Below are 922,746 nucleotides of genomic sequence, written 5' to 3'. Positions count from 1 at the left end.
CGCCCATTGCCTGGGCGCCATGGCGCAGGGCATGCCCGCGAGTTAGGTTCCGCTGATGAAGTTTGTGCTGGCGAGCTATGGCAGTCGCGGTGATGTTGAGCCTTTCGCCGCCGTCGGTCGGGAGCTGCTCCGCAGAGGCCACGAAGTCCAAATAGCAGTACCCCCCAAATGGCTTGGCTTCGTGGAGTCGGCGGGGCTTGCCGCGGTCTCCTTCGGGCCAGACCCGCAGGCGCTACCCGACGAGACCTTACGGATGATCCAGAATCCCATCGCCGCAATGGGTGAAATCGTGGAGCATGTCGCCCAGGCCTGGGCCCACTGGGGCACGACGCTGACCACGCTGACCAAAGGGGCCAACCTGCTATTAACAGGCAAAGGCGAACAAGGCCTGGCCGCCAATATCGCTGCATACTACGACATTCCGCATGCGGCGCTGCACTTTTTCCCGGCGGGTGATACACGCATGGGTGGCTGGATCGGGCAAGTAACGAAGGAAGCCGAAGACGCTCAACGCAGCGCACTGGGCTTGCCGGAGCCGGCCGCACCCCCAACACCGCTCGAGATCCAGGCCTACGACGAACTTTGCTTTCCTGGGCTGGCAGCCCAATGGGCGGAGCAAGCTGGGCGCCGACCCTTCGTCGGCGCCCTGACGCTGGAGGCGCCGACGAAGGCCGATGTCGAGGTCTTGTCATGGATCGCCGCGGGAACCTCACCGATCTACTTCGGCTTCGGCAGCGGCGCCCAGGTCGCCAACCCTGCAACGACGGTGGCCGTGATCAGTGCCTCCTGCGCGCAGTTGGGCGAGCGGGCGTTGATTTGCGCTGGGCCAAGTGACTTCACCCAGGTCCCGCAATTCGACCAGGTCAAGGTTGTGCGCGCGGTCAATCACGCAGCCGTCTTTCCGGCTTGCCGTGCGGTCGTCCACCATGGCGGCGCTGGCACTACCGCCGCAGGCATGCGAGCGGGTATTCCGACGTTGATCCTCTGGCTCGGGGTCGACGATCAGCCGATCTGGGCAACTGTCCTCCAGCGGCTGAAAGTCGGTGCAGGCCGTCCATTTTGGACCAACACCGGGGACTCGCTGGTCGCAGACCTGCGCTCTATCCTCACTCCGGAATGCATAGCTCGAGCCCGCGAAATCGCCACCCAGATGACCCAACCCGCCGAAAGCGTTCGCCGCGCCGCCGATCTCCTGGAAGACACCGCGCTGCAGCACTCCGATTAACGCTCAGCCAGACAATCCGCTCTTGATGGCCGCGTCCTGCTTCGCCCGAGATCAAGAACGAAATCCGGCTGCCATATTCGATACCTTCATCACCGCATAGCTCCTTTGCCGCGCAGTCGCCAACGTATCGCACAACATCGCGGACCGCTTGGCCGGCCGGGCAGAATTCATCTGATTTCCAAACCTTCGTGGCCGCGCAGAACCTAGAGGCAGGAATGGGTCCCAAACGCGGCGATCCGTGCGAGACTCCGTTGAGTTCCAGTTGCCACCGACCTTAAGGACGCAGATGACTTCACTCGACCGACAGATAGCTCCCCCGGCGGAGGCAATGCAAGAGCTGATTCTCGCCGCGTGGGTATCGCAGGGGATCACCGCGGTCGCGGATCTGGGCGTCGCCGACGCACTCGCTGGCGGGCCGCTGCCGATCGATGAATTGGCCGGCAAGGTGGGAGCGAATCCCGACGCGCTGGCTAGGCTGCTGCGGGCGCTGATCAGCAGCGGCATATTCGCCCAACGCGATGACGGCCGCTACGAGTTGACGCCGATGGCCGACCTGTTGCGTACGGACGCTCCGGCCTCGATGCGCGCGATAACACGGTTCGTCGGCGCACCACAACACCGTGAACATTGGAGCCAGCTGACTAACGCGATCAAAACGGGCACCTCCGTCGTTGCGGCGTTGCGCGGCAAGAGCTTTTTCGAGTACCTGGGCGACGAACCGGAGTTCGGACAGATCTTCAATGACGGAATGACCGGCATGTCGGGGATGTCGATTGGGCCTGTCATCAACGCCTACGACTTCACCCGATTCGGCACGGTCGTGGACGTCGCCGGCGGACATGGCCGGCTGCTGGCCGCGATCCTCGCCTCGGCACCAGATGCCCACGGCGTGCTGTACGACCTACCCGAAGTGATTGCGGGAGCGACGCCGTTGCTACAGGAAATGCATGTCGCAGAAAGGGTTCGGCTCGCCGAAGGCTCGTTCTTCGACGGTGTCCCCGCCGGTGCGGACGCCTACGTGCTCAAGCACATCATCCACGACTGGGACGACGACGCATCCGTGCGAATCCTGCGCAACGTGCGGTCGGCCTCGGCCCCCGGCACCACGTTGCTACTCGTCGAAACCGTCATCCCCGAAGACAACAGCCCATCGGTAGCCAAGTGGACGGACATCGAAATGCTGATCATCAACGACGGCCGGGAACGCACCGCCGGCGAGTACCGCAGCCTGTTCGACGACGCCGGCTTCGAGATGATCGGCGTGATCGATACCGCGTCGCGCTTCAACATCATCGAGGGCCGCGCCGTTTAGCCGCTCGGCGCCGATCAGCACGGGGCCCAGTTGCTCAGCGACGAGTCACGCTGCTGACACCTAGCCGCCGGCACCAGCCGGTTTCGGGGGTTGTCCCTCGCCAGTCAAATACTTGGGGCAGTAATGGGCGGCCGCCAATGTGGTGAATTTGGCGGCGCCCATCCCCTGGAATGCCGGATTGCGGTTCTGCAGTTCCGTGACGATCTCCGCGTCCGACTTGCCCTCGTCAACCAACTGACATACCGATTTCGCGGCTGTTATCGCGCGATCCGGATCGTGGTAGGTGATGCCAGCCTGCCGGAGTTCGGCGAGGAATTGTTGATCGTTGTCGTCGGCGTAGGCCGGCGTGGCCATGCCGATCATGACAGCGGCACCGCTCAGTGCCAAGAGAAATTTCATGCCCCCTCAAGTGTCCCAGAGTTACGGTGCGCACGCATTCCTGAGAGCCCATGTCGCGGCCGACCACCAGCGTGGCAACGCCACAGATCGTCAACCCAAGGTCGACAGATCCACTACGTCAACCTAACGTTGACGACATGGCTCAGTCGACACCCATCGCCTATCCGGTCCGCCTCGACGAAATGATCAACGCCATCAAACAAGTCCACAGCGATGCCCTGGACCAACTCGCCGACGCCGTCTTGGCCGCTGAGCATTTGGGCGAGATCGCCGACCACCTGATCGGACACTTCGTCGACCAGGCCCGCCGCTCCGGGGCCTCCTGGACCGACATCGGCAAGAGCATGGGTGTCACCAAGCAGGCCGCGCAGAAGCGGTTCGTCCCGCGAGCCGAGGCCACCGCACTAGACCCCGAACAGGGCTTCGGGCGCTTCACACCGCGGGCCCGCAATGCCGTCGTCGCGGCTCAGAACGCCGCACACACGGCCGCCAACAGCGAAATCACACCCGACCATCTGCTGCTGGGGGTGCTCAGCGATCCGGCCGCGCTGGCTACCGTGTTACTGCAGCACCAGCACGTCGACACCGAGGCGTTGCGCGGCTCCGTGACGCTGCCCCCCGCGGACGCCGAGCCGCCGGAGCTGATCCCATTTAGCGGTCCGGCGCGCAAGGTACTCGAGCTGACCTTCCGCGAAGCACTTCGGCTGGGCCACAACTACATTGGCACCGAACACCTGCTGCTGGCGTTGGTCGAGCTCGAAGACGGTGCCGGACCGCTGCACCAATCCGGTGTCGACAAGGCGCGCATCGATGCCGACTTGATCGCCGCGCTTGAATCACTCACCAACGGAACGAGCGCGGCGTCGTCCGATCCCTCCCCTTCGGTTTAGTTCGTGTGCAATCATGCGAAGGTCCCTAACGGGAAGCCGAGGATTGGAAAAGATGCACCGCTGGCTGATCGTCTTTACCACCCTCCTGGTCACCGCCGCCGGCGTTGCCGCGCCCCGTGCCTGGGCTGGCGACGCGCCGATCGGCCGGATCGGGGACACCTTGCGGGTGGACACCGGCACCTACATCGCGGACGTCACCGTCAGCAGCGTGACGCCGTGCGACCCGCCGCCAGGATTCGGCTACACACGCAGCGGCGTCCCGGTCAAAAGCTTTCCCGGCAGCACCGTTGACCGCGCCGACGTGACGGTGCACGCGATTAGGGTGCCCAATCCGTTCATCATGGCAACCAACTTCAGCTTCGACGGGGTGACCCCGTTCGCCGACGCCTACAAGCCGCGGGCCTCCGATGCACCCGACGCGCTGGACAACGTGCTGGTGAATGCGCCCAACGGTGCCATCGTGCGCGGCGCCGTGTATTGGGACGCCTACCGCGATCCGGTGTCCAACGTCATACTGTTGGACAAGAAGACGGGCCAGCACCTCGCCCAATGGAACCTATGACGACGTAGGCGGAGTTAAGCGTCGTTGACCCCGAAGGCGCTTAACGCCAACAGCCGTGAGGTGGCACGCAGGTACTTCTTTCGGTAACCACCGGCCAGCATCTCCTCGCTGAAGATCCTGTCGAGCTTCTCCCCGGAAGCCACCACCGCAATACCGGCGTCATACAGCCGATCGGTCAGCGACACCAGCCGCAGCGCAACGTTCTGGTCATCGATACCGTGCACGCCGGTCAAGAACACCGTGGTCACGCCCTCAATCAACGTCAGATACCGCGACGGATGCATGGTGGCCAGGTGCGCGCACAACGCGTCGAAGTCGTCGACGGTGGCCCCCTGGACGCGTGCGGCACGCGCAGTGACTTGCTCATCCGACAGCGGCTGAGGCGCGGGCGGCAAGTCGCGGTGCCGGTAGTCCGGCCCCTCGATCCGCACCGTAGTGAAAATCCTTGCCAACGTATTGATTTCGCGCAGAAAATCTTGGGCGGCAAAGCGGCCCTCACCGAGCTGCTCCGGCAAGGTATTGGAGGTGGCGGCCACCGACACGCCGCGCTCGACCAATGCCGAGAGCATCCGTGAGATCAGCGTGGTGTTGCCCGGATCGTCTAGCTCAAACTCATCAATGCACACCGCCGTGTAATTGGCCAGCAGCTCGATGCATTCAACGAAGCCGAACACCCCGGCCAGCTGGGTCAGCTCCCCAAATGTCGCGAATGCCTTGGGATGCTCGGGCAATTGGTAGTAGGCCGACGCCAGCAGATGGGTCTTGCCCACACCGAACCCGCCGTCCAAGTACAACCCAACACCGGGCAGCACCACCCGTTTGCCCAGCAATTTCTTGCGGCCCGCCCGGCGTGCTACGGCCTGCCGGCAGAACTCCTGACAGGCCCCGACCGCGGCGGCCTGGGTCGGTTCCGCGGGGTCGGGGCAATAGGTCGCGAAGCTCACCGCGGTGAACGTTGGCGGCGGCGTTAACTGGGCGATCAGCCGCTCCGGCGACACCGTCGGCTGCCGATCCACCAGGTGAGCCACCCGGCCCGACACGTCGGGCGGATTCGCGGAGGTGGACCCGTGCATGCAGGCACTGTAGCGACGTGCTGCAATCAAACGGATGCCCCCCGCCACGACGCCGCTGCAAATGCTCGACTCCGGGCGCCACCTCGACGACGGCGAACTCCCCCAGCTCTACGGCTATCCCGAGCAGGACCAAATCTGGGTGCGGGCGAACTTCATCACCAGCGCCGACGGCGGTGCCACCGCCGACGGCAAGACCGGCGCCATGGCCGGGCCGGGCGACCGATTTGTGTTCAACATGCTGCGCGAACTCGCTGATGTGGTCGTCGTCGGCGCGGGCACCGTACGGATCGAGGGCTATTCCGGCGCGCACCTGCCGGTCGCCCAGCGCCAGCAGCGGCAGGCCCGCGGCCAAAACGAAGTCCCCCAACTGGCGATCGTCACGAAGTCGGGTCGGCTGGATCGGGATATGGCGGTGTTCACCCGGACCGAGGTAGCCCCACTGGTGCTCACCTGCACCGCGACCGCCAAGGAGCTGCGCCCGCGGTTCGCTGACCTTGCCGACGTGGTCGACTGCTCTGGCGACGATCCCAACAAGGTCGACGAGGCTGCCGTATTGGCGGCGCTGCAGGCTCGCGGTCTGCGCCGGGTCCTGACCGAAGGCGGGCCGATGCTGCTCGGTTCGTTTATTCAGCGCGGCATGCTCGACGAGCTGTGTCTGACCATCGCACCCTTGCTGGTGGGTGGCCTGGCCCGACGTATCGCGACGGGACCGGGGCAGCTGCTCACCCGAATGCGCTGCGCCCACGTTCTCACTGACGACGCCGGCTACCTGTACGCCCGCTACGTCAAGGCCTGACCCGGCGGCGGGAGTGGCTACTGTGGTCGGCATGCGTCGGCACATCGCGTCCGCCACGATTTTGGTTGCTGTGACCGCGTTGCTGGTCGGCTGCGTCCCGGGCCTCGCCGCGGACCCGCGGTTTGCTACCAACTCCGGTGCCCGACCGCAAGGCGCGGCCACCACAACCCCGACGGCCGCCGGTCCCCCGCCGATCGCGACGCCCAAAAACGACTTGTCGTGGCACGACTGCACGTCACGGCTATTCGGGGATGCCGGGGTCGCGGCAGCACCCGGTATCCAGTTGGAGTGTGCGGACTACGACTCCGACCTCGACCCGGTCAACGGTGGATCCGGGAGCGTGACCATTGGCGTGGTCCGCGCCCGCTCGAGTCAAACGCCGCGCGACGCAGGACCCTTGGTGCTCACCACCGGTTCCGACCTGCCGTCGTCGGCGCAGCTACCGGTCTGGCTGTCCCGCGCGGGCGCCGATGTGGTCCGCACCCACCCCATCGTCGCTGTCGACCGACGCGGCATGGGCATGTCGAGCCCCATTGACTGCCGCGACCACTATGACCGCCAAGAGATGCGCGACCAGGCGCAGTTCGAGTCCGGCGACGATCCCGTGGCCAACCTCTCCGACGTTTCAAACACCGCCACCACCAACTGCACTGACGCCATCGCGCCAGGAGCCTCCGCCTACGACAACTCGCACGCCGCCTCCGATATCGAGCGACTGCGTAACCTTTGGGACGTACCCGCGCTCGCGCTCGTCGGGATCGGCAACGGCGCCCAGGTGGCATTGACCTACGCCGCATCGCGTCCCGACCGGGTCGCCAGATTGATCCTCGACTCCCCGATTGCATTGGGAGTCAATGCCGAAGCCGCCGCCGAGCAACAAGTCAAGGGCCAGCAGGCCGCACTCGATGCGTTCGCCGCGCAATGCGTTGCGGTGAACTGCGCGCTGGGACCCGATCCGAAGGGCGCCGTCGCCGCACTGCTGGCGGCCGCCCGCACCGGTAAGGCACCTGGCGGCGCATCGGTAGCTTCCATCGTTTCAGCCATCACCGTCGCGTTGGGCTTTCCTACCGGCGACCGGGTGGGCACCACCACGAGCCTGGCCAACGCGCTCGCAGCCGCCCGCAGCGGCGACGCCAGCCCGTTGACCAATTTGATCCACCGCGCCGATGCCACCCAGGATTCCGACGGCCAGTTCGTCGGCGACTGCAGCGACGCGCTTAACCGGCCGACCCCCGACCGCGTCCGTGAACTGGTCGTCGCGTGGGGGAAGCTGTATCCCGAGTTCGGCACGGTCGGCGCGCTCAATTTGGTCAAATGTGTGCATTGGCCCACCGGTACGACTCCGCAACCGCCCAAGGACCTCAAGATCGACGTCATGGTGCTGGGGGTACCAGACGACCCGATCGTGGGGTCGGAAGGGGTCGCCGCGACGGCGGCCACCATCATCAACGCCAATGCCGCCAGCAAACGGGTGATGTGGCAGGGCATCGGCCATGGCGCAAGCATCTATTCGGCCTGTGCGGTCCCGCCCATCATCGGCTATTTGACCAGCGGCAAGCTGCCCGCCACCGACACCTACTGTCCCGCCTAATACTTGCGTCCCAGCTCCGGTGTACGGTGCGCTGGTGACGGCAGCTGACTCGACCCGAACCGGCTTGCGCGATTGGGTGCTGGCCGCATTCCGTCCCCGCATCCACGCACCGAGCACGGCGACGATCGTGCGGTCAGCGTTGTGGCCCGCGGCCATTCTTTCGGTGCTGCACCGCAGCATCGTGATCACCACCAACGGCAACATCACCGACGATTTCAAACCGGTCTACCGGGCGGTGCTGAACTTCCGGCGCGGCTGGGACATCTACAACGAGCACTTCGACTACGTCGACCCGCACTACCTGTACCCGCCCGGCGGCACGCTGCTGATGGCGCCGTTCGGATATCTGCCCTTCGCGCCGTCGCGCTATCTGTTCATCCTGATCAATACTGTGGCCATCCTGATCGCCTGGTACCTGATGCTGCGGTTGTTCAAGTACACGTTGGCCTCGGTGGCCGCGCCCGCTCTGCTGCTGGCCATGTTCTGCACCGAGACCGTGACCAACACGCTGGTGTTCACCAACATCAACGGCTGCATCCTGCTGCTGGAGGTGCTGTTCTTGCGGTGGCTGATCGACGGCAACACACGCCAGCAGTGGTGGGCCGGCGGTGCGATCGGGTTGACGCTAGTGCTCAAACCGCTGCTCGGTCCGCTGCTGTTGCTGCCGCTGCTGAATCGTCAGTGGCGGGCGCTGGTGCCGGCGATTGCGCTGCCCGTGGTGATCAACCTTGCCGCGCTGCCGTTGGTCAGCCATCCGATGGACTTCTTCACGCGCACAGTGCCCTACATCCTGGGCACCCGTGACTACTTCAACAGCTCTATCGAGGGCAACGGCGTGTACTTCGGCCTGCCCACCTGGCTGATCGTATTCCTGCGGCTGCTGTTCACGGCGCTGGCCGTCGGCAGCTTGTGGCTGCTGAACCGCTACTACCGGACCCGCGATCCGCTGTTCTGGTTCACCTGCTCGGCGGGTGTGTTGCTGCTGTGGTCGTGGCTGGTGCTGTCGCTAGCCCAGGGCTACTACTCGATGATGCTGTTCCCGTTCCTGATGACGGTGGTGCTGCCGAACTCCCTGATCCGCAACTGGCCGGCGTGGCTGGGGATCTACGGCTTTTTGACGCTGGACCGCTGGCTGCTGTTCAACTGGATGCGGTGGGGCCGCGCGCTGGAATACCTGAAGATCACCTACGGCTGGTCGCTGCTGTTGATCGTGGTGTCTACGGTGCTGTACTTCCGCTATCTGGACGCCAAGGCGGAAGATCGGCTGGACAGCGGCATCGATCCGGCGTGGCTGACGCCTAAGCAGACGCGGGCTACCGTGGACGCATGACGCGCCAGCGACGATGCAGAGCGAAGCGATGAGGAGGAGTGGCGCAAATGGCTCGTCCGAAGGTTGAACTCTCTGACGACGAGTGGCGCAAGAAGCTGACGCCGCAGGAGTTCGACGTGCTGCGTCGCGCCGGCACCGAGCGACCCTTCACCGGCGAATACACCGACACCAAAACCCCGGGCGTCTACCAGTGCCGGGCCTGCGGCTCTGAATTATTCCGCAGCACAGAGAAATTCGAGTCACACTGCGGCTGGCCGTCGTTCTTCGACCCGTCGAGCTCGGACGCCGTGATCCTGCGTTCCGATAGCTCGCTGGGAATGACCCGCACCGAGGTGCTGTGCGCAAACTGCCACAGTCACCTGGGCCACGTATTCGCCGGTGAGGGTTATCCGACGCCGACGGATCAGCGTTACTGCATCAACTCGATCTCGCTGCGCCTCGTCCCGTCCTAATCCCCGCGACACTGAAACTGTTGCGGCGACACGCCGGCAACGTGCCACAGCGGTTTAAGTTTCGCGGATCCCGCGGGTCCGTCGTGACGTCTTTCAGGTGTGGACGACGTATTTGTGGGCAGCCAGGCCGTGCGGCTGGGCAAACTGAGCGCGCATCAGCTGCGAACCGGGTTCCGCGCGATCTACCCCAACATTTATCTGCCGGATGGCGCCACACCATCGCTGCGAACGCGTTCGGTTGCGGCGTGGTTGTGGTCCGGCCGACGCGGCGTCCTCGCCGGACTTGCCGCGGCGGCGCTGCACGGTTCGGATTGGATTGACGATGATGAGTCCGTCGAATTGATCTGGCGTAACCCGCATCCCCCGGTGGGCGTGGTCACCCGTAATCAACGAGTCGAGCCGGACGAGGTTACCCGTATCGCCGGTCTGCCAGTGACCACATGCGCAAGGACGGCGTTTGACTTGGCCAGGCAACTACCCACCGGCAAGGCGGTGGCGCGGCTTGACGCACTGATGCGGGCGACGCCGTATTCGAGCGAGGAGGTGCTGCTGTTGGCCAACCGGTATTCGGGCGCGCGGGGCCTGCGAAGGCTACGCGCGGCGCTTCCGCTGGTGGATCCGGGCGCCGCGTCGCCCAAGGAGACGTGGCTGCGCTTATTGCTGATCGACGCCGGCCTGCCGGTTCCCACAACCCAAATACCGGTGCAGCCGAACTGGCGGCTGGTTGCCGTCGTTGACATGGGCTGGGAGAAGTACCAGGTGGCTGTCGAATATGACGGCGATCACCATCGCGCCAACCGCCGCCAGTACGCCCGCGATCAGCACCGGCTACGCAAACTCGAAGAGCTGGGCTGGATCGTCATCCGGGTAATCGCTGAAGATGCGCCCGAGGACGTGGTGCGACGCGTGCGCGACGCGCTGCTGCATCGCGGCTGCCGGTTCTAGTCCACCCGGGTGGCGTGCACTTCCCAGAACGGGGCGTGCAGCCGACCGTCGGTCAACCACGGTTCCATGACCCGGAACCGGTCCAGCACGAACCGCACCCGATCGGCCATATCCGGGTTTCGCTTGGCCATCATTTCGAAGGCCTCGACACTGAGGTTGACCTGGTAGGTCGTCGTTCCCAGGTACGTGATCTGCCAACCGCCGACGGGAAGCACCTGACGGAAGTCGTCCTCGGATAACGACCTCGGCATGGAAAAGCCGTTGACGTCGTGCGCGCCGAACTCGAACATGTATAGGCGCGCCCCCGGCTTGGTTGCCCGCCGCAGCGCCTGCACATAGGACTTCTGCAGTTCGGGTTCGGTGCTGAAGGTGTGGTAAAAGGCGCAGTCCACGACGGTGTCGAACCGGCCATCCAGTCCGTCCAGCTTTGTCGCATCGGCCACCTGAAAGTCCACCGACACCCCGGCTTTGCGCGCATTCGCCCGCGCGCGCTCGATGGCGGCCTCCGACCCATCGACACCGGTGGCCGAGTACCCCGCCGACGCGTAGTAGATCGCGTGGTGACCGGGGCCAGTTCCCGGGTCGAGCACCTCGCCTTTGATCGCACCCACCGCGACCAGTTGCTGGACCACCGGTTGCGGACCGCCGATGTCCCACGGCGTGGCGGCGGGCAAGCCATGCGACAACCGGTCGTCGCGGTACATCTCCTCGAAACGGGTCGGGTCCGTCGGGTCGAACTGGGTCGTCATGGCAGTGAGTTCACTAGTTGTTCGACCGGCACTCGCGGTCCGGTGAAGAACGGTGTCTCTGCGCGCGTATGCCGCCGGGCCTCGGTAGCACGCAACTCACGCATCAGGTCGACGATGCGGTCCAATTCCGGGGCCTCGAAAGCCAGGATCCATTCGTAGTCGCCGAGCGCAAACGCCGGCACCGTGTTAGCCCGGACGTCTTTGTAGCCGCGCGCGGCCATGCCGTGCTCGGCAAGCATCTGCCGGCGTTCCTCGTCGGGTAGCAGATACCAGTCGTAGGACCGCACAAACGGATACACGCAGATGTAGGCACCGGGTTCTTCACCGGCCAGAAACGCCGGGATATGGCTCTTATTGAACTCGGCCGGTCGATGCAGCGCCACACTGCTCCATACCGGCGAACAAGCCCGTCCGAGCGTGGTGGTGCGCCGGAAGTCGGCGTAGGTCGCTTGCAGCGCCTCGACGCGCTCGGCGTGCGTCCAGATCATGAAATCGGCGTCCGCCCGCAGTCCGGCGACGTCGTAGAGGCCGCGTACCACGACACCGCGCTCCTCCTGCTGCTTGAAAAAGGTACGGGCATCGTCGATCACTGCGTCGCGCTGATCCCCCAGAACACCAGGCCGCACCGCGAACACCGAGAACATCAGGTAGCGAAGCGTCGAGTTCAGGGCGTCATAATCGACTTTGCCAAGTTTGGCCATGACACCTATCGTGCCACTTCCGCGCCTAAGGCCTCGATCGCACGCCCGGCCGCGCCGATACACGCGGGCACACCAATACCGTCCAGGTAGCTGCCGGCCACGACCAGTGTCGGCGGCAAGCCGGCGCGCACCTCGGCGACCAGATCGGCGTGACCGGGGCCATACTGCGGCATTGCGTCGATCCACCGCTGCACGCAGACATAGACGGGGTCGACGGTCACACCAAACACGGTGGCCAGGTCGCTCACCGCCCAGGCCAGTAGCTCGTCGTCGGTGGCAGTCGAGGCCACCTGGTCACCGAACTTCCCGAACGACAGCCGCACCAGCTGCGTGTCCCCTTGCAGCCCCCACTTGCGTGAGGACAACGTGATCGCCTTGGCGCTCAGCCGCTCACCGCTGGCCACCAACACACCGGAATTCTGCGGAAATGCGGTGTCCCGGGGCACCGCCAGCGCCACCACCGCCGACGAGGCACTCACGATCCGGCGCGCGGCGGCGACGGTGCGCGGGGCGATCTGCTGCACCAGACACACCAGCCGCGGGGCCGGAACGGCCAGGATCACCGCGTCGGCGGACCAGCGAGCACCGGTGTCGTCCACCAGCGTCCAGCCGCGCGTCCCACGATCGAGCCCGATCACGGCGGCAGCTACCCACTGCAGCCGGCTGCGCCGGACGAGCTCATCGATCAGCACCTGGTAGCCGCCGTCTAGCGCACCGAATACCGGCCCGGCCGAGACCGGCGGCAACCCCTGTCGAACCGCGTCGGTCAAACTGGCGGCGCCGCGGTCGAGGGCAGCGGCCACGCTGGGGGCGCCCGCGCGCAGCCCGATCGTCGCTGCCGAGCCGGCGTAGACCCCGCCCAGCAGCGGGTCAACCAACCGGGCCACGGCCTGCTCGCCGAACCGGTCGGCCACCAGGTCGGCCACCGTGGGGTCGCTGCCGGGTTCCCAGCTCAGCGGGCGGGCGGATTCGCCGGTGATGCGCGCGACGGTGGCGTCGTCGACCAGTCCGGCCACCGACGTCGCCGAGGACGGAATCCCGGCGACGGTGTCCGGTGGCAGCGGATGCAGCCGTTGCTGGCTGTAGATCAATGGTCGGGCACCGGTGGTGGCGCGTTGGCGCTCTGACAAGCTCAGCTCGGCCAGCAGCGCCGGCATCTCGGGGCGGCGCAGCACGAATGCCTCGGCGCCCAGGTCCATCGGCTGTCCGCCTACCCGCTCGGTCCGCAATACCCCGCCAAGTCGGTCACCGGGATCGAACAACGTGATCGCAGCGTCGTCGCCCGCGGCTGCGCGCAACCGGTACGCCGCCGTCAGTCCCGAGATTCCACCTCCCACAACACAATACGAGCGGGACGTCATAGCGCGTGGACGAGCGATACCAGCTCGGTCAGCACGCCGGGATCGGTCTCCGGCAGCACTCCATGGCCAAGGTTGAAAACGTGGCCGGCCGCGCCGGCGTCGACGGCACGACGCCCGTCGTCGACGACAGCCCGTGCGGCACGTTCGACCGCCGGCCAGCCCGCTAACAGCACCACCGGGTCGAGGTTGCCCTGCAGCCCGGTACCGGGTTGCACCCGAGCAGCGGCATCGGTCAGCGAGGTTCGCCAGTCCACGCCGACGACGGTTGCTGTTCCTGGTTGGAGAGCCTGCGACATCGCACCCAACAGCTCGGCGGTGCCGACCCCAAAGTGGGTCATCGGCACCCCGTGCTCGGCCAGCGTGGCGAAGACCCGGCCGCTGTATGGCAACACGTACTGACGGTAGTCGGACAGCGACAGCGTTCCCGCCCACGAATCGAACACCTGAATGGCGTCCACCCCGGCATCGATTTGACCGCGCAGGAACCCGAGCGTCAGATCGGTCAGCTTGTCCATCAGCGCATGCCAGCTCGCAGGTTCGGCCAGCATCATGGCTTTAGTGCGGGGATGGTTACGACTAGGACCGCCTTCGACCAGGTAGGACGCCAACGTGAACGGCGCGCCAGCGAAACCGATCAGCGGAACATCACCCAACGCGGCGACCAGCAGCGAAACGGCCTGGAAAATCGGCTGAATCGCTTGTGGGTCAAGGGGTTTCATAGCGTCGATATCGGCGGCGGTGCGTACCGGGTCGGAGATCACCGGCCCGACATCCGGCACGATGTCCAGATCGATGCCGGCCGCGCGCAGCGGCACCACGATGTCTGAGAACAAGATCGCCGCGTCGACGTCGTAGCGACGTAACGGCTGCAGAGTGAGTTCGCAGGCCACTTCGGGCTCAAAGCAGGCCGCTAGCATGCTGTGCTGTTCGCGCAGCGCTCGGTATTCGGGTAACGAGCGGCCGGCCTGCCGCATGAACCACACCGGCACCCGGCTCGCTTTGCGGCCGGTAACAGCAGCCAGATATGGCGACTCGGTAAGGTCGCGACGAGTACTCATCGAGCTCAATGCTGCCATGATGTTCTCCGACACCTTCAGGAGCGCTCAGCACATGCCTACGCCGATCACCTATGACGACTTTCCCAGCCTTCGCTGCGAACCCGGCGATAACGGCGTGTTGAACCTGATTCTCGACGCGCCCGGGCTGAATTCGGTGGGGCCGCAAATGCACCGAGACCTCGCCGACATCTGGCCGGTGATCGATCGCGACCCCGCCGTGCGCGTTGTTCTGGTCCGCGGTGAAGGCACAGCGTTTTCTTCGGGCGGCAGCTTCGACCTGATCGCAGAAACCATCGGCGACTACGAAAGCCGGGTTCGCATTTTGCGTGAGGCCCGCGATCTGGTGCTCAATTTGGTCAACTTCGACAAGCCGGTGGTGTCGGCGATTCGAGGCCCGGCCGTGGGCGCGGGTCTGGTGGTGGCGCTGCTTGCCGACATCTCGGTCGCGGGCCGGACCGCGAAAATCATCGATGGGCACACCAAACTCGGGGTGGTGGCCGGTGACCACGCCGCGATTTGCTGGCCGCTACTGGTCGGCATGGCCAAGGCCAAGTATTACCTGCTCACCTGCGAGGCGCTCTCCGGCGAGGAAGCCGAACGGATCGGCCTGGTCTCAACCTGCGTCGACGATGACGAGGTACTCCCGACCGCCACCCGCCTCGCCGAGAACCTGGCGCACGGGGCGCAAAACGCGATCCGGTGGACCAAACACAGCCTGAATCACTGGTACCGCATGTTTGGGCCGGCCTTCGAAACGTCGCTCGGCCTGGAATTCATCGGATTCAGCGGCCCCGACGTCGCCGAAGGGCTTGCCGCGCACCGTGAGAAGCGCCCCGCACGATTTGGTGCCGGCACCGCGACCTGAGGCAATCCTGGTAGCGCCCGGAGAGGCCGATGACCAGCCCTAACATCACGCCACGGCGCGCCTGTCGCGGCGTGTGGGCAGATGGGTCTACCGTCGAATGTTGTGACCCGCGCCGACGACGATCAGTGGGGGTACCGCCCGTGCGCGGGGGACGAAGCGATGAGGAGGAGTGGCGCTGGTGACCGCAGCCGAACCGACTCCCTTCCGCGAGGCAGTCGCGGCGATGAACGCTGTCACCGTACGGCCGGAAATCGAACTCGGCCCCATCCGACCGCCGCAGCGGCTCGCGCCATACAGCTACGCGCTGGGAGCTGAGGTCAAGCATCCCGAACTCGATATCGTCCCCGAGCGTTCTGAGGGCGACGCGTTCGGTCGATTGATCCTTTTGTATGACCCCGACGGTTCCGACGCTTGGGACGGCACCATCCGCCTGGTCTCCTACATCCAGGCTGACCTGGACTCGCACGAAGCCATCGACCCGCTGCTGCCTGAAGTGGCCTGGAGCTGGCTGGTCGAGGCGCTGGAATCGCGCACCGGCCACGTCACCGCGCTGGGCGGCACTGTCACCGCCACCACGTCGGTGCGTTACGGCGACATCTCCGGACCGCCACGCGCCCATCAGCTAGAGCTGCGGGCGTCGTGGACGGCAACCACCCCCGAGGTCGGCGTCCACGTCAAGGCATTCTGCGAGGTGCTAGAACACGCCGCAGGACTACCGCCGGCCGGGGTCATCGACCTGGGCTCGCGCTCACGCGCCTGATATGCGCGAACCGGCGGACGATCAGCCGGGCGGCACCGAACCCGACCCCACCCCGCTGCACCACCCGGCCGGCGGGATACCGAACCTCTCCGTGACCCCCAGCGAGATCGCGGCGGCCGCAGAACGCCTGGACCACGGGCATGGTCCGTTTGCGGTAGACGCCGAGCGGGCGTCGGGTTTCCGCTACTCCAACAGGGCTTACCTGATTCAGATCCGACGAGCCAACGCCGGCACCGTCCTCATCGACCCGGTCAGCCACGGCGGTGATCCGCTGACCGCGCTACGACCCGTCGCCGATGTGATCAGCAAAGACGAATGGATCCTGCATTCGGCCGATCAGGATCTGCCATGTCTGGCCGAAGTCGGCATGCGGCCGTCAGCGCTGTACGACACCGAGCTTGCCGGACGCCTGGCCGGGTTTGACAGGGTGAACCTGGCGACCATGGTTCAGCGGCTGCTGGGTTTCGGGTTGGCCAAGGGCCACGGCGCTGCCGATTGGTCGAAACGCCCGCTGCCCTCGGACTGGCTCAACTACGCGGCTTTGGACGTGGAGCTGCTGATCGAACTGCGCGCGGCTATCGCGGAGGTGCTGGCAGAGCAAGGCAAAACCGATTGGGCAGCCCAGGAATTCGACTATCTGCGGACCTATAACACTAGAGAGGCCGCCCTACCCAACCGACGAGACCGCTGGCGACGCACGTCCGGCATCCATCGGGTGCGCGACCGGCGAGCCCTGGCCGCCGTTCGCGAATTGTGGGCAGCGCGCGACCGTATCGCTCAACGTCGCGATATTGCACCACGCCGCATCTTGCCTGATGCCGCCATCATCGACGCCGCCATCGCCGACCCCAAGACGATCGACGAGCTGATCGCAATGCCGGTTTTCGGCGGGCGCAACCAGCGTCGCAGCGCTGCGATGTGGTTGGCGGCGCTGGAAACGGCGCGGCAGAGCCACGATCTACCGGACGAGGCCGAGCCGTCCAACGGTCCACCACCGCCCGGGCGGTGGGCCCGGCGCAAACCGGATGCCGCTGCACGGCTGGAGGCGGCCAGAGCGGCGTTGGCGGCGGTGTCGCAGCGGGTAGGGGTACCGACAGAAAATCTGGTCTCGCCTGACCTGGTGCGACGGCTGTGCTGGGACTGGGAGGTCCTCCAGGAAGGCTCGGTCGACCCGGTCACGGCAGTCGAGGAGTATTTGCGTGTCGGCCACGCGCGGGCGTGGCAGCGAGAACTCGTGGTGGCCATCCTGGCCGCGGCGGTGCAGCCGTCGGCTGGTTAGCAGCTTGCCGCCTTCTCCATGGTGGGAACAAACAACGTCAGGTCCGGTGAATAGGTCTGCGACCGATCATCGAGGCCGCACTGCGCCAGGCACTCGGTGAAGATTCCGGGGCGCATGAATGACGGCCACGTCGCCGGGACATCGCGCAGAAAACACTGGATCCCGCTCGATGACTCGAGTGCAATTGCATGCTGCTGTGCGAGGTGCGGAAGATGTTGCTTGACGTGATCTGATTTGGCCATCTCCGCAGCGTCAGGTGCCACAGTGCGTGTCGCCACACGGAAAGGCGAGCGGTAAATCCAGCAGGAAATACATCCGGCGCAGAAACCTTCACTTACCTTCCCCAGAACCTAATATCCGGTGGGGAATGGTGCGCTCGGCCGTCAAGACTTTTCGTACGAGAATGTATCTGACGGTCCGCGTCGTCGCCAGATCCGAGCTACATTGCCTGGCTGCTCCGCGGGCCGTACTGGCCTGCATCGTTCTCGGAACCGCAGTTGCCCAGCGCGGCAACCCAACCAGTGATCCGGCGGGCGACGTCTTGGTCGGTCAGCCCCAGTTCGGCCAACACCTCACTCCGCGAGGCATGACCGTAGAACTCCTGCGGCAATCCGACATCGCGGCAGGGCGTGTCGATCTCCGCTCCACGTAACGCGGTAGAGACTGCCGCGCCCACACCGCCGTGAACCCCGTTGTCCTCCAGCGTGACGACCAGTTTGTGCGTATACGCCAGTTCGAGAACACCGTCGCACACCGGTAACACCCAACGTGGGTCAATCACGGTAACGCCGATCCCCTGGTTGTGCAGCCGCTTGGCCACCGCCAACGCCATCGACGCAAAAGCGCCGACCCCGACCAGCAGCACATCCTGAGTCAGCCCCGCAGCCGGCACCGCGAGCACATCGATACCCGAAACGCCCGACCCGTAGCGCTTCAAAGCCGGAATATCTTCGCCCACATCGCCTTTGGGGAATCGTATCGCCGTCGGACCGTCGTCGACATCAAGCGCCTCACCGAGTTCCTCGCGTAACCGAGTGGCGTCCCGAGGCGCGGCCACCCGCATCCCCGGCACGATGCCCAGCATCGACAAATCCCACATGCCGTTATGGCTGGGGCCGTCCGAACCGGTAATCCCAGCCCGGTCGAGCACCATGGTGACGGGCAGCTTGTGTAGCGCCACGTCCATCATGATCTGGTCGAATGCCCGGTTGAGGAATGTCGAATAGATCGCCACCACCGGGTGCATCCCGCCCATCGCCAGCCCGGCCGCCGACGTCATCGCATGTTGCTCGGCAATCCCGACATCGAACAACCGATCCGGAAAACACTGCCCGAACGCCGTCAGCCCGGTGGGGCCCGGCATAGCCGCGGTAATAGCCACAATGTCGCGGCGCTTCCTGGCGTAACCGATGAGCGCATCGGAAAAGATCGCCGTCCAACCCGGGCCGGCGACCTTGGTGGCCTGGCCGGTGGCAGGGTCGATCACGCCGCACGAATGCATCTGCTCGGCTTGGTCAGCTTCGGCCGGGGGGTAGCCCATGCCCTTGCGGGTAACGACGTGCACGATCACCGGGCCACCAAAACCACGGGCCTTACGCAGCGCGACCTCCACCGCCCGTTCGTCGTGACCATCAACCGGGCCGACGTACTTTAGCCCTAGATCGGTGAACAGCAGCTGCGGCGATAGGGAATCCTTGATGCCGGCTTTGACGCTGTGCATGAACCGGTAGGCGATCTGGCCGACCAGCGGCAGCGAGCGCAGTCCATCACGGCCCTTCTCGAGCAGCTCCTCGTAGGCCGGCTGCAGCCGCAGCGTGGCGAGATGGTCGGCGACACCGCCAATCGTGGGCGCGTAGCTGCGGCCATTGTCATTGACGACGATGACCACCGGACGTGGTGTTGCCGCGATATTGTTCAGCGCCTCCCAGCACATGCCGCCGGTAAGTGCGCCGTCTCCGACCACCGCGACCACGTGTCGGTTGCGGTGGTCGGCCAGCTCGAATGCCTTGGCCAGGCCGTCGGCGTACGATAACGCAGCGCTGGCGTGGCTGGACTCCACCCAGTCGTGTTCGCTCTCCGCGCGAGACGGGTACCCCGACAGCCCGGCCTTTTTACGCAGGCTGTCGAAGTCCTGGCAGCGCCCCGTCAACATTTTGTGGACGTACGCCTGGTGACCGGTGTCGAAGATGATCGGATCGTGGGGTGAGTCGAACACCCGGTGCAGCGCCAGCGTGAGTTCGACGACGCCCAGGTTCGGCCCCAGGTGGCCCCCGGTGGCCGCCACCTTGTGGACGAGGAACTCACGGATCTCGGAAGCCAGATCCCGTAGCTGCTGCTGGGAAAGATGCTGCAGATCAGCGGGCCCGCGGATCTGTTCCAGCATTCCGTTAGTGTACGCAGCGACGCAAGAGCGGCGCCGCGGAGCGGTTAGCGGACACCACATCGTTGGTAGCGTCGGTCTGCGGTGCGCCGGGAAGCTTGGTTCGTAGCGGCGTCCCGCAACCCCGGAGTACGCTGTGAGCCTCGATGTCGCGCAGACGCTACGAACCGCGACAGATGTACCGTTATCATATGCGCGCCGAAGGCATCGCCGAGGACTTTCCGGTAATCAGCATCGATTCAAGTGCGCTGGACGCTGCTCGCATGCTCGCCGAGCACGGCCTGCCTGGACTCTTGGTCACCGACACGTCTGGCAAACCCTACGCGGTGTTGCCCGCATCCCAGGTGGTGCGATTCATTGTGCCCCGATATGTCCAGGATGATCCGTCGCTGGCTGGCGTGCTCAACGAATCGACAGCCGATCGGGCGGCGGAAAAGTTGAGCGGCAAGAAGGTCCGCGATGTGTTGCCGGACCACCTGGTCGACGTTCCTCCGGTCAATGCCGACGACACCATCATCGAGGTGGCCGCCACCATGTCGCGGCTGCGAAGTCCGCTGCTTGCCGTGGTCAAAGGCGGACGGTTAGTCGGTGTGATCACGGCATCGCGCCTGCTAGGGGCGGCGCTGAAACATTGATCCTGACCGATGCAGTGACAGGTCGCCTGCGGACAGCAGCGCAGGAAGCTCGATGAGTGTCGTTGTGGTCACCGTGTTTGTGGTGGCCTACGCGCTGATCTGTCATGACCGCGTTAACAAGACGCTGGTGGCCCTGGCGGGCGCGGCGATCGTGGTTACTTTGCCGATTATCGATTCCGAGGATGTCTTCTACTCGCATGAGACCGGAATCGATTGGGATGTCATCTTTTTGCTGTTGGGCATGATGATCATCGTCGGCGTTCCGGTCGCACTGTTGGTGTGCGACCGGCTGGCGATCGCCAGTCAGGCGGGATTGTCGTTCAACGATTTCCTGATCCACCTGACACCGATCGTGATCATCGTGACGGTAGCGCTCATCGCATTGCTACCACGCCTTTTTCCGGGCGTGTTCGTTGGTCGATCCCGAGCGGGTCGCCGACGTCATGTCCCTGGAAGAGCGAGAGGCTATTCGCGACCCCGCGTTGCTGATCAAGTGCGGCGCCGTGTTGATGGCAGTATTTGCGGCATTCATCGCTCACGCGCAAGTGCACATCGAGCCGTCACTCGTGGCGATGCTGGACGCCGGCATTCTGATCATGATCTCCAGGCTGGAGCGGTCCGACTACCTGTCCAGCGTCGAGTGGGACACCCTACTGTTCTTCGCCGGCCTGTTCACCATGTGGGTTCCCTGGTCAAAGCCGGAGTGGTCAAGCAGCTTGCGCAGTGGACCATCACAGCGACGGGCGGCAATTCCTTGTTGACGACCTGGCTCCATCCATGCAGGATCACGTCAGTCCCGACGTGCTGTGGTGGGCGCTTGCCCTCGGCACCGACGTCGGTGGTAACCTCACCGCCGTCGGCCAGCGCCAACGTCGTTGCCCTCGGAATCGCCCAGCGTGCAGACAATCCCATCTCCTTTTGGGACTTCACCCGCAAGGGTGCGTTGATCACGGTGATGTCCCTCGCCTTGTCGGGGTTATGTCTCTGGGTGCGCTACTTCGTCGTGAGCTGACCGATGTCGTGCCGTATGCGTGAAGATTCGGAGGACAGCCCGTGAGCGTCATCGCGATCACCGTGTTCGTCGTCACCTATGCGCTGATCGCCAGCGATCGTGTTAACAAGACCTCGGCGGCGCTGGCGGGCGCGGCGATCATGGTCACCTTGCCCATTATCAATTCCGAGGACATTTTCTACTCGCATGGGACCGGAATCGATTGGGACGTCATCTTTTTGCTGCTTGGCATGATGATCATCGTCGGCGTGCTGCGCCAAACCGGTGTCTTCGAATACGTCGCGATCTGGGCCGCGAAACGTTCGCATGGTTCCCCGCTGCGCATCATGATCCTGCTGGTGCTGGTGATGGCGTTCGGGTCGGCCTTGCTGGACAACGTCACCACGGTGCTGTTGATCGGTCCGGTCACGCTGTTGGTGTGCGACCGGCTGGCGATCAACGCGGCGCCGTTTCTGATGGCCGAAGTCTTCGCCTCCAACATCGGCGGCGCGGCGACGTTGGTCGGCGACCCGCCCAACATCATCATCGCCAGTCGGGCGGGATTGTCGTTCAACGACTTCCTGCTCCACCTAACGCCGATCGTGCTCATTGTGGTGATCGCCTTCGTCGCTCTGTTACCCCGCTTGTTCGGCCGGATCGCGGTTGACGCCGACCGAGTCGCCGACGTCATGTCGCTGGACGAGCGCGAAGCAATCCGCGATCACGGGCTGCTCATCAAATGCGGCGTTGTCCTATTGCTGGTGTTTGCGGCCTTCGTCGCTCATCCGGTGCTGCACATCGAGCCGTCTTTGGTGGCGATGCTGGGCGCCGGCATCTTGATCCTGATCGCCGGCCTGAAGCAGTCCGAGTACCTGTCCAGCGTCGAGTGGGAGACATTGCTGTTTTTCGCCGGCCTGTTCATCATGGTCGGGGCATTGGTGAAAACCGGTGTGGTCAATCAGCTGGCGCGGGCGGCGACCACCTTGACCGGTGGCCACGAGTTACTCACCGTCGTCCTGATCCTCGGCGTCTCAGCTCTGATGTCCGGCATCATAGACAACATTCCTTACGTCGCCACGATGACACCCATTGTCTCGGAGCTGGTCACGGCCATGCCGGATCAAGGCCACACCGACACCCTATGGTGGGCGCTGGCGCTGGGCGCCGACTTCGGCGGCAACCTTACCGCCGTCGGCGCCAGTGCCAACGTCGTGATGCTTGGAATCGCTAGGCGCGCAGGAACTTCCATCTCATTCTGGGAGTTCACCCGCAAAGGCATGGTGGTCACTGTGGTCTCGATCGCTCTCGCTGGGATCTACTTGTGGCTGCGTTACCTCGTGGTGAGCTGAGCTCGGTTGCTCAGGTGTGCTTGGCACGAAATCGCCGAAACAGCAGCCAGGCGATAGCCAGGTTGTAGCCGAGGCCAGCAGCCAGATAAGGCCACCAGATGCCATTGGCGCAGGCCACCCAGAACGCCTTAGCAGCCCAGTAAGGCGGCAGGACGCCGAAGGCGAGGTTCCAACCGGAGTTGATGAACCACGGCAAGCAGGGCAGTCCGGCGATCAGCATGCCCAGCGCGCGTACCACGGCCAAACCCTGAACCTTGTTGCTGGCCATAGCGACGATCAGCAGCAGGGTCACCACCGCCGACAACCCGGCCAGCATTCCGATCGGAACCAGCGCAGGAACCAGACCGGGTCTCAGCAGACCACTGAACGATGTCGTCGCGACTACATAGACCGTCGTCACCACGAGCACGGCGACTGCCCGGTAGGCAAAAAACGTGGTCAGCGGGACCGGGGTAACCCGCAGCGCGAGCAAAGTGCCGGCGTCGACTTCGTCTAGCACCAGGAACGCCGCCAGCGCGCCGACGATGATGATGCTAGTCAATAGCAAGAACGCGGTCAGGATCAGCGGGTAATACGGGACAAGGTCAAATCCGTTGCGGCGCTCCAGCAACGCGGTCACGCGCGGGGTCAGCACCGCGACACCCGTAGTCCAGATGACGGGAGCGACGACCACCATGATCAGCAAGGGATCTCGATAAGTGCCTCGAATATCGTTGCGCCCGAACGCGGCCAGCGCGCGCATTGCCGCCATCAAAGTCCTCCGGACTTCGCCAGCACATAGCGACCGAAAAGAACCTTTGCCGTCCAACACAATCCAGCCACGGATAGCAGCGGGTACAGCATGGAATACCCAACCTGCCACGGCGCCAGGCTCAGCTGGTCGAAGGCGCTGCCTAACAGCAGCAGTGGTCCCTGCATGGGCAACAGGTACAGCACCGGATTTGACCATACGCCGGAGTAGTACAGAATCGGCAGATTCATCACGGCCAGCGGGATCGTGGCGGCCAGGAACCAATCACTGATCGAGCCGAAGGGCAGTGAGGTGGTGAATCCCACCAGCAGCATCAGCAATGTTCCTAGCGTCACCCCGACCAGCATCGGGGCCAGGTGGTAGCCGAGCCCGTGCGCGAGGGTCGTCACCGCTACCGCCACGGTCAGCGAGACACCAACCAGAACAACAAGTTTGGCGGCCAGATATTCGCTGAACCGCAGCGGCGTGGCAATGACGGCACCGAGAGTGCGTTCCTGCTTTTCAAAAAACACTGCGCCCGCGATGAAGAAGAACCCGATGATCGTGGTGTCACCGCACAAGACATAGGGTTCTGCGGCGCTACGCAGGCCAGCCGGCATTGGCAACAGCACGGCCAACCAGATCAGCCCAGAAAAGATAGCTGCATACAAAAACCCTTGCCGCACTTGAATGGTCAGCTCAAGGCGCAACGCACTGGCTAGCCGGGTCATGTTAGCTGCCTGCCGGTGATCTCGACGAAGACATCATCGAGGCTGGCCTCCCGGCTGTGGATGGTCTCGACGTGTCGGTCGCGCAGCAACACGTGGAAAGCCGGGTCGTCGGCCAGCGTGTCCATGGGAAATTCGGCGACGCTCAGATCACCTCTGTCCCCACGATATTCAACCTGGACGACCCGCTGGCTGCGGGCGATCCGCAACTCCGCCGGGGAGTCCAAGGCGACAAGTGTCCCGTCAACGATGAAAGCGACCCGGTCGCAGAGTTCGTCGGCGGTCGCCATGTCGTGGGTGGTAAGAAACACGGTGCTCCCCTGCGCCTTCAGGTCCAGGATGATGTTTTTGACGGTGCGGGCGTTCACCGGATCCAGGCCGGAGGTGGGCTCGTCCAGGAACAACAATTCGGGATTGTTGATCAGGGACCGGGCGAACGTGAGCCGCATCTGCATGCCCTTGGAGTACTTACCCACTCGAGTGTGGGCGGCCTGGGCCAGGCCCACGGCGTCCAGCAGCTGCATCGGGTCGGCCGTCGGCCGGCCATACAGCGACGCGAAGAAGCGCAGGTTCTCGCACCCGGTGAGCTTTTGGTAGTGGTTGGGCAGTTCGAACGACACGCCGATGCGCTCGTAGTAGTCGGCTCCCCAGTCGAGCGGGTCACGGCCCCACACCAAGGCCTGGCCGCCATGACCGCGCAACAGCCCGGTCAGCAGCTTTTGCGCGGTCGACTTCCCGGCGCCGCTGGGGCCAAGAAACCCGAAGATCTCGCCGCGTCCGACGGTGAAATCCATGCCACGAATCGCCGGTGCAACGGCCTTCGGATACGTGAAGGTAAGCCCGCGGACCTCGATCACCTCGGTCGCGACGCCCCGCGATGTGCCGATCAGATTCAACTTCTGCATATGCCACCCTCACCAAGCAGCGTAATGAACTTTCAGAAATTTTTGAAAATTCCGGATACGATGGTACTTTCTCACTCACACGATGACAACAGGAGGTGCGGTGACCGAGCACGCCGATCAGCACCAGGCCGCCGAAGAGCTCGCACTCGTGCTCACCAATCATGGGTTGCAGCGCATGACCGCGCGCGTGCTCGCCACTCTGCTGTTCACCGAACAAACCACCATGACCATGGGGGAATTGGCGAAGCGGCTGCAGGCAAGCTCAGGTGCCGTTTCTGGCGCACTCAAGATGCTTACCTCGGTCGGCCTGGCCGAACGCGCGCCCGCCCCGGGCAGTCGTCGAGATCACTACCGGCTGCGCGACGATGCCTGGGCGGTCCTGTTCACCAATCAGAACGTCGTGATCTCGGCCATGCAGGCCGCCGCCGAGGCCGGGATCGCAGCAACCCAGCCGGGCAGCGTTGCCCGGGACCGACTGACCCGGATGCATGACTTCTACGCATTTCTGCTGGGCGAGATCCCGGCACTTCTGCAACGCTGGCGGCAGCAGGCGCCGTAGCGACCTAGCGGGTCAACAATGCGACGCATTCGATGTGATGGGTCAGTGGGAACGCATCGAAGACCTTGATCTTCTCGACGACGTAGCCATGACCACGGTAAAGCCCGATATCGCGAGCGAAAGATGCAGCCTCACAACCGATATGCACCACTCGCGGGACCTCGGCCGCGGCCAGTAAGTCGACGACGTCGCGTCCGGCACCTGACCGAGGCGGATCCAACACCGCCACGTCGGCGCCGGTTTGTTGTACCACCAGCGCCTGCCTGACCGAATCGGTCATGACGTCCACCTGCGGCAGATCGACCAGCGCGGCCCGCGCGGCCCGCGATGCCGCGCGGGCGGTGTCGATGGTCAATACCCGTCCGGAGTCCCCGACTGCGTCACCCAGCACCGCGGCGAAAACGCCCGCGCCACCGTAGAGATCCCAAGCAGTCATGCCGGCACCGGGCTGTGCCCAGTCGAGGACCAGTCTGCTGTAGACCCCCGCCGCGTCCCGGTGCGCCTGCCAAAAGGCCGTCACCGGCACCTGCCAGCTGCGTCGACCCACCCGCTGCACCGCGTGATAGTTACCCTCCACCACCTTGGCCGAGTTTTTGGTCGTGTGTTTCGGCGCGTTGCGGCGGCCCTCTCGCACCGTGCGCACCACATGGCGCTGTCCGTCGTCGTCGACCGCAACGTGCAGCTGAGCGTTCGGTGGCCAGTCGGCCCCCGAACGAGGCTGAGCCAGCCCATCCACCATTCCGGCCGGTAACTGCGCACAGCTCAAGTCGGTCACCAGCTCTGCGCTGTGGTAGCGGTGAAAGCCCGGGCGATGGTCTGGCCCGACGTCCAGCCGAACCCGGGTCCGCCACCCGGTGGGGCCGGCAGCCGACAGCGGTTCGGCTCCCGTGTCTGGGCCAGTCCAGCGGTACCCACCAAGCCGTTCCAGCTGGTTGGCCACGACTTGGGCCTTGAGTACCCGAGCCGCCTCCGGGTCAGCGAACGCCAGGTCGCAACACCCGGCACCGTCCACCCCAGCGATCGGGCACAGCGACGTGGTTCGATCCGCCGACGGCTCGATCACCTCGATAACTTCTGCGTGCCAATAAGAGCCACGGTCGGCGGTGACTCGCACCCGTACCCGTTCGCCGGGCAATGCGTAGCGGACGAATACGACCCGGCCTTCGTGGTGCGCAACGCAGCTGCCGCCGTTCGCGGGGGCACCGGTGACCAGCGTCAGCGCGCCGAGGGCGGGTGGCACCGGCGCCTCGGGCTTGCCATGATCGGGAGCCGATTCGGTGCTCACTCGAGTATTCCGCGACGAGTATCGCCCGGAGCCGCGTGCGATTGCAGCGTCTTGACTCGCTCCGACGAATTCAATTGCCAGGGAACCGAAGTCACCATCACTCCGGGCATGAACAACAACCGACCCTTGAGCCGCAGCGCACTCTGGTTGTGCAGCAACTGCTCCCACCAACGGCCCACCACATACTCCGGGATGAATACCGTCACCACGGTGCGCCGAGACTCTTTGCTGACTCGTTTGACGTATTCAAGTACCGGACGGGTGATCTCGCGATAGGGCGACGCAATAACCTTGAGCGGCACACTGACATTGCTGTCCTGCCAAGCGCGGACCAGCGCGCGGGTTTCCACGTCGTCGACGCTCACCGTGATCGCCTCGAGCGCATCCGGACGGGTCGCCCGCGCGTAGGCCAGTGCGCGCAGCGTCGGCAAATGCAACTTCGACACCAGCACCAGGGCGTGATTGCGGCTGGGCAACACCACGTCACCTTGGGCAGCGGCTTGCTCCTCCAACTCCCGGTTAACGGTGTCGTAGTGCCTGCGGATCAGCTTCATGACGAGGAACAACAAACCCATCGCTACGATCGCAATCCACGCCCCGGCAAGGAATTTGGTGACCAGCACGACCAGCAGAACCGCACCGGTGGATAGGAAACCGACCGTGTTGACCACCCGCGAGCGCATCATCTGGCGACGCACCGTGGGATCAGTCTCGGTGCGCAGCAATCGGGTCCAGTGCCGGACCATGCCGATTTGGCTCAGCGTGAACGAGATGAACACACCGACGATGTACAGCTGGATCAGCGCGGTCAGCTCGGCGCGGAACGCGATGATCGCTGAGAGAGCCGCCGCCGACAAAAACAGGATTCCGTTGGAGAACGCCAGGCGATCTCCGCGAGTGTGCAGTTGGCGGGGAAGGTAACTGTGCTGTGCCAACACCGCGCCAAGGACCGGGAAGCCGTTGAAGGCGGTGTTTGCCGCCAGCACCAAGATCAGGGCGGTCACGATGGCGATCAGCAGGAACCCTATCCGGAAGCTGCCGAATACCGTCTCCGCTAGCTGGGTGACCAGAGTCTTCTGCAGATAGCCCGCTGGGATACCACCGAGCTGCGTGTCGGGATCCTCCACCAGCTTGACCCCGATCTGCTGGGCCAACACGATAGTGCCCATCAGCAAGCTCACCGCGATTGCGCCCAGCATCAGCAGGGTCGTTGCCGCGTTGCGCGACTTGGGTTTCTGAAACGCTGGCACCCCATTGCTGATCGCCTCAACACCGGTCAGCGCTGCGCAGCCCGAGGAGAACGATCGAGCCACCAGAAACACCAACGCGAAACCGACGACTTCGCCGTGCGCGGCACGCATCTCGAAGCCGGCGGATTCGGCGTGCAGCGGATCACCCAACACGAAGATGCGGAACAACCCCCAGCCGATCATGATCGAAACTCCAGCGATGAACGCATAGGTCGGGATGGCGAACGCCACCCCGGACTCGCGGACCCCACGCAGGTTCATGGCCATCACTACCAGGATCGCGGCTACGCAGAACCACACCTTGTGTGCGGCCACGAACGGGATGGCAGAACCAATGTTCGACATTGCCGACGCCGTCGACACCGCCACCGTGAGTACATAATCCACCATCAGAGCACTCGCCACGGTGAGGCCGGCATTGTCGCCAAGGTTGGTAGTCACTACTTCGTAGTCGCCGCCGCCCGACGGGTAGGCATGCACGTTCTGCCGATAGCTGGCCACCACGACCAGCATCACCGCGGCCACCGCCAGGCCTATCCACGGCGTCAACGAGTACGCCGCCACGCCGGCCACCGAGAGCATCAAAAAGATCTCCTCGGGGGCGTAGGCCACTGAGGACAGCGCGTCGGAGGCGAAGACCGGTAATGCGATCCGCTTGGGCAGCAGCGTGTGACTCAGCCGATCACTGCGAAACGGCCGACCAATAAGCAACCGGCGCGCGGCGGTGGAAAGTTTGGACACGAGAGCCAAGAGTAAGCCCACCTGGGTTTGGCGGTAGCGTTCCGTAGGCGGGAATGGTCCGGACCGAAAGCGGCTGGCCAACCCGGGTTGCCGATTGTGTAAGACACGCAGGAATCAGCCGAGAGGACCTCAGGTGCGGGTGGTGGTGATGGGGTGCGGCCGGGTGGGGTCTTCGCTGGCTGACGGCCTGTTCCGGATCGGTCACGACGTCGCGGTGATCGATCGCGACGGTGCCGCCTTCAACCGGCTCAGCCCGGCGTTCGCCGGCGAACGGGTGCTGGGCCAGGGGTTTGACCGCGATGTGCTATTACAGGCGGGCATCGAGGATGCCGACGCGTTCGCCGCGGTGTCCTCGGGAGACAACTCCAACATCATCTCGGCGCGGTTGGCCCGAGAAACTTTCGGTGTGCGGCGGGTGGTCGCTCGTATCTATGACGCCAAGCGCGCTGAAGTGTATGAACGTCTCGGCATCCCCACGATCGCCACCGTGCCCTGGACCACCGATCGCCTGCTCAACGCGCTGACCCAGGAGACCGAGACCGCCAAATGGCGCGATCCAACCGGTACCGTCGCCGTCGCCGAGGTCATGTTGCATGAGGACTGGGTGGGGCACCGGGCCACCGACCTGGAGCGGGCCACCGGCGCCCGGGTAGCCTTCTTGATCCGGTTCGGAACCGGTGTGTTGCCGGAACCCAAAACCGTCATCCAGGCCGGCGATCAGGTCTACGTCGCCGCGATATCCGGTCGCGCCGCCGAGGCGGTAGCCATCGCCGCCTTGCCACCAAGTGAAGACTTCGAGGCGGGTGCAGGGCGATGAAAGCGGGGACACGCATGCCAGCCGGGCTTGTGGGGGTTCCACCCGCTTGCGGGGGAGAGTGACGCAAATGAAAGTAGCTGTCGCCGGGGCCGGGGCTGTTGGCCGCTCGGTCACCCGCGAACTCGTAGGCAACGGTCACGACGTGACCCTGATCGAACGCAATGCCGACCATCTCGAGGTCGACGCCATCCCCGCCGCGCACTGGCGGTTAGGCGATGCCTGCGAGCTGAGCCTGCTTGAGTCGGTACATCTCGAGGGTTTCGATGTCGTCGTGGCCGCCACCGGTGATGACAAGGTCAATGTGGTGCTAAGCCTGCTGGCCAAAACCGAATTCGCGGTGCCCCGGGTGGTGGCCCGAGTCAACGATCCCCGCAACGAATGGCTGTTTACCGACGCCTGGGGTGTGGATGTGGCGGTGTCAACCCCGCGCATGCTGGCCTCGCTGATCGAGGAGGCCGTCGCCATCGGCGACCTCGTTCGACTGATGGAGTTCCGCAAGGGCCAGGCCAACCTGGTCGAGATCACCCTGCCCGACGACACGCCGTGGGGAGGCAAGCCGGTGCGTAGACTGCAGCTGCCACGGGATGCCGCGTTGGTAACGATCCTGCGCGGGTCGCGGGTCATCGTGCCGGAAGCCGACGAGCCGTTGGAAGGTGGCGACGAGTTGGTCTTCATCGCGGTTGCCGAGGTCGAGGAAGATCTACGCAAGCTACTGCTGCCCGATGACTTGCCGCCCGGCAGCTAGTTGAGTTAATCGCAGCCGGTGTCGGTGTCCAGCTCGGCGGCGGCGGGCATGGCCGCAGCGCTGTCAGCAGCGTCGCGGGTGGACGATATGGCACGCTGAGCTGCCTTGATCGCCGCGTACGTGGCTAGTGCGGCCATCGCGGTCAGCGGGGGGCCCATCCCGATCCGCGCTGCCCCCAGCCAACCAGTCTGGTCGGCGTCGTAGAGACACCGCTGGACCACGAAGCGCGCGCCGAACACCAACACCCAGCCAAGCGTGGCGATGTCGAACGCGTATACCGCGCGGGGCACCTCGCGCCAGCCATGATCACGCTTGCTGACCCAGCACCAGAGGTAGGCGACCATGGGCCGGCGAATCAGGACCGACACCGCGAAGACCACTGCCCACAGCAATGACATCCAGATGCCCAGCAGGAAATAGCCCTTGGACTCCCCCACGATGTAGGCGATCAGCGCACACACCGCGACCCCCAAGAATCCGGAGATTGCCGGCCGCATTGATTCCCGGCGAATCAGCCGCCACAACAAGACCAGCGCTGCCACACCCAGCGCACTTTCGATCGCGGGCAGCAAACCAGACACGCTGGACGCCACCACAAAGATCACCACAGGCAGCGACGAATAAATGAGACCGGTCACCCCACCTACCTGCGCCAGCACGCGTTCGGGGCCGGCGCGGTGAGCGGACACGGGATCGCTGGCGGCGGTCACCGTTGAATTTCGTAATGCGGGTTGTAGATGGCCTTGCCCCCGTTGTCGAGCTTGCCCAGCCGACCCCGCACCCGCAGCGTCCGCCCCGAGTCGATGCCGGGTATCCGACGTTGCCCCAACCACACCAGCGTGACGGTGTCGCTGCCGTCGAACAATTCGGCGCGGACCCCACCGGCGCATCCCTTGCCGTTAGTTTCCACGCTGCGCAGCGTACCCACCATGGTGACCTCCTGGCCACGCTGGCAATCAATCACACGTTGCGCGCCGGTGCTGAGTACCTCGTCGGATAACTCCTCGGAATCGCGTTGCTCCGGGTCCTCCGTCAACCGACGGGTCAGCCGGCGCAGATAACCTCGGGCCCGCATGGCCACTCCTGACGCTGCTCATCCAGCCATCGACGCTTTCATCTATGCCAACGGCCACCGTAGACCTGTTGGTTCCCCGCCGCCACAGCCGGGCACTATCAAGGGATGGCTGTCGATTTACGCGATGTGACAACCGTGTTATTGCCTGGAACCGGATCCGACGACGACTACGTCTATCGGGCGTTTTCCGGCCCCCTACATCGGGTCGGCGCGGCTGTGCTGACGCCGCCACCCCAGCCGGATCGGCTGATCAACGGCTATCTGTCCGCCTTGGACGACGCGGCGCGCACAGGTCCGATCGGCGTCGGCGGTGTCTCGATCGGTGCCGCGGTGGCCGCCGCGTGGGCGCTGGCTCATCCCGAGCGCGCCGTCGCCGTCCTGGCCGCGCTGCCCCCCTGGACCGGGGCGCCAGGATCAGCGCCCGCCGCGCTCGCGGCGCGGTATTCGGCATCGCAGCTGCGACGCGACGGTCTGGCGGCAACCACGACGCAGATGCGGGCATCAAGCCCACCTTGGTTGGCCGACGAACTGGCCCGCTCGTGGCGCGGCCAATGGCCACGGCTGCCCGACGCAATGGAGGAAGCGGCGGCATACGTCGCACCGAGCTGCGCCGAGCTGGCCCGGTTAGTCGCGCCGCTGGCGGTGGCCGCCGCAATCGATGATCCGATCCACCCGCTGCAAGTCGGTGTCGATTGGGTGACCGCCGCGCCGCACGCGGCGTTGCAGAGGGTGACGCTCGACCAGATCGGCACGAACACCGCAGCGCTAGGTGCTGCCTGCCTGGCCGCTCTCGCTCTCATCTAACCCGGCGAAGAGGCGCGCCGCGGCGCGTCCCGGAGCGAGACTAGCCGCCCGTCGTGCTGCGTAACTGCTGCATCGCCGATCCCGCGGCACCGCGACGTGGGGCCGGCTCGCGTGATTGCTGTTGCGCGTCGGCTTGTTGCGCGGCCTGCTGCGCTACAGCGGCCTCCCGCAACTGCGCGGCCATCGGCTCAGGCAGCTGTACCGGCAACGGCGTCCGCACCGGTAGGGGCGTATCGCCACGGCGAACAACGGTATCCGCCAACGCTGCGCGGGCCTCCTCGCTCAACACGTCGATGGTCTCGTGCGGGCCGTTCACCACGCAGCGAATCATCCAGCGGTAGCCGTCGACCCCGATGAAGCGGACCACGCCAGCGGCGGTACCAACTACTTCTCGCCCCCACGGGCCATCTTTGATGCTGACTTTGGCCGAGTCGTTGCGCAACGAGTCGGCGAGTTCGCTGGCCACCTCGCGCCATAGGCCACCCGTCTTAGGGGCCGCGTAGGCAGCGATGGTGAAACGACCGTTGGGTGTGACGACCCACACCGCGTTCGGCACCCCGGCATCGGTGAGCTCGACCTGCAGCTGACCCCCCTCCGGCAGGGGAATCAGCACGGAGCCCAAATCAAGTCGGGCTAGCTCGGCGACCGCGGGATCCTCGAAGTCGTCGATGTCGAACGGGCCCTCCAGCTCGTCCAACTCTTCGGAGTGGGGCTCGTTGGCCGCTGGTAGCTCAGTGTCTTCGGGTTCTGCGGATTCGGTCAACGCGCGGCTGGCGCTGTCTTTGTCGTCTTTGGCTTTGCGTCTACCGAATGCGGCCATCATCGCCGCTCCTCCTCATCGCTTCGCTCTGCATCGTCGCCGGCGCCACCCACGCGCCGCTCCTCCTCATCGCTTCGCTCTGCATCGTCGCCGGCGCCACCCACGCGCCGCTCCTCCTCATCGCTTCGCTCTGCATCGTCGCCGGCGGTCACAAACTCGCATGTCCGCCCGAGGAACCGTGACCACCATCGCCACGGGATGTCTCGGCCAGTCCAGCCTCGTCGAACGACGAGACCTCAACCAGCTCGACCAACTCAACCCGCTGCACGAGCAATTGGGCTATACGGTCGCCGCGATGGACCACGATGGGCTCCACTGGGTCCAGGTTAATCAGCGCAACCTTGATCTCGCCGCGATAACCCGCGTCGATGGTGCCCGGACTGTTGACGATGGAAAGCCCCACCCGCGCGGCCAATCCCGAACGCGGGTGGACCAATCCGACCATTCCGAACGGGATAGCGACCGCCAAACCCGTCCGCACCAGGGCACGATGCCCGGGTGCCAGCTTGACGTCTTCGGCGCTATAGAGATCGACCCCGGCATCGCCGTCATGGGCTCGGCTGGGGAGCGGGAGCTCGGGGTCAAGGCGGACAACGGCCAGACTGGTCGACACGGGGCCACAGACTACCCTTGACCGCGTGTCCGGTACCCACGTCGCACCGCGCAGCGTGCGATACCGCGAGCGATTGTGGGTGCCATGGTGGTGGTGGCCGTTGGCCTTCGCGCTGGCCGCGCTCATCGCGTTCGAAGTCAACTTGGGTGTTGCCGCCCTACCCAGCTGGATACCGTTTGCAACGCTGTTCACGGCGGCGGCCGGGACACTACTGTGGTTGGGCCGGATTGAGATCCAGGTCACGGCGGACGCTGCCCTTGGGGGCAGCGTCGAACTGCGGGCGGGAGACGCGCATCTGCCCGTCAACGTGATCGCCCGGTCAGCCGAAGTCTCGCGCTCAGCCAAGTCGGCAGCGCTCGGCCGCCAACTGGACCCAGCGGCCTATGTGCTGCACCGGGCGTGGGTCGGGCCGATGATTCTGGTGGTCCTCGATGACCCGGACGACCCGACGCCGTACTGGCTGGTGAGTTGTCGGCACCCGGAGCGGGTGCTGTCGGCATTACGAAGCTGACCGATCAAGCCGCGCAGTCGGTGCAGATCATGACGCCGTTCTTCTCGCTGGCTAGCCGGCTGCGGTGTTGTACCAGGAAGCAGCTTGAGCAGGTGAACTCGTCAGCCTGCTTCGGTATAACGCGGACCGACAGCTCTTCACCAGAAAGATCGGCTCCAGGCAGCTCGAAAGATTCAGCGGATTCGGATTCGTCCACGTCGACCACCGCCGACGCCGCTTCGTTCCGTCGTGCTTTCAGCTCCTCCAGCGAGTCTTCTGAGACGTCGTCAGTCTCGGTCCGCCGCGGAGCGTCATAGTCGGTAGGCATGTCCTATCCCCTCTATGCCTTCGTAACCTCAAGGCCCTCATAACCTCAAGCAACGCTTTGTACCAGCGTCGAACGCATCCACCAAACGATTCGTGCCCTTATTCTTGCCCATTCGAGTGTGATTTACGTCACATCACCATTTTGACCCTTGTGCTCGGTGTCGAACAGTGCGTTTAGAGTGCAGCTGTGGTCGCACAAATCACCGAGGGTACCGCTTTCGACAAGCACGGTCGGCCCTTTCGGCGACGCAATGCCCGCCCTGCCGTCTTCGTGGTGGTGTTCTTAGTCATAGCGACGGGTGTGGCGTGGACTATTGCACTCACCCGACCGGCGAAGGTTCGTGAGGCCGAAGCGTGTAACCCGCCTACGCAGCCGGTCGGGTCGGCACCGACCCAGCTCGGCGAACAGGTGTCACGGACAGAGATGACCGACGTCACTCCCGCTAAACTCAGCGACACCAAGGTCCGCGTGCTCAATGCCAGCGGCCGGGGCGGTCAAGCCGCCGACATCGCCGGCGCACTGCGGGATCTGGGCTTCACCCAGCCAACCGCCGCCAACGACCCGATCTACGCCGACACCCGACTGAACTGCCAAGGTCAGATCCGTTTCGGTACCGCCGGGCAAGCCACCGCGGCCGCCGTGTGGCTGGTGGCGCCATGCACCGAGTTGCTGCACGACAGCCGCGCCGACGACTCGGTTGACCTTGCGCTCGGCACCGACTTCACTGCGCTGGCGCACAACGACGACATCGACGCCGTGCTGGCCAGCCTGCGTCCCGGCGCCACCGAACCGTCAGATCCTGCACTGCTGCAAAAGATCCACGCCAACAGCTGCTGATGCTCAATCCGGGATCGGCGCCAGGCCGTTGAATCGCTGCAAGGCAGCCAACAGCGCGTCGGCGATTCCAGGCGCGGCAGCGACCACCAATCCGGCACCGCCCACCGGCCCGTTCCGCGTGGGCAACTGCACACAGGCCCCCGCTTCCGCCGCGATCAACGCACCAGCCGCGCAGTCCCACACCTGCACCTCATGCTCGTAATAGGCATCCAGCTGACCCGCCGCGACCATGCAGAGGTCTAGCGCCGCCGAACCGATGCGACGTACATCACGGACCACCGGCAGCATCTGAGCCAACAACGCCGCCTGGGTGACGCGCCGCCCCGCCGAGTACCCGAAGCCAGTGCCCAGCAGCGCCATCGACAAATCATCGACGGCGCTGCATCGCAGCACCTGTGTCCCCTGCTCGTCGGTGACATGCGCGCCGAGACCGCTCGCCGCCGAATACAGCCGACCCGCAACGACTTCAGCGACCGCGCCGGCCACCGACGCGCCGTCAACCTGGGCTGCGACCGACACCGCATAGGCCGGGATGTCGTAGACGAAATTCACCGTGCCATCGATGGGGTCAAGCACCCAGGTGACCGTGCCTGCGGGCGTGGCGGTCAGATCGGTGGGCCCGCCCCCTTCCTCCCCAAGGATCGGGTCACCGGGCCGTAGTTGAGCGAGCCGATCACGCAGCAAGCGTTCTGTCTCGGTGTCGACGATGGTCACCGGATCGGTTGGGGTGCTCTTCGCCCGTACCGCGCCGCCGCCGGCGGCGCCCAGGTCCGTGCCGAACACCTCAGCTCGGCGACGGCGCACGAAGGCGGCGGCCTCGGCGGCCAGTGATTCGGCTACGCAGCGCAGCTGCACGGGATCGGTGTCAGGTCGTGTCACCGGACTATCGCATCACAGTCGCCGCGAGATGCCAGATCCCCAACTCGCATCGTCGCCGGGCCCAGGCCCGATTGCCCGACTCTCCCCCGCAAGCGGGGGGACCCCCACAACAGGCACAGCCTGCATCGTCGCCGGGCCCAGGCCCGATTGCCCGACTCTCCCCCGCAAGCGGGGGGACCCCCACAACAGGCACAGCCTGCATCGTCGCCGGGCCCAGGCCCGATTGCCCGACTCTCCCCCGCAAGCGGGGGGACCCCCACAACAGGCACAGCCTGCATCGTCGCCGGGCCCAGGCCCGATTGCCCGACTCCTCAACAGGCACAGCCTGCATCGTCGCCGGGCTATGGTGAGCGGACAACCAAGTCTCGCCGAGGAGATTGCGATGACGACCACCGACGCGACCGCGGATACGCCCAAGACCTCTCCCCCGAGCAGCACGGCCGGTGCGAATCCACGGCGCCGTGGATTCGGCATCGACGTCGGCGGCAGCGGCATCAAGGGCGGCATCGTCGACTTCGACACCGGGCAGCTGATTGGTGACCGCATCAAACTGCTCACCCCGCAACCGGCTACCCCATTGGCGGTCGCCAAGACCATCGCCGAGGTCGTCAACGCGTTCGGATGGACCGATCCCCTCGGGGTGACCTATCCCGGCGTCGTCACCCACGGCGTCGTCCGAACGGCGGCCAACGTGGACGACTCCTGGATTGGCACCAACGCCCGCGACGTCATCAGCGCTGAGCTGAACGGCCAGGAAGTCACGATTCTCAATGATGCGGATGCGGCTGGGCTTGCTGAGGAGCGCTACGGGGCGGGCAAAAACAACTCTGGCCTGATTGTGCTGCTCACCTTCGGTACCGGGATCGGGTCCGCAGTGATCCACAACGGGAAGCTGATTCCTAACACCGAGTTCGGGCATCTGGAGATCGGCGGTAAGGAGGCCGAACAACGAGCGGCGTCGTCCATCAAAGACAAGTACGAGTGGAGCTACAAAACATGGGCCAAGCAGGTAACGAGGGTGCTGGTCGCCATCGAAAACGCGATGTGGCCTGACCTGTTCATTGCCGGCGGCGGTATCAGCCGCAAGGCCGACAGATGGATACCACTGCTCGAAAACCGCACCCCGGTGGTGGCCGCCGCCCTGCAGAACACGGCCGGCATAGTCGGCGCTGCCATGGCTGCCACCGCGGATGTGACGCACTGAATTTTGCCCGGTGGGGCAGTCCGGGCGCGCACCACCGTTACAATGGTCATCGGCGGTCGCCCGACCGATAGCGCGCGAGTACTCACGCTGATATCAACGCCGACATTCGACATAGCAGACACTTTCGGTTACGCATGCCCAAACCCGCCGGAAGTGAGTCCGACCGAAGGGGTGTATGTGGCAGCGACTAAGACAAGTCCGGCAACCGATCAGCCGGTGAAGCGCACCGCCACCAAGACGCCCGCGGCCCCTGCCAAGCGATCGGCGGCGAAGGCCGCGAATGGCTCCGCCCCCGCAAAACGAGCCACCAAGACAACATCCAAGACAGCATCCCGGGCCACCAAATCCGCGACGCCGCCCCAGGCCGCCGGGGCAGGCGACGCTAAGAAGAAGGCCCGCGCGTCGACCAAAAGCACCGATGCAAAGGCACCGTCCACTCGGGGCCACACGACCAAAGCCGCGGCAGCCAAAGACGCCCTGGACGATCCCGAGGCCACCCTGGACGCCCTCGACTCCGACGCCGCTGCCGACGACCTCGACGCCGAACCGGACCTCGACGTTGAACCCGGCGAGGACATCGACATCGACCCCGCCGACCTCGGTCTCGACGACCTCGAAGACGACGACGTAGCAACCGACGTCGACCCTGGCGACACCGAGGATGGCGAAGCCACCCCGGCCGCCGAGACCGGCGAAGCTGCCACCGATGATGACGAAGAGATCCCTGAACCGACCGAAAAAGACAAGGCCTCCGGCGATTTCGTCTGGGACGAAGACGAATCCGAAGCCTTGCGGCAGGCCCGCAAGGATGCCGAGCTCACCGCCTCGGCGGACTCGGTTCGCGCCTACCTCAAACAGATCGGCAAGGTGGCCCTGCTCAACGCCGAGGAAGAGGTCGAGCTGGCGAAGCGGATCGAAGCCGGTCTGTACGCCACCCAACTGATGTCAGAATGGGCCGAGCGCGGGGAGAAGCTGCCGGCGGCGCAGCGCCGTGACATGTCATGGATCTGCCGCGACGGCGACCGCGCGAAAAACCATCTGTTGGAAGCCAACCTGCGGCTGGTGGTTTCGCTGGCCAAGCGCTACACCGGCCGCGGGATGGCGTTCCTCGACCTGATCCAGGAAGGCAACCTGGGCCTGATCCGGGCGGTCGAGAAGTTCGACTACACCAAGGGGTACAAGTTCTCGACCTATGCGACGTGGTGGATCCGCCAGGCCATCACCCGCGCCATGGCTGACCAAGCCCGCACCATCCGCATCCCGGTCCACATGGTCGAGGTGATCAACAAGCTCGGCCGCATTCAGCGCGAACTGCTGCAGGACCTCGGCCGCGAGCCCACGCCTGAAGAGCTCGCCAAAGAGATGGACATCACCCCTGAGAAGGTGCTCGAGATCCAGCAATATGCCCGCGAACCGATCTCGTTGGATCAGACCATCGGCGATGAGGGCGACAGTCAGCTGGGCGATTTCATCGAAGACAGTGAAGCGGTGGTGGCCGTCGACGCGGTGTCGTTTACGTTGCTGCAAGACCAGCTGCAGTCGGTGCTGGAGACCCTCTCAGAGCGCGAGGCCGGTGTAGTACGGCTACGCTTCGGCCTCACCGACGGCCAGCCCCGCACCCTCGACGAAATCGGCCAAGTCTACGGCGTGACCCGCGAACGCATCCGTCAGATCGAGTCCAAGACGATGTCGAAGTTGCGCCACCCCAGCCGTTCCCAGGTCTTGCGCGACTACCTGGACTGAGCAGCACACCCTATAAAGCGCTTCGGACCAGCCGCTCAGTGCGGTGTCATGAGGGGCCCACAGCCGTGGCCGCCTACTCTTGGTTCACGGCTGCCTCCGAACCCACGCGTCGTTGACCGACATCGATGCCCACTTTCGGTGCGGCTTAAGCAACGATATTCAAGGCACACCGCTACCCCGAGACCACGGCCTTGCCCGGACAAGTCCGCCTGGTAACAGCGGCTCGTCTTCCCCGCTACCCCCGCCGGCAGAGCCGTGTAACCGCTTGTCGTCGAACATGTTTCGTGAGCTGCTCGTCGCCAGGTTCCGCACCCCAGGCTACTGTGATCGCATGCCTGTCAGCCGCAACAGTGTCTCGTCCGGATCGGATTTCGAATCAGTGGTCGGTTACTCACGCGCGGTGCGGGTGGGCCCGCACGTCTCAGTGGCTGGGACTACCGGCGCCGGACCGGCCGGTGATATTGCCGCCCAGACGCGAGACGCTTTGCGCCGCATCGAAAGTGCGCTCGAACAGGCAGGGGCGGCGCTCACCGACGTCGTCCGTACTCGTATCTATGTGACAGATATATCGCGCTGGCGCGAGGTCGGAGAAGTGCACGCACAGGTTTTCGGTCAGATACGTCCGGTAGCCACAATGGTTGAAGTGTCCGCGCTGATCGCACCTGACTTGTTGGTGGAGATAGAAGCTGACGCCTACGTGGCGTCCTGAAATCCCGCGACCGGCGGGAAGGTGCCATCGGGGCCCGGCAGGTACGGGGTCACCCTGATCACAGCGCGCACCGGCAACGGACCGTACAGATGCGGGAAGAGCATTGACTCGGGATCCGTGGCAACTCCAGGCTCCCAACGCACCGGGGAGTCGAGTTCGCTCGGATCGATATACAACAAAATCAGGTCGGTGCGGCTGCGGTACAGCCGGTTAGCCGGCAGGTGTACTTGCTCAAGCGTCGATAGGTGGATGAACGCGGCCTTGCTCGCCGCACCGCACCCGTCGAGATGAATCCCGCCGCGGCTGCGGGCACGCGACCATTCCTCCGCACCGCAGAGATGTACCAGTACGCCGGGAACCGAGGCCATGTTAGCTACCATGCCCCGACGGGTCGAAATGCGTGAGAAACGACACACCCGATAACAGCTGGGGAACAAGGCGAAAACCACTGACGTCTGAGACAGTGTAGGCACTGCTAGAACGGAGGAGCCATGAACGCAACTCTGACCAGTCCCGAACTGACTAGGGCAGACCGCTGCGACCGCTGCGGCGCAGCGGCGCGGGTGCGCGCCAAGCTGCCTTCGGGAGGCGAACTGCTCTTCTGCCAGCATCACGCGAACGAGCACGAGGCGAAGCTAACAGCGTTAGCAGCCGTGATTGAAGTCAGCAAGCTCTAGAACACGCGGAAGCACGGGTCCCCATGGGCGGCATTCATAACCACCGCAAATATTCATTAATTCACGCGGCAGCGGCGCTTTAATGGCGCTGGGAGATATTCTCAGGTCCAAATCCTCGACGGCGTGGATACCTCTGCGCGAACCCTTGCGCTGATTTCGAAATGGTGTCGCTGCCCAAGAAAATGGCAGCACCCAACCGTGGCGCGTCAATTCGCATCATCGAACGGCCAGGGTACTCACGTAACGACACCGAACCCGCGAGCTTGATCGCGGGTGCTTGCTTTCCTCTGCTCCATCGGTTACTCATGGCAAACACCCGAATTCCGACTACATATCAACACCGATAGGAGCAGGCGGCACACGACGATCTGTTCATGCAGGCGGAGTCCACCTATTGGCCTCCGTTACCGGCAGGAGCGCAACAATCACTGCAAGCTACGAAACACCCGGTCGATTGTGATCTGGCAGCCGCACCCCATGCCGGCGGCGCAAGCAGCCATCGGCAATGCTGTAGTGATATGAGCGACCAGGTGCCCAAGCCGACCCGCCACCACATCTGGCGAATCAGTCTGCGGACTCTGTCGAAAAGTTGGGACGACTCAATCTTCTCGGAGTCAGCGCAGGCAGCCTTTTGGTCGGCGTTGTCGCTGCCGCCACTGGTGCTAGGAATGCTGGGCAGCTTGGCCTATGTCGCGCCGTTGTTCGGCGGGGACACGTTGCCCACCATCGAGCGGCGCGTGATCTCGATGGCACACAGCTTCTTCTCTCCGAGCGTCGTCAACGAGATCATCGAACCCACAATCCGCGACGTCAACAACGGTGCCCGTGGCGAAGTGGTGTCGCTGGGGTTTCTGATCTCGCTGTGGGCGGGATCGTCGGCGATCTCGGCGTTCGTCGACGCGGTCGTAGAAGCGCATGACCAGACGCCATTGCGTCATCCGGTGCGACAGCGGCTCTTCGCGCTGTTCCTCTACATCGCGATGTTGGCTTTCGTGGTTGTGACCGCGCCGTTGGTGGTGGTGGGCCCACGCAAGGTGGCGGAGCTCATTCCCCATAGCTGGGCCAGCATGTTGCATTTGGGCTACTACCCTGCGGTGATCCTGGGGCTGATGGTCGCCGTCATGATCCTCTACCGGGTAGCGCTGCCGGTGCCGCTGCCGACGCACCGGCTGGTCCTTGGCGCGATCCTGGCCACAGCAGTGTTCGTGATCACCACACTGGGCCTTCGGATTTACCTGAGGTGGATCACCAGCACTGGCTATACCTACGGTGCGTTGGCCACGCCGATCGCGTTCTTACTGTTCGCGTTCTTCGGTGGTTTTGCGATCATGCTGGGCGCTGAACTCAATGCCGCTATCCAGGAGGAATTCCCGGCACCGAAGACACATGCTCACCGGCTGCGTAACTGGCTGATATCGCGTCTGCGTGCCGGCAGGGGCGCCACCGCCCCGACGCCGTTGCCACCCGAGCAGCGCAATATCGCAACGGCCGAGCCGCCGACCTGATCAGCCCTTCTTGAGCATGTCGTAGATCCGCTTGCAGTCCGGACATACCGGAGAGCCCGGCTTAGCCGCGCGCGTTACGGGAAATACCTCACCGCACAGCGCGACCACGTGGCTGCCCATGACCGCGCTCTCGACGATCTTGTCCTTCTTGACGTAGTGGAAATATTTCGGCGTATCGCTGCCCGTCCCGTCATCGACGCGTTCGTCGGTATCGGTGCGTTCGATCGTCTGGGTCTGCATGCCTAACATTGTGCCTCCGCACTCGCCCCAAACCGAACCAGAAACCGGATACGCCGGAGTCGATCTGGTGTGGGACAGTGGAGAAATGAAGCGCGGCTCCGAATTGGGGTGCGACGACACGTTCGATGACGATAGCCGGCCGGTGCTCATCACCACCGCCGCACCGTCGTACGAGGAGGAGCGTCGCGCGCGGGTACGCAAATACCTGACCTTGATGGCTTTCCGGATTCCGGCCCTCATCTTGGCCGCCATCGCCTACGGCGCCTGGCACAACGGTCTGATCTCGCTGCTGATCGTGGCAGCCTCGGTGCCGTTGCCGTGGATGGCCGTGCTGATTGCCAACGACCGACCCCCTCGCCGTGCAGAAGAGCCACGACGGTTCGACAGCGGCCAACGGCGCACCCCGTTATTCCCGACGGCCGAGCGGCCAGCACTCGAGCCGCGACGGCGGCCGCCACCCGAAACGGAGCCATCGGCCGCGGACGGCCAAAGCTAGCCAGGGTTTCCGGCTGGCCACCCGCGAGCCACACTTCTCAGGACATTCTCAGGTCATCGGGATATTTCCGCACGTCAAAGCGTGTGAGCTGACGGCCGGACGGGAACTCTCAGGGCGGACCTGTCGTTAAAACACATGACAGAACAAGCCGATCGGGAGGGCGCTATGGCTAATGGAGCCACCAGGGGGGCCGAAGCCACCACAAGGGCCACCACAAGCCGGGTTGACAGCGATCTGGATGCGCAAAGCCCCGCCGCGGACCTGGTGCGTGTGTATCTGAACGGCATCGGCAAGACGGCGTTGCTCAACGCCGCCGACGAAGTCGAGTTGGCCAAGCGCGTCGAGGCTGGGCTCTACGCCGAGCATCTGCTCGAAACTCGCAAGCGTCTCGGCGAGGGCCGCAAACGCGAACTGGCGGCTGTGGTGCGCGATGGCCAGGCGGCGCGTCGCCATCTGCTGGAAGCTAATCTGCGCCTCGTTGTTTCGCTGGCCAAGCGGTACACGGGCCGCGGAATGCCACTGCTGGACCTCATCCAGGAGGGCAACCTGGGGTTGATCCGCGCGATGGAGAAGTTCGACTACACAAAGGGATTCAAGTTTTCGACGTATGCCACGTGGTGGATCCGTCAGGCCATCACCCGCGGTATGGCCGACCAGAGCCGCACCATCCGGCTGCCTGTTCACCTCGTTGAGCAGGTCAACAAGCTGGCCCGGATCAAGCGGGAAATGCACCAGAACCTGGGACGAGAAGCTACCGACGAGGAACTCGCCGCCGAATCGGGCATCCCGATCGAGAAGATCAACGACCTACTGGAGCACAGTCGCGACCCGGTGAGCCTGGACATGCCGGTCGGCTCGGAAGAGGAAGCTCCGCTGGGTGATTTCATTGAAGACGCCGAAGCCATGTCCGCGGAGAACGCGGTCATCGCCGAACTGCTGCACACCGATATCCGCAGTGTGCTGGCCACTCTCGACGAGCGTGAACACCAGGTGATCCGGCTGCGTTTCGGTCTAGACGACGGCCAGCCGCGCACCCTGGATCAGATCGGCAAGCTGTTCGGTTTGTCCCGCGAACGGGTCCGCCAGATCGAGCGAGACGTGATGTGCAAGCTCCGCAACGGTGAGCGCGCCGATCGGCTGCGCTCGTACGCGAGTTGAGGCGCTACTGAGACGGCCCCTCAGGTAGGGCCGCCAACCCAAGCCAGGTAGCAGACAGTATGCCCGCCGCGCCCGCGGCGGGCATACTGCTTGCCGCGGAGCGGTGGCGAACCATTGGCACAGCTGGCCAAGTAGACTCATCAGCAACGGAGGGTGCTGAATGAACGACCTGGTTGATACCACCGAGATGTACCTGCGGACCATTTACGACCTCGAGGAAGAGGGCGTCATACCGCTGCGCGCCCGGATCGCCGAGCGGCTCGACCAAAGCGGGCCTACGGTCAGCCAAACTGTGTCCCGGATGGAACGGGACGGATTACTCCGGGTGGCCGGCGACCGTCACCTAGAGCTCACGGACAAAGGCCGCGCGATGGCCATCGCTGTGATGCGCAAGCACCGCCTCGCGGAGCGACTGCTGGTCGATGTCATCGGGCTGCCGTGGGAAGAGGTTCACGCCGAGGCATGCCGGTGGGAGCACGTCATGAGCGAGGACGTTGAGCGCCGGCTGGTCAAGGTGCTCAACAACCCGACAACATCGCCGTTCGGCAACCCAATTCCAGGTCTACTAGACCTCGGTGTTGGCCCGGATTCCGGCGCCGCCGACGCCAACCTTGTCCGGTTGACCGAGTTGCCGTCCGGATCGCCGGTGGCGGTGGTCGTCCGCCAACTCACCGAACATGTCCAGGGCGATATCGATCTGATCACCCGGCTCAAAGACACCGGCGTCGTGCCCAACGCGCGTGTGACGGTGGAGACAAGCCCAACGGGCGGCGTCACCATCCTTATCCCCGGCCACGAAAACGTCACCCTGCCGCATGAGATGGCGCACGCGGTCAAGGTTGAGAAAGTCTGAATCGCGGCTAACCCGCGCGCTGGCCAAATGTCCGACGCGGCGGCAGCCGCACACCGAGCCGCTCAGCCAGCCGGTAACCGGTGAGCGCGAGTTCGCGGATGTCCTCGGGCCGCAGACCGGACTGCAACGCCGTGTCCAGCATGTCGGCCATCCGATGGCCCGGATCGCAGCGTAACGCGGCCTCCAGCGACACCCCCGCCAGCGGCCCGTCGCCGCGCGCGTAAGCACTAAACGCAAGCAACACCAGCGCTTCGACCCGCCATGGCTGCGGCAGAATGCGTGCCAATACCGCCCACAATGACTCGGCTTCGGCGGCACTCTCGCCAACTGCAAGGGCATACAGCGTGTCGCGCACCTGCGTGTCGCGTAGCGCGCAGCCCAGCTCGGCGAGCTCGGCATCGGCGAGCACATCGCCGTTGGCGACCCGGGCCGCGGCGGCCATCGCGTTTTCCACATCGCGGCGGCAGCAGGCTACAGGATCCGCGCGATGCACGAGTTCACGCGTGGTCACCTGTTGTTCGACCACAATGGCCAACTCCGCACAGCGCGCCGGGTCCTCGACCGCGATGACAGCCTGCAGATCAGCACGCCGCGGATAGAGACGCCGGCCGTCCAGCACCGCCGCCACGGCCAGCGGCGACGCCGACGGGTCGTCGATCACGCCGCTCGAGCCGCAGCCATCCACGCAATGCCAGCGTCCGCCCGCAGCCACCCGATCGACCACATGCGCTGCCCACAGCACGATGTCGTGCCGCGACAACGCCGCGATGAGCACGTCGCACAGCTGCCGGTATTCGTCGTTGCAGCGCGGACAGCGGGCACCGTCCGCGTCGATGATCACAGCGATCGCGGCCTCCGGATCGGCCGCGGCGGCAACGTCAACGAGATGCCCAACCCGGTCGACCAGCTCGACGGACAGATCGACACGCAGCACCGAACCCAGTTCGCCACCCCTCAACGACACCAGGACCAGCGACTTTTCCGGCACGAAGCCAAGGACGGCCGGTAGCGCGGCGATCAATGCGCCGGGACGGTTCAACTCAAAGTCGGGTCGATGCTTTGTCATGAGCATCAACGCTGACGATCACCACCGTCAACCGGTGCACATGCGGTCTGGCGGAGCTGTCCTCCTGTGGACGAAGTCCTGACTGTGCGTTCTACTGTCTATTTCATGGGGTCGATGCGTGAGTACGACATCGTGGTTATTGGTTCAGGTCCTGGCGGACAGAAAGCCGCGATCGCCTCGGCCAAACTGGGTAAGTCCGTGGCGATCATCGAACGTGGCCGAATGCTTGGCGGCGTGTGCGTCAACACCGGCACCATCCCGTCAAAGACATTGCGCGAGGCCGTTCTTTACCTCACCGGAATGAATCAGCGTGAGCTGTACGGGGCGAGCTATCGGGTGAAAGACCGGATCACCCCGGCCGACCTGCTGGCGCGAACCCAACACGTGATCGGCAAGGAAATCGACGTGGTGCGCAACCAGCTGATGCGCAACCGGGTCGACTTGCTGCTCGGACACGGCCGCTTCGTCGACCCTCACACGATCCTCGTTGAGGACCGTGACCGCCGCGAGAAGACCACCGTTAGCGGCGATTACGTCGTCATCGCCACCGGCACCAAGCCGGCGCGGCCTGCTGGGGTCGAGTTTGACGAGGAAAGAGTTCTCGACTCCGATGGGATCCTTGACCTCAAATCGCTGCCGTCCTCGATGGTCGTGGTCGGTGCCGGTGTGATCGGCATCGAGTACGCCTCGATGTTTGCCGCGTTGGGCACCAAGGTGACCGTGGTGGAAAAGCGTAACGACATGCTGGACTTTTGCGACCCCGAAGTCGTCGAAGCGCTGAAGTTCCACCTCCGTGACCTAGCAGTGACATTCCGCTTCGGCGAGGAGGTCACCGCCGTCGATGTCGGTTCGGCGGGCACCGTCACCACCTTGGCCAGCGGCAAGCAGATTCCCGCCGAGACGGTGATGTACTCCGCGGGCCGCCAAGGTCAAACCGACCACCTGGACCTGGAAAACGCCGGCCTGCAAGCGGTGGATCGCGGACGGATCTTCGTCGACGAGAAGTTCCAGACCAAGGTGGACCACATCTATGCCGTCGGCGACGTCATCGGCTTCCCCGCACTCGCCGCGACCTCGATGGAACAGGGGCGACTGGCCGCCTATCACGCGTTCGGCGAGCCGACGGATGGCATCACCGAACTACAGCCGATCGGCATTTATTCAATCCCTGAGGTGTCCTACGTCGGCGCTACCGAGGTGGAACTCACGAAGAACTCGATTCCCTACGAGGTAGGGGTGGCTCGATACCGGGAGCTGGCCCGCGGCCAGATCGCCGGCGACTCCTACGGCATGCTCAAGCTGCTGGTATCCACCAAAGATCTCAAGCTGCTCGGCGTGCATATCTTCGGCACCAGCGCCACCGAGATGGTGCACATCGGGCAGGCCGTGATGGGGTGTGGAGGCACCGTCGAGTACTTGGTCGACGCGGTGTTCAACTACCCGACATTCTCCGAGGCCTACAAGAACGCCGCGCTGGATGTGATGAACAAGATGCGCGCGCTCAACCAGTTCCGTCGCTGATCAGGCCGTCGCCGAACAGAAATCATCGAATTCGGACGGCGCGGAATCACCGGGCCCGCCGGCTTGGGCGCGCGCCAGCAGCTGCGCGGTGTGTTCATCGAACGGTGCCGAGTACGACATGTTCTGCGCGCACCCACCACCTTGGAGACCACCAATCAATCCGATAACCGTCGAACCGCTCACCCATGGGGCGCCGCTGGTGCCGCTGACTAGCCCCTCGCACGCCAACGAAGGAAACCCACTCTCGGTGGTCCCGGTTCTGGCCTCACAGCCGATAGGCATGCCACCGACGGCCGACGGATATCCGGTCACGCTGACCCGGCTACCCGGGATGGGCGCCGTGCCTAGTGAAAGCCCGGAGCCGACATGCGATTCCACCGCACCACCACCGATGCCGCTAACTCGGGCAATCACGTAGTCGGCACGGGGATCCTTGGTGGCGATCCACCGTGGATCGAAGTAGAGCTGATCGACCTTCCACAAGTCGGTGGGCGCGGCATCACCGGCCAAACCAGGAACAAACGTTGCCTGGGAGCTCCCGGACACGCAGTGCGCGGCGGTCAACACAAGGTCGCCGCCCGTCGAGTGCACCACCGAGCCTGTGCACACGTGCATGGCGCCGCCGTCGACGAAGATTGCGCCAACGCGGGGGTCGGGGTCCACCGGGCCCGCGACCTGCTCCGGCTCGGGTTGGCTAACCTGCGGTGGTGGCGCGCTACTCCGCGGTACTGGCGCGGGAGCGACAACTGCGTGATGAGCCGGCTGGCCACACGACGTCAGCAACGTCACCAGGCTAACCAGCGGGCAAAGCCACATCGTCCCAACGCGCATCGATCTCATCATGCCTGACCGCACCGTCAGCCGAAGATCGACGCTTTCGAAAAAACGTCGGCAGGTAGGCTTCGTTGTTCAATCGGGTCGCCGTCGATTTGAGGGACACTGGTTACGGCACCCTGGACAGACGCAGGAGAGGAGGCTGCACGGATGTCCCACCATCAAGACCCAGATGACGAGCAGTACTACCAGCCAGGGCAGCCCGGCATGTACGAGCTTGAGTTCCCGTCGCCACAGTTGTTGGCGTCCGATGGCCGCGGTCCGGTGTTGATACATGCTTTGGAGGGCTTCTCCGACGCCGGTCACGCGATCCGGCTCGCCGCTGCCCACTTGAAGGCCGCCCTGGACACCGAGCTGGTCGCGTCCTTCGCGATCGACGAACTGCTCGATTACCGCTCGCGGCGACCGCTGATGACGTTCAAGACCGATCACTTCACCCACTACGACGATCCGGAGCTCAGCTTGTACGCGCTGCACGACAGCGTCGGCACACCGTTTCTGCTGCTGGCCGGCATGGAACCGGATCTGAAATGGGAGCGTTTCATCACCGCGGTGCGCCTGCTGGCCGAGCGCTTGGGGGTTCGGCAGACCATCGGCCTGGGCACTGTCCCGATGGCGGTTCCACACACGCGGCCAATCACCCTGACCGCGCACTCCAACAACGGGGAGCTGATCGCCGATTTCACACCCTGGATCACCGAGATCCAAGTCCCGGGCAGTGCGTCCAACTTGCTGGAATATCGAATGGGCCAGCACGGTCATGAGGTTGTCGGGTTCACCGTGCACGTGCCGCACTATCTGACGCAGACTGACTACCCAGCAGCCGCCCAGGCACTGCTCGAGCAAGTGGCCAAGACCGGGGCGCTGCAACTTCCGCTATCGGCGCTCGCCGAAGCAGCGGCAGAAATCCGGGCCAAGATCGACGAGCAGGTGCAGGCAAGCGCGGAAGTCGCTCAAGTGGTGGCGGCGCTTGAGCGCCAGTACGATGCGTTCATCGACGCGCAGGAGAACAGGTCACTCCTGAGGCGCGAGGACCTGCCTAGCGGTGACGAGCTCGGAGCAGAGTTTGAGCGGTTCCTCGCTCAGCAGGCAGAGAAGAAGCGCGACGACGGCGACCTGACCTGAACGCCCTGACCAGATTGGCGACATGACCGAGCGGAAACGCAATCTTCGCGCGGTGCGAGAAGTCACTGCGCCGTTGTTGCGTTTCCGCACGATCCACGGTTATAAGCGGGCTTACCGCATCGCCGGTTCCGGTCCGGCGCTGCTGCTGATCCACGGCATCGGCGACAATTCCACCACCTGGACTCCTGTGCACGCCAAGCTCGCCCAGCGGTTCACGGTCATTGCCCCAGACCTACTGGGCCACGGCCAGTCCGATAAGCCACGCGCTGACTACTCCGTCGCGGCATACGCCAACGGGATGCGTGACCTGCTCAGCGTGCTGGGCATCGAGCGAGTAACCCTGGTGGGTCATTCGCTCGGCGGTGGGGTGGCGATGCAGTTCGCCTACCAATTCCCGCAGCTGGTCGACCGGCTCATCCTGGTCTCCACCGGCGGCGTCACCAAAGATGTCCACTTCGTCTTCCGGTGGGCGTCGTTGCCGATGGGCAGCGAAGCTCTGGCATTGCTGCGGTTACCCCTGGTGCTGCCGGCGGTACAGCTGGCCGGCCGGGTGTTGGGCATGGCGGTCGGAACGACCGGCTTGGGTCGCGAACTACCAAATGTGCTGCGGATTTTGGATGATCTACCGGAACCGACGGCCTCATCAGCGTTCGGCCGCACCTTGCGGGCAGTGGTGGACTGGCGCGGCCAGATCGTCACCATGCTCGATCGATGTTATTTGACCCAGGCCATCCCGGCGCAGATCATTTGGGGCGCGCACGATGCGGTGGTGCCCGTCCGTCACGCGTGGATGGCACACGCTGCGATGCCTGGTTCCCGGCTGGAGATCTTTGAGGACGCTGGTCATTTCCCGTTTCACGACGACCCATGTCGTTTCATCGACGTCATTCAGCGCTTCGTCGACACCACCGAGCCCGCCAAATACGATCAGGCTGCTCTGCGTGAATTGCTCCGCACCGGCGGCGGCGAGCGAACCGTGACCGGCTCGGCTGACACCCGCGTCGCGGTGCTCAACGCCATCGTTTCCGACGAACGCAGCGCCACCTGAGCAACCCAGCCGCACGCTCGTCGTGCGGGGCCGTACAGTCGGGCCATGGGTATCGACGTGACGGTGTTGCGGGTTTTCACCGATGCAGACGGAAATTTCGGGAATCCACTCGGTGTGGTCGACGCTAGCCAAGTCGAACCCGGGGACCGGCAACACCTGGCGGCCCAATTGGGCTACAGCGAAACGATATTTATCGATCTTCCCACCGCCGGCTCGACTACCGCGCACGCGTCCATCCACACCCCCCGAACCGAACTCCCGTTCGCCGGTCATCCGACGGTTGGAGCGTCGTGGTGGCTGCGCGCGAACGGTATGCCGATCAATACGCTGCAAGTCCCGGCTGGCATCGTGCAGGTGAGCTACGGTGTCGGTGCACACGGCGACCTCACCGGGATCAGCGCACGCGCGGAATGGGCTCCTGAATTCGCCATCCACAACCTCGACTCGCTCGGTGCCCTTGGCTCCGCCGACCCCGCCGATTTTCCCGACGATATCGCGCATTACCTGTGGACCTGGGCCGATCGCTCCACCGGATCGCTACGGGCGCGAATGTTTGCCGCCCACCTGGGCGTGCCAGAAGACGAAGCAACGGGCTCGGCGGCGATGCGCATTACCGACTACCTCAGCCGCGATCTGATCATCACCCAGGGCAAGGGATCGATGATCGCGACCACCTGGAGTCCCGAAGGCTGGGTTCAGGTAGCGGGCCGGGTCGTCAAAGACGGTGTGACACACCTGGACTGATCGCGGGCCGGCTCGGCGATCCAGCCGACCAGCCAGAGTTCAGGGCTTTCGGTGCAACACGGCGGTGAGGTGATCCTGCAGGGGTTGCCCAACTGCGCCCATCTGCACCGAATACGAAAGCTCGTCGCCATCGATGCGGAAGGAACGGCCAAGCGCGGTCACCTGTTTGGCGGTCGGAGCCAACCCGATCGTTGTCGTGACCAGCTCAACTTCAATGAGATCGCCGGTCACCGAATATGTGCCCACTTCGATTTCCGCGATGCCGCTGGGGTGGGCGAGAACCAGCTCAATGCGACCCGGTTGCGGCACGCGAAAGTAGCCCGTCTCAGCGTGCAACGGCTTCCCGTCGGCTACCGCCCTGGTCTTCTGCGCGTAAGTCAGGAACGGTTTACCCAGATGGGAAAACACAACTTCCTCGAGATACTCGAACGGCTGGATCGTCGGGTACTTGCCGGTGCCCCGACCGGCCCACGAACCAAGCAGCGGTGCCAGTGCCTCAAGATCGGGATGCAGGTCGGCGGGCATGAAGTCAGCCTAGTGGGGAAGCGATGCGGGCCGACACGACCCACTGAAGCCGGGTTGGTGACAAGTCGGGAATCTACCCACTGTTCTTGAGGAACGTGGCCGGCGGGTTGGCGGCGGCCCGACGAAAGGGCAGGGCTCAGATGGGCAGTCGGCGGATGCGGATGGTCTTCTCGCCAAAGACAACGACGGCCCCGTCCTGGAGGTCGTCCTGCACTTGAGGAAGGTTGTCGATAAGCAGGCGAGCCTGTTCGGCTGACGGAGGCGGGGACGCTGCTCGCTACGTACGCACGCGACGTGCTGTCATGCCTGGACCATGCCCAGGCCGAGCTGGAAGCCACGGCCCAAGAAGTCCGGGGGGCAGATCAATATTGGCGCCTTCGCAACCGCGGCTCGCGGTATCGCCGCTCGCGCCATCGTGATGCTTGGCCAGCATGCATATCTAACCGCGGCAATGTGCGAAGTCGAACCCGACCCCGGGCTCACCCAATTACTACGAGGCGACCTTGACGTCCTGGTCCTCAACGACTGGGACAACAATCCCATTTCGTTACCGGCAGGAGTCGAATACACCACACTTGGTCTCGACCTGCTCGACGTGATCGAGCCATGTAGTCACCCTGCCGCAAACTCGGCCGAGGTGGAGCTAAGCGAGCTCGGCCGCGAGACCTGGATCGCCTGGCCGGCCGGGTCGATGTGCCACAACTGGCTAGTAAACACGTTGCGCTCCTGCGGATTCGAGCCCCGTATCGCCCACACCGCCGGAGAGCATGCCACCCAATTAGCGCTCGTGCACCATGGGCTCGGCGTGGCCGTGCTCCCCCGGATGGGACACGCCCCGATCTGCCATCAAATTTGGCGGCACTACGGATGAATCCGCGGCTGGCCCGCCGCGTCCACGTTGCGTGGCGCTCCGAAATTTCGGCGCGCCCAGCCGTGCGCGCCGCGGTGCGGGCACTGCAGAACTCTCACGACCTCACTCCGATCCGCTGATGGTTGCCCGGCTCGTCTACCAGAAGCCTGGCGACGAGCCGTTGCACCCAACCAGCGGGGGCAAATTGAAACCGTTCACACCGCCGACGGCTTGCGGTCAAGGTGAGCCAAATCCCTCAGCTGGGAGTGGACACCTTGCGGTGCGCGCGAAGCGCCTCAATCTCGCGCTCGAAGTCGTCGGCCGACGAAAACGACCGGTATACCGACGCGAAACGCAGGTAAGCCACTTCGTCGAGTTCACGCAACGGCCCAAGGATCGCCAGGCCAACCTCGTGACTCGGGACCTCTGGCAACCCCGCAGCACGCACGGTGTCTTCCACCTGCTGGGCCAAGAGATTCAGCGCGTCGTCATCGACCTGGCGACCTTGGCAAGCCCGGCGGACGCCGCGAATGACCTTCTCCCGGCTGAAGGGCTCCGTGACACCGCTGCGCTTGACGACGGCCACCACCGCGGTTTCTACGGTGGTGAACCGCCGCCCACACTCGGGGCACGACCGACGGCGTCGAATCGCTTGGCCTTCATCAGTTTCTCGCGAGTCAATCACCCTGGAATCGGGATGCCGGCAGAACGGGCAATGCATGACCGCTCCTTCGCCGGGCTGACGTTGAGGTATCGCAGACGACTCCGAGAGTACCTGCGCACTGCCCCGCGCGGCGAACGCTGCCGCCACACATGCGCGTTCACCGCCGCGAGCACCAGATAACTTTGCCTTAGTGCGGTTTCCGCAATACGCCGCCACGCCGTCAGCCGACCGGCGCGATCAGAGTCTGGCCCGCGACGAGCGCCGGCGAATTCAGTGCGTTGAGTTCACGGATGCGCTCGCTAACCTGGCGAACCGGCGCGTCGGGAGCTACCCGGGCAGCCACGTCCTGAAGCGACTCGCCGGCTTCAACCCGCACCACGGCTAGCCTGTCGGGCACATGGGCGGCAAAGCCGGCGGCGTCGCCGTTGATCACCTGGCTGAAGTGGGCCATTAGGCCCAGCCAGAGGGTGATCACGCCGGCGAGCAGGGCCAGCCCGATCGTCTTCGCGAGTGAAACGGGACACCCACGATGGGTGGCAACCGACATCACGACTCCGCTGCCGGAGTAGCGCATCGGCGCTCCCGCTGGCCTCGACGGGGCCGGCCTTCGAGACCCGGTCAGCTCATCGCGGCCGCAGCGAGGTCCAGGGATCGGTCGGTTCATCGGGCGCCGTACATTCCCGGTACGCGGCGGGACTGCGTAGATGACTGTCATATGCGTTCCTCCGGTCGACTATTTCTCGCTCGTGTGTTCGACACACTAGTCGCTCATGCGTTCGATAGCCGAACATTTGATCGAAGCGTGTCGGAACGTGCCCGACGCTAATTCAGACCACCGACAAGTGCGCCCGCCCAAGACCGTGACAGGGGCCCGGTCCCGCGACACACTGTCGAACACATGTTTGATTCTTGGGCGGCATCGGACTACATTCAGTGCCATGAGCGACAGCAACGACACATCAGGCATCACCGCCGACGGCCGCTTGCATTCCGTGGATTCAGGGCTCACCGAGCGGCAACGCACCATCCTGAACGTCATCCGGGCCTCGGTCACCAGCCGCGGATACCCGCCCAGCATCCGAGAAATCGGCGATGCCGTCGGTCTGACGTCGACCTCCTCGGTGGCTCACCAGCTGCGCACCCTTGAACGCAAGGGCTACCTGCGCCGTGACCCGAATCGCCCGCGAGCTGTCGATGTCCGCGGTGCCGAGGAGACCCCGGCAACCGGACCCGCTGTCCTCACCGAGGTCGCCGGCTCGGACGTCTTGCCGGAGCCCACCTTCGTCCCGGTCCTCGGGCGCATCGCGGCCGGTGGCCCGATCCTCGCCGAGGAAGCTGTCGAAGACGTCTTTCCGCTGCCCCGTGAGCTGGTCGGCGAGGGCACGCTGTTTCTCCTCAAGGTGGTCGGCGACTCGATGGTCGAGGCCGCGATCTGCGACGGCGACTGGGTGGTCGTGCGGCAACAGAACGTCGCCGACAACGGCGATATCGTCGCAGCCATGATTGACGGTGAGGCCACCGTGAAGACGTTCAAACGCGCGGGCGGTCAGGTGTGGCTGATGCCGCACAATCCGGCGTTCGATCCCATTCCCGGCAACGACGCGACGGTGCTTGGCAAGGTCGTCACAGTAATCCGCAAGATATAGCCGCCGCGGAGTCCCGTGCGTAGCCGACCGGGCCGTCGTTAGTCGGCCTTGATAAAGCCGTTGGCCTGTGCGATTTCTTCGTTGGCTAGCCAGATTTCGGCGAGCGTGTCGTGGTAGAGCGCGCTCTCCGGGGTGTAGTACAGGCCGAAGCGCGGACTGGCCTTAATGGGATAACCGTCGGGCACCTGATAGGGGTCATCCAGCGGCAGGTGGATTGTCGGCCGCAGAGTCGGGCCTGGCCGCAACGGCATCCGCGGAGCAGTGGCCCCCGGGGAGGACGCGTCCAGCGCATCGGCCATATCGACGGCCGCGTGTCGCCCAGTGCTCACCTCGGTGTCGGAAGCACCGGCTTCCGACACGCTCGTGTCAGTGGCGACGACCTCCGCGGCCTCAGCATCCCAGTGCGCGGCATCCGACGCCACGGCATCCGCCAGGGCGGCATGCGGAAAGTCGGCATCAGACACGACCGGTATCGAATCGGTATCCACCGCGTCGGGATCGTCCTGGTCGAGTCCTAAGGCCTCTTCGGAGCCGGACGGCAATTCACCACCGAACACCCCGCCAGGCGCAACATCCCCAGGCGCAACATCCCAGGCCAGGCCGGTAGCGTCCGGTGCTCCGCGCAACCAGCTGACCGTCGGCCCGGGTTCGACATCACGCGCCGGATGCGCGGTACCGGACTCGGCGTTGTAGGTCCACCGCCCGTCAACTGCGGCGTCTCGGGCATCCCAGCCAACGTCCACATCGTGGTCATGCTCGTAAGCAGCGATGTCGTGGGCGGTGCGACGCCGACGCCACCCGAGCGCCAGCACGACGAACATCACGATCACTAGCAGCACTGCGACCGCAGCCACCAGCCACCACCAATGCCAGGTGGCTTTCTTGGCGTGGGGTGGCATCGCCGACGCACTGGGCTGGTTCTGCCCGGACACCTGCAGACCAGACAACAGCGGCGCCAGGTTCGCCGGATCGGTGGTGAAGGTGTTATTGGCGCGGTTCCACGAGATCTTGCCGCCGGTGAACTTCTGCGAGATCACGTCACCGTCCACTGCTTGGTCTGCGACCGGCGCGCCGAGTTTGCCAGTGGGGCCTTTGAGTTTGTCCCACGCCGCCTTCATCGCTCCGCGCACGACAAACGCGCCGTGGTCGGGTGTCCAGAAGATCACCGGCTTATCGGCTGCGGAGAACACGGCGATCCGGCTGGCGGGAGCGATACCGCCGTCGCTTTCATTGGCGGTGGGGAAACCCAAGTCGCTGCCGACCGGCCCGCCCAGCGACTCGTACTTAGCCAGAATGTCGCTCTCAACCGCATTAGCACCGGTGGCTTGGCTGAAAAACACCTTGCCGCCAGCGAAGTCCTGGACAAGTCCGTCACCGCCGATGGGATGCTGCCCGCCCTGCTTGGCGCCTAGCGGACCCGAAGCGCCGCCAGCCGCGCGCCAGGCCATGCTGATGGCCGTGGTGGGATCGGTCGCCACCAGCAGGCCTTTTAGCTGCTCGGCCAGTGCCGCCGGCTCGGTGGCGAACTCGTTGGTTTTCTTATTCCACGAGACTGCGCCGCCACTGAACTTCTGCGAGATAACCTCACCGTCGAAGCTTTCATCTGCGACCGGGACACCGAGGACGCCGCCTGAGCTACCGAGTTTGTCCCAGGCCGCGTTGACCGCACCGCGCACGACATATGCGCCGTGGTCAGCTGTCCAGAAAATCACCGGCTTGTCGCTGGCGGAGAACGTACTCACTCGGCTGTCGGGTCCAGCTAGACCGGGCACTTCGTCGATGGTCGGGAATCCCAGATCGCTGTTGACCGGACCACCTAGTGACTCGTATTTGTCCAGGATTGGCCCGTACATCAACTTGGCGCCGGTGGCCGTGGTGAAGAACATCTTGCCGGACGCAAAGTCCTGGGCGAAACCGCCGCCGACGGCGTACACCTCGCCCTTCTTGGCACCAAGCACCGAATTGTCACCACCGGCCTTGTCCCACGCGGCGGTAATAGCGTCGTCAGCGTCACCGGTGGGAGACGCAGTCACCACAGGCGCCAGCAACACGGTGGCCGCCGCTGTGGCCGCCAAGCTGGCCAGCGCCCTCTTTACCCTCTTGCCCACTAGACCTCTCTGCCCATTCACCAAGTCACCCAGCCAACGGACATGCCCGATTCTGTGGTCATGCCCGTACCGTGCCCGCCCGACGAGCGGGTTCCCCCAGTACGGCCCGTATTATCGCCGGGCCCGGATAGCTTTGCTCCAGCGAACGACAATTGCGAAGTTAAATCAAAAATAATACGAGAACGGATACCGAGTCGATGTCGAAATGATGCCGTGCCATGCCGGTGTCGCGACCGACCGCACAGCACGCGCCACATTGGGGTTACCGAGCGAGACCTTGCCGCCCGGCGGATGCCGCGCACGGAAGCGTCGTTAAGGTGGGCGTTTCCAGAGTTACCTAAGCGCTCACCAACGTTATGACCGCCGGCTTGTTGCTTGACCCCGTCTTCCACGCAACTTTGCATGTACGTGAGAAACATGTGCTGACGTTAACGTGAGCCATGATGCTTCGACGATCTGGCTCGGGATCGACGTCCTCGGCTGCCGAGCGCTCGGCCTCGGCGGCCCAACCATGGCACCGTGCATAGGCATTGGAAATCTCGCCGACTATCCGACCATCCAAGCGTCCCGCAGCCGACATAGACATAGACATCGTCTTCGTCGACGCCACTTGCACCTACTGGGAGGTCGACACACCCGACGAACTGGCCGAGCTCGAGCCGCAACCCGTGACGGAATCCTAGTGTGCTGCTGGACTTTTCCCGGGCAGCCGGAGCGATCAGCGGATCGTCCGCACGGTCAAAGACAACTTAGGAGCCTAGAACCTGCACCGGCTGGTAGGGGTCGTCGATCGCGGCATTGGCCTCCGCCGCTAACCGCGCCTATCTCGGCTGCGCCGGCGGGCACCACATCCATACCGAGAAGCTACGCCACACCAACGCCGAGGCCGCCCGCTTACCAGCAGCTGCTCGCCGTCGAGTGCGGCTGACGCGACGCCAAAACCAGTCTCGGGCTGCACCCGGTCTGCCACCACCGCGAAGACCGCATCGCGCCCACATTCAACTATGTTGGCTAGCACTACTTCTCATCCGTGCCGCCGAAACCCACACAGCCAGAAGACTATCCTGGCCGCGCTCGACCTACCCGAACCCACCAAATTCCTCGACTGCACACCCAGCATCGACATCACCGCCGCCAACTAATGTGAACCGGGCTGGTTTAGGGCTCCGCTACGTGGTGCCCACTGGCCTAATCGGCACCACCGTGGCGGTCGTGGTCGGCCACGGCGCCCTGATGCGCAGCCCCGGGAGACCTCTATTGTCGATGAGCACTACGCGGGGCCCACGCCGGCCCCCTCACGTGAGCCAGACCCGAAACTGTTTGCAGAGAAACAGTTCCGCTCTCTGAGAAGAGGCCGAACCGTTGCTGGTAGGTGCCAGCTGCCGTTGCGCGCAAATGGTCACACCGTGCGCGTCGATATCCCCAACGGGTAGTTAAAAACGCTCGCCCGCATCCCTCCGATGGGCGGCAAAAGGTAACCCACTCGGTGGCTCAGGCAGCTCGGACGGGTCGAAGTCCCCCAACCGACTCGGTGCCGCATGCGGGCTTACCATCGGCGCCGGAATAATCGGCCTTTCCTGCTCCATTATCCTGAAGACCTCACGCTTGTATGTCGTCATCACGTCCGCATTGTGGGTCCACATCTCTTGGTGGACGGCTTCCTCCTGCGCAATCGCGGCGGCGAAGGTCCCGAGAAGGTTGCCTAACTTCAGCGTCTGGACCTTCAGGCGGTTGGCCACCACCGTCGGCGCCGGCACCATCGTGGCGACCGCCGTGTCGTAGGCCGCCGCCGCTTCATCGAGCTGGTCGCCGGTCCTAGTGGCCGCTGCGGCGTGTTCCGTCAGCCAGTGCCCGTATTGGTTTGCCGCGACTGAAATCCGACCCGCCGCCGGACCGCGAAAATACAGGTCCGCCGTACGGATTTTGGATACCCACTCGTCCACGAACAGGGCTAACTCGTCCGCCAGACTATGCCATGCCCGTGCAACGTCCCGCAGCTGGCCAGAACCCGGACCACGAAGCTTTTGAGCGTTGATGTCAGGTCGTAGTGCGTGGAAGTTGAACACCTTAGTTACTTTCCCCCCAACTCGATATCACATATCGCTGGCAAATCTATTCGCCAGTAGCAGCCCATGAGCAGCCATAGCTAAGATGACTCAGGCTCGTGCCAGCTTCTTCAAAGCCCAGTCGTCAGATTCTCATAAGATCGTATCGGCGTCCTCATAAGCCTTTGCGGCAGCCGTCACGCCCTGGCCGATCTCCCTGCCGATCTCGGCGCCCCGATCGGTATGCAGCTGATACTGCTGCCCGCGGGTATTAAAAAATCTCGCTAACAGAGCTGACACGCTATCGGTTCCCGGCGGGAGAACCTTGGTAGTCACCGGGACCTTCTGGGTCTTGGCTGTCGAAACACGGTCAGCAAGCTTCACCATATCGGTGCCTGCGGTTGTGAGAACCTCTGACTCTACTATCACCTCACCTGACCCACTTGCCAGACGAGGATCCCCCACCAAGCTCTCTGATCCTGACCCAAATGCAATCACTAGCACTCTCCCGACAGATCGAAGGGCGTGAACACTGAAGAACTCCAGCGTCCCAGCCTACGCGATGACGGTGATGCCAAAGGACACGGGTGCTAGCCCACGATGCCCCAGTCCGGTCGATGACGTCGGCGACGATTGCGTCGTTCTGATCGGTGGTTGTCTTGCTGTGTGGACTGTTGGGAGGATGCGGCGGTTGCAAACTAGGAACCCGCGCCTTCCAAACCCGCTGCTACGCTTTGGTCGCCAGGAGGTCAATCCTATGACCTGTGTGCCCACTATCTACGAAAGTCGGGACCGACGATCAGATATCGTTGCGCGACAATGTATTTCATTTCAATGGCACCGGCAGACTAGCCATCTAGCTGAAATGGCAACTGACGTACGCTAGACACCGAGGCTCCGGCCGATGATCTCCTTCATGATCTCGGTGGTCCCGCCATAGATCGTCTGAACCCGGGCATCGAGATAGGCGCGGGCGACTGGGTATTCGCGCATGTAGCCGTACCCGCCGTGCAGCTGAAGGCAGCGATCGACCAGTTGTAGCTGCTTCTCGCTGGCATACCACTTCGCCATTGCGGCCTGTTCCACAGTTAGCTTCTCCTCGAGGTGCAGACGAATGAACTCGTCGACCATCATGCGCACCACGGTGGCCTCGGTCGCCAGCTCGGCCAGTACGAACCGGCTGTTCTGGAAGCTGCCTATTGGCTTGCCAAAAGCTTTGCGCTCCTTGGTGTATTGCAATGTCTGTTCCAGCACCCTCTCCATCACCGAGGCTGCCATGATGGCGATCGAGATCCGCTCCTGCGGCAGGTTCTGCATCAGGTAGATGAATCCCATCCCCTCCTGGCCAAGCAGGTTTTCTGCCGGAACGCGTACGTCGGTGAACGACAGCTCGGCGGTGTCCTGCGCGATCAGTCCGATTTTGTCCAAATGGCGGCCGCGTTCGAAGCCCTCCATGCCGCGTTCGACAACGAGCAGCGAAAAACCCTGCGCGCCCTTGTCCGGATCGGTTTGCGCCACCACGATCACCAGGTCTGAGTTGATTCCGTTGGTGATGAAAGTCTTTGCGCCATTGAGTATGTAGTGATCACCTTGCTTGACCGCGCGGGTCTTGATGCCCTGCAGGTCGCTGCCGGTTCCCGGTTCGGTCATCGCAATCGCGCTGATCAGTTCCCCAGTGCAGAATTTGGGCAACCAACGCTGCTTTTGCTCCTCAGTGGCCAGACTCAGCAGATACGGGGCCACGATGTCGTTGTGTAAGCCGAACGCGATCCCGTTGTAGCCCCCGGCGCTGGTTTCCTCGGTGATGATCGTGTTGTACCGGAAGTCGGGGTTACCGCCGCCGCCGTACTCCTCGGGCACCGCCATCCCGAGGAAGCCCTGCTTGCCGGCCTCGAGCCACACCCCACGGTCGACGATCCTCGCCTTCTCCCATTCGCCGTGGTGCGGCGCGACGTGGCGATCGAGGAAGCCTCGGTAGGACTCGCGAAACAATTCATGCTCAGGCTGGAAAAGAGTGCGCTGGTACTTGACGGCACCGATCATGCGCCGCTCCTCCTCATCGCTTCGTCCCCCTCGCCGCTTCGCGGCTGGGAGGTGCCCCCACTGCATCGTCGTCGACGCGGCTCATAACATGACCTCCGACGAACGGAAACTTCGCCGCCCAACATATACCAACCGGATGGTTGGTCGATAGCTTGCCGCCCGACCCGCCACCTGGCCAACCAAGCGATGCGTCGCGCACCGACGGCGACTACAAGCTCGGACGTCTGGCCGGCAACGGCTATCAGTAGGCCGAAAACTCCTGCAGGCTTGCGGCCAGCGCCACCGGGACGCGGGCGCGGATCCGGGTGCCGTTCAAGTGGTGCTCCGCCTGCTGGACTCGCCCGTTAGCGTGCAGGCGAGCTACCAGATCACCACGGTCGTACGGGATGACCACGTCGACCGCGGTGTCGGTGGCCACGGCGAGCTCGACTATCCGTCGCCGCAACACGTCGATACCGTCCCCGGTGCGAGCGGAGATAAACACGGCGCCCGGCAACCCGTGGCGAAGCTTGGCCAGCATCAGATCGCTTGCGGCGTCGATCTTGTTGACCACCAGCAGCTCATGCGGCGCCTCCGAGCCACCGCCCCCGTGATCCGCGACAACCTCGCAGATCACCTGACGAACCGCATTGATCTGGGCCAGCGGATTGGCGTCTGAGCCGTCGACGATGTGCAACAACAGATCGGCGTCAACGACCTCCTCCAGCGTGGAACGGAATGCTTCGACCAGCTGAGTGGGCAGGTGACGAACGAACCCCACGGTGTCGGTGAGCACAAACGGCTGACCGTTATCGAATTCCGCGCGCCGGGTGGTGGGTTCTAGGGTGGCGAACAACGCGTCCTGCACCAGCACCCCGGCCCCGGTCAGCGCGTTCAGCAAACTGGACTTGCCGGCGTTGGTGTAGCCGACGATGGCGATCGACGGAACGCCACTGTGCAGCCGGCGGCTGCGCTGGGTGTCGCGGGCCTGCTTCATGTCCCTGATATCCCGACGCAGCTTGGCCATCCGTTCCCTGATGCGACGCCGGTCGGTCTCGATTTTGGTCTCACCGGGGCCGCGCAGGCCCACTCCTCCGCCGCTGCCGCCGGCGCGACCACCGGCCTGCCGTGACATCGACTCACCCCAGCCGCGTAGCCGCGGCAGCATGTACTCCATCTGTGCCAGCGACACCTGCGCTTTGCCTTCCCGGCTGGCGGCGTGCTGGGCGAAGATGTCAAGGATCAGCGCGGTGCGGTCGATCACCTTGACCTTTACCGCCTTCTCCAGCGCGGTCAGCTGCGCGGGGGACAGTTCACCGTCGCAGATGACGGTGTCGGCGCCGGTGGCCAGCACCACCTCACGCAACTCGGCCGCCTTGCCGGAGCCGATGTAGGTCGACGGGTCGGGACGGTCGCGGCGCTGGATAAGGCCTTCGAGCACCTGCGAGCCAGCGGTCTCGGCCAGGGCCGCAAGTTCGGCCATGCTGGCCTGGTTGTCGGCCGCGCTGCCCTCGGTCCACACACCAACCAGCACCACGCGCTCCAGCCGCAGCTGGCGGTACTCGACCTCGGAAATATCGGTAAGTTCGGTGGACAGCCCGGCGACCCGACGCAGCGCCGATCGGTCTTCGAGGGCCAGCTCACCGATGCTCGGTGCGGATTCTGCGGTGCCCGCGTTGGGCGGTTCTGCCTTCTGGGGCGAATCTGGAAATGTCATAGCCAATATCCGATGGTGGCACGTCCCACGTGCCCGCGCATCTGAATATTCATCGCAGCGAGCACCACCAGGTGTCGGCGAGCTCACCGCGCGCCACTAACACCGACGGTCCACGCAAATAGCTGGTCGCGTCGGTGATGGTGACCACCACGTCGCCGCCGGGCACCCGGACGGTGAGCGTCCCGGTGTCGGCGTCGGCACTTGCCAGCGCGGCGACCGCGGCCGCGACCGTTCCGGTACCGCACGACCGGGTTTCACCCACCCCGCGCTCGTGGACTCGCATCTGGACCACTCCGCCGACCGGTGCGGTGAGCACTTCGATATTGACCCCGTCTGGGAACTGCGCACGGTCGAAGTGCACCGGCGCACCCACGTCCAGAGCTGCGAGCTCTTCCAGACTCAGCTGCGGATCCAGGCACGCCAGGTGTGGGTTACCCACGTCGACCGCTACGCCGGAAAATCGCCTCCCGCCGACGGTAGCCGCAAAGGCCGGCCCTCCGCTGCCCAGCCGGTTTGCTTTGCCCATGTCGACGGTGACGTCAGCGTTGAGCTGGTCGACGTGGTGCACGGTGACCAGTCGCGGGCCAGCCAGTGACCCAACGACGAACTCGTCGCGGGACTCCAAGCCGCTGGCGCGCAGGTAATGCGCGAACACCCGCACACCGTTGCCGCACATCTGCGCCGCCGACCCGTCAGCGTTGCGGTAATCCATGTACCAGTCGGAGCCGCTGACACCGTCGGGCAGGCGCTCGAGCACACCAGCCGTCACTGCTGTACCCGCGGTGGTAACCCGCAGCACCCCGTCGGCGCCCAATCCTTGGCGACGGTCGCACAATGCGGCCACCCGGGCGGCGGTGAGCGTCACATCAGCCTCGACGTCGGGCAGCAGCACGAAGTCGTTTTGGGTGCCGTGGCCTTTGGCGAAGATCATGTGCGGATCACCAGATCAGGTTAGCCCGACGACGGCGAGCGCCGGAACGGCGCGAGTAAGGAGTCGGGCAATTCAGGATACGTTCCGCCACACCCGCAACGCGTCGTCGACGACACCGACACGGTCGGCCGTGCCCGCGTCGAGCCAGTGCACTCGGTGGTCTCGATGAAACCACGACCGCTGCCGTCGCGCGTAACGTCGATGGCCCAGGTAGGTCCGCTGGCGCGCCTCATCCAAATGGTCGGCGTCCCCGCCGGCGTCAAGTGCCGCGAGCACTTGAGCGTAGCCCAGCGCACGTGAGGCGGTGACCCCGTCGCGCAGGCCGCAGCCTAACAATGTGCGTACCTCGTCGACCAGGCCTTGCTCGAACATCGCGTCAGTGCGCTGGGCCAATCTCTCACTGAGAATCGTTCTGTCACAATCCAACCCGACGATGACGGTGCCCCACCGCGGAGCACCGATGCGCGGCGCGGACGCGGCGAAGGGCTTTCCGGTGAGCTCGACCACCTCAAGTGCCCGCACGGTGCGCCGGCCGTCGGTGGGCAGGATTGCCGCGGCTGCCGCCGGGTCACGACGGGCCAGTTCGGCGTGCAGCATGCCCACCCCGACCTCGGCAAGCTGCTGCTCCCACCGCGCGCGCACGGCCGGATCGGTCCCCGGGAACGACCAGTCGTCGAGCAGCGACTGGACATAGAGCATCGAACCACCCACCACGACCGGCACCGCTCCGCGGGCCACGATCGCCTCGATATCGGCGGCAGCGGCCCGCTGATAGCTGGCGACTGTCGCGGTTTCGGTGACGTCCAGGACGTCGAGTTGATGGTGCGGGATCCCTCGACGCGCCGCGACGGGCAGCTTCGCTGTCCCGATGTCCATACCACGATAGAGCTGCATCGCGTCGGCGTTGACGATCTCCGCGCTGACCTGGCCACTGAGCCGCTCGACGACGTCGAGGGCCAGCGCTGACTTGCCGGCCCCGGTCGGACCGACAATCGCAAGTGGCCTCATGGCTGCCAGACACCAGCGAAATACCCCACACCGTAGGGTGCTCCCCGGTACAGCTCCTTGGCCAATCGCGGCCCTGGCTCGATCAGACCGGCCAGCACCTGAAATGCCACCCGGCCCGGGATCTGACGGGGCAACCGGGTCAAGGCCGCGATGTCGCCGCTTGCCAGCGCGTCGTCGAGGGCCAGCTGGGCATCGGCGGCACCAGGGTCATAGCCGCCGGGAGCACTCGACGTCAGGGTGGTAGCGCCGTCAGCGACGACCAACACCCCGATCGGATCGGACGCCTGGTCAATCTCGACGCGCAATTGTCTGCCACGAGCCAGCGCAATGTCGGGATCGTGGTCGCCGCAATACACCCGCACCTGCGCACTGGCGTCCGGCTGGGCCTGGCCCCGCACCCAGGCGGCGAGCAGTACACACACCGGGAATTCAACCGGCAACTCAGCCTCGCCACCGGCCTGCGGTGACAGCCGAACCCGCACGTCGGCGCCGAAGCCCGCGAAAGTGCCCGGGCCGCCGCCGGGGCCCACCACGTCGTCCGCGCGACCTGTCCCGACAACGATCCAGCGCGGGGGTAAGCAGGCGGCCGCCGCCAGCACCGCCGTCCCGAGGTCGGCCACTTCGGCGGCGGCCGTTCCGGTGAGCTCGGGAACAAGCACCGGCGCGGACGGAACGATCGCGATAGCGCTCAGCACACCCCAAACTAACGTCTCGGCGATGCGACGGACCGACGGCGTTGGCCCGAGGCCCAGACCGAAGCTCTAATGCGCCACCCCGGTGGGTGATTTTCCCCTCGCCCCCACGGTCACGTCTCCCGACGCTTTTCTAGAGAGCTTCTCAGCCACCTTCTTCGACATGGATTCGGCCTCGCCATGAGCCAACGCCACGGTCGCGATGATCACCAGCAATACCCCCGCGACCAGCACCAACGCACGTGGCCCGCGAGTGTCCAACGTCTCGCCGAGCACGACGATGCCCAGCACCGATCCGACCAACGGTTTGGCCACGACCGATGTCGGCAATGAGGCGGTCAGCGAACCGGCACGGAATGACGACTGCTGAAAGATCATCCCCGCCAGCGCCGCCGCAATCCACGCATAGAACTCCGGCGCGCGTAACAGCGCGCCGACCCCGCCTCCGACCACCTCGACAACCGCTTTGGTCAGCACCGCAAACAAGGCCAGCGACGATCCGGCGACCACGGCCAGCAGCACCGCGGCCACCGCGCCAGACCAGATCCGCGCACCGAGCACGCAGCACACCAAGGTTGGCCCCATAACCAGGGCCACCACGATCCAGGTTTCCACCGAGGCCCGCGCGGCACCGGCACCCGGGTCCCCGACCGTCACGACCACCGCCAACGCACCGGCCAGCAGCACCGCCCAGGTCCACTCCCAGCGGGTCACCGGGCGTCGGGTCAGACGGGCGTAGATCGGCAACGCAAACAGCAACGCCGTCACCTGCAGCGCCGTCACCAGCATCACCGACCCCAGCGCTAGCGCTGCTGCCTGCAATGCGTAATTGCCGATCGCCCCGCCGGCGCCCAGCCACCACCGGCCGTCGCGCACCGACAAGCGGAAGAGCTCAAGGTGACCGACCTGTTTGTCGGTAATCTCCTGGGCAGACCGCTGGCGGACCACATTGCCGAGCGCGGATGCGAACGCGGCGCATAGGGCGAGAAACACCGCGATATCACCCTTCGTCATCTGCAACCTCCTCCCCCACACCAGGCCCGCGATGCCAGCATGTACACCCGGTGTTTAATACCCATTTCGTCACCCATTTCGTCGACGTTTCCATCGGCTGCGCACATCACACCGCCGCAGGACGGGGAACGCAGGGCTGTCACGCGCAACCATTCCTTAATGCGTAGTTCATGACCCTATGTGGGACCTGTGTGACAGATATGCAGCCCTCGACGGCCTGCCTGCACGGCCGCCACGGTGCCCGACCAGATCCGCGCACCAGCACACGGAACACCATTGCCGGGCCGATCACCGCGGCTACCGCGCCCGGGTCTGCAGCGATGCCCGATATCAACGCAGCAACCAGCGCAAGCAACGCCGCGATATCACCCTTCGCTATGGTGATCCCTCCCCGGCCGACCCCAGGACATCGAAAGGCATTGATTGAAGGACCCAATAATGTTCTCCGACACCGTACCGGGCTCAGCGAAGTCGCCGTACTACCCGCGAGACGGTCGGAATCGATTTGTTACTCACCCAGCCGGACCATGAGATCAGCGGCTGGTCCGGCTCCTAGGAGACGGCGAGCTGGCCGGCGGCCCCCAGTCCGCTGGTTTCGGCCTCGATCATGGCGGCCTCGTCGCGGGCCAGGGCCACAGTCGCGACAACCACCACGGCCACCGCAACCGCCAGCACGGACACCGCCACGCGATCGGTGTGCAGAGTCTCACCCAGCACGGTGACCCCCAGCACCGAAGCGATCACCGGCCTGGCCACCGTTATTGTCGGCAACGAGGCGGTCAGCGCGCCGGCACGAAACGACGATTGCTGAAACATCAGGCCTATTGGCAAGACCAGCAGCCAGGCATACAGCTCGGGGGTGCGAATCAGGGTCGCGAAACCCTTGCCGAGCTCCGCCACCACTGCCTTGGTCAACACCGTGAACACGGCCAGCGCCGCCGCTGACACCACCGCCAGCAGCACCGCGGATACCACACCCGAGCAGACCCGGGCTCCCACCACGCACACCAGCATCGCCGGAACGATCACCACGGCAACCTCGGCCCAGGTCGACAGGGAGGCGTGTGCCCGACCGGCCGCCGGGCTGCCTGCCATGACGATGACCGCTACCGCCCCGGCCAGCAACACCGCCCATAGCCACTCCCCGGCGGTCAAACGGTGATGACTCAGCCGCGCATCGATCAGCAACGCGAACAGCAGTGCCGTAGCTTGCAGCGACTGCACTAGCACCACCGAACCCAACGCCAGGGCTGCTGCCTGCAGGCTAAAGCTCAAAAGGGCCGCCGCGCTGCCTAACCACCACTGGGCGTGGCGCAGCGAGAGATGCAGCAGCGTGAGGTGGCCGACCTCTTCGTCGGTGACCTGCTGCGCGGACCGCTGCAGGATCGCATACCCGACACCAGCGACCAGCGCGGCTGCCAAGGCGAGCAACGCCGCGATTTGCACATTGGCCATGGGCGACCTCCCACTGACATCCGTCCCGAAAGCCGTCTGATAACGCTTCAGTTAGGCAATCGTTCAATAATGACTCTTGCGCGCTGGATAAGCGACTCAACGGGACTTTCCATCCAAATCGGATTGTTGCCACCGACTTACGGAGTTGCGGCCCGTAAATCGCTTGGTCTGGCCGCGGGCAACACCCTGCAGCGCAAATGATCCCGGCTGACGCAGCGGTGCTCGTCTTGGCCGGATGCACCACGTAGCGCACGACGGGCTCCGACAGCTGCGGGTCAATCGGCGCTCGCCGCTGCAGGCATCGGTTGGGACTTCGGGCGCCGGCAGCCAAGATCAACCTGGAATCTCCTCAGCTCACCGCATTGCTTGACCGAGCCTGGTTTGACTTGGCATAGCTAACGGAGCGGTTTCGGATGCGAAATTTTTCGTGCGCCCAAATTGGTGAGGAATTGCCGTCGTGGTTGCTAGACCTCAGTGGGCACCGCCCCGACAACCCACAACTAGGCGGCATGGTCTTTTGCGCGGTCCAAGCCAGCAGCCCGGCGCTGGTATGGACCAACGAGGCCAAACCGACGATCGGCCTGGTCCAAGGAGATCCAGCGAGACCCAACCTCGACCAGCTCCACGGCTGGCGGGAAAAGCATTGGTGATCCCCCCGCTCGCGCCGTTCGCGACGCCGCCGATGCGGGAAGTGACCAACACCGACGACAGGTGGCGGCGTACAGTCCGCCAAGCTGCTTCAATACTGTTGGGAGCGGTTGGGGGGCCGGGATGACAGCTACCAGGCCACACCAGACGTCCCCGACCGTACAAGGTGCCGCTATGCGCGGCAGACGCGCGAAACAACGATCGCGCGAAGGGTGGCAAAGGGTAGGTGACCAACGCATGACGGCCGACGAGCCCCGGATCAACGATTCGCCCAAGCCGGCGCCACGTCCGGGACCACGTCCCGGTCCCCGGCCTCTGAGCTCTGGGCCGCGACCCGCCACCCACCCGGTGGCAACGCCCCCGCCCAGCGATCCACACCGATTCGGACGCGTCGATGACGACGGCACGGTGTGGCTGATCAGCGCAGCCGGCGAACGCATCGTCGGCTCCTGGCAAGCCGGCGACCGCGAAGCCGCGTTTGCCCATTTTGGCCGCCGATTCGACGATCTGAGCACCGAGATCACGCTGATGGAGGAGCGGCTGGCATCGGGGACCGGCGATGCCCGCAAGATCAAGGCCAATGCAGCAGCGCTGGCCGAGACGTTGCCGACGGCATGCGTATTGGGCGACGTTGACGCGCTCGCGACCCGGTTGGCGGACCTGTTGGCGCGTGTCGACGTTATCGTCGTCGCGGATCGCTCCCGACGCGACGAGCATCGGGCCGCGCAGACCGCACGCAAGGAGGCGCTGGCCGCCGAGGCCGAGGATCTGGCCGCCAACTCAACTCACTGGAAAGTCGCCGGTGACCGGCTGCGTGCGATCCTCGACGAATGGAAGACGATCAGCGGCCTGGACCGAAAGGTCGACGACGCGCTGTGGAAGCGCTATTCGGCGGCCCGAGAAACCTTCAACCGGCGACGGGGATCGCATTTCTCCGAGCTCGACCGGGAGCGTTCTGGGGTCAGGCAATCCAAGGAACGGCTCTGCGAGCGAGCTGAAGAGCTGTCCGGCTCCACTGAGTGGACCACCACGAGCGCGGAGTTCCGAAAGCTGCTCACCGAATGGAAGGCGGTGGGACGAACAACCCGGGATATCGACGATGCCCTATGGCGCCGCTTCAAAGCGGCCCAGGACTGTTTCTTCGCGGCTCGCAATGCCGCGGTAGCGGAAAAAGACGCCGAGTTGCGGGCCAATGCCACCGCCAAAGAGGCGTTGCTGGCTGAAGCGGAAAAACTCGACACCGCCAATCACGAAGCCGCCAGATCAGCGCTGCGCTCGATCACCGAAAAATGGGACGCGATCGGCCGGGTCCCCCGGGAACGGTCCGCTGAGTTGGAGCGACGGCTGCGCGCCGTCGAGAAGAAAGTACGCGACGCCGGCGAATCGGATTGGGCCGATCCCCAGGCGCAGGCCCGCGCCGAGCAATTCCGAACCCGGGTCGAGCAGTTCGAACGGCAGGCCCAGAAGGCAGCCGCGGCCGGCCGGATCAAAGAGGCCCAGGAGGCCAAGGCCAATGCCGAACAGTGGCGGCAGTGGGCTGAAGCCGCCGCTGACGCGCTGACCCGCAGACCCTAGTGGCGATCGCGAGCGCGGCGAAGCCACGCGAAGCGGGTCGCCACCATCGCTCTAGTGGCGATCGCGAGCGCGGCGAAGCCACGCGAAGCGGGTCGCCACCATCGCTCTAGTGGCGATCGCGAGCGCGGCGAAGCCACGCGAAGCGGGTCGCCACCATCGCTCTAGTGGCGATCGCGAGCGCGGCGAAGCCACGCGAAGCGGGTCGCCACCATCGCTCTAGTGGGCTGCTTGGGGATCCGGTGGTGTCCCGGTATCCGGGTCGTCGGTGCTGCCCAGGCCGTCCAGCAGCGTCTTTGATTGCTGCTGCGCAACGACCCGACGCCGCTGCTCCTCGGCGGCGAGTTGCACGATCGTGCGCGACCACACCACCCGGGCCCAGTGAAACGTCAACAAGATCACCGTGATCCACGCCACGATGAGCCCCACCCCGGGACCCGGCTGACCCGCAGCCACGGTCTGGCGCGACCACACAGCCAGCAGCCCAACGATGCTGGCCATCGCCGCACCGGCCAACGCAACCCAGGCCAGCACCCAGCGCCGTGTCATCAACGCCAGCATCGAGAAACCGACACCGAATACCAGCGCCAGCCAGGCGAACATCCGCGAAGGCAACGCCACCGCAGCCGCGCCGGCACCGTGGCTGCCAAACAACACATCCCAGCCCCGCACCTGGCCGGTGTGCGGCAGGATGAACGATCCCAGCAGCACGAATACCAGGATCGCGACTACGAAACCCCTTGCGCCAGGCTCGATCTCACGTGCAATCCGGCGTTCTGCTGCCTCGATTTCAGCCCGGAAGGCATTGAAGTCGGGGGAGTCCGCGACGTTGTGTTCGTCGTGCTCTTGATTCATGGGGTGCATCCGACGGGCTGGACCGAAGCGGAAGACCGCCCGACACCCGGCATACCCAAAGGGGTTTTACCAAGCCCGATGCTGCGGGGGCGCTGCCCGGCGGCGTGTGCGTCCCCAGCACGCGTGCGGCGGTGGGTCAATATGCCCGCATCGGCGATCAGATGGTGCGGCGCCGCTTCAGTGACCATCACGGTGATGATATCGCCGGGCCGCACCTGCGTGTCCCAGTGCTTGTCCAAGGCGAAATGCACCAACCGACCGTCGCGTGCTCGCCCGGTCATGCGCGCGGTGCGGGCGTCTTTGCGTCCTTCGCCGGTGGTGACTAGCAGTTCGACGGTCTGCCCGATCAGCGCACGATTTTCCTCCATGCAAATCTGCTCCTGCAGCTCGACCAGCCGTTCGTAGCGTTCCTGTACAACGACTTTCGGCAGCTGCCCGCCAAGTTCAGCGGCCGGGGTGCCGGGCCGCTTGGAGTACTGGAAGGTGAACGCCGCCGCGAACCGGGCCTGGCGCACCACGTCAAGCGTGGCCGCAAAGTCCTCCTCGGTCTCACCGGGAAATCCCACAATGAGATCAGTGGTGATGGCAGCGTGTGGCATGGCCGCCCGAACCCGGTCGATGATGCCGAGGTAGCGCTCGACACGGTAGGACCGCCGCATCGCGCGTAGCACCCGGTCGGACCCGGACTGCAGCGGCATGTGCAAGGCGGGACACACGTTGGGTGTCTGCGCCATTGCCTCGATGACATCGTCGGTGAACTCGGCAGGATGCGGCGAGGTGAACCGCACACGTTCGAGTCCGTCGATCCGCCCGCAAGCCCGCAGCAATTCGGCGAAGGCACCACGATTGCGGGGCAGCGCCGGGTCAGCGAAAGAGACCCCGTAAGCGTTGACGTTCTGCCCCAACAGGGTTATTTCGAGGACGCCGTCAGCCACCAGTGCTCCCACCTCGGCCAGGATGTCCGCCGGACTGCGGTCGACCTCCTTACCCCGCAGCGACGGGACAATGCAGAAGGTGCAGCTGTTGTTGCATCCAACGGAGATGGAAACCCAAGCAGCATAAGCGGATTCGCGGGCACTCGGCAGCGCCGACGGAAACTGTTGCAGCGCCTCGACGATTTCCACCTGGGCGACCTTGTTGTGGCGAGCCCGTTCGAGCAGCGTGGGTAACGATCCCAGGTTGTGAGTGCCGAAAACAACATCGACCCACGGCGCCTTGCTCAGCACCGCGTGTTGGTCTTTCTGGGCCAGGCAGCCGCCGACCGCGATTTGCATGTCGGGATTGTGTCGCTTGCGCGGCGCCAGGTGGCTGAGGTTGCCGTAGAGCTTGTTGTCGGCGTTCTCACGAACAGCGCAGGTGTTGAAGACCACCACATCGGCGTCTCCAACATCTGAGTCGTCAGCCGCTCGCTGGTAGCCGGCGGCTTCGAGCAGGCCCGCCAACCGCTCGGAATCGTGGACGTTCATCTGGCAACCGTAGGTGCGGACCTGATAGGTGCGCGCGGGCGCCGGCCCAGCCTGAGTGCTGGGGCCCGCCACGCCCGTGGTATCTCGCGCCGCCATCGAAGTCACGGAGACATGGTACGGCGACCGGGGCCCACCGGATTAACCCGCAGCTAGTGGCGATCGCCAGCGCGGCGGAGCCAGGCGCTGGGGGTACCTCCCGCTTGCGGGGGGGCGGGTCGCCACCAGCTGAGCCCTAGACCCGACGCCGCTCCCGTTCGGCAGCCAGCTCGGCAACAACCACCTCGCATGCAGTGGTCTGGCTGTATCCGCGGCGGGCCAGCATCGCCACCAGCCGACGACTCACCCGTGCGTCGTCGGCGCCGAGTGCCTCTCGCCGCAGTCTGACTCGCACCAGCTGCTCAGCCCGCTCCCGCTCGGCACCGGCGTCGATCCCGTTCAACACCGTGGTGATCACGTCATTGTCGACACCCTTAGCGTGCAGTTCAGCAGCCAACGCGCGCTTGCTCTTTCCCGCGTTCACCCGCCGAGACCGCACCCACTGTTCGGCGAAGTCAGTGTCGTCCACCAGGCCAACAGCGGCCAGCCGATCCAGGACCCGGTCGCTGACGTCGTCGGCGTATCCGCGTTTCGCCAGCTGGCCGAGGAGCTCGGCTCGGGTTCGCGATCTTGCGGTGAGCAGGCGCAGGCACAATGCCCGCGCCTGCTCTTCGCGATCAGAAATCGACGGGGGCGGGCAAGATGTCGTCATCGGTCACGACCGCGCCAATGCCAAGCTTTTCCTTGATCTTCTTCTCGATCTCGTTGGCCACGTCGGCGTTCTCCAGCAAGAAGTTGCGCGCATTTTCCTTACCCTGGCCAAGCTGCTCGCCTTCGTAGGTAAACCAGGACCCGGACTTGCGGATAAAGCCCTGGTCCACACCCATATCGATCAGCGAGCCCTCCCTGGAAATGCCCTTGCCGTAAAGGATGTCGAACTCGGCCTGTTTGAAGGGCGGCGAAACCTTGTTCTTGACCACTTTGACCCGAGTACGGTTGCCGACCGCATCGGTGCCGTCCTTGAGGGTCTCGATCCGACGCACGTCCAGGCGCACCGACGCGTAGAACTTCAAAGCCTTTCCACCGGTTGTGGTTTCGGGCGAGTTATGAACCATCACTCCGTCGGCGAAGTAATTGTGCGAACCCTCGACCTCGATGTCGAAGCGGCTCATGATAGGGTAATCCGTCTTCGACTCGATCTCGGTGACGCGCGCCGGCATAAGCTCCATAGTTGGTTCGACGAACCTTGGCGCCACTATGCTGTGGCCACGGAACCGAGGCAACAGCTTGTACTCCATGCATGGCGATATGTAAGGCGCCACTAGTTCCTGAAACTGCGCGGTAGCCGCGGTAGAGAACACCAACACGGCTTTGGCGGCCGCACCGGCCTTCCGCAGTCGTACATCGAGGCTGTGAGTATCGCGCAGATAGTCACGGAGGCGCACTTGCGAACCCTCGCTCATCGCCTCAACACAGATCTCAATTCGCCCGCTTCCGCCTTGTGTGCGCCGCTGCAGGCCCTTGGAGCGGAGGCTGAACGAACCATCGTCCATATACCAGATGGCCAGAGCCAACGGGGTTAGCGCCTTGAGATACTCCTCGGAGAGGAACTTTTTTCCATCACCCAAATACATCGCGCTTCGCAATTCATGGAGTTCCGCGAGCGGGGAGAAGTCGGCGAACACTGCACCCTTGCTGTTCACGGTGCGACTGTGTGGGATGTTCTCAAGCAGAGAGACTTTCCAATCAAGATATGCCGCCTGCCGGGCTCCGTGTCCTATGCGGAGTCGTGCGCTCTCAGAATCCTGTCGAGCTGGCGGGGATAGGCACCCATCGCCCATCAACGAACCCAGCACGACTTCCCACTGCTGATCACTGAGCAGGCTTGGCTGTGCCAACATCACTCGATCGCCGACACTTATGTCTTCAGCTTCACGCCACCCACCGGGGGTTCGGATGAGATGGTTGCGAGTCATCGCCAAGCTGGCATGCCCACGTCCCGTCCCGCTTCCTGCTCGATCGACCTTGAAGTGCAGGAACTCTTCCGTTCTCCCGTTGTTAAACCAATTGGTTACTCTGCGTGGCACAATTTGCCCGGATTCGAAGTCGTATGACAAGACCTCGACGTCCATCTTCTGGTTCACAATCTTGCCGAGCTTCTCAGTCGATCCGTCGGCCAGCGTGACATTGGTGTACCAGGATCCACACCCGAACATCACACCGATTTTTTCCCTCAGCTGGTTGATGAAGATCGCCGTGGTTCCCGAATTATTCAGCGCACCAGTCATCTTCCGCAGCGCCTGACTCATCAACCGGGCTTGCAGTCCGACATGGCTGTCCCCCATCTCACCTTCGAGCTCCGCGCGCGGCACCAGCGCCGCGACCGAGTCGATGACCACAATGTCGAGCGCGCCAGAACGGATCAGCATGTCAGCGATCTCGAGGGCTTGTTCACCGGTGTCAGGTTGACTAACCAGCAGGGAATCGGTGTCAACGCCAAGCTTCTTGGCGTACTCCGGGTCCAGGGCGTGCTCGGCGTCGATGAACGCTGCGACACCGCCGGCCGCCTGGGCGTTGGCCACCGCGTGCAGTGCAACAGTGGTCTTACCCGAGGACTCCGGGCCGTAAATTTCCACGACCCGGCCACGTGGCAGACCGCCGATACCCAGGGCCACGTCCAGTGCGATGGACCCGGTCGGAATGACCGAAATCGGCTGACGCATCTCGTCACCGAGACGCATCACCGAACCTTTGCCGTGGTTTTTCTCGATCTGGGCCATCGCCAGCTCGAGGGCTTTTTCACGGTCGGGGACTTGCGCCATGTTGCTTCTCCTGTAGTCGGTGCTCGGTGACCGGTATTGGTCGGTTGGCCGTGACACTAGAGAAGGCCACCGACAAGTCGACATCGCCGAATAACCATCACAGTAGCCGAACATCTGTTCGATTCACGTTCGACACGCCGTTTCAACAGTCCGCGAGCCCGCGTCGAGTGTGCGCTGAGGGCGCGATTTCGCGCCGATTTACCGCCCTGGACGCACACTCAAAACCGTGAGCGCACACTCAATCCGAAAGCAACCTCACCACTGATCGCGGGGCACGTCGAAGTCGACGCACAACGCCCGCCAGACGTCGCGGGGCTCAACACCGTCTTCGATCGCCTGGGCGGCGGTACGGCCGTCGAAGCCCGTCAGCACATGATCGACCAGCACAGACGTGCCGTAGGCGGCGCCGAATCGCAGGACCACTCGCTGGTGGAATTCCGTCAGCCGCACGCCAGCCAACTTACCCAGGTCGACGGTGATGACCCGCTGCGCCCGGCTTCGCCGCGCTTGCGACCATCACTAGCCAGTTACCCGGCGAGCGCCAGCGCTTCGTGGCACACCCGGACCGGATCGGCGACCCCAGCGATGCTGACAGCGGCTCGTTGTGCGGCCTCGCGATATCCCGGCGACGACAGCACCTGGTTAACCGCGGCTACCAGCGCCGCAGCGGTCAACGGCCGAATCAATTGCGCGCTGCCCTGCCGCACCACCCGATTGGCCATCTCCCATTGATCCCCGCCACCAGGAACCACCACCAGCGGCACCCCGGCCAACAGCGCTTTGGCGACCATCCCGTGACCGCCGCCGCAGATCACCACGTCGGCATGCGTCAACAGCTTCGCTTGGTGTCCCAACCCAGCCACCGCCCAGGGCGGCACCGTCAGATCGGGACCGTTCAGCCGAGACACCACCACGCGCGACCCCGATGGCAGCGTGTCACCGGGCACCAGAGCGTCCAAAGCGGTCTGCGCCATGCCCGATGTCCCAGTCAACGCCGTGGACGGTGCCACGACCACCACCGGCCCGGAGCCGGAAGGGATCTGCAGCACCCGGTCGGTCGGCTCGAAGTGCAACGGACCCACCACCACGGCCTGCGCCGGCCAGTCTGGGCGAGGGACCTCCAGCGCGGGCAGCGTGGCGATCAGCCGTCGCAGCGGCCCGGGGTCGCGGGCCGGCAATCCGATCTGCACCCGGACCGTCGCCCGCTGTCGCAGGCCGGCACGCCAGGACCGCGCGGTGAGCACCCGCATGGTGGCGTCTCGCATCCGGCCGCGAATACCGGTGCCGGGTGCCAGCCCGCTGCCTATCGGCGGCAGACCCTTGGACGGCAGGTACAGCGGATGCGGGTTGAGTTCGATCCACGGGATCCCCAGCAGCTCAGCAGCCATACCACCAGCCGCGGTGATGACGTCGGATACCACCAGATCAGGTGCCAAGTCGCGCAGCGCTGGCACGTTGAGCACGGCCATCTGCGCGGCCCGCCCGTGGATTCTGGCCCCGGCATCGACATCGTCATCGATGGCCGCGAGCCCGTCCAGCAGGGCGGTCTCGACACCGGCGGCGCGAGCGATGTCGACGCGCTCCACTCCGGTGAACAGGGTGGGCGTGTCCCCCGCGTCGGCGAAGCGTTGACACAGCGCGATCGCGGGAAACGAGTGCCCGGGATCTGGCCCGGCGACCACGGCGACGCGCATCCGCCCTACCCTGCCATAGCGGCCCTAGCGGCCCTGCGCCGTTGCTGCCATGCTTCGCCTAGGCTGGCAGCCATGGCCGAGCTGACCGGGACATCTGCCCCAAGTGCTGAGAACGTTCGCACGGTCGAGGTTTTCTTGACCGCCCTGCAGGACGAGGATTACGAAACCGCGGACGCGGCGTTGGACGACAACCTCGTCTACCAGAACGTCGGACTGCCGACAATCCATGGCAGCAACAAAACGATCACGCTGTGGCGCAAGATGGCAGGCCGTATCGGGTTCGAGATAAAGATCCACCGGATTGTCGCTGATGGCGACGCGGTGCTCTGCGAACGCGCCGACGCGGTGATTGTCGGCCCGCTGCGGGTTCAATTCTGGGTCTGCGGCGTGTTCGAAGTGCACAACGGGCGAATCACGTTGTGGCGGGACTACTTCGATTTCTTCGACCTGTTCAAGGCGACCGTGCGCGGCCTGGCCGCGCTGGCGATCCCGTCGCTAAAGGCAACGTTCTAACCATGAGCGACAAGCCCGCCCGCACCAAGCCCAACGCGCTGCAATACGTCCGCTACTGCTATGGGGGACGGTTGCCTGACTCGATGCGGGACTGGGTGCAGGGCGATTTGGCCGGCAAAGGCGCTGCCGCCCGGATGATGATCCGGGTCGCGGTTCCGGCTGTGCTGGTGCTCGCACCGTTCTGGTTGATCCCGACGACGCTCGACGTCCACTTGAGCATGACGTTGCCGATCCTCATTCCGTTCGTGTACTTCTCGCATGCGCTCAACAAAATATGGCGCCGTCACATGCTGGGCGTGCACAACCTGGACCCCGAGCTCGTCGACGAACTCGCCCGCAAGCGCGACGCCCACATCCACCAGGCATACATCGAGCGCTACGGCCCACGACCCAAGGACTAACCCTGTCTAACGCCGCGGCATTCCGCCGAGTTCGTCGAACGCCTGCGCCCAACCGGCCAGACGATCAGTAGCGCCGACCAGCTCCTCGCGGTAGCGCTGCTGCGAACCCGGCGCCGGCGAACCGGCACCGCCGTTCGCCGAAGATACCAATTGCGCTGCGGCGGTGACCATTTCGTTGTACTGACGAACACCGGCGCTCAACTGCGCGGTGAACGCATTAATGGTGGGGACCAGATAAGACCGCGATGATTCGCAAGAGCGAACCGCCCGCTCCATCGACACCACCTGGGCGGCGGTGGCCGCCATCGCCACCGAAGTCTGGTTAGCCGCGGCGGTCAAGTCACGGATTTCGGCCGCGGGCAACATCTCGCCCCGCTCCATCACACCCAACAACGAAAAGAACCCGCGTTCGGAGGCGCCCAGCGCCGACATCGCAGGTCGGGCCGCCGAACCGGGTGGCGGTAACCGCCGAACTCCGCCTGCCCGCCGCGTCGGCAGCGGCTCCGACCGCAGCCAGCGGTAGCGAAGCAGCAGCAACGTCGCCGGAATGGCCTGTACCACCGCGACGAAGCCGGTGATCTGCAGCAGCAACGCAAACCAGCCCCAGGCCGCCAGTAACGCCGTCACCACACCCCAAAACAGGCACCCGAAACCGAAGATCAAGCCCCACCGCAACGCGCGGCGGCGACGGCGTAGCAGGCGGGCACGCGGATCCGACGCGGCGCTGATCTTTTGGGCGACCAAATCGGACAAATCGGTGGCGGTGTCCAGTCCACGCCATAACAACGCGCGCCACCGCCCACGCTGGCCCCCGTTCACGGCCACCTCAGCGCCATCTCAGACCGCCCGCGTTGCTTACTGACCGAGGGGTTTCTCGGCAACGTGCCCGTCGCTGGCCTGGTTGGCCGCGGGAGCAGCTGGGGTGCCTTCGGGCGACGCAGCGCTACCGCCCGTCGGCAGAGCTTGGCCACGCATCGACGCGCGGATCTGCTCTAGCCGCGAATGGCCAGCCATCTGCACGCTGGCCTGTTCGACCTCGATCATGCGACCCTGCACGGAGCCCTTCGCCAGCTCGGCCGCACCGAGCGCGTTGGCGTACCGACGTTCGATCTTTTCCCGCACCTCGTCGAGGGTTGGGGTGTTGCCGGGCGCGGCGATCTCACTCATCGACCGCAGCGAGGCGCTGACCTGCTCCTGCATCTTCGCCTGCTCGAGTTGGCTCAGCAGCTTGGTGCGCTCCGCAATCTTTTGCTGCAGCACCATCGCGTTCTGTTCGACCGCCTTTTTGGCCTGAGCCGCCGCGCTCAGCGCCTGGTCGTGCAACGCCTTGAGGTCCTCGACGCTCTGTTCGGCGGTTACCAGTTGGGCCGCGAACGCCTCGGCGGCGTTGTTGTATTCGGTGGCCTTGGCGGCGTCCCCTGCGGCAGTGGCCTGGTCCACCAACGTCAGCGCCTGGCGCACGTTGACCTGGAGCTTTTCGATGTCCGCCAGCTGCCGGTTGAGCCGCATCTCTAGTTGCCGCTGGTTGCCGATCACCTGCGCCGCCTGTTGGGTCAGCGCCTGGTGGGTGCGCTGTGCTTCCTCAATGGCCTGCTGAATCTGCACCTTGGGGTCTGCGTGCTCGTCGATCTTGGCGTTAAACAGCGCCATGATGTACTTCCACGCTTTCACGAACGGATTGGCCATGACTTAGCTCCGCCTTCGTTTCTTATGTGCCGGATAGACACCGCGCTTACCCTGACGCTCAATTTATCGGGTCAGCGCGGATCTCCCCACCCCTGGCAACCCCAATCCGACGGCCCGGCAGTTGGCCGCGTTCACGCCACCACCAACGACGCCACCGGAGGAATGACGACCTTGGTGCTGGCGTCGATGGTGGCGCCGCTTGGCGCGCTACTTGGCGCGGTCCGGGCCGCGCGTTCCGCGTGCGCCATCCGCTCGCCGGCGTCGATAAGCAGCTCTGACAGCGGCACCTCCAACGCGTCGCAAATCGCGTTGAGCAACTCACTGGAGGGCTCCTTGCGGCCGCGCTCAACCTCCGAGAGATAACCGAGGCTCACCCGCGCGGAATCCGACACCTCGCGCAGCGTGCGGCCCTGTGCAGTCCGCGCCCGGCGCAGCACGTCGCCAACGACCTCACGCACCAATGACGCCATCGTGCTCTCCTTCGTCCGGTCAGTCACTAGGCGATGGTGGCAACCCGCTTCGCGTGACTTCGCCGCGGTCGCGATCGCCACTAGGTGAACGCGGGCCGCCGTGGTGTGGTTCCCGCGATCTCAGTTGGCTGTCCGGCGAACGTCCCGGACCGCTCTGATCGCCCCCGCCACGTAGTCGACACCGGTGACCACCGTGAGCACGATCGCGGCGGCCATTACCACCGATGCCGCCACGTGGAACAGTCCCGACAGGTGCGTCAAAGGCAGCACGAACAGGCCGATCGCCACGGCCTGGACCACAGTCTTGAGTTTGCCGCCCCAACTGGCCGGAATGACCCCACGGTGGATGACAGCCAACCGCAACAACGTCACCCCGAGCTCGCGGGTCATGATCAGTACCGTGATCCACCACGGCAGGTCACCGAGCATCGACAGTCCGATCAGCGCCGCCCCGATCAGAGTCTTGTCCGCGATCGGATCGACGAACGCGCCGAATTCGGTCGCCATGCCGTAGTTGCGGGCCAACAGGCCGTCCAACCGATCGGTAATGCAAGCAACCGTGAAGATCACGAAAGCCGCGAGCCGGCCGGCGATTTCGTGGCCATTCCCAGCGAACAAGGCGACCAGAAAAATCGGGACCAACACCAGCCGCAAGCCAGTCAGGATATTGGCGAGGTTAGCGATCCGGGCACGGCCTACCATCGGACCCGTTTGAGGCTGCCCCGACACGGCAAACAGAATAACGGTTGACCAGCTGGTGCGTCCCTGATGTCGATACTGTTAGCCGTGACCAAAAGCTCACAGGATCACCTCGTGGTGGTCCGGCGCGCACGAACCTCCGATGTCCCGGCGATCAAACAACTCGTCGACACCTATGCGGGAAAGATCCTGCTGGAAAAGAACCTCGTGACGCTCTATGAAGCCGTGCAGGAATTCTGGGTGGCCGAACACCCCAGCGACCCAGACAACCCGAAAAAAATAGTCGGCTGCGGGGCGTTGCACGTGTTGTGGTCTGACCTCGGCGAAATCCGTACTGTCGCCGTCGACCCCGCCATGACCGGCCACGGTGTCGGCCGCGCGATCGTGAATCGACTGCTCGAAGTCGCCCGCGAGCTGCAGTTGGAGCGGCTGTTCGTGTTGACCTTTGAAACCGAGTTCTTCAGCCAACACGGGTTCACCGAGATAGAAGGCACCCCGGTGACCGCCGAGGTGTTCGAAGAGATGTGTCGGTCCTACGACATCGGGGTCGCTGAGTTCCTGGATCTGAGCTACGTCAAACCGAACACCCTGGGCAACTCCCGCATGCTGCTGGTGCTGTGACCCGCTGCGCCCGGCTTCGCCGCGCTGGCGATCACCACTAGTCTTCGTCGGACCCGTCGGCGTTGGCTGATGCCGCCCCGGAGCCCCGGATCAGCGCCAACGTGGCCGCCAGCTCGTCAGGCTTCACCAGCACCTCGCGGGCCTTGGATCCTTCGCTGGGCCCCACGATGCTGCGGGTCTCCATCAGATCCATCAACCGGCCGGCCTTGGCGAACCCCACCCGTAGCTTGCGCTGCAGCATCGAGGTGGACCCGAACTGGCTAGAGACCACCAACTCCACGGCTTGCAGGAACACATCCATGTCATCGCCGATGTCGGGGTCGACGTCAGTGCGTTCGCCGGTTGGCTTGGCGGTGGTAACCCCCTCGGTGTATTCGGGTTCGGCCTGGTCCTTGCAGGCGGTGACGACGGCGTGGATCTCCTCGTCGGTGATGAACGCACCCTGCAACCGGACCGGTTTGCTGGCGCCCATCGGCAGGAACAGGCCGTCGCCCATGCCGATCAGTTTTTCCGCGCCCGCTTGGTCCAGGATCACCCGGCTATCGGTGAGCGATGACGTCGCAAACGCCAGCCGGGACGGCACGTTGGTCTTGATGAGCCCGGTGACCACGTCGACCGACGGGCGCTGGGTGGCCAAAACCAGATGGATGCCGGCTGCCCGCGCCTTTTGCGTGATCCGCACGATGGCGTCTTCGACGTCACGCGGCGCGGTCATCATCAGGTCGGCCAGCTCGTCGACAATGGCCAAGATGTAGGGGTACGGCCGGTAGACCCGCTGGCTGCCCAGCGGGGCCGTGATCTCCCCGGACCGCACCTTCTCGTTGAACACGTCGATGTGGCGTACCCGCGACGCCTGCATGTCCTGGTAACGCTGCTCCATCTCTTCGACCAGCCACGCCAGCGCGGCCGCCGCCTTCTTCGGCTGCGTGATGATCGGCGTGATCAGATGCGGAATACCGTCATACGGCGTCAGTTCCACCATCTTCGGGTCGATCAGGATCATCCTGACCTCTTCCGGGGTGGCACGCGTCAACAGCGACACCAACATCGAGTTGACGAAGCTCGACTTACCCGATCCGGTGGAGCCCGCAACCAACAAGTGCGGCATCTTGGCCAGATTGGCCGAGATGAAGTCCCCTTCGATGTCCTTGCCCAGCCCGATGACTAGCGGATGGTGGTCACGACGCGTCGAGGGCGCGGTGAGCACATCGGCCAGCCGCACCGTTTCGCGATCGGTGTTGGGTACCTCGATGCCGACGGCGGACTTACCGGGGATCGGGGCCAACATGCGGACGCTCTCGGTGGCCACCGCATAGGCGATGTTTTTCTGCAGCGCGGTGATCTTCTCCACCTTGACGCCGGGCCCCAGCTCGACCTCGTAGCGGGTGACGGTAGGTCCGCGGGTACAGCCAGTGACGGCCGCGTCGACCTTGAACTGAGTAAGGACCTCACCGATAGCGCTGGCCATGTGGTTGTTGGCGGCGCTGCGTTTCTTGGGCGGATCGCCGGCCACCAGCAGGCTCATGGACGGCAGCGTGTAGGGCCCCTCGATGACGCGGTCCAGTGTTTGGGTCTCCAGCTCCGCCGCCGATCGGGCGCCGCGACGGCTCTTGGCGGTACCAGTTTTCACGGCGGGTTCCGGAATGGTGGGAACGTCGTCCTGCGGCGGGACCTCAGGGGAATCGGCCGTCAGCCAGGCCGGCGGCTCTTGGTCAGCCTCGACATCCCCGGTATTCGGGTCGTCGTAGTAGCCGTCGGAGAAGTCTTCGTCGTCGTATCGGTACTCGCCGTCGTAGCCGGCGTCGTCGTGATCATCATAGTCACGCTGGAAAAGCCGGGTACCGAACATGCCGCGCAGCACGTCGGGCACCTCGCGGATCGTGGTTCCGGTCAGCAGCAGCAGACCGAATAGCGCGCCGATGAACAACAATGGTGCAGCGATCCAGGCCGTCAACCCGTCCGACAGCGGTCCCCCGATGGCAAACCCCAGGAAGCCTGCGGCGCCCCGCCGCGCCTCGGGGGTTTCCGGCGAACCCGCCCACAGGTGCCGTAGGCCGAGAAACGACAGCGCGATCAAAGTCGCACCGAGGATCAGCCGGGGCCGCGTGTCGGGATGGGGTTGGGTTCGCATCAACACCACCGCCACGGCAGCGGTGACCAGCGGCAGCATGACAACGGCCGAGCCGATGAACATCCGCAGCACGGCGTCGACCCACGCACCGATCGGCCGGGCGGCGTCGAACCAGGAGCTTGCGGCGACGACGACAGCAACGCCCAGCAGCGCCAGCGCGATTCCGTCGCGGCGATGTCCGGGCTCGATATGGCGAGCCCGCCCAATTGAGCGTGCCGCGCCACCGGTGCCCTTGGCCGCCATCAGCCAGGTCGCGCGCATGGCCCGGCCGCAGGTCAGCCCCGCGGCCAGGAGCAGCGACTGATTACGCCGTTTGGCGGGCCTGCTCACCCTGGGACGAGCTGGCGCTGATCGTCGACTTTGGGATGCACCTCGCGAGGTGGCCTTTGACCTGCTCGTTCGGTTGCCGGAGCGGGCGACGGTCTTACTAGCCATGACGACAAGCCTAGTCGCAACTACATCATCTGCACCACCCGCCACACTGGCAACGCTCGGCTGCGTCTCACGCGCCCGATCGATTGCCAGCAGGCGTGGGTAAGGTGACGAGCGGGTGACACAAATCATGCCGACGCCCGCCAGCCCGCGGAGTTTCAGGAGGCCACAGGATGCCCGTTGTCGTCGTCGCCACCTTCACCGTCAAGCCCGAATCGGTCGACACCGTCCGCGACATCCTCACCCGTGCCGTCGAAGACGTGCACGGCGAACCGGGCTGCCAGCTCTATGCGCTGCACCACACCGGCGAGACCTTCGTGTTCGTCGAGCAATGGGCCGATGCTGACGCGCTCCAGACACATAGCACCGCGCCCGCGGTCACCGCGATGTTTACCGCGACCCGCGAACACCTGGCCGAAGCACCAGATATCAAAATGCTGCAGCCCGTTCCCGCGGGCGATCCGAACAAAGGACAGCTACGCCAGTGACCGACCGCCTCCTGGACGGCCCGCTCAACGGCCGAGTCGCATTTATTACCGGCGCCGCACGCGGGCTGGGCCGGGCACACGCGACACGGCTGGCGGCCGACGGTGCGAACATCATCGCGGTCGACATCTGCGACCAAATCGCTGCGGTGCCGTATCCCATGAGCACCCGTGAGGACCTGGCGACCACGGTCAAGCTCGTCGAAGACACCGGCGCACGCATCGCAGCCACCCAGGCGGACGTCCGCGATCGCGCATCACTGTCCGCCGCATTGCAGGCCGGCCTCGACGAGTTCGGCAGGCTAGACATTGTCGTGGCCAATGCCGGGATCGCCGTGATGGCCGCCGGCGACGACGGCTGGCGCGACGTCATCGACGTCAACCTCACCGGCGTCTATCACACCGTGCAAGTCGCCCTACCGACCATGATCGCCCAGGGCGAAGGCGGGTCAATCGTATTAATCAGTTCGGCTGCAGGGCTGGTCGGTATCGGCAGCGACGACCCGGGATCGATCGGCTACACGGCCGCCAAGCACGGCGTCGTCGGCTTGATGCGGTCGTACGCGAATCATCTTGCTCCGCATAATATTCGGGTTAACTCAGTACATCCTTGCGGGGTCGACACGCCAATGATCAACAACGAGTTCTTCCAGCAATGGCGAGCAACCGTCGAGACTGATGCGGTGCAAGACTGGGGCAACGCGTTGCCTGTCGAGCTGGTGCAACCGGAGGACATCGCCAACGCAGTGGCATGGCTGGTGTCCGACCAGGCTCGCTATGTCACCGGCGTCACCTTGCCGGTCGATGCGGGCTTTGCGAATAGGCGGTAGGCAGATGGCGCGAAACCCCGCGGCACAGACGGCTTTTGGCCCGATGGTATTGGCGGCCGTCGAACATAATGAGCCACCCGGGCGCCGGCTGGTTGACGACGACCTCGCGGGCCTGTTTGTGCCGAGGCCACTGCGATGGCTCGTCGGTGCAACCCGGTCGGACGTGTTCCGTCGCCTACTGATCAGCTCATCGGAATGGTCGGGTCCCGGGCTGTGGGCCAATCTGGCCTGCCGTAAGCGTTTCATCGGCGACTTGCTCCAAGCAGCAGGCAACGATATCGACGCGGTTGTCATCCTCGGCGCCGGCTTGGACACCCGTGCTTACCGGTTGACGCGGCAGGTCCGCATCCCGGTCTTCGAGGTAGACCTGCCGGTCAACGTCGCCAGGAAAGCCAAGACGGTCCGCCGCGTGCTGGGCGAGCTACCGCTGTCGGTTCGGTTGGTCGCATTGGACTTCGAACATGACGACCTGCTCACCGCGTTGGCCGAGCACGGCTATCTCACCGAGTACCGGGCATTTTTCATCTGCGAAGGCGTGACCCAGTACCTCACCGAAGACGGTGTCCGGCGGACCCTGGAAGGACTACGCGCGGCCGCGTCGGGCAGCCGATTAGTGTTCACCTATGTCCGTCGGGACTTCATCGACGGAACAAATCGGTATGGCACCCGCACGCTATATCGCACCGTCCGTCAGCGGCGGCAATTGTGGCACTTTGGCTTACAGCCTGACGAGGTCGCGGGGTTTATCGCCGATTACGGCTGGCGGCTGGTGGAGCAGGCCGGGCCCGATGAGCTTTTCCAGCGCTACGTCGAGCCCACCGGCCGCAAACTCAAAGCATCGCAGCTGGAGTGGTCAGCCTACGCGGAAAAGACCTAGCCGCGAGAGTGCAACTACCGACGCCATCTCGGGCAACGTGTCGCTAGTTGCACTTTCGCGGCCGTCACACTTCGATGACCGTCGGCACGATCATCGGCTGCCGACGATAGGTTTCGCCTACCCATTTGCCGACGGTGCGGCGGACGGCCTGGGCGATCCGGATCGGGTCGGTCACGTTCGCGGCGACCAGCGACTCCAGCTCTGCCTCAACCTTGCGAACCGCAGGCTCAAGCGCTTTGGGGTCTTCGGAGAATCCGCGTGAATGCAGTTGCGGCACAGTGGCTGAACGCCCAGTGCCACGCTTCACCACCACAGTGACCGCGACAAAACCCGAGGACAAGATGAGCCGTTCGCCCAAGGTGATATCGCCGACATCGCCGGTAATCAGTCCGTCGACGAACATCTTGCCGACCGGAACGGCGCCGGCGATAGTGGCTTTGCCAGCGACCAAATCAACGCTAACACCGTTCTCGGCCAACAGAATTGACTCCTGCGACACCCCAGTGCTGGCGGCCAGCTTGGCATTGGCGCGAAGCATCCGCCAAGTGCCGTGCACCGGCATAACGTGGCGCGGCCGCACCCCGTTGTACAAGAACAGCAGCTCACCAGCGTAGGCGTGACCCGAAACATGCACCCGGGCTTGGGCGTTGGTGACGACTCGAGCTCCGATCTTGGCGAGCGCGTCGATGACGCCGTAGACCGCTTCTTCGTTGCCAGGGATCAGCGACGACGACAACACGACGAGATCACCAGAGGTCAGCGTGATGCTCCGATGCTCGCCGCGCGACATCCGCGACAGCGCCGACATCGGCTCACCCTGGGTGCCGGTGGTAATCAGCACCACCTGTTCTGGCGCCATCATCTCGGCAGCGGCGATGTCAATCAGATCCGAATCGTCTACTCGCAGGAATCCGAGGTCCCGCGCGATGCCCATGTTGCGGACCATCGACCGTCCGACGAACGACACCCGCCGGCCCAATGCCACTGCGGCATCGATAATCTGCTGCACCCGGTCCACATTGGAGGCGAAACACGCCACGATGACCCGCCCGTCGGCACCCCGAATCAGCCGATGCAGTGTCGGACCCACCTCGCTTTCGCTAGGTCCGACGCCGGGTATCTCGGCGTTGGTTGAGTCGCACAGGAAGAGGTCCACACCAGCGTCGCCCAGCCGGGACATGCCGGGCAGGTCGGTAGGGCGGCCGTCGAGCGGCAGTTGATCGAGCTTGATGTCGCCGGTGTGCAACACCGTTCCCGCGCTCGTGTAGACCGTGATGGCCAGCGCGTCCGGGATGGAATGGTTGACGGCGAAGTACTCGCACTCGAACACGCCGTGCCGAGAGCTCTGCCCCTCGGCGACCTCGACGAACACCGGTTTGATGCGGTGTTCACGGCATTTCGCGGCGACCAAGGCCAAGGTGAACTTCGAGCCGACGACCGGGATGTCGGGCCGCAGCTTGAGCAAGAACGGGATCGCACCAATGTGGTCCTCGTGCGCATGGGTCAGCACCAGCGCCTCGATGTCGTCGAGCCGGTCTTCGATATGGCGCAGGTCCGGCAGGATCAGGTCGACGCCGGGCTCGTCGTGGCCGGGGAACAGCACACCGCAGTCGATGATCAGCAGCCGGCCCAGATGCTCGAAAACCGTCATATTGCGGCCGATTTCGCTGATGCCGCCCAACGCGGTGACCCGCAACCCACCTGAGGCCAGAGGACCTGGTGGGGCTAGGTCTACATCCACTTGTCGGCCACCTTTTGGCTCACTTCTCACTCACCGAAGCACCGAGGCCGCACGCATATCGGCAGCCAACGCATCGATCTGCTCTGCTGTTGCCGGCATCTGCGGCAGCCGCGGATCACCGACGTCAATACCCTGAAGCCGCAAACCTGCCTTGGACATCGTCACCCCACCCAGGCGGCCCATCGCGCTGCACAGCGGGCCGATCGCAACGTTGATCTTTCGAGCAGTGGTGATATCCCCGGAACCGAAGGCGGACAACAGCTCTCGAAGCTGTCCTGCGGCCAGATGAGAAATCACGCTGATGAAGCCGATGGCACCCATCGCCAGCCAGGGCAGGTTCAGTGCGTCGTCGCCGGAATAGTAGGCCAGGCCAGTTTCGGCCATGATCTGGCCACCGCTGTGCAAATCAGCCTTGGCCTCCTTGACCCCGACGATGTTGGGATGCGACGCCAGTGTGCGAATCGTGTCAGGCTCGATCGGCACGACCGACCGCCCGGGAATGTCGTAGAGCAGCACCGGCAGCTCGGTAGCATCGGCGACCGCGGTAAAGTGCGCAACCAGCCCGGTCTGCGGCGGCTTCGAGTAGTAAGGGGTAACCACCAGGAGTCCGTGCGCGCCCTCGGCCGCGCAAGCCTTGGCGAGTCGGACGCTGTGAGCTGTGTCATAGCTGCCCGCGCCGGCGATGACTCGGGCTCGGTCGCCCACCGCCTCAAGTACGACACGCAGCAGTTGGAGTTTCTCGTCGTCGGTGGTGGTCGGCGACTCGCCGGTGGTGCCCGAGAGCACCAGGCCGTCACACCCCGCGTCGACCAGGTGTTTCGCCAGCCGCGCCGCGGCCGCAGGGTCAAGGGAGCCATCAGCGTCGAACGGTGTCACCATCGCGGTCAGCAGAGTCCCCAAACGTGCGGGAGCGTCGAATCCGACGGTGGTCACGGTCCCAGGCTACCTGGCGATGCCAAGCTTTCAGCAACCGCGCGAGGGTGCGTGTTTTTCCAGCGACACGCCGTCTGGGCTGTACCGCCGCGGGCGCTCGCGACCGCCCCGGGCCTCAGGCTTCGGTGGCTAAAGGACTGGTCGCGACCTCGGTACCGTCAGCGAGTGCGGTGATCTCGAAGTCGGCGAATACTGCGGGCGCAACGTCGACGAGCTGACGCAGACAGGCAATGGCCAGCCGCCGGATTTCGACGTCGGCGTGCTCGCTGGCCCGCATGGCGATGAAGTGCCGCCATGCCCGGTAGTTCCCGGTCACGACGATGCGGGTCTCGGTGGCGTTGGGCAGCACCGCGCGGGCTGCTTGGCGGGCCTGCTTGCGCCGCAGCACGGCCCTGTTCCCGGCGGGCTCACCTGCCATGAACTTGGCTTCCAGCTTGGCCAGCAGTTCGGTGTAGGTGGCCCGGCTGGCGTCTGCGGCCGCGATAAGGATCTGCTGAAGTTCGTGGTCATCTTCCATGCCCGGTGGCACCACGACTCGGGCGTCCTTTTCCGGCACGTAGCGCTGCGACAGCTGCGAGTAGGAGAAATGCCGGTGTCGGATCAGCTCATGAGTGCATGATCGCGAGATGCCGCTGATGTAGAACGAAACGCTGGCATGCTCGAGCACCGAAAAATGCCCGACGTCGATGATGTGTTTGATGTACGCGGAGTTCGTCGCAGTCCGGGGATTGGGCTTCGACCAGCTCTGGTAGCAGGCTCGGCCGGCGAACTCGACCAGCGCGGAGCCGCCGTCGGCGTCGGTAGTCCACGACACGTCGGGAGGCGCCAGAAACTCAGTCTTGGCAATCAGTTGCACGCGTAGCGGCGCGGTCTCGGCCACGGCGCTCACCTTAGCCGGGTGACGATGCGCGCCGCGGAGCGGCGCGAGAAGGAGCCCGGCAATCAAACCCAGCCGGGTGACGATGCGCACCGCGGAGCGGCGCGAGGTGGGGGTACCCCCAGGCGCGCAGCGGCGAGGGGGCGAGCCCGGCAATCAGGTCGTCCGGGCCAGCTCTCGGCGGAACTGGCGGAGCAGCAGCGCTGTGGTCGCGGCAAAGCCTGTGCTGAGCCCGATCCATACCCCCAGGCCGCGTAAGCCCGCCGAAAAGGCCAACAACAGCGTCATCGGTAATCCGATCACCCAATATCCGATCGTGGTTGCTCGTACTCCCGTCGTGGTGTTCCCCATCCCCCGTAGTAACCCGATGGCGATGTTTTGCGTGAATTCCACCATTTGCTGGGCTATGGCAAAAAGCAGGAAAAGCTTGGCCAGCAACATCGTTGCCGGGGCCGCAGCAGGACCGAGAAATGGTCGCAGCACCCAGGTTGGTGCTGTCACGTAAAGCACCCCGATTATGACCGTGGTGATTGCGCCGAGGACCAGCGCGACCGCGGCAATCTGCTGGACGCGTTCTCGGTTGCCCTGGCCGAGAACGCGGCTGATCAGAATCGACGATGCATGCGACAAACCGATGCTGATTTGGAAGGCGATGCGGGTCAGGTGAGTGACCACATTAAACGCGGCCAGCATGACCGGGCCGAAGACGCCCACCACCACCGCGGCGAGAGAGGTGAAACCTGCCTCTGAGCCGTACGTCAACGAGATAGGGATGCCAAGGCCCAGGAGCCGGCGAGCCGTTGCAGTGTGGGCGTTCCAGCCGTCTATCGCTAGTAACGAGGCAAGCTGATCGTCCCGGCGCAGCAAGCTGTAAAACACGACAACCATCAGCGTCTGCACAAGTGTTGTGGCCAAACCGATTCCCACCAAACCGAGCTTCGGAAATCCCGCAACTCCGCGAATGAACGCAATGTCTAGTGCCGCGTTGACGGCGACTGCGAAGACGCTGATCGTTAGCAATGACCCAGGGCGGCGCATGCCGACTGCGAACTGGCGCAATACATTGAGCCACACCATCGGGACCAGCCCGGGAGCCATCGCGATCATCATTGGCCGTGCCAGCGCCAGCGCGTCCTCGTCCACACCGAAGAGCGGCAAGAGGTAGCCGAGCGCGATGAGCGCTGCTCCTAGTAGCACAGCCGCAGCGGTCGCCACCAAAAACGACGACCTCGTGATCTGATGCAGTTCGGCTCGCGCGGGTGCGTCCAAGCCGTCGGCTCCGCAGCGTGCTTCGCCTGCACTGGCCGCACTGGCGACCAGGTTCCCGACTGCGGTCACCGCACCGACACACGTTGTTCGCATCATGTCGTACAAGGCCAAGGCCAGACCACCGCCGGCGATGGCTGGCACACCGATCAGCCCCATCATGGCCAAATCGGTGGTGGTCAACGCCACTTGGGCGAATTGGACTCCGACGATCGGCGCCGCCAACGCGGTGATTTGCCGACCGACGCGCACCAGGCTAACAGGGCGCGCGCTGCCGGCTTCACGCGCTGGCGCAAGGCTCATAACTGATAGCCGTTTTCATCGAGTTGCCAGCGAAAGTTTCCTCGATTATCGTGGGTAACAACAATTTTGGGTGGAACTCGGAGTCCATGGAACTCCGATTCGTTCTTATCCATCTGATAGCCAGCCGTATTCGGATAGATGAGCAAGTCGCCATGGCGCGGTTCCCGTGGCAGCACAACCTTGCGCCAGGTCAACATGTCGTACTCAAGGCAGCTGGCTCCGCCTACACAGCTGCGAACCGGACCTGCCAGCTGACCGTCGCCGGGCTCTTTTGCCGGCCACAGAATCGGGTCCGGCAGGAACTCGCTAGATTTCCACTGCTCCGACATGCTCATGCTCAGCCCGCGAATGGTGGTGATCCCGTAGTCGCCGCGTCGCTTAAAGCCCTCGACGGGGAAGACCGTGACCCCTGCCCGATCAAGTAATGCGCGCCCCGGTTCGAGAAGCAGCTTGGTATCCGTTCTGATGAACTTCTCACCGACTGTTGCTGAACCGCAACCAGTTTCGCTGGCTAAAATCGCGGCCAGCATGTCCGCACCGACAGGCGACTGATGGTATGGATACCACTGAGCAAACTGCTTGCTTGCGTGAAAATCCGCCGCGTTGCTGTTATGCAAGAAGCGCGCCCATGTCTGGGCCTCGAAATAGCTGACTGCGAACCCCCCACCGATAGAGATGGAGGTAGCTGCCAACCCTCGCGCTCGCGCGTCGACTAGACGGTCCAGTAATTGGTCGGCCAGCTGCGCCCGGGGCTGGACCTCGTATCCGCTGAGATGAAACGAGAATCCTTCCATCGATACTCGATGCCGCTGTTCAACGCATCGACTGAGGGCGATGTCCAGCTCATCGGCATCAAAGCCAAATCGGCTGTCGGGGTTGACCTCTGGGAGCACGCGCAGCAGGACGTGCACACATTCGCGGTAGGGCACCAGCGCGAGCAGCCGGTCAAGTTCATCCAAGGCGTCGATCGCGATGAGACAATCGTGGCGGGCGGCCAGCCACAACAGTCGTTCACTTTTGGCCGGCCCGGTAACCACGAGGTCGGTTCCGCGCACACCACGGGCAAGCGCATGCACCAACTCCTCGGCGCTGGCGACGTCGACCCCCGCCCCAGCCTCGGCGCATGCCTGTAACCAGGCTCCGGCCTTGTTCGCCTTCTTGGCGAACATCACGTGCCCATCCAAGCCAGCCGACGAGATGGCGTGCATAAAGGCCGCCAAGTTGGCGGCGAACTGTTGGGGGAACAGCACATGGAAAGGTCCGCCGACCGCATGAGCCATATCTGCCAACAGAAACGGGTCGCCGGTGACCCCACGAAACCATGGCGGCGCAATCGCCGGCAATGACAAAGCATCCTGTTCTAGCTCCACAGCCAGATCTCCTGACCATCGGCAGCGGACATGGGCTGGCAGGGTTCGAGGGATTGCAGTGTCTTGTGGGAACTCATTTCAATCTCACCATGCAGCAAGGCCAGTACCATAGGCGGAGGATGGGGTGCTGGAGGTTCGACGGGCACCGATGACACCGACTCGCAACCGGCGAGCGCAACCGCCCATACCGCGATCGCCGTCGCGATGATCGACCGCCACCACCGCGACGGCGAGGTGCCCGTTAACCGCATATCGCCATCACGACTGGTCCACAGCCGGTTGGCTGCGGTAGCCAGCGAATGAGGCATCGTCTGCCGGGCAATCACGCTCCTAGCGTATACCCGGTACGGGTATCTGTCTACGGACCTGGACCCTTCCGGATATCAGCAGTGGCAGCAGTGCGTCGCGGAAGGTTGCCAGCCGAGTCGACTCGGTGCGTCGCTCATCACACAATGCACCTAAGCGCGCTAACATCCGCGACTGTTCGGTAGCCAAGCGGCGCACATCTCGCACCCGAACCTTGAGGAGTTCCTGCGGTTGAATACGCTGGCGACTTCCGGTGGTACCCGCAGCGTGCTGTTGCAGGGTTCGCACGACATCAGGTTGCCGTATCGCCGACCACAGCGTCGATGTATCGACGCTGGTTGGCCGTAGCACCACAAATTCGGCGCTCGCTAATGCCATGTGCGACGGCAGAGTCACCACGTTCCAGATTCGCGGAATTCTCGGGTTCAGCTTTGCAACCAACACGCACGGCTCTGACAAGACAAACTTGCCGCTCCTAATGGCCGCGGCGGTGACGATTTGCGGCTTCGCGCCGTCGTCGAACGCCGGAAAGCTGAAATGGGCCACCACATCGTCGAATTCACCCGCGTTGAGTACTACAGTCGACCGACTCGCCAGGTCAGACAGCGGCACGTGCTCAGAGACCGACTCGACAGTGGCGAGCATTAAGGCCTCGGCGGCCGCAATAACGCGTTGATTGCCGGCAATTTTGTCATCGAGCGCCCCGAGCAGCTCCGAAACCCGTTGCCGCTGCGGCGTTGCGACCGCACCGATCGACAAGTCGCGCAGAATCCGCTGGTTGAGCAGTGGCTGGCCGGATCCGGCCCGGTGTTCATTCAGTCGGCAAGTCTGCAACACGTAGTACCAATATCGCGTCTCTGTGCGATCCTTAGCCCGGCAGACCAGCGCGTTATCCGTGACCCAGACATCGGATTCGCAGTAGTGCAAGCTACCGCAATACGATCCAATACGACCCACGACTACGAGTGGGCCACTGGCATTGTGCTGTGCAGCGTAACCGATCACCCCGTTGGCGCCATAAACCGGATAACGACCACCTGATTCGCGCGCCGGCGAAGTACGCCCGTTGCTGAAGTCGAGGCAATCACCCAGCCTGACCTTCACCACAGGCGCTCTACTTGCTCGCGTACCACCCGTTCCAATCGCGCCGATTCGTCGAGCGCCGCCAGCAGATCCCCGGCCAACCGCGCGATTTTCTCGGCGACTGGCTCCCCGTCATCTTCGGTCACCGGAACGCCCACATACCGTCCCGGCGTGAGGGTGTACCCCGAGGCTCTAATATCGTCCAGCGACGCTGATCTACAAAATCCCGGGACATCCTGGTAGATAATGCCTTTCGAGGACGCCGACTTCGACCCGCACCACGCGTGGTACGTGTCGCCGATACGGGCGACCTCGTCGTCTGTCAATGCTCGTTCAGCGCGATCCACCAGATAGCCGAGCCCGCGCGCGTCAATAAACAGCACCTGCCCGGATCGATCTGCACCACACGTTTTGTCTGTAGCAAAGAACCACAGACACACCGGAATTCCGGTGCTGCGGAACAGCTGTGCTGGTAGCGCGACCATGCACGACACCAGGTCCGCCTCCACGATCCGCGCGCGAATATCGCCTTCCCCACCCGTGTTCGACGACATCGAGCCGTTGGCCATCACCACGCCGGCAGCGCCGCCAGGTGCGAGCTTGGACAGGATGTGCTGGAGCCAGGCGTAATTCGCATTGCTGGCAGGTGGAATGCCGAAGCACCACCGCGGGTCTTGCTCATCGCGGGCCCAATCCTTAATGTTAAAAGGCGGATTGGCCATCACATAGTCCATCTGCATGCCGGCGTGCTGGTCGTTGACGAATGTGTCGCCCCACCGCGCGCCACCGTTGTCGATGCCGTGAACGGCGAGGTTCATCTTTGCCATCCGCCAGGTGTGCTCGACGCTCTCCTGCCCGTGGATCGAAACATCCGTCGGGTTGCCGTCGTGCTCATAGATGAACCTCTCGGTCTGCACGAACATTCCGCCCGAGCCACAACACGGGTCATACACCCGACCGCTGGACGGCTCGAGGACCTCGACAATTATCTTCACGACGCTGGGTGGGGTGAAGAATTCACCGCCGCGGCGTCCTTCCGCGCGAGCGAAATTGCCCAGGAAGTACTCGTATACCTCCCCCATCAGGTCCCGCGCGCGATGGGAGCCCTGCCGGCTGAACCGTGCGTTGTCGAGCAACTCGACCAGCTCGCCCAGCCGGCGCTGGTCAACGGTCGTATATAGCTGCGGCAGGGTGCCGGCCAGCGCCGGGTTAGCCGTCATTACGGCGTCCACCGCCTCGTCGATGAGCTGGCCGATGTTCTTAGACTTTGCGTTGTCCGCCAACAACTTCCAGTGCGCCGATAGCGGGACCGCAAACACGCCGTCGGTTCCTTCGCGATCAACGTCCGAGACGTATTTGAGAAACACCAGGCCGAGGATTACGTCCTGGTATTGGTTGGCCGGTAGCGACCCGCGCAGCTTGTTGGCAGCCTTCCAGAGCGTGTCCTTGAGCTCCTTCACCGTCGACGGTGCCTGCGGCTCGTGTTTCTTGCCCGGAGGCATCCTCGAGTTCCTTCCTACGTTGTTATCCGCAGCCAGCGGCGCGTAGCTGTCCGGCCAAGTCGCCCCGGCGGGACACCGTGACTCCACCCAAGCCCAGCCAGGACGCCATCGACTCCAGCTCGCTGGCAAGTGCCGCGCTAACCCGAGTCGGCGGTACATGCTCGGCATGCTGGTCCTCACCGAATGCACCCACGACGCGCAGCGTGTTGCGGGCTCGGTCGGCCTTAAGGTCAACACGCGCGACCAACCGGCCGTCCAGCAGCAGCGGCCACACGTAATACCCGTACTGGCGTTTGACCGCCGGCGTGTAGATCTCAATGCGGTAGCGAAAGCCAAACAGCCGCTCTACCCGCTGCCGAAAGAAGATCAACGGGTCGAATGGGCACAGCAGCGCGGTGCCGCGGTCAACGCGTGGCACCGTCCGGCCATGCCGCAGATATGCCTGCGCTGACCACCCCTGGACACTGACCGGTTCAATCTCACCGGCCGCCACCAGATCAGCGATAGCCGGCTTAACCTGTTGAGCCGACAGCCGGAAGTAGTCGCGGATGTCGGCCTCGGTACCCACACCCAGGGCGGTGGCGGCCCGCAACGTCAGCTCGCGCACGGCTACATCGTCGTCGACCTCCCGAGCCAACACCCTGGGTGGCAGCACCCTTTCCACCAAGTCGTAGTGACGGGCGAAGCCCACCCGGGTGGCGGTGGTGAGCACCCCGGAGGCAAACAGCGCCTCGGCAACCCACTTGGTGTCACTGCGATTCCACCAGGAACCCTTTGCCGTCCGTGGCGCAGCGGACAAATGCGCCTCGATCTGCCCTGCGGTGCTGGGCCCAAGCTCGCCGACAGCGGCGACGATGTCGTCGGCCAACTGCGGGTTGGCCTTGACGATATGGCTGCCCCAGCGGCCATGCCGATACTGACGCATCCGCCAGCGCAACAGCGGCCAGTCATCGACGGCCATGAGGGCGGCCTCGTGTGCCCAGTACTCCACCAACAGCCGCGCCGAACAGGTGGAGTGACCCCACGCCGCGCGGTCCAATACATCGCGGTCGTACGGCCCAAGCCGGCTAAAAACAGGCGCGTAGTGGGCACGCACCGCCACCGACACCGAATCCAACTGCAGCACTTGGATCCGCGAGATCAGCCGCTTCAAATGCGTACGGGTGATCGGGCCGGCGGGTTTAGGCTCGGCGAAGCCTTGTGCGGCGACCGCCACCCGACGCGCCTGCGCGGTGGTTAGGGTGCTCATGGACACGCGCCGCGACGATGCAGAGCGAAGCGATGAGGAGAAGCGGTGCTCATGGACGCTGATAGCTGTGCAACCGGTACCGCAGCCCGGAACGGCTCACCAGCCACTCCCCCGTCACACCCGACCATGTCTCGTCGAGCACCGGGGCCAGCGCGTCATCGTCTGCACGAGGCAGGTCGGTGTCCACCTCGGTGACCTCGCAACGGGTCGCCAGCGGCAACGCGAGCCGGTAGATCTGCTCGCCGCCAATCACCCACGTCTCGGGTTCGGTCTCGACAGTGGCGATGGCTTCGTCGAGTGAACCGAACACCTCCGCCCCCTCAGCCGTGAAGCCAATTTGGCGGCTCAGTACCACATTTCGGCGGCCGGGCAGCGGGCGAACCCCAGCCGGCAACGAATCCCAGGTCCGTCGGCCCATCACCACGGTGTGACCCATCGTCAGCTGTTTGAAGCGAGTCAGATCCTCGGGCACTCGCCAGGGGATACCACCGTCGCGCCCGATCACACCGGTGGTCGACTGAGCCCAGATCAGGCCCACCACTGCGTCGGCGCGCGTCATACCGCAACTGGGGCTTTGATCGCCGGGTGCGGATCGTAATGTGTGACGACGATGTCCTCGTAGGTGTAGTCGAATATCGAATCACGCTGCGCTAGAAAGAGTTCCGGGTACGGTCGGGGTTCACGGCTGAGCTGCAACCGTACCTGCTCGACGTGGTTGTCGTAGATGTGGCAGTCACCGCCCGTCCAGACGAACTCGCCAACCGAGAGACCGGCCTGGGCGGCCATCATGTGGGTCAGCAGCGCGTAGCTGGCGATGTTGAACGGCACACCAAGAAACAGGTCGGCGCTGCGCTGGTAGAGCTGGCAGCTCAGCCGGCCTTGGGCCACGTAGAACTGGAAGAAGGCGTGACACGGCGGCAGCGCCATCTGCGGGATTTCACCGACATTCCAGGCAGACACAATGATGCGCCGAGAGTCCGGGTCGGTGCGTAGCAGATCCAACGCGGTGCTGATTTGGTCGATGTGATCACCCGAGGGAGCCGGCCAAGATCGCCACTGCACACCATAGATCGGCCCGAGATCGCCTGTGCTGCTGGCCCACTCGTCCCAGATGGTGACTCCATTCTCGCGCAGCCAGGCGACGTTGGAGTCGCCCCGCAAGAACCACAGCAACTCGTAGACCACCGACTTGAAGTGCACCTTTTTAGTCGTGACTAGCGGGAACCCAGCCGACAGGTCGTAACGCAACTGCTGGCCGAACAGGCTGCGGGTCCCGGTGCCGGTGCGGTCCGCTTTGACCACGCCGCGGTCAAGCACAAGACGCAGCAAGTCCTCGTATGGCGTCGCGATTGGCATGTTGGCCAGTCTAGTGAGCGGTCCCGACGCCGAAACTCGGCCCGCGAACGTGAAGCTGGCCGCACGTTCGCCGCACGAAGCCGCGCAGAGTAGAACAGAGACCATGCCGAACCTCACCGACAGCCTCACCACGCCCGACGGCCGTTGCCCCGTCCAGTTGTTCACCCCCGACGGAGACGGACCTTGGCCCGGCGTGGTCATGTACCCCGACGCCGGCGGCGTACGCGACACGTTTTACCAGATGGCGGCCAAGCTGGCCGGGTTCGGCTACGCAGTGCTGCTGCCCGACGTGTACTACCGCCACGGCCACTGGGCCCCGATCAACATAGCGACGGCGTTCGGCGACGCGAACGAACGCAAGCGGGTGATGTCCATGATGGACAGCGTCACGTCGGACATGATGGCCAGCGACGCCGGCGCCTTCTTCGACTATTTAGCCGCTCGCCCCGAGGTAGCCGGGGAGCGGTTCGGCGTCTGCGGCTATTGCATGGGTGGGCGGACTTCGGTGGTGGTGGCGGGGCGGCAACCCGACCGCGTTGCCGCCGCCGCGTCCTTCCACGGTGGCGGCCTGGTGACCGACACCGCGGACAGCCCGCACCTGCTGGCCGACCGGATGAAGGCCACGGTCTACGTGGGCGGTGCCGAGAATGACGCGTCGTTCACCCCGGACCACGCCGAACAGCTCGACAAAGCGCTGACGGCAGCCGGTGTTGAGCACCGCATCGAGTGGTACTCGGCCGCCCACGGGTTCGCGGTCCCGGATAACCCGCCGTATGACGCCGCCGCCGACGAGCGGCATTGGACGGCGATGACCGAGGTCTTCGGAGCCAAGCTGGCTGGCTGACAGACGCTTGCGCGATCTGGCCCGTGGGACTGCGGGTTATGGCACGAGGACACCATCGCCACCGGCGAGTCGATCGGCGAGTACCGCGTCAGGGTGGAGGGCGGATTTCCCCGGTTTTTCAGCCTTGTGGCGCAGTCTGCCCCATTATTGGTTGATGAACTTCCTGGAGCGCGATTGGGCGGCCACCTCTGACCAGCTAGGCCGCCGATGGGTATCGACGCCTCACTAGGCCAAGACGAGCAGACGTGCCTTCCTGCAAGGATGAGCGGTGTTTCCGGCCCGCTGGTCCGGATTATTCGGGATCAGCGAGTCACCTTCCTCACTGTTGGTGCTGCGAACACGGCAATCGGAATGGGTTGGTTCGCTGTGTTCCTCTGGCTGTTACGGGATGCCATCGGCTACCTGGGCGTGTTGCTCTGCACGCACATCGTGGCCATGCTGTGCGCGTTCGTCCTCAACCGCAGGTTCGTGTTCCACGTGACCGGTCACGTGTTGCGTGACCTTGCCCGGTTCGAGCTGGTCAACCTCTCCGTGCTGGGCTTCAACTTCGCTATGTTGCCGCTGCTGGTCGAGGTGTTCGGCTTGCAGGTACTGCTATCGCAGCTGGTCGTCGTCACCGTAACCGTGGTGTACAGGTGGTTTGCTCACCGCTGCTTCACGTTTCGCCGTAGCCTCCCCGAAGTCGTTTAGCGACGAGCCCGTCGCCGACGCCGACCACGAGGGTCCCAAGGTCGTTAGCCACCGACGGCGGCTTGGTTGACCGAGCAGCCTTCGACCTCGCCGAGCCGGTCTCGACGTGGGGCTATGCCGGTAATCGTCATTCGAATCGGCCAAACGGCAGCCGGCCTACAGTCACCGGTGCTAACTTGTGGCAATCATGTTTGCCGTGTCTCGCCAGCTAGCGCCGCAGAGCCTGCTGCGCGACGCCAAGACCCGGTCGACCGTATTTGCCCTGACCAGTGCACGTTCAGGGACCATGTGTCTCAGCGAGTTACTTAAGCGCAATGCACCGCAGTGCACCGTCGTACACGAAAGCAACGATCTCAATCTGTGGAACCCGTCGATGTTCGGCCGGGTAATCTACGACCGCGCCACAGGACAGTTCGACGCCGTGCGGGCCGTGCTGCGCAGAAAGCGCCGCGCGATCGACTTGTGCGGCACGCCGATTTACATCGAAACCAGCCACGCCTTCCTCAAGTCCTACTGGGATCTTGCCCCGGAGTTCTTTCCGCAGTCCAAGGTATTTCACCTGATCCGCCATCCGCTGGAAGTCGCATGCAGCGAATCGAATCGCGAAAGATGGATGGTCAAGCGCCGCAAGTATCCCGTGCGCTACCGGTATCGGTATTACCGCGGACGCGACGGCCGCCGGTACAAGCGCTGGACGCTCACCGAACTTGAGCCAATTTTCAGCAGCTTCGACCTATCACAGCTCACCCTTTTTCAACGCTATCTCATCCAGTGGATCGAGCTCGAAAACAGGGCCATGGACTACCTGCAGCGCTTCGACATGCACGCCCGTTGCCTTACTCTGCACAGCCCACAGGACTTGAACAGTCCGCAGGCCGCGGCCGCCATCTTGGACTTCGTCGGCGTTGGTCACTCAGGTGTGGCGTTGCTACCCGGCGTACAGAACGCCACGCCACCGGGGTATGAGACCACCCTGGGTGACAGTGAGCTGCACCAATGCAGCGACGTTGTCGCGGCCCTACCGGCGACTTATCTAGAGATTTTCCAACACGAGCCGTATGCCGGGCAGCCGTGGGCCGCGCTGCTGAGCAAGTAATAGGCCCACGGGCCCACCAACTCTGCGTGCGAACGCTGGACCGCTAGCGGCGCCGATCATGAGACCGGCAGGTCCACCAATTCGGCTAGTCGGGCCCGATGACGGTAGGCGGTGCCAAAAGCCAACTGGTCGCTCTTGGCCCGCTTCAGGTATAGGTGCGCCGGATACTCCCACGTCATTCCGATACCACCGTGCAGCTGTACGCATTCCTCAGCGACATGAACAGCGATGCCACTGCAGGAGGCCTGCGCGACGGACGCGGCGATGGTTGCGTCTTCATCGCCTCTAGCGCACGCGTCGGCGGCGTATCGGGCAGCGGCCGTGGCCGTACCGACCGCAAACCACAGGTCCGCGAGCCGGTGTTTGATCGCCTGGTATGAGCCGATCGTGCGACCGAACTGCTTGCGTTGCTTGGCGTAGGCCAGTGTGGTGTCAAAACACCACTGCGCGACCCCGAGCTGCTCAGAGGCGAGCAACGCCGCCCCGATCTCTAGCGCTGCTGACACGGCCGCATCCCCCCTGCCTACCCGCGACGATGCCACCGCCGAAAACCGAACGTCGGCAAAGGGTCTGGTCATATCCAGGGCCAGCACCGGCGACACGTCGACACCGGCCGCACTACGCGCAACGGTGTGCAGCTCGAGTCCGTCCAGGCCGGCGACCGGCACCACCAATACGTCAGCTTCGCGGGCACCCGCGACACCGCTGACGGACCCCGTCAAACCATCAGAGCCGATACTCACCCCGGCGACCGGATCGCCCGGCGCGGTGCACAGCGGCACCACCAGCGCCGCGGTGACCGTACCCTGGGCCAGCGCCGACACGGTCTCGGTGTCGCCGGCGCGCAACAGCGCGACGGTGGCGAGCACCGCGCTGGACAAGAACGGCACCGGCGCGACGGCCCGGCCGATCTCCTCCATCACGATCGCGGCCTCACGAGCACTCGCACCGGCACCGCCAAGCGACTCGGGCACCAACAACCCGGCTATCCCCAGCTCAACAGCTGCTATTCTCCAGACATCTGAAAAGTATTGCAGCGCTGAGGTATCCGAGTCGTAAGCGCGAATGACCGATTCCGGTGGACACTTTTCGACGAACAGGCGGCGCACGCTGTCGCGCAGCGATTCCTCGGTGTCCGAGTACAGCAGGTCGCCAATGCTCATCTATCCAGATCCTTCCATGCGAGATCCTTATCGACGCGATAGTCGCCGGGCAATCCGAGAATCCCCGCTTCGCCCCACAGCCGCATTAGCTCGTCGTGCATCGCGGGATTACGCACCAGACTCAGATCGAACCACGCACCAAGGAAATCGCGCGGCTCGCTGGTGGCTGGGTTGCGCTCCTCGAGGAGCAGCCTCACGCGCGCATCCAGGTCGACGGCAATACTCATTGCTGGGCTTGCGGTTGAGTGCGGAATCCCTGTGCGTTGCCGAGCAGCAGACCGCCGTCGACGACCATCGTCTCGCCGGTGATCCAGCTCGCCGCGTCCGAAACGAGGAAGACAACCGCGCCCGCGACATCAATGGGCTCACCAATTCTTCCGAGCGCGATGGTCGCCGCAAGCGGATCCTCGTGGTCTTTCCAGAGCGCCTCGGCCAGCCTGGTACGAACGACGCCTGGGCAGATCGCATTGACCCGGATGCCCGGCGAGAGTTCCAACGCCAATTGCTTGGTGACATGGATCAGTGCGGCCTTGGTGGCGTTGTACATCCCCATGGCCGGCGATTGGTGCAGGCCGCCGACGGAGCCGGTATTGACCACCGCACCGCCATGTTCACCCATCCATGCTTTGACGACGAGCGAGGTCCACAGCAGCGGAGCCCACAGGTTGACATCGAAAATCTTGGCGAACCGCGCGTGGTCCTGCTCGATCAGCGGACCATACGCAGGGTTGGTTCCCGCGTTGTTGACCAAGATGTCGACACTGCCGAAGCGCTGCAGCGTGCGCTCGACGCAGTGTCGCGCGGCATCCTCGTCGACCGCGTGAGCGCCAACGCCCAGCGCCCCATCACCGACCTGTGCCGCGGCCGCCTCCGCCGCCTCTTGCTTGCGGGCGGTGAGCACCACATTGGCGCCGGCGGCCGCGAGCTGTTGGGCGATCGCCAGCCCGATGCCGCGCGACGCGCCGGTGATTATGGCGGTACGACCGGTCAGATCCAGTGAGGTCATTTGGTATGCCTTCTGTTGCGTTGATGCCCGGACCCCGCCAGCGGAGGGCACCGGGCGCACCCCGGTCTCTCGTGCCATGTTTCGCGGCCGCCTACATGTGGTATGCGACCAGAATGTTAGTGAGATTAACCCTGATGAAACCACTGGCAGTGGCCGGGGTTGTTGCCGTGGCGATGGCCGTCGCACCAACGGCCGCAGCCGACGTTTTCGCTGCTAGCCCCGCGACCACTACCACGATCACTCATTTTGTTCCCATGGACGATCCGGGCGGAGGTGGCTGCGACAACAACGGCAACTGCGGCTCCGGAGGCCAAAACGGAGGCCCCGGCGGCGGTCCGGGCGGCCAAGGCTGTATCCCCAATGTCGGGTGCGGCGCCGGAGGAGTAAACGCGGGACCGGGTGGCGTCCCAGGCGGTTACGGATGCCTGCCGGGCGTCGGCTGCGGTTCCGGGCACGGGTAAAAACCTGGCGAGACGGCCGTTATTTCGTTTGCGGCATCAGACGACGACCTGCTTAGGCATCACGATCGGCTTGAAGCCGTATCGGGGCCCAGCGGCGACACCGGCACCGCCCTTGGCTGCCGCAGCCATCCCCGGCATCCCGGGCATCGCTGCCATCGACTCGGCTTCCGCCGGAACGGCCCAGCCCGAGCCCTCCAACACCGACGTGCCTGACGTCAATGCCGGGGCAGCGGTGGACCAACTCGCCGGCACCGACAAGCCACCGACCGCGGACGCCTCACCCAGACCCGCAGCGACGCCCGTCGGCGTCACCGTGTTTACCAAATCCGCTGCTCCCGCGGCGGCCGGAGCAACATCGGCGACAGTTGCGGCCGGAGCGAGAGTGTGTTCAAGGCTCACCGCGGTGGGGATGGCATTCATCACGAACCACGCCGCGGTGTTGACCACGCCGTTGATGGTATTTTGCACGAACGGAAAGTCGAGAATGTCTGGGATGTCCTGAATAATTCCGCTCAGCTCCGTCGCGGCGGTCGACGTGACCGGGGAGGCAAGTCCCATGACCGCGTTGGGCAAATTGTTGATCAGGTTCCCCAGGCCGACCTGCTGGACGGTGCTCGACGCCGCGGCACCGATCGCGGCGGCCTGGCCGGCTAGCCCGGTCGGGTTGGTCATCTGCGACGGCGAGGTCAATGGGTTAAGCGTCCCGGCGGTCGCCGAGGCGGCAGCGTAGCCGTACATAGCCAAGGCGTCTTGCACCCACATCTCATGATATTGGGCCTGGGTCGCCATGATTGCCGGTGTGTTTTGGCCCAGCGCGTTCGTCGCCACGAGGACCGCTAACAGAGCCCGGTTAGCAGCGACCATCGGTGGTGGCACCGTCATCGCAAACGCCGCCTCAAAAGCGGCCGCGGATGCCATCGCCTGGGAGGCTGCATGTGCTGCGGCCTCACCGGTGTAGGTCAACCAGGCCACAAACGGCTGAGCGGCGGCGGCCATCGATAGCGACGCGGGGCCCAGCCATTGCTCGCCGGTCAGCTCCGCGATCACCGACTCGAAAGCGGCTGCCGTAGTGCTTAACTCGGCTGCTACACCGTTCCAGGCCGCGGCGGCGGTCATCATCGGTGCCGCACCCGGACCGGCATACATGCGTGCCGAGTTGATCTCTGGGGGTAAAGCTCCGAAGTCCATTTTTTAACCCTCCCAAGTCTCTGCGCTAAGTTCTGTAAGCTGCCGCCGGCCCCTAAACGGTCTCCGGTTTTGGCATCACGATGGGCTTGGCGCCGTAACGCGGCACCCCAAAGCTCACGCTGTTGCGGGTGCCCGAGGCCAACCCCGGCATCCCGGGCATCGCTGACACCGGCGCGGCTTGCGGCGCGGCAGCGGTCCAGCCCACGCTCTGCACCGTCGCAGCGCCAGTGCTTGCCACCGGAGTCACCACTCCAGCCCAGCTGGGTGGCACCGCCAATGCGCCGACCATGGAGGCCTGGCCCATGGCCGCGATCGGGGCCTCGCCGAGGCCCGCTGCGGCCGCCGCGGCTGGTGCTACGGCCGCGGCCGGTGCGACCGCTGCGGCCGCGTCAGCTGGTGCGGACGGCGCAGCAGAAAGAAGGCCGCCACCGGCCATCCCGAGCAGATCGGATGCGGCGGAAGCCCAGTTCCCGATCCCGACGTCGAGGATGTTGGAAAGATCGTCCAGCCAAGTGGGGATTGTCGGCGTCGCGCCGACAAGGCTCGAGATAGCCGAAAGCGGTGAAGCGGCCGCCGACGAGTTCGCGGCCTCGGTGGTTGCATAGGTCCCGGCGCTGACCCCCAAGGTATTCACGAACATCGCGTACATGGCCGCGGCTTCGGTGCTGACCTGCTGGTAGAGGGTGCCGTAAGCGGCAAATTGCGACGCCTGCAGCATCGATACCTCGTCAGCGGCAGCGGGAATCACGCCAGTGGTTGTCGGGGCTGCTACCGCGGCGTTTTGAGCGTTCATCGCTGACCCGATTGTCTCCAGTTTGGCCGCCGCAGCGGCCAATTCTTCAGGCTGCGTGGTCAGGAATGACATTTAGTGCTCCTCGTGTGTGAAACATGCCGACCGGTAGCGACGGCTAATTCGTGGGTGCGGCAAACTTTGCCAGAATATTTGCTGGTCAGCCCCTGTGCGTTCAGAAAAGGCTAACGACCCGCGGCTCCGCAACCACCATCGAAAGACGCCGATGAGGGTGTTTTTTACGGGTTCTTAACGCGTGTCTCGGCAGATTTAACATGGTCCTGTCGGGTGTGCCATTTAATGTCAAGCAACCGCACCGGAATGAACCACGCGCCGCGCGATTCTTAGGTGCAATCGCCGGCCCTGGCGCCTGGTGTTAAGCGCACCAATGTCACTTTTGACTTTTAAGGAGCTATTTGCCCCGAATGTGCCCCGCCGGCCGGACGGTCCGTGCTGTTGCGGTAGCCGTCCCGCTCATCGCCGGGCCGGACCCCACACCACCTGCCCGCGAAGCTTGCCCTTGAGCAGTTTGCCGCCGGCGTTACGCGGCAACGCGCTGTCGACTACGGCGACATATTGCGGCACCTTGAAGTCGGCAAGCTGCCCCCGACAGTGGTCGAGCACCGCCGTCACGTCGATCTGCTCGGTGCCGCCGAATAGCACCGCGCCGACCTTCTCTCCCATGACGTCGTCGGGCACCGCCAACACGCAGGCGTCCGCGACATGGGGAGCCGCCAGCAGCACCGCCTCGACCTCGACGCTGGAGATGTTCTCGCCGCCCCGGTTGATGACGTCCTTGAGCCGATCGATGATGTGCACCCGACCCACGTCGTCGACCCGAACCATGTCGCCGGTGTGCAACCAGCCGTCCACGATGCAGGCCGAGGTGGCCTGCGGCCGGTTCCAGTAGCCGGTCGTCACATTGGCGCCGCGCACCACCAACTCGCCCACACCCGGGTCGTGACCGTCAGGGATCACACCTAGATCCACCGAGGGGACCGCATACCCCACCGAATCGGCATGCGCCACGGCATCCTGGTCAGGCAGGGCGGTCATCAGCGAAGCGGTCTCGGTCATGCCGTACCCGTTGAACACTGCGGCCTGCGGGAAGGCGTTCTTCATTCGGTGCACCAGGGACGGGGCGATCGGTGCCCCGCCATAGCCTGCCCAGCGCACGCCGGAGACATCTGCGGCCGCAAAGCCCTTGTGCTGCACCAATAACGAGTAGATCGCGGGGACGGCAACCAGGAACGAGATGCGCTCTGCGGGCAGCGCGGCGATCAACCCGTCGATATTCAATGCCGGCATGATCACCGCCGTCCCTCCAAGACGTGCGGCCACCAACAGCTGCGAGTTGCAGCCGGTCACATGGAACAGCGGCACCGAGATCAACGTACGCAGCTCCTCACCGAGATCCCTTGGCTGACCGAGACATCGGATCGTGTTCTCGGTGTTGGTCAGGAAAGCCTCGTGGGTGGTCGGCACACCCTTGGGGTGACCGGTGGTACCCGAGGTGTAGAACAGCGCGGCGGTGTCAGCGTGACGGAGCTGATGGGTCACGTACGGTTGGCCGTCGGGCAACGCGGCCTCCGGTGCCAGATCCACCCGGGCACCCGCGTCGGACAACACGAACTCGACTTCAGGCTGCGCCGATCGGGTATTGACCGGTACCGCAACGCCGCCGGCCATCACGATGCCCCAAAACGCCAGCACCCAATTGATTCCCGCGGGGTAACGCACCGCGACGCAGTCACCCGGTCTCACGCCGTCCGCGTGCAGCCCTCCGGCGACTCGTGAAGCACGCTGCCACAATTGCCGGTAGGTCAACCGGTCGCCACCCAATTCGACTATGGCCTCGCTGTATGGGCGGTTGTCGACCTGCTCGGCAAACATGTCCAGCAGCGTCGCGGGCAACCGGTCGTAGCGCGGGATGAGGTTGCGGTCGCGGGAAACTCCCGTCACCGGGAATGGGTTGTCGCCACGGGAGATTTCAATGACAGCGGGCATGCCCGCTCCTTCCGGTCACTCCATGAGAGTCGCGGCAAGCGTGCCGCCCAATTCGTGGGCCCGTTCGCGGACCGCGGCGTCGATGGGGCCGACGACCTCGAGCACGTCTGCAACCTGAGTCAGCGACAACCCGGTCGCGAGCTTGCCGACGGCGGCCGCGGCGCCGACAGTGTCGTTGTTGCCATGCACCCACAGGCCGTAGGGGCGGCTCGCCACGTAGCCCAGGCTCGGGTAGTAGACGGTGTCAAAGAAGTGCTTGAGCGCTCCGGACATGTAGCCGAAGTTGGCGGTGGTGCCAAACAAGTAGCCGTCGGCGTCAAGCATGTCCGGGATTGTCGCGGCCAGCGCCGGTCGGGACACCACGTCCACGCCGTCGATCTCGGGGTCGTTGGCTCCGGCAAGCACTGCCTCCAGCAGCTCGCGGGTAGTGGGCGACGGAGTGTGGTGCACCACCAGCAGCGTCTTAGTCATTGGCGGGCTTGTAGTTCCAGAGCCGTCTTCATGGCTTCCCGCGCGCGGCGGCGATCCCCCGCGTAGTCATAGGCCCGGGCCAGCCGATACCAACGGCGCCAGTTGTCGGGATCGCCTTCTAGCTCGGCGCGTACGGTGGCGAACAGCGCGTCGGCCGCCTCTCGCGGTATGCGGCCCGAGGGTCGTCGAGGCAGCGCGCTGGTGTCGAGCTCCATGCCGTCTGCCGCGATCAGGCGGGCCAGCTTCTGGTGCGCGAATCCGGCTCGCAGGGTGGCTATCATCGCCCACAGCCCGATAACGGGCATGATCAGCAGCGCCAGCCCCAGGCCCACGGCGACCGCCCGGCCTGAGCCGATCATCGCAACAGCCATGCGGCCCAACAGCACCAGGTATGCCAGCATCGCGACGCACAGGGCCGCGATGAGCAACTGGATATACAGGCTGCGTCTGGTCATTACGGTGTCGTTCATTGCAGGTTGAGCAGGGGCTCGAGGCCCACCGTGAGGCCAGGACGTTCGGTGATGCGGCGCACCGCTAACAGCACGCCGGGCACAAATGATGTCCGGTCCAGGCTGTCGTGGCGGATGGTCAACGTCTCCCCCGCGGTACCGAACAGCACCTCCTGATGGGCGACCAGTCCAGCCAGCCGCACCGAGTGCACCGGGATGCCGTCGACGTCGGCGCCGCGGGCACCGGGCAGGCTGGTGCTGGTGGCATCGGGGTTGGGCGGCAAACCTTTTCGAGCCTCGGCGATCAGCGTCGCGGTGCGCGTCGCGGTGCCCGACGGCGCATCGGCTTTGTGCGGATGATGCAGCTCGATGATCTCCGCCGAGTCAAAGAACGGCGCGGCCTGTCTGGCGAAATGCATTGAGAGCACCGCCCCTATCGCGAAGTTCGGCGCGATCAGCACTGCCGTGTTGGGCTGATCGGCCAGCCATGACTGCACCTGCTGCAGCCGCTCGGCGGTGAAGCCGGTGGTGCCGACCACGGCGTGAATTCCGTTGCCGATAAGGAACTCTAGATTGCCCATCACAACATTCGGATGGGTAAAGTCGATGACGACCTCGGTGTTGCCCTCGGTCAGCAGGCTCAGTGGATCACCGGAGTCCACCTCCGCGGACAGGGTCAGATCCTCGGCGGCCTGCACGGCCCCCACCATCGTCGACCCGACTTTGCCTTTGGCTCCCAGCACGCCTACCCGCATAATGTTCACCCTAGACCGAACGGTTGGAGCACCTGGCCGGCGTCACGGGGTATAGCCTGCTGCGGCAAGCCAGGCCCGGGCACGGCCAACCTGGCGTTCACTGCAAAACAGGAAGTAGCGGTGCAGCTCGTCGGGCCACCGCGAAAGCACGTCTTTAAACCGACGGAATGCCCCTTTTCCACTTATCGCGATCTGCAGACGATCGGCGATGGCGGGATCGTCGACCGTAGCGATGAACAGCTCCATATCCCGGTAGCCCGCTCCCGAGCCGATGCACTCCACGTCGAGCCAGCGGCCCCCATCCTCGTCAAGGCTGTCGTCTTCATAGACTTCATAGCCTTCATAGCCTGAGCTCTGCGGCCAACAATCACCGGTCTTGAGGTCGATCCGGCCACCACCCCACACGGGATCGCTTTCCATCAGTGATGCCAGCTGCTCCAGGTCGACCGGCAACGGACGAAGCATGGGTGTCGGGCCTTGGTTGAGGATTGCCACAAGTTGATCGGCCAACTCTTCGTCCCCCTCCCAGGCCCGCTCATGTAGCGCAGCCACACATTGTTCGGCGAGTCCAGCCGCGTCCGGCGCATGCTGGGCAATAGCGTCCAGCAGGCCATCGCCGGCGAGCTGAAGGACCTCGTCGGTGAGCCGAGCCCGCGCACCACCTCGACAATGGACTCGTTGCCGGTGAACACCGCTGCGCGTAGCGTTTTCACGGCGTTTGCATCCCACTTCCGCATAAACGCAACGGTAACGGAGAATTCCCGCGCGATCGCACCACGGGCCCCGCGGTCGGACCCGCAGGACTTGTCCACAGTTGGCGATTCATCCACAGAAGCCGGCTGGGCCATGGCGTGCGGCGGTGCATCGACATAGCATTCGAACATGCGTTTGAATGAGGTCCCGCCCGCGGTGGCGGTCAAGCTCGACGCACTCCACGCAGCCGTGACAGACCTTGGCGAACTGAACTTCGACAACCTCGAGCCGGTCGTCCGGCTCCACGCGTTGCAGCAGCTAGAGACGGCTCGCCGGCGGCAGATCGCGGTGAGTCACGATGTGATCTTCGGCCTGGCCACAGAGGATCCCGCCGATGTCGGCGGCCCGGTCCACAAAGTGGTCGCCGATTGGCTGCGGATCAGCTGCGCCGAGGCACGTCGTCGGCTCAGCGACGTCGAACAGCTTTCTCCGCGCTTAACACTCACCGGTCAGCAATTGCCGCCAGACCTGCCAGCTACCGCCCAGGCATGGCGGAGCGGTGTCCTCGATGGTCAACACCTGCGAGTGATTCAGACTTTCGTCCGCGATCTCCCAGACGCAACGCCGGCCGATACGGCCGCACACGCCGAGCAATTCCTTGCCCAGCAAGCCGCGAAATTGCGGCCCGACCAGTTGGAGAAGGTGGCGCATCGATGTGCACTGCTGATCAACCCGGACGGGAAATTCTCCGACTCCGACCGCGCGCGCCAGCGCGGCTTTGTCTGGTGCGGTCAGCGGCCCGATGGGATGAGCATCGGGAAGCTGATCGCCTCCCCGGAGTTGCGCGCCAATATCGACGCGTGGCTGGCGCGATTCGCCGCGCCCGGCATGTGTAACCCGGACGACGAAATTCCCTGCATCGGTGGCGAACCCTCCGAGGACGTCATCAGCAGGGACTTACGCAGCCCTGCCCAGCGGCAACATGATGCGCTCAACGCCTTGCTCCGAGGCCAGTTGGGTGATCCGAAACTCGGTGTGCACAACGGACTGCCGGTGACGGTCATCGTTTCGACCACGCTTCAAGAGCTGACTTCGGGAGCAGGGCGAGCGGTGACGGGTGGCGGGACACTGGTGCCGATGCGCGACCTGATCCGGATGGCCAGCCATGCCTACCACTACCTGGCCGTGTTCGACGAGCATTCAAGTCGTCCACTGTATCTCGGCCGATCTCGCCGAGTGGCCTCACCGGATCAGCGCGTGGTCCTCTATGCGAAGGATCGCGGTTGTACGCACCCCGGCTGTGACGTACCCGGCTACTGGTCCGAAGTTCACCACATCGATGAGTGGTCGGCCGGCGGCTCAACCGATGCCGACAAGCTCACCTTTGCCTGTACGCCCAACCACAAGCAGGCCGGGAATGGCTGGAAGACAAGGAAACTCCCAAACGGCCGCACCGAATGGATCCCGCCGCCACATCTGGACCACGGCCAAGCCAGAACGAACGACTATCACCACCCGGAACGCCTGTTCGATACCGGTCAGCCGTGATGTCCACGGCAATCAGGCGTCGATGACCACCCGGTTGCTTTTCGCCCGCGACACGCAGACCAGCATCTCATCATCACCCTCGGCGGTACGGCCACGCCGATCGACCTGTCCGGCAAGAACTTTGACCTTGCATGTCCCGCAGAATCCTTGCTGGCACGAGTACGCCGTCGTCGGGTCCCGGTCGAGCATGACGTCAAGCGCCGACCGACTGGCCGGCACACTGAGCACACGCCTCGACCGCGCGAGCTCCAGCTCGAAGGGAATCCCATCGACAACCGGCGGCGGGCTGAACCGCTCGTAATGCAGTGGCGCGCCGGCATATTTGTCACGAGCCAGCCGAACCGCCTCCAGCATGGCGGTCGGCCCGCACACGTAAACAGCCGTCGTCGGCCCCGCGCCAGCCAACAGATCATCGACCGTGGCGATGCGGCCGTGCTCGTCGTCAGCCCACACGGTGACCCGATCCGGCGCCACCGAAACCACCTCGGCCAGGAACGGCATGTACTCACGGCTACTACCGGCATAGATTGCCCGCCAGTTGATTCCGCGTTGCGCAGCCACCTGAATCATCGGCAGCATGGGCGTCACACCGATGCCGCCGATCACGAACAGCACGTCGCGCTCGGCTGTGCCGAGATAGAACGCATTGCGAGGACCTTCGAACATCACGGTGTCGCCCATATCGAATGCGTCGTGCATCTCGATCGAACCGCCGCCACCATCGGCGATCCGGCGGATCGCGATGCGGTAATCCGTGCGGCGCCCGGGCGGACCGCACAACGAGTATTGCCGCCGACGACCCGACGGCAGCTGGACATCGATATGCCCGCCGGGCGTCCAGGACGGCAGCAAACCACCTTGCGGGTCGGCCAACGTCAGTGCGATCACGTCGGGAGTAACGAGTTCGCGTCTGGTGACTACCGCAGATTGCATCCGCCGCACCGGCTTCACCCACGACGGCTCCCACCGCGAAGCCGAGGCGAATCCGCCGAACAACATGCGGATACCCCACAACAACGTGGCAAGCCGATCACGGTCGCGCCGACCATACAGGTCGGCTGGCCTACTGGTCCAGATGCTCTCCGACACGGTGAATTCCCCAAAGACTCAAGCCGGTCGAATGGTAGACGCCGCTGCTTGAACAACCCACTCGTCGGTCAATCGGGCGATCACGTCGGGACGCGATGCGACGCCGTCGGACGCGGTGATGCTAGCTGCCGATGCGGTGCTCATCGGGTCAGTGCGAGGCGCGGGCAGCCGGCGAGACGGCTAAGTAGTCGACCGCGAGCTCCAGCCCGCCTAGTTGTGACGGGTGAAAACCCGGCTTGTAGTAGTCACCGACGATCCGCACCAAACGCCACAGCCCGGGCACTAATCCCCGGCGTGCGGCGTTGAAGTAATCTCGCCAGCGCGGCTTGGTCCCCGGCGGCAGATACGGATCCACCGAGTACATGAACCGCACGCCGCGAATCCACAGCAGCATCATCACCGGCGTGACGACCAGTTGGGCACGTACCTGCCGCCAATACCCGCCACGCAAATGCTTCATGGTGTCGAACGCCACCGCTTTGTGCTCCACCTCTTCGGCTCCATGCCACCGAAGCATGTCCAGCATCACCGGGTCAGCACCGACAGCATCCAGCTGCGGGGAGTCCAAAATCCACTCCCCCAAAACGGCGGTGTAGTGCTCGATTGCCGCTATGAACGAAACCTGCTCTAGCAACCAGCTGCGCTGTCGTCGCACGCTGCACCGCGGCTTATCCCCCAGCAGCTTCTCAAAGAGCCACTTGATCTGGTCGGTGTAGGGCGTCAGGTCGATGCCCTGCGCGGCGAAGTGGGCGAGCACCCCGGAATGCGCCTGGGAATGCATGGCCTCCTGGCCGATGAATCCCTGCACATCCAGCCGCAGCTGATCGTCTTTTATCAGCGGCAGCGTCTTCTTGAACACCTCGACGAAAAACTCCTCGCCCGCGGGCAGCAGCAGGTGCAGCACGTTGAGGATATGGGTGACCAGCGGCTCGTTGGGCACATAGTGAAACGGCAGCGTCGCCCAATCGAACCCAACGTCGCGCGCCTCGAGAACGAGACGCTCGTGATCCAACGACGCGTCATGCGGGCCCGCTGCCTCGTCATTGACGGTGAACATCCTTGCCCCTGCCTGAAGGGTTTACACCAATTGAGCAAATGTCGTCTCGGTGGACACCACGCACTGACAAGTATAGGTGGGGATTCTCGCGCGTGAAATACGGGGAATCGGACAGTATCTACCGATCCTCAGCACGTTGCTTGAGGCGCTGCAGCGTGAGCTGGATGTGCTCGGTGTTGGCGGCCACCCGATCGGTGACGCCGGTGGCCAGCTGGGCGACCTTGCGAAACCAGCCCGGGCGACGGTCCCAGGTGCTCTCGGTAACCCGGCAGCCGCCGTCGGCGGCAACAAGGTCGTATTGCCAACGTGCTACCGGAATCACGGTGTGCCGCACATCGAACGCGAAGATGCGACCCGGTTCGGCGTCGGTAATGGTGCACGTCGTGCTCCAGCGCTTGGTGCCGTGTTGATTGCGGCCGACAAACACCGCGCCCTGACGGACAGCATCGCCTTTGCGCCACTCCATCGCCACCGCCTCCTCGGCCAGCGACGCCAACGTCGGCAGGTCGGTGATCAACCCGTACACCACCTCGGGACGAGCGTCGATCTGCACGGTGGCCGTCGCCGATGGATTGGTCACCCGGAAATCATATCCAGCTCCCACTTGCGGCCGGTCCCAATGTCTAGATCGGCGCGGCCCCGCGCAGATGCTCGAAGATCAGCGATGTCTGGGTTCCTGCGACATCGGCATCAGCATTGAGGTTCTCCACCACGAACGCGCGCAGATCGTCGGTGTCGCGGGCGGCGACGTGCAGGATGAAATCGTCGGCGCCGGCCAAGAAATAGACATCCATCACATGGCGCCTGCGGCGGATCTGCTGGATGAAGCTGCGGATCTTCCCACGTGCGTTGGACTGAAGGTTGACCGAGATCATCGCCTGCAGCGGCAATCCCACCGCGACCGGATCGATGTCGGTATAGAACCCTCGGATGACGCCGAGGTCCACTAGCCGCCGGACCCGACCATGACACGTTGACGGTGCGATCCCGACCGCCTCCGCGAGCGCGTTGTTGGTCATCCGGGCATCGCCGTGCAGCAAGCTGAGAATTCTGCGGTCCACCGCATCAAGATCAGCGGGCCGAACATCCTTCGGCAAGTTACCCCGCTCACCCCGCAGCTCCGTTGGCCTATCGGACATATCGCAACCATATCGAATTATCATCAGAGTGATTGCGGATTACCCGAACTTTCTTCACACTTGAGCGATAACCTCAACGATCTTGTGCCAGGGAGCGATTATGCGAGTCGGCATTCCGACCGAGACCAAAAACAACGAGTTCAGGGTGGCCATCACGCCGGCCGGCGTCGCCGCGCTGACGTACCGCGGCCACGAGGTGCTTGTGCAAGCGGGCGCCGGGGAAGGCTCGGCAATCGCCGACGCGGATTTCAAGGCGGCGGGCGCCCAGCTGATTAGCACTCCCGAGCAGGTGTGGGCGGAGGCCGACTTGCTGCTCAAGGTCAAAGAGCCCATGCCCGCCGAGTATGGTCACCTGCGACACGGCCAGATCCTGTTCACATATCTGCATCTGGCTGCCTCACGTCCTTGCACCGACGCGTTAATGGCCTCCGGTACAACGTCAATCGCCTACGAGACCGTGCAGACCGCCGACGGTGCGTTGCCGTTGCTGGCCCCGATGAGCGAAGTTGCCGGACGACTGTCGGCCCAGGTGGGGGCCTATCACCTGATGCGGACCCACGGGGGGCGCGGCGTACTGATGGGCGGGGTGCCCGGCGTCGAGCCCGCCGACGTGGTCGTGATCGGCGGCGGCACCGCGGGCTATAACGCCGCTCGGATTGCCAGCGGCATGGGCGCGACCGTCACGGTTTTCGACGTCAACATCAACAGGCTTCGGGAGATCGACGCGGAGTTCGGTGGCCGCCTCCGCACCCGCTACTCGTCGGCCTACGACCTAGAAGGTGCCGTCAAGCACGCCGACCTGGTGATCGGCGCCGTCCTGGTGCCAGGCGCTAAAGCTCCCAGGTTGATCTCGAATTCGCTTGTCGCACATATGAAGCCTGGCGCGGTGTTGGTCGACATCGCCATCGATCAGGGCGGCTGCTTCGAAGATTCCCAGCCCACCACCCACGATCAGCCGACGTTCGCGGTGCACGACACACTGTTCTACTGTGTGGCAAACATGCCCAGCGCGGTGCCTAAGACGTCGACATTCGCGCTGACCAATGCAACGATGCCGTATGTACTCAAGCTCGCGGACCACGGCTGGCAAGCGGCATGCCGGTCCGATCCCGCGCTGGCAAAAGGTCTTTCGACGCACAACGGCGCACTGCTGTCTGAACAGGTGGCCACCGACCTGGGATTGGCGTTCACCGAACCGGCGAGCGTACTGGCCTGACGCTTAGCCTTATCGCCTCAGCCCGTCCGATTAACCACGTTCTGTGCGAGAACGCGCCACCGCCAACCCGCACAAGAATTTTCACAGTAGCGTTACGCTGACGGCACATCGGGAGTCAGCGAAGCGATAATGTCGGCCGCGGGCCCAGAGCATGCCTCCCGGAACGCCGTTCCTGCCCACAGGTTTGTCCCGTTTGGATCGTCCCGCTCGACCGCGGCCCGCCGTATCGGTGACGTCATCTGGTGGACCTCGGGATAGCCTAGCGGCGCCACGTGATCCAGCAGACGGGTGAATTCGTTCTCCAGACCACGCGCATACCGGCCGGAGAACGCACGCGTCACGACGGTGTTGTCAAACAGCGGATGCTTCAGCGCAGCGCGGTGTGCGGAGTTGGTGCCAGCTTCGTCGCTCAGCAGCAGCGCGGTGCCGACCTGCGCGGCCACCGCTCCCCTGCGCAGCACGCCGGCGACGTCAGCGGCGGTGCCCAGGCCACCGGCTGCGATGAGCGGTACATCATGCGCGCTGCCGATTCGATCGAGTAGCTCGGGCAGCGATTCGGTACTGGGCTCCATGTCCGGCGCGAACGTGCCGCGGTGCCCGCCGGCGCCGGGGCCCTGGACCACCAGGCTGTCCGCGCCGGCGGCGACAGCCACCCCCGCCTCATAGGCCGAAGTCACCGTGACCATCACCAACAGTCCCAGGGCGCCCAACCGTCGGATGACATCCGGGGACGGCACGCCGAACGTGAACGACACCAACTCCGGGCGTAGATCGGCCACCACCTCAAGCTTGCGTTCCCAGTCGTCGTCATCGCCGAAATGAGGCTGGCCCACTTCCACCTGGTAATGCTCGGCAACCTCTTCGAGTTCTTCTGCGTAGTACTCGAGCTGCACCCAGTCGGCGACACTGGGTTGGGGCACAAACAGGTTCACACCGAGCGGGCCGGTGGTGGCGGCGCGCGCGGCGGCGATATCGTCGGCGAACTGCTCCGCGCTCAGGTAGCCGCCGGGGATGAAACCGAGCCCGCCCGCGTTGGACACCGCCGCGGCCAACGCGGGGCTACCAGGGCCGCCGGACATCGGCGCACCCACGATCGGCACCGCGATGTCCCAGAAGCCCAGCACCATCGGGCTAGTCCGCCGACGGCGAGCGCCGGCACGGCGCGAGTGTGGGGGCACCACCCGCTTGCGGGGGAGAGGCGGACATTTGAGGCTACCCTACCATTGCCCGAAGTTGTTGTGGCAGCGTTCGTTTCGACGCATACGGGCCCAGAACAGCAGCACCGTAGCGCTTGCTCAGCAGCTGGTGGGCCACCGCGTTGACCTGCTCGACGGTGACCGCATCGATTCGCTGCAAGGTGTGTTCGATGCTGCGGTGCTTGCCGTAGTTTAATTCGCTGCGACCGAGCCGGCTCATCCGCGAACTGGAATCCTCCAACCCCAGGACGAGCCCACCGCGCAAAGAACCCTTGGCGATGCGGCACTCCGCTTCGGTGATGCCATCACGCGCCACCGACGCAAGCACCTCGCTGGTTACCCGCATCACATCAGCGAAACGCTCAGGCAGGCACGCGGCATACACGGACAGCGCACCACTGTCGGCGAAGATGTCCAGCGCGGAGTACACCGAGTAGGCCAGCCCGCGGGTCTCGCGAACCTCTTGGAACAGCCGAGAACTCAGTCCCCCGCCCAGCGCGGTGTGCAACACCGACAGTGCCCAACGATGCTCCCAGCTGCGGCCGGGAGTACGCACCCCCAACGACACGTGGGTCTGCTCGGCGTCCCGCTTGCCCACCGTCAACACGGGGCCGCCGTTCACTCGTCCGGCGCCCTTGCGCGGCGGGGCGGGCTGACGCCCGCGAATCAAACGCGACCCGAAGTGCTCACGCACCAGCGCGACCACCTCATCGTGGTCGACATTGCCGGCCACCGCGACGACCATCCGTTCCGGTGTGTAGCGCCGCACATGAAAGGAGTGCAGTTGAGCCCGCGTCATCGCTGACACGGATTCCGCGGTGCCGATCACTGGTCGTCCCACCGGGTGGTCGCCAAACAACGCCGCGAGGAACATGTCCCCCAGCGCATCCTCGGGGTCGTCGTCGCGCATCGCGATCTCCTCGAGCACGACGTCGCGTTCCAGCTCGACATCGTCAGCGGCGCAACGACCGTTGAGGACGACGTCGGCGACCAGGTCGACGGCCAGCGCCAAGTCGCTGTCGAGCACGTGTGCGTAGTAGCAGGTGTGCTCCTTGGCGGTGAACGCGTTCAGCTCGCCGCCGACGGCGTCCATCGCCTGCGCGATATCCACGGCCGTGCGCGTCGGGGTGGACTTGAACAGCAGGTGCTCGAGGAAGTGCGCGGCCCCGGCGACGGTGGCACCCTCATCTCGGGATCCGACACCCACCCAGACCCCGACCGACGCCGAGCGCACCGCGGGCAAGTGTTCGGTGACCACGCGAAGGCCGCCCGGCAGTGTGGTGCGGCGCAGCACCGCGGGATGTCCAGGTTTCGCTGCGACGGCCCGTTTGTTCCGCCGCAGCGCGGGGTCAGCTACTGGCCTTCTAGACGGAGCTGGCGGCATCGGCTGGTGCAGTACCCGAACCGACCTCCTGAGCAGCCCCGGCATCGGCCGGAGCTGCGGGGGCGGCGGCCGAATCGTCGTCAGCCACCAAGACCAACGAGATCTTGCCGCGTTTGTCGATATCGGCGATCTCGACGCGAAGCTTGTCGCCAACGTTCACGACATCCTCGACCTTCGCGATGCGCTTGCCCTTGCCGAGTTTGGAGATGTGCACCAGACCGTCGCGGCCAGGAAGCAGCGACACGAAAGCACCGAAATCCGTTGTCTTGACGACAGTTCCAAGGAACCGCTCGCCGACCGTCGGCAGCTGCGGGTTCGCGATGGCATTGATCTTATCGATCGCGGCCTGCGCCGACGGCCCATCGGTCGCGCCGACGAAGACGGTGCCGTCGTCCTCGATGGAGATCTGCGCACCGGTCTCCTCGGTAATGGCATTGATGACCTTGCCCTTGGGGCCGATGACTTCACCGATCTTGTCCACTGGGACCTTGATGGTGGTTACCCGTGGCGCATACGGGCTCATCTCGTCGGGTCTGTCGATGGCCTCGGCCATGACCTCGAGGATGGTCAGCCGGGCGTCTTTGGCCTGCGCGAGCGCACCCGCGAGCACCTGGGAGGGAATACCGTCAAGTTTGGTGTCGAGCTGCAGCGCGGTGACGAAGTCCTTGGTGCCGGCGCATTTGAAATCCATGTCGCCGAAAGCGTCTTCGGCGCCCAGGATGTCGGTCAAGGTGACGAAACGACGCTCGGTCCCCCCGTTAACCTCGACATCGTCGGAGACCAGCCCCATCGCGATACCAGCCACCGGCGCCTTGAGCGGCACGCCGGCGTTGAGCAGCGCCAGCGTGGACGCGCACACCGACCCCATCGACGTCGAGCCGTTGGAGCCCAGCGCCTCGGACACCTGGCGGATGGCGTACGGAAACTCCTCGACGCTGGGCAGCACCGGCACCAGAGCCCGCTCGGCCAGCGCACCGTGCCCGATCTCACGCCGCTTGGGCGAGCCGACCCGACCAGTCTCACCAGTGGAGAACGGCGGGAAGTTGTAGTGGTGCATATACCGCTTGGACGTTTCCGGCCCCAGCGAGTCGATCTGCTGAGCCATCTTGACCATGTCGAGCGTGGTCACGCCGAGGATCTGGGTTTCGCCGCGCTCGAACAGCGCGCTGCCGTGCGCCCGCGGAACCACCGCGACCTCGGCCGACAACGCGCGGATGTCGGTGATCCCGCGGCCGTCGATACGGAAATGGTCGGTGAGGATCCGCTGCCGGACCAGTTTCTTGGTCAGCGAGCGGAATGCGGCGCTAATCTCCTTTTCCCGGCCCTCGTAAGTGCCGGCAAGCCGCTCGAGAACCTGGGCTTTGATCTCGTCGGTGCGCTGATCGCGCTCGGGCTTGGCGCCGATGGTCAGGGCCGCGGCCAGCTCGTCGGTGGCCACCGAGGCCACCGAGTAGTAGACGTCGTCGCCGTAGTCGGGGAACACCGGGAAGTCGGCTGCCGGCTTGCCTGACTTTCCAGCCTTCTCGGCAAGCTCCTGCTGCGCGGTGCACAACGCGGCGATGAACGGCTTAGCAGCCTCCAAGCCTTGCGCCACAACGGTTTCCGTCGGCGCCTGGGCGCCGCCCTCGACGAGCTCGATGACGTTCTCGGTAGCCTCGGCCTCCACCATCATGATGGCGACGTCGGGACCATCGGAGCCATCGACTTTCCGGCCGGCAACCACCATGTCGAACACCGCCCGCTCGAGCTGCTCGACAGTGGGGAAAGCAACCCAGGTGCCGTCGATGAGCGCCACCCGCACACCCCCGATGGGCCCAGAGAACGGCAGGCCGCCCAGCTGAGTGGAGGCCGAAGCGGCGTTGATCGCCAACACGTCGTAAAGATCGTTGGGATCCAGGCTCAGAATCGTCACCACGACCTGGATCTCGTTGCGCAGCCCGTCGACAAACGACGGACGCAACGGGCGGTCGATGAGCCGGCAGGTCAGGATCGCGTCGGTGGACGGCCGGCCCTCACGACGAAAGAACGAGCCGGGGATCCGACCGGCGGCATACATCCGCTCCTCGACATCGACCGTCAGCGGGAAGAAGTCGAAATGCTCCTTGGGGTTCTTGCTGGCGGTGGTCGCCGACAACAGCATGTTGTCGTCGTCCAGGTAAGCCACCACCGCGCCAGCGGCCTGCAAAGCCAACCGTCCGGTCTCAAAACGGATGGTGCGGGTGCCGAAGCTCCCGTTGTCGATAATGGCGGTCGCCTCGAACACGCCCTCTTCAATTTCAGCTACAGACATAACCGTCCGCACGGCCTCTCTCGTTATTCAGCTGTTTCGGCGCCACGCGCGCAATCCCGGGGGGCTTCCCAAAGAACACAGTCTGAATACGGCTACGGCCATCGATCGAAGCGGCCGACCTGCCCCAGATCCGGAGAGCCCGGCAGCCACTACCGAAGACCGCCCGATACAGACAGGGCAGCGCCCTCGGACGTGCACAGTGACACGCTGGAACGGAACACACGGATCTGCGCGAACCGCACCCTTGCTCGGACCGAACCGGCCCAGAACGCTCCCACTCTACACGGGTTACTAGCGCGGCTAACAGGAGCCGATCCCCCGCGTCGCGCCGCGGGTCAGCGGCGCAGACCAAGCCGTTCAATCAGCGAACGATAACGCTGCACATCAATCGAGGACAGGTACTTAATCAGCCGCCGCCGGCGCCCGACCAGCAGCAGCAACCCCCGCCGCGAGTGATGGTCATGCTTGTGCACCTTGAGGTGCTCGGTCAGGTCCGCGATCCGCTTGGTCAGCAGCGCGATCTGCGCCTCCGGGGACCCGGTATCGGTTTCATGCAGGCCGTAGGAACCCAGAATCTCTTTTTTCTGCTCGGCTGTCAGCGCCACGAGAACATCTCCAGCATCTCCATCGAGGGGTTCGCGATCATTGGGTATTACTAGCGCGGCCACCGCGAACCGCAGCACGCGCCGATGTCGTCGGTGAGTTTAGCAGCTCGTCCAAGCTGGGCTCGTCCAAGCTGGGCTCGTCACTCAGACAGCAGGGCCCGCGCCCGGTCGGTGTCCTGCTCCATCGCGGCGACGAGATCGGCCACCGAGTCAAATTTGCGTTGCCCGCGGATGCGCCCAACGAAGTCCAGCGCTACATGCTGTCCGTACAGGTCGGCGGCGGCGTCGAGAACGAACGCCTCGACGGTGCGGGTGCGTCCGGAAAAAGTCGGGTTGGTGCCAACGGACACCGCGGCCTGATAGCGCTCACCTGGGACCACAGTGCCCGTCACCGGCCCGTGCCCAAGCACGGTGAACCACGCGGCGTACACGCCGTCGGCCGGGATAGCCGAATACATCGGCGGCGCCACATTCGCGGTCGGAAAGCCCAGCTCAGCGCCTCGGCCGTGGCCGCGGACCACCACCCCCTCGACGCGGTGCGGGCGACCCAGCGCTTCGGTCGCCGCCATCATGTCACCAGCGTCCACGCAGGACCGGATGTAGGTCGAGGAGAACGCCACGGTCTCATTGCTGTGGTGCTCGGACAACAGCGACATCGACTCCACCGCAAACCCGAACCGCTGCCCGGCCTGACGCAGCGTGTTGACGTTGCCGGCCGCTTTCTTGCCGAAGGTGAAGTTCTCCCCCACTACCACCTCAACGACATGCAGGTGTTCGACCAGCAGCTCGTGGATGTAGCGGTCCGGTGTGAGCTTCATGAAATCGGTGGTGAACGGCATCACCAGGAATACGTCGATGCCCAACTCCTCGACGAGTTCGGCTCGGTGGGTCAGCGTGGTTAGCTGCGCCGGGTGACTGCCCGGATAAACCACTTCCATCGGGTGCGGGTCGAACGTCATCAACACGGTCGGCACGTTGCGGGTGCGGCCGGCTTTCACCGCGTGCGCGATCAGTTCGGTGTGCCCGCGGTGCACGCCATCGAATACCCCGATGGTGAGCACGCATCTGCCCCAGTCCGTGGGGATCTCGTCTTGTCCCCGCCACCGCTGCACGATCGCAAGCCTACGGCTCCCCTTGACCCGCCGGCGTGCAAGATCTCGATTGCGAGCTGTCCGCGCCGCACCAGGGGTTGCCGAGCAGGACGCCCGAGCGGGCGGTTCCTGCCCAAGGTTGCCTAAACTTTCTGGATGTGACGGCTGACGACGAGCCTGGCGGTCTCACCGCGGTTGCGCAGGATTATTTGAAGGTCATCTGGACTGCGCAGGAGTGGTCGTTGGAAAAGGTCAGCACCAAGATGCTGGCCGAGAAGATCGGCGTGTCCGCCAGCACGGCCTCTGAGTCGATCCGCAAGCTAGCCGAGCAGGGCTTGGTTGACCATGCCAAGTATGGCGCCGTGACCTTGACCGAGTCGGGGCGGCGAGCAGCGCTAGCTATGGTGCGCCGGCACCGGCTGCTGGAGACCTTCCTGGTCAATGAGCTTGGCTACGCCTGGGACGAGGTACACGACGAGGCTGAAGTACTCGAGCACGCAGTATCGGATCGCCTGGTGGCACGCATCGACGCCAAGCTAGGGTTCCCGCGGCGCGACCCGCACGGTGACCCGATCCCGGCTTCCGATGGGCAGGTGCCAACGCCGCCCGCACGTCAGCTGTGGGCATGCCGCGACGGCGACATCGGGACGGTAGCCCGCATCTCTGATGCCGACCCCGAGATGCTGCGCTATTTCGCCAGCGTCGGGATCAACCTCGACTCGCGGGTGCGGATCCTGGCCCGCCGCGAATTCGCCGGGATGATCTCGGTGGCGATCGAATCAGCAGACGCCGCGGCGACCACCGTCGAACTCGGCAGCCCAGCAGCCCGGGCGATCTGGGTGGTGGCCTAGCCCTACCAGCGGTGGTCGCAAGCGCGGCGAAACCCGGGCGCAGCGGGCCGCCGCCAAACAACCCAGCGGTGGTCGCAAGCGCGGCGAAACCCGGGCGCAGCGGGCCGCCGCCACAGGGCTCAGCGGTTGGCCCGCTGATAGGCGGTGACGACGGCGGCACCGCCTAGCCCGATGTTGTGTTGCAGTGCGGCGGTCACATTGTCGACCTGTCGCTTGTCGGCGGCACCCCGCAGCTGCCAGGTCAGTTCGGCGCATTGCGCCAATCCAGTCGCCCCCAGCGGATGCCCTTTGGAAATCAAGCCACCGGACGGATTCACCACCCAACGTCCGCCGTAGGTGGTGTCGCCGTTGTCGATCAGCTTGGGCGCCTCGCCTGGGCCACACAAGCCGAGGGCTTCGTAGAGCAGTAACTCGTTGGCCGAAAAGCAGTCGTGCAGCTCGATCACCTGGAAGTCCTCGGGGCCAAGTCCGGATTGGTCGTAGACTTGTTGCGCCGCTTGAACGTTCATGTCGTAGCCGATGAGACCCTTGGCGGTCCCGTCGAAGGTCGATGTGAAGTCGGTCGTCATGGCCTGGCCGACGATCTCCACCGCCTGACCGGCCAGCCCGTGCTTGTCGACGTACGACTCCGAGGCCAGGATTGCCGCGCCCGAACCGTCCGATGTCGGTGAGCATTGCAGCTTGGTGAGCGGATCGGAGATCATCCGCGCCGCCAGGATGTCATCGAGCGTATAGGAGTCCTGGAACTGCGCGTACGGGTTGTTCACCGAGTGTTTGTGGTTCTTGTAGCCAATCTTGGCAAAGTGCTCCGCGGTAGTGCCGTATTGCCTCATATGCTCGCGGCCCGCGGCGCCGAACATCCACGGCGCGACGGGCATCGCGAACTCATCGATCTCCGCCATCGCCTTGACATGCTTGGCCATCGGCGATTCGCGGTCCTGGGCACCACCGCTCAACGAGCCGGGCTGCATCTTCTCAAAGCCCAACGCAATGGTGCAGTCGGCGATCCCGCCGCGGATGGCCTGCGCCGCCAGGAAAAGCGCCGTTGAGCCGGTTGAGCAGTTGTTGTTGACGTTGACGATCGGAATCCCGGTCATGCCCAGCTCATAGAGCGCCCGCTGCCCGGACGTCGAGTCGCCGGCGACGTAGCCGACATAACCCTGCTGCACCTCGCGGTAGTCGATGCCGGCGTCATTAAGCGCGTTGGTCCCCGACTCCCTCGCCATGTCGGGGTAGTCCCAGCCCTCACGACGGCCGGGCTTCTCGAACTTCGTCATGCCAACACCGACGACGTAAACCTTGTTCGACATCTTTGTCCCTTCCGAACGTCTATTCCTGACAGTGTGCGCTCGCGGTTTTCAGTGTGCGCGGAGGGTGCTCTCACCGCGAAAGCTGCGCCCTGGATGCACGCTCAAAGCCCCAGACGCACAGTCTGATCATCCGCCGGCGCGCATCGTCGCTGGGCGCAACACCACCACCGACTTGGTCCGCGGGCCCTCGTCACGCAGTAGTGCGATCACTCGGCCGTCGGCGTCGCTCGCGGCATAGATGCCGTCGATACCGGCCGACGAAAGTGGTCGCCCGTTGCTGGTTGCCTCGACCTCACTAACGGTGAGGTCACGGCGCGGAAACATCAGCAAACAGGTTTCGTCTAGCGTCCAGCTCAACCGCGGCAGCTCCGCCAGGTCCTCGAGTGACCGCGCCTGCTCCAGCTCGAAACGGCCCACCCGGGTGCGCCGCAACGAGGTCAGATGCCCGCCCACCCCGAGCGCATCGCCGAGGTCGCGGGCCAGCGCACGAATGTAGGTTCCCGAGGAGCAGTCGACTTCGACATCAACATCGACGAGCTGACCGTGGGATCGGACGGCCTGCACCTCGAACCGGTCAATGCGTACCGGCCGGGCTTGCAGCTCGACGGCATGGCCCTCGCGGACCAGTCGATAAGCACGACGGCCATCGACCTTGATAGCGCTGACCGCCGACGGCACCTGCAAGATGTCACCGCGCAGCCCGCCGACCGCAGCGGCGATCGCCTCATCTGTCACGTGCTGGGCCGAGACACACTGCAGCAGTTCACCTTCGGCGTCCTCGGTAGATGTGGTCTGACCTAGGCGGATGGTGGCGGCGTATCCTTTCGAGGCCCCGGTCAGCAGGCCCAGGATCTTGGTAGCACGCTCGACCCCAAGCACCAGCACACCGGTGGCCATCGGGTCCAGCGTTCCCGCGTGTCCTACCTTGCGGGTGCAAAATATTCGACGGCAACGTGCCACCACGTCGTGACTGGTCATCCCGGCCGGCTTGTCAACAACGACGATTCCCGGATCGCTCATAGCACGATTGCGGTCAGCACCAGCCCGCGGTCAACCGACCACTTACCGGTCAGCGCCGTCAGCGGTGGACCCGACAGCGCCGATCCGTCGACCAGGATCCGAGACACGAAACCGCCCGACAAACCCAGACTGTCCACGTCAAAAGTGATGTGGGCGTCCTCGAAACCCAACCATCTTTTAGTCAGCGGAAACCACGCTTTGTATGTTGCCTCCTTAGCGCAGAACAGGATTCGGTCCCAATGCAGTCCCGACGGCAGCTTCCGGCGCATTTCGCTGCGCTCCTCCGGCAGGCTGATGGCATCCAGCACGCCGTTCGGCAACACGTCATGAGGTTCGGCGTCGATGCCCACTGAGCGCACCGCGGCACTGCGCCCCACGACGGCGCCGCGATAGCCCGCGCAGTGGGTGAGACTCCCCACCACGCCGTCTGGCCAGCATGGTTCGCCCTTGTCTCCCTTGAGAATTGGCACAGGCGGCACGCCGAGCCGAGCCAATGCGATCCGGGCGCAGTGACGGACGGTGATGAATTCGTTGCGCCGTTTAGCAACCGACTTGGCAATCAACGGTTCCTCTTCGGGCAGCGGGGTAAGACCAGGTGGGTCGGAGTACAACTCCGCATACTCCAGCTCCTGCGACGCGTAGTCGGGCAGCACCCATGACACCAGCATGCTCATCGTCATCGTGACTGCCGCTGCCGCAATCGTTCCCGGAACTGCGTAGCCTGTGCCCGCATTTCGGGAGTAATCACGAAGTGACCGCCGAAGTCGTTGAGGTAGCCGGGCGCGTACTGGGGATCCGGCAACACCTGGCGCAGCCAGCTATAGGGCTTGCGGCGCCCCCATTCCCGCGGGTAACCCACCGATACCTCTTCGAAACGCACCTCGTCATACCAGGTGGTACGCGGAATGTGTAGATGGCCGTAGACCGAACAGATCGCGTTGTAGCGGGTATGCCAGTCAGCGGTTTTGGTGGTTCCGCACCACAGCGAAAATTCCGGATAGAACAACGCGTTGCAGGGCTCGCGTACCAACGGAAAATGGTTGACCAGCACGGTCGGCGTCATCCAGTCGAGTTGTTCGAGACGAGCCCGGGTGACGTCGAGCCGGTCGCGACACCACGCCTCGCGAGTGGCGTACGGCTCGGGTGAGAGCAGGTATTCGTCGGTAGCCACCACGTTGCGGTCCCGCGCGATGGCCAAACCCTCGGCCTTGCTGTCGGCGCCGGCAGGTAAAAAGGTGTAGTCGTAGAGCAAAAACATCGGCACGATCGTGGCCGGGCCGCCGCGCTCCGTCCACACCGGGAACGGATGCTCGGGCGTGACGACGCCCATCTCGTCGCACATCGTGACCAGGTACTCGTAGCGCGCCCGGCCGAAAATCTGCATCGGATCCCGGTTAGTCGTCCACAGCTCGTGGTTGCCGGGCACCCAAATCACCTTGGCGAAGCGCCGCCGCAGCAGGTCAAGCGTCCAACGAATCTCGTCGGTGCGTTCAGCGACGTCGCCGGCGACGATCAGCCAATCCTCTGGCGACGACGGGTGCAGCGATTCGGCGACCGGCTTATTACCGACGTGACCGGTGTGCAGGTCGGAGATTGCCCACAGCGTCGGCTCTCCCCCGCACGTCGGCTCCTGTGTTGCCACGGTTGCCCAGCCTAGCGTCGCGACCCGGTCTACACTCCCGGCAAGGGACCGCAGAGGGGTTGGGAGTGCCGTGTTCACCAGGGTCCGTCTGATCGGAGCACTCGCTGCGTTGATCACAGCGGTCATCGGGGGCACGGTGGGCGCCCAGGGCTCCCCGCCGCCAACCACCAGCGGGACCGTGCAGCTGCGCTCGACCGGCGAGCCGATGGAAACCACCATGAAGAGCCCGATCGTGGCGACCACCGACCCGCGCCCGTTCGACCCCTGTGAGGACATCCCGTTCGATGCCGTGCAGCGACTCGGACTGACGTTCACGCCCCCCGAACATGAGGACGGGCTGCGCTGCCGCTACGACGCCGGTAACTATCAGCTGGCCATCGAGGCCATCATCTGGCGCACGTACGCACAGACGCTGCCCCCTGATGCCGTCGAGACCACGATCAACGGCCACCGCGCCGCACAGTACTGGGTCATGAAGCCGACCTATCACAACAGCTTCTGGTACTACTCCTGCATGGTGACGTTCAAGACCAGCTACGGGGTAATCCAGCAGGCGCTGTTCTACTCGACGATCTACTCGCACCCCTCGGACTCGGGAGTCGACTGCCCGTCCACCAACCTGCAACGGGCGAACGACCTCGCCCCGTACTACAAGTTCTAAAGCGTGTCGGCCAGTCTTACCCTGGGGTCGTGCGCACCTTGACCACGCACGTCGGCGGCAATGCTGCCGGCGGGCTGTTGGGACTGCCGCGGGCAACCACCCGCTACACCGTGCGCCGAGTCCACGTCCCGATGCGCGACGGCATCGGACTGGTTGCCGACCACTACGCACCGCTCACGTCGAGCCCCGCTGGCACCGTGCTGGTCCGGGGACCCTATGGACGTCGGCTGCCGTTTTCGTTGATATTTGGCAGGCTGTACGCCGCCCGCGGCTACCACGTCGTGCTGCAAAGCGTGCGCGGGACGTTCGGGTCAGGCGGCGTGTTCGAGCCAATGATCAACGAGGCCGCCGACGGCGCCGACACCGTGACCTGGCTGCGTCAACAGCCCTGGTTCACCGGACGGTTCGGCACCGTCGGACTGTCCTACCTGGGGTTCACCCAGTGGGCGCTGCTGCACGATCCGCCGCCGGAACTGGCCGCGGCGGTCATCACCGCGGCTCCGCACGATTTCCACGCCTCGGTGTGGGATACCGGCTCGTTCACCATCAACGATTTTCTGGGCTGGAGCGATCTGATTTCGCACCAGGAGGATCGGCGGCGCATCCGCAGCGGCATCCGCCAGCTGCGGGCGCGGCGGAAGGTGGCACGCGCAGCCGGCGACGTTCCGCTGGGTGCTGCAGCCAGGACCCTGCTTGGCACGGGTGCTCCGTGGTTCGAATCGTGGGTCGAACACTGCGACCACAACGATCCGTTCTGGACGCAGATGCGGCTGCACGCCGCGCTGGACCGCGTTGAGGTGCCGGTGTTGCTGGTAGGTGGCTGGCAAGACATATTCCTGCGGCAAACACTGCAGCAGTACCGGCAGCTGCGCGACCGCGACGTCCATGTCGCGCTGACGATCGGGCCCTGGACACACACTCAGATGCTCACCAAGGGACTGGCCATCAACGCTCGGGAATCGTTGGCTTGGCTGGACACTCACCTGGGCGAGGCGCCGGCCCGACGCAGGCGCAGCACGGTCCGGGTTTTCGTCGCCGGCCAGGGCTGGCGCAACCTACCTGATTGGCCGCCCGCTACCACTGACCGCGTGCTGTATCTGGCGCCAGGCGGCCGCCTCAGCGAGACCGCGCCGGTCCCGCGGCGGACGCCGGCGACATTTCGCTGTGACCCCGCCGACCCGACACCGACCACCGGCGGTCCAATGCTGTTGCCGTCCGGTGGTTATCGCGACGACAGCCGCCTGGCGCTGCGCGACGACGTGCTCGCCTACACCGGCGCCCCCCTCACCCAGGATCTGTACGTGTACGGAAACCCGGTAGTCGAGTTGGCGCACTCTTCGGACAATCCCAACGTCGACCTGTTCGTCCGGGTGAGCGAGGTCGACGCCAAGGGCCGGTCACGCAACGTCAGCGACAGCTACCGGCGGCTGAGCCCCGCGCAGCACGTGCCGGACTTGCAGAATCTGGTCAGCATCGAACTCGACGCGATCGCCCACCGCTTTAGTGCCGGATCACGCATCCGGGTCCTAGTAGCCGGCAGCTGGTTCCCCCGCTACGCGCGCAACCTCGGCACGCAAGAACCGATGCTGGCGGCCCGGCAGCTGACACCGGCCACCCATGCGGTGCATTTCGGCCCCTCCCGGCTGGTGCTTCCCATCGGCCAGCGCGACCCGTCAGCCGACCGCGTCACGGACCCGGTCGGCGACGCCGGTTAGCGCGGCGTCGGCGTGCACGGGTGTCCCCAATGCTGGGTGCACCGGCAGCTGCACCCAGCTGGTGCAGCCCGCGTACTCGGGGGCGCGGGTGAGTCGCACCGGCTCGACCAAGGGAATCGCGGATACCACCAGCACCGCGAGTTTGTGTTTGGGCCGGAAGTCCAGCCGGTCGGTGCGGACCGACTCGGCGGTCCAGATGTGCAGATCCGCAATCCCCCCGAGACCATCGGGCCGGTTAACCGGCAGTGCGGCAACAACTTTCGCTGCAGCCCGCACTACAAGATGCTCGTCGGTGCTGTCGGCGGCCGCAGCTGCCAGTAAGTCTTGATGCTCGGGCCGGACCCGCTCCGCATGGCTGTGGGCGACCGTCGGAAACAGCAAGAACTCCTGGGCCGCCACCTCGAAGCGCTTTTCCCGAATACCGCCCTTGCGTAGCAGCACACGCTGACGACCATCCAGCAGTGCGTGCACCACCGCGCTCCACTCCTTCAGCGCAGGCGTCACTGCGATCCCGCGAGCCGGGCGATGACTTCGGGGCGGCGCAATGGCGGCACGGTCTTCGGCGGCTGGCGCCGCGGCGGCAGCGCACCCAGCAATCGCGTCGTCGTCACGGTGACCTCGGCGACCGCCGCCTCGAACGCCTCGGCATTCGCCGCTGACGGGTGGGTGATGCCGCTGACCTTGCGCACATACTGACGCGCTGCCGCCGCGATCTCTTCCGCCGTGGCCGCGGGCTGCAACCCGCGCAGTTCGGTGATGTTCCGGCACATGCCTACCACGATAGGTGCGGGATCGCTTCGGTACAGCCCACCAGATATAAACCACGGCGAGGATCCTCCCGCCCCCTGACCGACGCCGAGACCGACGATGGCGTCGACGTCGTCATCGTCACCGGCGCGGATCCGGTGTCTTGCGCCGGGCTGGATCTCAAAGAGCTGGACGGACATTCGACGCTGCCCGACATCTCGCCGCCCGGCGAATGCGGACTGGTGCACGTCTGTGACGGTGCGCGACCATCACGATCGGGGCGAAGCCGTCCATAGACCGCCGCGTTCCGACGACGAGGTCGGCGGGTAGACTGCGCGATCCATGGGACGCAACGAGCGAGGCGTGACTCGCCAGGAAGACGACTTCTCCGCCTGGTACAACGAGGTCGTCGCGAAGGCAGGACTGGTCGATCGAGGGCCCGCCAAGGGAACCATGGTGATTCGCCCGTACGGCTACCGAATTTGGGAGCTGTTGCAGGCCGAGCTTGATGGCATGATCAAGGAACTCGGGCACGAAAATGCCTACTTCCCGATGCTGATCCCGGAAAGCTACTTCAACCGGGAAGCCGAACATGTCGAAGGGTTCAACCCGGAACTGGCGGTCGTCACCCATGCCGGCGGCAAGGAGCTCGCCGAGCCACTTGTGATCCGTCCCACCTCCGAAACCGTCATCGGCGACATGATGGCCAAATGGATCACCTCCCACCGCGACCTACCGCTGCGGTTGAACCAGTGGGCGAATGTAGTCCGTTGGGAACTTCGGCCGCGAATGCTGCTGCGCACGACCGAGTTTCTGTGGCAAGAAGCTCACTCGGCGCACGCCGAGAAGTCCGATGCCCTCCGCGAAACTTTGCTCGCGCTGGACATCTACACCACGTTGGCTCGTGACATGGCCGCCATTCCGGTTGTTCCCGGGGAGAAGACCGCCGGGGAGCGGTTCGCCGGTGCGCTCAACACCTACACCATCGAAGCGATGATGCGCGACGGGAAGGCGTTGCAATCCGGGACCACCCATTACTTGGGCGACAACTTCGCCCGGGCTTTCGACATCCGCTACACCACCGCCGAAGAACAACAAGCATTCGTGCATACGACGTCTTTTGGGCTAAGTACCCGGATGGTCGGGGCTATCGTGATGGTCCACGGCGATGACAAGGGCCTCGTTCTCCCGCCCCGAGTGGCCCCCTACCAAGTTGTCATCGTGCCAATCACTAGCGGCAACAAGGCATCCGAGGTCGAACATGCCGCCGCGGACCTGGCGCGACGCCTGCAAGCCGCCGGGGTTCGCACACATGTGGATGCGCGTCCCCAGCTGACGCCCGGCTGGAAGTACAACGACTGGGAGCTCCGCGGGGTACCGATCCGCCTCGAACTCGGCCCCCGCGACCTCGAAGCCGGAACCACGGTCATGGTCAGGCGCATCGGTGAGAAAGCCAAACAACCCATTTCCATCGCAGCTGCCCCGACCGAAATCCCCGGCGTCCTCGACGAGTTCCAACGCGACATGCTGAAGCGTGCCACCCAATTCCGGGACGATCACACCACACTGGTCGACAACTGGGACGCTTTCGCAATGACCGTCACCACCGGATGGGCACTTGCCCTGCATTGCGGCAACCCGCAGTGCGAAGACGACATCAAAGCCGAAACAGCGGCCACCCCCCGATGCATACCTCAGCAAGGCGCCCCCGCTACCGGACGCTGCATACGCTGCGACGCGCCATCTGCTTACGACAAGCGAGTCATCTTCGCGCGAGCCTACTGATCGGCGGCCCTGCCAGCATCACGTCGTTAGCCAAACGCTGCCCGCAGTGCGGTCACCACATCATCGATCGGGCCCGTGGTCGAATAGCCGGCGGCCAGCCGGTGGCCACCGCCACCGAACCCAGACGCAACCGCCGCCAGATCCACGGCGGTCTTGGCTCGCATCGACACCGACCACCGTTGCGGGTCGACCTCCTTGAACACCACCGCCACCTCGGCCTGCTGGGTGGTGCGCACGATGTCGACGATGCTCTCGACCTCCTCTGGGCGTGAACTCACCCAGTCCTGGTTGTCGACGACCGCGTAGACCAGGCCGCGACCGCCGACCGCGTCGGGCAGCAACTGCGCGGAGCCCAGCACCCGCGACAGCAGCGGCAGCCAGGCAAACGGATGGCTGTCGATCAGTGTTCGGCTCACCGCGGCGTTATCCACGCCGATGTCGACCAGCCGAGCCGCTAGTCGCAGGGCGCGCGCGCTGCCCCAGCGGAATGACCCGGTGTCCGTCGTCAGCCCGGCGTAGATGCAGTGTGCGACCTCGGGCTCGATCGGCTTGCCCCACGCGTCGAGAAGTTCAGCAACCAACATTGTGGTGGAATCCGCCGACGAATCGACGAAATTCGCGGTGCCGAACATGTCGTTGGATGCGTGGTGATCAATGACCAGCAGCTGCTGAGTCGGGGTAGCGAAGTCACTGAGCCTGCCAAGCCGATTGACACTCGGAACGTCAACGGTCACAACCAAATCGACATCGCGGCGCATCATGTCGGGGCTCACCAGCAGGTGGCAGCCGGGCAGCGACCGCAGCGACTCCGGCAGCGCCTCCGGTGCGGCGAAACTGACTTCGACCTGCTTGCCGCACCTGTCCAACACCAGGGCCAGGGCCAGTCCGGCGCCGATGGTATCTGCGTCGGGATGAATGTGACAGATCACCCCGATCGTCGTCGCGGCCGACAGCAACTCAGCTGCGCCGACGGCATCCACAGGTGCCCGCGTGAGCGCGGCACCGACCAGCTCAGTCTTCGGTTCGATCGTCGTCATCGGTGTCCTCAATATCGACCCCGTCCAGTCCCGCCGCCGACCCCTTGTCACGGTACGGATCGGCCTCCCCCGCCGGCTTGGCGCGCAGGCGGACCTGCGCCACATCGGCATCCGCGGCGCGTGCGCGCGCCAGCAACTCTTCCATCCGCGCCACGCTGTCAGACGTCGTGTCCCGGGTGAACATCAGGGTCGGAGTGAAGCGCACACCGGTACCTGCCCCGACCTTGCTGCGCAGCGTGCCCTTGGCCCGGTCCAGCGCAGCGGCGGCGGCAGCGTAGTCGGGCTCGGCGTCCAGCGTGCGCCCCATCACCGTGTAAAACACCGTCGCGTCGTGCAGGTCCGCGGTCACCTTCGCATCGACGATGGTCACCCCGTCCAGCCCCGGATCCTTGATCTCGAACTCAATGGCCGAGGCGACGATCGTGCAGATCCGCTTGGCCAGCCGACGCGCACGAGCCTGATCAGCCACGAAGGACGTTCCTACGCACGTCAGATGGCCTTCTTCACTTCGTTCATCAGGCGCGTGCCTTCTCTACCAGTTCGTAGGACTCGATGACATCACCCTCCTTGATATCCGAGTAGCCCAACGTCATACCGCACTCGAAGCCCTCGCGCACCTCGGTCACGTCATCCTTTTCCCGACGCAGCGAAGTCACCGTGAGGTTGTCGGTGACCACGATGTTGTCTCGCAGCAGCCGGGCCTTGGCGTTGCGCCGCACCACACCCGAGCTGATCATGCAGCCGGCGATGATGCCGACCTTCGAGGAACGGAACAGCGCCCGGATCTCGGCACGACCCAGCTGGTTCTCCTCGTAAATCGGTTTGAGCATGCCACGCAGGGCCTTTTCGATCTCGTCGATCGCTTGGTAGATCACCGAGTAGTAGCGGATCTCCACGCCCTCGCGGTTGGCCAGCTCGGTGGCTTTGCCTTCGGCGCGCACGTTGAAGCCGATGATGATCGCATCCGAGGCCGACGCCAAGTTGACGTTGGTCTCGGTGATGCCGCCGACGCCGCGGTCGATGACACGCAGCGCGACCTCGTCGTCGACCTGGATGCCCATCAGCGCCTCTTCCAGCGCCTCGACCGTACCGGCGTTGTCGCCCTTGAGGATCAGGTTCAGCTGGCTGGTTTCCTTCAGCGCCGAGTCCAGGTCCTCCAGGCTGATCCGCTTGCGCGAACGCGCCGCCAGGGCGTTGCGCTTGCGGGCGCTGCGCCGGTCGGCGATCTGGCGGGCGATGCGGTCCTCGTCGACGACCAGGAAGTTGTCACCGGCGCCGGGCACCGACGTGAACCCGATGACCTGCACCGGACGCGACGGCAGCGCCGCCTCAACGTCCTCACCGTGTTCGTCGACCATGCGGCGGACCCGGCCGTACGCGTCGCCGGCGACGACCGAGTCGCCGACGCGCAGCGTGCCGCGTTGCACCAGCACCGTGGCGACCGGACCCCGACCGCGGTCCAAGTGCGCCTCGATCGCCACACCCTGGGCCTCCATGTCGGGGTTGGCTCGCAAGTCCAAGGCGGCATCGGCGGTCAGCAGCACCGCCTCGAGCAGGGCCTCGATGTTGGTGCCCACCTTCGCCGAGATGTCGACGAACATGGTGTCGCCACCGAAATCCTCTGCCACCAAACCGTATTCGGTGAGCTGGCCGCGGATCTTGGCCGGGTCGGCACCTTCCTTGTCGATCTTGTTGACCGCCACCACGATCGGCACGTCAGCGGCCTGCGCATGGTTGATGGCCTCCACCGTCTGCGGCATCACGCCGTCGTCGGCGGCGACCACCAGGATCGCGATGTCGGTGGCCTTGGCGCCGCGGGCACGCATGGCGGTGAACGCCTCGTGACCCGGGGTGTCGATGAAGGTGATCAGCCGCTCGCTGCCGTCGAGGCCGACTCCGACCTGGTAAGCACCGATGTGCTGGGTGATGCCGCCGGCCTCGGCTTCGCGGACGTTGGCCTTGCGGATGGTGTCCAGCAGGCGGGTCTTGCCGTGGTCGACGTGGCCCATCACGGTCACGACCGGCGGACGTGTCTGCAGTTCGTCCTCGCCGCCCTGGTCCTCGCCGTAGGTGAGGTCGAAGGATTCCAGCAGCTCGCGGTCTTCGTCCTCGGGGCTAACGACCTGAACGTTGTAGTTCATTTCGCTGCCCAGCAACTCGAGCGTCTCGTCGCCCACCGACTGGGTGGCCGTCACCATCTCGCCGAGATTGAACAGTGCCTGCACCAGTGCAGCCGGGTTGGCGTCGATCTTTTCGGCGAAATCCGAGAGGGATGCTCCGCGCGCCAATCGGATCGTCTCACCGTTGCCGTGCGGTAACCGCACACCACCGACGACCGGCGCCTGCATGTTTTCGTACTCGGCGCGTTTTGCACGCTTGGACTTGCGACCGCGCCGAGGCGCACCGCCCGGACGGCCAAACGCGCCGGCCGCACCGCCGCGCTGCCCGGGCCGACCACCACCACCGCCGCCGCCAGGGCCGCCGCCACCGGGACGACCCGAAAACCTCCCGGGCCGCCGCCCGGTGCGGCGCCTACGCTCCCGCCGCGGTAGTTACCGCCACCCGCGTCGGCACGACCGCCACCGGGACCGCCGGCCGGCCCCACCGGGTCGGGGCGCGCCGGTACGTGGTGGACGGGGTCCACCAGATGCACCTGCGGGGCGCGGCGGCATGCTGCTCGGCGAGGCGCCTGGGCGTGGCGCCCSGGCCGGGCCGCTCCGGGGCGGGGCGCCACCGGACGCGGGATAGGCCGGTCGACAGGTTGCGCCGACGAGAACGGGTTGTTGCCGACGCGTGGGGGACGAACCCCCGGCTTGGGTGCCGGCCCGGGGCGCGGTCCGGCCGACGTCCCCGGAGGGGGCGCCGCTGGGCTGGCCTGTTGGCCGGAATCTGCGCTGTCGGCTGCCCCGAAGGCGGCACCGACGGCCGTCCCGCGGGCGACGCGGGTGCCTCGCGGGGCGCCGTTGGGGGGCCTGGCCAGCCGCCGTGGGCGCCACCGCCGCGGAATCAGCGGCCGGTGCCGACGCAGCAGTCGCCGCGCCGTTGCCGGCGACCTTTTCAATCGCTTTGTCGAGGGCCCGGTCAAGGGTTCGGTCGAGCGACTCGTCGAGGCGTTTGGCCGGGGCTTTTGCGGCCACCTTTTCGGCGCCCTTATCCGCGGCCGGTTTGCTGCCGCCAAACGATTCGCGGAGCCGGCGAGCGACCGGTGCCTCGACCGTCGACGATGCGGACTTGACGAATTCGCCCTGCTCATTCAGCCGGGCGAGGACTTCTTTGCTGGTAACACCGAGTTCCTTAGCCAACTCGTGTACGCGGGCCTTACCTGCCACTACATCTCCTGTCTATGAGGCGACAGTGGTGGGCCGCGCCTCGGGTATTAGCTGTAACGCATCGCGATGGGGGTCATCGGGACTTCACGGTGTGCTCATATTCTTTGCTACCTGTTCTGTTGCCGGGACGATCGGGCGCACTGAGAAACTCTATGTGCTCGACCACCGCGGATGTGTCCGGTGAACCGGCGATGCGCAGCGCCCTGGTGAAAGCCCGCCGCCGAATCGCTTGTTGCACGCACTGCCTGTTGGGATGCAACCACGCGCCCCGCCCTGGAAGGCTACTCGCTATGTCAACGATCACGGCATAACTGCCGTTCCCGGTTGACACCGCAACCACCCGAAGCAGTTCGACGGCCAGCTCTCGCTTTCGGCACCCGACACACGTCCGCACCGGTCCATCGGTGTGGTGATGGGCCGAAGCCGAAGGCTCACGCTGGATCACGGCTCAGTCTAGCGTTACCGCGCCGTTGGTCAGAACCACCCGGGCTGCGCTCGAACCAAATTGCCCAGCCCGCCCCCTGGCCGCTGCGCTAGGTTAATGGGCCACCCCATGGCTGGCATTCTGTTCGGGCTGGCCCGCCGAGCGCGGCGGCGCATCACCGCGAATGTCGATACGCCACCCGGTAAGCCGGGCGGCTAGCCGCGCGTTCTGCCCTTCCTTGCCGATGGCCAGCGACAACTGAAAGTCGGGAACCACCACGCGGGCCGCCCGGGCAGTCTGATCGATAACCGACACCGAGACCACCTTCGCGGGTGACAACGCGTTGGCGACGAAACGGGCCGGGTCTTCGTCGTAGTCGATGATGTCGATCTTCTCGCCGGAAAGCTCGCTCATCACGTTGCGGACCCGTTGGCCCATCGGACCGATACAGGCCCCTTTGGCATTCAAGCCCGGAACGTGGGAGGTCACCGCGATCTTGGACCGGTGGCCGGCCTCCCGGGCCACCGCCACGATCTCCACCGAGCCGTCGGCGATCTCCGGGACTTCCAACGAGAAGAGTTTGCGTACCAGGTTGGGGTGGGTGCGAGACAAGGTGATCAACGGCTCCCGCGCCCCGCGAGTCACCCCGACTACGTAGCACCGCAGCCGGTTGCCATGCTCGTAGCTCTCGCCGGGGACCTGTTCAGCTGCCGGGATCACACCTTCGGAGGCCTTGGTCTCGCTGCCCATCCGGACCACGACTAGTCCACGGGCATTAGCCCGGCTGTCGCGCTGGATCACACCCGCGACAATCTCACCCTCGCGGGTGGAAAACTCGCCGTAAGTGCGCTCATTTTCGGCGTCGCGAAATCGTTGCAGCATTACCTGGCGCGCGGTAGTAGCCGCGATACGGCCAAAACCCTCCGGCGTGTCATCCCATTCACTGATGACATTGCCGTCGTCATCGACCTCGCGGGCGATCACCCGCACGACGCCGGTTTTGCGGTCGATGTCGATACGCGCATCCATCTGGTGACCCTGGGTATGCCGGTAGGCGGTCAGCAGGGCAGACCTGATCGTGTCGAGCAACTCATTGACCGAGATACCCCGATCCACCTCGATGGCATGTAGCGCGGCCATGTCGATGTTCATCAGCGCCGCTCCTCTTCATCGCTCTTTCGCTCTGCATCGTCGCCGGCGCGGTTCATGCTCCGGCCTCCGTTCTGCGGGCCTGCCCCCTGACCACCCCAGTCGCTAGTTCCAACTCCGCTTGTGTAGGTGGTGAAAACTCCACCTGGACAACAGCTTTCACGATTTCAACAAGCGGGATCGCGCGCACCACCCAGTCGCGGCCTTCGCGGACCACCAACGCCACCGTGTCGCCGCACGTCTGCCCGACTCGACCGGTCAGCTGCGATCCGTCCGACAAGGCCAGTTCAACCTTGCGGCCGCGGGCGCGGCGGAAGTGTTTCTCACTGGTCAGCGGTCGTTCCACACCGGGCGAGCTGACCTCGAGGACGTAGCGGTCCGCGATGTTATCCAGGCCGTCCAGTAAGGCCGATGCCGAACGCGACAGGGTGGCTATGGTGTCCAGATCGAGGGCTGTGTCACCGTCGGCAATCACGGTAATCCGGGGCGGTTGGGACCGAGCGTCGATGACCACGTCCTCGATCTCGTAACCGGCACGCGCGAACTCTCCACCGAGCAGCTCGATTACCTGTGTCTGCGAAGGTAGCCCGGTGCTCACGGCGAGCTCCTCATCTTGAGTTGTCGGCGGAATCCAATGGCCAACGATACGCCAGGAATCGTGAATAACGACGTGATCGTGTCGTCAAGGTCACCTCATCGTGCCTCATCGTGCCTGCGCCGGTCCCAATGGCAGGATGTTGGGCGTGCGCAGCGCAGTACCCGTCATCAACAGGCGCGGTGTGCTCGCCGGTGGTGCCGCTCTCGCTGTGCTTGGGGTGTGCGTCTCCGCCTGCAGCGAGTCCCCGTCCAAGACCCCAGGGGTTGAAGAGCTACTAGGTCCGTTGGACCAGGCCAGACGCGATAGCGCGCTGGCCTCCGCCGCCGCGGCGGCCGTCGGCAACCCGCCGCAGATCGCTGCCGCGCTGGCCGTAGTCGCCACCCAACGCGCCGCGCATGCCCGCGCACTGGCCACCGAGATCTCCCGGGCCACCGGCAAGCTCGCCACCTCCCCGAGCGAGACGACCAGCACTGGCCCCAGCCCAACCGGCCCGCCGCCGGAACCACCACCACCGCCACCGGTATCGGACGTGATCGATGCGCTGCGCACCTCAGCGGAGGGTGCCAGTCGCCTCGTCGCCACCTCATCGGGCTACCGGGCGGGCCTGCTGGCCTCCATAGCCGCTTCCTGCATGGCGTCCTACATGGTTGCGCTGGTTCCCGGAGGTCCTTCGATATGACCTCCATTGAGCCCAACGCACCCACCCCGGTCGCGACACCCAAGCGCACCCCGGTTGGTAAGGACTCCGACAACGCCGCGCTGAGCGAAGCGCTTGCCGTCGAGCACTCGACCATTTACGGCTACGGCATCGTGTCGGCGCTATCGCCCCCGAGTGTCAACAACCTGGTGGTGGACGCCCTGACCCAGCATCGCCAACGTCGCGACGATGTCATCGCGATGCTGACCGCCCGACGAATCACTCCTCCAGTCGCCGCCTCCGGCTACCAGTTGCCCATGCTGGTCGGCAGCGCGGCTGATGCAGCGCGCCTGGCCGCGCGGATGGAGAACGACGCAGCGACAGCCTGGCGGGCCGTCACCGAGCATGCCGAGACCGCCGATGACCGCGCGTTCGCCGCGACGGCCCTAGCCCAGAGCGCGGTCATGGCCGCCCGATGGAACAAAGTGCTGGGCGCCTGGCCCATCACCACCGCCTTCCCGGGCGGCAACGAATAGCGCCGGCTGGCGATCCGACGGCGGCCTACAGCTCGCCGGCGTCGATCGCTTCCTTGACCTCCTGCGCGTGGGCGACCTGCTCGGGGGTGTACCCAATGAGCACCGCTGCGCCGCCGACGATGACGGCCGCTCCGGCCACCCACAGCAGGCCGTAGGTGTAGCCGTGGTCAAGTGCATGCAGCTGCGCGTCGTTCATGAACTTCACCGGGCCGGTGGTGCCGCCCAGGTACAGCGTGCGCGAGGTGATCACCGCCTGAATGACGGCCAGCACGAGGGGCCCGCCGAGGCTTTGCAGCATTAGCGCGATCGCCGACACCGGGCCGATCCGGTCGAAACCTACGCCGGCGATGGCCGACAGGGTCAGCGGGACGACGGCCATGCCGATGCCGATGCCACCAACGACGATGGGCGCCAACAGGTTGGGGAAGTAGGGAACGCCACGGTTCATGAACGCCCAGCCGTACAGCATCGCGACCACCAGCAGCCAGCCACCACCGATCGTCAACACCCGTGGCGAAAACCGGGACACCAGTTGTGAGGACACGCCCAGGCCGATTCCCATCGCGATGACGAACGGGATAAAGCCGACGCCCGCGCGCAGCGCGCTGTAGCCCAAGATGTCCTGCACGTAGAGGCCGATGGACACGGTCAGGCTGAACATGACGCCACCGGCCAGGAAGATCGCGATGAAGGTGACCAGCCGGTTGCGGTCGCGGAACAGGTCAAACGGTACGACGGGGCTTTCGGCGGTACGTTCCACGACGGCAAAGGCGATAGCGGCGGCCAATGCCACCACGCCCGAACCGATCGTGGTCAGCGAAATCCAACCCCTCTCCGGTCCCATCGAGAAGGCGAAAACGGCGGCGGTGCAAGCCAGCGTGGCCAGAATGGCCCCGGCCGCGTCCAGCTTCATCCGTTCCTTGTTGGTCTCCTGCAAAGCGGTGCGGGCCAGATAGATCATCACCAACCCGATCGGCACGTTCACCAGAAACGCCAGCCGCCACGACACCTCGGTCAGCGCACCGCCGACCACCAGGCCCATCACCGAGCCGATTGCCGTCATCGCGGCGAACACCGCCGTGGCGGCATTGCGCGCTGGGCCCTTCGAGAAGGTGGTCGCGACCAGCGCGAGACCGGTCGGCGATGCAATAGCCGACCCGATGCCCTGCAATAGCCGAGCGATGACCAAGGTCGCTTCGTCCCAGGCCACGGCGCACAGCACCGAGGAGATGGTGAACAGCGCGACGCCGACGATGAACGTGCGCTTGCGCCCGATGGTGTCGCCGAGGCGGCCGCCGAGCAACATCAGCCCGCCGAAGGTCAGCACGTAGGCGGTGATCACCCAGCTACGGCCGGCGTCGGACAGGCTCAGCTCGTTTTGGATCTTGGGAAGCGCGACGATGGCGACGGTGCTGTCCATGGTCGCCAAGAGCTGCATGCCACCGATCGCGATGACCGCTGCGATAAAACGACCGGAGGGCAGCCACGTCGGGTACTTGCTCGCACGTTCTGAGGCGGGCTCCGCCTGGCGCGTCGGTCGCGACGGGGCCGGACGATCCGAGCGGGCAGCTGTCCAGTTGTGGACTGCCCGCTCATGGTCGTTGAGAGCCGTCATAGCGGGTTACCCTACAGTAATCTTAAGAATTGTTTAAACGCCGAATGCCGCTGAGCCCCACTACGGCCCCAATGACGATAATCGCCGGAGGTCGGATCCCTTCTGCGCGGACCTTTTCCGGCGTGTCGGCAAGGGTAGCCCGCAATGTCTGTTGAGCGGCCGTCGTGCCATGTTGAACCACCAGCACCGGCGTATCCGCAGGTCGGCCACCCTTGAGCAGGACATCGACGAATAGCTCGATACGTTCGACCGCCATCAGCAAAACTATGGTGCCCGACAATGCAGCCAGTGCATTCCAATTCACTAACGATTCGGGATGATCGGGCGCGAGATGCCCGCTGACGACCACGAACTCGTGATTTATTGCCCGGTGGGTAACCGGAACGCCGGCCAGTGCGGGCACTGCTATGGCGCTGGTCACACCCGGCACCACAGTCACCGGGATTCCGGCGTCGGCGCACGCCAAGACTTCCTCATAGCCGCGAGCGAAGACAAACGGGTCGCCCCCCTTGAGGCGGACCACAAAACGCCCGGATCGGGCTCGTTCAATCATGACGTCGTTGATTGCGTCCTGGGCCATGGCCCGGCCGTACGGGATCTTGGCGGCGTCGATGACTTCCACGTGCGGCGGCAGCTCGGCGAGCAGTTCGGGCGGAGCAAGCCGATCGGCGACCACGACATCGGCCTGGGCTAGCAACCGGCGGCCGCGCACGGTAATCAACTCAGGATCACCAGGGCCCCCGCCGATCAGTGCTACCCCACCGGGCACGACGTCGGAGCTTGCGGAGTCTTCGAGGGTAATCAGCCCTCGTTGCAGCGCCTCGCGGATGGCCGACCGGATCGCTGCCGACCGGCGGTGCTCGCCGCCGGCCAGCACGCCTACCGACAATCCCGTGTAGTGAAACGACGCCGGCGTCACTGCGGTCCCTTCGACAGCAATATCGGCGCGAACGCAAAAGATTCGACGGCGATCGGCCTCGGCGACCACTGCCGCATTCACCTGGGCGTCGTCGGTGGCTGCGATCGCGTACCAGGCGCCGTCGAGGTCGCCGTCGCGGTATTCCCGCGCCAACAAAGTGATTCCGTCCATCGCCTCGACGGCGGGGGTCACGGTACGGGAGATGACATGCACGTCTGCGCCGCTGGCGATAAGCAGGGGTAACCGGCGCTGGGCGACCGTGCCTCCGCCGATCACTACGACCTTCTTACCTGTCAGCCGCAAGCCGACCAGGTAGGGGTTCTCGGTCACCCGCCAAGCTTAGGACCCGGCGTGTGCGACGAACCGCGCCACCGCGTCCGGCGTGGCCGCCGGATGAGTATGCAGGTACGACGCGTGCACGCCGGCGTGCACCACGCCATCGCGCATGGTGTCTACTTCGTCAACCCGGTACACCCATGCGGGCTGATAACTATCGGTGAATGTGACCGCAGTTCGGTGGAATTCATGCCCAACCACTCGCTGGCCGACGGAATACAGCGATGATTCGGCCACCGCCACGGCGTCGCGATATCCCAATTGCAGGCTCGGCGTGAACCGTGCCGACCCGGCCAGCACACCGCACATCGGGTGTCCGTCGAGTTCGGAGACCAGGTAGATCAGGCCCGCGCATTCGGCATGCACTGGAGCGCCGGCGGCGGCCAGCTCTTTGATTTGGTGACGGACGACGTCGTTGGCGGCGAGCTCCGCAGTGAACTGCTCGGGGAACCCGCCGGGCAGCAGCACCGCGTCCGTACCGTCCGGCAACGGATCACTGAGCGGGTCGAATTCGACCACTTCAGCGCCGGCGGCCCGCAGCAGCTCGGCGTGCTCTGGGTAGCCGAAACTGAATGCCTTTCCCGTTGCCATTGCCACGGTGGCACACCCGCCCGATGTTGCCCCCACCGCCGCCGCCGGATCCCACGGCCGATCGGTGGCCCGGCACCCGGCGACGGCAAACACAGCGGCCAGATCGACGTGGCGAGCGACCAGGGCGGTCATCGCCTCGACCGCGAGGTACGCACGACGGCCGTACTCGACGGCGGTGACCAGACCCAGATGCCTTGTCGGCAGCTCCAATTCAGCGGCGCGTGGGATGGCACCCAGCACTGCGACACCGGCCTGCTCACATGCCTGCCGCAGCACCTGCTCGTGCCTGGCCGACCCAACCCTGTTGAGGATCACACCGGCGACTCTGGTTGTGGTATCAAACGTGGAAAAGCCGTGCAACAGCGCAGCAATGCTGTGGCTCTGGCCGCGCGCATCGACCACCAGGATCACCGGGGCGCCCAGCAGACCGGCGACGTGTGCGGTGGACCCAGCCGGCGGCGTGGTAGCTCCGGCGTAGCCCGCAGAAAGAACAATGCGTCCGTCGAACAGACCCATCACGCCCTCGATCACGGCGATGTCCGCGCCACCGGCGCCATGGGCGTACAACGGGCCAATCAGCTGCTCCCCCACTAATACCGGGTCCAGATTGCGGCCGGGGCGGGATGCGGCCACGGCGTGGTAGCCAGGGTCGATGAAGTCCGGGCCCACCTTAAACGGCGCGACAGCGTGGCCTGCCTGCCGCAGCGCTCCGATCAAACCCGTTGCGACTGTGGTCTTTCCGCTGCCAGATGCGGGGGCGGCGACGACCACTGCGGGGACCGGCGTCACCTTGTGACCTCATGCCGCGAGCGTGCGCAGAATGACACGCCGCACGGCGTGTCGCGGTACCGACACGCACGCTCGCGAGGTGAACGGGGCGCGCTCACCACTCGATGCCCTTCTGCCCCTTGCGTCCGGCGTCCATCGGGTGCTTCACCTTAGCCATCTCGGTCACCAGATCGGCGGCCTCGACAAGCCGCGGCGGGGCATCGCGTCCGGTGATCACCACATGCTGCTGACCAGGACGAGCCAACAACACGTCCACCACCTCATCGACGTCGACCCAGCCCCAGTTCAGCGGATAGGTGAACTCGTCCAACACATAGAAGTCGTGGCGTTGCACCGCCAGCCGGCGCGAGATCTCTGCCCAGCCGTCCGCTGCGGCCTCCGCGTGTTCGAGGTCGCTGCCTACCTTGCGCGACGTACGCGTCCAGGACCAGCCGGCACCCATTTTGTGCCATTCGACGGCCCCACCGAGCCCGTGCTGGTCGTGCAGCTGGCCGAGCTGACGAAAGGCCGCCTCCTCGCCGACTTTCCACTTGGTGCTCTTAACGAACTGGAAGACGACGACGTTTAGCCCACTATTCCAGGCCCGCAACGCCATTCCGAACGCCGCCGTCGACTTGCCCTTGCCGGCACCGGTATGCACTGCCAGTACTGGCGTGTTGCGCCGGGCCCGGGTGGTGAGACCGTCGTCGGGGACTCGGAGCGGACGACCCTGTGGCATAAGCGCGTCCGACTTAGGCCACGCTGCGCACGGCGTGCATCAGATGATCGGCGCGTAGTTGTTGCAGCCGCACCGTCGGTGCACCGAGCTGGCGTGCCAGTTGGCCAGCCAACCCCAGCCGCACATACGACATCTCGCAGTCCACAACCACTGCGGCCGCACCCTCGGCGGCCAGCCGGGCCGCCGCGGTTCGGCTGCGGCCCAACGGGTCTGGTCCGGCGGTGGCCCGGCCGTCGGTGAGCACCACTACCAAGGGACGTCGTGCCCGGTCGCGCACCTTTTCCCGGATGACCAGTTCATGCGCTGCCAGCAGGCCTTCAGCGAGCGGAGTTTTGCCGCCGGTGTCGAACCGGGCCAGCCGGCGGCCAGCGATATGCACCGACGACGTCGGCGGAAGCAACAGCCGCGCCGCCTGCTGGCGAAACGTGATTACCGCGACCTTGTCACGCCGCTGGTAGGCATCGCGCAGCAGCGACAGGGTCGCACCGCTGACCGCGGCCATCCGATCCCGGGCAGCCATCGAACCTGACGCGTCGACGACGAAGATCACTAGGTTGCCTTCGCGCCCCTCCCGGATGGCACGACGCACGTCGTCTGGCTCCGGCCGCAGCCGTCCGGCTCCGGCATGCTCGGCGGCCGACAGCAACGTCGCGAACAGGTGTAGACCAAGAGCACCGCACCTGCTGTCGGTCGCCGCCACCACACTGCCGGAGGTGTTGCGGGCCCGCGATCGTCGTCCCGGCGCGCCGCCGCCCACCCCCGGGACGGTGAGCGCGCGGGTACGGAACATTTGCGACGGTGGTGCGCTGGTCGAGCTCGGCGACGATCGCAAGCGCGGCGAAGCCGGGCGCGGCGGGTCGTCGCCAGTCGAGCTCGGCGGTTGCGTCTGCGATGCGGACTGTGAGTTTGGTTGCGGTGCAGCAGAATCGGCGGTCTGACCACCTCCGGAAGGATCAGGATCAGGATCAGGCTCCGGGTCGATACCGGCCCGGGCCAGGGCCTCATCCAATTGGTCGCGGTCGATGCCGGGGTCATCAAATGGGTCTCGGCGGCGCCGATGCGGCAACGCCAGTTCGGCCGCTACCCGGATGTCTTGTTCCTCGACGGTGCGCCCGCCGCGCCAGGCGGCGTGAGCGGCGGCAGTCCGGGCCACCACCAGATCCGCGCGCATACCGTCCACGTCGAACGCCGCGCACAACGCCGCGATACGTCGTAACTCGTTGTCCGGCAACACCACATCGTCAACGAAGGCTCGTGCGGCAGTGATCCGATGGGCCAACTCGGCGTCGGCGTCAGCATAACGCGCGGCGAACCCGTCCGGGTCAGCTTCATAGGCCATCCGCTGCCGGATCACCTGCACCCGCACATCGACGTCACGCGACGCGTGCACCTCCACGGTGAGGCCGAACCGGTCCAGCAGTTGCGGACGCAGCTCACCCTCCTCCGGATTCATCGTGCCGATCAACACGAACCGGGCCTCGTGCGAGTGGGAGATGCCGTCACGCTCGATGTGTACTCGTCCCATCGCCGCTGCGTCGAGAAGCACGTCAACCAGATGATCGTGCAGCAGGTTGACCTCATCGACATACAGCACGCCGCCGTGGGCACGGGCCAGCAGCCCGGGAGAAAACGCGTGCTCACCGTCGCGCAGCACCCGTTGCAGATCCAGTGAACCGATCACCCGGTCCTCGGTGGCGCCGAGGGGCATTTCGACCAGGCCGGCGCTGGGACCAGTCGCTGCGCTGCCGGTCGCGGCGGACAGCAACGCGGCAAGCCCGCGTACGGCCGTCGACTTAGCGGTGCCCTTTTCTCCGCGGATAAGCGTCCCACCGATCTCCGGGCGTACCGCGCACAGCAGCAGCGCCAACCGCAGTTGATCGTGTCCGACGATCGCACTGAACGGATAGGGCTTCACGGCCGCTCCGCCAGACCGGAGCCGGGCCGCAGCATTGGCACATGCGGAATGCCATCGTCGACGAAATCCTCGCCGTCCCGGATAAACCCGTGCTGGACATACATTTCGGTCAGATAGGCCTGCGCGTCAATCCGGCACGGGTAGTCGCCCACCTCAGCCAATGCGGCGCGCAGCAGCCTCGTGGTGTGCCCCCGGCCGCGTGCGCTGCGTTTGGTACACACCCGGCCAATCCGGAACGCCTTCTCGCCTCCGGCGTGTTCCTCCATCAGCCGCAGCGTGCAGATCACCTCGCCGTCAACCGTTTCCAACCAGAAGTGCCGGGTTTCGGCCAGCAAGTCACGACCATCCAGCTCCGGGTACGGACACGCCTGTTCGACGACGAAAACCTCCACCCGCAGCTTGAGTAGCTCGTAAAGAGTCTGAACATCAAGGTCTTTGGCCCTTACGCGACGCAGTGCTTCAGTCATGGGTCACGCCGCCTCCAGCTGTAGCGCCTTGGCGCTCCATGACCGCACCTCGTCGAACAGTTCGGGCTCATGAGATAGTTCGACCCCCAGCGACGGCACCATCTCTTTGAGCACGGGCAGCCAGGACCGATACCGGTCGGCAAAGCAGCGCTGCAACACCTCGAGCATGGCCGGCACAGCAGTGGATGCACCCGGGGAGCCGCCCAGCAGGCCGGCGATGCTGCCGTCGGCGGATCCCAGCACGGAGGTGTCAAATTCAAGCACCCCGCCTTTGCGCCTATCTCGCCGGATCACCTGTACACGCTGGCCGGCCACCGTCATCCCCCAATCGGAATCCACTGCGCTGGGGACGAATTCGCGTAGCGCGTGCACGCGGTCGGGTTTACAGAGCCGCAGTTGGCCGATCAAGTAGTTGACTAGTTTCATCTCGTTGACACCGACACCGAGCATTGACAGCACGTTATTTGGCTTGATCGACCGCGGCAAATCGCTAATGCGGCCGTGCTTCAAGAACTTCGGTGACCAACCGGCATACGGCCCGAACACCAGCCACGGCTTGCCGTTGACCAACCGCTGGTCCAGATGCAGCGCCCCAAGCGGTGGCGCTCCAGGCGCCGGAAGGCCATACACCTTGGCCCGATGCACAGCGGTGAGTGCGGGGTTGTCGGCGCGCAGAAACCGGCCGCCAATCGGAAAGCCAGCGAACCCCTTGACCTCATCGATGCCGGACTTCTGTAGTAGTGACAGGGTGTCACCGCCAGCCCCGATAAAGACGAATTTGGCGTTCAGCTTATGTTTTTCGCCGGTCCGGCGGTTGCTGACGGTCAGCGTCCAGCTGCCGTCGGATTGACGAGACAGGTTGCGGACCTCGTGACCGAACAGCGCGGTTGTGCCGTTACGCACGCAAAAACCGATGAGCTGTCGAGAGAGTAAACCGAAATCGACGTCGGTACCGTCGGCGGCCCAGCTCAGCGCAATCGGCTCGGAGAAGTCACGTTTGGCGGCCATCAACGGCAGCCGGCGGGCGAACTCGTCGGGATCCTCGATCAGCTCAGTACGGGCGAACAACGGGTTAGCAGCCAGTGTCTGCTGTCGGCGCCGCAGGTAATCGACACGCTCGGTTCCGTGGACAAAACTCACGTGCGGGATGGGGTTGAGGAAACTACCTACGTCGGTCAGGATGGCGTTTTCGACGGCATACGCCCAGAACTGGCGGGTCACCTGGAATTGCTCGTTGATACGCACCGCTTTGGTGATGTCGATAGAGCCGTCGGAGTTCTGCGGGGTGTAGTTCAACTCGCAGAGCGCGGAGTGTCCGGTGCCGGCATTGTTCCAGGGGCTGCTGCTTTCGGCGGCGACGGCGTCCAGCCGCTCGATCAGGGTGATCGACCAGTCCGGCTGCAGCCGCCGCAACAACGCTCCCAGCGTGGCGCTCATGATGCCGGCACCGACGAGCACGACGTCGGCTCTGGCTAACTGTGACACCCGTCTCGTTGATCCTTCGGATTAGCAGGGCTTCCTCGGCTTTGCCAGTCCCCAGGTTATCGCGACCGAGCTTGCCCCAAGCCGGCGCCATCAGCCAAACCCGAGCTAACCGTCGCGCATAACCGGTGACCACGCTCTAAGCTGACCTCGTGACCGGCTGGGTGCCCGATGTTCTGCCCGGCTATTGGCAGTGCACGATCCCGCTCGGCCCCGATCCCGACAGGGAGGGCGACATCGTCGCAACCCTGATCCGTCGGGGGGCCGCCGAAGCAGCGCATGCGGTCTTGGCGGTGCACGGATACACCGATTACTTCTTCCACACCGAGCTGGCCGATCACTTCGCCGACCGCGGCTTCACGTTCTATGCGCTAGACCTGCGCAAGTGCGGCCGGTCGCGGCAGCTTGGTCAAACGCCGCACTTCATCACCAACATGTCGCACTACGACGTGGAACTCGAACACGCCCTGTCAGTCATCGGCACGCAGGCCCGTCCAGTCAAGGTGCTGGTGTACGGCCATTCCACCGGTGGGCTCATCGTGTCGCTCTGGCTGGATAAGTTGCGCAGGCGCGGCGCGACCGCGCGCGCCGGCGTTGGCGGCCTAGTCCTCAATAGCCCGTGGCTGGATTTGCAGGGTCCGGCGGTTCTGCGTCTGGGCGTGACTTCGGCGGCGATCACCGCGCTATCGCGACTGCGCGCCAAAGGTGTCGTCCGCGGGCAGGGTAATGGCGGTTACGGGCACAGCTTGCACCGGGACTACGACGGGGAGTTCGACTACAACCTGCAATGGAAGCCGCTGGGCGGCTTCCCGATTACCTTCGGCTGGCTCAACGCCATGCGCCGTGGACAGGAACGGCTGCATCGCGGGCTCGATGTCGGGGTACCCAACTTGATTCTTCGTTCGGATCACAGCGTGCGCGAAAGCAGCGGCCCAACGGCCCTGCAACGCGGCGACGCGGTTCTCGACGTTGCCCAGATCGCCCGGTGGGCCGGTTGTATCGGCAACCGCAGTACCGTCGTTCCGGTAGCAGACGCCAAACACGACGTGTTCCTGTCACTGCCGCAGCCACGCCAGATTGCCTATCATCAACTGGACCTCTGGCTGGACGAGTATCTCAAGCTATGGGACAACCCCGACGCCAGTGATGATCGCAAGCGCGGCGAAGCCGGGCGCAGCGGGTCATCACCATCAACTCCCGATGATCGCAAGCGCGGCGAAGCCGGGCGCAGCGGGTCATCACCATCAACTCCCGATGATCGCAAGCGCGGCGAAGCCGGGCGCAGCGGGTCATCGCCATCGATCTCGGCATCGTCGGGGAAAGGGTAACGGCCCAAAAATGGAAACCTACGACATCGCGATAATCGGAACCGGTTCGGGCAACAGTATTCTCGACGACCGCTATGCCGGCAAACGGACAGCGATCTGCGAGCAGGGCACCTTCGGGGGAACCTGCCTGAACGTCGGATGCATCCCGACGAAGATGTTCGTCTATGCCGCCGAGGTCGCCAATTCGATCCGGAATTCAGCACGGTACGGCATCGACGCACGCATCGACCGGGTGCGCTGGGACGACATCGTCTCCCGCGTCTTCGGACGAATCGATCCAATCGGGCTCAGCGGCGAAGACTATCGACGGTCGGCACCCAATATCGACGTGTACCGCCAGCACACCAGGTTCGGACCCGTTCAGGCCGACGGGCGTTATCTGCTGCGCACCGACGCTGGTGAAGAATTCACCGCCGAGCAAGTGGTGATCGCGGCCGGGTCGCGGCCAGTGATCCCGCCGGCCATCCTTGCCTCCGACGTCGAGTATCACACCAGCGATACCGTCATGCGGATCGCCGAGTTGCCCGAGCATATCGTGATCGTCGGAAGCGGCTTCATTGCAGCCGAATTCGCGCACGTCTTCTCCGCGCTCGGGGTACGGGTCACTCTGGTGATCCGGGGCGGCACATTGCTGCGGCACTACGATGACACTATCTGTGAACGGTTCACCCGCATCGCGTCGAGCAAATGGGACCTGCGCACCCACCGTCACGTCGTGGGCGCGCAGAATCGCGGCTCCGGCGTCACCGTGGAGCTCGACGATGGTTGCGAGTTGCATGCCGACCTATTGCTGGTCGCGACCGGCCGGGTGCCCAATGCCGATCGCCTCGACGCCGAGCAGGCCGGTGTCGAAGTCGCGGACGGTCGGGTGGTAGTCGACGAATACCAACGGACTTCCGCGCGTGGGGTTTTCGCGCTCGGCGATGTCTCGTCGCCGCATCTTCTCAAGCATGTCGCCAACCACGAAGCCCGCGTCGTGGCGCACAATCTGTTGTGCGATTGGGACGACACCGAGTCGATGGCCGTGACCGACCACCGGTATGTACCGTCGGCGGTATTTACCGATCCCCCACTGGCTGCTGTCGGGTTGACCGAAAATCAAGCTGTTGCAAAGGGATTCGACATTTCTGTTAAGGTGCAGGACTACAGCGACGTCGCGTACGGCTGGGCCATGGAAGACACCACCGGGATCGTTAAGCTCATCGCCGAGCGCGGCAGCGGGCGCCTGCTGGGTGCACACATCATGGGCTACCAGGCATCCTCGATCATCCAGCCGCTGATTCAGGCGATGAGCTTCGGGTTGACCGCATCCCAGATGGCACGCGGCCAGTACTGGATCCACCCGGCGCTGCCCGAGGTGGTCGAAAACGCGCTACTCGGTCTGCGCTGACCTCAACGGCGCTGCGGCGGGGGGGCAATGCGGCGGTGTGATTCCTGCAATCGATTTGCATCGAGCTTGAGACGCAATTTACAGTCGTGCCTGTTGCGTTCTGCCCGATGCTGGAAGGACCGACATGACCGGTAGGGAGCTCGATGGGCGCCCATCGTGGTCGTCATGGTTCGGCACAGCGCATGGCTTTTTGGCGCCGGCCGAATGGCGGCGGCTGGGATCGATGTTGGCGGTCATCGCTGCGCTGCATCTGGTTGGCTGGATCACTGTGGTGTGGTTCGTCCAGCCGGCACAGTTCACCGTGGGCGGCAAGGCATTTGGCATAGGTCTCGGGGTGACGGCCTACACCTTGGGCATGCGGCACGCGTTCGACGCCGACCACATCGCGGCGATCGACAACACCACCCGCAAGCTGATGAACGATGGGCAACGTCCCCTTGGCGTCGGGTTCTTCTTCTCGCTGGGCCACGCCACAGTGGTTTTCGGGCTGGCGATGCTGCTGGCGACCGGAGTCAAAACCATCGTCGGACCGGTCAAGGACGATTCCTCGGCGCTACATCACTACACGGCGCTGATTGGAACCAGCATCTCAGGGGTGTTCCTCTACCTCCTGGCGATCCTCAACGTCCTCATCCTGATCGGCATGCTGCGGGTATTAGCGCAGTTGCGCCGCGGCAGCTACGACGAAGCTGAGCTGGAACAACGCTTGGACAACCGCGGACTGATCAACCGTTTTGTCGGGCGCTGGACCACATCGATCAGCAAGTCCTGGCACGTGTACCCAGTCGGGTTGTTGTTTGGGCTGGGGTTCGACACCGCCACCGAGATCGCGCTGCTGGTCCTGGCCGGCACCACCGCGGCCGCCGGGCTGCCGTGGTACGCCATCCTCTGTCTGCCCGTGCTGTTCACCGCCGGCATGTGTCTGCTGGATACCATCGACGGCTCGTTCATGAACTTTGCCTACGGCTGGGCCTTTTCCAACCCGGTGCGCAAGATCTACTACAACATCACCATCACCGGACTGTCGGTGGCCGTCGCCCTGCTGGTCGGCAGCGTCGAACTACTCAGCCTGTTCGCCGGCCAGTTCGGCTGGCAGGGCGGGTTCTGGAACTGGGTCAGTGACCTCGACCTCAACGCGGTCGGCTACTTGGTGGTCGCCATGTTTGTCATCACCTGGGCTATCGCGCTGCTGGTCTGGCGCTACGGCCGTATCGAAGAGCGGTGGGCCTCACCCGAAAACGCGGCCTGACCACTTGGCCGTCCGCGCCAGATACGCGATCACCGGTGCGGCGGTGCGACGCCCCGGCCTGTGCATGTGTGGGCCAACAGCTGGCCCACGTCGAGCCGCGTGCGATCCGCTGCCAGACTGGGCCCATGCCTGATCCAGTCCCCGGATCGATCTGCGATGTACTGCCCGCCGCGGCTGCGCTGCTCGGGGTTCCGGGTGCGCTCGACAGGCTGGCGTTGACGGATTGGGTGGGCCATGTCAATCAGGTCGATCGAGTCGATCGCGTCGCGGTGCTGCTCGTCGACGCACTGGGTTGGCACCTGCTACCGGAGTTGGCTGCCGCCGCGCCGCTGCTCGCCTCCGTTCTGACCGGTGGCATCGGACGTCTCGATCAACTCGCCTGCACGTTTCCGTCGACCACGCCAACTAGCCTGGTGTCCTTGGGCACCGGCGCACAACCCGGCGAGCACGGAATCCTGGGCTTTACCCTCAACATTCCCGGCACCGACCGGGTGCTCAACCACGTCCGGTGGCGCGACGACCCGCCGCACCGCCAATGGCAGCCGCTGCCAACCTGGTTCGAACGGCTGGCGCAGGCCGGGGTCAGTGCGCGCACGGTGCTGCCGGAGGGGTTTCTCGGCAGCGGATTGACCGACGCGGCATATCGCGGCGCGCGGTTTGTGCCCACGAACGCGACCAAGGACTACGCCCAGCAGCTGGCCGACGAGCTGCGCGCGGAGCCGGGTCTGGTCTATGGCTATACCGCCGAACTGGACACCGCGGCCCATGTATTTGGTATCGGTTCGTCCCAGTGGCACGACGCAGCGGCCCACGTCAACGGCTTGCTGACCCGGCTGGTCGAGACGCTTCCCCGGAATGCGGTGCTGCTGGTGACCGCCGACCACGGTGGCCTCAACGTCCCTGACGACGCGCGGGTCGACCTCGACGCCGACCCGCGACTGCGCGAGGGGGTGCGGGTGGTCGCCGGCGAGCCGCGGGTGCGCTACCTGCACGCCCAACCCGGCGCCGCAGTCGACGTAGCCGACACCTGGCGCGAGCTGCTGGACGGCTGGGCGCAGGTCTATAGCCGCGATCAGGCCGTGTCCACCGGACTGTTCGGGCCGGTCCACCCGCGGCACCTACCCCGCATCGGCGATGTCGTCGTCGTCTGTACCGGTGACGCGGCGGTACTGGCGACCGGGCATGAGCCGCCGGAATCGGCGCGACTCATCGGTTTTCACGGCGCGGCCACCGCAGCCGAAATGGCAATCCCGCTAATCGTTTTCACATCTCTTTCCCGCGGCTGAGATTTCGGCGCGCAAAAACCTCGGCAAGTTCTCTCCTCGTTGTCAACACTATTTCCGTAGCGCGACCGGACAACATGGCACAAGCCGCGGACTCGGCGACGGATGACACGCAAGGTCGGTCGATCGGAGGACATCACATTCATCCCTCGGTGACCGATCGGCTGACAGACATCGCCAAGGTGTAACGGTATCGTCACTAGACAGCCATCGGCCGAAGTGTCGACCTGCATACCGATAAACCTTGACAACCGCTTTCGCGATCGCTGAGTTTCGTTGACAGGAAAAGGAATTGGCATGTCTTTCATGAGCGTAACACCCGAGGCGCTGACGGCAGCGGCTCATGCGGCGCATAGCATCGAAAATCTGATGAGTCACGGCAATGCTAGGGCAGTCCCGGCGCTTACCGGTGTTCATGCCCCGGGTCACGACGTGGTGTCGGCGCTGGCGGCCAAGCGCTTCGCCGCGCATGCGGCACAATATCAGGAGATCAGCACTGAGGCCCTAGCGATTCTTCGTACGGCTGCGGCCGCCTTGTCGAGCGCCGCGGGGAGCTATTCGCATACCGAGGCCACCAACGCCAAACATGTGGGCTGATCTCACCGCAGTCGTGGCCAGCAGAATGTGATCAAAAAGACGTGATGCGTTTCGATGCGTTCCCACCAGAGGATAACGCCCGCGATTTGCTGGCCGGCCCCGGTGTGGACTCGATGATGGCCGCCGCCCGCGAGTGGGATCGCGTGGTGACGGACCTAAAAGCGGCATCCACGTTGTGTCAGAGCCTGGTCTTGGAGCTGCTGCAGACGTGGCAAGGTGGGGCAGCGATGCGGATGCACGACGCGACCACGCGGTATCAGGGGTGGCTGAACTACGTCGAGATTCATGCCTCGCTAACCCTCGAGCGGATTTGTGAAGTCATTGATGCCTATGAAGACGCGGTTAAGAAAATGGTGCCCTTAGCGCAGATCGCCCATAACCGCGCCTGGAGAGCGGAACTGCTCACTAGCAACACACTCGGGCAAAACACTCGGGCCCTCGAGGCCTGCGATACCGTGTACCAGCGCTTCTGGGTAACGAACGCCGAGGCGATGAATGACTATGCGGATACCACGGTGCGTGTGGTGAACAACCTGCACCCGTGGCCGCGGCCGCCGGCGCCACTCATCAACGAGACCCCGACCCGCACCGACACCACCGTGGCAGATCAAGCCGCCGGGTGAGATCGACCGGTTCCACTAGGCAGCCTCTCGGATCGCGATGAACACGTTTGTGGTCAGCTGTACTCTGCGCATCTGCTATTCGCGTAGCGGCCCGCAGCGTCGACGATCGCGGTGAACAGCCGCAGGTCGTCGAGGGCTTTCTCCGGATGCCACTGCACGCCAAGCACAAACGCGTCCCCCGGTAGCTCGACCGCCTCGATGACGCCATCGGCGTCCCACCCGCTGACCACCAGGCCATCACCGAGCTTGTCGATGGATTGATGGTGGTAGCACCGCGCTTCGGCAGACTCCCCCAGCACAGCGGCCAGCCGCGTACCCGGCACGGTGCGGACCAACAACCTGTTGAACACCGCATTGCCCGCCCCATGCCCGCTGTGGCCAATCACGTCAGGCAGGTGCTGGTGCAGCGTGCCGCCCAGCGCGATATTGAGCAGCTGCGCGCCGCGACAAATACCTAGCACCGGCAGCCCGCGCTGCAGCGCAGCCCCGAGTAGCGCGAATTCCCAGGAGTCGCGGGCAGCGCGGGGCTCGTCGGTGCTCGGATGCGGTCGCTGGCCGTAGGCAGCGGGATCGACGTCATAACCACCGGTGATCACCAGACCATCCAGGCCGTCGAGTGCGTGGCCCGCGATCTCGGGGTCCACCGGCTGCGGCGGCAGCAGCACCGCGATACCACCGGCCATGGTGACGCCTTGGAAGTAATCGGCAGGCAGATAACCCGCGGGAACGTCCCAGATCCCGGTGTGCACCTGCTCCAGGTAGGCCGTCAAGCCCACCCTTGGTCTCGAGCCGCTCAAATCCACGTAACCTCTCCCAGTTGATGACCGCCGTGTTAGACACCGCCAATTCCACGCAGGCGTTGTTGTGGTTGCGTGACCACGCGGCGACAGCCTCGGCCAGCGTAGCGGGCAGCCGTTGCATGCCGGTAACGTCGTCGGGCATTGCCAGCACAGGCCTCGGGTGGCTGCAGCTTTCGCTCAGCCCCATGCCACGGTGGTCGGCGTGCAGCTGCGGTCGGCCAATCGCTTGTAGGAGCTACTGTTCGGCGCTACCAGGCGCTGGTGCGCAACACGATCTCGGCGGCCAACTGCGCGGTCGACTCCTGGGCGTTGCGTCGCCCCAGCAGGTCCACCATACGGTAGTCGGCGTAGACGAACCGCTGGCTGTCGCGGGCCATTGCCCGGGCATCGGGGGAACTGACCAGCACGGTGGTGGCGATCTCCACCGGCGGGCAGTCTCCGTCACGGACCACGCCGTTGGGGTCAGCCACCCGTGGATGTCCGCGGTCGATAGCCACGAGACCAACGAATCGGCCCAACCTGGTCGCCGCCAACTCCCAGGCGAGTTCACCGCCAGCGCGGTCGCCAACCACCACCGCCCAGCCGATCCCGAGGACGTCGAGGATGCCGACCACCGACTTGGCGGTAAGTCGCGGGTCGGGGCCGATAACGACCGTCCGCAGCGAAGCGGTGTGTAGTCGCTCGCACACCGGTTCATAGGCGGCGGGCCTACCCTGGTCAGCACCAAGTATTACGACCACGACGCCCTTCTCCGGACCGGCTACCCAGACCGGGACCGGAAACCCGTCGAGCGTGGTCATCATCGAGGACACCTACGCACGTTATAGCCGATCAGCCTGTTTACGAGCTATTTCCGCGGGTTCTCTCATGGCAGTGCCCGTTCCGAATGCGCTTGAGTTACCTATGATTACGTCGATATTTACCAAGCCGTTACGCCACTACGCATCGCCGAATTGGACGCGGATCCGCGGTCGCCGCGGCGGTGGGCCATCACGCAGGCCAATGACCAGTATCCATGTCGAGGTGCGATGCCACCAGCTCACCCGTCAGATCACTGCATGGTGAGGATCTCGACGCCGGTGTCGGTCACCAACAGCGTGTGCTCGAACTGCGCGGTCCATTTGCGGTCCTTGGTGACCACGGTCCAGCCGTCGTCCCAGATTTCATAGTCCAGCGTTCCGAGGTTGATCATCGGCTCGATGGTGAACGTCATCCCCGGCTGCATGGTTGTCGTGACAGCGGGCTGGTCGTAATGCAAAACAACCAGCCCATTGTGAAACGTGGTGCCGATGCCATGACCGGTGAAGTCGCGAACCACGTTGTACCCGAACCGATTTGCATACGACTCGATGACCCGACCGATGATGGACAACGCGCGCCCAGGTTTGACGGCATTGATCGCGCGCGTCGTCGCCTCGCGGGTTCGCTCCACGAGTAGCCGGTGGGATTCGGAGACATCGCCAGCTAGAAAGGTCGCGTTGGTGTCGCCGTGCACGCCGTCGATATAGGCAGTGACATCGATGTTGACGATGTCACCGTCGGCGATCACCGTCGAGTCCGGGATGCCGTGACAGATGACCTCGTTGAGGGATGTACAGCACGACTTCGGGTAGCCCTTGTAGCCCAACGTTGAGGGGTAGGCGCCGTGGTCGACCATGTATTCATGGGCTATCCGGTCCAGCTCGTCGGTCGTCACGCCGGGCGTGACTGCCTTACCTGCCTCGGTCAACGCACCAGCCGCGATCCGGCCGGCGACACGCATCTTCTCGATTACCTCCGGCGTCTGCACCCACGGCTCGCTGCCCTCCTGCGCGGTCGGCTTGCCGACGTATTCAGGGCGTGGGATCAGCGCGGGCACCGGCCGAGTCGGGGATAATTCGCCGGGAGAAAGCGCGGTGCGAGCGGGCATGCCGCAAGCTTAGTCACGCCGTCCTGGGCGACGCCGAAATGACCGACGCGGTCCCCGGATGGTCACCGAGCCGCACACCACCTGACCAGTCAACACGAGTCGGCACGGACAAGGCCGGTGCTGTGGCGGGCCTCACACGGGCGACTCACAGTGGGTCAAGGACAGCGGCGACGTTCTGCAATTCGTCCAGGTTGATTTCCACTCGGATGTCGCGCAGGACCGCTCCGCTGTCGTTGTGGGTGACATCACTAAGCCACGCGCGGTGCGGGACGGCCCGATAAATCCGTTGCTCAGAGGCGAGGAACTCAGGCAGCGGTGCGCACACTCCGGGGATACGTTTGGTGAGCAAATTTAGAGCTTCCTGCACAGTACGCGGATCAGTCACCCTATCCGCCGTCGTATCAAGGTAAAGTCCCAAACCACCCTGAATGCTGTCGAAAAAGACCATAAATGCCCTGCCATTCTGTGCAATGTTCTGCGAATGCTGCGAATCAGGATGTGACGACCAATACAGTCGCGCATTGCGGTCGATGGCGGCCAATAGGGGGGTGTTCCATGGCTTCCCCTGCCTGTCGGCGGTGGCGATCGTAGGATGCCGGACCGACGCGAGCAGGCGCTTAAGCGATATTTGCCTAAGCGGCTCCGCGTTGATCACTTCACCACTTCGGGCGCTTGGAATACGGTTTTTCGCTGCACATAACGCACGCTTTTCAGGCTAAGTGCTCCCAAATCTGCCGCTGACACACACCCTGACGCCGCAAGCCGCATCACGCGCCCGCCGACGCCGCCGATAGCGCTAAGTCAGGTAATCCGGCGGCAGCGATTCGAACATGACTTTGGTCATCCGGACCGCGTATTCCGAGCTGCCACCGCCCACGATCAGCGCCGCGAACGCCAGGTCGCCGCGATACCCGGCGAACCAGGAATGCGATCCGCCCGCGAACTCGGCTTCACCGGTCTTCCCGAAGACCGCACCGCAGCAGCCGGCGATCTCTTTGGCGGTCCCGTTGGTCACCACCAGCCGCATCATTGGCCGCAACGAATCGATCACCTTCGGGGCGATCGGCGTGCTGGTTCCTTCGACTCTGGTTGGCCGCCCGGCGATCAGCTGCGGAACCGGGGTTTTACCGGCGGCTACGGTGGCGGCCGCCAGGGCCATGCCGAACGGACTGACCAGCACCCGGCCCTGGCCGAAGCCGTCCTCGGTGCGCTCAGCCAGGTCCACTGTCGGCGGCACCGACCCGGTTACCGTGGCGATGCCGTCCACCTGATAGTCAAGCCCAATCCCGTACTGGTTGGCGGCCTGGGTCAGACCACGGGGCGGCATCCTGCTGCTGAGCTCGGCGAAGGTGGTGTTGCAGGAACTGGCGAACGCCCGTGACAGCGGTACCACGCCAAGATCAAAGCCGCCGTAGTTGGGGATGGTGCGGTGCCCGATGTCGAGGCGGCCGGGGCAACCCAGCATGGTGTTGGGGGTGGCCATATCGCGGTCGATAGCCGCGCCGGCGGTGACCATCTTGAAAGTCGACCCGGGGGGAAACAGGCCGGTGGTGGCCAGCGGGCCGTCAGCGTTGGCCCCCGGACTTTGCGCGACCGCGAGGATCTGCCCGGTCGACGGTTTGAGCACGACGATCATGGCCTTACCACCGCGGCTGTCCACCGCGTGCTGGGCGGCATTCTGCACTGCCCGGTCCAACGTGATCGAGACCGACGACGCCGGCGACGGTTCGACCTCGTGCAGCACCGCGACGTCGACGCCATTCTGGTTGACGCTGACCACTCGCCAACCGGGCTGGCCGTCGAGGTCGTCGCTGACAGCCTTCTTCACTTCGCTGATCACGGCCGGTGCGAAATGCGGATCTGTCGGCAGCATCTCCGCCTGGGGGATGACCACGACGCCGGGCAGCCTCGCAATCGCCGGAGCGACCTTGTCGTGGTCGTCAGGGCTCAGCGTCACCAGACTCAGTGGCTCCGTCACCGAGCTGGCTTTTTCGGCGAGCAGCTGCGGGTCGTTGAGGGTGTCATCAAAGGGATGTAAGGCCTCGACCACCGCGCGTGCCGTCCCGATCAGGGCGCGCCCGGCCGCGGTGGCGTCCAGCGCGTAGTGGTGCAGATAGCCCGGTACCAACACATCGCTGCCCCCCAGTTCGTTCACCGAGGCGCGCCGCGGCGGGTCGGCGCGCAGCGCGAACGTCTGGTGCTCGCCCAGTTTGGGGTGCAGCCCCGTGGTGGTCCAGCGAACCTGCCAGCGTCCCTCGTCGCGGGCCATCTTCAGCTGGCCGTCATAGCTCCACGTCCGGTTCTTCGGCAGATGCCAGGTGAAGCGGTAGGCAATGGTGCCGGTGTCCTCGGCGTACCTCGCACTGAGGAGCTGCGCGTCCAGGCGGCCAGCCTGCAGTCCGGCCCATGCCGCGTTGAGTGCTTCGCGGGCCTCGTTGGGGTTGTCGCTGAGTTGGGCAGCTGTCGCGGTGTCGCCGATGGCCAGCGCGCCAAAGAACTTCTCAGCGGCCGGGCCCGGGCCGTCGGGACGCGGGGTGCAGCCCGACACGGCGATAACCGCGACAAGCAACAGACCCGCCGCTACCGAAACAACTGATACTGGTGAGGTTTTTGCGACCATCGTTGCTGATGTTAAGAACTGAGGCCTGGACTGCGGCGCCGACACACCGAGACCAAGCCGTTATGTGGGGCTCCCCGTGCCGAATGTGCGGCCAGCCGCGCGTTCGGTGCCAGTGTGCGGCCAGCTGCACACTGGACTCCGGGGACTCCGGGCGGCGATCCCCGAAAAGCGCGCCCGGGTTAGTCCAGCAGCACCGTCGCGAAGGTGCCGACTTCGACGAAGCCCACTCGGGCGTACGCGGCACGCGCCACGGTGTTGAAATTGTTCACATACAGGCTAGCGACACGTCCGCTGCCCACGATGACACCGGCTAGCGTTGCGGTGCCGCTGGTGCCCAGGCCCAGCCCACGCCACTCCGGGTGCACCCAGACGCCTTGGATCTGCCCAACTGCCGGCGACTGCGATCCCACTTCGGCCTTGAAGACGACCTGCCCTTGCTCGAAACGGGCCCACGCCCGTCCGGCCGCAATGAGGCTGGCCACCCGGCGACGGTAACCGCGGCCGCCGTCGCCAAGCCGCGGGTCCACGCCCACTTCGCCGATGAACATGTCGACGGCGGCCACTAGGTAGGCATCCAGCTCCGCTGGCCGAACCTGACGCACCGCGGGGTCGATCTCGCAGCTCGGATACGACTTGAGGGCCATCAGCGGTTGGTGCTCGCGCACGTCACGCGCCGGACCCCAGGCCGACTCGAGTCGCCGCCACATCGGCATCACCAACTCGGCCTTACCGACTAGCGACGAACAGCGCCGCGACCCACTCATTGCCGCGTCGGCGAACGCAGTCAGGTCGTCACGTCCGCCGCGCAGCGGGATCAGGTTGGCACCGGCGAAACACAGCGACTCATCGACGCTGCGACGGGTCCACAGTTCCCCGCCAATCGCAGTCGGATCGATGCCGTGTTCTGCGATCCGGGCCGCAACCATGCACGATCCGACCGGGTCGTCGTCCAATACCCGCCACACCGCGGCGGCGTCGCGCACTACGGACACCCGTCGCTCGCCAACAAGGCGAAAGATGGGTGGAGCCGACATCTGGCGAACTCTCTGTGAGGCGAACTCAGGGCCAGGATAAGCGGGCTGGTCCCACTCAGCTTACGGTCACAACCGGTGAACCGCTCCTTGTCGTTTCTGGACCGTGATCACCGCTTTTCTCGGTCCCCATCTCGGAGGCAAGCCGCATCGCCTCCTCAATCAGCGTCTCGACGATCTGGGCTTCGGGTACGGTCTTGATCACTTCACCCTTGACAAAGATCTGGCCTTTGCCGTTTCCGGACGCGACGCCCAGGTCGGCCTCGCGGGCCTCGCCGGGACCGTTGACGACACATCCCATCACGGCGACCCGCAGCGGCACCTCGAGTCCGTCCAACCCGGCACTGACTTCATTGGCCAACTTGTAAACGTCGACCTGCGCACGGCCGCACGACGGGCAGGACACGATCTCGAGTGAACGCGGCCGCAGGTTGAGCGACTCGAGAATTTGGTTGCCAACTTTGACTTCCTCGACCGGCGGTGCCGACAGGGACACCCGGATAGTGTCGCCGATCCCCTTCGACAGCAGCGCTCCGAAGGCGACCGCGGACTTGACGGTGCCCTGGAAAGCGGGACCGGCCTCGGTAACGCCGAGGTGCAACGGGTAGTCGCACTGGGCGGCCAGTTGCTCGTAAGCGGCGACCATGACGACGGGGTCGTGGTGCTTGACGCTGATCTTGATGTTGCCGAAACCATGCTCCTCGAACAGCGAAGCCTCCCACAGCGCGGACTCGACCAGTGCTTCGGGCGTGGCCTTGCCGTACTTGTCCATAAACCGCTTGTCCAGCGAACCGGCGTTGACGCCGATGCGGATCGGGATACCGGCCGCACCGGCGGCCTTGGCGACCTCACCGACCCGGCCGTCGAATTCCTTGATGTTGCCGGGGTTTACCCGCACCGCGGCACACCCGGCGTCAATGGCGGCGAAGATGTATTTCGGCTGGAAGTGGATGTCGGCAATCACCGGAATTTTGCTGTGCCGGGCGATTTCAGCGAGTGCATCGGCATCCTCTTGACGAGGGCAGGCCACCCGCACGATGTCACAGCCGGCCGCGGTCAGCTCCGCGATCTGCTGCAACGTCGAGTTGACGTCATGGGTCTTGGTGGTGCACATCGACTGCACGGAGATCTGGTGGTCACTACCGACCCCAACGTTGCCGACCATCACTTGACGCGTGCTGCGCCGGGGGGCAAGCGTGGGAACCGGAGCCTCGGGCATGCCCAGACCTATAGTCACTGTTCCCCCATCTCTCGTTTTTTCACTATTGGCTATTGAAAGAGCCTGATTGGGTTTACCAGATCGGCGGTCACGGTCAACAGCATGTAGCCAACCACAAAGACCAAGACCACGTAGGTCGCGGGCATGAGTTTGAGATAGTTCACCGGCGCCGCCGCGACCATGCCACGAGCAGACCGGACGAGGTTCCGGATCTTCTCGAATACCGCGATCGCAATGTGACCGCCATCGAAGGGCAGCAACGGCACCAGGTTGATGGCACCCAATATGAGGTTCAGCTGCGCCAAGAAGAACCAGAACGCCACCCACAGCCCATGGTCGACGGTGTCGCCGCCGATGATGCTGGCGCCGACCACGCTCATCGGCGTCTGCGGGTCGCGCTGTCCACCACCGATAGCGTGCACCAGGGCACCCAGCTTGGTCGGTATGGTGACTAGCGCCTTGCCCACCTCGACGGTCAAGCCCCCAGCGAAAGCGACGGTGGCGGGCACGGCGGAGAACACGCCGTAGTGCGTGGGCACCAGACGGGGTGCGCCGACCCCGATGGCACCGACCGTGACGGGTTCGGGTTGACCACCCTGCTCATTGACCCCATGTGTGAGGAAGCGCTGGGTGGGTGTGATGTCGACGTAGCTGGTGATCGTGGTCCCATCACGCTCAAAGACGATCGGCACCGTGCCATGCAACTTGCGCACCGCGGCGGCCATGTCGTCGAAGGTCGACACCGAATTGTCGCCTACCTTGACGACGACGTCGCCGGCGCGAATTCCGGCCAGCGCCGCCGGACCCGGGCCGGTGCAACTTCCGAGCTTACCCTGAGTCAATTCCGGTGCAACACAAGCGGTTTCACCGATTACCGCCTTGGCGGGCGGGTGCAGGTTGGGCAGCCCCCAGACCAGCGCGATGCCATAGATCAGCACCAAGCAGATCACGAAGTTCATGGCGGGCCCGGCGAACAGCACCGCAACCCTTTTCCAGGTCGCTTGTTTGTACATTGCCCGGTCCGATTCGCCGGGCGCCAGCTCCTCGACCGAGGTCATACCGGCGATATCACAGAAGCCGCCTAGCGGAACGGCCTTGATGCCGTATTCGGTTTCACCGCGCCGAGTCGACCACAGGGTCGGGCCGAAGCCAACAAAGTAACGACGCACCTTCATGCCGGTGGCGCGCGCCACCCACATGTGGCCACATTCGTGCAGGGCCACCGAAATAAGGATGGCGATAGCGAACAGCACAATGCCGAGGGCGAACATCATCTCCGCGGTTAGGACCTTTCTAAGACCAATCCAGAAAGCTCGCGTTGCGCACGCTCACGGGCCCAGCGCTGCGCTTCGAGTACGTCATCTACGGTAGCGGGTTCAACGGCCCATTGGTCGGCAGCGCGCACTACCTCGGCGATAGTGCCGACGATGGTGGGGAAGCTAATCCGGCCTTGCAGGAAGGCCGCTGCAGCCTCCTCATTAGCAGCGTTGTAAATGGCGGTCATACAGCCGCCGACCTGTCCAGCGTGCCGGGCCAGCTCGACCGCGGGGAAAACATCGGTGTCCAGCGGCTCGAATTCCCAGGTCGATGCGGTGGTGAAAGCGCAGGCTCGGGCAGCACCGCCCACCCGCTGCGGCCAGCCCAACGCCAAAGAAATGGGCAGCTTCATGTCCGGAGGGCTGGCTTGGGCGATCGTCGAGCCGTCAATGAACGTGACCATCGAATGAACAATTGACTGAGGGTGCACGACCACCTCAATGCGGTCGTAGGAGATGCCGAACAACAGGTTGGTTTCGATCAGCTCAAGCCCCTTGTTGACCAGGGACGCTGAGTTCAGCGTGTTCATCGGCCCCATTGACCAGGTCGGGTGGGCGCCCGCCTGCTCGGGTGTGACGCGCTCAAGGTCGGCGGCGGCCCAGCCGCGAAACGGCCCGCCGGAGGCGGTGAGCACCAACTTGGCGACTTCGTCGGGGGTACCACCGCGCAGGCACTGCGCCAGCGCGGAGTGTTCCGAGTCGACGGGGACAATCTGGCCCGGCCGCGCCGCGGCCAACACCAGCGGACCGCCAGCAACCAGCGATTCCTTATTGGCCAGCGCCAATCGCGCGCCCGTCTGCAGTGCAGCCAGTGTGGGTCGCAGACCCAATGCCCCGACCAGCGCATTGAGGACGACGTCAGCCTCGGTCTCCTCGACCAACCGGGTGACCGCATCGGGCCCGTGGTAGGGGATGTCGCCGGCCAGCTGAGCCGCGCGATCGTCAGCGATGGCGATATTGGTGACACCGGTCTCGGCGCGCTGCCGCAGCAGCGTGTCCAGATGCGCGCCCCCGGCGGCCAACCCGACTACCTCGAAGCGGTCCGGATTAGCGGCGATGACGTCTAGCGCCTGGGTGCCGATTGAGCCGGTACTTCCCAGCACCAGCACGCGGAGGCGGTCACCAGCGTGCCCTTCGGTTGGGTTGGTCACCCAAACATTGTGCCCGTCCGGTGACTCGACAGGCTAGGGAGCGTGCCACGATCGAGCGCTACCAAATCGGCGGCGCCCCAAAACCGGTGTGCCAGAATGTCGGATAGTTCGCACCAACACCCAATCCGATCCGGAGGAATCACCGTGGCCAGCACTGAGGTGGAACACTATGCCGGCGTCGACCCTGCTGAGGTGCCGTCCGCGGCGTGGGGGTGGAGCAGAATCAACCACCGCACCTGGCACATCGTCGGTTTGTTCGCCGTTGGGTTGCTGCTGGCGATGCTCCGCGGCAACCACGTCGGCCATGTCGAGAACTGGTATCTCATCGGGTTTGCCGCCCTGGTGCTCGTCGTTTTGATCCGTGACCTGCTGGGCCGCCGACGCGGTTGGATCAGATAGCTGAGCCTGATTGCCCGACTACGGTGTCAGGCGCCGGGCTTCCCCGATGAACACTGACATCCCTGGAACCGCTGCGCACCTCTAGGACGAGCGTTTCGTCGCCTTGCCCGGGGCCGTCCGACGGCTGCCGCGATATGGCCACACCGATCCCGACGCTGTCCGCGGCTTCACCGTGCCACGGAGCCGCTGGCCGGTCAGCGATCCACTGGCGGACTTGAACTTCAGTTCACCGTCGAGGTCCCCGAACCGATGCGGTTGTCGCTACCGCGCTGCCCTGCACGGCGCGCCCGGTAAGCGACCCAGATGCGTTGATGGCCTTGGCTTTTCCCGTGACCACGTCGACTTCGACGTTGCCACCGGCCGCCGCGAATCTGTTAGCGTCGCGCCCGTCGATACCAGTCGCCGGCGAGCGCACCAATCACCAGCACGACCAGCGCCGCAACCCACGGCCAGACGCCATGCTGGTGCACCCAGCCAGCCAGCACACCTTGCAGGCGGCCGGCCACCGAAATCACCCCGTCGTGAGGATGCGCTTGGGCAGCCGTGGTCGCGCTGAACAGACGCAGCTCGTAGAGGCCGTAGTAGCCGACATACAGCCCGACTAACACCAGCAGCGCGCCGCTGACCCGGTTGACGAACGGCAAGATTCGCCGCAACCGGTCGGCCAATGCCGAGCTTGCCGTCGCGGCCGCGATGGCCAGGACCCCGACGACCAAGGTCAAGCCCGCGACGTAGGCCAGGTAGATCACTACGCTCCCGACGAGTGAACCGCCTCGAAGGCCCGCCGCGGTGACCGCCAGAAAGGGCCCGACGGTGCACGACAGCGAGGCGACCGCATAGCTGACGCCGTAGCCGTACATCGACGCCATCCGGGACGGACTCGGAGCCCATCGCACGCCGAACGAGCGAGGCGTCAGCGCCGTTAGCTCTCGACCCGACAGCAGCCACACCCCGAGACCGACCAGCACAACGCCGATCACCACTGTGGCGTACGGCAAGTAGCGTTGCACTGTCGCGGCCGCCGATATGGTCAGCGCCCCGAACAATCCGAATACCGTTAAAAAGCCGAGCGCCATCCCGACGGTGGCTGCCACCGCGCGGCCGAGGACGTTGATCCGACCATGCGGCCGGATGGTTGCCGCCGACCGTTCACTGGACTCGGCTTTTTGCGGGTGCCCGCGCACCACAAGAAGTAGGTAGCCGGGCAGCATGGCAAACCCGCACGGGTTGAGTGCTGCCACCAGTCCGGCGGCAAACGCCAAACCGACCAGACCCTGATCCACGAACTTAGGACCTCAGCGCAGCCACCCGGTCGGACAGGTCCTGCTGCGACATCGCCGAGGTGGGGTTGTTCACGAAAGTCGAGCTGCCATCCGCGCGATAGAACACCCACGCCGGCTGCCAGGGCACGTTGTAGCGGGCCCAGATCGAGCTGTCGGCGTCATTGAGGTTGGTGAAGTTCAAGTTGTACTTGGAGACGAAGCCCTGCATTGCGCCCACATCCGAGTGCGCCGCGATACCAACGAAGGTGACCGCCGGATTGGCGGCCGCCACCTGGCTTAGGCCAGGCGCCTCGGCATTGCAGAACGGGCACCACGGCGTCCAGAACCACAGCACCGCCGGCTTGCCCTGCAAACTAGCGCCATTGAACGGAGCGCCGCTGAGGGTAGTTCCGGTGAAGTTCAGACGATCGTCGGCGGCCACGGCACGGGGTGCAGCGGCCAGCCCCAATATCAAGGCGCCGCCGAAAACGGCAACGGCAAACAATTTCATCGAGGACAACAAGCGAATAATCATGGCCATCCTTATTTGCTGGTGTTATCTCCTAGAGACGCAACAGCCGCGGCTTGGGTTCACTGGGCTCGCCCGCCTTCGGCGGCCAGCTGTCCGCAGGCTATGTCTGATTCGCCCGCGCTCCGAGCTCGCCCGCCTTCGGCGGCCAGCTGTCCGCAGGCGGCGCTGATCTCCCGGCCCCGAGTGTCTCGCACGGTGCAGGAGACCCCGTGCGACCGAACCCGGCGGACGAACTCTCGCTCCGCCACCTTGGGGCTGGCGTCCCAGTCACTGCCCGGGGTCGGGTTGAGCGGGATCAGGTTCACATGCACCAGCGGCCCAAGAGCACGATGCAGCCGCCTACCCAGCATGTCGGCCCGCCACGCTTGGTCGTTGACATCGCGGATGAGGGCGTATTCAACCGATACCCGCCGACCAGTCACCTCGGCGTAATACGTGGCGGCCTCAAGTGCCTCGCTGATCTTCCACCGGTTGTTGATCGGAACCAGCGTGTCACGCAGCTCGTCGTCGGGCGCATGCAGCGATAGCGCCAGAGTCACCCCAAGCCGTTCGTCGGCCAGCTTGCGGATCGCCGGTGCCAACCCCACGGTTGACACCGTCACCGATCGGGCCGAGATTCCGAAGCCGGACGGTTCGGTGATGCGCCGCACCGCGGCCAGCACCCTCGCGTAGTTAGCCAGTGGCTCCCCCATACCCATAAAGACCACGTTTGAGAGCCGATCACCGAAGTCGTCGCGCAGCGCCGCGGCACCAGCACGCACCTGTTCGAGGATCTCCGCGGCCGACAGGTTGCGGCTCAATCCGCCCTGGCCGGTGGCACAAAACGGGCACGCCATGCCGCAGCCCGCCTGCGATGAAATGCACAGCGTATTGCGCTGCCGATAACGCATCAGCACCGATTCGAAGGTGCTGCCATCGACGGCCCGCCACAACATCTTTCGAGTCTGGCCAGCATCACAGGTGACTTCCCGTGCCGCGGTGAGCAGCTTCGGGAACATGGTCTCGGCAATCAGGTCACGAACGGCCGCCGGGAGGTCGGTCATCTGGCACGGATCGGCTAGTAGCCGGCCGTAGTACTGGTGGGCGAGCTGCTTGGCCCGGAAAGCCGGCAGGCCCAGCTCCACCACGGCTGATGTGCGGCCCGCCGCGTCGAGGTCGGCCAGGTGCCGCGGCGGCCGGGCCGCACGCGGCTCGGAGAACACCAACTCTTGGGCCATGATCTGTCCAGTATCAGCCTTGTCAGGGCAACAACGTAAGCATGGTCCACGCCGCGACCGCCGACGGCAGCACGCCATCGAGCCGGTCCATCAGGCCGCCGTGGCCGGGTAGCAGCCGGCCCATGTCTTTGATGCCGAGGTCGCGCTTGACCTGGGACTCCACCAAATCCCCCAGCGTGCACGTGAGCACCAGTACAAAACCCAGTACCGCCCCGACCCACGGCATTTTGCCGGCTAAGAAGGTGGCGGTCAGGACGGTTGCGGTGATCCCGCAGACCAGCGAACCGACGAATCCCTCCCAAGACTTATTCGGGCTAATCCTTGGCACCATTGGATGTTTGCCGAAAAGCACCCCTACCGTATAGCCGCCGACGTCGGAAGCGACCACCGCGATCATCAGGCAGAACACCCGCCCCGCGCCGTCCTTCGGATAAACCAGTAACGCCGCGAACGAGGCAAACAGCGGGACCCACGCGGCCAAAAAAACGGTGGCCGACGCGTCCCGCAGGTAATTTGACGCTGGCGGCGGACCTGCCAAGGCTTCCTGGGATTCGTGCCGCCTGCTGTCGTCGCGCAGGAAAAGCCGCCAGATCATGCAGACCACCACCGTCCCGCCGAAGCCGGCCAACGCGCCGGCGGCTCGGTACGGCCAGGTCAACCAGACGGTGAGCTGCCCACCGATGAGCAGCGGAATAACCGGAATCACATATCCGGCTTCGCGTAGCCGCCGCACCACCTCATGGCTGGCAACGAAAATAGCGCCGGCGCACAAGCCAACCCAGATTCGCGGAGCAAACACCAGCGTCGCGACGAGAGCGCCACCAATACTTAGGCCCACCGCGATCGCGGCGGGCAGATTGCGTCCCGCCCGGGACGTTTTCTTGGCCGGCTGCTGCATCGCGTTCTTGGCTCCCTGCGCCGGCTCGTCGGGTGGGGTGCCTGTGCCGGGATCGGTGGGAGCCACGACCTGAATAAATTAGCTGCTGAGCGGCCGCTAGACCTCCAGCAGCTCGCCTTCTTTGTGCTTGACCAGCTCGTCAATCTGGGTGACGTACTGGTGGGTGGTCTTGTCTAGGTCCTTTTCCGCCCGGCTGACCTCATCCTCGCCTGCCTCGCCGTCCTTGCGAATGCGATGCAGTTCCTCCATCGCTTTGCGACGGATGTTGCGGACCGAGACCTTAGCGTCCTCCCCCTTGCCCTTGGCCTGTTTGACCAGCTCGCGTCGACGTTCCTCAGTGAGCTGCGGCACGGCCACCCGGATCAGGGTGCCGTCGTTGCTGGGGTTCACCCCGAGGTCGGAGTTACGAATAGCGGTTTCAATGGCATGTAGCTGAGTGGCTTCATACGGCTTGATGACGACAAGCCTCGCCTCGGGGACATTGATGCTGGCCAGCTGGGTGATCGGGGTGGTCGAACCGTAATAGTCGATGACGATTCGAGAGAACATGCCCGGGTTGGCGCGGCCGGTCCGAATCGTTGACAGGTCGTCACGCGCCACCGAAACGGCCTTCTCCATTTTCTCTTCTGCATCGAAGAGAGCCTCATCGATCATTCGCGCCGTTCCTCCTCATCGCTGCGCTCTGCATCGTCACCGGCACCGATCATTCGCGCCGTTCTCCCCCTCGCCGCTTCGCGGCTGGGAGGTACCCCCACCTCATCGCTGCGCTCTGCATCGTCACCGGCGCCGATGTCATTGCCTCAGGTGGTAACCAGCGTCCCGATCTTCTCACCAGCGACCGCACGGGCGATATTGCCATTGGTCAGCAGATTGAACACCAGGATCGGCATGCCATTGTCCATGCAAAGACTGAACGCGGTGGCATCGGCCACCCGCAGTCCGCGGTCGATTACTTCGCGGTGACTGATCACGGTGAGCAGCTCGGCCTCCGGGTTGACCCGCGGATCCTCGGCGAACACACCATCGACCGCCTTGGCCATCAACACGACGTCCGCGCCGATCTCCAGTGCCCGCTGCGCTGCCGTGGTATCGGTGGAGAAGTACGGCAGCCCCATGCCGGCGCCGAAGATCACCACCCGGCCCTTCTCTAAGTGGCGGACGGCCCGCAACGGAAGATAAGGCTCAGCCACCTGGCCCATGGTGATCGCGGTTTGAACTCGGGTGGCGATGCCCTCCTTTTCCAGGAAGTCCTGCAGCGCAAGGCTGTTCATGACGGTGCCGAGCATGCCCATGTAGTCCGAACGCGTGCGCTCCATCCCGCGCTGCTGCAGCTGTGCGCCGCGGAAGAAGTTGCCACCGCCGATCACGACAGCGACCTGCACGCCGCCGCGGACCACCTCGGCGATCTGGCGGGCCACCTGCGCCACGACATCGGGATCGAGCCCGACCTGGCCCCCGCCGAACATCTCGCCGCCAAGTTTGAGCAGCACCCTCGAATACTTGGACCGGCCCCCCGGGTGGCCAGCATGGCTGAGCCGTTCTTCACGGTCCGCTGCAGCAGCCGGCACACCGTTGGCGCTCATCAGCTGTGGCTTGGGAGCCGCCGAGCCGGCGACTTGAGACTCCCAGGACTCCGTCATCAGACTCCTCGCATGACAATGCCACCCCGGCCACCACCCGGAACGGCATCTCACATCCTGCCCCATCACCGCACTCGGGCGTGGGCGGGGTGCATCATCTGCACAATTGCCAACCTATGCCAACGTAGTTCGTCTCGAGCGGGCCAGCCCACAACGACCAGCCTTCGCCAACTTTGCGGTTGGCACCACATGTTTAGGCGTCGCCCGGCATGGGAATCCGCGGCAACGCGGCACAGAAACCATGGTCTTCAGAATGAGGACCACTAGGAAAGATCCGCGAGGACAAGGCGCAAGCACAGCGCGACGCGGCGCGGCAGGAAGCCGAAGCGGCGGTTGCCCGTGGCAGCGCCAAGTCAGCCGAGCGGCGCCAGGAGTCCCACCAACAGCGTGTTGGAAGGATGGGTCCGGCCCGAAAACGGGCCGGACCCATCGACCAACTCGGAGTAGTTCTGCTGTGACTGGGTAACCAGCGTTGCATTAGCAAGGTTTGGAGATGCCTGTTGGATGTTTTACTTCTTTCGGATGAGGACGATTTCGAATCGGTCGTACCTACACTGAACTTGTTCGCGCAGACCATCCGCCAGGCACCCCTGACCGAGCGCGTCGCCGGGGACTATCACAGCGCCGACGTCGCGGTCATCGACGCCCGCACCGAGTTGGCGGCGGCTCGCCGGGTGTGCCGGCGGCTGACGGCTAATGCGCCAACCGTGGCGGTGGTTGCCATCGTGACCCCAGCCGACTTCGTGGCCGTTGACGTCGATTGGCATTTCGACGACGTGCTGCTGCCCGCGGCCAGTGCAGCCGAATTGCAGGCACGTCTGCGGCTGGCGATCACACGTCGTCGCAGTGCCCTGGATTGCACGCTGAAGTTTGGCGACCTCGTCCTTCATCCAGCCAGTTACAGCGGGACACTGGAAGCCAAGGATCTGGCCCTAACGCTCACCGAGTTCAAATTATTGAATTTCCTTGTGCAGCATGCCGGTCGGGCATTCACCCGGACCCGGCTGATACATGAAGTATGGAGCTATGACTGCAACGGTCGTATCCGTACCGTCGACGTTCATGTGCGACGACTGCGCGCCAAGCTTGGAGTCGAGCACGAGTCGATGGTCGACACCGTCCGCGGGGTGGGCTATATGGCGGTGACGCCCCCGCAACCGCAATGGATTATCCGCGAACCGATCCAGAGTCCCGTCTGGACATCGACGCCGCCCTGGGGCTTGATCGCCCGATAGCTTGTTCCCGCAAACACTTTGCCGATCCGGCCGCGCCACCGTCTCTGGCGTGGGCAGGACGAACCGGTCTAGCTGTGCGGCAGCGAGTTAGGCACCGGGCTGTTAGGCGACCCGTTCGTTGTCCAGACGAGTACGTCCTCAATGCCATCGTTGTATACGACGTTGGTCGGGGGTGCACCCGTCACGTCGAAGTAGACCTTCCCGTTCGCCTGGCCACCCTGGCTAATCGGCGCGGGGCCAAAGCCGTCGGGCGTGGGCGACACGCTGATCACTCGGTAGGTCTGATTGTCGTTGGTCCGCGCATTGAAGTCAGAGACAACGGGAGTGACCACGCCACTGGTCACTCCCGCATTCACGTCGGCCTGCCAAAGCTGTCCTTGCGGCGTGTAGCCGGGGACCGTGACGCTGGCGGGCTGCAGGTTGCTGACGGTGTAGACGGTGATGAGCGAGCCGTCAACCAGCGTTTCGCTGGTGCCAAAGCTCTGAATTATGGGACTCGCGACAACGGTCGCCGCAGCGAAAATACCGACAGCGGCAATCCCGGCCGCTCCGGCCGCCAATTTCATGGCCGCCTTCGCAGGAGTGGTCGTGACATGAAGGAGCGGGGCGTCAGCTCGCCGGGAGGTTAACTCACCAACGTTCGTTGGGACGAGAGCCAGACTAATGCGCAACCGTTGATATTTGGCGCGCCGGCATCTTTGGCAAAAACACCGCCGGGATGATGGTGGACCCGACCAACACAGCCGCCAGCACGAACACCGTGGCGTACGCCTGCGAGAGATCGTGCAGCACGTTACTCGGGAAGTCGGGCGCAACGGTTTGCCACGGCATGGTGGACGGGTCGACTGGCACGCCACGCCTGGCAGCGTTATCTTGCAATGCCGCCAATTTGTGTGCGGCGGAGATATTTTCGCTGCGGTTGAACTGGTTGGTGAGGATCATCGACATCAGCGCGGTACCCACCGACCCAGCGGCCTGCTGGTTGACGCTGATTAGGGTCGAGCCCCGCGCGATCTGATGTGGGGCCAGGGTCTGCACCGCCGCCCCGGCTAGGGGCATCATGGTGCAGCCCATACCCATGCCCATGATCGCAAGCCCCACCAGCAGGGTCGGTAAATAGTCGGCTTGCCTCGCGGACCCGTAAGCGAAAATGACTAGGCACGCCCCAATCAGCGTGATGCCGGCCAGGACAACCTTGCGGGGGCCGTATTTGTCCATGAAGGCTCCGGCGAGCGGCATAGCCAACATGGCTCCGAGTCCCTGCGGGATCAAGTGCACGCCGGACTGGGTAGGTGTTTGGTGTTGCACCTGCTGCAAGTAACTAGGGAAGAGCAGCAGGGTGCCGAAAAAGGCGACGGCGAACAAGGCCATCGCCGAGTTGGCGAGCATGACCACGCGGTTCTTGAACAGCCGCAAGTCGATCAGCGGGTGATCGGCGTGATAGAGAGCGTTGAAAACAAAGCCGGCGATCAACAACAGACCCATGCCCGACGGTATCCACACGTGGGGATCGGCCGCGGTGCCACGACTCGGAATAGCTGACACCCCGTAGAGGAACATCGCCAAGCCGGGCGACAGCAGCAGCATGCCGAGGACGTCGAAGGGTTCCGATAGCGTCGAGTGATCCCTCGGGAACAACAGCGCCGCCAAGCCGAACGCGGTCAAGCCGATCGGCAGGTTGATCCAGAAGATCCACTGCCAGCCGTAAGTATCGATCATCCAGCCGCCCAGGATCGGGCCGCCGATCGGGCCGAGCAGCATCGGGATGCCCACCACCCCCATTAAGCGGCCGAGCCGTTTAGGACCGGCGTTCCTGGTCAAAATGGCGAGGGACAGCGGCATCAGGATGCCGCCGCCGAGGCCCTGCACTATCCGAAATACGATGAGCGCACCGATATTTGACGCAGTGGCGCACAGCAACGAACCCAGTGTGAATGCGAGAACAGACCCCATGAATAGCCGCTTGGTACCGAATCGGTCTGCCGCCCAGCCTGCCAATGGGATCGCGGCGGCCAGTGCGAGTGTGTAGCCGGTCATCGTCCAGGCGACGACGGCCTGCGTGGACTCGAACGCGCGGATGAAGGTGCGCTGCGCCACGCTGACCACCGTGCTGTCGAGGTTCGACATGAGTGAGGCCAACACGCACACACCGGCGATCCGAAGCAGCCCGGCGTCCAGCTTGTCCGGATAGCGATGTTCACTGGTATCTGACTGCTTGGTGCCGGCGGCGGGCAGCGAGCGGCCGGCCGCTGCAGGATGCGCCTTCTCCATGGTCCTGCCGAGGATATCGACCCCGAGACCGGTGTGCACCCCAAGGACACAATCTCGCCTCAAATGTCTCAGTAATGCAAAGGCGTGCGTCAACGCACCTGATATATGTCAACATTGTTGACATGGTTCAGACAGAAGACGCTCCGCTGGGCTACCTGCTCTACCGGGTGGGAGCCGCGCTGCGACCAGAGGTTGCCGCCATGTTGCGTCCGCTCGGCCTGACGCTCCCCGAATTCGTTTGCCTGCGTATGCTTTCGATGTCTCCTGGCCTGTCGAGCGCCGAACTGTCGCGGAACGCAGGCGTCACACCGCAGGCGATGAATGCCGTGCTACGCAAACTGGAAGACACTGGCGCGGTGGCACGGCCCGCGTCAGCGTCCTCCGGGCGTGCACTACCAGCCACGCTAACCGGTCCGGGCCGCGCCTTGCTGAAACGCGCGGAAGGTGCGGTCCGTATCGCTGATGGCCGCATCCTGGCCAAACTGAGTGCACCGCAGCAGCGCGAGTTCAAGCGAATGCTCGACAAGCTCGGATCCGACTGACGGCTAGTCGGGAGTTTGGATCCGCGCCCACGGCCGAGCCTCTTCGAGTTCGTAGGCCAGTTCCAACAGTTGGGCTTCTTGTCCGAAGTCGGCGGTGAACATCATGCCCACCGGCATGCCATCCGCGGATTGGGCCAACGGCAGCGAAATCGCTGGCTCCCCAGTGACGTTTTGCAACGGGGTGAACGCGACCCAGCTCATCAGCCGGTCGATCACCTGCTGATAGTCGGTGGGAGCGAGATACCCGATCCGCGGCGTCTCGTCGGCGACCGTTGGAGTGAGCAAAACATCGTAGGTAGCGAAAAACTCAGCAGTGCGACGCCGCAGCCGACGCAGACGCATGATTGCCTTGGGGAGCCGGTGCATGTTGCGGCTGGTGTGACGATCTAGGCCCAGCGTCAAACTATCCAGCTTGGTGCGGTCGAACGTGTTGCCGAATGCGAGCCGGCCGGTCCGCACCTGCATCGCCGCCAACAGCCCCCAATACAGCACGAAATCGTCCGGGAAATTGGGCGGCACCGGCGGCTCTTCCACGCGTTCGACGCGGTGGCCCAGTTCTTCAAGCAGCCCAGCCGCCTTCAGCGTGAGCTCGCGTAGTTCGGGGCTGCACTCGCGCTGAACCGAACGCGTCACCACAGCAATCCGCAGCCGTTGCCGACCGGGCCGCGTGACGTCCCCGACCGGCGGCAGCTTGGGGTTGCGCCAGATCCGCTCGGCCTCCCGATAGAAGGCCGCGGTGTCGCGCACCGAGCGACTCAGCACGCCGTTGGCGACGATACCCACCGGCAGCCGGCGCAGCTCAGGATCCAGCGGCAACCGGCCGCGTGACGGCTTGAGCCCGACCAGCCCGTTGCAGGAGGCCGGAATACGAATCGATCCGCCGCCGTCGTTGGCGTGCGCCATCGGCACTACACCGGCGGCGACGAACGCACCCGATCCCGACGACGAGGCACCGGCGGTGTAGTCGGTGTCCCACGGGTTGCGGACCGGCCCGAGCCGCAGATGTTCGGCGGAGGCGCTGAACCCGAATTCTGACAGCTGCGTCTTGCCCAGAGATACCGGTCCGGTGGCCAGGTACAGCCGGGTGAACTCGCCGTCGTCGAACGCATTTCGGGGCACCCATGCGTCACTGCCCCGCATCGTCGGCTGTCCAGCGACATCGATGTTGTCCTTGATGAAGGTCGGGACACCGCTAAAAAAGCCACCGGCCGGGTTCGACGCGGTGTGCCGGGCCCGCGCAAACGCCTCATACGCCAAACCGTTGAGGGCTGGGTTGACGGCCTCGGTCCGCGCGATGGCCGCCTCGACGACATCGGCTCTGCTGATCCAACCGGCTCGGATAGCATCGGCGAGGCCGACCGCGTCGAAATCACCGAGGGCGTCGTCACCGAAAGCGTGCACACGTTGCATAGCAACGACGCTAGCCGCTCGCGCTCGCCGCCCAGAAAAGACTCGGCGAGCTAGGCCTGGCCCACCTCGAACCGAACAAATCGCGTCACCGTCACGCCGGCCTCGTCGAGCAGGGCCTTGACGGTCTTCTTGTTGTCGGACACCGACGGCTGCTCAAGCAACACGGAATCCTTGAAGAAGCCGTTTAGCCGGCCTTCGACGATCTTGGGCAGCGCCTGCTCCGGCTTGCCCTCGGCCTTGGCGGTCTCTTCGGCGATGCGACGTTCGCTAACCACAACGTCTTCGGGAACATCATCGCGGGACAGGAAACGCGCCTTGAGCGCGGCGATCTGCAGCGCGACTGCGTGTGCCGCCGCTGTGCTGGCAGCCGCGTCGGCGCCGGGGCCGTACTCGACGAGCACACCCACCGCCGGCGGCAGGTCGGCCGCGCGCTTGTGTAGGTAAGTTTCCACGGTCCCGCCGAAGATCGCGACGCGGCGCAATTCGAGCTTCTCACCGATCTTGGCCGACAGCTCGGCGATTGCTTGCTCGACCGTCTTATCACCGACGCTGGCCCCCTTGAGCGCGTCGACGTCAACGGTTTTGGCCGCAGCCGCCGCGCCGACGATTTGGTCGGCCAGCGCCTGGAACTCAGCGTTTTTAGCAACAAAGTCCGTTTCGCAGTTCAGCTCTATAAGAGCCCCGGCGCGCGCCGCGACCAAACCCTCGGCGGTGGCTCGCTCGGCACGCTTGCCCACGTCCTTGGCGCCCTTGATCCGCAGCGCCTCGACGGCCTTGTCGAAGTTGCCGTCGGTTTCGGCCAGCGCGTTCTTGCAGTCGAGCATGCCGGCACCGGTCAGCTCGCGAAGCCGCTTGACGTCGGCGGCAGTGAAATTCGCCAATGCTCAGCCTTCCTATGAGGGGTCAGTGGTGGTCTCGGATACGCCTGCGCCCAAGTCGGTGGGGGCGCTGGCACCAGCACCGGCCAACAGCTCCTGCTCCCATTCCGGAAGCGGCTCAACGGCTTCCGCCTCGGGCTTGCCGTCACCGCGCCCCAGGCCGGCACGGGCCTGCAAGCCTTCGGCAACCGCGGACGCGATCACCTTGGTCAGCAGCGCCGCCGAGCGGATCGCGTCGTCGTTGCCCGGGATCGGGTAGTCGACCTCGTCGGGGTCGCAGTTGGTGTCCAGGATCGCGATCACCGGGATGCCCAGTTTGCGGGCCTCGCCAACGGCGATGTGCTCTTTGTTCGTGTCGACAACCCAGATCGCCGACGGCACCTTGGCCATATCCCGGATACCGCCCAGGCTGCGCTCCAGCTTGTTTTTCTCCCGGGTCAGGCCCAAGATCTCCTTCTTGGTGCGACCCTCGAAACCGCCGGTCTGCTCCATCGCCTCCAGCTCCTTGAGGCGCTGCAGCCGCTTGTGCACGGTAGAGAAGTTGGTGAGCATGCCGCCCAGCCAGCGCTGGTTCACATACGGCATGCCGACGCGAGTCGCTTCGGCCGCGACCGACTCCTGCGCCTGCTTCTTGGTGCCAACGAACAACACTGAGCCGCCGTGGGCGACGGTCTCTTTGACGAACTCGTAAGCCTTGTCGATGAAAGTCAGCGTCTGCTGCAGATCGATGATGTAGATGCCGTTGCGGTCGGTGAAAATGAACCGCTTCATCTTGGGATTCCAACGGCGGGTCTGGTGCCCGAAGTGGGTGCCGCTGTCAAGCAGCTGCTTCATGGTCACAACAGCCATAGTGAGCCCATGTCCTTTTCGTGTCGGTTGTTGCCCGGCTTCGGCTGAAGCCGGACCCTGGCGTCTGCGGCAATGCCGGACCCGCTAGTGGGGCGGGACCGCTCGGCATGCTGTTGCGGCCCTGGAAAACGGGGCCGCGGTGCAGACGCGCGAAGTCAGCCCGCTAATACGAGCTGCGAGCAGCAGTTTACACCGACTCGGCCGGTGGTTTTTCCACAGCACCGACAGTGGTGACTGGCCCGGTCGTCGCCGCGCCGCTGAACTGAACAACGTGCGATGGGTGGCGCTGATCGTGAGCATGGCCCTGGTCAGCGCGGCACCGGCGGTTGCCGATGATGCTCGACTGGATTGGCCGCTGCGACCACGGCCGGTCGTAGTCCGGGGATTCAATGCGCCGTCGCCGGATTGGAATCCCGGGCACCGCGGTGTGGACCTGGCCGGCGCGCCCGGTCAGCCGGTATACGCCGCGGGCGAAGCGACCGTGGTGTTTGCCGGGCTGCTGGCCGGACGGCCGGTGGTATCGCTAGCCCACCCTGGCGGCCTGCACACCAGCTACGAACCGGTGCGGGCGGCAGTGCGGGCCGGTCAGCCGGTGACGGCCCAGACCGTAATCGGCGAGCTGGTAGCCGGGCACCTCGGCTGCCCGGCCGCGGCGTGTCTGCACTGGGGCGCCATGTGGGGTCCGGCGTCCGGCGCCGATTATGTCGATCCGCTGGGCCTGCTGAAATCCACCGCCATCCGGCTTAAACCGCTGGCTTGGCGTCGAGTGTGCTTTTACGGCTTCGAATGTGCGGCCGTGGTGACCCCGCCCGGCGTGTCGGCGCCCTGAGTGCACATTCAACGTCGTCAGCACGCGCTAGGCGCGCGGGTGGGCCTGATCGTGCACCGCACGCAGCCGCGAGACCGCGACATGGGTGTACAGCTGGGTGGTCGCCAGGCTGGAATGCCCCAATAATTCCTGAACGACCCGCAGATCAGCACCGCCTTCGAGCAGATGGGTAGCCGCGCTGTGCCGCAGCCCATGCGGTCCGATATCGGGCGCACTGGCTACCGCGGCGACGGTTTGGTGCACCACAGTGCGGGCCTGGCGCACATCGAGCCGTCGCCCTCGTGCGCCCAGCAGCAGCGCTGACCCGGATTCCGCGGTGACCAACGCCGGACGCCCGTCGTCCAGCCAGCCGCGCAGTGCGTCGGCGGCCGGTACCCCGAACGGCGCGGTGCGCTGTTTGTTGCCCTTCCCCAGCACCCGGACCAGCCGGTACCGGGTGTCCACATCGTCGATGTCCAGGCCGCACAGCTCACTGACCCGGATCCCGGTGGCGTACAACATTTCGACGATCAGCCGGTCCCGCAAAGCCAGCGGATCACCCTGCTCGGCGCCGGATTGTGCTGCTGCCATGGCCTGCAACGCCTGATCCTGACGCAGCACCGCCGGCAGGGTGCGATGCGCCTTGGGCACCTGCAACCGGCCGGCGGGGTCCGCCGCGAGCAGGCCACGCCGCTTCGCCCACGCGGTAAATGCCTTGACCGCCGAAGTGCGACGGGCCAGCGTGGTGCGAGCCGCGCCGGCACCGGCCGCCGCCGCCAGCCACGAGCGCAGCGCCGGCAGGCTCAGTTGGTCGAGACCGGATCCCCGTTCCTCGAGATGGGCCAACAACGACCGCAGGTCACCCAGATACGCGCGACGGGTGTGCGCCGAGCGGCCGCACTGCAGCGCGAGGTACTCATCGAACTCGTCGAGGATCGCCACGCTGTGGTCCGGCACTCCCCCACGTTTGCAGACTCCGCGCGGCGTTCCGCCGTCGACGCGCCGAACTGTTGTCGGGGTGTTACCGTCCGACGTTTTTGCGCTCGACGAGGTAGTTTTCGATGATCAGGGCATCGAGCGGCATGCTGGCGAACGCGCGCAACGCGTCCTCCGGGGTGCAGACGATGGGTTCGCCGGGGCCGTTAAACGAGGTGTTGAGGACGACGCCGTGCCCGTGCTGCTCGCGTAGCCCACACAGCAGGTCGGCGTAGCGGCCGGCGCCGGGTCGCACGGTCTGCGGACGAGCCGTCCCATCAACGTGTGTAACGGCGGGATTGTCGATGCCGGCTTGGTCGGTGAGGGGGAAACTCTGCTGCATGTACGGCGAGTCGACGTCGCGCCCGAACAGATACCGCGACTCGTCATGCAGCAGCGCGGGCGCGAACGGGCGCCATTTTTCCCGCCGCTTGATGCCGTTGACACGGTCGTGGTGCGCGGCAATCGCCGGCAAGGCGAGGATGCTGCGATGACCCAGCGCTCGCGGACCGGCTTCCGCCCGGCCTTGGAACCAGCCCAGCACCTGGCCGCGGCCCAAGCGCTCGACCGCCGTACTCGCCGGATCGTCGAGTTCCTTTGCAGGCCAACCTAACTCCGCTAGATACGACCCGACCTGCGCGGAGTCGTAGCGAGGCCCCAGGTCCGCGCGCGCATCACCGCGGACCGGATCGCCGGCCCGTGCGGCAACGAGGAGGGCCGCCCCCAGCGCCACTCCCGAGTCGTCCGGGGTCGGCTCAAGATGGAGATCGAATCCGCGTTCGACCAGCCGGCCGTTCGCCACGCAGTTGAGCGCGACGCCACCGGACACACACAGCGCGTGTTCGCCAGTGATCTGGATTGCGAAGTCCGCCAACGATTCCAGGGTCGTGTTCACGGTCTCCTGCGCCCACGCCGCCACGTGTGGCTTCAGTAACTCCGTGGCTGTCGGTGCGCTCGCTCGGCGGGAGCGCAGCTCGTCGTATCGCGTCGGCACCCGCGCGCCGGGGCCGAAGCGATTCACCAAATACCGCCGCCATTGCTCGTGCACGTCGCGTGCTCGGGGCTGGGCTGGCACCGTCGAGACGATGTCGCCGTCGCGCCACTGCAACGGCAAGTCGCCGACCGGGTCCGCGTAGGACGCCAGCCCCATCGTCTTGCCCGCGTCGAACCGCCCGAACCCGCAGTGCACCGACACCTCGCGGTAGAAGATCCCCAACGAGGCGTGGAACGACCACGCACGCACCAATTCCAGTTCATGTCCGCGCGCGCGAAAGACGCTGATCGACTCGTCGTCGCCGCGCCCGTCGACCACCACCACCGCAGCCGCCGGCAGTCCGGATCGCAGGTACACCGACGCGGCGTGTGCCTGGTGATGGCTAACCCAGTGCACCTTGGGGGTGCGACGTGGTTCCATGCCGGTCACTGTGCGTACGAAATCGCGGTCCGCAAGGTCCCAGCGCTCATTGCGGATTCGCCCGTATCTCGGTAGATCCCAGCCGTAGGCGAGGGCGTCCACATCATCCAACCCGATGCCGGCTTCGCGCAGTACCCACTGCACCGCCAGCTTCGGGACCATACCCGGGGCGTGCCGCACCCGGTTGAGCCGTTCTTCTTCGACGAACCCCACCACTTCACCGTCGACCACCAAGGCCGCCGACGGATCGTGCGTCGACTCTGTCCAACCATTAAGTCCCAGAACGATCATCCGCCCCCCTCATTCCGTACCGGATGTGATGAACCGCGCCACCAGGGAGCGGCGTCGGGCATGAGGACTCGTCACGGCCTCGACCTGGTGCCACGCACCATCAGAGGGACACAGCACCGCGCTGCTGCCCGTGCGTGGCGGCAGCCGCCGATGCGGCTCGGCGTCGGAGCGCGTGCGCAGGATGCCCAGGCATCCACCGTCGCCGTCCTTCCAACCCTGCGTGAAGTAAAAGATCTGCACCACACGGCGATTCGTTTTGTCAAGGTGCGCACCAAGCCAATCACGCGACCCGTATTCATAGACGGTAAGGTCCAGCACACAATCGGCTAGCCGATAGCCGGTGAGCTGTTCGGCTAGCTTTGTGTAGCGGTCGCTGTACAGGAATTCGGTGAATTGGCGCCAGCGCGTGGAGAGGTTGTCTGACCCGATGCGCAGCGGCCCCCGCGACTGCTGATAGCTCATGGTGGCATACGCGTCTTCTTTGCGCTGGACCAGCAGATGGCTGGGGAATTCGGCGGCCAAAGCTGCACTGTCCGTTGCGGCCAGCGCCTCGGGTAGGTAGCACCATTGCCACGGGTCGGACAGTAGCCGGGCAGCGGACATCGCCGTGGTGAAGTGGGTCGAGTCGAAGGTTGTTGTCACGATTCGAGTCCCTTTCTTGCAATGAGGAAATTCTCGATGATCAGCGCGTCGAGCGGCATGGTGGCAAAGGCGCGTATCGCGTCCTCCGGGGTACAGACAATCGGTTCACCAGGACCGTTGAACGAGGTGTTGAGCACCACGCCGTGCCCATTCTGATCGCGCATTTCGCACAGCAGGTCGGCGTAGGGGCCGGTTCCGGGCTGCACAGTTTGCGGGCGAGCCGTTTGATCAACGTGCGCGATGGCGGGATATTCCGCGACGGCACAGTCAGTCAGCGTGAAACTCATTTGCATATACGGAGAGTCGATGTCGCGACCGAAAAGGTACCGGGACTCTTCGGCCAGCAGCGCCGGTGCGAATGGACGCCACCGCTCACGCCGTTTCACGCGGTTGACACGGTCGCGATGCTCGACGACCGAAGGTGAAGCCAGGATGCTGCGATGGCCCAATGCTCGCGGACCGACCTCGGCTCGGCCCTGGAACCAACCCAGCACCTGTCCCCGGCTCAACCGTTCGGCTGCCGCTTCGGCAGGATCATCTAGCTCAACAACGTCGAAGCCGGTGTGTACCAGGTGATCTCGTATCATGCCCGAGGAATAACCGGGACCGAGGTCGGTTCGGCCATCATGCTTAATCGACAGACCATGCTGGGCGGATACCAGCAGAGCAGCGCCCAGCGCCACACCGGCATCGTGTGGTGCCGGCATGAGGTGAAGTGGCACGCCGCGGTCGACGAGGCTGCCGTTCGCGACACAGTTCAATGCCACGCCGCCGGCGACACAGAGATCGTGTTCGCCAGTCGTCTGGAGCGCGTAGCGCGCCAACGCAAACATCAGATCGTCCACGGCGGCTTGGGCATCCGCCGCTACGCCCGGTTTTAGGTTCGCAACGTCAACGTCGTGCCGAATTGGGCGGGAGCGCAGCGTGTCAAAACCCGGCGCGATCCGCACGGGCGGTCCGTACCGGCGGTCCAGGAGCGCATCCCAGGACCGGTGGACCGCGCTGGCGCGGTCGCACGGCGGGACGGGAGTGACGATGTCGTCGTCGCGCCATGACATGAACGGACGGGTGCCCGCGCGTCCGTAGGACGCCAGTCCCATGGTCTTGCCGGCGTCGTAACGCCCGAATCCGCAATGCTCGCCGACCGACTGGTAGAACAAGCCGAGCGACTGCTCGAACGGCCAGGAGCGCACGAACTCAAGTTTGTTTCCGCGGGCCCGGTAGATCGATATGGAGGTGTCCTCGCCGCGCCCGTCAGCGATAAGGACTGCCGCCGAGGCCAATCCGGACCATAAGAACACCGATGCGGCATGTGCATCATGATGTGCCACCCAGCACACTCGGGGTATGCGGTGCGGCTGCTGGCCGGTGATGCGCCGGACGAATTGCGCGTCGTCCAGATCCCACGACCTGCCGCGAAGGTTGTTCAGCCGTGGCAGATCCCAGCCGCACGCCACCACATCGACATCGTCGAGTTCGATGCCCCCTTCCCGGAGCACGTAGTCCACCGCGAGCACGGGCAGCATCGATCGCGAGTGCCGGACGCGGTTGAGCCGTTCCTCTTCGACGAAGGCCACCAGCCGCCCATCAACGACGAGTGCGGCGGCGGGATCATCGTGGCCAGCACCCCGGCCGTCGCCCCACCCATTGACACCGAGCACAATCATCTCAGCACACCTCCTCGTCGGGTGCCGGTTGTAAAAGCCGCGCGGCGCCGTTGGGAACAGCGCTCGTCCGGTTCTCCCACACCGTGTTTCGTTCCCACCACTGCTCGATCTGGCGCAACTCGGCTCGCACATCGGAGGTGGACAGCGTGAAGGTCATCTTCGCGACGGTCGGCCCGCGAGCGTCAGCGCCGCCGTAGCTGCGCCCGCACTCGCCGGTCACCGAGTAAGTGAGAACGTTGGGCAGGGGGCAGCGGACCGGGATGTCACGCAGCACACCGCGAGCAGGTGGGAAGTATGCAAATCCTTGCCGAGACCTCTCGGTCGCATAGTGCAACGGAGCCCGACGTCCGGCCTGGCCGAGCAAGCTCGCGCCGTGCAGATTCACCCCCAACACCGCCTCGTGGATATTTACGATGTCAGCCCCGCCGGCGCGACAAGCGATCTCGCCCAACACCAGCCGGTCCTCAGGAGTGTGAAAGAACTCGGCATGGAAGGCACAAACACCGGGCACCGGCGGCAACGCGGCCAAAACCTGCCCGGTCGCCGCCCGAAGACGGACGGCCAGCGGGTCGGTCTCGGGCAGCATGCCGCTCATAGCGGGAACACTGAAGGCGACCGTGAACCAGTCGGAGTACGGGTTGTAGCAGGGCTGGCCCAGCACCACGACGCCATCGTCCATCAAACCGTTGACCTGATAGAAATCACCCGCTATCCACGCTTCAGCGAGCATGGGCGCACACCACGCCGCAGCGCCTCGTCCGCCGATGACCGCCTCCAGATCGTCGGCATCGCCGAGCACCTGGATTCCCGCCGAACCACCACGATCGAGCGGCTTGACGAGCACGGGATATCCGACCTCGGCAGCGAAGTCCCGCAGTGCCGCAACGTCATCCACCCGACGCATCGGCGCCACCGGCAATCCAGCGGCGGCGACAAGTGATTTCATGACGAACTTGTCCCGGAAAGCGGTCGCGGTCGGCACGTCGATACCCGGCAAGCCCAGGCGTTCGCGCAACCGCGCCGCGGGCAATACCTCGCGCTCACCGGTCGACAGGATTCGCTCAACGCCAAACTGGCGGCACAGCTGGAACAACTCCTCCTCGAGCGACGGATCGGCAAACCCGCTCACCGAATGCACATGACGAAAGTGGGCGTCCGGGTTATCAAGTCCCGAAGCCGCCAGGGCGGCCGGCGTGCTTACCAGCACCACTTCGCTGCGCGAGTTCGGAAACCATTCCGGCAACCGGTGCACGATGGGCTTGTTGGTGAGTACCAATAACCTCGACACGGAGCAACCTGTTGCAGTCGCACCTCCAGTTTCTGTGCGGGCCAACGCGGTTTCGCCCGACATGCCCGGGACAATCATCGGTTCTTCGCATTGCGTGTCGGTTGTAAAAGCCACGCTGCGCCATTGGGCACACCGCTCGTCCGGTTCTCCCACACCGTGTTTCGTTCCCACCACTGCTCGATCTGGCGCAACTCGGCTCGCACATCGGAGGTGGACAGCGTGAAGGTCATCTTCGCGACGGTCGGTCCGAGGCTTTCTGCACCGTGGTAGGCGCGACCACACTCGCCAGACACTGAGTAAGTGAGAACATTGGGCAGCGGGCAGCGGACCGGGATCTCACGCAACACACCGCACGCAGGCGGAAAGTGTGCAAATCCTTGCCTGGGCATCGTGGGCGCATCGTGTAATGGAACCCGGCGTCCCGCCTGCCCGAGCAGGCCGGCGCCGTGCAGATTCACCCCCAACACTGCCTCGTGGGTATCGACAATCGCCCCTCCGCCGGCGCGACAAGCGATCTCGTTCAACACCAGCTGGTCGTCAGGCGTGTGGAAAAACTCCGCGTGGAACGCACTGACACCGGGTACGGTCGGCAACGCGGCCAAAACCTGCGTGGTCGCCGCCCGAAGACGGGCGGCTAATGGGTCGGTTTCGGGGAGCATGCCGTTCATGTTGGGAACGTGGAAGGCAACCGAGAGCCAACCGGAGTACGGGTTGTAGCAGGGCTGGCCCAGCACCACGACGCCATCGTCCATCAAACCGTTGACCTGATAGAAATCACCCGCTATCCACGCCTCGGCGAGCATGGGCGCACACCACACCGCAGCGTCTAGTCCGCCGATGACCGCCTCCAGATCGTCGGCGTCGCTAAGCACCTGGATTCCCGCCGAACCACCACGATCGAGCGGCTTGACGACTGCGGGATATCCGACTTCGGCAGCGAAGTCCCGCAGTGCCGCAACGCTATCCACCCGACGCATCGGCGCCACCGGCAATCCAGCGTCGGCGAGGATCGATTTCATGACGAACTTGTCCCGGAAAGCGGTCGCGGTCGACACGTCGATACCCGGCAAGCCCAGGCGTTCGCGCAACCGCGCCGCGGGCAATACCTCGCGCTCACCGGTCGACAGGATTCGCTCAACGCCAAACTGGCAGCACAGCTGGAACAACTCCTCCTCGAGCGACGGATCGGCAAACCCGCTCACCGAATGCACATGACGAAAGTGGGCGTCCGGGTTATCAAGTCCCGACGCCGCCAGGGCGGCCGGCGTGCTTACCAGCACCACTTCGCTGCGCGAGTCCGGAAACCAGTCCAGCAACCGGTGCACTATCTTCTTGGTGTTGAGCAGTAAAAAGCTCGATGCCCCGGAATCTGCTGCGGTCATCGGATTAGTCCGCACGGTCGTGGACCGTCCGGCGAATCTCGTCCTCGGCGTCCAGACCGGGGCCGCGCACGAAACGCACCAGGCTCTCGGTGAACGAGATGGCGTCGTCGTGATCTCCTGGATCGGGATAGTGAGCCTGGTGCTGGGGCGCTACCCTGCCCGCTCGCACCGGAGACTCGTTGATGACGGGGATGCTGTCCGTGAGGATCCACCCTGCCGCGATCGCATCCCGTTGGAAAATGAACTGCCCCGTTGCGGGTGAATGGCTTGGGTTGACGAAGGTGTAGAACACTCCGTCGTCGCGCAGCAACTCGTCGGCGCGCGCGAAAAAGCTGCGGTATAGCCGCCGCGAGGGGTCGCACATCACCACGTCGGCGCTGTCGTACAGATCGTTGGGTAGCGGCTGGCGGGCGTCGAACTCGCGGATTTGGACCTTGACTTGGGCTTGGATTTGGGTTTTGCCGGCGTCGAGCTGGTCGAACGTCTTGACCAGGAATTCCACCACGGATGGGTCGGCTTCGAGGACGCGGATGCTGCGGAATCCGCCGACCAGAAACATTGCGACACTGGTGAGGTCGTTGTCGCCGATCAGGGTGACGTCGCGGTCGGCGACGTCACCACGGTAATGCAGATACAGCGGACGCAGCAGCGAGGAACGCAGGGTGACGCGCCGCTGGTGCCACTCGTCGTGCTCGCTGGGCCGGTCGGCGGCCAGTTCGTGCAAGCGGCGTAACCACTGTGCGGCCCTGTCGTTAAGCCGCGCATGCGGATTGAACAGCTCGGTGGCGAGCTGGGCCGGTGTCGGGTCGGGCACTTCGGCGACTCGGTAGCGGTCCCCGTCGCGGACAATGCGCCCGGCTGCCAGCCCCGCATCGAGTGCCGGCAGCAGCTGCCGGTCGGCCAATTGACAGCGGCGCAGCATGTCGGGAACCCGGGCCGGTCCAAACCCCCGCAGCACTCGTACAACAGTGGCGAGATCGGCACTCACGGGTGGCGATACCGAATTCAGGACACTCACATCTACTCCATCAAGGGTCAGTCCGGGTCGCGGACGAAATGGACCAGCAGGGATAGCCGCTGCGGTCCGCTACCTTGGACAGCGGTCGTGATCGGTGGCACCCCGTGCCAGGACTTCTCGGAGCGGCGCATGATCACTGAGGTACCCAGGTGCGGCATGACTCGACGTGCGTACGCATCGAACTGCGGGCCGCGCAGCACCCGGAATTCGCCGCCCCATTCCTCGAGCCAGGACTCGTTGAAGTACACCAACTGGGTGACGACCTTGTCCGCCCGGTCGGTGTGCGGCTCGATCCAGCAGCCTTGGCCGTATCGATCCAGGCGGGCCTCGATCGTGCAGCCCGCCAAATCGGCGCCGGTGAGTTCGGCGACTGCGGCCCGGTAGCGGTCGTCGAGTAGTTCGCCGATCAGCGTCTGCCACGTCGCAGAGAGCCCGGCGACGGTGTCCGCCACCGGTTCGCTGGCCGCCACCACTTGCAGGTTGTACATCAGATAGCGTTTTCGGCCCTGCGTTGTGTCATCTCGCTCGTTGCGGGTGAAGCCGTTCAACGCGAATTCGTCGCGCAGCGTCCGAGCCACCGCATCGCTGACAAACGAGTGCCGGATCACGGCGTGGCGGTACGGGTCCTCGTGTATCTCGGCCCGTTCGATGGCGGCCAGATCGAGCACCGGCATGGTCATCGTTCCTTCTCGGGTAGTTCGGGCAGGTCGTGCCGATACATTCGCCGCATCGCGTCGGACCACGCCGACCGCTGCAACCCGTGCGCTTCCAGATAGCTGCGTAGGTCGTGATGGGCTTGTTCGATGCCGACCAACAGCAGCCGCATCGTGTGCGCCGCGGTCACGGTCCGTGCGGCGAGATCGGCCGGCCGGTAGTCGGCGGCCCACTCGGGCAGCGGATCGTCGCGATGCCAGCTGCGGTAACAGCGGGCGGTGAGTGCGTAGTCGTTCCCGACGTCGACCAGCCGAACCCGCAGCGCCCGCAGCACCAGCGCGGATACCACTCCGGTCCGGTCCTTACCGAAGGTGCAGCACACATACACGGGCGCGGTGGCGGGCTGGGCGATCAGGTCGATGATCTCTGCGGCCACCGCGGCCGCTTGCGGTAGCAGCAGCCGATAGTGTGCAAGGTAGGCGTGCGGCTGCGGACGACACACTCCCCGGATGCCCGTCATGTCGGCGCTCAACGGTCGGCGCAGTACCCGGGTGCCGACGTGATGCGGCAAGTCGGCACCGCCTCGTTCGTCGGGGTGGCGCAGGTCGACGATGGTCCGGATGCCGAGCGCAAACACCGCGGCCGAGGTCTGTGGCCCGGGCGCGGGACCGCGCAGCAGCACCCGCGGACCGATCCGGCTACCACCGGGCCCGCGCAAACCGCCGGTGTCGCGCACGTTGGGCAGTCCTGGCACACGAATCAGCCGGGTGCCGACCGCCGTTCGCCTAGCGCAGACTGACGTCATGTGGACTCCCGATGCCACGCGGTCAGCAGATCGACGACTCGAAACATGATCGCCTCGTCGGCGACCGCGATCCGGATCGCCGCGGTCAATCCCGGCAGCCCGGACAGATCCCGGGTGATCACGCCGTGCTGCTGCAAGTAGGCATGGGCGGCGGCGATCGCAGCGGGTTCGGGTGCGTCGAAGGTCACGAAGTTCCCGCCGCTGGGTCGGGCCCGCCAACCAAACGGGGACTCGTCGATCAATGCCGCGAAGAGTTCCCGCAGCCGCCGCACTTCGGCCTGGATCGTGTCAAACACCGCGGGTTCGGCTAGCGCGGCGCGCAGCAGTGCCAGCGCGACACCCGAGATCGTCCCCTCGGGATCCAGATCGAACAGGTTATTCGCGCGGGTGGGATGTAGGGCGAGGGCAGCGATACGAGCGCCGGACAGCCCATGACTTTTGGAGAAGCTGTTGACCCGAACCACGTGAGGCAGACCGACGACACCGCGTACCAGGTCCTCGCCGCCCTCGGTGAACGCCAGGTAAGCGGTGTCGAGCACCAGCAGGCTGCCGTGCCGGCCGACCTGGTACGCCAGTTCCTCGATCTCGGCGGCGGTGTGGACCTGCCCGGTGTAGCTGTGTGGTTGGGTGAGCACGACGAAGGCGGGCGGCCCCTGACCGAGCCGGTCGAGCAGATCGGTGAACTGGAACTGGCCGGTGTGCGCCGACGGCGGAACCGGATCGAGGGTTGCCCCCGCGATGACGGCGAACTTCGACCAGCCTTCGAAGTTCGGCGTGTGCAGCACAATGCGTTTGGCTGCCGGGAAGGCCCGCACCAACAGTCCCAAGCCGGGGTCGCTGCCTGACGTCAACACCAGCATGTCGGTGTTGACGCCGAGATATTCAGCAGCCAGCGCATAGGTTTCGTCGTAGACCGGATAGCTGAGCACCTCGATCGGGTCGATGTGGCTCAGTGTGGCGGCGTGGAATTCGGCGGCGCTGCGGTGCAGCAATCCGCAACTTTTCAGGTTGACCTCGCCCGGACGCCGGGTCCGGCTGCTGCGGAACATTCCGCCGAGGCCAACGTGGCCAAAAGGCGAGTCGCGCGCACTGTCGGTCTTCATAGCGATGCAGCAGCCGGCTGGTGCGGTGGGATCTGCTCAAAAACGGTGGTCTGGTCGCACTGCGGACCGAAGACCAGCCCGTAGGCGGCACACAGTTCCGCGGGAGTGAATTCGTGTGAGCCGGCGACGAACAGTTGGCGGTTGTAGCCGGCTATCTCGGCCTCAGCCATATCCGGTGTCATTCGCCCCGTAGGGCAATAGATCGTGGGCCGGGCCCGGCCACCGAGACGATGCACAGTCTCGATGGTGTGTTGGGCGCCCGCGATGGTGGTGCCTGGGAGGCCAACGATGACAAAGCAATTCAGCTCGATACCGGCGTCGGCGCACCACCTGGCCAGCTGGTCGAGGTTGGCATCGGAGGTGTGTTTGGCCCGCGGCAACGCGCCGTGACCGGCGGGCTCGAGGGTCTCGAGGCCCACACTCACCCGCACACAGCCGGATGCACCCATCCGCTGCACCAATTCCCGGTCAAGGTGATGGATCGTGGTGGCGCATTTCCACGGATACACCGAACCGGCCCGGATGAGACGGTCGCACAGGTCGCGAACCCAGTTGCGATCCAGCGTGAAGGTCGGCGCATAAAAAGCCACGTACTCGAACGGCGCCTTGGCGAAGGAGTCCTCGATGTAAGCGAGCACGCGGTCAACGCTGAGCCGACGCTCCCGCTTACCGAAGATCGGGTGCACCTCGCAGTACGAGCAGCCGAGTGGGCAGCCCCGCGCGGCCGGGACGACGAGTTCGCGCCGCTTGGGGATGCCGCAGAATTTGTTGGCATCGTTGCCGTACATCTCGTCGTATCGGTGGTAGGGGATCTCGTCGACTTGCGGAAGCACCCACTCCTGGGGGTCGAGCAGCGCACCGGGTTGCACCGGGGCGATCCAGCAACCATCGCGGCGCAGATGCACACCGGCCGCCGTGGTGGCCTGATCGAGGCCCAGGAATATGCTGGCCGCGGCATGCACACCGGGTTCGAAGTCGCCGGTGTGCACCACGGCATCCAGGTCGAACTGCTGGAAGAAGCCAGGATTCATACCGCTGAGCCGCCCGAAGGTGACGATTCGGCTGCCCGGGCACAGCGCGTGAGCGTAGCTCAGGAACCGACCGAGGCCGTCGACACCGTCGAAGTCGTTCATCACCGCGATCAGGTCGTACTGGCTTTGGTACAGATCATCACCAAGGTCTTTCCAGGTGATCCGTTCCACACTGGCATCGCAGACCCGGACGTCGGCATGCGGCAGTTTGCTACGCAGATGGCCGGTGACTTGATAAAGGGCGAGATGGTGACCGGCATTGAAGTAGCTCAGGACCTGGGGTGGCCAGATAACCAGGATCCGGGGGGACGTGTTTTCCTGTCCGCTGGGCATCGGCGTCCTTCCCTACTCGGTTGGTTCGGCACTGATGCGGGCGCCGAGCCGGCGCAGGTCGCCCACCAGGTCCTGGTAGCCGCGGGCGAGGTGGTGGGATCCGGTCAACTGGGTCATGCCGGCGGGCCGGAGCGCGGCCAGCAACAGCGCCGACGCACCACGCAGGTCAGCTGCGCTGAGCCGCTTCGCGGCCCGCACGGGTGGGTGGTGACCGGTGATGCGGGCCGCATCACCGATCAGGTCGATCCGAGTACCCAGCCGATTCAGCTCGGGCACATGGGAAAACCTGTTCTGCCAGACCGTTTCTCGGATGTGCGATAGACCCGGGGCCAGGGTCGCCAGCAACGTCAGGAACGGCTGGCTGTCGCTGTAGATTCCGTGCGAGGCCACCGTGACATTAACCGGCCGGTCTGGTGGCGTCGGCCCGACGACCACCGCGTCCGTGCCGTCGGGTTCCCATCGCAGGCCCATCTGGCGCGCCAGCGTGATTTCTGGTGCTAGGCCAGCCGCCAATGCGCCGCCGGTGAGGCCGCTCAACCGAATCGAACCGCCAGTCACCACCGCCGCGGTCGCCCACGTCACCACCTCGATCAGGTCACTGATCAGAGCATGTTTCACCGGCCGAGGTTCGCCACGGTCCGGGCGTCCTTCGATGACCAACTGGGTCGGATCGGGTCGCCAGATCGACCAACCCATGGCCGACAGCACCCGAACCAGCTCGGTGACATCGGGTTTGGGGTATGGGTAGTGCAGTCGGGTCGTGCCGTGCGCGGCGGCTGCCGCGAGAATCGCGGTTTTGGTGGCCCCGGAATACAGTGGGCCGCTTAGCAGGACCGGATCAGCCATGAACTCCCGGAGGTCGATTTCGCAGCCAGTGAGCCGGTCGGCGACGACCGACAGCGCCCCGTCGGCGGTTACCTGCCCGTGGGCACCGAAGCGAGTCAACACAGCCAGGTATTGGTCGACCGGCCGCCCACCGGCGGGCCGGTCGCCGATCCGGCAGCCGCCGGCCGGCGGCAGCTGCACTCGACCGAACCGGGCCAGCAACCCGGGGACCAGATAGACGGCGCCGTGGATTCGGGCGGCGAGCGCGGGATCGAGGGGTTCGTCGCGCAGTCCGCCGAGAGTCAGTGTGAGTGAGCCGGGCCGGCGGGTCACCAGGCCACCGGCGCGGCGCAGCAACTCACCCAGCACCCGGGTCTCTTCGATCTCAGGGCAATTGGTGATCGTCACCGGCGCCCGTCCGACCACGGCCGCCCCGATCACGGTGACGAGGGCATGTTTGAAACCACCTACCCGCACGTCACCGTGCAACGGCCGACCGCCTTCGATCAGCAGGGAGTCGGCGATCACCGAATCTGTTGCAGTCCATGCGGAGGCGGTGGTCGTCATGGTCATAACAGCTCGGGCAGGGTGACAAAGAACTGCGTCACCGCGGATGTGCCGTAGCAGCCGCTGGGCAGGAAAAAGGCCAAAGTGCATCGCCACGTCCCGGGGACGGTTTCGTCGACACGCACATCGCTGACCCGCACCCGCACCTGCACGACCAGCGGGCGAGCCGACATTTCGGCGACCATCGTGCCGTCGCACCACCGGTAGCTGCGACAGCGCAAACCCTCACCGCGGCGCAGCACCTCCAGCGCGGTATCTGACCGGCGAGAAAACACGTAGGGAATGCCGTCCCGCTCGACCTCGATCGCGGCACCGGCCGCAGACTCGCGAACAAGTGCCCGAACCTGTGCGTTCCATTCGTCGGAGCCTTGCGCGCAGAGATAAAACGCCACCTTGCGCGGGTCGAGGGCAGCGAAGAAGTCCTCGGGTGTGCCGGTGAAATCCGCGCACAGCCGCGCCTCCGGTGACCGCGAGGAGCGCAGCAAGTCGAATGCGCGCCGATGATCCCCGTCGAGCAGCGCCTGGCCGATCAGATGAGTCTGCTTGGGCCCGTTGGGTACACCGAATCGTTGCGTGTCGTAGTAGTTGACGAAGAAGAACGTTCGAACTCGGATAGCGCGAAGCTGTGCGGCCTGGTCGGCGTCGATCCCGCGCACCACGATACGAAAGCTGTTGCCGTCGAGCTCTCCCGGACCCAGCGGATCTACGCTGTGCCCATAGTGCCGCAACCGCATCCACGGCCCGTCGGGCTCATCCTGGATGCCGTGGGTTCTGTTGAACTCCTCGATGCGGCTTGCATCCAATTCGCCTGCCACCGCAAGGAATTGGTCGGTGACACCGTCCTCGTCTTTCAGACCCGCGTATCTGACGTCCGCCGGCGAGGTACCGAAAAATTCGGCCACCGCGTCGGCGGCCTCAAACGTCGTGTACCCGGCTTTATGCAGCAACACGTAATGGTGAGTTCCGGGGCCGGGGTCGGAGACAGCGACCGCCATTGCCTCGGAGACCCGGAAATCAGATGCGGTGCTCTTCAGAACCGGCATTCTGTCCATCCTCACGGGGGCATCCTGATGGCCGGCGATCGGATCGGAAGCAGTGTTCTTCAGAACTGGCATCCTGTTCATCCTCACGGGGAGTGCGGCGTGAATTGCCGAACGATACCATCGATCGCGTCAAAAATTGGGCGGTCGGGATTTATAGTACTGAGAGCATAGCTTGCGATGGACGACAACCATCCGCACCTCGAGTCAATTCTGCCCAAAGGGACATCAGGCCTGCATGGGAGGGAATTCCTCGGCTGCGAAACGGCTAATCCGTGAATACATGAAGACATTTCGTCGTGCGATTCCGCTCAAAACTGGCATACTGTTTGCCCGCGCAGACAACGGCGCAAATAATCGAGCGATCGATGTCACAGCGCAGCAACCGTACGGATCGCTGGGCACCGCAGCCTTGTCTCGTCTCGGTCTCGCAGCGATGGCCGCGCGTCCACTGCGCTAACGCCGGACTCCGGACGCACCGTTTGCTCGTCGGATTGTCGAAACTCGCGGGTTAAGCCGAGCCCAGGCCGCCAGTCCATAACCGATGGCGCTTATCGGAGCGCAGTGTGTTCAGCGCTCGCTTCGTGATAACGCTAACTTTTCTTTCTTGACTTGACTCTAGTGGCGCGCGGCGATGAGCCTTTGTTGGCTCAAAGATTTCCGCACCGGATCCCTTCGAGTATCTGCTGCTCTCGTCAGCAAACTTGTCCGGCAGTCCAGCGGCGGTGGTGAGGTTAAACCAATCCTCGACCGCAACGAAGGAAGCCGCTTTCTTGCTGGTCAGATCCTCGTATTCTAATGTGCGCCAGCGAAGGCCACTGTCCATCGACGTGAAACTGTCCACGATCCGGGACCAGGTATGCGCATAAAGCTCGGCACTTCCGGTAGCAATGTCGGCGATCCCGGTGGCGCATCGAGCGGCGCACCCCTCCTCGGTGTCTCTGCCCCACGACGGGTGCTTTGCCATGTTGGACGCGACCACCTTCTCGGGTTCGCGCCACACCAGCAGCCATGTGGTGTTTCGGCAATTGCTCAAGCTGGCCAGCACGGAAGGTGAGATCCAACTCATGAGTTTGATGACGAGTTCACGGCCCGAAGCGGCCGCGACGTGACAGCTGAAATTTAGCAAAGCAGTCATGAGAGAATCAAAGTTCTCGGCTTCTGACGAGTGCGGGGCAAGAGCAATTCTTCGTGCCATGAGGGTAACGAAGTCCGGCTCTTTGAGAACCATAGTTGTGGACCTTAACGATAGCAGGTTGGACAGCAGCGTCGACCCGCATCGAGAGGTATGTGCAATAAGGCGAAGGTGTTGATCGTCACCTCGATCGGAGAATTGGTCAACAATCGCATGAAAGGGGATTTGTTTAGACATCCCGGCGTCGACGCTGGCCACGGTCTGGCTATAAAAGGACTCACGAAATGAGGCGTGCGCTAGCTTACTGAACGTGACAACACCATCGCCGGTATTGACGTCCGTGGGAAGGTAACCCTCCCGCGCCAGCTCAGCCAGATTTTCATTTGTCGACATTTTTTCCGTCCAGATATTTTTCGAAAGCAAAGGCGCACAGTGCACCGGGAACCAGATCGATTGCTAGTCGGCGATTTTCAGTCGTTTCACATGCCGTCGCGACCCAGTAGAGCGTACCGCCGAGCGGCCGTGCAGCACGCGTCGATTGTCGGCAAGCAGCAGGTCGCCGGTCTGCAGCAGCAGGGTGGTCGCCGAGCACGGATCGTCGAGCACCGCCTCGAATGTGTGCAGTGCGGCACGGTGTTCCGAGTCAACCGCTTCCGGCCGCAGCTGCATGCCCTCGCGGACGTGTCGGCCGTGGAAAACGGTCGTGACGTCGGTGTCCTGCACGGTCAATATGGCGGTTCGGACCGGGAATTGCTGCGGCACCCGGTTGCGGATCTTCGCGAACGGATAGCACCGATCCTGCAGCAGTTCGAGATGGCGCTGATCAATCTCGCCCACTCGCGCCGCTACGCTATCGGCGCGGGCGAGCGTGGTCAGACCGTCGCCCTCGGCACTCGGCCGGACGCATGCCAGGCCCATATACGGAGCCGGGCTGGCCTCGAACACGGAATCGGTGTGCAGCTGCAGCGCTGCGGGGTCGTAGCCGGACTCCGGGCCGGTAACTAGGTTGTAGACCAGCTGTCCGGGTGGGGGGCCATTGCCGTCGGCGGTTACCCGCCCGAACAGGCTCGCCACCGCAATCAACACCTGATCGTCCAACGGCGTACCGGTGGCGATCACCGCACCGGTCTGCCGAACAGCGGCTTCCAGGGTGTGCAGCGTCTGTCGCAGGGTAGGCAGGCGCCGGCACGCATCGCGGACAACGCCACGTTGCACACCGAGGTCATCCATCGCCGACACGGTCCAGGGGGCTGCGGCGGCACGCAGGGCCTCATGCTCGGCAGCGGCAAAGGCGACGCGAGCTGGCCAACTCATATATTCTCCTATCGGCGTCTCCTATCGGCGATCGTCACAGGAGTTCTCGGCAATGCAAAAAATTCTCATTGGCGGTATCTCCGGTTCCGGCAAGTCCACATTGGCCGCCCGACTGTCCGCGCGGCTCGCCATTCCATATCACGAACTCGATGCGTTACATCATGGTCCCGGCTGGGTCAAACGGGAATCGTTCGAAGCGGACGTTCGCAGATTCGCCGATGAAAGTCGCTGGATCTGCGACGATCAGTATCATTATTTTCTCGGAGATTTGTTGTGGGAATACGCTGACACCATCGTGTGGCTGGATCTGCCACGGCGCACGGTGATGTGGCGGGTCGTTCGCCGGTCTTTGGCCCGGGTGATCACGCGCCGGACGCTGTGGAACGGCAATCGGGAGTCGTGGCACGCATTGATCTTCAGCCCCACTCACCCGGTGCGCTGGGCCTGGACTCAGCACGGTGTGCGCCGCCGCGAAACCGCCGCACGAATCGCCAAATACCCGCAGGTCCAGGTGGTGCAGCTGGTTTCGGCGGGGCACGCACGACGCTGGCTGGCGATGCTGCCCGACGAGGGGCCTCTAGCACGGCGGTCGAGGCTGGGGCACAGCTAGTCCAATATCGATCCGGCCCGACTTTAGCAACGCCATTCCGTCGTTTATCGGCTATCGCAACGAATACCTACCCAAAAGGGAAAAACAGCATCCCCTTAGGGCATTCGCGCGATAGTAGACCCACAGGCTGTGATACCTCTTCGCACGAGTACCGGGCGGAAGGGAATTCGGGTGCTAGACACTACTCCGAAGACGCCGTGGTGGCGGCGGCTATTGGGGTACATCCAGAACTATCGAAGAGATTTGCTGGTGGGGTTCGCCGCCGCAGTGGCTGCAACGGTGATCACCGCGCTGGTGCCGCTGGTCTTCAAGGTCATTATTGACGATGCGATCACAGCGCACCGCGAATCGCTCCACCCCTGGATTGCTGTCCTCGTCGCCGCCGCCATCGCGGCCTACGGCTTGAACTATGTGCGGCGCTACTACGCGGGACGAATCGCTCACCACGTGCAATACGAGCTACGCCGGGATGTGTTCGCGGCACTGCTGCGCTTGGACGGCGCCCAGCAGGATCGGCTGAGTAAAGGACAGGTGATCGGCAGGATCACCAGCGATCTCCAACTCGTCCAAAACCTTCTCTATCTGCTGCCCGTGGTGTTCGGTGAGGCGCTGCTGTTCCTGCTGGCCATCGTGGTCATGGTCGCGTTGTCGCCGCCGCTGACCCTGATCGCGATACTGGTCGTGCCGCCGCTGTGGTTCATTGCCCACCGCAGTCGACAGCGTCTACAGCCCGCCACTGCGCAAGCCCAGGAGCAGACGGCGGCGGTCGTTGGTGTCGTGGACGCGGCGGTGTCCGGTTTGCAGGTGGTGAAGGGCTTCGGCCAAGAGCACCAGGAGATGGCCAAGCTTTCTGTGGCGGCCCGCCGCCTTTATCGCGCGCAGTTACGAGTTGTGGCGCTGCAGGCACGCTATGAGCCCGGCCTGCGGAACGTGCCGCTACTAGGGCAGGTCGCGTTGATCGCGCTCGGCGGCTGGCTGGCAGCCAACGGCCAGATCACCATCGGCACCTTTCTCGCGTTCTCGACCTATCTGGCTGAGTTGTCAAAACCGGTCAGCAACATGGCGGCGGCGCTCACCACCGGGCAGCGGGCCGGGGCTGGGGCGGAGCGGGTATTCGAACTGATCGACAGCCGGCCGACACTGGTCGACGGCACCGAGCAACTGCCGCCGAACGCGCCGCCCACCATCGAATTCGATCATGTGACCTTTGCCTACGACCCGGACCAACCAGTCGTGCGCGACCTAACCATGCGTGTCCGGCCGGGTGAGACGCTGGCGCTTGTGGGCGCAGCGGGCAGCGGCAAGAGCACGGTGGCACAGCTGGCAGCCCGCTGCTACGACGTCACCGACGGTGCAGTGCGAATTGGCGGGCGCGACGTACGCGACCTGACACTCGAATCACTGCGCGCGGCTATCGGCCTGGTCCCTGAGGATGCCTTCCTGTTCACCGGCACGGTGCGGACAAACATCGCCTATGGCCGCCCGGAGGCGAGCCACGAGGAGGTCGTCGCTGCCGCGCGGGCCGCTGGAGCCGACCGGTTCATCGCCGCACTGCCGGACGGATACGACACGCTGATCGGTGCGAGTGGCCTCACGCTGTCCGGAGGACAGCGACAACGCATTGCCCTGGCTCGAGCATTGCTGCCCCAGCCGCTGCTGCTCCTCTTGGACGACCCCACATCCGCTGTCGATGCCGCCACGGAATCCGAGATCCAGGCCGCGCTCGGTGAGATCATCGCCGACCATACAACTCTGCTCATCGTCCGCCGCCGGTCCACTCTGGCACTCGCTGACCGAATCGCCGTTCTCGATGACGGCAATCTGGTGGATATCGGGACACACGCCGAACTCCAAGCGCGCTGCCGCCATTATCGGCTGCTGCTCACGCCGGAAGACGTGCCGGATGCCGGTGCTCGCGGCGATGCACGCAGTGCCGACGAATCCCCGCCGCTGTCTGCGAGTGCGCAGTCTGCACCCCCACCGATGGCCGTCGAACCGGCCCTATTCGACACGGACGAAACCATCGGGGCGGAAGTGCGCCGACTGCTGCGTGGATCTCTGGGACCGCTGTCACTGAGTCTCCTGATGGTCGGACTCGACGCAGGCGCTGCGCTTTTACTGCCGCTGCTGATCCGACATGGCCTCGATGCTGGCGTTCGGCCGCATGTGCTGTCGGTGTTGTGGCTCGCCACCCTCGCCGGTGCGGTGGTGGTGGCGGTCCAGTGGACCACGCAGTGGGCTGCGGAGCTGCTCACCGGCCGCACCGGCGAGCGGCTGTTGTACGCGCTGCGGTCGCTCATCTTTGCGCACGCGCTGCGGTTCGGGCTCGATGCTTTCGAACACGACGGGGGCAGCCGGATCATCACTGCGATTACCACCGATGTGGACGCCGTTGTGTCGTTCCTCGAGCACAGTTTGGTGACGGCCTCGATCAGCGTGGTCACGTTTGTCGGCATCCTGGCAACACTGTTCGCTATCGATGCCACGTTGGCGCTGCCGGTCTTCGCCGCACTCCCCCTACTTATCGCTGTGACCTGGGCTTTCCGCCGAACATCGAAGCGCATCTACGGGCAGGCACGCGAATATTACGCGACAGTCATCGCCGATCTGCGCGAACATGTGGCCGGACTACGAATCGTTCAGGGGTTCCGCACCGAGGACCGCAGCGCTGCGGTGTTCGCCCGATCAAGCGACGCTTACCGTCAGGCGCGAGTCAAGCTGCAGCGCCTGTTTGCGCTGTATTTCCCCTTCGTGCAGGTGGTGGCCAGCTTGGCGGAGGCGCTTGTGCTGGCTATCGGTGGACACCGAGTCGCGTCGGGCACCCTGTCCATCGGCGAGCTGATCGCGTTTTTGCTCTTCATTGAACTGCTCTTTGCGCCGGTCGATCAGCTGTCCCAAGTGTTCGATACCTACCAGCAGGCGGAGGTGTCCTCGCGACGCATTCGTGGGCTGCTGCGCACACCAAGCGGGACACCACCAGCAGCGACGCCGCTGCCGGTGGGATCGCTACGCGGCGACGTGGTGTTCGACGACGTCCACTTCCGATACGGGTCGCGGCCGACCGAGGCGCTAGGCGGTATCGAACTGCAGATTCCCGCTGGGCAGACGGTTGTTTTCGTCGGGGCGACCGGCGCGGGGAAATCCACCCTGATCAAGCTGGCCGCGCGTTTCTACGACCCCACCAGCGGCGCAGTGCGGATGGATGGGCACGACCTCAGGGGGCTCGATCTGGACGGTTATCGTCGGCGGCTCGGCATCGTCACGCAGGAGCCGTATTTATTCGCCGGGACGGTACGCGATGCCATTGCTTATGGGTGGATGGATGCCACCGACGGGCAAGTCGAGCAGGCAGCGCGAGCGGTTGGTGCACATAACATGGTTGCGGCTCTCGATGGTGGTTATCGGCATGTGCTCACCGCAGGCGGACGCAATCTCTCGGTCGGCCAACGGCAGTTGATCGCGTTGGCCCGGGCTCAGCATGTGGATCCCGACATTCTGTTGCTCGACGAGGCGACTTCGGCTCTCGATCTGGCCACCGAGACGCTGGTGCACCGAGCAACTTTCGGCCTCGCTCGGCACCGCACCACACTGATCGTCGCGCATCGCCTGACCACGGCCTTGCATGCCGATCGCGTCGTGGTTCTCGACAACGGGCGCATTGTCGAAGACGGTAGCCACCCTGACCTGCTGGCGGCGGGCGGACGGTATGCGCAACTATGGGCCGCCTACACCGGCAGCAAACACCGTGCCGGCTCGCATCTTTGATCTCATGGACGATCCGCGGCTGCTGCGTGGGCATCTCCTGCCATTCCCCAACGATTGCGCTACCTCCCCAAGTGTGAGCGATCTCCCAACTGGCCTGAGTGTGTGGTGAACTACTGTGGCTGTGAGCGTTTGGCAACGTCGCCGCACTGGAGCAGGAGTCCCACTGCGACGGCCGATTTGGCGAACTCTTCGATTCGCGGTAACCGTCGTCGCTGCAACGTACGACATTCACCGAGGAACGTATGAGTAAAACGTCGGTCAGTATGCTCGCGAGCGACCCATTGACCCGCGAGGGCGCTTTGGCCCGGCTGTCGTCGTACCCCCAGCTCGACGTGCACGCTTGGGAGATCGAACGCACGGCCTCGGTGCTGCTGGTGTTGGCGACCAGGATTACCGCGCCGATCTTGTCCGATCTCGAAAGCATCCAACAGGATGGCAAACGAAGGACGCAAAAACTGGTCGTCGTCGCTGACGAATTCACCGACGAGCACGTCCTGCGAATGATCGATCTGCGGCTGACCGGTTTGCTGTACCGCAGGCAGAGTAACTTCGACCGCATCGTCGAGGCCATCGTCTCGGCGGCGGCGGGCCGCCTCCAACTGCCCGAACGTGTCCAGCACTATCTGGTCGGCCGGTGCAGATCGATCAGCATGACCGAACCAGGCGCGCCGGGCACCGTCGATCTCACCGAACGCGAGGTGGATGTTCTGCGTCTGCTATCGGACGGTCTGAACACACACGAAGTCGCGATGAAACTCAATTACTCCGAGCGCACGATCAAAAACATCGTTCACGACATGGTGGTGCGGCTGAACCTGCGCAACCGCACGCACGCGGTCGCGCATGCCCTGCGCGTTGGCGTCATCTAGGCATCGCCGCACCCGTACGCACGATTCGCCACCGGCCGGCACAGCGCTGCGTCAACCCGGCGACTTCCAGCAGTGCCAGCGGCCCCAGAACCTGCTCGGGCACCAGGCCGGATGCGACGGCGATCTCATCGATGGTGGCGGCGCCGCGACCCGGCAACGCCTCATAGACCTGGCGTTCGGCCTCGCTTAAGCCATCGAACGCTGTGCTAGGCCGCGATTCGTCGGGCGCCAACTCACCGATGTGACCGACAAATTCGACAATGTCATCGGCTCGGGTGACCAGTTCCGCGCCATTGCGCAGCAACGCATGACAGCCCGCCGACGCCGACGACGTCACGGGTCCGGGCACCGCGGCCACGACCCGACCCAATGCCTGCGCCCAGGTGGCGGTATTCGCCGCGCCACTACGCAGGCCTGCCTCCACCACCACCGCTGCCCCCGCGACGGCAGCGACCAGACGGTTGCGGGTCAAGAACCGGTGGCGGGCCGGGCGAACACCCGGCGGGTACTCGGTAAGCAGCAGCCCGTGCTGACCGATGCGATGCAGCAACGCCGAATGCCCAGCCGGGTAAGGGATGTCGAGCCCGCCGGCTAGTACTGCCACGGTGATCCCGTCTGCGGCCAGCGCCGCGCGGTGCGCTGCGCCGTCGATGCCGTAGGCGCCACCGGAGACGACCGCGACATCACGTTCGACCAGCCCGGCCGCCAGATCGGCCGCCACCTGCTCCCCATACGCTGTCGCGGCCCGGGTGCCCACGACAGCGGCAGCACGTTGGGCTGCCTCGTCGAGGCGTGCGGGACCCAACACCCACAACACCATCGGTGGCCCCGCACGAGGCCTCCCCCGAACGCAAGCGCCACCGAATGCGGCAAACGCAAGCACCGGCCACTCGTCGTCGTCATGCGTGATCAATCGTCCGCCTCGACGGACGAGAAGTTCAAGATCTTCTGCAGCGCAATCAATTTCGCGTCTAGCTTCAGTGCGACGCGCCACTGCGTCATCGACCAGCCCGCGCTTGACACGCTCCGCCGCCGCTATCGGACCAACGCGGCGTACCAGGGCGGCCAGTTCAGAACACGGCGGTTCGGCGACCCGAGACAGGTAGGCCCAGGCCCGCGATGCGGGATCGCCGACCGCGGTCGCACCGCTCATCGCTGCGCTCCCGGTTGCCGGAAGCTCAGCGCGGCGGCAATTTCGTCCAGACCGGGCGAGGCCCGGCCAGCCAGGTCCGCCAAACTCCACGCCACTCGCAGCGTGCGATCCACGCCACGGATACTGAGCAGCCCGCGGTCGAGCGCCGAGCGCAGTGGGGCCATCGCGGCATTACTGGGACGGAATTTCCGACGCAACAGCGGCCCGCTGACTTCAGCGTTGGTGCAAAAACCATGCGGCCGCCAACGCTGAGCGGCTGCCTCCCGGGCCAGAGCCACCCGGTGGCGTACCCGAGACGTCGATTCACCGTCAGCGGTCGAGAACGCCCCCGCTCGCACTGGATGCAGGTGCACCCGCAGGTCTACCCGGTCCATCAGCGGCCCAGACAGCCTGCCAAGGTAGCGCCGTTTGGCCACTGGCGCACAGATGCAATCCCGCGGATCGGCCGGCGCGCACGGGCACGGGTTGGCCGCCAGCACCAGCTGAAACCGCGCCGGGTAGCGCGCCACCCCGTCCCGGCGAGCAAGGCGAATTTCCCCTTCCTCCAATGGGGTTCGCAGCGCCTCCAGTGCGCTGACACTGATCTCCGCGCATTCGTCGAGGAATAACACCCCACGGTGCGCGCGGCTGACCGCGCCCGGCCGGGCCAGGCCCGCACCCCCGCCCACCAGTGCCGCGACGCTGGAACTGTGGTGCGGCGCCACGAACGGCGGCCTGGTGATTAACGGTGTGTCCCCCGACAGCAGCCCAGCCACCGAGTGAATCGCAGTGACCTCCAGTGACTCACTATCCGACAATTGCGGCAGCAATCCCGGAAGACGTTGCGCCAACATCGTTTTGCCCACTCCCGGCGGGCCGGTCAACATCAGGTGATGCGCACCGGCGGCCGCCACCTCCACCGCGAAACGCGCTTGAGCCTGCCCGACCACGTCGGCCAGATCCGCTGACGGCTCCGGGGTCGTGGCCCCCGCACTGATCCGGTCGACCAACGGTGTTGACCCGGATAGCCAGCCCTGCAGTTGCCCCAGCGAGCGCACACCCCACACGTCGATGCCATCCACCAAGCTGGCCTCAGCCAGGTTGTCCACCGGGACCACGACGGTCGGCCAGCCGTCGTGTTTGGCGGCCAGCACGGCCGGCAGCACCCCGTGCACCGGCCTGACCCGCCCGTCCAGCGACAACTCACCGAGCAGCACCGTCTTCTCCAAGCGCTGCCACGGATTCTTGCGCTGCGCCGACAGCACCGCCGCGGCCAACGCCAGGTCGTAGACCGATCCCATTTTCGGCAGCGTCGCGGGTGAGAGCGCAAGCGTGAGCCGGGCCATGGGCCAGCTGTTGCCGCAATTGGTGATCGCCGCCCGGACCCGATCCCGGGACTCCTGCAGGGCGGCGTCGGGTAGCCCCACCAGATGCACGCCCGGCAACCCCGAGGTGATGTCGGCTTCAATCTCCACGCTCTCGCCGTCCAATCCGCGCACCGCGACCGAGTAGGCGCGCCCCAGCGCCATCAGCCGATCCCCTGCAGGTGCGTGATCTCCGGGGTGCGGCTGGGGTGACCCGGCCGGATCCGCACCCCGATCACGTCGATCCGGATCGCGGCCCAACGTTCGTCTTGACTCGCCAGCCATAAACCAGCCAACCGACGCAGCCGACGAACCTTCCGCTCGGGCACCGCCTGCGCGAGCCCGCCATAACCGTCGCCGCTACGGGTCTTAACCTCGACGAACACCACCGTGCGGTGGGCCGTGTCGGAAGCGATCACATCGAGCTCGCCGTAGCGGCAACGCCAGTTGCGGTGCAAGATCCGCAACCCCATCCCGGTCAGGTGATCCACCGCGAGCGCCTCACCCATCGCTCCCAGCTGGACCCGAGTCATAGCCTTGTGGGTCGTCATGGGAGAGAATCTGCACGGTGGCGCCGACACGGCATGCCCCAACCAGCGGCTCATGCTGGCGCAAACACCGGGTTATCCCCAGTGGGGTGTCTATCCACAACCTTTGGCAGCGACAGCGCTCGAGTAGGCGTCGATCAGGTAATTCGGTCTGGCCTGGTGTAGACGTTCATCGAATCCTCCCGAAGAAACGCCACCAGCGTGATGCCGGACTCGTCGGCCAACGAAACCGCCAGTGACGACGGCGCCGACACGGCCGCCAGCACTGGGATGCCGGCCATCACAGCCTTCTGTGTCAACTCGAACGAGGCCCGCCCGCTGACCAACAGCACCGACTCACCCAGCGGTATCCGGTCGTGTTCGGTCGCCCAGCCGATGACCTTATCGACCGCGTTGTGCCTGCCGATGTCCTCCCGCGCCACCAGCATCGCGCCGCCCACATCAAACAGCGCAGCGGCATGTAACCCGCCGGTGCTAGCGAAAACCTTTTGGGCGCTGCGAAGTTGGGAGGGCATTGCCTTGAGCGTGGCGGCGGCGATGGTGGCGGGATCGTCGCCGGGTGAGAACCGGCTGATCACTCGCACCGCGTCCAGCGACGCCTTTCCGCAGACCCCGCACGACGACGTGGTGTAAAAATTGCGGGTGACGTCACGATCAGGCACCTGGACGCCCGGCGCCAGCGTCACATCGAGAACATTGTACGTGTTGGCACCGTCCATATCGCGCCCGCCGCAATAGCGAACAGTCAGCACGTCTTCGCGGTGCGCGATTACCCCTTCAGTGAGCAGAAAACCTTGCGCGAGTTCGATATCGGAGCCCGGCGTGCGCATCGTCACGGTGACCGGGCTTCCGTTGACGCGGATCTCCAGCGGCTCCTCAACGACTAAGGTTTCCGGCCGGGTAATCGCCTGCTCGGCGGTGAGATGCCTTACCCGACGACGCTGCGTTACCTGCCCCACTAAGACGCCGACTCCACTCGGATGATGATCGCTTTCGACACCGGAGTGTTCGACTTGGCCGCGGTGTGGTCAAGTGGCACAAGCGGATTGGTCTCCGGGTAGTAGGCCGCCGCATTGCCGACCGGAGTCGAGTAAGCCACCACCAAGAAGTCCTTTGCGCGCCGCTCCTGCAAGCGGTTTTCGGCGTCGGTCCACTCCGACACCAAGTCGACGCGTTGGCCCACGGTCAAGCCCAGCGCCTCGATGTCGGCGGGGTTGATAAACACCACTCGGCGGCCACCCTGCACCCCGCGATAACGATCGTCGAGCCCGTAGATCGTGGTGTTGTACTGATCGTGGCTGCGTAGTGTTTGCAGCACCAGCCGGCGCGGCGGTACCGGAACCCATTGCAGCGGATTGATGGCGAAATTGGCTTTGCCAGTACTGGTATGGAATTCACGCGCATCACGCGGCGGGTGCGGTAGCTGGAATCCGTCGGGTGCGCGCACCTTGCGGTTGTAATCGGCACAGCCGGGCACCACCGCGGCGATCGCATCGCGGATGGTGTCATAGTCCTCGGCGAACCGTTCCCACGGCACCGGGTGCCCAGCACCGAGCAGCGTGCGGGCCAACTGGCAGACGATCTGGACCTCACTACGCAACTGATCGCTGGGCGGATGCAGGCTGCCTCGCGACAGATGCACCATCGACATCGAATCCTCAACCGAAACAACCTGTTTGCGCCCACCGCGGATGTCGCGGTCGGTGCGACCCAGCGTCGGCAGGATCAGCGCCGTGGCTCCGTGAACGAGGTGACTGCGGTTGAGTTTGGTCGAAATCTGCACGGTCAACGCACACCTGCGCAAGGCTGCTTCGGTGACGGCGGTGTCCGGGGTAGCCGCTGCGAAGTTACCCCCCATGCCAATGAATACCGTTGCCCGCCCGTCCCGCATGGCCCGGATCGCGGCCACGGTGTCGTACCCATGCGTGCGGGGGCTGATGATGCCGAACTCACGATCCAGCGACGCCAGAAATTGCTCGGGCATCTGCTCCCAGATGCCCATCGTGCGATCCCCCTGCACGTTGGAATGCCCACGCACCGGACACACCCCCGCGCCTGGCTTGCCGATCATGCCGCGCAGCAGCAGCAGATTGGTGACTTCACCGATCGTGGCGACCGCGTGACTGTGCTGGGTCAAGCCCATCGCCCAGCAAACGACGGTGCGCTGCGACGCCATCAACATCGCGGCGATGCGCTCCAGCTGTTGTCGTTCGATGCCGGTGGCGGCGAGCACGGTATCGATGTCGACATCGAGGGTGCGGCGCCGATACTCGTCGAACCCAGCGCAGTACTTGTCGACGAATGCTTGGTCGATGACCGTGCCCGGGGCACGGTCATCCGCCTCGAGTAACACCCTGCCCAGTCCGGCGAACAATGCCATGTCGCCGCCGATGCGGATCTGCGCGAATTCGTCGGCGATCGGGACACCGTGTCGCAGTATCCCGTTCATCTTCTGCGGGTCCTTGAACCGGATCAACCCAGCCTCGGGCAGCGGGTTGACCGCAATGACCTTGGCGCCGTTAGCCTTTGCTTTTTCTAATACCGACAGCATCCGCGGATGATTGGTGCCTGGGTTTTGTCCGGCGATGACGATCAAATCGGCATGCTCGACATCGTCGACGGTGACCGACCCCTTACCGATGCCGATCGAATCGGTCAACGCCGAGCCCGATGACTCGTGGCACATGTTGGAGCAGTCGGGCAGGTTGTTGGTGCCAAAGCTTCGGACCAGCAGCTGGTAACAGAACGCGGCTTCGTTGCTGGTGCGACCCGAGGTGTAGAACACCGCCGCATCCGGGCTGTCCAGCGCCGTGAGCTGCTCGGCGATCAGCTGGTAGGCAGCATCCCAGCTGATCGGTCGGTAATGCTCGGCACCGGGGTTCAACACCATCGGGTGGGTCAGACGGCCCTGCTGCGACAGCCAGTACTCGGGCTGCGCGGCGAGCTCGGCCACCGAGTGCCGGGCGAAGAACTCCGGGGTAACCGTGCGCTTGGTGGCTTCCTCGGCAACCGCCTTGGCGCCGTTTTCGCAGAACTCGGCCAACTTGCGTCCGCCGGGCTCCTCGGGCCACGCACAGCCAGGGCAATCGAAGCCGTTGCGCTGATTCAGCCGAGCCAGCGCCGCCGCGGTGCGCAGCGCACCCATCTGCTGCAGCCCGCGCTGCAGCGATACCATCACCGCCCGCACGCCCGCCGCCTCCTGCTTGCGCGGGGTAACCGCTACCGCGTGCTCGTCATAGCTGGCCGGGATGTCGCGAGCTGCGGCTGGGCGCTGGAACCTCACGCAGCCAACGTACATTGTTTGGCCAGGCCGGCGAGGATCAGCTTCCGCCCGAGGCACAGCCGGGTCTCGTCAGCCTATTCCGGCAGCCGTAACTCGGGCTTCTCAACTTCTTCGATGTTGACGTCCTTGAAGGTGACCACCCGCACCTGCTTCACGAACCGCGCTGGCCGATACATGTCCCACACCCAGGCATCGGCTAGTCGCAGCTCGAAATACACCTCGCCATCGGCGTTGCGCGGCACCATCTCCACACTGTTCGCCAGATAGAAACGCCGCTCAGTTTCCACGACGTAGCTGAACTGGCCGACGATGTCCTTGTATTCGCGGTACAGCGAGAGCTCCATCTCGGTTTCATACTTTTCGAGATCCTCAGCACTCATCTGTCACTCATCTGCTCAGACGTCCTTCTCCCTGACCCTGTTCCCGACGACCCTGTTCCCGACGACCTGTTGGGCCCCTTGGACTCGTTGAGCCACAAGCGACCCGATCGTCGCCGGGTGGGAACTCTGGTCTCATCTTTCCTCACCGGCATCCGCCGTGCTCGGCCGGAGGGTCCGGTGTGAATTCAGCCACTGCCCGGGTATTGGACCTGGTCGCCATGCGCCGGACGTTGATGAACGAATAGCGATGCTCGGGGCAGGGCCCCAGCTGGCTAAGCGCCAGGCTATGCGCGCGTGTGCAGTACCCCTTGTGTTCAGCGAAGCCGTAGCCGGGGTGGTCGGCGTCCATCGCGACCATCAACCGGTCGCGGCTGACTTTGGCCAGCACACTGGCCGCGGCAATACAGGCGGCCGCCGCGTCTCCACCGACTACCGGCAGCGACGGCACCGGCAGGCCGGGCACCCGGAAGCCGTCGCTTAATACATAGCCAGGCCGCACCGACAGACCGGCCACCGCACGCCGCATGCCTTCAATATTGGCTACGTGCACACCACGCCGGTCAACCTCGACCGACGGGATGAACACCACGTGGTAAGCCAGCGCATAGCGGCAGATCAACGGAAACAACTTCTCCCGCGCCTGCTCGCTGAGCTTCTTGGAATCATCAAGGGCAGCAAGGCTTTCCAGTCGCCCCGGTCGGAGCACGCAGGCGGCCACCACCAGCGGGCCCGCGCAGGCGCCGCGGCCTACCTCGTCCACCCCCGCTACCGGTCCCAACCCGCTGCGCTGCAGCGCGTACTCCAGGGTCCGCATCCCCCGCAAACCCCCAGACTTACGGATTACCGTGCGCGGCGGCCAGGTGGTGGCCATGGCTACCGACCCTGCTGGGGGTTCACCGAACCCACTCCACCCCATCGCGACGGCGGCCACACGATGAACCTGGCCTTACCGATGACGTTGGACACCGGCACAGTCCCCGAGTTCGGATCGCCGGTGCACGGAAGCCCGTTGACCACGTCGGCGGAGTTGCAGTGGTAGCGCGAGTCCGCGGAGTGCGTCCGGTTGTCGCCCATCACCCACAGACGTCCCTGCGGGACCGTGACCGGCCCGAACTCGCTACCCAGGCACGGGTAGAACGACGGGTCGGCATTCATGGTGGCCGGCCTGAGATACGGCTCTTTGAGCGGCTTCCCATTGACCGTCAAGCCGGTGTCGGACCGACACTGCACCGTCTGTCCTCCGACTGCGATAACACGCTTGACCAGGTCGTTCTCGTCGGGAGGCACGAAACCGATGAACGACAGCGCGTTCTGCACCGAGCGCAGCACGACGTTGTTCGACCGGATCGATTTGTACATTGTGTTCCACGACGGCGGGCCCTTGAAGACGATAACGTCACCGGGCTGTGGTGAGCTGAAGCGATAGGTGAGCTTGTCCACCATGATGCGGTCGCCCACACAACCCGAGCATCCGTGCAGCGTGGGCTCCATGGATTCCGACGGAATCAGGTAGGGGCGCGCCACGAACGTCAACATGACGTAGTACAAGCCGATCGCGATCACCGCCAGAATCGCGAATTCCCGCAGCGCCGACCGCTTCTTGGGCTCCGACTCGCCTAGTGCGGCTTCTTGGGCTTCCTGGGGGATGTCAGCTGCCTCGACGGGCGTATCGGGGTCGCGGGTAGACACCTTCGGCTCTGACTTACCAGCGTCGGACGGAGGCTCAGGTGCGGAGTCCGTGGTTTCGGTCACGAGATCAGCGTAGCCAGCGCAGTGTGTGCCCTAATGCACACCGAGGCGACCCGACCGGCCGCCAGGGTGCACCCGGTCAGCGCTTCTCCTTGATCTTGGCCTTCTTGCCGCGAAGTTCGCGCAGGTAGTACAGCTTGGCGCGGCGGACATCACCACGGGTCACCACCTCGATGTGGTCGATGTTCGGTGAATGCACCGGAAAGGTACGTTCCACACCGACGCCGTAGCTCTCCTTGCGCACGGTGAACGTTTCACGGATGCCGCCGCCCTGCCGGCGGATGACCACGCCCTTGAACACCTGGATACGCTCTTTAGCACCCTCAATCACCTTGACGTGCACATTGATGGTGTCGCCCGGGCTGAAGGCCGGGATGTCGTCGCGCAGCGACGCCTGGTCGACGAAGTCCAGCCTGTTCATCTTAAGAAAACACTTCCTCGGGTTCGCGGCTCGCGCAGGCCGCCCCACGCGTCAGCGTCAGGCGGTCACCGAGCCGATGGGTTCGGGCTTCTGAGCGTATCTTGCAGCAGCACCAAGCGGCCCGGCCGGCCGACAACCGCTAAAGACAACTGGTCAATTGTGCCAGACAGTCCGCACGCAGTGAAAATCACAGGAAATCCTGATCCGTCTCAACCGTCAAAGGCACTGGTGAATGGTAAATAAGACGAGTGTCAATTTTGCGCTAACGAACCTCAGCGTGACACTCCGGGCAGATGGCGATGCGGCCACCTACCACGCACGTTTCCGGGACGCCGTTAGGTGCCAGAGGAGCCAGAGGAGAGGCAATGCGCGCTCGGCCGCTCACGCTGCTCACCTTGATCGCGGCGGTGACGCTGCTCTTGGTCTGCGGGTGCGAGGCAAAGGTGGCGGCTACGGTCTACAACGCACCGGAATACCGCCCGGTCGACCGCTACTCATCCCAGCATCAACCACAGCTTGCTGAACTGATGTTGGAGGCCATGACGCCACCCGGGGAGCCGGATACGCTGCCTAATTTCGGGTTCGGCGCACTGCAGGCCCGCATCCAGCAAGCAACTGACGAGGCCGCCGCCGCCGGCGCCACCTTGTCGGTAGCCATTCTCGATCGAGCCACCCACCAGCTGGCCGCCAGTGGCAACACCCAGATCGTCGGAATCGCGTCGGTGGCCAAGCTCTTCATCGCCGACGATCTGCTGCTGCAGGAGTTCGAAGGGAAGACAACACTGCCCGCTGCAGACCGCCAGGCATTGGACATCATGTTGCAGTCGTCTGACGACGGTGCCGCCGAAAAATTCTGGGATCAGGCCGGCGGTGCGGCCATCATCACCCGGATCGCCAGCCGGTACGGACTGACCGCCACCACGCCGCCGAGCGACGGGCGATGGTGGAACACGATGAGCTCGGCGACCGACCTGATTCGCTACTACGACATGCTGCTCGACGGGTCCGGCGGGCTCCCGCCGGACCGGGCCGGGATCATCGTCAACGACCTTGCCCAGTCCACCCCCACCGGGATCGATGGCTATCCGCAGCGCTTCGGCATCCCGGACGGCCTGTATGCCGAACCGGTGGCGGTCAAGCAGGGCTGGATGTGCTGCATCGGCAGCGACTGGATGCATCTGTCGACCGGGGTGATTGGCTCGGACCGCCGCTACATCATGGTCATCCAGTCGTTGCAACCCTCCGACGATGCCACCGCGCGACAGACAGTCACCCAGGCTGTGAAGACGATATTTCCCAACGGCCGAATCTGACCGCTAGCCCACTTCACGACAAATCGGGGCGGCGTTCCCGAGTCCGCTGTAGCGAGGCCTCGCGACGCCAGGCTGCGATTCGAGCATGGTCACCGGAGAGCAGAACCTCGGGCACGTCGAGCCCACGCCAGCTGGGCGGGCGTGTATAGCTTGGCCCCTCCAAGAGTCGATCCAGGCCCGGCGAGTGTGAATCATCGCGGTGCGACGCCGGATTGCCCAGCACTCCAGCCAGCAGCCGCAACACGGCTTCGATCATCACCACGGCCGCCGACTCTCCACCCGGCAACACATAGTCACCGATCGAAACCTCTTCGACCCGCATTCGTCGTGCGGCATCATCAGCGACTCGCTGATCGATGCCCTCGTAGCGGCCGCAGGCGAACACCAAATGCATCTCGGTGCTCCAGCGCTGCGCGGTGGCCTGGGTGAACAGCGCACCGGCGGGGGTGGGAATCACCAACAGTGTCTCGTCGGAACAGATTTCATCTAGCGCTTCGCCCCATACCGGCGCCTTCATCACCATCCCCGGGCCACCGCCGTAGGGCGCGTCGTCCACCGAGTGGTGCACGTCATGGGTCCACCGACGCAGGTCGTGCACCTGCACATCGACCAGGCCCGACTCAATTGCCTTGCCCGGCAACGATTGCCGCAGCGGGTCTAGGTAGGCCGGGAAAATCGTGACAATGTCGATTTTCATAGATCCAGCAGGCCCTCGGGCGGGTCGATTTCGACGATGCCGTCGTCCAGGGACACCGAGGTGACGATCGCGCCGACGAACGGCACCAGTACTTCGCCGGAGTCCCGCCGCACCGCCAACAACTCACCGGCCGCAGTGTGCAGCACCTCGGCAACGACGCCCACGTCTTGTCCCGTCGTAGTCCGGACCTGCAGACCTTCGAGCTGGTGGTCGTAATAGGTATCCGGCTCGTCGATCGGCGGCAAGTCATCGGAGTCAATGACGAACAAGCTGCCCCGCAACGCGTCGGCGGTGTCACGGTCGCTCACCCCGGCCAATCGCACGAGCAGCCGCGCACCGTGCTCACGTGCGCCCTCGACGGCGTAGTCGCGCACCCAGCCACGGCGAGAATCCTTGGCGCGCAACGTAGTACCCGGCGCGAACCGGGCAGCGGGATCGTCGGTACGGACCTCAACGACCACTTCGCCGCCGATGCCGTGCGCTTTCACCACACGCCCGACTGTCAACTCCAACGGAGCACCATGAGCATGCGCTCCGCTACTGGTCGGTGTCCACCACGTCGACGCGGATACCGCGGCCACCGATGCCAGCGACCAACGTGCGCAACGCGGTCGCGGTACGTCCTCCGCGACCGATCACCTTACCCAAATCGTCGGGATGAACATGCACTTCGACAGTCCGCCCACGCCGACTGGTGACCAGGTCCACCCGAACATCGTCAGGGTTGTCGACGATCCCGCGGACCAGATGCTCGACAGCGTCGACGACGACCGTACTCATGGCACCAGTCAGCTTTCGCTCGTCTGCTCGGACTGCTCGCCGCCCTCAGCGTCGGATTCGGCGGCCTTCGCGGCTTTCTTGGCCGGGGCTTTCTTCTTCGGCCGCGCGGCCTCAGTGGTGGGAGCGCCGTCGGCGGCGGCTAACGCGGCGTTGAACAACTCCAGCTTGCTGGGCTTGGGCGGGGCGACCTTCAGCCGGCCCTCGGCGCCGGGCAGGCCTTTGAATTTTTGCCAGTCGCCGGTGATCTTCAGCAGCTTGAGGACGGGTTCAGTGGGTTGAGCGCCCACCGACAGCCAATACTGAGCGCGCTCGGAGTTGATCTCGATCAGGCTCGGCTCTTCTTTCGGGTGATACCGACCGATGACCTCGATGGAACGGCCGTCGCGCCGCGTCCGCGCGTCGGCGACGGCGATGCGGTACTGGGGATTGCGGATCTTGCCAAGCCTAGTGAGCTTGATCTTTACAGCCATGGTTACGCGATGTCTCCTGTGTCTGTCACGCTGCAATTCAGCGACCCGGGCAGGTTGCCCGATCCGGTTTTGCCTCGCGTGGGTGACCGCCTATTGTGCCAGAACGAGGGTCTTGACAAGAAATTCGCCCTGGCCGGTGCGCATTCTCGCCACGAGCGTGCGCAATTGCACACCGTCGCGCGGCGTGTCGTGTGCAAACGCGCACGCTCGCGGTTGGATAGACTTTGCGCCCATGCGGAAAGTGATGGCCGCAATCGCTGCTCTGCTCGCAGTCAGCGCGGCCACCGCGTCGGCCGACATTATGCAGCCCGTCGGCTCCATGCCTATCCCCGACGGCCCGGCCGAGACCTGGATCATTGCCGATCTCGACAGCGGTCAGGTGTTGGCCGGCCGCGACCAGCATGTGGCCCACCCGCCGGCCAGCACCATCAAGGTACTGTTGGCGCTGGTGGCCCTGGACCAGCTGGACCTTGATTCCACCGTCGTTGCCGACGCCGCCGACACCCAGGTCGAGTGCAACTGCGTCGGCGTGCAACCAGGCCACACCTATACCGCACGGCAACTGCTCGACGCCCTGCTGCTGGTATCGGGCAACGATGCCGCCAATACGCTGGCACATATGCTGGGCGGCCCCGACGTCGCCGTCGCCAAGATGAACGCCAAAGCCGCGGCCCTGGGCGCGGCAACCACCCACGCGTCGACCCCGTCTGGCTTGGACGGGCCCGGGGGCTCCGGCTGGTCCACGGCGCACGACTTGGCCGTGATCTTCCGGAGCGCGCTGGCCAATCCAGTGTTCGCGCAGATCACTGCCGAGCCGTCGGCGATGTTCCCCGGCGACGGTGGCGACCACCCAATCGTCAACCGGAACGAACTGCTGCAGCGCTACCCAGGCGCGATCGGTGGCAAGACGGGGTTCACGAACGCCGCCCGCAAGACGTTCGTCGGCGCCGCCGCCCGCGATGGCCGCCGGCTGGTGATCGCCATGATGTATGGGGTGCTCAAGGACGGCGGGCCGACGTATTGGGACCAGGCCGCGAGCCTGTTCGACTGGGGTTTCGCGCTCAACCCGCAGTCCAGCATCGGCTCGCTTTAGTTACGGCGAGTTATTCAGCAACGCCGCGAGCACCTCAATCCGCTGGTCCTCGAGCTCCGGTTGCGGTAGGACCCCTCGAACCAGGGCCGCTCCGTCGAAAACATTCGTCATCAGAGCCACGACAACCGGAAACGTCTCCTCCGGAAAGGCCTCGACTCCGGGTAGTGCACGCGCAGCGTCGTGGATCTTCGCGCTGTACTGCTCCAGCACATGTTGCAGCGTCTCCTTGAGCTGCTCATCGGTGCGCGCGGCGATCATCAATTCGTACAGCACAGCGTTGGTGGGCCCACTGGTGATGTCACGCAATATTTCCAGCGCCGATTCCAGCGCCGGCGCCTCGGCCGGTATTTCGGCGACTCGCTTGCTGAAGGTCTCCAACTGACGGCGCAACACCTCGTACGCCGTGGCCGCCATAAAATCACCCATCGTTTCGAAGTGGCGGAACAGGGCGCCCACCGACACCCCCGCGCGTTTGGTGATCACAGCGGCCGATGCCCGGGCGTATCCGACCTCGATGATGGTGGCGATACCGGCCTCGAGCAGCCGTCCGACGGTTTCTTCGCGGCGTTGCTGCTGGGTCCTGGCCATCTCAGGCGGCCACCCTCTTCGCCGCGTGCCGATCGCCAGCCCGCAAGTACCGGCCCGACTTCACGGTCTGCCCGTAGCCATCACGGAACCGGCCGTTACGGAAGACCACGGCGCCGCCCACACCCGTCGCGACCACGGTGTCATCGTTGCGATTGACCATGCGTCGCAGGCCTCCGTAAAACGGCACCGCTTCCTCGTGGTAGCCGTCCACCGACGCGTCCAGGTGGGCCGGGTCGATGACGACGAAGTCCGCACGGTCGCCTTCACGTAACGTGCCGGCGTTGATGCCGAACCACTCGGCCAGTTCACCGGTCAGGCGATGCACCGCATGCTGGATGGACAGGAACGGCTTGCCCGCCTGATCGGCATCGCGGGTTCGCTTGAGCAGCCGCAGGCCGAAGTTGTAGAAGGCCATATTGCGCAGGTGCGCACCGGCATCGGAGAAGCCCATGTGGATGCTCGGCTCGGCGGCGAGTTTGTTGAGCTGCTTGGGCCGGTGGTTGGCGACGATGGTGGTCCACCGCACGTTGCGCTCGCCGTTTTCCACCAGCACATCGAGGAACGCGTCCAGCGGGTGCAGGCCGCGCTCGTCGGCGATCGCGCCAAAGCTTTTGCCGATTAACGATTCATCGGGACACTCGACGATTACCGCGTCATGAAAGTCGCGGTGCCACAACGACGGTCCGAGGTTGATGCGGTCGAACTCACGGCGGAACTGCCGGCGGTAGGACTTGTCGGCAAGCAACGTGTTGCGTTCCAGTTGATCGCGCAGATGAAGGGCCGCTGTTCCCGCGCCGAACTCTTCGAAGACCGGCAGATCAACTCCGTCGGAGTACAACTCGAACGGCACCGGCAAATGCTGGAACCGCACACTGGACCCCAGTATAGCGTTGAGCACACGTGTTCCGAACCCGAACATGTGGGTGGCAAACGGCATCGACTTGGCGTCGGCGGATACCAACATGCTCATCCGAACCGCCTTGCGGTGACCGAACATTCGGCTGCTCGACAAAAAGAACAGCAGCGCCGTTGCCGGGTTCTCCACATCAGGTGCGCTCTGCAGAATCCGACCGCGTTTGCGCAACACAGCGATCAGCTTTTTGCGCTCACGCCACGTCGCAAACGTGGACGGCAAGGCACGCGACCGGAAGCGGTCGCCGTCGAGTTTGTCGATAGCCGCATCCATCCCGGACATGCCCAGCACCCCGGCATCGAGCGCTTCGTCGAGCAGTGTCGCCATTTTCTGCAGCTCGGCGTCGGTGGGCTTGACGGTGCCGTCAGTCGCACGGTCAAGCCCCAGCACCGCAGCCCGCAGGTCCGAATGACCAAGCAACGAGCCCACATTCGGCCCAAGCGGCAAAGCATCGATTGCCTTGACGTATTCGGCCGCACTCGACCATGTCCTGTTGGCGTCCAGCGCGCCGAGGACGTATTCACGCGGCACCGCCTCGACCCGGCTGAACAAGTCGGCGGCATCCTCGGAGCTGGCGTACACCGTCGACAGTGAGCAGTTACCTAGGAGCACCGTGGTGACGCCGTGGCGCACCGACTCGCGCAGGCCGGGGTCCAGCAGCACCTCGGCGTCGTAGTGGGTGTGGACGTCGATGAAGCCGGGCACAACCCACTTGCCCGCCGCATCAATCACCTCGGGACAGCCGGTCTCGTCCAACGGCGTGGCGGACACCGTGGCCACCACGCCGTCGCGAATGCCCAGCGAACGGGTCTGCGGCGCGGCGCCGGTGCCGTCGAACCACAATCCGTCGCGAATGATCACGTGGTAAGTCACGAGAATTCCTCCAGCTCGTTGGGCTGGCACGAATCTAACATAGATAGCAAGTACTCGCAATCTTTTCGAGGACGGCTTCTTCCCCGCTAAGCGCAGAATTCGCCGAGTTATCGTCCGGGACCGGACCCCGACGTCGGCTCGGTAGTCAGCTCAATGGTCGTCGGGGTGGCTGTCGGAGTCTGCGGGACCGTGGCCGGGTCCGGCACGGTGACCGCCGGCGGCACATCCCCACTCCGGGAAGCCACCGCGGGGATCCGGACCACCGACGATCGCTGGCCGCACTCATTGCTTTCCACGGTGACGTCCATTTCGCCCACCAGGTCGCCCTGTCGCTGCGGCCGCAGCGACAGCACCTGCGTCGTGGTCTGCGTCTGTGCTATTCCGTTTGGTCCGACGCAAGCGAATCGCACTGTTTCCGGCCGCGATTGCCATTGGCCGTCGGTGAACTCCATGACGATCGGACGACCGCCGCCCGGCGAGTTCGGCTGCGTGTGGTCGTTGTCATCGAGCTGCGTTCCCGCGGCGGTGCATGACGTTGGCGTGCACGACGAACGGAATGCCCACCAGGTGTTCACATTCGGTGGTTGCGGATCGGGCGCGTAATCAAATGTCTGCTTTGCGCGTTGGACTTCGATGCGATAGGTGCCATCGAGTGGAACAGGCGGGGCGGCTGAGGTGCTGGTCGGCGGTGCTGCGGCGGCGGCCGATGGGTTGGGCGCGGGGCTGGCGGCCTGAGGACGGGTCGGTTTGGTCTTGCGCTCGATCATGATGCCGACGGCAAGCAGCCCCACCAGCAACACCACCGCTGTGGTGGTCAACACGATCAACCGCGTGGTGCGCCGCTTCGGCACAGCTGCGGGGGGCTTCGGGTCGCTCGCCGCCGGCGAGTTGGTCGCCGCTTTGGACGTCACATTGGAGGAGGCCGAAAAGTCGTCCAGTCGCCGGGCCAGCGCCCCAGCGGCCGAACGCAGGGCCATGCCGCGTCGTTCCGACTGCTCAGCGTCGCGGGCCTCCGTGGGGGCCGATTCGGCGACATTGTCAATCTCCGAGTCAGTCTCCGGCCACGCATAAGCGGGGTAGTCAACAGTCAAGACAGCTTCGGGACTCCGGTCGCCCGTCGAGACACCGGCCTGTTCGTTCACCGCATCGGCGAACTCACGACAGCTTGTGAACCGGTCACCGGGCTTCTTGGCGAGCGCTCTGCAAAACACACCGTCCAGGCGCGCCAGCTCCGGGCGCTGGTCACTTAGTGTTGGCGACGCGCCGGTGAGAAGCTGGCCGAGCGCGGTGCGGGGATCGGAATGCTCAACCGGCGGCGCACCGGTGAGCAAGTGAAAAGCGGTGGCTGCCAGCGCGTACTGGTCAGCGGCTTCGTCGGCGCCGGCACCCATCAACACCTCGGGCGCGGCGTAGCCGACTGTGCCCACCGGAACATGAGTCCCGGTGGTTCCCGGGGCATCACCGAGTTGCCGGGCTATCCCAAAGTCGGTCAAAAGGATCCGCTGTTCACCGTCCCCGGGACTGGTCAGCATGATGTTGGCGGGTTTGACATCGCGATGCAGCAGCCCACGCTGATGGGCGTGGTCGAGAGCTGCGGCCACGGCGGTAACGATCGCGAGCACCTCACCGGCCGGTGAAACCGCCGGAAATCGATCGGCCATCAGCTGCGCGGCGTTGCTGGCGTTGATGTAGTCCATCGCGATCCACAGCTGTCCTTCGAACTCGCCGCGGTCGTGCACCTCCAGGATGTGCGGGTGATAGAGGTTGGCGGCGACGTCGGTCTCCCGGTGGAATCGCCTGCAGAACTCGCCGTCCGCCGACAGCGCCACGGAAAGTACTTTCAACGCATCCCAACGCGCCGATTGAGGATCCTGAACCAGGTAAACCTCACCCGTCACTCCGGAACCCAGCCTCCGCGCGACGGTGTAACCGGCAAAGAGCGTGCCGCTGGCCAACGCCATGCGGCGATCGTAACCGCGATCGAAGCGCCGCGCGCGTTCAAGCGCCTGGCTAACGCCGGCCTACCGGTGCGGCCGAAACATCTTGCCGCGCAGTATCACCAGGTCGGGGCGGCTCAACACAGCGGGCCCCTGCCGCGGGTCCGCGGAGTAGCACAACAGGTCAGCGGATGCCCCATGTTCTAGACCGGGACGGCCCAACCAGCGGCGGGCATCCCAACATGCAGCGCCTAACGCCTCGGTCGGGCTCATCCCGATACCTTTGAGGGCCTCGACCTCGTCGGCGATTCGGCCGTGCTTGATCATGGTGCCGGCGTCGGTGCCGGCGTATAGCGGCACCCCCGCGTCACGCGCCGCGGCCAGCCGAGGACGGCGGCGCGCATACAGGTCGCGCATGTGTGCAGCGTAGGTGGGGTAACGCCCGGCGGCGGCGGCGATTCCTGGGAAATTCTCCAGGTTGATCAGCGTGGGGACCAGTGCGGTGCCGTGTTCGAGCATCAAGGCGATGGTGTCGTCGGTGAGCCCGGTGCCGTGCTCGATGCAGTCGATGTTGGCGCTGATCAAACCGGGCAGCGCGGCCTCGCTGAACGCGTGGGCGGTGACCCGTGCGCCGTTGGTGTGCGCGGCATCGATCGCAGCTTTGAGGACGTCGTCAGACCACAGCGGGGCGAGGTCGCCGGTCTGGCGGTCGATCCAGTCGCCGATGAGCTTGATCCAGCCGTCGCCGCGCCGAGCTTCCTCGGCCACCGCCGCAGGAAGCTGCGATTCATCCTCGAGCTCAACCGCAAAGCCGGCTTGATAACGCTTGGGCCGGGCGAGATGCTGTCCGGCCCGGATGATGCGGGGCAGATCGGCGCGGTCGTCGAGGCCGCGGGTGTCAGTCGGTGAGCCGCAGTCACGTAGCAGCAGCACGCCGGCGTCGCGTTCGGTCTCGGCCTGGGCGACGGCCGCGTCGAGTTCGATCTCGCCGTGCTGGCCCAGGCCGACGTGACAGTGTGCATCCACCAATCCAGGCAGCATCCAACCGCCGTCAAAGACGGTATCCGCATTCGCAACCGGCTCGGTGCTGATGCAGCCATCAACGATCCACAGTTCGGTTGGGGCCTCGTCGGGCAGGACCAAACCCCGCACGTGCATGCGCACCGTGCGGCTACTTCTTACCTGGGAACTTCAGTTTGGACAGATCGAAATCGGCCAACCCGGGCGGCAGCTCGCCCAGACCGTCGGGCAGCTGCGACAGATCCGGGAATCCTGGCGGCAGGTCCGTCATGTCCGGCATTGCGGGTCCGGCGGGCCCGAAGGGACTCCTGACCTTCGGCGGCGTCGGGCCGCGTGCCCCCTTTTTGCCTTTCTTGCCTTTGTTTCCCTTGGACTTTCGCGTGGCAGACTTGCGGCCCATGCCGGGTATGCCCATGCCGCCGAGCATGGAGGACATCATCTTGCGGGCTTCGAAGAACCGGTCGACCAGTTGGTTGACCTCGGATACCGTCACCCCGGAGCCGTTGGCGATACGCAGCCGCCGCGACGCGTTGATGATCTTGGGGTCGGCCCGCTCCTGCGGCGTCATTCCGCGGATGATGGCCTGCAGCCGGTCGAGCTGTTTGTCGTCGACTTGGGCCAGTGCCTCCTTCATCTGACCTGCGCCGGGCAGCATGCCCAACAGGTTTCCGATTGGGCCCATCTTGCGGACCGCGAGCATCTGCTCGAGGAAATCCTCCAGCGTCAGCTCGCCGGCGCCGATCTTGGCGGCGGCCGCCTCGGCCTGTTCGGCATCAAAGACCTGCTCGGCCTGTTCGATCAGGCTCAGCACGTCTCCCATGCCCAGGATGCGGCTGGCCATCCGATCCGGGTGAAAGACGTCGAAGTCGTCCAGCTTCTCACCGGTGGAGGCGAAAAGGATTGGCACTCCCGTGACCTCGCGGACCGACAATGCGGCGCCACCGCGGGCGTCACCGTCGAGCTTGGTCAGGACCACACCGGTGAAGCCGACCCCCGCACCGAATGCCGCAGCGGTGGCGACGGCGTCCTGGCCGATCATCGCGTCGAGGACAAACAACACCTCGTCGGGGTTGACGGCTTCCCGGATTGCCGCGGCCTGGGCCATCAGCTCGTCGTCGATGCCCAGCCGACCGGCGGTGTCGACGATCACGACGTCGAAGTGTTTGGCTCGGGCCTCGACCAGCCCCGCCGCCGCGACAGCGACCGGGTCGGGGGGCCCGGCGTCGGGCCCCGGTGCTCCAGTCCCGGGATGCGGGGCGAACACCGGCACCCCGGCACGCTCGCCAACGACTTGCAGCTGGTTGACCGCCGCCGGGCGCTGCAGGTCGCAGGCCACCAGAAGCGGTGTGTGTCCTTGTCCGCGAAGACGTGCGGCCAATTTGCCAGCCAGCGTTGTCTTGCCGGATCCTTGCAGACCGGCCAGCATCACTACGGTCGGCGGCGTCTTTGCGAACGCCAGCTGGCGGGTCTCGCCGCCGAGGATGCCGATCAGTTCTTCGTTGACGATCTTGACAACCTGTTGCGCCGGGTTGAGCGCAGCGGATACCTCGGTGCCCCGAGCGCGTTCTTTGATCCGGTGTACAAACGCCCGCACCACCGGCAGCGAAACGTCGGCTTCAAGCAGCGCCAACCGGATTTCGCGGGTGGTCGCCTCGATATCGGCGTCGGTCAGCCGGCCCTTGCCGCGTAGCCCCTGTAGGGCACCAGTCAACCGGTCAGAGAGCGATTCAAACACCCCGCCAGCCTAGTGGTGATCGCCAGCGCCGCGAAGCGGGGCGCAGCGGGTCACCACTCATCAAACCCCGTGGTGATCGCCAGCGCCGCGAAGCGGGGCGCAGCGGGTCACCACTCATCAAACCCCGTGGTGATCGCCAGCGCCGCGAAGCGGGGCGCGAACATGCGGCCAGCCGTACGTTCGACGCCGCGCGTGCGGCCAGCCGTACGTTCGTCGGGGTGAGAACCCGGATGGGCTGCCATTGCCACCGACCTGATAATGATTGCGGTTAACAAGGTCACTAACAAGGTCACGTTGTCGAACGGAATCTCATGAGCGCACAAGTCGAACAGCTGGAGTTTCAGGCGGAGGCACGCCAACTTCTGGACTTGATGGTCCATTCGGTCTACTCCAACAAAGATTCATTTTTGCGGGAGCTAATCTCGAACGCTTCCGACGCGCTGGACAAACTGCGGCTTGAAGCATTTCGGAACAAAGACCTGGACCCAAATATCGTTGACACCTCCGATCTGCACATCGAGATCGAAGTGGACAAGGATGCGCGCACCCTGACCGTTCGCGACAACGGCATCGGGATGACCCGCGCGGAGGTGGTGGACCTGATCGGCACGCTAGCCAAGTCAGGGACCGCCGAGCTGCGTCAAAAATTACGTGCGGCCAAAAACCTCAAAGACACTGCCGCCTCTGAAGAACTGATCGGTCAGTTCGGTATCGGTTTTTACTCGAGTTTCATGGTGGCCGACAAGGTCGAACTGCTCACCCGCAAGGCCGGCGACACGGCGGCCACCAGATGGTCGTCGGGCGGTGAGGCCACCTACACCATCGAATCCGTCGACGAGGCTCCACAGGGGACGTCAGTGACGTTGCACCTCAAACCCGAAGACGTCGAGGACGAGCTGCACGATTACACCTCGGAATGGAAGATCAGGGAGCTGGTCAAGAAGTACTCCGACTTCATCGCCTGGCCCATCCGGATGGAAGTCGAGCGAAGGGCCCCGGCCGGCTCGGACGACGAAGGGGCCGGTGGCGACGAGCAAGTCACCATCGAAACTCAGACCATCAACTCGATGAAGGCGCTGTGGGCTAAGTCAAAAGACGAGGTCTCCGAGGACGAATACAAGGAGTTCTACAAGCACATCGCCCACGCCTGGGATGACCCACTCGAGGTTATAGCAATGAAGGCCGAGGGCACCTTCGAGTACCAGGCGCTGCTCTTTATTCCGTCACACGCCCCGTTCGACCTGTTCAACTCCGACGCCAAGATCGGCGTGCAGCTGTATGTCAAGCGCGTCTTCATCATGGGCGACTGCGATCAGCTCATGCCGATGTACCTGCGCTTCGTCAAAGGGGTCGTCGACGCAGAGGACATGTCGCTCAACGTTTCTCGTGAAATCCTGCAGCAGGATCGGCAAATCAATGCGATCCGTCGCCGGTTGACCAAGAAGGTCCTCTCGGCAATCAAGGATCTGCAGGCCGAGCGGCCGGCCGACTACCGCACCTTCTGGACGCAGTTCGGCAAGGTCCTCAAAGAGGGCCTGATGTCGGACTCCGACAATCGGGACACGCTGCTACACATTTCCTCGTTCGCCTCGACGCACAGCGACGAAGAACCCACCACCCTGGCCGAATACGTGCAACGCATGAAAGACGGTCAAGACCAAATCTTCTACGCCACCGGAGAATCGCGTCAGCAAGTCCTGAATTCGCCGCATCTCGAGGCATTCAAGGCCAAGGGCTATGAGGTTCTGTTGCTCACCGACCCGGTCGACGAGGTGTGGGTGGGAATGGCGCCCGAGTTCGACGGCAAGCCGTTGCAATCGGTGGCCAGGGGCGAAGTCGACCTCGACTCCGAAGAGGAAAAGACGGCACACGAGGCCGAACGCCAGGAGCAGGAAAAGGATTTCGCCGACCTGCTGAACTGGTTGAAAGAGGCCTTGAATGATCACGTCACGCAGGTGCGGTTATCCACACGCCTCACCGAGTCGCCGGCCTGCCTGATCACTGACGCCTTCGGCATCACGCCGGCGCTGGCGCGCATGTACCGGGCCTCCGGGCAGGACGTTCCGTTCGGAAAACGGATTTTGGAGCTCAATCCGAATCATCCGCTCATCACTAGCCTGCAACAGGCACACAAGAAAGGCGGTGACGATGCCCACCTACGTCGACTCGCCGAGACTGCCGAATTGCTGTACGGCACTGCCCTTCTCGCTGAAGGCGGCGCACTGGAGGATCCGGCAAAGTTCGCCGGACTGCTCGCGGATCGTCTAGCCCGGTCGATGTAGGACACGCCACGACGATCGTGACTGTGCCGAAAACCCTTGCCATGCTACATTTCACACCCGCCACCTGACCGCACTGGCGCGGACCACGGTTCCATCGTGCGTTGTGCTGCATGAGAACTAATGCGGCATCGTGCGGTGGCCCGCACTGAAAACATGAGAAACGGCCCAATCGGATAACCGCCACGCGCGGCAGAGCAGCTACGGGGGAACTGTGTTGACGCAGCGGGTCAGCCAAGCTATCGCCGAAGGCAGCCGGCCGTTGCGAGGTTGGCAGCGTCGAGCGATGGTGAAGTACTTGGCCAGCCAGCCGCGCGACTTCCTAGCCGTTGCCACCCCCGGATCCGGGAAAACAACGTTCGCCTTACGGGTGATGGCCGAACTGCTGAGCAGTCGCGCCGTCGAGCAGGTCACTGTCGTCGTTCCCACCGAGCACCTCAAGATCCAGTGGGCTCGGGCCGCGGCAGCCCACGGTCTGGCCCTGGACCCGAAATTCTCCAACGCCAACCCACGGACGTCACCGGAGTATCACGGCGTGACGGTGACCTACGCCCAGGTCGCCGCGCATCCGACGCTGCACCGGGTGCGCACCGAAGGGCGCCGGACCCTGGTGATCTTTGATGAGATCCACCATGGCGGTGACGCCAAGGCGTGGGGCGACGCTATCCGCGAAGCCTTCAGCGACGCGACCCGCCGACTTGCACTGACGGGCACGCCATTTCGTAGCGATGACAGCCCGATTCCGTTCGTCACGTACGCGCCCGGCGCCGACGGGCTGATGCATTCGCAGGCCGACCATACCTACGGTTACGCCGAAGGCCTTGCCGACGGCGTGGTCCGTCCGGTGGTGTTCCTTGCCTACTCTGGTCAGGCGCGCTGGCGAGATAGCGCAGGTGAGGAGCACGCGGCCCGACTGGGCGAGCCGCTGTCTGCCGAACAGACCGCGCGGGCGTGGCGGACCGCGCTGGACCCCGCCGGCGAATGGATGCCGGCGGTCATCTCCGCGGCCGATCAGCGACTGCGCCAGCTGCGGACGCACGTGCCCGACGCCGGCGGCATGATCATCGCCTCCGATCAGACCGCGGCCCGCGCGTACGCCAACCTGCTGGCGCAAATGACCTCAGAAGCACCGACGTTGGTGTTGTCCGATGACCCCGGATCTTCGGCCCGCATCACCGAATTCGCCGAAAGCACCAATCGGTGGCTAGTCGCGGTCCGGATGGTCTCTGAAGGCGTCGACGTACCCCGGCTATCGGTGGGGATCTACGCCACCAGCGCCTCGACGCCGTTGTTCTTCGCACAGGCCATCGGCCGGTTCGTGCGGTCTCGTCAACCGGGAGAAACCGCAAGCATATTCGTCCCGTCGGTGCCTAACCTGCTGCAGCTGGCCAGTGAGTTGGAGGCCCAGCGCAACCATGTGCTGGGCAAACCGCACCGCGAATCGACCGGTGATCCCCTCGACGGTGATCCCGCCACGCGGACACAAACCGAGCAAGGCGACACCGAGAAGAGCTTCACCTCGCTGGGAGCCGACGCCGAACTGGATCAGGTTATTTTTGATGGATCATCGTTCGGCACCGCCACCCCTGCCGGAAGTGAGGAAGAGGCCGATTACCTCGGTATCCCTGGGCTGCTGGATGCCGACCAGATGCGAGCGTTGCTGCACCGCCGCCAAGACGAGCAGCTCCAAAAGCGGGCCGCCGCACAGCAGACGTCCTCGGCACCGGATGGGACCTCCGGGGCGCCGGCATCTGTGCATGGCCAACTCCGCGAACTGCGCCGCGAACTCAACTCGCTGGTCTCAATAGCCCATCACCGCACCGGCAAACCGCACGGCTGGATCCACAACGAACTGAGACGACGCTGCGGAGGACCGCCCATCGCCGCGGCGACCCGCGAGCAGCTCAAAGCACGCATTGATGCCGTGCGCCAGCTCAACACCGAGCAGTCATGAGCACGCACCCAACACGCTGCGGAGCTGTTCTTCGACCACGGCTCGCGCATCGGCGTCGCCGCCGGTCGGCTCGGCCGGTAGCACCACACAAAACACATCAGCCGCGGTCGAGCCGAACGTGTTGACCTTCGCCCAGACGATGTCAGCTCCGGCTCGCTCCAACGCCCGGGTCAGCAACGCGAGCAAACCCATTCGATCCATGGCGCGGACCTCGAGGATCAGCTGACCTTGGGCAGCGTTGTCGAGCCACAGGATGCATGGCGGGGCGAAGGAACGGGTGACGGGCACCCCCACCAGCACCTCCCCCACCCTGGCGGACGACGAGATAGCGGCCTCGCCGTCCCGCTTCGCCACCATCTCGAGGACGTCGATGTCGCCGGCCAGGGCACCGAGGAACTGCTGACGTAACAGGTCGGCTGCAGCTGGGGAGCCGAAGTGCGGTGACACCACGAATTCGGTGATCGCGACACCGCTGTGGCTGTTCACCGACGCCGAGTGGACTCGCAGCGAATTCAGCGCCAGCACGGCGGCGGCTTTCGACAACAATCCTCGCGCATCCGGGGCAACCATCACAACGTGGTACATGCGCGCGCTGTCGCCCGGCCTAATCTCCACCTGGACCCCGTGGCCGGCCGAAAGTGAAAGATTATGGGGCGCAGTCGTATCCGCCTGAGGCAGCGCCTCGCCCGCCATCACCATTCGGCAGCGATTGACCAAATCCTGGATCAGGGACGCCTTCCAGTCGGTCCACACCCTGGGGCCGGTGGCCTTCGAGTCCGCCTCCGTCAGCGCGTGCAGCACTTCGAGTAATAGCGGATCGCCACCGAGCGCCTCCGAGACGTTCGCGATGGTTCGCGGATCCTTCAGGTCGCCTCGAGTGGCCGCGATGGGCAGCAGCAGGTGGTGGCGGACCAAGGTGGCGAGCAGCTCCGTGTCCGGAGGCGACATTCCCAGCCTGCGGCCGATCTGCCGGGCCAATCCTTGCCCGATCACGCTGTGGTCAGCGCCCCGGCCCTTGCCGATGTCATGCAGCAACGCGCCAAGCGCAAGCAGATCAGGTCGCGCCACCCGGGTGGACAGCGGCGCTGCTTGGACAGCGGTCTCGACGAGGTGACGGTCCACCGTCCACTGGTGCGCGACGTCGCGGGGCGCAAGGTCGCGGATTGCACCCCATTCCGGCAACAACCGGCCCCATAGCCCAGTGCGGTCGAGCGCTTCGATGGTCACCACGGTGGTGGGGCCGGCGCTAAGCACCACCAGCAGATCGTCTAACGCCTCACGCGGCCACGGAGTTGGCATCTCGGCGGCACTGGTGGCTAGATGACTCAGCGTGGCGGCGCTGATGGGCAATCCGGTGCCGGCCGATGCGGCGGCCACCCGCAAGACCAGACCGGGGTCGTGTTCGGGTTGGACCCCCAAACGATCCGAGCGGGCCAGCACAATTTCACCGGCGAATTCGACGACGCCCTCGTCTAACGGTCGCCGCTTGGGTCGCCGCCAGGCCGATACGCCACGCCGCGGCAATGCGTTGACGGCGGTCCGCAGCCCCACTTCAGCGTGGTAGGCAATGGTGCGGCCAGCGTCCGACAGCATCCGCGCCAGATCGAATCGGTCACCGATGTGCAAGGCCGCACTGATGTCGTCGGCGTGCTGGGCCAGCAGCACATCATGTCCGCGGCCAGATACCCGATGCAGCTCGGTGCGGACATTGAGCAGGGTGAGGTAGGCGGCATCCAGCGAACCCGCGGGCATGTCGGGTTGCGGTATGCCGTGCCGGTCGATCAGCTGGGCAACAGCCAGCGCATCGAGCAACTGGACGTCGCGAAGACCGCCACGACCCGATTTCAGGTCGGGCTCAGCGCGCTCCGCTATCCGCAGGCAACGCTCCCAGCGGGCATGCGTGATGTCGACCAGCTCGTCTATTCGGGAGCGAATCCCGCTGCGCCACTGCCGTCGCACCCCGTCGAGCAGCTCGGCTGTCAGCCCTGCAACACCGGCGATGTGGCGCGCTTCCAACATGCCCAGGGCAGCCACCATCTCGGTGTTGGCGATGCCCAATGCCCCGGAGACGGTTCGCACACTGTGGTCAAGCCGAATATTAGTGTCCCACAACGGATACCACAGCTGATCGGCGACCCGCTGCAGCATGTCAGCAGGCATGTTGTCGTGCAAGAGCATCAGGTCCAGGTCGGAGTAGGGCAGCAGCTCGCGGCGGCCCAGTCCGCCAATTCCCACGATTGCGAAGCCACTAGTGTCGGTGATTCCGATCTCGGCCGCTTTGACAATCAGCCAGGACTCGTGCAGATCCAGCCACGCCTGACGCAGCTGCGCCGCATCGAGTTGACGATTCCCGTCGGACAGCAGGTTCCGCCGCTCGACAGCCAAATCACTTGCCAAGCAAGCCGATACAGAGGCCCCGGACAGGTCGGGCCGGGTGGGTTTCATTCCCTCCCGGCCCGTCCACGGTGGATCAACACTGTGCGGCTAACCTCATAACGCTTCAGATCCGCGTTCGCCGGTGCGTACCCGGACGACGGTCTCTACCGGGATAACCCAGACTTTGCCGTCACCGATCTTGCCGGTGCGCGCGGCCCGGACGATGCTGTCCACCACCTTGTCGACGATGGAATCGTCGACAACGACCTCGATTCGAACCTTCGGCACAAAATCGACCGAGTATTCAGCACCCCGGTAAACCTCGGTGTGGCCCTTTTGCCGCCCATAGCCTTGGACTTCGCTGACCGTCATCCCCAAGACCCCTGCCTCTTCGAGGCTTGCCTTGACGTCGTCGAGCGTGAACGGCTTGACGATCGCGGTAATCAACTTCATTTCCGCTCTGCCTCCACTCTGTCGCCCAGCAGCTGCTCCTGACCGTTACGGGTGTCCTCCACGTTGATGCGGGGAGGCAGCACCGACCCGCTGGCTACCGCGAAATCGTAGCCGGTCTCGGCGTGTTCAGCCTCGTCGATGCCGGCGGTTTCGTCGTCAGCGTCCAGTCGCAACCCGATGGTGAATTTTAGAATCAGCGCCAAGATAAGGGTAACGACACCAGAGTAGAGCAGAACGCTGAAGGCGCCGATCGCTTGGCGTTCCAGCTGGGCGAAGCCGCCGCCATAGAACAGCCCCTTCGATACCCCCGCCACGCCATTGATTGCTGGGCTCTCCGGGGCGGCCAGCAGACCCACCAGCAGTGTGCCGGCCAGACCACCGACCATGTGCACCCCGACCACGTCGAGGGAATCATCAAAGCCGAGCCGGAACTTCAGCCCACACGCCAGTGCACACACCACGCCGGCCACCACCCCGACCACCAACGCGCCCAGCACGTTGACCGACGAACAGGACGGCGTGATGGCGACCAGGCCGGCGACAATTCCCGAGGCCGCGCCCAGCGTCGTTGCCTTGCCATCGCGAATGCGCTCGGTGAGCATCCAGGCGAGCATGGCCGCGGCTGTGGCGATCGTGGTGGTGATGAACGTCGATCCGGCAGCGCCGTTGGCGCTGGTGGCCGATCCGGCGTTGAATCCGTACCAGCCGAACCACAGCAAGCCCGCACCGAGCATCACAAACGGCAGATTGTGTGGACGAAACAGCGTGGCGGGCCAGCCGCGCCGCTTGCCCAGCACAATCGCCAGCACCAGGCCGGCCACACCGGCGTTGATGTGGACCGCGGTGCCGCCGGCAAAGTCGATCGCATGCAGCTTGTTGTTGATCCAGCCGCCGTGAGCGGCCGAGAATTTGTCAGCCGCGAAGACCCAGTGGGCGATCGGGAAGTAGACGAACGTCGCCCACAGTCCGGCGAACACGATCCAGGCGCCGAACCGCAACCGGTCGGCCACGGCCCCCGAGATCAGCGCGACCGTGATGATCGCGAACATCAGCTGAAATGCCACGAATACGGTGGCCGGCATGGTGCCGGCCAGCGGGATATTCACCGCCGCGGTCTGGGTGCTCGGATCCGCCGCAGCGGCATTGACACCGATGAGACCCTTCAGGCCCCAGTATTGGGTCGGGTTGCCGGCGACGTTTCCGACATCGTTTCCGAAAGCGAGCGAGTAGCCGTAGAGCACCCACAGCACGGTCACCACGCCCATCGCGCTGATGCTCATCATGATCATGTTGAGCACGCCCCTGGCGCGCACCATGCCGCCGTAGAAAAACGCCAGACCTGGCGTCATCAACAGCACCAGCGCGGAACTCGCCAACATCCAGGCGGTGTCACCGGTATTGGGCTGGCCCAGGACAGGAAATTGGTCCACTCGCTATCACCTCCGGGTTGGCGCTGACCCCCCATGTCTCCGTCAGACTTGCCTAACGACCTGAACCAGAACCATGCGCAATGGTTGTTGCGGCGATGGGGCCGCCATGTTTCCGCGGGATTAACGTCCAGGATGAACGTCGCTCTGCGCCTAAGGAGATTCACCCCAGCAGGGCGTCGACGAAAGCGGCGGGTTCGAATGGCGCCAGGTCGTCGGGTCCTTCACCCAGCCCGACCAGTTTCACCGGCACCCCAAGCTCTCGTTGGACGCGGAAAACAATGCCGCCCTTGGCCGTTCCATCTAGCTTGGTCAGCACGACGCCGGTGATGTCGACCACTTCGGCGAAGACCCGGGCTTGCGCTAGCCCGTTCTGCCCGATGGTGGCGTCGAGTACCAGTAACACCTCGTCGACCGCCGCGCGCCGGGTCACCACGCGTTTGACTTTGTCGAGCTCGTCCATCAGCCCCACCTTGGTATGCAGCCGCCCGGCGGTGTCGATGACCACGACATCGGCGCCCGCGCCGATGCCCTTGTCGACGGCGTCGAACGCCACCGACGCCGGGTCCGCGCCTTCGGCGCCACGTACCAGCTCTGCGCCCACCCGGGAAGCCCAGGTTTGCAGTTGGTCGGTGGCCGCGGCCCGGAAGGTGTCGGCCGCGCCGAGGACAACGCGCCGGCCGTCAGCCACCAAGACCCGCGCCAACTTGCCGACGGTGGTGGTCTTGCCGGTGCCGTTGACACCGACGATCAGCAGCACTGCGGGATGGTCGGGGTGCGGGAGAGCACGGATCGAGCGGTCCATGTCGGGTCGCAGCTCGCTGATTAACACGTCACGCAGCACGGCCCGGGCGTCGGCCTCAGTGCACACGTTGCTGCTGGCCAGCCGGCTGCGTAGCGCAGACACCACCGACTCGGTGGCAACGGGGCCCAAATCGGCGATCAGCAGGGTGTCCTCGAGCTCCTGCCACGAGTCCTCATCCAGATCGCCACCGCCGATCAAGCCCAGCATGCTGCGTCCGAACGCATTCTGTGTCCTGGCGAGTCGCCCGCGCAGCCGTTCCAATCGGCCTTCCGGTGGCGCGATGATGTCAAGTTGTGGGACCGCGGGAACCTCAACTGCCACCTCAGGTTCGGGCAGCAATACGTCCGAGATGGTGCGCCGCGGCGCGTCGCGAGGCACGGTCGCGTCATCGCCCACCGCCGGCAGTCCGCTGGTGTCAATCTGGTCCGCGGGCCGCACCGGCGGTGCGGTTTGGCTGAAGGTGATGCCAGACGACGCGGTGTAGCCGCCGGAGCGGTCGATTGCACTGGGTTCGTGCGCGGAACCGTGAGAGGTCAGGCTGACCCGCCGCCGGCGGTAACGCACCAGGCCCAGAATCAGCGCGGCGATAACAACCAGGGCGGCGATAACGCCCAAGACCGCGATGGCGATCCACAGACCTTGCGACACGCTGCCATTGTTCCAGGGGCCCGCCGCCGGTTGGACCAGCCCTCGACTGGATTGCCCAGCTCCACCTCACGCCGCTACGCGGCGTGCATCGTCGCCGGGCTACGAAGAACTGGTGACCAGCGACTCCACCTGCTGGCCGCGCATCCGCTGCGAGATCACCGCGGTGATGCCATCGCCCTGCATGGTGACGCCGTACAGCGCGTCAGCGACTTCCATCGTGGGCTTCTGGTGCGTGATGATGATGAGCTGCGACTGGCCACGTAGTTGCTCAAACAGACCAATCAAGCGGCGCAGATTGACATCGTCGAGCGCAGCCTCTACCTCGTCCATGATGTAGAACGGCGACGGGCGGGCCTTAAAGATCGCCACCAACATCGCCACCGCGGTCAGCGACTTCTCGCCACCGGACAGCAACGACAGCCGGCTGACCTTCTTGCCCGGCGGACGTGCCTCTACCTCGATGCCGGTGGTGAGCATGTCATCCGGAGCGGTCAGCCGTAGCCGGCCCTCGCCGCCGGGGAACAGCGAGGTAAAGACACCGCGGAATTCGCGCTCCACGTCCGCAAAGGCGTCGCTGAACACCTGCAGGATGCGGGCATCGACGTCGGCGACGACGTCGAGCAGATCCTTGCGGGCACCCTTGACATCCTCAAGTTGGGTGGACAAGAAGTTATAGCGTTCCTCGAGTGCCGCGAACTCCTCCAGCGCCAGCGGATTGACCCTGCCTAGCTCGGCCAGCTCACGCTCGGCACGTTTAGCCCGGCGCTCCTGGGTCGCGCGGTCATACGGCATCGGGGCGGGCGCGATCACCTGCTCACCACGCTCCCGGGCCTGTTCGAACTCGGCCATCTCGAGTTCCGTCGGCGGTAGCGCAACCTGCGGACCGTACTCGGCGATCAAATCAACCGGCGCCATCCCGAACTGTTCCAGCACCAGCTGCTCGAGCTGCTCGATCCGCAGCGCCGCCTGAGCGTTGGCCACCTCGTCGCGGTGCAGCGAATCGGTGAGGGTGGCCACCCGGGCCCGCAGAGCGTTTGCCTCGTCGCGCACCGCTGCCATGGCGACCGATCGCCGCTGACGCTCGGCGGCCAGCGCATCGCGGTGGTGCGCCGCCGCGTCGACGACCCGGTTCAACCGGGACGCCAGCAGCTGCCCACAGTCGGCCACCGCCGCGGCCACCGCGGCCGCGTGCAGTCGTGCGGCGTGTGCTTGGGCGGCCCGCAACCGTGCCTCGCGCTCGGCGGCGGCCGCGCGACGCAGTGAATCCGCCCGCCCGCGCACCGCGTTGGCGCGTTCCTCGGCGGTCCGCACTGCAAGCCGGGCTTCCACTTCGACGCCGCGGGCCTCCTCGGCCGCGGCGGCAATCAGCTGCCGGGCCGCTGCAGGATTCTCATCGGCAGCATGCACATGCTGGGTCTGTTCGGCGTTGCGCAGCCGGGTCTCGAGTTCGACGACCTCCTCGAGGGTGCTGGCCCGCCCGGCTTCTAATTCCTCACGCTGGGCCAGCAGCCTTTCCCATTCCGCTTCGGCCGCGCGAGCCTCCTGCCCGAGCCGCCCGAGCTGGTCGTACATCGACAATATTGCGGTGTCGGATTCGTTGAGTGCGGCCAGGGCCTGCTCGGCGGCGTCGGAGCGGGCGACCTGCTCGGACAGTGCCCCGGACAGCGCGGCGCTCAGCCGAGCCACCTGCGCCTCGGCGGCGGCTAGCTCGGTGCCGGCCTTATCGATCTCCGAGGTGACCTCCAGCGTCGACAGCTTGCGGTCAGAACCGCCGCTCACCCAGCCGGCACCCACCAGATCGCCGTCAACGGTGACCACCCGCAACTGCGGGCGGATAGCGACCACACCCAACGCTTCGGCGAGGTCATTGACCACCGCGACACCCGAAAGCATGGCGACCAACGCGCCCTGCAGCCGCGGCGGTGCCTCAATCAAGTCGAGCGCCCGTTGGGCGCCGTTGGGCAGCCCGGCAGCGCAGGCCGGTTCGGTGTCTGCCGGCCAGTCACCCAAGACGAGGGCCGCGCGGCCCGCGTCGGCTTCCTTGAGCGCGGCGAGTGCGCTACTGGCCGCGCCCAAACTGTCGGCGGCCAGCGCGTCTGCCGCGGGCCCGAGCACTGCGGCCAGCGCTGCCTCGTAGCCGGGGCGCACCTTCACCAACTTGGCGATCGGACCCAACAGCCCGGTGCCACTGTGATTGCGCGCCAGCCAAGCCGCGCCGTCCTTACGCTCGAGTCCCACCGCCAGCGCGTCGATACGGGCCCGCAGCGAAGCCACCTGGCGTTCGGCGTCCCGCTCGGCGGATTGCAGTTCGGCCACGCGTTGGTCGGCGAACCGCAATGCCGCCACGGTCCGTTCGTGCTGTTCGTCAAGGCCGACCTCGCCCTGATCCAGTTCACCGACGCGGCCCTGCACGGTTTCAAACTCCGCGCGGGTCTGCTGCGCGCGCGCAGCAGCCTCCTCAATGCGCTCGGACAACCGCGCGACGCTGTCATCGATCGATTCGACGCGCGCCCGCATGGTCTCCACCTGGCCGGCCAACCGCGCTAAACCCTCGCGCCGATCCGCCTCCGCTCGGACCGCCTCCAGATGCGCCTTGTCGGCCTCGACGGCGCGGCGCTCGCGGTCGGCCAACTCAGCGCGGGCGGCCTCCAACCGAGTGCGCGCTGCGGCCAGCTCCGCCAACAGCTGCTGCTCGGTGACCTCCACCTGCTGGGCCTCGGCCTCCAACGCGTCAGGGTCGGTGTCGCTCGATGTCGCCGGCTCGACATCAAGGTGGTGGGCGCGTTCGCTGGCAATCCGAACCGTCGCACCGACCCGCTCGGCCAGGGCGGACAGCCCGAACCACGTCTGCTGGACCGACTCGGCCCGTTGAGAGAGTGTGGACAGCGCACCTTCATGCGCCGCCAGCTCTTCGGACGCTACCGCCAGCCGGGCGGCCGCCTCGTCATGCTCGCGGCGCATCGTCGTCTCGGCCTCGAGGATCGCGTCCCGCTGCCCTTGTCGACTCACCAGGTCGTCGGCGGCCAGCCGCAGCCGGGCGTCGCGCAGATCGGCCTGAATGGTCGCCGCCCGTCGGGCCACTTCGGCTTGGCGACCCAACGGCTTGAGCTGACGTCGCAGCTCGGTGGTCAAATCGGTGAGCCGGGCCAGGTTCGCCGACATCGCGTCCAGTTTGCGCAGCGCCTTTTCCTTGCGCTTGCGATGCTTGAGCACGCCCGCGGCTTCTTCGATGAACGCCCGACGGTCCTCGGGCCGCGACTGCAAGATCTCATCGAGCTTGCCCTGCCCGACAATCACATGCATCTCACGGCCGATGCCGGAGTCGCTTAGCAGTTCCTGGACATCCATCAAACGGCAACTACTGCCGTTGATTTCGTATTCACTGGCGCCGTCGCGGAACATCCGTCGGGTGATCGACACCTCGGAGTACTCGATCGGCAGCGCGTTGTCGGAGTTGTCGATGGTCACGGTGACTTCGGCGCGGCCCAGCGGGGCCCGCGACGACGTACCGGCGAAGATGACATCTTCCATCTTGCCGCCACGCAGCGTCTTGGCTCCCTGCTCCCCCATCACCCACGCCAGGGCGTCGACGACGTTGGACTTGCCGGAGCCGTTAGGGCCGACGACGGCGGTAATGCCCGGCTCGAACCGCAGAGTCGTCGACGACGCGAAGGACTTGAAGCCCTTCAACGTCAGACTCTTGAGGTACACGACCAGCCAGACTACCGGCGAGCCAGAGTCCGCACTGCCCGGCTCTCCCCCACCAGCGGAAGGCACCCCCACCGCGCGCCCGGTCGGGCGCGGCTCATCACCAAGCTCGCCCGGTGAGGGATAAACGCGATGCTACGGGCGAAACAAGGAGCGGCGGGGCGGCGTGCCTAGTCGCGCGGGCGGCGACCTATCATCAGGCGTCGACGGCGGTAGGTGCGTATGTGCCGTCGAGCGCCAACAGTCCGACAGGTGTGAGGCGGCCGGTTCGAGGTTCGCGAGGGCTCATGGTGGTGAATTCTTTTGCAGCCGCTGGATTTTGGGTGATCACCTAGGATCGTTAACATTGCGACGATCGCGACTCGACGGAGACCGACGCACTATCCATATTGGACGACCGACGAATAGTGTTCGGCGGGTTGAGATTTGAGCGCCCGCTATGGTTGTTAGCATTGGCCAGCTGCGCTCACCGTCAACGATGGTAGTGCACGCCAAGGGTGACTTGGCCATTCTTGGGTAGTCGGGGTTTTGAGGAGAAGCGGAGTTGGCATGTCTTTTGTGATCGGTGTGAGTGTTGCACCCGAGGCGTTGACCACGGCGGCAAATGCGTTACGGGGCATTGGCGATCGCATGGTTGCCGAAGGTGTTGCGGCCGACCAGGTGACGGCCGCTGTGATTGCCCCGGGTGGCGACGACGTGTCGGCGCAGGTAGCGGCGCGCCTTCGCGATCAGGCGGCGGGCTATCGGAGAGTCAGTGGTCGGGCCGCGGTGAATTTTGCCGAGTTTGTTGCCTCGCTGTCGGGCTCCGCGGCTGCGTATTCGACCACCGAGACCGACAACGCCACCCGCACCGGCTGATCTGGTCGCCGACGATACCGACACAGCCGCCGCTGCTAGCGGGGGCCAGCGGTCTGACGGACCGAAAGGGAAAAAGTTGCCTGACTTCACATTGATACCGCCTGAGGAAAACGCCCGCCGCCTTAATGCCGGCCCGGGTCCTGCCGCGCTAGCGGCCGCCAGCGCGGCGTGGGACCACCTGGCGGATGAGCTGGATACAGCAGCGGATGGGATTGAAGGCGCGCTGACGACGCTGACGGAGGCGTGGCAGAGCGCGGCGGCGACACAGATGACCCAGGCGGCCGCACCGTATCTGGTTTGGCTGCGCGACGCAGCAGATCGTGCCGGCTTGACCGCTCGTCTGGCCGCGCACGCGCGGATGGCCTATCGGAGGGCGGATTATTTGATGGTGTCCCCGAGGGAGATCGCTGCCAACATCGCCTGGAGAAAGCAGCTGCACCAGACCAACCAATTGGGGCAAAACACTCACGCGATCGCGATCGCTGAAGCCGACTACCAACAGTACTGGACGAGGAACGCTACGGCGATGGAGAACTATCGAGATGACGTGGCACTCGTCATGCAGCGGGTGCGGCCGTTTAGGGAGATGTCCACGCAGACCGGGTTAGTCCTAAACGGCGTCGCGGTCTAGTACCTATGCCGCGGTCGAGCTGGCGAGCTAGCGCTCGCTGAAACCGCTGAACTGCTCGGGTGGCTGGGACCAATCAACGATCACCGTGTCGACCTCACCGGGCGTGGTGCCGCTCTGCAGCTGGCGCAGCAACGTCTCGCAGGCGTCGCGTGCCCCCTGAGCAACCACCAGCACGCGGCCGTCGGCATGGTTGGCCGCGTAACCGGTGAGGCCCAGCTCCAGCGCCCGGCAGCGGGTCCACCAGCGGAAACCGACCCCTTGGACCCACCCGTGCACCCAGGCCGTGAGCCGGACCGCAGGCTCCGACGAGTTAGCCGACATTGGCCACCTCGCAGGTCACGGTGGTGCCGGATTTGAGTGTGCGACCGACGGTGCAGACCAAGTCGACCGCGCGGTCGACGACCACCACCAGACGGGCCTTGTCGGCATCGGACAATCCCGACAGGTCGAGCTCGAGGGTCTCTTGCAGCAGCGGATAACGCTCCTGGCCGCGGTCGGCGTCGCCGGACACCCGCACCACCGCCTTGTAGTCATCGCCGAGCCGTCGCGCCAACGGCTCGTCGCTGGACATCCCACTGCACGCGGCGAGCGCGATCTTGAGCAGCTCACCGGGAGTAAACACGCCGTCGACGTCCTCGGAGCCGACGAGTACTTGCGCGCCTCGCGAGCTGTATCCCGTGTAGCGGCGCGTTCCGGTGCGTTCGACCCACAGTTCGGTCATCGGCACTCCTTTCGCGGTTGGCCCCCGAGGTTACCGGCGGGGCCGCGGCTGGCATCTAGGGCAGTAAAACGACGAGCGGTTCATAAACTTTTCCCGGCGCATCACCGCGCCGCAGCGCCGGCAGCCTTCGCCTTCGCGGCCATAGGCATCCAACGATCGGTCGAAGTAACCCGATTCGCCGTTGACGTTGACATACAGCGAATCGAACGACGTCCCGCCCTTGGCCAGCGCGTCGCGCATCACCTCGGCGGCGGCATCCAAAACGGCGGCCAGCTGCCGGCGGGTCAGCGTGGCAGCGATTCGCGCGCCGTGCACTTTAGCCCGCCACAGCGCCTCATCGGCGTAGATGTTGCCGATTCCGGATACCACTTGTTGATTGAGGAGCTGGCGTTTAAGCTCGGAATGCTTGCGCTGCAACACTTTCACCACAGCTTCGGCATCGAACCGCGGGTCGAGCGGGTCACGCGCCAAGTGGGCGACCGGCACCGGCAACACACTGCCGTCCACCGTCATCAGGTCAGCGAGCAGCCATCCCCCGAAGGTCCGCTGATCAGCGAAGCTCAACACAGTCCCATCGTCGAGCAGCGCAGCGATCCGGACATGCTCGGCGCGCGGCGCGGTCCCCAGCAGCATCTGCCCGCTCATGCCAAGGTGCACCACGAGCGCGGTGTCTGTGTCCAGCAGCAGCCACAGATATTTGCCGCGCCGATCGGTTCCGGTGATCCGGGTACCGAGCAGCCGGGCCGTGAGGTCGGCGGGCCCGGCAATGTGGCGGCGCGCCGCGCGCGGATGGTGCACCCGAACCGCAGTGATCGTCTTATCCACAATGTGGTCCTGCAGGCCGCGCCGCACCACCTCTACTTCGGGCAGTTCGGGCATTTACACCGACGTTTTCCCTGCGCCGTCGAGTGCTTCCAGTGCCTTCCAGGCCGCTGATGCGGCTTTCTGCTCGGCCTCTTTCTTGGAGTGGCCGACACCCGACCCGTACTCGGCGTCCATCACGACGACGACCGCGGTGAATTCTTTGTCGTGGTCCGGGCCGGTGGAGGTCACCACATACGATGGCGCGCCCATGCCGCGTGCCGCTGTTAGCTCCTGCAAGCTGGTCTTCCAGTCCAACCCAGCTCCCAGCGTCGGGGCAGCGTCCAGCAGCGGGCCGAACAACCGCAGGATCACCTGGCGAGCCGCCTCGATACCGTGCTGCAGGTAGATCGCGCCGAGCAGCGATTCCATGCCGTCGGCCAGGATGCTGGACTTGTCCGCTCCCCCGGTGTTCGCCTCGCCCCGGCCCAGCAGCAGGTAACCGCCGAGACCGTCGTCGGATAGATTCCGCGCGACGTCGGCCAGCGCCTGGGTGTTGACCACGCTGGCCCGCAATTTGGCCAGATCCCCTTCCGAACGGTCGGGGTGGCGATGGAACAGCTCATCGGTGATGGTCAAGCCCAGGACAGCGTCGCCGAGAAACTCCAGGCGCTCGTTGGTCGGTAACCCGCCGTGCTCGTAGGCATAACTGCGGTGTGTCAACGCCAGCGAAAGCAGCTCATCAGGCAGATCGACGCCGAGCACATCCAGCAGAGCTTGTCGGGGCTGGGTCACCGCTCACCCCGCGATACATCCGTTTCCGATGTCTGCGGAGTGTCAGGCGCCAACCTGTCGGCCAACTTGGCCCACCGCGGGTCAATGCGGTCATGGTGATGACCGGGCTCGGCAGCCAGCGAAACACCGCATTCCGGGCATAATCCAGGGCAGTCCGGCCGGCACGTCGGCGCGAACGGAAGCTCGAGCCCGACGGCGTCGATGACGCACTGTTCAAGATCGATCGTGTTATCGACCACGTGTCCGACCTCGCCGTCCTCGGTGGTCGCCTCCGTCGCGCTGTCGGGATAGGCAAACAGTTCGGTCAAGGTGACTTGCACGTGCCCCTGGACCGCGGTCAAACAACGGGCACACTCGCCCATCGTGGGTGCAGCCACCGTCCCAGTGACCAACACGCCCTCCGACACCGACTCCACCCGCAGGGCGAAGTCCATCGGAGCGCCCCGCTCGATCGCGATCAGCTCCAGGCCAATGCGCGCCGGGCTGGGCACGGTATTTTGCAGGGTTACCATCGCTCCCGGTCGTCGCCCCAACCGGGTGATGTCGATCGCCATCGGCGAGGTCGGATGCCGCTGCGCCGTGACGCCATGCTGCCGCGCCATAGTAGAAATCCTACGGCGCAGAAATCCTACGGCGCCCACCGCGGTGGCGCCAGCGCAACAGTCACCGTTCGCGGTGGCGATGGCACTTAGCAGACGGGGCTAGCGTGTCACGTAATCGTGCGTGCCGGCCGCCGTGCGGAGCTGGTGGCGGCCGCGGCCGACCGAACGGATCGTGCCGTTGAGAAACTCTTCGAACTCCGCGAGCTTGTTGTCGACATAGATGTCGCACTCACCGCGCAGCCGGTCCGCCTCGGCGTGCGCGGTGTCGATGAGTCGGGTGGATTCGGCGTTGGCCGCTTGAACCACCTCGTTTTGCGACACCAGGCGCTGCTGTTCCTTGATGCCCTCTTGGACGGCCTTTTCATAGGAGATGTTGCCGTTTTCGATCAACCGGTCGCATTCGGATTGGGCGCGGCTGAGGCTGGCCTCATATTCACGCTTGGCTGCTGTCGCGATGCGAATCGACTCCTCACGAGCCTCCCCGAGCATCCGTTCGCTGTGTTGACGCGCCTCGCTGACCATCCGATCGGCCTGCGATTTCGCGTCAGACAGGATCCGATCAGCCTCTGCGCGCGCGTGGTTCAGCAGTGACTCCGACTCGGTGGTCGCCGAGGACACCATGGAATCGGCGTGCGCCTTGGCGTCGTTGAGCATCGAATCCCGCGCGTCGAGCACATCCTGGGCGTCATCCAGCTCGCCCGGGATTGCGTCTTTGATGTCGTCGATCAGCTCCAGCACATCGCCGCGGGGTACCACACAGCCCGCCGTCATCGGCACGCCGCGGGCTTCTTCGACAATGGCCCCCAATTCGTCCAGCGCTTCAAAGACTCGGTACACAGCCATACCCTCCTGGCATCGATGGTTGTTACCAGTGTGCCTGCTGTTACCGCTGTGACCACGCTGTTGGCTCGGTGTGTCGGACATTGGTCTGACGGCCGGGGCCGGCGTCGTCGGCCGCGACATACCGGCACCCGGCATTGAATTTATACCCGTATGGGGTATATGGTGGCGCTCGGGTGCGGGCCGCCATCGCCGCACCCCGGACCGAATGGAGGACGCAGTGCTGGCAGCGGTGGGTCACGCCTTGGCGCTAGCGGGGTCGATGACGTGGGAAATCCTGTGGGCACTGATCCTGGGCTTCGCTCTGTCGGCAGTGACGCAGGCCGTGGTGCGTCGCTCGACGATCGTAGCGTTGATGGGCGACGACCGGCCCCGCACGCTGGCCGTCGCAGCCGGGTTGGGCGTGGCGTCGTCGTCGTGCTCCTATGCCGCGGTGGCGTTGGCTCGGTCCCTGTTCCGCAAGGGCGCCAACTTCACCGCCGCCATGGCATTCGAGATCGGCTCCACCAATCTCGTGGTGGAGTTGGGCATCATCCTGGCCCTGCTGATGGGCTGGCAATTCACCGCCGCAGAGTTCATCGGCGGCCCGCTGATGATCGTGATACTGGCCGTCTTGTTCCGGCTGTTCGCGCGGTCCCGGCTCATCGACGCCGCCCGCCAGCAGGCCGAACGGGGAATCGCCGGCTCGATGGAAGGCCACGCTGCGATGGACATGTCCATCCACGCAGAGGGATCGTTCTGGCAACGGCTGTTTTCCCCGCAGGGTTTTACCTCGATCTCGCATGTGTTCGTCATGGAATGGCTGGCGATCCTGCGCGATCTCGTTCTGGGCCTGCTGATTGCTGGCGCCATCGCGGCATGGGTACCCCAATCGTTTTGGCAGAACTTCTTTTTCGCCAATCACCCGGGCTGGGCAGCGCTGTGGGGACCGATCGTGGGACCCATCGTGGCGATCGTGTCCTTCGTCTGCTCCATCGGCAATGTGCCACTTGCCGCGGTGCTCTGGAACGGAGGCATCAGTTTCGGCGGCGTCATCGCATTCATCTTCGCCGACCTGTTGATCCTGCCGATCTTGAATATCTACCGCAAGTACTACGGCACCAAGATGATGCTGATGCTGCTCGCCACCTTTTACGCCGCAATGGCCGCCGCCGGGTATCTTGTCGAATTACTTTTCGGCACAGCACATCTCATTCCAAGCCAGCGCAACGCCACGGTCATGCAAGCGGCGATCTCGTGGAACTACACCACCTGGCTCAACATCGCCTTCCTTGTTGTCGCGGCGCTGCTCGTCGCCCGGTTCGTCACCTCGGGGGGATTACCGATGGCGCGCATGATGGGTGGGTCTCCCGACGCGGAGCACCACCAGCACGATCACAGCCACTAACAGCCATGTTGCCCTGTGGATAACTTCTCCGCGCGCCGGCCCCTCGCGATATCATTCGAACATGCTTTCGAGTGGCCGTGGGGAGATCCAGGAGGTCTTCGATACGCTCGATGCCACGATGTCGCGGCTGACGGGGCTCTCGTTCGACGCGTTGACCACTCCGGAACGACTGGCCCTATTGCAACGCTGCGAGACGGCGCGCCGCCAGCTGCCTGCCGTCGAGCACGGGTTGATCAATCAGATCGCCGAGCAGTCCGACTCCGAACAGCTCGGCGGCACACTGCCCGCGGCGTTGGCCGACCGGCTGCACATTACCCGCGGCGAAGCGAGCCGACGGGTGGCCGAGGCCGCCGACCTAGGCCCCCGGCGCGCGCTGACCGGTCAACCGTTGCCGCCGCTGCTGACCGCCACCGCGACGGCCCAACGCGACGGGCGGATCGGACGCACCCATGTACAGGTGATCCGCGACTTTTTTCACCGGCTGCCCAGTGCCGTGGATATCGAGACCCGCGAACAGGCCGAGGCGCATTTGGCCGCGTTGGCCACCCAGTTCCGCCCCGACCAGCTGGCCAAGTTGGCCGAACGGCTCACTGACTGCCTGAACCCAGATGGCAGCTACACCGATGAGGATCGGGCCCGCCGGCGCGGCCTGACCCTGGGTAACCAAGACACCGACGGGATGTCTCGCCTCAGCGGTTGGCTGACCCCCGAGGCACGCGTCACCGTGGAAGCGGTGCTAGCCAAGCTGGCCGCCCCCGGCATGGCCAACCCCAATGACCAGGCGCCCGTGGTCGACGGCGCGCCCGCACCGGAAACGATTCAGCGCGATACCCGCTCGCCGAGCCAGCGCAACCACGACGCCCTCAACGCAGCACTGAGGGCGCTGCTGGCATCGGGAAAACTAGGGCAGCACAATGGGTTACCGGCCACCATCATCGTGTCCACCACGCTCAAAGAGTTGGAATCAGCGGCCGGCAAGGCACTTACTGGCGGCGGCACCATCTTGCCGATGAGTGATGTGATCCGCCTGGCTCGCCATGCCCACCATTATCTCGCGATTTTCGACAAGGGCAAAGCGCTGGCGCTCTACCACACCAAGCGACTTGCCTCCCCAGCGCAGCGAATCGTGTTGTACTCCAAAGAACGTGGCTGCAGCGCGCCGGGATGCACCGTGCCCGGCTACTACTGCGAGGTGCATCACGTCATCCCCTACGCTCAATGCCGCACCACCGATGTCAACCAGCTCACCTTCGGCTGCGGTGGCCATCACCCGCTGGCCGAGAAGGGTTGGACCACCCGTAAACGCAAAGACGGCGCCACCGAGTGGATCCCGCCACCGCATCTCGACCACGGCCAGCCACGCACCAACACCTTTCACCATCCCGAAAAGCTGCTTCGCGCCGGGGACGATGACGACGACGACCCGTAGCTGGGCGCCGATATCGGCCGGCTGCTGCCTGGCCCGCCGGTGAAAGCTGTTCTGCTTTAACTACTGCCGGACATCTTTTCCCGGAATCGGCGGTTGACCGGTTCCGGCAATAGCTCCGACACATCGCCGCCTAGCATCGCAACCTCTTTGGCCAACGACGACGACACGAACGAATACCGCGGCGCCGTCGCGACGAAGAAGGTGTCGACGCCGGCGATGTGCTTGTTCATCTGCGCCATCTGCAGCTCGTATTCGAAATCCGTGCCGGTGCGCAGGCCCTTCACGATGGCCGTCATCCCGCGGGACCTGACGAAGTCGACCACCAGCCCCGCTCCGGCCTCCACGCGCACGTTGGGTAGGTGTGTCGTCGACTCGGTGATCATCGCGATCCGCTCGTCGAGGTCGAACATGCCCTTTTTGACGGGGTTGAGCAGGATCGCGACCACCACCTCGTCGAACTGAGCCGCGGCGCGTTCAAAGACGTCGATGTGGCCCAACGTCACCGGGTCGAATGACCCCGGACATACCGCACCGCTCATAGACCGAGACGCTACACGGCGGCTCAGGCCAGTTCGGCAAGCTCGAGACGGGTGTCGCCGTACCCGCGCGACTGCCACGGACTCCATCCGGCCGGCCAGGTCAACGACGCTCTCGCGGCGCCACGTTCTACCACCGCGACGGTTCCCTGCCGCGCCCAGCCGTGGGTGATCAACGCAGCCAACACCGCTTCGACCTCGGCGGTGTCGATCTCGTAGGGCGGGTCGGCCAACACCAGATCCACCGGTGACGCGGTCCCGGCGGCCAGGACGGTTGCCACCGGACCGCGCCGCACCCTAGCGCCGGCTAGACCTAAGGCCGCCACGTTGCGCTCGATGACGGCAACGGTGCGCTGGTCGGATTCCACAAACAGCGCCGACGCGGCTCCGCGCGACAACGCCTCCAGACCGAGCGCACCCGAACCGGCGTAGAGGTCTAGCACCGCCAGACCGGTCAGCTCCCGCCGTGCGGCCACGATGTTGAAAAGCGACTCGCGCACCCGGTCGGTGGTCGGCCTGGTCCCCCGTCGCGGAACAACGATGCGCCTTCCCCGCGCTACGCCGCCGATGATCCTGGTCAGCTCAGCACCACCAGCAGGTCTCCGCCTTCCACCGCAGCGGTGCTGGACACCGCTACCCGCGCTACGACAGCGTCTTTCGGGGCGGTGATCGGGGCTTCCATTTTCATCGCCTCGATGCTGGCGATGGTCTGCCCGACGCTAACTTGGTCGCCGACGGACACCCCGACGGTGACGACTCCGGCGAACGGTGCCGCAATGTGTCCGGGATTAGCGCGGTCGGCCTTCTCGGCGGCCGGAACCGAGCTGGCGATGCTGCGATCACGCACCAGGACCGGCCGCAGCTGGCCGTTGATGATGCACATCACCGTTCGCATGCCACGCTCGTCGGGCTCGGAGATGGCCTCCAGCCCGATCAACAGCTCAACTCCGCGCTCCAGTTCCACCCGGTGCTCTTCATCCTGGCGAAGGCCGTAGAAGAACTGGTTGGCCGACAATTGCGAAGTGTCGCCGTAGGTTTCTCGGTGCTCCTCGAATTCCTTTGTTGGACCTGGAAATAACAGCCGGTTTAGGGTGGCTTGACGCTTGGCACCGGCTAGTGTTAAAGCGGCCTCGTCGTCGCTGGCTAGCTGCCGAATGGGCTTGGCCGGAGTACGGCCGGCCAGCGCCGTGGTGCGCAGCGGTTCGGGCCAGCCGCCGGGCGGATCACCAAGCTCGCCCCGCAGGAAGCCCATCACCGAATCTGGGATATCGAATCGCGCTGGCTCCGAGGCGAATTCGTCCGCACTTACCCCAGCACCGACCAACGCCAGCGCCAGGTCGCCGACCACCTTCGATGTCGGCGTGACCTTGACCAACCTGCCCAACACCCGGTCGGCGCCCGCATAGGCCTCCTCGACCTCCTCGAATCGATCCCCCAGCCCCAGCGCAATCGCCTGCTGACGCAGATTGGATAACTGGCCACCCGGAATCTCATGGTGATAGACCCGTCCCGTCGGGCCAGGTAGACCAGATTCAAAGGGGGCGTACGCTTTTCGTAGCGCTTCCCAGTACGGCTCCAATGCGCACACCGCGGACAGCGACAGACCGGTGTCGTACTCGGTGTGCGCTGCAGCGGCCACGATCGAGCTCAGCGCGGGCTGGCTGGTGGTTCCTGCCATCGGCGCGGCGGCGCCGTCGACGGCGTCAGCCCCGGCCTGCCACGCCGCCATATAGCTGGCCAGCTGCCCGCCAGGTGTGTCGTGGGTGTGTACGTGCACGGGCAGGTCGAAACGACTGCGCAACGCACCGACCAACCGCCGCGCGGCCGGTGGCCGTAACAGTCCGGCCATATCCTTGATGGCCAGCACGTGTGCACCAGCGTCCACGATCTGCTCAGCCAGGTTCAAGTAGTAGTCCAGGGTGTAGAGCCGCTCCCCCGGGTCGGCCAGATCGCCGGTATAGCACATCGCGACTTCTGCTACTGCACAACCTGTTTCATGCACCGCGTCAATCGCCGGGCGCATCGACTCAACGTTGTTGAGCGCGTCAAAGATTCGGAAGATGTCAACGCCGGTGGCCGTTGCCTCCGCCACGAACGCCGAGGTAACCACCTCCGGGTACGGTGTGTAGCCGACCGTGTTGCGACCTCGCAGCAGCATCTGCAGGCAGATGTTGGGCAGCGCAGCACGCAGCGTAGCCAGCCGCTCCCAGGGATCCTCCTTGAGGAAACGCAGTGCCACGTCGTACGTCGCACCGCCCCAACACTCCACCGACAGCAGCTGCGGCATGGTCCGGGCGAGATACGGTGCCACCCTGGCCAACCCGCTGGTGCGCACTCGGGTGGCCAGTAGCGATTGGTGGGCGTCGCGGAACGTTGTATCGGTAACCCCGACCGCCGCCGATTCCCGTAGCCAGCGCGCAAAACGCTGGGGCCCCAACTCAACCAATCGCTGCTTGGATCCGTCCGGTGGCGCGGCGTGTAGATCGATGTCGGGCAGCTTGTCGTGCGGGTACACCGTTGACGGCCGCGAGCCGTGCGGCTGGTTGACGGTGACATCGGCTAGATAGTTGAGGATCTTGGTACCGCGATCGGCCGAGGCACGCGCGGTCAGCAGCTGCGGCCGCTCGTCGATGAACGACGTGGTGAGACGGCCGGCGCGAAAGTCCGGGTCATCTAGGACCGCTTGTAAGAAAGGAATATTCGTTGATACTCCGCGAATCCGGAACTCCGCGATCGCCCGGCGCGCCCTGCCCACCGCCGTCGGAAAGTCACGGCCCCGGCAGGTCAGCTTGACCAGCATGGAATCGAAGTGTGCGCTGATCTCGGCGCCGAGGTTGGTGCTGCCGTCCAACCGGATGCCCGCCCCACCGGGGCTCCGGTACGCGCTGATCCGGCCGGTGTCGGGCCTAAAGCCGTTAGCCGGGTCCTCGGTAGTGATCCGGCACTGCAACGCCGCCCCGTGCGGCCGAATGTCGGGCTGGCGTAGACCAAGCTCGTCGAGCGACGCTCCAGCGGCGATCCGCAGCTGACTGGAGACCAGGTCGACGTCGGTGATCTCCTCAGTGACGGTGTGCTCCACCTGAATCCGCGGATTCATCTCGATGAACACGTACTGGCCACTCTCGCCTAGCAAAAACTCCACCGTGCCGGCACAGCTGTACCCGATATGCCGGGCAAATGCGACCGCGTCGGCGCACATTTTCTTCCGCAATTCGGCGGGCAGGCCCGGCGCGGGCGCCAGCTCGATGACCTTTTGATGGCGACGCTGCACACTGCAGTCGCGCTCGTAGAGGTGGACCACGTTGCCGACGGTGTCGGCAAGGATCTGCACCTCGATGTGGCGTGGTTGCAGCATCGCCTGTTCGAGATAGACCGTCGGATCCCCGAACGCGGATTCGGCTTCCCGGCTGGCGGCTTCGATCGCTTCGGGGAGCGCGCTGGCATTGTTGACGCGGCGCATACCTCGACCGCCGCCGCCGGCAACCGCTTTGACGAACAACGGAAACCGGATGCCGGTCTCGCCTGACTTCAGGGCCGACACCAGCTCATCGACCGAGGCCGACGGTGCCGACGACATGAGCACGGGCAGGCCGGCGTCGCGGGCCGCAGCGATCGCCCGAGACTTATTTCCGGTCAGCTTAAGCACTTCGGCGGTGGGGCCGACGAACGTGATGCCCGCGGCCGCACATGCCGCAGCCAACTGCGGGTTCTCCGACAAAAACCCGTAGCCGGGGTAGACGGCGTCGGCGCCAGCGCGGCGAGCCGTGTCGACGATTTCGTCGACGGACAGGTAGGCCCGCACCGGATGACCGATGTCGCCGATCTGGTAAGACTCGTCGGCCTTCAGTCGATGCTGCGAATTGCGATCCTCGTACGGATACACCGCCACCGTGCCGACACCCAGTTCGTAGGCGGCGCGGAACGCGCGGATCGCGATCTCCCCGCGATTGGCCACGAGCACCTTAGAGATCACCTTGACCCCATATTCAGACGAGTGTCGACCAATAGTCCCAGAATCGCACCATGATCAGCAGAAACACCGTAGTGAACCACAGCGTGGCGATCGACCATCTCCATTGATAAATCCCCCGGGCTATGGCGCTGGTCCGGCCGGTCGAGCCCTCCAGCGTTGGACGAAACACGATGGCGGTAACCACCACCAGTAGCGACACGCTGACCGCCCAGATCACCATGCAGTAGGGGCACAACGCCCCGATGCGGTACAGGCTCTGAAAGATCAGCCAGTGCACAAACCCCACGCCAACCAGTGTCCCGACCGCCAGTCCGATCCAATACCATTGCGGCAGTGATACTTTCGCGACCGACAGCACACCGGTAACCGTTACCACAGTAAAGCCCACGATGCCCAGCAGCGGGTTGGGAAACCCCAGTACCGACGCCTGCGGTGTGATCATGACCGAGCCGCATGCCAGGATCGGGTTGACGTTGCACGACGGCACGTAGGCCGGGTTGAGCAGAATTCTGATCTTCTCAACCGTCAACGTCATCGAGGCGGTCAAGCCAATCACACCCGCGATCAGCACCCACCATGCGGTGGGCACCGAACACCGCGTAGTCACGACGTCGTCGGAGCAGTGACAGCCATGTCGATGCCCGGAACGGCACCCACGATCGCTTTGATCTTGGCCACCAACGCGTCGGGTGTCGACCAGTCATACTCGTCGCCGTTGATCTTGATCGTCGGGGTTGCCGAGATCTTCGCGAGCACTGCTTCTGCGTTGACCTTGGCCAGGTACTTCCCGCTGTTAATACAGTCCGGGACCTTCCCGACCACGCCGGCTTCCCGCGCAACTTCGATCAACTTCGCATTGTCGGGGAAACTGCTCGCAAGTTCACTGGGTTGGAAGTTGCTGCTGTACAACGCGGCATGGAAACGACGGTACGCATCCATGGATTCATCAGCGACGCACAAGGCCGCCGCACCTGCCCGGGACGGGTAGTTATGGTTTCGCGGGTGGTCAAGGATGGACACCACGGAGTAATCGGCCGCAATCGCACCGATGTCGATGAGCTTGGACACCGTGGGCCCGAAAGTCCGCTCGAATACGCCGCACCCCGGGCACAGGAAGTCCTCGTAGAAAGACATCACGACCTTGGGGTCGTTGGTGCCGGGCTGGGTAACTAACTTGCTCGAAGTCACCCGCACCGTGTCGCCCGAGCCGGTCAGCGGGGCCGCACCATCCTTCTTGGCGTGCTGCGACTTCATGACGGCCAAGACGACGACGACCGCGAAGATCACGACGATCGCAGTGCCCGCGATCACGACAGCCCGGCCGGAACTGCCGCCGGTCGACTTTAGGTCGAATCGCTGGGGACGTTTGCGGTTATCGGCCACAGGTTCGCTGATCCTCACGTGCTCGATTTGGCCCGATCCACGATCGGGCGACGGCGCCTCTAGAGTACCGGCGGCGGTGAATTGGGTGGCTACGCCCGGCTCAGGTGAGCACGCAGCGCCGAAATCAGCTCACTGGTCGCGACAGCACAGCCCCCGCCGAGCGGAAACAAATTGGCGAAGCCGTGCGACAGCGAACCCAGGCAACGCAGGTCCACCGCAGTCCCGGCGGCCCGCAGCGCCGCCGCGTAGCTCTGGCCTTCGTCGCGCAGTGGGTCGAATCCCGCCACCGCGATCAGCGCCGGCGCCAGCCCGGACAGCGACTCGGCCCGCAACGGCGACAACCGCGGGTCGGCGTGCTCGATACCACAGCCCCTGAGGTATTGCGCTTGAAAGAAGTCCATATCCCGCTTGGTCAGCAAAAAACCACGGGCGAACAGCGTCATTGACCGGGTTTGTGCGGTGAAGTCGGTCCGCGGGTAGAGCAGCCACTGCAGCACCGGGGCAGGGCCGCCGGCGTCGCGGGCCAATTGGCACACGACGGCCGCCAGGTTGCCGCCGGCGCTGTCCCCGCCCACCGCGACCCGCCCGGAGCTGGCGCCGAGCTCCGCGGCGTGCTGGCACGCCCACTCAAAGGCGGCATAGGCATCCTCGATCCCGGCCGGGGCCGGATGCTCAGGCGCCAGTCGGTAGTCGATCGACAAGACGTGGATGTCGGCGTCGCGGCACGTCAACCGGCACAGCGCGTCGTGGGTATCCAGATCGCCGAGTGTCCAGCCACCTCCGTGGTAAAAAACCAGCAACGGTGCGACCACGCCACTGGCCGGGCGGTAGTGCCGTACCGGGATCTCACCACCCGGCCCGGGCAACGAAAAGTCGTTCACCTCGACGTGGACCTGCGGCCCCGGCAAAGACAACGAGGCCTCGCGCATCTGGGCGCGAGATGCGGCAACGTCGTCGTGGACGACCAACCCGTCGATGCCGACGGCACGCATGCTGGACAGCATCAGCTGCAGCGTGGGGTCAAGCGTGTTGCCATCGATGATGACCGACCGACCGACCGACAGCACCCTCTTGGCGACGCTTGGAATCCACGGCAGAACCTTGGCGCCAACGGTGGTGATTTTGCCCTGCAAGCGACTTGTCCACCGCATTGGTTCACGGTCAGCGCCAAGATGACGGTCCGCTGCACCTGGCAGACTCTTGGTCATGGGCTGCTCCCTCGAAAAAGACCTGGTAACGCTGAACGACGGCAATTCGATCCCCGCCGTCGGGCTCGGCGTGTCCCGGATCGCGCCGGCCGATACCGAACAGGCGGTCGGCACCGCACTGCGCACTGGGTATCGGCATATCGACACCGCGGCGATCTACCACAACGAGCGAGAGATCGGGCGAGCGATCGCCGATTCCGGTATACCCCGCGACCAACTGTACGTGGTGACCAAGTTATGGAATACCGACCACGGCTACGACAGCACCCTGGCGGCGTTCGACGCCAGCATGGAGCGGCTTGGGTTCGACTACCTCGACCTGTACCTGATCCATTGGCCGCAGCCGGCGCTGGGCAAGTTCATCGATACCTTCAAGGCATTCGCCCACCTACGTGATCAGGGCAGGATCCGGTCCATCGGAGTCAGCAACTTCGAGCCCGAGCACCTCATGGTCCTCATCGATGCCACCGGCATTGTTCCAGTGGTTAATCAGATCGAGCTGCATCCGCGGCTGCCTCAGCGGGAGCTGCGGGAGGTGCACGCTCGCCACGGGATCGCCACCGAGGCGTGGTCACCGCTGGGCAAGGGATCGCTGTTGGCCCACCCGACGATCACCGCCGTGGCCGAAGGCTGTGGCCGGACATCGGCACAGGTGTTGATTAGGTGGCATATGCAACTCGGTAATATCGTGATTCCCAAGTCGGTGGACCTGTCACGGATTGCGAGCAACTTCGACGTGTTCGATTTCGAACTCAGCGCCGCGGAAATGGCGTCGATCTCCTCGCTCGATGACGGAACCCGGCTTGGACGCAACCCACGCACCTTCGATTTCACAGGCAGGTGAGATACGTGACTGGCGAGTCGGGCGCCGCCGCCGCACCCTCGATAACCCTTAACGACGAGAACACGATGCCGGTGCTCGGCCTTGGTGTCGCGGACTTGTCGGAGGACGAGGCCGAACGCGCGGTCTTGGCGGCACTGGAAATCGGTTGCCGGCTCATCGACACCGCCGCGGCCTATGGCAACGAAGCCGCCGTCGGCCGCGCGATTGCCGCCTCCGGGATTCCCCGCGCCGAGTTATTCGTCACCACCAAGTTGGCTACCCCCGACCAGGGTTTCACCAAGTCCCAAGATGCCTGCAACGCGAGCTTGGACCGACTCGGCATGGACTACGTCGACCTGTACCTGATTCACTGGCCGGCCCCGCCGGTGGGCCAGTATGTGGACGCCTGGGGAGGCATGATCCAATCCCGCGGCGAAGGGCATGCCCGCTCGATCGGCGTGTGCAACTTCACCGAGGAGCATCTGTCGGCGGTTATCGATCTCACCTTCGTCACGCCAGCGGTCAACCAGATCGAGCTGCACCCGCTGCTCAACCAAGACGAGATGCGCAAATCAAACGCGCAGCACAACGTTGTCACCCAGTCCTACACCCCGCTGGTGCTTGGCCGGCTGATGGACAACCCGACCCTGACCTCGATCGCCGCCGAATATGGCAAGACACCCGCACAGGTACTGCTTCGGTGGAACTTGCAGCTGGGTAATGCGGTGGTCTTCCGGTCCGCCAATGCCGAGCACATTGCCAGCAACCTCGACGTCTTCGATTTCGAATTGGCCGTCGATCACATGGACACAATGAATGGGCTGCACGACGGCACCCGGTTGCGCCCGGATCCAGAAACCTACACCGGCAGCTGATCTCGCCCCACAACGGCTACCCGGTGGCTACCCGGTCGGACAGGTCGCTGCGGCCTGACGCAGTACGCCCGTCGAGGCCTCGTCTACCGGTAGCTGGTAGCCGCGCAGCACAGCGATGAACTGCATGGCGTATTGGCATGCGAACGCGGCGTTCGGCGGCATCCACCGGGCCGGCGGCGAATCGCTCTTGTCCTGATTAGCTTGGCCGTCGACGGCTAGCAAGTTGGCTGGATCGTTGGCGAACCGCAGCCGCTGCCGATCCGGCCAGCCGTAGGCCCCCATGTCCCAGGCGTAGGCGAGCGGGACGATGTGGTCGATCTGCACTGATTCGCCAACCTTTGCGCCGCGGTGGAAGGCGATGGTCTTGTTGGTGTATGGGTCATGCAGCGTGCCGGTGGCCACCGCATTTGGACACCGCTTGATCGACACGAACGTCTTGTCGACAAGATCGCGGGTGAGGATGTCGTCGCGGGTGTCACACCCGTTGTGCCCGAGCGGGGCATCGTTATTGTCGTCCCACGGGTCGCCGAACGCCGACCGGTGGTAGTCATAGCGATGCAGACGCTGCGCCAGCACGACAACATTCTCTAGCACATCGGCGCCCGGGTGCACCCTCGGCATGTCAGCGCGCGCGGCGAATTCGTCAGCGTGCCTAGCTGACGATGCTCCCAACGTCTGATAGGCGACCACCAGCGCGAGCACCGCGACGGTCGACAACCACAGCAGCACTTTGCGGTTCATGATTTATCTAAGTATTCGATGCGGTCCGTGTCGGTGAATCGTGCTGCCAGCACTGCTAATCCGGGGTGTGGATCCTCGTAGGCGCGCATGCAGAAGTCGCGTGCGGCTTCGATGAACACCTGATGCTCGGCCAATGACAGCAGCCGCAGGGTAATCGCCTTGCCGGATTGGTTGCGGCCCAGCACATCTCCTTCCCGACGCTCCTTGAGGTCGAGATCGGCGAGCGCAAACCCGTCCATGGTCTCGGCGACGGCACACAGCCTGCGCCCGGCCGGGGAGCCCGGCGAGACCCAGCTGGCCAACAGACACAGGCTCGGATGCGTGCCGCGACCGATGCGACCGCGCAACTGATGCAACTGGCTGATTCCGAACCGGTCAGCGTCCATCACCAGCATGACGGTGGCGTTGGGAACGTCGACGCCTACCTCAATGACGGTGGTGCACACCAGCACATCGATTTCGCCCGCGCGGAATGCCGTCATCGCGGCGTCCTTCTCGTCAGCGGACAACCGCCCGTGCATGAGCGCCAGCCGCACGTTCGCCAGCTCACCGGAACGCAATCGGGCGTAGAGACCCTCCGCGGTCTCCGAAGGCCTTGAGCCGGCCTGCCCATTTTCCGGATCGTCGGTTTCGTCGATGCGGGGCGCCACCACATACGCCTGGCGTCCCGCGGCGACCTCCTCGACGATGCGCTGCCACGCCCGGTCAAGCCACCCGGGCTTGTCCTTGACGAAGATGACGTTGCTGGTGATCGGCTGACGTCCGCGCGGCAGTTCGCGCAGCGTCGACGTCTCCAGGTCGCCGTAGACGGTGAGCGCGACGGTACGCGGGATTGGCGTCGCCGTCATCACCAGCAGGTGCGGCGTGATGCCGGCGGGAGCCTTGGCGCGCAACTGGTCTCGCTGCTCGACACCGAAGCGGTGTTGTTCGTCGACCACCACCATACCCAGGTTGTGGAATTCGATCGCGTCCTGTAGCAGCGCGTGCGTGCCGATGACAATGCCGGCCTGGCCGCTGACAATGTCGGCACGAACCTGCTTCTTCTGCGCCGCCGTCATCGACCCGGTCAGCAGCGCCACCCGGGTGGCCCCACACTCCAGGTCCGCACCGCCTAGCTGACCGCCCATCCCCAACGGGCCGAGGACGTCACGGATGGACAGCAGATGTTGTGCGGCAAGGACTTCCGTCGGCGCCAGCAACGCGCACTGGTAGCCGGCATCGACCATCTGCAACATTGCCAGTACCGCGACAATGGTCTTGCCCGACCCGACCTCACCCTGCAGCAGACGGTTCAACGGGCGGGTCGCCGCGAGCCCATCGGACAGCACGTCGCGCACTTCACGCTGTCCGGCCGTCAGCTCGAACGGCAACCGCCGCATCAGTTCTGCCGCCAAACCGTCACACCGCGGTGGTGCCGGGGGCCCCGATTCGGACAGCTCACCATGCCTGCGGGTTACCAACGCCCACTGCAGGCCGACGGCTTCGTCGAAGGTTAGCCGTTCCCGCGCACGCCGACGTTCCGTCTCGCTTTCGGCCAGATGGATGGCGCGTAGTGCCTCATCTTCGGAGATCAGGCCATGCGTGGCGCGCAGTTCCGCGGGCAGCGGGTCGGCTACCGGGTCGAGGACCTCCAGCACCTGACGCACGCAGGCGTAGATATCCCAGCTCTGCAGTTTGGTGCTGGCCGGATAGATCGGAAAGAAGCGACGTTCGAACGCCGACATCAGTACTTCGCCGCTGACGGCCTGCGACGCATCGGCGATGCTGCGCAGCGAGCTACTGCCGCGGTTGCGTCCGTCCGGCGAGTCGAGAATGAGAAACGCGGGGTGCGTCAGCTGCATGGCGCCCCGAAAAAACCCCACCTCCCCGGAGAGCATCACCTTCGTGTCTTTGGTGAGCCCCTTGCTGATGTAGCCCGCGTTGAAAAACGTGGCCGTCACCGTGTTGCGTCCAGAGCCGACGGTGAGACGCAGATACTTCTTCTTCGGGTCTTTCTTCATCGGTAACGTCACCGCTTCCGTGATGACGTCGACGATGGTGATGTGCTCACCTGCTGCTGGCCGCTCGGCGCCGCTCTTTTCGGTGCTGAGCACTGCGGCCCCCTCGGTGTAACTGCGTGGGTAGTGGCGCAGCAGGTCGTCGACGGTTCGGATGCCGAACACTTCGTCGAGGGAATCGGCTGCCTTAGCGCCCACGATGTAGTCGAGCCGATCGGAGAGCGACACCACCGCTACTCGACCCCGATCAGCAACGCGTCACCGCGATGCCCGCTGCGGTAAGTCACCAACTCGGTCCCTGGGTGGTTGTCGTGCACGTGCTGTTGCAGGATGCCACGGATGTCGCCGTCCATACCGGCGCCCATCAACACGGTCACCAGTTCGCCGCCTGAGGCCAGCAGCAGATCGAGCAGACCGATCGCCGCTGTCGCCGCATCAGCGGCCACGATCAGTACCTCGTCGCCGGCGATGCCCAGACCATCACCAGGTTGACAGCGGCCGGCCCAGGTCAACGCGCTCTCGGTCGCGATGCGTACCGATCCGTGCCGGGCAGCGCCGGCGGCGCGGGCCATGGTGTAGCCGTCGTCGACTGCCTGACGACCCGGATCGTGGACAGCCAGCGCAGCCAGGCCTTGCACCATCGACCCGGTCGGTATCGGCACCACGTCGATGCCCCAGCCGATGGCCGCGGTGCAGCCCGCGACCAGCTCCTCGGCGGCCAGATACCCGTTAGGTATCACCATTACCTGGGCGGCGCCAGTATCCACCACGGCCCGCACCAGCTGGTGGGCACTGATGTCCGCGGCTGGATGGACAGCGTCTGACCCTGGTTGCAGCACGCAGGCCCCTTCACCGGCGAACAACTCGGCGGCACCGTCGCCGTCGACGACGGCCAGCACCGCCCGTTCCCGCGTCCAGCTGCCCGCCGGCAAGCCGGCGGCGCCGGACCTCCCGGAACTCAAAGCCGAGACCACGATCCGGCTGAGTTGTCCTGCCACCAATCCTGTTTCGATGGCGGCGCCGGCATCGTCAGTGTGTACGTGCACCGAGTAACTGCCTTGAGTCGCCGCAGGCGCGGCCGCGATGGCTACCGATTCACCCAACTCTGCGAGCCGATTCCGCAGCGTGTCCGCCGCGTCAGCGTCGCACCCATCCAGCAGGTACATCACCTCGAATTGCGGTGCCCGGCGTTCGGTGGCCGCACCGTTCTGGTCGAACGGCACCGCGCGCGGCGACAGCTCGTACACGGCGCGCGCCGGCGCCTCCCCGGTCAGGGTCGAGCGCAGCGCGTCCAAGAGGACCAGCAGGCCCCGTCCGCCGGCGTCCACCGCGCCGGCGGCAGCGAGCACATCAAGCTGCTCGGGGGTCTTCTCTAGCGCGACGACGGCCGCGTCGCCGGCGGCGATGATCGCCGCAACTACCCCTTCTGCGCCGTTGGCGCACTGCTCGACGGCACCCGCGGCGGCTCGCAACACCGACACAATGGTCCCTGGGATCTCCTCACCTCCCATCGACGTGATGACCAGCTCGACGCCGCGGTGCAACCCGGCCGCGAGCAGCGCGACATCGATATCGGGCAGTTCACCACCGGACTCGGCGGCCGCACTTGCGGTGACGTCGGCGATGCCACGCAAGATCTGGGACAAGATCACGCCGGAGTTGCCGCGAGCGCCGTTGAGCGCGCCCTCCGACAGAGCTGCCGTGACTCGGGCGACGTCGCCTGGGCAGCCCGGTGCGCTAGCTCCCGCACTCTCCTCAGCCAGTGCGGAACGCATGGTGAACAGCATGTTGGCGCCGGTGTCGGAATCGGCGACCGGAAACACGTTGAGCCGGTTGATCTCGTCGATGTGGGTGATCAGGTCGCTGACGGCAGTGTGCGCCCAATCCCGCAATGTCGACGCGTCCAGCAGACGATCCGGCGAACTATGACAAGTGCCCAGTGTGACCCACCTCCTCCACGCCACACCTCGGTGCGCGCCAGCGTAGCTTGGCGCCGCGCGCCGGGTGGTTGCCCGTGAAACACCACACCAGCGGGGGCGAACCGGCCCATTGAGACTAGCCAACGGGGGTGACCATACCGGCCGTGACCGTCCGGCAACTGTTGACCGTTTTGGTGGTTGCCCGCAACAGTCGCTATCCTGAGCTGGCGCCTGGGTCAACCTGGGCTGTCCCGGCTCCCAATATGTGAGTTGCCGGATCCCAGCAGGAGATTTGAGGAGCTTTCAGAATGGCCGCTGTGTGCGATATCTGCGGGAAAGGCCCCGGCTTCGGCAAGTCGGTGTCGCACTCCCACCGCCGCACCAGCCGCCGGTGGGACCCCAATGTGCAAACCGTGCACGTGGTGACGCGTCCCGGCGGCAACAAGCAGCGGCTCAACGTCTGCACCTCCTGCATTAAGGCCGGCAAGGTCACCCGCGGCTGACCCTTGCGCGCTGTGCGCCAGCGCCGTCATGTCGGTCAGGGTAGGCGCCAATCGATGGGTTCGGCACCCATCCCGGCGAGTGTCTCGTTGGTGCGGCTAAACGGACGCGAGCCGAAGAACCCGCGAGACGCCGACAGCGGCGAGGGGTGCGGCGACTCGATCACCACACAGTTAGCGGCCGTCAGCATCGGCTTCAGCGTGGCAGCATCGCGACCCCACAAAATCGCCACCATCGGTTCTGACCGCGCCGCCAGCGCGCGGATCGCGCACTCTGTGACTACTTCCCAGCCTTTGCCCCGATGAGACGCCGGGTTGCTAGGGCGCACCGTGAGCACCCTGTTCAACAGCAGCACACCACGCTGCGCCCAGGGTGTCAGATCGCCACACGCGGGCGATGGATAGCCCAGGTCTGCGGTGTACTCGTCGAAGATGTTGGCCAGACTGCGGGGCAGCGGACGCACCTCGGGAGCCACCGAGAAGCTCAGGCCCACAGCATGTCCCGGTGTCGGGTACGGGTCTTGCCCAACGATCAGGACCCGAACGTTATCGAACGGATAAGTAAAGGCCCGCAAAACATTCTGCCCGGCAGGTAGGTACCTGCGCCCAGCCGAGATCTCGGCCCGCAGGAACTGACCCATCTCGGCTACCTGGTCGGCGACCGGCTCTAGCGCGGCCGCCCACCCTTGCTCGACGAGTTCACTCAACGGACGTGCGGTCATCCCAGCCCCTGCGCAAGAATTTCCCGGAATTCAGGTAGTTGCCGGCCGGTGAACTTCACCGGGGCGATCGCGTAGACGGTCACCGCGACACCCTAACCGCCGAAAGATTGCCAACCCGCATATCCCCGCCACTCCTGCCCATCGACAAGCACCCGAGCCGGCCCGTCGAACACCCGCCCGATGATGCGCCACCCGGAGGGTGCCTGACCGGCGAAACAGGCCACCAGGGCGTGGTCTTCACCGCCAGCGAGCACCCACGGCCACGGATCACCGCCCACTGCGGTCGCGGCTGCGGTCAGCGCGGCGTGGTCGGCGGCCAGCGCCTCGGTGGATAGGTCAATCGACACCCCGGATGCCCGCGCGACGTGCCGCAGGTCAGCGATCAGACCGTCGGAGACGTCGATCATTGCCTGGGCCCCGCACGCCGCGGCCGCGACCCCTTTGCCGTAGGGCGGCTCAGGAACCAGGTGCCGGCGCCGCAGATCGTCGAATCCATCATCCCCTCTAATACCCTTGCGCCACAGGGCATAACCGGCAGCCGCACGGCCCAGGGCACCAGCGACGGCAACTATGGAGCCGTCTTTGGCCCCAGACCGCAGTACCGGCGCGCGACCGTCAAGATCGCCCAGCACCGTAACGGAGAGCACCCATTGCGGGCAGCTAACGAGATCGCCGCCGACGATGCCGGCACCAATGCGCCCGGCCTCGTCCCACAACCCGTCAACCAACGCGTCCACCTGCGCCACCGGCGTATCACCCGGCGCTGCCAAACCCACCACGAATGCGGTGGCCCGAGCCCCCATCGCCTCAATGTCGGCAGCGTTCTGCGCGATCGCCTTACGGCCGACATCGTGCGGTGCTGACCAGTCCAGCCGGAAGTGGCGATCCTGCACCAGCACATCGGTGGACACCACGGTGCGACCGTCGCCGGTAGTCACCACCGCCGCGTCATCGCCGGGCCCGAGCGCGACCACGGCCGGCTGCCTGCGGCCCCGCACCAGCCGGTCGATTACCGCGAACTCACCGAGCTGCTCGAGCGTTACAGACTCTCCTGCTGCCCCAAATTCATGGTTGCGCACGCCACCCCCTCCGGCGCGTCCCGGACATCTGAGGGTACCCGAACGGGCGCCCGACCTGCGGTAAGTTAAGTCCCTGCCGGCCCGCGCGAGCGGACCGCCGCCAGTGTAGAGCCCGGTGTCGATGCCGACGGTATACGGTCGCCAAGTAACACGGCAGGAAGGAATCAGTCAGGAGGTGGCTGGGCAGGTGACGAGCGACTCCGACGCCGGTTCCGCTGCTGACGCAGGCGGGCCACCGCGTGCCGTGATGATCACCGCGGTGCTGCTGGCGGTGGCAACGATCGGCGTAATCCTGGTCCTGGCGGCAACCCGCCACGCGCCGCCACAGCCCGTTGCCATTCCTGCCGTCCCGGCCCCGCAGGCCACCACTGCCGCATGCCGATCGCTGACGCAAGCGCTGCCGCAGCGGCTCGGCGACTCTCAGCGCGTGCCCCTTGCGCAACCGGCGCCCGACGGTGTGGCCGCCTGGCGAGCCGGGCCAGACATCGAGCCCGTGGTGCTGCGCTGCGGACTCGACCGCCCGGCTGACTTCGTTGTGGGTTCCCCGATCCAGGCCGTCGACCAGGTGCAGTGGTTTGAGGTGGCCGCCGAACCGCAATCCGCCGGTGATGCCGGCAGATCCACCTGGTACACGGTGGACCGGCCAGTGTATGTGGCATTGACGCTGCCATCGGGATCGGGGCCGACAGCCATCCAGGAACTCTCCGAGGTGATCGACCGCACCGTGGCGGCCGTCCCGATCAACCCGGCTGGGCCGAATTAGCTGGGCCTCACTAGCGGGCCGACTAGCGGGCCCGTTAGCGCAGACCCACACCCCGAGCCAATGCCGTATCCACCATGGTCGCCAACAACGTCGGATAGTCCACGCCGCTGGCCGCCCACAGCCGCGGATACATCGAGATCGTGGTAAATCCCGGCATCGTGTTGATCTCGTTGATCACCGGCCCGTCGTCGGTGAGGAAGAAGTCAACTCGGGCCAGGCCCTGGCAGTCGATCGCTCGAAATGCCCGGATCGCAAGCTGGCGCACCTCCTCGGCAACGTCGTCGTCAACCTTGGCGGGCACATCCAACTCGGCTGCGTCGTCGAGATATTTGGTGGTGAAGTCGTAGAACGAATCCTCGCGTCCCCGCACCCCGGCCACCCGGATCTCCCCCACCGTGCTGGCTGCCACGGTGCCATCCGGCAGTTCAAGCACGCCGCACTCCAACTCGCGGCCGTTAACCGCCGCCTCGACAATCACCTTCGGATCGTGCCGGCGAGCGTCGGCAATCGCGGCGGGCAGCTGCTCCCAGCTCGACACCCGGCTGATCCCGATAGACGAGCCACCTCGTGCGGGTTTAACGAATACCGGCAAGCCCAGCCGCTCGCACTCCTGCGGATGCAGCGTTGGCTGCGACGGACGCAACACCGCGTGCGCACCCAGCGGAAGTCCCTCCGCGGCGAATAGCTTCTTGGTGAATTCCTTGTCCATACCGGCGGCACTGGCCAGCACACCGGCGCCGACGTAAGGCACACTGGCAAGTTCCAGCAGCCCCTGGATGGTGCCGTCCTCGCCGTATGGGCCGTGCAACACCGGGAATACCACATCGACCGACGCCAGGACCTCTCCAGCATGAGGGCCGGCCCGGTGGCCGGCACCGGGTGAAAGTGACACCAGTTGGCCGCTGCGCCGTGGATCGGCCGGCAGCGCCAACTCGGTTCCCGATTCGTAGCTCACCGCGGGAAGCTGCCGATTGGCGATCGCCAGCGCATCCGGGTTGGGATCGGTGAGCACCCACGACCCCTCCGGGGTGATGCCCACCGCGACCACGTCGAACCGCTGTGGATCCAGATTGCGCAGGATGCTGCCAGCAGACACACAGGAGATGGCGTGTTCGTTGCTGCGCCCGCCGAATACCACGGCGACGCGCACCCGGCCACTGGGTGTCAGCCGTGGCGTCAGGGGCCGCTGGTAGGCATTCACAACCTAGAGAGGCTACCGGTTATTCGGGCTTGGTACTGCGGCCCAACAGCAGCGCCATCGCCTTCTCGACCGAGAGTCCCTTGTGACAGACCCGGTGCACGGCGTCGGTGAGCGGCATCTCGACGTCATAACTGGACGCCAGCGCGAGCACCGACTCACACGACGTCACGCCCTCGACGACGTGACCGTCCCCGCCATCGGAGCCGTCCGCGCCGGGCAACACCGACTGCATGGTCTCGCCCTGGCCCAGGCGTTCGCCGAACGAGCGGTTACGCGAATGCGGCGACGTACAGGTGGCCACCAAATCACCTACCCCCGCCAGACCGGCCAGCGTCGTGCCCTTGGCTCCTAGCGCCATCCCCAGCCGGATGATCTCCGCCAAGCCGCGGGTGATGATCGCCGCCGCGGTGTTTTCGCCGAAACCGACGCCCGCCGCCATCCCGCACGCCAGCGCGATGACGTTCTTGCATGCCCCGCCGATCTCGGTGCCGACGACATCGCTGTTGGTGTATGGCCGGAAGTAGCTACTGTTCAGCATGCGCTGCAAAGCGACGGCTCGGCCCGAGTCGCTGCACGCGATGACGGTGGCTGCGGGCTGGCATTGAGCGATCTCGCTAGCCAGGTTGGGTCCCGAAATCACCGCGACCCGCGCCGGGTCCACGCCGGTTACCGAAACGATGACCTGACTCATCCGCATCAAAGTGCCCAGCTCGATGCCCTTGGCCAGACTCACCAGGGTCGCGCCGTCGGCCACCAAACCGCCCCACCGCTCGAGGTTGGCTCGCAGCCGCTGCGCCGGCACCGCCAATAGCACCGTCGACGCACCGCACAGCGCGTCTGCGGGATCGGCGGTGGCGCGGATACCTGGCGGCAGCAGCGTTCCCGGTAGATAGGCGCGGTTGTATCGGGTGGTGTTGATCTGCTCAGCGACGTCAGGTCGCCGAGCCCACAATACGACTCCTGCCTGCGGTCCGCCGGCATCGACGAGCACCTTGGCCAGCGCGGTGCCCCATGCGCCGGCACCCATCACCGCGACGGCGCCCTCTGAACTGCCCACTGTGCCGGCCATCCACCACCCCTGTAGTTGTTTTAAAGGCATCTGTTGCCGGACTGCACCGAGATTGCCGTCAAGGCTGTGATTCGAGCGCTGATCGTAACCATAGCGGCAATCTCAGCGCAAACATCGCGCTCCTATCGATGAGCCCGGAAGTGACTGTGGCACTTTCTATTCCAACAGCACACCAACACCGAAATGGATGCGCCGGCCAGCGATCCACCCGTAGCCAGCTCCGCGCAATCGCCCAGCGCGCGCCACTCACGGACAACGCCGCGACCGACGCTGGCAGGATGGCCTCATGAGTGGCACCCGGGCCGGCGGCGCAGGTGATGTCGGCTTGATCATCGCCGTTAAGCGGCTGGCCGCCGCCAAGACCAGGCTAGGACCGGTCTTCTCGGCGCGGACACGAGAGAATGTGGTGTTGGCCATGTTGGTAGACACCCTGACCGCGGCGGCACGGGTTGAATCACTGCGATCTATTACCGTTATCACGCCCGACGAGGCCGCGGCGGCGGCGGCGGCCGAACTCGGCGCTGATGTGCTGGCCGACCCAACACCCGAGGGTCATGGCGATCCACTAAATAACGCCATTGCCGCCGCGGAACACGCGATAGCCGGATCACTGTCCAATATCGTTGTGCTGCAAGGCGATTTGCCGGCATTGCAGACACAGGAACTGGCCGAGGCAATCGCTGCCGCCCGACACCATCGGCGCAGCTTCGTCGCTGACCGACTGGGTAGCGGAACCTCGGCGCTGTGCGCGTTCGGAACCACGCTCGACCCACAGTTCGGGCCGGATTCGTCCGCGCAACATCGCCGTTCCGGCGCGATCGAGCTGACGGGACCCTGGCCGGGGCTGCGATGCGACGTCGACACGCCCGCCGATCTGGCGGCCGCCCGCCGTCTGGGAATCGGGGCCGCCACCGCGCAGGCGGTTGCACATCTCTAGCGCACCAACGCGGCATGGATGTCCACCGGGCGCTAGCAGCATCACCGGATGATGAGCAATGATCTTGTAGTGACCGAAATCGAAGCTGAGGCCCGGCCCGAAGAGAATGTATGGCATTCAGACGACTCGGCCCTCGCAGCACCGCCGGCGGCGACCACCGCTGCGAGCCAGGACCAGCTGCCCGACGACCGCTACCTCAACCGGGAATCGAGCTGGCTGGATTTCAATGCGCGGGTGCTCGCACTGGCCGCCGATAACTCGTTGCCGTTATTGGAGCGAGCCAAGTTTCTGGCGATCTTCGCGTCCAATCTCGACGAGTTCTACATGGTTCGGGTCGCCGGCCTCAAGCGCCGCGACGAGATGGGCTTGTCGGTGCGCTCTGCTGACGGTCTCACCCCGCGTGAGCAACTGAGCCGCATCGGCGAGCAGACCCAGCGGATCGCCAGCCGGCACGCGCGGGTGTTCCTCGATTCGGTGTTACCCGCACTCGGTGAGGAGGGCATCTATATTGTCACGTGGGCCGATTTAGATCAGGCTGAACGCAACCAGTTGTCGACCTATTTCAACGAACAGGTCTTCCCCGTCCTGACACCACTGGCTGTCGATCCCGCCCACCCGTTTCCGTTTGTCAGCGGGTTAAGCCTGAACCTGGCGGTCACCGTCAAGCAACCCGAAGACGGCGCCCAGCATTTCGCCCGGGTCAAGGTGCCCAACAACGTCGATCGGTTCGTCGAACTCGCTGACCGCGGGGCCATCAGAGATACCTCTGTCGGAGACGAAGGTCAGCTCATTCACCGGTTCCTGCCCATGGAGGAACTGATCGCGGCGTTCCTTCCGGTGCTCTTCCCTGGCATGGAAATCGTCGAGCATCACGCGTTCCGCATTACGCGCAACGCTGACTTCGAGGTTGAAGAGGACCGCGACGAAGACCTACTACAGGCGCTGGAACGAGAATTGGCGCGTCGGCGGTTCGGTTCGCCGGTGCGACTCGAGATCGCCGACGACATGACCGAGAGCATGCTGGAACTGCTGCTACGGGAACTCGACGTGCATCCCAGCGACGTCATCGAAGTGCCCGGGCTGCTTGATCTGTCGTCGTTGTGGCAGATCTATCGCCTGGACCGACCCGCGCTCAAAGACCGCGCATTCATTCCCGACACTCATCCCGCTTTCGCCGAGCGGGAAACTCCCAAGAGCATCTTCGCGACGCTGCGCGAAGGCGATGTCCTGGTGCACCATCCCTATCACTCGTTTTCCACCAGCGTGCAAAGGTTCATCGAACAGGCCGCCGCCGACCCCGATGTGCTGGCCATCAAACAGACGCTGTACCGCACCTCCGGTGATTCACCGATCGTGCTGGCGCTCATCGAAGCCGCTGAGGCAGGAAAGCAAGTGGTGGCACTGGTCGAAATCAAGGCACGCTTTGACGAGCAGGCCAACATCCGGTGGGCGCGCGCGCTGGAACACGCGGGCGTGCATGTGGTGTATGGGCTCGTCGGGCTCAAGACGCACTGCAAAACCTGCCTCGTGGTGCGCCGTGAGGGCCCGACGATCCGGCGGTACTGCCATATCGGGACCGGCAACTACAACAGCAAGACCGCTCGGCTGTACGAAGATGTCGGTCTGCTGACCGCAGCACCCGATATCGGCGCCGACCTGACCGACTTGTTCAATTCGCTTACCGGCTACTCGCGTAAGCTGGCTTACCGCAACCTGCTGGTGGCCCCGTATGGGATTCGGCGGGGCATTATCGAGCGCGTGGAGCGCGAGGTGGCCGCTCATCGCGAATCCGGCCCCCAAACCGGTAAGGGCCGGATCCGACTCAAGATGAACGCTCTGGTCGACGAACAAGTCATTGATGCCCTGTATCGCGCGTCGCAGGCCGGCGTGCGGGTCGAGGTGGTGGTGCGCGGCATCTGCGCGCTACGTCCAGGCACTAAAGGTTTCTCTGAAAACATCTTCGTCCGCTCGATTCTCGGCCGTTTCCTGGAGCACTCGCGGATCATCCATTTTCGCGCCATCGATGAGTTCTGGATCGGCAGCGCCGACATGATGCACCGCAACCTGGATCGACGAGTCGAGGTGATGGCTCAAGTTAAAGACCCGAAGCTGACCGCGCAGCTGGATGAGTTGTTCGAGTCCGCACTGGACCCGTCCACCCGGTGCTGGGACCTGCGGCCCGACGGGCAGTGGACTGCGTCTCCGCGGGAAGGCCAGCGGGTGCGTGACCACCAAGAATCGTTGATGGAGCGGCACCGCAGCCGCTAACACTGTTTGGTGATCTGCAGGCCACATCCACGACTGTGCGCGGCCCTGACCCAATTAACCTGCAGGAGTTAAGGTGTCGATCCCGAACTCGTCCCGTCGGCGCCCAGATGGTCAGACCGTATACGCCGCGGGAGCGGTGTTGTGGCGACCGGGCAATTCCGACCCGGCCGTCGAGATTGCCGTGATCCACCGTCCCCGTTACGACGACTGGTCGCTGCCCAAAGGCAAAGTGGACCCCGGTGAGACCGCCCCAGTAGCGGCCGTGCGCGAGGTATTCGAGGAGACCGGTCACCACGCAGCCCTGGGCGCGCGGCTCGTCGCGGTGAATTACCCGATCGATCAACGCGTCAAGAAGGTGTACTACTGGGCGGCGCGCAGCGTTGGGGGGAAATTCGTCGCAGGCAGCGAGGTCGACGAGCTGCTCTGGCTGCCAGTTGCCGACGCAATGAAAAGACTTGATTACGCGCAGGATCGAAAGGTCCTGCGCCGGTTCGCTAAACAGCCAGCGGACACGCGGACCGTGCTGATTGTCCGGCACGGGACCGCCGGCAGGAAGTCCCGCTTCTCGGGGGATGACACCGGGCGGCCTTTGGACAAACGGGGTCGCGCGCAGGCGGAGGCATTGGTTCCGCAGCTGCTGGCCTTTGGTGCCACCGATGTGTATGCGGCCGACCGGTTGCGCTGTCACCAGACGGTAGAACCGCTCGCCGCAGAACTGGGTGTGCCGATCCACAACGAGCCCAGCTTGACCGAGGAGGCCTACGCCAAGAACCCCAAACGCGGCCGACGCCGGGTGCTGCGGATCGCCGCGCAACCAGGCACACCGGTGATCTGCTCGCAGGGCAAGGTGATTCCGGACCTGATCGCGTGGTGGTGCGAACACAACGGAGTGCGCCCCGACAAATCGCGCAATCGCAAAGGCAGCACCTGGGTGCTGTCGCTGTCCGCCGGCCGGCTGACAGCAGCCGACCACATCGGCGGCGCGCTCGCGGCCAACGTACAGGCCTAACACGCAGATACCCTTCGGGCGGCGTTGCTGCCACCCGGAGGGTATCTGCGTTAGGACTGGTTACTTCGTTACCTACGACCCCGCTTGGCGGCGGTAGCCTTCTTGGCCGGAGCCTTCTTCGCCGCCGCCTTCTTGGCCGGAGCCTTGGTCGCGGCTTTGCGCACCGGAGCCTTGGCGACGACCTTCTTCACCGCTTTGGTTGCCTTTTTAGCGGGTGCTTTCTTGGCCGCGGTGATCTTCTTGGCGGGCGCCTTCACGGCTTTGATGGCCTTCTTGGCCGGAGCCGCTTTCCTGGCTGGCGCCTTGGTCGCGGCCTTTTTGGCCGTAACCTTCTTCGCCGCCGCCTTCTTGGCCGGAGCTTTCTTAACCGCCTTCTTGGCCGCGCTGGTCGCTACACCACGCTTGACAGCGGGACCTTCCGACGGGAGACGCTGTGCGCCAGCCACAACCGCCTTGAATTGTGCACCCGGACGGAACGCCGGGACGGACGTCGGCTTTACCTTCACCGTCTCGCCAGTACGAGGGTTGCGGGCCACCCGCGCAGCCCGACGACGCTGCTCGAACACACCAAACCCGGTAATGGTGACGCTGTCGCCCTTGTGTACCGCACGCACAATCGTGTCGACGACATTCTCGACGGCGGCGGTCGCTTGTCGACGGTCCGAGCCCAATTTCTGTGTCAGCACGTCAATGAGCTCTGCTTTGTTCATCCAAATCCTCCGAAGTCAGTGGTCCTCGTTTTTGAACCGACTAGTGGACACGGTAAACCCTTAGCCCGCTGATATCCAAGAGCCACGCGCAATTTCGCCGACCTATTGGCGGCTATTTTCGCAATCCGGTTGCCGCCCTTGACCGGTGGCGGGAGGCGGAAAACGGGCCCGGCGGCGTTGGTGAACGAGCGGAAAATCCGGCCAGCTCGACCCTTCAGGAGGTAGGCATTGTCCGCGGCTTCCACTCCGGACGAGCCGACTCAAAAACCTCGATCTCGTCCAGTTTCCGCAGCGTAAGGGCTATATCGTCAAGCCCTTCGAGCAGTCGCCAAGCGGTGTAGTCGTCAATCGTGAACGGCAACACCACCGTTGCGGCGGTGATATTTCGATCTTGAAGATTGACAGTGATTTCCAACCCGGGGCTCTGCTCGATGAGCTTCCACAGAAGCTCGATATCATCCTGGGCGACTTGAGCCGCCAGCAACCCCGCCTTGCCGGCGTTACCGTGAAAAATATCACCAAATCGAGACGAGATAACCACCCGGAACCCGTAGTCCATGAGCGCCCACACCGCATGCTCACGCGACGACCCGGTCCCGAAATCAGGGCCGGCGACCAGGACCGAGCCCCGATCAAAGGGGCTGAGGTTGAGCACGAATGAGGGATCGGCCCGCCACGTCGCGAACAAGCCGTCCTCGAAACCGGTTCGGGTGACGCGCTTCAAAAAGACCGCAGGAATGATCTGATCGGTATCGACATTGGACCGCCGCAGCGGCACGCCGATGCCGGTGTGGGTGTGGAAGGCCTCCATGCTTATCCTCTATTCCTCTATCTCAGTTCAGGTCGGCCGGAGCGGACAATGTGCCGCGAACCGCGGTGGCGGCGGCGACGGCCGGGGATACCAAATGTGTACGGCCACCCTTGCCTTGCCGTCCTTCGAAGTTTCGGTTGGACGTCGCGGCGCACCGCTCCCCAGGAGCAAGCTGATCGGGGTTCATGCCCAGACACATCGAACAGCCCGCCTGCCGCCACTGCGCGCCCGCAGTGATAAAGATCTCACCGAGCCCCTCGGCTTCAGCCTGCGCGCGTACCCGCATCGAGCCGGGGACGATCAGCATCCGCACACCGTGGGCCACCTTGCGGCCGCGCAACACATCGGCCACCATCCGCAGATCTTCAATGCGGCCGTTGGTACAGGACCCGACGAACACCGCATCGACCGCGATATCGCGCATCAGCGTTCCTGGACGAAGGTCCATGTACGCCAACGCTTTCTCGGCGGCCTGCCGGGCGGCGTCGTCGGTCATCAGTTCAGGGTCAGGCACCGCCGCGGCCAACGGCACTCCTTGGCCGGGGTTTGTCCCCCAAGTGACAAACGGGCTCAACGAGGTCGCATCGAGATAGACCTCGGTGTCGAACACGGCGTCGGCGTCGGTGCGCAGCTGCTGCCAGTAGGCTACTGCGGCATCCCATTGCGCACCGGTCGGGGCGTGCGGGCGGTCACGTAAGAACTCGTAGGTGGTCTCGTCGGGAGCCACCATTCCTGCTCGGGCGCCGGCTTCGATGCTCATGTTGCAGATCGTCATCCGGCCTTCCATGGACAGCGATTCGATGGCGCTGCCCCGGTATTCGATGACATAGCCCTGTCCGCCGCCGGTGCCGATCTTGGCGATCAACGCAAGGATGATGTCCTTGGCCGTGACGCCGGCGGGCAACCGCCCATCGACCCCGCCATCAACGTTGACCGCCATTGTCTTGAATGGGCGCAACGGCAGCGTTTGGGTGGCGAGCACATGCTCGACCTCCGAGGTGCCGATGCCCATCGCGATTGCACCGAAAGCGCCATGGGTAGAGGTGTGACTGTCGCCGCAGACGATCGTCATGCCCGGTTGAGTGAGGCCTAACTGCGGCCCGACGACATGAACGATGCCCTGCTCGATATCACCCATCGGGTGCAGCCGGACACCGAATTCCGCGCAGTTGCGCCGCAACGTCTCTACTTGGGTGCGCGACACCGGGTCGGCGATCGGCTTGTCGATGTCGATGGTGGGCACGTTGTGATCCTCAGTGGCCACCGTTAAGTCGGGGCGCCGCACCGCCCGGCCCGCCAGACGCAGGCCGTCGAAAGCCTGCGGGCTGGTGACCTCGTGCACCAGATGCAGATCGATGTAGATCAAATCGGGGCCGCGATCTTGACCAGCGCCCTGACCGGCTACCACAACGTGGTCGTCCCAAACCTTTTCAGCCAGCGTGCGCGGCTTGTGGGCGCCGCCCGCTTGTTTCTTCTTGCCGTCCATCTCCAAGCGCCTCGATTCGGCTCATTCGCGGCTCGCCGATCAATTCGCATTGATATCTCAGAATGCGAGACGCTAGTATCTGTTTGTGAGACAGCATAGCGGTATCGGCGTCCTCGACAAAGCCGTGGCGCTGCTGCATACGATCGCAGAATCTCCGCGCGGGTTGGCCGAACTGTGCGACCGAACCGGCTTGCCCAGAGCCACCACCTACCGTCTGGCGGCCGCGCTGGAGGTTCATCGTCTGGTGGCACGCGACGACGAGGGCCGGTGGCGCCTTGGGCCCGCGATCTGCGAACTCGCGATCCATGTCAACGATCCACTGCTGGCCGCCAGCGCGGCGGTGCTGCCGGCGTTGCGCGAGACCACCGGCGAAAGCGTGCAGCTGTATCGCCGCGAAGGCACCTCACGGGTCTGCGTGGCCGCACTGGAACCGCCTGCGGGCCTTCGCGACACGGTTCCGGTCGGCGCGCGGCTGCCGATGACGGCGGGTTCGGGAGCCAAAGTGCTACTGGCCCATAGCGACGCCGCCACCCGAGAAGCCGTGCTACCGACGGCGAAATTCACCGACCGGATGCTAGCCGAAGTCCGCCGGCGCGGTTGGGCACAGAGTGTGGCCGAGCGCGAACCAGGGGTGGCAAGTGTGTCGGTGCCCGTGCGCGACGGCCGCGGTGTCGTGATCGCTGCCATATCGGTGTCTGGACCCATCGACCGGATGGGCCGACGCCCCGGTGCACGCTGGGCCGCCGACTTACTATCGGCGGCCGAAGCACTGACTCGCCGCCTATAGAAACCTCTGCGGCGCGACTGTGAACGACGCGACGCATTCTCGGCGTGTCGCGTCGCAGGATTCACAGTCGCGCTTTTCTTAGCCGTCGGCTCGGCGCTGGCGGTCGCCTGACAGACTGACCCAATGGGAACCAATCAGCGCGCGCACATCGTCATGTCCGAGGCTGAAATCACCGACTTCGTCGTCAACAGCCGCACCGGCACGCTCGCCACCATCGGTCCGAACGGCCAGCCACATTTGACCGCGATGTGGTACGCCGTCATCGACGGCGAAATCTGGCTGGAAACCAAGGCCAAATCACAGAAGGCGGTCAACCTCAAACGGGACCCGCGAGTGAGCTTTCTGATCGAGGACGGCCAAACGTATGACACGCTGCGCGGGGTGTCCTTCGAAGGCACTGCCGAGATCGTCGACGATCCCGATTCCCTTTTCCGGGTCGGAGTCAGCATTTGGGAGCGCTACACCGGTCCGTACACCGACGACGCAAAGCCCATGGTCGACCAGATGATGAACAAACGAGTCGGCGTACGCATTGTCAGCCGTCGTACCCGCTCCTGGGATCACCGCAAGCTCGGCTTGCCGCACATACCGGTGGGCGGATCGACCGCACCGGCCGCACTGGCACATTAGCGACACTGGGGATCGGCTAGTGACCGCACTATCGGCGGTCGCGTTGTAGCCCCGATGGGATTCGAACCCACGCTACCGCCGTGAGAGGGCGGCGTCCTAGGCCGCTAGACGACGGGGCCAGAACCGATCCGAGCTGTCAGCATAGCTCACACCACTAGGCCCACCTAATCGCTTGGGGCATCACGGGGAGTCTGACGGACTTTGCTGGGGTACCAGGACTCGAACCTAGAATGGCTGAACCAGAATCAGCTGTGTTGCCAATTACACCATACCCCATTAGTCGCCTAAAACCGCTGTTCAGAGCACATTCTGCGGACTATAGCGAGCGCCTATCAGCGTCTGAATATGTCCGTGGACTGCCTCTGCCCAGCCATTGTCGGCCGACGTGCAGACTACCAAAGACTCACCGCGCAAATCCGCACGCCTTGTCTTACCTCTTTTCCTGACCGCGCAATCAGACCCGCTCGCGCGCAGCGCCCAGCCGCTGCAGGCTACGAGCACGGCCGAGTAGCTCCAGCGATTCGAACAGCGGCGGGCTAATCGATGCCCCCGTGGCGGCGACCCGGATCGGTCCGAACGCCTTGCGCGGTTTAAGCCCAAGACCTTCGATGAGTGCGGCCTTGAGGGCCTCCTCGATACTCGCCGTGGTCCAATCCACCAGGCTGTCCAGCGCGGCATGGGCGGCATCAAGCACCGGCCCGGCATCGGCGCCCAGCTCCTTGGCGGCGGCCTTGGGGTCGATGGCGTACTCGTCGTCGTTGAGGAACTTCAACAGGTCCCAGGCGTCACCAAGCACCACGATGCGGGTCTGCACTAGCTGGGCCGCGGCGGCGAAGCTCGCGTCGTAATTAGCGGGATCCAAAGCGATGCGGTAGCCGTGTGCGGTGAAGTAGTCACGCAGCCTGCTGGCGAAATCGCGCGCGTCGAGCATCCGGATGTGCTCGGCGTTAACCGCGTCGGCCTTCTTCTGATCGAATCGCGCTGGGTTAGAGTTGACGTCGACCACATCGAACGCGGCCACCATCTCATCGAGACTGAACAGGTCGTGGTCATCGGCGATCGCCCAACCCAGCAACGCCAGGTAATTCAGCAGACCTTCGGGGATGAAGCCCCGGTCACGGTGGGCGAACAGATTCGACTGCGGGTCGCGCTTCGAGAGTTTCTTGGTTCCCTCCCCCAATACCGATGGGAGATGCCCGAATTCGGGAATACGCTCGGCCACCCCGATTCGGATCAACGCCTGATATAGCGCCACCTGGCGCGGCGTCGATGACAGTATGTCCTCGCCCCGCAGCACATGCGTGATCTTCATCAGCGCGTCGTCGCACGGGTTGACCAAGGTGTACAACGGATCTCCGTTTGCTCGGGTCAACGCGTAATCGGGCACTGTGCCCGCCGCGAAGGTAGTGGTCCCGCGCACTAGATCATCCCAACTGATGTCCTGGTCGGGCATCCGCAGCCGAACGACCGGCTGACGGCCTTCCGCCAGGTACGCCGCGCGCTGCGCGTCGGTGAGATCGCGGTCAAAGTTGTCATAGCCCAGCTTGGGATTGCGTCCGGCAGCAAGGTGGCGGGCCTCGACCTCCTCCGGCGTGGAAAAGGCATGGTAAGCCTCTCCTGCCGCCAGCAGCTTTGCCACCACCTCACGGTGGATGTCGGTGCGCTGCGACTGCCGGTATGGGCCGTATGGTCCGCCAACCTCGGGCCCCTCGTCCCAGTTCAGACCGAGCCAGCGCAACGCATCGAGCAGCGCCAGATAGCTTTCCTCGCTGTCGCGTTCGGCGTCGGTGTCTTCGATGCGGAAGACGAAGGTGCCGCCGGTATGTCGGGCGTAGGCCCAGTTGAACAGGGCGGTACGGACCATCCCGACGTGGGGAGTGCCGGTGGGCGATGGGCAGAATCGGACCCGGACTTTTGCTGCTTGCGGGGTTGCGTTAGAGGCTGCTGCAGTCACGACTTTCCTTTGCGGACTACGGGATTGGTGAGGGTGCCGATGCCCTCGATGGTGATGGAAACGGTGTCACCATCCTCGATGGGACCGACACCTGCCGGTGTTCCGGTGAGGATGAGATCACCGGGCAGCAATGTCATTACTGCCGAGATCCATTCCAGGATGGCACCGACGTTGTGAATCATCAGTGAGGTGCGGCTGTGTTGTTTGACTTCGCCGTTGACTTCGGTGCGCAGTTCGAGATCGGCCGGGTCGAGGGGATCTAGGTCGGTGACAATCCACGGCCCGACCGGACAGAAGGTATCGTGCCCTTTCGCGCGGGTCCATTGGCCGTCGGCGCGCTGTTGATCGCGGGCCGACACGTCGTTGCCGATGGTATAGCCGAGGATGTAGTCGGCGGCCTGACCGGCCGGAACATCCTTGCACGGCCGGCCCACCACCAGCGCCAACTCGCCCTCGAAATGTACAGGTGATGCGTTGGCGGGCAATCGAATCGGAACATTTGGCCCGATGATCGCGGTGTTGGGCTTAAGGAATATCACCGGATCCGCTGGCGCTGGGCCCGTTTGGCCGCCCATCTCGGCTCCCATTTCAGCAATGTGATCGGCGTAGTTCTTACCGATACAGACCACCTTGCCAGCCAGCATCGGAGCCAGCAGCCGGACATCGGCTAATGGCCACAAGCGGCCGGTGAAGGTTGGCGCGCCGAATGGGTGCTCAGCGATCTCACGGGCAGACATCCCACCGGGATCGTCCGGCTCACCTTCGATGCTGACGAACGCGACGCCGTCTGGGCTGGCGATTCGACCAAGGCGCATTTGCTTGAGCCTAGTGGCGGTCGCAAGCGCGGCGCAGCCGGGCACTGGGGGTACTCCCCCGCAAGCGGGAGGTGCCCCCACCCGCTTGCGGGGGACGGGCCGTCACCATTAGCCCCAGCGTGGCGACGATGCACGCCGCGAAGTGGCCGGTGCATGTGCAAACATGATCCGGTGCCCGAGGATCCGATCCCCCTAGACCAATTGAGCCTCGGCGCACGCTGGTCGATAACACTCGTCTCAGTGGGCGTGACATCTAGCTCCTTCCTGTTCATCAACGGCGTTGCCTTCATGATTCCCGCGTTGGTCGCCGCGCGTGGAACCCCGTTGGCCGAGGCCGGACTACTGGCGTCGATGCCCAGCTGGGGCATGGTCGTGACGCTGGTTTTCTGGGGCTACCTCACCGATCGGCTGGGCGAGCGGATCGTGATGACTGTCGGCTCGGCGCTCACCGCGGCTGCGACATATGCCGCGGCATCGGTCCACTCGTTGGTGGCAATGGGCGCATTCCTGTTCCTCGGTGGCATGGCCGCCGCCAGCTCTAACACGGCTGGCGGCGGGCTGGTCTCCGGCTGGTTCCCACCAAATAAACGCGGCGTCGCGATGGGCATCCGTCAGACCGCGCAACCGCTGGGAATCGCCATCGGCGCCTTGGCGATACCCGAGCTCGCCGAGCACAATCCGAATGCAGGCCTGATGTTTCCGGCACTGATGTGCACGATATCCGCGGTGGCCAGCGCGATCGGCGTGGTTGACCCACCGCGGAAAGCCCGGACGGCAGCCAGCGACAAGGAACTGGCTAACCCGTATCGCGCGTCCTTCACGTTGTGGCGAATTCATGCGGTCTCGGCGCTGCTGATGATGCCGCAGGCGGTAACGGTGACGTTCATGCTGGTCTGGCTGGTGGAGCACCATGGTTGGTCGGTCGCAGCGGCGGGCGGGTTGGTGACCGTCTCGCAGCTGCTCGGTGCGCTGGGCCGCGTTTTGGCCGGCCGCTGGTCCGACCGCGTCGGCTCACGAATGCGACCCGTCCGCATCATCGCCCTAGCGGCTGCTTCGACCCTATTTCTGCTGGCCCTTGTCGATAATCAGGGTTCGCGCTACGACGTGCTGCTGATGATCGCCATATCGGTGATCGCGGTGCTCGATAACGGGTTGGAGGCAACCGCAATCACCGAATTCGCCGGGCCGTTCTGGAGCGGGCGCGCACTAGGCATTCAGAACACCTCCCAGCGGCTCATGGCAGCTGCCGCACCCCCACTGTTCGGTGCCTTGATCGCCGCCGCTGCGTATCCGCCGGCCTGGGCGTTGTGCGGACTATTCCCGCTCGCAGCGGCGCCGTTGGTGCCGGTCCGGTGGGTCCCACCCGGCTGGGAACCTAGTGGCGGTCGCAAGCGCGGCGGAGCCGGGCGCTGGGGGCACCTCCCGCTTGCGGGGGACGAGTCGTCACTCATCAAGCCTAGAGTGCGGCGGCTATCCGTTCGCCAACTTCGCCGGTAGAAAACCGCTCGTTCCCGCGAGTCGCCAAATAACTCGCGACCGCCTGGTCCACCCGAGCAGCCGACTTATCCTCGCCGAGATGGGCGAGCAGCAGCGCCACCGACATGATCGCCGCGGTCGGATCGGCGATGCCCTGGCCGGCGATATCCGGCGCGCTGCCATGCACCGGCTCGAACATCGACGGATTGGTCCGAGTGGCATCGATATTTCCACTGGCGGCCAAGCCAATGCCGCCGCACACCGCTGCGGCCAAGTCGGTGATGATGTCACCGAACAGGTTGTCGGTGACAATCACGTCAAAGCGACCGGGATCGGTGACCATGTGAATGGTCGCCGCGTCCACGTGCTGATAGGCGACCTCGACGTCGGGGTACTTCTCGCCGACCTCCTGCACGGTCCGCCACCACAGCGCCCCGGCGTAGGTGAGCACGTTGTTCTTGTGCACCAGCGTCAGCTGCTTGCGGCGCTGCCGGGCCCGTTCGAACGCATCTTGCACCACCCGGCGCACACCAAAGGCAGTATTCACGCTCACCTCCGTGGCCACCTCGTTGGGCGTTCCGACACGGATCGCGCCGCCGGTACCGGTGTACGGGCCTTCGGTCCCCTCGCGAACCACCACGAAGTCGATCTCGGGCTTTCCCGCGAGCGGACTGCTAACACCTGGATACAGCCGGGCCGGCCGCAGGTTGATGTGGTGATCCAGCTCGAAGCGCAATCTCAGCAGCAAGCCTCGCTCCAGCACGCCACTGGGGACCGACGGGTCACCGACCGCCCCGAGCAGGATGGCGTCCTGCTCTCGTAGCTCGGCGAGCACCGACTCCGGCAATATCTCCCCGGTGGTGTGATAACGCCGAGCGCCCAGATCGTAGCTGGTCTTCTGGACACCCGGCAGCACCGCGTCGAGGATTTTGACGGCCTCGGCCACCACCTCCGGACCGATTCCGTCACCCGGTATGACAGCCAATTTCATGCGCGCCGCTCCTCCTCATCGCTTCGTCCCCCGCAAGCGGGTGGTACCCCCACTGCATCGTCGCCGGCGCGGGTCATCTGCGCCGCTCCTCCTCATCGCTTCGCTCTGCATCGTCGCCGGCGCGGGTCATGACAGATCAACCACCTCGAGCTTGTTGGCGCCCACCGCCGCCCCAATCGCCGACCGCACATCGCCCGGTACGTCTTGGTCTAGCCGCAACAGAATCGTCGCGCCCGGCCCCTCGGCGTCCTCGGACAGCTGGGCGGCTTGGATATTCACCCCGGCCGCGCCCAGCAAAGTGCCAATCTTGCCCAGGGCGCCGGGCGCATCGACGTAGTTGATCACCAAGTTCGTACCTTGAGCACGCAAATCAAAGTTACGGCCATTGATTCCCACGATCTTCTGCACCAGTTGCGGCCCGGACAACGTACCGGCGATGTTGACCACCGAGCCGTCGGAGGCGACCGCCCGCACGTCGACCACGCTGCGATGGTTGGGGCTCTCCGAGGCCGTGGTGAGCTCAGCGGAAACACCTCGTTCGGCGGCCAGCGCCGGCGCGTTGACGAACGTCACCGCATCCTCGATGACCGCCGAGAACAGCCCGCGTAGGGCCGAAAGCCGCAGCACCTCAACGTCTTCGGATGCCAGCTCACCGCGCACCTGCACCGACAACGACGCCGGCAGTTCATCGGACAACGCGGCCGCCAGCACCCCGAGCTTGCGCACCAGGTCCAGCCACGGCGCCACCTCTTCGTTGACCACTCCCCCGCCCACGTTGACCGCGTCGGGCACGAACTCCCCCGCCAGCGCGAGCCGCACGCTTTCGGCCACGTCGGTACCGGCCCGATCCTGGGCTTCGGCGGTGGACGCCCCCAGGTGCGGTGTCACCACCACCTGCGGTAGCTCGAACAGCGGGCTGTCGGTGCACGGTTCGGTGGCAAACACATCGAGACCGGCCGCCCGCACGTGTCCGCTGCGCACCGCGTCGGCTAACGCCGCCTCGTCCACCAGGCCGCCGCGCGCGGCATTGACGATGATGACGCCGGGCTTGGTCTTGGCCAGCGCCTCCTTGTCGATCAGGCCCGCCGTCTCGGGCGTCTTCGGCAGATGCACCGAGATGAAGTCGGCCCGGGCTAGTAAATCGTCAAGGGACATCAGTTCGATGCCCAACTGCGCGGCCCGTGCCGGCGCCACATACGGGTCGTAGGCGATGACGTGAGCCCCGAACGCCGCGATCCGCGCGGCAACCAACTGCCCGATCCGGCCCAGCCCCACCACGCCGACGGTCTTGCCGAAAATCTCGGTGCCATTAAATGACGACCGCTTCCAGGTGCGCGCGCGCAGTGAGGCATCGGCCTCCGCGATCTGCCGAGAGGCCGCCAATAGCAGTGCCAACGCATGCTCTGCGGCGCTGTGAATGTTCGATGTCGGGGCGTTGACCACCAGGACACCGCGCGCGGTGGCGGCGTCGACGTCGACGTTGTCTAGCCCTACCCCGGCGCGGGCGACGATCTTCAGCTTGGGGGCGGCCGCCAGCACCTCAGCGTCGACAGTGGTGGCGGAGCGCACCAACAACGCGTCGGCCTCGGGGACTGCAGCTAGCAGCTTCGCCCGGTCGGGACCGTCCACCCAACGCACCTCGACTTGGTCTCCCAAGGCGGCGACAGTTGATTGGGCGAGTTTGTCGGCGATTAACACAACAGGCAGGTTCACGCCGCCAGCGTATCGGCTGTAATTGACGGGTGGACGTCACCGTCGTCGGCAGCGGACCCAACGGGCTCTCTGCTGCCGTGATCTGCGCCCGCGCAGGACTCAAAGTGCAGGTCATCGAGGCTCAGCCGACCTTCGGCGGCGGCGCCCGCACCGCAGCCGACCCAGAATTTCCCGGAGTCCAACACGACATCTGCTCGGCGGTTCACCCGCTGGCGCTGGCGTCGCCGTTTTTCGCGGAATTCGACCTGCGTGCACGTGGCGTCGCACTGGCGGCACCAGAGATTTCCTATGCCAACCCGCTGCCGGGCCGGCCCGCGGCCATCGCCTACCGCGATCTCGAACGCACCTGCGCCGAGTTGGTCGACGGCGCGTCCTGGCGGCGACTGCTCGGGCCATTGGCGGCAGACTCCGATGCGGTGATCGGATTGCTGCTCGGCGACAAGCGTTCGGTGCCCAGTTCGATCTTGCCTGCCCTGCGCCTCGGCCTACGAATTCTGGCGCAAGGCACCCCAGCGTGGCGGTCGCTGGGCGGTGAGGATGCCCGAGCCTTGTTCACCGGCGTTGCTGCCCATGCGGTTTCGCGGATGCCGTCGCCCGCGTCGGCGGGCGCCGGGTTGATGCTGGCCACCCTCGCCCATACGGTTGGCTGGCCGATTGCGGTGGGTGGTACCCAGACGATCACCGACGCGCTGATCGCCGACCTACGCACACATGGAGGCGAGCTGACAGCCGGCCTGGAAATCACGGAAATCACCAGGCCACCAAGCGGTGTCGTTGTTTTCGACACGGCCCCAACCGCGTTGCTGCAAGTATACGGTGACACACTTTCGCCTCGGCGCACTAAAGCGTTGCGCCGTTATCGATTCGGACCAGGCGTCGCCAAAGTTGACTTCGTGCTCAGTGATGATATTCCGTGGTCGGATCCGCGGCTGCGCCACGCTCCGACTCTGCATCTGGGCGGTACCCGCGAGCAGATGGCGCGGGCCGAGGCAGACGTCGCGGCTGGCCGCCACGCGCGGTGGCCGATGCTGCTGGCCGCCTCACCGCACATCGCCGATCCGGGCCGCATCGATACCGCCGGCCGCCGTCCTTTCTGGACGTACGCCCATGTGCCATCGAATTCCACCGTCGATGCAACCGAGGCCGTGACAGGGGTTGTCGAGCGGTTCGCGCCGGGCTTCCGCGACATCGTGGTCGCAGCGCGTGCGGTGCCCGCCGCACGAATGACCGACCATAACGCCAACTACGTCGGCGGCGATATTGCGATGGGAGGCAATTCCCTGTGGCGTGCGATCGCTGGCCCCACACCGAGGCTCAACCCGTGGCGCACACCGATTCCCAAGGTGTATCTGTGTTCGGCCGCCACCCCGCCCGGCAGCGGCGTGCACGGCATGGCCGGTTACTACGCCGCGCGGACCCTGTTGCGCCGCGAATTCGGCATCACTAACATGCCTAAGCTGACCCCATGACGAAGCTTGCGATCGGTGACGACATTATCTGGGCCGACGCCGTGATCTTTGGCTCGCCGACTCGATTCGGCTCGCCCGCATCGCAATTGCGCAACTTCCTCGACTCGCTAGGCGGGCTGTGGGCCGAAGGCAAGCTGGCCGACAAGGTGTATGCGGCCTTCACGTCGTCCAACACCATCCACGGCGGCCAGGAAACCACCCTGGCCCGCCGGGTGGCTTACCTCCTAACCGCGAAAGTGTAACTGCCGACCTATTTCTCGAGAGATGCCGTCGCCAGTTGCACTTTCGCGCAATAAGCGTTATGCCGTTTCCGTGATCGGGCGGTCGACCCAGCTCATCAGGTCGCGCAGCTTTTTGCCAGTGACCTCGATAGGATGTTCGGCGTTTTCCCTACGTAGCGCTTCGAGTTGCTTGTTTCCGCCCTCGACGTTGGCGACCAGCTTCTTGACGAAACTGCCGTCCTGGATGTCACGCAGGATGCCACGCATCCGCTCCTTGGTGTCGGCGTCGATAACACGCGGACCCGACAGGTACCCGCCGAACTCAGCGGTGTCAGACACCGAGTAGTTCATCCGCGCGATGCCGCCCTCGTACATCAGGTCGACGATCAGCTTGAGTTCGTGCAGCACCTCGAAGTACGCCATCTCCGGCGGGTAGCCCGCCTCGACCATGACATCGAAACCAGCCTTCACCAATTCCTCTGTGCCACCGCACAATACAGCCTGCTCACCGAAAAGATCGGTTTCCGTCTCGTCTTTGAAGGTGGTCTTGATGACGCCGGCACGGGTGCCGCCGATGGCTTTGGCGTAGGACAGCGCCAGCGCCTCGCCGGTGCCGGTCGGGTCTTGGTCAACGGCGATCAGGCAGGGCACACCCTTGCCGTCAACGAACTGGCGACGCACCAGGTGGCCGGGCCCCTTCGGGGCGACCATCGCGACGGTCACATCGCCCGGCGGCTTGATCAGGTCGAAGTGAATGTTGAGTCCGTGACCGAAAAACAAAGCGTCGCCGGCCTTGAGGTTCGGCTCGATATCGTTTTTGAAGATGTCCGCCTGCGCGGTGTCGGGCGCCAGCAGCATGATGACGTCGGCCCACTTGGCGACCTCGGCAGGGGTGTCGACGTCCAGGCCCTGCTCGGAGACCTTGGGCCGGGACTTCGAGCCCTCCTTCAAGCCAACGCGCACCTGGACGCCGGAGTCGCGCAGGCTCAGCGAGTGCGCGTGCCCCTGGCTGCCGTATCCGATCACGCCGACCTTGCGTCGCTGAATGATCGACAGGTCAGCGTCGTCGTCGTAGAACATCTCTAATGCCTCTGGCACGGTGAATCTCTCCTTCTTCTTAGCTACTTGACTGTGCCGATACCGCGCGGACCGCGAGATAACGACACCACTCCCGATTGGACGATTTCGCGTACGCCGAATGGCTCCAGCACACGCAGCAACGCTTCGATCTTGCCGCGGTCACCAGTGGCCTCGACAGTCAGCGACTCTGGCGATACATCAATGACCCTGGCGCGGAACAGGTTTACCGCTTCGATGACCTGGCTGCGGGTACCGGCCTCGGCCCGCACCTTGATCAACGCCAGCTCCCGGGACAGCGAGTTGTCAGCGTCTTGCTCGACGACCTTGATGACGTTAATCAACTTGTGCAGCTGCTTGGTGACCTGCTCGAGCGGGGTTTCCTCGGCGGAGACGACAATGGTCATCCGCGACATATTCTTGGACTCGGTGGCACCGACCGCCAACGACTCGATGTTGAAACCACGCCGGGAGAACAGCGCCGCCACCCGCGCGAGCACGCCGGGAGTATCCTCGACCAGAACCGACAAGGTGTGCGTGGTCGGCGATCCGCTCATCTGCGCCGCTCCTCCTCATCACTACGTTCTGCATCGTCGCCGGCGCGCATTAAGCGTGCCCTTCGCTTTCGTCATCAAAGAGCGGACGGATGCCGCGGGCGGCTTGGATCTCATCATTGCTGGTCCCAGCGGCGACCATCGGCCACACTTGCGCGTCGGCACCGACAATGAAGTCGATCACCACCGGGCGGTCGTTGATCGCCCGCGCCTGAGAAATGACGTCCGCCACGTCTTCTTGACGCTCGCAACGCAATCCGACGCAACCCAACGCCTCTGCCAGCTTCACGAAGTCCGGGATGCGGTGGGAGTGGGTGGCCAGGTCGGTCTGCGAGTAGCGCTCCTGATAAAACAGGGTTTGCCATTGCCGCACCATGCCCAGATTGCCGTTGTTGATCAACGCCACCTTGATCGGCGCGCCCTCGATCGCGCACGTAGCCAACTCCTGGTTGGTCATCTGGAAGCAGCCATCGCCGTCGATCGCCCAGACCTCCGCCTCCGGGCGAGCAATCTTGGCGCCCATGGCAGCCGGAATAGCGAATCCCATGGTGCCCAGACCGCCGGAGTTGAGCCAGGTGCGCGGCTTTTCGTAGGAGATGAACTGCGCCGCCCACATTTGATGCTGACCGACACCCGCGACATACACGGCGTCCGGGCCGGCAATCTCCCCCAGTTTCTCGATGACGTACTCCGGGCTCAGGCTGCCGTCGCTTTGCGGGCCGTAGCTCAACGGATACCTGGCCCGCACGTCCTCCAGATATGCCCACCAGTCGGTCATGTCGACGTTGCCGGGGGTCTGGTAATGGCGCAGCATCGCGATGAGCTCGGTGATCACGGCTTTGACGTCGCCCACAATCGGCACGTCGGCGTACCGGTTCTTGCCGATCTCCGCCGGGTCGATGTCGGCATGGATGACCTTGGCTTCGGGCGCGAAGGAGTCGAGCTTGCCCGTCACCCGGTCGTCGAAGCGGGTGCCCAGCGCGATCAGCAAATCGCTGCGCTGCAGCGCTGCCACCGCCGCAACGGTGCCGTGCATGCCGGGCATGCCCAGGTTCTGGTGATGGCTGTCCGGGAACGCGCCACGGGCCATCAACGTGGTCACCACCGGGATGCCGGTCAGTTCGGCCAAATCGGCCAGCTGCTCGGTCGCCTCGCCGCGGATGACGCCCCCGCCGACATACAGCACAGGCTTGCGCGCGGTCGCGATCAGCTTGGCGGCCTCACGGATCTGCCGGTTGTGCGGTTTGGTGTTGGGCTTGTAGCCGGGCAGGTCCATTTTCGGCGGCCAGCTGAACGTGCACTGCCCCTGCAACACATCCTTCGGGATATCGACGAGCACTGCGCCCGGCCGTCCCGACGACGCGATGTGGAAGGCCTCAGCCAGTACCCGGGGAATATCGTCGCCGGCGCGGACCAGGAAGTTGTGCTTGGTGATCGGCATCGTGATGCCCGAAATGTCGGCCTCTTGGAAGGCATCCGTCCCGATCAGCCCGCGTCCGACCTGCCCGGTAATGGCGACCACCGGCACTGAGTCCATCTGCGCATCGGCCAGCGGTGTCACCAGATTGGTGGCGCCAGGACCAGAAGTCGCCATGCACACCCCCACCTTGCCGGTCGCGTGTGCGTAGCCGCTGGCCGCGTGGCCGGCACCCTGCTCGTGGCGAACCAGGACATGGCGTAGCTTTTTTGAGTCGAACAACGGGTCGTATACCGGAAGGACGGCGCCGCCGGGAATTCCGAAGATGACCTCGACATCGAGTTCCTCCAACGACCGAATCACCGATTGTGCACCGGTAAGTTGCTCCGGTGCAACGTGTTTCGGTTTCATAGCGGCTGGCTTTGAAGGAGACTTCGTGACGGGTTTCACGGTGTTTAGCACGCCGTTACCCGACCCCTGCGGCTGGGCGGGTGGCTTGGTAGGTGCGCTCACAGTGGTCCTCTTTAGTCCTTATTCGCTTTGACAATCGCGTTGATGGGCAACAAAAAACCCCCGACAGCTCAGCTGCTGCACGAGGGTTGCGCGTTGGTTCTGGATCGCTTCAAATGCTGAAGTGCTAGTCAGCCACCAACGCGCCGACAAATTACTACCAGCATTCCGGGCTTTCCGGCGTTATTCATAGCATCCGACGGTAGCCTTCGTGGAGCTCAACCGTCAAATCCGGCGCCGCCCGCGTAGCACGCCGCGCAACCTCGGCCCACGTGACAAGTGAAATGATGCTCGGGTGGCTACTGGTTCGTCTGATTCGTCTGGCCAAACACCCGCTGGCTCTCCAGTGGTGATCAAGGTGTCGCCGGTAGCACACCTTGCCGTTGGATTCTTGACCCTCGGGCTGCTGGTGCCGGTGCTGGCCTGGCCGCCGACCGTCCCACTACTTGTCATCCCGGTGGTGTTGTCGGCGTTAATCGTCCGGCTTCGTACGGTCGCCGACGACCGGGGCGTCACGGTGCGGACCTTGTTGGGCAGCCAGGCGGTCTGCTGGGAGGACATCGACGGACTGCGTTTCAACCGCGGTTCCTGGGCACGCGCCCGGCTCAAAAACGGCGCGGAACTGCGGTTGCCCGCAGTCACTTTCGCCACCCTGCCGCTGTTGACCGAAGCCAGCTCGGGACGAGTCCCCAACCCGTACCGCTGAGCGGTCTCAGCCGAGCGGATTCACGCCGTTGAGCAGCACCCACACAGCAACGCCAGCGGCGATGCCAGCGAGCAGCGCGATGAACGACCCTATGAACGGTCGATAGGCCCAGCGCCGGCCGGCGTCGAGGCCATACCGGCCCGGACCGCACAAGATGACGGTGACGGCCATCACGATCAGGGTGATCTGGTATTCATTCCCGTCGGGCAAAAAGAACGAGAACGGATGCGAATGCTTTGCGATTGCTGCGAGCAGACCGTTGATGAGGAACGCCAGCGCCCCCGCAGCGGCCACCGGCGCAAATAATCCCAGGACCAGAAGCACGCCGGCAACGACCTCGCCGCCAGCGCTTACATAAGCCAGGATGTCGGCGTGCTGGTAGCCGACCTCGGTCAGTGAGTTCTTGAAGCCGGTCAACCCCTGGCCGCTCCACCAGCCGAACAGCTTCTGCAGCCCATGGGCGGCCAGCACTACGCCCAGCCCGACCCGCAGTACCAGCAGACCGAGATGCTGGGTACCGCGCCGACCGACAGTGTGTAACCACTCGTTGTCCTGGTCCGAATCGATCTCGGCAGGCTCGGCCACTGCATGCCGGGCCAGCGGCTGCGGATGGACGTAAGGTAACGACTCCTGCTGATCGAGCAGGTTGTATCCCGCGCCACCAGCGCCAGCCAAGTGACCAGGGTCGCTGTACGGGATGACGGTGGTAGTTCCGAAATCGCCTGGGTACCCAACTGGCGTCAGGTCATCTTCGGGATCGACCAGGCTTGCCGAGGCGGGGCGTCCCGGGATTGGCTCCGGGCATTCGCCCGGCCGCCGCCAGTGTTCGTCATGCGATTGACCGGTCACTCGTGCCAGGGTAAGGGCATTTGGGTCTGAATTGGGGATTTGAGCGGCGCTTTCGTCAGACAATCAGCACTTAGCCTGCCAAATAGGTGCCGATCGGACTCAAAATGACCCAAAATGACGATCGCGTGCCTCCGCGATGCGGCTCATCACGTGCCCGGATGAGGAAACCGACTTCCGGGCGCCAAACGAGGGCACGCATGTGGCGGCTTGTGGCATTGAGGCCGGCAATGTCCGTAGCCTGTCGGTCATGCGGATACGGCGGTCGGTTCGGTCCGGGCTCGCTGCGCTGTGTGCGGCGGTGCTGGTATCGAGCGGCTGCGCACGGTTCAACGACGCCCAGTCACAGCCCTTTACCACCAACCCAGAACTTCAGCCACCGCCCAGCTCGACGCCGCCCCCACCGCCGCCGCTGCCACCGACACCGTTCCCCAAACAATGCCCGGCCCCCGGGGTGATGCAGGGCTGTCTGGAGAGCACTAGCGGTCTGATTATGGGCATCGACAGCAAAACCGCACTGGTCGCCGAACGCACTACCGGCGCAGTCAAGGAGATCTCGGTCAGCGCCGAGCCGAAGGTCAAGACGGTCATCCCGGTCGACTCGTCCGGGGATGGGGGCTTGATGGATATCGTGCTGTCGCCCACCTATACCCAAGACCGCCTGATGTACGCCTATATCAGCACACCCACCGACAACCGGGTGATCCGAGTGGCTGACGGCGACATCCCGAAGGACATCTTGACCGGCATCCCCAAAGGGGCCGTCGGCAACACTGGAGCGTTGATCTTCACCAGCCCCACCACGCTGGTGGTGCTCACTGGCGATGCAGGCAACCCGGCGCTGGCCGCCGATCCCAAATCGTTGGCCGGCAAGCTGCTGCGCATCGAGCAGCCGACCACCATCGGCCAGGCGCCGCCGACGACAGCGCTGTCCGGTATCGGCTCGGGCGGCGGCTTGTGCACCGACCCCGTCGACGGCTCGCTGTATGTCACCGACCGCACCCCCACCGCGGACCGATTGCAACGCATCACCAAAAGCTCGGAAGTCTCGACGGTGTGGACTTGGCCCGACAAGCCCGGCGTGGCCGGCTGCGCGGCCATGGACGGGACCGTGCTGGTCAACCTGATTAACCCCAAGCTGACGGTGGCCGTCCGGCTGGCGCCGTCGACCGGCGCGGTCACCGGTGAACCCGACGTTGTCCGTAAGGACACCCACGCGCACGCGTGGGCATTGCGGATGTCGCCAGACGGGAATGTCTGGGGCGCGACCGTCAACAAGACTGCCGGTGACGCCGAGAAGCTCGACGACGTGGTGTTCCCGCTCTTCCCACAGGGCGGCGGCTTCCCGCGCAACAACGACGACAAGACGTAGCCGGGCGGGCCGGGCGACGCCCGGCGAGTGGGAATCTCACGACGCCGTATCGGCGTGGCGCGTCGCCAGATTCACACTCGAAGAGCCGGTTTGGCTGCCGACGAGTTCGGGAATCAGTCGGCGAGTTCGCGGGGCACCACGAACACGTCGATGAGGGCGCCGTTGCGCCACACCGTCATCTCGATCCGGCGGGCGATCGCATCTTCGACCATCAGCCGCTGGATCGCGGTTGCGGTGACCACGTGTTGGCCGTCGACGCTGACCACAATGTCGCCGCGGCGCAGGCCGGCTGCGGCGGCCGGGCTGCCGGGTACCACGCTGGCGACCTGCAGACCATGCGCGGTGCCCAACTTATTGGCGACCGCAGGCGGCACCGGGACATGCGAACCGGCGATCCCCAACCAGGCGCGGCGCACGCGGCCGACGCGCATCAGCGCCGCGATGATCTTGTGGGTCGAGGAGTTAATGGGCACGGCCAACCCCAACCCGACACCGGCGACTGCCGTGCTCACGCCGACCATCCGGCCCTGGCCGTCGGCCAAGACGCCGCCACTGTTTCCCGGGTTCAGCGCGGCATCGGTTTGGATGACTTCGTCGACGACGCGGCCACTGCGAGTGGGCAGCGACCGTCCCAGACCGGAGACGATGCCGGCGGTGACGCTGCCGGCCAGCCCCAACGGGTTGCCGACCGCCACCACCAGTTGACCGACGCGGAGGTCCTCGGCGCGTCCCATGCGCACCGGTGCGGGAACGCTGCCACGGGCCTTCAACACGGCCAGGTCGGACAGCTCGTCACGTCCGGCGACATCCGCGTCCACAGCGGTGCCGTCGGTAAACGTCGCTTCGGCGGAGCGGGCACCGGCGACAACGTGCGCACTGGTCAGCAGGTAGCCATCGGCGGTGATGACGCTGGCGCTGCCACCGCCGTTACCACGGCGACCGCGCACCGCCAGGCTGGCCACACTCGGCAACACCGTCTCCGCCACAGCGGTGACCACGCGCGAGTACGCGTCCAGGGCTTCCTCGGGCATAACCGGCTCAGCGTCGCAGCGGCTTCTGGTATGCCTGCGTTCGCCGTCGGCAGAACTGTTAGGCCTGCCCGCAGGCGGCCAAGACGAGCTCGCGCACCCGGGCGGCATCGGCCTGCCCGCGGGTGGCCTTCATCACCGCTCCTACGATCGCGCCTGCCGCAGCCACCTTGCCGCCGCGAATCTTTTCCGCCACATCAGGATTGGCGGCCAGGGCCTCGTCGACCGCGGCCTGCGTCACCGAGTCGTCGCGCACCAGCGCCAAGCCGCGAGCGGTCATAACCTGCTCGGGTTCGCCTTCCCCTGCGAGCACACCCTCGACGACCTGGCGGGCCAGTTTGGTGGACAGCTTGCCCTCGTCGACCAACGCCACCACCGCGGCAACTTGGGCAGGGGTGATGGCCAGCTCGTCCAAGGTGATGTTTGCCTCATTAGCCTTCTGTACCAAGAAGTTTCCCCACCAGGCGCGCGCTTGCTCGCTGGAGACGCCGTGCTTGACAGTCGCGGCGACCAGTTCGACCGCGCCAGCGTTGACGAGATCTCGCATCACCTCGTCGGAAATACCCCATTCCTGCTGAATCCGCTTGCGGCTCAACCACGGTAGCTCCGGGATTGTTTGGCGCAACTGCTCGACCAGCTCGCGGCTGGGCGCGACGGGCTCCAGGTCGGGCTCGGGAAAATACCGGTAGTCCTGCGCGGTCTCCTTGGCGCGGCCCGGGCTGGTGTACCCGGCCTCGTGAAAGTGCCTGGTTTCCTGGGTGATCCGGCCTCCGGACACCAGGATGGCGCCTTGACGTTGCATCTCATAGCGCACGGCCACTTCGACGCTTTTCAGTGAGTTGACGTTTTTGGTCTCGGTCCTGGTGCCGAATTCGGCCGTCCCGGCCGGCTTCAGCGATACGTTGGCGTCACAACGCATCGAGCCTTGGTCCATCCGAACATCGGATACATCCAACGCGCGCAACAGATCTCGTAACGCCGTCACATACGCCCGAGCGATCTGCGGCGCCCGAGTTCCAGCCCCCTCGATGGGCTTGGTGACGATTTCGATCAACGGCACGCCGGCGCGGTTGTAGTCGATCAGCGATGTCGTCGCGCCGTGAATGCGGCCAGTCTCGCTGCCTAGGTGGGTCAGCTTGCCGGTGTCTTCCTCCATGTGCGCCCGTTCGATCTCCACCCGCCAGGTGGTGCCGTCCTCCAGAGGCGCTTCGAGGTATCCGTTAATGGCGATCGGCTCGTCGTATTGCGAAATCTGGTAATTCTTGGGCATGTCCGGGTAGAAGTAGTTCTTCCGCGCGAAGCGGCACCAGGGCACGATTTCACAGTTCAGCGCCAGTCCGATCCGAATCGCCGACTGGACCGCGGCCCGGTTAAGCACCGGCAGCGAACCCGGCAGGCCCAGACACACCGGGCACACCTGGGTGTTCGGTTCGGCGCCGAATGTGGTGGCGCAGCCGCAGAACATTTTGGTCACGGTGGACAGCTCAACGTGCACTTCAAGTCCGAGCACCGGATCAAAGCGCGCGACCACGTCGTCGTAATCCAGCAGATCAGCCACAGAAGTCATGGGCCCGATCTTAGTGTTCGCGTTCGTCCACCAGGCGCGAGCGTGCGTGTTGGTACAAGGACACGCCATATTGCCTGGCAATCTGCGCACCCTCGCCGCAAGCGAACCCGTGCTTTAACCGAAGAAGGCGGCGGCGTCGTCGTAACGGCTTTCAGGCACCAGCTTGAGCTGACGCACCGCATCCGCCAGCGGCACGCGACCGATGTCTTGCCCACGCAGCGACACCATCTGACCGTACTCGCCGACGTGCGCGGCGTCGGCAGCGTTAACCCCGAACCGGGTGGCCAGCACCCGGTCGAAGGCCGTCGGGGTACCGCCGCGCTGGACATGGCCCAGCACGGTCACTCGCACGTCCTTGTTGATCCGCTTCTCGACCTCAGCGCCCAACTGCGCAGCCACCCCGGTAAAACGCTCATGACCAAACTCGTCAATCCCGCCTTCGCGCAACGTGATCGAGCCTGGGACCGGCTTAGCACCCTCGGCGACCACGCAAATGAAATGCGAGTCCCCGCGCTGGAAGCGTCGTTTCACGAGGCGGCACACTTCCTCGACATCAAAGGGCTGTTCGGGGATCAGCGTCATGTGCGCACCGGAAGCCAGCCCGGAATTCAGCGCGATCCAGCCAGCGTGCCGGCCCATTACCTCCACCAGCATGACCCGTTGGTGGGACTCGGCGGTGCTGTGCAACCGGTCAATGGCGTCGGTGGCCACCGTCAGCGCCGTGTCGTGGCCGAAAGTCACGTCGGTGCAGTCGATGTCGTTGTCGATCGTCTTCGGCACGCCGACCACCGGAACGTTTTCTTCGGATAGCCAGTGCGCGGCCGTCAGCGTGCCTTCGCCACCGATCGGGATAAGCACGTCGATGCCATTGTCATCCAGGGTCTGCTTGATCTGATTCAGCCCAGCCCGCAGCTTGTCGGGGTGCACCCGGGCGGTGCCCAGCATGGTTCCGCCTTTGGCGAGCAGACGGTCATTGCGGTCGTCGTTGCGCAGCTGCATGCGCCGGTTCTCCAGCAACCCGCGCCAGCCGTCCTGAAACCCGACTACCGACGAGCCGTACCGGGCGTCGCAGGTACGCACAATCGCCCGGATGACGGCATTGAGACCAGGACAGTCGCCACCCCCGGTGAGAATTCCGATCCGCATGCCTTCATCTTGCCTGTGGACGCCGTAGATAGCGCGAGCAGACGCAAATATCTGCTCGCCGCTGGCAGGTGCTCGCGGCTGAGCTCAAATGGCGGACGGCAATGGCCCCCGGGCGGCCTCGTAGGCCGCACCCACCCGGTAGAGCCGGTCATCGGCCAAGGCCGGCGCCATGATCTGCAGGCCCACCGGCAGCTGATCATCCGGGGACAGCCCGGACGGCACCGACATGCCGCAATGGCCAGCCAGGTTGAGCGGCAGTGTGCACAGATCGAACAGGTACATCGCCAGGGGATCGTCGACCTTCTCGCCAAGGCCGAACGCGGTAGTCGGGGTCGCCGGCGACACCAGCACGTCGACGGATCGATAGGCCTCGTCGAGATCGCGCGCAATCAAGGTGCGCACTTTCTGCGCCTGGTTGTAGTAGGCGTCGTAATAGCCGGCCGACAATGCGTAGGCACCGATCATGATGCGCCGCTTGACCTCCGGCCCGAAACCGGCAGCCCGGGTCAGCGCCATCACCTCCTCGGCGCTGCGGCTGCCGTCGTCACCGACCCGCAGCCCGTAGCGCATCGCGTCGAAACGCGCGAGGTTGCTCGACACCTCCGACGGCAAGATCAGATAGTAGGCGGCCAGCGCGTAATCAAAGTGCGGGCAGTCGACTTCGCTAACCTGCGCACCCAGTGCGGTCAACTGGTCGACAGCGGCCGCAAATGACGCCAGCACCCCCGGCTGGTAACCCTCGCCACTATGCAGCTGGCGCACCACCCCGACACGCACGCCACGCAGATCACCCGTCGCGCCGGCCTGGGCGGCGCCCACGATGTCGGGCACCGCTGCCGCCACGGATGTGGAGTCGCGGGTGTCGTGGCCGGCGATCACCGCATGCAGCAGCGCGGTGTCTAACACGGTGCGCGCGCACGGCCCGCCCTGATCCAGCGACGACGCACAGGCCACCAGCCCGTACCGGGACACTGTGCCGTAGGTGGGTTTGACACCGACGGTCGCGGTCAGCGCGGCGGGCTGACGGATGGAGCCGCCGGTGTCGGATCCGATGGCCAACGGCGCCTGGAACGCGGCCAGCGCCGCCGCGCTGCCGCCACCGGAGCCGCCGGGCACCCGATCGACGTTCCACGGGTTGCGGGTGGGGCCGTAGGCGGAGTTCTCGGTCGAGCTGCCCATCGCGAACTCGTCCATGTTGGTCTTACCCAGGATCGGGATGCCGGCCGCACGCAACCGCGTGGTGACGGTGGCGTCGTACGGGGAATGCCAGCCCTGCAGGATCTTGGATCCGCAGGTGGTCGGCATGTCGATGGTGGTGAACACGTCTTTGAGCGCCAGCGGTACCCCGGCCAACGCCGACGGTAGCCGCTCGCCAGCGGCCACCGCCTTATCGACGGCGGCCGCGGCCGACAGTGCTTTCTCGGGCGCGACGTGCAGGAAGGCCCGGTAGGTGTCGTCCGTCGCCTCGATCTGGTCCAGACAGGCCTGGGTGATCTCAACCGACGACAGCTCCTTGGCGGCGACCTTGGCCGCCAGCGTCGCGGCGTCGGATCGGATGATCTCGGTCACTCGGCGTCCCCCAGGATCTGGGGGACAGCGAAGCGACCGTCGACGGCTTCGGGTGCTTCGGCCAGCGCCTGCTGCTGGGTAAGGCACGGGACGGTCTCGTCCGGGCGCGTGACGTTCACGTCCTTGAGCGGGTTGTCGGTGGGTTCGACACCGGTGACGTCGACGGCCTGGATCTGGCTGACGTGGGTCAAGATGGCGTCAAGTTGACCAGAGAAGCTGTCCAACTCGGTATCGGTCAACGCCAGCCGGGCCAGCCGGGCCAGGTGCGCAACCTCATCGCGGGAGATGCGGGAGATCTGGGACACGAGCGAAAAGCCTACCTAGCCGCGAGCGTGAAGCTGGCCGCACAGTCGTTACCGAGCGTGAAGCTGGCCGCACGCTGGTCGGCAGCGGCACCGCTGTGCAACAGTGTTGGCCGTGCCTTCCTATTTGCTGCGCATCGAGCTAGCCGACCGCCCAGGTAGCCTGGGCTCGCTAGCTGTGGCACTCGGTTCGGTGGGCGCCGACATCTTGTCGCTCGATGTGGTGGAGCGCAGCGGTGGCTACGCGATCGACGACCTGGTGATCGAGCTGCCGCCAGGAGCGATGCCCGACAAGTTGATCACCGCCGCCGAATCACTTCCCGGTGTCCGAGTAGACAGCGTCCGACCGCACAGCGGTCTGCTGGAAGCCCACCGCGAGCTGGAGCTGCTCGACCAGGTCGCCGCGGCCCGCGACAACGCGTCCAGGCTGCAGGTGCTCGCCGACGAGGCGCCGAAAGTGCTGCGAGTGAGCTGGTGCACAGTGCTGCACAGTTCCCAGGGAGAGCTACACCGCCTCGCCGCGAGCGCTGGCGCACCGGAGACGCGGGCGGATTCGGCACCGTGGCTACCGATCGAGCATGCCGCGCCGCTCGACGGTACCGCCGAGTGGGTGCCGCAGGCGTGGCGCGATATGGACACCACCATGGTCGCCGCACCGTTGGGCGACCCGCACACCGCGGTGGTGCTGGGCCGTCCGGGCCCGGAGTTTCGGCCGTCAGAGGTGGCTCGGCTGGGGTATCTGGCCGGGATCGTGGCCACCATGCTGCGCTGACGCTATTCGACGGCTTGCTGCACCGGTGGCCCCTGCTCCAGCAACCGGCGAAACCCATCTTCATCGAGGATCGGTACCCCGAGCTCGACCGCCTTGTCGTATTTGGATCCCGGCGAGTCGCCGGCGACCACGTAGGCAGTCTTCTTCGACACCGAACCAGCGGCCTTGCCACCGCGCGCCACGATCGCCTCCTTGGCGTCGTCGCGGGAAAACCCCGCTAACGAGCCGGTGACGACGATGGTGAGCCCCTCGCACGTGCGCGGCACGCTGGTGTCGCGCTCATCGGCCATCCGCACCCCGGCCGCCCGCCACTTGTCGACAATCGCGCGATGCCAGTCGACGGTGAACCACTCGGTGACCGCGGCCGCGATGGTGGCACCTACCCCCTCGACGGCGGCCAGCTGCTCGGTGGACGCGGCCACGATGGCGTCAACGCTGCCGAACTCGGTGGCCAGGGCTCGCGCCGCCGTCGGCCCGACATGCCGGATCGACAACGCCACCAGCACTCGCCACAGCGGTGCGGCTTTGGCCTTGTCGACGTTGACCAGTAACCGTTTGCCGTTGGCCGACAACTCGCCGGCCTTGGTCCGGAAAAGCTCGGTGCGCAACAAGTCATCCTCGGTGAGGGTGAACAGGTCACCCTCGCTGGTGATCACCTGCGCGGCCAGCAGCGCAACGCCGGCCTCGTATCCCAGTCCCTCGATGTCGAGCGCGCTGCGGCTGGCGACGTGAAACACGCGCTCTCGCAGTTGCCCCGGGCAGCTCCTGGCATTGGGGCAACGGATGTCAGCATCGCCTTCCTTTTCCGGCGCCAACGTGGTGCCGCACTCGGGACACGTTGTGGGCATGACGAATTCGCGTTCGGACCCGTCGCGCAGGTCAACCACGGGTCCTAAGACTTCGGGAATCACGTCGCCGGCCTTGCGGATCACCACGGTGTCACCGATCAACACGCCTTTGCGTTTGACCTCAGCAGCGTTGTGCAGGGTCGCCTGCCCGACCGTCGACCCGGCCACCTTCACCGGCGTCATGAACGCGAACGGCGTGACCCGCCCGGTGCGGCCGACGTTCACCCGGATGTCGAGCAGCTTGGTCTGCGCTTCCTCAGGTGGGTACTTGTAAGCGATGGCCCATCGCGGAGCTCGCGAGGTGGAACCCAGCCTGCGCTGCAACACCACCTCGTCGATTTTGACCACTATCCCGTCGATTTCGTGGTCCACCTCGTGGCGATGTTCGCCCCAATAGGCGATGCGTCCCTGGACGCCAGCTATGTCGTTCACCAGCGTCGTATGCTCGGACACCGGCAGCCCCCAGGCCTGTAAAGCCAAGTAGGCCTGGTGCTGGGTGGCGGGGCGAAAACCTTCGATGTGCCCAAGTCCATGGCAGATCATCCGCAGCTTGCGGCGGGCCGTGACCGCCGGATCTTTCTGGCGCAGCGAGCCCGCCGCGCTGTTGCGTGGGTTAGCGAACGGATTCTTGCCCTCCTCAACGAGGCTCGCGTTGAGCGCTTGGAAGTCCGCCACCCGGAAAAACACCTCGCCGCGGACCTCGAGAACCTCTGGCAGCGGGTAAATATCGCTGGCGGTCAGCCGTTCTGGCACGTCTTCGATGGTCCGCGCGTTCAGCGTGACGTCCTCGCCGGTGCGACCATCACCCCGAGTCGCGGCGCGGGTCAGGCGTCCATCCCGATAGACCAACGACAATGCGACACCGTCAATCTTGAGCTCACACAAATAATGGACGTCATCACCGATCTCAGCGCGGATGCGGGTGACCCAGGCGTCGAGTTCATCCCCACTGAACGCGTTGTCGAGGCTGAGCATCCGTTCGAGATGCTCGGTCGCCACGAAATCAGTCGTGAAGCCGGCACCGCCGACCAGCTGAGTAGGGGAATCGGGCGTGCGCAGCTCGGGATGGGCTTCCTCCAGCGCGGCGAGCCTGACCAGCAGGCGATCGAACTCCGCGTCGGAGATGATCGGCGCGTCCCGCACGTAGTAGCGGAACTGATGTTCGCGCACCTCTTCGGCCAGCTCTCGCCACTGCCGCAACACCTCGGGTCCGATAGGGTCAGCTTCGGGCGAACTCACCCCCGCAGGCTAACTGAGCAGTCCGACGCAGGCCCGGGCCGCTGGTGCGCCGAGATTGCCGCGGTGGTTGTGTCCAGCCGGGTTCGCACAGCCTTGGCGGCAATCTCGGTGGTCAGCCGGCGCGATTAGATGGCATCCGGGTCTTGGGCGAACGCTTCGGCGGCCTTGCGCGCAAGCTCGATCGCGGTGCGCGACCATTGCGGCGTCGCACCCGCCAGACCGCATGCCGGGCTGACACCGATGCGATCGCGCAGCGCTGAGCGGCCGAAGCCGAGCCGATCGGTCACCCCGACAACGGCGGCGGCGACCTGCTCGACCGACGGCGGCCGTTGCGGGGCGGTTGCGGGCACTACGCCCAACACGATGGTGCGACCAGACTCGACGAATGCTGCGATGCCATCCAGATCCGCTGCCCGCAGCATGTTGGCATCTACCGACACCGCGCTAATAGCGCTGCGCTGCAAGAAGTTCCACGGCAGTTCCGCGGCACAGCTGTGCAGCAGTACATCGGCACCCACGGTCGCGACGCAATTGTCCAACAACGCTGCCGCCAGCGCTTCGTCGAGCGGAGCGACCGGGGAAAACGCGGTCACCCCGGTCAGCAGTCCCCCCAATGCCGCCGGCAGCGACGCCTCGTCGAACTGCACCACCACCGGGGTGTCGAGTCGCCGTGCCAGGGCCGCACGGTGCGCGGCAACGCCCTCGGCCAGCGATGCTGCCAGGTCACGCACGGCGCCGGGGTCGGTGATCGCCCGGTGGCCGTTGGCCAGTTCTAGCCCGGCCACCAAGCTGACCGGTCCAGGAGCCTGCACCTTGACGACACGCCCCCTGCCGCGCAGACCGGCCTTCTCCCAGGCCTCTTCGAGGGCATCCATGTCCTCGTCGAGCAGGCTAACGGCTCTGCGTGTCACTGCGCCGGGCCGTGCGGCGATGCGGTAACCGCGTGGCACCGTGTCGATGGCCACGTCGATGAGCAGCGCACCGGCCCGTCCGAGCAGGTCGGCGCCCACTCCCCTGGCGGGCAACTCAACGATATGGGCCAGCGCGCCCGCCAACTCGCCGACGACAACCTCGGCGGCGGGGCGCGGGGATGAGCCGGGCCACGATCCAACACCGCTAGCCGTTGCGAAAACACTCATCCGGCAACCGTATTCGACATCGCATCGCCGGTCGCCCGCCAGGGGTACCTGTTGTCTTGCGCGAGCCGTCCCGCAGCTAGCAAAATGTGACGCGGCCGCTGCTGTGATGCGACACGGCGTTGCCCCAGGGACACGGCTCCCAGCTCGCCGGCAACATCGGCACCCGCGGAGCAGCGCCGAACAAACCAGCACCGCACACCGTCAACCCCGCCGGCTGCCCAACCGACTCCTTACTCACGGTCCCAGCAAAACCCCACTCCGGTGCCACCACAGGGCGCGCTACAACAGACGACACTTCTACCACACGTTCGCCGGCTTCACCAGGCTCCTCATCCCTAGACCGGTCCGCGAGGTAGCCGCCGGCACCGATTGGTAACGCGGTCGGCAACGCAATCGATAACGCAGTCGGCAACGCGATCGCGGAGCCGACCAGCACGACTGGCGGCACGAGCGGAGCGATCACGAGGGAAGCAGCGATCTCGAGGATCACAGCGATGATCGCCCAGAGCACGGCTCCAATAAATAACGCACCGAGGGCCATCAATATGTCAATGATGACGTCAACGACGGCTGCCGGTGCGGCGACGTCGGCCGCAAGGACGCTGAGTGCGCCACCATGGGCGTTCAGCAGTGGCGGCGCCGCTGTGGCCAGTGGTCGTGACGCCAGCACCGTACCCGAAACCGCTTCATAGGCGCTCATGATGGTGGCCGCCCGAACCCACATCTCCGCGTACTCGGCCTCATTAACCGCGATCGGGATCGTATTCACACCAAAGAAATTCGTCCCCGACAACACCGCATGGGCGGCATGGTTAGCAACCAGCTCGGACAACGTTGGCATCTCGGCCAGCGCACCGGTATAGGCCGCCGCCGCCACCTCATGCCCTACAGCCCGCTGCGCACAGTCAGCGCTGGTCTTTGTCAGCCATGTCAGATACGGTGCGTGCGCGGCCACATAGTTCGCCGCGCTCGGCCCCTCCCACGCCGCAGCCGACACCGCGCCCAGATTTGCAGTGAGTTCTTGTGCCGCCAACGCGTATTCGACGCTCAGCGAGGTCCACGCCGCACCGGCGTTCAACACCGGACCAGGACCCGGACCAGCAGCCAACAACGCCGAATGCACCTCCGGCGGCACGCCAAACCAAAGCGTCACACCAAACCCACACCGTACGACGACGCCGCCACCGCAATCACCGGCACCGCAGCAGAATGCGCCGCCACCAAACCCTCCGGAACCACCGCAGCGTCAAAAACCGCCCCTCCTCTGTTAAGCCAAAACCCGAGGGGAATTATTATACATATGACAAATACTACGGCAGGGCATACCTCCCGTCGGCTACCGCCTTAGCACAGAAGTCTTGCGCTATCTCGCCCGGATGGTCCGCCCGCTCCGGGGCCTGACCAGCAGTCCACGCGCAGCGTTAGGCAACATCTCGAGTTTCCCGGAACCCACGGAAGTGTCTTTGTCACAACGGACTCAGCTAACCGTTAATTCGCCCACCAACCACATTTGACTGCCAGCTCGCCGGCAACATCGGCACCCGCGGAGCAGCGCCGAACAAACCATCACCGCACACCGTCAACCCCGCCGGCTGCCCAACCGACTCCTTACTCGCGGTCCCAGCAAAACCCCACTCCGGTGCCACCACAGGGCGCGCTACAACAGACGACACTTCTACCACACGTTCGCCGGCTTCACCAGGTTCCTGCTCAGGCTCCTCATCCCTCGACTCGTCCGCGAGGTAGGCGCCGGCACCGATTGGCACCGCAATCGGCAACGCAATCGCTAACGCGGTCGGCACCCCAATCACGGAGCCGGCCAGCACGAATGGCGTGGCGATGATCAGGAACGGCGGGGTCAAGATGATCGCGAGGAGCGTGAAGGTGATCGCCTCGGCCAAGATGATCAGCGGCAGCACCATCGCGAGGACGACCGTCCAGAGGACAACCGCAAACAACAGATAGAACAATATCATAATGATATTGATCAATATGATAATGATGATCGGGAGCTCCCCCGGTGCGGCGACGTTGGCCGCAAGGACACTGGGTACGCCACCATGGGCGTTCAGCAGTGGCGGCGCCGCTGTGGCCGGTGGTCCCGACGCCAGCACCGTACCCGAAACCGCTTCATAGGCGCTCATGGTGGTGGCCGCCCGAACCCACATCTCCTTGTACTCGGCCTCATTGACCGCGATCGGGATCGTATTCACACCAAAGAAATTCGTCCCTGACAACACCGCATGGGCGGCGTGGTTAGCGGCCAGCTCGGACAAGGTGGGCATCTCGGCCAGCGCACCGGTATAGGCCGCCGCCGCCACCTCATGCCCTACAGCCCGTTCGGCGCAGTCAGCGCTGGTCTTTGTCAGCCATGTCAGATACGGTGCGTGCGCGGACTCATAGTTCGCCGCGCTCGGCCCCTCCCACAGACCAGCTGACACTGCACCCAGATTTGCGGTGAGTTCTTGTGCCGCCAACGCGTATTCGACGCTCAGCGAGGTCCACGCCGCACCGGCGTTCAACACCGGACCAGGACCCGGACCGGCAGCCAACAACGCCGAATGCACCTCCGGCGGCACGCCAAACCAAAGCGTCACACCAGACCCACATGTGACGCCGCACCAGCATTCGCCGCCGCAAGACGAGCCGGCAGCGCCGCAGCATCGGCCACCGCCAAACCATGCGGAACTACCCGCAGCGTAATAGCCCGCCCCTCCCGCTCAGCAAACAGATCGCCCAGCTGTATACACAGCGAGTAATGCATATCGTGGAAACATCGCTATAGTCAACTACTGCTTCAGTGAATACAATGCGGGGCCATCGCGCCAACGGTGTCAACACCGACGTGATCCTGCTGGATCAGTCACGGATGCGCGCGATCGTCGGCGCCGACATCATGCCCTCTCAACGTCAATTTGCCGATATCAGCCACCACGCCGTTAGCCAGCACACACCCATTAACCTTGCACACCAACCACATCCGACTCCCACGTCGCCGGCAACATCGGCACCCGCGGACCACCACCCAACCCGCCATCCAACATGACCAACCCCGCAGGCCCCGTGACCGACTCCTTACCCGCTGTCCCAGCAAAACCCAATGCGCCAGCACCCCGATCAGAAGCCACCACCGACACCAACCGCCCCTGCGGCGCCACCCCGGCACGCGCGCCACCAGACGCTACGTTCGCCGTCACGACATCGACCTCGACAACCTCCGCGCCCACACTCGCCTCGTCGGCAAGGTAGCCGCTAATGCCGATCGGCAACGACGTCGGCAACGCGATCGCCGAGCCGGCCAGTACGACAGGCGCGGCGACCGCGAGGAACGGCAGGGTCAAGACGATCGCGAAAAACCCGAAGACGATCGTCTCTGCCAGGATCACTAATGGCAGCAGGATCGCGAGGACGATCGCCCAGGCGACGACTCCAAACAGCAACTCGAGCAATATCACCGGGAGCTGGATCAACAGCTCACCGAGGAGGATCAATATCTCAATGATGACATCGATGATGGCTGCCGGCGCGGCAGGGACGGCCGCCATGCCGCCGCCCACGCCACTACCGGTTTTCAGCAGTACCGGCGCTGCTGTGGCCCGTAGTCGCGACGCCAGCACCAGCACCGAATTCGAGGTCGCCTCATAAACGGTCATCGTGCTGGCCGCCCGAACCCACATCTCCGCATACTCGGCCTCATTGGCCGCGATCGGGATCGTGTTCACACCAAAGAAATTCGTCGCCACCAACACCGCATGGGCGGCACGGTTAACAGCCAGCTCGGCCAACGTCGGCATCTCCGCCAAAGCACCATCATATGCCGCCGCCATCGCCTCATGCCCAGCAGCCCGCTCCGCGCAGTCGGCGCTGACGTCGTCTAAGAAGACCAGATACGGCGCGTGCGCGCCCACATAGCCCTCGGCGCTCGGACCCTGCCACGCCTCAGCCGACACCTCGTCCAGCTCTCCAGTGAGTTCTTCTGCTGCCCAAGAAGATTCGATGCTCAACGAGGTCCACATTGTCGCGGCCTCCCGCAACGGACCAGAACCCGGACCAGCACTCAACAACGCCGAATGCACCTCCGGGGGCGCGCCAAACCAATACGTCACGCCAAACCCGCACCGTACGCCGCCGCCGGCACCACCGCCGCAATCACCGCCTCCACCGCAGCACTGGCCGCCGCCAAACCCTCCGGAACCACCTGCAGCGTCACAACCCGCTCCCTCAGTCAAATCAATAAGCCCGCTCAACTATACACATGGCGAATAATAGCTGGCGCGGAACATGCCCATAGTCAACTTACGGCCGGCACCGCCGCAGCCGATCCGTTCCCCTATCCACCCGGCCCGAGACAGTCCCGCCGTCCATCGACCTCGTGTCCGTCGAAGGGCCAGATAATACACGATTCACATGACCGCACAGAAGCTCGTCACAGACCAATTCAACGACCGCACTGGCGGTTTCACCCGCGGTCGCTTTGCAAGCTATAACGCCGGCGTGGCGGCGATGGTGGCGCTGCCGAGCACCTCGTCGCCGTCCGGATCCAGGCGGTACAGCACCAGCGTCTGGCCGCGCGCCACACCGCGCAGCGGTTCGCACAACCGCACCGAAAGCTCGTCACCAATCAACTCAACGACCGCACCGGCGGTTTCACCGTGCGCACGAATCTGAACCACGCACTCAACAGGACCCGACGGCGCGGCTCCCGCGGTGAAGACCGGCGCCCGTCCGATCAGCGCATGCACATCGAGGTCGGCCGCGTCGCCCACCTGCACGGTCGCGGTGTCGGCGTCGATCGCCGTCACGTAGCGCGGTCGGCCGTCCGGTCCTGGCCCGGCGATGCCCAGGCCCTTGCGTTGACCGACGGTGAAGCCGTGCACCCCGTCATGGGTAGCAAGCACGGCGCCATCCGCATCAACCACGCTGCCGCGGCGAACCCCAATGCGCGCACCCAGAAAGGCACGGGTGTTGCCGGACGGGATGAAGCAGATGTCGTGGCTGTCGGGCTTATCGGCAACCGGTAGGCCGCGGCGGGCGGCCTCCGCACGGACCTGCGGCTTGGGGGTGTCGCCGATCGGGAACGCGGCGTGGCGCAGCTGCTGGGCGGTCAGTACGGCCAGCACATAGGACTGATCCTTATCCCGGTCGACAGCACGACGTAGCCGCCCACCGGACAGCCGCGCGTAGTGGCCGGTGGCCACCGTATCGAAGCCCAACGCTAAGGCTCTGACAGCAAGCGCCGAGAACTTGATCCGCTGATTGCATCGCACACAGGGGTTAGGGGTTTCCCCGCGGGCATACGATGACACAAAGTCATCGATCACGTCTTTGTGGAACTTCTCAGCGAAATCCCAAACATAGAATGGGATCCCGAGAACATCGGCGACACGGCGCGCATCTGACGCGTCTTCTTTCGAGCAGCAGCCCCGCGACCCGGTGCGCAGCGTACCGGGAGCGGTAGACAGCGCCAGGTGCACACCCACCACATCGTGTCCGGCGTCGACCATCCGAGCAGCGGCGACCGACGAGTCGACGCCACCGCTCATCGCGGCGAGAACTTTCACCCCCCAACACCCCCGGCCCCCGCCGCGGCCAGCAATGCCCGACGGGCACGGTCCACCGCCCCCGGCAGCACCCGTAGCACTTCATCAACGTCGGCCTCAACACTGGTGTGACCCAACGAAAGACGCAGCGATCCGCGCGCACTGGCCGGATCGGCGCCCATCGCAATCAAGACATGCGACGGCTGCGGAACACCGGCGGTGCAAGCCGATCCGGTCGAGCATTCGATTCCGTTGGCGTCCAACAACATCAACAGCGCGTCGCCTTCGCAGCCCCGGAAGGTGAAGTGCGCGTTGCCTGGAAGCCGCCGGTTGGGGGCACCGTTGAGCGCAACGTCGTCAATCGTGGCCAGCACTCCCTCGATCAAGCGGTCACGCAGCACCTGCAACCGGATGCTGTTGGGCTCCAATCCATCCACCGCGATCTGCGCCGCCGCTGCCATCCCGACAGCGCTGGCGACATCGGGGGTGCCGGAACGAATATCGCGCTCCTGCCCACCGCCGTGCGACAACGGCACACAGCTGACGTCGCGGCGCAGCAGCAGCGCGCCCACACCCGGCGGGCCGCCAAACTTGTGCGCGGCCACACTCATCGCCGACAGCCCGCTGGCGCCGAAGTCGACCGGCAGCTGCCCCACCGCCTGGATCGCGTCGCTGTGCATCGGGACACCGAACTCGGCGGCGACGGCGGCGAGTTCAGCGGCCGGCATGACCGTGCCGACTTCGTTATTGGCCCACATCACTGACACCAACGCGACGTCGTCGTGTCGCTGCAGCGCCTCCCGCAGCCCGGCCGCCGATACCGAGCCGTCGGCAGCGGTGGGCAACCACGTCACCTCCGCACCCTCGTGTTCGACCAGCCAGGTCACCGCGTCCAGCACGGCGTGGTGTTCCACCTCGGTGGTGACGATGCGTCGGTGGCGCGGCTGCGTGTCGCGACGCGCCCAATAGATACCTTTGACGGCTAGGTTGTCGCTCTCCGTGCCGCCCGCGGTGAAGATCACCTCGGACGGGCGCGCGGCAAGTTTGTCGGCGATCAGCTCACGGGATTCCTCGATCCGCCGCCGCGCCGCTCGCCCACTGGTATGCAGCGACGATGCATTGCCGACGGTGCCGAGCACGGTCGTCATCGCCTCGATGGCGGCGGGGTGCATCGGGGTCGTAGCGGCGTGATCCAGGTAGACCATGACGGGCTTTAGGATACCGGCGATCCAGGCCGGCCGGGTCAGGAGCGCCCGCTGCTGACTCCGGCCCCGACATGTCGGGGTTCCGCATCGGCATGCGGCCCAGTCCCCAGTCGCACCGCGGACTGACAGCGACGGGCCAGGGCCCGCCGGTCGGTGCCTGGCAGCTGCAGAGATTCGACACGCACCCACGCCAACGTGCAACGCACGGTGAGCAGCCGGCGGATTGACCGCAACAATGTGTCGTCACCGACGAAGGCCGGCACGGTCGATACGCTCCCGTCGATGTGGTGATATGTCAGCCGAAGAGGCTGTACTGGACGACCGGCATCGATCGCGGCCTGAAACATTGCCGGATAGAAGAACCCTTGGTGCGATGGCCCAGTGAGGCCGCACCAGGTGGTGCCTTCAGGAAACGCCACCACGGTTTGACCGGCTCGCAGCCGACGGGCGACGATGTCGACCACCGCGGGCAGCCTCCGCAGACTGGACCGCTCGATCGGGATGATCTTCAGGATGCGCGCCACGATCCCAGTTGCGGGCCCGGTGAACATATCGGCACGGGCGACGAAGGACCCCGGCAACACAGCGCCGATGGCGAAGACATCCAGCCAAGACATGTGGCTGCTGACCACCAGGACTCCGCGCAGGTTACGAATCGGGCTACCCGATACCGTGATCCGCACGCCGAAGCAGCGCAGCATCAACCGACAATAGGCGCGTTGCGTGTGCGTGCGGCCCGGCAGCGGCACCGCCGCCAGCGGCAACCCCGGTGCCAGCAGCACCAGCAGCATTACCCGCAGCGCCACCCGCAGCACGACCAGCGGCCGCCGCGACGCAGCAGCGTTATCCTTGCGCACACAGTTGATATCGCACGATGTCCGCGGCAGCCAGGCATGCCCGCTGACCGTGGAAGTGCACCCTAGGCTGTTCACGGAGTCACTCTGCCTGCCATCGCTCCGGCCAGCTCCGAGGCGGCTGAAACTGACCGCAGTCGCCGCAGATAGCGGGTATCGGCGTCACGCTTATCCAGCAGCATGCAGAAGTCCCCCGAACCGAAGTCCGGGTCGTGCGCCGGCTCACCGCAGACCCGTGCTCCCAGTCGCAGGTAGCCGCGCATCAGCGGCGGAACCGTCGGCCGTTGCGGCGGCGGAATATCGTCGATGCCCCGACCCTGCACTTGCACCGGGCGATACGGGTACACCCGGTGCTGCGGCGCGGCGGCATGTCGTTGCAGCACAAAGTCGCGGACGCCACGAATCTGCCTGCCTGCAGCGGGATCGCCGGCGATCGGGACCGACACACAACCGGTGACATAGTCATGGCCGTATCGGTCAAGATAGGCCAGGATGCCCGCCCACATCAGTAGCACTACGCCACCGTTGCGGTGACCTTCGCGCACCACGGCGCGGCCCATCTCGACCAACGACGACCGCAACGGATCGAATGAGCGAATATCGAATTCCGTTGCGGTATAAAGGCCTCCGGCCGCGATGGCACCCGCCGGCGGCAGCATTCGGTAACAACCCACCAGCTCGCCGGTGTGGTCATTACGCACCAACAGGTGGTCGCAAAACTCGTCGAACGGTTCGACGTCCAGGTGCGCGCCACGTTGCCCTGAGCCCGCCGCCGGCACGGCGAAGCCGGGAGTACTGCTGAACACGTCGTAGCGGAGCCGCTGCGCGGCCGCAACGAGGGTGGGATCGGTGGACAGCAACAGGGAATAACGCGGCCCAGCAGACGAACTTGACGCGGTGCCATGCGGCTTCTCGCTGGGTATCAGGACAGAAGCAATGCTCATGGCACCAACGTGACGCAACCGGTCAGCTAACCGGCATCAACGTTGTGACATGTCGGTGCACGTCAGATGACGAAATGCCGTGGGTGACCACGGCACGCTATCACCGCGGGGGCGTCAGCCCTTACGAGCCTTGATCCCGTCGGTCAGCTGCGGCGCCACCTTGAACAGGTCACCGACGACACCGAAGTCCGCGATCTCGAAGATCGGTGCTTCCTCGTCCTTGTTGACCGCGACGATGGTCTTTGAGGTCTGCATGCCCGCGCGGTGCTGGATCGCCCCGGAGATACCCAACGCAATGTAGAGCTGGGGCGACACCGTCTTACCGGTCTGGCCTACCTGGAACTGACCCGGGTAGTAGCCGGAATCCACCGCGGCACGCGATGCTCCGACTGCGGCGCCCAACGAGTCGGCCAGCGCCTCGACCACGCTGAAGTTCTCCGCGCTGCCGACACCGCGGCCGCCGGACACCACGACGGTGGCCTCGGTCAGCTCCGGGCGGTCGCCGGCAACCGCGGGCTCGCGAGCGGTGATCTTGGTGGCGTTCTCGGCGGGAGCCGGCACCTCCACGCTGACCTGCTCACCCGCGCCGGCGGCTGGCTGCGCCTCAACGGCCCCCGCCCGCACCGTGATCACCGGGATGTCGCCGTTGGCCCGCGCCTCGACGGTGAACGCACCACCGAAAATGCTATGGACGCCCACTGCCCCTTCTCGAACGTCCACGACGTCGACCAACAGACCGGATCCGATCCGGGCCGCCAGCCGGCCGCCGATCTCCTTGCCGTCGGCGGTGGCGGCCAATAGCACGGCGGCCGGAGCCGATGATTCGGCCAACGCGGCCAACACATCAACCACCGGCGTGATCAAGTATTTGCCGACGGCGTCGGACTCGGCGACGTAGATTTTGGCGGCGCCGGCCGCCTTCAACCCGTCAACCAGCGACGCGGCCGTTCCCGGCGTGCCGACCACGACAGCAGCCGGCTCACCCAGCGCGCGGGCGGCGGTGATCAATTCGGCGCTGACCTTTTTCAGCGCACCTTCAGCGTGCTCGACAAGCACCAGTGCTTCAGCCATGGGTAATATCGCTCTTCTCTGTCAGGGACGTGCGCTCTAAATGATCTTCTGGGCAACCAGGTACTGCACGATCTGGTTGCCGCCGTCGCCCTCATCGGTGACCTTCTCGCCCGCGGTTTTGGCCGGCTTCGGCGTCGACGCCAACACCGTCGACCCGGCGTTGGCCAGCCCGACCTCGTCGGCCTCGACACCGATCTCGGCCAACGTCAACACCGTGACTTCTTTCTTCTTGGCGGCCATGATGCCTTTGAAGGAGGGGAAGCGCGGTTCGTTGATCTTCTCGTTCACACTGACCACCGCGGGCAGCGCGGCCTCGAGGGTGAACACGCCCTCATCCGTTTCGCGTTCACCGGTGATTTTGCCGCCCGCAACCGAGATTTTGCGCAGGTGGGTGAGCTGCGGCAGGCCCAGGTACTCGGCGATGATCGCCGGAACCGCGCCGCCGACGCCATCGGTGGATTCGTTGCCGGCGATGACCAGTTCGGTGCCTTCGATGGTGCCCAACGCGCGTGCCAGCGCCCACCCAGTCTGGATGACATCCGAGCCGTGCATGCCGTCGTCCTTGAGGTGGACGGCCTTATCAGCGCCCATCGACAGGGCCTTGCGGATCGCCTCGGTGGCGCGCTCTGGGCCCGCGGTCAGCACCGTCACCGACCCCTCGATGCCGTCGGCGGCCTCTTTCTCGCGGATCTGCAGCGCCTCTTCGACGGCACGCTCGTTGATCTCGTCTAGCACCGCGTCGGCGGCCTCACGGTCCAGCGTGAAATCGCCGTCAGTCAGCTTGCGCTCCGACCAGGTGTCTGGGACCTGCTTGATCAGGACCACGATGTTCGTCATGGGTGTGGTTCGTCCTCCTCGAAGGCGTCCCGCAGTCCTCGACTGCGGGACCTCGGTCACGCGTTTCGCAACCATACAGCGCTGTTACTGCTCGGTAACTTCGCACGGTATGCCCTCACACCATAGCGGGTCGCATCTGCGCAATTGCCCGCTGCTCCGCACCGCCGTGAGCGCGGACGGCTCCAGCGGTTCGCGAATCGGGCGGTTCGGGTTAGCCTGCCTTAACAATGAGCGCATTCGTCCCCGACGTTCCCAACCGCATCCCCGGCGACCCCTCGTCGGTGGACTCCCCAGCGGTCCACGCCACGCTGACGCTGACGGGTGAACGCACCATCCCCGATCTGGATATCGAGAACTACTGGTTCCGCCGCCATCAGGTGGTTTACCAGCAGCTGGCGCCGCGTTGCACCGGCCGTGAGGTGCTCGAGGCCGGCTGCGGCGAGGGCTACGGGGCCGACCTGATCGCCGACGTTGCCTGCCGGGTCGTTGCGGTGGACTACGACGAGGCCGCGGTGGCCCACGTCCGTAACCGTTACCCGAGAGTGCAGGTCATGCAGGCAAACCTGGCCGAGTTGCCGCTGGCCGACGCTTCGGTAGACGTGGTGGTGAACTTCCAAGTCATCGAACATCTGTGGGATCAGGCCCAGTTCGTCAGCGAGTGCGCCCGAGTGTTGCGTCCCTCGGGGCTACTCATGGTGTCTACCCCGAACCGAATCACCTTTTCGCCGGGCCGTGACACACCGATTAACCCGTTTCACACCCGTGAGCTGAACGCCGACGAGCTGACCCAATTGCTGGTCGACGCGGATTTTTCCGAGGTGGCCATGTTCGGGTTGTTTCATGGGCCGCGCCTGGCCGAGATGGACGCCCGCCACGGCGGCTCCATCATCGACGCGCAGATCGCGCAAGCGCTGGCCTGCGACGAAGGAGCACCCTGGCCGCCCGAGCTGGCAGCCGATGTCGCGGCGGTCACCACCGACGACTTCGACCTGATCGCGGCGGGAGACGGTCGTGAGATAGACGACAGCCTGGATCTGATTGCCGTCGCGGTGCGCCGGTGAGCACGGTCGGCGACCGCGTGCCCGGTCTGTTCACCCTGGTGCTGCACACCCACCTGCCGTGGCTGGCCCATCATGGCCGCTGGCCGGTCGGTGAGGAGTGGCTCTACCAATCGTGGGCCGCGGCCTACCTGCCGCTGCTGCGGGTGCTGCACACCCTCGCCGACGAGGATCGGCACCGGCTGATCACGCTCGGGGTGACGCCGGTGGTGAACGCTCAACTCGACGACCCCTATTGCCTCGACGGTATGCATCACTGGCTGGCCAACTGGCGGCTGCGCGCGACCGAAGCGGCCAGCGTGCGGTCCGGTTCGGAGGCCAACCCGGCTTCCAGGCCGGCATGCTCACCACAGGCATTGCGGGCCTTCGGGACTCGCGAGTGCGCCGAAGCAGATCGGGCGCTTGAGGATTTCGCTACCCGGTGGCGTCACGGCGGCAGCCCGCTACTGCGCGGCCTGATCGACGCCGGGACAGTCGAGCTGCTCGGCGGCCCGTTGGCCCACCCATTCCAACCGCTGCTCGCGCCGCGGCTGCGCGAATTCGCGCTGCGCGAAGGCCTCGATGACGCACGGCTGCGGCTGGCGCACCGACCGACCGGGATCTGGGCGCCGGAATGCGCCTACGCCCCGGGCCTAGAAACCGAGTACACGGCTGCCGGCATTTCCCACTTCATGGTCGACGGCCCGTCACTGCACGGCGACACCGCGCTGGGCCGACCGGTTGGCGACACCGATGTGGTCGCGTTCGGGCGCGACTTGCAGGTCAGCTACCGGGTGTGGTCGCCGAAATCTGGCTACCCCGGACACGCCGCCTACCGCGATTTCCACACCTACGACCACATCACCGGTCTCAAGCCGGCCAGGGTCACCGGCCGCAACGTGTCGTCTGAGGCCAAGGCACCCTACGACCCCGAGCGCGCCGACCGCGCCGTCGACGCCCACGTCGACGACTTTGTCGGGGTGGTCCGCAACCGGCTGGTCGCCGAGTCCGAGCGCATCGGGCGGCCCGCTCATGTGGTCGCCGCCTTCGACACCGAGTTGTTCGGCCATTGGTGGTATGAGGGGCCGACCTGGCTGGAGCGGGTGCTGCGCGCCTTGCCCGCCGCCGGGGTGCAAGTGGGCACACTCAGCGACGCACTGGCGGGCGGGTTCGTCGGCAATGCGGTTGCGTTGCCGCCCAGCTCGTGGGGATCCGGCAAGGACTGGCAGGTGTGGGCCGGCGACAAAGTCGCCGATCTGGTGCAGCTCAACAATGAGGTGGTCGACACCGCGCTGACTACCGTCGATAAAGCGCTGGCGCAGACGGCATCACTGGACGGGCCGCTCCCCCGCGATCACGTCGCCGACCAGATCCTGCGTGAGACGCTGCTCACCGTGTCCAGTGACTGGCCATTCATGGTGAGCAAGGACTCGGCCGCCGACTACGCCCGGTACCGTGCCCACCTGCATGCCCACGCCACCCGGGAGATCACCGGGGCGCTGGCGTCGGGCCGGCGTGACACCGCTGCGCGGCTGGCGGACGGATGGAACTGCGCCGACGGTCTGTTCGGCGCACTGGATGCCCGAAGGCTGCCATGAGCTTCTTTTTTTCCCGCGAGCGTGCGCGTCTGCACAGCGACACGCCGCTGTGCGTGGCATTTTATGCACGCTCGCGACGGAGGGCGGCGGGCTCGTGAAGATCCTGATGGTGTCCTGGGAGTATCCGCCGGTGGTGATCGGCGGGCTCGGCCGCCACGTCCATCACCTGTCGACGGCGCTGGCCGCCGCCGGCCACGACGTGGTCGTGCTGTCTCGCCGCCCCTCGGGCACCGATCCCCGTACGCATCCGTCCTCCGATGAGATCAACGAGGGTGTGCGGGTGATCGCGGCCGCACAGGATCCGCACGAGTTCACCTTCAGCGACGACATGATGGCCTGGACCCTGGCGATGGGCCACGCGATGATCCGCGCCGGCCTGTCCCTGACCAGACCTGGCAGCAACCGCCCCTGGCGTCCCGATGTCGTACACGCACACGATTGGCTGGTGGCACATCCAGCCATCGCGCTCGCCCAATTCTATGATGTGCCAACTGTTTCCACGATTCACGCGACGGAAGCCGGCCGGCATTCCGGCTGGGTATCTGGAGCACTCAGCCGTCAGGTGCACGCCGTCGAGTCGTGGCTGGTGCGTGAATCCGATTCGCTGATCACATGTTCGGCATCGATGGGCGACGAAATCACCGAATTGTTTGGTCCCGGCCTGGCCGAGATCACGGTGATATGCAATGGCATTGACCCGGCACGCTGGCCGTTCGCGGCCCGCCGTGCGCGCACCGGACCGGCCGAACTGCTCTACGTGGGAAGGCTGGAATATGAGAAAGGTGTGCACGACGTCATCGCGGCACTGCCGCGGATCAGACGCAGCTACCCCGGCACCACGTTGACCGTCGCTGGAGAAGGCACCCAGCAGGACTGGCTCATCGACCAGGCCCGTAAATACAAGGTACTCAAAGCAACCCGGTTCGTCGGGCACCTCGACCACAACGAACTGCTGGCGGCGCTGCATCGGGCCGACGCCGCGGTGCTGCCGAGCCACTACGAGCCGTTCGGGCTGGCTGCGCTGGAGGCCGCCGCAGCCGGCACGCCACTAGTGACCTCGAACATCGGCGGCCTGGGCGAGGCGGTAATTAACGGGCAGACCGGGGTTTCGTGTCCGCCCCGCGATGTCGCGGGGCTGGCCGCGGCGGTGTGCGCAGTGCTCGACGATCCAGACGCCGCGCAGCGGCGCGCGCGGGCTGCCCGGGAGCGTCTCACCTCCGACTTCGATTGGCAAACGGTAGCTCAGCAGACCGCACAGGTGTATCTGGCGGCCAAGCGCCGCGAACGACAACCGCAACCCCGGCTGCCCATCATCGAACACGCATTGCCGGATCGCTAGTCGATACCGTGCCAGAGCCGAAACGGCCGCACAGCATCAGCGCTCGGTTAGTATCCACCAGTGTTGGCCGCCCAAGTGACTAGTCGCCGCAACGCCGGCTACACGATCATGGTGCTGCTGCTGGTGCTGTGGCTGGCCGCTCTGGTCGTCCTGGCGATCGCGTTCGAACCCGACCTGTACTGGTTCTCGTACTACTCCGTCGACTACACGCTGGGTTTTGTCCGACGCGGACTCGCCGGCGAAATGCTGGACCTGTTTCCCGCTGGACACTACTTCACCGGCTTGCATACTTTACGTTGGCTTTCATCAACATTTTTCATCGGCGGCTTGGTAGCGGTGGCGGTTAGGTTCGGCCGTTCCGAACGCCGACTAATGCTGGCGCTGCTCATCGCTGTGCTGCCGTTTGGCTTCGCGTTCGCAGTGCTCTCGGCGCACCCTGATCTTTTCGCCGGGGCAGCGCTGGCCGGGTTCGCCGTGACGCTTGCCTCGGTAAAGGGCGACCGGTCAATCTTGTTTGCCAGTGCGACCTATGGCGTCACCATAGCGGTTCTGACGCTCGCACACGAAGCGATCCCGTCGTTGTTCTCGCTCGGCGCCGTGCTGGCCATTGCGACTCTCGCGGCGCACAGTTCGATCAATATCCAGCGTATTAGCGCGCTGCTCGCCGTCGCTCCCGGGCTGGCTGTCGCGGTAGCCGCAGCATTGCTTGGGCGCCGCGGAATCTCGTCTCAATTGTGTGCGATGGTGCCGCACGGTGCTGTTGACTGGCCGGCGGCGGGCAAGCTCTCCGCAAGCCAAATTCTTAGCGGCCAACACTTTTACATCGATTATCACGATTGGATGTGCCGGAACATCATCATGAACTTCGACCAGACGTTCGCCGACGCCGCCAGGTTCGTCGCCAGCATCGGTGCCGGGCTGCTTGCTTCGACCGCGTTCGGGATTGCCCTGTTGACGATGACAGTCTTGGCCATCGGCCACGTTTCCGGAGTGCCCTTCCGGCGTTTCTGCGAACTGCCACGCCGGCGGCTCTGGTGGGTGACATTCGCGGCCGTACTCATGCTGCCGGTTTTTGCAACCTCAGTCGACTGGGTCCGGTGGTGGGTCACCATCTCGTTCGACATAGGCATCGTGTACTTGCTCTACGCGAGCAGTCAGCCCGAGGCCACTCAGGAACCGACCCGGCGCACCCGCGTCGTGTTCGCTGTCGGGGTTATGTTGTTGGCCTTGTTCCCCGTCGGGGTCATCCCAGGCTTCGGGGTCCCACCGCCGGTGTGATCATTCGGACGAATCCCGCCTACACGTCGGGCACGGATGCACCGAATTATGCCTTAACATAATCGATTTCACTAACACGGCCTGTTCAAGAGAGATCGGAGCACTGCCATGAAGCCGCAGCATCGGGGTCATTACTTCCCCTATCGCTACGACCCATTGCTCGCCCCAATGTGGTTACCATTTCGGTGGCCCGGCAACCAGGGGGTGACGCTGACCGACGATGGTCGATTCATCGCCCGCTATGGGCCATTTCGTGTCGAGGCGCCGCTGTCCAGTGTTCGCGACGCCCATGTCACCGGCCCCTACCGATGGTGGACCGCCGTAGGCCCTCGGTTGTCGTTCGTCGATGACGGACTGACCTTCGGTACCAATGCACATGCCGGTGTCTGCATCCACTTTGAGCCACGGATTCGTCGGGTCATCGGACTGCGGGACCACTCGGCGCTGACGGTGACCGTCGCGGACACCGAAGGCCTGACCGCAGCGCTCAAGAGCATCATCTAGGGCCGGGCAGAGCCCGCCCCGAGTGACCGGAATCTGTTGGTACGCCAGTGTTCCCGGCTAGCGGGCGGCCTTTTTTCGTTCGATGTCGGCCAATGCAGCAGCCAGTTCGGCGCGCTGCGCGGCCGATTGCTCCCAGGACAGCTTCCGATTCTTGATCACCTTGGCCGGTGCGCCCACCGCGATCGAATAGTCAGGGATTACCCCGCGGACCACCGCATGCGCCCCCAGCACGCAGCCCCGCCCGACTGAGGTGCCACGCAACACCGTCACCTTCGCAGCCATCCAGGTGTCCGGCCCAATGCGGACCGGGGACTTGACGATTCCCTGATCCTTGATCGGGGTGTTGATGTCATCCATCCGGTGGTCGAAGTCGCAGACGTAGCACCAGTCGGCCATCAACGCCGAAACCCCAAACTCGATGTCGAGATAGCAGTTGATGACGTTATCCCGGCCCAGCACTACTTTGTCGCCGAACCGCAGCGAGCCCTCGTGCGCGCGGATCGTGTTCTTGTCACCGATGTGTACCCAGCGCCCGATCTCGAGCTGCGCGAGTTCGGGCGTCGCGTGGATCTCCACACCCTTGCCCAAAAACACCATGCCGCGGGTGATGATGTGCGGGTTAGCCAGCTTGAACTTCAGCAGCCGCCAATAACGCACCAGGTACCAGGGAGTGTAGGCGCGGTTGGCCAGCACCCACTTCAGCGAGGCCACAGTGAGGAACTTGGCCTGGCGCGGATCTCGCAACCGTGACCCACGCCAGCGGCGATGAAGCGGTGCACCCCACATCGTCGTCATGGCCGGACAGCTTAGCCCGGCGACGATGCGCGCCGGGACGGCGGGCTGTGGGGGCACCTCCCAGCCGCGAAGCGGCGAGGGGGCGAGGCGGGCAATCACACCCCGCCCGGCGACGATGCGCGCCGGGACGGCGGTTACCCTCACCTGTACTTGATCGCTGCTCATACCAAAGTCCCGCGGAAGGATTTGAGAAACCGAGGTGCTTGCCCGACATCTCCGTATGCTGCGGCGTTGCCCCACTGCGATGTTCGCGGCCGTGCTGGTCATTGGAATCGGCGGTTGCGGCAACACCGACTCCTGGGTTGACGCGTCGGCCGCTCAAGGCTGGCCGGCGCAATACGGCGACGCGTCCAACAGCAGCTACACCGCAACCAGCGGCGCCACCACGTTAGCGCTGCAGTGGACACGGCCGGTTAAAGGAAGTTTGGCGGCCGGGCCGGCGCTCAGCGCGCGCGGATACCTCGCGATGAACGCGCAGACCCAGGCCGGATGTTCGCTGATGGAGTGGGAGAACAACGACAACGGCCGGCAACGCTGGTGTGTTCGGCTGGTCCAGGGTGGCGGCTTCAGCGGTCCGTTGTTCGACGGCTTCGACAATCTGTATGTCGGCCAGCCCGGGACGATCTTCTCGTTCCCGGTGACGCAGTGGACACGCTGGCGGCAGCCGGTGATCGGGATGCCGTCCACCCCCCGCTTTCTCGGCAACGGCCAACTACTCGTCACCACGCATCTGGGGCAGGTGCTGGTTTTCGACGCGCATCGCGGCATGGTGGCCGGTAGTCCGCTGGACCTGGTGGACGGCGTCAACCCGACCGACCCGACGCGCGGGTTGGCCGATTGCGCGCCAGCCCAACAGGGCTGCCCGGTCGCGGCGGCCCCTGCCTACTCGGCGGCCAGCCAGACGGTGGTGCTCGGCGTCTGGCAGCCCGGCGCACCGGCCGCGGGGCTGGTCGGGCTGAAGTACCACTCGGGGCAGACGCCGCTGCTTGCCCGTGAGTGGACCAGCGACGCCGTGGACGCCGGTGTACTTGCCAGCCCGGTGTTATCCGCTGACGGATCGACCGTCTACGTCAATGGCCGCGACCAACGGCTGTGGGCACTGCACGCCGCCGACGGGAAACCGAAATGGTCGGTGCCACTGGAATTTCTGGCACAGACGCCGCCCGCGGTCACCCCGCAGGGGCTGATCGTGTCCGGCGGCGGTCCCGACACCCGGCTAGCGGCGTTCCGGGACGCCGGTGACCACGCTGAGCAGCTCTGGCGCCGCGACGACCTCACCCCCTTGTCGACGTCGAGCCTGGCCGGCGTCAGCGTCGGCTACACGGTGGTCAGCGGTCCGCCCGCAGCAGGCGCACCTGGCATGTCGTTGCTGGCCTTCGATCCACGCAACGGCCACACCCTCAACAGCTATCCGCTACCGGCGGCCACCGGATATCCGGTCGGGGTGTCGATCGCCAACGACCGCCGGGTGGTAACCGCCACCAGCGATGGCCAGCTTTACAGCTTCGCGCCCGTCTAGATCGCTAGCGGCGGGATAGCGCTGCGGGGTACCCGGGCCTGAGTGGCGCCGGCAAAGCCCGGCAGCATCTCACCCTGGGTGAAGTAGAAGATCAGCTGGTCGTCGGTGATAGCAAAGTTCTGGTAGTGGGCTGGGTCGAGGCCGATGGAAGGCAATATCGCTGCACCCATCGCGTATTGCCGTTCCAGCTCGCGTTGAACGATCGGGAAGATGCTGTCCAGCGGCGTCGTTCCGGGTGCAAACAGCGTGTCGAAGGTGATGGGCTGGCTGGTTCCGAGGTTGTAGTTAAACGACTTGTACCAGGTGGACGGGTGTGCGCCGCCGAGGTCCTGGAAGAACTTGAGCACCACACTGCGGGTGGTGCGTGGCGGTTGACCGGAGCTGTGTTGTTCGGTCGTCGCGTCCATTTGGTAGGGCTGCTCACGCCCCCCGGACCCCTGGGCAACGTTGACGAACCCATCGCGGTTTTGGGTGATGTAGTCGGTCAATGCCTGTTGGTCGGGATAGTCGACGGGAAAGGTTAGGTTGAGCGTGTACGTGGGGCCCGCGGCATGTATATGGCACATCTCGGCAGCCTGGGTGCCTCCTAGGCTCGCGCACGATGGCGGTGCTGCGGCCGCCGGCCAGCCCAGCAGAACCGCGGGTGCCAGCACCGCGGCCGCTATCAAATAACGCATCGTCGAATTGTCCTCAGTTGATGGTGATGACCCGCTGCGCCCGGCTTCGCCGCGCTTGCGATCATCACTGCTGACCACACGAAGGCGGGGCGCCTCGCAAAGTGACCGCCGTCAGCGTACCCGGGGGTTACCACGATGGGCGGCAAGCAAACGCCACCGCATGGCTGGTGGGCCCCGAACCAATGCGGGTGATGACCACGGACAGGGGTCGGCTGCCGCGTAGCCGCAGCCGACGGCGCAACGCGTCGGGGTCGACTTGAACGCCGCGAACCAGGATCTCCAACGCACCGCAGTCCAGCGCTGACAGTGCCTGCCGCAGCCGGCGCTCATCGAACGTCAGCTGTTCGAGCACCTCGAAACCCCGAACTGTTGGCGGCAGCCGATCTCCGGACAGATAGGCGATGTCGGGGTCGAGTTGCCACAGTCCGTGCCGCGCGCCGTAGTGGCGTACCAGCCCGGCCCGCACCACGGCGCCGTCGGGATCTATGATCCATCGCCCGGCGGGCCGCACCGGGCAGTCGTCCGGCTCCGCGTCAGTGATCTGTTCAGCGCTATCGAGCATGCTGGCTCGGCGGCGCACACCCGGGTCGGCCAGCTCTGCCGACCACAGGCACGCCTCCCGGACCGAACCGCAGTATGACGTCACCTCGATTTCCGCATCGAAACCCAGGCCGCGTACCTGGTTGAAATCGATTCCGGGAGCACACTTTATGACGAAGTCCCGGCCACGGTAGCTGTCCAGCAACTGGCCCAGGCCGGGCTGGTAATCGGCTAACCGGAAGCGGCGTCGCCCCCCGCTGCGACGGGCCGGATCGACAACAACCACCGTGTCTCGGGTCACCGGATGCAACGCGTCAGCGCGGCACAGGTCGGCGGCCGCGCCGAGGTTGTGCCGCGCCATCGCCAGCCGCACCGGGTCGATATCACTGCCCACCGTTCGGCTGGCGAAGCCGCGTAGCGCGGCGAGTTCGGTGCCGATGGAGCAGGTCGCATCGTGCACTAGGACATCCGGGCCTCGCGGCCCACTGGCTAGCCGGTTCGCCCGGTGCAGGGCCACCGACGCAGCGGTCGCCTGTTGCAGCGCCTCATCGGTGAACAGCCAATTCGACACGTCACACAACTGGCCCAGCTTGTCCACGGCGCGCCGGCGCAGCAGCATTGTCTCCACCAGCGCCGGCGCCCGGTCACCGAATCGGACGCGAGCCGCGGCGATATCGGCAATCCGGGTGGTGTCGGTCAGCTCGAATTCAGCGACCACAGCAAGCGCTGCGGCGCCCGGCTCCGATCGCAGATAGCTGACGTCGTCCGTGCCGAAGGTGAAGCCGCTACTCAGGACGGTTTGATCCCGGTGATCATCACGTTGTAGAACCAGCCCTTCGGCATGACGTGCCGCCACACGTTGGCGTCCACCCAGCTCAGGGTCTTCCAGCTGGTGAATGCAAAGCGTGCCCAGCCCCAGCCCAGCTTGCCCGGCGGCACCGTCGCCTCGAAGGTGCGCAGCGGCCAGCCCAGCATCGCGGCGGTGAACTCCTCGGTGGCGGTCTCGACCTGCGCAGCGCCGGCGCCCCTCGCCATCGTCTCTAAGTCTTTCGGTTCAAAGGTGTGCAGGTCGACCACCCACTCCAAGGCCGCCGCGCGCGAGTTCTCGTCGATCTCGGCCTGTGGACGACGCCAGCCGCTGAGCCCAGGCAGCTGCACCGCGCGGATGGTGACCTTCCAGGTCAGGTCCGCGAGCGCACGAGCGTATCGGTTGCCGACGTTGGTGGGCTCGCCCGCGAACACAAACCGGCCGCCCGGCTTCAGCACCCGCAGCACCTCACGCAGCGACAGCTCGACGTCGGGAATGTGGTGCAGCACCGCGTGCCCCACCACCAGGTCGAAGGTGTTGTCGTCGTACGGGATGCCCTCGGCGTCGGCGACCCGGCCGTCGATGTTCAGTCCCAGCGACTGCCCGTTGCGGGTGGCGACCTTGACCATGCCGGGTGACAGGTCGGTGACCGATCCACGCCGGGCGACGCCGGACTGGATCAGGTTGAGCAGGAAGAAGCCGGTGCCGCAGCCCAGTTCCAGGGCGCGGTCGTAGGGCAGTTCGGCCAATACCTCATCGGGCACGATGGCGTCGAAGCAGTGCCGCGCGTAGTCGATGCAGCGCTGGTCGTAGGAGATCGACCATTTCTCGTCGTAGTTCTCAGCTTCCCAGTCGTGGTAGAGCACCTGGGCGAGCTTGCTGTCCGTTTGGGCCGCGGCTACCTGCTCCGCGGTGGCATGCGGATTGGGCGCAGCGTCTGCGGGGATTTCCGAACTCCTCGTCATGAAGGGAAGCCTAATGGCCCCGCAGATCGCCCTCGTCGTCGCCTTGACCAGCGGCAAACACCTCGACATAACGACGACGTTCGGCAGCGATCCGCTCGGCCGGTGCCAGATCGAAGATCTCATTGATGCCGGCCTTGGCGGCGGCCAGCGCGTGCGTCGGGCCGTCGAGGAAGCGGCGCGCCCACGCTGCGGCGGCGTCGTACACGTCGTCGGGAGCCACCATGTCGTCGATCAGGCCCAACGCCAAGGCCTCCTCCGCATCAAAGAAGCGCCCGCTGAACACCAGGTCCTTGGCCCTGCTCACGCCGGCCACCCGGGTCAGGCGGGCCAGTCCATCGCCATCGGGGACCAGGCCGGCCAGGATCTCGGTCGCGCCGAACTTCACGTTGTCGCCGCTGACCCGCCAATCGGCGGCCAGGGCCAACGTCAGGCCCGCGCCCAGCGCGTATCCGGTGATCGCGGCCACGGTCGGCTTCGGGATCGCCGCGACGGCGTCGACGGCCTGGCGGCGGACCTGGGCGGCGACGCCGGCCTCCGCCGCGGTCAGAGTCCGCAGCTCTGGCATGTCGTCGCCGGCGGAGAAAATCTCGTGGCCGCCGAACACGATCACCGCGGCCACGTCATCGCGGTGTCCGAGCTCATCGGCGGCCGCCGCGATTTCCCGGTAGACCTGGCGAGTCATCGCGTTGGTGGGCGGTCGCGAAAGCAGCAACATGGCCAGGCCGGCGTCCTGCGAACCATCGCTGACCACGGTGCTGACGAATTCGCTCACCGGGCCCGTCAAAAGGGCCACCCGGTGGATCCGCCGGAGATCCGCGCCTGGTTGTAGCGGTCGGAGTCGAAAAATTCGATCTCCCAGTTGTCGCCCCGCTTCGCCAGGTGCGGCTGCACCGGAACGATCTGGCGTTCGACGGCCAGCACATCGCGCACTGTCCGGGGAGTGGGGCCGATCAGCGCGTCTAGCTGTGTCCAGGTCGGCGGCAGCAGGAAGTTACGGCCGGCCGCGAAGTCATCGATCGCCGCCTGCGGCGTCATCCAGTCGGCACGATCGGATTCGGTGTTCTCCCCGTCGGCGCGCTGTCCCTCCGGCAAGGCCGCCACAAAGAAGTAGGTGTCGTAGCGGCGGGTCAGCTCGGCCTCTGGGGTGACCCAGTTGGCCCACGGCCGCAACAGGTCGGATCGCAGCACCAGGTTTTCGCGGCGCAGGAAGTCCGCGAACGACAGTGTCCGGTCGGCCAGCGCGCGGCGAGCCTCGGCGTACACTGAGGCGTCGGTAACGATGCCGCTCGGTGACGAAAGCGACTGGCCGGCCGGCCCGGCGAACAGCACTCCCGACTCCTCGAACGTCTCGCGGGCGGCGGCGCAGACCAGCGCCTCAGCCAGGTCGGCTGTGACGCCGAACCGTTGCCCCCACCACGCCGGCGCCGGCCCGGCCCACGCCCCCAACTCCGCCAAGTCGGCGTTGCGATCGCGGTCGTCGACGCCGCCGCCGGGAAACACCATCACCCCGGCGGCGAAATCCATCGCCGCGTGCCGGCGCATCAGGAAGACAGTTAAGCCAGCCGGGCTGTCCCGGATCAGCATCACGGTCGCCGCCGGTCGCGGTGGCGCAGGCGGGGCGGGCGGTGACGTCATGGCTGCCTCCGGTGAGCTGCTCGGGCACGGACTCGGCGAGCGAAATAGCGCCCGTCGACAACATCCAAAGCGATCGACTGGCCGAACGCGGTGGACAAATTTTCTGCGGTCAGTACGTCGGACAGCAAACCCGCGGCGACCACCTTGGCTTCCGACAGCAGCAGGCAGTGGCTAAAGCCAGGCGGAACCTCCTCGACGTGGTGGGTGACGAGCACCAGCGCCGGCGCGTCCGGGTCGGCGGCCAGGTCGGCCAGCCGGGCGACCAACTCCTCGCGGGCGCCCAAGTCGAGGCCGGCGGCAGGTTCATCGAGCAGCAGTAGTTCCGGGTCGGTCATCAATGCCCGAGCGATCAGCACCCGTTTGCGCTCGCCTTCGGACAGCGTCCCGAAGGTGCGGTCGGCGAGGTGTTCGGCGCCCACGCTCTCCAGCATGTCGATCGCTCGCTGGTAGTCGACGCCTTCGTACCGCTCGCGCCAGCGGCCCAGCACCGCATAGCCCGCCGACACCACGAGGTCGCGCACCACTTCAGTGCTGGGCACCCGCTGCGCCAGAGCCGACGAACTCAAGCCGATGCGCGCACGCAACTCGGAGATGTCGATGCGTCCCAGCCGCTCACCGAGCACGTAGGCAACGCCCGTCGACGGGTGGTCGGCCGCCGCGGCGATACGCAGCAGCGACGTCTTGCCGGCCCCGTTGGGGCCAATGATCACCCATCGTTCGTCGAGTTCCACCGCCCAATCCAGCGGCCCAACCAGGACACGCCCTTCGCGGCGCAGGGACACGTCTTTAAAGTCAATCAGCAGATCGGGATCGGCTGCGGCATCATCGGTTTCGAGGCCAGTTTCGGGGCCAGGTTCGGGCACCCGAACATCGTGCCGTACCGCGACGCCGCGGCGGCTGCCGGGTCACCCCAGCGGGTCGCTGCGGGAAAGCGCCTAGTCGGGAGGGATCTCGACGCGGCGCACCCCGCCGTCGGCCGCGTCCGCGGCCTCGATCTCGCCGCGTGTCACACCCAGCACGAAGAGCACCGTATCCAGGTAGGGATGGCTCAACGACGCATCGGCGACGGCACGCAACGCCGGCTTGGCGTTAAACGCAATTCCCAGCCCGGCCGCCGCCAGCATGTCGATATCATTGGCGCCGTCACCCACGGCGACGGTCTGCTCCATCGGCACGCCAGCCTGCTCCGCGAAGTCGCGTAGCGCCTTGGCCTTACCGGGCCGATCGACGATGGTGCCGACCACCCGGCCGGTGAGTATGCCGTCGACGATCTCTAGCTCATTGGCCGCGACGAAGTCCAGCATCAGCTCGTGTGCGAGCGGCTCGATGATCCGCCGAAAGCCTCCGGACACCACCCCGCAACGAAAGCCCAGCCGTCGCAGCGTCCGCAGCGTGGTCCGGGCACCGGGCATCAGCTCCAACTGATCGGCCACCTCATCGATCACCGTGGCGGGCAGACCCGCCAAGGTGGCCACCCGCCGCTGCAACGACTCCGCGAAATCCAGCTCACCGCGCATCGCGGCCTCGGTGATCGCGGCGACCGTCCCTAGCGCGCCCGCTCGGGCCGCCAGCATCTCGATCACCTCGCCCTGGACCAGGGTGGAATCGACGTCAAACACAATGAGTCGTTTGGTGCGCCGGGCCAGACCGTAACCCTCCACCGCCACGTCGACATGCTCCGCGGTGGCCACCCGGTTGAGGGCCGTCCGCAGCGGTCCCGCGGCTTCCAACGGCGCCGAGACTCGCAACTCCAGCCCGGTAACCGGGTAGTCGGAGATGCCTCGAATGACGTCGATATTGACGTCCAGCGCCGCGACCTCACGCGCTACCGCACCGAACGCCCGGGCGGTAATCGGACGGCCCAGCACGAAAATCGTGTGGGTCGACGGTTCCCGGATGATCGGCACGTCGTCGCTGCGCTCGATCGTGACGTCGAGACCGACCCGGTGAATCGCGGCCTGCACGTCGTCTCGCAACGCGGTACCGTCGGCGACTTCCGGCGGGCACGACACCAGCACACCCAACGTGAGCCGGCCCCGAATCACCACCTGCTCGACGTTGAGCAGCTCGACCCCGTGCCGCGACAGCACCGCGAAGAGCGCTGACGTCACACCTGGCTGATCCACGCCGGTGACGGTGATCAGCACCGACACCTTGGGTGGTGTGTTCACCCCTGAAATGCGCCGCTCATCTGACAACGTCCGCCGCGCCGCATCAGTGCGAACTCACCTCGGCGAGCTCCTCGGCGTGACGGCGCCCAACGTGCGCCTCGGCGCGCAATCGTTCCACCATGTGCGGGTAGTGCAGCTCGAACGCCGGACGCTCCGAACGAATCCGGGGCAGCTCGGTGAAGTTGTGCCGCGGCGGCGGGCAACTGGTCGCCCATTCCAGCGAGTTGCCATATCCCCACGGGTCGTCGACGGTCACCACCTCGCCGTATCGCCAGCTCTTAAAGACGTTCCACACGAACGGGAACATTGAGGCACCCAGGATGAAGGCCCCGATGGTCGAGACCACGTTGAGACCCTGGAAGCCGTCGGTGGGCAGGTAGTCGGCGTAGCGCCGGGGCATGCCCATGTCGCCCAGCCAGTGCTGCACCAAGAACGTGGTGTGGAAACCGATGAACGTCAGCCAGAAGTGCAGCTTGCCCAGCCGCTCGTCGAGCAGCCGACCGGTCATCTTGGGGAACCAGAAGTAGATGCCGGCAAACGTGGAGAACACGATGGTGCCGAACAGCACGTAGTGAAAGTGCGCGACGACGAAATAGCTGTCGGTCACGTGGAAGTCCAGCGGCGGGCTGGCTAGCAGCACACCGGTCAAACCACCCAACAGGAAGGTGACCGCGAAGCCGACCGAAAACAGCATCGGCGTCTCAAAGGTCAACTGGCCCTTCCACATGGTGCCGACCCAGTTGAAGAACTTGATCCCGGTCGGCACCGCGATCAAATACGTCATAAACGAAAAGAACGGCAGCAGAACGGCTCCGGTGGCGAACATGTGGTGCGCCCACACCGCGACCGACAACGCAGCGATCGACAGCGTCGCGTAAACCAGTGTGGTGTAGCCGAAGATGGGCTTGCGGGAAAAGACCGGGAAGATCTCTGAGACGATCCCGAAGAACGGCAGCGCGATGATGTAGACCTCGGGGTGACCGAAGAACCAGAACAGGTGCTGCCACAACAGGACTCCGCCGTTGGCCGCGTCGTAGACATGGGCTCCCAGGTGGCGGTCGGCGGCTAGCCCGAACAGCGCGGCGGTCAGCAGTGGGAACGCGATCAGCACCAGGATGGACGTCACCAGGATGTTCCAGGTGAAGATCGGCATCCGGAACATCGTCATCCCGGGTGCACGCATGCAGACCACGGTGGTGATCATGTTGACCGCACCCAAGATGGTGCCCAGACCGGCGACGATCAAACCCATAATCCACAGGTCGCCGCCGGCACCGGGCGAGTGGATCGCGTCGGTCAACGGTGTATAGGCGGTCCAGCCGAAGTCGGCGGCCCCGCCTGGTGTGATGAAACCGGCCATCCCCATGGTGGCGCCGAACAAGAACAACCAGAACGAAAAGGCGTTCAGCCGTGGGAATGCCACGTCGGGTGCGCCGATTTGCAGCGGCAACACCAGGTTGGCGAAGCCGAACACGATCGGGGTGGCATAGAACAACAACATGATCGTGCCGTGCATGGTGAACAGCTGGTTGAACTGTTCATTCGACAAGAACTGCAGACCAGGTGCGGCCAACTCGGTACGCATCAGCAGCGCCAGCAGGCCGCCCACAAAGAAGAAGATGAAGCAGGCAACGCAATACATGATGCCGATCATCTTGTGATCGGTGGTGGTGATCAGCTTGTAGACAAGGTTCCCTTTGGGACCGGTGCGGGCCGGATATGGACGGATGGCCTCGAGTTCTCCCAACGGGGGCGCTTCGGCTGTCAACAGCTCCTCCAAACATCCATTCCGGACAGGGGCGCACTACGCATCCAGTGATGATCGCAAGCGCGGCGAAGCCGGGCGCAGCGGGTCATCACCATCGACACAGAGACGAATCTTAGCCCCCGGAGAGGTGGGCGGTAGGTCTGGTCCTACGAACTGTCGTAAATACCTCACCGGAGCCGTCCCGCGGGCTGCTCTGACCAACCCCCGGTTCGCCCGCATGGCGTCGAGTGTGCTCGCAGAGCGTCGACTGTGCGGCCAGTGCGGGTCAATCGCGAAATTCCCGCCCTAAATGCACACTCAAAGCCGCCAGAACACACTCGATGCACCGCGACAGCGTCATCCGTGTCGCGCCGGTCGCGATAGGGCCGGATGTTAACGTCGAGCGCGTGCTGTTCGGCGTGAGGCGACCCAGATTGGCCGCGGCTGCGCTGACAGCGATGGCAACCGTGACGTGCAGCGGCTGCGGTTCCGAGCAGCCGCCCACCAGCGCGTCGCGATCGCTGCTCACCCCCACCACCCAAATCGCGGGGGCCGGTGTGCTCGGAAATGAGCGCCAGCCGGACCAGGCGTGCGCGCCAGAGCCGGCCGCGGTCGATCCGGGGCCGCCGACACGGCCGGCCCACAACGCCGCGGGAGTCAAACCGGATGTGACCCAGGTGCCGGCCGAGGCACAGCGCATTGTGGTGCTTGCCGGTGACCAGCTCGATGCGCTGTGCGCGCTTGGCTTGCAATCCCGAGTCGTCGCCGCCGCATTGCCGGACGGCTCCGCAAGCCAGCCCTCCTACCTGGGCAACGCCGTACATGGCCTGCCCGGCGTGGGTACCCGCAGAGCCCCGGACCTGGGCGCTATCGCGGCGGCTCAACCGGATCTGATTCTGGGCTCTGCGGGCTTGACGCCGAAGTTGTATCCGCAGCTGACGGCGATCGCCCCGACGGTGTTCACCGCTGCACCGGGCGCAGCCTGGGAAGACAACCTTCGTGGTGTCGGTGCCGCGACGGCGCGCAGCGATGCCGTAGACGCATTGATCACCGGCTTCTCCCAACGGGCTACCCAGATCGGGGCCACTCATGACGCAACCCACTACCAAGCGTCCATCGTCCAGCTGACCACCAACACCATGCGGGTTTACGGATCCAATAACTTCCCGGCCAGCGTGCTTGCCGCGGTCGGAGTGGACCGGCCCGCGGCACAGCGATTCACCGACAAGGCTTATATCGAGATCGGCACCACCGATGCCGATCTCGCGAAGGCGGATTTCGCGGGCTTCTCAATGGCGGACGCTGACATCGTCTACGTGTCGTGCGCGTCGGCGGCCGCCGCGGAGCGCGCCGCCACCGTCCTGGACAGCGGCCCGTGGCGCAAGCTGTCCGCCAATCACGACAACCGGGTCTTCATCGTCAACAACGAGGTGTGGCAAACCGGCGAGGGCGTGGTCGCAGCCCGCGGCATCGTCGATGACCTACGGTGGGTCAACGCGCCAATCAACTAGGTGCCCGCGAGAGTGCAATGGGCGACGCATCGCCCGAGAGGCGCGGTCGATAGCTGCACTCTCGCGGCTAAGCTCGTGATGTGCCTACTGTTTCCGCCTACGCCGCCACGTCGGCGACCGAACCGCTGACCAAGGTCACCATCAACCGGCGCGACCCGGGTCCACACGACGTCGCGATCCAGATCAAGTTCGCCGGGATCTGCCACTCCGACATCCACACCGTCAAAGCTGAGTGGGGCCAACCGAATTACCCGGTGGTCCCAGGCCATGAGATCGCCGGGGTGGTGACCGCGGTGGGCGCTGAGGTCACCAAACACAAGGTGGGCGACCGCGTCGGCGTGGGCTGCATGGTGGGCTCCTGCGGTGAATGCCGCAGCTGTCTGGCCGGGCTCGAGCAGTACTGCAAACCGGGCGCGACCTTCACCTACAACTCGATCGGCAAAGACGGCCAGTCAACCCAAGGTGGCTACAGCCAGGCCATCGTCGTTGACGAAAACTTCGTCGTACATATCCCCGATGCGCTACCGCTGGACGCCGCCGCGCCGCTGCTGTGCGCGGGCATCACGCTCTACTCACCGCTTCGGTATTGGAACGCGAAGCCGAGCACGCGGCTCGCGATCATCGGTTTGGGTGGTCTTGGACACATGGGTGTCAAGCTGGGCGCGGCGCTGGGCTGCGACGTGACGGTGCTGTCGCAGTCACTGAAGAAGATGGAGGACGGACTGCGGCTGGGCGCCAGCAACTATTACGCGACCGCCGATCCCGACACCTTCCGCAAACTGCGCGGCAGCTTCGACCTGATTCTGAACACCGTCTCGGCGAATCTGGATCTCGGCGAATACCTCAACCTGCTCGACGTCAACGGCACGCTCGTCGAGCTGGGCATCCCCGAGCATCCCATGCCGGTGCCGGCATTCGCGTTGGCGCTGATGCGGCGCAGCCTGTCCGGGTCGAACATCGGCGGCATCGCCGAAACCCAGGAGATGCTGAATTTCTGCGCCGAACACGGTGTGACGCCCGAAATCGAGCTCATCGAACCGGATTACATCAACGAGGCCTACGAGCGAGTGTTAGCCAGCGACGTGCGCTACCGCTTCGTCATCGACATCTCACGTTTGTGAGGCTGTGACGTCGCCGCTGACCAGCGACCTTCAGAAGTCCCAGTCCTCGTCCTCGGTGACGACGGCCTTACCGATCACATACGACGACCCCGAGCCGGAGAAGAAGTCGTGGTTCTCGTCGGCGTTGGGTGACAACGCCGACAGGATCGCCGGGTTCACGTCGGTCTCGTCCCGCGGAAACAGCGCCTCATAGCCGAGGTTCATCAACGCCTTGTTGGCGTTGTAACGCAAGAACTTCTTGACGTCTTCGGTCAACCCGACTCCGTCGTAAAGATCCTGGGTGTATTCCACCTCGTTGTCGTAGAGCTCAAAGAGCAGTTCGTAGGTGTACTCCTTGAGTTCTGCCCGCCTGGCGTCGTCGACCAGCGCCAAGCCACGCTGGAATTTGTAGCCAATGTAGTAACCGTGCACTGCCTCGTCGCGGATGATCAGCCGAATCATGTCCGCGGTATTGGTCAGCTTGGCCCGACTCGACCAGTACATCGGCAGATAGAACCCGGAGTAAAACAGGAAGCTTTCCAGCAGGGTGGAGGCCACCTTGCGCTTGAGCGGTTCGTCGCCTCGGTAGTACTGCATCACGATCTCGGCTTTGCGCTGCAGGTTGATGTTCTCTTCCGACCAGCGGAACGCTTCGTCGATCTCCGCTGACGAGCACAGCGTGGAAAAGATCGAGCTGTAGCTCTTGGCGTGCACCGACTCCATGAACGCGATGTTGGTGAGGACGGCTTCCTCATGCGGCGTCAGCGCATCAGGAATCAGGCTGACCGCTCCGACCGTGCCTTGGATCGTGTCGAGCAGCGTCAGACCGGTGAACACCCGCATGGTCAGCTGCTTTTCGCTGGCGGTCAGCGTTCCCCACGACGGGAGGTCGTTGGACACTGGCACCTTCTCGGGCAGCCAGAAATTTCCGGTCAGCCGGTCCCAGACCTCAGCGTCCTTGTCGTCTTGCAGCCGGTTCCAATTGATCGCCGAAACGCGGTCAATCAGCTTCATCTTCTCGGTCACCAGAACCCCACTTCACGCGCCCTATTGGGCTGACAGTCTGCCTGCGGTACTTAGACCTCAAACACTACCCCTGGGGCCCGACATGCCACTGCAACACAAGAAGTAGTGTTTGCGTGTCGCCCAGCGCAGCCGCCTAATTCGCCACCGTAAGCGGCGCATGCTGCGCAGATGAGCCCATCCCCACTCCAAAGAATTGGTACTCCGTGGGCTTGACCGAGCGGGTCCCCCGCCAGTACTGCCAGGTGTAGCCGCCCCAGAGCACAGTGTTCTTGCCATGCTCGTCGAGATACCAGCTGCGGCAGCCGCCGCTGTTCCACACCGAGTGAGCCAGGTTGCGTTGCAGCTCGTCGTTGAAACGGTCCTGCGCGGCACGCGTCGGAGCCAGTGCCTGCGCGCCCAACCGGTCGCACGTCGAGATCGCGTCGACGACATAGCGGATTTGGGATTCGATCATGAACACCACGGAGTTGTGCCCCAGGCCGGTATTGGGTCCCAGCAGGAAGAACAAATTGGGCATATCAGCGACGGCGATCCCGCGGTGAGCGGCAATGCCCTCACGGTTCCAGCGATCTACTAGATCCTCGCCGTGGCGTCCTTTGATCTGGACGTAAGTGTAGGAGTCGGTGACATGAAAGCCGGTGCCGTAGACGATCACGTCCACTTCTCGGAAGACCTCACGGCCGGTGCCGTCGACAGTGACGATCCCGTCGCGCGTGATTCGGCTGATGGCCTCGGTGACCAATTCGGTCTTCGGGTTCGCAACGGCCCGGTAATAACTGGAAGAGTTCAGGATTCGCTTGCAACCGATGCGGTAGTGCGGAACCAGTTTGCGACGCAGCTCGCGGTCTTTCACCGAGTGGCGGATGTTCCATTTGGCGAGGGCTTCGATGATCTTCAGCGTGTTCGGCCGTTTCGTCATGCCATATGCCAACGCCTCATGCGCCCAGTAAATACCGGCGCGCAGCAAGGCCCGCAGCCCCGGGACATTCGTCAGAGCGCGCCGCAACCGCAACGGCAGTTCAACGTTAATGCGCGGCACCACCCAGGGCGGGGTGCGTTGGTAGAGCTGGAGTTCGGCAACCTGGCGGACGATCTCCGGCACAATCTGGATCGCGCTGGCGCCAGTCCCGATCATCGCCACCCGCTTTCCCGTCAAATCCACGCCGTGATCCCAGTGCGCGGAATGGAAAGCAGGGCCGCAGAATTCGTCACGGCCTTCGATGTCAGGGATCGACGGGATGTGCAGCGCGCCAGCACCCGAGATCAGGAACTGAGCGACGTATTCTCGCCCATCGGAGGTGAACACATGCCACCGGTACTCGTCCTCGTCCCAGTGGCCGCGATCGACCAGGGAGTTGAAAACGATGTAGCGGCGCAGCCCGTATTTCTCGGTGACTCCCTTGAGGTAATCCCAGATCTCGGGTTGGTAGGAAAACAGGTGCATCCAGTCCGGCTTGGGCTCAAATGAGAAGGAGTACAGGTGAGACGGGATGTCGCAGGCGCAGCCGGGGTAGCTGTTGTCCCGCCACGTGCCGCCGATGTCGTCGGCCTTCTCCAGGATCACGAAGTCGATGCCTTGCCGTTGCAGCGCGATCGCCATCCCCAGACCAGAGAACCCGGTCCCAATGATGAGAGCACGGGTGTGCACCGGCTGGTGGCCTTCGGGCCCCAGCTCAGCGTGGGCGTCCGGTTGCGTCCCGGCATTCGTCATGTTGATCGGTCTTCCTATGGGGGCCAGTGCGCGACGTGCGATCTTTGGCCTAGGCACCTAGCTGTCGCAAAATACCCGGTACCCAGGGTATCGAATAGAACGAGTGTTATCGATCACCGTGGCGATGTCAACGCCGCCAATGCTCAGCTCGCGGAGCGGTTGAGTGGTACCGCGTCGTGGATCGGCCGGTCCGGATTCATCGAGATGCCAAGCGTCTCGGCGGTTCCAACGATGACGGCCATCATGATGGTCGTCAGATGCGCGACGAACTGCTCACGCGGCATCCGCCGCGGGCTATCGGGTTCGGGACCCAACCACCACTCGGTGGCCGACGCGGCCGATCCGAAGGCGGCGAACGCGGCAAGTTCGCTAGCCGCGCGGTTCAGCTCCATTTCCCGCAGCTCGTTGTTGAACATCTCGGCCATGGTCAGGGTGATCTCGCGACCTTCGTTGAGGGTCCGCACTGTCGCCTCGGACTGCGCCGAGAACCGGCCCTGGATGAAGACCCGCAACACGTTGGGATGCTTGTCGACGAGGCTGACATATTCGTCGACGCTGCGCCGGATGACTTCGCGAGCTGAGTCGGTGGCTAAGTCGATAGCCGGGAAGATCGCCGCCCACAGCATGTCGCGCAGACGGATGCCGATGGCCTCGAACAGGTCGGACTTGTCGGTGAAATGCCGGTAGATCTTGGGCTTGGCGGTGCCGGCTTCTTCGGCGATTTCTCGCACACTGACCTCGGGCCCCAGCCGGTCGAGAGCACGGAAAGCGGCATCGACGATTTCGCCGCGCACCTTCTTACGGTGTTCGCGCCAGCGTTCGCTGCGCGCATCGACCTTTACCCCGGGCTTCGCGCTGGGATGGGGTCGGCTAATTCTCCCCACGTCAGGTACCTTACCGTGTCGCACATGCTGACCTGCACAGACTGACCACTCAAGGGCTCGCGAGCGTGAATCTGGCGACGCGACACACCGTAGAGCCGTCGCAGGATCCACACTCGCGCGGAACTACAGCATGCAGGACACGCAGCCCTCGACCTCGGTGCCTTCCAGCGCCATCTGCCGCAGCCGAATGTAGTACAGCGTCTTGATTCCCTTGCGCCACGCATAGATCTGCGCCTTGTTCACGTCGCGGGTGGTGGCGGTGTCTTTGAAGAACAACGTCAGCGAGAGCCCTTGGTCGACGTGCTGGGTGGCCGCCGCGTAGGTGTCGATGATCTTCTGGTACCCGATCTCGTACGCATCTTGGTAGTACTCCAGGTTGTCGTTGGTCATGTAGGGCGCCGGGTAGTAGACCCGGCCGATTTTGCCTTCCTTACGGATCTCGACCTTCGACACGATCGGGTGGATCGACGACGTCGAATGGTTGATGTAGGAGATCGATCCGGTCGGCGGCACCGCCTGCAGGTTCTGGTTGTAGATGCCGTGCGCGGCCACCGACTCCTTCAGCCGCTGCCAATCGTCGCGGGTCGGGATGCGGATATCTGCCTCAGCGAACAGCTGACGCACCTTGTCGGTTTTCGGCTCCCACGTCTGCTCGATGTATTTGTCGAAGAACTCCCCCGACGCGTACTTGGACCGCTCGAAACCCTTGAAGTGGGTACCTCGTTCGATCGCGATGCAGTTCGAGGCCCGCAGCGCGTGAAACAACACCGTATAGAAGTAAATGTTGGTGAAATCGACTCCCTCTTCGGAACCATAGAAGATGCCTTCACGAGCCAAGTAGCCGTGCAGGTTCATCTGCCCCAGCCCGATCGCGTGGGAGTCATTGTTGCCCTGCTCGATTGAGGGCACCGAGGCGATGTGCGTCTGGTCGCTCACCGCGGTCAGCGCGCGAATCGCCACCTCGATCGTCTGCGCGAAGTCCGGTGAATCCATCGTCTTGGCGATGTTCAGCGATCCCAGGTTGCAGGAAATGTCCTTGCCCACTTTGGCATACGACAAGTCGTCGTTGAACAACGACGGTGTGGACACCTGCAGGATCTCCGAGCACAGGTTCGAGTGGGTGATCTTGCCCTCGATGGGGTTGGCCCGGTTCACCGTGTCCTCGAACATGACGTAGGGGTAACCGGACTCGAACTGCAGCTCGGCCAGCGTCTGGAAGAACTCCCGCGCCTTAATCTTGGTCTTGCGGATCCGCGCGTCATCGAGCATCTCGTAGTACTTCTCGGTCACCGAGATGTCGGCGAACGGCACACCGTAAACCCGTTCGACGTCGTACGGCGAGAACAAGTACATGTCCTCGTTGCGCTTGGCCAGCTCGAAGGTGATGTCGGGAATTACCACTCCCAGGCTCAGCGTCTTGATCCGGATCTTCTCGTCGGCGTTCTCCCGCTTGGTGTCCAGGAAGCGGTAGATGTCCGGGTGATGGGCGTGCAGGTACACCGCACCGGCGCCTTGGCGTGCGCCCAACTGATTGGCATACGAGAACGAATCTTCGAGCAACTTCATGATCGGAATGACGCCGGAAGACTGGTTTTCGATGTTCTTGATCGGTGCACCGTGCTCGCGAATGTTGCTCAGCAGCAACGCAACTCCGCCGCCGCGCTTGGACAGCTGTAGCGCGGAGTTGATCGATCGCCCTATCGACTCCATGTTGTCCTCGATGCGCAGGAGGAAACACGAAACCGGTTCGCCGCGTTGCTTCTTGCCCGAGTTCAAAAAAGTCGGGGTAGCCGGCTGGAACCGGCCGTCGATGATCTCGTCGACGAGCTTCTCGGCCAATTCGGTGTCGCCGGCCGCCAACGTGAGTGCGACCATGCAGACCCGGTCTTCGAAGCGTTCTAGATACCGCTTCCCGTCGAACGTCTTCAGCGTGTAGGAGGTGTAGTACTTGAACGCGCCAAGAAACGTTGGGAACCGAAACTTCTTGGCGTAGGCACGATCCAGCAGCGACTTGACGAAGTTACGCGAATACTGGTCGAGCACCTCACGCTCGTAGTAGTTCTCGCGAATCAGATAGTCGAGCTTCTCGTCCTGATTATGGAAGAAGACCGTGTTCTGGTTGACATGCTGCAGGAAGAATTGGCGCGCCGCGAGTACGTCCTTGTCGAACTGGATCTTGTCGTCCGCGTCGTACAGATTCAGCATCGCGTTGAGCGCGTGGTAGTCCGTTTCGTCGGACAACACGTGGGTGCCGGCGGTTACCGGCTCTGCAGTGACGGTTGGTGACACGTCTGTTCCTTCCAGAAGTCAGCCCAGAAATTGGCTAAGCCCGCTCGGACGGCGGCGACGTCGTCCTCGGTACCCATCAGTTCGAAGCGGTAGAGGTACGGAACGCCGCATTTGCGGGCAACGACATCGCCGGCGTAGCAGAACTCTGCACCGAAGTTGGTGTTGCCGGCCGCGATCACCCCGCACAGCAGTGCTCGATTGTGCTCGTTGTTCAAAAAGGCGACGACCTGTTTGGGGACATAGCCGCCTGCTCGAAGATCCGGGGCGGCCCGGCCACCGCCGTACGTGGGCAACACCAGCACATAGGGCTCGTCGACCTCGATACGACCATGCAGCGGTATCCGCGTGGCGGGAACACCCAGCTTCTGCACGAAGCGATGGGTGTTCTCCGACACCGAAGAGAAATAGACCAGGTTGCGCGCCTGCACCGCAACCTCCTTACCTACAGGTCGCCACTATGCGGTCAGTACGGCCCCGGCGAGCGCCTTAATGCGGTCGGGCCGGAAGCCCGACCAGTGGTCGTTTCCGGTCACCACGACCGGTGCCTGCAAGTAGCCCAGCGCCATCACGTAGTCACGCGCCTCGGAATCGAGGCTGATGTCGACCGTCTGGTAGGCGATGCCCTGCTTATCCAGCGCCTTGTAGGTGGCACTGCACTGCACACACGCGGGCTTGGTGTACACGGTGATGCTCATCAGAAATACCGCTCCTTTGCGGAAGTTGGGAAGCTTACATGGACTGGCAACTATTCAGGTACAACGTGTGTGCTGTGTTCAGCGGTCCGCCAAGCCCCCAAGATTCCCGTCGTGCGGCCGCCACGTCACCTGACCTGGCGATACCGATTCCGGAACGATCACCCGCCTGGTCGGCGAAGTGAACTTGGGATCTGCCGGCGCCTCGAAACACTACACCTAGTGGGTGACAAGGAGAAGAGGTACAAGATGTTCTGAACAACATTTATGGAATTCCCTGGTCGTAAGCCATGCCCTGCGAACCATCCGGCGTGTCGGAGCTCACAACCGTCGCCTGACAGCCGTCGCAGGTGCCTATCCGCATCGGTATATCACCGGGCACCGACATTGATGGTGTTCAACCGCAACGGTTGATGATTAGCTGGCCCGTCCGCTTCCGGTGGTGACCCTGGCACTGACTGACGCCCTGCCGGGTTGTCTTTTTCTTGATCTGTCTCACCGGCGGCGGGCGGGTCGCACCATGAGGCCCGGCAGGGCGGACATGACCTAATCAGGAGCCTGGTAGTTCCCTCATCAATGTCTTGTCTGCCCGCCCTACCGGGTGTCACCGCAACCGCCGGTGATCACACCGGCAGAAGGGAACATCACCATCGTGACAGCATCGCAGTTGGTCGTCATTGGCGCCGACACGCATCTCGATACCGTTCACCTCGCCACGTTGAGCGATACCGGCAAACCCTTGGCAGATGCGGAGTTCCCGACGAACCCGACGGGCTATTGCGAGGCGCTCACGTGGGCGCAGAGCTTCGGGACAGTACTGATCGCCGGGGTGGAAGGCACTTCCAGCTATGGTGCGGGATTGACCCGGGCGCTGCAGGACGCCGGCATCGAGGTCGTCGAAGTTAACCGCCCCGACCGCGCCACCCGGCGCCGGCGCGGCAAGTCCGACCCGCTCGACGCCTATGCCGCGGCCCGTAACGCGTTGTCCGGGGACGGCCTTGCCGCCCCGAAAGACGAACGCACCACGGCGCTGAGCGCTCTGTTGACCGCTCGTCGCGGCGCAGTCAAAGCCCGCACCGCAGCGACCAACCAAATTCAATCTTTATTGATCACCGCACCCGCCGAGCTGCGTGAACGCTACCGCCGTTGCAACACAGCCGGTCTGGTCAAAGCCCTAGCTCGTTGCCGGCTTGTTGCCCATGGTGACCCGACCACCATGGCCGTCCTTAGCGCAGTCAAGACGCTGGCCCTTCGCGCGCAGTTCCTGCATCGCCAAGAGCGTGAACTCACCGACCAGATCGACACCCTGGTACAGAGCATCAACCCCGGGCTGCGCGTCGCCCACGGCATTGGACCCGACACCGCCGCCGCGCTACTAATCACCGCCGGCCTCAACCCATATCGGCTACGCAGCGAAGCCGCCTTTGCCGCGCTATGCGGTGTTGCCCCCGTTCCGGCCTCCTCGGGCAAGACGACCCGCCATCGACTCTCGCGGGGCGGCGATCGCTCAGCAAACAACGCGTTGTACCGCATCGCCTTGGTGCGAATGTCCAATGACCCGCGCACCCGCGACTACGTCGCCCGCCAAACCACCAACAATCGCCGCAAGGCCGAAATCCTGCGCCTCCTCAAACGCGCCATCGCCCGCGAGGTCTTCCGACTACTCACCCGCCCCTGCGTCATCGACGACTACAGCGATCTACGCCCAGCTCGCCAAGCCAAAAACATCACTCTCAGCACCGTGGCCGAGCACTTCGGCGTCTGGCCTAACGACATCTCCCGACTCGAACGCGGACTCCAACGCAACGACACCCTCGCCGCCAATTATCGCCAATGGCTCACCGCCGCTTGACCCATAACACGAATAGGAGCATCAAGGCTGGTGTCACCGGCGCGTCCCCTTACCGCCGGCAGAGCCGCCAGCGGCAACTGGCGGCTCTGCTGCTCACCGAATGTGTTCAACTCACCTCGGCAGCAAGCTTGCCGACGATGTCACGCAAATGTCCGGAAATCTCGCGGCTGTCCGCGGGAGCCTTGCCCGCCAAGGACTGAAACGGCACAGACAATCTGATTCCGTCGATCACGTTCGCGCCGGCAATGCCGAACGACTTGCGCGCCTCGTCGTGCGCCCACACACCGCCGTATTGGCCCAACGAACCACCGATGACCACCAGCGGCTTGTTCTTCACCGCGCCATCGCCGAATGGTCGTGACAGCCAGTCGACCGCATTCTTGATCATCGCGGGGATGCTGCCGTTGTATTCCGGGGTGACCACCAGGACGGCATCCGCGTCAGCTACGGCGTCCCGCAACGCCGTCACCGAAGCCGGCACCCGCGCCGGTGTGTCGATGTCCTCGTTATAGAACGGCAGCTCCCCCAGCCCCTCAAACACCGTGACGGTGACGCCGTCCGGGGCAACCTGCACGGCCAACTCGGCCATCTGGCGGTTGATCGACGCCACGCGCAGGCTTCCTACTAACACCAAGACGTTGATGTTGGAGTTCTCCGGCACCGTTCCGTTCCCTTCGTTGGCTGGTCTACATCCTTGCACGCCACAACCGGACTGTGGTCCGTTTTATTCCAACCGCGTTACAGTACAGGAGTGACCGGTGTCGAGCGGTTGGGCGAGTTGCCGCTGTTCGCTCCAGCAGAGCCTCCACCAGAGCGCGGTGACGCGGCGCGTAATCGCGCGCTGTTGTTGGAAGCGGCCCGCCGCCTGGTCGCCACACGCGGTGCGGATGCCGTCACCATGGACGACGTCGCGGCGGCCGCCGGCGTCGGCAAAGGCACGCTATTTCGCCGGTTCGGCAGCCGAGCCGGCCTGATGATGGTGCTGCTCGACGAGGATGAGCGCGCCAGCCAGCAGGCGTTCCTATGCGGGCCGCCACCGCTGGGCCCCGATGCGCCTCCGATGGATCGACTGGTCGCGTTCGGGCGGGAGCGGATCGGCTTCGTCCATACCCACCACGCGCTGCTGTCCGCCGCCAACCGTGACCCGCTGACCCGCCACGTTGGGGCGGCCGCGGTACAGCGCACCCATGTGCGGGTGCTCTTGCAGTCAGCACAGACCACCGGCGACCTCGATGTCCAGACCGACGCCCTGCTGGCGCTGCTCGACGCCGACTACGTCGAACATCAACTCAACTATGGCGGTCACACCCTGGAGACGTTGGGCCAGGCGTGGGAGAGTCTGGCGCGCAAGCTGTGCGGCCGGTGACCAACTGGATCCTGCATGTCGACCTCGACCAGTTTTTGGCGTCGGTCGAGCTTCGCCGCCACCCCGAACTAGCCGGGCTGCCGGTCATCGTCGGCGGCGCCGGCGATCCGACCGAACCGCGCAAGGTCGTCACCTGCGCCTCATATGAGGCCCGCGAATTCGGCGTGCACGCGGGCATGCCGCTACGGACGGCCGCCCGGCGCTGCCCCGACGCCACATTTTTAGCGTCCGATCCGGCCGCCTATGACGACGCCTCCGACCACGTGATGGGGTTGTTGCGCGACCTGGGACACCCGGTCGAGGTCTGGGGCTGGGACGAGGCGTATGTCGGGTTGACCGCAGCGGATGCTACCCACCCCACCGAAGTCGCCGAGCACATCCGCGCCGTCATCTTGTCGGAAACCGGGCTGTCCTGCTCGGTCGGCATCAGCGACAACAAGCAGCGCGCCAAGATCGCCACCGGCTTCGCGAAACCGGCCGGGATCTTTACCCTCACCGACGCGAACTGGATGACCCTGATGGCCGACCGACCGGTCGACGCGCTGTGGGGTGTGGGACCCAAGACCGCGAAAAGGCTTGAAGCCCTTGGGATAGCAACGGTGTGGCAGCTTGCACACAGCGATGGCGAGCTGCTGACTTCCACCTTCGGTCCGCGAACCGGCTTATGGCTGCTGCTGCTCGCCAAGGGCGGCGGCGACACCGCAGTCAGCGCACAGCCATGGGTTCCGCGGTCCCGCAGCCACGTCGTCACGTTTCCACGTGACCTCACTGACCGAGCCGAAATGGATTTGGCGGTAACGGAGTTGGCGCAGCGAGCGCTGACCGATGTGGTAGCTGCATCGCGAATCGTGACTCGAGTGGCGGTCACCGTGCGCACCGCAACGTTTTACACCCGCGTCAAGATCCGCAAGCTGGACGCGCCCACCACCGATCCCGACGTCATCACCGCCGCGGCACTGCGCGTCCTGGATTTGTTCGAGCTGGACCGCCCGATCCGATTACTCGGGGTGCGGCTCGAACTCGAGATGCCCCGCTAGCCTCCCGGCCGAAGCGCCCGCGTGAAAACCACGTTAGCGTGCCGCATCGCCACGCTGTACGGCCACCACGCCAGCCGCTTGAACCCATACAGCACCCGAATGTCGTGCGAGGTGTAGATCAGGTACCGGTTCTTTGCGACCCCGACCAAGATCTTCTCGGCCGCCCTTTCCGCTGACACCGCATGATCACCGAAGCGGTCAACCCACCGACTGACCCTCGGGTCTTGGCGGTCGACCCCGGCAATTTCGACAGTGTCGACTAGCGGTGTCCGCACCGCACCGGGCACCACGACCGACACCCCGATGCGGTGGGAGGCCAGGTCGAAGCGCAGCACCTCAGACAGTCCGCGCAGTCCGTACTTGCTGGCACTGTAGGCCGCATGCCAGGGCAGCGCGACCAGCCCGGCCGCCGAGGAGACATTGACCAAATGTCCACCCCGGCCGGCGGCCAACATCGGCGGCACGAACGTCTCAATGACGTGGATCGGGCCCATCAGGTTGATCGCGACCACGTTGCTCCACTGGTCGTGGGTGAGCCGGTCAACGGTCCCCCAGGCCGACACGCCGGCGATGTTCATCACGACGTCCATGCTGGGGTGCCTCGCGTGGATGTCAGCGCCGAACGCCGCCACCTCGTCGTAGTCGGAAACGTCCAGGGCGCGATGCTCAGGTACCTGTGCACCGAGCGCCCGTGCGTCGGACACGGTTTGGGCCAAACCGTCACGGTGGCGGTCGGTCAGATACAGCTCGGCACCATGAGCGGCGAGCCGCAACGCGGTGGCTCGGCCGATACCGCTAGCCGCACCGGTAACAAAGCACCGCTTCCCCGCGAAATACCGTGCCGGCTGCGCCATGGTTTACCTTTGGCCGCCACCCCATATAGCGTTGAGCCACATCTGCTCGTGCACCCGCATGCGGCGCTCCATGTCACTGTCGCGACCGACCAGCATAGAGTCACCGACCAGCATCAACGCGGTGGTACCCACCAGGGTACGGATCAATGTCGGGATGTCTGCACAGATCGGATGCGCGGTCCCTGCTTTCATCTCGGCCTCGACGACGGCGACGAGCTGGCCGAGCACCACCTCGAATTGCCGTTCGAAAATATCCTGGATCTCAATATCGTTGTGGCGGGCGACATTGCAGGCCGTCATCACCGGGTCGTTACGTGCGTAGACAACGGCGGCACTGCCCACCATTCGCTTGACGAACTGCTCGGGTGACTCGCCCGGCTGACGGGGGGCGAAATACTGGGTGAGCTCTTCGAGTTCTTCGACTACCTCGGCCAGAATCTGGGCGAGCACGGCGTACTTGGAGTCGAAATAGAAGTAGAAGCCGGATCGGGTCACCCCGGCGCGGTGGCTAATGGCGCTAACCGACAGCTCCGCGAACGGTTTCTCCTCCAGGAGCTCACGCACTGCCCGCAGGATCGCTTGTCGGTGCCTGTCACCACGCCGTCGCACGGCTGGTACGCCCTGCTCCTGGTTGGCGGCTGGGCTACTCACCTTGTGCTCGCCTCCTGACCCTTGCACCATGCCACTCAAAAAAGAAACTTGGCAGCCGTCAATCCTGTCCGAAGGATCATAATCGGTAACATTGTCATCATCTGTCCAGGCAGGCAAAGGAGCGTTCATGGGCGCCACCGTCAGCACGTCGCGTTATGTGCTGGACCAGGCCCGGCGCCGATGCACCCCAACGCTTAACACCATCCCCGGTATGGGAGCGGTCGAAAGGCGCCTGCTCGCCCACGACTGGAAGACAAAGGTACTGGCCGAACCACCCGACGGTAGCAGCCTCAAACCCATCGTCGGCGATTCGGGCGTTCCCGTTCTCGGTCACATCATCGAAATGTTCCGGGGAGGCGCGGACTACGCGCTGTTCCTGTATCAAACACACGGTCCGCTGATTTATCTCGCCTCGCCGATCTTGCCGTCGATTGCCGCGTTGGGGCCCGACGCCACCCAGGCCGTATTCGCCAATAAGAACAAGGACTTTTCGCAGAAGGGTTGGCACACGGTGATCGGCCCGTTCTTCAAGCGGGGCCTTATGCTGCTGGATTTCGAAGAGCACCTGCACCACCGGCGCATCATGCAGGAGGCCTTCACCCGGACCCGCTTGGCCGGCTACGTCGAACACATTGACCGGGTGGCGTCGGCCATCATTGCCAACTGGCCAACCAACGACGCACGGTTCCTGTTCCATCCCGCGATGAAGGAGCTCACCCTCGACGTCGCGTCAACGGTGTTCATGGGCCATGAACCCGGTACTGACAGTGACCTAGTCACTAAGGTGAATCAGGCCTTTACCACGACAACACGCGCCGGCGGCGCGATCGTCCGCCACCGGGTCCCGCCGTTTAAATGGTGGCGTGGGCTGCGTGCCCGCAAGGTGCTCGAGGACTACTTCACCGACCGCGTCATCGAGCGCCGTCACGCTCGTGGCACCGACATGTTGACGGTGCTGTGCCACACCGAGGACGACGACGGTAACAGCTTCACTGATGAAGACATCATCAACCACATGATCTTCCTGATGATGGCCGCCCACGACACCTCGACATCAACGACCACAACGATGGTCTACAACCTGGCCGCGCATCCAGACTGGCAGCAGCGGGCACGCGAGGAATCGGCTCAGCTCGGCGATGCACCGTTGGACATCGATGCGCTAGAGAAGCTGGAAACTCTCGATTTGGTGATGAACGAATCTCTTCGCATGGTCACCCCGCTGCCGTTCAACATGCGCCAGGCCGTTCGCGACACCGAGCTGCTGGGCTACCACGTGCCGGCCGGAACCAACATCACGATATGGCCTGGATTGAACCACCGACTGCCCGAATTATGGACAGAGCCAAATAAATTCGACCCGGAACGCTTCGCCGAACCGCGGTCCGAGCACAAGAAACACCGGTACGCCTTCGCACCGTTCGGGGGCGGCGCGCACAAGTGCATTGGCATGGTATTCGGACAGCTAGAGGTCAAAACCGTTGTGCACCGACTGCTTCGCCGCTACCGACTCGAGCTGATCCGGCCCGACTACCAGCCGCGATGGGACAACGGCGGTATGCCGATACCGGTGGACGGGATGCCGATTATGCTGCGTCCGCTCTGACCCGCACCGCGAACCACACCCCGAGCAGGCGCCAATCTCCCGATCTTCTTTTTGCTGACCTCGCGGCGCTCGTCATAGCGCAGAGCCGCCCAGGCACGCCCGGATACCCATGGCATGGGTGTTTAGTGGCATAGGTGCGCAGCCAGGCCCTCATTTCGACGTCTGGATCGGCCGGGGTCTGCCATCGGTAGCCGACGGTAGGTGGAGCGGGCGAGCCCAACGGGCTTGCACGCCAAACGTTTCGACATGCTCAACGTGTCCTTGAGCATGTCGAAACGTTTGGCGTTTGGCAGCTGGGCTCAGAATTTTCCCTTCGCCACCTCCCGCAGCGCATTCTTCTCCAGTTCGGCCTCGGCCAGCAACCGCTTCAAACGGGAGTTCTGCTCGCGCACTCCCTCAGCTCTCTGGCGGCGTCAGTGTCCATCCCGCCGTAGGCACGACGCCAGTTGTACAAGCGTTACCGCCGACACACCAGCTGTGCGGCGATTTCCTCGCCAGTCTTACCCGACCGCAGCCGCTGGACTACTTGCCGACGCACCGTGGCCGGATACATACGTGGCATGTGACCTCCTGCTGATCACTCTGCCCTCAACTCTCACAACGGTGGACCTACAACACGGGTACAGATCACCCGGTCTCAATCACGGGGAACACGCCAAGATGGTCCCATCGATGGCAAACGGGTGGTCTCATACTCATGGCTAAGCCGCATACCCCGGCGGCGTAGCCATTAATTTTGCGGTAATAGGCACTGAGATGCTACCGTAGTTGACACATGTCAAGTCTGGTACACGTTCACATGACTATGCGGTCGAAGGAAGCGCTAGTGACTCATCCAAATCAAAACATAATAGAAATAACGGAAGTAGAAGATGAAAACGTTCATCCGTCGTCCTATCAAAAAGACTGTGACCAGTCATCAGCAAACTTCGATCAGGCGCTATCACAGTTGAAGGCGTTGTTATTGGCAGGCGAGGATGAGGTACAGGCAAGTCCGGACAGCATGACTGAGGTAAGCGCCAAGATGGGGGAGATAAGTCACCAAATTTCGATAGCAAACGCCAAGAAGGCCCCGGTGATGACCAAGATTCCCGCGCCGGGGAAGGACAGCGCCTCCGCTCTGTTGGCGAGATTTTTTAACGCTCGCGGGGTTCTGTATCAGGTACATACCGATCGAGGTGCAGACATCGGCAAACAGCTCTCCTGGAGCCTAAAGGATGCCGCATCTGCCTATACGGATACTGACAAAATTATTGACATGATCTCGGAGAATTTTCTTATTCTTTGATGCCCGTTTAATACTCGCAGGCTGCCGCGCCAGGCGCATACCGATCGAGACACAGACATCGGCAAACAGCTCTCCCAGAGCCTAAAGGATGCACATGTTGCCTATACGCACACTCCCGAGAAACAGCGAAGAGGATCGTGTCAGGGTGAGCAGTTCGGGGATCTGCAAGTCGATACACCAAGCCAAGATACGGTGCAGGCGGTGAGCGTCCCCGCCGTCGCGTACGGTCGACAGCAGGATGCGCAGCTCTTCTTTGGCGATCCAGGCCGACAAGCTCTGTGCGGTGGGATCGGTGGCGCTAATCCGGTCCCACATCTTGGTAACGCTTTTGTCCGACAGGCGTTCTCGGGCGTTCAGCAGGAGACGCAGGTTGACCCACTGGGTCGATCTTGCGGTCTCGGTCGGCCACCACACGCCATGGGCCGCGGCGACCTCGGCCACCGACCGGGCCGCATCCCCGACCACCTTGGCCATCTGCACACGCAACCGAAGCGTGCTGCGGGCTCGGGCGGGAACCTGGGTGATGGCCTCGGTGAACGATCCCGTTTGCAGTAGTCTTCCCGGCATCGCCAGCGAACTTTGTTCCAGCGCACCATGATACGGTCTTCCCTGTAAGGGATCTTTTGGCGAGGTGACCACGTAGTCCTTCACCGACATCGATACCACCCCGCGCGACAAGCACACCGCCGCACTCTGTTCCTCGGCGACCACATCGACCACCCGCGTCCCGTCGCCGTAGCGCTCAACACCCACAACGCGTACTCCTGGCAGCCCGAACACCACTGTCGGAGCAAGGACCCTCAGTTGTCAGACACGCCGAACAAAATCAATGGGCTACCTGCCTACTTAAGGCTGAAGAGCCGGCAAACGGGTGGTCCCATGCTAATGGCAAAGCCAGCTCCAAACTGGTCCTATCCTCCCGGCGCACGACAGCGTGTACCCCGACGGCGTAACCATTAATTTTGCGGTGATGACGCTGAGATGCTATCGTAGTTGACACGTGTCAAGTCGGGTACACGTTCACATAACTAAGCGGTCGAAGGAAGTGCTAGTGACTAGTCCAAATCAAAACATAATAGAAATAACAGAAGTAGAAGATGAAGACATTCATCCGTCTTACAACCAGGAATACTTTGATCAGTCGTCAGAAAACTGGGATCCGTCGCTATCACAGTTGAATGCGTCGTATCTGGCAAACGCGAATGCGATGCAGGCAAATCCGGATAGCATGACTGAGGTAAGCGCCAAGATGGTGGAGATAGCTCACCAAATTTCGATAGCAAATGCCCAGAAGACCCCGGTGATGACCAAGATTCCCGCGCCGGGTAAGGATAGCGTCTCAGCTCTGCTAGCGAGATTTTTTAATGCTCGCGGAGACCTGTACCGGGTGCATACCGATCGAGGCGCGGACATCGGCAAACAGCTCTCCTGGAGCCTAAAGGATGCCGCAACTGCTTATAGGGAGACTGACAAGATCATGAGTGACTTTCATATTGTGTGATGCTCGTTTAATGCTCGTGGGCTGCTATGCCAGGTACATACCGATCGAGGCGCGGACATCGGCAAACAGCTCTCCTGGAGCCTAAAGGATGCCGCATTTGCCTATACGCGCACTGCCGAGGGCACCCGAGGAGGATCGGGTCACAGCATAGCTACTCACGGTGTGCGACCGGCGGATAGATCTGCCAGCGATATGTTGATTGTAGAGTTGAGGAGAAAGTAACCGAGGTGCCAAATTTCAACGCATTACCACCCGAGATCAATGTTAGCAATATTAAAGGTCCAGGTTCTAAGCCAATATTGATCGCTGCAGCAGCATGGGAAAGTCTAGAGCAAGATTTGTCTTCTGCGGCGGAGGGGTGGGGACCTCAAATTGCCACGGCGTACGAAGTGTTTCAAGGTGAGGCAGCGAACAAATTTTCAGAAGCGGCAGTACGGTACCATGAGTGGCTGCATAAACACGCCCTAACGGCCAAATGTACCGCCGAGTATCTCATTCAAGCGGCGGACGCTTACGAAGAGGCGGTCAGATCGATGGTGCCGACAGTTTCGATAGTGAAGAACCGCGCGGCTGCCTGGACTATGAAATCAACTAATCTTTTGGGACAATTCACCCACAAAATCATGGAGCTGGATGACGAATACCACGAGATGTGGGCCACCAATGCAGGCGTGATGAATGAGTATCAGTTTCGCATCTTCGATATCATGAGACAGGTTGAAGAAACAGGAATTACACCGGCTCCGCTAGTAATCCACGGCTCTTCCAAGGCCTTCAGCGGCTCTCATTACTCCAACATCATCGAAGAACTCTAGTAGTTGAGTTTTGACCGTTGGCGGCATTTGAAAATTGGATGGCCCGCCACCTGGCCGGCGGATAACCACTGCGGCTTTGGACTGTGTCACCCATAACGCAACGAAATTAACTGTAAGGAGATACAAAGAGTATGACCGCACGTTTTATGACCGATCCGCACGCGATGCGGGATATGGCGCGCCGTTTTGAGATGCACGGCCAGACGGTGGAGGACGAGTCACACAAGATGTGGGCCTCGACGCTGAACATCGCGGGTGCAGGCTGGAGCGGGACCGCGCAGGCAACCTCGTTTGACACCATGGGGCAGATGAATCAGGCGTTTCGCAACATCGTGAACATGCTGCACGAGGTGCGTGACCAGCTAGGTGCCGCCGCCACCCGCTACGAGCAGCAAGAGCAGGCCTCCCAGCAGATCCTGCAGGGTAGCTAACGGCGGAAAACCGCCGCTGTCCACGACCTTTTCTCATTCACTTTCTCAATTGAGGAGCACAAAAACTCATGTCCAGCATTAACTACCAGTTCGGGGATATTGACGCCCACGGCGCCACCATCCGCGCGCAAGCCGCGTCGTTGGAAGCCACCCATCAGGCCATCCTGGCCAGTGTGCGCGACGCCGCTGACTTTTGGGGCGGCCAGGGCTCGGCGGCATGCGAGCAGTTCATCACAGATTTGGGCCGCAACTTCCAGACGATTTATGAGCAGGCCAACGCCCACGGCCAAAAAGTGCAAGCCGCCGGTAACAACATGGCCGACACCGACCGCTCCGTCGGCTCCGCATGGGCCTAACCCCCACACCGGCCGGCAGATGAAGTGACAATCCCCGGGAATCACCAAGACGTTGGTTGTCGGGGATTGATCCTAAGATGAGCCGTACCCGCACCCAGGATCAGACAGTCCTTCATATCTTCCCCAAGCTTGGCTTTCAGCGTCGCCTTCATATCGATCTCGGTCAGCACACCGAAACCTTGCTGCGCCAGCGCTTTCCCGCTCGACTGCGTCGTCAAACGATGTGTGTAGGGTGGCCGATAGCGAAAGCTCATGGTACTCCAACCCCCTCGAGCTCTGTCGCGGCAGTGCAAAGGACCGCTTCCATTCTGCTTCGCGCACCGGTTGAGCGGACAGCCCCTGAGCCATATTAGTTGCGCCCAGATCCTGCTGCTCCAGCTACAAAACGGCTCGCGGTGTCGGGTGATGGCGCTAACATTTTGTGGCGAGCGGCGGGAATCTCAGGCCACGGATGGGTACCAACGAAAGGCATGAACAATGATCGCGACAAAAACCAGCACGGCGAGGCTGACCGTTTGGACACTAAGCGCAGTGCTGGTAGCGGGATTCGCGGTGTTGGTGGCAGGCTGTGCGCCGCAGGATGCCCAGTCCCCAATTACGGTGACGCAAACATCCGGGGTGGAGCCGGCTCCGCCCCCTGCGAGGTAGTGTCCCGCAGACCGGCGTCTAATCGGTTACCATGGGCGACCCGCGTGCCTGCCAAATCCCTTGGGCAGGGTACTTTCTCGCGGCGCCGGGTCCGAAGCTGAGGCCACCACTGCCCTACAGCCAGCACGCTGTCGCAGCGTCCAGATGACGACGGATGCGGTAGCGCGCCAAGCTGTCGTCACCGTCGGTGATTTCCTCAACAATCCGCTGGTGAAACAACTCGGCGATGATCCGCAGGAATAGGTCTAGCAGCGCATTGCCGGCCAACTGCGCCAATCCGATGTGGAACCGCGACTCCTCGGCCGCGGCCGTGTCGCCGAGCATTTGCATGGTCCGATAAACGACCTCATGACGAGCCTGTCGCTGCGGGACCGCGTGGCACGCTGACATCACCGGGTTCAGCAAGCCGCCGGTGCCGAATCCGGTGCCGCAGTCCGCGGGGTGGATCCACAATGCGGCGTTGACCTCGTCGGCCGGGGTGTCGCACAAGGTGGCGATCCCGTCGATGTCGGCGGCAACTAAGCCGGCGTCATCGATGGCGGCCCGCACCGCCTCCATGGTCAGCTGCGGCCCGGGAATACCGGTGCGACGACAGATTCGCGAGATGCCGATGCCGGACACGATGGCGTCTTTCGAAATGGCTCATCCGCACCGCCCGTAGGACGGGACTACCACCCGTATAACCCGGACATCCCGACTCTGTATGTGATCGCTATCGTCGAACTCGCCGAACAAACCGGACTGCGGATAGCCCCTAATATCGTTGACTGCGAACCGGATTCAGCGACATATGGAATGCCCGTCGATATCCGACCCGAGCTAGGCTCCGGAGGCACGCCGTTGTTCGCACCGGCCGCTAGCTGATCAGCGGGTACGAATCAGAGCGCAGCGCTTGCGCGCGATTGTCGGTCCGTAGTTTACGGGTGCGACCGGTAGCAACGCCGGCGACTGCCTCGCCGGCCCGCGCTGGCCAAACAAGTTGCCAACACACACCGAACCTACGACACAGGTACAGCCGTGTTCACGCTCGCCGGCCTGTTGTTCATTCCTTGACCGGCGTAGTTGAGCGCGATCAGGCCCGCTAGACCCTGCTGGTGATCGGCGGTGGCGCCACCCACGGAGTCATCGCCGCCAACGCTGAAAGCACCAATAATTCATAGCGCCGCATCACCGCGACGGCGCGGTTCCCGTACTGCGTGTATTGCGCATCGAGGTCGGCGATCGCCGGAGTGTTTAGCCCGAGTTGGTTGGTCGTCGCCAGCTTATCCCGGTCAGCGCGGTTATCGGTGATCGCCGCCGGGGACACCATTGCCCGATGCGCATTGGTATAGGCCGTGCAGAGGTAAGCGGTCTGCTGGTGGGTCACTTCGAGCTGCTTTTCGAGCCTACGCAGCCAGCTCAGAAACTGCGTGGCCGCGTTATGCATCCGTCTCGCCGACGGACCCGAGCACTGCTCTTGCAGCCTTTGGAGGATCTCGCCGAACGGCTCAACAACTCCGGAAGACATCTCCTCAATCATGTGCTGCCACTCCCCGGCGGCGGCGACCATCGAGCCAGTACCCGGGCCGGTATACATGTTGCGGGAGTTGGTCTCTGGCAGTAGTTCGCTGTAGTGAGACTCGTCAAACATCTTTTATGCCTTGTTCCTTCCGGTGCGTTTCCCGTGCTGGTATTGCCTTCAGCGAGATCAGTGCAAGGCATGCGCTGTGTTGGTGGTGCGCAACGACTGCGATGGCTCACCGTAATACGACGGACACCAAAGAGCCTGCCTAACAAGGTAGCCGGGCTGTTAGTTGATCAGCGGGTCGCGAGGCATGCCGAGAATCCGCTCGGCGATTTGGTTGCGAGTGACTTCCGAGGTGCCGCCGGCGATGGCCATACCGCGAGCCCCCATGATCAACCGGCCGGCCACCGCGCCAGGCCCGTCGAGCAGCGCCACCTCGGGCCCCAGCAGCGCCGCCGAGATCGCCGCGCCCTCAACCATGTGCTCCGCCAGCTTCAGTTTGGTGATGTTGCCTTCCGGGCCGGGGCCCGCTCCTTCGACGCTGCGGGCGGCGCGACGCAGGTTCAGCAGCCGCAGCGCGTGGTCTTCGGCGAGGTAGGTTCCGACGCGGATTTCCGCACCCGCCAACCGATCCGCCCGCTGCTGGGCCAGCTGCACTAGTTGCGCCGCCAACCCCTGGTAGAACGAACCGCTACCGCCGATACTGACCCGCTCATTACCCAGCGTCGCCCGCGCGACCGTCCACCCCGAGTTGGGTGCACCGACCACGTCCTCGTCCGGGACGAACACGTCGTTGAAGAACACCTCGTTGAATTCCGATCCGCCGGTGATCTGCCGCAATGGCCGCACCTCAACGCCCACCGCTTTCATGTCGATGATCACGGTGGTGATGCCGGCGTGCTTAGGCGCATCCGGGTCGGTACGCACGGTGGCCAAGCCGCGGTGGCAATACTGGGCCCCACTGGTCCATACCTTTTGCCCGGTGATCTTCCAGCCGCCGTCGGATCGCGTGGCCCGGGTCTTGACGGACGCGGCATCCGATCCCGCGTCGGGTTCGGAGAATAGCTGACACCAGATCTCCTCCTGACGCAGCGCCTTCTCCACGAATCTTTCAATTTGCCAAGGTGTTCCGTGCTGGATCAGGGTCAGGATCACCCAGCCGGTAATCGAGTAGTCCGGGCGTTTGATGCCGGCCGCGCGGAACTCCTCGTCGATCACCAGCTGCTCCACGGCGTCGGCCGCGCGACCCCACGGTTGGGGCCAATGCGGCATCACGTAGCCGGTCTCGATCAGCTTGTCGCGCTGCGACTTCTTGTCCAGGGCGGCGATCTCGGCTGCGTCAGCGCGGATCTGGATGCGTAGTTCTTCGGCTTCGGCCGGTAAGTCCAGGCTGTTGGCCCGGACAGCACCCGCCGCGGTGCGATCGAAGACATCGGCGGCCGGCGCGTCGCCGCCCAGCAGTGCCGCACTGACCAGCGCCCGCCGCAGGTGGAGGTGCGCATCGTGTTCCCAGGTGAAGCCGATGCCACCATGCACCTGGATGTTGAGTTCGGCATTGCGGGCGTAGGCGGGGAACGCCAGCGCGGCCGCCACCGCGGCGGCCAGCCGGAATTGCTCCTCATCCTGCGATGCCGCGCGTGCGGCGTCCCAGACCGCGGCGACCGCCGACTCGGCGGCCACCAGCATGTTCGCGCAATGATGCTTGACCGCCTGGAACGTGGCGATGGTGCGGCCAAATTGCTGACGCACCTTGGCATACCCGACGGCGGCATCGACGCAGTCCGACGCCCCGCCCACCGCCTCGGCAGCCAGCAACGTGCGCGCCCGGGCCAGCACCGATTCCCGTGCCCCCGGCAAGATGTCGTCGGCGGTGACGCTGACGTTGCGCAGCCGGACGCGCCCGCAACGCCGGGTCGGATCGAGGTTTTCGGGCATGTCCACCGACACGCCCACGCGGTCGCGTTCCAACACCAGCACATCGTCACCGGCGGCGATCAGCAGCAGCTCGGCCAGCCCAGCACCCAACACAATTCCGGCCTCGCCGTCGGCTGTGCCACCGTCTGTGACCCGCGCCTGGCTGTCCAGCCCGATGCCCGCCGTGACGCTCCCGTCGATCAGCCCGGGCAGCAGCTGCGCCTTGTGATCGGCGGTGCCGTCGCTGGCGATCACCGCCGACGCGATCACGGTCGGGACGAATGGCCCCGGCGCCACCGCGCGACCCAGTTCTTCGATCACTACCACGAGTTCGGGCAACCCGTAGCCGGAACCACCGTACTCTTCGTCCACATGCAGACCGAGCCAGCCGAGTTCCACCATGTCAGACCAGAATCCAGGCCGGGCCTCGTCGGCTGTATCGAGTAGTGATCGGGCCGCCCAGCGTGCCTTCTGCGCGATCAAGAACGCGCGAGCTACCTCGGCGAGTTCACGATGGTCGTCGGTCAGTGCGATACCCATCAGGGGTCCTCCTCGTCAGCCAAAAAGTGTACTTAATATCGGCGCGACGGGACGTTTACTTGAGCGCGAACCATGTCAAGCTGAACTGTGCTGTTTTTCGACGTGGCTGCCACGTCGCGCGATGTTGGCGGCACCTCGTCGCGGCTGTCCAAGGTTGCGCGCATCGCTGAGCTGCTGCGCGCTGCCGCGCCCGACGCCCACGTGGTCGCGATCATCGTGTCGTGGCTCTCCGGTGAACTGCCCCAACGCCGTATCGGCGTCGGCTGGGCGTCGCTGCGGTCACAACCCGCGGCGGCACCGCAGCCGGTGTTGAGTGTTACCGACGTCGACGCCACCTTCTCCGAGATCGGCGCGGTGTCCGGCACAGGAGCCCAAACCCGGCGTGGCGAACTCGTCGCGCGGTTATTCGCTGCCGCAACCGAAACCGAACAGCTCTTTTTGCGCCGGCTACTGGGTGGTGAGCTGCGCCAGGGTGCGCTGGCCGGGATCATGGCCGACGCCGTGGCCGTCGCCGCCGAAATCCCCGCTGCCGCCGTGCAGCGTGCGGCAATGCTGGGCGGCGATCTGCCCGCGGTGGCAGCCGCCGCGCTGTCCGGGGGACCCGCAGCAGGGCGAGCGGCGCTGGATGCATTTACGCTGCGCGTGGGCCAGCCCGTCAGCCCGATGCTCGCGCAGACCGCGACCGGCGTCGCTGATGCGCTCGAACGCCACGGTGGCACAACCATTTTCGAAACTAAGCTGGATGGCGCTCGAGTGCAGATCCACCGGGCCGGCACCGAGGTCACGGTCTACACCCGAAGCCTTGACGACGTCACTGCCCGGTTGCCGGAGGTGGTGGAGGCGACGCTGACGTTGCCGGTGCGCGACCTTATCGCCGACGGCGAGGCGATCGCACTGCGGCCAGACAACCGGCCGCACCGCTTCCAGGTGACGGCATCACGCTTCGGCCGGTCGCTCGATGTCGTCGCAGCCCGTGCAGCACAACAACTTTCGGTGTTCTTCTTCGACATCCTGCACTGCGACGGCATCGACCTGCTCGACGCGCCGACCACCGGCCGACTGACCGCCCTCGATGCGCTGGTCCCACCGCTGCATCGGGTCGACCGGCTACTCACGTCAGACCCGTCAGAAGCCAACAACTTTCTGAACGCGACGCTGGCCGCCGGCCACGAAGGAGTGGTGGCCAAGTCACCGGCCGCGCCCTACCAAGCGGGCCGTCGCGGAGCTGGCTGGCTGAAGGTCAAACCGGTGCACACGCTCGACCTGGTGGTACTGGCCGTGGAATGGGGGTCTGGGCGCCGGTACGGGAAACTCTCCAATATTCATCTGGGCGCACGTGATCCGAGCACTGGCGGATTCCTGATGTTGGGCAAAACATTCAAGGGCATGACCGACGAGATGCTGGACTGGCAGACCGCCCGGTTTCGCGAACTGGCCATCGGCGGAACAGATGGTTACGTGGTCACATTGCGCCCCGAGCAGGTGGTCGAGGTGGCGTTCGACGGCGTACAAAGCTCGTCACGCTACCCCAGCGGGCTGGCGCTGCGATTTGCCCGGGTGGTTCGTTACCGCGACGACAAAAGCCCGGCCGAAGCCGACACCATCGACGCCGTGCGCGCGCTGTTCTGATCGACGCCGGTGCGCCCGGCAGCGCCATACCGCCGAAGGTCGGCAGATCCGCAGTACGTAGGGTTTGAGCGTGACAGAGCGCATCGCAGAAAAGGAACGCGAGCACCAACGGGTCAGCTTCCTCCACACCGACACCGATCTGCCCCCCGTCGCGATCATCGACCGCTCCCCCATGACCCTGCGTCACAAGGTCATCTTCGGGATCATCGCCGTGATCGGTGCCATCGCCTGGGCGATCATCGCTTTGGTCCGCGGCGAGACCGTAAACGCGGTCTGGTTTGTGGTCGCGGCGATCTGCACCTACATCATCGCGTACCGGTTCTATGCCCGGTTGATTGAAATGAAGATCGTTCGTCCGCGTGATGATCACGCCACACCGGCTGAGATTTTCGAAAACGGCACCGACTACCTGCCAACCGACCGGCGCGTGCTGTTCGGCCATCACTTCGCCGCGATCGCTGGAGCCGGGCCCCTCGTCGGTCCGGTCCTAGCTACCCAAATGGGTTATCTACCGGGCGCCATCTGGATCATCATCGGCGCGACGTTGGGTGGCTGCGTGCAGGACTACCTGGTGTTGTGGATATCCACCCGGCGCCGGGGCCGTTCGCTAGGCCAGATGGCACGCGATGAACTCGGCCCCATCGGTGGGGCGGCCGCCCTGGTCGGGGCCCTGGTCATCATCGTGATCGTGATCGCGGTGCTGGCGCTGATCGTGGTGCGGGCACTAGCGCACAGCCCGTGGGGCGTGTTCTCCATCGCCATGACTATCCCAATCGCGCTTTTTATGGGCTGCTACCTGAGGTTCCTGCGTCCCGGGCGGGTAACCGAGGTATCGATCGTCGGGTTCGGGCTACTGCTGCTCGCGGTGGCCGGCGGCCACTGGGTCGCCGAAACACCCTGGGGCGCCTCCTGGTTCAGTCTGTCGCCGGTGACCTTGTGCTGGTGCCTCATCATTTACGGTTTCGCCGCGGCGGTGCTTCCGGTGTGGTTACTGCTGGCGCCGCGCGACTACCTGTCGACATTCATGAAAGTCGGCGCCATCGCGTTGCTCGCGGTCGGCATCTGCATCGCCCAGCCGGCCATGCAGGCACCCGCAATCTCGCGGTTCGCCGCTCACGGCGACGGGCCAGTGTTCGCCGGCACGCTGTTCCCGTTCTTGTTCGTCACCATCGCGTGCGGCGCGCTGTCCGGATTCCACGCCCTGATCTCATCCGGGACAACACCTAAGTTGCTGGAAAAAGAAAGCCAGATGCGGCTGATCGGCTACGGCGGCATGCTCACCGAGTCCTTCGTTGCTGTCATAGCGCTGATCACCGCGTCGATCATCAACCAGCATCTGTACTTCACCCTCAACGCGCCGGCCGCGCAGACCGGCGGCACCGCGGCAACCGCCGCGGAGTATGTCAATGGCCTCGGTCTGTCAGGCGCACCGGTGACGGCCGATCAGATCACTCAAGCCGCCGGCGGTGTCGGCGAACAGTCGATTGTGTCGCGCACCGGCGGAGCACCAACACTGGCATGGGGCATGTCCGAGGTACTGCAGCGTGTCTTCGGCGGCGCCAGCCTCAAGGGATTCTGGTATCACTTCGCCATCATGTTCGAGGCGCTGTTCATCTTGACCACCCTCGATGCGGGCACCCGGGTGAGCCGCTTCATGCTCTCCGACACCCTGGGCAACGTGGGCGGCCCGCTGGCCAAGCTGCGAAATCCGAGTTGGCGCCCCGGCGTGTGGATCTGCAGCCTGGTCATGGTCAGCGCGTGGGGCAGCATCCTGCTGATGGGCGTCACCGATCCGCTCGGTGGCATCAACACCCTGTTCCCGCTCTTCGGAATTGCTAACCAGCTCCTCGCGGGTATTTCGCTGACTGTCATCACCGTGGTGGTGATCAAAAAGGGCCTTCTGAAATGGGCTTGGATTCCCGGAGTTCCGCTGCTAGGGGATCTGGCGGTCACGCTGACAGCGTCCTGGCAGAAAATCTTCTCCGCGGATCCGGCCATCGGCTACTGGGCGCAGCATTTCCAATACCTAGCGGCGAAAAATGCCGGCAAGACGACGTTCGGCGCGGCGAAGAACCCGCATCAGCTCAACGAGGTCATCAGGAACACCTCGATTCAGGGCACCCTGTCGGTGATCTTCGCCGCGGTTGTCGTCGTTGTGTTCGTCGCTGGAGTGGTCGTCGCGCTCAAGACAATTCGCGGCGCAGGCAGGCCGCTGACCGAGGATGACCCCGTGCCGTCGAAGTTGTTCGCGCCCTCCGGGCTGATTCCCACCGCCGCGGAGCGAAAGTTGCAAAGACGATGGGACGCCTGGCCATCGACTGGGCGTCCCATCGAGTAGCGAGGTTATGCCGAGATGTGTTGCAGTGCACTAAAACTGTGCGGGATAGGGGTCTTGACTTGGGCTCGTTGCGGTCGAAAAAGCGAGGCTAGTGATTTGGCTGGGGCAATTGATGCATGAAATAACGGCTCATCTTTCCCCCCGATGATTTCGCATGATACATAGCGGCCTCGGCGTCACGCACAATCTGCCTAGAGTTGCGCGGGTCATCCTTGGCAATTACCGCAATGCCTATGCTGGCAGTTACCGCCACCTCGGCACCTCGAACACTTACGGGTTTAGCCAGCGCGGCATGGATCCGTTCGACAAGTTGGTTCAACCCCGTCTGGGAGATTTCACCTTGGACTAGGGCGATGAATTCGTCGCCGCCCAAGCGGCCGACGACATCGCCGGCCCGAAACGCCGCCTTGAGCCTATGGGCCGCGGTCTTCAGCAGGATGTCACCGGCCTCATGGCCCAACGAGTCGTTGACTGCCTTGAATTTGTCCAGATCAATAAAAAGCACCGCTCCTCGCCCGGCCGGATCCCGCTCGTCGAGGTGCCGTGACATATGGGACAGCACGTGACCGCGGTTAGGCAGGCCGGTCAGCCCATCGTGCGCGGCCTCATAGGCAAGCCGCTGGCTGGCGGCGTGTTGGGCGGTGATATCGATAAAGGAGAGCAGCACCGACGAGCTTTGCGGATTATCTGGGTCAAGTAGCTGACCGTTTGCTGACAGCCAGACCCGTTGCCCATCACCGGCACAGTCCACTCCAAGAACGCAGCGGGTCTGACTAGCCTGCGTCTTAAGGAATTCAAACAGGGCTCGCTGATCCGGGTTAACTATTCGACCATCGGGTTGGATGATCGGAATTATCGCAACACGTCTAGCTGAATCGTAAACGCGATCACTGGAATCCACACCCAGAATTCGTAGTGCTGCGGGGTTGACCGATTCAACGCGCCCCTCACTGTCTAGTACCACCACGCCCTCGCCGAGTGAATCCACGACGGTCTGGAAGTGCTGCTCAGCCTGCAGTAGGGCCGTTTGATCAGTGCATACCAACACAAACCCGTCATCCATTGCGGCGGCCGACACCCGCACAGACAAGACTGTGCCGCCTGAGGTGCGGTGCGCAACCCGGGCCACACCTCCATTGGAGACAATTGCCGCCGGATCCAATGGCGCACCGACCGCCTCGCTCACCGGCCGCCCCAACGCCTTTGCTGCTGGGCAGTGATAGATCGTTTCAGCTGCCGGGTTCCAGCTGGTGACAATGCCGGTGACGGTGGTGGCGATGATGGCGTCACTGACATAGTTGACCAAAGCGGCCTGATAACGCAGCGTCTTTTCGGCGGCCTTTTGAGCGCTCAGGTCGTGCATGATGACCAAATAAGCCAGTTTGCCGTTCCACCTCGTTAAGACCGACACCACCTCCACGTCCATCGTGGTGCCGTCCAAACGCCGCAAGGTCTCCGGAGTTGGGCCCGAACTGTCCCCGACGCAGCGCAGCGAGGCGATGCGTGCCAGGACCGCATGGATTTCGCCGGGATGCACTATTTCGGTGACCCGGCGGCCAATGAACTGCTCTTCGGAGGTCCCACCCAGCCACCTGACCCCGGCCGGGTTCATATACACGAACCGGCCGCCTTCGTGCACCAGGATCATGTCAGGGCAATGGTCAAGCAGCTGGCGGTAATGCTGCTCCGCAATGAGCTGATCTTCCCAGCAGTCGTTACTCATCGGCCACCCAGCCAAAACCGACGCCTGCTACCGTTGGGTAGGCTGCGATCTGTCACCATGCATCCCCGTTAACGGTGGTACCGCTCAGGGTTGAGAGGTGGTCGCAGACGAGTCTGCCAAGAGCCAGGCCGGTTGCATCGGGACCGTGGCCAAGATCCTTATCGATAAACCGCACATCGGCGACGCGGTCGAGGCCTGCGATCATCGAACTGGCGGCGATCGAGGTGCCAAGGATCAGGATTGGCTTCTGAAGTGCGCTGGCCCAACCGAGTTCGACTGCAACGCCGAGAGACGGGGGCCTTCCCAGCACCGCGACCACCACGTCCGAGGACGCCAATTCCTTATAGTCGATCGGTACGCAGTCACGCGGCAGCAGTGGGGTGGATCCCCAATTCTCGTTGACTTGCGCGGAGAAGTACTCGAAGCCCGCACCACTTAGACAGTCATAGAACTCCTCGAGTTGCCTCCTGAAATGAGGATCGAAGACACCGTCGGCGTCGAGGTAGCTCCCGAACGGCGCCGCAACAAAGACTCTCACGGTTTAACTTTTCCTTCGGTCTGCATAGTTTGGGGCGCCCGTTTTCGAGTGCGCCGGCGGTGTTCTCACACGAATTGGGTGTACTTCTTTGAGTTGCCTTTCGCGAGAGCGACCGGGTACTTGTCCTTAACATTTTCGAGCTTATCGAAGCATGATTGAAGTAGGTCGATGTTGAGGTGCCACGACAGCCGATGAAGATAGTTGTAGATGTCGGCGAGTTCTGCCGCTATCGATTGGGTATCGAGGTCGAGCAAATCGGCACGAGACTTCCATTGCAGCTCTTGGGCAAGCTCGCCAACCTCCGCCATCAGGCTGATAGCTAGATCCTGTGGTGTTTCGAGCTTATGCCAGTCCCGTGCTCGGATTACTTGTTGCAATTCCAGGTGATAGTCCGGCCACTCGGGCCGAACCTGAGTTGCTGACTCAAAGCGATTGGTGCTCCATTGGCCGATGACCACCTGCTCTGAGTCGGCGCCGGGGATAACAGCGTCGAGCCGCCACCCACGAGCCTGCATGACCTGAACCAGCTTTGGCGTCATAGGCATATGTATGTACACACGCCCCGCGGTATTGATGAACTCGTCCACCTGCGTTAGACCGGCAAGCAGCGCACTGAGTGCCATCTCGTTCTTCCAGAAGGCTGTCGAGATTTTGGTCGAACCGCCCTTTTTCGGGCATAGAATGAGCGCGCCGATTAGGTCGCCACCCGTATAGGCAAGGTAGACGATCTTCGGTTTAGATTCCACATCCCACGACTCGCGTATTGCCGCGGCCTTAATTTCTGAGATGTCATGCCGCAGAGCTTCGTTCGAAGCGAACGAAGCCGCTCTGTCCCCGAGCTCCTTCCAATGGTCTTCAGTTTCGGCCCGCACCAACGACACAGCTTCAATCCGTGAATCTGATTCTGCATCTGCTACGCAGGTCGGTCGTTGGAGAATTAGCTCGCAATGCCCTTTCAAGTACTGGTCGCGCGAGGACCCGACGACTCGGAAACCTTCATGAGTAAAGAAGTTCACGGTAGAACGATTCTGCTTGTCAACAGTACAGTAGACATTCCGTACTGGAATATCGGATAACACCTGGTACATGTGCGCAAGAAGGCGATGGCCGACTCCCCGTCCGCGGGCCTTCGGGTCGACGACTATCGGACTGACCTTGGCTGTTTTTTGGCGTTTCACCACATAGTTCAAGAACCCGATGACGGTGTTGGTGCGTGTGCACCGGGCGACGACACCGACTTGCCACGTGGAGTTGTAGCCAATCTCGTCGAGATTGCCGTTGTCGTAAGCCTTTATCAGACGATTGAAGTGAGCAACATGATCACCCCCGTAGTAGCTACTCAATGCATCGACGAACAGAGCCAGCACCGGATCGGTGTCATCGGCATGGAACGGTTCGATAAGAATGTCCATCTGCGCGCGCATACCTCTCTCGACGGCCAAACTGGCTCTTCGAAATAAGAGTGCACCGGTAGTTCGTGGTGCGCTGTTGGTGAGTTCGTGTCGTGTCGCTGAGGTGAGGTGGGGTCCTCCGTGGATGACGATTCAGGCTCCACCTACCATGCAGCGCGAAGGTGACCCGATGTCTGGGCGATCATACAGTTAACGCGGAGGCGGTTCCAATTCGCACTGGGTCTCATAGCTGCTAGTACATGGGACCTTCGATGGCGGTTTGTATGTCAATGGCAGTCGTCGCGCCGACAGCATGCACCGCATGGCTTCTCCGGGGACCGGCCTGGAGAACAAGAAACCTTGCGCACGGTAACACCCATGAGCTAGCAGGGCCCTTGCCGCAGCCTCCGTCTCAACGCCTTCGGCAACTACATCGAGTTGGAAACCTTCTGCAAGAACCATAATGCTGCACACAATGACCAGATCACTGGTGTTGGATCCCAGTTGACGCACGAATGCCTTATCGATCTTCAGCGTGTCAACCGGCAGCGTCTGCAATAAAGACATGACGCTATAGCCCGTACCGAAGTCGTCGATGGCGATCTGCACGCCCACGTCCTTGAGTGCCGCAAGGGTCGCGCGGGCCGTATATAGGTCTTGCACAACGACATTCTCGGTGATTTCCAAACACACCGACGAAGTGTCAAGGCCGGATTGAGTGATCGCGTCCACAACGAAGTCAACAAAACCACCGGTGACCAGCTGTCCTGGTGAGACGTTGACACGCAGCAGCACGTCATGGCCCAAACCGTCTGAACGCCATTCGGCGAATTCGCTGCACGCCGTCTTCAGCACCCACCGGTCCAATTCGCCTGTGAGGTTGATGGATTCGGCTATGGGGATAAAGGAGGCCGGTGACAGCAATCCACGGGTGGGATGCTGCCAACGGACCAATGCCTCGACCCCAATAATATCGCCGGTCCGCAGGTCAACCTCGGGCAAGTAGACCAAGCGAAGGTCATCGGATTCGATACCACGTCGAAGGTGTAGTTCAACGTCATTGCGCAGTTCAGCTTCGATGGACATGGCTGCGCTAAACACCGCAACGCTATTGCCGCCCACCTGTTTAGACGCTAGAACGGCTTGGTCCGCCCAGCGGAGCAGGTCCGAGGGTGTGTCTTGGCCGGGAATTGCTGAGGCGACACCGATACTGACGGTGCGGGTCAGCACCTCGCCCCCGATGGTGACGTATTCCTTGAGGTGGTCGCGGAAACGTTCGGCGAGCGGCTCAGCGTCATCAGCACCCATCGGTGATGCGGGTATGACGACGAATTCGTCCCCGCCGAGGCGAGCGACCAGGCCCTTATCAGTGAAGGCGTCGCGTATTCGGTGGGCGAAGACCTGGATGAACTGGTCGCCGGCGGCGTGGCCCAGGTAGTCGTTGATGGCCTTGAGGCGGTCAAGATCGAAAAACAGCGCCGCGACTGGGCCGGGTTGTCCAGGGGCCAACCTTCGTTCAAGGTGCTGCAGCAACGCTCGCCGATTGTGCAGTCCGGTCAGATCATCATGGCCAGACTTGATTTCGGCGGCAACGCGGGCTTGCAACTGGGCAAAGAGAGTAGCGATGGCCTTGAGAGCATTGAGCTCCGCCTCATTCCATTCCCGGTCTCCGTATTTGACCAACCCCAGCGTTCCGGTGGTGATGTCTCCCGACAGTAGCGGCACGCATGCCAGGGAAACTGCGGGAATGTTTGTGCCCGCCTGGATCCGGCGCTGGTAGTCCGCGTTGGCTGGCTCGGGCCGCAAAACCGCCGGTTCTTTGAGATGCTCGGCAATCGCGAAGACCGAATCGGCATCGGCGAAATACACCACGCCGATCGGGTCAGGGTCCGGTATGTCGACGCGAGGTGGCCATTCGGCTACGAGCTTTGTGGCACGAATGTTGTGGTCGTTATGACGTAAGAAACTGGCATCTACGCCCAGCGCCTCCCCCAGATAGCCCAGCACACGTTGACTGACCTTAACTGACGTAGCAGCCTCGACGGACATGAGTTGGTTGGCGACGGCGGTGACTAGCTCATCGAGCTGGCGCGTTGTGGTGTCGTTGCGCATCCCGGATAGTAACTCTTGGCTCATTGCACCGTTGATGGTGGTGTGTATGTCAAGGGCAGCCGTTGTGTGGCTAGCATGCGCCGCATGGCTTCTCCGGCGACCGGCCCGGAAAACAAGAAACCTTGCCCACGGTAACACCCATGAGCTAGCAGGGCCCTTGCCGCAGCCTCCGTCTCAACGCCTTCGGCAACTACATCGAGTTGGAAACCTTGCGCAAGTGACATAATGCCGCGCACGATGACCAGATCGCCGGTATTGCTTCCGAGTTGCCGCACGAATATTTTGCCGATCTTCAACATGTCGACGGGTAGCGTCTGCAACAGCGACATGACGCTATAGCCCTTACCGAAGTCGTCGATGGCGATCTGCACGCCCACGTCCTTGAGTCCCGCAAGGGTGGCACGGGCGGCGTGTAGGTTTCGGGCAACGATGTTCTCGGTGATTTCCAAACATACGGAGGAGGCGTCGAGACCGTGGCGGCTAATCATGTCCGCGACGAAGTTAACAAACCCGCCGGTGACCAGCTGTCCTGGCGAGATGTTGATTCGCAGCAGCACGTCGGGGCCCAAGCCAACTGATTGCCATTCGGCGAATTCGGTGCAGGCCGTCTGGAAAACCCATCTATCTAATTCGCCAGTAAGGTTGATGGATTCGGCTACGGGGATGAAGAAGTCGGGAGACAGTAGTCCACGGGTGGGGTGCTGCCACCGGACCAATGCCTCGACCCCAATAATGTCGCCAGTTCGCAAGTCGACCTCAGGTAGGTACGCCAAGCGAAGGGCGTCGGATTCGACACCACGTCGAAGATGTAATTCAACGTCATTGCGCAGTTCAGCTTCGATGGACATGGCTGCGCTAAACACCGCAACGCTATCCCCGCCGGCGCGCTTGGCTGCCAGGACTGCGTGATCTGCCCAGCGAAGGAGATCAGACGGTGTGTCTTGTCCGGGGGTCCCTGAGGCGACACCGATGCTGACCATGCGGGTGAGTATCTCACCGCCGATGGCGACGTGTTCTTTGAGTTGGGCGCGGAGACGTTCGGCGAGCAGTTCGGCGGCATCGGCACTCATTGGCGATGCGGGTATGACAACGAATTCGTCCCCACCGAGTCGCGCGATCAGGCTGTCATCGACGAAGGCGGCACGGATGCGTTTGGCGAACAACTGGATAAATTGGTCACCGGCGGCGTGGCCCAGGTAGTCGTTGATGGCTTTGAGGCGATCGAGGTCAAGAAACAGCGCCGCGACTGGACCGGGTTCTCCGGGGACCAATCTTCCCTCAAGGTGCTGCAGCAGCGCTCCACGGTTGTACAGGCCGGTCAGATCGTCATGGCCAGACTTGATTTCGGCAGTAACGCGGGCTTGTACCTGGGCAAAGAGGGTCGCGATGGCCTTGAGGGCGTTGAGTTCTGCCTCGCTCCATGCCCGGTCTCCGTATTTGACGAACCCCAGCATTCCGGTGGTGATCTCCCCGGAGACCAGCGGGACGGCGGCCAGGGAAACCGCGGGAATGGTGGTGCCGTCCTGGATACGGCGCTGATAGTCCTCGTTGGCCGGCTCGGGACGGATCACCAGAGGTTCTTTGAGGTTTTCGGCCATCGCGAAGACCGAGTCGGCATCGGCGAAATACACCACACCGATCGGATCGGGGTCGGGCACGGAATCTCGTATCGGCCAATACGCGATGAGTTTGGTGGCGTGAATGTCGTGATCGTTGTGACGCAAGAAGCTGGTGTCTACGCCTAGCTGGTCCACCAGATAGGCCAGCACCCGCCGACTGACCTCGACTGACGTTGCAGCGTCGACGGCCATCAGTTGGTTGGCGACGACAGTGACAAGCTGATCGAGCCGGTCCGCTGGGGTCTTATTGTTCATCTCAGGTGTTAGCTCCACGACTCCGGGCGTGTCACTACCTCAGACTTACACAAAAACGCTGACAGGCCAGGCTGCCGCCCTTCGCACACATGCTAGCAGTGGCTCGGTCCAAGAGATAATCTAACGGCTCGGCGACAGCCGGGGTTACCGCACTGATCATCCGGATAGGTAAGGGTTTCCAGCACGTTGTTGCCGGCTGACATTGTGGATTGGCTTGTCGGGTTAAACTGCGCCATGCCTGAAATCATGGATTGGGATGCGACCTATCGCAACGAGGTTTTCGCCTGCCACCGCCGTGGAATATCGGAGAACCCCAGCCGGCGATCGCCGAGTTGATCCGCGACGGCAAAGTTGTCGGTGATGTTCTCGATGCGGGCTGCAGGACCGGGGATGTTGCGTTAGATCTGGCTTCGCGGGGCTACCGGGTCGTGGGCATCGACTGTCAGTGGCGGCGATCGGGGCAGCTGTCAAGCGCGCCGAAGAACGGGGGCTGAGCACGGCGACGTTCGTGTAGGGTGACCTCAGGTCACTCACCGGCTACCACGAACGCTTCGACACGGTGTTGGACTGCATCCTGTTGCACTCCTTGCCGGTCGAAGCCCGCGACGACTACCTGCGCTGGTGCACCACGCAGCGAAGCCTGGCGCGGCGATGTATGTGCTGGTGTTCACCACTGACGCTCTGCCGGCCGACTCGCCGTTTCCCGTACCGAACCTGTTCTCCCACGAGGAATTACGCGAAGCTATCGTCAAGTACTGGCAGCTCGACGAGATTCGCCCGGCATTCGTGCATGTCAAACTGCCACCGATTCCCGACCTGTCGGTCCCGCCTTGCCCGGTTGACGACAAGGGTCGAGCCAAGTTGCCGGCGTTGTTGGTCAACGCGCACAAACCTAAGTAGGATTAGCTGGCGTTCAGGTTTCACATCGGTGAATCTGGCATTCGTTCGGCGCTGGGCTCTAACCCGTGAGAAGCTCCACGGGCATGATGCCTTTGGCTAGTAGCGATTCCATCGTCGCGCCGTTGACGGGACGCGAGAATAGGAATCCTTGCGCGCGATGACAACCCAACTTCAGCAATACCTGCGCAGCAGTGGTGGTCTCGACGCCTTCAGCGACGACTTCGAGTTCAAACTCCTTGGCTAGCGCCATGATCGCCCGAACGATCGCCAAATCGCTTGCGTTGCAGCCTATTTCAGTGACGAAGCCTCTGTCGATTTTGATGGTGTCCACCGGCAAGGATTTCAGATGGGTCAGCACACTGTAACCGGTGCCGAAGTCGTCGATGGCCAGGTGCACTCCGACCTCCTTAAGCCCGGCAAGTGTCTTTCGAGTGGGCTCGATGTCTTGGACCACCGCACTTTCGGTGATTTCCAGACATACTGTGCTGCTGTCGAGACCGAATTCATCGAGAGTGCACGCCACTATGTCAACAAAACCCTCGGCGACCAACTGCACTGGCGAGACATTGACGCGCAACAGCGCATCAAGTCCCACACCGGCTGAACGCCATCGACTGAATTCCGCGCATGCCAAGCGCATTACCATCCGGCCCAGCTTCCCTGCGAGGTTGATCGATTCGGCCACCGGGATGAATGAGTCGGGAAACAGCAACCCCCGCGTCGGGTGCTGCCAGCGTACCAGCGCCTCAGCACCCAGGACTTTACCGGTCCGCATGTCCACCTCGGGGAGGTAGTGCAGCACCAGGTCGGTATCGATGATCCCTTCCAGGTGCAGTTCAACGTCGGTTTGCAGCGCGTGCTGTGTGCTGAGCTCGTGGCTAAGAACCGCGACCTTGCTGCCGCCGGCGCTTTTCGCCGATAGCGACGCGTGATCGGCCCAGCGCAGCAGGTCCGACGTGCTGTCATGTCCCGGAAGACCGGTGGCGACACCGATGCTCACGGTGCGGGTAAGTATCTCACCGTCGATCACCACTTGGTTTTGCAGCCGCGTCTGCAAGCGATGGGCGAACGACTCGGCAGCATCGACCGATATCGGCTCAGCGGGCACCACGACGAACTCGTCTCTGCCGAAACGGGCAATAATCGTCCGATCTTCGGCTGCCTCGCGCAGCCGGTCGGCGAAGACTTTGATCAGCCGGTCACCGGCGTTGTGACCGAGGTAGTCGTTGACCGCTTTGAGCCGATCGAGGTCCAGGAAAAGCAGCGTCACCGGGCCGCACTGACCCTCGGCCAGCCTCTCATCAAGGTGCGCGATTAGGGCTCGACGGTTCAGCAGCCCGGTCAGATCATCGTGTTCGGCCAAGTAGCGCAATTGTTCTTCAGCAACGATGCGAGCCTGCAGCTGGGCGAAAAGGGTTGCGATCGCTTGCAACGCGTTCAGCTCATCGCTGTGCCATTCCCGGTCGCCATGCTTTACAAACCCGAGGGTGCCAGTGGTGACCTCTCCGGACAGCAGCGGCACCTGCGCAAGGGAAACAGCAGGCACCGCGGTGCCCTTCTGGATGCGACGCTGATAGTCGGCGTTGGCCGGCTCGGGACGCAAAACCAACGGCTCTTTCAAGTTCTCGATCATCGCAAAGACTGAGTCGGCGTCAGCGAAATACACCACGCCAATCGGGTCTGGGTCGGGCCCATAGTCGCGTGGCGGCCACTCCGCGACGAGCCTGGTCGCATGAATATCGTGGTCATTGTGGCGAAGAAAGCTCACGTCGACGCCGAAGTGCTCCACCATGAGGGCCAGCACCCGCTCACTGAACGGGACCGCGGTGGTGGCAGTGGCCGCCATCAGCTGCGAAGCCACCTGGGTAACTAGCTCGTCCAGGGTGCGGCTCATGGCATTACCTTATCCACTCACACCGACAGCAACCTGATACGGTCAACACTGCGGCGGCTCCGCACTGACGTGGGCCCCGCAATAGCTAGTCGCAGTACCAGTACGAGGGAGTCATCGACCGGGATGCGCACCAGGCGGTGGAAATCGTTGCGCAGCCGACCCAACTCGTCAGCGAACTGCGCAGACAGTTCGTGTAGCTCGTTGGCGTCGTGAGCGTACAGGAATACCGGCGAAACCGGCTGCACGGCAAGTCCATGCTGCTGCGCGGCGATCCATACCGCCTCAACAGCCGATCCGCCGCGGGCGTAGTCGCTCAACTCGCGCCCGTGCACCGAGACCACTACCAGCGCTGAACTGGCCACGACACGGTCGTAGGTGTCTTGGCCCAGCTCTGCGCCGGCGTTCCACTGTGCCAAGTGTTCCATTACGTCAGTACGACGAGCCACGTCCAACTCAGCAAGTCGATCGTGACCCATTTCGAGACTGCACACATCGATCCCAGTTTCCGGAGATGGATCTCCCGGCCATCGCAGCTCCGAAATCATCTCCTCGTGCAGCCGCGGCGTCAGGTACCGCGTACGGTCGGCAGCGGCCAGAATCATGGCCGCTCGGGCGATATCATCACGTGTGGTCAACAGGTGCAGCCGCGCGCCTTCGGCCGCCGCGGTCGCATGAAGCACGTCAATCGTTTCGGCCGAGACCGCGGTCGGCGTGCCGTGGTGGCGGTTGGTCTCACGGGCCAGCATCGACTCGTAGATGGCCGCCAAGTCGGGATTTTGCCCCTCACCCAGACCCAGGGTGACCCGCAGCGGCACGCCGTCAACATCTTCAGCCAGGCTTACCGGTCCGAGCACACCATGGGCCGCGGCCGCAACCTTGGCGTTGAACAACGCTGCACCCACGGCGACGGCGCTGGCACGGAAACCGACGTCGAGGGCCTCGGTGTGTTCCGGCGCAATCCGAATTACCAGGGCCTCAGGGCCTGCTTCGACGTGCCAGGGCTGCTGATTTCCGCCCGACGGTGCGCGGATCGCGGCAGCGGCGATAAGCCCCGCAGTCCCGGATAGTACGGGTTCTGAATACGGTGTCGTCTCCTCGTGACGATCCATAGCCATGTCTGGCTCGACGAGTTGATTGAGCGCCGAGCCGACGTCGATACGGGTACGTCCCGAACGTAGCTCTTCCCCAAGACCGATGCGGCGCACCGCCTCGACCAGCGCCGTAGCTCCAAGCACTACATCCCCCGCCAGTTGGGGCCAGGTCGACAGTGAGCGATCGATCTCGACCAGCGACGCGGCGAAGCGGGGCGACAACCGTTCTGCCTCGAGAATGCGCAAGACGTACGGGACCTTCTCGCGGCTGCTCATCCCAGGAAGCAACCCGGTGTCGAGGCCACTAAGCAGACCGTGCAAAATCGGGCGCTGCGGTTCCAAGTCGAACCGCTCAACATCGACCAGGCCACGGTCATTAGTCGCCATCAGTACTGGAATGCCGCGGCTGCGTGCTCTCTCCCGAACGACAACCTTCATGTCCAGCGAATCGCATTCCTCCACAACGATATCCAGACCCTTGAGGAACTCATCCATGTTGTCTAGCGTCAAGCCGGCATCAAACGTTCGCACCATCAGATACGGGTCCAGCTCGGCGATACGGCGCGCCGCCGCCTCGGCCTTATTAAGGCCGAGGTCGAACACCGTGGCGGGCACCCGGTTGAGGTTGGACAGCTCCAGGTGGTCGAAGTCGGCCAAGCGTAACTGGCCGCACAAGCCCTGGACGGCCAGAGTGTGGGCGATCACATGCCCCACACTCAGCCCAGCGACACCGATGCGCAACGCACCCAACCGAGCCTGCTCCTCGGCGGTGATCTCGTGGCGGTTGCGGTCCAGCCTCACCGCGCGGAACCCGCGGGGGCCCAGCACCGCCACGACCGCCCGTCGCCATGGGTAGTACACCCACCGGGCTTGTTCGGCGACCAACTCCGGATCCGGTGCCGGCCGCAAGCTGAGCAACTCCTGCAGTTGTCGCTCGCGATGGTCGATAAAGTCAACCTTGGGATCGGCGCGCAACCGCTGCAGCATCGCGGCATCAGCGGGGTCATCGGGGACCAGAACCTGTGCGGGCGGGTTCATATCACGTTCATCGCTCAATCGTCGGCTCCTGGATTGCGCCCATACGCCAAGCTGGTATAGCGGGGTACCCATCTTCGGTCATCTGGCCTCCAATCACCCGCGCCGGTGAATGCGGGCCCAAATCGGGGCGCCGGCAACCACGGTGAACGGTGCCGCCAGTGGGAAACCGTCGACCAACGAGTGCACTCTAGCTCGGCGGATGAAGGTAGCCAGCCCCAGGATAACTTCGAGCATCGCGAAATGATCCCTGATGCACGCCCTGGGCCCAGCGCCGAACGGCACGTATTGCCATCGGTTGCGACCCTTCGCGTTCGCCGGGCCGAACCGGTCCGGATCAAACACCAACGACTTTTCCCGCAACGCCGGATCTCGTTGCACGGCAAGGCGTCCGAAGAGCAGCATGGTGCCGGCCTCGATCCGGTAGCCTGCGGCCTCGACGTCGCGGGTAACCATCCGCGACGTCGAGGTCGCAGGCACAACCGCAAAGCCTCATATAGCACCTGCACCGTGTCAGGCAGCGCCGCCACATCATCGGGAGTCAATTTCCGATCGGGCAGCATGGCCACCTCGGCGGCGACACGGTCCTGAATAGCAGCGTGCCGGCCAAGCTGCCACAACGCACTCCACGCCGCCACAACCGACTCGGCGGCCTCAGTCACGTGCCCACCGAACGCCGCGATCTTCTGCTCGGTGAAAATCGGCGGCAGTGTTCGCCTGCGCGGTAACCACGCCTCGTTCGGCAGATCAAACAAGTTCGCCCCAAGCACCCGGCGAAATTCGGATAACAACCGGCTCGTTTTGTCGACCGAACCGTCTTTGTTGGTAAGGATATCGTGAATGGCCTCCGGGGATGTCGCTACCACCGGAGGCATTAACCATTTCGGCTCGAACGTAACTCGAGTGATCGGACCACCGGCTTCGCAAAGTTGGTCGATGCCGGTATGAAATGATCGCACCGCGCGAGCGCGCTGGCGATAAGGCAGTGGATTCTTTGGAGCCAACGGTAACAACGCAATCCGCTTCTTCTGCACCATGTTTCGCCTTCCACATCAGTTACGCACCGCCATGCTCTACTCGAAGCGCATTATGCACGGGCGGGGTACGAGACAATCGTCGTGGTCATCCGTCACAAAGAACCGGTTCCCGGGGCTGCTGCGGTAGTTACGCTCAGCGCGTCCGCATGGCGCATAAGCTTGCGCGACTCGATAAGCATTCTTGACCATTGCTTCGGCTCAGCATAGTTAGCTAATGTACGGCGGTCCCACCAGTACATCATTGTTCGGTAGCGTTCATCCGGGTATGCCACAGCCGAGATTTCCTCTGCGATTACTGCCCCTGAAGAACACCAACGGCCCAGTGCATGGGCTGCCGCGGTCCCCATAACGAACTGAATATCTAACAGGGGCATGCTTAAAGGTATGGCACGCGCCAAAGCCGCAGCAATCGGATCACGGCGATCAGATCCGCTTTCAACCCACGCGGTCTTCAGCTCCACGGCCCCAAACGGCACACGATCATTGATCATCTTGCGCACCGCGGGCAGTCCGGGACTACCTGCCCACTCAACCACCGCATGCGAATCCTCGGCGGACCCCAGCGGACCAATCACGCGCGCACCTCCGACCACCCGTCCTTGCATATTTACCGCGGCGAAAAATAAGCGTGTATCATTACCACCACTAGCATTAGGATCTAGGGTACACTGAACTCCGTGTTTGCTGTAGGCGCGAAACGCGCCGTCAAGGTATTCATCCCACAACGTGCGATCAAGCGCCGGCTGCGATACCACAAGCCGGCATTGTGCGTCGGGAACCCACACACTGAGGTTTTCCCGAAGACGCAACTCTTGCGTCGCGACAGCATAAGGTTGAGCGGTGGTCATGATTCTCCAATCTGTTGAGTGTCAATCGGTTACACAGAGCGTTATTGCATATGCGGCAAATAGCGTGGTCCAGTAGGACCCGCCGCAACCTCTGGCGATATCCAGCCAGTCGTTTTTATGACATGATTCGAACTGCTATCGAATCGTGTTGCGCATACTGCGCACAATCTCCGCATTTTGCGGCGTATTGCGCGTGCTGCGCAGATATGTTGTCTTTCGACATCTGAGTCCACGACTCTCGCGTGCACGAATAGGCAAAACTATATAATCCGTGGTAACGGATCGGTCGTGCCTGACCCCGGTTGGTACTGATGCCGTCGATCGTTATTTCGACGGGTTTGCGCCGGCAGGCGCGATTCGCGCAACGTTGCTCGAGATATTGTCAGAACCAGTTAATGGGTTGTTTAGGCGCGACCTCCATTGGTTGATTTAATCGGTGCTATAGGCGCGATAGCGACCGGTCGTTGGACCAGAATTGCCTTTGAAGAATAGGGCGCCGACTGACCAAATCCTGGCGGGCGCATGAGCCGGAACCGTTGGTTACCTTGGCCCGTAGCCGTAGGTCAGCTTGAGAGCGGCCAATGCAAATAGGGGGCGCTGAACTTCATAAGCGCAACAAGGACATTGCCTTGCCGATGCGTCACAGGTACGGGACAGCATTTACCGCAACGCAACCCAGCACCCAAGCCCACCGGAACCGATTGCCAGCACAGGTGCGGTTATCCCGCGGCAACGATTTCACACAGCACATCCAACCTTCGGCTCGGTCGACTCGCAATAGGTATCGGTCAGCGCGACCAATTCGTTACGGCTATCGTCGCGCACTTCAATCTCTAACAAGAGACACAGCTTGTCTTGCGGAAGCGAACTGTAAGTGGTGTTATCCAACCCGCAGGTCTCACTCGGTGCAGGTCTTGGCCCTGCCTTGCCACTGAGCTGGCAAACCGAGTGATGGATGCCCCCAAACCCAACCCGGCGCCAAGGAAGCGCTCCAGGGGGCCAGGCCGAAAACGCTTGCGGGACAACCGATAAAACCAAAGCGCAGCAGGACCGTGGTCAGCGGTGGCGACCTGGGCACCCACACCCACGAGACGCGGCACCTCCCCCGCGCCAGTATGTGTCGAAGTCGAGCACCATCGCGGAACTACGGCGACCATGCGCGTACCTTCCCGAACCAGGGCAGCACCGCGGCCCTCATCAGAGCTACCCGAAATTTCGGTGGTTCCCCGGCGGGGAGATGCGGTCCCCTCTACGCACCGCCCCGCCGGGTGTCATTTACAGACCTAGGAGCTTTGCTCGCAGCATTACTCAAGGTTTGTGACGGTTGAATTTGGCCTCGTCGATGGGGTAACCCCGATCGATGGGGGACCTCGCTCACCGCTATAACCAATTGACACGCGCCGCGGTTTGCTGGCCGCAAGCCACCACAAATCTATGCCCACTACGCCGACCCACTACTCGGTGAAGAAGTCGGCCGGTAGCGCCTTCGCAAAGTGCCAGCCTTGGGCGGCGTCGCAACCGAAGTCACGCAACCGGGCGGCTTGACCGGGCGTTTCGACTCGCTTTGCGCAGACAGTGATCCCAAGCTTGAAGGCGAGATCAATCATTGCTCGGGTGATCTGTTCATCAGCCAGCCGACCGTGGATGTCGCCGCCGAGGTTCTCGATGAACTCGCCGGCGAGTTTGACCATGTCGACGGGCAGGTTACGCAAATAAGCGAGGCTAGAGAATCCGGTGCCGAAGTCATCGATCGCAATACCCACACCGATGGCGGACAGTTCCTGCAGCCTGGTGATCGATGCCTCATCTATGCTCAGGCTCGCGTTCTCGGTAAGTTCGAGCTGCAACGCGTGGGCAGGTAGGCCGGTGTCGCCGAGCACCCGCTCGACCATCGGGAGAAACCCAGGATCCTGGACGTTGCGGGCCGAGACGTTGACGCTGACGAATGGTCGTGGGTTGGTGCTGTCGTCACGCCAGTTGCGAATGTGTCGGCAGGCCTGCTCAATCACGAAGGCAGTGAGCGGCACGATCATGCCGTTTCGCTCGGCGAGGCCGATGAATCGCGCCGGGAGCAGGGTGCCCAGCGTCGGGTGCGCCCAGCGCAGTAGCGCCTCGACGCCGATGAAGCGTTTGTCGTTAAGCCGGACAATCGGCTGGTAGACGAGGAAAAACTCCCCGCGATCCAGCGCAGCGGGCATCACCTGCAATAGGCCGTCACGGGCGCTGCCCTGCTCGCAATCGGGATCACCGTAAGACCATCCACTGCTTCGGTCTTTCGCGTCGCCGCTGCCATCCTTACCAGCCGGCCTATCACTAAACCGATCCGGCAGCGACCCGCTCCGCATGGCGCCGTCTGTACGTAACGTCGACAGGCACTCAACGTCGGCGTACCGCAGCGCATCCGCAGATACGCCGTCCGAATCGTCGCGACCCGCGACTTCCGATGCCGACATCACGCCAGTTCATTTCCCTCATTAACGTGGGTTGGGCGACGATGCCCAGCCAGCCACAAACTCTAGCGATGCTGCGCGATGAAGATCGTCAGTAATATTACGTACAACTTTCCACTGTGCCGCGTAAACGACTCACGGCTGCCCACCTCGACACCCGAGCCACGAAGACGAAGGCGCAGGCTGTGCCGGTTAGCAGCAGAAAACCGACCCGGGAATCGGGTGACTGCGACCGACGATCGCTGCCCCATGCACGAGACTGGCCTCAGTCGATTTGACCTTCGGCAGGTCAAACCCCGCCGCCCCTGTTGCCGAATTCGTCCGCCACACACAGGGTCAATATCGTGCGCCTAGCCGAAAATTGTTGATACACTTAACGATTCGGGTAACGACTTGCTCTGACGTGCTCTTCGGATTTCGACCCGAGGAGCACGCCACGGCAACCCAGTGCCGCGGTGGGCGCTGCAAAATCTACGCGGTATCAATGCCGGATGTACGCAGATGCGCTGATGCTTATTGCTCGACGATGGCAAATGATGGCTAGCATGCCCACGATTGACCCGCGGAACGGACGCTGCTGATGCCACCAACTATTTCAGCACCATTGAGCCATGACGAATGCACGATGGGGACACAGCTTCGACAGGAACTGCGCGACTGCGCTATCAAGTTGCGCAAGCTGGCCTACAACCTCCCGCACGGGGTAGGCGAGTTTGAGCTGCTGCGATTGTCTGAGCATATGGCCGCAACCGCCGACCAGCCGGTGCTACAGCACTAGTTGCGTCATCGGCACGTCAGCGGGAGCCATCGCCGGCGGGCTGTTATGTCCGCGCTCCAGGCCGTTCGGATAAACACACCGGGCCCTTTTCAACGGCCCCGATCAGCCAATGCTGCTCTGGCAGCACACATTTGGGCCTGCCCATAGCCGCCGTCGAGAACACCGCAGCCTAGTCCGAAGTTACTTGCTGCCTAGATAGCGATTTTTAGGGTTTTACCTGGGCTTTTGCGGTGCATCGTTCTGGCTACAGGGCTCCTGAGGAGCAATGATCGCACGTGGGCCATGGCGAGGCCGTCAACCGAAGCACCCTACAGGCGCTTGTAGTGGCGCCCCGCTCATGTTCCGATATTCATGCTAGGCACTTCTGTCTACAAAGATCGGCAACAATCACCTATCGTCCCAGATCACACCACGAATCCACCCCAAAACCCGGATTAACTTCGGCCTAGTTGTGGCGCGCAGCTTCTTGCACGAGTTGGACACGGGAGGTAAGGCCAAGTTTGGAGTAGATGCGGGTGAGGTGAGTATGCACGGTGCGCACGGAGACGAAAAGCCGTGACGCGATGTCTTTGGTGTCTAACCCCTCGCTGACGAGCCGTACTACATTGTGCTCGGCAGGAGTTAGAGATTCCCAGCCGGTGGCCGGTCGTTTACGGTTGCCACGCCCGCGCTGCGCGTAGGTGATCGCGTCCTCGAGGGACATAGCGGCTCCCTCGGCCCAGGCGGAGTCAAAGTCCTTGCGGCCCATCGCACCACGAAGCGCCGCCACTGCAGCCTCATAGCCAGCGTCCCAGACTTTGAAGCGGACCTCACCTATCTTCTCACGTAGCGCGGACGCCGCACCGAAAAGACGCCCGGCTTGACGATGGTTGCCACCCTTGCTGATCAGCTCCGCTAACAATTCCATGCTGTCCGATATGCCCAGAGACGCCTGGATATCTGCACCGCACGCAAGCGCGGCATGGATATCAGCTCGTGCCAGTTCTGGTTCACCCTGCGCTATCGCGACGCGCGCACGCGTTGTCAAGGCCGCCATTTGATGCCACCCAGCCGTCGCAGCAACACCCTCGTCGGCGAGGCGTCGCGCCGTGATGACATCGCCTCTTGCCAAAGCGACCGCCGCCATGAGTTCGAGGTGTATCGCTGCCAGGCCGTGGTCAGCACCAAGGTGCGGCCGGCATGCCTCGCTGGCCTCGCCAGCCGCGGCGACATCGCCCATGGCTAACGCCGCGAAAACCATTGCCGCATAACCAATGCCGCGATATATGCCACTTAATTCCGCTGCGGCTTCGACGGCCATGCCGGCCGTGGCCAGCGCCACGCTGACATCGCGATGCACCAGGGCCCGAGTTTGGGCGTACAGACCCAAAGCTCTCGTCACTGCATCGTTGGCCGCTTCAGCACCGGCAGCAACTTCACCCGATCGCGCGATCGCTCCGTCTACATCACCCTGCCATAACTGTGCAATGGAGAGCAGCAAGCGGCACTGTCGCGAGACGAACCGGTCCCCGATTTCTTGAGCGAGATCGTCGGCCGCTTCCGCCGCTGCGCGCAAAGCAACCGGGTCACCTGACACGCAGAATCCAACAACTCCCCAAAGCTGAATTTGGCTCAGTGTCCACTTATCTTCGTGCGTTCGCGCGAGCTCAACCGCCTCGGCGAAGTAAGGCCGAGCCACCTCTGCGTCGTAGCCACCGCTGAAACCGCAGGCAGTAAGCACCCGAGCCAAAACGGCAGGGTCACCTATCTTGCGTGCCATAGTCAGGGCTTGTTGAGCTAGAGCGACAATGTCACCGCCGTCTGCTGGACTGCTGGCCAGCATGGCGTGGAGCACAACCTTGTTGGCAACCGCCCGCGCTAAGACCTCTTTGGGCGCAGCAAGGCGATCGACGTTTTTGTGTTCGAGGATCGAGTCGAACCAGGCCAACCCCTCATACATGTGGCCGCGCCCAAACCAGATCGGCTGAAGTGAGGAGGCGAGTTGCAGTGCGCCAGCGATATCGCCGGTTTCGCGGCTCCATGCGAATGCGCTACGCAGATTGTCAAGCTCGGTCTCAACTTGCTCAACAAGCTGCTCGTGGTCGGTGTCTCCCGGAGCATCCAGCAGGGCCCCAAGCGCCATGTAGTGATCGCGGTGACGAGTACGCACAAGGTCGACCTCGTTAGACTCTTGGAGTTTCTCCATCGCGTACTGGCGCGCCGTTTCAAGCAACCGGTACCGCGAGCTACCCTGTCTGCCTTCGACCGTCACCAGCGACTTGTCTATGAGCAGGGTCAGCCGATCGAAAACCTGATCAGGCTCATCAAGATCATCGTGCCCGACCGCGTGGGCCACCGTGAGGTCGAATGTCCCCGAAATTACCGACAAGCGGCGAAACAAGACCCGCTCGCTTTCGGTCAGCAACGCATACGACCAATCCATCGAGGCACGGAGCGTCTGTTGGCGTCGCACCGCGGTGCGCGCACCACCAGTCAGCAGCCGAAACCGGTCATCCAAACCATCGGCTATCTCGGTTAGCGATAGCGTGCGTATCCGTGCGGCGGCAAGCTCGATCGCCAACGGCATGCCGTCGAGGCGCTGACAGATCTTGGTCACGATCTGACGGTTGTCATCGGTAATGCTGAAACCGGGTTGTACCAGGGCAGCGCGGTCTGTGAATAGTTCGACCGCCTCGTCGGCCGGCGACAGCATCGAAACCCGCCAGGTAACTTCGCCGGCCACCCCGATCGGCTCGCGACTGGTCGCCAAAATCGTCAACGACGGGCAAGCGCCCAAGAGCGTGGTCATCACCTCCGCGCACACCTCGAGGAGGTGCTCGCAGTTGTCCAACACCACCAGCATGCGACGGTCACCGACGCACCGACGCAGGTCGTCTACCACCGCAATCGGGGCGATGTCGTGATCGGTGACCGGCGCTAGGTCGAAGTACGACAGCTCGCCGCCAAACTCGTCTGCGACTCTGTCGACGACCTGTAACGCGAGCCGCGTTTTGCCTACTCCCCCTGCACCGACCAGCGTCAACAACCGTTTTTCGGTCAGCAGCTCTTGCACCTCTTTGATCTGCGCGGTGCGGCCCACAAAAGTGGTGAGCGGCGTCGGAAGACTTTGTCCGCCAAGGACGGTCCGGGTACTTAGCTCGGGAAGGTTTCTGCGCAGATTACGGTGACACAACTGCATGACACGTATCGGCCGAGCCAGATCCCGCAATAGGTGACTGCCAAGATCAACTAGCCAGGTATCAGCGGGGAGCCCGTCAATGACGAGATCACCTGTGGTAGAGGACAACACCGTCTGTCCCCCGTATGCCAGGTCGAGCAACCCTGCAGCCTGGACCATCGTGAGAACCACATTATTGGCATCGTCGTTGGATATCTGAACCTCACCGGTGTGCAGGGCGATGCGCAGCCGCACTGGTACCAGCGGGGCCAGCTGCAGGTCTACGGCGCAAGCTGCGGCGTCGCTAGCACGAGCGAACGCCGCGAGAAAGTTGCCTCGTGCCCCTTGGACAACCTGTTGCACCCCGCCATGGGCCGCGACAGCTTCGGACACCGCGCAGTCCAGGCGTGTCATTACGTCCGCTGCCTCATCGGGTTGTGTTTCTGACAGCTCTGTCAAGCCCTCGACGTCAACCAGAAGCAACGTCACCGTGCAACCGCGATGGAGGTCCGTCGGCACGTCGGTCGATCTTAGCCGCGCCACCAGACTTGAAGCTAAATAATCGGCGCCAACGGGTACGGGTTTCTGCATCTCGCCCAAAGAATACATGTCTGCCGGCAAACATTCGGCCGTGCATGTTAGCCGCGGTCTTGTTCCGACGAAATGCACAGTCTGCGCCAAATATTTGGAGAGAAACCGATTCTCGATCGATCAACCTGTTGACATCTCGCAAGCCGGCAGGCTCGGTAGCCTGCGGCGAGCCGACACCTCACCGTGGGCGCCATCACCTTTGCCCACTCAAGACCCCAGAGCCGATCACCCCGGCGGTCCAAGGCGGCACGTCCGAGTACCCGATGGCGTGGTCATGTTCGACGCACTGCCAAGCGGCCGGGCTGTAACGCTGGCGCGTGACCACGATTTCTCCGGTGCTCTTGACCTGCCTAGACTCAATCATCAGCACGCCACCGTCATCGATGGCATACGACCCGGACGCTTCATGCTCGGTGTCATCTGTTTCCAACCTGATGACCCGCCCGTTGCTCAAAGTCACGGTGACCATCATGTCCAACCTTTCCTTGCTGCCGTACCACGACCAGCGCACATCAGCTACGACAGTCGCTGCATGGTGTTCGACCCTGAATTCCGCACGCCGCAATCAGCTGCAACGGGGTTTAGTAGTCGAATGCCGGTGCCGAGGCGGCGTTGCCAACGGCGGTTTTGGTAATCTCCACAACCACCCTCGTAAGCTTCGTGCGACACGAGTCCAACTACATCGGCGCAGCTACGTATTTGGTCTAGCCCCGATACGTAGAGTCAACGGGCATGACCAACCCTCAGAATGGGCGCTGACCTGGCCGGGAGCACTAGTCGACGGCGAACGCGAGTCGTTCATTGGTGGGTACAGCAGGCAGCTGTAACGCGCTTGTAACGCGCCGGGGTGGCAGTCCGTCTCGGCCGCCGCCGCAGTCGCTACACTCAGCGCCGGCGCGTCGGCCGGCCCAGACGGATCGGTTAGCGGCTGCCTACGCTATTGCGGGGCAGGCGATTACGACGGTGGCGCCGAAGGAGGCGAGTAGCTTGGCCGTAAGGGGGGTCGGCATGGGCGTGGTTGAGTCCCGTGTCAGCCGTACCGCCGGTGATTCCGTGACGGCGTCGTCGTATGCGGGTCTGGCGTGACAACACCGGGTGGGGGTTACGTTTGGGCTGCTGTACCGCCAGAGGAGTCTTCGGCGCTACTGAGCACGGGGCCTGGGGCAGACCCGCTGCTGACAGCCGCTGAGGCGCAGCGTTCGCTGAGCACCCAATACGCATCGGCAGCAGAAGAACTCGGCGCCGCCCTGACTGGGGTGCAGAGTGAAGCATGGCGGGGTCGCAGCGCTGAACGCTATCTGGCTGCTCATCTGCCGTATCAGGCGTGGCTGACTCAGACCAGCGTCGATAGCGCGGAAGCGGCGGCCCAGCATGAGGTCGTGGCAACGGCCTATATGAGCGCGCTGGAGACGATGCCGACAGTGGGTGAGCTGGCAGCCAATCACGCAACACATGCAGCGCTGGCGAGTACGAATTTCTTTGGGGCCAACACGATTCCGATCGCGGCTAATGAGGCCGACTACGAGCGGATGTGGACTCAGGCCGCCACCACGATGGAGGTCTACGAGACAGTCGCTACCGCGGCGTTGCTCACAGTCCCGCCCATCGCACCCGCACCACCGATAGTCCAACTAGGCGTGGCTGCGGCCAACAATGTAGGGGCGATCGCGGCCCAGGACGGCGTTATTGCAGTAATCGGCGACATCTGGGGATTACTCGTCGCGACCTGGTACCTGTTCGTACAGATCGTGCGCATAATCGGGCTAATGATGGGTTACCTGGTACAAGCGTTGGTAAACCTGTTGTTCTTCGCGATCCTGTGGTTGGTCGCGGGCCTAATCGACATGTTCGGCGGCTTAGTCGAAACCTTGACGGCCCTGGTTGCTGCCAGTAGTGCCGTTTTGATCGGAGGGGTTGGCTTGGTCGACGGGGTTGCCGCAACGACTGCGTTGTCGACTGGGTTGCCGCTACCACTGGGGCTTGGGATACCAGCCGATGTCAACTACATATCGCAGACGGACAAAGATTCTACGGACAAGAACACCGCCGATGGCTTGACCACGTCGGACAACGACGACGTGTCGACCAAATTTCACGTGCCACCAAGTAATGTCGTGCCGGCGGTGGCGCTCTCAGATCACGGCGCTGGGATGGTCGGGTTTGCCGGCACCGCACCCTCGCCGACCGCTGCAGGCGCTTGGGGGCTGGTCACGTTGGACAGCGGGTTCAGTGGCAGCCCACAGGTACCGCTGCTACCGGCGACGTGGGAAGTGAGCGTGTCTAGCGGTTGAGACCACCGTGGCGGCCGTGAGCTTGGCGGCCGATGGCGGCCACTCATGAGTCCACACGTTGGCCGTGTTTGCCCGCGACCAAGTGCGAAGCCGCCAGAGGTGACGTCCAGCAAAACTGCCGACACGATCCGGTAGCCGCGTTTGACTACGATCATGTTCCCCGGTATCTATTACCGCCATATATACGTAAATCGGGTGGCTAGTTTGCCGGGCGAAGGAGCTGATATTTCGGTGTGTGCAGTTCGGAAGGATCGGCGACAGTCAGTGCTGCGGTGGATGCGCTGACGGCTCGGCTTTCGGCTGCGCAGGCTGGTGCGACGCCGGTGACTACGGCGGTGGCCGTGGTGGCGTCGTCGTATGTGGGTTTGGCGTGACGGGGCCGGGTGGGGGTTACGTTTGGCGTGCCTTTCCGCCGGAGGTGCCTTCGACGTTATTGCGCAAGGGACCGGGGGTGGGCCCGCTGCTGGCGGCGGCTGAGGCGCGGCGTTCGTTGGGGAACCAATACGCATTGGCAGCAGAGGAACTCGGTGCTGTGCTAACTGGGGTGCAGAGTGAAGCGTGGCAGGGTCCCAGCGCTGAACGCTATGTGGATGCGCATCTGCCGCATCAGGCGTGGCTGGAGCAGACCGCCGCCGATTTCGCAGAAGCGGCGGACCAGCATGAGGTCGCGGCAACGGCCTATGTGACCGCATTGGCGACGATGCCGACAGTAGGTGAGTTGGCGGCCAATCACGTCGCGCATACAGCGCTGGTGAGTACGAATTTCTTTGGGATCAACACGATTCCGATTGCGGCTAATGAGGCCGACTATGAGCGGATGTGGGACCAGGCCGCCACCACGATGCAGGTCTACCAGACAGTCACTACCGCGGCGTTGCTCGCAGTCCCGCCCATTACATCCGCGCCACCGATAGTCCACCCCGGTGTGGGCGCGGCCAACGATATCGGGGCGGACGGCGCTGTCGTAGGCGACGTCATCTGGGAGCTGCTTCTGGGAGCGCTATGCCTGATCCGGGACGTATTCAGGCCAATCGTGTACGCGATCGAGGTATCCGTGGAGGAGATGTATGAAGACTGGGGTTTCGAGGTCGTATGGTTTCTCGAGGGGCTAGTCGGCTGGATCGGAGAGTTGGTCCAAACCCCAGGGGTTCTGCTTGCCGCCGTTATTGCGGGTGTGACCGCGGGGGTTGGCGGCGTCGCCGAGGTTGCCGAGGTTGCCGGGGTTGCCCCGGCTACTGCGGTGTCGAGTGGGGTGTCGCTGCCACTGGGAGTTGAGATCCCGGGCGGTGTCAGTTACCTATCGCAGGTGGAAGCAGATTTTGTGAACACGACCACCGCCAATGACTTGACCACGTCGAACAACAACGAGGCGTCAACCAACTTTCATGTACCACCAAGTCATGTCGTGTCAGCGGTGGCAGTCGCAGATCAGGGTGCTGAGATGGTGGGGTTTGCCGGCACCGCACCCTCGCCGACCGCTGCTGGCGCTTCGGGGCTAGCCACGTTGGACGGCGGGTTCAATGGCAGCCCACAGGTGCCGCTGCTACCGGCGACGTGGGAGGTGGGTTTGGTCGGTGCCCCGAGTTGATAGCTGTGTCGGTTGCCACCGACGATTGAACTTCCCGCGCCGCCCGGTCAGCATTCGACGACGTTGACGGCGATGGCGAGTCCGCCCTCGGCGGTCTCCTTGTACTTAGAACTCATGTCCCGGCCGGTTGCCCTCATGGTGGCGATCACTTCGTCGAGGCTCACCCGGTGGGTACCGTCGCCACGCATGGCCATCCGAGCGGCATTGATCGCTTTGCCGGCCGAGATGGCGTTGCGTTCGATGCACGGAATCTGGACCAGACCGGCGATCGGGTCGCACGTCAGACCAAGGCTGTGTTCCATCGCAATCTCAGCCGCGTTCTCGACCTGAGCCGGTGTGCCACCGAGGATTTCAGCCAGACCCGCAGCGGCCATAGAAGCCGCCGACCCCACCTCGCCCTGGCAACCGACCTCTGCGCCGGAGATGGACGCAAGCTCCTTGTACAGCGAACCGATTGCCCCCGCGGTTAACAGGAACCGCACGCTCGTATCGTCCGGATCTGCCCGTCCGGCGGGACAGTAATGCTGCGCGTAATACAAAACGGCGGGGATGATGCCCGCCGCGCCGTTAGTCGGAGCGGTGACCACTCTTCCGCCCGCGGCATTCTCCTCATTGACTGCCAACGCGACCAGATTCACCCAGTCCTCGGCGAACGCCGGATCACGATTCGGATCCTCGGCGAGCAGCCGCTCGTGCCAGGAGTGTGCGCGGCGACGCACTTTCAGCCCACCGGGAAGGTAGCCGTCCTGAGTGATGCCACGCGCAACGCATTGCGTCATGACGTCACGGATGTTCAGCAGGCCGGCACGTACCTCCTGCGCGGGCCGCAGGCTCTGCTCGTGCTCGGCCATTAGCTCGCAGATCGACATTCCGCGGGTGGTAGCCAGTTCGAGCAGTTCGCCCGCCGAGCCAAAGGACACCCCACCGGTGGTCCGTTCGGCGCTATCGGGTGGATCGCCGTGCGCCACGACGAATCCGCCACCGACCGAGTAATAGGTCTCGGCGGCCAGCTTGGTTCCGTCACGGGCGATCGCAGTGATCGTCATGGCGTTGGGATGCCGGTCCAGCACCGTCTGCGGGCACAGCACGATGTCGGCTTCGGTGAACTTGATCATGGTCAATCCACCCAGACAGATTGTCCCGGCGGCGCGCATGCAGGCCAATCGGGCCGCCATGTCGTCGGCATCGAGCCTCTCCGGATGCTCCCCCTCAAGCCCAAAAAGGATGGCCGACATGGTGCCGTGGCCAGCCCCCGTTGCCGCCAGCGAGCCGAACAACTCAACACGGATGTCGCAGACGTCCGCGAGCAAACCGTTGGCAGCTAGGCCCTCGACGAAACGTGCCGCGGCGCGCATTGGACCGACCGTGTGTGAGCTGGACGGCCCAATCCCGATCGTGAACAGATCGAACACGCTGATGGTCATGATGAATCCTCGGATGTCTCGGGTCGAGCAGCCATCATCCCCCACATCTTGGCCAGCGCTTATCGGCGACCCCCGCCGCGTCTGGCCACCGCTGGTGGTGGACATGGTATTGGTCAGGCCGATGTCGTACCGGTAGCGGCACTGCGCGATCCGCAGCCTAGCCAACCATCGGCGCCATCATGGCATCGACAAGCTGTCCGTTCCAGTAAGCCCCGGTCTTATCATGTACATTTGTACATGTACATTTGTACACTAGGGAGGTGTTGTGGCTTATCTGTTTCTCTTCTGCGCGATCCTCGCGGAGGTGGTTGCGACTACCCTGCTAAAGAGCACCGAAGGTTTCACCCGGCTGGCGCCGACCCTGGCTTGTCTGGCCGGCTACACGGTGGCCTTCGCACTCCTGGCGCTGTCGATCTCACGCGGCATGCAGACAGACGTCGCCTATGCGTTGTGGTCGGCTATCGGTACGGCTGCTATCGTGCTGATCGCCGTGCTGTTCCTCGACTCACCGGTGTCCGTGGCGAAGGTCGTTGGCGTCCTGCTGATTATCGTCGGGGTGGTCACGTTGAACCTGGCCGGTGCCCATTGACCGCCGCCCCGGATCGCCGGCCGCGCGACCCCACCGGTCGCCGGCAGGCGATCGTCGAGGCGGCTGGACGCGTGATTGCCCGGGAGGGCCTTGGCGAATTGACCCACCGCCGGGTAGCCGCGGAGGCGGATGTGCCGGTCGGGTCAACCACCTATTACTTCAGCCATCTCGAAGCGCTGCAGGATGCCGCGCTCACGCACGCGGCGACCACCGCGGCCGCGTATCTCGATCAGTGGCATCGCGAACTCGAGGCGAAGCCCGAGCTGCCCGCCGCACTCGCCCAGCTCACCGCCGATTACCTGGCCGACCGAGACCGACACCGCACACTCAATGAGTTGTACATCGCGGCGACCCGTCGGCCGGAATTGCAGCACCTGGCGCGGCGGTGGCATGAGGACCTGGTCGCGCTGCTCGAACCACGCATAGGACGACGGGCCGCGGAAGCGGTCACCGTGTTCCTCGACGGCGCCACGCTGAACTCGCTGATCAGCGATACCCCGCTCAGCATCGATGCGCTCACCGACGCCATCGCCAGACTGGCCACGGACTGTCCCTAGCGGTTCCAGGGCCTCGCCGGTTGCGTGTTGCGCGGTATTCCTGTTACGCGACGTCGTATCTCCTCTTCAAGCAGATTCAGAAATGCGTCGACCTCGTCCCGGTTATAGCCGCGTTCTCCACGGGGCGGATCAGAGAATGCCGCGTTGCGAACATCCTCTGGGGTCAGAGTCCGCCCCGTCGGATATCGCAACGCTGTCTCAACGAGGTCGAGAAACGCGTCCACCTCATCTTCGTTATAACCGAATTTTCCTCGGGGTGGCTTAGCGAACGCCGCATCACTGACCTGCTCAGCAGTAAGAATGCGTCCCATCGGATCTCGCAACGCTGCCTCAACGACGTCGAGAAACGCGTCCACCTCAGTCACGTTATAACCCGGCTTACCACGAGATGGTTTAGCGAATGCCACCTTATGAACCTGCTCTGGAGTAAGAGTAAAAGTGCGTCCCATCGGATCTCGCAACGCTGCCTCAACGAGGTCGAGAAACGCGTCCACCTCATTTACGTTATAACTGCGTTTTTCACGGGATGTCTTGGAGAAAGCCACATTGTGGATATCTTCCGGAGTGAGTGGCATGAGATTTCTCCTGTAGCTGGCCCGGGAGCGGAACGAATTCGCAGTTGACTCCATACCGGTCGGCATCGGTCGGTACGCAAGCCACTGATCATCGTCGTCGTCGCGGCGCAGGTAGCGCTCGGGATGAGCGTAGCGGTTGCCGCATTCACTGCTAAACCGTCAGCGACCAATTTGACGGGCTTATCATCCCGCACGGTGAGCGGCGCGGGCGCTTCTACACCGCCGGCAAGGAACTAGTCGACATTCGTAAGAGGGTGATCGCACGGCGTAACCCTCGCGACGAGTCAGATCCGTTCGAGATCAGCCTGGGAATTTCTCCCCGCAGCGCGGGGCGGCGCCTAAGGCTCTGGTGATCGCTTTATCGAGTTCCACGCGCAGCGTGCCGTGGACCCGACTGGCGCGGCGTGCTGGCCATGGAAACGGCAGCATCCCTCCTCGGGCTCGCGCGTGAACCTCGATACCGTCATCGGCTTGCCGAAGACTAGGCCGCGTGCAGCGGCGCAGCGGGCCGCATACCTTCTGCTGCACCGATACCTCACCGTGGGCACCGGATCGTGACCCGGATTACCGAGGGACACCTCACGCGCCACTATCAAGGCGTCAGGGGTGGACGCGATGCCGCTCTTCTCGACATTGCCCAGGATCACGCGTTGCATCTGCTTCACCACGCCGGGCTCTTCGCACGCGGCCTGGTTTTCAAGGGCGGCACCGCGCTGCGAAAGTTTAGAGCGGGCAACGCTGGCCGTTTCTCGACCGACCTCGACTTCGCCGCGCCCGATGAAGAGGTGGCGCTCGCCGCTTTGCAGGCTCTCGACGGCGTCGAGGTCGACGGCTTCATTTTCGCGATTGAAAATCTCGGTGACGACGGTCGACGCGGTGACCTGTTGGTAGACAAGCCGTTTGGCCGCCCGCAGCTGAGCGCCAAGGTAGAGCTGGCGCGACACGCACTCAGCCTGGCACCTGAGAAGCTCGCACGCTACCGCAGAGTGTCGCTGGGCCCAAATGCAGCGAACGAGACCTTCACGAGGTGGAGACGGCACTCGCGTCTTTTCGGGCGCACACGTGAACCACGAATCACGAAGCGGGAAACCGATCCCGACGGAATGACCCCCTGGGATGAGTACGCACTGGAGCGAAGTATCGAGCCGCCTTCCGCCCAGCACCCTTGGGTTGTCACGGTTGTCGTCAAAATTGCCGTCGGAGCGCAACTGCCGCAATAGACCAGCAAAAACCCATCGCGTGTATCCGTATGCATTACGTATCAACTCATCGCAAACGACGGCCGCCGTTCGTGTTTCGACCCATTACTGACCCAGCAGCGCCAGCGGGACCACGCCGATGCCGTCGGGGCGACGGTAGGCGTTGGGCCCGGTGTTGATGATGATCGCGTCGAGCAAGTCCCCGCGGAGGTGGTCTGCCAACCAGCGCAAGTGCGCGGTGTCTCGATCTTCGACTGTTGCGGCGAGTTTCACCTCGACGGCGAGCACTTTGCCGTCGTCACGCACCACCACCAGATCTATTTCGTGGTCGCCGTTGCGCGTTCGGAGGTGACCGACAGTGGCCTCGGCAGCCTGCGCAGCAACCCGTACGCAAAGTGTGACCAAGGATTCGAAGAGATGCCCGAGCATGCCACCAGCCTGAGGCTCGATCGGCCTGCCTTTACCGCCGAGGAGCATATCCACGGATAAGCCAAGTAGACGCGCCGCCAACGCAGGATCGGCCAAGTGATGCTTCGGCGATTGGGCCAAGCGCGCCAACGGGTTTGCCGCGGGACCCCAAGCGGGCACCGGGTCAAGCAGCCATAGCTGAGAGAGCACATCTCGGTACACGATGGTCGTTGAACGCGCCGGCTTGTCACTGACACCGGCTGTGGCCGCGTCGAGTGTTGCGGTATAGCTGGCCGTCGTGGAGGTGGCTGCCGCGTATGCACGCAACCACCCCAACATGGCATCAGGCTTACGAACGTCGAGCCCCTGCTCGGGCACGTCTCGATCAACGGCGTTACGCAGGTACGAATCAAGCTGAAACTTCAATGCCCGCGCACCGAGAGACCGCATACCCGGAAAACCAGACGCCACGATCTCATCGTGTGTAATCGGCCAACCGGACCTCCGCCACCCCGTCAAGCGGGAGCCTTCTCCCACCGAGCAATTCGCCAAGGCTGACCGTCGGTGACGCGATCCCCCGCTCCGACAAGGTCATGGGACGCATCCGCAGCCGCCCAATACGCCCCGCACCGGAGTGGGCCGTCGCCCCGTGGCGGGGTGAAGCACTCCCGGCGAGCAGAAACTGGCCACCAGTCGGATCGTCATCGACAGCACGCCGCACGACATCCCACACCTCGGGAACCTTCTGCCACTCGTCAATGAGCAGTGGCCGCGGCCGAGTCAACAGAAGACCCGGATCGGCGTGCACCGCCTCACGGTTGGGCTTTGCATCGAGTCTCAGCAGGCCGACGACTCGCTGCTCGGCGGTCGTCTTCCCCACTGCCTTCGGGCCGTCGATGGCGATCGCCGGTACCTGTCCGAACAGCTCGTCCAGTTCGTCGTCGACAATACGTCTGACGTACCGCATGGAGTAATCATGCAATTAGCAGGGTTTAAATCAGCCAAATAGCACGGGCTGAATCAGTCAATCAGCATTCCCACCGCTCTGTTCTTCAGCCTCCGGCATGAAGACGACGCTGGGCGTCACACGTTTCCGGCCGGCCGTACAGCACCATGTCCCAAAATCTGGATGTGGGCACACCCCGAATCAGCTGTTTTCGTGAATGAGGCCACGGTTGTCGTCAAAATTCGACCCGTCCGACTCTAACAGCAAACGCGCAGACCCGTTTCGACCGAGGCAAGAGCGCATTTTCCGCGGGTGGAGCTAAGGGGACTCGAACCCCTGACCCCCACACTGCCAGTGTGGTGCGCTACCAGCTGCGCCATAGCCCCAAGAAGTTGTGCTCATCGAAGTTACACCACTGTCAGGGAGCGTTCAAAGTCACTGGTCAAGGGTCCTTAGCCGATAGCTTGATTGACTACCTCGCGGGCGGTCTGTTGCACTTCGGCCAGATGCTGCGGTCCGTTGAAGGACTCTGCGTAGATCTTGTAAACGTCCTCGGTGCCGGACGGTCGTGCGGCAAACCACGCGTTGGCCGTCGTCACCTTCAGGCCGCCCAGCGGTGCACCGTTACCCGGCGCAGCGGTCAGCTTTGCGGTGATCGGCTCGCCCGCCAACTCGGTGGCACTCACCTGGTCCGCCGACAACTTGGCCAGCCGGGCTTTCTGATCACGGTCAGCGGGCGCGTCGAGCCGGGCATACGACGGGGTGCCGTACTTGGCGGTCAGCTCCTGGTAACGCTGCGAGGGGCTCACACCGGTGACGGCCAGGATCTCGGAGGCCAACAGCGCCAGGATGATGCCGTCCTTGTCGGTGGTCCACACCGATCCATCGCGCCGCAGGAACGACGCCCCCGCCGATTCCTCACCGCCGAAGCCCAACGTGGCGCCGACCAGACCGTCGACGAACCATTTGAACCCGACCGGCACCTCGACCAGCTCGCGGCCGAGGCCGGCGACCACCCGATCGATGATCGAGGAACTGACCACGGTCTTACCGACCGCGATGCTGGCCGGCCAGGACGGTCGGTGCGTGCAAAGGTAGTCGATGGCCACCGCCAGATAATGGTTCGGATTCAGCAAACCCGCATCGGGGGTCACGATTCCGTGGCGATCGGCGTCGGCGTCGTTGCCGGTGGCAATCTGGTAATGGTCCCGGTTGGCGATCATCGTTCGGATGAGCCCAGCCATCGCGTCCGGCGAGCTGCAGTCCATCCGGATGTTGCCGTCGTGGTCAAGCGTCATGAACCGCCACGTCGCGTCGACCAGCGGATTGACCACGGTCAGGTCCAGACCATGCCGCTGCGCAATCTCGGCCCAGTAGTCGACGCTGGCCCCGCCGAGCGGGTCGGCACCGATCCGGACCCCGGCGTCGCGGATCGCGGCGATGTCGACGACATTGGGCAGGTCGTCGACATAACCGCCCAGATAGTCGTGGCGCACGACGGTCTGCAGCGCGCGGGCTAGTGGCGTGCGCTTGACCGCCGAACCACCGCCACGCAGAATCTCGTTGGCGCGCTTGGCGATTGCGTTGGTCGCAGCGGTATCGGCCGGACCCCCGTTGGGTGGGTTGTACTTGAAGCCCCCGTCCGGCGGCGGGTTATGCGACGGCGTCACGACGATCCCGTCGGCCAGCGCGTCGGTGCGACCGCGGTTGTAGGTCAGGATCGCGTGACTGATCGCCGGCGTCGGCGTGTAGCGGTCGCGGGAATCGACCACGGCCACCACCTGATTAGCGGCGAGAACCTCCAACGCCGAGACCCATGCCGGCTCGGACAAGCCGTGCGTGTCGCGGCCGATGAACAACGGCCCGGTGACACCGTGCGCGGCGCGGTACTCGACGATGGCCTGGGTGATGGCCAGAATGTGGGCCTCATTGAATGCCCCGCCCAACGCCGACCCGCGATGACCCGACGTGCCGAACACCACCTGCTGTGCAATGTTGTCCGGGTCGGGTTCGATGGTGTAATACGCGGTGACGAGATGCGGCAGATCGACGAGGTCCTCGGGCTGGGCCGGCTGGCCGGCGCGCGGGTTGGCCACCATGGCTGCCAATTCTGCCCATGCTCGACGTTCCCCGGGCTTACCTGGTCTGCAGTCCGGCCATACGCTGCCTAGCGCATCGGTAAACCGAAGGGAATCCAAGAGTGCCAGATCATCGAGAGTTGGCAGCGGTCTTCGTCGGCGGTGCACTGGGTGCGGCGGCCCGCGCGGCCCTGAGTACCCTCACCGTCCCCGACCCGGGGCGTTGGCCATGGCCGACCTTCATCGTCAATATCGTCGGCGCCTTTCTGGTGGGTTATTTCACCACCCGGTTACTGGAACGGTTGCCGCTGTCGAGTTATCGGCGCCCCCTGCTCGGCACCGGATTGTGTGGCGGGTTAACCACGTTCTCGACCATGCAGGTCGAGACGTTGAAGATGATCGAGCATGGTGACTGGGGCCTGGCCGCCAGCTACACGGTGATCAGCATCATGGTGGGAATGCTGGCAGTACAACTGGCCACAGCTTTGGTGCGCCGAGTCAGGGTGCGCCGATGACAGGCACCGCGGCCACGACGGCCGCAGTCTGGGCCGGCGTCATGCTCATCGGGGGCATCGGGTCGGTGCTGCGCTTTCTGGTGGACCGCGCGGTCGCGCGCCGGGTGGCGAGGTCTTTTCCGTTCGGCACGTTGACGGTGAACGTCAGCGGTGCCGCGCTGCTGGGGTTTCTGGGCGGCTTAGCGCTGAGCAAGGATGCGGCCCTGCTGGCTGGTACCGCGTTCGTCGGCGCCTACACCACCTTTTCCACCTGGATGCTGGAAACTCAGCGGCTAGGAGAGGAGCGTCAGACACGTTCGGCAGTTGCCAACATCGTCGTCAGCGTCGTGCTGGGTATCGCCGCGGCGCTACTTGGGCAATGGGTCGCGGAGCAACTATGAACCAGCAGTGCTTGAAGTTGACGGGATACTTCGGCGAGCGGCAACGCGCCGTCGGAGACGCCGCTTCGGGCCGGTTTCTGGCCGATTCAATGCTGGACTTGTTCGGCGCCCGCGACATTGCGACCAGCGTGATGCTGCGCGGAATCGCCGGCTTCGGGCCGAGCCACCAACTGCGCAGCGACGCATCGCTAAGCCTGTCCGAAGATCCAGCGGTGGCGATTGCCGCGGTCGACGTCGAGCCGAAGATCCGCTCCCTCGTCGACGACGTGACCGCGATGACCAGCCACGGACTGCTGACTCTGGAACGGGCGACGCTGGTCACCGGGTCTGCAGGCATCAACACGCTAGGCGACCTCGACACCCACAACGGGGACCAAAATGGTGATGGAGCCAAGCTCACTGTCTACGTCGGCCGCCAGGAGCGCATCGGCGGGAAACTGGCTCAATACGAGATATGCAACCTTTTGCATCGACACGGATTTGCCGGTGCCATAGTGCTTCTCGGCGTCGACGGCACGGCACACGGTGAACGCCGCCGGGCCCGCTTTTTCGGCCGCAACGTCAACGTTCCGCTGATGATCATCGGCATCGGGTCGACTCAACAGGTATCAGCGGCCGCAACCGAACTCGCTGCCCAACTGCCCAACCCATTGCTGACCGTCGAGAGGGTGCGCATCTGCAAACGCGACGGCCAGCTATTCGGACGTCCCCAGCCGCTACCGATGACCGATGGGCACGGACGCGCCCTGTGGCAAAAGCTGATGGTCTATACCGCCGAGACCACCCGACACGACGGACTGCCGATCCACCGCGCGCTCGTCCAACGACTGCTGCGGTCCGGGACGGTGCGGGGCGCAACGGCGTTACGCGGGATCTGGGGATTTCATGGAGACCACCAACCGCACGGAGACAAGCTATTTCAGCTCGCCCGCCAGGTGCCAGTGACCACGATCATCGTCGACACACCGGAGTCCATTGCACGCAGTTTCGATATCGTCGACGAGCTGACGACCCGACACGGGTTGGTGACCAGTGAGATGGTTCCGGCAGCGCTGTCACTCAACGGGGCACCCCACGGCTCCAGTGGGCCCAACGACATTACGCTCGCAGAGCACGACTACTGACCACACTTCTGACCGGAGAACCTACCCAACTTGCGCTGCCGACATCCACCGATCAGCCAGTGCCGCAACCCAATCGGCCACGGCGTGCGGGTCGTCGGGCGGCGCCTCGACCAGGACCAATTCGTCAACGCCCAGCTCGGATAGCGCCCCGATATCGCCAACTGTAGGACTAGCCAAGGCCACCGCCAACCGCAGCTCAGCGCGGTCGCGGCCGAACTCGCCGCACAGCTGCTGCAGCTTCTCGACCCGCTCGCGTACCGCAGCCACACCGTCGAGGTTGAATCCATACCAGCCGTCAGCCCACGCCGCCGCCCGCCGCAGCGCCGGATCGCTGTTGCCGCCGGCCACGATCGGGATACGACGGTCGTGAACCGGCTTGGGATTCACCCGAATCGAGTCGAAGTCGACGAATTTCCCGTCAAACGAGGCGACGTCGTCGCGCCACAATGTACGCATCGCGGCCACGTATTCGGCGGTGCGTGCCGCACGATGCGCGAACGGAACCCCAAGCGCAGCAAACTCCTCTCGGGACCATCCGATGCCCACGCCCAGGGTCAGCCGTCCACCACTCAACCGGTCCAGGCTGGCCGCCTGCTTGGCGACCACCACCGGGTTGTGTTCTGGTAGCAACAACACACCGGTGGCAACACGGATCCGGGACGAGGCGGCGGCGGCGAACCCCAGCGCGATCATCGGATCAAGCCAGTCCGCCTGCGCCGGAACCGCGATGACGCCGTCATCGGAATAGGGGTAGCGTGACGCGGATTGGTCCACCATCACAACATGTTCACCCGCCCACAGGGTGGCAAAACCGCTGTTGTCCGCGGCGGACGCGACGGCGTCAATCACCGCCCGGTCGGCACCGGCACCGATTCCCAGGGCATGTAATCCCAGTTGCACCCGACGATCGTCTCACGCCCGTCAGCGACGTTTGAGCAGCCTCGCAAGGACCGCCGCGTGACTGCCTTCCACCTGCCGGGTGGCCGTAACTAGGGTGACGACGCCGCGTTCAGTCAGCTTGTGTAGCTCATGCAGCGCCGCACTGCCGGACAGTTCCGCCTGGTAGCGTGCCGCGAATTCGTCGAACCGCTCCGGCTGGTGCTGGTACCACTCGCGCAGTTCTTTCGACGGCGCAACATCTTTGAGCCAAATTCCCACCCGCGGGTCGTCCTTGTGGAATCCTCGCGGCCAGATCCGATCCACCAGAATGCGCTGGCCGTCGTCGGGGTCGACGTCGTGATAGACCCGCTCCACCCGGATACCTCGCTGAGTGGCCATCAATTCATCGCCGCCGCGACTGACGTCCGCCGGTGAGTTCTTCGACGTCGATGACGTCGCCGCGATTGATGCTGACCCAATCGCGGCCATCGAGGTACGGCCGCAGCTGCCGGCCAATCAGCTCGGCGTCGGCCTGCGTCTTGGGCCGCTGCAGTTCGTAGACGTGGGGCAGTTCGGCCATCCCGGTGACCACGTTCCACAGCTTCAGCGCGGCCGCACCGGTCGGCGGGTCGACCAGCACCGGCCCGAACAGGCATTGGTCTTCGCCAGCGACCCCGGACACAAACAGCGTGGGCACTCCGAAGCCACCGGCATCCACGACCCGCTGATGCTCGGCGCGAATGTCGTCGTGGGTGCTCGGGTCGGCTAGCGCCCCATCAAGAATCGTCGGATCGACACCGATGTCGCTCAGCAGGCGTCGCGCCACCGCGGGATCGTGCGGTTTGCCGCCTGCAGCGTGCAGCTCATGTCCAATGGCGGCATACCACCGGTCCAGCAACGACATGTCGGTTCGCCGCAGCATGGCGCCGATCCGCATCAATGACCAGCCGTAGGACCACTGGCGCTGCCACGGGTGCTTCTTGCCCGCTTCGCGGTTGATCTCCTCAAGGCTGAAAAATCGCCAATTGACCGTTATTCCCACCTGCTCCCGGACGTCGCGGATCCACAACGAGGTCTGGTATGCGAACGGGCACATCGGGTCAAAGTGAAAATCAACGGCGGTACCCATCGGAGACCTAGTTTCTTTTCGCGGTCAGTACGGCGAATATCGCGGCGTTAGCCGCCGCCCCGACGGCTGCGACACTCAGATCGCGGGCCTTGACATGAAAACCCACCGCCAGCACGAAGTAGATGGTGAGCATAGCGGTGGTCAGACGCGTCAGCGCGGGCGACCATCGTGCCGAGAACAGCCCGATCGCGGCCGCGGCCTTGATGGGTGCGAATATCCACCGGTATCGGGGCGGAAAATCGATCGCATCGAGCACCCGTGTCACGAACGGCAGTGGAATGGCGTCGCCGACAGCGCTCGCGGCCAAGTACGTCGCCAACACGTCATAGGTGCGCGCTGATGCCATGACCTTCCCCAATCGCGGTTCAGTAGTGATACGTGTCCGACGGCGCGGGTGAGTGAACCGGTTCGTCGTCGAAGTCGGACACTTCGATGCCGTACGCACGAGCCAACTCGAGGATCTTGGTGGCCCGGGCGATGCGTGGCAGATCAGAGCCATTGCGGATCTCTCCCCCATCACGTTCGAACTCGGCGAAAAACTCTTTTGCCCAAGCGATTTCGTCCTGTGACGGAGATAGTCCCTCGTTTACCACCGAACATTGGTCCGGCGTAAGGCAGATCTTGCCCGTCATCCCGAATTCGGCGGAGACAGCCGTGGCCTCGATGAGTTTCAACGCATTGGAGCCGATCGTCGGCCCATCGATCGCACTGGGCAGGTTGGCCGCCTTGGCGGCGATGGTGAAGCGTGATCGTGCATACGCCAGGGTGGTCGGATCTTCCCCGAAACCGGTGTCACGGCGGAAATCGCCGATGCCGAAGGCGAGCCGGAAGGTGCCCTTGGCCGCCGCGATCTCGGTGATGCGCTCTAAACCCCGGGCCGTCTCAACCAGCGCCACGATCGGCACGTTGGGCAGTCGTTTCGCGGTCTCTGTGACATGGTCCACCGATTCGACCATCGCCAGCATCACCCCGCCGACCGGGCTAGCGGCCAGCGCGGCTATGTCGTCCGCCCACCACGGGGTGCCGAAGCCGTTAATACGAACCCAGTCGGAGTTTTCGGTGCGAAGCCAACGCACGACGTGGTCGCGGGCCGCAGGCTTGTCCTTGGGCGCGACCGCATCCTCGATGTCGAACACGACGATGTCGGCGCGGGAGCGCGCCGCGGACTGGAACCGGTCGGCATGCGCACCGTTGACCAAGAGCCAGCTTCGAGCCAGAACCGGATCGATCCGTGAACCAACGTCAGTAGGATCCACCGAATGGCTGTCGAGTTGTTCATACGTTGATTGATCTGTCGTCATCTTCATTCCATGGGTGCGTAGCTCGTTTCCCTAAACGGTAGCCGCATGACACGAGAAATGGTCCAGATGCCCCGCTAGCTGCGGCAAGCTGCTGCGCTACCGTCAGTCGGACTCGCCCAGGAGAGCCAGGGCCAGGTCCATCGGATCGACCTCAACGCCAGCAAGATCAGAGTTGTAGTCGGGACCTACCAGATCACCGCACTCGTGCATGCCTTTCAGTGGCCCGCCGACGAACTCTTCGACGTCCATCGCCGCCGGCTCCCAACCCTCCCACGGCCCGGTGGCGTGCTGCCGCGCATAGCCAGCGGCGGAGTAGACCAAATGTACGGGAACTGGCTCACCGTCTTCTTGTGAATAGTGATTCGATTCCACCCACGGCCCCCGCATGTCAGGGCTTAGCAGCACCCAGACCTCACCGTTGGCGCGCACACGATTGACAAAGCGCTGATAGCGCGCCTCAAGATCGGCGTTCAGGTGTAAAGCCACGCCCGATTCTAACGGTCCGAGAACGACAGTAAGACCGCCGGCTAGCGAGACCCCGACACCAGAAACCCGGTATATGAGGTGAAGAATCGCCCCTCCGCATCGGCGGTCCGCAGTGATCGCGACCAGAGCTCGGCGTCGCTGCCACTGATAACCCCAGTCTCCGCAAGGCGTTTCGCGGATGCCAGGAAGCTGTAGAGGCGATCGGCCACGGCCAGCTCACGCAATACCAGAGTTTTCGGGTAGGCGATGACTTCACCAAGGCCGGCCTGAAGGAACAGCGGAACCAGTCGTCGACCAATCCAACCCGACGGGAAACGGTCGCACCAGGCATTCAGAATGGCGCGCGTAATCAGGCGATCGGCGCAGTCGACGGTCAACGTTTCCCAATCGTTGTCGAACGCCACCAGCACTCCGCCCGGGCGTAATACGCGGACCATCTGCATGATTGGCGGAGCAGGATCGCCGATGTGCTGCAACACCCGGTCGATCCGACAAGCATCGAAACTCTCATCGTCGAATGGCAAGTGCGCAGCGTCGGCGACGTCGAACGACAAACCCGTGACGTCATGGTGGCGCCGACGGGCCGCCTCGATCATCGTTCGGCTGGCGTCGATAGCGACGACCGAGCCGCCTGGTGCGACAAGCTTGGCCAGTGACGCGGCGTCGTCACCGAGCCCGCAGCCAACCTCCAGGATCCGGCGGCCGGGCGTGGCCCCGAGCAGCTGATAGCTCGTGCGTTTGCACTCGGCGAAGAACGGCAGCGAGTCAATCAGCGTCAGACAATCCGAGAAGACCGAGAAATCTGAGGCGCTGTCGACGCTGCGAAATCCAGAAGCGAGGTCATCGGCCATGCCCTCATTCTCTATGGACGTCCATAGGCGACAGATCTCGATCGGCTCCGGCCGGGCTAGCCGGCCTCCTAGTAATACTTTGCATAGCGATTCATCACCTGGGCATAGGCCTCCGCGACGTTATTGAGCTGCACGGCGAGCAGGTTGACACCCTCTATGAATTCCTTCATTCCAGCCAGATACCGCGCGCCCACCTCGGCGATCCGTTTCGCCGCGGGACCCGTCCACGTCCCCGACGGCCCGGAGGCCAGCCGCCTCTAACCGGTGCGCTAGTCGCCGGCAGCGCGAGGAAAAATCGCTACCGGGCGCTCGATCGGCGCCTGGTGGTCATTCGGCTTCGGCGTTGTGGTCAACTTGCTGGCTTTGCGAATTCCCTTGTCTACCAAGCTGGCCGGGGCGAACCTCCGCAGCCGCGACAGTCGGCGCGCCAGGGGTCCGGCCGGATACCGCAGCTTCGGTTTACGGCTGGTCACAGCGTCCAACACGACCCGTGCGACCACTGCGGGATCATCCCCAGCCCGCACTTCCTCGGTGAGGACTTGTCGGACGTGCTCGCGGATGATCGCATAGCTGTCGATCGGTGAATCGACGTCAGCCGCATGGGTTTCGAATGAGGTGTTGGTGTACGCGGGCTCGACGACGAGAACCCGCACGCCGAATTCCCGGGTTTCATGATCCAGGGATTCCGAGTAGCCCTCAACCGCGTGCTTTGAAGCGGCGTAGAGCGCAGCATACGGTGCCGGCAGCAGTCCCAGCACCGAGCCGATGTTGATGATGCGACCGCTGCGCTGGGCACGCATATGCGGCAACACCTCCTGGGTCAGCCGCACCAATCCGAAGAAATTGGTGTCGAAGAGCTGCCGCGCCTGGATCATCGAACTCTCCTCGGCGGCGCCGATGACACCCATACCAGCGTTGTTGACCAGAACGTCGATGCGGCCCGCACGATCGATGACCGTTGAGACAGCCCGGGTGATCGAAGCATCGTCGGTGACATCAAGCTGAACCAATTGCACCCCGGCGATCGGCGCCGTCGTTTGCGGCCTGCGGCTGGTGCCGAAGACCTCAAAGCCTTTTGCCGCCAAGGCGGTCGCAACGGCACGGCCGATTCCCGAGGAGACGCCGGTAACCAATGCCACGGAGGATTGTGGTTTCATCCCAACTCCTAGTAAACCGAGTGGTGTACTTCTGCGATGCTGACACTACACCGCTTGACGCCCGATGTAAACCGGTCGGTATACTTCAATAGTGATCAAGTCTGCTGCCCAGCACTCGAAAACCCGGGGCGGTCGCGGCGCCCGCCAGCGCATCATGGACACCGCCGCCGAGTTGTTCTACCGCGATGGCATCAACGCCACCGGCGTCGATCGACTTGCAACCGAGTCATCAGTGTCCAAACGTACTCTCTACCAACATTTTCCGAGTAAGTCGGCAGTGATAGAGGAATATCTGCACAACCTCGAACGACGGGTGGCAAACCCCTCTGCGGCGGACACCGACGACCGAACACCACGCGAGCGACTACTGGCCCTTTTCGACACCCCCGATCCAGCTGCCACACCTATCCGGGGCTGCCCCTTCCACAACGCGGCCGTCGAGGCAGCAGGAGCCATGCCGGGAGTGCAGGCAATTGTTCGTGCGAACAAACGCAGCTTCATCAGCGGAACTATTGAGCTGGCCAAGCAGTCAGGCGCCGCCGACCCGCACCTGCTCGGCAACCAACTAGCCGTGCTCTACGAAGGTGCAGCCGCACTGGCCACATCACTAAACGACGCATCACCGTGGATACTGGCCCGTACCGCAGCAGCGACGCTCATCGACCAAGCGGTCGCCCGGTAAAACGCGTACTTGCAGAACGAGGCGCAGCCAGAGCCGATTTATCGCGTGGTGGTGACACATGCAACTCCGGTTGCGCGGTCGGTGTCACCGCCGAGACCATCGCGGTCACCGGCAACCGGGCGGAGCTGCCGGAAATCGAAACGATGGCTACCATGGCCCTCATGGCCGAGCCGGGCCCGGCTGCAGACGACACCGCTGTAGTGGACGGTAGCGAAACCGTTGTGGTACCTAGTTCCGCAGCTACCGAAGCCGTGGATCTCGCGTGGTCGCGCGACGACGACCGCGACGTCCAAGTTGGCATCCCGGCTGACATCCAGACTGAATTGACGGCTGTTCACCAGTCGTGGCGCGCTACGTGGGGTAAGGCAGCTGCGCTACTCATGGCTGGTCTCGTCATCGCAGCGGCGATTGTGGTGGGGCACTGGGGATTCAGCACATTGGCGTCGCCGCACCAGGCTGCCGGGCGCGCGCCCGGTGCGTCGTCGACGCCGAAGCTCAGCGCCACACCTGGTCCGGCCGTCCCGGCGACGGCGTCACCACCCGTCATCGAATCCACGCCAGACCAAGACAGTCGGTATGTTCAGGCCCTCAACGACCGGGGCATCTCGTTCGCCAATCCCGAGGGCGCCATCTATAACGGCAAGATGGTGTGCGGCGACATCCAGCGCGGGGTGTCGGTGCAGCAGATCGCCGACGCGTTTCGAGCGAGCAATCCCGCCTTAACTGACAGTGCCAATGCTTATGTGGCTATCTCGGTTCACGCGTACTGCCCGCAAAACGACAAGCTGGTTGCGGGGTTCTGATACCGGAACTACGCCAAAAAAGGTCCCGCCCGGCTGTCGTCTACCGAGCACCCGCAACTGCCACCGGGCGCGAATTCCGAACCGCGGCCTCGCCACGAGGTCAAGGCGGACGGTGCCATGCGCTGTCCCAGTTGGATACCGGACCCGAGTTCGGCTGTGGGGTGGGTGGTGGCGAAGACACTGAAGGAGCGGCGGAAGGAGGTCGCGTTCCACCGTGGACCCACGACGGGTGGCGGACCTAACAACAACCATCAAAGAAACGACCTCGCCAAGGTATGAGTATTATCTAGTTCCAACGAACAATGGAATTGAATTCTTAATGAGTACTGGAGAATTGGGATGAGCGGGCAACCCGATCGCAAAGCCGCACTGTTAGAGCAAATCGCTCGAGTAGGTAAGGCGCTGGGCAACGGGCGGCGATTGCAGATCCTCGACTTGCTCGCCCAGGGCGAGCGCACGGTCGAAGCCATCGCGACCGCGACGGGGATGAACGTGACTACCGCATCGGCGAATCTGCAGGCGCTGAAGAACGGCGGGTTGGTCCGGGCTCGCCGGGACGGGACCCGGCAGCATTACCGACTCGCCGGGGATGACGTGGCAAAGCTGTTCGCGCTGGTGCAAGCCGTCGCCGACGAGCATTTGGCCGACGTGGCGCTCGCGGCGGCGGCAGTGCTTGGCTCACCCGAGGATGCGATCACCCGTGCGGAACTGCTGCGCCGGCGCGATGCCGGCGATGTCACGCTGGTTGATGTGCGTCCGCATGACGAATACGTGGCAGGCCACATCCCGGGTGCCATCAATATCCCGTTAGCCGAACTGGCCGACCGGCTCGCCGAATTACCGGCCAACCGCGACATCGTCGCCTATTGCCGTGGCGCCTACTGTGTCATGGCTCCCGATGCAGTTCGCATTGCTCGCAAGGCGGGCCGAGGTGTGAAACGACTCGACGACGGAATGCTCGAATGGCGGTTGGCCGGCCTGCCGGTCGACGAGGGAGCAGCGGTCGCGAGCTGACAGCAGGGCGGTCGGAATTCATGTCGGCCGTGCACCGGCGTCGAGCCGAGAACGCTGCTTGCGTAGCTTTCGTAGGCGAACGCCCGGGATAAGCATGGGTACCCGGGTGCGGTACTGCTGGTATTCCTCGCCCAGTGCCCGGCTCAGGTCATGCTCTTCGATTGGCAGGACGACCAGGATGTAGGTAGTCGTCATTACCGCGAACAGCAGGTGCCCCGCACTCATTGTGGGAGCTGCCCAGAACGCCACGATGAAACCCAACATGAGCGGGTGCCGTACCAACCGATAGAGCATGGTGGCGCGGAATTCCAGTTCACTGTAAGACTTTTCGCGCCACGCCAGAAAGACCTGCCGCAGCCCGAACAGGTCGAAATGGTTGATCATGAACGTCGACGCCAGCACGATGACCCAGCCGAGCCAGAACAGTGCCTGCAGGGCAACCTTCCCCGGCGGCCAGCTGACATTCCAGACGATCGCAGGCAGCGTCCGCCACTGCCAAAACAGAAGGAACAACAGCAGACTCGACAACAGCACGTAAGTGCTGCGCTCGATCGCCGGCGGTATCAACCGCGTCCACCGTCGCTTAAAACCCGGTCTTGCCATCACGCTGTGCTGCAGCGCGAACGCTGCGAGCAGAACAACATTGACCGCAACCGCCTCTGCCATGGAGGCGGCGATGCCGTTGTCGACGGTGCGAGGCACCACCAGGTTCCCGACGAAACCGATGGCGTAAAGGAATGCCGCGAGGAAGACCACGTAGCAGATCGCGCCGTATCCGACTATGAGTGACCGTTTCAAGTTGGCCTCCTGGTGCGGTCCACTATAGTCCAATAATCTATAATTCCATAGAATAATTACCTATAAGGCGGCGGAAGGGAAGGCAACTGTTATCCGACGGACAGCCGGAGCTGGCCCTAACGCAGCACGAGCACTGGCAGGACACCTACCGCGCCCATCCGGCCATGTACGGGTCCGACCCGTCCGAACCGGCGCTCTACGCGGCCGATGCGTTTGCGGCCGAGGGCATTGAGCGGATCTTGGAGTTGGCGGCCGGTCACGGTCGTGACACGCTCTATTTCGCTCATCGAGGCTTCACGGTGGCGGCCACCGACTTCAGCGAGGTTGCGGTCGCACAGCTGCGCCAAACGGCCCGGGCGCAAGGCATAGCCGCGCGGGTGGAAGCAACCGTACATGACCTACGCAATCCGCTGCCGCAGCTCAGCGGCTCCATTGACGGCGCCTTTGCGCACATGGCGTTGTGTATGGCGCTGTCCACCAAAGAAATTCACGCAGTCGTTGACGAGGTCGGACGGGTGTTGAAGCCGGGCGGAAAGTTCATCTACACCGTTCGGCACACCGGCGATGCGCACTACGGTGCCGGACGAGCGCACGGTGACGACATCTTTGAGTACGGAGGGTTTGCAGTGCATTTCTTCTGCCGCGAGCTCGTAGAGAGCCTGACTGCCGGCTGGATACTCGAAGACGTGCACGCTTTCGACGAAGGAGAGCTGCCCCGGCGGCTATGGCGTGTCACCGCCACCAAACCCGGCTAGTGGCGATCGCAAGCGCGGCGAAGCCGGGCGCAGCGGGTCGCCACCATCGAGCTAGTGGCGATCGCAAGCACGGCCGCGGTGATCGCAAGCGCGGCGAAGCCGGGCACAGTGGGTCGCCGCAATTCCTTCAAGCCGGGCGCAGCGGGGTCATCACCATCGAACCAGCCTGCGTTGCGGGGTAAGCCGCAGGTGTGCGCCATGTTTGGGGACGGTGGTGATGTTGCGCACCATGGGAGTTTCGCCCTTGGGGGGCCCCGCCGCAGTGATGGTGAACTGCCGGAAGACCTCTCGCAGGATGACCACGCCCTCGGTGAGGGCGAATCCGAATCCGAGGCAGCGGCGCACGCCTCCACCGAACGGGAGCCAAGTGTTGGGTGCCACGCTGCCGTCCAGGAACCGGCCGGGGTGAAACTTTGTAGGGTCGGGATGCGATGCCGCGTTGGCATGGGCCAATAGGATCGACGTGTTGACTACCGTCCCCGCCGGCAATCTCCATCCGCCAATTTCCGTTGGAGCGGTGACTTTTCTTGCGGTAGAAGCGATTACTGTGTGGCAGCGCATCCCTTCTTTCAGCACCGCCTCCAGGAAGCCGTCGTCATCGGCGAGGGCTGCGGAGACGACCTGATCTTGGATATCGGGAGCGTGAGCAAGTTCCCAAAGCGTCCAAGACAGGGCCGCGGCAGTGGTCTCATGGCCAGCTAGCAGCAGGGTGATGAGTTGATCGCGGAGTTCGATATCGGTCAAGGGCGCTGTCGACGGGTCTTTGGTTTGCAGAAGTCGAGACAACACGTCGGTGCGCAGATCGAGGTCGGAAACTGCACGGCGGGAAGCGATTTCACGGTAAATGATGGCGTCGATCTTGCGCTGGCCGTCGAAGAAGCGCTTCCACGGGTTCACGCGTTTGAGCCACGGGTACCGAAGCCCCGCGAAGATCGCAGGCTGGATGTTGATGATGCCCTGCAGGCGATTGGTCAACTCTTCCTTGACGTTTGGGTCGGTGACGCCGAAAACGACCCGCAGAATTACGTCAAGGGTAAGCGCGTTCATACAGTCAAGGCTGTTGATGCCGGCACCGACAGGCCATCGCGCGATGTGCTCACGAGTTACCGAGGCGATCATGTCGCGGTAGCCCTGCAATGCGGCCCGGGTGAATGCCGGCGTCAGTAGCGATCGCATCCGCGCATGCTCGGCTTCGTCGGTCGTCAGCACCGAGTGCTCACCCATCACCAGACCCAGGATCTGGTTGCCTTCACCCCCGTGCAGCAACTTCGGGTCGGCCGCGAAGATCTCTTTGATGTGTTCCGGACGGGTATAGACCACGAGGTTGTCGGCATACGGCGGCACCCGCAGCGAGAACACGTCTCCGTACCTGCGGTGCATCGCCGGCAGGAACCATTCCCGAAACTTCAGGTACAGCACGCTTTGCACATAGCGGGGCAGCCGTGGCCCCGGTGGCAACGTCGCAGTCACCGTGCCGCCTCGTCGAACTCCGGGGGTTCGACCCCCGGCCATGCCAGATCGTGGTCGATGCAGGCCCGACGCAGCGCGCGAATGAACTCATGGGCGTCGCCGGACACACCCGCAAAGTCGTTGGGGCCCATGACGATCTGGTAGCCATTGCTCGTCTGCGCCACAACCGCGGGAGTCAGGTCACCGGTCAACCTTTCCACCTCGGCGGAACGCTCATTACGGCACACCAGATCGAACGGCGCACCCAGAGCGCAAGTGACATCTTTCCACTCCGGGTTGGTCCACACTCCCCGGTGGGTGACATCGCACAATGCACAGGACGTCGTCCCGCGCAGCTTGCCCAACACGTAGGCCAGCCCCCCTCGCACGCCACCGTCGGCGTTGAACACTCCGATGAAACGGACAACCTCGCTTGCCATGCTCGCTCTCCACTGATAAACAAATGTTTGATGTAAACGAGTGTTTATCACGATAGGATGCAGGCGTGCAACAGCCACGCACCAACCGCGACAAGCTGCTGGACGGCGCTCTCGCTTGCCTACGGGAACGCGGTTATGGCAATACCAGCTCCCGCGACATCGCTCGTGCTGCAGGGGTAAACGTCGCGTCGATCAATTACCACTTCGGCAGCAAGGACGCGCTGCTCGACGATGCACTGGGCCGTTGCTTTGCCACCTGGAACGAGCGGGTTCAGCAGGCGTTCGATCAGTCCGCGGCGACCAACCCCTATGGACAAATCCGGGCCGTTCTTGAAGCCACTGTCGATTCGTTCGAGGAGATCCGCCCCGCTATCTACGCATGCATCGAGTCCCACGCGCCCGCGCTACGTTCGCCGACCCTGCGTCAGCGCCTCGCCGCCGGATACGCCGACGTCCGACAACGGACGGTCGATCTGGCTCGCGCCGCTCTTGGCGAAGACGTGGAACTACCCGATACCTTGCCAACCGTCGTCTCAGTACTGATGGCCATCATCGACGGCCTCATGATCCAGTGGATCGCTGACCCGTCCGCTATCCCTCGATCCTCCGAGGTTCTTCAAGCGCTCGCCGACATCGGCGAGATCGTGACAGGCGTCTCGTCGCAGTCGCCGTGAACCACACCGTCGACGGATGGTCCAGAAGTAGAAGTTGTGCACGCCGAGGACCTTGCCGAGGCAGAGTTCGGGGAGCCTGGCCCGCGAGACTTGCAGACACCATAACGCGTCTCTATTATTCCATTGATCTATGGAATAAAGTGGGCAGATCGTCTCGCTCATGAGCAAAACAGTTCTCGTCCTCGGTGCCGGTGTCGGCGGTCTCACCACGGCCGACACGCTGCGTCAGCTGCTGCCGCCCGAGGATCGGATCATCTTGGTGGACAAGGGCTTCGACGGGACGCTGGGCTTGTCGCTGCTGTGGGTGCTGCGGGGCTGGCGCCGGCCCGACGAAGTCCGCGTCCGGGCCACTTCAGCGTCGCTGCCCGGCGTCGAGCTGATCACTGCGACCGTCGACCGCATCGACATCTCGGGCCAGGCGGTGCATACCGATCATGGCGTCATCGGCTACGACGCGTTGGTGATCGCCTTGGGTGCGTCGCTGAACGCTGCGGCGGTTCCGGGTTTGACCGACGCGCTCGACGCCGGCGTCGCGGGCCAGTTTTACACACTCGACGGTGCTGCACAGCTGCATGCAAAGGTCGAGGCGCTCCAACGCGGCCGGATCGCGGTGCTCATCACAGGGGCGCCGTTTAAATGCCCCGCCGCACCGTTCGAGGCGGCGTTCGTTATGGCCGCCCAGCTCGGCGACCGCTTCGCAGATGGAACCGTACGAATCGACACTTTTACCCCCGACCCGTTGCCGATGCCCGTGGCGGGGCCCGAGGTCGGCGAGGCACTGGTTGCGATGCTCAAGGATCGGGGCATCGGATTCCATCCTCGCAAGACCATCTCCCGTGTTGATTCCGCCGAAACGACGCTGCGCTTTGACGATGGCACCTCCGAACCGTTCGATCTGCTCGCGGTGGTTCCGCCGCATGTGCCGTCGGCGGCGGCGCGGTCGACCGGCCTAGGCGGGGTCGGGTGGATTCCGGTGGACCCGCACACCCTGTCCACTACGGTCGACAATGTGTGGGCTATCGGTGACGCGGCCGTGCTGCCCCTGGCGAATGGCAAACCGCTGCCCAAGGCGGCGGTGTTCGCCGAGGCCCAGGCCCGAGTTGTCGCCCACGGCGTCGCTCGTCATCTCGGCTACGACGCGCCCGAGCGGTTGTTCACTGGAGAAGGCGCCTGCTACGTCGAGACCGGTGATGGCCAGGCCGCCAAGGGCGCAGGCAACTTTCTGAGCAGCCCGGCACCGTCGGTGACGTTGTATCCGCCGTCGCGGGAGTTCCACGAGGAGAAGGTTGCGCAGGAACGAGCCTGGCTGGATCGCTGGAACACCTGACGAGCGGAGCACGTGATCGACGACCAAGGCAGTTATCCGCTGATTGCACCAAAGGACTTCGACGCCTCCTACGCAATGTTGGTTGTCAGCATTACGCCCGCAAGACGCATTAGCGGCGGCGAGACACCACCGTACTTCGTCCTCATCTAGCTCCGGTGCTCGCGTAGAATCTTCTAAATACCTTCTGCTACAACGGCATTCGGATAACTGCGGGGAGCTCCTGGACCACCGATGCGCCTTAGCGGGAAACCGCGCTGGCCTCAAAGAAGCACACGAGACGCGGGATCGCATGTGTCGAAATGGAAACCGCGGCGCTGTACGCCTATGCCTACGCGGCAGATCGAGGGACGGCATCGCGACTTTGACAAGAGGTATGCGGAGATGATTTATGTCGAGCGCGAGCCGAGACTCGGAAAGGGATGGTGGAAGTGAAGACCTATCAGGCAATCGCTAGTCGGGGCGACCGATACTGGGTTGTCCACATCCTAGGGCTGGGTAATAACCCTGATGTCGGCCTTCCTACCCAGGCGCGCACACTGGCTGAAGTTGAGCCTATGGTGCGCGACCTGATCGCGTTATGGCTAGAAGTCCCTGAAGATTCGTTCAGTATTAATGTCCAGGTCCACCTCCCAGAATCGGTGCAAAAGCACCTACAGCACGCCAATGAATTGCGTACCGCGGCTGATGCGGCTCGGTCTGAGGCGGCCGCCAAGTACCGCGCGGCGCCTCACTTCGGCTTCCTGCTCGAGGAGTTTGATGCGCTTGTGCGCTTCGCGCAGCTGCGCAGCTACGTCGGCAGTGGCGGCCGGTGACCCAGGCCGGTCGACACCGTCTTGACGGTTGGCGATCTTAAGCCAGCGGTGCAGGCAGGCTTCCGAAATTCCGAAGTCCTTCGCAATCTGGCGCAACGGCGCCTCGCCTTTGCGGGCCACGGCGATGACGTCTGCACGGAACTCGGCAGGAAACGGATTCGGCACGAGATTGATCCTTCCAGCAAGGACGAATCCTCACAGGTCAGGAGTCAACCAACCGGGGGCAGTCAACCTCCTTGCCGACCGTTCATCCAGTGGTACTCCACGGGTATGACACTTTTTTTGTGTCGGCAAAGAGGTCTCAAATATGAAGTTATCTGGGTACTACTGGTGGAGCTGCCGGGAATTGAACCCGGGTCCTACGGCATTCCCTCAAGGCTTCTCCGTGCGCAGTTCGCTATGCCTCTACTCGGATCTCCTGATCACGCGAACTAGCCAGGATGACGATCCCAGTCGCTGTGGGTGTCCCGATGAGTCCCGCGACCGAACTCATCGGTGGATCCCTCTAGCTGATGCCAGGCTCCGGGGCGAGGGCATTCCCGGTCTGACAGACTAGCCGTCGCTTAGGCAGCGAGAGCGTAGTCGCGCTGATGTGAATCGGCGCTTATATGGTTGCAACGACGCTTACGGTGGTCTCTTGCCTGCACCGGCACGCTTCCCTTGATTCGATGCGCGAAGTCGAAACCGTTCAGCCCCTTGTCTTGTGTTGTCGCGCTCTAGTCTTTTTGCACCCACCGACTTTCGGCAGGACAATTCATGGTACTCCTCTATTAACCAGCGGCAACGGGATTATCTTCCCGACACCCCAGGGCCACGCTGCCCTCAGATCACGAAGTTCAGTCGCTCAACGATCCGGGTGGCGACGTCCTTGTCACCACTGAGTTCGACGTCCTGCGGGCGCGCCGGACACATTGGGCGTCCGCCGGCCAGCCTGGTGAACTGCAGGCCGTCCAGCCGGATGGTTGCCGTCGGCTGCAGCCCGCCGAAGTCGTCGACCAGTTGAGCTCGACCATCGACGCTGACCCGGATGCGACGGGCCAACGGACCAGTCAGGTCGAACTCAACGCGGGCACCGTCGGGTGCCTGGGCGAGTTTGCCAACGACAAACCCCATGGTGGCCGCGATCTCATCGAGGGACAGTTGCGACGCGGGCCCAGCGAGCTCGCCGTCGGAGGACGGGCGCGCCAACGCCTCGCGGATGTCTTGCTCGTGCATCCAGCAGTCGAAGATCCGTATCCGCATGAACCGGCCGTAACTATCCGTACCTGCCGGCGTCGGGGTCGGTGCGTTCCACTCGTCATCGGACATGCCCGACAGCGCCGTGCGGCGAGCTTGGGTCACCGCGCGGTAGCGCGCCAAGACACTGGTACCCGATTCGCCGCTGAGCTGGCGCACCCAGCATTCGTTCATCGCTCCGATGTCATTGCGCACATGCTGAAGCGACGTGACGTCGATGTCCGGTTGGGGTGGGGCGATGCCCTGCAGAAAGGACTCGGTGCCAATGATGTGCGCTACGACGGCCTGCACGTTCCACCCGGGCAGCGGCGTCGGCGCGTGCCAACCGTCCTGGGGCAGCCCGGCTAGCAGCGCGTCGAGGCAGTCCCACACAGCGAACAGACCGGCCAGCACGTCGGGTTTGTCGAGTTGGGTGAGGGAACGGGCGACCATAGGTCGGATATTAGGCCGGTCTGGATCAGGTCATGCCCTTGGCACGGCGACCGAGTTCGCGGACCACTTCGCGCTGGGCGTCGCGGCGCGCCATGTCCTGGCGCTTGTCGTGCAGTTTCTTGCCGCGCGCCAGCGCGAGCTCGACCTTGACCTTGCCGTCGGAGAAGTACAGCGACAACGGCACGAGCGCAAGGTTGCCGTCGCGGATCTTGCCGACCAGGGTGTCGATCTGGCGGCGGTGCAGCAGCAGCTTGCGGTTGCGGCGGGGATCATGATTGGTCCAGCTACCGTGCTGATACTCCGGAATGTGCATGTTTCGCAACCACACTTCACCGTCGTCGACGGTCGCGAACGCATCGACCAGTGACGCATGCCCCTCCCGCAGGCTTTTCACCTCCGTGCCCAGCAGCGCCACTCCAGCCTCAAACAGCTCGACGATTGCGTAATCGTGTCGGGCCTTGCGATTGGTGGCCACAATCTGCTTGCTGGCACGCTTGCCGCCGTGCGGGTTGCCGGCCACAGTTACCGCCGCACGTAGACGCGTAACGTTGCGTAACCGGTCGACGCGGCCAACGCCACGCCGAGCAGCAACAGCCACGGGGAGATGTACAAGACGTCGGCATAGTCGACCCGGGCGATCAGATTGGCTTGATAGAACTGGTTCAGCGCATTGTTCAAAAACATTGCTCGCACCACGAGCAGGCCGACGATCGCGATGACGGCGCCGACGGTCGCCGCCGCCATCGCCTCCAACAAGAAGGGCAGCTGGGTATACCAGCGGCTGGCGCCGACCAGTCGCATGATGCCGATCTCGGTGCGCCGGGTATAGGCCGCGACTTGAACCATGTTGGCAATGAGCAGGACCGCCCCGATGGCCTGCACTAGAGCGATGGCGAACGCGACGTCGCTCAAACCGTCCAACACGGCGAACAGTCGGTCAATCAGTTCCTTCTGATTGAGCACGGAAAGCACCCCGGGCTGGCCTTGCATCGCGGAGTCAAATTCCTTGTGCTGCTCGGGGTTAGCCAGCTTGACGATGAACGACGCGGGGAAGGAATCCTTGCCCGCAACATCCTTGTACTGCGGGAATTTTCGGATGGCGTCGTCGTAGGCGTCCTGACGATTAAGGAACCGCACGGATTTGACGTCATCTCGGGCTTCGATCTTTCCCCGCAGCGCCTTGCACGGGTTGGTGCTGCAGGTCGGATCGTTGGCGGAGACGTCGTCGGTGAGAAAGACCTGTGTCTCGACTCGATCGAGGTAGATGCTTCGGGAGTTGTCGGCCAACCGGACCACCAGCAGCCCGCCGCCAAACAAGCCGATTGAGATCGCGGTCGTCAGGATCATCGCGATCGTCATGGTGACATTGCGACGGAGGCCGGTCACGACCTCGTTGAGCAGGAAGCCGAAGCGCACTTAGCGATCCATCCCGTAGATGCCACGCTGTTCGTCCCGAACCAGCCTGCCCAACGACAGCTCCACGACCCGCTGCCGCATCGAGTCGACGATGTGGTGGTCGTGGGTTGCCATCAGCACCGTCGTCCCGGTGCGGTTGATCCGCTCCAACAAATCCATGATGTCCTTACTGGTGTCTGGGTCGAGGTTGCCGGTGGGCTCATCGGCCAGCAGTACCAGCGGCCGGTTGACAAATGCGCGGGCGATCGCAACCCGCTGCTGCTCGCCGCCGGACAGCTCGTCCGGGAGCCGGTTAGCTTTGCCGGACAGGCCGACCGTCTCGAGCACGTCGGGCACCACCCGGTTGATCGCATCCGAACGTCTGCCGATGACTTCCAGAGCAAAGGCGACGTTCTCGTACACCGTCTTTTGCTGCAGCAACCGAAAGTCCTGGAAAACGCAGCCGATCACCTGCCGAAGCCGCGGTATGTGGCGACCGGGCAGTTTGTTGACGTGAAACTTCGAGACCCGCACGTCACCGGTGGTCGGCATTTCAGCACCCAGCAGCAGCCGCATGAAGGTGGATTTGCCGGAACCTGACGGACCGATCAAGAAGACGAATTCACCCTTGTCAATTTTGACGTTGACGTTGTCCAACGCCGGACGCGCCGACGATTTGTACTGCTTACTGACATGGTCCAGGGTGATCATCACGGCTCGCAAGTGTAGCGGTGAATTTCGCTGGACCGCGACGATCAGCGAGCGGGCACCGACGAAGTGGGTGTCAAGACGGGTCCCGCCTGGGGTTGCTGCACGGGTGACGTGGTGGTGACGGTCGACGTGACGGTCACGGTGGAGGGCGGCTGGTCCACCCTGCTGCGCTGCACCCACGTGTAGTTCGGGTCGGGCACGAAGCCCGGCGGCACCACCTGGTTGGCCGGCTCGCCACCAGAGGTTTCCGGTGTGCGATAGGTGCTATAGACCCACCACACTGCCAGGAACGCCACGATCAACGCCAGCGTCGAGACGCGGATCCGGCCACCCTTCTCGAAGACGTTGAGTGTGAGCTTCACCGCGTCTGGTCCTCGGCCGCGTTGGCCGCCGGCACGGCGGGACCGTCGACAAGGCCGACTGTGGTGTCGGCCGCGGTCACGATGCCGGCGCGGGCGAGTGCCCGAATCACGACCACACGCAACTGGCGGCCAGCCTCGAACTGCTTACCGGGCAATGTGCGAGCCACAACCCGCAGCGTGACGGTGTCGACTGCGATATTTTCTACCCCCATCATCGTGGGGGCATCTAACAGCAACTCCGCCAGCATCGGGTCATCGCGGGCATGCTCACACTCCTGGTGCAAGACCACGTTGACCCGGTTGAGATCGGCGCTGGTCGCCACCGGGATGTCCACCACAGCCCGCGCCCAGTCCTTGGATAGGTTGACCGATTTGACGATCTGACCGTTGGGGACCGTGAACACCTCGCCATCGGAGGAGCGCAGCCTAGTTACCCGCAAGGTCACGTTCTCGACGGTGCCGCGGGCCTCGTCGGCGGCCCCGCTGACAGTCAACGCGACCAGATCCCCGAAGCCATACTGCTTCTCGACGATGATAAAGAAGCCGGCAAGCAGATCCTTGACCAACTGCTGAGCACCGAAACCCAACGCCGCACCCAACACCGCAGCCGGCGCGACCAGCCCACCCATCGAAAAGCGCAGCACGTCGCTGATCTGAAGGATGACCCAGATCGCGATGATGACGATCGACACCCACTGGATCACCGATGCGACGGCCTGGCGGTGTTTGGTTGCTTCCGAACGCACCAAGGCGTCGCTTTCGACGAAGTCGACGTCGAGCTGGCGAGTCACTTGTTGCGCCACCCAGGTGACGAAGCGGACCGCCAGCACCGCGGCGATCAGCAGCATGACGATCCGCAGGCCCTTGTCGATGATCCAGGCACCGATCTCGCCGCGCCAGAAGTCGTGCCAGCGCTGCGTTAGCGAAACAGCGAGAACTGTCGTGTTAGCTGTCATCACGTCTGTTGCGCCAACGGATCCCGGCTTCCAAGAACCCATCGATGTCACCGTCGAGCACGGCCGTTGGGTTGCCCACCTCGTACTCGTTTCGCAGATCCTTGACCATCTGATAGGGGTGCAGTACATAGGAGCGCATCTGATTGCCCCACGAGCTGCCGCCCTCGCCCTTTAATGCGTCTAGCTCAGCGCGTTCTTCTAAACGCTTGCGCTCCAACAACTTTGCTTGCAGCACTCGCATGGCCGAAACCTTGTTCTGCAGCTGCGATTTCTCGTTCTGGCAGGTGACGACAATTCCCGTCGGGATGTGAGTTAACCGCACCGCGGAGTCGGTGGTGTTCACCGACTGGCCGCCGGGCCCGCTGGACCGGTAGACATCGACGCGCACATCGCCTTCGGGTATGTCGATGTGATCGGTGGTCTCCACCACCGGCAACACTTCGACTTCGGCAAACGAGGTCTGCCGCCGACTCTGGTTGTCGAACGGGCTGATCCGGACCAGCCGGTGGGTGCCCTGCTCGCTCGCCAACGTGCCGTAGGCGAACGGCGCGTGCACGACGAACGTGGCGCTTTTGATGCCGGCTTCTTCGGCATAGGAAGTGTCGAACACCTCGACGTTGTATTTGTGCTGCTCTGCCCATCGGATATACATCCGCATCAGCATTTCGGCCCAGTCTGCGGCATCCACCCCGCCAGCACCGGAACGGATGGTGATCAGCGCCTCGCGCTCGTCGTATTCGCCCGACAGCAGCGTGCGCACCTCGGTGGCTTCGATATCGGCACGCAGCGCCTTGAGTTCGGCGTCAGCCTCGGCGAAGGCTTCCATGCTGCTGGCGGCGCCCGCCTCCTTTTCCTCAGCCGCGAGCTCGTAGAGCACCGGCAGGTCATCTAGACGTTGCCGTAGCTCCTCGATCCGGCGCAGCTCTCCCTGAGCGTGGGATAACTCGCTGGTCACACGTTGCGCGCGAGCCTGGTCATCCCACAGCTTCGGGTCGGATGCCTCATGTTCGAGCTTCTCGATGCGGGTGCGCAAACCCGCCACGTCGAGCACCCGCTCCACCGTGGTCAGGGTGCCGTCAAGGGCAGCGATGTCGGCTTGGCGGTCAGGTTCCACAGCCGCCCACGTTACCGGCGCCCTCAGGTGGCGACCAGCAGTGCTCTGGGGATCCCCCAGTAGCAGCCATTAGCATCAAAGTGATCGTCATGTGAGCGCCACCACAGCGACGTGACCGTTCATTACGTCCCACCGCCTCCAGCGTCACAGGGGCCGGGCACGAACAGAAGGCTCGAGTATTGCGTCCACACCCGTATCACATCGCCATAGTTGGCTCGGGGCCGTCAGGATTTTTCGCCGCGGCATCCATGCTGAAGGCCGCCGACGCCTCCTTCGACACCCCCGACGCGATCGACGTTGCCGTCGACATGCTGGAGATGCTGCCGACGCCGTGGGGACTGGTCCGCTCTGGTGTCGCACCCGATCACCCCAAGATCAAATCGATCAGCAAGCAGTTCGAGAAGACCGCTGAGGACCCGCGGTTCCGCTTCTTCGGCAACGTGACTGTAGGCGAACACATTCAGCCTGCCGAACTCGCCGAACGCTACGACGCCGTGATCTACGCCGTCGGGGCGCAGTCCGACCGCGCTTTGAACATTCCCGGTGAGGACCTGCCGGGCAGTGTCGCCGCCGTCGATTTCGTGGGCTGGTACAACGCACACCCAAACTTCCACGAGATGTCACCCGACCTTTCTGGTGCGCGGGCCGTCGTTATCGGCAACGGCAACGTCGCGCTCGACGTTGCACGCATCCTGATCACCGATCCCGACGTGCTGGCACGCACCGATATCGCCGATCACGCACTGGAGTCACTGCGCCCGCGTGGGATCGAGGAGGTGGTGATCGTCGGCCGCCGCGGGCCGCTACAGACAGCGTTCACCACACTGGAGCTGCGTGAGCTAGCAGACCTCGACGGGGTCGACGTAATCGTCGACCCCGCCCAGCTGGACGGCATCAGTGACGAGGACGCGGCCGCGGTAGGCAAGACGACCAAGCAGAACATCAAGGTGCTACGCGACTACGCTGCGTGCCCGCCCAGACCCGGCCATCGTCGGATTGTGTTCCGATTCCTAACGTCCCCGATTGAAATCAAAGGCGAGGGCAAGGTGGAGCGGATCGTTCTCGGCCAAAACGATCTCGTCACCGACGACAGCGGGCGGGTGGCAGCCAAAGACACCGGTGCTCGCGAGGAGCTGCCGGTTCAGTTGATCGTGCGGTCGATCGGTTATCGCGGTGTCCCTACGCCGGGGTTACCGTTCGATGACAGCAGCGGGACCATCCCCAACACCGACGGCCGGGTGGACGGCAGCCGCAACGAGTACGTCGTCGGGTGGATCAAGCGCGGGCCGACCGGGGTGATCGGCACCAACAAAAAGGACTCCCAAGACACCGTCGACACCGTGATGAAGGATCTCGCGGGCGCCAAGGATGCCACGGAGTTCGGCGCAGACCACGCCGACCGGCTGGCCGAGTGGCTGGCCGCACGGCAACCGAAGCTGGTCACGTCGGCGCACTGGCAGGCCATCGACCGCTTTGAGCGAGCGGCCGGGGAGCCGCACGGCCGCCCCCGCGTTAAGCTGCCGAACCTTGCCGAGCTGCTGCGGATCGGGCACGGCTGATCACAAGTCGACCAGCAGCCCGGGGTTGAGGATCCCGGCCGGGTCCAGCGCGGACACGATAATCGCCTCGGACACAGCGGTTTTGATCTCGTCCCATTGCGCGTCCAGGGCGCCCCAGCGCCCGCCGGCGTAGATCCCGTAATACGGGGCCGGGCCGTCGGGGTAGACGTGGGTGAACCGACAGGTCAGCACACCTGCAACGACGAGCGCCAGCTTGCCGAAGCATCGTTTTTCTTTGTGTCGCTTACGGTGTCGCGGCTGCGCCGCGGTCACGGTGCCGCCGTGCTCGGCAGCGATCTCTTGTGACCGATGGAGCCACGCATCGATCGGGTGGTCAGCCGATTCGAAAGCCAGCACTGGTGGTCCGTCTGTGTGTTGATCTGGTTGAGGGTTTCTCGGCCGCGTCGGACTTTGGTGATGATGTCCTTGGTGGCGGCCTTCCAGATGAAGGACGTGGGGTTGGAGTTCCAGTGTTAAGCCCAGGTGGTGATCGCGGCGGTGAGGTCGGCGGGGCTGGTGAACACCCCCGCGGCGCAGGCGCTTGTCGGTGAGTTCTTTGAACCATCGTTCGATCAGATTGAGCCAGGAGCTCGGCGTCGGGGTCGGGTGCAGATGCCAGCGGCGGCGATCCTTGTGGGCCAACCACTTCTTGATTTCCGGAGTAGAGTGCGCCGAGAGGTTGTCCAGCACCACGTGCACCGCCAGACCACGCGGCACGGTGGCGTCGATCTGTTTGAAGAAATGCAAATACGTCGGAGCCGGTGTAGCCCTTGCGCAGGTCGGTGAAACCTCGCCGGCGGCCACATTCATCTGTAGTCGTGGGGCGCGCCCCGGGTTCATCGGCAGCGAGGGCTGGGTGCGGGCCAAGGCCCGGCATTGGTTCTTCTCGTCGAAGCAGAAAACCACCGCCCGTGCCGGTCGATTGAGATAGAGACCAACGACATTGACCAGTTTCTCCTCGAACCGCGGGTCGTTGCTGACCTTGAACGTGTCGACCTTCCAGGACTTAAGGCCGTGGTCGGTCCAGATCTTGGCCACCGAGTTCTTACCGATGCCCACCCGCGCAGCCACAGCAGTCCGCGCGCCTGAATCACCTGCCGGTGCGGTAACGAGGCCGAAGCCTCCACCCCTGAATTTCTACAATTAGACAACCAGATTATTTCGCAGACACACCGCTAGCCCGGCCGCGATGGAGATCGTGTATCGAGCTCTGTACGTGTATCGAGTTCTGCATAAACGCATCCAGGGCATCGAGGGCAGTCACACCGAGTGATCCCGGCTCACGCCTAGCGATAGGAGTGGCAATATGGATCGCATTGCCCAGACGCCATGACTGCCGGAAGGAAACGAGTGGGATGAATTCGCGCTTCTTCATCGATGCGCTGACTAACGCTGCCCGGCCGGTGGTGATGGAGATTAAACGCACCGACGGGGACGGCGTCAACCTTCTCGGTGAGCGCAGTGTCCGACGGCTCGTCGACGAATACACCCACGCCGGTGCGCCCTGCCTGTCGGTAGTAACCGGACGTTGGTTCGGCGGAACCCGAGAGTTGCTACATCAGGTAAGGGCGCTGACCGAATTACCCATACTTCGCAAGGATTTCATCAACCGGCGCGCACAGTTGACCGACAGCCGCACAATCGGTGCATCCGCAGTGTTACTGAACACCCGGTTGCTGCCCACTATTGCGCTGCGCGACCTGGCAGAAGCAAGCCTGTGCTTAGGACTCACGCCCTTCATCGAAGTATCGACCGCGGAACAGGTCGCGACGGTACCCTTTGCTGCAGATTCGGTAATAGCCTTTGCCAACAAAGACATTAGCAATCGGGAACGTGGACCCAGCGATCTAACACGCGGAACCTGTTTATTACCAACAATTTTGGCTACTGGGACTCACTGCTCAGTCAGTGCCAGCGGTATCGAGCATCCGGCTCAGGCAGCCAAACTTCTCGATGCCGGATTCACCGGTCTGCTAATCGCCACCGGACTACTGCAAGCGGCCAGCATCGAAAGCTGGTGCGCCGAAATGGACCGGCTGCGCACCACAGAGCCGTATTAATATTGGTGGCGTCGGTGGAGCAGAAGGCCGAGTTGGAGCGGATGACGGCTCCGCCGATGAGCAACAGCACGCCAGCAGCCACAATGGCCCAGCCAACCCCGGCGAGTCGTTAGCACAGGATGTGCCGCCGAGCGCGCTGGCATCAAGGGTGGCCCGGATCGACGTACCGAGGTGAAAACGGACTGCTCGTAAATCGTTGTGCTGTCAACCATCGACGACACGCGACGTCATCATTGGCTGGCTGGCGGGCCGGGTGGCGCGAACTGCCAGTTGTCCGGATTCTTCGGCGAATACACCACCGGGTGTAACTGCCCCATCGCCGGCCATTGGTCGACGTCGACCACCATGCGCCGATACACGGAGTACTCACTGACGGTGGGTCCGGTGATAACACCGGCGATCGTGACGAACTGCTCACCGCAAGCGTCGGGTCGCGGGCTGACCCCGGTGACCAGCAGCGTGCCGCTGGCCAGGTCACCCCCGCCTGCCGCAAGGTGACGCCCGCGCGGGAGGAACCGCTGGGCCAGGAAGACACCCAAGATCGCCACCAGCAAGAGCAGCACACCGAATTCCCACACTCATTCAGGTTAAGGCCATGGTAGGACTGCTGACATGGACCGCTCCGGCGACGATGTGCGAGCAACCCGACGAGAAAGAGCGGTGCGCATGGCTCAGGACGATCTGATGCTGGCGTTGACGCTGGCTGACCGCGCCGACACGCTGACGCGCGCCCGCTTCGGCGCGCTCGATCTACGCGTGGACACCAAACCGGATCTGACTCCGGTCACCGACGCCGACCGGGCGGTCGAAGCCGACGTGCGTGCGGTGCTCGGGCGCGAGCGACCTAGAGACAGTATCATGGGCGAAGAATATGGTGGCACAACCACTTTCAGCGGACGGCAGTGGATCGTCGACCCGATCGACGGCACCAAGAACTTCGTACGCGGCGTGCCAGTGTGGGCCAGTTTGATCGCATTGCTCGACGACGGGGTCCCCTCGATCGGCGTCGTCAGCGCGCCCGCGCTGCAGCGACGGTGGTGGGCAGCGCGCGGCCGGGGCGCGTTCGCGGCGGTCGACGGGGTCCCGCGCCGGCTAGCGGTGTCGGAGGTGGCCGACCTGAATTCGGCGAGCCTGTCGTTCTCCAGCTTGTCCGGGTGGGCGCAGCGCGGTTTACGCGAACGGTTCCTCGAGTTGACCGACGCCGTGTGGCGGGTGCGCGCCTACGGCGATTTTCTGTCCTATTGCCTGCTCGCTGAGGGAGCCGTCGACATCGCTGCCGAGCCGGAGGTATCGGTGTGGGACCTGGCAGCCCTCGACATTGTGGTGCGCGAGGCGGGTGGGGTTCTGACCAGCCTCGACGGCACCCCCGGCCCGCACGGCGGCAGTGCTGTGGCGACGAACGGTCGCCTGCACCAAGAGGTGCTGAACAGGATCGGCGCCGGTGTGAATTAATTGTCCTGTCCGGCTGAAGTTTGCGAATTCCAGAGCTACTTTGCGAATGATCTTGCGAAGTCCAGAGTTAGTTTGCGAGTCATTGACGGGTTTGGCTGACTGTGTGGTCAAGACTGTCGCTCTATGAGCGCGCAGCGTCGCCAATTCGCCAGGAAACCGCTCCTCCACAACCACCAGTCTGGCCCGTACGGGCGACCCGTCCCCAGAGGCGAGGCAATGCGCAGCGCCGTCTCAGAAACGCCGCAGCTAGAGATCGCTAGCGTGCTAGCATGAATGCATGGCGCAGATTCTGATCCGGCAACTCGATGACGACACCAAATCCAAGTTGCACCGCCTAGCCCGCCAACACGGTCGCAGTACGGAGGAAGAAGTACGGGAGATCCTGCGAAACGCCGTCCGCACCGTTGATAACCCACCTGGTCGACTGGGTTCCCGGATCGCCTCGCGTTTCACCGGCGCTGGTCTGACGGACGAGATCCCCGAACTGCGGGGCCAGCCTGTGCAACCGGCGCAGTTCGAATCATGATCTTGCTCGATACCAATGTGCTCTCCGCCCTGATGCTGAACACCCCTGATCCGGCCGCGGTAAAGTGGCTCGATAATCAGCCGGCGGAATCAATCTGGACGACATCGATCACCGTCTTCGAAATACGGACTGGGATAGATCTTTTGGAGCGCGGTCGGCGCCGCACACAGCTTGATCGGGCGTTTTCCCAACTCCTGGAAGAAGACCTCAACGGGCGCATTCAGTCGTTCGAGCAGACAGCCGCCCTCGCTGCTGGGACTATCGCTGCAAGCCGGCAACGTATGGGACGCGTGGTGGAGATTCGCGACGTCCAGATCGCCGGAATCGCCACAGCCCGCCATGCCACCGTGGCCACCCGCAACACCCGACACTTCGAAGGAACCGGCGTCAAGCTCGTCGATCCATGGAAATAGCCAGCCGCGTTGGATGGCACGATACCGCTCGCCGACGATTGGAAAACGAAAGTTTTCCGGTTCGCAAGTGCCGAAGCCACCGCCGGTCTGCACTGTTCAGACGTAGCTTGCGAACCCCAGCAAGGCTGGGACATTTCCCGCAAACTTCAACTGGACCGGACATTAATTAACAGAACGTGCCCTACCTTACTCCAGAGTAAGATAGCGTCATTCGCATTGCCCCAACGATCTGAGGCTGCTGACATGACCGACACTGCTCCTAGGGCTAAGCCCTCATCCGCGCGTCCCAAACGACGCGGTCCTAAGTCCGCGGTCGGGATGCAGCCGCACAAGCGGACCGGGATCGACGTCGCAATTGCGCTGCTGACTCCGCTCGTCGGTCAGGAGTTCCTGGACAAATACCACCTGCGCGATCCGCTCAATCGCGCGTTGCGCTACGGGGCCAAGAGGATATTCTCCACGACCACGGCCACCAGCCGGCAGTTCAAGCGGGTGCAGAACCTACGCGGTGGCGCGACCCGGCTGCAGCCCAGCGGTAGGAACTACTTCGACCTGACGCCGGACGACGACCAGAAGTTGATCATCGAGACCGTCGACGAATTCGCCGCAGAGGTACTGCGGCCGGCCGCTCACGACGCCGATGAAGCCGCGGCCTACCCACTCGATCTGATCGCCAAGGCCGCCGAGCTGGGCATCACCGCGATCAACATTCCCGAGGATTTCGACGGCATCGCCGAACACCGTTCCAGCGTGACCAATGTGCTGGTGGTCGAGGCACTGGCGTATGGCGACATGGGATTGGCGCTGCCGATTCTGGCCCCCGGCGGTGTGGCGGCTGCACTAACCCATTGGGGCAGCGCCGATCAGCAGGCCACCTACCTGAAAGAGTTCGCCGGCGACCATGTCCCCCAAGCCTGTGTGGCCATCACCGAACCGCAGCCGTTGTTCGACCCCACCCGGCTGAAGACCACCGCCGTGCGTACCCCATCGGGATACCGGCTCGATGGGGTGAAGTCATTGGTCCCGGCCGCGGCCAGCGCCGAGTTGTTTATCATCGGCGCCCAGCTGAATGGCAGGCCGGCGTTGTTCATCGTCGAGTCCTCGGCCAAAGGACTGACCGTCAAGGCCGACCCCAGCATGGGGATTCGCGCGGCAGCCTTAGGCCAGGTTGAACTCTGCGGGGTGTCGGTGCCCCTTGACGCCCGGCTGGGTCCAGAAGACGCCGCCGAAGCCGACTATGACACTGCCTACTCCGAAGCTATCGCGTTGGCCCGACTGGGTTGGGCGGCGCTGGCGGTCGGCACCTCACACGCGGTGCTGGACTACGTCGTTCCGTATGTGAAACAACGCGAAGCCTTTGGCGAGCCGATCGCGCGCCGCCAAGCCGTCGCGTTCATGTGCGCCAATATCGCTATCGAGTTGGACGGGCTGCGGCTGATCACGTGGCGCGGCGCGTCCCGCGCCGACCAGGGCCTTTCGTTCACCCGGGAAGCGGCACTGGCCAAACGACTCGGCTCCGACAAGGCCATGCAAATCGGCCTGGACGGCGTGCAGCTGCTAGGCGGCCACGGCTTCACCAAAGAGCACCCGGTTGAACGCTGGTACCGCGACCTGCGGGCGATCGGTGTCGCCGAGGGCGTCGTCGTTATCTAGGCATCTCAAGTCCACACCCTCTTCAAAGCGAAAGACCAATCATGGCAATCAATCTGGAGATACCACGCAAACTGCAAGCGGTAATCGTGAAGACCCATCAGGGCGCCGCGGAATTGATGCGGCCGATCGCCCGCAAGTACGACCTGAAGGAACACGCCTACCCGGTCGAGCTAGACACCCTGTTCAATCTGTTTGCGGGAGCCGCCGAGTCATTCGCCTTCGCCGGAGCCGACGCGATCGGCGATGAGCACGACAAAGACGAAAACCACAACGGCGCCAACATGGCCGCGCTGCTACAGACCTTGGAGGCCTGCTGGGGCGACGTCGCGATGCTGCTGTCCATCCCCTACCAAGGGCTGGGCAACGCCGCCATCTCCGCGGTCGCCACCGACGAGCAGCTGGAACGCTTGGGCAAGGTGTGGGCAGCGATGGCCATCACCGAGCCGGGGTTTGGGTCGGACTCGGCGGCGGTATCGACGACCGCCACCCTCGACGGCGACGAGTACGTGATCAACGGCGAGAAGATCTTTGTTACCGCCGGGTCGCGCGCCACCCACATCGTGGTGTGGGCCACCCTGGACAAGTCGCTAGGCCGCCCGGCGATCAAGTCTTTCGTCGTGCCGCGCGAGCACCCCGGTGTCACGGTCGAACGCCTGGAGCACAAGCTCGGCATCAAAGGTTCTGACACCGCCGTGATCCGTTTCGACAACGCCCGCATCCCCAAAGACAACCTGCTGGGCAACCCGGAAATCGAGGTCGGCAAGGGCTTTTCCGGAGTGATGGAAACCTTCGACAACACCCGGCCGATCGTTGCCGCTATGGCCGTCGGGATCGGCCGCGCCGCGCTGGAGGAAATCCGAAAGATTCTCACCGATGCCGGGATAGAGATCAGCTACGACAAGCCCTCGCATGTCCAGAGCGCCGCCGCGGCGGAATTCCTGCGGATGGAAGCCGACTGGGAGGCTAGCTACCTGCTGTCGCTGCGTGCGGCGTGGCAAGCCGATAACAACATCCCCAACTCCAAAGAAGCGTCGATGAGCAAGGCCAAGGCCGGCCGGATGGCTAGCGACGTTACCCTCAAGACCGTCGAATTAGCAGGCACCGCAGGATATTCCGAGCAAACCCTGCTGGAAAAGTGGGCTCGCGACTCCAAGATCCTGGACATCTTCGAGGGCACTCAGCAGATTCAGCAGCTGGTGGTTGCGCGCCGATTGCTGGGCCTGTCGTCCTCCGAGCTGAAGTAGACCGCGTCGTGCAGCCGTGCGCGCGCGCCGGCGGGTATTAATTGAAGCGGCGGAGGCTCTTCGGCCTCTGGTTGACGACGGAGGTGGCATGCGCGCGGCACGAGTGACTCGGCTAGATGGTCCGGACGCTGTCGAAGTCACCGACGTCGAGGAACCGGCAGGCGACGGCGTGGTCGTGGAGGTGCACGCAGCCGGCGCGGCATTCCCGGACGCATTGCTGACCCGCGGCCTTTACCAGTACCGGCCGAAGCTACCGTTCGTGCTCGGAGCTGAGATCGCCGGAGTCGTTCGGTCGGCACCAGCCAATAGTCATGTGGGTCCTGGCGACCGGGTTGTCGGCCTCACCATGCTCACCGGCGGGATGGCGGAGGTCGCGGTGTTGTCACCCGACCGCGTGTTCAAGCTGCCGGACAATGTGACCTTCGAGGCGGGCGCTGGCCTGCTGTTCAACGATCTGACCGTGTATTTTGCCCTCAGTGTCCGCGGCCGGCTGCAGCAGGGCGAGACGGTGCTGGTACACGGGGCTGCCGGCGGGATCGGAACGTCGACGTTACGGCTGGCGCCGGTGCTCGGGGCGTCGCGCACCATCGCGGTGGTCAGCACCGAGGCGAAGGCCCAGACCGCGACCGCGGCCGGCGCCACTGACGTGGTGTTGGCCGAGGGGTTCAAAGACACGGTAAAGGAGTTGACCAGCGGGCGCGGCGTCGACGTGGTAGTCGACCCGGTCGGCGGCGACCGGATGACCGACTCACTACGCTCACTTGCTCCAGGCGGACGGCTACTTGTCATCGGCTTCACCGGCGGTGAGATACCCACAGTGAAGGTAAACCGACTGCTGCTCAACAACATTGATGTGATCGGTGTCGGCTGGGGCGCCTGGACTCTAACGCACCCCGACGCCCTGGCCGAGCAGTGGGCTCAGCTCGAGCGGCTGCTTATCTCCGGCCAGCTGCCTTTGCCCGAGCCGATGATCTACCCACTAGACGAGGCCGCTGCCGCAATCGCATGCCTTGAAAATCGCACCGCCAAGGGCAAAGTCGTCTTGCGCATCCGCGACTAAGCGCGACCATGGATACTGCGCCGCCCCTCACCATTGGGCGACCACGGACAGACCGAGCCAGTCCCCGGCCGAGATCAGCCCTGTGCTCGACTTAGTCGAGAGCACGAAGACAATGAGGTGACGATGACGACTCTGGAAACTCTGCTGAATGATCCCGACATGGCCGGCACATGGAACCTTGTTCCGGATCGCTCAACCATCACCTTCAAGATCAAGAACATGTGGGGGCTGTTGAACGTCAAAGGCCGCTTCACCGAGTTCAGCGGCGACGGGCAGCTCACCAGTAAAGGCGCGGTCTTCGGCCGCCTCGACATCCGCGTCGCATCGCTGCGCACCGGCATAGGCCGACGTGACCGACACCTGCGCTCAGCAGACTTCTTCGATGTCGAGCGGTTCCCCGAGATCAGCGTCGCCGTCACCGACGTCCACCCGACCACCGGCCACGCCGCAGACCTGCGGACCACCTTCACTATCAAAGGCATCACCGAGCCGCTACCACTACCCGTCACGATCAGCGAGCTCGGCGACGGCGCGATCCGAATATCAGGCAAAACCAACATCGATCGATCCCGATTCGACGTGGACTGGAATAAGTTCGGCATGGTCGACGCGACGGCGACCGCCGCGGCAGACGTCATCTTCGTGCGGGCGATCCAGTAACGCCGGCGCGCCACCAGTACCATCTGCACCGTGCCCGCCTCTACCAGCGCTATCCGGATCCTCGTGTACAGCAACAACGCCAAGACCCGCCACCAAGTCATGCAGGCACTAGGCAAACGGCTGCACCCAGAGCTACCCGAGCTGACCTATGTCGAAGTGGCTACCGGCCAGATGGTGATACGACAAATGGACGCCGGTGGTATCGATTTGGCCATCCTCGACGGCGAGGCGACACCGACCGGCGGTATGGGTATAGCCAAACAGCTCAAAGACGAACTTGATGCGTGCCCGCCGGTCGTCGTACTCACCGGGCGCCCAGACGATGCCTGGCTGGCTAGCTGGTCGCGGGCCGAAGCGGCGGTCGCACAACCGATCGACCCCGTTGTGCTGGGTAGGACCGTGCTGGGACTGCTTGCCGCTCCGGCACAGTAGATTCCCTCAGCCACCTCGCACTTGAACTCGCGGGGTTTTGCTTTGCCCGAGGTCGCAACTGCCCCGTAGCCGTGTCCGGCCTTAATGGCGCCGCCGTTTCGGCTGCCGCGGGCGTCTCCGAACCTTGCTGGTCCTGGGTTGCAGCGGGCCGCGTTGGTGTCCTACCGGCGCCCGAAGCTCGTAACGGCGACGTCGGAATTCCAGCATCCGTTGCTGCTGCCTTCACCGCAATTTCCGATGGCGCAGTTGGCAATACCCCCAATGCCGGAACCGATGCGGCGACCTCCGGAATTGCAGAAGCCGGTGTTTCGGGTACCTCGGTTGATTCAGGTAACTCACGTGCAGAGCCGCCAGGACTAATCTGATTGTCTCCGGTAATCCCGGTACGGGTGTTATTGCCACCGGTGGCCGGAACCGGAACGGGGACGGCGAAAACCCCGATTCCGGGGCTCCCAACGCTGGCATTGATCGTAATTGTGTTGCGGCCGCCTGAATTGTAGTTCACGCCATTTCCGGTGCCATAGTTTGGATCACCCGGCGCGAACCCAGTTCCGACGGTCATACCGCTGGCGCCGTTGGCATAGCTGCCGCTACCAACATTGCGATTACCACCGTTGCCACCGCCCGGGCTGGCGCTGCACGAATGCATTGCGGTTGCCTGCAATTGCCGCCGGTATTACCGTCGCGGCCTGCGCCGCCTCAAATATGCTGGCCACGACCCGCGCCTGACCCGCCAACCCGGTCGTCACCGAGACAAACGATTGCGCCGCAGACCCCAACTCCTCGGCAAGCCCCTCCCAAGCCGCCGCCGCCAACATCGGCGCAGTACCGGCACCAGCGAACATTCGTAAGGAGTTAATCTCTGGCGGCAGCACAAAAAACTCACGGCCCCAAGCCTCCCAGATCGATCGCCATCCGATGGCGGTAAACAATAACAACACATGCCGCACCAATATGCTGGTTAACAAAATATTCGTAGAATTCCGCTGCGGCGCGCAATCTTCAAATTCACCGCGCAACTGGGCGGGTGCCGAGCCGGGGCCGCATCCGGCCGCGAATCCCGAGAGTCATTGCTAGGTTGACCCCCGGGCGTCTGCCCCCACCGCCGCGCGACTATGTTGAAGGTCACTGTGATGGCCCACAAACCGGGTCCGTCACAGCAGCCCGGTCACCGCCTGGTCGACGCAGCCAGCCCGCACGACGCATCAGGAAGCGAGTTTGAACCTCTACATACCCATCCTGGTACTGGGAGCCATCGCCGCCGCCTTTGCCGTGGTCTCAGTGGTGATCGCGAGCCTGGTCGGCCCGTCTCGTTTCAACCGGTCAAAGCAGGCGGCCTACGAATGTGGGATTGAGCCCACCGATACCGGCGCCAGAACTTCGCTGGGCGCCGGCGCGGCCAGCGGGCACCGATTCCCGGTGAAGTATTACCTGACTGCGATGTTGTTCATCGTCTTCGACATCGAAATCGTTTTCTTGTATCCCTGGGCGGTCAGCTACGACGCGCTGGGGGCGTTCGCGTTGGTCGAAATGGTGGTGTTCATGCTCACGGTATTCGTGGCCTACGCCTACGTGTGGCGCCGCGGCGGCCTGACGTGGGATTGAGGGCTGAGAACAGATTGGGGGTAGGGCGTGGGCCTGGAAGAACAGCTGCCGGGGGGGATTCTGCTGTCAACTGTGGAGAAGGTGGCCGGCTATGTCCGCAAGAACTCATTGTGGCCGGCGACGTTCGGGTTAGCTTGCTGCGCAATCGAGATGATGGCGACCGCCGGGCCGAGGTTTGACATAGCACGGTTTGGCATGGAGCGATTCTCGGCGACGCCCCGGCAGGCCGATCTGATGATCGTAGCGGGTCGAGTCAGCCAGAAAATGGCGCCGGTGCTGCGTCAGATCTACGACCAAATGGCCGAGCCGAAATGGGTTCTGGCCATGGGCGTGTGCGCGTCATCCGGTGGCATGTTCAACAACTACGCGATCGTGCAGGGTGTAGATCACGTTGTCCCGGTAGACATCTACCTACCCGGCTGCCCGCCGCGTCCGGAGATGCTGCTGCACGCAATCCTGCGGCTGCACGAGAAGATTCAGGAAATGCCGCTGGGCGTCAACCGGGAACGCGCCATCGCCGAAGCCGAGGAAGCCGCACTGGCGGCGCGGCCCACGATCGAGATGCGCGGACTGCTGCGATGAGCTCAGCAGACCAGGAATCCACTGCAGAGGTGGTCGACGTTCGCCGCGGCATGTTCGGGGTGGCCGGCACCGGCGACACCTCCGGGTATGGACGGCTGGTGCGCCAGGTCACGCTCCCGGGCAGTAGCCCCCGGCCTTACGGCAGCTACTTCGACGACGTGGTCGACGGGCTGGCCGAGGCGTTGCACCGCAGCGATATCGAACTCGACGACGCCATCGAGAAAATCGTGGTTGATCGCGACGAACTCACACTGCACGTTCGGCGGGATCTGCTGGTCCAGGTCGCCCAACGTCTCCGCGACGAACCGGAATTACGCTTCGAGCTGTGCCTGGGTGTCAACGGCGTGCACTACCCGCACGAGACTGGCCGGGAATTGCACGCCGTGTACCCGCTGCAATCGATCACCCACAACCGCCGGCTCCGGCTGGAAGTGTCTGCACCGGACAGTGATCCGCATATCCCGTCGCTGTATGAGGTCTATCCCACCAACGACTGGCACGAACGCGAAACCTACGATTTCTTCGGGATCATCTTCGATGGCCATCCGTCGCTGACCCGAATCGAGATGCCCGACGACTGGCAGGGGCATCCGCAACGCAAGGACTACCCACTCGGCGGCATCCCGGTCGAATACAAGGGCGCGCAGATACCTCCGCCCGACGAGCGGAGGGGTTACAACTGATGAGCGCAATTACTGAGTCGGCTGACGGCGCCGGCGAGACAGTCCTGGTCGCCGGCGGCCAGGACTGGGAGCAAATCGTCGATGCCGCCCGCAGCGCGGACCCCGGTGAACGCATCGTCGTCAACATGGGGCCTCAGCACCCGTCTACCCACGGGGTTTTGCGGCTGATCCTCGAGATCGAGGGTGAAACGATCATCGAGGCCCGATGCGGAATCGGCTACCTGCACACCGGAATCGAGAAGAATCTCGAATACCGCTACTGGACTCAAGGCGTCACCTTCGTGACCCGAATGGATTACCTGTCACCGTTTTTCAATGAGACAGCCTACTGCCTGGGCGTGGAGAAGTTGCTCGGCATCACCGATCAGATACCCGAGCGGGTCAACGTCATCAGGGTGATGATGATGGAGCTCAACCGGATCTCGTCGCATCTGGTCGCGTTGGCGACTGGCGGCATGGAGCTGGGCGCCATGACTCCGATGTTCGTCGGCTTCCGGGCGCGCGAGATCATCCTCAACGTGTTCGAATCGATCACCGGTTTGCGGATGAACAGTGCCTATATCCGGCCCGGCGGCGTGGCCCAGGACCTACCGGCGGGCGCGGCCAGCGAGATCGCCGAAGCCCTCAAGCAGTTGCGCCAACCACTGCACGAAATGGGTGAGCTACTCAACGAAAACGCCATCTGGAAAGCACGCACCCAGGACGTCGGATACCTGGACCTGGCCGGATGCATGGCACTGGGTATCACCGGCCCGATCCTGCGCTCCACCGGCTTACCACACGACCTGCGAAAAAGTGAGCCCTACTGCGGGTACCAGAACTACGAATTCGACGTAATTACCGCTGACACTTGTGATGCCTACGGGCGCTACATGATTCGCGTCCAAGAGATGTGGGAGTCGATGAAGATCGTGGAGCAATGCCTGGATAAGTTGCGACCCGGCCCGACCATGGTAGCGGACCGCAAGATCGCCTGGCCGGCTGATTTGAAAGTTGGCCCCGACGGTATGGGCAACTCAGAAGAACACATCGCAAAGATCATGGGCAGCTCGATGGAGGCACTGATCCACCACTTCAAGCTGGTCACCGAGGGCATCCGGGTTCCGGCGGGGCAGGTTTACGTGGCGGTCGAATCGCCACGCGGAGAGCTCGGCGTGCACATGGTCAGTGACGGCGGTACCCGCCCCTACCGGGTGCATTACCGGGATCCTTCCTTCACCAACCTGCAGTCGGTCGCGGCGATGAGCGAGGGCGGGATGGTTGCCGACTTGATCACCGCGGTCGCCAGCATCGACCCGGTCATGGGCGGGGTGGACCGGTGACAGAACCGCAGGCCGCAACCGATGGCGAGCGAGTCTTCCTTCGGCTCGGACCGCCACCCGAGGAGCCCAATCAGTTCGTGGTTGACGGTGCGCCGCAGTCGTATTCGCCGGAGGTCAGGGCGCGGCTGGAGGTCGACGCCAAGGAGATCATCGGTCGCTACCCCAACAACCGCTCAGCGCTGTTGCCGTTGCTGCACCTGGTGCAAGCCGAGGACTCCTACCTGACGCCTGCGGGTTTGAAGTTCTGCGCCGATCAGCTGGGACTGACTGGCGCCGAGGTGTCGGCGGTGGCCAGCTTCTACACCATGTATCGCCGCCGCCCGACCGGCGAATACCTGGTCGGTGTGTGCACCAACGCGCTGTGCGCCATCATGGGCGGCGACGCCATATTCGAGACGCTGGTAAACCACCTCGGCGTCCGCAATGACCAGACCACCCCCGACGGCAAGATCACCCTGCAACACATCGAGTGCAACGCCGCCTGCGACTACGCACCGGTGGTGATGGTCAATTGGGAGTTCTTCGATAACCAGACCCCGGAATCGGCGCGTGAACTCGTCGACTCGCTACAGTCCGGCAAGCCAATCTCACCTACCCGCGGCGCTCCGCTGTGCGCGTTCCGCTTGACATCGCGCATCCTGGCAGGCCTACCCGATCAGCGCCCAGACGACGGGCAGGGTGGTGCCGGCGCAGCGACATTGGCCGGTCTGAAGGTGGCACGCGAACACGGCATGCAGGCGCCCCCAATGCCGGACGTATCAGGGGAAGGACAGTAATGGCTGCCCCTACCGCCCCCGAGGCGACACCGTTGACCCCGGTGATCAGCCGCTACTGGGACGACCCCGAGTCGTGGACGCTAGAGACCTACCAGCGCCACGACGGCTACCAGGCGATGAAGAAAGCCTTGGCCATGGAGCCCGACACCGTGATCAACACCGTTAAAGACTCGGGGCTGCGCGGGCGCGGCGGCGCGGGCTTTTCCACCGGCACAAAGTGGTCGTTCATCCCGCAAGGCGACACCGGGCCGGCGGCCAAACCACATTACTTGGTGGTCAACGCCGATGAGTCGGAACCCGGGACGTGCAAAGACATCCCGCTGATGTTGGCCACACCGCATCTGCTTATCGAAGGTGTCATCATCGCCGCCTACGCGATCCGGGCAAACCATGCGTTCATCTACGTGCGCGGTGAGGTGCTGCCGGTGTTGCGTCGCCTGCAGAACGCGGTGGCCGAGGCGTACGCCGCCGGTTACCTAGGCCGCGACATCGCCGGTTCGGGCTTCGACCTAGAGCTGGTGGTACACGCCGGCGCGGGCGCCTACATCTGCGGCGAGGAGACCGCGCTGCTTGATTCGCTGGAGGGCAGGCGCGGCCAGCCGCGGCTCCGTCCGCCGTTCCCCGCGGTAGCCGGGCTGTACGGCTGCCCCACGGTGATCAACAACGTCGAAACAATCGCTAGTGTCCCGTCGATCCTGCTGGGTGGCGTCGACTGGTTCCGGTCGATGGGTAGCGAGAAATCGCCTGGCTTCACGCTGTATTCACTGTCAGGACACGTCACCCGCCCGGGTCAGTACGAGGCTCCGCTGGGTATCACGCTGCGCGAGTTGCTCAATTACGCCGGCGGGGTGCGCGCCGGGCATCGACTCAAGTTCTGGACACCGGGCGGGTCCTCAACACCATTACTCACCGTTGACCATCTGGACGTACCGCTGGACTACGAGGGCGTGGGTGGGGTCGGCTCGATGCTGGGCACCAAGGCACTGGAGATCTTCGACGAAACCACCTGCGTGGTGCGCGCGGTGCGCCGGTGGACCGAGTTCTACAAGCACGAATCGTGCGGTAAATGCACGCCGTGTCGAGAGGGCACCTTTTGGCTCGATCAGATCTACGCGCGGCTGGAAACCGGCGGAGGCACGCACGACGATCTCGATAAGCTGACCGACATCGCCGATGCCATTTTGGGAAAGTCGTTCTGCGCGTTGGGCGATGGCGCCGCCAGCCCGGTGACGTCGTCAATTACGCACTTCCGCGACGAGTACGTCGCACATGTCGAAGGAGGCGGATGCCCGTTCGACCCTCGAGACTCCATGCTTAACGGAGGTAACGCGTGACCCAAACGGTCGACACCGAAAAGAAGGTAACCCAGCCGGAGATGGTGACGTTGACCATCGACGGTGCCGAAATCAGTGTTCCCAAGGGAACTCTGGTGATCCGTGCGGCCGAATTGTTGGGCATCCAGATCCCACGGTTTTGCGACCACCCGCTGCTGGACCCAGTCGGAGCCTGCAGACAATGCCTGGTCGAAGTAGAGGGACAACGCAAACCAATGGCGTCGTGCACCACCGTAGTCACTGATGACATGGTCGTGCGTACCCAATTAACGTCGGCGGTCGCCGACAAGGCGCAGCACGGCGTGATGGAGCTGCTGCTGATTAACCATCCGCTGGACTGCCCGATGTGCGACAAGGGCGGCGAGTGCCCGTTACAGAACCAGGCAATGTCTAACGGCCGCGCAGATTCTCGCTACACCGACGTTAAGCGCACTTTTGCCAAACCGATCAACATCTCCACTCAGGTTCTGCTCGACCGCGAGCGTTGCATCCTCTGTGCCCGCTGCACACGCTTCTCCGAACAGATCGCCGGCGACCCGTTCATCGACATGCAGGAACGAGGCGCACTGCAGCAGGTCGGCATCTACACAGGCGAGCCGTTCGACTCCTACTTCTCGGGCAACACGGTGCAGATCTGCCCGGTGGGCGCGCTGACTGGGTCCGCCTACCGTTTCCGAGCCCGCCCGTTCGACCTGGTGTCCAGCGCAAGTGTGTGTGAACACTGCGCGTCGGGGTGCGCGCAGCGCACCGACCACCGCCGCGGCAAGGTGCTGCGCAGGCTGGCCGGCGATGACCCGGAAGTCAACGAGGAATGGAACTGTGACAAAGGCCGGTGGGCCTTTAACTACGCCACCCAGCCGGACGTGATCACCACTCCCCTGATCCGCGACACCGACGGCACGCTACAACCGGCGTCATGGTCGCATGCCATGGCGGCCGCCGCCCAGGGGCTCGAGGCAGCCCGCGGCCGCACCGGTGTCTTGGTGGGCGGCAGGGCGACCTGGGAGGACGCCTACGCCTACGCCAAGTTTGCGCGAATTGCGTTGGACACCAACGATATCGACTTCCGCGCCCGCCCGCACTCACACGAAGAAGCCAACTTTTTGGCGGCCCGCATCGCGGGTCGGCCGGTGACCGTCAGCTACTCCGACCTGGAATCGGCCCCGGTGGTCTTGCTGGTCGGGTTCGAGCCAGAAGACGAGTCACCCATTGTGTTCCTGCGGTTACGCAAGGCGGCCCGCAAACACGGGGTACCGGTGTATGCAATCGCACCATTCGCTACCCGCGCATGTGAGAAGATGTCCGGCCGGCTGATCAAAACCATTCCCGGCGTTGAGCCCTCGACGCTAGATGGGCTGACCACCGGCGAACTGGGCGATCTGCTGGCCACCCCTGGCGCGGTCATCATGGTCGGGGAACGGTTGGCCACGGTGCCGGGCGGCTTGTCCGCCGCGGCCCGACTCGCCGATGCCACCGGGGCGCGGTTGGCGTGGGTGCCGCGCCGTGCCGGGGAACGCGGCGCGCTGGAAGCCGGCGCCCTGCCCGCGCTGCTGCCCGGTGGCCGTCCGCTGGCCGACGCCGTTGCCCGCGCCCAGGTCTGTGCGGCCTGGCACGTCGACGAATTACCCACTGCCAGTGGACGGGACGCCGACGGTATGCTGGCCGCCGCCACCGACGGGACCTTGGGCGCACTGCTGGTCGGCGGTGTCGAGCCCGCCGACTTCGCCGACCCCGACGCAGTGCTGGCCGCACTGGATGCTGTGGGCTTCGTGGTTAGCGTGGAGCTTCGCCACAGCGCTGTCACCGAACGCGCCAACGTCGTGTTTCCGGTTGCGCCGACGACACAGAAATCCGGTGCCTTCGTCAACTGGGAGGGCCGCTACCGCGGATTCGCCCCGGCACTGCACGGAACCACCCAACGAGCCGGCCAGTCAGATCATCGGGTACTCGACACGTTGGCCGACGAAATGGGCGTCTATCTAGGGCTTTCCACCGTCGAGGCGGTGCGCGCGGAGCTGTCCGGGCTGGGCAGCTGGGACGGTAAACACGCACCCCTGGATGTCGGGGCCCCGCACGCTGCGGCGGCGGCCCAACCAGGGCGAGGTGAGGCCGTGCTGACCGGTTGGCGGATGCTGCTCGATGGGGGCCGTCTGCAAGACGGCGAACCATATCTGGCCGGGACCGCGCGCACACCGGTGCTGCGGCTGTCGGCAGATTCGGCAGCCGAGATCGGCGCCGCCGACGGTGACGCGGTTACGGTCACCACCTCGCGCGGCTCAATCACGCTGCCACTGACCATCACCGACATGCCAGATCGAGTGGTGTGGCTACCGCTGAACTCGCCAGGGTCAGCGGTGCACCGGCAACTGGGCGTAACCATCGGCGCCACTGTCAAGATCGGGGTGAGCGCATGACCCACTACCGCGAGTGTGCGTGTTGGTACGTCGACACGCCGATAGTGACGTCCATGTGCGCACCCTCGCGCGAGGCAACCGCATGACCGCCTTCGGACACGACCCCTGGTGGCTGGTGCTGGGCAAGTCGCTCGCCATATTCGTGTTCCTTATGCTCACGGTGCTGGTGGCGATCCTGGCCGAACGCAAGCTGCTGGGCCGGATGCAGCTGCGGCCAGGTCCAAATCGAGTGGGTCCGAAAGGTGCTCTGCAGAGCCTGGCCGACGGAATCAAGCTGGCGCTTAAGGAGAGCATCACCCCCGGCGGTATCGATCGGTTCGTGTATTTCGTGGCGCCGGTGATCTCGGTGATTCCGGCGTTCACCGCGTTCGCGTTCATCCCGTTCGGCCCCGAGGTGTCGGTGTTCGGCCATCGCACACCATTGCAGCTGACAGACCTGCCGGCCGCGGTGCTGTTCATCCTGGGGCTCTCCGCGATCGGGGTGTACGGCATCGTGTTGGGCGGTTGGGCGTCGGGCTCCACCTACCCGCTGCTGGGCGGCGTGCGCTCCACCGCCCAAGTCATCTCGTATGAGGTTGCAATGGGGCTGTCGTTCGCGGCGGTCTTCCTTTACGCCGGCACCATGTCGACGTCCGGAATCGTCAAAGCCCAGGAAGACGTCTGGTACGTATTTCTGCTGCTGCCGTCGTTTGTGATCTATCTCATCTCGATGGTCGGTGAAACCAACCGCGCCCCATTCGACTTGCCCGAAGCCGAAGGTGAGCTAGTCGCCGGTTTCCACACCGAGTACTCGTCGCTGAAGTTCGCGATGTTCATGCTCGCCGAATATGTCAACATGACCACGGTTTCGGCGCTGGCCGCGACGATGTTCCTCGGCGGCTGGCATGCTCCCTGGCCGCTGAACATCTGGGCAGGAGCTAACACCGGCTGGTGGCCGCTGATTTGGTTCACCGCCAAGGTGTGGGGATTTTTGTTCGTCTATTTCTGGCTGCGGGCGTCCTTGCCCCGGCTGCGCTACGACCAGTTCATGGCGCTGGGCTGGAAGTTGCTGATCCCCGTCTCGCTGGTGTGGGTGATGATCGCGGCAGTGATCCGCACCTTGCGCAACCAGGGTTTCCAGTATTGGACCCCGGTGCTGGTCATCAGCAGCATTGTTGTTGCCGCGACGCTGCTGCTATCGCTGCGAAAGCCGTTCAGCGTCCCCAGAGCTCAGGCCCCGCAGCGCCACCCGGTGGCCGCAGAGCCGGCATTCCCGACACCGCCGCTACCAGTCGGTGCGAGCAAGGAGGACGCACGTGGCTAAACTTCTGGACGCCGTAGCGGGATTCGGCGTGACGCTCGGTTCGATGTTCAAAAAGACGGTCACCGAGGAGTACCCGGAGAAACCGGGTCCGGTTGCACCGCGCTACCACGGCCGTCATCAACTCAACCGATACCCGGACGGTCTGGAGAAATGCATCGGCTGCGAGCTGTGCGCGTGGGCCTGCCCGGCCGACGCGATCTACGTTGAGGGCGCGGACAATACCGACGAGCAGAGGTTTTCGCCGGGGGAACGCTACGGTCGGGTATATCAGATCAACTATCTACGGTGCATCGGTTGCGGTTTGTGCATCGAAGCTTGCCCGACTCGGGCACTGACAATGACCAACGAATACGAGATGGCCGATGACAACCGTGCAGACCTGATCTACGAGAAGAACCAGCTGCTGGCCCCGCTGCTGCCGGAGATGACCGCGCCACCGCATCCAAGGGCGCCAGGTGCCACCGACAAGGACTATTACCAAGGCAACGTGACGTCAAATGGTTTGCGGGAGAAGCAGAACGCCGGACCCAAAGCCGGAGACCCCCAGTGACCGTGATTGATCTAGCCGCTAATCTGGCTGCTGCCACCATCGTTCGCACCTCCACCGGCGAAGCGGTGACGTTTTGGGCGTTGGGCGCGCTGGCGCTGATCGGCGCGATCGGGGTGGTGTTGTCGGTCAACGCGGTGTATTCGGCGATGTTTTTAGCGATGACAATGATCATTCTGGCGGTGTTTTACATGGTCCAGGACGCGCTGTTCTTGGGCGTGGTGCAAGTCGTGGTCTACACCGGCGCGGTGATGATGCTGTTTTTGTTCGTGCTGATGCTGATCGGTGTGGACTCGGCAGAATCCCTGAAGGAGACGCTGCGCGGACAGCGCGTCGCGGCCGTGGTGACCGGCGTCGGGTTCGGCGTATTGCTGGTCGGCGCCATCGGCAACGTGGCGGCGGGCGCAGGTTTCTCCGGCCTGACCGCGGCCAACGCCAACGGCAACGTCGAGGGCTTGGCGGCGCTGATCTTCTCGCGCTATCTGTGGGCGTTCGAGTTGACCAGCGCGCTGCTGATCACCGCCGCCGTCGGGGCGATGGTGCTGGCGCATCGGGAGCGTTTCGAGCGTCGCAAGACCCAGCGGGAGCTGTCGCAGGAACGCTTCCTTCCTGGCGGGCATCCCACCCCGCTGCCCAACCCGGGCGTCTATGCGCGCCAGAACGCGGTGGACGTGGCCGCGCTGCTCCCCGACGGCTCCTATTCGGACCTGTCGGTGTCGCGGATATTACGGGCCCGTGGTGCGGACGGTTTGGAAACGCCCTCGGCGGAGGCGATCAAGGGAGGGGCGTCGTGAATCCGGCTAACTACCTTTACCTTTCTGCGCTGCTGTTCACCATCGGGGCCGCAGGTGTGCTGTTGCGGCGCAACGCCATCGTGATGTTCATGTGCGTCGAGCTGATGCTCAACGCGGTCAACCTGGCGTTCGTCACCTTCGCGCGGATGCATGGCCACTTGGACGGGCAGATGATCGCGTTCTTCACGATGGTGGTGGCTGCCTGCGAGGTCGTCGTCGGCCTGGCCATCATCATGACGATTTTCCGTTCCCGCAAATCGGCGTCGGTCGACGACGCGAATCTACTCAAAGGCTGAGAACGCCACAGTGACAAGTTTTTTGGGGACTCAATACACCTGGCTGCTCGTGGCACTGCCGCTGGCGGGTGCCACAATATTGCTCTTCGGCGGCCGACGCACCGACGCTTGGGGCCATCTGCTGGGCTGCGCCACCGCGGTTGCGTCGTTCGGCGTGGGCGCAACGCTGCTCGCCGACATGCTCGGCCGCGCCGGGGATGACCGCGTCATCCACCAGAAGCTGTTCAGCTGGATCCCGGTCGGCGGGCTCCAGGTCGACTTCGGGCTGCAGATCGACCAGCTGTCCATGTGTTTCGTGCTGCTGATCACCGGTGTCGGCTCGCTGATCCACATCTATTCGATCGGCTACATGGCCGAGGACCCGGACCGTCGCCGGTTTTTCGGGTACCTCAACCTGTTTCTGGCCTCGATGCTGCTGCTGGTGGTCGCTGACAACTACCTGGTGCTCTATGTCGGCTGGGAAGGCGTCGGCTTAGCCTCCTACCTGCTGATCGGGTTTTGGTACCACAAGCCGTCGGCGGCCACGGCCGCTAAGAAGGCGTTCGTAATGAACCGGGTCGGGGATGCCGGGCTTGCCGTGGGCATGTTCTTGATGTTCAGCACCTTTGGCACGCTGTCGTACGCCGGGGTGTTCGCCGGAGCACCCGCCGCCGGCCGCGGCCCGCTCACCGCGATGGGGTTGCTGTTGCTGCTGGGCGCTTGCGCCAAGTCCGCACAGGTTCCGCTGCAGGCCTGGTTGGGTGACGCGATGGAGGGTCCCACTCCGGTGTCCGCGTTGATTCACGCCGCCACCATGGTGACAGCCGGTGTATATCTGATCGTGCGTTCGGGCCCGCTGTACAACTTGGCGCCGGACGCGCAACTGGCGGTGGTCATCGTCGGCGCCGTCACGTTGCTGTTCGGGGCGTTCATCGGCTGCGCCAAGGATGACATCAAACGCGCGCTGGCCGCATCGACAATGAGCCAAATCGGCTACATGGTGCTGGCCGCCGGGTTAGGCCCGGCCGGCTATGCCTTCGCAATAATGCACTTGCTCACCCACGGTTTCTTCAAGGCCGGCCTGTTCCTGGGCTCCGGGGCGGTGATCCACGCGATGCACGAAGAGCAGGACATGCGCCGTTACGGCGGTCTACGCGCCGCCCTGCCGGTCACGTTCGCCACGTTCGGGCTGGCATATCTGGCGATCATCGGTGTGCCCCCGTTCGCGGGCTTCTTCTCCAAAGACGCCATCATCGAAGCGGCGCTAGGCGTCGGCGGCACCCACGGCATGGTGTTGGGCGGGGCCGCGTTGCTAGGCGCCGGTGTCACCGCGTTCTACATGACTCGGGTGATGCTGATGACCTTCTTCGGCCAAAGCCGTTGGGCGCCAGGAACTCATCCGCACGAGGCACCGAAAGTGATGGCGTGGCCGATGATCCTGCTTGCCATCGGCTCGGTGTTCTCCGGCGGTCTCCTGGCCTATGGTGGCACCCTGCAGCACTGGCTCGAGCCGGTCGTCGGTGTTCATGAAGAAGCTGCCCACGCCCTTCCGTCCTGGGTCAGCACCACGGTGGCGTTGGCCGTCGTCGCGGTCGGTGTTGCGGTGGCTATGCGAATGTACGGCGGCAAGGCGGTCATCCCCAGGGTGTCCCCCGTCCAGGTTTCGGTGCTCACGACAGCCGCACGCGCCGACCTGTACGGCGATGCCTTCAACGAGGAGGTGTTCATGCGCCCTGGCGCGCAGCTGACTGATGCGCTGGTCACAGTCGACAACGCAGGTGTGGACGGCTCGGTCAACGCGCTGGGCACACTGGTGGGCCGGACCTCCGATCGGCTGCGGGGCCTGCAGACCGGCTTCGCCCGCAACTACGCGTTGTCGATGCTGGCGGGCGCCGTGCTGGTGGCCGCGCTGATCCTGGCGGTGCGGCTGTGGTGAACAACATGCCGTGGCTGAGCGTGCTGTGGCTGGTGCCATTGGCAGGTTCGGTGCTGATCATCCTGCTGCCCGCTGGGCTGCGGCAGCTTGCCAAATGGACCGGCCTGGCGGTCAGTGTGCTGGTGTTGGCGGTGGCGATCATCATCACCGCCGGCTTCAAAACCGGTGGCGCAGCTTACCAATTCATCGAAAGCCATCGGTGGATACCGGCGTTTGGGGCTGGCTACACCCTCGGCGTGGACGGCATCGCAGTGGTGCTGGTGCTGCTGACCGCGGTGCTGATTCCGCTGCTGTTGATAGCGGGCTGGAACGATGCAGATGGTGACGACCCGCTGCGCCCGGTTTCGCCGAGCTTGCGATCGTCACGTGACGATGGTGACGACCCGCTGCGCCCGGCTTCGCCGAGCTTGCGATCGTCACGAAGCGGCGAGCGCAATCCCCGGGGCGTGCACGCCTACGTCGCCCTGACATTGGCCATCGAGTCGATGGTGCTGATCTCGGTGATCGCGTTGGACGTCTTGCTGTTCTACGTGTTCTTCGAGGCCATGCTCATCCCGATGTATTTCCTGATCGGCGGCTTCGGTAAAGGTCCTGGCCGATCACGTGCTGCGGTGAAGTTCCTGCTGTACAACCTGTTCGGCGGATTGATCATGCTGGCGGCAGTGATCGGGCTGTATATGGTCACCGCGCAACAGGCTGCTGGCTCATTCGACTTCCGTGACATCGTCGCCGGCTTCGCGTCCGGACGCTACAGCGCAGATCCCGCGGTAATCAAGGCGCTGTTCTTGGGCTTTATGTTCGCGTTCGCGATCAAGGCCCCGCTCTGGCCGTTCCACCGCTGGCTGCCGGACGCGGCAGTCGAGGCCACACCGGCCACCGCAGTGCTGATGATGGCCGTGATGGATAAGGTCGGCACCTTCGGCATGCTGCGCTACTGCCTACAGCTGTTCCCCAGCGCCTCAACGTATTTCCGCCCGCTGATCGTCGTGTTGGCCGTCATCGGGGTGATCTACGGCGCGATTGTGGCTATCGGTCAAGCCGACATGATGCGTCTAATCGCCTACACTTCGATCTCGCACTTTGGGTTCATCATTCTGGGGATCTTCGTGATGACCAGTCAGGGGCAGAGCGGGTCGACGCTGTACATGCTCAACCACGGCCTGTCCACCGCCGCGGTGTTCCTGATCGCGGGCTTCCTGATAGCACGGCGCGGCAGCCGGACGATCGCCGACTACGGCGGCGTGCAGAAAGTGGCCCCGATCCTGGCCGGCACCTTCATGGTTTCGGCCATGGCAACTTTGTCGTTGCCCGGTCTAGCCCCATTCATTAGCGAATTCCTGGTCCTATTAGGAACTTTCAACCGCTACTGGCTGGCGGCGGCATTCGGCGTTACCGCGTTGGTCCTTTCGGCCGTCTACATGCTCCTGCTCTACCAGCGGGTAATGACCGGGCCAGTGGCGCGAGGCAACGAACGAATCCGTGACCTGGCGCCGCGCGAAATGATCGTCGTAGCACCGTTGATCGCGCTGTTGATCGCGCTGGGGATCTACCCCAAACCGGCGCTGGACCTGATCAATCCCGCGGTCGAGAACACCATGACTACCATCGGCCAGCATGATCCCGTGCCGACTGTGACCCGTCCGGTTTCGGGGGCCGCCCCCGCGCCAGCCGAAGGACCGCACCGATGAACCTCCCCGCCCCCAGCATCGCGTATTTCCTGCTGTGCCCGATGCTCATTGTCTTTTCGGTCGCAGTCGCCGGCGTGCTGGCCGAAGCGTTCTTGCCCAGACGAATACGCTATGGCGCGCAAGTGACGCTTGTGCTCGGCGGTTTGGTTGCAGCATTCATTGCGGTCGTCGTGGTGGCCAGGTCGATTCCGGCGTCCGGTCGCACCGCAGTGCTGGGCGCCATCGCCATTGACCGACCGACCCTGTTCCTACAAGGCACCGTACTGCTGGTCGCGATGATGGCGGTCATTTTCATCGCCGAACGCAGTGCCACCGGACAGGCCAGCAAATCCAAAGTGGCGGTGGGCGCCGGAACCACTGGGAACACAGGCGGATTGGATTCTTTTACCCCGCAGGCATCTGCGGTACCGGGCAGCGACGCCGAACGTGAGGCGGAACGGGCCGGCGTCGCCCAGACGGAGCTTTTCCCACTGGCGATGCTGGCCGTCGGCGGCATGATGGTGTTTCCCGCTTCCAACGACCTGTTGACGATGTTTGTTGCCCTGGAAGTTCTGTCGCTGCCGTTGTACCTGATGTGCGGGCTGGCCCGTCATCGCCGTCTGCTGTCACAGGAAGCTGCGATGAAGTACTTCCTGCTGGGCGCGTTCTCGTCGGCATTCTTTCTTTACGGCGTGGCGTTGCTCTACGGCGCGACCGGCACCCTGACCCTCACTAGCACCCGTGATGCGCTGGTCACGCGGAGCGACAACTCGATGGCGTTGGTCGGCGTCGCGCTGGTGTCGGTTGGTCTGCTGTTCAAGGTCGGCGCGGTCCCGTTCCACTCCTGGATTCCCGATGTCTACCAGGGTGCGCCCACTCCGATCACGGGATTCATGGCGGCGGCCACCAAGGTCGCGGCGTTCGGCGCCCTGCTGCGGGTGGTTTATGTCGCGCTGCCTCCGCTGCATGATCAGTGGCGCCCTGTGCTGTGGGCGATTTCGATCCTGACCATGGCGGTCGGCACCGTCACGGCGGTGAACCAAACCGACGTGAAGCGGATGCTGGCTTATTCATCGGTCGCGCATGTCGGCTTTATCCTTACCGGGGTGATCGCCGACAGCCCCGCGGGCCTTTCCGCAACGTTGTTCTATTTGGTCGCCTACAGCTTCAGCACCGTCGGAGCGTTCGCGGTCGTCGGCCTGATCCGCAACGCGGAGGGGGTCGAAGATGCCGACCTGTCGCACTGGGCTGGACTGGGACAGCGCTCACCCATTGTGGGCGTGATGTTTTCAATGTTTCTGTTGGCTTTCGCCGGCATTCCGCTGACCAGTGGATTCGTCAGCAAGTTCGCCGTGTTCAAGGCGGCTGCGCAGGGCGGAGCGGTGCCGCTGGTGATCATCGGGGTGATCTCCAGCGGGGTCGCGGCGTATTTCTACGTGCGGGTCATTGTGCTGATGTTCTTCACCGAAGCATCCGACGAAACACCACAAGTGGTGGAGCCGGGCATCTTGAGCAAGGTCGCCATCGCGGTCTGCGCCGCCGTCACGGTAGCGCTGGGCATCGCACCACAGCCGCTGTTAGACCTGGCTGACCGGGCCGCCCAACTAGTGCACTGAGTTTCGTATCAGCCCATGAATGGGCGGGTGGCCAACACATAGATCGCCAGCACCGCCAGCGGCGCCGCCAAGGGCAACCAGGGCAACTGCAGCGGGAACGACGTCGCGACCAATCCGACAAACGTAAACCCCACGGCTGCAATAATTGTCGGCCAGCTTGCCATGACGCCGGCGACGGGAGTGCCGGCCGCGTACCGGAATACCAGGTAGGCCGCGGCGCAAAGTCCGGATAGTGCGGCTAGCGCTTGCGACGGATTGGATATCACGATGGTGCACACCGACAGCAAGACGGCAAGCGTGGCGGCCGGTCGATACACGGTCGCTACCCCCACTCCCAGCATGGCTACCGCGGCTGCGACAGCTGCCAACCCGTCGGATCCGACGACGGCCGACCCTACCATCAGAAGGCCGAAAACGGCCGACAAAATTCGGGTAGCGGGTCGCGGGATCGATGTCATGTCAGTGCTTTCCGCGTGGCGGTCCCGGCATCCGATGGCGGCGGTGGGGCAGCACACCCATCGACTGCTCCAGGCCGCGATCCCCTCGCCAGGACAGCACATCGACACCCACGGTGGCCATGTCGCGATACATGGAAGAGCGCTGCAGCGCCCACATCCGAACCACCAGGGGGTCATGCTCGCCTTCGAACGGGGAGCTGCCCAGAACATCGACGGCGACCACGACATGGCCGCGTTTGCGGAGGTCGATCAACGCCAGGGCGAATTCAGTGTCCAGCAAGGTGGAGAACGCGACAACGATCGCCCCCGCGGGAACGGCCGCTCGCGGCGCGAGTGTCCCAGTTGTGTTTTCGAATTGGTCACCAGCACCGAGCACGGTATCGAGCACCCGATAGAACTGGCGCTGTCCGATATCGGCGCCAAGCCACCGCGGGCGGTTACCTCCGAGCGCGACGATCCCGGCACGATCGCCGTGTCGCAGCGCGGTCTGCACCACCTGAGCCGCGCCGCGCACGACTCGTTCGGTGGCGTCGGTCGCCGGGCCCGCCGGCTGCCGATACGTATCGATCAGCACCACCACATCGGCGGCGCGGTCGGTCAATCGCTGCGTGATATGCAATTGGCCGCGGCGCGCACTGACTGGCCAGTTCACAGCACGCAATTGGTCGCCGGACACATAGGGGCGAATGTCGGCGTACTCGACACCTGGGCCGATGTACCGGGTGAGGTGGGCACCCAGGCGATCGAGTAACTCGGTCCGCGGAATCGGCGTCGACTGCGGCGGCGTCAGCGGAAACACGACGACGAAGGCCGCGTCGACGGTACCCGTTCCGGTCAGCAGCCCACCGCGCGCGACGACGTTGACCCGGGCCCGGATGGGGTATCGGCCCCAGCGTTCTGCCACTGCGGCAACCACTTGACGCGATTCCGAGTCGACAACTTCGAGCCTCATTCCGGCGACGGCAAAGACGGAAAGTTCGACTGCCACGGGCCCGGATTCAGCGCTGTTTTCCTGGGTCGCCCATACGGTCAGTCGCGCCTGTTCGTTTTCGAAGCATCGCTGCGAATCGGGCTCCCCGTGAACCTGGATCTTCGGCACCGGGCGCTGCCAGCTGATCGAGCACAACACGCCGAGCAGCGGTGCCGCGAATGCAATCAGCTGCCAGCGACTGCCGATCACGGCGATGGCCAGCGCAGCCCCGGCGCAGGTAGCGATTGACCGCGTCAGACGTGATGCACGCCAACGTAACTCAACTTCACGAATCTCGATCACACCGCACTCATCCTGCTTCCCCAGGTGACCTGACTGCTCGAGGGACCGGCAAGCGCCGCAACAGTTCTCCGATGACGTCAGCCCCCTGAATCTTTCGCACCCACATCTCCGGGCGCAGCGTGATCCGGTGCGCAACTGTTGTAGCGGCAAGCGCTTTGACATCTTCAGGGATCACATAGTCCCGGCCAAGCAGCAGCGCACGGGCGCGGGCGAGTTGGACCAGATCGAGTTCTGCTCGCGGGCTAGCACCCACCGCTATTTGCGGATGGTGCCGGGTCGCGGTGGCTAGCGACACCACATAGTGCAAAACATCCTCGTGTACGGTCACCTGTTCCACCGATTCGCGCATCGCTAACAGATCGCGTACGTCCACGACTTGATTCACCGTCGGCTCGGCCGACCCGCGTTCGAGGCGACGGCGCAGCATAGAAGTCTCGTCGCGTTCGGACAGATATCGCAGTTCCAATCGGATCGCGAACCGATCCAGCTGTGCCTCCGGTAACGGATAGGTGCCCTCGTACTCGATCGGGTTGTCGGTGGCCAGAACGATGAATGGCGTGGGCAGCTTATGGGTTTCGCCGTCGATGCTCACCTGCCCCTCGGCCATCGCCTCCAGCAGCGCCGCCTGGGTTTTCGGGGGTGTGCGGTTGATCTCGTCGGCAAGCAGCAGGTTGGTAAAAATGGGTCCGGAACGGAACGCGAAACGGCCCGACTGCATGTCGTAAATGGTCGAGCCCAGCAGGTCCGCCGGCAGCAGATCGGGCGTGAACTGCACCCGGGTGAACCGAAGCCCCAGCGCCGCAGCGAAAGATCGCGCGATCAGCGTCTTGCCCAGACCGGGCAGATCTTCGATGAGTATGTGACCGCGGGCGAGGACCGCGATGAGGATGAGCGTGAGCGCGTCGCGCTTGCCCACCACGACACGTTCGATTTCGTCAAGCACCGCCTCGCAGTGCGCGGTGGTCTTCCCAGCTGACATAGCGGCCGTCATACCTGCTCCAACCTCTGCAGAATTTTTTCAAGCGTCGCGCGGCCGGGGCCGGGCTCGCGGTCCCCGGTGCGCGTGATGTTGTTCGGATTGACCCATTCCCACAGTTCGGCACCGAAGAGCATGCGGCCGCTTGCGTGAAATGTCATCGGATCTTTGGCCTGCCTTTGGCCGGTGGCGGTTTCGAACCGCCGCGCCAGCATTGGACGCAGATGGCGGTCCCAGTCCGCTCGGGTGGACTCCGACCAACGGATCGTCGTCTCGGTGGTGGACAGCCAGCGGCGTAACGCATCCCCCAGATCGTCAGGCTCCCCATCAAGCTCGGGTTCGGTCTGGTGTCCTACATGCCGGCGGATATTGAGCAGCACCACTGCCAGGGCGACACCCGCACCCGCCAGCACGAACCGGCGATCCTGCATGACCAACGCTAGCAGCTCAACCCCGACGATCAGGGAAATACCCAGAGATATAAGCCTTTTCATGCTGGACTCCGCAGCTCCGTGAGAACCAGCCGCAGCGCCTGGACCGCTACCTCACGATGTCGCTCATTCATCACATGCTGGCTAAACCGTGCTTCTTCGAACAGCTTCACCAACTCGACTGCGTTATCGGCATGCAGCGCATGATGTTCCACGGCTCGGGCGAGAACCTCGGTCGAGGTGTCACAGTCCTGGGGGACGGCTCCGGGGACATTCGCGAGTTCACGTTCCATCGCCGCGTAGCAGGCGATGATCGCCTGCCGCGGTTCTCGCGTGAGGTCTGACATCGCAGCCAGACCGAGTTCGGCCGCCCGCGCTAGTAACTCCGAACGCTTCGCGGGTGCCCGGGATGCGACGTCATCGTCGCCGATGGTGGCCGGCCGTAGTTTCTGGGCCGCGCGCCAGCGCCGTCGCGACGTGATCGCCGCCGCCACGACGATCATCAGGAACAGCAGAACCGTACTCGCAAGCAGGATTCCTACCATGTCCCCGGCGTCGTTGTTGGGCTGCTTCGGCGGCGAGCCGGTGTCATGCACCACCGGCGGCGCACTCGAATCCGGTATGGACGCCGAGGGATTGACGTTGTGTAGCGCGAATAACCGGGACAGGAATATCGCGACCAGCAACCAGGCCACGATCACCGCGAGTCCGATCAGTAACACGCGCCAGCTCGGTCTTGCCGTTCCGCCGCCAAGCGTGTCGGACAGCTCCCCAGCGCTGGGCGCCAACGCGGGTGGTTCCCGCAGCCGCGCAATTACCGCGATCACCAACAGCGCGACCGCCACGGCAAGGGCCGCTACCACCAAGATCGTCGCTGGCAGGCTGCTGCCCGGCTCGGCGGATAACTCACGAGGGTGAACCGGAAGATACCCGCGCAGCGCCGCAGCAACGAGGATCAGCAGCACGATCAGGACGACAACGCGCCTCGTCGGCCTGTCGATACCGGGCTCGATACCGGGCATGTCACACCACTCACCGGTTGCCTGCCGCCGTTGCGGCCTGCGCTTTTGATTCAACCTGGCTTGCTTCATACTGGCACGTCAGACATCGAACCGGCCAGGCATGCCACCGGCGTATCCACAGTTGCCGTTTTGTCCACAAGCCAGGCGTGACGCCCTGCGAAGCGCGGGATTTGACAGAGCTGGCCCATACCGTCGCGACATGGGTTCGTGCGCGAGTGCCGAGGCAGCACAGGAGCCAGATCCGTGCTGCTCTCGACGCTATTGATGCCGCCTACGTCGTGCTGCGCGATACCAGCTCCGACGTGGTTGGCAACACCTTCCGCGTCGAGGTCGCCGAGCGGCTCGAGACTCAGGACCGCACCAACCGTGGGCTGATGTATCAGTTTTTCGCCGAGATCGCCGATCCACCTGACGGCAGATGAGCATAGAAACGCAGAAACTCGCCGGATCTTGCAGGTTTCAGGGTGAATCCTCCGGGTAGCCGACCCTGGGTCCACGTCGGGATGCGCCTCACCCCGGTCGACCGCCTCGCACAGCCGGATCCGCACCGCGGCAAATAGGTCAGCGACGCGTGACATCACCCGAGCGTTGAGCTCCGCATCGGCCGTCATGTCGGCCACCAGACCGGGCAACGCGGCCCGCACCACCGGGGTGCTGAACGCATCGCCGGCGGCCGGCACCGGGGCCTTGTCAAGGTCGAATGGGCCTGCTTTCATAACGCTACCTACCGTGTCGTAATTGCCGTCTACCGTGTCGTAATTGCCGCGAAGAAGTCTCAAAGAATGGAGGCACCCCGTGGCCAACGAACCGGCGGTCCGAGCAGTCGACCGACTGCAACGCTCCAGCCGTGACGTCACCACCCTGCCGGCGGTGCTGTCGCAATGGCTGTCGACCCTGCTGCCCGGCGGGCCGGACCCCCAGCGGGGAGTACCAGACGTGATCGTCGAGAGCGGCGTAGACGCGACCGGCATGTCATCAGAAACCATCGTCGTGATCATCCGCTGGCAGCAGCAGGGGCAGCCAGAACAGCAGAAACTCGTGGTGCGGATGGCGCCCACCCCCGACGACGTGCCGGTGTTCCCGTCGTATCGGCTTGACTACCAATTCGAAGTGATGCGGCTAGTCGGCGATCTAACCGACGTGCCTGTCCCGCAGGTGCGCTGGATCGAGACCACCGGCGACGTGTTAGGAACGCCCTTCTTTGTGATGGACTACGTCGACGGCGTGGTACCACCCGACGTGATGCCTTACACCTTCGGCAACAACTGGTTCGCTGATGCGCCCGCCGAGCGGCAACGCGAACTGCAGGATGCTACCGTCGCGGTGCTGGCCACCTTGCATTCGATCCCTAACGTGGAGAACACGTTTGCTTTTCTGTCGGAGGGTAGATCCGGCGATACAGCGCTGCACAAGCACTTCAGCTGGGTGCGGTCGTGGTACGACTTCGCGGTACCCGACATCGGCCGATCACCGCTGCTGGAACGGACTTTCGAGTGGCTACAAGAGCACTGGCCGAACGAGGCGGGCGCCCGCGAGCCCGTACTGCTCTGGGGCGATGCCCGAGTGGGCAACGTCTTATACCGCGACTTTGCCCCGGTGGCAGTGTTGGACTGGGAAATGGTGACGCTAGGACCCCGTGAACTTGATGTCGCGTGGATGATCTACGCGCACTTAGTGTTTCAGGAGCTGGCCGGCCTGGCGACGCTGCCAGGCCTACCTGGGGTAATGCGTGAGGATGACGTCCGCGCCACCTATCAGCGGCTCACCGGCATCGAAGTGGGCGACCTGCACTGGTTCTACGTCTACTCCGGAGTGATGTGGGCCTGCGTGTTCATGCGCACCGGGGCGCGACGAGTGCACTTTGGGGAGACCGAAAAACCTGACGACGTGGAGTCATTGTTCTACCACGCCGGATTGATGCGACGTTTAATCGGCGAGGACCTTATCGGAGAGGACCACTAATGCTCGGACCGCTCGACGAATTCCCGGTGCATCAGGTTCCCCAACCGATCGCGTGGCCGGGTTCCTCTGACCGCAACTTCTATGATCGTTCCTACTTCAACGCTCACGACCGCACCGGGAACATCTTTTTGATCAGCGGCATCGGCTACTACCCCAACCTCGGCGTCAAGGATGCGTTCGTGCTCATCCGGCGCGCGGATACGCAGACCGCGGTGCACCTTTCGGACGCCGTTGACTCCGACCGGCTGCACCAGTGTGTCAACAGCTACCGCATCGAGGTCATCGAGCCGCTGCGCAAACTACGGTTGATTCTCGACGAAACCGAAGGCATCGCAGCAGATCTCACCTGGCAAGGCCTATTCAATGCCATCCAGGAGCAGCCGCACATCCTGCGATCCGGCAATCGAGTAACGCTGAACGCGCAGCGATTCGCCCAGCTCGGCACCTGGAGCGGTCGGATTGTCGTCGACGGGCAGGAGATCGCAGTCGACCCCACGACCTGGCTTGGCAGCCGCGACCGGTCGTGGGGCATCCGGCCGATCGGGGAGCCCGAGCCGGCGGGACGGCCCGCTGACCCGCCGTTCGAGGGCATGTGGTGGCTGTACATGCCGATGGCGTTCGCGGACTTCGCCGTCGTACTGATTATCCAAGAGGAACCCAACGGGTTTCGCTCGCTTAACGACTGCACCCGGGTGTGGCGCGACGGCCGTGTCGAGCAGCTGGGCTGGCCGCTGGTCACCATCCACTACCGGTCCGGCACCCGCATCCCGACCGGAGCGACAATCGATGCGACCCGCGCCGACGGCACCGGAGTCCACTTCGACGTGGAATCCAAACTGCCGGTACCCATCCATGTCGGCGGCGGCTATGGCGGCGATTCGGATTGGCTGCACGGCACGTGGAAGGGCGAGAAGTTCGTCGAACGGCTGACCTACGACATGACCGATCCGGCAATCGTCGCGCGGTCCGGTTTCGGCGTCATCGACCATGTGGGCCGCGCGGTGTGCCGCGACGGCGACGCGGTCCCGGTGGAAGGCTGGGGTCTCTACGAACACGGCGCGCTGGGCCGCCACGACCCGTCCGGCTTCACCGACTGGCTCACGGTGGCGCCTTGACCCGGTCAGCCACCTAGCTCGTCGATGATCGCACCTAGCGTGTCCAGCCCGATTGGTGCCGGCTGGTATGCCGGAGTCGACCCGTAGAACGCCAGCAGCGCTCGGGTGCCCACATCCGCTCACTCGCGGTCTGCATCGGTGTCGCCAGCCGACACGATAATTTCGGGAATGACCGTGAAATCGTCGGCCTGCCGGCCGCTGGCCCGTAAGCCGTCGCGCACGGCAGGCATCGTGGCATGGTGCAGAAAGCGCTTCGAGCCGAACGGCATCACCAGCAGACCGTCGGCGTGCTCGGCGGCAGCCCGGGTCAGCTTCGGCCCAAGAGCGCCGATGTAGATCGGCGGCGGACCGTGCGGATTCGGGCCTGGGTTGAAAGCCGGCGTCATCAGCGTGTGCCGGTAGTAGTCACCGCGAAAGTCCAAGCGGCCGCCGGAATTCCACGCATCGAAGATCGCTCGCAAGGCCGCGATCATCTCAGTCATGCGCGCCACCGGACGGTCGAATTGGGCGCCGAACCGCTTCTCGATCTGTGGCCGAACCTGAGTGCCAAGGCCGAGGACGAACCGGCCGCCGCTGAGCAGTTGGTGATCGTTAGCCTGATGCGCCAGGTGGATCGGGTTGCGCGGAAACGCGATCGCCACATTCGTCAGCAGATCAAGGCCGCCCACTGCGGCCGCCAAGGTCAACGGAGCAAAGACGTCGTGCGGTCCCTCGAAGGTGGCAACGCCGCTCGCCCCGGCATCGCGCAGCGCCCGAGCGCGCTCAGCGGCATTGGTCAGTCCGTATAGGGCGGTGAAAACTTTAACGCATTTAGGCTAGTCGGTGGCTAGTCGGTCCCTACCGCAACTGGCGAAATGCGGTTGACTAGGGGCATGCCAAACCCGCCGTGGACTGTCGATGTTGTCGTAGTGGGCGCCGGCTTCGCCGGGCTGGCCGCGGCTCGCGAGCTGACGCGTCTGGGCCACGAAGTGCTGGTCTTGGAGGGCCGCGACCGGGTAGGCGGGCGCTCGTTCACCGGCAGCGTCGCAGGTTTGCCCGCCGATCTGGGCGGTGCTTTCGTCGGCCCAACTCAAGACGCCGTCCTCACGCTGGCGTCCGAGCTCCAGGTCCCGACCACCTCGACCTACCGCGACGGCAAAAACCTGATTCAGTGGCGGGGCTGCACGCGCCCCTACCACGGCAGCATCCCCAAGCTGTCGTTGATCGGGCTGCTCGACGTCGGCCGGCTGCGTTGGCAATTCGACAGAATTGCCCGCGACGTCCCGGTAGCGGCCCCCTGGGATGCCCGGCGGGCGCGCCAGCTCGACGCCCTCTCCCTCGGTGCCTGGTTGCAATCGGTGCACGCCACCGCCTCATCACGTGACCTGCTAGCCATCATGGCCCGGGTGACCTGGGGCTGCGAGCCCGACGACGTGTCCATGCTGCACGCCGCGCGCTACGCGCACGCGGCCGGTGGTCTGGACCGGCTGCTTGACGTCGAGAACGGTGCCCAGCAGGACCGTTTCCCCGGCGGCACGCAGCGGATCGCTGAGGCTGCGGCAGCGCAACTCGGTAACCGTGTCGTACTGAACTCGCCAGTCCGTCGCATTGCTAGACACGGTGCTGGCGTAACAGTCACCGCCGACGACGGATGGGCCGAGGCCAGGTTCGTCATCGTCGCCATACCACCGGCTCATCGCGCCGCCATCGAGTTCACTCCCCCGCTGCCACCCGAGTACGAGCAGCTCGCTAAGCATTGGCCACAGGGTCGGCTCAGCAAGGCCTACGCCGCCTATTCCACGCCGTTCTGGCGCGCCAACGGGTTCTCCGGCATGGCGCTGTCCGACGAAGGCCCGGTGTTCATCACCTTCGACGTCAGCCCGCCAGGCGAAGGGCCAGGCATCCTGATGGGTTTCACCGATGCCCGCGCGTTCGACACGCTGCCCACCGAGCAACGCCGCCGCGACGCGTTACGCTGCTTTGCGTCGCTCTTTGGCGACGACGCGCTCTACCCCCTCGACTACGTTGATCATCGTTGGGGCGCAGAGGAATTCGCGCCTGGCGGCCCGACCGCCGCAGTACCACCAGGGTCGTGGACACGATATGGGCAGTGGCTACGTGAGCCCGCCGGGCCGATCCATTGGGCCGGCACCGAGACCGCGGACAAGTGGACCGGCTACCTAGACGGCGCAATCAGGTCTGGCCAGCGGGCAGCCGCCGAGATCGCCGCGCTGCTATGAGATGACCCGCCGGACCCGGGGGCGGCGGGCCACGGATGCGGCAAGTGTGCGCAGCTGGCGGTTCACCTCTTGGTGCTGCTCCAGCATCGAGCAATGCCCACCGGGCAACTCGACAAGACCCACCACATTGGGGGCGGTGCGGGCAATCCTGCGGGATTGGCTGATCGGCGTGAGCCGATCGTGTTCGCTACCGATAACCAGCGTCGGCGCCGTCAGACCGTCCAGGTCGAGGTACCGGTCTCCCAGCGCGTCGACGAGCATCCGCGCGCAACCCCCACGCCCAGCGGCTGAGGTCTGCGCAAACAGCTCGTAGATGAATCTCGCGACGCTCGGATCGGCGCCGCTGCCGACCGCCAACCGCGCAACGAGATAGCGACTGGGGATCCTGGCCGCACCGGGAAGCGGAAACCCACCGAACACGTTAATCAGGGCCCGGCCAGCCATCACTCGGGCCGGCGACAATTCGCGGGGAACCGGCAGCAGTTTCATCTTGCGCACCAGGTCCCCGGTCGAGGTGTTGATCAGCGCGACGGCGCCAGCACGCCGGTGCACCTTGTCGCGGTAGCACTCCGACCAGGCGGCGATGGTAATGCCACCCATCGAGTGCCCAGCTAACAACGCGCGTTCGTGCGGGGCCAAGGTCGCCTCTAGCACCGAATCGAGGTCGGAAGCAAGGTGCTTGAGGCTGTAGGCGCCACGCGGCGGGGCGCCACTACGTCCGTGGCCACGATGATCGAACGCGATCACCCGGTAATCAGCGGCCAGGTCGGTGATCTGGTACGCCCACGCCCGGATCGCACAGGTGAAGCCGTGTGTCAGCACAATTGGATAGCCATCGGCCGGCCCGAACACCTCGGTATGCAACGGGGTGCCGTCCACCGCGCGGACGGTTAGGGCGCGGCTCGGCGGTAAGGCATCGGGCAATAGGTCGGTTGTAGGGTTGATTGTGCTGCACCGTGGTGGTCTACGAGCCGTCATCGCCGCTCCCCCTCGAATGCGGCCGCATTGCCGCCCGTTGGATAGTCGCGAGTTTAACCTGACGTCAATAACGAAGGGGCCGAATCGCCCCAAAACGCGACAGGAAATTCAGCACGGCCGTCCAAAAATAGGGGAACCAAGTGCATGCCGTGCCGCGTCGGTCTGAGATGCTGAAAATCGTCTCCCCGATATCGCGTCGGGAGTTGTTGGCGGCAACGATGGGCGTGGTCGGCGCCGGGCGAGCGGGCTGGGGCCGGGTCTACACCGCCCGCGACTGGGGTGTACTGCGCTGGACATGGGTGCGTCGTGGATCCAGGGCACGACGGGCAATCCGCCCGTGGAGCTGACGGAGCTGACGGAAAAGGTCACCTATTGGACCACCGACCCCGATACGCGCCGGCTTTACCTTAGCGGGCGAGGCCGTCGGCGGCAGCGCAACTGATGAGCCGATTGGGACCGTTGACGATGCGCTGTCAGTAATTTTCGAGCGCGGCGACACCTCGCCAACTTGGCCAGCTCGTCTCCCAGATCCGGTGGATTCGGCCGTTGCGGTAGGCGGCAATGAGCACGAGCTCGATTCGAGTCGGCTTCTCGCCCGGGCGTGCCGTGGTGATCCAGACCCGGCCGGCGACCTTGTCGGCGGCCTCTACCCATGCCTGCTCGTCGTATTCGATCGCGTATGTGATTGAGGTGGAGTAGATCTCGCGATGGCTGTCACGGAATTCGGTGTAGCTCTGCGTCAGTCCGTCGGAGTGCATCAAGAAGTCAGGGTGGTAATAGTGCTCGATAAGCTCGGCATTTTTGCCAACAACCATCTGATCGAACATCTCACGAAGCAGCATAATCGACACGCGGTGATCATAGCCGCACCCAGGTCCCCGGTATGCAGCTGGTTGGCGCTGACGCTGCAGCCTCGACACGTTCACGTCGCCGGACGAGAAGCGCGACACGGTCACCGCGCTGCGCAAGTCCGATACCAATGCAGCGACCAAGTCTGCTCAAGGCGCCAATCACCACTGTCCTCGACATATCCGGTCCTCACCAATCGAACGCGACCCAGAGGCTGCCAGCGACCCCGCGCTGGAGCCCGCTGCAGACACCGCGATCGGCCCAGTCAATGTGTTCGCCGCAGACCTCAGCGGTCAGGCGGGCCGACATCGCTAAAGCGGTAGCGTTACCCGACATGAGCGACTCGATCATCGTCAAGGTCAAGCCCGGGAGTCGCAAGGGGCCCCTGGTGGAGGTCGGCCCTGACGGTGAGCTGACCATCTACGTCCGGGAGCGCGCGGTTGACGGCAAGGCGAACGATGCGGTCACCCGGTTACTGGCTGCTCACCTTCAATTGCCAAGAAGCCGAGTCGAATTGGAATCCGGAGCGACGTCGCGGCTCAAACGTTTCCGGGTGAGCCGTTGAGCATTGCGGCGCACTCGCCGCGCCTAGCACCAGGCCGAGGCGGCACCCTACGCCGGCGGAAACGTTGGCCAGAAAGCAGCATCTTTATGAACCACAGTGATACACAATGTGATTAGCTATGAAGCGAATCTAGCTAGTCCGTCCTCTCCACCCGCCCTCTCACCTATCCCACGTGTCGCAGCAGTTGTTTTGTTGCCATGATCTTGCGGGCGGCTAACACATCGCAGCGAATGAGCAAGGCTCACCCTAGAAGCCCAACGGCGAAGTCGTCTACAGCCCAAGGTGCGCTATCAACTACCAGAATCCCGCCCATACCGATGAAGTATCTGATAAATTTTTCAAGTTATTGGTTCTAGGAATGCGGAAGTCTTCGGGAGAGCTGGTGGAGTCGGAGCCGTTGTACAAGCTCAAAGCCGAGTTCTTTAAGACCTTGGGCCATCCGGCGCGAATCAGGATTTTGGAGCTGCTCACGGTTAGGAACCGCTCGGTGGGTGAGCTGTTGCCCGAGGTCGGGCTGGAGTCCTCGAACCTGTCGCAGCAGTTGGGCGTGTTGCGCCGCGCCGGCGTGGTTGAGGCCCGCAAGGACGGCAACACGGTGATCTACTCGATCACCTCGCCGGACATCGCCGAGCTGCTTGTGGTGGCACGCCGGGTGTTGACCGGGATGCTTAAGGACCGGGTCGCGGTGCTGGAGGACCTTCGTGCCGCCAGCACCGCGACGTAGCACCATGGGTTGGCTCGCCAAGATACTCCGGGCGGGTCGGGTCGTGGAGCCCGCAGGTACGGCGCCTGCTCCGGCGACCGAACCTGTTGCGGGGGTAAAGGGTTCGCTACAGATCCGCCATGTCGACGCGGGTTCATGCAATGGGTGTGAAGTGGAGATTTCAGGCGCATTCGGTCCGGTATATGACGCGGAGCGGTTCGGGGCACGGCTGGTCGCTTCGCCACGGCACGCCGATGCGTTGCTGGTGACCGGCGTGGTGACACACAATATGGCCGACCCGCTACGCAATACGGTTGCGGCGACGCCACGCCCGCGGGTGGTGATCGCGTGCGGGGATTGCGCTCTGAACCGAGGGGTGTTCAGGGACGCTTACGGAGTGGTCGGCGCGGTAGGCGAGGTGGTACCCGTCGATGTCGAGATCCCGGGCTGTCCGCCGACCCCCACCCAGATCGTGGCGGCGCTGCGGTCGGTGACCGCGACATGACAACCACCCGGTCAGCCCCGTCGGCGTCCGCACCAAAAATACTGTCCCGCAGCGGTTGCAGCTCAGCCTTATCGGGATCGGTCACAACCAGTGTGGGTGCGTTCGGCGTCGGGCTGGGTCTGGTGGCCATGTTCGGGTCAGTGCGCGCGGTGCACATCGACTGGCTGCTTCCGCTATCGGGCATACAGATCGAGCTAGCCCCGTTGGGCGGATTCTTTATCGCGCTCATCGGTGCGGTCGCTGTACCGATCGGTTGCTATGTGATCGGGTATGCGCGACACGAGCACCTGGGTGGGGTTCCGCTGACGGTACTGCCGGTGTTCGTGGCGGCGATGCTACTGGTACCGGCCGCGGGTTCGGCGACAACGTTTTTGCTCGCGTGGGAGTTGATGGCGGTGACGTCGCTGATCCTGATACTGGCCGAGCACACCCGCCCGCAGGTGCGCGCGGCGGGCCTATGGTACGCGGTGATGACTCAGCTGGGGTTCATCGCGATCCTGATTGCGTTGATGGTGTTGTCGGCGGCCGGCGGCACCGACCGGTTCACCAACCTTGTGCAGGTCTCCGACGGTGCGCGCAGCGCCGTATTCCTGCTGACGCTGATCGGGTTCGGTTCCAAGGCGGGACTGGTGCCGCTGCATGCGTGGCTGCCGCGCGCTCATCCCGAGGCACCGAGCCCGGTGTCGGCGCTGATGAGTGCCGCGATGGTCACTCTCGGCGTCTACGGTATCGCCCGGATCGATCTGCAGCTGCTCGGGCCAGGCCCACGCTGGTGGGGGTGCACGCTGCTGGTGGTCGGCAGCGTGTCCGCGCTCTACGGCGCGCTGCAGGCTTCGGTGGCCGCCGACCTCAAAGCGCTGCTGGCCTATTCAACGACAGAGAACATGGGGCTGATCACCCTGGCGCTTGGTGCCGCAACGCTATTCACGAATTCCGGTGCCCACGCCGCGGCGACGATCGCGGCAGCTGCAGCTTTGCTGCACCTGATCGCACACGCAGCCTTTAAGAGCCTGGCATTCCTGGCAGCCGGATCGGTGCTAGCCGCGACCAGGCTGCGTGCCCTTGACCTACTCGGCGGGCTGGCGCGCCGAATGCCTGCGACCACAACGCTATTCGGAGTTGGCGCGCTGGGCGCCTGTGGGCTGCCGCTGGGCGCCGGCTTCGTCAGCGAGTGGCTACTGGTGCAATCACTGATCCACGCGACGTCGGGACACGACACGATGGTGGCGCTCACCACGCCGGCAGCCCTGGCCGCGGTGGCCCTGGCCACCGGTCTGAGCGTGGCAGCGATGGTCAAGGCGTTCGGGATCGGGTTCTTAGCCCGCGCCCGTAGCGCGTCGGTCGCCGACGCGCGTGAATCACCGGCCAGCATGCTCGTCGGCATGACGATCGCCGCGGGCGTCTGCGTGCTGCTGGCGGTCGCTCCGGTGCTCGTCGCACCCGCACTGCGGCGGGCCTTGGCGGCGCTGCCCGCCGCCCAGCCCATCGACTTCACTGATTTCGGCACCTTGGTGCGGCTGCCCGGAGTAGCGGGGTCAATCTTCCCCGGCGTCATCGCCGCCGGGATGATCGGCGCGACGCTCACCGCGGTGGCACTCACGCGGTGGCGTTCACGCCGGCGCCCTGCCGCGGCCACGTTGTCGTTGTGGGCCTGCGGCGCAGACGATCTCACCGAACGCATGCAGTACACCGCCACGTCGTTCGCTGAACCGCTGCAGCGGGTCTTCGATGACGTGCTGCGCCCTGACACCGACATCGAGGTCACGCACACCGCCGAGTCGCGCTATCTGGCCGACCGGATCACCTACCGCTCAGCGATCGGCGACGCGATCGAGCGATGGCTTTACCCACCGGTGGTGGCGGCAGTGCAGTTGGCCGCCCGAGGGGTGCGGTGGGCTCATACCGGAAGCGTGCACCTGTACCTCGGCTACGGCGCGCTAGGTGTGTTGATCGTGCTGGTGGTAGCCCGATGAACACCATGTCGTATGCGGCAGGAGCCGCCCAGATCGGCGCCGTGATGGTCGGCGCGCCGGTGGTGCTTGGCCTCACCCGACAGGTGCGGGCCCGTTGGGAAGGCCGGGCCGGCGGCGGGCTGCTGCAGCCGTGGCGGGATCTACGCAAACAGCTTGGCAAGCAACAGATCACGCCGCAGGGCACCACGGTGGTGTTCGCTGCCGCCCCCGCGATCGTCGCCGGGACTACGCTGCTGATCGCCGCGATCGCACCGTTGGTGGCCACCGGCTCGCCGCTGGATTCCAGCGCCGACTTGGTCGGTGTCGTCGGACTGTTGTTTGTGGGCACCGTGGCGTTAACCTTGGCCGGCATCGATACCGGCACCTCGTTCGGCGGCATGGGCGCCAGCCGCGAGATCACCATCGCCACGCTGGTGGAACCGACCATACTGCTGGCCGTGTTCGCGTTGTCGATCCCGGCTGGATCGGCGAATCTGGGTGCGCTGGTGGACTCTACGATCGACCATCCTGGCCAGGTGATGTCGCTGGCCGGGGTGCTGGCGTTCGCCGCGCTGGTGATCGTGATCATTGCCGAGACCGGGCGGCTGCCAGTCGATAACCCAATCACCCACCTGGAATTGACCATGGTGCACGAGGCGATGGTGCTGGAGTACGCAGGTCCGAGGCTGGCACTGGTTGAGTGGGCTGCCGCGATGCGACTTACCGTGCTACTAGCCCTGCTGGCCAATCTGTTTGTACCGTGGGGCATTGCCGGTGCCGAGCCGACCGCCTTGGAGGTCGCTGTCGGGGTCGCGGCGATCACGGTGAAAGTGACCGTGCTGGCAGTACTCTTGGCCAGCGCCGAAGTGTTCATCGCCAAGCTGCGGCTGTTCCGGGTGCCCGAACTGCTGGCCGGTTCCTTTCTGTTGGCCCTACTGGCGGTGACCGCCGCCAACTTCTTGGCGGTGCAGAGGTGAGGGCACGGTGACCGATGCGGAATTCGCGGTCCTGGTCGACTTCGCTGCTGGGGCGTTGACGCTAGCTGCGGTGCTGGTTGTCTGGCGGCGTGACCTGCGCGCCATCGTGGGCTTGCTAGCCGGCCAAGGTGTGGCGTTAGCCGCTATCCCCATGTTGCGGGGGATCTATGACGGCGATGTTGCACTGCTCGGGGTGGGCGGCTTGGTCCTGGTGTTGCGTGCGCTGGTGCTGCCGTGGCTGCTGGCCCGCGCCGTGGGCGCCGAGCCACGCGAGCGTCGGGAAGCGACTCCGCTGGTGAACACCGCCAGTTCATTGCTGATTACCGCGGCACTCACGGTGACCGCGTTCGCTATCGGCCAGCCGTTGACGAATCTGCAACCCACCGCTGCCACCAATGCGGTTCCTGCCGCGCTGGCGGTAGTGCTGATCGCGCTGTTTGTGATGGCCACCCGCCGGCATGCGGTATCACAGGCGGCCGGATTCCTTATGCTGGACAACGGGATCGCCGCCGTCGCTTTCCTGCTGACTGCTGGTGTGCCGCTGATCGTGGAACTCGGCGCGTCGTTGGATGTGCTATTCGCGGTGATCGTGATCGGAATTTTGCTGGGCCGGCTGCGGCGCATGTTCGGTGGGGCAGAATTGGATGCTTTGGCGGAGCTGCACGACTGATGACCACAGTGCTGCTGGCCGCGATCCTCGCACCGGTGTTGGCCGCGATCACCACGTTGATCCTCGGCTGGCGCCGCGGCACCGGGATGCTGATCCTGGCGTCGGCAGCGACCGTGCTGGCCTGCGGGACGTTCGTGGGATTGCGGATCGGTGCCGCCACGCATCTGCAGGTGGACGGGCTACTACGGGCCGACGCACTGACTGCCACCATGCTGATCGTCATCGGCATAGTCGGTACCCTGGCCACCGCCGCCGGCATCGGTTACATCAACACAGAACTCGCCCACGGCCATACGGACACCCACGGCGCCCAGTTATACGGGGTGCTGATACCAGCGTTTCTGGCCGCCATGGTGGTAGCCGTGTGTGCCAACAACATTGGTGTTGTCTGGGTAGCGATTGAGGCCACGACGATCGTCACCGCGTTTTTGGTTGGGCACCGCCGCAGCCGCGCAGCGCTGGAAGCGACCTGGAAATATGTGGTGATCTGCTCGGTCGGCATCGCGATGGCATTTTTAGGCACGGTGCTGCTGTACTTCGCTGCCCGCCACGGCGGCGCACCGGCCGCCCAGGCGTTGGATCTCGACGTGCTCGACGCCCACGCCGCCAGCCTGGATCCCGGGGTGGTCCGGCTGGCCGGCGGGCTGCTGTTGATTGGATACGGCGCCAAGGCCGGCCTATTCCCGTTTCACACCTGGCTCGCCGACGCCCACAGCCAAGCGCCGGCACCGGTCTCGGCACTGATGAGTGGGGTGCTGTTGTCGGTGGCGTTCTCGGTGCTGATCCGGCTCAAGCCGATCGTCGACACCGCGGCCGGACCCACGCTACTGCGCGCCGGGCTAGTTCTGGTCGGCTTAGTCACGCTGTTGATCGCGGCATGCATGTTGACCGTCACCCGCGATGTGAAAAGGATGCTGGCGTATTCGTCGATGGAAAACATGGGCCTGATCGCGATCGCGGCTGCCGCAGGCACAACGTTGGCGATCGCGGCGCTGCTCTTGCACGTGCTGGCCCACGGCGTCGGCAAGACCGTACTGTTCCTGGCTGCCGGCCAAATCCAGGCCGGCCACAACGGCACCACCATCGCCGATATCACCGCGGTGCTGCAACGCTCACGCCTCGTCGGTGTTGCGTTCGCGGTTGGGCTGATCGTGCTGCTGGGCCTGCCTCCGTTCGCGATGTTCGCCAGCGAGTTAGCCATCGCCCACGCCCTGGCCGAGGCGCGTCTGGCGTGGGTGCTCGCGGTAGCGCTGGTGCTGGTCGCGATCGCCGCTGCCGCGCTGACACACCACGGCGGAAGCCTGCTACTAGGGACGTCGCCCACCGCTGTGCCGGCGATTCGGGTGCCGGCCAGCGTGGCCGCGGCCCTGCTGATCGGAATTCTGGTCTCCAGCGTGGTGGGCGTCGCGGCTGGCCCGCTAAGCGAGATATTCACCACCGCCGCCACCCATATCGGAGTGCCGCGGTGAGACCGAATTTGTTGCGCCACAGGTTATCCCAGGACAGCTTGGCCGATGAAGCAGAGGATCTGCTTGCCGCGGGCTTTCGGTTGGCTCTGGTGGCCGGCCACCACGACGGCGACCGGCTGCGGATCGTCTACTTGTTTCTCGCCGGCTACCCGGATCAGCGGGTTGAGCTGGAATGCGTTGTTCCTGTTGATGCTCCGGCGCTGCGCTCACTAGCTTACCTGTCGTTTCCGGCTAGCCGGTTCGAGCGTGAGATGGCCGACTTGTACGGCATCACGCTGGTCGGCCACCCCAAACCGCGGCGCCTGGTACGCCATGCGCACTGGCCTAACCACTGGTATCCCATGCGGACCAATGCGGGACCTCCCCCGGAATTCGCTGCCAGCGGGCGATTTCCGTTCCTGACCGTCGAAGGACCAGGGGTCTACGAAATTCCGGTCGGCCCCGTGCACGCGGGGCTCATTGAGCCCGGCCACTTTCGGTTCTCGGTCGCCGGCGAAACCGTGCTCCGCCTCAAAGCCCGACTGTGGTTCGTGCACCGCGGGATCGAGAAACTCTTTCACGGCCGCCCCGCCACCAACGCGGTCGACCTCGCTGAACGCATCAGCGGCGACACCTCTGCCGGCCACGCACTCGCGCATTGCCTGGCAATCGAAGACGCACTGGGCATCACACTTCCCGACCAAGTCCACCGGCTGCGAGCGTTAATCGTCGAACTCGAGCGGCTCTACAATCACGCCACTGATCTGGGTGCGCTGGCCAACGACGTGGGATTTGGCCTGGCCAACGCCCACGCCCAACGGATCCGCGAACACCTGTTGCGGCTCAACGCTGCTACCACCGGGCACCGACTCCTGCGTGGCGCCATCCGCCCCGGCGGCGTCACGCTGCAAACGCTGCCCGACCCCCAACAACTGGCCTTGCTCGCCGCCGACCTGGCCGAAGTCGCCGAGCTCACGTTAGCCAACAATGTCGTCTTCGACCGATTCGCTGGTACCTCGGTGCTCGGCACTGATGATGCCCGTGCCATGGGTTGTCTCGGATACATCGCACGCGCCAGCGGCATCCGTACCGACGCTCGACTCGAACACCCCACCACCGCGTTGCCGATCACCGAGATCGGGTCACCCGATGGCGACGTGCTAGCCCGCTACGCAGTGCGACGCGATGAATTCACCGCCTCAGCCACGTTAGCAACTCATCTGATCGAAACACACACCGGCCCAACCAATTACACCTTGCAAGGGGAGTCTACCCGTACCACCGGCAGTGGCGTCGGAATTGCCGAAGGCTGGCGCGGCACCATTGTGCACCGCGTCGAAATCGATGCGGAGGACCGCATCACTCGCGCCAAGATCGTCGACCCGTCGTGGTTCAACTGGCCCGCGCTGCCCGTCGCGATGGCCGACACCATCGTCCCCGACTTCCCACTGACCAACAAAAGTTTCAACCAGTCCTACGCCGGCAACGACCTGTGACCCGCCCCGCCGTGGGAATCGCCAGAAGTCGCAAGCGAATGCTCGAGTATTACACGGTCTTCGAGCAAGTATCTAGCACCCCAATGACATGCCACGCCGATCAGTTGCCCAAGTGATCTTGCACCATCGCCGATCTCGGCTACGTTAGCCGCCAATGCCGTTATTCGGCTGCGCCAGTTGGTGATTGTCCTCGACTCGATCTCAATGAAGTTTTTCGCACCTCCGGTGCTGGGGGTCGTTGCCTTGCCCAGAATACTGACCACGATCGCACGCGGGATAATGTGCGACGTGGTTGCTGCCAGTTCATTGTCTCCGACCAGAAGTGGTCGACGGCAGGTGCATCCGACGCTGGTTGCTAGAGAATTTCGGGGACGCCGCTAGGGCTACACTCAGCGGGCCGTCACCAGCGTGAGATGGGCCAGACACAAATCGGGTTCGACGAACGCTTCCAGCCGATCGACCGCGACCGGCGCCTTCCAGCTTGCCAGCGCTCCTTGCATGAGCCCCAGGTGGATCGGGCAGACGACAGTGGTTCGGGTCTTGGCCAGTTCGAGGAACGGACAGTGCCGCAAACCAACCTGCGACACCCCGCCGGATTCGCGGCGCTCGGGCGCGAATCCGAGTTCGTCGAGCACGCCGAGGAGGTGGTCGATAGATTCGTGGGCGCCAATCCTTTTCCCATGTCGCGTCGGCGATTCCAACCGCTGCCCCCAGGCACGGCCGGCGGCCAGCGCCTTGGCATGTGAATTGCGGCCGGCGGCAAGACTCATCGCGAGAATCTCGGCGAGTAAGCGGTAGTCGCGCGGTCCGCTGGGATCCATCTCCCGGATGGCACGAAACATCAGTGGTGGGCGCCCCGGTCGTTTGCGGTCTGCCTCGACATGCTCCACTCGGCCGTCGCTGAGCAGCGTGCCCAGATGAAAGCGCACGGTGTTGGGATGCAGGTGCAGCTCCGCGGCGATGCTGGTGATGCTCATCGGCACGGACGCCGCCCGCAGCACCCGCAACACGTCACGCCTGCGACCGGCGGATTCCTCAGCTGACCTGACGATAGCGCTCACGCCCCCTGCGCGTCCTGCTTGGGCAGGCTGGCTACCAGCGGCGTGTCGACGCCGAGCGGGCCGATCTTGGCGGCCCCGCCGGGTGAGCCAAGCGGCTCGTCGCGGCCCGGCAGCCTCTGGGCAAAAAACGCCTCGTTATCGGCCAGGTACGGCTGCAGGTCCTCGGGTAGATCGTCTTCGTAGTAGATTGCCTCAACCGGGCAGACCGGCTCGCACGCCCCACAGTCCACACATTCGTCGGGATGGATGTAGAGCGACCGACCGCCCTCGTAGATGCAGTCGACCGGGCACTCCTCCACGCAAGCCCGGTCCAGCACATCAACGCATGGTTTCCCGATCACGTACGTCACGGCGTATGAGTTTACACAAGCTTGCTTGTAAAAACTAGAGCGGTGTGAGATCCGTTGCCCGACAACGAACTCACCGCCCTGCCGCTTCCCTATCACCCGCCGATCCGGTAGGGTTTGCACAAGTGTTGTTGTAACAATTCCGGGAGGCGTGAAACCCTATGGCCGACACCGAACTCGACGTGCCCCAGCTGCGCAAACCGGACAAGCGCCCGACGATCTTTGTCACCTACGCCGACCTGCCGATCGAAGGCTCATTTGCGCTGGTCAACAGCCACGACTCCGAACACGTACACGACGAGTTCGAGGCCGGCTATGCCGGTAGCTACCCACTACCCCGAATTCTGGCGAACACCGCCGATATCGCGGGCACCGACATGGGACCAGACGCGGCCGGGGTCCCCACGGTGCGGCCGCTTGTCTGACCAGGAGAAGCCGCCGATGTCGAATCGCGGCGACGACACCGTCCAAGGGCACTGGTTGCTGGCGCGGCTAGGCAAACGGGTGTTGCGCCCTGGCGGTATCGGGCTCACCCACTCGCTGTTGTCCGATGCCGATGTCACCGACGCCGACGTGCTCGAGCTAGCCCCGGGTCTGGGCCGCACCGCGACGGCGATCCTGGCTCGCCGTCCCCGCTCCTACCTTGGTGCCGAGCACGACCCCGGCGCCGCCCGTCGGGTCCGCGAGGTCATTGCCGGGCGGGGCGAGATCCGGGTAGCGGACGCCGCAGAAACTGGACTGCCCGACGCCAGCAAAGATGTCATCATCGGTGAAGCGTTGCTGACAATGCAGGGCGATCCGGCCAAGCACACCATCGTGGCCGAGGCGTCACGAGTGCTACGGCCGGGCGGCCGCTACGCCATCCACGAACTGGCGTTGACACCGGACACCATCGCCGATGAGGTCAAGACCGATGTCCGACAGTCGCTTGCGCGGGCGATCAAAGTCAACGCCCGCCCCCTAACCGTTGCCGAATGGTCAAGCCTGCTAGCCGATCACGGTCTGGTCGTCGACCATGTCATGACCGCACCGATGGCGCTGCTGCAACCGCGACGCCTGATCGCCGATGAAGGCCTGCTGGGAACGCTGCGGTTCGCCAAGAACCTATTAACCCATCACGATGCCCGCCAACGAGTGGCTCAGATGCGTCACACCTTCCGCCGACACCGCGACCGGTTAATCGCCGTGGCGATCGTGGCTCATAAACCGACCGGCGGCGCGGGCTGATGTTGCTCGCGGGCGCCGTCGGGATCCCAGCCGCGGGGAACCATCGGCATCGTTGGACCACCACCGAACTCATCACTGGCAAGCGTGGTCAAACCCGCCGCCTCGGCGACCGCTTCGTTGGGTGCCGTGCCGGCGAACCCGAGCGTTCCCACGCCGTGATCGGAGGCCACGATCGACACGACTGGCTGCTCACCAGGAGACGCGCCCCAGGCGGAATGGACGTCGAAATTCATGTCCATGAACTCGTCGCCGTGCCCGCGCAGCTTCGCCCGACGGAGCCGCCGCACCCGCGCCTGCTTCCCCGCGGCCGCCAACGCTGCCGCGGCGCGGGCCTGCCCGGCGACCTCTTGGCGCTGGCGCAAACGCCGGTGCTCACGGCAGAGCCAAACCCCATCGTGGGACCACCGACCAGGTACGGGGGCACAAAGCCCGCCCCACCCGCGACACTGGGCGGCGGTGTCGGCAAAGCGGAACTAGCGACAGTGCTCGCGGTGGACGCGGGAGCCGGAGCCGTGGTTGACGCGGCCGCCGCCGGCGCGGCGACAGTCGGTGCCGGCCCGACGACGGGCACCAATATGGGGCCGCCGCCGGTGGCGACCGTGGTCTGCGACAGGCGGCCAGGCCGGCCAGCCCCGCGACACCGCCCCCGGCCATGCTCGGGGCGACCGCAGCGGGAAGCGCGGCCACCCACACCGCCGGCTGGCTCGCCAAGTAGCCGGCACCATCGGCGAAATGAGTTGGCCAGTCGAATAACTCGAGGCTAATCAGATACTGAAAAGCCAACACCGGATTGTGGGTCAGATACACCCCGAACTGTTGATAATCCTCAAACACTTCGAGACAGCGAACAACCCACCAGATCGGTTGGGCCGGGTTGGCATATGAGTCGTATTCGAGTCCGTTGACGGTCCCCTCGGCGGGGTTCCAATTGATCCCGAAGATCCGCAGCACGTCGGCAACGACGGTATCCAGCGGGTTGGAGACCCTCGGGTCGTGCTCTAGCGGCGCGGGACTGTTTTGGAGCGACGGAAGCACCCCGATGGCATCCGCTTGGGCTTGATAGCTAGCCATCGTGATGGCGGCCTGAATCCACATCTGGCCGTACTGCAGCTCGTTGAGGGCAATGGGAATGGTGTTGATCCCAAAGAAGTTGGTCGCCACCAAGACTGCCTGGATGACGTGGTTGGCCGCTAGTTCGGGCACGGTCGGCATGGCTGCCAACGCCGCGGTATAGGCCGCGGCCATGGCCTCGTGGCGGGCGGCCATGTCCGCACTGTTGGCGCTGGCCTGCGTCAACCACACCAGATACTGGAGATGCGCGGCTACATACGATTGCGCCGCTGGCCCCTGCCATGGGCCAGCCTGCACCGCCGTCAACAACGCGCCGAGTTCCTCGGCCACTGACGCGTATTCAACCCTTAACGCGTTCCACGCTCCCGCCGCCGCCAGCAGCGACCCTGGCCCCGGACCGCTGCTGAGCAACGCCGAGTGCACCTCCGGCGGTGAAGCCATCCAGATCGGACAGGTCATGGCCCATCCCGACGCACGACGCACAACGTCACACCGGCACTCCTCGGGCTGAGACGTGCTACCCGACCGACCAGAGTTTAGTGAATATGATTGTCATTATCAACGGGTTTGTTGCGGATGGCGGCAAAACGGCGAAACCCACATGACGCATGGTTCACAGTGGCACCATCCCTCCCATGAGGGTCGCAATGCATTGGAAGCGGCGACATTCCGCTGACGTCGGCAAACGCATCCGGTGACGGAAATCGCCGCCGACACGACCCCTTCCGGCGCCAGAGATAGCAACCCGGTCGCCTATGTTGGAGCGTCCGGACGAGTACGACGCAGGCAGATCGAGGAGCGACAGTGGACGACAACGCGGGGCTGTCGGCCGTCGAGCTGCTCGAGCTCAACCGCGACCTGCAGAACTCCCGCGCCATCCGCCTGCTCGCCACAACCAACCTCGGCCTCTACGCAACATTGATGGAACGCCACCTCGCCGAAGGCGCCATCGCCGAGACCGAGCTCGTCGTGCGGCTCGAATATGACCTCGACGATCTCGACGACCCGCAGTCCGGGCTCGCGCTAATCAAGTCCTGGGCCAGCCAGGGCTGGCTGCACCGGATCGTCGACGAACGCCACGACCAGAACGTCTGCTACCTCACCCAGGACGCCCGCCGCGCTTTGGACTTTCTCCGCGGTATGCGCCGTCACGACACCATCGCCACCGGCGGCTCGATCACCGGCATCGCCTCGCGCCTCAAGCAGGTCGCCGTAAAAGTCGACAGGGACCCGGCCCGCATCCGCAAACACATCGAAGCCGAAATCGCGGCTCTGCACGAGGAACTCGATCAACTCGATGCCGGCCAGCGCCCCCAGCCCGACGTCACCGACTGCTACGACGAGGCCCGCGCTATCGCCCTGCAGATGGAACGCCTCATCACCGACATCGGCCAGTACGGCACCATGATCGAGCAGGCCACCGCCGCCCTCGACGAACCCATCGATTCCAACACCGAATACCGCGACCGGCAGCGCCAGATGTACACCGACTACCAGGCCGCCTGGGACTCCCAGGGCCGCGACTCGCACCGCGCCTTCCTGCGCATGATCAACGACCCCGACCAACGCGCCGAATTCGAGGCCGATGTCGCCGCCGTCGCCGAGGCCCTGCCCGCCCTCGACCCCGCTCTACGCAAGGTCATGGCCGGCTTCTTCGAACTCGTCGGCCACCAGATCGACGAGGTCGAACGCATCCAGCAGCGCTGCGCCCAGCGCGTTAAGCGGTTCACCGCCTTCGGCACCATGGAGCAGAGCCGCGGTGTCGCCCGCCAGCTCAACAACGCGATCGGCGCCGCCCGCGCGCTGCTGAAGTCGTCGTTTACCGACTCCCGCCTCGACATCGACGTTCCCTTGGCCCGTCACGCCATCAGTTCCATTGGCGCACTGAGCTTTAAGATCGGCGACCTGTCCAACCCAAAGCCCGCCAAGCCCGGCAATAGCGAGGTCGACCTGACCAGCTTCGCCGCGCTAGGCACCCAGGTCGACGCCCCCGCGATGTCCGACATGCTCAACCACGCCATCACCAACGGCCCCGTCTCGCTGCCCGATGCCGTCGCCATGCTCGACACCGCCTACCTCGGCCACGTCGTCGTGCTCTGGTCCTGGGCCCTCCAGCAGCCCAACCCCGAAAGCTCCGAGTCGACCCCCGTCCGATTCCGCTCGCTCGATGGCCGAGACCGCGAAATCGCCGTCCCCCGTTTGACATTCATCGAACCCATCACCACCCTCGCCGGAGCCACTGCGTGAAAACAGACCAACCGACCCCCGATCCTGATATTGACTTCTCCTCCCTTCCTCAGGTCGACCAGAACGCCCGACCACCCGTTGCGCGGCGACCGCGCTTTGACGGCGACGTCTCCGAACTCCCCGACCGCGCCTGCTGGGCCCTTCAGCACCTGCTCGCCCGCCGCTTCATCACCGCCGAAGCCGACGCCGACGTCTACAGCTGGGTGCTGGAATACCGCAAGGAATTGTCTGTCCGACTCTCCGAACTGGATCTGCTGCTGCGTATCGCGGAGGTCGGCTATGAAACAAACGGAGTCGCGTTCGTCGAACAGGCCCGCTACGAATCCGCAAGAAACATCAAGCTTTTGCGCCGCGAGCCGCTCGGTACCTACGACTCGATCCTCGCGCTGCACCTCGCCCAAATGATGCGCGCCGCCGGCGGCCAGACCGTGCTCATCAGCCGCGAAGAAATGCACGGCCTGTTCGCGGGCGTGCTCAACGACACCGACCGCGACGCCGTTACCTTCGCCGCGCGCATCGACGGCGCCATCGCCCGCCTAGCCGGCCTCGAGATCCTCCGCAAGAGCCGCGACGACGAGGACAGCTACACCATCAGCCCGGTGATTACCGCCATCATGACCGCCTCGGTGATCACCAAACTCCAGCAGCAGTTTGAACAACTACTCACCGGCGGCACCCCGCAGGACACAGAAGAGATCGCGCTCGATGACTGAACAGTTCCACCTCTCCCGGCTGCAAGTCATCAACTGGGGCGTTTTCGACGGTTACCACTGTATCCCATTCAGCGCGGGCGGCGCGCTCATCGCCGGCGCCTCTGGTAGTGGCAAATCCTCACTGCTGGACGCAATTTCACTCGGATTCCTGCCGTTCAACCGACGCAACTTCAACGCCTCCGGCGACAACACCGCCGCCGGATCCAGCGCCGGCCGGCGCACCGTCGACAAGTACGTACGCGGCGCCTGGGGCCAGCGCAGCGACGGCGGCTCCAGCCGCGTGATGTACCTGCGCGGCGACGGCACCGCCTGGTCTGCCGTGGCCGTCACCTACGCCAGCGACTCCGGCCGCACCGTCACCGGCCTGGTCCTCAAATGGCTCACCGGCGAGTCCCGCAACGACTCGTCGAGCCGCTTTGTGCTCGGCGACGGCGACCTCGACATCGAAGACGTCTGCAACCGCTGGGCCGCAGGCCGCTTCGACGCCGCCGTGTTCAAGGAAGACTGGCGGTTTTCCACTAAGGTTGAGTCGCAGTACCTGGCCCAGCTCTACGCCACCATCGGCATCCGCGCCTCCGACGCCGCCCAGCAACTGCTCGGCAAGGCCAAGTCACTGAAAAGTGTTGGTGGACTTGAGCAGTTCGTCCGCGAGTTCATGCTTGACGAACCCGACAGCCTGTCCCGGTTGCCCGAGGCCCTCAAGCAGATCGACCCACTGGTCGAGGCCCGCGAACTGCTGGCCGTCGCCCAGAAGAAACGCAAGATCCTCGGCGACATCGAGACCATCCAGCAGCGTTACGCTTCCGAGTCGTCCGACCTCGGCATCATCGACCTCGTCGACGCGCCGATGGTCCGCGCGTTCACCGACCACGTCCGACTCGCGCAAAGCCCTACCCAGATCGCCACCCTGGACGGCACCATCGACCAGCTCGAAAACGAATATGAAGACGTCACCCGTTGCCTCAATCTGGCTAAAGCCGAAGCGGATTCGCTCAATGCGCAGATCAGTGGCTGCAGCGCGAATATAGCCCCGCTGCAGTCGCAAGTCACTGCCGCCGAGACCGAAGCCGAACAGGTCACCCGCCGTCGCACCGGCTACGAAGGTTTGCTCACCGCCCACGACATCGAAATCCCGGACACGGCCGAGGAATTCTGGAACCTCCGCGAGGAACTGCTCGCCCAGGCCACCGAGCTGCTCGCTAAAGTCGAACGCAACCGCGAGGCGTCCACCGACGCCGAGTACGCGCAGAAGTCCGCCCGCATCGCCCGCGATGATACCGCCAAGGAACTCAAGCGCGTCGAGCACGTCGGCTCGGCACTGCCCGAATTCGCGCTCGCAATGCGCGAACACATCTGCGCCGCAGTCGGTGCCGACGCCGCCGAACTGCCCTACATCGCCGAACTGCTGGATCTGAAGCCCGACCAGACCCGCTGGCGGCTCGCGGTCGAGAAGGTGCTGCGCGGCGCGGGGCTGCGACTGCTGGTGCCCGACCAACACTGGGCCGCGGTGTTGCGGTTCGTCAACGAAACTGACATGCGCGGCCGGCTGCAACTGCACCACGTCCGCGCGAAATTCCTCGGCGCCGAACCCGTCGAGACCAACCCGAACACCTTGGCGGGCAAGCTGTTCGCCGTCGACCCCCAGCACCCCTGCGCCGCCGAGGCCGTCGACATCATCACCGCCGCCGGCGACCACGTCTGCGTCGACACCCCCGACGTGTTCGATCGCTTCCGCCGCGCAGTCACCGACGCCGGACTGTACAAAGACTCTGACCGGCTGGCCATCAAAGACGACCGGCGACCCGTCAAGCAGTCCGAGTATCTCTACCAGGGCGACGTGTCGGCCAAGATCAACGCGCTCACGCTCGAACTGGCCGGCGCCGAGGAGGCCTACCAGAAAGCCAGGCGCACCGCCGACGACATCGCCGCCCAGCGCCAGCAATGGCGCGACCGTGCGGCGGCATGCAAGGCGATCTGCGAGCAGTACCCGCAGTGGAGCCAGATCGACACCGAGACCGCCGACGGGCACGCCGACCGGCTGCGTGAACAGTACGAGTTGCTGCTCGCCGACAACCCCGACATCGAGGCACTCAATGCGCGCGCCAACGAATGCTGGTCACAGATCCAGAAACTGATGACGCGCCGCGGGGCAATCCAGACCCGCCGCGACGGCCTCGACGAGCGCCGCACCCGGCTGCTCGAACTGCAGGATCGGCTGTCACCGACGTTCGTGTCCGAGCCGCTGACCGACCTGCTGCGCCGCTACGCCGCAACGATCCCGGTCTCGCTGGAACTGCTTGACCCCGAACCGCATCGCGACGCGCTGTTTGCCGCGATCAAGAAGGAACGCGAGCAGCTGCGGGAGAGCCGTCGCCGCTCCTACGACGAATTAGCCCGTATTCTCAACACATTTGACACGTCGTTCCCCGACGCGATTCCGAATGATTCGGACGATTTTGATGAGCGCGTGCACGACTACGTGGCGTTGTGCCGCCACATCGACGAGCGCGAACTGCCCGAGGCCTACGAGCGGATGATGCGGCTGGTCACCGAGCAGGCACCCGACGCGATCCTGACGCTGCACCGGGTCGCCGAGCAGGAGGCGCGGCGGATCAGCGAGCAGATCGACCGCGTCAATACCGGTTTGGGCGCGGTGGAGTTCAACCGCGGCACCAGGCTGACGCTGCGCGCGACGCCACGGCACCTGCTGGCGGTCAACGAGCTCACCGAGATCGTGCGATCCATTTCGCGGCGCATCGCCGAGGTCGGGCTCGGCGACAAGCAGGCGATCCTCGATCAATACGCCGACATCCTGCGGCTACGTAACCGGCTGGCATCGACCGCACCGGAGGACAGGGCGTGGACGCGCGACGCCCTGGACGTACGCAACCGGTTCACCTTCGACTGCGCCGAATGGGACATCAGCAACGAAGAGCTCATCCGCACGCACAGCAACGCGGGCGACAACTCCGGCGGCGAGCAGGAGAAGCTGATGGCGTTCTGCCTTGCGGGAGCGCTGAGCTTCAACCTGGCTAGCCCCGAAAGCACCGACAACAGACCGGTTTTCGCGCAGCTGATGCTCGACGAGGCATTCTCCAAGTCCGACCCGCAATTCGCCCAGCAGGCCCTGCAGGCGTTCCGCAAGTTCGGCTTCCAGCTGGTGATCGTCGCGACGGTGCAGAACGCCACCACCATCCAGCCCTACATCGACAGCGTGGTGATGGTGTCCAAGACCGAGGCTACCGGCCGCAACGCCCGACCCGTGGCATCGGTTGCGACCAGGACGATCTCGGAGTTCACCTCGCTGCGCCACGAAATGCGCGCGGCAGTACCGCGAGTGCCGGCTAGGGCGTGAGGCAGACCCGTAGCCGCACCGCTGCGCGATCTACCCACCGAGGGAATGTCGCGTATAACGTTGGAGTTATATTGGTGTCGGCGTCCTGAGAAGTAATCTGCTCGAGGAGGTCGCTGGGGCCATCGACTTGCTCGAGCTGGAAGGGCCAACGCTGGGCCGGCCGACGGTAGACAAGGTCGACGGATCGAAATACCACAGCATGAAGGAGCTGCGGCCCGCGGGTACCAGCATCCGGATCCTGTTTATCTTCGATCCGCGGCGGCAGGCGATTCTGTTGCTCGGCGGCGACCAGGCGGGCAATTGGAAAAGTTGGTACGACAAGAACATTCCGGTGGCAGAGCGGCGCTACGAGAACTGGCTCGCTACCGAGGGAGGTGAATGATCATGGCACGCAATTGGCGTGAGATACGCGCCGATGCCATCGCGCGCGGGCGCTTGGCCCCGGCCCGCGTCGATGCCGCGCGCAAGGAAATGCACGATGCCGTCCAAGCGCAGCGTCTTGCCGATATCCGCAAGGCGCATGGCCACGCTCGTCAAGCCGACGTCGCCGTCGCGATGGGAGTCTCCCAGGCACGAGTGTCCAAACTCGAAAGCGGCGATTTATCACATACGGAACTCGGGACGTTGCAGTCGTATGTCGCTGCACTAGGCGGGAACCTCCGGATCGTCGCCGACTTCGGCGAGAGCAGTGTGGAGCTGACTGCTTAGCGAGATGGGCCGGCGCTCAACGTCAACTGCTCGGTGGTCGATGGTCCTGCGGCTGTATCGAACACCGCTAACTCTGGGCAGCCAATCACCTTGAGCTTACTCGTCACCCGCTCGTGCGCCATCTTCAGGAACAGCAGGTAGGTAAGTAGTACGCCCAGAGTTTGTCGACCAGGCGCCGGGACTCGGACATGGTAGTTTGCCCTTCTGATCAGCTGTGCACAACGAGGTTTGGTGCACCCTGGTAGATCGCATCTCCGGCCAGTAGATCAAGCCGCTTGGCGATGGCACAGGCAGCTACCCTCCGATCGCCGGTGTGCTCTGGCGTGCAGGCCATGGCCGAGCCTGCGGCATTCGGCAGCGAGCTCTGCGTACGCATTCACGACTTCGTTACCCGACGGGCACGAAAATGGCCCCTTGTCGATGCAGTGTTCGCCGGGCAACTCGTCGAGGTCAGTCCCCGACCACGTGCAGAACGTCATCGAGTGGCCGTCGCGGTGTGGCTGGCGGTGGCTCTTCCATGGCCGGCGCCACGCCGACTCGAATCAGAACCTGGGGCACCGCGTCGTGGTCCAGCAGCGCCCGGATGAGCTCACGGCTGGCCCGCACCTCGGTGATGTGGGTGACCGGGCAGGTAGCCAAGCCGACCATCGTGCATTCCAGTAAGACCCTGGAAAGCGCTTCTCCTGACGCCAACGCATCGGCGCGGTCGTCGCCGGCGGTGCACAGCGCCAAGACCTGGGAGTCGTCTTCAGGAACCTCCGGGCGCCTTTCGCCGCGCCGGGCGTGAGGGAACCGGCGCCCGACGTCGACCCGGTGAGCCTCGGCCGCCGACACCAAGGAGGGGTACGGAATGCCTTCTGACGCCTCGAATGGCCCTGTCCACCAGGATAGTTCGTCATAGTACGTGGTGTTGTAGAACCGCAGTGAGTCGGCGAGCTGCGACGCGTCCACCAGTTGCTGATGCACGTCGCCGGACATCGCCTGCAGGCATACCCCGCTGCTGTCGACGGCGTTGTGCAGCGCGGGCTCGAACGACTCCCAGTCCGTCGGCGCCATGAGGGGCAGCCGATCGGTGCGGCGTACCACAATCGCGTCGGCGCGACGACGCTCGACTTCACTCACCCGATCAGTCGGGGTGAAGTCGATCGACGCCAGGTGGTTTGGGTTGTCCGGATCCGGGAACCGGTTGATCTCGGCCTGCCAACCGACCGCGGCCATCGCCACTCGAAGGTGGTCGAGCAGTGCGCCGCAACTGATCAGCGCCTCCCGTCCCGATCGGTCGCTGTTCATGACCCGGCTTGCATCGAGGAACAGGTGCAGCCGGCCGCGGCGGTATTCCCACTGCCAGGGTTGGCTGTTGTGCAATGACGGGGCACGGCACGCCAACCGCACTGCATCTTTGATGATTTCGGTCTCCATCATCGCCACGGGCATAACAACTCCGATCTTTGCTTGCCCTCAACCGTTCTCCCCAAGTACGCCCTGACGACAGGGTCGTTGGTCCTCGGTCCAATGCCATTGGGCCCTGCCCAGCCGAGTATCAAGCCCAACAGCTCGACTCAGCGGCGGTCGTTTATCGCGCCGGCGATATCTTGCAACACTTCCGGGTACCTCAAAAACGGTGTGATGATGTCGACCGGTAGCGGGAACACGACCGTCGAATTCTGATCCGCGCCCAACTCTAAAAGCGTTTGTAGGTAACGTAATTGCAGCGACGCTGGGTTCTTCGACAGCGTCTCGGCCGCTTGGCGTAGCTCCTCGGAGGCCTGCAGTTCCCCGCGGGCGTTGATGACCTTCGCGCGGCGTTCCCGCTCAGCCTCGGCTTCGCGTGCCATCGCCCGTTGCTTGAGGTCTTCCCGGTGGGCCAGCACCCATCACCAAGAATCCGAAGATCATCACCAAGGCCACGCCCTGAACCCAGCCTTTGCCGATCAGCGGTTGCGCGGTTGCTGCCATCGGGTGCCGCGGTTGTGCTGCCTTAGGTTCCATGCCGTGATCCCTTCGCCAATTCGCCAGGAGTATTTAACTCGTCCCGCCCGGGTGACACGCCGAATTCGGCACTGATGCCGCCCGCCACGGTCGCCCCGGCGGACCAAAGACAGACCAATGACACCGGAAACTAGTGACCGATGGCCCTGGGAGACGCCGGCAGCCGCACCTAACGTACGACTCAGCAATAGGTGTTCACACAGGAGTCCACGATGCGTGACGTTTCGTCAGCCCCGTCGATCGTCGTCGGCATCGACGGATCACGAGCGGCGAATAACGCGGCCATATGGGCCGTCGACGAAGCCATCAGCCGCGACATCCCGCTACGCCTGGTGTACGTCATCGATCCGGCAGATTTGTGCGGCGTCGACGCGGATCACCGTCAATTCGCTGCTGCCCGTGCAGCGTTGTATAACGCTCAGCGGGCCGTCCAGGCCACCAGCGAACCGGTGAAGATCGAAGCCGAGATCATGTCGGGAACGCCACTTCGCGAACTGATCGGCCAGTCGCGATCGGCGGTCATGGTGTGCGTCGGGTCAATCGGAATGAAACACGCATGCCATGGCATGGGCTCGGTCGCGGCGGGCTTAACCGCGTGGTCCCGGTGTCCGGTGGCCGTGATCCGCCCGCCACTGCGCTGGCCGACAAACCCCGAACCCGGCAGCATTGTTGCTGAGGCGGACCACCCTCTGGTGCTGCGACACGCTTTCGAAGAAGCGCGACTGCGCGCAGCGCCGCTGTGTGTCGTCGCCTCGTGGCGAGCAGAGACCCCAGACGACCTGCCTGACGAAAGTCGTTTGGTGCAAGCGCACCTGGATCGTCGGATCTCGCCATGGCGGCGGCTGTATCCGGACGTGGACGTCAAGCCAGTGACAGTCCGCGGCAGCATTTGCCGATACCTCACCGAAAATGCAGAGTCGGTCCAGCTTTTCGTTTCCGGCTCCGGCGGCCAAGCTTGCGAATTACAGGCAGGCAGCGACGGATGCTCTGTCCTTACCGTGCGTCAGAACCACTTATAGGGATTTCGGTGTATCCCAGGAGCGGCTGCCATGGTTAGGGTCTTCTTGGTCGACGATCACGAGGTGGTACGCCGCGGTTTGATCGACTTGCTCAGAGCAGACCCCGAACTCGACGTCGTTGGCGAGGCAGGCTCGGTCGCCGGGGCGATGGCCCGGATTCCTGCGCTGCGCCCAGACGTCGCGGTGCTCGACGTCCGGTTGCCGGACGGCAACGGCATCGAGCTTTGCCGTGATCTGCTGTCCCATGTGCCCGAACTACGTTGCCTGATGCTGACGTCGTTCACGTCGGACGAGGCGATGTTAGACGCAATTCTCGCCGGCGCCAGCGGCTATGTCGTCAAAGACATCAAAGGGATGGAGTTGGCCAGCGCTATCAAAGAAGTCGGGGCAGGGCGGTCGCTGCTCGACAATCGGGCTGCGGCCGCGCTGATGGCGAAACTGCGCAGAGCGGCCGAGAAGTCGGACCCGTTGTCATGCCTGACCGACCAGGAACGCACTCTGCTGAGACTATTGAGCGACGGAATGACCAACAAGCAGATCGCCGACCGGATGTTCCTGGCCGAAAAGACGGTGAAGAACTATGTCTCCCGGCTACTGGCCAAGCTGGGGATGGAACGTCGAACGCAGGCCGCGGTATTCGCAACCAAACTACAGCGGCTACCACAAAGCGATGATGGATAGCGACGGTCGACACGGGATCGCCGCCAGCGGGTCCATAGGCAGCAGGCTGCGCGACACCCTGTCTCAGTTGCGACTGCACGAGCTCCTTGTCGAAGTTCAAGACCGGGTCGAGCAGATCGTCGAAGGTCGTGACCGCCTCGACGGGCTGGTAGAAGCGATGTTGGCGGTCACCTCCGGCCTGGAACTGGACAGCACCCTGCGTACCATCGTGCACACCGCCACCAACCTCGTCGACGCCCGATACGGCGCCTTGGGGGTACACGACCAGGCCAAGCAGGTGGTGAAGTTCGTATACGAGGGCATCGACGAGGAAACCGTCCAGCGGATCGGCCGATTTCCCGAAGGCCGCGGTGTGGTGGGCCTACTCATGGACGACCCCAACCCCCTTCGGCTGGACAACATCGCCGCGCACCCCGCCTCGGTGGGCTTCCCGCCGAACCATCCGCCGATGCGGACTTTCCTCGGGGTGCCGATTCGCATCCGCGGCGGGGTCTCCGGCAACCTCTATCTGGCAAAGAAGGCCGATGGGCAACCGTTCACCGAGGACGATGAGGTACTGGTCCAGGCATTGGCCGCCGCGGCCGGCATCGCGATCGACAATGCCCGGCTCTACCAGCAAGCCCGGACTCGGCAGTCATGGATCGAGGCCACCCGCGACATCGCCACCGAGTTGTTGTCCGAGGCCGAACCGGCGAAGGTGTTCCGGCTGATCGTCGAAGAGGCAGTCAAGCTGATCGACGCCGACGTCGCCTGGGTGGCCATTCGGGCCGACGATGTCGCCCCGGCGACCGATCTGGCGGAACTGTTGGTGATCGAAACGGTTGGCTGCGCGAACGCCGCCGAGCAGAGCATTGCGCTTGCGGGCACATCAGTCGGCGATGTCTTCAAGACCGGCGCCCCACGACGGGTCGACCAGTTGGACACTGTCGACGGCGGGCCGGCGCTGATCCTGCCGCTGCGGAGCGCCGATGCCGTCGCCGGTGTCGTGGTCGTGGCACGCCACCGCGGTTCGGCCTCCTTCAGCGACGAACAACTCGACATGATGGCCGCGTTCACCGATCAGGCGGCGTTGGCCTGGCAGTTGGCTATCTCGCAGCGCCGAATGCGCGAACTCGACGTGCTCACCGAACGCGACCGGATTGCCCGCGATCTGCACGACCACGTGATCCAGCGGCTGTTCGCCGTGGGCCTGGCGTTGCAGGGAACTATCCCGCGGGCCCGCTATCCCGAGGTGCAGCAACGACTCTCGGATGCTGTGGGCGATCTGCAGGCCGTCATCGGAGAGATCCGGACCACCATCTTCGACCTGCATGGTACGTCATCTGGAATCACCGGGCTTCGGCAACGACTCGACGACGCAGTCACCCAATTCTCCGACTCCGGGCTGCACATCAGCGTCCAATACCTGGGGCCGCTGTCGGCCGTCGATGCCGTGCTGGCCGATCACGCTGAAGCCATTGTGCGCGAAGCGGTCAGCAACGCCGTCCGCCATGCGCACGCCACGACCCTGACCGTGCAGGTCATGGTTGAAAACGACCTATGCATCGAGGTGCTTGACAATGGCTGCGGAATGCCTGACGAAATCACCGGTAGCGGTTTGACGAACCTACATCAACGTGCCGAACAGCTCGGCGGTGCGTTCGTTGTCGAAAGCTCACCGGGCGACGGCACGCTGTTGCGCTGGTCAGCGCCACTGCAGTCGCCGTAGCGCACGCACTGCAGCTTGCTAGCGCGCCACGGTGACGGGCATCCTTGCGGCCCACCAGTTTTCAATTGACATCCTCCCCGACGACAGAGATCGATCAGCTGACTCCGTCGCAGCATTTGCGCTCGGCGTGCTGGGGACTTATGGCCGTGCGCTGGGGACTTACGGCTCCTCCCAATAACCGCTGCTGAACAAATAACGTCGACACCGTCGGACAGCACGCACCAAGGGACCGAACTGATGAACAGCACATACCCCGCTCGATCCGTGGTCGTTGGCATCGACGGCTCGCAGGCTGCGATCGCAGCCGCGGAATGGGCAATCGATGAAGCCGTCAGCCGAGAGCTCCCGCTGTGCCTCATCCACGTCATCCCCGAGCAGGTCGAACCGGCCCCGCCCTCGTCGGTGGGCAATATGTCGATAGAAGTCGAAAATGGGGAGACAGCGCTGCGCACAGCCGCTGCTGCGGTGGCAGCAATCGGAAAGCCCGTCAAGGTTGAAACCATGATGCTGCGGGGCAGTCCTTCGACGACGCTTATCGCCGAATCCCGCCACGCCGACATGATCTGCGTCGGCTCGGTGGGAATCGGACGCGTCGCCCGCGCGATACTCGGTTCCACCGCCGCAGAGCTCGCGGAGTCCGCGAATTGCCCGGTCGCTATTATCCGCCAGCACCGGCACCCGGAGCCTGACAACGGCTGGATTGTGGTCGCCGTCAATGATTCACCCGGCAACGACAACGTTGTCCAGCAGGCGATGGAAGAAGCCCAGCTCCGTCACGCGCCGCTGCTTGCTCTTGGAGTGTGGCGAGAAGACCTCGATGAGATGCCCTATGACGAACTGGACCGGCTGGTGCAGGTGTGGCGTCAGCGCTACCCCAGCGTGCACATCCATGCCGCCGCCACCCGAACCAGCATCGCCGACTTTCTGTCCGTCAGCGATAGACGAGTACAGCTCACGGTGATCGACAGCGCCGAGGCCGATCAAACCGCGCGTCTCATCGGACCGCGCAGCCACCCCATCCTCGGGCACGCCGAGTGCTCGGTTCTGATCACACGTGATTAATGCGACATCAGGACATATTCGCCCCGACACTGCGTGATGGCACTACGGTGCAGTTGCGCCGGCTTAACGACGCGGATTTCGACGCAGTCATCGCACTTCATGACACGCTCACCGACCGCGAGCTCTACCTACGGTTCTTCACGATGCATCCGGCCTATCTGAAAGCCTTGGCTCACAAGCTCACGGAATGCAACGACAAAGACTATGCATTGGGTGCTTTCGAATCCGGAAAGTTGATCGGTGTCGCTAACTACGTGGTCTGCGGTAAGCCGGCGACAGCGGAGGTTGCTATCGCCGTGGCCCACAACGATCATCTGCGCGGCGTGGGAACCGCTTTGCTTCGCCGCCTGGCCCAGATTGCCCGAGCCAATGGAATTCTGCACTTGGTCGCCGACATCTGGGCCACGAACGACCTGATGTTCAAGGTGCTTCGTGACGCCGGACTACGTCCGCGGCATAACGAATACAGCAACGGTGTGGTGCATCTTGAAGTGGATCTAGCTGAGATTTTACCCGACGGAATCGGTTGGCCCTGAACCTTATACGAACCATTTCAGCCTGAATGGTCGCCGCAGTAGTCACATTGTGGAGCCGTCCAGCGATTCAACGACGTCCGCTAGCGGGCGACGGGGAGTCGAGGGTAACGGGTCGGCGTTGACCGGCGCCCAGCCGATGCGCAGCAACACTTGAGGGAACCCGCTGATTCCGAAAACTTCGACCTGCACAGCGTTGCGCGTTTCGACGATCTCCAGCGGTTCGGTGACCGGGCAGCTCGCCAAACCGAGCGCGGTTGCGCTGAGCAGCACCAGGCTGGTGGCTTCGCCGGCACGCAGCCGCGCCAGCGTGCTGTCGTCCTTGGTTCCCAGCGCCAACACGACGGCATTGTCGTCAACCGAGTCGGCGCCGGGTGGCTGCCCCAGTACGGGACCCGCGAACAGCCGCGGCGGCAACGGAGCGGTCGGGTCAGACGGTGGTGTGCTGTGGGCCGGCACACCGGCGAGCGATGCGTAGCGTCCACTCCAAGTGGTCAGCTCGGCCATGTAGTCGTAGTCGGTCGCGTGTCGCCAAACTGCTTGCGCCACAATGTGCTGTAATCGCGGTAGTGATTCGATTTGCCGCAGCATTACCCCAGCTCGCGCCGCCCGGGCACCCATCAGGGCGATGTAGTGGGCCGGTACGCTCCATGAGCTGTAACGGCGCCGGTCGGTGCGCCGCCGCGGAATCGCAGCCGCCAGCATGATGTCGACCTCGTTGGCAGGATGACGGTAAACCTCAATGGCAGCAAGGTGTTCCGGTTCGTCGGGGTTGGGTAGCCGGTGGATTTTCGACTGCCACCCGAGCGCCGCCAGCGCAACCACACAGTGGTGCAGGGCAATGCCGCAGCTCAACATCAGGTCGCGGCCGTCAGGGTCGGTGTTGGGCAGCTGCAGTCTGCTGTCGGCGTATAGATGCAAACTTTTCTTCCCCACCCGCCACCGCCACGGCTGCGTGTTGTGCACTGACGGCGCGCGGATGGCCAACGACAAGGCCGCGTGGAGGGTTCCGCGGTCCGGGAAGTGGGTGCTCATTGGAGTCACCACGTTCTGTCAGCAAACATCATGAGTTCAGGGTCGCGCAGCATGAGCGCAGCCGCGAGAGCCGAAAGACCCCTGTTCGGATGACTTCCTACCGCGAGCAACGTCGACTTCCATACGTGACCGAGCTTGCCGGCCAGCGCATCGGATTCGGCGCAGAGTCCTATGGCCGTTCGACCGGTGACCAACGCCTCCTGCGCCAGCGCGCCTAGCTTCCCTACCATCGCCGGGTAATGGTTTCGCAACCTGCAAAGGAGAAGTCATGCTATCGGGCAACAGGCACTTGGGCGTCGTGGTCGGCGTCGACGACTCGCCCGCGGCGAAGGTGGCCCTCCACTGGGCGGCATGCGATGCCGAACTGCGAAAGGTTCCGCTGACGCTCGTGCATGCGATTTCCCCCGAGGTGGCGACCTGGTCGGATCTGCCGTTGCCCCCAGGCCTGGCGCGATGGCAGCAGGACCACGGGCGCCGACTGCTCGATGATGCAACCAAGGTCGTTGAGGAGGCTTGCCAGCGCGGAGGTCCCGCCGAGGTTCGCACCGAGCTCTTAGCGTCGTCAGCGGTTCCCATGCTGGTCGACCTGTCCAAAGACGCGCAGATGGTGGTCACCGGGAGCCGTGGCCCCGGGAAATGGAACGGGCGGCGGCTCGGTTCGGTCAGTTCCGGGTTAGTCCGGCACGCGCATTGTCCCGTCGCGGTGATCCACGACGAAGACCCGTTGATACCCCATCCGGCTCAGGCGCCAGTACTGCTGGGCATTGACGGCTCGTCGGCATCCGAGTTCGCTACCGCGATCGCCTTCGACGAGGCCTCGCGCCGCCACGTGGGGCTGATTGCCCTGCACGCGTGGAGCGATGCCGACGTGTCGGAGTGGCCCGGGATCGATTGGCCAGCAACACAATCGATGGCCGAACAGGTACTGGCCGAGCGTCTGGCGGGCTGGCAAGAAGAGTACCCCGATGTGCAGGCACGCCGTATCGTGGTGCGCGATCAGCCGGCACGTCAGCTCCTCGAACGCTCTGACGAGGCCCAGTTGATCGTGGTCGGCAGCCGTGGCCGCGGTGGATTCGCTGGAATGCTGGTGGGCTCGGTCAGCGAAACCGTTGCCCAGTTGGCACGGATGCCCGTGATCGTGGCGCGCGAACCGAACCCGTGAGCCACCCTCGTTACGCCAACGGGGCCGACCACCGCAGTGCCGTGCCGCCGGTCGCGGCGCCGTCAACTGTGAACGTGCCACCAACCTTCTGGGCACGCTCATCCAGGTTCGTCAGGCCGCTACGCTTGGCGCCTTCGGAGATACCGTGGCCGTCGTCAACCACTTCGATGAACAAGTCATCCTCGACCTTGACGGTGACGGTGAGCGTGGTGGCGTTGGCGTGTCGTACCGCGTTGCTGACCGCTTCGCGGACAACGGCTTCAGCGTGATCGGCCAGGGTCGCATCGACCGCCGACAGCGGTCCGACGAACTGGGTCGTGATTTGCAGCGCCCCGTCCGAGAATTGGGCGATCGCCTCGTTAAGCCGCTGGCGCAGCCGGGTCATGCCCGAGGCTGGTCCATGCAGATCGAAGATCGTTGTCCTGATCTCTTGGATCACCGCTTGCAGGTCGTCGACGTACTCTGACAGTCGTTGTTGCACTTCGGGTGACCGGGCCCGCGGGATGGTTCCTTGCAGACCAAGCCCGACCGCGAACAGACGTTGGATGACGTGGTCATGCAGGTCTCGAGCGATGCGGTCGCGGTCGGTGAGGATATCGAGTTCGCGCGCCATGCGCTGCGAGGTGGCCAGCTGCCAGGCGAGCGCTGCCTGGTCGGCGAAGGCGGCCATCATTTCTTCTTCGTCTTGCCTGAATGGCGTTGCACCACTGTCTCGAAGAGCAACCAACACGCCGGCGACCTTGCCGGTGGCGCGAAGAGGCAGCACCAGGGCCGGACCGGAACGAACCTCCACGATGTCGAGGTCCAGGTCGTCGAATCGCCGTGGCATGCGGTCCAGGAAAGCCTGTCCGACCGCTGTCCCCCTTACCGGTATCGTCGCCGGTGCACCGACCGGTGCCGGCTTTCCAGCAACCTCGGCGACCTGAAGTTCACCAACGTCCGACGACGCCATGTCGTCGTCAGCGGGGACCGCAACCAAAGTCGCTTGCGCATCAGTTAATTTCAAAGCTTCCTCGGCAATGAGCCGGAATACGGTCGCCGGCTCGGCACCGGACAGCAGCTCTGTTGCGATATCACGGGTCGCCTCGATCCAGGACTGCCGAGCCCTGGATTGCTCGTAGAGGCGGGCGTTTTCGATCGCGATCCCGGCAGCGGCGGCCAGCGCTTCAGCGACCACCTCGTCGTCCTCGGTGAACGATTGTCCGTTGGTTTTCTCCGTCAGATACAGGTTGCCGAACACCTCGTCACGAATCCGGACCGGCACACCGAGGAACGCACGCATCGGGGGGTGGTTCGGTGGAAAGCCCACAGATGCCGGGTGCTGCGCGATGTCGTCCAAGCGGATCGGTTTCGGATCGTCGATCAACACCCCGAGCACACCGCGGCCCTCGGGCAGGTGGCCGATCAACTCACGAGTTGGCTCGTCGATTCCCTCGTAGACGAACTCGATGAGATCGTGTCCCTCCCCGCGCACTCCCAGTGCTCCATAGCGTGCGTCGACGAGCTCGATGGCGGTGTGCACGATGGTGCGCAGCGTGGCGTCTAGGTCGAGGTCCGAGGTGATGACCAGCATGGCCTCGACCAATCCGTCCAGCCGGTCGCGCCCCGCGACGATTTGCTCGATCCGGTCTTGGACCTCGATCAGCAGCTCCCGCAGCCGCAGCTGCGACAAGGTGTCGCGCAGCGGATGCGCACCGCCGCCAAGGTCAACTGCCTTGGTCATGTGAATATGGTGGCACCGTGGGAGCGTCTCGTCACGGCTAACTTTCCGGCCGTTCGCTGGCGTTCAGCTTGGACGCAAACACCGCCGCTTGGGTCCGCCGCTCCATTCCAAGCTTGGCCAGCAAACGCGACACATAATTTTTCACCGTTTTTTCGGCGAGAAACATGCGCGCGGCGATCTGCTTGTTAGTCAGCCCCTCACTGAGCAACCCGAGCAGGGTGCGCTCCTGGTCGGTCAGCCCAAGCAGCGGATCGCTGGGTTCGGCAGCGCTGCGGAGTTTCGCCATCAATGCCGCCGCCGCCCTGTTGTCCAGCAACGATTTGCCGGCACCGACGTCTTTGACGGCCTGCGTCAGCTCCATGCCCTTGATGTCTTTGACGACGTATCCGCTGGCCCCGGCCAACACCGCGTCGAGCATCGCCTCGTCGGACGTGAACGAGGTCAACATCAGACAGCGCACGTCGGGCAGGTCCGACAGCAAATCGCGGCACAGCTCGATTCCGCTGCCGTCGGGCAGCCGAACGTCGAGCACCGCAACGTCGGGCCGCGCCGCCGGTATCCGCGCCATCGCCTCGGCGACCGAGCCAGCTTCGCCGACGACTTCGAGCTCGGGGTCCGACTCGAGCAAGTCGATAATGCCGCGCCGGACCACCTCGTGGTCATCGACCAAAAAGACCCTCACCATAGCCAGCCCCTCCCTGAGACCGTTGCCGGGTCGACCGCGAAACCGGCGTTCTAGACCTCCATCATGGACCTAACCGGCGGTTCTCACAGGCGTTGATGGTCGACGATAAGCACAACGCAGTCAGAGCCGCCCAGCGCGGCATAACCCGCTGGGCCCAAAAGCTCGCTCACATGGTGTGGATCGCGGCCTCCCACCACGAGTAACTGTACGTCTCCGGCATTTTTCGCCAAATAGTCTACGAGGTCGCCATGCACCACAGTCGGCTCGATAAGCAGCTCTGGATAGCCTCGCCGCCACCGGTCCAGCCGGCGGCTCAGCCGTCCTACTATCCGGCGATCGGCTTCCGTGGTTACTCCTGGGAGGTAGGCGGGCGGAGCTTGTGAGTAGGTGATCACCCGTAGCGGCGCGTTCCGCAGCCGCGCCTCCCGCACGGCCGCCCCCAACACGACCCCGTCGCCCGGCGACGTGTCGGCTTCGGCGACGATGCACCCGGCGCGGGATGGACCGCTGCCTCCGCGGATGACGACGACCGGGCAATGCGCCCAGACTGCGACAGCGGCGGCTGTAGAACCCACCCGATCGGGGTGGAAGTGGTTGCGCCCGACAGCACCGACACAGACCATGGCCGCTGACCGGGAAGCACGAATCAGACTGCTGGTCGGTGGGCCATCGGAAATCTCGACTTCAATTTTCACCGGTTTGTTGGTGGCCTCAACAGCCGAGGATGTGCAGCGCACCGCGATGTCCGCGTTAGCCAGGCGCCGCGCTGTGTCGCCGGAATCTATCGTCGTCTCGCCCTGGTCGAGCGCATAGAGCAAGCGGAGCGGGACATCACGATCAACCGCTTCATCGACGGCCCATAACGCAGCCCGGGTGGCCGCTTTCGAACCGTCAACGCCGACCACGATTGCGGGCTGCATAGGCGAATCGTTCATCGTGATTTCCAGGCTTTTACCATGCCGGCATCCGGCGTGAGCCGACACTAATGCGTTAACGCTATCGATCACCCGACAGTGCCTCGCAGAGCCGTTGGTCCCTGGTCTGTCGGCCGTTGGTCCCAACGTGGTCTCACGTTGATGACAAGCGGCCATGGGCGGCAGGGTCTTTCGCCTCTGGGGAACTCCCCCAGCACGGGAGAACGATTTCCTCATTCGATGTGGTGCAATGCCGAAGGAGTCGTCGTGTTGACTTTCACGCTTGACCCGCGCCGCTGGTGGCCGGTGTGTGTCTTCGGCCGTAATCCGCTGCTGCGCGGCGCTGACCGGGTTGAAGCACTGATAATACTGTTCGTGATTGTCGTGGCGCTGGCAACGGTTCCCGTTGCGGGTACTGTCGGCACCGCTGTCTACGTCGCCCGTCACCAGCTCTATGCCCAAGAGGCCCAAGCTCGTCATCTGGCCGCCCGGATGCCGACCAGGGATAACCGCACAGCTGCGCCCGATTCCAATGCTCAGACCAAAGCTGCTGAGGCAAGCGCAGTTTGGGTGGACAACCGAGGCAAACAAGTTGACCCACCGACACCGACATCGCGCGCCGCCTCCGACGGGATCGGCGCCGCAGCGGCGGTGTTGCTCGGTGTCGTTGCGGCGGCGACAGCACTGGTGGCGGTTACGCACTCGCGGCTGAGTCGAATGCGTGACGCGCAGTGGGAGCACGAACTACGCTGTTTGGCCAACAAGGATGATGGCCGCAACAACAGGAGTTACGGATGAGCGAACCCGGCGAAGCGCCGGACGCCGAACAAGCGATGTTGGATGTGGCTGGGTTGGGCCGCCTCATCGATGTGTTGATCGAACGCGGCTATCGGGTGGTCGGCCCCACCGTGCGGGACAACGCGATCGTGCTCGCCGAGCTGGAGTCGGCGCGGGACCTGCCTCGCGGCTGGGGAGTCGACGTGGGCCCAGGGCATTATCGGCTGCGGCACCGCGACGATGATGCGGTGTTTGCACACTCGTCCGGTCCGCAGTCCTGGAAGCAATTCCTGCACCCACCACGGCGCCGGCTGTGGACCGCAGATCGCAATGACGCCACGAAAGACGATGACGACGAAGAGATTCCACGATACGCCTGCATCGGTGTGCGCGGCTGCGACCTGGCAGCGATAGCGACGCTGGCCCGGGTTCTTGGCGGCGGCACCTATCCGGACGGATCGTTCGTCAAGCGGCGGCAGCAGCTCTTCGTCGTCGCAGTGAATTGCATAGAACCGGGCGGCCTCTGTTTCTGCACGTCGATGGGAACTGGGCCCGCCGCCGGTCCGGGCTACGACCTGGCCCTGACCGAACAGATCGGCGGCGACGGTCGCCGTTATCTCGTCAACGTCGGCACCGAGGCGGGTGCCGACGTGCTGGCAGCGACACCGCACCGCGAAGCCTCGGCTGATGAAATCGACTGCGCTCGAGCCGATGTCGAGGCAGCATCACACCGAATGGGCCGCCAAATGCCGGAAACGGATCTCCGTGAGCTGTTGATCCGCTCGCGCGAATCGCCGCAGTGGGAGGAAGTCGCCGGCCGCTGCCTGACGTGCGGGAACTGCACGATGGTGTGCCCGACGTGCTACTGCACCAACACCGAAGACGTCACCGACCTGACCGGTGAGCACGCCGAACGCTGGCAGCATTGGGCGTCATGCTACGAGTTCGACTTCACCTACATCCATGGCGGTGGCAGCGTCCGCCAGTCCGGCGCATCCCGCTACCGACATTGGCTGACCCACAAACTGGGTACCTGGCATGACCAGTTTGGGATGTCGGGCTGTGTGGGCTGCGGGCGCTGCATCGCCTGGTGCCCGACCGGCATCGACATCACCGAGGAGATGAACACGATGGCCCGCGCGGACGCTGATCGTGACTGACCGTGACGACCTGCCGCAACGGTCAACCCACCCGCCCATGACGCCGGTCCCCTACCGGGTCCGCAGCCGCGTCGAGGAGAACCGCAACACAGCGACGCTGTGCCTGGAACCGGTCCAAGATACGTTGCGGACTCCGCAGCCAGGCGAGTTCATGATGCTCTACGCCTTCGGTATCGGCGAAGTTGCGGTCTCCATCAGCGGCGACCCCAGCGCCACCGACGGGACGATCACCCACACCATCCGCGCGGTCGGCGCGGTCAGCCGCGCGTTGCATGACGCGCAGGTGGGCACCGTAATCGGGGTGCGGGGCCCGTTTGGCACCAGCTGGGGGCTATCGGAGGCCGCCGGCCGGGATTTGGTGATGGTGGCCGGCGGCGTGGGATTGTGCCCGCTGCGTCCCGCGGTGCTGGGCGCCCTAGCCCAGCGGGCAAACTACGGCCGGATGGTGCTGATCGCGGGGGCCCGCTCGCAGGCGGACTTCTTGTTCGCCGACCAACTCGACAAGTGGGCCGAGGACCCGAGCCTCGAACTGCACCACACCGTCGATGTCCCGGTGCAAGGCTGGCCAGGTGAGGTGGGATTCGTCACCGAACCGTTGCGTCGGTTGGCGTTAAATCCCGGTCGCACCACGGCATTTCTGTGCGGACCGGAGCCGATGATGCGCTTCGCCGCCGATGCGCTGCTGGAAAAGGGTATGGCGGCCAGCGACATCCGGGTCTCACTCGAACGGAACATGCAGTGCGGGATCGGCTGGTGCGGCCACTGCCAGCTCGGCCCGCTGCTGCTGTGCCTGGACGGCCCTATAGTCGGCTACGACGTCGCCGGCCCCTTGTTAGCGGTCAAGGAGCTGTAGATGAGCACGCCGAAGCCAGCGGGTCGCCGCCAGACAAGGCTAGCGGTCTGGAAGTTCGCGTCCTGCGACGGCTGCCAACTGACCCTGCTCGACTGCGAGGACGAATTGCTCACCTTGGCCGCGCAGGTGCAGATCGCCACCTTCCTGGAGGCCTCCAGCGCGATCGTCGGCGGACCCTACGACGTGTCGCTGGTCGAGGGATCCATTACCACCGAGGCCGACAGGCGGCGCATCCACGAGATCCGCCAACAGTCGCGGGTGCTGGTCACCATCGGGGCGTGCGCCACCGCCGGCGGTGTCCAGGCGCTGCGGAACTTCGCCGACGTCGCCGAATTCGCCTCGGTGGTCTACGCCAAGCCGGAATACATCGACACGCTGGCGACATCGACACCGGCGTCGGCACACGTCAAGGTCGATTACCAGGTGCAGGGATGCCCGATCGACCGCGGGCAGCTGCTCGACACTTTGGCGGCGCTGCTGGTCGGGCGCAAACCCCGGCTGCCGGCCAAGACGGTGTGCACCGAGTGCAAAATGCGCGGCGTGACATGCGTCATCGTCGCCGACGGCATCCCGTGTCTGGGCCCGGTCACCCACGCGGGCTGTGGAGCACTGTGTCCCAGGCATCATCGTGGCTGCTACGGCTGTTTCGGCCCGTCCGCGATACCGAGAACCGCCACGCTGATCCCGCTGTTGCGCCGCGACGGAATGTCGCAGGACGATGTTGACCGGGTGTTCTCGACATTCAATGTCGCCACCTTCGCCGCCGAACGGAGCAAGCAGTGATCCCGACCACCCGCACACTGAGTGTCGGCGCGCTAACCCGTGTCGAAGGGGAAGGCGCCCTGCATATCAGGCTGCGCGATGGGGCATTGGAGAGCGTTGAGCTGAACATCTATGAGCCGCCGCGGTTCTTCGAGGCTTTCCTGCGTGGCAGGTCCTACACGGAGCCACCGGATATCACGGCGCGAGTCTGCGGCATCTGCCCGGTGGCCTACCAGGTCAGCGCCTGCAACGCAATCGAAGCCGCCTGCGGAGTAACGCTTGACCCTGCCCTGATCCAGCTGCGCCGACTGCTGTACTGCGGCGAGTGGATGCACAGTCACATGCTGCATATCTACCTGCTGCACGCACCGGACTTCCTTGGCTATCCGGACGCGATCAGCCTGGCGCGCGACCAGCGCGAGAACGTCGAACGCGGCCTGCGGCTGAAGAAGGCGGGTAACCGGCTGATGGAATTCCTTGGCGGGCGGGCGATCCACCCGATCAATGTGCGGCTGGGCGGTTTCTACTCGGTGCCCACCCGCAACGAGCTGGTCGGGTTGGCCGAGCAGCTGCGCCGGGCGCTCGACGACGCGCTAGCCACGGTGACCTGGGTGTCCGGATTCGATTTCCCTGAGCTCGAGCTCGATCACGAACTGCTGGCGCTTCGCGCGCCTGACGGCTATCCGATCGAGAATGGCGAGATCGCCCGCAGCGCCGGAAACCCGTTCAACACTGCTGAATTCAGCGACCACGTCGTCGAGTCGCAGGTGCCTCACTCGACCGCGCTACACGCGACGTTAGACGGTGGCCGATACCTGACCGGCCCGCTAGCGCGGTATTCACTGAACTCGTCGGCGCTCTCGCCGGTAGCCCGACAAGCGGCTGCCGAGGCGGGACTAGCAGAGCAATGCCGAAACCCGTTCCGCAGCATTGTGGTCCGCGCGGTCGAGGTGGTGTACGCAATCGACGAGGCACTGCGAATCATCGACGACTACGAGCGCCCTGCACGACCGTTCGTCGATGTGCCGGCGCGTGCCGGGGTCGGCCACGGCGTCAGTGAAGCCCCGCGCGGGCTGCTGTATCACAGATACCAGATCGACGGGGACGGGCTAATCGAAGCTGCGACCATTATCCCGCCCACGTCGCAGAATCAGGCCGCGATCGAAGCCGACCTGGTGCAGGTGGTGTCGGAGAACCTATCACTGGACGATGGCGAGCTGACCGCGTTGTGCGAGCGAGTGATTCGCAACCATGACCCGTGCATTTCCTGCTCGGCGCACTTTCTGCGGCTCACGGTGGACCGATGTTGAACGCGGTGGTGATCGGCATCGGAAACGACTATCGCCGCGACGACGGCGTCGGCCCCGCCGTGGCCACCGCGATCAACCAGCGCAAGCTGCCCGGTGTTCGCGTCGTGACTGGGATTGAGGACCCGATGGATCTGCTGGACGCATGGTCGGACGCAGCGCTGGCCGTGGTGATCGATGCAGCGGTGGCCTCTCCATCGACACCCGGCCGCATCCATCGCGATGCAGTTAACGATGTGGTTACCGCAGGCGGGGTGAGCACGCATGGCCTCGACGTCACCCAGGCATTTGCACTGGGCCGAGCGCTGGGCCGGGAGCCTGGCCGGCTGGTGGTATTCACCATCGAGGCCGCCGACACCAGCCACGGCGTCGGGCTGACACCACAGGTGGCGGCCGCGGTACCCGACGTGGTCGCCGCAGCAGTGGCTGAAATCGTTAGTGGCAGCTGACTTTCGCCTCGCCCAGCCAATTCTCCGATCACACCTCTGTCGGTTCCGGTACCGTCTCGAAAAGGCGGTCCACATCGGCGCGATTGCAAACGGCCGTACCGGGTGTCATCAGCATCGCTGCGCCGGCCGCGATTCCGAAACGCACCGACTTGTCGAGCGGCCATCCTCGACTCAGACCTACGGTGATCGCCGCGACCATCGCGTCGCCGGCCCCGACACCGCTGCCCGATCGCATCGGGATCGCGGAAAACCGTTGACTGCCACGCGTTGTCGCGACTAGCGCGCCCTGCGAACCCAGCGACACCACGACGGATTGGGCGAGTCCGCACCGGATAAGCTCCTGGGCGGCCGCTACCTGCTCTGGTTCGCTGGCCAGGTCACATTCGACGCATTCACGTAGTTCCCGCACACTGGCTTTTAGCAGGAACACACCGGAGGTGATATGCCGCAGACCGCCGCCGGATGTGTCGAGAATCAGCAGCGTCCCCAGCTCCGCGCAGATGTCGGCGACGCGCTGATAGTAGTCGGCGGGAACACCTGGCGGCAGGCTGCCACTGGCCACCACGAATTCGGCCGATCGTGCCGCAGCGCGCAGTCCGTCGAGGCATTGCGCCTGTTCTGTCAGGCTCAACCGCGGACCAGGAAGGATGAACCGATACTGCTGGCCGGTGTGAGCCTCGTTGACGGTGAAACTTTCCCGGGTAGCCTCGGCGATCTTGATGCGGTGAAACCGAACACCAGCCTCGACAACCAGATCGGCAACAACCTGGCCGCTTTGCCCGCCGGCGGGGAATACCGCAGACACCGACGCGCCCAGCACATGCGCGATGCGTGCCACATTGATGCCGCCACCACCCGCGTCATAACGTGCACCGTGACAACGGATTTTCTCGGTAGGCCGCACCTGGTCAGCGGTAGTGGTGATATCGAGTGCGGGGTTCATCGTCAACGTCACAATCCGCGATCCGCTCGTGGAAGGCCGAACCGGTGGTTTCATTTCGGGAGCGCTCCCCTGCCGAGGCGACTACAAGCCGGTCGGATAGGTTTCCGGGGTTTCTCCGGCGATCCACTGACTGGTCACCTCAAGCGGTTCCAGCGCCCTGGTCTGGTCGATATGAATGATCGCGTCAAACTGATCGGCGGGCCGGGTGTGGAAGTAGTGGCTCTGGCGCTCGGTTGCTGGCTGATAGATAACGCCGATGGCGCGTCCCAGCCGAACGGCACCCAACGGTTCGTCGGCGTCGCGGTTGATGATGGGTGACACCAAGAACGCGCGACCACCGGTCTCATGAAACAGTTCTTCCACGCTTCCGTTGAGCGCCGCCCGGACGGCCTTGCGTTCCGCGACGGCTCCCCATTCGCTGGCAGCGGTGACCGTGCCGGTATACGTGGTGAACCCGATGAGACGCGATTCCTCGCGGTAGCGCTCGCGGACGAGCTGCCCCAGCGTGAGCTGCCCGTCAGCGCCCATTTCGGTGGCCCGGGCATCACCAACGTGAGAGTTGTGTGCCCAAACGACAATTCGCGCCGCTTTGGTCTGGCGGCGGCCCAAATGCGTCAACAGCGCCTGCAAGGTTTGGGCCATGTGCGCGTCGCGGAGGTTCCACGATGTGACCCGTCCGCTGAACATCGCACGGTAGTACACCTCCGCGTTGCGGACGGTTTGTGCGTTCTGCTGCGCGTAGAACGCCTCGTCCTCGGCGATCAGCCCGTCACGGCGCGCGTAATCCAGTGCATTGCGCTGGAATTCGACCAGCTGCTCGATTGCTTGTCGTTCGCACGATGGGCCGGCGCCGAACGCCGCGGCGAATCCGTAGGCCTGGCCGTCGTCGGACGAGGCATGGTCGAAGCACGCGTAGCGCTGGCGTGCCCGGGACGCAGCAGTAGGGTCGACCTTGTCGAGATAGGCGATCACCTCGCTCATCGAGCGATGCAGGCTGTAGAGGTCCAAGCCGTAGAATCCGGATTCCCGACGGCCTGCCGACCGGCATCGTTGATTGTGGCCGTGTAGCCACTCGGTGAATTCGCGGACCACGACGTTACGCCACATCCAGGCGGGGAAACGCTCAAACCCGCTCAGCGCCTCCTCGGCGTTCTTGTCGTCGCCAAGCCCGCGAACATACCGGTTCACCCGGTAGGCGTCGGGCCAGTCGGCTTCCGCGGCGACGGCACAGAAGCCCATCTGCTCGATCAGCCATTTCGTGATGGCGGCGCGCGCCTCATAGAACTCATGCGTGCCGTGTGAACTTTCGCCGATCAAAACGATCCGCGCGTCGCCGATCAGCTTTTCCAAGGCGTCCGTCGGAGGAACACCGGCCGGTGCCGCGACAGCGACGCGTCTGATCACCTCAGCTGCGGTGGCTTCGGGTTGGGCGACCGTTACTGCGGCACCCATGGTGGGAGTGGCCAGTAGTTCCCTAACTTCTTCATCGCTGATCTGGCGGAAGTCCCAAAATGACTCGCCCACAGCGAGAAAGGGTGTAGGCATGGTGGCACAGACGACGTCGTCCACAATGCCGGCGAATTCCCGGCAGGTCGATTCCGGGGCCGCCGGCACGGCGATCACGATCTGCGCGGGCTCGGCTTCACGCAATGCTTGCACCGCGGCGAACATGCTTGCCCCGGTGGCCAACCCGTCATCGACCAGGATGACGGTCTTTCCGGTCACGTCGGCAGGGGGCTGTCCGCCGCGATAGGCGGCCTCGCGCCGGACCAGCTCGCGCCCTTCGCGTTCGGCGATATCGCGCAGCTGCTGAGGCGTGATCCGCAATCCCCGCACCACATCGTCATTGATCACGACGCGGCCACCGCTGGCCAAAGCGCCGACCGCGAACTCTTCGTGTCCGGGTGCGCCGAGTTTGCGTACCACGAAGGCATCCAGCGGTGCCCGCAGCCTGGCTGCGACCTCCCACGCGACGGGTAGTCCTCCACGTGCCAGTCCCAGCACCACCACGTCCTTGCGGTCACGGTAAGCGCCCAGCAGGTCGGCCAGCACCTGACCGGCCTCCCGGCGGTCGCGGAACATACGTCGGGGCGCGCGCCTCCCAAGGTCAGCCGTTCGAGTCATGACCGGCCGCCGGCAGAATTCGAAGTCTGAAGTCTCATAATCATGTGCTTTCTCGCGGTGACGACCAGTGATAAATCGCTCCCCCGGTCCCGGAGCGCCGTGCTCCGGGACCGGGGGGTCACGTCAACTCGCGGATTGGATCTGGACGTGCTTTTCGGTGGGCTTCGCCTCGGTGACTGGTACGGACACCGTGAGAATTCCCTTGTCGTAGGTAGCGTTGATGTCGTCTTCGTTGGCGCCCGCCGGTAGCGACACCGTACGTTCGAACGAGCCGTAGGAGAATTCGGACCGCCCGTCGAAATCCTTCTTCTCGCTGCGCTCCGCTTTGATCGTCAGCAGACCATCATGCACGGTGACGTCGACGTCCTTGACCGGATCGATACCGGGAAGCTCAGCGCGTACCTCATAGTTGCCGTCCTTCATCTCGTCCTCTAGCCGCATCATCCGCCTCTCGAAAACCGGCTGGAGTCCGGCGAACGACGGTAAACCGGTGAACCACTCCGACAACTCCGGAAAGAGCGAACGCGTCCGACGCCGAACGGGAAGGGTTGTCATGATGCCTCCTCAGGCCTTAGGTGAACTGACAACTTCGATCCGATCACTTGACAGGTTGGTGCGGTAGGGACCGAAGTCCTGCGTCGCAGGGCCATTCGTCGGCGCGATCATCGGCGATGGCCCTCGACTGGGGCCCCGCAGCGCTGGCGGCGACGTTGTTCAGTCAACGAAACTGAAGTGGCGTATGTCCATCGTTGTTGGGACCAATGCCTCCTGACCGATGACAGCCCCATTTTCTACTGTGTTGAGGGCGATCGATGTAGGAAGGTGATGCAGTGCGCCGTTCCCTGCCACATTCAGGAATCTTGGTCGGTGTCGACGGGTCACCGTCTTCGGTGGCGGCGGTACGATGGGCCGCACACGAAGCGACGATGCGTAACAGCCCACTCACCCTCGTCCACGTGGTCACCGCACCACCGGTGCTCGGCGCACCAGTTCTTGTGTCGCCCGCGGCCCCTATCCCGGCCGAGTTCGTCGAACAGCGGGAAGAAGACGCCCGGCAGATGCTTAACGATGCAATCAAGGTCGCCGAAGATAGCGCCGCGGGCCACGGCAGCCTCAAGATCAACGCTGAAGTGTTTGTCTCGGCACCCGCGGCGACGCTTGTCGAGCAATCCACGGACGCTGAGATGGTGGTGGTTGGGTCTCGCGGCCAAAGTACCTGGCGCCGCGCTCTACTCGGATCGGTCAGCTCCGCGTTGGTCCACCATGCCCGCTGTCCGGTCGCGGTGATGCCTAGTGAACTGGCTTCACTGCCGCAACCCATGGGGTCATCGGTACTTGTCGGCGTTGACGGTTCGCCGGTCTCGGAGTTGGCCACCGCCATCGCGTTCGACGAGGCGTCCTGGCGTAACGCCGACTTGGTCGCCCTCCATGCCTGGACTGACGCGGAAATGGGAAGAGTCCTGACCATGGAATCGGGGGAGTTGGAATCCGCGGCCAACCGAATCCTTGCCGAACGCCTAGCCGGCTGGCAGGAGCGCTACCCCGATGTCACCGTTCATCGGCTGGTGGTGTGGGATCACCCGGCCCGCCACCTTCTCGACAGGGCGCGCTGGGCTCAGCTCGTCGTGGTCGGTAGCCACGGGCGCGGCGGATTCACCGGAATGCTGCTCGGATCGGTCAGTATGGCCGTCGTGCATGCGGCTCGCGTACCGGTGATCGTCGCCCGCCGACGCTAGCGTGCAGCTGCAGCGCCAGCGCACGGGCGCTTCAAGATTCAACCCGGCGACCAATGCCCCACCGGCACAGGACTTCGGTCCCTATCGCCGCCGACCTGCCGCACTCACGATGGAATCGACACCACTGCTAGCCAAGGAGCACCATGGCCTACCGGGTCACGTACCAGCTGTATGCGCGGGCATCAACAAAGCCCGAGACCGGCAGCGTGCCCACAGTTCTCCCCCCTGAACAGGCCGCAACCGCAGTAGATGTGCTGCGGCAGAGCATTTTCCGCAATTGGAAACTGTTCGCCGGCACGCTAGCGGTGGCAGCGATCTCCGGGATCAGTGCGGCAACCGCTGTACTGGCTACCGACCCATTCGGTTACGAACGCGCCGGCAGCGGGACCTCAGCCACCTGGCCGGTGGCTGAATTACCAAGCTCCTCCCTTGAGCGCGCTGCCGCCAAGGCGGTACCCAGTGTTGTCAAGCTGGAGACCAACACCGGTCGCCAGTCCGAAGAGGGCTCGGGCATTGTCTTGACTGCCGACGGCCTGATCCTGACCAGTAGCCACGTCGTGTCCGGCTTCGATGCCAGCCCTGACGCCGATGCCCCACCAAAAAGAGTGGCCACCTTCGCCGACGGCCGCACCGCATCGTTTAGTGTGGTTGGCACGGACCTGACCACCGACGTCGCAGTTGTTCGCGCGCAAGGCATTTCTGGGCTTACCCCCATCACCCTTGGCTCCTCGGCCAAGCTTCGCGTCGGTCAGTCGGTGGTGGCGGTCGGGGCACCGCTGGGCCTCGAGAGCACCGTGACGACCGGCATCATCAGTGCGCTGCACCGGCCGATACTCACCCCTCCGATCGACGTCACCGGCCATCGGACGGCGCTCGACACCATCCAGACCGACGCGGCAATCAACCCGGGGAGTTCGGGTGGAGCGCTGATCGACAGCAACGGCGATCTCGTCGGCCTGAACTCGTTGATATGGACCACCGGCGGGGGTTTCCTCCTCGGGCCGAGCGGTTCGATTGGGCTCGGTTTCGCTATCCCGGTCGATCAAGCCAAGCGCATTGTGGGCGAGTTGGTCGCTACGGGTACCGCGTCGCATGCCTATCTGGGTGTGCGGTTGACCCGCGACCGCGACACCCATGGAGCCAAGATCGTCGAGGTGAAAAGCGGCAGCCCCGCCGCAACGGCCGGGCTGGACCCCGGCACGGTGGTCACCCGGATGGACGACCGAGCGATCGTCAGCGCTGAGGCCCTGGTTGCGGTGGTCCTGTCGAAGACTCCCGGCGACACCGTGGTGTTGACCTATACCGACACCGCGGGCGCCACCCGCACCGCGCCGGTGACCCTGGCATCTGACCGCGTTGCCGGTGATGGCGCGCAGGGCCTCCTCGATGGGTGAGCAGTGCGGGCACTGGCAGGGCTGCTTAACGTGTGTCCGTCAGCCAGCGCAGATATTCGAATGGCCCCAGTAGCTCCAGCCGTTTCCACAACACGCTGGTTGGCAGTGCCTGGCTGGGGTGCTCGCGGACCGCCTGATATTGCCGACGCCGGTCCACGGGCACCATCATGTCGATGTCGCCACGCCGATGGCCGACGAACGCCGTGGCGTACTCGCGGTTGAGAGCATCCGCGACGACGGCGGGCAACGTCCAGCCCAGCAACGGCAGGTCAAGCCTGGCTGCGGCGGCCCGCGCCGCAGCGGTTGCCTGCCGATGGTCGGGGTGTCCGGTAACGCCGGTCGGGTCGAACACCAGCAAGCCCTGCGTGCCGAATCGTTCCGCGAAATCAATGACCGGGATGGCCAGCTCGCCGGGGGCCGTATCGGCGAGATGCCCGTCCGGGTAACTCAGCAGCTGTACCTCCGACACCCCCAGCACCTCGGCCGCAGCGGCCAACTCGCGGGCCCGGATGTCGCCCAGCTCGCCGCTGACTCCATGGAGTGTCGACGCCTCGCCACGGGTCAGGCATAGCACGGTTAGCTCTGCTCCCCCCTCGGCGAACGTCGACAGGATCGCGCCCAAACCGAACGACTCGTCGTCCGGGTGAGCGATCACAGCGAGAACAGATCGCCATCCGGGCAGCTGTCCACCTGTCATCGAAACTGCCCTGCCGCTATCCGACCCGGATGCCGGATTCAACCGCGTCAGCGGAGAGTTCCTCGGTGCAGAAGAACCAGTCCGTGCACTCGATGCCGTCGGCGTGTCCTGCCATGCGCTCCTGCGCAGCGCTAGATGAGCTGGGCGCAGAGAGGATGACGGGCTCACCCGGCTGCCAGTTCGCGGGAGTTGCGATGCCGAAATGATCGGCGGTCTGCAACGCCTTGATGACACGCAGCAACTCGTCGAAGTTACGCCCAAGGCTTAGCGGGTAGTAGATGAGGGCGCGGATCGTGCCCTTTGGGTCGATGACAAACACCGCCCGTACTGCCTTGGTCGAATCTTCGCCCGGCATGATCATCCCGTATTTCCGGGCGATATCCATTGAGACGTCTTCGATTACCGGAAAGGCGACTTCGGTATTTTTGAGATCACGGAAGGCGATCTTCTCTTCAATGGTTCGCAGCCAGGCGATGTGGCTGTAAAGCCCGTCGACCGAGAGACCCACCAGTTGGGTGTTGTAGACAGCGAACTGTTGTTGCATCGAGGCACAAGTCATGAATTCGGTTGTGCAGACCGGGGTGAAGTCAGCTGGGTGGGAGAAGAAGATGACCCATTTTCCTTGGTAGTCGGTGGGAAAGCTGATTCGGCCCTGGGTAGTGACGGCAGTGAATGCGGGCGCTGCGTCGCCGATACGTGGCATGGAAGGTGTGGCGGCGGCCGGCTCTGCAGGAGCGGTCATGGCATATGGTCCCTTCTCAATGATTCCCGCGTGGTCAAGCTGGCTTCAGGATGAAGCCCATCGCGCGACCGTTCGTAGGGCCGATGGTCATCGGCCGGGCGCCGGTAGTCCCTTCCGCGATACGGATTATCTTGGTCCCCAATGTAACCGACTTTGTGCCCTTGGCAGTACGGCAGGTCGACAAGCAGTATCCATGTTGTCGTCGCTGGTTGTAAGGAAGGACAGCAACATGTCACCTAACGAGCCGATAACTGTGGCGGAAGAGGACAATTCGGCCGAACTGCGAGGATGGAAGTGGCCGAACACCGTTGCAGCCTGGGCTGCTGTCGTCGCCAGCGCCGCAGCGGTGGTCTTGGCCGTCGCGGTGGTCTTTTTCTCCGGGTTCTTCACCGGCACGTACTATGGCGACCGTTCAGGAGATGATGATTACATCACCAGCTATGAGGGCGGTTGCATTATCGGCCTCAACTGTGGCCCTATACGCCCCATACACCCCAGGCATCCCTGAGCAGGATACGGTATGCTGCAGCGGGATTCGTTGCCGCACACGATGAAAGCCGCGACCCCACGGCAGCGTTACGGCAGACGCATCGTTGATTGGGCGGCATAGATTCCATGACATTCTCGGCGTGTTGGCCGCAGCCCGCCCAGGTCGTCTTGCCACAACGCCGGCAGCGCACGGGATAACACATGGTGATTGCAGTCGTGACTGCCGGGCGCTAAGCCGTTGCGGCGGCTTTGCGCTCGGCGATCTTGGTGCGCACGGTGGCCATGTTGAGGGCTTTGATCTGGCCGATCAGGTTTTCCAGCACTGCCGGGGGCATCGCCCCTGACTGGCTGTGCACCAGGACGCCGTCGCGAAACGCCATGGTGGTGGGAACAGATCGGATGCCGGCGACTGCCGCCAGCTCTCGCTCAGCGTCGGTGTCGACCTTGGCGTGAACGATGTCGGGATGGTCCCGGGCGGACCGTTCGAAGACTGGCGCGAAGGCACGGCATGGGCCGCACCACGGCGCCCAGAAGTCGACGAGGACGATCGGATTTTCCAGGATCGTCGATTCGAAATCGGCGAAGGTGAGGTTCTTTACGGCCATTGCACACATCCTTTCTTGGGCCATGTAGTTCTCATTGGGCTGATCCCGATGTGGTACCGACGCCCGCATCAGCGAATTCGCAGAATGCGTCGTATGCGCGAGCGCCGTAGATGGTCGCCGGTCCCCCGTGCATGAGGATGGAGACACCGATGGCTTCGGCGGCCTCTTCTTTGGAGGCTCCGGCGCGGGCGGCCCCCTGGGCGTGCGAGGCGATACAGCCATCGCACCCGGCCACCACCCCGACAGCGACCGCGATGAGCTCTTTAACTTTTCGGTCCAATGCACCTGAGGTGAGCGCGGCGTTGCTCATCTCTGCGAATCCGCGGTAGACCCCGGGGATCATCTGTCGCAAGGCGCGGTGCTGAGGGTTGAGGCCATTGAGTACCTCGTGATGATGTTGGTGTTCGCTCATGACAGATATAATACATATACCCGTACGGGTATTCCGGGTCTGATCGTTTCGATGATAACCGGTCGGCCACATACCCCCTGGGGTAACATAGTTTCAGGTACGATCTGGAGGGACCAATGGTTGGTAACGAAGACAGCATCACAGCGGTGCTCAATCGGTTGCGCCGCGCCCAGGGACAACTCGCTGGGGTGATCGCGATGATTGAGCAGGGCCGTGACTGCAAGGACGTGGTCACGCAACTTGCGGCGGTTTCCCGCGCGCTTGACCGGGCCGGGTTCAAGATCGTCGCCGCCGGCCTGCGGGAGTGCATCAGCGGCAACAGCAGGGGCGGCACGCCGCCGTTGACGGAGGCTGAACTGGAAAAGCTGTTCCTGGCCCTGGCCTGAAATCACAGGCGAGGAAAGGGCCATCAGCAAGGTGATTCGACACCAGGGAGAAGTAGCAATGACATTAAGCCTGAGCACCGACCTTCACACCTCGTTTAGTGAGGCGGTCGAGCGGACCACGCAAGCCCTCGCCGATCAGGGTTTTGGCGTGCTGACCAAGATCGATGTGAAAGCCACGCTGAAAGAGAAGCTGGGCGAGGATATGGAGGACTATCTGATCCTTGGTGCCTGCAACCCGTCGCTGGCTCACCGCGCCCTGGATGTGGATCGACGGATCGGCCAATTGTTGCCATGCAACGTGGTAGTGCGAACCGATCCTGTCGGCCGCAGCGGCCGGGTGATCATCGAGGCGATGGATCCGCAAATAATGGTCCGGGTCGCCGGTCAGCCGGGTCTGCAGGAAATCGCCGATGAAGCTGCCGCCAAACTGCATGCCGCGATCAATGCAGTTGGTCACACCGCGCAGACAGGGTAGCGCTAACCGGGTCGGACAATGATCAACGGCGCTTGTGCGGATTGGGCAAGAGCGGAGCCCACCGAGCCCAACAGCATGCCGGGGAATCCGCCACGGCCGTGGCTGCCGACCACCACGAGTTGAGCGTGTTGGGATTCCTCGATGAGCCAGTGGGCCGGCTTGTCGCACACCAGCCGTCGCTGCACGTGCACGTCGGGATATTGTTCTTGCCAGCCCGCCAGGCGCTCGGCGAGGACTTCCTCGCCTCGGGTTTCGTAGTCCTGCCAGTCCATGCCGAGGATCGGGAAGACGGCAACATCGCTCCACGCGTGCAAGGCAACAAGGTCCACCCCACGACGTGACGCCTCGTCGAAAGCCAACTCGATAGCTCCTTCTGAAGCCGGCGACCCGTCAACGCCCACCAAGACCGGGGCTTTATCGTCTGCCGAGCCGTCATCGTTGTGGATGATCGCGACGGGACAGTGAGCATGGCGCACCACACCACTGCTGACAGAGCCCAGCAAAAACCTGCCCAGCGCCCCCATCCCCCGGCTGCCCACAAGGATCATTTGGGCCTGCGAGGAAGCGCCGATGAGCATCGGCACGACGGGCGAATGCACGACCTCGGTGTGTACGTCAGGTGCAGCGACTTCACCCATGATGGCCAAGGCGGTCTTGCGTGCTTGTTCGATGACGTCGCGAGCGTTGGCCTCCCAGGCCTCGGCGATCTCTACTTGCCTGGAAGGCGCGGGCCAGTCAGGGATTGGGGCGACGACGTGCATCAGGGTGATCGTCGCCGCACGCATCAGCGCTTCACGGCTGGCGAAGCGTATGGCGGCATCCGATTCCGCCGACCCGTCAACACCGACCAGTATTCCGTATTTGGTTGCTAGCGCAGACATTTTGCAGCCCTCCGAATCCGAGCGTGGTGACGTCATCTGCTGTGCTCTTGGTGCCCAAGCCGCGTGATCTGATCTCTGCCGGGCAGCACGGCGACCAACGGCGTTCTAAACCTACGTACGTCATGGCAGGAAGCGTACAAACCTCCCGATGGTGAAGGCTGGGGCCGAAGGCCCATTTCCTCGAGGACCAACGGCCCTGGCACTCCGCTGTGAAATCCATAGCGTTGAGATGGAATGCCTTGGAGTTCCGCCGTTAGCGCCCAGCACGGCCGTTGACTTGCCCGCTAAGGAATGAGGGATTTGCCGATGGGCACCCATTGGCTGGTGATGGACATCTCGGGCGATGGCGCCGCCCCATTCAGCACCCGGGTGGCCGGGGCTGGCCGGCACCTGCCGCCAACACATCTCACCACAGACGAATTGATGTCCACCACGAAGCACCACACGCATATCGACCTGGAACGGTTGACAGGCATACATGAACGCCGCGTCTCGCTCGGAGACGAGGACTCCTATAGCTTGGCGACTTCGGCGGCGTTCGACTGCCTTGCTAAGGCGCAGCAGGACCCCGCATCGGTTGAAGTGGTAATCAACTGCAGCATCACAAAGTTTCGCGGCGGCCTCACCCAGTGGCTGGAGCCGCCGATGAGCAGTGCCGTCGCCCATGCGATCGGCGCTGACAAAGCGACGACTTTCGACATCTCCAACGCGTGTGCGGGAATGCTGACCGGTGTCACGGTGCTCAACAACTGGATTCGGCAGGGAACCGTCAAGCGGGGGCTGGTGGTCAGCGGCGAGTACATCTCCCCGCTCGGCCAGAATGCGGCCCAGCACATTCGCAGTATCATGAGCAAAGAACTCGCGTCACTGACGCTTGGTGACGCGGGTGCGGCGCTTCTGCTCGAGCGCGCCCCCACTGGATCGGGCGGGATCCGCCTCGCCGGCTTCACTACCGTCGCCGACTACAGCAGACTCTGCCTAGCGTATCCGAAGGGCCACGATCCGGGTGCCCGAATGTTTACAGATTCTCGGGCTATTCATCGTGCGGCAATTTCGAACACCCCGCTGCTGCTGCAGGAAGTCCTTGATGCAGTGGGTATTTCGATCCACGACATCGACCACGTGATCACCCATCAAACCTCAGCACGCGCCATCCGCAAAGGCATGGCGGCGATGTCCGCCTCGTTCGGCGAGACCCCTCGCCACGATGCGGTAATCACGGTGGACCGATACGGCAACACCGCTTCGACAACTCATACGGTGGCCCTTATCGAAGAACTCGAAGCCGGGAACATCCAGCCAGGTGAGACCGTGGCGCTGATCGCGTTGGCGTCGGGTCTGGAAATCGGCGTCGTTCTGCTCACTCTGGACGAAGATCTGGTGAAGCGCTATGGGCACAATAATTAAACGGCTCAATATCACCAGTGGCAGTTGGCGTACTCGTCACAGTGCGCTGCACCTGGCCGTCACGGCGGCGCAGAAATGTTTGCAAGGAGCTGAGCAAGACCCCAACGACGTCGACCTTCTGGTCAACGCCGGAATCTACCGTGAGCGGAATCTGGGGGAACCCGCGCTTGCCGCGCTCATCCAGGAGGACATCGGCGCCAATGTCGAAGATCCGCATGCCGGCGCACACGGCACGTTTTCCTTCGACATCGCCAACGGCACCTGCGGCGTGCTCACCGCACTGCAGGTCGTCGACGGATTCCTTCGGTCGCATACCGTCGACTGCGCCCTGATTGTGGCCAGTGATGTGGATCCCGGCCACGGAATGAGCGAGCACTTCCCGTTCGCACCGGTCGGTGCGGCACTGCTGTGCGGTCGGACCGGCGACGGCGACGGTCTAGGTCAATTCCACTGGGCAAACCTTCCCGACGATGGCGAGAACTTTCGCGCCACAATCGGACTCGGCGACGCACGTAATGTGCTTCGATTCAACGGATCCGTGAAAAAGGAGCAGCAATTCGCTACCGCCGCAGCCGAAGCGGCGTATGGCTGCCTCGCTAAGTCCGCACTCGGACTTGACGAGGTTGACGCGATCGTCGCGGCTCCGGCTCTTGCCGGCTACCGCACCGAGCTGGCCACCCAGCTCGGCGTTCCGGTCGAACGGATCACCATCGCAGCAGACGAAAAAATCCATACCGCCTCACTCGTGGCGGCACTTGACCGCTGCACTGGTCGATTTCCAGCAGGCGCCCAGGTGCTACTCATCGTTGCTGGCGCAGGGATTACCGCCGGTGCAGCGCTCTACCGCCAGCCCCTTGAGTCGTCGCGACAGGAGCTCAATGGACTTTCGGCCCACCAGGCTAGTGGCGTACTGCCCTTCCGGCCGCATTCGCTGTGCCCACACGATAGAAGCACATCGTGACGGCAGGAGCAGCTGATGAAAGCCAAGGTCGGCGATTGGTTGGTCGTCAAGGGCAGGACCAACGAACAGCAGGGGCACCGCGGGATGATCACCGCAGTGCACGGTGCGAAAGGCCTGCCGCCCTACGTGGTCCGATGGCTCGACACCGGCCATGAGGCTCTCGTGTTCCCAGGACCTGATGCGATCGTCATCACTAGCGCGGAACAGGAGGCCGCCGACGAGCAGGTACGGTCACGGCTCGCATCGGTACAAGCGGCAATCATGAAACGTCCGGCCGGACAAGTTTAGACGGGCCGAAATGAGACGCACCACAACCAAGCGGAGACGCCCACGCATTCCCGAGCATCAGCAGTTAACTCGATTGCAGGTGTACATCGTGGCATCGTCGTTATTGCCCTGGGCCCTTTTGCGTCACCGGCGTAGCAGGTACCGACGGAATTCGTCAGCGCCCCAGACGACGAACGGGAAAGGCAACAGCACCAGCAGATCGATGGGCGCAGGAGCCTCGGTGCTCAGCAGGGATTGCATGGTTGGGGCATAGACGAATACGGCGGCCAGTACGATTTCGGCGGCGATGCCGGCAAGCAGGTACCTGTTGCTGAACACCCCCACTGACCACAGTGAGGTTCGCTGAGTCCGCACCGCAAAGGCGGTGCCGATCTGCCCCATGACCATGCCGAGAAAAGTCATGGTGGTCGCTTGCCGGTAAACATGATGCAGCGGCGTACCGACATCGACCGAGACGCCTGGGCGCCAGCCGGACTTCAGTAGAACGTAGAAGTAGCCACCCATCGACAAGGCGGCGACGATCACGCCAAGAAACAACCACGCGCGCAGCAGCATTGGCACCCGAATCACACCTTCGTTGCGTAGCCGCGGCGGACGCTCCATGATCCCGGGTTCGGCCGGATCACGGCTGAGCGACAGCGCCGGCAGTGTTTCACTGCCGACGTCGAAAGCCAGTATTTGCATGATTGTCAGCGGAATCGGAATAGTGCCACCGCTAAGCGCAAACACCAGGAACGGAACCGTATCCGGAACCGCATGCGCAAAGATGTAGATGATGAATTTGCGGACGTTGTCGTAAATGCGCCGGCCCGCTTGCACCGCGCTAACGATCGAGCTGAAGTTGTCGTCGGTGAGGACCATGGTCGCGGCCTCCCGCGCGACATCGGTGCCGGAAAGCCCCATCGCCACACCGATATCGGCGCGGCGCAGCGCCGGCGCATCGTTGACTCCGTCACCGGTCATAGCGACGACATGGCCGTCACTGCGCAGCGCCTCGGCTATGTGCAGCTTGGCTTCCGGCGATGCCCGGGCGAAGATCACCTCTGGCTGCTCACGGATCAGGGCGGCTAGCTGATTCTCGTCGAGTTGCTCGAATTGTGCGGCAGTGACCACCGTCGGGTCTGGGCCGGTAATGCCGACGCGCTCCGCGATGGCCGCAGCGGTCAGCGGATGATCGCCGGTGATGACGATGATGCGGATACCCGCCGTGTGGCACTTCGCGACCGCATCAGCGACGCCCGGTCTGGGCGGATCCAGCATCGCGACCAGACCAGCAAGGCACAGACCCTGCTCGGCCGTGGTTCGTTGGTGCGGCGGCCTCTTCTTCGGCGGTAACTCTCGCTGCGCGAAGCCGAGGACGCGCAATCCCTGCGCGGCAAAGGCGTTGACAGCATCTTCTGCGCCGCGCCGTCGCGCTTCGTCGAGCGGCTGCGGTCGACCGTCACCGTCAAGGATGTGGCTGCACCGCGGTAACAGCGCCTCCGGCGCGCCCTTGGTATGCACGGCAGACGACCCGTCCTCGGACCGGTCGATCGTCGACATCAACTTCACTTCGGGGTCGAAGTGGAATTGCCAGCGGCGGTGGCCTTCTCGTGCTGCAGCATCCGTCTCGGCGCCGAGAATGCGGGCTGCCGCCAGCACCGCGATCTCGGTCGGATCGCCGACCGGACCCTGAGGATCGTCTAGCCGAGCGTTATTGCAGCTGGCTGCGATCAGGCCCAGCGACCGCAACGGCGGGGACGATGAAGTGTCCACCCGACCGTCGGGATGATCAGGGTCGAGCCCGATTCGGCCCGCGGCCGTCCATACCGCGGCTGGGGTCATGCGGTTCTGGGTGATGGTGCCAGTTTTGTCGGTGCAGATCACGTCGGTACAGCCCAGAGTCTCCACCGCGGAGAGTCGTTTAACCAGTGCGCCGCGATTCGCCAACGCCCGCACCGCCACCGCTAATGCCAGGGTGATAACCGGCAACAACCCCTCGGGCACCATGCCGGCCAATAGGCCCGCCGCGAAAACCATCGAGTTGATCAAGGTCAAGTGCGCAGCAAGCGTCGCCATCGGGATGAACGACAACGCGAGCATGACCGAAACTGCGGCGATCAGCCAGGCTGCCCGCCTGACTTGACGCTCCAGCGGGCTGGGATCAGGCTTGACACGTTCAGACAATGCGGCGATACGGCCGATCTCGGTGGCCATACCAGTGGCGAACGCAACCCCTCTGGCCTCACCGCCAGTGCAGCTGGTTCCGCTGAACACCAACTCATGTGCGCTCAGCAACGGCACATTCACATCCACCATCGCAGCCGACCGCAGTGTGGGCACCGATTCGCCGGTCAGCGCTGACATATCGACCTCGATGGCACCCGCCAGCAGCCGGATATCGGCGGCGATCCGATCTCCCTCCTCGATCACCACGATGTCGCCGGGTACCAGTTGCGTTGCGTCGATTTCGACGACTGCGCCGTCACGAACGACCTTGGCCCGTTGCGGCAAGTATTTGGCCAGCGCCTCCACCGCCCGCTCCGCCTGCAGTTCCTGCACGAAAGAGAAGGCGGCGTTCAGCATGATGATCACCACCACGGCGGCCGCCACTACATGTGAGCCGACGATCACCAACAGTCCGGCGGCCACCCACAGCAGCAACGCCAGTGGGTGGGTCAGCTGACGCACTAACGCCTGGGGCCATTCGCGGCCACGGCGGCGCTGCAACTCGTTCGGCCCGTACTGCAACAGGCGTCGCTTCGCCTCGGTCTCCGACACCCCTTTGGGGGTGCTGCGCAGGTCACGCAGCAACAGATCAGCAGCCTCTTCGGGGTCGAGCGCGGCCGGGGAAACCCACTCGTGGTGTTGGCTTCGCACTTCGCCATCCTGTCAACGGCCCCACCGGCAGAACAGGAGCCGACGGACGCATTAGTGAGGGACCTTCGCCCCTGCATTGACGGGACTTACGGATGTGCTCGAGTTACGCGTGGCGCGGACTACGCGAATGTGAATTCCCGGCTGGGTTCGGGACCGAACTGGAAACGACGGCCCGTGATCGACTCCGGAACAACGCGAACCCAATGCAGCTTCAACGTCGCAATCCACGGCAGCAGCTGTGCCCGCTCAGCCTCTTCGATCTCTTCACTAGTACGGAGCATGTGGGCCGCGCCCTTCACGATGACGCTCCAGCCTTTCACGGCATCATGGTCGTCGGCCTCGAAGAGAACGTGATTATTGATTGCGGTGCTGACCAACTTGGTGCCCTCGGCAGTACGAAACAACACCGTGCGGCGCTGGACAACGAAGTTGACCGGAAAGATCTCGGGCTCGCCGTCGACGCTCGTAACGAGACGCCCTAACGCTGTGCTTGCCAACCGATCCCAGCATTCTTTTACCGACAGGATCGTCACGGGTTCAACGGTCGTCATCTGGCTCACGATAGGACGGCGCTGGGCGGCTTGGAAGCGTCGTTCGTCCTTTATGTGAGGGACTTCCGGCTCTGTTCACCGGCACAACCAAGGACGCACAGTGACGTGGTGGAGCACCTGTCAGCGCTGGACGCAAGTTTCCTGGAGGCCGAGAACTCCGATCCCCATGTGAGCCTGGCGATTGGCGCCGTGTCGATCCTGGCCGGCCCGGTGCCGCGGTACGACGACCTGGTCTCAGCCTTCGCCGAACGGGTACGGGCGATTCCCCGGTGCACGCAGATGCTGCACACCCATCCGCTCGATCTCGGCTCACCCGAGTGGGTGCAGGACCCACACTTCGACATCTCGCATCATGTGCACCGCGTGGCGTTGCCGGACCCGGGCGATGATGCCGAACTGTTCCAGATGGTCTCGACCGTCATGCGGCATCGGCTCGACCGGGAACGTCCGCTCTGGGACTGCTGGATCATCGAAGGCCTCACCGACAACCGGTGGGCCGTCCTGGTAAAACTTCATCACTGCATCGCCGACGGCATCGCCACCACAGAGCTGCTGGGCAAGCTCAGCGACGACGGCTTAGGTTCTGGGAGCGATAGTTTCGCGAAAAATATTCGTGCCGCCAAACAGTCCGATGAGCTTGCGCTGCGCTTGCCGCCGATGACCAGGAACCCCGTGACCTGGCTGGGCGGCATCTGGCGGACGGCGGTCGCCGCGGCTGCTGCCGCCGAACACGCCGCGGTGGGCGTGGCTGAGCTGACGGCCAGTCTGCTGAGCTCACCGCCCGAATCGTCGCTGACTGGACCGGTGACAACGATGCGGCGCTACAGCGCGGCGAGGGTTCGCCTGGTCGATATGGAGAAGGTCTCCCGAGCCTTTGGGGTGACACTCAACGATGTGGCGCTGTCGGCGATCACCGACAGCTACCGCAAGCTTCTGCTCAGCCGCGGTGAACAGCCCCACCGTGATTCGCTGCGCACCCTGGTTCCAGTGTCGGTCCGGTCGATGAAGGACTTCCTAAGAACCGACAACCGGGTCTCGGCGATGCTCCCGTTACTGCCCGTTGACGAGGCAGACCCCGTTAAGCAATTGGAACTGGTGCACTCCCGGCTAGCGACCGTCAAATCTAGCGGTCAGCGTGAAGCCGGCAACACGTTCGTAGCGGCGGCTAACGCTATCCCATTTGCACTGTGGGCATGGACGGTTCGACTAGTGACCCGGCTTCCGCAACGTGCAGTCGTTACTGTGGCAACTAACGTGCCAGGTTCCCGGCGTCGGCAGCAGCTGATGGGTCGTGAGGTGCTGGAAGTCCTGCCGGTACCGCCGATTGCTCTTGGCCTGCGTACCGCCATCGCGATGGTGAGCTACGCCGATAGTTTTGTCTTCGGCATTACCGCTGACTATGACACTGCGCCTGACATCGACCAACTCGCCGCAGGCATCGAGCAAGCGGTGGCGCAGCTGGTGGACGTCATCCCGATACGTCGACGCAAACATCAACGCGTCAAGAAAGTTCAAAGCGCATAGCCACTATGCCTCAATTGCCCAGCTCTCCCCCGCAAGCGGGTGGGGGTACCTCCCACTTGTGGGGGCGTGCCCCCACCTCATCGCGCTATCGGGCTCTGCATCGTCGCCGGGCTAGCCTCAATTGCCCAGCTCCTCTTCATCGCGCTATCGCGCTCTGCATCGTCGCCGGGCTAGGAGAATTCGATCGTGCGGCCGGGCATGAGGGATTGCACTCGGCCGCGGTATTCAATGTCGATTGCGTTGGTCTGTTCGGAATCCGAGCTGATTTTCGCTTCGCGTCCGCTGACCTGCAGATGCAGACGATGCCCACGGTACCTTAGCGAAAAGGATAGGTTTCCAAGCCCTTCGGGCCACAGCGGATTGAGCACGATGCGGTCGGCGCGGAATTCCAGGCCGGTGAAGCACCGCTGCAGCAGATCGATGCTGCCGGCCATGGCCGCCAGGTGAATGCCCTCGAAAGTGGTACCTTTTTGGACGTCTGCGACGTCGGACAGCAGGACCTGCCGAAAGTACTTCAGGGCCTGATCGCGGTCGCCGCGGGCCAAAACCCAGGAATGCACGATGGCACTCAACGTGGATCCGTGTGAGGTGCGAGATTGGTAGTAGTCAATGGTTTTCGGGATCTGGTCAGGGGTAAACCGGTAGCCGAGCCGGTCAAATAATTCACGTAGTTCGTCGGAGGAGAGCAGGTAGAACAGCATCAGCACGTCGGCCTGCTTGGCTGCTTTGTAGTTGTTGACGTCGTCGTTCTCGGCCTCCAGAATGCGGTCCAGACGGCCGATGCTGCCGTACCGCTGGCGATACGCGTCCCAATCCAGCTCAGCCAGTAGCTCGTAGCCCTCGAATTGGCTTATTACGCCCTCATGAAATGGCACGAACATGCGTCGGCTCACGTCATCCCACAAGGCAAGTTCGCGACCATCCACCTCAAGCCTGTCCAGCAGATCGAGCCGATCCGACAACGGCAGTAGCTCAAGCGCTTCCATTGCGTGCACAATGACCCAAACCGCCATCACGTTGGTGTAGGCGTTGTTGTCGATGCCATCGTAAACCCGGCCCGGGTAGCCCGAATGGAACTCGTCGGGTCCGATGACCCCGCGGATCACGTAGCGCTTCCGCGCGGTGTCGAAGCTGGCTAAGCTTGCCCAGAAGCGTGCGATGTCGGTCAGCATTTCCGCTCCGTAGTCGATCAGGTAGTCGACATCGCCGCTCACCTGGTAGTACTGCCACACGTTGTAGGCCACGGCAATTCCGCTGTGGTGGGCACGTGCGCTGGGATCGGGATTCCATCTGCCCGAGCGCGGGTTCAGGTGCAGCTGCGGGCTTTCCTCACGACCGTCACTGCCGGATTGCCAGGGAAACATCGCGCCGGTGTAGCCGGCTTCGGTGGCAGCTCGGCGGGCCTGCGGCAGTCGCCGATAGCGATACTGCAGCAGGGATCTGGTCACCGTCGGGAAATGAATGTTCAGCACCGGAAAGACGAACAACTCGTCCCAGAAAATGTGGCCGCGGTAGGCCTCACCGTGCAGTCCGCGCGCGGGCGCTCCGACGTCTAGACCAGCAATGTTCGGTGACAGGGTTTGCAGCAGATGCAGCAGATGCAGGCGCACGATCCGCAGTTCGTCGGGGTTGTTGCCAATGTCGATGTTGAATCGTTCCCACAGATGTTCCCACAAATGTGAGTGGCCCTGCAGCAGTTGGGCGAACCGGCCGAGACGCTGCAACTGCCGCTCAGCTTCGTCCGCTGGTTCGGATACCGACAGATCGCGTCCGGTAACGATCGCGGCGATCTTTTCCAGCGTCACCGATTGCCCGACCGCCAGGTCGATCGCGACGTCATGACCAATGCGGGCCACCTCCTGCACCAGCTGGTAATCCGCCTGCACCGATTCCTCGTCACGCCACAAAGTGGCGCGCACCGCCACCGCAACGGGGATTTGGGAGTGCACCGTGGCTGCCTCCAAAAGTGCTGACTCACTAGATAACTCGCGCAGCCGCGTAACCTTTAGGTGCTTGCTTGATAGGTTGCGATAGCGTTCGACTAACCGGTTCTCGACGTCTCCGTGTATGGCGGATCGAAATTCGAGCGTCCCCGACCAACTTTCGGCGGTCACCGTGGTCTCGAACGCGGCCACATGGGGCAGATGTATGGCCACGAATCTGCGCTGGGTCACTGCGGTGGTGCGATCTGCGGCATCACGGAATCGAAACTGGCGAATCACAACGGCCCGACGCAAATCGAAGGTTTGCGAATAGGATAAGACTTCGACGTCATCGATGTTGAACCACGGTCCGGCGTCGATCCGGAATGTTAACGGTAGCCAGTTGGGCAGGTTCACCAGGCTTTCGTTGGTGACATTGTGACCGGCGATCTGATCGGTGAGCCGGTTGTAGATGCCGGCGGCGTAAGTACCCGGATAATGAATGTTCCCCGCCGTCGATTCCGGCGCGCAGCCGCGGGTAGCGAAATAGCCGTTGCTTATGGTGCATAGCGCTTCGCGCAGCGGTTCATCGTGAGGGTCATAGCGTTCGAAAGTGATCGACCAAGGGTTGTTGGATTCGTCGTGCTCGACGGTGATGTCGTGCGCCAGCCGCTCGATGAATTCGCGGACCGCGTGGGGACCGTCAAGGGCAAACCGGGCGCTCGACGGCCGGTCACCGTCCTCGCCGTGTCGTACCACGATCCCAATGCCGTCATGTCGCACCGCGTCGAAGACGTCCTCGTCGGTAAGGTCGTCACCGAGGTAAATCGGCAACACCGAATCGGATTCGGCGATCCTACGCAAGATCCATTCCAGCGCTTTCCCTTTGTCCCACGCAATGTTGGGCCGCAGCTCGATCACCTTGCGTCCGTTGGTGACCCGAAGGCCGCTGCGCTGCCCGACGGTGTGCACCGTCGCAGTCACCTCACGCACCACCCCGGGCGCGGCGTTGCGGTAATGAACGGCCACCGCGTACCGCTTATGCTCGACGCGGACGCCGTCGAGGAGCTCAAATCGGTCGCGTAATTCGACCGCCGCCACGTCGAGCACACCGATGGCTGTTTCAGCGGTCTCGATGTGGTGGTGGGTGCCGTCGGGCGCTGTCAGCTCAAAGCCGTGGCTGCCCGCGTACCAAATACCGGGCAGCCCGACCCGAGGCGCCAAATCGGCGAGGTCGCGCCCGCTGAGCACCGCGACATCACACTGTGTGGCCAACACCTTAAGCGCGTCTGCGGCACCGTCGACCAGCGAGGCGGAGTCGGGGTCGTCAACAATGGCAGACAACGTGCCGTCGAAGTCTAGGAGTACCGCTGGTCGTCGCATGGCCATCACCGTGGCGATTTGACCGTAGGACTGCAGCGCATCGGAAAGCGTTGACATCCGCCGATCTCCGCAGCGCACGCTGATTTCGACGAAGTCGGTCACCACAATATCGGCCCCGTTTCGGCGCAGCTCGTCGGCATTCCCCACTCGATCGACCCCGACGACCAAGGCGAAGCCGCCATCGCGGCCGGCGCTTGCCCCGGCTTCGGAGGACTCCACGACGACGCAGCGGCGGGGCGACGCATCCAGTTGCCTCGCGGTCTCCAGCAAAACGGCCGGATCCGGTTTGCCGGGGCAACTGAGTTGTCCATCAACGTCAGCGACATGAACAGTGAAGATGTCGCCAATACCGGCTGCGGCCAACACCTCTCCGCAACTGGGGCCCGACGAGTAGGCACCCGTGCGGATACCGACATCGTGTAACCTACGCACCAGCGCAATCGTGGAATCGAACACCAGCGAGTCGTCGATCCGGGAAGCATCTGTTACGACGCTGTCGACGTCGAAGATCACCGCGTCGTAGTAGCGCGGATCGATTATCACCGGCACCGTCACGACCACCGCCAGGGACTGCACAGCTAGTGAATTTCCAACACATCGTCGAGGGGCCGTCGTGGTGTTGCCGCGGGCAGCTCTTCCATCGGCGGCGCTATACCGACGCGGATCAACACTTGTGGCTCCCCGCGTTCCCCGATGAGCCCGCGCACGATGTCGCGGCTCTCGTCCAACTCGATCAGATGGGTCAGCGTGCAGGTCGCCATGCCGGCCATCGTGCATTCCAGTAGCACGGTGGATAAGACTTCGCCACAGCCTAATACCTCCGCCCGGCTGTCCTCGGCAGTGGACAACACCAGGATCTTCGACCAATCGACCGCGACCTCGACACGACGCTCGGCATTGCTGCGGGCAGGAAAGTCCCGAGCCACATCGACCCGCTGCCGTTCCAAGACGGATGGTAGCGCGTCTGGGGGCACACCCTCTGCCAGTGCGAATGGTGATGTCCACCATTGCAGTTCGGCGTGATACGACACGTCGTCGCGGCGCAGCGCCTCGGTCAGCTGGGAGGCTTCGGCCAGTTGCGGCCGCAGCTCGTCAGCGAGCACATCGAGCATCGCGATGCTCTCGTCCATACTGCTGCGCAGCACCGGCTCAAACGACGCCCAGTATGTCGGGAGACCTAGCGGAAGCCGGTCAGTTCGCCGTTGCAGAATCGCCTCTGCGCGTTTGCGCTGAGCGTCGGTGACGAATTCGAGGGGGCTGAATTCAACCGATGCCAAATGATCTCGGTTGTTCGGGTTGGGGAAGCGATCGATGTTGGCCTGCCAACCGGCCGCCACCATGGCGATGCGCAGGTGATCGAGCACCGCGCCGCAACTGATGATCGCTTCGCGGCCGGAACGGTCGGTGCTGCGCACCCACCGGCGCGGATCAACGAAGAGGCGCAACACGGCGCCCTCGAGAACCCATCGCCAGGGCTGGCTATTGTGCACCGACGGCGCCCGGCATGCCAGCAGCAGTGCCTTCTTTACCACCCCGATATCCAGCACGGTTTGGGGCATGTCACATCCTTCGCGTCGGTCTAAGGTCGACCCTAGCCAGCGCAGCGGGCGCCGCTAGAGTCATTAGTCCCGGCCGCGCCACCATTCACCCATCGATGCGGCAAGGACCTTCGGCCCTGCAGGTAGTGACCTTCACCGCACCGACTGTGGCCCTCCGGCGCTACGCCCAGTGCTCGCGTGGGCACAGGATCGTGCCATGGAACGGGCCCCGGGGATTACCGCTCAGATCACTGGACCGTGTACGGGGTCCATGAGCCCATATGCCGAGATACGGGAAACACACACCGGTGTCGTCGTGCTCGTGGGTGACAAAGCGTACAAGGTGAAGAAACCGGTGGCGACCGATTTTTTGGATTTCAGCACCGCCGACCGCCGTCAGCGGGCCTGCGCCCGGGAAGTCGCGCTCAACAGCCGGCTGGCACCCGAAAGCTACCTTGGCATTGCGCACTTGAGCGACCCCACCGGCGGTCCCGCTGAGCCCGTTATTGTCATGCGGCGCTACCCTGACTCGTGTCGGCTGGCCACCCACGTCAAATGCGGCACTGCGGTGCGGGGTGAGCTGGCCGATATCGCGGAAGTACTCGAAGTCTTTCACAGCCGTGGGCCCCGTACGCGGGAGGTGGACTCGCAGGGCGAGGTTGGCGCGGTCAGCGCACGCTGGCAAGAAAACCTCGCGGAATTGAAGCATGCCGCCGGTATCGTGGTGCCGGCCGAATTGATCGCAGAGGTCGAATCTCTGGCGACAAGATACATGTCCGGTCGTGCGGCACTGTTTGGCCGGCGCATCGCTGACGACCGTATCGTCGACGGGCACGGCGATCTGCTGGCCGATGACATCTTCTGCATGCCCGACGGCCCGGTGCTGCTGGATTGCCTCGACTTCGACGATCGTCTGCGCTATGTCGACCGCATCGACGATGCGGCGTTTCTGGCGATGGATTTGGAGTTCCTCGGACGCAGCGACCTCGCCGACTATTTCCTCGATACTTACAGCCGCTGTGCCAACGACCATGCCCCGGCTTCGCTGAAGCACTTCTACATCGCCTATCGCGCACTGGTGCGGGCCAAGGTCGACTGCGTGCGGTTCGCGCAGGGAAGCCCTGATGCCTCGGCGGACGCGTCACGTCATTTGTTGCTGGCGCTCGAACACCTCGCGGCGGGAGCGGTCCGGCTGGTCCTCATCGGTGGCGCACCCGGGACCGGCAAGACCACTCTCGCCCATTCGCTTGCCGATCGTGTTGGCGCAGAGGTCATCTCCACCGACGCGGTGCGGCGCGAGCTGCAGCAGCAGGGCACGATCGACGGCGAAGCCGGCCTCCTCGATGAGGGTCTCTATCGGCCGGACCAGGTTGCTGCCGTGTACCACCACGTCATCGCGCGCGCACGCATCGCCTTGGCCGGTGGGCGATCGGTGATCTTGGACGGCACCTGGCGAGATCCCCGCCAGCGCCAGCTAGCCCCAACGCTGGCTAGCCAGACCGCATCGACGCTGCTCGAGATCGTCTGCTGGACGTCAGCGGATACAGCGGTTGAACGGGTACGGGGCAGGACCGCGGGCGCCTCGGACGCGACCCCGCGGATCGCCCGGGCGCTGGCCATCCGCGACGACACGTGGGACGCGGCACACCCCATCGACACCAGCCAACCGTTGAACGACTGTACCGACCAAGCCGAAAAACTGTGGCACAACGCGCATTAGGGACTCCCATCGATTGCGGAAGAGAGCTAACACGATGCAAGCCAACAACTATGTCCGTAACATCTCGAGCCTGCGAATCACCGACGCGGAGGAAGCCGGCGGCAAAGGAGCCAATCTGGGTGAGCTCGTCGCCGCCGGGCTGCCGGTCCCGCCCGGCTTCGTGCTGATGCGCGCCGGTTACCTCGACTCCATGAAAGCAGGCGGAGTCGAGACCGAACTTAGCGCGCTTCATCAGGAGGCCTTGGCGCACGTCGACAGCACCGCCCGGCTGGCCGAGCTGTGCGGCCGGATGCAGAAGCTGGTGACCAAAGCCGGTGTGAGCAACGATACCCGGGATGAATTACTGACCGCATACCGGCTCCTTGGGTCGAACTCCGTTGTGGCCGTGCGGTCCTCGGCTACCGGAGAAGACAGCCGCGACGCCTCATTCGCCGGTATGAACCGGACCCTGACCAACGTGATCGGAGAGGACGCCCTCGTTGAGGCAGTTCAGCAGTGCTGGCAGTCGCTATTCACCCCACGCGTGATCACCTACCGAGCGGGCCGCAGCTTCACGTCCGATCCCGCGATGGCCGTCGTCGTGCAACAGATGATTGTCGCCGACACCGCGGGCGTGGCCTTCACCAATGATCCGAGCACCGGCGCGCAGGACCATGTTGTTATCGAAGCCGCATTCGGGCAAGGCGAAGTTGTGGTGTCGGGCAAAGTGGAACCCGACACCTATGTGGTGGCCAAAGACACGCTGCAGGTTCTCCACACCCGTGTCGGGTACCAAGCGTTCAAGATCGTCCGCGGACCCGACGGCCATGACACCACTGTCGAGCTGGACCGCGCGAGCGCCGAAACCCGGGTCCTCGACGACGATGCCTTGCGGCGTATCGCCGAGCTGGCGATCGCCACTGAACAGCACAACGGCTGCCCGCAGGACGTCGAGTGGGCTATCTCCTCGGGCGCCACTTGGCTGGTGCAAGCCAGGCCAATAACCACGCTGCCACACCCCGCTGAGAGGGATCATGCGGTGCTGGTCCGCGGGCTACCCGCCGCGCCGGGGACAGCATCGGGGAAGGTGCGGGTGCTGCTGGCACCGCAGGTCGGCGACCACTTGCTCGACGGCGAGATCCTGGTGGCTCCGATGACAAATCCGGACTGGCTGCCAACCATCCGGCGGGCAGCTGGGCTAGTGACCGACACCGGCGGAATGACTTGTCACGCCGCAATTGTGGCGCGTGAGCTTGGCGTTCCGTGCGTTGTCGGGGCACGCACCGCGACCACCGAGCTGCGTGACGGCATGCTGGTCACCGTCGACGGAACGCACGGCCAAGTCATCGCCGGCCAAGTCGCGAAAACCCCGCAGATCACGGTCGTGGATCGGTCGGCAGCGCCCGTGAATGCAGCCGAAGTCACGGGCACCAAGGTCTACGTCAACCTGGCGATGCCAGATACCGCCGACGGGGTCGCGGCGCAAGACGTCGACGGCGTTGGCTTGCTGCGCGCCGAATTCATGCTGACCGAGGCGCTGTCGGGTCGACACCCGCGCGATCTCATCGTGCGTGGGGAGCAGGATCAACTGGTCGACGCGATGGTCGCGTCGGTAGCAAGGGTCGCGGCCGCGTTCACCCCGCGACCGGTGATCTATCGGGCAACCGACTTCCGCAGCAACGAATTCCGCGGTTTGCGCGGCGGCGAGAACTACGAGCCGGTCGAACACAACCCGATGATCGGCTACCGCGGCTGCTATCGCTACATCAAGGAACCCGAACTGTTCGCGCTAGAGCTGCAAGCCCTGGCCCGCGTCCGTGAGCAATACCCCAACGTGCATCTGATGATTCCGTTCGTGCGCACCCGGTGGGAACTCGAGCAATGCCTGACCCTAGTGGACGCCAGCCCACTGGGCCGGCAACGCAGTCTGCACCGGTGGGTGATGGCAGAAGTGCCTTCGGTGGTGCATTGGTTGCCACAGTACGTCGGGATGGGTATCGACGGGGTATCCATCGGCAGCAACGACCTGACCCAGTTGATGCTCGGCGTGGACCGCGATTCCGATGTCTGCGCCGAACTGTTCGACGAATCAGATGCGGCGGTGCTTGCTGCGATCGGCCACATCATCACCACCGCATGCAGACTCGGAATCACATCCTCGCTGTGCGGGCAGGCGCCCTCAACGAACCCGGCATTCGCCGAGCACTTGGTGCGCATGGGCATCACATCCGTGTCGGTGAACCCTGATGCTGCCGGTGCAGCACGGCGCGCTGTCGGCGCAGCCGAACGCCGGTTGCTGCTCGAGTCGGCGGTGCGGCGCCGCGACGGGTGATCGGTTGCTGCACAGCGACTGGGGCCACGACGTCGCGTCTCGAGTCGACCTCAAGCACCTGGCGGGTTGGCAAGAGCACTCTCCCGACTCGTGGCACGGCCGGTGTAACCATCACAGTTGTGCCCCACGATCAACAACGGACAGTCAGTGTCGTGCAGCACACTGCGGCCAGCGGGGCTGCCGGCTTCGTTCGCATGGACCAGACCGTCCGAGCCGACGACGACGAGCTTCACCGATCGAGCATGCTCGGCCAGATAATCGACGATAGTGCCCTGCAATGTCACGGGACGAATGTCCGCGTCCGGATAGCGTCGAATCCATGGCGCCAACTGGCGATCCAGCCGACCGCGAGCCGTGGTCAAGGCCCGCAGCGGTGCTCGCCGCACTCGAGCCTCCGCCGACGCGGTCGAACCCACCCCCTTCCGGGCGAATTGAAGCGATCCACATGCCCCGACACAGATCATCGCCGCCGATCGTGATGCCCGTGTGAGCACGGTGGCTGGGTGTCCATGCACGATCTCCACCTCGATCTTGACCGGCTCCCCAGATGCCTCGACGGCCATGATCGCGTAGCGAACGGCGTTCTCGGCGGTGGCGAGCTTGTGGGCGATACTGTCCGGGTCTGCGCGGACCATGCCGCGTGGATCGATGGCGTAGAGCAACCGGAGGGGATGTTGCGTGCAACTGCTTCATCGATGCCCCAGAGAGCCGCGGCGACTGCAGCTTTAGAGCCGTCGATACCAACGACAACCGATTCTGGCGGATCAGAATCCTGCATGCTCAGCTCCCACGTTCAATTGAAAACCGTGGCGCTTCTGGGGTGCGCTCTGGTTGAAATTATCGAGTTCTCTGCCGCGCCATTCAGGGGCGTTGGTCCCTCAGCCGACCGCCGATGGTCCCGAATTCCCACACGGCTGGGCCGTGGACAGTCGTCGCCGCGTGAGCACCTGCCGAACCCCTGGCTGCGGGCGTAGACACGATGTGGTCGTCCGACAAGCCACTTCGATGGCGAGCCCGGGCCTTAGGTACGTTGCCGAGAGGACCAAAGGCTCTCAAAGCCCCGTGTTTAGCAGCCATAGAGTCGTTGCCACTGCGACGTTACACATGGTTGAGGAGACAACGGTGGCTGCCAACGCTCCGCGACACCACGCGGCGACAGTAGCTCGGCAGACATTGAAGGACGCATCGTTTGCGAATCGCGCTTTTTCCGGCGTCGACGCCGACGCGCGGAGGCGCTTCCAGCGCGAAGCCATCCCGCTGCTCGAGCCGCTCTATCGGCAAGCCCTGCGGATGACCCACAGTCACTGCGACGCAGAGGATCTACTGCAGGAAACAATGGCGAGCGCCTATGCGGCCTTCGGATCGTTACGGCCGGCTAGCAGTATCCGGGCGTGGCTGTACCGGATTCTGGCCAACGCCTACATCGATAGCTACCGGAAGAAGCAACGCCAACCCATGCGGTATCTGACCGACGACATTACCGACCAGCAGTTGGCCGCCGCCGCCCAGCACTCGACGACGGAATTGCCTTCGACCGAGGAACAAGCCCTTAAGGCGTTGCCAGACAACGACATTATGGCGGCGATGCTGGCCCTGCCCGAACAATTCCGCATCGTGGTTTACTATGCCGACATCGAGGGCCTATGCAGTAAGGAGATCGCCAAGATCACCGATATCCCGGATGGGACAGTCAGATCCAGACTCCATCGAGGACGACGACAACTGCGCGCCCTGCTGGCCGATCTTGCCACAGCGCGCGGCTACATCCGCACGATCGAGATCGCCGCGTACAACCGGCCGTCGACAAGCGGCGCACAATGCCTCCGAAAGGGAGCCTAACGGCTTTTGGTAGGCACCCGGCGTGCCCACGTCTGCTGAGCTGACGAATGGCCCGAACGGGCGGGACTTCGGTCCCTACCGCATGGATTCGGCGAAATGCTCTGATTCTGCTAGGGCATCCAACCATCCCAAACATGTCGTTACACCAGATGGAGGTACAGCGATGAGCTCTTCACCAGAGTCGCAGACCAGGACGCGCATGTTCGCCCGGGTGTTCGGCCCATTCTTCGTCATCGTCCCCGTCATCATTGTGGTGCGCGCCCCCGACATGCGAACACTACTATCGGACTTCGGGGCGAACCCGTTGTGGCCCTGGGTGACAGGCGCCTTTCTTCTCATGGGCGGTCTTATCGTCATCGCGCTTCACCAGTACTGGCGAAGCGCTGCCGCGGTCATCGTGTCCCTTCTCGGCTGGGTTCTCGCGCTGCGCGGGTTCTTTCTTCTCGCCTTTCCCAAAACCTTCATGTCGATGGCAAACTCGGCGATCGACGCGACTGCCGTGTGGGCTGCGGTCTACATCGGCCTTGCCCTGATCGGGCTATACCTGACCTACGTCGGCTGGGTCGCCGCACGCCGCGGACCCACATCACAAGCGACAAGCTCAAAACCGGATCTACCGCGGGCCGCGTGACCAGGTACCGCAACTCCACCGAGTGTGAATATTGCGACGGTTTCTCGGCGTGTCGCGTCGCCAGATTCACAGTCGGCGCGGGTAATCCCTTAACGAATTTGCCTCACTTCGGGTTAGCGGCGACCGTCGGTGGAGACGCGAGCCGGTACACGTCGACTAATCGGCTAAGATCGCTTGCGGTGACAATGCCGACTAGACGGCCCGCGTCGACGACAAGTGCACGGTTATCGGCCGGTGATCCCACACGTTCCAGCAGTGCGGTGAGTGGTTCGTGTGGTATCGCCGTGGGCACCCGAGATAGGGGTATGGCAGCCTCACGCACTAAGGTGCCAGCGCGCTGGCTCGGCGCGATACCGCGCAGTTGCGTCAGGGTGATCAGCCCAATGATCGACCCGTCGCGGTCGGCGATCGGATAGGCTGAATGGCGGTCGCCGAGCAAGTAACGCTGAATGAAATCCTCGACGGTGATGTCGGCGGGAGCCGTGTGGGGGTGGGCCGTCATAACGTCGGCGACCTGGACACCGGCGATGGCTTGTCGGGTCGTCACCTGCGCCTCCTCCTCGCGGGAAGCGGCGAAGATGAACCACCCAACAAACGCCAACCACACGCCACCGATCAGGACTCCCGCCAGAAACTCCACCAGCCCGAGTGCGATCAGAAGGAACGCGAGGATGCGCCCGGCGCGTGCCGCGCCCACCGCGGCGCGCACGCTGTCGCCGTGGCGGCGCCACAAGTAAGCCTTCAAAACCCGCCCACCGTCCAACGGCGCGCCCGGCAACAGATTGAACAGGCCTAGCAACAAATTGATGCCTGCGAGCCACCACGTGACGCCGACCGCGATGTGCGCGATCCGCAGCTCGCCGAGCCCGTAAGCCACGCCCCCAAAGATTGCCGCGAGCGCCAGGCTCGTCAGCGGACCCGACGCGGCGATCCGAAACGCTTCCTTAGGCGTCTTCGCTTCGCCCCCAAGGCGAGTGACGCCCCCGAACAGCCATAGCGTTACGTTGAATACCTTGATGCCGGCACGACGGGCGAGGATCGCATGCGTCAGTTCGTGCGCTAGCAGCGATCCAAGCAATATCAGGGCACCGCAGGCCCCGGCCAGCCAGTAGGCTTCTTTCGAGTAACCCGGCACCGTGGCGGGCAACGTGGTGGCCAGGCTCCAGGTGAACAACCAGAGGATGACCATCACGCTCCAGTCGACACTGACCGGTAATCCGGCGATCCGTCCCATCGGGATACCGCCCATGTCGAATAACCTCCAAAGGTGGTGTCTTCCTTTTGATGCCGGGTGCAACCAGCCGCAATGTCGCCGACAGTAGATCGTGGGCTATCTCATCGCAGGAGGCGTTGGTCCTGAATTCGCCGTGCTATTCGGTCATTTCGTGTCTGTCTTCGACGATGCGGATGCCGGTGATGACCTCGGGTTGAATGGCGATCACGGTGTCCATCGCCATATTGACCCACGGCTGTAGCAGCTGTTCGTAGCGGGCGATCTGCTCGGGGTTGGTGATCGTGGTCGCCAGCCCGGTGACCACCACGCTCCAGCCGGTCCGCCGCTGCGGGTCGAGTTCGTCAGCCTCATAGGCCACCACCACCCTGGAATCTGTGCTCGTTCGCACCGCAGTGGCCACGTTGGCGGTTAGCCGGGTGCGCACGATCACCCGACCGGCGTCGACGAGGTGGTTGACCGGACGGATCGCCGGTAGCGCACGTTGGGTGAACACGACCCGCCCGTGTCCGACACTGGCCAACAACCGCATCGCCTCGCCCTGCTCGAGCTCAACCACCTCACGAGCGACGTTGTCGTGTTCGCCGTCCGGGCTGATGATCACGACGCACCGTCCCTGTTCGTGTCGCTGCCCGGAGTGATCAACGCGAGATTGCCGTCATAGCGCGCATACAGCAGCTGCCCGCGACCGGTGACCGGGTCGGTGAAAAACAGGAATCTCAGGCCATGCTCACATAACCGGTCCACCGCGGCGTCCTCGGTGAGCGTCGGCGTCGGACGCGAATCCACAATCAGCGGCACCGGCGACACACACGCCGCTGGCGACTGCGCCCGTCCGGGCGGACACATACGGCGCTGACGTGCCAGCCGCAGCCCCGACGGCCCGGCCCGATACACCACCGCGTCCTCCCCCGTCTCGAGGTCGGTGAACAGGTGCACGTCATAATCCATCGCATCCATCACCGTCACCGCCCGCAGCGGTGTCACCCGCCGCAGCGCCTGGGATTTGCGACGGGTGACTAGCGCGTCTGCGGGCGCAGTCAATTTCCGGCGGGTCCGATCGGGCCAGGGCCGAGGCCGCCACGGCGCCAACCCCCGCACAATCTGACGATCCAGCCGCGTTAGCGCCGCGGGCAGATCTTTGATGCCTGCCGTGACCGCCTGCACGCGTGCCAGGGTGTCACGCACCCCCAGATTCACCTGCACCAGCATCGGCCCATCGGCGCAACTCGCGGTGGTCAGCCGCACCCGAGCACCCCCCGAGACCCCCCGATGCTCCAACACTCGACCCACGGCACGTGCCGCATAGTTGGCCGCTGAGCCCGAGACCCGGCCACTTGAGAACACGACGATGTCGGGGAATTCCTGGACCGTCGAGGACTCGACCGTAAACAAGTGACCCCCCTTCCTTCTCATGTTCTCAACACTCGGCTGCGGCTTGAGCCGAAGCTTTGCCGGGCGCGACACCCGCTGAATAGGGTCTAAAGTCCTCACATTCGATGTGTCGCACCGGCTCGGGCGAATGCATCCATGGCCGCGCCGCACTATCAAGCGACGTTGGACCCGGCAACTGGTCAACTCGGCTGGGCGCGATGCTTGTCGACATATCCGACCACGTCGGCGAGTGTCCGCAACGAGGCGTAGTCCCGCTCCGGAATATCGACCTGTAACCGCTTGTGTATCCCGAGCAGGAAGTTCAACCAGTCCATCGAATCGAGATCCACTTGGTCTCGCAGCAGCACATCATCGTCGATATCGTCGGCCTCGACTTCAGGGGCGATCGCCGTCAACACGGACAACACCTCAGCGCGAATGTCTTTCGTCGCCGTCATGGTACTTTCACTTCTCTAGGACGTCGGGCTGCTGGAGCAGCTCGTTGATCGCCGCAAGAAACATCGCCCCGCGGTGGCCATCGCTCGCGCGGTGGTCCGCCGCCAGCGTGCCCTGCACGGTGGTGACGACCCGAATCCCACGATCGATCACGCAAACCCGTTGCGCCGGTTTACCGAAACCGACGAGCGCCACCTGCGGTGGATAGATCACCCCGAAGACGGTGTCGACGCCTTGGTCGCCGAGGTTAGTGACCGTGATGGTCGGGTCCGACATTTCCGAACTCCGCAACGAGAAAGCACGCGCCCTGGCAACTAGGTCGGTGAGGTCGCTCATCAATTCGTCGAGCTTCTTGTCGGCGACGTCGTGGATGGCCGGCGCCACCAGGCCACCGCCGCGCAGTGAGATCGCCACACCAACGTGAACGGCCTCCGCGCGCTGAAATGCGTCGTCGCACCAGAACCCGTTGAACTCACCGAATCGCTGGGCGGCAAGAGCAACGGCCTTCAACTGCAGAACGGCTGGCAGTACCCGTTCAGTGATGGAGCGTTCAGCATTACGGGCGGTCAACCAGTTCAACGCGTTTTCCATCACGATTTCGTCGGCGAGGTAGTAATGCGGAATTTCCCGTTTCGAGCGGCTCATCGCGGCGGCGATGGAGCGTCGCATCTGGGCGGCGCGATCGGCGGTCGAGGGCTTCTGCGCTTTCGGTTTCGCTATCGACGCGGCAGCGTGTTCGACGTCACCGATGGTGACCGCACCCTGTGGTCCAGTGCCGCTGACGGTCTCGACGTCCACACCCAACGATGCCGCCAGGCGGCGCGCAGCCGGCGAGACCCAACGACGTCGAGGCGCCGCCGCCGCGGCGGCTGCTGGCTTGGCCGAGACCTTGCGCGGTCTCCTCGCCTTCTCACCGGGGGCTAGCAGTGTCGCCAATACCGTTCCCACTTGCACGGTTTCACCGACCGGGACGAGCAGTTCATGCACGGTGCCCTCGTGCCAGCATTCGATCTCCACGGCGGCTTTAGTGGTCTCAACCACGGCCACCACCTGACCACGTTTTACCTTGTCACCGGGTTTGATCAGCCACTCATCCAGGGTTCCCTCATCCATGTCCGAACCCAGCGCAGGCATTGTGAACTCGATCATCACCGATCACCGAAGAGGCTCTGGACGGCGGCGACGATCTTGTCCGGCTGCGGGAGGGCGGACTGTTCCAGGTGCTTTGCATACGGCATCGGGACCTCGGCGCTGCAGACCCGCGCGATCGGCGCGTCGAGGTCGAAGAACGCCTTCTCCACGATGCGTGCGCTGATTTCCGCCGCCAAACTGCCGCTGCGCCAGGCTTCGTCGACGATCACGGCGCGGTGAGTCTTGCGAACCGACTCCACTATCGTGTCATCATCCAGCGGTCGAAGAACCCGAAGATCAACGACTTCACAGTCAATTCCGGCGATCGACAGTTCATTGGCGGCGTCGAGTGCCTTGGGCAGGCAACCGCCGTAGGCGATCACGGTAACGTCAGATCCGCTGCGGCGGATTGCCGCGTGAGAAATGTCTGTGCATGCCAGGGCATCGACGTCGGCTGAGGTGTTGTAGAGCTGGACATGCTCGAAAATCACCACCGGATCGGGATCCGACAGCGCGGCGCCTAGCATGCCGTAGGCGTCGGCCACCGTCGCCGGCGCAACCACTTTGATGCCCGGGATATGGGCATACCAGGGCTCAAGGCTATGCGAATGCTGGGCGGCGAGTTGACGCCCAGCACCCGTCGCCATCCGCACCACGAGTGGAACCGAGAACTGACCGCCAGACATATGGCGAAGCGCTGCAGCGGTATTGACGATCTGATCGAGCGCCAGCAGGCTAAAGTTGACCGTCATGACTTCGACGACCGGTCGCAGGCCGCCCAGAGCGGCGCCGATTCCGATACCGACGAAACCTAACTCCGACAGCGGTGTGTCTCGCACCCGTTCGGGGCCGAATTCCTCGAGCAGCCCCTTAGAGGCCGCATAGGTTCCGCCGTACCGCCCGACGTCTTCACCCATCAACACGACTCGAGGGTCGTCGCGCAGGGCGTCGCGTAGCGCGTCGTGAACGGCGGTGCGGTAGCTGGTCTTCATCGCACCACCTGCCCAACGGGGGTCAACACGTCGCGTTCGAGATCCTCAACGTTCTCCCAGGTTCCGGCCTCCGCGAACGCCACAGCGGCCTCGATCTCCGCATTGGCGGCCTCTTCGATATCAGCAATATCGTCGTCCGTGAGCGAGTCGTCAGCACGACACTGCTTAATGTACGCGGGGATGGGGTCACGCTTGCGCCACCGCTGGACCTCGGCCTTATCCCGGTACAGTTCGGGATCGAACATCGAATGCGCACGGAATCGGTAGGTGCGGAACTCGACGAAGAACGGACCACCTGTGTTGCGGACATGCTCTGCGGCCTGGCGGGCAGCATCGTGACACGCCACGACATCCATCCCGTCGACCGCGATCGTCGGCACCCGGTATGCCGCCGCCTTGGCCGTCAGGTCGGTCTGCGACTGCGCCCGCGCCAACGCCGTGCCCATCGCGTAAAGGTTGTTCTCACAGAAGAACAGCACCGGCAACCGCCACAGCGCCGCCATGTTCAACGACTCGTGGAAAGCACCTTCGGCGACAGCGCCATCACCAAAGTAACACGCGGTCAAGCTGTTTCGGTGTAACGTCGAGTCAGCCAGCGCAAGACCGGCCGCCAGCGGCAGGCCGCCGGCCACGATCGCATTGCCGCCGTAAAAGCGGGTCGACGCGTCGAAGAGGTGCATCGACCCGCCACGGCCCCGTGAACAGCCCTCTTGCTTGCCGAACATCTCGGCCATGATCGAGGTCATCGGGGTGCCGCGCAGCAATGCATGTGCATGCTCCCGATACGTCGCCACCACCGCATCATCTGGGCCTAATACCTGCAGCGACCCGGCAGCGACAGCCTCTTCCCCGACGTAGAGGTGCAAGAACCCACGAATCTTGGCTTCCCCGTACAGCTCTGCGCACCTTTCTTCCATCCTGCGCACCCGCACCATGTCCGACAAAAACCGGCGGGCACGTTCAGCATCGGTCACGCTGGCACCTCCTGGACGGGCGAGCCCGACGGGGCTTCGACTGTGGACGTGTCCCCGGCGGGCAAGCCAAGTTCGCGTGCTTTCAGCAAGCGCCGCATGATCTTTCCACTCCGGGTATGCGGCAGCGACTCGACGAACTCGATCTCCTTCGGGGCGACCGCGGCTCCCAGTTTCTTGCGGGCGTGACCCAGCAACGTCAGCCGCATCTCGTCGTCACCGGTGAACCCATCCTTCAGCGTGACGAATCCCTTGATCATCTCACCCACTACCGGGTCCGGCTTGCCGATGACCGCGGCCTCGGCAACCGCTGGATGATCCGTCAGCGCGCTTTCGACTTCGAACGGACCGATCAAATGCCCGGCGGACTTGATGACATCGTCAGCCCTGCCGACGAACCAGAAATAACCGTCGGAGTCCTTTTTGACCAGATCACCAGTGAGATATAGCCCGTCGGTGAAGGACTTTCGGTATCGCTCAGGCGCATTAAGGTATCCCCGGAACATCGACGGCCAACCCGTCTTGAGTGCCAGCTCACCTTCGACCCCCGGTTCGTCGATCACCGAGACGCTGCCATCGTCGTTGTGGCGTACCACGTAGGCATCCACGCCGGGCAGCGGTCGGCCCATGGAGCCGGGCTTGATGTCGAACGCCGGCGTGTTCGCGATCATGATCCCACCGGTTTCGGTCTGCCACCAGTTGTCGTGAATCGGCAGGCCCAGAACGCGTTTGCCCCACCAGACGGCTTCGGCGTTGAGTGGTTCGCCCACGCTGGCGATGAAACGCAGTCGGGGAAAATGATACTGGGCCGCCAGTTCCGGGTCAGCCTTGATCAGCATCCGGATCGCGGTCGGCGCGGTGTACCACACCGTCACCCCTTGATCCTGCAGCATGGTGTACCAACGCTCGGCATCGAACTCGGCCTCGTCGACGATCGAGGTCACGCCGTGCAGCAATGGGGCGATCACGCCGTAGGAGGTCCCGGTGACCCAGCCCGGGTTCGGCGGTGCACCAGAAAACGTCGTCGGGGTGGAGATCGAGCGCATATAGACCCGTGATGTAATGCATCGCCACGGCGCCATGCACGTGGATCGCACCTTTCGGTGTGCCGGTGGTGCCGCTGGTGAAGTGCAGCAAGGCCGGGTCGTCAGCGGTAGTGCGCTCGATGGGGCAATTCTCGTCGGACGCCTTCATCCAATGCCAAAAGTTCAGCACACCATCGGTGGCGTCCTCACCGTCGACCAGCAGGATGTATCGAACAGAGGTCAGGTGGGTGCGGATTTTAGCGATCTTTCGTCGGTAAATCGCGGCGGTGGTCACCAATACGTCGGCCTGACCGATGCTAAGCCGCGTGATAAGAGGTTCGGGCCCGAAGGCCGAAAACAACGGGCAGACAACGCTACCGTTGCGCAGGCCGCCCATGATCGTGATGTACAGCTCGGGTATCCGACCCATGATTGTGAACACCCGGTCGCCCTTACCGATACCGAGTGAACGGAGAACGCTGGTGAATCGCCTCGACAGCCGAGCTAGTTCCGCATAGCTGAACTGCCTCGACGTGATCCCGCCATCCGGACCAGAATCGGTGATGGATCGCAACGCGGTACACATGCGCGTCGGCCCCTCGGCATGGCGGTCCACGGCGGCGTAGGCGATATTGCAACCGCCACCCATCCCCTCACACAACGCCGGCACATCAGACCAGTCGAAGGTCGAACAGGCCTGCTCATAGTTGCTGAGGTTCGGCGTGACAAAAAGATCGTCGGGGGTCTTGTGGATGATCTGCATGCTGGATTCCTCGCCTGTGTCGCATTCATGGTTTCCGTGCTGGACCGACCGCAATAGGGACAAAGGTCATCAAAGAACGCGGCGGTCGTCCCTGACCGGGACGTCGTACGGGGGAGCCGGCAGCAGCACAAAAAAGTTCTCCTCCTCCTGAATAAAGTGCAACGACAGCAAGGCATGCAGCCCATAGAGGCAGGCAAGCAAGTCGTCGACCTGTTCATCGCGAATGCCATCGGAGCCGTCAGCAACCTCCACATGCGCATGCAGCCGGCGCGCCAACCGATCTATCTCGGCGTGCATGCGGCTCATCGTCGCGGTGGCTTCTGGGCTACCCAGTGGACGCGCGAGCGCCGGGTAGAGCCTGCGGTCTTCGGCATGTTCATGGGGTAGCAGGGTTTGGCGCAGGAACGCGTCCGCCCGCCGCAGGCTTGCCAAGGCGGCGGCGCGGTCTCCGCTCGCCAGCTGTTGTCCGGCGCCGCGAAGCATCGACAGGTCGTCACGCATCCGGTCATGCTCGGCGGAAAACCTGCGGATCAAATCCTCGGTTTTGGCTCCAAGCGCGGGCGTCTCGGAATCGCCGTGCAAGGCCCGCAATGCGTTGAGGATCACCGCAACATCGATGCCCTCCTGCAGCAACGCGCCAATCGCGGGCGGCAGCAGCCCCATCGCGGCGAATCCCATCGCCGCCAGTGACATCCCCATTCCGGTTATCGCGCTTTGCAATGCGATGCGTCGTGCACGGCGCGCAATCGTCATTGCGTCCGCGACCCGGTCAAGGCGGTTGGTCGTCAAGACGATGTCGGCGGCCTCGGAGCTGGCGCTCGACCCATGGGCACCCATCGCAATTCCGACGCTTGCCGCGGCCAATGCGGGTGCGTCGTTAACTCCGTCGCCGACCATCGCGGTGACAGCTCTGCTCTTTTCGGCGCGCACGCCGGCCACCTTGTCGGTGGGGCTCTGTTGAGCGCGCACCTCGTCAAGTCCGAGCACCGCCCCGATTTGCTCAGCGGGTGCAGGCCGATCGCCGGTGAGCATGATCAGCCGGGTGATGCCCGCGGCGCGCAATCGGCGGATGGTGCGCGGCGCATCGGGGCGTACCGGGTCGATGAGCAATATCGCTCCAGCGAGTTCACCGTCGATGTTCACCCAAACCACAACGGCGCCGTCGAATCTCGCGCGCGAGAGGACCGCGACGGCCCACTGCGGCGGATCGGATGGCAGCGCGTGGTTGCCCACGGTGACCCGATGCCCGTCCACCGTGGCCGTGATCCCCTTTCCCGCGTCGTCGACGACATCGGTCGGAAGGGTCAACGACAGGCCATGCTTGGCCGCTTCATCGACGAGTGCCGTGGCGAGCACATGCGGCGAGAACTGGTCGGCGGAGGCCGCGATGCGCACGACTTCCGGTGGTGTCCAGCCCGGGCCGACGACCACGTCCGTCCCCCGAGGCCGGCCGGTTGTCAGCGTGCCGGTCTTGTCCAGCACGAGTGTGGTGGCTCGCCCCAGGATCTCCAGCGGCCCGCCGCCGCGGATCACTACGCCGAGCCGCGACGCGCGAGACAATCCCGAAACGATCGCTACCGGCGCCGCCAAGAGCAGCGGACACGGCGTGGCCACCACCAACACGGCTACCGCCCGCTCCGCCGATCCCGCGAACAACCACGCAAGTCCAGCCGCCGACAGGGTCAGCGGGACAAACCATGCGGCGATGCGATCGGCGAGCCGGACGACGGGCGCGGTTTCCGCTGCCGCTTCCTGCGCCAGCGCCACGATGCCCGCGTAGGTGCTGTCCCGCGCCGTCGCCGTCGCACAGATCTCTACGGCCGCACCGGCATTGATCGCGCCACTGCGCACCTCTTGCCCCGACCGCCGCTCTATCCGAGCGGATTCACCGGTGAGCACAGACTCGTCGAGAGTTGCGTATTCGGAAATGATCCGCGCGTCAACCGGCACCATCTCGCCAGGGCCGATCACAAGCACGTCGCCGACTACCACCTCGTCGAGCGACACGGTAACCACACCGGCGGGCCTTCGACGGCGTGCCCGGCGTGGGGCGCGGTCCAGCAGTGAGCGCAGATCTTTGGCAGCACGACCTTCAGCGGCGGTTTCGAGTGCCCGGCCGGTGGCCAGCATGACACCAATCAGGGCGCCAGCGAGGTACTCGCGGACCGCGAGTGCGCCCACCAGCGACAGCACCGCGACGATGTCGACACCCAGCCGGCCGCGTCTTAGCGCCGACACCACCCACCACACGGACGGCGCGATCGCAGCGACCGTGCCTGCGGCCCAACATATCTCCGCGACACCCCGGGCACCCACCAGCCAGCTGATGCTACCCGCGATCAGCGCACCGAGTGTTGCGGCCAACAGCATCCGAACAACCGACTCATGTACCAGGCCAGCTGCCGAGGTTTTCTGTACCGATAAGCCTGCCATACCGCGTTCGGGAACGGCGGTTAGGCCACGCATTTGCACATTCTGCGAAACCGCCAGGCTTAATCGGAAGTGGTCCGACGCACTAAATCCCTGGGCCAAATGGCCTCGGCTGTAGGGACCAACGGCCTTGGGACGCCGCGCCAATCCACGACGGACACCCCAAATCACATTCGGTCCGCGACGCGATGCGCGTGTTCAACTGGTATGCGTCGGTGACTAGACATACCGGACGTCACTCGGGACGCAGTACGCCACACCCGCGCTGGCCGAGCGACGCTTGTGGTCAGTGGCCGAACCTACGAAGTTATCGAACCCGCTGGCGCCGGGTAGCTGCCCTCGTCGGACGGGTGGGCAAGGGAACAATGGATCGTGCAGCGAGGACTAATTCCTCCTGATTCGGTGCGACGCAGTCGATAGCGTCTCAAGTGTTCTGATTCGTCGACTGCTGGGGTGCCCATGGTTGAGTCTCATCCGCCAAAGTCGGTAGTCGTCGGCATCGATGGGTCGCAGGCAGCTGTGCGTGCCGCTCTATGGGCCGCGAACAGAGTGGCTGGCACCGATATTCCGTTGCGGCTGCTTCACATCAGCGAAGCAAGCCGCGTCGCCGGCCCGCGCGAAGCCCAGCAGGCGCTGGCGACAGCGGAGAACGCATTGCACGACGCGTACGCCGCGATTGACGCCATGGGAAAGCCGGTGAAGGTCGAGATGCAGGTCCTCAACGGCCGCCCGGCACCCACGCTGATTGACGCTTCTGACTCGACGACATTGCTATGCGTCGGCGGCACCGGATCCGCCCACCCCTGCGACGGTGATTTCGGTTTCACCGCCGCCGAGTTGGTGCAGTCTGCGCGGTGCTCGGTCGCGGTGATCAGGGAGCGCCACATTGGCCCGGTGACCGACGTTCGTTGGATTGTGGCCGTAGTCGATGAGTCACCGGACAGCAGTGATGTCGTGCTGCAGGTGGCTTTCGAAGAGGCTCAGCGCCGCGGCGCTCCGCTAGTGGCGGTGTCGGCGTGGCAATCCGGGTTCGACGACCTTCAGAACGACCGCGCTATCGACGACCACGATCGGCGGGCACACGCCATTCTCGATCGCCAACTGGCGCTGTGGATGGCGCGCTATCCCAAGCTCGAGGCCCGCACCAGGGTCGTATACGGCACGTTTCTTAACTACCTCACCGAACAGGCGGCAAGCATTCAGATGGTCGTAATCGGCGCTGCACACGCCCGCGACATGCAGCAGCTTACCGGTCCTGCTGGAGCACTTGCTTTGCGCTGCAGCGATTTCTCCTTGTTTGTCGTCAGGTAATCGTCGGCGACGATGCGGCATGGTATGGCGCAGCATGGCACACATTCGAGGCGAGCTGGCGACGATTCCGCTGTCGCAGGCGTTGACCAACCTGGATAGCTCGGCACAGGGATTGACTGCGGCTCAGGCGGAAACGAGGTTGCGGCGCTACGAGCCCAATGAGATCGCTGAGCGGCACCGCAATCCGGTGTTGGTGTTCTTAGGGTATTTCTGGGCGCCGATCCCGTGGATGATCGAGGCTGCGCTGGTGCTCTCGCTGGCTGCGCGGCACTGGACCGATGCGCTAATCATCGCTGTGTTGTTGGCGATGAACAGTCTGGTGGACTTCGCCGAGGAGCACCAGGCCGCTAACGCGATCACCGCGCTGAAGCAACGCCTGGCCGCTTCGGCACGCGTGCTGCGCGACGGCGCATGGGCCACGGTGGCGGCGCGGGGAACTGGTGCCCGGCGATGTGGTGCGGGTCAGGATCGGCGACGTGATACCCGCCGATCTGCACCACGACCTGATCCGCACCATGATCTACCTCAAGCTGTCCGTCGCGGGCCACCTGACCATCTTCGTCAATGACCACGTGAAACTCGCCGCCTACCACTGGCTTGACCGGCGGCGCAGAAGATCACCACAACAACATCACCATGGGTGCCGGAATGTGAATACATCTCAGCCGCGGGAGTGACCAATGAAACTCGATCGCCGACAAAGCAAGACCGTTCCCTACCGTGCCTCCAGCCGCTACCGGCCGCCGCCGATGCTGCATCGGCTATTGAGCAGCGCTGTCGGCGTGCTGGCCGCTTGGGGATACAGCCCCGCCAATACCGTCGCTTTAGAGGTGCCCGGGCGACGCTCGGGCCGAGTGCGCCGCACCGCTGTGGTCTTCGTGCGGCATGAGGGTCGTCGCTACCTGGTCTCCCTGGGCGGCGAATCGCAGTGGGTCCGCAACGTCCGAGCCGCCGCTGGACGGGTGAGCTTGCGCCACGGTGACCGTACGTCCGCGCGACTGGTCGAGGTGCCACCAGCCGATCGGCCTCCGGTGCTATTGGCCTACGCCAGCCACCGAGCGCTTTCCCGGTCTCCCGCCTACATCGCCCGCAACTACTTCGGAGTACGCCCCGCGCCAAGCGTTGCCGATTTCACCGCCATTGCTGAGCGCTACCCAGTTTTCGTTGTCGAGCCGGACTGACACATTCAACCCTGCCCCTGAGCGATGTCCGGCGCGAAATTCTAGAACGGCGAACTCCGAAGACCACCTAACGTCGGCGTCAGCGTGATCCAGAACGGCTCGTCCTCATGGCGGACTTTCAGCCGTCCGCTCGAGAAGGAGATCCCGACATGTCACTCCGGCAAGCACCGCTGGGAATTGTGGTCGGTGTCGACGGTTCACAGTCCTCGACGCTGGCAGTCGAATGGGCCGCGCGGGACGCGCAGATGCGCAGATGCGCAGATGCGCAGATGCGCAACGTTCCGCTCAGGTTGGTGCACGTGGTGGCGCCGGTGTTTGCCGGGGAATCAGAAATCCCCCTGCCTGCCGACTACGCACAGTGACGGGAAGACGAGGCGCGACGGATCATCGAGGAAGCCCAAAAGATCGCGGTAGAGGCCACCTCGCTGAGTCGCGCGTTGCAGGTGACGAGCGAAGTGCTGTACGCGCCGATAGTGCCCACTCTGGTTGGCCTCTCCGAAGAGTCCGCCATGATGGTGGTCGGCTGCACCGCTCCGTCAAAGGAATTGTCGGCCTGTATATTTGGATAGTGGCATCGGTAACTGACTCGTGGCTACTCGTCCTTAGCGCGCAATCGAGTCGTATTGTCGACTCCTAGAGATGTACTGCTGTAACGGGTTTGTGAGTGGTTGCTTCGATATCGGTGACCGTCTGCTCAAGCAGCTGGTGCGCCAAATCAGACAATGCCCTGGCTATCGCCAGCTCGTCGCCGATTGCGGCGACGGGTTCGTCGGCTGGATCGAGTCGCGCCAAACCGACACCGACCAACTCGTTGCCCTGCCATGACAGTTGCACCTTCGCGCGCGTGCTCTTTTCGTGCTCATCGACCAGTATGTCAAGGTGCCAGGCTTTGACACCGCGATCTTCCGTCATCCTCGTCTCCTTATCTGTTTGGTGTGCTGGATTGACAGCGCTGCTGTCTATTGTCGTTCGTCTGTCGCTCGACCCGGCGCTTGATGCCAAGCAACATCCCCTTGGTCATCAGGGCGTTCAAGGGTCTGGCAAGCTCCATCGCAAAAATTTCGCCGGGGTGCCGCAAGCCAACCCGTACCCGTGTGAGCAGTCGGCTTTGGTCGTCCCAATGGGGCTGAAGGTGGAATGACCACATTGCCTGCGGCAGATTCGGTGGCGTGGCCCGAAGCACGATGCTTTTTTCGGGGATAATCGCATCGACGCTCAACGTCACTCCATCGCGCCGTCCCATCCGCGGCGCCAAGCGGACGACATCCCCCACTGTGAGTTGCTGCCATTCGGGGTGAACTCGATCAGCGTTGTGAAAGCCCAGGCCAATCAGGTTCTGCAAAGCCTGATAACTGTAGAAGCCGCCCCGGTCCTGACCCATCTGCACTAGCCATGGCCAGACGGCGGATGGCGGGGCATCGATCCACACCGCCTCGGTCGTCTGGACGACAGGATCGCCGACCAACTCGTCCCCCGGCAACCGCATTTGGCACTCCTCCTTGGTGGCGCCCCAATTGCGGTAGTAGCGTCGCGCGGCGTAGAGCGCAACCATGAGAGCTGCGATCTGGGCGATTCGCTTGGCGGCAGATGCCATGACGCCAGTCTGAGTGACTGAGCGGTGCTGCCGCCAGGGCCATTAGTCCCCGGCGGCCCGCCGATTCCCCCACAACGCAACAACCGTCGACCCCAAACAATTTCCAGCACCGAAATCGGGACAGGTGCACACTGCGCGACGAAGCCGCGCGCACGGGTTTCGAGGACCTTCGGCCTTATGCACGGTGACCTCATACCGTTTCGCGGCGTCGCGCGGCATCGCGACAATTAACGCACGAAGGATCCGACCCAAACATTGTGAGTCATTAATTCGTGCAAGGCATTCCGGCTATGGCGTCGACAACGAACACTGTAGCTTGCAGAGGGTCGGATGCGCCGGCCAACCACAAATGAGGAGTCGATATGGCTAACAATCGTTACCTCGAAGTCATCAAGCGCCTACTCGGTGCGGAGTCGTACTTCCGTTGGCGCCAGGAAGCAAAGGAGCATGAACCGACACGACCGGCCCCTGAGCAGAAACCACAATAACGACCGAGACCTGCCGACGTCAGTGGACTCGAACCGGAACGCTCCCCCTCCGACAGCGATTTCGGGAAGCCCTCCCGGCACAGCGTCGGCGCTGCGACGTCCGCCAAACGTCCCGCCCGTGAGATCATGCCGGCTATGACCACGCCGGCTCTCACACAAGGTTTAGTGGTAACTCCCCGGGCGCGAGTACGACGAATTACCTACTGGTGGGGGACCTTTGTCCCTATCAGCAGTCGGCGGTGAGTTGGTCGGATCGAACCGTACGAAGCACCGATTGGATGAGGAACATCATGAGCAAACTGCCTATGAGGCATGCCGACAGCCGATACCCACCTGATCCGGCTTAAAGACGAAATCGAAGATGGTCATTACATGATTCGCGCCGAACTGCCCGGAATCGATCCCGTCAAGGACATCGACGTCACCCTGACCGATGGTCAGCTGACGATCAAGGCCGAGCTACGGCTCGTTTCTCCGCTCGGTGACGCTGCCCGCCGGCGCCGATAAAGATGGCATCACAGCCAGCTACGACAAGGGCATTCTGACCGTCTCGGTAGCGGTGCCCGAGGCCCCACCAGCCGAAAAACACATCACGGTGCAGGCAGCAGGCTAGCCGCTGCGGCGGCCGCGGACAGGAGCGAATTCGGCGGCAATCAGAACCACGGAGAATGGTTATGACCCACCTGCAGGAATCCTTACCAATCGTGGTGGGCATCGACGGCTCGGGCGCGGCTGTCGCCGCCGCCCGATGGGCCGTAGATGAGGCGATCATCCGCGACGTGCCACTGCAGCTGGTCCACGCCACCGATGTCGACACGGATGCGGGAGGGCCGGGTGAGGATTTCACGCTGTATATCAGGAGGGCCGAACCGCTGTTGCGTGCGGCCGATGAGGCCGTCACGGCAACCGGCAAGACGGTCAAAGTCGAAACCGCCGTTGTTGGCGCGGGACCGCGGGTGGGGTTACTCACCAAATCTCGGCACGCGGCCATGGTATGCGTAGGGTCGGGTGGTGTAGGTCGCGCCGGCAGGGCGCTGGAGGGCTCGACAGCTGCCGCGCTGGCCAACGCAGCATTTTGTCCGGTCGCCATCATCCGTGCCGATATGACCACAGCGAACCGAGTCGGTTGGATTGTTGTCAGCGTTGGTGATTCACCCGAGTGCGATGTCGTCGTCGAGCACGCATTCTCCGAAGCCGCACTCCGCGGCGCCCCACTGTTGGCGCTCGAAATTCGGCCTTGCCTACACCGCGACGGCAAGTTCGACCAGCTCCTGCAACCCTGGCGACACCGCTACCCCGATGTGCGGGTCCAGTCAGCGGCCGCTCCCGAAGGTCTGGGCGAATTCGTCTCCACCAGTAAGGAACCTATCCAGTTGGCTGTCATCGGCGGTGCCGACGCGAGCGGGCTGCTTCGGTTTGTCGATCAGCACGCGCAGCCATCGATCTTTGACCACTGCTCCGTGCTAGTGGTGCGTATCTAATGCCCTGAGTCGCCCAGCGTATCTGCGGGGCTAACGAATGCCCGAAACGGCAGGACTTTGGTCCCTATCGCTGGGGTGCGGTCAAAGGTTCTGATAACCGTATGGGATTCAAATGCGACAGCAGTGTCGCCCTCCCGTCCCATCACATCGACATTCAGTAGCTGGAGGTTCCGTAATGAGCTCTACACCACAGTCGCAGGCCAGGACATACATGTTCGCGCGTGTGCTCGGCCCCTACCTCGTGATTGTCACCGCCACAGCCATGGCGCGCACCTCCCAAATGCGAACGCTCCTTGCAGACTTCGGTACGACCTCCGTGTGGCCGTGGGTGACTGGCGCGTTCGTTCTGCTGAGCGGCCTGGTTGTCGTTGCACTGCACCAGTATTGGCGAGGCGCGGCAGCGGTCATCGTGTCCGTACTGGGCTGGTTGACCACGCTGAAGGGGCTATTTCTTCTGGCCATTCCCCGGACCTACATCTCGGCCGCCAACTCCGCGCTTGACGTGAGCGTCTGGTGGTGGACTAGTTTCGCCGTCGCGGCACTGGCTGGACTCTATCTGACCTATGTCGGCTGGGTCACTACGCCGAGCCGGCCGACGTCACAAACCGCAACCTCCACCCCGGATTTGCCGCGTGCCGCGTGATCAGGCATGAGATTGCAGTCCGACCACCGGAGGCTGACCCACATGTGCACAGCCGAAAACGGCGACGTGACGACACAGCATTACTGCGGGCCAACCTCGGAACCGAAGGGAGCGGCATGGTGGCTATCGGCGGTAATGCACCGTTGTTGACTGACTCTGACGTTGAGTCGCTCGCGTGGCAATTCCTTAACTCGGACTATGTGAGTGACGTGTACGGCAGGTGGTCACTCGACCGACGCCTCAGCACTTTCCTCCGGCGCAGCGGCCTTATCCGCGTCGCCGATGACGGCGACCTCTTCAACGTCATCCTCGACCGGGTGATGACCGGAATCAGTAGCGTTGCCGGCAGGGCGACCACGTCGCATGCCAGCCTCCGGCCGATTCGCTGAAGCGACCCTCGCCGGTCATCCGCGGAATCCGCACAAGCCATCGGCTTAGGGGCCGATGCATGGCGCCGGCCAGACGAACGACCCCCGTCGGCGCTTTGGAACGAGGTTTGCTCGTTAGTCCATGGAACTTCCTTCGCACCAGCAACTTCCGCTTAAGTTTCGGCAATGCTCAGTCACCGGATGCGCCCTTGCAGGCGAGCGGAGTGACAAAGGACCCGGTCGCGTTGGAGGACTTCGGCAGGCCGGGAAGGCGACCGATGCCCTCCGATATCCGTGCCGTTGGCCCCTACTGGGCGGGTCAGCGACAGTGGTCGGATTTGAGCAGTAAAGCTCAACAAGGAGGCCACGATGAATCCAGCAGCGTACATAGCGCGGGTAGCTGAGAGATCCGTGGGTCTGGGGACTGCCGTCGCGTGCAGCACATCGTCGGATTCGTATTCGCCGAACAGTTCATTCATCAAGGTAACCAACCGCTTTGGCGGCCGATGGGAGCATCACAGGACACCGCCGGGCGCAGAGACAATCACGATCTACCAGCTGACGGATCACCTACATGACGGGCGTACGGCGTGCGTATCCGGTGATGAAATCGCCGCCACGGTGTCTACATGGTTGGCGGAGTTAGGCGCGCATAGCCCGCTGGCTGACGATCTTGCACACGCGGTACGTGGCGGCGACTGGCCGACAGCCTATGCCATCGGCGAGCACCTATCCGTCGATGTGGCGGTTTGTGCTGAGTGCACCAAGGAATGCCCATCACACCGAGCCAGGCGACCTGGTCGAGTTACTCAACATGTGCAAATGGGACCACCTTCGAGCTGGCCGGTGCTAGAGGCATCCAGCTCAGCACCGGATCTTCCGCGTGACTGAGCACAACGTCCAAGTCCGCTGGGTCTTTGCGTGTTGTCCCGCTTTACCCTGATTTTGAGTGCGGTGGTCCCCGAGTCGGGGCACTGACTCGGGGACCACCGGGGAATCAGGCTCACTCGTTGGCTGCCTGCACCGCGATGTGCTTCTCAGCCGGCGCGACTTTGGAAGCGCCCACGGAAACGGTAAGAATGCCTTTGCGGTATGTGGCTGTGACGTCATCCTCGTTGGCGTCTGAAGGCAGGGGCACCGACCGAGCGAACGAGCCATAGGAGAACTCTGATGTTCCCTTGGATTCGGATTTCACAGTGCGTTCGGCCTTGATTGTCAACTGCCCGTCGCGCACGGTGATGTCGACGTCCTTGGCCGGATCGATTCCCGGGATTTCAGCACGTACCACATAACGGCCGTCTTCCATCTGGTCCTCAATCCGGATGAAATGGTTTTGACGAAGGCGGAATCCAGCCGGAAAGTCAGGCAACAGATTGGATAAGTCAGGCAACAACGATCGCCGCGATCGTCGTCGTAACGCGAGTTTGCTCATGACGCTCCTATAGTGATCGGCTCGTGATGATGGTTGATGTTGTTGATCCGACCACTTGGTGTAGCCACGGCATAGGGACGGAAGTCCCACGACGGGGAGGTCGTTCGTCGTCGCCCGCTGAGGAACCGGGCAATCAAACCACGCCCGGTGACAATGCGGGCCACAACGGGCGTGCCTGCACTCGGGCCGTTGTCATATCAGCCGGCGGGATAAATGAGCCCGTAGTGCCCGTCGTAGCGGTGATACAGCACGGCGGCACGGCCTTGGGCTACATCGATGAAGAACAGGAACGGCAGCCCCAGCAGGGATAGCCGCTCGGTGGCCCGTTCCACAGTGAGCGGCGGAGCCGGCTGCGGGCTGATAGTCAGGGCCAGCGCGTAGGGCGCCAGCTCCTCGGGCGACGGTTTGACTTGCGCGAGGCGATACCCCGTTGGCGCTGAGCGGTATAAGACGCTGGCCTGTTTCGTGCCTTGTTCGGTGAATAGGTGGAAGTCGTAATCCAGCAGCTCCATCTCCTGTCCTGCCTCGTCGACGGTACGGGTTCCCAGGGTGAACGCCTTGCGCCGGATGATTCGACGTTGATCGGGCGGCCGCGGGAAATAACTCGGCCGGTGCATGGGCTCGGACTGGTGGCGCCACTCATGCGGCTCGGCCGACGGCGCCCTGCCCCGCCGGGCGCCCCAGTGTTCAGCGACGTGTTCTAACTGATACCGCAGCCGGGCTTGGAGCCGATCGATCGCCTCACGCACGGTAGTGCCCGAGACTTGAGCACGCACCAACCGGCCATTGACGTCGAGGTTCGCCTGCGCGATCACCTGGCGGGCCACCGCCGGGTCGGCGTGCTTGCTTAGTTTGACGTGAGCGTGGAGCACGGGTTGGTGGGTGAAGCGGCCGAGCTCGCCGATCTTTGTCCGCGCATACTCTCCACCACCCGGTAGCCGGCCGTGTGTTGTCACCTCGACGTCGAGAGTTGCTGGCAAATCAGTTTTATGTCGCATGATTTCGTTGTTACGCCGGCACGAACCGGCGTGGTAAGGGCCGAAGGTCACCAACGTCTCTGCACAGAAGGGCCTAACGGCCCTAGAACACACAACGATTGCCGCCATAGCGCTCAAAGCGCCGAACCAGCTCAAATGCAAGTTATTAGGAGGATTCATGACCATCGCGCGCGACATTATGCATGCCGGAGTCACCTGTATCGGCGAACACGAAACCTTAACTGCCGCAGCTCAACATATGCGGGATCGTGGTATTGGCGCCCTGCCGATCTGTGGTGACGACGATCGCCTACATGGAATGGTCACCGACCGCGACATCGTTATCAAGTGCCTCGCCGAAGGCCACGATCCGCATGCCGTGACCGTCGGCGAGCTCGCTGAAGGCACCCCTTACCATGTCGACGTCGACGCCAGCATTGAAGAAATGCTCAACGTCATGGAGGAGCACCAAGTTCGCCGGTTGCCTGTGATCGAAAACCACCGTTTGGTGGGTATCGTCAGCGAGGCCGACATCGCCCGGCATCTGCCCGAACACGCTATCGCCCAATTCGTGAAAGCCATCTGCGCCCAGGCGGCCATCACCAGCCGCTAATGTGCCGGGTTGCTCTTCACGTGCAACACCCGCGGGCCGCACCGCCGAGTTCAGCGCAACCCGCGCCGCGCGCTCGGCGGCCGGCCCGGCTTCGCTTTGCGTTGACGTCAAGGGTTCAGCCGCGGTTGCGCCGCGCGGAACACGGGCAGGACGCACGACAGCTGACCCCACGATGAATGCCGGCGGTCTCGCGGGGTCAAATGACATCACGGTGGGGACCAAGGACTCTGTCGTTCGATGTTCGCCTGCCCGAGTGTCGAATCAGACAGAAGGCAGGTGATCGTCATGACCCAAACGATGGTGGACACCGGGGTAATCACCAGGGCAGTGGAGTTAGCGTGTCGCGCTCCCTCGCTGCACAACAGCCAGCCGTGGCGGTGGGTGGTCAGGAGCACGACAGTCGATCTGTTCGCTGATCCGCACCGGATCGTGACCGGAGCTGACAGCTCAGGCCGCGAAGCAATCATCAGCTGCGGCGCTGTACTCGATCACTTCCGGGTCGCGATGGCTGCCATTGGCTGCGATAGCAACATCGACATCTTTCCCAACCCGAACAATCTCGATCACCTTGCCGCGATTGACTTCACTCCGATGGGCAACGTCGCCCAGGCTCGACGCGACCTCGCCAAGGCAATACTGCAGCGACGAACCGATCGACGTCCGTTCCGCGCACCAGAGGACTGGGCATCATTCGAACCCGTGCTGCATACCTCGTACGACAACGATTTGGCCACACTTGAAGTATTGCCCGACGAGGTGCGACCGCGGCTAGCGCAGGCATCACGGCTCGCCGAGTCCCTACGCCGCTACGACGATCTTTATCATCATGAACTGCATTGGTGGACAGAACCTTCCAGAGAATCAGAAGGGATACCCCAAGGCTCTCTGGTATCAGCATCGGACGCCCGCAGAGTCGACGTGAAACGCCCCTTTCCCGCGAGATGGTACCGGGAGCAGAGTTCTGTGGGCCCGCAGGACCAGGCGAAGATCCTCCTGCTTTCCACCCCCGGTGATACGCGCAGAGACGCGTTTAATTGCGGCCAAGCGCTTTCGGCGGTCCTACTGGAATGCACCGTGGCTGGACTGGCAACGTGCCCGGTGACGCACGTCACGGAGCTGGAAGCCACCCGCGACATAATCCGGGATCTCACGACCGATACAGCAGCGGTGCCCCAGCTTTTGATCCGGGTCGGCATCGAACCTGCGGGTGAGGTCCCGCCCCTGACGCCGCGCCGACCCATGAGCGACGTCTTAGAGATTCACCGCTAGCTACTTCGACTTCAAAGTCGGCGGTTGATACTAGGTCTGAAGGCGATCACTGGTCGTTGCGGGAGCCGGTGCCGCCCAGGGTTTCCCCGAACCCGACTACGGGTTAACCCTCAGCCCGGCTGACCCAGGAGTTGCGCGGTTTCGCGGTGCAGCCTGCCGAAATTGTAGTAGGCGGCGCAGGCGCCCTCCGCGGATACCATGCACGTACCGACCGGTGTTTCCGGGGTGCAAGCGGTGCCGAACACCTTGCACTCCCACGGTTTGATCACGCCCTTGAGAACCTCGCCGCACTGACATGCTTTCGGGTCGGCGACGCGGATCGCGGGCAGGTCGAACTTCAGTTCGGCATCAAATTCGGAGTAGTTGCGGTGGATTTTAAGTGCGCTTTGAGAAATGAATCCCAGTCCGCGCCACTCGAAGTGGGGTCGTAACTCGAATGTCGCGGCCATCAGTTTCAGGGCTTGCGGGTTGCCCTCGGGGCGCACGACGCGAGTGTATTGATTTTCGACAACGCAGCGTCTTTCGCGGATCTGCCGCAGCAGCATGTGCACTGACGCTAGGATGTCCAGTGGTTCAAATCCGGCCACTACCATGGGTTTTCCGTATGTTTCGGCAACGAATCGGTATGGCCGCAGCCCTACTACGGTGGACACGTGTCCCGGCCCGAGGAACCCGTCGAGCCGCAGGTCGGGAGATTCCAGGATGGCCTTGATCGGCGGAACGATGGTGACATGGTTGCAGAACACGCTGAAATTGCGTACGCCGAGAGCACGTGCCCGCACCAGGGTGACCGCGGTGGACGGTGCGGTGGTTTCGAAGCCGACGGCAAAGAAGACCACGTGGCGGTCAGGGTTATCGATGGCGACCTTAAGCGCGTCGAGCGGTGAGTAGACGAATCGGACATCGGCGCCGCGGGCCCTGCCTTCGATGAGGTTGCCGACCGACCCCGGTACGCGCATCATGTCGCCGAAGGTGGTGAAGATAATGTCGGGCCGCTCGGCCAACCAGATGGCGTCGTCGACACGTCCCATCGGGATGACACACACCGGGCAACCCGGCCCGTGGATCAGCTCGATCGATTCGGGCAGCAGATGCTCGATCCCGTGGCGGTAGATCGTGTGCGTGTGGCCGCCGCATACCTCCATGAATTTGAACGCGTCGCCGGCGGCCAACTCGGCGATGGACTTGACCAGCGCCCGCGCTGCCGCTGGGTCACGGAATTCGTCGACAAACTTCATAGCTGAAACCTCGTTGTCCCTCACGCGATTTCAGACGTCGTGAGCGCTTGGATCTCGTTGAGGTAGTCGGCGCTCAATTTCTGTAGCTGATCCAGTGTCAGCGCGGCCTCACGCTCGTCGATCTTGGCGATCGCGAAGCCGACGTGCACCAGAACCCAGTCGCCGACCATCGGGCTGTCGTCGGCCAGCAACCACACACTGATCGTTCTGCGTACCCCGTTGACGTCGATCTTAGCCAAATGTGCTTCGGTGTCCACGATCTCGGTGATCTGGCCGGGAATTCCCAGGCACATCGTCGGCCTCCTCTCTGGTGTTCTCAGCAGATCCGGGGAAGGGGGTCACCGGTCAGCATGTCGACAATCCGGCTGCCGCCCAAGGAGGTTCGCAGCGCGACAATGCCGGCCGGTTCGCCTACGACCTCACCCACGACCGTCGCCCCCGCCCCGTGTGGGACTGCGCGCATCGCCGCCATCGCCGCATCGGCCTGGTCGGCGGCGACGATCGCTACGAAGGCGCCCTCGTTGGCGACATACAAGGGATCGATGCCGAGCAGTTCGCAGGCTCCCCGCACCGGCGGTTGGACCGGGAGCGCCCGTTCGTCCAGGATCAGCGCGAATGGCGCGCCTTTGACCAGTTCGTTGCACGCCGTGGCGACCCCGCCGCGGGTGGCGTCGCGCATCCACCGCGTTGCCGGGGCAGCCTGCAGCAGCGCCTCCACCACCCCGTTGATTGGGGCGGTGTCCGATGCGATGGCGGCCTCGATGGCCAAATCGCCCCGCGCGAGCATGACCGCCATCCCGTGTTCACCGATCGTGCCGGACAACAGCACTTTGTCGCCTGGCCGCACCGCCTCGGCCGACAGCCGTCGACCGTCGGGGATCACTCCGACGCCGGTGGTGGTGATGTAGATGCCGTCGGCGGCGCGTTTTTCGACGACCTTGGTGTCGCCGGTGACAATGCGGACCCCGGCGCGGGCGGCGGCTTCGCTCATGTCGGCGACGATTTCGCGCAGTTCGGCCATCGGGAATCCGTCCTCGATGACGAATGCGGCCGATAACCATTGCGGGCGGGCGCCCGACACGGCCAGGTCGTTAACGGTGCCGTTGACCGCGAGGTGCCCGATGGAGCCACCTGGAAAACGCAGGGGCCGAACGACAAACGCGTCGGTGGAAAATGCCAGCCGTTCGCCGGAGGACATCTGCAGCACCGCGGCGTCACCGAGTTGTTCGAGCTCGTCGTTGCGGAACGCTTCCAGGAAGACGGCGTCGACAAGCGCCATCGACGATTTTCCGCCGGCACCGTGCTCAAGGGTCACGACGTCATCGGGCAGCCGCGGGCGCCGGCGGCGGAACTCGTCGATCCGCTGCAGCACGCGCTCTTCGCGCTGGGCAGCGGTGGTGGGCTGGGCCGCGCTCATCGGACACCAGCGCTGGGTAGCGCACGGCTCATGCGTTCCTGGGCAACCACCCAGAGCCGGTAGCCAAGCATTGCGTGGCTTTCCTGGATGCGGTGGATGCTTTGTGAGTGCACCGTGAAGCAGTAGTCGAGATCATCGGCGGTGGCCATCCGGCCGCCGTCGTGGCCGGAAAATCCAATTGTCAGGAGTCCCCGCCGGTTCGCCTCGGTGATCGCGACTATCAGATCCTCCGAGTTGCCCGACGTCGACAGCGCGATCGCGACGTCGCGGTCTCGGCCGTGGGCGATGATTTGACGCTTGAAAATCAGCTCGAATCCGACGTCATTACCAAGCGCGGTCAGCACGGCCTCATCGGCGGCAAGCGACCAGGCCGCGATTGGGCGGCCCCGCGGCGGATGGCTGAATAACGATGCCAGGGTCGCGGCATCGGTGGCGCTGCCGCCGTTGCCGAGGGTGAAAAGTCGGCCGCCGCAGCGGAACCTGTCGGCCATCTCGCTGCCCGCCTTCGTCAAGGCTTGCTGATACTCGTGGAGCGACTCCTGTTGCAGGACAGCACTTTCGGCGGCCTTGACCCGCGCTGATGCGGCGAGGTCATCCAGCAGGCTCTTGGCGTCGGTTTCCTCGGATTCGATGAACGGATACAAGAAGCTCGTGCTCTCCGATCCGTGTGTGGTCATCTGTTGGCCTCCTGAGGCATGTCGTCCAGGCGCGCGATGGCCGCTCCCGCGTGCACCAGAACCAGGTCGTTGACTGCAATTTGGCTGAGCATGCTGACGTCGACCCACTGTTCTCCGGTTGCGGTGCGCACCAGCGCCGGACCCGTCGGTTCGATGGGTTGCAGCACGATCTCGCCCATCCGCCCCTCGTCGCTGCACGTGACGCAGGTGGCATGGGCGCCATCGGCCCGCTCGGTCAGCAAACCGGGGTGTTCGAAGCAGACATGGGTCAGTTCCCACAGCAAGTGATACAGCAGGACGAACTGTCCGGTGACCGGCACCATCGGGTCGTTCGAGTCGATCCACAGGACGTGGTTGGCCGCACCGGCCGCCGGCCGCGGGCCGGCCCCGACCCACAGCGTCAGCGCCCCCACGCCGGCGCGCGCCGCATCGCCGCTACCGCCGCGGGTTCGTCCGCCGATGCCACCGCCATCAGCACGTCGCCGGCCCGGCACGCGACCCGTGCTTGTGCGACCGGGTCAGGTCCGACCAGCGCCGCCGAAGGCAGCGCCCGCTTGCCCATGATCACCGGATGCACGAACTCCACCGCGACATGATGCGCATGCGGTTCCCACTGCGGCGACATCACCCACAGCGTGGCGCCGTCGTGAAATCTACGGGAAAGATCCAGCGCGGCGCCGGCTAAGTCCGCCGACAGGCCGATGTCAACGAAGCCCCCACCCGGTTGCACGGTGATCGTCATGGTCGACCCCTCCTTACCCTGAATTGCCCACCACCAGCTGCCCCAGCGCGATGCCGCCGTCGTTGGGTGGCACCTGCCGATGGGTGATCACCTCAAAACCCTTGTCCCGCAGGCCGTCAAGTGCTAAGCGGAGCAGCAGCACATTCTGAAACACCCCACCTGACAATGCCACCGTCGGCGTGCCCGCGTCGACCCGCTCAGCCAAGTCAACGATCAAGTCGGCGACCGCGCGATGGAACCGGGCACCGATCACCTGCGCGGCTACCCCAGCGCGCAGATCGTCAATGACCGCGCCGAACACCGGAGCCGGGTCGGCGAGGACCGGTAGTTGGTCGGCATCAACGTCGAAGGCGTACCCCGTCGGGCCGCAGTCCACGCCGCGGGACAGGCCCTCCAGCTCGATGGCAGCCTGGGCCTCGTATGCGACCACCTGCCGGACCCCGATCAGCGCGGAGACCGCGTCGAACAGCCTGCCCATGCTCGAGGTCGGGACACAACCGAATCCCGTCGCAAACTGCCGCGTGAGCACGCGGCGCTCATCGGGCGGGCACGCGGCGACCGGCGCCAAATCAGGATCCCACGCCAGCCCGGCCGCCCACAGATGCGCCAGCGCCATCCGGTACGGCCGCCGTACGCTGACGTCGCCACCGGCCAACGGCACATATTTCAGCCGAGCCAGCCGCTGGTAGCCCTTGTAGTCGGCGAGCATCGCCTCACCGCCCCAGACCGCCCCGTCGGGCCCGTAACCGGTCCCGTCGAACGCGAAGCCCAGCACCTTCCGCGAGTCGTCCAGCCCGTGCTCGGCCATCACCGCCGCGATGTGCGCGTGGTGATGTTGCACCAAGCGAACCGGCCTGCCGACGGCGTGGCGGTGCGCCCAGACGCTCGAGCGGTAACGCGGATGTGCATCGGCGACAACAGTTTCCGGAGCAACTCCGGTCAGCGCCTGCAGATGCTGCTGTACGGAGTCGAACGCCGTCAGCGTGGCCAGGTCGTCCATGTCCCCAATGTGCTGGCTGAGCCACGCTAACTTGCCCTCGCCGATTGCCAGTGTGTTCTTCAGGTCGGCGCCGACCGCCAGGGTCGGTGGCACCGGCACCGGTAACGCAACGGGCAGTGGCGCATATCCACGTGAGCGCCGGATCGGCAGTTCGACACCGTCGATCACCCGTACCACCGAGTCGTCGCACGGCACCAGGATCGGCCGGTCGTGCATCAGCCAGCCGTCGGCCAACCCCGAAAGCCGGTCCAGCGCCATGTCATCGGTGTAACAGATCGGTTCGCCGCCAACGTTGCCCGACGTCATCACCAGCACCTGCGGCCCGGGCTCGTCACCGGGCAACCCAAACACCAGCGTATGCAGCGGCGTGTACGCCAGCATGACCCCCAGGTCAGGGTTGTGTGGGGCCACCGCGTCGGCGACCCAGGCGCTGGGCCGGCGCGGCATCAACACAATCGGGCGCTGCGGGCCGGACACGACGCGTCGGCAGGCGCCGTCAACCACCGCGATGGCGGCTGCGGCAGCCAGGTCGGACACCATCACTGCGAATGGCTTGTCGCCGCGACGTTTTCGGCGCCGCAACTCGGTGACCGCGCATTCGTCGGCGGCGTCGCAAGCCAGGTGATATCCGCCGATGCCTTTGATGGCGAGCACCCCGCCGCCGCGAATCAGGTTGCGCGCCGCCTGCAGGCCCGCGTCACCGTCGATCACATGACCGTCGTGGTCTCGGTAACGCAGGATCGGCCCGCAGTTGGGGCAGCACACCGGTTGGGCGTGAAACCGCCGGTCAGCAGGGTCGGCGTATTCGCCCGCGCAGTCGGCACACAGTGCGAACGCGGCCATCGACGTCGTTGCCCGGTCATATGGGAGTGAGGCAATGATGGTGAACCGCGGCCCGCAGTTGGTGCAGTTGATGAACGCGTGCCGGTAGCGGCGGTCAGCCGGGTCGCGCTGCTCGCCGGCACATGTGGCGCACATCGCGACATCGGGGCTGGCCAGCGTACGGCCACCACTCGAGCGTGACGTGTCGCCGATCTCAAAGCCGATGCTACCGACCACCGGGATATCCACGGCCTCAATGGATTCGATGACCGCCAGCGGCGGGCGACGATCCGGCAGCCTGTTGAGAAATTCGTCAATGTCGGCCGGGTCGCCCTCGACTTCGATGATGGCGCCGCCGCCGCCGTTGCGCACCGAGCCGGACAGCCCGAGCGCGGCCGCTGTGGTGTAGACGAACGGCCGAAAGCCCACGCCCTGCACCACGCCACGCACATCGACCTGCAACCGGCGACGACCGGTCATGGCCTGGCCTGTGACTGTGCCAGGTGCTCTGTGCGGGCTTGGATCCAGCGACACCAGGTATCGACACCCTCACCCGTGGTAGCGGATAGCGGCAGAATCTCAACCGCCGGGTTTATCGACCGCGCATACCGCACACACAGGTCGAGATCCATGTCGACGTGGGGTAGCAGGTCGATCTTGTTGACGATCACGAGTCCGGCGGCGGCGAACATGTGCGGGTACTTCAGCGGTTTGTCGACGCCCTCGGTGACCGAAATGACGACGACCTTGTCGTGCTCACCGAGGTCGAAGAGCGCCGGGCAGACGAGGTTGCCAACGTTCTCGATGAACAACAGCGTCGAGGGTTCGGGGTTAAGCAGCTCGAGTGCGCCACGCACCATCGCCGCGTCCAGATGACAGCCGGCGCCGGTGTTGACCTGAACCGCACGTGCACCCGCGGCCCGAATGCGTTCGGCATCAAGATTTGTCTCCTGGTCACCTTCGATCACGGCGACTGGCCGATGCGTGCCGAGCTGGCGAATCGTTCGTTCTAGCAGCGTGGTCTTGCCGGCCCCCGGTGAGCTGGTGACGTTGAACGCCAGGATGCCGCGACCGGCGAGCCATTGCCGGTTCTGCTCGGCGAGCAGGTCGTTTTTCGCGAGGACTTTTTGTTCCAACACGACGGTTTTGGTGGGTACCGCGGGGTCATGCTCGTGGTGCGGATTATCGTGTCCGGCCACCGTGATGGCCGATCCGTCGTCGCCGCAGCCACAGGTCGCGCACATGATCAGCTCACTTCCATCGACAGAATCTTCAGGTCGCGACCGGCAACCAGCTCCACATCGGCGCTCCCGCAAGGGCACAACGAAATCAGCTCGGGGGGCTCGAAGTCCTGCCCGCAGGAAAGGCAGCGCGCCGAGGCCGCCAGCACGTCGAGGTCCAGCCGTGCGCCGTCGGCGACCGTGCCCTCGGTAGCCAAGCCGAAGCAGAATTGCATCGCATCGGGCAGGACCGCGCACAATGCGCCAACCTCGATGCGCACGCTATGCACCCGCCGACCCGCGGCGTGCTCACACACCGTCTCGACAAGACTTTGCGTGATCGCCATCTCGTGCACGTTGGTCCTTTGTGCCATGACGCTGCCGGTCTCGCCCCCCGTCATGTGGCGTGTTGAAGCAGCCCCGTCGAGCTTATCGCGGTCATCGTGCCTGCACCGCCATCAGTGCGGCCGAAACGCTCAAAGGAGGGCTTGTAGTAACCTCAGCGCAGACCCGGGGGTTACGTATGAAATGAGAGTGCATTGACCAGCACTGGTGAGGCGGGCGGGTCCTCACGCGCATCTGAGCTGTCAGTGAAGCTCAACAAGCTTTTTGAGATTATGCGTAAGCCCGCTGAGCCGCCGCTGTCCTACATGTGGCAGCTGCGCACCGGGGTCAAAAACAACCCGACCGTGCAGCATTTACGGGCGATCGCTGAATTTTTCGGTGTCTCCCCGTCCTACCTGATCGACCCCGACATCGATCCGCGTATCGACGCCCAGCTCAACCTGCTGCAAGCCTGGCGTGACAGCGGAGTACGCGACTTGGCAATGCGCGCCTCCGGCTTAACTCCCCAGTCCCTCGACAGCTTGGCAGCGATGATTGATCACGTGCGCCAGCTTGAGCACCTGCCTCCGATAGCGCCTTCTCAGGAAGATGACCTCAATGGCACTCGCTAACGCGGACCTACTCGCTCTCGCACGCAAGTTACCCATCCTGCCCGACATCGCCCCGGCGACCGTGAGCGCTGTATTAGGACGAACGGACTACGCCAGATCGGATCGACCACCTTGCAAGCATTCGTCCTGGCGCTCACCGAATTGCTCGGCTGGACCAAGACCTCTGCCTACCGGCTACGAGTTCACGGCCCAAATTTCGTCTACGAAGCCGTTGGGGCGTGTGTGATCGGTGCTGTTCCCGTCGCCATGAAGCTGCTGGCCTTCTACGGGCTCGATCCCGTTAGCCGCACCTGGTCTAAGCTGCAGCCGCTGCAGCAGACAACCTTGCAGCTACACCACACCGTCGTCGAGATCCGCGACGCAATCCTGCAACTGCGTCCCTACGTTCGTGACCTCACCTCACAAGAACTGGGCCAGTTCCTCAACGCGAACTCCGTACCGGCAGCCCAACGCGACGTAGCTACCAGCGCCCTGTACCTCGCTCACACCGCCCGAGCCAAAACTGCTGGTGTTACGCCTGAACCACTCGACGTAGCACTAATGGTGGCGTCCCGGGCGACAACCCTCGACGAGGAATCAACCGAGTTGTTGAAGCTGGCGAAATGGTGGCCGGTCGCCTATGCGGTGGCCGAACAGTCCGCCCCGTCTGACCCCACCGTGAAAGTGAGCCCGTCACCATGATTCAGGCCGAGGCTACGCCGATCCCGCATCCCCGGTTTCGTCTCCCGGTTCTCGGTGATCTCCTCACGATTGACTTCGCTAGGCCCACGCAAGGCCTTGCTGCCGAGACCCGCAAACTTGGTAGCGGAATCTTCGAGCAACGCATCTTCAAGTTTCCCGTCATCGTGCTCGCCGACACCGCACTCATCGCCGACGTCAACAACGAGGACCTGTGGGAAAAACATCTCGGACCCTCGCTATACAAATTGCGCTCCGTGGCCGGTGACGGGCTATTCACCGCTTACAACGACGAACCCAACTGGCGCAAGGCGCACAACATCCTGATGCCTGCGTTCACCAAAACGGCCATGTTGAACTACCACGACAGCATGACCGGCACAGTCCAAGAACTGCTAGACACCTGGAAAACCAACGGCGCCAACCAATCCTGGATCGACATCGCCACCGAAGCTAACCGCCTCACAATCGAGATCATCGCCCGCGCCGGACTGGACCACTCCTTCACTAAACTCAGCGACCGTAGCGGCAACCCATTCATCGCCGCCGTGCTACGCGAACTCGCCTACGCTAATCGCCGAACCGACGCCATCCCCTTTTATGAGAAACTGCTCGGCGCCAAGTGTAAAGCCCAGCACTACGGCGATAAGGTTTACGTCCGCCAACAAGTCATCGACATCATCGACGCCCGGCGGCGAAACCCCCATGCCAGCAACCGAACCGACATGCTCGACATCATGCTCCACACCACAGACCCAGAAACCGGTGAGCAGCTTGACAACGACAACATTGTCAACCAGATCCTCACCCTGCTCGTCGCTGGTAGTGAAACCTCAGCCAACACCATCGCGTTCGCCCTGCACTATCTGTCCGCCCACCCCGACATTGCCGCCCAGGCCCAAGTCGAGATCGACCAACGCTGGCCCAGCTCCGACTTTCCCAACATCCAATTTCACGACATCGCCAAATTGCGCTACCTGCGCCGCATTGTCGACGAAACACTGCGACTATGGCCAGTAGCGCCGGGCTATTTCCGCCGGGCACGCCACGACAGCACCATCGGCAACGGAAAATACCCCTTCAAAGCCGGCGACTGGGTGTTCGTCCTGCTCGTCGCCGCGCACCGCGACCCCGCCTGGGGCGCCGATGCCGACGAATTCAACCCAGACCGGTTCCTGCCCGAAAATCTCCGCAAACTGCCCCCATACACCTACAAACCCTTCGGCACCGGGCCCCGCGCCTGCATGGGTCGCCAATTCGCACTACACGAGATCGTTTTGACGCTCGCCGCGATCCTGCACCAATACGACCTACAGCCCAGGCCCGGATACCAACTGAAGGTTTCCGAAACCCTGACTCTCAAACCAGCGGGCCTACACCTACGTCTTCACCGTCGCCGCTGATCGAAAGCTACTACTGACTGCATACACGAAAGCCCGGCGTTGAACTCGGGGGCTTTGCGCTCTACGTTCAACCAAATATTAACAGCCGCAAATCAATTGCCAAAGTCAAATGCTCTCGGGGACAGATGCCTTGTCGGCGTGTGCAATTCATCATGCACCACACGCAATGAATTCAGCCACTCGGGACAGGCCGGCGACGGCCGATGGCTACCGATGACGTCGGTTGCGGTGGTGTTTGGTGACGTGCTGCTGCACAAGGACTTTTCGGGGCCACAGTTACGTTACTGACGCAGATTGGCGACTAGTCCTGATCGAGACTGCGCAGCAATTCCGGAATGTCGCGACGCTGATGCAAGACACGCAAAACGTCGATGTGGTCGGTGCGCTCCACGTACAAGACCGTATACGGGAAGTGCGCCAGCGCCCGTCCGCGCAGCCCGGGAATATCGAGCTCGTAGCCATAACGGGGCGAACCGATCCCAGGGTGGCGTCCGATCAGGCGGTAGGCGGCCTGCAGCGCGTCGATCAGATCTGTCGCGGCTTGCGCCGCTTCCTCATCGAGGTAGTAGTCAATCGCGTGCTCGACATCGTGGATAGCCTGATCGCGCGGGATGACCGGCTTGATCGTCATCCAGTGCGTCGGTGCCGAATGCGGGCACGTAGGCCGTCGAAGTAAGCATCGTCGGCGGGCGCGGCCGGCGGCGAAGCGGCACCTTCGAGGACCAGGCGACGCAGGGCCGCGCGGTCCTGATCCTTGCGGATCAACTCGCGGACATACTCGCTACTAGTGCCGTACCCGCCCTGGGCAACCCGCTCTTCCACGAACACCTTGAGCGAATCGGGTAGTGAGATGTTCATGGTGCGCATAAAGCAAGGCTAGCGAGTAATGGCAAAAATTGCCAAAAACACGGATCCGGTTCATGGCACCCGAGCAACGCTACCGACAGCCGGCATTACCACTTCGATGATCGGCCACTGCTGGTCAGCTCGACACCACCGAGCGGTTGATTTCCTCCACACCGCCGCTACGCCCCGGATACCAGGCGGACCGGCTCGAAGAATTGGGCTATTGCCACCGCGACTGTGCGCAGCTGTGCTATCAACTGCGCCGTCTCGCCACCACGGTCGTAAATGCCTTCGCCACAGTTCATTTGAGGGTGACGGCCATCAAACGCTCAGTCGGCGGGGCCGCCGCACACGAGCTCCCCAGCGCGCACCTCCGACGAGATCTCATCATCGCGTGCGCTCCTGCAAACACCACGCCCGCCAAGCGGGACTGGCCCGGGACGATTTACGAGGGCTCCTGGGGACCGATCAGCACGCCCGGCCCCGGGTTACCGCTAAGCCTTTGAGGAGAGCTATCGCAACCCTTATCGGTGAAGATTGAAGTCAGGCGGCAAGCGAGCTATGGAGCACGCTAAACAACTTGCAATGCTAATGTTCCCAAATCCGCTTCCAAGCGCCATAAAAATGGCCCCCGGAGTCTCCTCCGAGGGCCATTTTCGCTGGTAGCGGGGACAGGATTCGAACCTGCGACCTCTGGGTTATGAGCCCAGCGAGCTACCGAGCTGCTCCACCCCGCGTCGGTAAATACAAGGTTACCGAACACTTGCGAGGGTCACCAAATCGCCTGTCAGGCACGGTGCACGCGCGGCGAACGCGCGCATAATGCCAGGGTTTACGGCGTGTCGGTGCACCGACACGCCCGCTCGCGGCCAGTTATTTCGTGTTGTTGAACTTGGTGATGGCGTCGTCGAGGCGCTGCAGCGCCGAACCGTAGGCGGCGAAATCGCCCTTCTTCTGCGCGTCGCGCGCCGCGCCGATCGCCGCCTGGACCTTCTTGCAGCGCGGCGGCCTTGGCCGCCGACAACGCGACCGACCCATCCGGAGCCGGTGGCACCACTGCGACCGGAGGAGTGGGCGATCCGTCGGCCGCCGCCGGAGGACCCGCGGGCGGCTTCGGCGGTACCGCTTCGGTGGGTTCGATGCCAGTAGCCGCGGACGCCGCGCCGGGCCCGAATAACCCGGTGAGCGCGTCACCGACGGTGGGACCGTAGCCGATCTTGTCGTTGTACATCATCGCCACGCGAATCAGACGCGGGTACGAGGAAGCGGCGTCGCTGGCGCCCGGGGACGCATAGACGGGTTCCACGTACAGCAGACCACCCTGAGCGACCGGCAGCGTCAGCAAATTACCCCACCGGATCCGGTTTTGGTTGTCCCGCCCGATCACACCCAGATCCTGGGATACCGCCGGATCGGTGGTGATCGCGTTATTGGCCAGTTTGGGGCCGTTGACGTTGCCAGGAATGGTCAGCACGGTGATCTTGCCGTACGTCGCAGGATCAGAGCTGGCGCTGATGTAGGCAGCCAGGAAGTCTTGCTTGAACCTATTCATCGCGCTGGTCAGCTGGTATGACGCCGAATTGTCATTCTTGAGAATGTTTTTCGCGACGATGTAGTACGGCGGCTGATAACTGCTGGCGGTCGGATTCGGATCCAGCGGCACGTCCCAGAAATCCGAGGTGTTGAAGAACGTTCCGGGGTCATTGACGTGGTATTTAGCCAGCAGCATCCGCTGTACCTTGAACAGGTCCTCGGGATAGCGCAGATGCTCAGCCAGTTCAGGCGTGATATCGGCCTTGGGCCGCACGGTGCCCGGAAAGACCTTCATCCACGCTTTGAGCACCGGGTCCTGCTCATCCTGCTGATACAGCGTCACGGTGCCGTCGTAGGCGTCCACAGTGGCCTTCACCGAGTTCCGGATATAGGCGACCTGCTTATCGGGAGCCAACCGATTGAAAGCCACCTCGGTGGAGTCGGCGGTCGCCGACGACAGCGAGGTGAGTTCGGAGTAGGGATAGTTGTCCAGCGTGGTGTAGCCGTCGATGATCCACACCAGTCGCTTGCTCACGATGGCCGGATAGACGCTGCTGTCAGTCGTCAACCAGGGCGCCACCGCCTCCACCCGGCGCGCCGGATCACGGTTGAACAAGATCTTGCTGTTGGAGCCAATCACACTGGAAAACAAGAAGTTTCGCTCGGCGAATTTCGCCGCGAACACACTGCGGGATAGCCAACTGCCGATCGGGACTCCCCCGCTGCCGGCGTAGGTGTATCTCTTGGTATCGGTGTTGGTCTCGTAGTCGTATTCGCGGTCATCACCATTTTTCCCGACGATCGCGTAGTCGGCCGAGGTATTGGAGATCACTGGCCCGAAGTAGATGCGGGGTTGGTCCAGCCGCGCCGGCCCGTCGGACACCACAGTGCCGTTCCCAACGACGTTGACCAGGAATTCGGGGTAGCCGCCGTTTTGGTTGGGATCATTGGCGATACCGCGTACGGTGTTCGCCGGCGACGCGATAAATCCGTTCCCGTGCGTGTAAACGGTATGCCGGTTGATCCAGTCACGCTGATTGTCAATCAACCGGTCCGGGTTGAGTTCACGCGCCGCCACAACGTAGTCACGCAGGTTACCGTTTTTGTCGAGGTAACGGTCGATCGACAGCTGGTCGGGGAAGTAGTAAAAGTTCTTGCCGCGCTGGAATTGGGTAAACGCGGGGCTAACGATCGTGGGGTCGAGTAGCCGGATGTTCGAGGTGGTAGCGCGATCGGTGACGATCTGCTGAGCGATCGCAGGCGCGTCGCCGGTGTAATTGCGATAGGTCACCACGTCCTCAGTCAGGCCATAGGCTTGCCGGGTCGCGGTGATACTTCGGCTGATGTACTCGCTTTCCTTGCGTACCGCATCCGGCTTGGCGATCAGCTGTTCGACGATCAACGGCCAGCCGGCACCCACAATCAACGACGACAGCAGCAGCAAGACCAGGCCGATGGCCGGAATCCGCAAGTCCCGCAACGTGATCGCGGAGAACACGGCGGCGGCGCAAATCAGCGCGATCGCCATCAGGATCAGCTTGGCTGGCAGCACCGCGGTGATATCGGTGTATCCGGCGCCGGTGAACGGCTTACCGCTACGCGTATGCGACAGCAGCTCGTAGCGGTCCAGCCAATAGGCAACGGCTTTGAGTAGCACCAGCACACCGACCAAGCTGACCAACTGGATACGCGCCGAACGGCTTAGCGCGCCGGTGCGTCCGGACAACCGGATGCCGCCGAAGATGTAGTGCGCCACCAGATTTGCAACGAACGCTAGAAATACCGCGACGAACATGTAGCTGAGCACCAGCCGGTAGAACGGCAGCTCGAACGCGTAAAAACCGAGGTCCTTGCCGAATTGTGGATCCCTGATACCAAAGTCATCGCCGTGCAAGAACAGTTGGATCCGAACCCAGTAGCTTTGCGCGATAATGCCGGCGAGCAGGCCGATCGCCGTCGGGATCCCGATGCCCACGAACCGCAGCCGCGACAACACCGCGGCGCGATACCGCGCTACCGGGTCGTTGTCGTGGCTCGGGACGAAGACGGGGCGGGTGCGGTAGGCCACCGCGAGCCCGGCGAACACGATGCCGCCGACCACCAGCCCGGCTACTCCGAACACCACGAGGCGGGTAACTAGCACGGTACTGAACACCGAACGGTAGCCAAGCTCACCGAACCACAGCCAGTCGACATATGCGTCGACCAGTCGCGGACCAGCGAGCAGCAACACGATCACACCCAGTGCGACCATGATCAGCGTCCGGCTACGCCGAGTCAGTTTCGGCATCCTTGCGGCGGGCCGCATCCCCACTAGCTACGCTCCCTGCTCGATTTGGCTGGCGTCGATTTGCTGGCACCATACTTCGGGGCCGGTGGTGACAACTCTACGCACCGCGGCACCCGTCGATTGCGGGCGAGGGGCCGAGTTAGCAGCTCGGCAGTTGACCCCCCGACGTCATCGCGTGCAGCGCGTCCACCGCTTGGCTGAGGCTCTCGACCTTCACCAACCGCAGGCCGGTGCGGTTATCGGAGCTCGCCTCGTAGCAGTTCTTCGCGGGCACCAGAAACACCGTGGCGCCGGCAGCGCGGGCGGCGACCATCTTGTGGGCGATGCCCCCGATGGGGCCCACCTTGCCGTCGACGCTGATGGTGCCGGTGCCCGCGACGAACGTCGACCCCACCAAGTCACCGGTGGTCAGCTTGTCGACAACCGCCAGGCTAAACATCAGTCCGGCCGAGGGCCCGCCCACGTTGGCGAGGTTGAAATCCACCACGAACGGCGCCCACGGCGCATCCAGCACCGCGACACCCATAAAGCCGTAGTCGCGATCTTTGTTCGCACCCAGCGTGATCTGAGCGACACCGGGTGGCTCATTCTTGCGACGAAAGTCGATGGTCACCACCTCGCCGGGCTTGGTGTTCTTCAGCAATCCGGTGAACTGCTCGACATTGGCCACCGGGCTGCCATTGACCGCGTCGACGGCATCACCGGACTTCAGTTTGCCCACCGACGGACCGGGATCGCTGACCGTGGCCACGGTCACTGCAGACGGGTACTTCAGGTATCCCAGTGCGGCGTAGGCCGCGCTGTCCTCGGACTGTTTGAAATCAGCGTTGTTGGCCTTGTCAATGTCTTCGCGCGACTTGCCCGGCGGGTAGATGAGGTCGCGCGGCACCAGTTGTTCTTGGCCGGACAGCCACAGTGTCAGGGCTTCGCCCAAGGTCAGATCGTCACGCTGGGACACCGTCGTCATGTTGAGGTGACCGGACGTCGGGTACGTGTGCGTGCCGTCGATCGCGACGACCTGCTTGCCGTCGACCTCACCGAGTGTGTCAAAGGTGGGACCGGGGCCCAGCGACACGAACGGCACCGTCACCACCGCGAGCAACACGCCGAAGACCAGAATCGGCACCAGCGCGACCAACAAGGTGAGAATCCGCCTGTTCACGCCGCTTAGATTAGACGGACCCTCATCGGGCTCGTTCAGCTATAAGCATGACCCGGGGTGGCGCGTTCTGTCCCGCCAGTGAGTACCGTTGACAGTGTGGCTAACCCGCCTTTCGGCTTCTCCTCCGGAGACGACTCCCACCACGATGAATCTGGCAGGGACGAATCGGGACGCGACCAGCACGGGAAAAACAATCCCGATTCTCACGCGAGCGCGTCAGACCCGTCAGCCTCGTTCGGCATGAGTGGGGACTTCGGCATGGCCGACCTGGGACAGATCTTCACCCAACTGGGTCAGATGTTCACCAGCGCTGGCACCGCGATGACCGCAGACAAACAACCGGGTCCGGTCAACTATGAATTGGCGCGACGAGTCGCGTCGAGTTCCATCGGGTTTGTCGCGCCCATCCCGGCCACCACAAACTCGGCAATCGGCGATGCGGTGCATCTCGCCGAGACCTGGCTGGACGGGGTCACCGCGCTGCCCGCGGGCACCACCAAAGCGGAAGGCTGGACACCCGACGACTGGGTCAACAACACCTTAGAGACTTGGAAACGACTCTGCGACCCGATGGCCCAACAGATCTCGACGGTGTGGGCGGCGTCGCTGCCTGAGGAGGCCAAGAGCATGGCCGGCCCGCTGCTGTCGATGATGTCGCAAATGGGCGGCATGGCGTTCGGTTCGCAATTGGGCCAAGCGTTTGGTCGATTATCCCGCGAGGTGCTGACCTCGACCGATATCGGTCTGCCGCTGGGGCCCAAGGGCGTGGCGGCGATACTGCCGCAAGCTGTCGAGTCCTTCGCCGACGGGCTCGAGCAGCCGCGCAGCGAGATCCTGACCTTCCTGGCTGCCCGTGAGGCCGCACACCACCGGTTGTTCAGTCATGTGCCCTGGCTGGCCAGTCAATTGCTGGGCGCCGTAGAGGCCTACGCCGCGGGTATGAAGATCGACATGAGCGGAATTGAGGAACTAGCACGCGACTTCAATCCGGCGTCGCTGTCCGATCCCGCCGCCATCGAAGAGTTACTAGGTCAGGGCGTTTTCGAGCCCAAGGCAACCCCGGCGCAGACCCAAGCGCTGGAACGGCTGGAGACCCTGCTGGCGCTGATCGAGGGCTGGGTGCAGGTAGTGGTGACCGCGGCGCTGGGCGACCGGATGCCAAGTGCGGCCGCGCTCGGCGAGACGCTGCGCCGGCGTCGGGCCAGCGGCGGCCCGGCCGAACAAACCTTCGCCACGCTGGTCGGCCTGGAGCTGCGGCCACGTAAGCTGCGGGAGGCCGCCGCGCTATGGGAGCGCTTGACCCAGGCTGTCGGTGCCGACGCCCGTGACGCCGTCTGGCAACACCCGGATCTGCTGCCCTCCGGGGAGGATCTTGACGACCCGGCCGGCTTCATTGACCGCATCATCGGCGGCGACACCAGCGGTATCGACGAGGCCTTTTCCGACTTGGAAGCCGAACTTAAGCGGGACCGCGGCAACCCCGGTGGTGCGGACCCCGGCTCTGGCGGTCCTGTGGATAACTGATCGAGACGTGAGTGCCCGGCGTGGCAAAGTCTCGAGTCATGCCGCAGGTTGAGCCTTCCCTCTATGCGCTGGACCCCGCGATGCCGGTGCTGCTGCGGCCCGACGGCGCGGTGCAGGTCGGGTGGGATCCCCGCAAGGCCGTGCTGGTCCGTCCACCGTGCGGCCTGACCGCAGCGGAGTTGGCGGCGCTGCTGCGGTCCATGCGATCACCCACACCGATCGCCGAGTTGCAGCGGCAGGCCGGCGGCCGGGGCTCGACGGACCCCGACGGCGTGGCGAACCTCGTGACGCAACTGGTTGGTGCCGGTGTCGCAACCCGCGGATGCCGGCCGTCACGCGGCCGGGCAGCGTCGATCCGAGTGCACGGCCGCGGCCCGCTGTCAGACCTGCTGGTGGAGGCGCTGCGCTGCTCTGGGGCCCGGATCGCGCACAGCAGCCAGTCGCATGCCGCGGTCACTTCCGCGGTGGATCTGGTGGTGTTGTCGGACTACCTGGTCGCCGACCCGCGCATGGTGCGCGATTTGCACAGCCGGGGTGTACCGCACCTTCCGGTTCGGGTCCGTGACGGCACCGGCCTGGTGGGGCCGCTGGTCATTCCCGGCGTGACCAGCTGCCTGGCCTGTGCAGACCTGCACCGCAGCGACCGCGACGCCGCCTGGCCGGCGATCGCCGCCCAGCTGCGAGACACCATCGGGGTGGCCGACCGGGCCACCCTGCTGGCCACCGCGGCACTGGCGCTTAGCCAGGTGAATCGGGTGATCGCGGCGGTGCGTGGGCAGGAGCCGGTACCCGATCCCGGGCCACCCTCGGCGCTGAACGCCACCTTAGAGTTCGATCTGGGCGCGGGCTCCATCGTCGCGCGCCAATGGACCAGACATCCGTTGTGTTCATGTTGACGCCGAGAGCTGAACTATCCCTGCCGTCCCTGGTCCGGGACGTTCGTCGAGATTGACGCGTACGCGCGCGCCAAGTCGTCCAAAACCCGCTCCGTCAACGTGCGATCATTGCGATGCTTGTCCAGCGTTTCGATGATCGCCCTAAACAGGGCATCGGCGGCATCGTGCTGCGTTTGCTTTGCTGCCATGGCTTTTCGGTACCACCCTTCGGACATGCGTTTTCGATGAGCCACAGGATTGAACCTGCACGCAGACAACATATTGGCTGATACGAAATCAGTTGTTGCCATATCAAGTCCATGGCCCGCTCACTGTCATGGATGATGAGTGTGTGGCAGACATCAAACGTGGCCAGGCTGCGCGCAACGCGAAGCTGGCCAGCATCCCGGTCGGCATTGCCGGTCGGGCAGCGCTCGGGCTCGGCAAACGGCTGACTGGCAAGTCGAAAGAGGAGGTCAACGCCGAGCTGATGGAGAAGGCCGCCCATCAGTTGTTCAGTGTGCTGGGCGAGCTCAAGGGCGGGGCAATGAAGGTCGGCCAGGCGTTGTCTGTGATGGAAGCCGCGATTCCTGAGGAGTACGGCGAGCCGTACCGCGAAGCCCTGACCAAGCTGCAGAAGGACGCCCCACCGTTGCCGGCCAATAGGGTGCATCGGGTGCTCGACGCACAGCTGGGCACCAAATGGCGCGACCGGTTCAGTTCATTCAACGACACCCCGGTGGCCTCGGCCAGCATCGGCCAGGTGCATAAAGCGGTGTGGTCCGATGGCCGCGAAGTGGCCGTCAAAATCCAGTATCCGGGTGCTGACGAGGCGTTGCGCGCCGATCTCAAGACCATGCAGCGAATGGTTGGGGTGCTCAAACAGCTTTCTCCCGGCGCCGACGTCCAAGGTGTGGTCGACGAACTGGTCGAACGCACCGAGATGGAACTCGACTATCGGCTAGAGGCCGACAACCAGCGTGCTTTCGCCAAGGCGTATCAAGGCGACCCGCGCTTTTTAGTGCCACACGTGGTGGCGAGCGCACCCAAGGTGGTGATCCAGGAGTGGATCGATGGCGTGCCGATGGCCGAAATCATCCGTAACGGAACCGCCGCACAGCGTGACCTGGTGGGGACGCTGCTCATCGAACTCACCTTCGACGCGCCACGCCGATTGGAAATGCTGCACGGCGACGCCCACCCGGGCAATTTCATGCTGCTGCCCGACGGCCGGATGGGCGTCATCGACTTCGGCGCCGTCGCGCCGCTGCCCGGCGGTTTCCCGGTGGAGCTGGGGATGAGCATCCGATTAGCTCGGGACAAGAACTACGACCTGCTGCTGCCGACGATGGAGAAGGCCGGGCTAATCCAGAAAGGCCAGCAGGTGTCGGTGCGCGACATCGACGAGATGATGCGCCAGTACGTCGAACCGATCGAGGTCGAGGTTTTCCACTACACCCGCAAGTGGCTGCAACGGATGAGCCTCGACCGATCGGTGTCGCAGATCAGGACGGCACGGCAGTTGGATCTGCCGGCTAAACTGGCCCTTCCCATGCGGGTGATCGCGTCGGTGGGCGCGATCCTTTGCCAACTCGACGCGCATGTGCCGATCAAGACGTTGACCGAGGAGCTGGTTCCCGGTTTCGCCGAGCCCGATACCGCCGTCGTCTAACGGTCAACGCCACCTACAAGACCGAGTTGATCAACCGCGGTCAACCGTGGCGGTGCATCGACGACATCGAACTAGCGACCGCTGAAAACCGAGCTAATCAAAATAGTGGCCTAAGTCGGGTCATTGATCGCTAGCTTGCGGGCCTTGGGGCGCCGGACCCGATGCACGGCACGGTCATGGGCCGACATGGCCAAATAACGCACGCTAGCGGCTTAGCCGCTTTGGCGGGCCCCGAACGCCTCTTTGCGCCGATACCCCGATTTGCGGCCGGTGTGACGGTTACGTAGCTCGCAGTTACTGTCGATCTCGCGCTTGATCGTTGATGCTGGCCGGCCCAGCCGACGCCCTAACGAGCGCAAGGATTCCTGGGCATGCACACCGGCCTGGATCTCGATGCGTTCCTGCAAGCTCAACCGTGGCCGGGGGCCCGAGATATTCGGCGGCCACGATCGGGCCAAAGTCCGATACCTCCGGTAGGGTGACCCCACCACCGACCGCCCCTCCGAAACACCAAATTTCCAGACACCATCAGCAGCCACACCCCAAACGCTGCCGACGCCAATCCAACAAGGGAATCAGAGTGATTCTGAAATATGCAGGTTTTCCCTGTCATCAAAGATGATGGAGGGCTTAGAAGGTTTGGCGAGTATCAGCGGCGCCTCTGTAATGTTGCTTGCTTGAACCCGCCTTGTAATATCGAAGATAGCATACTGATACGTATTCATCGCTTCCGCATTCTTGGCCCACATCTCTTGATGTTCGTCATCCAACTCCGAGATCTTGGTGGTGAATTGCCCCAAAAGATTGGTTGCTTTCAAAACTAAGCGAGCCGTGCGGTTCATCGCTATCGTAGTGTACGGCACCATTGAGCGGACCGCGGCGTCGTAGGCCTGCCCCGCTTGGTGGAGATAGGCGGCGGTCTCATGGGCCGTGTTGACGTGTTGCATCAGCCAGTTATAGTACTCTCCTGCCTTGGCGCGAAATTCGTTCGCTGCCGGACCTTGAAAGAGGCCCTCCGTCTCGCTAGCTCGAGTATTCCACTGAACCGCCAGATTAATCAACTGTTCTGCCAGTTGATTCCATGCTTCTACAGCGGTCCGTATCGGCCGAGAACCCGGACCACGAATACTGAGGACGTTGACGTCGGGTGGTAATGCGTTGAAATTTGGCACCTCGGTTACCTTTCGGTTACCTTCTTCTAAACTCTACAATCAACATATCGCTGGCAGATCTATTCGCCAGTAGCAGACCCGCGAGTAGCTAAGCTGACACGGCCCTTCTCGGTGCCCTCGCCAGTGCGCGTATAACGCGTATAAGCAGATGCGGCAGCCTTAGGCTCCAGGAGAACCCCGATGTCCGCGCCCCGATCGGCGTGTACCTGACACAAGCAGCCCACGAGCATTAATGATCGTCGAAAAGATTGAAATCATTCACATAAGTGCCGATTAGTGCCGACAAAACTCAAGGCGGTTGCGTTCTTCAGCTTGCGTATATTTAGATGCGGCATCCTTTAGGCCCCAGGAGAACTGCTTGCCGATCTCCGCGCCTAGATCGGTATGCACCTGATACATCTCCCCACGAGCATTAAAAACCCTCGCCAACAGAGCTGACACACTATCCTTCCCCGGCGGGGGAATCTTGGTAATCACCGAGGCCCTCTGGGCATTTACTCTCGAAATACCGTCAGCTACCCTTACCATCTTAGTGCTTACCTCAGCCAGGGCATCTGTATTTATCTGAACCGCATTCACATTTGACAGGAACGGCTGATTCAATTCTTGTGATGCGAATGGTGAGTCACTCCAGCCCGCCGAGAACCTCTGATTGGAGCCTCCTAGGTCTTCATATGTGTCTGATTCTAGTGATGGTGCAGTTGGTTTAAACACTTGCATTCCCTCTCAACCGCTTAGTTATGCGAACGTGCACCCTTGCACTTGACACGTGTCAACTACACTAACACCTCAGCGCCCTTACCGCAAAACTAATGGTTATTCTGCCTGTGATTTCTCTCTCATAGGCGTGTTGTTGTGGCCTGGCCCTCGACCGGTTGATTCATGTGATCTGTCCCCGTCGTTTTGAGCCGTGGTTATGGAGTTGAGAGACTGCGTAGGTGGATGTCCAGCGTGTTTCAAAATCTGTCGGTGGTCGCCCATTTGCGGGGTGTTGAGAAGCTCGACTTACATCCGCGCCAGAATGACTCCATGGCGGCGTTATCATCAATCGCCGACAGTGCCGACCGAGGCCAGCAGCCCCCAGCGTCGCATGTTCGCGCCGAAACTCCACGAGGTGAACCTGCGTGCCGTGATCGGCGTGCGAAATTGTTGAGCCACTGCAGTTTCGGTTCGTAACGGCCTTGTTGACCAGTGCGGTGCCAGGTGTAGTGGAAAACGGGCGGGCCACGATCATGCGAGAGTGATGTCGGTTCGGCTGCACGTGGAACACCTGTCATGACGCGGTCGTGGCTAGCGCCGACCCGGTACTGGCCACCGAACCCGAGCCGGTGACGGTGCTCAGCATCGACGAAACACGCAGGGGCAAAGCGAAATATCAGACGCGCCAACGGACCGGGAAACGAGTCTGGGTCGATCGCTTCGACACCGGCCTCGTCGACATCACCGGCACGAATGGTCTGTTGGCGCAGGTCAACGGCCGCTCGGCAGCCCGGTAAGCGCCTGGTTCAACCAACGCGACCATGCCCGGCACGAGTCGATCACCCATGTAGTGATCGACATGTCGGTGACCTACGCCAAAGCCATCGGTGACGCGCTGCCGCACGCAGCTGATCGTAGACCGGTTTCACCTGCTCAAACGAGCCAACCAGACAGTCGAGGCGGTGCGGCGGCGCACCACCTGGGAGTCGCGGGGCCGTCGCGGCCGAAAGGCCGACCCCAACGGCGACATCCTGGCCGCCTGGATCGCCAAGGAACTGCTGCGCGACGTGTTGGCATGCACCGCGACCGGCGCCCTGCGCTACGACATCACCACAGCGGTGTACCGCTTCTAGCATTCTGCGCGGCAACCTCAGTGCCGAGATCCACGACCTCGCCGAAACTATCGAAACCTGGCAGGCCCCCAACGACGCCCAGTATGGTGGGCCTGCACCTGCCCATCACGGCAAGCACCACTCAGAACCAGGCAACTACGCCCCTGCTAACTCGGTAGAGCCAGTTTTCTAAGCAGCGACGCCGTCCTTGCGTGGTCGTCCACGCGGACGTTTGCGATTCACGACCAAACCTCGGTCGAAAATCTCGCCGCCCCAAACCCCCCAGGGTTCGGCCCGTTCCAGCGCCGCCGCCAAGCACTGGCGGCGGATCGGGCAGCTCGCGCAGAGCGTTTTGGCACGCTCCAGGTCGGCTGGGGTCTCGGCGAACCATAGGTCGGGGTTGCCGACATGGCACGGCAACACTGGCAGCGTCTGTTTCGGGACTGTCAGTGCCGACATGTCCTTTTCACCTGCTTCCTGGTCTGGTGGCTGTCTTTCTGCAGTGATCCGGACCAGGTTGGGAGGCTTTGAAAGATTGACGCCCCAAAAGCTGTGGCCACGGATCCTAGTGACTTCGGGTCCGTGGCCATCTGGCGAAAATCGGGCTGGCTACGTAGTTACGTATAGCCCCGATCCACGGACGCTTCGGTCGCGGCGGCGACGCGGTGCTGACCCGCTGCCCCCGATGCGGCGGCATGACGGGTGGCATGGGGGGTTCCCGCGGTCGGCACCGCGGCAGCCACGCCCGCACCAAGCATCAGCATGTTGCTGTCGATCATCGTGGCTACCCTCCTTTCCCTATCGTCTGCCTTTAAACCTGACTTCAGCCAGCCATCAGCGCCGTTTCAGCGCCTGCCAGCAGAGTGCGGATTTGAGGGTAACGGTAGCAGCCGGCAGTGGCAACCGATTTTCTGACCTGCGCATTTGCCCGCTATCGGTTAACTGGTGCGGCCGCGAATCAACTGCAGCACGTCCGACCCGTATTGCTCAAGCTTGCGTGCGCCGATACCCGGGATGGCGATCAACGCGGCCTCATCGGCGGGCAGCAGCTCGGCAATCGCGATCAACGTGTTGTCGGTGAAGACGACGTAAGCGGGCACGTTCTGTTCCTTGGCAGTGCCCAACCGCCACGTTTTGAGCTGCAGCAACAATTCCTCGTCAATGTCTGCGGCACATGTTTCGCACCGCCGCAGCATGACGGCCGCGGGCGTGGTCAGGTGGTTGTTGCAGATGCGGCAGCGCGATGTAGCGGCCCGATTACGCCGGGATCTGCTCGGCGCAGGATCTTGACGCGTCTGTGGCGCGATGCCGTTGAGGAACCGCGACGGCTTGCGGCTCTGACGTCCACCCGGAGTCCGCGATAACGCCCAGCTGAGTGCCAAATGCACTCGGGCCCTGGTGATTCCAACATAGAGCAGCCGACGCTCTTCCTCGACGGGCTCGCTGTCGGCACCATGCGCCAACGCATGCGAGATGGGTAGTGTTCCGTCGGCCAGCCCGACCAGGAACACCGCGTCCCACTCAAGTCCTTTGGCGGCATGCAGTGAGGCCAGCGTGACACCCTGCACCACCGGTGGGTGCCGGGCATCGGCCCGCAACCGGAGCTCGGCCAGCAACCCCGGGAGATCCAGCTGCGGACGCTGCGCCACTTCGTCGTCGACCAGCTCGGCCAGTGCGGTCAGCGCCTCCCAGCGATCCCGGGCGCGGGTGCCGACCGGTTGCTCGGCCGTGAGTCCCAATGGCTCCAGAACGCCGTGGACCACCTCCGACAATGAGCCGGCCGGACCCGTTTCGGAGCTGCGCTCCGCACTGCGCTGCAGGGCGAGCAGCGCCTGCTTAATCTCCTGGCGGTTGAAAAATCCCTCGCCGCCGCGGACCTGATAGGCAATCCCCGCCTCGGTCAACGCCTCCTCGTACACCTCGGACTGCGCATTGACCCGGTACAGCACCGCGATCTCGGATGGCGGGGTACCGGATTCGATCAGTCGAGCGATTGATGCCGCCACGGCAGCGGCCTCAGCAGGCTCGTCGGAATGCTCGTGAAACGACGCGGCCGGACCCGGCTCACGCTGGCCGGACAGCTGAAGTTTGCTGCCCGCGACCCGGCCACGAGCCGCGGCGATCACCTGGTTTGCCAGCGACACCACCTGCGGCGTGGACCGGTAGTCGCGCTCCAGGCGCACCACCGTGGCGTCTGGAAACCGTCGGGAGAAGTCAAGCAGGAAGCGAGGTGAAGCTCCGGTGAACGAGTAGATGGTCTGGTTGGCGTCGCCGACCACCGTCAGGTCGTCTCGATCGCCTAACCAGGCCGAGAGCACCCGCTGCTGCAGCGGGGTGACGTCTTGGTACTCGTCGACGACAAAACAGCGGTAGCGATCCCGGAACTCTTCGGCTACCGCGGCGTCGTTCTCGATCGCCGCGGCGGTGTGCAGCAGCAGGTCATCGAAGTCGAGCAGCGTGACCCCCCGGAGACCATTGCCACCTTTGCCACTATCGCCGCGGGCCTTGAGGGCTTCGTAGGCGGCGTAGACGCTCGCCGTTTGCGCGGCGTCCAGCGGGGTGTCTCGACCGGCAGCGGCCGCGGCGGCAACGTATTCTTCGGGCCCGATCAGCGAGGCCTTGGCCCATTCGATCTCGCCGGCCAGGTCACGCACGTCATCAGTGCCGACATGCAGCCTGGCGCGACTAGCCGCCCGCGCAACGATGGCGAACTTGCTGTCCAGCAGCTGCCAGCCGGTGTCACCGATCACCCGGGGCCAGAAATACCGCAGCTGGCGGTGCGCGGCAGCGTGAAAAGTCAGAGCTTGCACGGCGCCAACACCCGAACCGTCCTGCGCGGCGGCGCCAAGCGCCCGTAACCGGGAGCGCATCTCCCCCGCCGCACGCTGAGTGAATGTCACCGCCAGCACCTGCCCGGCGGCGACGTGACCAGTCCCGACGAGTTGGGCAATGCGGTGAGTGATGGTGCGGGTCTTGCCCGTTCCGGCACCCGCGAGCACACAGACAGGTCCGCGCGGAGCTAGCACGGCCTCGCACTGCTCGTCGTCCAGTCCGGCGGTCAATGAGTCTGCGACCATCGGCATGGGGTCCATCTTGGCAGCTAAGGCCGACAAACCTTGCGCATCGCCACGCCCGTTGCCCCGTTCGGTGTCAGGGCCTGCGCACCGGGCCGATACACGGCCCGCTCGAAAGTTTGGGGTCGCAGGGCTACGACCGAATGGCCCAGCTCCTCACCGGGCCGATACACGGCCCGCATCGTCGCAGGGCTACGTTAGCGACTTATGACCAATGCTGCGCTCACCATCTACACGACGTCGTGGTGCGGCTTCTGTGTTCGGCTAAAGACAGCGCTCAAAGCCAACGGAATCTCCTACGACGAGGTCGACATCGACCATGACGCCTCGGCCGCGGAGTTCGTCGGCTCGGTCAACGGCGGCAACAGGACGGTCCCGACGGTGAAGTTCGCCGACGGGTCGACACTGACCAACCCAAGCGCGGGCGCAGTCCAGGCGAAGCTGGCCGAGATCACTGGCTAACGAGTCAGCACCGACCTCCATGGTCATGCTGGGGCCCGGTCACCTGCGCCGATGGCCCAATCGCCTGAATTGATGCTCAACGGTGCATCCGGGCGCCCTTACCATACGACTGTGGCACCGAATCTGCGGGCGACGATGCTCGTGCCATAACGCCAAAGCCCCCGTCCGGCCGAACGCGGACGACGGTCCGCAGAAAACGCGCATCACGATGAAGCCAACAGGCTCAACTCGCCAAGCTGTGAGCATCCCAGCGAGCTGGCTCACAAGGCGACTGTCGTTGATTGACAAAGCTTTTAACGGTAGATATGTCTTCTTTGTCTGCGGCCTTGCGATTGTCTTGTCGGCCTGCTCGCACCCGAGCGCTCCGGCCAAACCGACCACGGCCGCGTCACGTGTCGACGCCAAATCGTTGATCATCAGCGTCGCTGACGTGATCCGCATTGCCAACTTCGCCGACCTCACACCGCAGACAATGGCGGACCTTCGTCAGCCGTCTGCGGGAAACATGAATGCTCCCGGTCCGTGCCGGGCGGTGGGAAATAGCGTTTTCACGTTCGCCGGCGGCTGGACACAGTTTCGTGGGGTGTCGTATAGCGGCACGACCGACGACCTAGAGCCGGGCGGCATGGCCCCGATCGATCAGGTCAGTCAGGCCGTCGCCGTGTACCCAAACGACGGTGCCGCGCGCGTGGCACTCGATCAGTTGGCCACATCGCTGACGCAGTGTGCAGCCTTGCACGACAGTGCCTACGACTTTGCTCTGGAGAGGCCGGATCCCGCCACCTTGAGGCTGAGCTCCGTGGGATGGAGCCACCAGTATCACGTCAAATCGTCAGTGTTGATGTCCATCGGCGTGCTGGGCCTTGAACCAGCAGACGAGATCGCAGGCGCCGTCCTTCAGGCCATCAGCGATCGCATCGACTAAGGGCTGCCCTAGTCGAGGGTCGCCCAGGATTCGATGATCACGCGGGCGATCGAGATCGACCCGGGCAGCAATAGTTTCGACTCCTTTGACGTTGAAGCGCTGGTCCAATCGCCGGCGTCAAGCGCTGTGCGTACCTCGTCGCGGGTGAACCACGCCGCCTCGACGATCTCGCCGTCGTTAAACGAGAAGTCCTGATCCGGATCCGCCAGGGCATGGAAGCCGACCATCAGCGAGCGCGGAAACGGCCAGGGCTGGCTGCCCAGGTAACGCACATCTCGGACACTTAGACCGATCTCCTCGCGGATCTCTCGGGCGACGCAGACTTCGAACGACTCGCCAGCCTCGACAAAACCAGCCAGCAACGAGAACATCCGCTCGGGCCACACGGCCTGGCGCGCCAACACCGCACGGTCGCCGCCATCATGGACCAAACAAATCACGGCCGGGTCGATACGCGGGAACTCCTCGTGGCCAGTGACCGGGTTGACTCGTGACCAGCCCGCCCTAGCCAATTTCGTCGGTGAGCCATCAACTGGACTAAACCGGGCGCTGTCATGCCAATTCAGCAACGCGGTGGCTGACGACACTAGTTGACTGCTCGTGTCGTCGAAGACCTTTCCTAGGCTACGGAGGTTCACCACGTCGGTTTCCACCTCGGGATCCGCAGGCGCTTCCAGCGCAGCCCGAACAGCCCAGACATGGCGGCCCCCCTCGATGCGGCCCAGGAAAACCGCCTCCGGTGGCGGCTTGTCAGCCAGCCCCGCCGCGGCACCAAGCACCACCCGGCCGCCGGCGACCAACACCTGATTGCGCGAATCCACCCGCAGCAGCGCCGCGTCCGCCCACCCAGCGGTGGCCGCCTCAACGTCGGTACGCAGGTGATCGGCCCGGTCGGCGCCCACGCGCGACAGCAATGGAACGTTCCGCAGCTGGAAATCCACGCTCAGCTAATCTCCCTGGCGGCGACCTGCCGCGCTTGCGCCGGCCACTAGTGTGCCGCGTGTCGGACGTAGAGCAGCCGGTCGCTGGCCTCAATGGCGTCCACCTCAGGGGCACCGATGCGCAGGAGGTGGCCATCGCGCACCACACCAAGCACGATGTCGCGCAGATGCCGCGGGGATCCGCCGACCTCGATCTGCTCCACCTCGCGTTCGGCAATCGCCAATCCGGCGTGCGGAGTCAGCAGATCCTCGATCATCTCCACGACACTGGGCGTGGTGGTGGCAAGGCCGAGCAGCCGACCGGCGGTCGCCGAGGAGACCACCACCAAATCCGCACCCGATTGCTGCAACAGGTGCTGATTCTCGGCCTCCCGAATCGACGCCACGATCTTGGCGTTGGGCGACAGCTCCCGAGCCGTCAAGGTGACCAGCACGGCGGTGTCATCGCGACCGGTAGCGACGACGATCGAGGATGCATGCTGGGCCCCAGCCAACCGCAGCACATCGGATTTGGTGGCGTCGCCGTGCACGGTAACCAGGCCGGCGGTGGCGGCGTGCTCAAGGGCGGTTCGATCGGTGTCAACGACGACCATCTCGCCTTGCGCGGCCTCATCACTGAGCCTCGCGGCGACCGCCGTTTTGCCCTTGGTGCCGTAGCCGATCACGATGGTGTGGTTGCGCACTTTGTTCCTCCAACGCTGGATCTTCCACCCCTGCCGCGACCGCTCGGAGAGAACCTCGAGCGTCGTGCCCACTAATACGGCCAAGAACGCGATCCGCAGCGGCGTAAAGACCACGGTATTGACCAAACGCGCGGCGACGGTATACGGGGTGATGTCGCCGTAGCCGGTCGTCGATAGCGACACCGCCGCGAAATAAAGGCAGTCCAGAAATGTCAGCCCGTCACCCCGCACGTCGCGGTACCCGCTTCGCACCAGGTAGACAGCAAGAGTGGCCGCGAACAGCACCACCAAAGCAATGGCCATTCGGCGGGTGATCACACGGACAGGGCTGGAGTGAACTTCGGGGATACGCAGAACACCAACCAGGAGATGACCAGGCTGGGCGGCCAGTGTCTTATAGAGACCGCCACGCTGCCGCAACCTACCGCTGCGCACGGCAATCCGTCATCGGCTTAACCAGCCTTAACCTAGCCTTAACCCAGCGCACGACACCTATGTAACCACGATCGCTGGTTCTCCAATAGCGGGGCAGCGCACGTCACACGTCGGCAGCGCAGCTGCCGGCAGGATCACCCAGCAGCCCCGCCAGCTCGGTAGCATCAGGCAGCTCATCAGGAATGACTGTGACTCCGCTGCGCACGTAGTAGAAGGCCGCGCGCACCGATGACTCCGGGCACCCACACAAAGCGGCCCACGCCAAGCGGTAGACCGCGAGCTGGACGGCGGCCTGACGCATGGCCTTCGGCCCGCGGGGCGGCTCACCGGTCTTCCAATCCACCACGGTGATGCCGCCATCGGGATCACCGAACACCGCGTCGATGCGGCCACGCAACACGGTATCGCCGATGGGCATTTCGAACGGCACCTCGACCGCCACGGGCGTGCGGGTAGCCCACTGCGACCGGCCAAACGCCGCCTGCAGCGCGGCCAACTCCTGGGTGTCTCCGACGTCGGAGTCCGCCGCGCCTGGCAAGTCAGCAAGGTCAAACAGCCGTTCTGCGCCGTAGAACCGCTGAACCCAGGCGTGAAACGCGTTGCCCAGCAATGCGTGCGGGTCCGGACGGGTGGGCAACCGATGGATCAGCCGTCGAGCTGCCCCGGTCGGGTCGCGGGCCAGGTCCACCAGACCAGTGACCGACACCTGACTGGGCAGGGTGCGGGCGAGACGCCGCCCGGCGCGTGAACGCTCGGCCAATAGGGCATCGACGTCGGCGGCCCAGCCTTCGATATCGGTGCCGGGATGAGCCATGTCGTCCGACATCGCGGCGACCACTAACGCCGCCCCGTGTTCGACGTCGCCGCGGCGCCCGGCCAACGGGTCGGCAGGCCAAACCGCTTCGACAACGTTGTCGCGCAGCGGATTTTGTTCACCATCGGCGGGCGCAGGTGCCCACTGTTCCACCACCCCGCAGGGATCGCCGGCCGCGGCCGATCGGTCGATGATGTCCTTGAGTTCGCACAGGAAATCCGACGGACCGCGCGGCTTGATCCCAGTGGAACCCCAGTGATGGCCGGATACCAGCAACGTGTCCTCGGCCCTGGTGATGCCCACGTACAACAGACGGCGCTCCTCATCGACCCGCCGCTGCTCAAGTTGATGACGATGCGTGGAGATCTTGTCCGACAGCTGCTTTCGATTGGTGACATCCGAGGTATCCAGCACCGGAATGCCGAGTGTGCCCGCCGAGCTGCGGTCGCCGCGCAGCAGCGGTGGCAGCTCAGCGGCGTCGGTAAGCCAGGTAGCCTTCGACGCTGTCGACGGGAATACTCCGCCCGCTAGGTGTGCCACCGCCACCACCTGCCACTCCAAACCCTTCGCGGCGTGCACAGTGAGCACCTGGACCCGGTCTCGGGCCACGACCAGTTGGGCGGGGGGCAACCCCTTCTCGACCACCTCGGCCACGTCCAGGTAGGCCAGCAGGCCCGCTACTGACGCTGCGGCCGACACAGTGGTCTCACTGGTCGTAGCGCTTGCCCGCTCGGCATACCCGGCGACCACGTCGGCGAAGACGTCGAGGTGTTCGGCACCGGCCCAAGCACCCGGAAGCTGGGCTGGCGAAGCCGTCGACGCGGCCCGGACTTCGCAGTCGACACCCAGCACGCGACGCACCTCGGCAACCAGGTCGGGCAGCGAATGACACAGCTGGCCGCGGAGCGCAGTCAGTTCGACGGCCAACGCACAGATGCGCTGATAGCCCACAACCGAATACGAACTGGCTGGTCCGGGGTCTCCGAGAGCATCGGCCAGACACGCGGTATCGGCATCAGGGCCGGCCGCCATCGCGATCGACTCCGGCGAACGCGCCTCGCCGCAGCGTCCCCCGCCTAGCGCCAACGCGCGCCGCCACAGCGCGGCGACATCGCGACCACCGAGCCGCCAGCGAGGACCAGTCAGCACCCGCAGTGCCGCCGCGCCGGCCGTCGGGTCAGCGACGAGCCGCAGCATCGCCACCACGTCAGCGACCTCGGGAATGGACAGCAGGCCGGCCAGGCCGACGACCTCAACCGGGATTCCGCGGGCGCGCAGGGCATCGGCGATGGGTGCAGCGTCCGCATTGCGGCGCACCAGCACCGCGGCGGTCGGCGGGTCGACGCCGTCGGCTTCGGCTCGCTGGTAGTGCGCGGATATGTGGTCGGTGATCCACTCACGTTCGGCGCGCACGTCGGGAAGTAACGCAGCGCGCACGGCGCCGCTCGGGGCGTCCGGGCGCGAGCGCAGCGCGCGGACCGCAACCGATCGGCGTCGTGCTTCCGCGGATATGGCGTTGGCCACATGCAGGGCCCGCGGCGGATTACGCCAGCTGGTCCGCAGCTCTAACACCGGCGCGGGACTGCCGTCGGATCGGGGGAAGTCGGTGGTGAAGCGAGGCAGGTTTGTCGCGGAGGCGCCGCGCCAGCCGTAGATGGACTGAATGGGGTCCCCCACCGCTGTCAACGCCAGCTCGTCGTCTCCATCGTTGCCGCCACCCCCAAACAGTCCCGACAGCGCGACACGCTGGGCGTGTCCGGTGTCTTGGTACTCGTCGAGCAGCACCACCCGATAGCGGCTGCGCAGGTCTTGACCGACTTGCGGGAACGTCGCGGCCAACCGCGCCGCGCAGGCCATCTGAACACCGAAATCCATCACCTTCGCGGCACGCATCCGCTCAGCCAGCGCGTCGAGCAGCGGCACCAGCGCGGCGCGCTCGGTCTGGGTGGCCAGCATCCGCAGCAGCCACTGGCTGGGGCCCCGGTCCCGCTGGTAGGGGCCCGCCGGCAGGGTGTGAACCAGCCGCTCCAGTTCCACATGGGTGTCACGGAGCTGCTGGGTATCCACCAGATGCTCCGCGAGTTGACCCCACAGCCGCAGCACCATTGAGGTCACCGTGGCCGGGGTCTTGTCGGTGTTCAGCTCGCCGCGATACCCGTTGACGACGTCGAAGGCCAGCTGCCACAGCTCGGTCTCGCTGAGCAACCGGGTGTCGGGCTCGACGGGTAACAACAGGCCATAGTCACGCAGTAGCGAGCCGGCGAAAGCGTGGTAAGTACTGACCACCGGTCCGACGGCTGCTGGGACGGCGGGACTGGCCTGGGAGTACGCCCCCACAAGTGGGAGGTACCCCCACCCGCTTGCGGGGGAGCCCGGGCCGATACCGGCCAATCGCGCCAACCGGGAACGAACGCGACGCAGCAGCTGGCTGGCGGCCTTGCGGGTGAACGTCAAACCCAGCACCTGGCTGGGTTCGGCGTAGCCGTTGGCGACCAACCACACCACCCGCGCCGCCATTGTTTCCGTTTTGCCGGCGCCGGCTCCGGCGATGACGACAAGCGGACCCGGTGGCGCAGCGATGACGGCTGCCTGCTCGTCGGTGGGCGGGAATAGTCCTAGCGTGCAGGCTAATTCAGCCGGGCTATAGCGCGGACTCACAGCGCAGCCCCCTCGACATGCTCGCTGTGGGCCGGACAACACGGCCGTATCGGGCAGTGCGCGCAGCCGTCGTTGCGCCGGGCGATGAACTGCGGGCCGGCCGTCGCGTTGGCCGCCTGCCGAACAACGTTGCGCCAATGATCTCGGTCAGCTGGTGTTAGTGGATCCTGCTCGCGTTCGACGGCGCCCGCCGGCCCGGTCCTGCCGAGATAAACCAGTCGGGCGCCGCCGGGCTCCATGCTGGCGGGGCCGGCTGAGAACATGCCGTCGGCCACCGCCAATTGATACATCGCCAGCTGGGCGTGTTGTTGCGCATCGTCCTTGCTGACCGGCGTTTTACCGGTTTTGATGTCGACGATCACCAGCCGGCCGGCGGCGTCGCGTTCCAGTCTATCGACCCGACCTCGCAGCCGAGCATCGCCGGCTTGATGCTCAGACTCGCGCGGGTCGCCCAGCATGCCATCGACGTCGACCTCTACGCCGACCTCAGTCAGTTCGTGTCGGGTCTGGGCACGCCATTCGACGAACGTCTGGATCATTGCGCGGTGTCGGGCAAGCTCGTTGACCGAATGCCACTGGGCGTCGAAGGGCAGGTGCTGCCAGGCCCGGTCCAGCTCGGCCAGCAGTTGCGATTCGCTTTTGTCCGGTTCGGCGATCAGTGCGTGCAGGACCGAGCCGATGGCCGACCGTAGATCTCGCGCATTGGTTCCGCCGTGCCGTTCGGCCAGCCAACGCAGCGGACAATCGTTGAGTGTCTGCAGGGTTGACGGCGTCAACGTGACGAGATCGTTGTCACCGCAGAGCCGATCACTGCTGCTGAGCGGGATCAGGCCGTGCCATCCGGTCGGGTCGGCGCCCGGCACACCAGCGTTGGCCAACCGGGCCAATTGGGTTGCTGCACAAGCTCGGGCTGCGTCGTCCACAGCGCCGTCGGGCGCGCAGACGACGCCGCGCAGCCGGCCCACCAGCGCCGCCGCTGATAACACTCGCGGGGACGAAACCGGCTGCGCCACTTCGGGATCACTGTCACTAGTGGCCCACTTAGCGATCTCGTAAAAGAACGCCGACGGCAACGCCGCCCCCAGACCCGGCCCGTCGGTGTCACTATCGACGGCTGTCACCAGCAACCGGCGGCGTGCCCGGCCCATCGCCGCCACCAGTAGCCGGCGCTCCTCGGCCAGCAGCGGCGCCCGCATGGAGGCGTCCTCGGTGACACCGTCGAGCACGTCGAGCAGTCGTTGAGTGCCCAGCACACCGCCACGCGGAACCGTGTTGGGCCACAACCCGTCCTGCATGCCGGCGATGACTACCACATCCCATTCATGTCCCAGTGCGGCGTGCGCGCTGAGCACCCTGACCTGCTCCGTCGTCGTTACCGGCTCGCGGCTGACGGTTGGCAACTGCAGCGCCGCGACGTGCTCCACAAGCCCGCGCAACGACGCACCCGACGTGTGACACACGTAGTGGTCGGTGATGTCGAACAACGCGGTAACCGTCTCAAGGTCCCTGGTGGCCTGGGCCCCGGCTGGGCCGCCGCGCTCACTGGCCGTCAGCAGGCGATGCTGCAGACCGGACCGATGCCAGGCCGCCCACAGTGTGTAGCGCGGATCCTTGCCGTCCCGATGGCAGCCGGCGGCCGCGTCGAGGACTGCACGCACCCGCTGCAGCGGCCCTGACTGCGCGCCCGATACCGGTGCCCCGGCGTGGGGGTACTCCCCCGCGAGCGGGAGGTGCCCCCACCCGCTTGCGGGGAACAGCGCCTCCACCAGCAGGTCACCGAAATTCGCCCATCGACGATCGGGGTTGCCGTGCAGCAGCGATCGGCGCAGCTGCCGGAGCGAGACCGGGTCGACGCGACCGATTGGCCCGGTCAGTAGTGCCAGCGCCTGTTCGCCGTCGAGCCCGGCAGCCGTCGCCGCCAAAACCGTGAGCAGCGCTTGTGCCACGGGCTCCGCGGACAACGGCCCCCTGACGGCAGGTACCGCGACCGGAACCCCGGCCGCGGCCAAGCCACGCGGCAGCCGCGCGCCGGCCCGTGGCACCGACCGGACGATGACCACCATCTGCGACCACGGCACCCCGTCGATCAGGTGCGCACGCCGCAGCGTATCGGCGATTATCGACGCTTCCGCGTGAGCCGAGGCGGCCAGTCGTACCGTGACCGATCCGTCCTCGGCCCCGGTGCCGTCGATCTGCCTGCCGCCGATGCCGCCCGGCAGCCGGCACGCGACGCCGCTGACGGCGCGAGCCACCGCCGGTGCGCAGCGATGCGACGCGGTCAACGTCACCGACGGCGCATCGTCGGCCAACAATCCGGCCGGCTCGCCGCCCCGGAAGCTGAACACTGCCTGGTTGGGGTCGCCGGCAACCAGCGCCAGCTCCGTTCCGGCCGCCAGCACCCGAACCAGGCGGGCAGCCTGCGGGTCAAGTTGCTGGGCGTCATCGACCAGCAACAGCCGAACCCGGGTACGTTCGGCTGCCAGCAACTCAGGATCGACCGCGAAAGCCTCCAACGCGGCACCCACAAGTTCAGCGGCGCCCAGCGCCGGAGTCGTCGCCTGCGGCGCCGCTGTGCCGACTGCAGCGCGTAGCAGCATCACTTGCTCGTACTGCTTTGCGAATTGGCCGGCAGCGGTCCATTCCGGACGCCGGCACACGCGGCCCAGTCGCTCCAACTCCAGCGCGTCTACGCCGCGTTCGGCGCAGCGCGCCAAAAGGTTTCGTAGCTCGATGGCGAAGCCCGCGGTGCTTAAAGCGGGCAGCAGATGGGCCGGCCATATCGTCGCGGCATGCGGTCCGTCTGCGAGGTCACCGGCCAGCAGCTCGCGGATGATCGCGTCTTGCTCGGCGCTGGTAACCAGCCTCGGCGGCGCATCACCGGCGCGTTCGGCGGCCCGCCGCAAGACCGCGTAGGCGTAGCTGTGCACAGTGCGTACCAACGGCTCGCAGACCGCCGCCCGGCAGCGTCCGGTCGTGCGCGAACGCAGCAACGCCGTCGTCAGCGCGCTGCGCGCCGGTATGCCGAGCCGGCCAGAACCGGTAAGCAGCAGAACCGATTCCGGTTCAACACCGGCACCGATGTGAGCAACCGCAGCGCCAACCAGCAAGCTGCTCTTGCCGGTACCTGGGCCGCCCAGGATACGGATCAGGCCGCGTGCACCCGGCTCTAGAACAGCGCGCGTCTCACCACCCCAGGTGTATGACATAGCCGCATGCAATCACGCGGGTCTGACAAAGTTGTGCGCTGCACCGCGTCGCTCGAACGCGCCAAGCAACGGCGACATCACCTAAACGCAGTCCGCGACCCATCCATTACCTGCACTAGGGAGATGAGCCAACGGCGAAACTGGCAACTTGGCCGGTATCGGTCGGATACTGGACCTGGAAAGCCGAACACGCAGCTGCAGGCCGACAACACAGCGTTGCTGTCCGAAGGCCAGTTTCCGGCGGACCTGAGGAAGGTAAGGAGGGGTCACGATCGTGAAGGACGTCAAGGGCGCCGTACCCGACAGCGAAGTGCCTGAAGCCGATGCGTTAGAACAGCACCTACCCATCGATTTCGACGACGAAGCCGGCTTGGACACCACCTACCTGAGCGGCGACGCTAAAGACCAGGATGCCAACGAAGCCGATGTACTCGATCAGGCTTTTGTTGTCCCTGCGCCAGACGACGATTGGGATGCCCACCGGTAGTCCGGCCGCGACAGCACGCCGATCGCCCGCCCAGCCGAGAACACCCGCTGTCCCACCTGGCACCATCGACGGGTGACCACCGACCTTCACGTGCACCGCTACGGTCCGTCCGGCCCGGTGCGGATGCTAGCTATCCATGGGCTGACCGGCCACGGGCAGCGCTGGCAGCATTTGGCCGAATACGTGCCCGAAATCGCGGTTGCCGCACCGGATCTGGTCGGCCACGGCAGGTCATCGTGGGCCGCGCCGTGGACCATCGACGCCAACGTTTCGGCGTTGGGCGCAGTGCTCGACGATGAGGCTGACGCCCCGGTGTTGGTGGTCGGGCATTCGTTTGGCGGCGCCATCGCGTTGCACCTAGCTGTGGCTCGCCCGGATCAGGTGGCCGCGCTGCTGCTACTCGACCCGGCGGTCGGCTTGGACGGGGCGTGGATGCGCGAGATCGCTGAGGCGATGTTTTGCCACCCCGACTACCCGGACGTGACACAAGCGCGGGTAGAGAAGTCCCTGGGCTCGTGGGCGGACGTGGATCCCGCGTTGCTCGACGCCGAACTCGACGAGCACCTGGTCAAGCTGACCAGCGGACGATACGGCTGGCGCGTGAGCATGCCGGCGATCATGTCGTACTGGAGCGAGTTGGCCCGCGACGTCGTGCTACCGCCTGCGGGTACGACGACCACGCTGGTGCGAGCGACACGGACCTCGCCGCCGTACGTCAGCGACCAACTCATCGCAAGGCTTCAACAAGGATTGGGATCCGATTTTGAGCTGCTCGATTTCGACTGCGACCACATGGTGTCGCATGCCAGGCCCGCCGAGGTCGCCGCGGTGATCCGCAAGCAGTTAGAAACGCGCTGACCGTGCCGCCGGTGACCGATGATCAGGTCGAGCGGGTGCGCTCGCTGGTGGCAGCTATCCCGCCCGGCTGGGTCGCCACCTACGGCGACATCGCCTCTGTCGCAGGACTTTCCAGTCCGCGGATCGTCGGCTGGATCATGCGGACCGACTCCTCCGACCTGCCCTGGCACCGGGTAATCACCGCGTCTGGGCGCCCGGCGCGACATTTAACCACCCGACAGCTCGAGCTGCTACGCGCGGAAGGGGTTCTCGCCGTCGACGGCAAGGTGGCGTTGCGCGAGGTTCGCTACCAATTTCCGGGCTGAGCACGCTTCGCGCGACTAGAGCACCAGCCGGACTAAGGCCGCGGTTCGGGCCAGACCCGGGAACGCCTCGGCAGTCGACCGCGGGTGCAGTGCGTGGACCGCAAGGCGAAACATCAATGCGCGCAACAACATCTGCGGCCATTCCGGCAGCGCGTTCCAGCGTTCGATAAGCCCATCGTCGGCCTCGCCCCAGGACAGCGCGTCCACGACAACGACACCCGCAGCCCATGATGCGGGCCGCCAGTAGGGCGTGATGTCGGTGATCCCCGGCGCCGCGGTGCCCACGAAAAGCACTGTTCCGTATAGATCTCCGTGTACCAGCTGGTTCGGGCTCTTAGTCGGCTTGCGCAGACTAGCCAGCTGGTTGATCAGATCGATCGATCGTTGACCGTCAGCCGTCGGGGGCGCGGCCCACGCCCCCGGGGGTACCGACTGCAACGGCCGGTCTTCCCACGCGGCACGGTCGGCGGCGATGAAGATATCCACGTCCGCCCAGTGCGCCGTCGGCCCCTGGGTCAGAAAGCGTGGACGTTCCAGTTTGCCGGTGGCCTCGTGCAGTCGCACCGCCGCCGAGATGACTTCATCGTGTCTCGGCTCCGGTGTCCCGGCGACGAATGTGTCGGCCCGCCAACCCGAGACCACATACCGCCCGTCGGTCGAGCGGACCGGTCGGGCCAGGCGGACACCGTCGACGAACAACGTCTCCCGCACCCGGGCCGACCAGGCCGCGCGGGCGTTGTCGGCCACCATCGACAACACGACTTCGCCACATCGCCAGCCACCTTCCCAGCTGGCTCCCAATGGGACGGGCTGCACACCGGTCAAACCGAACGCCGACAACACATGCTCGGGCGGCGGCTCAACTGTCACACGGGTCAGCCTAGTAGAGCCCGACCGTGGCGACCGCAAGCGCGGCCAAGCCGGGCGCAGCGGGTCGCCACCAACCCAACACCGGATCTCGGATTAGTACATCACCATGTCGGGTTGCACCTGCTTGGCCCATGCCACAATGCCGCCCTGCAAGTGCACCGCGTCGGAGAAGCCAGCCTTTTTCACGGTGGCCAACGCCTCGGCCGAGCGCACGCCTGTCTTGCAGTACAGCACCGGCATGCGGTCCTGAGGCAGCTGTGCCAGCCCCTCACCCGAGTTGATCAATGACCGCGGGATCAGCTGGGCGCCGTCGATGTGCACGATGTCCCACTCGACGGGCTCGCGAACGTCGATCAGGGCCAGCTTCTTGCCGGAATCCAGCAACTCGCGCAATTCCCGCGGCGTGATGGTGGAACCGGTAGCCGCCTGGGCTGCATCGTCAGACACCACACCGCAAAATTGCTGGTAGTCGATCAGCTCGGTGATTTTCGGCGTGGACGGATCCTTGCGGATCCTGATCGTGCGGTAGCTCATCTCCAACGCGTCGTAGATCATCAACCGGCCGAGCAGTGGCTCACCGATCCCGGTGATCAGTTTGATCGCCTCGGTGCCCATCACCGACGCGATGGAGGCGCAAATGATGCCCAGCACACCGCCTTCCGCGCAGGACGGCACCATGCCAGGGGGCGGCGGCTCCGGGTACAGATCGCGGTAGTTCAGGCCCCGCCCGTCGGGGGCATCCTCCCAGAACACTGAGACCTGGCCCTCGAAGCGGTAGATCGACCCCCACACGTACGGCTTTTTAGCCAGCACCGCGGCGTCATTGACCAGATACCGAGTCGCAAAGTTGTCGGTGCCATCCACGATCAGGTCGTACTGCGTGAACAGGTCGACCGCGTTGCTCGACTCCAGCCTGAACTCGTGCAATCGCACCTGGACAAGTGGGTTGATTGCGACGATCGAGTCGCGCGCTGACCAGACCTTGGACCGTCCAACATCGGCTACGCCATGGATGACCTGGCGTTGCAGGTTCGACTCGTCGACGACGTCGAAATCGATAATGCCGATCGTGCCGACGCCGGCCGCGGCCAGGTACAGCAACGCCGGCGCGCCCAGCCCGCCCGCACCGATGACCAATACCCGCGCGTTCTTGAGCCGCTTCTGCCCGTCGACGCCCATGTCCGGAATGATCAGATGGCGGCTGTACCGGGTCACCTCATCACGGCTCAGCTCGCTTGCGGGCTCAACTAGCGGCGGCAGTGATGTCGGGGACGTCGACACCAAATATCTCCTCGGGTAGCGTCGCGATTCAACTTCTGACGGGTGTCGTCTACAACCATCACAGCAGGTGTCTGCATCGACGGCAACGACGCGCAATGGTAATAACACCGGGCCGCCAGCGTTGCTTCCCTGCACGCTAGGCCTGGCGCCTATCGCCAGAAGCTCGGTCAATGCCACGGCCGGCATCGCCACCGGACTGCACCCGAGATTGCCGTCAAGGCTGTGATTCACGCGCCGACCGCAACCATAGCGGCCATCTCGGCGCCGGGCTAAGCGATTGGATACGGCCAGGGATTGAATCGGCAGGTCTTACCATCGGGCTTGACCCATTCCGGGTCAAACTTCGCTCCATCGTCATTGGATGTGGAGAACGTTTGCTGCATCATGACCGGGGCTAAACCACCCTGCTTGTCGCAAGGCTCGTGGCGCACATACCCGATGGCATGGCCGACCTCGTGGTTGATCACGTACTGCCGGTAGGAACCCACATCCCCTTCGAACGGAAGGGCTCCGCGCAGCCAGCGCGCCTCATTGATGAAAACCCGAGCCTGCCGGTCCGGCCCGAACGACGGGTTGTAGCAGGACGTCTCCAGCCGGAATTCGTACCCACATCCTTCACGTACCGTCAGCGGAGACACGAGCGAAATCCGAAAGTCGGGCTTCCCGCTATCAATTCGGATAAAAGCGAATTGCGGGTTGTGCGTCCAGCCTTTCGGATTAGCCAGCGTCTGGTCGACCATCTGGGCGAACGCGCCGTCGCCGCCGAACATCGTCGGGTCCAGACCGTTCTCGATCTCAACGGTGAACCTGAAAACCTTGGCGGTGCCTTGACCAACCTGCGGCGTCGTGCCCGGAACGACATGCCAGGTCTTGTCGCCCGCTTCGGTGAACGAACCCCCGTCCGGCAGCGTCCCGGCCGGCAGATTGGCGTCGAACGCGGCGAGCCCGCGAGGTGGCGCGTCCATAATCGCCGTGCCCACCGCACCGATGACCGGTGGTCCCGTGATGGGCTCGCTGGCCGCCGGCTTCGGCGCGCTTGTCCCAGTTACCGTTTGGTACACGACCACCGCCGTGAGCGCCATCAGAAGAGGCAATGCATACGCGCGCCAGCCAAAGGCGGAGACGAACCGGCCCAGCCATGTTTGCTTGCGCCACCGACGCGGCCGGCCACGGTCAGCCCGGACCCGGCCGTCGCCCCTAGCGAGCGGGTCACGCTGGGCCCGCAGTGGCTCTCGCCACTCCTCGCGTAGCACAGGTGCACGACCGGCGCTGCCAGCTGGCCCGGGGGAGGTCATTTTCCCAGGATTGCACAGCTCGCAGCGACTGGGAGTCCTGGCACGCCAGAACCCGTGCGGACTCCCCCTTGCCAGCGCTGACAAAGCCGGTGCCGGTCGGGCTGACGACACGGGTAGTAATGTCATTCCGACGAGCCGGTGGCGGGGCCCGACTGTACCCGACTGTAATTGGCCAACGAACAGACGAGGACTCGATGAACGATCTCGCCAAGGCAGCGCAGCGGCGTGCTGTTAGGTCGGTCGACCGCGATCGGCCATCAGACGGCATAGCGGCGTCCAACCGGCGGGGCAACCGGTTACCCCGCGACGAGCGTCGTGGGCAATTGCTTATCGTTGCCAGCGACGTCTTTGTCGACCACGGCTACCACGCAGCCGGGATGGACGAGATCGCCGATCGGGCGGGAGTCAGCAAACCCGTTCTATATCAACATTTTTCGAGCAAGCTGGAACTATATTTGGCGGTGCTAGAGCGGCACGTGGACAACCTGGTGTCGGGCGTACAGCAGGCGTTGCGCACGACCACCGACAACCGGCAGCGGCTACACGCCGCAGTCCAGGCGTTCTTCGACTTCATCGAGCACGACGGGCAGGGCTACCGGCTGATCTTCGAGAACGATAATGTCACCGAGCCTCAGGTTGCCGCACAGGTGCGGGTGGCCACCGAATCGTGCATAGACGCAGTGTTCGCCCTTATCAGCGCGGATTCTGGGCTGGACCCGCACCGCGCCCGGATGGTCGCGGTAGGCCTAGTCGGCATCAGCGTCGACTGCGCCAGATACTGGTTGGACACCGACCGCCCGATTTCCAAGTCGGACGCCGTCGAGGGGACCGTCCAGTTCGCCTGGGGCGGGCTGTCACACGTGCCGCTTACCCGCTTGTAGCGGACTCCGCCCCGATGCCAAAGCCCACCCGGCGGGCGTCGGCGACACCGATCTCCACATAGGCGATCTTGGCGCCGTGTATCAGGAAGCGACGGCCCCTCTCGTCGGTCAGACCCAGCAGACCCGCATCCTCGCGCAACGCGGCGCTGACGAGTTCTTCGACTTCACCGGGCGTCTGCGGACTGGAGAAGGTCAGCTCGCGCGGACTGTCCGTGATACCGATCTTGACCTCCACTATTGGCCCCTTCCGTTGGTTACCTCTGCGATTCCAAGCAAGCGTGTCAGCAGCAGGCTAGTTGACGCACCCGAGGCACCCGGATGCAGATGGGCCCACCGGTCCCCGGCGGCGCCTGGTGGTAGGCCTCGACGGGCGGCTATCCGCAGATAACGATTAGCTCCCAGCTGAGCCAACATGCTGCACGACGCCAGATACCAGTTATTTACATCGGTAACATCGGCACCATCGGTAACACCATGAACCGCCTCGACGGCGGCATCCAGGACCATCCCGACGAGAGCTATGCGACCAACGGAGCCGACCCCTACCCGCCGGACGGCTACGACGAGCTACTCTGGCCGGCCAATCGTCGATGGCGCCAGGTCGTTGCACTCCTCGGCAGCGTGGTGGCACTCGGTGCCGTCGCGACCGCCGTCATCATCAACAGTGGAGACAGCGCAACGACCAAGGCCACCGTGCGAGCACCAACTCCCCGCCCGGTGCTCACTACGCCGTCGAAGCCGGTGCCGGCGGCTCCGCCCAGCACGTCTCGGACGCCTCAATTACCCCCCGAGACAGCGACCACCGTGACACCTCCCACTGCCGCGCCACCGGAGCGAACGCCCACCGCAGCACCGCCCCTGACCGGTCCGCCGCCGGCGGCGGCGCTGCACCCGCGCACCGTCGTCTACACCGTGACCGGCACAAAAGAGCTCCTCGACCTGGTCACCGTCGTCTACACCGACGCCCGTGGCTACCCAAAAACCGAGTTCAACGTGGCGCTGCCATGGACAAAGGCGGTGGTCCTTAACCCGGGCGTCCAAACCCAGTCGGTCATCGCCACCAGCTTCCACAGTCGACTCAACTGCTCGATCGTCAACGCCGAGGGGCAACCGGTCGTGGCGTCGACCAACAACGCGGTCATCGCGACTTGCACCCGTTAGGCCCGCTGGCTTCGGGACGAAGACCCTAGCTAAGACCGAGCTCGTGCATCCGCTGGTCATGCGTCCGCTGCAAGCGGTCGAAAAACGAACCAAGCTGGCTCAGACCACCGCCACCGGACACCACCAGGTCAACCAGCTGATCGTGGTCGGCCAGCAGGTACTGCGCCTGGGTGATCGTTTCGCCGAACAGTCGACGCGCCCACAGCGCCAGCCGGCTGCGCTGTTTGCTGCTGGCGGTTACCGCAGCGCGCACTTCGGCGACGACGAACTGCGAGTGCGCGGTTTCCGACAGGGCCGACCGCACCACGTCGGCGACTTCATCGGGCAACCCACCGGCGATCTCCAGATATAAGTCGGAGGCCAAGGAATCACCGACATAGGTCTTCACCAAGGCTTCCAGCCACGTGCTCGGCGTGGTCAGCCGATGGTAGTTGTCCAGCGCCGACACGTACTTCGACATCGCCGGCACCACGTCAACACCTCGGCGCTCCAGGGCGTCGCGCAGCAGCTGATAATGCCCCATCTCGGCGGCGGCAATACTCGCCATCGAGATCCGTCCCCGCAGGTCCGGCGCCATCCGAGCCTCGTCGGTCAGCCGGTAAAACGCGGCCACTTCCCCGTAGGCCAACAACGCGAACAATTCGTTGACGGCCGGATGATCCGCCGGTAACCGTGGCGCCGGCGAATCGGCCAATTGGTCCGCGGACGAGGGCGAGGGCATGGCAACACTCTAGTCGGCTAGCCCAGCGAAAATGGGCGCCCGCCGGGTGACCGGTTATCATGCTGATAGGTAGTGGCTGCGTTTCTGTGCTGCTGCTACTGGCGAAATGTGCGTGCACAGCTGGGCCACCTGGACTGGGGTTCAGACAGACTGACCGTGGGGCCGGCGACTTGGCGACCTATTCGGAGTCGGAACTTGTGCGCGCGTGAACCGCGACAGCAAAACACCGACACAAAACCGATACGGTCACCGAAAGGCTTTTCACCCACATATGACTGCACTAACAAGCACAACTGAACCGACCTTTGCCAAACTCGGAGTCCGCGACGAAATAGTCCGCGCGCTGGCCGAACGAGGCATTGAGCAACCTTTTGCTATCCAAGAACTCACCCTGCCGCTTGCGCTTGCCGGCGACGACGTGATCGGCCAGGCCCGCACCGGCATGGGTAAAACCTTCGCGTTTGGCGTGCCGTTGCTGCAGCGCATCAGCGTCGCTACCGCGGCAAGGCCGCTGACCGGCGCACCACGAGCGCTGGTCGTGGTGCCCACCCGGGAGCTTTGCCTGCAAGTCGCCGACGACCTGGCCGCCGCGGCCAAATACCTGACCGCTGACGATGGCAACCGGCGGTTCTCGGTGGTATCCATCTACGGAGGACGGGCCTACGAACCACAGATCGAGGCACTGCAGGCAGGCGCCGACGTCGTGGTGGGCACTCCCGGCCGGCTACTTGACCTGTGCCAACAGGGCCAGCTGCAGCTGGGCGGGTTGTCGGTGCTGGTCCTCGATGAGGCCGACGAGATGCTCGATCTGGGCTTCCTTCCCGATATCGAGCGCATCTTGCGGCAGATCCCCACCGACCGGCAATCTATGCTGTTCTCGGCGACCATGCCGGACCCGATCATCACGCTGGCCCGCACATTCATGGACCAGCCCACCCATATCCGGGCCGAGGCACCGCACTCCTTGGCGGTGCACGACACCACCGAGCAGTTCGTCTACCGCGCCCACGCATTGGACAAGGTGGAGCTGGTCAGCCGGATACTGCAGGCGCGTGACCGGGGCGCGACGATGATCTTCACCCGCACCAAGCGCACCGCGCAGAAGGTCGCCGATGAGTTGGGCGAACGCGGTTTCGCGGTGGGCGCCGTGCATGGTGACCTCGGACAGATAGCGCGGGAGAAGGCACTCAAAGCTTTTCGGACCGGCAATGTCGATGTGCTGGTCGCCACCGACGTGGCCGCCCGCGGCATCGACATCGACGACGTCACCCACGTCATCAACTACCAGTGCCCTGAAGACGAGAAGATGTACGTCCACCGCATCGGACGCACGGGCCGTGCCGGTCGCACCGGGGTCGCGGTCACCTTGGTGGACTGGGACGAGCTGCCCCGCTGGGAGACGATCGACAAGGCGCTGGGCTTGGGGTCCCCCGATCCGGCCGAGACCTACTCCAGCTCGCCCCATCTGTACACCGAGTTGGCCATCCCGGCCGAGGCCAGCGGAACTGTCGGCGCGCCGCGCAAGGCGCAGGTCAAACGCCGCGGCACCGACCGTGACGGGGACAAGTCGGAAGCGCCAGAGAAAGCCGAGAAGCCGGCGCGGACGCGCACTGGCGCACGGCGACGCCGCACCCGTGGCGGCCAACTCGTCACCGGACATCCCACCCACAACTTGGCCACCGCCACCTTGGCCAGCAACGGCGAAGCCGTCGCGGAGACGCCGCCGAGTTCCTCGCCCGGCTCCCCATCCACTGACGTCCGCCGTCGCCGGCGCCGCCGCCGCAAGCCGACGGAGGGCGTCGACAACGGTCTCAACAAGAACCTGGCTGCACAGGCCAACTGAGCTTCTGACGCATGGTCAGACCCGAACGCCGGACCAAGGCCGACATCATGGCCGCCGTGACGATCGCGGTCGTCCTCGCCACCGCCGCGTCGCTGATCTGGTGGACCAGCGACGCCCGGGCCACCCTCAGCCGGCCGGCCGCCACCCCGGCGCCCAACCCGACTCCGGCTCGGGAAGTGCCGGCCTCCCTCAACCAGCTCTGGGCCGCTGCCAGTCCTGCCACCACCGCCCCCGTGGTGGTGGGTGGGGCGGTAATCACTGGCGACGGGCGCCAGGTGGATGGGCGCGACCCCGCCACGGGCGAGTCGCGCTGGAGCTATGCCCGCGACAGCGATCTGTGCGGGGTGTCCTGGGTCTACCATTACGCCGTCGCGGTCTATCGAGATGACCGCGGTTGCGGTCAGGTCAGCACCATCGATGGGTCCACCGGCCGTCGCGGAGCCGCCCGCAGTAGCTACGCCGATCCACACGTGCGCCTGTCCTCTGACGGCACGGCGGTGTTGTCGGCCGGCGATACCCGCCTGGAACTCTGGCGCTCGGACATGGTCCGGATGCTCGCCTACGGTGAGATCGACGCCCGGGTGAAACCGTCGGCGCGGGGACTGCACTCCGGATGCACGCTGGAGTCCGCAGCAGCCAGCTCGTCGGCGGTATCGGTGCTCGAGGCCTGTGCGAATCAGGCCGACCTGCGGCTCGTGCTGTTGCGCCCGGGAAAAGAAGACGACGAACCCCAACAACGCCTGGTGGCCGAACCCGGGGTCCGGTCGGGTTCGGGGGCTCGCGTGCTGACGGTGTCCGACACCAATACGGCCGTTTATCTGCCCGGAGAAGCCGGCGCGCAGCCCAGAGTGGACGTGATCGACGAGACCGGAACCACCGTGGCGAGCACACTGCTGGCCAAGCCGCCGTCGAGCTCGGCGGTGGTCTCACAGACGGGCAACCTGGTGACCTGGTGGACCGGCGATACCCTCATGGTCTTCAATCAGAACAACCTCACGCTGCGATACACCATTGCCGCGGGCGAAACGACGGCGCCGGTGGGGCCCGGTGTGATGATGGCCGGTCAACTGCTGGTACCGGTCACCGGCGAGATCGGCGTCTATGACCCGCTCAGCGGCGCGAATAACCGCTACATCCCGGTGAGTCGACCGCCGAGCAACTCAGCGGTGATCCCGACCGTTTCGGGTGCCACGGTGTTCGAGCAGCGCGGCGACACCGTGGTAGCACTGGGCTGACCACTGGGGCCATGAGCCCGCTCGGGCCGCTACATCTCGACAGTGAACGTGGGCAGGGGTTTGCCGGTCTTCCAATGCTTGAGCAACGCCTGTGCCAGCTCGCGGTAGGCCAGCGCCCCCTTATTCTTGCGTCCGGCAATCACCGACGAGCCCGACGCGCTGGCCTCAGCGAAGCGCACCGTGCGCGGAATAGGCGGCGCCAACACCGGCAGCTCATAGCGGTCTGCGACGTCGAGCAGCACGTCACGGGTGTGGGTGGTGCGGGAGTCATACAGCGTCGGTAACGCACCTAGCAGTCGCAGACCCGGGTTGGTGATCTGCTGGACGTCGGCGACGGTGCGCAGGAACTGGCCGACGCCGCGGTGTGCCAGCGTCTCACACTGCAGCGGCACAATGACCTCGTCGGCGGCCGTCAGACCGTTGAGGGTCAGCACGCCGAGTGACGGCGGGCAATCGATGACGACCACATCGAACTGGTCGGAGAGTTTGGCCAACGCACGTTTGAGCGCATATTCGCGGCCTGCCCGCATCAGCAACATCGCCTCAGCGCCGGCGAGGTCAATGTTGGCCGGCAGCAGCGTCATTCCCTCCACCGTCGTGACCAGCGCGGCATTTGGCTCGACCTCACCGAGCAATACGTCGTGCACAGAAACCGGTAGTTTGTCGGGATCTTGACCCAGCGAGAAGGTCAAACAACCCTGCGGATCCAGATCGACAAGCAGCACTCGCCGTCCCTTATCCGCAATCGCCGCACCCAGTGAGGCAACCGTTGTTGTCTTGGCCACGCCACCCTTCTGGTTCGCCACAGCCAATACCCGGGTCTGTGTCATCAGCGCCGCTCCTCTCCCCCGCAAGCGGGAGGTACCCCCACATCGCTCTGTCGCTCTGCATCGTCGCCAGCGCGGTCATTAGCGCTATCCTGGCATGTTCTCCGCGATGCGCTTCGGGCGATAGCTCCGCCAGGGCTTCGGCACATCGTCCGGCAGAATCGGTCGGCATGGGCTTGCACAACCACCGCCTGCTGCTGCTGCGACATGGCGAGACAGCGTGGTCGAAATCGGGCCAGCACACCGGCCGAACCGAGCTGGAGTTGACCGATACCGGCCGAGCACAGGCCAAGCTGGCTGGGCGAGCCCTAGCGGAACTGAAACTCGTTGATCCGCTGGTGGTCAGCAGCCCACGCAGGCGTGCCCTCGTCACTGCCGAGTTGGCCGGGCTTACCGTCGACGAGCTATCTCCATTGCTCGCCGAATGGGACTACGGTTCCTACGAAGGCCTCACCACCGCACAGATCCGAGAAACCGAACCTGATTGGCTGGTATGGACGCACGGATGCCCGGGGGGTGAAAGCGTCGGGCAGGTCAGCGAACGCGCCGACCAAGCCGTCGCGATGGCGCTCGAGCACCTGGAGTCGCGTGACGTGTTGTTCGTCAGCCATGGCCACTTCAGCCGTGCGGTGATCACCCGCTGGGTCGGGCTGCCGCTTGTCGAAGGCAGCCGCTTCGGTATGCGCACCGGCTCGATTGGGATGTGCGGGTTCGAGCACGGGCTACGGCAACTACACACGCTCGGATTGACGGGCCAGCCGCGACCGGTCGCACCCGGGTGAACATCAGCAATGGCGACAACACGCGCCGCCTAGTGGCGCAGGAGAGAGCCGAACCAATGAGACCGAGCGAACCACCGTTCGCGCTATGCGGGCCACGTGGGACTCTAGTTGCCGACGGGGTGCAGACACGCTACCACGATGTGCGCTCGGCGCAAGCTGCACTGCGTTCCGGTGCGACGCCAATACTGTTGGGCGCGTTACCTTTCGATGCGGACAGTCCCGCCGCGCTGGTAGCACCTAGCGCTGTGCTGCGCACCGATACGCTGCCAGACTGGCCGATCGGCCCGCTGCCCGCCGTGCGCATCACCGCCGCCGTCCCGACGCTCGCCGACTACCGCGCCTGGATCAGCCGCGCGCGCGAACAACTCGCCGCACCAGGCAACTCGCTGCGCAAGGTGGTGCTTGCCCGCGCGTTGCAGCTGGCCGCGGATGCCCCACTGGACGGCCGCGCCATCCTGCGGCGGCTAGTCGCGGCCGACCCGACCGCATATGGATATCTCGTTGACTTGACCGCAGCCGGCGACCAGTACGCGGGTACGGCCCTGGTGGGCGCCAGCCCAGAACTGTTGGTCTCGCGCTTCAGCGACCGTGTCGTGTGCCGGCCGTTTGCCGGTTCGGCCCCACGTGCAGCCGACCCCGAAGTCGACGCCGCCAACGGCGCCGCGCTGGCCGGCTCGACCAAGAACCGTCACGAACATCAGCTGGTCATCGACGCGATGCGGGCTGCCCTGGAGCCGGTGTGCGACGACTTGACAATCGCGCCCGAGCCGCAATTGAGCCGCACCGCGGCGGTCTGGCACCTATGCACACCGATCAGCGGCCGGCTGCGCGACACCTCAACCACGGCAATCGATCTGGCGTTGATCCTGCATCCCACTCCGGCGGTCGGCGGGGTCCCGACGGATGCCGCATCCGAGGTTATCGCAGCGCTGGAAGGTGACCGTGGCTTCTACGCGGGCGCAGTGGGCTGGTGCGATGCCAACGGCGACGGTCGCTGGGTGGTATCGATCCGCTGCGCTCAGCTATCGGCCGACCGCCGCACCGCCCTCGCCCGTGCTGGCGGCGGCATCGTCGCCGAATCCGATCCCGATGACGAAGTTGACGAGACCACAACGAAATTCGCCACAATGCTGAACGCGCTAGGAGTGCAGCAGTGAACCGCGCCGGCGACGATGCAGAACGAAGAGATGAGGTGGGGGCACCTCCCGCTTGCCGGGGAGAGCGGCGCTCATGAACATAGCCATCCGCCGCGCCAGACCAGAGGACGCCGCAGAAATTACGGCCATGATCCACGCGTTGGCCGAATTCGAGCACGCTGCCGATCACTGTACTGTCACCGAAACACAAATTTCTGCAGCGCTTTTCGGCAGTTCGCCAACCGTTCAAGGGCACGTTGCCGAAGTTGACGGTGAACTCGCCGCGATGGCGCTGTGGTTCCGTAACTTCTCCACGTGGGACGGCGTTGCGGGTATCTACCTGGAGGATCTGTTCGTACGACCGAGGTTTCGCCGCCGCGGCCTGGCTCGTGCGCTGCTGTCGGCGCTGGCGGCTGAATGCCTCGACAACGGCCACACCCGATTGTCATGGGCGGTGCTGAACTGGAACTCCGACGCCATCGCGCTGTATGACGGGATCGGCGGACATCCGCAGCGCGAGTGGACCACCTACCGACTGTCCGGCCCGCGACTGGCTGAACTGGCCGGGCCACGCTGATCGCGACCTGCGGCCCAGCGCACGGCCGGCGGACTGAAAAGCAATATCAATGCGGTCAGCACCACGATTCCCAGTGGGAATCCGAAGGCCGGCTGATTCGACCCGACCACGAGGTACCACGCGACAGGCAACAGCAGCAATTGGGTGAACACCGCCAGCCCGCGGCCCCAGCGCTTGCCAACCAGCAACGCACATCCGGCGGCAAGCACCGCAGCGCCGACCACAACGAACCACATCGCCGTGGCAAGGCCTCCCGGGCCGCCGCCGACGTGCTGATCGGCGCCGGCGAGCCCGCGAACCACCAGCGCCGCGGCCACCATCAGCGCGGCCGCGCCTTGCGCCACGACAATTAGTCCCGCACCCCGCACGGCGGCCGGAGCGCGTGGGGAAACCGCCCGCTTGCGAGGGAGTGTCACAGCGTCAGCGTAGTCACGCGTACCCCCGAGCCCCACGCTTTAAGCTCATGCGTCATGCGTGCCGTGCTGATCGTCAACCCAACAGCCACGTCGACCACACCAGCCGGTCGTGACCTGCTGGCGCACGCGCTCCAGAGCCGCCTTGAACTCACCGTTGAGCACACCAACCACCGGGGTCACGGTACAGAGCTCGCACAAGCAGCCGTTGAAGACGGAGTGGACCTCGTCGTCGTACACGGCGGCGACGGCACGGTCAGCGGAGTGGTCAATGGTTTACTCGGCCGCCCCGACACCCACGGTCCGGGGCCCACCGGCCGGGTGCCTGCGGTCGCCGTGGTGCCTGGCGGCTCGGCGAATGTGCTAGCCCGCTCGCTAGGCATCTCCCGCGACCCGATCGCTGCCACCAACCAGCTCATCCAGCTACTCGACGATTACCGGCGTTCGGCGACCTGGCGCCGCATCGGGCTGATCGACTGTGGCGAACGGTGGGCCGTGTTCAACGCCGGAATGGGTGTCGACGCCGAGGTAGTAGCCGCGGTCGAGGCCGAACGCGACAAGGGCGGCAAAGTCACACCATGGCGCTATATCCGCGCGGCGGTACCCGCCGTGTGGGGCTACACGCGCCGCGAACCTACCCTCACGCTGCAACTTCCCGGCCGCGAACCGATAACCGGGGTGAGCTTCATCTTCGTGTCCAACTCGAGTCCATGGACCTACGCGAACGACCGACCAGTGTGGACCAATCCCGGATGCAGCTTTGACTCTGGGCTGGGAGTGTTCGCCCCGACCAATATGAAGCCGATCCCCACCTTGAGAATCGTCCGGCAGATGTTCGCCAAACAGCCCAAGCTCACGTTCAAGCACCTCATCACCGCGGACGACGTGCCTTGCCTGCGAGTCACCTCCACCGGGGCCCCAATCGCCAGCCAGTTCGACGGGGATTATCTCGGCGTGCGCGAAACCATGACGTTCCGGGCGGTTCCGAACGCGCTGCAGGTCGTCGCCCCGCCCGCCAAAACCGTATCTGACCTGCACTAATCAAGCACCTGATGCACGCCCGGCAAGGTAATTTGCCGGCGAAGTCGCGGCAGTGTAGTACAACGATGTAAGGACTTGGGTACCAAACGGTCAAAGTGAGATTGCCCACGAGCCAACTCACACTATTGACATCTGTTGTGCCTGTGAAACGATCGAAAGGTTGCACGCAGAGATTGCGTAGCGGTACGGAACCTTTCTTGTGCACGCGTTAACAGCCGAAGAAAAATGCCCGTGCGCCTTGCTGCGCAAACGGTAAGGAGTAACAAAGTATGGATTGGCGCCACAAGGCGGTCTGTCGCGACGAAGATCCGGAGCTGTTCTTCCCTGTAGGGAACAGCGGCCCGGCGATCGCGCAGATCGCTGACGCGAAACTGGTCTGCAATAGGTGCCCGGTCACCACAGAGTGCCTAGCCTGGGCCCTCAACACAGGCCAGGACTCGGGCGTCTGGGGCGGCATGAGCGAAGACGAGCGGCGAGCACTGAAGCGTCGCAACGCCCGGACAAAGGCCCGCAGCGGGGTCTGACCCAGTTCAGACCAGTGCGGCCTCGACAATCGTCGGGGCCGCATTGTTGCGTGCACCCTATAGCACCAACCGGGCCCGACGACCAATCGGCACCCGCAGCACCACATCGGTGCCGCGATCGGCGGCTTCACGCATGCCCAACGAGCCGTCCAATTCGGAGGACACCAAGGTCCGCACGATTTGCAGGCCCAGGCTGTCTGACTGCTCCAAGTTGAATCCTTGAGGTAGCCCGCGGCCGTCGTCGTGCACGATAACATCGAGCCAGCGCGCCGAACGCTCGGCACGAATCGCCACAGACCCTTCTTGGGACGCCGGATCGAATGCATGCTCGATCGCGTTCTGCACCAACTCGGTGATCACCATGATCAGTGCCGTGGCACGGTCGGAGTCCAACACGCCCAGATCGCCGACCCGGTTGATCCGGATCGGCCTGTCCACCGATGCCACATCGTTCATGATCGGCAGGATCCGGTCGATGACCTCGTCGAGGTTGACTTGCTCGTCCACCGACATTGACAACGCGTCGTGCACCAACGCGATCGACGACACCCGTCGTACCGACTCGATCAGCGCTTCCCGCCCTTCGGCGTTGGCCATCCGTCGGGCCTGCAGCCGCAGCAGCGCCGCGACAGTTTGTAGGTTGTTCTTGACCCGGTGGTGTATTTCCCGGATCGTGGCGTCCTTAGAGATCAGCGCGCGGTCACGACGCTTCACCTCGGTGACGTCCCGAATCAGCACGGCCGCGCCCACGCTTGAGCCATGCACCACCAACGGCAGCGTCCGCAGCAGCACCGTGGCTCCACCGGCTTCCACTTCCACTCGCATGCTCGGCCCGCCGGCTAGCAAGTCCTGCACATGCTTGGCCACCTCCTGCGCCTCGAAGGGGTCCGACAGCAGCGGCCGAGTGACTTTAACCAGATTGCGGCCCTGCAATTGGGCAGTCAGGCCCATCCGGTGGAAAGCCGACAACGCGTTGGGGCTGGCAAAGGCGACAACACCGTTGCGATCGAGGCGGATGAAACCGTCGCCTGCCCGCGGGGTAGAACGTGACATGGCCACGTCCCCCGCGTCGGGGAAAGTGCCCTCGGCCAGCATGTGCAGCAGATCCGTGGCGCACGCCAGGTAGGCGATCTCCAAATTGCCGGGCCGGCGGCGCGCGGCCAGTTCGATTTGGTGCTGCGTCAGCACCGCGACCACCTGGTCGCCGTACCGGACCGGAGAAGCCGCGACGTGCGGACCGAGGGGCAACCATGAATGCTGCTGACCCGCAGCGCCTTCCTGCTGAGCGGCGCCAGAGGCAAATGTCTCAGCGACAAGCGGCAGCATATCGGCGCTTACGACGCTACCCACCGCATCGGTCTGCAGAACCGTCGGCGCGGTATGCGGCCGGCATTGCGCGACACAGACCAGCACCCCGTCATCGCGGCGAACCCACATCAGGTAGTCGGCAAACGACAGATCGGCAAGCAGCTGCCACGCCCCGACCACCGCATGCAGGTGGTCAACGGCGTTGCCCGGCAGCACCGTGTGCTCAGCAAGCAGATCACCGAGAGTGGACATCAGTCACTCCCGGAACGGTTCTCGGCAGCAGATACGACGACTTCAACGGCTAGCTGATCACGGCAATCAAGTCGCCGGCCTGAATCACATCGCCCACCGACACGCTCACCTTGCTGACGGTGCCGGCAACTTCAGCCAGGACGGGGATCTCCATCTTCATCGACTCCAGCAGAACCACGACGTCACCCTTGCCGATGTGGTCTCCCTCGCTGACAACGACTTCGAGCACGCTGGCCACGATCTCGGCGCGAACATCCTCGGCCATCTTCACCCCACTCGTTTCGGCCACTGGCGCATGCTGGCTGCTGGTATCTCAAGCTTGATCAGGCTCATGTATATCGAACCATAAGACGAGTCGCGACCGCGGCGCGCGGGCTAGTGGCGCCCCGTGAGACACTAAACAACAACGTGACGGGTGCCGAGCGCCCGGAATCGATGCAACGACGGAGGTTTCCCATGGCCAAGCGAGGCCGCAAAAAGCGCGACCGCAAGTACAGCAAAGCCAACCACGGCAAACGACCCAATTCCTGACCGCGGTCTCAGGAACTGGGAATCACCGCTAGCGCGACCGCTACGGCATACCACGGATGATCGTGGTTTTGCGGATCTCGAGCTTGAGGCGTTCCCGTAAGCCTTCGGGAGCCTTCTCGCCTTTGCACTTCATCGCGATCAACGCTTTGATCCGCTCTTCCAGCCCGTAATGCTTCAGGCATCCGGGGCATGCCTCCAGATGCCGGCGCAGCCTCTCACGAATCTCGGCGGTGCATTCACCGTCAAGCAGGGTCCATATCTCGGCGATCACTTCCGCGCAGCCGACGCTGCCATGAGAATCGCTGTCCTCGACGCCGGGGCCGTCTGGGCCGGAAAACTCGCTCATGACGACACCTCCTCGGGCGCCTGCGGGCCGCGGATGAAGCCCCGCTCCTTGGCCACCTCGGACAACAGACCGCGCAGCTGACGTCTGCCGCGATGAAGCCGCGACATCACGGTCCCAATCGGCGTATCCATAATCTCGGCGATCTCCTTGTAGGGGAAACCCTCAACGTCGGCGTAGTAGACCGCCATCCGGAACTCTTCCGGCAATGCCTGCAGCGCTTCCTTGATCTCAGTGTCCGGCAGCGCCTCAAGAGCTTCGACCTCAGCCGAGCGCAGCCCGACTGAGGAATGCTCGGCGTTCGACGCCAATTGCCAGTCGGTGATCTCGTCGGTCGGATACTCCGCAGGTTGGCGCTGCTTCTTGCGGTAGCTGTTGATATACGTGTTGGTCAGGATCCGGTATAGCCACGCCTTGAGGTTCGTACCCGCGCTGAACGAGCGAAATCCCGAGTAGGCCTTCACCATCGTCTCCTGGAGTAGGTCCTCGGCATCGGCGGGGTTGCGCGTCATGCGCAGTGCACCGCCATAAAGCTGATCCAGCAAGGGAATCGCCTCGCGCTCGAAACGCGCCGTCAGCTCTTCGTCGGTCTCCTCTGGCGGCCCAGGCTGCAGAACCTCCGACCCGCTCGCGCCGTCTCGGCCATCTTCGAAGTCGGCCATCTCGATTAACCCGGTCCCTTCGTTTGCGGTGACACCGGACAGCGCCGGCAGCCACACCGGACTCGCAAAGAAGCGATTCAACTGCTCCCCGCCCAACAGGCTCATCGCAGTTGACACCAAACTCCTCCTCCTAATCTAAAGGCTGGGACCGACAGTGTCTTCGTGGGTCCGCTGCTGTCTGTGCCTAGCAGATTCAGCTGCAGAAACCGCATCAGTCAACAGCGCTAGCCACCACGCTATTTCCAGGTCCCGCAATCTAGCCATATCGACGACGGCGTTAGTCTGAGCCATGTCCCTCACCGGCAAGACCATGTTCATCTCGGGCGCTAGTCGCGGTATCGGCCTGGCGATCGCCAAACGGGCCGCGCGCGACGGCGCCAATATTGCGCTGATCGCCAAGACCGCTGAGCCGCACCCTAAGCTGCCCGGCACGGTCTTCACCGCGGCCAAGGAGCTCGAAGACGCGGGCGGCCAGGCACTACCGATCGTCGGGGACATCCGCGACCCGGATTCCGTCACCTCCGCGGTGGCCAAGACCGTCGAGCAGTTCGGCGGCATCGATATCTGCGTCAACAACGCGTCGGCGATCAACCTGGGGTCCATCACCGAGGTGCCGATGAAGCGTTTTGACCTGATGAACGGCATCCAGGTGCGCGGCACATACGCGGTGTCGCAAGCCTGTATCCCGCACATGGCGGGCCGCCAGAACCCGCACATCCTGACGTTGTCGCCGCCGGTACTGCTCGACAAGAAGTGGCTGACGCCGACGGCCTACATGATGGCCAAGTTTGGCATGACACTGTGCGCACTCGGGATCGCCGAGGAGATGCGTGACGCCGGCATCGCGTCGAACACGTTGTGGCCGCGCACGCTGGTGGCCACCGCCGCGGTGCAGAACCTGCTCGGCGGCGACGAGGCGATGGCGCGGGCCCGCAAGCCCGAGGTGTACGCCGATGCGGCCTACACGATCTTCAACAAGCCGGCCCGTGAGTACACCGGCAACTCCGTGCTGTGCGAGGACGTGCTGGTGGAATCCGGCGTCACCGACTTGTCGGTCTACGACTGCGTACCGGGTGGACAACTCGGCGTCGACCTGTGGGTGGACGAGGTCAACCCGCCGGGCTACACCCAGCCCTAAACAGGTGAGCGCGGCGAGGTGTTCAAAACACTGCGCACTGAGCACACTAAACTCCGGCAATTTGAGTCATTTAACTCTATGACGGCCGTCGCATCACTGTGATGATAGCGGTCAAGTGCTGACCGCCAGCGCCGGCGAGACCAGCAGTACCGGCCAACGGTATTTGACCATCCCCTGGCAATTTGCTCGGCTTTTTTAATGAGGAATGAAGTCGGCATGCTCATTTCGACCGTAGACCCCGCGGAGTTGAGGCAAGCGGCCGATGCGCTGTACAACCTCGCTACCGACTTACACGCTGGCGGGGTCGATGCCATCGAGCCGATGGCTTGCAGAAGATTACTTGATGACCGAGGACACCAACACCACAGACCTGGACTGATCTAGCTGCAGGCAAGACCAGCACAGCACACATCGACACCCGGCAACAGCGGTCGTGGCGAGCCGATAAGGAACAAGAAATGAAAAGGTACGTTGATTACACAGAGGAATAGCCCGTGGCTAACGTCCAGGGTGAACAACGAAAGCTCTGTGATTACACACAGGAATCGCCGGAGGCTAACTTCCATGCGTTGGCGGACGGTCCAGGTACTTACGCCATGCAGGACAGCGCCGCGGAGTGGCGGGCATTGTCCCAATGCCTGATCGAAGCAGCTCGCATCATTGCTCGCGTTCTGGCGAAGCTCGAAGTGGGGTGGCAGGGTGAAGCGGCGCAACGGCTGGTCACGACGGTCAAACCGTTTATGAGTTGGCTGAGCCGCGCCTCAGGGATTGCCAACGACACCGCCGACCGAATCCTCACGGTCAAGGCGGCCTATGAGACTGCGCTTAACGCGATGACGCCCCTGCACGAGCTCCAGAGGCTCGCCAACGAGAAAGCGAAATTGGTTGGTGACAATTTCGGCGGCATAAACGCTGCGGCGATCGCGGAAAACGAGACCACGTACCAGGGCCACAAGATCAAAAACGGCACGGCAAGGCTAGACTACGTACGCACCGCGAGGGAAACGACGGAGCAAGCGTACCTATTTCCGGACGCGCCGACGATCATCAGCTATATCCGCCGTTATTGACGCTGACCGAGCGACGATTCGTCAGTGGCGCAACAGGTTCAGGTCGCGGCCAGCTCTGGGACAAAGAAGCGATGCAGCGGTAGACCTGGCCGCCGTAATCACCACCGAGGTGACTGAGCAGAGTTTGGTGGCCCGCCGTAACCGTCGCCGCCGAGCGTGGCGCGAGCAGGGGCAATCGGGCCTAAACCAATCTCGCCTGGAAGTCGGCAAGGATTTCCCGGATGGCGTGCCGGGCGCTGGCCGCTAAAAACGGGTTCGTGTCTTGATAATACGGCAGCGCGATCAAGGCGATCGCAAGTGCCCTGCCCCGGCCGCGGGCCCAGCTGTCGTCATCGGCGTGGACAGCGGTGCGGAACTGCTCACGGGCGGGCGCGGACAGTGTGTTCCACGCGACGATCAGGTCGACGCTGGGGTCGCCCACGCCCATCAGGCCGAAATCGATGACGCCGGTCAAGCGTCCTCGCGCAGTCAGGATGTTGAATCGAGACAAGTCGCCGTGGAACCACATCGCGGGCCCCGGGTACGGGGGAACCCGCAGGGCTTCCGCCCACGCCGCAGTTGCCGCGCCGGTGTCGATAAGCCCGTCCAGGGCCACCAGCGCGGCACGCACCTCCTCGTCCATCTCCGCCAGCGGCGCACCCCGACGCGCGGTCGGACCGTCCGTGGGGTCAATTGCTCTGAGAATGGTGATGAAGCAAGCCAGGTCCCGGGCGAGTGGGCCTGGTTCAGCGAGCTCGCCGACCGTCGGGTTCTCACCTGGAACCCACCGACAAACCGACCACGGCCACCCGAACTCGTCAGTTGCCGTACCCCGCCCGACCGGAACAGGGCTATCGACCGAAAGCTGCGCAGCGATCCACGGCAGCCACCGTTGCTCGGATTGCAGGCTCTCGACGGCCCAGTGAATGCGCGGGATGCGCACCGCCATGTCCTCGCCCAACCGGTACATGGCGTTGTCGGTGCCCGCAGAGCGGACCCGTGCGACGGGCAGATGCGCCCACCGCGGAAACTGCATACAGAGCAGACGTCGCACCAGGTGCTCGTCGATGTGCACCTCATCGGCATGCATTTTGCCGCCCCCGAGCGCATCATCCTCGGTCCCCGGGCTGCTCCACAGCACGCGCTCGTAACGATCGAAAACGGTTCCGCTCTGCTCGCGGATCTGCCGCACGAAGGCGAAGCCGGCCCGCAGCGCAACCTTGGCCGACGCCGCGTTCTCTGGCTCCACTTTGACCACCGCTTCGGTCGCACCGTGTTCGGTCGCGTACCGGCACACCAGGTCGACCGCACGGGTGGCCAGTCCGTGCCCCCGCCAAGCGGGATAGAGCCCGTACGCGACGTTAACCTGCCCGCTACCCAGCCCCTCGCCCTCAAACCGCAGATCAACCGTTCCGACCAGGGTCGCTCCGGCTCTAATGCGGATGCCGAAGGACCGCAGCGGCCCATCGGTTACCCACTGCTCGCGGCAATGCCGGATGTACGCTTCGACGTCTCGCCGCGTAGCGGGCCCACCAGTAAGCCAACGCACCAGCCGGTCGTCCTCGCCGGCCAGCTGCGCCTCAACATCGTCGAGGCGCAACGGCGACAGGGTGACAGTGCCATCTGATAGTTCTTTGTCGCACACCCGGCGATTGTCGCGGTGCAGCCGTCCGCGAACAATCCAATATTTGCCGGTCCGCTTCGGCGTGACCCCTCACACGGCGGCGCCGACTGATGAGCAACGTCGCAATTGTTGTCGCACAAGCAATGTCGACCGCGAGACAACGCCGTCGGCTCGACCACCGATGACCCAGCAGTGGGCCGCCGAGGTGACGTCTGTCCGAGCTGAGGTGACAAACAGCTGCTCGCCACCGGCGTCCATCACCTAGCTTTTCGCCGACCCGCTGACGCTAGCGATGCAAACTCGCGGATTGATCAATCGATGAATTTATGACATGAGTCACATTACGGTGTGTCTTGCTTACCCGATTGCCACACACGCAACACCATGCACATTGCCGGGACCTCGAGCGGTCGGCCGTCGACGACGCAAAGGTCTTGACCCGATACCCGGGGTACCCACCCGCCGGGTCCACCGGGCCATCGGCGGCCGACCCCGCGGCGAAAGCAGAGCGCGCGACACAACCACGCCCACCGGCTGCCGGCAGACGGCCACCGCGGCGTCTGGCCCTGCCAAACCGAGCCAAACCGAAGAGTCCCACCGCATCGCGGTAACCCGCGGACAACGCCCGCCACGATATGTGGGAACCGAAGATGCCCCGCCCGCATCAACGGCATACCGGGGCGCGACAAGCGCACACGTCCTATGCGACGATCGGACTGGGCTTACGGAGTTGGCTTATACCAGCAAGCCGCGACAAGCACCAGTCAGGCCAGGCAACGGGCGTGTCTGCGAACTCGGTGCCATTGCAGTAGGCTCTGCAGCCGACCATTGACCAGGAGCAATAGCCAATGACTACGTTTAGAGAACGGCGCACCATGTTCGACGCCGCCGTCGCCAGCTACCAGTCCGGAGACAAGGCCAGCGCTGGGGCCGCTTTCGCTCGTCTCACCGTTGAGAACCCCGACATGTCCGACAGCTGGTTGGGGCGCCTGGCCTGTGGCGATCATGATCTCGACACATTGGCCGGAGCCCACCAGCACTCGGAAGCGTTGTACTCCGAAACCCGCCGCGTCGGGCTCAAAGACGGTGATCTGCGCGCCGAGATCGCTGCGCCGATGTATCTGACGTTGACGACGTGGTCGCGGGCCACGATCGGGCTTGCATACGCCAGCGGACTGATTACCGCAGCCCGTTACGAGGAAGCGTCAGTAGCTCTCGATGACCCGGTCGTCACCGAGGACGATGACGCGGCCCTAGCCCGCCAGTTCGTCATGGCAACGCTGTTCCACCAGACTCGCTCCTGGTCTAACGTTTTGAAGGTTGCTGAGGTGCCGCCGCCGAGCAGCGACACCGATGATGGTCGTGAGCTGAGCGACGCCGTGGCGGCGCTCGCCTCAACCGCCGCAGCGAACTTGGGCCAGTTCCAGTTCGCGTTGGAGCTCACCGAAAAAGTCTCGACCACCAACCCTCAGGTGGCCGCCGACGTGGCGCTCACCAGGGCGTGGTGTCTGCGAGAACTGGGCGACGATGACGCGGCCAGGGCCGCACTCACCGCTGCGCCCGTCAGCGATGTCCCGACGGCACCCGTGGCCGAGCCGGCTAGCCGCCCGCAACCGACCACGTTTCGGCATCCCTACGACGACGGACGTGATCTCCTGGTGGCTCGCCGGCGTCCTGCAGCCGGGGAGGGTTGGCGCAAGTTCGTGACCAAGGCGACTTTAGGGCGGGTAAATCCGGAACCAAGCGCCAAGGCCGAGCAGACCAATGAGTTGAATCGCCGTATCTGCGCTCCATTGTCCGATGTCCACAAGGTAGCGTTCGTCTCCGCCAAGGGCGGTGTAGGTAAGACCACGATCACGGTGGCGCTGGGCAATGCCATGGCCCGGCTGCGCGGCGATCGGGTGATCGCCGTCGATGTCGATGCCGATCTGGGGGATCTTTCGGCACGATTCAGTGAGCGCGGTGGGCCGCAGACCAACATCGAACATTTCGTGTCAGCACGGAATGCCAAACGCTACGCGGATGTGCGTGTACACACCGTGATGAACAACGACCGGCTAGAAATGCTTGGTGCCCAGAATGATCCGCGGTCCACATACCGGCTTGGTCCTGATGACTACGAGACCGCGATGAAGATGCTGGACAATCACTGCAACGTGATATTGCTTGACTGCGGCACACCGGTCAATGGGCCATTGTTTAGCAAGATCGTCAGCAGTGTCACTGGCCTGGTTGTGGTGGCATCCGACGACGTGCGCGGTGTCGAAGGGGCGTTAGCCACCCTGGACTGGCTGGATGCACATGCGCCTGCCAGGTTGCTTCAGCACACGGTGGTAGTTCTCAACGCCATTCGGAAAACCAAGCCCTTTGTGGATTTCGGAATCGTCGAAAACCAATTCAGGAAGCGGGTCCCGGACTTCTATCGGATACCCTATGACCCGCATCTGGCCACCGGTTTGGCCGTGGAGTACACCTCCCTCAAACGAAAGACACGGGACGCGCTGATGGAATTGGTTGGGGGTGTGGCACAACACTATCCGGTCATCCGAGCACAGCCGCGCGACGAGGACGGTTTGGGAACCTGGATCGAAACGATACGTCAGGTGGAGACGACGGCTCGTTGATCGTGACAACGTGCTGCCGCGGACTCGCCGGGCGTACCCGATAACGGGCTAGCAACCGGAAAGCCAACGGCAAGGAACACCTCAGTTGCCGCGTTTCCTCGCCGAAGTGGCGCGCGTGCTGAGCCCGGGAGGACATTTCCTGTACGCCGATTTCCGACCCCGCGGCCGTATCGCCGAATGGAAGGCGGCGCTGGCCGACGCCCCGATGCGGATGCTTTCGCAAAGGGTGATCAATGCGGAGGTTATGCGCGGGATCAAGATGGAAAATTCCTGGCCGGGGTTGCACTATCCTGACCGCATTGCCTTCGAGGACCCTCCGGAACCTGCAAAGCGGGAAGATCTCCTACGAGATGTGCTGCTTCGTCAAGGCGTGAGGCGGCGAACCTGCCCAGCGCCGCCCATGCACCCGCCCCGCCCACGAATTCAGGAGTCTCCTATCGGCCTGAGTCGGCTCGTCGCGGGGTCACGCCTTGAGTCGGCCGCGAACCTGCAAGGCCGTGATGACGTCCATGATGCCGATCACGATCAGCCAGCAGCCGGCGACCAGAGTCAAGATCGCAATCGAATTGAGCGGCGAGATGATCATTACCCCGCCGCCGATCACGATGATCAGGCCGGAGAGCGCCTGCCAACCGCGTGCAGGCATATGGTCGAAAGACAGCGCCGCAGCAAGGATGGTCATGCCGCGGAACAGCCAGCCGATGCCGATCCACAGGGCCAACAGCATGATCGACTCGAGTTTGTCGCGGAAGCAAAAGAATCCCAACACCAGCGATACGATGCCGCCAATGAATGCCAGCACCCTCATGGCGGCGCCGGCGTGCGTGCCGAAAGCGGCAAACACATACCCAATTCCGGAAAACACCAAGTAGATGCCAAACAGGACACCCGCTACCACCAGTGTCTTGCCTGGCCAGGCCAGCACTATGACGCCGAGTGCCACTGCCAGGACACCAATGAGCAGTAGCAACTGCCACGCGTTGCGAGCAAGCTGGTGCAATGGACCTTCGAAAATGGTTTTTTCGGTGGTTGTCATTCCAATATCATTAGCCAAAATCGATGTAGAGGAAATGTCCGCAGAGACACAATTCAGCATCGCGCACAGTCGTCGCGAACAGCGCCGGCTGGCATGAGTACTGCATTGGTGGTGGGTGGCGGGCCCAACGGGCTTGCCGCGGCCATCTCCCTGGCCAAGGCGGGCCTGCAGGTCACCGTGCTCGAGGCTGCCGACGAGGTCGGCGGCGGCGCTCGCAGCAGCGAAGCCATCGTTCCAGGGCTGCTGCACGACCACTGCTCGGCGATCCACCCAATGGCCGTCGGCTCGCCGTTCCTGAGCAGCTTCGAACTGCACCGATACGGCCTCACCTGGCGTTGGCCGGAGATCGATTGTGTCCACCCCCTCGACGACGGCAACGCTGGGGTGCTGCACCGCTCGGTAGCGCAGACGGCGGCCAGTCTCGGCCGCGACGGATCCCGGTGGCGACTCGTATTCGGCTATCCGGCAGCCCAGTTCGACGCACTGTCCGAGGACATTATGCGGCCGCTGCTGCGGTTCCCGCACCATCCGCTGATGCTGGCCAGGTTTGGTGCACCCACCGTGCTTCCCGCGTCGACGTTCGCCCGGCTGTTTCGCACCGAACAGGGGCGGGCGTTGTTCGGTGGTGTTGCGGCCCATGCCTTTCGGCCGCTGCACTACCCGATGACCTGCGCTATCGGAATTGGCATCATCACGGCGGGTCACCGGCACGGCTGGGCAGTAGCCGAAGGTGGATCACAAGCGATTACCAACGCGATGCTGGCGCTGCTAAGCGACCTGGGCGGCCAGATCGAGACTGGTGTTCGGGTCCAGACAGCGGCACAGCTGCCGCCAGCCGACGTCACCATGTTCGATTTGGCACCGAGTGCAGTCGCCGCGATCCTGGCGGACCGCCTTCCCCGCCGAATCTCGCGCGCGTACACCAAGTTCCGGCGTGGTCCCGGCGCATTCAAAGTCGACTTCGCCGTCGAGGGCGGCGTGCCCTGGACCAACCCGGACGCCCACCGGGCTGGCACGGTACACCTGGCCGGTAGCTACTCTGAACTTGCCGCAACCGAGCGCGAGATCCACGCCGGACGCATGCCCGAGCGGCCGTTCGTGCTCGTTGGACAGCAGTATTTGGCCGATCCGCAACGCTCGGTGGGCAACGTTCACCCGGTATGGAGTTATGCGCACGTCCCGAATGGCTATACCGGTGACGCAACCGCGGCGATCATTGCCCAGATCGAGCGGTTCGCGCCCGGTTTTCGAGAACGCATTATCGGCTGTACAGTCCGCACAACGACGCAGCTAGCAACCGACAACGATAACTATGTTGGCGGCGATATCATGACCGGCGCCAAAGACATTCGGCAGCTGGTATTCGGGCCGCGAATCACGCTGTCGCCGTACGCTGTTGGGGCACCGGGCATGTACATCTGCTCAGCGGCTACCCCACCGGGACCCGGAGCCCATGGAATGTGCGGCGCCAACGCCGCCCAAGCCGCGCTGAACGACCTGGCACGGCACGCATAACGCCACTGCGAAACCAGCGAGGCCGCTTTCCTCGGCAGCATCACACTAGCCAGACACCAAGTCCAACCTTCGCGACGGTGCGGCTGCAGCCGCGAGCCACCAACGGACCAGCTCCCGCCCGGCTGGTATCGCGATGCAGTTCAGCGCAGCAACAAGCTCGGTAAGCAACTGCGCTTCACGCAGGTGTCATGGTGAAGTCAGTAAAGTCGAAGCCAGGTACGACGACACAGCTAACGAGGGTGGGTTCGTCGTCGCGTGGTTGGGCACGTTGCCAACAGCCAGGCGGAACCAGCAGTTGCGGGCGTTGCCCGGCATGGACATCGGCACCCATCACATGTGTTGTGGCAGTGCACTGTCTGTCCCCTACTTCCAACAGGAGTGGGCTGCCACGGTGGAAGAACCATAGCTCAGCGCTGCGCACTATATGCCACGCGGACTGTTGACCTGGCATCAGCAGGAACAGAATGGCTGTGCCGGCACTGCGTGGACCAGCGTATTCAGCGGGCAGGGCCGATTGGCTGATTTCTAATTCGCTGCGCCATGTTTCTCTAAACCAGCCACCCTCGGGGTGAGGAGATAGCTGCAGGCATTGAGCCCAGTCGGGCAATTCAGTCACTGTAATGTAGGGCTTCTTCCACATACCGTGAATGTAGATCGATTCTGCTCCAAGAGATTCCGACGAATGGATGATTAGCAGGAGGAATCGTTCTCCTCCGACGAGATGACGCAAACGGGTCGCGTCGGACTCGACGCTATTGGATCACAGCACTGGCAGCAGATGCCGCAAGATGGCAGCCGAACCAACGGCAACGTGGTCAACGAACGCCGCGAAGTCGAACCGAGAGTCGCAACCGGCAAGGTCGGACAGGCAACGGATGTTAAGCCAAGGTATACCGAAGGATTCGCCGACTTGAGCCAGTGCACCGCCTTCCATTTCGATCGCCAACCCTCCGAGTTCGCGTTGCAGCGAGTCGCGGGTGACTTCGCACTGCAGGTACTGATCGCCGCTGAGGATGGTGCCGTAAGCCATTCGTGATGGCTGGCTGTGGCCACCAGCAACACGTGACAATAACGGCATGGCGAAATCTTTTAAGCGGTGTCTGACGCGGCCCATCAAGTCAAGGTCGACCGAATACCCCAGCCGCTCAGTCGGATTAATGAAAGGGACATGTCCAGCTTGGTAGACACCTAACCGCTGACTTTCGATCAGCCCGGCGTCATGCTGTATTACGCGGTCAGCGATCACGACGTCACCGATACGCAGCTTTGGGTCCAGCCCGCCGGCAACACCGGTAAAAACAATTGCGTGGCAACCAAACCGGTCGGCCAGCAGCGTGGCGGCCAACGCCGTGTTGACTTTGCCGATACCCCCTCCAGCGACCACTACCCGATGTCCGTCGAGCTCACCAATATCGAAGCTGACCTGGGCCACCCGTTGGCTTTGAACGCGGCAAAGCGCACGACGCAGATGCGCGAGCTCCTGAGGAATCGCGCAGATAAGCCCGGTCGTCATGGGCCAACTATGCGGGGTTGCGCGTCGGCGAGCATGGCGTCCTAGTTGATTGGGAGTTGAAACTCTAACTCGTACATCGTGTCAGAGCGACGAATGCAGTCACTCCCCCATTCAGCCCATCTGAGATACGAATTGTGCTCCCCCGGTTGCAGTAAAACTGCTGGCTGCCACGTCAACTCAAGTCTGAGGCTGGTTGTGGTTACCACGATGACAACACTGGTCGCGCCGTCGCTGAGCATCAGGTCCCTGCAGCGCCCGGGCAGAAAAACGAGTTCCGCACGTACACCATCGGAGTTTCCCGTGACGACGCCCAGCCCCGCCCAGGCGACCAAGCGGGATGACGATGCTGGCAAGTTGAAGGAAGCCAATCACGACTGGGTTGATTGCGGATGCGGCGCAGACCCCTTGTAAGCCCATCAGTTTGACGACAGCCAGTAACAAACGGCAGGCTGCAGCAGAAACTTCCGTGGTGCGCCCAGCGCGGTGGGCCAATGGCCCTTATGCCACCGGGTGTGTTGCTGCAGCCAGCAAGATTCGAGTGCGGAAGTGACTGCTGGTCCCGCCGAGCGGGAACACCGCACCGACGGTGGCGAGAACCGGCTCTGTTGCAGACATGGCAAGAATAGTAATGAACATTCCGTTCCCACACCTGCAGCCGTTGGGCATAGCCGTATGTTAGGTAGAGAATGAGCAGCACAGATGTCGAGCAGGTGCGCAGCAAGCACCGGTTGCGCTCCCTGCGAGCTGGGTCCGCGCTTCGCGTCGGCGTCGTGATCATCATGATCGGCGCGATGCTAATAGCACCCGACCCGACTCGATGGCCTGAGCAAGCCGTGTTGCTTGGCGTCTACGCATGCGTCGCGATGTGCGCGTTGATAGTGGCGTTTTCTACCGCGAGTCATTCGTTTGCTGGCGAAAGTTCACTATTGATCCTCGCATTAGTTGACGTCGCGGCGGTGTTCGGCTTCAAGCTGCTGTCAGCGGGCGGCTACATCCCGCTGATGGTGATGGCGCTACTGCCGCGCATGGTGGCCGTCGATATGTCATGGCAACGAGCCGCCGCCGTGCTGGCCTGCACGTTCGGAGTCTTCAGCGCATCGGTGCTTCAAGATCCGGTGATCGCCCGGCGCCTCGGCGTGGCCGAAACGGCACTAATACTGCTGATGTACGGATTTGTCTGCTGCACAGCCCTATTGGTGGTGCTTTTCCGGCTACGACATGTCGACGAAATGGCCAAACTCACCACCTCGCGCGAGGAGTTGCTTGCACAAACCATGACTGCCTCGGAAGCGGAGCGCCGGCAGATCTCAGAATCGATCCATGACGGACCCCTGCAGGATGTGCTGGCGGCCCGTCGCGACATCGTCGACTTCCTCAAAACGTCCCCGGCTGCGGCCCTCGAGTGTGCGTTGGCCAGCCTCGAGGACGCTTCCCGGCTACTCCGTGAGGCAACCTTCGAGCTACACCCGGCAGTCCTCGACCACGTTGGATTGGCCGCCGCGGTACAAAAGCTAGCCGCCGTCACCGCGGACCGCTCCGGCATGGCCATCACAACCGACGTTGATTACTCGGAGTCGAATGCTGTCGACCCGATCCTCTTCGGGGTGATTCGCGAGTTGCTGTCCAACGTCGCCCGTCATTCGCACGCCAGCACGGCCTCGGTCGTACTGACAGTCATCGATGGCAAGGCTTGTGTCGACGTGACAGACAACGGGATTGGCATCACCCCTGACGTCGCGGCGCGCCACCTCGCAGAGGGACACATCGGTCTGGCTTCGCATCGAGCACGAGTGGAAGCCGCCGGCGGCACGATGAGCGTCATCGATGAACCTGTCGGGGCACACATACGCGTGGAGCTGCCGCTGCGGCGCTGACCGACACGTCGACGCCTCATCGCCTCGGCGACGGCGGCTCCGCCGCGCGAATGATCCGGGCACGGCAGAGTGTGCAGCGATGCCAGGAGGCCTCGATCAGCTGCCTCCGTCATTTGGTGGAGACAGATTCATCCGTGGCTCTAGCCAGTCAACCGATGGGAATTGCCCTATCGCGGCGGCACCGTGGTCGTGTGGATCCGATCACACCAACTGTAAGTACCGCTAACTCCGTTGCGTTCGCTCGTCTTATCGACGATGCGCTGCCGGTTGCGAGCCGAGTCGATGACATCGGCAGCGTCCCGCGCGGGCAACCCTCCTATCGCCATGATGCTCACCTTGATCGGAGCCAGTCTCAATCGAAGAAGGTTCCCCGACATGTGGCTGCCGACTGCGCAGCCTTCATTGGGTTATGCAGAGCTACAAGGTTTTTCGGCGTGACCGCACACCAGCCTCATGGTCGGCATCCACCTGATTCATCAAGGAGAATTCCGTGTCCTTCGTGACGACGACACCAGAAACGCTGACCAGAGCGGCCGGCGACTTGCAAGGCATCGGCTCTGCGATCAGTGCCCAGAACGCCACAGCGGCCGCCTCGACGACCGGGCTTATTCCCGCCGCAGCTGATGAGGTATCGGCATTGACCGCAGCGCAATTCGTCGCGCATGCCGCGATGTACCAGGCGATCAGCGCCCAGGCCGCGGCGATTCATGAACTGCTGGTGGCGACCCTGAGAGCCAGCGCCGGCTGGTACTCGGCCACCGAGGCCGCGAATACGATCGCGGCCAGCAGCTAACGGCCAGCGGAGCAGCTCATGGATTTCGCAGCGTTACCTCCGGAAATCAACTCCGCCAGAATGTATGTGGGTCCCGGGTCAGGACCGCTGGTGGCGGCCGCGGCAGCCTGGGAGGAATTGGCCGCCGAATTGGACTCGGCGGCAGCCGCCTACGTCGCTGTGACCGCTGCGCTGACCGGCGGGCCGTGGCAGGGCCCCGCGTCGATATCGATGAGGTCCGTAGTCAGCGCCTATGCGGCGTGGATGAGCAGCACCGCTGCCCAGGCTGCGCAGGCGGGCGTCCAGGCCAAGGCCGCCGCGGCCGCGTTTGAGGCGGCTTTCGCGATGACGGTGCCCCCGCCGGTGATCGCGGCCAACCGTGTTTTGTTGGTGTCGCTGATTGCGACCAATGTCCTCGGTCAGAACACCCGCGCGATCGCAGCCACCGAGGCACACTACGCCGAGATGTGGGCGCAGGATGTCACCGCTATGTACGGTTACGCCGGTGTTTCGACCACTGCAGCGAGATTGATACCGTTCACCCCGCCGCCGCGGACCGCCAGCCCCGCTGGGCTAGCCGGACGGGCGGCCGCCGGGTCGACCGGAACCCATACACAGGCGATCATGTCGAAGGGCTCGCGGGTGATGTCCGTGGTACCCCAGGCGCTGCAGCGGCTTGCGTCACCCAATCCGCTTCGATGGACGATAGGGGAGCTTCTGCAACTCGAGGTCGACATGACGACATTCGTCGCCGTGACTTCATCGGTTGTGGGCACGTGCATGGCGTCTATCAGTACTGTGGCCGGGCTGATACCCCCCAGCGCACCGGCGTTGGGGTCGGCGGTGGGGGGCCTTAGTTCTGGGGCGGGTGCGCCGTGGTCGGCGGCCGTGGGCGCCGGGGCTGGCGCAGTGTCGGCGGGCTTGGGGAAGGCCGCTGCTCTGGGGACGCTGTCGGTGCCGCCAAGCTGGGCTGCAGCGGCTCCGGCGATGAGCCGCGACGTGGGATTGCCAGCTACCCTGGGTGCCGTCCCGATGGCTGGGCTAGCGGGGCCGGCAGGCATGACCGGGATGCCGATGGCAACGGGCGCCAGTCGGGGCGGTCAGAGCGACGCGACCCCGCGATACGGGTTCCGCCCTACCGTGATGGCACGCCCCATGGCGGCCGGATAACCGGTCATAGCGAGTGTTGATGGGCGACAAGATAAGCGAGATATGTGCTTTGTTCCGCGCATTGGAGCCCGTCAGCTAACTGTGAGCAGTGGTGGTCGAATCGCCCCACCAAATTCCGTCGACGCTGACGGCTCAATCAAACGTCTACTTGACCATCCCCTGGCAAATTGCCGGGGTTTTGGAGGAAGAGTTGGCATGCCTTTTCTAGTCACAGCCCCCGAGATGTTGACGCGAGCGGCCGAGGGGGTGCACACCCTTGTTGATCGGACGGTTGAGATCAATGACGAGGCGGCCCCGGTGCTGAACGCTGTCTTGCCCCCGGCTGCCGACGCGGTATCAACCAAGGCGGCGGCGTACCTGGCGATGCACGCGACGCAGTATGAGGAGACCATCGTTGCGGCCACCGAGATTCTGTTGCGGTTTATCAAGGCCTTGTCGAGCAGCGCCGCTGCGTATTCAACCGCCGAGATCGACAACGGCAATACCTTCGGCTCTCGTTGACGGCGCTACCAGCCCAGCAGCAGTCGTTACCAGACGGAAGGAACAACGAACACAGAGATGCATTACAATTTTCAAGCAATACCACCAGAAGTTAACTCCGCCAACATCTTTGGCGGTCCGGGTCCTGACTCGATGTATGCCGCCGCCAACAAGTGGGCGAAACTGGCAGATCAGATGGCTTACGCACCTGGGTTGTTCGGGGAAGTCCTCTCGTTGCTGAACGAGAAGTGGTCAGGCCCGGCTGCGATGCAAATGGCTCAGGCGGCCGCTCCGTATCGGGCGTGGCTGATTACCCTCATCAGGCAAATCACCGAGACCGCCGCGGTGGCTTTTCGCATCATGGATGCCTATGCCGCTGCGTGTAAGGCGGCGGTGGATCCAGATGATATCGACTATAACCGCGAGCAGCGGATGGCGCTGATCGCGTCCCAACGGTTCGGGGAATACGCCGAGGCGATCGCCCAGCTCGACGCGGAATATCTGAAGTTCTGGGCCGAGGACGCCATGACGATGGAGACCTATGCAGCCGAAGTGTTGGATGCGTTGTCGGAGTTGACTCCGTGGCAGCAACCGCCGGAGATCACCAACGAGGCCGAGTTGGTCTAGACGTCGCCACACCCGAGCATGCCAGCAATGGCGGCGGCCTCGATGGAGCCCACTGAGCCCACTGAGCCCACGGTGCAGCCGAATTAGGCGTTCGCACCGCTAACGTGCCGAACGGCATTGTACAACAACACTTCTCTGCTTCGCAGATGCAAAACAGCTAAGTCAATCGGTGGAGGCACGCTCATCACGCGGCGTCACTGATCGGTGGATGTTGCTCGGACAGCCCCGAGTTCAGGCTGTTGGTGTCGATATGCACCTCGCTATATCGATGACCAACACCAGTTCGCATTTGAGGAGGTTCTGTTATGAGTCAATCCGCACCAGCGCGGCACCGCTACGCCAGTGTTCCGCAGTATCCTGCCGACGAGATCATTGTGATCTCGGATTGGCAGCACGAGCTGCTGTACGGCACTGCGTAACTGACGCGCCAAAGGCGAGGAGCGGTCCACGCGGCCGCTCCTCGCCGGCATGCCAACCGACATGACCCAGACGCAGAGTAACTACGCCGAATTCAGCTAACCGCGGTGAGTACCGCGGCACTGCCAGAAGTGATTCCAGATGGAAGAACAGGAACGTCAATGAGTGGAGACAATCTCCTCACCCCATTACGCCAATCGGTGGATGTTGCGCAAGTACGTCGACCTGCAGACTGGTGCTGTCAATCTGCGACGTGGCTTACCGATGAGCCACAACCAATTCCGGAGTTAAGGAGATCCTGTTATGAAACAATCCGCATCAAAGCAGCACCGTGCCTGCCCGTATGCCTGTCCTGCGGACGAGATCATTGTGATCTCGGATTGGCAGCTCGCGTTGTGGTACGGGAACGCTGAGTAACCAGCGCACAGGCCAGGGGCGGTCCATTCGCCGCTCCTCGCCTCGCCGGAATTCGGAACTCACATGACCCAAATGCACAGCAGTACCCGCTATCCCAGCGCACATCGCAGCCGTCATGCCGACCAGTTCGGTGACACCGTGATCCCTGACCCGTATCGGTGGCTGGAGGACGACGACAGCCCACACTGCCTGCGGTGGCTAGACGAACAGACTGAACTTCTTGAGGCGTCAGCGGTGTCGTTGTCGCTGCGTGGATTTTTTGGTGATGTGGTAGCCGAGTTGACAGCTGCCGGTTCGGTTATGAGCCCGGTCACCTCGACGCCGGTGGTGCGGGGGCCGCGACGGTTTTTCCTGCGCCGCCGTTCGGGTCAAGAACTGCCCATTCTCATGATGGCAGCGGGCTCGGGTCCGGATCGGGTGTTGCTCGATCCGGCCGCAATCGATCCTTGTGGCCTGACCACGTTAGACGCATGGCACCCCTCGTGGAGCGGTCGGCTGGTGGCCGCGCAGTTGTCGCGCGCCGGCAACGAGCGGCCCGAGTTGCGGGTGCTCGACGTGGACACCGGCGACCCAGTCGGTCGACCGGTTCACCCCGGCCGTCAGACGCCGGTCGCGTGGCTGCCCGACGATTCCGGCTACTACTACGTACACGACTCGGGGTCCGAGGGCCTTGGCCAGGTCCGGGTACACCGTCTCGACGACCAGACCACGCCCGATGCGGTGGTGTTCCAGACCCCGCTACGCCAGTTGGCGGTGACGGTCAGCGGCGATAAGCGGTGGCTGGTGATTAGCGCGATGGCTGGCGGTCAGGCCGGCAACAGGATTTACTTAGCCGACTTGGCCGACGGGAACAGCCGCGCCCCACGGCTGCTGAAGGTATACGACGGCACCGTGGATGGCAGTCAGGCACTGCTCAAAGTTGGACCACGAAATCTGATGTATGCGATCACCACCCGGGATGCACCGGCTGGCCGAGTCTGCCTCGTCGATCCGGATCGCCCCACCCGCGATGCGTGGCGCACCGTGGTCACCCTGCCGCCGCGGCACGTGCTCACTGGATGCACCGCACTGGTCGAACCCCGCCGCGGACAGCTGCGTTTCTTGGTCAGCAGCAGCGGATCCGGGGAACCGCGGCTGGTGCTGTACGACGTGCACGGGCAGCCCCTCTACGATGCGCCAACACCGGGGTCAGGTCCGGGAACACTGACCAACTTGACCAGTGCCCCAGGTGATTCCGGACAAGCCTGGTTTCTCTACACCGACTTCATGACCCCCGCGGCGGTGTATCGGTTCGACCTTGCGGATCGACGCGTCCACCGTGACGATGCGGGTGATGTCCCGTCGCCCGCCGGCCCGGCCGTCACGGTGCATCGGGTGAGCTACCCCGCCGACGACGGCACCCGCATACCGATTTATCTGATCGTGCCCACCGGGATCACTGATGGACCGCGCCCGACAATCCTGTCCGCTTACGGTGGCTTCGGAGTGTCGGCCGCCGCCGCCTACAGTCCCTCGGTGCTGGCCTGGGTCAAGGCGGGCGGAATCTATGCCATCGCCGGGATTCGCGGTGGGGGAGAACACGGCAGCCAGTGGCATGCCGCGGGGCGCGGCACCAACAAACCAAAAGCCTTCAGCGACTTCGCCGCCGCCGCCCGATGGCTGCACCGCAACGGCTTGACCACCCCCCGCCAGCTGGCCATCCGCGGCACCTCCCACAGCGGACTCACCGTCGCCGTCGCACTCACCCGCGACCCGCACCTTTACGCGGCCGCGGTCTGCTCTAGCCCACTCACCGACATGATCCGATATCCACGACTTGGAGCCGGAGCCTTATGGACAGCAGAATTCGGCGATCCCACCAACACCGAAGACCGCAACGTGCTGCTGCGCTACTCGCCCTACCACAACGTCAGACCCGGCGCCGCCTTCCCGGCCGTCTTGCTAACCAGCCCCCGCCGCGACGCCCGCGTCGGCGCCGGGCACGCCCGCAAACTCACCGCCGCGCTGCAACACGCCACCAGCTCGACCAACCCGATCCTGCTGCGCACCGAAGATCATGTGGGCCACGGCCCGCGCGCCGCCTCAAGGCTGATCAACATAGACGCCGATACCCTGGCTTTTTGTGCCGCACATACCGGGCTCACAGCACCCGACACCGCCGAAAAGCCCAGTGACCGCACCGGGCTCGAGCATGGGCCAAACCGGGGGACGTGAGGTTCGGGGTTACTCCACCAATCGACGACGCATCGCCTCGGCGACGGCGGCACCCCGATCCGAGACGCCAAGCTTCTCGTACAGGTTCTGTACATGTGTCTTAACGGTGCTGGGCGCCAAATGAAGTCGCGTCGCGATCTCCGGAACCGACAACCCGTCGGCCATCATCGCCACCACCTGGGTCTCGCGCTCACTCAACAACGCCGCCGTTCCCCTGGCCCGTTGTTTAACTTCACCGGCCAGCCCCCCGGCTAACCCGGTGGGCAGGTACGCATCGCCGCCGGCGCATTTGACCACGGCAGCGATGATCTCGTCGCTATCGGATTCTTTGGTCAAGTAGCCTGAAGCGCCCTCGGCTAAAGCCTTGTAGACAACCGAACTGTCATCAAACGCGCTCAGCAGCACCACCTGGGTGGGCAACCGATCACGGGTTATCGCATGGGTAACTTCAAGGCCATCCAGCCCAGGCATCTTGTAGTCGAGAAGGGCGACCGCGGGCCGTAGTTCCCGGATGGCGGCCAACGCCGCGCGGCCGTCGGCAACCTCGGCGACGACCTCCACTCGTCCGCTGGACACCAGGGCGCGCACCACACCTTGGCGAGTAACCGGGTGATCGTCGGCCACAACGACACTGATCCGGTCAGTGCGATAGACCATGGGCTGCTCCAAATGCTCTCTGACAAGCTGGCTGGGCCCAACCAGGGAGGACGGGCGCCCACATATTGTTGCTCCTCACCAACCAGCGCGGCAATGTGCCCACTACTGAGCGCGTTGTCGCTGGTCACCTAGGTTGCCTTGGTCCAGCCGAAAGTTCACTGTCCTCCCCCAAAAAGGGGACAACATTTCATCCGCCCTATCCCGTGTTTGTCCGACCTGTCTGCGGCCGTCGCCAGCCGATAGTGGTCAGAGAGACGAACACCGGCTCAAAACCGTGTCGCCCATCCACAAAGGAATCACTAAGGAATCACTGTGAACGACACCACCTCGCCAAACAACAGTGGCAAGCAGAGGCGTAACGGGTCGTGGCGGCGCACCAGGTGTTGGCTATCGGCCGCTGCCTCGATGGTGGTGCTGGCCACAACTGCAGGGGCCTCCCACAACTCCGCCCCCGCCGTCGTCCAGGCCGATGTCTGCGGCAGCGTCGGCGCCCGCCACGTCACGGTGGGTGGGTGCACAGATGTCGTTGGCACGGTCGAGCAATACGCAGATGCACCGAACGACTACCCACCGCCCGCCGAATCCACTCCCCCCCCACCCCCGCCAGATCCGGCGGGCAGCCTCTATGCCTGCGCCAACGTAGGTCGGCACGTCAGCGTCAGCGGCTGCGTCGACACCGGCTAACGGGGTTGCCGCTCCGATTACGGTATCGAGTCCGCTGGCCGCGGAGCTTCATGAAGGGAATGATTATGGCAAAGCCTGCCGCTCATGGTCCTGACCACGTCGCCGCGCAGCCGGTGAGCCCAGCGACAAGCAGTGACGGCGCGATGCCGCCGCGGGTAATGCGGGAAAGTCTGCCCATCGCAGATCGCAAGCACGTCGGGTTGACGGCATACGACACCAACGACCCGCACAGCCAGTACCCGCCGATCCCGATGCTGCGCCCACCGGCGGGCGCACCGAACGTATTGATCGTGCTGCTTGATGATGTCGGCTTCAGCGCGTCTTCGGCCTTCGGCGGACCTTGTCATACACCCACCGCTGAGCGCCTAGCAGCCAACGGTCTCAAGCTGACCCGCTTCCACACCACCGCGCTGTGTTCGCCCACCCGCCAGGCGCTGCTGACCGGCCGTAACCAACACTCGGTCAACGCCGGTGGCGTCACCGAGCTGGCCACCTCGGCGCCCGGATACACCAGCGTGCGGCCGAAAGACAAGGCTCCTATTGCCGAAACGCTGCGGCTGAATGGGTATTCGACAGCCCAGTTCGGGAAGTGCCACGAGGTTCCCGCTTGGGAAGTATCCGCGGTCGGGCCGTTTCAGCACTGGCCGACGGGTTCCGGATTCGAATATTTTTACGGCTTCGTCGGGGCCGAAGCCAATCAGTATTACCCCGGGCTCTACGAGGGAACCACCCCAATCGACCCGCCCAAGACACCGGAGGAGGGCTACACGCTCACCGAAGATCTTGCCGATCGCGCCATCAGCTGGGTGCGCCAGCAACAGGCTCTCGCCCCGGACAAGCCGTTCTTCATGTACTTCGCGCCGGGCGCCACGCACGCGCCGCACCATGTGCCCGCGCTGTGGTCGGACAAGTACCGGGGCAAATTCTATGAAGGCTGGGATGTGTTGCGTAAGGGCATCTTCCAGAGGCAAAAGGAGTTGGGCGTTATTCCCGCGGATGCGGAATTGACTGGCCGCCACCAGGAGATTCCGGCCTGGGACGACATGCCCGACGACCTGAAACCGGTACTGGCCCGGCAGATGGAGATCTACGCCGGTTTCCTGGAGCAGACCGACCACGAGGTGGGTCGGGTGGTCGACGCGATCGAGGAACTTGACGTCCTTGACAACACAATGATCATCTACATCATCGGCGACAACGGTGCCTCCGCCGAGGGCACCCCCGTCGGCTGCTTCAACGAGATGACCACACTGAACGGGTTGGGCGGCATCGAAAGCGCCGAGTTTCTGCGGAGCAAGATCGACGCCTTCGGAACGCCGCGCGCCTATAACCACTATGCCGTGGGCTGGGCGCACGCGTTATGCACCCCGTATCAGTGGACCAAGCAGATCGCCTCGCATTGGGGCGGCACCCGCAACGGGACGGTTGTGCACTGGCCCAACGGAATTACCGATAAGGGCCACTGCCGCCACCAGTTCCACTCCGTGATCGATGTGGCCCCCACCATCCTGGAAGCGGCCGGGCTACCCGCACCCGTATCGGTCAATGGCATTCAACAGGCGCCGATCGAAGGCGTCAGCATGCTCGCCACAATGCGCGACGCCAATGCGGCCGAGAACCACGATCTGCAGTATTTCGAATGCCTGGGCAACCGTGGCATCTATTACCGGGGCTGGATGGCGGCGACCAAGCACCGTACCCCATGGCTACTCGACGCGCCGGCGTTCGACGACGATGTGTGGGAACTCTACGGACCTGACGACTGGACCCAAGCTCGCGACATCGCCAAAGACAATCCAGAGACGTTGGCGAAGCTGCAAAGGCTGTGGCTCATCGAGGCGGTGAAGTACAACGTGCTGCCGCTCGATGACCGTTCGTTCCAACGGTTCAATCCCGATATCGCCGGGCGCCCTCAACTGATCCGCGGCAATCGCCAGTTGATGTTTCCCGGGATGCGGGTCAGCGAAAACTGCGTGCTGGGGCTCAAGAACAAGTCGTACGCGGTCACAGCCGATATCACCGTTCCCGACGCCGGCGCCAACGGTGTGATCATCGCTCAGGGCGGCCTCGTTGGCGGGTGGGCGTTGTATGCGCACGACGGCCGGCTGAGGTACTGCTATAACTTCCTGGGCATCCACCATTACATGGTGGATGCCGACAAACCGATCGCTACGGGCAAGCACCAGGTCCGTATGGAATTCGACTACGACGGTGGCGGATTCGCGAAAGGCGGTGAAGTAACGCTGTGTTACGACGGCGTCCCGGTGGGCAAGGGCCGGGTGGACATGACCCAGCCCATGGCCTACTCGGCAGACGAAACATGCGATGTCGGCCGCGACACCGGCTCACCCTGCTCGCCGGACTACGGGCCAACCGACAACGCGTTCACCGGCGAAATCGCATGGGTCCTGCTGGAAATCGGTAGCGACAGCCAGGACCACTTGATCAGTCCGCAAGATCGGTTACGGGTCGCGCTGGCCAAGCAATAGGTGCCGGCTGGCGACGGTCTGGAGAACTCGACTAGATCGTCAGCTGTCACGAAACCACTTGTGTCACTTTGGTTTCAATGGTACCAAATCGGCGCTTTCTGATGCTCCTATTCGTGTTATGGGTCAAGCGGCGGTGAGCCATTGGCGATAATTGGCGGCGAGGGTGTCGTTGCGTTGGAGTCCGCGTTCGAGTCGGGAGATGTCGTTAGGCCAGACGCCGAAGTGCTCGGCCACGGTGCTGAGAGTGATGTTTTTGGCTTGGCGAGCTGGGCGTAGATCGCTGTAGTCGTCGATGACGCAGGGGCGGGTGAGTAGTCGGAAGACCTCGCGGGCGATGGCGCGTTTGAGGAGGCGCAGGATTTCGGCCTTGCGGCGATTGTTGGTGGTTTGGCGGGCGACGTAGTCGCGGGTGCGCGGGTCATTGGACATTCGCACCAAGGCGATGCGGTACAACGCGTTGTTTGCTGAGCGATCGCCGCCCCGCGAGAGTCGATGGCGGGTCGTCTTGCCCGAGGAGGCCGGAACGGGGGCAACACCGCATAGCGCGGCAAAGGCGGCTTCGCTGCGTAGCCGATATGGGTTGAGGCCGGCGGTGATTAGTAGCGCGGCGGCGGTGTCGGGTCCAATGCCGTGGGCGACGCGCAGCCCGGGGTTGATGCTCTGTACCAGGGTGTCGATCTGGTCGGTGAGTTCACGCTCTTGGCGATGCAGGAACTGCGCGCGAAGGGCCAGCGTCTTGACTGCGCTAAGGACGGCCATGGTGGTCGGGTCACCATGGGCAACAAGCCGGCAACGAGCTAGGGCTTTGACCAGACCGGCTGTGTTGCAACGGCGGTAGCGTTCACGCAGCTCGGCGGGTGCGGTGATCAATAAAGATTGAATTTGGTTGGTCGCTGCGGTGCGGGCTTTGACTGCGCCGCGACGAGCGGTCAACAGAGCGCTCAGCGCCGTGGTGCGTTCGTCTTTCGGGGCGGCAAGGCCGTCCCCGGACAACGCGTTACGGGCCGCGGCATAGGCGTCGAGCGGGTCGGACTTGCCGCGCCGGCGCCGGGTGGCGCGGTCGGGGCGGTTAACTTCGACGACCTCGATGCCGGCGTCCTGCAGCGCCCGGGTCAATCCCGCACCATAGCTGGAAGTGCCTTCCACCCCGGCGATCAGTACTGTCCCGAAGCTCTGCGCCCACGTGAGCGCCTCGCAATAGCCCGTCGGGTTCGTCGGGAACTCCGCATCTGCCAAGGGTTTGCCGGTATCGCTCAACGTGGCGAGGTGAACGGTATCGAGATGCGTGTCGGCGCCAATGACGACCAACTGCGATGCTGTCACGATGGTGATGTTCCCTTCTGCCGGTGTGATCACCGGCGGTTGCGGTGACACCCGGTAGGGCGGGCAGACAAGACATTGATGAGGGAACTACCAGGCTCCTGATTAGGTCATGTCCGCCCTGCCGGGCCTCATGGTGCGACCCGCCCGCCGCCGGTGAGACAGATCAAGAAAAAGACAACCCAGCAGGGCGTCAGTCAGTGCCAGGGTCACCACCGGAAGCGGACGGGCCAGCTAATCATCAACCGTTGCGGTTGAACACCATCAATGTCGGTGCCCTTCGATAGTTTCGGGGACATGGGTTCGAGTGCGGTTGTTGATCGGGAGGCCATCACGGCTGCGTTTGATGCGCTCGACGCCGCGGTCGACGGTGTAGCTGCGCTGGACGTTGATGCGCTGTGCAGCCGGGAGTGGTTGGCGTTGTTGGAGCGCTGTGAGCGGGTGCGCCGCAGGATACCTGCCGTCGAACACCCAATGATCAATCAGCTTGCCCGCCAAGCGACCCCCGAAGAGCTCGGCGGCACGCTTTCGCATGCGATTGCCGAGTGGACGCTGATCAGCCGCGCCGAAGCCGCCCGGCGTATCCGGGAGGCCGCCGATCTGGGGCCGCGTCGGGGCTTGACCGGTGAACCGTTGCCACCCGTCTTGGCCGCGACCGCCGCAGCGCAACGCCAGGGCAAGCTCGGCGCCGGTCAGGTGGCGGTGATTCGGAAGTTCTGCCACGGGTTGCCCGGCTGGGTCGATACGGCAACCCACGAACACGCCGAAGCGCATCTTGCGAAACTGGGCTCCCAGTTTCGGCCCGAACAGCTGGCCGGGCTGGCCGATCGGCTCGCCGACTGCCTCAACCCTGACGGGACCTACAGCGACACTGATCGGGCCCGGCGGCGCGGCTTAACCTTAGGCAACCAGCAAGCCGACGGCATGACGGCGCTGCGCGGTTGGCTGACCCCCGAGGCCCGCGCCACCCTGGAAGCCGTGCTGGCCAAACTGGCCGCACCCGGCATGTGCAACCCCACCGATGACACCGCATGTGTGGACGGCGCACCTTCGCAACAGGCCATCGACAAAGACACCCGCAGCCCCGCCCAACGCAACCATGATGCACTCAATGCGGCGTTGCGTGCCCTGCTGTGTTCGGGAAAGCTGGGCCAGCACAATGGGCTACCGGCCTCCATCATCGTGTCCACCACCCTGGCCGAGCTCGAGGCTGCCGCCGGCAAAGGCCTCACCGGCGGCGGCACCCTATTGCCCATGAGTGATGTCATCCGCCTAGCGCGGCATGCCCGGCACTACCTGGCGATCTTCGACAAAGGCAAAGCGCTGGCGCTCTACCACACCAAACGACTCGCCTCACCCGCACAACGAATCGTCTTGTACGCCAAAGAACGGGGCTGCTCCGCGCCGGGCTGCACAGTGCCTGGGTATTACTGCGAAGTCCATCACGTCACCGAGTACGCCCAATGCCGCAGCACCGACATCAACAACCTCACCTTCGGCTGCGGCCCCCAACACCGCCTCCTGCAACCCGGCGGCTGGACCACCCGCAAAAACACCCACGGCGACACCGAATGGATCCCACCGCCGCATCTTGACCACGGCCAACCGAGAATCAACACGTACTGGCACCCCGAGAAACTGCTGCGGCGCGACGGCGACAGTGACGACAGCCCGGATGCGGCATAGCCACCGCTACAGCAGCGTGATCTGCTCCGGCTGCGGTGTGGCGGGCTCCAGCAGCTCGGGCCCAGCTGCAAGCGTCTGATGTGAGATTCATGAACGACTCTCAAGAGTTGCAATTCGGCGCGTCAATTTTCGGGCGCCGATTTCGAGTAGCTGCCACGGATCGCGCATTCCCCGCAAATGTAAGAGCCTTGACCGTTAGCGATCTTGATCTTTTCGGCTTGGGTAATTTCAGGTGTTTTGGCTCTGGCCGGCCGTTTACGTGACAACATGGCAAGGTGACCGTCCCGGAACCATCGCTCGCGTTGGTGCTCAACAACCTCGACTTGTCCGTGCCGCTGCCCTACGACTTGGCCGGCTGGTCTCTAGAAAGAGCTACAACTAATCACGTTGACGCTTACAGGAATGTGCTTACGCCATTTTTCCAAGCCCGCATGTTAATGCCAGGTAGCTGGTCCGACCTGCCGCGCGCCCTTCTTCCGTATGAAGCCAGAAAAACTAGCCCAGACGGCGGTGCGAGAGTCAACTCATCGGGGGGTGATCTTCCATCTGACGAGTGGCGGTATACGGTTGTCCGCCGCGTAAATCCGCTGATCAGCGCCCGATCCCTGACCGAAGCCCTGAGACTGTCCGACGCCGACATCTGGACACCCCTATGGGGGAACGGCTCTCAACTACCACCTGCGGCTGCGGCGACGATAGGGACGTCGTGGTGGTGGTCTCTGTTGTCGGGTGATCCCAACCAAGTCTTCCAGTTCATCTCACGTGATAACAGGCATCAAATGCCCGAGTTCCCAAACCTCGTCGAGATTGCCGAGGTGGTCGAGCTTCGACGAGCGCTTGACGACGATGAATACCCAGAGATTGCACGCACTCTCGCGTTATTCATCGAGGCTGACGGACTGCCGGAAGATTCCACTCAGAAATACCTCGCCTACTTCGGCGTCATCGAAAGTTTGCTCACGCACACACCGCAACCGAGTGATCCCGTTAACAGCCTCACGCGACAGTTGACGAGAAATATCCTTCTTCTTAACAACCGACTCCCAGACCACCGGAAGCTGCAGCTGGACACATTCAAGGATGGAAGCACCAGCGTTGCCCCAGAGAAGGTGATCAAGAACCTCTATCTTTATCGCAGCGCCGCGGCCCACGGCGGAGACACTACGGATGCGATCAAATGGTTCAAGCAGAACCACCCGCCGTCTTGGACTGGATTTCTTGAGCTTGACCTTCACGCATTCGCTCGCTGTATGGCGAAGCGGTTGCTAATCGCGGCGATGAGAGAACCGCAACTCGTACAGGACTTGAAAGCCGCTTAATGACGATGCGCCTTAATGACGATGCGCCGCCAACCCCGCACCAACACATTCTGGCACCCCGAGAAACTGCTGCGCGACGGCGACAATGACGACAGCCCGGATGCGGCATAGCCACCGCTACAGCAGCGTGATCTGCTCCGGCTGCGGTGTGGCGGGCTCCAGCAGCTCGGGCCCGTTATTCCGCACACTATTGACCAGCGTCGACACCGGACGCATGTCGATGCCGTGCACATCCGGCGATCGGGCCAGCAGCTCGGGATCCAGCGGGGCGTCAGGATTCAGCCAGGCATCCCAGTCGTCTTCGGCAAGGATGAGCGGCATCCGATCGTGGATCTCGGCCAGCTCCCCCACCGCGTCGGTGGTGATGATGGTGCAGCTCAACAGCGGAGCGGCGGAACTGGCTGGTTTCCATACCGACCACAGTCCGGCCATGAATAGTGTGGCACCGTCGTCGCGGTGCATGAAAAATGGTGCCTTGGGAGCTTTTTTGCCAAGCACCGGATCGGCGTTGGCCTGCCACTCGTACCAGCCGTCCATCGGCACCAAGCAGCGCTTGCTCTTGGCCGAACTCCGGAAAGCCGGCGACGTGGCGATCTTGTCGGCACGGGCATTAATCAACAGCGGACCTTTGGTGTCCGGGCCACCGTCGGGGCTTACTTTGATCCACGGCGGAATCAATCCCCACCGCATGAGACGCACCCGGCGGGTCGGCTCGTCGTCGGGCTCACTAGGTTCAATGAGTGACGACCCGCTGCGCCCGGCTTCGCCGCGCTGGCGATCGCCCCTAGGTTCAATGAGTGACGACCCGCTGCGCCCAGCTTCGCCGCGCTGGCGATCGCCCCTATGGCGGGACACCACCGTGGGGATGGTTGCCGTGGGAGCCACGTTGTAGTTGGGGGCGGCCGCACTGGCGTCGGCGGTTGCTGTCGCCTCATTGATCGCGTCGATCTTCTCAGCCAGCAGAGCCGGATCCGTGGTGACCGCAAACCGTCCGCACATGCCTACCATGGTGCCCGGTACCCACCGCGCCCGCCGACCCGGCAGGATGTAGCGGGTGAGCATCGAGCCCTGGACGGCCCCCGTCGCGTCGACACCGGTGCATGCGACCGTGACCATTCCGGGCTCTAAATCGCAGACCAACCGAGCACTGGTGCTGGCGGCGCTGGCGGCCGCACAGGGCCAGGGGCCCCCGGGCTCGCCCAGGGGAGGCACCTCGACCATCAGCGGCGCACTGCGCAGCAGGGACACCGACCTGATGATTTCAGCGTTACGGACACTGGGCCTGCACGTCGACGAGACCGGCTCCACCTTGACGGTCAGCGGCCGAATTGCCCCCGGCGCAGACGCCCGAGTGGATTGCGGCCTGGCCGGCACGGTATTGCGTTTTGTCCCGCCGCTGGCGGCGTTGAGCGCCGACCCGGTCACCTTCGACGGCGACGAACAAGCCCGGGCCCGGCCGATCGCACCGCTGCTGGATGCGCTGCGTGGTCTGGGCGTCCCCGTCGATGGCGCCGGTTTGCCTTTCCGGGTGCAGGGCAGCGGGTCGGTCGCCGGTGGCACGGTGGCCATCGACGCGTCGGCATCCTCGCAGTTCGTCTCCGGCCTGCTGTTGTGCGCAGCATCGTTCACCCAAGGGCTGACCGTGCAGCACACCGGTTCGACGTTGCCGTCGGCGCCGCATATCGCGATGACGGTGGTGATGCTGCGGCAAGCCGGCGTCGATGTCGACGACTCGGTCGGCAACCGTTGGCGGGTGCGGCCCGGTCCGGTCGCAGCCCGGCACTGGGTCGTCGAGCCCGATCTCACGAACGCTGTTGCGTTCCTGGCGGCAGCGGTGGTCAGCGGCGGAACCGTGCGCATCGCGGGCTGGCCGGCGACCAGTGTGCAACCCGCCGACAATATCCTGAGCATCTTGGGACAACTGAATGCCGTTGTTACCCACACTGATTCGTTTCTCGAGGTACGAGGGGCGGCGGACGGCTACCCCGGCTTTAATGTCGACCTGCGCGCTGTTGGTGAGCTCACGCCGTCGGTGGCGGCGCTGGCGGTGCTGGCAACCCCAGGATCGGTGTCGCGGCTATACGGCATCGCCCATCTGCGCGGCCACGAAACCGACCGCCTCGCCGCGCTGAGCACCGAGATCAACCGGCTAGGCGGCGACTGTCAGGAAACGCCCGACGGTCTGGTGATCACCGCGACACCGCTGCGGCCCGGTGTCTGGCGAGCGTATGCCGATCACCGGATGGCGATGGCCGGCGCGATCGTCGGGCTGCGGGTGGCCGGAGTCGAAGTCGACGACATCGGTGCCACCAGCAAGACACTGCCCGAGTTCCCACACCTGTGGGCGGACATGCTCACGAGGTCGGCCGGTTGAAGCCCGGCGACTACGACGAGTCCGATGTCAAGGTCCGCTCCGGCCGAGGCTCACGACCGCGGACCAAAACCCGTCCCGAGCACGCCGACGCCGAGACCGCCATGGTGGTCAGCGTTGACCGCGGCCGCTGGGGCTGCGTGCTGGGCGGCTGTCCCGACCGACGGATCACGGCCATGCGGGCACGCGAGCTGGGCCGCACCCCGATCGTCGTCGGCGACGACGTCGACGTCGTCGGCGATCTGTCCGGCCGACCCGATACCCTAGCCCGCATTGTGCGGCGCTCAGATCGCCGAACGGTGTTGCGGCGCACCGCCGATGACACCGACACCAGCGAACGAGTGGTGGTCGCCAACGCCGATCAACTGCTGATCGTGGTGGCGTTGGCGGACCCGCCGCCACGCACCGGTCTGGTCGACCGGGCGCTGATCGCCGCCTATGCTGGCGGGCTGGCACCGATCCTGTGCCTGACCAAGACTGACCTCGCGCCACTGGAACCATTCGCTAAGCAGTTTGTCGATCTGGACTTGACGGTGGTCGCCGCAGGGGTCGACGATCCCCTGCTCGCGGTGGCGGACTTGCTAGCCGGCAAAATCACCGTGCTACTCGGGCATTCTGGAGTCGGCAAGTCGACCCTGGTGAATAGGCTTGTGCCCGAAGCGGATCGGGCGGTGGGCGAGGTCACCGACATCGGCCGTGGGCGGCACACCTCGACTCAGTCGGTCGCACTGCCCCTGGAAGGTTCCGGCTGGGTGATCGACACCCCGGGAATCCGATCGTTCGGGCTAGCCCACATCCGGCCCGACGACGTGGTGCTGGCCTTCTCGGACCTCGCCGAAGCGATCGAGGACTGCCCACGCGGCTGCGGGCACAGGGGGCCGCCGGCCGACCCCGAATGCGTGCTGGACACCATGTCCGGGCCCGCGGTCCGTCGCGTGGCCGCCGCCAGGCGGCTGCTGGCGGTGCTCAGGGAGACCTACCAGGCCTGACCGGCCGGCGAGCGTGCGTGTCTGTACGACGGCACGCCGCCAAGGGCGTGCATTTACGCACCCTCGCGACGACGAGAACGAGATACCAGCCGCATGCCGAGCTCGCCGGGTGGCACCGGGTGCTCTGCAGTGCAACGGATTTCGACGTATGCATCGGCGCCACAGCCCAGATGGGTCAGCCGTAGCCGGTCGCTGCCCGGTAGGTGGTGTCGCCCCCACTCAAAGATCGCAAAGACTACGGGCATGAAATCGATGCCGGCCTCGGTGAGCACATACTCGTCGCGGCCGCGCTGCCCCGGGTCGCGGTAGCGCCGCCGCGTCAGCAGTCCGAGGTCGACCAGCTCGGCCAGCCGCGTCGAGGTAGCCGCCTTGGTGAGGCCCACCCGGCGGGCGAAGTCGTCGAACCGGGTGGTGCCGTAGTACGCCTCCCGCATGATGAGCATGGCGGATTTGGTGCCGAGCACCGCCATGGTCTTCTCAATCGCGCACTCCCCCACCGCCGACCACTTATCCCGGTCGGCCAGGGGCCCCTGCAGAAATGTCATGCAAATCACCTCTCCATCTGGGTTGCTTTTACTATACCCAGATGGTTACCTGGGTATAGCGAACTGGACCCAAGGAGGAGCCATGACCAGGTACCAGGGCCGCGACGCCGTCATCGTCGGCGCCGTACGCACCCCCGTCGGCAAGGGCAAGGCTACTGGGGCGTTGCACGATGTGCTGCCCGCCGACCTGCTGGCGCACAGCCTGCGCGAACTGATGGCACACACCGGCGTGAATCCGGGGCAGATCGACGATGTCATCGCCGGCGCCGTCACTCAGGTCGGCGACCAGGCGGTCAACATCGCACGCAATGCGTTGTTGGGCGCCGGATTTCCAGAGTCTGTCCCTGGTACCACGGTTGACCGGCAGTGTGGCAGCAGCCAGCAGGCCATCAGCTTCGCCGCCCAGGGCGTGCTCGCCGGCGCCTACGACCTCGTCATCGCCGGCGGCGTGGAGTCGATGTCCCGGGTACCGATGGGCAGCTCGGTGCTGCCGGGCAGCAATCCGTTCGGCGCGGACATGGCGGCGCGTTACCCCGAGGGCCTGGTGCCACAGGGCATCAGCGCCGAACTGATCGCCGCGAAGTGGGGCCTCTCGCGCACCCAGCTCGACGAGTTCGCCGCATCCAGTCATGAGAAGGCGGCCCGCGCCACCAAGGACGGGCTCTTTGAGAACGAGCTGATCGGAATCGCCGGGCTGGAATCCGACGAAATGATCCGGCCCGCAACAACCGTAGAAACGCTGGCCGCATTGCAGCCATCATTCTCTAGCGAAGCGATGAAAGAGCGCTTCCCGCAGATCAATTGGTCGATTACGGCGGGCAACTCGTCGCCACTGTCGGACGGCAGCGCCGCGGTCTTGATCACCAGCAGCGAGGTCGCCAAGAAGCTGGGCCTGCGCCCGCTGGCCCGGATCCACACCACGACCGTGCTGGGGTCGGATCCGCTCTACATGCTGACCGGCATTATCGGCGCCACCGAGAAAGTGTTGCATCGGGCCGGGCTGGTGCTGGCCGACATCGACCTGTTCGAGGTGAACGAGGCGTTTGCACCGGTCGTCCTGGCGTGGGCGCACGACACCGGCGCGGATCTGGCCAAGACCAACGTCAACGGCGGTGCCATTGCGATCGGGCATCCGCTGGGAGCCAGCGGCGCCCGGATCATGACGACACTCGTCAACGCCCTAGAACAGCGGAGTGGCCGCTACGGACTGCAAACCATGTGCGAGGGCGGCGGCATGGCCAACGCCACCATCATCGAGCGGCTGGGCTAGACGACCACAAGCAGGCCGAGCCTGGGTTGCCGGTCGGAGAATATGAGTGCGTAACGGAAAGAGCAATCCGGGCTTGGCTCCCTCAACAAGTTGGAAATTCACCGTGAGCGTTGGCCCAATATTGACCCAACGCTCACGTGGATTATCGGTTGCAATGCTTCCCAAACCTAAATACCACTACCTCGTCTGTCACAGCGGCAACATCTGTAACACAACTCTTCAGTAGACCATCTCCGACTCCGAAAATCGTGATCTTGCCCGGCGGGTCGGGTCGGGATCGGCAGACACCGATCGTACGCTGACTATCACTCGCACCTCGATAACGCTGTACGACAAGTAATTTACGGAGGATTCACATCGAAATGGCAACGCCAGACCCAGGGACCGCCGACACACGGCGAATGGACACCGTTCATTTGGCCTATACCTGGCCGCCCTCCTCGGCCAACCATTAATGGGTCCTGCTCGGGGTTGCCCCGGCCGATCGCATCTGCGAGCGGGGTGTCGCTGCCCTAGTAGAAATGAAATATCAAGACGTGAAACAGAATTACGTGCGGGTTCGAGGCGAGTTGAGGGGGCGTATTTGATTCGCGCTGCCATTGCCGATGCCAGAAGGCGTTTACAGTGAAAGAGTTGTTGAGCAAAAGAATGAGATTACTTGTGGCACTAGGGGTCACGTTGGGGGCGATCCCCAATTCCCCGGTAGCCTGGGCCGGGCCGGGCGGCAACATCCCCGGACCCGGCGTGTGCGACTATCCCGGTGTTGGCGGAAGTAGTTTCGAGGCGGGAGCCGTGTCGTACTACTGCGATTTTCCCACCGAAGAGAACAGCACGCACTGGCACTGCGAATATGGCGGATGGAATCTGGGTGGTCCAGCTGGCAACGCCCCCCTCGGTGGAACTTTTCTGGGTTTTGGGTTAACCATTCCTGCAGGCGATTTCGGGGGTGCTACCGGGGATTGTTCATGGCGCTGGCCCGATAACACCATCGGCCCTGCACCGAACCCCCCGGGCGCGTGGAAGAACTACTTGGTACCCAAGCCGCCACCGCCCGAACATCGGGCCGCTGCGACTCCGCCGGCTGAGCCAGAGTCCGGACCACCGCCGGTAGCGAATCCTGATCTCGGCGGTGAGCCACAGACACCGGCCTACACTAACCCGACGTTTCCGAATCCCGGCAGGACTGACAACCCGTCAAGTTAGCTTGTGTTACAGCCATGGGGGCCGATGAACGGATCTGTGACATCTGGGATCGGTTGGCTGAGTTCCGGGCTGAAACGATGTCGTAGTGTTGGCAGCCTAAGGCATCGACCGCAAGGTACTGCTCGTCAACGAAGCCGAGAACCGCAGCAGCCTGACCTACGTCAAGCCGTCGTCACCGATGGTGGTCAAGGACAATCCGGAGTTGCTTAGCGCCGCAACACAACTCGACACGAAGTTGGCCGCGCTTGGCCGCCAAAGCGACCGGCCGCTAAGCCGCCAGATTGTCGTCAGCGCTGACCGCGGCAGCGGCGGCACGCTTGTTGCGCCGCCAACCCCGCACCGTGGCGATCGCGGTCTTCAGCCCGCGTCGGCGTCCGGTCGCCGGGTCGGTGCCCGCGAAACCCGGCTGCAGTCCAGCGAACATCCGCTCGCTGCGAGTCTCCGGCGCGTCGTCGGTGTCGTCGACCAAGTACTTGTTCGGCAGCGACAGCTTGGCCAAAGTGCGCCACGTCTTGGCGTACTGCACCAGGAACGAACCTGTGGTGTACGGCAGGTCATACTTATCGCAAATCTCCCGCACCCGCACCGAGATCTCAGCCAGCCGGTTGCTCGGCAGATCGGGATACAAGTGGTGCTCGATCTGATGGCACAGGTTGCCGCTCATGAACCGCATCACGGGCCCGGCGTTGAAGTTGGCACTACCCAGCATCTGCCGCAGGTACCACTGGCCCTTGCTCTCGCCGATCATGTCGGTTTTGGTGAATTTCTCGGCGCCATCCGGGAAATGCCCGCAGAAGATGACGGCGTTAGACCACACGTTGCGAATCACGTTGGCCGTCGCGTTGGCCGTCACGGTGGACCGGTACGTCGCGCCGGGCGACAGCGCGGTCAGCGCTGGGAACGCGACGTAATCCTTGAACAGTTGGCGACCTGCCTTCGCCAAGAACTCATCGGTCCGTTGCCGGGCCTCCTGGTGATCCATCCGCTTCTTGGCGATCTTGCCGAGCTCCACGTGCTGCAAGGCGACGCCCCATTCGAAGCCAACCGCGAGCAGGGTGTTGAACAGCAGGTTGAGGACATTGAAGCGCTTCCAGCGCTGGTCTCGGGTGACGCGCAGCATGCCGTAGCCGACGTCGTCGTCCATGCCGAGGATGTTGGTGTACTTGTGGTGCACGAAGTTGTGGGTGAATCGCCAATGCTTGGCCGACCCCGCCATGTCCCACTCCCACGTCGAGGAGTGAATCTCCGGGTCGTTCATCCAATCCCACTGGCCGTGCATGACGTTGTGGCCGATCTCCATGTTCTCGATGATCTTGGCCACACCCAGCGTCACCGCCCCTGCCCACCACGCAGAACGGCGCGAACTGGCGGCCAGCAGCACCCGGCCGGCCACCTCCAGCACCCGCTGTGCAGCAATGGTGCGGCGGATGTAGCGGGCGTCCCGCTCGCCACGCGAGTCTTCAACATCGCAGCGGATGGCGTCCAGCTCAGCGGCCAGGTTTTCAATGTCAGCGTCCGTCAGATGCGCGAATGCGTCGACGTCTGTGATCGCCATCGTCGTCATCTCCCTGCGGTCGGTGCGCGGCCCTCAACTGTTCCAGACCTACGCTATCGTAACCTACGATTACGTAGGTTACCTGTGAGTAGCCTTTAGACGTCGAGCACACAGTCGCCAGAAGCGGCCGACACACACGTCTGAACCCGGGTTCCCGGTTCGTGTTCCGTGCCGGTTCGCAGGTCACGGGCGTGGCCTTCGACCAATCCGACCACACACGACTGACAGATACCCATCCGGCAGCCGAAGGGCATCTGAACACCGACGCCCTCGCCCGCATCCATCAACGACGTCGCGGCGTCAGCCGCGACGCTGCGCCCACTGCGAGCAAACGTGACCGTACCGCCGGCTCCGGCGGGGGCAGCCTTTGACACCGCGAACCGTTCCACGTGCAGCCGGCCGCTGATACCGGCCGCCGACCAGGTCTTTTCGGCCTGGTTGAGCAGGCCTTCTGGCCCGCACGCCCAGGTTTGGCGTTCGCTCCAGTCCGGCACCTCTTCGCCGAGCCGGGCGAGGTCGAGTCGACCCTCGGTGCGGGTTTGTCGCACCCGTAGCCGGTAGCCAGTGTGGTCGGATGCCAGCGAGGCCAACTCGGCGCCGAACATCACGTCGGATCCGGTGGGCGCCGAATGCAGGTGCGTGATGTCCGTGATTTGGTTGCGGCGCGCCAACGTGCGCAGCATCGACATCACCGGGGTGATGCCGGATCCGGCGGTGAGGAACAGAATCGATGACGGTGCCGGGTCAGGTAATACGAAATTGCCTTGGGGGGCGGCCAATCGGACGATGGTTCCCGGCTCGACACCGGCTACCAGGTGGGTAGACAGGAAGCCTTCCGGCATCGCTTTCACGGTGATGGTCACGGTGCGCGAGCCAGTTACCGGGCTGGAGGTCAGCGAATACGACCGCCAGCGCCAGCGCCCATCCACTAACAACCCGATCCCGATGTACTGGCCGGGCTGATAGTCGAAGCTGAAGCCCCAGCCCGGCCTGATGACCAGGGTCGCGGAGTCTTCCGTCTCCCGATGGACCGCCAACACGCGACCCCGCAGCTCGCGCGCGGACCACAGCGGATTTGCCAGGCGCAGGTAGTCGTCGGGCAGTAGCGGGGTGGTAATGCGCGCGGCTATCTTGCGTAGCGCGTGCCAGCCAGGATGCCGGTCGACCCCGGCCACGGTGGGACGCTTGGTGTCGCCGATATTGGCGATAACCGTTGCGCATTTCTTACTCATAGGAAGCTCCTGCTCACGATGCGGCTGCTGGCTTCCGCTCATGCTGGGCCGGTTCCACGCCCACCCACAAAGCTACGGTACCGTAACCTACGCAACCGTATCTAGGCCTCGTGGCCAGGACTGCGTCACACCGTGGGGTTAGAGCAGGTCGAGCAGGAAGGGCAGCTCCTGGTTGGCGTACCAAGCCAGATCATGGTCCTGCGCGTCCCCGACAATCAGGTCGGCGTCCTCGTCGCCCAGGTCGGCGGCGTCGATGACCGCGATCGCCGCCGTGACAGCCGGCTCGGCGCTGGCCGTGTCGACATACGCCGCGACAATCTGGTCGATCGTCACGGGCGCACCGAGCCGGACGACGGCGTCGTCGAGATCCGGACGGTACGTGACCCGGGATTCGCCCACGTCGACCTCGGCAGCCAGCACGGCACGCCGCGGCGGCAGGGCGGCCGCGGACTCGCCGGTGGCCGCTGCGTCGGGGGTATCGGCCGCCAGCAGGCGCAGTGACGCCAGCGCCGCCTCACGCAGCGCCACCTCGGCAAGCTCATCGTCGTCACCCTCGGCGTAGGCCTCACGCAACGTCGGGGTCACCGCGAATGCGGTTCCGTTGATCGGCCACAGCGAGCCGTCGGCGACAAGCTGCTGCAACATGGCCACGGTCGCCGGGATATAGATCTGCACAACGGCGCCAGCCACTTAGCCCTCAACCAACGTGGCCGCATAGTCATCGACGTACTTCGCCAGCTCACGCGACGGCCGTTGGTAGTCGGTGCTCTCCACCGGCCGTGCCGGCAGCTTGACCGTCGGCTTCTCCACGCCTTGATAATCGATCGTGGACAACAGGTGCGACATCATGTTCAGGCGCGCGTGTTTCTTGATATCCGATTCCACGACATACCACGGGCTAACCGGGGTATCGGTGTGCACCATCATCTCGTCTTTGGCGTGCGAATAATCTCCCCACCGATACACCGACTCCACGTCCATGCGGCTAAGTTTCCATTGCCGCAGCGGGTCGTTCAATCGCGCCTTGAACCGGCGCAGCTGTTCGGCCGCGGAGACCGAAAACCAATACTTGCGTAGCAGAATCCCGTCGTCGATCAGCATCTGCTCGAAGATGGGCGTCTGCCGCAAAAACAGCACATACTCCTGCGGCGTACAGAATCCCATGACTTTCTCGATGCCGGCGCGGTTGTACCACGACCGATCGAACAGCACGATTTCCCCTCTGGCAGGCAGATGGGCGATATAGCGCTGGTAATACCACTGACCGCGCTCCCGATCGCTCGGCACTGGCAACGCGGCAACCTGGGCAACACGCGGGTTGAGGTATTCGGTGATCCGTTTGATCGCGCCACCCTTGCCGGCGCCGTCGCGGCCCTCAAAGATGACGACCAGACGCGCCCCGGAGTGCCGTATCCACTCCTGGAGCTTCACGAATTCCGTTTGCAGTCGCAATAATTCGGCTTCATAGACAGCGTCGGAGATAATTCGGTTGGCCGGCGCGCTCGATTTCTTCTTTTTCGCCTTCGCCGACTCGCCGTCGTTTGTCGCGGTGCTCACAGCAACGGATCGTATATCGCTGCAGCAGTTGTGACCCGCAGCTACCGAGAAGCTTCCAGCAGCTCATCAAGTGATTGGCTCAACAGTCCTGGCAGCAGGTCGACATCGCTCATCGCATCGCGGTCGGCATTGATCCCGAAATACAGCATGCCGTTATAAGAGGTCACACTGATCGCCAACGCCTGATTATGCAGCAGCGGCGGCACCGCGTACGTCTCTAGCAACTTGGTACCGGCAATATACATTTGTGACTGGGCCCCGGGAGCATTGGTGATCAACAGGTTGAACGCCCGCTTGGATAGGGTAGGAAAGCTGGTGGCGACCCGGATACCCATGGCGTGCAAGGTAGGCGGCGCAAAACCCGACAGCGTGACAATGGTTCTGGCGTCGACCAGGCTGGCGGCCGTCGGGTTCGACTCGGTGGCGTGCGCGATCTGCGACAAACGCACCACCGCGTTGCCCTCCCCCACCGGCAAGTCAACCAGGAACGGCGTCACCTCGCTGATCGCCTGGCCAGGCCCGGTCGAGTCGAGTGGGTCATCGGCATAGACCGACAACGGCGCCATCGCCCGGACCGTCGCGCTCTGCGCCACCGTTTCACCGCGCGACATCAGCCAATTGCCCAACGCGCCGGCCACCACCGCCAGCACCACATCATTGACGTCGCAGTCGTAGCGCGCTCGTACCGTCCGGTAGTCCGCAAGCCGCCCACTAGCGACGGTAAACCGCCGATTGCGCGAAACGGTGGCGTTGAGCGGGCTACTGGGTGCGGTGCCGCGGGCTATCGTGCGCGCGACATCGAAGAACCGGCGACCGGCGTCGACGAATTGCCCGGAGTTCGTTGTCAGACCGGCGATCGCGGACCCGACAGCCTGCATTCGCGAGCCCGGGCTGATCAGCAAGTCACCAATCGTGCCCAACAGTAAGCGGGTGTTGCCGGGGTCGCGTTCGGGTATCCAGATGTCTTCAGCGAACGGTGGCGGACGTCGGGTCCGATCGGCGATGACGTGGCCGATCTCCAACGCGGTCATGCCGTTGATCAATGCCTGGTGCGACTTGGTGTACAGGGCGACGCGGTTCTTATCCAGGCCCTCGACGAGATATAACTCCCACAGCGGCCGCGTCTTATCCAGCGGCCGCGCGGCCAACCGGGCAATCAGCTCGTGCAACTGCTCGTCGCTGCCTGGCGATGGCAGCGCCGATCGCCGCACGTGATAGGTGATGTCGAAATCGCGATCGTCGATCCAGACGGGCCTGGCCATGCCCATACTGACTTCGCGGACCTTCTGCCGGTAGCGCGGAATCTGGGGTAGTCGCTGCTCGACGGTGGCCAGTAGCGTCTCGTAGCTCAATCCCGCGCGCGGACGACGCAAGATCGACAGCGATCCGACGTACATCGGGGTGGCGGTGTTCTCCAGCCGATAGAACGACGCGTCCGACGGGGACAACCGGGTCACCACTACGGCCCTGTCCTCCTTGTCGATTCGTCGCGTTGAGCAATGTCGCCCACGGTAATCGCCGGCCCGGGCACATCGCGGCGCGGGTACACGCCAGCCTCGGATGTGCGATGATGACCAGCAGCAGAAACAACCGAAAAATTGTCTGTCACTCTCCAGCAGGCCCCCCATCCGATCGTTGAGTTGGAGAGTGCCCGTTGACCATTGGTCCCCTCGCGAGCCCGCCCCGCCGCGACAGCTTCGCTGTCCTGCCCGTCGTTGAGTACGAGCCACCGACACGAAACGTCCCCCAGTGTCGGCAATCATTGCACGCGACGTACCACACCTCGCGTTCGCCGCACCGAGCTGGCAGCAGGCTAGGCGGCCGGCACCCCGAGGCGACGACCGCGGTGGTGTTGTCGGCATCGATGCGCCAGGCGGCGATCTTCGCCGACGCCGCGCTACGCCGAGTGCTGGAAGTCATCGACCGCCGCCGGCCCGCGGCTCAGCTACGGCCCCTGCTGGCACCTAGCCTGGTCGACTCGGTGCTCTCGGTGCGCCCGCCAGCAACCGGACACCCACCCGAACGCCAGGGCGCCGCAGTGCTGCGCCGGATGCGTCTGCAACCTGTCGGGCGGCATGACCCGGACACTGCCGCCGAGGTTTCCGGCACGTACAGCCGCGGGGACCGGATACATGCCATCGCGTGCCGCGTGGAACAGGTACCCGCGACCGACGGAACCCGCTGGCTGGTCGTTGCCCTACACATCGGTTAACCGGTCTCAGGGGTTGCACGGTCTCAGGCAGCGGCACCAGCTGCCTAGTTGGCCGCCCCGGAGCCGGTCGGCTGGGGGCCCCTCCCGCTTGCGGGGGACGGGCCCGGAGTGTAGCGGGCCAGTACCGGACCCGCGATCGCCATGATGAAGACATACGCCGTGGCCAGCGCGGCCACGGCGGGGGTCGACGTGCCGATCAATCCGATGATGATCAGCGAAAACTCGCCCCGGGCGACGAGCGCTGTACCCGCGCGCAGCTGCCCGCGTCGCGCCACGCCGTCGTGCCGGGCGGCCAGAATTCCGGTAGCCACCTTGGTCACCGCGGTAACAGCGGCCAGGATCAGGGCTGCCGGAAGCATCGGGAGGAGCTCGTGCGGGTCGACCGATATGCCGATAGCAAGGAAGAAAAGCGCGGCGAACAGGTCGCGAAGAGGGCCGAGCACCTTGCGTGCGCGGTCAGCGGTGTCCCCCGTCAGGGTCAGGCCGACCAAGAATGCGCCTACGGCGGCCGACGCGTGCAAAGACTCGGCCACCGCCGCCACCATCAGGGTGACCCCCAGGACCCTCAGCAACAGCTGCTCGGAATCGGGGTGCGCCACCAGCCGACCGACATGATGGCCCCAGTGATAGGACGCGGCAAACGCCGCGAACAGCGCGCAGACCGCGGCAACCATACCGGCGACGGCATCCAGCCAGCTGCCGCCCGACGCGAGTACCGCGAATAGCGGCAGGTAGGCCGCCATCGCGAAGTCTTCGAGCACCAACACCGACAGCACCGCCGGCGTTTCCCGGTTACCGAGCCGACGTAAGTCCGCCAGCAGGCGCGCAATGACACCGGATGAGGAGATGTATGTGACGCCGGCCAGCGCGAGCACGGCGACCCCGTCCAAACCCAGCAGCCAGCCGGCCACCGCGCCGGGTGTGGCGTTGAGGATGATGTCGACACCGGCTGACGGCAGGTGATGCCGCAGACTGCTGGCGAACTCGGTCGCGGAGAACTCCAGACCCAACGTCAGCAGCAACAACACAATGCCGATGGGCGCTCCCGTAGTGATGAATTCATCGGCGGCGGCCACTGGCATGATGCCGCCCTTGCCGAGCGAGAGCCCCGCCATCAGATAAACCGGTATCGGAGACAACGAGTATCGGCGTGCGCCGGCGCCCAGCACGGCAAGTGTGGTCAGGAGGGCGCCGACTTGGAACAGCAGCGCCCCCGAAATTTCCATCGTCTCAGCCCTTGCCGACGATCTGCTCGACCCCGGCGATACCTTCTTCGGTGCCTATCACGATCAGCACATCACGGGCCCGCAGCAGTTCAGCCGGGCCTGGCGAGGCCACGACGTCCTCGTCGCGCACGATCGCGACGATCGATGCGCCGGTGCGGGTGCGGGCGTGAGTGTCGCCCAGCGGCCGGTCTACGAACGGGCTCTCCGGCGTGATGCGAACTTGCCTGGTCTCGAGCCCGGGGACCTCACTAGCCAGCTCGGTAAACCGCTCGGCGATCCTGGGTGCGCCCAGAATCTGAGCGACAGCGTCGGCCTCGTCGTCAGTGAGGCAGAAGACCTGCCGCGCCTCGTCCGGATCCTCGCGGGCATATACAACGACGTCGAAATCGCCGCTGCGCCGCGCGATGATCCCGATCCGGTCACCCTTGCGACTGGTGAACTCGTAGCGCAAGCCCACGCCGGGCAACAGCACTTCCTTGACGTCCATAGCTTCAATCCTTAACGAAATGCCGCCGGGAAAGAAGTGATCACGGCAATCTCCTTGTAGTCCAGTGGAACTAGTGTTAGCGAACGGACGGCATTACGGGGAGCGTAGAGCGCGTGAACCACGCTACACGGACGTCGGTTCCGCTATCAGTGGGTACCACATTCACCGCAGAGTTAGTCCTGACCAACCGTTTTGGCGACGCGCCGATGTGGCAAGTGTCGTAACGGCAGCAACATCGGCACGTCGCGCCGGTAGTCACGATATTGGTCGCCCAGCGTCGCCACCAGGTCGCGCTCTTCTAGCTGGATGGCGATCAGGATGTAGCCCGTGGTGGCGGTCGCGAAGAGCAGGTGCCCCGCCGTCATCGTGGGCGCCGACCAGAACACGATGAGGAAGCCGAACATGAGCGGGTGGCGCACCAGCCGGTAGAGCAGTGGAGCACGAAAGCCAATGGCGGCGTAGGGCTTTCCCCGCCACGCCAAGTACACCTGCCTAAGGCCGAACAGGTCGAAATGATTAATCATGAAAGTCGACGCGAACACTATCGCCCACCCGAGCCAGAACAGCACCCACAGCGCCAGCCGGCCAGCCGGCGCCCGCACCTCCCAGATGACCGCCGGCATGGTTCGCCATTGCCAGTAGAGCAGCAGCAGCGCGGCGCTGGTCAGCAGCACGTAGGTGCTGCGCTCGATCGGCGCCGGCACAAACCGGGTCCACCACCGTTTGAACCCTGGCCGTGCCATCACGCTGTGTTGGATCGCGAACACGCCAAGCAGCACCACATTGACCACGACCGCCGCGCCGATCGGCGCGGCAATCCCGTGATTGACATCACGCGGCACCACGATGCCGCCCACAAATCCAACTGCATAGAGGAAGGCTACGAGGAACAGGGCGTACGCTGCGGCGCCGTAGCCGATCATCAGCGAGCGTTTCATCCCCCAATTGTCTCCTCTATGCGAGGCGAAAGTACCGCTATCGCTTTTTCACCGATCTTGGCGGCTTGGCGCCGCGGCCTTGCCGCCGCGCGGCTTCGCGCCGTTCACGTCGACTGGCCCCGGCCGGCACCCCGGCTGGTGTTTTCGGCGCACCACCGCCGTTGCGCTGCACCTGCGCCGAGCCGTCCTCGGACGGCCCGGAATACGTCAGGGCGGGCGAGCCGTTATCAATACCCTTGGCGCGCAACGCGCTTGGAGCCTCTTGGCGCTGTCGGACGGCAGCGGCGGCCTCGTCATCCGCGACCAATCCGGCGAGCCCTTCGGGTACCGCCACCGGGGCCACCTGGGGGGCAGGCACCGCCTCGACCGCGACATTGAATAGGAAGCCGACCGACTCCTCTTTCATACCGTCGAGCATGGCCATGAACATGTCGTAGCCCTCGCGCTGGTACTCCACTAATGGATCACGCTGGGCCATCGCGCGCAGCCCGATACCCTCCTTGAGATAGTCCATCTCGTAGAGGTGCTCGCGCCACTTGCGGTCGACCACGTTAAGCAGCACGTTGCGCTCCAGCTGACGCATCGCACCCTCGCCGGCGACTTCCTCGAGCTCGGCTTCCCTAGCGGCATAAGCACGTTCGGCGTCTTTGAGCAGCGCCTCGAGCAATTCGTCGCGGGTGAGCTCGTCGCGCTCGGAGTCCTCGTCCGGTCGCGTCAGCGACTCGTGCTTGATCCCGACCGGGTAGAGCGTCCCCAGCGCTGACCACAACGCATCCAGATCCCAGTCCTCGGCGTAGCCGTCGGTGGTAGCGCCGTCGACGTAGGCGGTGATGACGTCGCGGACCATGTCCAACGCCTGCTGCTGCAGGTTCTCGCCTTCGAGGATGCGACGACGCTCGGCATAGATCACCTTGCGCTGCTGGTTCATCACCTCGTCGTACTTGAGGACGTTCTTGCGGACCTCGAAGTTTTGCTGCTCGACCTGGGTCTGGGCGCTCTTGATCGCTCGGGTGACCATTTTGGCTTCGATCGGCACATCGTCGGGCAGGTTCAGCCTGGTCAACAAAGCTTCCAAGGTGGCGCCGTTGAACCGGCGCATGAGCTCGTCACCCAGCGACAAGTAGAAGCGTGACTCGCCCGGGTCACCTTGGCGACCGGAGCGGCCGCGCAGCTGGTTGTCAATGCGCCGCGACTCGTGGCGTTCGGTGCCCAGCACATACAGGCCGCCGGCCTCGATCACCTCGGCGGCCTCTTGACTGGCTTCCTCCTTGACCTTGGGCAGTTCGGAGTGCCAGGCCGCCTCGTACTCGTCGGGCGTCTCCACCGGATCCAGGCCATGCGCGCGCAGCCGCTGGTCGGTGAGGAAGTCGACGTTGCCGCCCAGCACGATGTCGGTGCCGCGGCCGGCCATGTTGGTGGCCACGGTGACGCCGCCGCGCCGCCCCGCCACGGCGATGATGCCCGCCTCTTGTTCGTGGTACTTGGCGTTGAGCACGTTGTGCGGAATGCGCCGCTTGGTGAACTGCCGCGCCAGGTACTCCGAGCGTTCCACGCTGGTGGTGCCGATCAGCACCGGCTGGCCCTTCTCATAGCGCTCGGCGACGTCATCGACCACCGCGATGTATTTGGCTTCCTCGGTCTTATAGATGAGGTCGGATTGGTCTTCGCGGATCATTGGCTTGTTGGTCGGAATGGCGACCACGCCCAGCTTGTAGATCTCGTGCAGCTCGGCCGCCTCGGTCTGGGCGGTTCCGGTCATGCCGGCGAGTTTGTCGTAGAGCCGGAAGTAGTTCTGCAGCGTGATGGTGGCCAGCGTCTGGTTCTCGGCCTTGATTTCGACGTGCTCCTTGGCCTCGATGGCCTGGTGCATGCCCTCGTTGTAGCGACGGCCAATCAGCACGCGACCGGTGAACTCGTCGACGATGAGCACTTCGCCGTCGCGGACGATGTAGTCCTTGTCGCGGTTGAACAGCTCCTTGGCCTTCAAGGCGTTGTTGAGATAGCTGACCAGTGGCGAGTTGGCGGCCTCGTAGAGGTTGTCGATGCCGAGCTGGTCTTCGACGAACTCCACACCCTTTTCATGCACGCCGACGGTGCGTTTGCGCAGGTCGACCTCGTAGTGCAGATCCTTTTCCATTAGCGGCGCCAACCGAGCGAACTCGGTGTACCAGTTGGAGGCACCGTCGGCGGGACCGGAGATGATCAGCGGGGTGCGGGCCTCGTCGATCAGGATGGAGTCGACCTCGTCGACAATGGCGTAGTGGTGCCCGCGCTGCACCAGGTCGTCCAGCGAGTGCGCCATGTTGTCGCGCAGGTAGTCGAAGCCGAACTCGTTGTTGGTGCCGTAGGTGATGTCGGCGTTGTAGGCCACCCGACGCTCGTCGGGGGTCATGGGAGCCAAGATCACCCCGACCTGCAGGCCGAGGAAGCGGTGTACCCGGCCCATCCACTCGCTGTCACGTTTGGCCAGGTAGTCGTTCACGGTGACGATGTGCACGCCCTTGCCGGCCAGCGCGTTGAGGTAGGCGGGCAGCACCCCGGTCAGGGTCTTGCCTTCACCGGTCTTCATCTCGGCGACGTTGCCCAGGTGCAACGCCGCCCCGCCCATCACCTGCACGTCAAACGGGCGTTGGTCGAGCACCCGCCAGGCGGCTTCGCGGGCCACCGCGAATGCCTCGGGCAGCAGGTTGTCGAGGGTCTCCTCGTCGGCGAGGCGCTTCTTGAACTCGTCGGTCTTGGCCTTCAGCTCGGTATCGGTGAGTAACGCGGCATCATCGGACAACGTGTTGACATAGTCGGCCACCTTTTTGAGGCGCTTGACCATGCGACCTTCACCAAGGCGCAGCAACTTCGACAGCACAGCTATGTCCCCTGTGGGTTGGAGTCTTCCTTTTCGATAAGGCGCCATCCATCGTAGGTGACAGGCCGCAATGGCCGTCCGAACGTGTCAAGCCAGCCTGATCAAGCGAGCCTGATCAAGCCATAATCGTAGGCGTGTCGTCGGTAGACAACCGACGGCCGTTCGGCGTGTTTGTCGTAGAACAAAAAGAAGTCGTGCCCGACCAGCTCCATCTCGTAGAGTGCGTCGTCGACCGACATCGGCGTGGCCGGGTGTTCCTTGGTACGGACGATCCGCCCCGGCTCATGGTCGGTGGCCGCACCGTCGTGATCGTGCGCCGGGGCCGGTTCGGTGTTGAAGGCCTTCTCTGGCGGCACAGCGACCGCAGTCGCCTCCGCCACTGACACCGGGGTCTTGTCACCGTAGTGCACCTTGCGTCGGTCCTTGCCACGACGCAGCCGGCTCTCGAGCTTGACGACCGCTGACTCGAGTGCGGCATAGAAGCTGTCGGCGCACGCCTCACCGCGCACTACCGGCCCACGGCCCCGCGCGGTGATCTCCACGCGCTGACAGGACTTACGTTGGCGACGGTTGCGTTCATGATCGAGTTCGACGTCGAACAGGTAGATGGTCCGGTCGAACCGCTCTAAGCGGGCGAGTTTCTGCGAGACATAGATGCGAAAGTGGTCGGGGATCTCGACATTGCGGCCCTTGAACACCACCTCGGCGGTCGGCATCGGTTCAACCGGTTCGTCGGGTGCAACCGGTGCTGGGTCGAGAATCTGACCGGAATCCGCGGTTAGCCTTGACATACGTGACAACTCGTTTCTCTTTTCACATCACACGCGCCGTGCGCGCCTAGCTGTGCTGAGTGGCGTGCGATCGCCACTGGCTTTTACCAAGACGCACCGACGGGGTGGGAGCGGTTGCAGAATGGTCGCCGCGCAGGCTGCCCGCCGGTGCAAGATGTCGATTTCTCACCTCCTGCCGCGAGTAGCGCCGCTGGGAAAATCGCGACGGCGAGTCCCGATAACTTCGGGAAGGTTGTCCTCGACGTTAGCTCGTGTTCGCCTTGCCGTGCCACCAATTTGGCGGACGTGTTGCGAGTTCTTCACTTCTTCTCATCGGATTCAAGCATGATTCATCGGATCCGAGCATGATGCATCGGATCCGAGCTGGCCGCAGTCATTACTTTCACCAGGATTCCATCAAGCGGCCGCGATGGTCAGCACCGCGGTCACCCGCATCCCGGTAGCGTGCAGGGTCCGGACCGACTCACGCGCTGTCGCCCCGGTGGTGATGACGTCGTCGATGATCAGGACTTCCCCGAGATCCCTGCGCGGCGGCTGGCCGCGCAGCAGCACCCGCCCGGCGATATTGCGCTCCCGGGCGGAGGTACCGAGGCCCACCGAGTCGCGGGCCAACGCCTTCATCCGCAACGCTGGAACAACGGTGATATCCGCGTGTGCTGCCAACGTCGCCACCGCAAGCCGGGCCATCCGGGTGACGGGGTCGCCGCCGCGGCGCCGCGCCGCCGCTCGCCGCGTTGGCGCGGGCACGACCGTCAGCGGGGTCTCGACCATGCCCCACACCAGCAGCCGGTGCACCCCGACGGCCAGGGCGTGCGCCAGCGGTGCAACCAGGTCGCGGCGGCCGTGCTCCTTCATCGCAAGGATCGCCTGGCGACGGGCGCCGGCGTACCGGCCGAGCGTGAACACCGGCACCAGCGGGTCGATACGGGGGCTCACCACACGCGGTTCGCTGGCAGCCACCGACAGCTCCACGGCGCATGCGTCGCACCATCGCGTGGCGGGCGCACCGCAGCCGCCGCATTCCAGCGGCAGGATGAGATCAAGCACCCCCGCAGTGTGCCGGTCGGGGGTGACACTCAACCCGGCAATACCGGCTCTGCCCCCGCGACGGTCAACCCCGCGACCTCCGACCAGCCCTGCTGGCTTTCGGCAACGGACGCCGAATACTGCAGCACCCCTTGCGGACCCGCGACATACACCGTCGACGGGTTGGCCGCAATCGCCGACAGCGGAACCTGCAAACCGCGGGCCGGCGCATCAGAGTTCACCCCGTCAAGGTTCACGTACGACACCGGATGCGTGGCATCGGTGCGGGTCACCACGATGTCGTCGCCGGTTCGCCAGGACAACGACACCACCGAGGTGCCCAACCCGAAGCCCAGTCGGCGCGGGTATGTCAAGGCAAACTGTCCGGCCTGGGTCTGCTCGACGCCGGCGAGAATCACCTGCCCACCGATCACCATCGCGGCACGCGTCCCATCCCGGGACAGCTGCAGGTCGGTGATCGGCCCCGGGAACCGGCTGGCCACCGCGGCGGAATCCACCGGAATACGCGCGGGTTGCCCCGACGCCGGTTCCTGAATGGCGCGCAGCACATTGTTGGTGTCGACCACCACCCACACCGCGTCGTCGAGTGACCAGCTGGGCCGCGACAGGCTGTGTCCGTCGGCAGATTGGACCGCCTCGCCACCGAGATCACCGATCCACAGCGACTCCCCCTCGTCGGGGGCGCCGCGGCGCAGGGTCACCACCGACGCCACCTGCCGCCCGCTGCGGGATAGTGCAGCGCCAGTCTGGTCGGGCATCCGCCCGAAGGCCCCCAGGACCGGGGTGGCGTGCTGTCCGTCCACCGAGACTAATGCCCCGCCCAGCAACGCATGCAGCCCCGCGCCCGCGCCGTCAGCCACGCCCGGGTCGGTGGCAGCGACGTCGGAGGTGGTCCACCCGTCGGCGAACCTGTCGTCCAGCGGCGCGCCGTCAGCGTTGATCACATACGGCCCTCTGATGTCGGCCCTGGCAAGCGTCCAAATGATCTGCGCGGCAAGCAATTGCCTGCTGTGCGGATCGGTGGTGGATAGTTTCTCCAGATCTATCCGCGCACCGCCGTAACCCCGCCCGACCCCGCTTTTGCTGCCGTCGGCCCGCGTCACCGGGCCACGCAGCCGCAGCGGTGGAGCCAGCAGATTGCGGACAGTGTGCGCCATCTCGGGCCGTGGACCAGCTAGCAATTTGGAGACAAGCTCGGTGGCCAACTGATCATGACCGGGAACCGCGACGTAGCGGGGATCGGGAACCACGGTCTTGCCAGTCGGGTCGGCGAAGTAGAGGGTGTTGCGCTTGTAGGTCGCCTGAAACTGCTGCCAGTCCAGGAAAACCCCGTTGGGCAGGTGGTCGATCCGCCAGCCACCCGACGTCTTGATCAATTCGATCGGACCCGGGTCTGGCAGCACACCCTCCGCGGTCTCGAACACACCCATGTCGGACAGCGAACCTAGGATGTCTGCCCGCATCGTCGCCGAAACACGTTCGGCACCACGGGTTTCGACGAATACCACATGGTCGATCAGTAGTGCGCTACCGGCGTCGTCCCAGGCGTTGGATGCCGACTGGGTGAGGAACTGACGCGCCGCCAGATGCCGGTTGGCCGGATCGGCTGTGGCCTTGAGGAATTCGCGCAACAGCACATCGGGATCCATACCGGGGGTCGGCTTGGGCAGATTCGACGGCGCCGGTCGCTCGACGGTGCCGATCGCCTGCGGAGCCGACGAGCTGGGTACCCCGGCGCAGCCGGCGAGCACCAAGGCCAACAGCGCCACAAGCAGCCGCCGCATTACCCGCTCCTCTCGGCGTGCTCTCGCGGACGCTGACGTTGGGTGCCGTGTTGTTGGCCGGCTGCGCCGGGGTGCGGAGTTGGTTGCGGGATCGGTTTCATCGGCTTCATAGGTAAGGGACTGGTGGTGACCTTGTGGCCGCGAACCAGCGGAAGCGTCAGCCGAAAACACGCGCCCTGACCAGGCTCGCCCCATGCTTCGAGTCGGCCCTGGTGCAGCCGCGCATCCTCGATGCTGATCGCCAGCCCCAGCCCGGTCCCGCCGGAACGCCGCACCCGGGACGGGTCCGACCGCCAAAACCGGCTGAACACCAGCTTCTCTTCGCCGGGCCGCAGCCCGACCCCGTAGTCACGCACGGTGACCGCGACGGTATCTTCGTCGGCGCCCATCCGGATCCGCACCGGTTTGCGCTCGGCGTGGTCGATGGCGTTGGCGATCAGGTTGCGCAGGATCCGCTCCACCCGGCGTGCGTCAACCTCGGCAATCACCTCCTCGGCGGGCATGTCCACCAGCAGTTCGATACCGGCCTCCTCGGCCAGGTGGCCGACGTTGCCTAGCGCGTTATTCACCGTCGCGCGCAGATCGACCGCCTCAACGGAGAGCTCGGCCACGCCGGCGTCGTGCCGCGAGATCTCGAGTAGGTCGTTAAGCAACGTCTCGAATCGGTCCAGCTCGCTGACCAGCAGTTCGGTGGACCGCCGCAGCGTGGGGTCAAGGTCGGAGCTGTGGTCGTAGATCAAGTCGGCGGCCATCCGTACGGTGGTCAGCGGTGTGCGGAGTTCATGGCTGACGTCGGACGTGAAACGGCGTTGCAGGTTACCGAACTCCTCGAGCTGGGTGATCTGCCGAGACAAGCTTTCCGCCATGTCATTGAACGACACCGCCAGCCGTGCCATGTCGTCCTCGCCGCGCACCGGCATCCGTTCCGACAGGTGCCCCTCGGCGAACCGTTCGGCGATCCGTGACGCCGACCGCACCGGCACCACCACCTGGCGCGATACCAGCAACGCGATACCCGACAGCAGGACCAGCAGCACCAGGCCGCCGGTGGCCATGGTGCCGCGCACCAGCGTGACGGTGGCCTGTTCGTTCTTCAACGGAAAGATCAGGTACAGCTCAAGATTGGCCACCTGCGACGACGTCGGCGTGCCGATGATCAACGCTGGCCCCGAGAAGCCCTCGGTGTGCACCGCCGCGTACTGGTAAGCCGCCTGCCCGGCTTTGATGAAGCCGCGCAACGAATTAGGCACCTGATCGACGGGTCCGGCCGTGGTCGCGGCGCGCGGGCCATCGCCGGGCACCATCAGCACCGCGTCGAAGGCACCGGCGAGGCCAGCACCAGAGGTTGGGTCGGTTTTCGATGTCAACGTGTTGCGGGCCAGCTGCAGACTGCTGTCCAGCGAGCGGGTCTCCTCACCGTTGACGATCCCGGTGACGGTGGTGCGGGCCCGTTCGACCTGCTCGATGGCGGCCCTGACCTTGACGTCGAGCACACGGTTGGTGAGCTGACTGGTGAGCACGAAGCCAAGCGCCAAAATCACGGCCAACGACAAACCAAATGTTAGCGCTACAACACGTAGTTGCAGCGATCGGCGCCAGGCAACACCCACAGCTCGCGTCAACGCGCCCATGCCGCGAGTCATGGGGCCCGAGCGCCCCCAGCGACCCCGAATGCGTCGCCGCGAGCTGAAGATCACCGGCGCAGCTCCTCAGCATCGCGGCTGGCGGAGCCTCTACGCCGCGCGCGCGTCACGGGGGTCCGGCCTTGTATCCCACTCCTCGAACGGTCAACACCACGGTCGGGTTCTCCGGGTCTTTCTCGACCTTTGCCCGTAGCCGCTGGACATGCACGTTAACCAGGCGAGTATCCGCTGGGTGCCGATATCCCCACACCTGTTCGAGCAGCACATCACGAGTAAACACCTGGCGTGGCTTGCGTGCCAACGCGACCAGCAGGTCGAATTCCAGCGGTGTCAATGAGATCTGTTCACCGTTTCGGGTGACCTTGTGTGCCGGCACGTCGATATCGACGTCGGCGATGGACAGCATCTCGGCTGGCTCGTCGTCGTTGCGCCGCAGCCGCGCCCGCACCCGAGCGACCAGCTCCTTGGGCTTGAACGGCTTCATGATGTAGTCGTCGGCGCCCGACTCCAGCCCCAGCACCACGTCCACGGTGTCGGTCTTGGCGGTCAGCATCACAATCGGAACGCCGGAGTCGGCGCGCAACACCCGGCACACGTCGATGCCGTTCATGCCGGGCAACATCAGGTCCAGTAGCACCAGGTCGGGGCGCAACTCGCGCACCGCGGTCAGGGCCTGAGTACCGTCGCCGATGACCGCGGTGTCGAAGCCCTCCCCACGCAGCACGATGGTGAGCATCTCAGCCAGCGAAGCGTCGTCGTCGACGACCAAAATCCTTTGCCTCATGGTGTCCATGGTGTCACCAGATCGGGACAAAACTGGGGCGCCACACGGGCGTTTCGCACATGATAAGCCCAAATACCGTCAAATTCGGCCCTCACGCGGTCTGACAGCCCATCAAAGTGGCGACCAACCGGTCCGGATCGACGTCCGCGTCGACGACTAGCCACCTCCCGCCCCACCCTGCGGCGGCCAGGCCGGCGTAGACCGCGCCGGTGCGCTGCTGAAGGTCGTCGTCGCGTTCGTAGCTGTCCCGCGGCCGGTCGAGATCGGTGCGGGCCCGGTGGCGGGCACGCTCCCCGGCGAGCTCGGCGGAGACTGCGAGCAGCACTTGCCAATCGGGCGGGGGCAACCGCAATCTCTGGTATTCGGTTCGCTGCACCCAGGCCACCGCCTCCCCGCTGCAGTCCTCATGCAGACGCGCGGCGCTGTAGGCGGCATTGGATGCGACGTAGCGATCAAGGATCACGACGTCATGAGTGCGGCACGCGGCTGCGATGTCCTCGACCGCCCCGGCGCGGTCGAACGCGAACAGCAGGGCCATCGCGTACACCGACGACGCGAGATCACCGTGCTGGCCGTGCAGCGCCTCCGCGGCGATGTCGGCGGCCACTGATTGCCGGTAGCGCGGGAAGGCCAACGTTGCCACCGACTTCCCGGCGGCCTCAAACGCCTGACGTAACCCCTCGGACAAGGTGCGCTTGCCAGCGCCGTCAACGCCTTCAATCGCGATCAACACGGCGCGAGCCTAGCGGTAGCCGACGAACGTGCGGCTGGCCGCACACTCGGCTCGAAGCGAGGTTCAGTAGCGATAGTGGTCCGGCTTGAACGGGCCCTCGACGTCGACACCGAGGTATTCGGCCTGGTCCTTGGACAGCTTGGTCAACTGGCCGCCGAGGGCCTCGACGTGGATACGGGCCACTTTTTCGTCGAGATGCTTGGGCAGCCGGTACACCTCGTTGTCGTATTCGTCGTTCTTGGTCCACAGCTCGATCTGGGCGATCGTCTGGTTGGCGAAGCTATTGCTCATCACGAACGACGGATGGCCGGTGGCGTTGCCCAGGTTCAGCAGCCGGCCCTCGGAAAGCACAATGATCGACTTGCCGCTGTCGCCGAAAGTCCACAGGTCAACCTGCGGCTTGATGTTGAGCCGCGTCGCCCCGGAGCGTTCCAGGGCCGCCATATCGATCTCGTTGTCGAAGTGGCCGATGTTGCCCAGGATGGCGTGATCCTTCATCGCCTTCATGTGCTCGAGTGAGATGATGTCTTTGTTGCCGGTCGCGGTGACGACGATGTCCGCGTCGCCGATGGCGTCCTCGACCCGCTTGACGTCGAAGCCCTCCATCAGCGCCTGCAGCGCGTTAATCGGGTCGATCTCGGTGACGGTGACCCGCGCGCCCTGCCCCTTCGCCGCCTCCGCGCACCCCTTACCCACGTCCCCGTAGCCGCAGATGAGCACGTTCTTGCCGCCGATCAGGGCGTCGGTGCCACGGTTGATGCCGTCGATCAGGGAGTGCCGGGTGCCGTACTTGTTGTCGAACTTGGACTTGGTCACCGAGTCGTTGACGTTGATCGCGGGGAAGGCCAGGTCTCCGGCTGCGGCGAATTGGTACAGCCGCAGCACACCGGTGGTGGTCTCCTCGGTGACGCCCTTGACCGACTCGGCGATCTTGGTCCACTTGCCCTTGTCGGTCTCGAAGCGCTTCCGCAGCAGGTTCAAGAAGACTTTCCACTCGGCGGGGTCGTCGTCCTCGGCGGGCGGCACCACGCCGGCCTTCTCGTACTGCATGCCGCGCAGCACCAGCATGGTGGCGTCCCCGCCGTCGTCCAGGATCATATTTGCAGGAGCGGGCCCGGCTTCGTTATCCGGCCAGGTGAGCATCTGCTCGGCAGCCCACCAGTACTCCTCGAGGGTCTCACCCTTCCAGGCGAACACCGGTACGCCCTTGGGCTCCTCGGGCGTGCCGTAGGGGCCGACGACGACTGCCGCCGCCGCATGGTCCTGGGTGGAGAAGATATTGCACGACGCCCATCTGACTTCCGCGCCCAGCGCGGTCAACGTCTCGATCAGCACCGCGGTCTGCACCGTCATGTGCAGCGAGCCGGAAATACGGGCCCCTTTCAGCGGCTGCACGTCGGCGTATTCACGACGCAGCGACATCAGGCCAGGCATCTCATGCTCGGCGATCCGGAGTTCTTTGCGGCCGAAATCCGCCAGCGACAGGTCGGCAACCTTGAAGTCGATGCCGTTACGAACGTCGGGCGTCAGCGAATTTTCGGTCGTCGTCATAACGTGTCTCAATCCTTCTAGGGCTCAGGAACTCACAAGGGCAAACGGGCTACTCGTCAGCCACTGTAGTCGCTGACCTTTCTGCGACCCGGAGCCCCCGCAGGTCAGGTCAAGGTGCGTTGACGACCCCGTGACGCTCGGCGAACGGCGTCATTAAACGCGCCAGGTCCGCCGCGACGTCGTGGTCGGCTTCCGGGGGCATCGACACGTAGCTCAACGACAGCCTGACGATGGCACGCGCCAGGATGCCGGCGTCTTCATCGCTAGTAGCCACCCAGCTCTGAGTGAACGCCATCGCCAACCGAGCCGACGCACGAGTGATCATAGGCGCGCTGTCGGTCGTGATGAGCTGCAACAGATCAGGCTTGGCGACGCCGGTCAGCAACGAAATCACCAATGGGTCCGCCGCCGACTCGGAGAAGAATGACCGAAAACCCTGCAGGAACGATTCGTAGATGTTGCCAACGTTGGCGTCCAGGGCGGCATGGACGCTGTCAACCAGGCGATCAGCCAGACGCAGCGCATAGCCCTGCGCCAGGCCCTGCCGTGAGCCGAACTCGTTGTAAATGGTCTGCCGGCTGATACCAGCGGCCCGGGCGACGTCGGACAACGTGATAGCCGACCAGTCTCGGGTCAGCAGCAGATCCCGCATCGCATCTAATACCGAATCACGCAACAAGACGCGCGACGCTTCGGCATAAGGAATCCGCTTCACCGGCGCGAGGATATCGTTTTGGGCGCTCACGGGCGCGCAACCTCTACCATCTCGAAGTCCGCCTTGGCCGCGCCGCAGTCCGGACAGCTCCAGTCCTCGGGGATGTCGTCCCAGCGGGTGCCGGGCTCGATGCCATCTTCCGGCCAGCCCTGCGCCTCGTCGTACTCGAAGCCACATTGGACGCAGCGGAACAGTTTGTAGTCACTCATGTGAGTTCTCCTAGCTTCTGGAAATCTGGTTTCTCGCGCACCGCACAGTCCGGACAACACCAGTCACCGGGGAGCTGCTCCCACCGCGTGCCCGGCGGAAAGCCTTCTCTGGCATCGCCTTTGGCCTCGTCGTAGATGTAGTCGCAGACCGGGCACTGGTAGGCGGCCATCATTGTGCAGCGCCATAGGTGGCCAGCAGCTTCTCCCTCAACCTGGGCTGCACGTTAGCCCGAGCGATATCGCCGCCGTAGTGCGCCAGCACCCGACGATCCATCACCTTGCGCCACAGCGGCGGGAAATACGCCAGCGTGATCATCGACGCATACCCGCTCGGCAGGTTGGGCGAGCCATCGAGGCTACGCAGTGTCTGATAGCGGCGAGTCGGATTGGCATGGTGATCGCTATGCCGCTGCAAGTGGTACAGGAACAGGTTGGTAACCAGATGGTCGGAGTTCCAGCTGTGCTCGGGGGCGCAGCGCTCGTAGCGGCCGGTCGCGATCTTTTGCCGCAGCAATCCGTAATGCTCGAGATAGTTCACCGTCTCAAACGTGGTCCAAGCGTACAGCGCCTGAATAACCACCAACGGGATCAGCGCCGGGCCGAACACCGCGATCAGTGCACCCCACAACACCACCGACATCAGCCAGGCGTTGAGCACGTCGTTGCCTGGGTACGTTTGCGGATTCCATGGGCTTCGCCCCCGGCGCCGCGCCCGCTGAGCCTCCAACCGCACGGCGGAACGCAGGCCGCCGACAACACTGCGCGGCAGGAACTCCCAGAATGTCTCGCCGAAGCGGCTTGATGCCGGATCCTCGGGTGTGGCCACCCGGACGTGGTGGCCACGGTTGTGCTCGATGTAGAAGTGCCCATAGCAGCTCTGCGCGAGGGTCAGCTTGGACAGCCACCGCTCCAGGGCTTCCTTCTTGTGCCCCATCTCGTGCGCGGCGTTCATGCCGACGGCGCCGAGAACACCGATCGACAGCGCCAGCCCGACCTTCGCCGGCCAGCTCAGCCCGCCCGGATAACCCAGCCAACTCAGGTCCGACGCGGTGAACAGGTAGGCACCAACGATCACGCTGGCATATTGGAAAGGGAGGTAGGCGTACGTGCAGTAGCGGTAGTACTTATCACGCTCCAGCCGCTCCATGACCTCGTCGGGCGGGTTCTGTCCGTCCGGACCGAACTTCAGGTCCAACGCGGGCAGCAGGATGTAGACCAAGAACGGCCCGACCCACAACAGCGCCGGCGAGACAGCCTGCCAGCCAACCTGATTCATGCCCCAGATGATCGGCAGGATCAACAACAGCATCGTCGGGGGAACCAGTCCGATAAGCCATAGGTAGCGCTTCTTGTCACGCCACACTGCGACGTCGGGTCTGAGTTCTGCGGTCATGCGCCCACCTCCTAGTCAGTCCCCCGAGGCCAGATTGGACAATACGGCAAATTGCGTCTTATGTCTAGACATAAGACGCAATTTTGTAAACTCACTGGATCCTGGGGTTCTACGCCACCGCGTTGTCGGTGTCGAGATCTGGGTCGCGTTTGTCCTGGTTGGCGTGGTGGGTCTGGTGAGCCTCTCGACGACCTTGCACCGAGTGCTGGTGTCCGTATCCGACGTAGATCGCGATTCCCACCAACAGCCAGACGGCGAACCGGATCCAGGTCAACGCGGTCAGGTTCAGCATCAGCCACACTGAGGCGCAGATCGACGCGATCGGCAGCAACGGCACCCACGGCGCACGGAACCCCCGCTGCAGGTCCGGCCGCGTTCGGCGCAGGACAATCACCCCAGCCGACACCAGGACGAACGCGAACAACGTTCCAACGTTGACCATCTCCTCGAGCTTGGCTATCGGAAACACCGCCGCCGTCGTACCGACCACCGCCGCAACGAGCGCGGTGGTCCGGACCGGGGTGCCGCGCGAACCGGTTCTCGCCAGCCCCCGGGGCAACAGCCCGTCCCGTGCCATGGCGAACAAGACCCGGCATTGCCCGAGCGTCAGCACCATCACCACGGTGGTCAATCCGGCCAACGCCCCGACGGAAATGACTTTGCTTGCCCAGTTCACCCCGTTGGCCGCGAATGCGGTGGCCAGGTTTGCCGGACCATGGCCGGGAACGGTCTTGAGCTGGGTGTAGGAAACCATTCCCGACAGCACGACCGAGACCGCGACGTAGAGCAGGGTCACGATCCCCAGCGACGCCAGGATCCCCTTCGGAACATCGCTCTGGGGCCGCTTGGTCTCCTCCGCCATGGTGGCCACGATGTCGAAACCGATAAACGCGAAGAACACGATCGATGCCCCCGCCAACACGCCGTACCAGCCGTAATTGCTGCTGTGCGCGCCGGTGAGCAGCGACAACACCGACTGATTAACGCCGCTTGCGTCGTGTCCGGCTTCCGGGCTCGGAATGAACGGCGAGTAGTTAGCGGCTTTGATGTAGAAGGCACCGACCACCACAACCAAAATCACCACCGACACCTTGATACCGGTGACCACCGCGGAAAACCTCGACGACAACTTGGTGCCCAGCGCACACAGGGTGGCCACCACCGAGACAATCAACAGCGAGCCCCAGTCGAGCTGGACCGTTCCGAGTCCGACTGTGCCATCGACGAATCCGAACACCGTACCCAGGTAGCTCGACCAGCCTTTGGCCACCACAGCGGCGCCCATCGCCATTTCCAGCAGCAGATTCCAGCCGATGAGCCAGGCCAGGAATTCACCGAAGGTGGCATAGGAAAAGGTGTATCCGCTGCCCGCCACCGGCAGCGTCGAGGCGAATTCGGCGTAACACAGCGCAGCCAACGCGCAGGTGGCGGCCGCAATCAGAAACGCGACCCAGATGGCCGGACCGGTGATGTCGCCAGCAGTCGATGCGGTCACCGTGAAGATACCGGCGCCGACTACCACCGAGACCCCGAAAACTACTAGGTCCCGCCAGGTGAGGTCCTTGCGGAGCCGGGTACTGGGTTCGTCGGTGTCGGCGATCGACTGCTCGACCGACTTCATCCGCCATCGACTGGCCATCATCCTGTCCCTTCGTCAGCCGTTGTGACGGCACAGTACCGAGTAACCTCCGGGGAATGCGCGCGGTAGCGGAAAGCGCACCGGGTCACGCGGTCGTCATCGGGGCCAGCATCGCCGGTTTATCCGCCGCACGGGTGCTCTCGGACTTCTATGCCCGGGTGACGGTTTTCGAGCGCGACGACCTGCCAGCGACACCGGCACACCGCGCCACGGTCCCCCAGGACCGGCACCTGCACCTGCTGATGGCCCGCGGGGCAAACGAGTTCGAGGGCTTGTTTCCGGGCCTGCTGAAGGACATGGTGGCCGCCGGCGTGCCGATACTTCAGAACCGACCGGACTGCATCTACCTGGGCGCCGCGGGGCACGTGCTGGGAACGGGGGACACCCTGCGTACGGAATTCACCGCCTACGTGCCCAGCCGGCCGCACCTGGAGTGGCAGCTGCGACGACGGGTCCGCAACATCGGCAACGTCGAGATCGTGCGGAGATCTGTCGTGGCGCCAAGGTTCGACCCTGCGCAGCACCGAGTGACCGGCGTGCTGGTGGATTCCAGCGAACCGAAGCGCCCAGAGGTGGTGGGCGCCGAATTGGTGGTCGACGCTACCGGCCGCGGCACCCGGCTGCCGGTGTGGTTATCGCAGCGGGGATACCGGCGGCCAACCGTAGACACCGTGCACATCGGCATCCGCTATGCCACCCACCAACTTCGTATCCCTGACGGCCTGGTCCCGGAGAAGGTGGTGGTCACCGGCGTGTCTGTGCACCACTCGCTGGGGTTGGGCATGCTGTGCTACGAGGACGGCACCTGGGTCCTGACCACCTTCGGGGTGGCCCACGCCAAACCCCCTTCAACCTTCCGCGAGATGGTTGCGCTGGCCGACACGCTGCTTCCCGCGCATCTGGGTGCGGCGCTGGCGCGCGCCGAGCCGTGCGGCGCCCCGGCATTTCACGCATTTCCGGCCAGCAGCTGGCGCCGCTATGACAAACTGGACCGTTTCCCGGGCGGGATCGTTCCCATCGGTGATGCCGTAGCCAGCTTCAACCCCACGTTCGGGCAAGGAATGACGATGACGTCGCTGCAGGCCGGTCATCTGCGACGGGCGCTGGAATCCCGCGACGGCGACCTGGCCCGCACACTGAATTCGGCCACCGCCAAGACCACCTACCCGGTGTGGACCATGAACGCCATCGCCGACCTCTGCTTTCATCACGCTTCCGGGCACGCACCCCGGTGGTACCGACCGGTCGGCCGGCTGTTCGACCAGTTTCTCGGAGCCGCCGAAACCGACCCCGTTCTCGCCGAATGGTTTCTGCGCCGATTCTCCCTTCTTGACAGCCTGTACTTGGTGCCGCCAGCCGACCTAATAGGTCGCGCCAGCGCGCACAACCTGCGGCTGTGGCTGCGTGAGCGCCGGCAGACCGTCACACACCGACGGTCGCCCTGAACAGCTTGGCGGGTCGCTGCGCGACCAGCCGGATCGGGCCGTCGTCGGCCGCCACCCAGACAGCCATACCGCGTTTTATGGTGAGCGACTGGGACTTGCCGTGCACCGTGGCCGCACCCTCGGTGCACAACAAGATCTGTGGGCCTTGCGACACATCGTGGCGCGACGCGTCGACCTCGTGCCCCAGATACTCGCCGTCGAGCTCCAGGAGAGCGACCTCAAACTCATCGGTCGGGGTCTCATAGACCACCGCGAAACCCTCGCAGTGGGTCGGTGGGCGCAGCGCCTCCTCAGGGGTGGGGTTGAAGTCCAGCACCCGCAACAGCTCGGGCACGTCGACATGCTTGGGGGTGAGCCCTCCTCGTAACACGTTGTCGGAGTTAGCCATCACCTCCACACCGACACCTCGCAGATAGGCATGCAAGTTGCCGGCCGGCAAGAAGATAGCCTCGCCGGGGGCGAGGCTGATGCGGTTGAGCAACAACGACGCCAGCACGCCGGCGTCGCCGGGATAGCGCTCGCCGAGCTCCATCACCGTCTTGACTTCCGCCAGGAACTCCGTCGCGCCGGAGCTGACGTAAGCGATGGCACCCTCCAGCACGGTTGGCACCAGCACGTCAATGTCGGGCTGCGGCGCGGTGATCCAGGTAGTGAACAGCGCACGCAGACCGTCGGCGTCGGACTGGTCGCTCAGCAAATGGATGAACGGGTCGAGGTCGGAGACGGCTAACGCCGTAAGCAGCTCGGCGGTGCGTGACGCCTGACGAAATCCGGCCAACGCCTCGAATGGCTGCAGCGCCACCAACAACTCCGGCTTGTGGCTCCGGTCGCGGTAGTTACGCTCCGGCGAGGACACCGGAACGTCCAGATGTTCTTCGCGCAGGTAACCCTCGACCGCCTGCTCGGTGCTCGGATGGGCCTGCAGCGACAGCGGTTCGTCAGCCGCCAGCACCTTGACCATGAACGGCAGCACGTCACCGAATCGGGCGCGTGACACGGGGCCGAGCTGCCCCTCCGGATCGGCGACCAGAGCCTCCAGCAACGAGGTTTCGCCGTTGGCTGCTTGGAGCCAAGCCGGGTCACCGGGGTGCGCACCGAACCAGAGCTCAGCTTCGGGGTGGGCAGCCGGCACAGGTCGCCCGGTGAATTCGGCGATGGCGGTACGCGATCCCCACGCATATGTCCGCAACGCTCCGCGTAGCAGCTCCACCGTCTCTCTATCCCCGCACCAATCGCAAGTAAACCGCGGCCATCTCAAGCCGAACGGCCAATATTGCCAGTTCCTGCTCGGCGCGACCGGCGCCACCCGGGGCCGGTAACCCAGCCAAGCCGCTGGGCCCGTCCGGCACATCCGGCACATCCTCAGCCGCGACGAAAAAGACGTCGTCGAGCCCGGCGACCCGGGCGGCCACCACGGTCCGCTCGCTGGCCAAGGTGAGCGCCAACACCCGCAGTCGCTCGGGTAGCGGTCCATCAATCTCTTCGTCGTGAAAGAGAACATCCACCGAAGCAGGGGCATAGTCGGCAGCGCCGGCCGAGGCACGTACCGCCACAACAGCATCCGAGAGCCCGGTGGCGGACGCAACCTGGTGCGCAATCCGCAGCAGCACCGAACTGCCGTGCCGAGCCAGCGCCAGCGTCGCAGCACAATCGCCCGCCAACACCACCCGACGACCGGACACCCGCGCGGCTAGTGTCTTGGCCGGGTTGGTAAAGACCTCGCAGCCGACGCTGTTGTGCAACGCTTCGGCGTCCAACTCGTCGGCGAGCATCGCCAGGTCGAGGCGCAGCCTGGGGTCCACGGTTTGCACTGCGGCCAAGCCCGCAGCCAGGTACCGGCACAATCCGAACTCGTCGGGAACCCGTAGCCGCGGCTCAAGCACCGCAACACGGCCGGCCGTCGCGTCACGAAGCGGCCCCTCGTACGGCGCCACCACAACCACCCGCGCACCCCGGCGCACTGCGGTCGCGGCAGCACCGACCAGCGCCGGATCGCCGGGGTCGTCGCCCGCAACGATCAGCACATCAAGCGGCCCGACCCACGGCGGAGCCTCGCTAGCGACGACGATCGGCTCGGCGGCCGCACCACCGGATGTCGCGGCCAACATGGCTCCAGCCGTCTCGGCGGTACCACGGCCGGCCACCCAGATCACGGTGCGTGGACGGTCGTCGGCGCGCAGCGACTCACACGCACCTTCGTCGACGGCGGCAGCGATGGCGCGCACTTGCGCGCCGGCCGACGACGCAGCCCGCAACAAGCCGTCTCGGTCGGCAGCAATCAAGCCCTCGGTGTCTTCGAGATCGATCAACCGGGTGGCGTTCACGGTTCCGCCTCTGAGCCGGGTGCGTGGGCAGCGATTTGAGCACTGACCTGGGCGACCACCACGTCGACATCCTCGGTACTGCGGCCCTCCACATTGAGCCGCAGCAACGGTTCGGTGTTGGAGCTACGCAGGTTGAACCAGCTGCCGTCGCCCAAATCCACTGTCACCCCGTCAAGATGATCGATGGAGTGAATCCGGCTACCGAAAAACTTCACCACGGCGTCCACACAGCTTGGCGCGTCCGCCACGGTGAAGTTGATCTCACCGGACGATTCATAGCGCTGGTAGTCGGCGGTCAGCTCCGAGAGCGGCCGTTGCTGCTCACCGAGGGCGGCCAGCACATAGAGCGCGGCCAGCATCCCCGAGTCGGCGCCCCAAAAGTCGCGGAAGTAGTAGTGCGCCGAATGCTCACCGCCGAAAATCGCGCCGGTCTGCGCCATCAGCGCCTTGATGTAGGAGTGTCCGACCCGCGAACGCAGCGGTGTGCCGCCGCGCTCGCTGACCAGTTCAGGCACCGCGCGGGAGGTGATCACGTTGTGGATGACCGTGGCACCGATCTCCCGGTTGAGTTCACGAGCGGCCACCAAACTGGTTACCGTCGACGGCGAGACCGGCACGCCGCGTTCGTCGACCACAAAGCACCGGTCGGCGTCCCCGTCGAAGGCCAGCCCGATGTCGGCGCCGGTGTCACGCACATAGGCCTGCAGATCCACCAGGTTCGCCGGGTCCAGCGGGTTGGCCTCGTGATGGGGAAACGAGCCGTCGAGCTCGAAGTACAACGGCAACACGGTGATCGAATCAATGGCGCCGAGCACAGCGGGAGTCGTGTGACCGGCCATGCCGTTGCCGGCGTCCACGGCGACCCGCAATGGACGCAGCCCAGCGGTGTTCACCAACGACCGCAAAAACACCCCATAGTCGGCCAGCACATCCCGATCGGCAATGGTTCCGGGTCGCCCTTGGGAAGGCGGGTACGGTGCGACCCCGGCGATCACATCGTCGCGGATGACGGCCAGCCCGGTATCTGCACCGATCGGTTTGGCGCCCGCACGACACAGCTTGATGCCGTTGTAGGCCGCCGGATTGTGGCTCGCGGTGAACATCGCACCGGGGCAATCCAGCAACCCCGCGGCGAAATACAGCTGATCGGTAGCGGACAGACCAATCCGCACCACATCGAGGCCCTGGCCAGTTACCCCCGTCGCAAAAGCCGCGGCCAGCGACGGCGAACTGTCCCGCATGTCGTAGCCGAGGGCTACCTGTCGGGCACCCTCAGCGCGCATCAACCTCGCGAATGCCGCGCCGAGATCGGCGCTTAGCGACTCATCTATTTCTTTACCAACTAGGCCGCGTACGTCATATGCCTTGACGACACGGTGGACAGCCGCGGCGGGCCGAGACATGCGGGGCCTCCTGATGACGGGGACTCTTGGCGCCAGCCTATCGGCCCAAGACAGCTGCGGGCAGGAACGGCCTGGAACGGTATTAGTGGATCGCCGGTTGCTAGTCCGAACTAGTCCGAGGGGTCGGGCAATACCCGCAGATGTCCGCGCCGCCGTCCGGAACGCAGCTCGGGTGGCGCCAGCAGACCACCGCTGGGCGCGGTGGCATGAGCTCCGGCAGGCTGCAGCTGGGGATCCGGGAAGCCGCCCAGCGGTGCCCCGGTTCCGTTCCGGTAGGACCTGTCCGCACCGCCCGGGCCTTCGCGTACCGCGTCTGCCAGCGCGACCAGGTCGTCCTCGTCGGGATTGGGCTCAGAACTAAGGGGCCCGGCATGGCGCACGAGTTCCCACCCGCGCGGCGCAGTGATACGGGCGGCATGGTCGACGCACAGATCCCACGAATGCGGTTCCCGCACGGTAGCGAGCGGACCTACCACCGCCGTCGAGTCCGAGTAAACGAACGTCAACGTCGCCACGGCATAGTGCGGACACCCAGGCCGGCAGCAGCGACGGGGAACGTTCACGACCGAAAGGCTATCGTGCGCAAACCCCGCCGAAGCGCCGGACACGCGGATGGCGTTCGGCGTGGGATGTTTACCGTTACCATCGGCCCAGTGAGTAATTCCTGCAGCGATTCGCGCAGCTCCTCGGGGCACGGTCGGTGGTCGCGCCGGTCCCCGTCGCGCCGAGCCGCGAGAAGGGGCCGCGACATCCGCGGTCCGCTGCTGCCGCCAACGGTGCCGGGATGGCGTAGCCGGGCTGAGCGGTTCGACATGGCGGTGTTGGAGGCCTACGAACCCATCGAGCGACGCTGGCAAGGGCGGGTGTCGGAGCTCGACGTCGCGGTCGACGAGATCCCCCGCATCGCCGCCCGGGACCCAGAGAGCGTGCAGTGGCCACCCGAGGTCATCGCCGACGGGCCGATCGCGCTCGCCCGGCTGATCCCCGCTGGCGTCGACGTCCGCGGCAATGCCACGCGAGCGCGAATTGTCTTGTTCCGCAAGCCGATCGAACGACGAGCCCACGACACCGTCGAGCTTGGTGAATTGTTGCACGATATTCTGGTGGCTCAGGTGGCGATTTACTTAGACGTCGAGCCCTCGGTCATCGACCCGACGATCAACGACGACTGAGCTACGGTCCAAAGTCGGCCCTGAGTCAGATGACGCCACGCTTGAGGCGACGACGCTCGCGCTCGGAAAGACCGCCCCAGATGCCGAAGCGCTCGTCATGAGCGAGGGCGTACTCCAGGCACTCGTGGCGCACTTCGCAACCCAGGCAGATCTTCTTGGCCTCGCGCGTGGAGCCACCCTTTTCAGGAAAGAAGGCCTCGGGATCCGTTTGCGCGCAGAGTGCGCGGTCTTGCCATTGGTTAGTCGGCTCCAGCTCGGGTTCGGCTTCGAATGCGCCTAGCGCTTCGGGAACCAAGCTCAAAAACGGCCGGGCGATTGCCGCCTGCGCCGCGCCGGACGTGGTGTGCGGTGTGCTTCCCATTACGCCCCGAAGGTGCTCATAGGACATGCGTCGTCCGCCTCCTCACCGTGTGATTGGGGGTCATCTTTCCCACTGTTGTAATGTACAGACAATTCGAACAAGTGATCGAATCTCGGTCTGCGACACCGGAACCGGCCGGCCAACCGTGAAATGACACTCATGTGATTAGACACGGGTTGACCTGCCGGGTCAAGCGTGGCCCCGAATTTCCATACCATGTTGTGATCGAATTTCGGCGTTTCTGTTGCCGCCGCCCCGCGGCGTGTCGAGCGTCTGGTCACCAGCTCTGCACAAATCCTTTCCAAATCCTTTCCCACCTTTCCCTGTTCCGAGGGGTGCCGTGGGTCCGGCTCACTGCCCTGACTCTCCCCCGCAAGCGGGCGGTGAGCGGGGCGGTACTGTCGTGCGGTGTGAAGGTCACGGTTCTGGTCGGTGGGGTGGGCGGTGCCCGCTTCTTGCTGGGGGTCCAGCAGCTGCTCGGCCTGGGTCAGTTTGGCCCGCAGCAACGCCCAGATACCTTAGCAGCAGGCCACGAGCTAACTGCCGTCGTCAATATCGGCGACGACGCCTGGATTCACGGGCTGCGTGTCTGTCCGGATCTGGACACGTGCATGTACACCCTAGGCGGTGGGGTCGACCCGCACCGCGGCTGGGGTCATCGCGACGAAACCTGGCACGCCAAGGAGGAACTCGCGCGATACGGCGTGCAGCCCGACTGGTTCGAACTCGGGGACCGCGATCTGGCCACTCACATGGTGCGCACCCAGATGCTGGGGGCCGGCTACCCGCTGTCGCAGATCACCACAGCGCTGTGTGACCGCTGGCAACCGGGCGCACGGTTGGTGCCGGCCAGTGACGACCGTTGCGAGACCCACGTGGTGATCACTGATCCGGTCGATGACAGCCGGCGCGCGATCCACTTCCAGGAGTGGTGGGTGCGCTACCGCGCCCAGGTGCCCACGCACAGCTTCGCCTATGTTGGGGCGGAAAAAGCCAGCGCCGCAACTGAAGCGGTAGCGGCTATCGCTGACGCCGACGTCATTTTGGTGGCACCGTCGAATCCAGTGGTCAGCATCGGCGCCATCCTGGCCGTCCCCGGTATTCGCGGTGCACTTCGGGCAGCCACCGCCCCGGTCGTCGGCTACTCGCCCATCATTGGCGGAAAGCCGTTGCGCGGCATGGCCGATGAGTGTCTCACGGTGATCGGGGTGCAGTCCACCGCAGCGGCAGTGGGCCAGCATTACGGGGCGCGCCGCGGCACCGGGATTCTGGACTGCTGGCTAGTGCACGAAAGCGACCGCGCCGATATCGACGGTGTCGCGGTGCAGTCGATACCGCTGCTGATGAGCGACCCGAAGGCAACGGCTGACATGGTGAACGCCGGGCTTCAGCTCGCGGGCGTGGCGGCGTGACCGGCCGCTCACAAGAGCACGGCGCCGGCTCGACGATCGAGATCCTGCCTGTCGCCGGGCTTCCCGAATTCCGTCCCGGCGACGATCTGAGCGCCGCGATCGCCGCGGCCGCGCCATGGCTGCGCGACGGCGACGTCGTGGTGGTCACCAGCAAGGTCGTCTCCAAGTGCGAGGGTCGGTTGGTGCCGGCCCCCAAAGCTGCTGAGGCCCGAGATGAACTGCGTCGCAAGCTAGTCAACGACGAGGCGGTGCGCGTGCTGGCCCGCAAAGGCCGAACCTTGATCACCGAGAACCGGCTCGGGCTGGTGCAAGCCGCCGCCGGCGTGGACGGATCCAACGTCGGCCGGGGCGAACTCGCGCTGCTACCTGTCAATCCCGACGCCAGCGCCGCGGTGCTGCGCACCGGGTTGTGCGAGCGGCTCGGCGTCACCGTCGCCGTGGTCATCACCGACACAATGGGCCGCGCCTGGCGCAACGGTCAGACAGACGTCGCGGTCGGCGCGGCCGGTTTGGCTGTGCTGCACAACTATTCGGGCACCGTCGACCGCTACGGCAACGAGTTGGTGGTCACCGAGATCGCGGTGGCCGACGAAGTCGCGGCCGCCGCCGATCTGGTCAAGGGCAAATTGACCGCGATGCCGGTAGCAGTGGTACGCGGCCTTAACCCGGCTGACGACGGCTCGACCGCCCGGCACCTGCTGCGCGGCGGCGCCGACGACCTGTTTTGGCTCGGTACCGCAGAAGCCCTCCAGCTGGGTCGCCAGCAGGCCCAGCTATTGCGCAGGTCAGTGCGCGCCTTCAGCAAGGAGCCGGTGCCGCCCGAGCTGATCGAAGCGGCCGTGGCCGAGGCGCTGACCGCCCCGGCCCCACACCACACCCGGCCGGTGCGGTTTGTGTGGCTGCAAACCCCGGCCGTCCGGACCCGGCTGCTGAACCGGATGGCCGACAAGTGGCGCTTAGATCTCGCCGGTGACGCCGTGCCCGCCGACGCGATAACACGGCGCGTGGCGCGTGGCCAAATCCTCTACGACGCGCCCCAGGTCGTCATTCCCTTCATGGTTCCCGACGGCGCACATGCCTACCCCGACGCCGCCCGCACCGACGCTGAGCGCACCATGTTCACCGTCGCCGTCGGAGCAGCCGTACAAGCCCTGCTGGTCGCGCTGGCGGTGCGCGGGCTGGGGAGCTGCTGGATTGGCTCGACGATTTTCGCCGCCGACCTGGTCCGCGACGAGCTCGAGCTGCCGGCCGACTGGGAGCCGTTGGGCGCCATCGCGATCGGGTACGCCCAGGAGCCGGCCGGGTTGCGCGACCCGGTCGGGGTCGCCGACCTGCTGCTCCGCAAATGAGCTGCCACTGCGGCGATTAGGCTTCGCACCCGTGGCCGTCTTGCAGCCGATGCCGGGGATCACCCTGCCCACCGATGAACTCACTGCTTTCGGCCGAAAGTGGCTCGTCGGCTCGAAGTTCTCCAAGAAAGACGGGATGGACTTCGGCACGTTGATCGACGTGGCGGTCGGAGGCGCACTGTCGGTGATGCTCGGAAACATCCCCGTCGTGGTTCCCACCGCCAGCCAGCTGCAGCCATCGCAGCCCGATTGTGTGGAAGTTGGGCCAGTGCGCATAGTCGGCGGCGTTCGGCCGCAGAACTTCGATGTGGGCTACCGGCCGGACGGGGCGCGCATCGTGTTCGACAGCAAGACGCTGAACGATCACGACAGCGTCGGGAAGAACTGGCAGAACATGATCAACGACTTGGCGACCGAGGCCACCACGGTGCACAGCAGGTTTCCCAGCGCCGTCGTCGGTTTTGTGGTCGCCATCCCGACGCCGTGCCTGGCGCCAGGAGCACGAACGAATGCCATCGTCGGGACCTTGGCTCGGCTGGGTGGTCGAGAACTCGTGGACGAACCCGACCATCGAGCAGAAGCAATGAGCCTGGTCTCCTGGGACCCGGTAACCGGTCGCGTTGACCCCAACCTGCCCGACCCGCAGAGCCCGCTGCGGATCGAACGATTCAGCACCGACATGTACCGCGCATACCAGGCCCGATTCCAGGGCCTCCCACCTCATGCGACGTAGTTGTCCGACGCGCCCTAGGGATGGTGATCACGGATGTCGGTAGCTGCCCCGATACTTGTCCCATGACGACGTTCGCGGGCAAAACGGCTGCGTCTGCGGACAAGGTGCGCGGCGGTTATTACACGCCGGCGCCCGTTGCCCGATTTTTGGCCCGTTGGGTTCGTCAGGCGGGACCGAAGATCCTGGAGCCATCCTGCGGCGATGGCCGAATCCTGCGCGAGATCGCCGCGCTCACCGACCAGGCGCACGGTGTGGAACTGCTGGCGCGCGAGGCGCGAAAATCCCGGAAATTCTGTTCGGTCGACACCGCGAACTTCTTCACCTGGCTGCGCAAAAACCGAGTGGGCAGCTGGGATGGTGTTGCCGGAAACCCGCCCTACATCCGTTTCGGGAACTGGGCAGCCGACCAACGGGATCCGGCGCTGGAACTGATGCGGCAGGCGGGCCTGCGCCCGACGAAGTTGACCAATGCCTGGGTGCCGTTCGTCGTAGCGAGCACGACGCTGGTGCGCGACGGTGGGCGAGTGGGCTTGGTCGTGCCGGCAGAATTACTCCAAGTCAGCTACGCGGCACAGCTGCGCGAATTTCTGCTGAGCCGCTTTTCCGAGATCACGCTCGTGACCTTCGAGCGGTTGGTGTTCGACGGAATCCTGCAAGAAGTGGTGTTGTTCTGCGGTGTCGTCGGTGCGGGTCCAGCGCAAATACGCACCGTCAGCCTCCGCGATGCGGACGCCCTGGACGCGTTAGCAAAACAAGACCTGGACGTCGAGTCCGCTCCGGCGCTGCTGCACGAAAAAGAAAAGTGGACCAAGTACTTCCTGGACGCCGCGCAAATCCGGCTGCTGCGCAAACTCAAGCATGCGGGCACGATGACCCGGTTCGGCGAAGTGGCCGATGTGGATGTCGGCATCGTGACCGGCCGCAACAGCTTCTTCACCTTCACCGACGCCGATGCCCGTGCCCTAGGGCTGCGCAAGCACTGCGTGCCGCTCGTCTCGCGCAGCACCCAGCTGTCCGGCCTCGTCTACGACAAAGATTGCCGGGCCGGCGATATCGCCGCCCGCCACCGGACTTGGCTGCTCGACGCCCCACGTAACCCGACAGATCCGGCCCTGGTCGCGCACATCGACGCCGGCGAGCGCGCCGGCGTCGATAGGGGCTACAAATGCTCCATCCGCAAGCCGTGGTGGAGCACACCGTCGCTGTGGGTTCCCGACCTGTTCATGCTGCGCCAAATCCACCTGGCGCCGCGGCTGACCGTCAACGCCGCCGCCGCAACCAGCACCGACACCGTGCATCGGGTCCGTCTTATCGCCGGCCCCAACTCCCAGATAGACCCCACCGCCCTTGCCGCGGTGTTCCACAACAGCGCCACCTTCGCCTTCGCCGAGATCATGGGGCGCAGTTACGGCGGAGGCATCTTGGAGCTCGAACCCCGCGAAGCCGAGCAGCTACCCATTCCCCCGCCGGCATATGCCAGCGCCGAACTTGGCCAAGACGTCGATCTGTTGCTGAAGGCCAACGAGATCGAGAAGGCGCTCGACATGGTGGACCGCCGGGTGCTGATCGACGGGCTGGGCTTAGCCCCGGGCCTGGTCGCCGAATGTCGCGCGGCCTGGGCGTCACTTCGCGATCGCAGAACCAAGCGGGGATCCCGGTGAACATCCGGGAGTCGGCGATCGCTGTCCTCACCGACTGGCAAGCACCCGATCCGGCCCAGGACTCGCTGCGGCATGCGGTGCTGGCCTTCGTAACCGGCCGGACCGACGCGTGCCGTCGGGAGTGCGTCCCGGGCCACGTCACCGCATCGACGTTGGTGCTCGACGACACCGGCAGCCAGGTGCTGCTCACCCTGCACCCGCGGCTGGGCCGCTGGGTCCAGCTGGGCGGGCACTGCGAGGATGCCGACGAGGGCCTCGTCGGCGCGGCGCTGCGCGAGGCAACCGAGGAATCCGGCGTGGCCGATCTGCGCATCACACCCGAACTGACCGCAATTCACGTCCACCCGGTCACCTGCTCGCTGGGAGTGCCGACCCGTCATCTCGACTTGCAGTTCGTGGCGCACGCGCCGGCCGGCGCACACATCACGGCCAGCGACGAGTCCGACGACCTACGGTGGTGGCCCGCCGACGCCCTGCCGCCGGGGACCGATCACGCGCTGCAGTACTTAGTCGGGCGCGCAACCCGCCGAGCGTGAAGCTGACCGAACATTCGTGCTCGAGCGTGCGGCTGGCTTCACGCTCGTCGCGCTCACACATCCGAGGAGTAGCGGATCCCGCCGTCGGGAATCGAAACTCCGGGCCACACCCGGGCACCCCGCAGCAACTCACAACGCGCACCGATGTCAGCGCCGTCGCCAATTACCCCGTCACGGATCAGCGCCCGCGGCCCGATGCGGACACCGAAGCCGAGGATCGAGCGCTCAATCACGCTGCCGGCCTCAACCTTGGCCCCGTCGAAAATCACCGCGCCGTCAAGCCGGACACCAGGGCCGATCTCAGCACCACGCCCAACGACCGTGCCGCCGATCAGCACCGCGCCGGGAGACACCGCCGCACCGTCGTGCACCCACTGCTCGCCGCGGTGGCCGCCCAAAGCCGGTGACGGGGCGATGCCGCGCACCAGATCCGCCGATCCGCGAACGAAGTCTTCTGGGGTACCCATGTCCCGCCAGTACGTGGCATCGACGTAACCACAGACCTTGACGTCGGCGTCGGACAGCAGGGCCGGAAACACCTCGCGTTCGACCGATACCTCGCGGCCTCGAGGAATCCGGTCGATGACGTTGCGTTCGAAGACATAGCAGCCGGCGTTGATCTGGTCGGTCGGCGGGTCCTGCGTTTTCTCCAGGAAGGCGGTAACCCGGCCATCCTCGGTGGGCACACAGCCGAAGGCCCGTGGGTCACCCACTCGCACCAGGTGCAAAGTGACGTCAGCGGAGTTGGTTCGGTGAAATCCCAGCAACCGCCCGAGGTCGACACCGGACAGCACATCGCCGTTGAACACCATGACGGTGTCGTGCCGCAGCTGGCCGGTGACGTTGGCGATACCACCGCCGGTCCCCAACGGAGACTCCTCGGTCACGTAGTCGATCTGCAGGCCCAGCTTGGACCCGTCGCCGAACTCTGCCTCAAACACCGCGGCCCGATACGAGGTGCTCAGAATCACGTGCTCGATGCCCGCCGCAGCGATCCGCGACAACAGATGGGTGAGAAACGGCAACCCAGCGGTGGGCAGCATGGGTTTGGGCGCAGACAGGGTCAGCGGGCGCAGCCGAGTGCCCTTGCCGCCGACCAGGACCACCGCATCGACTGGCGAGGTTACCAATGCCGTCACTTCACCCGCCGCCCTTCTGCCAGTTGCCCAGCCTGTTTGCGGCGCGAACTGCGCACCATCAGGCAAGAACGCACCGCCAACGAGCCGCGCAGCGTCCAGCGGAGCGGGGCTCGCCACCAACCAGCATGCCGATCAGCCAAGAAGATGTAGGTGCTTTTGTGATGGGCCGCCAAATGGCTTGCCGGGTCACGCCCCGTGGAGTGGCCCTTGTGGTGCAGCACTTCGGCCGACGGCACATAGACGCTTAGCCAACCGGCTTTGCCGAGCCGGTCCCCCAGGTCGACGTCCTCCATGTACATGAAGTAGCGCTGGTCGAAGCCGCCGACCTCACGGAAAGCCGACCGTCGCACCAGCAGACACGAACCCGACAGCCAGCCCACCGGCCGTTCGCTGGGCTCGAGCCGCTCCTGGCGGTAGGCGGCTGTCCACGGATTGCGTGGCCAAATCGGTCCCAGTACCGCGTGCATGCCGCCGCGAACCAGGCTTGGCACGTGGCGCGCGGACGGGTACACCGACCCGTCGGGATCGCGGATCAGCGGGCCCAGGGCCCCCGCGCGGGGCCATCGGGCGGCGGCGTCCAGCAGCGCGTCGATGCTGCCCGGACCCCATTGCACGTCCGGGTTAGCCACAATCACCCAATCATCGACCCACGGTTGGCCGGCTGCCCCGCCCTCCGCAAAGAGCTGTGCGATGGCGAGATTCGCCGCGGTTCCATACCCGAGGTTGTCCCCGGTCGGCAGCAACCGCACGTTGGGGTAGCGCTCGACGGCGGCCTGCGGTGTCCCGTCGGTGGACCCGTTGTCGGCCAACACCACGCTGACCGGGCGGTCGGTGGCCAGCGCTAACGAAGCCAGGAAACGCTCCAGGTGCGGGCCCGGCGAGTAGGTCACCGCGACGACGGGCAGCACGTCAGTCACGCGTAGAGGGTAACGGTCGATCGGCCGGGGAGCTACGAGATACCGCGAGTGCCGCGACAAGTGCGCTGCGCCAGGGCCGTAGTGGCGTTAAGCCGGCCGCGGCCCACTCCCGGCCGGACAGCGCGGAGTAGGACGGCCGTGGCGCAGGCCGCGGAAATTGTGCACTGCTGACCGGCCGTACTCGCTGCGGGTCAGCACCGCATTCTTCGAACACGGCGCGGGCTTGCCCGAACCGGGACACCGCGCCCTCATTGGCGGCGTGCAACAGGCGCCCGCGCAGGCCGGTGTCGGCGACTTGAAGCAGTGCGTCGGCCAAGTCGGCGACGTAGGTCGGTGAGCCGGTTTGGTCGTCGACGACGTCAATCGGCCCGTCTCCGGCGGCCAGCCGTTGCATGACAGCGACGAAGTCCTTGCCGGTCCCGCCGGTGTAGACCCAGGCGGTCCGCACCACGACGGCATCCGGCAGCGCGGCCCGCACAGCAAGTTCGCCGGCGAGTTTGCTGCGGGCGTAGACGCCCTGGGGGGCGGTTTGATCGGTGGGTTCGTAGGGACGCGGCGTCACCCGGTTAGCGCCCGAGCCGAAATCACCACTGAACACGTAGTCGGTGGAGACGTGGATCAGCTGAGCTTCGCTGCGTGCGCAAGCTCGGGCGAGGTTTTCCGGACCGGTGGCATTGACCGCGTAAGCACCCGCTTCGTCGCTCTCGGCGCCGTCGACGTTGGTATAGGCAGCGCAATTGATCACGACATCACCACTGTGAATGATCCGCTCGGCGGCCGCGGCATCGGTGATGTCCCACTGCGACGAGGTCAGCGCGAGCACGTCCCGGCCCGCAGCGGTGGCCTGTGCCGCCAGAACGCTGCCCAGCTGCCCACCGGCACCGGTAATCACTAGCCTTCCTGACCCATCCGACATGGTTCGAGTCTGGCATGCCCGGGAAAGCTGGGGGAAAGCTCGGGCCACGCCGCGGCTGGCTACCCGGCAAGCCGCTGTGTCGCAAGTAATCTAGTGGGATGCCTGTGCAACGTGTGGTTCGTGCGGTTGCCACTGCGCTGACTCTTGCGATCGTGCTGGGGACCGGGGTGGCGTGGACTAGCTTCCGGTCGTTCGAGGACGGCATCTTCCACATGTCCGCGCCGTCACTGGGTAAGGGTGGCAACGACGGCGCGATCGATATTTTGCTGGTCGGTTTGGACAGCCGTACCGATGCCCACGGCAACCCGCTGTCGGCCGAGGAGCTGGCGACGCTGCGGGCCGGCGACGAGGAGGCCACCAACACCGACACGATCATTTTGATCCGGATACCCAACAACGGGAAGTCGGCGACCGCGATCTCGATTCCGCGGGACTCCTACGTGCAAGCTCCCGGCCTGGGCAAGGCGAAGATCAACGGCGTCTACGGCCAAACCCGGGAGGCCAAACGAGCGAGCCTGGTCCGGGCCGGCGATTCCGCCGAAGATGCCGCGGCGCAGGGCACCGAGGCCGGGCGGGAGGCACTGATCAAGACGGTCGCCGACCTCACCGGGGTCACCGTCGACCACTACGCCGAGATCGGGTTGCTCGGTTTCGCGTTGATCGCCGACGCGCTCGGTGGCGTCGACGTCTGTCTCAAAGATGCAGTGTTTGAGCCAATGTCGGGTGCCGACTTTCCGGCCGGCCGGCAGAAGCTGAGCGGTCCGCAGGCGCTGAGCTTCGTCCGCCAGCGTCACGAGCTGCCCCGCGGCGACCTGGACCGGGTGGTGCGTCAGCAGGCGGTGATGGCCTCGCTAGCCCACCGGGTCATCTCCGGAAAAACCCTATCCAGCCCGTCCACCGTGAAGCGGCTCGAGCAGGCTATCCAGCGCTCGGTGGTGATTTCCTCGGGATGGAACCTGATGGACTTCCTCAAGCAGTTGCAGAGCCTGGCCGGCGGCAAAGTCGCCTTCGCCACCATCCCGGTGCTCGACGAGGCCGGGTGGAGCGACGACGGCATGCAAAGCGTGGTGCGGGTGGACCCGCACCAGGTTCAAGACTTCGTTGGCGGCCTGTTGCACGACCAAGCCCAAGGAAAAACCGACGAGCTGGCCTACACACCCGCCAGGACCACCGCCAACGTACTCAACGACACCGACATCAACGGACTGGCCGCTGCGGTGTCAGATGTATTGACCGCCAAGGGATTTACCGCCGGCTCCGTGGCCAACAACCAAGGCGGCCACGTGAAAGGCAGCCAGGTGCGCGCCGCGAAGTCCGACGACCTCGGCGCCCAGGAGGTCTCCAAGGAACTGGGCGGGTTGCCCGTCATCGCCGATGGATCGATACCCGCAGGATCGGTGCGGGTAGTGCTGGCCAACGATTACACCGGTCCCGGCTCTGGGCTTTCCGGTAGCGGTTCGATAGCGCCGGCCTATGCGTCAAACCCTGGTTCGTCGGCTGATGCAGACATCCCGGCGCCATCGCCGATCCTGACCGCCGGCTCCGACATACCCGAGTGCATCAACTGAACACACCGACAACGCTGAGCGGGGCGATTCTGGACCCGATGCTGCGGGCCGACCCGGTCGGCCCGCGTATCACCTACTACGACGACGCCACCGGCGAACGCATCGAATTGTCCGCAGCAACCCTGGCCAACTGGGCCGCCAAGACCGGCAACCTGTTGCGCGACGAGCTGGCCGCCGGACCGGCCAGCCGGATCGCGATCTTGTTGCCGGCGCACTGGCAGACGACGGCGGTGTTGTTCGGGGCATGGTGGATCGGCGCCGAGACGCTCCTGGGCCCAGCCGACCCGACAGCCGACCTCGCGCTGTGCACCGTCGAACGGCTGGACGAGGCCTTAAACATCACAGCCAGCACAGCCGGCGAAGTGGCGGTGCTGTCGCTCGACCCGTTCGGCCGGCCGGCCCCCGGCCTGCCAGTCGGCATCACCGACTACGCGACCGCGGTGCGGGTGCACGGCGATCAGATCGTTCCCGAACGCCACCCCGGTCCCGCGCTTGCCGGCCGATCGGTCGACCAGATCCTGGCTGACTGCGAGAAATCTGCGGCGGCAACGGGTTTGACGTCGCGCGACCGGGTGCTTTCCACCGCGTCGTGGGCAGGACCCGCCGATGTGATCAGCGGTCTGTTGGCGGTCATGGCCGTCGGCGCGTCGTTGGTGCAGGTGGCCAACCCCGACCCGGCGGTGCTGGCGCGCAGGATTGAGACCGAAAAGGTCACCCGGGTACTTTGAGTCGGGCAACTCGCCAACCGACCAGGCCAGCTTCGATTCATATTGATATCGCTATATTTACATGTTAACGTCACGAGAGCGTCGGCTGACGCGGGTGCCGACATGTCACGTGAGAGACGACAGACCACAGGAAGGTTCGAGCAATGGTTCAGGGGCTACTGGCGAAGGCAGCAACCACGGTCATCACCGGCCTGGCCGGGGTAACCGCCTACGAGGTGTTGCGCAAGGCCGTGGCCAAGGCGCCGCTGCACCAAACCGCGGTCTCGGCCGCGGAGCTGGGGCTGCGCGGCAGCCGCAAGGCTGAGGAAGCCGCAGAGTCGGCCAGGCTCAAGCTTGCCGACGTGATGGCCGAAGCCCGCGAACGCATCGGCGAAGAGGCGCCCACACCGGCCGTCGGCGACATCCACCAGCACGACCACTGAGCGCTCGACGTGACCCTCGTGACGGCTGACCAGATCGCCACAGCCGACGATCCTGCCCTCGTCGTGGTTTCGGATGCGGCCGGGCGGATGCGGGTTGCCGTCGAGTGGGTCCGCTCCAACTCCCGGCGCGCCGTGGCGGTCGAAGAGGCGGTAGCCAAGTGCAACGGTGTGCGGGCCGTGCACGCCTACCCGCGCACCGGATCCGTCGTCGTCTGGTACTCGCCCCGGCGCTGTGATCGCCCATCGGTGCTGGCAGCGATCAGCGGCGCAGCGCAGGTGGCCGCGGAATTGATCCCCACCCGCGCGCCGCATTCGGCCGAGATCCGCAACGGTGAGGTGCTTCGTATGGCGATCGGCGCTGCGGCGCTGACGCTGCTTGGCGTGCGCCGCTATGTGTTCACGCGGCCGCCGCTGCTCGGGCCCACCAGCCGGCTCGTCGCCAGCGGCGTCACCATATTCACCGGGTACCCCTTTCTGCGCGGCGCGCTGCGTTCGCTGCGCTCCGGTAAGACCGGCACCGATGCGCTGGTCTCGGCGGCGACCATTGCCAGCCTGATCCTGCGTGAGAACGTGGTGGCACTGACCGTGCTGTGGCTGCTCAACATCGGTGAATACCTACAGGATCTGACGCTGCGGCGGACCCGACGGGCGATCTCAGAACTCTTACGCGGCACCCAGGACACGGCGTGGATTCGCTTAACCGACGGGCCACAAGTGGGCACCGAAATACAGGTGCCGATCGACACCGTGCAGATCGGCGACGAGGTGGTGGTGCACGACCATGTCGCGATACCGGTTGACGGCGAAGTCGTCGACGGCGAAGCGATTGTCAATCAGTCCGCGATCACCGGGGAAAACCTGCCCGTCAGCGTCATGGTCGGGTCACACGTCCATGCCGGTTCGGTAGTAGTGCGCGGGCGCTTGGTGGTGCGCGCGAGTGCCGTCGGCAAGCACACCACGATCGGGCGCATCATCACCCGAGTCGAACAGGCTCAACACGATAGGGCGCCCATCCAGACCGTCGGCGAGAATTTCTCCCGCCGCTTCGTGCCCACCTCGTTCATTGTCTCGGCCATTACGTTGGCGATCACCGGAGATGTCCGCCGCGCGATGACCATGCTGTTGATCGCGTGTCCCTGCGCGGTGGGGCTGGCCACGCCGACCGCAATCAGCGCCGCGATCGGTAACGGGGCACGGCGCGGCATCCTCATCAAGGGCGGATCTCACCTCGAACAGGCAGGCCGGGTCGACGCGATCGTGTTCGACAAGACCGGGACGCTGACCGTCGGTCGCCCCGTGGTCACCAATATCGTTGCGATGCACAAAGATTGGGAGCCTGAGCAGGTGTTGGCGTATGCGGCCAGCTCGGAGATCCACTCTCGGCACCCGCTGGCCGAAGCGGTGATCCGCTCGACCGAGGAGCGCCACATCAGCATCCCGCCGCACGAGGAGTGCGAGGTGCTGGTCGGTCTGGGCATGCGGACCTGGGCCGACGGCCGGACCCTGCTGCTGGGCAGCCCGTCGCTGTTGCGAGCCGAAAAGGTCAAGGTGTCGAAGAAGGCATCGGAGTGGGTCGCCTTGCTGCGGCGTCGGGCGGAGACTCCGCTGCTGCTCGCGGTGGACGGCACGCTAGTGGGGCTGATCAGCCTGCGCGATGAAGTCCGTCCTGAGGCAGCCGAGGTGCTGACGAAGTTGCGGGCCAGCGGTGTGCGGCGGATCGTCATGCTCACCGGGGACCATCCAGACATCGCCAAGGTCGTCGCCGAAGAGCTGGGCATCGACGAGTGGCGCGCCGAGGTGATGCCCGAGGACAAGCTCGAGGTGGTCCGCGATCTGCAGAACGAAGGCTACGTGGTCGGCATGGTCGGCGACGGCGTCAATGACGCTCCGGCGCTAGCGGCCGCTGATATCGGGATCGCCATGGGTCTGGCCGGAACCGACGTCGCCGTCGAGACCGCTGACGTGGCACTGGCCAACGATGATCTCAATCGTCTGCTCGACGTGCGTGACCTGGGCGCGCGGGCGGTGGAAGTCATTCGCGAAAATTACGGGATGTCCATCGCCGTCAACGCCGCCGGGCTGCTTATTGGGGCGGGCGGGGCGCTCTCGCCGGTGCTGGCCGCGGTCCTGCACAACGCATCGTCGGTCGCGGTGGTGGCCAATAGCTCCCGGCTGATCCGCTACCGCCTGTAATTGGCGAGCGTGCGCAGTTGCACGCGACACGCCGCGGTCATGGACGTACAGACACGCACGCTCGGCCGTGGCGGCTCAGCAGCCACAGTCGTGGCCACGCCACGCTCGGATGCCCTGCCACGCCGCCACGGCGGCGATGGCCAGACCGATGGTGGGATCAACCCACCAACCGTCGGGCCAGCAAGCAGTGATCGCCAAGCCGATCAGCACCCCGGCGGCCTGGGCGGCGCACAGGTAGTTCTGGGTGCCTTCGCCCTCGGTGGCCGCCGAGGCCAGCCGAGCACCCACCCGGTGGTTGGCCCAGCCGAGAATCGGCATCAACACCAAGGCCAGCGCCGTTAACCCGATGCCGACTACCGACGTCTCGGCGTGGTGCTGGCCGGCCAGGTCACGGATGGATTCGACAGCGATGTAGGGGGCAGTCAGCCAAAACGACACCGCCACACCACGTTGTGCGCGCCGCTCGGCGGTCTCCGACGCCGTGCGAGTGCCAGTGAAACGCCAGAGCACCATCGCGCTGGCCAACCCTTCGGATCCGCCGCCGAGGGCCCACCCGGTCAATGCGATGGATCCGACCGCCAAACCCTGCCACAGTCCCAGGGCGCCCTCGATGAGCAACACGGCGAGGCTGACCCAGGCCAGCCACCGCGCCCACCGAGCGTTCCGCTGCCATCCGGCATCGCGCGGGGAGGTGCCACAGTCGACATGGGCAGCCGATTCGACGGGATCACCGACCGTGCGGGAGGTCATCGGCATCAAGTGATGGTAAATGCCGATGGCGCCGCATGCGTGCTCAGCGCGCCCGCTGGACCTAATCTCACTAATCAGGAGCACGGCGGGAGATGGGAGCACCAGATGGGGCGCACCGACAACGACACCTGGGACGCGGCGACGAGCGTGGGTGCTACCGCCACGATGGTGGCCGCGGGACGGGCCCGGGCCACCAGGGATGCCCTGATCGACGACCCGTTCGCCGAACCGCTGGTGCGGGCGGTCGGCATCGATTTCTTCACCCGATGGGCGATCGGCGAACTGACTTCCGCTGAGGTCGATATCCCCGACGCCCCCTGGGGCATGCAGCGGATGACCGATGTGCTGACGGTGCGTACTCGCTACATCGACGCGTTTCTGGCCGACGCGGCGTTGTCCGAGGCACCGGGAATCCGCCAGGCGGTCATTTTGGCCTCGGGCCTCGATGCCCGCGGCTATCGACTTGCCTGGCCGACGGGGATGACAGTGTTCGAGATCGACCAACCGCAAGTCCTCGAATTCAAGAGCTTCACGTTAGCCGCGCTCGACGCTTCCCCGACGACCGACCTTCGGGCGGTGCCAATCGACCTCCGCCACGATTGGCCGTCGGCGCTGCGCCAGGCTGGTTTCGACCCGGGACGCCGCACCGCGTGGCTCGCCGAGGGCCTGCTCGCATTCCTGCCCTCGCAGGCGCAGGATCGCTTGCTGGACAACATCACCGCGCTCAGCGCCGACGGTAGCCGGTTGGTGGCGGAGACATTTCTCAACTCCCCAGATGCCTTGCAGGCGTTGGAAGCCGCGAATCAAAAGTGGTATGCGCACGGTCTGGACGTCGTGCTCGACAACCTGGGCTACCCCGGCGAGCGCCACGACGTCGCAACCTATCTCGACGCGCGCGGCTGGAGCGTGACGGAAACGCGGCTAGAACAGTTGTTGGCCGACAACGGCTTACCGGTTCCACCAACAAGCCAGCGGCCAGCATCGGCCGTTTCCGACAATTACTACTGCACCGCGGTGCTGCACCGGGGGGCCGACGCACCCTAGGAGCAGCCGCCAGAAACCAGGTTAGGGAGCGTCCACCAATGCCAAACAGCAACCCCGCCAAACCACTTGACGGCTTTCGGGTCCTCGATTTCACCCAAAACGTGGCCGGGCCGTTGGCCGGACAGGTGCTGGCCGATCTAGGCGCCGAGGTCATCAAGATTGAAGCGCCCGGCGGTGAGGCGGCCCGCCAGATCACCGCAGTCCTTCCCGGACGCCCACCGCTGGCGACATATTTTCTGCCCAACAACCGCGGCAAGAAATCGGTAACAGTGGACCTGACCCACGACGAGGCCAGACAGCAGATACTGCGGCTCGCCGATACCGCCGACGTCGTGCTGGAAGGTTTTCGCCCCGGGGTTATGGAGCGAATGGGCCTGGGCCCCAACGACTTGCGGTCGCGAAACCCCAAGCTGATCTATGCGCGCTTGACGGCGTTCGGCGGTAACGGCCCCCACGGCAGCCGGCCGGGCGTCGATCTGATGGTCGCCGCCGAGGCCGGCATGACCACCGGGATGCCCACGCCGGACGGCAAACCGCAGATCATCCCCTTCCAACTCGTCGACAACGCCAGCGGTCACGTGCTAGCTCAGGCGGTGCTGGCGGCGCTGCTCAACCGCGAGCGCCACGGGGTGTCCGACATTGTCCGAGTCGCGATGTACGACGTCGCGGTAGGCCTGCAGGCCAACCAGCTAACACTGCATCTCAACAAGGCCGACAGCGCCCGAGCAACCTCCAAGCCAGCACCGGAGCAGTATCCGAAAGCTAAGCGGCGCAAGGGAGTTGGCTTTGCCACCCAACCCTCGGACGCCTTCCGAACCGCCGATGGATACGTCGTGATCAGCGCGTATGTGCCCAAGCACTGGCAGAAGTTGTGTCGCATCATCGGCCGACCCGATCTCGTTGACGATGAGCGATTCCGCGACCAACGCGCGCGGGCGGTCAACTACCCCGAGTTGACCGACGAACTTCAGGCGGCGCTGGCCGCCAAGACCGCTGCCGAATGGGTTAAGTTGCTGCAGCAGGGCGGTCTGATGGCCTGCCTGGCCCACACCTGGAAGCAGGTCGTCGACACCCCGTTGTTCGCCGAGAACGACCTCGCCCTGCACGTCGGCAGCGGTGACCCGCAGCTTGGGGCCGTCACGGTGATCCGCACACCGGCCCGCTACGTGAGCTTCAACGCCGTGGTCACCGATCCCCCGCCGGCCGCGGGCCAGCACAACGATGTGTTTCTGACTGGGCCACCGAGTGATTCGTGACTGGCGGCGCGTTAGGGCCTCAGTTTGACGACCCGGTCGTTGCCGCGGTCGGCGACGTAGACGGTCCCGCTTTTGTCCACCGTCACCGCCAAGGGGGTATTGAGGCCGGTAAATGGCAGCACGATCGGGGTGTTGGAGCCGGCCGGCAATTTCACCACCTGGTTGTTGTCGTGTTCGGTGACATAGACGTCGCCGGCGGTGTCCACCGCGATGCCCCAGGGCACGGTGACGCCGGTGAACGCCAGCACGGTCTGGCTGTTTGTCGCGACGTTGAGTTCCACCACCCGGTTGTTGTCGGTGTCGGTGACATAGACGTTGCCGGCGGCGTCCACCGCCACACCATCGGGGTTCTTCAGGCCAGTGAACGGCAGCACGGTCTGGACGGTGGACCCCGCCGCGAGCTTGACGACCCTGCTATTGCCCCGGTCGGCGACATAGACGTTGCCGGCGGCGTCCACCGCAACACCCTCGGGGTAATTGAGATCAGAAAACGGCAGCACGATCTGATGGTTGGACCCGGCCGCCAACGACACCACCCGGTTGTTGAAATCGGTGACATACACCGTGCCGGCGGCGTCCACCGCCAGCCCCTGGGGCTGATAGAGACCCGAGAACGGCAGCACCGTCGGGGTGCTCGATCCCGGCGCCAACTCCACCACCCGCCCGTACATGCCTTCACTGGTGACATACACGTCGCCGGCTTTGTCGACCGCCACCCCACTGGGAGACAGCCGAAAGTCGATGCCATTGAACGGCAGCACGGTTTGCCCGGCCGCCTGCCCAGACGGCGACAACAGACCCGATCTGAGGACCTGGGTGATGCCGATGGCGGCCACCAGCACGAGCACCGCAGCGCCGACGACGATCCACCGCGTGCGTTTCCGGCGGGACTGGGCAGCACCGCGATTCAAGCCCGGGTCAGGCACGGCGGGTGGTTGGCTAAACGTCGGTGGGCCAGCCGGACTGGCGTAGTACGGCGGCCCAGTTGGCCGCCAGCCGCCATCGCCACTGTCGGTGGTTGCCGGATGAGCTACCGGACGAGCCATGGTCTCCTCGCCGGGCGCTGATCCAACCATTGACCTGGGGTCGGTGCCCGAGCCTGGGTAATGGGCCCAGCCGGCGGTGCCCAGCAGGGTCGCGTTGTCGCCGTGCTGCAGAATCGTGGCTTCCTGGTGCTGCTCGGGTGCGGTCAGCGCCTGGTGGGCGGCTTCGGCCAGATCACCCGCGGTGGCATAGCGGTCGGCGGGGTTTTTGGCCATGCCTTTAGCGATCACCTCGTCGAACGCCGCTGGAACCATTCCCGGTCGCAGCTGGCTGGGCCGCGGGGCAGGCTCGAGCAGATGCGCAGCAACCATCCGTTCGACAGTTTCGGCACGATACGGCGGCGCCCCGACCAAACACTCGCCCAACACGCAGGCCAGCGCATAGATATCAGCGCGGTAGGTGACGTCGTTGCCGGTGAACCGCTCCGGGGCCATGTAGTTGTAGGTGCCAATCGCGGTGCCGCTCTGGGTCAGGCCGGGGTCAGACGCGGCGCGCGCGATCCCGAAATCCACCAGGTAAGCGAAGTCCTTGCCGGTGACCAGGATGTTTTCCGGTTTGACGTCGCGGTGTGTGACGCCGTTCGCGTGTGCGGCATCCAGCGCAGCCGCGATTTGGCGCACGATGGCCACTGTTCGCGCCGGGCTCAGCGGACCGTACTGGCTCAACATGGTACGCAGTGAAACGCCGTCGATCAGGCGCATCTCCACATAGAACTGCCCGTTGATCTCGCCGTAGTCATGGATGGGCACGATGTGCGGCTCGGTCAACCGCCCCGCCGTGTCAGCCTCGCGTTGCATCCGCGCACGAAACTCCGAATTATCGGAGTATTGCGCTGAAATCAGCTTCAGCGCCACCACCCGGTGCTTGCGAGTGTCTTCTGCTTCATAGACCTCGCCCATGCCGCCGCGACCCAGTAGCCGCGTCAGCTGATACGGCCCAAACCGCGACCCTACCCGCGAAATAGTGTCGCTCACCGTCGACGCTCCCTTCGATTGGCCGCCGATCCCGACGCCCTCAGTCCCGCCACATCGAAACCGGTGGCTACCACACGGTAAATCCTTAGTGACCGGGCCACAATAAAACTGCGCAACACGAGGCCTCTGTGGGGGTTCGTCAACGGACCACCCAAAGTCGATAGAGCCCTACGGAATTGGCTGCGATGGCCGATGCCCGGCCGGTCAAAGAATCCGGTCCGGGCACGCGAGTTAAGCGATAGCATTCACCGCTGCCGCCAGTTTAGATTGGAACGAGCTCGGCAACGGAATCGACCCATACTGGTCTAAACCTTCTTGGCCCGCACCAATTGCGGCCTGCATAAACGCTTTCACCGCCGTGCCGGTGGCCGAATCCGGATACTTCGAGCAGACGATCTCATAGGTCGCCAACACGATCGGATACGCACCGGGCTGCGTCGGCTTGTAGAACGACGACGTGTCCAACACCAAGTCGTTGCCCTGCCCCATGATCCTGGCCCCGGCAATCGTTTTGCCGACGGAGTCGGTAGTAATCGAGACCGGATCCGGACCCGCTGACGTGATGATCTGGGCCATATCCAACTGCTTGCCCACCGCGAACGACCACTCGTTGTAGGTGATCGACCCGTCGATGTTCTGCAGGGCCGCCGACGTCCCATTATTCCCCGCGGCGCCGACACCGACACCCCCATCGAAGGTCTCGCTGACACCTTTACCCCAGGCACCGTTGGATGCGGCATCGAGGTATTTCTGGAAGTTGTCCGTGGTACCTGACTTGTCGCTGCGGAAGATGACGCGAATGGGTATTGACGGCAACGGCGTGCCCGCGTTGAGCGCGGCGATCGCCGGGTCGTTCCACGTGGTGAGGGTGCCGTTGAAGATCTTTGCCGTGGTGGGTCCGTCTAGCTTCAGCGACGTCACGCCGTTGATGTGGTAGGTGACCGCGATCGGGCCAAACACCGTCGGCAGATCCCATGCCGGCGAACCGCAGCGCGCCGCCGCGCTCTCGGTCTGACCCTTCGACGGATCCAACGGCACGTCGGACCCCGCCAAATCGGTTTCGTTATTGATGAACTCCGTCACCCCGCTGCCGGAGCCGTTTGCGTTGTAGTCCAACGTATAGCCTGGGCACGCCCGGATATAGGCGTAGACAAATTGTTCCATCGCGTTCTCTTGGGCGGTGGAGCCGGCGTCCTTAAGCTGCTTCTTGCCGCCGCAGTGCACCGGCACCGACGAGGTGTTGGATCCAGATGACGAGGTGTTGGTGCTGTTGGGACCGCACGCCGATAACACCAGCGCGCTGGCGGCCAACAGAGTCAGCGCAGCGCCAGATCGGGTGAACTTCACGGAACTCCTTTCACGAGTCAGGCGACGAATGCACGCATTCCGCCACCATGGAGCCCCCTGGAGCACTCCCGCCGCACGCTGGTTTGGCGACAAACACGCGGACCTGTGGACATCCAAGCCTTGCCAGCTGGGAGCAGGATTAGAGGCGCCTTTGAAGCTTTTGTGGAAAAACTAGAAGAGTTTAGCCGCAGCGGTGCAGATGAGCAGATACTGAGCGGGGCCTTTGAAGGTATGTAGAAGATAGCCCGCGTGGCGACTTGCGTGGGGTCTCGAAGTAGCTTTAGTGGGATGTTGATGAGCCCGGAACAGCTTGGCGCCGAAACCGGTGCCCCGAAAACTGATGCTGCTGATGCCGCGACACCGGCCATGGCGGCGGTGAACCTCACGTTGAGTTTCGCCGCCAAAACCGTGCTCGATCAGGTGAGCCTGGATTTCCCCGCCCGCGCGGTTACGTCCTTGTTGGGACCGACCGGCTCAGGGAAGACGACCTTCCTGCGCACCCTGAATCGGATGAACGACAAGGTATCCGGGTACCGGTACAGCGGTGACGTCCTGCTCGCCGGACAGAGCATCTTCAACAGCAGCGACCTGATGGAGTTCCGCCGCCGGGTCGGCATGCTATTCCAGCGTCCCAACCCGTTTCCCATGTCGATCATGGACAACGTGGTTGCCGGCGTGCGCGCGCACAAGATGGTGCCGCGCAAGGAATTCAAAAGCGTTGCTGAAGCTCAACTGACCGAGGTTGGGCTCTGGGATGCGGTCAAGGATCGGCTCGGTGATTCGCCGTTCCGGCTCTCCGGCGGTCAGCAGCAGTTGTTGTGTCTGGCCCGTGCGCTTGCGGTGGAACCGGAGGTGCTGTTGCTGGACGAGCCCACGTCCTCGCTGGACCCGACGACGACCGAAAAGATCGAAGGGCTCATTCGGTCATTGGCCAACCGGCTGACCGTGATCATGGTGACCCATGATCTCGCCCAGGCCGCCCGGATCGGTCACCGGACGGCATTATTTTTCGACGGCAGACTGGTCGAGGAAGGGCCCACCGAACAGCTGTTCTCATCGCCCAAGCATGCCGAAACGGTCCGTTACATCTCCGGACTGTTCGGCGACCGCAGGCCCCTCGGTCCCGGAGAAAGGCAAGTCGGGACCACAGCAGCAAATGGCGGAAACCCCGAATAGACCGGCAAATCGACCGGCAATAGAAAGGTCAGTTGTGTGATGATTCGTTTGCGTACCTTGTTGGCTGCCGTGCCGCTGGTCTTGGTGGCAGCCTGCGGTTCGAACTCAACAAGTGGTTCGTCCGGTCCCGGGGCCGGCGGTAACCCTGCCAGCCCAGCCACCGCGCCCGCGACGTCAAAGGTCACGCTGTCAGAGACCGGCAGCACGCTGCTTAACCCGCTGTTCAATCTGTGGGGTCCGGCCTACCAAGCGAAGTACCCGAACGTCACGATCACCGCCCAAGGCACCGGGTCGGGTACCGGGATCGCACAGGCCGCTGCCGGGACGGTCGATATCGGCGCCTCCGACGCCTACCTGTCCCAGGGCGACATGGCTACGCACAAGGGATTGATGAACATCGCGTTAGCCATTTCCGCTCAGCAGATCAACTACAACCTGCCCGGTGTCAGCGAGCACCTCAAACTGAATGGCAAGGTGCTGGCGGCCATGTACCAGGGCACGATCAAAACCTGGAACGACCCGCAGATCGCCGCCCTCAACCCCGGCGTGAACCTGCCTGGCACCGCGGTCGTTCCGCTGCACCGTTCCGACGGGTCCGGTGACACGTTCTTGTTCACCCAGTATCTGGCGAAGCAAGACCCCGACGGCTGGGGTAAGTCGCCCGGCTTCGGCACCACCGTCGACTTCCCCGCCGTGCCGGGCGCGCTGGGCGAGAACGGCAACGGCGGCATGGTGACCGGCTGCGCCGAGACCCCCGGCTGCGTCGCCTACATCGGCATCAGCTTCCTCGACCACGCCAACCAGAAGGGACTGGGCGAGGCCCAGTTGGGCAATGCCTCCGGTAACTACCTGCTGCCCGACGCCCAAAGTATTCAGGCTGCCGCGGCCAGCTTCGCCTCGCAGACCCCGGCGAACCAGGTGATCTCCCTGATCGACGGGCCGGCCGCTAGCGGCTACCCGATCGTTAACTACGAGTACGCCATCGTCAACAGCAACCAGAAGGATGCCGCCACCGCGCAGACGTTGCAGGCATTCCTGCACTGGGCGGTGACCGACGGTAACAACACCTCGTTCCTGGACCAGGTGCACTTCCAGCCGCTGCCGGCGGCGGTGGCCAAGTTGTCCGACGCCCAAATCGCCAAGATCGCCAGCTAACGAGTTTTCGGTGACCCTGACTGGCCTCTCCGGGCCCCAGCTCAGCCCGGGCCGCGGGCACGTGCCGCGGCCCGGGCTGAGCCAGCTTCGTAACCTCAGCCGCACCGGCCTCGGCATCCGGTGGGCCGGCGGCGTGGCTGCGGTGATCCCGATGCTGGCGCTGGTGTTCGTGCTGGCGACGTTGGTTATCGAGGCGCTGCCGGCGATCCGGCTCAACGGGTTGCACTTCTTCACGGCCACCGACTGGAATCCGGGCAACACCTACGGCAACACCGTTGTCAGCCGCGGCGTTGCACATCCGATCGGCGCCTACTACGGGGCATGGCCGCTGATTTTCGGCACCCTGGTCAGCTCGGCGATCGCCCTGATCGTCGCGGTGCCGGTGTCCATCGGAGCGGCGTTGGCGATCGCCGAACGGTTACCGAAACGTCTCGCCTCCGCCGTCGGCATGGTGCTCGAATTGCTCGCCGGCATCCCCAGCGTTGTCGTCGGCCTGTGGGGAGCGCTGACGTTCGGGCCGTTCATCGCCCACCACATCGCTCCGGTGATCGCCCGCACCGCTCCGGATGTGCCGGTGCTCAACTACTTCCGCGGCAACACCGGTAACGGAGAGGGCATGTTGGTTTCCGGCCTAGTGCTGGCGGTGATGATCATTCCCATCATCGCCAGCACCACCCGTGACTTGGTCAAACAGGTGCCCCTGCTGCCCCGCGAGGGCGCGACCGCGTTGGGGATGTCCGACTGGGAGTGCGCGCGCCGAGTCACCCTGCCGTGGGTGTCCAGCGGCATCGTCGGCGCCGTGGTTCTCGGACTTGGGCGCGCGCTGGGGGAGACGATGGCCGTCGCAATGGTCTCCGGAGCGGAGTTGGGCGCGATGCCGACCAACATCTATTCGAGTATGACCACGATCGCCGCCACCGTGGTGTCCCAGCTGGATTCGGCGCTGACCGACTCCACCAACTTCGCGGTAATGACGCTCGCCGAGGTTTCTCTGGTGTTGATGGTGATCACCCTGCTGACGAATGTGGCCGCGCGGGGGCTGGTACACCGGGCGTCGAATACCGCGCTGCCCGTGGGACGAGGTGTTTGACATGAGGTCGCTCGCCGTTCGGCGCAAGATGGTCAACGCGCTGTTCTGGGCGGGCTGCCTGTGCTGCCTGGCGGTGGTGGTGGCCCCGACGTTCTGGATGCTGATCGGAGTCGTCAGCCGTGCGTTGCCGGTGTTCCACTTACATGTGCTGACCCAGGACACCCAGGGCAACGGTGGCGGCCTGCGCAACGCCATCATCGGTACCGTCGTCCTGGCCCTCGGGGTCGCGCTGGTGGGTGGCACGGTGAGCGTGTTGGCCGGGATCTACCTGTCCGAGTTCGCCACCGGGAGGAAACGCTCGATGCTGCGCGGCGCCTACGAGGTGCTGTCCGGTATCCCGGCCATCGTGCTCGGCTACGTCGGCTATCTGACCCTCGTGGTCGCCTTCGACTGGGGGTTTTCCCTGGCGGCCGGGGTACTGGCGCTGTCGGTGATGAGCATTCCGTATATCACCAAGGCCACCGAGTCCGCGCTTGCCCAGGTGCCGACGTCCTACCGGGAAGGTGCTGAAGCACTCGGGCTGCCCGTCACGTGGACGCTGCGCAAGATCGTGCTGAAACCGGCACTGCCCGGCATCGTCACCGGCATGCTGGTGGCTCTTGCGCTGGCGATCAGCGAGACGGCCCCGATGCTCTACACCGCGGGTTGGTCGAATTCCGTCCCGACCGGGCAGCTCACCCACTCGCCGATCGGTTACCTGACCTATCCGATCTGGACGTTTTACAACCTGCCGTCGAAATCGGCCCAGGACCTGTCCTATAACGCGGCGTTCTTGCTGATCGTGTTCCTGCTGCTGCTGATCGTTTTCGGTCGGCTGATCACCTGGTTTGCCCGGCGGCATTCGGAATCCTAAGCGCCAGAGGGTAATCCGGAGTTCTCGGATTCCCGCAGCAGCAGTGCACGAACCAGGGGACGTGGACCGTAGGGCCGCAGCAGCCTGCTGGCCGGGCGCGGACGCACTCGTTGCGGCCACCAGAACCAGCGCCCGAGAAGCGCGGCGATGGACGGCGTCATAAACGACCGCACGATCAGCGTGTCGAACAGCAACCCGAGGCCGATGGTGGTTCCTATCTGGCCGAGGACACGCAAATCGCTGAAAACAAAGGACGACATGGTGGCGGCAAATACCAGGCCCGCGGAAGTCACCACCGAGCCCGAACCAGCCATCGCACGGATAATGCCGGTCTTCAATCCGGCGCCGATTTCCTCTTGGAACCGGGAGATCAGCAGCAGGTTATAGTCGGAGCCCACCGCCAGCAGCAGGATCACGGCCAGTGCCAGCACGATCCAGTACAGCTGGATACCGAGAATGTCTTGCCAGACCAGCACGGAGAGCCCAAAAGAAGCGCCCAAGGACACCGCCACCGTGCCCACAATGACGATTGCGGCGACCAAACTTCGCGTAATGATCATCATGATGAGCAAAATCAAGCTCAGCGCGGCGATGGCGGCGATCATCAGGTCGTATTTTGCGCCGTCTTGGATGTCCTTGTAGGTCGCCGCGGTGCCGGCGAGATAGATATTGGCGCCCGCCAACGGGGTGCCCTTCACGGCCTCGTGCGCCGCATCCTTGATCGCGTCGATATGCGATATGCCCGCCGGTGTTGCGGGATCACCTTCATGGGAGATGATCATGCGAGCCGCTTTGCCGTCCGGCGACAGGAACAATTTCAGGCCCCGTTGGAAGTCGGGGTTGTTAAAAGCCTCCGGCGGCAAATAGAAGGAGTCGTCATTCTTGGCGGCGTCGAACGCTTGTCCCATGGCGGCCGAGTTTTCGGTGAGTGCTTGCTGCTGAGCGTTGATCCCAGAGTTGGTAGCGTAGTTGGATAACACCAAGTCCAGATTGGCCTCCTGGCTGGCAATCTGGGGCGGTATTAACGACACCAATCGCGGCTGGGTTGCATCTAATTTATCCAAAGATGCTGTCAGGGTTTGAAACTGCTCGGCGAGCTGATCGATACCGTCAAGTGCGTCATAGACGGACCGGATCGCAAAGCAGACCGGGATATCGTAACAGTGTGTATCCCAGTAGAAATAACTGCGAATCGGTCTGAAAAAATCGTCGAAATTCGCGATCTTATCCCGCAAATCATTGATCAGGGCGACCGTGTTGTGAAAGCTTTGAGTCTCGTCATGCGTGGCGGCGGCGAGCTCCTGCTGAAGCGCGTATTGCTGCTGCAAAATGTGGATCGTTTTCCGCAGCTCGTCGGCTTGCTTCAACAAGTCGTTTGCGCGATCTCGCTGATATTTCAGGTTCTGGGTCTGACCGACACTTTGCATGCTGATCTGGAACGGTATCGAGCTGTGCTCGATCGGAGTTCCCAACGGCCTGGTCATGGCTTGCACCTGGGCGATGCCACGTAGATGGAAGACACCCTTGGCCACCCGGTCCAAGATGAGCATGTCCGCCGGATTACGCATATCGTGGTCGGTTTCAATCATGAGCAGTTCAGGATTCAGCCGGGCCTGAGAAAAATGCCGCTCCGCAGCGGTGTATCCGATATTGGCCGGCGCGCTACCGGGCATGTATTGCCGGGCGTCGTAACTCGTCTTATATCCCGGCAGGGCGAGCAGGCCGATAGCGGCTACCGCACCTGTCACCGCAAGAATGGGCCCGGGCCAGCGGACGATAGCCGTGCCGATCCGCCGCCATCCCCGGGTCCGCATCTTGCGTTTGGGTTCCAACAGGCCGAACGAGCCGCCCACCGCAATCACGGCCGGAGCCAGGGTGAGCGCGGCCAGCAGCGCAACGAGGATGCCTAGCGCGGCGGGAACACCGAGGCTTTGGAAATACGGCAGCCGGGTAAAGCTGAGACAGTACACCGCGCCGGCCACCGTCAAGCCCGAGCCCAGCACCACGTGGGCGGTCCCGTGAAACATGTCACGGAAGGCGGTGGACCGGTCGTGTGCGGTCTGCCGCCCTTCGTGATAACGGCCGAGGAAAAATATCGCGTAATCGGTGCCGGCGGCAATGACCAGCAATGTCAAAAGATTTGTCGAGTAGGTGGAAAGTCCGATGATCCCAGCGTTTCCCAGAAAAGCGACGACCCCTCGGGCCGCGGCCAATTCAATGAGGACCGTGATAAGCACGAGGAGCATGGTGACAACAGAACGGTAGACAAATAACAACATGATGGCGATCACGAGGATAGTGATCGCGGTGACCTTCGCCGTTCCTTTACTGCCCACTTCGAACTGATCCGTGATGAGCGGCGCCGCGCCGGTGACGTAGGCTTTAATGCCAGGTGGTGCGGTCATCTGCGCCACAATGTCGCGGACCGCGTCGACGGACTCGATCGATTTCGCTTCACCTTGATTGCCGGTAAGGTAAACCTGAACATACGCGGCTTTGCCATCATTGCTTTGCGAGCCCGCCGCCGTGAGCGGGTCCCCCCAGAAGTCCTGTACGTGCTGCACGTGCTTGGTGTCCTGCGCGAGCCGCTGAATTAGTGCGTCGTAAAACCGGTGGGCGTCAGCGCCGAGTTGCTTATCGCCTTCCAAGACGATCATCGCCGCACTGTCGGAATCGAATTCGCGGAACACTTTTCCGATGCGTTTCATGGCCTGCAGCGACGGCGCATCCGGGGAGCTTAGCGACACGTTATGCGCTTTTCCGACCTCTTCCAATTGCGGGACAACGCTATTGGTGAGGACCGCAAGCCCCACCCAGACCAGGATGATCGGGACCGAAAGCCGGCGGATCGTGTCCGGTACCGACGCTCGCGGGTGCTGGTTGCTCATCCGGACTTGTCCAAGCAGAAGGTATACGCATTCACTTCGTTGACGGACCTTTCGTCTTTGACGACACCGTTGATGGTGATGCGGCAGCCGATGGAGTTGCCGTTGCCCTGCGCGACCAGGTTGGCGAATACCCCCGGTTGCGTTGTCGTCATCGTGACCGACCACGGCAGGGTCGTGTCGAGGACTTGCTGCGGCGCAGCGTTGATGTCCAGGTAGTTGATGGTTGCCACGGTTCCGGGGGCGCCAAAGACCTCGAGGAGCACCTGCTTAGGGTTGAACGGGTTGATGTCGTTCGAGATGGCATTGCCGGCTGACGTGTTGTTGTGCGAGCCGAAGATTCCATGCAGCCGGTAAACGCCGAACCCCGCGACGGCGACCACGACCACGGCGACCAGCAACATCCACCAACGCCTGACGAGGCGGGTAATTGAAATCCCCTTCACCCGTTAGCCTTTCGATAACCGGCGACACGATCACCCGGGCGAGGGCATCTTTCCTGCGCTTCGAGCGGGGATCGACTGTTATGACAGTACGGTACCGGACCGGACAGAACAAGAGACGGAGTCGTACACTGCTGGTCGTGCCGCGTCACCTAGCGGATCGGGTCAGGCTGGGGATGATGACGTCGTCGACCAGCGCTTGCACGGTGTGCCGAGTGGGCGGCCGAGTGGGGATGATGGACCGGAAGATGAGGTAGCCGGGCAGCAAGTCCCACAGTTCGTCGCTGATGGCGGCATCGTCCATCTCGCCGCGGTCGACGGCCTGCCGCAGGATGTGGTGGACCAAGGCTTTCCGCTGGTCGACAAATTGCTGCTGCAGCACATCATTGAGCGCGGGGTTGCGCGACACCTCGACAAGCACCGCACGGATGGTGCTGGCCTGCTGGAGGGCCTGCTGGCAGATGAGCTCGCCCAGTCGCAGCAAGTCGCCGCGCAGTGAGCCAGTCTCAGGTGGAACCGCGACCTGGCGAATACCCTCCACGAAGGCGGCCAACACTAATTCGGCTTTAGACGGCCAGCGCCGGTAGACGGTGGCCTTGCTGGCTCGGGCGGTTGCCGCGACCGCGTCCACTGTCAGCCGGTCATATCCGTGTTGTTGCAACAGCCGTAACGTCACCTCAAGGAACTCGACCTCGCGCGGCGACCACGGCGAGGAGTCCGCGGCACGATCAGCCATCTCGGTCACAGCGCCCACGATAGAACCGATCGGAACTACGGCGTCAGCGCAGCAGTGCCCGCGACATCACCACGCGCTGAATCTGGTTGGTGCCCTCGTAGATCTGGGTGATCTTGGCGTCGCGCATGAACCGCTCGACCGGGAAGTCGGTGGTATAGCCAGCGCCGCCAAACAATTGCACGGCGTCGGTGGTGACCTCCATCGCGATGTCGGAGGCAAAACATTTCGACGCCGCCGAGATGAAGCCCAGGTCCGGCTCACCGCGTTCGGCCCGGGCGGCGGCGGTGTAGACCATCAACCGCGCCGCCTCCACCTTCATCGCCATGTCGGCCAGCATGAACTGAACGGCCTGGAAGGTGCTGATCGATTCGCCGAATTGCTTGCGGTCCTTGGTATACGCGATGGCAGCGTCCAACGCGCCCTGCGCAATGCCCACGGCTTGGGCCCCAATTGTGGGACGCGTGTGATCCAACGTGGCCAACGCTGTCTTGAAGCCAGTACCGGGCTCACCAATGATGCGATCACCGGGGATGCGGCAGTTCTCGAAGTAGAGCTCGGTGGTTGGTGACCCCTTGATCCCGAGCTTGCGTTCTTTCGGACCAACGCTGAACCCCTCATCGTCGCGGTGCACGACGAACGCGGAGATGCCGTTGGCGCCCTTGTCCGGATCGGTCACCGCCATCACCGTGTACCAGGTTGACTTGCCGCCGTTGGTAATCCAGCACTTGGAGCCGTTGAGAATCCAGTCATCCCCGTCGGCTTTGGCCCGGGTCCGCATCGACGCGGCGTCGCTGCCGGCTTCGCGCTCACTCAACGCATAGGACGCCATCGCCCCCTCCGCGGCCAACGACGGCAGCACCTGTTTCTTGAGTTCTTCCGAACCTCGCAGGATGAGGCCCATGGTGCCCAGCTTGTTAACTGCAGGAATCAGCGAGGCGGACGCGTCGACACGGGCCACTTCTTCGATCACGATGCAGGCCGCGACGGAGTCCGCGCCCTGACCGCCGTACTCCTCGGGAACGTGGACAGCGTTGAAACCGGAGGAATTGAGCGCCACTAGTGCTTCTTCAGGGAACCGAGCCCGCTCGTCCACATCGGCGGCGTGCGGAGCGATCTCTTTTTCCGCCAACGCGCGAATCGCTGCCCGCAATTCGTTGTGTTCTTCCGGCAGCTTGAACAGATCAAACGACGGGTTTCCGGACCAACCAACCATCACGGCCTCCTTGCTACTCGCCGGTTAACTTACCCCGAAGCCGCTGTAAATCCGCATCCTTGGCCCGCACGGTATCGGCCAACCGGTCGGAGAACGCAACCAGCTGCGCTCGAAGCTGCAGGTCCGACGAGCCCAAAATGCGCACCGCCAACAAACCCGCGTTGCGGGCGCCGCCGATGGACACGGTGGCCACCGGAACCCCCGCCGGCATCTGCACGATCGACAGCAGCGAATCCAGGCCGTCCAGCCTGGCCAGCGGCACTGGCACCCCGATCACCGGTAGCGGAGTCGCGGAGGCGACCATTCCAGGCAGGTGAGCGGCGCCGCCGGCACCGGCAATGATCACCTCGATGCCGCGGTCGGCAGCACTGCGCGCATAGTCGAACATCTCAGCGGGGGTGCGATGCGCCGACACCACCCGAACCTCGACCGGGATGTCAAACTCCGCCAGTGCATGGGCCGCATCTTGCATCACCGACCAGTCGCTGTCGCTGCCCATGATCACCCCGACTCGGGGCTGCTCAACCTTTCCAGCCATGCGGGTCCCATCCGTCCGTCATCTAGCGCCGCTCCTCTCCCCCGCAAGCGGGAGGTACCCCCACATCGCTCTTTCGCTCTGCATCGTCGCCGCCGCGCCACTGCCCGTGTGATAACCAATGTGCCGCCAGCTCAGCGCGTTCACGCAGCTTAGTGGGGTCTTTTAGGTCCTTGTCGGTGCCGAGAAAATTGATGTGCCCAACCTTGCGACCAGGCCGCTCGGCCTTGCCGTAGAGGTGAACCCGAGCATCGGGCATCCGCGCAAACAGGTGGTGCAGCCGTTCATCCATCGTCATCGCGTTCGGCGCCGGCGGTTGCGGGGCGCCCAGCACGTTGACCATCACGGTCACCGGCGCGGTGGCGTCGGTCTCGCCGAGGGGATAGTCCAGCACAGCACGCAGATGCTGCTCGAACTGGCTGGTGCGAGCACCGTCCATGGTCCAGTGTCCGGAGTTGTGCGGCCGCATCGCGAGCTCGTTGACCAGCAAAGCGCCGTCGGTGGTTTCGAACAACTCGACCGCGAGCACACCGACCACGCCGAGTTCGGCGGCCAATCGCAACGCCAGCTGCTGCGCAGCCGCGGCCAGGTCGTCGGCCAACGCCGGCGCCGGCGCGACCACCAACAGGCAAATCCCGTCCCGTTGCACCGTCTCCACGACCGGCCAGGCCGCACCCTGGCCGAACGGCGAGCGCGCTACCAGCGCGGACAACTCGCGACGCAGTTCTACCCGCTCCTCCACCAGCACCGGCATTCCGTCGGCCAGATATCCGGCGGCGATCTCGCGGGCGTCTGCCAGGTCGCGGGCCATCCGCACCCCCCGGCCGTCATAACCCCCGCGGACCGCCTTGACCACGATCGGGGCATCTTTCGAGCCCGCCAGGCGCTGCGCGAACGCGTCGATTTCGGCCAAGTCATCCACGCTGTCCAATGCCACGAAGCGGGGCACCGCGGCTCCCAGCGCCGTCAATCGTCGCCGCATGACCAGCTTGTCCTGGGCGTGCACCAAAGCGTGCGGCGGCGGTGCCACATTGATGCCTTCGGCCACCAGCTTGTCCAGCAGTTCGGTCGGGACGTGCTCGTGGTCGAACGTCAACGCGTCGGCTCCGGCGGCGACACGGCGCAGGTCTTCAAGGTCGGTGTGCGAGCCGATCACCACATCGGGGGTGACCTGCGCAGCGGGTTCGTCGGCGGCGGTGGCTAGCACCCGCAGCGTCTGCCCCAGCCCGATCGCGGCTTGATGGGTCATCCGGGCAAGTTGACCGCCGCCGACCATGGCAACCACTGGGGCAACTCCGGGTGGGCGTGTACTCGGCACGGCCATCATGGTGTCATGGCGGTGGATAACATGTTGACCCGCAGCAATACCCAATCGTTAGATAGCATTTTGCGTCGATTTTGCGTCAATCCGTACACTGACGTGTTGTGTCCTTTGCCGATGCCACGATCGCGCGCTTGCCGACCGTACTTCAGCCGTATGCGCAGCGCCACCACGAACTCATTAAATTTGCCATCGTCGGCGGCACCACATTCATCATCGACTCAGCAATTTTCTACACCCTCAAGCTGACGATTCTCGAGCCCAAACCGGTAACCGCCAAGGTCGTCGCCGGCATCGTCGCGGTTATCGCGTCCTACGTGTTGAACAGGGAATGGAGCTTTCGGGACCGCGGCGGCCGGGAACGCCATCATGAGGCACTGCTGTTTTTCGCCTTCAGCGGTGTGGGGGTGCTGCTGAGCATGGCGCCGCTGTGGTTCTCGAGCTATGTCCTGCAGCTGCGGGTGCCCATGGTGTCACTGACCGTGGAAAACCTCGCCGACTTTCTCTCGGCTTACATCATCGGCAACCTGCTGCAGATGGCGTTTCGCTTCTGGGCGTTCCGGCGCTGGGTGTTTCCCGACGCGTTCGCCCGCAACCCCGAAAAGGCGCTGGAATCCGCCCTCACCGCGGGCGGCATCGCCGAAGTCTTCGAGGACGGCTTCGAAGACGGCAACGTCACCCTGTTGCGCGCCTGGCGCAATCGCTCCCGCCGCCTGGATTTGAGTCCCGCGTCTCAGCTGGGCGACTCCTCGGAGCCAAGGGTGTCGAAAACCTCGTGATACAGCAGCGCGTGCACCTGACGCAGGCGCGGAATGTTGTAGAACTCCAGCGGGTCTTGTGACGCGGATTCGATAATCAGCGTTCCGGTGCGAAACATCCGTTCGGTAATCCGGTCCCGGAACTCCACGCTGTTGATGCGCGCCAGCGGAATGTCGATCCCACTGCGGGTCAGCACCCCGTGCCGAAACATCACCCTCCGGTTGGTGACGACGAAATGTGTGGTCAGCCAGCTAAGGAACGGCCGCAGCGTGAGCCAGCCGACGATCACCAGCCAGACGCCCCAGAGGACGCCGTAGATCACGTTCTTGGCAACCTGCGCCCAGTGCGTCGAGTTGATGTACCCGGAACCAAACGCCGCCAGCCCGGTCGCCACGATGAGCACCAAAGCGGGCCAGATCAAACACTTCCAGTGCGGATGGCGATGCAAAACCACCTGCTCGCCGGCAGCCAAGGCATTATCCGGATACCTCATCTTCGCGACCTTAGCCGGCGTGCGCCGGCGACCCGGACGCTAGCGCAAATGCACCACGTCACCAGCCGAAATCACGACGGTTTGGCCCTCAGCTGCCCCTTCCGTTTCCCGTCCTGTTTCCAGGCACAGCCTGCCCTGGTCATCGATGCCGCGCGCGGTCCCGACCACGTCCGTGCCACCGGGGAGCTCGGCACGCACGCGTGACCCAAGCGTCAGGCTGCGCGCCCGATAGTCGGCCATCAGCTGTGGGTCGGCGCGTCGCCACTGGCCCACCCGCGCATCGAGCTCCCGCAACAGCCGACGCACCAGCTGCTCTCGATCGGGTGCCGGCACGCCGAGGTCGAGCAGTGAGGTCGCCCCGGGACCGTCGACCTCTTCGGGGGCCTGCGTGACGTTGAGTCCCACACCGACGACGATGGCTGGCTGCGCAACCTCGGCCAGGATGCCCGCGAGCTTGCCGCCGGAAGCGACCACATCGTTGGGCCACTTGAGGCCGGCGTCGACTCCGGTCACGTCCAGCATCGGGGCCACCGTGTCCAGCACCGCTACCCCGGTGGCCAGCGATAACCAGCCCCACGCGGCGACCGGAACGTCGGCGACACTCACACCGATCGACATGGTGATCTGTGCGCGGGGGCTGGCCGACCAGCCGCGGCCGTGCCGCCCGCGGCCAGCGGTCTGGTGCTCGGCAATGAGCACCGCTCCGTCGATGTCGATGCCTGACGCTGCCCGTGCCAGCAGGTCAGCGTTCGTGGAACCGGTTTGCGCGACCACATCCAGTTGACGCCACCGAAGCCCCGTCCCGATCAGCTCCGCACGCAGCGCCGCGGGGTCCAGCGGCGGCCTGAGTAAATCACGGTCCATCACCGCCCAGCCTAAGCGCGGCGGCTGCCGATAACATCGACTCCCATGACAAGCGTTACCGACCACACTGCAGAGCCGGCCGCCGAGCACACCATCGATATCCACACCACTGCGGGCAAACTGGCCGAGCTGCACAAGCGGACCGAAGAGTCGCTGCATCCGGTCGGTGCCGCCGCCGTCGACAAGGTGCACGCCAAGGGCAAGCTGACCGCCCGCGAACGCATCTACGCACTGTTGGACGACGACTCATTCGTTGAACTCGACGCGCTGGCCAGACACCGCAGCACCAACTTCGGCCTCGGCGACAACCGCCCGGTCGGCGATGGCGTGGTCACCGGCTACGGCACCATCGACGGCCGCGACGTGTGCATCTTCAGCCAGGACGCCACCGTGTTTGGCGGCAGCCTCGGCGAGGTGTATGGCGAGAAGATCGTCAAGGTCCAGGAACTGGCGATCAAAACCGGCCGTCCGCTGATCGGCATCAACGACGGCGCAGGCGCGCGGATCCAGGAGGGCGTCGTCTCGCTGGGGCTGTACAGCCGGATTTTCCGCAACAATATCCTGGCCTCCGGCGTCATCCCGCAGATCTCGCTGATCATGGGGGCGGCCGCCGGTGGACACGTGTACTCCCCGGCGCTGACCGACTTCGTGGTGATGGTTGACCAAACCAGCCAGATGTTCATCACCGGACCCGACGTCATCAAGACCGTCACCGGTGAGGACGTCACCATGGAGGAGCTGGGTGGCGCCCACACCCACATGGCCAAGTCGGGTACCGCGCACTATGTCGCCTCGGGTGAGCAGGACGCCTTCGACTGGGTGCGCGACGTGCTGAGCTACCTGCCGCCGAACAACTTCACCGACGCACCCCGGTATGGGCAGCCCGTTCCGGACGGCTCCATTGAAGACAACCTGAACGCCGAGGACCTGGAGTTGGACACGCTGATCCCGGACTCGCCGAATCAGCCGTACGACATGCACGAGGTGATCACCCGCATCCTCGACGAGGACGAGTTCCTGGAGGTGCAGGCCGGTTACGCCACCAACATCGTCGTCGGGTTCGGACGCATCGACGGCCGGCCGGTGGGCATCGTCGCCAACCAGCCCACCCAGTTCGCCGGCTGCCTGGACATCAACGCCTCGGAAAAGGCAGCCCGGTTTGTGCGGACCTGCGACTGCTTCAACATCCCGATCGTGATGCTGGTGGATGTTCCGGGCTTCCTGCCGGGCACCGAGCAGGAATACAACGGCATCATCCGGCGCGGCGCCAAGCTGCTGTTCGCCTACGGCGAAGCCACCGTCCCCAAGATCACCGTCATTACCCGCAAGGCCTACGGTGGCGCTTACTGCGTGATGGGCTCCAAAGATATGGGCTGCGACGTCAACCTGGCTTGGCCGACCGCTCAGATTGCGGTGATGGGTGCCTCCGGCGCGGTGGGCTTCGTGTACCGCAAGGAACTGGGTCAAGCGGCCGAGAACGGCGCCGATGTTGATGAGCTACGCCTACAGCTGCAGCAAGAGTACGAGGACACCCTGGTGAACCCGTATGTCGCCGCCGAACGGGGTTACGTCGATGCGGTGATCCCGCCGTCGCATACCCGCGGCTACATCGCCACGGCGCTTCGCCTGTTGGAACGCAAGATCGCACAGCTGCCCCCCAAGAAGCACGGGAACATTCCGCTATGACAAACAATGCAGCGATGACCCAAAATCCACCCGAGCCGCACCTTCAGATAGTCAAGGGACAACCCACCGACCAAGAGTTGGCCGCGCTGATCGCGGTGTTGGGCAGCATCGGCAGTGCATCACGGGTCGAGCAGCCCGAGCCCACCCGCTGGGGCCTGCCGGTCGACAAGTTGCGGTATCCGGTCTTCAGCTGGCAGCGCATCACCCTGCACGAGATGGCGCATATGCGCCGATGACCCGGCTGGTGCTCGGGTCCGCCTCCACCGGTCGCCTCAAAGTGCTTCGCCAGGCCGGCATTGATCCACTGGTCGTGACTTCCGGTGTCGATGAAGATCTGGTCACCGCGGGTCTCGGGTCAGATGCTTCCTCTAGCGACGTGGTAGGCACACTCGCCCGGGCCAAAGCCACCCAAGTCGCGACAGCTCTGGGCCACGCGGTCGCAGCTGATTGTGTCGTCATTGGCTGTGATTCGCTGCTCTACCTCGATGGCCGGCTATGCGGCAAGCCGCAGTCCGTGGCCAACGCACGGCAACAGTGGCAGTCGATGGCAGGGCGCGCCGGCCAACTCTATACCGGTCACTGCGTTATCCGACTGTTGAACAACGAAATCACTTATTTTGACGATGAAACATCAATAACCACAATATATTTCGGAAATCCATCAGCTGACGACCTGGAGGCCTACCTGGCGTGCGGTGAATCGTTGCAGGTCGCTGGTGGGTTCACGCTTGACGGCCTGGGTGGCTGGTTCGTCGACGGCATCGACGGCGACCCGTCTGCCGTCGTGGGTCTCGGACTACCGTTGACGCGGTCGCTACTGCGCCGTGCGGGGTTGTCTATCGCCGCGCTGTGGGCGGCCAATCCGGTTAGCTAGCAGCCGTGGTCGCGCCGACGTTGATCGTCGCGCATCGTCACCAGCAACATCGGGATGAGTAGGCTTTAAGGTGTGCCGTTACCCACAGATCCAAGCCCGTCCCTGTCGGCTTACGCCCACCCCGAACGGCTCGTCACCGGCGACTGGCTGTACTTGCATCTGGGCAAGCCAGGTTTGGCGATCGTCGAATCCGATGAGGACGTACTGCTCTACGACGTCGGACATATTCCTGGCGCGGTGAAGGTCGACTGGCACGCCGACCTCAATGACCCGAGGGTGCGTGACTACATCACGGGCGAGCAATTCGCCGACTTGATGAACCGCAAGGGCATCGCCCGCGACGACACCGTGGTGATCTACGGTGACAAGAGCAACTGGTGGGCGGCCTACGCGCTGTGGGTCTTTACCTTGTTCGGCCACCCCGACGTGCGACTGCTCAACGGCGGGCGTGATCTATGGCTCGCCGAACGCCGGGATACCAGCCTGGCCGTGCCGACCAAGACGTCGACCGGCTATCCCGTGGTCCAACGCAACGACGCGCCGATCCGCGCGTTCAAAGACGACGTGTTGGCCATCCTCGGCACCCAGCCGCTGATCGACGTGCGCTCCCCCGACGAGTACACCGGCAAACGCACCCACATGCCCGACTACCCCGAGGAAGGCGCCCTGCGAGCCGGCCACATCCCCACCGCCAGGTCGATCCCGTGGGCAATGGCGGTCGACGAAAGTAGTCGATTCCGTAGCCGCGAGGAATTGGAACGGCTCTATGACTTCATCAACCCGGACGACAAGACCGTCGTCTACTGCCGCATCGGCGAGCGATCCAGCCACACGTGGTTCGTGCTCACCCATCTGCTGGGCAAACCGGGAGTGCGTAACTACGACGGGTCGTGGACCGAGTGGGGGAACGCCGTGCGGGTGCCGATTGTTGCGGGTGAAAGCCCGGGAGCCGTACCCGGCTGATGGCCGTTCTATGAGTATGCCCGCGCCGTTGGCTGAAGTGGTGTCCGACTTCGCCGAAGTCGAAGGCCAGGACAAGCTGAAACTGTTGCTGGAATTCGCCAACGAACTTCCCGCGCTGCCACCCGACCTCGCCGAAGCCGCGATGGAGCCGGTGCCCGAGTGCCAATCTCCGCTTTTTCTGCACGTCGACGCGCACGACTCAAACCGGGTGCGCCTGTACTTCAGCGCGCCGGCCGAAGCGCCGACCACCCGTGGGTTCGCCGCTATCTTGGCCGCCGGCTTAGACCACCAACCCGCCGCCGACATCCTGGCGGTACCCGACGATTTCTATACCGACCTGGGCTTGGCTGCTCTGATCAGCCCGCTGCGGTTACGTGGAATGTCGGCGATGCTTGCCAGGATCAAACGGCGACTCCGGCAGACCGGTTAAACCCCCCACCGGCTGGTCGCGCCGCCGACGCGACGCATAGACTTCCCACGACATAGTTGTAAGAAAGTCTCTTAGAGAAACCGCCAAACAGGAGGCGCAGTGGCCAGTCACGCCAGCTCGAGGATCCCTAGGATCTCTAAGGTTCTGGTGGCCAACCGCGGCGAGATTGCTGTCCGGGTGATCCGCGCGGCCCGCGATGCGGGACTGCCCAGCGTGGCGGTGTACGCCGAACCTGACGCCGAGGCGCCGCACGTGCGGCTGGCCGACGAGGCGTTCGCGCTGGGCGGTCAAACTTCTGCGGAGTCCTACCTGGACTTCGGCAAGATCCTCGACGCCGCTGCGAAATCCGGCGCCAACGCGATCCATCCCGGTTACGGGTTCCTGTCAGAGAATGCTGACTTCGCCCAGGCCGTCATCGATGCCGGCCTGATCTGGATCGGGCCCAGCCCGCAGTCGATCCGCGACCTCGGCGACAAGGTCACCGCCCGCCATATCGCCGCCCGCGCGCAGGCTCCACTGGTGCCCGGCACCCCGGATCCGGTCAAAAACGCCGACGAGGTGGTGGCCTTCGCCAAAGAACACGGGGTGCCGATCGCGATCAAGGCCGCCTTCGGCGGCGGCGGCAAAGGCATGAAGGTGGCCCGCACCCTCGAGGAGATTCCCGAGCTCTACGAATCGGCGGTGCGTGAGGCCACCGCTGCGTTCGGCCGCGGAGAATGTTTCGTCGAGCGCTACCTCGATAAACCCCGACACGTCGAGGCGCAGGTGATCGCCGACCAGCACGGCAACGTCGTCGTCGCCGGTACTCGGGACTGCTCGCTGCAGCGGCGTTTCCAGAAGCTGGTCGAGGAGGCGCCGGCGCCGTTCCTGACGGACGCCCAGCGTAAGGAAATCCACGAATCCGCGAAGCGGATCTGCAAAGAGGCCCACTACTACGGCGCCGGGACCGTCGAATACCTGGTCGGTCAGGATGGCCTGATCTCGTTCCTGGAGGTCAATACCCGCCTGCAAGTTGAGCACCCGGTCACCGAGGAGACCGCGGGCATCGACCTGGTGCTGCAGCAGTTCAAGATCGCCAACGGCGAGAAGCTCGAACTGACCGAGGATCCCACCCCGAGCGGTCACGCCATCGAGTTCCGGATCAATGGCGAGGACGCGGGACGTAACTTCCTGCCTGCGCCCGGGCCGGTCAGCAAGTTCCACCCGCCCACCGGTCCCGGTGTGCGGATGGACTCCGGAGTCGAGACCGGTTCGGTAATCGGCGGCCAGTTCGACTCCATGCTGGCAAAGCTGATCGTGCACGGCGCCACCCGCCAGGAGGCATTGGCGCGCGCCCGGCGCGCATTGGACGAGTTCGAGGTCGAAGGCCTCGCCACGGTTATCCCGTTCCACCGGGCCGTGGTGTCCGACCCGGCGTTCATCGGCGACGACAACGGCTTCTCGGTGCACACCCGCTGGATCGAAACCGAGTGGAACAACACCATCGAACCCTTCACCGGCGGCCAGCCGCTCGACGAAGAAGACGCCCGGCCGCGGCAGACGGTGGTTGTCGAGGTCGACGGCCGCCGGCTCGAGGTCTCGCTGCCTGCCGATCTCGCGTTAGCCAACGGGGCTGGCTGCGATCCAGCCGGCGTTATCAGAAAAAAGCCCAAGCCACGCAAGCGAGGTGCGCACGCCGGCGCGGTGGCCTCCGGTGACGCGGTGACCGCACCCATGCAGGGCACCGTGGTGAAGGTCGCCGTTGAGGAGGGCCAGCAGGTTGCCGTCGGCGACCTGGTGGTGGTCCTCGAGGCGATGAAGATGGAGAACCCGGTCACAGCGCATAAGGACGGGACCATCACTGGGCTGGCGGTCGAAGCCGGCGCGGCCATCACCCAAGGCACGGTGCTCGCCGAGATCAAGTAGCCCGGCGACAATGCAGAACGAAGTGATGAGGTGGGGGCACGCCCCCGCGCCGCTGTGCGGCTGGGGGTGCCCCCACCCGCTTGCGGGGGAGAGCCGGGCAATCCAGAAGTAGCGGCTACTCCAGCTGATCCCGCAGCCGCGCAAGCGATTTAGCCAACAGCCTGGACACATGCATTTGTGAGATGCCAACCCGCTCAGCGATCTGCGTTTGCGTCATTGACTCGAAAAACCTGAGTACCAACACCATTCGTTCCCGCTCGGGCAGCGCCTCAAGCAATGGACGTAGCGCCTCCCGATTTTCGATCCGCTCGAGGCTGGTGTCCACGTCGCCCAACGTGTCGGCGATAGCGCGGGCGTCGTCGTCATCATTGCCGCTGCCGCTGTCGATGGACAAGGTGTTGTAGGAGCTGCCGGCCACCAGTCCCTCGACCACCTCGTCGCGGTCCATGCCGAGTTCGTTGGCGAGTTCGGATGCGGTGGGCGCCCGGCCAAGCCGTTGTGACAGTTCAGCCGTCGCGGCGCCCAGCCGTAGGTGCAGTTCCTTCAGGCGCCGGGGAACCTTGACCGACCAGCTGTTGTCGCGGAAGTAACGTCGGACCTCGCCCATGATCGTGGGCACCGCAAACGAGATGAAATCCGACCCGGTGTCGACGTCGAAACGCACTACCGCGTTGACCAATCCGACCCGCGCGACCTGAACCAAATCGTCACGTGGTTCGCCGCGGCCTTCGAACCGCCGGGCGATGTGATCAGCCAGCGGTAGGCAGCGCTGCACGATCTTGTCCCGGTGGCGGTGGAACTCCGCTGACTCGTCGGTAAGTCCGGCAAGCTCACGAAACATCTCCGGGACATCAGCGTATTCGTTGGGGCGCGAAGCCGAACCGCCGGCAGCTCGTACCGTCACCGGCCGGGCGCCGCCCGTCGCGCCGTGAGCGTGATGCCGAAGACACTGCCGGTTTTAGTAGGGTCGCGACCGTCATGGAAGGTGGCGACATCGTCGGTCAACGACGTCAGGACATGCCAGCTGAAGCTGCCCGGTGCCACGACATCGTGGGTGGTGCACGCCGCGGAAGCCTGCACCACCAATTCGTCGTTGTGCGGGTCGACCACCACAACGAGCGTTGCGTCTTCAGTGGCCGAACGGATCAACCGAGTGCACACTTCGTCCACCGCCAGCCGCAAGTCCGCCACAGCGTCGAAATCCAGGTCTTCGAAGGTGCCGATCGCACCGACCAGGGTGCGCAGCACCGCCAGGTTCTCCAAGCGTGCAGCAACGTGCAATTCGACGGCGCGGTGGCCTCGTTGTCGCTCGTTGGCACGTAATTCCGCATCGCTCACTTGTTCTCCCGGCAACATCTGACTGACATTACTCCCGGTTTGGGTCCCGCTCTGAAGCCCGCCTTGGACCCCGCCTTCGAGTCGGTTAGTCATGATGGCCGCCGCGTGTTCCACCGGATACGAAGCTGACCTGATGGACACGCAAGCGAGCACGCAGATGTATTCACGTCGCGGTGATCGCCGGGATCACGCTGGTCACTCCTCATGGTGTCCAAGTGATACCCGTTCGATATGGCTGGTAAAACCCGCGGAATGGGTTCCCGCCGCCCAGCGCATCAACGCGTTCCCGGCTGCCCGCTAAGAAAGAGCGAAAAAGTTTGGCATTCCAGGTTATTCGAAGCTGAACAATCGCGAGCTGATGACGCGTTAGGAAATCGGTCGCAGCTAGCTGGCCGGCGGCTGCCGGCGGACTTCGGGATGTTCGGCGTACCACTGATCTGCGATCCTGCGGATCCGCCGATGCTCGATAGCAAGCCACACCAAGCCCAATACCGTGACGATGATCGCGACCACGCCTGCGGTCATGCCCTGGTGATGATGTCCGGTGCCGAAGGCCGCAAGACTGCCAACCCCACCGATCACGCCCGCGACGACCAAGAGGTAACCAGGCCAGTGCAGTACGTCGATCAGCGACTCGCCAGCGAATACCCGCGTCGTCCGCAGATGGTCGACGGGATCACGATAGGTGTCTCCCATAGCTACTCCTGTCCCGTGTGTTCGTCCCGTCGTTTCGCCTGCTCAAGACCGGGGACGTAGCATCAACGGTAGAACTCGCGGACCGGGTTTGGCGAGAGTTCGGACGACTCACGGTGCCAGTACCGGGTTAAAGGGCCATTACCGGGCCGGCGATCGGCGGGACACCCATGGACAGCGTTAACACCATCAGCGTCAACAAGAACCAGCCGGCGCCGTGCCAGCCCCACCAGGTACCCCGGTCGCGCCAGACGAGGTAGGTGCGCACGAACGCACGCAGCCCCGCGGCGAACAAAATCAGCGGACCCCCGAACGCCAGCAACATCCGCTGGGGCGGACCGCAGGCCACCGTGTCGACGCCCGCTCCCCCGCACGTACTAACCCACAGCGCGGCCGCGATGAGGAAGCCGACGCCAGCGACTGCAGCCAACACGGCGAACCGGATGGCGGCGCGCACCTCGCTGTCCTCCTGCCCCAGGTGATCACCACCACCTGATCGCTCATGTGCTTTGTGCATCCGCGTCACCTGGCCCCAGATACCCGCTTTACACCCCAAGGTAAACCGTTTGCAGCCGTCGTCACAGCCGCGTCAGCGTCACCTCACCACGTCCAAGGCACCGCGCAGCGCGGCTATCGCGGCGTCGATGTCGGCGCGCGACACGGTGAGGGCGGGACGGAACCGCACGCCGTCGCTGCCGGTGGGCAACACGATCACCGCACGTCGCCACAACTGGCGGATCACTTCGTCACGATCGGCGGTGGTCGGCAGGTTGAACGCACACATCAGGCCGCGGCCGCGAGGGTCGAGAACCAGCGCCGGGAAGTCGTCGGCGAGCTCGCCGAGCTGGGCGCGCAAGTAGTTGCCCTGCTCGGCCGCGGATTCGAACAACCCCTCGGTCTCGATCACCTCAAGTATCCGGCGGGCGCGCACCATGTCGGCGAGATTGCCGCCCCACGTCGAGTTGATCCGGGAGGGGACCGCGAACACGTTGTCGGCAATTTCGTCGACCCGGCGGCCTGCCATGATTCCGCACACTTGCGTCTTCTTGCCGAACGCGACGACGTCGGGTTGCACATCCAATTGCTGGTAGGCCCACGGGGTTCCGGTCAACCCGCAGCCGGTCTGCACCTCGTCGAAGATCAGCAGGGCATCGTGTTCGTCGCACAACTCACGCATCGCCACGAAGAACTCAGGCCGAAAGTGTCGGTCGCCGCCTTCCCCTTGGATCGGCTCGGCCAGAAAGCAAGCGATGTCGTGCGGGTGCGTCTCGAATGCCGCGCGGGCCTGGCGCAGCGATTCGGCTTCGAGCGCATCCAGATCGGCTCCGGGTCGGATGTAGGGCGCGTCGATGCGCGGCCAGTCGAATTTCGGGAAACGGGCCACGGTGATCGGTTTGGTATTGGTTAGCGACAGGGTGTAGCCGCTGCGGCCATGAAATGCCCCGCGCAAGTGCAGCACCCGAGTACCCAGCGTGGGATCGACACCGTGGGCCTCGTTGTGTCGGCTCTTCCAGTCGAATGCGACCTTGAGCGCGTTCTCCACCGCCAGCGCACCGCCATCGATGAAGAACAGATGCGGCAAGGCCGGGTCACCCAGCACCCGCGTGAAGGTGTCGACGAAGCTGGCCATCGCCACCGAGTACACGTCGGAATTACTGGGCTTGTTCAGCGCCGCCGCCACGAGCTCGGCGCGGAATTCTTCGTCCTCAGCCAGCGCCGGATGGTTCATGCCCAGTGCCGACGACGCGAAGAAGGTGAACATGTCGAGATAGCGCTGGCCGGTCCGGGCGTCGACCAGATACGAGCCGGTCGAGCGGGTCAGATCGAGCACCAGATCGAAACCGTCGGCCAGAATGCTGCGCGCCAGCACCTCATGCACCTGGTCTGGTTCGGTCTGCAAACCGGCCGGCGCAACTGATCTCACGGCAGCAGTCATGACATCATGATAGCGGTATTTTTACGAAACCCTGACGTCATGACAGTAGAAATTAGGGTATATGCTGTCTGTCGCTGTAAAAAGTACTCAGTATTATCGTACTGCGGGTGGTGACGTTCGCCGCTGTCCGGATCCGTTGCAGCAGGTCCTCCAGCGCCCGTGCGGACGCGACACGTACCAGCAGGATGTAGCTTTCGTCGCCGGCCACCGAGTGACACGACTCGATTTCCTCGATGTGCTCCAGGCGGGCGGGCGCATCATCAGGTTGCGACGGATCAAGAGGAGTGATCGCCACGAACGCCGACAGCAGCTGCCCAACCGCCTCCGGGTTGATCCGCGCCGCATACCCAGACACCACGCCGCGAGACTCCAACCTGCGCACCCGCGAGGCGACCGCCGAGACCGACAGGCCGCTGCTGGCAGCCAGCTCCGACAGCGTGGCGCGTCCGTCGGCGACCAGCTCGCGTATCAAGATCCGGTCGACATCATCGAGGGTCTCACCCATGGCCGGAGACTATCGCAGCGGCGCCTCATTAAAAGGTCCAGCATGAGCCCACCAAAGCTGGCGACGTGGCAACTGCGGGCCCGATTCGCTGCCGGGCTGTCGGCCATGTACGCCAGCGAGGTGCCGGCATACGCCACGCTGGTCGAGGTCAGCGGGCAGGTCAACTCCGACTACCTGGCACGCCATTCCAGTGCGCAGCGGCTTGGTTCAATCCAGCGGATCACCGCCGAGCGACACGGCGCCATCCGGGTCGGCAGCCCGGCCGAGCTGGCCGCCGTCGCCGACCTCTTCGCAGCGTTCGGCATGCTGCCGGTCGGCTATTACGATCTGCGTTCCGCGCAGTCACCAATTCCGGTGGTGTCCACTGCTTTTCGCCCCATCGATGCAAATGAGCTGGCACACAATCCGTTCCGGGTTTTCACGTCGATGCTAGCCACCCGCGATCCCCGATACTTCGACGCCGACCTGCGTACCCGGGTGGAAGCTTTCCTGGGCCGTCGTCAACTGTTCGACCCCGCATTGCTGGCCCAGGCACGACGGATCGCCGCGGACGGCGGCTGCGATGTCGATCAGGCGCGGCCGTTCGTCGCTGCGGCGGTGGCGGCATTCGCGCTGTCGCACGAACCCATCGACAAGTTCTGGTACGACGAGCTGTCGCGGGTCTCTGCGGTGGCCGCCGACATCGCCGGGGTGAGTTCCACCCACATCAATCACCTAACGCCGCGAGTCCTCGACATCGACGATCTGTACAGCCGGATGACGGCGCGTGGCATCACGATGATCGATGCCATCCAGGGCCCGCCCCGCACCGACGGACCCGATGTGCTGTTGCGCCAGACCTCATTTCGCGCACTCGCCGAGCCGCGCCTGTTCCGCGCCGAGTGCGGCGCCGTCGGCCCGGGCACTCTTCGGGTGCGGTTCGGAGAAGTCGAGGCGCGCGGTGTCGCGCTGACGCCGCAGGGCCGCCAACGTTACGACGCCGCGATGGCCGCCCCGGAGCCGGCCTCGACATGGAGCGACCACTTCCCGTCGACTGATGAAGAGATGGCCGCCCAGGGACTGGCCTACTATCGCGGCGGCGACCCGTCGGCCCCGATCGTCTACGAGGATTTCCTGCCTGCGTCCGCGGCGGGAATTTTTCGGTCCAACCTCGACAGCGACACCAAAGCCGCTGACGCCGAAGATAATTCGGGTTACGACAGCGGGTGGTTAGCCGGGGCGATCGACCGCGACATTCACGACCCGTACGCGTTATATGAAGCGCTGTCCAAGGAGGTGCCCCAGTGAGCCAGATGACCACCACAGACGAGTTGTGCGCCCGGGTGACCAAGGCCCTCGCCGCAATCGGCTGTCATGTCACGCTGGGAGAGCCGGGCGAGCGCGGCCTGCCCGCCAGCACACCGATTACCGGTGAGGTCATGTTCACCGTCGCGCAAACCACACCCGAGCAGGCCGATCGCGCGATCACGGATGCCGCTCAAGCGTTTTCGTCCTGGCGAAGCACCCCGGCGCCGGTGCGCGGCGCGCTGGTAGCCCGGCTCGGCGAACTGCTCACCGCACACAAGAACGACCTCGCGACGCTGGTGACGGTTGAAGTAGGCAAAATCGCCGCCGAGGCGGCCGGCGAAGTCCAGGAGATGATCGATGTCTGCCAATTCGCGGTCGGCTTGTCGCGCCAGCTTTACGGCCGGACCATCGCCTCGGAGCGCCCTGGCCATCGGTTGATCGAGACCTGGCATCCGCTTGGCGTCGTCGGTGTGATCACGGCGTTCAACTTCCCGGTCGCGGTCTGGGCGTGGAACGCGGCGATAGCGCTGGTGTGCGGTGACACCGTGGTGTGGAAGCCGTCGGAGCTGACACCGTTGACGGCCCTGGCCTGCCAGGCGCTGATTGCGCGTGCTGCCGCGGATGTCGGTGCGCCAGCCGCGGTGAGCGGCCTGATTCTGGGTGGGCGCGAGCTCGGCGAGCAGCTGGTCGACGATCCCCGGGTCGCGTTGGTGTCGGCCACCGGTTCGGTGCGGATGGGTCAGCACGTCGGTCCACGCGTCGCGGCGCGTTTCGGGCGAGTGTTGCTGGAACTGGGCGGCAACAATGCGGCCATCGTGACGCCGTCGGCCGACCTGGACCTGGCGGTGCGCGGTCTCGTCTTTGCCGCCGCCGGCACCGCCGGTCAGCGCTGTACCAGTTTGCGTCGGCTGATCGTGCACCGCTGCGTGGCCGACGACGTGGTGGCGCGGGTGGTCGCCGCTTGTCGGCAGCTGCCCATTGGCGACCCGTCGGCCCCGGGCACGCTCATCGGCCCGCTGATCCACGAGACCGCCTACCGCGACATGGTGGGCGCCATCGAACAGGCGGGCGCCGACGGCGGTGAGGTCATCGACGGTGACCGGCGAGAGCTGGGCGTACCCAGCGCGTATTACGTCGAGCCCGCCGTGATCCGAATGCCATCGCAGACCGCCATCGTTGCGACCGAAACGTTCGCGCCGATCCTCTACGTGCTGACCTACGACACTCTTGACGAGGCGATCGCGCTTAATAATGCTGTGCCACAAGGACTTTCATCGGCAATCTTCACTACAGACCTGCGCGAGGCGGAGCGCTTCCTGGATGGATCTGACTGCGGTATCGCCAACGTCAATATCGGCACGTCGGGCGCTGAGATCGGTGGCGCGTTCGGCGGCGAGAAGCAAACCGGCGGCGGGCGCGAATCTGGTTCGGACGCGTGGCAGGCCTACATGCGGCGCGCCACCAACACCGTCAACTACTCCGACGCGTTGCCATTGGCGCAGGGCATAAAATTCGGGCGAGAGTTCGGCTGAGCCCGCGCACTGGCGGCTCGCGTACCCGCCATGGGTAATATCTGTCACATGGCCACAGCCAGGAGGCGTTTATCTCCCGAGGATCGGCGTGCTGAGCTGCTGGCACTGGGAGCAGAAGTGTTCGGGAAGCGGCCCTATGACGAGGTCCGCATCGATGAGATCGCCGAGCGTGCCGGGGTGTCGCGCGCGCTGATGTATCACTACTTCCCGGACAAGCGCGCGTTCTTCGCCGCTGTTGTCAAGGATGAAGCTGATCGACTGTACGCGGCCACAAACATTCCGCCTCCTGCTGGTCTGACCATGTTCGAAGAGGTACGCGCCGGCGTGCTGGCGTATATGGCCTACCACCAGCAGAATCCGGAGGCCGCGTGGGCGGCCTACGTCGGTCTCGGCCGGTCTGACCCGGTTCTGCTCGGCATCGACGACGAAGCCAAGAACCGCCAGATGGAGCACATTATGTCCCGGATCGGCGACGTGGTGAGCGTGATACCGGAGACCAAGCTGCATCCAGATGTCGAGCGCGACCTGCGGGTGATTGTGCACGGCTGGCTGGCGTTTACGTTCGAGGTGTGCCGACAGCGCATCATCAACCCGTCGACCGACGCCGATCGCCTCGCCGACTCCTGCGCACACGCGCTGCTGGATGCCATTGCCCGGGTGCCCGAGATTCCCCAGGAACTGGCCGACGCGATGGCGACGGCGCGTCAGCCACCGCCATAGTCAGCAGGTGAGGCCCTTTCGTCTGCCGAATTGTCGGTGCCCCCTGGCACCATTGGCTAGGTGAGCACTGCGTCGCCTGACCAGTCCCTGACCCCCGCGTACCCAAATTCATTGGGCCGGTTCAGCACGCTCACCCGCGAATGGTTCGCCAGCACCTTCGCCGCACCCACCACGGCACAGGCCAACGCCTGGGAAGCCATCGCGGATGGCCATAACACGTTAGTTATCGCCCCGACCGGTTCGGGTAAGACACTGGCCGCCTTTCTGTGGGCCCTGGATACCCTGGCTCGTTTACCGACCGCCGTCACGTCGTCGGATCGGCCGGCCAGCACCCGCGTGCTGTACGTGTCGCCGCTTAAGGCGCTGGCGGTCGACGTCGAACGCAACCTTCGTACCCCGCTGGCCGGGCTCACCCGGATCGCCGAACGCACCGGCCGCAGCGCACCCAATATCAGCGTCGGGGTCCGCTCCGGTGACACCCCGCCGGCACGCCGCCGCCAGCTGATTGCCCAGCCACCCGACGTGCTGATCACCACCCCGGAGTCGCTGTTTTTGATGCTGACCTCGGCCGCGCGCGAGACCCTGGTCGGCGTGCAGACGGTGATCGTCGACGAGATTCACGCCATCGCCGGCGGGAAGCGCGGCGCACACCTGGCCCTGTCGCTGGAGCGGCTCGACGACCTGTCCCACGACCTCCGACCAGGCCGGCCGGCACAGCGCATTGGGTTGTCGGCGACCGTGCGTACGCCCGAAGAGCTGGCGCGGTTCTTATCCGGCCCGTCCCCGACAAACCCAACCACGATCGTGGCTCCGCCGTCGACCAAGACAGTCGAACTGACCGTGGCTGTGCCGGTGCCTGACATGGCCAATTTAACGAACACTCCCCCGCAAGCGGGTGGTACCCCCTCCATCTGGCCTGACGTCGAGGCGCGCCTGGTCGACCTGATCGAATCGCACGGTTCGACCATCGTGTTCGCCAATTCACGTCGACTCGCTGAGCGACTTACCGCACGGCTCAACGAAATTCACGCCGAACGGTCCGGCGTGTTGCCGGCGCCGGAGGCTAACCCCCAGGTGCCCGGCGGCGCACCGGCGCACCTGCTGGGCTCGGGCCAAACGTTCGGCGCTCCCCCGGTATTGGCGCGCGCCCACCATGGTTCGGTGAGCAAGGAACAGCGCGCCTTGGTTGAAGAGGACCTCAAACGCGGACGGCTCAAGGCAGTGGTGGCGACCTCGAGCCTGGAACTGGGTATCGACATGGGCGCAGTCGATCTGGTGATCCAGGTGGAGGCGCCGCCGTCGGTGGCTAGCGGCCTGCAACGCATTGGGCGAGCCGGGCACCAGGTCGGCGAGATCTCCCGTGGGGTGCTGTTCCCCAAGCACCGCACCGACCTGATCGGTTGCGCGGTCAGCGTGCAGCGGATGCTCGCCGGCCAGATCGAGACGATGCGGGTGCCCAGCAACCCGCTCGACATTCTGGCCCAGCAGACCGTGGCGGCAGCCGCGCTCGAGCCACTGGACGCCGACCGGTGGTTCGACACGGTGCGGCGGGCCGCCCCGTTTGCGACGCTGCCGCGCCGCCTCTACGAGACCACCCTGGACCTGTTGAGCGGCAAATATCCGTCCACCGAGTTCGCCGAGCTGCGACCGCGGTTGGTCTACGACCGCGCCACCGGCACGCTGACCGCGCGGCCCGGTGCGCAGCGGCTGGCCGTCACCTCCGGCGGCGCCATCCCCGATCGCGGGCTGTTCAGCGTGTATCTGGCAAGCGACTCCGAAAAGCCTTCGCGGGTAGGCGAACTCGACGAGGAGATGGTGTATGAGTCGCGTCCCGGCGACGTGATCTCGCTGGGGGCCACCAGCTGGCGGATCACCGAGATCACCCACGACCGTGTGTTGGTGATCCCCGCGCCGGGCCAGCCGGCCCGATTGCCGTTCTGGCATGGCGACAGTGTGGGCCGCCCAGCTGAGCTCGGCGCCGCGCTCGGCGCGTTCACCGGCGAGCTGACCGGCCTGGACCGTAACGCATTCGGTAAGCGTTGTGCCGCTTTGGGTTTCGACGACTACGCGACCGACAACCTGTGGGTGTTGCTGGACGACCAGCGCACCGCCACTGCCATGGTGCCCACCGACACCACCCTGCTGGTCGAGCGGTTCCGCGACGAGCTGGGCGACTGGCGGGTGATCCTGCATTCGCCGTACGGGCTGCCAGTACACGGGCCGCTGGCGCTGGCGGTGGGCCGGCGGCTGCGGGAACGCTATGGCCTCGACGAGAAGCCGACCGCCTCCGACAACGGCATCGTGGTTCGATTGCCGGACACCGGGTCTGATGCTGGATTGGACACTCCGCCGGGCGCTGAGCTGTTTGTCTTCGACCCCGACGAGATCGACCCGATCGTCACCGCCGAAGTGGGCGGTTCAGCGCTGTTTGCGTCCCGGTTCCGGGAATGCGCGGCCCGCGCTCTGCTGTTGCCCCGCCGGCACCCCGGCCGCCGCTCACCGCTGTGGCATCAGCGCCAACGCGCCGCCCAGTTACTGGAGGTAGCCCGCAAATATCCTGACTTTCCCATCGTGCTGGAGACCATCCGGGAATGCCTGCAGGATGTTTACGACGTCCCCGCCCTGGTCGAGCTGATGACCGGCATCGCCGGCCGCCGGGTCCGAGTGGTGGAAACCGAAACGGCGAAACCCTCACCGTTCGCGGCCTCACTGTTGTTCGGTTACGCCGGCGCGTTCATCTACGAGGGCGATACCCCACTTGCTGAGCGCCGCGCCGCGGCGCTCTCGCTGGACAGCACGCTACTGGCCGAGCTACTCGGCCGGGTAGAACTACGCGAACTACTCGATCCCGAGGTCATCGCCGCGACCGAGCGCCAGCTGCAGCACCTGTCGGATGATCGGGTCGCTCGTGACGCCGAAGCGGTCGCGGATCTGCTGCGACTGCTGGGCCCGCTCACCGAAGCTGAGGTCGCCGCACGGGCCAGCGTGACTGATGTCGGCGGATGGCTGGAGGGCTTGCGCGCCGCTAGGCGCGCGCTGACGGTGTCGTTCGCCGGCCGCAGCTGGTGGGTGGCGATCGAAGACATCGGCCGGCTGCGCGACGGGGTCGGGGCGGCAGTTCCGGCCGGCGTTCCTGCCATCTTCACCGAGGAAGTAGCCGACCCGCTGGGCGAGCTGCTGGGCCGCTACGCGCGCACCCACACCCCGTTCACCACCGCGCAGGCCGCAGGAAGGTTCGGCCTGGGGCTGCGGGTGGCGGCCGATGTCCTCGGGCGGTTGGCCGAGCCGGGAACTTCAGGCGGTCGGCTGGTGCGCGGTGACTTTGTCACCCCCGACGTCGCCTCCGGCGGGTCCGCCGGAGGCGAACAGTGGTGCGACACCGACGTGTTGCGCATTCTGCGGCGGCGATCGCTGGCGGCGCTGCGCGCCCAGGTCGAGCCGGTGAGCACCGCGGCTTACGCGCGATTCCTGCCGGCCTGGCAGCATGTGTTTTCGGGCCACTGCGGTCTTGACGGGCTGGCGTCCGTCATCGATCAGCTGGCCGGGGTGCGGATGCCGGCCTCGGCGATCGAACCACTGGTGCTGGCCCCGCGGGTCCGTGACTATGCGCCGGCGATACTCGACGAGCTGCTCGCGACCGGCGAGGTCACCTGGTCGGGTGCCGGGGCGATCTCGGGTAGTGACGGCTGGATCGTGCTGCATGCCGCCGAGTCCGCACCGTTGACGCTGCTCGCGCCCACCGAAATCGAGTTCACCGACGCCCACCGGGCAATCCTGGACACACTGGCCGGCGGCGGCGCCTACTTCTTCCGACAGCTCGGCCAGGGCGAGATCAGCGAGGCGGCGTTGAAAGCCGCGCTGTGGGAACTGATCTGGGCCGGCTGGGTCACCGGCGACACGTTCGCACCGGTGCGTGCATTACTCGCTGGCACCCGCAAGCGTTCCGCCCCGGCGCACCGCGTCCGCCGCCCGCCGCGGCTGAGCCGCTACAGTGTGGCGCACCCGCAGCACCGCAGCACCGACCCGACCGTGGCCGGCCGCTGGTCGGCGCTGCCGACTCCCGAGCCGGATTCCACGCTGCGGGCTCACTACCAAGCCGAGCTGTTGTTGAACCGGCATGGCGTGGTGACCAGAGGCGCGGTGGCGGCTGAAGGTGTACCGGGCGGGTTCGCAACGCTCTACAAGGTGCTGAGCACGTTCGAGGAAGCCGGCAGGTGTCAGCGAGGCTATTTCGTGGAGTCGTTGGGAGGCGCCCAGTTCGCCGTCTCATCGACCGTTGACCTGCTGCGCAGTTACCTCGACCGGCCCGGCTCGTTCACCGACCCGCAACAGCCGGAATGCCGAGCCGTGGTGCTGGCCGCCGCCGACCCGGCCAACCCCTACGGCGCGGCACTGCCCTGGCCCACCTGCAGCGATGACAGCTCCGGGCCAGCGGCTCGGCCGGGCCGCAGGGCCGGAGCGCTCGTCGTGTTGGTGGACGGCCAGTTGACCTGGTTCGCCGAACGCGGCGGGCGGTCACTGCTGACATTCACCGACGATCCCGACGCCAACCACGCGGCGGCCGTGGCACTGGCCGAGCTGGTCGCCACCCGGCGCATCGCGTCGATCCTGGTCGAGCGCGTCGATGGAATGCCGACACTGCGGCCTGGTAAGTCCGGGCCGGTGGTGGACGCGCTTACCGACGCTGGTTTCGCCCGCACGCCACGCGGGTTGCGGCTGCGCTGAGCGATGCCGGATCACGAACCGGAAGGAACGATGAAACACAGTGATGCCTAGCGCAGACCTACTGGTGCCCCACCTATCAGTACTGGCTTGGACTAGCCGCGAGCGTGCGTCAGGAAAAACTGCGCGATAACTTCCGACGCGTCGAAGGCACGGGTGGTGGACCCGATGACCACCTTGGGCAGATATTGCCTGCCGCCCGGCCAAGTGTGACCGCCTTTGTCGATCTTGTAGAAGACCACCTCGGCCGAATCCGCACAGGCGGCGTAATCAAAGCGGCGGACGAACGTTCCGTCCCCAACGTCAGGCAACTCCTGGTTCGACGGATCACCTTGGCACCCATCGGCCGTGCGCCACTTATCCACCATGGTGGTTACCGAGACCGCGTGACTGAGGCCGCCGCGACCATGCACATCCCCACCGTTGAACGGCACCAGCGGATCGTCGGTTCCGTGCGCGTCCATAACCGACACCGGTCGCAACGGATGGCAGGCCACCCCGACGCCTAACGTGCCAGCCACCGGAGCGATCGCGGCGAACACATCAGCACGATCACAGGCCAGCTTGTTGGACATGAAACCCCCGTTGGACATGCCAGTGGCGAAGACATGCCCGGAGGCAATGCCGAAGTCGTCCTGCAGTTTGGCTGCCAGCGCAACCAAGAACCCGACGTCGTCGACATGCCGACGGTCCGCCGGCGACGCCCCTCGTCCGTCGGCCCAGCTCTTGTCGTAGCCGTCGGGATAGGCCACCAGCAAGTTGTTGACGTCGGCAACAGCGTCAAAGTCGGTAAGGCCCTGCTGCCCAGCTCCGGTACCGCCGCCGCCGTGCAGGTTGAGCACCAGGCCGACCGGAGGGCCCGGCGGAACGTGCAGCATGTAGGTCCGTTTCAAGCCGCCGAATTGAAATGTCCCAGGCTGATCGCGAGAACTCGCCGAGACCTGGCGCCCGACACATCCAGCCAGACAGACCGCGAGCACCGCGCACGCCAGCCATCGCGCCACCTTGGGGCCGGCAACGATCGTCTGGTCGCCCACCGACTCCGCCATAGTGCGGCCGATCGTACCGCCGAAACTGCGTTGGGCTCAAGGCAGCTCGGCTAGCTGGCGACGACGTCGGTGAGTGCTCGGCGGCTGACAAACTCACGACGCAACCCGGTGAGCGGATCATCGAACTCGATGCGCTGCGCCAGCAACTGCAGCGGCGCACTGAAATCGTCAGCAGGGACTTCAAAGATATTGGGGTACAACGGATCACCAATAATCGGTACACCCAAGGACGCCATGTGCACCCGCAGTTGGTGGGTGCGTCCGGTACGCGGAGTCAGCCGATACAGGCCGTCCGGTGACATCAGCTCCACCAGCGTCTCCGCGTTAGGCACACCGGGTTCGCAGACCGCCTGCAGGTTGCCCCGGCGTTTGACGATGCGACCTATGACCAGGCGTGGCAGCACCAGGGCCGGATCGACCGCCGCGCGCGCCAGGTAGGTCTTGGCCACCGCACCGCGGGCAAACAGCGTCTGGTACCGGCCGCGCACCTCACGGCGGGTGGTGAACAGCAGCACCCCGGCGGTCAGCCGGTCGAGTCGGTGCGCCGGGCTCAGCTCCGGCAACCCCAGTTCTCGGCGCAGCCGCACCAGCGCCGTCTGCGCGACGTGCCGCCCCCGCGGCATGGTGGCCACAAAGTGCGGCTTGTCGACCACCACGATGTCGTCGTCTTGATGTAGCACCGGGATATCAAAGGGCACCGGCACTTCATCAGGCAGGTCGCGATAGAGATAAACATAGGAGCCGCTGGCCAGCACGGTTCCCGCATCGATCACCCCACCGTCGGCGTCGACGACTTCTCCGGCCAGCACCTTCGCGCGGGCCGGCGCGCCAAACCGGGTGGTCAGCTCGGCCAGCACTGGTCCGCCGTGCAGCCGCACCCGCGCTGGCCCCAACCCGTCGCGTACCGGCAGCGGCGCCGGCCTCACGGCAAGCTCAATTGAGCGGCACCGGCTCGAGGATCTCGGCGCGTGCCTCGGGGGCACTGGCCCGCAACTCATCGGCCGATACGTCGTCGGGCTGGGCCTGCGACAGCACCTCGGCCTGCACCCGCGCGGTGTAGTTCGCTACCTCGCGATCGATGTCCTCGGCCGTCCACCCCAACACCGGAGCGACCACATCGGCCACCTCCCGGGCGCAGGCGACGCCGCGGTGTGGATATTCGATGGAGATCCGCATCCGGCGGGCCAGGATGTCCTCGAGATGCAGGGCACCCTCGGCGGTGACCGCGTAGCGGGCTTCCACCAACAAATAGCCCGGTGCTTCCTTAATCGGACTGAGCAGGCCGGGTGCGTCAGCCGCCAAGGCCAACACGTCGCCGATGAGCGCGCCGTAGCGGTCCAGCAGATGACGCACCCGGTACGGGTGCAGACCTTGCAACGCGGCGACGTGTTCGGCCTGATTGATCAGCGCAAAGTATCCGTCGGCGCCCAGCAGGCCTACTTTTTCGGTGATCGACGGCGCCACCCGGGCCGGAACGAAGGCAACCGCAGCATCAATCGCGTCGGCGGCCATCACCCGGTACGTGGTGTATTTGCCGCCGGCGATGGCGACCAGGCCCGCCGCCGGCACCGCGACCGCGTGTTCCCGGGACAGCTTGGAGGTGTCGTCGCTTTCCCCGGCCAGCAGCGGGCGCAGCCCGGCGTACACCCCGTCGATGTCGGAGTGCGTCAGCGGGGTGGCCAACACGGTGTTGACGGTGCCCAGGATGTAGTCGATGTCCGCCTTGGTGGCCGCGGGATGGGCCAGGTCGAGATTCCAGTCGGTATCGGTCGTTCCGATGATCCAGTGGTTACCCCACGGGATGATGAACATCACTGACTTCTCGGTGCGCAGGATCATCGCGACGTCGCTGACGATCCGGTCCCGCGGTACCACAACGTGCACGCCCTTGGATGCGCGCACCTGGAATCGTCCGCGCTGCTTGGACAACGCCTGAATTTCGTCGGTCCAGACCCCGGTCGCGTTGACCACCACGTGGCCGCGGACCTCGGTAACCGCGCCGTCCTCCGAATCACGGACCCGCACGCCGATCACCCGGTCGCCCTCGCGCAGCAACGCGACCACCTGGGTGGAGCATCGCACCACCGCGCCGTAATGCGCGGCGGTGCGTGCGACGGTCAGGGTGTGCCGGGCGTCGTCGACGACGGTGTCGTAGTAGCGGATACCACCGATCAAGGAGCTGCGTTTGAGGCCAGGGCTCAGCCGCAGCGCACCAGCACGGGTCAAATGTTTTTGCGCCGGAACAGACTTCGCGCCACCAAGACGGTCGTACAGGAAGATGCCGGCCGCCATGTACGGGCGCTCCCACCAACGCTTGGTGAGCGGAAACAAGAACGGCAACGGCTTGACCAGATGCGGTGCCAACGTGGTCAACGACAGCTCACGCTCATAGAGCGCCTCACGCACCAGCCCGAATTCCAGTTGCTCAAGGTAACGCAGCCCGCCGTGAAACATTTTCGACGAGCGGCTCGATGTGCCCGAGGCCAAGTCCCGCGCCTCGACCAGCGCCACTTTGAGGCCACGCGTGGCGGCATCCAGCGCACATCCGGACCCCACTACGCCGCCGCCAATGACCACCACGTCGAACTGCTCAGTGCCAAGCCGCTCCCAGGCCACCGCGCGTTGCTGCGGTCCCAGCGCGGAAGCCGGCCATGTCTGCTCGTTCTCCGGTGCCTGCATCGGGTCAGTCACGACCAGGACTCCTGTCGTTACTCGTCGGTAAGGGTCGCCACTCATCAAACCTAGTTCGTCAGTCGGTCAAGGATCGGCCTTAGTCCAGATCATCGTGTGCCATCAGCCGGCGCGCGGCCTCGGTGATCGAGCCGGACAACGACGGGTACACGGCCAGTGTTTGCGCCAACTCGTTGACGGTGATCCGGTTTTGCACCGCCACGGCGATCGGCAGGATCAATTCGGAAGCGATCGGCGCCACCACCACGCCGCCGATCACCACCCCGGTGGACGGGCGGCAAAACATCTTGACAAACCCATGACGCACCTCGGACATCTTCGCCCGCGCATTGGTCTGCAACGGCAGCATGATGGTCCGGGCAGATACCGAACCGTTGTCGATCGCCGATTGCGGCACCCCCACCGCCGCGATCTCGGGCCTGGTGAAAACCGTCGCCGCGACCGTGCGCAACCGGATCGGGCTGACCCCCTCACCCAACGCGTGATACATCGCGATCCGGCCCTGCATCGCCGCCACCGACGCCAGCGGCAGCAGGCCGGTGCAGTCGCCTGCCGCATAAATGCCGGGCACCGAGGTCCGCGACACCCGGTCCACGGTCAGGTAGTTGCCTCGCCCCAACTCGATGCCGACCCGTTCCAGGCCCAGGCCGCTGGTGTTGGGGACCGACCCGATGGTCATCAGGGCGTGGCTGCCCTCGACGGTGCGGCCGTCGATCATCGTCACCAGGACACCGGTTTCGGTACGGGTCACCGATTCCGCGCGCGCGTTCTTGAACAGCCGGACACCACGTTCGGCGAACGACCCTTCCAAGACCAACGCTGCGTCGGCGTCCTCGTACGGCAGCACGTGGTCCTGGCTGGCCACCACCGTCACCGGCACACCCAGTTCGGTGTAGGCGTTGACGAACTCAGCGCCGGTGACCCCGGAGCCCACCACGATGAGGTGCTCGGGTAACGCCGCCAAGTCGTAGAGCTGCCGCCAGGTCAGGATGCGTTCGCCGTCCGGGGCAGCCGACGGCAGGATCCGTGGGCTGGCTCCGGTGGCAATCAACACGACGTCGGCGTCGTGCTCGCTGGTGACGGGGCCGTCGGGCCCCCCATCGGAATGGGTCGCTTTGATGCGGTGACGAGCCAGACCCAAGGTGGGGTCAACCAGCTCGCCCCGGCCAGCGATCACGTCCACGCCCATGTTGCGCAGTTGGGCGGTGATGTCCGCCGACTGCGCTGCGGCCAGCGTCTTTACCCGGGCATGGATGTCGGGCAACGAGATTTTGGCGTCGTCGATGTCGATATCGAAGCCGAGCCGTTGCGCTCGGCGCAGCTCGCTGCGCAGCCCGGTGGAGGCGATGAACGTCTTGGACGGCACGCAGTCATCCAGTACGGCCGCCCCACCGATGCCATCGGAGTCGATCACGGTGACGTGGGCTTTTTGCGGGTGTGACGTGGTCGCTGCCACCAGTGCAGCCTCGTAACCGGCCGGGCCTCCCCCAAGGATCACGATGCGGGTCACCACAGCCCATAACCTAGCTTGGCTCGCGACTCGGCCAAACCCCTTGGTTGAACGCCAGGCGGGCGCGTGCCGTTTAAGCTTTCCCCGTGCCGCTTTATGCCGCTTACGGATCGAACATGCATCCCGAGCAGATGCTCAAGCGCGCACCACACTCGCCGATGGCCGGAACAGGCTGGCTGCCCGGCTGGCGCCTGACCTTCGGCGGCGAGGATATCGGTTGGGAAGGCGCGCTGGCCACGGTCGTCGAGGACCCAGATTCGAGGGTTTTCGTCGTCCTCTACGACATGACGCCGGCAGACGAGATGAACCTTGACCGGTGGGAAGGCTCCGAGTTCGGCGTCCATAAGAAGATTCGATGCCGAGTGGAGCGCGAATCCTCCGACACCACTATCGACCCGGTGCTTGCCTGGCTCTACGTGCTGGATGCCTGGGAGGGCGGGCTGCCGTCGGCGCGGTACCTGGGTGTCATGGCCGACGCCGCCGAAATCGCCGGCGCGCCAAACGATTATGTCCACGATCTGCGGACTCGCCCGGCCCGCAACATTGGCCCGGGGACTACCACCTAGCTCTGGCTCGCGAGCGCGCGTGTCTGCACAGCGACACGCCGCATTGATTGGCATTTCGCGGACGCTCGTGAGGTGACTTGTGGGCATGACAGCCCGACCCGACGATAGCGGGCATGGCCAAAGAGCTCAGCCAGCTGCTCGATGCCCAGGGCGGAGTGGTGACGTCCGCTCAGGCATTGACATTCCTCACCCGTCGCGGCCTGGAGGAACACGTGAACCGCGGTGCACTGCAGAAGATTTGGCGTGGCATCTATGGCCGCGGCGAAATGACCACGGCATTACGGCTGCGCGGGCTGGACATGGCAGCCGGCACGACGGTGGCGGCGTGCCTGGGCACTGCCGCCGCTGCTTACGGCTTCGACACCGAAGGAACCCCGGATCTGCATGTGCTTAATCCCGGCGGCCACCGCTTGCGCTCAACCGACGGTCTGGTGGTGCACCGACGCGAGGGCGCGCCGCTGATGTTGTTCGCGGAACGACCGGCCACGACGCCTGCCTGGACAGCTATCGAGGTCGCTCGCGCACTGCGTCGGCCAAGAGCGCTGGCGACGCTCGACGCCGCGCTGCGCAGTGGCACGTGCACCCCCGTCGACCTGCATAGAGCTGTCGACCTACAGTCCGGCCGGCGTGGCATCGTCACCGTCCGCGAGCTGCTGGGTTTGGCTTCGTCGCTGGCCGAGTCGCCGATGGAGAGCGAGGCGCGGCTAGTCATGCTCGATGGCGGGTTGCCTCAGCCGGTCCTGCAATACGAGATCGTGGATCTGAGCGGGCGGACCTGGCGACTCGACTTCGCTTGGCCTGAATACCGCGTCGCCGCCGAGTACGACGGCCTCTACTGGCACAGCGGCCGGGACGCATTTCTCCGGGACCGACGACGCGCCGGCGCACTGCAGGACCTGTGCTGGGTGGTGGTGCCCATCATCGCCGAGGACGTCAGATATCGGCCAGGCAAACTTATCCGCCGGCTCGAGACGGCGCTGCGTCGAGCGGCATGAGCGTCCGCGAAATGACAGCCGCAACGGCGTGTCGTTGTGCAGACACGGACACTCGCGGTCTAGAAAGCTGCCGCCTGTTCAATGATGTTGACCATCACCCGCAGCCCAATCGCCAATGCCCGCTCGTCGAGGTCGAACGTCGGCTGATGCAGATCCAACTGTGGTCCCGCACCGGGCCACACGCCCAGTCGGGCCATCGCACCAGGAATTTCCTCCAAGTACCAGGAAAAATCCTCCCCACCGCCGGACTGGCGGGTATCGGCCAGCGCATCAGGGCCGACGGCTTCGATCGCGTGGGTCAGGATGCGTGTCGAGACATCCTCGTTGACGACGGGCGGGACGCCGCGCCGGTACTGCAGGGTGTGTTCGATCGCCAATGGTGACAGCAGCGCGGACACGGACTGGCGGATGATCTCCTCGAGGTCGACCCAGGTCTGCCGGCTGGCGGTACGCACGGTGCCGGACAAGACGCCGGTTTGGGGTATCGCGTTGGCGGCCACGCCCGCGTTGACCGCGCCCCACACCAACACGGTGCTGTTGCGCGGATCGATGCGCCGCGACAGCACCCCGGGCAGCCCGGTAATGAGTGTGCCGAGCCCGTAGACCAGGTCAGCGGTCAGGTGCGGGCGGGATGTGTGTCCGCCAGGCGAATACAGCGTGATCTCTATCGAGTCGGCCGCCGAGGTGATGGGGCCGTGCCGGACCGCGACCTTGCCCACCTCGAGCCGGGGATCGCAGTGCAAAGCGAAGATCCGCGTCACCCCGGTCAACACCCCGGCGGCGATGGCATCGATCGCGCCGCCGGGCATCAGCTCTTCGGCAGCCTGGAAGATCAATCGCACGCCGACCGGCAGCTCGGCCACCGACGCCAATGCCACCGCGGTCCCCAGCAGGATGGCGGTGTGCGCATCATGACCGCAGGCGTGCGCGACGCCTGCCACCGTCGAGGCATACGGGGCGCCGGTCCGTTCCGCCAGGGGTAGCGCGTCCATGTCGGCGCGCAGCGCGATCCTGGGCTCGTGTTCAGGCCCCAAATCGCAGGTCAATCCGGTGCCACCGGGCAGCACCTTGGGGTTCAACCCCGCATCGGCCAGCCGTTCGGCGACGAACTGCGTGGTGGCGAACTCCTGGCGACCCAGCTCCGGATAGCGGTGGATGTGGCGGCGCCAGGCGATCAGGTCGTCGTAGTGTGCAGCCAGCCAGGATTCGGCCGTGTCAACGAGGCTCACAGCGCTGCCCTGCCGCGTCTGCGCTGTTGCGCCGCCAACACCCGGTCACGCTCGTCAGGAGTTTCGGCGAGTTGAACAATCGTGCGCGCCAGCATGATCGCGCCGTCGACGACCGCGCGGTCGCCGCTGGGACCGACAGCGGCCGAGGCGAAGGCGCGCTGGTGAACCGTGGCGCCGGCGGCGTCGACACCGATCACCGGATGGATCCCGGGCAGCACCTGCGTCACGTTTCCCATATCGGTGCTGCCCAAGGGAAGCCGCGCCTCAACGTCAGGCGCCATCGGCTCGCGTCCGAGTCGGCGCATCTCCTCGCGGCACACGTCGGCTAGCCATTGGTCGGGTTTGAGCTCCGCGTATGCCGGTGCTGTGTGGTCGATTTCGTATTCGCAGCCGGTGGCTAACGCGCCCGCAGCAAAGCAAGCAAACATTCTGCCCTCCAGCTCACGCAGCGAATCCGATTCGACCGCCCGCATCGCATATTGCAACGTCGCGTGCCCCGGTATGACATTGATCGCCTGCCCGCCGTTAGTGACCATGCCGTGCACCAGTTGCCCCGGCCCCAGCTGCTGGCGCAGTACGGCAATGGCCACCTGCGCGACGGTCACCGCGTCGGCTGCGTTGACCCCCAGGTGCGGTGCGACGGCGGCATGCGATTCCTTGCCCCGGTATTCGACCGTGACCTCAGACAATGCCAGTGAATGGGCCGCGGCGATGTCGGTCGGCCCGGGATGCGCCATCACCGCCACCGCGACATCGTCGAACGTCCCGGCCTGCAGCATCAGCGCTTTACCACCGCCGGCTTCCTCGGCGGGGGTTCCCAGCAAGGCCACGGTGAGGCCCAGGTCGTCGGCTACCTCAGCAAGCGCCAGCGCGGCGCCCACCGCCGACGCCGCAATGATGTTGTGGCCGCAGGCATGTCCGATCTCGGGCAACGCGTCATACTCGGCGCACACCCCGACAACCAGGGGCCCACTGCCGAAGTCAGCGCGAAACGCCGTATCCAGACCACCGGCGGGCGCGGTGATCGCGAAACCACGTTCGGCGACCAGCGCCTGCGCCTTGGCGCAGCTGCGGTGTTCGGCGAACGCCAGCTCCGGCTCGGCGTGAATGGCGTGCGACAACTCGACCAGATCGGCACCACGACGCCGCACCGCATCCTCGACACTGGTCAATGCGGTTGCTGTGGGCACCCATGCAGTATCGCACCGCAATGCATCCGATCCTCGGCGAGCGGCTTGGCTCGATTCAATCGCCCGCTCCTCACTCACGCCATTCCGGCGCTCGCCGTCGCCGGGCTCGATTCAATCGCCCGCTCCTCACTCACGCCGTTCCGGCGCTCGCCGTCGCCGGGCTAAGCTCGCCCACTGTGACCGAACCCCTGCTCGATCCCGACGAACTCGCTCGGCGGGCAGCTCAGGTGATTGGTGAGCGCACCGGGATCCTGGAGCACGACGTCGCGGTCGTCCTCGGATCGGGATGGTCGCCGGCGGTTGCCGCGCTGGGCTCCCCGACCGTCGTGCTCCCCCAGGCCGAGCTGCCCGGGTTCACCCCGCCCAGCGCGGCCGGGCATACCGGTGAGCTGTTGTCGGTGCGCATCGGCGCGCATCGGGTGCTGGTGTTGGCCGGTCGCATCCACCCCTACGAGGGACATGACCTGCGCCACGTCGTGCATCCCGTGCGAACAGCGTGTGCGGCCGGGGCGCGCATCGTCATCCTCACCAACGCGGCCGGCGGACTGCGCGCGGACCTGTCGGTCGGCCAGCTGGTGCTGATCAGTGACCACCTGAACCTGACGGCACGTTCGCCGCTGGTCGGCGCGCAGTTCGTCGACTTGACCGACGCGTACGCACCGCGGCTGCGAGAACTCGCCCGCGACACCGACCCGGCACTGACCGAAGGCGTGTACGCGGCCCAGCCCGGCCCGCACTATGAGACGCCCGCCGAAATCCGGATGCTGCGGATGCTGGGCGCCGACCTGGTCGGCATGTCCACGGTGCACGAAACCATCGCGGCCCGCGCGGCGGGCGCCGAGGTGCTGGGCGTGTCACTGGTGACGAACCTGGCGGCCGGGATCACCGGTGAGCCACTGAGCCATGCTGAGGTGCTTGCCGCCGGCGCCGCCTCAGCGAGCCGGATCGGGTCACTGCTGGCCGACATCATCGCCCGGTTCTGAAGGCTGCCATGACACCCGAGGAGTGGATCGCGCACGATCCCGACCCACAGACTGCCGCCGAGCTGGCCGCGTGCGACCCCGAAGAACTTGCGGCGCGGTTCGCCCGTCCGCTGCGCTTCGGCACCGCCGGTTTGCGCGGACCGGTGCGCGGCGGCCCCGACGCCATGAACCTCGCGGTGGTGTTGCGGGCGACCTGGGCCGTGGCACAAGTACTCATGCAACGAACGGGCTCGCGGCCCGCAACGGTGATCGTGGGGCGCGACGCCCGGCACGGCTCGCCAGTATTCGCCGCTGCGGCGGCTGAAGTGCTTGCCGCCGAAGGTTTTTCCGTGCTGCTGCTACCCGATCCAGCGCCCACACCGGTGGTGGCGTTCGCGGTGCGCACTACCGGCGCCGCGGCCGGGATCCAGATCACCGCCTCGCACAACCCGCCGACCGACAACGGGTACAAGGTGTATTTCGACGGCGGCATCCAGATTATCTCTCCCACCGACCGCCAGATCGAAACCGCGATGGCCGCAGCTCCCCTGGCCGACCAGATCACCCGCAAACCCGTCGACCCCAGTGAAAACAGCGCCACCGATCTGGTTGACCGATACATGCAGCGAGCGGCCGCGGTGCGGCGCGGCACCGGTTCGGTTCGGGTTGCCCTCACCCCGATGCATGGGGTAGGCGGTGCGGTGGCCGTCGAGACGCTGCGGTGCGCCGGCTTCGACGACGTGCACACCGTCGCGGCGCAGTTCGCGCCCGACCCCGACTTTCCCACCGTCGCGTTCCCGAACCCGGAGGAGCCCGGCGCCACCGACGCGCTGCTGGCCCTGGCCGCCAATGTCGGGGCCGACGTCGCGATCGCGCTGGACCCCGACGCCGACCGCTGCGCGGTCGGGATACCCACCAGCTCGGGATGGCGGATGCTGTCCGGAGACGAAACCGGTTGGCTGTTAGGCGATTACATTTTGTCGCAGACCGACAGCCCGCAGCCTGGCCGCGAAACCAAGATTGTGGCGAGCACGGTGGTGTCGTCGCGGATGCTGGCAGCGATCGCCACGCACTACAACGCGGTCCACGTCGAGACCCTCACCGGCTTCAAGTGGCTAGCGCGCGCCGACGCAAACCTGCCGGGCACCCTCGTATACGCCTACGAGGAAGCGATCGGGCATTGCGTCGACCCCGCCACGGTGCGCGACAAAGACGGCATCAGCGCCGCGGTGTTGGTGTGCGATCTGGTGGCCACACTGCACCAGCAGGGCCGTTCGGTGCCTGACATGCTTGACCAACTCGCCCGACGCCACGGCGTGCACGACGTCGCGGCGGTATCACGTCGCGTGGCCGACCCCGACGAGGCTGCCGACCTGATGCGGCGGCTGCGCGCAGCCCCGCCGAGTCAGCTGGCCGGGTTCGCCGCCGCTATTTCTGACACCACGGACATCAGCGACGCGCTGATCTTCACCGGCGGCGACGACGACACGTGGGTCCGGGTGGTGGTGCGGCCCTCGGGCACCGAACCGAAGCTGAAGTGCTACGTGGAGGTTCGCTGCCCAGTGGCTGGCGACCTATCATCCGCCCGGCAGCGGGCCGCGGCGCTGCGCGACGAGCTGGTCGCCTCGGTGCGGCAGTGGTGATTCTCCGACGGGTCAGCGGGGCCCGAATTGGCGGTCGCCGGCGTCACCGAGACCTGGCACGATATATTTCGCCTCGTTGAGCCCTTCGTCGACGGCAGCGGTGAATAGCCGTGCGTTGGGCGCCGTTTTCTCAACTGCCGCAATGCCTTCCGGTGCGGCCACCACACAAAGCACGGTGATCTCTGTTGCCTGGCGGCGCAGCAACAAACCGATGGTGTGTGTCATCGACCCGCCAGTGGCCAGCATGGGGTCGAGCACCATGACCGGCTGGCCGGTCAGGTCGTCGGGCAGCGATTCCAGATACGGGACCGGCTGGTGCGTCCCTTCATCACGGGCAACGCCGACGAACCCGACCCGGGCTTCGGGTAGGGCGGCATGCGCCTCATCGACCATGCCCAAACCGGCCCGCAGCACCGGAACTAACAGCGGCGGTCTGGCCAACCGGACGCCCAGCGTCTGGGTCAGTGGCGTGCGGATCGAAAACGTTTCGCAGGGCGCGTCCTGGGTGGCCTCGTAGACCAGCATCAACGTCAGTCCACGCAACGCCGCCCGGAACGCGGCGTTGCCGGTGCGTTCATCCCGCAGCACCGTCAGCCGGGCGGCGGCCAATGGGTGGTCGATGACACGGACGTCCACAGGGTTTGACCCTATATAACAATCGGAATTAGCCCAGCTGACACGCTTAGTTGCCTGCCCTCAGCGGGTCAACCCCGCCCATATACTCCCCGAGTGAACCCCCCGAGAAGGCTAATGAGCTCGACATATCGAGCCTTCCGGCTGTTCGGCGCGGTGCTGGTGTGCGGGCTGGCGGGCTGCCCATCGGTTCCTCGGGTCGGCCTTGCCGCGGCAGCCCTGCCGGCCCCCGCGCACGTGGTCATCGTGGTGGAAGAAAACCACTCGCAAGCCAACATCATCGGCAACCGGTCGGCTCCCTTCATCAATGCGCTGGCCGCTAACGGCGCAATGATGGCCCAATCGTTCGCGGAAACACACCCGAGCGAACCGAACTACCTGGCGCTGTTCGCCGGTGACACGTTCGGGGTGCGGAAAAACCTCTGCCCGCTCAATGGCGGCACCCTGCCCAACCTGGGTTCTGAATTACTCGCCGCCGGCTACACATTCGCCGGCTTCGCCGAAGGCTTGCCCGCGGTCGGTTCCCCGGTCTGCGCTGCGGGCAAGTACCAACGCAAGCACGCGCCCTGGGTCAACTTCAGCAATGTACCGGCCACGAACTCGGTGCCGTTCTCGGCCTTTCCGAAGCCCGGGAACCCGGAAGGGTACGCCAGCCTGCCGACCGTGTCGTTCGTCATTCCCAACGACGACAACAACATGCATAGCGGCTCGATCGCGGTGGCCGACGCCTGGCTCAGCCGCAACCTTTCCGGGTACGCCAACTGGGCGGTGGCCAACAACAGCCTGCTCATCGTGACCTGGGACGAGGACGACAACACCAATCGCAACCAAATCCCCACCGTGTTCTACGGCGCGCAGGTGCGGCCCGGGACCTACAACGAGCAGATCAGTCACTACAACGTGCTGTCCACGCTGCAGCAGATGTATGGGCTACCCAAAACGGGTAACGCGGCCGGCGCTGCCGCAATTACCGACATCTGGGGCGGGTAGTCACCGGCGGGCTGCGTTACCTGTGGACTAGATCCAGCGCCGTCACGGGCCGCCGCTATTGTGTGCCGCATGGTTGCAGACCTCGTGCCCATCCGACTGAGCCTGCCCGCTGGTGATCGCTACACCGTGTGGGCACCCCGCTGGCGCGACGCCGGCGATGAATGGGAAGCATTTCTGGGCAAGGACGACGACCTGTATGCCTTTGAGACGGTCGCTGACCTGGTCGCATTTGTGCGCACCGATTCCGACAACGATCTAGTCGACCACCCCGCCTGGAAAGACCTGACCTCCGCTCACGCACACAAGCTCGATCCTGGCGAGGACAAGCAGTTCGATCTGGTCGTTGTCGAGGACCTGATGGCCGAGAAGCCGACCGCCGAGTCGGTGACCACGCTGGCGGCGACGCTGGCGGTAGTGGCGTCCATCGGGTCGGTGTGTGAGCTACCCGCGGTGTCGAAATTCTTCAACGGCAATCCCAGCCTGGGCACGGTGTCCGGCGGAATCGAGCATTTCACCGGCAGAGCCGGCCAGAAACGCTGGAATTCGATCGCCGAAATCATCGGGCGAAGCTGGGACGACGTGCTGAGCGCGATCGACAAGGTCCTCAGCACCCCAGAGGTCAACGCTGCGATGTCGGCCAAGGCCGCCGACGAACTAGCTGAGGACCCCGTGGAACCAGAAGAGCCGGAGGTGGAGCCGGACGACGATGGTGCGGACGGCGAGACCGCTCAGGCAGACGACTCCGAGGACACCGAAGACGAAGACGAGGTCCGCGCGGCCGGCGATACCGTCGTGCTGGGCAGTGACGAGGACTTCTGGCTGCAGGTGGGTATCGACCCGGTCCGGATCATGACGGGGACCGGCACGTTCTACACACTGCGCTGCTACCTGGACGATCGCCCGATTTTCCTGGGTCGCAACGGTCGGATCAGCGTGTTCAGCTCGGAGCGGGCGCTGGCCCGCTACCTGGCCGACGAGCACGACCATGACTTGTCCGATCTGAGCACCTACGACGACATCCGTACCGCTGCCACGGACGGTTCGCTGGCAGTCGACATCACCGACGACAACATCTACGTGCTCAGCGGGTTAAGCGATGACCTTGCCGATGGGCCGGACGCTGTGGATCGTGACCAGCTGGACCTGGCCGTCGAGCTGCTCCGCGATATCGGCGAGTACTCCGAGGAGAGCACGGTCGACGCGGCGCTGGACACGGACCGGCCGCTGGGCAAGCTGGTGGCCTATGTGTTGGATCCCGGCTCGGTCGGCAAGCCTGCAGCCCCGTATTCCGCGGCGGTGCGGGAATGGGAAAAATTGGAGCAGTTCGTGGAGTCGCGGCTACGGCGCGAATAGCGCCGCGGGCCGGCGACGACATTGGACATGAGCGTCGCGGCTAAGGCGCGAATAGCGCCGCAGCGCCGACGCTACGGCGGCCACTATCGGGCCAGGGTCCGCGCCGAGATACATCCGGGCAGGGTGGCCCCACCACCGACCGCCCATCCAAGGCGCCAATTTCCAGACACCGCCAGCAGTCAGATCCCAAACGCCGCCGACGCCAATTTAACAGAGAAATTAGATTAATCGTCTATTACTATGTTTCCGCTGACATAACGTCGCTGAAGCGTGCGCTGAAGATTATCGGCAGTACCGATATAATTTCTCTCCCCTTAGCCCGCTCTATAATATCGAGGATATCAGGCTGATATTCATTCATCGCTTCCGCATTCTTTGCCCACATCATTTCGTATTCGCACTCCAGCTCTACGATTCTGGTGATGTTTTGCCCATAAAGAAGGTTGGTTACTTTCATAATCCAGGCAGCCATGCGGTTCACCACTATCGAAGCCATCGGTATCATCGACTCGACCGCCCTTTCGTAGGCCAACGCCGTTAGATGGAGATACTTGGCGGTATCACTGGCCGTTTCTGCGTGTGTATTCAGCCAGGTACAGTACCGTCTTGCCGCTACTACAAATTTGCGCGCTGCGGGACCTTGAAACAAGGCCGCCGTCGCGCTAACTTGATTAGCCCACTCCCGCGCCTTAGCGTGCAATTCTTCCGCCAGACTGTCCCATGCGTCGGCAGCGATCCATATCGGCTCAGCACCCGGACCACGAATATTGCTAGCGTTGATCTCGGGTGGAAATGCGTTGAAATTTTGCACCTCGGTTACTTTCTGCTAAACTCTATAATCAACATATCGCCGGTAGTTCTATTCGCCGGTAGCAAACCGAGTAGCTGGCTTAAAGGTCGCTACCGCGATCGCCACGCGCGGTGCTCGGCTCATCTTAGGATCAATCCCCGACAACCAAACGTCTTGGTGATTCCCGGGGATTGTCACTTCACCTAACTGGCCGGTGTGGGGGTTAGGCCCATGCGGAACCGACCGAGCGGTCGGTGTCGGCCATGTTGTTACCGGCGGCTTGCACCTTTTGGCCGTGGGCGTTGGCCTGCTCATAGATCATCTGGAAGTTGCGGCCCAAATCACTGATGAACTGCTCGCATGCCGCCGAGCCCTGGCCGCCCCAAAAGTCAGCGGCGTCGCGCACACTGGCCAGGATGGCCTGATGGGTGGCTTCCAACGACGCGGCTTGCGCGCGGATGGTGGCGCCGTGGGCGTCAATATCCCCGAACTGGTAGTTAATGCTGGACATGAGTTTTTGTGCTCCTCAATTGAGAAAGTGAATGAGAAAAGGTCGTGGACTGTAGCGGTTTTCCGCCGTTAGCTACCCTGCAGGATCTGCTGGGAGGCCTGCTCTTGCTGCTCGTAGCGGGTGGCAGCAGCACCTAGCTGGTCACGCACCTCGTGCAGCATGTTCACGATGTTGCGAAACGCCTGATTCATCTGCCCCATGGTGTCAAACGAGGTTGCCTGCGCGGCCCCACTCCAACCTGCACCCGCGATGTTCAGCGTCGAGGCCCACATCTTGTGCGACTCGTCCTCCACCGTCTGGCCGTGCACCTCAAAACGGCGCGCCATATCCCGCATCGCGTGCGGATCGGTCATAAAACGTGCAGTCATACTTTTTATCTCCTTACAGTTAATTTCGTTACGTTATGGGTGAAATAGTCCGAGTTACAGCGGTTATCCGCCGGCCAGGTGGCGGGCCATCATGAACAGAAGCTACGGCGGCCCACTACCGGGCCAGAGTCCGATACCTCTGAGCAGGATGACCCCACCACCGACCACCCAAAATTCAAACATCGCCGACACCAATCCAACAGAGGAATTAGATTAGTATTTCTTCGCTGTTATCAAAGCCGCCGACACGCCCGCGAGAGTCGAGGATTACCTCCGGCGCCGGGCTAATTCTGCTTTCCTCAACCCGCGCCATAATATCGAAGATAGTATACTGATACTGATTCATCGCTTCCGCATTCTGGACCCACATCTCTTGGTACGCCTGATCCAGCTCCATGATTTTGGTGGTGAACTGCCCCAAAAGATTAGTTGCTTTCAAAGTCCAGGCACTCGAGCGGTTCGCCACTATCGAAGCTGTCGGCGCCATCGAGTGGACCGCAATGTCGTAGGCATACGCCGCTTTATTGAGATACATGGCGATCTCAGTGGCCGTTTCTATGTGTGTATTCAGCCATCGATTGTACAAGTCTGCCGCTGCTACAAATTTGCGCGCTGCCGGACCTCGAAACCAGGCATCCGTCGCCTGTAATTGAAATTTCCACTGCGCCGCCGCATTAGCCAACTCTCTCGCCAGATCGTCCCATGCTGCTACAGCGGTCCGCATTGGATTAGAACCCGGGCCACTAATATTTTTAACGTTGACCTCGGGTGGTAACAAGTTGAAATTTGACACCTTGGCTACTTTCTCCTCAACTCTAACAATCAACATATCGCTGGTAGATTTATTCACCGGTAACAAACCGTGAGTAGCTAAAGCTGTGACACGATCCTTAGTCGCCGCCCTCGGCAGTGCGCGTATAATACAGATGCGACAGCCCCCCACGATCGAAGAGAACCGCTTACCGATGTCCGCGCCTTGATCGATATGCACCTGGCACAGTAGCCCGCGAGCCTTAAACGAGCATTATTGAATCTTGCCAAAACTCTCGTTGTTGTCGCTCTCGGCTCTTTGATATTTCTTCGCGGCTTCCTCTAGGCTCCAGGAGAGCCGCTTACCGATGTCCGCGCCTCGATCGGTATGCACCCGGTACAGGTCTCCGCGAGCATTAAAAAATCTCGCCGACAGAGCTGACACGCTATCAGCCCCCGGCGGGGGAATCTTGGTCATCGCCGAGGCCCCCTGGGCATTTGCTATCGAAATACTGTCAGCTATCGTCACCATCTTTTTGCTTGCCAGGGTCAGGCTACCTGGCATTACCCGCGTTGCATTCTGGTTTGTCTGCAGCGACGGATCCAAGTCTGTTGACGACGTATTAGAGCTCCATTGAGGGGGCGCATTAAAGTTTGCTGACTGCGAATTCCCGTTTACGTATACGGACGACTGGCCTTCTTGTACGCCTCGCTGCGGATAAGTCACTAGCACTCCTCCCTATCGACCTCGTAGTATATGTGGATGCCATCATACGATAACGCTTCAGCAGCCTTACAGCAATTTATGGTTGTGCCGCCGGGATACTCGCTGTCGTTTGCCAGGAAGATGGGACCGGTTTTGAATTGGTTTGCCATAAACATGGGACCACTCGTTTGCTATGGTGGGACCATCTGGCTAGCTAATTTGCCAGTTATGGGACCACCGCTCGACGTGGCTTTGGGTCTTCCGGTTGCTCGGCCGCTGTATTTAGTCGAATGAGCTACCGGGAGGTATCGGCGATCGAGATCAGAGAGATCCTGCGGCTGTGGCTAGCAGGTCGAGGGTTGCGGGAGATTGCTCGAATGTCGGGTGCCGACCGCAAGACGGTGCGCCGCTATGTGGACAGGGCGTGTGCGTGCGGATTGGACCGCGACGGTGAGATCGCCCAGTTGACTGACGGGCTGCTTGCGGCGGTGATTGCCGGTGCGCGGCCGAGTCGGCCTAATGGCAAGAGCGAAGCATGGGAAATCATCGCTGGCCAGCACGAGCAGATCAAGGAATGGCTCGATGATGGTCTAACGGTCACGAGGGTGCACACGCTGCTCGGGTGCCGGGGTGTGGTGGTGTCGTATCGGACGCTGCACCGCTATGTCACAACGGAATTAGACTTTGGTCGACGGAAGACGACGGTACGGGTTGCCGATTGTGACCCCGGCGCGGAGGTGCAGGTCGACTTCGGCCGGCTCGGGATGCTTACCGATGCGGCCGATGGTCGGCGTCGTGTGGTGCAGGGGTTGATTTTCATCGCAGTGTATTCGCGGCACATGTTCGTCTGGCCGACGTATCGGCAGACGCTGGGCGATGTGATTGCCGGCTTCGAAGCCGCGTGGGCGTTCTTTGGCGGGGTGTTCGCCGTCGTGATTCCCGACAACATGAAGGCCATCGTCGACCGCGCGGATGCGACCGATCCGAGGCTCAAAGACACGTTCTGTGAGTATGCCCGGGCTCGAGGATTCGCGATAGACCCAACACGCATCCGGAGCACGAAAAGTAAACCCAGGGTGGAGCTGATGGTGCAGTACGTGCGCGACAATTTCTTTGCCGGAGAGGACTTTCGGGATCTCGGTGACTGTCGCGCTCGCGCCGAGTACTGGTGTGGAAAGGTGGCGGGAATGCGGGTGCACAGCACCACCCGCCTGCGTCCCGCCGACGTGTTCGCCACCGACGAGCTACCGAAGCTGAAACCGGTGTCCGAAGAGGTATTCGACATCCCGGTCTGGACGCACCCCAAGGTGGCCCCGGATCGACATGTGCAAGTCGCCAAGGCGCTCTATAGCGTTCCCGGTGACCTGGTCGGACGCCGCTTGGATGCCTGCGCCGACGCACGAACAGTGAAACTGTATTGGCGAGATGAGCTGATCAAGATCCACCCGGTGATGCCGCCAGGTCGCCGCCACACCGACCCTGCTGATATGCCAGCCGAGGTATCGGTCTGTGCGATGTATGATCTGAACATGTTGCAGCGCAAAGCATCAGCACACGGCGAGCATGTCGGTATGTACGCGGCGGCCATGCTCGAGCATCCACTGCCGTGGAACAAGATGCGCCATGTCTACTGGCTCCTCGGGTTGGTGCGCCGCCACGGCGCCGAGGCGGTCGATGACGCTTGCCGCCGGGCGCTAGACGCCAAGGCCATCGACGCCGGACTCATCGAGCGGATACTGACTCGCGGCGTGGGCGAACAGCTGCCGCTGCTGTCGGCCCCACCGGCGGCATCGCGGTTCGTGCGCGCCGCTACCGATTTCGCCGTGCGCAGGTCCTCGTGAGCACCTGACATCTAGACCTCAGCCCGGCGACTAAGCCAATCGAAGTATCTGCAGATCTGAAGGCGCTGATGCGCCGACTCAAGCTTGGCCAGCTGCTTGACACTTTGCCCGAGCGACTTGCCCTAGCCGGATCGAATCGGCTGCCGCATCACGACTTTCTGCAGATGCTGCTGGCCGATGAGGTCACCCGCCGGGACCGCCAATCCGCCGCCCGCCGCGCCAAAGCGGCGCAGCTGAATGCGCCAGATCATGGGACCTATTGGGGCGAGAAAAACATTCCTAGCGCCGGTATAATTCCCCTTTTCTCAGCTCGCTCCATAATATCGAAGATGTGAAACTGATACTGATTCATCGCTTCCGCATTGGTGGTCCACATCTTTTGGTATTCGCCATCCAGCTCCGCGATTTGGCTGGTGAATTGCCCCAGAAGGTTGGTTGTTTCCATAGTTAAGGCAGCCGCGCGGTTCGCCACTATCGAAGCTGTCGGCACCATCAAGGTGACCGCCGTTTCGTAGGCATCCGCCGCTTGATGGAGATACTCGGCGGTCTCACTGGCCGTGCCGGCGTGCCTATACAACCAGGAATTGTACTCTTTTGCCGCTGCTACAAATTTGCTCGCTGCCGGACCTCGGAACAAGGCATCTGTCGCGCCAACTTGACTTCGCCACTGTGCCGCCGTGGAATACAGTTCTTCCGCCAGGCCGTTCCATGCTGTTTGAGCGTTCCGTATCGGCTCAGAACCCGGACCACGAATATTGCTAGCGTTGATCTCAGGTGGTAATGCGTTGAAATGTGGCACCTCGGCTACTTTCTCCGAAAGTCTAACAATCAACATATCGCTGGTAGATTTATTCGCCGGTAACAAACCGTGAGTAGCTAAAGCTGTGACACGATCCTTAGTCGCCGCCCTCGGCAGTGCGCGTATAAGCAGATGCTGCAGGCCCCCACACTCAAGGAAAACTGCTTACCGATGTCGGCACCTCGGCCGGTATGCACCTGGTACAGCAGCCTACGGGCGTTAAACAGGCATTAATCATTCTCGAGAAGACTCAGAGATTATTCTCGTTACGACAACTGACGCAGAAAATCCTTGTCGTTGTGCTCTTCAGTGCGCGTATAAGCGGATGCGGCATCCTTTAGGCTCTGGGAGAGCTGCTTGCCGATGTCGGCACCTCGGTCGGTATGCACCTGGTACAGCTGTCCGCGAGCATTAAAAAATCTCGCCAACAAAGCGGACACGCTATCCTTGCCCGGCGCGGGAATCTTGGTCATCACCGAGGCCTTCTGGGCATTTGCTATCGAAATACTGTCAGCTATCTCCGTCATCTTGGTGCTTACATCAGCCATGCTATCTGGATTTGCCTGCATCGCATTTACGTCTGCCGATAACGATGCACCCAAGTCAGGTTGTAAGGGCTCGTATTTGCCCGCTAGCGACGGATCCAAGTTTTCTGGCGAAGGTAGATCAAGGTTTGCCGACAGTGGATCAAACCCTGACTGCAATTGCTCATCAAGCTTTACCGGTGACGGACCTACGTCTGGCTGCAAGGGCTCGTATTTGCCCGCTAGCGACGGATCCAAGTTTCCTGGCGAAGGTAGATCAAGGTTTGCCGACAGTGGATCAAACCCTGACTGCAATTGCTCATCAAGCTTTACCGGTGACGGACCTACGTCTGGCTGCAAGGGCTCGTATTTGCCCGCTAGCGACGGATCCAAGTTTCCTGGCGAAGGTAGATCAAGGTTTGCCGACAGTGGATCAAACCCTGACTGCAATTGTTCATCAAGGTTTACTGGTGACGGATCAAAATTTGCTTGGTAGGACGCATCCGGGTTTCCTAGCAGCTCCAAGCCTTGTTCCGGGAACAACTGATCCAAATCGCCTGGTTGTAAGCTTGAGTCTGGATAAGTCACTAGCACTCCCCCTCGGCCGTTTAGTTTATGTGAATGTCATCATAAGTTAACACTTCAGCAGCCTTACAGCAACTTTGGTTTGCGCCGCCAGGGTACACATTATCGTTTGCCAGGAGGATGGGACCGGTTTTGAATTGGTTTGCCATAAACATAGGACCATCCGTTTGCTATGGCGGGGACATCTGGCTAGCTAATTTGCCAGTTATGGGACCACCGCTCGGCGTGGCTTTGGGTCTTCCGGTTGCTCGGGCGCTGTATTTAGTCGAATGAGCTACCGGGAGGTATCGGTGATCGAGATCAGAGAGATCCTGCGGCTGTGGCTAGCAGGTCGAGGGTTGCGGGAGATTGCTCGAATGTCGGGTGCCGACCGCAAGACGGTGCGCCGCTATATGGACAGGGCGCGTGCGTGCGTGGCGTGTTCCCGGTGATTGAGACCGGGTGATGTGTACCCGTGTTGTTGGTCCACGGTTATGAGAGTCGAGGGCAAAGTGATCATCAGGAGGTCACATGCCCCGTATGTACTCGTCATCGGTGCGCCGGCACATTGTCGCTCGGCTGCGATCGGGTGAACCGGTTGCCGCGGTAGCCGACGAGACCGGAATCTGCCAGGCGACACTTTTCCGGTGGAAACGTCAAGCGCTGATCGATGCCGGGGTCCTCGACGGCACTCCAAGTGTAGAGGCAGACGAGCTGGCCGCTGCCCGCAAAGGGATCGCGCAGCTTGAAGCTGAGTTGGCGTTGACCCGAGATGCCTGCCAGCTCCTCGACGCGCCGGAGGTGGTGACCCCCAAAACGCCGACGCGCGATCACTGAAGGACTGATCACGCGACGACATTCAGCCCGATCCGCCTGCCGAATAACAGGATTGGCGCGTTCCCTGTTGCAATACCATCGGCAACGGCCAGTGCCGGATCCCGAGATTTCGGCGCCTTATCGTGGCCGACACCATCACCGAGATCCACCAACGTTGCCGCGGCACCTACGGGCGTCGACGTGTCCGCGCCGCTCTGCTGACCGACTACGATATGAACGTCAACCGCAAACTAGTCAACGCGATCGGTTCTACCCAGGGTTTGATCATGGCGAAGCCTTACCCGAAGGAGTTCCGCGACGATGTCGTGGCTGTTGCCCGGAAGGGGCAGGCTCCGTTGATCCAGATCGCGAAGGATTTCGGGATTTCCGAGGCATGTCTGCATAACTGGAAAGAAGGCCGACATTGAGTATGGCGACCAGCCTGGGCTAGCCGATACCGAGCGTGCCGAGTTGCGTGAGCTCAAGAAGCGTAACCGGCTCCTAGAGCAGGAGAATGAGGTCTTGCGCAGGACGGCTGCCTATCTGTCGCAGGCGAACTTGCGGGGAAAATGGTCTTCCCGCTCGTCCGTGAGATGGCCGCGACCGGTGCCCGAATCAGGGTGCCGGTCGCGGTGGCGTGCCGGGTCCTGGGGTTATCGACCCAGGGATATTACCGGTGGCGCAAAGCCCCTGTATCACAACGCGACTGGGATGACGCCCATACGATCAACGTCCTCCACGAGATCCATCAAGGCGATCCGACTCTGGGCTATCGGTTTTTGACCGACGAACTTGAAGACCTCGGTATTGCCGCCAGTGAAAACCGGCGGATTCAACTGGTCGTCGCAACACCTCGTGATCGTGGAGGTGTCAGGTGGTTCGTCGACAGCAAGCAGCGGACCGGGCAATCCGCCCGAAGCTTCGATCGCCAGGGCACCCGAAGTATCAGCGTCATGTCGAGGTGGCGTTCTGGGCGCAGATCGCCAAAGGGCTTCTCGCCGAAGAAGCCGCGGGCGTTGTCGGCGTGGCGCAGGCGGTCGGGGCGCGCTGGTTCCACAACGCTGGCGGCATGTCACCGTTCGACCTGAAGTTCCAGCCCTCGGGCCGTTACCTGTCCTTCGCTGAGCGTGAGGAGATCGCATTGCTTAAGTCTCAGGACAAGCGTGTTCGGCTGGCGTCGCTGCCGCGCGGGCAAGACGCGGCCGTGGTGGCGCGGCTGTTGGCAGGCTGTGATCGAACGGCGGTGGTGGGCCGCCGCGACTACGCGATCTTGACGATGCTGGCGCGGCTGGGGTTACGCGGCGCCGAAGTCACCACCCTGGAGCTGAGTGACATTGATTGGCGCAGCGGTGAAATCACCGTCCATGGCAAAGGCAATCGGGTTGATTGGCTTCCGCTTCCCGTCGATGTCGGCGAAGCGATCGTGACGCACCTGACCAACGGTCAGCCTGCCCGCTCGGAGCGGGCGCTGGCCCGCTACCTGGCCGACGAGCACGACCATGACTTGTCCGATCTGAACACCTACGACGACATCCGTACCGCTGCCACGGACGGTTCGCTAGCAGTCGACATCACCGACGACAACATCTACGTGCTCAGCGGGTTAAGCGATGACCTTGCCGATGGGCCGGACGCTGTGGATCGTGACCAGCTGGACCTGGCCGTCGAGCTGCTCCGCGATATCGGCGAGTACTCCGAGGAAAGCACGGTCGACACGGCGCTGGACACGGACCGGCCGCTGGGCAAGCTGGTGGCCTATGTGTTGGATCCCGGCTCGGTTGACAAGCCTGCAGCCCCGTATTCCGCGGCGGTACGGGAATGGGAAAAATTGGAGCAGTTCGTGGAGTCGCGGCTACGGCGCGAATAGCGCCGCGGGCCGGCGACGACATTGAACATGAGCGTCGCGGCTACAGCGCCAATAGTGCCGTATCGCCGGCGTTACTGCCGCCACTATCCGGGCAGGGTCCGCGCCGAGACACCTCCAGGTAGGGTGACCCACCACCGACCACCCATTCAAGGCGCCAATTTCCAAATGCCGCCAGCGGTCAGAACTCAAACGCCGCCGACGCCAACCAACAGGTGAATTAGATTACTATTGTATTATGATGTTTCGCTGACATAAACGTCACTAAAGCGCGCGCTGGAGATTACCGGAGGTGGCGGTATACTTTCGTTTCTCTTAGCCCGACTCATAATACCGCGGATAGCAGACTGATATGTATTCATCGCTTCCGCATTGGTGATCCACATCTTGTCGTATTCGGCTTCCAGCTTCGCGATTCTGGGGGTGAATTGTCCAAAAAAGACATTGTTTGCTCTCATAGTCCAGACAGCCACGCGGTTCGCCATTATCGAAGCCGTCGACACCATCGAGTTGACCGCCGTTTCGTAGGCCGACGCCGCTTGCCGGAGATACCAGGCGGTCTCACTGGCCTTGAAGGCGTGTTTACCCAGCCAGGTATGGTACTGTCTTGCCGCTTCTACAAATTTGCGCGCTGCCTCACCTTGAAACAAGCCCTCCGCCACGCTAACCTGATTAGCCCACTGCTCCGACGCATCACGCAAACCTTGCGCCAGACTGGCCCATGCGTCTGCAGCGAACCATATCGGCTCAGAACCCGGACCACAAATATTGCTAGCGTTATCCTCGGGCGGAAATTCGTTGAAATTTATCACCTCGGTTACTTTCTCCTAAACTCTATAATCAACATATCGCTGACAGATCTATTCGCCGGGAGCAAACCGCAGCCGGTTATCCGCCGGCCAGGTGGCGGGGCATCACGAACGAACACCACCGCGGCCACTATCCGGACAGGGTCCGCGCCGAGACACCTCCAGGTAGGGTGACCCCACCACCGACCACCCACCCAAGACACCAAATTTCCAGACGCCACCAGCGGTCAGAACTCAAACACCGTCGATGCCCAATCCAACAAAGGAATTGGATTACTATTGTATTATGATGTTTTCGCTGACATAAACGTCGCTAAAGCGCGAGCTGAATATTACCTGCGGCGGCGGTAGAATTTCGCTTTCCGCAACAACCTGCTCCGTAATATCGAGGATAGCAGACTGATAAACATTCATCGCTTCGGCATTGGTGGCCCACATCTTTTCGTATTCGGCATCCAGCTCCGCGATTCTGGGGGTGAATTGTCCAAAAAAAGTGTTGTTTGCTCTCATAGTCCAGGCAGCCACGCGGTTCGCCATTACCGAAGCTTCCGGCACCATCGACTTGACCGCCCTTTCGTAGGCAAGCGCCGCTATATCGAGATACCAGGCGGTCTCATCGGCCGTTTCGGCGTGTTTACTCAGCCAGATATAGTACTGCCGTGCCGCTGCTCCAAATTTGCTCGCTGCCTCACCTTGAAACAAGCCCTCCGCCACGCCAACTTGATTAGCCCACTGCTCCGACGCATCACGCAAATCTTGCGCCAGACTGGCCCATGCGTCTGCAGCGAACCATATCGGCTCAGAACCCGGACCACAAATATTGCTAGCGTTGTCCTCGGGTGGAAATGTGTTAAAATTTATCACCTCGGTTACTTTCTCCTAAACTCTACAATGCAATATATCGCTGGCAGATCTATTCGCCGGAAGCAAACCGTGAGTACCTAAGCTCAGACACCGATCCTCCTCGGTGCGCTCATCAGTGCGCGTATAGGCAGATGCGGCAGCCTTTAGGCCTCAACAGGATGGATTGGTGTAGAGGACCCTCCATCATCGGAAGACCTCGACCCCTACCCGGCAAACGACGCGCCGACCTCCACTACACCCTCATCTGCGAAGAGCCCTCAAACGCCGCTGACGCTATCCAACAGAAAAATTAGGTTAATCATGTATTACTATGTTTTCGCTGACATAAACGTCGCTAAAGCGCGCGCTGGAGATCACCGGAGGCGGCGGTATGCTTTCGCTTGTCTTAGCCTGCGCAATAATATCGTGGATAGCAGACTGATACCAATTCATCACTCCCGCATTGGTGGCCCACATCTCTTGATATTCGGCATCCAGCTCCGCGATTCTGGGGGTAAATTGCCCAAAAAAAACGTTGTTTGCTCTCATAGTCCAGGCAGCCACGCGGTTCGCCAAAATCGAGGCTGTCGACACCATCAAGCCGACCGCCATGTCGTAGACTTCCGCCGCTTCACAGAGAGAGTCGGCGGTCTCATATGCTCTGCAGATGTGGTCATACAGCCAGTCAATGTACTGTCTTGCCGCTGCTTTAAATTTGCGCGCTGCCTCACCTTGAAACAAGCCCTCCGTCGCGCTAACTTGACTTTTCCACTCCCGCGCCTTAGCAACCAACTCTCGCGCCAGACTTTCCCATGCTGCTACAGCGGCCCGTATCGGCTCAGAACCCGGACCACAAATATTGCTAGCGTTGTCCTCGGGTGGAAATGCGTTAAAATTTATCACCTCGGTTACTTTCTTCTAAACTCTACAATGCAATATATCGCTGGCAGATCTATTCGCCGGAAGCAAACCGTGAGTACCTAAGCTGTGACACTATTCACCTCGTTATCCTCGGCGGTGTGCATATAAGCAGATACGGCAGCCCCCAGGCTCCAGGAGAGCCGCTTGCCGATGTCCACGCCTCAACCGGTATGCACCCGGTACAGGTCTTCGCGAGTATTAAAAATCTCGCCAACAGAGCTGACACGCTATCCGTCCCCGGCGCGGGAATCTTGGGTCACCACCGGGGCCTTCTGAGCATTTGCTATCGAAATCTGGTGAGCTATCTCCACCGTCTGGGTGCTCACCTCAGTCATTCTTCTTGATTGAAGCCTTCTTCGTCGGACGGCAAATCGAGTCTTCTTCTACTATTTCTATTCTGCATTAATTTGGATAAGTCACTAGCACTACCTTCGACCGCTTAGTTATGTGAACGTGCACCATGCACTTGACACGTGTCAACTACGATACCATCTCGGCGCAGTTACTCGCAAAATCAATGGTTATGCGGCTCTTCTCCACAAACCTGGGAGGTGGGGAGTCCGGGCGACACGCCGCGGTTCTGAAATGAGCGGATGGTGAGCCTGGGGCTCGCCCGATCCGTGATCACGACCAAGATCACACGGATTGTCGAGGAGCCCCAGATGGAAGCGGTTCGATTGTTGCTGCGTTGTTCGGGTTGGACGGGTTTCGCGTGCTAGCCGCCGCGGATGCCGGCGGTGAGCTGGTGGTCGAGACCGTCACGGAGGTGGGTGCCGCGCCCCGATTGCGGCGCGGCGACGCGGGCAAAGAATCGCCAGCCGGTGTGAGTTCGGGACCTTCCGATCGGCGGCAGACCGGTCGTGGCGTGCTGACACAAACAGGTCTGGTGTTGCCCACATGCGTGGTGCCCCAAAAAGACGTGGATCTGTGACGGCGCGGTGTCGCAGCTGGCGTGCACGCTCGCTATTGGCTGGCAACGATCATGCGGATCGTCACCGCGTGCGGCGAACCGATCATCGATCACCGCGCCCAGCTGGATGCGCCGACCGCGATCGATGTAGACGACACCGCGTTCTTGCGCGCCACTAGACATGAGCGCCGCGGCTACGGCGCCTCCCGTTCTTCATCAGCTAGCCAGGTGATGATCCGATGGACGGTAGCTGGACAGAGTTGGCTTAGACTGCCTGCCGGGTGGATGCCGGCACCATCGGCAGGGTTAACCGGAAAGCCGCTCCGCAAGGTTGGGGAAGGCACTCCAGCGCGCCGTGGTGCGCTTGGGCCAATGCTCGGGCGATTGGCAGGCCGAGGCCAGCGCCACCGGAGTCGCGGTCACGGGCGTCGTCAAGGCGGACCAATCGGTCGAAAACCCGCTCCCGGTCAGCCTCCGGGATACCAGGGCCGGAGTCGACGACCGTCACCTCAGCGTTGTGTTCACGGGCTGCGGTGCGCACGGTGACCTTGCCGCCATGCGGGGTGTATCGGCGGGCGTTGTCCAGCAGGTTGGACAGGATCTGCGCGATGCGGCTGGGGTCGGCTCGGATCGGTAGCTGATTGCCGTCCCCGGCCAGCAGCAGCGTCAGGCTCGGGGCCAGCATGGCGGCTCGGTCCACTTCGGCGGCGACGATGTCAACGAGGTCAACGTCCTCGCGGCGCAGGGTCACTCCCGCATCGATGCTCGCGATGTCGAGCAGGTCGGAGACCAACCTGGTGGCTCGGCGTGTTTCACGGGCCAACAGCGCGGCGTACCGGCGTCGGCGAACCGTCGCAGAGTCGGCTGCAGCGTCGTCGTCATGGCCGGTCGTTTCGGTGATAGCTGTCAACTGCTGTGCGACGGCCTGGATGGCGGCCACCGGGCTGCGCAACTCGTGTGCCGCGTCGGAGAGGAACTGGCGAGTCTTGGCTTCAGCGTTCTCGAGTGCGTCAAGCATGTTGTCGAACGCCGCGGCGGCGTGGCCGAGTTCGGTTTTTGGCCGGTCCGGTCGGAGTCGGCGCCCCCGATCGCCGTAGGTGATCCGCTCCGCGGTCGAGGTCATCCGCTGCAGCGGCGCCAAGGCGCGTCCGGCGGCGAGGCTGACCAACAGCGCGACCAGGACCAGGGTGATGGCGCCGCCGACGAGCAGATCTCGGCGCAGCACTGCCCGGCGACGATGGATTCCGGTTGTTTTGGCCACCATGGTGAGTTTTGAACCGTCCTGCAGCACCCGGGTCACCCGTTTGCTGGTCATCTCGGTGCGGGTCAGTGGTGGCGGTGGCCCGCCCGGCGGCGAGGGTGGTGACGTCGTGGGCGGGAGCGTGAGGTCACCGTAGCGAGTGCCGTCCGGGCTGATCAGCCGCACGCGGATGGTCTGCCCTTGCAGCTGGTTGACGACTTCGGCCGGCTCAACCCCAGCCTCGACGAGATTGCCGGCGCGATAGACACTATCGGCCAGCCGGGACTCGAGATCACGGTTGAGCTGCACTCCCACCACCTCGTCGATAGCCACGCCGAGCACGATCAGCAACACGGCGATCACGCCGACGGTCGCGACGGTCACCCGCCGACGCAGCGACGGAGTGGGGGTGGTCGATGCTGTCACGGACGACCGGCCGATAACTGGTAGCCGATACCCCGGACGGTGTGCAACATCCGAGATCCGCGTGCCTCCAGCTTGCGACGCAGCCCGCTGATGTACACCTCGACGAGGTTGGCGTCGTAGGCGTCATATCCCCATACCGCTGCCAGGATCTGATCCTTGCTCACCGTCCGCCCGCGCTGTTCGACGAGATACCGCAGCAGCTTGAACTCGGTGCCGGTGAGATCCAGCACCGCACCGGCTCGACTCACCATGCCGGCCTCTACATCCAAAACAAGGTCACCCACCTGGATCGCCGACGGCACCCGTCCGCGCCGTCGCAGCACAGCACCGACTCGAGACACCAGCTCGGCCACGTCGAATGGTTTGACCACGTAGTCGTCCGCGCCGGCATCCAGCCCACGCAATCGGTCGGGAAGCGCGTCTTTGGCGGTGAGCAATACGATGCCGGCATCGCCGTATCCCCGTACCACGTCGATGAGGGTGAAACCGTCACGGCCCGGCATCATCACATCCAGCACCACCAGGTCCGGACGAAACGCGGCCAGCACGTCCTCGAGCCCACGACCGTCCACCCGTCCACCGCTGACATAGCCGGCATCGGCAAGCGCCTCCACGACCATCTCCCGGATAGCGCCGTAATCCTCGACCACCAGCACCCTGGGTGGGCTGGCATCCGAAGCAGACCGATGTGTGCCATGCACACCGCCATTGTGACGGCATTCCTGAAGCCAAGCTGAGTGAACCGCGTCTTATCGCACCTCTTTCAGCTCCGCTTCAGCTTCGCCTCGGACCGTCAGCGTCGAACCGACCACCAGAACCCGAACAACGTGATCACCGGTCTTCATCACATCTGGCGAGGAAGGAAGCACATGTCATTTCTGACGACGCAGCCGGAAATGCTGATGGCGGCGGCCGGCAACTTAGCAGCCCTCGGCTCGGCGTTGAGCGCCTGCACTGCGGCCGCGGCAACCCCGACCACCGGGGTGATTCCCGCCGCCGCCGATGAGGTGTCGGCGCTGACAGCGACACAGTTCGCCGCGCACGCGGGCGTGTATCAGGCGGTCAGCGCCCAGGCCGCGGCAATTCATCAACAGTTCGTGGCGACTATGGGCGCTAGCTCCGGGTCGTATGCCGCCACCGAGGCTGCGAACGCCATCGCGGCCGGATAGAGCCAAAAAGGGGATTCAGCAATGGATTTCGGAATGTTGCCGCCGGAGATCAACTCCGCGCGGATGTATACCGGTGCGGGCCCGGGGCCGTTGTTGGCCGCCGCGGCCGCCTGGGACGCGGTGGCCGCTGAATTGATCTCTGTGGCGACCTCCTACGCGTCCGTGGTCTCAGGGGTGACCGGTGGGTCGTGGTCGGGGCCGGCGTCGGCGTCGATGGCCGCAGCGTCGGCACCGTATGTGACGTGGATGAGGACCACCGCCACCCAGGCTGAGCAGACGGCCACTCAGGCGCGGGCAGCGGCGAGCGCCTATGAGTCCGCCTTTGCGATGACGGTGCCCCCGCCGGTGATCGCGGCGAACCGCAGTTTGCTGATGTCGCTGATCGCGACCAACATCCTCGGGCAGAACATCCCGGCGATCGCGGCCACCGAAGCCCACTACGGCGAGATGTGGGCGCAGGATGCCGCCACCATGTACGGCTATGCTGGCGCCTCGGCGGCCGCCTCCACATTGACGCCGTTCACCCCGCCGCAACCGACCACCAATCCGGCCGGGCTGGCCGGACAGGCCGCGGCGGTCGCCCAAGCCACCGGCACATCCGCCGCAACAAACACGCAGGCAACGCTGTCACAGGCGATGTCGGCGGTGCCGGGGACACTCCAGGGACTTGCCTCACCGTTGTCCACGTCTTCCGCACCGTCGCTGGACGTGCTTAAGAACCTGAACACGGTCATGTCGCCGGTGTCGACGGCGGCGTCGTTTTCGCAGCAGGGCTTGTCGATGGCGAACACCGCGAAGTCTCTGATGTCCACGACCAGCGCGGTCACCCAGGAAGTTAAGGCGGCAGGGCCGGCCCTGGCGGGCGGATTCGGTTCGGGGGCGTTGTGGTCGGCGGGTTCGGCAAACCTGAGCGTCGGCGAGGGCGGTGCGGCGGTATCAGCAGGGTTGGGCCGGGCGACATCGATCGGTGCGCTGTCGGCACCGCAGGCCTGGGCGGCGGGGGCTTCCCCGATTAATCCTGTCACCGCGTTGCCGACCACCGGCCTCGGCTCCACGCTGGGGGTCGACGCACGCGGACCGGCAGGTGTACCACCACCCATGGCGCCGATTACGAACATGGCGGCGAACGGCACGATCGGTGCTACTCCTCGATACGGGTTCCGTCCCACCGTGATTGGGCATTCACCGGCCGCTGGATAACGAAATAGATGTCGATCGCCGCCTGCGCAGCGCCGCGGTTGGTCGTCACCTCATCTCAACGCGCCAAACCTCGCGCTACCCGACCAGCACCGCGAACCGGGGCTTGATCACCTCATCGATGATCGCCAACCGCTGATCGAACGGAAGGAACGCCGACTTCATGGCATTGATGGTGAAACGTTCGAGATCACTCCAGCCGTAGCCGAACGCCTCCACCAAGCGGTGCATCTCCAGGCTCATCGACGTGTCGCTCATCAGCCGGTTGTCGGTGTTGACGGTCACCCGGAAGCGGGCCCGGGCCAGCAGATCGAACGGGTGCTCGGTGATGCTTGCCACCGCGCCGGTTTGCAGGTTCGAGCTGGGGCACAGCTCCAGCGGTATGCGCTTGTCCCGCAGTATCGAGGCCAGGCGGCCCAACCGGATGCCCCCATCGGGATCGACGTCGATGTCGTCGACGATCCGCACCCCGTGGCCCAGCCGGTCCGCCCCGCAGAACGCGATCGCCTCGTGGATGGAGGGCAGCCCGAACGCCTCACCCGCATGAATAGTGAAGCGCGCGTTGTTGCTACGCATGTACTCAAAAGCGTCGAGGTGCCGGGTCGGAGGGTGCCCGGCCTCAGCGCCGGCGATGTCGAATCCGACTACGCCTTTGTCTCGGAACCGAATCGCTAGTTCGGCAATCTCCCGCGACATCGCCGCGTGCCGCATCGCAGTGACCAAGCAGCGCACCGTGATGGAATGGCCTTCGGCGGCACAAGCCTTCTCACCGTCGGCGAAGCCCGCCAGCACGCTGTCGAGGACCTCATCAAACGACAGCCCCTTGTCGATGTGCAGCTCCGGAGCGAACCGGACTTCGGCGTAGACCACCGAATCGGCAGCGAGGTCTTCCACGCACTCGTAGGCCACCCGGTGCAACGCCTCTGGCGTCTGCATCACCGCAACGGTATGCGAAAACGGCTCCAGGTAGCGCTCCAGCGAGCCGCTGTGCGACGCAGTGCGAAACCAGGTCGCCAGTGACTCGACGTCGGTGGCGGGCAGCCGGTCGTAGCCGACCTGACCGGCGATATCCAGCACGGTCGCCGGGCGCAGCCCGCCGTCAAGGTGGTCATGCAGCAGGGCCTTCGGCGCGTGTGTGATGTTCTCTAGGTGCAATGGCGTGCTCATCGGGCGACTCTATCGGTGATCAACGGCCGCGGCGCCGGCGGTGTGTCGCCGACGCCCCAACCGCGCTGCAGCTGAGCCATTGCGGCTCGCACTCAGCGCACAGACCCCGCCCAGATGAGACATTTTCCACACCCACGGGTCTGGATCGGCCTGTTGGTATCGTGCGCATTCTCGCCACGTTAAGCTCGATTGCCCAGCTAGCTACTTTGATGGCGGTATTGAAGAGGTGAGGACTCGGTGACTGCGCAGGCGACACCCGCGGATCCGGCTACATCGAGGCCAGTAGCGGCATCATCGCGCCGGCGGCGACCACCTCGCACCCTGTACCGGGGAGATCCTGGTATGTGGTCGTGGGTGCTGCATCGCATCAGCGGCGCGACCATTTTCTTCTTCCTATTTGTCCACGTGCTGGACGCCGCGATGCTGCAAGTGAACCCGCAGACCTACAACGCGGTGCTTGCCACCTACAAGGCTCCGATCGTCGGCTTGATGGAGTACGGTCTGGTGGCCGCGGTGGGATTCCATGGGTTGAACGGGATCCGGGTCATCCTGATCGATTTCTGGTCCGAAGGCCCCCGCCACCAACGGCTGATGCTGTGGGTCGTGGGCGTCATCTTCTTGCTGCTCTTGGTGCCGGCCGGGGTGGTCATTGGCGTCCACATGTGGGAGCACTTCCGATGAGCAGCCCCGATCTTCAGCTCAGCCGTCAGCTAGCCCCGGTGCGGCAGCGCAGCTACGACCGCCCAGCCAGCCTGGACAACCCTCGCTCGCCGCGCCGACGCGCCGGCATCCCTAACTTCGAGAAGTTCGCCTGGCTGTTCATGCGGTTCTCCGGCGTCGCGCTGGTGGTCCTGGCGTTCGGGCACCTATTCATCATGCTGATGTGGGACAACGGTGTTTACCGCATCGACTTCAACTTTGTGGCGCAACGCTGGGCTTCGCCGTTCTGGCGATTCTGGGATCTGGCGCTGCTGTGGCTGGCGCAAGTCCACGGCGGCAACGGCCTACGCAACATCATCGACGATTACAGTCGCAAAGACCGCACCCGGTTCTGGCTCAATAGCTTGCTGTTGTTGTCGATGGGGTTCACGTTGGTGCTGGGCAGCTATGTGTTGCTGTCATTCGACCCCAACATCTCCTGACCCGAATATCTCCAGTACGGCGGCGAAAGGCAAGCTTTGATCCAGCAACACCGATACGACGTGGTGATCGTCGGCGCGGGCGGTGCCGGGATGCGGGCAGCCGTCGAGGCCGGCCCCCGGGTGCGAACCGCGGTCTTGACGAAGCTCTACCCGACCCGCAGCCACACTGGCGCCGCCCAAGGGGGCATGTGCGCGGCGCTGGCCAACGTCGAAGACGACAACTGGGAATGGCACACCTTCGACACCGTCAAGGGCGGCGACTACCTCGCGGACCAGGACGCCGTGGAGATCATGTGCAAGGAAGCCATCGACGCGGTGCTCGATCTAGAGAAGATGGGAATGCCGTTCAACCGCACCCCCGAGGGCCGCATCGACCAGCGCCGCTTCGGCGGTCACACCCGCGACCACGGCAAGGCCCCGGTGCGCCGAGCCTGCTACGCGGCCGACCGCACCGGCCACATGATCCTGCAGACGCTCTACCAGAACTGCGTCCGCCACGATGTGGAGTTCTTCAACGAGTTCTACGCGCTCGACTTGGTCCTCACCCAGACCCCGAGCGGCCCGGTGGCCACCGGGGTGGTCGCCTACGAGTTGGCGACCGGCGATATTCATGTATTCCACGCCAAGGCCGTCGTCATCGCGACCGGCGGTTCGGGCCGGATGTACAAGACCACCTCCAACGCGCACACGCTGACCGGCGACGGCATCGGGATTGTATTCCGTAAGGGACTTCCGTTGGAGGACATGGAGTTTCACCAGTTTCACCCGACCGGCCTGGCCGGCCTGGGCATCCTGATCTCCGAGGCCGTGCGCGGTGAGGGCGGCCGGCTACTCAACGGCGAGGGTGAACGGTTCATGGAGCGCTACGCCCCGACGATCGTCGACCTGGCGCCGCGTGACATTGTCGCGCGGTCCATGGTTTTAGAGGTTCTCGAAGGCCGCGGCGCCGGCCCGCATAAGGACTACGTCTACATCGACGTCCGTCACCTCGGCGAGGAGGTGCTGGAATCCAAGCTGCCCGACATCACCGAGTTCGCCCGCACCTATCTGGGCGTGGACCCGGTCCACGAGCTGGTCCCGGTCTACCCGACCTGCCACTACGTGATGGGCGGCATCCCGACCACCGTGACCGGGCAGGTGTTGCGGGACAACACCTCGACTGTCCCGGGCCTGTACGCGGCCGGCGAGTGCGCGTGTGTGTCGGTGCACGGCGCCAACCGGCTGGGCACCAACTCGCTGCTGGACATCAACGTCTTCGGCCGCCGGGCCGGCATCGCAGCGGCCGGTTATGCGTTAGCCCACGACTTCGTCGACATGCCGCCGAACCCAGCGGAGATGGTCGTCGGCTGGGTAACCGGCATCATCTCCGAGCACGGCAACGAGCGGGTCGCCGATATTCGTGGCGCGCTGCAACAGACGATGGACAACAATGCCGCGGTGTTTCGTACCGAGGAAACGCTCAAGCAGGCGCTCAGCGACATTCACGCTTTGAAGGAACGCTATTCTCGAATCACCGTGCACGACAAGGGAAAACGTTTCAACAGCGACTTGTTGGAAGCCATCGAGCTGGGCTTCTTGCTGGAACTGGCGGAAGTCACGGTGGTCGGCGCGCTGAACCGCAAAGAATCCCGCGGCGGGCATGCCCGCGAAGACTATCCGAACCGGGATGACACCAACTACATGCGCCACACCATGGCCTACAAGCAGGGTACGGATCTGCTCAGCGATATCGCGCTGGATTTCAAACCCGTCGTGCAGACCCGTTACGAGCCCAAGGAACGGAAGTATTGATGACTGTTGAGACCGAGGTCGTACCCGGGGATCCGCCCCTACCGCCGGTTCCGGATGGCGCGGTGATGGTGACCGTGAAGATCGCGCGGTTCAACCCGGACGACCCCGACGCTTTCGCGGAAACCGGTGGCTGGCAAACCTTCCGAGTACCGTGCCTGCCGAGCGACCGACTGCTCAACCTGCTGATCTACATCAAAGGCTACCTGGACGGCACGCTGACCTTCCGGCGATCCTGTGCGCACGGGGTGTGCGGCTCTGATGCCATGCGGATCAACGGTGTGAACCGGCTGGCCTGCAAGGTGCTGATGCGCGACCTGCTGCCCAACAAGCCTGGGAAACCACTGACCATCACGGTCGAACCGATCCGCGGGCTGCCGGTGGAGAAGGACCTGGTAGTCGACATGGAGCCGTTCTTCGACGCCTACCGCGCGGTGAAACCCTACCTGATCACCAGCGGCAACCCGCCGACCCGGGAGCGCATCCAAAGCCCGACCGACCGCGCCCGCTACGACGACACCACCAAGTGCATCCTGTGCGCATGCTGCACCACCAGCTGCCCGGTGTTCTGGAGCGAGGGAACCTACTACGGTCCCGCCGCGATCGTCAACGCGCATCGCTTCATCTTCGACAGCCGCGACGAGGGCGCCGGCGAGCGGCTGGACATCCTCAACGAGGTCGACGGGGTGTGGCGGTGCCGAACCACGTTCAACTGCACCGAATCCTGCCCGCGCGGCATCGAAGTGACCAAAGCGATCCAAGAAGTCAAGCGCGCGCTGATGTTCTCGCGATAACTGGGGCGAAGGCGTCGACGTAGGGCTGCTGGACGGTGTAGTGCGTGAATCCGTAGCGGTCGCGGCTGTCACGGAGGTGTTGGGCCATCTGCGTGACGGTGCCGAGGTAAATCTGGGGCAGCTGCAATATCTCTTCTGCTGTCATGCGGTTGCCGTGTTGGCGGGCAATCTTTTCGGCCGCACCGTGGCGATCGTCGGTGGGCACCACAGCTTGAACCAAGGTGTGCCATTCGAGTTGATCGGCACGGTCGCCGGCGCACTTGCGGACGTATGAAATGCGGTCATCGATTTCGGCGGGAGTGGCGAGTCGCATCGTCCCGGGGGCCTGGCCGTGGATTTGGTAGATGCCGGCGACGCTGACCACGTCGGCACACTCGGCGGCCAGCTGCAGCATCCGGTTGCCGGTGCCGCCGATGATCAGCGGCGGTCCGTAGCCGTTGAAGCCGCGGCGTTGGATCGGCCGAAGCGCGGGAATGTGGTATGCCGCCCGCATTTCAGTCTGTTGCGGATAGCCGTCAAGGCTGAACTGGCGGGTGAGTTCATCGATGGTTTCGCGGAGCCGTCGCGCCCGGGCGGCGAACGCGTCGAAGGCGATGTTGGCCTCGTCGTATTCCCATTTCATATGTCCGCTGCCCAGACCGACCTCCAGACGGCCGTTGGTCAGCACATCGGTTGTGGCGATATCGCGGGCCAGCAGCGCCGGGTTCCAGAACCCGGTGTTGAGCACCAAGGTGCCGACCCGCAGCCGCTCAGTCGCGGCGGCGGCCGCGACCAACGTGGGAAACGGCGATGGCATCCCAAGATGGTCAGCAGCGAAAACGGTGTCGTAGCCACACTTTTCGGCGTGCTGACAGGTGGCGATGAAGCTCTTGAGTGACTCGACCGCGAACACATTGAAGGAGAAGCGAAAAGTCGTCATATGGGTCAGCAAACCACGGCGCCATAAAGGCGGTCACATCGCGGCGGTCTGTCTCGTCTCATGGGTATGACACAGGAAACCCGCATCGAGCCGTTATCCCCGAAGGACGCACCGCTTATTGTTCGGCTGATGTACCGCATCGCCAAACGACGCTACGGCGAAGTACCCGAACCTTTCGCCGTTTATGCGCACCATCCCAGCCTTGCCCTGACCGGCGCCATCCATGAAACCGCTCTACAACGGGCGTCGCGCAAGCTTCCGGCCAGTGTTCGTGAGCTGGCCGTGTACTGGACCGCCCGCACCGTTGGCTGCTCATGGTGTGTCGACTTCGGCGCCATGCTGCAGCGTCTTGACGGCCTGGACGTCGAGCGGTTGAAGGATGTGGACAACTACGCAACGTCTCCGCATTTCACCGACGACGAACGCGCCGCCATCGGGTACGCCGACGCGATGACCAACGACCCGCACTCGGTGACCGACGAGCAGGTCGCTGACCTGCGCGCCCGCTTCGGCGACGCCGGTGTGATCGAACTGAGCTATCACATCGGCATCGAGAACATGCGGGCACGCGTCAACGCCGCGCTGGGCATCACCGAGCAGGGCTTCAATTCCGGTGAGGCGTGCCGGATTCCGTGGGTTACTGAGACAGATCCCGCAACGGGGAGCCGGTGAACTTATCCGGGTTAGCGATATCCCAGATGGCACAAACCTTTCCGTCGCGCACCGTCATCGCGGTGATCCGCGGGGCCATCTCCCGATAGCCATCGACGCCGGGGCAGCCTTCGGTGTAGAGACCCAGCTCACCGTTGACCAGTGCCAGCTGATTGACGGTAAAGAACGCCGGGCCGTAGCGGCGGGCCAGGCCAAACATGAACCGGGCCACCTTGTCCGCTCCGCTGATGACGTGAACCGCGGTGGGCGCCTTGCCGTTTGAATCGCCGGTAAAGATCACGTCGGGATGAAGCAGCGACACCACAGCTTTCAGGTCCCCGTCGGCCATGGCGGCCATCAGCTGGCCGACCACCTCGCTGTGGCCGGGATCGGGTTCGGGAGGCGGCCCCACGGCAACAGCTTTACGAGCCCGCGAGGCCAACTGCCGCGCGGCGGCTTCGTTGGTTCCCAGCACGTCGGCGATGTCGGCGAACGGTACGGCGAACCCGTCATGCAGCACGAACGCGACCCGCTGATCGGGGCTGAGTCGCTCCAGCACCACCATTGCCACAAACCGGGCGTCCTCGGCGGCCACCACGGCAGACAGTGGATCGGCGCCGGCCGGACCCCCTAGACCGGTGACCACGGGTTCGGGCAGCCAGTGACCGGTGTAGGTCTCGCGCCGGTGCGCCGCCGACCGTAGCCGATCCAGGCCGAGCCGGCTTACCACCGTGGTCAGCCAGGCTTTGAGGTCCTCGATTACGGTCTCGGCGCCGTCCCAACGCAGCCATGCTTCGGAGACGATGTCCTCGGCGTCGGCCACAGTTCCGGTTAGCCGGTAAGCGACCGACATGAGATGCGGTCGCAGCTCCTCGAATTCGGCGACCTGCGTTGAGGTCATACCGGCAAGCCTAGCGTTAGGCTCGCGAACGACATGACTGACAATCTCTGGTTACATTTCACCCGGCACGGGCCGGGCATCACGGCGCCGATCATCACTCGCGGCGAGGGCGTCACCATCTTCGACGACCGCGGTAAAAGCTACCTGGACGCGCTATCCGGGCTGTTCGTGGTGCAGGTCGGTCACGGTCGTTGCGAGCTCGCCGAGGCGGCCGCCCGGCAAGCCAGCACCCTGGGGTACTTTCCGCTGTGGGGATACGCCACCCCGACCGCGATCGAGCTCGCCGAGCGGCTCGCCCACTATGCTCCGGGCGACTTGAACCGGGTGTTCTTTACCACCGGCGGCACCGAAGCGGTCGAAACCGCGTGGAAACTGGCCAAGCAGTACTTCAGGCTCACCGGCAAACCCGGCAAACATAAGGTCATTTCACGCTCGATCGCCTACCACGGCGCCACCCAGGGCGCCCTGGCGATTACCGGACTGCCGTTGTTCACGGCGCCGTTCGAGCCGGTGACGCCCGGCGGCTTCCGGGTGCCCAACACGAACTTCTACCGCGCGCCGGAGCCGTTCAGAGCCGGTCTCGGGACCGACATCAAGGCCTTCGGGCAGTGGGCTGCTGACCGGATCGCCGAGGCGATCGAGTTCGAAGGCCCGGATACCGTCGCGGCGGTGTTCTTGGAACCGGTGCAGAACGGGGGCGGCTCCATTCCGCCTCCCCCCGGCTATTTCGAGCGGGTCCGCGAGATCTGCGACGAGTACGACGTCTTGCTGGTCTCCGACGAGGTGATCTGTGCGTTCGGCCGGATCGGGTCGATGTTTGCCTGTGACGACTTCGGCTACCTGCCCGACATGATCACCTGCGCCAAGGGGCTGACCTCGGGCTATTCACCGCTAGGCGCGATGATCGCCAGCGGGCGGCTGTTCGAACCGTTCAACGACGGCAAAACGTTGTTCCCGCACGGCTACACCTTCGGCGGTCACCCGGTATCGACGGCCGTCGCGCTGGCCAACCTCGACATCTTCGAACGCGAGGGCCTCAACGACCAGGTCAAGCAGCGCTCACCCGCGTTGCGCGCCACCTTGGAGAAGTTGTATGACCTGCCGATCGTCGGCGATGTCCGCGGCGAGGGATATTTCTTCGGCATCGAACTGGTCAAGGACCAGGCGACCAAGCAGACCTTCTCCGGCGAGGAACGCCAAGCGCTGTTGAGCCAGGTGTCCGCCGCGCTGTTCGACACCGGGCTGTATTGCCGCACCGACGACCGCGGCGATTCCGTCATCCAGCTGGCGCCGCCGCTGATCAGCGGGCAAGCCGAGTTCGACACCATCGAATCCATCCTGCGTAGCGTGCTCACCGAGGTCTGCACCCGGCTGTAGGCGCACGCGATAATCGGTGGACGCCGCGAGCGGCCGGCCGGCAGAATCAGCGCCGTGCGCCACGAGGACATCTGGGACGCCGACGCGGCGCAGCGGTATGACACCCCAGGTACCGGGATGTTCGCGCCTGCGGTGCTGGAGCCGACGGTTGAGCGCCTCGTGGAACTCGCGGCAGGCGGCCGGGCGCTGGAATTCGCGATCGGAACCGGCCGGGTGGCGATCCCGCTGGCCGCCCGGGGTGTGTCCGTCACCGGCATCGAGCTGTCCCACGCGATGATCGCCCGGCTCCGTGAGAAGGCCGATGAGGCAGCTATTCCCGTCGTCGCGGGCGATATGACCACCGCCGTTGCTGCGGGCCATTTTGCCCTCGTCTACTTGGTCTACAACACGATCTCCAACCTGCTGACCCAAGCCGAGCAGGTCGCCTGCTTCCGCAACGCGGCGCGCCATCTGCGCCCCGGCGGGTGTTTCGTGATCGAGCTGTGGGTGCCCGAGTTGCGTACGCTTCCGCCCGGACAGCAGGCGACGGTGTTCGGTTGCGAGCCCGGCTACCTCGGCCTGGACACCTATGACGTCGCGCAGCAGCGGGTTGTCTCGCATCACTTTCGCTTCGGCGCGGGCAAACAGGCTCACTTGTTGCGCAGTCCGCACCGCTATATCTGGCCGGCCGAGCTTGACTTGATGGCTCAACTCGCCGGATTCCAGTTAGAGAGTCGGCACGCGGACTGGTCGGGTGCGGCGTTTACCGCGGAGTCCCGTTCCCACGTGTCCGTCTATCGCCTTCCCATTTAGCCGCCCCACAATTTCTGCGCCGAGTCCCAGGTCAACTGGGTAGGGTCGGTAACCGAGTTGTCAACCGTGGTGAAACGGCCGGATTGCTTGGGCACGTTAGGGTCCCGCGGGTTGATGAGCTGCTGCGTGAAGGTCGCCGTGGCGGTGTCGAAGATGAGAGTGTGCAGGACACTGATGCCTGACCAGTCCTGCGATGGTAGCGATATGAAATTCACTGTGTAGGTTGGGTCGGTGAAGTTGCCCTGCATCACGTATGTCCCGTAGTGGTTCTCGCCTTCGGACAAGATCGCATACATCCCGTTGTCGTAATACAACAGCACAGCATCAGGAAATGGCTTCTTCTCGTAAAGTTGTGTGTACTCCAGGCGTTGCAATTTGGTGGGCCGCCCGAACCGGACTGTCACGGCACCCACGCTCTTCGACTTCGATGACGTAGGCCAGGCGGCGGTAACAACCGTGATGGCGGCAGCACAGAGAATGAGAAGGCAAACTAGGGCAAGCCATGTCGTCTTCGGCCCGGCGAAGCGGGCGATGGGTGCAAACCGGAACCGTGTCATGCTGACACCTTCGCACGCATCGCTAGGCTGACCGACGAAGGGAGTCCCCAGGTTGTCACACCGGTAGATTGGCCTGGGGTAACTTCTGTCCCATCGGCCACAGCGCGGCTTCCGGGAATCGGGCGCCCGATCGCCTACTCTGCACCCACGATGTCTTTTTTACGTTCCGCATCATGCCTGGCAGCAGCGGTTTTCGCGATCGCTGGACCAGTCGCGCTGGGCCTGCCGACCGCCGTGCCAGTCGGACATGCCGAACCTAATGCCGGACCCAACACCGGTGCTGAAGCTTGCCCGTACCAGGTGTCGACTCCACCGGCGGTGGACTCCTCGGAGGTCCCCCAGGCCGGTGACCCGCCGATGCCACTGGCGGTGCCTCCCAAACCGGTCGGTGGCGAGGCGCTGAGCAGCTGCGGCATCGTCACCGCCCCGGACACACCTGCAGTGCCAGGCGACATCTCTGCCGAGGCGTGGCTGGTGGCGGATCTGGACAGCGGCGCCGTCATCGCCGCCCGCGATCCACACGGCCGGCACCGCCCGGCCAGCATCATCAAGGTGCTGGTCGCCATGGCGTCGATCAACACGTTCAACCTCAACAAATCGGTGGCCGGAACTGCCGAGGACGCCGCCGCCGAGGGCACCAAGGTTGGCGTCAACGACGGCGGCACGTACACCATCAACCAACTACTGCACGGGTTGTTGATGCACTCGGGCAACGACGCCGCGCACGCGTTGGCCATGCAGCTCGGCGGCATGGCCCAGGCGCTGCAGAAGATCAACGTGCTGGCCGTCAAGCTCGGCGGCCGGGATACCCGGGTGGCGACGCCATCGGGACTGGACGGGCCGGGCATGAGCACGTCGGCCTATGACATCGGCCTGTTCTACCGGTACGCCTGGCAGAACCCCACATTCAGCGACATCGTCGCGACCCGGACCTTCGACTTTCCCGGTCACGGCGACCACCCCGGCTACCAGCTGGAAAACGACAACCAGCTGCTCTACAACTACCCGGGTGCGCTGGGTGGCAAGACCGGCTACACCGACGACGCTGGCCAGACGTTCGTGGGCGCCGCCAACCGCAACGGCCGACGGCTGATGGCGGTGCTGCTGCACGGGACCCGACAGCCGATTGCGCCGTGGGAACAGGCAGCGCACTTGCTGGACTATGGCTTTGGCACCGCGGCCGGAACCCAGATCGGCACGCTGATCGAACCCGACCCCACGGTGGCCGCCAAACACGACGGTCCCGCGGATCGGCGCGTTGACGCAGCGGGCCTGATGCCGGCAAACGACGCGCTGCCGGTGCGGGTAGGTGTGGCGGTCGTCGGCGCGTTGATCGTGTTCGGGTTGATCATGGTCGCACGTTCGCTAAACCACCGACCGCAGCACTGAATGAGACTGCACGATCTGGGTTTGACCCACCACATTTGGCTGTGGCAGCGTCTCTGCGGTGATGGAGGCCCTTAACCAGGACGCTGGTCAACTGACTCGCTCGTCACAGCACCGACTACTGGTTGGGCTCACCGCCGCCAGCGTCGGCGTCATCTATGGTTACGACCTTTCCGGCATCGCCGGCGCGCTGCTGTTCATCACCGACCAATTCGGCCTGACCACGCGGCAACAAGAACTGCTGACCACCATGGCGGTGATCGGCCAGATCGCCGGGGCGTTTGGTGCCAGCGTGCTCGCCAATGCGATCGGACGCAGGAAGTCGATGGTGCTGATCGCTGTCGGCTACGCGGTATTCGCGCTGCTGGGTGCGGTCTCGGTCTCGCTGCCGATGCTGCTGGTGGCGCGACTGCTGATTGGCCTGACCATCGGCGTGACCGTGGTGATCGTGCCGGTATACGTCGCGGAATCGGCACCGGCCGCGGTGCGCGGATCATTGCTGACCGCCTATCAAGTGGCGATCGTCAGCGGGACCATCCTCGGCTACCTGACCAGCTACCTGCTGGCCGGCACGCACAGCTGGCGGTGGATTCTGGGGCTCGCTGTCGTGCCCGCGGCGCTGTTGCTGCCGATGTTGGTGCGGCTGCCAGATACCGCTCGCTGGTACCTGCTGAAGGGCCGGGTCGCCGACGCCCGCCGGGCGCTGCAGCGAGTGGAACCCGCCGACCGCGTCGACACCGAGCTCGCCGAGATCGCCCGGGCGCTCAGCGAAGGCAGCGGTGGCGTGTCGGAGCTGCTGCGGCGGCCGTATCGGCGAGCCAGCATCTTCGTGATCACCCTGGGCTTTCTCGCCCAGATCACCGGCATTAACGCGATCGTCTACTACAGCCCCCGGTTGTTCGCGGCCATGGGCTTTCGCGGCAACTTCGCGCTGCTGGCGTTGCCGGCGCTGGTGCAGTTCGCCGGTTTGGCGACGGTGTGCGCCGCACTGGTTCTGGTCGACCGGCGGGGCCGGCGCCCGATCCTGTTAGCCGGCATCGCGGCCATGATCACCGCCGACGTCGTGCTGATGGCGGTGTTCACCCAAGGATTCGGCGGTGCTGGGCCGATATTGGGGTTCGGCGGCGTGCTGCTGTTCATCATCGGCTTCAGCTTCGGGTTCGGCTCGTTAGTGTGGGTGTACGCCGGCGAGGCATTCCCGACTCGGCTGCGGTCGATGGGGTCAAGCGCCATGCTCACCTCCAATCTGGTGGCCAACGCGATCGTCGCCGCCTGCTTCCTGACGATGCTGCATTCGCTCGGCGTCGCAGGAGCTTTCGCGGTGTTTGGGCTATTTGCGGCGATTGCTTTCACCGTTGTTTATCGGCACGCACCAGAGACCAAAGGTCGCCAGCTCGAGGAGATCCAGCACTTCTGGGAAACCGGCGGGCGTTGGCCTGACGAAACACCTGTTGCCGCTGATAGTCGATCATGACCGCTCGCTCCCGATAGTCCGCGCGGACTGCACCAGGTGACTCCGACCCCGTGACGCTGATCAGCGCCGCAACAGTGGCGATCGACGGACAGATCTGCCGACCAGGCTGGCTACAGACGGCCGGCCGACAGATCCTGGCCTGCGGGGCCGGCGCACCTCCCCGGCCAGCCGACAGTAACTTCCCCAATTCCACTGTGGTTCCTGGGTTTATCGACATACATGTGCACGGTGGCGGCGGCGGATCGTACGCCGACGGAAACCGTCACGAGGTGGCCAAGGCCGCCGCATTTCACCTGCAGCACGGCACCACGACGACGCTGGCCAGTCTGGTCACCGCGGCACCCGCAGAACTCGCCGGCGCGGTACGCGACCTCGCCGAGGCGACGCAGCGGGGCATTGTGGCAGGAATCCACCTGGAGGGACCGTGGTTGAGCCCGGCCCAGTGCGGAGCACACGACCGCACGCAGCTCCGTGATCCGGATCCTGCCGAAATCGACGCGGTGCTCGCCGCCGGCGCCGGCGCGATCCGGATGATCACGCTGGCGCCCGAGCGGCACGGAAGCGATGCAGCGATCCAGCGCTTTCGTGACGCGGGTGTTGTTGTCGCCGTAGGACATACGGATGCGACGTATGAGCAAGCAAGGCACGCCGTCGAGCTGGGCGCGACCGTCGGCACCCATCTGTTTAACGCGATGCCACCGCTGCACCATCGCGCACCCGGACCCGCGCTAGCGTTGCTGGCCGACCCGCGCGTCACCGTCGAACTCATCGCCGACGGCGTACATGTGCACCCCGCCGCCATGCGCGCCGTGATCCAGGCCGCGGGCCCTAACCGGGTCGCCGTGGTCACCGACGCAATCGCCGCGTCCGGCTGTCACGACGGCGCGTTTCGGCTTGGCGCGGTTACGATCGACGTCGTGTCCGGTGTGGCGCGAGTTCAGGGAACGTCAACGATCGCCGGCAGCACTGCCACCATGGATCAGCTCTTCCGCAGTGTTGTCCAGCTCGGCTCAGCGTCAGGCTCGGACGCCGATGCGGCGCTGGCCGCCGCGGTCCAAATGACCGCGGCGACACCGGCCCATGCCCTCGGATTCGACAGCGTGGGCCGCCTGCGGGCAGGTTTGGACGCCAATCTTGTGGTGCTGGACCGCGATTTGCAGGTGACGGCCGTCATGGTGCACGGCACCTGGCGACTGGGCGGATAGCTGACCCGGCCCACACCTGGCCGCCGTCACGATAGCCGTGGGCCGAGCGCTCGGCGGGCTAGCCGGGAAAACGCCAGCACCCCAACGGCTCCCACGGCCATCGCGGCCAGCGCCTGGCGTGTGCTCAGACCCGCGTTCGCCGCTACCCGCGGAAAGATGACCACAGGAACGGAAGGCTCGACGGGCTTCGCGCGCGACCCCGCCGCCGCCGTCGCCGCCCACGCGGCCGCAAATAGGACCAAATACGCGGTGACATAGGCGAACACCATCACGCCAAGCACCGGCCCGAACGCGCGGCCCGCCGGGCTGCGTAGCACTATCTGCAGGTAGATCGATCCCACTTGCTTGAAAAGTTCAAACCCGACGGCGGCTATCAACCCGCCTCGCATCGAGGCGACCAGACTGACAGACTCCCGCGGCAGCCGGGCAATCATCCAGGTGAACAACAGCCAGGACACCAGCATCGACACCACTATCGAAGCACCCTGAAAGAGCACACCGAGCACCGAAAAGTTAGATATTCCAAGCCATCTCAGTATCATGGCCATCGGCGCCTGATGACCCAGCACAGTGAGCGCCAGGGTGACCAGGGTCACCACGAATGTCCCCACCATCGCCAACAGATCAGACAGTTTGTTGCGTAGGAAACCCGGTGAATCGATACGCTGCTCCCACCACATTTCGGTCAACGCCGCACGCAAATGCGACATCCAACCCAAGCCCGCCCACGCCGCGGTAGCCAGGCCGACAACGCCGACGGACGCGCGTGCATCGATCGCCCGATTCACCAAGTCGACCAGCTCCTGTCCCAGCCGGCCAGATGCCGCGGACCGAATGTGGTCGTCGATCGTGGTCAGCAGCTCCGGCCGACGGGACAGCACGAATCCGACCACCGAGACACTGACCATCAGCAACGGAAATAGCGCGAAGATCGTGTAGTAGGTGAGGCCGGCCGCGAAGAAGCTGCCGTTGCGCTGATCGAAACGCAGGTATGCGCGCACGACATGATCGAGCCACCCGAACCGGGCCCGCAGCCGATCAACGATCCCCGTGTTGGCCGGTTCCGTCATGGTGGGACGCCTTACCCCCGCTGCGGAAGAAAGCCCAGCCGGTCGTAGACCCGCCGCATCGTCTTGCCAGCCACCTCCTGAGCGCGTTGCGCCCCGACCGCAAGCACAGTCTCCACTTCGGTGAGGTCGGCCATCAATTCGTCGACCCGGGCCTTGATCGGGCTGACGAACTCGACAACGGCCTCGGCGGTGTCTTTCTTCAGGTCGCCATAACCGTGGCCGGCGTAGCGCTGCACCAGGGTGTCGACGTCGACCCCGGTGACCGCGGACTGGATGCTCAGCAGATTCGACACACCCGGCTTGGCATCCGGGTCGTACCGGATCTCCCGTTCACTGTCGGTCACCGCTGAGCGAATCTTCTTGGCGGATAACGCCGGGTCGTCGAGCAGGTTGATCAGCCCAGCATCGCTGGCCGCCGATTTACTCATCTTTGACGTCGGGTCGGCCAAGTCGTAGATCTTGGCGGTCATCTTGGGAATGAGCATGTCGGGAACCACGAAGGTGTCCGGGAAGCGGCTGTTGAACCGCTGCGCCACGTCGCGCGCCAGCTCCAGGTGCTGCCGCTGGTCCTCCCCCACGGGCACCAGATCGGTGTCGTAGGCCAACACGTCGGCGGCCTGCAAGACCGGGTAGGTGAACAAGCCAACGGTGGTGAAGTCGGCGCCCTGACGCAGCGACTTGTCTTTGAACTGTGTCATCCGCGACGCCTGCCCGAAGCCGGTGAAACAGCCCAGCACCCACGCCAACTGCGCATGGGCGGGTACGTGGCTTTGCACGAAAACGACGCTGCGCCCCGGATCGATACCCAGGGCCAGATATTGCGCGGCGGTGACCAGGGTCCGGCGCCGCAGCGCCTCGGGATCCTGCGCGATGGTGATGGCGTGCAGGTCGACCACACAGAAGAACGCTTCGTATTCGTCGGGATGATCGTCCTGCAGCGCGACCCACTGGGTGATGGCGCCCAGCGCGTTACCGAGGTGAAGCGAATCAGAAGTGGGCTGCACGCCGGAGAAAATCCGGCGGGATCCGGTAGCGGTGCTCATGATGCCCCGATCTTTTCACGTGAGCCCCCTGTCCCTTTGGGTGATGCACCCATGCCGGCCCGCCAACACCGGCGACACAGGCCGCGGTCGCTTGCGGTACCCGCGGTATCACCTTTAGGGTCGGCAGCATGAGCCGTCTGCCGATTCACCTTGGTTCTGGAGAGCCGGTCCTGCTGCTACACCCGTTCATGATGTCCCAGACGGTGTGGGAGATCGTGGCCCCGCAGTTGGCCAACACCGGCCGGTACGAGGTATTCGCTCCGACGATGGCCGGCCACCACGGTGGACCATCCCCGAGCAGCTGGCTGATGAGCGTCTCGACACTGGCCGACCACGTCGAGCAGCAACTCGACGAACTGGGCTGGGAGACCGCCCACCTGGTCGGCAACTCGCTCGGCGGCTGGGTGGTCTTCGAGCTCGAGCGGCGTGGGCGGGCACGCAGCGTCACCGGCATCGCCCCGGCGGGCGGTTGGACACGCTGGAGCCCGGTCAAGTTCGAGGTGATCGCCAAGTTCGTCGCCGGGATGCCATTGCTGGCGGTGGCCCGCGTGCTGGGTTCGCGGGCGTTATCCCTACCGTTTAGCCACCGGTTAGCCAGCCTGCCGCTGACCGGATCGCCGGGACAGCTCAGCGAACACCAGCTGCGCGACATCGTCGAGGATGCCGGGCACTGCCCGGCCTACTTCCTGCTGCTGATCAAGGCGCTGTTGCAGCCTGGGCTACAAGAGTTGGCGGAGATCACCGTGCCCGCTCAGTTGGTGCTCTGCGAGAAGGACCGAGTGCTACCGCCGCCCAGGTACAGCCGTCATTTCACCGACCGCCTGCCCGCGGGAACCCAGGTCACCATGCTCGACGGCATGGGGCACGTTCCAATGTTCGAGGCGCCCGAGGTAATCACCAAGCTCATCGCCAACTTCGTCGACCAATGCAGCGAGCCGGCCCAGGCAGCTAGCCCGGCGAGTTAGCCGAGCGCCTTCTTCAGGTTGTCGGCGATCGAATTGAGAAATTCCTCGCTGTTTTGCCAGTCCTGCTCGGGACCGATGAGCAGGGCCAAGTCCTTGGTCATCTTCCCGCTCTCGACCGTGCCGATGACGACCTCTTCCAGCTGCTGGGCGAAGTCGACCACTTCTGGTGTGCCGTCCAGCTTGCCGCGGTGCGCCAATCCGCGCGTCCAGGCGAAGATCGACGCAATCGGATTGGTCGATGTCGGTTTGCCGGCCTGATACTGCCGGAAATGCCGGGTGACAGTGCCGTGCGCGGCCTCAGCCTCGACGGTCTTACCGTCGGCCGTCATCAACACCGACGTCATCAGTCCCAGCGACCCGTAGCCCTGCGCGACGGTGTCCGACTGCACGTCGCCGTCGTAGTTCTTGCAGGCCCACACATAGCCGCCCTCCCACTTGAGGCAGGCGGCGACCATGTCGTCGATCAGTCGATGCTCGTAGGTCAGCCCGGCGGCTTCGAACTTGTCCTTGAATTCCTCGTCGTAGATGCGCTGGAACTCGTCTTTGAACATGCCGTCGTAGGCCTTGAGGATGGTGTTCTTGGTCGACAGGTACACCGGCCATTTGGCGTTCAGGCCATAAGAGAACGATGCGCGCGCGAAGTCCCGGATGGAATCTTTGAAGTTGTACATCCCCATCACGACACCACCGTCTTCGGGGATGGACACCATCTCGTGCACGATCGGCTCGCTGCCGTCGGATGGAGTGAAAGTGATTGAGACGGTGCCAGGCTGGTCGACCTTGAAGTTGATCGCCCGGTACTGGTCACCAAAAGCGTGGCGGCCGATGACAATCGGCTTGGTCCAGCCCGGAACCAGTCGCGGAACATTCGAAATTACAATCGGCTCGCGAAAAATGGTTCCGCCCAATATGTTTCGGATAGTCCCGTTGGGCGACAGCCACATCTTCTTCAGATTGAATTCCTGGACACGGGCCTCGTCGGGGGTGATCGTGGCGCATTTAACGCCCACACCGTGCTTCTTAATGGCATAAGCGGCGTCGATCGTTACCTGGTCGTCAGTGCAATCGCGGTGCTCGATGCCCAGGTCGTAGTAGTCCAGGTTGATGTCCAGATGCGGCAAGATCAACATGTCTTTGATGAGTTTCCAGATGACGCGGGTCATCTCATCACCATCGAGCTCTACTACCGGGCCTTTGACTTTGATCTTGGGTTCATTGGACATGCGAGTCCGAATCCTCCGGCCGTGTCAGCGATTGCCTGTCAGGCCAGCCTACTAGCCGCGTTGAGGTGCTAGGAGGGCCGCTAAACAGCCAGCTAAGGCCGTCAGAGTTGACGTCGGGTCCCTGCCATGCGATAGGCTTCACATCGGTCATGAGCGCCAGCGTCAAGCCCCGGCTTGCTGGCCGGCAACCCTCCAACCGCGGTGGGGTGCCCCGGGTGATGACCAGGTTGAGTAGCCAAAGCCGGCTACGCGGCAAGCGCGGGTCCGCCATGACGGGCCCCTGAGCAGACAGGGAAACGTGATGTGCCCCCATCCAGCCATGTGTGTCGCTGCTAGTCGGCAGCGTTGGTTGACGTCATCAGCGACGACGTCCTAGCCCTGAGCATCCCGGTACCCGATTCGCCACTTCCAGCAGAAGGCAACCCAAGTGAGCTCTGAAAACAGCACCCAGGCCGATTCGATCGCGCATTGGGCGTTCGAAACGAAACAGGTTCATGCCGGGCAGAGCCCCGACTCGGCCACCAACGCCCGTGCATTGCCGATCTACCAGACCACCTCCTACACGTTCACCGACACCGCCCATGCCGCCGCGCTCTTCGGGCTGGAGGTTCCGGGCAACATCTACACCCGGATCGGCAACCCGACCACCGATGTCGTCGAGCAACGTATCGCCGCGCTGGAGGGCGGCGTGGCCGCACTGTTCCTTGCTTCTGGGCAGGCCGCGGAAACCTTCGCCATCTTGAACCTGGCCGGAGCCGGCGACCACATCGTGTCCAGCCCACGGCTCTACGGCGGAACCTATAACTTGTTCCACTACTCGCTGGCCAAGATCGGCATCGAGGTTAGCTTCGTCGCGGATCCCGACGATCTGGATTCGTGGCAGGCGGCGGTCCGACCGAACACCAAGGCGTTCTTCGGCGAGACCATCTCGAACCCGCAGATCGACCTGCTGGATACTCCCGGTGTCGCCGAGGTCGCCCACGCCAATGGGCTACCGCTGATCGTCGACAACACCATCGCGACGCCCTATCTCATCCAGCCACTGAGCCAGGGCGCCGACATCGTGGTGCACTCGGCCACCAAGTATCTCGGTGGGCATGGCGCCGCGATCGCCGGAGTGATCGTCGACGGCGGTACCTTTGACTGGACACAAGGCCGCTTCCCCGGATTCACCACACCCGATCCCAGCTACCACGGGGTGGTGTACGCCGAGCTCGGGCCGCCGGCGTATGCACTCAAGGCTCGCGTACAGCTGTTGCGTGACTACGGATCCGCGGCTGCACCGTTCAACGCATTCCTGGTGGCCCAAGGTCTCGAGACGCTGAGCCTGCGGGTAGAACGGCACGTCGCCAATGCGCAGCGGGTCGCCGAGTTTTTGGCCAACCACGATGGCGTGGTGTCGGTGAACTACGCAGGACTGCCCAGTTCGCCATGGCATGAACGGGCAAAGAAGCTGGCGCCCAAAGGAACTGGAGCCGTTCTATCGTTCGAGCTGGCTGGTGGCGCAGCGGCCGGCAAGGCGTTCGTGAATGCGCTGAAACTGCACAGTCACGTCGCCAACATCGGCGACGTGCGCTCGCTGGTGATTCATCCGGCTTCGACCACCCACGCCCAGCTAAGCCCCGCCGAGCAGTTGGCCACTGGGGTCAGCCCCGGGCTGGTGCGGCTGGCCGTCGGCATCGAGGGCATCGACGACATCCTGGCCGACCTGGAGCTCGGCTTCACGGCGGCCCGCAAGAGCAGTGATCCGCAGGCTGTGGCGGCCTTTTGAGGGCACCTGACATGACAATCTCCGACGTCGGAACCCAGACGCTGCCGGCCGAAGGCGAGGTCGGCTTGGTCGACATCGGCTCGTTGACCACCGAAAGCGGTGCCGTCATCGACGACGTCTGTATCGCCGTTCAGCGCTGGGGTGAGTTGTCGCCTGCGCGAGACAACGTGGTGGTGGTACTGCATGCGCTCACCGGTGACTCGCACATCACCGGGCCCGCCGGACCGGGGCATCCCACACCTGGCTGGTGGGACGGGATAGCTGGGCCGGGTGCGCCGATCGACACCAACCGCTGGTGCGCGGTAGCCACCAACGTGCTGGGTGGTTGCCGTGGCTCCACCGGTCCCAGCTCGCTTGCCCGCGACGGAAAGCCTTGGGGCTCAAGATTTCCGCTGATATCGGTACGCGACCAGGTGGCGGCGGATATCGCCGCACTGGCCGCCATGGGAATTACCAAGGTTGCCGCCGTCGTTGGAGGATCCATGGGCGGCGCGCGGGCGCTGGAATGGATCGTCGGCCACCCGGATCAGGTCCGGTCCGGGCTGTTGCTGGCGGTCGGTGCGCGCGCCACCGCCGACCAGATCGGCACCCAGACCACCCAGATCGCCGCCATCAAGACCGACCCGAACTGGCAGGGCGGCGATTACTACGAGACCGGGAGGGCACCGGACGCCGGTTTGACGGTCGCCCGCCGCTTCGCCCACCTGACCTACCGCGGCGAGGTCGAGCTCGACACCCGGTTTGCCAACGGCAGCCAGGGCAACGAGAACCCCGCGACGGGCGGCCGCTACGCGGTACAGAGTTACCTAGAGCACCAGGGTGACAAGCTGTTGGCCCGCTTCGACGCCGGCAGCTACGTGGTCTTGACCGAGGCGCTGAGCAGCCACGACGTGGGCCGGGGTCGCGGCGGGGTGGGTGCGGCGCTGCGCGGGTGCCCGGTACCGGTGGTGGTTGGTGGCATTACCTCGGATCGGCTCTACCCGCTGCGCTTGCAGCAGGAGCTAGCCGAGCTGCTGCCGGGCTGTACCGGGCTGCGGGTTGTCGACTCCATCTACGGGCATGACGGCTTCCTGGTGGAATCCGAGGCCGTCGGCACATTGATCCGTCAAACCCTCGAATTGGCCGATGCGGGTTTCCGGGAAGACGTGTGTTCGCGGTGACACCACTCATCAAGTCTCTCCACGACCGCTCGCTGTCGTTCGGCTCCGCGGCGGCCGCCTATGAGCGAGGACGCCCGTCGTACCCACCCGAGACAATCGACTGGCTGTTGCCGGCCGGAGCGCGCCAGGTGCTTGACCTGGGTGCGGGCACCGGCAAGCTGACCACCCGGCTGGTCGAACGCGGCTTGGACGTGGTGGCCGTCGACCCGATTCCCGAGATGCTGGATGTGCTGCACGCTTCGCTGCCAGACACTCGTGCGCTGCTAGGCACTGCGGAAGAGATTCCGTTGCAGGACAACAGCGTTGACGCCGTGCTGGTCGCTCAGGCGTGGCACTGGGTCAATCCCGCGCGAGCCATCCCCGAGGTGGCCCGGGTGCTGCGGCCGGGCGGGCGACTGGGCCTGGTGTGGAATACCCGCGACGAACGACTCGGCTGGGTGCGCGAGCTAGGTCAGATCATCGGACGCGACGGCGACCCGGTCCGTAACAAGGTGACGCTGCCGGCACCGTTCACCGATATGGCGCGCCATCAAGTCGAATGGACGAATTACCTTACGCCGCAAGCATTGATCGACTTAGTGGCGTCTCGCAGCTACTGCATCACCTCGCCGGCCGAGGTGCGCACCAGAACGCTCGACCAGGTACGTGAGCTGCTGGCCACCCATCCGGCGCTGGCGAATTCGGCTGGCCTGGCGTTGCCCTATGTCACCGTGTGTATTCGTGCGACGTTGGCCGCCTAGCGCGGGCTAGCTCGCCGCGTCTTCGTCGTCCCCATCGCGCAGCAGTTTTTCGGAGTGCCAGTACGTGTTGGTGCGGGGTTGGCGGTGGTCGAGGTGTGGGGGCGGGATCCATTCGGTGTCGCCGTGGGTGTTTTTTCGGGTGGTCCAGCCGCCGGGTTGCAGCAGGCGGTGTTGGGGGCCGCAGCCGAAGGTGAGGTTGTTGATGTCGGTACTGCGGCATTGGGCGTACTCGGTGACGTGATGGACTTCGCAGTAGTAGCCGGGCACCGTGCAGCCGGGCGCGGAGCAACCCCGTTCCTTGGCGTACAACACGATTCGCTGCCCGGGAGAGGCGAGTCGTTTGGTGTGGTAGAGCGCGAGCGCTTTGCCTTTGTCGAAGATGGCCAGATAGTGCCGGGCGTGGCGGGCTAGGCGGATAACATCACTCATGGGCAATAGGGTGCCGCCGCCGGTGAGGCCTTTGCCGGCGGCAGCCTCGAGCTCGGCCAGGGTGGTGGACACGATGATGGAGGCCGGTAGCCCATTGTGCTGGCCCAGCTTTCCCGAACACAGCAGGGCACGCAACGCCGCATTGAGTGCATCATGGTTGCGTTGGGCGGGGCTGCGGGTGTCTTTGTCGATGGCCTGTTGCGAAGGTGCGCCGTCCACACATGCGGTGTCATCGGTGGGGTTGCACATGCCCGGCGCGGCCAGTTTGGCCAGCACAGCCTCCAGCGTGGCGCGGGCCTCGGGGGTCAGCCAACCGCGCAGCGCCGTCATGCCGTCGGCTTGCTGGTTGCCTAAGGTTAAGCCGCGCCGCCGGGCCCGGTCGGTGTCGCTGTAGGTCCCGTCGGGATTGAGGCAGTCGGCGAGTTTATCGGCCAGCCCTGCCAGCTGTTCGGGCCGAAACTGGGTGCCTTTCTTGGCCAAATCAGTTTCGGCGTGTTCGCGGGTTGCCGTATCGACCCAGCCGGGCAACTCGTGGCAGAACTTCCGAATCACCGCCACCTGACCGGCGCCGAGCTTGCCCTGGCGTTGCGCTGCGGCGGTCGCGGCCAAGACGGGTGGCAACGGTTCACCGGTCAAGCCCCGACGCGGCCCCAGATCGGCGGCCTCCCGGATACGCCGGGCGGCTTCGGCGCGGCTGATCAGCGTCCACTCGGCAATCGCATGCGAGAGCCTACCGCCGAGCTCTTCGGGGGTCGCTTGGCGGGCAAGCTGATTGATCATTGGGTGTTCGACGGCAGGTATCCTGCGGCGCACCCGCTCCACCCGCTCCAACAACCAACCACTCCCGGGCGCACAGCGCATCAAAATCCAGCGCGACCACCCCATCAACCGCAGCATCCAACGCATCAAAGGCCGCCGTGATCGCCTCCCGATCAACAACACGACCCGAACCCATAAACTCAAACTGACCGAGCCCACTGACAAAAAACCGCTCCTCGAAACCAGAGTGACGCAAGTTGTTTCGCCTAGGGACCTCTCAGAAATCGAGCCCGGAAAACATGATCCGGTTGGGGTCGTATTTCTGGCGGATGGCCGTCAACTGTGCCAAGTTCGAACCGAAGTAGCGCGACGCCGAAGTTTTGGGCTCTAGATAGTTAACGTATCCCCCCGCCGAAAACTGTTGCACCGCCTGGTGTGCAGCATTCAGCCACTGCGTGGCGGCGGGCACTTTGCCGCTGTTGGGTTGGGAGTACCACTGCAGTACCGCGGACTGCCGGCGCCACGGGAACGCGGAATCTTCCGGTGCCACGTCGGCGACTGCACCGCCCAGCGAGTCGACGAGCACCGACGCCGCCCCGGCCGCCACGGGCCACTGCCCAATCGCGGTGGCGATGGCACGGGCCGCGCTGGCATTCACCGTGGTGATCACATCCGAACCAGCGACAAAGCCGCGAGGTGCGGGCGTCGAGCTACCACCAGCCAAGTACATCACCAGATCCATATGGTTAAACGTCTTATTCTGAACCGCGCTGGGCTGCAACCCAACTGCGCGTTTGATCGCATCAGCCACTCCCGGGCCAGCGCCCGCTGGGCAGGTCGCCAGCACATGGCAGTTCGTCTGAGACGAACTGACCGAGAGATCGACCATCCCCCAAGTGTTTCGGTCGGCCGCGGTCAGCCAGGTCTGCCAACCAACGAGCACCTGCACTGCCGACGATGGCGGAAAATCAAGCCGGACGACGTCACTGTCAGCGGTTGCGAAGGTCGCGAAAGTCATCGACGTCGCCACCCCGAAGTTGCCGCCGCCACCACCACGAAGCGCCCAGAACAGATCGGGATTGTCGTGAGCAGACGCGGTGACCACGTCGCCGCTCGGCAACACCACCGTGGCCGACTGCAGCGCGTCGCAGGTAAGGCCGGCGTGCCGGGAATCGGCGCCCAGCCCGCCGCCCAGCGTTAGCCCCGCGGCGCCGACGGTTGGACAGGTACCCATGGGGATCGCCCGGCCGGCGCCGGCCAGCGCCTGGTGGACCGCATACAGAGTGGTCGCCGGTGCCACTGTGACATTCCCGCTGCCGCTATCAAAGTTCGTCTCGCCGGGAAGCCCGCGCAGGTCGAGCACCATAGTGCCGGGGGCGGTCGACGCCCCAGTATACGAATGCCCACCACCGCGCGGGGCGACCTTGAGCTTGTTCGCCGTCGCGAACGCGACCGCCTTCTGGACATCCGCCTGTGTTGCGACCCTGACGACGGCCGCCGGGTTAGAGCCGTTGTACAGCGAATTGAAAACTTGCTTGCCCGTGGTAAATGCAGCGCCGCTGGCTGGCAGCAGGACGCTGCCACCAATGGCGGAGGCCAGCGGACCCCAGCCGACAGCCGGGTCCGCCACAGCCCGCGCAGCGCCGAACACAGCTCCAGTCGCCAACGCTCCGACGGCGCCGCGAAGAAACGTCTGCCGTGACATCCCATGATTCAGCGCCCGGCCCCGATTCGTCGTCATGGGCCGGATTCTTAACCATCGCGCAGATGAAAATCCGGTGTCACGGCACGTGTCAGATCACAGTGTGGCTTCGATCCGCCCGAAACATGCTGCACCGGCTGCTGTTGGGCAAACCTTTATCTCCGCGTGCTGCAAATGTGACTGCTATAGATCAATGTTCCTAACGTTGATTTGAGTGCCCTCAAGGCACTCCGAAACTGGGGAGCCTGTCATGAACACACCAGCGAGAACTCACCGCTGGATTCGGCTATTTCGCTGTCAACCATTGACCATTCGTCTGCTGGTGGCAACCGCCGCCGTGGTCACCGCGGCCGCAGCATTCGAAGCACCAGCCGAGGCAGACCCGATCGACGACACCTTCATCGACACGCTGAACCACGCCGGCGTCAACTTCGGCGAACCAGGAAGCGCGAAGGCAATGGGCCAGTCCGTCTGCCCGATGCTCGCCGAGCCGGGCGGCAATTTCGCCGCTGCCGTACAGCGCATTCAGGGAAACAGCGGCATGTCCCCGCAGATGGCCAACGCCTTTACCAGGATCGCGATTTCGATGTACTGCCCCACCATGATGGCCAACGTGGCCAGCGGCAACATACCCGGTCTGCCGCCAATCCCGGGTGTACCGGGAAGCTAGCCGGTGCCCAACGGGTCGATGGTCGACGCGATGTAGACCATCGCCGTCCCGACCAACACCGTTGTCACGAAGTCGATGCCCTTGCTGCGCACCATCAACAGACCGGCTCGCTCGTCGGATAACACCAGTCGCAGCACCGCCGCTACCCCGACACCGATACCGATCAGCAGCGAACCGCGACGCCAGAAATTTGCCCCCGCCAGCACGAACGCTGCCGCGAAGATCAACCCAACCAGCAGAATCGGCCATTGCGCCCGCAACGCCGCACGCACGCTTATTGCCGCCCCTCGGCCAATTCGACAACGTTGGTCAGCAGAAACGCCCGGGTGAGCGGGCCGACGCCACCGGGATTCGGTGAGACGTGACCGGCGACCTCCCAAACATCGGGATGCACGTCGCCGACGAGCCCGGCCTCGGTCCGGCTGACGCCGACATCGACGACCGCGGCGCCGGGACGCACCATGTCGGCGGTCAGCAGATGCGGCACACCGACGGCGGCCACAATGATGTCGGCCTGCTTGGTTAGCGCGGCCAGATCGCGAGTTCCGGTGTGGCACAACGTCACCGTGGCGTTCTCGGAGCGCCGCGTCAGCAGCAGCCCCAGCGGGCGGCCCACCGTCACACCGCGCCCGATGATGACGACATGTGCGCCGGCGATCTCGACGCCGTAGCGCCGTAGCAGGTGCACGATGCCGCGCGCGGTACACGGCAGCGGCGCCGGGGTGGACAGCACTAGCCGGCCGAGGTTCGTTGGGTGCAGGCCGTCGGCGTCCTTGACGGGGTCGACACGCTCCAGCGCCGCGTTCTCATCCAGCTGCTTAGGTAGCGGCAACTGCACGATATAGCCGGTGCAGTCGGGGTTGGCGTTCAGTTCGTCGATGGTGTCGTGCAGCGTGGCCGTGGTGATGTCGGCGGGCAGGTCGCGGCGAATCGAGGTGATGCCCACCTTCGCGCAGTCGGCGTGCTTGCCACGGACGTAGGCCTGTGATCCGGGGTCGTCACCGACCAGGATGGTGCCCAGCCCGGGTGTGCGGCCGGATTCGGTTAATGCTGCCACGCGTTGTTTGAGGTCGACGAGGATCTCGTCTCGGGTGGCCTTGCCGTCCAGCGTGATTGCGCCCACGTCTGACAGTCTGGCACGCTCGCGATATGGCTCCGGCCCCGGACGTGTTCAGCCCAGCCAAACTCGGTCCGCTCACCCTGCGTAACCGTGTCATCAAGGCCGCGACATTCGAGGCGCGCACACCAGACGCGCTGGTCACCGATGACCTGATCGAGTACCACCGGCTGCCGGCGGGGTCGCCATGACCACCGTCGCGTATTGCGCGGTCTCCCCCGGTGGCCGCACCAGCGGCAATCAGATCTGGATGCGCCCGCAGGCGCTACCCGGGTTGCGTCAGCTAACCGAGGCGATCCATGCGCAGGGCGCGGCGGTGAGCGCACAGATCGGCCACGCGGGGCCGGTGGCCGATGCCCGCTCCACCAAGGCCACTGCCCTGGCGCCGGTGCGGTTCTTCAATCCGATCGGGATGCGGTTCGCCAAAAAGGCGACCCGCGAGGATATCGGCGACGTGCTGGCCGCCCACGCCGACGCCGCCCGCCTGGCCGTCGACGCCGGCTTCGACGCCGTCGAAATCCATTTGGGCCATAACTATTTGGCGAGCGCATTTCTGTCTCCGCTGATCAACCGTCGCGATGACGAGTTCGGCGGATCACTGCAGAACCGGGCTAAGGTCGCGCGTGGGTTGGTGCTGGCGGTGCGTCGGGCCGTCCAGCAACAGATCGCGGTGACCGCCAAGCTCAATATGGCCGACGGCGTGCGCGGCGGGATCACCACCGACGAGGCGCTCACCACCGCCAGGTGGCTGCAGGACGATGGCGGGCTGGACGCGATCGAACTCACCGCGGGCAGCTCGTTGGTGAACCCGATGTATTTGTTCCGCGGCGATGCGCCGGTCAAGGAGTTCGCCGCCGCTTTCCCGCCGCCGGTGCGCTGGGGCATGCGCCTGACGGGCAAGAAATTTCTCCGCGAGTACCCTTACCGCGACGCGTATTTGTTGCGCGACGCCCGGCTGTTCCGCGCCGAGCTGTCCATGCCGCTGATTTTGCTCGGCGGCATCACCAACCGGGAAACGATGGATCTGGCGATGGCGGAGGGCTTCGAGTTCGTCGCGATGGCCCGGGCGTTGCTTGCCGAACCGGATTTAGTCAACCGGATCGCGGCCAACACCGATCAGCGCCAAGTGCATTCGGCGTGCACGCATTGCAACCAGTGCATGCCCACCATCTACCAGCGCACCCGCTGCGTCGTGACCGGGGCGCCCGACCGGTTGCCCCGCTGACCGCCAGCCGTCGATCTTGGCGGCTGGCCACGTCGTTCGCGGCAAATGCTGCGAACGCGCTACGGGCTACAGTTGGACCGATGACTCCACCAGCCCCGCCAGCGCTAACGGTGCGGCACGATGGTTCGGAGCGTACGTTCGCAGCAGGCCATGACGTGGTGGTCGGGCGCGACCTCCGAGCCGACATGCGCATCACGCACCCGCTGATTTCGCGTGCGCATTTGTTGCTGCGCTTCGACCAGGGCCGCTGGCTAGCGATCGACAACGGCTCGCTGAACGGGACTTTCGCCAACGGGCGGCGCGTCCCGATGATCGACATCCGCGACGGCCAAAGTATCAACATCGGAAATCCCGACGGGCCATTGCTGACGTTCGAGGTGGGGCGGCACGTGGGGATGGCCGGGCGCCCACCGCAAACCGAGTCGATGCGCATCAAGTCGCCATCCGCGGCGGCTCCGTCATCCGGGACGGCTTGGCCAGGGCCTGGACCGTCGCACCCTGGACGTCAACCCCATTGGGGTTCGCCGCCAGCGCCGCGACGCTACCCTGGCGCACCCCGGCCGGCCCCATATCCGCCCGGCTCGGCGCCACCGCCGGTCCACTTCCAGCACCACCCGACGATGTCCGCCGCGCCGCCCACCCAGATGTCGCCTAGCGTGGCCAAGCCACCTGAGGTATCGAATCTGGCGACGAAAATGCTTCACGCCATGTTGTCGTCCAAGTCCGGGGCGCTGCAGAAGCCGGTCGGCGCGGCAACCATCGGCCGTGCCACCGATAATGACATTGTCATCGGCGACGTCCTGGCGTCACGCCATCACGCGTTTTTGACCCGGACACCGCTGGGCACCGAGATCCGCGATGCGCACAGCGTCAACGGGACCTTCGTCAATGGGCTGCGGGTCGGGTCCGCTGTGCTGAGCGAAGGCGATGTGGTCACCATCGGCAACGTCGACCTGGTGTTCACCCGCGACACCCTGGTTCGCCGCACCGAAGCCGCGACGCGCGCCGGCGGCCTGGAGGTGAACGCGGTGTGCTTCACGGTCGACCGCGGTAAGCAACTGCTCGACCAGATCACACTCACCGCTCGCCCCGGGACGCTGACCGCCATCATCGGCGGGTCCGGCGCCGGAAAGACCACGCTGTCGCGGCTGATCGCGGGATACACCAGCCCGAGTTCCGGCTCGGTGACCTTCGAGGGCCACAACATTCACGCCGAGTACGCGTCGATGCGCAGCAGGATCGGCATGGTCCCCCAGGACGACGTCGTGCACCGCCAGCTGACGATCAACCAGGCCCTCGGCTACGCGGCCGAACTTCGGTTGCCTCCCGACACCAGCAAAGCCGACCGCGCCCAGGTCGTGGCCCAGGTACTCGAAGAACTCGAGCTGACTAAGCACGCCGACACCCGAGTCGACAAGCTCTCCGGCGGCCAACGTAAACGCGCCTCGGTGGCACTCGAACTGCTCACCGGGCCGTCGCTACTCATCCTGGACGAGCCGACCACGGGCCTGGATCCGGCGCTGGACCGTCAGGTGATGATGATGCTGCGGCAGCTGGCCGACGCCGGTCGCGTGGTGCTGATCGTCACCCACTCGGTGTCCTACCTCGACGTCTGCGATCAGCTGCTGCTGGTGGCACCCGGCGGCAAAACCGCGTTTCTGGGTCCGCCCGACCAGATCGGCCAGGCCATGGGAACCACCAACTGGGCCGACATCTTCGCTAACGTGGGCGCCGATCCCGACGAGGCCAATCGCCGCTTCAGGGCCACTGACAAAGCCGAAAACCAGCCGCCCCAGGCCGCCCCGTCCCAAACCAGCCCAGCCGACTTGGGGGAACCGGTACACACCGACGCGTATCGGCAGTTCTCTACCATCGCGCGCCGACAGATTCGGCTGGTGGTCTCCGACCGCGGCTACACGGTTTTCTTGGCGCTGCTGCCGTTTTTGATCGGTGTGCTGACCCTCACCGTCCGTGGCAAAACCGGATACGGCATGTCGGACCCGATGGGCAACAATCCGGCCCAGCCCGACCAGATTCTGGTCATGCTCAACGTCGGCGCTGTTTTCATGGGGACCGCGTTGACCATCCGCGACCTCATCGGCGAGCGTGCCATATTCCGACGCGAACAGGCGGTCGGCCTGTCGACCGGGGCCTACCTGAGCGCCAAGATCGTGGTGTTCTGCGCGTTTGCGATCGTTCAGGCGGCGATCGCCACCGTCATCTCGGTCGTCGGCTGGGGGCAGCCAATTTCGGACGCCGTGCTCCTGGGCGGTGGTGGCTTCGCGGTCAGTTTCGAGTTGTTCGTCACCGTCGCCGCGACCTGCGTGGCCTCCGCGATTCTCGGCATGGCCCTTTCGGCGCTCGCCAAGTCTCAGGATCAGATCATGCCGATGCTGGTGGTGGCGATCATGTCCCAGCTGGTGTTCTCCGGCGGGATGATCTGGGTGACCGACCGGTTCTTGCTCGATCAGTTGTCGTGGTTCACGCCCGCGCGGTGGGGCTTCGCGGCCTCAGCGTCGACCATCGACACCCACCGCTTGGTACCGGGACCGACCGACCCGAAAGACCAGCACTGGAATCACACCAAGAGCGCCTGGCTGTTCGACATGGCCATGCTTGGCGCGCTGTCGCTGGTCTATGGCGCCATCGTGTGGTGGAAGATCCGACTCAGGCGCCGCTGACCCGACGCCACCACTAACCTGACTACTAACCTGAATTGATGGATTCAGCGGCGGCGCCCGTCCTGACGGTTCGGTTGGACCGATCGCACGGTAGCTTCGCCCCAGGTCGCGACGTGGTGATCGGTAGCGATCTGCGCGCGGACCTGCGGGTCGCGCACCCGCTGATCGCCCGCGCGCATCTGCTGCTGCGCTTCGATCAGGGCAGGTGGATCGCGATCGACAACAATTCGCTCAACGGGATATTCGTCAACGGCCGGCGCGTCCAGATGGTCGACATCTATGACGGCCAGACCATCAACGTCGGCAAGCCGGACGGGCCGCGGATGACCTTCGAGGTTGGCCAGCGCTGGGGCGGGGTCGGTCAGCTGGCACCGACCGAAACGCTGCGGGTGATTGCGCCGCCCCCGCGCATGGGTCCGCCACCGCCACGTCCACCGGCCCCGCCGCCTGTCCAGTTCCCGCGCGGCTATCGGGCCGAAGACCCGCAGCGCACCACCGCCGTTCCGATCACCGAACCCGGGCCGGAGCTGGACCCACCCACCCAACTGGCCGCGGGTGTCACGATGACGCAATTTCCCACCCGGATGGTGAACGTGGCGGGGCCCGGATCGCAGCTCGAGCCACCGGTCGCGGGTACCACCTGGATCGGTCGCGCGCTGGACAACGACATCGTCGTCCCGGACGTATTAGCGTCGCGCCGTCATGCGTTCTTGACTCCGACATCACTCGGCACCGAGATCCGCGACGCACACAGCATCAACGGGACCTTCGTCAACGGCATCCGGGTCGGATCGGCGGTGCTGACCGAGGGCGATGTGGTCACCATCGGCAACGTCGACCTCGTGTTTTACGGCGGTATCTTGGTGCGCCGCCACGAAGCGGCGACGCGCGCCGGAGGCCTGGAGGTGCGTGCGGTCGAATTCAGCGTGAATGGGAAGAAGCTGCTCGAGAACGTCTCGGTGACGGCCAGGCCCGGCACGCTGACCGCCATCATCGGCGGATCCGGGGCGGGCAAGACGACCCTGTCGCGGCTGATCGCCGGATACACCACCCCCACCGACGGCTCGGTCACGTTCGAGGGTCACAACATTCACACCGAGTACGCATCGTTGCGCAGCAGGATCGGCATGGTTCCCCAGGACGACGTCGTGCACCGCCAGCTGACGATCAACCAGGCCCTCGGCTACGCAGCCGAGCTACGGTTGCCTCCCGACACCAGCAAAGCCGACCGCGCCCAGGTGGTCGCTCAGGTTCTCGAAGAGCTGGGACTGACCACGCACGCCGACACCCGGGTCGACCAGCTCTCCGGCGGCCAACGCAAACGCGCCTCGGTGGCACTCGAACTGCTCACCGGACCCTCACTGCTGATCCTGGACGAACCGACCTCAGGTCTGGACCCGGCGCTGGACCTGCAAGTTATGACAATGCTGCGGCAACTGGCTGACGCCGGTCGCGTGGTGCTGGTGGTGACCCACTCGCTGACCTATCTCGATGTTTGCGACCAGGTGCTGCTGATGGCGCCTGGCGGCAAGACGGCGTTCCTGGGCCCACCCGACCAGATCGATGCTGCCATCGGCACCACCAACTGGGCCCAGATTTTTGCGAAAGTCGGTGCCAACCCGGACGAGGCCAATCGGCGCTTCCTGGCCCGCAACCGTGCGCCGCTACCCGCGCAAGCCGAGGTGCCGACCGGTCTGGGTGCCCCCGCGCACACCAGCGTGCGCCGGCAGTTCTCCACGATCATTCGCCGTCAGGTTCGGCTGGTCATTTCCGACCGCGCCTACTTCGTGTTCCTGGCGTTGTTGCCGTTCATCTTGGGTGCGCTCGCACTCACCGTTCCCGGCAGCACGGGGTTCCACCCGGGCGACCCGATGAGCTCGGCGCCCGACGAAGCCGCGCAGATCTTGACGCTCCTGGATCTCGCTGCAGTGTTCATGGGCACTGCGCTGACGATCCGCGACCTCATCAGCGAGCGCGCGATCTTCCGCCGCGAGCAAGCGGTTGGCCTGTCGACATCGGCCTATCTCGCCGCCAAGATTGCCGTGTACAGCGGGTTTGCCATCATCCAGTCAGCGATCGCGACCGCCATCGTGATCCTGGGCAAAGGCGCGCCAACCGGGCGTGGCGCGGTGCTCAGCAATCCCACCCTGGAGCTGTTCGTCGCGGTGGCCGCGACCTGTGTGACGTGCGCAATCTTCGGTCTGGTCCTCTCGGCGATGGCCCGCTCTCACGAGCAGATCATGCCGCTGCTCGTGGTGTCCCTGATGCTGCAGCTGGTCCTCTGCGGTGGGCTGGTCCCGGTGACCAACCGGATCTTCCTGGACCAACTGTCCTGGCTGGTGCCCTCACGCTGGGGGTTCGCGGCATCGTCGTCGACGGTTGACTTGTGGCATCTGGTGCCTGGTCCACTCAGTCCGAAAGACAGCCACTGGAAGCACACGGCGGGCACCTGGCTGCTTGATATGGCAACGCTCGCGGGTTTGGCGGTGGCCTATACCGGCATAGTCCGGTGGCGGATCCGACTCAAGCGCTAAGTTATCTGGCGGCGACCCGCAGCGCCCGGCTTCGCCGCGCTCGCGATCGCCGCTAGCGGTCATGCGTCCAAACCCCCGTTCAAGCAAAGCCCGTGCGCCAACGCAAACGCCACAGCTTGCGGGACGTCGATGCGTGCACCCGCGAGTGAAGCGGTTCTCCACAACGAAGGCTCGACGGTCGCGCCACGCAGATCGGCGTCATCTAGCCGGGTACCGGTCGTGCGGGCACCGCTGAGGTCGGCGCCGCGCAGCACCGCCGTGCGCAGGTCGGTCTCCACCAGGCTGGCCTCCCGCAGCCGGCAGCCGCTCAAGTCGACACCGCGCAGGTCGTTGCCGCCCAGCACCGCGAGCGTGAAGTCCACCTCGTCGAATGTCAGCGGCCGCAGCCGGCACTGCACAAACACCGAGCCCAGCATGCTGCAATGGGTAAATGTGCTGTGCCACAATAGGGTCCGCTTGAAGGTGCAATTACGAAAGGCTGATGCGCGATGGTGCGACTCGGCCAGGTTAGCGCCGCTAAAATTGCACTCGGTGAACACAACCCGTTCGGTGCGTAGCCGACTCAGATCATCATCGGTGAAATCACGTCCGGCAATTTCACAATCGGTCCACTGCTGCACTGCGGTCAGCTACCCACGGGAACCGTCGCCGCCGGGGCATGCGCCACCCCAGGAACTTCGCGGGCGAACTTCGACACCAGCCGGTTGTTCGAACAAGCCATCATTGCTGATCGGGTCCTTCACGGGTTTCGAGCCTGTTTTCCAGGGCATGCGACCGTCCGCTGCGCACACCGCCAACGTGGCTGCTGATGGACCCGCGAACCGCTTCCGGGTCACGAACGGCCGCGGCGTGCCGCGGCGCGGGCTTTGGCTGTTGCGGAGCCCACCCGGGTGCCCGCGGTCCTGCCGCTGCAGCCGGCGTCGCTCTCGCGACTAGCACCGCCAGCGGTAGGTAGACCTCCGCAGTCGTGCCCGGACTCTGCGCATCATCGATGGGGCCGCGCAGCCCGACCCGGATGCCGTGCCGGGCAGCCAGCCGCCCGACCACGAAAAGGCCCATGTGGCGGGCATTTTCAGGGGTGAGATCGGGGGTGACCGCACCGCCGGCCTGCAGCCGCATGTTGGCGATGCGCCGATCAGTGTCGTTCATCCCCAAGCCGGAGTCGGCGACCCGTACCAGAACAGCTCCGTCGCCACCGCGGGCCGCGGACACCCAAACCAATGTCGTTGGCGGCGAATAGCGCAGCGCGTTGTCGATCAACTCGGCAAGCAGGTGGATAACGCTGCCAGCTGCCGCGCCGATCACCGTGCAGTCGGGAACTCCCGCCGTTTCGACGCGGCGATAATCCTCAACCTCGGAGACGGCGGCGTTGATCACCGTCGAAAGCGGCACCGGCTTGCGCGGGTCACGCGCAAGCCGCGCACCCGCCAGGACCAACAGGTTGGCGTTGCTACGGCGCAGCCGGGTGGCCAACCGGGCCTCATTGCCTGCAAGCAGCAGCGCCTGGGTGTGCAGTGCGTCGACCGCGTGCGCGAGCTGGCCGATTTCCTCGGTGGTGGGTACCGCCAGCAGCTCCGGGATCGGCTCGGTGCCGGATCGGACCTGGGCGATCTCGTTCTCCAGGTCGGTGTGGGTGACTTTCAGCGCTCCGTCACGCAGCACGCGCAGCGGTCGGATCAGCGAGCGTGCCACCAGCAACACAATGCCCAGCGCGATCACGACTGCGGCCGGCACTATTACGGTGTCGCGGATCGCGGCGCCGCGCCGAGCGGCGGCCTCGCCCTCCATCGACTTCGTCACCGAGGTGGTGGCGTCCTTGATGATTTGCTCAACGATCCCGCTGGTAATCTCTATTGAGCGCAGCAACTCTGGGTTGTCGACGAGCATGCTGGCCGGATCGGACAGGACCGCCATCCGGGTCACCAATTGCTGTTGCAGCGTCTGGGCTTTGGGCGAGCCGACACCGAGCACCTCGCTCATCCCGAACAGGGTCGACGGTTCGGTGCCGGCCAAGGTGATCATCGAGGTGCGCAATTCCGGCTCGGGAATCTCAGCGCCGCGGGTGATCAGGATCTTCTGCGCCGTCATCTGCCCGCGGGCCCCGACGGCCCGGCTTAAACCCTGCGCCTGCGCCCTTATCTGCTCACTGTCGATGCGCACCGACGCGTTGATCACGTCTTCGGCCGTCAACAGGATCGGCGCGTACGTTGTTACCCGGTCCCGCAAACTGATGCTGTCGGCCAGCACCTTGTCCACTAGCGCCTGACCACCGTTCAACAGGGTGCTGGTCCCCGATCGGACGTCGGGGATCACGTCGGTGTTGGCCAGCCGCGTCTGCAGCTCGTACTTACGGGCCTCATAATTCTTTTTCGCTCCCTCCACATCATGTCCGATGGAGCTCGCCAATAGTGCGACGTCTAGTGCCGACATGTATTTCGTGATCGTCGGTATCAGGTCAGCGCGGGCAGCGGCCAGCTGCAGACCACTCGAGCTGGCCGTCGCACTCTGCAGACGTAATCCGCCGAAGGCGGTCGCCAGCAGCAGCGGCACCAGCACAATCACCACGATTTTCCACCGGACCGGCCAGTTGCCCAGCGCCCAGGCCGATGGGCGTTTCGCTGGCCTCGCCGCACCGGCTGGGACCACCACGGTCGCGGCGGGCACAGCTGGCACTCGGAGAAACGAGGGGCTCATGAGACTTCCTGCTGTATTCCGCCCGCGCCAGGCGGATGAGCGCGGACGGGAAAACGCCTGGCAACTCGACGAGTATGACAGCCGGAAGCCGAGGCCACCAGGTTCCACTACACCGGCGCGCAAGCCTGGCAAACAACCACACGTCATGATCAGCAGATGTTCCGGTTGCTGTTTTATTCCCCGCGCATCGCTTCCAATACGGGTAACGCCATCCGGACCGCGGCGGTCACCGGCTGCGAATTGCATCTGGTCGAGCCGATGGGCTTCGACCTGTCCGAACCCAAGCTCCGACGGGCCGGACTGGACTATCACGACCTAGCCTCGGTCACCGTCCACGCCTCGCTGCCCGAGGCATGGGACGCGCTGTCGCCGGCGCGGGTCTTCGCGTTCAGCACCCACGCGAGCACCGTGTTCACCGACGTCGGCTACCAGGCCGGCGACGTGTTGATGTTCGGGCCCGAACCGACCGGGCTAGACGCGGCGACCCTGGCCGACGACCACATCACCCAGCGGGTGCGCATTCCCATGCTGCCGGGCCGGCGTTCACTGAACCTGGCCAACGCCGCCGCGGTGGCGGTGTACGAAGCGTGGCGGCAGCACGGGTTTGTCGGGGCCGTCTGATTACCAGGTGTCCCAGTGCGTGACGTTCTCGGCGGGCAGCCGCTTGGCCGCCCGGAAGTCAGTTCCTTTGGTGTAGGCGATGGGAAACAGCCCGCCCTGGCTGTACTTGTCGGAGGGAATGCCGAGCACCTCAGCCACCTGCTGCTCGCCGTCGCCGAGCAGGTGCAGCGTCGTCCAACAGGTGCCCAGTCCTCGCGAACGCAGCGCCAGGCAGAAGCTCCAGACCGCGGGGAACAGCGACGCCCAGAACGAAGCACTCAATCCCAGCGGAGCCTGCTCCACCCGGCCCTGCAGGCAGGGGATCAGCAGCACCGGCGCCTCGTGCATGTGCTCGGCGAGATAGGTCGCGGAATCGCGCACCAGCCCCATCCGCTCACCGCGAGTGTCGCCGTCGGGGTACTCGGGTGCGGGCTGGCTGAGGTAGCCGCGGGCATTGGCCAGGTAGATGTCACCGATCACCTTGCGCTTGTCGGCGTCCTCGACGAACACCCATTGCCAGCCCTGCGCGTTGGCCCCGGTGGGCGCCTGCAGCGCCAGCTGTAGGCATTCCATCAACACGTCGCGAAGCACCGGTTTGTCGAAGTCAAGCCGTTTGCGCACCGAGCGGGTAGTGGTGAGAACTTCGTCGACGGACAGGTTGAGAGTCATCAGGGAAGACTACCGTTGCGCCATGACTATCGAACTGACACAAGAGGTTTCCAGCCGGCTCACCTCGGACCATTACGGGTGGCTGACCACCGTCACCAAATCGGGGCAGCCCGTGCCGCGGCTGGTGTGGTTCTACTTCGACGGAGCCAATCTGACGGTGTACTCCATGCCGCGGGCAGGCAAGGTCGCCCATATCATGGCGCATCCCCAGGTGAGCCTGAACTTGGATTCCACCGGCGATGGCGGCGGCATCGTCGTCGTCGGCGGTACTGCCGCGGTGGTGGCCACCGATGTCGACTGCCGTACCGACGAGCCCTATTGGGCGAAGTACCGCGAGGACGCCGCAAGGTTCGGCCTGACCGAAGCGATGGCTGAATACAGCACCCGGCTGATGATCACCCCGACCAAGGTGTGGACCACGCCGACGGGCTAGCGCTCGTGCTCGCCGAGAGTGAATTCCACGACGTCGTTTCGGCGTGTCGCGTCGTGAAATTCACGCTCGACGAAAGAAGTCAGCGGAAGTCCCGGGACTTCGAGCTGACCGTGAGGCTGATGTGGCCCATCCTTTCGGCCACGACGGTGATCGCGCCGCTGGTGTTTTGCACCTGACCGCGAATCAGCAACGCCGGCGCTGTGTGCGCCAGCTTGCGATGCCGCGCCCACACTCCTGGTGTACAGAGCACGTTGACCATCCCGGTCTCATCCTCAAGGTTGAGAAACGTCACCCCTTGGGCCGTCGCGCACCGATCCCAGCGCGTCGGCGGGCACCACGCCCCATCGCATCCAGGTCTGCCCGCAGGAACTGCGTCGGATAACTATCCGGTGAGATGCCGGTGGCCCACACATCGGCGGCGGCCACTCCAGATCGCTCATCCCCGGCAACGCCGGAATATGCGACCCATCAGCACCGTGGGCCCCCACGCCAGGAAGCCTGTCCGGCCGCCCACAGCGCTTCCCGCCGGGACATCCCAAAACAGCCCAACGCTCCGGCCGTCGCCAGCGCTTCGGTCTGGCCTTTCCGACATCCCGTCAGGATGTGCCAGTGCCCGCCCGCCGCCTCGGTCAGCGCATCGATCGCGTAGCGCGGCTTGCCCTTCTGGCCGCCGGCCAGATGCGCCGCGGCCAGCTGCCGCGACAACCGCCGGTAACCTTCCGGGCCGCGAGCGAGCACCAGCAAGTGCGGCCCAGGCGGGTCCGGCGCCTCGGTGCGGGCCCCGGATCCTAAAGACAGTTCGGCGCCGAACACGGTACGCACGCCGAACTCGGCGGCCGCCTCGGCGAAACGTACCGCCCCGTACAAGCCGTCATGGTCGGTCAGCGCCAGCGCGCGCAGACCCAACCGCGCGGCCTCCTCAACCAGTTCTTCCGGCGTACTAGCCCCGTCGAGGAAGCTGTACGCCGAATGCGCATGGAGCTCGGCATACGCGGAATGGGCGACGGACGAGCGGACCATCCCGCCGTCAAGCACCCGCTCCATTTCCGCCCAACTTGACGGCCCACTGCTCCAACCCACGCCGCACAGTGTATCGAATATATGTTCGATTTCGTAGTCGCATTCGACCACCCGAAAGCGATTGTTAAACCCATCTTCAACTCCTAAACACGTTTTTAACGCTCGGGGGCCTACCGCAACCGGGGTGCGCAGCGAATACTGGTTCAGGGACAAATCGACGGTGGGGACTAAATATATGGCGCAGCGCAAGACACTGGATGCGGGTTCCCTCAAAGCTCGCGATCCGGATCGGCAGGCAAGCCTGGCGATTGGAGCGGTCGCCATCGTCGACGGCGCTGTCCCTGATTTCGTTGCACTCGAAACCCTACTGGCAGAACGGATTCAGTCGATACCGCGATGCACGCAGACGTTGCGAACGCACCCGTTCGACGTTACTACCCAACAGTGGATCGACTATCCGGGCTTCGACCTCACAGATCACCTGCGACGGGTTGCCGTTGCGCCCCCAGGCGACGACACCGAGCTGTTCACGGCGATCGCTCATGCCCTGGAACGCCCCCTCGACCTGGACCGCCCACTGTGGGAATGCTGGGTCATCGAGGGCTTGCAGGGCAACCAGTGGGCAATCTTGATGAAGATCCACCACTGCATGGCCGACGACATCTCCGCAGCCCACATCCTGACCAGACTTTGCGACGACGCGGACAGTCATACATTCGCTAACCACATTGGCAGCAAACAGGTTTCACCAGCGAACCGCGATGAGCGGAGCTGGGCCGACACCCTGTGGCGGGCTTACACCGGGATCGTGGCCAAGGCAGCAGAAGCCGCGGCCGGGGCGATCTGGCCCGGGGTGCGGGCGACGCCGTCCGGTTTGGTCAGCACCATGCGGCGGTACAGCACAGTGCGAGTTCCGATCACCGACGTTGACAGCGTGTGCCGCAAGTTCGGCGTGACCAGCAATGATGTTGCACTCGCGGCGATCACCGAGGGCTTCCGGACGGTTCTGCTGCACCGCGGCGAGCAGCCGCGCGCGGACTCGCTGCGCACCCTGGCATCGATGTCGGGACGTTCGGCCGCCGCGGTCGAGAAACTGCCCTATCTCCCCGTCGACCATGAGGACCCGGTTCAGCGACTGCAGACCGTGCACAACCGGTTGGCGGCCACGCGCCACGATCCGCGCGGCAACATCTTGGAGTCAGCGATCAATCGCCTCCCAATTACGTTGCGCGCCCATGCGATCCAACTGCTGAACCGGCTACCGAAGCCTGGGATTGTGACGCTAGCAACCAACGCGCCCGGGCCCCGCGATCGGTTACGGCTGATGGGCCAGCGGATGGAGCGGGTGCTGCCGATCCCGCCGACCGCACTAAAGCTGAACACTGGGGTCGCGGTGCTGAGCTACGGCGACGAACTGGTATTCGGCATCACCGCCGACTACGACGCCGCGCCCGACATCGAGCGACTTACCGCCGGTATTGAGCTAGAGATCACGCGGCTGGTGGCGCTCAGCCACGACTCCGTCCTGCTGTTCACCAAAGACCGCCACGCGCGATCATCCGGCGTGTTACCCAGCGAAGCGCCCCGCAGGCGGGCCGCCACGCCGTCCGCACGAGCGCGTCGCTAACCGGATGGGGAGGCCTCCCTTAACCACCGTGTCCACCGTGAGATGGTTGGTCAATGCCGGTCACCATCGACCCGCGGCACCACGACGCGGCGCTGTTCGACCTCGACGCCGTGGTGACCGACACCCCGCTCGGCTCCACGGTGACGCTGGTCCGGCAACTTCAGCAGATCGGTGTGAGCACCGCCGTTTTTTCGACCAGCCGCAACTGCCAGGGCGTGCTGACCGCGGCCGGCCTCGGCGATCTGTTCCCCGTGCACGTTGACGGCCCAGTCAGCACGGAGATCGCCCTCCTCGTCGAGGCGGCCAACCGCGTGCGGGCGCGGCCGGGCCGGTGCGTCGTCGTCGCGGTCGACGCGGCCGTCGTCACGGCCGCACGCCATGGTGGTTTCGCGCTGGTGCTCGGCCTAGTCATCGGGGAAGACCGGACCGGCCACCGCGACACCCTACGTCGCTACGGCGCCGACACGGTCGTCGCCGACCTGCGTGAGGTCATCGTGCGAACCGGGGACCGTCGGATGTCGGAGCTTCCCGACGCGCTGGGAGCCCTCGGCTTGGCCGACGGCCTCACCGCCGGGCAACCGGCAGTGTTCTTCGACTTCGACGGCACGCTGTCAGACATCGTCGATGATCCCGACTCGGCCAGACCCGTCCCCGGCGCGTCCGAGGCGCTGCAGATGTTGGCCGCACGGTGTCCAGTCGCCGTGCTGTCCGGCCGCGACCTCGCCGATGTGGTCAAGCGTGTCGGCGTGCCCGGCATCTGGTATGCCGGCAGTCATGGTTTTGAGTTAACCGCACCCGACGGCACACATCACCAAAACGACGCGGCGGCAACGGCGATACCCGTGCTGGAACAGGCGGCGGCCCAGCTACGCGACCAACTCGGGCCAATTCCGGGAGTCATGGTGGAGCACAAGCGGTTTGGCGTTGCCGTGCACTACCGTAATGCCGCACGTGACCGCGTCGACGAGGTCGCCGCGGCGGTACGCACCGCGGGCCAGCGCAACACGCTTCGGGTGACGACAGGCCGCGAGGTCATTGAGCTGCGTCCCGACATCGACTGGGACAAGGGAAAAACACTTCGTTGGGTGATCGATCACCTGCATCACGGCGGCACTCACGTCGGCTCCGCTTCGCTCATGCCGATCTATCTCGGCGATGACATCACCGACGAGGACGCGTTCGACGCGGTGCGCCACACCGACGTTCGGGGTGTTCCGATCGTGGTGCGACACACCGAAGACGGTGACCGCGCCACCGCCGCACTGTTCGCGCTAGACAGTCCAACGCGGGTCAGCGAATTCACCGAACGGTTAGCACGCCAGCTTAGTGGTGATCGCAAGCGCGGCGTAGCCGGGCGCAGCGGGTCGCCACCATCGGACTAGTGACGCTTGCAGCTAGGCCGGCAGGTACTCCACCGCCCCGTCGTCCAGCACCACCCGCGGCTCGTCGCCGGCGGAACCGACGACCTCGGTACGAAACACCGCCCGCCCTGGTTCGGTTCGCCAGATCAGGGTGGTCAGCGTCTCGCCGGGAAACACCGGTGAGGTAAACCGCGCCGCGATCGAGGTGATGTTGGCCGCCACACCGTTGCCCAGCTCGGCGACCAACGCTCGGCCCGTCACACCGTAGCTGCACAACCCGTGCAGGATCGGCTTGGGAAACCCGGCCATCTCCCTGGCGAACCACGGATCGCTATGCAGCGGATTGCGGTCACCGGAAAGCCGGTAAATCAACGCCTGATCCTCGCGGGTGGGCAGCGCGATTCGGGCATCGGGCTCGCGGTCCGGAAATTCTGGGGCCGCCGGCCGCTGACCCGGCACTCCCCCGAACCCGCCGGCACCCCGGATCACCAGCGTGGTCAGCGTCTCGGCGATCAGCGTCCCCGATTGCGGGTCCGTGCCGCGGCCGCGCAACACAACGATCGCGTTCTTGCCTTCGCCCTTGTCCTGCAGATCAACGACCTCGGTGACCACCGACAGCCTGCCGGCGGCCGGCAGCGGCGCATGCAGCCGGATGGCCTGCGATCCATGCAAGAGCAAGGCCCAGTTGAACGTCCCGATCTTTGTCGCCGCCCCGAACGCCGGACAGCAGATCACCGCATAGGTGGGCAACACCTGCTGGGTGATGTCGTGGCTGTTGTCCGTGGTGAAGGACAGGTCCTCGGTTCCGGCACCGACGCCGAGCGCATACAACATGGTGTCCCGGTCGGTCCATTCAGTCAGGATTGGCTCGGTCACCGCGCCGATGGCAGTGGGGTCTAGTGCCATGTGAGTCTCCCTCCGATCGAATATTCACGCCTTTTCCCCCACCCAACCATCGCAAAACCCTTCACATTGACGCGGTCGGCAGGGCAGGCTATCGCCATGCTCAACCGCACCATGATGCCGAAGGCATCCAGCATCCTGGCCGTGCTGGCCGCAACGGTAATCGTCGGAGCCTGCGGCGGAACAACGCAGGCGCGCAGCATCACGTTGACCTTCATCCGAAACGCCCAGTCTCAGGCCAACGCGGACGGGGTCATCGCCACCGACATGCCCGGTCCCAGCCTCACCCCGGAGGGCAAAGGGCAAGCCCAGCAGGTGCTGCACGCCCGTGACGATTTCGACAGCGTCTACGCCTCCGAAATGGCCGAAGCCCAGCAGACCGCCGCGCCGTTAGCTAGCGAGCTCGGAAAGCCGGTCGAGGTCCTTAGTGGCCTCCAGTCGATCGACGCCGGCTGGTACAACGGCAAACCCGAGACAATGGCCAACTCGACGTATCTGCTGGCGCCGGCGGACTGGATCAACGGTGATGTCGGAAACAGCATCCCGGGATCGATCAGCGGCAAGGATTTCAATTCTGCGTTCAGTGCCGCCATCTGGAAGATCTACCACAGCGGCCACCACAAGCCGGTCGCGTTCTCGCAGGGCGCAGCGATCATGGTCTGGACGCTGATGAACGTGAAGAACGGTAAGGACAGCCTGCTGACCAGCCATCCGTTACCGAACATCGGCCGGGTGGTGATCACCGGCAACCCCATTAACGGTTGGACGCTGGTGGACTGGGACGGCATCCGAAACTTCATCTGAGCCCCACTAGCCACACCCGCATCAGCGGCCGGCGACCCGCCCCGGACGCGATCTGAGCACGGATAAAGAGCCCACGGCCACGCCGTCGCCCCAAAACCCCCAGCTGCCCAACAGAAGTCACCCGCACGCAGCATGATAGTTTCCGGTTATTAACCGGTAGCGAACGTCTATTGGACGACGGGCGTCTCGTTCAGGCATTGTGTCGCTGACGCGCAGGACCCACGCCAGGGAGGGAGACCATCAGTATGACCGAAAAAGGTCCGTGGCGAGGAGTGATTGCAGCAAATCGAGTTGGTCGATACGCCGCCAGGTGCGTGATAACCGTTTAAGACGATCCAATCCGCATCATCAGGGGTCCATGGCGCAAGTGGGACCCGGCAAAAGCGTAGTCAACAGATCACCGAGGGTAAGGATTTAGCATATGAGTCTCTACATCATCGATACATCGCTCAGTGTCATCGAGGACCTGCAATGGTTGCTTGGATCTGGAACTCCGACCACGGGAAGCATATTCGGTGCCAGCTCGTCGCGTTTCTCCCAAACCGCTAAAGACCAGCGCTCGGCCGCACCGGGCGACAATTGGACGGGTGCCGCCGCTGAAAAGTATTCAACCCAGAACCAACTTCAAGTCGTCCGCGAAGAGATTATGGCGGATGTGGACTACATAACGGGAACCCTCGTATCAAAGCAGGCCGAAGCGGTCCAGAATGCGCGAGACCGGTTGGCGTCCGCGAAGAGCTTTCTTGGGACAATGCGATCCGTCGCCAAAGTTCTTAACGATATTCCGCTTATTGGCGGGGGACTCGCCGACGCATTTGAATTGCTGGTTTGTCCCCCGACGATGACCATGGTTACGGCCACGATGTCGTATTTGGCCTATCAGACGGCAGAAAACGCGGCATCGCTGATCGCGACGATCGCGCAATTAGCCGAACTCGTAACGGAGCTGGTCTACTACGAAGTGAAACAATTCATAGAAGACATCGAGTCCGACATCAGCTTCGTTGTGACCGAATTGGAGCTCGCCTTGGAGACCGCCTGGGCGGAAATCAGCAACTTCTTCTCCGGAATAGAGAACGCCGTGGAGGACGTCGTGTCCGATATCGGCTCGGAGCTGCGCAACCTTTACTACGACGTGGAGTCCGAGGTGGAGAACCTCATGGGGTGGGGCAACGGCGCAGGCTTCGGCGCGTCTGCGTTCACCGCGCTGCCTAGTAGCTTGGGCTCGCTGACCTCCTTGACCTCCTTGCCCAGCATGAGTCAAGTTGGCGCGACCGCCGCAACCGGCGCAAGCTCCTTGCCCCACCTGGCCGACATGGCGCGCCTGCCCAACCCGATCCAGTCCGCGCACCTGGCCAGTTCGACGACGCTGAGCAACCTGGGTCAAAACGTCAGTCAGATGCGTGCGCTGTCCTCAGAGGTCCGCCCGATCAGCAACCTGGGTCAGACCGGCAGCCTTGGCCAGGCCGCCGAGCATGCACCGACGCTTGGCTCGCCGGCGCATGCAGACGCACAGGCGGCGCAACAAGGCGGTATGCCGGGAGGCGCCCCGATGCACCGAGCCGCCGCTCATGACGAGAGCAGGAGAGGCGCGGCTTCGGGCGCACCAGCCGAGGCGGAGCGCGCACCTGTCAATGCCACCAAGGAGGTTCCCGAAACCCCCAAGAAGGCCACCATCGTTGTTAAGGCCAGCGCACCAAAGTCGTAGCCAGCCAACGCTATAGCCGCGAAAAATCGGACTTAAAAGGAGAATAACCATGACAGGACATGTGCACGTCTCGCCAGAGTTCCTCAACGCGTTGCAGCGCATTCACAACAATGCATCAACCGATCTCCAATCCACAGGGAACATGGCCAGTGGGTTGAGCCAGTCGGTCTCGACCACTCACGGGTCATACTGCTCACTGTTCAATAATGCTTTCGCACAGTTTGAAACGATCCGCAGCACCGCGGTTTCGCGCCTGCAATCAGTCGCCGAGCTGCTCGCTGACAATCTGCACAAGGCCGGCACTGCTTACCAGAAGGCCGACGAAGGCGGAGCCGACCTCATCAAGCAGACCACATTTCAGTGGCCAAATTTCTGATCATGGCCAACCGCTAAGGGCGTACCTCCAACTCGGCCTCTTCATGCGCAGAACCCAGGTGCTCGATCTTGCGTGAACCCCGCCGTGAGGACCTAACGATCTGCACCGCCGCCCCCGAGGCCGTCTTCGTGGCCCAAGTCAGAGTTCGAGAAGCCGGTCCCGGTGACATGAAAGCCCAGAACTGCGCCTCCGCGAAACACAGAGCGGACCAGAGTCTCTGGACTCACCGGAGTGGATCAGTTCACCATTGATCACTCTCTGTGTCTTGTGCGGGGCCATCGTCGCTGTAACGGGTTGCAAACACTTCAGCTTCTGCCGCTGCGGCTTGTTCCGGCGATGGCAAACCCCAGGTATTGCCCACGGATTCACGTAACAGTGCGACGCGGTCTTCATCTGCATCGGCCAGTTGACTCATTCTGTCGAGGATGAAGGCGTACTGGGCCGACTGCGCCTTCTGCCGCGCCAAGTCAGCGATTACCAGGATCTCGGAGGCGACCTGTGATTCACTCATCCACGTCACCCTCTTCGAGAGCTCGACATAGTCGATCCGGCCGTCCATCAGCACCGACACCGACACGGTGCGTGGGGGATTCGTCACCGTGAAAACTGCGATCTCGTGTTCCTCTTGTTCCTCTTGTTCCTCTTGTTCTACTTGTTCTGCGTCCTCCTCAGCCTGACCGCGAGTGTTGTCTACGTCGGGTCCGCTGTCCGGGGTTGCCGCCGACTCGAAGCCAACAATCGGATCCACAGTCGAGCACGCCGCGCCGTCAGCGCCCCAGGGATCCACGGTGTCGAAATCATCGCTCTCGAAGTCACTTCCGGGCAAGACCACCACGGCATCCCTTCTGAATTCGTTGCCACACAAGAAAAGTCGGCCCGGGGAGCAGGCATCGGTTAATCCGAACAAGCACTCGTTGGGAAGACGTTGTGACCTGCCACCCCGTGCAACGAACCTGGTCAGCCGAACACCGAGTCGATATCCTTGCCACACGTTTCGTCGGCCTCAAGATATATGCGCGCCGCGGCTCGCAGATTCTTAGCGAGATCGACACCGGCCGCATGTAAGGACGAGCCAAGAGCGTTGCGGGTGGTCTCATACATTTTTAACGTGTTGTTGAACTGCGAGCAGTACGAACCATGAGTGATCGCCACTGATTCGCCTAGTCCAGCGGCAGCATCGACTCCGGAAGAGGCACCGACCGCCGCGTTGTCGTGGTACGACGCCAGTGCACCCAGGTGCTCGGGCTGAACCGTCAAGTTATCTGTCATTGATCGCATCCCTTCCGTCTAGCATTGCGCTTGCTACGGCGCTGGTTAGCAATGGATTTGACTCGCCAATGGTGTTAAACGACGTGTCGCGTCACCACCCGTTTGCCACCGCCTGATTCAGCGTCTACTGGCGCGCGCTCCGCATCGTCTGTGGCCGCCGCCGCGCCTTCCGAGTACTTCTTCGTCGTCATACCTTTCGACGTCGCCGAAGCGGGATGCATGCCGCCCATACCTTGGGGACCACCCATACCTTGGGGGCCGCCCATATCTTGGGAGCCTTGCGCGGAGACCCTCTCCGGCTGCCCGCCGAGCTGCTCCATAGAGGTTCCGGCCGGGCCATCACCCCGGGGACGCAGCCCCTGCCGAATCGAGGCGGCATGCACCTGAGCCACTTGCGGCAAGCCCACCAAGCCGGACCCGCCCTCAAAGCCGACCAAGCTGGGCAAGCCGGCTGAGCTCGCTAAACTTTCCGCGCTGACCAACCCGGACGAACCGGGTAAACCGGATAAACCGGCCGCGCTGAACAAGCCAGTCACCTGGGACAAGCCGCTGGTCGCGCCACTCAAGCCAGGGACTCCGGTAAACAAGGAGGACAGGTTCGACCACCATTGCGAGAACAGTCCAGAGACCCACCCGGTGAGCTTGTCCCAAAGTTCCTTCAGGCCCGCTAGCGCGCCCGCTATGAACTGCCACAGTTCTTCCAAGATGCCCTTGATTATGTCCACCACATCCGAAATGACGTCCGCGATGGCGGCCGCCAACAACTGCGCCAATCGAGCCAGCAAGGCGACGAATCTGGCCGTGTTGATCGCCGTCTTTACGAGCAGGTAAGCAAGCCCGCCGCCCACTGCGACCATGGCGGCTGCGCAAGCCGGCGCCTGGAAGGCCGCCGATATGGCATACCCGACAATCGGGACGTAGGTCATGTCCACAGCCACCGGACGCACGAACTCAAGCGCCCGCTTTGCGCCATCCAGAATATCGCGTGTCGTCTGGACCGAGTTGGCCTGGTCATGGATCAGGTTTATGAGATCACGATCCAGATCCGCCAGCCCCTGGAATAAATTCACATGATTACGGGTTTTACCGGCGTATTTATCCGCGGCGGCACCTAGCCAGCCACCATTAGGAAACGCCGATGCCAGGTCCTCAAGAGCTTTTTCGAAGAACGATAATGAAGAGTAGAGTATGCCCCCGTCGTCAGGTACTCCGATCCCCAGGAGGGCGTGCAAACCCTCAATGGCACTTATCGTTGGATCAATGATGAACGCTCTACTCATGCTGCCACCTAATCCTAACAGTCGCCGATTCCGGACATACTCATTGATCCCATATTGCACACGTAGGTGCCGCACCCCTGACTGTCATGCTCAGCAGATGTCAACAGTCACGTTAAAGTATATCGCCAGCTTTCACCAAGCAAATCATGAGGTTTTGAGTTTACAAAAACGACATATTTACTACGAGCTTTTAACATTCGATGGTTGATGACTACGTTTATCAGGTCCCACATGCGCCATGAAGTCCTGGTAATGTGAACTGGATCATCTTAACGGTTATCGTTGAATCAGCGCTTTGGCCGGCAGGCTTGATCAAACAATTCACCGCGCATTGGGCGCGCATTGGGGAGGTGCATCGACCAACTCGATTCGCTGCCATAACCCTTCGCCACGGATCTTTTCGGTCTGACCAATGGCCCTCCTCTCCCGGGCGTGAGTCCTGCGCGTCAGCGACGACGCTGCCTGAACGTGACGCCTGCTGTCCAATAGACGTTCGCTACCATTCCATAGTCGAAAGTTATCAAGCTGGCATGTCCCGGCTTGGCTTACAATTCATGAACCGAAACAGTGACGTGGCCCCATAGGCCCGGGCCAATTAGACCTGTACCCGTGTTATTTGTCCACCGCTGTGAGAGTTGGGGGCAGAGTGATCGTCAGCAGGTCGCGTGCCCCGCATTTACCTCGTTCGACTACTTCTTTGGGATACAGCTTCTTTGGGATACAGCCCGGTGGTGGTGTGCAGCAGCAGCATGATCCCGTCGGCAGGCAGCACGCGGTGCGCCATACTGAAAAACGCGTCGTAGCGCTCATGCCCAAAATGCTCGAAAGCGGGCGCTTTCGGACTGCGCGATCAATTGCCTGACATGAGTGACCTGGTTGCGGCTCAGCGTGAGGCCACGACGTTGACGTCGTGTGCTTGCACCGCGCATCAGCCGAGCACGAGATCGGTCTTGGCGATCTGGACCTCTTCCAGCGTCATGCCGTCGCGTTCGAAAAGGCGCAACTATACGTCTGGGTCGGGTCAAGAAACAGCCGGAAGAAGTCGTCGGACAGGTCGGAGTGCGCCTGCACGTCGTCGAAGTGCGGAGTTAAGTCGGCTGTTGGGGATTCGGGTGTTTGGACACCGTGACAGCCTAATCACCAGTCCCAGTATCGTTACCGCGATGAACCCCGTTTTCGTCGACGTCGACACCGGCATCGATGATGCCGTGGCGTTGGTATATCTGCTGGCCAGCGCTGACGCCGATCTCGTCGGCATCGCCTCGACCGGCGGAAATATTGAAGTCGAGCAGGTGTGCGCGAACAACCTCGGCTTGCTCGAATTGTGCCGGGCCGCGGCCATACCCGTGTGCAAAGGCGCCGACGAGCCACTGAGCGGCCAGTGGCCTGAGCACGCAAAATTCCACGGCCCCAAAGGTTTAGGCTATGCCGAGCTGCCCTCCACTGAACGCCGGATTGCCAGTTACGACGCCACGACGGCCTGGATAGCTGCGGCTCGAGCCAACGCGGGGAACCTGATCGGCCTCGTCACCGGGCCGCTGACCAACCTGGCTTTGGCACTGCGCGCCGAGCCGGCACTCCCGACGCTGCTGCGCCGACTGGTGATCATGGGCGGCGTGTTCGACGGCTCCGGCCAGGGTAACGTCGCGGCAGAATGGAACATCAGGGTGGACCCAGAGGCAGCGAGCGAGGTATTTGCGGCTTGGGCTGGGCAACAACAACTTCCGATCGTATGCGGCTTGGATCTGACCCGGCAGGTGGTAATGACGCCGGACATCCTCGCCAAGCTGGTGTCTACCGCAGGTCCGTCTCCGTTGATCCAGGTGATCGGGGACGCGCTGCGGTTCTACTTCGAGTCTCACCAGGCTCGCGACCTAGGTTACGTGGCATATATGCATGATCCGCTGGCCGCAGCGGTCGCGCTGGACCCGGACTTGGTGACGACCCGGGCCGCGACGGTGGAGGTCGAGCTGGCAGATCCGCGCGGCTTGACGGTCGCCGACTGGTCCTCGGATCGAAAGCCCAACGCCCTGATCGGCATTGGCGTAGACCCTGCGGCGTTTTTCGACCGGCTGATTGGGCGGGTCGGACCGTTCGCAGGTCGGGCACACCGAACGTAACAGCGATGCCCATACGGCGGGCACCAAAAATTGGTGGTTTAGCCGCAATGTGAATGGGCACCTATTGCGACATGACCATACGCCGCATCGTTCTGTTTCTTGGTCCTGCGGTAGTGGCGGCATCAGGCCTGAGCACTTCGGTCCTTGCTACCTTCGCTTGGCCATCTGCGGCCGCCCAGCCATGCCACGACGTGGAGGTGGTGTTCGCGGGCAGTTGGCGCGAGCGGAGGTGAGGGGCCTAGGACGCGCTACGGACGCTTACTCGTAGCTGCCTTCTAGATACCACCGCCGCTGGCGGTAGCACAGCAGCAGCGCACGCTCGCTGCCCAGCAGTACCTGGGCGCGGGCGGTGCGACCCCCTTGACCGGCCCACCAGCACAGCGTGTCCTCCCGACCGCGGACGGTCAGTCGGGCAGGCTCAGCGGAGAACATCCCCCGACTGGTCACCCGTATCGGATTCCCCTGTGCATCAAGTAATTCCACTGGGTCGTCGAGCAGCACCGCCGGCGACGGCTTCCGAAGTTGGCCGGGCCACGGTTGACCCGGGTCGGCCTGCGGTGCCGGCTCGTCGCCCAGCGGGGTCAACGTGATGCGTTCGGCCGGCCCGCGACCGCCGGACAGTACGGGCACCCGCACCGCCTCCGGGCCGAGCAAGCCCTGCACCCGCACCAGCGCCCGTCGAGCCCGAAGTTTGTCCTGCTCCCCGAGACCACCCCATAACGGCAACTGCAGTGCCTCGGCGGACACCACCTCCACCGCCTGCAGCCGTAATAGCGTCAGCTCGGCGGTCGGTGAGCAGACCTGAGCATTTCGGTTGCTCAACCAGCCATCCAGTTGCCAACGCACCCGGTCAGCGGTGGCATCCTCGGTCAACGGCTCGGCGCACCGCCATACCCGAGTCAACTCTTCGGCATTGGCGGTGACAGCGTGGATGGCCAGCCGGGTACAGCCCACTCCAGCGGCCCTCAGCGCCTGATGCAGTGCGCCGGCCAGTGAGCGCCCAGCGAAGGCCGCGGCATCAATCCGGTCGATCGGCGGATCGCAGAGCAACACGGCCTCAAGTTCCGGCAGCACCTCACGTCCGGAAGGCGGGCGTTCGGGTGCGCCGCGGGCGAACCGATGTGCGGCCGCCCCGTCGGCGCCGAACCTGGAGGCCACATCGGTAGCCGACAGTGCGGCGAACTACCCGATGGGGCGAATCCCCATCCGCCACAACAAATCCGCTAGTTCTCCTCGTCGGGGACCGGACAGACTCGGCTCGGCGGCAAGTTGTCGGATCGACAACAGCGACAAGAACCGCGCATCCTGTCCAGGCCCAATGACCCGGCCCGCACGCGCCGCGAAGACCGCGGTGGATAACTGGTCGGCGATCCCGACCTGACACTCGGAGCCGGCCGCGGCCACCGCATCAATCAGCCGCTCGGCGGCCTGCTGTTCGGACCCGAAATAGCGGGCCGCTCCGCGCACCGCCAGCACCCGGGAACCGGAACCGGAAAAAGCCACCCGAAATCACCCGGCTCGCGCCCGGCCGCCCACCCGTCTGCCCGCACACACACCGCTGACCTGCAACCGCACCCCACTGATGCGCCCGAATCCGGGAGTGGGTGCGCCCTGGTTGCTCGCCGTGATCTCATAGCCGCAGACCCGGGCCTCCAACCGTGTCGGCGCCCCTTGCCAGTCGCCGTCGGTGACCAGCAAGGTGCAGCCTCTATGTCGGGCGCGGGCTAGCACTGCCCGCGCCCGGGGGTGCGGTACCCGTCGCCCGCCGAGAACAAGGACCACCAGGTCCATGCCGTCGACAAGCACCGCGGCCACCTCCACCGGATCGGTCCCGGGATCCGGTATCACCGCGAGCCGGCTCAGGTCCGCCCCCATCTCCACAGCGGCCAGCAATCCGACATCAGGCAGGCCGGCGATAGCCGCGTTGCCCCCGGCGGCCGTCACCGCGGCAACCATGCCCAACAGCAGTGACCGAGCTCCCGACAGCACCGCCACCGTTCCCCGGCGTAACAGTGCCGGCCCTCGGGTGCCAGCGCCTCAGCAAGCCACTGCGGGATGGCCAGCCGGGATTCCGGCTCCGGCAGCAAGTCAGCAGGGCTGGTGCCGACTTGCATGGACGCCCGGCGCAACGATTCGAGCTGCTCAGCGCGATTTCCATACCGCTGGTCGGGGGCGAAAGCCGCGGTCATGACTAGCCTCCTACTAGCTTTCTCGAGACCACCTTATTCGAATATACGTTCGAGTAAACACGGGCCTCCGGCACCCGTCAAGCCATCGCCCGCCGGCTCGTCAACGAGGCCGGCGGGTGCTGAAACTCGGTTACTATTGCCCTACGGCAAGCGCGAGTTCGGGGACAAGAAACGCTCGGGGGTCTGGCCGCACCACACTGATTCAACGCGTGCCAGACGCTGATATGACCAAACTTGTCGATGCGCCCACGAAAGGGACTCCTGATGAGCACGGGTATGGGCATACCGCTGCGCGCGGCTCGCATCATGCTGATCCTGGGACTGCTACTGGCAATCCTGCCGGCGTGCGGTTCCTCAGGGCCACATCACAAGCTAATGATCGGTGTGTCCTACCCGACCGCAAACAGTCCGTTCTGGAATGCCTACACACGCTTTATCGACGAGGGAGGCCATCAACTCGGTGTCGATATCAACGCCGTGTCGGCTGAAGAAGACGAACAAAAGCAGCTGTCCGACGTGGAGAACCTCATCAGCCAAGGCATCGACGGGCTGATCGTCACCCCCCAGTCAACCTCGATCGCTCCCACGCTGCTGTGGACCGCCGCCAAGGCAAAGATCCCGGTGGTCGTCGTCGACCGTTACCCCGGATATGCCCCGGGGCAGAACAAGAACGCTGACTATGTGGCCTTCCTGGGGCCCAATGATGAGAAAGCCGGCAGCGGCATTGCTGAGGCCCTCATCGCTGAGGGGGGGTCGAAGTTCCTTGCCCTCGGCGGCATGCCCGGCAACTCGGTGGCCCAGGGCCGCAAGGCTGGCCTGAAATCGGCGCTCACGGCAGTCGGTGACCAGCTTGTGCAGTTTCAGTACGCCGGTGACAGCGAAGACAAAGGCCTTGCCGCTGCCGAGAACATGCTGCAAGCACACCCCACCGGCGACGCTAACGCCATCTGGTGCTTCAACGACAACCTCTGCCAAGGCGCGATCAAGGCCGCACGCAACGCCAATCGTGAGAAGGAATTCGTCTTCGGGGGAATGGATTTGACACCGCAAGCAATCGCAGCGATCGAAAACGGGTACTACACCGTCAGCTTTGGCGCCCATTGGCTAGAGGGCGGGTTCGGGCTGGCCGTCCTCTACCGCAAAATTCACGGCCAAGATCCCGTTGAGCAGGTGGTGAAGCTCGACCTGCTCAAGGTTGACAAGTCCAACGTCGCCAAGTTCAAGGCCCGCTACATCGATAACACACCGCACTACGACTTGAAGTCGATCACCCCGTTCGACATGACGATTACCTTGAACTGATCGAAAAACGTCCGATCCGTTCCAGATACTGGGCCGAGAACACCGTCGTCGCAGTCGAACCCGCAACAAACCCAGGACTTGCCAACGAGAACGACCGACCCCGCCAGGACCGACACAATAGTCAGGACGCTGGCTGGGTGACCAAGCGGGTCGCCAAAACTGTTGCACATGAACTGGGCAAGTACCACGACGCCAGCCGAATCGTAGTCGTACTCGAGCACAGTTGTACTCTCTGAGCTGTGGCCGACATTGCAGCAGGGGGCGTCGATCACACAACGGGGTGCGACGCCGAACAATATTTCCAAACGATTGTCACATCAATGGCCGACGGAGTCGTTGTGGTAGGCGTCGACGGACGAATTGAGTCCGTTAATCCCGCCGCTACTCAGATGCTTGGCTTACGAGCCCACGATGTCGTGGATATGAAGCGTGGCCATCCATTCGTCTTCTACGATACGGACAATCAGCGGGTTGACCCCGAGCGCGACGTCATGCGCATCGTGCGACACGAAGTGACAACGATAAGCAAAGTCGTCGGCATCGACCGACCCGACGGCCAACGGTTGTGGCTATCGGTAAACGTGAGCTTGCTTGCGTCTGCGGATCCTCCGCACTCTGCACTCGTAGTCTCGTTTTCCGACATTTCCGCCCACCACCTTTCCATCGAACGGCTCGCCTACGAGGCGACCCACGACTGTCTCACCGGTCTTGCCAACCGCCGGTTCGCGGAAGACCAGATCACCAAATCACTGCAGCATGACGAACACTCTCGATTAGCTGCCGTACTGTTTCTTGACCTCGACGATTTCAAAGTCATCAACGACTCACTAGGCCACGACGTAGGTGACGCGGTGTTGCAGACCGTAGCGCAACGACTGCGCGCGGCCGTTCGGCCCGACGATATCGTCGCGCGACTGGGCGGAGACGAGTTCGTCGTCCTACTCCGGGGTCCCCTTTCGGACACAAATGCTAACGATGTTGCAGACAGACTGCACGCAACACTGTCTGAGCCACTTGTCGTCGACCAGCTCACGGTGCCTATCGGAGCGAGTGTGGGCATTCTTGAGGTAAGACCCGACGATCGACGGCGGGCCGCTGACATCCTGCGTGACGTTGACTCCGCGATGTACGCAGCTAAGAGCAAGAAACAATTCGCCGTCACGCCGCAGCAGCTGGTGCCGTTCGTCGCGCTGATCGCACTGTTTGTGTTTTTCACCGCTGCGGCCGGCGCTAAGTTCTACGCACCCTCAAATCTGCTGGTCATTCTCCAGCAAACCGTGGTGCTGGCGATCGTCGGATACGGCATGACCTTCGTGATCGTGGCGGGCTCCGTTGACCTATCGGTGGGCTCGATCGTCGCATTGACCGGAGTCACCGTGGCACTCATAGCAGCACAGAACCAATTCGCGGCGATCGTCATCGCCCTGCTGGTGGGGTTGGCCGCCGGGATCGTCAACGGCATCGTTTTTGCCTACGGGAAGATTCCGTCGTTCGTTGGCACCCTCGGCATGCTTCAAGTCTGCCGCGGTCTCACCCTGATGATCAGCGACGGCGCCGCCAAACCGATGCCGTTTCACGGAATATTGGGCTCAATGGGAGCCATGCCGTGGATCCTCATCATCGGTTTTCTCGTCACGATCCTGGCGGGGATCCTGTTCCAATTCACTATGTTTGGGCGGTGGGTCAAAGCCGTCGGCGGCAACGAACGTGTCGCAACGTTGGCCGGAGTGCCCACCCGCGGGATCAAAGTCGCGATTTTCGCGGTCTGTGGCCTGATGGCGGGCGTCGGTGGTGTCGTGCTTGCCTCCCGCCTCGGAAGCGGGACACCCACTGCAGCAACCGGTTTCGAGATCGATGTCATCGCCGCAGTCGTCATCGGCGGCACGCCCCTCACCGGCGGACTGGGACGACTCAGCGGAACGTTGATCGGTGCGGTAATCATCTCGATGGTCTCCAACGGCATGGTGTTCATGGGTGTTGGGGGCGCCGCCTCGCAGATCATCAAGGGAGTTATGCTCGCCGCTGCGGTTTTTGTCTTCCTGCAACGCCGCAAGATCGGCATCATCAAGTGATAAGCACGATGCAACTCCCGCACGAGACAAAGTTTGGAGAACGCCCTTAATGAGTAAGCACAATCCGGTGGCGGCGCTGAATGAGGTCCGAGTCGCCATTGTCGGCGTGGGCAACTGCGCGTCCTCGCTGGTTCAGGGCGTCGAGTACTACCAAAACGCCGACGACACCTCCACGGTGCCCGGTCTCATGCATGTCCGGTTCGGCCCCTACCACGTGCGCGACGTTAAGTTCGTAGCGGCCTTCGACGTGGACGCCAAGAAGGTCGGCTTCGATCTGTCGGACGCGATCTTCGCCTCGGAGAACAACACCATCAAGATCGCCGACGTGGCGCCCAGCAACGTAGTGGTGCAGCGCGGGCCGACGCTGGACGGCATCGGCAACAACTACGCCAACACCATTGAGCTGTCCGATGCCGAGCCCGTCGACGTGGTCCAAGCGCTGCGGGACGCCAAGGTCGACGTACTGGTGTCCTACCTGCCGGTGGGTTCCGAAAAGGCCGACAAGTTCTACGCCCAGTGCGCCATCGACGCCCGCGTGGCGTTCGTGAACGCGCTGCCGGTGTTCATCGCCTCCGACCCGGTGTGGGCCAAAAAGTTCGCCGACGCTGGTGTGCCCATTATCGGCGACGACATCAAGAGCCAGGTCGGCGCCACCATCACCCACCGGGTGATGGCCAAGCTGTTCGAGGACCGCGGTGTGCAGCTGGACCGCACCATGCAGCTCAACATTGGCGGCAACATGGACTTCCTGAACATGTGCGAGCCGGAGCGGGTGGAATCCAAGGAGATCTCCAAGACCAAGTCCGTGCTATCCAACATGCAGCGCGAGCTCACCCCCAAGGACCTACACATCGGAATGGCCGGTCACATGGCCTGGCTTGATGACCGCAAATGGGCCTATGTGCGGCTGGAGGGCCGCGGTTTCGGCGACGCGCCGGTGAACCTGGAATACAAGCTCGAGGTGTGGGACTCGCCGAACTCGGCGGGCATCATCATCGACGCGGTGCGCGCGGCAAAGATCGCCAAGGACCGCGGAATCGGCGGACCAGTGATCGCGGCGTCGGCCTACCTGATGAAGAGCCCGCCGAAGCAGCTATCCGACGAGATCGCGCGTGCCCAGCTCGAAGAGTTCATCTCGGGTACTTAGGGACGCCAAGTAAGCGGTTCCGCAGCTATTCCCACTCGATGGTACCGGGCGGTTTACTGGTGATGTCCAGCACCACGCGGTTAACCTCGGCTACCTCGTTGGTGATGCGCGTCGAGATGCACTCCAACACCTCGTAGGGCACCCGGGTCCAATCGGCGGTCATAGCGTCCTCACTGGACACCGGCCGCAGCACGATTGGGTGTCCATAGCTGCGGTTGTCTCCCTGCACACCGACCGACCGGACGTCAGCCAGCAGTACTACCGGGCACTGCCAGATCTGGTGGTCCAGACCCGCCGCGGTCAGCTCCTCACGCGCGATCGAGTCGGCTCGCCGCAGCGTGTCCAGCCGCTCGGCAGTGACCTCGCCGACGATCCGGATGCCCAGACCCGGACCCGGAAACGGTTGGCGCGCAACGATTTCCTCCGGCAGGCCCAACTGTCGACCGACCGCGCGCACCTCGTCTTTGAACAGCAACCGCAGCGGCTCGACGAGCTTGAATTTCAGGTCGTCGGGCAGACCACCGACATTGTGGTGGCTCTTGATGTTCGCGGTGCCGCTGCCCCCACCGGACTCCACCACATCCGGATACAGCGTGCCCTGCACCAGAAACTCAATCTCGGAATCAGATGCGTTGTCGCCCAACACATCCCGTACTGCACCCTCGAATGCCCGGATGAACTGCCGCCCGATGATCTTGCGCTTGCCCTCGGGGTTGGTCACACCCGACAGCGCCTGCAGGAAGGTGTCGGCCACGTCGACGGTGACCAGCTTGGCGCCGGTGGCGGCGACGAAATCGCGCTGCACCTGTGCGCGCTCACCGTCCCGCAGCAGACCATGATCGACAAAGACACACGTCAATCGGTCTCCGATGGCGCGTTGCACCAGTGCCGCGGCCACCGCGGAATCCACACCGCCGGACAGGCCGCAGATCGCATGGCCATCGCCGATCTGGGCACGCACCTGCTCGACCAGCACACCGGTGATGTTGGCCGCCGTCCAATCCGCGCCGAGCCCAGCGAAATCGTGCAGAAACCGGCTGAGTACTTGCTGCCCGTGTGGGGTGTGCAGCACCTCTGGGTGATACTGCACCCCGGCCAGGCGCCGGTCCCGGTTCTCGAAGGCGGCCACTGGAGCACCCGCGCTGCTGGCCACCACGTCGAATCCGTCCGGCGCGGCGGTGACCGCGTCACCATGGCTCATCCAGACCGGCTGAACACCGGGCAGGCCTGAATGTAGGTCACCGCCAAGGACTTTCAGCTCTGTCCGGCCATATTCGCTGGTCCCAGTATGGGCGACAGTCCCGCCGAGCGCCTGCGCCATGGCCTGAAACCCGTAGCAGATCCCGAACACCGGCAGACCGAGATCGAACAGCGCCGGATCGAGCCGCGGAGCACCGTCGGTGTAGACACTGGCCGGTCCGCCGGAAAGCACAATCGCCAGCGGATCACGGGCGGTGATCTCCTCGATCGAGGCGGTGTGTGGGATTACCTCGGAAAAAACCTGTGCCTCTCGAACCCGGCGGGCGATCAGCTGCGCGTACTGTGCGCCGAAGTCAACCACCAACACGGGGCGGCCAGACGGTCCAGCCTTGTCGAGGTCAGCAGAGTCGGCCACGAGTAGCCAGTCTAGAGGCTGGCAGCAGCTGCCGAGGCAGGCGGTGACAAGGTCTGCGGCACTGGCGGTGACCATCACCGAAGGTTCACCGCGAGCGCCAGCGATCGAAACACGACCGCGAGATTCACCACCGCGACACTTAAACGGTTGTGACGACACACCGAAAAGGTCCGCGCCGCTTGCAGTTTCGACGCCTGAGAATCGTTATGGTCTCAATGTGACTAACAGCCGTGGCTCGGCAGTGCGATCAGCCAGCGGCATAGGTACGCTGCATCCCGGTGAGCCCGTATCGCCCAACTACTTGTGAAAGTGAGGTCCGCCGTGCTAGGTCCGATGAGCGGCGACCCGCTGCGCCCGGCTACGCCGCGCTTGCGATCGCCACTAGGTCTGCCGGGGACGGTGCGTGCCTGCCTGTTCGACCTCGACGGTGTACTCACCGATACCGCGAGCGTGCATACCAAGGCGTGGCAGGCCATGTTCGACGCCTACCTATCCCAACGGGCCGAGCGCACCGGAGAAAAATTCGTCCCCTTCGATCCCGCCGTGGACTACCTGCAGTACGTGGACGGCAAGAAACGCGAAGACGGGGTCCGGTCATTTCTGAGCAGTCGGGGAATCACACTGCCTGACGGCAGTGCCGACGACTCCGGCGATGTCGAGACGGTATGCGGCCTGGGCAACCGCAAAAACGACATGTTCCAGCGGGTGCTCACCGATGATGGCGTTGCGGTCTTCGACGGGTCGCGACGCTATCTGGAGGCGGTTACAGACGCGGGTCTCGGCGTAGCCGTGGTGTCGTCAAGCGCCAATACCCGCGACGTACTCGCAATCACCGGTCTGGACCGGTTTGTCCAGCAGCGGGTGGACGGCATCACCCTGCGCGAAGAGCACCTCGCCGGCAAGCCGGCCCCCGACTCGTACCTGCGCGGGGCGCAGTTGCTCGACGTCGCTCCCGACGCTGCGGCTGTATTCGAGGACGCATTGTCCGGCGTGCAGGCCGGCCGGTCCGGTAACTTCGGCTTCGTGGTGGGCATCAACCGCACGGGCCGGGTGGGCCAGGCCGAGGAACTGCGCCGCAGCGGCGCCGACGTGGTAGTCACCGATCTCGCCGAACTGCTCCCACGGCATGAGCCCCGATGATCACTGAAGAAGCCTTCCCCGTCGAACCTTGGCAGATTCGCGAGACCCGGCTCGACCTGAACCTGCTAGCCCAATCGGAATCCCTATTTGCCTTGTCCAACGGGCACATCGGGTTGCGCGGCAACCTCGACGAGGGCGAGCCGTACGGCCTTCCGGGCACCTATCTGAACTCCTTCTACGAAATTCGACCGCTGCCATACGCCGAGGCCGGATACGGGTATCCGGAGGCCGGTCAGACCGTCGTCGACGTCACCAACGGCAAGATCTTGCGTCTGTTCGTCGAGGACGAGCCGTTCGACGTCCGCTACGGCGAAGTGATCTCCCATGAGCGGGTCCTCGACCTGCGCGCCGGGACGCTGACCCGCCGCGTGCACTGGCGCTCGCCCGCGGACAAGCAAATCAAGGTGGTGTCCACCCGCTTGGTGTCGCTGGCGCACCGCAGTGTCGCGGCTATCGAGTATGTCGTCGAAGCGCTGGACGAATTCGTGCGCGTGACCGTGCAGTCCGAGCTCGTCACCAACGAGGACCAACCCGAGACCTCGGGCGACCCGCGGGTGTCGGCCATTCTGGAGAACCCGCTAGAGGCCGTCGAACACGAGGCCACCGAGCGCGGCGGACTTCTCATGCACCGGACCCGGGCCAGCTCCCTCATGATGGCCGCCGGGATGGATCACGAGGTCGAGGTTCCCGGACGAGTCGAGATCACCACCGACGCGCGCCCAGACTTGGCTCGGACCACGGTGATCTGCGGGCTGCGCCCAGGGCAGAAGCTGCGCATCGTCAAATACCTGGCGTACGGCTGGTCGAGCCTGCGCTCCCGCTCGGCGCTGCGTGACCAGGCCGCCGCCGCACTTCACACCGCCCGCTACAGCGGATGGCACGGGCTGCTGGACTCGCAGCGGGCCTACCTCGACGACTTCTGGGACAGCGCCGACGTCGAAGTCGAGGGCGACCCGGAATCTCAGCAAGCGGTGCGGTTCGGGCTCTTTCACTTGCTGCAGGCCAGCGCGCGCGCCGAACGGCGCGCGATCCCCAGCAAGGGACTCACCGGAACCGGCTACGACGGCCACGCCTTTTGGGATACCGAGGGTTTCGTGTTGCCGGTGCTGACCTACACCGCGCCGCATGCGGTCGCCGACGCGCTGCGGTGGCGTGCGTCGACATTGCAGCTCGCCAAGGAGCGGGCGGCCGAACTCGGGCTCGACGGTGCCAGCTTTTGCTGGCGAACCATCCGCGGGCAGGAATGCTCGGCGTACTGGCCGGCGGGCACGGCGGCATGGCACATCAACGCCGACATCGCGATGGCCTTCGAGCGGTACCGCATTGTTACCGGTGACCACTCGCTAGAAGAAGAGTGCGGCCTTGCGGTGCTCGTCGAGACGGCCCGGCTGTGGCTCTCACTCGGGCACCACGACCGGCATGGCGTCTGGCACCTCGATGGGGTCACCGGTCCCGACGAGTACACGGCGGTGGTCCGGGACAACGTGTTCACGAACCTGATGGCCGCGAGCAATCTGATCACCGCCGCCGATGCCTGCCTGCGCCATCCCGAAGCCGCAGAAGCGCTAGGTGTCACGACCGAAGAGATGGCCGCCTGGCGCGACGCGGCCGACGCCGCCAACATTCCGTACGACGACGAGCTGGGTGTCCATCAGCAGTGTGCAGGGTTCACCACGTTTGCGGAATGGGATTTTGAATCCAACACCACCTACCCGTTGCTCTTACACGAGGCCTACGTGCGGCTCTACCCCACGCAAGTGATTAAACAAGCCGACCTGGTGCTGGCGATGCAGTGGCAAAGTCATGCGTTCACACCCGAACAGAAAGCACGCAACGTCGACTACTACGAGCGACGCATGGTGCGTGACTCGTCGCTGTCGGCCTGCACGCAGGCGGTGATGTGCGCCGAGGTCGGGCATCTCGAGCTAGCCCACGACTATGCCTACGAGGCCGCGCTGATCGACCTGCGCGATCTGCACCGCAATACCCGTGACGGGTTGCACATGGCCTCACTCGCGGGTGCGTGGACGGCTCTGGTCGGGGGTTTCGGTGGCCTGCGCGACGACGAGGGCATCCTGTCCATCGATCCCCAACTGCCCGACGGCATCTCGCGGCTACGGTTCCGACTGCGCTGGCGCGGGTTCCGGCTGACCGTGGACGCCAGGCACGCCGACGTCACCTACACCCTGCGCGACGGCCCCGGCGGCGAGCTGACCATCCGCCATGCCGGTGAACACCTCACCCTGAAATCGGATTCACCGTCGACCATCGCGGTGCGGGCCCGAAAGCCACTCCTGCCGCCTCCGTCACAGCCGCCGGGCCGCGAGCCGGTGCACCGGCGGGCCATGTCGCGGGGTTAGTGCGGCTCGACGATCCGCACCACCTCGGCGTGCACGGCTTGGCGCAGCTGCGCATCGGTCAGCTCGTCGATACCGGTCGACGCCCGCAGGAACGGCTCGAAGAGCCGCCAACCGAATTGCAGGGCAACGGCATTGGCGAGCGCCAGCCGCGCGCTGCGATCATCCGCGTGACGCGGGCGTACCGCCTCGAGCAGCTGCCACATGCCGGGAAACTGCGTCTGCAACTGCCCCACCGGGTAACCGTCGAGCAATGCACGAGCCATCACCCGCAGATGCCGATCCATGGCTCGCTCGAGCTCCGCGACCGGCGCGTCGTTTCGCCGCAAGTTGGTCGTGGTCATTCCCAGGTGATCGAGCACCGCGCCAACCAATTGTTCTTTGGTGCCGAAGTGCCGAAACACCAGTCCATGGTTGACCTTCGACCGAGCGGCGATATCGCGGATCGATGTCGCGGCCGGACCGCGCTCGGCAAACAAGTCGGTGGCGGCCGCCAAGATTGCCGCCGCAACCTCTTCCCGTCCGGTGGGAGCCTTGCGTGAGCGGGTTGCCGAGCGTGTAGTCATGTGACTACACTAGCCGCTGTAGTCAACTGACTACAGCGGCTAGTCCCGAAAGGACCGAAGTAGATGACACACGCGATAAGCGTCACCAAGCTGGGCAGCCGGATCGGTGCCCGAATCGACGGGGTGCAGCTGGGCGGCGACCTTGACCCAGCCACCGTCGGGGAGATCCGCCAGGCGCTATTAGCCCACCGGGTGATCTTCTGCCGCGGACAGCACCACCTCGATGACGAACAGCAGCTGGCGTTCGCGGGGTTGCTTGGCACCCCGATCGGCCACCCGGCCGCCGCTGTCCTGGCCGCTCAGAATGCACCGATCATCACGCCGATCAACTCCGACTACGGCAAGGCCACGCGCTGGCACACCGACGTGACCTTCGCGGCGAACTACCCCGCGGCCTCGATCCTGCGCGCGGTCACCCTGCCCAGCTACGGCGGGTCGACGCTATGGGCGTCCACCGCGGCCGCCTACGACGACCTACCCGAACCGCTCAAATGGCTCGTCGACAACCTGTGGGCGCTGCACACCAACCGCTACGACTATGTGACCCCCGAATCGGTCGCATCACTGACTGACGCGCAGCGGGAGTTCCGACAGGCGTTCGAGAACCCGGATTTCCGCACCGAACATCCGGTGGTGCGGGTGCACCCGGAGACGGGTGAGCCCACGCTGCTGTTGGGAAATTTCGTGCGTGGCTTCGTCGGTCTGGACAGCCACGAATCAAGCGTGCTGCTCGAGTTGCTGCAGCGGCGAATCACCATGCCCGAGAACACCATCCGCTGGAACTGGGAGCCGGGCGACGTCGCCATCTGGGACAACCGGGCCACCCAGCACCGAGCCATCGACGACTACGACAACCAGCCGCGCCTCATGCATCGGGTTACCTTGATGGGCGATGTTCCGGTCAACGTGCACGGGCAGCGCAGCCGGGTAGTTAGTGGCGCGCCGCTGACCCTGGCCAGCTAGGCAAAGCCAGCTGGGTGGTGTCAGCTAGCGTCGCTGACCGGATCAATGGGCAGCCACCGCAGCGCTCCTGGCGCTTCGGCGGGCACCACCGGGTGCTCTGGGGCGATCGGGGCCAGCCGACGGTACGCCGCACCCTGCCGCGGCCGCTGATCATGCTGGCCCTTGTTGGGCCACAGCGCGGCAGCACGCTCGGCTTGCGCGGCGATGGACAGCGACGGGTTGACACCCAGGTTCGCCGAAATCGCGGCACCGTCCACCACGTACAGCGTCGGGTAGCCGTAGACCCGGTGATAGGGGTCGATGACCCCGTGCTCGGGGTCATCGCCGATCACCGCACCGCCAAGAAAGTGCGCGGTCAGCGGCACGTTGAAGAGCTCACCCCAGGTGCCGCCGGCCACGCCGTCGATCTTGGCGGCGATACGGCGGGTGACCTCGTTGCCGATCGGGATCCACGACGGGTTCGGTTCGCCGTGCCCCTGTTTGCTGGAATACCAACGGATTCCAAGTTTGCCACGCTTGGTGAACGTGGTGATCGAGTTGTCCAGGTGTTGCATCACCAGCGCGATCACCGTGCGCTCGCTCCACTGGCGGGGATTGAGCAGCCGCAGCATGCGGCGCGGATCTTCGCTGGCCTGATGCAACAACTGCTTCCACCGCGGCACAAAGGTCTCATCGGGGGTCTCCTTGTGCCCCTCGGGCCCAGGGCCGTCGGTCATCAAGGTCTGCAACAACCCCATCGCGTTGGAACCCTTGCCGTAGCGCACGGGTTCGATGTGTGTGTCCGACGTCGGGTGAATCGACGACGTGATCGCCACACCATGAGTCAGGTCCAGGTCGGGCCTGACGCTCAAGGTCGCGGCACCGACAATCGACTCCGAGTTCGTCCGAGTCAACACACCCAAACGCTGCGACAGACGAGGTAACTTACCTTGGTCACGCATCCTGAACAGCAGATGTTGCGTCCCCCACGTGCCCGCGGCCAGCAGCAGGTGCGCAGCGGTAAGCGTGCGTCTGTCCCTGCGCAGCCAACTGCCGGTGCGGACCGTGCGCACCTCCCACAACCCGTCGGAGGCCTGCTCGAATCCTTTCACCGTTGTCATCGGAATCACTTGTGCACCTGCCGATTCCGCGAGGCCAAGGTAGTTTTTCACCAGCGTGTTCTTGGCGCCGTGGCGACAGCCCGTCATACAGCAACCGCATTCGGTGCAGCCGGTGCGCGCCGGCCCCACGCCGCCGAAATACGGGTCGGCCACGGTCTGACCCGGCGCCTGGGTGCCATCAGGGCCGAAAAACACCCCGACCGGCGTCGGCACAAAAGTGTCGCCGAACCCCATCTCGTCGGCGACCTCTTTGACGATCCGGTCAGCGTCGGTGAAGGTCGGGTTGTACACCACACCCAACATCCGCTGCGCCTGCTCGTAATGCGGCGCCAGCTCGCCGCGCCAGTCCGTGATGTGCGCCCACTGCTGGTCGGCAAAGAACGGCTCCGGCGGCACGTACAACGTATTCGCGTAGTTCAGCGAACCGCCACCCACTCCGGCGCCGGCCAAGATCATCACGTTGCGCAGCAAGTGGATGCGTTGGATGCCGTAGCAGCCCAGCTTCGGCGCCCAGAGGAATTTACGCAGCTCCCAGGACGTCTTGGCGAAATCCTCGTCGGCGAAGCGGCGGCCGGCCTCCACCACGCCGACCCGGTAACCCTTTTCCGTGAGCCGCAGCGCGCTGACGCTGCCGCCAAACCCTGAACCGATGATGAGGACGTCGTAATCCGGCTTCATCGCCCCAGTATGGTCTGCCTTCGGCACCAACGTGCGGCCGAAACCTTAGATGCTGACGGTCAGGCCGACCTTCTGGAATTCCTTGAGGTCGCAATAGCCGGCCTTGGCCATGGATCGGCGCAGACCACCGACCAGATTCAGGGTGCCGAACGGGTCGTCGGAGGGCCCGTTCAGAACCTGCTGCAACGGCGGGCGCTCGCCGACGGCGGTCTGCAGTAACGCCCCGCGGGGCAGCGACGGGTGTGCCGCGGCGGCCGGCCAGAACCACCCGCCGCCCAGTGCCTCGGCACTTTGGGCCAACGGCGTGCCCAGCACCACCGCGTCGGCGCCACAGGCAATGGCTTTGGCCAACTCGCCAGACGTGTAGATATCGCCGTCGGCCAGCACGTGCACGTAGCGGCCGCCGGTCTCGTCGAGGTATTCGCGCCGCGCGGCGGCGGCGTCGGCGATCGCAGTAGCCATCGGCACGCTGATGCCTAACACCTCATCGGAGGTGGTGACCCCGCTGGTGGAGCCGTAGCCGACGATCACGCCGGCCGCGCCGGTACGCATCAGATGCAGCGCCGTGCGGTGGTCAAGCACACCGCCGGCGACCACCGGAACGTCGAGCTCAGCGATGAACGTCTTCAGGTTGAGTGGTTCACCAGCCCCTTCCCGATCCAGGGCCACTCTTTCAGCCGAGACGATGGAACCCTGGACGACCAGCAGGTCGATTCCGGCCGCCAGCAACACCGGCGTCAGCGCCTGAGCATTTTGCGGGCTGACCCGCACCGCGGTGGTCACTCCCGCCTCCCGGATCCGGGCCACCGCCGAACCGAGCAGGTCCGGGTTCAGTGGCGCAGCATGCAGCTCCTGCAGCAACCGGACCGCCGCCGCGGGTTCGGGCTCTTTCTCGGCGGCCTCGATCAACTGCGCGATCTTGGCCTCGACATCGGCATGGCGGCCGATCAGCCCCTCACCGTTGAGTACCCCCAGCCCGCCGAGCCGGCCCAGCTCGATGGCGAACTCCGGTGACACCAACGCGTCGGTCGGGTGTGCCACCACGGGGATCTCGAACCGGTAGGCGTCGAGCTGCCACGCCGTCGACACGTCTTTCGACGAGCGAGTGCGACGCGACGGCACGATGCTGATCTCGCTGAGCTCATATGTCCGACGGGCCACGCGGCCCATCCCGATCTCGACCATGTCGGGCGTCAACGCGCGTAGTAGTTGGGGGCTTCGACGGTCATCGCGACGTCGTGCGGGTGGCTCTCTTTGAGTCCGGCGGGTGTGATCCGGACGAACTGCGCCTGCTGCAACACCTCGATGGTGGGCGAACCGGTGTAACCCATCGCGGCGCGCAGACCACCCATCAGCTGGTGGATCACCGACGATAGCGGACCACGGAACGGCACCCTGCCCTCGATCCCCTCAGGGACCAACTTGTCCTCGGACAGGGCGTCGTCGGCGAAATAGCGGTCCTTGGAATACGACTTACCCCCACCCCTACCTTGCATGGCGCCCAGCGACCCCATGCCGCGGTAGCTCTTGAACTGCTTGCCGTTGACGAAGATCAGCTCGCCTGGCGCCTCAGCGGTGCCGGCCAACAACGAGCCCAGCATGGCCGTCGACGCGCCGGCGGCCAGCGCCTTAGCGATATCGCCGGAGTACTGCAACCCGCCGTCGGCGATGACCGGCACGCCCGCCGGCCCGCACGCCGCGACGGCCTCCAGAATCGCGGTGATCTGCGGCGCCCCGACACCGGCCACCACGCGGGTCGTGCAAATCGACCCGGGCCCCACGCCGACCTTCACCGCATCAGCGCCGGCCGCCACCAGGGCCGCGGCCGCCGACCTGGTGGCGACATTGCCGCCAATCACCTGGACCCGGTCGCCAATTTCGGCCTTGAGTTTGCCGACCATGTCGAGCACCAGCCGGTTGTGCGCGTGCGCGGTGTCGACGATCAGCACGTCGACCCCGGCGTCGACCAGCATCATCGCGCGGACCCAGGCATCTCCGCCGACACCAACGGCCGCACCCACCAGCAGCCGGCCGTCGCTGTCTTTGGTCGCCAGCGGGTGCTGCTCGGTTTTGACGAAGTCTTTGACGGTGATCAGCCCGGTCAGCCGGCCATGGCCGTCGACAACGGGCAGCTTTTCGATCTTGTTTCGCCGCAACAGGCCCAATGCCGCGTCGGCGCTGACACCCTCGGCAGCGGTAATCAGCGGCGCTTTGGTCATCACCTCGGCGACCTGCTTGGACTGGTCGACCTCGAACCGCATGTCGCGGTTGGTGATGATGCCAACCAGCGCACCGGAATCGTCGACCACCGGCAACCCGGAGATCCGGAACCGGGCGCACAGCGCGTCGACCTGGGCCAAGGTGTTGTCCGGCCGGCAAGTGACCGGGTCAGTGACCATGCCGGCCTCGGAGCGTTTCACCGTCTCGACCTGCCCGGCCTGCTCGGCAACCGGCAGGTTGCGGTGCAGCACACCCATGCCGCCCGCCCGAGCCATGGCGATGGCCATCCGCGCCTCGGTGACGGTATCCATTGCCGAGCTGACCAACGGCACCTTGAGCCTGATCTTCTTGGTCAGCTGGCTGGAGGTGTCCGCAGTGGCCGGCACCACGTCAGAAGCCGCGGGTAACAGCAGGACATCGTCGAACGTCAGTCCCAGCATGGCCACCTTGTGCGGGTTGTCACCCCCGGTCGCGGCTGGGTCGTCCATCAGGCCACCAACACGCAGGTACGAACTGGCAACGAGGTCGGAACTTTCTTTTAGGTTGGACATGCCACGGGTCATCGGTGCGGCCCTCCATACGCATGCGAGTGAGAAACCCCATCCTATCGACTGACCAATCCGCCGGGTTCGCATGGCCGGGTGTTCCGCCGGCGATAAAACAACACCGGTCTAGGCTGCTGGCGTTATCGCTGCCCGCCTGCGTAGGCTAGAGGCGTGCGTGACCACCTCCCGCCGGGTTTGCCACCCGACCCGTTTGCCGACGACCCCTGCGACCCGTCGGCGGCGCTCGACGCTGTAGAGCCAGGTCAACCACTAGACCAGCAAGAACGGATTGCGGTCGAAGCCGACCTGGCCGACCTGGCCGTTTACGAGGCGCTGTTGGCGCATCGGGGAATTCGTGGACTTGTGGTGTGCTGCGACGAGTGTCAGCAAGACCACTATCACGACTGGGACATGTTGCGGGCCAACCTGCTGCAACTACTGATCGACGGCACCGTCCGACCGCACGAGCCGGCCTACGACCCCGAACCGGACTCCTACGTCACCTGGGATTACTGCCGGGGATACGCCGATGCCTCGCTGAACGAAGCGACATCCGACGCGGATGGCTATCACCGGCGTCATTAAATGACGCACCGTGAGCCGTAGCGCAGGTGTTAGGGCGCGGCACCGGGCGGCTCCGGCGGAATCGACGACCACGTCAACGTGGTTGAGGCAGCCGGCACGGTTGGCCCCGTTTCAGGCGCCGGCAACGTCGCATTCGGGTCGTGCGTCTCCACCTTCGTGTTCAGCAGATTCACCTGATTCATCAGGTCATTTCTGCGGTTATCGTCGTCCATCGATTGCACACTGCTGCTGACCTCAGCCAGCTGATCCTCGGCCTGGTCCCATTGGCCTTCGGCGATCATTTGTTGAACCTTGGCCAATTCGGCCTTGGCGGACAACACAATCTGATCGTTATTGACCCGCGGTGTGTCGAAGAACATCGTGTGCAGGCCATACAGCGCCTGTCCGGGACGGGCGTCGGCGACCACGGCGCCCAGCCCACTGAGCACTAGCAGCGTCGCCGCCACTGATCCGATCGCTGCCAGGCCGCGGCGAGCGCGTCGGCGCCCCGCAATTCCGGTGTACAGCGCCTCGACGGCCTGCTCGTGGGAAACCAATGCGCTCGCCGGTGGCCACCTCAACTCGTCGCGCCAGTCCTCCAGCAACGCGGCCAGCATGTCATCACGGGGATCGTCGAAGTCGACCGAATGACGTTCGGCGAGCGCGTCGAGGAGCAGATCGGTGCGGGCCACCTCATCCAAAGCCGGCTGATCGCCGAACGCATAACCAAACTCAGGCATAGTCACCCGCCGCGACAATCTCGGACTTCAACCGCGACAACGCGCGGTGCTGGGCCACCCGAACCGCTCCGGTGCTGCTGCCGACGGCGGCGGCGGTCTCCTCAGCGGACAGGCCGACGACAACACGCAGGATGAGGATCTCGCGCTGCTTGGCCGGCAAGATCTCGAGCAGTTCGTTCATCCGGGTGACCGAATCAGCTTCGAGGACCAGCTGCTCCGGGCCCGCGTCGGCCGACCGGCGCTCGGGAACTGCTTCGGCCGGGTAGGCAAGATCGCGGCCGGCAGCCCGGTGGGCGTCGGCGACCTTGTGGGCGGCGATGCCATACAGGAAGGCCAGGAATGGGCGTCCCCGGTCCCGGTAGCGGGGCAGCGCAGTTATGGCCGCCAAGCAAACCTCCTGTGCCACGTCGTCAGCTGACAGGCCACTGCGCTCAACCGTGCCGACTCGCGCTCGGCAATATCGCACAACGATCGGGCGAACGGTCTCCAGCACCTCCCGAAGTGCGTTCCGGTCTCCAGCCACGGCTTCGGCCACCACAGCGTCGAGACGTTCCCCTTCAATTGTCATCGACGGCGGTCTCTCCAACGTTACGGTCCGGACACATCCCGGGCTAAGACACAGCTAGACAATAACGGGCAGATGCCGTTTCACGCGGTACGCCAGGTTCCACCGGCGCGCCGCACCTGGCCTGCGCAAATATCCCGAATTTTGGCGAGTTCGCGCAGCTGTTTTGCCTCAACCGTGATGCTTCCGGTATCGATCAGCAAGCAAGCCACCGCCCAACGCAGCGGTACCAGCCCGAATCGGCCGGTGACGTCCAGCGCTTCGCGGCCCACGGCGCGTGCCCGCTCGGTGACCCCGGCGCTGCATAGCGCGGCAGCCAGCACGACGTCACTTTTGACCTGGTGTCGCACCGACGCGACGGTCATGGCACGGGCCAACTCGACCGCCTCCTCGGCGCAGCGGACAGCGGTTGCCCCGTCGCCGGCGACCATCGCCAGCTCCGAGGCCACCCAACGCCTGCGCACCGCTACCCGCTCGGACACCTGCAGCGACTCCGCGTGAGTCAGCAATGTTTTTGCTGCGGCGAGGCGGCCGACGCCGAGCGCGTCGGCCGCCAGCCCGATCAGTGCATCGGCACGAGCCTCGGAATCGGTGCCGGCCAGCGCCAGGGCACGACCGTCCCAGCCCCGCGCCAGCGTGTGCCAACCGAGCTGGCGCAAGAACGATCCGTGCGTGCTGTACGCCAGCGAGGCCAACCGCCCGGCCGAAACGCTACGTCGCAGCACCGCCAGGTCGCGGTAGGCGCTGCCGTAGCGACCTTGCCCGCCGGCGGCGACCGCTCGCAACCACAGTTGGTGGGGCGTGGTCGCCGTCGGCAACGGCCAACGGCCCGGCTGGTTTCCAAAGGCAGCGGCGGCCAGCTTGAGCTCAACCGTCTCGACGGCCGAAGTGTGACCAGTTTCAATCACAGTGATAGCCGAGGTCATTAGTAAAATCTGTGTAGCATCTGCGTTACCGAAATATTACCCAGGATCCTCGCAGCCTAATTGCTGGCGCCTAGACAAAGGCCCTGTAAGGCCTCTGACCTGGGGAATCTTGGCATCGATGAGCTCCTTCGTTAGCATGCTTTAAGTTCGGCGAAAGCGTCGCAGATGAACGCAGCGTTAATTCTCTCGCAACGCTGACACATTTTGCCGCGGGGAACGGCTATTGACTGTAATTCGCCAGCCCACCTACCGTCTATGTTGTCGGGTAGTCATCGGTGACGCCACTCCAATCAATGTGCACACTCGCGCGCGTTCGCGAACCCACCCTCCACTTTGGGCGTGCCGTGCAGAGAGGGAATAACTAATGCCACAGCCGGAGCAGCTACCTGGACCTAACGCCGATATCTGGAACTGGCAACTGCAAGGCCTGTGTCGCGGCGTTGACTCGTCGATGTTCTTCCATCCCGACGGGGAGCGTGGCCGTGCCCGGATGCAACGCGAGCAGCGCGCTAAGGAGATGTGCCGACGCTGTCCGGTGATCGAGGAATGCCGTTCTCATGCGCTGGATGTCGGCGAGCCCTACGGCGTTTGGGGCGGTTTGTCCGAATCCGAGCGCGACCTACTCCTCAAGGGCGACCTCGGGCGCACCCGCAGTATCCCTCGCAGCGCCTAGGCCGGCCCCTCATCGCGGGCGGCGCGGGCGCGGTTGCCGCAGGTTTCTGAGCACCATTCGCGGCGGGGGTGGGATCTGACGAAGTACACCACGCATCCTGGGCCGTAGCAGGCGCGCAGCTTCGTCGCGCTGGGTCCGGTGAACATGTCGATCGAGTCGCGCGCGAGTGCAGCCAAGGCGACGCGAGCCGGTGAGGTGGGTACTAGGCGGTCGTGGTGCAGCCGACCACCCCGGATGACGAGTTGGGCGTTGGGCAGTTGTTTGGCCGCCCAGTTCACCGCGGCAACGGCGTCATCGACGCTGTCGACCGGGGATTGGGCGGCCGGCCGGGGATCGGCTATGGCGAAGGCGGCCAGCCGGCGAAGGGAGTCACGTAGCAGCTTGGCCTCGGCCAGCTCGGCACGACGCGGGTCTCCGCGAACGTCGGCAGCGTATCGATGGTCGACGGTGACCAGCCAATCGCGCAGCGCAGCTGGAGTGGTCAAATCGTCGTGGACACCGGCACTGTCGGCCCAAACCGTGTTCATCAAGCGCACCGGCGCGGGCTCGCTGGGCAGCACCGACACCAGTGCTGGGTTGGTCACACCGAAACCCTATAACGGGTGGTGTTCGTTCCACCCATTAGACCACTCGTCGTGGGCCAACAGCACCACCCACACGGCCGGGACACCGCACGCGTCAACAGAAAGACCCCCGGTATCCGCAGACCGGGGGTCTTTCCTGGGAGTACGCGCTGATTAGTGCGCGTGGCCGTGGTGGTCGCGCTCTTCCGCCTTGGCGGGCTTGTCCACCACCGCGGTCTCGGTGGTGAGCACCATCCGCGCCACCGAGGCCGCGTTGAGCACCGCTGACCTGGTGACCTTGACCGGGTCGACGACACCATCGGCGGCCAAGTCGCCGTAGCTCAACGTGCTGGCATTCAGTCCATGCCCGGCGGGCAGCCCGCTGACCTTGTCGACCACCACCGCGCCGTCCAACCCGGCGTTGGTGGCAATCCAGTACAGCGGTGCCTTGAGCGCGTCGGAAAAGACGTCGACGCCGAGGGCTTCGTCCCCGGTCAGCGACGCACGCAACTGCTTGAGCACCGCGCCGGACTGGATGAGCGCCGATCCGCCGCCCGCGATGATGCCCTCCTCGAGGGCCGCCTTCGCGGCCGCGACGGCGTCCTCGACGCTTTCCTTGCGCTCCTTCAGCGCCGTCTCGGTGGCGGCCCCCACCTTGATGACGGCCACGCCACCGGCTAGCTTGGCCACGCGCTCCTGCAGCTTTTCGCGATCCCATTCCGAGTCGCTGGCCTCGATCTCGGCCCGCAGCTGCTTGACCCGCTTGGCCACGGCGTCGTTGGAGCCGCCGCCGTCGACGATGATCGTGTCGTCCTTGGTGACCACCACGCGGCGGGCCGAGCCCAGCACGTCGGTGCCCACCTCGCGCAGCACCAGGCCAGCGTCGGGGTTGACCACCTGGCCGCCCGTCACGATCGCCAGATCCTCGAGGAAGGCCTTGCGCCGGTCGCCGAAGAACGGCGACTTGACCGCGACGGCCTTGAGCGTCTTGCGGATCGAGTTGACGACCAAAGTCGCCAATGCCTCGCCCTCGATGTCTTCGGCAACGATCAGCAGCGGCTTGCCTGATTCGGCGACCTTCTCGAGCATCGGCAGCAGGTCAGGCAGCGAGCTGATCTTCTCCTGGTGCAGCAGGATCAGCGGATCGTCGAGCACGGCCCGCTGCGAGTCGAAGTCGGTCACGAAATACGCCGACAGGAAACCTTTGTCGAAGCCGACGCCCTCGGTGAACTCCAGCTCGGTGTTCAGCGTCGACGATTCTTCGACGCTGACGACACCGTCGACACCGACCTTGTTCATTCCCTCGCCGACCAGCGCACCGATCTGCTCGTCGCGCGAGGAGACCGTCGCGACCTGCGCGATGGCGTCCTTGCCGGCCACCGGGGTGGCCGCCGCCAGCAGTGCCTCGGACACCGCGTCGGCGGCCTTGCTGATGCCTGCACCCAGGGCGATCGGGTTGACACCGGCGGCGACCATGCGCAGGCCGCCCTTGACCAGCGCCTGCGCCAACACGGTCGCGGTGGTGGTGCCGTCACCAGCGACGTCGTTGGTTTTGGTGGCCACCGACTTCACCAGCTGGGCGCCCAGGTTCTCGAACGGGTCCTCTAGGTCGATCTCACGCGCGACGGTGACGCCGTCGTTGGTGATGGTGGGCCCGCCGAATGCCTTGGCCAGCACCACATGTCGGCCGCGCGGCCCAAGTGTTACCCGCACCGTGTCGGCGAGCTTGTTCATGCCCACCTCCATGGCACGACGCGCGGTTTCGTCGTACTCAATCAGCTTGCTCATCAGGTTCCTCCAGCCGGGCCAATCCGGGTATAAACGCATGCCGCCCCGGAAATCACCCGTGGTTGATCACGGGGATCGCCGGGGCGGAACACGGTTCGTTACTTGGATACGACAGCCAGCACGTCGCGTGCCGACAGGATCAGGTATTCCTCGCCGTTGTACTTGATCTCGGTGCCGCCGTACTTGCTGTAGATGACGGTGTCACCCTCCGACACGTCCACCGGGATCCGCTTCGCGCCGTCCTCGTCCCACCGGCCGGGGCCGACTGCGACAACGGTGCCTTCCTGCGGCTTCTCCTTGGCGGTGTCAGGAATGACCAGACCGGACGCGGTCGTGGTCTCGGCCTCGCTGGCCTGCACGAGAATCTTGTCCTCGAGTGGCTTGATCTTCACCTTCGCCACGATTGGAGCCCTCCAGTTAGTTAGATCAGAGTCCGGGACTTGTCGCCCGGACCGGAGTTGCCGGTCGGTCCGGGGCTGGCCCCGAACCGTCCGAATTACCAGGTGATTTGGCAGCCTTCCGCGCCCTCGCGTCGTCGTCGCGGGTGCCGACACAGGGGTTTGGCCGATTGCCACCTAGCACTCTATACACGCGAGTGCTAGCACTCAAGGCCGGCCCACTGCTTCCTGGCTGTTGGCGTGTCTAGCTCACCTAACCTGCCCTTTCACCACCGGGAGACCCGGGTCGCTGGGCACATCCAGCGGTGACGGCGGCGCGGCCGCAGCTAGCAGCTGCGCGGCGAACGCGGCGATCATCGCCCCGTTGTCGGTGCAAAGCCGAGGCCTGGGGATCCGCAGCGTCAGCCCCGCCGCCGCGCAGCGCTGCGCGGCCAGCTCTCGCAGCCGCGAATTCGCGGCCACTCCCCCGGCGATCAGCAGAGTCGAAACGCCGAGCCTTGTCGCCGCACGCACCGCCTTCATGGTCAACACATCGGCGACGGCCTCTTGAAACCCGGCGGCGACATCGGCCGTCAGCGCGTCGGGATGACTCTCGACATACCGCGCGACGGCGGTTTTGAGCCCCGAGAAGCTGAACGTGTTCGGGTCGTCGGCCGGCCCGGTCATGCCGCGCGGGAACACGGGGATCTCTGCGGCCTCCCGGCCGCAGGTGCGAGCCAGGTCGTCGAGCACCTTGCCGCCTGGATAGCCCAAGCCCAGTAGGCGCGCCACCTTGTCGTACGCCTCCCCGGCGGCATCGTCGACGGTGCTGCCCAGCTCGACGATGGGCGCCCCGAGTGAACGCACATGCAACAGGTGGGTATGACCTCCAGACACCAGCAGCGCCACACACTCGGGCAGCGGTCCATGCTCGTAGACGTCGGCGGCCAAGTGCCCGCCCAGGTGGTTCACGGCGTAGAACGGCACTCCCCAGGCAGCCGAATACGCTTTGGCTGCAGCCACTCCCACCAACAAAGCGCCGGCCAGCCCGGGCCCGATCGTGGCGGCGACAACGTCTGGCCGCGCCGAACCGGTCAGGCCCGCAGCCGCGAGCGCGCGGCGCATGGTGGGACCGAGCGCCTCAAGATGCGCCCGTGAGGCAATCTCGGGCACCACGCCGCCGAATCGGGCGTGCTCGTCGACGCTGGAAGCCACCTCGTCCGCCAACAATGTCACGGTGCCGTCGGCATCGAGGCGGGCAATGCCGACACCGGTTTCATCGCACGAGGTTTCGATGGCCAAGATGATCGTGCCAGGCACAGCAGAAACCGTCATTGCGCTCCCCGCCGCATGAGGTAGGCGTCGGCGCCGCTGGCTCGGTAATAGCGGGGGCGCAGCCTGATCTGTTCGAATCCCACACTGCGATATAACGCGATGGCGGCCTCGTTGTCGGTGCGGACCTCCAGGTAGGTCGCACCGCCACCGGCGAAGTCCAGCAGTTCGCCCAGCAGCCGACGGCCGATGCCGCGTCCCTGGTATGCCGGGTCCACGGCGATGGTGTGCACTTCGTACTCGAACGGCGGGGTGCGGCCCAAGCGGGTGATGCCGGCATAACCGACGAGCGTGCCGGCGGCGCGTGCGCCCACGTAACGGTTGGACGAGCTGGCCAGTTCGCGGTCGAACGCTGCCGCCGGCCATGGGTCGTCGCCATCGAAGAGCTGGCTTTCCAGCTCGGCACACCGGTCGACGTCGGCGGGCGTCAGCGCACCGATGGTGATGGGCTCGCCGGCGCGGGTCATTGGCGCCGCTCCTTCCCATCGCTACGCTCTGCATCGTCGCCGGCGCGGGTCATTGGCGCCGCTCCTTCCCATCGCTACGCTCTGCATCGTCGCCGGCGCGGGCCAAGGGCTTGGCATCCGGTCGACGTAAATACAACGCCACCAGTGGGGTCGGTGACACCGACCAGTCGGGCACCGCTGAGGCGGGTAGCGCGGCTCCTCCCCCGGCCGTCCCGGCCCGCATCGTCACCGCGCGCACCAGCCCAGCCGGCGTCGGGTAGACCGGTTCGCACCGCGGCAGGTCAAACAGCGCCGCGTGCTCAGGCGAGCCAGCCACCGCCCGCGCCGCCCCGGGATCGACATCCGCCGGGGCATTAACTGCGGGTCGGCCGGTGCGAACTCCGTCGCGATAGCGAGCCCAATAGACCTCGCGGCGGCGCGCGTCGGTGACCACCAGCGTGTCACCGGTGGTTCGCACCCCAATGGCGTCCAGACTGCACACCCCATGCACCGGGATACCCAGCGCATGCCCGTAGGCGGCGGCGGTCGCCATACCGACGCGCAGACCGGTGAACGGGCCGGGACCGCAGCCCACCACCACGGCATCGAGCTCGCGCATCGCCAACTCGGCATCGGCGAGCGCCGCCAGCACGTTGGGAGTCAGCCGTTCGGCGTGCGCCCGGGCGTCGACCGTGACCCGCTCGGCCAGCACCGCGCATTCTGAGCCGTCAAGGCGCACGATTCCGGCCGTCACCGCCGGGGTGGAGGTATCCAAGGCCAAGATGCGGCTCATGGGCCCCACTGCCAGGTCGCGATCCGCACGTCGGAGTGGCTGACCCGTTCCAGACGGATGTCGAGGTGTCGCGCGGCCAGACGTTCGGCCAGGCCCGCACCCCACTCCACCACCACCACCGCTTCGGCAAGATCGGTGTCAAGATCCAGCGAGTCAAGCTCACCCAGCAAATCGGCAGCGCGGTGGTCCAACAGCCGGTAGACATCGACGTGAATCATCGCCGGGGTGCCGGGCCGTCGCGGCGGGTGCACCCGCGCCAACACGTAGGTCGGCGAGGTGACCGGACCGTCGACATCCATCGCCGTGGCAATGCCCTTGGCCAGCACCGTTTTTCCGGCACCCAGCGGACCGGAAAGCACCACCACATCACCCGCGCGTAACTGTTCCCCCAGCCGGGACCCCAGCGCAACGGTGTCCTCGACGCGTTCGCAGATGGCTGTTCCTGATCCCAAGCTGTGTTGCGGCGATCGCAAGCGCGGCGAAGCCGGGCGCAGCGGGTCGCCGCCATCGTGCTCAACCATGGCGCTGCAACCGTTCCCGGAATCGCCGGAACCGCAACGCCGTCTTGCCCGGAATAGCCCGGTCAACCAGCCGGACCAGCCCGTCGTTGATGGCATCGGGCTTGTCCAGCAGCGCTAAATGACTGGCCCCAGTGACAATGACCAGCTCCGACAGCGGCAACGAGGCCGCCATCTTCTGAGAGCACTCGTCCGGGGTCAGCAGGTCGTGGTCACCGCAGGCGATCAGGGTCGGGATCCGCAGCAACGGCCACAGGCCAGCGGTTTCGTCGTGGGTTTCCAGGGCCCGCAGAAAACCCACCAGGGTGGCGATCGGGGTGTCGGTCATCATCTGCTGGGAGAACGCGTCTAGGCTGCGACTGACCCGCAGATCGCTGTAGGACGCGGCCCGCAGAATCGGACCAATCAATGATCGTGACGCGACGCGGCCGCGGTGCATTAGCTTGGGCGCCGACCGGGCAGTGAGCCGAACCGATTCCAGCGCAGGGTTTTTCAGGATCTCGCCCAGCGGGGATCGCGTTACCCCCTCTGCAGCAGCGGAAATCAAGGCGGCGCCGACAATCCGGCGCCCGTACTGCTCGGGGAACTGCCGAGCATGCGACAACACCGCCATGCCGCCCATCGAATGGCCGACCAACACGATCACCCCGTGCGGCGCCACCGTCTGCAGCACCGTGTGCAGGTCCTGGCCCAGTTGGGTCAGCGTGTAGGTCGCGGGCGCGGCTTCGCTGGACTGGCCGTGCCCGCGGTGATCATAGAAGACCATGCGCACCCGTGGTCCCCATCGCTCGCCGAGCCGCGTCCGCTGAAAGTGGAAGGCGCCCATATGCAAACAGAAGCCATGGGCGAAGACCATGGTCACCGGCGCGTCCACCGGTCCGGCCTCGCGCACCGCCAGCGCCACTCCGTCGGGAGTGGTCACCAGATAGCGACGGTCATCGTCGAACCTCTCGAAATCCTCATCGACATAAGGATCTTCGCGGGCAGTGGCGCGTTCAGATATCGATCGGCGCGCCGAGGCTCCGACGATGGCGGCGACCGCGGTCAGCCCGGCGCCGCCCGCAAGCCAAGCCCGGCCGTTCCGACGCCTACGGGTTTGGTCACCTGTCAACGGTGTGAGCCTCGCGGTACGTTCTGGTGATCCGCCCGCGTGGACTGGTGACCACTTCATAGTGGATGGTGCCAAGCAGATCGGCCCAATCTTGCGCGGTGGGTTCGCCGCTGGCGCCGGGTCCGAACAAGATGGCCTCGTCGCCTTCGGCTACATCGATCGGCCCCGGGCCCAGGTCGACGACGAACTGGTCCATACAGATCCGTCCGACGCCAGGCCGACGCTTGCCGTTGATCAGCACGTCCAGCCGCCCGCCCAGCGACCGGAACACGCCATCCGCGTATCCGATCGGCAGCAGCGCTACATTGGTGTCACGCTGCGCAATCCAAGCGTGTCCGTACGACACGCCCTCGCCAGCGCGAATCGACTTCACCAGCGCGACAGCGCATTTCACCGTCATCGCGGGTATTAGTCCCATATCACCGAGAGCAGGCACCGGACTCAGGCCGTACACCGCGATGCCGGGCCGGACCAGGTCGTAGGCCAGGTCGGGACGAGACATCGTGGCCGATGAATTCGACAGGTGCGCCACCTCGAACCGCACCCCCTGCTGGCGCGCCTGGGCGAGCAAGGCGGCGAACCGCCTGCCCTGAACGTCATTGCTGGGATTGTCGGGCTGGTCAGCGTAAGCCAGATGCGACATCAACCCGCGCAGCCGGACGGCGTCCTCGGCGACAGCCCGCTGCAACGCGGTCAGCATCGCCGGGTATTGGTCGGGCGCGACGCCGTTGCGGTTCAGCCCGGTGTCGGCCTTGACGGTCACCGTCGCCGTACGGCCGGTCCGACGCACCGCATCCAGCACCTCGTCGAGCTGGCGCACCGAAGACACCGCGATCTGCACGTCGGCGGCCAGCGCAGGCCCGAAGTCGGTCCCGGGTGGATGCAGCCAGGCCAGCACCGGTGCGCTGATGCCGTCCGCGCGCAATGCCAGCGCTTCGTCGACGGTGGCCACACCCAGCTCGGCCGCACCGGCCGCCAAGGCGGCGAGCGCGACCTGAGTGGCCCCATGGCCATAGGCGTCGGCCTTAAGGACAACCATCAGCTGTGCGCTGCCGGCGTGCTCGCGCAGCACTCGCACGTTGTGGTCAATAGCTCCCAGGTCCACCACAGCCTCGGCCAGCACGCCCGGCCTCAGGGATATCGGTGTCACAGCCACGCCGACCATTGTCCCTCAGTGCGCGAAGTGCTCGGCGCGATAGTGTCCGCCGGGCTTGAGCTTGTCCAGGGAGGTCAACGCGGTGCGGGCGTCGTCGTGCAGCGCGCGGGCCAGGTCGGCCGAGAGCCCTTCGCGCACCACGATGCGCAGCACCGAGATGTGGGTGGCGTTGTCGGGCATGGTGTAGGCCGGCACCTGCCAACCGAAGGTCCGCAGCTCATGGGAGAGATCGAACTCGGTGTACCCGCGGTCTCTGGCGAGCCGGAAGCTAACCACCGGGATGGCCGACCCGTCCGAGATCAGCTCACAATGGTCGCCGTCGCGTAGCTGCTGACCCAGCCACCGCGCCGTCAGCGACAAGGCCTGCATGACTTTGCGGTAGCCGTCGCGGCCCAGCCGTAGGAAGTTGTAGTACTGGCCGACCACCTGGTTGCCCGGGCGGGAAAAGTTCAATGTGACCGTCGGCATATCGCCGCCCAGGTAGTTGACCCGAAAGACCAGGTCTTCGGGCAAATATTCGTTGCTGCGCCAGACCACAAATCCCACACCGGGGTAGGTGAGCCCATATTTGTGGCCACTGACGTTGATCGACACCACTCGGGGCAACCGGAAATCCCACTTCAGCTCCGGGTGCAAGAACGGCACCACGAAGCCCCCGCTAGCGGCGTCGACGTGCACCGGAACGTCCAAGCCACTGTCGGCTGCCAGCTTGTCCAGCGCCGCGCAGATCTCCGCGATGGGTTCGAGTTCACCGGTGTAGGTGGTGCCCAGGATGGCCACCACACCGATGGTGTCCTCGTCGACGGCCTCGATGACCTGCTCGGGGGTGATGACGTAGCGCCCTTCCTCCATCGGCAGATAGCGGGGCTCGACATCGAAGTAACGACAGAACTTCTCCCAGACCACCTGGACGTTGGAGCCCATCACCAGATTGGGGGTGCGATGCTGCCAGGCCCCCACTTTTCCGGAACCAACCTTTTGCCGCCAGCGCCATTTCATGGCCAGGCCGCCCAGCATCACCGCCTCGCTGGAGCCGATAGTGGACACCCCGCAGGCGCTGGACGGGTCGTCGTCGCTGAGCCCCTCGGCGTGAAAGAGGTCGGCCACCATGCAGACGCAGCGCTGCTCGATGGCCGCGGTCGCTGGGTATTCGTCCTTGTCGATCATGTTTTTGTCGAACGTCTCGGCCATCAGTTTCCCGGCCTCGGGATCCATCCAGGTGGTGACAAAAGTGGCCAGGTTGAGCCGGGAACTGCCGTCAAGCATCAGCTCGTCGTGGATAAAGCGGTACGCCGCCTCCGGATCCATCGATTCTTCGGGCAGCCGCAGGGCGGGTACCGGCGCCGTGAACATGCGGCCGGTGTAGGCAGGAGCGATCGAGTGCGCGGGGACAGACGGGTGACTGCGAGACACGACGGATCCTTTCGTTTGACCGTTGCTGCTATAAGGCCGCCAGGGCGGCTCGGATGTGCCGCACCATGCGGGACGCCGACGTCGGCGCGTCACCAGGCCCTGGGTCAGCGGCCGACAGCGCTGCCGCGCGCGTATGTACGAAGGCGGCGGCGGCGGCGGCCTCGGCCGCCGGCAGCCCCGCGGCCAGCAGCGCACCGATCATGCCGGACAGCACGTCACCAGACCCGGCGGTAGCCGCCCAGGACTGGCCGGCCGGATTCAGATACACCGGGCCGCCGGGGTCGGCGATGACGGTGACGTTGCCCTTCAGTAGCACGGTGGCACCGAACGCGTCGGCTAGCTTGCGGCACGCGCCGACCCGGTCATCGCCCGGAGGGGTCCCGGCCAGTCGGGCGAATTCGCCGGCGTGCGGGGTCAGCACCGTCGGCACTCCCCTTTCAGCGCGCTTGGTCACCAGGTCGGGGTGGGCAGCCAGCATGGTCAGTCCATCGGCATCGACGAGCACCGGCAAGTCGGTGTCCAACGCAAACCACAGCGCCGCGGCGGCTTCAGCATCCGAGGTGCCCAGCCCCGGCCCGACGACCCAGGATTGCACCCGCCCGGCCGCCGCCGGGGTGGGCGACGCGATCACCTCAGGCCACGCCGCGAGCACCTGGGTATCCGCGCTGCCGGCGTAGCGGACCATGCCGGAGGTGGCCGCGACCGCCGCACCGGTGCACAGCACGGCCGCACCCGGATAGGTCGACGAGCCGGCCAGCACACCGGTCACGCCTTGGGTGTATTTGTCGTCGCGGGCGCCGGGCACCGGCCAGCGCGCGGCCACGTCGGCGGCCTGCAAGCCCAGGATGTCGGTGTCCGGCAGGTCGAGCCCGATATCAACCAACGTGACGTCGCCGCAGTCGGCGAGCGCGTGCACGGGCTTGAGCCCGCCAAAGGTGACGGTCAGCGCGGCGTGCACAGCGGGGCCGCTGATTGCGCCGGTCACCACGTCAATGCCGCTGGGGATGTCGACGGCGACTACCGGGATCCCCGCGGCCGCGACAGTCGCAAACACCTCGGCGGCCGCCGGTCGCAGCGGCCCCGAGCCGGAGATGCCCACCACTCCGTCGATAACGAGATCGGTTGCTGCCGATACATTTTCCGTGTTTTCCAAGACACGCCCACCAGCTTTCCGGAACGCCGCCAGCGCCTTGCGATGGGTGCGGTCCGGGTTGAGCAGCACCGCGTCGGCCGCCGCGCCGCGGCGGCGCAGGAAGGTCGCCGCCCACAAGGCATCGCCGCCGTTGTCGCCCGAGCCGACGACCGCGCATACCCGGCGGCCGGTAACCCCGCCGGTGCGGGCGGCCAGCTCACGGATGATCACGTTGGCCAACCCGTAGGCCGCGCGCTTCATCAACACACCGTCGGGCAGGCTGGCCAGCAGCGGTGCCTCGGCGTCGCGAATCGCCGCTACGGAGTAGTAATGCCGCATCAACATCAGGATTCCATGCTCGCGCCGTGCGCGGTCAGGGACGGGGGTGCAGCCGCCGGACTTAGCGGTCAGGCCGAAGCGTCGCGGCTGCCGCGTCGACGTAGCAATCTGGGCACGCGCGCCGGATCAATTGATCGGCCCTGGCGATCTCGGGCCAGCGCATAGCAGCACAGGCCGATGAGGATCGAACTGAAATGACCGATCGCGGTGAAGTTCAAGTCTTTAGGGTCGATCCGGGTGAGCGGGAAACCAAAGATGACGAGCACGATCACGAGATAGCCCCATCGCCACGGTGTCACGATGTGATACGTCAGCATCCCCATCACCCCGACGAGAAAGTAACTGACTCCAATATCGGCGGCGTGCATCAGTTTCTCGGGCGCATCACGAGAATCGATCGCCAGCTTGAGCAAGCCTTCGCTGATATAGGTAGCGCCAACGTGCGCAGTCAATCCCACAGTGATCCACCGCAGCTGGCCAAGCCATCGCTCGGCCGGCGCCAGAAACAGGGTGAACAGTACAAGGTAGGGCGTCCAGTATCGGCCGTCGATCCACAGCAAGCTGTCAATCAGGACTTCCAACGGATCCTTGGCCAAGTGCGCGATGTTGGTTGAGCCGGCGACGACGATGGCATGCCACTGCCGCCTATCGAGATGGTGCGCAATGATCGTCGTGACCAGCAGCACGGCCAGCCATGAATACGTCAACGGTGCGCTGCCGATAAATCGCAACACCACGACCGCCCACGAGCGCCGTTTACTCAACGGTGACGGACTTGGCCAGATTTCGCGGCTTGTCGACGTCGTAGCCGCGGGCCTGCGCCACCGACGCGGCGAACACCTGCAGCGGGATGGTCGACAGCAGCGGCTGCAACAGCGTTGACACCGCGGGGAGTTCGATCAGGTGATCGGCGTAGGGACGCACCGTGTCGTCGCCTTCCTCGGCGATCACAATGGTCACCGCGCCGCGGGTCTGGATTTCCCGGATATTGCTCAGCAGCTTGGCATGCAGCGTTGCCGACCCCTTGGGCGACGGCATGACGACGATGACCGGCAGGTTGTCTTCGATCAACGCGATGGGGCCGTGTTTGAGTTCGCCGGCGGCGAACCCCTCGGCGTGCATGTAGGCCAATTCCTTGAGTTTCAACGCACCTTCCAGCGCCACCGGGTACCCGACATGGCGACCCAGGAATAGCACGGTCGTCGACTGAGCGAACCGGTAGGCCAAATCGGCCACCGGCCCTGTTCCCGCGATCACCCGGGCCACCAGCTCGGGCATCGCTTCCAGCTCCCGGTATTCGCGCTGCACCTCGTCGGGGTACTTGGTGCCGCGGGCCTGCGCCAACGCCAGCCCCAGGAGGTAGTTCGCGGCGACCTGGGCCAGGAAGGTTTTCGTTGAGGCGACGCCGATCTCCGGGCCGGCGCGGGTGTACAGCACCGCGTCGCACTCGCGTGGGATTTGGGAGCCGTTGGTGTTGCAGATCGCCAGCACCTTGGCCTTCTGCTCCTTGGCGTGCCGGACCGCTTCTAGGGTGTCGGCGGTTTCACCGGATTGCGAAATGGCCACCACCAGCGTGCTGCGGTCCAGCACGGGGTCCCGGTAGCGAAATTCGCTGGCCAGCTCCACCTCGACGGGCAGCCGCGTCCAGTGCTCGATGGTGTATTTCGCCAACAGCCCGGAGTGATACGCGGTACCGCAGGCGACCACAAACACCTTGTCGATCTCGCGGAGTTCCTGGTCGCTCAACCGCTGTTCGTCGAGCACGATCCGGCCGCCGTCGAAATGCCCGAGCAGCGTGTCGGCTACCGCGTCGGGCTGCTCGGCGATCTCCTTGAGCATGAAGTACTCGTAGCCGCCCTTTTCGGCGGCGGCCAGGTCCCAGTCAATGTGAAATGTGCGGTGTTGAGCGGCGGCCCCCAGATCAGGGTTGCCGTCGAAGTCGCTGATCCGGTAGCCGTCTGCGGTGATCACCACGGCCTGGTCCTGGCCCAGTTCGACCGCATCCCGGGTGTGTTCGATAAACGCGGCCACGTCGGAGCCGACGAACATCTCCCCGTCGCCGATCCCGAGCACCAGCGGGGTGGAGCGGCGCGCGGCCACAATGGTGCCGGGCTCGTCGGCGTTGGCGAACACCAGGGTGAAGTGGCCCTGCAGCCGGCGCAGCACCGCCAGCACGGAGCCGGCGAAATCACCGGCCGTCTCGCCGTCGCGATACGCCTGCGCCACCAGATGCACGGCCACCTCGGTGTCGGTGTCGCTGGCGAACTCCACGCCGGCGGTCTCCAGCTCATGGCGAAGGGAGGCGAAGTTCTCGATGATGCCGTTGTGGACAACGGCGATCTTGCCGGTGGCATCGCGGTGCGGGTGCGCGTTACGGTCGGTGGGGCGACCATGGGTGGCCCACCGGGTATGGCCGAGGCCGACGGTGCCGGCCAGCGACGCCGGGACCATCTCCGCCAACGCCGACTCCAAATTGGAAAGCCGACCGGCACGACGACGAACAGTCAGCTTGCCCGATTTGGCACTGCCGTCGATCAGCGCGATTCCTGACGAGTCGTAGCCGCGGTACTCCATCCTGCGCAGCGCGTCCATGACGACCTCGCAGGCAGGGCGCTGCCCGACGTAGCCGACAATTCCACACATACCTAATCAGGGTAGTGCAGCCGTTGCGGTGGACCGGTGCACAGGGCTGGCGGGTGCGCTACCGTCGACGGGTGGCCCACACCCGCAAGCTCGCCGCAGCCCTCAGCCGCCGTGGCCCGCACCGGGTTTTACGTGGCGACTTGTCCTTTGCCGGTTTGCCAGGGGTGCTGTACACCCCGGATGCCGGTCTGAATCTTCCCGGCATCGCATTTGGTCACGACTGGCTTACCGGTGCCGCCCGTTACGCGGGTCTGCTGGAACATCTGGCGTCATGGGGCATCGTGGCCGGCGCTCCCGACACCCAACGGGGTCTCGCGCCCTCGGTGCTCAACCTGGCCTTCGATCTCGGTTCGGCACTCGACATCGTGGCAGGTGTGCGGCTGGGGTCCGGCAATATCAGCGTGCACCCCGCCAAGCTCGGCCTGGTGGGACACGGCTTCGGCGGGTCGGCCGCCGTGTTCGCCGCGGCCGGGCTGTCGGGCTTGGCCGGCCTGCGGGCCAAATCCGCGGTGGCGATTTTCCCGACAGTCACAAGTCCAGCGCCCGAACAGCCGGCCGCGACGTGCAAGGTCCCGGGATTGATCTTGACCGCGCCAGGAGACTCGAAGACGTTGAATTCAAACGCTCTATCGCTGTCCCGCGCTTGGGATGGGGCCACCCTGCGTATCGTCAGCAAAGCCAAAGCCGGCGGTCTGGTGGAGGGGCGGCGCCTGACGAAGGCCGTCGGGCTGGCCGGCCCGCATCGCGCGACGCAAAAAGCGGTTCGGTCGCTGCTGACCGGTTACCTACTCTATGCGCTTGGCGGCGACAAAGACTATCGCGCCTTCGCCGACCCAGTCGTGCACCTGCCCCAGACGGTCCCGGTGGACCCTGAGGCGCCACCGGTGACCCCCGAACAGAAGATCGTCGCGCTGCTGAAGTAACCCGGCCCCACGGCGACGGGCCGCTGTCCTGGTGGTATCTGTCGTTGGTGCGAAATAGGCTGCGAATCGGGATTGCGCTGGATTACTCGGGTGGGTTTCACCAAGCCGTCGACCGCATCGTCGAACTCGAAAAGGCCGGCATCGATGTCGCGGTAGTGGCCGAGGCGTATTCCTTCGACGCCGTGAGCCAGCTGGGCTACTTGGCCGCCAAAACAACGACCGTGGAATTGGCGTCGGGGGTGTTTCCTATCTACACCCGCACGCCGTCGTTGCTGGCCATGACTGCCGCCGGTCTGGATTTCGTGTCCGATGGCCGATTCCGTCTCGGGATCGGCACGTCCGGACCGCAGGTGATGGAGGGGTTTCACGGCGTCGAGTTCGATGCACCGCTGGGCCGCACCCGCGAAGTCGTGGAAATCTGTCGGCAGGTGTGGCGCCGAGACCGGCTGCAATACGCCGGCAAGCATTATCAGATCCCACTACCCGCGGACCGTGGAGCAGGCTTAGGCAAAGCGCTGCAGCTCATCAATCACCCTGTGCGCGAGCGCATTCCGATCACGATCGCGGCGCTGGGGCCGAAAAACGTTGAGCTTACCGCCGAGATCGCCGAGGGCTGGCAGCCGGTCTTCTTCTACCCGGAGAAGGCCGAGTCGGTCTGGGGTGAGGCGCTGACGGCCGGCGCTGCCAAGCGGGATCCCGCACTGGGGCCGCTGGACGTCATGGTGCATGCGTCGTTGGCCATCGGCGACAGCGTCGATGATCGGCTGACCTGGACCAAGCCGCAACTGGCCCTGTACATCGGCGGGATGGGCGCCAAGGGCCGCAACTTCTACCACAACCTGGCAACCCGCTACGGGTTCGGCGCGGTCGCGGACCGGATCCAGGAGTTGTATCTGAGCGGCCGCAAGCATGAGGCCATCGACGCGGTGCCCGACGAGTTGGTGCGCGGGATCTCGCTGGTCGGCCCACGCGGATTCATCGCCGAACGCTTGGCCGCCTTCACCGAGGCCGGTGTCACCACGCTATTGGTGAGCCCGATGGCGGCAGACCCCGCCGAGTCCGTGCGCTACGTCGAGCAACTCCTACAGCTACGGCCTGCCTGACCCGTCACTGTCCTGCCTGCGGAAGCTCGTCCGCGGCGATCTCGCATGGAGTTGATCTGCCGGACGGCGGGGGCGTCGAGCCGTTTGACGGCGGCGCGGCGACCGGCGGCGGCGCGGCGACCGGCGGCGGCGTGGCGACCGGCGGCGGCGTGGCGACCGGCGGCGGCGCGTCAACCGATGGTGCCTCTAGGGGCTCGTTGACCTGTGGTGGCACACCGCCCGGCGGGGACTCCTCGACGGGCAAAGGCTCATCGACCTTGTCCGCCTCGGCCGTCTGTTCGCCTTCTTCGGCCCTGGCATCGGGGTTGTCACCAGCATCGTCGTCGGTGGCATCGTCGTCGGTGGCATCGTCGTCGGTGGCATCGTCGTCAGAGGCGAAGGGCGACTCGCCCAACCGATCGTCAAGCACCGACGGATCGGACAGCTGTTCAGCCGCCGAACCCAGCAGATCACCCATCGCTTCGACGATCCGACTGGCAAGTCCGCCAAGCCCGCCAAGGTTGCTCGGGCCACCGAAAGTTCCGGAACTTGCCGGACTGTCTGCCCCAGTGGTGGCGGGGGTCAAGGCCGGCGCGGCATCCGGCGGGAGCGCCGGAAAGGCGGCGGGCGGAAGCACCGCTGCCGTAGTCGGTGCGCTCGCCGGAGCTGGCGGGACCGGTTCCCATCCCGGCCCGAGGTCACCGGGAATCTCGAAGTACGCGGGCGGCGCGGCGGCCAGCCTGTCGGTAACCATATCGTAGGACGCCGCGACACCGGTCAGCGTCGAGCGCATCACGGTCAGCCAATCGTTGCGAATATCGTTGTCCACGTAAGGTTTTATCTGTTGATGAACCAGCTCATCAGCCATCGACCGATCCGCTACCCCGATCGTGACCGCGTCGGCCGCGGCCAACCATGCCGGCCGCAGCGCGAGCGTGCGATCGTCGACGGCGATGGCCGTGGCGACCTTCGAATCGAGCAGATACCACAGGTTGTCGCGCAGCGACTCGCACCGCTGGGCAGCCGCGCGGACCTCGGTGGCCACCGTGTTTCCGGCGTCGCAATGGGCCTGCAGAAACCGGACTGCGGAGTCGGATCCCGGCCCCGTCCACGCCGCCGCCAGCTCCGCAACCAGGGCATGCTGCATCCGCAGCACGTCGGTGACCGCGATGCCCGCCGCGCGCAGCTCCGCACAGTCACGATCGAGCGCTCGAAGGTCAAGGCCATCTTCACTGTCGTACCAGTCGCGGATCTGGAAGGGGCGCGACGTCAGGTCGGGCTGTTGGTAGCCAAGCATCTGGCAGGCCCGCACGTATCGTTGCGTGTGCTCGACGGCGGAGCTGCCTTCAGCGAGGCGCTCGGTGACGTCTAACCGCTCGGCCACGAGTCAGGCGATCCGCGCCGCGGCATATCGGTCAGCGGCGGCGTAGCGGCCCGCGCCGGCCCGCAACGCGACACCGATCTCGACGGCCGCACGTGACCACTGCGATAACTGCGCCGCCAGCCGGTCCAGTCCAGCGCGCACTGCCTCGCCGCGGGCGGTGTGCGCTCGGCCGGCGCTGGCGCCGCCAAAAGCCAGCCTGGCCAGGTGATCGGCGATGACACCGTCGATGAGGTCGGCCGCAGCGCTCAGCCGGTCGGCGACCGCCTGTACCGCCGCAACGTCAATACTGGTATCAGCAACAGGTCTCATACCTAATCCGACGCCCGACATCGCGTCGGGGTTCCAGCATCGGAGCGGTTAACCTTGAGCGCTCACCGCTGCGGCGACTCGCGTCGCCACTCGGTGCGCGACCTCCTCTTCGGCCGCTTCCACCATGACCCGGATCATCGGCTCAGTTCCTGAGGGACGCAACAGGATTCGACCTGCATCCCCCAATTCGGCCTCGGCCGTCTCGACCGCCGTCTGCACCGAGGGCGCAGCGGCAGCGGTGACCTTGTCCGCGACCTCAACGTTGATGAGCACCTGCGGCAACGCCCGCATCGCCGACGCGAGGGCAGCCAGCGACGAGCCGGTCTGCACCATGCGGGTCATCAATCGCAGCCCGGTGACGATGCCGTCGCCGGTGGACCCCAATGCGGGCATCACGATGTGACCGGATTGCTCGCCGCCGAGACTGAAATCGCCGGCGCGCAACTCCTCCAGGACGTAACGGTCGCCGACGCCGGTGGTCCGCACGGTGACGCCGACCGAACGCATGGCCAGGTGCAGCCCCAGGTTGCTCATCACCGTGGTCACCAGCGTGTTGGACGACAGTTCGCCGGCTTCTTGCATCGCCAGCGCCAGCACCACCATGATGGCGTCGCCGTCGACGAGATCACCGTTGGCATCGACGGCAAGGCAGCGGTCGGCATCTCCGTCGTGCGCCAGGCCTAGGTCGGCGTGGTGGGCCAGCACCGCTGAGCGCAACGACTCCAGGTCCGTCGATCCACAGCGGTCGTTGATGTTGATGCCGTTGGGATCGGCGTTGATTGCGATGACCCGGGCACCGGCGGCGCGATACGCGCGCGGTGCCGCCGACGAGGCCGCGCCATGGGCACAGTCGACCACCACCGTCAAGCCGTCGAGCCGGATGGTGCTGGCTTTGCCCACGTGGCGTAAGTAACGTTCCGCCGCATCCTCGGCGTCGATGACGCGACCGATCGCCACGCCGGCCGGACGCAACCCAGGCCCGCCGGCAACCAGGTCTTCGATCTGGTCCTCGGTGTCGTCGTCCAATTTGTGGCCACCCGGCCCGAAGATCTTGATGCCGTTGTCGGGCATCGGGTTGTGGGACGCCGAGATCATCACCCCGAAGTCGGCGTCGTAGGCACCGGTCAGATACGCCACCGCAGGTGTCGGGAGCACCCCGACCCGCAGTGCGTCGACACCCTCACTGGTCAGGCCGGCGATGACAGCGGCCTCGAGCATCTCGCCGCTGGCCCGCGGATCGCGACCAATCACGGCAACCCGGCGACCCGGTGCGCCCGAGCTCGCCAACCGTCGTGCCGCCGCCGCACCCAGCGCCAGCGCCAGCTCAGGGGTCAGCTCACGATTGGCCACTCCGCGAACACCGTCGGTGCCGAATAGTCGACCCATGCGGACAAACCTCTCACAGTTGAACGGCCATGCACATACCCACTTTTGGCCGCGAACCTGCAAATCAAACCGGCGACACGCCGACGCATCGATAGAGAGGCAGGCTCGCGGCCAGAAAGTGATCGCCGATCAGCGCTTGCTGTACTGCGGCGCCTTACGGGCCTTCTTCAGGCCGTACTTCTTGCGCTCGGTCGCGCGTGGATCACGGGTGAGGAAACCGGCCTTCTTCAAGGCGGGCCGGTCCTCCGGTGACGCCAGGATCAATGCTCGGGCGATGCCCAGGCGGAGCGCCCCGGCCTGACCCGAGGGGCCGCCGCCGTGCAGAAGAGCGAAGATGTCGAAGCTCTCGGTCCGCTCAACGGTGACCAGCGGTGCCTTGATGAGCTGCTGGTGCACCTTGTTCGGGAAGTAGTCCTCCAGGCTGCGACCGTTGAGATCGAACTTGCCCGTGCCGGGCACCAGCCGCACCCGCACAACGGCCTCTTTGCGGCGGCCGACGGTCTGGATGGGCCGCTCGAACACGAACGATTCACTGCGCGTGGCCGCTGGCGTTTCCACCGCAATCTCCACGGCTTCACTGGTCTCGGTCACTGCGCCACCTGCTTAATCTCGAATGGAACCGGTTGCTGAGCGGTATGTGGATGCTCTGGCCCGGCGTAGACGCGAAGCTTGCGCTGGATCTGGCGGCTGAGCTTGTTCTTGGGCAGCATGCCGACGATGGCTTTCTCGACGACGCGGTCGGGGTGCTTTTGCATCAGCTCGCCGATAGCGCGTTTGCGCAAGCCGCCGGGATACCCCGAGTGGCGGTAAGCCATCTTGTGCCGCAGTTTGTCGCCGCTGATGGCGACCTTGTCAGCGTTGATCACGATGACGAAGTCACCGCCATCGACATGGGGAGCAAACGTGGGCTTGTGCTTGCCGCGCAGCAGGTTGGCCGCTGCAACGGCAAGGCGGCCAAGCACCACGTCCGTGGCGTCGATGACATACCACGACCGCGTGGTGTCACCCGCCTTGGGCGCGTATGTAGGCACAGCGCTTACCTCTCTCGTATCGGGTTCCACCCGGTTCCTGGATCCCGGTGTGACCCGGGTGCCGGTCAGGCGTGCCCGGCGGGGTTGGTCTCGGCGACCGACATTGACCCGAGGCCCCGTGTACCCGCACGCCAACGGAGGAGCTTACCGACGAGCATCCCCGCAGGTCAAAATGGACTGTGTGGTCCCGACGGCTCTCCCCCGTCGGGACCACACAGGTCTGGTGGGCGCGGCTACCGTGCCCAGACGCCGGCGGCCCGACGGTCGGTGTTGGCCACCTCCTCCGCGCCGTCGCGTACCGCGTTACCCAGGTCGACCAGGATCTCGTTGAGCGCGGTGGCCGCCTGGTGCCACTTGAGCTGCTCAACCTGGTAAGCGGCCGCCGCTGCACGAGTCCAACGCTGCTGCAGCGGCGCGATGTGTGATCTCAGTTCCTCCAGCGCGGCGTTGAAACGAGCCGAGGTGCTGTGGATTTCCTGGCGAATGGAGTATTCGATTTCGCCGAAGCTGTAGGACAACACCGGATCCACGGGCGATCTCTCCCAATCACAGGTTTCCGCCGGCGGCGGCGACGTGGTGTGCATGGTTTTGGGCGGCTTCGTGCAGCGCGGCCTCGTTGTGCCGAATGGTTTCGGCGATGGTGTGCAGGACGTGATAAAGCCGTATCGACTCGGCGTTCCAGCGATCCACCACGTCCTTGAAACGCACGGCCGCAAGCCCACCCCACACCGACGGCGGCACACTGCTCATCCGGCCGATGAATGTCTGCAGCATCGCCCGGATTTCTTCATTTCGGCTGTCTGTCGTGGCTGCGACTGAGCGCATCAAATCAAAGTCGGTGGTCAATGTGCTCGATGTGCTGGCACTCATATCAAGTACGACCACGTCGATACCCGTTCGGTTCCATCCGATGTCCCCGGCTCGGCTCATCCCACCGCGTGAGCGGAGCGCACCGCCTGGTCACACACCTCACGCAGGGCGTCCTCACCGCCGGGCCGGCTCTGGCATCCGATGCTGATCCGCACCGCCCCGTCAAGCACTACCGTCCACCGCACGTGGTGCCCGGCGCGCACTTCGCGGTAGGTCACCGCGGGCCGGCCGGCACTGATTCCGGACGGGTTGAAGTCGATAAACGTCCCAACCGGCTCGGCATCGATAGCACGTTTCAACCGGTCAGCGGTGCCGCTGAGCGTCTCACCGGCCACCGGCGATTGTGTGACATGCAATGCCACCTCGGGATCAAGCGGCGACGTGACCTGTACCCGCGCCGAACCGGGCCCGCCGACCACCCGCTGCGTTCGCCAGTTCGCGGGAACCGTCAGCGCTACCCGGCCTTCCAGCAGAAATGTCGTCGGCGCGTCCGCCCGGGGTAGCTCGCCGAGACGGCCCGCTACCGCCACAACTGGCGCCGCCGCGGCCAACGCGACGCCGACCAGCACGCGCTTGGCGGTCACCCAGTCGCGGGATCGAGCACCACCAGCGTTACCGGCGGGCCGCGGCTCGTGCCCGCCGGGAACGGACAGCGAGGACACCGCGGTCCTCGCCAGCCGCGCTAGCCGCGCGTCATCGATTTGCAGCACCGGGTGGCCAGTACCGCCGTCCCGCACGGCGCTGGCGATCAACGTCGCGAGCGCCGACGCCCCGGCCACCGCGCCCGGCGCATCGATCAGCACGACCGCCGTGGTGTCCCGCGTCATCCCGGCGATCACGCCAGCAACCTCCTCGGCGACCCGGTGCGGCTCCGCCCTGCGGGGTACCGCAACGACCTCGACGCCGGCGATCGCCACCAACCGGTCCGCGATCTCCACGACAATCTTTAGGACCGGCTGCTGCGGCGGCGTGTACATTGCGATATCCGACGATGCCTGCGTCAGCAGCCACGACCGCCGCCATGCCACGACGTCATCGGCTTCACCGGTCAATGCCCGCGCCGCCGTGGTAACCACACCGACCCGCGACGCCGACCACCACGATGGATGCACCACGACCATGCCGTCGCGGCATCCACAGTCCAGTGACCGCAGCACCATGCGCCACAGCGCATCGACAGCGACTGGACGCCCGCTCACCAGCGCCACCTGGTCGTCGATCGAATCCAGCACCGCCGTCATCATCTCCGGCAGCTCGCTGTCAGCTAAATGGCTTACGTCACAACATAACCGGCGAATAGTTCCGGGACCAACATCGATGATTGTGCGGTGCGCGCTCACGGTGGGCTCCAGGCCACCTGGACAAGCTGCTCGTCACCGGTACGAGTGACCAGCATGCCACGGCCAGGTGGCAGCGGCGCGGGGCGGCCGGAGCCGAACAGCGCGCCCTCATCCGGACGCCCGCTCATCATCAGTCCCATGCAGCCGAGGTCACGCAGGCCCGCAAGCAACGGCTCGAACAGAGCCCGCGCGGCACCCCCACTACGCCGTGCCACGATGAGATGTAGGCCGAGATCTCTTGCGTGCGGCAAGTATTCCAGCATCGGCGTGAGCAGGTTTCCGGTCGGGGTGGCGACCAGGTCATAATCGTCGACCACGATATAGATATGCGGCCCGGACCACCACGATCTTGAACGCAACTGCGCCTGGCTTGCGTGCGGCGGCGGCATCCGCCGCTGCAGCACGTCGAGAACACCGGGCAGCAACGCACCCAGCGCTGCCGGCGACATGGCGTAACCGCGAAGGTGTTCCGACTCGACGACACCGAGCAGGGCGCGCCGAAAGTCGACGATCAGCAACTCGGCTTGCTCGGCGGTCGTCGTCCGGATGATCTCGCGGCACAGGGTCCGCAGTGTGGCGGTCTTTCCGCACTCGTTGTCACCGAGGACCAACAAATGCGGATAATGCTCGAAATCGAGTGCCACCGGCTGCAGTCGGCGTTCCTCGAGGCCGAGCAGGATACCCGCGCCGGGTTCATCACCCTCCCGACGTAGGGCGGTGTCGTAGTCCACGTGGCTAGGCAGTAACGGGATCGGTGGCGCCCCTGATTCACCAGGGCGGCGCCGTAGCTCGACCCCGTGCAGCGCAGGCAGGGCGAGCACCATGTGCAGTCCCTCCCCGGACAGACCGCGGCCCGGGCGGTCGCGAGGTACCTGCTGCGCCTGCCTGCGGTCCACTTCCGAATCCGCGGGATCGCCCAGCCGCAACTCGATACGGGTGCCGATCTGATCCTTCAGCGACGGTCTGATGTCTGCCCAGCGCGACGCCGACAGCACCACATGCACGCCGAACGAAAGACCTTGGACCGCAAGCGCGGTGATCGACTCCTCGAGCGCCTCGAACTCGTGGCGTAGGCCTGACCAACCATCGACGACGAGAAACACGTCGCCGAACGGATCGGTGTCTAGTGACGCACGCAACTGACGGTAGTGGGCGATCGACTCGACGTGGTGCTCGCGGAAGAATGCCTCCCGGGACCTGACGACCGACTCCACCTCGGCGACCATGCGCCTGATGAGCTGCCGCTCGGCCCTGCCGGCGATCGCGCCCGCATGTGGCAATGCAGCTAGCGAAGCCAAGGCGCCGCCGCCGAAGTCCAGACAGTAGAACTGCACCTGACCGGGATCATGAGTCGCGGCCAACGCCGTGATCAGGGTGCGCAGTGCCGTCGACTTGCCCGATTGTGGCGCACCGACCACCACGACATTGCCTGCCGCCCCGGAGAGATCGACTATCAGCGGTGTCCGGGACTGCTCGTAGGGGCGGTCCACGATACCGATGGGTACAACCAAGCTTGCGGGCGCGCATCCCGCCTCGCGCACCAGAATGTCCAGCTGGGGCGCCGCCTGCAGCGGCGGCAGCCAGACTTGGTGCGCGGGCGGTCCCTGTCCTGACAACCGATCCAAGATCGCCCGCACGACGGTGCGGGCCGGCGTCTGCGCCGCCGCGGCACGGACACCTTGGGTCACTGGTCCGGCTGCGTAGGTGGTGAACGGCCGGACGATCGGCTCGCCCGCCACGATCGTCACTCGAGCTGACGTGTCCTGCAAGAGCGGCGCCGAAACGAATGCGGTCTGGAAGCGGATCAACTCCCCGGTCGCGGACCGCAGCCAGGCCGCACCCGGTGTGTTCGGTAACTCATATGCGTCGAGCGTTCCCAGAACGGTCCGTGATTCGCTGGCGGACAACGTTTTCAGGCATATCCGATAGGAGAGGTGGGCTTCCAGTCCACGCAGCCGGCCCTCGTCCAGCCGCTGACTGGTCAGCAGCAGGTGCATACCCAGCGAACGGCCCAGCCGGCCGATTGCCACGAACATGTCCGCGAAATCGGGATGCTGGCTGAGCAGTTCGGAAAACTCGTCGACGATGATGAACAAGGTCGGCAGGGCGGCAAAGTGCGCGCCTGCTCGGCGCGCCTGCTGGTACGCCGCGACGCTGACTAGGTTGCCCGCCGCCCGCAGCAGCTGTTGCCGACGGTTCATCTCACCGGCCAGCGCATCTCGCATCCGAGCAACCAGCGGCGCCTCCTCGGCGAGGTTGGTGATGACCGCGGCCACGTGTGGCATCGGCGCAAAGTCGAGAAATGTTGCACCGCCTTTGAAGTCGATCAGCAGCAGGTTGAGCACCTCCGGAGAGTTGCGCGCCATCATGCCCAGTGCGACGCTGCGCAGCAGCTCCGACTTGCCGGAACCGGTAGCGCCGACACAGAGTCCGTGCGGGCCGATACCGTTCTCGGCGGGCTCTTTGATATCCAGTTCGAGCGGCGCACCGTCGGCCGTGGTTCCGATGGGGACACAGAGCCGATCACGATGGTTTTGACTGCGCCACAGTGTGATCGGATCAAAACAGGAGGCATCGCCGATCCCGACCAGAGCTGGCCAACCTGAGCCGCGATCACACTCGAGAGCCGCGCCTGCTTCCCCGACCCGACACCCGGCCAACCGGCGCGCGCACACCAGTGCGTCCACGGAATCCATCCGGTCCGGATGCACCAAGGCTGTCGCCGCCTCAGCGGGCCTGATCGTCAACGGTGTACCGCTGCACCCGACTCCGACCTGCAGAGTGGTCACACCCTCGATAGCGCCCCCGGCGGCAACATCGGCGTGCTGATCGAGGTCGACGATCACCACAATGTGTGGCCATCGCATACCGGTCAGCGCGCGCTGCGCTTCCGCCAGACTCGAATACACCATGCGGGCAGCGCCGAGCGCATCGGCGGCGCCCGGATGCTGGTTGTGCGGCAACCACTTCAGCCAATCCCAGTGCGCTCGATTGCGGTCACCGGTCACGCCGACGATCAGCACCTGATCCGGAGCGTGCAACACCGCCAGCTGGCAGATCATCGCGCGCAGCAGTCCGCGCACCGCAGTCGGATCACCATCGATCGTCAGCCTCGTACTACTATCACGCAATCCGATCGCGATCGGCGCGTCCGCCACCATCGAGTGGGTGCGCAGGAAGCGACGCAGCGCCGTGGCGGTGACCGGATCCGACCGTTGCGCCGGACGGTCCGGCGGGGCCACCAAGCGGGTGGCCAGCGGCTGGGGCCCAACGCCAACCCGAACGAGGCAGAATTGCGAATCGGCCGGTCGTCGTTCCCACATCCGTGGACCGCCGATCAATGTCCACAGCGTGTCGGGATCCGGATGCGCCCGGATCAGTGATGCACGTTGTGCTACCGCGGTTTCGGTGATGGTGCTGCGCAGGCAACTCAGATAACCGAGGTATTCGGCGCGGTCGGCGTCGATCCGGGCGCTGCGACGACGGCCGTGCCTGGCTGCCGCCGTCATCGCCACCGAAACCAGCATCATCGTTGGGAATGCCAGAAACGTGGGGTTGCGGGCAACAGCCGATCCCGAGCAGCTAGCAATCACCATGACGACCAAGGCGGTAACCGATGCCACGATCGGCAGCAAGCGCACCAGCAGGCCAGACGATGTCGACCGCGGCAGCTCCGGCGGCGCGGCAACCTCAATGTCCGCAGTCGCGAACGCCGTTGGCAACCCGTGAGTCATGTCGGCCCTCCCACCGTGCGACGACGGTAGGCAGCACCGCGGCCACGGGCAACTCGCCTGTGGACAACCGGATACCCGAGGATCGGAAACGGGTTACGGTGCCGCTAATCCGAGTCTGAAAGGGGCACCGTTGTCGGCATCCTATCCAGGGCTGCGCCGCGTCTCAGTTCATTCCGGCACCGCCATCATCGACTTGGCCCTGCCTGCCGCGGTGCCCGTCGCGACGCTGATCCCGTCGATCGTCGACATCCTGGATGAGCGCGACACCGAGCAGCCCAGCGATCCGGTGGCGACGCGCTACCAGCTGTCCCAGCTTGGTGCCTCCGTTTTTCCTGCGTCGACGACGTTGGCGCAGAACGGTATCCGAGACGGGGCGGTTCTGGTGTTGAGTCAGTCGGACGACGGGCCACCGGTCCCCCGCTGTGACGACGTGGCTGAAGCGCTCTCGGCGACGCTGGACGCGACCCTCCGACCCTGGAGCGACGAAGCGACCCGGCTTACCGGCGCGTTAGCGGCAAGCTGCCTGACCTGTATCGGCGCCGTGGTGCTAGTTCGAAACGTGCTCAGCGCCAACACCACCCGTTATTTTGTGGCCACGGCCGGTGTCGCGGCACTGGCCAGCTTCGTTGCTCTGCTGGGTGCGGTGATGACACACCGGGCTTATCGGGACCCGACCGCCGTGCTGACGCTGAGCGTGATCGCCACCGCCTTCGCCGCAGTTGCCGGTTTTCTGGTAGTGCCCGGCGCTGCGGGTGCCCCTCATGCGCTGCTGGCCGCGATGGCGGCGGCCGTCACGGCCGTGTTCGCACTGCGCCTAACAGGCTGTGGTGTTATGACATTGACCGCGATGTCATGCGTGGCGATAGTCATCGCGATCGCCGCGTTAGCGGGTGTGATCACCGCGGCTCCACTGCACGCCATCGGTTCGGTATCGGCGTTGCTCTGCCTCGGCCTACTCGGACTGACCGGACGGACCTCGATCATGCTGGCTGGGCTGTCGCCACAGTTGTCGCCCACACTGGCCCTTGAGCCGACCGACGACACCGCGGACTGCCTTGCCACTAAAGCGACCCGAGCTCACGACTGGTTAGCCAGCCTAGTGACCGCATTCTCGTCATCGGCTGCAGCTGGCGCCAGCGTCACCGCCGTCGCGGCATGCGACACCACCGCGCCGCGCTTGGGCTGCATCGTTTTTAGCGCGACCACCGGAGCTCTGCTTCTGCTGCATGCACGTTCACAGGTCGATCGGAGAACGACGCTGGTGTATGTCATCGGTGGCATCGTCACAATCGGAGCCACGTTCGCTGCGACCGCCGTGAGCGCGCCACAGCACGCACCATGGATCGCCGCGGTCACGGCGGTGTTAGCCGCCGGATCGGTCTACCTGGGTTTCGTTGCCCCAACGATGTCGCTCTCGCCGGTCATCCAGCGCGGCGTCGAGCTGCTCGGGTGTCTGGCGCTGGTCGCGATGGTGCCCCTGGCCTGTTGGATATGCGGACTGTATGGCGCCGTTCGCGGCCTGAATCCGACATGATCACCACACGGATCGTTCGCGTGCTGGCGGTAGCCGCGCTGACCGGCGTTGCCCAGTTCGGAACACCGTTGGCACATGGGGTTTCGCCACCACCGATTGACGACCGGTGGCTGCCCAAACCGGTCAAGCCGACGCCACCGCAGCCCACAGCGCAGCGCGAGGTCTGCGCGGTGGTGCCGGAAAACTCCGGGCCGGCAGACAATCAGCTCGCAGCCCTCGACCTACCGCAGGTGTGGCAACTCACCCGTGGTGCGGGGCAACGGGTCGCCGTCATCGATACCGGCATTTCTCGCCACCGACGGCTATCCCAGCTGGTGCCCGGCGGTGACTACGTGTTCACCGGTGACGGCACCCAGGACTGCGATGCGCACGGCACACTGGTGGCCGGGATCATCGCTGCGGCACCGGATTCTAAGCCAGGCGGCTTCAGCGGCGTGGCGCCTGACGTCACCTTAATCAGCATCCGCCAGTCAAGTGCCAAGTTCGCTCCGCTACGCAGCCGATCCAGCACCGGAGTCGGTGACGTCGACACCATGGCCAAAGCTGTCCGGACGGCGGCCGATCTCGGCGCGTCGGTGATCAACATTTCGTCGGTCGCGTGCGTTCCGGCCGCGTCGACCCTCGACGACCGCGCGCTGGGCGCCGCGCTGGCCTACGCGGTCGATGTAAAGAACGCCGTCGTGGTGGCCCCGGCCGGTAATACCGCCGGAAATGCCGGCGGCGCCACGCGGTGTCCCGCTCAACGGCCCGGCGCAACCTGGCAGACCACCACGGTTGCGGTCAGTCCGGCCTGGTACGACGAGTACGTGCTGACCGTCGGTTCAGTGACCGCTGACGGCGCGCCATCGGCGTTCACCCTGGCCGGCCCCTGGGTGGATGTCGCCGCCACCGGCGAAGGGATGACGTCGCTTGGCACCACCCCATTGTCGGGCACCAGCTATGCCGCGCCGATTGTCAGCGGGCTGGCTGCGCTGGTCCGGGCCCGGTTCCCGGCCTTGACCGCACGGCAGGTGATGCAGCGCATCGAGTCGACCGCGCATCACCCCCCGCCCGGATGGGATCCGTTCGTCGGCCATGGCACCGTCGATCCCCTGGCTGCGGTGAGCACCGACTCGACTCCGCCCGCGAGTGGCTCCCAATCGAGCCCGCCGCCAGTGCCGATCAGCGCGCCGCCGCCCAGGCCGACGGATCATCACGACGAAAACACCGCCTTCGGCGGCGCGGCGATCTGCCTGGCAGCGCTGCTGGCGGCGGTGGCATCGCTGCTGCTACGGCGGTCTCGTCGCGACGACGTCGCGACCGACTGACGCGTTCTCCCTACTCAGTTCCGGTCCGGACGGCAGTGTCGCCAACACCGGCCACGGCGCCGGGATCGCCGCCGCCGGCAAACCAAGGTCATGCGCCGCGGCGTCGTCGTGGATCGCGAACCGCACACCGGTGTCGGTGACGAGGTATCGCGTGCCAGCCCGGACGTTCTCGCCGGAAAGGCCCCCGGAAAGGCGCACTGCCCGCACGTAGGCGCTACGGCCGGGCGCGACGTAGACAGCATCGAGCGCGGGACCGGTGCCGTCGGCTTGCGACAAGGTCACCGGCGCCTGGCCGGCCGGTACCGGCAGCCTGCTACCCGCCAAGAACGCGATGCCGCCGGACTGCGCGGGAGCCCAGGTCACACACAAGGTGATAGCGCCGGCATCGGACGGTGTCGGCGCCCGATCGGGAAAGGTGGACACCGGCAGCGTGTTCACGATCGGGGTGGCCCGGATCACATCGGGCGCTACCGTGACGACGTTGGCGGCGCCCTGCGAGTCGCTGAAACGCAGCAGATCCGCGGCCACCTGTCCGATGTGCTGGACCCCGGCGCCAAGCACCACGTAATACTCGTCACCATCAGCGCGGGTGATACGCAGCACACTGCCGACCGGAAATCCGGGCAACTCGGCCACTGTATGGTCGCCGGCGCCGCGAATCCGTGGAGCCGTGATCGGTGGTGCCTCCGGTACGGCGTTCAGCAAAGACTGCGAGACGATGCGCGGCGCGCGGCCCTCCAACCTCAGCGCACGCAGAACCGCGGGGTCGGCGAGATCCACCACGGCCCGCCGTTGGTTGTAGAGCAGATAGGCCGGCGAACCGGGGGCCGCCGCGACCAGCAACGTCTGCTCGGGCGGCACGCGATGGACGGACGACCCCGCTACCGGACCGACGATCACCGTCGTTGCCGCATCCTGCGGCCGCCCACCATCGGTATCGCAAATCGTCCAGACCGATTCATCGCCGGGCAGCGCGGAGCCAAGAAGTTGCGGCGCACCCGGAATACCCAGCAGCGGACCGCGTTTGGTGCGGCCCAATTCGGACTCACGCACCGGCTGCGGATTGCTGTCCGTCGCCGCGATCAACCGCGCCGACGCCAGGTTTAGCGCCGGGTGCCAGGTGTCGCCTACCCGCACGTACAAAGCTCCCGATTCTCGACCCATCACAATCTGTGCATGACCCAGCGCCGTCGACGGCTGCATTAAGGCACAAAACGCGCATCCCGCCACGACGACCGTCGCCACTAGACAGCCGAGCGCCAATGACGCCGGGTGGGTGCGAAGAGCTCCGTCGGCCGTGCTGATATCCCTGCGCAGCAATGCGCACTCGATGCGCCGCACCAGAAATCGATAGCCGCTGACGTGCAGCCACGTCGTCGGATGACGCACCATCTTCTCCCAAATCCGTTCCGGCCGCGTTGCACCTCACGGTAGGCTGCCAGCCACAGTTGCTGCGTCATCCATCCACAGCCGCAACGTTTATTCTCGCCGGGCTACGGGTAAAATTTCGGCGTGCATAACCGCCGCATACGGTGCTGGGTCGGCCTGGGTGCTGCCGTTCTGGTCGCCGCCACCGTCTCGTTCATCACCCGGAGCACGGTCCCGGTAGCCGCCGCAGACGACTGCCCGGCCGCCGAGGTCATCTTTGCCCGCGGTACCAGCGAGCCGCCCGGCATCGGCCGCGTCGGCGAAGCATTCGTCGACTCGCTGCGCGAGCAGACCAACATGAACATCGGGGTGTACCCGGTGAACTACGCCGCCAGCCGCCTGCAGCTGCACACCGACGACGGCGCCAACGACGTGATTTCACATGTCAAATCCATGGCGTCGTCATGCCCGAATACCAAGCTGGTGTTGGGCGGCTATTCGCAGGGTGCGGACGTGATCGACATCGTCAGCGGCGTTCCGATCGGCGGCATCAGCTGGGGACGTGCGCTACCAGCCCAATACGCCGACAACGTCGCGGCAGTCGCCGTCTTCGGCAATGTGGCCGACCGCGCCGGCGGATCGCTGCCGAGCCAGAGCCCGCTGTTCGCCGCCAAGGCGATCGACCTGTGTAATCCCAACGACCCGATCTGCCACGCCGGTCCGGGCAACGAGTGGCGCGGACACACCGAGGGCTACGTCCCCGTGTACACCACCCAGGCAGCAGCTTTCGTGGCGTCCAAGCTGCTAGCCGGATCCGGCACCCAGGTGCCCGGGTTTGGGCCGGCGCTGCCGGTGCTTGTCCCGCCGGAACCCCAAGCGGTGCAGGTGCACTGACCAACCGGGCCGCGAGTTTCGTCGCCGGCAAGATCTAGCGCGGCGAGCGCAGATCCCGGGTAATCAGGGCCCGCGCGGCCAGCTCATCGTCGGGTGGATAGTCCACCCGGATCAACGTCAAGCCGTGCGGCGGCGCGGCCGCGAAGTCGCTGGACCGGCTTGCCGCGGTGAGCAACTCAGCGCACCAGCCGGGGGCCCGCCGGTGGTCGCCAACAGCCAGCAACGCGCCGACCAGCGACCTCACCATCGACCAGCAAAATGCGTCGGCGGTGACATGCGCGGTGATCAAGTAACCTTCTCGCGACCAGTCCAACCGCTGCAGTTCGCGTATCGTGGTAGCACCGTCGCGGTGACGGCAGAACGCTGCAAAGTCATGCAGCCCCAACAAATCTCGCGACGCAGCTGACATTGCAGCCAGATCCAGGTCACGCGGCCAAGCAGTGACGTAGCGCGCCTGGTGCGGCTGCACACCGTACGGTGCCGTCGACAGTCGGTACCGGTAGTGACGCCGCAAGGCAGAGAATCTGGCGTCAAAACCTGTTGGCGCACGGGCGATATCGAGGACTCGGACATCAGCGGGAAGGAACCGGCCGAGCCGCCGCAGCAGCGGCAAAAGCTCGGGCTCGCCGGCGCGCGGTGCGCGCGGATAGGCGTTCGGTAAGGCGCCGCAGGGAACATCGACATGGGCCACCTGCCCGGTGGCATGGACGCCGGTGTCGGTACGCCCGGCGGCGCGCAGCCGCACCGGCGTTCGGAAAACAGTCGTCAACGCCTCATCAAGCACGCCAGCGACCGTGCGCTGCCCCGCCTGGACCGCCCAGCCTGCGAAATCGGTTCCGTCGTAGGCGATGTCGAGCCGAAGACGGACATCCTCACTAATTCTCGGCGGCCTCGTCAGGCTCGCTGACGGGAGCCTCCTCGACCACCTCAGCCTCAGCCTGGGCCGGCTTCTTTTGGGCCTGCGCGGCTTTGGCCTGGGTGGCGGCAACCCGGCGGGCCCGGTCGGCCTCGGACGTCACCGTCTTCTCCCGCACCAGCTCGATCACCGCCATCGGAGCGTTGTCGCCCTTGCGCGCCTCGACCTTGATGATGCGGGTGTATCCGCCCTCGCGGTCGGCGAAGAACGGCCCGATCTCCGCGAACAAGGCGTGCACCACGTCCTTGTCGCGGATCTTCTTCAGGACCTCTCGACGGTTGTGCAGCGTGCCCTTTTTCGCGTGTGTGATCAGCTTCTCCGCGTACGGCCGCAGCGCACGAGCCTTCGGCTCGGTCGTCTTGATCCGGCCGTGCTCGAACAGCGACGTGGCCAGGTTGGCCAGAAGGGCCTTCTGGTGCGAAGACGACCCGCCGAGGCGAGGGCCCTTGGTGGGCTTGGGCATTGCTGACGCTCCTGTCTAGATGCGAAAGGCTTTAGAGCTGTTCGGTTTCGGCGTAGTCCTGGTCGTCGTAGGCGCCGTCGGTGGACCACGTGCCGGTGGCGACGTCGTATCCGGCGACCTCGGACGGGTCGAAACTGGCCGGGCTGTCCTTGAGCGACAGACCCAGCTGGTGCAGTTTGACCTTCACCTCGTCGATGGACTTCTGCCCGAAGTTGCGGATGTCGAGCAGGTCGGACTCGGTACGGCTGACCAGCTCGCCGACGGTGTGCACACCCTCGCGCTTGAGGCAATTGTAGGACCGTACGGTCAGATCCAGGTCGTCGATCGGCAGCGCGAACGACGCGATGTGGTCGGCCTCGGCCGGCGACGGCCCGATCTCAATTCCTTCAGCCTCCACGTTCAGTTCTCGCGCCAGACCAAACAACTCGACCAGCGTCTTACCCGCCGATGCCAGCGCGTCGCGGGGGGTGATCGAACTCTTGGTCTCCACGTCGAGGATCAGCTTGTCGAAGTCGGTGCGCTGCTCCACTCGGGTGGCGTCCACCTTGTAGGTCACCTTCAGCACCGGCGAGTAGATGGAATCGACTGGGATGCGACCGATTTCGGCACCCGAAGCCCGATTTTGCACCGCCGGCACGTAGCCGCGGCCACGCTCGACGACGAGCTCCACTTCGAGCTTGCCTTTGTCGTTCAGCGTCGCGATGCGCATGCCAGGGTTGTGCACGGTGACGCCGGCCGGCGGCACGATGTCACCGGCAGTGACCTCACCCGGACCCTGCTTGCGCAGGTACATCGTGACCGGTTCGTCCTCCTCCGAGGACACCACCAGACCCTTGAGGTTCAAGATGATCTCAGTGACATCCTCTTTGACCCCCGGCACCGTGGTGAACTCGTGCAAGACGCCATCGATACGAATGCTGGTGACGGCCGCGCCGGGAATCGACGACAGCAGCGTACGGCGCAGCGAGTTGCCCAGGGTGTAACCGAATCCCGGCTCCAACGGTTCGATGACGAACTGGGACCGGTTGTCGGTGAGGATGTCCTCGGACAGGGTGGGTCGCTGTGAGATCAGCATCGGTGTTCTTTCTCCTTCTCGGCACCCACTATTTGATGCCGTTAGGTTTCCCGCCGGTGCGGATGCAGCGGCGGAAGTCTGGGCTTTACTTCGAGTAATACTCGACGATCAGTTGCTCGGTCAGCGGCACTTCGATCTGCGCACGCTCCGGCAATTGGTGGATCAGGATGCGTTGGCGCTCGCCAACGACCTGCATCCAGCTCGGGATCGGTCGATCCCCCGCGGTCTCCCGCGCGATCTGGAACGGCACCGTGTTGAGCGAGGAGTCCCGCACGTCGATGATGTCGTACTGCGACACCCGGTAGCTGGGGACGTTGACGTGCACGCCGTTGACGCTGAAGTGCCCGTGGCTGACGAGCTGACGGGCCATCCGGCGGGTGCGGGCCAGCCCGGAGCGGTAGATCACGTTGTCGAGCCGGCTTTCCAAGATCTTCAGCAGTTCCTCACCCGTCTTACCGGGCTGACGCACGGCCTCTTCGTAGTAACGGCGGAACTGTTTTTCCATGACGCCGTAGGTGAAGCGGGCCTTCTGCTTCTCCTGCAGCTGCAGCAGGTATTCGCTTTCCTTGATCCGCGCGCGACCGTGCTGACCAGGCGGGTAGGGACGCTTTTCGAACGCCTGGTCGCCGCCGACGAGGTCGGTGCGAAGCCGGCGTGATTTGCGGGTGATGGGTCCGGTGTAACGAGCCATGATTATCTCCTAGACCCCTTCTAGACTCTTCTGCGCTTGGGCGGGCGGCAGCCGTTGTGCGGCTGGGGAGTGACGTCGGAGATCGCGCCCACCTCCAGGCCAGCGGCCTGCAGCGACCGGATCGCGGTCTCCCGGCCCGAGCCCGGGCCCTTCACGAACACGTCGACCTTGCGCACCCCATGCTCCTGGGCCTTGCGGGCGGCGTTCTCGGCCGCCAGCTGCGCGGCGAACGGAGTCGATTTCCGCGAGCCCTTGAAGCCGACGTGGCCCGATGACGCCCAGGCAATGACGTTGCCCTGCGGGTCGGTGATGGTCACGATCGTGTTGTTGAAGGTGCTCTTGATGTGCGCAGCACCGTGCGGGATGTTCTTCTTTTCTCGCTTACGGGTCTTCTGCCCCTTCTTGGGACCCGCCGCGCTTACCTTCTTCGGTGGCATGGGTTACCTGGCCTTCTTCTTGCCTGCGATGGTGCGCTTGGGGCCTTTGCGGGTCCGCGCGTTGGTCTTGGTCCGCTGGCCGCGCACCGGCAGGCCCCGGCGGTGCCGCAGACCTTGGTAGCAGCCGATCTCCATCTTGCGGCGGATGTCGGCCTGCACCTCGCGACGCAAGTCACCTTCCACCTTGAGGTTGGCTTCGATGTAGTCGCGCAGGTGGGTCAGCTGGTCATCGGTGAGATCCCTGGTCCGTAGGTCCCGGTCAATGCCGGTGGCCTCCAGGATTTCGTTGGAGCGGGTGCGGCCAATGCCATAGATGTAGGTCAGGGCGACCTCCATCCGCTTGTCGCGCGGCAGGTCGACGCCGACTAGTCGAGCCATAGGTGGCGTTTCCTCTTATCTCATGCGGAGGTCTGGTCCCAGTCCGTTCCCTGCGCCCAAAAAGGGATTTGGTGCGGGGCCCGGCCTCCGTCCGGGCGTGGCTGAGCTGGCCCATCTGATCGATGCCAGCCGCTCAGTGGTACTGGGAGGTCTGATTCAGTTGTTTGCGCTCAAGCTACCCTTGCCGCTGCTTGTGGCGCGGATCCGAGCAGATCACCATGACCCGCCCGTGCCGACGGATCACCCTGCACTTGTCGCACATGGGCTTTACGCTCGGGTTCACCTTCACAGCAGTCTCGGTCCTGTTCTCTGGTCTGGGCGTTTTCGTTACTTGTACCGGTACACAATGCGTCCCCGGGACAGGTCGTAGGGCGACAACTCCACCACCACCCGGTCCTCGGGCAGGATGCGGATGTAGTGCTGCCGCATCTTGCCGCTGATGTGGGCGAGCACCTTGTGACCGTTCTCCAGCTCAATGCGAAACATCGCATTGGGCAGGGGTTCGACCACGCGACCCTCGACCTCGATGGCACCGTCCTTCTTGGCCATTGCTTACCGGCTGTCCTTATCTTCCCGCTCGTCCCAGTCCGGGTGCCCGGATCGGCGCAGCATTCACTCCAACTTCAAACGTGAGCCGGTGACAGGAAAATTCCAGGACTGAGCACGCAAAAAGTCGGCGCGATGAAGCACCGTTGTTCTACGATACCCCGTCATTCGGCTTCACCAAAATCCCCGCAGTGCCGGGTCACCGCACCAGCCGCAGCGGAATAGGTGCAGCACGCTGCCGGTTGGTGACACCATGACCGACTCTGAGACCGACTCTGATGCCAATGCTCGTGCCAGTGTAAAAGCCAGCAAGCCCAATCTCGGCAGGTTCGGATCGTTCGGACGCGGGGTAACACCCCAGCAAGCCAAGGAAATCGAGTCGTTAGGCTACGGGGCCGTCTGGGTGGGTGGCTCACCGCCCGCCGAACTGGCTTGGGTCGAACCCCTCCTCGAGGCGACCACCACGCTGCAGGTCGCCACTGGCATCGTCAACATCTGGTCGGCGCCCGCCAAGGCGGTGGCCGAGTCGTTTCATCGGATTGACAAGGCCTACCCGGGCCGCTTCCTACTCGGTATCGGCGTCGGCCATCCCGAGGCGACGAACGAATACCGCAACCCCCAGAACGCACTGGTCGCGCTGGCGGCGTACCTGGATGAGCTCGACGACTTGCAGGTGCCCGCCAACCGCCGGGTGGTCGCGGCGTTGGGTCCTCGAGTCCTCGGGCTCTCGGCGCAACGCAGCGCCGGAGCGCACCCGTACCTCACCACACCAGAACACACCGCGCAGGCCCGGGAACTCGTCGGCCCGGCGGCGTTCTTGGCGCCCGAACACAAGGTGGTATTGACCACCGACCCTAACCAGGCCCGCGCGGTCGGTCGCAAGGCCCTGGACATGTACTTCAACCTGACCAATTACCGCAACAACTGGAAGCGGCTGGGCTTTTCCGACGACGAAATCACCCGGCCGGGCAGCGACCGGCTGGTCGACGCCGTGGTCGCCTACGGCACTGCGGACGCGATCGCGGCACGCCTACGCCAGCACCTCGAGGCCGGCGCCGACCACGTCCCTGTTCAAGTCCTCACCACGGGGGACAACACCACGGGGGACAACCTGGTTTCAGCACTGGCCGAACTGGCCGGGCCGCTCGGACTGACTCCCTCATGACCGGGCCCGTACCTGGCTAGCGCTCCGCTAGGGTTTGACCATGCGGTTATTGGTCACCGGCGGCGCCGGCTTCATCGGCGCCAATTTTGTGCACAACGCGGTACGCGACCATCCCGACGACATCGTGACAGTGCTCGACGCCATGACTTACGCGGGCAGACGCGAATCGCTAGCCGACGTCGACCAGGCCGTCAGGCTGGTGCAGGGCGATATCACCGACATCGAGCTGGTTTCCCGGCTGGTCGCCGAGTCCGACGCGGTCGTGCATTTCGCCGCCGAAACCCATGTAGACAACGCGCTCGACGACCCAGAGCCGTTCCTGCGCACTAACGTCATCGGGACGTTCACCATCCTGGAGGCGGTGCGACGCCACGGTGTACGGCTGCACCACGTCTCGACCGACGAGGTTTATGGCGACCTGGAGCTCGACGAACCGACAAGATTTACCGAGTCAACGCCCTACAACCCGTCGAGTCCGTACTCGGCAACCAAAGCCGCCGGCGACATGTTGGTCCGCGCCTGGGTGCGCTCCTACGGCGTGCGGGCGACGATTTCCAACTGCTCCAACAACTACGGGCCATACCAGCACGTCGAGAAGTTCATCCCGCGCCAGATCACCAATGTGCTCACCGGGCGCCGGCCCAAGTTGTACGGCACCGGTGCCAACGTCCGCGACTGGATCCACGTCGACGACCACAACAGCGCCGTCTGGCGAATCCTCGAGAAAGGCCAGATCGGCCGCACCTACCTCATCGGCGCCGAGGGCGAGCGCAACAACCTGACCGTGCTGCGCACGCTGCTGCAGATGATGGGCCGAGACCCCGACGATTTCGACCACGTCACCGACCGCATCGGCCACGACTTGCGGTACGCGATCGACCCGACCCCGCTGTACGACGAATTATGCTGGGCACCAAAGCACACGGACTTTGACGAGGGATTGCGCGCCACCATTGACTGGTATCGCGACAACGAATCGTGGTGGCGACCGTTGAAGGACGCCGCGGAAGCGCGCTACGAAGAACGAGGTCAGTAAAATGGATGTCCGCGAACTGGACATCCCGGGCGCCTGGGAGATCACCCCTACCATTCATGGCGATTCCCGCGGAATGTTCTTCGAATGGCTCACAGACAGTGGGTTCAGCGCATTCGCCGGTCACCGCTTAGACGTCCGACAAGCCAACTGCTCGGTGTCCTCGGCCGGTGTGCTGCGTGGCCTGCATTTCGCGCAACTGCCACCGAGCCAAGCCAAATATGTGACCTGCGTGTCCGGTTCGGTGTTCGATGTCGTCGTCGATATCCGTTTGGGCTCACCAACCTTCGGCCGTTGGACCTCCGTTATGCTCAACGACTCCGACCGGAAGACCATCTATATCTCAGAGGGTCTCGCACATGGATTCCTTGCACTGCAAGATAATTCGACAGTGATGTACCTATGCTCTGCGGAATACAACCCAACGCGCGAGCACACCATCTGCGCCACAGATCCGGCCCTGGCCATCGACTGGCCGATGGTTGACGGCGTTGGCCCGCACTTGTCCGAGCGCGATGCCGCAGCCCCCAACCTTGACGACGTACGCGCGTCTGGCCTACTACCGACCTGGGAACAGACGCAGCGATTTATCGCCGACCTCGGCCGCAAATAGCGACGCGGCCATCGCGGGTTACCACCGACGAAGGAGAATTTTGGTGAGGCATGAGTTGTTGGTCGCCGTCGGCGCCATCACGATCGTTGCCGGCGCGGCCGGCTGCAGCGGGGGCTCACAGGCTCCCGCCCCGTCGTCAAGGACGACCACGTCGTCGAGCGCAACCACCAGCTCGGGCCCCACAACCGTGTCGAGCAGCACTGCCGCAGCAGCCGGAGAAGCGAAGGTCACCATCGGCGGCCAGCCACAAAACGTCAGTGGTCCAGTCGTGTGCTCGACGACGAACGGCAAGTTCTCTATCGCGATCGGTGACATGATCACCGGCGTCATCGTTGGCATGGAGCCGGACGCATCGGTGGTCCACAACGCCGGCCTCGGCACCATCGACGGTGTGGTCATGGCTTTCACCGAGGGTGTCCCCGGCGAGAACGCCAGTGCCACCAAGAACGGCAACACATACCAAATCACCGGGACAGCCAGCGGTGTGGACAATGCCGGTCAGCAGGTCCATAAGCCTTTCGAAATCGAAGCCACCTGCCGCTAACACCACCGCTGAGCAAATCCGCCCGGCACAAGGGCGACCCCCGGGTACACTTCGGAGAGCCTCCTCGGATCGACCCCGCAAGATGCCCGAAAGGTTCGGCCGTGGCAACCGACGTCCATGTGGGTCCACTTCGCGAACAACGGCGCAAGCCGCGCGTCGGGCTGATCGTGCCACCGGCCAACACAGCAGTAGAAGACGACTATCTGACACTAGGCGGTGACGTCTTCGCCTTCTCGACCGCCCGGTACGGCGTGTATCACGATGTCGGGCTGCGACAACGCCTCGACCGCTACGCCGCCGAGTTGCCTTCCCGTCTTATGAGTTTCGGAAGCATGCCGCTGCACGCGATCATGGCTTGTTGCAGCGGCAACCACTACCTTCAGGGTTTTGACGCCGACCTGCGCGACTGCCGCACCGCGTCAGAGTGCACCGGTGTAATTACGGTATCGACCACCGTGGCAGTTGTCGCCTGGCTACGCCACCGCGGCATCAATACCATCACCATCGCGTCCCCGCATCCCGATTGGCTCACCGATCTATCTGAAAAATACTGGACCAGTGCAGGTTTCGAAATCGATTCGGTGATCCGCGTGGTCGACAAAACCACCGGCATGACGGCTGGTTCGCCTTATCAGCTTGGCACCGACGACATCGTCACCGCCGTGCGCGATGCCGAGCTCTTGGGTACACCCATCCTCCTGGTAGGCACCGGGGTGCACACCCAAGCTGCTGTCACCACGTTGACCCAACAGTTTACTGGGCAAGAGTTCTACACATCGAACTCGTGTGGGGCGGCCTGGCTTCGACTCACGTTGGATAACCCAAACCCATTGGCGAGGTTGTGATGAACCCGCATGCGGTTGTCGTCGGCGCAGGTCCGGTGGGAGCACTGGCGGCGCTGCTACTGGCCAAGAGTAACGTTGCCGTTACCCTCGTGGAGCGCAACGACAAGCTGATCACCGCATCCCAAGCATCCACTTTTCATCCGTCAACGTTGGATCTCCTTCGAACGCTCGGCATCGAGCTAGCTTCCGACCCCGACGCCGTCGCCGTGACCTCGGTGCAGTGGCGCGACAACCGCGGAGACATTCGCGCGGAGCTTGATTATCGGTTGCTCGCCGACCTCACTAATCATCCCTTCCGAATCCATCTCGATCAACAGGCCCTCCTTGACCGAGCGGCCCAGCTGATCGCAGCTGAGCCCGCGATCGAACTTCGTGCCGGGGTAGCAGCGATCGACCTCAACCCGGCCCGGCCCAGCGTAACCACCTTGACGAATAACGGGCAACGCCAAATCATTACAGCCGACGTGATCATCGGGTGCGATGGATCGCATTCATTGATTCGGCAACTAGCCGGGATACCGATGCTAGTGCGGAACTATCCAACCGTCGCGCTTCGCGCACACGCCCATGCGGATCTTGCCGCACTACTGCCGACCCAGGCGCCACCACCCTTATCGGGGCTGTGCTACTTCCGAGGCAACGATGACGGCGTCAGCGCATTACGCATGAAAACCGCAACCCGCCTTATCGTACGGTCGGCGAACAGCCAGCCCGACCGGCGCCGGGTAGCCGACGCGGTGGCCAACGCGACGCCTTGGAAAGCTGGCGATCTCGCTATCGACCGGATCGATAGCTACCCACTCGGTCGCGGTGTCGTCGACTCGTACCTATCCGACCTCGGTTCTGTCGTAGTAGTCGGAGACGCAGCCCATGTGACATCGACCGCGGGCGGACTGAACATGAATTCCGGGATCCACGATGCATTTGCCATCATGCCAGCACTAGCCGACTGGCTGCACCGGCGAATCGACAAGTCCGTCGTTGCGCGAATCACTGAGGCACGCAGGCAATACCTGCTCAACGAAGTAATTCCGCGTAGCGAACGTCGAGTCCGCGGACTACAAGACGACGACCTTCATCGCTTTACTACGCATCTGGATGACATCGCGACGCTTGCCGAAAACTGCGATGCAGCAAAGCAGTTCCTAATCGAAGCTTCTCTTCTAGACACCCCCCTGCATGATCTGCCCAACGAAACATCTCAATCTCGAGTCCTACAGGTAGGAATGCGATGAAGATCTGGCTGCAGAAACATATCGTTGCCGGGCGTTTGTCGTTACTCGATGACTGGTACCAGCAACATATTTCGGCTGTCGTCGACCCCGGCACCGAAGTGGTTATCCACACCTTGCCACGTCGCACATACTCGACCGATACCCCGTACGACTACGTGCAATACGGCGTAATCGCGCTCCGCTTCAATCAGTACTTCGCCGAGACGGCAGCCCAAGCCGAGCGCGAGGGATACGACGCCTGGGTGATCGCCGCAGGCCAAGACCCCGGCCTGTCTGCAGCACGCAGCATGGCAACCATCCCAACCCTGGGACTTGGCAGAACCGCATCCAATTACTGTGCTCAACATGATATTCGGTTTAGCTTCATTGGAATGGTCCCCGGCCTGCGTGAGCCAATAATCGAGAATGTACGGCGTTACCGCGCTGATCATCTGCTGGCAAGTTACGAACTGATACCGGGCAGCATTACCGCGACCACGTTGGCAGTAAATGGGGACCCAGAACAGTTCCTTGATGAGTTCGCCGCGGCGGCCGGGCATGCATCGTCGGCGGGTGCCCAAGTCCTCATACCTGCCACAGGATTGCCTGCTGAAATCATGTGGCACTACCGAGTTCGCGAAGTTGCGGGCTTGCCACTACTGGATCCTCTTGGGTTGCTACTGAAGTCGGCCGAAACCGAGGTGCGGCTCCGCGCGGCGCACTGCACCGCGCGACCCTCCACCGGATATTGGTTCGCGCGTCCCGACGCGGAAGTCCTGGCGCATATCGATTCGGTCTTTGCCTCGAACCACATCGAACGGGGGTACTCCGCATGAGTATTTCGTTCCCCCGTGGAGAAGCGCCGCCAATGGCAGCCACTCCGGATCGGCCGCGCCGGCTGCGACGCACGCCAGCGCTACGTCGCCTCACCGCCGAGGTGCGGTTGGCTCCGTCCGCTCTTATCCAGCCAATTTTTGTCAGGGATGGCATCGACCACCCGCACGAAGTCCGATCAATGCCGGGGGTGTTCCAGCATTCAGTGGATTCTGCCGTGCAAGCCGCTGCCACCGCAGCAGCCGTCGGAGTTGGTGGCGTCATCCTCTTTGGCATCCCGTCGGTCAAGGACGAAATCGGCGCGGAGGCATCTGATCCCGACGGGATCACGCAGCGAGCGCTGCGAGCCGTGGTCCGCGAGGTAGGCGACAAGACCGTGGTGATGACCGATATCAACCTCGACGAATACACAACGCACGGCCACAGCGGTGTGCTCGGTCCCGGCGGCGACGTCGACAACGATCAGAGCATCATCAGGTTCGCTGAAGTAGCAGTGGCACAAGCGGATGCCGGAGCCCACGTCGTCGCACCGAGCGGCATGATGGACGGTCAGATCGGGGTGATTCGCGCACATCTGGACGCGGCTGGCCATCAGTCGGTCGCGGTGATGGCGTATGCAGTCAAGTACGCATCCGCGTTCTATGGACCGTTCCGTGAAGCGGTGAGGTCGTCACTGGTCGGTAACCGCCGCACATATCAGCAGGATCCCGCCAACATCAAAGAGTCGGCCCGCGAAGTCCTTTTGGATGTAGCCGAGAGTGCCGACATCATCATGGTCAAGCCTGCCCTGCCTTACCTCGACATTATCGCCAAAGTGGCTGATATGGTACATCTTCCGGTAGCCGCGTACCAGACATCCGGCGAGTACGCGATGGTCGAGGCGGCGGCCGCGCAGGGGACGCTGGACCGTACCGAAGCGATTCGCGAATCCCTGCTGGCGGTCCGGCGGGCCGGCGCCACCAGCATCCTTACCTACTGGGCCACCGAGGCAGCCGACGCAATCGCGGGTTGGGGCTAATAGCGATGCGAAAGGTCGTACTGCTCGCGATCGGCACGTTCGCGCTCGGCATGGGTACATTCATCATTGCCGGATTGGTTCCGCAGATCGCGACGGCGTCGCATACCACCGAGTCGAACGTCGGGCAGCTGGTCACGGCCTTTACCCTCTGCTATGCGGTATCAGGCCCATTGCTCTCAGCGACCCTCACCAAGTTGAGCACCAAAACACTTCTGCTCGCATCGATCATTGTGTTCACTCTTGGCAACATTGGTACCGCTGCCTCCAATTCATTCGCAGTGCTGCTGCTGTCCCGAGCCGTCGCCGGCGTTGGCGCCGGTCTGTATTCGCCGACCGCAGCGGCGGCCGCTGCCTATCTGGTGCCGCCGCACCAGCGGGGCCGCGCCTTATCAGTCATCCTCGGCGGACTCAGTGTTGGGACCGTCCTCGGCGTGCCCGCAGGCATGCTGCTGGCGCGGGCACACGGCTGGCAGTCGGCATTATGGCTACTAACCGGCGTCGGGATCGTCGCTGGCCTCGGCATTGTCCGATTCATGCCGCACTTGCACATCGGCGCACCACCGGGGATCAAGACGCGATTGGCCACCCTGGTGGATAGCCGCGTGACACCGATCGTCGTGGTGTCACTGTTGTTCAACATTGCCAGCCTCGGCCTGTACACCTACATTGCGCCCGTTTTGAGAGCCGTCGCCGGAATCACCAATCCTACGCTGTATCTGTGGATTTGGGGGGTCGGGGGTATCGTCGGGGCATTTGCTATCGGACCGTTTATCGACCGGACGGCCAGCACCTCCCGAGTGATGCTGATCGTCTTAGCCATGTTGACGGTGTCTATCGCAGTGATCACGCCCGCTGGCGGTGTCATCGCCATTCTCTGTGCGGCACTGGCAGTCTGGGGTGCTGCCGGATTCGGATCTCCCCCGCCGCAACAACATCTGTTGTTGGAGCGTGCGCCGGACCGCGGCGCCATCGCTGTTGCGGTCAACGCGTCGGCGATCTACCTGGGCAGTGCGATCGGTAGCAGTCTGGGTGGTATCGCGTTAGGCGCTGGAGTGTCGGCGAGGACGTTACCGCTGTTCGCGTCGGGATTCGTGGTCCTCGCGGCCGTTGTGTATGTCGTGCTCGTGGTGCCTCAGCGGGTGCCGCGATCCGAGGCAGTGCACTAGTGACAGCCCGGGTGGCTGGCCGACTAAACCGTGGCAGACGCCTGAGCAAACCCGGTCTCGGTGATCTCCGGTGGCTTCGGCCACGGAGTCATCGTCGACAATGTGTCCAACACGTTAGCTGCATAGGTGTCCATTGCCTTGGCGTCCCGAGCCCAGAACTGCTGATATTGCGCCTCGAGGGCCGCGATCGCCACGGTGTTCTCCCCAAACAGGTCCGACTGGATCAGCTCGTGCACCCTCGTGCGGTTATAGGCGATCACCGCCGGGGACACCACCGCCTTACGCGCGTCGGCGTAGGCACCCACCAGGCGGAAGGCTTGTGTGGCGGTCCGATAGATATCGTGGACGAAGGTGTACAACCACTCCTGATAGAGCGCGGCCGCCTCGGCCATCCGGATCGCCGACGGACCTGACCACTGCGCATTCAGCTTCGTGAGCGCTTCCCCGAACAGCTTAGGGGCGCTAGCCATCTCGTTAAACAGCTGCTTCCACTGTCTGGCGGCGGCATATATCGAGTCATGACCCGCGCCGGCATACATCTTGCCAGAGATAATTTCCGGTGGTAGCGCTCCGAAATACATCTCTTCGTTCTCTTCCTGCCGGGATGGGCCGCGACGGTCTTCTAGCTCACCTGGGCCCCGCTGATGATCTCCGGCGGCTGCGGCCACGGAGTCAACTTCGACAACGCATCCAACACCTCTTGGGCATAGATCCACATCTGCGCGGCGTCCTCGGCCCAGAATCGGTCATATTCCGCGTCGAGCTTGGCGATCTCCTCAGCGTATTCCCCGGCCATGTCGTCATAGCGCAGCATGGCCGCGTGATAGCGGTTCCAGGCGATATCGTTCGGGTGGACCATCTTCTCGAGCGCATATTCATAGGCTTTTAGGAGACGGAAAACCTGTTCGGAGGTCCTACGGATCTGCAGGGTGAAGGTCTCCAACCACTTCTGATACGGCACGACCGCTTCTGCCATCCGGATTTCCGACGGACCTTGCCAGTGCTCTTGCAGCACCTTGACCACCCTAGTTAACGACGTATACGTGCAACACATCGCCGTAAACATGTACTGCCACCCCTCGGCGGCGGCAAACAGCTTGTTAGGTCCCGCGCCGGTATACATGTTGTCGGAGTTCGTCTCCGGTGGTAGCGCTTCGAATTCGAAAAGCATCTCTTTGTCCCGTTGTTCCTTCCTGCTGGCCTGCTGGTATCGCCTGCAGCGAGATCAGGCGAAGGTTTGAGCGTTGTTGTCCTCGGCGGTCGAATACGCAGCGGAGCTGTCCGCCAAGACCTCGGAAAACTGGTCAAGAATCGCCATGCCCTGAGCGAGGGTCTGCTGATACTGCTCGGTGTACATCCGCAGGAACGTTGCCGCCTTCTGCGACAACGCGTCGATAGCCGGGGCCGCAACACCGGTCAGCGCCGAGGACACCTGGCCGTTGAACTCCACCGCATGAGCGCTAGCGGCCCGTACGTCTTCAGCCGCTGTCTTCAACGCTTCGGGGACTGCGGATACAGCCCCGGGGACTGCGGATACAAAAGACATACCAACTCCTTTTCGAAGAACCCCAGCAATTGCCGGGGGATGGTCACGTAACCGTTTACTTGTACTGTCGGCACCGCCGGAATTTGGTGGTGCGACGCGGCTCTCACCGCACGCAGTTATGTGACGGGCGCAATAGGTTAAATCCACCCGAACTGCCGCAGTCCAACGTGCAAACTACACACAACAAGTCCCACGTGCAATCGGAACCAGAAGGACGCTGCAATCCACAGCGTTGGACGTTCTCCCGGAAACTCCAGAACCTGAATTAAGTACCGTGATCTGCGTGCAAAATCGTTGCGCTACTGCGGCTTCAGTGCACGACGGCCACGTCGAACGCATTGCTGACGGGTGTCATCAATGACATCTGCGTCAATAAACAAGGGGCCGGCACAATCCCGTCTCGGTGGCGACGCCGGCCACCGATTCACCCCACCGCGGCAGCTGAAACTATTTGCCGACGCACTATCGCCAGACACATTTGCCGGGGCATGCGGCCCGATAACCGCTTTGCCCAACGCACAACAAATTCGCAGCGTCCGGCCGATCCCATTGTGGCGGATATCCATCTGTGGTTCGCACCACAGCAGTCGGCGCCGTGCTGCTGCACCACGTCGGTAGCCGACCCTTAAAGCTTGAGCACCCGTCCGGCGATGACCAGATGTACCTCGTCGCAGACGGCCGCCACGCGTTGGTTGATCGCGCCGAGCAGATCCCGAAACAGCACACCCGAACGATGGGCAGGCACCACACCGAGGCCGACCTCATTCGTCACCACGACCGCATCGGGCAATCCGATCAACGCCCCACACAGCCCGTCGAGTCGCGCCTCAACCGCAACGTAGACGTCAGCGGTCGTACCATCCCACAGCGCTTCGCGATCCATGAGAGCCGTCAGCCAACTGCCCACACAGTCCACCAGGACGGGACACCGCGCCTCGGACAAAACCGTTGCGACGTCAGCGGTTTCCACCGTCCGCCAGGTCGGTGGGCGACGAGCCCGATGCAGCGCGACGCGATAATCCCAGTCGGGATCGCTGCGATCGGCGAGGCGGCCAGGAGCGACATAAACAACGTCTGCGGCATCGGCCAACAGCGCTTCAGCGTGCGTGGACTTTCCCGAGCGGACGCCGCCAGTAACCAAAATCCGCACCGCGTCATGGTAAACGGCGCGTTCGCTCGCACTGGCTCGTCACGGCGCCCCAGGCGGAAGAAAGGGCAACGCCGGCGGGCAACCGTGCCGAGCCAGGTTCAACAGCGCATCGACATTAAGGTGGCGTTCGACCAGATCGCCGAGCAGGTCGAGGCGGCGCTCGCGTGCGGCCGGGAAACACACGCCCGACGAAGCGAGTCCGAGCGTCTCGCGCAGGAAAGCCGCACGCAGCGCGTCACTTTCCAACGAGCCGTGCCACATCGTGCCGAACACCTGTCCGTTGCGCGCGCCGCCGAGGAACTCCTCGGCCCCGTCACCGCGGGTAATCCTGCCGTGATGAATCTCGTACCCCGAGGCAGGCACTCCCAGCCCCTGGCCTCGCGGTAGCCGCAGCACCTTCTCGGCGGCGAACGTGGTCTCCACGTCGAGTAAACCCATGCCGTCGACCTCGGCCGCCGACCCTACCGGGCCTTCGATGCCACACGGGTCGCGAATCACCCGGCCCAGCATCTGGAATCCACCGCAAATACCGAGCAGTGGCTTCCCCGCCGCGGCATGCGCCAGCACCGCACGATCTATGCCACGCGCCCGAAGCCAAGCCAGATCGGCGACCGTGGCCCGGGTGCCTGGCAGCACGATCAGGTCGGCATCGCCCAGCGCGCGAGCATCGGAGGCGAACACGATATCCAGGTCAGGTTCTAGACCCAGGGCGTCCACGTCAGTGAAGTTGCTGATCCGGGGAAGTCGCACAATCACCACTCGGCGGGCCCCAGCGCCCCCGGCACGCCGGCCCGCCACGTCGACGGCATCCTCTGAGTCCAGCCACAGGTCGGGATGCCACGGCAGGGTGCCGTACACGCTGCGCCCGGTGAGCCCTTCCAGGTCACGTAGCCCTGGCGCCAGCAGGTCGAGGTCGCCGCGGAACTTATTGACCACAAATCCCGCGACCAACGCCTGGTCCTCGGCGGACAGCACCGCGACGGTGCCAAGGAACGCAGCGAACACCCCGCCGCGGTCGATGTCACCGACGACGATGGTCGGCAACCCCGCATGACGGGCAAGCCCCATATTGACGTAATCACCAGCGCGCAGGTTGATTTCAGCCGGGCTGCCGGCGCCCTCCGCGATCACGATGTCGTAGCGGGCCGCGAGGTCGTCGAAGGCGTGGTGTGCCGCCTCGGCCAGAGCGCGCCGCCCCTCAAGCCAGTTCGACGACGCCACCTCGCCCCAGGGTCTGCCCAGCAACACCACATGGCTGCGGTGGTCACTGTCCGGCTTGAGCAAGACCGGATTCATGGCCGGCTCAGGTGTCGCCCGGGCCGCGAGCGCCTGCACCCACTGCGCCCGACCGATTTCCACGCCCGCGCCGCCCGGGCCATCGCAGACCATCGAGTTGTTGGACATGTTCTGCGCCTTGAAAGGCGCCACCCGCACGCCGCGCCGAGCCAACGCGCGGCACAGCCCCGTGGTCACGACACTCTTGCCAGCGTCACTCGTCGTACCGGCGACCAGCAGACCCGACATCAGCCGTTCCTTAACAGAAAGTTGCGTCGGTGGCCCAGGTTCTCGGCAACATGGGCGCGCGTGGGCTGCCGCCGAACGTACCGTTGGGCAAAGTGACCAATCCTGCGGCTGGTCCGGGATTGGCCTGCTGGGCGGTTCCGGCCAATCCCAGGGTTCCGGCTCCTTGATCCGATGCGGTCGCGAAGCGCCGCCGCCGCGATGGAGATTGTTCCCGGGGCGTGGTCGCGACCGCGGGCGCCTCGGTGTCCTCGGGCGCCGGCGCCTGCCGTCGGGTGCTGGTGCCCGCCGCCCTCCTGGCGGTCGACGGCAGGCCACCCGCCAGGTACCCGAAGCTTTCCGTGCCCGCACCGGTCACCGGCGGTGGTGCGGGAGTCGGCGGCGGCCAGGCGTGACGACCGGCGCTCCCGCGGCCGCGGGAGCCGGCGCCGGGGTCAGAGCTGGGCTCGGCGTCGGAGGCGGGACGACCGGGGCAACCGCTGCTGCGACGGGCGGGGCGACCGGCAGCGCGGCTGGCGCCACGCCGACCAGGCCCGCCAGCCCCGACAACCCCGCGAAACTGCCTGCTGCACCCGCGGTGGCGACCGCCAACGGAGCGGTCAACAGCGGCAAAACAGCCGGGAGCAGCGCAAGTGACTGTTCAATCAGGGTCTTAACCAACGCGATGGTATCGGTGATGATCGTGCCAATGGCTTCGATGGTGGTGAACAGCAGGGTGAAACCGATCGTCGCCGGATTGCCCGACGCAAACGCCGCTGCAAGATCGGCCCCGATAAAGGCGAAGGTCTGGGACAGATAGCCGACATATGAACCGATGTCCATCGGGGTGCCGAGGGCGAACGCGATGTTGAACGGGCTGAGGAAGCTCAACGGATTGCCGAGCGAAGGCAGCCACGGATCAAATCCGGAAAACATCGCTTGGAAGAAAGGGGTGTTCGTCAGCGAGGTGATGAGCGGTTGAACCACATTGTTGTAGAAGTCGGTGTAGCCGATCCGCTGCAACCATTGCAACCATCGTTGAACCTCGGGGGGCTGGGCGGGGGCTGCCGGCGACGGCTGGTCGGTATCGGCCGCCGGCGCGTCGGTTTCCATGATCTGGGGCGCGGCGATGGTCTCCGGCGCGGAATCCACCGCCAGCGTTGAGACCGCCTGATAGGTGCCCATCGCGGTGGCGGCCTCGATCCACATCCGCACGTAGTCGGTTTCGTTACGCGCGATCGGGATGGTGTTGATACCGAAGAAGTTCGTGACCACCAACACCGTGTGGGCGGTGCGGTTGGCGGCTAGCTCAGCCAAGGTCGGCATCACCGCCAGGGCGGTGGTGTAGGCGGTGGCCGCGGTTTCGTGTTGGACGGCCATCACCGCGCTGTCGACGCTGGCTTGCATCAGCCACCCCAGATACGGCAGATAGGCGATCACGTACGCCTCGGCGGCCGAGCCGTCCCAGGCGCCAACCTGTACCACCACCAACAGCGCGACCAGCTCGTCGGCCGTCTCGGCGTACACGATGCTCAACGAGCGCCACGCTGCGGCCGCCACCAGCAGCGGACCGGGCCCCGGGCCGCTGCGCAGCTGCGCCGAGTGCACCTCCGGCGGTGACGCCATCCAGATCGGCGTGCTCATCGCGAGCCACCCGCGAACGGGTGCGATTCAATGCTCGGGGCGGCGGCCGGGCCGCCGGATAGCAGTTGCAGCGTCATGGCGAGGCAGCTCTCTCGGGGTGCACCGCCCCGGGTTGGCAGGACACGATGACGCGAGTCTCCTGGCTCTCGGATCGCCGCTTGCCTCGCCTTCCAGCCCGTTCAACTGATTGGGCCGTGGCCTACGAGGGTCGCTCCCCGATTACAGTGGCGGGACCGCGCCGGCTTTGCACCGGCTTCCTGCATCGTCATCGCCTTTACGAGCAATAGTGTGCCATGGACCCGATGGAGTGTGACCGACCCCGATGCCACGTCCCCCCTGGGCGGCCCTCACCGTGGCCACCAGCCTGACGCTCGCCGTGGCCGGCTGCGCGAGCCCCGCTGGCCCGTCTGACACCAACGCCGCGCCCGATGCCGGCTGCCTGACTGACTTCAGCCCGGACACCGACTACTTCCCCGATAAGGTGACGGTCACCGACGCCACGAATTTCACCATCAGCTACCACAACAGTTACCAAATCCTGACGGTCAAGCACCCGTATCCGGGCGGTTCACCCGAGTCGTATGTGCTGGTGCGCTGCGGCGCACCGGCCCCGAAGCTAACCGGCGACCTGGCGCACGCACAACAGATCACGGTGCCGGTCACCAGGCTGTATTCGGCGTCGACCACCCATCTGGGGATGATCACCGAACTAGAGCAGACCGACGTGCTCGCCGGTGTCGCCGAGACCGCCAACGTCGTCAACCCGCAGCTCCGCCGACGCGTGACCGCCGGGAAGATCGCCGAGTATGCGCCGGGTCAGCAGGTCAACGTGGAGGCGGTGATCGCCGGCCACCCCGATGTGTTGGTAACCCAGGGCGTCGACGATCCGAGTTATGCCAAGCTGCGTGACGCCGGCGTCGACGTGGTTGCCGACGCCGAATGGCTAGAGGCCACCCCGTTGGGTCGCGCGGAATGGGTGAAGGTGTTCGCCGCGTTGACCGGCACCGAGAAGAAAGCCGCCGAACTCTACAACCAACTGCGGGGCGACTACCACACGATGGCGAACAAAACCGCCAAGATGCAGCCCACCCAGGTGCTGCCCGGAACCCTGTCTCAGGGCGCCTGGTCAGTGCCGGCGGGCGGTGACTATGCCGGCCGGCTGATCGTCGACGCCGGCGGTAGCTATCCGTGGGCCGATTACCAGCGCACCGGAAACCTGCAGCTGAGCTTCGAATCGGTCTACGCCGAAGCCGGGCAGGCGCCGGTGTGTCTGGTCACTAGTGACTGGAAAACCCTCGACGAAGCGCTGGCGGCCGACAACCGCTACGGCGAGCTGGCTGCGGTGCGCACCGGCCAAGTCTGGTCAGCGACCAAGGCGATCGGCCCCGGCGGCGGTAACGACTATTGGGAGCGCGGTGTGGCGCGCCCTGATCTGGTGCTCGGAGATCTGGTGGCGATCCTGCATCCCGAACTCGCCGCCAACCACCCGTTCGAGTTCTACCGGCAGGTGCCCCGCCGGTGACCGCGACCACACCGGCGACGACCATGCCGCTCCGGCTGAGCCGGGCGGCGGCTGTGCTGACGCTGCTGGCGGTAACTGTGGTGCTCCTGGCCGTGCTGGCGCTTGCGGTTGGGCCGGTGCGGGTGCCGCTGCCCGACACGATCCGGGTCCTGGTCGGCGCGCAACCGTCGGACCCACGCTGGCAGGTCGTCGTGGCCAACATGCGCCTGCCGCGGGTGCTGACCGCGATCGCTGCCGGAAGCGCCCTGGCGGTGGCGGGGCTGCAAATGCAGACGTTGTTTCGCAATACCCTGGCGGACCCGTATGTGCTGGGTGTGTGCTCCGGTGCATGCTTGGGCGTCGCTGTAGCGGTGATCGTGGGTGCCGGCTCGGGTGCCGGCTTCATCGCGGGGCTGGCCGGAGCCGGTCGGGCCGGCACGGTGGTGGCGGCGGTAGTGGGGGCCGCCCTCGTGCTGGCGGTGGTCCTGACGCTTGCTCACTGGGTGCGTTCGGCGGCGACGCTGCTGCTGATCGGCGTGATGGTGGGCGCGGCCGGTACCGCGGCCACCAGCGTGCTGGTCGTCTACGCCGATCCGCGGCGCATCCAGCAGTATCTGCTGTGGGGACTGGGTAGCTTCGCCGGCACCAGCTGGTCTGACCTGCGGCTGCTGCTGCCGCTAACCGCGTCGGGGTTGGTCGCGGCAGCGCTGACCATCCGTCCTCTTAACGCCCTGTTGCTCGGCGAGGGGTATGCCCGCACGATGGGCATCGATGTGCGGCGGGCCCGGGTGATTACCGTGGCCTCCGGGTCGCTGTTGGCCGGTGTGACGACCGCCTTCTGCGGGCCGATCGCGTTTGTCGGGCTCGTGGTACCGCATGTGTCGCGGATCGCGTTGGGCACCTCCGATCACCGCGTCGTACTTCCCGGAGTGGTGCTGATGGGTGCGGCCGTGGCGCTGGGCTGCGCGGTCGTCACCCAACTTCCGGGAACCGCCGCGGCGCTGCCGGTTAACGCGATTACCGCGCTGATCGGGGCACCAATCGTCGTGGCTGTGCTGATGGGCAGCCGCCGCGGCTGGGGAATGCAGCGATGAGCGCCAGGACGGCGGTCGAGTTGCGTGACCTGGCTATCGGCTACCGCCGCCGCCGGCGCGGCACCACCAGCATCGCCGCGGGCCTACACGCGCTCGCGCACCGCGGCGAGCTCACCGCGCTGCTAGGCCCGAACGGCTGCGGCAAGTCCACGCTGATCCGCACCCTCTGCGCGCTGCAACCCGCGTTGGGCGGCCACATCGTCGTTGACGGAACGGATCTGGCCCGGCTCGCGCCCGGCGAACTGGCCCGACGAGTGGCGGTCGTGCTCACCGACCGGATCGACCCCGGCCTGCTCTCAGCGCGAGAACTTGTTGGCCTGGGACGCATCCCGCACCTGGGCTATCGCGCCCGGCTGACGTCGGCCGACCACGCCGTCGTCGACTGGGCGCTGAGTGCGGTGGAAGCCCAACACTTGGCCGCGCGGCCCGCCGCGGAACTCTCCGACGGGGAACTTCAGCGGGTGCTCACCGCCCGCGCTCTCGCGCAGCAGCCCTGTTTGCTGGTGCTCGACGAGCCGACGGCCTTCCTGGACGTGTCATCCCGCGCCGGCTTGGTCGAGATGTTGCGCACCCTGGCCCGCGAACATGACCTTGCGATCGTCATGTCAACGCACGAGCTCGAACTCGCGCTGCGCGTCGCTGACCGGGTGTGGTTGTTCGATGCCGACGGCGGGCTGCGCGACGCGATACCCGAAGAACTCATGCTCGCTGGACACGTCGGTGCTCTGTTCGACCGCGACACACTGCGGTTCGATCCCGCCGTCGGAGCGTTCGTGTTCCGAGGCCCAACCGGGAGAAGCGCACGCGTCGAGGCAGCTGATCCGCTACGCGCAGCGCTACAGCGCGTGCTCAGCAGAGAAGGCTGGAGCATCCGCGAACCTGCCGAGATCATGCTCACCGCAACAGATTCCGATACGATCACACTGCACACCGACGCCCACAGTGCGACACCGGCCACACTGAGCACCCTGCCAGCGCTGCTGCGCAGCCTGCCAGACAGCAATCGCAATTGCATACCGACGGCGGAGGCCGCCGCGGTGCTGCACGAATTATCAGACGTGGGACCATCTTTCGCTATCGGGACCGGGACGATCGCGCAGGACGGCTGGTGGCCCGTGCAACAGCTCTACACCGACACGACGCTGCTGGACGGCATCATCACCAGCGTACAGGCCCGCAGCGACGCCCCAGACCGTCGAGTTGCGGTCTCAACGTTCGTTCTCGGCTTCGCTGCGCGGCTCTGGTCGATCGGGGTCGGAGCCCTGGCCGGGTACCAACTCGTCCCGGACTTGGCTGCCGACCAGCTGATGTTTCGGGAAGATGGCGGGCAGATCCTGCTGCACATCGAGCACCCGGTCGCCTGGCGTGGCGATGACCTGGAGTCCATGCTGGCCAATGTGGTCCTCGAGTCGCATATCACGCCGCTCACCGCGGCGGTGCGCCAGCTGGCGCCGATCTCGGAAAAACTGTTGCGCGGCAATGCGGCGTCCGCGCTGCTCGGCGCCGCCCGAATGTTCGACCGCCGGCACGGCGATGTCACGCCCGGCCCCGCATGGCAGCTGGCCGTCCGCTTGGCGCGAGCGTGCGGCTAGCTTCACGTTCGGGCGCGAGCGTGCGGCCAGCTTCACGTTCGCCGGCACGCAGAGAACAACTGGGAGGTGTCGTGGCAGCAGACTCGGTGTTCGACTTCGTCGATGTGGTTGTTGAGCGGGATCAGGTGCGCGCGTTGGACGGGTTCACTGCCGCCGTTCCCGGGCAGGGCGTGACGGCGGTGTTCGGACCGTCGGGATCAGGCAAGTCGACCCTACTACGGTTGTGCAATCGACTAGAGGTGCCGACTAGCGGTCGAGTGTCGTTCTGCAGCAAAGACATCGGCGACGTCGACCCACTGTGGCTGCGACGCCGGGTGGGTATCTGCTTCCAGCGCCCCACACCATTTCCTGGCACCGTGGCCGACAACCTTCGAGTCGCCGATCCCGCTGCGTCCGACTCGCGGATGCGCGAAACGCTGGCGCGGGTGGGTCTCATCGGATCAGGGTCCGGATCATGGTTGGACCGCGATGCCAGCGCGCTGTCGGGCGGCGAGGCGCAACGCATGTGCTTGGCCCGCACCCTGATGGCGCAACCGCAAGTGCTGCTGCTCGATGAACCCACCTCCGCCGTTGACGCCGAGGCGGCCGAGGTGATCGAGCGCGCGGTGCGCGAACTGGCCGAGGTCGACAAGATTCCGGCTCTCTGGGTCACCCACGACCCGGCACAGGTGGAGCGGGCCGCCGACCGCGTCTTGCGGATCGAGCGGGGCCGCTGCCTCGGACTTGGTCCAGTGACTCGTGAGCACGGCGACGGGCAGGTGACGCAGTGAGCGGCGAGGTCGGGTGGCTTGGGCTGGCGACATCGCTGGCGTTGGTGGCGTTTGCCGCGGCAGTCTCCCGGTGGCAGCGGTTGGGGATGGAGCGGCAGGTGGTGTGGGCGGCAGCGCGCGCGCTGGCGCAGTTGCTGCTCGTCGGGGGCGCCTTGACATTGTTGTTTGCGCCTGGCCGCTCGCTGTGGTGGTCGTGGGCGTGGACTGCCGCCATGGTCGGTTATGCCGGAGATGTCGCCCGTCGACGCGCACCGGAAGTTCCTCGGCTGGCGCCGTTGGCCATCGTCGCGCTCGCCGCGGCGGCGGTAGTCACGCTGGGCGTGCTGTTCGGGCTCCGCGTGTTCCCACTGCAGGCCCGAACCTTGGTGCCGATCGCCGGGATGATGATTGGCAATTCGATGACCGCCATCGTGCTGGTGGCTCGGCGTCTGCTCGACGAACTGCGCGACAAACGTGACGAGGTCGAAGCCCGGCTCGCCCTCGGCCAACCGTCCCGCCTGGCCGCTACCCCCTACCTGCGCGTCGCCTTGCGGTCGGCGATTTCCCCGCAGATCGAAACCACCAAAGCCACCGGACTGGTGTTCCTCCCCGGTGCCATGACCGGACTCATCCTCGCCGGTGTACCCCCGGTGCAGGCTGTGCTGGTCCAGGCGGTGGTGATGTTCCTCATCCTTGGCTCGGTCACGGCGACCACCGTCGTGGTCGCTCTGGGCCTGGTCCGCCTGGTGTTTACCCGTGACCACCGACTGCGGCCGCTCGGTCAACGGCTCGACGCCTCCGCTGCCGGCGGCCGGGCGCACCGAACCAAGCCATGACCCTGCTTGCACCTGCCGCCCGGCAGTTACTAGGATATGCAAGTATCACGTCGTTACTTCCGCACACTTGAGGGCACTCATGACCACACTGATTCCGCATTTCATCGATGGACAGCGCACCGCCGGCCAGTCCACCCGCACCGGTGACGTCTTCAACCCCAGCACCGGCCAGGTCCAAGCCAAGGTAGCGATGGCCGGCAAGGCCGACGTCGACGCCGCGGTGACATCGGCCGCCCAGGCCCAAAAGTGCTGGGCCGCGTGGAATCCACAGCGGCGCGCTCGGGTGCTGATGCGATTCGTTGAACTGGTCAACGACAATGGCGACGAGCTGGCCGAGTTACTGTCCCTCGAGCACGGCAAGACACTGGCCGATGCCCGTGGCGACATCCAGCGCGGTATCGAAGTGATCGAGTTCTGCATCGGGATCCCGCACCTGCTTAAGGGAGAGTTCAGCGATAACGCTGGTCCGGGTATCGACGTCTATTCGCTGCGCCAGCCCCTGGGCGTGGTCGCGGGTATCACCCCGTTCAACTTCCCGGCGATGATCCCGTTGTGGAAGGCCGGTCCCGCCCTGGCGTGCGGAAATGCGTTCATTCTCAAGCCAAGCGAGCGCGACCCGTCGGTCCCGCTGCGATTGGCCGAGCTGTTCATCGAGGCGGGCCTGCCCCCCGGTGTGTTTCAGGTCGTGCACGGCGACAAGGAAGCCGTCGACGCCATCCTGAACCACCCCGACATCAAGGCGGTCGGTTTCGTCGGCAGCTCCGATATCGCCCAGTACATCTACGCGGGCGCCGCGGCGACCGGTAAGCGGTCGCAGTGCTTCGGCGGCGCCAAGAACCACATGATCGTGATGCCGGACGCGGACCTGGATCAGGCCGTCGATGCGCTAATCGGTGCCGGATACGGCAGCGCCGGCGAACGTTGTATGGCGATCAGCGTCGCGGTGCCAGTCGGCGAGCAGACAGCGGAACGGTTGCGCGCCAGGCTTATTGAGCGAATCAACAATTTGCGGGTGGGGCACAGCCTGGACCCGAAAGCCGACTACGGTCCGTTGGTCACCGAGGCCGCGTTGACCCGAGTGCGTGACTACATCGATCAGGGTGTGGCCGCCGGCGCCGAAATTGTCGTCGACGGCCGTCAACGCTCCAGCGACGACCTGACCTTTGGCGAATCGAAGCTAGACGGCGGCTTTTTCATCGGGCCGACACTGTTCGACCATGTCACCCCAGACATGTCGATCTACACCGACGAGATCTTCGGGCCCGTGCTGTGCATGGTGCGAGCCCACGATTACGAAGAAGCATTGCGGCTGCCCTCGGAGCACGAATACGGCAACGGCGTGGCGGTCTTCACCCGCGACGGCGACACCGCCCGTGATTTCGTGTCCCGGGTGCAGGTGGGCATGGTCGGTGTCAACGTGCCGATCCCGGTCCCGGTGGCCTATCACAGCTTCGGCGGCTGGAAGCGTTCTGGCTTCGGCGACCTCAACCAGCACGGGCAGGCGTCGATCCAGTTCTACACCAAGGTCAAGACCGTCACATCGCGGTGGCCCTCGGGCATCAAGGACGGCGCCGAATTCGCAATCCCAACAATGGATTAAGGCCGGCAGCCGCATGCAGTTCCTTTCCCTGAACGATGACGAGCGGGTGATCACCGAGACGGCAGCCGCGTTCGCCGCCAAGCGCCTAGCCCCACACGCCCTGGAATGGGATGCCACCAAGCATTTTCCGGTGGATGTGTTACGTGAAGCCGCCCAGCTCGGCATGGCGGCGATCTACTGTCGCGACGATGTCGGCGGCAGCGGGCTACGTCGACTCGACGGGGTACGCATTTTCGAGCAGTTGGCTACCGCGGACCCGACGACCGCGGCGTTCCTATCCATCCACAATATGTGCGCGTGGATGATCGACAGGTTCGGCACCGCTGAACAACGCAAAATTTGGATTCCGCGGTTGGCGTCGATGGATGTCATGGCCAGCTACTGTCTGACCGAGCCCGGCGCCGGCTCCGATGCCAGCGCTTTGAGCACTCGCGCCGTTAAACACGGTGGCGACTATGTCCTCGACGGCGTCAAACAATTCATCTCCGGCGCCGGAACGTCCGATGTGTACCTGGTGATGGCTCGCACCGGAGGTCCAGAAAGACCTGGCCCGCGTGGAATATCGGCGTTCGTCATCGAAAAGGGTACTCCGGGGCTGAGTTTCGGTGCCGCCGAAGAGAAGATGGGTTGGCATGCGCAACCTACCGCGCAAGTGGTGCTAGACGGGGTGCGGATACCCGCCGACGCGATGTTGGGCGGCGTCGACGGCGAGGGCTCCGGCTTCGGAATTGCGATGAACGGCCTCAACGGCGGCCGGCTCAATATCGCGGCCTGCTCACTGGGCGGCGCACAATCGGCCTTCGACAAAGCGGGAACATATGTGCGCGATCGGCAGGCCTTCGGCGCTACGCTGCTCGACGAGCCCACGATCCGTTTCACCCTGGCCGACATGGCTACTGGGCTCGAAACGTCGCGAATGTTGTTATGGCGGGCCGCGACTGCACTAGACAATGACGACGCCGACAAGGTCGAGCTGTGCGCGATGGCCAAACGCTACGTCACCGATACTTGCTTCGATGTCGCGGACAAGGCCTTGCAGCTGCACGGCGGCTACGGCTACCTGCGCGAGTATGGGTGCGAGAAGATCGTCCGCGATCTGCGGGTGCATCGAATTCTGGAAGGGACCAACGAGATCATGCGAGTGGTCATCGGTCGCGCCGAGGCCGCACGATTCCGGGCCACCACGTAGAAAGGCAGCAATGACAGAGCTTTTCACGATCGCATTCTTAGGGCTGGGCAACATGGGCGCGCCAATGTCGGCTAATCTGGTCGCCGCCGGCCATACCGTGCGCGGGTATGACCCGGCACCCACAGCGGCGACGGCGGCGGCCTCGACTGGCGTTTCACTGTTCGACAGCGCTGCCGACGCGGTAGCTGAGGCCGACGTGGTCATCACCATGCTGCCCAACGGTGACGTGGTCAAACGCTGCTACGCCGAGGTGCTGCCCGCCGCGCGGCAGGGTGCACTGCTAATCGACAGCTCGACGATCTCGGTCAGCGACGCCCGCGAGGTGCACGCGCTGGCCGGCTCGCACGGCTTGCCTCAACTTGACGCACCAGTTTCCGGCGGGGTGAAGGGTGCGGTGGCCGGCACGCTGGCCTTCATGGTGGGCGGTGCCGAGTCCGCCGTGCAGCGAGCCCGTCCGGTGCTAGAACCGATGGCGGGCAAGGTCATTCACTGCGGCGCCGCCGGCGCGGGGCAAGCCGCCAAGGTGTGCAACAACATGGTGCTGGCGGTGCAGCAGATCGCGATTTCAGAAGCGTTCGTGCTGGCCGATAAGCTTGGGCTGTCGGCTCAGTCGTTGTTCGACGTCATCACCGGCGCGACCGGCAATTGCTGGGCGGTGCACACCAATTGCCCGGTGCCGGGCCCAGTGCCGACATCGCCGGCCAACAACAACTTCAAGCCGGGCTTCGCGACCGCGCTGATGAACAAGGACCTGGGCCTGGCGATGGATGCGGTGGCCACCACTGGTTCGGCGGCCCCGTTGGCCAGCCATGCGGCCGAGATCTATGCCAAGTTCGCCGCCGAACACGGCGCCTTAGACTTCAGCGCGGTGATCGAGATGCTGCGCGGTCGCTAAACAGCCGCCGGTCACCGCAGCGCAGCCGAGTCGGTGTGCCACAGTGTGTCACACCGTGGTACGTTGGGTCTGTGGCCGATCACTTCACCTTGCGACTAGCTCCCGGGCTGCGGCAGCGACTCAGCGACGGAGCACGGCGCGCTCACATGCCCGAACGCACCCTTGCGCAGCGCTACGTCGAGGAAGGCCTGCGCCACGATGCGCATCCATTGATCCAGTTTCTCGATGGGCCGAGTGGACGCCGGGCGAGCCTGGTCGGTCGCGGGCTGAATGTCTGGGAGGTTGTCGCCACCGTCCGCGACAACGAGGGGTCGATTAACGAGGCGGCCGAGTACCTGCAGATACCAATCGGGCTGGTGGAGGCGGCAGTAGCCTACTACGGCGAGTACCGCGACGAGGTCGACGCCGAGATCGAGCTCAATGAGGCCGAGTATGAACGTGGCCGTGCGGCAGCCATTGCTGGCGAACAGGCTCTGCGCGGTTGAAGGCACTACTCGACGAGCAGCTATCCCCACAGATCGCTGTGTTGCTACGCAACGCCGGTTATGACGTGCTCGCCGTCGCTGATCGCGACGACCTGCTGGGATGCAGCGACAGGATCGTTTTCGAGATCGCGAGCAGCGAAGGTCGCGCATTGGTAACAAACAACGTCAAGGACTTCCGCCCACTTGCGGCCGAGTGGCTCGCACAGGGCCGAATGCACCCGGGTCTGATCTTGCTGCCCTCGGCGCGCACACGTACCCGCGCCGCTATCCCTGCCCTCGCTGCCGCCGTCGAAGCCATACTGCGCGCCCACCCAGACGGAATCGCCGGGGGCGAACGGTGGGTCGGGCCACTGCCGCAAGACAAGACCTGATCACTCCCGATTTCCTACTGCCGCGAAAGTGCAACTGCCGACCTGTTTCTCGAGACAACGTCGCCAGTTGCACTTTCGCGGTACAACTTACTCAGAAATCTCCGGCGTTGCGGCGCAACGTTTCGATGGACGACACCAGTGCCTGCGATTCAGCCGCTGCCATCCCGATGTCGGCGAATACCTGATCGTTGAGTGTGACGGTAGCGTCTTCGACCGTGGCGCGGCCAAGGTCGGTGATCGCCACCAACGTGGTCCGCCCGTCGGTGGGGTGCGGCACCCGTTGCACCAGCCCATCGGCTTCCAGCCGGCGAATCGCGTGGGTGACGCTGGTGACATGAACCTGCAGCCGATCGGACGCCTTAGTGATTGGCAACGCTCCGGTGCGGCTAAACGCCAGTAGCCGCAACAACTCGAAGCGGGAAAAACTCAGGTCGTAGGGACGCAGCGCCGTCTCGACCCGGGCCAGCAGGATCTGATGGGCGCGCATCACCGAAGTCACCGCGACCATGCCCAACGCCACGTCGCCCCATCCGGCACCCTCCCAATTGGCCCGTGCCGCGGCGATCGGGTCGCGTTTCTGCCGGTGCGCGCCCGTTTCCTTGTCCGGTGTTGCGGCGGCCACGCCTTTTCTTACCGCACCTGCGACCGAAGCGCACACCCGGCTTCCCCCGCCCCCTCGCGGGGGAAGCCGGACAGTGCTTTCCAGCTCGCGGTCATGCCACGGACTTTCCTACCGCGGACAGCACCGCAAGGGTCGACGCCCGATTGCCTACGGTGATTCGCGCGCCCCCGTCCGGGTAGCACCGGACCTGGAGCCCGCTGTCGGCAAATACATCACGCCATAGCCGACCCCGCCGGCCCTGCGAAGGCAGATACATGAAGTTCGCCTGAGCGTCGGTGGTGAATATCCCCATTGCGCTCAGACGCATACGGAGATAGCGACGTTCAGCAGTGATGAGCCGGATCCTTTGCAGTAGTTCGTCTTCGGCATCGTAGGAGGCCGCGACCGCAAGCAAACTGGTGATCGCGATGCCGAATGGCAACTGCTGAGCCCACAACGTTCGGGCCAGTTCATCCGACGCCAGTCCGTAGCCGATCCGCAGTCCCGCCAGCCCATACGCCTTGGAGAAGGTCCGTACTACCACCACGTTGGGGAAACGTGCAGTCAGCGCCGCCACGTCGACCCGGTGCTCAGGTGAGGCGAATTCGATGTAGGCCTCGTCGAGCAGCACGACGGTATCTCGCGGCACCCGACGCAGGAATGTCAAGAGCGCGCCCGTCGGCTCCAGCGTGCCGGTCGGGTTGTGCGGCCGACACACCACCACCACCCGGGCGTTCGCGGCGGCATCGGCCAACCCGTCGAGGTCGTTATGGCCGTGCTTGTCGAGAGGGACGGTCACCAGGGTCAGCCGCGCCATCTGCGCGATGATCGGATAACCGTCGAAGGTCGGGGTCGCGGTGACTATCTCGTCTCCCGCGGTGGTCAACGCCTGCAACGCCTGCAGCACCACGCCCGTCGCACCGGCGCCGAGCACCACCTGATCCGCGGGCACGCCGATCCGGCCGGCAATCAAGCGGCGCAGCCGTTCGGGCAGAAACTCCGGGTACCGGTTGGCCGCGTCGATCGAGCGAATTAATGCTGATCGCACCGCGGGCAGTGGTGGAAACGGATTCTCGTTGAGCGACAAGGCAAACGGATTAACGGCGTTCGGTAACTCCGTATCAACCTCGGCGGTGACGGGGCTCACTGGGCTGATGCTGGGGTGCATCAGCCCCGCCCACCCCAGCGCACCGCCGCCGCGCCGGCGAAGTCGCCGGCGTGCGCGAAGGCTGCCATCATGACCACCTCGCCGGTCTTGACTTGACCGTCAGATATCGCGCGCTCGAGGTTGATCGGGATACCGGCGCCGAACAGGTTGCCGCACTCATCAAATGTGTCCCGGTGGCGTTCCTTGGGCACCTCGAGCGCGTCCCGCCAATTGCGCAGAAAAACCCGGTTGGGTTGGTTGGTGACCAGCAGATCGATGTCTTTGGAAGCCAAGCCGATTCGATCACATACCGCCAGCGCCACTTCGGGGACCTGCCGGTTGCCGCGAGCCAGCACTTTAGTGATCTTGCTTTCGGTGAAACCGATGCAAAGCTCACCGGTCCCGGGCTGCCACCACTTGCGGGGCGGGTCGGGAGAAAGCGTCATTTCACCGTGGTATTCCCCGTAGGTGCGGCACTCGATACCCAGAATGGGTGACTGGTCGCTCACCGTGACCAGGCCCACCGCGGCACCGTCACCGGGCACCGACGCCTGTGCCTTCCGGCGGATCCCCTGCTGATCGAACACCTGTCCGGCCGCATTTTGCGCGATGGCGATCACCGCGGTGCGCCCCGCACCTGAGGTCAACAGTTGGCGAGCCACATTGAGCGCCAACACAAACACGGCGCACCCGCCATTGTGCAGGTCAAGCACCCAGGTGGGCCGCATACCCAAACGGTGGGCGACACCCCCGCCTGCGCCGTAGAACGGCAGGTCGGGAGCCTGGGTGTGGGTGATCAACACATCGGCGCCCTCGATGACGTCGCCGCCGTGCCGTTCGATCAAACCCTGGGCTGCACGCTCGATCATGTCAATCGCCGTCTCGTCCGGCGCGACATGGTGGCGGAACGCCGGCGAACGGAACATGACGTTGTCACGCAGGTCGTCGGACTCGGCGAATTGCGCGTAGTAGTCTGCGCCGATCGGCTCGCCGGGCAAATAGGTGGAAACGTCGGTCAGACTGACGCTGGGTTGGCTCAGCATGTCCTCCCCCCTTTATCTCATCCAGGCAGGGGTCACCGGCAGGCCATTGTGGTGGCGGTACTCGGCAATTGCTTTGAGGTTTTTCATTTCCAGCAGGTGCCCCGCGCTAAACATGTCCCAGAAATCGCCGACCCAGACGGTGCGTTCGGGCGGAGCTGCCTCCGGGTACGGGTTGTGGTCGTAGAACGGGTGATGGCAATTGGTCCACAGCACAACCGAACCGGGCTTGTCGAGGACCACTTCGGCGTCGATGACGCGCATCAAGTAGATCATCCACAGGTGTTTGCCTTGATCCCACGCACAGTGGTAGTCGACGGTACGGGCCTGCGAGTTGACGACGGTGCGGGTGTAGATCTTGGTCTCCGAACCGAGCCTGTCGTGAGCCAGCCACAAGCCCGGTTCGTCGGTGGGGGCGAAACCACGCAGACTGTAGGTCCACTCCTCGAGACTGCGGGTGTCTGCCATGTACTCAAACAACTCGTCGGGCGGACAGTCGATGTAGTCGTTGACGGTGCAGTACTCGCCGAATACCTGATCGTGCGGGTAGACCGACCGCATCATCTCCATGATGATCGGAGTGGCCTTCTCCCGGGGGTGTGTCTCGATGCGGGTGACCCCATTGATTGGCGTGGGAATATCGTCAAGCGCTGGCAGCGACATGGGCTCTGTTCTCCTTCGCGGCTGGATTCTTTACTGCAGTAGTGTTTTTCACCGACTTCCCGGTGAGAAATGGAGCGAACGGTGGGATTTCGTCGGCAGCGCACTCCACACTGACCACCGCAGGGCCGTCCACATCAAGCGCCGAACGCACCGCAGCGGCAAACCCGTCCAGGTCGCTGACGTCAACGGATGTCAGCCCCGGGAACATTGCTGCCAGGCCGGCGCCCAACCGGCTGGAATGGAATCGGTTGTAGCTGTACAGATCTTCATAGAACAGCTGCTCACGAGTCACGCACATGGCGTGAGCGTTGTTGTTGAACAACACAAACGTCACCGGAAGCCGGTAATGCACCGCGGTGTGCACCTCCATGCCGTGCATGAAAAACGCACCGTCCCCGGCAATCACCACGGTGCGTCCGCTGGGTCGTCCGCTGTTGGCACGTCCGAATGCCATCCCGATCCCGGCGCCGAAACTGTAGCCCATGCCGCCCATACCGAGTGCGACCGCAAATCTGCCGCCGCGTCGCACCGGCAGGTAGTGGACCGCCGACGCGCCAGTGTTGCCGGCGTCGACCACAATGTCCGCTCCGTCGGGCAGGGCACCGTCCAGCACCGCCATGGCGTCGCGGTACCGCACACCTGACGCGAAGCAAGGCGGGGGCGTCAGTTCGGTGCGCCGCACCGCATCGGGCACCCGCAAGCCCGTCGGGCGTCCGTGTCCGGCCAGCGCCTGGGTGAGTATGCGTAGCGAGCCACGCAGATCGTCGGTATGGACGTGGGTGCACGGAACATAGGGCGGCGCCGATCCAAGCGAGACCGTCTGCATCGCAGCCAGCACGTCGTCGAGGCCGGCACGCGCGGTCACCGATAGTCGGGTGCCCACGACCAGGCATACGGCGCTGGCGGCCACAACTTGGGCCACCCCCGGGTGGCCCATCACACCGGTTACCCCGAGCGCGGACGACGACCCCAGCCCCGGTGTTCCCGCGACGTCCTTGGCATCGGGGACGGTGGCCACCCGGGCACGCAGCACCGCGCGCAGCGCTTCGAGCTCGGCTCGAGCGTCGTCGCGGGCCACCTGCTCGCCCACGATGATGGTGACCGGACCGTTCGCTTGGCGCAGCACCTGGGCGATCAGAGACGGGTTTCCGATGGGCCGATGGTGCACAGCGAACCCATTATGGGAACCATTGCGGCTGCCGTCGATTTGCAGGCTTGCCTGCTGAATATCCTTGGGCAGCAATAACACCGCCGGTCCGCCGGTACGCGCAGCGGCGAGGGCTCTAGGCAGCGCGGCAACGATACCGGCCGGTGTGAGCACCCGCTCGCAGCGCACCGAGACCGCCGAAAACACCGCCTCAGCGTTCAGCGATCCATTACAGCCACTCATGTCCTGGAAGCTGCCCCGGCCGTCCAGCGCTGTGGGAGCTTGGCCGACCAAGGCCAACACAGGAACCCGGCTTGCCAGTGACTCCCCCAGGCCCGCAACAAGGTTCAGCGCGCCACCACCCGAAGTCGCTACCACCACCCCCAGCCCGGCCCCGCTGCGGCTGTACCCGTCGGCCATCGTGGCGGCGGAGAATTCATGCTTAGCCAGCACCGGGGTGATTCCGGGGTGGAAATGCGCCGCGTCATACAAATCCTCAATATTGGCGCCGTCCACACCGAAAATGTGGCTAACGCCGATGGCCGCGAGGTGCTCGACAATGTGGTCAACCACCCGGTGCTTCCGAGGCATGCCTGTAACACGACAGGCGAGTGACTTCAGTTCACTCACCCCGGGGAGGATTAGAGCGAACGCTGCAGCAAAACCTGGCCGCTATCAGCAGCAACCACTTGGACGGCGGCGATCTGCTCGAGCGGCGTCGAGATGCTGCCGGCGGGCGTCGCGGTGTGACCAGGTTCGGCCACCCAGGTCGCCAGCCTGGTTTGGCTGCCGTCGCGGCCCACCACCACCATCGCCAGCGTGTCGTGGTGCGCATCTGGCGGAGCCAGGCAGACGCATCGCAGATTGATGAACGTCCCCCAGTGCTGGCTGCTCAGCGACACCGTGGAGGTCAGCAGACTCGTCCCAACCTGTGCCATCGGTTCCGCGGACGCCGTCACCTGCTGCGGTGCTGTCGCGAAATGCCCTTGAACACCGACGAACACGCCGATCCCGAGCACAACGGCCGCAGCGGCTGAGGCCACCCAGGTGGTGAGGCGGGTACGGCGGCGGCGCCAACGCACCGTAGCCAACAACGAGGGCAATAACTTCGGCGACATCTCGAGTGTCGCCAACGCAGTGCCAGATGTGCTGCCCGACTCACTGATCGCGGCCACCTCTTCGTGGTTGAACTGCGAAAGTAGTGCCGGCATGCCACTGAGCTCGGCGACCGCCTGCCGGCATGCGGGGCAGTTGGCCAGGTGTGCCTCGAATTCGCGGCGGTCGGTCGCAGACAGCGACCCCAACACATAGGCGGCATCCCACATCGCGTAGTGGTGGCTGTCACCCATCGGCAAATCAGGTCGCTCGGTGTTGCCTGGCGGACCGATGCCACGTAGCGGCGTCCTCATGTCATCCATCTCCTGTCACCCTTAAGTATTCGGAGCTGATGACCACCGGGATGGGGCCTGAATGCTCCCCGATAAACTCCCGTGTCATCGGGTAACTCCAAGTTCCTGCAGAGTGAGCCGCAATGCCCGCACAGCATAGTGTAATCGCGACTTCACTGTTCCTTCGGCAATCCCGAGGTCGGTAGCTATCTGCGCGGTGGTCCAGCCGCGGTAGTAGGACCGCTCGATGACGGCCCGGTGCTCGGCGGACAATTGGGCCAGCGCGTCGCCGATCAGCAGCCGGTCCAGCGCCGCATCCACCTCGTCCGGTGAGGACTGTTCAGGCACGCCGGGTTCGTCGATCGAACCGACAACGTTGCGGAACCGTGCACTGCGTCGGTCGTCGATGATCATGTGGCGAGCAACGGTGAATATCCACGCCCGCGCCGAGCGCTCGGTGTCGCCGATCACTTCGGGATGCTGCCAGGCCCGCAGCAGCGTCTCTTGGACCACGTCTTCGGCTTGGCTCGCATCGCCCGTTAACCGCAGCGCATAGCGCCATAACACGGCGGCATGCTCGTCATAGAGCGCCTTCATCAGGGCGGCTTCTGCAGCCGCGGTGTCGGCCACGCGAGTCACTCGATCACCTCCGCCTACTGACACGAGTCGAGTAGATGTTTAGTTCACGGCACTCAGGGGAAGATTCACCAGAGTACGTGTGCGGAAGAGCGTCAGGTCAGCGTCAGAATGCGGGGCCCGTCCTCAGTGACGGCCACAGTGTGCTCCCAATGCGCCGCACGCGAACCGTCGGCGGTTCTCACCGTCCACTCGTCGTCGAGCACAACCGTCTTGCCGGTGCCAAGCGTCAACATCGGTTCGATGGCCAATACCGAGCCGGGCGCCAACAGTGGGCCGCGCCCAGGAGCGCCTTCGTTGGGCAGGAACGGATCCATGTGCATGTGCCGGCCGATGCCATGCCCCCCGTAGCCTTGCACAATCCCAAACGCGAGTCGGTACCGGATTTGGGCCGCGCGGGTACTCATTTCGATAGCATGCGCCACGTCGGTCAAACGATTGCCGACAATCATCGCCGCGATGCCGGCTTCCAGCGATTCTCTGGTCGCCTGCGACAGGGCTTCATCGGCGGAAGTCAGGGTGCCTACCCCGAAGGTGATCGCCGCATCACCATGCCAACCTTCCAGCACCGCTCCGCAGTCGATCGATACTAGGTCACCGGGTGCGAGAATCTCAGCGGCAGAGGGGATTCCATGAACCACCCGGTCATTGACCGATGCGCAGATGGTAGCGGGGTAGCCGTGGTAACCAAGGAATGACGGTGTAGCGCCGGCTTCGCGGATCACCGACTCGGCGATTTTGTCGAGGCTCAAACTCGATACCCCGGGGCCTGCGGCGGCCTGGACCGCGTGCAGTGCGGCCGCGACCACTGCACCGGCCGCGGCCATTGCGTCAAGTTCGCCGGCACTGCGCTGCGGCACGACTCGGCGACTGCGCAGCCGGGTCAACGGCCCCACGGTTACTTTCCCAAAGCGCGCAGCGCGCGGGCGAACACTTCATCCATGGTGCCGATGGCGTCGACAGTCTTCAATTCGCTGCTGTAGTACTCCAGCAGCGGCGCGGTCTCGTCACGGTAGACGTTCATCCGATTGATGATGATGTCGTCGGTGTCATCGGCGCGGCCCCGTCCTTTGAGCCGCTCCAACAACACCTCCTGCGACACGCGAAACTCCAGCACGGCATCGATGTCGGTGCCCCGGCGTTCCAGCATTTCATGCAGCGCCTTGGCTTGTTCGAGCGAGCGCGGATACCCGTCCAAGATAAAGCCGTCGACCACGTCCGATTTGTTGAGACGGTCGTCCACCAGCTGATTGGTTAGGTCGGAGGGCACCAAGTCGCCGGCGTCCAGGTAGCGCTTGGCCTCGCACCCGAGTTTGGTGCCGTCCTCGATGTTGCGCCGGAACAATTCGCCGGTGGAGATCTGCGGGATCCCCAGCTTCTCGGCGAGCCGTTGGGCTTGCGTGCCCTTGCCTGCCCCCGGCGGTCCCAGCAAAACAACTCTCACTTCAGGAACCCTTCATAGTTGCGCTGCATCAACTGACTCTCGATCTGCTTGACCGTATCCAATCCGACGCCAATCATGATCAGCACCGCCGTTCCCCCGAACGGCAAATTCTGGACCGCGCCACCATTGCCGATCTGCAGGAATAGGTTGGGCAGCACCGCGATCGCGCCAAGATAGATCGAGCCCGGCAGCGTAATTCGGCTTAGCACATAACGCAAATAGTCGGCCGTCGGCCGTCCCGGTCGAATGCCAGGAATGAAGCCGCCGAACTTCTTCATCTCGTCGGCACGTTCGTCGGGATTGAATGTCACCGATACATAGAAATAGGTGAAGAAGATGATGAGCCCGAAATAGATGCTGATATAAACCGGGTCGCTGGGATCAGACAGGTAGGTGCCGACGAACTTGTCCCACCAGCTGTTGCCCACACCACCGCTGCCGCTGCGGACCAGTTGGGTGATCAGATGCGGAATGTAGATCAACGACGACGCGAAAATGACCGGAATAACGCCGGCCTGGTTGACCTTGAGCGGCAGGTATGTTGAGGTCCCGCCGTACATCCGCCGACCCACCATGCGCTTGGCGTATTGCACCGGGATCCGGCGCTGGCCCTGCTCAACGAAGACCACACCGACGATGATGATCAGCGCGGCCAGGCAGACCGCGGCGAAGATGACCCCGCCCCGGCTATCGAGGATCTGTTTGCCCTCGGCGGGAATGCGGGCAGCGATACCGACGAAGATCAACAGCGACATGCCATTGCCGATGCCACGTTCGGTGATCAGCTCCCCCATCCACATCACCAGCGCCGCCCCGCCCGTCATCACCAGCACGATGACGACCAGGCTGAAGATGCTCTGGTCGGAGATGATGTCCTCCTGGCAACCCTGCAGCAGCCCGCCGTTGGCCGCCAGCGCCACGATACTGGTGGCTTGCAGGACGGCCAACGCGATTGCCAGGTAACGGGTGTACTGCGTCATTTTCGCTTGGCCTGCTTGACCCTCTTTGCGCAGTTCTTCAAAGCGCGGGATCACCACGGTCAGCAGCTGCACGATGATGCTGGCGGTGATGTAGGGCATCACCCCCACCGCGAACACCGTGAGTTTCAGCAGCGCGCCGCCGGAGAACAGGTTGATCAGCGAGTAAATCTGCCCGGCTTCGCCACCGGTGGCCTCTTTGATGCACTGCTGCACGTGCCGGTAGTTGACGCCCGGAGATGGCAGCGCTGCACCGACGCGATAGAGCACGACGATGCCCAGCGTGAAAAGGATCTTCCGCCTTAGATCGACTGTCCGCAGCGACGAGATGAAAGCCGAGAGCACTCTTCCTCCTGCGCAGCCGAACTCTTTTCGCGGCATGCCAACCGGCTGGTCCGGCTGGCATCGATTTCCGGGGGTTATCCTGCGTCTCGCGCCCCATACCCGCAGGCAGGACATACGGCGTCGCCGGTCAAACCGTGTACGAGACTAACAGCTGGTTTGCATAAGCCCCGTTGCGGGCCGCCAAACGGTCCGCGTTCACTTCGCAGCACCCTGCCAGACAACAGGCGTAAAGTCTCGGTGGGTCATTACATTGGCTAAGTATGAAGCTGCCACACATCGTATGAACGACGAAGGGCAACAGATGACGGGGATGGGCAGCGCCCGGTTTGAGGGAGACTCCTGGGACCTGGCGCCCAGCACGGACGCCACCGATCGACGGCGACGACGCTCCGTTCGGTGACGTGAACTACATCTGCGCTGAGCTGAAATAGGAACACCATGACACGCACTGAGCAGGACAGTTGGGATCTGGCCTCGAGCGTCGGCGCTACCGCGACGATGGTCGCGGCCGCCCGCGCGCTGGCTAGCGCGGAGCCCGACCCGATCATTAATGACCCGTTGGCGGCACCATTGGTGCGTGCGGTCGGCCTCAGCTTCTTTACTCGCCTGATTGACGGTGACATCTGCCTACAAGTCGGTTCGGAGGCTGGCGACGAGGCTGACAAATGCAGCGAGCGGGACCTGCGGATGGAAACCGATTCGATCGCGGTGCGCACCCGCTTCTTCGACGAATTCTTCCTCGACGCCGCCCGCGACGGTATCCGCCAGTCGGTGATCCTGGCCGCAGGCCTCGACGCCCGGCCTTACCGACTGCCATGGCCGAAAGGCACTGTGGTCTATGAAGTCGATCAGCCCCAAGTCATCGAGTTCAAAAGTGCCACGCTGTCGGCGCTCGGCGTCGCGCCGGCAGCCTACCGACGAACAGTCAGCGTCGATCTGCGAGATGACTGGCCAACAGCGTTGCGCCGCAGCGGATTTGATGCTTCGAAACCAACATCGTGGAGCGCCGAAGGCTTGCTGATGTACCTGCCACCGGAAGCTCAGGACCGGCTGTTCGACAACATCACCACGCTCAGCGCGCCGGGGAGCAAGCTGGCCACCGAATACCATCCGGAGTCGGGTGCGACGATGTCGCAGCGCGCGCAGGAATTCAACCAGCGGTGGATCAAGCTGGGCTGCGACATCGACCTGTCCGGACTGTTCTTCGACGGCGAGCGCAGCAATGTCGTTGACTACCTGACTGATCGAGGCTGGCAGGTGACCACCAGGCCACGGCGGGATCTGTTCGCCGAGTACGGCCGCGTCTTCCCCGACGACGACGAGATGGCCCAGTTCCGCAATGTTGTCGCGGTTGCCGCAACGCTGGGTTAGCAGCCGGCGTGCGCCCGGCTGCTAGTCAGCCGTAATCCGGCTACGCGGGTCGGCGGCGGGCGCTCGGGCAACCATCGGCACGGCGGGGAAGCAGTACGCCATCTCCGACCGCGACTTGCGCAGCGCAGCGGTGCCGTAACCCTTCTTTCGGTGATCGGGGTGAATCCAGACCCGTACGTCCACCTCGCCGTGGACGAGCTCACCGAACACCATCCCGACCTTCGCGCCTGCATCGACGGCCACAAACCACGCGGCCTCTTCGTCGGCGACGCGGGCCAGCGCCGCCCGGATCTCGTCGTCGATGCTGCCGGCCGGTCCGCCAGACCCATCGCCGGCGGCACCGATTTCCGCGGTGCGGGCAGCGAAGATGTCGCGGTCCTCGTCACCGGAAAAGGGCCGAAGCTCAAGGCTTTCACCCAGGCTTGCCGGGCGCTCCTGCAGCGTGAAGCTCAGCTGCTTGTTCAGATCTTCCAGCTCGGCAAGGATCTTTTTGCGGGAATCTTTGGTGAGCCGATCGAACGACATGCTCATGACCGCTTCGGCGGCCAGGTGAGACGTGTCGAGCAGCTTGACGATGGCCTCGACTGCGGCGGACTTATTTTCGGCCTCCACCACGGCATCGGCTACCTCGTGGCGACGTTCCAAAGCCTTCAACAGCGCGTCAGCTATCTCTCGGCGGGCAGCGGTTTGGTCGTGGTCGGTCATGGCATAAGCCTAGAACGCCACCCCAGGGGTCGCGCTAGGCCTCGGGGTTAGCGCCACGGGACGGCCGGTCGGCCAGCTCGAGGAACCGGCGGTAGCGGTCCGCGACCGCTACCGCCCACGCTGGATGGGGCTCGACGATGCGTTCGGTGCAGGCCCACCGGGCGGCATCGGTGATCGACGATTCCAGACCGGCGGCCATGCGGCCCAGGAACGCAGCCCCCAACGCCGCTCCCTCGGCCACCCCGGACACGTGCACCGGCCGACCGGTCGCGTCGGCGATGGCCTGCATCCAGGGCCGAACCCCGGTACCGCCACCGGCGGCCACGAGGCGCGACACCGACACTCCACTCAGTTCGATGAGCTGGCGGACCACGAAGCCCGACGCCTCGTAGGCGGCGCGGCGCACCGATGCGGCGTCGTGGGTGAGATCTAAGCCGTCGAGCACCGCGCGGCGATCGGGATCATGGAACGGCGTACGTTCGCCGCGCACATACGGCGACCAGACCGGTACCCGGCGCGGATCGACATCCTCAAAATCGCCAGTCGGATCACCCGGTCCGACGAGGCGATCCACCCAGTCGAGGAATAACCCGCCGGCATTGCTGGCTCCGCCGATCCGGCTCTTCCCGGCGGTCGTATGCGGGATCGTCCACAGCCCGGGCACCCGTCGCGGCTCCGGGATGGTCGTCCACACGATCAGCGTGGTGCCGCACAGCACCAGGACGTCGCCGTCGCGGTCGGCGCCGGCCACGATCTGTTCGCATAGGGTGTCGACGCTGCCGCTGGCCAGCACGGCGCTGCTGCCGTGCACCTGGCCGGTAGCCGCTCCAATCGCCTCCACCCGCGGCATCCGGTCGGCGGTCACGCCATAGCCGGCGCATGCCGCCGGGTTCCATCCGGTCCCATCGAAGAGGGGCAGGGCCGTGATGGCCGTAGCGAAATCGATCACCGCCTCGCCGGCCAGCGCGTAGTTGGCCACCGCTGGTGCGGGCCAGTAGCCGGCCGCATCGGGGGCGGCGGCGGCCGTCCAGCGGACAAACTCGGCGGCCTCACCCACCGACGGAAGCGGTTGCGCCGGTCGGTCCACGTCGGCTGGCACCCGCCCCCTGCTGTCGCCGTACAGCAGTCCCGGCGTGATGGGCCGGCCCGCGGCATCGACGGCGGTCAACGTGGGCACCATGGCCGCAACGGCCACCGCCTTGATGTCGGGCCGGATCAATCGGTCCAGGGCCGCCAATGGGCCCTGCCGCCATGCCTGGTCGGCGTCGTGTTCGAGCCGGTCAGGGGCCGGCACCCGTAGCTGGTGCGGAATTCGCTGCCGGGCCGTCACGTGACCATCCTCGTCAGCAACCACAGCTTTGACCGCCGTGCTACCGACATCGATGCCGATTGTGACGCCTTTACGTGACACGGGCGTCACCGTACGCCAGCATTGGCTTTCGTGACATCCCGACCACGTGCCCTGGTAACAGCTCCGCTGCGGGGACCGGGCTTCACCAAGCTGGCAGAGCTGGCCGACGTGGTGTACGACCCTTGGATCAGTGAGCTCGATCAGACCCCGCCGCGGATCTACAGCGCAGCGCAGCTGGCCGACCGGATCGCTGACGAAGCCGCCGATGTCGTTGTGGTGGAAAGCGACTCGGTCGGCGGCCCGGTCTTCGAGCAAGGGCGGCGCGCCCTACTCGCCGTAGTAGCCACCCGCGGGGATCCCAACAACGTCGATATTCCCGGAGCCACCGCAGCCGGCATTCCAGTGCTGAACACCCCGGCCCGCAACGCCGACGCGGTCGCCGAGATGGCGGTGGCGTTGTTGCTAGCAGCCACCCGTCACCTGCTGACCGCAGACGCGGATATCCGCAGCGGCAACATATTTCGCGATGGCACCATTCCCTATCAACGGTTCCGTGCCGGCGAAATCGCCGGGCGCACCGCCGGACTGGTGGGCCTGGGTGCGGTCGGCCGAGCGTTACGGTGGCGGCTAACCGGGCTGGGCTTACGCGTCATCGCCACCGACCCCTACCACGACGACGCCCGCCACAGCCTCGACGAGCTGCTGAGCGAGGCCGACGTCGTCTCCCTGCACGCCCCGGTCACCGACGAAACCATCGGGATGATCGGCGCCGCGCAATTTGCGGCCATGCGCGACGGTGTCGTTTTTCTCAACACCGCGCGGGCCCAGCTGCACGACACCGACGCGCTGGTCGAGGCCCTGCGCCGGGGCAAGGTGGCCGCCGCAGGCCTCGACCATTTCGCCGGCGAGTGGCTGCCGACCGACCACCCACTGGTCGGGATGCCCAACGTCGTGCTTACCCCGCACATCGGCGGCGCCACGTGGAACACTGAGGCACGGCAGGCACAGATGGTCGCCGACGATCTAGAAGCGCTGCTATCCGGCCACCCGCCCGCCCATCTGGTGAACCCGGAGGTGCTCGGCCCATGACATTCGTTGACGACCCCGAGGCCGCGGTACTGGCGGCGGCCAAAGACATGCTGCGCCGCGGCTTGGTGGAAGGAACAGCCGGCAACATTTCCGCCCGGCGCGGCGACGGCAACATCGTTATCACGCCGTCATCGGTCGACTATCGGGACATGATGCTCGACGATCTGGTGCTGGTCGATCCCGAAGGGATTGTCCTGCAAGCGAAAACCGGGCGGGCGCCGTCATCGGAAATGAAGTTGCATCTGGCGTGCTACACAGCGTTCAACGACATCGGCAGCGTCATTCACAGTCATCCGGTGTGGGCAACCATGTTCGCCATCGCACATGAGCCGATTCCGGCCTGCATCGACGAGTTCGCGGTCTACTGCGGCGGGGACGTTCGGTGTGCCGAGTATGCCGCGTCCGGTACACCTGGCGTCGGCGTCAACGCGGTCAAGGCGCTGCAAGGCCGTGCCGCCGCGTTGATCGCCAACCACGGCCTGGTGGCCATCGGGCCCCAGCCGGACAAGGTACTGCACATCACCGCTTTGGTGGAGCGGACCGCCCAAATCGTTTGGGGCGCTCGTGCTCTCGGCGGCCCGGTCGCTATTCCCGAGGATGTGAACCGCAACTTCGCCCTGGTCTACAACTACCTGCGCGCCAATCCGAGGTAACCACATCAAGTGTGAACTACGCGCGCGCCGTGCTCCACCTGGGGCCCGGCATCGCGCCGGGCATTTATACGTTAGGCTACGGGCCAGACACGTGGAGTTAACCATTGTGTTCGTCGCGCAACTGCGCACAATGGCAGCCGCTGCGTTACCACCAACGCCGGCGGTGCGGACAACCGTACAGAATCATCCCCTGGCAATTGCCCGGGGTTTTTAGAATGAGCGGAGATGGCATGTCTTTTGTGATCGTAGACCCTCAGGCGGTGGACGACACCGCCAACGAGGTGGACGGCCTCGCTAATCTCCTCGATGACACCAGTACCGATGCGGCCAGCATGACCGCGCTTGCGCCCGCGGCTGCCGACCGGGTATCGACGGTCGCGGCGAAGCGCCTCTCCCGGCAAGCGCAGAACTTTGAGGAGCTCAGCACGCAATACGCGGCGATTCTCCGGCAGTATGCGAACGTCTTGCGGAACGCCGGCGCTGCCTATTCGGCCGCCGAGGCCGACAATATCGAAAATGTCGAAAATATTGTCTGACCGACTGACCGTACTGAAATACCAGCACCGCAGATATCAAGACAAAGAGAAGAGATGTTTTTACCAACAATAGCAACGGAGTTATCGGCGTCATTCGCAACGATAAAACCGGAGGAGATTTCCGACGCCATCTATAACGGTCAAGGTTCTGAGCCGATGCTTGAGGCCGGTACCAAGTGGTGCGACTTGGCGGAAGAACTAGGACAAGCAGCTACGACAATTCAGTGGGTGAATGGGCAGCTACAAGGCGCGTGGCAAGGTGAGTCGGCGAACTGGATGGCCGAAACAGCCGTACAGCATCGGACGTGGCTGTGGGTTGCTTACCAACGTGCCAAACTGACCGCCAAAGCGGCCCGGGGCATCGCAGACGCCTTTGACCGGGTGCACAAGAACGTGGTGCCTCCGGAAGATATCGCCGCTAACCGCGCGAAGTTGCGGGACGCGAAGAACGAGATCGTGATCAACGCTCCGAAAATCGCTGCCCTCGAAGAGGAATATCAGGCGTTTTGGGCCCAGAACACCAAGGCCATGGACGCCTACGCACGTGAAGTGCGGGCTCAGCTGTCGAGGGTAATTCCGTTTGGCGAGGCGCCGCAGATCGTCGCCCCGTCCTCCGACTAACGGCACTCGACTCCCCCAGCCACGGCACGCTGGTCGCACCATGTCCAGCAACGACGAGCCAGGGTAACTGACGATGCGGACGTCGGCATCCGCGTCCAGACCGGCCAGGGGTGTGCTGCTCCGGCGTGAACGGCGCGTCAGCCGACCACGCATCGGCATTGGCGTTGGCGTTGGCGTGCACCGTATTTGACCCGACGCTCAACCGACCCTTCAGATCCCGAATCATCAACTTTCCGGTGATCACGCCAATCGAACCGGTGATCGTACCCGGATTGGCCGCAATCGCGTCGGCGCCCGCCGCGACGACGGTGTCGGCGCTGTCTTGGCGCCGGTTCAACGGCGCCGGTTCACTATTCATCGATCCTGGCTCATCGCGGCAGAACGCCTGGGTCGAGTCGTTCAACGGCCGGCTACGCGACGAACTGCTGGTCTCGTTCGCCGGGAACACACCGCAGCTCCCATGCAAAGCCACATCAGCGATCCGCGGGTCGCGCCGTGTGCATTGATCCGTTAGACTACGGCACGACACGTGAAGTCAACCATTGTGTTCGTCGCGTAGCTGCGCGCAATAGCAGTCGCTTCGTTACCACCAGCGCCGGCGGTACGGATAACAATACTTAATCATCCCCGGGGCAATTGCTTGGGGTTTTACAATGAGCGGGGATGGCATGTCTTTTGTGACCGTAAACCCTCAGGTGGTGGACGATATCTCCCGTTACGCGGAGACCGTCGCTGATTTCCTCGATGATCGCAGTACCGAGGCGGCAAACATGACCAATCTTGCGCCTGCGGCCGCCGACAAAGTATCGACGGTCGCAGCGAAGTACCTCTCCCAGCAAGCGCAGAACTTTGACGAGCTCAGCGCGCAATACGCGCAGATTCTCCGGCAGTATGCGAACGCCTTACAGACGGCCGCCGTTGCTTATTCGGCCACCGAGGCCGACAACATCGAAAACATAGGCTGACCGACTAACCGTACTGAAATACCAGCACCGCAGATATCAAGACAAAGAGAAGAGATGTTTCCCCCAGAAATAGAAACGGAGTTATCGTCGTCATTCGCAACGATAAAACCGGAGGAGATTTCCGACGCCATCTATAACGGTCAAGGTGCTGAGCCGATGCTTGAGGCCGGTAACCAGTGGAATGACTTGGCAGAAGATATCGCACAAGTAGCCCAGGCACTTCAGCAGGTGAACGGGCAGCTACGAAGCGCGTGGCAAGGTGAGTCGGCGAACTGGATGGCCGAAACGGCCGTACAGCATCGGACGTGGCTGTGGACTGCTTACCAACGTGCCAAATTGACCGCCAAAGCGGCCCGGGGCATCGCAGACGCCTTTGACCGGGTGCACAAGAACGTGGTGCCTCCAGAAGATATCGCCACTAACCGCACGAAGTTGGCGGACGCGAAGAACGAGATCGTGATCAACGCTCCGAAGATTGCTGCCCTCGAAGAGGAATATCAGGGGTTCTGGGCCCAGAACACGAAGGCAATGGACGTCTACGCAGGCGAAGTGCGGGCTCAGCTGTCGCGGGTAATTCCGTTTGGCGAGGCGCCGCAGATCGTCGCCCCGTCCTCCGACTAACGGCGCTCACAAGCGCGACTCCCCTAGCCACAGCACGCTGACACCGCTTAGCGTCTGCTCGACGTGTTCGAGGATCCCGGCAACCGAGCGGCCCAGCAGCGCGGCCACCGCGTCGGGCAGCGACGCGGCGCCGGGTTGCGACGACGCCCGGGGTCGCACCATGTCCAGCAACGACGAGCCAGGGTAACTGACGATGCGGACGTCGGCGTCCGCATCCAGACCGGCCAGGACCTTGGCTCTGCGCACCGCGGTTGCCAGCCCGCCGAGTTCGTCGACCAGGCCACGCTCGAGAGCGTCGGCGCCGGTCCAGATCCGTCCTCGCGCAACATCATCGACCGCGTCGGTGGTCATGCCGCGGCCTTCAGCGACGCGCTGCAGGAAGTCGGCGTAGAACAAGTCCGCCTCGGCCTCTCGATGGGTATGCTGCTCCGGCGTGAACGGCGCGTCAGACGACCACGCATCGGCATTGGCGTTGGTGCGCACCGTATCTGACCCGACGCCCAACCGACCCTTCAGATCCCGAATCACCAACTTTCCGGTGATCACGCCAATCGAACCGGTGATCGTACCCGGATTGGCCACAATCGCGTCGGCACCCGCCGAGACGTAGTAGCCACCAGAGGCGGCGACCGCGCCCATCGATACCACCACGGGCTTGCCGCGGTCGCGGGCTCTTTTCACCTCACGCCAGATGGTTTCGGATGCGGTGACCGAGCCGCCCGGGCTGTTCACCCGCAGCACAATCGCGGACACCGATTCATCGGCAGCGACCTCGCGCAGCGCCGCCGCGATGGTGTCGCCACCGCCGGTAGAGGTGCCGAACGGCAGAAATTGCGGTCCGCCGCGTCCATTGACGATCGGACCTTCCAAGGTGACCACGGCGACGGTTGGCTTGGACCGGCGCCCAGGAATCGACGGCATGGGTGGCACCAGTCGTGACCGGGCCGCACTGGCGTAGCGCGACAGGTATAGCCGCGGTGGACCGTCCTCGTCGGCGTCTGGGCTTGTCGGCGGCTCGCTGGACCCTGGTGTCATGCCTTTGGCACCAACCAGTTCCGCTATGCGGGCATAAGCTTCGTCGCGGAATCCGATCCGGTCGACCAAACCGGAGGCGACCGCGTCATCGCGTAACAGCGGAGCCCGGTCGGCCAACGGATTGAGCGCTGCGGGGTCGATCTCGCGGGATTCGGCGATCCCCTGCCACACCTGGCCTTGCAGGCTTTCCAGCATCCGGCTGACCGCCTCGCGGTGGGCGTCGGTGAAGCCGCCTTCGGTGAAAAGGTTTGCCGCCGACTTGTATTCACCCCGTGCGACGAACTGCGCTTCGATCCCTGCCTTAGCCAGCGCGTCCCGCAGGAACGTGGCATTGCTCGCGAAGCCGATCAGCCCGACACTTCCCGACGGCTGCATCCAGACCTCACCGAAGGCCGAAGCCAGGTAGTAGGACAGCGTGCCCGGATAGGTCTCGGCCCAGGCTAGTGACGGCTTGACCGCGCTGAACGCGACGACGGCCGCGCGCAGTTCCTGCACTGCCGCCGGCGGCGACGCACCAAGCTGAACGCGGGCAATCAGGCCGGCGACCCGGGGGTCGTCGGCGGCACGGTGGATCGCGGCGACAGCCTCGCGCAGGGCCATCGGTCGACCACCCCCAGCGATAATTGCGAAAGGGTCAAAGCTGGTGGTTTCCGGCGGCATCGACCGCAGGTTGACTTCGAGCACGCAACCGCTCGGTATGCCATGGTGACGGGCCGTGTTAACCCGGTTGGCCAGGGCACGGACGTCGTCGATACCAGGAAGTGGGGGCAAAAAGGCGAACATGTCTGCAGCGTACCCATGCCGCCGGGCCCCCGCCGGACGGTGGTGAGGCGAGGTTCTCGATCGCTATCCCGCAACTGGACTCCGATAGCTTCGACGGCGCCGGACTACGCAAATATCTTGTCCGGGCCGAGGAGCTCGGGTTCGAGGGCGGCTGGGTGCCCGAGCAGATCATCGGCCGAGGCACCGCTGCTGGCCCCGCTGGAGCCGCTGGCGTATTGCGCGGCCTGCAGACGATCGTGGCGCTGGCCGAGTTCAATGTGACCGACGTGCGGGGGCTCCTCAAATGCCCGCCGCCGTAACCTGTTAGCGTCGCCCAGGCTCAGCGCAAAACGGTGATACAGCCACATCGCGTGCCCGACCAGCCAATCCGCACAGCACCGGGCTAGGTCAACAACGTTGACGATGCCATCACACCGATTCGGAGACCAAAGTTTCTGGAGCAACCGGCTGGACCAACCCGGTGTTGTGGGCGACCGACGGCGGCGGAAACGGAGTCGTCTCCGACAACGCCTCCGACACCTCCGACAACTCAGAACTATACCTCGCCCACACCCGACCGTTATGTATAGTGAGCCGCTCGTATTGCTGGTCGAGTTGCGCGATCGTGGGAGCGTTTAGCCCGAGCGGGTCATTGGCCAGTAGCTGCATTCGCTGAGTGCGGTTAGCGTCGATCACCGCCATAGATATCACAGTGCAACATGCATGCGAATAGGCACTGACGATACGGGTGGTCTGCTTCCTGGTCGCATAGAGCTTGCCAGCGAAGTCAGACAGCCATACTCGAAGGGGCGTGACCGCTTCAATCACCTGGCGCGCCGCGGGACCCGACCACTCTGCTGTCAGACCGACGAGCATGCGGTCGAACTTATCCTCGAGGTCCCAGAGCTCCGACCACAACGACTCCCACTGGCCAGCAGCGCGCCACAGCGAGGCAGTACCCGGGCCGCTTTGGAAGTAGTTGGCGATGGTTTCCGGTGGTAGATACGGCATCTTGTTGTTCGTTGTTCCTTCCGGCTCGTAACGACTTGTGGTGACTCGTTTAGCTCAAGGGCTTGACGTTGTCGGCCTCGGTGGCCGCATACTTTTGAGCACCGGCGTCCAAGGCGACCGCAAGCTCCTCAAAAACCACCCTCGCCGCAGCAAAAACCTCCGCAAACCGCTGCGCGTGCCCGACGAGATGCGCTGCCACCCATTGCGAGTTCGGATCAGGCGCCGGAGCCACCACCGCGGTGATCACTGGATCCGCCGCAGCATAAACGGCAGCCGCGTCAGCACTCATTTTTCGCACCTCCGCTGCCGCATTCTCCAACGCCTCAGGGGCTGTGGTCAGAAAAGACATGCCAACTCCACTTCGTAGCCAACGTGATTAACGATTCCGCGCACACTGCAACGGACCGATCAACTACCGATTGATTGATTGATTGATTGCGCTGTCAGACACCCACGCTAGCGAGACGAAACATCCTCACCGGGGACAATTATGCGACAGACCTAGATATCAACTCCGCGTAAACCGCTTACCAATCCGACCGCATACCATACACGCAATCATCAGATGACGCCACTAATCGCGTTGACCACATCGAAAATACTCGCGCAGCTCTTCGGGACACCGTCATGTCGAGTCAAAATGATTACGGCACAGCCAGTGTCAGGTGACTGATGGCAGTTCCCAGCTGGGCTGTTCGGGTATTTCGAGCGGCGACGAGTCTCCAAGGCGCACAACACGCTACATTCCAAGCCGAAAGGCGAAAACATTAGAGCATCCGGTCAATGGCCTGCCACGCCGGGGTGAGTCACTCGACGGTGCAGCGCATCTGGCATGCCCGCGGACTGCAACCGCATCCAGTGGACACGTTCAAGATCTCCACCGACACGGCACCATCACCTAGAGTTCCTGAAGTTCCTGCGCACCATCGACCAAGAGGTACCCAAAGACCTTGCCGTACATCTGATCCTGGACAACTACGCCATGCACATACATGTCGACGGCGCTGGGCGGAATGTAGCCAAACCGCCGGCAGGCACCCGCCAAGACGCTGCTGGAGCGCCTGCTGAATCGGTAACGGCACCAACGGCCGCCCTTCGAGGGTCCTACCCGCGGGCGAAACGAAAACGCTAGGACAGCTCGGTAACCGAGCCGCCGGCGGCGGTGACCTTGTCGCGCGCGCTGCCGCTGAACTTGTGTGCGGACAGGTTGACCTTGACGGTCAGCTTGCCGTCGCCGAGAACCTTGACCAACGAGTTCTTCCGAACCGCGCCCTTGGCCACCAAGTCGTCCACGCCGATTGCGCCGCCCTCGGGGAACAACCGGTTGATGTCACCGACATTGACGACCTCGTATTCCGTCCGGAACCGGTTCCGGAATCCCTTGAGCTTGGGCAGCCGCATGTGGATCGGCATCTGCCCGCCCTCGAAGGTCACCGGCACCTGCTTGCGGGCCTTGGTGCCCTTGGTACCGCGGCCGGCGGTCTTGCCCTTCGAGCCCTCACCGCGGCCGACCCGGGTGCGTGCGGTTTTCGATCCGCGCGCGGGTCGCAGGTCGTGCAGTTTGATGGTCACTTGGCCTTACCTCCAGCTTCCGCCGGCTCCACCTCGACAAGGTGGCGCACCACCGCGATCAGCCCGCGGGTCTGGGGGTTGTCTTCGCGGATCACCGAATGCCGAATCCGCCGCAGGCCCAGGGTGCGCAGGCTCTCACGCTGCTTCCACCGTGCCCCAATCGTGCTACGCACCTGGGTGATCTTCACCTCTGCCATGGTTACGCCGTTCCCTCACGCGTCGCCGCCGCGCTGGCAGAGATAGCCAGCGCTTCGCTCTCCCGTCGCGCCTTCAGCATCCCGGCCGGGGCGACGTCCTCAATGGGCAGGCCACGCCGGGCCGCCACCTCCTCAGGACGCTGCAGCAGCTTGAGCGCGGCCACGGTGGCGTGCACCACGTTGATCGCATTGTCGCTGCCCAACGATTTAGCCAGGATGTCGTGCACCCCAGCGCATTCCAGCACCGCGCGCGCCGCACCGCCGGCGATCACACCGGTACCCGGGCTGGCCGGGCGCAACAGCACCACGCCCGCGGCCGCCTCGCCCTGCACCGGGTGAGTGATAGTGCCGCCGATCAGCGGCACCCGGAAGAAGCCTTTGCGAGCCTCTTCTACGCCCTTGGCAATCGCGGCGGGAACTTCCTTGGCTTTGCCGTAACCGACACCGACCATGCCGTGGCCGTCACCCACGATGACCAAAGCGGTGAAGCTGAATCGCCGGCCACCCTTGACCACCTTGGAGACGCGGTTGATGGCAACGACCCGTTCCAGGTAGTTGCTCTTCTCACTGTCCCGGTCCCGGTCACGACCGCCCCGGCCACCTCCCTCGCGCCGGCCGCGGCCTTCGCGGCTATCACCGCGGGTGTCGCCGAGCCCGCCAGCTGACTGCTCCGCCATTATGCGGTCCTTCCAGTCTTGCTTGTCATCAGAAACTCAATCCGTTCTCGCGTGCGGCATCGGCCAGCGCCGCGATCCGCCCGCCGTAGGTGTACCCGCCACGGTCGAATACCACCGTGTCGATGCCGGCGGCCTTGGCCCGTTCGGCGATCAATTGACCGACCCGCACGCTGCGGGCTTTTTTGTCACCTTGCAGGCCGCGCACGTCAGCCTCGATCGATGACGCGGCGGCCACCGTGGTGCCGGTGACGTCGTTAACCAGTTGCACGTGAATGTGCCGCGCGGACCGGTTCACGACCAACCGTGGGCGCTCCGGGGTGCCCGATACTTTTTTGCGCAGCCGCGCGTGCCTACGCAGCCGAGAGACCCTCCGAGTCGCGGAGACTGATTGCGCCATGACTACTTACCTGTCTTTCCGACCTTGCGGCGGATCTGCTCACCTTCGTAACGCACGCCCTTACCCTTGTACGGGTCAGGGCGGCGCAGACGGCGGATGTTCGCCGAGATCTGACCGACCTTCTGCTTGTCGATCCCCGTGATGGTGAACTTCGTCGGTGACTGAACCGCGAACGTGATGCCCTCGGGAGCCTCGATCACCACCGGATGGCTATACCCCAGCGCGAACTCCAGATTGGAGCCCTTGAGCTGCACCCGGTAGCCGACACCGAAGATCTCCATGTTGGTGGTGTAGCCCTGCGTCACACCGGTGACCAGGTTGGACACCAAAGTGCGCGACAGCCCGTGTAGTGAGCGGTTACGCCGCTCATCGTCGGGGCGGGTGACCACGATGGCACCGTCGGAGTTGCGCGCCACCGTGATCGGCTCGGCGACCGTCAAATCCAGGGTGCCCTTGGGCCCCTTCACCGAGACGTTCTGACCGTCGATCGTGACGTCGACTCCGGCGGGGACCGGAATCGGCTGCTTACCAATGCGCGACATGGTTACTCCCTCACCACACGTACGCGAGGACTTCGCCGCCCACGCCCTGTCTGGCTGCCTGGCGGTCGGTCAGCAGGCCCGAGGAGGTCGAGATGATGGCCACCCCCAGGCCGCCGAGCACCCGGGGCAGGTTGGTGGATTTCGCGTACACGCGCAACCCCGGCTTGGACACCCGGCGTAAACCAGCGATGCTGCGCTCCCGGCTCGGCCCGTACTTGAGTTGAACGACCAATGACTTGCCGACCCGAGCGTCTTCGGTGCGAAAGTCGCTGATGTACCCCTCGTTCTTGAGGATCTGGGCGATGTTGGCCTTGATCTTGGAGTGCGGCAAAGTCACTTCGTCGTGATACGCCGAATTCGCGTTGCGCAGACGTGTCAAGAAGTCTGCGATCGGGTCCGTCATAGTCATTGAGCGCTACTCCTCTTCATCGCTGCGCTCTGCATCGTCGTCAGCGCGGTCATGGTTTAGTCCTGTGTCCCGTCACCAGCTACTTTTCTGCACACCGGGTAACTCACCGGCGTGCGCCATCTCACGCAGGCAGATCCTGCACAGCCCGAACTTGCGGAACACCGCACGCGGGCGACCGCACTTGCTGCAACGGGTGTAACCGCGCACCGCAAATTTCGGTTTGCGCGCAGCTTTGTTGACTAGTGCCTTCTTCGCCATCTGCTCAGTTCTCCTTGAACGGAAAGCCGAGGGCCCGCAACAGCGCTCGTCCTTCATCGTCGGTCGTCGCCGAGGTGACGACGTTGATGTCCATGCCGCGAACCCGGTCGATCTTGTCCACATCGATCTCGTGGAACACCGACTGCTCGGCCAGCCCGAAGGTGTAGTTGCCGACACCGTCGAATTGCTTGGGCGACAACCCGCGGAAGTCACGAATACGGGGCAGCGCGATTGACGTGAGCCGGTCGAGGAACTCCCACATCCGGTCGCCACGCAGCGTCACCCGGGCACCGATCGGCATGCCCTCGCGCAGCTTGAATTGCGCGATGGACTTCCGCGCCTTGCGAATCTCGGGTTTCTGACCGGTGATCAACGCCAAGTCGCTGACTGCACCGTTGATTAGCTTGGCGTCCCGGGCGGCGTCGCCAACTCCCATGTTGACGACGACCTTCACCACGGTCGGGATCTGCATCACGTTGCCGTAGCTGAACTGCTTGTTCAGCGCATCCCGGATCTCGTTGCGGTAGCGCTGTTTAAGGCGCGGCTGCACTTTTTCTGCGGTGCTCATCAGATGTCCTTGCCATTGCGCTTGGAGATACGGACTCGCTTGCCGGTCTCCTCGTCTACCCGGTAGCCGATGCGGGTGGGCTTGCCGTCCGAGTCGACCACCATCACGTTGGAGACGTGGATCGGGGCTTCCTGGGTGACGATGCCGCCTGATTGGGCTCCGCGCTGGTTGGTCGAAATCGCGGTGTGCTTCTTGATCCGGTTGACGCCCTCGACCAGCACCCGGTTACGGCTCGGGTAGGCCTGCAAGACTTTGCCCTTTGCCCCTTTATCTTTGCCCGCGATTACCAAAACGGTGTCGCCCTTATGGACCTTCATCTACAGCACCTCCGGGGCCAGCGAGATGATCTTCATGAATCGCTTCTCGCGAAGTTCGCGGCCGACCGGCCCGAAGATGCGGGTCCCGCGCGGGTCGTTGTCGGGCTTGATGATCACCGCCGCGTTCTCATCGAACTTGATGTAGCTGCCGTCGGGACGCCTGCGCTCCTTGGCGGTGCGCACCACGACGGCTTTGACGACATCCCCGCGCTTGACGTTGCCGCCGGGAATGGCGTCCTTGACGGTGGCGACGATGACATCACCAATGCCGGCGTAGCGTCGGGACGAGCCGCCGAGCACCCGGATGCACAAGATCTCCTTGGCTCCGGTGTTGTCGGCCACCTTCAGCCGCGATTCCTGCTGAATCACTCGATCTCCTGACCTGGTTCACGTATGCACGGCAGGAGGTACCCACAAGAAAACCTGACGTGCTCTTTGCCGCCGAAGGGCACGCGGGGCCAGCTTGCAGGCTCGTCGCTTGCGTGTGCCGGCCGAGGTCTGCCCAAGGCAACCCCTAGAGTCTAGGGGATGACCAGCTCAGGGCCAAATTCCGACCGCAATCATCAAAACGGCGCTGGGTCGTCGGTTTCGGGTGGGGCTGGGCCGGCTGGCGGGGTGGTGCGGGCGTGATGATTTTGTCGGCGTTCGGTGGCGATGCGGTGGGCCCGGTCTTGCGCACGGGTACGACGCCGTTTGGGCATCATCGCGGTCCGGTCGCCGCAATACTGTGGCAGCGGGTCGGCTTCGGGCGCCGGCATACCGCCAGTGGACCGACACAAACTCGGAAACAGCAGCGCACTGCCCGGGGTGCTCACATAGGTACACCCCGATGGTGAAGTCAAAATCAACGTCCCGTCCGGCAACTGCTGCTCACGCCAGCCCCAAAACGTCTTCACCAGATGATGAGTGCGGCAATAACACTTCAAGTTCGACGCATGCGTCGGCCCGCCCGCAGCGTAGGGAATCGTATGATCCAGGTCGCAATCGATGGCCGGGCGATCACAGCCAGGCCAGCGACACGTCAAATCCCGACAACGCACAAAATCCGCCAACGCCGCCGAGGGCACATACCCCGGCTCAGGCGCCGCATCAGCCGGGTGAACCAACGCCACCAACCTGGCCGACTTGGCCAACTCCGCAACCACCTCAGGCGCGATAAGCCCATCAGCACCCACCTGGGAAGCCGGCGCCAAGCCACCACCGTCGATCGTGGCCTGCTCGGCAATCACATGAATCACCACCGACGTTGCCGCCCGCCGCTTACCGGCCACACAGTCGCGCCGCCCACACCGACACCCCAACCGATCAGCACCAGCCGCCAACGCCCCCACCGCATCAGCGCGACGCTGCTCACGACTACGCGGATCATGCTCACACACCGTGGCCGCCAACGCAATCAACCGTGTATCGAGAGCCTGCGCATCCGGAGTCAACAAACTGCCATGAATCTCCGAGACCCCGTCGGCGCACTCCCCGATCCAGATCTCGCGGTCAACCCGCCGCTGCGTACGCCGCCGCACCGCATCCGCATCGGCCTTGGCCACGATCTTGTCGACCTGGCCAGCCAGCCGACCCCGCGTCATCGACGGCCACCGCACCACCTTGACAGCCAACAGCCCATCCACCGCCGCCAGCACCTCACGATCGGTGATCAAATCAGTGCGATACACGATCGTGGCAAACATCCGATAATCGATATCACCGGCCCGAAAAACCGCCGCCACCTTCGGCAACCGCTCCCGCATCGCCCGCGCATACCGCAACCGACTCGCCGCCAACCCCTGACTGACCCGCAACGCCGCGGCCACCTCAGCAGCCACCGCCGCCATAGTGTCAATCGCCCACTCCTCGGTCTCCGCACAACGCGCCAACCGATAACCAAACAAATCACCAATCGCCACCAACTGCGCCGCCGCCGCCCGATTCTCCGCCCGCGACCATGAACAAATCCGATCCACCAACACCGCAGACTCCGACGTCATCGACGGATAACGCCGCTCGAACAACTCATCAAACCGGGCCACCACCTGCTGATCGAACATACATTCGATCATGCCACAGGGCGCAGGCCGACGCGAAATAACTGCCGCCTTCAGGCTGTGGATAACCGGCGGTGCCGAGCTATCCGCGCGTGCCGGTCTAGCCCGATCCAGGATCCGCCACGCAGCGAAATCCGATGTGAGTGGTCGCGGTGTCCTGTGACTGCGGCGACCGCGCAGCTGGTCGGTAACGGTGGCAGTACTCCGGGGCGCACAAATGCGAACCGCCCTTGAGCGTCTGGCTGATGCTGGGATCCGCGGGCCGCCCCGGTGCACAACAGGCTTTCGGCGGCTGATCAAGCCGGTGGTGTGCGGAGAACTCGGTGGCGGTCCACTCCCACACGTTGCCGATCATGTCGACCAACCCGAAACCGTTGGCCGGGAAGGTCCCCACCGGCGAGGTTCCCCTCCAGCCGAGCGCGCCGTCATTCTGGTACGGGAACCTGCCCTGCCAGGTGTTGGCCATCAGTTGACCGTCTGGCCTGGCCTCGTCGCCCCATGAGTAGGTCGTCGCGCTTCCGGCGCGGGCGGCAAACTCCCACTCGGCCTCGGTCGGCAAACGGCGCCCAGCCCATCGCGCGTACGCCGCGGCGTCGGGGTATGCCACCTGGACAACTGGATGATTGGCGCGGTCCGCGGCAGCGCTATCTGGGCTCTCTGGGTGATCCGGACCAAACGGATGACGCCAGCTCGCGCCCGGCACCCAGACCCACCACTGCCGCCAGTCGCGCAGGTCGACCGGGCCCGGCGTCGGGCGGAAAACCATGGCACCAGCACTCAGCTCATCGGGGGCTACTCCGGGGTAGAGCGCCGCGTCGATCGGTTGCTCGGCGACCGTCACATAGCCTGTGGCGGCGACGAATTCGGCGAACTGTGCATTCGTCACGGGGTGCCGCTCCACCGCGAAAGAACCGACGGTCACGGTGTGGATCGGCGCCTCTTCGGGGTAAAAGCTTGTCGAGCCCATGCGGAATGATCCGCCCGGCAGTTCGATCAACTCGGTGAGCACGACTTCAGAGTATGACGACCGCAGCGTCCTGTGGCACGCCGCTTTCTGCGCGCTTCAGTCCCGATCCCGGACCCAGGCCACGATGAACAGGCTCATCGCCACCACCAGTGCGATCAGCACCCACAACACAACGGCTTGGTCGATCCACGAGCCCGGCGGTGGCGAGCCCGGAAGGAAGTTGCGCAGCGGGACGACGGCGAACAGCATCGCGGCGTACCACGTTGCAAACGGCGGCAAGAATTTCCTCTTGCCCAAGGCCATTGGAACGGCCACCACCAATGCCAGGGTAGGCAGGCTGACGAGGACCAAACAGATTCCCAGATCGAAAAGCAGTGGGCCCTTGGCTCTTTGCAAGGTGATGATCACGTCGTCAGGGTTATTTGAGGTTTCGCTGATTCTGCGCTCGGTGTGAACCTCCCAGCCGTCCAACGATCCGGTTACTTCGACCCGAGCGTCTATGTATTGGCGTTGATCGCCACTCCCAACCAACACGTCGGCCTTGAGGGTCTCGGTGGTGTAGGTGTCGAATGGCCAATTATTGGGATCGCCGTGCGCCTCGATGGTCGTCGCGACTTGCGCCGGCGATTTTCCTACCGGGTAGACCAGATCACCTAAGTCGTTCGGTGGATACATACGCACGGATGTGTCGGTGGTCAGTACCGTGAGGCGCTGATCCCACATCGAATCCTCAGGGATCACAAGGACATTCACCGCAAGACGGTTGTGGACGGTTTTCAACTCCTCCAGCCGCATCAGTACCACCGTGTCATCTTTGGTGCCCAGATCCGGTTGAAGGGGCGGCGCAGACTTGGCCAGGTAATGGACGATGACCAGCGATAGGGCGTAGATAGCGACGATAGCAACGACAATGCCGAAAGCCATCGCGATACGCGGCCCCCGCGACTTGGGCGGCGTTGTCGGCGACGGCGAGTCCCGACGATCAATCGCGTGAAAACGCATGCGCAAGTTCTCTTTCCAAGTCTTCATATGGCTTGCCGGAGATGTCGACGGTGACCTCTGCGATCGCCCCGCCGGTGAATCTGAAGGGCGCCTTGTAGCGTTTAGAAACTTCCGAACCGGTGTTGCGCCCGACCATGATGCTGGCACCGGCCAAGCCGAACGGTCCCGGTTGTGTCGTCATATCCGGCACTGTGGCGACCGCGGTTTCATCGATGAACAACGTGGCTTCACCCAGCGGGGTGTGGCTGTCTGGCACGGTCCCAGTCCGCGTATAGCGGATGCCGAGCAGGTGTCGACCTAACGGCACGGCACCGGGCGAGGAGAGCACCTGTTCGCGTTCACCGAGGAAGTTGTAGATGTAGTGCAGCCGTCCGTCCTGGATGAACAGCACGTGGCCACCGTGCGCGCATCCATGCTTGAAGAGCACGCCTTCGGCGCCGGTGGTATCAATGGTCACGTCGGCCACCACGGAGTAGGACTGACCGCGAAGTTCGGCGGCGGCGCCCATGCCGACTTCCGCGCCATCCGGGTAGTACGTGTAGGTCTGCCGATCGACGCCCAGGTAGGGTCGCCACCGCGTCATCGTCTCCACGAGGTTCAAATCGGCTAGCGGCAGGCCGTGGTATTTGTCGGCTTCGGAAAACCACAGCGCCTTAAGCTCTTCGAGCTTGTCGGGGTGCTCGGCAGCCAGGTCGTGACACTGGCTGCGGTCGGCTTCAATGTGGAAAAGCTCCCAGCGATCGGCGTCGAAATGCGACCAACCCGCGGGGGTGGCCGCATGCACAGTGTTGGCGAACCAACCCCGATGCCAAATCCCGCGCGTACCCAGCATCGTGTAGAACTGGGTCTGTTTGCCGGTATCGACGTCCGGGTCAGCAAGGGCCGCTTTGAAACTCACACCGTCCAAAGGTTTCTGCGGAATGCCCTTGACGGTCTGCGGCGGGGTCATACCCAGCAGGTCATACACGGTTGGGGTGATATCGCAGACGTTGACGTAGGTATCGCGGACCTCCCCGCGCGCCGCAATACCGTTGGGCCACGAGATGATTGCCGGGTCAGCGATACCGCCCTCATGGGAGGCATACCGCTTATACAGCTTGTAGGGCGTATTAAAGGCCATCGCCCACCCGATCGGGTAATGGTTATAGGTCTGCGGCCCACCGAGCCGGTCGAGGAACTTCATGCTCTCTTCCACGGTGTCGATGTAGCCGTTGAAGAACTTGCCCTCGTTGACCGATCCGTTGGGTCCGCCCTCACCACTGGCACCGTTGTCAGAAATCACCACAATGATGGTGTTGTCCAGCTGACCAGACTCCTCCAGATAGTCCAGGATCCGCCCGATCTGCGCATCGGTGTAGCTCACAAAACCGGCGAACACCTCAGCCATCCGGCAAAACAACTTCTTCTCGTCATCACCCAGCGAATCCCAAGGCCGCACCGTGTCCAGCAGCGGCCACGGCTCACCGTTCGGCCCCTTCACATCCGAATAAGGGTTCACCGGGGAAAGCTCGGTGTCTTGCGGCACGATGCCCATCGACTTCTGCTTGTCCAGCACCACCTCGCGGTAGCGCTCATAACCCATATCAAACCGGCCCGCGTACTTGTCGGCCCATTCCTTGAAAACATGATGCGGCGCATGCCCAGCACCCGGGCACACATAGCTAAACCACGGTTTATCGGGCGCGATCACCCTGGCATCACGAATGAATTCAATCGTCTTGTCGGCAATGTCCTGAGACAGGTGATAGCCATCCTCGGGCGTGGCCGGCGGTGTCACCGGGTGGTTGTCATACACCAGGTCGGGATACCACTGATCGGTCTCCCCACCCATGAACCCATAAAACCGCTCAAAACCACGCGAGGTCGGCCAGTGCCGCTTAGTCGACGCCAGATTGGACTCCTCCAACGGCGTCAGATGCCATTTGCCGACACAATAAGTGTTGTAACCCCGCTCAGCGAGCACCTCTGACAGCAGCGCCGTCTCAAACGGGATCCGACCATTACAGTTAGGGAAACCGTCAGTGAACTCCTCAATAGTCGCCATCCCCACCGTGGTGGCGTTGCGACCAGTCAACAACGACGCCCGAGTCGGCGAACACAACGCAGTGGTATGAAACTGCGACAACCGCACACCACGCTCAGCAATCCGCGTCATAGCCGGCATCTCAACCAGACCCCCGAAACAATCCCACGTCGCGATACCAGTGTCATCCCACACCAGATAAAGAATGTTCGGCGAACCCTCCGGCGCCCTCGGCGCCGCATACGGACCCCAGTCCGGCTCCGAATCGCGGATATCCAACTCGATCTTGCCGTTAAATTCCGCCTGGGACGCCATAGCCAGCCTCACTCTCGTAGTGGACTTACCTGCCGAGCACGGCGTGAAGACTACACCTGAAAGTGGCGGTAGTCCGGGCATCGAGACTCCAGCTCGATCCCTGATGTCGCCGACCAGCTAGCGGCCGCACCGCCCTCGACATCATCTGTGTCGTCATGGCGTGCCGCGCGTCGATGGCACGATCTCCTCATGCCGTGGTCAGGCTCACGGGCAAGTGCTCGTCACTACCCGTCATACGCCGGAAGTGTGAAACTCAAGCCACCTGACATTAATTCACTCAGCGATTTCGTCAGTGCGGGAATAGGAAACGAGTGGGCGAACGCAGATGATGCGAACAGAATCTCGGTCATAGATTCCAAGCGGATCTAGCCGCACGGTAACCAACGACCACAAGATGCGTTACGTCGACCCCGCTGCGGGCAGTCAGACCGCTACTTGGCCTTTTCGAGGATCTCCACCAGCCGCCACCGTTTGGTCGCCGACAGCGGCCGCGTCTCCATCAGCGAAACACGGTCACCGATGCCAGCGACGCTGTTCTCGTCGTGCGCCTTGACCTTCTTGGTGGTGCGGATGATCTTGCCGTACAGCGGGTGACGCATGCGGTCTTCCAGCTCAACCACAATGGTCTTCTGCATCTTGTCGCTCACCACATAACCAATGCGCATCTTACGCCGGCCCCGCACCTTCGGATTACTCGGAGTGTGCTTGGAACCCTTGTCTTTTGGCGCGCCATCCTTCGCAGTTGCGCCCTTAGCGGCGGCTTTGGCTGCCGAGGGCACTGCCTTCGCGCCGGTCTTAGCTTCTGCCATCACGATTCCTCACCATTGGCACCACCGGGCCCAGATGCTAGACCCAATTCTCGTTCACGCAGCACGGTGTAAACGCGCGCGATTTCATGACGCACCGTACGTAGCCGTCGGTTGTTGTTGAGCTGACCGGTCGCTATCTGGAAGCGCAGGTTGAACAGTTCTTCCTTGGATTCGCGCAGCCGCTCAGTCAGCTCCTCATCGGTGAGCTCACGCAGTTCGCCAGGGGAAGTTCCCACTGCCATCAGAACTGCTCCTCTCGGGTTACGATGCGTGCCTTGATCGGCAACTTGTGGATTGCGCGGGTGAGTGCGGCCCGGGCCGTCTGCTCGTTCGGGTAGCTGAGCTCGAACAGCACCCGACCCGGCTTGACGTTGACCACCCACCACTCCGGTGAGCCCTTACCCGAACCCATTCGGGTCTCGGCAGGCTTTTTCGTCAGCGGGCGATCCGGGAAGATGTTGATCCACACCTTGCCACCACGCTTGATGTGTCGGTTGATGGCGATACGAGCGGACTCGATCTGGCGGTTGGTGACGTAGGCGTGCTCGAGGGCCTGGATACCGTAGTCACCAAAGTTCACCGTTGTGCCGCCACTAGCGATGCCGCGCTGGCGCGGATGGTGCTGCTTGCGATGCTTGACTTTGCGGGGAATCAACATGATTCAGCTCTCCGTGCTCTGCGGTTCGGGGGTAGCCGCGCTGTCCTCGGAGTGCCCAGTGCTGGGCGCAGCGCTTTCTTCGCTGCCCGCCGCCCGTCCAGCATCGGTACCGGTTGCGGTGGTGCCCGCCGCGCCACTGCGGCGTGGACGCGTGCCCGACGGCCGCTCGCGGCGCGCACGCTCGGCGCCAGCCGGCGCGGCGGCTGCCAATTCACGTTTGCCACCGACGATGTCGCCCTTGTAAATCCATACCTTCACACCGATCCGGCCGAAGGTGGTCTTGGCTTCATACAGCCCGTAGTCGATATCAGCGCGCAGGGTGTGCAACGGCACGCGGCCCTCGCGGTAAAACTCCGAGCGGCTCATCTCGGCGCCTCCGAGCCGGCCCGAGCACTGCACCCGGATGCCCTTGACGTTGGGCTGACGCATCGCAGACTGGATAGCCTTGCGCATCGCCCGGCGGAACGCCACCCGGTTGCTCAGCTGCTCGGCGACCCCTTGAGCCACCAATTGTGCTTGCGACTCAGGGTTTTTGACTTCGAGGATATTGAGTTGGACCTGCTTGCGGGTCAGCTTCTCCAGATCTGCTCGGATCCGGTCGGCCTCGGTGCCGCGGCGACCAATGACGATGCCCGGACGGGCGGTGTGGATGTCCACCCGGACCCGGTCACGGGTGCGCTCAATCTCCACGTCGGCGATCCCCGCGCGCTCTAGGCCGGTAGATAGCAGCCGCCGGATCGCAACATCTTCCTTGACGTATTCGGCGTACTGCTTGTCGGCGTACCACCGAGACTTCCAGTCGGTGGTGATACCCAGCCGGAAGCCGTGCGGATTGATCTTCTGGCCCACTAGTCTGAGCCTCCCTTCGCTTCAGAAGCCTCAGAAGTTTTGGCGCCCGAACTAGCAGCAGCCTTCTTTGCGGGTGCCTTCTTTGCGGGTGCCTTCTTTGCGGGTGCCTTCTTAGCTGGCGCCTTAGTGGCCGCAGAACTAGCAGTAGCCTTCTTTGCTGGGGCGCTGCCGGCGGCCTTGCTGGCCTCGGCCCGACGGGCCCTCGTCGACTTCGCCGACCGCTGATCCTTCGCAGGCCGGCTTTCCACTACCACCGTGATGTGGCTGGTCCGCCTGCGGATCCGGAACGCGCGTCCTTGAGCGCGCGGACGAATCCGCTTGGCGGTCGGTCCCTCGTCGGCGTAGACGGTGGCCACCACCAAGGTCGCCGGGTCCAGTCCGTTGTTGTTCTGGGCGTTGGCCGCGGCACTCGCGATCACCTTGGCGACCGGTTCACTGGCGGCCTGCGGCGCCCAGCGCAGAATGTCGAGCGCGTCTGCCACCGACCTGCCACGCACCAGGTCGATCACCCGACGCGCCTTTCTCGGCGACACCCGCACAAACCGTGCTTTGGCTGTTACCGATGGGAAAGCCGACGGAAATTCGGTCGTGGTCATCGCCGTTTGGCCTTCCGGTCGTCCTTGATGTGTCCCTTGAAGGTGCGGGTCGGCGCGAATTCACCCAGCTTGTGACCCACCATCGCCTCGGTGACGAAAACCGGGACATGCTTGCGTCCGTCATGGACCGCAAAGGTGTGGCCAATGAAGTCTGGAATGATGGTCGACCGCCGCGACCAGGTCTTGATGACCTGCTTGGTGTTCTTTTCGTTCTGCACGTCGACCTTCTTGAGCAGGTGGTCGTCGACGAACGGGCCCTTCTTCAGGCTGCGTGGCATGGTTGGCTACTCCCTGACTTCTTAGCGGCCGTGCTTCTTGCCGGTGCGCCGGCGTCGGACGATGAGTTTGTTGCTCGCTTTGTTCGGGTTGCGGGTGCGGCCCTCCGGCTTGCCCCACGGACTGACCGGGTGACGCCCACCCGAGGTCTTACCCTCACCACCGCCGTGCGGGTGGTCTACCGGGTTCATGACGACACCACGAACCGACGGCCGCTTACCTTTCCAGCGCATACGACCGGCTTTGCCCCAGTTGATGTTTGCCTGCTCGGCATTGCCCACCTCGCCGACCGTCGCGCGGCAGCGCACGTCAACCCGGCGGATCTCACCGCTGGGCATACGCAACGACGCGTAGCTGGCTTCCTTGCCGAGCAACTGGATGCTCGACCCAGCCGATCGCGCGAGCTTGGCGCCACCGCCCGGCCGCAGCTCCACGGCGTGGATCAAGGTACCGGCCGGGATATTGCGCAACGGCAGGTTGTTACCCGGCTTGATGTCGGCGTTGGCACCTGATTCCACCACGTCACCCTGCGAGAGTCCCTGCGGGGCAATGATGTAGCGCTTCTCGCCATCCAAGAAGTGCAGCAACGCGATGTTTGCGGTGCGGTTCGGGTCGTATTCAATGTGCGCGACCTTGGCGTTGACACCGTCTTTGTCGTTGCGGCGGAAGTCGATCACCCGGTAGGCGCGCTTATGGCCACCACCCTTGTGGCGAGTCGTGATGCGGCCGTGGGCGTTGCGCCCACCATGACCGTGCAGCGGACGCACCAGCGACTTCTCCGGCTCCGTACGAGTGATCTCGGCGAAGTCGGACACGCTGGCGCCACGACGACCGGGGGTCGTCGGCTTGTACTTGCGAATTGCCATGTCTAATCAGGTCCTTCTCTCGCGCGCGCGGCTAGGCCGGTGCTCCGAACAGGTCGATCGGCTTGCTGCCCGGCGCCAGGGTGACGATGGCCCGCTTGGTGTTCTTGCGCTTGCCGAATCCGGTCCTGGTGCGCTTGCGTTTGCCCTGCCTATTGGCGGTGTTCACCGATGCGACCTTGACGGAGAAGATCTTCTCGATAGCGATCTTGATCTGCGTCTTGTTCGAATCGGGGTGCACGACGAACGTGTACACGTTGTCGTCCAGCAGCCCGTAGGACTTCTCCGAAATGACCGGGGCCAGGATGATGTCGCGGGGGTCAGCGATGGTTGCCATCAGGCCGAAACCTCCTCGGAAGAAGCGGTGTTGGCGGTGATATAGGCGTTAAGGGCCTCAACGCTGAACACCAGGTCGTCGGCGCGCAGCACGTCATAGGTGTTGAGCTGGTCGGGCGACAGGAGATGCACACCGGGCAGGTTACGCACGCTTTTCGCGCCGGTCTCGTCGCTACGGCCGACGACGACTAACACCTGCTTGCGATCTGTCAGTGTGCCCAGGAACTCCTTGGCGCTCTTCGTGGAAGGAGTCTGGCCGGTAACCAACTCGGTGACCGCGTGGATGCGCCCGTTGCGTGCCCGGTCGGACAACGCCCCGCGCAACGCCGCGGCGATCATCTTCTTGGGTGTGCGTTGGCTGTAGTCGCGCGGCTTGGGACCGTGCACGGTCCCGCCACCGGTGAACTGGGGGGCCCGCGTCGAGCCCTGCCGAGCGCGACCGGTCCCCTTCTGCCGATAAGGCTTGCGGCCACCACCACTGACGTCGCCACGCGTCTTGGTCGAGTGCGTACCCTGCCGAGCCGCCGCCCGCTGAGCCGTGACTACCTGGTGCATCAACGCGATATTCGCGGGGGCGTCGAACAGCTCGGCCGGCAGCTCGATGGTGCCGTCGACCTTGCCATCCGGTGTCTTGACGTCGATTTTCCGGATCTTCTGGGCCTTCTCGGCTGCTTCGTTCCGGGCTGCCATCACTTCTCACCTCGTTTGATCGCGCTGCGGACCATGACGAGCCCACCCGTGCGGCCGGGGACGGCGCCTTTGATCAGCAGCACGCCGTTCTCGGTATCGACCTTGTGCACCAACAGGTTCTGGACGGTCACCCGGTCGTTACCCATGCGGCCAGCCATCCGGGTGCCCTTGAATACTCGGGCGGGAGTGGCGCAGCCGCCGATCGAACCCGGACGGCGGTGCACTGCCTGGGCACCGTGACTGGCGCCCTGCCCGCGGAAGCCGTGCCGCTTCATGGTGCCGGCGAAGCCCTTGCCCTTGGAGGTCCCGGTCACATCGACGTACGTGGCTTCGGCGAAGATCTCCGCCGTCAGCTCTTGGCCGACCTCGTACTCAGCCGCCGCGTCCGGGTGGTCCAGACGCAGTTCAGCCAAGTAACGGCGCGGGTTCACACCCGCGGAGTTGTACTGGCCCGTCACCGGCTTGTTGACCTTCCGCGGGCTGATTTCGCCGTAGGCCAGCTGCACAGCGCTGTACCCATCGCGCTCCGGCGTGCGGATGCGCGTCACCACGTTCGGCCCGGCCTTGACCACAGTCACCGGCACAACTCTGTTGTTCTCGTCGAATACCTGCGTCATGCCCAGCTTGGTACCGAGAATGCCCTTTCGCGCCATCGCTCTGCAATCTCCTACTGGATGTTGACGTCGACACTGGCCGGAAGATCGATACGCATGAGGGCGTCAACCGTCTTCGGCGTTGGATCAAGGATGTCGATCAGCCGCTTGTGGGTGCGCATTTCGAAGTGCTCTCGCGAGTCCTTGTACTTGTGCGGCGAGCGGATGACGCAGTACACGTTCTTCTCAGTCGGCAGCGGCACCGGACCTACGACGCTGGCACCGGTGCGTACGACGGTCTCGACGATTTTGCGAGCCGAGGCGTCAATCGCCTCATGGTCGTAGGCCTTGAGCCTGATGCGGATCTTCTGTCCCGCCACGCTTTTCCTACCTCACTCCACTTAAGGCCCGTATCCGGACCTGGTGCCCCCAGCGCGCCGACCTACCCGGCCAACGTGGGCCGGTCTAGCGTCGCGCCGGATACTGCGCCGCTGTTTACCTGTCGTGGTTCACCGACCCCCGCGCTCGGGCATGTCACCCGCACGCAGCCTTGCCGCGCTCAATTTCAAGACCGAAATTAAGTCGCACGTCAAGGATGGGACCGGACGCGCCCCGTGTGGGCGCTGGTCGTATGCCCGGCCAGGCGTAAACCTGGCGCAAGGCAACCTGAACAGTATGCCTTACTTCACGGTATCGGCCAAATTTCGGGGAGTGGCGGTAGTGGGTCAGTTTGAAGGCGGCTAATTTGACGACACGCACCAAGCCTGTGGGCTCATGGAGACTAGCCTGACCACTCACGCAAGAGCCCCCGCGACCTCAACGCCGAATGGGGCGCGCGGAGGGAAAGACCCGGCGGTAGCGCTCGGACGCAAGGACGGGAAAACAAGATCCATCCGCCTCGCAACTCGAACGCGATCTTCATGCGGAGAAAGGGGCTGGACCCTCCCGAGTAGGTGGGTAGCCACTCACCACGTATCGCGACTCCGCTTGAGGCTGCAACGTAAGGTCTGTCGTCATGACCGGTCCGAGCACCACCTATAAGGTCTGGAAAACCTTAGCTGCCCGCCCCGGCGGGACCCGGCTCTTCTCAGCGGCGGCGGTGGCGCGAGTGCCTTATTTCGCCTCGATCCTGCCGCACGTGGTGCGGATGGAGCCGGGCTTGGCCGAGGTCAAGGTGCCTAAGTGGTTTTTCATCCACAACCACTTGCACACCGTGCATGCGATCGCATCCTGCAACGCCGCCGAAATGGCGATGGGAATGCTGATGGAAGCTACGGTGCCGCGCAGCCACCGCTGGATCCCGAAGGCGATGACCGTGCAGTACTTGGCGAAAGCCACCACGTCACTGCACGCGCAGGCCAGACTGGACCCGCCGGATTTTTCCCAGATCAGCGAAGGCGTCGAGGTGGTCGTGCCGGTCCGGGTGACCGACCGCAGCGGCACCGAAGTGGTCCACGCCGATATCACGGTATGGGTCACACCGGCAACCTGACCGCACGCGCCTGGTGGCCCGATCCTGAGTTCAGTGCACGAACTCAGCGGCGCGGTGTGCCAGCATCACGATGGTGGCGTGCGGCCCACGGCTGGTGATTGCGGGCAAAATAGAGCCGTCAATCACCCAGAGGTTCTCGATGCCGCGGACCCGACACCGATGGTCGACGACGGCCCGCGGGTTACGCTCGGCGCCCATCGGGGCGCTGCCACACAAATGTTGCGACGTCGACCACACGGTTGGACCGATACGCGTTGCCGCACCAAATAATTCGCGGGCCAATTCGCTGCCTTGACGCAGCGCCGCGACATCAGCGGGCTCGCTGTCGTAGCGGTGTTCGATGCGAGCCGGCACCTGGGGATCAGGCGAGACTAGGGTAATGCGCCCGCGCGCCCGCGGCTGCATGAGCGCCACCCCGATATGCGGCCAGTCGCGATGGCCGACGCTACCGTCGCCGGTCATTGCGACGAAACCACCTGTGTACGGCCGTATTTCAATGCCATCAGCGGTGCTTAGCACCACCTCTAATACCGGTCGATCCACCGCCACCGCCCAATTGGTGGGCATCACCCATTCCGGATGGTCGCTGCATTCCATCCCCACCGGCAGCGCCACCACCACTCTCACACCGGCAGCCCGCAGCATGGCCTCATCACCGACGCCCGACAGCATCAGCAGATGAGCCGACTGAATCGCTCCGGCGCACAATACGATTCGGTCAGCAGCCAGAGAGATCAGGCCATCTGGGCCGATCGCGTCAACAGCTACCGCGGTTGCGGCGGAGAAGCGCAGCCGCAGGGCCCGCGTCTGGGCCAGCAACGTCAGGTTGGGTCGTCTCAGCGCGGGTAGTAGATAGCTGACGCCGGAGCTGGTGCGCACACCGTCAATGATGTTGAGCGGAACCGCTCCTACACCTGAAGGCATGTGCGGCCCAACATCGTTGAGGTCAGCGATCCACGGGAACCCTGCGCGCTGGGTAGCCGCTAGGAAAGCCTCAGTGGCGCCTGTCATCTCGCGAGTCCGCCGAACAGGAATGGGACCGGTGTTGCCGTGGGCGGGGCCATCGAAATCCAGGTCCGTCTCGATAGCCCGGAAGTGGTCGAGGACGTCTGACCACCCCCAGCCGGGTATCGCGGCACGTTCGAAATCGTAAGGCAATCCGCGACAGAAGTAGCCGCCGTTGACCGCGCCGGAACCGCCGACCGTGGCTCCGCGCACGATGGGCAATTGACGAGCCGGTTTATCGGTGAGCTTTGTCAAATAGCGCTGAACCAGCGGGCTGCTAACGCCGATCGGCAATTGCAAGCCGTTGGCGGTCTGAGCCAGCAATGCGGGGTCGGCGAGCCCAGGACCTGCCTCGAGCACGGTCACCACGCAGCCGGGATCGGCGGAAAGACGTTCGGCAACAACCGATCCAGCACTGCCAGCACCGACGATCAGCACATCGCTGCGCGAGACGGCTTTAACCAAGGCAAGTCAACGCGGCGGCTAGGTCCGAATCTGCGGCTTGAGCGCACCAATGTTGCGTTCGCGCACCACACCCCACCACAGCCCGATGCCGTAGGCCAGGTCATCGACCCGTTTGAGCACCAGATAGGTCAGTAGTCCGATCGGTTCGGCATCGTCGCCGATGGCGTCCCTGCGGCGCAGCCAGTCCACCACTCCGTCGACGACCGCCGCGATCAGCACAACCCGCCTACAGTGCCGCGACGCGATGGCTGCCAGCAATGCCACCGGCCAGTAATGCCGACAAACGGCCGATGCCAGTTGCAGCGCCGTCGACCATAGACCGCGGGTGGCGATCGCGACAATATCGCGCAGCGATGTCTCGGCACTGCGCATCGCTCTGGCGATTCGGCGACCCGTCAGGACGGCGATCACCAGCGACGCGAGCTGCGTGATGCTCGTCCCGACGGCCATCAGTATCCAGGCCATCAGTGCCCAGCCGGAGATCACCAACGGAGCGGTCTTGTCCGGGTGACGCACCGATAGCGGCGCCGCCGAGCCGCCATAGAATGCTTTGCGCACAATCCAATCACGCAATTCGGTGCGGTGGTCGTGAGCGACCAGCGCGATGGGCTCGTAGCGCAGCCGGGCGCCTGCTTCGATGAGCCGCCAGCACAGGTCGACGTCCTCGCCGGACTGCAGCGTCTCATCGAACCCGCCGACCTCGCAGATGGCGGAGCGGCGACAGATGATCGCCGCGCTAGGTACGTAGGACACCGTGCTGTGGGGCAACACCGGCGCTTCTCGCTGACCGAGGTCCAGTGACGAGTGCACCGCCTCGTAACGAGCTACCGCGTTCACGCCCTGCGAGAGACCGATGATGCGTGGGGCGACCAGGGCGACGGTGGGATCGCAGAAGTGACCGAGCAGGGCTTCTAGCCAACCACGCCGCGGCGAAACATCGGAATCCATAAATGCGACGAAGTCGGTAGCGCAGGCGGCCAGCCCGATGTTGCGCGCCGCCGCTGGCCCTTTACTGCGCGGATTGCGCAACACCTCGACGTCGCAGTGCGCACCCACGAAGTCCTCCGGCTTAAGTGGGCACAACGAACCGTCGTCGACCACAACGACGCGTAATCCGCGTAGTGAGCTCACCAAACGCCGCACCCCAGCGGCGTTGTCACGCACCGGAATCACCACGGTCACGTCGCGGTGCGACGGGCCACCCGCGGGCCGGGGATGCGCCACCGTGGCGTCCAGCAGGGTGCGTGCCAGCTGGGCGCTGACTTCGTCACGCACCTTCAGCCGGCCATCAGACAACATCTCTTGGGCCGCCGGAGCCAACCGCAGCAGGCGGGTTGGTGACCCCCCGAGCAGGGCCGAGCCGTCGCCGAGCACGCGCACTCGGCGATCGACCTGAACGGCGAACCCATCCGGCAGTCGGGCCTGAGTCATAAGCGCGGCTCCTCGATCCCGGCTGCGCCGGCATCATCGTCGGCGGCCGTGCCTATGCGCCACTCCTCCTCATCGCTGCGCTCTGCATCGTCGTCGGCCGTGCCTATGCGCCACTCCTCCTCATCGCTGCGCTCTGCATCGTCGGCGGCGCGGGTCATGTCAGCATCCCGTCGGCCCCAGGAAGCCAACGAGCAACTCGACGCACACACCCGTCGACCATCTCCGCGACGATGCGTTTGCCCTCATCTTCGGTCGCGGTGGTGGGGTCCCCCAACACTCCAACCGTGCTGACTGCCGCGACTCCCCCGCTGCGCATGGCCGGAAGCAATTCCGCCAACGGTGCACCGTTACCGGCGAGCCACCGGTCAGTCAGCACGTCGGCTGGTGAGATATGCAGCAACACCGATGTCTCGGTGTGCCCGGCATGGGCATCGCCGCCGGCGGCGGTACACGGGCACCATGCGACGTCACGGCCTTCGGCGCGCAGTCTGCTCACTGCACGGTCCAACGCGCCGACATTGCCGCCGTGGCCGTTAATGAAGACTAGGCGCTGCGCCCAGCCGCAAGCCGACCTGCCGTACTCCACCAGCAGCGCAGTCAAGGCCTCGGCACCGATGGAGATCGTTCCGGGGAAACTTTGGTGCTCACCGCTGGCACCGTAGGCCAGCGCCGGTGCCACCAGCCAGTCCTGTTCGACGTGGGTCATGAGACGAGCCCGAGCCCCTCGAGCGACGGCGGTCGCGATCCTGGTGTCGGTATCGAGCGGCAGGTGTGGACCGTGTTGTTCGGTAGACCCCAGCGGGATCATGATTGACGGCGAGATGCTTGCTAACTGGCTCGACGTCGCACTCGCTAGTTCCCCGAGTACGGGCACTTGCCGATGGTAGGCCGAATTCTCCTGGCGTGTACCGATTGTTGAACCTTCCATAAAATTTTTTTCCAGCGTGGCGCGTGTCGAGGTCGATATTCGGCTCGCCCGCCACGATTGCAACGTCCGTATCAGGATTTTGACGGAGGTCGCTCCCCCAGCCGCTGACTCTAGGGCAACCGGGTACCAGCCAATCGCCGGGGGCTGCAGACGCCACCCGTTTACGGACTAGACAGCATCGGGAGGCACACCCATCGCCCGGCCAAATCCGGTCGGAACCAGGATGTCGTCGGGGCGCAGGTCACCGACGCTGGCACGCCCCAGACCCATCAACGCCGAGTCGATGCCCGCGCGCAGAATATCGAGGACGTTTTCGACGCCGGTTTGCCCGGCCGCGGCGAGCCCCCACAGGTACGCGCGGCCGATCATCACCGCACGCGCGCCCAGCGCTACCGCCTTGACCACATCGCTTCCGCGCCGGATGCCACCGTCGAGCAACACTTCGATTTGGTCGCCCACGGCTGCCGCTACCGCGGGCAAGGCGCGAATCGCGGCAGGCGTTCCGTCCAAGTTGTTGCCACCGTGGTTCGACACCGATATCGCCGAAACACCGGCATCCACAGCCTTTTTGGCATCGTCGACCCGCATCACACCCTTGAGCATGAACGGTCCGCCCCACAGTTGCCGTAGCCAGGCGATGTCTTCCCAGGTCGGCGGCGGTGTGCTCATCCACTCCCCATAGGCGGCAAAGAACGCGGGGCCGGGCTCGCCGCGTCGGGCCTGGTTCGGTACCCGCAGGTCCGGTGGTCGCAGCGTCTTGGCGAACTGCCATAACCAGCGCTGTCGGACGATCGCCTCCGGCGACAACCGCAGGATGGTCCGCAGGTTCATCTGCTCGGGGATCTTCGGGCTGCCCCAGTCTCGACCATGCGCGAACGTCCAGTCGGTGGTGACGATCAAGCCGACCGCGCCGGCCTGACGCGCCCGTTCGACACGCTCGGCGACCGCGTCGCGACCACCGAGCCAATACACCTGGAAGAAGACCTTGGGGTTGGCGGCGATAACCTCCTCGATCGGCTTACTGGCGAACGAGGACAATCCCATCGCGGTTCGCCGTGCCGCTGCAGCCCGCGCGACAGCAACTTCACCGCCTGGATCGACCGCTTGGACACCGGTCGGCGAAATGATAACCGGCAGCGAAATATCTTGTCCCATAACGGTGGTCGATAGATCACGTTTTTCCGTCACACCAATGACATGGGGCGCAAAGCCGAGTTCACTGAATGCCTCAACATTGTCGGTGACGGTGATTCCATTTTCGCTGGCCGAAATCAGAGAAGAGTAAACAGATTTAGGCAGGCGCCGCTTAGCGCGTTGCTGGGCAATAGCGACGGTTTCAAACCATTCGTCAGCCATGGTTACAGCGGGCTTTCGCTACACAGGCGCAGCGGCGGTCGCACCGCGAGGGTGAGGGGTACCGGCGCGTTGACTCCTCGGCCGCGGGAGTGATCAGCGCGAGGCCGCGGCGTGTCACGGTCGCGGGCCAGTGCCGCAGCGCTGTGCCCTTGGACGCATTCAGGATCTGGGCCATCAATCGGCAAGCCAGTGAAGAACTTGGCCGCCATGCACCCGCCCCGGCAGCTGTCGTAGTGCCCACAGCTACCGCAGGCACCCGCGGAGTGCGGCTCGCGCAGCTCACGAAACAGCGGGGCATTCTTCCACACATTGTCAAAACCGCCGTTAGACAACACGTTTCCCGCCAGAAAGCGGTCATGGATGGCGAACGGGCAGGCGTAAACATCGCCCACCGGGTCAATCAGGCACACCACCCGGCCCGCTCCGCACATATTCAGACCGGCCAAGGCTCCGGACTGGCCGAGCGGCGACAGATGAAAGAAGGAATCACCGGTAAGCACCCGCTCACCGTTGGCAACCAGCCACTCGTAAAGCTGTATCTGCTGGGCGGCGGTGGGGTGTAAGTCTTCCCAGACATCGGCGCCCCGGCCCGAGGGCCGCAGCCGGGTGATCCGCAAAGTGGCGCCGTACCGGCGTGCCAACGTGGCGAATTCGTCGAGCTGGTCGACGTTGCGCCGGGTGACCACCACCGAGATCTTGGCATCGGAGAAGCCTTCTGCAGCAAGGTTTTCCAACGCACGCATCGCCATCGCGAATGACCCGGCACCGCGGATGGCGTCGTTGACCTCGGCGGTGGCGCCGTCGAGTGAGATTTGGACATCCACATAATCACTGGCCGCTAACCGCGCGGCGACCTCTGGGGTGATCCGGACCCCGTTGGTAGAGAACTTCACTCCGACATGGTGCGCGGTGGCGTAGTCCACCAGCTCCCAAAAGTCGGGGCGTACGGTGGGTTCCCCGCCGCCGATGTTGACGTAGAACACCTGCATGCGTTCCAGCTCATCGATGATGTCCTTGCATTGCCGGGTGGACAACTCCCGGGGATCGCGTTTGCCCGAAGACGACAGGCAGTGCACGCAAGCCAGGTTGCACGCATACGTCAGCTCCCAGGTCAGGCAGATGGGCGCATCCAGCCCCTGTTCGAACTGCTCGATCAAGCGGGGCGCCCCGGCCGTCATCGGCGCTGTCATTGCCCCTCCTTGGAATCTTGCTGGGCCACCAGCATGTTGGACTCGGCCAGCACTTGGAGCGCATGCAGGTAGGGACCCTGCCCGGATTCGTCGACCCCGGCAGCGCGGCAAGCGGACCGGACATCGGGATGGTCAGCGAGCGATTGCACGACCGCGAGGATGATGCGATTTTTCAGGAACGACAGTTTGCGGGTGCCGAAGTGATAGAGCAGCGCGCCAAAAGGTTCCGGCCGAATCGCCACCTGTGGGTGTAACCGCCAGCCGTGATCCGGGTCAAAGCCGCCGGGCCCACGAGCCTGCGTGGGCCCGGGCACGCTCAGTAGACCCCGCACATGCCGTCGATAGACACCTCTTCGACGAGGGTCTCTGTGACGAGCTCGGTGTCCGTATCGGTCTCGTGGTCCATATGAATTGCCTCTCGCCGAGGGACTCGACATCAACAGGTCGATCTGGTCGCAATCGTCGCTAGAATATGGCATCGAGTGCCGAAAAGGAAGGGCGGTTTGATGCTGCCGCAGTCGCGGGTGGGCCGGCGGCGCTCGACAACGCCACACCACATTTCCGATACGGCCCTCAAGTTGTTTGCCGCCCGGGGTTTTGCCGACGTGAGCGTCGACGATGTCGCGGCGGCAGCGGGCATCGCTCGCCGCACCCTGTTCCGCTATTACGCGTCCAAAAACGCCATCCCCTGGGGCGACTTCAGCACCCACCTCGCGCAGCTACGGGACCTGTTCGACAACATCGATCCGCGGGTTCCGCTGGACGAAGCACTGCGTTCGGCGTTGTTGGCCTTCAATACCTTTGACGAGTCCGAGACCGTCCGGCACCGCCAACGCATGCGGGTCATCCTGCAAACCGCGGAACTACAGGCCTACTCGATGACGATGTACGCCGGCTGGCGTGAAGTGATCGCCGGGTTCGTCGCCCGCCGGTTGGGCGTCAAGACGACCGACCTACTGCCCCAAACGATCGCCTGGACGATGCTCGGGGTCGCATTGAGCGCCTATGAGCACTGGCTAGCTGACGAATCAGTGCCGTTACCCAAGGCACTCGCGAATGCGTTCGACGTGGTCGGCGCCGGATTCGCAAAGCTCAACCCGTGAGCGAGCACCTGCTGCACACGCTGCGGTCGCAGGGGCGGTTCTGCGCCACCGACTCTCCGATGTACGCCGAGTTGCTGGAGCTGGTGGCCGACGACGTCGAAGCCGGCGGGGTCTTCGCGACCATCTTGGCCGGCCACGAAGACGCTCCAGCACGCCACGCGGTGCCGCTTCGGCTGCTCGGCGGGCTGCACCGGTTGGCGCTGGACGGTCGGGCAGCAGAATTGCGCCGCTGGTATCCCAGCGTCGGCGGCCGCTGGGACGCCGAATCCGCTTGGCCCGATATCGTTCGCGCCGCAGCCGACCAGACCGACTCGCTGCGTGCGGCACTGGGGCAACCGCCACAGACCAACGAGGTCGGCCGATCTGCCGTGCTGATCGGTGGGCTGCTGCACCTGGCTGGCCAACAGGGGCGCCGATTCGCGTTGCCGGTCAGGCTTTTCGAGATCGGATCGAGCGCCGGGCTGAACCTGCGGGCAGACCACTATCGCTACCACTATGGTGGCGGCCAGTGGGGTCCGATCGACACGCCGGTGACCATCGACAACGCCTGGCAGGGCGAACTGCCGCCGGCAGGTGAGGTGCGGATCGTCGAACGCAACGGCTACGACATCGCGCCCCTCGACGTCACCAGCCCCGACGGGGAAATGACGGTGTTGAGCTACGTCTGGCCGGACCAACGCGCGCGGCTGCAACGGCTGCGTGGCGCCATCGCGGTCGCCAGGAAGGTTCCGGCGCGGCTGACCCGCCAAACGGCAGCCGAGGCGGTCGCCGGACTGACCCTGTCCGACGGCGCGTTAACCGTGCTGTGGCATTCGATCACCTGGCAGTATCTATCCGACGATGAGCGGACCGCGATCCGCGACGGAATCAACGCCGTGGCCAGACGCGCCGATAGCCGCTCACCGCTGGCGCACCTCACCCTCGAGCCGGCGCACGATGGTGCCGGTGGTGGGATCAAGTTCCTGGTGCGCGCCCGCAGTTGGCCAGGTGGCGAACGTCAGATCCTGGGCGAATGCCATCCGCACGGCCCACCGGTGCACTGGCGGTAGCGACCTGAACACGCTGCGGCCTAGTTACTCCAGCATTTCGGAGATGGGCGTGCCCGCAGCGATTTTGGAGCGGACCTTCATGACTTTGCCCGACATCCCGCCACCAACCACGCCGACCAGCACCCCGTCGCGTTCGTAATAGGCCAAAAATTTGCGGCCGTCGTCCTCGACGAGGTGGACGATATCGGTGGCGTGCGGCTCCCCCAAACATTGGATCTTGATGTCATATTGGTCGCTCCAGAAATACGGAACGACCACGCCTGCCGGCGCGTCGCGCCCCAGCATCGCGGGCACCACGACCCGGGCTTGATCGGCGACGTTGCTCCAATGTTCTACGCGTGCTTGGTGTCCCATCCGGTCACGCCAGGAGGCGACGTCGCCGAGCGCCCACACATTCGGTGCGCTGGTACGTCCGGCCTCGTCGCAAATGACACCGTTATCGACCTTGATGCCGCTGCCGTCCAGCCATTCAGTCGCCGGCCGTGACCCGATTCCGACAACCACCAGATCGGCCGGCGCTTCGGTGCCGTCGGTGAGCACCACCGTGTCGACATGGCGCTGGCCACGCACCTCGGCCACCCCGAGACCGGTACGCACGTCCACGCCCTCGTCGCGATGGAGCCGCGCCACCAGCTCGCCGATCTGCTCGCCGAGCACCGATGCCAACGGTGTCGGCTGCGGCTCAACCAGCAGCACATCCACCCCAAGACCGCGCAGGCTGGCCGCCACCTCGCAGCCGATGAAGCCGGCGCCGATAACCACGGCGTGCCGTGCGGCGGATGCGTGCTCACGCAGCGCCATGCTCTCGTCGAAGGAGCGCAGCACCCGAATGCCTTCGAGGTCGGGGAACGCCGGAATGCGCCGCGGCACTAAGCCTGTCGCGATGACGAGCTGGTCGTAGCCGAGCACCGTCCCGTCGTCCAGGGTCACCGTCTGTTGATGGGCGTCGAGGCTGGTAGCGGCCGAACCCAGCCGCAGGGTGATGTCTTTCTCGTCGTACCACTCCCGTGGTTTGAGGGCGACGTCGTCGACCTGCTTGCGTAGCATCTCCTTGGACAGCGGCGGCCGGTCATACGGGAGATGCACCTCGTCGCTGACGATGATGAGGGGACCGGTGTAGTCGGCCCTGCGCAGTTGCTCGGCGGTTCGGGCGGCGGCGAGCCCCCCGCCGATGATCACGATGCCCTTGTCTCCGGTCAGTATTTCAAGGCCCCCTTGTCAACGGGGATCTGCGTGCCCGACAGCGTGCCCGAGCCGTCACCAGCGAGCCAGACAACGACATCGGATATCTCATCGGGCGTCATAAAACCCTTGGACTGCAACGGCATTGGCGGAAAGCTATGGAGATAACTGGGATGTTCGGCGAATATCTCCGTCATCGCCTGCGGCTCGATCATCGGGGTGTCGACCGAGTAGGGATGGATGGAGTTGACCCGGATTCCGAATCCGCCGAGCTCGATCGCTAACGTGTTGGTCAGCGCCACCAGTCCGTATTTGCTCGCCGCGTAATGGCCGTTGCCCGGCGTGGCCTTCAAACCGGCCGACGAGCTGACGATCACAATGGAACCTCCGTTGCCAGCCTCGATCATCGTGGGCACCGCGGCGCGCAGGGTACGCCAGGTGCCCGTCAGATTGACCCCGATAACGGTGTCCCACTGCTCATCGGTGAGTTCCCAGAGCCGCCCCCAGCCCAGCACGCCGGCGTTGGCCACCAGGATGTCGAGCCGGCCGAACTGCTCGGCGCCGTCAGCCACCAGCTGCCGCAGCGCGGCATCGTCGCGGATGTCCACCTCGCGGGCCAGCACCTTGCGGCCCTCGGCTTCCACCGCGCACGCGGTCTCGGTGAGGTCTTCTGGCGTGGCCGGCGGGTAGGCGATACTGCTGGATACCGGAGCGCAGATATCGAGCGCGATGATGTCGGCGCCTTCGCGGGCCAGCCGCACCGCATGCGAGCGCCCCTGGGCACGAGCGGCGCCAGTGACAAACGCCACCCGTCCCTGCAGTGATCCCGCCTGCGTCGCCACCCTGACAGGCTAACAGCGGCCCTGGTTGGCGCCGCCGAGTGTGAATCTGACGACGCGACGCGTAAACCCGTCGTGGGATTCACACTCGCGGCCGACAAGGGGTCAGATTTCAGAGATGATCTGGACCCGTCTGCTGTTGTATTCCTGATCGGTCAACGCACCGCTGGCGCGGAGCGTCTCGAGCTCCTGCAGCCGCTGCGCGATCGATGGCTGCGGCGGCGAGCCGACCGGTGCCGGTTGGGCAGCCGATGCCTGCTGTTCGGCCGCCCGGCGCACCACCGCGTGGATCTGCTGACGCAGTCCCGGATTCGACCGAATGTCAACCATGCGGTTGAGCGGAACATTGTTGGCCTGCAGGATCGCCAAGATCTCCATCAGCGGGCCGGCTTGCCCGCTCAAGTCGTAGGTTTGGTTGTCTTCGGCCACGGTGAACTGCGCGGGCACCAGCCCATTGACCAAAGCGCTTCGCTCCCAGTCGATTCGGTACTCCTGAGTGGTCGGGTCAACCAGGACGACGAGCTTGCGTGCAGTGAGGTTGCCCAGCCGGGTAACGCTGGCGATGACCCGGTCTTGACTATCAAACGGCACAAACCCGGATCCGGAGATATGCAGATTCACCTTCACCACGGGTTGCTCGTTGATCCGAGTACCCGTCTCGGTGAGCCCGGTGATTTGGGCGAGCGTCAGCACCCCGTGCTGCTCAAGCTCCGCGGTTTTGGCGGCCGACTTGGCCCCGTAGTTGGTCAACGCCAGCGCGATCAGCACGTCAGCGACGGTGATGAGCAGGCCAACATAGAACATCCACTGCAGCAGGCTGCCCAATCCCAGGGCGAAGTAGACGACCAGAAAGATCGGCCCGACGAGACCGCCGCACAGCAAAACCAATAACTGTGTCTTCAGATAGCGTGCTAACACGTGCCTCTCCTCGCCTCGCAGGGAAGTTCGTGTCAGATTAGCGCCAGCAAGGCTGCCACGAGCCACATACGCGCAAAGCCCGGACTGCCGATTTCGGCAGTCCGGGCTTTGTACTGACTCCGCGGTAAAGAGACTTACTTAATGATCTTGACGACCCGGCCGGCGCCGACCGTGCGGCCACCTTCGCGGATCGCGAAGCGCAGACCCTCGTCCATGGCGACGGGCTGAATCAGCTTCACCGAAATGTTGGTGTTGTCACCGGGCATCACCATCTCGGTGCCCTCCGGCAACGTCACCACACCGGTCACGTCGGTGGTACGGAAGTAGAACTGCGGACGGTAGTTGTTGAAGAACGGCGTGTGCCGGCCACCCTCGTCCTTGGACAGGATGTAGACCTGGCCCTCGAACTCGGTGTGCGGCGTGGTGGTGCCGGGCTTGATCACGACCTGGCCGCGCTCGACGTCCTCGCGCTTGATGCCACGCAGCAGCAGACCGACATTGTCACCGGCCTGGCCCTGGTCGAGCAGCTTGCGGAACATCTCCACACCCGTGACGGTGGTCTTGGTGGTCGTCGGACGAATACCGACGATCTCGACTTCCTCGTTCACGTTGACCACGCCGCGCTCCACCCGACCGGTGACCACGGTGCCACGACCGGTGATGGTGAAGACGTCCTCGACGGGCATCAGGAACGGCTTGTCGGTCTCGCGGACTGGGTCCGGGATCGACTCGTCGACCGCGTCCATCAACTGGGCGACGGACTCGACCCACTTGGCGTCGCCCTCGAGCGCCTTCAATGCCGAGACACGCACCACCGGGGCGTCCTCGTCGAACTCCTGGGCGGCCAGCAACTCGCGGACCTCCATCTCGACCAGCTCGAGCAGTTCCTCGTCGTCCACGGCGTCGGACTTGTTCAGTGCGACCAGGATGTAGGGCACACCCACCTGACGAGCGAGCAGCACGTGCTCACGGGTCTGCGGCATCGGGCCGTCGGTGGCGGCGACCACCAGGATCGCGCCGTCCATCTGGGCAGCACCGGTGATCATGTTCTTGATGTAGTCGGCGTGGCCCGGGGCGTCGACGTGAGCGTAGTGACGCTTCTCGGTCTGGTACTCCACGTGGGAGATGTTGATGGTGATACCGCGCTGACGCTCCTCGGGCGCGTTGTCGATCTGGTCGAAGGCGCGCGACTCATTCAGGTTGGGGAACTTGTCATGCAGGACCTTGGTAATAGCCGCGGTCAGGGTGGTCTTGCCGTGGTCAACGTGACCGATGGTCCCGATGTTGACGTGCGGCTTCGTCCGCTCGAACTTCGCCTTCGCCACTTCTGTGTCCTCCTGGACTTGTTGGTGCTTGTAAAAGCAGTGTTGATGTTTTCTAGTTATGCCGCGGTAGTGACCGCGTCAGCATACTCGTGAGCTTCGCTCACTCGCCCGTCGCCTTCGCGATGATCTCCTTCGACACGTTCGCCGGCACTTCGGAGTACGAGTCGAACACCATGGAGTAGTTCGCCCGGCCCTGCGTCTTGGACCGCAGGTCGCCGACGTAGCCGAACATCTCCGACAGCGGCACATGCGCCTTCACCACGCGCGCGCCGGCACGCTCCTCCATGGCCTGAATCTGGCCACGGCGGGAGTTCAGGTCGCCGATCACGTCGCCCATGTAATCCTCGGGCGTGGTGACCTCGACGGCCATGATCGGTTCCAGGATCACCGGCTGTGCTTGCGCGGCAGCCTTTTTCAG

General features: G+C 64.3%; 854 protein-coding genes, 4 tRNA genes, 1 other RNA gene, 62 pseudogenes and 2 riboswitches (1 of these 923 cut by a window edge). Of the genes and pseudogenes, 365 read left to right on the top strand and 556 right to left on the bottom strand.

The window, feature by feature from the left end:
• The first annotated feature begins 55 nt into the window (after window positions 1-55).
• Both B586_RS08000 and B586_RS07995 read left to right on the top strand, forming a co-directional pair.
• Window positions 56-1,225, top strand: coding sequence for a glycosyltransferase (locus B586_RS08000; RefSeq protein WP_054880244.1), 1,170 nt, complete (start codon window positions 56-58; stop codon window positions 1,223-1,225).
• Window positions 1,226-1,511: 286 nt separating this feature from the next.
• Entirely contained in the window at window positions 1,512-2,537 is a 1,026-nt protein-coding gene (locus tag B586_RS07995) for a methyltransferase (protein WP_054880245.1), read from the top strand.
• Window positions 2,538-2,597: 60 nt separating this feature from the next.
• On the opposite strand, the gene B586_RS07990 is transcribed toward B586_RS07995, so the two are convergent.
• The gene (locus B586_RS07990; RefSeq protein WP_054880246.1) at window positions 2,598-2,936 is read right to left on the bottom strand and encodes a DUF732 domain-containing protein; all 339 of its coding nucleotides are present in this window, start codon (window positions 2,934-2,936) and stop codon (window positions 2,598-2,600) included.
• A 137-nt stretch (window positions 2,937-3,073) separates the two neighbouring features.
• Between B586_RS07990 and B586_RS07985 the strand changes: the two genes are divergently transcribed.
• Entirely contained in the window at window positions 3,074-3,826 is a 753-nt protein-coding gene (locus B586_RS07985) for a Clp protease N-terminal domain-containing protein (protein ID WP_047315377.1), read from the top strand.
• A gap of 52 nt (window positions 3,827-3,878) precedes the next feature.
• Complete coding sequence (locus B586_RS07980) at window positions 3,879-4,388, top strand: hypothetical protein (protein ID WP_047315376.1); 510 nt, start codon at window positions 3,879-3,881, stop codon at window positions 4,386-4,388.
• Window positions 4,389-4,402: 14 nt separating this feature from the next.
• Here the strand turns inward: B586_RS07980 and zapE are convergent, their stop codons facing one another.
• Complete coding sequence (gene zapE / locus B586_RS07975; RefSeq protein WP_156406879.1) at window positions 4,403-5,497, bottom strand: cell division protein ZapE; 1,095 nt, start codon at window positions 5,495-5,497, stop codon at window positions 4,403-4,405.
• Between zapE and B586_RS07970 the strand changes: the two genes are divergently transcribed.
• The 5 genes from B586_RS07970 to B586_RS07950 all read left to right on the top strand — a co-directional run bounded on the left by B586_RS07970 (window position 5,496) and on the right by B586_RS07950 (window position 10,575).
• The gene (locus B586_RS07970) at window positions 5,496-6,257 is read left to right on the top strand and encodes a pyrimidine reductase family protein (protein WP_054880248.1); all 762 of its coding nucleotides are present in this window, start codon (window positions 5,496-5,498) and stop codon (window positions 6,255-6,257) included. The genes zapE and B586_RS07970 overlap by 2 nt on opposite strands.
• 13 nt (window positions 6,258-6,270) lie before the next feature.
• Window positions 6,271-7,848, top strand: coding sequence for an alpha/beta fold hydrolase (locus tag B586_RS07965; RefSeq protein WP_156166482.1), 1,578 nt, complete (start codon window positions 6,271-6,273; stop codon window positions 7,846-7,848).
• 19 nt (window positions 7,849-7,867) lie between these two features.
• The gene (gene aftC / locus B586_RS07960; RefSeq protein WP_054880249.1) at window positions 7,868-9,178 is read left to right on the top strand and encodes an arabinofuranan 3-O-arabinosyltransferase; all 1,311 of its coding nucleotides are present in this window, start codon (window positions 7,868-7,870) and stop codon (window positions 9,176-9,178) included.
• Window positions 9,179-9,225: 47 nt separating this feature from the next.
• Window positions 9,226-9,630: a peptide-methionine (R)-S-oxide reductase MsrB gene (gene msrB, locus B586_RS07955; RefSeq protein WP_054880250.1), complete on the top strand. Its 405-nt coding sequence runs from the start codon at window positions 9,226-9,228 to the stop codon at window positions 9,628-9,630.
• A 99-nt stretch (window positions 9,631-9,729) separates the two neighbouring features.
• Entirely contained in the window at window positions 9,730-10,575 is an 846-nt protein-coding gene (locus tag B586_RS07950; RefSeq protein WP_054880251.1) for an endonuclease domain-containing protein, read from the top strand.
• Here the strand turns inward: B586_RS07950 and B586_RS07945 are convergent.
• The 4 genes from B586_RS07945 to hemE are packed head-to-tail and all read right to left on the bottom strand — an operon-like array spanning window position 10,572 to window position 14,444.
• Window positions 10,572-11,324 carry a class I SAM-dependent methyltransferase gene (locus B586_RS07945; RefSeq protein ID WP_047315370.1) on the bottom strand — a complete coding sequence of 251 codons (753 nt, stop codon included), beginning with the start codon at window positions 11,322-11,324 and terminating at the stop codon, window positions 10,572-10,574. The two genes, B586_RS07950 and B586_RS07945, sit on opposite strands and share 4 nt — an antisense overlap.
• Entirely contained in the window at window positions 11,321-12,025 is a 705-nt protein-coding gene (gene hemQ / locus B586_RS07940) for a hydrogen peroxide-dependent heme synthase (protein ID WP_047315369.1), read from the bottom strand. Before hemQ ends, B586_RS07945 begins: the two co-directional genes overlap by 4 nt.
• Window positions 12,026-12,030: 5 nt before the next feature.
• Complete coding sequence (locus B586_RS07935; RefSeq protein ID WP_054880252.1) at window positions 12,031-13,386, bottom strand: protoporphyrinogen oxidase; 1,356 nt, start codon at window positions 13,384-13,386, stop codon at window positions 12,031-12,033.
• Window positions 13,383-14,444, bottom strand: coding sequence for a uroporphyrinogen decarboxylase (hemE, locus tag B586_RS07930; RefSeq protein WP_047315414.1), 1,062 nt, complete (start codon window positions 14,442-14,444; stop codon window positions 13,383-13,385). Before hemE ends, B586_RS07935 begins: the two co-directional genes overlap by 4 nt.
• 52 nt (window positions 14,445-14,496) lie before the next feature.
• Here hemE and B586_RS07925 point away from each other — a divergent pair, with 52 nt between their 5' ends.
• The 3 genes and pseudogenes from B586_RS07925 (at window position 14,497) to B586_RS07915 (ending at window position 17,348) form a co-directional block, all read left to right on the top strand.
• Complete coding sequence (locus B586_RS07925) at window positions 14,497-15,309, top strand: enoyl-CoA hydratase/isomerase family protein (RefSeq protein ID WP_054881013.1); 813 nt, start codon at window positions 14,497-14,499, stop codon at window positions 15,307-15,309.
• 125 nt (window positions 15,310-15,434) lie between these two features.
• Window positions 15,435-16,069: pseudogene (locus B586_RS07920) on the top strand (DUF3000 domain-containing protein).
• A 1-nt stretch (window position 16,070) separates the two neighbouring features.
• Window positions 16,071-17,348 (top strand): ribonuclease D, encoded by a 1,278-nt coding sequence (locus B586_RS07915; protein WP_047315366.1) that lies wholly within the window; start codon window positions 16,071-16,073, stop codon window positions 17,346-17,348.
• A 95-nt stretch (window positions 17,349-17,443) separates the two neighbouring features.
• Here the strand turns inward: B586_RS07915 and B586_RS21970 are convergent.
• Both B586_RS21970 and dxs read right to left on the bottom strand, forming a co-directional pair.
• Window positions 17,444-17,593, bottom strand: a pseudogene (locus B586_RS21970) (hypothetical protein); the annotation flags it as partial.
• A gap of 194 nt (window positions 17,594-17,787) precedes the next feature.
• Complete coding sequence (gene dxs, locus B586_RS07905) at window positions 17,788-19,731, bottom strand: 1-deoxy-D-xylulose-5-phosphate synthase (protein WP_047315364.1); 1,944 nt, start codon at window positions 19,729-19,731, stop codon at window positions 17,788-17,790.
• 188 nt (window positions 19,732-19,919) lie between these two features.
• Here dxs and B586_RS07900 point away from each other — a divergent pair, with 188 nt between their 5' ends.
• From B586_RS07900 to B586_RS07890, 3 genes and pseudogenes are all read left to right on the top strand, one after another.
• Window positions 19,920-20,363, top strand: a complete 444-nt coding sequence (locus tag B586_RS07900; RefSeq protein ID WP_047315412.1) for a CBS domain-containing protein — start codon at window positions 19,920-19,922, stop codon at window positions 20,361-20,363.
• Window positions 20,364-20,415: 52 nt separating this feature from the next.
• Window positions 20,416-21,375 (top strand): annotated as a pseudogene (locus B586_RS07895) (ArsB/NhaD family transporter).
• Window positions 21,376-21,416: 41 nt separating this feature from the next.
• Window positions 21,417-22,703: an ArsB/NhaD family transporter gene (locus tag B586_RS07890; protein WP_047315363.1), complete on the top strand. Its 1,287-nt coding sequence runs from the start codon at window positions 21,417-21,419 to the stop codon at window positions 22,701-22,703.
• A gap of 10 nt (window positions 22,704-22,713) precedes the next feature.
• Here B586_RS07890 and B586_RS07885 read toward each other — a convergent pair whose 3' ends face one another.
• From B586_RS07885 to B586_RS07875, 3 genes are read right to left on the bottom strand one after another with little or no spacing between them, the layout of a single operon-like run.
• Window positions 22,714-23,454 (bottom strand): hypothetical protein, encoded by a 741-nt coding sequence (locus tag B586_RS07885; protein ID WP_054880254.1) that lies wholly within the window; start codon window positions 23,452-23,454, stop codon window positions 22,714-22,716.
• The gene (locus tag B586_RS07880; protein ID WP_054880255.1) at window positions 23,454-24,164 is read right to left on the bottom strand and encodes a fluoroquinolone export ABC transporter permease subunit; all 711 of its coding nucleotides are present in this window, start codon (window positions 24,162-24,164) and stop codon (window positions 23,454-23,456) included. Before B586_RS07880 ends, B586_RS07885 begins: the two co-directional genes overlap by 1 nt.
• Entirely contained in the window at window positions 24,161-25,066 is a 906-nt protein-coding gene (locus B586_RS07875) for an ABC transporter ATP-binding protein (RefSeq protein ID WP_047315360.1), read from the bottom strand. Before B586_RS07875 ends, B586_RS07880 begins: the two co-directional genes overlap by 4 nt.
• Before the next feature lie 100 nt (window positions 25,067-25,166).
• On the opposite strand from B586_RS07875, the gene B586_RS07870 reads away from it, so the two are divergent.
• Complete coding sequence (locus B586_RS07870; protein WP_257720473.1) at window positions 25,167-25,625, top strand: GbsR/MarR family transcriptional regulator; 459 nt, start codon at window positions 25,167-25,169, stop codon at window positions 25,623-25,625.
• Between the two features lie 4 nt (window positions 25,626-25,629).
• Here the strand turns inward: B586_RS07870 and B586_RS07865 are convergent, their stop codons facing one another.
• Together B586_RS07865 and B586_RS07860 are read right to left on the bottom strand one after the other, a co-directional pair.
• Complete coding sequence (locus tag B586_RS07865; RefSeq protein WP_054881014.1) at window positions 25,630-26,865, bottom strand: class I SAM-dependent RNA methyltransferase; 1,236 nt, start codon at window positions 26,863-26,865, stop codon at window positions 25,630-25,632.
• Window positions 26,866-26,906: 41 nt separating this feature from the next.
• On the bottom strand, window positions 26,907-28,901 hold the full coding sequence (locus B586_RS07860; RefSeq protein WP_047315358.1) for an APC family permease: 1,995 nt from the start codon (window positions 28,899-28,901) through the stop codon (window positions 26,907-26,909).
• A gap of 133 nt (window positions 28,902-29,034) precedes the next feature.
• Here B586_RS07860 and B586_RS07855 point away from each other — a divergent pair, with 133 nt between their 5' ends.
• Window positions 29,035-29,718: a potassium channel family protein gene (locus B586_RS07855; protein ID WP_047315357.1), complete on the top strand. Its 684-nt coding sequence runs from the start codon at window positions 29,035-29,037 to the stop codon at window positions 29,716-29,718.
• A 67-nt stretch (window positions 29,719-29,785) separates the two neighbouring features.
• Window positions 29,786-30,463, top strand: coding sequence for a potassium channel family protein (locus tag B586_RS07850; protein WP_047315356.1), 678 nt, complete (start codon window positions 29,786-29,788; stop codon window positions 30,461-30,463).
• A 5-nt stretch (window positions 30,464-30,468) separates the two neighbouring features.
• Here B586_RS07850 and B586_RS07845 read toward each other — a convergent pair whose 3' ends face one another.
• Together B586_RS07845 and B586_RS07840 are read right to left on the bottom strand one after the other, a co-directional pair.
• Window positions 30,469-31,152, bottom strand: coding sequence for a DUF3159 domain-containing protein (locus B586_RS07845; RefSeq protein ID WP_054881015.1), 684 nt, complete (start codon window positions 31,150-31,152; stop codon window positions 30,469-30,471).
• A 17-nt stretch (window positions 31,153-31,169) separates the two neighbouring features.
• The gene (locus B586_RS07840) at window positions 31,170-31,538 is read right to left on the bottom strand and encodes an OB-fold nucleic acid binding domain-containing protein (protein WP_047315410.1); all 369 of its coding nucleotides are present in this window, start codon (window positions 31,536-31,538) and stop codon (window positions 31,170-31,172) included.
• Between the two features lie 105 nt (window positions 31,539-31,643).
• Between B586_RS07840 and B586_RS07835 the strand changes: the two genes are divergently transcribed.
• Entirely contained in the window at window positions 31,644-32,342 is a 699-nt protein-coding gene (locus B586_RS07835; protein WP_047315354.1) for an alpha/beta fold hydrolase, read from the top strand.
• Window positions 32,343-32,382: 40 nt separating this feature from the next.
• On the opposite strand, the gene B586_RS07830 is transcribed toward B586_RS07835, so the two are convergent.
• Genes B586_RS07830 through dut form a run of 3 tightly spaced genes read right to left on the bottom strand, consistent with a single transcriptional unit; the run spans window position 32,383 to window position 33,775 of the window.
• Window positions 32,383-33,162, bottom strand: a complete 780-nt coding sequence (locus B586_RS07830; protein WP_054880256.1) for a DUF3710 domain-containing protein — start codon at window positions 33,160-33,162, stop codon at window positions 32,383-32,385.
• Window positions 33,162-33,314 carry a hypothetical protein gene (locus B586_RS20830; RefSeq protein ID WP_231584637.1) on the bottom strand — a complete coding sequence of 51 codons (153 nt, stop codon included), beginning with the start codon at window positions 33,312-33,314 and terminating at the stop codon, window positions 33,162-33,164. The genes B586_RS07830 and B586_RS20830 overlap by 1 nt, the downstream gene beginning before the upstream one ends.
• The gene (dut, locus tag B586_RS07825; protein ID WP_054880257.1) at window positions 33,311-33,775 is read right to left on the bottom strand and encodes a dUTP diphosphatase; all 465 of its coding nucleotides are present in this window, start codon (window positions 33,773-33,775) and stop codon (window positions 33,311-33,313) included. Before dut ends, B586_RS20830 begins: the two co-directional genes overlap by 4 nt.
• A 25-nt stretch (window positions 33,776-33,800) precedes the next feature.
• Between dut and B586_RS07820 the strand changes: the two genes are divergently transcribed.
• Window positions 33,801-34,286 carry a DUF3093 domain-containing protein gene (locus B586_RS07820; protein WP_054880258.1) on the top strand — a complete coding sequence of 162 codons (486 nt, stop codon included), beginning with the start codon at window positions 33,801-33,803 and terminating at the stop codon, window positions 34,284-34,286.
• Between the two features lie 4 nt (window positions 34,287-34,290).
• Here B586_RS07820 and B586_RS07815 read toward each other — a convergent pair whose 3' ends face one another.
• On the bottom strand, window positions 34,291-34,593 hold the full coding sequence (locus B586_RS07815; protein ID WP_003919098.1) for a DUF4193 domain-containing protein: 303 nt from the start codon (window positions 34,591-34,593) through the stop codon (window positions 34,291-34,293).
• 186 nt (window positions 34,594-34,779) lie between these two features.
• On the opposite strand from B586_RS07815, the gene cei reads away from it, so the two are divergent.
• Window positions 34,780-35,430, top strand: coding sequence for an envelope integrity protein Cei (gene cei / locus B586_RS07810; protein WP_054880259.1), 651 nt, complete (start codon window positions 34,780-34,782; stop codon window positions 35,428-35,430).
• Between the two features lie 3 nt (window positions 35,431-35,433).
• On the opposite strand, the gene B586_RS07805 is transcribed toward cei, so the two are convergent.
• The gene (locus tag B586_RS07805; RefSeq protein WP_047315350.1) at window positions 35,434-36,309 is read right to left on the bottom strand and encodes an inositol monophosphatase family protein; all 876 of its coding nucleotides are present in this window, start codon (window positions 36,307-36,309) and stop codon (window positions 35,434-35,436) included.
• Between the two features lie 382 nt (window positions 36,310-36,691).
• Between B586_RS07805 and ppgK the strand changes: the two genes are divergently transcribed.
• The 3 genes from ppgK to B586_RS07790 all read left to right on the top strand — a co-directional run bounded on the left by ppgK (window position 36,692) and on the right by B586_RS07790 (window position 39,965).
• Window positions 36,692-37,513 (top strand): polyphosphate--glucose phosphotransferase, encoded by an 822-nt coding sequence (gene ppgK, locus B586_RS07800; protein WP_047315408.1) that lies wholly within the window; start codon window positions 36,692-36,694, stop codon window positions 37,511-37,513.
• A 177-nt stretch (window positions 37,514-37,690) separates the two neighbouring features.
• A complete protein-coding gene (locus tag B586_RS07795; RefSeq protein ID WP_082129543.1) occupies window positions 37,691-39,256 on the top strand; it encodes an RNA polymerase sigma factor in 1,566 nt (521 codons plus the stop codon).
• Window positions 39,257-39,587: 331 nt separating this feature from the next.
• Entirely contained in the window at window positions 39,588-39,965 is a 378-nt protein-coding gene (locus B586_RS07790) for a RidA family protein (RefSeq protein WP_054881016.1), read from the top strand.
• Here B586_RS07790 and B586_RS07785 read toward each other — a convergent pair.
• Complete coding sequence (locus B586_RS07785) at window positions 39,950-40,333, bottom strand: DUF952 domain-containing protein (protein ID WP_047315342.1); 384 nt, start codon at window positions 40,331-40,333, stop codon at window positions 39,950-39,952. The genes B586_RS07790 and B586_RS07785 overlap by 16 nt on opposite strands.
• 123 nt (window positions 40,334-40,456) lie before the next feature.
• Here B586_RS07785 and B586_RS07780 point away from each other — a divergent pair, with 123 nt between their 5' ends.
• Complete coding sequence (locus B586_RS07780) at window positions 40,457-40,642, top strand: DUF7455 domain-containing protein (RefSeq protein WP_047315341.1); 186 nt, start codon at window positions 40,457-40,459, stop codon at window positions 40,640-40,642.
• Window positions 40,643-41,160: 518 nt separating this feature from the next.
• Window positions 41,161-42,147 carry a YihY/virulence factor BrkB family protein gene (locus tag B586_RS07775; protein WP_054880260.1) on the top strand — a complete coding sequence of 329 codons (987 nt, stop codon included), beginning with the start codon at window positions 41,161-41,163 and terminating at the stop codon, window positions 42,145-42,147.
• Here the strand turns inward: B586_RS07775 and B586_RS07770 are convergent, their stop codons facing one another.
• Window positions 42,148-42,387, bottom strand: coding sequence for a DUF3039 domain-containing protein (locus B586_RS07770; RefSeq protein WP_054880261.1), 240 nt, complete (start codon window positions 42,385-42,387; stop codon window positions 42,148-42,150). It abuts the gene before it with no gap.
• A gap of 67 nt (window positions 42,388-42,454) precedes the next feature.
• On the opposite strand from B586_RS07770, the gene B586_RS07765 reads away from it, so the two are divergent.
• From B586_RS07765 to B586_RS07755, 3 genes are all read left to right on the top strand, one after another.
• The gene (locus B586_RS07765; RefSeq protein ID WP_047315394.1) at window positions 42,455-42,883 is read left to right on the top strand and encodes a DUF3099 domain-containing protein; all 429 of its coding nucleotides are present in this window, start codon (window positions 42,455-42,457) and stop codon (window positions 42,881-42,883) included.
• 165 nt (window positions 42,884-43,048) lie between these two features.
• A complete protein-coding gene (sigB, locus tag B586_RS07760) occupies window positions 43,049-44,041 on the top strand; it encodes a sigma-70 family RNA polymerase sigma factor SigB (protein ID WP_047315393.1) in 993 nt (330 codons plus the stop codon).
• Window positions 44,042-44,201: 160 nt separating this feature from the next.
• Window positions 44,202-44,894, top strand: a complete 693-nt coding sequence (locus tag B586_RS07755) for an iron-dependent transcriptional repressor DtxR (RefSeq protein ID WP_047315339.1) — start codon at window positions 44,202-44,204, stop codon at window positions 44,892-44,894.
• Between the two features lie 7 nt (window positions 44,895-44,901).
• On the opposite strand, the gene B586_RS07750 is transcribed toward B586_RS07755, so the two are convergent.
• A complete protein-coding gene (locus B586_RS07750; RefSeq protein WP_054881017.1) occupies window positions 44,902-45,960 on the bottom strand; it encodes a DUF4192 domain-containing protein in 1,059 nt (352 codons plus the stop codon).
• Window positions 45,961-46,074: 114 nt separating this feature from the next.
• On the opposite strand from B586_RS07750, the gene sthA reads away from it, so the two are divergent.
• Entirely contained in the window at window positions 46,075-47,481 is a 1,407-nt protein-coding gene (gene sthA, locus B586_RS07745; RefSeq protein ID WP_156166487.1) for a Si-specific NAD(P)(+) transhydrogenase, read from the top strand.
• Here the strand turns inward: sthA and B586_RS20825 are convergent, their stop codons facing one another.
• Window positions 47,482-48,324: a trypsin-like serine peptidase gene (locus tag B586_RS20825; RefSeq protein ID WP_047315337.1), complete on the bottom strand. Its 843-nt coding sequence runs from the start codon at window positions 48,322-48,324 to the stop codon at window positions 47,482-47,484.
• A gap of 141 nt (window positions 48,325-48,465) precedes the next feature.
• Here B586_RS20825 and B586_RS07735 point away from each other — a divergent pair, with 141 nt between their 5' ends.
• Genes B586_RS07735 through B586_RS07725 form a run of 3 tightly spaced genes read left to right on the top strand, consistent with a single transcriptional unit; the run spans window position 48,466 to window position 51,232 of the window.
• Window positions 48,466-49,440 (top strand): proteasome assembly chaperone family protein, encoded by a 975-nt coding sequence (locus B586_RS07735; RefSeq protein WP_047315336.1) that lies wholly within the window; start codon window positions 48,466-48,468, stop codon window positions 49,438-49,440.
• A 22-nt stretch (window positions 49,441-49,462) separates the two neighbouring features.
• The gene (locus B586_RS07730; protein WP_047315335.1) at window positions 49,463-50,488 is read left to right on the top strand and encodes an alpha/beta fold hydrolase; all 1,026 of its coding nucleotides are present in this window, start codon (window positions 49,463-49,465) and stop codon (window positions 50,486-50,488) included.
• A 45-nt stretch (window positions 50,489-50,533) separates the two neighbouring features.
• Window positions 50,534-51,232, top strand: coding sequence for a PhzF family phenazine biosynthesis protein (locus tag B586_RS07725; protein WP_047315334.1), 699 nt, complete (start codon window positions 50,534-50,536; stop codon window positions 51,230-51,232).
• A 39-nt stretch (window positions 51,233-51,271) separates the two neighbouring features.
• On the opposite strand, the gene B586_RS07720 is transcribed toward B586_RS07725, so the two are convergent.
• Window positions 51,272-51,757 carry a peroxynitrite isomerase gene (locus tag B586_RS07720; RefSeq protein ID WP_047315333.1) on the bottom strand — a complete coding sequence of 162 codons (486 nt, stop codon included), beginning with the start codon at window positions 51,755-51,757 and terminating at the stop codon, window positions 51,272-51,274.
• Between the two features lie 313 nt (window positions 51,758-52,070).
• Between B586_RS07720 and B586_RS07715 the strand changes: the two genes are divergently transcribed.
• The gene (locus B586_RS07715; protein WP_056936239.1) at window positions 52,071-52,628 is read left to right on the top strand and encodes a LysR substrate-binding domain-containing protein; all 558 of its coding nucleotides are present in this window, start codon (window positions 52,071-52,073) and stop codon (window positions 52,626-52,628) included.
• Between the two features lie 235 nt (window positions 52,629-52,863).
• Here the strand turns inward: B586_RS07715 and nrdR are convergent, their stop codons facing one another.
• Both nrdR and B586_RS07705 read right to left on the bottom strand, forming a co-directional pair.
• Window positions 52,864-53,328 (bottom strand): transcriptional regulator NrdR, encoded by a 465-nt coding sequence (nrdR, locus tag B586_RS07710; protein ID WP_054880263.1) that lies wholly within the window; start codon window positions 53,326-53,328, stop codon window positions 52,864-52,866.
• 163 nt (window positions 53,329-53,491) lie between these two features.
• The gene (locus B586_RS07705) at window positions 53,492-53,986 is read right to left on the bottom strand and encodes a LysM peptidoglycan-binding domain-containing protein (protein ID WP_054880264.1); all 495 of its coding nucleotides are present in this window, start codon (window positions 53,984-53,986) and stop codon (window positions 53,492-53,494) included.
• 223 nt (window positions 53,987-54,209) lie between these two features.
• Between B586_RS07705 and lexA the strand changes: the two genes are divergently transcribed.
• Entirely contained in the window at window positions 54,210-54,917 is a 708-nt protein-coding gene (gene lexA, locus B586_RS07700) for a transcriptional repressor LexA (protein ID WP_054880265.1), read from the top strand.
• Window positions 54,918-54,955: 38 nt separating this feature from the next.
• Here lexA and B586_RS07695 read toward each other — a convergent pair whose 3' ends face one another.
• Window positions 54,956-57,046: an LGFP repeat-containing protein gene (locus B586_RS07695; RefSeq protein ID WP_054880266.1), complete on the bottom strand. Its 2,091-nt coding sequence runs from the start codon at window positions 57,044-57,046 to the stop codon at window positions 54,956-54,958.
• Window positions 57,047-57,555: 509 nt separating this feature from the next.
• On the opposite strand from B586_RS07695, the gene B586_RS20820 reads away from it, so the two are divergent.
• Window positions 57,556-57,708, top strand: coding sequence for a hypothetical protein (locus tag B586_RS20820; protein WP_156406735.1), 153 nt, complete (start codon window positions 57,556-57,558; stop codon window positions 57,706-57,708).
• 750 nt (window positions 57,709-58,458) lie between these two features.
• Here B586_RS20820 and B586_RS07690 read toward each other — a convergent pair.
• From B586_RS07690 to B586_RS07650, 9 genes are all read right to left on the bottom strand, one after another.
• Window positions 58,459-59,091 carry a PPE family protein gene (locus B586_RS07690; RefSeq protein WP_054880267.1) on the bottom strand — a complete coding sequence of 211 codons (633 nt, stop codon included), beginning with the start codon at window positions 59,089-59,091 and terminating at the stop codon, window positions 58,459-58,461.
• Window positions 59,092-59,223: 132 nt separating this feature from the next.
• The gene (locus tag B586_RS07685) at window positions 59,224-59,499 is read right to left on the bottom strand and encodes a PE family protein (RefSeq protein WP_168162518.1); all 276 of its coding nucleotides are present in this window, start codon (window positions 59,497-59,499) and stop codon (window positions 59,224-59,226) included.
• Window positions 59,500-59,952: 453 nt separating this feature from the next.
• The gene (locus tag B586_RS07680; protein WP_054880269.1) at window positions 59,953-61,113 is read right to left on the bottom strand and encodes an acyl-CoA dehydrogenase family protein; all 1,161 of its coding nucleotides are present in this window, start codon (window positions 61,111-61,113) and stop codon (window positions 59,953-59,955) included.
• 241 nt (window positions 61,114-61,354) lie between these two features.
• The gene (gene hflX / locus B586_RS07675; protein WP_054880270.1) at window positions 61,355-62,809 is read right to left on the bottom strand and encodes a GTPase HflX; all 1,455 of its coding nucleotides are present in this window, start codon (window positions 62,807-62,809) and stop codon (window positions 61,355-61,357) included.
• A gap of 49 nt (window positions 62,810-62,858) precedes the next feature.
• Window positions 62,859-63,740, bottom strand: a complete 882-nt coding sequence (dapF, locus tag B586_RS07670) for a diaminopimelate epimerase (protein WP_047315324.1) — start codon at window positions 63,738-63,740, stop codon at window positions 62,859-62,861.
• Window positions 63,741-63,812: 72 nt separating this feature from the next.
• Complete coding sequence (gene miaA / locus B586_RS07665) at window positions 63,813-64,748, bottom strand: tRNA (adenosine(37)-N6)-dimethylallyltransferase MiaA (RefSeq protein ID WP_054880271.1); 936 nt, start codon at window positions 64,746-64,748, stop codon at window positions 63,813-63,815.
• On the bottom strand, window positions 64,745-65,443 hold the full coding sequence (locus B586_RS07660; RefSeq protein ID WP_054880272.1) for a class III extradiol ring-cleavage dioxygenase family protein: 699 nt from the start codon (window positions 65,441-65,443) through the stop codon (window positions 64,745-64,747). The genes miaA and B586_RS07660 overlap by 4 nt, the downstream gene beginning before the upstream one ends.
• A gap of 66 nt (window positions 65,444-65,509) precedes the next feature.
• Complete coding sequence (locus B586_RS07655; protein ID WP_047315321.1) at window positions 65,510-66,454, bottom strand: DMT family transporter; 945 nt, start codon at window positions 66,452-66,454, stop codon at window positions 65,510-65,512.
• A gap of 552 nt (window positions 66,455-67,006) precedes the next feature.
• Window positions 67,007-67,909: a DMT family transporter gene (locus tag B586_RS07650; RefSeq protein ID WP_054880273.1), complete on the bottom strand. Its 903-nt coding sequence runs from the start codon at window positions 67,907-67,909 to the stop codon at window positions 67,007-67,009.
• A gap of 413 nt (window positions 67,910-68,322) precedes the next feature.
• Between B586_RS07650 and B586_RS07645 the strand changes: the two genes are divergently transcribed.
• Entirely contained in the window at window positions 68,323-68,559 is a 237-nt protein-coding gene (locus tag B586_RS07645; RefSeq protein WP_054880274.1) for a hypothetical protein, read from the top strand.
• A 235-nt stretch (window positions 68,560-68,794) separates the two neighbouring features.
• Window positions 68,795-70,132, top strand: a complete 1,338-nt coding sequence (locus B586_RS07640; protein ID WP_054880275.1) for a DUF349 domain-containing protein — start codon at window positions 68,795-68,797, stop codon at window positions 70,130-70,132.
• Window positions 70,133-70,348: 216 nt separating this feature from the next.
• Here the strand turns inward: B586_RS07640 and B586_RS07635 are convergent, their stop codons facing one another.
• The 6 genes from B586_RS07635 to B586_RS07610 all read right to left on the bottom strand — a co-directional run bounded on the left by B586_RS07635 (window position 70,349) and on the right by B586_RS07610 (window position 77,002).
• Window positions 70,349-70,993: an Rv2732c family membrane protein gene (locus B586_RS07635; RefSeq protein ID WP_414738726.1), complete on the bottom strand. Its 645-nt coding sequence runs from the start codon at window positions 70,991-70,993 to the stop codon at window positions 70,349-70,351.
• Complete coding sequence (gene miaB / locus B586_RS07630) at window positions 70,981-72,546, bottom strand: tRNA (N6-isopentenyl adenosine(37)-C2)-methylthiotransferase MiaB (protein WP_054880276.1); 1,566 nt, start codon at window positions 72,544-72,546, stop codon at window positions 70,981-70,983. The genes B586_RS07635 and miaB overlap by 13 nt, the downstream gene beginning before the upstream one ends.
• A gap of 136 nt (window positions 72,547-72,682) precedes the next feature.
• The gene (gene recX / locus B586_RS07625) at window positions 72,683-73,198 is read right to left on the bottom strand and encodes a recombination regulator RecX (RefSeq protein ID WP_047315316.1); all 516 of its coding nucleotides are present in this window, start codon (window positions 73,196-73,198) and stop codon (window positions 72,683-72,685) included.
• Complete coding sequence (gene recA / locus B586_RS07620; RefSeq protein ID WP_047315315.1) at window positions 73,164-75,308, bottom strand: intein-containing recombinase RecA; 2,145 nt, start codon at window positions 75,306-75,308, stop codon at window positions 73,164-73,166. The genes recX and recA overlap by 35 nt, the downstream gene beginning before the upstream one ends.
• A gap of 255 nt (window positions 75,309-75,563) precedes the next feature.
• Window positions 75,564-75,758: a DUF3046 domain-containing protein gene (locus tag B586_RS07615; RefSeq protein WP_054880277.1), complete on the bottom strand. Its 195-nt coding sequence runs from the start codon at window positions 75,756-75,758 to the stop codon at window positions 75,564-75,566.
• Window positions 75,759-75,835: 77 nt separating this feature from the next.
• Complete coding sequence (locus B586_RS07610) at window positions 75,836-77,002, bottom strand: glycosyltransferase (protein WP_047315313.1); 1,167 nt, start codon at window positions 77,000-77,002, stop codon at window positions 75,836-75,838.
• A 72-nt stretch (window positions 77,003-77,074) separates the two neighbouring features.
• Between B586_RS07610 and B586_RS07605 the strand changes: the two genes are divergently transcribed.
• Both B586_RS07605 and B586_RS07600 read left to right on the top strand, forming a co-directional pair.
• Complete coding sequence (locus B586_RS07605) at window positions 77,075-77,515, top strand: limonene-1,2-epoxide hydrolase (protein WP_054880278.1); 441 nt, start codon at window positions 77,075-77,077, stop codon at window positions 77,513-77,515.
• 2 nt (window positions 77,516-77,517) lie between these two features.
• Complete coding sequence (locus B586_RS07600; protein ID WP_047315311.1) at window positions 77,518-77,916, top strand: DUF5313 domain-containing protein; 399 nt, start codon at window positions 77,518-77,520, stop codon at window positions 77,914-77,916.
• 6 nt (window positions 77,917-77,922) lie between these two features.
• On the opposite strand, the gene pspM is transcribed toward B586_RS07600, so the two are convergent.
• The 4 genes from pspM to pgsA form a co-directional block, all read right to left on the bottom strand.
• Window positions 77,923-78,741, bottom strand: coding sequence for a phage shock envelope stress response protein PspM (pspM, locus tag B586_RS07595; RefSeq protein ID WP_047315310.1), 819 nt, complete (start codon window positions 78,739-78,741; stop codon window positions 77,923-77,925).
• A gap of 30 nt (window positions 78,742-78,771) precedes the next feature.
• On the bottom strand, window positions 78,772-79,602 hold the full coding sequence (gene pspA, locus B586_RS07590) for a phage shock protein PspA (protein WP_054880279.1): 831 nt from the start codon (window positions 79,600-79,602) through the stop codon (window positions 78,772-78,774).
• Between the two features lie 131 nt (window positions 79,603-79,733).
• Window positions 79,734-80,072: a transcriptional regulator ClgR gene (gene clgR / locus B586_RS07585; protein ID WP_047315390.1), complete on the bottom strand. Its 339-nt coding sequence runs from the start codon at window positions 80,070-80,072 to the stop codon at window positions 79,734-79,736.
• Window positions 80,073-80,192: 120 nt separating this feature from the next.
• Window positions 80,193-80,774, bottom strand: a complete 582-nt coding sequence (gene pgsA, locus B586_RS07580) for a CDP-diacylglycerol--glycerol-3-phosphate 3-phosphatidyltransferase (RefSeq protein ID WP_054880280.1) — start codon at window positions 80,772-80,774, stop codon at window positions 80,193-80,195.
• Between the two features lie 66 nt (window positions 80,775-80,840).
• On the opposite strand from pgsA, the gene B586_RS07575 reads away from it, so the two are divergent.
• Entirely contained in the window at window positions 80,841-81,392 is a 552-nt protein-coding gene (locus B586_RS07575) for an amino-acid N-acetyltransferase (RefSeq protein ID WP_054880281.1), read from the top strand.
• A gap of 37 nt (window positions 81,393-81,429) precedes the next feature.
• Here the strand turns inward: B586_RS07575 and B586_RS07570 are convergent.
• Window positions 81,430-84,130 (bottom strand): annotated as a pseudogene (locus tag B586_RS07570) (FtsK/SpoIIIE family DNA translocase).
• On the opposite strand from B586_RS07570, the gene B586_RS07565 reads away from it, so the two are divergent.
• Genes B586_RS07565 through B586_RS07555 form a run of 3 tightly spaced genes read left to right on the top strand, consistent with a single transcriptional unit; the run spans window position 84,129 to window position 86,147 of the window.
• Window positions 84,129-84,443, top strand: coding sequence for a putative quinol monooxygenase (locus B586_RS07565; RefSeq protein ID WP_054880282.1), 315 nt, complete (start codon window positions 84,129-84,131; stop codon window positions 84,441-84,443). The pseudogene B586_RS07570 and the gene B586_RS07565 sit on opposite strands and share 2 nt — an antisense overlap.
• Window positions 84,440-85,270 (top strand): mycofactocin-coupled SDR family oxidoreductase, encoded by an 831-nt coding sequence (locus B586_RS07560; protein ID WP_047315304.1) that lies wholly within the window; start codon window positions 84,440-84,442, stop codon window positions 85,268-85,270. The genes B586_RS07565 and B586_RS07560 overlap by 4 nt, the downstream gene beginning before the upstream one ends.
• A gap of 4 nt (window positions 85,271-85,274) precedes the next feature.
• The gene (locus B586_RS07555) at window positions 85,275-86,147 is read left to right on the top strand and encodes an SAM-dependent methyltransferase (RefSeq protein ID WP_054880283.1); all 873 of its coding nucleotides are present in this window, start codon (window positions 85,275-85,277) and stop codon (window positions 86,145-86,147) included.
• A 64-nt stretch (window positions 86,148-86,211) separates the two neighbouring features.
• Here the strand turns inward: B586_RS07555 and B586_RS07550 are convergent, their stop codons facing one another.
• From B586_RS07550 to B586_RS07500, 11 genes are all read right to left on the bottom strand, one after another.
• Window positions 86,212-87,888, bottom strand: coding sequence for a ribonuclease J (locus B586_RS07550; RefSeq protein WP_054880284.1), 1,677 nt, complete (start codon window positions 87,886-87,888; stop codon window positions 86,212-86,214).
• A gap of 30 nt (window positions 87,889-87,918) precedes the next feature.
• On the bottom strand, window positions 87,919-88,821 hold the full coding sequence (gene dapA, locus B586_RS07545) for a 4-hydroxy-tetrahydrodipicolinate synthase (protein WP_047315301.1): 903 nt from the start codon (window positions 88,819-88,821) through the stop codon (window positions 87,919-87,921).
• A gap of 115 nt (window positions 88,822-88,936) precedes the next feature.
• A complete protein-coding gene (gene thyX / locus B586_RS07540; RefSeq protein WP_047315389.1) occupies window positions 88,937-89,701 on the bottom strand; it encodes an FAD-dependent thymidylate synthase in 765 nt (254 codons plus the stop codon).
• Window positions 89,702-89,854: 153 nt separating this feature from the next.
• Window positions 89,855-91,267 (bottom strand): MATE family efflux transporter, encoded by a 1,413-nt coding sequence (locus B586_RS07535; RefSeq protein WP_054880285.1) that lies wholly within the window; start codon window positions 91,265-91,267, stop codon window positions 89,855-89,857.
• On the bottom strand, window positions 91,264-92,637 hold the full coding sequence (locus tag B586_RS07530; protein ID WP_054880286.1) for a type III PLP-dependent enzyme domain-containing protein: 1,374 nt from the start codon (window positions 92,635-92,637) through the stop codon (window positions 91,264-91,266). The genes B586_RS07535 and B586_RS07530 overlap by 4 nt, the downstream gene beginning before the upstream one ends.
• On the bottom strand, window positions 92,628-92,963 hold the full coding sequence (locus B586_RS07525) for a hypothetical protein (protein WP_156166475.1): 336 nt from the start codon (window positions 92,961-92,963) through the stop codon (window positions 92,628-92,630). The genes B586_RS07530 and B586_RS07525 overlap by 10 nt, the downstream gene beginning before the upstream one ends.
• A gap of 4 nt (window positions 92,964-92,967) precedes the next feature.
• Complete coding sequence (locus B586_RS07520) at window positions 92,968-94,047, bottom strand: restriction endonuclease subunit S (protein ID WP_047315388.1); 1,080 nt, start codon at window positions 94,045-94,047, stop codon at window positions 92,968-92,970.
• Window positions 94,044-95,528 carry a class I SAM-dependent DNA methyltransferase gene (locus tag B586_RS07515; protein WP_047315297.1) on the bottom strand — a complete coding sequence of 495 codons (1,485 nt, stop codon included), beginning with the start codon at window positions 95,526-95,528 and terminating at the stop codon, window positions 94,044-94,046. Before B586_RS07515 ends, B586_RS07520 begins: the two co-directional genes overlap by 4 nt.
• A gap of 22 nt (window positions 95,529-95,550) precedes the next feature.
• Window positions 95,551-96,777, bottom strand: coding sequence for a winged helix-turn-helix domain-containing protein (locus tag B586_RS07510; RefSeq protein WP_054880287.1), 1,227 nt, complete (start codon window positions 96,775-96,777; stop codon window positions 95,551-95,553).
• Window positions 96,778-96,826: 49 nt separating this feature from the next.
• Window positions 96,827-97,318 carry a dihydrofolate reductase gene (locus B586_RS07505; protein ID WP_168162580.1) on the bottom strand — a complete coding sequence of 164 codons (492 nt, stop codon included), beginning with the start codon at window positions 97,316-97,318 and terminating at the stop codon, window positions 96,827-96,829.
• A 14-nt stretch (window positions 97,319-97,332) separates the two neighbouring features.
• Window positions 97,333-98,133 carry a thymidylate synthase gene (locus tag B586_RS07500; RefSeq protein ID WP_047315294.1) on the bottom strand — a complete coding sequence of 267 codons (801 nt, stop codon included), beginning with the start codon at window positions 98,131-98,133 and terminating at the stop codon, window positions 97,333-97,335.
• A 103-nt stretch (window positions 98,134-98,236) separates the two neighbouring features.
• Here B586_RS07500 and B586_RS07495 point away from each other — a divergent pair, with 103 nt between their 5' ends.
• From B586_RS07495 to B586_RS07485, 3 genes are all read left to right on the top strand, one after another.
• Window positions 98,237-98,977, top strand: a complete 741-nt coding sequence (locus B586_RS07495) for a dienelactone hydrolase family protein (RefSeq protein WP_054881018.1) — start codon at window positions 98,237-98,239, stop codon at window positions 98,975-98,977.
• A gap of 261 nt (window positions 98,978-99,238) precedes the next feature.
• Entirely contained in the window at window positions 99,239-99,667 is a 429-nt protein-coding gene (locus B586_RS07490) for a GtrA family protein (RefSeq protein ID WP_047315293.1), read from the top strand.
• A 196-nt stretch (window positions 99,668-99,863) separates the two neighbouring features.
• Window positions 99,864-100,763, top strand: coding sequence for a hypothetical protein (locus B586_RS07485; RefSeq protein WP_156166474.1), 900 nt, complete (start codon window positions 99,864-99,866; stop codon window positions 100,761-100,763).
• A gap of 56 nt (window positions 100,764-100,819) precedes the next feature.
• Here B586_RS07485 and B586_RS07480 read toward each other — a convergent pair whose 3' ends face one another.
• From B586_RS07480 to B586_RS07470, 3 genes are read right to left on the bottom strand one after another with little or no spacing between them, the layout of a single operon-like run.
• Entirely contained in the window at window positions 100,820-101,926 is a 1,107-nt protein-coding gene (locus tag B586_RS07480) for an acyl-CoA dehydrogenase family protein (protein ID WP_054880290.1), read from the bottom strand.
• Window positions 101,923-102,153, bottom strand: coding sequence for a hypothetical protein (locus B586_RS07475; protein ID WP_054880291.1), 231 nt, complete (start codon window positions 102,151-102,153; stop codon window positions 101,923-101,925). The genes B586_RS07480 and B586_RS07475 overlap by 4 nt, the downstream gene beginning before the upstream one ends.
• Window positions 102,150-102,932 (bottom strand): SDR family oxidoreductase, encoded by a 783-nt coding sequence (locus B586_RS07470; RefSeq protein WP_047315289.1) that lies wholly within the window; start codon window positions 102,930-102,932, stop codon window positions 102,150-102,152. The genes B586_RS07475 and B586_RS07470 overlap by 4 nt, the downstream gene beginning before the upstream one ends.
• A 134-nt stretch (window positions 102,933-103,066) precedes the next feature.
• On the opposite strand from B586_RS07470, the gene B586_RS21960 reads away from it, so the two are divergent.
• A complete protein-coding gene (locus tag B586_RS21960; protein WP_082129532.1) occupies window positions 103,067-103,393 on the top strand; it encodes a PE-PGRS family protein in 327 nt (108 codons plus the stop codon).
• A 36-nt stretch (window positions 103,394-103,429) separates the two neighbouring features.
• Here B586_RS21960 and B586_RS07465 read toward each other — a convergent pair whose 3' ends face one another.
• The 7 genes from B586_RS07465 to B586_RS20810 form a co-directional block, all read right to left on the bottom strand.
• Window positions 103,430-104,581, bottom strand: coding sequence for a PPE family protein (locus B586_RS07465; protein WP_047315288.1), 1,152 nt, complete (start codon window positions 104,579-104,581; stop codon window positions 103,430-103,432).
• Between the two features lie 52 nt (window positions 104,582-104,633).
• On the bottom strand, window positions 104,634-105,446 hold the full coding sequence (locus B586_RS07460) for a PPE family protein, SVP subgroup (protein ID WP_047315287.1): 813 nt from the start codon (window positions 105,444-105,446) through the stop codon (window positions 104,634-104,636).
• A gap of 399 nt (window positions 105,447-105,845) precedes the next feature.
• The gene (locus tag B586_RS07455) at window positions 105,846-107,378 is read right to left on the bottom strand and encodes a class I adenylate-forming enzyme family protein (RefSeq protein WP_054880292.1); all 1,533 of its coding nucleotides are present in this window, start codon (window positions 107,376-107,378) and stop codon (window positions 105,846-105,848) included.
• Between the two features lie 15 nt (window positions 107,379-107,393).
• On the bottom strand, window positions 107,394-107,849 hold the full coding sequence (locus B586_RS07450; protein WP_047315285.1) for a flavodoxin family protein: 456 nt from the start codon (window positions 107,847-107,849) through the stop codon (window positions 107,394-107,396).
• Window positions 107,846-108,304, bottom strand: coding sequence for a hypothetical protein (locus tag B586_RS07445; protein ID WP_168162517.1), 459 nt, complete (start codon window positions 108,302-108,304; stop codon window positions 107,846-107,848). Before B586_RS07445 ends, B586_RS07450 begins: the two co-directional genes overlap by 4 nt.
• A gap of 11 nt (window positions 108,305-108,315) precedes the next feature.
• A complete protein-coding gene (gene dapB / locus B586_RS07440; protein WP_054880294.1) occupies window positions 108,316-109,053 on the bottom strand; it encodes a 4-hydroxy-tetrahydrodipicolinate reductase in 738 nt (245 codons plus the stop codon).
• Between the two features lie 42 nt (window positions 109,054-109,095).
• Window positions 109,096-109,782, bottom strand: a complete 687-nt coding sequence (locus B586_RS20810; RefSeq protein ID WP_156406734.1) for a UPF0158 family protein — start codon at window positions 109,780-109,782, stop codon at window positions 109,096-109,098.
• A 153-nt stretch (window positions 109,783-109,935) separates the two neighbouring features.
• On the opposite strand from B586_RS20810, the gene B586_RS07425 reads away from it, so the two are divergent.
• On the top strand, window positions 109,936-111,294 hold the full coding sequence (locus tag B586_RS07425; RefSeq protein ID WP_054880297.1) for an HNH endonuclease signature motif containing protein: 1,359 nt from the start codon (window positions 109,936-109,938) through the stop codon (window positions 111,292-111,294).
• A 12-nt stretch (window positions 111,295-111,306) separates the two neighbouring features.
• Here the strand turns inward: B586_RS07425 and B586_RS07420 are convergent, their stop codons facing one another.
• The 4 genes from B586_RS07420 to aldR form a co-directional block, all read right to left on the bottom strand.
• Complete coding sequence (locus B586_RS07420; RefSeq protein ID WP_054880298.1) at window positions 111,307-112,383, bottom strand: PDR/VanB family oxidoreductase; 1,077 nt, start codon at window positions 112,381-112,383, stop codon at window positions 111,307-111,309.
• Between the two features lie 148 nt (window positions 112,384-112,531).
• On the bottom strand, window positions 112,532-113,440 hold the full coding sequence (locus tag B586_RS07415) for a metal-dependent hydrolase (RefSeq protein ID WP_054880299.1): 909 nt from the start codon (window positions 113,438-113,440) through the stop codon (window positions 112,532-112,534).
• Between the two features lie 118 nt (window positions 113,441-113,558).
• Entirely contained in the window at window positions 113,559-114,020 is a 462-nt protein-coding gene (locus B586_RS07410; protein ID WP_047315510.1) for an SRPBCC family protein, read from the bottom strand.
• Window positions 114,021-114,063: 43 nt separating this feature from the next.
• Window positions 114,064-114,603 carry an HTH-type transcriptional regulator AldR gene (aldR, locus tag B586_RS07405; RefSeq protein ID WP_054880300.1) on the bottom strand — a complete coding sequence of 180 codons (540 nt, stop codon included), beginning with the start codon at window positions 114,601-114,603 and terminating at the stop codon, window positions 114,064-114,066.
• Between the two features lie 76 nt (window positions 114,604-114,679).
• Here aldR and ald point away from each other — a divergent pair, with 76 nt between their 5' ends.
• A complete protein-coding gene (ald, locus tag B586_RS07400; RefSeq protein WP_054880301.1) occupies window positions 114,680-115,795 on the top strand; it encodes an alanine dehydrogenase in 1,116 nt (371 codons plus the stop codon).
• A gap of 92 nt (window positions 115,796-115,887) precedes the next feature.
• On the opposite strand, the gene B586_RS07395 is transcribed toward ald, so the two are convergent.
• The 5 genes from B586_RS07395 to B586_RS07375 form a co-directional block, all read right to left on the bottom strand.
• On the bottom strand, window positions 115,888-116,922 hold the full coding sequence (locus B586_RS07395; protein WP_054880302.1) for a nitronate monooxygenase: 1,035 nt from the start codon (window positions 116,920-116,922) through the stop codon (window positions 115,888-115,890).
• Window positions 116,923-117,007: 85 nt separating this feature from the next.
• Window positions 117,008-118,375, bottom strand: coding sequence for a M16 family metallopeptidase (locus B586_RS07390; RefSeq protein ID WP_082129545.1), 1,368 nt, complete (start codon window positions 118,373-118,375; stop codon window positions 117,008-117,010).
• Window positions 118,356-120,665, bottom strand: coding sequence for a polyribonucleotide nucleotidyltransferase (locus B586_RS07385; protein WP_054880303.1), 2,310 nt, complete (start codon window positions 120,663-120,665; stop codon window positions 118,356-118,358). Before B586_RS07385 ends, B586_RS07390 begins: the two co-directional genes overlap by 20 nt.
• Window positions 120,666-121,000: 335 nt before the next feature.
• Entirely contained in the window at window positions 121,001-121,270 is a 270-nt protein-coding gene (gene rpsO, locus B586_RS07380) for a 30S ribosomal protein S15 (RefSeq protein WP_047315512.1), read from the bottom strand.
• A gap of 140 nt (window positions 121,271-121,410) precedes the next feature.
• On the bottom strand, window positions 121,411-122,382 hold the full coding sequence (locus tag B586_RS07375; protein WP_047315424.1) for a bifunctional riboflavin kinase/FAD synthetase: 972 nt from the start codon (window positions 122,380-122,382) through the stop codon (window positions 121,411-121,413).
• A gap of 137 nt (window positions 122,383-122,519) precedes the next feature.
• On the opposite strand from B586_RS07375, the gene mntR reads away from it, so the two are divergent.
• Entirely contained in the window at window positions 122,520-123,212 is a 693-nt protein-coding gene (gene mntR, locus B586_RS07370; RefSeq protein WP_047315425.1) for a manganese-binding transcriptional regulator MntR, read from the top strand.
• A gap of 119 nt (window positions 123,213-123,331) precedes the next feature.
• Here the strand turns inward: mntR and B586_RS07365 are convergent, their stop codons facing one another.
• The 4 genes from B586_RS07365 to B586_RS07350 form a co-directional block, all read right to left on the bottom strand.
• On the bottom strand, window positions 123,332-124,522 hold the full coding sequence (locus B586_RS07365) for a lipid-transfer protein (RefSeq protein WP_054880304.1): 1,191 nt from the start codon (window positions 124,520-124,522) through the stop codon (window positions 123,332-123,334).
• 126 nt (window positions 124,523-124,648) lie between these two features.
• Complete coding sequence (gene truB / locus B586_RS07360; RefSeq protein WP_054880305.1) at window positions 124,649-125,542, bottom strand: tRNA pseudouridine(55) synthase TruB; 894 nt, start codon at window positions 125,540-125,542, stop codon at window positions 124,649-124,651.
• A complete protein-coding gene (gene pptT / locus B586_RS07355) occupies window positions 125,539-126,222 on the bottom strand; it encodes a 4'-phosphopantetheinyl transferase PptT (protein WP_054880306.1) in 684 nt (227 codons plus the stop codon). The genes truB and pptT overlap by 4 nt, the downstream gene beginning before the upstream one ends.
• The gene (locus B586_RS07350; RefSeq protein WP_054880307.1) at window positions 126,219-127,184 is read right to left on the bottom strand and encodes a metallophosphoesterase family protein; all 966 of its coding nucleotides are present in this window, start codon (window positions 127,182-127,184) and stop codon (window positions 126,219-126,221) included. The genes pptT and B586_RS07350 overlap by 4 nt, the downstream gene beginning before the upstream one ends.
• A 70-nt stretch (window positions 127,185-127,254) precedes the next feature.
• On the opposite strand from B586_RS07350, the gene B586_RS07345 reads away from it, so the two are divergent.
• Window positions 127,255-127,845, top strand: coding sequence for a DUF3558 domain-containing protein (locus B586_RS07345; protein WP_054880308.1), 591 nt, complete (start codon window positions 127,255-127,257; stop codon window positions 127,843-127,845).
• A 29-nt stretch (window positions 127,846-127,874) separates the two neighbouring features.
• Window positions 127,875-129,560: a CocE/NonD family hydrolase gene (locus B586_RS07340; protein WP_054880309.1), complete on the top strand. Its 1,686-nt coding sequence runs from the start codon at window positions 127,875-127,877 to the stop codon at window positions 129,558-129,560.
• On the opposite strand, the gene B586_RS07335 is transcribed toward B586_RS07340, so the two are convergent.
• Together B586_RS07335 and B586_RS07330 are read right to left on the bottom strand one after the other, a co-directional pair.
• Window positions 129,519-130,064 carry a DUF1802 family protein gene (locus B586_RS07335; RefSeq protein WP_054880310.1) on the bottom strand — a complete coding sequence of 182 codons (546 nt, stop codon included), beginning with the start codon at window positions 130,062-130,064 and terminating at the stop codon, window positions 129,519-129,521. The genes B586_RS07340 and B586_RS07335 overlap by 42 nt on opposite strands.
• Window positions 130,061-130,330, bottom strand: coding sequence for a DUF2277 family protein (locus B586_RS07330; protein ID WP_047315513.1), 270 nt, complete (start codon window positions 130,328-130,330; stop codon window positions 130,061-130,063). The genes B586_RS07335 and B586_RS07330 overlap by 4 nt, the downstream gene beginning before the upstream one ends.
• A 75-nt stretch (window positions 130,331-130,405) precedes the next feature.
• Between B586_RS07330 and B586_RS19950 the strand changes: the two are divergent.
• Together B586_RS19950 and proS are read left to right on the top strand one after the other, a co-directional pair.
• Window positions 130,406-130,531, top strand: a pseudogene (locus B586_RS19950) (enoyl-CoA hydratase); the annotation flags it as partial.
• A gap of 118 nt (window positions 130,532-130,649) precedes the next feature.
• Window positions 130,650-132,092: a proline--tRNA ligase gene (gene proS / locus B586_RS07325; protein ID WP_047315433.1), complete on the top strand. Its 1,443-nt coding sequence runs from the start codon at window positions 130,650-130,652 to the stop codon at window positions 132,090-132,092.
• A gap of 26 nt (window positions 132,093-132,118) precedes the next feature.
• Here proS and B586_RS07320 read toward each other — a convergent pair whose 3' ends face one another.
• From B586_RS07320 to rimP, 6 genes and pseudogenes are all read right to left on the bottom strand, one after another.
• On the bottom strand, window positions 132,119-133,129 hold the full coding sequence (locus tag B586_RS07320) for a DHH family phosphoesterase (RefSeq protein WP_054880311.1): 1,011 nt from the start codon (window positions 133,127-133,129) through the stop codon (window positions 132,119-132,121).
• Window positions 133,104-133,598 (bottom strand): 30S ribosome-binding factor RbfA, encoded by a 495-nt coding sequence (gene rbfA, locus B586_RS07315; protein WP_047315435.1) that lies wholly within the window; start codon window positions 133,596-133,598, stop codon window positions 133,104-133,106. Before rbfA ends, B586_RS07320 begins: the two co-directional genes overlap by 26 nt.
• Before the next feature lie 46 nt (window positions 133,599-133,644).
• Window positions 133,645-136,458 (bottom strand): annotated as a pseudogene (gene infB, locus B586_RS07310) (translation initiation factor IF-2).
• Window positions 136,459-136,531: 73 nt separating this feature from the next.
• Entirely contained in the window at window positions 136,532-136,789 is a 258-nt protein-coding gene (locus B586_RS07300) for a YlxR family protein (RefSeq protein WP_418001129.1), read from the bottom strand.
• 207 nt (window positions 136,790-136,996) lie between these two features.
• Complete coding sequence (gene nusA / locus B586_RS07295; RefSeq protein ID WP_047315437.1) at window positions 136,997-138,034, bottom strand: transcription termination factor NusA; 1,038 nt, start codon at window positions 138,032-138,034, stop codon at window positions 136,997-136,999.
• A 52-nt stretch (window positions 138,035-138,086) separates the two neighbouring features.
• A complete protein-coding gene (gene rimP, locus B586_RS07290) occupies window positions 138,087-138,629 on the bottom strand; it encodes a ribosome maturation factor RimP (protein ID WP_047315438.1) in 543 nt (180 codons plus the stop codon).
• A 145-nt stretch (window positions 138,630-138,774) separates the two neighbouring features.
• Here rimP and B586_RS07285 point away from each other — a divergent pair, with 145 nt between their 5' ends.
• Both B586_RS07285 and B586_RS07280 read left to right on the top strand, forming a co-directional pair.
• A complete protein-coding gene (locus B586_RS07285) occupies window positions 138,775-139,308 on the top strand; it encodes a hypothetical protein (RefSeq protein WP_418001128.1) in 534 nt (177 codons plus the stop codon).
• Entirely contained in the window at window positions 139,305-139,802 is a 498-nt protein-coding gene (locus tag B586_RS07280; RefSeq protein ID WP_047315440.1) for a ferritin-like domain-containing protein, read from the top strand. The genes B586_RS07285 and B586_RS07280 overlap by 4 nt, the downstream gene beginning before the upstream one ends.
• Before the next feature lie 25 nt (window positions 139,803-139,827).
• On the opposite strand, the gene B586_RS07275 is transcribed toward B586_RS07280, so the two are convergent.
• From B586_RS07275 to mqo, 7 genes are all read right to left on the bottom strand, one after another.
• On the bottom strand, window positions 139,828-141,417 hold the full coding sequence (locus B586_RS07275) for an MFS transporter (protein ID WP_047315441.1): 1,590 nt from the start codon (window positions 141,415-141,417) through the stop codon (window positions 139,828-139,830).
• Between the two features lie 22 nt (window positions 141,418-141,439).
• Window positions 141,440-142,666 (bottom strand): uroporphyrinogen-III C-methyltransferase, encoded by a 1,227-nt coding sequence (cobA, locus tag B586_RS07270; RefSeq protein ID WP_054880315.1) that lies wholly within the window; start codon window positions 142,664-142,666, stop codon window positions 141,440-141,442.
• Between the two features lie 9 nt (window positions 142,667-142,675).
• Entirely contained in the window at window positions 142,676-144,052 is a 1,377-nt protein-coding gene (locus B586_RS07265) for a cobyrinate a,c-diamide synthase (protein ID WP_082607555.1), read from the bottom strand.
• A 94-nt stretch (window positions 144,053-144,146) separates the two neighbouring features.
• Window positions 144,147-144,770 carry a cob(I)yrinic acid a,c-diamide adenosyltransferase gene (cobO, locus tag B586_RS07260; RefSeq protein ID WP_047315443.1) on the bottom strand — a complete coding sequence of 208 codons (624 nt, stop codon included), beginning with the start codon at window positions 144,768-144,770 and terminating at the stop codon, window positions 144,147-144,149.
• A 13-nt stretch (window positions 144,771-144,783) separates the two neighbouring features.
• Entirely contained in the window at window positions 144,784-146,685 is a 1,902-nt protein-coding gene (locus tag B586_RS07255) for a magnesium chelatase subunit D family protein (RefSeq protein WP_054880316.1), read from the bottom strand.
• Window positions 146,682-147,152 carry a GNAT family N-acetyltransferase gene (locus B586_RS07250; protein ID WP_047315445.1) on the bottom strand — a complete coding sequence of 157 codons (471 nt, stop codon included), beginning with the start codon at window positions 147,150-147,152 and terminating at the stop codon, window positions 146,682-146,684. Before B586_RS07250 ends, B586_RS07255 begins: the two co-directional genes overlap by 4 nt.
• Before the next feature lie 3 nt (window positions 147,153-147,155).
• Window positions 147,156-148,637, bottom strand: a complete 1,482-nt coding sequence (gene mqo / locus B586_RS07245; protein WP_054880317.1) for a malate dehydrogenase (quinone) — start codon at window positions 148,635-148,637, stop codon at window positions 147,156-147,158.
• A gap of 149 nt (window positions 148,638-148,786) precedes the next feature.
• Between mqo and B586_RS07240 the strand changes: the two are divergent.
• The 6 genes and pseudogenes from B586_RS07240 to B586_RS07215 all read left to right on the top strand — a co-directional run.
• Window positions 148,787-149,797 (top strand): annotated as a pseudogene (locus B586_RS07240) (alpha/beta hydrolase); the annotation flags it as partial.
• A 175-nt stretch (window positions 149,798-149,972) separates the two neighbouring features.
• On the top strand, window positions 149,973-151,352 hold the full coding sequence (mtr, locus tag B586_RS07235; protein WP_054880318.1) for a mycothione reductase: 1,380 nt from the start codon (window positions 149,973-149,975) through the stop codon (window positions 151,350-151,352).
• A 124-nt stretch (window positions 151,353-151,476) separates the two neighbouring features.
• The gene (gene nicT / locus B586_RS07230) at window positions 151,477-152,601 is read left to right on the top strand and encodes a Nickel transporter NicT (RefSeq protein WP_047315448.1); all 1,125 of its coding nucleotides are present in this window, start codon (window positions 151,477-151,479) and stop codon (window positions 152,599-152,601) included.
• 125 nt (window positions 152,602-152,726) lie between these two features.
• A complete protein-coding gene (locus B586_RS07225) occupies window positions 152,727-153,887 on the top strand; it encodes an alkaline phosphatase family protein (protein WP_054881020.1) in 1,161 nt (386 codons plus the stop codon).
• 294 nt (window positions 153,888-154,181) lie between these two features.
• Window positions 154,182-154,481, top strand: a complete 300-nt coding sequence (locus tag B586_RS07220; RefSeq protein ID WP_054880319.1) for a PE family protein — start codon at window positions 154,182-154,184, stop codon at window positions 154,479-154,481.
• 44 nt (window positions 154,482-154,525) lie between these two features.
• A complete protein-coding gene (locus B586_RS07215; RefSeq protein ID WP_054880320.1) occupies window positions 154,526-155,104 on the top strand; it encodes a PPE family protein in 579 nt (192 codons plus the stop codon).
• Between the two features lie 53 nt (window positions 155,105-155,157).
• Here B586_RS07215 and B586_RS07210 read toward each other — a convergent pair whose 3' ends face one another.
• From B586_RS07210 to dxr, 9 genes are all read right to left on the bottom strand, one after another.
• Window positions 155,158-155,907, bottom strand: coding sequence for a gamma-glutamyl-gamma-aminobutyrate hydrolase family protein (locus B586_RS07210; RefSeq protein WP_047315451.1), 750 nt, complete (start codon window positions 155,905-155,907; stop codon window positions 155,158-155,160).
• Window positions 155,908-156,152: 245 nt separating this feature from the next.
• Window positions 156,153-156,707 carry an alpha/beta fold hydrolase gene (locus tag B586_RS07205; protein WP_047315452.1) on the bottom strand — a complete coding sequence of 185 codons (555 nt, stop codon included), beginning with the start codon at window positions 156,705-156,707 and terminating at the stop codon, window positions 156,153-156,155.
• 248 nt (window positions 156,708-156,955) lie between these two features.
• Window positions 156,956-157,813 (bottom strand): type I methionyl aminopeptidase, encoded by an 858-nt coding sequence (gene map / locus B586_RS07200; protein ID WP_047315453.1) that lies wholly within the window; start codon window positions 157,811-157,813, stop codon window positions 156,956-156,958.
• Between the two features lie 145 nt (window positions 157,814-157,958).
• Window positions 157,959-158,468: a pyridoxamine 5'-phosphate oxidase family protein gene (locus tag B586_RS07195; protein WP_052915681.1), complete on the bottom strand. Its 510-nt coding sequence runs from the start codon at window positions 158,466-158,468 to the stop codon at window positions 157,959-157,961.
• A 141-nt stretch (window positions 158,469-158,609) separates the two neighbouring features.
• Window positions 158,610-160,433, bottom strand: coding sequence for a penicillin-binding transpeptidase domain-containing protein (locus tag B586_RS07190; protein WP_054880321.1), 1,824 nt, complete (start codon window positions 160,431-160,433; stop codon window positions 158,610-158,612).
• Window positions 160,434-160,612: 179 nt separating this feature from the next.
• Complete coding sequence (locus tag B586_RS07185) at window positions 160,613-161,467, bottom strand: GNAT family N-acetyltransferase (RefSeq protein WP_047315455.1); 855 nt, start codon at window positions 161,465-161,467, stop codon at window positions 160,613-160,615.
• Between the two features lie 55 nt (window positions 161,468-161,522).
• Window positions 161,523-162,701, bottom strand: coding sequence for a flavodoxin-dependent (E)-4-hydroxy-3-methylbut-2-enyl-diphosphate synthase (gene ispG / locus B586_RS07180; RefSeq protein ID WP_047315456.1), 1,179 nt, complete (start codon window positions 162,699-162,701; stop codon window positions 161,523-161,525).
• Window positions 162,702-162,733: 32 nt separating this feature from the next.
• Window positions 162,734-163,957, bottom strand: coding sequence for a M50 family metallopeptidase (locus B586_RS07175; protein WP_054880322.1), 1,224 nt, complete (start codon window positions 163,955-163,957; stop codon window positions 162,734-162,736).
• A gap of 8 nt (window positions 163,958-163,965) precedes the next feature.
• Complete coding sequence (dxr, locus tag B586_RS07170) at window positions 163,966-165,150, bottom strand: 1-deoxy-D-xylulose-5-phosphate reductoisomerase (protein ID WP_054880323.1); 1,185 nt, start codon at window positions 165,148-165,150, stop codon at window positions 163,966-163,968.
• A gap of 144 nt (window positions 165,151-165,294) precedes the next feature.
• Here dxr and B586_RS07165 point away from each other — a divergent pair, with 144 nt between their 5' ends.
• Window positions 165,295-165,549: a DUF2631 domain-containing protein gene (locus tag B586_RS07165; protein WP_047315459.1), complete on the top strand. Its 255-nt coding sequence runs from the start codon at window positions 165,295-165,297 to the stop codon at window positions 165,547-165,549.
• Window positions 165,550-165,923: 374 nt separating this feature from the next.
• Here B586_RS07165 and B586_RS07160 read toward each other — a convergent pair whose 3' ends face one another.
• From B586_RS07160 to pyrH, 6 genes are all read right to left on the bottom strand, one after another.
• A complete protein-coding gene (locus B586_RS07160; RefSeq protein WP_047315460.1) occupies window positions 165,924-166,832 on the bottom strand; it encodes a cytochrome c biogenesis CcdA family protein in 909 nt (302 codons plus the stop codon).
• 4 nt (window positions 166,833-166,836) lie between these two features.
• Window positions 166,837-167,346: a disulfide bond-forming protein DsbE gene (locus B586_RS07155; protein WP_047315519.1), complete on the bottom strand. Its 510-nt coding sequence runs from the start codon at window positions 167,344-167,346 to the stop codon at window positions 166,837-166,839.
• A 56-nt stretch (window positions 167,347-167,402) separates the two neighbouring features.
• Entirely contained in the window at window positions 167,403-168,560 is a 1,158-nt protein-coding gene (gene rlmN / locus B586_RS07150; protein WP_082607553.1) for a dual-specificity RNA methyltransferase RlmN, read from the bottom strand.
• A gap of 22 nt (window positions 168,561-168,582) precedes the next feature.
• Entirely contained in the window at window positions 168,583-169,458 is an 876-nt protein-coding gene (locus B586_RS07145; protein WP_276011985.1) for a phosphatidate cytidylyltransferase, read from the bottom strand.
• Between the two features lie 96 nt (window positions 169,459-169,554).
• Entirely contained in the window at window positions 169,555-170,112 is a 558-nt protein-coding gene (gene frr / locus B586_RS07140) for a ribosome recycling factor (RefSeq protein ID WP_047315462.1), read from the bottom strand.
• 146 nt (window positions 170,113-170,258) lie between these two features.
• On the bottom strand, window positions 170,259-171,098 hold the full coding sequence (gene pyrH, locus B586_RS07135) for a UMP kinase (RefSeq protein WP_047315463.1): 840 nt from the start codon (window positions 171,096-171,098) through the stop codon (window positions 170,259-170,261).
• A gap of 500 nt (window positions 171,099-171,598) precedes the next feature.
• On the opposite strand from pyrH, the gene B586_RS07130 reads away from it, so the two are divergent.
• The gene (locus B586_RS07130; RefSeq protein ID WP_054880325.1) at window positions 171,599-172,333 is read left to right on the top strand and encodes a winged helix-turn-helix domain-containing protein; all 735 of its coding nucleotides are present in this window, start codon (window positions 171,599-171,601) and stop codon (window positions 172,331-172,333) included.
• Window positions 172,334-172,401: 68 nt separating this feature from the next.
• On the opposite strand, the gene B586_RS07125 is transcribed toward B586_RS07130, so the two are convergent.
• Entirely contained in the window at window positions 172,402-172,899 is a 498-nt protein-coding gene (locus B586_RS07125; RefSeq protein WP_054880326.1) for an MPT63 family protein, read from the bottom strand.
• A gap of 94 nt (window positions 172,900-172,993) precedes the next feature.
• A complete protein-coding gene (locus B586_RS07120) occupies window positions 172,994-174,619 on the bottom strand; it encodes a DHA2 family efflux MFS transporter permease subunit (RefSeq protein ID WP_414738729.1) in 1,626 nt (541 codons plus the stop codon).
• Window positions 174,620-174,726: 107 nt separating this feature from the next.
• Here B586_RS07120 and B586_RS07115 point away from each other — a divergent pair, with 107 nt between their 5' ends.
• Window positions 174,727-175,146, top strand: coding sequence for a MarR family winged helix-turn-helix transcriptional regulator (locus tag B586_RS07115; protein WP_054880327.1), 420 nt, complete (start codon window positions 174,727-174,729; stop codon window positions 175,144-175,146).
• Between the two features lie 3 nt (window positions 175,147-175,149).
• Here the strand turns inward: B586_RS07115 and B586_RS07110 are convergent, their stop codons facing one another.
• Genes B586_RS07110 through rpsB form a run of 3 tightly spaced genes read right to left on the bottom strand, consistent with a single transcriptional unit; the run spans window position 175,150 to window position 178,283 of the window.
• A complete protein-coding gene (locus B586_RS07110) occupies window positions 175,150-176,556 on the bottom strand; it encodes an amidase (protein ID WP_047315467.1) in 1,407 nt (468 codons plus the stop codon).
• A gap of 50 nt (window positions 176,557-176,606) precedes the next feature.
• The gene (gene tsf / locus B586_RS07105; protein ID WP_047315468.1) at window positions 176,607-177,437 is read right to left on the bottom strand and encodes a translation elongation factor Ts; all 831 of its coding nucleotides are present in this window, start codon (window positions 177,435-177,437) and stop codon (window positions 176,607-176,609) included.
• Between the two features lie 12 nt (window positions 177,438-177,449).
• Window positions 177,450-178,283, bottom strand: a complete 834-nt coding sequence (rpsB, locus tag B586_RS07100; protein WP_047315469.1) for a 30S ribosomal protein S2 — start codon at window positions 178,281-178,283, stop codon at window positions 177,450-177,452.
• Between the two features lie 262 nt (window positions 178,284-178,545).
• Between rpsB and B586_RS07095 the strand changes: the two are divergent.
• Window positions 178,546-179,040 (top strand): annotated as a pseudogene (locus tag B586_RS07095) (M23 family metallopeptidase); the annotation flags it as partial.
• 99 nt (window positions 179,041-179,139) lie between these two features.
• Here the strand turns inward: B586_RS07095 and B586_RS07090 are convergent.
• The 15 genes from B586_RS07090 to B586_RS07020 all read right to left on the bottom strand — a co-directional run bounded on the left by B586_RS07090 (window position 179,140) and on the right by B586_RS07020 (window position 196,575).
• Window positions 179,140-180,033: a tyrosine recombinase XerC gene (locus tag B586_RS07090; RefSeq protein WP_054881021.1), complete on the bottom strand. Its 894-nt coding sequence runs from the start codon at window positions 180,031-180,033 to the stop codon at window positions 179,140-179,142.
• Window positions 180,034-180,112: 79 nt separating this feature from the next.
• Window positions 180,113-181,771: a carbamoyltransferase family protein gene (locus B586_RS07085; RefSeq protein ID WP_047315470.1), complete on the bottom strand. Its 1,659-nt coding sequence runs from the start codon at window positions 181,769-181,771 to the stop codon at window positions 180,113-180,115.
• 9 nt (window positions 181,772-181,780) lie between these two features.
• Entirely contained in the window at window positions 181,781-182,413 is a 633-nt protein-coding gene (locus tag B586_RS07080) for a 2OG-Fe(II) oxygenase (RefSeq protein ID WP_054880328.1), read from the bottom strand.
• Complete coding sequence (locus B586_RS07075) at window positions 182,410-184,080, bottom strand: carbamoyltransferase family protein (protein WP_054880329.1); 1,671 nt, start codon at window positions 184,078-184,080, stop codon at window positions 182,410-182,412. Before B586_RS07075 ends, B586_RS07080 begins: the two co-directional genes overlap by 4 nt.
• A 1-nt stretch (window position 184,081) precedes the next feature.
• A complete protein-coding gene (locus B586_RS20805; RefSeq protein WP_168162515.1) occupies window positions 184,082-185,368 on the bottom strand; it encodes an ATP-grasp domain-containing protein in 1,287 nt (428 codons plus the stop codon).
• Window positions 185,369-185,442: 74 nt separating this feature from the next.
• Complete coding sequence (locus B586_RS07065; RefSeq protein WP_052915683.1) at window positions 185,443-186,750, bottom strand: ATP-grasp domain-containing protein; 1,308 nt, start codon at window positions 186,748-186,750, stop codon at window positions 185,443-185,445.
• A 4-nt stretch (window positions 186,751-186,754) separates the two neighbouring features.
• Entirely contained in the window at window positions 186,755-187,768 is a 1,014-nt protein-coding gene (locus B586_RS07060) for a bis-aminopropyl spermidine synthase family protein (protein ID WP_156406731.1), read from the bottom strand.
• A gap of 17 nt (window positions 187,769-187,785) precedes the next feature.
• A complete protein-coding gene (locus B586_RS07055) occupies window positions 187,786-188,448 on the bottom strand; it encodes a 2OG-Fe(II) oxygenase (RefSeq protein ID WP_054880332.1) in 663 nt (220 codons plus the stop codon).
• A complete protein-coding gene (locus B586_RS07050) occupies window positions 188,445-189,227 on the bottom strand; it encodes a tyrosine-protein phosphatase (protein WP_054880333.1) in 783 nt (260 codons plus the stop codon). The genes B586_RS07055 and B586_RS07050 overlap by 4 nt, the downstream gene beginning before the upstream one ends.
• On the bottom strand, window positions 189,224-190,330 hold the full coding sequence (locus B586_RS07045) for a pyridoxal phosphate-dependent aminotransferase (RefSeq protein WP_054880334.1): 1,107 nt from the start codon (window positions 190,328-190,330) through the stop codon (window positions 189,224-189,226). Before B586_RS07045 ends, B586_RS07050 begins: the two co-directional genes overlap by 4 nt.
• On the bottom strand, window positions 190,327-191,694 hold the full coding sequence (locus tag B586_RS07040; RefSeq protein WP_054880335.1) for a B12-binding domain-containing radical SAM protein: 1,368 nt from the start codon (window positions 191,692-191,694) through the stop codon (window positions 190,327-190,329). Before B586_RS07040 ends, B586_RS07045 begins: the two co-directional genes overlap by 4 nt.
• 12 nt (window positions 191,695-191,706) lie before the next feature.
• Entirely contained in the window at window positions 191,707-193,086 is a 1,380-nt protein-coding gene (locus tag B586_RS07035; protein ID WP_056936235.1) for a hypothetical protein, read from the bottom strand.
• A 2-nt stretch (window positions 193,087-193,088) separates the two neighbouring features.
• A complete protein-coding gene (gene truD, locus B586_RS07030) occupies window positions 193,089-194,129 on the bottom strand; it encodes a tRNA pseudouridine(13) synthase TruD (RefSeq protein WP_052915686.1) in 1,041 nt (346 codons plus the stop codon).
• 508 nt (window positions 194,130-194,637) lie between these two features.
• A complete protein-coding gene (locus tag B586_RS20800; protein WP_156406729.1) occupies window positions 194,638-195,684 on the bottom strand; it encodes a hypothetical protein in 1,047 nt (348 codons plus the stop codon).
• Between the two features lie 33 nt (window positions 195,685-195,717).
• A complete protein-coding gene (locus tag B586_RS07020; RefSeq protein WP_054880338.1) occupies window positions 195,718-196,575 on the bottom strand; it encodes a TauD/TfdA family dioxygenase in 858 nt (285 codons plus the stop codon).
• 52 nt (window positions 196,576-196,627) lie between these two features.
• Here B586_RS07020 and B586_RS07015 point away from each other — a divergent pair, with 52 nt between their 5' ends.
• The 3 genes from B586_RS07015 to B586_RS07005 all read left to right on the top strand — a co-directional run bounded on the left by B586_RS07015 (window position 196,628) and on the right by B586_RS07005 (window position 201,819).
• A complete protein-coding gene (locus tag B586_RS07015; RefSeq protein ID WP_047315480.1) occupies window positions 196,628-197,185 on the top strand; it encodes a P-loop NTPase family protein in 558 nt (185 codons plus the stop codon).
• Window positions 197,186-197,356: 171 nt separating this feature from the next.
• Complete coding sequence (locus tag B586_RS07010) at window positions 197,357-200,950, top strand: ABC transporter ATP-binding protein (RefSeq protein WP_054880339.1); 3,594 nt, start codon at window positions 197,357-197,359, stop codon at window positions 200,948-200,950.
• 242 nt (window positions 200,951-201,192) lie between these two features.
• Window positions 201,193-201,819, top strand: coding sequence for a response regulator transcription factor (locus B586_RS07005; RefSeq protein WP_047315482.1), 627 nt, complete (start codon window positions 201,193-201,195; stop codon window positions 201,817-201,819).
• Here B586_RS07005 and dprA read toward each other — a convergent pair.
• From dprA to rplS, 9 genes and pseudogenes are all read right to left on the bottom strand, one after another.
• Window positions 201,812-202,972 carry a DNA-processing protein DprA gene (gene dprA / locus B586_RS07000; RefSeq protein WP_054880340.1) on the bottom strand — a complete coding sequence of 387 codons (1,161 nt, stop codon included), beginning with the start codon at window positions 202,970-202,972 and terminating at the stop codon, window positions 201,812-201,814. The genes B586_RS07005 and dprA overlap by 8 nt on opposite strands.
• On the bottom strand, window positions 202,969-204,480 hold the full coding sequence (locus B586_RS06995; RefSeq protein WP_047315484.1) for a YifB family Mg chelatase-like AAA ATPase: 1,512 nt from the start codon (window positions 204,478-204,480) through the stop codon (window positions 202,969-202,971). Before B586_RS06995 ends, dprA begins: the two co-directional genes overlap by 4 nt.
• Window positions 204,480-204,866, bottom strand: a complete 387-nt coding sequence (locus B586_RS06990) for a YraN family protein (RefSeq protein WP_047315485.1) — start codon at window positions 204,864-204,866, stop codon at window positions 204,480-204,482. The genes B586_RS06995 and B586_RS06990 overlap by 1 nt, the downstream gene beginning before the upstream one ends.
• Window positions 204,867-205,000: 134 nt before the next feature.
• Complete coding sequence (fdhD, locus tag B586_RS06985; RefSeq protein WP_054880341.1) at window positions 205,001-205,822, bottom strand: formate dehydrogenase accessory sulfurtransferase FdhD; 822 nt, start codon at window positions 205,820-205,822, stop codon at window positions 205,001-205,003.
• Window positions 205,822-208,161, bottom strand: a complete 2,340-nt coding sequence (locus tag B586_RS06980; RefSeq protein WP_054880342.1) for an FdhF/YdeP family oxidoreductase — start codon at window positions 208,159-208,161, stop codon at window positions 205,822-205,824. The genes fdhD and B586_RS06980 overlap by 1 nt, the downstream gene beginning before the upstream one ends.
• Before the next feature lie 59 nt (window positions 208,162-208,220).
• Complete coding sequence (locus tag B586_RS06975) at window positions 208,221-208,526, bottom strand: DUF2469 domain-containing protein (protein ID WP_012393608.1); 306 nt, start codon at window positions 208,524-208,526, stop codon at window positions 208,221-208,223.
• 132 nt (window positions 208,527-208,658) lie between these two features.
• Window positions 208,659-209,397 (bottom strand): annotated as a pseudogene (locus B586_RS06970) (ribonuclease HII).
• 2 nt (window positions 209,398-209,399) lie between these two features.
• Window positions 209,400-210,278, bottom strand: a complete 879-nt coding sequence (gene lepB, locus B586_RS06965; RefSeq protein WP_047315489.1) for a signal peptidase I — start codon at window positions 210,276-210,278, stop codon at window positions 209,400-209,402.
• A gap of 76 nt (window positions 210,279-210,354) precedes the next feature.
• A complete protein-coding gene (gene rplS, locus B586_RS06960; protein WP_012393605.1) occupies window positions 210,355-210,696 on the bottom strand; it encodes a 50S ribosomal protein L19 in 342 nt (113 codons plus the stop codon).
• Window positions 210,697-211,061: 365 nt separating this feature from the next.
• Here rplS and B586_RS06955 point away from each other — a divergent pair, with 365 nt between their 5' ends.
• The gene (locus tag B586_RS06955; protein ID WP_047315490.1) at window positions 211,062-212,009 is read left to right on the top strand and encodes a serine hydrolase; all 948 of its coding nucleotides are present in this window, start codon (window positions 211,062-211,064) and stop codon (window positions 212,007-212,009) included.
• Window positions 212,010-212,022: 13 nt separating this feature from the next.
• Here the strand turns inward: B586_RS06955 and trmD are convergent, their stop codons facing one another.
• From trmD to rpsP, 4 genes are read right to left on the bottom strand one after another with little or no spacing between them, the layout of a single operon-like run.
• A complete protein-coding gene (gene trmD, locus B586_RS06950; RefSeq protein ID WP_047315491.1) occupies window positions 212,023-212,706 on the bottom strand; it encodes a tRNA (guanosine(37)-N1)-methyltransferase TrmD in 684 nt (227 codons plus the stop codon).
• The gene (gene rimM, locus B586_RS06945) at window positions 212,703-213,218 is read right to left on the bottom strand and encodes a ribosome maturation factor RimM (protein ID WP_047315492.1); all 516 of its coding nucleotides are present in this window, start codon (window positions 213,216-213,218) and stop codon (window positions 212,703-212,705) included. Before rimM ends, trmD begins: the two co-directional genes overlap by 4 nt.
• A gap of 25 nt (window positions 213,219-213,243) precedes the next feature.
• Window positions 213,244-213,486, bottom strand: a complete 243-nt coding sequence (locus tag B586_RS06940) for an RNA-binding protein (RefSeq protein WP_036354608.1) — start codon at window positions 213,484-213,486, stop codon at window positions 213,244-213,246.
• A gap of 8 nt (window positions 213,487-213,494) precedes the next feature.
• Window positions 213,495-213,956, bottom strand: coding sequence for a 30S ribosomal protein S16 (gene rpsP, locus B586_RS06935; RefSeq protein WP_047315493.1), 462 nt, complete (start codon window positions 213,954-213,956; stop codon window positions 213,495-213,497).
• Window positions 213,957-214,188: 232 nt separating this feature from the next.
• Here rpsP and B586_RS06930 point away from each other — a divergent pair, with 232 nt between their 5' ends.
• Window positions 214,189-215,049 (top strand): D-alanyl-D-alanine carboxypeptidase family protein, encoded by an 861-nt coding sequence (locus B586_RS06930; RefSeq protein ID WP_047315494.1) that lies wholly within the window; start codon window positions 214,189-214,191, stop codon window positions 215,047-215,049.
• Here B586_RS06930 and B586_RS06925 read toward each other — a convergent pair whose 3' ends face one another.
• The 5 genes and pseudogenes from B586_RS06925 to ffh form a co-directional block, all read right to left on the bottom strand.
• Complete coding sequence (locus B586_RS06925) at window positions 215,050-215,637, bottom strand: TetR/AcrR family transcriptional regulator (RefSeq protein ID WP_047315495.1); 588 nt, start codon at window positions 215,635-215,637, stop codon at window positions 215,050-215,052.
• Window position 215,638: 1 nt separating this feature from the next.
• A pseudogene (locus B586_RS06920) lies at window positions 215,639-217,464 on the bottom strand (N-acyl-D-amino-acid deacylase family protein).
• A gap of 66 nt (window positions 217,465-217,530) precedes the next feature.
• Window positions 217,531-219,384, bottom strand: a complete 1,854-nt coding sequence (locus B586_RS06915; protein WP_054880344.1) for a serine/threonine-protein kinase — start codon at window positions 219,382-219,384, stop codon at window positions 217,531-217,533.
• A 60-nt stretch (window positions 219,385-219,444) separates the two neighbouring features.
• A complete protein-coding gene (locus B586_RS06910) occupies window positions 219,445-220,518 on the bottom strand; it encodes a metal-dependent hydrolase family protein (protein WP_156166496.1) in 1,074 nt (357 codons plus the stop codon).
• 13 nt (window positions 220,519-220,531) lie between these two features.
• Entirely contained in the window at window positions 220,532-222,115 is a 1,584-nt protein-coding gene (ffh, locus tag B586_RS06905; RefSeq protein ID WP_047315499.1) for a signal recognition particle protein, read from the bottom strand.
• Window positions 222,116-222,426: 311 nt separating this feature from the next.
• Between ffh and htpG the strand changes: the two genes are divergently transcribed.
• Together htpG and B586_RS06890 are read left to right on the top strand one after the other, a co-directional pair.
• Entirely contained in the window at window positions 222,427-224,397 is a 1,971-nt protein-coding gene (gene htpG / locus B586_RS06895) for a molecular chaperone HtpG (RefSeq protein ID WP_054880346.1), read from the top strand.
• Between the two features lie 211 nt (window positions 224,398-224,608).
• Window positions 224,609-226,348 (top strand): DEAD/DEAH box helicase, encoded by a 1,740-nt coding sequence (locus B586_RS06890; protein WP_047315501.1) that lies wholly within the window; start codon window positions 224,609-224,611, stop codon window positions 226,346-226,348.
• Here the strand turns inward: B586_RS06890 and B586_RS06885 are convergent.
• From B586_RS06885 to smc, 5 genes are all read right to left on the bottom strand, one after another.
• On the bottom strand, window positions 226,343-228,793 hold the full coding sequence (locus B586_RS06885; protein ID WP_054880347.1) for a [protein-PII] uridylyltransferase: 2,451 nt from the start codon (window positions 228,791-228,793) through the stop codon (window positions 226,343-226,345). The genes B586_RS06890 and B586_RS06885 overlap by 6 nt on opposite strands.
• Window positions 228,794-228,838: 45 nt before the next feature.
• Window positions 228,839-229,177 (bottom strand): P-II family nitrogen regulator, encoded by a 339-nt coding sequence (locus B586_RS06880; RefSeq protein ID WP_047315503.1) that lies wholly within the window; start codon window positions 229,175-229,177, stop codon window positions 228,839-228,841.
• Entirely contained in the window at window positions 229,174-230,607 is a 1,434-nt protein-coding gene (locus B586_RS06875; protein ID WP_156406728.1) for an ammonium transporter, read from the bottom strand. The genes B586_RS06880 and B586_RS06875 overlap by 4 nt, the downstream gene beginning before the upstream one ends.
• Before the next feature lie 160 nt (window positions 230,608-230,767).
• Window positions 230,768-232,057, bottom strand: coding sequence for a signal recognition particle-docking protein FtsY (ftsY, locus tag B586_RS06870; protein ID WP_054880348.1), 1,290 nt, complete (start codon window positions 232,055-232,057; stop codon window positions 230,768-230,770).
• A 99-nt stretch (window positions 232,058-232,156) separates the two neighbouring features.
• On the bottom strand, window positions 232,157-235,768 hold the full coding sequence (gene smc, locus B586_RS06865; RefSeq protein WP_054880349.1) for a chromosome segregation protein SMC: 3,612 nt from the start codon (window positions 235,766-235,768) through the stop codon (window positions 232,157-232,159).
• A gap of 546 nt (window positions 235,769-236,314) precedes the next feature.
• Between smc and B586_RS06860 the strand changes: the two genes are divergently transcribed.
• Complete coding sequence (locus tag B586_RS06860) at window positions 236,315-236,623, top strand: PE family protein (protein ID WP_054880350.1); 309 nt, start codon at window positions 236,315-236,317, stop codon at window positions 236,621-236,623.
• Between the two features lie 76 nt (window positions 236,624-236,699).
• A complete protein-coding gene (locus B586_RS06855) occupies window positions 236,700-237,254 on the top strand; it encodes a PPE family protein (protein WP_052915687.1) in 555 nt (184 codons plus the stop codon).
• A 27-nt stretch (window positions 237,255-237,281) separates the two neighbouring features.
• Here the strand turns inward: B586_RS06855 and B586_RS06850 are convergent, their stop codons facing one another.
• The 6 genes from B586_RS06850 to sepIVA form a co-directional block, all read right to left on the bottom strand.
• Window positions 237,282-237,575 (bottom strand): acylphosphatase, encoded by a 294-nt coding sequence (locus B586_RS06850; RefSeq protein ID WP_054880351.1) that lies wholly within the window; start codon window positions 237,573-237,575, stop codon window positions 237,282-237,284.
• Entirely contained in the window at window positions 237,565-237,975 is a 411-nt protein-coding gene (locus B586_RS06845) for an OsmC family protein (RefSeq protein WP_054880352.1), read from the bottom strand. The genes B586_RS06850 and B586_RS06845 overlap by 11 nt, the downstream gene beginning before the upstream one ends.
• Before the next feature lie 30 nt (window positions 237,976-238,005).
• Entirely contained in the window at window positions 238,006-238,854 is an 849-nt protein-coding gene (gene mutM / locus B586_RS06840; RefSeq protein WP_054880353.1) for a DNA-formamidopyrimidine glycosylase, read from the bottom strand.
• Window positions 238,855-239,571, bottom strand: a complete 717-nt coding sequence (gene rnc / locus B586_RS06835) for a ribonuclease III (protein WP_054880354.1) — start codon at window positions 239,569-239,571, stop codon at window positions 238,855-238,857.
• The gene (locus B586_RS06830; RefSeq protein WP_156406727.1) at window positions 239,568-240,173 is read right to left on the bottom strand and encodes a YceD family protein; all 606 of its coding nucleotides are present in this window, start codon (window positions 240,171-240,173) and stop codon (window positions 239,568-239,570) included. The genes rnc and B586_RS06830 overlap by 4 nt, the downstream gene beginning before the upstream one ends.
• A 99-nt stretch (window positions 240,174-240,272) precedes the next feature.
• Window positions 240,273-241,010 carry a cell division protein SepIVA gene (gene sepIVA, locus B586_RS06825; protein ID WP_047313416.1) on the bottom strand — a complete coding sequence of 246 codons (738 nt, stop codon included), beginning with the start codon at window positions 241,008-241,010 and terminating at the stop codon, window positions 240,273-240,275.
• A 211-nt stretch (window positions 241,011-241,221) separates the two neighbouring features.
• On the opposite strand from sepIVA, the gene B586_RS06820 reads away from it, so the two are divergent.
• Window positions 241,222-242,400 (top strand): permease, encoded by a 1,179-nt coding sequence (locus B586_RS06820; protein ID WP_047313033.1) that lies wholly within the window; start codon window positions 241,222-241,224, stop codon window positions 242,398-242,400.
• Window positions 242,401-242,461: 61 nt separating this feature from the next.
• Window positions 242,462-243,829, top strand: coding sequence for an HNH endonuclease signature motif containing protein (locus B586_RS06815; RefSeq protein WP_054880355.1), 1,368 nt, complete (start codon window positions 242,462-242,464; stop codon window positions 243,827-243,829).
• Window positions 243,830-243,885: 56 nt separating this feature from the next.
• On the opposite strand, the gene coaD is transcribed toward B586_RS06815, so the two are convergent.
• From coaD to B586_RS06785, 6 genes are all read right to left on the bottom strand, one after another.
• Complete coding sequence (gene coaD, locus B586_RS06810) at window positions 243,886-244,368, bottom strand: pantetheine-phosphate adenylyltransferase (RefSeq protein WP_047313035.1); 483 nt, start codon at window positions 244,366-244,368, stop codon at window positions 243,886-243,888.
• A gap of 23 nt (window positions 244,369-244,391) precedes the next feature.
• Window positions 244,392-244,946, bottom strand: a complete 555-nt coding sequence (gene rsmD / locus B586_RS06805; RefSeq protein WP_082607549.1) for a 16S rRNA (guanine(966)-N(2))-methyltransferase RsmD — start codon at window positions 244,944-244,946, stop codon at window positions 244,392-244,394.
• The gene (locus B586_RS06800; RefSeq protein WP_047313037.1) at window positions 244,943-248,338 is read right to left on the bottom strand and encodes a pyruvate carboxylase; all 3,396 of its coding nucleotides are present in this window, start codon (window positions 248,336-248,338) and stop codon (window positions 244,943-244,945) included. The genes rsmD and B586_RS06800 overlap by 4 nt, the downstream gene beginning before the upstream one ends.
• Window positions 248,339-248,351: 13 nt before the next feature.
• Window positions 248,352-248,945 (bottom strand): vitamin K epoxide reductase family protein, encoded by a 594-nt coding sequence (locus tag B586_RS06795; RefSeq protein ID WP_054880357.1) that lies wholly within the window; start codon window positions 248,943-248,945, stop codon window positions 248,352-248,354.
• The gene (locus B586_RS06790) at window positions 248,942-249,721 is read right to left on the bottom strand and encodes a DsbA family protein (RefSeq protein WP_047313417.1); all 780 of its coding nucleotides are present in this window, start codon (window positions 249,719-249,721) and stop codon (window positions 248,942-248,944) included. Before B586_RS06790 ends, B586_RS06795 begins: the two co-directional genes overlap by 4 nt.
• An 89-nt stretch (window positions 249,722-249,810) precedes the next feature.
• Window positions 249,811-250,929 (bottom strand): alpha/beta hydrolase, encoded by a 1,119-nt coding sequence (locus B586_RS06785; RefSeq protein ID WP_054880358.1) that lies wholly within the window; start codon window positions 250,927-250,929, stop codon window positions 249,811-249,813.
• Here B586_RS06785 and B586_RS06780 point away from each other — a divergent pair.
• Both B586_RS06780 and B586_RS06775 read left to right on the top strand, forming a co-directional pair.
• Window positions 250,928-251,773 carry an aldo/keto reductase gene (locus B586_RS06780; RefSeq protein ID WP_054880359.1) on the top strand — a complete coding sequence of 282 codons (846 nt, stop codon included), beginning with the start codon at window positions 250,928-250,930 and terminating at the stop codon, window positions 251,771-251,773. The genes B586_RS06785 and B586_RS06780 overlap by 2 nt on opposite strands.
• A gap of 5 nt (window positions 251,774-251,778) precedes the next feature.
• Window positions 251,779-252,627: an aldo/keto reductase gene (locus B586_RS06775; protein ID WP_156166205.1), complete on the top strand. Its 849-nt coding sequence runs from the start codon at window positions 251,779-251,781 to the stop codon at window positions 252,625-252,627.
• A gap of 27 nt (window positions 252,628-252,654) precedes the next feature.
• Here the strand turns inward: B586_RS06775 and B586_RS06770 are convergent, their stop codons facing one another.
• Genes B586_RS06770 through B586_RS06760 form a run of 3 tightly spaced genes read right to left on the bottom strand, consistent with a single transcriptional unit; the run spans window position 252,655 to window position 257,272 of the window.
• Complete coding sequence (locus tag B586_RS06770) at window positions 252,655-253,368, bottom strand: HNH endonuclease family protein (RefSeq protein ID WP_054880360.1); 714 nt, start codon at window positions 253,366-253,368, stop codon at window positions 252,655-252,657.
• Window positions 253,365-255,596 (bottom strand): ATP-dependent DNA helicase RecG, encoded by a 2,232-nt coding sequence (recG, locus tag B586_RS06765; protein ID WP_054880361.1) that lies wholly within the window; start codon window positions 255,594-255,596, stop codon window positions 253,365-253,367. The genes B586_RS06770 and recG overlap by 4 nt, the downstream gene beginning before the upstream one ends.
• Before the next feature lie 2 nt (window positions 255,597-255,598).
• The gene (locus tag B586_RS06760; RefSeq protein WP_082129319.1) at window positions 255,599-257,272 is read right to left on the bottom strand and encodes a DAK2 domain-containing protein; all 1,674 of its coding nucleotides are present in this window, start codon (window positions 257,270-257,272) and stop codon (window positions 255,599-255,601) included.
• 320 nt (window positions 257,273-257,592) lie between these two features.
• Here B586_RS06760 and rpmB point away from each other — a divergent pair, with 320 nt between their 5' ends.
• Window positions 257,593-257,787, top strand: coding sequence for a 50S ribosomal protein L28 (gene rpmB / locus B586_RS06755; protein ID WP_047313043.1), 195 nt, complete (start codon window positions 257,593-257,595; stop codon window positions 257,785-257,787).
• A gap of 35 nt (window positions 257,788-257,822) precedes the next feature.
• Here rpmB and B586_RS06750 read toward each other — a convergent pair whose 3' ends face one another.
• Together B586_RS06750 and B586_RS06745 are read right to left on the bottom strand one after the other, a co-directional pair.
• Window positions 257,823-258,506 carry a uracil-DNA glycosylase gene (locus B586_RS06750; protein ID WP_047313044.1) on the bottom strand — a complete coding sequence of 228 codons (684 nt, stop codon included), beginning with the start codon at window positions 258,504-258,506 and terminating at the stop codon, window positions 257,823-257,825.
• A gap of 92 nt (window positions 258,507-258,598) precedes the next feature.
• Window positions 258,599-259,585: a thiamine-phosphate kinase gene (locus tag B586_RS06745; RefSeq protein WP_054880362.1), complete on the bottom strand. Its 987-nt coding sequence runs from the start codon at window positions 259,583-259,585 to the stop codon at window positions 258,599-258,601.
• A gap of 247 nt (window positions 259,586-259,832) precedes the next feature.
• On the opposite strand from B586_RS06745, the gene B586_RS06740 reads away from it, so the two are divergent.
• The gene (locus tag B586_RS06740; RefSeq protein WP_231584516.1) at window positions 259,833-260,348 is read left to right on the top strand and encodes a DUF3515 domain-containing protein; all 516 of its coding nucleotides are present in this window, start codon (window positions 259,833-259,835) and stop codon (window positions 260,346-260,348) included.
• Window positions 260,349-260,382: 34 nt separating this feature from the next.
• On the opposite strand, the gene B586_RS06735 is transcribed toward B586_RS06740, so the two are convergent.
• The gene (locus tag B586_RS06735; RefSeq protein WP_047313046.1) at window positions 260,383-261,549 is read right to left on the bottom strand and encodes a D-alanine--D-alanine ligase family protein; all 1,167 of its coding nucleotides are present in this window, start codon (window positions 261,547-261,549) and stop codon (window positions 260,383-260,385) included.
• Window positions 261,550-261,568: 19 nt separating this feature from the next.
• Window positions 261,569-262,618: an NAD(P)H-dependent glycerol-3-phosphate dehydrogenase gene (locus tag B586_RS06730; RefSeq protein ID WP_054880363.1), complete on the bottom strand. Its 1,050-nt coding sequence runs from the start codon at window positions 262,616-262,618 to the stop codon at window positions 261,569-261,571.
• A 286-nt stretch (window positions 262,619-262,904) separates the two neighbouring features.
• Between B586_RS06730 and cofC the strand changes: the two genes are divergently transcribed.
• The 3 genes from cofC (at window position 262,905) to mutT1 (ending at window position 266,832) form a co-directional block, all read left to right on the top strand.
• Window positions 262,905-263,555: a 2-phospho-L-lactate guanylyltransferase gene (gene cofC, locus B586_RS06725; RefSeq protein ID WP_047313048.1), complete on the top strand. Its 651-nt coding sequence runs from the start codon at window positions 262,905-262,907 to the stop codon at window positions 263,553-263,555.
• 48 nt (window positions 263,556-263,603) lie between these two features.
• Window positions 263,604-265,823 (top strand): RNA degradosome polyphosphate kinase, encoded by a 2,220-nt coding sequence (locus B586_RS06720; RefSeq protein ID WP_047313049.1) that lies wholly within the window; start codon window positions 263,604-263,606, stop codon window positions 265,821-265,823.
• Window positions 265,824-265,896: 73 nt separating this feature from the next.
• Window positions 265,897-266,832 (top strand): 8-oxo-(d)GTP phosphatase MutT1, encoded by a 936-nt coding sequence (mutT1, locus tag B586_RS06715; RefSeq protein ID WP_054880364.1) that lies wholly within the window; start codon window positions 265,897-265,899, stop codon window positions 266,830-266,832.
• 68 nt (window positions 266,833-266,900) lie between these two features.
• Here the strand turns inward: mutT1 and B586_RS06710 are convergent, their stop codons facing one another.
• The 3 genes from B586_RS06710 to leuC all read right to left on the bottom strand — a co-directional run bounded on the left by B586_RS06710 (window position 266,901) and on the right by leuC (window position 269,839).
• Window positions 266,901-267,542: an HU family DNA-binding protein gene (locus B586_RS06710; protein WP_054880365.1), complete on the bottom strand. Its 642-nt coding sequence runs from the start codon at window positions 267,540-267,542 to the stop codon at window positions 266,901-266,903.
• A 214-nt stretch (window positions 267,543-267,756) separates the two neighbouring features.
• Complete coding sequence (gene leuD / locus B586_RS06705; protein WP_047313052.1) at window positions 267,757-268,353, bottom strand: 3-isopropylmalate dehydratase small subunit; 597 nt, start codon at window positions 268,351-268,353, stop codon at window positions 267,757-267,759.
• Between the two features lie 22 nt (window positions 268,354-268,375).
• Window positions 268,376-269,839: a 3-isopropylmalate dehydratase large subunit gene (leuC, locus tag B586_RS06700; RefSeq protein ID WP_047313053.1), complete on the bottom strand. Its 1,464-nt coding sequence runs from the start codon at window positions 269,837-269,839 to the stop codon at window positions 268,376-268,378.
• Window positions 269,840-269,924: 85 nt separating this feature from the next.
• Between leuC and B586_RS06695 the strand changes: the two genes are divergently transcribed.
• Window positions 269,925-270,626 carry an IclR family transcriptional regulator gene (locus tag B586_RS06695; RefSeq protein WP_054880366.1) on the top strand — a complete coding sequence of 234 codons (702 nt, stop codon included), beginning with the start codon at window positions 269,925-269,927 and terminating at the stop codon, window positions 270,624-270,626.
• 123 nt (window positions 270,627-270,749) lie between these two features.
• Window positions 270,750-271,256, top strand: a complete 507-nt coding sequence (locus tag B586_RS06690) for a PPOX class F420-dependent oxidoreductase (protein ID WP_047313055.1) — start codon at window positions 270,750-270,752, stop codon at window positions 271,254-271,256.
• 46 nt (window positions 271,257-271,302) lie between these two features.
• Here B586_RS06690 and B586_RS06685 read toward each other — a convergent pair.
• The 4 genes from B586_RS06685 to B586_RS06670 form a co-directional block, all read right to left on the bottom strand.
• Window positions 271,303-271,375: transfer RNA gene (locus tag B586_RS06685), tRNA-Glu, on the bottom strand.
• Window positions 271,376-271,460: 85 nt separating this feature from the next.
• Window positions 271,461-271,532: transfer RNA gene (locus B586_RS06680), tRNA-Gln, on the bottom strand.
• A gap of 178 nt (window positions 271,533-271,710) precedes the next feature.
• Window positions 271,711-273,210 carry a glutamate--tRNA ligase gene (gene gltX / locus B586_RS06675; protein ID WP_082607548.1) on the bottom strand — a complete coding sequence of 500 codons (1,500 nt, stop codon included), beginning with the start codon at window positions 273,208-273,210 and terminating at the stop codon, window positions 271,711-271,713.
• Window positions 273,207-274,025, bottom strand: coding sequence for a fumarylacetoacetate hydrolase family protein (locus B586_RS06670; protein ID WP_054880368.1), 819 nt, complete (start codon window positions 274,023-274,025; stop codon window positions 273,207-273,209). The genes gltX and B586_RS06670 overlap by 4 nt, the downstream gene beginning before the upstream one ends.
• Before the next feature lie 171 nt (window positions 274,026-274,196).
• Here B586_RS06670 and B586_RS06665 point away from each other — a divergent pair, with 171 nt between their 5' ends.
• Entirely contained in the window at window positions 274,197-275,522 is a 1,326-nt protein-coding gene (locus B586_RS06665; RefSeq protein ID WP_414738681.1) for an MFS transporter, read from the top strand.
• On the opposite strand, the gene B586_RS06660 is transcribed toward B586_RS06665, so the two are convergent.
• The 3 genes and pseudogenes from B586_RS06660 to serA all read right to left on the bottom strand — a co-directional run bounded on the left by B586_RS06660 (window position 275,482) and on the right by serA (window position 278,205).
• Window positions 275,482-276,492: a 3-isopropylmalate dehydrogenase gene (locus tag B586_RS06660; protein ID WP_054880369.1), complete on the bottom strand. Its 1,011-nt coding sequence runs from the start codon at window positions 276,490-276,492 to the stop codon at window positions 275,482-275,484. The two genes, B586_RS06665 and B586_RS06660, sit on opposite strands and share 41 nt — an antisense overlap.
• Window positions 276,489-276,563: pseudogene (locus tag B586_RS22710) on the bottom strand (16S rRNA (guanine(966)-N(2))-methyltransferase RsmD); the annotation flags it as partial. The gene B586_RS06660 and the pseudogene B586_RS22710, both read right to left, overlap by 4 nt.
• 55 nt (window positions 276,564-276,618) lie before the next feature.
• On the bottom strand, window positions 276,619-278,205 hold the full coding sequence (serA, locus tag B586_RS06655; protein ID WP_047313060.1) for a phosphoglycerate dehydrogenase: 1,587 nt from the start codon (window positions 278,203-278,205) through the stop codon (window positions 276,619-276,621).
• Window positions 278,206-278,234: 29 nt separating this feature from the next.
• Between serA and B586_RS06650 the strand changes: the two genes are divergently transcribed.
• Both B586_RS06650 and B586_RS06645 read left to right on the top strand, forming a co-directional pair.
• Window positions 278,235-279,674, top strand: a complete 1,440-nt coding sequence (locus B586_RS06650; RefSeq protein WP_054880370.1) for a phytoene desaturase family protein — start codon at window positions 278,235-278,237, stop codon at window positions 279,672-279,674.
• An 8-nt stretch (window positions 279,675-279,682) separates the two neighbouring features.
• Window positions 279,683-279,877 (top strand): annotated as a pseudogene (locus tag B586_RS06645) (NAD(P)H-dependent oxidoreductase); the annotation flags it as partial.
• Between the two features lie 96 nt (window positions 279,878-279,973).
• Here B586_RS06645 and ilvC read toward each other — a convergent pair.
• From ilvC to B586_RS06630, 3 genes are read right to left on the bottom strand one after another with little or no spacing between them, the layout of a single operon-like run.
• Window positions 279,974-280,975, bottom strand: a complete 1,002-nt coding sequence (ilvC, locus tag B586_RS06640) for a ketol-acid reductoisomerase (RefSeq protein WP_047313063.1) — start codon at window positions 280,973-280,975, stop codon at window positions 279,974-279,976.
• A 41-nt stretch (window positions 280,976-281,016) separates the two neighbouring features.
• Window positions 281,017-281,529: an acetolactate synthase small subunit gene (gene ilvN, locus B586_RS06635; protein WP_047313064.1), complete on the bottom strand. Its 513-nt coding sequence runs from the start codon at window positions 281,527-281,529 to the stop codon at window positions 281,017-281,019.
• A 49-nt stretch (window positions 281,530-281,578) separates the two neighbouring features.
• Complete coding sequence (locus tag B586_RS06630) at window positions 281,579-283,405, bottom strand: acetolactate synthase large subunit (protein ID WP_236971391.1); 1,827 nt, start codon at window positions 283,403-283,405, stop codon at window positions 281,579-281,581.
• Window positions 283,406-283,799: 394 nt separating this feature from the next.
• Here B586_RS06630 and B586_RS06625 point away from each other — a divergent pair, with 394 nt between their 5' ends.
• Window positions 283,800-284,159 carry a PH domain-containing protein gene (locus B586_RS06625; RefSeq protein ID WP_197079819.1) on the top strand — a complete coding sequence of 120 codons (360 nt, stop codon included), beginning with the start codon at window positions 283,800-283,802 and terminating at the stop codon, window positions 284,157-284,159.
• Between the two features lie 6 nt (window positions 284,160-284,165).
• On the opposite strand, the gene B586_RS06620 is transcribed toward B586_RS06625, so the two are convergent.
• Window positions 284,166-285,008, bottom strand: a complete 843-nt coding sequence (locus B586_RS06620; RefSeq protein WP_047313066.1) for a DoxX family protein — start codon at window positions 285,006-285,008, stop codon at window positions 284,166-284,168.
• A gap of 247 nt (window positions 285,009-285,255) precedes the next feature.
• On the opposite strand from B586_RS06620, the gene B586_RS06615 reads away from it, so the two are divergent.
• Complete coding sequence (locus tag B586_RS06615) at window positions 285,256-286,377, top strand: PQQ-dependent sugar dehydrogenase (RefSeq protein WP_047313422.1); 1,122 nt, start codon at window positions 285,256-285,258, stop codon at window positions 286,375-286,377.
• A 113-nt stretch (window positions 286,378-286,490) separates the two neighbouring features.
• Here the strand turns inward: B586_RS06615 and B586_RS06610 are convergent, their stop codons facing one another.
• From B586_RS06610 to gatC, 5 genes are all read right to left on the bottom strand, one after another.
• Window positions 286,491-287,408, bottom strand: coding sequence for a S1C family serine protease (locus B586_RS06610; RefSeq protein WP_054880372.1), 918 nt, complete (start codon window positions 287,406-287,408; stop codon window positions 286,491-286,493).
• Between the two features lie 58 nt (window positions 287,409-287,466).
• The gene (gene gatB / locus B586_RS06605) at window positions 287,467-288,972 is read right to left on the bottom strand and encodes an Asp-tRNA(Asn)/Glu-tRNA(Gln) amidotransferase subunit GatB (RefSeq protein ID WP_054880373.1); all 1,506 of its coding nucleotides are present in this window, start codon (window positions 288,970-288,972) and stop codon (window positions 287,467-287,469) included.
• 114 nt (window positions 288,973-289,086) lie between these two features.
• Window positions 289,087-290,118 carry an ATP-dependent 6-phosphofructokinase gene (locus B586_RS06600; RefSeq protein WP_047313068.1) on the bottom strand — a complete coding sequence of 344 codons (1,032 nt, stop codon included), beginning with the start codon at window positions 290,116-290,118 and terminating at the stop codon, window positions 289,087-289,089.
• 84 nt (window positions 290,119-290,202) lie between these two features.
• Window positions 290,203-291,687, bottom strand: coding sequence for an Asp-tRNA(Asn)/Glu-tRNA(Gln) amidotransferase subunit GatA (gene gatA, locus B586_RS06595; protein WP_047313069.1), 1,485 nt, complete (start codon window positions 291,685-291,687; stop codon window positions 290,203-290,205).
• Complete coding sequence (gene gatC / locus B586_RS06590) at window positions 291,684-291,983, bottom strand: Asp-tRNA(Asn)/Glu-tRNA(Gln) amidotransferase subunit GatC (RefSeq protein WP_054881024.1); 300 nt, start codon at window positions 291,981-291,983, stop codon at window positions 291,684-291,686. The genes gatA and gatC overlap by 4 nt, the downstream gene beginning before the upstream one ends.
• A 121-nt stretch (window positions 291,984-292,104) precedes the next feature.
• Between gatC and B586_RS06585 the strand changes: the two genes are divergently transcribed.
• A complete protein-coding gene (locus tag B586_RS06585) occupies window positions 292,105-292,761 on the top strand; it encodes an ACT domain-containing protein (protein WP_156166206.1) in 657 nt (218 codons plus the stop codon).
• A 2-nt stretch (window positions 292,762-292,763) separates the two neighbouring features.
• Here B586_RS06585 and ligA read toward each other — a convergent pair whose 3' ends face one another.
• The 13 genes and pseudogenes from ligA to B586_RS06530 all read right to left on the bottom strand — a co-directional run bounded on the left by ligA (window position 292,764) and on the right by B586_RS06530 (window position 306,438).
• Window positions 292,764-294,848, bottom strand: a complete 2,085-nt coding sequence (gene ligA, locus B586_RS06580; RefSeq protein ID WP_054880374.1) for an NAD-dependent DNA ligase LigA — start codon at window positions 294,846-294,848, stop codon at window positions 292,764-292,766.
• Between the two features lie 125 nt (window positions 294,849-294,973).
• Window positions 294,974-295,987 (bottom strand): uroporphyrinogen decarboxylase/cobalamine-independent methonine synthase family protein, encoded by a 1,014-nt coding sequence (locus tag B586_RS06575; RefSeq protein ID WP_054880375.1) that lies wholly within the window; start codon window positions 295,985-295,987, stop codon window positions 294,974-294,976.
• A gap of 76 nt (window positions 295,988-296,063) precedes the next feature.
• Window positions 296,064-297,140 (bottom strand): PPE family protein, encoded by a 1,077-nt coding sequence (locus B586_RS06570; RefSeq protein ID WP_054880376.1) that lies wholly within the window; start codon window positions 297,138-297,140, stop codon window positions 296,064-296,066.
• Window positions 297,141-297,468: 328 nt separating this feature from the next.
• On the bottom strand, window positions 297,469-298,584 hold the full coding sequence (locus tag B586_RS06565; RefSeq protein WP_054880377.1) for a PPE family protein: 1,116 nt from the start codon (window positions 298,582-298,584) through the stop codon (window positions 297,469-297,471).
• On the bottom strand, window positions 298,581-298,751 hold the full coding sequence (locus B586_RS20795) for a hypothetical protein (protein ID WP_156166207.1): 171 nt from the start codon (window positions 298,749-298,751) through the stop codon (window positions 298,581-298,583). Before B586_RS20795 ends, B586_RS06565 begins: the two co-directional genes overlap by 4 nt.
• Window positions 298,752-298,944: 193 nt before the next feature.
• On the bottom strand, window positions 298,945-300,093 hold the full coding sequence (locus tag B586_RS06560) for a PPE family protein (protein ID WP_082607547.1): 1,149 nt from the start codon (window positions 300,091-300,093) through the stop codon (window positions 298,945-298,947).
• A gap of 8 nt (window positions 300,094-300,101) precedes the next feature.
• A pseudogene (locus B586_RS22705) lies at window positions 300,102-300,197 on the bottom strand (PE family protein); the annotation flags it as partial.
• A 271-nt stretch (window positions 300,198-300,468) separates the two neighbouring features.
• Window positions 300,469-301,548: a tRNA 2-thiouridine(34) synthase MnmA gene (gene mnmA, locus B586_RS06555; RefSeq protein ID WP_054880378.1), complete on the bottom strand. Its 1,080-nt coding sequence runs from the start codon at window positions 301,546-301,548 to the stop codon at window positions 300,469-300,471.
• The gene (locus B586_RS06550) at window positions 301,545-302,732 is read right to left on the bottom strand and encodes a cysteine desulfurase family protein (RefSeq protein ID WP_054880379.1); all 1,188 of its coding nucleotides are present in this window, start codon (window positions 302,730-302,732) and stop codon (window positions 301,545-301,547) included. The genes mnmA and B586_RS06550 overlap by 4 nt, the downstream gene beginning before the upstream one ends.
• Before the next feature lie 38 nt (window positions 302,733-302,770).
• Window positions 302,771-303,664: a lysophospholipid acyltransferase family protein gene (locus B586_RS06545; RefSeq protein ID WP_082607546.1), complete on the bottom strand. Its 894-nt coding sequence runs from the start codon at window positions 303,662-303,664 to the stop codon at window positions 302,771-302,773.
• Entirely contained in the window at window positions 303,661-304,530 is an 870-nt protein-coding gene (locus tag B586_RS06540; protein WP_054880380.1) for a GNAT family N-acetyltransferase, read from the bottom strand. Before B586_RS06540 ends, B586_RS06545 begins: the two co-directional genes overlap by 4 nt.
• Window positions 304,531-304,644: 114 nt before the next feature.
• The gene (locus B586_RS06535; RefSeq protein ID WP_047313078.1) at window positions 304,645-305,601 is read right to left on the bottom strand and encodes an electron transfer flavoprotein subunit alpha/FixB family protein; all 957 of its coding nucleotides are present in this window, start codon (window positions 305,599-305,601) and stop codon (window positions 304,645-304,647) included.
• Between the two features lie 36 nt (window positions 305,602-305,637).
• On the bottom strand, window positions 305,638-306,438 hold the full coding sequence (locus tag B586_RS06530) for an electron transfer flavoprotein subunit beta/FixA family protein (RefSeq protein ID WP_054880381.1): 801 nt from the start codon (window positions 306,436-306,438) through the stop codon (window positions 305,638-305,640).
• A gap of 227 nt (window positions 306,439-306,665) precedes the next feature.
• Between B586_RS06530 and B586_RS06525 the strand changes: the two genes are divergently transcribed.
• From B586_RS06525 to B586_RS06505, 5 genes are all read left to right on the top strand, one after another.
• Window positions 306,666-307,499: a class I SAM-dependent methyltransferase gene (locus B586_RS06525; protein ID WP_054880382.1), complete on the top strand. Its 834-nt coding sequence runs from the start codon at window positions 306,666-306,668 to the stop codon at window positions 307,497-307,499.
• Window positions 307,496-309,073, top strand: a complete 1,578-nt coding sequence (locus tag B586_RS06520; RefSeq protein ID WP_054880383.1) for a 1,4-alpha-glucan branching protein domain-containing protein — start codon at window positions 307,496-307,498, stop codon at window positions 309,071-309,073. The genes B586_RS06525 and B586_RS06520 overlap by 4 nt, the downstream gene beginning before the upstream one ends.
• Window positions 309,074-309,167: 94 nt before the next feature.
• Window positions 309,168-310,412 (top strand): glycosyltransferase family 4 protein, encoded by a 1,245-nt coding sequence (locus B586_RS06515; protein ID WP_054881026.1) that lies wholly within the window; start codon window positions 309,168-309,170, stop codon window positions 310,410-310,412.
• A 60-nt stretch (window positions 310,413-310,472) separates the two neighbouring features.
• Window positions 310,473-311,690: a hypothetical protein gene (locus tag B586_RS06510; RefSeq protein ID WP_236971367.1), complete on the top strand. Its 1,218-nt coding sequence runs from the start codon at window positions 310,473-310,475 to the stop codon at window positions 311,688-311,690.
• Between the two features lie 108 nt (window positions 311,691-311,798).
• Window positions 311,799-312,194, top strand: a complete 396-nt coding sequence (locus B586_RS06505) for a hypothetical protein (protein ID WP_054880384.1) — start codon at window positions 311,799-311,801, stop codon at window positions 312,192-312,194.
• A 57-nt stretch (window positions 312,195-312,251) separates the two neighbouring features.
• Here B586_RS06505 and B586_RS06500 read toward each other — a convergent pair whose 3' ends face one another.
• Complete coding sequence (locus tag B586_RS06500; RefSeq protein ID WP_047313084.1) at window positions 312,252-312,989, bottom strand: acyltransferase; 738 nt, start codon at window positions 312,987-312,989, stop codon at window positions 312,252-312,254.
• A 244-nt stretch (window positions 312,990-313,233) separates the two neighbouring features.
• Here B586_RS06500 and B586_RS06495 point away from each other — a divergent pair, with 244 nt between their 5' ends.
• On the top strand, window positions 313,234-314,508 hold the full coding sequence (locus B586_RS06495) for an outer membrane protein assembly factor BamB family protein (RefSeq protein WP_236971364.1): 1,275 nt from the start codon (window positions 313,234-313,236) through the stop codon (window positions 314,506-314,508).
• Here B586_RS06495 and B586_RS06490 read toward each other — a convergent pair.
• The 8 genes from B586_RS06490 to ctaD all read right to left on the bottom strand — a co-directional run bounded on the left by B586_RS06490 (window position 314,505) and on the right by ctaD (window position 323,072).
• Entirely contained in the window at window positions 314,505-315,185 is a 681-nt protein-coding gene (locus B586_RS06490; protein ID WP_047313428.1) for an esterase, read from the bottom strand. The genes B586_RS06495 and B586_RS06490 overlap by 4 nt on opposite strands.
• 127 nt (window positions 315,186-315,312) lie before the next feature.
• The gene (locus B586_RS06485; RefSeq protein WP_418001134.1) at window positions 315,313-316,557 is read right to left on the bottom strand and encodes a class I SAM-dependent methyltransferase; all 1,245 of its coding nucleotides are present in this window, start codon (window positions 316,555-316,557) and stop codon (window positions 315,313-315,315) included.
• Window positions 316,515-317,498 (bottom strand): class I SAM-dependent methyltransferase, encoded by a 984-nt coding sequence (locus tag B586_RS06480; RefSeq protein WP_047313086.1) that lies wholly within the window; start codon window positions 317,496-317,498, stop codon window positions 316,515-316,517. Before B586_RS06480 ends, B586_RS06485 begins: the two co-directional genes overlap by 43 nt.
• A gap of 10 nt (window positions 317,499-317,508) precedes the next feature.
• A complete protein-coding gene (locus B586_RS06475; protein WP_054880386.1) occupies window positions 317,509-318,270 on the bottom strand; it encodes an enoyl-CoA hydratase in 762 nt (253 codons plus the stop codon).
• 8 nt (window positions 318,271-318,278) lie between these two features.
• On the bottom strand, window positions 318,279-319,133 hold the full coding sequence (locus B586_RS06470; protein WP_047313088.1) for an NUDIX hydrolase: 855 nt from the start codon (window positions 319,131-319,133) through the stop codon (window positions 318,279-318,281).
• Window positions 319,130-319,996 (bottom strand): ABC transporter ATP-binding protein, encoded by an 867-nt coding sequence (locus B586_RS06465; RefSeq protein ID WP_047313089.1) that lies wholly within the window; start codon window positions 319,994-319,996, stop codon window positions 319,130-319,132. The genes B586_RS06470 and B586_RS06465 overlap by 4 nt, the downstream gene beginning before the upstream one ends.
• Before the next feature lie 72 nt (window positions 319,997-320,068).
• Window positions 320,069-321,304 carry a phosphoserine phosphatase SerB gene (gene serB, locus B586_RS06460; RefSeq protein WP_047313090.1) on the bottom strand — a complete coding sequence of 412 codons (1,236 nt, stop codon included), beginning with the start codon at window positions 321,302-321,304 and terminating at the stop codon, window positions 320,069-320,071.
• Between the two features lie 43 nt (window positions 321,305-321,347).
• Complete coding sequence (ctaD, locus tag B586_RS06455) at window positions 321,348-323,072, bottom strand: aa3-type cytochrome oxidase subunit I (RefSeq protein ID WP_047313430.1); 1,725 nt, start codon at window positions 323,070-323,072, stop codon at window positions 321,348-321,350.
• Between the two features lie 437 nt (window positions 323,073-323,509).
• Between ctaD and B586_RS06450 the strand changes: the two genes are divergently transcribed.
• Together B586_RS06450 and B586_RS06445 are read left to right on the top strand one after the other, a co-directional pair.
• On the top strand, window positions 323,510-324,562 hold the full coding sequence (locus B586_RS06450) for an iron-siderophore ABC transporter substrate-binding protein (protein WP_054881029.1): 1,053 nt from the start codon (window positions 323,510-323,512) through the stop codon (window positions 324,560-324,562).
• An 80-nt stretch (window positions 324,563-324,642) separates the two neighbouring features.
• Window positions 324,643-325,683 carry an NAD(P)-dependent alcohol dehydrogenase gene (locus B586_RS06445; RefSeq protein ID WP_047313091.1) on the top strand — a complete coding sequence of 347 codons (1,041 nt, stop codon included), beginning with the start codon at window positions 324,643-324,645 and terminating at the stop codon, window positions 325,681-325,683.
• A gap of 30 nt (window positions 325,684-325,713) precedes the next feature.
• On the opposite strand, the gene nrdF is transcribed toward B586_RS06445, so the two are convergent.
• The 6 genes from nrdF to B586_RS06415 all read right to left on the bottom strand — a co-directional run bounded on the left by nrdF (window position 325,714) and on the right by B586_RS06415 (window position 332,267).
• Window positions 325,714-326,688: a class 1b ribonucleoside-diphosphate reductase subunit beta gene (gene nrdF, locus B586_RS06440; protein WP_156406726.1), complete on the bottom strand. Its 975-nt coding sequence runs from the start codon at window positions 326,686-326,688 to the stop codon at window positions 325,714-325,716.
• 133 nt (window positions 326,689-326,821) lie between these two features.
• Window positions 326,822-328,399, bottom strand: a complete 1,578-nt coding sequence (locus B586_RS06435) for a flavin-containing monooxygenase (RefSeq protein ID WP_054880387.1) — start codon at window positions 328,397-328,399, stop codon at window positions 326,822-326,824.
• A gap of 143 nt (window positions 328,400-328,542) precedes the next feature.
• Window positions 328,543-329,283, bottom strand: a complete 741-nt coding sequence (locus B586_RS06430; protein ID WP_047313095.1) for a TetR/AcrR family transcriptional regulator — start codon at window positions 329,281-329,283, stop codon at window positions 328,543-328,545.
• Window positions 329,284-329,406: 123 nt separating this feature from the next.
• Window positions 329,407-331,572 carry a class 1b ribonucleoside-diphosphate reductase subunit alpha gene (gene nrdE / locus B586_RS06425; protein ID WP_047313096.1) on the bottom strand — a complete coding sequence of 722 codons (2,166 nt, stop codon included), beginning with the start codon at window positions 331,570-331,572 and terminating at the stop codon, window positions 329,407-329,409.
• Entirely contained in the window at window positions 331,542-332,000 is a 459-nt protein-coding gene (gene nrdI, locus B586_RS06420) for a class Ib ribonucleoside-diphosphate reductase assembly flavoprotein NrdI (RefSeq protein ID WP_054880388.1), read from the bottom strand. The genes nrdE and nrdI overlap by 31 nt, the downstream gene beginning before the upstream one ends.
• A 27-nt stretch (window positions 332,001-332,027) precedes the next feature.
• Window positions 332,028-332,267, bottom strand: a complete 240-nt coding sequence (locus B586_RS06415; RefSeq protein WP_047313098.1) for a redoxin NrdH — start codon at window positions 332,265-332,267, stop codon at window positions 332,028-332,030.
• Between the two features lie 649 nt (window positions 332,268-332,916).
• On the opposite strand from B586_RS06415, the gene B586_RS06410 reads away from it, so the two are divergent.
• Entirely contained in the window at window positions 332,917-334,116 is a 1,200-nt protein-coding gene (locus B586_RS06410; protein WP_054880758.1) for an IS110 family RNA-guided transposase, read from the top strand.
• 106 nt (window positions 334,117-334,222) lie between these two features.
• Here the strand turns inward: B586_RS06410 and B586_RS06405 are convergent, their stop codons facing one another.
• Window positions 334,223-334,777 (bottom strand): NAD(P)H-dependent oxidoreductase, encoded by a 555-nt coding sequence (locus B586_RS06405; protein WP_156406725.1) that lies wholly within the window; start codon window positions 334,775-334,777, stop codon window positions 334,223-334,225.
• Window positions 334,778-334,867: 90 nt separating this feature from the next.
• Between B586_RS06405 and B586_RS06400 the strand changes: the two genes are divergently transcribed.
• Entirely contained in the window at window positions 334,868-335,482 is a 615-nt protein-coding gene (locus B586_RS06400; RefSeq protein ID WP_054880389.1) for a TetR/AcrR family transcriptional regulator, read from the top strand.
• On the top strand, window positions 335,470-336,519 hold the full coding sequence (locus B586_RS06395) for a DNA polymerase IV (protein ID WP_211141616.1): 1,050 nt from the start codon (window positions 335,470-335,472) through the stop codon (window positions 336,517-336,519). Before B586_RS06400 ends, B586_RS06395 begins: the two co-directional genes overlap by 13 nt.
• Here the strand turns inward: B586_RS06395 and B586_RS06390 are convergent.
• Both B586_RS06390 and B586_RS06385 read right to left on the bottom strand, forming a co-directional pair.
• Complete coding sequence (locus B586_RS06390) at window positions 336,516-337,373, bottom strand: SDR family oxidoreductase (protein WP_054880390.1); 858 nt, start codon at window positions 337,371-337,373, stop codon at window positions 336,516-336,518. The genes B586_RS06395 and B586_RS06390 overlap by 4 nt on opposite strands.
• A gap of 3 nt (window positions 337,374-337,376) precedes the next feature.
• On the bottom strand, window positions 337,377-338,024 hold the full coding sequence (locus B586_RS06385; RefSeq protein WP_054881033.1) for a TetR/AcrR family transcriptional regulator: 648 nt from the start codon (window positions 338,022-338,024) through the stop codon (window positions 337,377-337,379).
• 127 nt (window positions 338,025-338,151) lie between these two features.
• Between B586_RS06385 and B586_RS06380 the strand changes: the two genes are divergently transcribed.
• The gene (locus B586_RS06380) at window positions 338,152-339,630 is read left to right on the top strand and encodes a cytochrome P450 (RefSeq protein ID WP_054880391.1); all 1,479 of its coding nucleotides are present in this window, start codon (window positions 338,152-338,154) and stop codon (window positions 339,628-339,630) included.
• An 826-nt stretch (window positions 339,631-340,456) separates the two neighbouring features.
• Window positions 340,457-340,918, top strand: coding sequence for a PE family protein (locus B586_RS06370; protein WP_168162513.1), 462 nt, complete (start codon window positions 340,457-340,459; stop codon window positions 340,916-340,918).
• A gap of 81 nt (window positions 340,919-340,999) precedes the next feature.
• Here the strand turns inward: B586_RS06370 and B586_RS21940 are convergent, their stop codons facing one another.
• On the bottom strand, window positions 341,000-341,671 hold the full coding sequence (locus B586_RS21940) for a hypothetical protein (RefSeq protein ID WP_236971363.1): 672 nt from the start codon (window positions 341,669-341,671) through the stop codon (window positions 341,000-341,002).
• A gap of 298 nt (window positions 341,672-341,969) precedes the next feature.
• Here B586_RS21940 and B586_RS06360 point away from each other — a divergent pair, with 298 nt between their 5' ends.
• The 4 genes from B586_RS06360 (at window position 341,970) to B586_RS06345 (ending at window position 344,021) form a co-directional block, all read left to right on the top strand.
• The gene (locus B586_RS06360; RefSeq protein WP_156406724.1) at window positions 341,970-342,419 is read left to right on the top strand and encodes a PE family protein; all 450 of its coding nucleotides are present in this window, start codon (window positions 341,970-341,972) and stop codon (window positions 342,417-342,419) included.
• Window positions 342,420-342,646: 227 nt separating this feature from the next.
• The gene (locus B586_RS06355) at window positions 342,647-343,234 is read left to right on the top strand and encodes a PPE family protein (protein ID WP_168162512.1); all 588 of its coding nucleotides are present in this window, start codon (window positions 342,647-342,649) and stop codon (window positions 343,232-343,234) included.
• 131 nt (window positions 343,235-343,365) lie between these two features.
• A complete protein-coding gene (locus B586_RS06350) occupies window positions 343,366-343,665 on the top strand; it encodes a WXG100 family type VII secretion target (protein WP_047316942.1) in 300 nt (99 codons plus the stop codon).
• A gap of 68 nt (window positions 343,666-343,733) precedes the next feature.
• Window positions 343,734-344,021, top strand: a complete 288-nt coding sequence (locus tag B586_RS06345) for a WXG100 family type VII secretion target (protein WP_054880395.1) — start codon at window positions 343,734-343,736, stop codon at window positions 344,019-344,021.
• An 89-nt stretch (window positions 344,022-344,110) separates the two neighbouring features.
• Here B586_RS06345 and B586_RS21935 read toward each other — a convergent pair.
• The 3 pseudogenes from B586_RS21935 to B586_RS21570 all read right to left on the bottom strand — a co-directional run.
• Window positions 344,111-344,285: pseudogene (locus tag B586_RS21935) on the bottom strand (DUF302 domain-containing protein); the annotation flags it as partial.
• Between the two features lie 498 nt (window positions 344,286-344,783).
• Window positions 344,784-344,978, bottom strand: a pseudogene (locus tag B586_RS21575) (FadR/GntR family transcriptional regulator); the annotation flags it as partial.
• Window positions 344,964-345,315 (bottom strand): annotated as a pseudogene (locus B586_RS21570) (thiolase family protein); the annotation flags it as partial. The pseudogenes B586_RS21575 and B586_RS21570, both read right to left, overlap by 15 nt.
• 20 nt (window positions 345,316-345,335) lie before the next feature.
• Here B586_RS21570 and B586_RS21930 point away from each other — a divergent pair.
• A pseudogene (locus tag B586_RS21930) lies at window positions 345,336-345,533 on the top strand (OB-fold domain-containing protein); the annotation flags it as partial.
• 217 nt (window positions 345,534-345,750) lie between these two features.
• On the opposite strand, the gene B586_RS06330 reads toward B586_RS21930, so the two are convergent.
• A complete protein-coding gene (locus B586_RS06330) occupies window positions 345,751-346,299 on the bottom strand; it encodes a PPE family protein (RefSeq protein ID WP_054880397.1) in 549 nt (182 codons plus the stop codon).
• Window positions 346,300-346,458: 159 nt separating this feature from the next.
• Window positions 346,459-348,627 carry an acyl-CoA dehydrogenase family protein gene (locus tag B586_RS06325; protein WP_054880398.1) on the bottom strand — a complete coding sequence of 723 codons (2,169 nt, stop codon included), beginning with the start codon at window positions 348,625-348,627 and terminating at the stop codon, window positions 346,459-346,461.
• A gap of 87 nt (window positions 348,628-348,714) precedes the next feature.
• Here B586_RS06325 and B586_RS06320 point away from each other — a divergent pair, with 87 nt between their 5' ends.
• The gene (locus tag B586_RS06320; RefSeq protein WP_054880399.1) at window positions 348,715-350,256 is read left to right on the top strand and encodes an ATP-dependent DNA ligase; all 1,542 of its coding nucleotides are present in this window, start codon (window positions 348,715-348,717) and stop codon (window positions 350,254-350,256) included.
• 70 nt (window positions 350,257-350,326) lie between these two features.
• The gene (locus tag B586_RS06315; protein ID WP_236971362.1) at window positions 350,327-352,594 is read left to right on the top strand and encodes a carbon starvation CstA family protein; all 2,268 of its coding nucleotides are present in this window, start codon (window positions 350,327-350,329) and stop codon (window positions 352,592-352,594) included.
• Between the two features lie 88 nt (window positions 352,595-352,682).
• On the opposite strand, the gene B586_RS06310 is transcribed toward B586_RS06315, so the two are convergent.
• The 5 genes from B586_RS06310 to B586_RS06290 form a co-directional block, all read right to left on the bottom strand.
• Window positions 352,683-354,317, bottom strand: a complete 1,635-nt coding sequence (locus B586_RS06310) for a sensor domain-containing protein (RefSeq protein WP_054880401.1) — start codon at window positions 354,315-354,317, stop codon at window positions 352,683-352,685.
• Between the two features lie 52 nt (window positions 354,318-354,369).
• Complete coding sequence (locus tag B586_RS06305; protein ID WP_054880402.1) at window positions 354,370-354,855, bottom strand: nucleoside 2-deoxyribosyltransferase; 486 nt, start codon at window positions 354,853-354,855, stop codon at window positions 354,370-354,372.
• A gap of 65 nt (window positions 354,856-354,920) precedes the next feature.
• Window positions 354,921-356,267: a GNAT family N-acetyltransferase gene (locus B586_RS06300; protein ID WP_168162511.1), complete on the bottom strand. Its 1,347-nt coding sequence runs from the start codon at window positions 356,265-356,267 to the stop codon at window positions 354,921-354,923.
• 189 nt (window positions 356,268-356,456) lie between these two features.
• Entirely contained in the window at window positions 356,457-358,358 is a 1,902-nt protein-coding gene (locus B586_RS06295) for a putative bifunctional diguanylate cyclase/phosphodiesterase (protein ID WP_054880404.1), read from the bottom strand.
• A 20-nt stretch (window positions 358,359-358,378) separates the two neighbouring features.
• Entirely contained in the window at window positions 358,379-360,232 is a 1,854-nt protein-coding gene (locus B586_RS06290; protein WP_054880405.1) for a putative bifunctional diguanylate cyclase/phosphodiesterase, read from the bottom strand.
• A 246-nt stretch (window positions 360,233-360,478) separates the two neighbouring features.
• Between B586_RS06290 and B586_RS06285 the strand changes: the two are divergent.
• Window positions 360,479-361,132: pseudogene (locus tag B586_RS06285) on the top strand (class I SAM-dependent methyltransferase).
• Window positions 361,133-361,190: 58 nt separating this feature from the next.
• Here B586_RS06285 and B586_RS06280 read toward each other — a convergent pair.
• The 5 genes from B586_RS06280 to B586_RS06260 form a co-directional block, all read right to left on the bottom strand.
• The gene (locus B586_RS06280) at window positions 361,191-363,026 is read right to left on the bottom strand and encodes a putative bifunctional diguanylate cyclase/phosphodiesterase (protein WP_054880406.1); all 1,836 of its coding nucleotides are present in this window, start codon (window positions 363,024-363,026) and stop codon (window positions 361,191-361,193) included.
• Between the two features lie 17 nt (window positions 363,027-363,043).
• Window positions 363,044-365,155 (bottom strand): Rv1355c family protein, encoded by a 2,112-nt coding sequence (locus B586_RS06275; RefSeq protein WP_054880407.1) that lies wholly within the window; start codon window positions 365,153-365,155, stop codon window positions 363,044-363,046.
• A gap of 93 nt (window positions 365,156-365,248) precedes the next feature.
• Window positions 365,249-365,632, bottom strand: a complete 384-nt coding sequence (locus B586_RS22700) for a cytochrome P450 (RefSeq protein ID WP_418001127.1) — start codon at window positions 365,630-365,632, stop codon at window positions 365,249-365,251.
• Between the two features lie 649 nt (window positions 365,633-366,281).
• Window positions 366,282-367,037, bottom strand: a complete 756-nt coding sequence (locus B586_RS06265; protein ID WP_054880409.1) for a hypothetical protein — start codon at window positions 367,035-367,037, stop codon at window positions 366,282-366,284.
• A gap of 1,454 nt (window positions 367,038-368,491) precedes the next feature.
• The gene (locus B586_RS06260) at window positions 368,492-369,490 is read right to left on the bottom strand and encodes an EAL domain-containing protein (RefSeq protein ID WP_418001126.1); all 999 of its coding nucleotides are present in this window, start codon (window positions 369,488-369,490) and stop codon (window positions 368,492-368,494) included.
• Window positions 369,491-370,112: 622 nt separating this feature from the next.
• Here B586_RS06260 and B586_RS21345 point away from each other — a divergent pair.
• Window positions 370,113-370,265 (top strand): hypothetical protein, encoded by a 153-nt coding sequence (locus B586_RS21345; RefSeq protein ID WP_168162510.1) that lies wholly within the window; start codon window positions 370,113-370,115, stop codon window positions 370,263-370,265.
• A 445-nt stretch (window positions 370,266-370,710) separates the two neighbouring features.
• On the opposite strand, the gene B586_RS06255 is transcribed toward B586_RS21345, so the two are convergent.
• Together B586_RS06255 and B586_RS06250 are read right to left on the bottom strand one after the other, a co-directional pair.
• Window positions 370,711-374,031 (bottom strand): LuxR family transcriptional regulator, encoded by a 3,321-nt coding sequence (locus B586_RS06255; RefSeq protein WP_054880410.1) that lies wholly within the window; start codon window positions 374,029-374,031, stop codon window positions 370,711-370,713.
• Between the two features lie 175 nt (window positions 374,032-374,206).
• A complete protein-coding gene (locus B586_RS06250; RefSeq protein WP_156166210.1) occupies window positions 374,207-374,473 on the bottom strand; it encodes a hypothetical protein in 267 nt (88 codons plus the stop codon).
• Between the two features lie 622 nt (window positions 374,474-375,095).
• Here B586_RS06250 and B586_RS06245 point away from each other — a divergent pair.
• From B586_RS06245 to B586_RS22505, 3 genes are all read left to right on the top strand, one after another.
• The gene (locus tag B586_RS06245) at window positions 375,096-376,304 is read left to right on the top strand and encodes a PPE family protein (RefSeq protein WP_082607541.1); all 1,209 of its coding nucleotides are present in this window, start codon (window positions 375,096-375,098) and stop codon (window positions 376,302-376,304) included.
• Window positions 376,305-376,537: 233 nt separating this feature from the next.
• On the top strand, window positions 376,538-376,678 hold the full coding sequence (locus B586_RS20785) for a hypothetical protein (RefSeq protein ID WP_156406723.1): 141 nt from the start codon (window positions 376,538-376,540) through the stop codon (window positions 376,676-376,678).
• Entirely contained in the window at window positions 376,675-377,892 is a 1,218-nt protein-coding gene (locus B586_RS22505; RefSeq protein WP_082607540.1) for a PPE family protein, read from the top strand. Before B586_RS20785 ends, B586_RS22505 begins: the two co-directional genes overlap by 4 nt.
• 47 nt (window positions 377,893-377,939) lie before the next feature.
• Here B586_RS22505 and B586_RS06235 read toward each other — a convergent pair whose 3' ends face one another.
• On the bottom strand, window positions 377,940-379,316 hold the full coding sequence (locus B586_RS06235; RefSeq protein WP_054881035.1) for an L-serine ammonia-lyase: 1,377 nt from the start codon (window positions 379,314-379,316) through the stop codon (window positions 377,940-377,942).
• Between the two features lie 265 nt (window positions 379,317-379,581).
• On the opposite strand from B586_RS06235, the gene B586_RS06230 reads away from it, so the two are divergent.
• Entirely contained in the window at window positions 379,582-379,905 is a 324-nt protein-coding gene (locus B586_RS06230) for a DMT family transporter (RefSeq protein WP_054880414.1), read from the top strand.
• Entirely contained in the window at window positions 379,902-380,462 is a 561-nt protein-coding gene (locus B586_RS06225) for a TetR/AcrR family transcriptional regulator (RefSeq protein WP_047313123.1), read from the top strand. The genes B586_RS06230 and B586_RS06225 overlap by 4 nt, the downstream gene beginning before the upstream one ends.
• On the opposite strand, the gene B586_RS22695 is transcribed toward B586_RS06225, so the two are convergent.
• Complete coding sequence (locus B586_RS22695; RefSeq protein WP_414738689.1) at window positions 380,459-380,911, bottom strand: DivIVA domain-containing protein; 453 nt, start codon at window positions 380,909-380,911, stop codon at window positions 380,459-380,461. The two genes, B586_RS06225 and B586_RS22695, sit on opposite strands and share 4 nt — an antisense overlap.
• 9 nt (window positions 380,912-380,920) lie before the next feature.
• Window positions 380,921-381,037: pseudogene (locus B586_RS21325) on the bottom strand (DivIVA domain-containing protein); the annotation flags it as partial.
• A 554-nt stretch (window positions 381,038-381,591) separates the two neighbouring features.
• Between B586_RS21325 and B586_RS06215 the strand changes: the two are divergent.
• A complete protein-coding gene (locus tag B586_RS06215; protein WP_054880415.1) occupies window positions 381,592-382,257 on the top strand; it encodes a nucleotidyl transferase AbiEii/AbiGii toxin family protein in 666 nt (221 codons plus the stop codon).
• An 84-nt stretch (window positions 382,258-382,341) separates the two neighbouring features.
• Here the strand turns inward: B586_RS06215 and B586_RS22910 are convergent, their stop codons facing one another.
• The 4 genes from B586_RS22910 to pgm form a co-directional block, all read right to left on the bottom strand.
• Window positions 382,342-383,115 (bottom strand): ATP-binding protein, encoded by a 774-nt coding sequence (locus B586_RS22910; protein ID WP_236971361.1) that lies wholly within the window; start codon window positions 383,113-383,115, stop codon window positions 382,342-382,344.
• A gap of 4 nt (window positions 383,116-383,119) precedes the next feature.
• Window positions 383,120-383,611: an AAA family ATPase gene (locus B586_RS22905; RefSeq protein ID WP_236971360.1), complete on the bottom strand. Its 492-nt coding sequence runs from the start codon at window positions 383,609-383,611 to the stop codon at window positions 383,120-383,122.
• Between the two features lie 292 nt (window positions 383,612-383,903).
• A tRNA-Ala gene (locus B586_RS06205) sits at window positions 383,904-383,976 on the bottom strand.
• 66 nt (window positions 383,977-384,042) lie between these two features.
• Window positions 384,043-385,689, bottom strand: a complete 1,647-nt coding sequence (pgm, locus tag B586_RS06200; RefSeq protein ID WP_054880416.1) for a phosphoglucomutase (alpha-D-glucose-1,6-bisphosphate-dependent) — start codon at window positions 385,687-385,689, stop codon at window positions 384,043-384,045.
• A gap of 101 nt (window positions 385,690-385,790) precedes the next feature.
• On the opposite strand from pgm, the gene crcB (B586_RS06195) reads away from it, so the two are divergent.
• From crcB (B586_RS06195) to B586_RS06185, 3 genes are read left to right on the top strand one after another with little or no spacing between them, the layout of a single operon-like run.
• On the top strand, window positions 385,791-386,183 hold the full coding sequence (gene crcB / locus B586_RS06195; protein ID WP_047313125.1) for a fluoride efflux transporter CrcB: 393 nt from the start codon (window positions 385,791-385,793) through the stop codon (window positions 386,181-386,183).
• Window positions 386,180-386,563, top strand: a complete 384-nt coding sequence (crcB, locus tag B586_RS06190; protein WP_047313126.1) for a fluoride efflux transporter CrcB — start codon at window positions 386,180-386,182, stop codon at window positions 386,561-386,563. The genes crcB (B586_RS06195) and crcB (B586_RS06190) overlap by 4 nt, the downstream gene beginning before the upstream one ends.
• Window positions 386,560-387,687 (top strand): DUF190 domain-containing protein, encoded by a 1,128-nt coding sequence (locus B586_RS06185; RefSeq protein ID WP_047313127.1) that lies wholly within the window; start codon window positions 386,560-386,562, stop codon window positions 387,685-387,687. The genes crcB (B586_RS06190) and B586_RS06185 overlap by 4 nt, the downstream gene beginning before the upstream one ends.
• A gap of 21 nt (window positions 387,688-387,708) precedes the next feature.
• Here B586_RS06185 and B586_RS06180 read toward each other — a convergent pair whose 3' ends face one another.
• From B586_RS06180 to B586_RS06145, 8 genes are all read right to left on the bottom strand, one after another.
• Entirely contained in the window at window positions 387,709-388,587 is an 879-nt protein-coding gene (locus B586_RS06180; RefSeq protein WP_047313128.1) for an LLM class F420-dependent oxidoreductase, read from the bottom strand.
• 21 nt (window positions 388,588-388,608) lie between these two features.
• On the bottom strand, window positions 388,609-388,965 hold the full coding sequence (locus B586_RS06175) for a DUF488 domain-containing protein (RefSeq protein WP_047313129.1): 357 nt from the start codon (window positions 388,963-388,965) through the stop codon (window positions 388,609-388,611).
• A 4-nt stretch (window positions 388,966-388,969) separates the two neighbouring features.
• Window positions 388,970-389,695, bottom strand: a complete 726-nt coding sequence (locus B586_RS06170; protein WP_047313130.1) for a mycothiol-dependent nitroreductase Rv2466c family protein — start codon at window positions 389,693-389,695, stop codon at window positions 388,970-388,972.
• Between the two features lie 7 nt (window positions 389,696-389,702).
• A complete protein-coding gene (locus B586_RS06165) occupies window positions 389,703-390,041 on the bottom strand; it encodes a DoxX family protein (protein WP_047313131.1) in 339 nt (112 codons plus the stop codon).
• Window positions 390,042-390,060: 19 nt separating this feature from the next.
• Entirely contained in the window at window positions 390,061-390,996 is a 936-nt protein-coding gene (locus tag B586_RS06160; protein WP_054881036.1) for an HpcH/HpaI aldolase/citrate lyase family protein, read from the bottom strand.
• 102 nt (window positions 390,997-391,098) lie between these two features.
• Entirely contained in the window at window positions 391,099-391,482 is a 384-nt protein-coding gene (locus B586_RS06155) for a DUF2750 domain-containing protein (RefSeq protein ID WP_047313132.1), read from the bottom strand.
• 41 nt (window positions 391,483-391,523) lie between these two features.
• A complete protein-coding gene (locus tag B586_RS06150) occupies window positions 391,524-392,333 on the bottom strand; it encodes a methyltransferase domain-containing protein (protein ID WP_047313133.1) in 810 nt (269 codons plus the stop codon).
• Between the two features lie 269 nt (window positions 392,334-392,602).
• A complete protein-coding gene (locus B586_RS06145) occupies window positions 392,603-393,490 on the bottom strand; it encodes an oxidoreductase (protein WP_054880417.1) in 888 nt (295 codons plus the stop codon).
• Between the two features lie 154 nt (window positions 393,491-393,644).
• On the opposite strand from B586_RS06145, the gene B586_RS06140 reads away from it, so the two are divergent.
• The 3 genes from B586_RS06140 (at window position 393,645) to B586_RS06130 (ending at window position 395,989) form a co-directional block, all read left to right on the top strand.
• The gene (locus B586_RS06140; RefSeq protein WP_054881037.1) at window positions 393,645-394,172 is read left to right on the top strand and encodes a TetR/AcrR family transcriptional regulator; all 528 of its coding nucleotides are present in this window, start codon (window positions 393,645-393,647) and stop codon (window positions 394,170-394,172) included.
• Between the two features lie 161 nt (window positions 394,173-394,333).
• Window positions 394,334-394,975: a DUF732 domain-containing protein gene (locus B586_RS06135; RefSeq protein WP_236971359.1), complete on the top strand. Its 642-nt coding sequence runs from the start codon at window positions 394,334-394,336 to the stop codon at window positions 394,973-394,975.
• A 339-nt stretch (window positions 394,976-395,314) separates the two neighbouring features.
• Entirely contained in the window at window positions 395,315-395,989 is a 675-nt protein-coding gene (locus B586_RS06130) for an Rv0324 family HTH-type transcriptional regulator (protein WP_054880419.1), read from the top strand.
• 18 nt (window positions 395,990-396,007) lie between these two features.
• Here B586_RS06130 and mddA (B586_RS06125) read toward each other — a convergent pair whose 3' ends face one another.
• Window positions 396,008-396,787: a methanethiol S-methyltransferase gene (gene mddA, locus B586_RS06125; protein WP_054881038.1), complete on the bottom strand. Its 780-nt coding sequence runs from the start codon at window positions 396,785-396,787 to the stop codon at window positions 396,008-396,010.
• 164 nt (window positions 396,788-396,951) lie between these two features.
• On the opposite strand from mddA (B586_RS06125), the gene B586_RS06120 reads away from it, so the two are divergent.
• On the top strand, window positions 396,952-397,542 hold the full coding sequence (locus B586_RS06120) for a class I SAM-dependent methyltransferase (RefSeq protein WP_082607538.1): 591 nt from the start codon (window positions 396,952-396,954) through the stop codon (window positions 397,540-397,542).
• 150 nt (window positions 397,543-397,692) lie between these two features.
• On the opposite strand, the gene B586_RS06115 is transcribed toward B586_RS06120, so the two are convergent.
• Together B586_RS06115 and B586_RS06110 are read right to left on the bottom strand one after the other, a co-directional pair.
• Window positions 397,693-399,054 carry a cytochrome P450 gene (locus tag B586_RS06115; RefSeq protein ID WP_054880421.1) on the bottom strand — a complete coding sequence of 454 codons (1,362 nt, stop codon included), beginning with the start codon at window positions 399,052-399,054 and terminating at the stop codon, window positions 397,693-397,695.
• The gene (locus B586_RS06110) at window positions 399,009-399,431 is read right to left on the bottom strand and encodes a hypothetical protein (RefSeq protein WP_047313138.1); all 423 of its coding nucleotides are present in this window, start codon (window positions 399,429-399,431) and stop codon (window positions 399,009-399,011) included. The genes B586_RS06115 and B586_RS06110 overlap by 46 nt, the downstream gene beginning before the upstream one ends.
• Window positions 399,432-399,496: 65 nt before the next feature.
• Here B586_RS06110 and B586_RS06105 point away from each other — a divergent pair, with 65 nt between their 5' ends.
• The 3 genes from B586_RS06105 to B586_RS20780 all read left to right on the top strand — a co-directional run bounded on the left by B586_RS06105 (window position 399,497) and on the right by B586_RS20780 (window position 401,582).
• Window positions 399,497-400,105, top strand: coding sequence for a TetR/AcrR family transcriptional regulator (locus B586_RS06105; protein WP_054880422.1), 609 nt, complete (start codon window positions 399,497-399,499; stop codon window positions 400,103-400,105).
• Window positions 400,106-400,265: 160 nt separating this feature from the next.
• Window positions 400,266-401,432 (top strand): NAD(P)/FAD-dependent oxidoreductase, encoded by a 1,167-nt coding sequence (locus B586_RS06100; RefSeq protein WP_054880423.1) that lies wholly within the window; start codon window positions 400,266-400,268, stop codon window positions 401,430-401,432.
• 12 nt (window positions 401,433-401,444) lie between these two features.
• Window positions 401,445-401,582 carry a hypothetical protein gene (locus tag B586_RS20780; RefSeq protein WP_156406722.1) on the top strand — a complete coding sequence of 46 codons (138 nt, stop codon included), beginning with the start codon at window positions 401,445-401,447 and terminating at the stop codon, window positions 401,580-401,582.
• 563 nt (window positions 401,583-402,145) lie between these two features.
• Here the strand turns inward: B586_RS20780 and B586_RS06095 are convergent.
• From B586_RS06095 to prfB, 9 genes and pseudogenes are all read right to left on the bottom strand, one after another.
• Window positions 402,146-402,409 (bottom strand): annotated as a pseudogene (locus B586_RS06095) (transposase); the annotation flags it as partial.
• Window positions 402,410-402,572: 163 nt separating this feature from the next.
• Window positions 402,573-402,940, bottom strand: a transfer-messenger RNA (tmRNA) gene (gene ssrA, locus B586_RS19910).
• Between the two features lie 126 nt (window positions 402,941-403,066).
• The gene (locus B586_RS06090; protein ID WP_054880424.1) at window positions 403,067-403,912 is read right to left on the bottom strand and encodes a maleylpyruvate isomerase family mycothiol-dependent enzyme; all 846 of its coding nucleotides are present in this window, start codon (window positions 403,910-403,912) and stop codon (window positions 403,067-403,069) included.
• A 25-nt stretch (window positions 403,913-403,937) separates the two neighbouring features.
• On the bottom strand, window positions 403,938-404,432 hold the full coding sequence (smpB, locus tag B586_RS06085; protein WP_054880425.1) for an SsrA-binding protein SmpB: 495 nt from the start codon (window positions 404,430-404,432) through the stop codon (window positions 403,938-403,940).
• Between the two features lie 2 nt (window positions 404,433-404,434).
• Window positions 404,435-405,328, bottom strand: a complete 894-nt coding sequence (ftsX, locus tag B586_RS06080; protein WP_047313149.1) for a permease-like cell division protein FtsX — start codon at window positions 405,326-405,328, stop codon at window positions 404,435-404,437.
• Complete coding sequence (gene ftsE / locus B586_RS06075; RefSeq protein WP_054881039.1) at window positions 405,329-406,018, bottom strand: cell division ATP-binding protein FtsE; 690 nt, start codon at window positions 406,016-406,018, stop codon at window positions 405,329-405,331.
• Between the two features lie 53 nt (window positions 406,019-406,071).
• A pseudogene (locus B586_RS06070) lies at window positions 406,072-406,380 on the bottom strand (hypothetical protein); the annotation flags it as partial.
• Window positions 406,377-407,336 carry a mechanosensitive ion channel family protein gene (locus B586_RS06065; RefSeq protein WP_047313151.1) on the bottom strand — a complete coding sequence of 320 codons (960 nt, stop codon included), beginning with the start codon at window positions 407,334-407,336 and terminating at the stop codon, window positions 406,377-406,379. The gene B586_RS06065 and the pseudogene B586_RS06070, both read right to left, overlap by 4 nt.
• Window positions 407,326-408,450: a peptide chain release factor 2 gene (gene prfB / locus B586_RS06060; RefSeq protein WP_054880426.1), complete on the bottom strand. Its 1,125-nt coding sequence runs from the start codon at window positions 408,448-408,450 to the stop codon at window positions 407,326-407,328. The genes B586_RS06065 and prfB overlap by 11 nt, the downstream gene beginning before the upstream one ends.
• A 179-nt stretch (window positions 408,451-408,629) precedes the next feature.
• Between prfB and B586_RS06055 the strand changes: the two genes are divergently transcribed.
• On the top strand, window positions 408,630-410,009 hold the full coding sequence (locus B586_RS06055) for an FAD-dependent oxidoreductase (RefSeq protein ID WP_054880427.1): 1,380 nt from the start codon (window positions 408,630-408,632) through the stop codon (window positions 410,007-410,009).
• On the opposite strand, the pseudogene B586_RS21895 reads toward B586_RS06055, so the two are convergent.
• Window positions 410,010-410,366 (bottom strand): annotated as a pseudogene (locus B586_RS21895) (FAD-binding oxidoreductase); the annotation flags it as partial.
• Between the two features lie 186 nt (window positions 410,367-410,552).
• Window positions 410,553-411,068, bottom strand: a pseudogene (locus tag B586_RS21890) (IS630 family transposase); the annotation flags it as partial.
• Window positions 411,069-411,364: 296 nt separating this feature from the next.
• On the opposite strand from B586_RS21890, the gene B586_RS06045 reads away from it, so the two are divergent.
• On the top strand, window positions 411,365-412,069 hold the full coding sequence (locus B586_RS06045) for a beta/alpha barrel domain-containing protein (RefSeq protein WP_054880429.1): 705 nt from the start codon (window positions 411,365-411,367) through the stop codon (window positions 412,067-412,069).
• Between the two features lie 230 nt (window positions 412,070-412,299).
• On the opposite strand, the gene B586_RS06040 is transcribed toward B586_RS06045, so the two are convergent.
• Window positions 412,300-412,647, bottom strand: a complete 348-nt coding sequence (locus B586_RS06040) for a hypothetical protein (RefSeq protein WP_054880430.1) — start codon at window positions 412,645-412,647, stop codon at window positions 412,300-412,302.
• Between the two features lie 88 nt (window positions 412,648-412,735).
• Between B586_RS06040 and hisN the strand changes: the two genes are divergently transcribed.
• The 8 genes from hisN to B586_RS06000 all read left to right on the top strand — a co-directional run bounded on the left by hisN (window position 412,736) and on the right by B586_RS06000 (window position 419,509).
• Window positions 412,736-413,521, top strand: coding sequence for a histidinol-phosphatase (hisN, locus tag B586_RS06035; RefSeq protein ID WP_054880431.1), 786 nt, complete (start codon window positions 412,736-412,738; stop codon window positions 413,519-413,521).
• A gap of 277 nt (window positions 413,522-413,798) precedes the next feature.
• Window positions 413,799-414,047, top strand: a complete 249-nt coding sequence (locus B586_RS06030) for a FitA-like ribbon-helix-helix domain-containing protein (protein ID WP_047313156.1) — start codon at window positions 413,799-413,801, stop codon at window positions 414,045-414,047.
• Window positions 414,044-414,460: a type II toxin-antitoxin system VapC family toxin gene (locus B586_RS06025; protein ID WP_047313157.1), complete on the top strand. Its 417-nt coding sequence runs from the start codon at window positions 414,044-414,046 to the stop codon at window positions 414,458-414,460. The genes B586_RS06030 and B586_RS06025 overlap by 4 nt, the downstream gene beginning before the upstream one ends.
• 243 nt (window positions 414,461-414,703) lie before the next feature.
• Window positions 414,704-416,113, top strand: a complete 1,410-nt coding sequence (locus B586_RS06020) for an acyl-CoA dehydrogenase family protein (protein ID WP_054880432.1) — start codon at window positions 414,704-414,706, stop codon at window positions 416,111-416,113.
• Between the two features lie 41 nt (window positions 416,114-416,154).
• Window positions 416,155-417,357 carry an acyl-CoA dehydrogenase family protein gene (locus tag B586_RS06015; RefSeq protein ID WP_047313159.1) on the top strand — a complete coding sequence of 401 codons (1,203 nt, stop codon included), beginning with the start codon at window positions 416,155-416,157 and terminating at the stop codon, window positions 417,355-417,357.
• Between the two features lie 88 nt (window positions 417,358-417,445).
• Entirely contained in the window at window positions 417,446-418,417 is a 972-nt protein-coding gene (locus B586_RS06010; RefSeq protein WP_054880433.1) for an NADPH:quinone oxidoreductase family protein, read from the top strand.
• A 123-nt stretch (window positions 418,418-418,540) separates the two neighbouring features.
• Window positions 418,541-419,077 (top strand): YceI family protein, encoded by a 537-nt coding sequence (locus B586_RS06005; RefSeq protein ID WP_047313455.1) that lies wholly within the window; start codon window positions 418,541-418,543, stop codon window positions 419,075-419,077.
• Between the two features lie 30 nt (window positions 419,078-419,107).
• On the top strand, window positions 419,108-419,509 hold the full coding sequence (locus tag B586_RS06000; protein ID WP_047313161.1) for an Rv3143 family two-component system response regulator: 402 nt from the start codon (window positions 419,108-419,110) through the stop codon (window positions 419,507-419,509).
• Window positions 419,510-420,159: 650 nt separating this feature from the next.
• Here the strand turns inward: B586_RS06000 and B586_RS22690 are convergent.
• Window positions 420,160-420,354 (bottom strand): annotated as a pseudogene (locus B586_RS22690) (PPE domain-containing protein); the annotation flags it as partial.
• A gap of 373 nt (window positions 420,355-420,727) precedes the next feature.
• On the opposite strand from B586_RS22690, the gene B586_RS05985 reads away from it, so the two are divergent.
• The 14 genes and pseudogenes from B586_RS05985 to nuoN all read left to right on the top strand — a co-directional run bounded on the left by B586_RS05985 (window position 420,728) and on the right by nuoN (window position 436,363).
• Window positions 420,728-421,114, top strand: coding sequence for an NADH-quinone oxidoreductase subunit A (locus B586_RS05985; protein WP_047313164.1), 387 nt, complete (start codon window positions 420,728-420,730; stop codon window positions 421,112-421,114).
• A gap of 27 nt (window positions 421,115-421,141) precedes the next feature.
• Entirely contained in the window at window positions 421,142-421,696 is a 555-nt protein-coding gene (locus B586_RS05980) for a NuoB/complex I 20 kDa subunit family protein (RefSeq protein ID WP_047313165.1), read from the top strand.
• Entirely contained in the window at window positions 421,693-422,379 is a 687-nt protein-coding gene (locus B586_RS05975; RefSeq protein ID WP_054880436.1) for an NADH-quinone oxidoreductase subunit C, read from the top strand. Before B586_RS05980 ends, B586_RS05975 begins: the two co-directional genes overlap by 4 nt.
• Window positions 422,379-423,701, top strand: coding sequence for an NADH dehydrogenase (quinone) subunit D (gene nuoD / locus B586_RS05970; protein WP_054880437.1), 1,323 nt, complete (start codon window positions 422,379-422,381; stop codon window positions 423,699-423,701). The genes B586_RS05975 and nuoD overlap by 1 nt, the downstream gene beginning before the upstream one ends.
• Window positions 423,698-424,477, top strand: coding sequence for an NADH-quinone oxidoreductase subunit NuoE (gene nuoE / locus B586_RS05965; protein ID WP_054880438.1), 780 nt, complete (start codon window positions 423,698-423,700; stop codon window positions 424,475-424,477). The genes nuoD and nuoE overlap by 4 nt, the downstream gene beginning before the upstream one ends.
• On the top strand, window positions 424,477-425,811 hold the full coding sequence (gene nuoF, locus B586_RS05960; RefSeq protein ID WP_054880439.1) for an NADH-quinone oxidoreductase subunit NuoF: 1,335 nt from the start codon (window positions 424,477-424,479) through the stop codon (window positions 425,809-425,811). The genes nuoE and nuoF overlap by 1 nt, the downstream gene beginning before the upstream one ends.
• On the top strand, window positions 425,808-428,225 hold the full coding sequence (locus B586_RS05955; protein WP_054880440.1) for an NADH-quinone oxidoreductase subunit G: 2,418 nt from the start codon (window positions 425,808-425,810) through the stop codon (window positions 428,223-428,225). The genes nuoF and B586_RS05955 overlap by 4 nt, the downstream gene beginning before the upstream one ends.
• A gap of 82 nt (window positions 428,226-428,307) precedes the next feature.
• A complete protein-coding gene (gene nuoH, locus B586_RS05950; RefSeq protein ID WP_047313171.1) occupies window positions 428,308-429,528 on the top strand; it encodes an NADH-quinone oxidoreductase subunit NuoH in 1,221 nt (406 codons plus the stop codon).
• A pseudogene (nuoI, locus tag B586_RS05945) lies at window positions 429,503-430,078 on the top strand (NADH-quinone oxidoreductase subunit NuoI); the annotation flags it as partial. The gene nuoH and the pseudogene nuoI, both read left to right, overlap by 26 nt.
• Before the next feature lie 5 nt (window positions 430,079-430,083).
• Complete coding sequence (locus tag B586_RS05940) at window positions 430,084-430,869, top strand: NADH-quinone oxidoreductase subunit J (protein ID WP_156406873.1); 786 nt, start codon at window positions 430,084-430,086, stop codon at window positions 430,867-430,869.
• On the top strand, window positions 430,866-431,165 hold the full coding sequence (gene nuoK, locus B586_RS05935) for an NADH-quinone oxidoreductase subunit NuoK (protein ID WP_054880442.1): 300 nt from the start codon (window positions 430,866-430,868) through the stop codon (window positions 431,163-431,165). The genes B586_RS05940 and nuoK overlap by 4 nt, the downstream gene beginning before the upstream one ends.
• Window positions 431,166-431,175: 10 nt before the next feature.
• Window positions 431,176-433,080, top strand: coding sequence for an NADH-quinone oxidoreductase subunit L (gene nuoL / locus B586_RS05930; protein WP_054880443.1), 1,905 nt, complete (start codon window positions 431,176-431,178; stop codon window positions 433,078-433,080).
• The gene (locus tag B586_RS05925) at window positions 433,077-434,768 is read left to right on the top strand and encodes an NADH-quinone oxidoreductase subunit M (protein ID WP_054881040.1); all 1,692 of its coding nucleotides are present in this window, start codon (window positions 433,077-433,079) and stop codon (window positions 434,766-434,768) included. Before nuoL ends, B586_RS05925 begins: the two co-directional genes overlap by 4 nt.
• Window positions 434,765-436,363, top strand: coding sequence for an NADH-quinone oxidoreductase subunit NuoN (gene nuoN, locus B586_RS05920; RefSeq protein ID WP_054880444.1), 1,599 nt, complete (start codon window positions 434,765-434,767; stop codon window positions 436,361-436,363). Before B586_RS05925 ends, nuoN begins: the two co-directional genes overlap by 4 nt.
• A gap of 8 nt (window positions 436,364-436,371) precedes the next feature.
• Here nuoN and B586_RS05915 read toward each other — a convergent pair whose 3' ends face one another.
• Genes B586_RS05915 through B586_RS05895 form a run of 5 tightly spaced genes read right to left on the bottom strand, consistent with a single transcriptional unit; the run spans window position 436,372 to window position 440,523 of the window.
• Window positions 436,372-436,821: a hypothetical protein gene (locus tag B586_RS05915; protein ID WP_054880445.1), complete on the bottom strand. Its 450-nt coding sequence runs from the start codon at window positions 436,819-436,821 to the stop codon at window positions 436,372-436,374.
• Between the two features lies 1 nt (window position 436,822).
• The gene (locus B586_RS05910) at window positions 436,823-438,094 is read right to left on the bottom strand and encodes a DUF58 domain-containing protein (protein ID WP_054880446.1); all 1,272 of its coding nucleotides are present in this window, start codon (window positions 438,092-438,094) and stop codon (window positions 436,823-436,825) included.
• Between the two features lie 7 nt (window positions 438,095-438,101).
• Complete coding sequence (locus B586_RS05905; RefSeq protein ID WP_054881041.1) at window positions 438,102-439,073, bottom strand: AAA family ATPase; 972 nt, start codon at window positions 439,071-439,073, stop codon at window positions 438,102-438,104.
• A gap of 8 nt (window positions 439,074-439,081) precedes the next feature.
• Window positions 439,082-439,564 carry a hypothetical protein gene (locus B586_RS05900; RefSeq protein ID WP_054880447.1) on the bottom strand — a complete coding sequence of 161 codons (483 nt, stop codon included), beginning with the start codon at window positions 439,562-439,564 and terminating at the stop codon, window positions 439,082-439,084.
• Window positions 439,561-440,523 carry a DUF4129 domain-containing protein gene (locus B586_RS05895; RefSeq protein ID WP_054881042.1) on the bottom strand — a complete coding sequence of 321 codons (963 nt, stop codon included), beginning with the start codon at window positions 440,521-440,523 and terminating at the stop codon, window positions 439,561-439,563. Before B586_RS05895 ends, B586_RS05900 begins: the two co-directional genes overlap by 4 nt.
• A gap of 215 nt (window positions 440,524-440,738) precedes the next feature.
• On the opposite strand from B586_RS05895, the pseudogene B586_RS21880 reads away from it, so the two are divergent.
• Window positions 440,739-440,936, top strand: a pseudogene (locus B586_RS21880) (HNH nuclease); the annotation flags it as partial.
• 75 nt (window positions 440,937-441,011) lie between these two features.
• Here the strand turns inward: B586_RS21880 and B586_RS05890 are convergent.
• A pseudogene (locus B586_RS05890) lies at window positions 441,012-441,191 on the bottom strand (TetR/AcrR family transcriptional regulator C-terminal ligand-binding domain-containing protein); the annotation flags it as partial.
• Between the two features lie 127 nt (window positions 441,192-441,318).
• Between B586_RS05890 and B586_RS05885 the strand changes: the two are divergent.
• Both B586_RS05885 and B586_RS05880 read left to right on the top strand, forming a co-directional pair.
• A complete protein-coding gene (locus tag B586_RS05885; protein ID WP_054880448.1) occupies window positions 441,319-442,485 on the top strand; it encodes a phosphotransferase family protein in 1,167 nt (388 codons plus the stop codon).
• Window positions 442,485-443,600 carry an Rv3169 family protein gene (locus B586_RS05880; RefSeq protein WP_054880449.1) on the top strand — a complete coding sequence of 372 codons (1,116 nt, stop codon included), beginning with the start codon at window positions 442,485-442,487 and terminating at the stop codon, window positions 443,598-443,600. Before B586_RS05885 ends, B586_RS05880 begins: the two co-directional genes overlap by 1 nt.
• A 59-nt stretch (window positions 443,601-443,659) precedes the next feature.
• On the opposite strand, the pseudogene B586_RS05875 reads toward B586_RS05880, so the two are convergent.
• Window positions 443,660-444,379: pseudogene (locus B586_RS05875) on the bottom strand (TIGR03617 family F420-dependent LLM class oxidoreductase); the annotation flags it as partial.
• Window positions 444,380-444,472: 93 nt separating this feature from the next.
• Between B586_RS05875 and B586_RS05870 the strand changes: the two are divergent.
• Window positions 444,473-445,819 (top strand): flavin monoamine oxidase family protein, encoded by a 1,347-nt coding sequence (locus tag B586_RS05870; protein WP_054880450.1) that lies wholly within the window; start codon window positions 444,473-444,475, stop codon window positions 445,817-445,819.
• On the opposite strand, the gene B586_RS05865 is transcribed toward B586_RS05870, so the two are convergent.
• Window positions 445,814-446,797, bottom strand: a complete 984-nt coding sequence (locus tag B586_RS05865; RefSeq protein WP_047313187.1) for an alpha/beta fold hydrolase — start codon at window positions 446,795-446,797, stop codon at window positions 445,814-445,816. The two genes, B586_RS05870 and B586_RS05865, sit on opposite strands and share 6 nt — an antisense overlap.
• Before the next feature lie 149 nt (window positions 446,798-446,946).
• Between B586_RS05865 and B586_RS20775 the strand changes: the two genes are divergently transcribed.
• The gene (locus B586_RS20775) at window positions 446,947-447,144 is read left to right on the top strand and encodes a hypothetical protein (protein WP_156406721.1); all 198 of its coding nucleotides are present in this window, start codon (window positions 446,947-446,949) and stop codon (window positions 447,142-447,144) included.
• A 126-nt stretch (window positions 447,145-447,270) separates the two neighbouring features.
• Here the strand turns inward: B586_RS20775 and B586_RS05860 are convergent, their stop codons facing one another.
• Entirely contained in the window at window positions 447,271-447,648 is a 378-nt protein-coding gene (locus B586_RS05860; protein WP_047313460.1) for a hypothetical protein, read from the bottom strand.
• A gap of 49 nt (window positions 447,649-447,697) precedes the next feature.
• Window positions 447,698-447,814, bottom strand: a pseudogene (locus tag B586_RS20770) (short-chain dehydrogenase); the annotation flags it as partial.
• 166 nt (window positions 447,815-447,980) lie between these two features.
• Between B586_RS20770 and B586_RS05855 the strand changes: the two are divergent.
• The 8 genes from B586_RS05855 (at window position 447,981) to B586_RS05820 (ending at window position 455,962) form a co-directional block, all read left to right on the top strand.
• Complete coding sequence (locus B586_RS05855) at window positions 447,981-448,211, top strand: DUF167 domain-containing protein (RefSeq protein WP_047313188.1); 231 nt, start codon at window positions 447,981-447,983, stop codon at window positions 448,209-448,211.
• Between the two features lie 382 nt (window positions 448,212-448,593).
• Window positions 448,594-448,935: a lsr2/espR transcriptional regulator gene (locus tag B586_RS05850; protein ID WP_156166230.1), complete on the top strand. Its 342-nt coding sequence runs from the start codon at window positions 448,594-448,596 to the stop codon at window positions 448,933-448,935.
• 4 nt (window positions 448,936-448,939) lie between these two features.
• On the top strand, window positions 448,940-449,419 hold the full coding sequence (locus B586_RS05845) for an NADH-quinone oxidoreductase subunit B family protein (RefSeq protein ID WP_047313190.1): 480 nt from the start codon (window positions 448,940-448,942) through the stop codon (window positions 449,417-449,419).
• The gene (locus tag B586_RS05840) at window positions 449,416-451,392 is read left to right on the top strand and encodes a proton-conducting transporter transmembrane domain-containing protein (protein ID WP_082607534.1); all 1,977 of its coding nucleotides are present in this window, start codon (window positions 449,416-449,418) and stop codon (window positions 451,390-451,392) included. The genes B586_RS05845 and B586_RS05840 overlap by 4 nt, the downstream gene beginning before the upstream one ends.
• A gap of 5 nt (window positions 451,393-451,397) precedes the next feature.
• Window positions 451,398-452,348 (top strand): respiratory chain complex I subunit 1 family protein, encoded by a 951-nt coding sequence (locus B586_RS05835; RefSeq protein WP_047313462.1) that lies wholly within the window; start codon window positions 451,398-451,400, stop codon window positions 452,346-452,348.
• Window positions 452,349-452,355: 7 nt separating this feature from the next.
• On the top strand, window positions 452,356-453,018 hold the full coding sequence (locus B586_RS05830) for a hypothetical protein (protein ID WP_054880451.1): 663 nt from the start codon (window positions 452,356-452,358) through the stop codon (window positions 453,016-453,018).
• Window positions 453,018-454,487 carry a proton-conducting transporter transmembrane domain-containing protein gene (locus tag B586_RS05825; protein WP_054880452.1) on the top strand — a complete coding sequence of 490 codons (1,470 nt, stop codon included), beginning with the start codon at window positions 453,018-453,020 and terminating at the stop codon, window positions 454,485-454,487. Before B586_RS05830 ends, B586_RS05825 begins: the two co-directional genes overlap by 1 nt.
• Window positions 454,484-455,962 carry a hydrogenase large subunit gene (locus B586_RS05820; protein WP_054880453.1) on the top strand — a complete coding sequence of 493 codons (1,479 nt, stop codon included), beginning with the start codon at window positions 454,484-454,486 and terminating at the stop codon, window positions 455,960-455,962. Before B586_RS05825 ends, B586_RS05820 begins: the two co-directional genes overlap by 4 nt.
• 389 nt (window positions 455,963-456,351) lie before the next feature.
• On the opposite strand, the gene B586_RS05815 is transcribed toward B586_RS05820, so the two are convergent.
• A complete protein-coding gene (locus tag B586_RS05815; RefSeq protein WP_054880454.1) occupies window positions 456,352-457,023 on the bottom strand; it encodes a helix-turn-helix transcriptional regulator in 672 nt (223 codons plus the stop codon).
• Window positions 457,020-457,373, bottom strand: coding sequence for a ferredoxin (gene fdxA / locus B586_RS05810; RefSeq protein WP_054881044.1), 354 nt, complete (start codon window positions 457,371-457,373; stop codon window positions 457,020-457,022). The genes B586_RS05815 and fdxA overlap by 4 nt, the downstream gene beginning before the upstream one ends.
• Before the next feature lie 158 nt (window positions 457,374-457,531).
• Here fdxA and B586_RS05805 point away from each other — a divergent pair, with 158 nt between their 5' ends.
• Together B586_RS05805 and B586_RS05800 are read left to right on the top strand one after the other, a co-directional pair.
• Window positions 457,532-457,795, top strand: coding sequence for a DUF2249 domain-containing protein (locus tag B586_RS05805; RefSeq protein WP_054880455.1), 264 nt, complete (start codon window positions 457,532-457,534; stop codon window positions 457,793-457,795).
• A gap of 16 nt (window positions 457,796-457,811) precedes the next feature.
• Complete coding sequence (locus B586_RS05800) at window positions 457,812-458,597, top strand: class I SAM-dependent methyltransferase (protein WP_054880456.1); 786 nt, start codon at window positions 457,812-457,814, stop codon at window positions 458,595-458,597.
• On the opposite strand, the pseudogene B586_RS05790 reads toward B586_RS05800, so the two are convergent.
• Window positions 458,570-460,127: pseudogene (locus tag B586_RS05790) on the bottom strand (PPE domain-containing protein). The gene B586_RS05800 and the pseudogene B586_RS05790 sit on opposite strands and share 28 nt — an antisense overlap.
• A gap of 345 nt (window positions 460,128-460,472) precedes the next feature.
• Here B586_RS05790 and B586_RS05785 point away from each other — a divergent pair.
• The 5 genes and pseudogenes from B586_RS05785 (at window position 460,473) to B586_RS05765 (ending at window position 466,691) form a co-directional block, all read left to right on the top strand.
• A complete protein-coding gene (locus B586_RS05785) occupies window positions 460,473-461,915 on the top strand; it encodes a DUF3375 domain-containing protein (protein WP_054880457.1) in 1,443 nt (480 codons plus the stop codon).
• Window positions 461,912-462,628, top strand: a complete 717-nt coding sequence (locus tag B586_RS05780; RefSeq protein WP_054880458.1) for a DUF4194 domain-containing protein — start codon at window positions 461,912-461,914, stop codon at window positions 462,626-462,628. The genes B586_RS05785 and B586_RS05780 overlap by 4 nt, the downstream gene beginning before the upstream one ends.
• Window positions 462,621-465,983: an ATP-binding protein gene (locus B586_RS05775; RefSeq protein WP_054880459.1), complete on the top strand. Its 3,363-nt coding sequence runs from the start codon at window positions 462,621-462,623 to the stop codon at window positions 465,981-465,983. Before B586_RS05780 ends, B586_RS05775 begins: the two co-directional genes overlap by 8 nt.
• 109 nt (window positions 465,984-466,092) lie before the next feature.
• Window positions 466,093-466,365: pseudogene (locus tag B586_RS05770) on the top strand (type II toxin-antitoxin system RelE/ParE family toxin); the annotation flags it as partial.
• A complete protein-coding gene (locus tag B586_RS05765) occupies window positions 466,362-466,691 on the top strand; it encodes a helix-turn-helix domain-containing protein (protein ID WP_054880461.1) in 330 nt (109 codons plus the stop codon). The pseudogene B586_RS05770 and the gene B586_RS05765, both read left to right, overlap by 4 nt.
• Window positions 466,692-466,899: 208 nt before the next feature.
• On the opposite strand, the gene B586_RS20765 is transcribed toward B586_RS05765, so the two are convergent.
• The 3 genes and pseudogenes from B586_RS20765 to B586_RS05755 form a co-directional block, all read right to left on the bottom strand.
• The gene (locus tag B586_RS20765) at window positions 466,900-467,067 is read right to left on the bottom strand and encodes a hypothetical protein (RefSeq protein WP_156406720.1); all 168 of its coding nucleotides are present in this window, start codon (window positions 467,065-467,067) and stop codon (window positions 466,900-466,902) included.
• 74 nt (window positions 467,068-467,141) lie between these two features.
• A complete protein-coding gene (locus tag B586_RS05760) occupies window positions 467,142-468,113 on the bottom strand; it encodes an Acg family FMN-binding oxidoreductase (RefSeq protein ID WP_418001125.1) in 972 nt (323 codons plus the stop codon).
• A gap of 137 nt (window positions 468,114-468,250) precedes the next feature.
• Window positions 468,251-468,535, bottom strand: a pseudogene (locus B586_RS05755) (slipin family protein); the annotation flags it as partial.
• A 357-nt stretch (window positions 468,536-468,892) separates the two neighbouring features.
• Between B586_RS05755 and B586_RS05750 the strand changes: the two are divergent.
• From B586_RS05750 to B586_RS05730, 5 genes are all read left to right on the top strand, one after another.
• On the top strand, window positions 468,893-469,699 hold the full coding sequence (locus B586_RS05750) for a universal stress protein (protein ID WP_054881045.1): 807 nt from the start codon (window positions 468,893-468,895) through the stop codon (window positions 469,697-469,699).
• A 30-nt stretch (window positions 469,700-469,729) separates the two neighbouring features.
• Entirely contained in the window at window positions 469,730-470,380 is a 651-nt protein-coding gene (gene dosR / locus B586_RS05745) for a hypoxia response regulator transcription factor DosR/DevR (RefSeq protein ID WP_054880463.1), read from the top strand.
• Window positions 470,370-472,088: a GAF domain-containing sensor histidine kinase gene (locus B586_RS05740; RefSeq protein WP_082607532.1), complete on the top strand. Its 1,719-nt coding sequence runs from the start codon at window positions 470,370-470,372 to the stop codon at window positions 472,086-472,088. Before dosR (B586_RS05745) ends, B586_RS05740 begins: the two co-directional genes overlap by 11 nt.
• Window positions 472,089-472,325: 237 nt before the next feature.
• Window positions 472,326-473,150: a universal stress protein gene (locus B586_RS05735; RefSeq protein WP_054880465.1), complete on the top strand. Its 825-nt coding sequence runs from the start codon at window positions 472,326-472,328 to the stop codon at window positions 473,148-473,150.
• Window positions 473,150-473,686 (top strand): GNAT family N-acetyltransferase, encoded by a 537-nt coding sequence (locus tag B586_RS05730; RefSeq protein WP_082607531.1) that lies wholly within the window; start codon window positions 473,150-473,152, stop codon window positions 473,684-473,686. The genes B586_RS05735 and B586_RS05730 overlap by 1 nt, the downstream gene beginning before the upstream one ends.
• 42 nt (window positions 473,687-473,728) lie before the next feature.
• On the opposite strand, the gene B586_RS05725 is transcribed toward B586_RS05730, so the two are convergent.
• Both B586_RS05725 and B586_RS05720 read right to left on the bottom strand, forming a co-directional pair.
• A complete protein-coding gene (locus tag B586_RS05725; protein ID WP_054880466.1) occupies window positions 473,729-474,718 on the bottom strand; it encodes an Acg family FMN-binding oxidoreductase in 990 nt (329 codons plus the stop codon).
• 5 nt (window positions 474,719-474,723) lie between these two features.
• The gene (locus B586_RS05720; protein ID WP_054880467.1) at window positions 474,724-474,948 is read right to left on the bottom strand and encodes a hypothetical protein; all 225 of its coding nucleotides are present in this window, start codon (window positions 474,946-474,948) and stop codon (window positions 474,724-474,726) included.
• A 38-nt stretch (window positions 474,949-474,986) separates the two neighbouring features.
• Between B586_RS05720 and B586_RS05715 the strand changes: the two genes are divergently transcribed.
• Window positions 474,987-475,880: a universal stress protein gene (locus B586_RS05715; RefSeq protein WP_054880468.1), complete on the top strand. Its 894-nt coding sequence runs from the start codon at window positions 474,987-474,989 to the stop codon at window positions 475,878-475,880.
• Between the two features lie 10 nt (window positions 475,881-475,890).
• Here the strand turns inward: B586_RS05715 and B586_RS05710 are convergent, their stop codons facing one another.
• From B586_RS05710 to B586_RS05700, 3 genes are all read right to left on the bottom strand, one after another.
• A complete protein-coding gene (locus B586_RS05710; protein ID WP_054880469.1) occupies window positions 475,891-477,603 on the bottom strand; it encodes a GAF domain-containing sensor histidine kinase in 1,713 nt (570 codons plus the stop codon).
• Between the two features lie 37 nt (window positions 477,604-477,640).
• Window positions 477,641-478,288 carry a hypoxia response regulator transcription factor DosR/DevR gene (dosR, locus tag B586_RS05705; protein WP_047313212.1) on the bottom strand — a complete coding sequence of 216 codons (648 nt, stop codon included), beginning with the start codon at window positions 478,286-478,288 and terminating at the stop codon, window positions 477,641-477,643.
• Between the two features lie 83 nt (window positions 478,289-478,371).
• Window positions 478,372-479,223 (bottom strand): universal stress protein, encoded by an 852-nt coding sequence (locus tag B586_RS05700; RefSeq protein WP_082607726.1) that lies wholly within the window; start codon window positions 479,221-479,223, stop codon window positions 478,372-478,374.
• 246 nt (window positions 479,224-479,469) lie between these two features.
• Between B586_RS05700 and B586_RS05695 the strand changes: the two genes are divergently transcribed.
• The 6 genes from B586_RS05695 to B586_RS05670 are packed head-to-tail and all read left to right on the top strand — an operon-like array spanning window position 479,470 to window position 484,510.
• Window positions 479,470-480,000 carry a hypothetical protein gene (locus B586_RS05695; RefSeq protein WP_156406719.1) on the top strand — a complete coding sequence of 177 codons (531 nt, stop codon included), beginning with the start codon at window positions 479,470-479,472 and terminating at the stop codon, window positions 479,998-480,000.
• The gene (locus B586_RS05690) at window positions 479,997-481,139 is read left to right on the top strand and encodes a 4Fe-4S dicluster domain-containing protein (RefSeq protein ID WP_082607530.1); all 1,143 of its coding nucleotides are present in this window, start codon (window positions 479,997-479,999) and stop codon (window positions 481,137-481,139) included. Before B586_RS05695 ends, B586_RS05690 begins: the two co-directional genes overlap by 4 nt.
• 37 nt (window positions 481,140-481,176) lie before the next feature.
• On the top strand, window positions 481,177-481,992 hold the full coding sequence (locus B586_RS05685; RefSeq protein ID WP_054880472.1) for an FAD/NAD(P)-binding protein: 816 nt from the start codon (window positions 481,177-481,179) through the stop codon (window positions 481,990-481,992).
• Window positions 481,993-482,775, top strand: a complete 783-nt coding sequence (locus B586_RS05680; RefSeq protein ID WP_047313216.1) for an NADH-quinone oxidoreductase subunit B family protein — start codon at window positions 481,993-481,995, stop codon at window positions 482,773-482,775.
• Complete coding sequence (locus B586_RS05675; RefSeq protein ID WP_047313217.1) at window positions 482,772-484,064, top strand: Ni/Fe hydrogenase subunit alpha; 1,293 nt, start codon at window positions 482,772-482,774, stop codon at window positions 484,062-484,064. Before B586_RS05680 ends, B586_RS05675 begins: the two co-directional genes overlap by 4 nt.
• A complete protein-coding gene (locus B586_RS05670; RefSeq protein WP_236971356.1) occupies window positions 484,058-484,510 on the top strand; it encodes a hydrogenase maturation protease in 453 nt (150 codons plus the stop codon). The genes B586_RS05675 and B586_RS05670 overlap by 7 nt, the downstream gene beginning before the upstream one ends.
• 28 nt (window positions 484,511-484,538) lie before the next feature.
• Here the strand turns inward: B586_RS05670 and B586_RS05665 are convergent, their stop codons facing one another.
• The 3 genes from B586_RS05665 to B586_RS05655 form a co-directional block, all read right to left on the bottom strand.
• Window positions 484,539-485,507, bottom strand: a complete 969-nt coding sequence (locus B586_RS05665) for a 1-phosphofructokinase family hexose kinase (RefSeq protein ID WP_047313219.1) — start codon at window positions 485,505-485,507, stop codon at window positions 484,539-484,541.
• Between the two features lie 27 nt (window positions 485,508-485,534).
• Entirely contained in the window at window positions 485,535-487,577 is a 2,043-nt protein-coding gene (locus tag B586_RS05660) for an erythromycin esterase family protein (RefSeq protein WP_211141581.1), read from the bottom strand.
• A 123-nt stretch (window positions 487,578-487,700) separates the two neighbouring features.
• Window positions 487,701-488,135 carry an Hsp20/alpha crystallin family protein gene (locus tag B586_RS05655; protein WP_156166214.1) on the bottom strand — a complete coding sequence of 145 codons (435 nt, stop codon included), beginning with the start codon at window positions 488,133-488,135 and terminating at the stop codon, window positions 487,701-487,703.
• A gap of 272 nt (window positions 488,136-488,407) precedes the next feature.
• Here B586_RS05655 and B586_RS05650 point away from each other — a divergent pair, with 272 nt between their 5' ends.
• A complete protein-coding gene (locus tag B586_RS05650) occupies window positions 488,408-489,313 on the top strand; it encodes a universal stress protein (RefSeq protein ID WP_047313222.1) in 906 nt (301 codons plus the stop codon).
• A gap of 143 nt (window positions 489,314-489,456) precedes the next feature.
• Complete coding sequence (locus B586_RS05645) at window positions 489,457-490,707, top strand: S1C family serine protease (protein ID WP_082607529.1); 1,251 nt, start codon at window positions 489,457-489,459, stop codon at window positions 490,705-490,707.
• Between the two features lie 25 nt (window positions 490,708-490,732).
• Here the strand turns inward: B586_RS05645 and B586_RS05640 are convergent, their stop codons facing one another.
• On the bottom strand, window positions 490,733-491,404 hold the full coding sequence (locus tag B586_RS05640) for a PIG-L family deacetylase (protein ID WP_054880474.1): 672 nt from the start codon (window positions 491,402-491,404) through the stop codon (window positions 490,733-490,735).
• Window positions 491,405-491,420: 16 nt separating this feature from the next.
• Entirely contained in the window at window positions 491,421-492,146 is a 726-nt protein-coding gene (locus B586_RS05635) for a peroxiredoxin (protein ID WP_418001124.1), read from the bottom strand.
• A 193-nt stretch (window positions 492,147-492,339) separates the two neighbouring features.
• Here B586_RS05635 and B586_RS05630 point away from each other — a divergent pair, with 193 nt between their 5' ends.
• The gene (locus B586_RS05630; protein ID WP_047313224.1) at window positions 492,340-492,654 is read left to right on the top strand and encodes a hypothetical protein; all 315 of its coding nucleotides are present in this window, start codon (window positions 492,340-492,342) and stop codon (window positions 492,652-492,654) included.
• A gap of 211 nt (window positions 492,655-492,865) precedes the next feature.
• On the opposite strand, the gene trxA is transcribed toward B586_RS05630, so the two are convergent.
• Window positions 492,866-493,240 carry a thioredoxin gene (gene trxA, locus B586_RS05625; RefSeq protein ID WP_054881050.1) on the bottom strand — a complete coding sequence of 125 codons (375 nt, stop codon included), beginning with the start codon at window positions 493,238-493,240 and terminating at the stop codon, window positions 492,866-492,868.
• A gap of 31 nt (window positions 493,241-493,271) precedes the next feature.
• Complete coding sequence (locus B586_RS05620) at window positions 493,272-493,652, bottom strand: carboxymuconolactone decarboxylase family protein (RefSeq protein WP_047313225.1); 381 nt, start codon at window positions 493,650-493,652, stop codon at window positions 493,272-493,274.
• Window positions 493,653-493,768: 116 nt separating this feature from the next.
• Here B586_RS05620 and B586_RS05615 point away from each other — a divergent pair, with 116 nt between their 5' ends.
• Together B586_RS05615 and B586_RS05610 are read left to right on the top strand one after the other, a co-directional pair.
• Complete coding sequence (locus tag B586_RS05615) at window positions 493,769-494,038, top strand: metal-sensitive transcriptional regulator (RefSeq protein WP_047313226.1); 270 nt, start codon at window positions 493,769-493,771, stop codon at window positions 494,036-494,038.
• 58 nt (window positions 494,039-494,096) lie between these two features.
• Window positions 494,097-494,513, top strand: a complete 417-nt coding sequence (locus tag B586_RS05610) for a DUF302 domain-containing protein (protein WP_047313227.1) — start codon at window positions 494,097-494,099, stop codon at window positions 494,511-494,513.
• Between the two features lie 2 nt (window positions 494,514-494,515).
• Here B586_RS05610 and B586_RS05605 read toward each other — a convergent pair whose 3' ends face one another.
• Complete coding sequence (locus B586_RS05605; protein WP_047313228.1) at window positions 494,516-495,394, bottom strand: universal stress protein; 879 nt, start codon at window positions 495,392-495,394, stop codon at window positions 494,516-494,518.
• A 306-nt stretch (window positions 495,395-495,700) separates the two neighbouring features.
• On the opposite strand from B586_RS05605, the gene B586_RS05600 reads away from it, so the two are divergent.
• Genes B586_RS05600 through B586_RS05590 form a run of 3 tightly spaced genes read left to right on the top strand, consistent with a single transcriptional unit; the run spans window position 495,701 to window position 498,050 of the window.
• Complete coding sequence (locus B586_RS05600) at window positions 495,701-496,801, top strand: 3-oxoacyl-ACP synthase III family protein (protein WP_054880475.1); 1,101 nt, start codon at window positions 495,701-495,703, stop codon at window positions 496,799-496,801.
• Entirely contained in the window at window positions 496,785-497,762 is a 978-nt protein-coding gene (locus B586_RS05595; RefSeq protein ID WP_082607527.1) for a 3-oxoacyl-[acyl-carrier-protein] synthase III C-terminal domain-containing protein, read from the top strand. The genes B586_RS05600 and B586_RS05595 overlap by 17 nt, the downstream gene beginning before the upstream one ends.
• A gap of 15 nt (window positions 497,763-497,777) precedes the next feature.
• Window positions 497,778-498,050, top strand: coding sequence for a DUF1918 domain-containing protein (locus B586_RS05590; RefSeq protein WP_054880476.1), 273 nt, complete (start codon window positions 497,778-497,780; stop codon window positions 498,048-498,050).
• 123 nt (window positions 498,051-498,173) lie between these two features.
• On the opposite strand, the gene B586_RS05585 is transcribed toward B586_RS05590, so the two are convergent.
• Complete coding sequence (locus B586_RS05585) at window positions 498,174-500,909, bottom strand: cation-translocating P-type ATPase (RefSeq protein ID WP_054880477.1); 2,736 nt, start codon at window positions 500,907-500,909, stop codon at window positions 498,174-498,176.
• A 119-nt stretch (window positions 500,910-501,028) separates the two neighbouring features.
• Window positions 501,029-501,460, bottom strand: coding sequence for a pyridoxamine 5'-phosphate oxidase family protein (locus tag B586_RS05580; protein WP_047313232.1), 432 nt, complete (start codon window positions 501,458-501,460; stop codon window positions 501,029-501,031).
• Window positions 501,461-501,568: 108 nt separating this feature from the next.
• Between B586_RS05580 and B586_RS05575 the strand changes: the two genes are divergently transcribed.
• Window positions 501,569-502,984, top strand: coding sequence for a wax ester/triacylglycerol synthase family O-acyltransferase (locus tag B586_RS05575; RefSeq protein ID WP_054881051.1), 1,416 nt, complete (start codon window positions 501,569-501,571; stop codon window positions 502,982-502,984).
• 170 nt (window positions 502,985-503,154) lie between these two features.
• Here the strand turns inward: B586_RS05575 and otsB (B586_RS05570) are convergent, their stop codons facing one another.
• The gene (gene otsB, locus B586_RS05570) at window positions 503,155-506,844 is read right to left on the bottom strand and encodes a trehalose-phosphatase (protein WP_054881052.1); all 3,690 of its coding nucleotides are present in this window, start codon (window positions 506,842-506,844) and stop codon (window positions 503,155-503,157) included.
• Between the two features lie 23 nt (window positions 506,845-506,867).
• The gene (locus B586_RS05565) at window positions 506,868-507,848 is read right to left on the bottom strand and encodes an Acg family FMN-binding oxidoreductase (protein ID WP_156406718.1); all 981 of its coding nucleotides are present in this window, start codon (window positions 507,846-507,848) and stop codon (window positions 506,868-506,870) included.
• A gap of 196 nt (window positions 507,849-508,044) precedes the next feature.
• Here B586_RS05565 and B586_RS05560 point away from each other — a divergent pair, with 196 nt between their 5' ends.
• Complete coding sequence (locus tag B586_RS05560; protein WP_418001123.1) at window positions 508,045-509,547, top strand: bifunctional aminoglycoside phosphotransferase/ATP-binding protein; 1,503 nt, start codon at window positions 508,045-508,047, stop codon at window positions 509,545-509,547.
• 34 nt (window positions 509,548-509,581) lie between these two features.
• A complete protein-coding gene (ppsA, locus tag B586_RS05555) occupies window positions 509,582-511,858 on the top strand; it encodes a phosphoenolpyruvate synthase (protein ID WP_054880478.1) in 2,277 nt (758 codons plus the stop codon).
• Between the two features lie 50 nt (window positions 511,859-511,908).
• Here ppsA and B586_RS05550 read toward each other — a convergent pair whose 3' ends face one another.
• Window positions 511,909-512,493, bottom strand: coding sequence for an adenine nucleotide alpha hydrolase family protein (locus tag B586_RS05550; RefSeq protein WP_418001122.1), 585 nt, complete (start codon window positions 512,491-512,493; stop codon window positions 511,909-511,911).
• Between the two features lie 487 nt (window positions 512,494-512,980).
• Here B586_RS05550 and B586_RS05545 point away from each other — a divergent pair, with 487 nt between their 5' ends.
• A complete protein-coding gene (locus tag B586_RS05545; protein WP_418001121.1) occupies window positions 512,981-513,697 on the top strand; it encodes a sigma-70 family RNA polymerase sigma factor in 717 nt (238 codons plus the stop codon).
• A gap of 163 nt (window positions 513,698-513,860) precedes the next feature.
• Complete coding sequence (locus tag B586_RS05540; RefSeq protein WP_047313235.1) at window positions 513,861-514,328, top strand: hypothetical protein; 468 nt, start codon at window positions 513,861-513,863, stop codon at window positions 514,326-514,328.
• A gap of 103 nt (window positions 514,329-514,431) precedes the next feature.
• Here B586_RS05540 and B586_RS05535 read toward each other — a convergent pair whose 3' ends face one another.
• The 9 genes and pseudogenes from B586_RS05535 to B586_RS05495 all read right to left on the bottom strand — a co-directional run bounded on the left by B586_RS05535 (window position 514,432) and on the right by B586_RS05495 (window position 524,641).
• Window positions 514,432-515,577 carry a site-2 protease family protein gene (locus B586_RS05535; RefSeq protein WP_054880480.1) on the bottom strand — a complete coding sequence of 382 codons (1,146 nt, stop codon included), beginning with the start codon at window positions 515,575-515,577 and terminating at the stop codon, window positions 514,432-514,434.
• A 121-nt stretch (window positions 515,578-515,698) separates the two neighbouring features.
• Window positions 515,699-516,163 carry a pyridoxamine 5'-phosphate oxidase family protein gene (locus B586_RS05530; protein ID WP_462498374.1) on the bottom strand — a complete coding sequence of 155 codons (465 nt, stop codon included), beginning with the start codon at window positions 516,161-516,163 and terminating at the stop codon, window positions 515,699-515,701.
• Entirely contained in the window at window positions 516,160-516,975 is an 816-nt protein-coding gene (locus B586_RS05525; protein WP_054880481.1) for a sigma 54 modulation/S30EA ribosomal C-terminal domain-containing protein, read from the bottom strand. Before B586_RS05525 ends, B586_RS05530 begins: the two co-directional genes overlap by 4 nt.
• Window positions 516,976-517,133: 158 nt before the next feature.
• On the bottom strand, window positions 517,134-517,391 hold the full coding sequence (locus B586_RS05520) for an acyl carrier protein (RefSeq protein ID WP_054880482.1): 258 nt from the start codon (window positions 517,389-517,391) through the stop codon (window positions 517,134-517,136).
• 7 nt (window positions 517,392-517,398) lie between these two features.
• Entirely contained in the window at window positions 517,399-518,538 is a 1,140-nt protein-coding gene (locus B586_RS05515) for a dihydrolipoamide acetyltransferase family protein (protein WP_054880483.1), read from the bottom strand.
• Window positions 518,538-519,512, bottom strand: coding sequence for an alpha-ketoacid dehydrogenase subunit beta (locus B586_RS05510; protein WP_047313240.1), 975 nt, complete (start codon window positions 519,510-519,512; stop codon window positions 518,538-518,540). The genes B586_RS05515 and B586_RS05510 overlap by 1 nt, the downstream gene beginning before the upstream one ends.
• Window positions 519,509-520,486, bottom strand: a complete 978-nt coding sequence (gene pdhA / locus B586_RS05505; protein ID WP_054880484.1) for a pyruvate dehydrogenase (acetyl-transferring) E1 component subunit alpha — start codon at window positions 520,484-520,486, stop codon at window positions 519,509-519,511. The genes B586_RS05510 and pdhA overlap by 4 nt, the downstream gene beginning before the upstream one ends.
• Window positions 520,483-522,271: pseudogene (gene acsA, locus B586_RS05500) on the bottom strand (acetate--CoA ligase). The gene pdhA and the pseudogene acsA overlap by 4 nt, the downstream one beginning before the upstream one ends.
• 69 nt (window positions 522,272-522,340) lie before the next feature.
• Complete coding sequence (locus B586_RS05495; protein ID WP_054881056.1) at window positions 522,341-524,641, bottom strand: heavy metal translocating P-type ATPase; 2,301 nt, start codon at window positions 524,639-524,641, stop codon at window positions 522,341-522,343.
• A gap of 519 nt (window positions 524,642-525,160) precedes the next feature.
• Here B586_RS05495 and B586_RS05490 point away from each other — a divergent pair.
• The 4 genes and pseudogenes from B586_RS05490 to B586_RS21870 all read left to right on the top strand — a co-directional run bounded on the left by B586_RS05490 (window position 525,161) and on the right by B586_RS21870 (window position 527,555).
• Entirely contained in the window at window positions 525,161-526,012 is an 852-nt protein-coding gene (locus B586_RS05490; protein ID WP_054880485.1) for a universal stress protein, read from the top strand.
• 34 nt (window positions 526,013-526,046) lie between these two features.
• Window positions 526,047-526,506 (top strand): annotated as a pseudogene (locus B586_RS05485) (cation-transporting P-type ATPase); the annotation flags it as partial.
• Between the two features lie 186 nt (window positions 526,507-526,692).
• Entirely contained in the window at window positions 526,693-527,193 is a 501-nt protein-coding gene (locus B586_RS05480) for a nitroreductase/quinone reductase family protein (protein ID WP_054880487.1), read from the top strand.
• Window positions 527,194-527,342: 149 nt separating this feature from the next.
• A complete protein-coding gene (locus B586_RS21870) occupies window positions 527,343-527,555 on the top strand; it encodes a universal stress protein (RefSeq protein ID WP_236971354.1) in 213 nt (70 codons plus the stop codon).
• Between the two features lie 271 nt (window positions 527,556-527,826).
• On the opposite strand, the gene B586_RS05470 is transcribed toward B586_RS21870, so the two are convergent.
• Both B586_RS05470 and B586_RS05465 read right to left on the bottom strand, forming a co-directional pair.
• The gene (locus tag B586_RS05470) at window positions 527,827-528,105 is read right to left on the bottom strand and encodes a DUF1876 domain-containing protein (RefSeq protein ID WP_054880489.1); all 279 of its coding nucleotides are present in this window, start codon (window positions 528,103-528,105) and stop codon (window positions 527,827-527,829) included.
• A 10-nt stretch (window positions 528,106-528,115) separates the two neighbouring features.
• Window positions 528,116-528,787: a hypothetical protein gene (locus B586_RS05465; protein ID WP_054880490.1), complete on the bottom strand. Its 672-nt coding sequence runs from the start codon at window positions 528,785-528,787 to the stop codon at window positions 528,116-528,118.
• Between the two features lie 803 nt (window positions 528,788-529,590).
• On the opposite strand from B586_RS05465, the pseudogene B586_RS05460 reads away from it, so the two are divergent.
• The 3 genes and pseudogenes from B586_RS05460 to B586_RS05450 form a co-directional block, all read left to right on the top strand.
• Window positions 529,591-529,888, top strand: a pseudogene (locus B586_RS05460) (Hsp20/alpha crystallin family protein); the annotation flags it as partial.
• Between the two features lie 61 nt (window positions 529,889-529,949).
• Entirely contained in the window at window positions 529,950-530,756 is an 807-nt protein-coding gene (locus B586_RS05455) for a universal stress protein (RefSeq protein ID WP_047313246.1), read from the top strand.
• A gap of 175 nt (window positions 530,757-530,931) precedes the next feature.
• Window positions 530,932-531,399 (top strand): membrane protein, encoded by a 468-nt coding sequence (locus B586_RS05450; protein ID WP_047313247.1) that lies wholly within the window; start codon window positions 530,932-530,934, stop codon window positions 531,397-531,399.
• A gap of 224 nt (window positions 531,400-531,623) precedes the next feature.
• Here B586_RS05450 and B586_RS22685 read toward each other — a convergent pair whose 3' ends face one another.
• From B586_RS22685 to B586_RS05435, 3 genes are all read right to left on the bottom strand, one after another.
• Window positions 531,624-531,764, bottom strand: a complete 141-nt coding sequence (locus B586_RS22685; protein ID WP_156166216.1) for a hypothetical protein — start codon at window positions 531,762-531,764, stop codon at window positions 531,624-531,626.
• 1,006 nt (window positions 531,765-532,770) lie between these two features.
• Window positions 532,771-533,199: an Hsp20/alpha crystallin family protein gene (locus B586_RS05440; protein ID WP_054880491.1), complete on the bottom strand. Its 429-nt coding sequence runs from the start codon at window positions 533,197-533,199 to the stop codon at window positions 532,771-532,773.
• A 197-nt stretch (window positions 533,200-533,396) separates the two neighbouring features.
• Window positions 533,397-534,197, bottom strand: coding sequence for a ribosome hibernation promotion factor (locus B586_RS05435; protein WP_054881057.1), 801 nt, complete (start codon window positions 534,195-534,197; stop codon window positions 533,397-533,399).
• 157 nt (window positions 534,198-534,354) lie between these two features.
• Here B586_RS05435 and B586_RS05430 point away from each other — a divergent pair, with 157 nt between their 5' ends.
• A complete protein-coding gene (locus B586_RS05430; RefSeq protein WP_047313249.1) occupies window positions 534,355-534,789 on the top strand; it encodes a CBS domain-containing protein in 435 nt (144 codons plus the stop codon).
• A 285-nt stretch (window positions 534,790-535,074) separates the two neighbouring features.
• Complete coding sequence (locus tag B586_RS05425) at window positions 535,075-536,058, top strand: Acg family FMN-binding oxidoreductase (RefSeq protein WP_047313479.1); 984 nt, start codon at window positions 535,075-535,077, stop codon at window positions 536,056-536,058.
• Window positions 536,059-536,168: 110 nt separating this feature from the next.
• Here the strand turns inward: B586_RS05425 and hypD are convergent, their stop codons facing one another.
• From hypD to B586_RS05385, 8 genes and pseudogenes are all read right to left on the bottom strand, one after another.
• Window positions 536,169-537,296 (bottom strand): hydrogenase formation protein HypD, encoded by a 1,128-nt coding sequence (gene hypD, locus B586_RS05420; protein ID WP_054880492.1) that lies wholly within the window; start codon window positions 537,294-537,296, stop codon window positions 536,169-536,171.
• A gap of 20 nt (window positions 537,297-537,316) precedes the next feature.
• Window positions 537,317-537,589: a HypC/HybG/HupF family hydrogenase formation chaperone gene (locus tag B586_RS05415; RefSeq protein WP_047313251.1), complete on the bottom strand. Its 273-nt coding sequence runs from the start codon at window positions 537,587-537,589 to the stop codon at window positions 537,317-537,319.
• Between the two features lie 23 nt (window positions 537,590-537,612).
• Entirely contained in the window at window positions 537,613-538,713 is a 1,101-nt protein-coding gene (gene hypE, locus B586_RS05410) for a hydrogenase expression/formation protein HypE (protein ID WP_082129307.1), read from the bottom strand.
• Window positions 538,710-539,390 (bottom strand): D-sedoheptulose-7-phosphate isomerase, encoded by a 681-nt coding sequence (locus B586_RS05405; RefSeq protein WP_047313252.1) that lies wholly within the window; start codon window positions 539,388-539,390, stop codon window positions 538,710-538,712. The genes hypE and B586_RS05405 overlap by 4 nt, the downstream gene beginning before the upstream one ends.
• Window positions 539,387-540,132 (bottom strand): annotated as a pseudogene (locus B586_RS05400) (hydrogenase assembly protein HupF). The gene B586_RS05405 and the pseudogene B586_RS05400 overlap by 4 nt, the downstream one beginning before the upstream one ends.
• Window positions 540,133-540,145: 13 nt before the next feature.
• Complete coding sequence (gene hypF / locus B586_RS05395) at window positions 540,146-542,434, bottom strand: carbamoyltransferase HypF (RefSeq protein ID WP_054880493.1); 2,289 nt, start codon at window positions 542,432-542,434, stop codon at window positions 540,146-540,148.
• The gene (hypB, locus tag B586_RS05390; RefSeq protein WP_054880494.1) at window positions 542,431-543,198 is read right to left on the bottom strand and encodes a hydrogenase nickel incorporation protein HypB; all 768 of its coding nucleotides are present in this window, start codon (window positions 543,196-543,198) and stop codon (window positions 542,431-542,433) included. The genes hypF and hypB overlap by 4 nt, the downstream gene beginning before the upstream one ends.
• A gap of 2 nt (window positions 543,199-543,200) precedes the next feature.
• Window positions 543,201-543,530 carry a hydrogenase maturation nickel metallochaperone HypA/HybF gene (locus B586_RS05385; RefSeq protein WP_047313481.1) on the bottom strand — a complete coding sequence of 110 codons (330 nt, stop codon included), beginning with the start codon at window positions 543,528-543,530 and terminating at the stop codon, window positions 543,201-543,203.
• Between the two features lie 261 nt (window positions 543,531-543,791).
• Here B586_RS05385 and B586_RS05380 point away from each other — a divergent pair, with 261 nt between their 5' ends.
• The 3 genes from B586_RS05380 (at window position 543,792) to B586_RS05370 (ending at window position 546,211) form a co-directional block, all read left to right on the top strand.
• Window positions 543,792-544,130, top strand: a complete 339-nt coding sequence (locus B586_RS05380) for a helix-turn-helix domain-containing protein (RefSeq protein WP_236971389.1) — start codon at window positions 543,792-543,794, stop codon at window positions 544,128-544,130.
• Between the two features lie 111 nt (window positions 544,131-544,241).
• Window positions 544,242-544,811, top strand: a complete 570-nt coding sequence (locus B586_RS05375; RefSeq protein ID WP_054880496.1) for a DUF6545 domain-containing protein — start codon at window positions 544,242-544,244, stop codon at window positions 544,809-544,811.
• On the top strand, window positions 544,808-546,211 hold the full coding sequence (locus tag B586_RS05370) for a cytochrome P450 (RefSeq protein WP_082607524.1): 1,404 nt from the start codon (window positions 544,808-544,810) through the stop codon (window positions 546,209-546,211). Before B586_RS05375 ends, B586_RS05370 begins: the two co-directional genes overlap by 4 nt.
• 301 nt (window positions 546,212-546,512) lie before the next feature.
• On the opposite strand, the gene B586_RS05365 is transcribed toward B586_RS05370, so the two are convergent.
• From B586_RS05365 to B586_RS05345, 5 genes and pseudogenes are all read right to left on the bottom strand, one after another.
• A complete protein-coding gene (locus tag B586_RS05365) occupies window positions 546,513-546,842 on the bottom strand; it encodes a type II toxin-antitoxin system RelE/ParE family toxin (RefSeq protein ID WP_047313257.1) in 330 nt (109 codons plus the stop codon).
• Window positions 546,839-547,078: a type II toxin-antitoxin system ParD family antitoxin gene (locus B586_RS05360; protein ID WP_047313258.1), complete on the bottom strand. Its 240-nt coding sequence runs from the start codon at window positions 547,076-547,078 to the stop codon at window positions 546,839-546,841. Before B586_RS05360 ends, B586_RS05365 begins: the two co-directional genes overlap by 4 nt.
• Window positions 547,079-547,717: 639 nt before the next feature.
• Window positions 547,718-547,794: transfer RNA gene (locus B586_RS05355), tRNA-Met, on the bottom strand.
• A 136-nt stretch (window positions 547,795-547,930) separates the two neighbouring features.
• Window positions 547,931-550,904 (bottom strand): annotated as a pseudogene (locus B586_RS05350) (UPF0182 family protein).
• Window positions 550,905-551,019: 115 nt separating this feature from the next.
• The gene (locus B586_RS05345) at window positions 551,020-552,042 is read right to left on the bottom strand and encodes a YlbL family protein (protein WP_054880497.1); all 1,023 of its coding nucleotides are present in this window, start codon (window positions 552,040-552,042) and stop codon (window positions 551,020-551,022) included.
• 96 nt (window positions 552,043-552,138) lie between these two features.
• On the opposite strand from B586_RS05345, the gene B586_RS05340 reads away from it, so the two are divergent.
• Together B586_RS05340 and B586_RS05335 are read left to right on the top strand one after the other, a co-directional pair.
• On the top strand, window positions 552,139-553,566 hold the full coding sequence (locus B586_RS05340) for a zinc-dependent metalloprotease (protein WP_054880498.1): 1,428 nt from the start codon (window positions 552,139-552,141) through the stop codon (window positions 553,564-553,566).
• Between the two features lie 38 nt (window positions 553,567-553,604).
• The gene (locus B586_RS05335; protein ID WP_047313262.1) at window positions 553,605-554,462 is read left to right on the top strand and encodes a cyclodehydratase; all 858 of its coding nucleotides are present in this window, start codon (window positions 553,605-553,607) and stop codon (window positions 554,460-554,462) included.
• 14 nt (window positions 554,463-554,476) lie between these two features.
• On the opposite strand, the gene B586_RS20750 is transcribed toward B586_RS05335, so the two are convergent.
• Window positions 554,477-554,650, bottom strand: a complete 174-nt coding sequence (locus B586_RS20750; RefSeq protein ID WP_197079814.1) for a hypothetical protein — start codon at window positions 554,648-554,650, stop codon at window positions 554,477-554,479.
• A 128-nt stretch (window positions 554,651-554,778) separates the two neighbouring features.
• Here B586_RS20750 and B586_RS05330 point away from each other — a divergent pair, with 128 nt between their 5' ends.
• Window positions 554,779-556,113, top strand: a complete 1,335-nt coding sequence (locus tag B586_RS05330; protein WP_054880499.1) for a macrolide-binding ATPase MABP-1 — start codon at window positions 554,779-554,781, stop codon at window positions 556,111-556,113.
• Window positions 556,114-556,232: 119 nt separating this feature from the next.
• Here B586_RS05330 and B586_RS19885 read toward each other — a convergent pair.
• The 3 genes and pseudogenes from B586_RS19885 to B586_RS22680 form a co-directional block, all read right to left on the bottom strand.
• A pseudogene (locus tag B586_RS19885) lies at window positions 556,233-556,553 on the bottom strand (helix-turn-helix domain-containing protein); the annotation flags it as partial.
• Window positions 556,554-556,688: 135 nt separating this feature from the next.
• A complete protein-coding gene (locus tag B586_RS05320; protein WP_082607521.1) occupies window positions 556,689-557,285 on the bottom strand; it encodes a PPE family protein in 597 nt (198 codons plus the stop codon).
• Between the two features lie 273 nt (window positions 557,286-557,558).
• Window positions 557,559-558,005 (bottom strand): PE family protein, encoded by a 447-nt coding sequence (locus tag B586_RS22680; RefSeq protein WP_082607520.1) that lies wholly within the window; start codon window positions 558,003-558,005, stop codon window positions 557,559-557,561.
• Window positions 558,006-558,532: 527 nt separating this feature from the next.
• Here B586_RS22680 and B586_RS21855 point away from each other — a divergent pair.
• A pseudogene (locus tag B586_RS21855) lies at window positions 558,533-559,187 on the top strand (ISL3 family transposase); the annotation flags it as partial.
• A 98-nt stretch (window positions 559,188-559,285) separates the two neighbouring features.
• Here the strand turns inward: B586_RS21855 and B586_RS05300 are convergent.
• The 3 genes and pseudogenes from B586_RS05300 to B586_RS05290 all read right to left on the bottom strand — a co-directional run bounded on the left by B586_RS05300 (window position 559,286) and on the right by B586_RS05290 (window position 562,179).
• Complete coding sequence (locus B586_RS05300) at window positions 559,286-559,555, bottom strand: WhiB family transcriptional regulator (protein ID WP_054880505.1); 270 nt, start codon at window positions 559,553-559,555, stop codon at window positions 559,286-559,288.
• Window positions 559,543-559,875 (bottom strand): annotated as a pseudogene (locus B586_RS05295) (hypothetical protein). Before B586_RS05295 ends, B586_RS05300 begins: the two are co-directional and overlap by 13 nt.
• A gap of 159 nt (window positions 559,876-560,034) precedes the next feature.
• Entirely contained in the window at window positions 560,035-562,179 is a 2,145-nt protein-coding gene (locus B586_RS05290; protein WP_156406717.1) for an ATP-dependent DNA helicase UvrD2, read from the bottom strand.
• A gap of 198 nt (window positions 562,180-562,377) precedes the next feature.
• Here B586_RS05290 and mrx1 point away from each other — a divergent pair, with 198 nt between their 5' ends.
• Both mrx1 and B586_RS05280 read left to right on the top strand, forming a co-directional pair.
• On the top strand, window positions 562,378-562,632 hold the full coding sequence (gene mrx1 / locus B586_RS05285; protein ID WP_047313266.1) for a mycoredoxin Mrx1: 255 nt from the start codon (window positions 562,378-562,380) through the stop codon (window positions 562,630-562,632).
• A gap of 277 nt (window positions 562,633-562,909) precedes the next feature.
• On the top strand, window positions 562,910-563,557 hold the full coding sequence (locus tag B586_RS05280) for a sensor domain-containing protein (RefSeq protein WP_231584515.1): 648 nt from the start codon (window positions 562,910-562,912) through the stop codon (window positions 563,555-563,557).
• A gap of 8 nt (window positions 563,558-563,565) precedes the next feature.
• Here the strand turns inward: B586_RS05280 and nudC are convergent, their stop codons facing one another.
• The 4 genes from nudC to B586_RS05260 all read right to left on the bottom strand — a co-directional run bounded on the left by nudC (window position 563,566) and on the right by B586_RS05260 (window position 572,294).
• Entirely contained in the window at window positions 563,566-564,498 is a 933-nt protein-coding gene (gene nudC / locus B586_RS05275; RefSeq protein ID WP_414738685.1) for an NAD(+) diphosphatase, read from the bottom strand.
• Window positions 564,499-564,545: 47 nt separating this feature from the next.
• The gene (locus B586_RS05270) at window positions 564,546-565,616 is read right to left on the bottom strand and encodes a potassium channel family protein (protein WP_054880507.1); all 1,071 of its coding nucleotides are present in this window, start codon (window positions 565,614-565,616) and stop codon (window positions 564,546-564,548) included.
• Between the two features lie 103 nt (window positions 565,617-565,719).
• Window positions 565,720-569,088 carry an ATP-dependent helicase gene (locus B586_RS05265; protein ID WP_047313269.1) on the bottom strand — a complete coding sequence of 1,123 codons (3,369 nt, stop codon included), beginning with the start codon at window positions 569,086-569,088 and terminating at the stop codon, window positions 565,720-565,722.
• Window positions 569,085-572,294 (bottom strand): ATP-dependent helicase, encoded by a 3,210-nt coding sequence (locus B586_RS05260; protein ID WP_054880508.1) that lies wholly within the window; start codon window positions 572,292-572,294, stop codon window positions 569,085-569,087. The genes B586_RS05265 and B586_RS05260 overlap by 4 nt, the downstream gene beginning before the upstream one ends.
• A gap of 274 nt (window positions 572,295-572,568) precedes the next feature.
• On the opposite strand from B586_RS05260, the gene B586_RS05255 reads away from it, so the two are divergent.
• The 3 genes from B586_RS05255 (at window position 572,569) to B586_RS05245 (ending at window position 573,944) form a co-directional block, all read left to right on the top strand.
• Entirely contained in the window at window positions 572,569-572,781 is a 213-nt protein-coding gene (locus B586_RS05255; RefSeq protein ID WP_047313271.1) for a hypothetical protein, read from the top strand.
• A 72-nt stretch (window positions 572,782-572,853) separates the two neighbouring features.
• A complete protein-coding gene (locus tag B586_RS05250; protein ID WP_054880509.1) occupies window positions 572,854-573,639 on the top strand; it encodes an alpha/beta fold hydrolase in 786 nt (261 codons plus the stop codon).
• Window positions 573,640-573,641: 2 nt separating this feature from the next.
• Entirely contained in the window at window positions 573,642-573,944 is a 303-nt protein-coding gene (locus B586_RS05245) for an MGMT family protein (RefSeq protein ID WP_047313272.1), read from the top strand.
• Window positions 573,945-573,959: 15 nt separating this feature from the next.
• Here the strand turns inward: B586_RS05245 and B586_RS05240 are convergent, their stop codons facing one another.
• The 3 genes from B586_RS05240 to B586_RS05230 all read right to left on the bottom strand — a co-directional run bounded on the left by B586_RS05240 (window position 573,960) and on the right by B586_RS05230 (window position 577,390).
• Window positions 573,960-574,814: a TIGR02569 family protein gene (locus B586_RS05240; RefSeq protein WP_047313273.1), complete on the bottom strand. Its 855-nt coding sequence runs from the start codon at window positions 574,812-574,814 to the stop codon at window positions 573,960-573,962.
• A 93-nt stretch (window positions 574,815-574,907) separates the two neighbouring features.
• Window positions 574,908-576,095, bottom strand: a complete 1,188-nt coding sequence (gene moeZ / locus B586_RS05235) for an adenylyltransferase/sulfurtransferase MoeZ (protein ID WP_047313275.1) — start codon at window positions 576,093-576,095, stop codon at window positions 574,908-574,910.
• A gap of 269 nt (window positions 576,096-576,364) precedes the next feature.
• Window positions 576,365-577,390, bottom strand: a complete 1,026-nt coding sequence (locus tag B586_RS05230; protein ID WP_054880510.1) for a DUF3152 domain-containing protein — start codon at window positions 577,388-577,390, stop codon at window positions 576,365-576,367.
• Window positions 577,391-577,584: 194 nt separating this feature from the next.
• On the opposite strand from B586_RS05230, the gene B586_RS05225 reads away from it, so the two are divergent.
• Complete coding sequence (locus B586_RS05225; RefSeq protein ID WP_047313277.1) at window positions 577,585-578,271, top strand: TetR/AcrR family transcriptional regulator; 687 nt, start codon at window positions 577,585-577,587, stop codon at window positions 578,269-578,271.
• On the opposite strand, the gene B586_RS05220 is transcribed toward B586_RS05225, so the two are convergent.
• Entirely contained in the window at window positions 578,258-578,506 is a 249-nt protein-coding gene (locus B586_RS05220; protein WP_047313278.1) for a DUF3107 domain-containing protein, read from the bottom strand. The two genes, B586_RS05225 and B586_RS05220, sit on opposite strands and share 14 nt — an antisense overlap.
• Before the next feature lie 227 nt (window positions 578,507-578,733).
• Between B586_RS05220 and B586_RS05215 the strand changes: the two genes are divergently transcribed.
• Window positions 578,734-579,432, top strand: a complete 699-nt coding sequence (locus B586_RS05215) for an MmpS family transport accessory protein (protein WP_047313280.1) — start codon at window positions 578,734-578,736, stop codon at window positions 579,430-579,432.
• Between the two features lie 25 nt (window positions 579,433-579,457).
• On the opposite strand, the gene B586_RS05210 is transcribed toward B586_RS05215, so the two are convergent.
• Window positions 579,458-580,153, bottom strand: a complete 696-nt coding sequence (locus B586_RS05210; RefSeq protein WP_047313281.1) for a ferritin-like fold-containing protein — start codon at window positions 580,151-580,153, stop codon at window positions 579,458-579,460.
• A 271-nt stretch (window positions 580,154-580,424) separates the two neighbouring features.
• Between B586_RS05210 and B586_RS05205 the strand changes: the two genes are divergently transcribed.
• Both B586_RS05205 and B586_RS05200 read left to right on the top strand, forming a co-directional pair.
• The gene (locus tag B586_RS05205; RefSeq protein ID WP_047313282.1) at window positions 580,425-581,996 is read left to right on the top strand and encodes a DEAD/DEAH box helicase; all 1,572 of its coding nucleotides are present in this window, start codon (window positions 580,425-580,427) and stop codon (window positions 581,994-581,996) included.
• A gap of 11 nt (window positions 581,997-582,007) precedes the next feature.
• Window positions 582,008-583,231, top strand: coding sequence for an Rv3212 family protein (locus B586_RS05200; RefSeq protein WP_054880512.1), 1,224 nt, complete (start codon window positions 582,008-582,010; stop codon window positions 583,229-583,231).
• Window positions 583,232-583,260: 29 nt separating this feature from the next.
• Here B586_RS05200 and B586_RS05195 read toward each other — a convergent pair whose 3' ends face one another.
• A complete protein-coding gene (locus tag B586_RS05195; protein ID WP_054880513.1) occupies window positions 583,261-584,061 on the bottom strand; it encodes a ParA family protein in 801 nt (266 codons plus the stop codon).
• A gap of 167 nt (window positions 584,062-584,228) precedes the next feature.
• Here B586_RS05195 and B586_RS05190 point away from each other — a divergent pair, with 167 nt between their 5' ends.
• From B586_RS05190 to B586_RS05180, 3 genes are all read left to right on the top strand, one after another.
• Window positions 584,229-584,840: an acid phosphatase gene (locus B586_RS05190; protein WP_047313285.1), complete on the top strand. Its 612-nt coding sequence runs from the start codon at window positions 584,229-584,231 to the stop codon at window positions 584,838-584,840.
• A 56-nt stretch (window positions 584,841-584,896) separates the two neighbouring features.
• Complete coding sequence (locus tag B586_RS05185) at window positions 584,897-585,997, top strand: isochorismate synthase (RefSeq protein WP_054881059.1); 1,101 nt, start codon at window positions 584,897-584,899, stop codon at window positions 585,995-585,997.
• A 73-nt stretch (window positions 585,998-586,070) separates the two neighbouring features.
• Window positions 586,071-586,553, top strand: a complete 483-nt coding sequence (locus B586_RS05180; protein WP_047313286.1) for a GNAT family N-acetyltransferase — start codon at window positions 586,071-586,073, stop codon at window positions 586,551-586,553.
• Here the strand turns inward: B586_RS05180 and B586_RS05175 are convergent.
• On the bottom strand, window positions 586,505-586,969 hold the full coding sequence (locus B586_RS05175; protein ID WP_082129324.1) for a hypothetical protein: 465 nt from the start codon (window positions 586,967-586,969) through the stop codon (window positions 586,505-586,507). The two genes, B586_RS05180 and B586_RS05175, sit on opposite strands and share 49 nt — an antisense overlap.
• Window positions 586,970-587,023: 54 nt before the next feature.
• Here B586_RS05175 and B586_RS05170 point away from each other — a divergent pair, with 54 nt between their 5' ends.
• Window positions 587,024-588,007: a diacylglycerol/lipid kinase family protein gene (locus tag B586_RS05170; protein WP_054880515.1), complete on the top strand. Its 984-nt coding sequence runs from the start codon at window positions 587,024-587,026 to the stop codon at window positions 588,005-588,007.
• Window positions 588,008-588,276: 269 nt separating this feature from the next.
• Window positions 588,277-588,531, top strand: coding sequence for a transcriptional regulator WhiB1 (whiB1, locus tag B586_RS05165; RefSeq protein WP_045842701.1), 255 nt, complete (start codon window positions 588,277-588,279; stop codon window positions 588,529-588,531).
• A gap of 57 nt (window positions 588,532-588,588) precedes the next feature.
• Here the strand turns inward: whiB1 and B586_RS05160 are convergent, their stop codons facing one another.
• Complete coding sequence (locus B586_RS05160; RefSeq protein WP_047313289.1) at window positions 588,589-590,091, bottom strand: sensor histidine kinase; 1,503 nt, start codon at window positions 590,089-590,091, stop codon at window positions 588,589-588,591.
• Window positions 590,092-590,140: 49 nt separating this feature from the next.
• On the bottom strand, window positions 590,141-590,356 hold the full coding sequence (locus B586_RS05155) for a biotin/lipoyl-binding carrier protein (protein ID WP_047313487.1): 216 nt from the start codon (window positions 590,354-590,356) through the stop codon (window positions 590,141-590,143).
• Window positions 590,357-590,547: 191 nt separating this feature from the next.
• On the opposite strand from B586_RS05155, the gene B586_RS22675 reads away from it, so the two are divergent.
• A complete protein-coding gene (locus B586_RS22675; RefSeq protein ID WP_003416889.1) occupies window positions 590,548-590,622 on the top strand; it encodes a 50S ribosomal protein bL37 in 75 nt (24 codons plus the stop codon).
• Between the two features lie 40 nt (window positions 590,623-590,662).
• Here the strand turns inward: B586_RS22675 and rsrA are convergent, their stop codons facing one another.
• Complete coding sequence (gene rsrA, locus B586_RS05150; RefSeq protein ID WP_054880516.1) at window positions 590,663-590,968, bottom strand: mycothiol system anti-sigma-R factor; 306 nt, start codon at window positions 590,966-590,968, stop codon at window positions 590,663-590,665.
• Complete coding sequence (locus B586_RS05145; protein WP_168162574.1) at window positions 590,965-591,627, bottom strand: sigma-70 family RNA polymerase sigma factor; 663 nt, start codon at window positions 591,625-591,627, stop codon at window positions 590,965-590,967. Before B586_RS05145 ends, rsrA begins: the two co-directional genes overlap by 4 nt.
• Window positions 591,628-591,916: 289 nt before the next feature.
• Here B586_RS05145 and B586_RS05140 point away from each other — a divergent pair, with 289 nt between their 5' ends.
• Together B586_RS05140 and B586_RS05130 are read left to right on the top strand one after the other, a co-directional pair.
• Entirely contained in the window at window positions 591,917-592,765 is an 849-nt protein-coding gene (locus tag B586_RS05140; RefSeq protein WP_054880518.1) for an SDR family oxidoreductase, read from the top strand.
• A gap of 494 nt (window positions 592,766-593,259) precedes the next feature.
• Window positions 593,260-593,835, top strand: coding sequence for a PPE family protein (locus B586_RS05130; protein WP_054880520.1), 576 nt, complete (start codon window positions 593,260-593,262; stop codon window positions 593,833-593,835).
• Window positions 593,836-594,016: 181 nt separating this feature from the next.
• Here the strand turns inward: B586_RS05130 and B586_RS05125 are convergent, their stop codons facing one another.
• Window positions 594,017-595,459 carry a GNAT family N-acetyltransferase gene (locus tag B586_RS05125; RefSeq protein ID WP_047313295.1) on the bottom strand — a complete coding sequence of 481 codons (1,443 nt, stop codon included), beginning with the start codon at window positions 595,457-595,459 and terminating at the stop codon, window positions 594,017-594,019.
• An 827-nt stretch (window positions 595,460-596,286) separates the two neighbouring features.
• Here B586_RS05125 and B586_RS05120 point away from each other — a divergent pair.
• Window positions 596,287-598,062, top strand: a complete 1,776-nt coding sequence (locus B586_RS05120) for a nucleotide-binding protein (RefSeq protein ID WP_054880521.1) — start codon at window positions 596,287-596,289, stop codon at window positions 598,060-598,062.
• Between the two features lie 463 nt (window positions 598,063-598,525).
• Here the strand turns inward: B586_RS05120 and B586_RS05115 are convergent, their stop codons facing one another.
• Complete coding sequence (locus B586_RS05115) at window positions 598,526-599,098, bottom strand: HdeD family acid-resistance protein (protein ID WP_054880522.1); 573 nt, start codon at window positions 599,096-599,098, stop codon at window positions 598,526-598,528.
• A gap of 93 nt (window positions 599,099-599,191) precedes the next feature.
• On the opposite strand from B586_RS05115, the gene B586_RS05110 reads away from it, so the two are divergent.
• Window positions 599,192-600,613, top strand: coding sequence for a phytoene desaturase family protein (locus B586_RS05110; protein WP_054880523.1), 1,422 nt, complete (start codon window positions 599,192-599,194; stop codon window positions 600,611-600,613).
• 175 nt (window positions 600,614-600,788) lie between these two features.
• On the opposite strand, the gene B586_RS19875 is transcribed toward B586_RS05110, so the two are convergent.
• Together B586_RS19875 and B586_RS05105 are read right to left on the bottom strand one after the other, a co-directional pair.
• Window positions 600,789-601,229, bottom strand: a complete 441-nt coding sequence (locus B586_RS19875) for a cupin domain-containing protein (protein WP_047317060.1) — start codon at window positions 601,227-601,229, stop codon at window positions 600,789-600,791.
• A gap of 144 nt (window positions 601,230-601,373) precedes the next feature.
• Window positions 601,374-602,126 (bottom strand): 5'-methylthioadenosine/adenosylhomocysteine nucleosidase, encoded by a 753-nt coding sequence (locus B586_RS05105; protein WP_047313299.1) that lies wholly within the window; start codon window positions 602,124-602,126, stop codon window positions 601,374-601,376.
• Window positions 602,127-602,812: 686 nt separating this feature from the next.
• Between B586_RS05105 and B586_RS05095 the strand changes: the two genes are divergently transcribed.
• Window positions 602,813-604,000 (top strand): sensor histidine kinase, encoded by a 1,188-nt coding sequence (locus B586_RS05095; RefSeq protein WP_054880525.1) that lies wholly within the window; start codon window positions 602,813-602,815, stop codon window positions 603,998-604,000.
• 167 nt (window positions 604,001-604,167) lie between these two features.
• Here the strand turns inward: B586_RS05095 and B586_RS05090 are convergent, their stop codons facing one another.
• On the bottom strand, window positions 604,168-604,326 hold the full coding sequence (locus B586_RS05090) for a hypothetical protein (protein ID WP_156166224.1): 159 nt from the start codon (window positions 604,324-604,326) through the stop codon (window positions 604,168-604,170).
• A gap of 164 nt (window positions 604,327-604,490) precedes the next feature.
• Between B586_RS05090 and B586_RS05085 the strand changes: the two genes are divergently transcribed.
• The 5 genes from B586_RS05085 to B586_RS05065 all read left to right on the top strand — a co-directional run bounded on the left by B586_RS05085 (window position 604,491) and on the right by B586_RS05065 (window position 610,097).
• Window positions 604,491-604,793 carry a PE family protein gene (locus B586_RS05085; protein ID WP_047313303.1) on the top strand — a complete coding sequence of 101 codons (303 nt, stop codon included), beginning with the start codon at window positions 604,491-604,493 and terminating at the stop codon, window positions 604,791-604,793.
• A gap of 18 nt (window positions 604,794-604,811) precedes the next feature.
• Window positions 604,812-605,942, top strand: coding sequence for a PPE family protein (locus B586_RS05080; protein WP_054880526.1), 1,131 nt, complete (start codon window positions 604,812-604,814; stop codon window positions 605,940-605,942).
• Window positions 605,943-606,137: 195 nt separating this feature from the next.
• Window positions 606,138-606,443, top strand: coding sequence for a PE family protein (locus B586_RS19870; protein ID WP_168162506.1), 306 nt, complete (start codon window positions 606,138-606,140; stop codon window positions 606,441-606,443).
• A gap of 57 nt (window positions 606,444-606,500) precedes the next feature.
• Entirely contained in the window at window positions 606,501-607,049 is a 549-nt protein-coding gene (locus B586_RS05070) for a PPE family protein (protein WP_054880528.1), read from the top strand.
• Window positions 607,050-607,946: 897 nt separating this feature from the next.
• Window positions 607,947-610,097, top strand: a complete 2,151-nt coding sequence (locus tag B586_RS05065; RefSeq protein ID WP_054880529.1) for a prolyl oligopeptidase family serine peptidase — start codon at window positions 607,947-607,949, stop codon at window positions 610,095-610,097.
• A 9-nt stretch (window positions 610,098-610,106) separates the two neighbouring features.
• Here the strand turns inward: B586_RS05065 and B586_RS05060 are convergent, their stop codons facing one another.
• Complete coding sequence (locus B586_RS05060) at window positions 610,107-610,754, bottom strand: response regulator transcription factor (protein ID WP_054880530.1); 648 nt, start codon at window positions 610,752-610,754, stop codon at window positions 610,107-610,109.
• A 299-nt stretch (window positions 610,755-611,053) separates the two neighbouring features.
• On the bottom strand, window positions 611,054-611,287 hold the full coding sequence (locus tag B586_RS05055; protein ID WP_156406714.1) for a hypothetical protein: 234 nt from the start codon (window positions 611,285-611,287) through the stop codon (window positions 611,054-611,056).
• 294 nt (window positions 611,288-611,581) lie between these two features.
• Between B586_RS05055 and B586_RS05050 the strand changes: the two genes are divergently transcribed.
• On the top strand, window positions 611,582-613,927 hold the full coding sequence (locus B586_RS05050; RefSeq protein ID WP_054881060.1) for an arylsulfatase: 2,346 nt from the start codon (window positions 611,582-611,584) through the stop codon (window positions 613,925-613,927).
• Window positions 613,928-614,050: 123 nt separating this feature from the next.
• Here B586_RS05050 and B586_RS05045 read toward each other — a convergent pair whose 3' ends face one another.
• The gene (locus tag B586_RS05045) at window positions 614,051-615,250 is read right to left on the bottom strand and encodes an IS110 family RNA-guided transposase (protein WP_054880758.1); all 1,200 of its coding nucleotides are present in this window, start codon (window positions 615,248-615,250) and stop codon (window positions 614,051-614,053) included.
• Between the two features lie 294 nt (window positions 615,251-615,544).
• Here B586_RS05045 and B586_RS05040 point away from each other — a divergent pair, with 294 nt between their 5' ends.
• Together B586_RS05040 and B586_RS20735 are read left to right on the top strand one after the other, a co-directional pair.
• Complete coding sequence (locus B586_RS05040; protein WP_054881061.1) at window positions 615,545-616,933, top strand: HNH endonuclease signature motif containing protein; 1,389 nt, start codon at window positions 615,545-615,547, stop codon at window positions 616,931-616,933.
• Window positions 616,934-617,208: 275 nt separating this feature from the next.
• Entirely contained in the window at window positions 617,209-618,252 is a 1,044-nt protein-coding gene (locus tag B586_RS20735) for a hypothetical protein (protein WP_156406713.1), read from the top strand.
• 117 nt (window positions 618,253-618,369) lie between these two features.
• On the opposite strand, the gene B586_RS05030 is transcribed toward B586_RS20735, so the two are convergent.
• Entirely contained in the window at window positions 618,370-619,251 is an 882-nt protein-coding gene (locus B586_RS05030) for an SOS response-associated peptidase (RefSeq protein ID WP_082607722.1), read from the bottom strand.
• Between the two features lie 61 nt (window positions 619,252-619,312).
• Between B586_RS05030 and aroA the strand changes: the two genes are divergently transcribed.
• Both aroA and rsgA read left to right on the top strand, forming a co-directional pair.
• Complete coding sequence (aroA, locus tag B586_RS05025) at window positions 619,313-620,626, top strand: 3-phosphoshikimate 1-carboxyvinyltransferase (protein ID WP_168162573.1); 1,314 nt, start codon at window positions 619,313-619,315, stop codon at window positions 620,624-620,626.
• Window positions 620,623-621,612, top strand: a complete 990-nt coding sequence (gene rsgA / locus B586_RS05020) for a ribosome small subunit-dependent GTPase A (protein ID WP_054881062.1) — start codon at window positions 620,623-620,625, stop codon at window positions 621,610-621,612. The genes aroA and rsgA overlap by 4 nt, the downstream gene beginning before the upstream one ends.
• A gap of 53 nt (window positions 621,613-621,665) precedes the next feature.
• Here rsgA and B586_RS05015 read toward each other — a convergent pair whose 3' ends face one another.
• Complete coding sequence (locus B586_RS05015; protein ID WP_047313313.1) at window positions 621,666-622,157, bottom strand: winged helix-turn-helix transcriptional regulator; 492 nt, start codon at window positions 622,155-622,157, stop codon at window positions 621,666-621,668.
• 82 nt (window positions 622,158-622,239) lie between these two features.
• Between B586_RS05015 and B586_RS05010 the strand changes: the two genes are divergently transcribed.
• The gene (locus B586_RS05010; RefSeq protein ID WP_054880534.1) at window positions 622,240-623,427 is read left to right on the top strand and encodes a thiolase family protein; all 1,188 of its coding nucleotides are present in this window, start codon (window positions 622,240-622,242) and stop codon (window positions 623,425-623,427) included.
• Window positions 623,428-624,075: 648 nt separating this feature from the next.
• The gene (locus B586_RS20730; RefSeq protein WP_156166463.1) at window positions 624,076-624,630 is read left to right on the top strand and encodes a hypothetical protein; all 555 of its coding nucleotides are present in this window, start codon (window positions 624,076-624,078) and stop codon (window positions 624,628-624,630) included.
• A 268-nt stretch (window positions 624,631-624,898) separates the two neighbouring features.
• Here B586_RS20730 and B586_RS05005 read toward each other — a convergent pair whose 3' ends face one another.
• The 5 genes from B586_RS05005 to B586_RS04985 all read right to left on the bottom strand — a co-directional run bounded on the left by B586_RS05005 (window position 624,899) and on the right by B586_RS04985 (window position 630,434).
• On the bottom strand, window positions 624,899-626,185 hold the full coding sequence (locus B586_RS05005) for a fatty acid desaturase family protein (RefSeq protein ID WP_054880535.1): 1,287 nt from the start codon (window positions 626,183-626,185) through the stop codon (window positions 624,899-624,901).
• A gap of 95 nt (window positions 626,186-626,280) precedes the next feature.
• Window positions 626,281-627,417, bottom strand: coding sequence for a ferredoxin reductase (locus B586_RS05000; protein ID WP_054880536.1), 1,137 nt, complete (start codon window positions 627,415-627,417; stop codon window positions 626,281-626,283).
• A 138-nt stretch (window positions 627,418-627,555) separates the two neighbouring features.
• Window positions 627,556-628,107, bottom strand: coding sequence for a DUF6912 family protein (locus tag B586_RS04995; protein ID WP_418001120.1), 552 nt, complete (start codon window positions 628,105-628,107; stop codon window positions 627,556-627,558).
• On the bottom strand, window positions 628,108-628,974 hold the full coding sequence (gene ppk2, locus B586_RS04990; RefSeq protein WP_054880537.1) for a polyphosphate kinase 2: 867 nt from the start codon (window positions 628,972-628,974) through the stop codon (window positions 628,108-628,110).
• Window positions 628,975-629,015: 41 nt separating this feature from the next.
• Window positions 629,016-630,434 (bottom strand): WS/DGAT/MGAT family O-acyltransferase, encoded by a 1,419-nt coding sequence (locus B586_RS04985; RefSeq protein WP_047313318.1) that lies wholly within the window; start codon window positions 630,432-630,434, stop codon window positions 629,016-629,018.
• Between the two features lie 194 nt (window positions 630,435-630,628).
• Here B586_RS04985 and B586_RS04980 point away from each other — a divergent pair, with 194 nt between their 5' ends.
• Window positions 630,629-631,186 carry an Rv3235 family protein gene (locus tag B586_RS04980; RefSeq protein ID WP_156406712.1) on the top strand — a complete coding sequence of 186 codons (558 nt, stop codon included), beginning with the start codon at window positions 630,629-630,631 and terminating at the stop codon, window positions 631,184-631,186.
• A 44-nt stretch (window positions 631,187-631,230) separates the two neighbouring features.
• Here B586_RS04980 and B586_RS04975 read toward each other — a convergent pair whose 3' ends face one another.
• From B586_RS04975 to B586_RS04900, 16 genes are all read right to left on the bottom strand, one after another.
• A complete protein-coding gene (locus B586_RS04975) occupies window positions 631,231-632,412 on the bottom strand; it encodes a cation:proton antiporter (protein WP_047313319.1) in 1,182 nt (393 codons plus the stop codon).
• A 4-nt stretch (window positions 632,413-632,416) separates the two neighbouring features.
• Window positions 632,417-632,899, bottom strand: coding sequence for a cation:proton antiporter regulatory subunit (locus B586_RS04970; RefSeq protein ID WP_047313320.1), 483 nt, complete (start codon window positions 632,897-632,899; stop codon window positions 632,417-632,419).
• Window positions 632,900-633,072: 173 nt separating this feature from the next.
• Window positions 633,073-633,837, bottom strand: a complete 765-nt coding sequence (gene mddA, locus B586_RS04965; RefSeq protein ID WP_054880538.1) for a methanethiol S-methyltransferase — start codon at window positions 633,835-633,837, stop codon at window positions 633,073-633,075.
• Window positions 633,838-633,874: 37 nt separating this feature from the next.
• Window positions 633,875-636,697: a preprotein translocase subunit SecA gene (gene secA, locus B586_RS04960; protein ID WP_054880539.1), complete on the bottom strand. Its 2,823-nt coding sequence runs from the start codon at window positions 636,695-636,697 to the stop codon at window positions 633,875-633,877.
• A gap of 101 nt (window positions 636,698-636,798) precedes the next feature.
• Complete coding sequence (gene hpf / locus B586_RS04955; RefSeq protein WP_047313323.1) at window positions 636,799-637,488, bottom strand: ribosome hibernation-promoting factor, HPF/YfiA family; 690 nt, start codon at window positions 637,486-637,488, stop codon at window positions 636,799-636,801.
• 396 nt (window positions 637,489-637,884) lie between these two features.
• The gene (locus tag B586_RS04950; protein ID WP_054881065.1) at window positions 637,885-638,535 is read right to left on the bottom strand and encodes a ComF family protein; all 651 of its coding nucleotides are present in this window, start codon (window positions 638,533-638,535) and stop codon (window positions 637,885-637,887) included.
• 29 nt (window positions 638,536-638,564) lie between these two features.
• The gene (lpqB, locus tag B586_RS04945; RefSeq protein WP_047313324.1) at window positions 638,565-640,319 is read right to left on the bottom strand and encodes an MtrAB system accessory lipoprotein LpqB; all 1,755 of its coding nucleotides are present in this window, start codon (window positions 640,317-640,319) and stop codon (window positions 638,565-638,567) included.
• Window positions 640,319-642,016 carry an MtrAB system histidine kinase MtrB gene (gene mtrB, locus B586_RS04940; protein ID WP_047313325.1) on the bottom strand — a complete coding sequence of 566 codons (1,698 nt, stop codon included), beginning with the start codon at window positions 642,014-642,016 and terminating at the stop codon, window positions 640,319-640,321. The genes lpqB and mtrB overlap by 1 nt, the downstream gene beginning before the upstream one ends.
• Window positions 642,017-642,068: 52 nt before the next feature.
• Entirely contained in the window at window positions 642,069-642,755 is a 687-nt protein-coding gene (mtrA, locus tag B586_RS04935) for a two-component system response regulator MtrA (RefSeq protein WP_015354856.1), read from the bottom strand.
• Between the two features lie 82 nt (window positions 642,756-642,837).
• Window positions 642,838-643,479, bottom strand: a complete 642-nt coding sequence (locus B586_RS04930; protein WP_047313326.1) for a dTMP kinase — start codon at window positions 643,477-643,479, stop codon at window positions 642,838-642,840.
• A gap of 63 nt (window positions 643,480-643,542) precedes the next feature.
• The gene (ahcY, locus tag B586_RS04925) at window positions 643,543-645,030 is read right to left on the bottom strand and encodes an adenosylhomocysteinase (protein ID WP_047313327.1); all 1,488 of its coding nucleotides are present in this window, start codon (window positions 645,028-645,030) and stop codon (window positions 643,543-643,545) included.
• A 109-nt stretch (window positions 645,031-645,139) separates the two neighbouring features.
• Entirely contained in the window at window positions 645,140-645,745 is a 606-nt protein-coding gene (gene alkX, locus B586_RS04920; RefSeq protein ID WP_047313494.1) for a TetR family transcriptional regulator AlkX, read from the bottom strand.
• 26 nt (window positions 645,746-645,771) lie between these two features.
• On the bottom strand, window positions 645,772-645,954 hold the full coding sequence (locus tag B586_RS04915; RefSeq protein ID WP_047313328.1) for a rubredoxin: 183 nt from the start codon (window positions 645,952-645,954) through the stop codon (window positions 645,772-645,774).
• The gene (locus B586_RS04910) at window positions 645,951-646,124 is read right to left on the bottom strand and encodes a rubredoxin (RefSeq protein ID WP_047313495.1); all 174 of its coding nucleotides are present in this window, start codon (window positions 646,122-646,124) and stop codon (window positions 645,951-645,953) included. The genes B586_RS04915 and B586_RS04910 overlap by 4 nt, the downstream gene beginning before the upstream one ends.
• The gene (locus tag B586_RS04905) at window positions 646,124-647,347 is read right to left on the bottom strand and encodes an alkane 1-monooxygenase (RefSeq protein WP_047313329.1); all 1,224 of its coding nucleotides are present in this window, start codon (window positions 647,345-647,347) and stop codon (window positions 646,124-646,126) included. Before B586_RS04905 ends, B586_RS04910 begins: the two co-directional genes overlap by 1 nt.
• A gap of 109 nt (window positions 647,348-647,456) precedes the next feature.
• Entirely contained in the window at window positions 647,457-648,986 is a 1,530-nt protein-coding gene (locus B586_RS04900) for an APC family permease (protein ID WP_047313496.1), read from the bottom strand.
• 56 nt (window positions 648,987-649,042) lie between these two features.
• Here B586_RS04900 and B586_RS04895 point away from each other — a divergent pair, with 56 nt between their 5' ends.
• On the top strand, window positions 649,043-650,431 hold the full coding sequence (locus tag B586_RS04895; protein ID WP_054880540.1) for an FAD-dependent oxidoreductase: 1,389 nt from the start codon (window positions 649,043-649,045) through the stop codon (window positions 650,429-650,431).
• Here B586_RS04895 and manA read toward each other — a convergent pair.
• The 4 genes from manA to B586_RS04875 all read right to left on the bottom strand — a co-directional run bounded on the left by manA (window position 650,409) and on the right by B586_RS04875 (window position 654,721).
• Entirely contained in the window at window positions 650,409-651,641 is a 1,233-nt protein-coding gene (gene manA / locus B586_RS04890) for a mannose-6-phosphate isomerase, class I (protein ID WP_054880541.1), read from the bottom strand. The genes B586_RS04895 and manA overlap by 23 nt on opposite strands.
• A gap of 7 nt (window positions 651,642-651,648) precedes the next feature.
• Entirely contained in the window at window positions 651,649-652,755 is a 1,107-nt protein-coding gene (locus B586_RS04885) for a hypothetical protein (RefSeq protein ID WP_054880542.1), read from the bottom strand.
• A complete protein-coding gene (locus B586_RS04880; protein WP_054880543.1) occupies window positions 652,752-654,158 on the bottom strand; it encodes a phosphomannomutase/phosphoglucomutase in 1,407 nt (468 codons plus the stop codon). Before B586_RS04880 ends, B586_RS04885 begins: the two co-directional genes overlap by 4 nt.
• A 110-nt stretch (window positions 654,159-654,268) precedes the next feature.
• A complete protein-coding gene (locus B586_RS04875; RefSeq protein ID WP_211141579.1) occupies window positions 654,269-654,721 on the bottom strand; it encodes a DUF3499 domain-containing protein in 453 nt (150 codons plus the stop codon).
• Window positions 654,722-654,907: 186 nt separating this feature from the next.
• Between B586_RS04875 and B586_RS04870 the strand changes: the two genes are divergently transcribed.
• The gene (locus B586_RS04870; protein ID WP_047313498.1) at window positions 654,908-655,330 is read left to right on the top strand and encodes a metallopeptidase family protein; all 423 of its coding nucleotides are present in this window, start codon (window positions 654,908-654,910) and stop codon (window positions 655,328-655,330) included.
• 25 nt (window positions 655,331-655,355) lie between these two features.
• Here B586_RS04870 and B586_RS04865 read toward each other — a convergent pair whose 3' ends face one another.
• Complete coding sequence (locus B586_RS04865; protein WP_054880544.1) at window positions 655,356-655,691, bottom strand: WhiB family transcriptional regulator; 336 nt, start codon at window positions 655,689-655,691, stop codon at window positions 655,356-655,358.
• A gap of 410 nt (window positions 655,692-656,101) precedes the next feature.
• Between B586_RS04865 and cofD the strand changes: the two genes are divergently transcribed.
• From cofD to B586_RS04840, 5 genes and pseudogenes are all read left to right on the top strand, one after another.
• Complete coding sequence (gene cofD / locus B586_RS04860; RefSeq protein WP_054881067.1) at window positions 656,102-657,103, top strand: 2-phospho-L-lactate transferase; 1,002 nt, start codon at window positions 656,102-656,104, stop codon at window positions 657,101-657,103.
• Entirely contained in the window at window positions 657,100-658,452 is a 1,353-nt protein-coding gene (locus B586_RS04855; RefSeq protein WP_054880545.1) for a coenzyme F420-0:L-glutamate ligase, read from the top strand. Before cofD ends, B586_RS04855 begins: the two co-directional genes overlap by 4 nt.
• A 31-nt stretch (window positions 658,453-658,483) precedes the next feature.
• Entirely contained in the window at window positions 658,484-659,185 is a 702-nt protein-coding gene (locus tag B586_RS04850) for a hypothetical protein (RefSeq protein WP_236971352.1), read from the top strand.
• Window positions 659,175-660,846 (top strand): annotated as a pseudogene (locus B586_RS04845) (Eco57I restriction-modification methylase domain-containing protein). Before B586_RS04850 ends, B586_RS04845 begins: the two are co-directional and overlap by 11 nt.
• A complete protein-coding gene (locus tag B586_RS04840; protein ID WP_054880546.1) occupies window positions 660,789-661,382 on the top strand; it encodes an NUDIX hydrolase in 594 nt (197 codons plus the stop codon). The pseudogene B586_RS04845 and the gene B586_RS04840 overlap by 58 nt, the downstream one beginning before the upstream one ends.
• A 53-nt stretch (window positions 661,383-661,435) precedes the next feature.
• Here B586_RS04840 and manB read toward each other — a convergent pair whose 3' ends face one another.
• Genes manB through rfbD form a run of 3 tightly spaced genes read right to left on the bottom strand, consistent with a single transcriptional unit; the run spans window position 661,436 to window position 664,354 of the window.
• Entirely contained in the window at window positions 661,436-662,512 is a 1,077-nt protein-coding gene (manB, locus tag B586_RS04835) for a mannose-1-phosphate guanylyltransferase (protein ID WP_047313502.1), read from the bottom strand.
• 5 nt (window positions 662,513-662,517) lie between these two features.
• On the bottom strand, window positions 662,518-663,438 hold the full coding sequence (locus B586_RS04830; RefSeq protein WP_054880547.1) for a glycosyltransferase family 2 protein: 921 nt from the start codon (window positions 663,436-663,438) through the stop codon (window positions 662,518-662,520).
• Entirely contained in the window at window positions 663,431-664,354 is a 924-nt protein-coding gene (gene rfbD, locus B586_RS04825) for a dTDP-4-dehydrorhamnose reductase (protein WP_054880548.1), read from the bottom strand. The genes B586_RS04830 and rfbD overlap by 8 nt, the downstream gene beginning before the upstream one ends.
• A gap of 98 nt (window positions 664,355-664,452) precedes the next feature.
• On the opposite strand from rfbD, the gene B586_RS04820 reads away from it, so the two are divergent.
• The 4 genes from B586_RS04820 (at window position 664,453) to ctpC (ending at window position 669,265) form a co-directional block, all read left to right on the top strand.
• On the top strand, window positions 664,453-665,922 hold the full coding sequence (locus B586_RS04820; RefSeq protein ID WP_047313339.1) for an LCP family protein: 1,470 nt from the start codon (window positions 664,453-664,455) through the stop codon (window positions 665,920-665,922).
• Window positions 665,910-666,650 carry a TIGR03089 family protein gene (locus B586_RS04815; RefSeq protein WP_197079817.1) on the top strand — a complete coding sequence of 247 codons (741 nt, stop codon included), beginning with the start codon at window positions 665,910-665,912 and terminating at the stop codon, window positions 666,648-666,650. The genes B586_RS04820 and B586_RS04815 overlap by 13 nt, the downstream gene beginning before the upstream one ends.
• 143 nt (window positions 666,651-666,793) lie before the next feature.
• Window positions 666,794-667,072 carry a DUF1490 family protein gene (locus tag B586_RS04810; RefSeq protein WP_047313340.1) on the top strand — a complete coding sequence of 93 codons (279 nt, stop codon included), beginning with the start codon at window positions 666,794-666,796 and terminating at the stop codon, window positions 667,070-667,072.
• An 87-nt stretch (window positions 667,073-667,159) separates the two neighbouring features.
• A complete protein-coding gene (ctpC, locus tag B586_RS04805; RefSeq protein ID WP_168162570.1) occupies window positions 667,160-669,265 on the top strand; it encodes a manganese-exporting P-type ATPase CtpC in 2,106 nt (701 codons plus the stop codon).
• Between the two features lie 75 nt (window positions 669,266-669,340).
• Here ctpC and B586_RS04800 read toward each other — a convergent pair whose 3' ends face one another.
• On the bottom strand, window positions 669,341-670,021 hold the full coding sequence (locus B586_RS04800; protein ID WP_414738687.1) for a cation efflux transmembrane domain-containing protein: 681 nt from the start codon (window positions 670,019-670,021) through the stop codon (window positions 669,341-669,343).
• A gap of 99 nt (window positions 670,022-670,120) precedes the next feature.
• Between B586_RS04800 and B586_RS04795 the strand changes: the two genes are divergently transcribed.
• Window positions 670,121-671,059 (top strand): class I SAM-dependent methyltransferase, encoded by a 939-nt coding sequence (locus B586_RS04795; RefSeq protein ID WP_054880550.1) that lies wholly within the window; start codon window positions 670,121-670,123, stop codon window positions 671,057-671,059.
• A gap of 38 nt (window positions 671,060-671,097) precedes the next feature.
• A complete protein-coding gene (locus B586_RS04790) occupies window positions 671,098-672,315 on the top strand; it encodes a CoA transferase (protein ID WP_054880551.1) in 1,218 nt (405 codons plus the stop codon).
• Window positions 672,316-672,326: 11 nt separating this feature from the next.
• Here the strand turns inward: B586_RS04790 and B586_RS04785 are convergent, their stop codons facing one another.
• Together B586_RS04785 and pstS (B586_RS04780) are read right to left on the bottom strand one after the other, a co-directional pair.
• Window positions 672,327-674,333 (bottom strand): serine/threonine-protein kinase PknD, encoded by a 2,007-nt coding sequence (locus B586_RS04785; RefSeq protein WP_047313344.1) that lies wholly within the window; start codon window positions 674,331-674,333, stop codon window positions 672,327-672,329.
• Between the two features lie 231 nt (window positions 674,334-674,564).
• Window positions 674,565-675,680, bottom strand: coding sequence for a phosphate ABC transporter substrate-binding protein PstS (gene pstS, locus B586_RS04780; protein ID WP_054880552.1), 1,116 nt, complete (start codon window positions 675,678-675,680; stop codon window positions 674,565-674,567).
• Between the two features lie 294 nt (window positions 675,681-675,974).
• Between pstS (B586_RS04780) and pstB the strand changes: the two genes are divergently transcribed.
• The 4 genes from pstB to pstA all read left to right on the top strand — a co-directional run bounded on the left by pstB (window position 675,975) and on the right by pstA (window position 679,954).
• Window positions 675,975-676,856: a phosphate ABC transporter ATP-binding protein PstB gene (gene pstB / locus B586_RS04775; RefSeq protein ID WP_054881069.1), complete on the top strand. Its 882-nt coding sequence runs from the start codon at window positions 675,975-675,977 to the stop codon at window positions 676,854-676,856.
• Window positions 676,857-676,892: 36 nt separating this feature from the next.
• Window positions 676,893-678,011, top strand: a complete 1,119-nt coding sequence (gene pstS, locus B586_RS04770; RefSeq protein ID WP_156166467.1) for a phosphate ABC transporter substrate-binding protein PstS — start codon at window positions 676,893-676,895, stop codon at window positions 678,009-678,011.
• A gap of 76 nt (window positions 678,012-678,087) precedes the next feature.
• A complete protein-coding gene (gene pstC / locus B586_RS04765) occupies window positions 678,088-679,101 on the top strand; it encodes a phosphate ABC transporter permease subunit PstC (protein WP_047313506.1) in 1,014 nt (337 codons plus the stop codon).
• A gap of 1 nt (window position 679,102) precedes the next feature.
• A complete protein-coding gene (gene pstA / locus B586_RS04760; RefSeq protein ID WP_054880553.1) occupies window positions 679,103-679,954 on the top strand; it encodes a phosphate ABC transporter permease PstA in 852 nt (283 codons plus the stop codon).
• On the opposite strand, the gene B586_RS04755 is transcribed toward pstA, so the two are convergent.
• From B586_RS04755 to B586_RS04730, 6 genes are all read right to left on the bottom strand, one after another.
• Window positions 679,951-682,842, bottom strand: a complete 2,892-nt coding sequence (locus B586_RS04755) for an MMPL/RND family transporter (RefSeq protein ID WP_047313348.1) — start codon at window positions 682,840-682,842, stop codon at window positions 679,951-679,953. The two genes, pstA and B586_RS04755, sit on opposite strands and share 4 nt — an antisense overlap.
• Window positions 682,839-683,285 carry an MmpS family transport accessory protein gene (locus tag B586_RS04750; RefSeq protein WP_156166468.1) on the bottom strand — a complete coding sequence of 149 codons (447 nt, stop codon included), beginning with the start codon at window positions 683,283-683,285 and terminating at the stop codon, window positions 682,839-682,841. Before B586_RS04750 ends, B586_RS04755 begins: the two co-directional genes overlap by 4 nt.
• Window positions 683,286-683,430: 145 nt before the next feature.
• Window positions 683,431-684,039, bottom strand: a complete 609-nt coding sequence (locus B586_RS04745) for a TetR/AcrR family transcriptional regulator (RefSeq protein WP_047313350.1) — start codon at window positions 684,037-684,039, stop codon at window positions 683,431-683,433.
• A gap of 22 nt (window positions 684,040-684,061) precedes the next feature.
• Entirely contained in the window at window positions 684,062-685,231 is a 1,170-nt protein-coding gene (locus B586_RS04740; RefSeq protein ID WP_054880554.1) for an acyl-CoA dehydrogenase, read from the bottom strand.
• A 13-nt stretch (window positions 685,232-685,244) separates the two neighbouring features.
• Window positions 685,245-685,769 (bottom strand): 5-(carboxyamino)imidazole ribonucleotide mutase, encoded by a 525-nt coding sequence (gene purE / locus B586_RS04735; RefSeq protein WP_054880555.1) that lies wholly within the window; start codon window positions 685,767-685,769, stop codon window positions 685,245-685,247.
• 22 nt (window positions 685,770-685,791) lie between these two features.
• Window positions 685,792-687,093, bottom strand: a complete 1,302-nt coding sequence (locus B586_RS04730; RefSeq protein ID WP_054880556.1) for a 5-(carboxyamino)imidazole ribonucleotide synthase — start codon at window positions 687,091-687,093, stop codon at window positions 685,792-685,794.
• A 98-nt stretch (window positions 687,094-687,191) separates the two neighbouring features.
• On the opposite strand from B586_RS04730, the gene B586_RS04725 reads away from it, so the two are divergent.
• Entirely contained in the window at window positions 687,192-687,866 is a 675-nt protein-coding gene (locus tag B586_RS04725; RefSeq protein WP_054880557.1) for a GtrA family protein, read from the top strand.
• Here the strand turns inward: B586_RS04725 and B586_RS04720 are convergent.
• Together B586_RS04720 and B586_RS04715 are read right to left on the bottom strand one after the other, a co-directional pair.
• On the bottom strand, window positions 687,821-688,339 hold the full coding sequence (locus tag B586_RS04720) for a PH domain-containing protein (protein WP_054880558.1): 519 nt from the start codon (window positions 688,337-688,339) through the stop codon (window positions 687,821-687,823). The two genes, B586_RS04725 and B586_RS04720, sit on opposite strands and share 46 nt — an antisense overlap.
• 39 nt (window positions 688,340-688,378) lie before the next feature.
• On the bottom strand, window positions 688,379-689,206 hold the full coding sequence (locus B586_RS04715) for a biotin--[acetyl-CoA-carboxylase] ligase (protein WP_168162505.1): 828 nt from the start codon (window positions 689,204-689,206) through the stop codon (window positions 688,379-688,381).
• 42 nt (window positions 689,207-689,248) lie between these two features.
• Between B586_RS04715 and B586_RS04710 the strand changes: the two genes are divergently transcribed.
• The 6 genes and pseudogenes from B586_RS04710 (at window position 689,249) to B586_RS04685 (ending at window position 695,061) form a co-directional block, all read left to right on the top strand.
• The gene (locus tag B586_RS04710; RefSeq protein ID WP_054880559.1) at window positions 689,249-690,889 is read left to right on the top strand and encodes an acyl-CoA carboxylase subunit beta; all 1,641 of its coding nucleotides are present in this window, start codon (window positions 689,249-689,251) and stop codon (window positions 690,887-690,889) included.
• Window positions 690,890-690,915: 26 nt separating this feature from the next.
• Window positions 690,916-691,125: pseudogene (locus B586_RS04705) on the top strand (acyl-CoA carboxylase subunit epsilon); the annotation flags it as partial.
• Window positions 691,122-691,763, top strand: coding sequence for a Maf family protein (locus B586_RS04700; protein WP_054880560.1), 642 nt, complete (start codon window positions 691,122-691,124; stop codon window positions 691,761-691,763). The pseudogene B586_RS04705 and the gene B586_RS04700, both read left to right, overlap by 4 nt.
• Window positions 691,764-691,835: 72 nt before the next feature.
• Complete coding sequence (locus tag B586_RS04695) at window positions 691,836-692,726, top strand: sulfurtransferase (protein ID WP_054880561.1); 891 nt, start codon at window positions 691,836-691,838, stop codon at window positions 692,724-692,726.
• A 10-nt stretch (window positions 692,727-692,736) separates the two neighbouring features.
• Entirely contained in the window at window positions 692,737-693,156 is a 420-nt protein-coding gene (locus B586_RS04690; protein ID WP_047313362.1) for a SufE family protein, read from the top strand.
• A 99-nt stretch (window positions 693,157-693,255) separates the two neighbouring features.
• Window positions 693,256-695,061, top strand: coding sequence for an acetyl-CoA carboxylase biotin carboxylase subunit (locus B586_RS04685; protein WP_054880562.1), 1,806 nt, complete (start codon window positions 693,256-693,258; stop codon window positions 695,059-695,061).
• Between the two features lie 115 nt (window positions 695,062-695,176).
• Here B586_RS04685 and B586_RS04680 read toward each other — a convergent pair whose 3' ends face one another.
• From B586_RS04680 to B586_RS04655, 6 genes are all read right to left on the bottom strand, one after another.
• Window positions 695,177-695,965, bottom strand: a complete 789-nt coding sequence (locus B586_RS04680) for an RNA polymerase sigma factor SigF (RefSeq protein WP_054880563.1) — start codon at window positions 695,963-695,965, stop codon at window positions 695,177-695,179.
• Window positions 695,962-696,417 (bottom strand): anti-sigma factor, encoded by a 456-nt coding sequence (locus B586_RS04675; protein ID WP_418001119.1) that lies wholly within the window; start codon window positions 696,415-696,417, stop codon window positions 695,962-695,964. The genes B586_RS04680 and B586_RS04675 overlap by 4 nt, the downstream gene beginning before the upstream one ends.
• A gap of 366 nt (window positions 696,418-696,783) precedes the next feature.
• On the bottom strand, window positions 696,784-697,095 hold the full coding sequence (usfY, locus tag B586_RS04670; protein WP_047313365.1) for a protein UsfY: 312 nt from the start codon (window positions 697,093-697,095) through the stop codon (window positions 696,784-696,786).
• Window positions 697,096-697,222: 127 nt separating this feature from the next.
• The gene (locus B586_RS04665; RefSeq protein ID WP_047313508.1) at window positions 697,223-697,609 is read right to left on the bottom strand and encodes a hypothetical protein; all 387 of its coding nucleotides are present in this window, start codon (window positions 697,607-697,609) and stop codon (window positions 697,223-697,225) included.
• Window positions 697,610-697,687: 78 nt separating this feature from the next.
• A complete protein-coding gene (gene lat, locus B586_RS04660) occupies window positions 697,688-699,028 on the bottom strand; it encodes an L-lysine 6-transaminase (protein WP_054880564.1) in 1,341 nt (446 codons plus the stop codon).
• 52 nt (window positions 699,029-699,080) lie between these two features.
• The gene (locus B586_RS04655; protein WP_054880565.1) at window positions 699,081-699,533 is read right to left on the bottom strand and encodes an Lrp/AsnC family transcriptional regulator; all 453 of its coding nucleotides are present in this window, start codon (window positions 699,531-699,533) and stop codon (window positions 699,081-699,083) included.
• Between the two features lie 42 nt (window positions 699,534-699,575).
• Between B586_RS04655 and hglS the strand changes: the two genes are divergently transcribed.
• The 4 genes from hglS to B586_RS04635 all read left to right on the top strand — a co-directional run bounded on the left by hglS (window position 699,576) and on the right by B586_RS04635 (window position 707,797).
• Window positions 699,576-700,820 (top strand): 2-oxoadipate dioxygenase/decarboxylase, encoded by a 1,245-nt coding sequence (hglS, locus tag B586_RS04650; protein ID WP_054880566.1) that lies wholly within the window; start codon window positions 699,576-699,578, stop codon window positions 700,818-700,820.
• 5 nt (window positions 700,821-700,825) lie between these two features.
• On the top strand, window positions 700,826-702,352 hold the full coding sequence (gene amaB, locus B586_RS04645; protein ID WP_054881072.1) for an L-piperidine-6-carboxylate dehydrogenase: 1,527 nt from the start codon (window positions 700,826-700,828) through the stop codon (window positions 702,350-702,352).
• 48 nt (window positions 702,353-702,400) lie between these two features.
• Window positions 702,401-703,072, top strand: coding sequence for a TetR/AcrR family transcriptional regulator (locus tag B586_RS04640; protein WP_047313510.1), 672 nt, complete (start codon window positions 702,401-702,403; stop codon window positions 703,070-703,072).
• Window positions 703,073-703,159: 87 nt separating this feature from the next.
• Window positions 703,160-707,797 (top strand): ATP-dependent helicase, encoded by a 4,638-nt coding sequence (locus tag B586_RS04635; protein WP_156406868.1) that lies wholly within the window; start codon window positions 703,160-703,162, stop codon window positions 707,795-707,797.
• Between the two features lie 92 nt (window positions 707,798-707,889).
• Here the strand turns inward: B586_RS04635 and B586_RS04630 are convergent, their stop codons facing one another.
• The 4 genes from B586_RS04630 to B586_RS04615 all read right to left on the bottom strand — a co-directional run bounded on the left by B586_RS04630 (window position 707,890) and on the right by B586_RS04615 (window position 713,047).
• On the bottom strand, window positions 707,890-708,843 hold the full coding sequence (locus B586_RS04630) for a CE1 family esterase (RefSeq protein WP_054880568.1): 954 nt from the start codon (window positions 708,841-708,843) through the stop codon (window positions 707,890-707,892).
• Window positions 708,844-708,893: 50 nt separating this feature from the next.
• Window positions 708,894-709,769, bottom strand: a complete 876-nt coding sequence (locus B586_RS04625) for a pseudouridine synthase (protein ID WP_054880569.1) — start codon at window positions 709,767-709,769, stop codon at window positions 708,894-708,896.
• A 7-nt stretch (window positions 709,770-709,776) separates the two neighbouring features.
• Entirely contained in the window at window positions 709,777-711,534 is a 1,758-nt protein-coding gene (locus B586_RS04620; protein WP_047313372.1) for a glycerol-3-phosphate dehydrogenase/oxidase, read from the bottom strand.
• A 79-nt stretch (window positions 711,535-711,613) separates the two neighbouring features.
• Window positions 711,614-713,047 carry an NAD(P)H-quinone dehydrogenase gene (locus B586_RS04615; RefSeq protein ID WP_047313373.1) on the bottom strand — a complete coding sequence of 478 codons (1,434 nt, stop codon included), beginning with the start codon at window positions 713,045-713,047 and terminating at the stop codon, window positions 711,614-711,616.
• Between the two features lie 83 nt (window positions 713,048-713,130).
• Here B586_RS04615 and B586_RS04610 point away from each other — a divergent pair, with 83 nt between their 5' ends.
• A complete protein-coding gene (locus tag B586_RS04610; protein ID WP_054880570.1) occupies window positions 713,131-713,610 on the top strand; it encodes a gamma-glutamylcyclotransferase family protein in 480 nt (159 codons plus the stop codon).
• A 113-nt stretch (window positions 713,611-713,723) separates the two neighbouring features.
• Window positions 713,724-714,605 carry a hypothetical protein gene (locus tag B586_RS04605; RefSeq protein ID WP_054880571.1) on the top strand — a complete coding sequence of 294 codons (882 nt, stop codon included), beginning with the start codon at window positions 713,724-713,726 and terminating at the stop codon, window positions 714,603-714,605.
• 59 nt (window positions 714,606-714,664) lie between these two features.
• On the opposite strand, the gene B586_RS04600 is transcribed toward B586_RS04605, so the two are convergent.
• Both B586_RS04600 and B586_RS04595 read right to left on the bottom strand, forming a co-directional pair.
• A complete protein-coding gene (locus tag B586_RS04600; RefSeq protein WP_047313376.1) occupies window positions 714,665-715,834 on the bottom strand; it encodes a M20 family metallopeptidase in 1,170 nt (389 codons plus the stop codon).
• Entirely contained in the window at window positions 715,831-717,024 is a 1,194-nt protein-coding gene (locus B586_RS04595) for a M20 family metallopeptidase (protein ID WP_047313377.1), read from the bottom strand. Before B586_RS04595 ends, B586_RS04600 begins: the two co-directional genes overlap by 4 nt.
• A gap of 176 nt (window positions 717,025-717,200) precedes the next feature.
• On the opposite strand from B586_RS04595, the gene B586_RS04590 reads away from it, so the two are divergent.
• Complete coding sequence (locus tag B586_RS04590; RefSeq protein WP_054881073.1) at window positions 717,201-718,007, top strand: purine-nucleoside phosphorylase; 807 nt, start codon at window positions 717,201-717,203, stop codon at window positions 718,005-718,007.
• 8 nt (window positions 718,008-718,015) lie between these two features.
• Entirely contained in the window at window positions 718,016-719,629 is a 1,614-nt protein-coding gene (locus B586_RS04585; protein ID WP_054880572.1) for a phospho-sugar mutase, read from the top strand.
• Window positions 719,630-719,641: 12 nt separating this feature from the next.
• Here B586_RS04585 and upp read toward each other — a convergent pair whose 3' ends face one another.
• Window positions 719,642-720,265: a uracil phosphoribosyltransferase gene (gene upp, locus B586_RS04580; protein WP_047313379.1), complete on the bottom strand. Its 624-nt coding sequence runs from the start codon at window positions 720,263-720,265 to the stop codon at window positions 719,642-719,644.
• A 114-nt stretch (window positions 720,266-720,379) separates the two neighbouring features.
• Between upp and B586_RS04575 the strand changes: the two genes are divergently transcribed.
• Window positions 720,380-721,252 (top strand): alkaline phosphatase family protein, encoded by an 873-nt coding sequence (locus tag B586_RS04575; protein ID WP_054880573.1) that lies wholly within the window; start codon window positions 720,380-720,382, stop codon window positions 721,250-721,252.
• Window positions 721,253-721,321: 69 nt separating this feature from the next.
• On the top strand, window positions 721,322-722,605 hold the full coding sequence (gene satS / locus B586_RS04570) for a protein export chaperone SatS (protein WP_054880574.1): 1,284 nt from the start codon (window positions 721,322-721,324) through the stop codon (window positions 722,603-722,605).
• 238 nt (window positions 722,606-722,843) lie between these two features.
• On the opposite strand, the gene B586_RS04565 is transcribed toward satS, so the two are convergent.
• The 5 genes from B586_RS04565 to B586_RS20725 form a co-directional block, all read right to left on the bottom strand.
• Window positions 722,844-723,416 carry a PPE family protein gene (locus B586_RS04565; RefSeq protein ID WP_054880575.1) on the bottom strand — a complete coding sequence of 191 codons (573 nt, stop codon included), beginning with the start codon at window positions 723,414-723,416 and terminating at the stop codon, window positions 722,844-722,846.
• A 202-nt stretch (window positions 723,417-723,618) separates the two neighbouring features.
• On the bottom strand, window positions 723,619-723,906 hold the full coding sequence (locus B586_RS04560; RefSeq protein WP_047314363.1) for a WXG100 family type VII secretion target: 288 nt from the start codon (window positions 723,904-723,906) through the stop codon (window positions 723,619-723,621).
• A gap of 68 nt (window positions 723,907-723,974) precedes the next feature.
• Entirely contained in the window at window positions 723,975-724,274 is a 300-nt protein-coding gene (locus B586_RS04555) for a WXG100 family type VII secretion target (protein ID WP_054880576.1), read from the bottom strand.
• A 208-nt stretch (window positions 724,275-724,482) separates the two neighbouring features.
• Window positions 724,483-725,067, bottom strand: coding sequence for a PPE family protein (locus B586_RS04550; protein WP_168162504.1), 585 nt, complete (start codon window positions 725,065-725,067; stop codon window positions 724,483-724,485).
• Between the two features lie 231 nt (window positions 725,068-725,298).
• Complete coding sequence (locus B586_RS20725; RefSeq protein WP_156406709.1) at window positions 725,299-725,751, bottom strand: PE family protein; 453 nt, start codon at window positions 725,749-725,751, stop codon at window positions 725,299-725,301.
• Window positions 725,752-726,020: 269 nt separating this feature from the next.
• On the opposite strand from B586_RS20725, the gene istA reads away from it, so the two are divergent.
• A complete protein-coding gene (istA, locus tag B586_RS04540; RefSeq protein WP_054880579.1) occupies window positions 726,021-727,571 on the top strand; it encodes an IS21 family transposase in 1,551 nt (516 codons plus the stop codon).
• A 68-nt stretch (window positions 727,572-727,639) separates the two neighbouring features.
• Window positions 727,640-727,810 (top strand): annotated as a pseudogene (locus B586_RS22900) (ATP-binding protein); the annotation flags it as partial.
• A gap of 17 nt (window positions 727,811-727,827) precedes the next feature.
• Here the strand turns inward: B586_RS22900 and B586_RS19855 are convergent.
• Both B586_RS19855 and B586_RS20720 read right to left on the bottom strand, forming a co-directional pair.
• Complete coding sequence (locus tag B586_RS19855; RefSeq protein WP_168162503.1) at window positions 727,828-728,370, bottom strand: PPE family protein; 543 nt, start codon at window positions 728,368-728,370, stop codon at window positions 727,828-727,830.
• Between the two features lie 266 nt (window positions 728,371-728,636).
• Window positions 728,637-729,482, bottom strand: a complete 846-nt coding sequence (locus B586_RS20720; protein WP_156406708.1) for a PE family protein — start codon at window positions 729,480-729,482, stop codon at window positions 728,637-728,639.
• A gap of 266 nt (window positions 729,483-729,748) precedes the next feature.
• On the opposite strand from B586_RS20720, the pseudogene B586_RS20715 reads away from it, so the two are divergent.
• The 6 genes and pseudogenes from B586_RS20715 to B586_RS21835 form a co-directional block, all read left to right on the top strand.
• A pseudogene (locus B586_RS20715) lies at window positions 729,749-729,892 on the top strand (helix-turn-helix domain-containing protein); the annotation flags it as partial.
• A 97-nt stretch (window positions 729,893-729,989) separates the two neighbouring features.
• A complete protein-coding gene (locus B586_RS04525; protein ID WP_054880582.1) occupies window positions 729,990-730,295 on the top strand; it encodes a transposase in 306 nt (101 codons plus the stop codon).
• A 122-nt stretch (window positions 730,296-730,417) separates the two neighbouring features.
• Window positions 730,418-730,498: pseudogene (locus B586_RS21850) on the top strand (IS3 family transposase); the annotation flags it as partial.
• Between the two features lie 63 nt (window positions 730,499-730,561).
• Window positions 730,562-731,113: pseudogene (locus B586_RS21845) on the top strand (transposase); the annotation flags it as partial.
• A gap of 230 nt (window positions 731,114-731,343) precedes the next feature.
• A pseudogene (locus tag B586_RS21840) lies at window positions 731,344-731,715 on the top strand (tyrosine-type recombinase/integrase); the annotation flags it as partial.
• Window positions 731,716-731,730: 15 nt separating this feature from the next.
• A pseudogene (locus tag B586_RS21835) lies at window positions 731,731-732,141 on the top strand (primosomal protein); the annotation flags it as partial.
• A gap of 233 nt (window positions 732,142-732,374) precedes the next feature.
• On the opposite strand, the gene B586_RS04510 reads toward B586_RS21835, so the two are convergent.
• The 6 genes from B586_RS04510 to B586_RS04485 form a co-directional block, all read right to left on the bottom strand.
• Window positions 732,375-732,950 (bottom strand): PPE family protein, encoded by a 576-nt coding sequence (locus B586_RS04510; RefSeq protein ID WP_054880584.1) that lies wholly within the window; start codon window positions 732,948-732,950, stop codon window positions 732,375-732,377.
• Between the two features lie 273 nt (window positions 732,951-733,223).
• Window positions 733,224-733,811 carry a PPE family protein gene (locus B586_RS04505; protein ID WP_082607514.1) on the bottom strand — a complete coding sequence of 196 codons (588 nt, stop codon included), beginning with the start codon at window positions 733,809-733,811 and terminating at the stop codon, window positions 733,224-733,226.
• A gap of 294 nt (window positions 733,812-734,105) precedes the next feature.
• Window positions 734,106-734,693, bottom strand: coding sequence for a PPE family protein (locus B586_RS04500; RefSeq protein ID WP_082607513.1), 588 nt, complete (start codon window positions 734,691-734,693; stop codon window positions 734,106-734,108).
• 733 nt (window positions 734,694-735,426) lie between these two features.
• Window positions 735,427-735,804 (bottom strand): hypothetical protein, encoded by a 378-nt coding sequence (locus B586_RS04495; protein ID WP_054880587.1) that lies wholly within the window; start codon window positions 735,802-735,804, stop codon window positions 735,427-735,429.
• Between the two features lie 82 nt (window positions 735,805-735,886).
• Window positions 735,887-737,287, bottom strand: coding sequence for a sensor histidine kinase (locus B586_RS04490; protein ID WP_056936228.1), 1,401 nt, complete (start codon window positions 737,285-737,287; stop codon window positions 735,887-735,889).
• Window positions 737,284-737,988: a response regulator transcription factor gene (locus tag B586_RS04485; protein ID WP_054880589.1), complete on the bottom strand. Its 705-nt coding sequence runs from the start codon at window positions 737,986-737,988 to the stop codon at window positions 737,284-737,286. The genes B586_RS04490 and B586_RS04485 overlap by 4 nt, the downstream gene beginning before the upstream one ends.
• Before the next feature lie 168 nt (window positions 737,989-738,156).
• On the opposite strand from B586_RS04485, the gene B586_RS04480 reads away from it, so the two are divergent.
• The gene (locus tag B586_RS04480; RefSeq protein ID WP_047313384.1) at window positions 738,157-738,456 is read left to right on the top strand and encodes a PE family protein; all 300 of its coding nucleotides are present in this window, start codon (window positions 738,157-738,159) and stop codon (window positions 738,454-738,456) included.
• Between the two features lie 21 nt (window positions 738,457-738,477).
• On the top strand, window positions 738,478-739,656 hold the full coding sequence (locus B586_RS04475; RefSeq protein ID WP_054880590.1) for a PPE family protein: 1,179 nt from the start codon (window positions 738,478-738,480) through the stop codon (window positions 739,654-739,656).
• Between the two features lie 75 nt (window positions 739,657-739,731).
• On the opposite strand, the gene B586_RS04470 is transcribed toward B586_RS04475, so the two are convergent.
• On the bottom strand, window positions 739,732-740,820 hold the full coding sequence (locus B586_RS04470; RefSeq protein ID WP_047313386.1) for an adenosine deaminase: 1,089 nt from the start codon (window positions 740,818-740,820) through the stop codon (window positions 739,732-739,734).
• Window positions 740,821-741,162: 342 nt separating this feature from the next.
• Between B586_RS04470 and sdhC the strand changes: the two genes are divergently transcribed.
• The 4 genes from sdhC to B586_RS04450 are packed head-to-tail and all read left to right on the top strand — an operon-like array spanning window position 741,163 to window position 744,544.
• The gene (gene sdhC, locus B586_RS04465) at window positions 741,163-741,501 is read left to right on the top strand and encodes a succinate dehydrogenase, cytochrome b556 subunit (protein ID WP_047313387.1); all 339 of its coding nucleotides are present in this window, start codon (window positions 741,163-741,165) and stop codon (window positions 741,499-741,501) included.
• A complete protein-coding gene (locus tag B586_RS04460; protein WP_054880591.1) occupies window positions 741,498-741,962 on the top strand; it encodes a succinate dehydrogenase hydrophobic membrane anchor subunit in 465 nt (154 codons plus the stop codon). The genes sdhC and B586_RS04460 overlap by 4 nt, the downstream gene beginning before the upstream one ends.
• A 36-nt stretch (window positions 741,963-741,998) precedes the next feature.
• Window positions 741,999-743,753 (top strand): succinate dehydrogenase flavoprotein subunit, encoded by a 1,755-nt coding sequence (sdhA, locus tag B586_RS04455; RefSeq protein WP_054880592.1) that lies wholly within the window; start codon window positions 741,999-742,001, stop codon window positions 743,751-743,753.
• Window positions 743,753-744,544 (top strand): succinate dehydrogenase iron-sulfur subunit, encoded by a 792-nt coding sequence (locus B586_RS04450; protein WP_047313390.1) that lies wholly within the window; start codon window positions 743,753-743,755, stop codon window positions 744,542-744,544. The genes sdhA and B586_RS04450 overlap by 1 nt, the downstream gene beginning before the upstream one ends.
• Here B586_RS04450 and B586_RS04445 read toward each other — a convergent pair.
• Window positions 744,516-745,463 carry a TIGR03621 family F420-dependent LLM class oxidoreductase gene (locus tag B586_RS04445; RefSeq protein WP_054880593.1) on the bottom strand — a complete coding sequence of 316 codons (948 nt, stop codon included), beginning with the start codon at window positions 745,461-745,463 and terminating at the stop codon, window positions 744,516-744,518. The genes B586_RS04450 and B586_RS04445 overlap by 29 nt on opposite strands.
• Before the next feature lie 66 nt (window positions 745,464-745,529).
• On the opposite strand from B586_RS04445, the gene B586_RS04440 reads away from it, so the two are divergent.
• A complete protein-coding gene (locus tag B586_RS04440; protein ID WP_054881074.1) occupies window positions 745,530-746,135 on the top strand; it encodes a carboxymuconolactone decarboxylase family protein in 606 nt (201 codons plus the stop codon).
• Here the strand turns inward: B586_RS04440 and B586_RS04435 are convergent.
• On the bottom strand, window positions 746,101-747,015 hold the full coding sequence (locus B586_RS04435) for a sigma-70 family RNA polymerase sigma factor (protein WP_054880594.1): 915 nt from the start codon (window positions 747,013-747,015) through the stop codon (window positions 746,101-746,103). The genes B586_RS04440 and B586_RS04435 overlap by 35 nt on opposite strands.
• Window positions 747,016-747,021: 6 nt before the next feature.
• Here B586_RS04435 and B586_RS04430 point away from each other — a divergent pair.
• Together B586_RS04430 and B586_RS04425 are read left to right on the top strand one after the other, a co-directional pair.
• Window positions 747,022-748,392, top strand: a pseudogene (locus tag B586_RS04430) (aspartate aminotransferase family protein); the annotation flags it as partial.
• A 54-nt stretch (window positions 748,393-748,446) separates the two neighbouring features.
• Complete coding sequence (locus tag B586_RS04425) at window positions 748,447-749,184, top strand: class I SAM-dependent methyltransferase (RefSeq protein ID WP_054880596.1); 738 nt, start codon at window positions 748,447-748,449, stop codon at window positions 749,182-749,184.
• On the opposite strand, the gene B586_RS04420 is transcribed toward B586_RS04425, so the two are convergent.
• Window positions 749,181-749,588: a hypothetical protein gene (locus tag B586_RS04420; protein WP_211141572.1), complete on the bottom strand. Its 408-nt coding sequence runs from the start codon at window positions 749,586-749,588 to the stop codon at window positions 749,181-749,183. The genes B586_RS04425 and B586_RS04420 overlap by 4 nt on opposite strands.
• 303 nt (window positions 749,589-749,891) lie before the next feature.
• On the opposite strand from B586_RS04420, the gene dacB1 reads away from it, so the two are divergent.
• The 3 genes from dacB1 to nagA all read left to right on the top strand — a co-directional run bounded on the left by dacB1 (window position 749,892) and on the right by nagA (window position 753,806).
• The gene (dacB1, locus tag B586_RS04415) at window positions 749,892-751,130 is read left to right on the top strand and encodes a D-alanyl-D-alanine carboxypeptidase DacB1 (protein WP_054880598.1); all 1,239 of its coding nucleotides are present in this window, start codon (window positions 749,892-749,894) and stop codon (window positions 751,128-751,130) included.
• A gap of 61 nt (window positions 751,131-751,191) precedes the next feature.
• Entirely contained in the window at window positions 751,192-752,601 is a 1,410-nt protein-coding gene (locus B586_RS04410) for a sugar porter family MFS transporter (protein ID WP_054880599.1), read from the top strand.
• A gap of 50 nt (window positions 752,602-752,651) precedes the next feature.
• Window positions 752,652-753,806 (top strand): N-acetylglucosamine-6-phosphate deacetylase, encoded by a 1,155-nt coding sequence (gene nagA / locus B586_RS04405; RefSeq protein ID WP_054880600.1) that lies wholly within the window; start codon window positions 752,652-752,654, stop codon window positions 753,804-753,806.
• Window positions 753,807-753,832: 26 nt separating this feature from the next.
• Here the strand turns inward: nagA and yhjD are convergent, their stop codons facing one another.
• Together yhjD and trpS are read right to left on the bottom strand one after the other, a co-directional pair.
• On the bottom strand, window positions 753,833-754,876 hold the full coding sequence (gene yhjD, locus B586_RS04400) for an inner membrane protein YhjD (RefSeq protein ID WP_054880601.1): 1,044 nt from the start codon (window positions 754,874-754,876) through the stop codon (window positions 753,833-753,835).
• Between the two features lie 11 nt (window positions 754,877-754,887).
• Window positions 754,888-755,919 (bottom strand): tryptophan--tRNA ligase, encoded by a 1,032-nt coding sequence (gene trpS / locus B586_RS04395; protein WP_047313400.1) that lies wholly within the window; start codon window positions 755,917-755,919, stop codon window positions 754,888-754,890.
• A gap of 170 nt (window positions 755,920-756,089) precedes the next feature.
• On the opposite strand from trpS, the gene B586_RS04390 reads away from it, so the two are divergent.
• Window positions 756,090-756,884 carry an alpha/beta fold hydrolase gene (locus B586_RS04390; protein ID WP_047313512.1) on the top strand — a complete coding sequence of 265 codons (795 nt, stop codon included), beginning with the start codon at window positions 756,090-756,092 and terminating at the stop codon, window positions 756,882-756,884.
• On the opposite strand, the gene B586_RS04385 is transcribed toward B586_RS04390, so the two are convergent.
• Entirely contained in the window at window positions 756,881-758,107 is a 1,227-nt protein-coding gene (locus tag B586_RS04385) for an NADP-dependent isocitrate dehydrogenase (RefSeq protein WP_047313401.1), read from the bottom strand. The two genes, B586_RS04390 and B586_RS04385, sit on opposite strands and share 4 nt — an antisense overlap.
• Before the next feature lie 145 nt (window positions 758,108-758,252).
• Window positions 758,253-758,372, top strand: a riboswitch (SAM riboswitch).
• Between the two features lie 162 nt (window positions 758,373-758,534).
• Between B586_RS04385 and B586_RS04380 the strand changes: the two genes are divergently transcribed.
• From B586_RS04380 to B586_RS04370, 3 genes are read left to right on the top strand one after another with little or no spacing between them, the layout of a single operon-like run.
• The gene (locus B586_RS04380; protein WP_082129317.1) at window positions 758,535-759,878 is read left to right on the top strand and encodes a bifunctional o-acetylhomoserine/o-acetylserine sulfhydrylase; all 1,344 of its coding nucleotides are present in this window, start codon (window positions 758,535-758,537) and stop codon (window positions 759,876-759,878) included.
• Window positions 759,879-759,889: 11 nt separating this feature from the next.
• On the top strand, window positions 759,890-761,038 hold the full coding sequence (gene metX, locus B586_RS04375; protein WP_047313402.1) for a homoserine O-acetyltransferase MetX: 1,149 nt from the start codon (window positions 759,890-759,892) through the stop codon (window positions 761,036-761,038).
• Window positions 761,039-761,046: 8 nt separating this feature from the next.
• Entirely contained in the window at window positions 761,047-761,778 is a 732-nt protein-coding gene (locus B586_RS04370; protein WP_156406866.1) for a class I SAM-dependent methyltransferase, read from the top strand.
• A 6-nt stretch (window positions 761,779-761,784) separates the two neighbouring features.
• Here the strand turns inward: B586_RS04370 and B586_RS04365 are convergent.
• Both B586_RS04365 and B586_RS04360 read right to left on the bottom strand, forming a co-directional pair.
• Window positions 761,785-763,162 (bottom strand): annotated as a pseudogene (locus tag B586_RS04365) (HNH endonuclease signature motif containing protein).
• 81 nt (window positions 763,163-763,243) lie between these two features.
• Entirely contained in the window at window positions 763,244-764,683 is a 1,440-nt protein-coding gene (locus tag B586_RS04360) for an FAD-dependent oxidoreductase (protein WP_231584630.1), read from the bottom strand.
• A 265-nt stretch (window positions 764,684-764,948) separates the two neighbouring features.
• On the opposite strand from B586_RS04360, the gene B586_RS04355 reads away from it, so the two are divergent.
• Window positions 764,949-765,338 (top strand): DUF732 domain-containing protein, encoded by a 390-nt coding sequence (locus B586_RS04355; protein ID WP_052915555.1) that lies wholly within the window; start codon window positions 764,949-764,951, stop codon window positions 765,336-765,338.
• Here B586_RS04355 and B586_RS04350 read toward each other — a convergent pair.
• Together B586_RS04350 and B586_RS04345 are read right to left on the bottom strand one after the other, a co-directional pair.
• Window positions 765,335-765,616, bottom strand: a complete 282-nt coding sequence (locus tag B586_RS04350; protein WP_054881076.1) for a DUF3017 domain-containing protein — start codon at window positions 765,614-765,616, stop codon at window positions 765,335-765,337. The genes B586_RS04355 and B586_RS04350 overlap by 4 nt on opposite strands.
• Complete coding sequence (locus B586_RS04345) at window positions 765,613-766,461, bottom strand: bifunctional methylenetetrahydrofolate dehydrogenase/methenyltetrahydrofolate cyclohydrolase (RefSeq protein WP_047313406.1); 849 nt, start codon at window positions 766,459-766,461, stop codon at window positions 765,613-765,615. Before B586_RS04345 ends, B586_RS04350 begins: the two co-directional genes overlap by 4 nt.
• A gap of 26 nt (window positions 766,462-766,487) precedes the next feature.
• Between B586_RS04345 and B586_RS04340 the strand changes: the two are divergent.
• The 3 genes and pseudogenes from B586_RS04340 to B586_RS04330 all read left to right on the top strand — a co-directional run bounded on the left by B586_RS04340 (window position 766,488) and on the right by B586_RS04330 (window position 772,895).
• Window positions 766,488-767,680 (top strand): annotated as a pseudogene (locus B586_RS04340) (NADH:flavin oxidoreductase).
• 80 nt (window positions 767,681-767,760) lie between these two features.
• Window positions 767,761-770,361, top strand: coding sequence for an ATP-binding cassette domain-containing protein (locus B586_RS04335; RefSeq protein ID WP_047313516.1), 2,601 nt, complete (start codon window positions 767,761-767,763; stop codon window positions 770,359-770,361).
• Window positions 770,362-770,399: 38 nt separating this feature from the next.
• Window positions 770,400-772,895: an ATP-binding cassette domain-containing protein gene (locus tag B586_RS04330; protein ID WP_054880602.1), complete on the top strand. Its 2,496-nt coding sequence runs from the start codon at window positions 770,400-770,402 to the stop codon at window positions 772,893-772,895.
• A gap of 59 nt (window positions 772,896-772,954) precedes the next feature.
• Here the strand turns inward: B586_RS04330 and B586_RS04325 are convergent, their stop codons facing one another.
• Entirely contained in the window at window positions 772,955-773,515 is a 561-nt protein-coding gene (locus tag B586_RS04325; protein WP_047313409.1) for a pentapeptide repeat-containing protein, read from the bottom strand.
• Window positions 773,516-773,789: 274 nt separating this feature from the next.
• Window positions 773,790-775,589, bottom strand: a pseudogene (locus tag B586_RS04320) (sensor histidine kinase); the annotation flags it as partial.
• Between the two features lie 156 nt (window positions 775,590-775,745).
• Between B586_RS04320 and B586_RS04315 the strand changes: the two are divergent.
• The gene (locus B586_RS04315) at window positions 775,746-776,210 is read left to right on the top strand and encodes a tRNA (cytidine(34)-2'-O)-methyltransferase (protein WP_054880604.1); all 465 of its coding nucleotides are present in this window, start codon (window positions 775,746-775,748) and stop codon (window positions 776,208-776,210) included.
• Here B586_RS04315 and B586_RS04310 read toward each other — a convergent pair whose 3' ends face one another.
• A complete protein-coding gene (locus B586_RS04310) occupies window positions 776,211-776,858 on the bottom strand; it encodes a nitroreductase family protein (RefSeq protein ID WP_054880605.1) in 648 nt (215 codons plus the stop codon).
• 22 nt (window positions 776,859-776,880) lie between these two features.
• Here B586_RS04310 and B586_RS04305 point away from each other — a divergent pair, with 22 nt between their 5' ends.
• A complete protein-coding gene (locus tag B586_RS04305; RefSeq protein ID WP_047313412.1) occupies window positions 776,881-777,291 on the top strand; it encodes a TIGR03667 family PPOX class F420-dependent oxidoreductase in 411 nt (136 codons plus the stop codon).
• 79 nt (window positions 777,292-777,370) lie between these two features.
• Here B586_RS04305 and B586_RS21290 read toward each other — a convergent pair whose 3' ends face one another.
• The 3 genes and pseudogenes from B586_RS21290 to B586_RS04295 all read right to left on the bottom strand — a co-directional run.
• The gene (locus B586_RS21290) at window positions 777,371-777,583 is read right to left on the bottom strand and encodes a hypothetical protein (RefSeq protein WP_047317077.1); all 213 of its coding nucleotides are present in this window, start codon (window positions 777,581-777,583) and stop codon (window positions 777,371-777,373) included.
• Entirely contained in the window at window positions 777,580-777,717 is a 138-nt protein-coding gene (locus tag B586_RS21285; protein ID WP_168162483.1) for a hypothetical protein, read from the bottom strand. The genes B586_RS21290 and B586_RS21285 overlap by 4 nt, the downstream gene beginning before the upstream one ends.
• Window positions 777,718-777,843: 126 nt before the next feature.
• Window positions 777,844-778,371 (bottom strand): annotated as a pseudogene (locus B586_RS04295) (PHP domain-containing protein); the annotation flags it as partial.
• A gap of 175 nt (window positions 778,372-778,546) precedes the next feature.
• On the opposite strand from B586_RS04295, the gene B586_RS04290 reads away from it, so the two are divergent.
• Both B586_RS04290 and otsB (B586_RS04285) read left to right on the top strand, forming a co-directional pair.
• Complete coding sequence (locus B586_RS04290) at window positions 778,547-779,938, top strand: wax ester/triacylglycerol synthase family O-acyltransferase (RefSeq protein WP_054880607.1); 1,392 nt, start codon at window positions 778,547-778,549, stop codon at window positions 779,936-779,938.
• A 53-nt stretch (window positions 779,939-779,991) separates the two neighbouring features.
• On the top strand, window positions 779,992-781,320 hold the full coding sequence (otsB, locus tag B586_RS04285) for a trehalose-phosphatase (protein WP_047316881.1): 1,329 nt from the start codon (window positions 779,992-779,994) through the stop codon (window positions 781,318-781,320).
• Between the two features lie 12 nt (window positions 781,321-781,332).
• Here the strand turns inward: otsB (B586_RS04285) and B586_RS04280 are convergent, their stop codons facing one another.
• Entirely contained in the window at window positions 781,333-782,205 is an 873-nt protein-coding gene (locus B586_RS04280; RefSeq protein ID WP_047316880.1) for a MaoC family dehydratase, read from the bottom strand.
• A 96-nt stretch (window positions 782,206-782,301) separates the two neighbouring features.
• Here B586_RS04280 and B586_RS04275 point away from each other — a divergent pair, with 96 nt between their 5' ends.
• The 3 genes from B586_RS04275 to B586_RS04265 all read left to right on the top strand — a co-directional run bounded on the left by B586_RS04275 (window position 782,302) and on the right by B586_RS04265 (window position 785,090).
• Window positions 782,302-783,006 (top strand): histidine phosphatase family protein, encoded by a 705-nt coding sequence (locus B586_RS04275; RefSeq protein WP_054880608.1) that lies wholly within the window; start codon window positions 782,302-782,304, stop codon window positions 783,004-783,006.
• 421 nt (window positions 783,007-783,427) lie between these two features.
• A complete protein-coding gene (locus B586_RS04270) occupies window positions 783,428-784,714 on the top strand; it encodes an EspA/EspE family type VII secretion system effector (protein WP_054880609.1) in 1,287 nt (428 codons plus the stop codon).
• A 49-nt stretch (window positions 784,715-784,763) separates the two neighbouring features.
• A complete protein-coding gene (locus tag B586_RS04265) occupies window positions 784,764-785,090 on the top strand; it encodes an ESX-1 secretion-associated protein (protein WP_047316877.1) in 327 nt (108 codons plus the stop codon).
• A gap of 241 nt (window positions 785,091-785,331) precedes the next feature.
• Here B586_RS04265 and B586_RS04260 read toward each other — a convergent pair whose 3' ends face one another.
• The 4 genes and pseudogenes from B586_RS04260 to B586_RS21830 form a co-directional block, all read right to left on the bottom strand.
• Window positions 785,332-785,922 carry a hypothetical protein gene (locus B586_RS04260; RefSeq protein WP_054881077.1) on the bottom strand — a complete coding sequence of 197 codons (591 nt, stop codon included), beginning with the start codon at window positions 785,920-785,922 and terminating at the stop codon, window positions 785,332-785,334.
• Window positions 785,923-786,047: 125 nt separating this feature from the next.
• Window positions 786,048-786,359, bottom strand: a complete 312-nt coding sequence (locus B586_RS04255) for an ESX-1 secretion-associated protein (RefSeq protein WP_054880610.1) — start codon at window positions 786,357-786,359, stop codon at window positions 786,048-786,050.
• Between the two features lie 74 nt (window positions 786,360-786,433).
• A complete protein-coding gene (locus tag B586_RS04250) occupies window positions 786,434-787,639 on the bottom strand; it encodes an EspA/EspE family type VII secretion system effector (RefSeq protein WP_054880611.1) in 1,206 nt (401 codons plus the stop codon).
• 709 nt (window positions 787,640-788,348) lie between these two features.
• Window positions 788,349-788,710, bottom strand: a pseudogene (locus B586_RS21830) (class I SAM-dependent methyltransferase); the annotation flags it as partial.
• A 92-nt stretch (window positions 788,711-788,802) separates the two neighbouring features.
• Here B586_RS21830 and B586_RS04245 point away from each other — a divergent pair.
• Window positions 788,803-789,759, top strand: a complete 957-nt coding sequence (locus tag B586_RS04245) for a nucleoside hydrolase (RefSeq protein ID WP_054880612.1) — start codon at window positions 788,803-788,805, stop codon at window positions 789,757-789,759.
• A gap of 258 nt (window positions 789,760-790,017) precedes the next feature.
• Here the strand turns inward: B586_RS04245 and B586_RS04240 are convergent.
• Both B586_RS04240 and B586_RS04235 read right to left on the bottom strand, forming a co-directional pair.
• A pseudogene (locus B586_RS04240) lies at window positions 790,018-791,244 on the bottom strand (DNA polymerase Y family protein); the annotation flags it as partial.
• A 24-nt stretch (window positions 791,245-791,268) separates the two neighbouring features.
• Window positions 791,269-791,948 (bottom strand): annotated as a pseudogene (locus B586_RS04235) (hypothetical protein).
• Between the two features lie 264 nt (window positions 791,949-792,212).
• On the opposite strand from B586_RS04235, the gene B586_RS04230 reads away from it, so the two are divergent.
• The 3 genes from B586_RS04230 to B586_RS04215 all read left to right on the top strand — a co-directional run bounded on the left by B586_RS04230 (window position 792,213) and on the right by B586_RS04215 (window position 796,469).
• Window positions 792,213-793,250: a substrate-binding domain-containing protein gene (locus B586_RS04230; RefSeq protein WP_054880613.1), complete on the top strand. Its 1,038-nt coding sequence runs from the start codon at window positions 792,213-792,215 to the stop codon at window positions 793,248-793,250.
• 239 nt (window positions 793,251-793,489) lie between these two features.
• Window positions 793,490-795,322 carry a diguanylate cyclase domain-containing protein gene (locus tag B586_RS04220; protein ID WP_231590585.1) on the top strand — a complete coding sequence of 611 codons (1,833 nt, stop codon included), beginning with the start codon at window positions 793,490-793,492 and terminating at the stop codon, window positions 795,320-795,322.
• Window positions 795,323-795,371: 49 nt separating this feature from the next.
• Window positions 795,372-796,469: an inositol-3-phosphate synthase gene (locus B586_RS04215; RefSeq protein WP_054880614.1), complete on the top strand. Its 1,098-nt coding sequence runs from the start codon at window positions 795,372-795,374 to the stop codon at window positions 796,467-796,469.
• A gap of 25 nt (window positions 796,470-796,494) precedes the next feature.
• Here B586_RS04215 and guaA read toward each other — a convergent pair whose 3' ends face one another.
• Window positions 796,495-798,084: a glutamine-hydrolyzing GMP synthase gene (gene guaA / locus B586_RS04210; protein WP_054881078.1), complete on the bottom strand. Its 1,590-nt coding sequence runs from the start codon at window positions 798,082-798,084 to the stop codon at window positions 796,495-796,497.
• Window positions 798,085-798,417: 333 nt separating this feature from the next.
• Here guaA and B586_RS04205 point away from each other — a divergent pair, with 333 nt between their 5' ends.
• A complete protein-coding gene (locus B586_RS04205; protein ID WP_054881079.1) occupies window positions 798,418-799,224 on the top strand; it encodes a beta-phosphoglucomutase family hydrolase in 807 nt (268 codons plus the stop codon).
• Window positions 799,221-801,584, top strand: a complete 2,364-nt coding sequence (locus B586_RS04200) for a glycoside hydrolase family 65 protein (RefSeq protein WP_054880615.1) — start codon at window positions 799,221-799,223, stop codon at window positions 801,582-801,584. Before B586_RS04205 ends, B586_RS04200 begins: the two co-directional genes overlap by 4 nt.
• Here the strand turns inward: B586_RS04200 and B586_RS04195 are convergent.
• Window positions 801,581-802,147, bottom strand: a complete 567-nt coding sequence (locus tag B586_RS04195; protein WP_047315531.1) for a TetR/AcrR family transcriptional regulator — start codon at window positions 802,145-802,147, stop codon at window positions 801,581-801,583. The genes B586_RS04200 and B586_RS04195 overlap by 4 nt on opposite strands.
• A gap of 63 nt (window positions 802,148-802,210) precedes the next feature.
• Here B586_RS04195 and B586_RS04190 point away from each other — a divergent pair, with 63 nt between their 5' ends.
• A complete protein-coding gene (locus B586_RS04190) occupies window positions 802,211-803,110 on the top strand; it encodes a TauD/TfdA dioxygenase family protein (RefSeq protein WP_047315532.1) in 900 nt (299 codons plus the stop codon).
• A gap of 20 nt (window positions 803,111-803,130) precedes the next feature.
• Here the strand turns inward: B586_RS04190 and B586_RS04185 are convergent, their stop codons facing one another.
• The 3 genes from B586_RS04185 to guaB are packed head-to-tail and all read right to left on the bottom strand — an operon-like array spanning window position 803,131 to window position 807,671.
• Window positions 803,131-804,888: a GMC family oxidoreductase gene (locus B586_RS04185; RefSeq protein ID WP_054880616.1), complete on the bottom strand. Its 1,758-nt coding sequence runs from the start codon at window positions 804,886-804,888 to the stop codon at window positions 803,131-803,133.
• Window positions 804,889-804,933: 45 nt separating this feature from the next.
• Complete coding sequence (locus tag B586_RS04180) at window positions 804,934-806,073, bottom strand: GuaB3 family IMP dehydrogenase-related protein (protein WP_047315534.1); 1,140 nt, start codon at window positions 806,071-806,073, stop codon at window positions 804,934-804,936.
• Between the two features lie 8 nt (window positions 806,074-806,081).
• A complete protein-coding gene (gene guaB, locus B586_RS04175; protein WP_047315535.1) occupies window positions 806,082-807,671 on the bottom strand; it encodes an IMP dehydrogenase in 1,590 nt (529 codons plus the stop codon).
• Between the two features lie 153 nt (window positions 807,672-807,824).
• On the opposite strand from guaB, the gene B586_RS04170 reads away from it, so the two are divergent.
• The gene (locus B586_RS04170; protein ID WP_047315536.1) at window positions 807,825-808,238 is read left to right on the top strand and encodes a DUF5319 domain-containing protein; all 414 of its coding nucleotides are present in this window, start codon (window positions 807,825-807,827) and stop codon (window positions 808,236-808,238) included.
• 44 nt (window positions 808,239-808,282) lie between these two features.
• On the opposite strand, the pseudogene B586_RS04165 reads toward B586_RS04170, so the two are convergent.
• From B586_RS04165 to B586_RS04155, 3 genes and pseudogenes are all read right to left on the bottom strand, one after another.
• Window positions 808,283-808,957 (bottom strand): annotated as a pseudogene (locus tag B586_RS04165) (anti-sigma-D factor RsdA); the annotation flags it as partial.
• Window positions 808,950-809,525, bottom strand: a complete 576-nt coding sequence (locus B586_RS04160) for a sigma-70 family RNA polymerase sigma factor (RefSeq protein ID WP_082129564.1) — start codon at window positions 809,523-809,525, stop codon at window positions 808,950-808,952. The gene B586_RS04160 and the pseudogene B586_RS04165, both read right to left, overlap by 8 nt.
• Window positions 809,526-809,605: 80 nt before the next feature.
• Window positions 809,606-810,430: a hypothetical protein gene (locus B586_RS04155; RefSeq protein WP_414738730.1), complete on the bottom strand. Its 825-nt coding sequence runs from the start codon at window positions 810,428-810,430 to the stop codon at window positions 809,606-809,608.
• Window positions 810,431-810,812: 382 nt separating this feature from the next.
• Between B586_RS04155 and B586_RS04150 the strand changes: the two genes are divergently transcribed.
• Window positions 810,813-811,121 carry a WhiB family transcriptional regulator gene (locus B586_RS04150; protein WP_047315539.1) on the top strand — a complete coding sequence of 103 codons (309 nt, stop codon included), beginning with the start codon at window positions 810,813-810,815 and terminating at the stop codon, window positions 811,119-811,121.
• On the opposite strand, the gene B586_RS04145 is transcribed toward B586_RS04150, so the two are convergent.
• The 13 genes from B586_RS04145 to glmS form a co-directional block, all read right to left on the bottom strand.
• On the bottom strand, window positions 811,118-811,705 hold the full coding sequence (locus tag B586_RS04145; RefSeq protein WP_211141570.1) for a CGNR zinc finger domain-containing protein: 588 nt from the start codon (window positions 811,703-811,705) through the stop codon (window positions 811,118-811,120). The two genes, B586_RS04150 and B586_RS04145, sit on opposite strands and share 4 nt — an antisense overlap.
• A 153-nt stretch (window positions 811,706-811,858) precedes the next feature.
• Window positions 811,859-813,472, bottom strand: coding sequence for a chaperonin GroEL (groL, locus tag B586_RS04140; RefSeq protein WP_047315540.1), 1,614 nt, complete (start codon window positions 813,470-813,472; stop codon window positions 811,859-811,861).
• A gap of 98 nt (window positions 813,473-813,570) precedes the next feature.
• Window positions 813,571-813,873, bottom strand: coding sequence for a co-chaperone GroES (gene groES / locus B586_RS04135; protein ID WP_047315541.1), 303 nt, complete (start codon window positions 813,871-813,873; stop codon window positions 813,571-813,573).
• 246 nt (window positions 813,874-814,119) lie between these two features.
• Window positions 814,120-815,184, bottom strand: a complete 1,065-nt coding sequence (gene tsaD, locus B586_RS04130) for a tRNA (adenosine(37)-N6)-threonylcarbamoyltransferase complex transferase subunit TsaD (protein ID WP_047315542.1) — start codon at window positions 815,182-815,184, stop codon at window positions 814,120-814,122.
• Window positions 815,181-815,648 (bottom strand): ribosomal protein S18-alanine N-acetyltransferase, encoded by a 468-nt coding sequence (gene rimI / locus B586_RS04125; RefSeq protein WP_054880617.1) that lies wholly within the window; start codon window positions 815,646-815,648, stop codon window positions 815,181-815,183. The genes tsaD and rimI overlap by 4 nt, the downstream gene beginning before the upstream one ends.
• Window positions 815,649-815,697: 49 nt before the next feature.
• Entirely contained in the window at window positions 815,698-816,420 is a 723-nt protein-coding gene (tsaB, locus tag B586_RS04120) for a tRNA (adenosine(37)-N6)-threonylcarbamoyltransferase complex dimerization subunit type 1 TsaB (protein WP_054880618.1), read from the bottom strand.
• Complete coding sequence (tsaE, locus tag B586_RS04115) at window positions 816,417-816,941, bottom strand: tRNA (adenosine(37)-N6)-threonylcarbamoyltransferase complex ATPase subunit type 1 TsaE (protein ID WP_054880619.1); 525 nt, start codon at window positions 816,939-816,941, stop codon at window positions 816,417-816,419. Before tsaE ends, tsaB begins: the two co-directional genes overlap by 4 nt.
• On the bottom strand, window positions 816,934-818,049 hold the full coding sequence (locus tag B586_RS04110) for an alpha/beta fold hydrolase (RefSeq protein WP_054880620.1): 1,116 nt from the start codon (window positions 818,047-818,049) through the stop codon (window positions 816,934-816,936). Before B586_RS04110 ends, tsaE begins: the two co-directional genes overlap by 8 nt.
• Window positions 818,039-819,205 carry an alanine racemase gene (gene alr / locus B586_RS04105; protein ID WP_156406705.1) on the bottom strand — a complete coding sequence of 389 codons (1,167 nt, stop codon included), beginning with the start codon at window positions 819,203-819,205 and terminating at the stop codon, window positions 818,039-818,041. The genes B586_RS04110 and alr overlap by 11 nt, the downstream gene beginning before the upstream one ends.
• Window positions 819,206-819,220: 15 nt before the next feature.
• A complete protein-coding gene (locus B586_RS04100; RefSeq protein ID WP_047315548.1) occupies window positions 819,221-820,618 on the bottom strand; it encodes a glutamate decarboxylase in 1,398 nt (465 codons plus the stop codon).
• Window positions 820,619-820,646: 28 nt separating this feature from the next.
• Window positions 820,647-822,089 carry a bifunctional ADP-dependent NAD(P)H-hydrate dehydratase/NAD(P)H-hydrate epimerase gene (locus tag B586_RS04095; RefSeq protein WP_047315614.1) on the bottom strand — a complete coding sequence of 481 codons (1,443 nt, stop codon included), beginning with the start codon at window positions 822,087-822,089 and terminating at the stop codon, window positions 820,647-820,649.
• 68 nt (window positions 822,090-822,157) lie between these two features.
• Entirely contained in the window at window positions 822,158-822,853 is a 696-nt protein-coding gene (locus tag B586_RS04090; RefSeq protein WP_231584642.1) for a rhomboid-like protein, read from the bottom strand.
• Window positions 822,846-824,732, bottom strand: a complete 1,887-nt coding sequence (gene glmS / locus B586_RS04085) for a glutamine--fructose-6-phosphate transaminase (isomerizing) (protein ID WP_047315550.1) — start codon at window positions 824,730-824,732, stop codon at window positions 822,846-822,848. Before glmS ends, B586_RS04090 begins: the two co-directional genes overlap by 8 nt.
• A 71-nt stretch (window positions 824,733-824,803) precedes the next feature.
• Between glmS and B586_RS04080 the strand changes: the two genes are divergently transcribed.
• Together B586_RS04080 and B586_RS04075 are read left to right on the top strand one after the other, a co-directional pair.
• On the top strand, window positions 824,804-825,655 hold the full coding sequence (locus tag B586_RS04080; protein WP_054881080.1) for a dienelactone hydrolase family protein: 852 nt from the start codon (window positions 824,804-824,806) through the stop codon (window positions 825,653-825,655).
• Between the two features lie 59 nt (window positions 825,656-825,714).
• Window positions 825,715-826,758 carry an LLM class F420-dependent oxidoreductase gene (locus B586_RS04075; RefSeq protein WP_054881081.1) on the top strand — a complete coding sequence of 348 codons (1,044 nt, stop codon included), beginning with the start codon at window positions 825,715-825,717 and terminating at the stop codon, window positions 826,756-826,758.
• Window positions 826,759-826,762: 4 nt separating this feature from the next.
• On the opposite strand, the gene B586_RS04070 is transcribed toward B586_RS04075, so the two are convergent.
• From B586_RS04070 to eccCa, 9 genes are all read right to left on the bottom strand, one after another.
• A complete protein-coding gene (locus B586_RS04070; RefSeq protein ID WP_054880622.1) occupies window positions 826,763-828,121 on the bottom strand; it encodes a hypothetical protein in 1,359 nt (452 codons plus the stop codon).
• Between the two features lie 3 nt (window positions 828,122-828,124).
• Entirely contained in the window at window positions 828,125-828,430 is a 306-nt protein-coding gene (locus B586_RS04065; RefSeq protein WP_047315552.1) for a DUF7162 family protein, read from the bottom strand.
• Between the two features lie 48 nt (window positions 828,431-828,478).
• The gene (gene glmM, locus B586_RS04060; protein WP_054880623.1) at window positions 828,479-829,816 is read right to left on the bottom strand and encodes a phosphoglucosamine mutase; all 1,338 of its coding nucleotides are present in this window, start codon (window positions 829,814-829,816) and stop codon (window positions 828,479-828,481) included.
• A gap of 129 nt (window positions 829,817-829,945) precedes the next feature.
• Window positions 829,946-830,407, bottom strand: a complete 462-nt coding sequence (gene rpsI / locus B586_RS04055; RefSeq protein WP_052915694.1) for a 30S ribosomal protein S9 — start codon at window positions 830,405-830,407, stop codon at window positions 829,946-829,948.
• Entirely contained in the window at window positions 830,404-830,847 is a 444-nt protein-coding gene (gene rplM / locus B586_RS04050) for a 50S ribosomal protein L13 (RefSeq protein WP_047315554.1), read from the bottom strand. Before rplM ends, rpsI begins: the two co-directional genes overlap by 4 nt.
• A 233-nt stretch (window positions 830,848-831,080) precedes the next feature.
• Window positions 831,081-831,431: a WXG100 family type VII secretion target gene (locus B586_RS04045; protein WP_156406704.1), complete on the bottom strand. Its 351-nt coding sequence runs from the start codon at window positions 831,429-831,431 to the stop codon at window positions 831,081-831,083.
• Entirely contained in the window at window positions 831,394-831,717 is a 324-nt protein-coding gene (locus B586_RS04040; protein WP_054880624.1) for a WXG100 family type VII secretion target, read from the bottom strand. Before B586_RS04040 ends, B586_RS04045 begins: the two co-directional genes overlap by 38 nt.
• A 56-nt stretch (window positions 831,718-831,773) precedes the next feature.
• Window positions 831,774-833,057, bottom strand: a complete 1,284-nt coding sequence (locus B586_RS04035) for a type VII secretion-associated protein (protein WP_054880625.1) — start codon at window positions 833,055-833,057, stop codon at window positions 831,774-831,776.
• On the bottom strand, window positions 833,054-836,791 hold the full coding sequence (eccCa, locus tag B586_RS04030; protein WP_054880626.1) for a type VII secretion protein EccCa: 3,738 nt from the start codon (window positions 836,789-836,791) through the stop codon (window positions 833,054-833,056). Before eccCa ends, B586_RS04035 begins: the two co-directional genes overlap by 4 nt.
• 130 nt (window positions 836,792-836,921) lie before the next feature.
• Between eccCa and eccD the strand changes: the two genes are divergently transcribed.
• Both eccD and mycP read left to right on the top strand, forming a co-directional pair.
• Window positions 836,922-838,325: a type VII secretion integral membrane protein EccD gene (gene eccD, locus B586_RS04025; protein ID WP_236971349.1), complete on the top strand. Its 1,404-nt coding sequence runs from the start codon at window positions 836,922-836,924 to the stop codon at window positions 838,323-838,325.
• Window positions 838,322-839,632 (top strand): type VII secretion-associated serine protease mycosin, encoded by a 1,311-nt coding sequence (gene mycP, locus B586_RS04020; RefSeq protein ID WP_054880627.1) that lies wholly within the window; start codon window positions 838,322-838,324, stop codon window positions 839,630-839,632. The genes eccD and mycP overlap by 4 nt, the downstream gene beginning before the upstream one ends.
• Here the strand turns inward: mycP and eccB are convergent.
• Entirely contained in the window at window positions 839,594-841,024 is a 1,431-nt protein-coding gene (gene eccB, locus B586_RS04015; RefSeq protein ID WP_054880628.1) for a type VII secretion protein EccB, read from the bottom strand. The genes mycP and eccB overlap by 39 nt on opposite strands.
• A 120-nt stretch (window positions 841,025-841,144) precedes the next feature.
• Between eccB and B586_RS04010 the strand changes: the two genes are divergently transcribed.
• Window positions 841,145-841,894, top strand: a complete 750-nt coding sequence (locus tag B586_RS04010; protein WP_054880629.1) for a cutinase family protein — start codon at window positions 841,145-841,147, stop codon at window positions 841,892-841,894.
• Window positions 841,895-841,928: 34 nt separating this feature from the next.
• Here the strand turns inward: B586_RS04010 and truA are convergent, their stop codons facing one another.
• The 8 genes from truA to infA form a co-directional block, all read right to left on the bottom strand.
• On the bottom strand, window positions 841,929-842,792 hold the full coding sequence (truA, locus tag B586_RS04005) for a tRNA pseudouridine(38-40) synthase TruA (protein ID WP_418001133.1): 864 nt from the start codon (window positions 842,790-842,792) through the stop codon (window positions 841,929-841,931).
• Entirely contained in the window at window positions 842,770-843,273 is a 504-nt protein-coding gene (gene rplQ / locus B586_RS04000; protein ID WP_054880630.1) for a 50S ribosomal protein L17, read from the bottom strand. The genes truA and rplQ overlap by 23 nt, the downstream gene beginning before the upstream one ends.
• Before the next feature lie 31 nt (window positions 843,274-843,304).
• The gene (locus B586_RS03995) at window positions 843,305-844,348 is read right to left on the bottom strand and encodes a DNA-directed RNA polymerase subunit alpha (protein WP_047315563.1); all 1,044 of its coding nucleotides are present in this window, start codon (window positions 844,346-844,348) and stop codon (window positions 843,305-843,307) included.
• 85 nt (window positions 844,349-844,433) lie between these two features.
• Window positions 844,434-845,039 (bottom strand): 30S ribosomal protein S4, encoded by a 606-nt coding sequence (gene rpsD / locus B586_RS03990; RefSeq protein WP_047315564.1) that lies wholly within the window; start codon window positions 845,037-845,039, stop codon window positions 844,434-844,436.
• Window positions 845,040-845,059: 20 nt separating this feature from the next.
• Window positions 845,060-845,476: a 30S ribosomal protein S11 gene (gene rpsK / locus B586_RS03985; RefSeq protein WP_047315565.1), complete on the bottom strand. Its 417-nt coding sequence runs from the start codon at window positions 845,474-845,476 to the stop codon at window positions 845,060-845,062.
• Between the two features lie 3 nt (window positions 845,477-845,479).
• Window positions 845,480-845,854 (bottom strand): 30S ribosomal protein S13, encoded by a 375-nt coding sequence (gene rpsM, locus B586_RS03980; protein WP_047315566.1) that lies wholly within the window; start codon window positions 845,852-845,854, stop codon window positions 845,480-845,482.
• Between the two features lie 175 nt (window positions 845,855-846,029).
• Window positions 846,030-846,143, bottom strand: a complete 114-nt coding sequence (gene rpmJ, locus B586_RS19840; protein ID WP_082082408.1) for a 50S ribosomal protein L36 — start codon at window positions 846,141-846,143, stop codon at window positions 846,030-846,032.
• Window positions 846,144-846,181: 38 nt separating this feature from the next.
• On the bottom strand, window positions 846,182-846,403 hold the full coding sequence (gene infA / locus B586_RS03975; RefSeq protein WP_003418601.1) for a translation initiation factor IF-1: 222 nt from the start codon (window positions 846,401-846,403) through the stop codon (window positions 846,182-846,184).
• 250 nt (window positions 846,404-846,653) lie between these two features.
• Between infA and B586_RS03970 the strand changes: the two genes are divergently transcribed.
• The 9 genes from B586_RS03970 (at window position 846,654) to B586_RS03930 (ending at window position 854,832) form a co-directional block, all read left to right on the top strand.
• Entirely contained in the window at window positions 846,654-847,565 is a 912-nt protein-coding gene (locus B586_RS03970) for an LLM class F420-dependent oxidoreductase (RefSeq protein ID WP_054880631.1), read from the top strand.
• Window positions 847,566-847,605: 40 nt separating this feature from the next.
• Window positions 847,606-848,601, top strand: coding sequence for a dTDP-glucose 4,6-dehydratase (gene rfbB, locus B586_RS03965; RefSeq protein WP_047315568.1), 996 nt, complete (start codon window positions 847,606-847,608; stop codon window positions 848,599-848,601).
• Between the two features lies 1 nt (window position 848,602).
• A complete protein-coding gene (gene rfbC, locus B586_RS03960) occupies window positions 848,603-849,211 on the top strand; it encodes a dTDP-4-dehydrorhamnose 3,5-epimerase (protein WP_054880632.1) in 609 nt (202 codons plus the stop codon).
• 43 nt (window positions 849,212-849,254) lie between these two features.
• A complete protein-coding gene (locus B586_RS03955; RefSeq protein WP_054880633.1) occupies window positions 849,255-849,755 on the top strand; it encodes a lipoprotein LpqH in 501 nt (166 codons plus the stop codon).
• A 101-nt stretch (window positions 849,756-849,856) separates the two neighbouring features.
• Window positions 849,857-850,600, top strand: coding sequence for a hypothetical protein (locus B586_RS03950; RefSeq protein WP_054880634.1), 744 nt, complete (start codon window positions 849,857-849,859; stop codon window positions 850,598-850,600).
• On the top strand, window positions 850,600-851,835 hold the full coding sequence (locus B586_RS03945; RefSeq protein WP_054880635.1) for an FAD-dependent oxidoreductase: 1,236 nt from the start codon (window positions 850,600-850,602) through the stop codon (window positions 851,833-851,835). The genes B586_RS03950 and B586_RS03945 overlap by 1 nt, the downstream gene beginning before the upstream one ends.
• A complete protein-coding gene (locus B586_RS03940; RefSeq protein ID WP_047315573.1) occupies window positions 851,832-852,650 on the top strand; it encodes an aspartate/glutamate racemase family protein in 819 nt (272 codons plus the stop codon). Before B586_RS03945 ends, B586_RS03940 begins: the two co-directional genes overlap by 4 nt.
• A gap of 32 nt (window positions 852,651-852,682) precedes the next feature.
• The gene (gene hemB, locus B586_RS03935; RefSeq protein ID WP_054880636.1) at window positions 852,683-853,666 is read left to right on the top strand and encodes a porphobilinogen synthase; all 984 of its coding nucleotides are present in this window, start codon (window positions 852,683-852,685) and stop codon (window positions 853,664-853,666) included.
• 5 nt (window positions 853,667-853,671) lie between these two features.
• The gene (locus tag B586_RS03930) at window positions 853,672-854,832 is read left to right on the top strand and encodes an MFS transporter (protein WP_054880637.1); all 1,161 of its coding nucleotides are present in this window, start codon (window positions 853,672-853,674) and stop codon (window positions 854,830-854,832) included.
• A gap of 23 nt (window positions 854,833-854,855) precedes the next feature.
• On the opposite strand, the gene B586_RS03925 is transcribed toward B586_RS03930, so the two are convergent.
• From B586_RS03925 to B586_RS03900, 7 genes are all read right to left on the bottom strand, one after another.
• Window positions 854,856-855,500 carry a PPE family protein gene (locus B586_RS03925; protein WP_054880638.1) on the bottom strand — a complete coding sequence of 215 codons (645 nt, stop codon included), beginning with the start codon at window positions 855,498-855,500 and terminating at the stop codon, window positions 854,856-854,858.
• Entirely contained in the window at window positions 855,455-856,003 is a 549-nt protein-coding gene (locus B586_RS03920) for a PPE family protein (protein ID WP_054880639.1), read from the bottom strand. The genes B586_RS03925 and B586_RS03920 overlap by 46 nt, the downstream gene beginning before the upstream one ends.
• 54 nt (window positions 856,004-856,057) lie before the next feature.
• The gene (locus tag B586_RS03915; protein ID WP_082607506.1) at window positions 856,058-856,378 is read right to left on the bottom strand and encodes a PE family protein; all 321 of its coding nucleotides are present in this window, start codon (window positions 856,376-856,378) and stop codon (window positions 856,058-856,060) included.
• Window positions 856,379-857,003: 625 nt separating this feature from the next.
• Complete coding sequence (locus tag B586_RS03910; RefSeq protein WP_054880641.1) at window positions 857,004-857,528, bottom strand: bifunctional adenosylcobinamide kinase/adenosylcobinamide-phosphate guanylyltransferase; 525 nt, start codon at window positions 857,526-857,528, stop codon at window positions 857,004-857,006.
• A gap of 39 nt (window positions 857,529-857,567) precedes the next feature.
• Window positions 857,568-859,052: a cobyric acid synthase gene (locus B586_RS03905; RefSeq protein WP_047315579.1), complete on the bottom strand. Its 1,485-nt coding sequence runs from the start codon at window positions 859,050-859,052 to the stop codon at window positions 857,568-857,570.
• Window positions 859,053-859,062: 10 nt separating this feature from the next.
• A complete protein-coding gene (locus B586_RS22670) occupies window positions 859,063-859,407 on the bottom strand; it encodes a PPW family C-terminal domain-containing PPE protein (RefSeq protein ID WP_418001118.1) in 345 nt (114 codons plus the stop codon).
• Window positions 859,404-860,672, bottom strand: a complete 1,269-nt coding sequence (locus B586_RS03900; protein WP_418001117.1) for a PPE family protein — start codon at window positions 860,670-860,672, stop codon at window positions 859,404-859,406. Before B586_RS03900 ends, B586_RS22670 begins: the two co-directional genes overlap by 4 nt.
• Window positions 860,673-860,784: 112 nt before the next feature.
• Window positions 860,785-860,973, bottom strand: a riboswitch (cobalamin riboswitch).
• 21 nt (window positions 860,974-860,994) lie between these two features.
• On the opposite strand from B586_RS03900, the gene B586_RS03895 reads away from it, so the two are divergent.
• The 10 genes from B586_RS03895 to B586_RS03850 all read left to right on the top strand — a co-directional run bounded on the left by B586_RS03895 (window position 860,995) and on the right by B586_RS03850 (window position 870,984).
• Window positions 860,995-862,194, top strand: coding sequence for an ABC transporter substrate-binding protein (locus B586_RS03895; protein ID WP_054880642.1), 1,200 nt, complete (start codon window positions 860,995-860,997; stop codon window positions 862,192-862,194).
• 23 nt (window positions 862,195-862,217) lie between these two features.
• The gene (locus B586_RS03890; RefSeq protein WP_211141607.1) at window positions 862,218-863,267 is read left to right on the top strand and encodes a FecCD family ABC transporter permease; all 1,050 of its coding nucleotides are present in this window, start codon (window positions 862,218-862,220) and stop codon (window positions 863,265-863,267) included.
• On the top strand, window positions 863,264-864,859 hold the full coding sequence (locus B586_RS19835) for an ABC transporter ATP-binding protein (RefSeq protein ID WP_082607505.1): 1,596 nt from the start codon (window positions 863,264-863,266) through the stop codon (window positions 864,857-864,859). The genes B586_RS03890 and B586_RS19835 overlap by 4 nt, the downstream gene beginning before the upstream one ends.
• 59 nt (window positions 864,860-864,918) lie before the next feature.
• Window positions 864,919-865,629, top strand: a complete 711-nt coding sequence (locus B586_RS03880) for an ABC transporter ATP-binding protein (protein WP_276011842.1) — start codon at window positions 864,919-864,921, stop codon at window positions 865,627-865,629.
• Window positions 865,626-866,444 carry an ABC transporter permease gene (locus tag B586_RS03875; RefSeq protein WP_047315583.1) on the top strand — a complete coding sequence of 273 codons (819 nt, stop codon included), beginning with the start codon at window positions 865,626-865,628 and terminating at the stop codon, window positions 866,442-866,444. Before B586_RS03880 ends, B586_RS03875 begins: the two co-directional genes overlap by 4 nt.
• Before the next feature lie 79 nt (window positions 866,445-866,523).
• Window positions 866,524-868,044 carry a CoA-acylating methylmalonate-semialdehyde dehydrogenase gene (locus tag B586_RS03870; protein WP_054880644.1) on the top strand — a complete coding sequence of 507 codons (1,521 nt, stop codon included), beginning with the start codon at window positions 866,524-866,526 and terminating at the stop codon, window positions 868,042-868,044.
• A gap of 13 nt (window positions 868,045-868,057) precedes the next feature.
• Window positions 868,058-869,233, top strand: coding sequence for an acyl-CoA dehydrogenase family protein (locus B586_RS03865; RefSeq protein WP_054880645.1), 1,176 nt, complete (start codon window positions 868,058-868,060; stop codon window positions 869,231-869,233).
• Window positions 869,234-869,243: 10 nt separating this feature from the next.
• Window positions 869,244-870,128, top strand: a complete 885-nt coding sequence (mmsB, locus tag B586_RS03860) for a 3-hydroxyisobutyrate dehydrogenase (RefSeq protein ID WP_047315586.1) — start codon at window positions 869,244-869,246, stop codon at window positions 870,126-870,128.
• A gap of 71 nt (window positions 870,129-870,199) precedes the next feature.
• Window positions 870,200-870,613: a hypothetical protein gene (locus B586_RS03855; protein WP_156406703.1), complete on the top strand. Its 414-nt coding sequence runs from the start codon at window positions 870,200-870,202 to the stop codon at window positions 870,611-870,613.
• Complete coding sequence (locus B586_RS03850) at window positions 870,610-870,984, top strand: DUF5615 family PIN-like protein (RefSeq protein ID WP_054880646.1); 375 nt, start codon at window positions 870,610-870,612, stop codon at window positions 870,982-870,984. Before B586_RS03855 ends, B586_RS03850 begins: the two co-directional genes overlap by 4 nt.
• A 91-nt stretch (window positions 870,985-871,075) precedes the next feature.
• Here B586_RS03850 and B586_RS03845 read toward each other — a convergent pair whose 3' ends face one another.
• The 10 genes from B586_RS03845 to secY form a co-directional block, all read right to left on the bottom strand.
• Window positions 871,076-871,606 carry a MarR family transcriptional regulator gene (locus B586_RS03845; protein WP_047315587.1) on the bottom strand — a complete coding sequence of 177 codons (531 nt, stop codon included), beginning with the start codon at window positions 871,604-871,606 and terminating at the stop codon, window positions 871,076-871,078.
• Between the two features lie 91 nt (window positions 871,607-871,697).
• Window positions 871,698-872,753, bottom strand: coding sequence for a pyridoxal phosphate-dependent aminotransferase (locus B586_RS03840; RefSeq protein ID WP_047315588.1), 1,056 nt, complete (start codon window positions 872,751-872,753; stop codon window positions 871,698-871,700).
• Window positions 872,753-873,775, bottom strand: a complete 1,023-nt coding sequence (locus tag B586_RS03835; RefSeq protein WP_156166500.1) for a 3-oxoacyl-ACP synthase III family protein — start codon at window positions 873,773-873,775, stop codon at window positions 872,753-872,755. Before B586_RS03835 ends, B586_RS03840 begins: the two co-directional genes overlap by 1 nt.
• 12 nt (window positions 873,776-873,787) lie before the next feature.
• Window positions 873,788-874,435, bottom strand: coding sequence for a hypothetical protein (locus B586_RS03830; protein WP_047315589.1), 648 nt, complete (start codon window positions 874,433-874,435; stop codon window positions 873,788-873,790).
• Window positions 874,416-876,173 carry a thiamine pyrophosphate-binding protein gene (locus tag B586_RS03825; protein WP_082607501.1) on the bottom strand — a complete coding sequence of 586 codons (1,758 nt, stop codon included), beginning with the start codon at window positions 876,171-876,173 and terminating at the stop codon, window positions 874,416-874,418. The genes B586_RS03830 and B586_RS03825 overlap by 20 nt, the downstream gene beginning before the upstream one ends.
• A 50-nt stretch (window positions 876,174-876,223) precedes the next feature.
• On the bottom strand, window positions 876,224-876,991 hold the full coding sequence (locus B586_RS03820; RefSeq protein ID WP_156166503.1) for an anti-sigma factor family protein: 768 nt from the start codon (window positions 876,989-876,991) through the stop codon (window positions 876,224-876,226).
• 84 nt (window positions 876,992-877,075) lie between these two features.
• Window positions 877,076-877,609, bottom strand: coding sequence for a sigma-70 family RNA polymerase sigma factor (locus B586_RS03815; RefSeq protein WP_082129558.1), 534 nt, complete (start codon window positions 877,607-877,609; stop codon window positions 877,076-877,078).
• 92 nt (window positions 877,610-877,701) lie between these two features.
• Window positions 877,702-878,502 carry a type I methionyl aminopeptidase gene (gene map, locus B586_RS03810; RefSeq protein ID WP_054880647.1) on the bottom strand — a complete coding sequence of 267 codons (801 nt, stop codon included), beginning with the start codon at window positions 878,500-878,502 and terminating at the stop codon, window positions 877,702-877,704.
• Between the two features lie 2 nt (window positions 878,503-878,504).
• Window positions 878,505-879,050 (bottom strand): adenylate kinase, encoded by a 546-nt coding sequence (locus B586_RS03805; protein ID WP_054880648.1) that lies wholly within the window; start codon window positions 879,048-879,050, stop codon window positions 878,505-878,507.
• Window positions 879,047-880,372 (bottom strand): preprotein translocase subunit SecY, encoded by a 1,326-nt coding sequence (gene secY, locus B586_RS03800; RefSeq protein ID WP_047315593.1) that lies wholly within the window; start codon window positions 880,370-880,372, stop codon window positions 879,047-879,049. The genes B586_RS03805 and secY overlap by 4 nt, the downstream gene beginning before the upstream one ends.
• 438 nt (window positions 880,373-880,810) lie before the next feature.
• On the opposite strand from secY, the gene B586_RS03795 reads away from it, so the two are divergent.
• Window positions 880,811-881,743, top strand: coding sequence for a class I SAM-dependent methyltransferase (locus B586_RS03795; protein WP_047315594.1), 933 nt, complete (start codon window positions 880,811-880,813; stop codon window positions 881,741-881,743).
• A 21-nt stretch (window positions 881,744-881,764) separates the two neighbouring features.
• Here B586_RS03795 and B586_RS03790 read toward each other — a convergent pair whose 3' ends face one another.
• Both B586_RS03790 and B586_RS03785 read right to left on the bottom strand, forming a co-directional pair.
• Window positions 881,765-882,448 carry a GNAT family N-acetyltransferase gene (locus tag B586_RS03790; RefSeq protein WP_047315595.1) on the bottom strand — a complete coding sequence of 228 codons (684 nt, stop codon included), beginning with the start codon at window positions 882,446-882,448 and terminating at the stop codon, window positions 881,765-881,767.
• 34 nt (window positions 882,449-882,482) lie between these two features.
• On the bottom strand, window positions 882,483-883,859 hold the full coding sequence (locus B586_RS03785) for a xylulokinase (RefSeq protein ID WP_054881086.1): 1,377 nt from the start codon (window positions 883,857-883,859) through the stop codon (window positions 882,483-882,485).
• Between the two features lie 30 nt (window positions 883,860-883,889).
• Between B586_RS03785 and B586_RS03780 the strand changes: the two genes are divergently transcribed.
• The 4 genes from B586_RS03780 to B586_RS03765 all read left to right on the top strand — a co-directional run bounded on the left by B586_RS03780 (window position 883,890) and on the right by B586_RS03765 (window position 886,698).
• A complete protein-coding gene (locus B586_RS03780; protein WP_054880649.1) occupies window positions 883,890-884,888 on the top strand; it encodes an NAD(P)-dependent oxidoreductase in 999 nt (332 codons plus the stop codon).
• A complete protein-coding gene (locus tag B586_RS03775) occupies window positions 884,885-885,541 on the top strand; it encodes an L-fuculose-phosphate aldolase (protein WP_054880650.1) in 657 nt (218 codons plus the stop codon). Before B586_RS03780 ends, B586_RS03775 begins: the two co-directional genes overlap by 4 nt.
• A 215-nt stretch (window positions 885,542-885,756) precedes the next feature.
• Window positions 885,757-886,077, top strand: coding sequence for a PE family protein (locus B586_RS03770; protein WP_056936225.1), 321 nt, complete (start codon window positions 885,757-885,759; stop codon window positions 886,075-886,077).
• Window positions 886,078-886,131: 54 nt separating this feature from the next.
• Entirely contained in the window at window positions 886,132-886,698 is a 567-nt protein-coding gene (locus tag B586_RS03765; RefSeq protein ID WP_082607499.1) for a PPE family protein, read from the top strand.
• Window positions 886,699-886,728: 30 nt separating this feature from the next.
• Here the strand turns inward: B586_RS03765 and B586_RS19830 are convergent.
• Window positions 886,729-887,002, bottom strand: a pseudogene (locus B586_RS19830) (S49 family peptidase); the annotation flags it as partial.
• 19 nt (window positions 887,003-887,021) lie between these two features.
• Here B586_RS19830 and B586_RS20710 point away from each other — a divergent pair.
• From B586_RS20710 to B586_RS03750, 3 genes and pseudogenes are all read left to right on the top strand, one after another.
• Window positions 887,022-887,126, top strand: a pseudogene (locus B586_RS20710) (integrase core domain-containing protein); the annotation flags it as partial.
• Between the two features lie 240 nt (window positions 887,127-887,366).
• Window positions 887,367-887,663, top strand: a complete 297-nt coding sequence (locus B586_RS03755) for a PE family protein (RefSeq protein ID WP_168162501.1) — start codon at window positions 887,367-887,369, stop codon at window positions 887,661-887,663.
• 54 nt (window positions 887,664-887,717) lie between these two features.
• Complete coding sequence (locus B586_RS03750) at window positions 887,718-888,284, top strand: PPE family protein (protein ID WP_054880654.1); 567 nt, start codon at window positions 887,718-887,720, stop codon at window positions 888,282-888,284.
• A gap of 6 nt (window positions 888,285-888,290) precedes the next feature.
• Here the strand turns inward: B586_RS03750 and sppA are convergent, their stop codons facing one another.
• Complete coding sequence (sppA, locus tag B586_RS03745) at window positions 888,291-890,102, bottom strand: signal peptide peptidase SppA (protein ID WP_054880655.1); 1,812 nt, start codon at window positions 890,100-890,102, stop codon at window positions 888,291-888,293.
• 2 nt (window positions 890,103-890,104) lie between these two features.
• On the opposite strand from sppA, the pseudogene B586_RS19825 reads away from it, so the two are divergent.
• Window positions 890,105-890,345 (top strand): annotated as a pseudogene (locus tag B586_RS19825) (hypothetical protein); the annotation flags it as partial.
• A gap of 165 nt (window positions 890,346-890,510) precedes the next feature.
• Here the strand turns inward: B586_RS19825 and B586_RS03735 are convergent.
• Window positions 890,511-891,092, bottom strand: a complete 582-nt coding sequence (locus tag B586_RS03735; RefSeq protein WP_054880657.1) for a PPE family protein — start codon at window positions 891,090-891,092, stop codon at window positions 890,511-890,513.
• Between the two features lie 49 nt (window positions 891,093-891,141).
• Window positions 891,142-891,441 carry a PE family protein gene (locus B586_RS03730; protein ID WP_054880658.1) on the bottom strand — a complete coding sequence of 100 codons (300 nt, stop codon included), beginning with the start codon at window positions 891,439-891,441 and terminating at the stop codon, window positions 891,142-891,144.
• A 387-nt stretch (window positions 891,442-891,828) separates the two neighbouring features.
• On the opposite strand from B586_RS03730, the pseudogene B586_RS21820 reads away from it, so the two are divergent.
• A pseudogene (locus B586_RS21820) lies at window positions 891,829-892,086 on the top strand (hypothetical protein); the annotation flags it as partial.
• Between the two features lie 134 nt (window positions 892,087-892,220).
• Here the strand turns inward: B586_RS21820 and rplO are convergent.
• The 25 genes from rplO to rpsJ form a co-directional block, all read right to left on the bottom strand.
• Window positions 892,221-892,664, bottom strand: a complete 444-nt coding sequence (rplO, locus tag B586_RS03725; protein WP_054880659.1) for a 50S ribosomal protein L15 — start codon at window positions 892,662-892,664, stop codon at window positions 892,221-892,223.
• The gene (rpmD, locus tag B586_RS03720) at window positions 892,661-892,861 is read right to left on the bottom strand and encodes a 50S ribosomal protein L30 (RefSeq protein ID WP_047315631.1); all 201 of its coding nucleotides are present in this window, start codon (window positions 892,859-892,861) and stop codon (window positions 892,661-892,663) included. The genes rplO and rpmD overlap by 4 nt, the downstream gene beginning before the upstream one ends.
• Before the next feature lie 2 nt (window positions 892,862-892,863).
• Window positions 892,864-893,538 (bottom strand): 30S ribosomal protein S5, encoded by a 675-nt coding sequence (rpsE, locus tag B586_RS03715; protein WP_047315603.1) that lies wholly within the window; start codon window positions 893,536-893,538, stop codon window positions 892,864-892,866.
• 28 nt (window positions 893,539-893,566) lie between these two features.
• Window positions 893,567-893,935 carry a 50S ribosomal protein L18 gene (gene rplR, locus B586_RS03710; protein WP_047315604.1) on the bottom strand — a complete coding sequence of 123 codons (369 nt, stop codon included), beginning with the start codon at window positions 893,933-893,935 and terminating at the stop codon, window positions 893,567-893,569.
• A 2-nt stretch (window positions 893,936-893,937) separates the two neighbouring features.
• Window positions 893,938-894,477 (bottom strand): 50S ribosomal protein L6, encoded by a 540-nt coding sequence (rplF, locus tag B586_RS03705; protein WP_054880660.1) that lies wholly within the window; start codon window positions 894,475-894,477, stop codon window positions 893,938-893,940.
• Window positions 894,478-894,487: 10 nt separating this feature from the next.
• Window positions 894,488-894,886 carry a 30S ribosomal protein S8 gene (rpsH, locus tag B586_RS03700; protein WP_047315606.1) on the bottom strand — a complete coding sequence of 133 codons (399 nt, stop codon included), beginning with the start codon at window positions 894,884-894,886 and terminating at the stop codon, window positions 894,488-894,490.
• A 72-nt stretch (window positions 894,887-894,958) separates the two neighbouring features.
• Window positions 894,959-895,144, bottom strand: coding sequence for a type Z 30S ribosomal protein S14 (locus B586_RS03695; protein WP_011739072.1), 186 nt, complete (start codon window positions 895,142-895,144; stop codon window positions 894,959-894,961).
• Window positions 895,145-895,148: 4 nt separating this feature from the next.
• Window positions 895,149-895,712, bottom strand: a complete 564-nt coding sequence (gene rplE, locus B586_RS03690; protein ID WP_047315607.1) for a 50S ribosomal protein L5 — start codon at window positions 895,710-895,712, stop codon at window positions 895,149-895,151.
• On the bottom strand, window positions 895,712-896,029 hold the full coding sequence (gene rplX, locus B586_RS03685) for a 50S ribosomal protein L24 (protein ID WP_047315608.1): 318 nt from the start codon (window positions 896,027-896,029) through the stop codon (window positions 895,712-895,714). The genes rplE and rplX overlap by 1 nt, the downstream gene beginning before the upstream one ends.
• Window positions 896,030-896,398 carry a 50S ribosomal protein L14 gene (rplN, locus tag B586_RS03680; RefSeq protein ID WP_023370951.1) on the bottom strand — a complete coding sequence of 123 codons (369 nt, stop codon included), beginning with the start codon at window positions 896,396-896,398 and terminating at the stop codon, window positions 896,030-896,032.
• A 194-nt stretch (window positions 896,399-896,592) separates the two neighbouring features.
• Complete coding sequence (locus tag B586_RS03675; RefSeq protein ID WP_054881087.1) at window positions 896,593-898,071, bottom strand: HNH endonuclease signature motif containing protein; 1,479 nt, start codon at window positions 898,069-898,071, stop codon at window positions 896,593-896,595.
• A gap of 97 nt (window positions 898,072-898,168) precedes the next feature.
• Window positions 898,169-899,077 carry a formylglycine-generating enzyme family protein gene (locus B586_RS03670; protein WP_054880661.1) on the bottom strand — a complete coding sequence of 303 codons (909 nt, stop codon included), beginning with the start codon at window positions 899,075-899,077 and terminating at the stop codon, window positions 898,169-898,171.
• A 54-nt stretch (window positions 899,078-899,131) separates the two neighbouring features.
• Entirely contained in the window at window positions 899,132-900,037 is a 906-nt protein-coding gene (locus B586_RS03665) for a DUF4436 domain-containing protein (RefSeq protein ID WP_054880662.1), read from the bottom strand.
• Window positions 900,018-902,375, bottom strand: coding sequence for an arylsulfatase (locus B586_RS03660; protein WP_054880663.1), 2,358 nt, complete (start codon window positions 902,373-902,375; stop codon window positions 900,018-900,020). Before B586_RS03660 ends, B586_RS03665 begins: the two co-directional genes overlap by 20 nt.
• Window positions 902,376-902,806: 431 nt before the next feature.
• Window positions 902,807-903,187, bottom strand: a complete 381-nt coding sequence (gene rpsQ, locus B586_RS03655) for a 30S ribosomal protein S17 (RefSeq protein WP_156166276.1) — start codon at window positions 903,185-903,187, stop codon at window positions 902,807-902,809.
• A complete protein-coding gene (rpmC, locus tag B586_RS03650; RefSeq protein ID WP_047313518.1) occupies window positions 903,184-903,426 on the bottom strand; it encodes a 50S ribosomal protein L29 in 243 nt (80 codons plus the stop codon). The genes rpsQ and rpmC overlap by 4 nt, the downstream gene beginning before the upstream one ends.
• Window positions 903,426-903,842, bottom strand: a complete 417-nt coding sequence (gene rplP, locus B586_RS03645; RefSeq protein WP_047313519.1) for a 50S ribosomal protein L16 — start codon at window positions 903,840-903,842, stop codon at window positions 903,426-903,428. The genes rpmC and rplP overlap by 1 nt, the downstream gene beginning before the upstream one ends.
• 3 nt (window positions 903,843-903,845) lie before the next feature.
• Window positions 903,846-904,691, bottom strand: coding sequence for a 30S ribosomal protein S3 (rpsC, locus tag B586_RS03640; RefSeq protein WP_047313520.1), 846 nt, complete (start codon window positions 904,689-904,691; stop codon window positions 903,846-903,848).
• Window positions 904,691-905,287 carry a 50S ribosomal protein L22 gene (gene rplV / locus B586_RS03635; RefSeq protein ID WP_054880664.1) on the bottom strand — a complete coding sequence of 199 codons (597 nt, stop codon included), beginning with the start codon at window positions 905,285-905,287 and terminating at the stop codon, window positions 904,691-904,693. The genes rpsC and rplV overlap by 1 nt, the downstream gene beginning before the upstream one ends.
• Complete coding sequence (rpsS, locus tag B586_RS03630) at window positions 905,284-905,565, bottom strand: 30S ribosomal protein S19 (protein WP_010908582.1); 282 nt, start codon at window positions 905,563-905,565, stop codon at window positions 905,284-905,286. Before rpsS ends, rplV begins: the two co-directional genes overlap by 4 nt.
• A gap of 21 nt (window positions 905,566-905,586) precedes the next feature.
• Window positions 905,587-906,429, bottom strand: coding sequence for a 50S ribosomal protein L2 (rplB, locus tag B586_RS03625; RefSeq protein WP_047313522.1), 843 nt, complete (start codon window positions 906,427-906,429; stop codon window positions 905,587-905,589).
• Between the two features lie 31 nt (window positions 906,430-906,460).
• The gene (gene rplW, locus B586_RS03620; RefSeq protein WP_047313523.1) at window positions 906,461-906,763 is read right to left on the bottom strand and encodes a 50S ribosomal protein L23; all 303 of its coding nucleotides are present in this window, start codon (window positions 906,761-906,763) and stop codon (window positions 906,461-906,463) included.
• Window positions 906,763-907,452, bottom strand: coding sequence for a 50S ribosomal protein L4 (rplD, locus tag B586_RS03615; protein WP_047313524.1), 690 nt, complete (start codon window positions 907,450-907,452; stop codon window positions 906,763-906,765). Before rplD ends, rplW begins: the two co-directional genes overlap by 1 nt.
• Window positions 907,452-908,105, bottom strand: coding sequence for a 50S ribosomal protein L3 (rplC, locus tag B586_RS03610; RefSeq protein WP_047313525.1), 654 nt, complete (start codon window positions 908,103-908,105; stop codon window positions 907,452-907,454). Before rplC ends, rplD begins: the two co-directional genes overlap by 1 nt.
• A 14-nt stretch (window positions 908,106-908,119) precedes the next feature.
• On the bottom strand, window positions 908,120-908,425 hold the full coding sequence (rpsJ, locus tag B586_RS03605; protein WP_003873519.1) for a 30S ribosomal protein S10: 306 nt from the start codon (window positions 908,423-908,425) through the stop codon (window positions 908,120-908,122).
• Between the two features lie 151 nt (window positions 908,426-908,576).
• Here rpsJ and B586_RS22565 point away from each other — a divergent pair.
• Both B586_RS22565 and B586_RS03595 read left to right on the top strand, forming a co-directional pair.
• Window positions 908,577-908,789 (top strand): annotated as a pseudogene (locus tag B586_RS22565) (hypothetical protein).
• A gap of 271 nt (window positions 908,790-909,060) precedes the next feature.
• Complete coding sequence (locus B586_RS03595) at window positions 909,061-909,537, top strand: hotdog fold domain-containing protein (RefSeq protein ID WP_054880665.1); 477 nt, start codon at window positions 909,061-909,063, stop codon at window positions 909,535-909,537.
• Window positions 909,538-909,567: 30 nt separating this feature from the next.
• Here the strand turns inward: B586_RS03595 and mftG are convergent, their stop codons facing one another.
• The 8 genes from mftG to mftA all read right to left on the bottom strand — a co-directional run bounded on the left by mftG (window position 909,568) and on the right by mftA (window position 916,318).
• Window positions 909,568-911,007: a mycofactocin dehydrogenase MftG gene (gene mftG, locus B586_RS03590; protein WP_156166277.1), complete on the bottom strand. Its 1,440-nt coding sequence runs from the start codon at window positions 911,005-911,007 to the stop codon at window positions 909,568-909,570.
• Window positions 911,008-911,025: 18 nt separating this feature from the next.
• Window positions 911,026-912,438, bottom strand: a complete 1,413-nt coding sequence (gene mftF / locus B586_RS03585; RefSeq protein ID WP_047313528.1) for a mycofactocin biosynthesis glycosyltransferase MftF — start codon at window positions 912,436-912,438, stop codon at window positions 911,026-911,028.
• The gene (locus B586_RS20700) at window positions 912,435-912,596 is read right to left on the bottom strand and encodes a hypothetical protein (RefSeq protein WP_156406701.1); all 162 of its coding nucleotides are present in this window, start codon (window positions 912,594-912,596) and stop codon (window positions 912,435-912,437) included. Before B586_RS20700 ends, mftF begins: the two co-directional genes overlap by 4 nt.
• The gene (gene mftE, locus B586_RS03580; protein ID WP_054880666.1) at window positions 912,593-913,366 is read right to left on the bottom strand and encodes a mycofactocin biosynthesis peptidyl-dipeptidase MftE; all 774 of its coding nucleotides are present in this window, start codon (window positions 913,364-913,366) and stop codon (window positions 912,593-912,595) included. Before mftE ends, B586_RS20700 begins: the two co-directional genes overlap by 4 nt.
• Window positions 913,367-913,534: 168 nt before the next feature.
• Complete coding sequence (mftD, locus tag B586_RS03575; RefSeq protein ID WP_054880667.1) at window positions 913,535-914,722, bottom strand: pre-mycofactocin synthase MftD; 1,188 nt, start codon at window positions 914,720-914,722, stop codon at window positions 913,535-913,537.
• Window positions 914,723-914,724: 2 nt separating this feature from the next.
• Window positions 914,725-915,900: a mycofactocin radical SAM maturase gene (gene mftC / locus B586_RS03570; RefSeq protein ID WP_054881088.1), complete on the bottom strand. Its 1,176-nt coding sequence runs from the start codon at window positions 915,898-915,900 to the stop codon at window positions 914,725-914,727.
• Window positions 915,901-915,908: 8 nt separating this feature from the next.
• A complete protein-coding gene (gene mftB / locus B586_RS03565) occupies window positions 915,909-916,244 on the bottom strand; it encodes a mycofactocin biosynthesis chaperone MftB (protein WP_156406700.1) in 336 nt (111 codons plus the stop codon).
• A complete protein-coding gene (mftA, locus tag B586_RS03560) occupies window positions 916,229-916,318 on the bottom strand; it encodes a mycofactocin precursor MftA (protein WP_047313775.1) in 90 nt (29 codons plus the stop codon). The genes mftB and mftA overlap by 16 nt, the downstream gene beginning before the upstream one ends.
• A 100-nt stretch (window positions 916,319-916,418) precedes the next feature.
• Here mftA and mftR point away from each other — a divergent pair, with 100 nt between their 5' ends.
• Window positions 916,419-917,015 (top strand): mycofactocin system transcriptional regulator, encoded by a 597-nt coding sequence (gene mftR / locus B586_RS03555; RefSeq protein ID WP_156406864.1) that lies wholly within the window; start codon window positions 916,419-916,421, stop codon window positions 917,013-917,015.
• On the top strand, window positions 917,012-918,064 hold the full coding sequence (locus tag B586_RS03550; RefSeq protein WP_418001116.1) for a DUF2332 domain-containing protein: 1,053 nt from the start codon (window positions 917,012-917,014) through the stop codon (window positions 918,062-918,064). Before mftR ends, B586_RS03550 begins: the two co-directional genes overlap by 4 nt.
• 24 nt (window positions 918,065-918,088) lie before the next feature.
• Here the strand turns inward: B586_RS03550 and B586_RS03545 are convergent, their stop codons facing one another.
• The 5 genes from B586_RS03545 to fusA form a co-directional block, all read right to left on the bottom strand.
• Window positions 918,089-919,267: an NAD(P)/FAD-dependent oxidoreductase gene (locus B586_RS03545; RefSeq protein WP_156166279.1), complete on the bottom strand. Its 1,179-nt coding sequence runs from the start codon at window positions 919,265-919,267 to the stop codon at window positions 918,089-918,091.
• The gene (locus B586_RS03540; protein ID WP_047313534.1) at window positions 919,261-920,088 is read right to left on the bottom strand and encodes a mycofactocin-coupled SDR family oxidoreductase; all 828 of its coding nucleotides are present in this window, start codon (window positions 920,086-920,088) and stop codon (window positions 919,261-919,263) included. The genes B586_RS03545 and B586_RS03540 overlap by 7 nt, the downstream gene beginning before the upstream one ends.
• A gap of 102 nt (window positions 920,089-920,190) precedes the next feature.
• Window positions 920,191-921,003: an SHOCT domain-containing protein gene (locus B586_RS03535; protein WP_054880670.1), complete on the bottom strand. Its 813-nt coding sequence runs from the start codon at window positions 921,001-921,003 to the stop codon at window positions 920,191-920,193.
• A 134-nt stretch (window positions 921,004-921,137) separates the two neighbouring features.
• Window positions 921,138-922,328, bottom strand: coding sequence for an elongation factor Tu (tuf, locus tag B586_RS03530; RefSeq protein ID WP_047313536.1), 1,191 nt, complete (start codon window positions 922,326-922,328; stop codon window positions 921,138-921,140).
• Between the two features lie 100 nt (window positions 922,329-922,428).
• Window positions 922,429-922,746, bottom strand: partial view of an elongation factor G gene (gene fusA / locus B586_RS03525; RefSeq protein ID WP_054880671.1) — the 3' end only. It continues 1,788 nt past the right edge of the window; only the last 318 of its 2,106 coding nucleotides appear in the window; its start codon lies beyond the right edge, outside the window; the stop codon is at window positions 922,429-922,431.

The sequence above is a fragment of the Mycobacterium haemophilum DSM 44634 genome (genome assembly GCF_000340435.2).
GTDB lineage: Bacteria > Actinomycetota > Actinomycetes > Mycobacteriales > Mycobacteriaceae > Mycobacterium > Mycobacterium haemophilum.
This window is presented reverse-complemented; position numbering and strand designations above follow the sequence as displayed.

Bases quoted from the DNA above. Each gene is read 5' to 3' on its own strand.
- B586_RS08000 (WP_054880244.1), top strand. From the start codon at position 56: ATGAAGTTTGTGCTGGCGAGCTATGGCAGTCGCGGTGATGTTGAGCCT.
- B586_RS07995 (WP_054880245.1), top strand. From the start codon at position 1,512: ATGACTTCACTCGACCGACAGATAGCTCCCCCGGCGGAGGCAATGCAA.
- B586_RS07990 (WP_054880246.1), bottom strand. From the start codon at position 2,936: ATGAAATTTCTCTTGGCACTGAGCGGTGCCGCTGTCATGATCGGCATG.
- B586_RS07985 (WP_047315377.1), top strand. From the start codon at position 3,074: ATGGCTCAGTCGACACCCATCGCCTATCCGGTCCGCCTCGACGAAATG.
- B586_RS07980 (WP_047315376.1), top strand. From the start codon at position 3,879: ATGCACCGCTGGCTGATCGTCTTTACCACCCTCCTGGTCACCGCCGCC.
- B586_RS07970 (WP_054880248.1), top strand. From the start codon at position 5,496: ATGCCCCCCGCCACGACGCCGCTGCAAATGCTCGACTCCGGGCGCCAC.
- msrB (WP_054880250.1), top strand. From the start codon at position 9,226: ATGGCTCGTCCGAAGGTTGAACTCTCTGACGACGAGTGGCGCAAGAAG.
- B586_RS07945 (WP_047315370.1), bottom strand. From the start codon at position 11,324: ATGACGACCCAGTTCGACCCGACGGACCCGACCCGTTTCGAGGAGATG.
- hemQ (WP_047315369.1), bottom strand. From the start codon at position 12,025: ATGGCCAAACTTGGCAAAGTCGATTATGACGCCCTGAACTCGACGCTT.
- B586_RS07935 (WP_054880252.1), bottom strand. From the start codon at position 13,386: ATGACGTCCCGCTCGTATTGTGTTGTGGGAGGTGGAATCTCGGGACTG.
- hemE (WP_047315414.1), bottom strand. From the start codon at position 14,444: ATGAGTACTCGTCGCGACCTTACCGAGTCGCCATATCTGGCTGCTGTT.
- B586_RS07925 (WP_054881013.1), top strand. From the start codon at position 14,497: ATGCCTACGCCGATCACCTATGACGACTTTCCCAGCCTTCGCTGCGAA.
- B586_RS07915 (WP_047315366.1), top strand. From the start codon at position 16,071: ATGCGCGAACCGGCGGACGATCAGCCGGGCGGCACCGAACCCGACCCC.
- dxs (WP_047315364.1), bottom strand. From the start codon at position 19,731: ATGCTGGAACAGATCCGCGGGCCCGCTGATCTGCAGCATCTTTCCCAG.
- B586_RS07900 (WP_047315412.1), top strand. From the start codon at position 19,920: ATGCGCGCCGAAGGCATCGCCGAGGACTTTCCGGTAATCAGCATCGAT.
- B586_RS07885 (WP_054880254.1), bottom strand. From the start codon at position 23,454: ATGGCGGCAATGCGCGCGCTGGCCGCGTTCGGGCGCAACGATATTCGA.
- B586_RS07880 (WP_054880255.1), bottom strand. From the start codon at position 24,164: ATGACCCGGCTAGCCAGTGCGTTGCGCCTTGAGCTGACCATTCAAGTG.
- B586_RS07875 (WP_047315360.1), bottom strand. From the start codon at position 25,066: ATGCAGAAGTTGAATCTGATCGGCACATCGCGGGGCGTCGCGACCGAG.
- B586_RS07850 (WP_047315356.1), top strand. From the start codon at position 29,786: ATGAAAGTAGCTGTCGCCGGGGCCGGGGCTGTTGGCCGCTCGGTCACC.
- B586_RS07840 (WP_047315410.1), bottom strand. From the start codon at position 31,538: ATGCGGGCCCGAGGTTATCTGCGCCGGCTGACCCGTCGGTTGACGGAG.
- B586_RS07835 (WP_047315354.1), top strand. From the start codon at position 31,644: ATGGCTGTCGATTTACGCGATGTGACAACCGTGTTATTGCCTGGAACC.
- B586_RS07830 (WP_054880256.1), bottom strand. From the start codon at position 33,162: ATGGCCGCATTCGGTAGACGCAAAGCCAAAGACGACAAAGACAGCGCC.
- B586_RS07815 (WP_003919098.1), bottom strand. From the start codon at position 34,593: ATGCCTACCGACTATGACGCTCCGCGGCGGACCGAGACTGACGACGTC.
- ppgK (WP_047315408.1), top strand. From the start codon at position 36,692: ATGACGACCACCGACGCGACCGCGGATACGCCCAAGACCTCTCCCCCG.
- B586_RS07790 (WP_054881016.1), top strand. From the start codon at position 39,588: ATGCCTGTCAGCCGCAACAGTGTCTCGTCCGGATCGGATTTCGAATCA.
- B586_RS07785 (WP_047315342.1), bottom strand. From the start codon at position 40,333: ATGGCCTCGGTTCCCGGCGTACTGGTACATCTCTGCGGTGCGGAGGAA.
- B586_RS07780 (WP_047315341.1), top strand. From the start codon at position 40,457: ATGAACGCAACTCTGACCAGTCCCGAACTGACTAGGGCAGACCGCTGC.
- B586_RS07775 (WP_054880260.1), top strand. From the start codon at position 41,161: ATGAGCGACCAGGTGCCCAAGCCGACCCGCCACCACATCTGGCGAATC.
- B586_RS07770 (WP_054880261.1), bottom strand. From the start codon at position 42,387: ATGCAGACCCAGACGATCGAACGCACCGATACCGACGAACGCGTCGAT.
- sigB (WP_047315393.1), top strand. From the start codon at position 43,049: ATGGCTAATGGAGCCACCAGGGGGGCCGAAGCCACCACAAGGGCCACC.
- B586_RS07755 (WP_047315339.1), top strand. From the start codon at position 44,202: ATGAACGACCTGGTTGATACCACCGAGATGTACCTGCGGACCATTTAC.
- B586_RS07750 (WP_054881017.1), bottom strand. From the start codon at position 45,960: ATGACAAAGCATCGACCCGACTTTGAGTTGAACCGTCCCGGCGCATTG.
- sthA (WP_156166487.1), top strand. From the start codon at position 46,075: ATGCGTGAGTACGACATCGTGGTTATTGGTTCAGGTCCTGGCGGACAG.
- B586_RS20825 (WP_047315337.1), bottom strand. From the start codon at position 48,324: ATGATGAGATCGATGCGCGTTGGGACGATGTGGCTTTGCCCGCTGGTT.
- B586_RS07735 (WP_047315336.1), top strand. From the start codon at position 48,466: ATGTCCCACCATCAAGACCCAGATGACGAGCAGTACTACCAGCCAGGG.
- B586_RS07730 (WP_047315335.1), top strand. From the start codon at position 49,463: ATGACCGAGCGGAAACGCAATCTTCGCGCGGTGCGAGAAGTCACTGCG.
- B586_RS07725 (WP_047315334.1), top strand. From the start codon at position 50,534: ATGGGTATCGACGTGACGGTGTTGCGGGTTTTCACCGATGCAGACGGA.
- B586_RS07720 (WP_047315333.1), bottom strand. From the start codon at position 51,757: ATGCCCGCCGACCTGCATCCCGATCTTGAGGCACTGGCACCGCTGCTT.
- B586_RS07715 (WP_056936239.1), top strand. From the start codon at position 52,071: ATGCCCAGGCCGAGCTGGAAGCCACGGCCCAAGAAGTCCGGGGGGCAG.
- nrdR (WP_054880263.1), bottom strand. From the start codon at position 53,328: ATGCATTGCCCGTTCTGCCGGCATCCCGATTCCAGGGTGATTGACTCG.
- B586_RS07705 (WP_054880264.1), bottom strand. From the start codon at position 53,986: ATGACAGTCATCTACGCAGTCCCGCCGCGTACCGGGAATGTACGGCGC.
- lexA (WP_054880265.1), top strand. From the start codon at position 54,210: ATGAGCGACAGCAACGACACATCAGGCATCACCGCCGACGGCCGCTTG.
- B586_RS07680 (WP_054880269.1), bottom strand. From the start codon at position 61,113: ATGATCGGTGCCGTCAAGTACCAGCGCACTCTTTTCCAGCCTGAGCAT.
- hflX (WP_054880270.1), bottom strand. From the start codon at position 62,809: ATGACATTTCCAGATTCGCCCCAGAAGGCAGAACCGCCCAACGCGGGC.
- dapF (WP_047315324.1), bottom strand. From the start codon at position 63,740: ATGATCTTCGCCAAAGGCCACGGCACCCAAAACGACTTCGTGCTGCTG.
- miaA (WP_054880271.1), bottom strand. From the start codon at position 64,748: ATGAGGCCACTTGCGATTGTCGGTCCGACCGGGGCCGGCAAGTCAGCG.
- B586_RS07655 (WP_047315321.1), bottom strand. From the start codon at position 66,454: ATGACGAAGGGTGATATCGCGGTGTTTCTCGCCCTATGCGCCGCGTTC.
- B586_RS07650 (WP_054880273.1), bottom strand. From the start codon at position 67,909: ATGGCCAATGTGCAAATCGCGGCGTTGCTCGCCTTGGCAGCCGCGCTG.
- B586_RS07645 (WP_054880274.1), top strand. From the start codon at position 68,323: ATGCGAAATTTTTCGTGCGCCCAAATTGGTGAGGAATTGCCGTCGTGG.
- B586_RS07640 (WP_054880275.1), top strand. From the start codon at position 68,795: ATGACGGCCGACGAGCCCCGGATCAACGATTCGCCCAAGCCGGCGCCA.
- B586_RS07635 (WP_414738726.1), bottom strand. From the start codon at position 70,993: ATGCACCCCATGAATCAAGAGCACGACGAACACAACGTCGCGGACTCC.
- miaB (WP_054880276.1), bottom strand. From the start codon at position 72,546: ATGGCGGCGCGAGATACCACGGGCGTGGCGGGCCCCAGCACTCAGGCT.
- recX (WP_047315316.1), bottom strand. From the start codon at position 73,198: ATGACGACATCTTGCCCGCCCCCGTCGATTTCTGATCGCGAAGAGCAG.
- recA (WP_047315315.1), bottom strand. From the start codon at position 75,308: ATGGCGCAAGTCCCCGACCGTGAAAAAGCCCTCGAGCTGGCGATGGCC.
- B586_RS07610 (WP_047315313.1), bottom strand. From the start codon at position 77,002: ATGCGCGTCGCCGTGGTCGCCGGGCCAGATCCCGGGCACTCGTTTCCC.
- B586_RS07605 (WP_054880278.1), top strand. From the start codon at position 77,075: ATGGCCGAGCTGACCGGGACATCTGCCCCAAGTGCTGAGAACGTTCGC.
- B586_RS07600 (WP_047315311.1), top strand. From the start codon at position 77,518: ATGAGCGACAAGCCCGCCCGCACCAAGCCCAACGCGCTGCAATACGTC.
- pspA (WP_054880279.1), bottom strand. From the start codon at position 79,602: ATGGCCAATCCGTTCGTGAAAGCGTGGAAGTACATCATGGCGCTGTTT.
- clgR (WP_047315390.1), bottom strand. From the start codon at position 80,072: ATGGCGTCATTGGTGCGTGAGGTCGTTGGCGACGTGCTGCGCCGGGCG.
- pgsA (WP_054880280.1), bottom strand. From the start codon at position 80,774: ATGGTAGGCCGTGCCCGGATCGCTAACCTCGCCAATATCCTGACTGGC.
- B586_RS07575 (WP_054880281.1), top strand. From the start codon at position 80,841: ATGTCGATACTGTTAGCCGTGACCAAAAGCTCACAGGATCACCTCGTG.
- B586_RS07565 (WP_054880282.1), top strand. From the start codon at position 84,129: ATGCCCGTTGTCGTCGTCGCCACCTTCACCGTCAAGCCCGAATCGGTC.
- B586_RS07555 (WP_054880283.1), top strand. From the start codon at position 85,275: ATGGCGCGAAACCCCGCGGCACAGACGGCTTTTGGCCCGATGGTATTG.
- B586_RS07535 (WP_054880285.1), bottom strand. From the start codon at position 91,267: ATGAGCCTTGCGCCAGCGCGTGAAGCCGGCAGCGCGCGCCCTGTTAGC.
- B586_RS07515 (WP_047315297.1), bottom strand. From the start codon at position 95,528: ATGCCTCCGGGCAAGAAACACGAGCCGCAGGCACCGTCGACGGTGAAG.
- B586_RS07510 (WP_054880287.1), bottom strand. From the start codon at position 96,777: ATGAGCACCCTAACCACCGCGCAGGCGCGTCGGGTGGCGGTCGCCGCA.
- B586_RS07500 (WP_047315294.1), bottom strand. From the start codon at position 98,133: ATGCCAATCGCGACGCCATACGAGGACTTGCTGCGTCTTGTGCTTGAC.
- B586_RS07495 (WP_054881018.1), top strand. From the start codon at position 98,237: ATGCCGAACCTCACCGACAGCCTCACCACGCCCGACGGCCGTTGCCCC.
- B586_RS07490 (WP_047315293.1), top strand. From the start codon at position 99,239: ATGAGCGGTGTTTCCGGCCCGCTGGTCCGGATTATTCGGGATCAGCGA.
- B586_RS07480 (WP_054880290.1), bottom strand. From the start codon at position 101,926: ATGAGCATTGGCGACCTGCTGTACTCGGACACCGAGGAATCGCTGCGC.
- B586_RS07475 (WP_054880291.1), bottom strand. From the start codon at position 102,153: ATGAGTATTGCCGTCGACCTGGATGCGCGCGTGAGGCTGCTCCTCGAG.
- B586_RS07470 (WP_047315289.1), bottom strand. From the start codon at position 102,932: ATGACCTCACTGGATCTGACCGGTCGTACCGCCATAATCACCGGCGCG.
- B586_RS21960 (WP_082129532.1), top strand. From the start codon at position 103,067: ATGAAACCACTGGCAGTGGCCGGGGTTGTTGCCGTGGCGATGGCCGTC.
- B586_RS07465 (WP_047315288.1), bottom strand. From the start codon at position 104,581: ATGGACTTCGGAGCTTTACCCCCAGAGATCAACTCGGCACGCATGTAT.
- B586_RS07460 (WP_047315287.1), bottom strand. From the start codon at position 105,446: ATGTCATTCCTGACCACGCAGCCTGAAGAATTGGCCGCTGCGGCGGCC.
- B586_RS07455 (WP_054880292.1), bottom strand. From the start codon at position 107,378: ATGCCCGCTGTCATTGAAATCTCCCGTGGCGACAACCCATTCCCGGTG.
- B586_RS07450 (WP_047315285.1), bottom strand. From the start codon at position 107,849: ATGACTAAGACGCTGCTGGTGGTGCACCACACTCCGTCGCCCACTACC.
- B586_RS07445 (WP_168162517.1), bottom strand. From the start codon at position 108,304: ATGACCAGACGCAGCCTGTATATCCAGTTGCTCATCGCGGCCCTGTGC.
- dapB (WP_054880294.1), bottom strand. From the start codon at position 109,053: ATGCGGGTAGGCGTGCTGGGAGCCAAAGGCAAAGTCGGGTCGACGATG.
- B586_RS07425 (WP_054880297.1), top strand. From the start codon at position 109,936: ATGCGTTTGAATGAGGTCCCGCCCGCGGTGGCGGTCAAGCTCGACGCA.
- B586_RS07415 (WP_054880299.1), bottom strand. From the start codon at position 113,440: ATGTTCACCGTCAATGACGAGGCAGCGGGCCCGCATGACGCGTCGTTG.
- aldR (WP_054880300.1), bottom strand. From the start codon at position 114,603: ATGATAATTCGATATGGTTGCGATATGTCCGATAGGCCAACGGAGCTG.
- ald (WP_054880301.1), top strand. From the start codon at position 114,680: ATGCGAGTCGGCATTCCGACCGAGACCAAAAACAACGAGTTCAGGGTG.
- B586_RS07395 (WP_054880302.1), bottom strand. From the start codon at position 116,922: ATGGTGCTGGGCTTCTGGGACATCGCGGTGCCGATCGTGGGTGCGCCG.
- B586_RS07390 (WP_082129545.1), bottom strand. From the start codon at position 118,375: ATGCCGCCAGCTCCGTCTAGAAGGCCAGTAGCTGACCCCGCGCTGCGG.
- B586_RS07385 (WP_054880303.1), bottom strand. From the start codon at position 120,665: ATGTCTGTAGCTGAAATTGAAGAGGGCGTGTTCGAGGCGACCGCCATT.
- B586_RS07365 (WP_054880304.1), bottom strand. From the start codon at position 124,522: ATGTCGAACAAGGTTTACGTCGTCGGTGTTGGCATGACGAAGTTCGAG.
- truB (WP_054880305.1), bottom strand. From the start codon at position 125,542: ATGAGCGATCCGGGAATCGTCGTTGTTGACAAGCCGGCCGGGATGACC.
- pptT (WP_054880306.1), bottom strand. From the start codon at position 126,222: ATGACGATGAGCATGCTGGTGTCATGGGTGCTGCCCGACTACGCGTCG.
- B586_RS07330 (WP_047315513.1), bottom strand. From the start codon at position 130,330: ATGTGCCGGAACATCACCGAACTGCGCGGGTTGCAGCCCGCGGCCACG.
- proS (WP_047315433.1), top strand. From the start codon at position 130,650: ATGGGACGCAACGAGCGAGGCGTGACTCGCCAGGAAGACGACTTCTCC.
- B586_RS07320 (WP_054880311.1), bottom strand. From the start codon at position 133,129: ATGACGACGATCGAACCGAAGACTGAGCTGGTCGGTGCCGCGCTCACG.
- nusA (WP_047315437.1), bottom strand. From the start codon at position 138,034: ATGAACATCGACATGGCCGCGCTACATGCCATCGAGGTGGATCGGGGT.
- B586_RS07280 (WP_047315440.1), top strand. From the start codon at position 139,305: ATGACCTCCATTGAGCCCAACGCACCCACCCCGGTCGCGACACCCAAG.
- B586_RS07275 (WP_047315441.1), bottom strand. From the start codon at position 141,417: ATGACGGCTCTCAACGACCATGAGCGGGCAGTCCACAACTGGACAGCT.
- cobO (WP_047315443.1), bottom strand. From the start codon at position 144,770: ATGCCACAGGGTCGTCCGCTCCGAGTCCCCGACGACGGTCTCACCACC.
- B586_RS07250 (WP_047315445.1), bottom strand. From the start codon at position 147,152: ATGACTGAAGCACTGCGTCGCGTAAGGGCCAAAGACCTTGATGTTCAG.
- mtr (WP_054880318.1), top strand. From the start codon at position 149,973: ATGGAAACCTACGACATCGCGATAATCGGAACCGGTTCGGGCAACAGT.
- nicT (WP_047315448.1), top strand. From the start codon at position 151,477: ATGACCGGTAGGGAGCTCGATGGGCGCCCATCGTGGTCGTCATGGTTC.
- B586_RS07225 (WP_054881020.1), top strand. From the start codon at position 152,727: ATGCCTGATCCAGTCCCCGGATCGATCTGCGATGTACTGCCCGCCGCG.
- B586_RS07220 (WP_054880319.1), top strand. From the start codon at position 154,182: ATGTCTTTCATGAGCGTAACACCCGAGGCGCTGACGGCAGCGGCTCAT.
- B586_RS07215 (WP_054880320.1), top strand. From the start codon at position 154,526: ATGCGTTTCGATGCGTTCCCACCAGAGGATAACGCCCGCGATTTGCTG.
- B586_RS07205 (WP_047315452.1), bottom strand. From the start codon at position 156,707: ATGATGACCACGCTCGACGGGTTTCCGGTCCCGGTCTGGGTAGCCGGT.
- map (WP_047315453.1), bottom strand. From the start codon at position 157,813: ATGCCCGCTCGCACCGCGCTTTCTCCCGGCGAATTATCCCCGACTCGG.
- B586_RS07190 (WP_054880321.1), bottom strand. From the start codon at position 160,433: ATGGTCGCAAAAACCTCACCAGTATCAGTTGTTTCGGTAGCGGCGGGT.
- B586_RS07185 (WP_047315455.1), bottom strand. From the start codon at position 161,467: ATGTCGGCTCCACCCATCTTTCGCCTTGTTGGCGAGCGACGGGTGTCC.
- B586_RS07175 (WP_054880322.1), bottom strand. From the start codon at position 163,957: ATGATGTTCGCCCTCGGCATTGTGCTGTTCGCTATCGCCATCCTTATT.
- B586_RS07155 (WP_047315519.1), bottom strand. From the start codon at position 167,346: ATGATTATTCGCTTGTTGTCCTCGATGAAATTGTTTGCCGTTGCCGTT.
- rlmN (WP_082607553.1), bottom strand. From the start codon at position 168,560: ATGGCCCAAGAGTTGGTGTTCTCCGAGCCGCGTGCGGCCCGGCCGCCG.
- B586_RS07145 (WP_276011985.1), bottom strand. From the start codon at position 169,458: ATGCAGCAGCCGGCCAAGAAAACGTCCCGGGCGGGACGCAATCTGCCC.
- frr (WP_047315462.1), bottom strand. From the start codon at position 170,112: ATGATCGATGAGGCTCTCTTCGATGCAGAAGAGAAAATGGAGAAGGCC.
- pyrH (WP_047315463.1), bottom strand. From the start codon at position 171,098: ATGACGGAGTCCTGGGAGTCTCAAGTCGCCGGCTCGGCGGCTCCCAAG.
- B586_RS07125 (WP_054880326.1), bottom strand. From the start codon at position 172,899: ATGAAATTGGCGGCCGGAGCGGCCGGGATTGCCGCTGTCGGTATTTTC.
- B586_RS07115 (WP_054880327.1), top strand. From the start codon at position 174,727: ATGGTTCAGACAGAAGACGCTCCGCTGGGCTACCTGCTCTACCGGGTG.
- B586_RS07110 (WP_047315467.1), bottom strand. From the start codon at position 176,556: ATGCAACGTGTGCACGCTTTCGGTGACGACGCCCTCGGTGATTTCGAC.
- rpsB (WP_047315469.1), bottom strand. From the start codon at position 178,283: ATGGCTGTTGTGACCATGAAGCAGCTGCTTGACAGCGGCACCCACTTC.
- B586_RS07085 (WP_047315470.1), bottom strand. From the start codon at position 181,771: ATGATCGTTCTGGGACTTAATGGTTGGACAGAGTCGACGCACGATCCG.
- B586_RS07075 (WP_054880329.1), bottom strand. From the start codon at position 184,080: ATGATTGTGCTCGGTGTCAATGGGTGGGGCGACGGCCGGGGTGCTGGC.
- B586_RS07065 (WP_052915683.1), bottom strand. From the start codon at position 186,750: ATGACCGCAGCAGATTCCGGGGCATCGAGCTTTTTACTGCTCAACACC.
- B586_RS07055 (WP_054880332.1), bottom strand. From the start codon at position 188,448: ATGACCATGCCGGTGCTCGATCTGGCCGCCATCGAACGGGCCGAGATA.
- B586_RS07050 (WP_054880333.1), bottom strand. From the start codon at position 189,227: ATGACGTCAGTCTGCGCTAGGCGAACGGCGGTCGGCACCCGGCTGATT.
- B586_RS07045 (WP_054880334.1), bottom strand. From the start codon at position 190,330: ATGAAGACCGACAGTGCGCGCGACTCGCCTTTTGGCCACGTTGGCCTC.
- B586_RS07040 (WP_054880335.1), bottom strand. From the start codon at position 191,694: ATGCCCAGCGGACAGGAAAACACGTCCCCCCGGATCCTGGTTATCTGG.
- B586_RS07035 (WP_056936235.1), bottom strand. From the start codon at position 193,086: ATGACGACCACCGCCTCCGCATGGACTGCAACAGATTCGGTGATCGCC.
- truD (WP_052915686.1), bottom strand. From the start codon at position 194,129: ATGCCGGTTCTGAAGAGCACCGCATCTGATTTCCGGGTCTCCGAGGCA.
- B586_RS07020 (WP_054880338.1), bottom strand. From the start codon at position 196,575: ATGAGTTGGCCAGCTCGCGTCGCCTTTGCCGCTGCCGAGCATGAGGCC.
- B586_RS07015 (WP_047315480.1), top strand. From the start codon at position 196,628: ATGCAAAAAATTCTCATTGGCGGTATCTCCGGTTCCGGCAAGTCCACA.
- B586_RS07005 (WP_047315482.1), top strand. From the start codon at position 201,193: ATGAGTAAAACGTCGGTCAGTATGCTCGCGAGCGACCCATTGACCCGC.
- dprA (WP_054880340.1), bottom strand. From the start codon at position 202,972: ATGAGCGGTGCGACCGCGGTCGGCGATCCCGCATCGCGGGCCTGGGCC.
- B586_RS06995 (WP_047315484.1), bottom strand. From the start codon at position 204,480: ATGGCGCTGGGGCGCGCCTACTCGGTCGCGGTGCGCGGATTGGACGGC.
- B586_RS06990 (WP_047315485.1), bottom strand. From the start codon at position 204,866: ATGACGACCCACAAGGCTATGACTCGGGTCCAGCTGGGAGCGATGGGT.
- B586_RS06980 (WP_054880342.1), bottom strand. From the start codon at position 208,161: ATGTACGTTGGCTGCGTGAGGTTCCAGCGCCCAGCCGCAGCTCGCGAC.
- B586_RS06975 (WP_012393608.1), bottom strand. From the start codon at position 208,526: ATGAGTGCTGAGGATCTCGAAAAGTATGAAACCGAGATGGAGCTCTCG.
- rplS (WP_012393605.1), bottom strand. From the start codon at position 210,696: ATGAACAGGCTGGACTTCGTCGACCAGGCGTCGCTGCGCGACGACATC.
- B586_RS06955 (WP_047315490.1), top strand. From the start codon at position 211,062: ATGCGCGCTCGGCCGCTCACGCTGCTCACCTTGATCGCGGCGGTGACG.
- trmD (WP_047315491.1), bottom strand. From the start codon at position 212,706: ATGAAAATCGACATTGTCACGATTTTCCCGGCCTACCTAGACCCGCTG.
- B586_RS06940 (WP_036354608.1), bottom strand. From the start codon at position 213,486: ATGAGTACGGTCGTCGTCGACGCTGTCGAGCATCTGGTCCGCGGGATC.
- rpsP (WP_047315493.1), bottom strand. From the start codon at position 213,956: ATGGCTGTAAAGATCAAGCTCACTAGGCTTGGCAAGATCCGCAATCCC.
- B586_RS06930 (WP_047315494.1), top strand. From the start codon at position 214,189: ATGCGGAAAGTGATGGCCGCAATCGCTGCTCTGCTCGCAGTCAGCGCG.
- B586_RS06925 (WP_047315495.1), bottom strand. From the start codon at position 215,637: ATGGCCAGGACCCAGCAGCAACGCCGCGAAGAAACCGTCGGACGGCTG.
- B586_RS06915 (WP_054880344.1), bottom strand. From the start codon at position 219,384: ATGGCGTTGGCCAGCGGCACGCTCTTTGCCGGTTACACCGTCGCGCGG.
- B586_RS06910 (WP_156166496.1), bottom strand. From the start codon at position 220,518: ATGCACGTGCGGGGTTTGGTCCTGCCCGACGAGGCCCCAACCGAACTG.
- htpG (WP_054880346.1), top strand. From the start codon at position 222,427: ATGAGCGCACAAGTCGAACAGCTGGAGTTTCAGGCGGAGGCACGCCAA.
- B586_RS06885 (WP_054880347.1), bottom strand. From the start codon at position 228,793: ATGAAACCCACCCGGCCCGACCTGTCCGGGGCCTCTGTATCGGCTTGC.
- B586_RS06880 (WP_047315503.1), bottom strand. From the start codon at position 229,177: ATGAAGTTGATTACCGCGATCGTCAAGCCGTTCACGCTCGACGACGTC.
- B586_RS06860 (WP_054880350.1), top strand. From the start codon at position 236,315: ATGTCTTTTGTGATCGGTGTGAGTGTTGCACCCGAGGCGTTGACCACG.
- B586_RS06850 (WP_054880351.1), bottom strand. From the start codon at position 237,575: ATGTCGGCTAACTCGTCGGAGCCTGCGGTCCGGCTCACGGCCTGGGTG.
- B586_RS06845 (WP_054880352.1), bottom strand. From the start codon at position 237,975: ATGACCGAACTGTGGGTCGAACGCACCGGAACGCGCCGCTACACGGGA.
- mutM (WP_054880353.1), bottom strand. From the start codon at position 238,854: ATGCCCGAACTGCCCGAAGTAGAGGTGGTGCGGCGCGGCCTGCAGGAC.
- B586_RS06830 (WP_156406727.1), bottom strand. From the start codon at position 240,173: ATGGCGCGGCAGCATGGCGTCACGGCGCAGCGGCATCCGACCTCGCCG.
- B586_RS06820 (WP_047313033.1), top strand. From the start codon at position 241,222: ATGGAGGACGCAGTGCTGGCAGCGGTGGGTCACGCCTTGGCGCTAGCG.
- B586_RS06815 (WP_054880355.1), top strand. From the start codon at position 242,462: ATGCTTTCGAGTGGCCGTGGGGAGATCCAGGAGGTCTTCGATACGCTC.
- coaD (WP_047313035.1), bottom strand. From the start codon at position 244,368: ATGAGCGGTGCGGTATGTCCGGGGTCATTCGACCCGGTGACGTTGGGC.
- B586_RS06780 (WP_054880359.1), top strand. From the start codon at position 250,928: ATGGGCTGCTCCCTCGAAAAAGACCTGGTAACGCTGAACGACGGCAAT.
- B586_RS06785 (WP_054880358.1), bottom strand. From the start codon at position 250,929: ATGACCAAGAGTCTGCCAGGTGCAGCGGACCGTCATCTTGGCGCTGAC.
- B586_RS06770 (WP_054880360.1), bottom strand. From the start codon at position 253,368: ATGAACCGCAAAGTGCTGCTGTGGTTGTCGACCGTCGCGGTGCTCGCG.
- rpmB (WP_047313043.1), top strand. From the start codon at position 257,593: ATGGCCGCTGTGTGCGATATCTGCGGGAAAGGCCCCGGCTTCGGCAAG.
- B586_RS06750 (WP_047313044.1), bottom strand. From the start codon at position 258,506: ATGACCGCACGTCCGTTGAGTGAACTCGTCGAGCAAGGGTGGGCGGCC.
- B586_RS06740 (WP_231584516.1), top strand. From the start codon at position 259,833: ATGATCACCGCGGTGCTGCTGGCGGTGGCAACGATCGGCGTAATCCTG.
- B586_RS06730 (WP_054880363.1), bottom strand. From the start codon at position 262,618: ATGGCCGGCACAGTGGGCAGTTCAGAGGGCGCCGTCGCGGTGATGGGT.
- cofC (WP_047313048.1), top strand. From the start codon at position 262,905: ATGAGTGGCACCCGGGCCGGCGGCGCAGGTGATGTCGGCTTGATCATC.
- B586_RS06720 (WP_047313049.1), top strand. From the start codon at position 263,604: ATGATGAGCAATGATCTTGTAGTGACCGAAATCGAAGCTGAGGCCCGG.
- B586_RS06710 (WP_054880365.1), bottom strand. From the start codon at position 267,542: ATGAACAAAGCAGAGCTCATTGACGTGCTGACACAGAAATTGGGCTCG.
- leuD (WP_047313052.1), bottom strand. From the start codon at position 268,353: ATGGAGGCCTTCCACACCCACACCGGCATCGGCGTGCCGCTGCGGCGG.
- leuC (WP_047313053.1), bottom strand. From the start codon at position 269,839: ATGGACGGCAAGAAGAAACAAGCGGGCGGCGCCCACAAGCCGCGCACG.
- B586_RS06690 (WP_047313055.1), top strand. From the start codon at position 270,750: ATGGGAACCAATCAGCGCGCGCACATCGTCATGTCCGAGGCTGAAATC.
- B586_RS06670 (WP_054880368.1), bottom strand. From the start codon at position 274,025: ATGCGCCTTGGTCGAATCGCCAGCCCAGACGGCGTCGCGTTCGTCAGC.
- B586_RS06660 (WP_054880369.1), bottom strand. From the start codon at position 276,492: ATGAAATTGGCTGTCATACCGGGTGACGGAATCGGTCCGGAGGTGGTG.
- ilvC (WP_047313063.1), bottom strand. From the start codon at position 280,975: ATGTTCTACGACGACGACGCTGACCTGTCGATCATTCAGCGACGCAAG.
- ilvN (WP_047313064.1), bottom strand. From the start codon at position 281,529: ATGAGCGGATCGCCGACCACGCACACCTTGTCGGTTCTGGTCGAGGAT.
- B586_RS06615 (WP_047313422.1), top strand. From the start codon at position 285,256: ATGCGGATACGGCGGTCGGTTCGGTCCGGGCTCGCTGCGCTGTGTGCG.
- B586_RS06610 (WP_054880372.1), bottom strand. From the start codon at position 287,408: ATGCCCGAGGAAGCCCTGGACGCGTACTCGCGCGTGGTCACCGCTGTG.
- gatB (WP_054880373.1), bottom strand. From the start codon at position 288,972: ATGACTTCTGTGGCTGATCTGCTGGATTACGACGACGTGGTCGCGCGC.
- B586_RS06600 (WP_047313068.1), bottom strand. From the start codon at position 290,118: ATGCGGATCGGAATTCTCACCGGGGGTGGCGACTGTCCTGGTCTCAAT.
- B586_RS06575 (WP_054880375.1), bottom strand. From the start codon at position 295,987: ATGAGTGTTTTCGCAACGGCTAGCGGTGTTGGATCGTGGCCCGGCTCA.
- B586_RS20795 (WP_156166207.1), bottom strand. From the start codon at position 298,751: ATGCATTACTCGCTGTGTATACAGCTGGGCGATCTGTTTGCTGAGCGG.
- B586_RS06550 (WP_054880379.1), bottom strand. From the start codon at position 302,732: ATGGTCTACCTGGATCACGCCGCTACGACCCCGATGCACCCCGCCGCC.
- B586_RS06540 (WP_054880380.1), bottom strand. From the start codon at position 304,530: ATGAGCATTGCTTCTGTCCTGATACCCAGCGAGAAGCCGCATGGCACC.
- B586_RS06535 (WP_047313078.1), bottom strand. From the start codon at position 305,601: ATGGCTGAAGCACTGGTGCTTGTCGAGCACGCTGAAGGTGCGCTGAAA.
- B586_RS06530 (WP_054880381.1), bottom strand. From the start codon at position 306,438: ATGACGAACATCGTGGTCCTGATCAAGCAGGTCCCAGACACCTGGTCG.
- B586_RS06525 (WP_054880382.1), top strand. From the start codon at position 306,666: ATGAGCGCATTCGTCCCCGACGTTCCCAACCGCATCCCCGGCGACCCC.
- B586_RS06505 (WP_054880384.1), top strand. From the start codon at position 311,799: ATGAAGCCGCAGCATCGGGGTCATTACTTCCCCTATCGCTACGACCCA.
- B586_RS06500 (WP_047313084.1), bottom strand. From the start codon at position 312,989: ATGACGACGATGTGGGGTGCACCGCTTCATCGCCGCTGGCGTGGGTCA.
- B586_RS06495 (WP_236971364.1), top strand. From the start codon at position 313,234: ATGTTCGCGGCCGTGCTGGTCATTGGAATCGGCGGTTGCGGCAACACC.
- B586_RS06490 (WP_047313428.1), bottom strand. From the start codon at position 315,185: ATGCGTTATTTGATAGCGGCCGCGGTGCTGGCACCCGCGGTTCTGCTG.
- B586_RS06480 (WP_047313086.1), bottom strand. From the start codon at position 317,498: ATGACGAGGAGTTCGGAAATCCCCGCAGACGCTGCGCCCAATCCGCAT.
- B586_RS06470 (WP_047313088.1), bottom strand. From the start codon at position 319,133: ATGACGTCACCGCCCGCCCCGCCTGCGCCACCGCGACCGGCGGCGACC.
- B586_RS06450 (WP_054881029.1), top strand. From the start codon at position 323,510: ATGGCAACCGTGACGTGCAGCGGCTGCGGTTCCGAGCAGCCGCCCACC.
- B586_RS06435 (WP_054880387.1), bottom strand. From the start codon at position 328,399: ATGACGAATGCCGGGACGCAACCGGACGCCCACGCTGAGCTGGGGCCC.
- B586_RS06415 (WP_047313098.1), bottom strand. From the start codon at position 332,267: ATGAGCATCACCGTGTACACCAAGCCCGCGTGTGTGCAGTGCAGTGCC.
- B586_RS06390 (WP_054880390.1), bottom strand. From the start codon at position 337,373: ATGGCGCAGCCGGCACGGTATTTCGCGGGGAAGCGGTGCTTTGTTACC.
- B586_RS06380 (WP_054880391.1), top strand. From the start codon at position 338,152: ATGGGCGCCACCGTCAGCACGTCGCGTTATGTGCTGGACCAGGCCCGG.
- B586_RS06350 (WP_047316942.1), top strand. From the start codon at position 343,366: ATGACCGCACGTTTTATGACCGATCCGCACGCGATGCGGGATATGGCG.
- B586_RS06345 (WP_054880395.1), top strand. From the start codon at position 343,734: ATGTCCAGCATTAACTACCAGTTCGGGGATATTGACGCCCACGGCGCC.
- B586_RS06330 (WP_054880397.1), bottom strand. From the start codon at position 346,299: ATGTTTGACGAGTCTCACTACAGCGAACTACTGCCAGAGACCAACTCC.
- B586_RS06325 (WP_054880398.1), bottom strand. From the start codon at position 348,627: ATGGGTATCGCACTGACCGACGACCATCGTGAACTCGCCGAGGTAGCT.
- B586_RS06310 (WP_054880401.1), bottom strand. From the start codon at position 354,317: ATGAGTAACGACTGCTGGGAAGATCAGCTCATTGCGGAGCAGCATTAC.
- B586_RS06300 (WP_168162511.1), bottom strand. From the start codon at position 356,267: ATGGACATTCTTATCGAACCGTTCCATGCCGATGACACCGATCCGGTG.
- B586_RS06295 (WP_054880404.1), bottom strand. From the start codon at position 358,358: ATGCGCAACGACACCACAACGCGCCAGCTCGATGAGCTAGTCACCGCC.
- B586_RS06290 (WP_054880405.1), bottom strand. From the start codon at position 360,232: ATGAACAATAAGACCCCAGCGGACCGGCTCGATCAGCTTGTCACTGTC.
- B586_RS06280 (WP_054880406.1), bottom strand. From the start codon at position 363,026: ATGAGCCGCACCCTGGACGAGCTAGTTACCCAGGTGGCTTCGCAGCTG.
- B586_RS06275 (WP_054880407.1), bottom strand. From the start codon at position 365,155: ATGAACCCGCCCGCACAGGTTCTGGTCCCCGATGACCCCGCTGATGCC.
- B586_RS06265 (WP_054880409.1), bottom strand. From the start codon at position 367,037: ATGACCACCGCTCAACCTTATGCTGTCGCGACGCAAGAGTTGCGTCTT.
- B586_RS06260 (WP_418001126.1), bottom strand. From the start codon at position 369,490: ATGTCGGCATCGGAAGTCGCGGGTCGCGACGATTCGGACGGCGTATCT.
- B586_RS21345 (WP_168162510.1), top strand. From the start codon at position 370,113: ATGGGGACACAGCTTCGACAGGAACTGCGCGACTGCGCTATCAAGTTG.
- B586_RS06255 (WP_054880410.1), bottom strand. From the start codon at position 374,031: ATGTATTCTTTGGGCGAGATGCAGAAACCCGTACCCGTTGGCGCCGAT.
- B586_RS06235 (WP_054881035.1), bottom strand. From the start codon at position 379,316: ATGACCATCAGCGTGTTCGATCTGTTCACGATCGGGATTGGGCCGTCC.
- B586_RS22695 (WP_414738689.1), bottom strand. From the start codon at position 380,911: ATGGGACGCACTTTTACTCTTACTCCAGAGCAGGTTCATAAGGTGGCA.
- B586_RS22905 (WP_236971360.1), bottom strand. From the start codon at position 383,611: ATGCGGTACGTCAGACGTATTGTCGACGACGAACTGGACGAGCTGTTC.
- pgm (WP_054880416.1), bottom strand. From the start codon at position 385,689: ATGGTGGCCAACCCGCGCGCCGGCCAGCCGGCCCAGCCCGAGGACCTC.
- crcB (WP_047313126.1), top strand. From the start codon at position 386,180: ATGACAGGCACCGCGGCCACGACGGCCGCAGTCTGGGCCGGCGTCATG.
- B586_RS06185 (WP_047313127.1), top strand. From the start codon at position 386,560: ATGAACCAGCAGTGCTTGAAGTTGACGGGATACTTCGGCGAGCGGCAA.
- B586_RS06175 (WP_047313129.1), bottom strand. From the start codon at position 388,965: ATGGCCACTCAGCGAGGTATCCGGGTGGAGCGGGTCTATCACGACGTC.
- B586_RS06170 (WP_047313130.1), bottom strand. From the start codon at position 389,695: ATGGGTACCGCCGTTGATTTTCACTTTGACCCGATGTGCCCGTTCGCA.
- B586_RS06165 (WP_047313131.1), bottom strand. From the start codon at position 390,041: ATGGCATCAGCGCGCACCTATGACGTGTTGGCGACGTACTTGGCCGCG.
- B586_RS06160 (WP_054881036.1), bottom strand. From the start codon at position 390,996: ATGACGACAGATCAATCAACGTATGAACAACTCGACAGCCATTCGGTG.
- B586_RS06150 (WP_047313133.1), bottom strand. From the start codon at position 392,333: ATGGCCGATGACCTCGCTTCTGGATTTCGCAGCGTCGACAGCGCCTCA.
- B586_RS06145 (WP_054880417.1), bottom strand. From the start codon at position 393,490: ATGAAACCACAATCCTCCGTGGCATTGGTTACCGGCGTCTCCTCGGGA.
- B586_RS06140 (WP_054881037.1), top strand. From the start codon at position 393,645: ATGGACACCGCCGCCGAGTTGTTCTACCGCGATGGCATCAACGCCACC.
- B586_RS06135 (WP_236971359.1), top strand. From the start codon at position 394,334: ATGGCCGAGCCGGGCCCGGCTGCAGACGACACCGCTGTAGTGGACGGT.
- B586_RS06130 (WP_054880419.1), top strand. From the start codon at position 395,315: ATGAGCGGGCAACCCGATCGCAAAGCCGCACTGTTAGAGCAAATCGCT.
- B586_RS06120 (WP_082607538.1), top strand. From the start codon at position 396,952: ATGTACGGGTCCGACCCGTCCGAACCGGCGCTCTACGCGGCCGATGCG.
- B586_RS06115 (WP_054880421.1), bottom strand. From the start codon at position 399,054: ATGGCCGGGGGTCGAACCCCCGGAGTTCGACGAGGCGGCACGGTGACT.
- B586_RS06110 (WP_047313138.1), bottom strand. From the start codon at position 399,431: ATGGCAAGCGAGGTTGTCCGTTTCATCGGAGTGTTCAACGCCGACGGT.
- B586_RS06100 (WP_054880423.1), top strand. From the start codon at position 400,266: ATGAGCAAAACAGTTCTCGTCCTCGGTGCCGGTGTCGGCGGTCTCACC.
- B586_RS06090 (WP_054880424.1), bottom strand. From the start codon at position 403,912: ATGGTCGCCCGTTCCCTCACCCAACTCGACAAACCCGACGTGCTGGCC.
- ftsE (WP_054881039.1), bottom strand. From the start codon at position 406,018: ATGATCACCCTGGACCATGTCAGTAAGCAGTACAAATCGTCGGCGCGT.
- B586_RS06065 (WP_047313151.1), bottom strand. From the start codon at position 407,336: ATGACAGCTAACACGACAGTTCTCGCTGTTTCGCTAACGCAGCGCTGG.
- B586_RS06045 (WP_054880429.1), top strand. From the start codon at position 411,365: ATGAATTCGCGCTTCTTCATCGATGCGCTGACTAACGCTGCCCGGCCG.
- hisN (WP_054880431.1), top strand. From the start codon at position 412,736: ATGGCTCAGGACGATCTGATGCTGGCGTTGACGCTGGCTGACCGCGCC.
- B586_RS06030 (WP_047313156.1), top strand. From the start codon at position 413,799: ATGGCGCAGATTCTGATCCGGCAACTCGATGACGACACCAAATCCAAG.
- B586_RS06025 (WP_047313157.1), top strand. From the start codon at position 414,044: ATGATCTTGCTCGATACCAATGTGCTCTCCGCCCTGATGCTGAACACC.
- B586_RS06020 (WP_054880432.1), top strand. From the start codon at position 414,704: ATGACCGACACTGCTCCTAGGGCTAAGCCCTCATCCGCGCGTCCCAAA.
- B586_RS06015 (WP_047313159.1), top strand. From the start codon at position 416,155: ATGGCAATCAATCTGGAGATACCACGCAAACTGCAAGCGGTAATCGTG.
- B586_RS06010 (WP_054880433.1), top strand. From the start codon at position 417,446: ATGCGCGCGGCACGAGTGACTCGGCTAGATGGTCCGGACGCTGTCGAA.
- B586_RS06005 (WP_047313455.1), top strand. From the start codon at position 418,541: ATGACGACTCTGGAAACTCTGCTGAATGATCCCGACATGGCCGGCACA.
- B586_RS05975 (WP_054880436.1), top strand. From the start codon at position 421,693: ATGAGCTCAGCAGACCAGGAATCCACTGCAGAGGTGGTCGACGTTCGC.
- nuoD (WP_054880437.1), top strand. From the start codon at position 422,379: ATGAGCGCAATTACTGAGTCGGCTGACGGCGCCGGCGAGACAGTCCTG.
- nuoF (WP_054880439.1), top strand. From the start codon at position 424,477: ATGGCTGCCCCTACCGCCCCCGAGGCGACACCGTTGACCCCGGTGATC.
- nuoH (WP_047313171.1), top strand. From the start codon at position 428,308: ATGACCGCCTTCGGACACGACCCCTGGTGGCTGGTGCTGGGCAAGTCG.
- nuoN (WP_054880444.1), top strand. From the start codon at position 434,765: ATGAACCTCCCCGCCCCCAGCATCGCGTATTTCCTGCTGTGCCCGATG.
- B586_RS05915 (WP_054880445.1), bottom strand. From the start codon at position 436,821: ATGACATCGATCCCGCGACCCGCTACCCGAATTTTGTCGGCCGTTTTC.
- B586_RS05905 (WP_054881041.1), bottom strand. From the start codon at position 439,073: ATGTCAGCTGGGAAGACCACCGCGCACTGCGAGGCGGTGCTTGACGAA.
- B586_RS05900 (WP_054880447.1), bottom strand. From the start codon at position 439,564: ATGAAAAGGCTTATATCTCTGGGTATTTCCCTGATCGTCGGGGTTGAG.
- B586_RS05895 (WP_054881042.1), bottom strand. From the start codon at position 440,523: ATGCCCGGTATCGAGCCCGGTATCGACAGGCCGACGAGGCGCGTTGTC.
- B586_RS05880 (WP_054880449.1), top strand. From the start codon at position 442,485: ATGCTCGGACCGCTCGACGAATTCCCGGTGCATCAGGTTCCCCAACCG.
- B586_RS05870 (WP_054880450.1), top strand. From the start codon at position 444,473: ATGCCAAACCCGCCGTGGACTGTCGATGTTGTCGTAGTGGGCGCCGGC.
- B586_RS05865 (WP_047313187.1), bottom strand. From the start codon at position 446,797: ATGACGGCTCGTAGACCACCACGGTGCAGCACAATCAACCCTACAACC.
- B586_RS05855 (WP_047313188.1), top strand. From the start codon at position 447,981: ATGAGCGACTCGATCATCGTCAAGGTCAAGCCCGGGAGTCGCAAGGGG.
- B586_RS05845 (WP_047313190.1), top strand. From the start codon at position 448,940: ATGGGTTGGCTCGCCAAGATACTCCGGGCGGGTCGGGTCGTGGAGCCC.
- B586_RS05840 (WP_082607534.1), top strand. From the start codon at position 449,416: ATGACAACCACCCGGTCAGCCCCGTCGGCGTCCGCACCAAAAATACTG.
- B586_RS05835 (WP_047313462.1), top strand. From the start codon at position 451,398: ATGTCGTATGCGGCAGGAGCCGCCCAGATCGGCGCCGTGATGGTCGGC.
- B586_RS05825 (WP_054880452.1), top strand. From the start codon at position 453,018: ATGACCACAGTGCTGCTGGCCGCGATCCTCGCACCGGTGTTGGCCGCG.
- B586_RS05805 (WP_054880455.1), top strand. From the start codon at position 457,532: ATGGCCGACACCGAACTCGACGTGCCCCAGCTGCGCAAACCGGACAAG.
- B586_RS05800 (WP_054880456.1), top strand. From the start codon at position 457,812: ATGTCGAATCGCGGCGACGACACCGTCCAAGGGCACTGGTTGCTGGCG.
- B586_RS05775 (WP_054880459.1), top strand. From the start codon at position 462,621: ATGACTGAACAGTTCCACCTCTCCCGGCTGCAAGTCATCAACTGGGGC.
- B586_RS05765 (WP_054880461.1), top strand. From the start codon at position 466,362: ATGATCATGGCACGCAATTGGCGTGAGATACGCGCCGATGCCATCGCG.
- B586_RS20765 (WP_156406720.1), bottom strand. From the start codon at position 467,067: ATGCGTACGCAGAGCTCGCTGCCGAATGCCGCAGGCTCGGCCATGGCC.
- B586_RS05760 (WP_418001125.1), bottom strand. From the start codon at position 468,113: ATGATGGAGACCGAAATCATCAAAGATGCAGTGCGGTTGGCGTGCCGT.
- B586_RS05750 (WP_054881045.1), top strand. From the start codon at position 468,893: ATGCGTGACGTTTCGTCAGCCCCGTCGATCGTCGTCGGCATCGACGGA.
- dosR (WP_054880463.1), top strand. From the start codon at position 469,730: ATGGTTAGGGTCTTCTTGGTCGACGATCACGAGGTGGTACGCCGCGGT.
- B586_RS05740 (WP_082607532.1), top strand. From the start codon at position 470,370: ATGATGGATAGCGACGGTCGACACGGGATCGCCGCCAGCGGGTCCATA.
- B586_RS05735 (WP_054880465.1), top strand. From the start codon at position 472,326: ATGAACAGCACATACCCCGCTCGATCCGTGGTCGTTGGCATCGACGGC.
- B586_RS05730 (WP_082607531.1), top strand. From the start codon at position 473,150: ATGCGACATCAGGACATATTCGCCCCGACACTGCGTGATGGCACTACG.
- B586_RS05725 (WP_054880466.1), bottom strand. From the start codon at position 474,718: ATGAGCACCCACTTCCCGGACCGCGGAACCCTCCACGCGGCCTTGTCG.
- B586_RS05720 (WP_054880467.1), bottom strand. From the start codon at position 474,948: ATGGTAGGGAAGCTAGGCGCGCTGGCGCAGGAGGCGTTGGTCACCGGT.
- B586_RS05715 (WP_054880468.1), top strand. From the start codon at position 474,987: ATGCTATCGGGCAACAGGCACTTGGGCGTCGTGGTCGGCGTCGACGAC.
- B586_RS05710 (WP_054880469.1), bottom strand. From the start codon at position 477,603: ATGACCAAGGCAGTTGACCTTGGCGGCGGTGCGCATCCGCTGCGCGAC.
- dosR (WP_047313212.1), bottom strand. From the start codon at position 478,288: ATGGTGAGGGTCTTTTTGGTCGATGACCACGAGGTGGTCCGGCGCGGC.
- B586_RS05700 (WP_082607726.1), bottom strand. From the start codon at position 479,223: ATGAACGATTCGCCTATGCAGCCCGCAATCGTGGTCGGCGTTGACGGT.
- B586_RS05690 (WP_082607530.1), top strand. From the start codon at position 479,997: ATGAGCGAACCCGGCGAAGCGCCGGACGCCGAACAAGCGATGTTGGAT.
- B586_RS05685 (WP_054880472.1), top strand. From the start codon at position 481,177: ATGACGCCGGTCCCCTACCGGGTCCGCAGCCGCGTCGAGGAGAACCGC.
- B586_RS05680 (WP_047313216.1), top strand. From the start codon at position 481,993: ATGAGCACGCCGAAGCCAGCGGGTCGCCGCCAGACAAGGCTAGCGGTC.
- B586_RS05670 (WP_236971356.1), top strand. From the start codon at position 484,058: ATGTTGAACGCGGTGGTGATCGGCATCGGAAACGACTATCGCCGCGAC.
- B586_RS05665 (WP_047313219.1), bottom strand. From the start codon at position 485,507: ATGAAACCACCGGTTCGGCCTTCCACGAGCGGATCGCGGATTGTGACG.
- B586_RS05660 (WP_211141581.1), bottom strand. From the start codon at position 487,577: ATGACTCGAACGGCTGACCTTGGGAGGCGCGCGCCCCGACGTATGTTC.
- B586_RS05645 (WP_082607529.1), top strand. From the start codon at position 489,457: ATGGCCTACCGGGTCACGTACCAGCTGTATGCGCGGGCATCAACAAAG.
- B586_RS05640 (WP_054880474.1), bottom strand. From the start codon at position 491,404: ATGACAGGTGGACAGCTGCCCGGATGGCGATCTGTTCTCGCTGTGATC.
- B586_RS05635 (WP_418001124.1), bottom strand. From the start codon at position 492,146: ATGACCGCTCCTGCAGAGCCGGCCGCCGCCACACCTTCCATGCCACGT.
- B586_RS05630 (WP_047313224.1), top strand. From the start codon at position 492,340: ATGTTGTCGTCGCTGGTTGTAAGGAAGGACAGCAACATGTCACCTAAC.
- trxA (WP_054881050.1), bottom strand. From the start codon at position 493,240: ATGGCCGTAAAGAACCTCACCTTCGCCGATTTCGAATCGACGATCCTG.
- B586_RS05620 (WP_047313225.1), bottom strand. From the start codon at position 493,652: ATGAGCGAACACCAACATCATCACGAGGTACTCAATGGCCTCAACCCT.
- B586_RS05615 (WP_047313226.1), top strand. From the start codon at position 493,769: ATGGTTGGTAACGAAGACAGCATCACAGCGGTGCTCAATCGGTTGCGC.
- B586_RS05610 (WP_047313227.1), top strand. From the start codon at position 494,097: ATGACATTAAGCCTGAGCACCGACCTTCACACCTCGTTTAGTGAGGCG.
- B586_RS05605 (WP_047313228.1), bottom strand. From the start codon at position 495,394: ATGTCTGCGCTAGCAACCAAATACGGAATACTGGTCGGTGTTGACGGG.
- B586_RS05600 (WP_054880475.1), top strand. From the start codon at position 495,701: ATGGGCACCCATTGGCTGGTGATGGACATCTCGGGCGATGGCGCCGCC.
- B586_RS05595 (WP_082607527.1), top strand. From the start codon at position 496,785: ATGGGCACAATAATTAAACGGCTCAATATCACCAGTGGCAGTTGGCGT.
- B586_RS05590 (WP_054880476.1), top strand. From the start codon at position 497,778: ATGAAAGCCAAGGTCGGCGATTGGTTGGTCGTCAAGGGCAGGACCAAC.
- B586_RS05580 (WP_047313232.1), bottom strand. From the start codon at position 501,460: ATGACGACCGTTGAACCCGTGACGATCCTGTCGGTAAAAGAATGCTGG.
- B586_RS05565 (WP_156406718.1), bottom strand. From the start codon at position 507,848: ATGCCCCAAACCGTGCTGGATATCGGGGTGGTAAAGAAGGCACTGCTG.
- B586_RS05560 (WP_418001123.1), top strand. From the start codon at position 508,045: ATGGAACGGGCCCCGGGGATTACCGCTCAGATCACTGGACCGTGTACG.
- ppsA (WP_054880478.1), top strand. From the start codon at position 509,582: ATGCAAGCCAACAACTATGTCCGTAACATCTCGAGCCTGCGAATCACC.
- B586_RS05550 (WP_418001122.1), bottom strand. From the start codon at position 512,493: ATGGTCCGCGCAGACCCGGACAGTATCGCCCACAAGCTCGCCACCGCC.
- B586_RS05540 (WP_047313235.1), top strand. From the start codon at position 513,861: ATGAGCTCTTCACCAGAGTCGCAGACCAGGACGCGCATGTTCGCCCGG.
- B586_RS05535 (WP_054880480.1), bottom strand. From the start codon at position 515,577: ATGGGCGGTATCCCGATGGGACGGATCGCCGGATTACCGGTCAGTGTC.
- B586_RS05525 (WP_054880481.1), bottom strand. From the start codon at position 516,975: ATGAGAAGGAAGGGGGGTCACTTGTTTACGGTCGAGTCCTCGACGGTC.
- B586_RS05520 (WP_054880482.1), bottom strand. From the start codon at position 517,391: ATGACGGCGACGAAAGACATTCGCGCTGAGGTGTTGTCCGTGTTGACG.
- B586_RS05515 (WP_054880483.1), bottom strand. From the start codon at position 518,538: ATGATCGAGTTCACAATGCCTGCGCTGGGTTCGGACATGGATGAGGGA.
- B586_RS05510 (WP_047313240.1), bottom strand. From the start codon at position 519,512: ATGAAGACCAGCTACCGCACCGCCGTTCACGACGCGCTACGCGACGCC.
- B586_RS05495 (WP_054881056.1), bottom strand. From the start codon at position 524,641: ATGCTGTTGGCCGCAACACTCGGTGCGCTGATCGCGGGTAGCATCAGC.
- B586_RS05490 (WP_054880485.1), top strand. From the start codon at position 525,161: ATGGTTGAGTCTCATCCGCCAAAGTCGGTAGTCGTCGGCATCGATGGG.
- B586_RS05480 (WP_054880487.1), top strand. From the start codon at position 526,693: ATGAAACTCGATCGCCGACAAAGCAAGACCGTTCCCTACCGTGCCTCC.
- B586_RS21870 (WP_236971354.1), top strand. From the start codon at position 527,343: ATGTCACTCCGGCAAGCACCGCTGGGAATTGTGGTCGGTGTCGACGGT.
- B586_RS05470 (WP_054880489.1), bottom strand. From the start codon at position 528,105: ATGACGGAAGATCGCGGTGTCAAAGCCTGGCACCTTGACATACTGGTC.
- B586_RS05465 (WP_054880490.1), bottom strand. From the start codon at position 528,787: ATGGCATCTGCCGCCAAGCGAATCGCCCAGATCGCAGCTCTCATGGTT.
- B586_RS05455 (WP_047313246.1), top strand. From the start codon at position 529,950: ATGACCCACCTGCAGGAATCCTTACCAATCGTGGTGGGCATCGACGGC.
- B586_RS05450 (WP_047313247.1), top strand. From the start codon at position 530,932: ATGAGCTCTACACCACAGTCGCAGGCCAGGACATACATGTTCGCGCGT.
- B586_RS22685 (WP_156166216.1), bottom strand. From the start codon at position 531,764: ATGCGACGTGGTCGCCCTGCCGGCAACGCTACTGATTCCGGTCATCAC.
- B586_RS05440 (WP_054880491.1), bottom strand. From the start codon at position 533,199: ATGAGCAAACTCGCGTTACGACGACGATCGCGGCGATCGTTGTTGCCT.
- B586_RS05435 (WP_054881057.1), bottom strand. From the start codon at position 534,197: ATGCGACATAAAACTGATTTGCCAGCAACTCTCGACGTCGAGGTGACA.
- B586_RS05430 (WP_047313249.1), top strand. From the start codon at position 534,355: ATGACCATCGCGCGCGACATTATGCATGCCGGAGTCACCTGTATCGGC.
- B586_RS05425 (WP_047313479.1), top strand. From the start codon at position 535,075: ATGACCCAAACGATGGTGGACACCGGGGTAATCACCAGGGCAGTGGAG.
- hypD (WP_054880492.1), bottom strand. From the start codon at position 537,296: ATGAAGTTTGTCGACGAATTCCGTGACCCAGCGGCAGCGCGGGCGCTG.
- B586_RS05415 (WP_047313251.1), bottom strand. From the start codon at position 537,589: ATGTGCCTGGGAATTCCCGGCCAGATCACCGAGATCGTGGACACCGAA.
- hypE (WP_082129307.1), bottom strand. From the start codon at position 538,713: ATGAGCGCGGCCCAGCCCACCACCGCTGCCCAGCGCGAAGAGCGCGTG.
- B586_RS05405 (WP_047313252.1), bottom strand. From the start codon at position 539,390: ATGACCACACACGGATCGGAGAGCACGAGCTTCTTGTATCCGTTCATC.
- hypF (WP_054880493.1), bottom strand. From the start codon at position 542,434: ATGACCGGTCGTCGCCGGTTGCAGGTCGATGTGCGTGGCGTGGTGCAG.
- hypB (WP_054880494.1), bottom strand. From the start codon at position 543,198: ATGTGCGCGACCTGTGGCTGCGGCGACGACGGATCGGCCATCACGGTG.
- B586_RS05380 (WP_236971389.1), top strand. From the start codon at position 543,792: ATGCGTAAGCCCGCTGAGCCGCCGCTGTCCTACATGTGGCAGCTGCGC.
- B586_RS05370 (WP_082607524.1), top strand. From the start codon at position 544,808: ATGATTCAGGCCGAGGCTACGCCGATCCCGCATCCCCGGTTTCGTCTC.
- B586_RS05365 (WP_047313257.1), bottom strand. From the start codon at position 546,842: ATGACGATCAAGCCGGTCATCCCGCGCGATCAGGCTATCCACGATGTC.
- B586_RS05360 (WP_047313258.1), bottom strand. From the start codon at position 547,078: ATGCGCACCATGAACATCTCACTACCCGATTCGCTCAAGGTGTTCGTG.
- B586_RS05335 (WP_047313262.1), top strand. From the start codon at position 553,605: ATGCCGCAGGTTGAGCCTTCCCTCTATGCGCTGGACCCCGCGATGCCG.
- B586_RS20750 (WP_197079814.1), bottom strand. From the start codon at position 554,650: ATGGCAGCAAAGCAAACGCAGCACGATGCCGCCGATGCCCTGTTTAGG.
- B586_RS05330 (WP_054880499.1), top strand. From the start codon at position 554,779: ATGGATGATGAGTGTGTGGCAGACATCAAACGTGGCCAGGCTGCGCGC.
- B586_RS22680 (WP_082607520.1), bottom strand. From the start codon at position 558,005: ATGCAAGTGTTTAAACCAACTGCACCATCACTAGAATCAGACACATAT.
- B586_RS05300 (WP_054880505.1), bottom strand. From the start codon at position 559,555: ATGTCGGCACTGACAGTCCCGAAACAGACGCTGCCAGTGTTGCCGTGC.
- B586_RS05290 (WP_156406717.1), bottom strand. From the start codon at position 562,179: ATGCCGATGGTCGCAGACTCATTGACCGCCGGACTGGACGACGAGCAG.
- mrx1 (WP_047313266.1), top strand. From the start codon at position 562,378: ATGACCAATGCTGCGCTCACCATCTACACGACGTCGTGGTGCGGCTTC.
- B586_RS05260 (WP_054880508.1), bottom strand. From the start codon at position 572,294: ATGTCATACACCTGGGGTGGTGAGACGCGCGCTGTTCTAGAGCCGGGT.
- B586_RS05230 (WP_054880510.1), bottom strand. From the start codon at position 577,390: ATGACCTCCCCCGGGCCAGCTGGCAGCGCCGGTCGTGCACCTGTGCTA.
- B586_RS05225 (WP_047313277.1), top strand. From the start codon at position 577,585: ATGAACGATCTCGCCAAGGCAGCGCAGCGGCGTGCTGTTAGGTCGGTC.
- B586_RS05210 (WP_047313281.1), bottom strand. From the start codon at position 580,153: ATGCCCTCGCCCTCGTCCGCGGACCAATTGGCCGATTCGCCGGCGCCA.
- B586_RS05205 (WP_047313282.1), top strand. From the start codon at position 580,425: ATGACTGCACTAACAAGCACAACTGAACCGACCTTTGCCAAACTCGGA.
- B586_RS05200 (WP_054880512.1), top strand. From the start codon at position 582,008: ATGGTCAGACCCGAACGCCGGACCAAGGCCGACATCATGGCCGCCGTG.
- B586_RS05195 (WP_054880513.1), bottom strand. From the start codon at position 584,061: ATGACACAGACCCGGGTATTGGCTGTGGCGAACCAGAAGGGTGGCGTG.
- B586_RS05190 (WP_047313285.1), top strand. From the start codon at position 584,229: ATGGGCTTGCACAACCACCGCCTGCTGCTGCTGCGACATGGCGAGACA.
- B586_RS05185 (WP_054881059.1), top strand. From the start codon at position 584,897: ATGAGACCGAGCGAACCACCGTTCGCGCTATGCGGGCCACGTGGGACT.
- B586_RS05180 (WP_047313286.1), top strand. From the start codon at position 586,071: ATGAACATAGCCATCCGCCGCGCCAGACCAGAGGACGCCGCAGAAATT.
- B586_RS05170 (WP_054880515.1), top strand. From the start codon at position 587,024: ATGCGTGCCGTGCTGATCGTCAACCCAACAGCCACGTCGACCACACCA.
- whiB1 (WP_045842701.1), top strand. From the start codon at position 588,277: ATGGATTGGCGCCACAAGGCGGTCTGTCGCGACGAAGATCCGGAGCTG.
- B586_RS05160 (WP_047313289.1), bottom strand. From the start codon at position 590,091: ATGTCCACTCTCGGTGATCTGCTTGCTGAGCACACGGTGCTGCCGGGC.
- B586_RS05155 (WP_047313487.1), bottom strand. From the start codon at position 590,356: ATGGCCGAGGATGTTCGCGCCGAGATCGTGGCCAGCGTGCTCGAAGTC.
- rsrA (WP_054880516.1), bottom strand. From the start codon at position 590,968: ATGAGCGAGTTTTCCGGCCCAGACGGCCCCGGCGTCGAGGACAGCGAT.
- B586_RS05145 (WP_168162574.1), bottom strand. From the start codon at position 591,627: ATGGCCGACTTCGAAGATGGCCGAGACGGCGCGAGCGGGTCGGAGGTT.
- B586_RS05140 (WP_054880518.1), top strand. From the start codon at position 591,917: ATGTCCCTCACCGGCAAGACCATGTTCATCTCGGGCGCTAGTCGCGGT.
- B586_RS05120 (WP_054880521.1), top strand. From the start codon at position 596,287: ATGACTACGTTTAGAGAACGGCGCACCATGTTCGACGCCGCCGTCGCC.
- B586_RS05115 (WP_054880522.1), bottom strand. From the start codon at position 599,098: ATGACAACCACCGAAAAAACCATTTTCGAAGGTCCATTGCACCAGCTT.
- B586_RS05110 (WP_054880523.1), top strand. From the start codon at position 599,192: ATGAGTACTGCATTGGTGGTGGGTGGCGGGCCCAACGGGCTTGCCGCG.
- B586_RS05105 (WP_047313299.1), bottom strand. From the start codon at position 602,126: ATGACGACCGGGCTTATCTGCGCGATTCCTCAGGAGCTCGCGCATCTG.
- B586_RS05095 (WP_054880525.1), top strand. From the start codon at position 602,813: ATGAGCAGCACAGATGTCGAGCAGGTGCGCAGCAAGCACCGGTTGCGC.
- B586_RS05090 (WP_156166224.1), bottom strand. From the start codon at position 604,326: ATGGCGATAGGAGGGTTGCCCGCGCGGGACGCTGCCGATGTCATCGAC.
- B586_RS05080 (WP_054880526.1), top strand. From the start codon at position 604,812: ATGGATTTCGCAGCGTTACCTCCGGAAATCAACTCCGCCAGAATGTAT.
- B586_RS19870 (WP_168162506.1), top strand. From the start codon at position 606,138: ATGCCTTTTCTAGTCACAGCCCCCGAGATGTTGACGCGAGCGGCCGAG.
- B586_RS05070 (WP_054880528.1), top strand. From the start codon at position 606,501: ATGCATTACAATTTTCAAGCAATACCACCAGAAGTTAACTCCGCCAAC.
- B586_RS05065 (WP_054880529.1), top strand. From the start codon at position 607,947: ATGACCCAAATGCACAGCAGTACCCGCTATCCCAGCGCACATCGCAGC.
- B586_RS05060 (WP_054880530.1), bottom strand. From the start codon at position 610,754: ATGGTCTATCGCACTGACCGGATCAGTGTCGTTGTGGCCGACGATCAC.
- B586_RS05050 (WP_054881060.1), top strand. From the start codon at position 611,582: ATGCCGCCGCGGGTAATGCGGGAAAGTCTGCCCATCGCAGATCGCAAG.
- B586_RS05040 (WP_054881061.1), top strand. From the start codon at position 615,545: ATGGGTTCGAGTGCGGTTGTTGATCGGGAGGCCATCACGGCTGCGTTT.
- B586_RS05030 (WP_082607722.1), bottom strand. From the start codon at position 619,251: ATGTGCGGACGGTTTGCGGTCACCACGGATCCGGCTCTGCTGGCTGAG.
- B586_RS05015 (WP_047313313.1), bottom strand. From the start codon at position 622,157: ATGACATTTCTGCAGGGGCCCCTGGCCGACCGGGATAAGTGGTCGGCG.
- B586_RS05010 (WP_054880534.1), top strand. From the start codon at position 622,240: ATGACCAGGTACCAGGGCCGCGACGCCGTCATCGTCGGCGCCGTACGC.
- B586_RS20730 (WP_156166463.1), top strand. From the start codon at position 624,076: ATGAGATTACTTGTGGCACTAGGGGTCACGTTGGGGGCGATCCCCAAT.
- B586_RS05005 (WP_054880535.1), bottom strand. From the start codon at position 626,185: ATGGCGATCACAGACGTCGACGCATTCGCGCATCTGACGGACGCTGAC.
- B586_RS05000 (WP_054880536.1), bottom strand. From the start codon at position 627,417: ATGAGTAAGAAATGCGCAACGGTTATCGCCAATATCGGCGACACCAAG.
- B586_RS04975 (WP_047313319.1), bottom strand. From the start codon at position 632,412: ATGGAAATTTCGGGGGCGCTGCTGTTCCAAGTCGGCGCCCTCCTGACC.
- B586_RS04970 (WP_047313320.1), bottom strand. From the start codon at position 632,899: ATGGACGTCAAGGAAGTGCTGTTGCCCGGCGTGGGCTTGCGCTACGAG.
- mddA (WP_054880538.1), bottom strand. From the start codon at position 633,837: ATGAAACGCTCGCTGATGATCGGCTACGGCGCCGCAGCGTACGCCCTG.
- hpf (WP_047313323.1), bottom strand. From the start codon at position 637,488: ATGTCAAGGCTAACCGCGGATTCCGGTCAGATTCTCGACCCAGCACCG.
- lpqB (WP_047313324.1), bottom strand. From the start codon at position 640,319: ATGCGGCGGCTGCTTGTGGCGCTGTTGGCCTTGGTGCTCGCCGGCTGC.
- mtrA (WP_015354856.1), bottom strand. From the start codon at position 642,755: ATGGACACCATGAGGCAAAGGATTTTGGTCGTCGACGACGACGCTTCG.
- ahcY (WP_047313327.1), bottom strand. From the start codon at position 645,030: ATGACGACGACCGAAAATTCGCTGACGCCCGACGTTCGTAACGGCATC.
- B586_RS04915 (WP_047313328.1), bottom strand. From the start codon at position 645,954: ATGAGTGACTACAAACTGTTCCGCTGCGTCCAATGTGGCTTCGAGTAC.
- B586_RS04910 (WP_047313495.1), bottom strand. From the start codon at position 646,124: ATGGCCGCCTACCAGTGCCCGGTCTGCGACTACATCTACGACGAGGCC.
- B586_RS04905 (WP_047313329.1), bottom strand. From the start codon at position 647,347: ATGACCGCAGAACTCAGACCCGACGTCGCAGTGTGGCGTGACAAGAAG.
- B586_RS04900 (WP_047313496.1), bottom strand. From the start codon at position 648,986: ATGGCCAGTCGATGGCGGATGAAGTCGGTCGAGCAGTCGATCGCCGAC.
- B586_RS04895 (WP_054880540.1), top strand. From the start codon at position 649,043: ATGCGCGCGGTAGCGGAAAGCGCACCGGGTCACGCGGTCGTCATCGGG.
- B586_RS04880 (WP_054880543.1), bottom strand. From the start codon at position 654,158: ATGTCTCGGCCCGCCGCGGCTGTCCACCGTGTCGTCAAGGCATATGAC.
- B586_RS04865 (WP_054880544.1), bottom strand. From the start codon at position 655,691: ATGGGAAGCACACCGCACACCACGTCCGGCGCGGCGCAGGCGGCAATC.
- B586_RS04840 (WP_054880546.1), top strand. From the start codon at position 660,789: ATGTCGCGCGGCCTGGGCGTCACTTCGCGATCGCAGAACCAAGCGGGG.
- rfbD (WP_054880548.1), bottom strand. From the start codon at position 664,354: ATGTCGGATGGGTCAGGAAGGCTAGTGATTACCGGTGCCGGTGGGCAG.
- B586_RS04820 (WP_047313339.1), top strand. From the start codon at position 664,453: ATGCCTGTGCAACGTGTGGTTCGTGCGGTTGCCACTGCGCTGACTCTT.
- B586_RS04810 (WP_047313340.1), top strand. From the start codon at position 666,794: ATGGTTCAGGGGCTACTGGCGAAGGCAGCAACCACGGTCATCACCGGC.
- ctpC (WP_168162570.1), top strand. From the start codon at position 667,160: ATGCGGGTTGCCGTCGAGTGGGTCCGCTCCAACTCCCGGCGCGCCGTG.
- B586_RS04800 (WP_414738687.1), bottom strand. From the start codon at position 670,021: ATGCCGATGACCTCCCGCACGGTCGGTGATCCCGTCGAATCGGCTGCC.
- B586_RS04795 (WP_054880550.1), top strand. From the start codon at position 670,121: ATGGGGCGCACCGACAACGACACCTGGGACGCGGCGACGAGCGTGGGT.
- B586_RS04790 (WP_054880551.1), top strand. From the start codon at position 671,098: ATGCCAAACAGCAACCCCGCCAAACCACTTGACGGCTTTCGGGTCCTC.
- pstB (WP_054881069.1), top strand. From the start codon at position 675,975: ATGAGCCCGGAACAGCTTGGCGCCGAAACCGGTGCCCCGAAAACTGAT.
- pstA (WP_054880553.1), top strand. From the start codon at position 679,103: ATGAGGTCGCTCGCCGTTCGGCGCAAGATGGTCAACGCGCTGTTCTGG.
- B586_RS04755 (WP_047313348.1), bottom strand. From the start codon at position 682,842: ATGAGCAACCAGCACCCGCGAGCGTCGGTACCGGACACGATCCGCCGG.
- B586_RS04740 (WP_054880554.1), bottom strand. From the start codon at position 685,231: ATGGTTGGTTGGTCCGGAAACCCGTCGTTTGATCTGTTCAAGCTGCCG.
- purE (WP_054880555.1), bottom strand. From the start codon at position 685,769: ATGGCTGGAAAGGTTGAGCAGCCCCGAGTCGGGGTGATCATGGGCAGC.
- B586_RS04730 (WP_054880556.1), bottom strand. From the start codon at position 687,093: ATGATGGCCGTGCCGAGTACACGCCCACCCGGAGTTGCCCCAGTGGTT.
- B586_RS04720 (WP_054880558.1), bottom strand. From the start codon at position 688,339: ATGAGGTATCCGGATAATGCCTTGGCTGCCGGCGAGCAGGTGGTTTTG.
- B586_RS04710 (WP_054880559.1), top strand. From the start codon at position 689,249: ATGACAAGCGTTACCGACCACACTGCAGAGCCGGCCGCCGAGCACACC.
- B586_RS04700 (WP_054880560.1), top strand. From the start codon at position 691,122: ATGACCCGGCTGGTGCTCGGGTCCGCCTCCACCGGTCGCCTCAAAGTG.
- B586_RS04690 (WP_047313362.1), top strand. From the start codon at position 692,737: ATGAGTATGCCCGCGCCGTTGGCTGAAGTGGTGTCCGACTTCGCCGAA.
- B586_RS04675 (WP_418001119.1), bottom strand. From the start codon at position 696,417: ATGTTGCCGGGAGAACAAGTGAGCGATGCGGAATTACGTGCCAACGAG.
- usfY (WP_047313365.1), bottom strand. From the start codon at position 697,095: ATGGGAGACACCTATCGTGATCCCGTCGACCATCTGCGGACGACGCGG.
- B586_RS04665 (WP_047313508.1), bottom strand. From the start codon at position 697,609: ATGCACAAAGCACATGAGCGATCAGGTGGTGGTGATCACCTGGGGCAG.
- lat (WP_054880564.1), bottom strand. From the start codon at position 699,028: ATGACTGCTGCCGTGAGATCAGTTGCGCCGGCCGGTTTGCAGACCGAA.
- B586_RS04655 (WP_054880565.1), bottom strand. From the start codon at position 699,533: ATGGGTGAGACCCTCGATGATGTCGACCGGATCTTGATACGCGAGCTG.
- hglS (WP_054880566.1), top strand. From the start codon at position 699,576: ATGAGCCCACCAAAGCTGGCGACGTGGCAACTGCGGGCCCGATTCGCT.
- amaB (WP_054881072.1), top strand. From the start codon at position 700,826: ATGACCACCACAGACGAGTTGTGCGCCCGGGTGACCAAGGCCCTCGCC.
- B586_RS04640 (WP_047313510.1), top strand. From the start codon at position 702,401: ATGGCCACAGCCAGGAGGCGTTTATCTCCCGAGGATCGGCGTGCTGAG.
- B586_RS04630 (WP_054880568.1), bottom strand. From the start codon at position 708,843: ATGGCGGAGTCGGTGGGCGACCAGACGATCGTTGCCGGCCCCAAGGTG.
- B586_RS04605 (WP_054880571.1), top strand. From the start codon at position 713,724: ATGGCCAAAGAGCTCAGCCAGCTGCTCGATGCCCAGGGCGGAGTGGTG.
- B586_RS04585 (WP_054880572.1), top strand. From the start codon at position 718,016: ATGACACCCGAGGAGTGGATCGCGCACGATCCCGACCCACAGACTGCC.
- B586_RS04575 (WP_054880573.1), top strand. From the start codon at position 720,380: ATGAGCTCGACATATCGAGCCTTCCGGCTGTTCGGCGCGGTGCTGGTG.
- satS (WP_054880574.1), top strand. From the start codon at position 721,322: ATGGTTGCAGACCTCGTGCCCATCCGACTGAGCCTGCCCGCTGGTGAT.
- B586_RS04560 (WP_047314363.1), bottom strand. From the start codon at position 723,906: ATGTCCAGCATTAACTACCAGTTCGGGGATATTGACGCCCACGGCGCC.
- B586_RS04555 (WP_054880576.1), bottom strand. From the start codon at position 724,274: ATGACTGCACGTTTTATGACCGATCCGCACGCGATGCGGGATATGGCG.
- istA (WP_054880579.1), top strand. From the start codon at position 726,021: ATGAGCTACCGGGAGGTATCGGCGATCGAGATCAGAGAGATCCTGCGG.
- B586_RS04525 (WP_054880582.1), top strand. From the start codon at position 729,990: ATGCCCCGTATGTACTCGTCATCGGTGCGCCGGCACATTGTCGCTCGG.
- B586_RS04495 (WP_054880587.1), bottom strand. From the start codon at position 735,804: ATGTCTAGTGGCGCGCAAGAACGCGGTGTCGTCTACATCGATCGCGGT.
- B586_RS04480 (WP_047313384.1), top strand. From the start codon at position 738,157: ATGTCATTTCTGACGACGCAGCCGGAAATGCTGATGGCGGCGGCCGGC.
- B586_RS04475 (WP_054880590.1), top strand. From the start codon at position 738,478: ATGGATTTCGGAATGTTGCCGCCGGAGATCAACTCCGCGCGGATGTAT.
- B586_RS04470 (WP_047313386.1), bottom strand. From the start codon at position 740,820: ATGAGCACGCCATTGCACCTAGAGAACATCACACACGCGCCGAAGGCC.
- sdhC (WP_047313387.1), top strand. From the start codon at position 741,163: ATGTGGTCGTGGGTGCTGCATCGCATCAGCGGCGCGACCATTTTCTTC.
- B586_RS04460 (WP_054880591.1), top strand. From the start codon at position 741,498: ATGAGCAGCCCCGATCTTCAGCTCAGCCGTCAGCTAGCCCCGGTGCGG.
- B586_RS04450 (WP_047313390.1), top strand. From the start codon at position 743,753: ATGACTGTTGAGACCGAGGTCGTACCCGGGGATCCGCCCCTACCGCCG.
- B586_RS04445 (WP_054880593.1), bottom strand. From the start codon at position 745,463: ATGACGACTTTTCGCTTCTCCTTCAATGTGTTCGCGGTCGAGTCACTC.
- B586_RS04440 (WP_054881074.1), top strand. From the start codon at position 745,530: ATGACACAGGAAACCCGCATCGAGCCGTTATCCCCGAAGGACGCACCG.
- B586_RS04435 (WP_054880594.1), bottom strand. From the start codon at position 747,015: ATGACCTCAACGCAGGTCGCCGAATTCGAGGAGCTGCGACCGCATCTC.
- dacB1 (WP_054880598.1), top strand. From the start codon at position 749,892: ATGTCTTTTTTACGTTCCGCATCATGCCTGGCAGCAGCGGTTTTCGCG.
- B586_RS04410 (WP_054880599.1), top strand. From the start codon at position 751,192: ATGGAGGCCCTTAACCAGGACGCTGGTCAACTGACTCGCTCGTCACAG.
- yhjD (WP_054880601.1), bottom strand. From the start codon at position 754,876: ATGACGGAACCGGCCAACACGGGGATCGTTGATCGGCTGCGGGCCCGG.
- trpS (WP_047313400.1), bottom strand. From the start codon at position 755,919: ATGAGCACCGCTACCGGATCCCGCCGGATTTTCTCCGGCGTGCAGCCC.
- B586_RS04385 (WP_047313401.1), bottom strand. From the start codon at position 758,107: ATGTCCAATGAACCCAAGATCAAAGTCAAAGGCCCGGTAGTAGAGCTC.
- metX (WP_047313402.1), top strand. From the start codon at position 759,890: ATGACAATCTCCGACGTCGGAACCCAGACGCTGCCGGCCGAAGGCGAG.
- B586_RS04335 (WP_047313516.1), top strand. From the start codon at position 767,761: ATGACTCCACCAGCCCCGCCAGCGCTAACGGTGCGGCACGATGGTTCG.
- B586_RS04330 (WP_054880602.1), top strand. From the start codon at position 770,400: ATGGATTCAGCGGCGGCGCCCGTCCTGACGGTTCGGTTGGACCGATCG.
- B586_RS04315 (WP_054880604.1), top strand. From the start codon at position 775,746: ATGTTCCGGTTGCTGTTTTATTCCCCGCGCATCGCTTCCAATACGGGT.
- B586_RS04310 (WP_054880605.1), bottom strand. From the start codon at position 776,858: ATGACTCTCAACCTGTCCGTCGACGAAGTTCTCACCACTACCCGCTCG.
- B586_RS04305 (WP_047313412.1), top strand. From the start codon at position 776,881: ATGACTATCGAACTGACACAAGAGGTTTCCAGCCGGCTCACCTCGGAC.
- B586_RS04290 (WP_054880607.1), top strand. From the start codon at position 778,547: ATGGCGCAGCGCAAGACACTGGATGCGGGTTCCCTCAAAGCTCGCGAT.
- otsB (WP_047316881.1), top strand. From the start codon at position 779,992: ATGCCGGTCACCATCGACCCGCGGCACCACGACGCGGCGCTGTTCGAC.
- B586_RS04280 (WP_047316880.1), bottom strand. From the start codon at position 782,205: ATGGCACTAGACCCCACTGCCATCGGCGCGGTGACCGAGCCAATCCTG.
- B586_RS04275 (WP_054880608.1), top strand. From the start codon at position 782,302: ATGCTCAACCGCACCATGATGCCGAAGGCATCCAGCATCCTGGCCGTG.
- B586_RS04270 (WP_054880609.1), top strand. From the start codon at position 783,428: ATGAGTCTCTACATCATCGATACATCGCTCAGTGTCATCGAGGACCTG.
- B586_RS04265 (WP_047316877.1), top strand. From the start codon at position 784,764: ATGACAGGACATGTGCACGTCTCGCCAGAGTTCCTCAACGCGTTGCAG.
- B586_RS04255 (WP_054880610.1), bottom strand. From the start codon at position 786,359: ATGACAGATAACTTGACGGTTCAGCCCGAGCACCTGGGTGCACTGGCG.
- B586_RS04250 (WP_054880611.1), bottom strand. From the start codon at position 787,639: ATGAGTAGAGCGTTCATCATTGATCCAACGATAAGTGCCATTGAGGGT.
- B586_RS04245 (WP_054880612.1), top strand. From the start codon at position 788,803: ATGAACCCCGTTTTCGTCGACGTCGACACCGGCATCGATGATGCCGTG.
- B586_RS04230 (WP_054880613.1), top strand. From the start codon at position 792,213: ATGAGCACGGGTATGGGCATACCGCTGCGCGCGGCTCGCATCATGCTG.
- B586_RS04215 (WP_054880614.1), top strand. From the start codon at position 795,372: ATGAGTAAGCACAATCCGGTGGCGGCGCTGAATGAGGTCCGAGTCGCC.
- B586_RS04205 (WP_054881079.1), top strand. From the start codon at position 798,418: ATGAGCGGCGACCCGCTGCGCCCGGCTACGCCGCGCTTGCGATCGCCA.
- B586_RS04200 (WP_054880615.1), top strand. From the start codon at position 799,221: ATGATCACTGAAGAAGCCTTCCCCGTCGAACCTTGGCAGATTCGCGAG.
- B586_RS04195 (WP_047315531.1), bottom strand. From the start codon at position 802,147: ATGACTACACGCTCGGCAACCCGCTCACGCAAGGCTCCCACCGGACGG.
- B586_RS04190 (WP_047315532.1), top strand. From the start codon at position 802,211: ATGACACACGCGATAAGCGTCACCAAGCTGGGCAGCCGGATCGGTGCC.
- B586_RS04185 (WP_054880616.1), bottom strand. From the start codon at position 804,888: ATGAAGCCGGATTACGACGTCCTCATCATCGGTTCAGGGTTTGGCGGC.
- B586_RS04180 (WP_047315534.1), bottom strand. From the start codon at position 806,073: ATGGTCGAGATCGGGATGGGCCGCGTGGCCCGTCGGACATATGAGCTC.
- guaB (WP_047315535.1), bottom strand. From the start codon at position 807,671: ATGACCCGTGGCATGTCCAACCTAAAAGAAAGTTCCGACCTCGTTGCC.
- B586_RS04160 (WP_082129564.1), bottom strand. From the start codon at position 809,525: ATGACAATTGAAGGGGAACGTCTCGACGCTGTGGTGGCCGAAGCCGTG.
- B586_RS04150 (WP_047315539.1), top strand. From the start codon at position 810,813: ATGCCACAGCCGGAGCAGCTACCTGGACCTAACGCCGATATCTGGAAC.
- groL (WP_047315540.1), bottom strand. From the start codon at position 813,472: ATGAGCAAGCTGATTGAGTACGACGAAACCGCGCGTCGTGCCATGGAG.
- tsaD (WP_047315542.1), bottom strand. From the start codon at position 815,184: ATGACGGTTTCTGCTGTGCCTGGCACGATCATCTTGGCCATCGAAACC.
- rimI (WP_054880617.1), bottom strand. From the start codon at position 815,648: ATGACCCGCGCCGGCGAGCCCATCACCATCGGTGCGCTGACGCCCGCC.
- tsaB (WP_054880618.1), bottom strand. From the start codon at position 816,420: ATGAGCCGCATCTTGGCCTTGGATACCTCCACCCCGGCGGTGACGGCC.
- tsaE (WP_054880619.1), bottom strand. From the start codon at position 816,941: ATGGTTGAGCACGATGGCGGCGACCCGCTGCGCCCGGCTTCGCCGCGC.
- B586_RS04095 (WP_047315614.1), bottom strand. From the start codon at position 822,089: ATGCGGCATTACTACTCCGTAGCGGCGATTCGCGACGCCGAGGCACCG.
- glmS (WP_047315550.1), bottom strand. From the start codon at position 824,732: ATGTGTGGAATTGTCGGCTACGTCGGGCAGCGCCCTGCCTGCGAGGTC.
- B586_RS04065 (WP_047315552.1), bottom strand. From the start codon at position 828,430: ATGAGACCTGTTGCTGATACCAGTATTGACGTTGCGGCGGTACAGGCG.
- glmM (WP_054880623.1), bottom strand. From the start codon at position 829,816: ATGGGTCGACTATTCGGCACCGACGGTGTTCGCGGAGTGGCCAATCGT.
- B586_RS04045 (WP_156406704.1), bottom strand. From the start codon at position 831,431: ATGCACACCACGTCGCCGCCGCCGGCGGAAACCTGTGATTGGGAGAGA.
- B586_RS04040 (WP_054880624.1), bottom strand. From the start codon at position 831,717: ATGAGTGCCAGCACATCGAGCACATTGACCACCGACTTTGATTTGATG.
- eccCa (WP_054880626.1), bottom strand. From the start codon at position 836,791: ATGACTCACGGGTTGCCAACGGCGTTCGCGACTGCGGACATTGAGGTT.
- mycP (WP_054880627.1), top strand. From the start codon at position 838,322: ATGATCACCACACGGATCGTTCGCGTGCTGGCGGTAGCCGCGCTGACC.
- eccB (WP_054880628.1), bottom strand. From the start codon at position 841,024: ATGGTGCGTCATCCGACGACGTGGCTGCACGTCAGCGGCTATCGATTT.
- rplQ (WP_054880630.1), bottom strand. From the start codon at position 843,273: ATGCCCAAGCCCACCAAGGGCCCTCGCCTCGGCGGGTCGTCTTCGCAC.
- B586_RS03995 (WP_047315563.1), bottom strand. From the start codon at position 844,348: ATGCTGATCTCACAGCGACCCACCCTGTCCGAGGACATCCTCACCGAC.
- rpsD (WP_047315564.1), bottom strand. From the start codon at position 845,039: ATGGCTCGTTACACCGGACCCATCACCCGCAAATCACGCCGGCTTCGC.
- rpsK (WP_047315565.1), bottom strand. From the start codon at position 845,476: ATGCCACCGAAGAAGGTAAGCGCGGCGGGTCCCAAGAAGGGGCAGAAG.
- rpsM (WP_047315566.1), bottom strand. From the start codon at position 845,854: ATGGCTCGACTAGTCGGCGTCGACCTGCCGCGCGACAAGCGGATGGAG.
- infA (WP_003418601.1), bottom strand. From the start codon at position 846,403: ATGGCCAAGAAGGACGGTGCCATCGAGGTCGAGGGTCGCGTGGTCGAA.
- B586_RS03970 (WP_054880631.1), top strand. From the start codon at position 846,654: ATGACCGACTCTGAGACCGACTCTGATGCCAATGCTCGTGCCAGTGTA.
- rfbB (WP_047315568.1), top strand. From the start codon at position 847,606: ATGCGGTTATTGGTCACCGGCGGCGCCGGCTTCATCGGCGCCAATTTT.
- rfbC (WP_054880632.1), top strand. From the start codon at position 848,603: ATGGATGTCCGCGAACTGGACATCCCGGGCGCCTGGGAGATCACCCCT.
- B586_RS03945 (WP_054880635.1), top strand. From the start codon at position 850,600: ATGAACCCGCATGCGGTTGTCGTCGGCGCAGGTCCGGTGGGAGCACTG.
- B586_RS03940 (WP_047315573.1), top strand. From the start codon at position 851,832: ATGAAGATCTGGCTGCAGAAACATATCGTTGCCGGGCGTTTGTCGTTA.
- hemB (WP_054880636.1), top strand. From the start codon at position 852,683: ATGGCAGCCACTCCGGATCGGCCGCGCCGGCTGCGACGCACGCCAGCG.
- B586_RS03930 (WP_054880637.1), top strand. From the start codon at position 853,672: ATGCGAAAGGTCGTACTGCTCGCGATCGGCACGTTCGCGCTCGGCATG.
- B586_RS03920 (WP_054880639.1), bottom strand. From the start codon at position 856,003: ATGCTTTTCGAATTCGAAGCGCTACCACCGGAGACGAACTCCGACAAC.
- B586_RS03915 (WP_082607506.1), bottom strand. From the start codon at position 856,378: ATGTCTTTTGTATCCGCAGTCCCCGGGGCTGTATCCGCAGTCCCCGAA.
- B586_RS03905 (WP_047315579.1), bottom strand. From the start codon at position 859,052: ATGTCGGGTCTGCTGGTCGCCGGTACGACGAGTGACGCTGGCAAGAGT.
- B586_RS03900 (WP_418001117.1), bottom strand. From the start codon at position 860,672: ATGAGCACGCCGATCTGGATGGCGTCACCGCCGGAGGTGCACTCGGCG.
- B586_RS03895 (WP_054880642.1), top strand. From the start codon at position 860,995: ATGCCACGTCCCCCCTGGGCGGCCCTCACCGTGGCCACCAGCCTGACG.
- B586_RS03890 (WP_211141607.1), top strand. From the start codon at position 862,218: ATGCCGCTCCGGCTGAGCCGGGCGGCGGCTGTGCTGACGCTGCTGGCG.
- B586_RS19835 (WP_082607505.1), top strand. From the start codon at position 863,264: ATGAGCGCCAGGACGGCGGTCGAGTTGCGTGACCTGGCTATCGGCTAC.
- B586_RS03870 (WP_054880644.1), top strand. From the start codon at position 866,524: ATGACCACACTGATTCCGCATTTCATCGATGGACAGCGCACCGCCGGC.
- B586_RS03865 (WP_054880645.1), top strand. From the start codon at position 868,058: ATGCAGTTCCTTTCCCTGAACGATGACGAGCGGGTGATCACCGAGACG.
- mmsB (WP_047315586.1), top strand. From the start codon at position 869,244: ATGACAGAGCTTTTCACGATCGCATTCTTAGGGCTGGGCAACATGGGC.
- B586_RS03840 (WP_047315588.1), bottom strand. From the start codon at position 872,753: ATGCACCCCAGCATCAGCCCAGTGAGCCCCGTCACCGCCGAGGTTGAT.
- B586_RS03835 (WP_156166500.1), bottom strand. From the start codon at position 873,775: ATGCTGAGCCAACCCAGCGTCAGTCTGACCGACGTTTCCACCTATTTG.
- B586_RS03830 (WP_047315589.1), bottom strand. From the start codon at position 874,435: ATGTCGCTGCCAGCGCTTGACGATATTCCCACGCCAATCAATGGGGTC.
- B586_RS03825 (WP_082607501.1), bottom strand. From the start codon at position 876,173: ATGCCTCGGAAGCACCGGGTGGTTGACCACATTGTCGAGCACCTCGCG.
- B586_RS03820 (WP_156166503.1), bottom strand. From the start codon at position 876,991: ATGAGGACGCCGCTACGTGGCATCGGTCCGCCAGGCAACACCGAGCGA.
- B586_RS03795 (WP_047315594.1), top strand. From the start codon at position 880,811: ATGACACGCACTGAGCAGGACAGTTGGGATCTGGCCTCGAGCGTCGGC.
- B586_RS03790 (WP_047315595.1), bottom strand. From the start codon at position 882,448: ATGACCGACCACGACCAAACCGCTGCCCGCCGAGAGATAGCTGACGCG.
- B586_RS03775 (WP_054880650.1), top strand. From the start codon at position 884,885: ATGACATTCGTTGACGACCCCGAGGCCGCGGTACTGGCGGCGGCCAAA.
- B586_RS03770 (WP_056936225.1), top strand. From the start codon at position 885,757: ATGAGCGGAGATGGCATGTCTTTTGTGATCGTAGACCCTCAGGCGGTG.
- B586_RS03765 (WP_082607499.1), top strand. From the start codon at position 886,132: ATGTTTTTACCAACAATAGCAACGGAGTTATCGGCGTCATTCGCAACG.
- B586_RS03755 (WP_168162501.1), top strand. From the start codon at position 887,367: ATGTCTTTTGTGACCGTAAACCCTCAGGTGGTGGACGATATCTCCCGT.
- B586_RS03750 (WP_054880654.1), top strand. From the start codon at position 887,718: ATGTTTCCCCCAGAAATAGAAACGGAGTTATCGTCGTCATTCGCAACG.
- sppA (WP_054880655.1), bottom strand. From the start codon at position 890,102: ATGTTCGCCTTTTTGCCCCCACTTCCTGGTATCGACGACGTCCGTGCC.
- B586_RS03735 (WP_054880657.1), bottom strand. From the start codon at position 891,092: ATGCCGTATCTACCACCGGAAACCATCGCCAACTACTTCCAAAGCGGC.
- B586_RS03730 (WP_054880658.1), bottom strand. From the start codon at position 891,441: ATGTCTTTTCTGACCACAGCCCCTGAGGCGTTGGAGAATGCGGCAGCG.
- rpmD (WP_047315631.1), bottom strand. From the start codon at position 892,861: ATGGCAGAGGTGAAGATCACCCAGGTGCGTAGCACGATTGGGGCACGG.
- rpsE (WP_047315603.1), bottom strand. From the start codon at position 893,538: ATGGCGGAGCAGTCAGCTGGCGGGCTCGGCGACACCCGCGGTGATAGC.
- rplR (WP_047315604.1), bottom strand. From the start codon at position 893,935: ATGGCGCAATCAGTCTCCGCGACTCGGAGGGTCTCTCGGCTGCGTAGG.
- rplF (WP_054880660.1), bottom strand. From the start codon at position 894,477: ATGTCGCGCATTGGTAAGCAGCCGATTCCGGTCCCCGCCGGAGTCGAC.
- rpsH (WP_047315606.1), bottom strand. From the start codon at position 894,886: ATGACTATGACGGACCCGATCGCAGACTTCTTGACACGTCTGCGCAAC.
- B586_RS03695 (WP_011739072.1), bottom strand. From the start codon at position 895,144: ATGGCGAAGAAGGCACTAGTCAACAAAGCTGCGCGCAAACCGAAATTT.
- rplE (WP_047315607.1), bottom strand. From the start codon at position 895,712: ATGAGCACCGCAGAAAAAGTGCAGCCGCGCCTTAAACAGCGCTACCGC.
- rplX (WP_047315608.1), bottom strand. From the start codon at position 896,029: ATGAAGGTCCATAAGGGCGACACCGTTTTGGTAATCGCGGGCAAAGAT.
- B586_RS03675 (WP_054881087.1), bottom strand. From the start codon at position 898,071: ATGTTCGATCAGCAGGTGGTGGCCCGGTTTGATGAGTTGTTCGAGCGG.
- B586_RS03665 (WP_054880662.1), bottom strand. From the start codon at position 900,037: ATGCGTTTTCACGCGATTGATCGTCGGGACTCGCCGTCGCCGACAACG.
- B586_RS03660 (WP_054880663.1), bottom strand. From the start codon at position 902,375: ATGGCGTCCCAGGCGGAATTTAACGGCAAGATCGAGTTGGATATCCGC.
- rpmC (WP_047313518.1), bottom strand. From the start codon at position 903,426: ATGGCAGTGGGAACTTCCCCTGGCGAACTGCGTGAGCTCACCGATGAG.
- rplP (WP_047313519.1), bottom strand. From the start codon at position 903,842: ATGTTGATTCCCCGCAAAGTCAAGCATCGCAAGCAGCACCATCCGCGC.
- rplV (WP_054880664.1), bottom strand. From the start codon at position 905,287: ATGACCACGACCGAATTTCCGTCGGCTTTCCCATCGGTAACAGCCAAA.
- rpsS (WP_010908582.1), bottom strand. From the start codon at position 905,565: ATGCCACGCAGCCTGAAGAAGGGCCCGTTCGTCGACGACCACCTGCTC.
- rplB (WP_047313522.1), bottom strand. From the start codon at position 906,429: ATGGCAATTCGCAAGTACAAGCCGACGACCCCCGGTCGTCGTGGCGCC.
- rplW (WP_047313523.1), bottom strand. From the start codon at position 906,763: ATGGCAACCATCGCTGACCCCCGCGACATCATCCTGGCCCCGGTCATT.
- rplD (WP_047313524.1), bottom strand. From the start codon at position 907,452: ATGGCAGCCCGGAACGAAGCAGCCGAGAAGGCCCAGAAGATCCGGAAA.
- rplC (WP_047313525.1), bottom strand. From the start codon at position 908,105: ATGGCGCGAAAGGGCATTCTCGGTACCAAGCTGGGCATGACGCAGGTA.
- B586_RS03595 (WP_054880665.1), top strand. From the start codon at position 909,061: ATGACCGGTCCGAGCACCACCTATAAGGTCTGGAAAACCTTAGCTGCC.
- mftF (WP_047313528.1), bottom strand. From the start codon at position 912,438: ATGACTCAGGCCCGACTGCCGGATGGGTTCGCCGTTCAGGTCGATCGC.
- B586_RS20700 (WP_156406701.1), bottom strand. From the start codon at position 912,596: ATGACCCGCGCCGCCGACGATGCAGAGCGCAGCGATGAGGAGGAGTGG.
- mftE (WP_054880666.1), bottom strand. From the start codon at position 913,366: ATGGAAGGTTCAACAATCGGTACACGCCAGGAGAATTCGGCCTACCAT.
- mftD (WP_054880667.1), bottom strand. From the start codon at position 914,722: ATGGCTGACGAATGGTTTGAAACCGTCGCTATTGCCCAGCAACGCGCT.
- mftC (WP_054881088.1), bottom strand. From the start codon at position 915,900: ATGACGGCCGGGGCGCCCCGCTTGATCGAGCAGTTCGAACAGGGGCTG.
- mftA (WP_047313775.1), bottom strand. From the start codon at position 916,318: ATGGACCACGAGACCGATACGGACACCGAGCTCGTCACAGAGACCCTC.
- mftR (WP_156406864.1), top strand. From the start codon at position 916,419: ATGCTGCCGCAGTCGCGGGTGGGCCGGCGGCGCTCGACAACGCCACAC.